The organism is Streptomyces sp. NPDC107522 (assembly GCF_055657525.1).
Window position 1 is genome coordinate 328,924 of sequence record NZ_JBVKAU010000001.1, and the last position, 786,324, is coordinate 1,115,247.

At 70.9% G+C, this 786,324-nt stretch carries 714 protein-coding genes, 4 tRNA genes, 27 pseudogenes and 1 riboswitch (1 of these 746 only partly in view); of the genes and pseudogenes, 455 read left to right on the top strand and 290 right to left on the bottom strand.

The genetic code is table 11. The features are described from left to right. A protein-coding gene (locus ACZ7L6_RS01465) for a DUF4185 domain-containing protein (protein ID WP_471919900.1) crosses the window boundary here: on the bottom strand, positions 1–588 show its beginning. The gene continues 648 nt to the left of window position 1, outside the view; 588 of the gene's 1,236 nt are visible here — the first part of the coding sequence; its start codon is at positions 586–588; its stop codon lies off the left edge, out of view. Positions 589–607: 19 nt separating this feature from the next. Further along, a complete protein-coding gene (locus ACZ7L6_RS01470) occupies positions 608–2,497 on the bottom strand; it encodes an exo-alpha-sialidase (protein WP_471919901.1) in 1,890 nt (629 codons plus the stop codon). A 232-nt stretch (positions 2,498–2,729) separates the two neighbouring features. On the opposite strand from ACZ7L6_RS01470, the gene ACZ7L6_RS01475 reads away from it, so the two are divergent. Beyond that, positions 2,730–3,257 carry an isochorismatase family protein gene (locus tag ACZ7L6_RS01475; protein ID WP_471919902.1) on the top strand — a complete coding sequence of 176 codons (528 nt, stop codon included), beginning with the start codon at positions 2,730–2,732 and terminating at the stop codon, positions 3,255–3,257. Between the two features lie 113 nt (positions 3,258–3,370). On the opposite strand, the gene fdhD is transcribed toward ACZ7L6_RS01475, so the two are convergent. Genes fdhD through ACZ7L6_RS01500 form a run of 5 tightly spaced genes read right to left on the bottom strand, consistent with a single transcriptional unit; the run spans position 3,371 to position 9,845 of the window. Next, positions 3,371–4,234, bottom strand: coding sequence for a formate dehydrogenase accessory sulfurtransferase FdhD (gene fdhD, locus ACZ7L6_RS01480; protein WP_471919903.1), 864 nt, complete (start codon positions 4,232–4,234; stop codon positions 3,371–3,373). An 8-nt stretch (positions 4,235–4,242) separates the two neighbouring features. Beyond that, a complete protein-coding gene (locus ACZ7L6_RS01485; RefSeq protein WP_471919904.1) occupies positions 4,243–5,103 on the bottom strand; it encodes a 2Fe-2S iron-sulfur cluster-binding protein in 861 nt (286 codons plus the stop codon). Next, positions 5,100–6,923 (bottom strand): NAD(P)H-dependent oxidoreductase subunit E, encoded by a 1,824-nt coding sequence (locus ACZ7L6_RS01490; RefSeq protein WP_471919905.1) that lies wholly within the window; start codon positions 6,921–6,923, stop codon positions 5,100–5,102. Before ACZ7L6_RS01490 ends, ACZ7L6_RS01485 begins: the two co-directional genes overlap by 4 nt. Before the next feature lie 5 nt (positions 6,924–6,928). Then, complete coding sequence (locus ACZ7L6_RS01495) at positions 6,929–8,863, bottom strand: molybdopterin oxidoreductase family protein (RefSeq protein WP_471919906.1); 1,935 nt, start codon at positions 8,861–8,863, stop codon at positions 6,929–6,931. Positions 8,864–8,873: 10 nt separating this feature from the next. Beyond that, complete coding sequence (locus ACZ7L6_RS01500) at positions 8,874–9,845, bottom strand: 2-dehydropantoate 2-reductase (RefSeq protein WP_471919907.1); 972 nt, start codon at positions 9,843–9,845, stop codon at positions 8,874–8,876. Between the two features lie 224 nt (positions 9,846–10,069). On the opposite strand from ACZ7L6_RS01500, the gene ACZ7L6_RS01505 reads away from it, so the two are divergent. The 4 genes from ACZ7L6_RS01505 to ACZ7L6_RS01520 all read left to right on the top strand — a co-directional run bounded on the left by ACZ7L6_RS01505 (position 10,070) and on the right by ACZ7L6_RS01520 (position 13,457). Next, the gene (locus ACZ7L6_RS01505) at positions 10,070–11,401 is read left to right on the top strand and encodes an OFA family MFS transporter (protein WP_471919908.1); all 1,332 of its coding nucleotides are present in this window, start codon (positions 10,070–10,072) and stop codon (positions 11,399–11,401) included. Further along, entirely contained in the window at positions 11,382–11,534 is a 153-nt protein-coding gene (locus ACZ7L6_RS01510) for an MFS transporter small subunit (RefSeq protein ID WP_471919909.1), read from the top strand. The genes ACZ7L6_RS01505 and ACZ7L6_RS01510 overlap by 20 nt, the downstream gene beginning before the upstream one ends. Positions 11,535–11,685: 151 nt before the next feature. Continuing rightward, positions 11,686–12,624: a beta-ketoacyl-ACP synthase III gene (locus ACZ7L6_RS01515; RefSeq protein WP_471919910.1), complete on the top strand. Its 939-nt coding sequence runs from the start codon at positions 11,686–11,688 to the stop codon at positions 12,622–12,624. 158 nt (positions 12,625–12,782) lie between these two features. Beyond that, positions 12,783–13,457, top strand: coding sequence for a GntR family transcriptional regulator (locus tag ACZ7L6_RS01520; RefSeq protein ID WP_471919911.1), 675 nt, complete (start codon positions 12,783–12,785; stop codon positions 13,455–13,457). Between the two features lie 342 nt (positions 13,458–13,799). Here ACZ7L6_RS01520 and ACZ7L6_RS01525 read toward each other — a convergent pair whose 3' ends face one another. After that, positions 13,800–14,621, bottom strand: coding sequence for an NAD(P)H-binding protein (locus ACZ7L6_RS01525; protein ID WP_471919912.1), 822 nt, complete (start codon positions 14,619–14,621; stop codon positions 13,800–13,802). Between the two features lie 292 nt (positions 14,622–14,913). On the opposite strand from ACZ7L6_RS01525, the gene ACZ7L6_RS01530 reads away from it, so the two are divergent. The 17 genes and pseudogenes from ACZ7L6_RS01530 to ACZ7L6_RS01610 all read left to right on the top strand — a co-directional run bounded on the left by ACZ7L6_RS01530 (position 14,914) and on the right by ACZ7L6_RS01610 (position 35,729). Next, positions 14,914–16,095 carry an ROK family transcriptional regulator gene (locus ACZ7L6_RS01530; protein ID WP_471920582.1) on the top strand — a complete coding sequence of 394 codons (1,182 nt, stop codon included), beginning with the start codon at positions 14,914–14,916 and terminating at the stop codon, positions 16,093–16,095. 134 nt (positions 16,096–16,229) lie between these two features. After that, complete coding sequence (locus ACZ7L6_RS01535) at positions 16,230–17,750, top strand: sugar ABC transporter ATP-binding protein (RefSeq protein WP_471919913.1); 1,521 nt, start codon at positions 16,230–16,232, stop codon at positions 17,748–17,750. After that, positions 17,747–18,766 (top strand): ABC transporter permease, encoded by a 1,020-nt coding sequence (locus tag ACZ7L6_RS01540; RefSeq protein ID WP_471919914.1) that lies wholly within the window; start codon positions 17,747–17,749, stop codon positions 18,764–18,766. Before ACZ7L6_RS01535 ends, ACZ7L6_RS01540 begins: the two co-directional genes overlap by 4 nt. Positions 18,767–18,783: 17 nt before the next feature. Continuing rightward, a complete protein-coding gene (locus tag ACZ7L6_RS01545) occupies positions 18,784–19,821 on the top strand; it encodes a substrate-binding domain-containing protein (protein WP_471919915.1) in 1,038 nt (345 codons plus the stop codon). Between the two features lie 55 nt (positions 19,822–19,876). Then, on the top strand, positions 19,877–21,088 hold the full coding sequence (locus ACZ7L6_RS01550) for a Gfo/Idh/MocA family protein (RefSeq protein WP_471919916.1): 1,212 nt from the start codon (positions 19,877–19,879) through the stop codon (positions 21,086–21,088). A 34-nt stretch (positions 21,089–21,122) separates the two neighbouring features. Continuing rightward, positions 21,123–22,121 (top strand): sugar phosphate isomerase/epimerase family protein, encoded by a 999-nt coding sequence (locus tag ACZ7L6_RS01555; protein ID WP_471919917.1) that lies wholly within the window; start codon positions 21,123–21,125, stop codon positions 22,119–22,121. A gap of 123 nt (positions 22,122–22,244) precedes the next feature. Then, positions 22,245–24,767, top strand: coding sequence for a PQQ-dependent sugar dehydrogenase (locus ACZ7L6_RS01560; protein ID WP_471919918.1), 2,523 nt, complete (start codon positions 22,245–22,247; stop codon positions 24,765–24,767). A 21-nt stretch (positions 24,768–24,788) separates the two neighbouring features. Further along, positions 24,789–26,186, top strand: a complete 1,398-nt coding sequence (locus tag ACZ7L6_RS01565; protein ID WP_471920583.1) for a ThuA domain-containing protein — start codon at positions 24,789–24,791, stop codon at positions 26,184–26,186. A gap of 112 nt (positions 26,187–26,298) precedes the next feature. Beyond that, positions 26,299–27,465, top strand: coding sequence for an inositol-3-phosphate synthase (locus ACZ7L6_RS01570; protein ID WP_471919919.1), 1,167 nt, complete (start codon positions 26,299–26,301; stop codon positions 27,463–27,465). Between the two features lie 206 nt (positions 27,466–27,671). Continuing rightward, a pseudogene (locus ACZ7L6_RS01575) lies at positions 27,672–28,289 on the top strand (SCO3242 family prenyltransferase); the annotation flags it as partial. A 708-nt stretch (positions 28,290–28,997) separates the two neighbouring features. Beyond that, positions 28,998–29,222 (top strand): annotated as a pseudogene (locus tag ACZ7L6_RS01580) (SCO3242 family prenyltransferase); the annotation flags it as partial. Beyond that, positions 29,219–30,277 (top strand): sugar phosphate isomerase/epimerase family protein, encoded by a 1,059-nt coding sequence (locus tag ACZ7L6_RS01585; protein ID WP_471919920.1) that lies wholly within the window; start codon positions 29,219–29,221, stop codon positions 30,275–30,277. The pseudogene ACZ7L6_RS01580 and the gene ACZ7L6_RS01585, both read left to right, overlap by 4 nt. Further along, the gene (locus tag ACZ7L6_RS01590; RefSeq protein WP_471919921.1) at positions 30,274–31,014 is read left to right on the top strand and encodes an EboA domain-containing protein; all 741 of its coding nucleotides are present in this window, start codon (positions 30,274–30,276) and stop codon (positions 31,012–31,014) included. Before ACZ7L6_RS01585 ends, ACZ7L6_RS01590 begins: the two co-directional genes overlap by 4 nt. Beyond that, complete coding sequence (locus tag ACZ7L6_RS01595) at positions 31,014–31,934, top strand: TatD family hydrolase (RefSeq protein WP_471919922.1); 921 nt, start codon at positions 31,014–31,016, stop codon at positions 31,932–31,934. Before ACZ7L6_RS01590 ends, ACZ7L6_RS01595 begins: the two co-directional genes overlap by 1 nt. A gap of 3 nt (positions 31,935–31,937) precedes the next feature. After that, on the top strand, positions 31,938–33,107 hold the full coding sequence (gene eboE, locus ACZ7L6_RS01600) for a metabolite traffic protein EboE (RefSeq protein WP_471919923.1): 1,170 nt from the start codon (positions 31,938–31,940) through the stop codon (positions 33,105–33,107). 74 nt (positions 33,108–33,181) lie between these two features. Further along, entirely contained in the window at positions 33,182–34,561 is a 1,380-nt protein-coding gene (locus ACZ7L6_RS01605; RefSeq protein WP_471920584.1) for a nucleotide pyrophosphatase/phosphodiesterase family protein, read from the top strand. Positions 34,562–34,676: 115 nt separating this feature from the next. Beyond that, on the top strand, positions 34,677–35,729 hold the full coding sequence (locus tag ACZ7L6_RS01610) for a sugar phosphate isomerase/epimerase family protein (RefSeq protein WP_471919924.1): 1,053 nt from the start codon (positions 34,677–34,679) through the stop codon (positions 35,727–35,729). 64 nt (positions 35,730–35,793) lie between these two features. On the opposite strand, the gene ACZ7L6_RS01615 is transcribed toward ACZ7L6_RS01610, so the two are convergent. From ACZ7L6_RS01615 to ACZ7L6_RS01635, 5 genes are all read right to left on the bottom strand, one after another. Beyond that, a complete protein-coding gene (locus ACZ7L6_RS01615) occupies positions 35,794–37,182 on the bottom strand; it encodes an OFA family MFS transporter (protein ID WP_471919925.1) in 1,389 nt (462 codons plus the stop codon). 1 nt (position 37,183) lies between these two features. Then, positions 37,184–38,572: an OFA family MFS transporter gene (locus ACZ7L6_RS01620; RefSeq protein WP_471919926.1), complete on the bottom strand. Its 1,389-nt coding sequence runs from the start codon at positions 38,570–38,572 to the stop codon at positions 37,184–37,186. Between the two features lie 120 nt (positions 38,573–38,692). After that, positions 38,693–40,837, bottom strand: coding sequence for an acetate--CoA ligase family protein (locus ACZ7L6_RS01625; protein ID WP_471920585.1), 2,145 nt, complete (start codon positions 40,835–40,837; stop codon positions 38,693–38,695). Positions 40,838–40,841: 4 nt separating this feature from the next. Further along, complete coding sequence (frc, locus tag ACZ7L6_RS01630; RefSeq protein WP_471919927.1) at positions 40,842–42,116, bottom strand: formyl-CoA transferase; 1,275 nt, start codon at positions 42,114–42,116, stop codon at positions 40,842–40,844. Positions 42,117–42,125: 9 nt separating this feature from the next. After that, positions 42,126–43,808, bottom strand: a complete 1,683-nt coding sequence (locus ACZ7L6_RS01635; protein ID WP_471919928.1) for a thiamine pyrophosphate-binding protein — start codon at positions 43,806–43,808, stop codon at positions 42,126–42,128. A 167-nt stretch (positions 43,809–43,975) separates the two neighbouring features. Here ACZ7L6_RS01635 and sucC point away from each other — a divergent pair, with 167 nt between their 5' ends. The 5 genes from sucC to ACZ7L6_RS01660 all read left to right on the top strand — a co-directional run bounded on the left by sucC (position 43,976) and on the right by ACZ7L6_RS01660 (position 48,877). After that, on the top strand, positions 43,976–45,106 hold the full coding sequence (gene sucC, locus ACZ7L6_RS01640; protein WP_471919929.1) for an ADP-forming succinate--CoA ligase subunit beta: 1,131 nt from the start codon (positions 43,976–43,978) through the stop codon (positions 45,104–45,106). Positions 45,107–45,120: 14 nt separating this feature from the next. Beyond that, on the top strand, positions 45,121–46,005 hold the full coding sequence (gene sucD, locus ACZ7L6_RS01645; protein ID WP_471919930.1) for a succinate--CoA ligase subunit alpha: 885 nt from the start codon (positions 45,121–45,123) through the stop codon (positions 46,003–46,005). Between the two features lie 165 nt (positions 46,006–46,170). Beyond that, positions 46,171–47,712, top strand: a complete 1,542-nt coding sequence (locus ACZ7L6_RS01650) for an aldehyde dehydrogenase family protein (RefSeq protein ID WP_471919931.1) — start codon at positions 46,171–46,173, stop codon at positions 47,710–47,712. A gap of 219 nt (positions 47,713–47,931) precedes the next feature. Further along, positions 47,932–48,016 (top strand) — tRNA-Leu (locus ACZ7L6_RS01655). A gap of 255 nt (positions 48,017–48,271) precedes the next feature. Next, entirely contained in the window at positions 48,272–48,877 is a 606-nt protein-coding gene (locus tag ACZ7L6_RS01660; RefSeq protein WP_471920586.1) for a response regulator transcription factor, read from the top strand. 96 nt (positions 48,878–48,973) lie between these two features. Here ACZ7L6_RS01660 and ACZ7L6_RS01665 read toward each other — a convergent pair whose 3' ends face one another. The 5 genes from ACZ7L6_RS01665 to ACZ7L6_RS01685 all read right to left on the bottom strand — a co-directional run bounded on the left by ACZ7L6_RS01665 (position 48,974) and on the right by ACZ7L6_RS01685 (position 56,209). Beyond that, positions 48,974–50,908 carry an ATP-binding cassette domain-containing protein gene (locus ACZ7L6_RS01665; protein WP_471919932.1) on the bottom strand — a complete coding sequence of 645 codons (1,935 nt, stop codon included), beginning with the start codon at positions 50,906–50,908 and terminating at the stop codon, positions 48,974–48,976. Next, the gene (locus ACZ7L6_RS01670; RefSeq protein WP_471919933.1) at positions 50,905–52,725 is read right to left on the bottom strand and encodes an ABC transporter ATP-binding protein; all 1,821 of its coding nucleotides are present in this window, start codon (positions 52,723–52,725) and stop codon (positions 50,905–50,907) included. The genes ACZ7L6_RS01665 and ACZ7L6_RS01670 overlap by 4 nt, the downstream gene beginning before the upstream one ends. 115 nt (positions 52,726–52,840) lie before the next feature. Beyond that, positions 52,841–52,957: a SapB/AmfS family lanthipeptide gene (locus ACZ7L6_RS01675; protein ID WP_471919934.1), complete on the bottom strand. Its 117-nt coding sequence runs from the start codon at positions 52,955–52,957 to the stop codon at positions 52,841–52,843. A gap of 6 nt (positions 52,958–52,963) precedes the next feature. After that, positions 52,964–55,576 carry a class III lanthionine synthetase LanKC gene (gene lanKC / locus ACZ7L6_RS01680; protein ID WP_471919935.1) on the bottom strand — a complete coding sequence of 871 codons (2,613 nt, stop codon included), beginning with the start codon at positions 55,574–55,576 and terminating at the stop codon, positions 52,964–52,966. A gap of 159 nt (positions 55,577–55,735) precedes the next feature. Beyond that, on the bottom strand, positions 55,736–56,209 hold the full coding sequence (locus ACZ7L6_RS01685; protein WP_471919936.1) for a hypothetical protein: 474 nt from the start codon (positions 56,207–56,209) through the stop codon (positions 55,736–55,738). A 7-nt stretch (positions 56,210–56,216) separates the two neighbouring features. On the opposite strand from ACZ7L6_RS01685, the gene ACZ7L6_RS01690 reads away from it, so the two are divergent. Both ACZ7L6_RS01690 and fusA read left to right on the top strand, forming a co-directional pair. After that, complete coding sequence (locus ACZ7L6_RS01690; protein WP_471919937.1) at positions 56,217–56,369, top strand: ferredoxin; 153 nt, start codon at positions 56,217–56,219, stop codon at positions 56,367–56,369. 396 nt (positions 56,370–56,765) lie between these two features. Beyond that, positions 56,766–58,823, top strand: a complete 2,058-nt coding sequence (gene fusA / locus ACZ7L6_RS01695) for an elongation factor G (RefSeq protein ID WP_471919938.1) — start codon at positions 56,766–56,768, stop codon at positions 58,821–58,823. A gap of 68 nt (positions 58,824–58,891) precedes the next feature. Here fusA and ACZ7L6_RS01700 read toward each other — a convergent pair whose 3' ends face one another. Continuing rightward, positions 58,892–60,760 carry a coagulation factor 5/8 type domain-containing protein gene (locus ACZ7L6_RS01700; protein WP_471919939.1) on the bottom strand — a complete coding sequence of 623 codons (1,869 nt, stop codon included), beginning with the start codon at positions 60,758–60,760 and terminating at the stop codon, positions 58,892–58,894. A gap of 211 nt (positions 60,761–60,971) precedes the next feature. On the opposite strand from ACZ7L6_RS01700, the gene ACZ7L6_RS01705 reads away from it, so the two are divergent. The 4 genes from ACZ7L6_RS01705 to ACZ7L6_RS01720 all read left to right on the top strand — a co-directional run bounded on the left by ACZ7L6_RS01705 (position 60,972) and on the right by ACZ7L6_RS01720 (position 65,590). Then, positions 60,972–62,288: an ABC transporter substrate-binding protein gene (locus tag ACZ7L6_RS01705; protein ID WP_471919940.1), complete on the top strand. Its 1,317-nt coding sequence runs from the start codon at positions 60,972–60,974 to the stop codon at positions 62,286–62,288. Positions 62,289–62,293: 5 nt separating this feature from the next. Next, on the top strand, positions 62,294–63,283 hold the full coding sequence (locus ACZ7L6_RS01710) for a carbohydrate ABC transporter permease (RefSeq protein ID WP_471919941.1): 990 nt from the start codon (positions 62,294–62,296) through the stop codon (positions 63,281–63,283). A 37-nt stretch (positions 63,284–63,320) separates the two neighbouring features. Beyond that, positions 63,321–64,160 carry a carbohydrate ABC transporter permease gene (locus tag ACZ7L6_RS01715; protein WP_471920587.1) on the top strand — a complete coding sequence of 280 codons (840 nt, stop codon included), beginning with the start codon at positions 63,321–63,323 and terminating at the stop codon, positions 64,158–64,160. A 65-nt stretch (positions 64,161–64,225) separates the two neighbouring features. Continuing rightward, on the top strand, positions 64,226–65,590 hold the full coding sequence (locus tag ACZ7L6_RS01720; protein WP_471919942.1) for a GH1 family beta-glucosidase: 1,365 nt from the start codon (positions 64,226–64,228) through the stop codon (positions 65,588–65,590). 76 nt (positions 65,591–65,666) lie between these two features. Here ACZ7L6_RS01720 and ACZ7L6_RS01725 read toward each other — a convergent pair whose 3' ends face one another. The 4 genes from ACZ7L6_RS01725 to ACZ7L6_RS01740 form a co-directional block, all read right to left on the bottom strand. Continuing rightward, positions 65,667–66,218 (bottom strand): SMI1/KNR4 family protein, encoded by a 552-nt coding sequence (locus ACZ7L6_RS01725; RefSeq protein ID WP_471919943.1) that lies wholly within the window; start codon positions 66,216–66,218, stop codon positions 65,667–65,669. Positions 66,219–66,235: 17 nt separating this feature from the next. Next, positions 66,236–66,721 (bottom strand): DUF3592 domain-containing protein, encoded by a 486-nt coding sequence (locus tag ACZ7L6_RS01730; RefSeq protein ID WP_471919944.1) that lies wholly within the window; start codon positions 66,719–66,721, stop codon positions 66,236–66,238. 63 nt (positions 66,722–66,784) lie between these two features. Further along, positions 66,785–67,177 carry an SCO5389 family protein gene (locus ACZ7L6_RS01735; RefSeq protein WP_471919945.1) on the bottom strand — a complete coding sequence of 131 codons (393 nt, stop codon included), beginning with the start codon at positions 67,175–67,177 and terminating at the stop codon, positions 66,785–66,787. Positions 67,178–67,240: 63 nt separating this feature from the next. Then, positions 67,241–68,197, bottom strand: coding sequence for an ATP-binding protein (locus ACZ7L6_RS01740; protein WP_471919946.1), 957 nt, complete (start codon positions 68,195–68,197; stop codon positions 67,241–67,243). Positions 68,198–68,367: 170 nt separating this feature from the next. Here ACZ7L6_RS01740 and ACZ7L6_RS01745 point away from each other — a divergent pair, with 170 nt between their 5' ends. The 4 genes from ACZ7L6_RS01745 to ACZ7L6_RS01760 are packed head-to-tail and all read left to right on the top strand — an operon-like array spanning position 68,368 to position 73,425. Further along, complete coding sequence (locus ACZ7L6_RS01745; protein WP_471919947.1) at positions 68,368–68,904, top strand: GNAT family N-acetyltransferase; 537 nt, start codon at positions 68,368–68,370, stop codon at positions 68,902–68,904. Between the two features lie 4 nt (positions 68,905–68,908). Next, positions 68,909–70,402, top strand: a complete 1,494-nt coding sequence (locus ACZ7L6_RS01750) for an ABC transporter substrate-binding protein (RefSeq protein ID WP_471919948.1) — start codon at positions 68,909–68,911, stop codon at positions 70,400–70,402. Between the two features lie 3 nt (positions 70,403–70,405). Next, the gene (locus ACZ7L6_RS01755) at positions 70,406–72,202 is read left to right on the top strand and encodes an ABC transporter permease subunit (protein WP_471919949.1); all 1,797 of its coding nucleotides are present in this window, start codon (positions 70,406–70,408) and stop codon (positions 72,200–72,202) included. After that, positions 72,199–73,425 carry an MDR family MFS transporter gene (locus ACZ7L6_RS01760; RefSeq protein WP_471919950.1) on the top strand — a complete coding sequence of 409 codons (1,227 nt, stop codon included), beginning with the start codon at positions 72,199–72,201 and terminating at the stop codon, positions 73,423–73,425. Before ACZ7L6_RS01755 ends, ACZ7L6_RS01760 begins: the two co-directional genes overlap by 4 nt. A 522-nt stretch (positions 73,426–73,947) precedes the next feature. Here ACZ7L6_RS01760 and ACZ7L6_RS01765 read toward each other — a convergent pair. Further along, positions 73,948–74,706 (bottom strand): CDP-alcohol phosphatidyltransferase family protein, encoded by a 759-nt coding sequence (locus ACZ7L6_RS01765; RefSeq protein WP_471919951.1) that lies wholly within the window; start codon positions 74,704–74,706, stop codon positions 73,948–73,950. A gap of 108 nt (positions 74,707–74,814) precedes the next feature. On the opposite strand from ACZ7L6_RS01765, the gene ACZ7L6_RS01770 reads away from it, so the two are divergent. The 5 genes and pseudogenes from ACZ7L6_RS01770 to ACZ7L6_RS01790 all read left to right on the top strand — a co-directional run. Then, positions 74,815–75,798, top strand: a complete 984-nt coding sequence (locus ACZ7L6_RS01770; RefSeq protein ID WP_471919952.1) for a zinc-dependent alcohol dehydrogenase — start codon at positions 74,815–74,817, stop codon at positions 75,796–75,798. Positions 75,799–75,948: 150 nt separating this feature from the next. After that, positions 75,949–76,347: a 6-pyruvoyl trahydropterin synthase family protein gene (locus ACZ7L6_RS01775; RefSeq protein WP_031475993.1), complete on the top strand. Its 399-nt coding sequence runs from the start codon at positions 75,949–75,951 to the stop codon at positions 76,345–76,347. Continuing rightward, entirely contained in the window at positions 76,344–77,603 is a 1,260-nt protein-coding gene (locus ACZ7L6_RS01780; RefSeq protein ID WP_471919953.1) for a glycosyltransferase family 4 protein, read from the top strand. The genes ACZ7L6_RS01775 and ACZ7L6_RS01780 overlap by 4 nt, the downstream gene beginning before the upstream one ends. After that, entirely contained in the window at positions 77,600–78,697 is a 1,098-nt protein-coding gene (locus tag ACZ7L6_RS01785; RefSeq protein ID WP_471919954.1) for a class I SAM-dependent methyltransferase, read from the top strand. The genes ACZ7L6_RS01780 and ACZ7L6_RS01785 overlap by 4 nt, the downstream gene beginning before the upstream one ends. Next, positions 78,694–79,941, top strand: a pseudogene (locus tag ACZ7L6_RS01790) (lysylphosphatidylglycerol synthase transmembrane domain-containing protein); the annotation flags it as partial. The gene ACZ7L6_RS01785 and the pseudogene ACZ7L6_RS01790, both read left to right, overlap by 4 nt. A gap of 152 nt (positions 79,942–80,093) precedes the next feature. Here ACZ7L6_RS01790 and ACZ7L6_RS01795 read toward each other — a convergent pair. Next, positions 80,094–80,882, bottom strand: coding sequence for a creatininase family protein (locus ACZ7L6_RS01795; protein WP_471919955.1), 789 nt, complete (start codon positions 80,880–80,882; stop codon positions 80,094–80,096). Positions 80,883–80,923: 41 nt separating this feature from the next. On the opposite strand from ACZ7L6_RS01795, the gene ribA reads away from it, so the two are divergent. From ribA to ACZ7L6_RS01815, 4 genes are all read left to right on the top strand, one after another. Further along, on the top strand, positions 80,924–81,592 hold the full coding sequence (gene ribA, locus ACZ7L6_RS01800) for a GTP cyclohydrolase II (protein WP_471919956.1): 669 nt from the start codon (positions 80,924–80,926) through the stop codon (positions 81,590–81,592). A 142-nt stretch (positions 81,593–81,734) separates the two neighbouring features. Beyond that, a complete protein-coding gene (locus tag ACZ7L6_RS01805; RefSeq protein ID WP_471919957.1) occupies positions 81,735–82,880 on the top strand; it encodes an NAD(P)/FAD-dependent oxidoreductase in 1,146 nt (381 codons plus the stop codon). Further along, the gene (locus tag ACZ7L6_RS01810; protein ID WP_471919958.1) at positions 82,877–83,938 is read left to right on the top strand and encodes a saccharopine dehydrogenase; all 1,062 of its coding nucleotides are present in this window, start codon (positions 82,877–82,879) and stop codon (positions 83,936–83,938) included. The genes ACZ7L6_RS01805 and ACZ7L6_RS01810 overlap by 4 nt, the downstream gene beginning before the upstream one ends. Beyond that, positions 83,931–85,094 (top strand): saccharopine dehydrogenase family protein, encoded by a 1,164-nt coding sequence (locus tag ACZ7L6_RS01815; protein WP_471919959.1) that lies wholly within the window; start codon positions 83,931–83,933, stop codon positions 85,092–85,094. The genes ACZ7L6_RS01810 and ACZ7L6_RS01815 overlap by 8 nt, the downstream gene beginning before the upstream one ends. Positions 85,095–85,098: 4 nt before the next feature. Here ACZ7L6_RS01815 and ACZ7L6_RS01820 read toward each other — a convergent pair whose 3' ends face one another. The 3 genes from ACZ7L6_RS01820 to ACZ7L6_RS01830 form a co-directional block, all read right to left on the bottom strand. Further along, on the bottom strand, positions 85,099–86,331 hold the full coding sequence (locus tag ACZ7L6_RS01820; protein WP_471919960.1) for a serine hydrolase domain-containing protein: 1,233 nt from the start codon (positions 86,329–86,331) through the stop codon (positions 85,099–85,101). 66 nt (positions 86,332–86,397) lie between these two features. Beyond that, positions 86,398–87,747 (bottom strand): MFS transporter, encoded by a 1,350-nt coding sequence (locus ACZ7L6_RS01825; RefSeq protein ID WP_471919961.1) that lies wholly within the window; start codon positions 87,745–87,747, stop codon positions 86,398–86,400. Beyond that, positions 87,744–88,328: a TetR/AcrR family transcriptional regulator gene (locus ACZ7L6_RS01830; RefSeq protein WP_471919962.1), complete on the bottom strand. Its 585-nt coding sequence runs from the start codon at positions 88,326–88,328 to the stop codon at positions 87,744–87,746. The genes ACZ7L6_RS01825 and ACZ7L6_RS01830 overlap by 4 nt, the downstream gene beginning before the upstream one ends. 91 nt (positions 88,329–88,419) lie before the next feature. On the opposite strand from ACZ7L6_RS01830, the gene ACZ7L6_RS01835 reads away from it, so the two are divergent. The 3 genes from ACZ7L6_RS01835 to ACZ7L6_RS01845 all read left to right on the top strand — a co-directional run bounded on the left by ACZ7L6_RS01835 (position 88,420) and on the right by ACZ7L6_RS01845 (position 90,181). Next, positions 88,420–88,869 carry a PPOX class F420-dependent oxidoreductase gene (locus ACZ7L6_RS01835; RefSeq protein WP_471919963.1) on the top strand — a complete coding sequence of 150 codons (450 nt, stop codon included), beginning with the start codon at positions 88,420–88,422 and terminating at the stop codon, positions 88,867–88,869. 445 nt (positions 88,870–89,314) lie between these two features. Further along, positions 89,315–89,542 carry a hypothetical protein gene (locus ACZ7L6_RS01840; protein WP_471919964.1) on the top strand — a complete coding sequence of 76 codons (228 nt, stop codon included), beginning with the start codon at positions 89,315–89,317 and terminating at the stop codon, positions 89,540–89,542. 204 nt (positions 89,543–89,746) lie between these two features. Then, positions 89,747–90,181, top strand: a complete 435-nt coding sequence (locus ACZ7L6_RS01845) for a VOC family protein (RefSeq protein ID WP_471919965.1) — start codon at positions 89,747–89,749, stop codon at positions 90,179–90,181. Between the two features lie 28 nt (positions 90,182–90,209). On the opposite strand, the gene ACZ7L6_RS01850 is transcribed toward ACZ7L6_RS01845, so the two are convergent. The 3 genes from ACZ7L6_RS01850 to ACZ7L6_RS01860 all read right to left on the bottom strand — a co-directional run bounded on the left by ACZ7L6_RS01850 (position 90,210) and on the right by ACZ7L6_RS01860 (position 94,358). After that, positions 90,210–91,376 (bottom strand): glycosyltransferase, encoded by a 1,167-nt coding sequence (locus ACZ7L6_RS01850; protein ID WP_471919966.1) that lies wholly within the window; start codon positions 91,374–91,376, stop codon positions 90,210–90,212. A 190-nt stretch (positions 91,377–91,566) separates the two neighbouring features. Beyond that, the gene (locus tag ACZ7L6_RS01855; protein ID WP_471919967.1) at positions 91,567–92,820 is read right to left on the bottom strand and encodes a nucleotide sugar dehydrogenase; all 1,254 of its coding nucleotides are present in this window, start codon (positions 92,818–92,820) and stop codon (positions 91,567–91,569) included. After that, a complete protein-coding gene (locus ACZ7L6_RS01860) occupies positions 92,805–94,358 on the bottom strand; it encodes a glycosyltransferase family 4 protein (RefSeq protein WP_471919968.1) in 1,554 nt (517 codons plus the stop codon). Before ACZ7L6_RS01860 ends, ACZ7L6_RS01855 begins: the two co-directional genes overlap by 16 nt. 110 nt (positions 94,359–94,468) lie before the next feature. On the opposite strand from ACZ7L6_RS01860, the gene wecB reads away from it, so the two are divergent. The 4 genes from wecB to ACZ7L6_RS01880 are packed head-to-tail and all read left to right on the top strand — an operon-like array spanning position 94,469 to position 100,259. Next, a complete protein-coding gene (wecB, locus tag ACZ7L6_RS01865; protein ID WP_471919969.1) occupies positions 94,469–95,557 on the top strand; it encodes a non-hydrolyzing UDP-N-acetylglucosamine 2-epimerase in 1,089 nt (362 codons plus the stop codon). Next, positions 95,550–96,248: a class I SAM-dependent methyltransferase gene (locus tag ACZ7L6_RS01870; RefSeq protein WP_471919970.1), complete on the top strand. Its 699-nt coding sequence runs from the start codon at positions 95,550–95,552 to the stop codon at positions 96,246–96,248. The genes wecB and ACZ7L6_RS01870 overlap by 8 nt, the downstream gene beginning before the upstream one ends. After that, complete coding sequence (locus ACZ7L6_RS01875) at positions 96,248–98,056, top strand: hypothetical protein (protein ID WP_471919971.1); 1,809 nt, start codon at positions 96,248–96,250, stop codon at positions 98,054–98,056. The genes ACZ7L6_RS01870 and ACZ7L6_RS01875 overlap by 1 nt, the downstream gene beginning before the upstream one ends. Before the next feature lie 19 nt (positions 98,057–98,075). After that, a complete protein-coding gene (locus ACZ7L6_RS01880; protein WP_471919972.1) occupies positions 98,076–100,259 on the top strand; it encodes a glycosyltransferase in 2,184 nt (727 codons plus the stop codon). A 121-nt stretch (positions 100,260–100,380) separates the two neighbouring features. Here the strand turns inward: ACZ7L6_RS01880 and ACZ7L6_RS01885 are convergent, their stop codons facing one another. Together ACZ7L6_RS01885 and ACZ7L6_RS01890 are read right to left on the bottom strand one after the other, a co-directional pair. Next, a complete protein-coding gene (locus ACZ7L6_RS01885; RefSeq protein ID WP_471919973.1) occupies positions 100,381–101,721 on the bottom strand; it encodes an MFS transporter in 1,341 nt (446 codons plus the stop codon). A 199-nt stretch (positions 101,722–101,920) separates the two neighbouring features. Next, the gene (locus tag ACZ7L6_RS01890; protein WP_471919974.1) at positions 101,921–102,586 is read right to left on the bottom strand and encodes a TetR/AcrR family transcriptional regulator; all 666 of its coding nucleotides are present in this window, start codon (positions 102,584–102,586) and stop codon (positions 101,921–101,923) included. A gap of 168 nt (positions 102,587–102,754) precedes the next feature. On the opposite strand from ACZ7L6_RS01890, the gene ACZ7L6_RS01895 reads away from it, so the two are divergent. Together ACZ7L6_RS01895 and ACZ7L6_RS01900 are read left to right on the top strand one after the other, a co-directional pair. Next, complete coding sequence (locus ACZ7L6_RS01895; RefSeq protein WP_471919975.1) at positions 102,755–103,651, top strand: shikimate dehydrogenase; 897 nt, start codon at positions 102,755–102,757, stop codon at positions 103,649–103,651. A gap of 85 nt (positions 103,652–103,736) precedes the next feature. Beyond that, positions 103,737–105,515, top strand: a complete 1,779-nt coding sequence (locus ACZ7L6_RS01900; protein WP_471919976.1) for a bifunctional sugar phosphate isomerase/epimerase/4-hydroxyphenylpyruvate dioxygenase family protein — start codon at positions 103,737–103,739, stop codon at positions 105,513–105,515. Position 105,516: 1 nt separating this feature from the next. Here ACZ7L6_RS01900 and ACZ7L6_RS01905 read toward each other — a convergent pair whose 3' ends face one another. The 8 genes from ACZ7L6_RS01905 to tkt are packed head-to-tail and all read right to left on the bottom strand — an operon-like array spanning position 105,517 to position 115,870. Further along, positions 105,517–106,986 (bottom strand): pentapeptide repeat-containing protein, encoded by a 1,470-nt coding sequence (locus tag ACZ7L6_RS01905; RefSeq protein ID WP_471919977.1) that lies wholly within the window; start codon positions 106,984–106,986, stop codon positions 105,517–105,519. 33 nt (positions 106,987–107,019) lie between these two features. Then, positions 107,020–107,619, bottom strand: coding sequence for a histidine phosphatase family protein (locus ACZ7L6_RS01910; protein WP_471919978.1), 600 nt, complete (start codon positions 107,617–107,619; stop codon positions 107,020–107,022). A 6-nt stretch (positions 107,620–107,625) separates the two neighbouring features. Beyond that, complete coding sequence (gene gnd, locus ACZ7L6_RS01915) at positions 107,626–108,504, bottom strand: phosphogluconate dehydrogenase (NAD(+)-dependent, decarboxylating) (protein ID WP_471920588.1); 879 nt, start codon at positions 108,502–108,504, stop codon at positions 107,626–107,628. A 10-nt stretch (positions 108,505–108,514) separates the two neighbouring features. Next, positions 108,515–110,167 carry a glucose-6-phosphate isomerase gene (gene pgi / locus ACZ7L6_RS01920; protein ID WP_471919979.1) on the bottom strand — a complete coding sequence of 551 codons (1,653 nt, stop codon included), beginning with the start codon at positions 110,165–110,167 and terminating at the stop codon, positions 108,515–108,517. Then, positions 110,160–111,095 (bottom strand): glucose-6-phosphate dehydrogenase assembly protein OpcA, encoded by a 936-nt coding sequence (gene opcA, locus ACZ7L6_RS01925; RefSeq protein ID WP_471919980.1) that lies wholly within the window; start codon positions 111,093–111,095, stop codon positions 110,160–110,162. The genes pgi and opcA overlap by 8 nt, the downstream gene beginning before the upstream one ends. Beyond that, on the bottom strand, positions 111,092–112,630 hold the full coding sequence (gene zwf / locus ACZ7L6_RS01930) for a glucose-6-phosphate dehydrogenase (RefSeq protein ID WP_471919981.1): 1,539 nt from the start codon (positions 112,628–112,630) through the stop codon (positions 111,092–111,094). The genes opcA and zwf overlap by 4 nt, the downstream gene beginning before the upstream one ends. Then, the gene (gene tal / locus ACZ7L6_RS01935) at positions 112,627–113,775 is read right to left on the bottom strand and encodes a transaldolase (protein WP_471919982.1); all 1,149 of its coding nucleotides are present in this window, start codon (positions 113,773–113,775) and stop codon (positions 112,627–112,629) included. The genes zwf and tal overlap by 4 nt, the downstream gene beginning before the upstream one ends. Before the next feature lie 19 nt (positions 113,776–113,794). Then, positions 113,795–115,870, bottom strand: coding sequence for a transketolase (gene tkt / locus ACZ7L6_RS01940; RefSeq protein WP_471919983.1), 2,076 nt, complete (start codon positions 115,868–115,870; stop codon positions 113,795–113,797). A 177-nt stretch (positions 115,871–116,047) separates the two neighbouring features. Here tkt and ACZ7L6_RS01945 point away from each other — a divergent pair, with 177 nt between their 5' ends. Next, the gene (locus ACZ7L6_RS01945) at positions 116,048–116,938 is read left to right on the top strand and encodes a helix-turn-helix domain-containing protein (RefSeq protein WP_471919984.1); all 891 of its coding nucleotides are present in this window, start codon (positions 116,048–116,050) and stop codon (positions 116,936–116,938) included. A gap of 91 nt (positions 116,939–117,029) precedes the next feature. On the opposite strand, the gene ACZ7L6_RS01950 is transcribed toward ACZ7L6_RS01945, so the two are convergent. Both ACZ7L6_RS01950 and ACZ7L6_RS01955 read right to left on the bottom strand, forming a co-directional pair. Continuing rightward, positions 117,030–118,280 carry an MFS transporter gene (locus ACZ7L6_RS01950; RefSeq protein ID WP_471919985.1) on the bottom strand — a complete coding sequence of 417 codons (1,251 nt, stop codon included), beginning with the start codon at positions 118,278–118,280 and terminating at the stop codon, positions 117,030–117,032. Next, a complete protein-coding gene (locus ACZ7L6_RS01955; RefSeq protein WP_471919986.1) occupies positions 118,277–119,635 on the bottom strand; it encodes an MBL fold metallo-hydrolase in 1,359 nt (452 codons plus the stop codon). Before ACZ7L6_RS01955 ends, ACZ7L6_RS01950 begins: the two co-directional genes overlap by 4 nt. Before the next feature lie 96 nt (positions 119,636–119,731). Here ACZ7L6_RS01955 and ACZ7L6_RS01960 point away from each other — a divergent pair, with 96 nt between their 5' ends. After that, the gene (locus ACZ7L6_RS01960) at positions 119,732–120,394 is read left to right on the top strand and encodes an ArsR/SmtB family transcription factor (RefSeq protein WP_471919987.1); all 663 of its coding nucleotides are present in this window, start codon (positions 119,732–119,734) and stop codon (positions 120,392–120,394) included. A gap of 59 nt (positions 120,395–120,453) precedes the next feature. Here ACZ7L6_RS01960 and ACZ7L6_RS01965 read toward each other — a convergent pair whose 3' ends face one another. Then, positions 120,454–121,851, bottom strand: a complete 1,398-nt coding sequence (locus tag ACZ7L6_RS01965) for a glycoside hydrolase family 16 protein (RefSeq protein WP_471919988.1) — start codon at positions 121,849–121,851, stop codon at positions 120,454–120,456. 209 nt (positions 121,852–122,060) lie between these two features. On the opposite strand from ACZ7L6_RS01965, the gene ACZ7L6_RS01970 reads away from it, so the two are divergent. Further along, positions 122,061–122,348 carry a DUF1905 domain-containing protein gene (locus ACZ7L6_RS01970; RefSeq protein WP_471919989.1) on the top strand — a complete coding sequence of 96 codons (288 nt, stop codon included), beginning with the start codon at positions 122,061–122,063 and terminating at the stop codon, positions 122,346–122,348. 97 nt (positions 122,349–122,445) lie between these two features. Here the strand turns inward: ACZ7L6_RS01970 and ACZ7L6_RS01975 are convergent, their stop codons facing one another. The 3 genes from ACZ7L6_RS01975 to ACZ7L6_RS01985 form a co-directional block, all read right to left on the bottom strand. After that, positions 122,446–123,495, bottom strand: coding sequence for a hypothetical protein (locus ACZ7L6_RS01975; protein WP_471919990.1), 1,050 nt, complete (start codon positions 123,493–123,495; stop codon positions 122,446–122,448). Next, positions 123,492–124,766: an MFS transporter gene (locus ACZ7L6_RS01980; protein ID WP_471919991.1), complete on the bottom strand. Its 1,275-nt coding sequence runs from the start codon at positions 124,764–124,766 to the stop codon at positions 123,492–123,494. The genes ACZ7L6_RS01975 and ACZ7L6_RS01980 overlap by 4 nt, the downstream gene beginning before the upstream one ends. Positions 124,767–124,863: 97 nt before the next feature. Beyond that, positions 124,864–126,273 (bottom strand): CBM96 family carbohydrate-binding protein, encoded by a 1,410-nt coding sequence (locus ACZ7L6_RS01985; protein ID WP_471919992.1) that lies wholly within the window; start codon positions 126,271–126,273, stop codon positions 124,864–124,866. Positions 126,274–126,616: 343 nt separating this feature from the next. On the opposite strand from ACZ7L6_RS01985, the gene ACZ7L6_RS01990 reads away from it, so the two are divergent. After that, positions 126,617–127,777 carry a HupE/UreJ family protein gene (locus tag ACZ7L6_RS01990; protein WP_471919993.1) on the top strand — a complete coding sequence of 387 codons (1,161 nt, stop codon included), beginning with the start codon at positions 126,617–126,619 and terminating at the stop codon, positions 127,775–127,777. 77 nt (positions 127,778–127,854) lie between these two features. Here ACZ7L6_RS01990 and ACZ7L6_RS01995 read toward each other — a convergent pair whose 3' ends face one another. Further along, the gene (locus tag ACZ7L6_RS01995; protein WP_471919994.1) at positions 127,855–128,643 is read right to left on the bottom strand and encodes an IclR family transcriptional regulator; all 789 of its coding nucleotides are present in this window, start codon (positions 128,641–128,643) and stop codon (positions 127,855–127,857) included. A gap of 10 nt (positions 128,644–128,653) precedes the next feature. Then, positions 128,654–129,079 (bottom strand): MarR family winged helix-turn-helix transcriptional regulator, encoded by a 426-nt coding sequence (locus ACZ7L6_RS02000; protein ID WP_471919995.1) that lies wholly within the window; start codon positions 129,077–129,079, stop codon positions 128,654–128,656. Positions 129,080–129,340: 261 nt separating this feature from the next. Between ACZ7L6_RS02000 and ACZ7L6_RS02005 the strand changes: the two genes are divergently transcribed. The 4 genes from ACZ7L6_RS02005 to ACZ7L6_RS02020 are packed head-to-tail and all read left to right on the top strand — an operon-like array spanning position 129,341 to position 133,122. Next, positions 129,341–130,258, top strand: coding sequence for an SDR family NAD(P)-dependent oxidoreductase (locus tag ACZ7L6_RS02005; protein WP_471919996.1), 918 nt, complete (start codon positions 129,341–129,343; stop codon positions 130,256–130,258). Positions 130,259–130,269: 11 nt separating this feature from the next. Continuing rightward, on the top strand, positions 130,270–131,145 hold the full coding sequence (locus tag ACZ7L6_RS02010; protein ID WP_471919997.1) for an amidohydrolase family protein: 876 nt from the start codon (positions 130,270–130,272) through the stop codon (positions 131,143–131,145). Positions 131,146–131,155: 10 nt separating this feature from the next. After that, positions 131,156–132,658, top strand: a complete 1,503-nt coding sequence (gene menE, locus ACZ7L6_RS02015) for an o-succinylbenzoate--CoA ligase (RefSeq protein WP_471919998.1) — start codon at positions 131,156–131,158, stop codon at positions 132,656–132,658. Between the two features lie 8 nt (positions 132,659–132,666). Further along, positions 132,667–133,122 carry a MaoC family dehydratase gene (locus ACZ7L6_RS02020; protein ID WP_471919999.1) on the top strand — a complete coding sequence of 152 codons (456 nt, stop codon included), beginning with the start codon at positions 132,667–132,669 and terminating at the stop codon, positions 133,120–133,122. Here the strand turns inward: ACZ7L6_RS02020 and ACZ7L6_RS02025 are convergent. The 10 genes from ACZ7L6_RS02025 to ACZ7L6_RS02070 all read right to left on the bottom strand — a co-directional run bounded on the left by ACZ7L6_RS02025 (position 133,113) and on the right by ACZ7L6_RS02070 (position 146,608). Next, complete coding sequence (locus tag ACZ7L6_RS02025; protein ID WP_471920000.1) at positions 133,113–133,943, bottom strand: PaaX family transcriptional regulator; 831 nt, start codon at positions 133,941–133,943, stop codon at positions 133,113–133,115. The two genes, ACZ7L6_RS02020 and ACZ7L6_RS02025, sit on opposite strands and share 10 nt — an antisense overlap. Before the next feature lie 24 nt (positions 133,944–133,967). Next, positions 133,968–134,816 (bottom strand): hypothetical protein, encoded by an 849-nt coding sequence (locus tag ACZ7L6_RS02030; protein WP_471920001.1) that lies wholly within the window; start codon positions 134,814–134,816, stop codon positions 133,968–133,970. Continuing rightward, positions 134,816–136,492: a PHP domain-containing protein gene (locus ACZ7L6_RS02035; RefSeq protein WP_471920002.1), complete on the bottom strand. Its 1,677-nt coding sequence runs from the start codon at positions 136,490–136,492 to the stop codon at positions 134,816–134,818. Before ACZ7L6_RS02035 ends, ACZ7L6_RS02030 begins: the two co-directional genes overlap by 1 nt. Positions 136,493–136,509: 17 nt before the next feature. Then, positions 136,510–138,348 carry a LamG-like jellyroll fold domain-containing protein gene (locus ACZ7L6_RS02040; protein WP_471920003.1) on the bottom strand — a complete coding sequence of 613 codons (1,839 nt, stop codon included), beginning with the start codon at positions 138,346–138,348 and terminating at the stop codon, positions 136,510–136,512. A gap of 36 nt (positions 138,349–138,384) precedes the next feature. Beyond that, on the bottom strand, positions 138,385–141,360 hold the full coding sequence (locus ACZ7L6_RS02045; RefSeq protein WP_471920004.1) for a glycoside hydrolase family 2 TIM barrel-domain containing protein: 2,976 nt from the start codon (positions 141,358–141,360) through the stop codon (positions 138,385–138,387). Then, positions 141,357–142,304 (bottom strand): alkaline phosphatase family protein, encoded by a 948-nt coding sequence (locus tag ACZ7L6_RS02050; protein ID WP_471920589.1) that lies wholly within the window; start codon positions 142,302–142,304, stop codon positions 141,357–141,359. The genes ACZ7L6_RS02045 and ACZ7L6_RS02050 overlap by 4 nt, the downstream gene beginning before the upstream one ends. Positions 142,305–142,332: 28 nt before the next feature. Continuing rightward, entirely contained in the window at positions 142,333–143,205 is an 873-nt protein-coding gene (locus tag ACZ7L6_RS02055) for a carbohydrate ABC transporter permease (protein ID WP_471920005.1), read from the bottom strand. Next, positions 143,202–144,086, bottom strand: a complete 885-nt coding sequence (locus tag ACZ7L6_RS02060; RefSeq protein ID WP_471920590.1) for a carbohydrate ABC transporter permease — start codon at positions 144,084–144,086, stop codon at positions 143,202–143,204. The genes ACZ7L6_RS02055 and ACZ7L6_RS02060 overlap by 4 nt, the downstream gene beginning before the upstream one ends. A 124-nt stretch (positions 144,087–144,210) precedes the next feature. Next, positions 144,211–145,491, bottom strand: coding sequence for an ABC transporter substrate-binding protein (locus ACZ7L6_RS02065; protein WP_471920006.1), 1,281 nt, complete (start codon positions 145,489–145,491; stop codon positions 144,211–144,213). 67 nt (positions 145,492–145,558) lie between these two features. After that, a complete protein-coding gene (locus tag ACZ7L6_RS02070) occupies positions 145,559–146,608 on the bottom strand; it encodes a carbohydrate kinase family protein (RefSeq protein ID WP_471920007.1) in 1,050 nt (349 codons plus the stop codon). Positions 146,609–146,768: 160 nt separating this feature from the next. Here ACZ7L6_RS02070 and ACZ7L6_RS02075 point away from each other — a divergent pair, with 160 nt between their 5' ends. From ACZ7L6_RS02075 to ACZ7L6_RS02090, 4 genes are all read left to right on the top strand, one after another. Next, a complete protein-coding gene (locus ACZ7L6_RS02075; protein WP_471920008.1) occupies positions 146,769–147,533 on the top strand; it encodes a DeoR/GlpR family DNA-binding transcription regulator in 765 nt (254 codons plus the stop codon). After that, complete coding sequence (locus ACZ7L6_RS02080) at positions 147,530–148,870, top strand: 6-phospho-beta-glucosidase (RefSeq protein WP_471920009.1); 1,341 nt, start codon at positions 147,530–147,532, stop codon at positions 148,868–148,870. The genes ACZ7L6_RS02075 and ACZ7L6_RS02080 overlap by 4 nt, the downstream gene beginning before the upstream one ends. A gap of 91 nt (positions 148,871–148,961) precedes the next feature. After that, entirely contained in the window at positions 148,962–152,015 is a 3,054-nt protein-coding gene (locus ACZ7L6_RS02085) for an alpha-mannosidase (RefSeq protein ID WP_471920010.1), read from the top strand. A 4-nt stretch (positions 152,016–152,019) separates the two neighbouring features. Further along, positions 152,020–153,270, top strand: coding sequence for an alpha-L-fucosidase (locus tag ACZ7L6_RS02090; RefSeq protein ID WP_471920011.1), 1,251 nt, complete (start codon positions 152,020–152,022; stop codon positions 153,268–153,270). Between the two features lie 240 nt (positions 153,271–153,510). On the opposite strand, the gene ACZ7L6_RS02095 is transcribed toward ACZ7L6_RS02090, so the two are convergent. Further along, positions 153,511–155,196, bottom strand: coding sequence for a carbohydrate binding domain-containing protein (locus ACZ7L6_RS02095; protein WP_471920012.1), 1,686 nt, complete (start codon positions 155,194–155,196; stop codon positions 153,511–153,513). 219 nt (positions 155,197–155,415) lie between these two features. Next, a complete protein-coding gene (locus tag ACZ7L6_RS02100) occupies positions 155,416–156,549 on the bottom strand; it encodes an ATP-grasp domain-containing protein (RefSeq protein WP_471920013.1) in 1,134 nt (377 codons plus the stop codon). Positions 156,550–156,859: 310 nt separating this feature from the next. On the opposite strand from ACZ7L6_RS02100, the gene ACZ7L6_RS02105 reads away from it, so the two are divergent. Next, positions 156,860–157,729 (top strand): metallophosphoesterase family protein, encoded by an 870-nt coding sequence (locus ACZ7L6_RS02105; RefSeq protein WP_471920014.1) that lies wholly within the window; start codon positions 156,860–156,862, stop codon positions 157,727–157,729. Beyond that, the gene (locus tag ACZ7L6_RS02110; protein WP_471920015.1) at positions 157,726–158,406 is read left to right on the top strand and encodes a 4'-phosphopantetheinyl transferase family protein; all 681 of its coding nucleotides are present in this window, start codon (positions 157,726–157,728) and stop codon (positions 158,404–158,406) included. The genes ACZ7L6_RS02105 and ACZ7L6_RS02110 overlap by 4 nt, the downstream gene beginning before the upstream one ends. A 17-nt stretch (positions 158,407–158,423) precedes the next feature. On the opposite strand, the gene ACZ7L6_RS02115 is transcribed toward ACZ7L6_RS02110, so the two are convergent. After that, positions 158,424–158,657 (bottom strand): hypothetical protein, encoded by a 234-nt coding sequence (locus tag ACZ7L6_RS02115; protein WP_471920016.1) that lies wholly within the window; start codon positions 158,655–158,657, stop codon positions 158,424–158,426. Between the two features lie 223 nt (positions 158,658–158,880). Between ACZ7L6_RS02115 and ACZ7L6_RS02120 the strand changes: the two genes are divergently transcribed. Further along, complete coding sequence (locus tag ACZ7L6_RS02120) at positions 158,881–159,924, top strand: alpha/beta fold hydrolase (protein WP_471920017.1); 1,044 nt, start codon at positions 158,881–158,883, stop codon at positions 159,922–159,924. A 222-nt stretch (positions 159,925–160,146) separates the two neighbouring features. Here the strand turns inward: ACZ7L6_RS02120 and ACZ7L6_RS02125 are convergent, their stop codons facing one another. Both ACZ7L6_RS02125 and ACZ7L6_RS02130 read right to left on the bottom strand, forming a co-directional pair. Beyond that, entirely contained in the window at positions 160,147–160,671 is a 525-nt protein-coding gene (locus ACZ7L6_RS02125; protein ID WP_471920591.1) for a toxin-antitoxin system, toxin component, read from the bottom strand. Between the two features lie 38 nt (positions 160,672–160,709). Continuing rightward, complete coding sequence (locus ACZ7L6_RS02130; RefSeq protein ID WP_471920018.1) at positions 160,710–161,360, bottom strand: helix-turn-helix domain-containing protein; 651 nt, start codon at positions 161,358–161,360, stop codon at positions 160,710–160,712. Between the two features lie 222 nt (positions 161,361–161,582). Here ACZ7L6_RS02130 and ACZ7L6_RS02135 point away from each other — a divergent pair, with 222 nt between their 5' ends. The 7 genes from ACZ7L6_RS02135 (at position 161,583) to ACZ7L6_RS02165 (ending at position 170,603) form a co-directional block, all read left to right on the top strand. Further along, positions 161,583–162,245: an MmyB family transcriptional regulator gene (locus ACZ7L6_RS02135; protein ID WP_471920019.1), complete on the top strand. Its 663-nt coding sequence runs from the start codon at positions 161,583–161,585 to the stop codon at positions 162,243–162,245. Between the two features lie 217 nt (positions 162,246–162,462). Continuing rightward, on the top strand, positions 162,463–163,461 hold the full coding sequence (locus ACZ7L6_RS02140) for a LacI family DNA-binding transcriptional regulator (protein ID WP_471920020.1): 999 nt from the start codon (positions 162,463–162,465) through the stop codon (positions 163,459–163,461). A gap of 133 nt (positions 163,462–163,594) precedes the next feature. Then, positions 163,595–164,935: an ABC transporter substrate-binding protein gene (locus ACZ7L6_RS02145; protein ID WP_471920021.1), complete on the top strand. Its 1,341-nt coding sequence runs from the start codon at positions 163,595–163,597 to the stop codon at positions 164,933–164,935. A 6-nt stretch (positions 164,936–164,941) separates the two neighbouring features. Further along, positions 164,942–165,898, top strand: coding sequence for a carbohydrate ABC transporter permease (locus tag ACZ7L6_RS02150; RefSeq protein ID WP_471920022.1), 957 nt, complete (start codon positions 164,942–164,944; stop codon positions 165,896–165,898). Then, positions 165,895–166,755: a carbohydrate ABC transporter permease gene (locus ACZ7L6_RS02155; protein WP_471920023.1), complete on the top strand. Its 861-nt coding sequence runs from the start codon at positions 165,895–165,897 to the stop codon at positions 166,753–166,755. Before ACZ7L6_RS02150 ends, ACZ7L6_RS02155 begins: the two co-directional genes overlap by 4 nt. A 30-nt stretch (positions 166,756–166,785) precedes the next feature. Next, positions 166,786–168,369: a glycoside hydrolase family 13 protein gene (locus tag ACZ7L6_RS02160; RefSeq protein ID WP_471920024.1), complete on the top strand. Its 1,584-nt coding sequence runs from the start codon at positions 166,786–166,788 to the stop codon at positions 168,367–168,369. A gap of 95 nt (positions 168,370–168,464) precedes the next feature. Continuing rightward, positions 168,465–170,603, top strand: coding sequence for a discoidin domain-containing protein (locus ACZ7L6_RS02165; protein ID WP_471920025.1), 2,139 nt, complete (start codon positions 168,465–168,467; stop codon positions 170,601–170,603). Here the strand turns inward: ACZ7L6_RS02165 and ACZ7L6_RS02170 are convergent. The 4 genes from ACZ7L6_RS02170 to ACZ7L6_RS02185 are packed head-to-tail and all read right to left on the bottom strand — an operon-like array spanning position 170,575 to position 173,986. Further along, positions 170,575–171,396 carry an ABC transporter ATP-binding protein gene (locus tag ACZ7L6_RS02170; protein WP_471920026.1) on the bottom strand — a complete coding sequence of 274 codons (822 nt, stop codon included), beginning with the start codon at positions 171,394–171,396 and terminating at the stop codon, positions 170,575–170,577. The genes ACZ7L6_RS02165 and ACZ7L6_RS02170 overlap by 29 nt on opposite strands. A 24-nt stretch (positions 171,397–171,420) precedes the next feature. Further along, on the bottom strand, positions 171,421–172,197 hold the full coding sequence (locus tag ACZ7L6_RS02175) for an ABC transporter permease (RefSeq protein ID WP_471920592.1): 777 nt from the start codon (positions 172,195–172,197) through the stop codon (positions 171,421–171,423). After that, a complete protein-coding gene (locus ACZ7L6_RS02180) occupies positions 172,197–172,970 on the bottom strand; it encodes an ABC transporter permease (RefSeq protein ID WP_471920027.1) in 774 nt (257 codons plus the stop codon). Before ACZ7L6_RS02180 ends, ACZ7L6_RS02175 begins: the two co-directional genes overlap by 1 nt. Positions 172,971–173,017: 47 nt before the next feature. After that, entirely contained in the window at positions 173,018–173,986 is a 969-nt protein-coding gene (locus ACZ7L6_RS02185) for an ABC transporter substrate-binding protein (RefSeq protein WP_471920028.1), read from the bottom strand. Between the two features lie 166 nt (positions 173,987–174,152). On the opposite strand from ACZ7L6_RS02185, the gene ACZ7L6_RS02190 reads away from it, so the two are divergent. Then, positions 174,153–175,076 carry an IclR family transcriptional regulator domain-containing protein gene (locus ACZ7L6_RS02190; protein WP_471920029.1) on the top strand — a complete coding sequence of 308 codons (924 nt, stop codon included), beginning with the start codon at positions 174,153–174,155 and terminating at the stop codon, positions 175,074–175,076. Here ACZ7L6_RS02190 and ACZ7L6_RS02195 read toward each other — a convergent pair. The 4 genes from ACZ7L6_RS02195 to ACZ7L6_RS02210 form a co-directional block, all read right to left on the bottom strand. After that, positions 174,991–175,926 (bottom strand): PDR/VanB family oxidoreductase, encoded by a 936-nt coding sequence (locus ACZ7L6_RS02195; RefSeq protein WP_471920030.1) that lies wholly within the window; start codon positions 175,924–175,926, stop codon positions 174,991–174,993. The genes ACZ7L6_RS02190 and ACZ7L6_RS02195 overlap by 86 nt on opposite strands. Beyond that, the gene (locus ACZ7L6_RS02200; protein WP_471920031.1) at positions 175,923–176,102 is read right to left on the bottom strand and encodes a hypothetical protein; all 180 of its coding nucleotides are present in this window, start codon (positions 176,100–176,102) and stop codon (positions 175,923–175,925) included. The genes ACZ7L6_RS02195 and ACZ7L6_RS02200 overlap by 4 nt, the downstream gene beginning before the upstream one ends. Continuing rightward, positions 176,099–177,169 carry a Rieske 2Fe-2S domain-containing protein gene (locus ACZ7L6_RS02205; RefSeq protein WP_471920032.1) on the bottom strand — a complete coding sequence of 357 codons (1,071 nt, stop codon included), beginning with the start codon at positions 177,167–177,169 and terminating at the stop codon, positions 176,099–176,101. The genes ACZ7L6_RS02200 and ACZ7L6_RS02205 overlap by 4 nt, the downstream gene beginning before the upstream one ends. A 177-nt stretch (positions 177,170–177,346) precedes the next feature. Beyond that, positions 177,347–178,264: a hypothetical protein gene (locus tag ACZ7L6_RS02210; protein ID WP_471920033.1), complete on the bottom strand. Its 918-nt coding sequence runs from the start codon at positions 178,262–178,264 to the stop codon at positions 177,347–177,349. A 683-nt stretch (positions 178,265–178,947) separates the two neighbouring features. Between ACZ7L6_RS02210 and ACZ7L6_RS02215 the strand changes: the two genes are divergently transcribed. Together ACZ7L6_RS02215 and ACZ7L6_RS02220 are read left to right on the top strand one after the other, a co-directional pair. Then, entirely contained in the window at positions 178,948–180,780 is a 1,833-nt protein-coding gene (locus ACZ7L6_RS02215) for a CHAT domain-containing protein (protein WP_471920034.1), read from the top strand. Then, entirely contained in the window at positions 180,777–183,743 is a 2,967-nt protein-coding gene (locus ACZ7L6_RS02220; RefSeq protein WP_471920035.1) for a CHAT domain-containing protein, read from the top strand. Before ACZ7L6_RS02215 ends, ACZ7L6_RS02220 begins: the two co-directional genes overlap by 4 nt. Positions 183,744–184,297: 554 nt before the next feature. Here ACZ7L6_RS02220 and ACZ7L6_RS02225 read toward each other — a convergent pair. Continuing rightward, positions 184,298–185,596 (bottom strand): MFS transporter, encoded by a 1,299-nt coding sequence (locus tag ACZ7L6_RS02225; RefSeq protein ID WP_471920036.1) that lies wholly within the window; start codon positions 185,594–185,596, stop codon positions 184,298–184,300. A 161-nt stretch (positions 185,597–185,757) separates the two neighbouring features. Here ACZ7L6_RS02225 and ACZ7L6_RS02230 point away from each other — a divergent pair, with 161 nt between their 5' ends. Further along, a complete protein-coding gene (locus ACZ7L6_RS02230; protein ID WP_471920037.1) occupies positions 185,758–187,809 on the top strand; it encodes a phosphocholine-specific phospholipase C in 2,052 nt (683 codons plus the stop codon). A gap of 6 nt (positions 187,810–187,815) precedes the next feature. On the opposite strand, the gene ACZ7L6_RS02235 is transcribed toward ACZ7L6_RS02230, so the two are convergent. Both ACZ7L6_RS02235 and ACZ7L6_RS02240 read right to left on the bottom strand, forming a co-directional pair. Further along, positions 187,816–188,772, bottom strand: coding sequence for a DMT family transporter (locus ACZ7L6_RS02235; protein ID WP_471920038.1), 957 nt, complete (start codon positions 188,770–188,772; stop codon positions 187,816–187,818). Next, the gene (locus ACZ7L6_RS02240) at positions 188,769–189,575 is read right to left on the bottom strand and encodes a phosphatase PAP2 family protein (protein ID WP_471920039.1); all 807 of its coding nucleotides are present in this window, start codon (positions 189,573–189,575) and stop codon (positions 188,769–188,771) included. The genes ACZ7L6_RS02235 and ACZ7L6_RS02240 overlap by 4 nt, the downstream gene beginning before the upstream one ends. 273 nt (positions 189,576–189,848) lie before the next feature. Between ACZ7L6_RS02240 and ACZ7L6_RS02245 the strand changes: the two genes are divergently transcribed. Then, complete coding sequence (locus tag ACZ7L6_RS02245) at positions 189,849–190,463, top strand: TetR/AcrR family transcriptional regulator (RefSeq protein WP_471920040.1); 615 nt, start codon at positions 189,849–189,851, stop codon at positions 190,461–190,463. A gap of 174 nt (positions 190,464–190,637) precedes the next feature. On the opposite strand, the gene ACZ7L6_RS02250 is transcribed toward ACZ7L6_RS02245, so the two are convergent. The 3 genes from ACZ7L6_RS02250 to ACZ7L6_RS02260 form a co-directional block, all read right to left on the bottom strand. Then, complete coding sequence (locus tag ACZ7L6_RS02250; RefSeq protein WP_471920041.1) at positions 190,638–191,783, bottom strand: DUF2510 domain-containing protein; 1,146 nt, start codon at positions 191,781–191,783, stop codon at positions 190,638–190,640. A gap of 119 nt (positions 191,784–191,902) precedes the next feature. Continuing rightward, positions 191,903–193,057: an anhydro-N-acetylmuramic acid kinase gene (locus ACZ7L6_RS02255; RefSeq protein ID WP_471920042.1), complete on the bottom strand. Its 1,155-nt coding sequence runs from the start codon at positions 193,055–193,057 to the stop codon at positions 191,903–191,905. A 4-nt stretch (positions 193,058–193,061) separates the two neighbouring features. Further along, on the bottom strand, positions 193,062–194,375 hold the full coding sequence (locus ACZ7L6_RS02260; RefSeq protein WP_471920043.1) for an MFS transporter: 1,314 nt from the start codon (positions 194,373–194,375) through the stop codon (positions 193,062–193,064). 207 nt (positions 194,376–194,582) lie between these two features. Here ACZ7L6_RS02260 and ACZ7L6_RS02265 point away from each other — a divergent pair, with 207 nt between their 5' ends. Beyond that, positions 194,583–197,258: an ATP-binding protein gene (locus ACZ7L6_RS02265; RefSeq protein ID WP_471920044.1), complete on the top strand. Its 2,676-nt coding sequence runs from the start codon at positions 194,583–194,585 to the stop codon at positions 197,256–197,258. Positions 197,259–197,264: 6 nt separating this feature from the next. On the opposite strand, the gene ACZ7L6_RS02270 is transcribed toward ACZ7L6_RS02265, so the two are convergent. The 8 genes from ACZ7L6_RS02270 to ACZ7L6_RS02305 form a co-directional block, all read right to left on the bottom strand. Next, entirely contained in the window at positions 197,265–198,056 is a 792-nt protein-coding gene (locus ACZ7L6_RS02270; protein ID WP_471920045.1) for an SDR family NAD(P)-dependent oxidoreductase, read from the bottom strand. A 70-nt stretch (positions 198,057–198,126) separates the two neighbouring features. Beyond that, on the bottom strand, positions 198,127–199,254 hold the full coding sequence (gene pcaDC / locus ACZ7L6_RS02275) for a bifunctional 3-oxoadipate enol-lactonase/4-carboxymuconolactone decarboxylase PcaDC (protein ID WP_471920046.1): 1,128 nt from the start codon (positions 199,252–199,254) through the stop codon (positions 198,127–198,129). After that, entirely contained in the window at positions 199,251–200,576 is a 1,326-nt protein-coding gene (pcaB, locus tag ACZ7L6_RS02280; RefSeq protein ID WP_471920047.1) for a 3-carboxy-cis,cis-muconate cycloisomerase, read from the bottom strand. The genes pcaDC and pcaB overlap by 4 nt, the downstream gene beginning before the upstream one ends. Next, the gene (pcaG, locus tag ACZ7L6_RS02285) at positions 200,573–201,178 is read right to left on the bottom strand and encodes a protocatechuate 3,4-dioxygenase subunit alpha (RefSeq protein WP_471920048.1); all 606 of its coding nucleotides are present in this window, start codon (positions 201,176–201,178) and stop codon (positions 200,573–200,575) included. The genes pcaB and pcaG overlap by 4 nt, the downstream gene beginning before the upstream one ends. Positions 201,179–201,184: 6 nt before the next feature. Continuing rightward, complete coding sequence (pcaH, locus tag ACZ7L6_RS02290; protein ID WP_471920049.1) at positions 201,185–201,958, bottom strand: protocatechuate 3,4-dioxygenase subunit beta; 774 nt, start codon at positions 201,956–201,958, stop codon at positions 201,185–201,187. Positions 201,959–202,003: 45 nt separating this feature from the next. Further along, positions 202,004–203,245 carry a thiolase family protein gene (locus ACZ7L6_RS02295; RefSeq protein ID WP_471920050.1) on the bottom strand — a complete coding sequence of 414 codons (1,242 nt, stop codon included), beginning with the start codon at positions 203,243–203,245 and terminating at the stop codon, positions 202,004–202,006. Further along, on the bottom strand, positions 203,242–203,886 hold the full coding sequence (locus ACZ7L6_RS02300) for a CoA transferase subunit B (protein ID WP_471920051.1): 645 nt from the start codon (positions 203,884–203,886) through the stop codon (positions 203,242–203,244). The genes ACZ7L6_RS02295 and ACZ7L6_RS02300 overlap by 4 nt, the downstream gene beginning before the upstream one ends. Then, complete coding sequence (locus ACZ7L6_RS02305) at positions 203,886–204,641, bottom strand: CoA transferase subunit A (protein WP_471920052.1); 756 nt, start codon at positions 204,639–204,641, stop codon at positions 203,886–203,888. Before ACZ7L6_RS02305 ends, ACZ7L6_RS02300 begins: the two co-directional genes overlap by 1 nt. A 212-nt stretch (positions 204,642–204,853) precedes the next feature. On the opposite strand from ACZ7L6_RS02305, the gene ACZ7L6_RS02310 reads away from it, so the two are divergent. Then, positions 204,854–205,318: a MarR family winged helix-turn-helix transcriptional regulator gene (locus ACZ7L6_RS02310; protein WP_471920053.1), complete on the top strand. Its 465-nt coding sequence runs from the start codon at positions 204,854–204,856 to the stop codon at positions 205,316–205,318. A gap of 30 nt (positions 205,319–205,348) precedes the next feature. Here ACZ7L6_RS02310 and ACZ7L6_RS02315 read toward each other — a convergent pair whose 3' ends face one another. Then, positions 205,349–206,299, bottom strand: coding sequence for a DUF3048 domain-containing protein (locus tag ACZ7L6_RS02315; protein ID WP_471920054.1), 951 nt, complete (start codon positions 206,297–206,299; stop codon positions 205,349–205,351). 280 nt (positions 206,300–206,579) lie between these two features. Here ACZ7L6_RS02315 and ACZ7L6_RS02320 point away from each other — a divergent pair, with 280 nt between their 5' ends. Then, a complete protein-coding gene (locus ACZ7L6_RS02320; protein ID WP_471920055.1) occupies positions 206,580–207,770 on the top strand; it encodes a zinc-dependent alcohol dehydrogenase in 1,191 nt (396 codons plus the stop codon). A gap of 111 nt (positions 207,771–207,881) precedes the next feature. On the opposite strand, the gene ACZ7L6_RS02325 is transcribed toward ACZ7L6_RS02320, so the two are convergent. Then, positions 207,882–208,952, bottom strand: coding sequence for an ATP-dependent DNA ligase (locus ACZ7L6_RS02325; protein WP_471920056.1), 1,071 nt, complete (start codon positions 208,950–208,952; stop codon positions 207,882–207,884). A gap of 173 nt (positions 208,953–209,125) precedes the next feature. Between ACZ7L6_RS02325 and ACZ7L6_RS02330 the strand changes: the two genes are divergently transcribed. After that, the gene (locus ACZ7L6_RS02330; RefSeq protein ID WP_471920057.1) at positions 209,126–209,380 is read left to right on the top strand and encodes a hypothetical protein; all 255 of its coding nucleotides are present in this window, start codon (positions 209,126–209,128) and stop codon (positions 209,378–209,380) included. Positions 209,381–209,505: 125 nt separating this feature from the next. Beyond that, the gene (gene ligD / locus ACZ7L6_RS02335; RefSeq protein WP_471920058.1) at positions 209,506–210,618 is read left to right on the top strand and encodes a non-homologous end-joining DNA ligase; all 1,113 of its coding nucleotides are present in this window, start codon (positions 209,506–209,508) and stop codon (positions 210,616–210,618) included. On the opposite strand, the gene ACZ7L6_RS02340 is transcribed toward ligD, so the two are convergent. Next, positions 210,605–212,758, bottom strand: a complete 2,154-nt coding sequence (locus ACZ7L6_RS02340; RefSeq protein ID WP_471920593.1) for an OmpL47-type beta-barrel domain-containing protein — start codon at positions 212,756–212,758, stop codon at positions 210,605–210,607. The genes ligD and ACZ7L6_RS02340 overlap by 14 nt on opposite strands. A 56-nt stretch (positions 212,759–212,814) precedes the next feature. Continuing rightward, positions 212,815–215,298 (bottom strand): ThuA domain-containing protein, encoded by a 2,484-nt coding sequence (locus tag ACZ7L6_RS02345; RefSeq protein WP_471920059.1) that lies wholly within the window; start codon positions 215,296–215,298, stop codon positions 212,815–212,817. 178 nt (positions 215,299–215,476) lie between these two features. Here ACZ7L6_RS02345 and ACZ7L6_RS02350 point away from each other — a divergent pair, with 178 nt between their 5' ends. Then, positions 215,477–216,484 carry a multicopper oxidase domain-containing protein gene (locus ACZ7L6_RS02350; protein WP_471920060.1) on the top strand — a complete coding sequence of 336 codons (1,008 nt, stop codon included), beginning with the start codon at positions 215,477–215,479 and terminating at the stop codon, positions 216,482–216,484. A 447-nt stretch (positions 216,485–216,931) separates the two neighbouring features. Beyond that, positions 216,932–217,969 (top strand): LacI family DNA-binding transcriptional regulator, encoded by a 1,038-nt coding sequence (locus ACZ7L6_RS02355; RefSeq protein WP_471920061.1) that lies wholly within the window; start codon positions 216,932–216,934, stop codon positions 217,967–217,969. Positions 217,970–218,015: 46 nt separating this feature from the next. Here ACZ7L6_RS02355 and ACZ7L6_RS02360 read toward each other — a convergent pair whose 3' ends face one another. Next, positions 218,016–218,807, bottom strand: a complete 792-nt coding sequence (locus ACZ7L6_RS02360) for a VOC family protein (protein WP_471920594.1) — start codon at positions 218,805–218,807, stop codon at positions 218,016–218,018. A gap of 226 nt (positions 218,808–219,033) precedes the next feature. On the opposite strand from ACZ7L6_RS02360, the gene ACZ7L6_RS02365 reads away from it, so the two are divergent. Continuing rightward, the gene (locus tag ACZ7L6_RS02365; protein ID WP_471920062.1) at positions 219,034–219,279 is read left to right on the top strand and encodes a WhiB family transcriptional regulator; all 246 of its coding nucleotides are present in this window, start codon (positions 219,034–219,036) and stop codon (positions 219,277–219,279) included. Here ACZ7L6_RS02365 and ACZ7L6_RS02370 read toward each other — a convergent pair. The 6 genes from ACZ7L6_RS02370 to ssgD form a co-directional block, all read right to left on the bottom strand. Continuing rightward, entirely contained in the window at positions 219,260–221,731 is a 2,472-nt protein-coding gene (locus ACZ7L6_RS02370; protein ID WP_471920063.1) for a glucosidase family protein, read from the bottom strand. The two genes, ACZ7L6_RS02365 and ACZ7L6_RS02370, sit on opposite strands and share 20 nt — an antisense overlap. 71 nt (positions 221,732–221,802) lie before the next feature. Beyond that, positions 221,803–222,780 carry an acyl-ACP desaturase gene (locus ACZ7L6_RS02375; RefSeq protein ID WP_471920064.1) on the bottom strand — a complete coding sequence of 326 codons (978 nt, stop codon included), beginning with the start codon at positions 222,778–222,780 and terminating at the stop codon, positions 221,803–221,805. A gap of 217 nt (positions 222,781–222,997) precedes the next feature. Next, positions 222,998–223,774: a dimethylargininase gene (gene ddaH / locus ACZ7L6_RS02380; RefSeq protein ID WP_433051404.1), complete on the bottom strand. Its 777-nt coding sequence runs from the start codon at positions 223,772–223,774 to the stop codon at positions 222,998–223,000. A 101-nt stretch (positions 223,775–223,875) separates the two neighbouring features. After that, entirely contained in the window at positions 223,876–226,143 is a 2,268-nt protein-coding gene (locus ACZ7L6_RS02385; protein ID WP_471920065.1) for an ATP-binding cassette domain-containing protein, read from the bottom strand. 10 nt (positions 226,144–226,153) lie between these two features. Continuing rightward, positions 226,154–227,779, bottom strand: a complete 1,626-nt coding sequence (locus ACZ7L6_RS02390; RefSeq protein WP_471920066.1) for an ABC-F family ATP-binding cassette domain-containing protein — start codon at positions 227,777–227,779, stop codon at positions 226,154–226,156. Between the two features lie 426 nt (positions 227,780–228,205). Beyond that, positions 228,206–228,622: a spore wall synthesis regulator SsgD gene (gene ssgD / locus ACZ7L6_RS02395; protein ID WP_471920067.1), complete on the bottom strand. Its 417-nt coding sequence runs from the start codon at positions 228,620–228,622 to the stop codon at positions 228,206–228,208. 309 nt (positions 228,623–228,931) lie between these two features. On the opposite strand from ssgD, the gene ACZ7L6_RS02400 reads away from it, so the two are divergent. Both ACZ7L6_RS02400 and ACZ7L6_RS02405 read left to right on the top strand, forming a co-directional pair. Continuing rightward, positions 228,932–229,999 (top strand): WD40/YVTN/BNR-like repeat-containing protein, encoded by a 1,068-nt coding sequence (locus tag ACZ7L6_RS02400; protein WP_471920068.1) that lies wholly within the window; start codon positions 228,932–228,934, stop codon positions 229,997–229,999. A 50-nt stretch (positions 230,000–230,049) separates the two neighbouring features. Beyond that, positions 230,050–230,373 carry a plasmid stabilization protein gene (locus tag ACZ7L6_RS02405; protein ID WP_398811277.1) on the top strand — a complete coding sequence of 108 codons (324 nt, stop codon included), beginning with the start codon at positions 230,050–230,052 and terminating at the stop codon, positions 230,371–230,373. A gap of 3 nt (positions 230,374–230,376) precedes the next feature. Here ACZ7L6_RS02405 and ACZ7L6_RS02410 read toward each other — a convergent pair whose 3' ends face one another. After that, a complete protein-coding gene (locus ACZ7L6_RS02410) occupies positions 230,377–230,673 on the bottom strand; it encodes a YciI family protein (protein ID WP_471920069.1) in 297 nt (98 codons plus the stop codon). Positions 230,674–230,735: 62 nt separating this feature from the next. On the opposite strand from ACZ7L6_RS02410, the pseudogene ACZ7L6_RS02415 reads away from it, so the two are divergent. Both ACZ7L6_RS02415 and mmpA read left to right on the top strand, forming a co-directional pair. Next, positions 230,736–231,419 (top strand): annotated as a pseudogene (locus ACZ7L6_RS02415) (endonuclease V); the annotation flags it as partial. A 591-nt stretch (positions 231,420–232,010) separates the two neighbouring features. Next, positions 232,011–232,157, top strand: a complete 147-nt coding sequence (gene mmpA, locus ACZ7L6_RS02420) for a morphogenic membrane protein MmpA (RefSeq protein WP_164905106.1) — start codon at positions 232,011–232,013, stop codon at positions 232,155–232,157. A gap of 48 nt (positions 232,158–232,205) precedes the next feature. Here mmpA and ACZ7L6_RS02425 read toward each other — a convergent pair whose 3' ends face one another. Further along, positions 232,206–233,384, bottom strand: a complete 1,179-nt coding sequence (locus tag ACZ7L6_RS02425) for a saccharopine dehydrogenase family protein (protein ID WP_471920070.1) — start codon at positions 233,382–233,384, stop codon at positions 232,206–232,208. 91 nt (positions 233,385–233,475) lie between these two features. Between ACZ7L6_RS02425 and ACZ7L6_RS02430 the strand changes: the two genes are divergently transcribed. The 5 genes from ACZ7L6_RS02430 (at position 233,476) to ACZ7L6_RS02450 (ending at position 239,872) form a co-directional block, all read left to right on the top strand. Beyond that, positions 233,476–233,856 carry an MmcQ/YjbR family DNA-binding protein gene (locus tag ACZ7L6_RS02430; RefSeq protein WP_471920071.1) on the top strand — a complete coding sequence of 127 codons (381 nt, stop codon included), beginning with the start codon at positions 233,476–233,478 and terminating at the stop codon, positions 233,854–233,856. Positions 233,857–233,985: 129 nt separating this feature from the next. Then, a complete protein-coding gene (locus ACZ7L6_RS02435) occupies positions 233,986–235,236 on the top strand; it encodes a CaiB/BaiF CoA transferase family protein (protein WP_471920072.1) in 1,251 nt (416 codons plus the stop codon). After that, positions 235,233–236,375 (top strand): acyl-CoA dehydrogenase family protein, encoded by a 1,143-nt coding sequence (locus tag ACZ7L6_RS02440; RefSeq protein WP_471920073.1) that lies wholly within the window; start codon positions 235,233–235,235, stop codon positions 236,373–236,375. The genes ACZ7L6_RS02435 and ACZ7L6_RS02440 overlap by 4 nt, the downstream gene beginning before the upstream one ends. 61 nt (positions 236,376–236,436) lie before the next feature. Further along, positions 236,437–237,651 (top strand): acetyl-CoA C-acetyltransferase, encoded by a 1,215-nt coding sequence (locus ACZ7L6_RS02445; protein ID WP_471920074.1) that lies wholly within the window; start codon positions 236,437–236,439, stop codon positions 237,649–237,651. 43 nt (positions 237,652–237,694) lie between these two features. Beyond that, a complete protein-coding gene (locus tag ACZ7L6_RS02450) occupies positions 237,695–239,872 on the top strand; it encodes a 3-hydroxyacyl-CoA dehydrogenase NAD-binding domain-containing protein (protein WP_471920075.1) in 2,178 nt (725 codons plus the stop codon). Positions 239,873–240,138: 266 nt separating this feature from the next. Here the strand turns inward: ACZ7L6_RS02450 and ACZ7L6_RS02455 are convergent, their stop codons facing one another. After that, complete coding sequence (locus tag ACZ7L6_RS02455) at positions 240,139–240,855, bottom strand: MerR family transcriptional regulator (protein ID WP_471920076.1); 717 nt, start codon at positions 240,853–240,855, stop codon at positions 240,139–240,141. A gap of 220 nt (positions 240,856–241,075) precedes the next feature. Between ACZ7L6_RS02455 and ACZ7L6_RS02460 the strand changes: the two genes are divergently transcribed. From ACZ7L6_RS02460 to ACZ7L6_RS02470, 3 genes are read left to right on the top strand one after another with little or no spacing between them, the layout of a single operon-like run. Then, positions 241,076–242,542 (top strand): amino acid permease, encoded by a 1,467-nt coding sequence (locus ACZ7L6_RS02460; RefSeq protein ID WP_471920077.1) that lies wholly within the window; start codon positions 241,076–241,078, stop codon positions 242,540–242,542. 51 nt (positions 242,543–242,593) lie between these two features. After that, positions 242,594–243,082, top strand: a complete 489-nt coding sequence (locus ACZ7L6_RS02465; RefSeq protein WP_471920078.1) for a macro domain-containing protein — start codon at positions 242,594–242,596, stop codon at positions 243,080–243,082. After that, a complete protein-coding gene (locus ACZ7L6_RS02470; RefSeq protein ID WP_471920079.1) occupies positions 243,079–243,984 on the top strand; it encodes a PfkB family carbohydrate kinase in 906 nt (301 codons plus the stop codon). The genes ACZ7L6_RS02465 and ACZ7L6_RS02470 overlap by 4 nt, the downstream gene beginning before the upstream one ends. A 112-nt stretch (positions 243,985–244,096) precedes the next feature. Here the strand turns inward: ACZ7L6_RS02470 and ACZ7L6_RS02475 are convergent, their stop codons facing one another. Continuing rightward, positions 244,097–245,593 (bottom strand): M1 family metallopeptidase, encoded by a 1,497-nt coding sequence (locus ACZ7L6_RS02475; RefSeq protein ID WP_471920080.1) that lies wholly within the window; start codon positions 245,591–245,593, stop codon positions 244,097–244,099. 208 nt (positions 245,594–245,801) lie between these two features. Between ACZ7L6_RS02475 and ACZ7L6_RS02480 the strand changes: the two genes are divergently transcribed. The 4 genes from ACZ7L6_RS02480 to ACZ7L6_RS02495 all read left to right on the top strand — a co-directional run bounded on the left by ACZ7L6_RS02480 (position 245,802) and on the right by ACZ7L6_RS02495 (position 252,059). After that, the gene (locus tag ACZ7L6_RS02480; protein ID WP_471920081.1) at positions 245,802–247,757 is read left to right on the top strand and encodes a Xaa-Pro dipeptidyl-peptidase; all 1,956 of its coding nucleotides are present in this window, start codon (positions 245,802–245,804) and stop codon (positions 247,755–247,757) included. Next, a complete protein-coding gene (locus tag ACZ7L6_RS02485; protein WP_471920082.1) occupies positions 247,754–249,010 on the top strand; it encodes a M14 family metallopeptidase in 1,257 nt (418 codons plus the stop codon). Before ACZ7L6_RS02480 ends, ACZ7L6_RS02485 begins: the two co-directional genes overlap by 4 nt. A gap of 198 nt (positions 249,011–249,208) precedes the next feature. Continuing rightward, entirely contained in the window at positions 249,209–250,240 is a 1,032-nt protein-coding gene (locus ACZ7L6_RS02490) for an oxidoreductase (RefSeq protein ID WP_471920083.1), read from the top strand. 178 nt (positions 250,241–250,418) lie between these two features. After that, positions 250,419–252,059, top strand: a complete 1,641-nt coding sequence (locus ACZ7L6_RS02495; RefSeq protein WP_471920084.1) for an ABC-F family ATP-binding cassette domain-containing protein — start codon at positions 250,419–250,421, stop codon at positions 252,057–252,059. A gap of 38 nt (positions 252,060–252,097) precedes the next feature. Here ACZ7L6_RS02495 and ACZ7L6_RS02500 read toward each other — a convergent pair whose 3' ends face one another. The 4 genes from ACZ7L6_RS02500 to ACZ7L6_RS02515 all read right to left on the bottom strand — a co-directional run bounded on the left by ACZ7L6_RS02500 (position 252,098) and on the right by ACZ7L6_RS02515 (position 256,671). Beyond that, complete coding sequence (locus ACZ7L6_RS02500) at positions 252,098–253,300, bottom strand: serine hydrolase domain-containing protein (protein WP_471920085.1); 1,203 nt, start codon at positions 253,298–253,300, stop codon at positions 252,098–252,100. A gap of 106 nt (positions 253,301–253,406) precedes the next feature. Then, a complete protein-coding gene (locus tag ACZ7L6_RS02505; RefSeq protein ID WP_471920086.1) occupies positions 253,407–253,964 on the bottom strand; it encodes a putative glycolipid-binding domain-containing protein in 558 nt (185 codons plus the stop codon). A 99-nt stretch (positions 253,965–254,063) separates the two neighbouring features. Further along, a complete protein-coding gene (locus ACZ7L6_RS02510; protein WP_471920087.1) occupies positions 254,064–256,436 on the bottom strand; it encodes a Tex family protein in 2,373 nt (790 codons plus the stop codon). A 103-nt stretch (positions 256,437–256,539) separates the two neighbouring features. Continuing rightward, complete coding sequence (locus tag ACZ7L6_RS02515) at positions 256,540–256,671, bottom strand: LPFR motif small protein (protein ID WP_252100555.1); 132 nt, start codon at positions 256,669–256,671, stop codon at positions 256,540–256,542. Between the two features lie 472 nt (positions 256,672–257,143). Between ACZ7L6_RS02515 and ACZ7L6_RS02520 the strand changes: the two genes are divergently transcribed. Both ACZ7L6_RS02520 and ACZ7L6_RS02525 read left to right on the top strand, forming a co-directional pair. Next, positions 257,144–258,106, top strand: a complete 963-nt coding sequence (locus ACZ7L6_RS02520) for a GlxA family transcriptional regulator (RefSeq protein ID WP_471920088.1) — start codon at positions 257,144–257,146, stop codon at positions 258,104–258,106. Between the two features lie 133 nt (positions 258,107–258,239). Next, positions 258,240–258,890, top strand: a complete 651-nt coding sequence (locus ACZ7L6_RS02525; RefSeq protein ID WP_471920089.1) for a DJ-1/PfpI family protein — start codon at positions 258,240–258,242, stop codon at positions 258,888–258,890. On the opposite strand, the gene ACZ7L6_RS02530 is transcribed toward ACZ7L6_RS02525, so the two are convergent. Next, positions 258,862–259,617 (bottom strand): enoyl-CoA hydratase/isomerase family protein, encoded by a 756-nt coding sequence (locus tag ACZ7L6_RS02530; protein ID WP_471920090.1) that lies wholly within the window; start codon positions 259,615–259,617, stop codon positions 258,862–258,864. The two genes, ACZ7L6_RS02525 and ACZ7L6_RS02530, sit on opposite strands and share 29 nt — an antisense overlap. A gap of 276 nt (positions 259,618–259,893) precedes the next feature. On the opposite strand from ACZ7L6_RS02530, the gene ACZ7L6_RS02535 reads away from it, so the two are divergent. Continuing rightward, positions 259,894–260,403, top strand: a complete 510-nt coding sequence (locus ACZ7L6_RS02535) for an ATP-binding protein (protein WP_471920595.1) — start codon at positions 259,894–259,896, stop codon at positions 260,401–260,403. Positions 260,404–260,421: 18 nt separating this feature from the next. On the opposite strand, the gene idi is transcribed toward ACZ7L6_RS02535, so the two are convergent. The 3 genes from idi to galE (ACZ7L6_RS02550) all read right to left on the bottom strand — a co-directional run bounded on the left by idi (position 260,422) and on the right by galE (ACZ7L6_RS02550) (position 263,273). Further along, positions 260,422–261,015 (bottom strand): isopentenyl-diphosphate Delta-isomerase, encoded by a 594-nt coding sequence (idi, locus tag ACZ7L6_RS02540; protein ID WP_471920091.1) that lies wholly within the window; start codon positions 261,013–261,015, stop codon positions 260,422–260,424. Positions 261,016–261,203: 188 nt separating this feature from the next. After that, positions 261,204–262,145 (bottom strand): cation diffusion facilitator family transporter, encoded by a 942-nt coding sequence (locus ACZ7L6_RS02545; protein WP_471920092.1) that lies wholly within the window; start codon positions 262,143–262,145, stop codon positions 261,204–261,206. Between the two features lie 156 nt (positions 262,146–262,301). After that, complete coding sequence (galE, locus tag ACZ7L6_RS02550) at positions 262,302–263,273, bottom strand: UDP-glucose 4-epimerase GalE (RefSeq protein WP_471920093.1); 972 nt, start codon at positions 263,271–263,273, stop codon at positions 262,302–262,304. Between the two features lie 282 nt (positions 263,274–263,555). Here galE (ACZ7L6_RS02550) and ACZ7L6_RS02555 point away from each other — a divergent pair, with 282 nt between their 5' ends. The 20 genes from ACZ7L6_RS02555 to ACZ7L6_RS02650 all read left to right on the top strand — a co-directional run bounded on the left by ACZ7L6_RS02555 (position 263,556) and on the right by ACZ7L6_RS02650 (position 284,816). Beyond that, entirely contained in the window at positions 263,556–265,355 is a 1,800-nt protein-coding gene (locus ACZ7L6_RS02555; protein WP_471920094.1) for a DUF5941 domain-containing protein, read from the top strand. Then, a complete protein-coding gene (locus ACZ7L6_RS02560; RefSeq protein WP_471920095.1) occupies positions 265,352–266,104 on the top strand; it encodes a phosphocholine cytidylyltransferase family protein in 753 nt (250 codons plus the stop codon). The genes ACZ7L6_RS02555 and ACZ7L6_RS02560 overlap by 4 nt, the downstream gene beginning before the upstream one ends. After that, a complete protein-coding gene (locus tag ACZ7L6_RS02565) occupies positions 266,092–267,153 on the top strand; it encodes an iron-containing alcohol dehydrogenase family protein (protein WP_471920096.1) in 1,062 nt (353 codons plus the stop codon). The genes ACZ7L6_RS02560 and ACZ7L6_RS02565 overlap by 13 nt, the downstream gene beginning before the upstream one ends. After that, on the top strand, positions 267,131–267,910 hold the full coding sequence (locus ACZ7L6_RS02570) for a CDP-alcohol phosphatidyltransferase family protein (protein ID WP_471920097.1): 780 nt from the start codon (positions 267,131–267,133) through the stop codon (positions 267,908–267,910). The genes ACZ7L6_RS02565 and ACZ7L6_RS02570 overlap by 23 nt, the downstream gene beginning before the upstream one ends. Before the next feature lie 5 nt (positions 267,911–267,915). After that, positions 267,916–268,812, top strand: coding sequence for a glycosyltransferase family 2 protein (locus ACZ7L6_RS02575; protein ID WP_471920098.1), 897 nt, complete (start codon positions 267,916–267,918; stop codon positions 268,810–268,812). Positions 268,813–268,908: 96 nt separating this feature from the next. Next, positions 268,909–269,838 carry an ABC transporter permease gene (locus tag ACZ7L6_RS02580; protein ID WP_471920099.1) on the top strand — a complete coding sequence of 310 codons (930 nt, stop codon included), beginning with the start codon at positions 268,909–268,911 and terminating at the stop codon, positions 269,836–269,838. After that, complete coding sequence (locus ACZ7L6_RS02585; RefSeq protein ID WP_471920100.1) at positions 269,831–270,610, top strand: ABC transporter ATP-binding protein; 780 nt, start codon at positions 269,831–269,833, stop codon at positions 270,608–270,610. The genes ACZ7L6_RS02580 and ACZ7L6_RS02585 overlap by 8 nt, the downstream gene beginning before the upstream one ends. A gap of 389 nt (positions 270,611–270,999) precedes the next feature. Next, on the top strand, positions 271,000–271,899 hold the full coding sequence (gene hpnC / locus ACZ7L6_RS02590; protein ID WP_471920101.1) for a squalene synthase HpnC: 900 nt from the start codon (positions 271,000–271,002) through the stop codon (positions 271,897–271,899). After that, on the top strand, positions 271,896–272,846 hold the full coding sequence (gene hpnD, locus ACZ7L6_RS02595; RefSeq protein ID WP_471920102.1) for a presqualene diphosphate synthase HpnD: 951 nt from the start codon (positions 271,896–271,898) through the stop codon (positions 272,844–272,846). Before hpnC ends, hpnD begins: the two co-directional genes overlap by 4 nt. Further along, positions 272,846–272,989 carry a DUF6380 family protein gene (locus tag ACZ7L6_RS02600; protein WP_471920103.1) on the top strand — a complete coding sequence of 48 codons (144 nt, stop codon included), beginning with the start codon at positions 272,846–272,848 and terminating at the stop codon, positions 272,987–272,989. The genes hpnD and ACZ7L6_RS02600 overlap by 1 nt, the downstream gene beginning before the upstream one ends. After that, on the top strand, positions 272,986–274,413 hold the full coding sequence (hpnE, locus tag ACZ7L6_RS02605) for a hydroxysqualene dehydroxylase HpnE (RefSeq protein WP_471920104.1): 1,428 nt from the start codon (positions 272,986–272,988) through the stop codon (positions 274,411–274,413). The genes ACZ7L6_RS02600 and hpnE overlap by 4 nt, the downstream gene beginning before the upstream one ends. After that, positions 274,413–275,549, top strand: coding sequence for a polyprenyl synthetase family protein (locus ACZ7L6_RS02610; protein WP_471920105.1), 1,137 nt, complete (start codon positions 274,413–274,415; stop codon positions 275,547–275,549). Before hpnE ends, ACZ7L6_RS02610 begins: the two co-directional genes overlap by 1 nt. Before the next feature lie 143 nt (positions 275,550–275,692). Continuing rightward, positions 275,693–277,687, top strand: coding sequence for a squalene--hopene cyclase (gene shc, locus ACZ7L6_RS02615; RefSeq protein WP_471920106.1), 1,995 nt, complete (start codon positions 275,693–275,695; stop codon positions 277,685–277,687). Then, positions 277,687–278,328, top strand: coding sequence for a 5'-methylthioadenosine/S-adenosylhomocysteine nucleosidase family protein (locus ACZ7L6_RS02620; protein ID WP_471920107.1), 642 nt, complete (start codon positions 277,687–277,689; stop codon positions 278,326–278,328). Before shc ends, ACZ7L6_RS02620 begins: the two co-directional genes overlap by 1 nt. A 5-nt stretch (positions 278,329–278,333) precedes the next feature. Continuing rightward, entirely contained in the window at positions 278,334–279,356 is a 1,023-nt protein-coding gene (gene hpnH, locus ACZ7L6_RS02625; protein ID WP_471920108.1) for an adenosyl-hopene transferase HpnH, read from the top strand. Positions 279,357–279,360: 4 nt separating this feature from the next. Beyond that, positions 279,361–280,536 carry a flavodoxin-dependent (E)-4-hydroxy-3-methylbut-2-enyl-diphosphate synthase gene (gene ispG, locus ACZ7L6_RS02630; RefSeq protein WP_471920109.1) on the top strand — a complete coding sequence of 392 codons (1,176 nt, stop codon included), beginning with the start codon at positions 279,361–279,363 and terminating at the stop codon, positions 280,534–280,536. Between the two features lie 31 nt (positions 280,537–280,567). Continuing rightward, positions 280,568–282,571 carry a 1-deoxy-D-xylulose-5-phosphate synthase gene (gene dxs / locus ACZ7L6_RS02635; RefSeq protein WP_471920110.1) on the top strand — a complete coding sequence of 668 codons (2,004 nt, stop codon included), beginning with the start codon at positions 280,568–280,570 and terminating at the stop codon, positions 282,569–282,571. Then, positions 282,568–283,953 carry an aspartate aminotransferase family protein gene (locus ACZ7L6_RS02640; protein ID WP_471920111.1) on the top strand — a complete coding sequence of 462 codons (1,386 nt, stop codon included), beginning with the start codon at positions 282,568–282,570 and terminating at the stop codon, positions 283,951–283,953. The genes dxs and ACZ7L6_RS02640 overlap by 4 nt, the downstream gene beginning before the upstream one ends. A 75-nt stretch (positions 283,954–284,028) precedes the next feature. Then, the gene (locus tag ACZ7L6_RS02645) at positions 284,029–284,700 is read left to right on the top strand and encodes a helix-turn-helix domain-containing protein (RefSeq protein ID WP_471920112.1); all 672 of its coding nucleotides are present in this window, start codon (positions 284,029–284,031) and stop codon (positions 284,698–284,700) included. After that, positions 284,697–284,816, top strand: a complete 120-nt coding sequence (locus ACZ7L6_RS02650) for a DUF6126 family protein (RefSeq protein WP_433051547.1) — start codon at positions 284,697–284,699, stop codon at positions 284,814–284,816. Before ACZ7L6_RS02645 ends, ACZ7L6_RS02650 begins: the two co-directional genes overlap by 4 nt. 51 nt (positions 284,817–284,867) lie before the next feature. Here ACZ7L6_RS02650 and ACZ7L6_RS02655 read toward each other — a convergent pair whose 3' ends face one another. Next, positions 284,868–285,665, bottom strand: coding sequence for a tyrosine-protein phosphatase (locus tag ACZ7L6_RS02655; protein ID WP_471920113.1), 798 nt, complete (start codon positions 285,663–285,665; stop codon positions 284,868–284,870). A gap of 180 nt (positions 285,666–285,845) precedes the next feature. Here ACZ7L6_RS02655 and ACZ7L6_RS02660 point away from each other — a divergent pair, with 180 nt between their 5' ends. The 4 genes from ACZ7L6_RS02660 (at position 285,846) to ACZ7L6_RS02675 (ending at position 291,167) form a co-directional block, all read left to right on the top strand. Further along, entirely contained in the window at positions 285,846–287,927 is a 2,082-nt protein-coding gene (locus ACZ7L6_RS02660) for an alpha-galactosidase (protein ID WP_471920114.1), read from the top strand. Between the two features lie 307 nt (positions 287,928–288,234). After that, positions 288,235–288,392, top strand: a riboswitch (cyclic di-AMP (ydaO/yuaA leader). Between the two features lie 4 nt (positions 288,393–288,396). Further along, a complete protein-coding gene (locus ACZ7L6_RS02665) occupies positions 288,397–289,350 on the top strand; it encodes a M23 family metallopeptidase (RefSeq protein WP_471920115.1) in 954 nt (317 codons plus the stop codon). Positions 289,351–289,524: 174 nt separating this feature from the next. Then, positions 289,525–290,238, top strand: coding sequence for a DUF6250 domain-containing protein (locus ACZ7L6_RS02670; protein ID WP_471920116.1), 714 nt, complete (start codon positions 289,525–289,527; stop codon positions 290,236–290,238). Between the two features lie 110 nt (positions 290,239–290,348). Next, on the top strand, positions 290,349–291,167 hold the full coding sequence (locus tag ACZ7L6_RS02675) for an SGNH/GDSL hydrolase family protein (protein ID WP_471920117.1): 819 nt from the start codon (positions 290,349–290,351) through the stop codon (positions 291,165–291,167). Between the two features lie 158 nt (positions 291,168–291,325). Here ACZ7L6_RS02675 and ACZ7L6_RS02680 read toward each other — a convergent pair whose 3' ends face one another. Beyond that, complete coding sequence (locus ACZ7L6_RS02680; RefSeq protein WP_471920118.1) at positions 291,326–291,946, bottom strand: TetR/AcrR family transcriptional regulator; 621 nt, start codon at positions 291,944–291,946, stop codon at positions 291,326–291,328. Positions 291,947–292,266: 320 nt separating this feature from the next. Further along, positions 292,267–293,451: a Glu/Leu/Phe/Val dehydrogenase dimerization domain-containing protein gene (locus ACZ7L6_RS02685; RefSeq protein WP_471920119.1), complete on the bottom strand. Its 1,185-nt coding sequence runs from the start codon at positions 293,449–293,451 to the stop codon at positions 292,267–292,269. A gap of 188 nt (positions 293,452–293,639) precedes the next feature. Between ACZ7L6_RS02685 and ACZ7L6_RS02690 the strand changes: the two genes are divergently transcribed. The 6 genes and pseudogenes from ACZ7L6_RS02690 (at position 293,640) to ACZ7L6_RS02715 (ending at position 300,145) form a co-directional block, all read left to right on the top strand. Next, complete coding sequence (locus ACZ7L6_RS02690; RefSeq protein ID WP_471920120.1) at positions 293,640–294,899, top strand: MBL fold metallo-hydrolase; 1,260 nt, start codon at positions 293,640–293,642, stop codon at positions 294,897–294,899. Positions 294,900–295,408: 509 nt separating this feature from the next. Continuing rightward, positions 295,409–297,085 (top strand): annotated as a pseudogene (locus ACZ7L6_RS02695) (sensor histidine kinase); the annotation flags it as partial. Between the two features lie 1,034 nt (positions 297,086–298,119). Then, on the top strand, positions 298,120–298,554 hold the full coding sequence (locus tag ACZ7L6_RS02700) for a roadblock/LC7 domain-containing protein (protein WP_433051577.1): 435 nt from the start codon (positions 298,120–298,122) through the stop codon (positions 298,552–298,554). Between the two features lie 2 nt (positions 298,555–298,556). Then, the gene (locus tag ACZ7L6_RS02705; protein WP_451042048.1) at positions 298,557–298,928 is read left to right on the top strand and encodes a DUF742 domain-containing protein; all 372 of its coding nucleotides are present in this window, start codon (positions 298,557–298,559) and stop codon (positions 298,926–298,928) included. Continuing rightward, a complete protein-coding gene (locus ACZ7L6_RS02710) occupies positions 298,906–299,505 on the top strand; it encodes a GTP-binding protein (RefSeq protein ID WP_471920121.1) in 600 nt (199 codons plus the stop codon). Before ACZ7L6_RS02705 ends, ACZ7L6_RS02710 begins: the two co-directional genes overlap by 23 nt. A 61-nt stretch (positions 299,506–299,566) precedes the next feature. Then, on the top strand, positions 299,567–300,145 hold the full coding sequence (locus tag ACZ7L6_RS02715) for a GAF domain-containing protein (protein ID WP_471920122.1): 579 nt from the start codon (positions 299,567–299,569) through the stop codon (positions 300,143–300,145). Positions 300,146–300,287: 142 nt separating this feature from the next. Here the strand turns inward: ACZ7L6_RS02715 and ACZ7L6_RS02720 are convergent, their stop codons facing one another. Beyond that, the gene (locus tag ACZ7L6_RS02720; protein ID WP_471920123.1) at positions 300,288–300,893 is read right to left on the bottom strand and encodes a GOLPH3/VPS74 family protein; all 606 of its coding nucleotides are present in this window, start codon (positions 300,891–300,893) and stop codon (positions 300,288–300,290) included. A gap of 13 nt (positions 300,894–300,906) precedes the next feature. After that, entirely contained in the window at positions 300,907–301,152 is a 246-nt protein-coding gene (locus ACZ7L6_RS02725) for a hypothetical protein (protein ID WP_471920124.1), read from the bottom strand. Positions 301,153–301,353: 201 nt separating this feature from the next. Between ACZ7L6_RS02725 and tdh the strand changes: the two genes are divergently transcribed. The 7 genes from tdh (at position 301,354) to ACZ7L6_RS02760 (ending at position 306,270) form a co-directional block, all read left to right on the top strand. Next, complete coding sequence (tdh, locus tag ACZ7L6_RS02730; protein WP_471920125.1) at positions 301,354–302,382, top strand: L-threonine 3-dehydrogenase; 1,029 nt, start codon at positions 301,354–301,356, stop codon at positions 302,380–302,382. 35 nt (positions 302,383–302,417) lie between these two features. Next, entirely contained in the window at positions 302,418–303,611 is a 1,194-nt protein-coding gene (locus tag ACZ7L6_RS02735) for a glycine C-acetyltransferase (protein ID WP_471920126.1), read from the top strand. 36 nt (positions 303,612–303,647) lie between these two features. After that, the gene (locus ACZ7L6_RS02740; protein WP_471920127.1) at positions 303,648–304,550 is read left to right on the top strand and encodes a LysR family transcriptional regulator; all 903 of its coding nucleotides are present in this window, start codon (positions 303,648–303,650) and stop codon (positions 304,548–304,550) included. A gap of 46 nt (positions 304,551–304,596) precedes the next feature. Further along, entirely contained in the window at positions 304,597–305,187 is a 591-nt protein-coding gene (locus tag ACZ7L6_RS02745) for a helix-turn-helix domain-containing protein (RefSeq protein ID WP_471920128.1), read from the top strand. Then, positions 305,184–305,717: a GNAT family N-acetyltransferase gene (locus ACZ7L6_RS02750; protein ID WP_471920129.1), complete on the top strand. Its 534-nt coding sequence runs from the start codon at positions 305,184–305,186 to the stop codon at positions 305,715–305,717. The genes ACZ7L6_RS02745 and ACZ7L6_RS02750 overlap by 4 nt, the downstream gene beginning before the upstream one ends. Before the next feature lie 42 nt (positions 305,718–305,759). Continuing rightward, positions 305,760–306,116 carry an MmcQ/YjbR family DNA-binding protein gene (locus ACZ7L6_RS02755; protein ID WP_471920130.1) on the top strand — a complete coding sequence of 119 codons (357 nt, stop codon included), beginning with the start codon at positions 305,760–305,762 and terminating at the stop codon, positions 306,114–306,116. Between the two features lie 80 nt (positions 306,117–306,196). Next, a tRNA-Pro gene (locus tag ACZ7L6_RS02760) sits at positions 306,197–306,270 on the top strand. A gap of 107 nt (positions 306,271–306,377) precedes the next feature. Here the strand turns inward: ACZ7L6_RS02760 and ACZ7L6_RS02765 are convergent. The 3 genes from ACZ7L6_RS02765 to ACZ7L6_RS02775 form a co-directional block, all read right to left on the bottom strand. Continuing rightward, positions 306,378–306,731: a hypothetical protein gene (locus ACZ7L6_RS02765; RefSeq protein WP_471920131.1), complete on the bottom strand. Its 354-nt coding sequence runs from the start codon at positions 306,729–306,731 to the stop codon at positions 306,378–306,380. A gap of 168 nt (positions 306,732–306,899) precedes the next feature. Further along, the gene (locus ACZ7L6_RS02770) at positions 306,900–308,600 is read right to left on the bottom strand and encodes a hypothetical protein (protein WP_471920132.1); all 1,701 of its coding nucleotides are present in this window, start codon (positions 308,598–308,600) and stop codon (positions 306,900–306,902) included. Between the two features lie 33 nt (positions 308,601–308,633). After that, positions 308,634–310,070, bottom strand: coding sequence for a hypothetical protein (locus ACZ7L6_RS02775; protein ID WP_471920133.1), 1,437 nt, complete (start codon positions 310,068–310,070; stop codon positions 308,634–308,636). 515 nt (positions 310,071–310,585) lie between these two features. Here ACZ7L6_RS02775 and ACZ7L6_RS02780 point away from each other — a divergent pair. Then, positions 310,586–311,374 (top strand): FHA domain-containing protein, encoded by a 789-nt coding sequence (locus tag ACZ7L6_RS02780; RefSeq protein WP_471920134.1) that lies wholly within the window; start codon positions 310,586–310,588, stop codon positions 311,372–311,374. Between the two features lie 22 nt (positions 311,375–311,396). Here the strand turns inward: ACZ7L6_RS02780 and ACZ7L6_RS02785 are convergent, their stop codons facing one another. Continuing rightward, a complete protein-coding gene (locus ACZ7L6_RS02785; RefSeq protein ID WP_471920135.1) occupies positions 311,397–313,376 on the bottom strand; it encodes a serine/threonine-protein kinase in 1,980 nt (659 codons plus the stop codon). Positions 313,377–313,604: 228 nt separating this feature from the next. Between ACZ7L6_RS02785 and ACZ7L6_RS02790 the strand changes: the two genes are divergently transcribed. Continuing rightward, positions 313,605–314,399, top strand: coding sequence for a polysaccharide lyase family 7 protein (locus ACZ7L6_RS02790; RefSeq protein ID WP_471920136.1), 795 nt, complete (start codon positions 313,605–313,607; stop codon positions 314,397–314,399). A gap of 30 nt (positions 314,400–314,429) precedes the next feature. Here the strand turns inward: ACZ7L6_RS02790 and ACZ7L6_RS02795 are convergent, their stop codons facing one another. Further along, on the bottom strand, positions 314,430–317,060 hold the full coding sequence (locus ACZ7L6_RS02795; protein ID WP_471920137.1) for an AMP-binding protein: 2,631 nt from the start codon (positions 317,058–317,060) through the stop codon (positions 314,430–314,432). Between the two features lie 148 nt (positions 317,061–317,208). Here ACZ7L6_RS02795 and ACZ7L6_RS02800 point away from each other — a divergent pair, with 148 nt between their 5' ends. The 3 genes from ACZ7L6_RS02800 (at position 317,209) to ACZ7L6_RS02810 (ending at position 320,932) form a co-directional block, all read left to right on the top strand. Beyond that, positions 317,209–318,255, top strand: coding sequence for an iron ABC transporter substrate-binding protein (locus tag ACZ7L6_RS02800; protein ID WP_471920138.1), 1,047 nt, complete (start codon positions 317,209–317,211; stop codon positions 318,253–318,255). Between the two features lie 101 nt (positions 318,256–318,356). Next, positions 318,357–319,892, top strand: a complete 1,536-nt coding sequence (locus ACZ7L6_RS02805; protein WP_471920596.1) for an ABC transporter permease — start codon at positions 318,357–318,359, stop codon at positions 319,890–319,892. Further along, positions 319,889–320,932, top strand: a complete 1,044-nt coding sequence (locus ACZ7L6_RS02810) for an ABC transporter ATP-binding protein (protein WP_471920139.1) — start codon at positions 319,889–319,891, stop codon at positions 320,930–320,932. Before ACZ7L6_RS02805 ends, ACZ7L6_RS02810 begins: the two co-directional genes overlap by 4 nt. Positions 320,933–321,076: 144 nt before the next feature. Here the strand turns inward: ACZ7L6_RS02810 and ACZ7L6_RS02815 are convergent, their stop codons facing one another. From ACZ7L6_RS02815 to ACZ7L6_RS02860, 10 genes and pseudogenes are all read right to left on the bottom strand, one after another. Further along, entirely contained in the window at positions 321,077–322,924 is a 1,848-nt protein-coding gene (locus ACZ7L6_RS02815) for a SpoIIE family protein phosphatase (protein ID WP_471920140.1), read from the bottom strand. Next, positions 322,875–323,519 carry a class I SAM-dependent DNA methyltransferase gene (locus ACZ7L6_RS02820; RefSeq protein WP_471920597.1) on the bottom strand — a complete coding sequence of 215 codons (645 nt, stop codon included), beginning with the start codon at positions 323,517–323,519 and terminating at the stop codon, positions 322,875–322,877. The genes ACZ7L6_RS02815 and ACZ7L6_RS02820 overlap by 50 nt, the downstream gene beginning before the upstream one ends. 266 nt (positions 323,520–323,785) lie before the next feature. Beyond that, a complete protein-coding gene (locus ACZ7L6_RS02825; RefSeq protein WP_471920598.1) occupies positions 323,786–324,313 on the bottom strand; it encodes an NUDIX hydrolase family protein in 528 nt (175 codons plus the stop codon). 42 nt (positions 324,314–324,355) lie between these two features. After that, positions 324,356–325,558, bottom strand: a complete 1,203-nt coding sequence (locus tag ACZ7L6_RS02830) for an amidohydrolase family protein (RefSeq protein ID WP_471920141.1) — start codon at positions 325,556–325,558, stop codon at positions 324,356–324,358. 1 nt (position 325,559) lies between these two features. Next, positions 325,560–326,963 carry a glutamine synthetase family protein gene (locus tag ACZ7L6_RS02835; protein ID WP_471920142.1) on the bottom strand — a complete coding sequence of 468 codons (1,404 nt, stop codon included), beginning with the start codon at positions 326,961–326,963 and terminating at the stop codon, positions 325,560–325,562. A 69-nt stretch (positions 326,964–327,032) separates the two neighbouring features. Then, positions 327,033–327,842: an SAM-dependent methyltransferase gene (locus ACZ7L6_RS02840; RefSeq protein ID WP_471920143.1), complete on the bottom strand. Its 810-nt coding sequence runs from the start codon at positions 327,840–327,842 to the stop codon at positions 327,033–327,035. A 134-nt stretch (positions 327,843–327,976) separates the two neighbouring features. Beyond that, positions 327,977–328,801, bottom strand: a complete 825-nt coding sequence (locus ACZ7L6_RS02845) for a hypothetical protein (protein WP_471920144.1) — start codon at positions 328,799–328,801, stop codon at positions 327,977–327,979. A gap of 110 nt (positions 328,802–328,911) precedes the next feature. Then, the gene (locus tag ACZ7L6_RS02850) at positions 328,912–329,616 is read right to left on the bottom strand and encodes a response regulator (RefSeq protein ID WP_471920145.1); all 705 of its coding nucleotides are present in this window, start codon (positions 329,614–329,616) and stop codon (positions 328,912–328,914) included. Between the two features lie 153 nt (positions 329,617–329,769). Beyond that, positions 329,770–330,308 (bottom strand): annotated as a pseudogene (locus ACZ7L6_RS02855) (ABC transporter ATP-binding protein); the annotation flags it as partial. Positions 330,309–330,327: 19 nt separating this feature from the next. Continuing rightward, on the bottom strand, positions 330,328–330,699 hold the full coding sequence (locus ACZ7L6_RS02860; RefSeq protein WP_471920146.1) for a DUF4333 domain-containing protein: 372 nt from the start codon (positions 330,697–330,699) through the stop codon (positions 330,328–330,330). Positions 330,700–330,859: 160 nt separating this feature from the next. Here ACZ7L6_RS02860 and ACZ7L6_RS02865 point away from each other — a divergent pair, with 160 nt between their 5' ends. The 8 genes from ACZ7L6_RS02865 (at position 330,860) to ACZ7L6_RS02900 (ending at position 339,136) form a co-directional block, all read left to right on the top strand. After that, entirely contained in the window at positions 330,860–332,050 is a 1,191-nt protein-coding gene (locus ACZ7L6_RS02865; protein ID WP_471920147.1) for a sensor histidine kinase, read from the top strand. A gap of 147 nt (positions 332,051–332,197) precedes the next feature. Then, the gene (locus ACZ7L6_RS02870; RefSeq protein ID WP_471920148.1) at positions 332,198–332,839 is read left to right on the top strand and encodes a helix-turn-helix domain-containing protein; all 642 of its coding nucleotides are present in this window, start codon (positions 332,198–332,200) and stop codon (positions 332,837–332,839) included. A 52-nt stretch (positions 332,840–332,891) separates the two neighbouring features. Continuing rightward, positions 332,892–334,259 carry a M24 family metallopeptidase gene (locus ACZ7L6_RS02875; RefSeq protein WP_471920149.1) on the top strand — a complete coding sequence of 456 codons (1,368 nt, stop codon included), beginning with the start codon at positions 332,892–332,894 and terminating at the stop codon, positions 334,257–334,259. Then, the gene (locus tag ACZ7L6_RS02880; RefSeq protein WP_471920150.1) at positions 334,259–335,236 is read left to right on the top strand and encodes a thiamine pyrophosphate-dependent dehydrogenase E1 component subunit alpha; all 978 of its coding nucleotides are present in this window, start codon (positions 334,259–334,261) and stop codon (positions 335,234–335,236) included. The genes ACZ7L6_RS02875 and ACZ7L6_RS02880 overlap by 1 nt, the downstream gene beginning before the upstream one ends. After that, the gene (locus ACZ7L6_RS02885; protein ID WP_471920151.1) at positions 335,224–336,204 is read left to right on the top strand and encodes an alpha-ketoacid dehydrogenase subunit beta; all 981 of its coding nucleotides are present in this window, start codon (positions 335,224–335,226) and stop codon (positions 336,202–336,204) included. Before ACZ7L6_RS02880 ends, ACZ7L6_RS02885 begins: the two co-directional genes overlap by 13 nt. Before the next feature lie 21 nt (positions 336,205–336,225). Further along, positions 336,226–337,578: an amidohydrolase family protein gene (locus ACZ7L6_RS02890; protein ID WP_471920152.1), complete on the top strand. Its 1,353-nt coding sequence runs from the start codon at positions 336,226–336,228 to the stop codon at positions 337,576–337,578. Continuing rightward, positions 337,575–338,450 carry a cupin domain-containing protein gene (locus ACZ7L6_RS02895; RefSeq protein WP_471920153.1) on the top strand — a complete coding sequence of 292 codons (876 nt, stop codon included), beginning with the start codon at positions 337,575–337,577 and terminating at the stop codon, positions 338,448–338,450. The genes ACZ7L6_RS02890 and ACZ7L6_RS02895 overlap by 4 nt, the downstream gene beginning before the upstream one ends. Beyond that, the gene (locus ACZ7L6_RS02900; protein ID WP_471920154.1) at positions 338,447–339,136 is read left to right on the top strand and encodes an SDR family oxidoreductase; all 690 of its coding nucleotides are present in this window, start codon (positions 338,447–338,449) and stop codon (positions 339,134–339,136) included. Before ACZ7L6_RS02895 ends, ACZ7L6_RS02900 begins: the two co-directional genes overlap by 4 nt. A gap of 36 nt (positions 339,137–339,172) precedes the next feature. Here the strand turns inward: ACZ7L6_RS02900 and ACZ7L6_RS02905 are convergent, their stop codons facing one another. From ACZ7L6_RS02905 to ACZ7L6_RS02925, 5 genes are all read right to left on the bottom strand, one after another. Next, positions 339,173–339,976, bottom strand: coding sequence for an SAM-dependent methyltransferase (locus ACZ7L6_RS02905; RefSeq protein WP_471920155.1), 804 nt, complete (start codon positions 339,974–339,976; stop codon positions 339,173–339,175). 48 nt (positions 339,977–340,024) lie between these two features. Beyond that, entirely contained in the window at positions 340,025–340,672 is a 648-nt protein-coding gene (locus tag ACZ7L6_RS02910; RefSeq protein ID WP_471920156.1) for an HhH-GDP family DNA glycosylase, read from the bottom strand. Further along, positions 340,669–341,007: a DUF3140 domain-containing protein gene (locus tag ACZ7L6_RS02915; RefSeq protein ID WP_471920157.1), complete on the bottom strand. Its 339-nt coding sequence runs from the start codon at positions 341,005–341,007 to the stop codon at positions 340,669–340,671. Before ACZ7L6_RS02915 ends, ACZ7L6_RS02910 begins: the two co-directional genes overlap by 4 nt. Before the next feature lie 65 nt (positions 341,008–341,072). Next, positions 341,073–341,555, bottom strand: coding sequence for a Dps family protein (locus tag ACZ7L6_RS02920; RefSeq protein ID WP_471920158.1), 483 nt, complete (start codon positions 341,553–341,555; stop codon positions 341,073–341,075). Positions 341,556–341,664: 109 nt separating this feature from the next. Beyond that, positions 341,665–342,474, bottom strand: coding sequence for an alpha/beta hydrolase (locus ACZ7L6_RS02925; protein WP_471920159.1), 810 nt, complete (start codon positions 342,472–342,474; stop codon positions 341,665–341,667). A 167-nt stretch (positions 342,475–342,641) separates the two neighbouring features. On the opposite strand from ACZ7L6_RS02925, the gene ACZ7L6_RS02930 reads away from it, so the two are divergent. Both ACZ7L6_RS02930 and ACZ7L6_RS02935 read left to right on the top strand, forming a co-directional pair. Then, entirely contained in the window at positions 342,642–343,829 is a 1,188-nt protein-coding gene (locus ACZ7L6_RS02930; protein WP_471920160.1) for a thiolase family protein, read from the top strand. Between the two features lie 84 nt (positions 343,830–343,913). Then, positions 343,914–344,687: a sulfite exporter TauE/SafE family protein gene (locus ACZ7L6_RS02935; RefSeq protein WP_471920161.1), complete on the top strand. Its 774-nt coding sequence runs from the start codon at positions 343,914–343,916 to the stop codon at positions 344,685–344,687. On the opposite strand, the gene ACZ7L6_RS02940 is transcribed toward ACZ7L6_RS02935, so the two are convergent. Together ACZ7L6_RS02940 and ACZ7L6_RS02945 are read right to left on the bottom strand one after the other, a co-directional pair. Continuing rightward, positions 344,673–345,482, bottom strand: a complete 810-nt coding sequence (locus tag ACZ7L6_RS02940) for an HAD-IIA family hydrolase (RefSeq protein ID WP_471920162.1) — start codon at positions 345,480–345,482, stop codon at positions 344,673–344,675. The genes ACZ7L6_RS02935 and ACZ7L6_RS02940 overlap by 15 nt on opposite strands. A gap of 34 nt (positions 345,483–345,516) precedes the next feature. Continuing rightward, positions 345,517–346,983: a hypothetical protein gene (locus ACZ7L6_RS02945; RefSeq protein WP_471920163.1), complete on the bottom strand. Its 1,467-nt coding sequence runs from the start codon at positions 346,981–346,983 to the stop codon at positions 345,517–345,519. A 622-nt stretch (positions 346,984–347,605) separates the two neighbouring features. Between ACZ7L6_RS02945 and ACZ7L6_RS02950 the strand changes: the two genes are divergently transcribed. Then, on the top strand, positions 347,606–348,355 hold the full coding sequence (locus ACZ7L6_RS02950) for a cobalt-precorrin-6A reductase (RefSeq protein WP_471920164.1): 750 nt from the start codon (positions 347,606–347,608) through the stop codon (positions 348,353–348,355). Here ACZ7L6_RS02950 and ACZ7L6_RS02955 read toward each other — a convergent pair. From ACZ7L6_RS02955 to ACZ7L6_RS02965, 3 genes are all read right to left on the bottom strand, one after another. Then, the gene (locus tag ACZ7L6_RS02955; RefSeq protein ID WP_471920165.1) at positions 348,342–348,809 is read right to left on the bottom strand and encodes a hypothetical protein; all 468 of its coding nucleotides are present in this window, start codon (positions 348,807–348,809) and stop codon (positions 348,342–348,344) included. The two genes, ACZ7L6_RS02950 and ACZ7L6_RS02955, sit on opposite strands and share 14 nt — an antisense overlap. 127 nt (positions 348,810–348,936) lie before the next feature. Then, the gene (gene cobF, locus ACZ7L6_RS02960; RefSeq protein ID WP_471920166.1) at positions 348,937–349,710 is read right to left on the bottom strand and encodes a precorrin-6A synthase (deacetylating); all 774 of its coding nucleotides are present in this window, start codon (positions 349,708–349,710) and stop codon (positions 348,937–348,939) included. A 374-nt stretch (positions 349,711–350,084) separates the two neighbouring features. Continuing rightward, on the bottom strand, positions 350,085–350,618 hold the full coding sequence (locus tag ACZ7L6_RS02965; RefSeq protein WP_471920167.1) for a DUF309 domain-containing protein: 534 nt from the start codon (positions 350,616–350,618) through the stop codon (positions 350,085–350,087). Positions 350,619–350,719: 101 nt separating this feature from the next. Here ACZ7L6_RS02965 and ACZ7L6_RS02970 point away from each other — a divergent pair. From ACZ7L6_RS02970 to ACZ7L6_RS02990, 5 genes are all read left to right on the top strand, one after another. Continuing rightward, positions 350,720–350,793, top strand: a tRNA-Pro gene (locus tag ACZ7L6_RS02970). 155 nt (positions 350,794–350,948) lie between these two features. After that, positions 350,949–351,866 (top strand): alpha/beta hydrolase, encoded by a 918-nt coding sequence (locus ACZ7L6_RS02975; protein ID WP_471920168.1) that lies wholly within the window; start codon positions 350,949–350,951, stop codon positions 351,864–351,866. Positions 351,867–352,349: 483 nt separating this feature from the next. Beyond that, positions 352,350–353,012 (top strand): NUDIX domain-containing protein, encoded by a 663-nt coding sequence (locus ACZ7L6_RS02980; protein ID WP_471920169.1) that lies wholly within the window; start codon positions 352,350–352,352, stop codon positions 353,010–353,012. 112 nt (positions 353,013–353,124) lie between these two features. Beyond that, entirely contained in the window at positions 353,125–354,111 is a 987-nt protein-coding gene (locus tag ACZ7L6_RS02985) for an aldo/keto reductase (protein ID WP_471920170.1), read from the top strand. Between the two features lie 59 nt (positions 354,112–354,170). Further along, positions 354,171–354,998 carry a DUF427 domain-containing protein gene (locus tag ACZ7L6_RS02990; protein WP_471920171.1) on the top strand — a complete coding sequence of 276 codons (828 nt, stop codon included), beginning with the start codon at positions 354,171–354,173 and terminating at the stop codon, positions 354,996–354,998. 58 nt (positions 354,999–355,056) lie between these two features. On the opposite strand, the gene ACZ7L6_RS02995 is transcribed toward ACZ7L6_RS02990, so the two are convergent. Further along, complete coding sequence (locus ACZ7L6_RS02995) at positions 355,057–355,893, bottom strand: alkaline phosphatase family protein (RefSeq protein WP_471920172.1); 837 nt, start codon at positions 355,891–355,893, stop codon at positions 355,057–355,059. A gap of 301 nt (positions 355,894–356,194) precedes the next feature. Between ACZ7L6_RS02995 and ACZ7L6_RS03000 the strand changes: the two genes are divergently transcribed. The 7 genes from ACZ7L6_RS03000 (at position 356,195) to ACZ7L6_RS03030 (ending at position 363,778) form a co-directional block, all read left to right on the top strand. Next, positions 356,195–358,030 (top strand): glycosyltransferase, encoded by a 1,836-nt coding sequence (locus ACZ7L6_RS03000; RefSeq protein WP_471920173.1) that lies wholly within the window; start codon positions 356,195–356,197, stop codon positions 358,028–358,030. Beyond that, positions 358,027–358,461 carry a hypothetical protein gene (locus ACZ7L6_RS03005; RefSeq protein ID WP_471920174.1) on the top strand — a complete coding sequence of 145 codons (435 nt, stop codon included), beginning with the start codon at positions 358,027–358,029 and terminating at the stop codon, positions 358,459–358,461. Before ACZ7L6_RS03000 ends, ACZ7L6_RS03005 begins: the two co-directional genes overlap by 4 nt. A gap of 69 nt (positions 358,462–358,530) precedes the next feature. Then, positions 358,531–359,295, top strand: a complete 765-nt coding sequence (locus ACZ7L6_RS03010; RefSeq protein WP_471920175.1) for a glycosyltransferase family 2 protein — start codon at positions 358,531–358,533, stop codon at positions 359,293–359,295. Beyond that, the gene (locus tag ACZ7L6_RS03015; protein ID WP_471920176.1) at positions 359,277–360,611 is read left to right on the top strand and encodes a glycosyltransferase family 2 protein; all 1,335 of its coding nucleotides are present in this window, start codon (positions 359,277–359,279) and stop codon (positions 360,609–360,611) included. The genes ACZ7L6_RS03010 and ACZ7L6_RS03015 overlap by 19 nt, the downstream gene beginning before the upstream one ends. 4 nt (positions 360,612–360,615) lie before the next feature. Beyond that, on the top strand, positions 360,616–361,959 hold the full coding sequence (locus tag ACZ7L6_RS03020) for a lipopolysaccharide biosynthesis protein (protein WP_471920177.1): 1,344 nt from the start codon (positions 360,616–360,618) through the stop codon (positions 361,957–361,959). Continuing rightward, positions 361,956–362,963, top strand: a complete 1,008-nt coding sequence (locus ACZ7L6_RS03025) for a glycosyltransferase family 2 protein (RefSeq protein WP_471920178.1) — start codon at positions 361,956–361,958, stop codon at positions 362,961–362,963. Before ACZ7L6_RS03020 ends, ACZ7L6_RS03025 begins: the two co-directional genes overlap by 4 nt. Next, the gene (locus ACZ7L6_RS03030) at positions 362,960–363,778 is read left to right on the top strand and encodes a polysaccharide deacetylase family protein (RefSeq protein ID WP_471920179.1); all 819 of its coding nucleotides are present in this window, start codon (positions 362,960–362,962) and stop codon (positions 363,776–363,778) included. Before ACZ7L6_RS03025 ends, ACZ7L6_RS03030 begins: the two co-directional genes overlap by 4 nt. 7 nt (positions 363,779–363,785) lie before the next feature. On the opposite strand, the gene ACZ7L6_RS03035 is transcribed toward ACZ7L6_RS03030, so the two are convergent. The 3 genes from ACZ7L6_RS03035 to ACZ7L6_RS03045 all read right to left on the bottom strand — a co-directional run bounded on the left by ACZ7L6_RS03035 (position 363,786) and on the right by ACZ7L6_RS03045 (position 366,961). Further along, entirely contained in the window at positions 363,786–364,604 is an 819-nt protein-coding gene (locus tag ACZ7L6_RS03035) for a glycoside hydrolase family 16 protein (RefSeq protein WP_471920180.1), read from the bottom strand. Continuing rightward, positions 364,601–365,803, bottom strand: a complete 1,203-nt coding sequence (locus tag ACZ7L6_RS03040) for an NAD(P)-binding domain-containing protein (RefSeq protein ID WP_471920599.1) — start codon at positions 365,801–365,803, stop codon at positions 364,601–364,603. Before ACZ7L6_RS03040 ends, ACZ7L6_RS03035 begins: the two co-directional genes overlap by 4 nt. Positions 365,804–365,908: 105 nt before the next feature. Further along, positions 365,909–366,961 carry an aminoglycoside phosphotransferase family protein gene (locus ACZ7L6_RS03045; RefSeq protein WP_471920181.1) on the bottom strand — a complete coding sequence of 351 codons (1,053 nt, stop codon included), beginning with the start codon at positions 366,959–366,961 and terminating at the stop codon, positions 365,909–365,911. A gap of 27 nt (positions 366,962–366,988) precedes the next feature. On the opposite strand from ACZ7L6_RS03045, the gene ACZ7L6_RS03050 reads away from it, so the two are divergent. Further along, a complete protein-coding gene (locus ACZ7L6_RS03050) occupies positions 366,989–368,320 on the top strand; it encodes a carboxylate--amine ligase (RefSeq protein WP_471920182.1) in 1,332 nt (443 codons plus the stop codon). A gap of 68 nt (positions 368,321–368,388) precedes the next feature. Here ACZ7L6_RS03050 and ACZ7L6_RS03055 read toward each other — a convergent pair whose 3' ends face one another. Continuing rightward, the gene (locus tag ACZ7L6_RS03055) at positions 368,389–369,222 is read right to left on the bottom strand and encodes a class I SAM-dependent methyltransferase (RefSeq protein WP_471920183.1); all 834 of its coding nucleotides are present in this window, start codon (positions 369,220–369,222) and stop codon (positions 368,389–368,391) included. Between the two features lie 97 nt (positions 369,223–369,319). Here ACZ7L6_RS03055 and ACZ7L6_RS03060 point away from each other — a divergent pair, with 97 nt between their 5' ends. Then, entirely contained in the window at positions 369,320–370,645 is a 1,326-nt protein-coding gene (locus ACZ7L6_RS03060) for a UDP-glucose dehydrogenase family protein (protein WP_471920184.1), read from the top strand. 16 nt (positions 370,646–370,661) lie between these two features. Next, entirely contained in the window at positions 370,662–371,657 is a 996-nt protein-coding gene (locus ACZ7L6_RS03065) for an NAD-dependent epimerase/dehydratase family protein (protein WP_471920185.1), read from the top strand. On the opposite strand, the gene galE (ACZ7L6_RS03070) is transcribed toward ACZ7L6_RS03065, so the two are convergent. The 7 genes from galE (ACZ7L6_RS03070) to iolC form a co-directional block, all read right to left on the bottom strand. After that, complete coding sequence (gene galE, locus ACZ7L6_RS03070; RefSeq protein ID WP_471920186.1) at positions 371,644–372,723, bottom strand: UDP-glucose 4-epimerase GalE; 1,080 nt, start codon at positions 372,721–372,723, stop codon at positions 371,644–371,646. The genes ACZ7L6_RS03065 and galE (ACZ7L6_RS03070) overlap by 14 nt on opposite strands. Positions 372,724–372,814: 91 nt before the next feature. Then, positions 372,815–373,600 carry a GntR family transcriptional regulator gene (locus ACZ7L6_RS03075; RefSeq protein WP_471920187.1) on the bottom strand — a complete coding sequence of 262 codons (786 nt, stop codon included), beginning with the start codon at positions 373,598–373,600 and terminating at the stop codon, positions 372,815–372,817. A 48-nt stretch (positions 373,601–373,648) separates the two neighbouring features. Beyond that, on the bottom strand, positions 373,649–375,142 hold the full coding sequence (locus tag ACZ7L6_RS03080; RefSeq protein WP_471920188.1) for a CoA-acylating methylmalonate-semialdehyde dehydrogenase: 1,494 nt from the start codon (positions 375,140–375,142) through the stop codon (positions 373,649–373,651). Positions 375,143–375,184: 42 nt separating this feature from the next. Continuing rightward, positions 375,185–377,062 carry a 3D-(3,5/4)-trihydroxycyclohexane-1,2-dione acylhydrolase (decyclizing) gene (iolD, locus tag ACZ7L6_RS03085; protein ID WP_471920189.1) on the bottom strand — a complete coding sequence of 626 codons (1,878 nt, stop codon included), beginning with the start codon at positions 377,060–377,062 and terminating at the stop codon, positions 375,185–375,187. An 8-nt stretch (positions 377,063–377,070) separates the two neighbouring features. Continuing rightward, on the bottom strand, positions 377,071–377,958 hold the full coding sequence (gene iolB, locus ACZ7L6_RS03090) for a 5-deoxy-glucuronate isomerase (protein WP_471920190.1): 888 nt from the start codon (positions 377,956–377,958) through the stop codon (positions 377,071–377,073). A 26-nt stretch (positions 377,959–377,984) separates the two neighbouring features. Next, positions 377,985–378,911 (bottom strand): Cgl0159 family (beta/alpha)8-fold protein, encoded by a 927-nt coding sequence (locus tag ACZ7L6_RS03095; RefSeq protein WP_471920191.1) that lies wholly within the window; start codon positions 378,909–378,911, stop codon positions 377,985–377,987. A gap of 50 nt (positions 378,912–378,961) precedes the next feature. Continuing rightward, complete coding sequence (iolC, locus tag ACZ7L6_RS03100; protein ID WP_471920192.1) at positions 378,962–379,921, bottom strand: 5-dehydro-2-deoxygluconokinase; 960 nt, start codon at positions 379,919–379,921, stop codon at positions 378,962–378,964. 301 nt (positions 379,922–380,222) lie between these two features. On the opposite strand from iolC, the gene ACZ7L6_RS03105 reads away from it, so the two are divergent. From ACZ7L6_RS03105 to ACZ7L6_RS03125, 5 genes are read left to right on the top strand one after another with little or no spacing between them, the layout of a single operon-like run. Then, positions 380,223–381,239 (top strand): sugar ABC transporter substrate-binding protein, encoded by a 1,017-nt coding sequence (locus tag ACZ7L6_RS03105; protein WP_471920193.1) that lies wholly within the window; start codon positions 380,223–380,225, stop codon positions 381,237–381,239. A 5-nt stretch (positions 381,240–381,244) separates the two neighbouring features. After that, complete coding sequence (locus ACZ7L6_RS03110; RefSeq protein ID WP_471920194.1) at positions 381,245–382,318, top strand: ABC transporter permease; 1,074 nt, start codon at positions 381,245–381,247, stop codon at positions 382,316–382,318. A gap of 5 nt (positions 382,319–382,323) precedes the next feature. Then, the gene (locus ACZ7L6_RS03115; protein WP_471920195.1) at positions 382,324–383,238 is read left to right on the top strand and encodes an ATP-binding cassette domain-containing protein; all 915 of its coding nucleotides are present in this window, start codon (positions 382,324–382,326) and stop codon (positions 383,236–383,238) included. Between the two features lies 1 nt (position 383,239). Then, the gene (locus ACZ7L6_RS03120) at positions 383,240–384,142 is read left to right on the top strand and encodes a sugar phosphate isomerase/epimerase family protein (RefSeq protein ID WP_471920196.1); all 903 of its coding nucleotides are present in this window, start codon (positions 383,240–383,242) and stop codon (positions 384,140–384,142) included. A gap of 18 nt (positions 384,143–384,160) precedes the next feature. Next, positions 384,161–385,183, top strand: coding sequence for a Gfo/Idh/MocA family protein (locus ACZ7L6_RS03125; protein ID WP_471920197.1), 1,023 nt, complete (start codon positions 384,161–384,163; stop codon positions 385,181–385,183). 50 nt (positions 385,184–385,233) lie between these two features. Here ACZ7L6_RS03125 and ACZ7L6_RS03130 read toward each other — a convergent pair whose 3' ends face one another. The 4 genes from ACZ7L6_RS03130 to ACZ7L6_RS03145 all read right to left on the bottom strand — a co-directional run bounded on the left by ACZ7L6_RS03130 (position 385,234) and on the right by ACZ7L6_RS03145 (position 389,323). Further along, positions 385,234–386,250, bottom strand: coding sequence for a Gfo/Idh/MocA family protein (locus tag ACZ7L6_RS03130; protein ID WP_471920198.1), 1,017 nt, complete (start codon positions 386,248–386,250; stop codon positions 385,234–385,236). After that, entirely contained in the window at positions 386,247–387,251 is a 1,005-nt protein-coding gene (locus tag ACZ7L6_RS03135) for a Gfo/Idh/MocA family protein (protein ID WP_471920199.1), read from the bottom strand. Before ACZ7L6_RS03135 ends, ACZ7L6_RS03130 begins: the two co-directional genes overlap by 4 nt. A 112-nt stretch (positions 387,252–387,363) precedes the next feature. Next, the gene (locus ACZ7L6_RS03140) at positions 387,364–388,140 is read right to left on the bottom strand and encodes an SDR family oxidoreductase (protein ID WP_471920200.1); all 777 of its coding nucleotides are present in this window, start codon (positions 388,138–388,140) and stop codon (positions 387,364–387,366) included. 16 nt (positions 388,141–388,156) lie between these two features. After that, on the bottom strand, positions 388,157–389,323 hold the full coding sequence (locus tag ACZ7L6_RS03145) for a phytanoyl-CoA dioxygenase family protein (RefSeq protein ID WP_471920201.1): 1,167 nt from the start codon (positions 389,321–389,323) through the stop codon (positions 388,157–388,159). A gap of 118 nt (positions 389,324–389,441) precedes the next feature. Between ACZ7L6_RS03145 and ACZ7L6_RS03150 the strand changes: the two genes are divergently transcribed. Both ACZ7L6_RS03150 and ACZ7L6_RS03155 read left to right on the top strand, forming a co-directional pair. Beyond that, on the top strand, positions 389,442–390,470 hold the full coding sequence (locus tag ACZ7L6_RS03150; RefSeq protein ID WP_471920202.1) for a LacI family DNA-binding transcriptional regulator: 1,029 nt from the start codon (positions 389,442–389,444) through the stop codon (positions 390,468–390,470). A gap of 66 nt (positions 390,471–390,536) precedes the next feature. After that, positions 390,537–391,148: a TMEM175 family protein gene (locus ACZ7L6_RS03155; RefSeq protein WP_471920203.1), complete on the top strand. Its 612-nt coding sequence runs from the start codon at positions 390,537–390,539 to the stop codon at positions 391,146–391,148. A 7-nt stretch (positions 391,149–391,155) separates the two neighbouring features. Here the strand turns inward: ACZ7L6_RS03155 and ACZ7L6_RS03160 are convergent, their stop codons facing one another. After that, positions 391,156–392,319, bottom strand: a complete 1,164-nt coding sequence (locus tag ACZ7L6_RS03160; RefSeq protein ID WP_471920204.1) for a Gfo/Idh/MocA family protein — start codon at positions 392,317–392,319, stop codon at positions 391,156–391,158. 111 nt (positions 392,320–392,430) lie between these two features. Between ACZ7L6_RS03160 and ACZ7L6_RS03165 the strand changes: the two genes are divergently transcribed. The 3 genes from ACZ7L6_RS03165 to ACZ7L6_RS03175 all read left to right on the top strand — a co-directional run bounded on the left by ACZ7L6_RS03165 (position 392,431) and on the right by ACZ7L6_RS03175 (position 397,392). Further along, complete coding sequence (locus tag ACZ7L6_RS03165; protein WP_471920205.1) at positions 392,431–393,429, top strand: LacI family DNA-binding transcriptional regulator; 999 nt, start codon at positions 392,431–392,433, stop codon at positions 393,427–393,429. Between the two features lie 213 nt (positions 393,430–393,642). Further along, the gene (locus ACZ7L6_RS03170; protein WP_471920206.1) at positions 393,643–396,417 is read left to right on the top strand and encodes a hypothetical protein; all 2,775 of its coding nucleotides are present in this window, start codon (positions 393,643–393,645) and stop codon (positions 396,415–396,417) included. A gap of 12 nt (positions 396,418–396,429) precedes the next feature. Then, a complete protein-coding gene (locus ACZ7L6_RS03175; protein ID WP_471920207.1) occupies positions 396,430–397,392 on the top strand; it encodes a M28 family metallopeptidase in 963 nt (320 codons plus the stop codon). Here ACZ7L6_RS03175 and ACZ7L6_RS03180 read toward each other — a convergent pair. Next, on the bottom strand, positions 397,382–397,744 hold the full coding sequence (locus ACZ7L6_RS03180) for a cupin domain-containing protein (protein ID WP_471920208.1): 363 nt from the start codon (positions 397,742–397,744) through the stop codon (positions 397,382–397,384). The two genes, ACZ7L6_RS03175 and ACZ7L6_RS03180, sit on opposite strands and share 11 nt — an antisense overlap. Positions 397,745–397,943: 199 nt before the next feature. On the opposite strand from ACZ7L6_RS03180, the gene ACZ7L6_RS03185 reads away from it, so the two are divergent. From ACZ7L6_RS03185 to ACZ7L6_RS03220, 8 genes and pseudogenes are all read left to right on the top strand, one after another. Continuing rightward, complete coding sequence (locus ACZ7L6_RS03185; protein WP_471920209.1) at positions 397,944–398,594, top strand: GntR family transcriptional regulator; 651 nt, start codon at positions 397,944–397,946, stop codon at positions 398,592–398,594. A gap of 60 nt (positions 398,595–398,654) precedes the next feature. Next, positions 398,655–399,434 carry a PIG-L deacetylase family protein gene (locus ACZ7L6_RS03190; protein WP_471920210.1) on the top strand — a complete coding sequence of 260 codons (780 nt, stop codon included), beginning with the start codon at positions 398,655–398,657 and terminating at the stop codon, positions 399,432–399,434. Then, a complete protein-coding gene (locus ACZ7L6_RS03195; RefSeq protein WP_471920211.1) occupies positions 399,431–400,135 on the top strand; it encodes a 4-carboxy-4-hydroxy-2-oxoadipate aldolase/oxaloacetate decarboxylase in 705 nt (234 codons plus the stop codon). The genes ACZ7L6_RS03190 and ACZ7L6_RS03195 overlap by 4 nt, the downstream gene beginning before the upstream one ends. Next, positions 400,132–401,244 carry a 4-oxalomesaconate tautomerase gene (locus tag ACZ7L6_RS03200; RefSeq protein WP_471920212.1) on the top strand — a complete coding sequence of 371 codons (1,113 nt, stop codon included), beginning with the start codon at positions 400,132–400,134 and terminating at the stop codon, positions 401,242–401,244. The genes ACZ7L6_RS03195 and ACZ7L6_RS03200 overlap by 4 nt, the downstream gene beginning before the upstream one ends. Further along, positions 401,241–402,191 carry a VOC family protein gene (locus ACZ7L6_RS03205; RefSeq protein ID WP_471920213.1) on the top strand — a complete coding sequence of 317 codons (951 nt, stop codon included), beginning with the start codon at positions 401,241–401,243 and terminating at the stop codon, positions 402,189–402,191. Before ACZ7L6_RS03200 ends, ACZ7L6_RS03205 begins: the two co-directional genes overlap by 4 nt. A gap of 43 nt (positions 402,192–402,234) precedes the next feature. After that, positions 402,235–403,301: pseudogene (locus tag ACZ7L6_RS03210) on the top strand (MFS transporter); the annotation flags it as partial. A 206-nt stretch (positions 403,302–403,507) separates the two neighbouring features. Then, a complete protein-coding gene (locus tag ACZ7L6_RS03215) occupies positions 403,508–403,780 on the top strand; it encodes a hypothetical protein (RefSeq protein ID WP_471920214.1) in 273 nt (90 codons plus the stop codon). A gap of 213 nt (positions 403,781–403,993) precedes the next feature. Then, positions 403,994–404,067: transfer RNA gene (locus ACZ7L6_RS03220), tRNA-Pro, on the top strand. A 78-nt stretch (positions 404,068–404,145) separates the two neighbouring features. Here the strand turns inward: ACZ7L6_RS03220 and ACZ7L6_RS03225 are convergent. After that, entirely contained in the window at positions 404,146–404,580 is a 435-nt protein-coding gene (locus ACZ7L6_RS03225) for an ATP-binding protein (RefSeq protein ID WP_471920215.1), read from the bottom strand. Positions 404,581–404,725: 145 nt separating this feature from the next. On the opposite strand from ACZ7L6_RS03225, the gene ACZ7L6_RS03230 reads away from it, so the two are divergent. From ACZ7L6_RS03230 to ACZ7L6_RS03240, 3 genes are all read left to right on the top strand, one after another. After that, positions 404,726–405,493, top strand: a complete 768-nt coding sequence (locus ACZ7L6_RS03230) for an IclR family transcriptional regulator (RefSeq protein WP_471920216.1) — start codon at positions 404,726–404,728, stop codon at positions 405,491–405,493. Between the two features lie 42 nt (positions 405,494–405,535). Further along, complete coding sequence (gene glpK / locus ACZ7L6_RS03235; protein WP_471920217.1) at positions 405,536–407,050, top strand: glycerol kinase GlpK; 1,515 nt, start codon at positions 405,536–405,538, stop codon at positions 407,048–407,050. A gap of 298 nt (positions 407,051–407,348) precedes the next feature. Beyond that, the gene (locus tag ACZ7L6_RS03240; RefSeq protein WP_471920218.1) at positions 407,349–408,590 is read left to right on the top strand and encodes a vanadium-dependent haloperoxidase; all 1,242 of its coding nucleotides are present in this window, start codon (positions 407,349–407,351) and stop codon (positions 408,588–408,590) included. Positions 408,591–408,614: 24 nt separating this feature from the next. Here the strand turns inward: ACZ7L6_RS03240 and ACZ7L6_RS03245 are convergent, their stop codons facing one another. Further along, positions 408,615–409,592 carry an isopenicillin N synthase family dioxygenase gene (locus tag ACZ7L6_RS03245; protein ID WP_471920219.1) on the bottom strand — a complete coding sequence of 326 codons (978 nt, stop codon included), beginning with the start codon at positions 409,590–409,592 and terminating at the stop codon, positions 408,615–408,617. A gap of 489 nt (positions 409,593–410,081) precedes the next feature. On the opposite strand from ACZ7L6_RS03245, the gene ACZ7L6_RS03250 reads away from it, so the two are divergent. Continuing rightward, positions 410,082–410,903, top strand: a complete 822-nt coding sequence (locus ACZ7L6_RS03250; protein WP_471920220.1) for a DUF1684 domain-containing protein — start codon at positions 410,082–410,084, stop codon at positions 410,901–410,903. Positions 410,904–411,014: 111 nt separating this feature from the next. Here ACZ7L6_RS03250 and ACZ7L6_RS03255 read toward each other — a convergent pair whose 3' ends face one another. From ACZ7L6_RS03255 to ACZ7L6_RS03275, 5 genes are all read right to left on the bottom strand, one after another. After that, positions 411,015–411,929 carry an ABC transporter permease gene (locus tag ACZ7L6_RS03255; RefSeq protein ID WP_471920221.1) on the bottom strand — a complete coding sequence of 305 codons (915 nt, stop codon included), beginning with the start codon at positions 411,927–411,929 and terminating at the stop codon, positions 411,015–411,017. Then, positions 411,916–412,731 carry an ABC transporter ATP-binding protein gene (locus tag ACZ7L6_RS03260; protein ID WP_471920222.1) on the bottom strand — a complete coding sequence of 272 codons (816 nt, stop codon included), beginning with the start codon at positions 412,729–412,731 and terminating at the stop codon, positions 411,916–411,918. Before ACZ7L6_RS03260 ends, ACZ7L6_RS03255 begins: the two co-directional genes overlap by 14 nt. Before the next feature lie 30 nt (positions 412,732–412,761). Next, positions 412,762–413,868, bottom strand: coding sequence for an ABC transporter substrate-binding protein (locus ACZ7L6_RS03265; RefSeq protein WP_471920223.1), 1,107 nt, complete (start codon positions 413,866–413,868; stop codon positions 412,762–412,764). 342 nt (positions 413,869–414,210) lie between these two features. Further along, positions 414,211–416,202: an FAD/NAD(P)-binding protein gene (locus tag ACZ7L6_RS03270; RefSeq protein WP_471920224.1), complete on the bottom strand. Its 1,992-nt coding sequence runs from the start codon at positions 416,200–416,202 to the stop codon at positions 414,211–414,213. Beyond that, complete coding sequence (locus ACZ7L6_RS03275) at positions 416,199–417,206, bottom strand: amino acid ABC transporter permease (RefSeq protein WP_471920225.1); 1,008 nt, start codon at positions 417,204–417,206, stop codon at positions 416,199–416,201. Before ACZ7L6_RS03275 ends, ACZ7L6_RS03270 begins: the two co-directional genes overlap by 4 nt. 586 nt (positions 417,207–417,792) lie before the next feature. Between ACZ7L6_RS03275 and ACZ7L6_RS03280 the strand changes: the two genes are divergently transcribed. From ACZ7L6_RS03280 to ACZ7L6_RS03315, 8 genes are all read left to right on the top strand, one after another. Then, positions 417,793–418,944, top strand: coding sequence for an LLM class flavin-dependent oxidoreductase (locus ACZ7L6_RS03280; RefSeq protein ID WP_471920226.1), 1,152 nt, complete (start codon positions 417,793–417,795; stop codon positions 418,942–418,944). Then, positions 418,941–419,456, top strand: coding sequence for a GNAT family N-acetyltransferase (locus ACZ7L6_RS03285; protein ID WP_471920227.1), 516 nt, complete (start codon positions 418,941–418,943; stop codon positions 419,454–419,456). The genes ACZ7L6_RS03280 and ACZ7L6_RS03285 overlap by 4 nt, the downstream gene beginning before the upstream one ends. 44 nt (positions 419,457–419,500) lie before the next feature. Next, entirely contained in the window at positions 419,501–420,412 is a 912-nt protein-coding gene (locus tag ACZ7L6_RS03290) for an ABC transporter substrate-binding protein (RefSeq protein ID WP_471920600.1), read from the top strand. Continuing rightward, positions 420,409–421,173: an amino acid ABC transporter ATP-binding protein gene (locus ACZ7L6_RS03295; protein WP_471920228.1), complete on the top strand. Its 765-nt coding sequence runs from the start codon at positions 420,409–420,411 to the stop codon at positions 421,171–421,173. Before ACZ7L6_RS03290 ends, ACZ7L6_RS03295 begins: the two co-directional genes overlap by 4 nt. A gap of 24 nt (positions 421,174–421,197) precedes the next feature. Next, the gene (gene ssuE / locus ACZ7L6_RS03300) at positions 421,198–421,755 is read left to right on the top strand and encodes an NADPH-dependent FMN reductase (protein ID WP_471920229.1); all 558 of its coding nucleotides are present in this window, start codon (positions 421,198–421,200) and stop codon (positions 421,753–421,755) included. Positions 421,756–421,806: 51 nt separating this feature from the next. Then, complete coding sequence (locus ACZ7L6_RS03305; RefSeq protein WP_471920230.1) at positions 421,807–422,970, top strand: LLM class flavin-dependent oxidoreductase; 1,164 nt, start codon at positions 421,807–421,809, stop codon at positions 422,968–422,970. 137 nt (positions 422,971–423,107) lie between these two features. Continuing rightward, the gene (locus ACZ7L6_RS03310) at positions 423,108–424,388 is read left to right on the top strand and encodes an acyl-CoA dehydrogenase family protein (RefSeq protein ID WP_471920231.1); all 1,281 of its coding nucleotides are present in this window, start codon (positions 423,108–423,110) and stop codon (positions 424,386–424,388) included. Between the two features lie 82 nt (positions 424,389–424,470). Next, positions 424,471–424,929, top strand: coding sequence for an RrF2 family transcriptional regulator (locus tag ACZ7L6_RS03315; RefSeq protein ID WP_093910565.1), 459 nt, complete (start codon positions 424,471–424,473; stop codon positions 424,927–424,929). Between the two features lie 27 nt (positions 424,930–424,956). On the opposite strand, the gene ACZ7L6_RS03320 is transcribed toward ACZ7L6_RS03315, so the two are convergent. Then, positions 424,957–425,697 carry a class I SAM-dependent DNA methyltransferase gene (locus ACZ7L6_RS03320; RefSeq protein WP_471920232.1) on the bottom strand — a complete coding sequence of 247 codons (741 nt, stop codon included), beginning with the start codon at positions 425,695–425,697 and terminating at the stop codon, positions 424,957–424,959. A 318-nt stretch (positions 425,698–426,015) separates the two neighbouring features. Between ACZ7L6_RS03320 and ACZ7L6_RS03325 the strand changes: the two genes are divergently transcribed. The 11 genes from ACZ7L6_RS03325 (at position 426,016) to ACZ7L6_RS03375 (ending at position 437,971) form a co-directional block, all read left to right on the top strand. After that, positions 426,016–426,114, top strand: a complete 99-nt coding sequence (locus ACZ7L6_RS03325) for a putative leader peptide (protein ID WP_471920233.1) — start codon at positions 426,016–426,018, stop codon at positions 426,112–426,114. Between the two features lie 68 nt (positions 426,115–426,182). Continuing rightward, positions 426,183–427,073 (top strand): glutathione S-transferase C-terminal domain-containing protein, encoded by an 891-nt coding sequence (locus tag ACZ7L6_RS03330; RefSeq protein WP_471920234.1) that lies wholly within the window; start codon positions 426,183–426,185, stop codon positions 427,071–427,073. Positions 427,074–427,509: 436 nt separating this feature from the next. Beyond that, positions 427,510–428,493, top strand: a complete 984-nt coding sequence (locus ACZ7L6_RS03335; RefSeq protein WP_471920235.1) for an amino acid ABC transporter permease — start codon at positions 427,510–427,512, stop codon at positions 428,491–428,493. Beyond that, the gene (locus ACZ7L6_RS03340; protein ID WP_471920236.1) at positions 428,490–429,275 is read left to right on the top strand and encodes an amino acid ABC transporter ATP-binding protein; all 786 of its coding nucleotides are present in this window, start codon (positions 428,490–428,492) and stop codon (positions 429,273–429,275) included. The genes ACZ7L6_RS03335 and ACZ7L6_RS03340 overlap by 4 nt, the downstream gene beginning before the upstream one ends. An 85-nt stretch (positions 429,276–429,360) precedes the next feature. Next, on the top strand, positions 429,361–430,383 hold the full coding sequence (locus ACZ7L6_RS03345; RefSeq protein WP_471920237.1) for a transporter substrate-binding domain-containing protein: 1,023 nt from the start codon (positions 429,361–429,363) through the stop codon (positions 430,381–430,383). 73 nt (positions 430,384–430,456) lie between these two features. Continuing rightward, the gene (locus ACZ7L6_RS03350; RefSeq protein WP_471920238.1) at positions 430,457–431,665 is read left to right on the top strand and encodes an LLM class flavin-dependent oxidoreductase; all 1,209 of its coding nucleotides are present in this window, start codon (positions 430,457–430,459) and stop codon (positions 431,663–431,665) included. Between the two features lie 20 nt (positions 431,666–431,685). Continuing rightward, complete coding sequence (locus ACZ7L6_RS03355; protein WP_471920239.1) at positions 431,686–433,059, top strand: NtaA/DmoA family FMN-dependent monooxygenase; 1,374 nt, start codon at positions 431,686–431,688, stop codon at positions 433,057–433,059. Further along, the gene (locus ACZ7L6_RS03360) at positions 433,056–434,147 is read left to right on the top strand and encodes an LLM class flavin-dependent oxidoreductase (protein WP_471920240.1); all 1,092 of its coding nucleotides are present in this window, start codon (positions 433,056–433,058) and stop codon (positions 434,145–434,147) included. Before ACZ7L6_RS03355 ends, ACZ7L6_RS03360 begins: the two co-directional genes overlap by 4 nt. After that, on the top strand, positions 434,140–435,264 hold the full coding sequence (locus ACZ7L6_RS03365) for an LLM class flavin-dependent oxidoreductase (RefSeq protein WP_471920241.1): 1,125 nt from the start codon (positions 434,140–434,142) through the stop codon (positions 435,262–435,264). The genes ACZ7L6_RS03360 and ACZ7L6_RS03365 overlap by 8 nt, the downstream gene beginning before the upstream one ends. 483 nt (positions 435,265–435,747) lie before the next feature. Then, positions 435,748–436,200 carry a GNAT family N-acetyltransferase gene (locus tag ACZ7L6_RS03370; protein ID WP_471920242.1) on the top strand — a complete coding sequence of 151 codons (453 nt, stop codon included), beginning with the start codon at positions 435,748–435,750 and terminating at the stop codon, positions 436,198–436,200. A 100-nt stretch (positions 436,201–436,300) separates the two neighbouring features. After that, entirely contained in the window at positions 436,301–437,971 is a 1,671-nt protein-coding gene (locus tag ACZ7L6_RS03375; protein WP_471920243.1) for a recombinase family protein, read from the top strand. On the opposite strand, the gene ACZ7L6_RS03380 is transcribed toward ACZ7L6_RS03375, so the two are convergent. Together ACZ7L6_RS03380 and ACZ7L6_RS03385 are read right to left on the bottom strand one after the other, a co-directional pair. Further along, positions 437,880–438,446: a hypothetical protein gene (locus ACZ7L6_RS03380; protein ID WP_471920244.1), complete on the bottom strand. Its 567-nt coding sequence runs from the start codon at positions 438,444–438,446 to the stop codon at positions 437,880–437,882. The genes ACZ7L6_RS03375 and ACZ7L6_RS03380 overlap by 92 nt on opposite strands. Positions 438,447–438,459: 13 nt before the next feature. Beyond that, positions 438,460–438,918, bottom strand: a complete 459-nt coding sequence (locus tag ACZ7L6_RS03385) for a helix-turn-helix domain-containing protein (RefSeq protein ID WP_471920245.1) — start codon at positions 438,916–438,918, stop codon at positions 438,460–438,462. Positions 438,919–439,155: 237 nt separating this feature from the next. Between ACZ7L6_RS03385 and ACZ7L6_RS03390 the strand changes: the two genes are divergently transcribed. From ACZ7L6_RS03390 to ACZ7L6_RS03485, 20 genes are all read left to right on the top strand, one after another. Then, positions 439,156–439,395, top strand: a complete 240-nt coding sequence (locus ACZ7L6_RS03390) for a helix-turn-helix domain-containing protein (RefSeq protein ID WP_471920246.1) — start codon at positions 439,156–439,158, stop codon at positions 439,393–439,395. Next, positions 439,392–439,565 carry a hypothetical protein gene (locus tag ACZ7L6_RS03395; protein ID WP_471920247.1) on the top strand — a complete coding sequence of 58 codons (174 nt, stop codon included), beginning with the start codon at positions 439,392–439,394 and terminating at the stop codon, positions 439,563–439,565. Before ACZ7L6_RS03390 ends, ACZ7L6_RS03395 begins: the two co-directional genes overlap by 4 nt. 84 nt (positions 439,566–439,649) lie before the next feature. Next, a complete protein-coding gene (locus tag ACZ7L6_RS03400; protein ID WP_471920248.1) occupies positions 439,650–440,051 on the top strand; it encodes a hypothetical protein in 402 nt (133 codons plus the stop codon). Further along, the gene (locus ACZ7L6_RS03405) at positions 440,048–441,049 is read left to right on the top strand and encodes a hypothetical protein (protein ID WP_471920249.1); all 1,002 of its coding nucleotides are present in this window, start codon (positions 440,048–440,050) and stop codon (positions 441,047–441,049) included. The genes ACZ7L6_RS03400 and ACZ7L6_RS03405 overlap by 4 nt, the downstream gene beginning before the upstream one ends. Next, positions 441,043–441,330 (top strand): hypothetical protein, encoded by a 288-nt coding sequence (locus ACZ7L6_RS03410; protein ID WP_471920250.1) that lies wholly within the window; start codon positions 441,043–441,045, stop codon positions 441,328–441,330. The genes ACZ7L6_RS03405 and ACZ7L6_RS03410 overlap by 7 nt, the downstream gene beginning before the upstream one ends. Then, positions 441,327–441,704, top strand: coding sequence for a hypothetical protein (locus ACZ7L6_RS03415; protein WP_471920251.1), 378 nt, complete (start codon positions 441,327–441,329; stop codon positions 441,702–441,704). The genes ACZ7L6_RS03410 and ACZ7L6_RS03415 overlap by 4 nt, the downstream gene beginning before the upstream one ends. Then, entirely contained in the window at positions 441,701–442,084 is a 384-nt protein-coding gene (locus ACZ7L6_RS03420; protein ID WP_471920252.1) for a hypothetical protein, read from the top strand. The genes ACZ7L6_RS03415 and ACZ7L6_RS03420 overlap by 4 nt, the downstream gene beginning before the upstream one ends. Continuing rightward, positions 442,077–442,316 (top strand): hypothetical protein, encoded by a 240-nt coding sequence (locus ACZ7L6_RS03425; RefSeq protein WP_471920253.1) that lies wholly within the window; start codon positions 442,077–442,079, stop codon positions 442,314–442,316. The genes ACZ7L6_RS03420 and ACZ7L6_RS03425 overlap by 8 nt, the downstream gene beginning before the upstream one ends. Beyond that, entirely contained in the window at positions 442,313–442,672 is a 360-nt protein-coding gene (locus ACZ7L6_RS03430) for a response regulator transcription factor (RefSeq protein WP_471920254.1), read from the top strand. The genes ACZ7L6_RS03425 and ACZ7L6_RS03430 overlap by 4 nt, the downstream gene beginning before the upstream one ends. Beyond that, positions 442,672–443,589: a hypothetical protein gene (locus tag ACZ7L6_RS03435; RefSeq protein WP_471920255.1), complete on the top strand. Its 918-nt coding sequence runs from the start codon at positions 442,672–442,674 to the stop codon at positions 443,587–443,589. The genes ACZ7L6_RS03430 and ACZ7L6_RS03435 overlap by 1 nt, the downstream gene beginning before the upstream one ends. Next, positions 443,589–444,701 carry a recombination directionality factor gene (locus ACZ7L6_RS03440; RefSeq protein WP_471920256.1) on the top strand — a complete coding sequence of 371 codons (1,113 nt, stop codon included), beginning with the start codon at positions 443,589–443,591 and terminating at the stop codon, positions 444,699–444,701. The genes ACZ7L6_RS03435 and ACZ7L6_RS03440 overlap by 1 nt, the downstream gene beginning before the upstream one ends. Then, the gene (locus ACZ7L6_RS03445) at positions 444,698–445,315 is read left to right on the top strand and encodes a hypothetical protein (protein ID WP_471920257.1); all 618 of its coding nucleotides are present in this window, start codon (positions 444,698–444,700) and stop codon (positions 445,313–445,315) included. The genes ACZ7L6_RS03440 and ACZ7L6_RS03445 overlap by 4 nt, the downstream gene beginning before the upstream one ends. 5 nt (positions 445,316–445,320) lie before the next feature. Further along, a complete protein-coding gene (locus ACZ7L6_RS03450; protein WP_471920601.1) occupies positions 445,321–446,055 on the top strand; it encodes an exonuclease domain-containing protein in 735 nt (244 codons plus the stop codon). Further along, positions 446,052–446,381 (top strand): hypothetical protein, encoded by a 330-nt coding sequence (locus tag ACZ7L6_RS03455; RefSeq protein WP_471920258.1) that lies wholly within the window; start codon positions 446,052–446,054, stop codon positions 446,379–446,381. The genes ACZ7L6_RS03450 and ACZ7L6_RS03455 overlap by 4 nt, the downstream gene beginning before the upstream one ends. After that, positions 446,378–446,656, top strand: coding sequence for a hypothetical protein (locus ACZ7L6_RS03460; RefSeq protein ID WP_471920259.1), 279 nt, complete (start codon positions 446,378–446,380; stop codon positions 446,654–446,656). Before ACZ7L6_RS03455 ends, ACZ7L6_RS03460 begins: the two co-directional genes overlap by 4 nt. A 3-nt stretch (positions 446,657–446,659) precedes the next feature. Continuing rightward, positions 446,660–447,061, top strand: a complete 402-nt coding sequence (locus tag ACZ7L6_RS03465) for a DUF6205 family protein (protein WP_471920260.1) — start codon at positions 446,660–446,662, stop codon at positions 447,059–447,061. Further along, positions 447,058–447,660 carry a hypothetical protein gene (locus ACZ7L6_RS03470; protein ID WP_471920261.1) on the top strand — a complete coding sequence of 201 codons (603 nt, stop codon included), beginning with the start codon at positions 447,058–447,060 and terminating at the stop codon, positions 447,658–447,660. The genes ACZ7L6_RS03465 and ACZ7L6_RS03470 overlap by 4 nt, the downstream gene beginning before the upstream one ends. After that, positions 447,657–448,352, top strand: coding sequence for a WhiB family transcriptional regulator (locus ACZ7L6_RS03475; protein WP_471920262.1), 696 nt, complete (start codon positions 447,657–447,659; stop codon positions 448,350–448,352). The genes ACZ7L6_RS03470 and ACZ7L6_RS03475 overlap by 4 nt, the downstream gene beginning before the upstream one ends. Continuing rightward, entirely contained in the window at positions 448,349–448,636 is a 288-nt protein-coding gene (locus ACZ7L6_RS03480; RefSeq protein ID WP_471920263.1) for a hypothetical protein, read from the top strand. Before ACZ7L6_RS03475 ends, ACZ7L6_RS03480 begins: the two co-directional genes overlap by 4 nt. A 99-nt stretch (positions 448,637–448,735) precedes the next feature. Continuing rightward, entirely contained in the window at positions 448,736–449,044 is a 309-nt protein-coding gene (locus ACZ7L6_RS03485) for a hypothetical protein (RefSeq protein ID WP_471920264.1), read from the top strand. Between the two features lie 2 nt (positions 449,045–449,046). Here the strand turns inward: ACZ7L6_RS03485 and ACZ7L6_RS03490 are convergent, their stop codons facing one another. Further along, positions 449,047–449,241, bottom strand: a complete 195-nt coding sequence (locus ACZ7L6_RS03490; RefSeq protein ID WP_471920265.1) for a hypothetical protein — start codon at positions 449,239–449,241, stop codon at positions 449,047–449,049. A 184-nt stretch (positions 449,242–449,425) separates the two neighbouring features. On the opposite strand from ACZ7L6_RS03490, the gene ACZ7L6_RS03495 reads away from it, so the two are divergent. The 16 genes from ACZ7L6_RS03495 to ACZ7L6_RS03570 all read left to right on the top strand — a co-directional run bounded on the left by ACZ7L6_RS03495 (position 449,426) and on the right by ACZ7L6_RS03570 (position 459,227). After that, a complete protein-coding gene (locus ACZ7L6_RS03495; protein WP_471920266.1) occupies positions 449,426–449,716 on the top strand; it encodes a hypothetical protein in 291 nt (96 codons plus the stop codon). Further along, the gene (locus tag ACZ7L6_RS03500; RefSeq protein ID WP_471920267.1) at positions 449,713–450,033 is read left to right on the top strand and encodes a hypothetical protein; all 321 of its coding nucleotides are present in this window, start codon (positions 449,713–449,715) and stop codon (positions 450,031–450,033) included. Before ACZ7L6_RS03495 ends, ACZ7L6_RS03500 begins: the two co-directional genes overlap by 4 nt. Further along, positions 450,030–452,663, top strand: coding sequence for a hypothetical protein (locus tag ACZ7L6_RS03505; protein ID WP_471920268.1), 2,634 nt, complete (start codon positions 450,030–450,032; stop codon positions 452,661–452,663). The genes ACZ7L6_RS03500 and ACZ7L6_RS03505 overlap by 4 nt, the downstream gene beginning before the upstream one ends. 312 nt (positions 452,664–452,975) lie before the next feature. Continuing rightward, a complete protein-coding gene (locus tag ACZ7L6_RS03510) occupies positions 452,976–453,197 on the top strand; it encodes a hypothetical protein (RefSeq protein WP_471920269.1) in 222 nt (73 codons plus the stop codon). Positions 453,198–453,218: 21 nt separating this feature from the next. Continuing rightward, a complete protein-coding gene (locus ACZ7L6_RS03515; RefSeq protein ID WP_471920270.1) occupies positions 453,219–454,157 on the top strand; it encodes a hypothetical protein in 939 nt (312 codons plus the stop codon). Further along, positions 454,154–454,546 carry a DUF4326 domain-containing protein gene (locus tag ACZ7L6_RS03520; RefSeq protein WP_471920271.1) on the top strand — a complete coding sequence of 131 codons (393 nt, stop codon included), beginning with the start codon at positions 454,154–454,156 and terminating at the stop codon, positions 454,544–454,546. The genes ACZ7L6_RS03515 and ACZ7L6_RS03520 overlap by 4 nt, the downstream gene beginning before the upstream one ends. A gap of 77 nt (positions 454,547–454,623) precedes the next feature. Continuing rightward, the gene (locus ACZ7L6_RS03525) at positions 454,624–455,586 is read left to right on the top strand and encodes a hypothetical protein (RefSeq protein ID WP_471920272.1); all 963 of its coding nucleotides are present in this window, start codon (positions 454,624–454,626) and stop codon (positions 455,584–455,586) included. Continuing rightward, positions 455,583–455,861 carry a hypothetical protein gene (locus tag ACZ7L6_RS03530; RefSeq protein WP_471920273.1) on the top strand — a complete coding sequence of 93 codons (279 nt, stop codon included), beginning with the start codon at positions 455,583–455,585 and terminating at the stop codon, positions 455,859–455,861. Before ACZ7L6_RS03525 ends, ACZ7L6_RS03530 begins: the two co-directional genes overlap by 4 nt. 112 nt (positions 455,862–455,973) lie before the next feature. After that, positions 455,974–456,297, top strand: a complete 324-nt coding sequence (locus ACZ7L6_RS03535) for a hypothetical protein (protein WP_471920274.1) — start codon at positions 455,974–455,976, stop codon at positions 456,295–456,297. Next, entirely contained in the window at positions 456,294–456,662 is a 369-nt protein-coding gene (locus ACZ7L6_RS03540; protein ID WP_471920275.1) for a helix-turn-helix domain-containing protein, read from the top strand. The genes ACZ7L6_RS03535 and ACZ7L6_RS03540 overlap by 4 nt, the downstream gene beginning before the upstream one ends. Before the next feature lie 94 nt (positions 456,663–456,756). Further along, positions 456,757–456,927, top strand: coding sequence for a hypothetical protein (locus tag ACZ7L6_RS03545; protein ID WP_471920276.1), 171 nt, complete (start codon positions 456,757–456,759; stop codon positions 456,925–456,927). Further along, positions 456,924–457,235, top strand: coding sequence for a hypothetical protein (locus ACZ7L6_RS03550; RefSeq protein ID WP_471920277.1), 312 nt, complete (start codon positions 456,924–456,926; stop codon positions 457,233–457,235). The genes ACZ7L6_RS03545 and ACZ7L6_RS03550 overlap by 4 nt, the downstream gene beginning before the upstream one ends. A 2-nt stretch (positions 457,236–457,237) precedes the next feature. Further along, the gene (locus tag ACZ7L6_RS03555; RefSeq protein ID WP_471920278.1) at positions 457,238–457,933 is read left to right on the top strand and encodes a 3'-5' exoribonuclease domain-containing protein; all 696 of its coding nucleotides are present in this window, start codon (positions 457,238–457,240) and stop codon (positions 457,931–457,933) included. Between the two features lie 96 nt (positions 457,934–458,029). Next, positions 458,030–458,746 (top strand): hypothetical protein, encoded by a 717-nt coding sequence (locus ACZ7L6_RS03560; RefSeq protein WP_471920279.1) that lies wholly within the window; start codon positions 458,030–458,032, stop codon positions 458,744–458,746. After that, positions 458,743–458,868: a hypothetical protein gene (locus ACZ7L6_RS03565; protein ID WP_471920280.1), complete on the top strand. Its 126-nt coding sequence runs from the start codon at positions 458,743–458,745 to the stop codon at positions 458,866–458,868. Before ACZ7L6_RS03560 ends, ACZ7L6_RS03565 begins: the two co-directional genes overlap by 4 nt. 182 nt (positions 458,869–459,050) lie before the next feature. Then, on the top strand, positions 459,051–459,227 hold the full coding sequence (locus ACZ7L6_RS03570) for a hypothetical protein (protein ID WP_471920281.1): 177 nt from the start codon (positions 459,051–459,053) through the stop codon (positions 459,225–459,227). A gap of 1 nt (position 459,228) precedes the next feature. On the opposite strand, the gene ACZ7L6_RS03575 is transcribed toward ACZ7L6_RS03570, so the two are convergent. The 4 genes from ACZ7L6_RS03575 to ACZ7L6_RS03590 form a co-directional block, all read right to left on the bottom strand. Beyond that, on the bottom strand, positions 459,229–459,444 hold the full coding sequence (locus ACZ7L6_RS03575; protein ID WP_471920282.1) for a hypothetical protein: 216 nt from the start codon (positions 459,442–459,444) through the stop codon (positions 459,229–459,231). A gap of 162 nt (positions 459,445–459,606) precedes the next feature. After that, the gene (locus ACZ7L6_RS03580; protein ID WP_471920283.1) at positions 459,607–459,810 is read right to left on the bottom strand and encodes a hypothetical protein; all 204 of its coding nucleotides are present in this window, start codon (positions 459,808–459,810) and stop codon (positions 459,607–459,609) included. After that, on the bottom strand, positions 459,807–460,208 hold the full coding sequence (locus tag ACZ7L6_RS03585) for a DUF6221 family protein (RefSeq protein ID WP_471920284.1): 402 nt from the start codon (positions 460,206–460,208) through the stop codon (positions 459,807–459,809). The genes ACZ7L6_RS03580 and ACZ7L6_RS03585 overlap by 4 nt, the downstream gene beginning before the upstream one ends. Beyond that, entirely contained in the window at positions 460,201–460,500 is a 300-nt protein-coding gene (locus tag ACZ7L6_RS03590) for a helix-turn-helix domain-containing protein (RefSeq protein ID WP_471920285.1), read from the bottom strand. The genes ACZ7L6_RS03585 and ACZ7L6_RS03590 overlap by 8 nt, the downstream gene beginning before the upstream one ends. 191 nt (positions 460,501–460,691) lie before the next feature. Between ACZ7L6_RS03590 and ACZ7L6_RS03595 the strand changes: the two genes are divergently transcribed. The 8 genes from ACZ7L6_RS03595 to ACZ7L6_RS03630 all read left to right on the top strand — a co-directional run bounded on the left by ACZ7L6_RS03595 (position 460,692) and on the right by ACZ7L6_RS03630 (position 464,132). Beyond that, positions 460,692–460,853, top strand: coding sequence for a hypothetical protein (locus tag ACZ7L6_RS03595; RefSeq protein WP_471920286.1), 162 nt, complete (start codon positions 460,692–460,694; stop codon positions 460,851–460,853). Then, positions 460,853–461,053: a hypothetical protein gene (locus ACZ7L6_RS03600; RefSeq protein ID WP_471920287.1), complete on the top strand. Its 201-nt coding sequence runs from the start codon at positions 460,853–460,855 to the stop codon at positions 461,051–461,053. The genes ACZ7L6_RS03595 and ACZ7L6_RS03600 overlap by 1 nt, the downstream gene beginning before the upstream one ends. A gap of 73 nt (positions 461,054–461,126) precedes the next feature. After that, the gene (locus ACZ7L6_RS03605) at positions 461,127–461,933 is read left to right on the top strand and encodes a MerR family transcriptional regulator (protein ID WP_471920288.1); all 807 of its coding nucleotides are present in this window, start codon (positions 461,127–461,129) and stop codon (positions 461,931–461,933) included. Positions 461,934–461,938: 5 nt separating this feature from the next. Continuing rightward, the gene (locus ACZ7L6_RS03610) at positions 461,939–462,373 is read left to right on the top strand and encodes a hypothetical protein (RefSeq protein WP_471920289.1); all 435 of its coding nucleotides are present in this window, start codon (positions 461,939–461,941) and stop codon (positions 462,371–462,373) included. 12 nt (positions 462,374–462,385) lie between these two features. Further along, positions 462,386–462,901 (top strand): hypothetical protein, encoded by a 516-nt coding sequence (locus ACZ7L6_RS03615; protein ID WP_471920290.1) that lies wholly within the window; start codon positions 462,386–462,388, stop codon positions 462,899–462,901. Beyond that, complete coding sequence (locus ACZ7L6_RS03620) at positions 462,901–463,554, top strand: hypothetical protein (protein WP_471920291.1); 654 nt, start codon at positions 462,901–462,903, stop codon at positions 463,552–463,554. Before ACZ7L6_RS03615 ends, ACZ7L6_RS03620 begins: the two co-directional genes overlap by 1 nt. A gap of 66 nt (positions 463,555–463,620) precedes the next feature. Further along, the gene (locus ACZ7L6_RS03625) at positions 463,621–463,872 is read left to right on the top strand and encodes a hypothetical protein (protein ID WP_471920292.1); all 252 of its coding nucleotides are present in this window, start codon (positions 463,621–463,623) and stop codon (positions 463,870–463,872) included. Between the two features lie 98 nt (positions 463,873–463,970). Beyond that, entirely contained in the window at positions 463,971–464,132 is a 162-nt protein-coding gene (locus ACZ7L6_RS03630; RefSeq protein ID WP_471920293.1) for a hypothetical protein, read from the top strand. Positions 464,133–464,232: 100 nt separating this feature from the next. On the opposite strand, the gene ACZ7L6_RS03635 is transcribed toward ACZ7L6_RS03630, so the two are convergent. After that, on the bottom strand, positions 464,233–464,415 hold the full coding sequence (locus tag ACZ7L6_RS03635; RefSeq protein ID WP_471920294.1) for a hypothetical protein: 183 nt from the start codon (positions 464,413–464,415) through the stop codon (positions 464,233–464,235). Between the two features lie 152 nt (positions 464,416–464,567). Between ACZ7L6_RS03635 and ACZ7L6_RS03640 the strand changes: the two genes are divergently transcribed. The 29 genes from ACZ7L6_RS03640 to ACZ7L6_RS03780 all read left to right on the top strand — a co-directional run bounded on the left by ACZ7L6_RS03640 (position 464,568) and on the right by ACZ7L6_RS03780 (position 488,436). Next, positions 464,568–464,951, top strand: a complete 384-nt coding sequence (locus tag ACZ7L6_RS03640) for a hypothetical protein (protein WP_471920295.1) — start codon at positions 464,568–464,570, stop codon at positions 464,949–464,951. Positions 464,952–465,023: 72 nt separating this feature from the next. After that, a complete protein-coding gene (locus tag ACZ7L6_RS03645) occupies positions 465,024–465,512 on the top strand; it encodes a helix-turn-helix domain-containing protein (RefSeq protein ID WP_471920296.1) in 489 nt (162 codons plus the stop codon). Positions 465,513–465,522: 10 nt separating this feature from the next. Further along, complete coding sequence (locus ACZ7L6_RS03650) at positions 465,523–466,818, top strand: PBSX family phage terminase large subunit (protein ID WP_471920297.1); 1,296 nt, start codon at positions 465,523–465,525, stop codon at positions 466,816–466,818. Further along, positions 466,815–466,973 (top strand): hypothetical protein, encoded by a 159-nt coding sequence (locus tag ACZ7L6_RS03655; protein WP_471920298.1) that lies wholly within the window; start codon positions 466,815–466,817, stop codon positions 466,971–466,973. Before ACZ7L6_RS03650 ends, ACZ7L6_RS03655 begins: the two co-directional genes overlap by 4 nt. Next, a complete protein-coding gene (locus tag ACZ7L6_RS03660) occupies positions 466,973–467,182 on the top strand; it encodes a hypothetical protein (protein ID WP_471920299.1) in 210 nt (69 codons plus the stop codon). Before ACZ7L6_RS03655 ends, ACZ7L6_RS03660 begins: the two co-directional genes overlap by 1 nt. Continuing rightward, positions 467,169–468,779, top strand: coding sequence for a phage portal protein (locus tag ACZ7L6_RS03665; RefSeq protein WP_471920300.1), 1,611 nt, complete (start codon positions 467,169–467,171; stop codon positions 468,777–468,779). Before ACZ7L6_RS03660 ends, ACZ7L6_RS03665 begins: the two co-directional genes overlap by 14 nt. Positions 468,780–468,791: 12 nt before the next feature. Continuing rightward, complete coding sequence (locus tag ACZ7L6_RS03670) at positions 468,792–469,901, top strand: phage minor capsid protein (RefSeq protein ID WP_471920301.1); 1,110 nt, start codon at positions 468,792–468,794, stop codon at positions 469,899–469,901. A gap of 174 nt (positions 469,902–470,075) precedes the next feature. Next, complete coding sequence (locus tag ACZ7L6_RS03675; RefSeq protein WP_471920302.1) at positions 470,076–470,885, top strand: hypothetical protein; 810 nt, start codon at positions 470,076–470,078, stop codon at positions 470,883–470,885. A 16-nt stretch (positions 470,886–470,901) separates the two neighbouring features. Further along, positions 470,902–471,966 carry a major capsid protein gene (locus ACZ7L6_RS03680; RefSeq protein ID WP_471920303.1) on the top strand — a complete coding sequence of 355 codons (1,065 nt, stop codon included), beginning with the start codon at positions 470,902–470,904 and terminating at the stop codon, positions 471,964–471,966. Between the two features lie 2 nt (positions 471,967–471,968). Then, entirely contained in the window at positions 471,969–472,397 is a 429-nt protein-coding gene (locus tag ACZ7L6_RS03685) for a hypothetical protein (protein WP_471920304.1), read from the top strand. Next, complete coding sequence (locus tag ACZ7L6_RS03690) at positions 472,394–472,951, top strand: hypothetical protein (protein ID WP_471920305.1); 558 nt, start codon at positions 472,394–472,396, stop codon at positions 472,949–472,951. The genes ACZ7L6_RS03685 and ACZ7L6_RS03690 overlap by 4 nt, the downstream gene beginning before the upstream one ends. 15 nt (positions 472,952–472,966) lie before the next feature. Further along, positions 472,967–473,479: a hypothetical protein gene (locus ACZ7L6_RS03695; protein ID WP_471920306.1), complete on the top strand. Its 513-nt coding sequence runs from the start codon at positions 472,967–472,969 to the stop codon at positions 473,477–473,479. Between the two features lie 68 nt (positions 473,480–473,547). Continuing rightward, on the top strand, positions 473,548–473,994 hold the full coding sequence (locus ACZ7L6_RS03700; RefSeq protein ID WP_471920307.1) for a hypothetical protein: 447 nt from the start codon (positions 473,548–473,550) through the stop codon (positions 473,992–473,994). Between the two features lie 20 nt (positions 473,995–474,014). Then, positions 474,015–474,881 carry a hypothetical protein gene (locus tag ACZ7L6_RS03705; protein WP_471920308.1) on the top strand — a complete coding sequence of 289 codons (867 nt, stop codon included), beginning with the start codon at positions 474,015–474,017 and terminating at the stop codon, positions 474,879–474,881. A 2-nt stretch (positions 474,882–474,883) separates the two neighbouring features. Then, a complete protein-coding gene (locus ACZ7L6_RS03710) occupies positions 474,884–475,564 on the top strand; it encodes a hypothetical protein (RefSeq protein WP_471920309.1) in 681 nt (226 codons plus the stop codon). Next, positions 475,558–475,878 (top strand): hypothetical protein, encoded by a 321-nt coding sequence (locus ACZ7L6_RS03715; protein WP_471920310.1) that lies wholly within the window; start codon positions 475,558–475,560, stop codon positions 475,876–475,878. The genes ACZ7L6_RS03710 and ACZ7L6_RS03715 overlap by 7 nt, the downstream gene beginning before the upstream one ends. A gap of 13 nt (positions 475,879–475,891) precedes the next feature. After that, the gene (locus ACZ7L6_RS03720; RefSeq protein ID WP_471920311.1) at positions 475,892–476,242 is read left to right on the top strand and encodes a hypothetical protein; all 351 of its coding nucleotides are present in this window, start codon (positions 475,892–475,894) and stop codon (positions 476,240–476,242) included. Next, a complete protein-coding gene (locus ACZ7L6_RS03725) occupies positions 476,239–476,673 on the top strand; it encodes a minor capsid protein (protein WP_471920312.1) in 435 nt (144 codons plus the stop codon). Before ACZ7L6_RS03720 ends, ACZ7L6_RS03725 begins: the two co-directional genes overlap by 4 nt. Before the next feature lie 10 nt (positions 476,674–476,683). Beyond that, on the top strand, positions 476,684–477,157 hold the full coding sequence (locus ACZ7L6_RS03730) for a phage tail tube protein (RefSeq protein WP_471920313.1): 474 nt from the start codon (positions 476,684–476,686) through the stop codon (positions 477,155–477,157). Then, positions 477,157–477,696, top strand: coding sequence for a DUF7426 family protein (locus ACZ7L6_RS03735; RefSeq protein WP_471920314.1), 540 nt, complete (start codon positions 477,157–477,159; stop codon positions 477,694–477,696). The genes ACZ7L6_RS03730 and ACZ7L6_RS03735 overlap by 1 nt, the downstream gene beginning before the upstream one ends. Before the next feature lie 211 nt (positions 477,697–477,907). Further along, positions 477,908–481,132: a phage tail tape measure protein gene (locus ACZ7L6_RS03740; protein WP_471920315.1), complete on the top strand. Its 3,225-nt coding sequence runs from the start codon at positions 477,908–477,910 to the stop codon at positions 481,130–481,132. Further along, entirely contained in the window at positions 481,132–484,926 is a 3,795-nt protein-coding gene (locus ACZ7L6_RS03745; RefSeq protein WP_471920316.1) for a carbohydrate binding domain-containing protein, read from the top strand. Before ACZ7L6_RS03740 ends, ACZ7L6_RS03745 begins: the two co-directional genes overlap by 1 nt. A gap of 13 nt (positions 484,927–484,939) precedes the next feature. Beyond that, positions 484,940–485,464 carry a hypothetical protein gene (locus ACZ7L6_RS03750; protein ID WP_471920317.1) on the top strand — a complete coding sequence of 175 codons (525 nt, stop codon included), beginning with the start codon at positions 484,940–484,942 and terminating at the stop codon, positions 485,462–485,464. A gap of 16 nt (positions 485,465–485,480) precedes the next feature. After that, on the top strand, positions 485,481–485,690 hold the full coding sequence (locus tag ACZ7L6_RS03755; RefSeq protein ID WP_471920318.1) for a hypothetical protein: 210 nt from the start codon (positions 485,481–485,483) through the stop codon (positions 485,688–485,690). Between the two features lie 67 nt (positions 485,691–485,757). Next, on the top strand, positions 485,758–486,108 hold the full coding sequence (locus ACZ7L6_RS03760) for a hypothetical protein (protein ID WP_471920319.1): 351 nt from the start codon (positions 485,758–485,760) through the stop codon (positions 486,106–486,108). Beyond that, positions 486,108–487,031, top strand: coding sequence for an N-acetylmuramoyl-L-alanine amidase (locus tag ACZ7L6_RS03765; protein ID WP_471920602.1), 924 nt, complete (start codon positions 486,108–486,110; stop codon positions 487,029–487,031). The genes ACZ7L6_RS03760 and ACZ7L6_RS03765 overlap by 1 nt, the downstream gene beginning before the upstream one ends. A gap of 17 nt (positions 487,032–487,048) precedes the next feature. Continuing rightward, positions 487,049–487,435: a hypothetical protein gene (locus tag ACZ7L6_RS03770; protein WP_471920320.1), complete on the top strand. Its 387-nt coding sequence runs from the start codon at positions 487,049–487,051 to the stop codon at positions 487,433–487,435. 36 nt (positions 487,436–487,471) lie between these two features. Continuing rightward, positions 487,472–487,738 (top strand): hypothetical protein, encoded by a 267-nt coding sequence (locus ACZ7L6_RS03775; protein WP_471920321.1) that lies wholly within the window; start codon positions 487,472–487,474, stop codon positions 487,736–487,738. Further along, positions 487,735–488,436 carry a collagen-like domain-containing protein gene (locus ACZ7L6_RS03780; RefSeq protein WP_471920322.1) on the top strand — a complete coding sequence of 234 codons (702 nt, stop codon included), beginning with the start codon at positions 487,735–487,737 and terminating at the stop codon, positions 488,434–488,436. Before ACZ7L6_RS03775 ends, ACZ7L6_RS03780 begins: the two co-directional genes overlap by 4 nt. Before the next feature lie 60 nt (positions 488,437–488,496). Here the strand turns inward: ACZ7L6_RS03780 and ACZ7L6_RS03785 are convergent, their stop codons facing one another. Beyond that, positions 488,497–488,679 (bottom strand): hypothetical protein, encoded by a 183-nt coding sequence (locus tag ACZ7L6_RS03785; protein WP_471920323.1) that lies wholly within the window; start codon positions 488,677–488,679, stop codon positions 488,497–488,499. 33 nt (positions 488,680–488,712) lie between these two features. Continuing rightward, complete coding sequence (locus ACZ7L6_RS03790; RefSeq protein ID WP_471920324.1) at positions 488,713–489,270, bottom strand: flavoprotein; 558 nt, start codon at positions 489,268–489,270, stop codon at positions 488,713–488,715. A gap of 119 nt (positions 489,271–489,389) precedes the next feature. Here ACZ7L6_RS03790 and ACZ7L6_RS03795 point away from each other — a divergent pair, with 119 nt between their 5' ends. The 4 genes from ACZ7L6_RS03795 (at position 489,390) to ACZ7L6_RS03810 (ending at position 491,344) form a co-directional block, all read left to right on the top strand. After that, complete coding sequence (locus ACZ7L6_RS03795; RefSeq protein WP_471920325.1) at positions 489,390–490,574, top strand: helix-turn-helix domain-containing protein; 1,185 nt, start codon at positions 489,390–489,392, stop codon at positions 490,572–490,574. A 100-nt stretch (positions 490,575–490,674) separates the two neighbouring features. Further along, the gene (locus tag ACZ7L6_RS03800) at positions 490,675–491,013 is read left to right on the top strand and encodes a hypothetical protein (RefSeq protein ID WP_471920326.1); all 339 of its coding nucleotides are present in this window, start codon (positions 490,675–490,677) and stop codon (positions 491,011–491,013) included. Continuing rightward, the gene (locus ACZ7L6_RS03805) at positions 491,010–491,189 is read left to right on the top strand and encodes a hypothetical protein (protein ID WP_471920327.1); all 180 of its coding nucleotides are present in this window, start codon (positions 491,010–491,012) and stop codon (positions 491,187–491,189) included. The genes ACZ7L6_RS03800 and ACZ7L6_RS03805 overlap by 4 nt, the downstream gene beginning before the upstream one ends. Then, a complete protein-coding gene (locus tag ACZ7L6_RS03810; protein ID WP_471920328.1) occupies positions 491,186–491,344 on the top strand; it encodes a hypothetical protein in 159 nt (52 codons plus the stop codon). Before ACZ7L6_RS03805 ends, ACZ7L6_RS03810 begins: the two co-directional genes overlap by 4 nt. A 121-nt stretch (positions 491,345–491,465) precedes the next feature. Here ACZ7L6_RS03810 and ACZ7L6_RS03815 read toward each other — a convergent pair whose 3' ends face one another. Continuing rightward, complete coding sequence (locus tag ACZ7L6_RS03815) at positions 491,466–491,699, bottom strand: helix-turn-helix domain-containing protein (RefSeq protein ID WP_471920329.1); 234 nt, start codon at positions 491,697–491,699, stop codon at positions 491,466–491,468. A 210-nt stretch (positions 491,700–491,909) separates the two neighbouring features. Here ACZ7L6_RS03815 and ACZ7L6_RS03820 point away from each other — a divergent pair, with 210 nt between their 5' ends. Further along, positions 491,910–492,116 carry a hypothetical protein gene (locus tag ACZ7L6_RS03820; RefSeq protein ID WP_471920330.1) on the top strand — a complete coding sequence of 69 codons (207 nt, stop codon included), beginning with the start codon at positions 491,910–491,912 and terminating at the stop codon, positions 492,114–492,116. 196 nt (positions 492,117–492,312) lie between these two features. Here ACZ7L6_RS03820 and absR1 read toward each other — a convergent pair whose 3' ends face one another. After that, positions 492,313–493,398 (bottom strand): beta-glucuronidase AbsR1, encoded by a 1,086-nt coding sequence (gene absR1, locus ACZ7L6_RS03825; RefSeq protein WP_471920331.1) that lies wholly within the window; start codon positions 493,396–493,398, stop codon positions 492,313–492,315. A 97-nt stretch (positions 493,399–493,495) separates the two neighbouring features. Here absR1 and ACZ7L6_RS03830 point away from each other — a divergent pair, with 97 nt between their 5' ends. Then, positions 493,496–495,364 carry a LuxR family transcriptional regulator AbsR2 gene (locus ACZ7L6_RS03830; RefSeq protein ID WP_471920332.1) on the top strand — a complete coding sequence of 623 codons (1,869 nt, stop codon included), beginning with the start codon at positions 493,496–493,498 and terminating at the stop codon, positions 495,362–495,364. A gap of 52 nt (positions 495,365–495,416) precedes the next feature. On the opposite strand, the gene ACZ7L6_RS03835 is transcribed toward ACZ7L6_RS03830, so the two are convergent. Beyond that, the gene (locus tag ACZ7L6_RS03835) at positions 495,417–497,984 is read right to left on the bottom strand and encodes a CHAT domain-containing protein (protein WP_471920603.1); all 2,568 of its coding nucleotides are present in this window, start codon (positions 497,982–497,984) and stop codon (positions 495,417–495,419) included. Positions 497,985–498,132: 148 nt separating this feature from the next. On the opposite strand from ACZ7L6_RS03835, the gene ACZ7L6_RS03840 reads away from it, so the two are divergent. Genes ACZ7L6_RS03840 through ACZ7L6_RS03850 form a run of 3 tightly spaced genes read left to right on the top strand, consistent with a single transcriptional unit; the run spans position 498,133 to position 500,725 of the window. Next, positions 498,133–499,569 carry a S8/S53 family peptidase gene (locus tag ACZ7L6_RS03840; protein ID WP_471920333.1) on the top strand — a complete coding sequence of 479 codons (1,437 nt, stop codon included), beginning with the start codon at positions 498,133–498,135 and terminating at the stop codon, positions 499,567–499,569. Between the two features lie 59 nt (positions 499,570–499,628). Further along, positions 499,629–500,204 carry an RNA polymerase sigma factor gene (locus tag ACZ7L6_RS03845; RefSeq protein WP_471920334.1) on the top strand — a complete coding sequence of 192 codons (576 nt, stop codon included), beginning with the start codon at positions 499,629–499,631 and terminating at the stop codon, positions 500,202–500,204. Positions 500,205–500,212: 8 nt separating this feature from the next. Then, entirely contained in the window at positions 500,213–500,725 is a 513-nt protein-coding gene (locus ACZ7L6_RS03850; RefSeq protein WP_471920604.1) for a hypothetical protein, read from the top strand. Positions 500,726–500,734: 9 nt separating this feature from the next. Here the strand turns inward: ACZ7L6_RS03850 and ACZ7L6_RS03855 are convergent, their stop codons facing one another. Continuing rightward, complete coding sequence (locus ACZ7L6_RS03855) at positions 500,735–501,532, bottom strand: N-formylglutamate amidohydrolase (RefSeq protein ID WP_471920335.1); 798 nt, start codon at positions 501,530–501,532, stop codon at positions 500,735–500,737. Between the two features lie 48 nt (positions 501,533–501,580). Here ACZ7L6_RS03855 and ACZ7L6_RS03860 point away from each other — a divergent pair, with 48 nt between their 5' ends. Continuing rightward, positions 501,581–501,910 (top strand): DUF5713 family protein, encoded by a 330-nt coding sequence (locus ACZ7L6_RS03860; RefSeq protein ID WP_471920336.1) that lies wholly within the window; start codon positions 501,581–501,583, stop codon positions 501,908–501,910. Continuing rightward, entirely contained in the window at positions 501,907–503,022 is a 1,116-nt protein-coding gene (locus ACZ7L6_RS03865) for a DNA glycosylase AlkZ-like family protein (protein WP_471920337.1), read from the top strand. The genes ACZ7L6_RS03860 and ACZ7L6_RS03865 overlap by 4 nt, the downstream gene beginning before the upstream one ends. A 68-nt stretch (positions 503,023–503,090) precedes the next feature. On the opposite strand, the gene ACZ7L6_RS03870 is transcribed toward ACZ7L6_RS03865, so the two are convergent. Next, complete coding sequence (locus ACZ7L6_RS03870; protein WP_471920338.1) at positions 503,091–505,310, bottom strand: NADP-dependent isocitrate dehydrogenase; 2,220 nt, start codon at positions 505,308–505,310, stop codon at positions 503,091–503,093. Between the two features lie 259 nt (positions 505,311–505,569). On the opposite strand from ACZ7L6_RS03870, the gene ACZ7L6_RS03875 reads away from it, so the two are divergent. Then, positions 505,570–507,135, top strand: coding sequence for a M1 family metallopeptidase (locus ACZ7L6_RS03875; RefSeq protein WP_471920339.1), 1,566 nt, complete (start codon positions 505,570–505,572; stop codon positions 507,133–507,135). Positions 507,136–507,150: 15 nt separating this feature from the next. On the opposite strand, the gene ACZ7L6_RS03880 is transcribed toward ACZ7L6_RS03875, so the two are convergent. The 3 genes from ACZ7L6_RS03880 to ACZ7L6_RS03890 all read right to left on the bottom strand — a co-directional run bounded on the left by ACZ7L6_RS03880 (position 507,151) and on the right by ACZ7L6_RS03890 (position 510,454). Beyond that, entirely contained in the window at positions 507,151–508,248 is a 1,098-nt protein-coding gene (locus ACZ7L6_RS03880; protein ID WP_471920340.1) for a mechanosensitive ion channel family protein, read from the bottom strand. Positions 508,249–508,663: 415 nt separating this feature from the next. Then, positions 508,664–509,428 carry a crotonase/enoyl-CoA hydratase family protein gene (locus ACZ7L6_RS03885; RefSeq protein ID WP_471920341.1) on the bottom strand — a complete coding sequence of 255 codons (765 nt, stop codon included), beginning with the start codon at positions 509,426–509,428 and terminating at the stop codon, positions 508,664–508,666. A gap of 60 nt (positions 509,429–509,488) precedes the next feature. Next, complete coding sequence (locus ACZ7L6_RS03890) at positions 509,489–510,454, bottom strand: lysylphosphatidylglycerol synthase transmembrane domain-containing protein (RefSeq protein ID WP_471920342.1); 966 nt, start codon at positions 510,452–510,454, stop codon at positions 509,489–509,491. A 150-nt stretch (positions 510,455–510,604) separates the two neighbouring features. On the opposite strand from ACZ7L6_RS03890, the gene ACZ7L6_RS03895 reads away from it, so the two are divergent. The 5 genes and pseudogenes from ACZ7L6_RS03895 to ACZ7L6_RS03915 all read left to right on the top strand — a co-directional run bounded on the left by ACZ7L6_RS03895 (position 510,605) and on the right by ACZ7L6_RS03915 (position 518,120). Beyond that, the gene (locus tag ACZ7L6_RS03895) at positions 510,605–512,521 is read left to right on the top strand and encodes an ABC transporter ATP-binding protein (protein ID WP_471920605.1); all 1,917 of its coding nucleotides are present in this window, start codon (positions 510,605–510,607) and stop codon (positions 512,519–512,521) included. A gap of 90 nt (positions 512,522–512,611) precedes the next feature. After that, positions 512,612–516,526 (top strand): glycoside hydrolase family 2 TIM barrel-domain containing protein, encoded by a 3,915-nt coding sequence (locus tag ACZ7L6_RS03900; protein ID WP_471920343.1) that lies wholly within the window; start codon positions 512,612–512,614, stop codon positions 516,524–516,526. 110 nt (positions 516,527–516,636) lie between these two features. Further along, on the top strand, positions 516,637–517,059 hold the full coding sequence (gene panD / locus ACZ7L6_RS03905) for an aspartate 1-decarboxylase (protein ID WP_471920344.1): 423 nt from the start codon (positions 516,637–516,639) through the stop codon (positions 517,057–517,059). A 79-nt stretch (positions 517,060–517,138) separates the two neighbouring features. Next, the gene (locus ACZ7L6_RS03910) at positions 517,139–517,483 is read left to right on the top strand and encodes a GNAT family N-acetyltransferase (RefSeq protein ID WP_471920345.1); all 345 of its coding nucleotides are present in this window, start codon (positions 517,139–517,141) and stop codon (positions 517,481–517,483) included. Beyond that, positions 517,483–518,120 (top strand): annotated as a pseudogene (locus tag ACZ7L6_RS03915) (aspartate/glutamate racemase family protein). Before ACZ7L6_RS03910 ends, ACZ7L6_RS03915 begins: the two are co-directional and overlap by 1 nt. 512 nt (positions 518,121–518,632) lie before the next feature. Here the strand turns inward: ACZ7L6_RS03915 and gndA are convergent. Continuing rightward, on the bottom strand, positions 518,633–520,072 hold the full coding sequence (gene gndA, locus ACZ7L6_RS03920) for an NADP-dependent phosphogluconate dehydrogenase (protein ID WP_471920346.1): 1,440 nt from the start codon (positions 520,070–520,072) through the stop codon (positions 518,633–518,635). Between the two features lie 364 nt (positions 520,073–520,436). On the opposite strand from gndA, the gene ACZ7L6_RS03925 reads away from it, so the two are divergent. Next, positions 520,437–521,624, top strand: a complete 1,188-nt coding sequence (locus tag ACZ7L6_RS03925; protein ID WP_471920347.1) for a transglycosylase family protein — start codon at positions 520,437–520,439, stop codon at positions 521,622–521,624. On the opposite strand, the gene ACZ7L6_RS03930 is transcribed toward ACZ7L6_RS03925, so the two are convergent. Further along, a complete protein-coding gene (locus ACZ7L6_RS03930; RefSeq protein ID WP_471920348.1) occupies positions 521,614–522,759 on the bottom strand; it encodes a DMT family transporter in 1,146 nt (381 codons plus the stop codon). The genes ACZ7L6_RS03925 and ACZ7L6_RS03930 overlap by 11 nt on opposite strands. Positions 522,760–522,969: 210 nt before the next feature. Between ACZ7L6_RS03930 and ACZ7L6_RS03935 the strand changes: the two genes are divergently transcribed. Genes ACZ7L6_RS03935 through glgC form a run of 3 tightly spaced genes read left to right on the top strand, consistent with a single transcriptional unit; the run spans position 522,970 to position 526,181 of the window. Then, the gene (locus ACZ7L6_RS03935; RefSeq protein ID WP_471920349.1) at positions 522,970–523,707 is read left to right on the top strand and encodes a (2Fe-2S)-binding protein; all 738 of its coding nucleotides are present in this window, start codon (positions 522,970–522,972) and stop codon (positions 523,705–523,707) included. A gap of 41 nt (positions 523,708–523,748) precedes the next feature. Then, on the top strand, positions 523,749–524,909 hold the full coding sequence (glgA, locus tag ACZ7L6_RS03940) for a glycogen synthase (protein WP_471920350.1): 1,161 nt from the start codon (positions 523,749–523,751) through the stop codon (positions 524,907–524,909). A 51-nt stretch (positions 524,910–524,960) separates the two neighbouring features. Further along, a complete protein-coding gene (gene glgC / locus ACZ7L6_RS03945; RefSeq protein ID WP_471920351.1) occupies positions 524,961–526,181 on the top strand; it encodes a glucose-1-phosphate adenylyltransferase in 1,221 nt (406 codons plus the stop codon). A gap of 63 nt (positions 526,182–526,244) precedes the next feature. Here glgC and ACZ7L6_RS03950 read toward each other — a convergent pair whose 3' ends face one another. Next, a complete protein-coding gene (locus ACZ7L6_RS03950) occupies positions 526,245–526,916 on the bottom strand; it encodes a hypothetical protein (RefSeq protein WP_471920352.1) in 672 nt (223 codons plus the stop codon). Positions 526,917–527,210: 294 nt separating this feature from the next. On the opposite strand from ACZ7L6_RS03950, the gene ACZ7L6_RS03955 reads away from it, so the two are divergent. The 3 genes from ACZ7L6_RS03955 (at position 527,211) to ACZ7L6_RS03965 (ending at position 532,935) form a co-directional block, all read left to right on the top strand. Beyond that, positions 527,211–529,835: a PA14 domain-containing protein gene (locus tag ACZ7L6_RS03955; RefSeq protein WP_471920353.1), complete on the top strand. Its 2,625-nt coding sequence runs from the start codon at positions 527,211–527,213 to the stop codon at positions 529,833–529,835. Positions 529,836–529,980: 145 nt separating this feature from the next. Then, a complete protein-coding gene (locus ACZ7L6_RS03960; protein ID WP_471920354.1) occupies positions 529,981–531,309 on the top strand; it encodes a wax ester/triacylglycerol synthase family O-acyltransferase in 1,329 nt (442 codons plus the stop codon). Between the two features lie 105 nt (positions 531,310–531,414). Further along, positions 531,415–532,935, top strand: a complete 1,521-nt coding sequence (locus ACZ7L6_RS03965) for an SDR family NAD(P)-dependent oxidoreductase (RefSeq protein WP_471920355.1) — start codon at positions 531,415–531,417, stop codon at positions 532,933–532,935. Positions 532,936–532,994: 59 nt separating this feature from the next. Here the strand turns inward: ACZ7L6_RS03965 and ACZ7L6_RS03970 are convergent, their stop codons facing one another. Together ACZ7L6_RS03970 and ACZ7L6_RS03975 are read right to left on the bottom strand one after the other, a co-directional pair. Beyond that, the gene (locus ACZ7L6_RS03970) at positions 532,995–533,825 is read right to left on the bottom strand and encodes an SDR family oxidoreductase (protein WP_471920356.1); all 831 of its coding nucleotides are present in this window, start codon (positions 533,823–533,825) and stop codon (positions 532,995–532,997) included. 25 nt (positions 533,826–533,850) lie between these two features. After that, positions 533,851–534,300: a hypothetical protein gene (locus ACZ7L6_RS03975; protein ID WP_471920357.1), complete on the bottom strand. Its 450-nt coding sequence runs from the start codon at positions 534,298–534,300 to the stop codon at positions 533,851–533,853. Positions 534,301–534,774: 474 nt separating this feature from the next. Between ACZ7L6_RS03975 and ACZ7L6_RS03980 the strand changes: the two genes are divergently transcribed. The 4 genes from ACZ7L6_RS03980 to ACZ7L6_RS03995 all read left to right on the top strand — a co-directional run bounded on the left by ACZ7L6_RS03980 (position 534,775) and on the right by ACZ7L6_RS03995 (position 538,042). Continuing rightward, complete coding sequence (locus ACZ7L6_RS03980) at positions 534,775–534,948, top strand: hypothetical protein (protein WP_107086874.1); 174 nt, start codon at positions 534,775–534,777, stop codon at positions 534,946–534,948. Between the two features lie 247 nt (positions 534,949–535,195). After that, positions 535,196–535,774 carry a TetR/AcrR family transcriptional regulator gene (locus ACZ7L6_RS03985; protein WP_471920358.1) on the top strand — a complete coding sequence of 193 codons (579 nt, stop codon included), beginning with the start codon at positions 535,196–535,198 and terminating at the stop codon, positions 535,772–535,774. Positions 535,775–535,790: 16 nt separating this feature from the next. After that, entirely contained in the window at positions 535,791–536,966 is a 1,176-nt protein-coding gene (locus ACZ7L6_RS03990) for a GDSL-type esterase/lipase family protein (RefSeq protein WP_471920359.1), read from the top strand. Between the two features lie 143 nt (positions 536,967–537,109). After that, positions 537,110–538,042, top strand: a complete 933-nt coding sequence (locus ACZ7L6_RS03995) for a S1 family peptidase (RefSeq protein WP_471920360.1) — start codon at positions 537,110–537,112, stop codon at positions 538,040–538,042. Positions 538,043–538,074: 32 nt separating this feature from the next. On the opposite strand, the gene ACZ7L6_RS04000 is transcribed toward ACZ7L6_RS03995, so the two are convergent. Then, on the bottom strand, positions 538,075–539,418 hold the full coding sequence (locus ACZ7L6_RS04000) for an amidase (protein WP_471920361.1): 1,344 nt from the start codon (positions 539,416–539,418) through the stop codon (positions 538,075–538,077). Between the two features lie 267 nt (positions 539,419–539,685). Here ACZ7L6_RS04000 and ACZ7L6_RS04005 point away from each other — a divergent pair, with 267 nt between their 5' ends. From ACZ7L6_RS04005 to ACZ7L6_RS04020, 4 genes are all read left to right on the top strand, one after another. Continuing rightward, positions 539,686–541,536 carry a family 20 glycosylhydrolase gene (locus tag ACZ7L6_RS04005; protein WP_471920362.1) on the top strand — a complete coding sequence of 617 codons (1,851 nt, stop codon included), beginning with the start codon at positions 539,686–539,688 and terminating at the stop codon, positions 541,534–541,536. Positions 541,537–541,547: 11 nt separating this feature from the next. Further along, the gene (locus ACZ7L6_RS04010; RefSeq protein WP_471920363.1) at positions 541,548–543,092 is read left to right on the top strand and encodes an alpha-L-fucosidase; all 1,545 of its coding nucleotides are present in this window, start codon (positions 541,548–541,550) and stop codon (positions 543,090–543,092) included. 42 nt (positions 543,093–543,134) lie between these two features. Continuing rightward, on the top strand, positions 543,135–544,256 hold the full coding sequence (locus tag ACZ7L6_RS04015; RefSeq protein WP_471920364.1) for a serine hydrolase domain-containing protein: 1,122 nt from the start codon (positions 543,135–543,137) through the stop codon (positions 544,254–544,256). A 161-nt stretch (positions 544,257–544,417) separates the two neighbouring features. Continuing rightward, positions 544,418–544,540 (top strand): hypothetical protein, encoded by a 123-nt coding sequence (locus ACZ7L6_RS04020; RefSeq protein WP_471920365.1) that lies wholly within the window; start codon positions 544,418–544,420, stop codon positions 544,538–544,540. 79 nt (positions 544,541–544,619) lie between these two features. Here ACZ7L6_RS04020 and ACZ7L6_RS04025 read toward each other — a convergent pair whose 3' ends face one another. After that, a complete protein-coding gene (locus ACZ7L6_RS04025; RefSeq protein WP_471920366.1) occupies positions 544,620–545,666 on the bottom strand; it encodes a LacI family DNA-binding transcriptional regulator in 1,047 nt (348 codons plus the stop codon). A 208-nt stretch (positions 545,667–545,874) separates the two neighbouring features. On the opposite strand from ACZ7L6_RS04025, the gene ACZ7L6_RS04030 reads away from it, so the two are divergent. From ACZ7L6_RS04030 to ACZ7L6_RS04060, 7 genes are all read left to right on the top strand, one after another. Next, positions 545,875–547,167, top strand: coding sequence for an ABC transporter substrate-binding protein (locus tag ACZ7L6_RS04030; protein ID WP_471920367.1), 1,293 nt, complete (start codon positions 545,875–545,877; stop codon positions 547,165–547,167). 6 nt (positions 547,168–547,173) lie between these two features. Further along, on the top strand, positions 547,174–548,100 hold the full coding sequence (locus ACZ7L6_RS04035) for a carbohydrate ABC transporter permease (RefSeq protein WP_471920368.1): 927 nt from the start codon (positions 547,174–547,176) through the stop codon (positions 548,098–548,100). Then, a complete protein-coding gene (locus ACZ7L6_RS04040) occupies positions 548,097–548,927 on the top strand; it encodes a carbohydrate ABC transporter permease (protein WP_471920369.1) in 831 nt (276 codons plus the stop codon). Before ACZ7L6_RS04035 ends, ACZ7L6_RS04040 begins: the two co-directional genes overlap by 4 nt. Before the next feature lie 47 nt (positions 548,928–548,974). Further along, positions 548,975–550,231, top strand: a complete 1,257-nt coding sequence (locus tag ACZ7L6_RS04045; protein ID WP_471920370.1) for a glycoside hydrolase 5 family protein — start codon at positions 548,975–548,977, stop codon at positions 550,229–550,231. Continuing rightward, positions 550,228–552,222: an endo-beta-N-acetylglucosaminidase gene (locus ACZ7L6_RS04050; protein ID WP_471920371.1), complete on the top strand. Its 1,995-nt coding sequence runs from the start codon at positions 550,228–550,230 to the stop codon at positions 552,220–552,222. Before ACZ7L6_RS04045 ends, ACZ7L6_RS04050 begins: the two co-directional genes overlap by 4 nt. 25 nt (positions 552,223–552,247) lie before the next feature. Next, a complete protein-coding gene (locus ACZ7L6_RS04055) occupies positions 552,248–555,271 on the top strand; it encodes an alpha-mannosidase (protein ID WP_471920372.1) in 3,024 nt (1,007 codons plus the stop codon). Positions 555,272–555,362: 91 nt separating this feature from the next. After that, positions 555,363–556,178, top strand: a complete 816-nt coding sequence (locus ACZ7L6_RS04060) for an N-acetylmuramoyl-L-alanine amidase (RefSeq protein WP_471920373.1) — start codon at positions 555,363–555,365, stop codon at positions 556,176–556,178. Positions 556,179–556,252: 74 nt separating this feature from the next. Here ACZ7L6_RS04060 and ACZ7L6_RS04065 read toward each other — a convergent pair whose 3' ends face one another. Further along, positions 556,253–556,981, bottom strand: a complete 729-nt coding sequence (locus ACZ7L6_RS04065) for a FadR/GntR family transcriptional regulator (protein WP_471920374.1) — start codon at positions 556,979–556,981, stop codon at positions 556,253–556,255. 196 nt (positions 556,982–557,177) lie between these two features. Here ACZ7L6_RS04065 and ACZ7L6_RS04070 point away from each other — a divergent pair, with 196 nt between their 5' ends. From ACZ7L6_RS04070 to ACZ7L6_RS04105, 8 genes are read left to right on the top strand one after another with little or no spacing between them, the layout of a single operon-like run. After that, complete coding sequence (locus ACZ7L6_RS04070; protein ID WP_471920375.1) at positions 557,178–558,251, top strand: sugar ABC transporter substrate-binding protein; 1,074 nt, start codon at positions 557,178–557,180, stop codon at positions 558,249–558,251. Then, the gene (locus ACZ7L6_RS04075) at positions 558,248–559,750 is read left to right on the top strand and encodes a sugar ABC transporter ATP-binding protein (RefSeq protein WP_471920376.1); all 1,503 of its coding nucleotides are present in this window, start codon (positions 558,248–558,250) and stop codon (positions 559,748–559,750) included. The genes ACZ7L6_RS04070 and ACZ7L6_RS04075 overlap by 4 nt, the downstream gene beginning before the upstream one ends. Further along, complete coding sequence (locus ACZ7L6_RS04080) at positions 559,743–560,768, top strand: ABC transporter permease (RefSeq protein WP_471920377.1); 1,026 nt, start codon at positions 559,743–559,745, stop codon at positions 560,766–560,768. The genes ACZ7L6_RS04075 and ACZ7L6_RS04080 overlap by 8 nt, the downstream gene beginning before the upstream one ends. A gap of 45 nt (positions 560,769–560,813) precedes the next feature. Next, complete coding sequence (locus ACZ7L6_RS04085; RefSeq protein ID WP_471920378.1) at positions 560,814–562,178, top strand: L-fuconate dehydratase; 1,365 nt, start codon at positions 560,814–560,816, stop codon at positions 562,176–562,178. Further along, positions 562,175–562,930 carry an SDR family NAD(P)-dependent oxidoreductase gene (locus ACZ7L6_RS04090; protein ID WP_471920379.1) on the top strand — a complete coding sequence of 252 codons (756 nt, stop codon included), beginning with the start codon at positions 562,175–562,177 and terminating at the stop codon, positions 562,928–562,930. Before ACZ7L6_RS04085 ends, ACZ7L6_RS04090 begins: the two co-directional genes overlap by 4 nt. Next, on the top strand, positions 562,927–563,874 hold the full coding sequence (locus tag ACZ7L6_RS04095) for an aldo/keto reductase (RefSeq protein ID WP_471920380.1): 948 nt from the start codon (positions 562,927–562,929) through the stop codon (positions 563,872–563,874). The genes ACZ7L6_RS04090 and ACZ7L6_RS04095 overlap by 4 nt, the downstream gene beginning before the upstream one ends. Further along, on the top strand, positions 563,871–564,185 hold the full coding sequence (locus ACZ7L6_RS04100) for an L-rhamnose mutarotase (protein WP_471920381.1): 315 nt from the start codon (positions 563,871–563,873) through the stop codon (positions 564,183–564,185). The genes ACZ7L6_RS04095 and ACZ7L6_RS04100 overlap by 4 nt, the downstream gene beginning before the upstream one ends. Beyond that, positions 564,170–565,015 carry an amidohydrolase family protein gene (locus ACZ7L6_RS04105; protein ID WP_471920382.1) on the top strand — a complete coding sequence of 282 codons (846 nt, stop codon included), beginning with the start codon at positions 564,170–564,172 and terminating at the stop codon, positions 565,013–565,015. Before ACZ7L6_RS04100 ends, ACZ7L6_RS04105 begins: the two co-directional genes overlap by 16 nt. Here the strand turns inward: ACZ7L6_RS04105 and ACZ7L6_RS04110 are convergent. Next, a complete protein-coding gene (locus tag ACZ7L6_RS04110; RefSeq protein WP_471920383.1) occupies positions 565,003–566,424 on the bottom strand; it encodes a lipase maturation factor family protein in 1,422 nt (473 codons plus the stop codon). The two genes, ACZ7L6_RS04105 and ACZ7L6_RS04110, sit on opposite strands and share 13 nt — an antisense overlap. Before the next feature lie 96 nt (positions 566,425–566,520). Between ACZ7L6_RS04110 and ACZ7L6_RS04115 the strand changes: the two genes are divergently transcribed. The 3 genes from ACZ7L6_RS04115 to ACZ7L6_RS04125 all read left to right on the top strand — a co-directional run bounded on the left by ACZ7L6_RS04115 (position 566,521) and on the right by ACZ7L6_RS04125 (position 570,865). Then, positions 566,521–567,804: a DUF6777 domain-containing protein gene (locus tag ACZ7L6_RS04115; protein ID WP_471920384.1), complete on the top strand. Its 1,284-nt coding sequence runs from the start codon at positions 566,521–566,523 to the stop codon at positions 567,802–567,804. 90 nt (positions 567,805–567,894) lie between these two features. Continuing rightward, entirely contained in the window at positions 567,895–569,970 is a 2,076-nt protein-coding gene (locus tag ACZ7L6_RS04120; protein ID WP_471920385.1) for a SpoIIE family protein phosphatase, read from the top strand. 31 nt (positions 569,971–570,001) lie between these two features. Then, on the top strand, positions 570,002–570,865 hold the full coding sequence (locus tag ACZ7L6_RS04125; RefSeq protein ID WP_471920386.1) for an Fpg/Nei family DNA glycosylase: 864 nt from the start codon (positions 570,002–570,004) through the stop codon (positions 570,863–570,865). 5 nt (positions 570,866–570,870) lie between these two features. Here ACZ7L6_RS04125 and ACZ7L6_RS04130 read toward each other — a convergent pair whose 3' ends face one another. The 3 genes from ACZ7L6_RS04130 to ACZ7L6_RS04140 all read right to left on the bottom strand — a co-directional run bounded on the left by ACZ7L6_RS04130 (position 570,871) and on the right by ACZ7L6_RS04140 (position 572,877). Continuing rightward, entirely contained in the window at positions 570,871–571,524 is a 654-nt protein-coding gene (locus ACZ7L6_RS04130) for a zf-HC2 domain-containing protein (protein ID WP_471920387.1), read from the bottom strand. A gap of 151 nt (positions 571,525–571,675) precedes the next feature. After that, on the bottom strand, positions 571,676–572,191 hold the full coding sequence (locus ACZ7L6_RS04135) for a hypothetical protein (RefSeq protein WP_398810609.1): 516 nt from the start codon (positions 572,189–572,191) through the stop codon (positions 571,676–571,678). Between the two features lie 137 nt (positions 572,192–572,328). Next, entirely contained in the window at positions 572,329–572,877 is a 549-nt protein-coding gene (locus ACZ7L6_RS04140; protein WP_398810606.1) for a sigma-70 family RNA polymerase sigma factor, read from the bottom strand. Positions 572,878–573,088: 211 nt separating this feature from the next. Between ACZ7L6_RS04140 and ACZ7L6_RS04145 the strand changes: the two genes are divergently transcribed. Beyond that, positions 573,089–574,234, top strand: a complete 1,146-nt coding sequence (locus tag ACZ7L6_RS04145; protein WP_471920388.1) for a CapA family protein — start codon at positions 573,089–573,091, stop codon at positions 574,232–574,234. A gap of 12 nt (positions 574,235–574,246) precedes the next feature. Here ACZ7L6_RS04145 and ACZ7L6_RS04150 read toward each other — a convergent pair whose 3' ends face one another. Beyond that, complete coding sequence (locus ACZ7L6_RS04150) at positions 574,247–574,720, bottom strand: MarR family winged helix-turn-helix transcriptional regulator (RefSeq protein ID WP_471920389.1); 474 nt, start codon at positions 574,718–574,720, stop codon at positions 574,247–574,249. 72 nt (positions 574,721–574,792) lie between these two features. Here ACZ7L6_RS04150 and ACZ7L6_RS04155 point away from each other — a divergent pair, with 72 nt between their 5' ends. Beyond that, entirely contained in the window at positions 574,793–575,611 is an 819-nt protein-coding gene (locus ACZ7L6_RS04155; protein ID WP_471920390.1) for an alpha/beta fold hydrolase, read from the top strand. Here ACZ7L6_RS04155 and ACZ7L6_RS04160 read toward each other — a convergent pair. Continuing rightward, positions 575,608–577,020, bottom strand: a complete 1,413-nt coding sequence (locus ACZ7L6_RS04160; RefSeq protein WP_471920391.1) for an amino acid permease — start codon at positions 577,018–577,020, stop codon at positions 575,608–575,610. The two genes, ACZ7L6_RS04155 and ACZ7L6_RS04160, sit on opposite strands and share 4 nt — an antisense overlap. A gap of 179 nt (positions 577,021–577,199) precedes the next feature. Between ACZ7L6_RS04160 and ACZ7L6_RS04165 the strand changes: the two genes are divergently transcribed. Next, entirely contained in the window at positions 577,200–578,303 is a 1,104-nt protein-coding gene (locus ACZ7L6_RS04165; RefSeq protein ID WP_471920392.1) for an isopenicillin N synthase family dioxygenase, read from the top strand. Here the strand turns inward: ACZ7L6_RS04165 and ACZ7L6_RS04170 are convergent. After that, positions 578,266–578,727: a universal stress protein gene (locus ACZ7L6_RS04170; RefSeq protein ID WP_471920393.1), complete on the bottom strand. Its 462-nt coding sequence runs from the start codon at positions 578,725–578,727 to the stop codon at positions 578,266–578,268. The genes ACZ7L6_RS04165 and ACZ7L6_RS04170 overlap by 38 nt on opposite strands. An 88-nt stretch (positions 578,728–578,815) precedes the next feature. On the opposite strand from ACZ7L6_RS04170, the gene lysX reads away from it, so the two are divergent. Together lysX and ACZ7L6_RS04180 are read left to right on the top strand one after the other, a co-directional pair. Then, on the top strand, positions 578,816–582,094 hold the full coding sequence (lysX, locus tag ACZ7L6_RS04175) for a bifunctional lysylphosphatidylglycerol synthetase/lysine--tRNA ligase LysX (protein ID WP_471920394.1): 3,279 nt from the start codon (positions 578,816–578,818) through the stop codon (positions 582,092–582,094). Between the two features lie 117 nt (positions 582,095–582,211). After that, positions 582,212–583,069, top strand: a complete 858-nt coding sequence (locus ACZ7L6_RS04180) for a polysaccharide deacetylase family protein (RefSeq protein ID WP_471920395.1) — start codon at positions 582,212–582,214, stop codon at positions 583,067–583,069. Here ACZ7L6_RS04180 and ACZ7L6_RS04185 read toward each other — a convergent pair. After that, positions 583,066–583,731 (bottom strand): class F sortase, encoded by a 666-nt coding sequence (locus ACZ7L6_RS04185; RefSeq protein WP_471920396.1) that lies wholly within the window; start codon positions 583,729–583,731, stop codon positions 583,066–583,068. The two genes, ACZ7L6_RS04180 and ACZ7L6_RS04185, sit on opposite strands and share 4 nt — an antisense overlap. Before the next feature lie 330 nt (positions 583,732–584,061). Here ACZ7L6_RS04185 and ACZ7L6_RS04190 point away from each other — a divergent pair, with 330 nt between their 5' ends. Further along, a complete protein-coding gene (locus ACZ7L6_RS04190) occupies positions 584,062–584,565 on the top strand; it encodes a hypothetical protein (protein WP_471920397.1) in 504 nt (167 codons plus the stop codon). A gap of 99 nt (positions 584,566–584,664) precedes the next feature. On the opposite strand, the gene ACZ7L6_RS04195 is transcribed toward ACZ7L6_RS04190, so the two are convergent. From ACZ7L6_RS04195 to ACZ7L6_RS04205, 3 genes are all read right to left on the bottom strand, one after another. After that, positions 584,665–585,174, bottom strand: coding sequence for a hypothetical protein (locus tag ACZ7L6_RS04195; protein WP_471920398.1), 510 nt, complete (start codon positions 585,172–585,174; stop codon positions 584,665–584,667). A 254-nt stretch (positions 585,175–585,428) separates the two neighbouring features. Next, positions 585,429–586,193 (bottom strand): bestrophin-like domain, encoded by a 765-nt coding sequence (locus ACZ7L6_RS04200; protein WP_471920399.1) that lies wholly within the window; start codon positions 586,191–586,193, stop codon positions 585,429–585,431. Positions 586,194–586,208: 15 nt separating this feature from the next. Further along, positions 586,209–586,760 carry a hypothetical protein gene (locus ACZ7L6_RS04205; protein ID WP_471920400.1) on the bottom strand — a complete coding sequence of 184 codons (552 nt, stop codon included), beginning with the start codon at positions 586,758–586,760 and terminating at the stop codon, positions 586,209–586,211. 345 nt (positions 586,761–587,105) lie between these two features. Here ACZ7L6_RS04205 and ACZ7L6_RS04210 point away from each other — a divergent pair, with 345 nt between their 5' ends. The 3 genes from ACZ7L6_RS04210 to ACZ7L6_RS04220 all read left to right on the top strand — a co-directional run bounded on the left by ACZ7L6_RS04210 (position 587,106) and on the right by ACZ7L6_RS04220 (position 591,425). Further along, positions 587,106–588,095, top strand: a complete 990-nt coding sequence (locus ACZ7L6_RS04210; protein ID WP_471920401.1) for an SCO0930 family lipoprotein — start codon at positions 587,106–587,108, stop codon at positions 588,093–588,095. A 385-nt stretch (positions 588,096–588,480) separates the two neighbouring features. Continuing rightward, complete coding sequence (locus tag ACZ7L6_RS04215; RefSeq protein WP_471920402.1) at positions 588,481–589,293, top strand: SAM-dependent methyltransferase; 813 nt, start codon at positions 588,481–588,483, stop codon at positions 589,291–589,293. Beyond that, on the top strand, positions 589,290–591,425 hold the full coding sequence (locus tag ACZ7L6_RS04220) for a putative bifunctional diguanylate cyclase/phosphodiesterase (RefSeq protein WP_471920403.1): 2,136 nt from the start codon (positions 589,290–589,292) through the stop codon (positions 591,423–591,425). Before ACZ7L6_RS04215 ends, ACZ7L6_RS04220 begins: the two co-directional genes overlap by 4 nt. An 84-nt stretch (positions 591,426–591,509) precedes the next feature. Here the strand turns inward: ACZ7L6_RS04220 and ACZ7L6_RS04225 are convergent, their stop codons facing one another. Beyond that, entirely contained in the window at positions 591,510–591,719 is a 210-nt protein-coding gene (locus ACZ7L6_RS04225; RefSeq protein ID WP_471920404.1) for a hypothetical protein, read from the bottom strand. A gap of 303 nt (positions 591,720–592,022) precedes the next feature. Between ACZ7L6_RS04225 and ACZ7L6_RS04230 the strand changes: the two genes are divergently transcribed. Together ACZ7L6_RS04230 and ACZ7L6_RS04235 are read left to right on the top strand one after the other, a co-directional pair. Then, positions 592,023–592,751, top strand: coding sequence for a DUF3566 domain-containing protein (locus ACZ7L6_RS04230; RefSeq protein WP_471920405.1), 729 nt, complete (start codon positions 592,023–592,025; stop codon positions 592,749–592,751). Further along, positions 592,742–592,993, top strand: coding sequence for a hypothetical protein (locus tag ACZ7L6_RS04235; protein WP_471920406.1), 252 nt, complete (start codon positions 592,742–592,744; stop codon positions 592,991–592,993). Before ACZ7L6_RS04230 ends, ACZ7L6_RS04235 begins: the two co-directional genes overlap by 10 nt. Positions 592,994–593,114: 121 nt before the next feature. Here ACZ7L6_RS04235 and ACZ7L6_RS04240 read toward each other — a convergent pair whose 3' ends face one another. After that, positions 593,115–593,999 (bottom strand): LysR family transcriptional regulator, encoded by an 885-nt coding sequence (locus ACZ7L6_RS04240; protein ID WP_471920407.1) that lies wholly within the window; start codon positions 593,997–593,999, stop codon positions 593,115–593,117. A 131-nt stretch (positions 594,000–594,130) separates the two neighbouring features. On the opposite strand from ACZ7L6_RS04240, the gene ACZ7L6_RS04245 reads away from it, so the two are divergent. The 5 genes from ACZ7L6_RS04245 to ACZ7L6_RS04265 all read left to right on the top strand — a co-directional run bounded on the left by ACZ7L6_RS04245 (position 594,131) and on the right by ACZ7L6_RS04265 (position 599,587). Further along, a complete protein-coding gene (locus ACZ7L6_RS04245) occupies positions 594,131–594,802 on the top strand; it encodes a succinate dehydrogenase (protein WP_471920408.1) in 672 nt (223 codons plus the stop codon). 2 nt (positions 594,803–594,804) lie between these two features. Further along, positions 594,805–596,754, top strand: a complete 1,950-nt coding sequence (locus tag ACZ7L6_RS04250) for a fumarate reductase/succinate dehydrogenase flavoprotein subunit (RefSeq protein WP_471920409.1) — start codon at positions 594,805–594,807, stop codon at positions 596,752–596,754. After that, on the top strand, positions 596,751–597,497 hold the full coding sequence (locus ACZ7L6_RS04255) for a succinate dehydrogenase/fumarate reductase iron-sulfur subunit (protein ID WP_471920410.1): 747 nt from the start codon (positions 596,751–596,753) through the stop codon (positions 597,495–597,497). The genes ACZ7L6_RS04250 and ACZ7L6_RS04255 overlap by 4 nt, the downstream gene beginning before the upstream one ends. Before the next feature lie 372 nt (positions 597,498–597,869). Continuing rightward, positions 597,870–598,640 carry a GNAT family N-acetyltransferase gene (locus tag ACZ7L6_RS04260; protein ID WP_471920411.1) on the top strand — a complete coding sequence of 257 codons (771 nt, stop codon included), beginning with the start codon at positions 597,870–597,872 and terminating at the stop codon, positions 598,638–598,640. Between the two features lie 14 nt (positions 598,641–598,654). Further along, the gene (locus tag ACZ7L6_RS04265; protein ID WP_471920412.1) at positions 598,655–599,587 is read left to right on the top strand and encodes a lysophospholipid acyltransferase family protein; all 933 of its coding nucleotides are present in this window, start codon (positions 598,655–598,657) and stop codon (positions 599,585–599,587) included. Here ACZ7L6_RS04265 and ACZ7L6_RS04270 read toward each other — a convergent pair. After that, the gene (locus ACZ7L6_RS04270; protein WP_471920413.1) at positions 599,576–601,963 is read right to left on the bottom strand and encodes an ATP-binding cassette domain-containing protein; all 2,388 of its coding nucleotides are present in this window, start codon (positions 601,961–601,963) and stop codon (positions 599,576–599,578) included. The two genes, ACZ7L6_RS04265 and ACZ7L6_RS04270, sit on opposite strands and share 12 nt — an antisense overlap. 190 nt (positions 601,964–602,153) lie before the next feature. Here ACZ7L6_RS04270 and ACZ7L6_RS04275 point away from each other — a divergent pair, with 190 nt between their 5' ends. After that, positions 602,154–603,470, top strand: coding sequence for a phytase (locus ACZ7L6_RS04275; RefSeq protein WP_471920414.1), 1,317 nt, complete (start codon positions 602,154–602,156; stop codon positions 603,468–603,470). Positions 603,471–603,495: 25 nt separating this feature from the next. On the opposite strand, the gene ACZ7L6_RS04280 is transcribed toward ACZ7L6_RS04275, so the two are convergent. The 16 genes and pseudogenes from ACZ7L6_RS04280 to ACZ7L6_RS04355 all read right to left on the bottom strand — a co-directional run bounded on the left by ACZ7L6_RS04280 (position 603,496) and on the right by ACZ7L6_RS04355 (position 618,923). Beyond that, on the bottom strand, positions 603,496–604,494 hold the full coding sequence (locus tag ACZ7L6_RS04280; RefSeq protein WP_471920415.1) for an LLM class flavin-dependent oxidoreductase: 999 nt from the start codon (positions 604,492–604,494) through the stop codon (positions 603,496–603,498). Between the two features lie 34 nt (positions 604,495–604,528). Next, the gene (locus ACZ7L6_RS04285) at positions 604,529–605,914 is read right to left on the bottom strand and encodes an FAD-binding oxidoreductase (protein WP_471920416.1); all 1,386 of its coding nucleotides are present in this window, start codon (positions 605,912–605,914) and stop codon (positions 604,529–604,531) included. 133 nt (positions 605,915–606,047) lie between these two features. Beyond that, positions 606,048–607,721 carry a helix-turn-helix transcriptional regulator gene (locus tag ACZ7L6_RS04290; protein ID WP_471920417.1) on the bottom strand — a complete coding sequence of 558 codons (1,674 nt, stop codon included), beginning with the start codon at positions 607,719–607,721 and terminating at the stop codon, positions 606,048–606,050. A gap of 80 nt (positions 607,722–607,801) precedes the next feature. Next, positions 607,802–608,983, bottom strand: coding sequence for a GTP-binding protein (locus tag ACZ7L6_RS04295; protein ID WP_471920418.1), 1,182 nt, complete (start codon positions 608,981–608,983; stop codon positions 607,802–607,804). 5 nt (positions 608,984–608,988) lie between these two features. After that, positions 608,989–609,159, bottom strand: a complete 171-nt coding sequence (gene rpmF, locus ACZ7L6_RS04300; protein ID WP_003996023.1) for a 50S ribosomal protein L32 — start codon at positions 609,157–609,159, stop codon at positions 608,989–608,991. A gap of 85 nt (positions 609,160–609,244) precedes the next feature. Next, positions 609,245–609,652: a (2Fe-2S) ferredoxin domain-containing protein gene (locus ACZ7L6_RS04305; RefSeq protein WP_471920419.1), complete on the bottom strand. Its 408-nt coding sequence runs from the start codon at positions 609,650–609,652 to the stop codon at positions 609,245–609,247. 14 nt (positions 609,653–609,666) lie between these two features. Continuing rightward, the gene (locus tag ACZ7L6_RS04310; protein WP_471920420.1) at positions 609,667–611,271 is read right to left on the bottom strand and encodes a solute symporter family protein; all 1,605 of its coding nucleotides are present in this window, start codon (positions 611,269–611,271) and stop codon (positions 609,667–609,669) included. Further along, positions 611,265–611,675 carry a DUF485 domain-containing protein gene (locus ACZ7L6_RS04315; protein ID WP_471920421.1) on the bottom strand — a complete coding sequence of 137 codons (411 nt, stop codon included), beginning with the start codon at positions 611,673–611,675 and terminating at the stop codon, positions 611,265–611,267. The genes ACZ7L6_RS04310 and ACZ7L6_RS04315 overlap by 7 nt, the downstream gene beginning before the upstream one ends. Beyond that, on the bottom strand, positions 611,620–612,504 hold the full coding sequence (locus ACZ7L6_RS04320) for a right-handed parallel beta-helix repeat-containing protein (RefSeq protein ID WP_471920422.1): 885 nt from the start codon (positions 612,502–612,504) through the stop codon (positions 611,620–611,622). Before ACZ7L6_RS04320 ends, ACZ7L6_RS04315 begins: the two co-directional genes overlap by 56 nt. A gap of 46 nt (positions 612,505–612,550) precedes the next feature. After that, positions 612,551–613,111: a right-handed parallel beta-helix repeat-containing protein gene (locus ACZ7L6_RS04325; protein WP_471920423.1), complete on the bottom strand. Its 561-nt coding sequence runs from the start codon at positions 613,109–613,111 to the stop codon at positions 612,551–612,553. Between the two features lie 147 nt (positions 613,112–613,258). Next, positions 613,259–614,002: an MBL fold metallo-hydrolase gene (locus ACZ7L6_RS04330; RefSeq protein WP_471920424.1), complete on the bottom strand. Its 744-nt coding sequence runs from the start codon at positions 614,000–614,002 to the stop codon at positions 613,259–613,261. A gap of 260 nt (positions 614,003–614,262) precedes the next feature. Then, the gene (gene infA, locus ACZ7L6_RS04335) at positions 614,263–614,487 is read right to left on the bottom strand and encodes a translation initiation factor IF-1 (protein ID WP_471038853.1); all 225 of its coding nucleotides are present in this window, start codon (positions 614,485–614,487) and stop codon (positions 614,263–614,265) included. After that, a complete protein-coding gene (locus ACZ7L6_RS04340) occupies positions 614,484–615,275 on the bottom strand; it encodes a GNAT family N-acetyltransferase (protein ID WP_471920425.1) in 792 nt (263 codons plus the stop codon). Before ACZ7L6_RS04340 ends, infA begins: the two co-directional genes overlap by 4 nt. A gap of 1,135 nt (positions 615,276–616,410) precedes the next feature. Next, a pseudogene (locus tag ACZ7L6_RS04345) lies at positions 616,411–617,202 on the bottom strand (IS5 family transposase); the annotation flags it as partial. Between the two features lie 270 nt (positions 617,203–617,472). Next, positions 617,473–617,979, bottom strand: a complete 507-nt coding sequence (locus ACZ7L6_RS04350; RefSeq protein WP_471920426.1) for a hypothetical protein — start codon at positions 617,977–617,979, stop codon at positions 617,473–617,475. A 545-nt stretch (positions 617,980–618,524) separates the two neighbouring features. Beyond that, positions 618,525–618,923, bottom strand: coding sequence for a hypothetical protein (locus ACZ7L6_RS04355; RefSeq protein WP_471920427.1), 399 nt, complete (start codon positions 618,921–618,923; stop codon positions 618,525–618,527). A 931-nt stretch (positions 618,924–619,854) separates the two neighbouring features. On the opposite strand from ACZ7L6_RS04355, the gene ACZ7L6_RS04360 reads away from it, so the two are divergent. Next, complete coding sequence (locus ACZ7L6_RS04360) at positions 619,855–620,346, top strand: phosphatase domain-containing protein (RefSeq protein ID WP_471920428.1); 492 nt, start codon at positions 619,855–619,857, stop codon at positions 620,344–620,346. 11 nt (positions 620,347–620,357) lie between these two features. Here ACZ7L6_RS04360 and ACZ7L6_RS04365 read toward each other — a convergent pair whose 3' ends face one another. The 5 genes from ACZ7L6_RS04365 to egtA all read right to left on the bottom strand — a co-directional run bounded on the left by ACZ7L6_RS04365 (position 620,358) and on the right by egtA (position 625,038). Then, complete coding sequence (locus ACZ7L6_RS04365; RefSeq protein WP_019758416.1) at positions 620,358–620,573, bottom strand: dodecin; 216 nt, start codon at positions 620,571–620,573, stop codon at positions 620,358–620,360. A gap of 94 nt (positions 620,574–620,667) precedes the next feature. Next, positions 620,668–621,630 carry an L-histidine N(alpha)-methyltransferase gene (gene egtD, locus ACZ7L6_RS04370; protein ID WP_471920429.1) on the bottom strand — a complete coding sequence of 321 codons (963 nt, stop codon included), beginning with the start codon at positions 621,628–621,630 and terminating at the stop codon, positions 620,668–620,670. Then, on the bottom strand, positions 621,627–622,418 hold the full coding sequence (gene egtC, locus ACZ7L6_RS04375) for an ergothioneine biosynthesis protein EgtC (protein WP_471920430.1): 792 nt from the start codon (positions 622,416–622,418) through the stop codon (positions 621,627–621,629). The genes egtD and egtC overlap by 4 nt, the downstream gene beginning before the upstream one ends. Next, the gene (gene egtB, locus ACZ7L6_RS04380) at positions 622,418–623,737 is read right to left on the bottom strand and encodes an ergothioneine biosynthesis protein EgtB (protein ID WP_471920431.1); all 1,320 of its coding nucleotides are present in this window, start codon (positions 623,735–623,737) and stop codon (positions 622,418–622,420) included. The genes egtC and egtB overlap by 1 nt, the downstream gene beginning before the upstream one ends. Continuing rightward, positions 623,734–625,038, bottom strand: coding sequence for an ergothioneine biosynthesis glutamate--cysteine ligase EgtA (egtA, locus tag ACZ7L6_RS04385; RefSeq protein WP_471920432.1), 1,305 nt, complete (start codon positions 625,036–625,038; stop codon positions 623,734–623,736). The genes egtB and egtA overlap by 4 nt, the downstream gene beginning before the upstream one ends. Before the next feature lie 309 nt (positions 625,039–625,347). Here egtA and ACZ7L6_RS04390 point away from each other — a divergent pair, with 309 nt between their 5' ends. Then, a complete protein-coding gene (locus ACZ7L6_RS04390; RefSeq protein ID WP_471920433.1) occupies positions 625,348–626,172 on the top strand; it encodes a TIGR02452 family protein in 825 nt (274 codons plus the stop codon). Between the two features lie 60 nt (positions 626,173–626,232). On the opposite strand, the gene ACZ7L6_RS04395 is transcribed toward ACZ7L6_RS04390, so the two are convergent. From ACZ7L6_RS04395 to ACZ7L6_RS04410, 4 genes are all read right to left on the bottom strand, one after another. After that, on the bottom strand, positions 626,233–626,679 hold the full coding sequence (locus ACZ7L6_RS04395; protein ID WP_471920434.1) for a type II toxin-antitoxin system PemK/MazF family toxin: 447 nt from the start codon (positions 626,677–626,679) through the stop codon (positions 626,233–626,235). Positions 626,680–626,722: 43 nt separating this feature from the next. Further along, on the bottom strand, positions 626,723–628,207 hold the full coding sequence (locus ACZ7L6_RS04400; protein ID WP_471920435.1) for an SPFH domain-containing protein: 1,485 nt from the start codon (positions 628,205–628,207) through the stop codon (positions 626,723–626,725). A 133-nt stretch (positions 628,208–628,340) separates the two neighbouring features. Then, complete coding sequence (locus ACZ7L6_RS04405) at positions 628,341–628,559, bottom strand: hypothetical protein (RefSeq protein ID WP_471920436.1); 219 nt, start codon at positions 628,557–628,559, stop codon at positions 628,341–628,343. Positions 628,560–628,599: 40 nt separating this feature from the next. Further along, positions 628,600–630,024 (bottom strand): amidase, encoded by a 1,425-nt coding sequence (locus ACZ7L6_RS04410; protein WP_471920437.1) that lies wholly within the window; start codon positions 630,022–630,024, stop codon positions 628,600–628,602. A gap of 246 nt (positions 630,025–630,270) precedes the next feature. On the opposite strand from ACZ7L6_RS04410, the gene ACZ7L6_RS04415 reads away from it, so the two are divergent. The 5 genes from ACZ7L6_RS04415 to ACZ7L6_RS04435 all read left to right on the top strand — a co-directional run bounded on the left by ACZ7L6_RS04415 (position 630,271) and on the right by ACZ7L6_RS04435 (position 636,605). Next, complete coding sequence (locus ACZ7L6_RS04415; protein ID WP_471920438.1) at positions 630,271–631,662, top strand: glycoside hydrolase family 43 protein; 1,392 nt, start codon at positions 630,271–630,273, stop codon at positions 631,660–631,662. Between the two features lie 198 nt (positions 631,663–631,860). Then, complete coding sequence (locus tag ACZ7L6_RS04420) at positions 631,861–632,823, top strand: hypothetical protein (RefSeq protein ID WP_471920439.1); 963 nt, start codon at positions 631,861–631,863, stop codon at positions 632,821–632,823. A 318-nt stretch (positions 632,824–633,141) separates the two neighbouring features. After that, entirely contained in the window at positions 633,142–635,031 is a 1,890-nt protein-coding gene (locus tag ACZ7L6_RS04425; protein ID WP_471920440.1) for a propionyl-CoA synthetase, read from the top strand. Positions 635,032–635,199: 168 nt separating this feature from the next. Continuing rightward, entirely contained in the window at positions 635,200–635,700 is a 501-nt protein-coding gene (locus ACZ7L6_RS04430; protein ID WP_471920441.1) for a GNAT family N-acetyltransferase, read from the top strand. A gap of 329 nt (positions 635,701–636,029) precedes the next feature. Further along, positions 636,030–636,605 (top strand): dihydrofolate reductase family protein, encoded by a 576-nt coding sequence (locus tag ACZ7L6_RS04435; protein ID WP_471920442.1) that lies wholly within the window; start codon positions 636,030–636,032, stop codon positions 636,603–636,605. Between the two features lie 635 nt (positions 636,606–637,240). On the opposite strand, the pseudogene ACZ7L6_RS04440 reads toward ACZ7L6_RS04435, so the two are convergent. Then, positions 637,241–637,394 (bottom strand): annotated as a pseudogene (locus ACZ7L6_RS04440) (IS5/IS1182 family transposase); the annotation flags it as partial. A gap of 352 nt (positions 637,395–637,746) precedes the next feature. Between ACZ7L6_RS04440 and ACZ7L6_RS04445 the strand changes: the two are divergent. From ACZ7L6_RS04445 to ACZ7L6_RS04500, 12 genes and pseudogenes are all read left to right on the top strand, one after another. Next, on the top strand, positions 637,747–638,859 hold the full coding sequence (locus ACZ7L6_RS04445; RefSeq protein ID WP_471920443.1) for a catalase family protein: 1,113 nt from the start codon (positions 637,747–637,749) through the stop codon (positions 638,857–638,859). 144 nt (positions 638,860–639,003) lie between these two features. Continuing rightward, positions 639,004–639,909: a LysR family transcriptional regulator gene (locus ACZ7L6_RS04450; protein WP_471920606.1), complete on the top strand. Its 906-nt coding sequence runs from the start codon at positions 639,004–639,006 to the stop codon at positions 639,907–639,909. Positions 639,910–640,027: 118 nt separating this feature from the next. Further along, positions 640,028–641,197 (top strand): CaiB/BaiF CoA transferase family protein, encoded by a 1,170-nt coding sequence (locus ACZ7L6_RS04455; RefSeq protein WP_471920444.1) that lies wholly within the window; start codon positions 640,028–640,030, stop codon positions 641,195–641,197. Positions 641,198–641,225: 28 nt separating this feature from the next. Next, positions 641,226–641,996: a crotonase/enoyl-CoA hydratase family protein gene (locus tag ACZ7L6_RS04460; protein WP_471920445.1), complete on the top strand. Its 771-nt coding sequence runs from the start codon at positions 641,226–641,228 to the stop codon at positions 641,994–641,996. Positions 641,997–642,022: 26 nt separating this feature from the next. After that, a complete protein-coding gene (locus ACZ7L6_RS04465) occupies positions 642,023–642,787 on the top strand; it encodes an acetoacetate decarboxylase (protein ID WP_471920446.1) in 765 nt (254 codons plus the stop codon). Then, positions 642,781–643,782 (top strand): annotated as a pseudogene (locus tag ACZ7L6_RS04470) (3-hydroxyacyl-CoA dehydrogenase NAD-binding domain-containing protein); the annotation flags it as partial. The gene ACZ7L6_RS04465 and the pseudogene ACZ7L6_RS04470, both read left to right, overlap by 7 nt. Next, positions 643,779–645,002: an acyl-CoA dehydrogenase family protein gene (locus ACZ7L6_RS04475; RefSeq protein ID WP_471920447.1), complete on the top strand. Its 1,224-nt coding sequence runs from the start codon at positions 643,779–643,781 to the stop codon at positions 645,000–645,002. The pseudogene ACZ7L6_RS04470 and the gene ACZ7L6_RS04475, both read left to right, overlap by 4 nt. A 640-nt stretch (positions 645,003–645,642) precedes the next feature. Beyond that, complete coding sequence (locus tag ACZ7L6_RS04480) at positions 645,643–647,112, top strand: class I adenylate-forming enzyme family protein (RefSeq protein WP_471920448.1); 1,470 nt, start codon at positions 645,643–645,645, stop codon at positions 647,110–647,112. A 19-nt stretch (positions 647,113–647,131) separates the two neighbouring features. After that, on the top strand, positions 647,132–648,874 hold the full coding sequence (locus ACZ7L6_RS04485) for a DUF3556 domain-containing protein (RefSeq protein WP_471920449.1): 1,743 nt from the start codon (positions 647,132–647,134) through the stop codon (positions 648,872–648,874). Next, complete coding sequence (locus ACZ7L6_RS04490) at positions 648,867–650,282, top strand: phytoene desaturase family protein (protein WP_471920450.1); 1,416 nt, start codon at positions 648,867–648,869, stop codon at positions 650,280–650,282. Before ACZ7L6_RS04485 ends, ACZ7L6_RS04490 begins: the two co-directional genes overlap by 8 nt. Further along, the gene (locus tag ACZ7L6_RS04495; RefSeq protein WP_471920451.1) at positions 650,279–651,550 is read left to right on the top strand and encodes a PucR family transcriptional regulator; all 1,272 of its coding nucleotides are present in this window, start codon (positions 650,279–650,281) and stop codon (positions 651,548–651,550) included. The genes ACZ7L6_RS04490 and ACZ7L6_RS04495 overlap by 4 nt, the downstream gene beginning before the upstream one ends. A gap of 340 nt (positions 651,551–651,890) precedes the next feature. Then, positions 651,891–652,700 (top strand): SCO4651 family lipoprotein, encoded by an 810-nt coding sequence (locus tag ACZ7L6_RS04500; protein WP_471920452.1) that lies wholly within the window; start codon positions 651,891–651,893, stop codon positions 652,698–652,700. A 249-nt stretch (positions 652,701–652,949) separates the two neighbouring features. Here ACZ7L6_RS04500 and ACZ7L6_RS04505 read toward each other — a convergent pair whose 3' ends face one another. The 3 genes from ACZ7L6_RS04505 to ACZ7L6_RS04515 all read right to left on the bottom strand — a co-directional run bounded on the left by ACZ7L6_RS04505 (position 652,950) and on the right by ACZ7L6_RS04515 (position 657,723). After that, the gene (locus tag ACZ7L6_RS04505) at positions 652,950–653,915 is read right to left on the bottom strand and encodes a glycoside hydrolase family 6 protein (RefSeq protein WP_471920453.1); all 966 of its coding nucleotides are present in this window, start codon (positions 653,913–653,915) and stop codon (positions 652,950–652,952) included. A gap of 96 nt (positions 653,916–654,011) precedes the next feature. Next, positions 654,012–656,060, bottom strand: a complete 2,049-nt coding sequence (locus tag ACZ7L6_RS04510; protein ID WP_471920454.1) for a glycoside hydrolase — start codon at positions 656,058–656,060, stop codon at positions 654,012–654,014. A gap of 52 nt (positions 656,061–656,112) precedes the next feature. Further along, the gene (locus tag ACZ7L6_RS04515; protein WP_471920607.1) at positions 656,113–657,723 is read right to left on the bottom strand and encodes a glycoside hydrolase family 43 protein; all 1,611 of its coding nucleotides are present in this window, start codon (positions 657,721–657,723) and stop codon (positions 656,113–656,115) included. Positions 657,724–658,101: 378 nt separating this feature from the next. Between ACZ7L6_RS04515 and ACZ7L6_RS04520 the strand changes: the two are divergent. After that, positions 658,102–659,749: pseudogene (locus ACZ7L6_RS04520) on the top strand (glycoside hydrolase family 27 protein). Between the two features lie 63 nt (positions 659,750–659,812). Continuing rightward, positions 659,813–660,784, top strand: a pseudogene (locus tag ACZ7L6_RS04525) (CE1 family esterase); the annotation flags it as partial. Between the two features lie 93 nt (positions 660,785–660,877). Here the strand turns inward: ACZ7L6_RS04525 and ACZ7L6_RS04530 are convergent. From ACZ7L6_RS04530 to ACZ7L6_RS04540, 3 genes and pseudogenes are all read right to left on the bottom strand, one after another. Beyond that, positions 660,878–661,369, bottom strand: a complete 492-nt coding sequence (locus tag ACZ7L6_RS04530; protein ID WP_471920608.1) for a GNAT family N-acetyltransferase — start codon at positions 661,367–661,369, stop codon at positions 660,878–660,880. A 45-nt stretch (positions 661,370–661,414) separates the two neighbouring features. Then, a pseudogene (locus tag ACZ7L6_RS04535) lies at positions 661,415–661,794 on the bottom strand (AAC(3) family N-acetyltransferase); the annotation flags it as partial. A gap of 127 nt (positions 661,795–661,921) precedes the next feature. Further along, a complete protein-coding gene (locus ACZ7L6_RS04540; RefSeq protein ID WP_471920455.1) occupies positions 661,922–664,153 on the bottom strand; it encodes an alpha-L-fucosidase in 2,232 nt (743 codons plus the stop codon). A gap of 468 nt (positions 664,154–664,621) precedes the next feature. On the opposite strand from ACZ7L6_RS04540, the gene ACZ7L6_RS04545 reads away from it, so the two are divergent. After that, positions 664,622–665,347 carry a FadR/GntR family transcriptional regulator gene (locus ACZ7L6_RS04545; protein ID WP_471920456.1) on the top strand — a complete coding sequence of 242 codons (726 nt, stop codon included), beginning with the start codon at positions 664,622–664,624 and terminating at the stop codon, positions 665,345–665,347. Positions 665,348–665,575: 228 nt separating this feature from the next. Further along, on the top strand, positions 665,576–666,877 hold the full coding sequence (locus tag ACZ7L6_RS04550) for a ferredoxin reductase family protein (RefSeq protein WP_471920609.1): 1,302 nt from the start codon (positions 665,576–665,578) through the stop codon (positions 666,875–666,877). Between the two features lie 738 nt (positions 666,878–667,615). Here ACZ7L6_RS04550 and ACZ7L6_RS04555 read toward each other — a convergent pair. Next, entirely contained in the window at positions 667,616–667,912 is a 297-nt protein-coding gene (locus ACZ7L6_RS04555; protein WP_471920457.1) for a DUF1330 domain-containing protein, read from the bottom strand. A gap of 137 nt (positions 667,913–668,049) precedes the next feature. On the opposite strand from ACZ7L6_RS04555, the gene ACZ7L6_RS04560 reads away from it, so the two are divergent. After that, the gene (locus ACZ7L6_RS04560) at positions 668,050–668,997 is read left to right on the top strand and encodes an AraC family transcriptional regulator (protein ID WP_471920458.1); all 948 of its coding nucleotides are present in this window, start codon (positions 668,050–668,052) and stop codon (positions 668,995–668,997) included. 173 nt (positions 668,998–669,170) lie between these two features. Here ACZ7L6_RS04560 and ACZ7L6_RS04565 read toward each other — a convergent pair whose 3' ends face one another. Both ACZ7L6_RS04565 and ACZ7L6_RS04570 read right to left on the bottom strand, forming a co-directional pair. Beyond that, positions 669,171–669,947 carry a calcium-binding protein gene (locus tag ACZ7L6_RS04565; protein WP_471920459.1) on the bottom strand — a complete coding sequence of 259 codons (777 nt, stop codon included), beginning with the start codon at positions 669,945–669,947 and terminating at the stop codon, positions 669,171–669,173. A gap of 64 nt (positions 669,948–670,011) precedes the next feature. Continuing rightward, on the bottom strand, positions 670,012–670,785 hold the full coding sequence (locus tag ACZ7L6_RS04570) for a calcium-binding protein (RefSeq protein WP_471920460.1): 774 nt from the start codon (positions 670,783–670,785) through the stop codon (positions 670,012–670,014). Between the two features lie 638 nt (positions 670,786–671,423). On the opposite strand from ACZ7L6_RS04570, the gene ACZ7L6_RS04575 reads away from it, so the two are divergent. The 4 genes and pseudogenes from ACZ7L6_RS04575 to ACZ7L6_RS04590 all read left to right on the top strand — a co-directional run. Then, the gene (locus tag ACZ7L6_RS04575; RefSeq protein WP_471920461.1) at positions 671,424–673,178 is read left to right on the top strand and encodes an AMP-binding protein; all 1,755 of its coding nucleotides are present in this window, start codon (positions 671,424–671,426) and stop codon (positions 673,176–673,178) included. A gap of 2 nt (positions 673,179–673,180) precedes the next feature. Continuing rightward, positions 673,181–676,465 (top strand): carboxyl transferase domain-containing protein, encoded by a 3,285-nt coding sequence (locus tag ACZ7L6_RS04580; RefSeq protein ID WP_471920462.1) that lies wholly within the window; start codon positions 673,181–673,183, stop codon positions 676,463–676,465. 139 nt (positions 676,466–676,604) lie between these two features. Beyond that, positions 676,605–677,498: an alpha/beta hydrolase gene (locus tag ACZ7L6_RS04585; protein ID WP_471920610.1), complete on the top strand. Its 894-nt coding sequence runs from the start codon at positions 676,605–676,607 to the stop codon at positions 677,496–677,498. A gap of 7 nt (positions 677,499–677,505) precedes the next feature. After that, positions 677,506–677,623, top strand: a pseudogene (locus tag ACZ7L6_RS04590) (dihydrofolate reductase family protein); the annotation flags it as partial. 94 nt (positions 677,624–677,717) lie between these two features. Here the strand turns inward: ACZ7L6_RS04590 and ACZ7L6_RS04595 are convergent. From ACZ7L6_RS04595 to ACZ7L6_RS04605, 3 genes are all read right to left on the bottom strand, one after another. Next, positions 677,718–678,242: a hypothetical protein gene (locus tag ACZ7L6_RS04595; protein ID WP_471920463.1), complete on the bottom strand. Its 525-nt coding sequence runs from the start codon at positions 678,240–678,242 to the stop codon at positions 677,718–677,720. A gap of 90 nt (positions 678,243–678,332) precedes the next feature. Then, complete coding sequence (locus ACZ7L6_RS04600; RefSeq protein ID WP_471920611.1) at positions 678,333–679,265, bottom strand: alpha/beta hydrolase; 933 nt, start codon at positions 679,263–679,265, stop codon at positions 678,333–678,335. A 262-nt stretch (positions 679,266–679,527) separates the two neighbouring features. Further along, positions 679,528–680,763 (bottom strand): SpoIIE family protein phosphatase, encoded by a 1,236-nt coding sequence (locus tag ACZ7L6_RS04605; protein WP_471920464.1) that lies wholly within the window; start codon positions 680,761–680,763, stop codon positions 679,528–679,530. 281 nt (positions 680,764–681,044) lie between these two features. Here ACZ7L6_RS04605 and ACZ7L6_RS04610 point away from each other — a divergent pair, with 281 nt between their 5' ends. Further along, positions 681,045–681,428: a VOC family protein gene (locus ACZ7L6_RS04610; RefSeq protein WP_471920465.1), complete on the top strand. Its 384-nt coding sequence runs from the start codon at positions 681,045–681,047 to the stop codon at positions 681,426–681,428. A gap of 10 nt (positions 681,429–681,438) precedes the next feature. Here the strand turns inward: ACZ7L6_RS04610 and ACZ7L6_RS04615 are convergent. After that, positions 681,439–681,915: pseudogene (locus ACZ7L6_RS04615) on the bottom strand (MmyB family transcriptional regulator); the annotation flags it as partial. Positions 681,916–682,013: 98 nt separating this feature from the next. Here ACZ7L6_RS04615 and ACZ7L6_RS04620 point away from each other — a divergent pair. Both ACZ7L6_RS04620 and ACZ7L6_RS04625 read left to right on the top strand, forming a co-directional pair. Next, complete coding sequence (locus ACZ7L6_RS04620) at positions 682,014–682,340, top strand: carboxymuconolactone decarboxylase family protein (RefSeq protein WP_471920466.1); 327 nt, start codon at positions 682,014–682,016, stop codon at positions 682,338–682,340. Between the two features lie 198 nt (positions 682,341–682,538). Then, a complete protein-coding gene (locus ACZ7L6_RS04625; RefSeq protein ID WP_471920467.1) occupies positions 682,539–683,264 on the top strand; it encodes an SDR family NAD(P)-dependent oxidoreductase in 726 nt (241 codons plus the stop codon). 36 nt (positions 683,265–683,300) lie between these two features. Here ACZ7L6_RS04625 and ACZ7L6_RS04630 read toward each other — a convergent pair whose 3' ends face one another. The 6 genes from ACZ7L6_RS04630 to ACZ7L6_RS04655 form a co-directional block, all read right to left on the bottom strand. Next, complete coding sequence (locus tag ACZ7L6_RS04630) at positions 683,301–686,069, bottom strand: fumarate reductase/succinate dehydrogenase flavoprotein subunit (RefSeq protein WP_471920468.1); 2,769 nt, start codon at positions 686,067–686,069, stop codon at positions 683,301–683,303. Further along, the gene (locus tag ACZ7L6_RS04635) at positions 686,066–686,833 is read right to left on the bottom strand and encodes an ABC transporter ATP-binding protein (protein ID WP_471920469.1); all 768 of its coding nucleotides are present in this window, start codon (positions 686,831–686,833) and stop codon (positions 686,066–686,068) included. Before ACZ7L6_RS04635 ends, ACZ7L6_RS04630 begins: the two co-directional genes overlap by 4 nt. Then, positions 686,817–687,701 carry an ABC transporter permease gene (locus ACZ7L6_RS04640; RefSeq protein ID WP_471920470.1) on the bottom strand — a complete coding sequence of 295 codons (885 nt, stop codon included), beginning with the start codon at positions 687,699–687,701 and terminating at the stop codon, positions 686,817–686,819. The genes ACZ7L6_RS04635 and ACZ7L6_RS04640 overlap by 17 nt, the downstream gene beginning before the upstream one ends. Next, complete coding sequence (locus ACZ7L6_RS04645) at positions 687,698–689,044, bottom strand: ABC transporter substrate-binding protein (RefSeq protein ID WP_471920471.1); 1,347 nt, start codon at positions 689,042–689,044, stop codon at positions 687,698–687,700. The genes ACZ7L6_RS04640 and ACZ7L6_RS04645 overlap by 4 nt, the downstream gene beginning before the upstream one ends. Positions 689,045–689,072: 28 nt before the next feature. Continuing rightward, a complete protein-coding gene (locus ACZ7L6_RS04650) occupies positions 689,073–689,300 on the bottom strand; it encodes a 4Fe-4S dicluster domain-containing protein (RefSeq protein ID WP_016437651.1) in 228 nt (75 codons plus the stop codon). 66 nt (positions 689,301–689,366) lie between these two features. Continuing rightward, positions 689,367–690,155, bottom strand: a complete 789-nt coding sequence (locus ACZ7L6_RS04655) for a GntR family transcriptional regulator (protein WP_471920472.1) — start codon at positions 690,153–690,155, stop codon at positions 689,367–689,369. Positions 690,156–690,485: 330 nt separating this feature from the next. On the opposite strand from ACZ7L6_RS04655, the gene ACZ7L6_RS04660 reads away from it, so the two are divergent. Further along, positions 690,486–691,511: a 6-phosphofructokinase gene (locus tag ACZ7L6_RS04660; protein ID WP_471920473.1), complete on the top strand. Its 1,026-nt coding sequence runs from the start codon at positions 690,486–690,488 to the stop codon at positions 691,509–691,511. A gap of 71 nt (positions 691,512–691,582) precedes the next feature. On the opposite strand, the gene ACZ7L6_RS04665 is transcribed toward ACZ7L6_RS04660, so the two are convergent. Continuing rightward, the gene (locus tag ACZ7L6_RS04665; protein WP_471920474.1) at positions 691,583–692,923 is read right to left on the bottom strand and encodes a DUF2254 domain-containing protein; all 1,341 of its coding nucleotides are present in this window, start codon (positions 692,921–692,923) and stop codon (positions 691,583–691,585) included. Positions 692,924–693,461: 538 nt separating this feature from the next. Here ACZ7L6_RS04665 and ACZ7L6_RS04670 point away from each other — a divergent pair. After that, entirely contained in the window at positions 693,462–695,018 is a 1,557-nt protein-coding gene (locus ACZ7L6_RS04670) for a serine/threonine-protein kinase (protein WP_471920475.1), read from the top strand. 72 nt (positions 695,019–695,090) lie between these two features. Here the strand turns inward: ACZ7L6_RS04670 and ACZ7L6_RS04675 are convergent, their stop codons facing one another. Further along, complete coding sequence (locus ACZ7L6_RS04675; RefSeq protein ID WP_471920476.1) at positions 695,091–695,696, bottom strand: dihydrofolate reductase family protein; 606 nt, start codon at positions 695,694–695,696, stop codon at positions 695,091–695,093. 337 nt (positions 695,697–696,033) lie between these two features. After that, positions 696,034–697,029, bottom strand: a complete 996-nt coding sequence (locus tag ACZ7L6_RS04680) for a glycosyltransferase family 2 protein (protein WP_471920477.1) — start codon at positions 697,027–697,029, stop codon at positions 696,034–696,036. 141 nt (positions 697,030–697,170) lie between these two features. Here ACZ7L6_RS04680 and ACZ7L6_RS04685 point away from each other — a divergent pair, with 141 nt between their 5' ends. Both ACZ7L6_RS04685 and ACZ7L6_RS04690 read left to right on the top strand, forming a co-directional pair. Next, positions 697,171–697,641 (top strand): GtrA family protein, encoded by a 471-nt coding sequence (locus ACZ7L6_RS04685; protein WP_471920478.1) that lies wholly within the window; start codon positions 697,171–697,173, stop codon positions 697,639–697,641. A gap of 47 nt (positions 697,642–697,688) precedes the next feature. Beyond that, entirely contained in the window at positions 697,689–699,068 is a 1,380-nt protein-coding gene (locus tag ACZ7L6_RS04690) for a hypothetical protein (protein WP_471920479.1), read from the top strand. 102 nt (positions 699,069–699,170) lie between these two features. On the opposite strand, the gene ACZ7L6_RS04695 is transcribed toward ACZ7L6_RS04690, so the two are convergent. Beyond that, a complete protein-coding gene (locus ACZ7L6_RS04695; RefSeq protein WP_471920612.1) occupies positions 699,171–699,626 on the bottom strand; it encodes an Lrp/AsnC family transcriptional regulator in 456 nt (151 codons plus the stop codon). A 105-nt stretch (positions 699,627–699,731) separates the two neighbouring features. Between ACZ7L6_RS04695 and ACZ7L6_RS04700 the strand changes: the two genes are divergently transcribed. From ACZ7L6_RS04700 to ACZ7L6_RS04710, 3 genes and pseudogenes are all read left to right on the top strand, one after another. Then, positions 699,732–700,298: an RBBP9/YdeN family alpha/beta hydrolase gene (locus ACZ7L6_RS04700; protein WP_471920480.1), complete on the top strand. Its 567-nt coding sequence runs from the start codon at positions 699,732–699,734 to the stop codon at positions 700,296–700,298. A gap of 75 nt (positions 700,299–700,373) precedes the next feature. Beyond that, a pseudogene (locus tag ACZ7L6_RS04705) lies at positions 700,374–700,813 on the top strand (helix-turn-helix domain-containing protein); the annotation flags it as partial. A 31-nt stretch (positions 700,814–700,844) separates the two neighbouring features. Next, positions 700,845–701,228 (top strand): glycosyltransferase, encoded by a 384-nt coding sequence (locus ACZ7L6_RS04710; RefSeq protein ID WP_471920481.1) that lies wholly within the window; start codon positions 700,845–700,847, stop codon positions 701,226–701,228. 1,174 nt (positions 701,229–702,402) lie between these two features. Here ACZ7L6_RS04710 and ACZ7L6_RS04715 read toward each other — a convergent pair. The 5 genes and pseudogenes from ACZ7L6_RS04715 to ACZ7L6_RS04735 all read right to left on the bottom strand — a co-directional run bounded on the left by ACZ7L6_RS04715 (position 702,403) and on the right by ACZ7L6_RS04735 (position 705,299). Further along, on the bottom strand, positions 702,403–702,669 hold the full coding sequence (locus ACZ7L6_RS04715) for a DUF4235 domain-containing protein (RefSeq protein WP_471920482.1): 267 nt from the start codon (positions 702,667–702,669) through the stop codon (positions 702,403–702,405). Then, positions 702,666–703,139, bottom strand: coding sequence for a DUF3618 domain-containing protein (locus ACZ7L6_RS04720; RefSeq protein WP_471920483.1), 474 nt, complete (start codon positions 703,137–703,139; stop codon positions 702,666–702,668). The genes ACZ7L6_RS04715 and ACZ7L6_RS04720 overlap by 4 nt, the downstream gene beginning before the upstream one ends. Next, the gene (locus ACZ7L6_RS04725; protein WP_471920484.1) at positions 703,136–703,555 is read right to left on the bottom strand and encodes a phage holin family protein; all 420 of its coding nucleotides are present in this window, start codon (positions 703,553–703,555) and stop codon (positions 703,136–703,138) included. The genes ACZ7L6_RS04720 and ACZ7L6_RS04725 overlap by 4 nt, the downstream gene beginning before the upstream one ends. 131 nt (positions 703,556–703,686) lie before the next feature. Further along, positions 703,687–704,235 (bottom strand): phosphatase PAP2 family protein, encoded by a 549-nt coding sequence (locus tag ACZ7L6_RS04730; RefSeq protein WP_471920485.1) that lies wholly within the window; start codon positions 704,233–704,235, stop codon positions 703,687–703,689. Between the two features lie 106 nt (positions 704,236–704,341). Beyond that, positions 704,342–705,299: pseudogene (locus ACZ7L6_RS04735) on the bottom strand (YihY/virulence factor BrkB family protein). A 217-nt stretch (positions 705,300–705,516) separates the two neighbouring features. On the opposite strand from ACZ7L6_RS04735, the gene ACZ7L6_RS04740 reads away from it, so the two are divergent. Then, entirely contained in the window at positions 705,517–705,960 is a 444-nt protein-coding gene (locus ACZ7L6_RS04740) for a hypothetical protein (protein ID WP_471920486.1), read from the top strand. 408 nt (positions 705,961–706,368) lie between these two features. On the opposite strand, the gene ACZ7L6_RS04745 is transcribed toward ACZ7L6_RS04740, so the two are convergent. After that, positions 706,369–707,313: an MIP/aquaporin family protein gene (locus tag ACZ7L6_RS04745; protein ID WP_471920487.1), complete on the bottom strand. Its 945-nt coding sequence runs from the start codon at positions 707,311–707,313 to the stop codon at positions 706,369–706,371. Between the two features lie 331 nt (positions 707,314–707,644). On the opposite strand from ACZ7L6_RS04745, the gene ACZ7L6_RS04750 reads away from it, so the two are divergent. Together ACZ7L6_RS04750 and ACZ7L6_RS04755 are read left to right on the top strand one after the other, a co-directional pair. Next, positions 707,645–708,001 carry a fluoride efflux transporter FluC gene (locus ACZ7L6_RS04750; RefSeq protein ID WP_471920488.1) on the top strand — a complete coding sequence of 119 codons (357 nt, stop codon included), beginning with the start codon at positions 707,645–707,647 and terminating at the stop codon, positions 707,999–708,001. Positions 708,002–708,115: 114 nt separating this feature from the next. Beyond that, a pseudogene (locus ACZ7L6_RS04755) lies at positions 708,116–708,250 on the top strand (hypothetical protein); the annotation flags it as partial. A 247-nt stretch (positions 708,251–708,497) separates the two neighbouring features. On the opposite strand, the pseudogene ACZ7L6_RS04760 reads toward ACZ7L6_RS04755, so the two are convergent. After that, positions 708,498–708,885: pseudogene (locus ACZ7L6_RS04760) on the bottom strand (ArsR/SmtB family transcription factor); the annotation flags it as partial. Positions 708,886–708,980: 95 nt separating this feature from the next. On the opposite strand from ACZ7L6_RS04760, the gene ACZ7L6_RS04765 reads away from it, so the two are divergent. Then, complete coding sequence (locus tag ACZ7L6_RS04765; RefSeq protein ID WP_471920489.1) at positions 708,981–709,142, top strand: hypothetical protein; 162 nt, start codon at positions 708,981–708,983, stop codon at positions 709,140–709,142. Between the two features lie 69 nt (positions 709,143–709,211). On the opposite strand, the gene ACZ7L6_RS04770 is transcribed toward ACZ7L6_RS04765, so the two are convergent. After that, positions 709,212–709,862: a TetR/AcrR family transcriptional regulator gene (locus ACZ7L6_RS04770; protein ID WP_471920490.1), complete on the bottom strand. Its 651-nt coding sequence runs from the start codon at positions 709,860–709,862 to the stop codon at positions 709,212–709,214. 109 nt (positions 709,863–709,971) lie between these two features. Here ACZ7L6_RS04770 and ACZ7L6_RS04775 point away from each other — a divergent pair, with 109 nt between their 5' ends. Next, positions 709,972–711,408: an MFS transporter gene (locus ACZ7L6_RS04775; protein WP_471920491.1), complete on the top strand. Its 1,437-nt coding sequence runs from the start codon at positions 709,972–709,974 to the stop codon at positions 711,406–711,408. An 80-nt stretch (positions 711,409–711,488) separates the two neighbouring features. On the opposite strand, the gene ACZ7L6_RS04780 is transcribed toward ACZ7L6_RS04775, so the two are convergent. Next, on the bottom strand, positions 711,489–712,076 hold the full coding sequence (locus ACZ7L6_RS04780; protein WP_471920492.1) for a TetR/AcrR family transcriptional regulator: 588 nt from the start codon (positions 712,074–712,076) through the stop codon (positions 711,489–711,491). A 153-nt stretch (positions 712,077–712,229) separates the two neighbouring features. Here ACZ7L6_RS04780 and ACZ7L6_RS04785 point away from each other — a divergent pair, with 153 nt between their 5' ends. Together ACZ7L6_RS04785 and ACZ7L6_RS04790 are read left to right on the top strand one after the other, a co-directional pair. After that, a complete protein-coding gene (locus ACZ7L6_RS04785; RefSeq protein ID WP_471920493.1) occupies positions 712,230–712,487 on the top strand; it encodes a hypothetical protein in 258 nt (85 codons plus the stop codon). Then, positions 712,484–713,032: a hypothetical protein gene (locus ACZ7L6_RS04790; protein ID WP_471920494.1), complete on the top strand. Its 549-nt coding sequence runs from the start codon at positions 712,484–712,486 to the stop codon at positions 713,030–713,032. Before ACZ7L6_RS04785 ends, ACZ7L6_RS04790 begins: the two co-directional genes overlap by 4 nt. Positions 713,033–713,046: 14 nt before the next feature. On the opposite strand, the gene ACZ7L6_RS04795 is transcribed toward ACZ7L6_RS04790, so the two are convergent. Then, complete coding sequence (locus ACZ7L6_RS04795; RefSeq protein WP_471920495.1) at positions 713,047–713,631, bottom strand: histidine phosphatase family protein; 585 nt, start codon at positions 713,629–713,631, stop codon at positions 713,047–713,049. 252 nt (positions 713,632–713,883) lie between these two features. On the opposite strand from ACZ7L6_RS04795, the gene ACZ7L6_RS04800 reads away from it, so the two are divergent. Further along, entirely contained in the window at positions 713,884–714,102 is a 219-nt protein-coding gene (locus ACZ7L6_RS04800; RefSeq protein WP_471920496.1) for a CbtB domain-containing protein, read from the top strand. A 16-nt stretch (positions 714,103–714,118) separates the two neighbouring features. Then, positions 714,119–714,868 (top strand): CbtA family protein, encoded by a 750-nt coding sequence (locus ACZ7L6_RS04805; RefSeq protein ID WP_471920497.1) that lies wholly within the window; start codon positions 714,119–714,121, stop codon positions 714,866–714,868. Between the two features lie 98 nt (positions 714,869–714,966). On the opposite strand, the gene ACZ7L6_RS04810 is transcribed toward ACZ7L6_RS04805, so the two are convergent. Further along, positions 714,967–716,976, bottom strand: a complete 2,010-nt coding sequence (locus ACZ7L6_RS04810; RefSeq protein ID WP_471920498.1) for a spermidine synthase — start codon at positions 716,974–716,976, stop codon at positions 714,967–714,969. A gap of 317 nt (positions 716,977–717,293) precedes the next feature. On the opposite strand from ACZ7L6_RS04810, the gene ACZ7L6_RS04815 reads away from it, so the two are divergent. The 5 genes from ACZ7L6_RS04815 to ACZ7L6_RS04835 are packed head-to-tail and all read left to right on the top strand — an operon-like array spanning position 717,294 to position 721,172. Beyond that, the gene (locus tag ACZ7L6_RS04815) at positions 717,294–717,479 is read left to right on the top strand and encodes a hypothetical protein (RefSeq protein WP_398810098.1); all 186 of its coding nucleotides are present in this window, start codon (positions 717,294–717,296) and stop codon (positions 717,477–717,479) included. A gap of 21 nt (positions 717,480–717,500) precedes the next feature. Beyond that, entirely contained in the window at positions 717,501–718,223 is a 723-nt protein-coding gene (locus ACZ7L6_RS04820) for a hypothetical protein (protein ID WP_471920499.1), read from the top strand. Then, positions 718,220–719,173 (top strand): DUF6895 family protein, encoded by a 954-nt coding sequence (locus ACZ7L6_RS04825; RefSeq protein ID WP_471920500.1) that lies wholly within the window; start codon positions 718,220–718,222, stop codon positions 719,171–719,173. The genes ACZ7L6_RS04820 and ACZ7L6_RS04825 overlap by 4 nt, the downstream gene beginning before the upstream one ends. After that, entirely contained in the window at positions 719,170–720,090 is a 921-nt protein-coding gene (locus tag ACZ7L6_RS04830; RefSeq protein WP_471920501.1) for a DUF6895 family protein, read from the top strand. The genes ACZ7L6_RS04825 and ACZ7L6_RS04830 overlap by 4 nt, the downstream gene beginning before the upstream one ends. Continuing rightward, positions 720,087–721,172: a serine hydrolase domain-containing protein gene (locus ACZ7L6_RS04835; RefSeq protein ID WP_471920502.1), complete on the top strand. Its 1,086-nt coding sequence runs from the start codon at positions 720,087–720,089 to the stop codon at positions 721,170–721,172. Before ACZ7L6_RS04830 ends, ACZ7L6_RS04835 begins: the two co-directional genes overlap by 4 nt. Positions 721,173–721,237: 65 nt before the next feature. Here ACZ7L6_RS04835 and ACZ7L6_RS04840 read toward each other — a convergent pair whose 3' ends face one another. Further along, on the bottom strand, positions 721,238–722,599 hold the full coding sequence (locus ACZ7L6_RS04840; RefSeq protein WP_471920503.1) for an alpha-lytic protease prodomain-containing protein: 1,362 nt from the start codon (positions 722,597–722,599) through the stop codon (positions 721,238–721,240). 217 nt (positions 722,600–722,816) lie between these two features. Here ACZ7L6_RS04840 and ACZ7L6_RS04845 point away from each other — a divergent pair, with 217 nt between their 5' ends. From ACZ7L6_RS04845 to ACZ7L6_RS04875, 7 genes are all read left to right on the top strand, one after another. Further along, positions 722,817–723,266, top strand: coding sequence for a Fur family transcriptional regulator (locus ACZ7L6_RS04845; protein WP_471920504.1), 450 nt, complete (start codon positions 722,817–722,819; stop codon positions 723,264–723,266). A gap of 24 nt (positions 723,267–723,290) precedes the next feature. Beyond that, positions 723,291–725,513, top strand: a complete 2,223-nt coding sequence (gene katG, locus ACZ7L6_RS04850) for a catalase/peroxidase HPI (protein ID WP_471920505.1) — start codon at positions 723,291–723,293, stop codon at positions 725,511–725,513. A 231-nt stretch (positions 725,514–725,744) separates the two neighbouring features. Next, a complete protein-coding gene (locus tag ACZ7L6_RS04855) occupies positions 725,745–726,851 on the top strand; it encodes an NAD(P)/FAD-dependent oxidoreductase (RefSeq protein ID WP_471920506.1) in 1,107 nt (368 codons plus the stop codon). Between the two features lie 452 nt (positions 726,852–727,303). After that, positions 727,304–727,999, top strand: coding sequence for a hypothetical protein (locus ACZ7L6_RS04860; protein ID WP_471920507.1), 696 nt, complete (start codon positions 727,304–727,306; stop codon positions 727,997–727,999). Then, the gene (locus tag ACZ7L6_RS04865; protein ID WP_471920508.1) at positions 727,996–728,283 is read left to right on the top strand and encodes a hypothetical protein; all 288 of its coding nucleotides are present in this window, start codon (positions 727,996–727,998) and stop codon (positions 728,281–728,283) included. The genes ACZ7L6_RS04860 and ACZ7L6_RS04865 overlap by 4 nt, the downstream gene beginning before the upstream one ends. Then, positions 728,280–729,044, top strand: a complete 765-nt coding sequence (locus ACZ7L6_RS04870; protein ID WP_471920509.1) for a metallophosphoesterase family protein — start codon at positions 728,280–728,282, stop codon at positions 729,042–729,044. The genes ACZ7L6_RS04865 and ACZ7L6_RS04870 overlap by 4 nt, the downstream gene beginning before the upstream one ends. A 144-nt stretch (positions 729,045–729,188) precedes the next feature. Continuing rightward, complete coding sequence (locus ACZ7L6_RS04875) at positions 729,189–729,716, top strand: hypothetical protein (protein ID WP_471920510.1); 528 nt, start codon at positions 729,189–729,191, stop codon at positions 729,714–729,716. 572 nt (positions 729,717–730,288) lie between these two features. On the opposite strand, the gene ACZ7L6_RS04880 is transcribed toward ACZ7L6_RS04875, so the two are convergent. Together ACZ7L6_RS04880 and ACZ7L6_RS04885 are read right to left on the bottom strand one after the other, a co-directional pair. Continuing rightward, positions 730,289–731,551: an MFS transporter gene (locus ACZ7L6_RS04880; RefSeq protein WP_471920511.1), complete on the bottom strand. Its 1,263-nt coding sequence runs from the start codon at positions 731,549–731,551 to the stop codon at positions 730,289–730,291. Between the two features lie 368 nt (positions 731,552–731,919). Then, positions 731,920–732,483: a hemerythrin domain-containing protein gene (locus ACZ7L6_RS04885; RefSeq protein WP_471920512.1), complete on the bottom strand. Its 564-nt coding sequence runs from the start codon at positions 732,481–732,483 to the stop codon at positions 731,920–731,922. Between the two features lie 359 nt (positions 732,484–732,842). Here ACZ7L6_RS04885 and ACZ7L6_RS04890 point away from each other — a divergent pair, with 359 nt between their 5' ends. From ACZ7L6_RS04890 to ACZ7L6_RS04945, 12 genes and pseudogenes are all read left to right on the top strand, one after another. After that, positions 732,843–733,829: an NAD-dependent epimerase/dehydratase family protein gene (locus ACZ7L6_RS04890; RefSeq protein WP_471920513.1), complete on the top strand. Its 987-nt coding sequence runs from the start codon at positions 732,843–732,845 to the stop codon at positions 733,827–733,829. A gap of 54 nt (positions 733,830–733,883) precedes the next feature. Further along, complete coding sequence (locus ACZ7L6_RS04895) at positions 733,884–735,518, top strand: carbamoyltransferase family protein (protein ID WP_471920514.1); 1,635 nt, start codon at positions 733,884–733,886, stop codon at positions 735,516–735,518. Beyond that, positions 735,515–736,519, top strand: a complete 1,005-nt coding sequence (locus ACZ7L6_RS04900; protein WP_471920515.1) for a glycosyltransferase family 2 protein — start codon at positions 735,515–735,517, stop codon at positions 736,517–736,519. Before ACZ7L6_RS04895 ends, ACZ7L6_RS04900 begins: the two co-directional genes overlap by 4 nt. Beyond that, positions 736,516–737,115 (top strand): D-glycero-alpha-D-manno-heptose-1,7-bisphosphate 7-phosphatase, encoded by a 600-nt coding sequence (locus tag ACZ7L6_RS04905; protein WP_471920516.1) that lies wholly within the window; start codon positions 736,516–736,518, stop codon positions 737,113–737,115. The genes ACZ7L6_RS04900 and ACZ7L6_RS04905 overlap by 4 nt, the downstream gene beginning before the upstream one ends. Beyond that, positions 737,112–738,119, top strand: a complete 1,008-nt coding sequence (locus tag ACZ7L6_RS04910) for a glycosyltransferase family 9 protein (protein ID WP_471920517.1) — start codon at positions 737,112–737,114, stop codon at positions 738,117–738,119. Before ACZ7L6_RS04905 ends, ACZ7L6_RS04910 begins: the two co-directional genes overlap by 4 nt. Beyond that, positions 738,116–739,078, top strand: coding sequence for a glycosyltransferase (locus ACZ7L6_RS04915; protein ID WP_471920518.1), 963 nt, complete (start codon positions 738,116–738,118; stop codon positions 739,076–739,078). The genes ACZ7L6_RS04910 and ACZ7L6_RS04915 overlap by 4 nt, the downstream gene beginning before the upstream one ends. Next, complete coding sequence (locus ACZ7L6_RS04920) at positions 739,075–740,307, top strand: glycosyltransferase (protein ID WP_471920519.1); 1,233 nt, start codon at positions 739,075–739,077, stop codon at positions 740,305–740,307. Before ACZ7L6_RS04915 ends, ACZ7L6_RS04920 begins: the two co-directional genes overlap by 4 nt. Next, a pseudogene (locus tag ACZ7L6_RS04925) lies at positions 740,304–740,873 on the top strand (D-sedoheptulose-7-phosphate isomerase); the annotation flags it as partial. The gene ACZ7L6_RS04920 and the pseudogene ACZ7L6_RS04925, both read left to right, overlap by 4 nt. A gap of 263 nt (positions 740,874–741,136) precedes the next feature. Continuing rightward, on the top strand, positions 741,137–742,588 hold the full coding sequence (gene rfaE2, locus ACZ7L6_RS04930; protein WP_471920520.1) for a D-glycero-beta-D-manno-heptose 1-phosphate adenylyltransferase: 1,452 nt from the start codon (positions 741,137–741,139) through the stop codon (positions 742,586–742,588). A gap of 281 nt (positions 742,589–742,869) precedes the next feature. Then, on the top strand, positions 742,870–744,012 hold the full coding sequence (locus ACZ7L6_RS04935; RefSeq protein WP_471920521.1) for a glycosyltransferase family 9 protein: 1,143 nt from the start codon (positions 742,870–742,872) through the stop codon (positions 744,010–744,012). A gap of 122 nt (positions 744,013–744,134) precedes the next feature. After that, on the top strand, positions 744,135–744,980 hold the full coding sequence (locus tag ACZ7L6_RS04940) for a glycosyltransferase (protein WP_471920522.1): 846 nt from the start codon (positions 744,135–744,137) through the stop codon (positions 744,978–744,980). Beyond that, positions 744,977–745,899: pseudogene (locus tag ACZ7L6_RS04945) on the top strand (glycosyltransferase family 2 protein). Before ACZ7L6_RS04940 ends, ACZ7L6_RS04945 begins: the two are co-directional and overlap by 4 nt. 51 nt (positions 745,900–745,950) lie before the next feature. Here the strand turns inward: ACZ7L6_RS04945 and ACZ7L6_RS04950 are convergent. Continuing rightward, on the bottom strand, positions 745,951–746,139 hold the full coding sequence (locus ACZ7L6_RS04950; protein ID WP_471920523.1) for a hypothetical protein: 189 nt from the start codon (positions 746,137–746,139) through the stop codon (positions 745,951–745,953). Between the two features lie 337 nt (positions 746,140–746,476). Here ACZ7L6_RS04950 and ACZ7L6_RS04955 point away from each other — a divergent pair, with 337 nt between their 5' ends. The 3 genes from ACZ7L6_RS04955 to ACZ7L6_RS04965 all read left to right on the top strand — a co-directional run bounded on the left by ACZ7L6_RS04955 (position 746,477) and on the right by ACZ7L6_RS04965 (position 749,629). Beyond that, a complete protein-coding gene (locus ACZ7L6_RS04955) occupies positions 746,477–747,712 on the top strand; it encodes a polysaccharide pyruvyl transferase family protein (protein WP_471920524.1) in 1,236 nt (411 codons plus the stop codon). Between the two features lie 75 nt (positions 747,713–747,787). After that, entirely contained in the window at positions 747,788–749,239 is a 1,452-nt protein-coding gene (locus ACZ7L6_RS04960; RefSeq protein WP_471920525.1) for an FAD-dependent oxidoreductase, read from the top strand. Between the two features lie 57 nt (positions 749,240–749,296). Beyond that, the gene (locus tag ACZ7L6_RS04965; RefSeq protein WP_471920526.1) at positions 749,297–749,629 is read left to right on the top strand and encodes a hypothetical protein; all 333 of its coding nucleotides are present in this window, start codon (positions 749,297–749,299) and stop codon (positions 749,627–749,629) included. Here ACZ7L6_RS04965 and ACZ7L6_RS04970 read toward each other — a convergent pair. Beyond that, positions 749,626–751,245, bottom strand: a complete 1,620-nt coding sequence (locus ACZ7L6_RS04970) for a right-handed parallel beta-helix repeat-containing protein (protein WP_471920527.1) — start codon at positions 751,243–751,245, stop codon at positions 749,626–749,628. The two genes, ACZ7L6_RS04965 and ACZ7L6_RS04970, sit on opposite strands and share 4 nt — an antisense overlap. 172 nt (positions 751,246–751,417) lie before the next feature. Between ACZ7L6_RS04970 and ACZ7L6_RS04975 the strand changes: the two genes are divergently transcribed. Beyond that, complete coding sequence (locus ACZ7L6_RS04975; protein ID WP_471920528.1) at positions 751,418–752,197, top strand: SDR family NAD(P)-dependent oxidoreductase; 780 nt, start codon at positions 751,418–751,420, stop codon at positions 752,195–752,197. 14 nt (positions 752,198–752,211) lie between these two features. Here the strand turns inward: ACZ7L6_RS04975 and ACZ7L6_RS04980 are convergent, their stop codons facing one another. Next, positions 752,212–752,784 carry a GNAT family N-acetyltransferase gene (locus tag ACZ7L6_RS04980; RefSeq protein ID WP_471920529.1) on the bottom strand — a complete coding sequence of 191 codons (573 nt, stop codon included), beginning with the start codon at positions 752,782–752,784 and terminating at the stop codon, positions 752,212–752,214. 69 nt (positions 752,785–752,853) lie between these two features. Between ACZ7L6_RS04980 and ACZ7L6_RS04985 the strand changes: the two genes are divergently transcribed. Both ACZ7L6_RS04985 and ACZ7L6_RS04990 read left to right on the top strand, forming a co-directional pair. Then, complete coding sequence (locus tag ACZ7L6_RS04985) at positions 752,854–753,288, top strand: PPC domain-containing DNA-binding protein (RefSeq protein WP_471920530.1); 435 nt, start codon at positions 752,854–752,856, stop codon at positions 753,286–753,288. A gap of 115 nt (positions 753,289–753,403) precedes the next feature. After that, on the top strand, positions 753,404–754,423 hold the full coding sequence (locus tag ACZ7L6_RS04990) for a sigma-70 family RNA polymerase sigma factor (protein ID WP_471920531.1): 1,020 nt from the start codon (positions 753,404–753,406) through the stop codon (positions 754,421–754,423). A 94-nt stretch (positions 754,424–754,517) separates the two neighbouring features. Here the strand turns inward: ACZ7L6_RS04990 and ACZ7L6_RS04995 are convergent, their stop codons facing one another. Beyond that, a complete protein-coding gene (locus ACZ7L6_RS04995; protein ID WP_471920532.1) occupies positions 754,518–755,171 on the bottom strand; it encodes a phosphoribosyltransferase in 654 nt (217 codons plus the stop codon). A gap of 201 nt (positions 755,172–755,372) precedes the next feature. Between ACZ7L6_RS04995 and ACZ7L6_RS05000 the strand changes: the two genes are divergently transcribed. The 3 genes from ACZ7L6_RS05000 (at position 755,373) to ACZ7L6_RS05010 (ending at position 757,320) form a co-directional block, all read left to right on the top strand. Beyond that, positions 755,373–755,768, top strand: coding sequence for an SseB family protein (locus ACZ7L6_RS05000; RefSeq protein WP_471920533.1), 396 nt, complete (start codon positions 755,373–755,375; stop codon positions 755,766–755,768). 120 nt (positions 755,769–755,888) lie between these two features. Next, positions 755,889–756,779 (top strand): SDR family oxidoreductase, encoded by an 891-nt coding sequence (locus ACZ7L6_RS05005; RefSeq protein WP_471920534.1) that lies wholly within the window; start codon positions 755,889–755,891, stop codon positions 756,777–756,779. Between the two features lie 88 nt (positions 756,780–756,867). Then, complete coding sequence (locus ACZ7L6_RS05010) at positions 756,868–757,320, top strand: YbhB/YbcL family Raf kinase inhibitor-like protein (protein WP_471920535.1); 453 nt, start codon at positions 756,868–756,870, stop codon at positions 757,318–757,320. Here the strand turns inward: ACZ7L6_RS05010 and ACZ7L6_RS05015 are convergent. Next, entirely contained in the window at positions 757,308–758,231 is a 924-nt protein-coding gene (locus ACZ7L6_RS05015) for a polysaccharide pyruvyl transferase family protein (RefSeq protein ID WP_471920536.1), read from the bottom strand. The genes ACZ7L6_RS05010 and ACZ7L6_RS05015 overlap by 13 nt on opposite strands. A 134-nt stretch (positions 758,232–758,365) precedes the next feature. Here ACZ7L6_RS05015 and ACZ7L6_RS05020 point away from each other — a divergent pair, with 134 nt between their 5' ends. Next, positions 758,366–758,605: a hypothetical protein gene (locus ACZ7L6_RS05020; protein ID WP_471920537.1), complete on the top strand. Its 240-nt coding sequence runs from the start codon at positions 758,366–758,368 to the stop codon at positions 758,603–758,605. Between the two features lie 118 nt (positions 758,606–758,723). Continuing rightward, the gene (locus ACZ7L6_RS05025; RefSeq protein WP_471920538.1) at positions 758,724–759,077 is read left to right on the top strand and encodes a hypothetical protein; all 354 of its coding nucleotides are present in this window, start codon (positions 758,724–758,726) and stop codon (positions 759,075–759,077) included. Here the strand turns inward: ACZ7L6_RS05025 and ACZ7L6_RS05030 are convergent. Next, a pseudogene (locus tag ACZ7L6_RS05030) lies at positions 759,035–760,203 on the bottom strand (hypothetical protein). The gene ACZ7L6_RS05025 and the pseudogene ACZ7L6_RS05030 overlap by 43 nt on opposite strands. Next, the gene (locus ACZ7L6_RS05035) at positions 760,203–760,619 is read right to left on the bottom strand and encodes a hypothetical protein (protein ID WP_471920539.1); all 417 of its coding nucleotides are present in this window, start codon (positions 760,617–760,619) and stop codon (positions 760,203–760,205) included. The pseudogene ACZ7L6_RS05030 and the gene ACZ7L6_RS05035 overlap by 1 nt, the downstream one beginning before the upstream one ends. A gap of 178 nt (positions 760,620–760,797) precedes the next feature. Between ACZ7L6_RS05035 and ACZ7L6_RS05040 the strand changes: the two genes are divergently transcribed. Next, a complete protein-coding gene (locus ACZ7L6_RS05040; protein WP_471920540.1) occupies positions 760,798–761,439 on the top strand; it encodes a phosphoribosyltransferase in 642 nt (213 codons plus the stop codon). An 87-nt stretch (positions 761,440–761,526) separates the two neighbouring features. On the opposite strand, the gene ACZ7L6_RS05045 is transcribed toward ACZ7L6_RS05040, so the two are convergent. Further along, a complete protein-coding gene (locus tag ACZ7L6_RS05045) occupies positions 761,527–762,159 on the bottom strand; it encodes an MBL fold metallo-hydrolase (RefSeq protein ID WP_471920541.1) in 633 nt (210 codons plus the stop codon). After that, positions 762,156–763,280, bottom strand: a complete 1,125-nt coding sequence (locus ACZ7L6_RS05050; protein WP_471920542.1) for a CapA family protein — start codon at positions 763,278–763,280, stop codon at positions 762,156–762,158. Before ACZ7L6_RS05050 ends, ACZ7L6_RS05045 begins: the two co-directional genes overlap by 4 nt. A 155-nt stretch (positions 763,281–763,435) precedes the next feature. Here ACZ7L6_RS05050 and ACZ7L6_RS05055 point away from each other — a divergent pair, with 155 nt between their 5' ends. Beyond that, a complete protein-coding gene (locus ACZ7L6_RS05055) occupies positions 763,436–764,848 on the top strand; it encodes an RtcB family protein (protein ID WP_471920543.1) in 1,413 nt (470 codons plus the stop codon). Positions 764,849–764,871: 23 nt separating this feature from the next. Here the strand turns inward: ACZ7L6_RS05055 and ACZ7L6_RS05060 are convergent, their stop codons facing one another. Next, entirely contained in the window at positions 764,872–765,327 is a 456-nt protein-coding gene (locus ACZ7L6_RS05060) for an archease (protein ID WP_471920544.1), read from the bottom strand. Positions 765,328–765,355: 28 nt separating this feature from the next. After that, positions 765,356–765,661, bottom strand: a complete 306-nt coding sequence (locus ACZ7L6_RS05065) for a hypothetical protein (protein ID WP_471920545.1) — start codon at positions 765,659–765,661, stop codon at positions 765,356–765,358. 77 nt (positions 765,662–765,738) lie between these two features. Between ACZ7L6_RS05065 and ACZ7L6_RS05070 the strand changes: the two genes are divergently transcribed. The 3 genes and pseudogenes from ACZ7L6_RS05070 to gudD all read left to right on the top strand — a co-directional run. Further along, the gene (locus ACZ7L6_RS05070) at positions 765,739–766,185 is read left to right on the top strand and encodes a TIGR03668 family PPOX class F420-dependent oxidoreductase (RefSeq protein ID WP_471920546.1); all 447 of its coding nucleotides are present in this window, start codon (positions 765,739–765,741) and stop codon (positions 766,183–766,185) included. 83 nt (positions 766,186–766,268) lie between these two features. Beyond that, positions 766,269–766,475, top strand: a pseudogene (locus tag ACZ7L6_RS05075) (GntT/GntP/DsdX family permease); the annotation flags it as partial. A gap of 34 nt (positions 766,476–766,509) precedes the next feature. Further along, a pseudogene (gudD, locus tag ACZ7L6_RS05080) lies at positions 766,510–766,707 on the top strand (glucarate dehydratase); the annotation flags it as partial. 49 nt (positions 766,708–766,756) lie between these two features. Here the strand turns inward: gudD and ACZ7L6_RS05085 are convergent. Beyond that, a complete protein-coding gene (locus ACZ7L6_RS05085) occupies positions 766,757–767,203 on the bottom strand; it encodes a PaaI family thioesterase (RefSeq protein WP_471920547.1) in 447 nt (148 codons plus the stop codon). A 68-nt stretch (positions 767,204–767,271) separates the two neighbouring features. Between ACZ7L6_RS05085 and ACZ7L6_RS05090 the strand changes: the two genes are divergently transcribed. The 3 genes and pseudogenes from ACZ7L6_RS05090 to ACZ7L6_RS05100 form a co-directional block, all read left to right on the top strand. Then, on the top strand, positions 767,272–767,700 hold the full coding sequence (locus ACZ7L6_RS05090; protein WP_471920548.1) for a MarR family winged helix-turn-helix transcriptional regulator: 429 nt from the start codon (positions 767,272–767,274) through the stop codon (positions 767,698–767,700). Positions 767,701–767,768: 68 nt separating this feature from the next. Then, positions 767,769–768,233 (top strand): SRPBCC domain-containing protein, encoded by a 465-nt coding sequence (locus tag ACZ7L6_RS05095; protein ID WP_471920549.1) that lies wholly within the window; start codon positions 767,769–767,771, stop codon positions 768,231–768,233. 164 nt (positions 768,234–768,397) lie between these two features. Further along, positions 768,398–769,030: pseudogene (locus tag ACZ7L6_RS05100) on the top strand (polyphosphate kinase 2 family protein); the annotation flags it as partial. A 9-nt stretch (positions 769,031–769,039) separates the two neighbouring features. Here the strand turns inward: ACZ7L6_RS05100 and ACZ7L6_RS05105 are convergent. The 5 genes from ACZ7L6_RS05105 to ACZ7L6_RS05125 form a co-directional block, all read right to left on the bottom strand. Further along, positions 769,040–769,420, bottom strand: a complete 381-nt coding sequence (locus tag ACZ7L6_RS05105; RefSeq protein ID WP_471920550.1) for a luciferase domain-containing protein — start codon at positions 769,418–769,420, stop codon at positions 769,040–769,042. An 87-nt stretch (positions 769,421–769,507) separates the two neighbouring features. Next, positions 769,508–770,410 (bottom strand): YceI family protein, encoded by a 903-nt coding sequence (locus ACZ7L6_RS05110; protein ID WP_471920551.1) that lies wholly within the window; start codon positions 770,408–770,410, stop codon positions 769,508–769,510. Positions 770,411–770,459: 49 nt separating this feature from the next. Continuing rightward, positions 770,460–771,542: a maleylacetate reductase gene (locus ACZ7L6_RS05115; RefSeq protein WP_471920552.1), complete on the bottom strand. Its 1,083-nt coding sequence runs from the start codon at positions 771,540–771,542 to the stop codon at positions 770,460–770,462. After that, a complete protein-coding gene (locus ACZ7L6_RS05120) occupies positions 771,539–772,396 on the bottom strand; it encodes an intradiol ring-cleavage dioxygenase (RefSeq protein ID WP_471920553.1) in 858 nt (285 codons plus the stop codon). The genes ACZ7L6_RS05115 and ACZ7L6_RS05120 overlap by 4 nt, the downstream gene beginning before the upstream one ends. A 51-nt stretch (positions 772,397–772,447) precedes the next feature. Next, positions 772,448–774,196, bottom strand: coding sequence for an FAD-dependent oxidoreductase (locus tag ACZ7L6_RS05125; protein WP_471920554.1), 1,749 nt, complete (start codon positions 774,194–774,196; stop codon positions 772,448–772,450). A gap of 180 nt (positions 774,197–774,376) precedes the next feature. Between ACZ7L6_RS05125 and ACZ7L6_RS05130 the strand changes: the two genes are divergently transcribed. Beyond that, on the top strand, positions 774,377–776,098 hold the full coding sequence (locus ACZ7L6_RS05130) for a sigma-54-dependent Fis family transcriptional regulator (RefSeq protein ID WP_471920555.1): 1,722 nt from the start codon (positions 774,377–774,379) through the stop codon (positions 776,096–776,098). A 38-nt stretch (positions 776,099–776,136) separates the two neighbouring features. Here the strand turns inward: ACZ7L6_RS05130 and ACZ7L6_RS05135 are convergent, their stop codons facing one another. Continuing rightward, positions 776,137–776,724 (bottom strand): AMIN-like domain-containing (lipo)protein, encoded by a 588-nt coding sequence (locus ACZ7L6_RS05135; RefSeq protein ID WP_471920556.1) that lies wholly within the window; start codon positions 776,722–776,724, stop codon positions 776,137–776,139. A gap of 225 nt (positions 776,725–776,949) precedes the next feature. On the opposite strand from ACZ7L6_RS05135, the gene ACZ7L6_RS05140 reads away from it, so the two are divergent. The 5 genes from ACZ7L6_RS05140 to ACZ7L6_RS05160 all read left to right on the top strand — a co-directional run bounded on the left by ACZ7L6_RS05140 (position 776,950) and on the right by ACZ7L6_RS05160 (position 781,987). After that, complete coding sequence (locus ACZ7L6_RS05140) at positions 776,950–778,122, top strand: FAD-dependent oxidoreductase (RefSeq protein ID WP_471920557.1); 1,173 nt, start codon at positions 776,950–776,952, stop codon at positions 778,120–778,122. A 120-nt stretch (positions 778,123–778,242) separates the two neighbouring features. Further along, a complete protein-coding gene (locus tag ACZ7L6_RS05145; protein WP_471920613.1) occupies positions 778,243–780,342 on the top strand; it encodes a xanthine dehydrogenase family protein molybdopterin-binding subunit in 2,100 nt (699 codons plus the stop codon). 63 nt (positions 780,343–780,405) lie between these two features. Beyond that, on the top strand, positions 780,406–780,861 hold the full coding sequence (locus ACZ7L6_RS05150) for a (2Fe-2S)-binding protein (RefSeq protein ID WP_471920558.1): 456 nt from the start codon (positions 780,406–780,408) through the stop codon (positions 780,859–780,861). Positions 780,862–780,898: 37 nt separating this feature from the next. Then, positions 780,899–781,765 (top strand): fructosamine kinase family protein, encoded by an 867-nt coding sequence (locus tag ACZ7L6_RS05155; protein WP_471920559.1) that lies wholly within the window; start codon positions 780,899–780,901, stop codon positions 781,763–781,765. Positions 781,766–781,831: 66 nt separating this feature from the next. Then, entirely contained in the window at positions 781,832–781,987 is a 156-nt protein-coding gene (locus tag ACZ7L6_RS05160) for a low temperature requirement protein A (protein ID WP_471920560.1), read from the top strand. Positions 781,988–782,272: 285 nt separating this feature from the next. On the opposite strand, the gene ACZ7L6_RS05165 is transcribed toward ACZ7L6_RS05160, so the two are convergent. Further along, positions 782,273–783,139, bottom strand: coding sequence for a hypothetical protein (locus tag ACZ7L6_RS05165; protein WP_471920561.1), 867 nt, complete (start codon positions 783,137–783,139; stop codon positions 782,273–782,275). Between the two features lie 87 nt (positions 783,140–783,226). Further along, positions 783,227–784,063 carry a helix-turn-helix transcriptional regulator gene (locus ACZ7L6_RS05170; protein ID WP_471920562.1) on the bottom strand — a complete coding sequence of 279 codons (837 nt, stop codon included), beginning with the start codon at positions 784,061–784,063 and terminating at the stop codon, positions 783,227–783,229. A 103-nt stretch (positions 784,064–784,166) separates the two neighbouring features. Between ACZ7L6_RS05170 and ACZ7L6_RS05175 the strand changes: the two genes are divergently transcribed. Next, positions 784,167–784,874 (top strand): SDR family NAD(P)-dependent oxidoreductase, encoded by a 708-nt coding sequence (locus ACZ7L6_RS05175; RefSeq protein WP_471920563.1) that lies wholly within the window; start codon positions 784,167–784,169, stop codon positions 784,872–784,874. A gap of 21 nt (positions 784,875–784,895) precedes the next feature. On the opposite strand, the gene ACZ7L6_RS05180 is transcribed toward ACZ7L6_RS05175, so the two are convergent. Further along, complete coding sequence (locus ACZ7L6_RS05180; RefSeq protein WP_471920564.1) at positions 784,896–786,089, bottom strand: CaiB/BaiF CoA transferase family protein; 1,194 nt, start codon at positions 786,087–786,089, stop codon at positions 784,896–784,898. A 94-nt stretch (positions 786,090–786,183) separates the two neighbouring features. Then, positions 786,184–786,324 (bottom strand): annotated as a pseudogene (locus ACZ7L6_RS05185) (MarR family transcriptional regulator); the annotation flags it as partial.

Sequence of the window (786,324 nt, forward strand, 5' to 3'; positions counted from 1 at the left end):
GACCTCGGTGGCGGTGGGCACGCCGTAGATCCAGGGGGACTGCCCGGCCGTGCGCACCCACAGCAGCACCCGGACGACCTGCTCGGACGAGCCGGGGGAGCGGGGCTCGACGCGGGCCGCGACCGGCCAGCGCCACTGGCCCGGGGCGGGGTCGGGAAAGAGCGGGGCGGGCAGGGTGCTCTCCAGGCGTCCGTCGCGCATGACGACCGCCGAGTTGCGCACGAGGGGAGCGGTCGCCTCCCGCCAGGTGTAGGACTCGCCGTAAGGGTTGGGCGGGGCGTGCACCCGGCCCAGGTAGGTGTCCGAGAACAGCCACAGGAGCCGGCCGTCGGGCAGCCGCACCGAGTGGGTGCCGTCGCCGCCGGTCCAGTCGTCGCTGCGGGCGGGGTCGTCGCCGTAGCGGGCGAACTCGGCCGTGAGACCGGCGTCGGCCGACCAGGACGCGACCCTCTGCGGTGCACACGCGTCACCGCCCTCCCGTTCGCCGTCGTCCGGGAGGGCGGTGAGCAGCACGGCCGCGAGCACCAGGGCCAGCAGGAGTCCCAGGCCGGTTCCGGTGCGCTGCCGTGCTCGTGCGTCGTCGGGCACGCCAGGGACGTTAGTGGCCTCAGCGCACCCGGTCCATGGGCAGCCACAGGACGGTGTCGCCGGTGGCCGAACTCTTACGGTCGGTGACCTGTGCCGCGGCCTTGACCTCGGCGTCACCGAGCGCCCGGTTCCACACATGGACGTCGTCGATCGCGCCGGTGAGGAAGGCCCGGCTGTCCATGCGCTGGCCGACGTGCACACCGAACGGCGAGTTGCGGCTGACCGAGCCGGCCACGTCCGCGGTGCTGACCGCCTCACCGTCCAGGAAGAGCGTCAGCTGCCCGCCGCCCCGCCGCAGCGCGAGATGGTGCCACTGCCCGTCGTTGCGGGCGCCGTTGAACCACACGGACGCGGTGCGCACGGTCCGGAATCCCTCCCGGGTGGTGATCAGGGCGCGCACCCGGTCGTTGTCCGGCTCGCCGCGCAGCCAGATCTGGGGCTGGGTGCTGCCGATCCCGCCCATCCACAGGAACGGCTGCTCGCCGGAGGCGGCGGAGTAGCGGAAGAACAGCGATGCCGTGAAATCGCCTGTGCCGAGCGGGAGTCGGGAGCGGTACGGCAGGCGTACGGCGTCGTCCGTGCCGTCGAACTCCAGGGCGTTGCCGAACACGCCGTCCGTCGTGCGCGCGCCGCCGAGGACGGTCGCCCGGGGGGCGCTGGGGGCGAGGTCGGGGGTGGTGGGGTCGGGGGCGCGGCGCGGTCCGAGCCAGGCCTCGTTGAAGCGGACGAAGCGGATCTCGTCGCGTGCGTCGACGGCGCCGCCCTCGTACATCAGGCCCACCGTGGACGCGTCGATGCCCACCATGTCGGAGTAGCCCGACCAGTCCGTGGTGACGACCCTGCCGCGGTCCACGCTCTCCCAGCTGTCACCGCTGTCGTAGGAGGAGCGGACCATCATGGTCCGGCGGCGGTCGGGGTCGGCGGGGGCGGACAGCAGTATCCGGTTGCCCATGCGCAGCGTGGCGCCCTGCACCTGGGGCGTGTAGAGGCCCGGCAGGCCACGGAACGGGCCGGTGAAGCTGTCGCCGCCGTCGCGGCTGTACGTCTGGGAGCGGTGGCCGAGGTCCGTGCCGTCCTGTTCCCGGCCGCTGATGAGGATCGTGCCGTCCGCGCGCTCGGTGAGCGTCACCTCGGACGGCTTCTGCCGGAAGGTGCCGTCGGCGGCGGCGATGGGCCAGGAGTCGGTGGCGCCGGCCCGCCAGCTGTCGCCGCCGTCGTCGCTGACGATGAGCGCGGCGTGGTTGGCGGTCACCCGACTGCCGTCCCACGTCTCGGTGTTGACGCCGAAGACCAGACGTCCGGCGTGCTTGCCCTTGGTGAGCTGGATGCCGTGCACGGGACCGGTGGCGTACCAGGAGTTCCAGTCCGCCGGCAGTATCTCGTCGCTCAGATCGCGCGGCTCGGACCAGGTCCGGCCGTCGTCGTCGCTGTACTGCAGATGAGGAGTGCGGTCACACGGCACCGAGCAACTGCCCGCGTCCGTACGGCCCGTGTTGTACGTCTCCGCCAGCAGAATGCGGCCGGTCTCCCGGTCCACGATCGGCGCCGGGTTGCCGTGCGTGTCGCCGTCGCCCTCGTTGACGACCTGGAGCGGGCCCCAGGTGCGGCCGCCGTCGGTGGACCGCTTCAGCACGATGTCGATGTCGGCGGCGTCACCGCAGTTCAGCACCCGCCCCTCGGCGAACGCCAGCAGCGTGCCGTCCTTGGTCTTCACGATCGCCGGGATGCGGAAGCAGGCGTAGCCGGTCTCCTGGTCGGCCCGGAACAGGACCTGCTGCTCGAACAGCGGTGTCCGGGCGCTCGGTTGGGGCTGCGCCGGACTCGCCGGAGTCAATGCCGCGGCCGTCGCCGAAGTGGCGACGGCCGCAACGAGAACAGCTCTGAGACGTGCGCGAACTCTTGAAGGCATGGTGCGGCCCGCCCTTCATCGTCTGGTCACAGGTCCAGGCATCTGAACATTCGGACATCCCACGTCCAAAGTGCGCAGCACAGACGTTAGTTGGGGTGTCGTACGCATCACAAGAACCGTGCACGTGTCACATCACGGATGGAGTACCACTTTCTTTTCGGGAACCAATGACGGACTTACCCGTTGATCCGGAATTCCGGTACACAGCGCCGACGGCGGATAACGTTCCGTCATGACCGCACCACTCGCGCTCGAATCCGCCCGCACCGCCCTCGTACTGGTCGATCTGATGGACCGCATCGTCGCGCTGCCCCTGGAGCCCCGGAAGGGCACCGAAGTCCTCGTGACCTGCGAGGAGTTGGCCGCCACCTTCCGCTCCGCGGGAGCGCCCGTCGTCCTCGTCCGTGTCGAACGCCGAGGTGTCACCGAGCAGCCGCCCGGCAGCGGGCTGGCGGCAGGGCTGTACAAGGACGGCGACATCGAGATCGTGAAGCGGACGATCGGCGGCTTCCAGGACACAGGACTCGACGACCGCCTCCGCGAACGGGGCGTCACCACCCTGGTGTTCGGCGGTATCGCCACCAACCTCGGCGTCGAGTCGACGGCCCGCGCGGCCGCCGACCTCGGCTACGACCTGGTCTTCGTCGAGGACGCGATGACCGCGTTCACGGCGGCAGAGCACGAGGCGTCGGTCCGGCTCGACTTCCCGAGACTGGGCTCGGTGGTGCAGGCCGCGGCGGTGACCTTCTCGGCCGGCTGACTCGGCCGGCCCGACCCCACCACCGCACAGCGGGAAAACAGCGGGGCCCCTTTACGGCGCAGGGGGCGCTCCCCGCCGGTTCGGGGCCCCGCCGCCGTGTCGCGGGGAGCCGGTCAGGCCTGGGCGGCCGCGGTCCGCAGGGCGAGCCGGTGTTCGCCCGCGTACACGTTCATGGAACTGCCCCGCAGGAAGCCCACCAGCGTCAGCCCCGTCTCCGCGGCCAGGTCCACCGCCAGCGACGACGGGGCGGAGACGGCCGCCAGTACCGGAATCCCGGCCATGACCGCTTTCTGCGCGAGCTCGAAGCTGGCCCGTCCCGAGACCAGCAGGACGGTCCGGGACAGCGGCAGGTCGCCGTTCTGCAGCGCACGCCCGACCAGCTTGTCCACCGCGTTGTGCCGGCCCACGTCCTCGCGTATGTCGAGCAGTTCGCCGTCCTCGGTGAACAGGGCCGCCGCGTGCAGGCCCCCGGTCCTGTCGAAGACCCGCTGGGCCGCGCGGAGCCGGTCGGGGAGGCCCGCGAGCAGGCCGGGGTCGAGCCGGACCGGGGGAGTGTCGCCGCCGTGTGTGTCGTCGATGGGCCACCGGGCCGTCGTACGCACGGCGTCGAGGCTCGCCTTGCCGCACAGGCCGCAGGACGAGGTCGTGTAGACGTTCCGCTCGAGGGTGATGTCGGGGATGGCCACGCCCGGCGCGGTCTTCACATCGACCACGTTGTACGTGTTGGATCCGTCCACGGTGGCGCCCGCGCAGTACACGATGTTCTGCAGGTCGTCCTGCCCGCCCAGCACGCCCTCGCTGACCAGGAACCCCGCGGCCAGCGCGAAGTCGTCGCCCGGGGTGCGCATGGTGATCGCGAGCGGCTTGCCGTTCAGCCGGATCTCCAGCGGTTCCTCGGCGACCAGGGTGTCCGGGCGGCTGGAGACGGCGCCGTCCCTGATGCGGATCACCTTGCGTCGTTCCGTGACTCGTCCCATGTCGTGTCTCAGTCCCGGTTCTGTACGTGCTGGTAGCCGAAGCGGCCCTTGATGCAGAGGTTGCCGTGGGTCACCGGGTTGTCGTGCGGTGACGTGACCTTCACGATCTCATTGTCCTGCACGTGGAGCGTGAGGTTGCAGCCCACACCGCAGTACGCGCACACGGTGGTCGTCTCGGTCTGCTGGGACTCGTCCCACGTGCCGGCCGCCCGCATGTCGAACTCGGACTTGAAGGACAGCGCCCCCGTCGGGCACACCTCGATGCAGTTCCCGCAGTACACGCACGCCGAATCGGTCAGCGGAGCGTCGTGCTCCACCGCGATCCGCGCGTCGAAGCCGCGTCCGGCGACCGAGATCGCGAACGTGTTCTGCCACTGGTCGCCGCAGGCGTCGACGCACTGGTAACAGAGGATGCACTTGTCGTAGTCGCGCACATACAGGTCGTTGTCGACCTTCGGTTCCTCGTTGAGGCGGGCCGCGTCGGGGCCGAAGCGGTCCGGTTTCGCCTCGTACTCCTTGATCCAGTCGGCGACCCGCGGGGTGGTCGACAAGTCGACCGAGGACGCCAGCAGCTCCAGGACGATCTTCCGGCTGTGCCGGGCGCGCTCCGTACTGGTCTTGACGACCATGCCCGGCTCGGCCTTGCGGGAGCACGCCGGCACCAGGGTGCGGGACCCCTCGACCTCGACGACGCAGACCCGGCAGGCGTTCTTGGGCCGCAGCGTGTCCCCCTGGCACAGGGTCGGGATGTCCTTTCCGGCTGCCCGGCAGGCGTCGAGGATGGTCGAGCCCTCCGGGACCCTCGCCTCCTCGCCGTCGACGGTGAACTCCAGCAGCCGGCGCGGGATCCCCAGCGGTGTCACGGTCATTCGTACGCCCCCAGACGGTCGATGGCGGATTCCACGGCGTTCCACGCGGTCTGCCCCAGACCGCAGATCGAGGCGTCCCGCATCGCGCGGCCGACCTCCCTGAGCAGGGCGATGTCGTCGGCGGCCGCCGCACCCGTGCGCTCCACGATCCGGTGCAGCGCCTCCTCCTGTCGCACGGTCCCGACCCGGCAGGGCACGCACTGTCCGCACGACTCGTCGCGGAAGAACTCGGCGATGCGCAGCAGCAGCCGGGGCAGCGGGACCGTGTCGTCGAAGGCCATGACCACGCCGGAGCCGAGCGTGGTGCCCGCATCCCGCGTGCCCTCGAAGGTGAGCGGGATGTCCAGCTCGTCGGCCCGTACGAAGCCGCCGGCCGCACCGCCCAGCAGCACCGCCCGCAGCCCCTCGCGCACCCCGGCCAGCTCCAGCAGCTCGCCGAGCGTGGCGCCGAAGGGCAGCTCGTAGATGCCGGGCCGCTCCACACTCCCGGAGACACAGAACAACTTCGGCCCGGTGGACTTCGCGGTGCCGATCGCCGCGTACGCGGGTGCGCCCATGGTCAGGATCGGCAGCACGTTGACCAGCGTCTCGACGTTGTTCTCCACCGTCGGTTTGCCGAACAGCCCCTTCTCCACGGGGAACGGCGGCTTCGAGCGCGGCTCGCCCCGGTAGCCCTCGATGGAGTTGAAGAGGGCCGTCTCCTCACCGCAGATGTACGCCCCCGCACCCCGCCGGATCTCGATGTCGAAGGCGTAGCCCTGCCCGAGGATGTCGTCCCCCAGCAGTCCACGCGCGCGTGCCTGCGCGATCGCGTGCTCCAAGCGGCGCAGGGCACGGGGGTACTCGCCGCGCAGGTACAGGTATCCCTTGTGGGCGCCCGTCGCGTACGCCGCGATCGTCATCGCCTCCACCAGCGCGTACGGGTCGCCCTCCATGATCACGCGGTCCTTGAAGGTGCCCGGCTCGGATTCGTCGGCGTTGCAGACGAGGTAGTGCGGATGGTCGGGCTGGGACGCCGTCGCCTGCCATTTGCGGCCGGTGGGGAAGGCGGCGCCGCCACGCCCGACCAGGCCGGAGTCGGTGACCTCGCGGATGACTCCGGCAGGACCCAGCGCGAAGGCCCGGCGCAGGGCGGTGTAGCCGCCGTGGGCGCGGTAGTCGTCCAGCGACGACGGGTCGACGACTCCTACGCGCCGCAGCAGGGTCAGCGCGGGGTCCCCTGCCTGCGGTACGGTCGTCGCGGCCGGTGGCTCCTCGGGCGCCGAGTCCGGAGCGCTCGCGGCGAGCACGGCGTCGTGCACGGTGGCCGGCGCCGAGACCGCCGTACGCACCGGGTCCCCGGCCTTGATCGCGAGCGCCGCCGGAGCCCGCTCGCACAGACCCAGACAGGGACTGCGCTCGACCGACACACCGCTCCCGAGCCCGAGCCGCGCCTCGATACCGGCACACAGCTCGCTCGCGCCGGCCGCCGCGCACGCGAGGTCCGTGCAGACGTGGAGCACGGTGGCGGGCCGTGGCTTGACCGAGAACATGGCGTAGAAGGTGGCGACGCCGTACGCCTCCGCCGGCGGCACGGTCAGCCGCCGACACAGGTAGTCGAGGGCGCCCTCGCTGATCCAGCCGATCCGGTCGTGGATCGCGTGCAGCCCCGGCAGCAGCAGGTCGCGGCGGTCGCGGGCCTCGCGTCCGCCTCGGGCCCACCTGAGGTCGGCGTCGGAGCGGTCGGCGCCCTCCCAGGAGGACTCGGGCGGGCCGAGCAGGGCGTCGACGGCCGCCCGTTCGTCGTCCGTCGGTTTGCTGTCGCCGAAGTGCAGGTCCACTTACGTCACCTCACGTTCGTCACTACGGTCGCGACGGGGAGCTTCTCGATCCGGATCGCCGACGCCTTGAACTCCGCCGTCCCCGCGATCGGGCAGTTCGCCTCGATCGTCAGCTGGTTGGTGTCCACCTCGTCGGGAAAGTGCATGGTCATGAAGGCGAGCCCGGGCCGCAGCGCCGTGTCGATCCACACCGGCGCGACGACCGAACCGCGCCGCGAGGTCACCTGGACCTCCTCGCCGACCACGACCCCGTACCGCTCGGCGTCCTCCGGGCACAGCTCGACGTACTCGCCGCGCCGCAGCGGGGAGGCGAAACTCCCGCTCTGCACCCCGGTGTTGTAGGAGTCGAGCCGCCGTCCCGTGGTGAGCCGGATCGGGTACTCCTCGTCGGTGAGGTCGACCGGCGGATCGTGCTGGACGATCCCGAACGGCGCCGACATCCCGCGCCTCGCCGGATCCGTCTCCCACAACCGGCCGTGCAGATAGGTCGGTTCGAGCTCGTCGGTGCTCGGGCACGGCCACTGGATGCCCTGGTGCTCCTCCAGGCGTTCGTACGTCATCCCGTAGTGGTCCGGGGAGACCGACCTGAGCTCGTTCCAGACGGCCTCGGCATCGGCGTACTTCCACTCGTGGCCGAGGCGTGCGGCCAGTTCGCAGATTATGTCGATGTCCTCGCGTGCCTCACCGGGCGGGGTGACCGCCCGCCGTACCCGCTGTACCCGCCGCTCGCTGTTGGTGGTGGTGCCGTCGGTCTCGGCCCACCCGGCGGTCGCGGGCAGGACGACGTCCGCCAGCTCGGCCGTCTTGGTCAGGAAGATGTCCTGGACGACGAGGAAGTCCAGCTGCCGCATGCGCCGTACGGCCTGCTCGCTGTCCGCCTCCGACTGCGCCGGGTTCTCGCCGATGCAGTAGACGGCCTTGAGCGTGCCCTCCTCCATCGCCTCGAACATCTCGGTGAGGTTGAGCCCGTAGTGCGGCTGGATGACCGTGTCCCAGGCCGACTCGAACTTCAGGCGAACGCTCGTGTCGAGGATGTCCTGGAAGCCGGGGAGGCGGTTGGGGATCGCGCCCATGTCGCCTCCGCCCTGCACGTTGTTCTGGCCGCGCAGGGGTTGCAGTCCGCTGCCGTACCGGCCGACGTGCCCGGTCAGCAGGGACAGGTTGATCAGCGCGCGGACGTTGTCGGTGCCGTTGTGGTGCTCGGTGATGCCGAGGGTCCAGCACAGCTGGGCGCGCTCGGCGCGGGCGTAGGCGTGCGCCAACTCCCGTATCGCCGCTGCCGGTACGCCCGTGACCTTCTCGGCGAGGGACAGCGTCCATGGCTCGACCAGCGCCTTGTACTCCTCGAAGCCGGTGGTCGCCCGCTCGATGAACGCCTCGTTCGCCAGGCCCGCGTGGATGATCTCCCGGCCGATCGCGTGCGCCATCGGGATGTCGGTGCCGACGTTCAGCCCGAGCCAGCTCTCCGCCCACTCGGCGGTGGAGGTGCGGCGCGGATCGACGGCGTACATGCGGGCGCCGTTCCTGATCCCCTTCAGCACGTGCTGGAAGAAGATCGGGTGCGCGAAGCGCGCGTTGGAGCCCCACATGACGATGACGTCGGTGTGCTCGATCTCCTCGTACGAGGACGTGCCTCCGCCCGATCCGAAGGCGGCCGACAGCCCGGCGACGCTCGGGGCGTGGCACGTCCTGTTGCAGGAGTCGACGTTGTTGGTGCCCATCACCACCCGGGCGAACTTCTGCGCCACGTAGTTCATCTCGTTGGTGGCGCGGGCGCAGGAGAACATGCCGAACGCGCCGCGGCCCAGCGCCAGGCCGCGGGCCGCCCGGTCCAGGGCCTCCTCCCAGCTCGCCTGCCGGAAGGGCTCGTCGCGGGAGTCGCGGATGAGCGGATGGGTCAGCCGGGTGTAGGTCTTCGGGCTCCGGTCGCGTTTCCTCATACGACACTCCTCATGCGGCGCTCCTCAGCGCGAGCAGGTCCGAGATGGCGTGCACGGTGCGCAGGGTGGGCACCTGGACGCCGGTGATCTCCGCCAACTCGACGACCGCAGCGAGGAGTACATCGAGTTCGAGCGGCTTGCCGCGCTCCAGGTCCTGGAGCGTGGAGGTGCGGTGGTCGCCGACCCGTTCGGCGCCCGCGAGCCGGCGCTCGATGGAGACGCCGACCTCGCAGCCGAGGGCCTCGGCGACCGCGAGCGTCTCGGTCATCATGGTTTCGATGACCTTGCGGGTGCCGCCGTGCAGGCACATCTGCCGCATGGTGGCGCGGGCCAGCGCGCTGATCGGGTTGAAGGAGATGTTGCCGAGCAGCTTGAGCCAGATGTCGTTGCGCAGGTCGGGCTCGACCGGGCACTTCAGACCGCCGGCGATCATGGCCTCGCTGAAGCCCAGACAGCGCTGGGAGACGCTGCGGTCGGGTTCGCCGATGGAGAACCGGGTGCCTTCCAAGTGCCGTACGACACCCGGCCCTTCGAGCTCTGTCGCGGCGTAGACGACACAGCCGACGGCCCGTTCGGGCGCGAGCACCGCACTGACCGCGCCGTCCGGGTCCACACTCTCGATGCGGTGGCCGTCGTACGGGCCGCCGTGGCGGTGGAAGTACCACCAGGGGATGCCGTTCTGGGCGGCCACGACCGCCGTGCCGTCGTGCAGAAGGGGCTCGATGAGCGGCCCGCACGCCGCGTACGAGTTGGCCTTCAGACCCAGGAAGACATAGTCGACCGGGCCGACCTCGGCCGGGTCGTCGGTGGCATGGGCGCGGGCGGTGAAGTCGCCGCGCGGACTGAGCACGCGCACTCCGTGCTGCCTCATGGCCGCCAGATGCGGTCCACGGGCGATGAGATGCACGTCGGCGCCCGCGCGGTGGAGCGCGGCTCCGACGTAGGCGCCGATGGCACCGGCGCCGAGGACTGCAACTTTCACTTCGGAACGCTCCGTTCGGTCGAGGGAGTACCGCGGAGGTGGCTGAGAAGTGCCGAATTCTGTCGACGAAATATTGTCTACAGTATGGGCGGGGGCTCAGCAAGGGTTCGAGCACGGCTTCACGTACGGCGTTCGACCGTTCGTCGCGCCCGGCATACCGTTCATCGCATACGGTCGACGCGCCGCCTTCTCAACTGCCGTGCCGCTCCCTACCGTTCGGGATCATGAGTCCCCCAGTCGCACCCCCGGGGTGGAGCCGCTGGCTGGTTCCGCCCGCCGCTCTCTCGGTCCACCTCTCCATCGGCCAGGCCTACGCCTGGAGTGTGTTCAAGCCCCCGCTCGAATCCGCGCTCGGACTCAGCGGCACCCAGAGCGCGCTGCCGTTCCAGCTCGGCATCGTCATGCTCGGACTGTCGGCCGCGTTCGGCGGCACGCTGGTGGAGCGCAACGGGCCGCGCTGGGCCATGACGGTCGCCCTGTGCTGCTTCTCGTCCGGCTTCCTGCTCTCCGCCCTCGGCGCCGCGACCGAGCAGTACTGGCTGATCGTCCTCGGCTACGGCTTCGTCGGCGGAATCGGCCTCGGCATCGGGTACATCTCGCCGGTGTCGACACTGATCAAGTGGTTCCCCGACCGGCCCGGCATGGCCACCGGCATCGCCATCATGGGCTTCGGCGGCGGCGCGCTCATCGCCTCGCCCTGGTCGGCGCAGATGCTGGAGTCGTTCGGCTCGGACAGCTCCGGGATCGCGATGGCGTTCCTGGTGCACGGGCTGTCGTACGCCGTCTTCATGCTGCTCGGTGTGCTGCTGGTCCGGGTGCCGCGCACCGAGAAGCCGGTCGGCGACGGGCCCAGTGCCTTCGACGGACCGCAGGTGTCCGCCCGCAACGCCGTGCGCACACCGCAGTTCTGGTGCCTGTGGATCGTGCTCTGCATGAACGTGACCGCCGGCATCGGCATCCTGGAGAAGGCCGCGCCGATGATCACGGACTTCTTCGCGAACACCTCGACAACGGTGTCGGCGTCGGCCGCCGCCGGCTTCGTCGCCCTGCTGTCCGCCGCCAACATGGCGGGCCGCATCGGCTGGTCGTCCACCTCGGACCTGATCGGACGCAAGAACATCTACCGCGTGTACCTGGGCGTGGGCGCGCTCATGTACGGGCTGATCGCGCTGGCCGGCGACTCGTCGAAGCCGCTGTTCATCCTCTGCGCCCTGGTGATCCTGTCCTTCTACGGCGGCGGCTTCGCCACGATCCCCGCCTATCTGAAGGACCTCTTCGGGACCTACCAGGTCGGCGCGATCCACGGGCGGCTGCTCACCGCCTGGTCGACGGCCGGTGTCCTCGGGCCGCTGATCGTCAACTGGATCGCCGACCGGCAGGAGGAAGCGGGCAAGGACGGCTCCTCCCTGTACATACTCTCCCTCTTCATCATGATCGGGCTGCTCGCCGTCGGCTTCGTGGCCAACGAACTCGTCCGGCCCGTCGATCCCCGTCATCACGTTCCCGCCCCGGCGTCGGACGAGAAGGAGGCCGCGGATGTCCAGCGACAGCAGTAGCAGTAGCAGTGGCAATAGCGGTCCGCCCGGCCGACGCGGGCTGATCGCCTTCGCCTGGGTGTGGGTGGGGGTACCCCTCGCCTACGGGCTCTACGAACTCGTACAGAAGGCGACGCAGCTGTTCACCGGCTAGCTGTTCGGAAGATGATCGGGCGTCCGAGGGTCTGAGGGAAGCCGACAACACGGGCGCCCGATTCCTGTGGCATCACGTGCCGCCGTACCCGCGAGTCACTGATCAGACTGGTGAATCCCGCTACCCGAGGCTCCGAGGGGGATCACCCACGATGAACGGCTCGCGCATCGCCGCCGTCGGCCACTACCAGCCCGCCAAGGTGCTCACCAACGAGGACCTGGCGGGCATGGTCGACACCAGTGACGAGTGGATCCGGAGCCGGGTGGGCATCCGTACGCGGCACATCGCCGGGCCCGACGAGCCGGTCGACGAACTGGCCGCGCACGCCGCCGCCAAGGCGCTCGCGGCGGCCGGTCTGGCACCCGGTGACGTCGACCTGGTCCTGGTCGCGACCTCCACCGCCATCGACCGCTCCCCGAACATGGCCGCCCGGGTCGCGGCCCGGCTCGGCATCCCCTCGCCCGCCGCGATGGACGTCAACGTCGTGTGCGCGGGCTTCACCCACGCCCTGGCGACCGCCGACCACGCCGTCCGTGCGGGCGCCGCGGCCCGGGCGCTGGTGATCGGCGCCGACAAGATGTCCGACGTGACCGACTGGGGCGACCGCACGACCTGTGTGCTGGTCGGCGACGGGGCGGGCGCGGCCGTCGTGGAGGCCTCCGAGGACGCCGGCATCGGGCCGGTGCTGTGGGGTTCGGTGCCCGAGATGGGGCACGCGGTGCGCATCGAGGGGCAGCCCGCGCGGTTCGCGCAGGAGGGGCAGAGCGTCTACCGCTGGGCGACGACGCAGTTGCCGGCCATCGCGCGCAGGGCATGCGAGCGGGCGGGGCTCGCACCCGAGGACCTCGCCGGAGTCGTCCTGCACCAGGCCAACCTGCGCATCATCGAGCCGCTCGCCGAGAAGCTCGGCGCGGTCAACGCGGTGGTCGCGCGCGATGTCTCCGAGTCCGGGAACACCTCGGCGGCGAGCATTCCGCTCGCGTTCTCCAAGCTGGTGGAGCAGGGGAGGATCTCCAGCGGCGATCCGGTACTGCTCTTCGGGTTCGGCGGAAACCTGTCGTACGCCGGGCAGGTCGTCCGCTGCCCCTGAACGCTGAGGCCGCCGACGGATGCCGACCCCTGTGGCCAACTCCCCGGTCCCCTGGCCTTTGTGCGCCGTAGACTGTAGACGAAAGACAATCGATACTGGCTTTCCGTGACGGTCGGCTACGCCACGCAGTCGCCCGGTGATCGCCCAGGAGGGGACCGATGTTGTCGACAGGACTGCCGCAGGGTGCGGTGCCCAAGCTCGAACGGCCCGGCCCGCTGCGCGACCGTGTCTACGAGGCGCTGCTCGAACTCATCACCACCCGCGCCCTCCAGCCGGGCCAGCACCTGGTCGAGAGCGAACTGGCAGGTCACCTCGGTGTGTCACGGCAGCCGGTGCGTGAGGCGCTGCAGCGGCTGAACACCGAGGGCTGGGTGGATCTGCGGCCCGCGCAGGGCGCGTTCGTGCACGAGCCGACGGAAGAGGAAGCCGACCAGCTCCTCACCGTCCGAACGCTGCTGGAGGCGGAGGCGGCCCGGCTCGCCGCGGCCCATGCGAACACCGCGGGCATCAAGGCCCTCGAGGAGTTGTGCGAGGCGGGCGAGAAGGCCGTCGCCGCCGACGACGTGGACGGGGCCGTCACCATGAACGCCCGCTTCCACGCCACGATCATGGAACTGGCCGGCAACGCGGTCCTCGCCGAGCTGGCGGCACAGGTCGACCGGCGCGTGCGCTGGTACTACACGCCGGTCGCCCGCCAGCGCGGCCGGCAGTCCTGGATCGAGCACCGGGAGCTGATCGCCGCGATCACGGACCGCGACGAACAGCGCGCCACCCAGCTGATGCGGGAGCACACGGAGCACACGCGGCGGTCGTATCACGCACGGGCCAAGTGACGCCGCGGGCCTGTCCGGCGGATCAGGCCGCACGAAAGCAACGGCACCTCGTCAACGCAGCCGTGCAGGCCCCGCGACCGCTTCCTTCTCGGACTCAGGGAGGTCCGCGTAGGGCACGGGCAAGGGGTGCGTCCGCTCGTCGTCGGGCGACGATCCATGTCACCGACGATCTGCGCCCCCCGCTCGGCCTCCGTCATGTCGGCGATGTCCGTGCCCTGAGCACTGCTGTCGGCAGCAAAAGGGTAGCCAACCGGCCCCTTTTGCACCGCGTTCGCGCAGGGACGATCGAACCGCCCCTTACGCCACCGCCGGCTCGCCCGGCAGAGGTCGTGGCCTCAGCTGTCACTGGAACGCGTCAGCGTGTGCGCGAGCCCACTGTTCGAACGTGCGCGGCTCGCGGCCCGTCACCTCCCGCACCGTCGGCAGGATCTCCGACTCGTCCAGGGTGCCGTCGACGAAGAAGCTGAAGAAGGCGTCGACGTACGGCTTGGGCATGCGGGCCTCCAACTCGGTGCGGGCCTCCTCGGGGGCGAGGCCGACGGTGCGCAGGTCGCGGTGCAGGGCCTCGCCGAGGATGCGGACGCGGTCGGCGGGCAACAGCGCCTCGGGGCCGGTCACTTCGAGGGCCCGGCCCGTGTACTCGTCCGAGAGCAGGGCGTGAAGGGCGACCTGTGCGATGTCGTGCGGGTCGATGTCGGCCGTGCGGACGTCGGGGAACGGCACCCGCACCTCGTCGCCCTTGCTGATCTGGTCGGCGAGTTGGAGTGCGTTCGACATGAAGCTCGTCGGCCGCACCGACGTCCACGGCAGCCCCGACTCGCGTACGGCGTTCTCGGCGTCGATCAGATAACCCGCGACCGCGTTGCCCGTGTCGCCGGTCCCCGCCGACTTCCCGGACAGCAGCACGATCCGTTCCACTCCCGCCGCTCGCGCGTCCGCCAGGATCTGCCGTTGCCCGCCGTAACCGGGCATCAGGAACATGGCGCGTACGCCGTCGAGCGCCTCCCGGACCGTCTCCGGTCGGTTGAGGTCGCCCGCCACGGCCGTCACTCCCGGGGGCAGTCCGTCCGTCCGGCCGGAGCGGCTCATCGCCCGCGTGGGCTGTTCTGCTTCCGCCAGAGCCCGTACGAGTTCGGCACCCACGTTCCCCGTGGCACCCGTCACCAGAAACACCCGGTCCCCCTCTCCCCGTGCCGGGCCGCGGCAGGCCCCGGCGTCGTGCCCATCCTGCGGGGCCGGGGGGCGACGGCACCAGGGGCCCCACCGGGCCGGGGGGCCAAGCATCAGGAAACAGCCGGTCTTTGTCCTGTGAGTGGAGAAAGTTGACGGCAATCTGTGCGCAACTTCTTCCCACTCCCGGCGCCCGCTGCTACGTTCCCCTCGAAAGCAGGCCACAGAAGTGGCCGAAACCCGGCGCGCACAGGCCGATCGAGGCGGGGAGGGGCTCGTGAGACGTATGACGGCGCGACCCGCGAACGCCCATCAGGCCCGGCTGCTGAAGCTGTTGCGCGACGGTGGGCCCAACTCCCGGGCGCAGCTCGGCGATCAGATCGACCTCTCACGGTCCAAGCTGGCCGTGGAGGTGGACCGCCTGCTGGAGACGGGCCTGGTCGTGGCCGACGGACTCGCCGCCTCGCGCGGTGGCCGGCGCTCCCACAACATCCGGCTCAACCCGGGGCTGCGCTTCCTCGGCGTCGACATCGGCGCGACCTCGGTCGACGTCGCCGTCACCAACGCCGAACTGGAGATCCTGGGTCACCTCAACCAGCCCATGGACGTCCGCGAGGGCCCGGTCGCGGTCTTCGAGCAAGTCCTGTCCATGGCCGCGAAGTTGAGGGCCTCCGGGCTCGCGGAGGGGTACGACGGCGCCGGCATCGGCGTCCCGGGCCCCGTCCGCTTCCCCGAGGGCGTACCGGTGGCTCCGCCGATCATGCCGGGCTGGGACGGCTTCCCCGTACGGGAGGCGCTCAGTCAGGAACTCGGCTGCCCGGTCATGGTCGACAACGACGTGAACCTCATGGCGATGGGGGAGCAGCACGCGGGCGTCGCACGCTCCGTGGGCGACTTCCTCTGCGTCAAGATCGGCACCGGCATCGGCTGCGGCATCGTCGCCGGCGGTGACGTGCACCGCGGTGTCACCGGCAGCGCGGGCGACATCGGGCACATCCAGGCCGTGCCCGACGGCCGCCCCTGCGCCTGCGGCAACCGGGGCTGTCTGGAGGCCCACTTCAGCGGGGCGGCCCTCGCCCGGGACGCCGTGGAGGCGGCCCAGCAGGGGCTGTCGGAGGAACTCGCCTCGCGGCTGGCGGCGAACGGCACCCTGACCGCCGTCGACGTCGCCGCCGCGGCCGCCGCGGGTGACGCCACCGCCCTCGACCTGATCCGCGAGGGCGGCAACCGCGTCGGGCAGGTCATCGCCGGACTCGTCAGCTTCTTCAACCCCGGCCTGGTGGTGATCGGCGGCGGGGTGACCGGCCTCGGCCACAACCTCCTCGCCGCCATCCGCACCCAGGTCTACCGCCAGTCGCTGCCCCTGGCGACCGGCAACCTGCCCATCGTTCTCGGAGAGTTGGGCCCCACCGCCGGAGTCATCGGCGCGGCCCGACTGATCAGCGACCACCTGTTCTCACCCGCGTAAGGCACCAGCCACTCCGCACGGCTCTCCAGCACAGCACTCCGCACGACGCTCCGCCTCGCGCAGCACCCAGTTCCGCACAGCACTCTGCTCCGCCCTGCCCTGAAACCGGCCGCACGCCCGCCAAGGGGACCCTCATGGCACCAGAACCACCGCTGCTCAGCATGTCCGGCATCACCAAGTCGTTCCCCGGAGTCCGCGCACTCGACGGCGTCGACCTCGACGTCCAGGCCGGTGAAGTGCACTGCCTGCTCGGCCAGAACGGCGCCGGCAAGTCCACCCTCATCAAGGTCCTGGCCGGCGCCCACCAGCCCGACACCGGCACCATCCGCTGGCGCGGCGAGGAGGTCACCCTCCGCTCGCCGATCGCCGCGATGCGCCTGGGCATCGCCACCATCTACCAGGAACTCGACCTCGTCGAGCACCTGTCGGTGGCCGAGAACGTCCACCTCGGCCATGAGCCCACGGCCGCCGGTTTCGTCGTACGCGGAAAGACGGCCAAAGCCTCAACGGCGCAGCTGCTCAAGCGACTCGGGCATCCGGAGATCGATCCGGCGCGCCTGGTCGGTGAGTTGTCGGCGGCGCAGCAGCAGATCGTGTCCATGGCACGGGCGCTCTCCCACGACGTACGGCTCATCGTGATGGACGAGCCGTCCGCCGCCCTCGACCCGGACGAGGTCGACAACCTCTTCCGCATCGTCGGCGACCTCACCGCCGACGGCGTCGCCGTCGTCTACATCTCGCACCGGCTGGAGGAGATCCGCCGCATCGGCGACCGGGTGACGGTGCTCAAGGACGGGCGGGCCGTGGCCGGCGGGCTGCCGGCGAAGACGACGCCGACGCGCGAGGTCGTGGCGCTCATGACGGGGCGCAATGTGGAGTACGTCTTCCCCGAGCGGCCGACCGGGGATGCGCCGGCGGGGAAGCCGTTGCTGGAGGTCCGGGGTCTCGCCCGGGACGGCGAGTTCGAGCCCTTCGACCTGACCGTGCGGCCCGGCGAGATCGTCGGGCTGGCCGGACTCGTGGGCTCGGGGCGGTCCGAGATTCTGGAGACTGTCTACGGTGCACGGAAGCCGACAGCCGGTCAGGTGCTGGTCGACGGACGGCAGTTGAAGCCCGGCAGCGTACGCGCCGCCGTCCGCGCCGGCCTCGGGCTCGCCCCCGAGGAGCGCAAGGCGCAGGCGCTGCTGATGCTGGAGTCCGTCACCCGCAATGTGTCGGTGTCGTCCATGTCCCGCTTCTCCCGCGGCGGTTGGATCGACCGCGCCGCCGAGCTCAGAGCGGCCCGGGCGGCGACCCGCGAGCTGTCCCTGCGGCCCGACAACCCCTCCGTACCGGTGCGCACCCTCTCCGGCGGCAACCAGCAGAAGGCCGTCCTGGCCCGCTGGCTGCTGCGCGGCTGCCGCGTCCTGCTGCTCGACGAACCCACCCGCGGCGTCGACGTGGGCGCTCGCGCCGAACTGTATGCGGTCGTCCGCCGACTGGCCGACGAAGGCCTCGCCGTACTGCTCGTCTCCAGCGAAGTGCCCGAAGTGCTGGGCCTCGCCGACCGCGTGCTGGTGCTCCGCGAAGGCCGCGTCGTCCACACCGCACCCGCCCGCGAACTCGACGAACACCGTGTACTCGACCTCGTCATGGAAGGAAGCCCGGCGTCATGACGCAGCACGCCTCCCCGCCCCGGGACAGCACCGGCAAGGTGCCGTCGGCCGGAGCGGCGCCCGCCTGGCGTGGCCTGATGGCCCGCGCCGACGTGCGCACCCTCTCCCTGCTCGGCGTCCTCGCCGCGCTGATCCTCATCGGCGGCATCACCAAGCCGGACCAGTTCCTGGACACCCGCAACCTCCAACTGGTCCTCACCCAGGCCTCCGTGATCGGCGTCGTCACCGTCGGCATGACCTTCGTCATCATCTCCGGCGGCATCGACCTCTCCGTCGGCGCGATCGTCGCGCTGGCCTCGGTGTGGGCGACGACGGTCGCGACCCAGGAGTACGGCTTCGGCGGAATCCTCTTCACGGCGGTGATCGTCGGCGTGGGATGCGGACTGGTCAACGGCATGCTGATCGCGTACGGCGCGATGGTGCCGTTCATCGCCACGCTCGCCATGCTGGCCTCCGCCCGCGGACTGGCGCTGCAGATCACCGACGGCAAGACGCAGATCGTCACCGTGCCCTCGGTGCTGGACCTCGGCGAGCGCGACGCGTACGTGCTCGGTGTCCCGCCGCTGGTCATGGTGTTCGCGGTCGTGACGATCATCGGCTGGCTGATCCTGAACCGCACCACCTTCGGGCGCCGCACGGTCGCCGTCGGCGGCAACGCGGAGGCGGCCCGGCTCGCCGGCATCGACGTCCGCCGCCAGCGGCTGTACCTCTACCTGCTGTCCGGGCTGTGCTGCGGCATCGCCGCCTTCCTGCTGATCATCCTGTCCGGCTCCGGCCAGAACACCAACGGCAACCTCTACGAGCTCGACGCCATCGCCGCCGCGATCATCGGCGGCACGTTGCTCAGCGGGGGCCGCGGCACCATCACCGGCTCCGTGCTCGGCGTCCTGATCTTCACCACGATCACCAACATATTCGCCCTGAACAACCTGCAGAGCGACGTCCAGCAGATCGCCAAGGGCGCGATCATCGTCGCCGCCGTGCTGGTCCAGCGCCGTACCGCGAGCACGACCTGAGGAAAGGGTTCACCGCCATGTCAGAGCTCACCAGTCGCAGAGGGCTGCTCTTCGGTACCGCCGCCATAGGAGCGGGCGCCCTCCTCACGGGTTGCACGAGCAACGAGTCCAAGGACGAACCGGCCGCCAACGACCAGCCCGCCGCCGACGACAAGTCCGGCAAGCCGGTCACCATCGGCTTCGCCGGACCGCAGGCCGACCACGGCTGGCTCAACGCGATCAACGACAATGCCAAGAGCCGGGCGAAGAAGTACTCCGACGTGACGCTGGAGATCACGGAGGGCTCCAACGACACCGCCGCGCAGATCGGCCAGATCGAGACGCTGATCAACAAGAAGGTCGACGTGCTGGTGGTGCTGCCCGCCGACGGCAAGGCACTCACGCAGGTCGGCCTGAAGGCGATGAGGGCCCGGATCCCGGTGATCAACCTGGACCGGATCTTCAACACCCCGCAGGCGTACCGCTGCTGGATCGGCGGCGACAACTACGGGATGGGCCTGAACGCCGGCCACTACATAGGCGAGAAGCTCAAGGGCAAGTCGAACGCCCGCGTCATCGAGCTCGCCGGCCTGGACAACCTGGAGCTGACCAAGCAGCGCACCCAGGGCTTCGACGACGCGCTGAAGAACTACCCCAACATCAAGAAGGTGGCCCGCCAGGCGGCCGAGTTCACGGTCGAGTCCGGGCAGGCCAAGATGGCCCAGCTCCTGCAGGCGCAGTCGAAGTTCGACGCGCTGTGGAACCACGACGACGACCAGGGCGTGGGCGCGCTGCGCGCCATCGAGCAGGCGGGGCGCGACGACTTCCTGATGGTCGGCGGCGCGGGCGCCCTGTCCGCCTTCCAGGCCATCAAGCAGGACGACGGCGTCCTCAAGGCCACCGTCCTGTACCCGCCGACCATGGCCGCCTCCGCCATCGACCTGGCCCGTGCGCTGGGCCAGGGCAAGGGCGTCGGCGGCATGGCCGAGTTCGAGATCCCGGCCTCGATCACGCTCTACTCAGCCGTCGTCGACAAGACCAACGTCGACCAGTACATGTCCACCGGCTTCAAGTGATTCCACCCGCACCCCCCACGTGCGCCACCCCGACCAGGACGAGGAGGAATCCCACATGGGACAGCCGCAGCAGCAGTCGGAAGGGACCGAGGCAGGCAAGCCACCCCTGCGCGTGGGGATGGTGGGCTACGCCTTCATGGGCGCCGCCCACTCCCAGGGCTGGCGCACCGCGGGCCGCGTCTTCGACCTGCCGCTGAACCCCGTGCAGGCCGTGATCTGCGGCCGGGACCGGTCGGCCGTACAGGGGGCGGCCGACCGGCACGGCTGGGCGTCCGTCGAGACCGACTGGCGTGCCCTCGTCGAACGGGACGACGTCGACCTCGTCGACATCTGCACCCCCGGCGACAGCCACGCCGAGATCGCCCTCGCCGCCCTGGCCGCCGGCAAGCACGTCCTGTGCGAGAAGCCGCTCGCCAACACGGTCGAGGAGGCCACGTCGATGGCGCGGGCCGCCGAGGAGGCGTACGCGCGGGGCCAGGTGGCCATGGTCGGCTTCAACTACCGCCGGGTGCCGGCCACCGCTCTGGCCCGCCGGATGGTCGCGGAGGGCCGCCTGGGCGCGCTGCGGCACGTTCGGGTGACGTACCTCCAGGACTGGCTCGTCGACCCGGAATTCCCGCTGACCTGGCGGCTGCGCAAGGAGCAGGCCGGTTCGGGATCGCTCGGTGACCTGGGCGCGCACATCGTCGACCTCGCGCAGTACCTGGTGGGGGAGCGGCTGGCGGGCGTCTCGGCGCTCACGGAGACCTTCGTACGTCAGCGGCCCCTGCCCACCGGCGCCACGAGCGGGCTGTCCGCCGTGTCGGCCGCCGGCATTGGGCAGGTCACCGTCGACGACGCCGCCCTGTTCACGGCCCGCTTCCCCTCCGGCGCCCTCGCCTCCTTCGAGGCCACCCGCTACGCCACCGGCCGCAAGAACGCCCTGTGCATCGAACTCAACGGTGAACGTGGCTCGCTGGCCTTCGACCTGGAGCGCCTCAACGAGCTCGACTACCACGACGGCACGGAGCCCGGAGCGCACGCCGGCTTCCGCCGCATCCTCGTCACCGAACCCGACCACCCCTACCTGGATGCCTGGTGGCCCCCGGGCCACGGCCTCGGCTACGAGCACACCTTCGTCCACCAGGCCCGCGACCTGGTCCACGCCGTCGCGGAGGGCAAGCAGCCCGAACCCTCCTTCGCCGACGGGCTGCAGGTGCAGCGCGTCCTGGCGGCGGTGGAGGAGAGCGCCGAGAAGAACTCCGTCTACACCCCGATAGCGGTCTGACACACCCGATAGCGGCCTGAGGAGGCTGACGCGCATGCCGCGTACGTTCACGCTGTTCACCGGCCAGTGGGCCGACCTGCCGCTGGAGGAGGTCTGCCGGCTCGCCCGCGACTTCGGCTACGACGGACTCGAACTCGCCTGCTGGGGCGACCATTTCGAGGTCGACAAGGCGCTGAGCGATCCCTCGTACGTGGAGTCCCGGCATCAGCTCCTCGACAAGTACGGCCTCAAGTGCTGGGCCATCTCCAACCACCTGGTCGGCCAGGCCGTCTGCGACGCCATCATCGACGAACGCCACCAGGCGATCCTGCCGGGCGAGGTGTGGGGCGACGGAGAGCCGGAGGGGGTCCGGCGACGCGCGGCGGACCGTATGAAGGACACGGCACGTGCCGCGGCCGCCTTCGGCGTCGACACGGTGATCGGCTTCACCGGCTCCGCCATCTGGCATCTGGTCGCGATGTTCCCGCCCGCGCCCGAGTCGATGATCGAACGCGGCTACGAGGACTTCGCCGAGCGCTGGAACCCGATCCTCGACGTCTTCGACGCGCAGGGTGTGCGGTTCGCGCACGAGGTCCATCCGAGCGAGATCGCGTACGACTACTGGACGACCCAGCGGGCGCTGCAGGCCGTGGGGAACCGTCCCGCCTTCGGTCTGAACTTCGACCCTTCGCACTTCGTGTGGCAGGACCTCGACCCGGTCGGCTTCCTCTGGGACTTCCGCGACCGCATCTACCACGTCGACTGCAAGGAGGCCCGCAAACGCCTCGACGGCCGCAACGGCCGCCTCGGCTCCCACCTGCCCTGGGGCGACCCACGCCGCGGCTGGGACTTCGTGTCGGCCGGGCACGGCGACGTCCCCTGGGAGGACGTCTTCCGGATGCTGCGCTCCATCGGCTACCAGGGCCCGATCTCCGTGGAGTGGGAGGACGCCGGCATGGACCGGCTCCAGGGCGCCCCGGAGGCCTTGACCCGCCTCAAGGCGTACGACTTCGAGCCGCCGACGGCCTCCTTCGACGCGGCGTTCGGCAACTGACCTGTTCCGAGGGCAACTGAGCCGTACCCAGGGCTCGTCGAGCTCTGCCTTCGCTCTCCGGGATGACGGCGCATCCCGGCGTTCGCACCCGCCCGTACAACCGGCCCCTTTCTGGAGGCACTCGTGCACGGGAACGACCGCACCACCAGCACCGACAGAAACGAGACCCACAGACGACGCCCGTCCTTCCGCAAAGCGGTGGCGCTGCTGAGCGGCGCCCTGCTGGCGGGCGCCACCCTCACCTTCACCGCACCCCAGGCCGGCGCAGCCGTCGCCGACGAGGGGAGCGCCGCGGCTGCCGCCGAGGCCGCCGCGGCGGAGGACTTCCAGCAGGTCACCCTCGCCAAGGGCGAACCGGAGGTCGGCGAGCCCATGTCGCTCGCCGTCCTCCCGGACCGCTCGGTCCTGCACACCTCCCGCGACGGCGAACTCCGTCTCACCGACGCGGCGGGGAACACGAAGCTCGCCGGCAAACTGGCCGTCTACTCGCACGACGAGGAGGGACTCCAGGGCGTCGGGGTCGACCCGAACTTCTCGGCGAACCGTTTCATCTACCTCTACTACGCGCCTCCGCTCAACACCCCGGCCGGCGACGCCCCCGAGACCGGAACGGCCGCCGACTTCGCGCCCTTCGACGGCGTCAACCGCCTCTCCCGCTTCGTCCTGAAGGCCGACGGCACGCTCGATGCGGCCAGCGAGACGAAGATCATCGACATCCCCGCCTCCCGCGGCCTGTGCTGCCATGTCGGCGGTGACATCGACTTCGACGCGGCGGGCAACCTGTATCTCTCGACGGGCGACGACACCAACCCGTTCCAGTCGGACGGCTTCACCCCGATCGACGAGCGCTCCAACCGCAACCCGGCCTTCGACGCCCAGCGTTCCTCCGGCAACACCAACGACCTGCGCGGCAAGATCCTGCGCATCAAGGTGAACGCCGACGGCTCCTACTCGATCCCGGACGGCAACCTCTTCGCGCCCGGCACCGACAAGACCCGCCCCGAGATCTACGCCATGGGCTTCCGCAACCCGTTCCGCTTCAGCGTCGACAAGAAGACCGGGATCCTCTACGTCGGCGACTACGGCCCCGACGCAGGCGCCGCCGACCCGGCGCGCGGCCCGGCCGGCCAGGTCGAGTTCGCCCGCGTCACCGGCCCCGGCAACTTCGGATGGCCGTACTGCACCGGCGACAACGACGCCTACGTCGACTACGACTTCGGGACCGGCCAGTCCGGCTCGGCCTTCGACTGCGCCGCGCCGAAGAACACCTCGCCGCACAACACCGGCCTGACCGACCTGCCTCCGGCCCAGCCCGCCTGGATCCCGTACGACGGCGGATCCGTGCCCGAGTTCGGCACCGGTTCGGAGTCGCCGATGGGCGGCCCGGTCTACCACTACGACGCCTCGCTCGACTCGCCGGTGAAGTTCCCCGAGGCCTACGACGGGGACTTCTTCGCCGGGGAGTTCGGCCGCCGCTGGATCAAGCGGATCGTGAGCGACGACGCCGGGACCGTCCAGTCGATCAACAATGTCCCGTGGACCGGAACCCAGGTCATGGACATGGCCTTCGGCCCGGACGGCGCGCTGTACGTCCTCGACTACGGAGTCTCCTGGTTCGGCGGCGACGAGCACTCGGCCCTGTACCGCATCGAGAACGCCACCGACGGCCACTCGCCGGTCGCGCAGGCCACGGCGAGCAGGACCTCGGGACAGGCGCCGCTGAGGGTCCAGTTCTCCTCGGAGGGCACGACCGACCAGGACGGCGACGCCCTCACCTACAGTTGGGACTTCGGCGACGGCGGCAAGTCGACGGCGGCCGACCCGGCGTACCGCTACAAGAAGAACGGCACCTACACAGCGACCCTGACCGTCAGGGACCCGTCGGGCCGCACCGGCAGCGCGAGCGTGCAGATCGTGGTCGGCAACACCGCGCCCAAGGTGACGCTCGAACTCCCGCAGGACGGGCAGCTGTTCAGCTTCGGTGACGCGATCCCGTTCAAGGTGAAGGTCACCGACCCGGAGGACGGCTCGGCGATCGACTGCTCCAAGGTCAAGGTCACCTTCATCCTCGGCCACGACAGCCACGGCCACCCGGTGACCTCCGCCAACGGCTGCACCGGCACCATCCAGACCAGCGCCGACGGCGGCCACGACGAGGACGCCAACATCTTCGGCGTCATGGACGCCGAGTACACCGACGGTGGAGGCGGCGGCCAGGCCCCGCTCACCACGCACGACCAGAACGTCACCCAGCCCAAGCACCGCCAGGCCGAGCACTTCGGCAACGGCTCCGGCGTCTCCGTCATCACCAAGGACACGGCGCACGGCGGCCGGACGGTCGGCGACATCAACAACGGCGACTGGATCTCCTTCACGCCGTACGCCCTGAGCAACGCGAAGAAGATCACCGCACGCATCTCCTCCGGCGGCGCGGGCGGCACGCTCGAGGTCCGTGCGGGGTCCTCGACGGGCACCCTGCTCGGCAAGGCGACCGTGCCGGTGACCGGCGGCTGGGAGACCTTCCAGGACGTCACCGCCGACCTGTCCCGCGCGCCCAGGGGCACGACCACGCTCTACCTCGTCTTCAAGGGCAGCGGCTCGGGCGCCCTGTACGACGTGGACGACTTCACCTTCACGACGGGCTGAGAGGAGGGACGGACCATGCGGATGCATCCAACCGGACGACTGACCACGGCAGTTGTGGGAGCCGCCGTACTCCTGGGCTGCGTCTCGGGACCGGCCGCGTCACAGGCGTCGGAGGATTCCCGGGCCCGGGACGACGTCAAGCGGGTGCTGGTCTTCTCCAAGACGGCCGGCTTCCGCCACGACTCGATCCCGGACGGCGTCGCCGCGGTGAAACAACTCGGCGAGACGGGCGGCTTCACGGTCGACGCGACGGAGGACGCCACGGCCTTCACCGCCGCCAACCTGCGCCGCTACGCCGCGGTCGTCTTCCTGTCCACGACCGGAGACGTCCTGAACGCGGCTCAGCAGACGGCCTTCGAGGGCTACATCCGGCGCGGCGGAGGCTACGTCGGCATCCACGCCGCCGCCGACACCGAGTACGACTGGGCGTTCTACGGCGGCCTCGCCGGCGCCTACTTCCAGTCGCACCCGGCGATCCAGCCGGCGACCGTGGACGTCGAGGACCACGCCCACCCGGCGACCTCGGGTCTCGCCGAGACGTGGAACCGCACGGACGAGTGGTACAACTACCGCTCCAATCCACGGGAGAGGGCTCACGTCCTCGCCTCCCTCGACGAGTCCTCGTACACCGGCGGCACCATGAACGGCGACCATCCCATCGCCTGGTGCCAGAACTACCAGGGCGGCCGCGCCTTTTACACCGGGGGCGGCCACACCAAGGAGTCCTACGCCGAGCCCCTGTTCCGTCAGCACCTGCTCGGCGGAATCCGCTGGGCCATCGGCGACGCCCAGGCCGACTGCCGACCGGAGAACGGCTACCGTCCGCTCTTCGACGGCACACAGGCCTCGCTGGAGGACTGGCGGCAGGCGGGCCCGGGCTCCTTCACCCTGTCCGACGACGGCACGCTCAGGTCGACCGGCGGCATGGGGATGCTCTGGTACGCCGGGTCGGGCTTCGCGTCGTACTCCCTGAAGCTCGACTGGAAGATGGCCGGCGACGACAACTCGGGGGTGTTCGTGGGCTTCCCGCCCTCGGACGACCCGTGGTCGGCCGTCAACAACGGCTACGAGATCCAGATCGACGCGACCGACGCCCCCGACCGCACCACCGGGGCCGTGTACGGCTTCAAGTCCGCCGACCTCAAGAAGCGCGACCTGGCGCTGAACCCGCCGGGGGAGTGGAACACGTACGAGATCCGCGTGGAGGGCGAACGCCTCCGCGTCTATCTCAACGGCGTGAAGATCAACGATTTCACCAACACCGACCCGGCCCGGAGCCTCACCGACGGACACATCGGCATCCAGAACCACGGAGCCGACGACGAGGTGTCCTTCCGTGACATCCGGATCAAGGAACTGCCCTCGAAGTCCGCAGAGTCCGCCGACTCCGCCGGACTCATGGCTTCGCAGGGCGACTGAGCGGCGGCGGGCGGGGGACGCCGGACTCCCGCCCGCCGTCTTTTTCCCGCCCGGGGTCCGCCTTTCCCCCGGTCGGTGTCTGCCCACGACGCGTTCGACAAGGAGGTCGCCCATGTCCGCGTCCGTTTCTCCACCGCGTGTCGGCGTCTGGCTGATCGGGGCGCGCGGCTCCGTCGCCACGACGGTCGTCGCCGGATGCGCCGCCGTGACCGCCGGCCTGCACCCGCCGACGGGAATGGTCGCCGAGACGCCGGTGTTCGCCGAATCCGGCCTGCCCGCCTTGTCGTCCCTCGTCTTCGGCGGCCACGACACACTGGACTGTCCGCTGCCCAAACGCGCGGAGGCGCTGGCCGCGGGTGGCGTGCTGCCGGCTGGACTTCCCGCGGCCGTACACGCCGAACTGACCGCTGCCGACGAGGAGATCAGGCCCGGCGGCCCGCTCGCCGGGGACACGAGGAGCGAAACGGAACTGATCGCTGCTTTCGCGGAGGACATACGGGACTTCGTACGCCGGCACGGGCTCGCGCGAGCGGTGGTGGTGAACGTGGCTTCCACGGAACCGGCCCCCACCGGCGATGCGCTGCCCCCGAGCTCCCTGTACGCGGCGGCCGCCCTGCGCGCGGGCTGCCCGTACGTGAACTTCACCCCGTCGACCGGACTGCACCACCCCGCACTGACGGCCATGGCGACAGCAAGCGGCCTGCCGTACGCGGGCCGCGACGGCAAGACGGGGCAGACACTGCTCCGCTCGGTCCTGGGCCCGATGTTCACCCAACGAGCGCTGACGGTCCGCGCCTGGTCCGGCACGAATCTGCTCGGCGGCGGCGACGGCGCCTCCCTGGCCGACCCGGCCGCCGCGGCGGCCAAGAACGCCGGCAAGGAGAGGGCGCTGGCGGACGTGCTGGGCGAGGTGCCCGAAGGCGAGGTCCACATCGACGACGTCCCCGCCCTCGGCGACTGGAAGACCGCCTGGGACCACATCGCCTTCGACGGCTTCCTCGGCACCCGCATGATCCTCCAGACCATCTGGCAGGGCTGCGACTCGTCCCTCGCGGCACCGCTCGTCCTCGACCTCGCGCGCCTGACGGCACGCGCCCATGAGGCCGGCCTGTCCGGACCGCTCAGTGAACTGGGCTTCTACTTCAAGGATCCGGTGGGGGACGGGCCGGCGGCGCTGGGAGAGCAGTACGCGGCACTGACAGGATTCGCCGGACACCTGACGGCTGCCCGCCTCGAAGAAGCCGCACCGGGCTCGCGTGCTGACGAGGAGCGGCAGTGAAAGGGCGCCGGGAGCTCCGCAGCACGTCACCGACCGTCGGCGCGACCGAAGCGCCCCCCAACAGGGCACGGGCCTGGTCAGCGCCTCGTGATCCCGCACGCGCCTGGACAGGGCGCCGTGATCCGGCACGCGCTTGGGCAGCGCGCCGTGATCCTGCACATGCCTGGTCAGCGCCCCGTGACCATGCCCTCGCCTGGGCCGAACTCCTGCGCCTACCCGCCCTGTTCACCGTCCCCGGTGACGCCTTGGCCGGCGCCGCCGCGACCGCCGCGCACCCCAACTCCCGCACCCTGTTCGCCATCGGTTCCTCCCTCTGCCTGTACGAGGCCGGCATGGCCCTCAACGACTGGGCGGACCACGAGGAGGACGCCGCGGAGCGCCCCCACCGCCCCCTCCCGTCCGGCCGCATCCGCCCCGCCGCCGCCCTCACCGCGGCCTGCGCCCTGACCGGCGCGGGCCTGGCCCTCGCAGCCCGCGCCGGCCGCCCCGCTCTCAAGGTCGCCGTGCCGCTCGCCGCCACCGTCTGGGCCTACGACCTCACCCTGAAGCACACCCCAGCCGGCCCCGCAGCCATGGCCACGGCCCGCGCCCTGGATCTCCTCCTCGGCGCCGCGGCCACCACCGGCCACACCCGCGAGGCGCTCCCGTCCGCCGCCCTGCTCGGCACCCACACCCTCGCGGTCACCACGGTGTCCCGCCAAGAGACGCAGGGCGGTTCACCCCTGGTCCCCCTCGCGGCCCTGGCCACCACGGTCCTGCTGGGCCGCCTGCTGGCACGTCGCCCCACCACCCGGCCCCTGGCGCCAGGCGATCGCCGAGCGGCTCCAGACCGGCAAGCAGCCATCGAAGTCCGCCGGGGCGCCCAACCTGACGGGACCACCTACGCAAGCGCTCGCCGCCGGGGTGCGAGCGGGAGGGCGGCCCGGCTGAGGGGGGCCCGGCCGAGCGCGGCCGGCGTCGAGGTGCCGGAAAGCGCAGCCGTACGCCCGACCTCCGTTCCCGCGACCGCGCCCGCTCAGCGACGGTTGCGCAGGCCCGCCTGGGTGGGCCCGATGGCGGATGGCGTGCGCTCAGCCCTCGCGGTCGTCTGCACCGCGACCGCCGGCAGCCGGGACGTGCCGGGAATTCCGGCAGCGTGCCCGACCGCCGTTCCCGCGACCGCGCCCGCTCAGTGCCGGTTGCCCAGGCCCGCCTGGGTGGGCTCGACGGCGGATGGCGTGCGCTCAGCCCTCGCGGTCGTCTGCACCGCGACCGCCGGCAGCGGGGACGTGCCGGGAATGCCAGCAGCGTGCCCGACCTCCGTTCCCGCGACCGCGCCCGCTCAGCGACGGTTGCCCAGGCCCGCCTGGGTGGGCCCGACGGCGGACGGCGTGCGCTCAGCCCTCGCGGTCGCCTACACCGCGACCGCCGGCAGCCGTGACGTGCCGAAATTCCCAGCAGCGCGCCCGACCTCCGTTCCCGCGACCGCGCCCGCTCAGTGCCGGTTGCCCAGGCCCGCCTGGGTGGACCCGACAGCGGGCGCCGTGCGCTCAGCCCTCGCGGTCGCCTACGCCGCGACCGCTGCCCGCCCCTACTTTCACGCCGCCCTCAATCCGTCACCTCCCCTCACCCAACGCGCGGTCGCCGGCGGCATTCGCGCCACGGTCCCCCTCCAGGCCGCGCTGACCGCCCGGTCCGGAGCCGGCCTCACCGCCCTGTTCGTGGCGGGTCTCGCCCCGCTCGGTCGGCGGTTCGGACGGAAGGTGAGCGTCACATGAGCCACGCGACGACTGTCCCGGGCAGGCCCACCGAGGCTCCGGGGCCGGTGTCCGGCGGCGGCTCGCACGGCACCAGCGCCGACCACGCCACCGCCCAAGCGCCGGCCGTCGCCCCCCCAGCGTCGGCCGTCGTCCCCCTCCGCCTCGGCTATGGCACCAACGGCCTCGGCGACCTCCGACTCGACGACGCCCTGGCCCTGCTCGCCGACCTCGGTTACGACGGCGTCGGTCTGACGCTCGACCACATGCACCTCGACCCGCTCGCCCCGGACCTCGCCGCACGCACCCGCCGCCTCGCACAGCGGCTGGACGCGCTCGGTCTGGACGTCACCGTGGAGACGGGCGCCCGCTATGTGCTCGACCCGCGCCGCAAGCACGGCCCCTCCCTCCTGGACCCCGACCCGGACGACCGCGCCCGCCGCGTCGACCTGCTCATCCGCGCCGTCCGAGTCGCCGCCGACCTCGGCGCCCACGCCGTCCACTGCTTCAGCGGAGTCACAGCGCCGGGCACGGACCCGGACACGGCCTGGCACCGCTTGGGCGACGCCCTCACTCCGGTCCTGGACGCCGCCACCACGGCCGGTGTCCCACTCGCCGTCGAACCCGAACCCGGCCACCTCCTCGCCACCCTCGCCGACTTCCACCGACTCCGCCGCACACTCGGCGACCCGCACCACCTCGGCCTGACCCTCGACATCGGCCACTGCCAGTGCCTCGAACCCCTCTCTCCCGCCGACTGCGTACGCGCCGCCGCTCCCTGGCTGCGCCACGTCCAGATCGAGGACATGCGCCGCGGCATCCATGAACACCTTCCCTTCGGCGACGGCGAGATCGACTTCCCACCCGTGCTCGCCGCCCTCTCCGCCACCGGCTACCAGGGCCTGACCGTCGTCGAACTGCCCCGTCACTCCCACGCGGGCCCTCACTTCGCCGAACTCTCCCTCCCGTTCCTCCGCCGCGCCGAAGCCGAAGCCGCAGCCATGGCCGACCGGTCACCCATCCTCGTCCCACCTCATGGCGATCCCTCCGCCACCCCTGAAGGGAGCACCTCATGACACACCCCCGCACCCACCCGGCCACCCCGGACGCGGACACCGAGTGGACGGACGTCGGGGGCACGACCCTCGCCCACACCCCGCCCACCGAGCTGCACGGCCACCTCACCGCCCACCTCGGCGGCGCCGCCCGCGCCTGGCTTCACCGAGCTCTCGACGAGGCCGCCGACCACCCCGGCACCCACGGGCCCATCTCGGTCTGGGAGTTGCGCATCGCCGAGGCAGGGCGCCGCTGCGGCCCCGAGCACGCCGACGCCGCCCGCGTCCTCATCCTGCACGCGGCCCGCGCCGACGCGGACGCCCTCACCCGGGTCTACTTCCAGGGCACCGCCGCGGAACGCCGCGCCGTCCTGCACGCACTGCCCCACCTCGTGCCCGGCCGTGAGGCCCTCCCTCTCGTCGAGGACGCCCTGCGCACCAACGACACCCGGCTCCTCGCCGCCGCCGTCGGCCCCTACGCCGCCCGGCACCTCGACCCCCACCAGTGGCGGCACGCCGTCCTGAAGTGCCTGTTCACCGGTGTTCCCGTCGACACGGTGGCCGACCTGGACCGCCGCGCCCACCAAGACGCCGAACTCGCCCGCATGCTCGGCGACTACGCCGCCGAACGCACCGCCGCGGGCCGACCCGTGCCCGAAGACCTGCACCGCGTCCTGACCCTGACCGACCCCACGGCCACCCCACCCGCGCCCGCCGCCGAGTGCGGCACCCGCGGCACCGACGGCAAGGAGTCCTGATGCGCATCTTCGACCCCCACATCCACATGACATCCAGGACCACGGACGACTACGAGGCCATGCACGCCGCCGGCGTCCGCGCCGTCGTCGAGCCGTCCTTCTGGCTCGGCCAGCCCCGCACCTCTCCCGCCTCCTTCCTCGACTACTTCGACTCGCTCCTGGGCTGGGAGCCCTTCCGCGCCGCCCAGTACGGCATCGCCCACCACTGCACGCTCGCCCTGAACCCCAAGGAGGCCAACGACCCGCGCTGCGTCCCCGTCCTGGACGAGCTGCCCCGGTATCTGGTGAAGGACCAGGTCGTCGCCGTCGGCGAGATCGGCTACGACTCGATGACCCCGGCCGAGGACACCGCGCTGGCCGCCCAGCTGCAGCTGGCCGCCGACCACGAACTGCCCGCGCTCGTGCACACCCCGCACCGCGACAAGCTCGTCGGTCTGCGTCGCACCCTCGACGTCGTCCGGGAGTCCTCCCTGCCCCTGGATCGGGTCCTGGTCGACCACCTCAACGAGACGACGGTCAAGGAGGCCAAGGACAGCGGCTGCTGGCTCGGCTTCTCCGTGTACCCCGACACCAAGATGGACGAGGAGCGGATGGTCGCGATCCTCCGCGCCTACGGGCCCGAGCAGGTGCTGGTGAACTCCGCGGCCGACTGGGGCAGGAGCGATCCCCTCAAGACCCGCAAGGTCGCCGACCTGATGCTCGCCGAGGGCTTCACCAAGGACGACGTCGACCGCGTGCTGTGGCGCAACCCCGTGGCCTTCTACGGCCTCAGCGGCCGCCTCACCCTCGACGTCACGCCCCCGGAGGCGACCCACGAGGGCAACTCCGTCCTCCGCGGCGCCCCGAAGGACGACGAGGGACCGGCCGGCACCCCGAGCGAGGGGGACGACCCGACCGCCGCCCCGGCTACGGGGGCGTGAGCCATGCGCTTCCGCCACCCCGACGGCTCCACCGTCCACCTCGCCTACTGCACCAACGTCCACCCGGCCGAGACCCTGGACGGCGTCCTCGCCCAACTCCGCGACCACTGCGAACCCGTCCGCCGACGACTCGGCCGCGACCGCCTCGGCATCGGCCTGTGGCTCGCCAAGGACGCCGCCCGTGCCCTGACGACCAACCCCGCCGCACTTCGCTCCCTGCGTGCCGAACTCGACCGGCGCGGCCTCGAAGTGGTCACCCTGAACGGCTTCCCGTACGAAGGCTTCGGCTCACAACACGTCAAGTACCGCGTCTACAAGCCGGACTGGGCCGACCCCGAACGCCTCGACCACACCACCGCCCTGGCCCGCGTCCTCGCCGGCCTCCTCCCCGACGACGTCACCCAGGGCAGCATCTCCACCCTGCCCCTCGCCTGGCGCACCGCCTATGACGACGCCCGCGCCGAGACCGCCCGCACTGCCCTGCTCACCCTCGCCGAACGCCTCGACGCCCTGCAGGAGTTGACCGGCCGCGACATCCGCATCGGCCTCGAACCCGAACCCGGCTGCACTGTCGAGACCACCGCCGACGCCATCGTCCCGCTCGCCGCGATCGGCCACGACCGCATCGGCATCTGTGTCGACACCTGTCACCTCGCCACCTCCTTCGAAGATCCGCACACCGCCCTGGACGCGCTCACCGCAGCCCGCGTCCCCGTCGTCAAGTCCCAGCTCTCAGCCGCCCTGCACGCGGATCACCCCCACCTTCCCGAGGTCCGCGAGGCCCTCGCCGCCTTCGACGAACCCCGCTTCCTGCACCAGACCCGCACGGCCACTTCCGCAGGCCTGCGCGGCACCGACGACCTCGGTGAGGCCCTCAAGGCCGACGCCCTGCCCGACGCCTCTCCGTGGCGCGCCCACTTCCATGTCCCGCTCCATGCGGCGCCCGCCGCGCCCCTCACCTCCACACTCCCTGTCCTCAAGGCCGCACTGACCCGCCTCGTCGGCGGCCCTCACCCCCTCACCCACCACCTCGAGGTCGAGACGTACACCTGGCAGGCCCTGCCGGCCGAGCTGCGACCCCGCGCCCGCAGCCAGCTCGCCGACGGCATCGCCGCCGAACTCACCCTCGTCCGCGACCTGTTGACGGACCTGGGTCTGAAGGAGCTGCCATGACCGACCTACCGGACCCCGCAGCCTCGGTCGCCCGCCCGGCACCCCGACCGGACGAAGCCCCAGACGCCGCCGGCATCCGCCGTCCCACCCCTGTCCTCGTCCTGGACGTCGTCGGCCTCACCCCTCGTCTCCTCGACCACATGCCCCACCTCAAGACACTCGCCGAGTCCGGCTCCCACGCACCGCTGGGCACCGTCCTGCCCGCAGTCACCTGCGCAGCCCAGTCGACCTTCCTCACCGGCACGATGCCGTCCGAGCACGGCATCGTGGGCAACGGCTGGTACTTCCGCGACCTCGGCGACGTACTCCTGTGGCGCCAGCACAACGGCCTGGTCGAAGGCGACAAACTCTGGGACGCCGCCCGCCGCGCCCACCCCGGCTACACCGTCGCCAACATCTGCTGGTGGTACGCCATGGGCGCCGACACCGACATCACCGTCACCCCCCGCCCCATCTACTACGCCGACGGCCGCAAGGAACCCGACTGCTACACCCGGCCACCCGCCCTGCACGACGAACTCACCGAAAAGCTCGGCACCTTCCCCCTCTTCCACTTCTGGGGCCCCGGCGCGGACCTCGTCTCCAGCCGCTGGATCATCGACGCCACCCGCCACATCATGGCCACCCACCACCCCGACCTGACCCTCTGCTACCTCCCCCACCTCGACTACGACCTACAACGCTTCGGCCCCGACGACCCACGCTCCCTGAAAGCGGCCGCCGACCTGGACACGGCCATGGCCCCGCTGCTCGACGACGCCCGGGCCGAGGGCCGTACCGTCGTCGCGCTCTCCGAGTACGGCATCACCCGCGTGAACCGGCCCGTCGACATCAACCGCGCCCTGCGGCGGGCAGGCCTGCTCGAGGTCCACACGCAGGACGGCATGGAGTACCTCGACCCGATGGCCTCACGCGCCTTCGCCGTCGCCGACCATCAGATCGCCCATGTCTATGTGCGTCGGCCGGAAGACCTCGACGCGACCCGGGCCGCCCTCGACGGGCTGCCCGGCATCGAGCAACTCCTCGACGACGAGGGCAAGAAGGCCCATCACCTCGACCATCCGCGCTCGGGCGAGCTCGTCGCCGTCGCGGAGCCGGACGCCTGGTTCACGTACTACTACTGGCTCGACGACGCCCGCGCGCCCGACTTCGCGCGACTGGTCGAGATCCACCGCAAACCCGGCTACGACCCGGTCGAACTCTTCATGGACCCCCTCGACCCCTACGTCAAGGTCAAGGCAGCCACCGCCCTGGCCCGCAAGAAGCTCGGCCTGCGTTACCGCATGGCGGTCGTGCCCCTGGATCCGTCACCTATTCGCGGCAGCCACGGCCGCATTCCCGCGAGCGACGACGAAGGTCCGCTCCTCATCTGCTCCACCCCCCGCGCTGTCGGCGACCGCGTCGCGGCCACCGACGTGAAGTCACTACTGCTCCAACTCGCCGGTCTCAGCTGACCGGCCACGACCGGCGAGCGTCGGCTCGCCGGCCCCACCGACCCGTCTTTTCCGACTGGTCACAAGTGAAGCACTCACCACTGACAACGGCCTCCGACCTCGAGGAGTTCCAGGCATGAGCCGCTTTTCCCAGCCCGACCCCGAACTGACCCACCGCCTCAGCAGACGAGGCATGCTCGGCGTTGCCGCGGGCGCCACGGCCGCCGCGCTGCTGGGCGCCGCCACAGCCCCCGCGACCGCCGCCCCCGCGTCCGCCACCGGCACAGCCTCCGGCGCCGCCGGCCGTGGCCGTCCCGTCCTGCCGCCCGGCCGACTCGGCATCCAGCTCTACAGCCTGCGCGACAAGGTCTCCACCCTCGGCTTCGCCCCCGTCTTCGCCGAGCTGGAGAAGTACGGCTACGACGAGGTCGAGTTCGCCGGATACACGCAGGGCTCGGCCGGCCCGATCACCCTCGCCCAGCTCAAGCGGCTGGCCCGGAACCACGGTCTGAACCCGATCGGCAGCCACGTCGGCTACTACTCCAACGACCCCAACGCCTACACCTTCGCCCAGAACCTCACCAAGGTCCTGGACGACGCCGAGGCCCTCGGCCTGAAGCACATAGGAACCGCCTCCGGGCCGTTCCGCTACGGCTCCACGGTCGACGCCTGGAAGCGGGCCGCCGAGGAGTTCAACACCTATGGCGCGGCGGCGAAGGCGCGCGGCATGAAGTTCTACCAGCACAACCACTCCGAGGAGTTCTCCTTCGCCACCGACAATCCCAAGGTCCGTCTCTACGACGTGCTGCTCGCCGAGACCGACCCCGACCTCGTCTACCTGGAGATGGACATCTTCTGGGCGTACTCGGGCCAGTTCCGCTTCTCGAAGCGGCCCGACGGCACCCCCGCCCCCTTCGAACCGCTGGACTACGTACTGAAGCAGCCGCACCGCTATCCGCTCTTCCACGTCAAGGACGGCGTGAGCGACCCGGCCAACACCTACGGCTACCGCATGGTCGACGTCGGGGACGGCGACATCGACTACCAGCGGTTCATCTCCGCCGTGACCAGGCTGCGCGGACAGCGATTCGCCCACCACTGGCAGGCGGAGCACGACAACCCGACCGAGTCCTTCACCTTTGCGCGCCGCTCCAGCGAGCACCTGCACTCGCTGCGGGAGAAGTGCTGACGGCCGTAACGACATGAGGAGGCCCTCCCCGAAGCGGGGAGGGCCTCCTCATGTCGGCGGCGCGTCAGCCCGCGGCATGCGGCACTGTCGTCCGCCCCGGCTGTCGCAGCAGCAACGCGATCGCGGCCGCCACCATCGACACGCCGCCGGCCAGCGCGTACGCGCCGTCGTAGCCCCAGGCCGCGACCACCATGGAGCCCAGGCCGCCGCCGAACAGGCCGCTGATCAGCTTGCCGCTGTAGACCAGCCCGTAGTTGGTGGCGTTGTAGTTCTCCCCGAAGAAGTCCGGGGTGAGCGCCGCGAACAGCGGGTAGAACGCTCCGCCGCCGAAGCCGGAGAGGAAGGCGAAGAACAGGAACAGCCATTCGCTCCTGACGTCACCCGCCCAGATCACGCCGAACTGGGCGAGGCCCAGGACGACGATCACGAACACCAGCGTCGACCTGCGCCCCCACCGGTCGGACAGCCAGCCCACGACACCGCGGCCGATGCCGTTGATGACCGCCATGACACCCATCGACGACGCCGCGACCAGAGGGCCGAAGCCCACCTCCTTGGCGTAGTCGACCTGGAAGGAGATGCCGAAGATCGACACCCCGGCCGTCAGCACCACGGACAGCCACATCAGCGGCAGCATGCCCGTCCTGATGGCCTCGCGGGGCGTGAACTGCCTCACCGCGGGCGGGTTCTTGGCGAGACTCGCCCCGGTCTTCTGGCTGCCCGCGTACGTCAGCGGATCGATGTCCGCAGGCCACCAGTTCTTCGGAGGGTCCTTGAAGAAGAAGGCGCATCCGAAGACGACGATCATGATGTAGCAGCCGATCAGGTCCAGCACCCGGTGGTAGTTCGCGGTGTCGAACCCGTAGTTGAAGATGAAGATGAACGGCAGCGATCCGTACGCGAACCCGCCGTTGACGAACCCCGTCCGGGCACCGCGCCGCTCGGGGAACCATTTGCCGACCATGTTGATGCAGGTCGCGTAGACCAGGCCGGCGCCCACGCCCCCGATGACGCCGAACCCGAGGATCGCGAGCCAGACGTTGCTCAGGTGCGAAAGGGCGAGGAACCCCAGCAGGCACATGCCGGAGCCGACGTACATCGCCGTGCGGGCCGTCAGGATGCCCTTCTCGCGCAGCCAGCCCGCCGGGAAGGCGATGCCGGCCTGGAAGAACACCCAGACGCTGAGGATCCAGAAGGTGTTGCTCTGCGTCCAGCCGTGCGCGTGGGACAGGGTGTCCTCCGCGGAGCCGTACGCGTATTCGAAGACGCTGATGGCCATCATGGCGATCCACGGCAGATACACCATGAGCTTGCGGGAGTGGCCGAGGATGTCGCGGTCGGTCTCGCCGATGCGGTAGACGCGGCCTCGCGCGTCGGTCACTTCGCGGTAGGGACGGTGTGCGACGTCGGAGTGTGCGGACGAGCTGTTTGCTGCGTACGGATCTGCCGTCATGTCAGGCCATGTCCTCGCCGAGCGGTCGGGGGTTGGGAACGATGCGGCGCCCTTCCTTGTCGCGTCCCGGCGGGCTGAGGAACAGTGCCACGCAGCCGGCGAAGAGTGAGATGGAGCCGGCCAGGATGAAGGCACCGGAGTGTCCCCAGGCGCTGACGACCACGGCACCCATGCCGGCGCCCAGACCGGAGACGAGCTTGGCGCTGTAGACCATGCCGTAGTTGGACGCGTTGTTGTTCTCGCCGAAGTAGTCGGCGGTGAGCGCCGCGAACATCGGGAAGATGGCGCCGCCGCCGAAGCCGGAGATCGCGGAGAAGACCAGGAACAGCGTGAGGTTCTTGCTCTCGGCCGACCAGAGGATGCCGTACTGGGCGAGGCCCAGGATGAGGCAGACGACCAGCAGGCACCGCTTGCGCCCGTAGAGGTCGGAGAGCCAGCCGATGACGCCGCGGCCGGTGCCGTTGACGACCGCCTTCAGGGACATGGCCGTTGCCACGATCCCGCCGGCGAATCCGGCCTCCTCACCGATGTCCACCTGGAAGGCGATACCGAAGATGTTCACTCCGGACGTGCACGCCAGACAGAACCACATCAGTGCCACTCGGCCCGTCTTCCACGCCTCCTTGGGGGAGTACTGGTGGACCGCGGGCGGGTTCATCCGCAGCGAGCGGGCCGCGCGCGGGTCGTTCGGCGGGTTGAGCGGGTCGACCGCGGCGGGCCACCAGTTCTTCGGCGGGTCCTTGAAGAAGTAGCCGGAGAACGCCACGATTCCGGCCAGGAACACACCCACCGAGACCAGCACCCAGCGGAAGTTGGTCAGGTCCATGTAGCCGTTGAAGAGGAAGACGAAGGGCACCGAGCCGTAGGCGAAACCGCCGTTGACGAAGCCGGTCTTGCCGCCCTTGCGCTCCGGATACCACTTGCCCACCATGTTGACGCAGGTGGCGTACACCATGCCCGCGCCCATGCCGCTGAACATGCTGAAGCCGATGTAGGCGAAGACGACGTGCGGCGCGAAGGCCAGCGACAGATAGCCGAGCAGCGTGCCCGTCGCGCCGAGCATCATCGCCCAGCGGGCCGGCAGCTTTCCGCTCTCACGCAGTTTGCCCGCGGGGAAGGCCACCGCGGCCTGGAAGAAGACCCACACGGTCATCATCCAGAATATGTGCATGCTGTTCCAATGGTGCGCCGTGTGCAACGTGTCCTCGGCGGACGCGAAGGCGTACTCGGCGGAGGAGATGCCCATCATGCCGATCCAGGGCAGGATCACCATCCACTTGCGCTTGCGCCCCATGATGTCGATGTCGGATTCGCCGATGCGGTAGACGCGTCCGTTCTTGTCGGTCACCTCGCGATAGCCGGCGGCCCTTGGAACGTCGGTGGTTGTCACGTTGGTTGCACCCCTTGCGTCGAAAGTTCTGGCCAGCGCCCCCTGTCCAATGCCTTTCGTGCGCGCGCGGGTCCCGGGGCCGACGACGCGCACCGTCGGCCGGCCCCGCACTCACTCACCTCATGAACCGCCCCCCAACAACCCCGCCGCCCGCGCCCACCGGTACTTGGCGCCCAGCACGGCCACCGGCTTCTCGGTCGTGTACGGATACGCCACGACGCCCCGCTCGTAGAGGTACTGGCAGGCCTCCTCGACCTCCACGTCACCGGCGAGCGACGCCACAACGGGCTTCTCCACGCCGCGCTCCCGGAATTCGGCCACCACGCGCGCGGTGAGCTCCGCGAAGACCATCGGGGGAGTGACGATGGTGTGCCAGTAGCCCAGGACCAGTGCGTGGATGCGCGGATCCTCAAGACCGAGCCGGATCGTCGCCTCGTACGTCGACGGCGGCTCGCCCCCTGTGATGTCCACCGGGTTGCCGGCCGCCCCGAAGGGCGGGATGAACTTCCGGAAGGCCTCGTCCAGGTCCGGCGGGATCTCCATCAGGGACAGACCGTTGTCCGTCACCGCGTCCGAGAGCAGTACGCCACTGCCGCCGGCCCCGGTGATGATCACGACGTTGTCGCCCCGGGGAGTGGGGAGCACCGGCAACGCGCGCGCGTACTCCAGCATTTCGTTCAGTCCGGGCGCCCGGATGACACCGGCCTGCCTGAGGATGTCGTCGTACACGGCGTCGTCGCCGGCGAGCGCTCCGGTGTGCGAGCCGGCGGCCTTGGCGCCCGCCGCGGTGCGCCCCGCCTTCAGCACCACGACCGGCTTCTTCGGTACGGTCGCCCGCGCGGCCTCGACGAAGGCGCGCCCGTCCTTGAGGTCCTCCAAGTGCATGGCGATGCACTCGGTGTGCGGGTCCTCGCCGAACCAGGTCAGCAGATCGTCCTCGTCCAGGTCCGACTTGTTGCCGAGGCCCACGATCGCCGACACGCCCGTCTTCGTGGTCCGCGCGAAGCCCAGGATGGCCATCCCGATGCCGCCGGACTGCGAGGTCAGTGCCACCCCGCCCTTGACGTCGTACGGCGTGCAGAACGTGGCGCACAGGTCCTGCCAGGTCGAGTAGTAGCCGTAGATGTTGGGGCCGAGCAGCCGGATGCCGTGCCGCTCGGCGATGGCCACGATCTCCTCCTGGAGTTCGTGCTCACCGGTCTCCGCGAACCCGGAGGGGATCAGCACGGCGTTGGGGATCTTCTTGCGTCCCACCTCCTCCAGGGCCGAGGCCACGAACTTGGCGGGTATAGCGAAGACCGCCACATCCACCTCACCGGGAACGTCCGTGACACTCTTGTACGCCTTGCGGCCCAGAATGTCATCGGCCTTGGGGTTCACCGGATGGATGTCCCCGGCGAAACCGCCGTCGATGAGGTTGCGCATCACCGAATTGCCGATCTTGCCCTGCTCGTTGGAGGCACCGATCACGGCGACCGACGACGGCTGCATCAGGCGGCGCATGGAGGTGAGGATCTCGTCGCGCGTGTACTTCCGACGATCCCTGGGGGCCTCTGTCGAGAGGATCACCCGGATGTCGGCCGCGACAGCCCCCTCCGCCGTCGCGATCACCGGATTGAGGTCCACTTCGGCGATCTCCGGGAAGTCCGCGACCAGCTGGGACACCCGGCGGATCTGCTCGGCGACCGCCCACCGGTCCACGCCCGCCTGGCCCCGCACGCCGCGCAGGATCTCCGCCGACCGGATCGAGTCCAGCATGGACAGCGCCTCGTCGGCGTCCACGGGCGCGAGCCGGAAGGTGACGTCCTTGAGGACCTCGACGAGCACTCCGCCGAGCCCGAAGGCGACGACCTTCCCGAACGTGGGGTCGGTGACCGCGCCGACGATGACCTCCTGCCCCTGGGGGAGCAGTTCCTGGACCTGCACGCCCTCGATGCGGGCGTCCGCGTCGTACGCGCGCACGTTGTCGATGATCTTGTGGAACGCGGCCCGCACGTCCGTCGCCCCCTCGACACCCACGATCACGCCGCCGGCATCGGTCTTGTGCAGGATGTCGGGCGAGACGATCTTCATCACGACCGGCCCGCCGAAGCGCGCCGCGTACGCCACTGCCTCGTCGACGTCGGTCGCGAGCTCCTCGCCCGGTACGGCGATCCCGTACGCGTCGGCGATCACCTTGCCCTCGGGTGCCGTGAGCGCGGTGCGTCCCTCGGCCCGCACGGAGTCGAGGAGCGTGCGCACCCTCAGCACCCGGTCTTCGGCCATCACGTCAGATCACTCCGTTCGACTTGAGCAGGCGCAGCTCCTCGTCGCCGAGGCCGAGCTCGCCGACGTAGACCTCTTCGTTGTGCTCGCCGAGCAGCGGTGAACTGGTCACCTCGACGGGGGAGTCGGACAGCTTCAGCGGGCTGCCCACGGTCACGAACTCGCCCCGCTCGGGGTGCGGCACGGTGACGACCATCTCGTTGGCGACCAGCGAGGAGTCCTCGATGATCTCCTTGGTGGACAGGATCGGTCCGCACGGGATGTTGTGGGCGTTGAGCTTCTCCAGCACCTCCCACTTGGGCAGGGTCGAGGACCATTCCTCGATCAGCTGGAACATCTTGTTGAGCTTGGGCAGCCGGGCCTCCGGTGTCGCCCACTCGGGATCGTCCGCCAGCTCAGGCCGGCCGATGAGCTGGCTGATCGGCTGCCAGCCGACGGGCTGCACGATGACGTACACGTAGTCGTTCGGCCCGCCCGGTGCGCACTTGACCGCCCAGCCGGGCTGACCGCCGCCGGACGCGTTTCCCGAGCGGGGAACTTCGGTGCCGAAGTCGTCGTTGGGATATTCAGCGAGCGGCCCGTGTGCCAGGCGTTGCTGGTCCCGCAGCTTCACCCGGCACAGGTTGAGTACAGCGTGCTGCATGGCCACGTTGACCCGCTGCCCACGCCCGGTGTGCTCCCGCTGGAAGAGAGCGGCGAGTATCCCCGCCACGGCGTGCACACCCGTCCCCGAGTCCCCGATCTGGGCTCCCGTCGCCAGCGGCGGCCCGTCCTCGAAACCGGTGGTCGACATCGACCCGCCCATGGCCTGCGCGACGACCTCGTACGCCTTGAAGTCGGTGTACGGGCCCTCGCCGAACCCCTTGATGGAGGCATAGACGATACGCGGATTGATCTCCTGGATGCGGTCCCAGGTGAAGCCCATGCGGTCGACCGCGCCCGGTCCGAAGTTCTCGACCATGACGTCGGAGCGCCGGATCAGCTCGGTGAGGATCTCCTTGCCGCGCTCGGTCTTGGTGTTCAGAGTGATGCTCCGCTTGTTGCAGTTGAGCATCGTGAAGTAGAGGGAGTCGACGTCCGGGAGGTCGCGCAGCTGCTTGCGCGTGATGTCACCGGTCGGCGCCTCCAGCTTGACGACGTCCGCACCGAGCCAGGCGAGCAGCTGGGTCGCGGAGGGCCCGGACTGGACGTGGGTCATGTCCAGGACGCGGATGCCTTCGAGAGCCTTGGGGGGCTGCGAGTCGGCGGGCGGCGAGGTCGAGATGGTCTCGGTGGTCACCAGGTCACCTCACTTGTACATGGTCTGGTTCATGGTTCCGGGGGCGTATGCGTCGGGGTCGACCCAGACGTTGATGAGCGACGGCTTCCCGGACTCGCGGGCGCGCCTGAGCGCGGGGCCGATGTCGGCGGGGTCGCGGACCTCCTCGCCGTAACCGCCCAGCATCTGCGCGAACTTGTCGTAGTGGACGTCGCCGAGCGTGTTGCCGACCCGCTCGCGCTCCAGGCCGTACTTCTGGGCCTGGCCGTAGCGGATCTGGTTCATGGAGGAGTTGTTGCCGACGATGCCGACGAAGGGGAGGTCGTAGCGGACGAGAGTCTCGAAGTCCCAGCCGGTCAGGGAGAACGCGCCGTCGCCGAAGAGCGCGACGACCTCCTTGTCGGGCCGCGCCTGCTTGGCCGCGAGCACGAAGGGGACACCGACGCCGAGCGTGCCGAGGGGACCCGGGTCCATCCAGTGCCCGGGCGACTTCGGCTGCACGACCTGCCCGGAGAAGGTGACGATGTCGCCGCCGTCGCCGATGTAGATCGAGTCCTCGGTGAGGAAGTCGTTGATCTCGCTGACCAGCCGGTACGGGTGGATCGGTGAGGCGTCGGACTTCAGGCTCGGCAGCCGCTTCTCCAGGGCGGTCTGCTCGGCCGCGCGCAGCTCGTCGAGCCACTCCTTGCGCTTGGACGCACCCCCGTTCACGCGTCCGGAGGCCGCCTCGGTCACCGACTTGAGCACCAGCCCGGCGTCGCCCACGATGCCGAGGTCGATGTCGCGGTTCTTGCCGACGGTGCGGTAGTCGAGGTCGATCTGCACGACGGTCGCGTCCGGCGACAGCCGCTTGCCGTAGCCCATGCGGAAGTCGAAGGGCGTGCCGACGATGACGATGACGTCGGCATTGGAGAAGGCGTAGCGCCGCGACAGTTGGAAGTGGTGCGGGTCGCCGGGCGGGAGCGTGCCGCGGCCGGCCCCGTTCATGTAGGCGGGGATGTTGAGGGTGCGCACGAGCTCGATGGCCGCCTCGGTGCCGCGTGTCGTCCACACCTGGCTGCCGAGCAGGATGGCCGGCTTCTCGGCGTGCACCAGCAGGTCGGCGAGCTTCTCGATGGCCTCGGGGTCGCCGGCCGAGCGGGTGGAGGCACGGTAGGCGCCGGCCTTCGGTACGCGCGCCTTGGCCACCGGCACCTTGGCGTCGAGGACGTCGCGCGGGATTTCCAGGAAGGAAGGCCCGGGTGCGCCGTGGTAGCACTCGCGGAACGCCATCGACACCATGTCCGCCGCGCGCGCCGTGTCCGGCACGGCCGCCGCGAACTTGGTGATCGGCGTCATCATGTCGACGTGCGGGAGGTCCTGAAGGGACCCCATCTTGTGCTGGGTGAGGGCGCCTTGGCCGCCGATCAGCAGCATCGGGGACTCCGCGCGGAAGGCGTTGGCGACCCCGGTGACGGCGTCGGTGGTGCCGGGTCCCGCGGTGACGACCGCGCAGCCGGGCTTGCCGGTGATGCGGGCGTAACCGTCGGCGGCGTGGGCGGCGACCTGTTCGTGGCGGACGTCGACGACCTCGATGCCCTCGTCGACGCAGCCGTCGTAGATGTCGATGATGTGGCCGCCGCACAACGTGTAGATGCGGTCGACCCCCTCGGCCTTCAGCGCCTTGGCAACGAGATGACCACCGGAAATCACGTCCTGGGTGTCGTCGGGCATGGCGAGGTCCTGTCCCTTCGTAGGGGGTGGGGAACGCACTCAGCGGTATGCCGTCGGCTGTGGTTCGTACATTGCATACAGTCGACGAATACTGTATGAACCTTGTTATCCCGCATCCGGTGGGTGGTGTCCAGGGGGCGTGCGGCACTTTTAAGACAGGAGCCGGAATGGACCTGTACGAACACCAGGCAAGGGAACTCTTCGAGGAGCACGGCATCTTGGTGCCACGGGCCGAGGTGACGGACTCACCCAAGGAAGCCCGCGAGATCGCACGCCGGCTCGGCGGCCGTGTCGTCGTCAAGGCTCAGGTGAAGACCGGCGGCCGCGGCAAGGCGGGCGGGGTGAAACTCGCCGCGGACCCGGCCGCCGCGGAGCTCACCGCACGCCAGATCCTCGGCATGGACATCAAGGGCCACACGGTCGGCAAGGTGATGTTGGCCCAACCCGTGGACATCGAGACCGAGTTCTACGTGTCCTACGTCCTCGACCGCGCGGCCGGCCGCTTCCTCGCGATCGCATCCGCGGAAGGCGGCATGGAGATCGAGGAGGTCGCCGCCAGTCGCCCCGAGGCCGTGGCGCGCGTCCCCATCGACCCCGCCGAGGGCGTCACCTCCGCGAAGGCGGGCGAGATCGCCGAGGCGGCCGGACTGCCACAGCAGACCGTCGACGTCCTCGTACGGCTGTGGGAGGTACTGGTCCGCGAGGACGCCCTCCTCGTCGAGGTGAACCCGCTCGTCCGCACCCGCCAGGGGCAGATCCTCGCCCTCGATGGCAAGGTCACCCTGGACGACAACGCCCGCTTCCGTCAGGCACGGTGGGGCGCCGACGACGTCGAGCACGACGACGCGCTGGAAGCGGCGGCCGCTGCCAAGGGCCTCAACTACGTCAAGCTCGACGGCGAGGTCGGCATCATCGGTAACGGAGCCGGCCTCGTCATGTCGACGCTCGACGTCGTCGCGGGCTGCGGCGCCCGCCCCGCCAACTTCCTCGACATCGGCGGCGGCGCATCGGCCCAGATCATGGCCGACGGTCTGTCCGTCATCCTCTCCGACCCCGCCGTGAAGTCGGTCTTCGTCAACGTCTTCGGCGGGATCACCGCGTGCGACGCGGTCGCCGACGGCATCGTGCAGGCCCTGGACTCCGTCCAGTTGACCAAGCCGCTCGTCGTGCGCCTCGACGGCAACAACGCCGCGCGCGGCCGCGCCATCCTCGACGGCTGCGCCCACCCCCTGGTCCAGCAGGCCACCACCATGGACGGCGCCGCCCGCCGCGCCGCCGAACTCGCCACCACCGCCTGAGGAGACGCGACGACATGGCCATCTACCTCACCAAGGAGAGCAAGGTCCTCGTCCAGGGCATGACCGGCGGCGAGGGCATGAAGCACACCCGGCGCATGATCGCGGCCGGCACGAACGTCGTCGGCGGCGTCAACCCGCGCAAGGCAGGCCGCACCGTCGACTTCGACGACCGTGCGGTTCCGGTGTTCGGCTCGGTGCACGAGGGCATGGACGCGACCGGCGCCGACGTGACCGTCGTGTTCGTCCCGCCCGCCTTCACCAAGGCGGCCGTCGTCGAGGCCGCCGACGCCGGTATCGGACTCGCCGTCGTGATCACCGAGGGCGTTCCCGTCCACGACTCCGTCGCCTTCACCACGTACGCCAAGGCGCGCGGCACCCGCATCATCGGCCCCAACTGCCCCGGCCTGATCACCCCCGGCCAGGCCAACGCCGGCATCATCCCGGCCGACATCACCAAGCCCGGCCGCATCGGCCTGGTCTCCAAGTCCGGCACGCTCACCTACCAACTCATGTACGAGCTGCGCGACATCGGCTTCTCGACCTGCGTCGGCATCGGCGGCGACCCGGTCGTCGGCACGACCCACATCGACTGCCTCGCCGCCTTCCAGGACGACCCCGACACCGAACTGATCGTCCTGATCGGGGAGATCGGCGGCGACGCCGAGGAGCGCGCGGCCGCGTACATCCGCGACCACGTCAGCAAACCGGTCGTCGGCTACATCGCCGGATTCACCGCCCCCGAGGGCAAGACGATGGGGCACGCGGGCGCGATCGTGTCCGGCTCGTCCGGCACGGCGGCGGCGAAGAAGGAGGCGCTGGAGGCGGTGGGGGTACGGGTCGGCGGCACGCCCACCGAGACCGCGCGTCTGGTGCTGGACCGCCTGGGAGCCGAGTCGTGACGTCACTCATAGCCAAAGCGAGGTCACTTTCGGGAGTTGCCGCACCTCGCTAGCGTCCGCCGTAGCCATGCAAGGAGCCGCCCACGCGTCTCCATCACCACCCTTCCAAGGAGGGGCCCTGCGGGCCCCTTTTCCTCTCGACTGTGCACCGAGAGCGGAGATCCGATGGCAACCACCCTCACCCTCAAATCCGGCACCTCCTGGGCCGACGCCTGGCAGCGCTGCCTCGAGGTCGCCCCGGAGGCGTTCCGGGACGACCGTGTCCTGAACCTCTGGGACTCCACCTGGCAGGCGGACGGCCGGGCCCTGCCCGCCACCAGCCCCGTGGACGGCAGCCCGATCGCCGGCCCGCCACGCCTGGACCGGGCCACCGCCCACCAGGCCGTACGCGCCTCGCTCGACCAGCACCGGGCATGGCGGCACATCTCGCTGGAGGAGCGCCGGGCCCGTGTCGCGGCCACCCTCGACGCGCTGACCCAGCACCGGGAGCTGCTCGCCCTGCTCCTCGTCTGGGAGATCGGCAAGCCCTGGCGGCTCGCCCAGGCGGACGTCGACCGGGCCATCGACGGCGTGCGCTGGTACGTCGACGGCATCGAACCGATGCTCGCCGACCGGGCCCCGCTGGACGGTCCGGTATCCAACATCGCGAGCTGGAACTACCCGATGAGCGTGCTCGTTCACGCAGTGTTGATACAGGCACTGGCAGGCAACGCGGTCATCGCCAAGACCCCGACCGACGGCGGTGTCGCCTGTCTGACCCTGGCCTGCGCGCTCGCCGCCCGCGAGGGGATTCCCGTCACCCTCGTCAGCGGCAGCGGAGGCGAGCTGTCCCAGGCGCTGGTGCGGGCGCCCGAGATCGGCTGTGTCTCCTTCGTCGGCGGCCGCGACACCGGCGCCGCGGTGGCCACGGCCGTCGCCGACCTCGGCAAACGACACGTACTCGAACAGGAAGGACTCAACACCTGGGGCATCTGGAACCACACGGACTGGGACGCGCTCACGGCGGTCATCCCCAAGCTCTTCGACTACGGCAAGCAGCGCTGCACGGCATACCCGCGCTTCGTGGTCCAGCGTGAGCTGTTCGACGAGTTCCTGGCGGCATACCTCCCGGCGGTGCGCACGCTCAAGGTGGGTCACCCCCTGGCGGTCGAGAAGCGGGACGACCCCTACCCGCAGCTGGACTTCGGGCCGGTGATCAACGCCGCCAAGGCCAAGGAGCTGCAGGACCAGGTCGCGGAGGCGATCGACCGCGGTGCCGTCCCGCTGCACCGGGGCAAGCCGTCCGACGCCCGCTTCCTGCCCGGCCAGGACACCTCGGCATACGTCCAGCCGGTCACGCTGCTGAACCCGCCCCCGTCCTCACCGCTGCACCACGCGGAGCCGTTCGGCCCGGTCGACACGATCGTCCTGGTCGACACGGAGGCGGAGCTGCTCGCGGCGATGAACGCGTCCAACGGCGCGCTGGTCGCCACCCTGTCCACGGACGACCGGGCCACGTACGACCGTCTGGCCCCGCAGATCCGCGCGTTCAAGGTGGGCCATGGCAAGCCGCGCTCCCGCGGCGACCGCGACGAGCTGTTCGGCGGCTTCGGCGCGTCCTGGCGCGGGGCGTTCGTCGGCGGCGAGCTGCTCGTGCGCGCCGTGACCCAGGGGCCGGCGGGGGAGCGGCTGCCCGGGAACTTCCCGGACTACCACCTCATGCCCTGACGGGCTCCCGTCGGCGCCCACCCGCGGGGGCGACGCCGGGGAACCTCACCCGTGCGTGCACACCGAATCACTGCAGGTGAACGACTGCCGGACCGCCTCGCCTCCCGGCTCGCGCGGGCGGTCCGACGGACGGATATGCAGGTGAAGGGCACTCCGAAACCTTGGTATTGTTGTCCATGTCGCCGCGGGGAACACCTCCGGCAAGGCGGCAGACACCTAGTCCGGGTGGCGGAATGGCAGACGCGCTAGCTTGAGGTGCTAGTGCCCTTTATCGGGCGTGGGGGTTCAAGTCCCCCCTCGGACACAGATCGCTTCAGCTCATGCGGGACGAGGTTCGCCTCGGCCCGCATGAGCTGTTTCTGGCGCCCAGCAGCCGTCGTCCTCCGTCAGTGACCGGCCAGTGCGGGGACCAGCTCGCCCTTGAGGCCCTGCTTCCTTGGTGCCTGCGGGGCGGCGTCCGGCAGTGGGCCGCAAACGGGGACATACTGCATATGGCGTCGTCGGAGCGTCCGGGGCGCATCGGGTGATGGAGGCCGCGTCCGGCCGGGCGGGAGAGATGTTGATCCGTGTTCTTCTCGTCGAGGAGGCAGACCTGGTGCGCGGGGCACTCGCCGCCCTGCTGACACGGGAGAAGGACATCGAAGTGGTCCCGGCGTCACCGGAGCACGGCCAGACGGTCCCGCAGGCCCTGTCGTACCGGCCCGACGTGGTCGTCATCGACGTCGACGGCGATGAGGACCGCGCCCTCGGTACCTCCCTGGAGCTGGCCGCGCGGCTGCCGGAGTGCCGGACCCTGCTGGTGGTCGGCTCGACGACCCCCGAGTATCTGCGGCGGGCGCTGGACCGGAGGGTCGCTGGGCTCATCGGCAGGAACAGCCCTTGCCACATGCTCCCCCAGGGGGTCCGCAAGGTGGCGGCGGGCGAGCGGTTCATCGACCCGTCACTGGCGCTGCTGGCGCTCTCCTCGGCGGAGAACCCGCTGACCGCGAGGGAGCAAGAGGTGCTGCGGCTGGCGGCGGACGGCACGCCCACGCGGGAGATCGCCGACCGGCTGTCGCTGTCCGTGGGAACGGTCCGCAATCACCTGAACGCCGTCTCCAGAAAGACCGGAGCACGCAACCGCATCGACGCGATCCGGATCGCGCGGGAATCGGGCTGGTTGTAGCCGGGAGCCAGGGCCGGTCGGCGTGGGCCGTCGTGGCCGTGTCGGCCATCGAGACCGTGTCGGCCGTCGAGCCGGGCGACCGGCTTCCTCGTCACATCAGTGCCGGACGTCGGCCGCCACCTGGTCCCAGTGGCCGATCAGGTCACGGTAGAGGGCGCAGTCGGCCTGCAACTGGTCGTGGGTGCCGAGGGTGCAGCGCGGGCCGTCCATGACGAGGACGAGGTCGGCACGCAGGGCGGAGCTGATCCGGTGGGCGCAGACGATGAGGGTGGACGGGCGGCAGGCGAAGGCGCGTTCGGCGACGGCCTCCGCGGCGGGGTCGAGGTGGCAGGTGGCCTCGTCGAGCAGGACCAGCGGGGCGGGCGGCAGCAAGGCGCGGACGAGGGCGATCAGCTGGCGTTCACCGGCGGAGAGCAGGGCCGGGTCGACCGGCGCGTCGTAGCCGCCGAGGCGTGCGACGAGCGGGGCGGCGCCTATGGCGCGGACCGCCGCGTCGAGGGCGGGCCGGGTGGCCGTCGGATGCAGGTAGGCGAGGTTCTCGCGCACGGTGCCGGTGAAGACGTACGCCTCCTGCGGGATCAGCACGCGCGACCGGGAGAGCCTGCCCGTGTCCAGGGATCGGACCGGGACACCGCCCAGGCGGATCCGGCCGGCCTGCGGTTCGAGCATCCCGGCGATGAGCGCGGCGAGCGTGGACTTGCCCGCGCCACTGGGTCCGACGACCGCCAGGTGGGTGCCGGACGGAAGGGTGAGGTCGAGGTTCTGGAGGACGGGTTCGGCGGACGGGGCGTAGGCGAAGGTGACGTTCCGCAGTTCGACGCGGCCGTCGGAGGGCTGCGGGTCCGTCGGCGCCGCCTCCGCCGTTGCCGCGGGAGCCGGAGCGGTGGTGCGGGGTCTGCCCGGCCCGGCGGCGAGCGGGGTGCTGGGCGGTTCGCGGCTCGCGACTGACCGGGAAGGCTTTGCGCTCGATGGCTCCGTCCTCGCCGGGGCGTCGATCAGCCGTGAGGTACCCGCCACTCGCGACGCCTCCAGGCCCCCCGATGCACCCGGGCCGACCGCTCCCACCACCCCCGACGCCCCCGGCCCCGCCGCCTCCAGGATCCGGCCGAGCGTGACCAGCAGCCACAGCCCGCTGCCGCCGAGCCCCTGGACGAAGCCGTGCAGGGCCGGCTGCAGGCTCTGGGCGACATAGGTCAGCGCGCCCAGGACCGCGCCGGCCGTCACCCCGCCCCGCACCAGCCAGGGTGCCCCGGCCAGGATGAGCACGATCGGCAGCCAGCCGCCGACGCCCAGCGCCGCGGTGCGCAACGCGGTGAGCCGGGCCAGGGCGCGGGCGGCGCTCGCCGCCTCGTCGATACGGTCGCCGACCCGACGGCGTACGAGTTCCTCCGCGCCGCAGGCCGTCACGTCCCGCAGGCCGCCGACCACCTTGCCCACCTGCTCGGCGATGGCCTCGTCGGCGAGGACGACCGCCCGCTGCCGGGCCGCCATCGCCCGCAGGGCCAGGAGGAACAGCACCAGCCCGGCCACCAGGGGCGGCACCACGAACAGCAGGAGGGCGGGATCCAGCGCGGCCAGCCCGAGCAGCACGCTCACCGCGGTGACCGCGAAGCTCTGCACGAACATCACGACCGCCCCGTACGACTCGCGGGCGATCTCCACCTGCTCGGTCAGCCGTGCCACGCCCGCCGTGTCGACCGGTTGCCCGACGCCGGCCGAGCGGTGCAGCGTGCCGGTCGTGGCGAGGGTGACCAGGTCGTCGCGGAACGGCTCGACGACCCCGGCCAGTCGGCGCGTGGCCTGCCGGGTGCCCCAGGCGCCGACGAGGACGGCGCAGGCCAGCAGGCCCAGCCAGCCGAAGCCCTCGGCGCTGCGGCCGGCCAGGAAGCCGTCGTCGACGGCACGGGCGACCAGCCAGCCGGAGAGCAGGGCCGGCACGGCCTCGACCAGCGACCAGCCGGTGAGCCGTACGAACTCCCGGCGCCGCGTGCGCAGCGTGGAGCGCAGCAGGGGCCCCGGCCCCGGGCTCACCAGATGCCTCCCTCGCGTTCGGGTGCCGGTGCCTGTCCCGGTCCCGGGTCCGCCCCCGGACGTACGTCCCCGTGCGACTCCAGCTCCTCGCCCCCCTCCCCGTAACCCCCCGCCTCCGGCCGGAACACCGCCCGATACCCCTCTTCCGCCCACAGCTCGCGATGCGTCCCGACCCCCCGCACCCGCCCCTCGTCGAGCCACACGACGACGTCAGCGCGGGCGGCCGTGGAGGCGCGGTGGGTCACGACGGTGCGGGTGCGGTGGGCGAGCGGGCCGGTGCCGGTGAGGGCCTGGCGGATGTGGTGCTCGGTGACGGTGTCGAGGCTGGCCGTCACGTCGTCCAGCACCAGGAGGCGGCCGTTCGGGGCGGACTGGGCGAACGCGCGTGCGAGGCCGACGCGTTGCGTCTCGCCGCCGGACAGCGGGGCGGTGGCGAGCCGGGTGCCGTACCCGTCGGGCATGGTCCGGATGAAGGCGTCGGCGCGTGCCGCGCCGGCCGCCGCGCGCACCTCCCCGCCTTCGGGTGCGCACGGCCCGAAGCCGATCGCGTCGGCGAAGGTGTCGCCCAGCAGCACCGGGTGTTCGAAGCCGTAGGCGACGGCCCGCCGCAGCTCCGCGCGGTGCAGGTCGCGCAGCGGCACGCCGTCGAGTCGTACCTCACCCTCCTCCGGGTCGGCCAGCCGTCCGGCCAGTGCGGCCAGCAGGGACTTGCCGGATCCGGAGCGTCCTACGACGGCGGTCAGCGCGCCCGCCGGCAGGTCGAGGTCGATGCCGTCCAGCGCGGCGTCGCCCTCGGCGGTGCGTACGGTGACCCCGCGGAACGCCAGCCGCCCGCCGCCCCCAGGGGGCAGATGCGCGGTGCCGTACGCGACCGTGGGCTCGCCCAGCACCTCGGCGACCCGGCCCGCGGTGGCGCGTGCGAAGGCCAGCCGGTTGACCGAGGCCACCAGCGAACTCACGCCCGTGGCCAGGAGGACGTATCCGGTCGCCGCGAGCATCTGACCGGGTGTGATACGGCCCCGGGCGAGCCCCACTCCGGCCACGGCCAGCACGGCGACCATCAGCAGGGGCACGATCGCCGCGTCGCGTGCGGAGACCCGGGCGAACGCGCGCCACATGCCGAGGCCGTGGCGGTGCAGCTCGGGCAGCGGCTTCAGGACGCGCTCGGCCTCGCGGGCCGTGGTCCCCGCGGCCGTGATGGTGCGGATCCCGGCGAGGGCGTCGACCAGCCGGGTGGCGATGTGGCCCTGGGTGGCGAAGTAGCGGTCGTTGAGGTCGGAGACGTCGCGGACGAAGGCGCGGACGACGAGGACGATCAACGGCAGTCCGGCCACGAAGGTGAGGCACAGCCAGGGGTCGATGAGGGCCAGGGCCACCACGGCCCCGAGCGGGGGGACGAGTTCGGTCACCGCCCACACCAGGCCCGACGGGGCGCTGCCGGCCCGGGCGGTGTTTCCCACCAGGCGGGCCACCAGGTCACCGCGGGAGTGACGGCGGGTGGCGGGGGCGCCCAGGTCGAGGACATGGCCCAGCAGGGTGTGCCGCAGCCAGGCCGTGCAGCGGGCGTTGGCCACCGCGCCCGCCCAGTCGTCCGCGGCGTCGCACACCACCAGCAGCGCGACGGTGACGGCGGAGAGGGCCAGCCACAGCGCCGTGTCACCGTGCCCGAGCACGGCGTCGACCGTGCGGCCCATGACGGCGGGCAGAAGCACGTAGACCGCCGCCAACACGAGGGACACGGTGGCCTGGATCCCGCCCCAGGCACCGCCTCGCCGGACCGTCTCCAGCAGCAGACGGTCCGCCGCGCGTCGGTCCACCGGACGCTCCCGTCGTCGTGAGGATCCAGAGGAGGGCGGGGGCGTGATGTGCCCCCACCCTTGGTGGTCGGGGGCGCGCGGTGTGCCCCCGCCGTTGCGGTCAGAGGCCGGGCCTCTAGCAGATCAGCAGGCTCAGCCCGCTGAAGCAACCCCTGCTCGCACGGCTGCCCGGCGGCGGACGCAGGCCGGCCTCCGACTCGATGGTCAGGCCCTGCAGTTCGAGGAGCGACATCAGTCCTCACCTCCTCTCTTCGACTCGTGTGGGGACGGGGAGGTCATGAGCGGGCAGGTCCGCTGTCAGGAACGGCAGCCCGGTGGCCCGGGAGTGGAAGGCGGCGCCCAGCGTGAGCAGGACGCCCGCGCCTCCGGTGGCCAGGTCCATGGACAGCCGCAACAACTGCTCGCCGGGGAAGGCCAGTCGGCCGTCGAGCAGGCAGGCGTGACGGGACAGGCGGCGCACGTGGTCCGCGATCACGGGGTCCCGCGCGACCGCCGTGCCGGGCGGGTGCGCGCGGCTGAGGTGCAGGATCATGCCGGCGATGCCGTCGAACAGCCCGGGCTCGATGTAGAACGACGCCCTGGCGGCCCGGCGGATCGCGGCGGCGGATGTCGCGAACTCGTCGTCCGCGCGATGCGCCAGGTAGTCGTCCAGGACCATGCCGATGCCCACGCTGCCGTCGGCGAGATAGGGCATGGTGCGCCAGCCCTCGTTCACTTCCATCGACACCTCCTCGCGCACCACGCAGCGGCGCAGGTCCTGGCGCAGCGCGGTGGCGGCCAGGTCGAGGAGTGCCGGGTCGCCGCTGCGCTCGTACAGGCGCAGGAACAGCAGCGCGGGCCCGGACGACCCGTACATCAGCCCCGCTCGGGGGCGGGCGCCGCCACTGATCTCCGGTACGGCGTCGGCCGGGCCCAGACGGTCGGCGACGGCCTCCGCCACGTGGAGGGCGGCGTCACGGCAGACGGGGTCGCCGGTGGTGGTCGCGAAGTGGAGCAGGTTGAGCCCGATGCCGGACAGGCCGCCACTGAGGTCGAGGGCCAGGACCTCCCAGCGTTCGGCCAGGCACATGTCGAGGACCTTGACGGCCTCCTCGTGATGCCCGAGGTGGTCGAGGACGTACGCGATGCCGTGCAGGCCGTCGTAGAAGCCGAGGCGGGTACCGGGATCGGGGTGGAGGGCGTGCCGGATCAGCCAGTCCTCGTGCGCGGGGTGCCGGCCGGCGCCCGTCACGTCCAGCGCGTACAGCACGCCCGCCGCGCCGTGCGCCATGTTGAGGCCGCCGCCCGGGGTGTCGAACTGCTCGATGTCGCCGGGAAAGAGCCGGTCATGGCGCTCGGGTGTGGCGGCGGCCAGGATGGCGGCCCCGATCGACTCCCGGGCGCGCAGCCAGCCGGAGTGGTCGGGTTCCAGCCGGGGCTCGTCGTCCGCCCCGGCAGTCATTCCGCCGTCGCCGGTCACCGTGCGGACGGCCTCGTCGAGGAACCGGCCGGGGACGGGGAACAGCCGCGAGGCCTCCCTGGCGAGCTGGCCCGCCTTGCCGCGGTCCAGCTCGATCAGGCTGGTCAGCGGCATGAACAGGGACAGCCGCAGACAGGCCAGCGCGTGCCGGTCGATGTCGAAGCCGGTGGTCCCCCTCGGGGCGAGGAAGCCAGGGGCCGCGAGGACCTGGTGCCGTGCGTCGGCCACGTCCGAGGCGCCCTCGAAGTCGATCAGGACGACTCCGCCGCCGGGGCGGACCAGGATGTTGAACGTGTGCACGTCGCCCATCACGACGCCCCGCTCGTGGACCGCCGCGACCGCCTCCTCCACCTGCTGGAACATGTCGAGGGCCCAGGAGGTGTAGTCGGCGAAGGCAGCCGGGGACGGATCCAGTGCGGCGAGGGGATAGTGCTCGACGAACAGCGTGTGCAGGGGCGTCCCCTCGATGAACTCCTCGACGAGGAAGTGGTGGCCGCCCAGTTCGAAGTGGTCGTGGAGCACGGGGACACAGGGCAGGCCGCGCAGCCGCTCCAGGGCCTCCCGCTCGCGCTCCAGCCGGGTGACGGCGTCCGCGCCGTCCGGGGTGAGCCCCGCGTGGGGCCGGGCCTCCTTGAGAACGACACGTTCCTGGGTGCGCGTGTCCACCGCGGCGTACAGCCCGCCGCCGTTGGAGAAGTGCAGCGCCTTCTCGATCCGGTACGGCAGGTCGGCGACCGTGGTCCGCAGGCGCTCGGCGAGGTGCGGTTCCAGGAACGCCGGCAGCCGCACCCACTCCGGTACCTGGAAGGTGGGGCCGCGCACGTCCGGCACCAGGCGGCCGGAGGGATCCTCCATCGCCTGCTGCACCACACCGTCGGCCGACACGCAGTGCCGGTCCGCGAAGCCCCCGTACCTCACATAGAGCGGGCCGGCCCCCCAGCGCAGGTCGCTGAGGATGTACGGCCCCGGCAGTCCGTCGAGGACGGAGCCCAGCTCGGTGAGCACGCGCTCGCAGTGGGCTTCGTCGACCGGATAGACGGTCACGAACTTGCCGCTCGACCCGCGATGCGCGTACTTCGCGTTGGCGAGGAACAGGGTCTCCTGGGCCGGGAGGAACTTGAAGGCGATACGGCGCGGTATGCAGTAGTCCCACACCGCGTCCAGGATTGTCTGCGCGTCGTCCAGGCATGCCGAGACATGGATCTTCCAGCCCTGCGGCGGGAGGGCCGCGTCGACGGGACGGAGGACCACCCACTCGTCGAGTTCCTCGCGCGTCCACGCCGCGGGGGGCGGGCGCAGGGACTGACGGAACCGGCCACGCGTCCCCCCATGGGACAGCGTGTCGTAGAAATGCGGATCAGTGAGGCAGTACACCTCGTACCGCTTGTCCACGGAAAGCCTCCTGTCGGGGCTGCTCTCCTCCTCAGCGGTGCCTCGCGGCTCGACGGGGCGGAGCGGGGGACAGGCGACCCGTGCTGCTTCGGGTTGCCCGGCCTGTCGCAATCACCTCTTACGATGACAGAACAGAGGATCTAGGACATCGATCGTCTGTCACCGCACGAGCGTGAGATTCGCACGGCCTGCCCCTACGAATCTCACGGCCCCCACGGGGTTTGATGACCTGTCGGTCAGGTGGACGGGGTGCGGCCGGCCGGTGTGCAGGGCCGCGACGACACCGCCGTCGGCCGGCAGGCCGGTGCCGCTGTCGGCGGCCGGTTCCCGCTGTCCCGGGCCCTGACCTCGTCGGTCCTGGTCGGCCGTCGCCGCGCTCAGCGCGGACGGGTCGCTCCCGTTGGCGTCGTGTGTGTTCCTCGGCCAAGGCCGGCCGGCGATGCGTTCGATGTCGGTGTTGAACGGCCGCAGGTCGTCGATGGACCGGGCCAGTCGCTCCGGCGTCCAGTCGGCCACGACCGCGGACAAGCCGGTGACGATTCCCTCGCGCTGCTCCGTGAGCAGCCTGAGGCCTTCCTCGGTGATCCGGAACTCGCGGGCCACCCCGCCGGCCGGGTCGAGTGTCCGCTCCACCAGGCCGTTGCGCAGGAGCGCCGAGGTCTTCGGCCAACGCGAGGACGACGGCATCGTCACCCTCCTCGAACCGAGCCCGGCCGCGGACCTGCACGCCGCCGCCCGCGAGGCGGCCGTGGTCTGCCCGGCGTCGGCCATCACGATCGACGACGACCAGTGACGACCGGACAAGCCTCGCGCTCCGGCCGTACCGCTGGAAAACCGCGTGCTCCGACCGCGCCCGGTTCCCTAAACTCAGCACGCAATCACGCGCCGCCCACCACTCGGCGGCGCGTCGTCGTGACCAGTCGAAGGGAGCCGGGCCGTGTGTGACCGCACCGCTGCCGTCGTCTCCCTCTGCCGGTACGAGGTGATCCTCGTGTCCTCGTCCGCCCGGTGCCCGCTGCGCGGCCGGCACCGGATGCCCGTGACGAGCGTCTGAGCACCGCCAACTCCTGTTCCCGAATCTGCCGTTCTTTCAGGCAGGGCGACAGGCCATGTCCTGGCACGTGTGTGCCTCGTCCGTAAATCGCGCTGACCCGTTTCCACTTCCGGATCATCCGAAAGGCCAAGGGCCGTGCGCACCAACATCACCAGCCTCACCACCCTCGCCGTCGTCCGCAACCTCGGCATCCTCGCCCACGTCGACGCCGGCAAGACCACCGTCACCGAGCGGATCCTGTACACCACCGGCACCACGCACAAGCGCGGCGAGGTCCACGACGGCACCACCGTCACCGACTTCGACCCGCAGGAGCGCGATCGCGGCATCACCATCTTCGCCGCGGCGGTCAGCTGCGCCTGGGACGGTCACCGGATCAACCTGATCGACACCCCGGGGCACGTCGACTTCGCCGACGAGGTGGAGCGTTCGCTGCGTGTCCTCGACGGTGCGGTCGCGGTCTTCGACGCCGTCGCGGGCGTCGAGCCGCAGAGCGAGTCGGTGTGGCGGCAGGCCGACCGGCACGGTGTGCCGAGGATCGCGTTCGTCAACAAGCTGGACCGGGCCGGGGCCGACCTCGACACGGCGGTCGCCTCGATCCGGGAACGGCTGCATCCGGCGCCGCTGGTCGTGCAGTTGCCCATCGGTGCGGAGGACGGGTTCCGCGGGGTCGTGGACCTCGTCCGCATGCGCGCGCTGGTGTGGGCGGACGGTGCCGACACGGCCGTGGAGGAACCGGTTCCGGAGGGTCTGCGGGAGGAGGCGCGGCGGCGTCGGCGGCTGCTGGAGGAGGCGGTGGCCGAACTGCATGCCGGTGCGCTTGAGGAGTTCTGCGCGCGGTCGACGCTCTCGCCGCAGACTCTTGCCGCCGCCCTGCGCGACCTGACCCGCAGCGGTGACGGCGTGGTCGTGCTGTGCGGCTCGGCCTACCGCAACCGCGGGATCGAGCCGCTGCTCGACGCGGTGGTGGCGTATCTGCCGTCGCCGCTCGACGTGCCGCCTGTATGCGGTACGCGAGACGGTGTCGACGAAGAGCGGTCGGCCGATGTGCGGGCACCGTTCGCGGCGCTGGCGTTCAAGGTGAGCGCCACTCCGACGGGGCGGCTGACCTACCTGAGGGTGTACTCGGGAACGATCGAGAAGGGAGACACGGTGCTCGACGCGGGTGCGCGGCGCACCGAGCGGATCGGGCGGATCCTGCGGGTCCAGGCCGACCGGCACGCCCAGGTGGACCGGGCGGTCGCCGGGGACATCGTGGCCGTGGTCGGTCTGAAGTCGGCCCGTCCGGGCGCCACCCTGTGCGCACCGGACGCCCCGCTCGTCCTCGAACCGCCCAGTGCGGCCGACCCGGTGGTGTCTGTGGCGGTCGAGGCCCGCAGGTCGACCGAGACCGACCGGCTGGCCACCGCGCTGGCGCGGCTCGCCGAGGAGGACCCGTCGCTGGTCGTACGGACCGACGTCGAGACCGGGCAGACGGTGCTGTCCGGCATGGGCGAACTGCATCTGGAGGTCGCGGTGGAGAAGATCCGGCGCGACGTCGGGCTGGACGTCAACGTCGGCCGCCCCCTGGTGTCGTACCGGGAGACGGTCGGCCGCGGAGTGACCGGCTTCGTCTTCCGGCACGTCAAACAGGACGGCGGGGCAGGGCAGTTCGCCCATGTCGTCCTCGACGTGGAACCCGCGGAGTCGGAATCCGGCTTCGAGTTCCGCTCGGCGGTCGTCGGCGGCCGGGTACCGCAGGAGTACGTCCGTGCCGTCGAGGCCGGCTGCCGGGACGCCCTCGCCGAAGGCCCGCTCGGCGGCCACTCGGTGACCGGGCTGCGCGTCACCCTCACCGACGGGGCGACCCATGTGAAGGACTCCTCCGACACGGCCTTCCGCACCGCCGGCCGACTGGGTCTGCGCGAGGCCCTGCGCACCTGCGCGATGGTCCTCCTGGAGCCGGTCGCCGAGGTCACGGTCACCGTGCCCGAGGACGCCGTCGGCACCGTCCTCGGCGACCTCGCGGCGCGGCGGGGCCGGGTCTCCGGCTCGGCCACGCGCGGCGGCTCGGCGGTCCTGACGGCCACCGTGCCGCTGGCCGAACTCTTCGGCTACGCGACCCGGTTGCGCAGCCGGACCCAGGGCCGTGGCACGTTCACCGCCCGGCCCACCGGCTACGCACCGGCGCCGGCCGTGACGCCGGCCCGGTGACCGACCGGCGGCCCCTCCCTCCCGCAGGAGGGGCCGCCCCCTCACGGATGTGACACCACCGTCCCGTCTCAGGGATACGACACCACTGTCGACGGCACGGTCGACGTCCCCGACGTCGGTGCCCCCGTCTCGTTGATGACGTGCTCGTACTGTCCCTTCCCGCCCAGCGACACGACCAGCAGGTCGTGGAAGCGCACGCCGGGCGTGTTCGGGGCGGCGAACCCGTGGTGCTGCACGATCGTGGGGTCGACGTTGTAGTAGCAGTAGCTGCCCAGCCCCCAGCCTTCGTGCGAGGTCACGCCGTCGCCGACCTTGTAGGCGGCGTAGCCCTTCACCGAGCCGTTCTGGACGGCGGCCTGGTTCGGGGCGTCGTACGCCTTCTCGTTCTGGAAGAAGACCGTGCGGCCCCGTTGGCCGTACCACTGCACGTCGTACTTGTTGAAGTGCTCCACGAACAGGCCGGTCGCCAGGACGTCGTGGCCGTTGACGACGACGCCGTAGTCGGCGCGATTGGTCTCCCACCCGACTCCCTCGCCGTGGTCGGCCCGCCAGACCCACGTGTGGTCGACGATCGTGTGCCGGCTGTTGATCACCATGCTGGTGGTGGCCTTGCCGGGGCCGGCGCCGCCGATCCGGATGAACACGTCCTGCACGGTGGTGGGGTTGGCGGAGTGGTCCCGGAACGCCCCGCGCGGGCCGACCTCCAGCAGCGTCGGGGAGTTGACCGGACCGGCGTCGATCAGGAACCCGGCCAGCCGTACGCCGTCGACGTCGGCGACCTTCACGGCCGTGACGCCGTTGTCCGGGATGAGCGTGGCGTAACCCAGGCCCAGCACGACCGTGTTCGGCCGGTTCACCTCGACGGGCCGGTCCAGGTGGTAGATCCCCGGCGTCAGCAGCAGGTGCAGACCCTGGGCGAGCGCCTGGTTGAGCGTGGCCGCGGAGACGCCGGGGCGGGCGACGTAGAACTGCGTGAGCGGCAGCGAGGTGCCGCGCGGCGTGCCGTTGCCCCAGGTGACACCTCGGGCGTTGGTCCGCTTCTCCGGGATGAAGACCCGGTAGTTGTCACCCTGGAGGTACAGGAAGGGCTTTTCCCGGGACACGGGGGTGGTGTCGAGCGTGGTGTACGGGGGGTTCGGAAAGCTCTGTGCGGGCGCGCCCTCGACGCCGGAGAACACCATGTTCCACACGCCGTTGAGCCAGCCGCCGATCGCGCTGTCCCGGGTGTACCACTGCTGCTGGGAGTACGGCTGGACCTGGCCGTCGACGCGGCTGTCGGCGATGTAGCCGCCGCTGGACCAGCCGTAGCCGGTGGGCGCGAGGTTGAGGTTGCCGCGCACGTGCATCCGGCGGAACGGCGCGGCCTGAGAGACCGCCCAGCGGTTGGTCCCGTTGACCGGCACGACGGCGAGGTTCTCCGCCGAACGCCAGAAGTTCTGTGTGGCGTTGCCGCCGAACCAGCCGGCGTCGACCGTGACGTCGCCGTTGATGGTCGTGTCGTCGGGGGAGAGGCCGAGGCCGGCGATGGAGGTGTAGAAGCCTATCTGCGCATTGAGACCGTGGTACGTGCCCGGCTTGAACAGCAGCGCGAAGCGGCCGGTGCCGAACTGCGCCGACTCCTGCTGCCGGAACACCTCGTCGAGCCGGGCCTGGATGCCCGGGGCCGACGGGTCGAAGACGAGGACGTTCGGGCCGAGGTCGCCGCCGCCGGGCAGGGCGTGCGGTTTCTTCCGGGCCGACGGAGCGGCGGAACCCTGGGCGGCGGCAAGGGTGGAGCCCTGCGTGGAGGCCTGTGCGGACACCTGCGCGGAGGCCTCCGTCGACAGGCCGAGCACAGCCGGCGCCGACGCGACCGCGGCGCCCATCAGCGTCCGGCGGCCGATCGAAGGCGGCCCGGAAGGCGGCGAGGACGGCGAGGAAGGGGAGGAAGGGGGCATGGGGCGGCTCTCCTGGTTCAGGAAGTGAACGGCGTGGGGTGCGGGGAGCGCTCTCTCGCCGCTGAATGGTTCAACCGTGGAACGGGCGAGTCAAGAGGTACGGCCGAAGTTCGGAGAGTGCGTCAAAACCCTTGACGCATCGACCCGGCAGGGCTTAACTCACGCTCTAAATTAAGCCGTGATGCACTTCCCGGAAGGGCCATCAGGAGCCATGCGCAGCATCCGAGCCGCGGCCGTAGGCGCCGTCACCCTCTCCCTCGCCCTGGCCGCCTCGGCCTGTGGCGGAGGTTCGCCGACGGGCGGCGGGTCCGACGACTCGCCGAAGACCCTCACCTACTGGGCGTCCAACCAGGGCGCCAGTATCGAGGTCGACAAGAAGGTCCTCCAGCCCGAACTCGACAAGTTCGAGAAGCGGACGGGCATCGAGGTGAAGCTGGAGGTCGTGCCCTGGTCGGATCTGCTGAACCGGATCCTGACCGCGACCACGTCCGGCCAGGGCCCCGACGTCCTCAACATAGGCAACACCTGGAGCGCCTCCCTCCAGGCCACCGGGGCGCTGCTGCCGTGGGACGCCGGCAACTTCGACAAGATCGGCGGCAAGGACAGGTTCGTCGACTCCGCGCTGGGCTCGACGGGCGCCGAGGGTCAGGACCCGGCCGCGGTGCCGCTGTACTCGATGGCGTACGCGCTCTACTACAACAAGAAGCTGTTCGCCGACGCGGGCATCGACAAGCCACCGGCCACCTGGGACGAGCTCATAGCCGACGGCAGGAAGCTGTCCGAGGGCGGCAAGTGGGGCCTGGGCACAGAGGGTTCGAACCCTTCGGAGAACATCCACCACGCCGTCGTCTTCGCCAAGCAGCACGGCGCCGACTTCTTCACCGCCGACGGCAAGCCGGACTTCACCTCGGACGGAGCGGTCGCGGGAGTCAAGCAGTTCGTCGACCTCATGGCCAAGGACAGGATCATCGCACCGGGCAACGCAGAGTACGCGCAGAACCAGTCCGTCAGCGACTTCGCCAAGGGCAAGACCGCGATGCTGCTGTGGCAGTCCGCCTCCGCCAACCTCAAGTCCCAGGGCATGAGCGAGGACGCCTACGGCGTCGCCCCCGTGCCGGTGCAGTCCGGCACCCCCGGCTCCGGCACGAGCGTCAACTCGATGGTCATGGGCATCAACCTGGCCGTCTTCAAGAACACCGACAACCTCGACGGCGCCACGAAGTTCGTGAAGTTCATGACGAGCGACGCGGAGCAGAAGATCCTCAACGAGGCGTACAGCTCGATCCCGCCGGTCAAGGGCGCCCAGTCCGACCATGCCTTCACCACCCCGGCGAACGCGGTCCTCAAGGACACCCTCGCCAAGAGCGCGGTCGCCGCTCCCCAGGTCGCCGACGAGTCCCAGTTCGAGACGGCGGTCGGTACGGCCGTCAAGGGGCTGTTCGCCGACGCCGCCGCCGGACGCCCGGTGACCGAGGAGTCGGTGAAGGCGGCCCTGGAGAAGGCCCAGCAGCAGATGCCGGCGAAGTGAGCACGATGACGACCACGGTCCCCACCGAGGCCGCCGTGCGTCACAGCTCCCCCGGGACGGCGGACGGCCCCCACCGCCGCCCCGGGCGGATCCGCCGCATCGGACTGCCGTATCTGCTCCTCCTGCCCGCCCTGCTCCTCGAACTCCTGGTCCACCTGGTGCCGATGGTCATCGGCATCTTGATGAGCTTCAAGGAACTCACGCAGTTCTACATCCGCGACTGGACCACCGCCCCCTGGAACGGCCTCGACAACTACGAGATGTCGGTGGACCTCAACGCCCCCGTAGGGGAGGCGCTGCTCCACTCCTTCCTGGTCACGGTCGGCTTCACGCTGCTCTCGGTCGGCCTGTGCTGGCTGATCGGCACGGCCGCCGCGGTCTACCTGCAGGACACCTTCCGCGGCCGGGGCCTGCTGCGCGCCCTGTTCCTGGTGCCGTACGCGCTGCCCGTCTACACGGCCGTCATCACCTGGGTCTTCATGTTCCAGCACGACAACGGCCTGGTGAACCACGTCCTGCACGACCAGCTCGGCCTCACCGACAAGCCGTCCTTCTGGCTCATCGGCGACAACAGCTTCGTCGCGCTGCTGACGGTGTCGGTGTGGAAGGGCTGGCCGTTCGCCTTCCTCATCGTCATGGCCGGTCTGCAGAACATCCCCAAGGAGCTGTACGAGGCCGCGGCACTCGACGGGGCCGGCATGGTGCAGCAACTCCGCCGCATCACGCTGCCGTCACTGCGCCCCGTCAACCAGGTCCTCGTCCTGGTCCTCTTCCTGTGGACGTTCAACGACTTCAACACGCCGTACGTCCTGTTCGGCAAGACCGCGCCGGAAGCCGCCGACCTCATCTCGGTGCACATCTACCAAGCCAGCTTCGTCACCTGGAACTTCGGCACGGGATCGGCGATGTCCGTACTCCTGCTGCTGTTCCTGCTGCTCGTGACCGGCGTGTACCTCTGGCTCACCTCGCGCGGACGGAGGACCGCCGATGTCTAGGTCCCCGATGCCCGGCTCCCGGATGTCCAGGTCCCCGCTGGCGCCGCCGCGTTCCTTCCTCTGGTCCCGGCGGATCTTCCTCACGCTGCTCACCGGTTTCGTCCTGGTCCCGGTGTACGTCATGGTCTCCAGCTCGCTGAAGCCGCTGGCGGACGTGTCCGGCCAGTTCCGCTGGCTGCCCAGCGGCCTGACGATCCGCCCGTACATCGACATCTGGTCGACGGTGCCGCTCGCCACGTACTTCGTGAACTCGCTGATCGTGGCGGGGGCGGCGACGGTCTGCTCGGTGGTGATCGCGGTGTTCGCGGCGTACGCGGTCAGCCGCTACTCCTTCCGCGGCAAGCGCGTCTTCACGGTGACCGTCCTGTCCACGCAGATGTTCCCGGGCATCCTGTTCCTCCTCCCGCTGTTCCTCATCTACGTCAACATCGGCAACGCCACCGGCGTCGCCCTGTTCGGCTCGCGCGGCGGCCTGATCCTGACGTACCTCACCTTCTCCCTCCCCTTCTCGATCTGGATGCTGATCGGGTACTTCGACTCGGTGCCGCGGGACCTCGACGAGGCGGCGCTGGTGGACGGCTGCGGGCCGCTCGGCGCGCTGTTCCGGGTGGTGGTCCCGGCCGCGATCCCGGGGATCGTCGCGGTCGCCGTCTACGCCTTCATGACCGCGTGGGGCGAGGTGCTGTTCGCGTCGGTGATGACGAACGACACCACGCGCACGCTCGCCGTCGGCCTCCAGGGCTACTCCACGCTCAACGACGTGTACTGGAACCAGATCATGGCCGCGTCGCTGGTCGTGAGCGTGCCCGTCGTCGCCGGCTTCCTCCTCCTCCAGCGCTACCTGGTGGCCGGCCTGACCGCGGGCGCCGTCAAGTGACCGGACCGGCGCCCAGTGCCCGAACGCCGTCGAGTGTCCAGCACCCCCACTCCGAAGGGATCCCTGTGTCCGACCGCATCGACCTCGCCGCACTCCCGCACGACTTCCTGTGGGGCACGGCCACATCGGCGTACCAGATCGAGGGCGCCGTGGCGGAGGACGGCCGTTCCCCGTCGATCTGGGACACCTTCTCGCACACCCCCGGAAAGACCGACAACGACGACCACGGCGATGTCGCCTGCGACCACTATCACCGCTGGCGTGAGGACATCGGCCTGATGCGCCAACTGGGTGCGAACGCCTACCGGTTGTCGATCGCCTGGCCGCGCGTCGTGCCGGGCGGCGACGGCCCGGTGAACCCCAAGGGCCTGGCCTTCTACGACGAGTTGATCGACGGCCTGCTGGCGGCGGGCATCACCCCCTCCGTCACCCTCTACCACTGGGACCTGCCGCAGACGCTCCAGGACCGCGGCGGCTGGCCGGAGCGGGCGACCGCCGAGCACTTCGCGGCGTACGCATCGGCCGTCGCCGAACGCCTCGGGGACCGCGTCAAGCACTGGGCGACCCTCAACGAACCGCTGTGCTCGGCGTGGATCGGCCACCTCGAAGGCAAGATGGCCCCCGGTCTCACCGACCTCCCGGCGGCGGTGCGGGCCTCGTACCACCTGCTCCTGGGCCACGGTCTGGCCGCGCAGGCCATCCGTTCCGTCGCGGCGGACGCCCAGATCGGCATCGTCAACAACCTCTCCACCGTCCACCCCGCGAGCGACCGCCCCGAGGATCTCGCCGCCGCGCGCCGCATGGACGGCCACACCAACCGCTGGTGGCTGGACCCGGTGCACGGCCGCGGCTTCCCGACGGACATGCGCGAGCTGTACGGCGTGGAACTCCCCGAGCGACCAGGCGACTTGGCGACGATCGCGACGCCCCTCGACTGGCTCGGCCTGAACTACTACTTCCCGGCGACCGTCGCCGACGACCCCACGGGCCCTGCCCCGTACGCCCGCGCCATCCGCCGCCCCGACGTCCCCCGCACCGCCATGGACTGGGAGGTCGACGCCAGCGGTATCGAGGCGCTGCTGCTCCGGCTGACCGACGAGTACGGCGCCCGCAAGCTGTACGTCACCGAGAACGGCTCCGCCTACGAGGACGTCGTACACCCGGACGGCACGGTCGACGACCCGGAACGCCAGGCCTACCTGATCCAGCACGTCGCCGCCTGCGCGTCGGCGGCCCGCAAGGGGGCTCCGCTGGCCGGGTACTTCGCGTGGTCACTGCTGGACAACTTCGAGTGGGCGTACGGCTATGCCAAGCGGTTCGGCCTGGTCCACGTCGACTACGGGACGCAGGTGCGCACGATCAAGGGCACGGGCCGTCGCTACGCGGAGATCATCCGCAGCCATCGGGACGGGGCGCGACGGGCCGCCTGACCCAGTTCGCCGACGCGGTCTCCAGGTGCGGCACGGGCCGGACCGTCCTCGTCCACCCGGAGACCGCCGAAGGGTGTCACAGGCGCCGCAGCCACTCGGTGTACCAGGCACGAAAGCCGGGTCTCACCGGCACGAAGCCGCCCCAGTCCGGGTCGATCCGCCAGACCTCACCCGCTCGCGGCCCCGTGAGGATCAGTCGGAGGCAGATGCCGCAGCCTTCGTCGGCCAGCATGAGCGTGCCCCGGGTCAGTCCATCGTTCGACGGACCGATTCGACCGGGCAGGGCTTCGGCGAGAGGGAACGGTGCGGCGAGTCGGCCGGGCAGCCGGTCCTGTGCCCACTCCTCGTCCATGGCCCAGTCCGCGTCGGCTTCTGGTCGAGGTGCGGTCAACGGCATCAGCCCGTAGCCGGGGCCGGCGGGGCCGTTGCTCACCTCCGCGACGAAGGACCGGTACTCCGCCGGCAGATCGATGCCGTGCTCTTCCTCGAACGCCTTGATCTCGGCCTCCGGCAGCGCAGGCGTCAGCTCATACCGGTGCGTGTCCGCCCCGAAGCGCGCCCGCTCCGGGTCCTGTGCCGCCATCTCCCGTACTCGAGCGCGGACCTCGCCCTCGTCCCAGCGCTCCATGCCTCGTAGTCGGCTGCTCAACGCACGGCCTGGGAACGCCGCCGTCCCACCACGGCAACGGCGGTCCCGATCCCCGCGATCACCAGCCCGATCCCACCGAAGATCAGCGGCAACAGCCACAGCGAGGCGAACCCGTTGATCCGTGCGTCCTGGGGGGAATCGGCGCTGTAGAGCACCTCTACCTTGTCGCCCTCGTCGTACGAGGGCGGATTGGAACCCGTCGAGTTACGGAACGTCCTCGCGGTGCCGTCCGCCGACGTGAACTGGACCACCGGGTACGCCGCAGGCTGGTCGTTCCCCCTCTTTCTGTGGGATGCGCCGCTGCTGTCGTTCCGCCACTCCAGCGCCACCACAGTGCCCGGGGCACGCTTCGCGTCCGTCAGGAACGAGACCGACTGTCCCGCCAGGATCAAGCCGATGACCAAGAACACCGCCCCGAAGGCGATCGCCCCGAACGCGATCCACCGGCGAGCACCCCGCCCACCACGCACCTGAACCTGCACGACTTCCCTCTCACTCGTCCTGAGTGAGAGGGAGGCTATCTCAGGTACCGCGGTCGCCCTCGGTCAGCAGTCCCGGAACTCCGGCGACTGGTTCAGCACCTGCGACCGCACCGAGGTGAAGCGCGCATAGGTCTGTCCGTCCCGAGCCTCGGGCTGGAACGCCGCCACCCGGTGGCAGTTCTGGAAGGCGAGGGTGATGCCGAAGTGCCGCTCCAGGCTGGTGCGGATCGCGTCGCTGGCGAGGGCGCGCAGGAGTTGGCCGCGTTCCTTCTCGGAGGGGGGAGGGGTCTGGTTGTCGGTGAACTCCGCCGTGCCGTCGCGCAGTTCGGCCGCGAGGGAGGCGATCAGGTCGTAGGCGTACGGCAGGGAGGTGCGGACCGTGTCCACGAAGTCCTCCTCGCGGATGTCACCGTGTTCGGCCTCGGCGAGGAGCTTCGGGGAGACGTCGAGAGACATGTGCGTATGTTCCTGTTCAGGAGTTGGTGACGTGGGGAGCTGCGGGGATGCGTCGCGTTGTCGTCAGGTCAGTGCCGTCGGTCCCGGGACGAACTCCGGGTCCACCTGCGCGGCCAGGTCCTGGCCGGTCCGCTCGTCGCCCCACGCGCGGGCGTTGCGCAGATGGAAGTCGACGGCGTGGCCGTGCATCGTGGGCCAGTCCTTGGGGCGGGCGTCCACCGCCTCGCGCAGGACGTTCAGGGCGTGGCGGTTGTGGGCCTCCAGGGTGTCCAGGCCGCCCTGCTCCCGGCCCTGTTCGGCCGCGCGGACCCAGGAGGAGTGGACCAGGTGGGTGAGGAGGTCGTCGCCCACCTCCTCCTTGAGGAAGAGCAGATCGTCCTCGCACGTCACCTTGTTGCCGACGACCGCGATGCGGATCCCGAACTCGCGGGCGTGGTCCCGGTACTGGCGGTACACCGAGACGCCCTTCCGCGTGGGCTCCGCCACCAGGAAGGTCATGTCGAAGCGGGTGAACAGGCCCGACGCGAACGCGTCCGCGCCCGCCGTCATGTCGACCACCACGTACTCGCCGGGCCCGTCGACCAGGTGACCGAGGTAGAGCTCGACCCCGCCGAGCTTGGAGTGGTAGCAGGACACCCCGAGGTCGCTCTCGTCGAACTCACCCGTCACCATCAGCGGCACGTCACCGACGCGCCGGACGTGCCGTGCGTGCAGTTCGTCGTCGCCGAGGAATCCCAGGAGGCGGGAGCCTCTGCCGGGCGGGGTGGTCTTGATCATGGCGTCGGCGGAGGGGATGCGCGGGTTGGTGCCGCGCAGGTACTCCTTGATGTCCCGCAGATGGGCGCCGAGCGGTGGCGCGTCCAGGGCGTCCCCGTCGTGACCCAGTGCCTCGGCGAGGTGCTGGTTGATGTCGCCGTCGATGGCCAGCACGGGCGCGCCGGAGCGGGCCAGGTGGCGGGAGAAGAGCGCCGACAGGGTCGTCTTGCCGCTGCCGCCCTTGCCGACGAACGCGATACGCATCAGCAGCCGCCCGCCTTCGCGAGCACGATACCCTTGTTGAAAATGGATGTCATGTGGCTAGGTTGTCCGTGACTCGCGATCACTGTCAAATCGCTTGCGCTGTACGGAGGTTGTGGGGAGTGGGCCGGGCGCCGTGATCGCCTCCAGCACTTAATGCATATGATGTGCAAGTGCACGACTACAGCATCAGGGCGGCGAGCCCGGACGACCTGGACGGTGCGCGAGCCCTGATGCTCGACACCGTCTACCGCGACTTCGGCACCGGCTATGTGCCCCGCTGGCACGCGGACATCATCGACCCGGCCGCCGCCTACCTCGCTTCACCCCGCCACACCCTCCTCGTCGCGCTCGACCCGCGCGACAACGGTGTCGTGGCCACAGCCGCCCTCGACTCCCGCGGCCCGGCACACCCGCCGAACCCGCGCCACCTCGCCGAGCGCTACCCCTCCGGCGAGACCGCGCAGCTGCGCCGGGTCTACGTCCGCCCCGAGCACCGCAGGCGCGGCCTCGCCCGGCGGCTCGTCGAGGAGCTGCTCGCCTTCGCGGCCGCGGACGGCGGCTACCGCGCCGTCTATCTGCACACCGACCCCGAGGTGCCCGGCGCCGAGGGCTTCTGGCGCTCGCTCGGCAAGGTCGTGCACGACGAACGCGAGGACACCGACGGCGCAGGCGGCGTCGTCCACTTCGAGATACCGATGGAGCGATAGAACCGTGCACCGCCGACTCCGCCCGCTCCTCGCCCTCGTACTGACCCCCGTCCTCGCCGGCTGCTTCGCCTCCGGCGGCGGCACCGACGCCACGGACGGCGCCCGGGACGGCTCCCGCCTGCGCGTCGCCCTCGCCTTCCCGCCCGCCGAGAACCTCTCGCCGTACGGCGCCGACTCCACCATCCTCAGCCGCCTCGGCGTCACCGAGGGCCTGACCGCGCTCGACGCCAACGGCGCCGCCGCCCCCGCCCTCGCCGCCTCCTGGCGCCAGGAGAACGACCGCACCTGGCTGTTCACCCTGCGCGAGGCCACCTTCCAGGACGGCTCGAAGGTCACCCCGGCCGCGGTCGCCGCCGCCCTCACCCACGCCACACAGGCCAGGCCCGTCCCCGCCGCCCTCGCCGGCGTCACCCTCACCGCGAAACCCGAGGGCGGCACGGACGTACGGATCAGCACCGGTGACCCCGACCCCGTCCTGCCGCTGCGCCTGTCCAGCCCCTCCCTCGCCGTCCTCTCCACCGAGGCGTACGACACGAAGGACAAGGCCGACCCGGTCGGCACCGCCACCGGGCCCTTCGAACTCACCAAGGTCATGGGGAGCACCGCCGCCACCCTCGACCGCTACGACGACTACTGGGGCGGCCGCGCCCAAGCGAGCGGCATCGACGTCAAGTTCGTCGCCGACGGCACCGCCCGCGCCGGCGCCCTGCGCACGCACCAGGTCGACCTCGCCGAGGCGATCCCCGTCGCCCAGGCCGCCACCCTCGACCGGGCCACCCGCGAGGCGACCGCCACCACCCGCACCACGAGCCTGCTCCTCAACGCCGAGAAGGGCCCCTTCAAGGACGCCGCGCTCCGGGCCGCCGCCCGGCAGGCCGTCGACACCTCCGCCTTCGCCAAGGGCGTCTACGAGGGGTACGCCGACGCCGGCGCCGGCATCTACGGACCCGCCGTCACCTGGGCCGCGGGCAAGCGGACCGAGCCGGTCGGACGCGCCAATCCGGGCAAGCCCGAGGGGACCCGGATCACGCTCGCCACGTACGACAACCGGCCCGAACTCCCGGAAGTCGCCCAGGTGCTGAAGCAGCAGCTGGAGAAGGCCGGATTCGAGGTCACTTTGGAGGTGCGCGAGTACTCGCGGCTGGAGAGCGACGCGCTGGACGGCAGGTTCGACGCGTTCGTCCTCGCCCGCAACACCCTGGTCGACACCGGCGACCCCGTGTCCGTCCTGGCAAGCGACTACACCTGCGACGGCGGATACAACATCGCCCAGCTCTGCGACAAGGACGTCGACCGGGCCGTGGCCAGGGCCGAGGACGCCGCCGACACCGCCGAGCGGCAGGAGGCGGCCCTGGCGGCCGAGGCCCGCATCCTCGGCACCGACGCCGTCGTACCCCTGGTCCACCAGCGCATCATCACCGGCGTCGCGCCCTCCGTCCGGGGCGCGCTGCTCGACCCGTACGAGCGCACACTCGTCGGCACCGGCACCCGGCGCTGACCCATGCGGCAGCGCACGGCCACCTTCCTGTGGCGCGCCGGAGTCGCGGTCGCGCTCGTCACCGCCATAGGCCTGCTTCCCTGGCTCTCGCACACCGACCCGGCCCGCACCGTCCTCAAGGCCCGCTCGGCGGACCGCGACCCCACCCCCGAGGTGCTGGCGGACATCCGCGGGCAACTCGGCCTGGGTGACGGCCCGTTCCACCTGCTCGGTGACTGGCTGGGCGGACTGTGGCGCGGAGACGCCGGCCGGTCGTGGATCTCCGGCGGCGAGGTCACCCCCGCCGTGCTCCAAGCGCTGGGGGTGTCCCTGCTGCTGATGGCGGTGGCCCTCACGGTCGCCGCCGTCACCGCCGCGCTGATCTGCGCCCGCACGCTGTGGCTCGGCGCGCACCGGCGGCTCGACCGGCGACGACCGGGAGGAAGCGCTTCGGCGGCCCTCGCCGCACTGCCCGAGTTCCTCACCGCGTCCGTACTCGCCACCGTCGTCGGCGTTCAGCTCGGCTGGCTCCCGGCCCTCGGCTGGTACGGCCCCCAGTGGACGATCCTGCCCGCACTCTCCCTCGGCCTGCCCGCCGGGGCCGTCCTCGGCCGGCTCCTCGACGACCTGCTGCCCGGCGCCTTCGCCGAGCCCTGGGCCCTGGCCGCCACGGCACGAGGACTGCCCGGCCGCACGGTCGCCCGCCACGCCCTGCGCCGCTGCCTGCCCGGACTGCTGCCCAACACCGGCCTGTTCGTCGTAGGACTGACCGGCGGATCGGTCACGGTCGAGCAGATCTTCGACATCCCCGGCCTGGGCCGCACCACCCTCCAGGCCGCCCTCGCCCAGGACCTGCCCGTCCTCCAGGCCGGCACCCTCGCCCTCGTCCTGCTCGCCGCGGCCGCCGCCGCAGTGGCCCACCTCCTCACCCGCCTGCTGATCGGCCCGGCCCTGCGCGACGGCGCACTGCCGTCCTTGCACCGCCCGTCGCCGCCCGCCCACAGGACCCTCCCTCTCGCATACGGCGGACTGCTGACCGTCGTCGTCGCCCTCGGCCTGCCCCGCGACCCCCTGGCCCTCGACACCACCGAGCGGCTCGCGGCACCGTCCCTCGCGCACCCGTTCGGCACCGACGCCCTCGGCAGGGACGTCCTCGCCCGCGTCGCGCACGGCGCCCTCGACACCCTGCTGCTCGCCCTCGCGATCACCGCGGTCACCCTGTTCACCGGAGTGGCACTGGGCCTGCTGCCCCGGCTGTCCGGCCCGCTCGTCGACACGGTCACCGCGCTGCCACCGGTTCTCGTCGCCCTGCTCGTCACCGCGATCGTCGGCAGCGGATCCACCACGCCCGCGCTCGCGGTGGCCGCCGTCGCCTGGTCCCCGCTCGCCGCGCACACCTCCGCACTGCTACGACAGGAACGCGCAGCCCTCCACCTCACCGCCACCCGAGCCCTGGGCGCCGGCCCGGCGTACCTGCTCCGCCACGACCTGCTGCCCGCAGTGCTGCCACCCGTCACCCGCCACGCCCTGCTCCGCCTGCCCGGCATCGCCCTGGCGCTCGCCTCCCTGGCCTTCCTCGGCCTGGGCGCCCAGCCGCCCTCCCCGGAATGGGGCCTGCTCCTCGCCGAGAACCAGCCGTACGCCGAGCGGGCCCCCTGGGCGGTCCTCGCCCCCGCCGCCGCACTCGCCCTGCTGGGGGCGCTGGCGGTGACAACGGCCGGTGGAGTGCGCTGGGGCCGCCGTCGAGGCCGTAGGGCAGAGCCCGTCCCGCACCAGTCCGAACCACAGGCGCCCACCCCTGAGTTGGTGAAGACGGGATGACCTCGCTGCTGTCACGCGGTCTGCGCAAGGCACCGGACCGCCCCCGCCTCTCCCCTCTCCTGCGCCTGCTCATCCTCACCCAACTCGCCTTCAACATCGGCTTCTTCGCCGTGCTGCCCTTCCTCTCCGAGCACCTGGGACAGGCCATCGGCATGGCGGGCTGGCTGGTCGGGTTCGTGCTGGGGCTGCGGACCTTCAGCCAGCAGGGGCTGTTCGTGGTGGGCGGGGCGCTGGCCGACCGGTACGGCATCCGGCCGGTCGTGCTCACGGGCTGCGTACTGCGGATCGCCGGGTTCGCGTGGCTCGGGTACGCGAAGGAGACCTGGGCGGTCATCGGCGCGGTGCTGCTGATCGGATTCGCCGCAGCGCTGTTCTCGCCCGCCGTGGAGTCGGAGGTCGCCCGGCAGGCCGTGCTGTGGGAGGAGTCGGGCGGAGGCTCCCGCACCCGCGTCCTCGCGCTGCTCACCGTGGCCGGGCAGGCGGGCGCGTTCGTGGGCCCGCTCATCGGCGCCCTGCTGCTGTCGGTGGACTTCCGCACGGTCTGCCTGGCCGGCGCCGGAATCTTCGTCCTCGTCCTCGCCGGACACGCATGGCTGCTGCCGCAGCACATCCCCGGACGCGGAGGCGTCCGGTTCCGCGGCGGCACGGGAACGTTGCTGCGCAACCGCCGCTTCCTCGCCCTGTGCTGCGCCTACGGTGCCTACCTGCTCGCCTACAACCAGCTCTACCTGGCCCTTCCCGACGAGGTGGAGCGCGCCACGGGATCACAGTCGGTGCTGGCCTGGCTGTTCGCCCTGTCCTCGCTGCTGGTGGTCACCACGCAGCTCCCGGTCACCCGCTGGGTGGGGGAGTGGCTCACCCTGCGCCGGTCCATGGTGGCCGGACTGCTGCTGATCGCGGCGGGTTTCGCGGTCGTGGCAGCGGCCCGCCCCGCCGACTGGACCGGTACGGCAGGCCTGTTGCCCGCGGCCGGTTTCGTCGTCCTGCTCACCCTCGGCCAGATGCTCGTGGCACCGGCCGCCCGAGCCTGGGTCCCCGACCTCGCGGAGGAGGGCCGACTCGGCCTCTACACCGGCGCGTTGTCCTCGGTCTCCGGCCTGATCGTCCTCATCGGCAGCTCAGCGACGGGCACCCTGCTGGACACCGGCCTACCGGCCGCCGTGCCCTGGCTGGTCCTGGCCGCCGTACCGATTGCGGCGACAGGACTGCTGCCGCGCAGATAGAGGCGGTGCACTCCCGTGACGGCGTTTCCGCGAGCGGGTTTGGGGCTGGGCGGGGGTGGGTGCGCAGCCCGGCGCGACGGGGTGCCGCCTCTGTGGGTCGGGAGCCGCCCAGCGGCACGACTGCCCGCAGCCAAGTGGGCATGCTGGCCCGTGGCCCCACGCGCCCGCTGTCGCGTACGGCGGGAAGGGGACGTGCCGGGGGGTGTCCGCCCGCAGTGGCCGGCGTCAACACGCAGATCCTCTTGGCCTAAGTCCAGCCGCCGGTCCGAGGACGGACACCCCCCGACGCGGCCCCGACCCATACACCGACCCGTAGGCGCTACGCGTACCCCCGGAACCCGCACAGGCGCCGCAGGCATCAACGCGCACCCCCACCGAAGCCGCACAGGCCGCCGCAGGCCCCCCGGCCCAACCGCCGGAGGCAACCCGCACAGGCCGCCGCAGGCCCCCCGGCCCAACCGCCGGAGGCAACCCGCACAGGCCGCCGCAGGCACCCCGGCCCAACCGCCGGAGGCAACCCGCTCAGGACGCCACCAGCTCCCGCACCTCCGCCACGGACACCTGCTCCGTCCGCGACGTCCGGTACAGCCACAGGACGTCCCGCCCGAACGACCACACGAGCGCGGCCAGAGCCACTGCAGCGACCGCGAACGTCGCCGCGTAGGGGAGGTACCCGGACGCGGCCAGCAGCAGGAACACGCCCTGCATCGCGGCGACCGTCTTGCGGGCCGTGCTCGGCGGGAGCGCGGCGTTCAGCCACGGCCAGACGCGGGCGGCGGCGACGAAGCCGTAGCGCATGGCGCCGATGAGAAGCACCCAGGGACCCAGCGACATCGAGACGTACACGCTCAGCACCAGGATCAGAAACGCGTCGACCTCCATGTCGAAGCGTGCGCCCAACGCCGTCGACGTGCCCGTACGCCGTGCCACCTTGCCGTCGACACCGTCGAGGATCAGCGCGACCGCCGTCAGACCGACGAACAGCGTCACCGGCGGCGAGCTCTGGAACGAGTCCGCCACCAGAGCCGTCACACCGCCCACCAGCGTCGCCCGGCCGAGGGTGACCCGGTTGGCCGGGCCGAAGGAACGCAGCCTGGAGCGGTGCAGGGCCCGCGAGAGCACGGCCCACGTGGCGATGGCGAAGGCGAGGCCGGTCAGCCAGCCCGCCGGCCCCATGCCGATCGCCGAACCGAGCAGGGCCAGCAACAGGATCTGCACGCCCGCTCCCACAGCGGTCTCCTGCTGGACCAGCCTCGCGTCGTAAGTGTTGTTCAGGGCCACCGCACATTCCTCCGGCCAGGTGACAGAGTCGATCAAGGCCGCGTACTGTGCGCGACCTGTGCACACCTCGGTACGTGGGCAGCTCGCAGATCGTTCAGGAGGATCCCGATGAACCGCAGCGCACATGCGTTCTGGATCGGCTCTCCGGGGGAGGGAGAGATCCGGGAGGTCACCCTGCCGGAACCGGGCGAGGGCGACGTGGTGGTGCGCTCGCTGTACTCCGGGGTCAGCCGGGGCACGGAGACACTCGTGTTCCGGGGCGGGGTCCCCGAGAGCCAGTACGCGGCCATGCGGGCGCCGTTCCAGGAGGGCGAGTTCCCCGCCCCGGTGAAGTATGGCTACCTGAGCGTCGGGGTGGTGGAGGAGGGTCCCGAGGAACTCGTCGGCCGTACGGTCTTCTGCCTGCACCCGCACCAGACCCGGTACGTGGTCCCCGCGAGCGCGGTGACCGTCGTACCGGACTCCGTGCCCGCCAGGCGTGCGATCCTCGCCGGCACCGTCGAGACCGCCGTCAACGCGCTCTGGGACGCGGCTCCCCTGGTCGGCGACCGCATCGCCGTGGTCGGCGGCGGCATGGTCGGCTGCTCGGTGGCCGCCCTGCTGGCCCGCTTCCCGGGCGTACGGCTGCAGTTGGTCGACGCCGACCCCGGCCGGGCGAAGACCGCCGAGGCCCTCGGCGTCGACTTCGCCACGCCCGACGAGGCGCTCGGCGACTGTGACCTGGTCGTCCACGCCAGCGCCACCGAGCAGGGCCTCGCCCGTTCCCTGGAGCTGCTCACCGCCGAGGGCACGGTCCTCGAACTGAGCTGGTACGGCGACCGGCAGGTGGGCCTCCCGCTCGGCGAGGCGTTCCACTCCCGGCGCCTGGTCATCCGCAGCAGCCAGGTCGGCACCGTCTCCCCGGCCCGCCGCGCCAGCCGCACGTACGCCGACCGGCTCGCCCTCGCCCTCGACCTGCTCGCCGACCCGGCTCTGGACGCACTCGTCACCGGCGAGAGCGCCTTCGCGGAGCTGCCCGACGTCATGCCGAAGCTCGCTTCCGGGGAGATCCCGGCGCTCTGTCACCGCGTCAGCTACGAGGACACGCCCTGACGGACTCGTTCAATACGGGACGACAAGAGCGCCTGACCTGAGAAAAGAGTGAGAGACCGCTGAACAACGGGAAGCGAAGAGCCGTACTACACGGCATCCCCGGCAGCGATCAGCGGGGGATGAGGAGCGCACCGCCTGGAGGGTCGTCCGTTGTTCAGCATCACCGTCCGCGATCACATCATGATCGCCCACAGCTTCCGCGGGGAGGTCTTCGGACCCGCGCAGCGCCTGCACGGAGCGACGTTTCTGGTGGACGCCACGTTCCGGCGCGAGCAGCTGGACGACGACAACATCGTCGTCGACATCGGACTGGCCACGCGGGAGCTGGGTGCCGTCGTCGGCGAACTGAACTACCGGAACCTGGACAACGAACCCGACTTCGCCGGGATCAACACCTCCACCGAGTTCCTCGCCAAGGTCATCGCGGACCGGCTCGCCGAGCGGATCGAGAAGGGTGCGCTGGGCGAGGGCGCCAAGGGTCTCGCGGGTCTCACCGTCACGCTGCACGAGTCGCACGTCGCGTGGGCGAGTTATGAGCGTGCGCTGTGACCGACGTGACCCTGGAGAAGCCGGCAAGGCCGGAACAGCCGCAGCCGGAACAGCGAACGACAGAACAGCGAACGACGGACCAGTTGAACGCGGAGAAGGTCACGCTCGGCTATGTGCCCGTGCAGCACTCCGTCCTGAAGAACGCCGAGATCATCCCCATGTCCCTGCGCTCCGTGCACTTCGTGATGCCGGGCGGCGTCGACGACCCGTCCGTGCCGAGCGGCGGCAACGCCTATGACCGGCGGGTGAGTCTGGATCTGCCCGGCTTCGGCTGGCAGGTGCACAAGCACGCGGTGGACGGCAGCTGGCCCCGCCCCGGGGCGGCGGCCCGTGCGGAACTCGCCCGCACGCTGCGGGAGTTCCCGGACGGTACGGTCGTCCTCCTCGACGGGCTGGTGGCCTGCGGCGTTCCCGAGGTCATCCTTCCCGAGACGGAACGACTGCACCTCGCGGTCCTCGTCCACCTCCCGCTCGGCGACGAGACGGGACTGGAGCCCGCCGTCGCGGCGGAGCTGGACACGCGGGAACGCACGGTGCTCCGGGCCGTCCCCGCGGTCATCGCCACCAGCGACTGGGCGGTCCGCCGCCTCGTCTCCCACCACGGCCTCGCCCCCGACCGGGTCCATGTCGCCGCCCCCGGCGCCGACATCGCGCCCCTCGCGTCCGGCACGGACGGCGTGTCGAGGCTGCTGTGCGTGGCCGCCGTGACGCCGCGCAAGGGGCAGCACCGGCTGGTGGAGGCGCTGGCGGCGATCACCGATCTGCCGTGGAGCTGTGTGTGCGTGGGCGGGCTCACCCAGGATCCCGAGTACGTGGCCGATCTGCGGTCGCTGATAGCGAGGCACGGCCTCGAGGACCGGCTGGTCCTGGCGGGACCGCAGGCCGGCGCCGAACTCGACGCCAGCTACAACGCCGCCGACCTCATGGTGCTCACCTCCTACGCCGAGACGTACGGCATGGCGGTGACGGAAGCGCTCGCGCGCGGCATTCCCGTGCTGGCGACGGACGTCGGCGGCCTGCCGGAGGCGGTCGGCCGGGCTCCCGACGGCGGCGTCCCCGGCATCCTCGTCCCGCCGGAGAACCCGGCCGCGATCGCCGCCGAGCTGCGCGGCTGGTTCGGCGAGGCGGACGTACGACGCCGACTGAAGGCGGCGGCCCGCGGACGCCGGGCCGCCCTGAACGGCTGGGCCGGCACGGCCCGCAGCCTGGCCGCGGTACTGGGCCGACTGCCTAACGAACCCCGGAGGGCGGCATGAGGAAGACGGCAACGACACAGGGCGGGGGGACGATTCCGGCCCAGCCCGGCCCGAGGGGCGTGGGCGCCCCGGGTGACGGGCTGTCGGCCACGGCCCCTGCCGGGGAGCCGGTGGCGGGGAGCGGGATCGTTTCGGCAGGGGGCGGCATGAGTGGTCTTTCCGTACCGGCGGCGGCTGACGCGGACGCCGTGATTCTCGGGGCCGGGCCCAGTATCCGTCCCGGTGAGCGGGCCACCGTACGACTCAGGGACGCCGGGCCGGACGATCCGCCCCGCTACGCCCCCGAGTGGCTGGAGCTGCGTGAAGGCGCCGATGCCGCCGGGCGGGCGCACGACTTGCTGGACCCGCTGCGGATCCGGCTCGCCAACCTGCCGGGACGGGCCGGCCTGGTCATCCATGACCTGGGCTGCGGCACCGGCTCCATGGGCCGTTGGCTCGCGCCCCACCTGGACGGCGCCCAGCACTGGGTCCTGCACGACCGCGACCCCTACCTCCTGCACTTCGCCGCCGTGGCCTCCCCGCGCTCCGCCGCCGACGGCAGCCGCGTCACGGTCGAGACACGCCGCGGAGACGTCGGCCGCCTCACCCCGGACGCCCTCGCCGGCGCCTCGCTGGTGACGGCCTCGGCGCTGCTCGACGTCCTCACCCGCGAGGAGGTCGACACCCTCGCCGCCGCCTGCGCGGGCGCGGGTTGCCCGGCGCTGCTGACGCTCTCCGTCGCCGGCCGCGTCGAACTCACCCCGTCCGACCCGCTGGACGCGGAGATCGCCGAGGCGTTCAACGCCCACCAGCGCCGCTCGGGGCTGCTCGGCCCGGACGCGATCACCGCGGCGGCCGAGGCCTTCTCCGAGCACGGCGCGACCGTCCAGGTGCACCCGAGCCCCTGGCGCCTGGGCCCCGGCGAGTCGGCGCTCATGGCCATGTGGCTGCGCGGCTGGGTCGGCGCGGCGGTCGAGCAACGGCCCGAACTGCGCGAACGCGCCGACCGCTACCTGAGCGACCGCCTCGCCGCCTGCGAGGCGGGCGACCTGCGCGTCGTGGTCCACCACAGCGACCTGCTGGCGCTGTGCCGGCCGACGGGCGGAGCGTCATGACCGTGGAGACGGTGGCCAGGGCGCGCGCCGAGCGACGGAACGGCAAGCCGCGCAACCGGCGCGCGGGCCGTTCGGGCGAGCCGGGCGTCCCGGGCGAGTTGAGCGTCCGGACCGGGCGCGCGGGCCACTCCGGCGACGACGTCGCCCCGGTGGCTCCGGCGATCGGCACGGGTGCGGTGGCCATCGAGGGCCCGGCAGTGCTCGCGGATGCCCCCGTCTCCGACAACTCGGCCGTGGGCACAGCCCTCGCGCCCTTCGAGGGCGCACCCGCAGCATCCCCCGCCCCCAACCCCGCAGCCGCCTCCCCCTCCCGCATCGGCGTCATCGTCACCGAGCCCCGTCCGGAAGCGGCCACCTCCGGCGTGCCGCGCCCCCGCACGCCCCTCCGCACATCCGTCCGCACCCTTCTGTCCCGCCTCAACACCCCCACCGTCCGCACCCACCTGGGCACGGCCATCGGCGTCGCCATCCTCGTGGTGCTGTTCTGGCGGCTCGGTACCGGTGTCTTCCTCGACGGGCTGCGGCGGATCGACGGGCCCGCGCTGTTCGCGGCGCTCGGGATCGGCGCCGTCACCACCGTGTTCAGCGCGTGGCGTTGGCAGCTGGTGGCGCGTGGGCTGCGGATCCGGCTGCCGCTCGGGCCGGCCGTCGCCGACTACTACCGCGCCCTGTTCCTCAACGCGGCCCTTCCGGGCGGCGTCCTCGGCGATGTGCACCGGGCCGTTCGGCACGGGCAGAGCGCCGGTGACCTGGGGCGCGGTGTGCGCGCGGTCGTTCTCGAAAGGACGGCCGGCCAGGTCGTCCTCGCCGCCGTCGGTGCCGTCGTCCTGCTGACCATGCCGTCACCGGTGCTGAACGAGGCCCGGGACCTCACGCCCGTCGTGCTGTTCGCCGCGGCGGGCGCGCTCGCCGTCGTGACCGCCGTGCGCATGAACCGTGCGCCCTCCCGGCGTGACCGGACGAACCCGACGGCCCTGCGCACCACGCTCGGCGAGGCACGGGAAGCCCTGCTGTCCCGCCGCAACGGGCCCGGCGTCGCCGTCTCCTCCTCCGCCGTCCTCGCCGGCCACCTCGCGATGTTCGTGCTCGCCGCACGGATCGCCGGCACCACCGCCTCCGTGGCCGTCCTGCTGCCGCTCGCCGTCCTCGCCCTGCTCGCCATGGGCCTGCCCCTGAACGTCGGCGGCTTCGGCCCCCGCGAGGGCGTCACCGCCTGGGCGTTCGGCGCCGCGGGGCTGGGCGCCGACTCCGGACTGGCCGTCGCCGTCGTGTACGGCGTGCTCAGCTTCGTGGCCGCACTGCCCGGCGTCCTCGTCCTGGTCGCCCGTTGGTACTCCGGTCTGCGCTCAGGCTCCGGGTCCGCCGCCACCGCCGGGGCGGACCCGGAAACCGGCCGCTATGCCCTTGCGTCTGTCGTGTCCCGTACGGAATCGTCCGCGGAGGTCAGCAGTGACACATACGCGCCGAAGGAATCGGCGAGGCTCGCCAGCAGCCGCTTCCCCTTTTCCGCGGAGCCCAGCGAAGGACGGCCTATGACACCCGAATCGGTATAGGCGGACATACCGAGGGTCAGCAGATGACGGCGGTCGTCCGCCACGAAATCGGAAGTCTCATAACCGGGTCGGATCAATTCGGGATGAGCGTGCAGAAGGATGGAGGTCTCAATTTCCCCCGCGTGCATGTCGGTGAGCAGCGAGGTCTCCACCCCCGCCCGCTCCCGCGCCGCCTCCCAGTCCTCCGGGGCCGGGAACAGCGCCATCCGTTCGCCGCGCGCGGAGGACTCCTGAACGACATTGCCCAGTACGTAGTTGCCGCCGTGCCCGTTGACCAGCACCAGGACGTCGACGCCGGACCGGCGGAGCGAAGCCGCTATGTCCCGTATCACCGCATGAAGGGTCACGGAGGAGATGCTGACGGTCCCCGGCCAGGCCGCGTGCTCGTGCGAGCAGGAGATCGTCACGGGCGGAAGGAGGTGCACCGGGTGCACTGCGGCGATCTCGCGCGCGATGGCGCAGGCCACGAGCGTGTCGGTGGCCAGCGGAAGGAACGGGCCGTGCTGCTCGAAGCTCCCGACGGGAAGGACCGCGACCTGTCGTGAGACGCCCGCTCCTCGCGCCCGTACGTCCTCGGTGGTGTCCGCCGGCACCAGCGAGTGGGCCGCCGGCTGCGTCTGCGAATCACTCATCTTTTTCCGGCCTTTCGTCTCTGCTTAGGAACTGAAGAATCATGACAGAAAAAATTGGTGTCCTCGGCAAGAAGTCCGCACAGCGGACGCAGCGTTCCGGTGTGGAACGCGTGGTGAATGCCCCCTTGCCCACCGTGTACGGGGAATTCCGCGCGATCGGTTACCTCGACCACGACCGCGGTGACGAGCAAGTGGCCCTCGTCTACGGTGAGATAGGCACGGAGGACGTGCTCACCCGGCTGCACTCCGAGTGCCTGACCGGCGACGCCTTCGGCTCCCAGCACTGCGAGTGCGGAGACCAGCTCGCGTCCGCGCTGCGCGCGGTCGTCGCCGAAGGACGCGGCATCGTCGTCTACTTGCGGGGCCACGAGGGCCGCGGCATCGGCCTGCTCGGCAAGCTGCGGGCGATGGCCCTGCAGGCGGAGGGCCTGGACACCGTCGAGGCCAACCTCGCGCTCGGTCTGCCGGTGGACGCCCGCGACTACGGTGTCGCCGCGGAGATCCTGCACGACCTGGGGGTGGCGAGCGTCCGCCTGATGTCCAACAACCCCCGCAAGCGGGAGGCGCTGCTGGAGCACGGCATCAAGGTGGCCGAGCAGGTTCCGCTGCTGATACCGCCGTGCGAGAACAACATCACGTATCTGCGCACCAAGAGGGAGCGGCTCGATCATCATCTGCCGCATCTGGACGCCGTGGCGCACCTGTCCTGATACCTGGACGGGTCGGCTGGGAAGGGTCGCGAAGAGAGTGCCGCAATCGGTCGTCGGGCGGCTGCTACGCCGTTGTGGCTGGTCGCGCAGTTCCCCGCGCCCCTGAGGGCGTTGTCCGGCTCGTAGGCAGGAAGGTGAGGCCGTGAACACGCACGCGAGCGTCGTCGTCATCGGGGGCGGGGTGATTGGGACCAGCGTCGCCTATCACCTCGCCCGCGCCGGCGTGCGGGACGTCGTGCTCGTAGAGCGGGACGAGTTGGGCTCCGGGTCCACCTCGAAGGCGGCCGGCGGGGTGCGGGCGCAGTTCTCCGACGAGCTCAACATCCAGCTGGGGGCGCGCAGTCTGGAGGCGTTCGGCCGGTTCGAGGAGGAGACCGGGTACGACATCGGGCTGCACCGGGTCGGCTATCTGTTCCTGCTGTCGACCCCGGAGGAGGTCACCGGGTTCGAGGCGAGCGTCCGGCTGCAGAACTCCCTCGGCGTGCCGAGCCGGATGATCGACCCCGTCGAGGCGCGCCGGCTGTCCCCGCTGATCACGACCCACGGACTGCTGGCCGCCGCCTTTTCCCCGGACGACGGCCACTGCACCCCCGAATCCGTCGTCCAGGGCTACGCGTCCGCCGCCCGCCAGTACGGCGCGCGGATCTTACGGCACACCGATGTCACCGGCATCGAACGGCACGGCGACCGGATCACCGCCGTGACGACGACCATCGGGCGTATCACCACCGACACGGTCGTCTGCGCGGCCGGCGCCTGGTCCCGGGCCGTCGGCGCGATGGCCGGCGTGGACCTGCCGGTGGTGCCGCTGCGCCGCCAGATCGCGGTCACCGAGCCGGTCGAGGGGCTGCCGCCGCACCTGCCCATGACGATCGACTTCACCACGAGCCTCTACTTCCACCGCGAGGGCCCGGGCCTCCTGCTTGGCATGTCCGACCCCGACGAGCGCCCCGGTTTCGCCACCGACACCCACGACCGCTGGATCCCCCGCCTGGCCGAAGCCATGGAGCGCCGCGCCCCCGCCCTCCTCGACCTGCGCCGCACGGGAGGATGGGCGGGCCTGTACGAGGTCACCCCGGACCACAACGCGCTGATCGGCGAGGCGACTTCCGTGTCCCGTTTTCTGTACGCGACCGGCTTCTCCGGCCATGGCTTTCTTCAGGGACCGGCCGTCGGCGAGGTCGTCCGCGACCTGTACCTCGGCCGCGTACCCTTCGTGGACGTCAGCCCCTTGAGCGCCGGCCGGTTCGCGGCCGACGCCCCGCGCCCGGAGGCCAACCGCGTATGACCGAGCTCCATCTGTGGCTGCGCCACGAGGTCCGTTCCACCGAGCGACGCACACCGATCGTGCCGGCGGACGCACGGCGGCTCGTGGAGAGCGGGGTGACGCTGACCGTCGAGGAGTCCCCGCAGCGGATCTTCCCCGTCGAGGAGTACGAGGCGGCCGGCTGCCGGATCGCGCCGGGCGGCTCGTGGGTGTCGGCCCCGGCGGACGCCGTCGTCATCGGGCTGAAGGAACTCCCGGACCACCCGGCTGAGCTGACGCACCGGCACATCTACTTCGGGCACGCCTACAAGCAGCAGCCCGGCGCCGCGGACCTGCTCCGGAGGTTCGCGGCCGGGGGAGGGGTGCTGCTCGACCTGGAGTACCTGGTGGACGACAGCGGCCGCCGCCTCGCCGCCTTCGGCTTCTGGGCCGGTTACCTGGGTGCCGCCCTGGCCGCCCTGCAGCACCGGGGCAGGCTCGTGGCGCCGCTCACGCCCACGACGAAGGAGGAACTGGACGAGCTCCTCCGGCCGGCCGCGGGCGACGAGGACTTCACCGCGCTCGTGATCGGCGCCCTGGGCCGCAGCGGCCGGGGCGCGCGCCTCGCGTTCCGGACCGCCGGGGTCGAGGCGACCGCCTGGGACCTCGCCGAGACCCGCGACCTCGACCGCCCCGCCCTGCTGGCGCACGACGTGATGGTGAACGCCGTCCTCGCCACCAGCCCCATCCCGCCCTTCCTCCGCGAGCAGGACCTGGACGACCCCGCGCGCCGGCTGCGCACCCTCTGCGACGTCACCGTCGACGTCGGCTCCCCGCTGAACGTTCTCCCGATCTACGACCGCACCACCGACTGGACCGACCCCGTCCGCCGGCTGCGCAAGGAACCCCCGCTCGACCTGATCGCCATCGACAACCTCCCCTCCCTCCTGCCCCGCGAGTCCAGCACCGACTTCTCCTCGGCGCTGCTGCCCCACCTGCCGGCGTTCGAGACGGGCGGACCGTGGGGGCGCTGCGGTGAGCGGTTCCGCCAGGCCTGCCGTGAACTCGGCATCGACGAAGGGGAGTCGCGTCATGTCTGATCTCTCCGCCCGGGTCCCCGCGTCCGGCACCGTCCACTGGGTCGGCGCCGGACTCTCCACGGGCAGCGGTCTGGCCCGGCTCTGCGATGCGGCCGACCGGGTACGGCTGTGGCACCGCACCGAGAGCCGTGCCGCCGACGCACTGGCCCGGCTGGACCTCACCGGACGCGCCGAGCCGCGGGCGTACACGCTCCCCGCGCTCACGGCCGAACTGGCCCCCGGCGACATCGTCGTATCGATGCTGCCCGCTCCCGAACACGCCGGGATCCTGGCGGCCTGCATCCGGCAGACGGCACACTTCGCCTGCTCCAGCTACGTGTCGGACGAGGTCGCCGTCCAGGTGCCCGCGGCCGCCGCGGCCGGGCTCGTCGTCCTCACCGAGGCCGGCCTCGACCCGGGCCTCGACCACCTCTTCGCCCACTGCCTCATCGGCCGTGCCCGGGAGGCCGTCGGGGACGAAACGGCCGCCTCGTACACCCTGACCTCGTACTGCGGCGGTGTCCCCGCCGTCCCCAACGACTTCAGGTACCGCTTCAGCTGGGCGCCCGCCGGCGTGCTGAACGCCCTGCGCTCACCGGCGCGTTACCTTCAGGACGGTGCGGAGACGGTCGCCGAGCGTCCGTGGGAGGCGACCCGTCGGCATGTCGTGGACGGGGAGACGTTCGAGGTCTACCCCAACCGCGACAGCGTTCCGTTCATCGGGCAGTACGGGCTGCCGCCCGCCTGGAAGCCGCGGACCTTCGTGCGCGGCACGCTGCGTCTGGAGGGGTGGCTGCGTGCCTGGGACGCCGTCTTCGAGGAGCTGAAGACCGGTGACGACGCCCGGATCGCCGCGCTGGCAGGGGAGTTGGCGGCCGCGTACCCCACCACGGACGACGACCGGGACCGTGTCGTGCTCGCCGTGGCGCTGGACGTGAGCGGCGGGAACGGGCGGACGTGGTCCGGCAGTTACCTCCTGGACCTGGTGGGGGACGCGGAGGAGAGCGCGATGGCCCGCTGTGTCTCCCGCCCCCTCGCGCTCGGTGTCCGGCACATCCTCGACGGCTCCCTTCCGGCGGGCCTGAACCGGGCCGCCGAGACGGCGGCCCGCTCGGAGGAGTGGTTGCGTGAACTCGCCCTGGAGGGGGTGGAGTTCACCCTGCGCGTGGACCGGTGACGGTTCAGTCCCGGATGACGGCCTCGTGCACGAGCCGCTTGAGGTCCTGGAACACCGTGTGCGAGGACTTCGGCCGCACCTGCGTCATGAACTGCACCGTCAGATCGCGGACCGGGTCCACCCAGAACGTCGTGGTCGCCACGCCGCTCCAGCCGTACGTGCCGAGCGTGGACGGGGCCCTGGTACGGCTCGGGTCGATCACGACAGAGACGCCGAGGCCGAAGCCGATGCCGTCGTTGCCGGGCTCGTCATGGGCGGGGCGGCTGCCGAAGGCGCGCAGATCGGTGCCGCCCGGGAGCTGGTTGGACGTCATCAGGTCCACGGTTTCGGGGGCCAGCAGCCGGGTGCCGTCGAGTTCGCCGCGGCGGCGCAGCAGCTCCATGAAGCGGTGGACGTCGTGCGCGGACGCCGCGAGACCGCCGCTGCCGGACAGGAAACGGGGGCGGCCGTGCAGCGGGAGGCCCGGGATCGGTTCGATACCGCCGTTCTCTGTCTCGCCGTACAACTCGGCGAGCCTGCCCGCCTGTTCGTCGCTCACGCAGAACCCGGCGTCGGTCATCCCGAGCGGCCCGAAGATCCGCTCGGCGAAGAACTCGTCGAGCGACCGCCCGGACACGACCTCGATGACCCGGCCCAGGACGTTGCTGGCGACCGAGTAGTTCCACTGCGTCCCCGGCTCGAACTGCAGCGGCAGGCTCGCGTACACGTCGACGGTCCCGGCCAGGTCGGAGCCCGGCAGCACCGCCGACTCCAGGTTGGCGTCGCGGTAGAGGGCGTCGACGGGATGCGTGTGGTAGAAGGCGAACGTCAGTCCGGCGGTGTGGGTCATCAGGTGCCGGACGGTTATCGGCCCGTCGGCGGGGCGGGTCACCATGTCGGCGCCGGATCCGCTGACGTACACCCGAGGCTCGGCGAAGGCGGGCAGGTGGCGTTCGAGCGGGTCGTCGAGCGACAGCCTGCCCTCCTCCACCAGCAGCAGCGCGGCGACCGAGGTGACCGGCTTGGTCATGGAGTAGATCCGCCACAGCGTGTCCGCCTCGACGGGCAGCCCGGCCGCGAGGTCGCGGTGGCCGTGCGTGGCGAGGTGGGCGACGCGTCCACCGCGGGCGACGGACACCAGGTAGCCGGGCAGCCGCCCCTCGTCGACGTAGTGGGCGAAGTGCTGGTCGAGGCGGTCCAGCGCCTTCGCGTCCAGTCCGGCCTCGCCCGGGTCGACCTCTTGTGTCAGCAGTGCCATCGCTCTCCTCCGAATGCGTGCGACGAGGATGCGCTCCGGCATACCCCGCCGGAACGGCCTCTGACCTCATCGTCGCGCAGGAACACGTGTACGGTCCTTCGATTGCCCATGATCGTCGATCGTCGTTCCGGGCCGCCCCGGAAGCGCACGGCCCGGCACCGCACCGGCCAGGGCGAGGGCGGCGAGGACGGTCAACGGCAGCGCAGGCCCGCCACCCGGCCCCATGAGCGCGGTCGCGGCGGCCACGCCCAGCACCGGTCCGACGTTCATCGCGGTCTGCTGCAGCCCGCCCGCCACGCCTGCCGACTTCACGGCGGCCTCCCGTACGACGACATGGGTGGCCGCCACCATCACCGTGCCGAACCCGGCCCCCATCAGGGCGAACCCCGCGCACAGGGCAGGAGTGGCCGACGCACGGGAGAGGACGAGGATCCCCAGCGCGAGGACCACCGTCGCGGCCACGGTCGTACGGCGGGCACCGGCCCGGCGCAGCAGCACCGCGCACGAGGGCGCCGCCACGACCATCAGCAGGGCCAGCGGCAGACTGCGCAGGGCGCTCTGGAAGGGGTCCAGGCCGAGCGTGTCCTGCAAGAGGAACGTGCCGGCGAACAGCGCGCCGGACAGCGCCGCCGACGCGGCCACCAGCATGCCGAGCGCCGAGCCGACCGCCGCCGATCCGACGAGGTCCGGCGGCAGGAGGGGGTCGGCCGTACGCCGCTCGTGCCGGACGAAGGCGGCGCCGGAGGCCGCGGCGGCCGTCGCTGTCCAGACCCACCCCGGCAGCGCGACGAGGGCGTGGACCAGGCAGGCCAGGGTCACCGCGAGCAGCAGGGCGCCGGGCATGTCCAGCCGGGCGGGGGAGGGGGCGTCCGGGGGCCGCACGGCGAGGGCGAGCCCGCCGAGGACGAGGGCGGGGACGACGTTCAGGAGGAACACCACCCGCCAGCCCGGCCCCGCCACCAGCGCACCGCCCACCACCGGCCCGACTGCGGCCGCCACGCCGATCGCGGCGGTCCGTACGGCGATCGGCGTCCGCAGCCGGTCGGCCGGGAACGCGGCCCGCAGCATCCCGAGCGTGGCCGGCTGCAGCAGCGCCCCGAACACGCCCTGCACGACCCGCAGCCCGATCACCCAGCCGGCACCGGGCGCCAGGGCGATGCCCGCCGAGGCGGCCCCGAAGCCGAGCATGCCGAGGCCGAAGACCCGGTGGTGCCCGTACCGGTCGCCGAGCCGCCCGGCGAACACCAACAGGCTCGCCACCACGATCAGATACCCGGTGCTGGTCCACTGGACCTCGGCGAAGGAGGCGCCCAGGTCGCGCTGCAGGGCCGGCTGGGCCACGGTCAGGACGGTGCCGTCGAACGCGACGATCACGGCACCGACGACACTGCTCGCGAGAGTGAGCCGCGGGTTCACTCGCCCTCCGGCCCGAGGTGTGCGTCCAGGACCGACCGCAGCAGGGGTACGAAGTCGTCGGCGCCCGTGGCGAGTTGAAGACTGCCCCAGCTCCACAGCTGGGCGGTCCCGTGCAGGCTGGCCCACAGCGCGCCCGCGACGAGCCGGGCGTCGGCGTCCGGGCGGGCTCGACCGACCAGGTCCACGAGGCGGCCGAACAAGGGGAGGCTGGTGTCCCGCAGCCCCAAGTGCCCGCTCTCCAGCAGGTCATGACGGAACATCAACTCATACATGCCGCGATTGCCCAGCGCGAACTCCAGATAGACGCGCCCCAGCGCGGTCAGCCGGGCCCGTGGGGCGGCCGTACCGTCGCCGTCGGCGGCCGTCGCGCGCCGGGCGAGTTCCTCGAAGCCGCGGCGGGCGATCGCCGAGAGCAGCTCCAGGTGGGTGGGGAAGTAGCGGCGCGGGGCGCCGTGCGAGACGCCTGCGCGGCGGGCGATCTCGCGCAGGGTGAGGGCCTGGGCGCCCTCCTGGGCGACGAGATCCACGCCGACGTCGATCAGCCGGGTCCGCAGGCCCGTATCGGGTTCGTGCACTGACATAGACACTGTCTACCAGGGAGTGGTAGACAGTGTCTACTCGATGGTGTCCGGCGTGGGAATGCCCGGGCTGCTCGGCAGGGTTGATCCAGGCATGACTGAGGACGCCACCCAGAACGCACTGCTCGCGCTGCTGTCCGAGATCCGCGGCGGGGTGCTCGTCACCCTCAAGCGCGACGGCCGGCCGCAGCTGTCGAACGTCAGCCACGCCTACTACCCCGACGAGCGGATCATCCGCGTCTCGATCACCGACGACCGCGCCAAGACCCGCAACCTGCGCCGGGACCCCAGGGCGTCGTACCACGTCACGACCCCCGACCGACGGGCGTACGTCGTCGCCGAGGGTACGGCCGACCTCACGCCGGTCGCGGAGGATCCGTACGACGCCACGGTCGAGGAACTCGTCCGGCTCTACCGGGACGTCCTGGGTGAACATCCGGACTGGGAGGACTTCCGGGCGGCCATGGTGCGGGACGGGCGGCTGGTGCTGCGGCTGCGGGTGGAGCGGGCGTACGGCATTCCGAAGGGGAGCAACCGGGGCTGAGTCTCCGTCACCTGCCGTGTGTGCCGCCAGGGTTGATCCACTGTGAGCGGCACGTAGACAGGGATGGGCGGTGCGGCATGGTGGATCCGGTCTCGCTGGGCGCGATCGCGGCGGTCCTCGGAGCGGTCGGATCGGGCATGGCGAACGAGGCGGGCAAGTGGGCGTGGGAGTCGGCGGGCGGGCTGGTGCGCCGGATCACCGGACGGGAAGTGGCCGCCCCCATGACCCCTCGCGAACTGGACGACGTGGCCCGCCTGGTGCACGAGAGCGTGCGAACGGACCCGCAACTCGCCCGCTCTTGGGCGCAGTTCGCCCGCGGTGTACGGCTTCCCGGAGCGTCCGGCGGCCTCGACCGCCCCTGTCTGCCCGCCGCACCCCGTTCCTTCACGGATCGTCAGCAGGCCCTGAAACTCCTCGACAAGGAGGCGGCCCCGCCCTTCGAGGGGTGCCCGAGACTCGCCCTCCTCCACGGCCCGAGGGCATCGGCACCAGCGCGCTCGCCCTTCACTGGGGCTGGCGGCAGACCGCCCGCTTCCCCGACGGGCAGGTGTACGCCGACCTGGGCGCCCTCGCCCCCGACGCGGTCCTCGCCACGCTGCTGCGCCGACTCGGGCTGCCGGACGAGGAGATACCCCCGGCCGCAACGGACCGCGCCGATCTTTTCCGCCGCTGACGACGAGGAGCACCTTGCGGGTCTCCCCCCGCGTCGCCTACCGCGTCGCGTCGTCCCCGACCGGCACCCGTATCCACCCGGCCCCCGCCACGTTCCCGTCCGCCTCTCGTCCCCGATCGAGTGATCCGGCAACGATGGTCAACGCCGACTCCGCGCGACACGTCACCTTGGGCGACTGTCAGTGGCGGGCAGTACGGTCCTGGTATGGCAGCCGTATTCGATCTCACGCTTGACTGCGCGGACGCACAGCGCCTCGCCACGTTCTGGAAGACGGCGCTCGGGTATGTCGACGAGCCGCCGCCGACCCCCTTCGCCACCCGCGAGGAGTGGCTCGCCCAGTTCGACCTGCCGGAGGACGACTCCGAGGACGACGGCGCCTGGCTCTGCGATCCGGAGGGCGTCGGTCCCCGTCTGTCCATCCTGAAGGTGCCCGAGCCGAAGACGGCGAAGAACCGGCTTCACATCGACATCCGGGTACCGGGACACGGCAGCCCCGAGGAGCGGGCGGCGCGCATATCCGAGGAGTCCGAGCGCCTCGTGCGGGCGGGCGCGACCGTGCTGACGCCGTTCGACGGGCATCACGTCGTGATGGCGGACCCGGAGGGCAACGAGTTCTGCGTCGCAGCGGCCTCCGCATGAAACGGCCCCCGTCATCGCCGCCGGAAGATCAGCGTGTGCGGGCCGCTCCACCCGCGACCGCGGCAGCGGAATCGGTGTCCGCCTCCGCGGACGCCTCCTTCACCCAGGCTTCCAGACACATGACGAACTCGGTGGCCCGGTCCGCCCAGTTGAGGTCGCAGCGCGCCGCCTCCCAGCCCCGTACGGCCGCGCGCAGGCGCATCTCCGGGTCGGTGCGAAGACGCCGTACGGCCTGCGCCGCCGTGGCCGGGTCCTCGTACGGCACGACGAGACCGCAGCCGTAGCGCTCTACGAGGCCGACTGCGAGCGGGGTGGGTGTGGTGACGAGGGGGACGCCGTGGGCCATGTACTCCACGGCCTTGGTGGGCCGTGAGTGGCGGTAGTTGGGCTGGTCGTGGAGGAGGGAGAGTCCGGCCAGGGCACCGGAGAGCAGCTGCAGGGCGCGGTCGTTGGGCAGGTACCCGTGCCAGCGCAGCACGCCGTCCCGGTCGGCCTCGGCGAGCGCGTCCCGCACCTCGGGGTCTGCCGCGCCGATCACCTCGACGTGGATGTCCGGCACCAGCAGCCGTGCCGTCTCGATGAGCTCCAGCGCGCCCCGCGCCCTGGAGAGGTGCCCGAGATAGACGACCCGGTCGTCGCCCGGCGGCTCGGGCGGCTCGGGCGGGACCGTCGTCAGGTTCGCCACCACGGGATGCGGGCGGCGAAAGCGCCGCTGATAGGCGTCCTCGGCGAGCAGCAGCCGCAGATGCCGTTCAGCCAGTCGTTCCGCGGACCGCACGGCCAGGCGCAGCGGCGGTCGCAGCGGCGGTGGCACCCAGCGCTTCATCACCAGCGCCGCCGCGGTGTCCTCGTGCACGTCCCACACCGTGACCGGGGCGCGTCCCTCGCGCCGCCATCGGCGCAGCGTGCCTGGCAGGGCGAGCAGCAGCTCCGGGTCGTGCAGCAGGACGACGTCCGCCTGGGGGCCGCGCTCCGCGAGCAGGGTGCGGGCCGCACGCAGTGCCGTCCGGCGGTCCCGGCCGGCGGCCCGGGGCAGGTCCACGCCCTCGACGTACGGGCGTGGCGCCACCTGGCGGGCGGCGAACGGCGCGGCGTACACGATCCGGTGACCGCGCTCCCGCAGGGCGGCGATCTCCCGGTGCAGGATCCGGGCGTCCTCGGGGTGGTGGACGACGGTGACGACGAGTATCCGCATCAGAGCAAGCACCTTTCGACTGCCCCGAGTCCTGTTGCGCCGAGATCCGCTGCCCCGAGATCCGCTGCCCCGGGATCCGCTGCCCCGGGATCCACTGCCCCGGGACCCACTGCCCCGGGATCCGCTGCCCCGGGATCCACCGCCCCGAGACCCACTGCCTTGCGGCCCACTGCCCCGAGAAACGCGCCGGTCACAGCACCTCGACGTCGGGCCGGAAGATCCGCCCCCGGGTGTCGAACAGCAGGCGGGCCGCGTCGCCGAGGGCCGGCAGGTCGTAGGCCGAGTGGTCCTGGAGCAGGATCGTCAGGTCGTGCTCGCGCACCGCCGCCATGACGTCGCCGACGCGCGGGACGCCCACCCCGTCCACGGACCACAGCTTGATGTGCGGGTCGTGGAAGGACACCTCGGCCTCCCGCTCCCGCAGCAGCCGTGCCACCGGCACCGCGGGCGACTCCCGCTGGTCCGCCACGTCCGGCTTGTAGGTGACCCCGAGCAGCAGCACCCTGGAGCCGCGCAGCGGCCGGCCGGCGGTGTTGAGGAGGTCCTGGGCGCGGCGCACCACGTACTCCGGCATCCGCCGGTTGATCTCCTGGGCGAGCTCCACGAACCGGAACTCGTAGCCGAGCGACGAACGCACCTTGTACGACAGGTAGTTGGGGTCGATGGGTATGCAGTGCCCGCCGACGCCGGGACTGGGCCGGAACGCCTGGAAGCCGAAGGGTTTCGTGCCGGCGCAGCGGATCGCGTCCCACAGGTCGACGTGCAACTCGTGGCTGATCACGGCCAGTTCGTTGACCAGGGCGATGTTCACATGCCGGTAGGTGTTCTCCAGCAGCTTGGCCATCTCGGCCTCGCGGGTGCCCTTCGCCTGGACGACGGTGTCGACGAGCTTGCCGTAGAAGGCGACCGCACGCGCCGCGCACGACGGGGTGCAGCCGCCGACCACCTTGGGTGTGGTGCGCAGCCCGTGCGTGGTGTTGCCCGGGTCGATGCGCTCGGGCGAGAAGGCCAGCGCGAAGTCGGCGCCGGCGCGCAGCCCCGACTCCTCCAGGAGCGGCCGTACGACCTCCTCGGTGGTGCCCGGATAGGTGGTCGACTCGAGCACGACGAGCTGCCCGCGCCGCAGCCGGCCCGTCACCGTGCGCACGGCGGCCTTGACCGCGCTCAGATCGGGCCCGCCGTCCTCGCTGAGCGGGGTCGGCACACAGATCACCACGGTCTGCGCACGGGCCAGACAGGCGTCGTCCGTGTACGCCATGAAGCCGGCCGCCCGCATCCGGCGGACGTCCTCGTCGGAGACGTCGTCGACATGGGAGTGGCCGGTGTTGAGCGCCTCCACGATCCGGGGATCGCGGTCGAGCCCCACCACCCTCAGTCCGATCGACGCCGCCTCACGCGCGAGCGGCAGTCCGACGTATCCCAGCCCGATCACCGCGAGTTCCACGGTGTCGGGCCGTTCTGCTTCCCCGAGCGGTTCGCTCGCTTCCCCGAATGGTCCGGTCCGGTCGACCTGCATAGGGACTCACCCGCCTCAAGGCATCCAAGGGCGCGGTACGCGTCACGGGTTGTGGCGGCGGCCCGCTGCCAGGTGCGGTCACGCGCGACCATCGCGCGGGCGGCTGCTCCCCACTCAGTCCGCCGCTTTTGACTGTAAATGAGCATTTCGAGTTCATCAGCCCAGGATTTTTGTGAGTTATCCGGAATTAGTCGTCCGTTAACCTCCGGTTCGACCAGCTCTCTGAGCGCGGTGACGTCACTCGCCACCACCGGGACACCGCTCGCCATCGCCTCGACCGGCTTCAGAGGCGTCACCAGACGGCAGACGCGCTCGTCGGTGCGCGGCACCGCGAACAGGTCCAACACGGCGTAGAAGTCGCGCACTTGGGCGTGCGGCACCCGCCCGGTGAACAGGGCGGCCCCGTCGTCCAGGCCCAGCCGGGCGGCCAGCCGCTCCAGCGCGGGCCGCTCGGGTCCGTCGCCGACGATCAGCAACCGCACCGGGACGCCACGCCGACGCAGCTCTTCACCCGCATGGAGCAATGTGCCGAGCCCCTCGTGCGGGGTGAGACTGCCGACCGTGCCGACGACGAACTCCTCCGGCGCGATCCCGAGCCGGGCACGCACCGGCGCCCCGTCCGGCAGCGGGGCCAGGAACGCGTCGTCCACGGCGTTCGGCACGATGAGAACCCGTTCCTCGGGCACCCCGCGCCCCACGATCTCGGCCTTCATCGCCTCGCCCAGCGTCAGCACCAGATCGGCCTCGCGCATGCAGTACGTCTCCAGAGCGCGTCGCGCACGGTACGTCTCGTCGTCCCGGCTGCGCCCCGCCGCCTGCGTCAGCCAGGTCTCCTCCAGGAAACCCCGCACCTCGTAGACCACCGGCAGCCCGTAGGTCTCCCGCAGGGCGAGCGCCACGCGCCCGTTGCCGTGGTCGGTCGCGGCATGCAGTACGGCGGGTCGCAGCCGTTCCACCAGCCGGGCGGCCAGGTCGGCGTTGCGTGCCAGCGCCGCGGCCTGCCCGTACGGCAGCCGCAGCGGCAGCAGCCGGTGCTGCGGCACCCCGCCCACGCGCTGTGACGGGCGGGCGTCCAGCACCCCCTGGGTCACGGGGAAGCCGATCCGCGTCACGACATGCGGGTCCAGACCCGCCGCCAGCTGTGCCTCGGTCAGCTTCTGCGTGCGCACGGTGTAGCCGGCGTGCCGGAACGGCAGCCCGTTGGTGACCAGATGGAGCACCCGGCCCGGCACGGGGCGAAAGCGCCGACCGGCGGGCGCGGGCACCCGCGCGGCGGACGGCACCGCCACCGGCCCCGCGCTACGGGCACGCCCGGCGAGCCGCACTTCGACCGGCCGCAACCGACGCCGGGCCCGCCCCGGCAGCAGGCGTACAGCAAGCAGAGCCGCCCTCAACGGGTCCTGGCGCAGTTCGCCAACGGCCACCGAGGCCGCCAGACTGAGGGCACGAAGAACATAACGGGACATAACGCAACGGTAGGCCGCAACGCCGAGCAACGGCCCACCGACGGCCGCTGTCCCGACGACACCGGCATGTGGCGCCCCGCAGGCGACCGAGCCATCAAACGGAGGGCACGATGAACGGCTGCGTACTCCACGTCGTCGGCACCCGCCCCAACTTCGTCAAGGCCGCACCAGTCGTCGCCGCCCTGCGCACGGCAGGCTGCGCCCAGATCCTCGTCCACACAGGCCAGCACTACGACGCGCGAATGTCGGACATCTTCTTCCGGCAACTCGGCCTGCCCGAACCCGACACCGACCTCGGCGTCGGCTCCGGCAGCCACGCCCGCCAGACCGCCGACCTCCTCGTGGCCCTGGAGAGCGAACTGACGGCCCGCGCACCCGCCCTGGTCACGGTGTACGGCGACGTCAACTCGACGCTGGCCGCCGGCCTCGTCGCCGCCAAGCTGGGCATCCCGGTGGCCCATGTGGAGGCCGGGCTGCGCAGCTTCGACATGACGATGCCGGAGGAGGTCAACCGGCGTCTGGTCGACCAGCTGGCGGAGCTGTTGTTCGTCACGAGCCCCGAGGCCGTCGGCCATCTCGCCCGCGAGGGGGTCGCCACCGAGCGGGTGCACTTCGTCGGCAACCCGATGATCGACACTCTGCTCACCCATCTGGACCATTTCGACCCGGTGACCGCCCGCGCCGCACACCGGCTGCCCGAGCGCTACGGCGTCGTCACCCTGCACCGGCCCGCCAACGTCGACGACCCGGAGGCCGCCGCGGCCGCCGCCCGCGTCCTGACCGAGGCCGCCGGCCATCTCGACCTGGCCGTACCGCTGCACCCACGCGGCGGTGCGGCGCTGCGGGCGGCGGGCCTCGGGGAGGCGCCGGGCGTCCATCTGCTCGAGCCGCTCGGCTACGTCGAGTTCATGAGCCTCGTGCGCGGAGCCGCCGCGGTCATCACCGACTCGGGCGGCGTCCAGGAGGAGACGACCGTCCTGGGTATCCCGTGCCTGACCCTGCGCACGACGACCGAACGCCCGGTCACGGTCACCCACGGCACCAACCGGCTGGTCACCCACGGGGAGTTGGTGCCCGCCCTGCGCAAGGTGCTGGACGGCGGGGGAGCCGCGCCGGGGGAGGGGCCACCGCTGTGGGACGGCCGGGCGGGCGGCCGGATCGCGCACGTCATCACCGGGTGGCTGGAGCGCCATGGCTGACGACACGCGGCCCTACGACGTGCGGCCGTACGACGGCATGCGGCCGTACGACGAGACCCCGCCGTACGACGACACCCGCACCTACTGGGACACCCGTCACGCCGACCACGACGACCTCGCCTCCGGCGCGCACCTCGGGCTCGACCGTGAGAGCAACGAGATCTTCTACGCCCAGCGGCTCGGCACGCTGCTCTCCCTCATCGGTGACCTCTCCAGCCCTGCCGCCCCGCTGTTCGTGCTCGACGCCGGCTGCGGCAAGGGGTACTTCGCCCGTGCCCTGGCCCGTTGCGGGCATCGGGTCGACGCCTTCGACACGAGCCCGACCGCGGTCGACCACGCCCGCGTCGAGGGCGGCGGCCCGCGCTACGCCGTCGCCGCGCTCGACGAGTGGCGCAGTCCCTGGCCGTACGACATCGTGGTCTGCGTGGACGTCCTGTTCCATGTGCTGGACGACCACGAGTGGGCGGCCGGACTGCGCAACCTGGCCTCCCTCGTCCGCGTCGCCGGCCGCCTGATCGTCACCGACGAGGACACCGCCGACCGCACCCCGCGCGGTGACTACGTCGTGCACCGCCCGACCGCCGCCTACCGCGCCGAACTCGAGCCGCTCGGGCTGCGGCACGTCCTCTTCAGCCCGTACGGCTTCCGGGAGGACCGGGTCGGCTTCCACGTCTTCACGAGGACCCGCTGATGCGTCTGACCGACCTGCTCCATCCGCACCTCGACGGCGTCACGACGGTGGTGGACACGACCCGCGGCGGCCTGCGCCTGGAGCCCTACCTGCACCTGCCCCCGGGTGTCGCCCTGCACGGCGACGACGAACAACCGATCGGCGAGGGCGAGTTGGCACTCCTCTCCTACGGACCCGACCCCGAGCTGCACGGAAGCGAGGACGCCTGTCGCGCCGTACTGGCACGGATGCGGCCCGGTGCACGCGCGCTGATCGTGTTCGGCCACCGTGCGGCCGACCTCCCCTACCACCGGCTCCTCGACACTCTGGTGGCCCACCGCTGCCAGGTCCTGCGCGCGGCACCCCTCGACTACGTCCACCTGCACGCGGGCGCGGTCCTCGCGCGCACTGACGAGCTCCTGCCGCCGCACGACTTCTTCGGTCGGCCCGTCCCGTCCGACGGTCACGCCACGGCGCTGCGGATCGCCGACGAGTACGTCTTCGCCGACCTCGCCTCCCGGTCCCTGCGCGCCCGGGTACTGGACTTGGAGGAGACCGTCGAGGAGGCGGAGCGCGCCCGGGGCGCCGCCGGCCAGGACGGGATCGCCGAGCGGCTCTCCGCCGCCGTACGGGAGAAGGAGCAGCTCGCCGCCGCGTTGCGGGCCGCCCGGGACCGGGTCGAGGTGCTGCAGGCGCGCGTGGCCATGCTGGAGGGGTCCACTTCGCTGCGGGTGGGAAAGGCGCTGGTGTCGGCCGCACGGTCGCCGAAGCGGGGGGCGGCCCGGCTGCCGGGGGAGCTGTACGGACTGTGGCGCGGGCGGCGTCGATCGGCCGCTCCCGCATCGGAGAGCGCGCCGAAGGGCCGGGCCGAGCCGGACGTGTCCCTCGACGGCCGTTTCCATCTCGCCCATCGCGCCCTGACGGCAGGGCCCCGCGACCGTCTCGTCCTCGCCGGTGTGCTCACCCCCGCCACCGCGGAGGACTTCGCGGCGGACGTCGTCGTCAACCGGCTGCTGCCGCACGACGGGCGGCTGCTGGTGCAGCGCACCGACCCGGATGTGCTCGTGGTGCAGCTGAGTGCCTGCACCGGTGACGGGCCCTGGTGGCTGACCGGCACCGGCCTCGCCCCGGACCTGGACCGCACGCTCGCCGAACTGCTCGCCGAGACAAGGGTCCTGGGCCGGTCGGCCGTGCTGTGGCGGGACGCTCCCGCCTCCGCCGCGCCCGGGCTCGCCCGGTTCGTCTGGGACGCCGTGCTCGACGCCGACACCGGCGTACGGCTCGCCCGGCTCGACCCGGCGGTGGAGGGCCGGGAGCGGCTGCGCGAGGCGTTCCGGTCGGACAGCACCCGGGTACGGCTGGCGCAGCTGGCGCGGCGGGCCGGTGCCCCGGATCCGGTGGACGAGCGGCGCGTCGCCGTACTGGCCGCGCCCCGGGACCGCACCGACGTCGCCCGGCTCGTCGGCCAGGTGCTCGGCCAACTGCACCGCCCGGCCGAGGTCGTCGTGCCCGATCCGGCGGGGCTCGACGAACTCACCGCCGCCGGAGTGCCGGTACGCCGAGGGCAGCCCCGGGCGCCCTGGGTCGCCGACTGGACGGACCTCACCGAGGACCGGCCCGACACCCTGCTGCTCGACCTGATGTGCGCCCAGGAGTACTCCGGCGCGGACGCGGTGGGCCACACGCCGGCTGCCGACGACTACGTCTTCGTACCGTCGCTGCACCCCCTGCTGGTACGCCGGTCGCTGCACCTGTCCGGCACGGCACCGGACACGTGGGCCGCTCAGGGACACCGTCTGTTCGCCGTGCGCGGGAAGGAGCCGTCATGAGCCGCATGGGGGAGTTGTCATGAGCCGCATGCTGCGGGCGCTCGTCTACGGCGACGTGGACCTCAACCTCATCGACGGCTCCGCCGTGTGGGCCCAGTCGACGGTGCAGGCCCTGTCCCGGGCGGGCTGTGCGACCCGGCTGGTCCTCAAGTCGCCCGTCCGCACCGGCCGGTTGACCGATCCGCTGGCCGAGCTGCCCGGGGTCACCCTGGTGAGCCCGCACGAGGAGCGGCTGCTGCCGGGCCTGGGCGACCGGCCCATGTCGCCGGTGCAGGCCGCACAGGTACTCACCCGGCTGGACGAGGACGACCCGTGCGACCTGCTGGTGCTGCGCGGCCGGCGGCTGGTCACGCGGATCGTGGCCGACGGCCGGTTCGACGGGCGGATCTGGGCCTATCTCACCGACATCCCGCAGTCGGCCGCCGAGATGACCGAGGCGGCCCGCACGGACCTCACCCGTATCGCCGAGGCCGCGCACCGACTCCTGTGCCAGACGGAGGAGTTGCGCTGCCTCCTGGAGACCTGGGTGCCGGAGGCGTGCGGCAAGTGTGTGCTGAGCCCGCCCGCCGTGCCCGAGCCGGGCTTCGAGCTGCCGGACCGGGACGGACCGCACGATCCGCTGCGGCTCGTCTACACCGGCAAGTTCGCGCCCCGGTGGAACACCCTGCCCATGACCCGGCTGCCGGAGCTGCTCGCCGAACGCGGTGTTCCCGCCGAACTGCACACCGTCGGCGACAAGATCCACGACGACCCGGCCCACCCGGGCTTCCGGACCGACATGGCGCGGGCGCTGGCCGGCACTCCCGGCGTCCACCACCACGGCGGCCGGCCGCGCGAGGAGGCCATGCGCATCGCCGCCGACTGCGACCTGGGCCTCGGATGGCGGGACCCGGTGCTCGACTCCAGCCTCGAACTGTCCACCAAGGTCCTGGAGTTCGGCGCTCTGGGCCTGCCCGTGGTCCTCAACCGCACCCCGGCGCACGAGGCGTTGCTCGGCACCGACTATCCGCTGTTCGTGCCGGGACGCGCCGGACTCGACGACGCCGCAGAAGCCGTCGCACGCGCCGTCCGTGAGCCGGAGGCGCGGCGCCTCGCGGCCGCCCGCTGCCGCGAGGCCGCCCGGCAGTACACCCTGGACGGCGCGGCCGCCCGCTGGCGCGCCCAGCTCGCGAGGGCCTTCCCCGCCGCACCCACCGAGGTGACGACCCGCCGGCGGCCTCTGCGGGTGGGTGTCGCGGGGCACGACCTGAAGTTCCTCATCCGGCTGCTCGACCACTTCCGTGCGCTGCCCGGTCTCGACGTACGGGTCGACGCCTGGCCGGCGCTGGCCCGCCACGACCCGGACGCGAGCCGGGAACTCGCCGACTGGGCGGACGTCGTGGTCGTCGAGTGGTGCGGCCCGGCCGCCGTCTGGTACAGCCGCCACAAGCGGCGCGGAAGCCGGCTCGTCGTCCGGCTGCACCGCTTCGAACTGGACGCCCCCTGGCCCCGCCAGATCGACATCGACGCCGTCGACCGGGTGGTGTGCGTCAGCCCGTACTACGCCCGCCGCACCCGCGAGCACACCGGCTGGCCCGCCTCGAAGGTCGTGGTGGTCCCCAACTGGGTGGACACCGAGCAACTGGACCGGCCCAAGGCACCCGGCGCCCACCACCGCCTCGGCATGATCGGCATCGCGCCCAGCCGCAAACGCCTCGACCTCGGCCTCGACGTGCTGGAGGTGCTGCGCGCGAGGGACCCGCGCTGGCATCTGTCGGTCAAGTCCAAGCCGCCCTGGGAGTACTGGTGGATCTGGAACAAGCCCGAGGAGCGGGCGCACTACGACGCCGTGCTGCGCCGGATGCAGACCTCGCCGCTGCTCGACGGGGCCGTCGTCTTCGATGCGTTCGGGCCGGATGTGGGTGGCTGGCTGCGGCGGGTCGGGCATGTGCTGTCCACCAGCGACGACGAGAGCTTCCACCTCGCGCCCGCCGAGGGCATGGCGTCGGGCGCCGTACCCTCGCTGCTGCCGTGGCCCGGGGCGGACGAGATCTACGACCGGCGGTGGATCCACGACAACCCCGAGGCGATGGCGGAGGCGATCGCCTCGCTCGGCGAGGACGGCTGGCGGTCCGCCGGGGAGCTGGCCCGCACCCAGGTACGGGAGGGTTTCTCCCTGGAGCGGGTCGCGGAGGCCTGGACGGAGCTGCTCGTGTCGGGGTGAAGGACACAGCTGCGCGTGCCGGGGTGAAAGACGCAGCTGCTCGTGTCGGGGTGATGCCCGAGTCCCCGGAGCCGTCATGGCATCCGGGGACTCGGCGGGGGCGCGCAGGATCGGCGCGGGGTCAGGCCGTCACCGTCTCCGGCTGCGCGGCCTCCGGGGGCGTGCGCTCGCCGAGCTGCTCCGTCGGGATCCTCGCGGTCTCGCGGGCCGAGAGGGCGGCCACGACCGGCGGCACGCACAGGGCCGCCGTGAACAGGGCCACCGCGGACCAGTCGTCGCCGTTCGGGCCGGCGATCTGTGCGGCGAAGGTGACCGCGAAACCGGCGACCGCGAAGCCGATCTGGGTGCCGATGGCCATGCCGGACAGCCGGACGCGGGTGGAGAACATCTCGCCGTAGAAGGAGGGCCACACGCCGTTCGCGGCGCTGTAGACCACACCGAAGGTGACGATGCCCAGCAGCAGGGTCAGCGGGTAGGAGCCGGTGGAGATCGACCACAGGTAGAGGAACATCGTCACACCGCTGCCGGCCGCACCGATCAGGTACACCGGGCGGCGGCCGATGCGGTCCGACAGCGTGGCCCACAGCGGGATCGCGGCGAGGGCGACCAGGTTGGCGAGGGCGCCGACCCACAGCATGGAGGACCTGCTCATCCCGACCGCGTCGCTCGTGGCGTACGACAGCGCCCACACCGTGAAGATCGTGCTGACCGAGGCGACCAGCGCACCGGCGATCACCCGCAGTACGTCCGCCCAGTGCTCCCGCAGCAGCACCGCGAGCGGCAGCTTGGCCACGCCCTCGGAGGCGGCCTGCTGCTCGAAGGCCGGAGTCTCCTCCAGCTTGCGGCGGATGACATAGCCGACGACGGCGACCGCGATGCTCATCCAGAACGGAACCCGCCAGCCCCACGACAGCAGCTGCTCCTCCGGCAGCGCGGCGACCGGGATGAAGACAAGGGTGGCCAGCAGCTGTCCGCCCTGGGTGCCGCTCAGCGTGAAGCTGGTGAAGAAGCCGCGCCGGTGCGGTGGCGCGTGTTCCAGGGTCATCGAGTTGGCGCTCGCCTGCTCGCCCGCCGCCGAGATGCCCTGCAGTACCCGGCACAGCACCAGCAGGACGGGCGCCAGGGTGCCGACCTGGTCACGGGTCGGCAGACAGCCGATGAGGAACGTCGACACGCCCATCAGGATCAGCGTGAAGACCATGATCTTCTTACGGCCCACCCGGTCCCCGAAGTGACCGAGGAACAGCGCGCCGATCGGACGGGCCGCGTAGGCCACACCGAACGTGGCCAGCGACAGCAGAGTGGCGGTCGCCGGGTCGGACTCGTCGAAGAAGACCTCGGGGAAGATCAGCGCGGCCGCGCTGCCGTAGATGAAGAAGTCGTAGTACTCCAGAGCGCTGCCGATCCAGGCAGCCGTGGCCGCCTTCTTCGGCTGGCCGACGGGGGTGTCGGGGACGGACACAGGGGTGCTCCTTCGAGGGGACTCCAACATACGTGGAGTGAGCGGAGAGGAGAGGTGCCGGATCCCTGGGGTGACGGGTCGGCCGCGCCGGGTGCTACCCGGCTAATTAACCCACTGGATAGTTAGTAGCGGTTGGCTACGGATGTTGCGCCGACGTTTCCCGGGTGTCAAGAGGTCGTGCCGAAGGGACTTGCCGCGCTCAGTCCGCCGCCCGCTCCGCGGTCAGGTACGCGATCACCATGTCGCCGAGCATCGCGCGGTAGTGCTCGCGCTGCGCCGGATCCACCAGGTCGCGGCCGAACAGGGCGCCGAAGGTGTGCCGGTTGGAGACTCGGAAGAAGCAGAAGGAGCTGATCATCGCGTGCAGGTCGACGGCATCGACGTCGGCCGTGAACAGGCCGGACTTCTGCCCCGACTCCAGGATCCGGCGGATCACGTCCAGCGCCGGTGAGCCGATCTTGCCCAGCTTGGCGGAGGCGGCGATGTGCTCGGCCCCGTGGATGTTCTCGATGCTGACCAGGCGGATGAAGTCGGGGTGCTGCTCATGGTGGTCGAAGGTCAGCTCCGCCAGGCGCCGGATGGCCGCGACCGGGTCCAGGTGCTCGACGTCGAGCTGCTGCTCGGCCTCCCGGATCACGCCGTACGCCCGCTCCAGGACGGCCGTGAACAGCTGCTCCTTGCCGCCGAAGTAGTAGTAGATCATCCGCTTCGTGGTCCGGGTGCGGGCGGCGATCTCGTCGACGCGGGCGCCGTCGTAGCCGGCGCGGGCGAACTCGTGCGTCGCGACGTCGAGGATCTCGGCCTTGGTACGGGCGGCGTCACGGATCCGTCCGCCTGTTCGTGCCGGCTCTTCGACGCTGGTCATCGGCTTCCTTCGGCGAGGGGTGAGCGCTCCCCGGTGGCCCACCCGCGTGCCGGTGATTGTAGAAGCCCGCTCGCCTCGTGTGGCGGGACGGCCCTTCCCAATCCCGGGTGCCGCCTGCTATGACTAACTCACCAGTTCGTACATTAGTGACCCGCTCAGGAGGTCCCGGTGGCCAAGGACGCCAAGGACTCGTATCTCGTCGGGTTGATCGGTTCCGGCATCGGCCCGTCGCTCAGCCCCGCGCTGCACGAGCGGGAGGCCGGCCGGCAGGGCCTGCGCTACCTGTACCGGCTCATCGACATCGACGCGCTCGGCGTCCCGCCCGAGGCGGTGGGCGACCTGGTGCGGGCCGCCCGTGACCTGGGCTTCGACGGGCTCAACATCACGCACCCGTGCAAGCAGCTCGTCATCGGGCACCTGGACGCGCTCGCCCCGCAGGCCGAGGCGCTGGGCGCGGTCAACACCGTCGTCTTCGAGGACGGCCGGGCCGTCGGCCACAACACCGACGTCACCGGCTTCGCCGCGTCCTTCGCGCGCGGGCTGCCCGACGTGCCGCTGGAACGGGTCGTGCAGCTGGGCGCCGGGGGAGCGGGGGTGGCTGTCGCCCACGCCATGTTGACGCTCGGTGCGGAGCGGGTCACCGTCGTCGATGCGGTGAGCGACCGAGCGGTTGATCTCGCCGGGGCGCTGAACCGGCACTTCGGTGCGGGACGGGCGGCTGCCGCCGGGTCCGACCGGCTCGCCGAGCTGCTGGCCGGCGCCGACGGCATCGTGCACGCCACGCCTACAGGTATGGCCGCGCACCCAGGCTTGCCGTTTCCCGCGGAGCTGCTTCATCCCGGGCTTTGGGTGGCCGAGGTGGTCTATCGACCGCTGGAGACGGAACTGGTGCGTGCCGCCCGGGCGGTTGGCTGCGCGACCTTGGACGGGGGTGGGATGGCTGCGTTCCAGGCGGTGGATGCCTTCCGCTTGTTCACGGGTCGTGAGCCCGACAGCGTGCGGATGCTGGCGGACATTGCGGAGATGGCCGGTGCTGCGGAGAGCTCGGTGGGCGAGGCGGTATGAACGCTGCGGGCCGTCTGTGGCTGGTCGCGCAGTTCCCCGCGCCCCTATCGGGGCGCTGCAGTACCGCAACTTGAAGGAGCAATCCATGCGTACGTCCATTGCCACCGTCTCCCTCAGCGGATCCCTCACCGAGAAGCTGACCGCCGCATCCCGGGCCGGGTTCGACGGCGTCGAGATCTTCGAGAACGACCTGCTGGCCGGCCCGCTGTCCCCCGAGGAGATCCGCAGCCGCTGCGCCGATCTCGGGCTCAGTATCGACCTCTACCAGCCCATGCGGGACATCGAGGCCGTGCCCGCCGACGAGTTCGGGCGCAATCTGCGGCGGGCCCGGCACAAGTTCGAGGTGATGCGGCGGCTCGGGGCCGACACCGTGCTCGTGTGCTCCAGCGTGCACCCGCTCGCCGTGGACGACGATGCGCTCGCCGCGTATCACCTGCGCCAACTTGCCGACCTGGCCCAGGACTTCGGGATCCGGGTGGCGTACGAGGCGCTGGCCTGGGGGCGGCATGTCAACACGTACACCCACGCCTGGCGGATCGTCGAGGCCGCCGACCATCCCGCGCTCGGCACCTGTCTGGACAGCTTCCACATCCTCTCGCGCGGGTCCGACCCCAAGGGCATCGCGGACATCCCCGGCGAGAAGATCTTCTTCCTTCAGCTCGCCGACGCCCCGCTGCTCGCGATGGACGTCCTCCAGTGGAGCCGCCATTACCGCTGCTTCCCGGGACAGGGCGGCTTCGATGTCGCCGGGCTGGTCCGCCACGTCCTGCACACGGGATACGAAGGGCCGCTCTCCCTGGAGGTCTTCAACGACGTCTTCCGGCAGGCCGAGGCCGGCCCGACCGCCGTGGACGCTCACCGCTCCCTGATCGTGCTGCAGGAAGCGGTCGGCCTGGCGACCCCGCCCGCACCCGTCGTCCCGACCGGCGTCGCCTTCGCCGAACTGGTCACGCCCGATGCCGAACCGGTCTCGGCGCTGCTCGGTGCCCTGGGCTTCACCCGTACCGCGCGGCACCGCAGCAAGCCGGTCGATCTCTGGCAGCAGGGCGAGGCCCGCGTCCTGGTCAACACCGCGGGCGCCGCACGCCGTGACGGCACCGGACTCGCCGCCATCGGCCTGGAGTCACCGGACCCGGCCGCCGCCGCCCGCCGCGCCGAGGCCCTCCTGGCCCCCGTCCTGCCCCGCCGCCGCGCCCTGGAGGACGCCCCGCTCGACGCGGTCGCGGCACCCGACGGCACGGAGCTCTTCTTCTGCGCGACGGACCGGCCCGATCTGCCCAGCTGGCGCGCCGACTTCGCGGACGTCGGGCCCGAGGCCGGGACCCCGGGCGTGCACCGCATCGACCACCTCGCCCTCACCCAGCCCTGGCACCACTACGACGAGGCGACCCTCTTCCACCGCAGCGTCCTCGGGCTGCACGCCCAGGAGAGCGTCGACGTCGCCGACCCGTACGGCCTGATGCGCAGCCGCGCCGTCACCAACCCCGACGGCAGCGTGCGGATCGCCCTGAGCGTCGGCGCCGCGCCCACGGACGACACGGTGCACGCCCAGCACATCGCGCTGACCACGGACGACGTGGTCGCCGCGGCCCGCCGCTTCCGGGCGGCGGGCGGCCGGATGCTGCCGATCCCGGCCAACTACTACGACGACCTGGCGGCCCGGTACGAGTTCGCGGACGGTGAGCTGGAGACGTACCGCGAGCTGGGCATCCTCTACGACCGTGACGCGTACGGCGAGTTCCGGCACTGCTACACCGTGACCGTCGGCCGTGTCTTCTTCGAACTCGTGCAGCGGGACGGCTACCGGGGTTACGGCGCGCCGAACGCGCCGGTGCGGCTGGCGGCGCAGCACCTGGCGCAGTGACCTACTGGCGGTTGACGGTCCGGGTCACGCCGGCGATGACCGTCGTGGCCAGGATCCAGCCGGTGAGGATGAGGACGTACGACAGCCACTGCTGCCCGTCCTGCGGGGCGAACGCCGTTTCCTGGCCGAAGGAGATCACCGGCAGCAGCAGGTCGAGCGTGTAGAACACCGGATTGAAGTCGGGTGCTTCGTCCGACTTCAGCGCCGGCGGCGCCTGCACCGCGAAGGTGACCGAGCCGACGGCGAGCAGCGACAGCAGCCAGCCCAGGGCACGCATGGGCCGGAAGCCGTAGCCGACCGTGGCGTCCTGGACGTGGCCCCACAGACGGCCGTACCAGGGCAGGGTGGTGCGGTGGCGGCGCTGCTTGGCGAGCTGGACGAGGCGGGCGGCGTGGTCGTCGCCGGTCCGCCGGTAGGCGGCGGTCAACTGCTCGTATCCGTGCGGGTCGAACGGGTCGTCGTCCCGGTTCAGCATGGGCAGCCGACGCTCGGGCGGCACATGCGGGGTGAGGGAGGTGTATGTGAGGTCGAGGATGCGGACCTGGTCCGGCAGCATCTCCGGCTCCAGGTTGAGGTGGTCGATCTGCGAGCGGCGCAGGTTGAGCATGCCCTCGACCTGCGGGCCCTTGCGCAGCCACACCTCGCCGATGACACAGCTGCTCGCCCGCATCGCGGTGCCGCCGGGGTTGGACAGCCTGCTGTACAGCAGGTCGAGCCGGCCGGGGATGCGGGCACCGCGCAGGTCGATGCGGCCGTGCGCGCGCAGCCGTCGGCCGAGCACGTTGGCGCCCACTTCGAGGGCCTCGGCGTTGAGGACGAAGCCGCCGGGATGACGGAGTTCGGCGTCCTCCAGCCGCAGCGAGCCGCTGATCGTGGCGCCGTTGAGACGGATCTCGCCGCGCGTGCGCAGCCGGGACGCGCACAGGTCCTCCCCGACGGTCACCTGGTGGAGCTGGAGAACCGGCGCCTCGGTTCCGTCCGCCGCGGAGATCTCGGTGCTCTCCAGATACAGCGCCCCGGCGATCTGCGCGCCGCCGAGCCGCACCGGCCCGTCGAACCGGCACTTCGTCAGCCGCAGTCCGCCGTCGACCCGGACCCGCGCGGACGCCAGACCCGGCAGCCGGGACCCGGTCAGGTTGAGGTACTTGAGCTGGGCGCCGGAGAAGTCCGGCACGTCGTCGAAGCGGCAGTGACTCAGGCGTACGACGCTGTCGACGGTCGCGTACCGCAGGTCCAGTACGCCGGTGATCCGCGCACCGGCCACCTTGAGGGCGGCCACCTCCCCGCTCTCCACCGGGCCGTCGAGCAGAAGAGCCCGCAACACCGCGGCCCTGACGCTCCGTTGTGGCCCCCAGTCGGCGCCGCCCTCAGCCCCGCTCTCGTCCCCCGCCTCGCGGAAGTCCACGGCCTCGCCTCTGGGAAAGGCCTCCCACACCCGCTGCTCGGCCGGCGTCAGATCGTTGATCTCCATCAGCGGGGACTCTGACGCCGGCCGCTGAACCTGTCAACTCGCGGAGTGGGGCCTGGCGTTCCAGTCCGCGATCACCGGGCGGCCGTGCTCCGTCGACAGACGGCTCACCGTGCCCGTCGCCAGCTGGAACAGACGTCCGTCCGCCGGGGCCAGCCCCAGCCGGCGGGCCGTCACGACCCGTAGGAAGTGGCCGTGCGCCACGAGGATCACGTCGCCGTCGGGGAGCGCCGCCTCCACCCGGGCCAGCACCCGGTCGGCCCGCGCCCCCACCTCGGCCGGTGACTCGCCGGGGTGCCCGTCCGGCCCGGGTGGCACTCCGTCGGTCCACAGGTACCAGTCGGGGCGGGTGCGGTGGATCTCGGCGGTGGTGACGCCCTCGTAGCCGCCGTAGTCCCACTCGTGCAGATCGGGGTCCGGTACCGCCCCCGTCACGCCCGCCAGCTCCGCGGTGCGCACGGCGCGGCTCAGTGGGCTGGTGAGCGCCAGGGAGAAGGTCCGGGCGGACAGGAGCGGGGCGAGGGACTTGGCCTGTTCCTCGCCGTCCTGGGTGAGGGGCAGATCGGTGAAGCTGGTGTGCTGTCCCGATCTGCTCCACTCCGTCTCACCGTGGCGGACCAGCAGAAGATCCCCCACGGCCCGCTACTCCTTCGACTCGACGGCGTGCCCGCCGAACTGGTTGCGCAGCGCCGCGATCATCTTCATCTGCGGGGAGTCGTCCTGGCGGGACGCGAACCGGGCGAACAACGACGCCGTGATCGCGGGCAGCGGCACGGCGTTGTCGATGGCCGCCTCGACGGTCCAGCGGCCCTCGCCGGAGTCCTCCGCGTAGCCGCGCAGCTTCTGCAGGTGCTCGTCCTCGTCGAGGGCGTTCACCGCGAGGTCCAGCAGCCAGGAGCGGATGACGGTGCCCTCCTGCCAGGAGCGGAACACCTCGCGGACGTTGTCCACCGAGTTGACCTTCTCGAGGAGCTCCCAGCCCTCTGCGTAGGCCTGCATCATGGCGTACTCGATGCCGTTGTGGACCATCTTCGAGAAGTGCCCGGCGCCGACCCGCCCGGCGTGGACATAGCCGTACGGCCCTTCCGGCTTGAGTGCCTCGAAGATCGGCTCCAGCCGCTCGACGTGCTGCTTGTCGCCGCCGACCATCAGCGCGTAGCCGTTCTGCAGACCCCACACACCGCCGGAGACGCCCGCGTCGACGAAGCCGATGCCCTTGACGCCGAGTTCGGCGGCGTGCTTCTCGTCGTCCGTCCAGCGGGAGTTGCCGCCGTCGACCACCGTGTCGCCGGGGGAGAGCAGGTCCTTGAGCTCGTCGATGACGGTCTGGGTGGCGGTGCCGGCCGGGACCATCACCCAGACCGTGCGCGGCGCGTCGAGCTGGTGGATCAGTTCTTCGAGGCTCTTGACGTCGGAGACCTCGGGATTGCGGTCGTAGCCGATGACGGTGTGGCCGGCGCGGCGGATCCGCTCGCGCATGTTGCCGCCCATCTTGCCGAGGCCGATCAGGCCCAACTGCATGGCTGTCATGTCAGTTCACTTCCTTGAGTTCACGGTAGGCGGCCACGAGGGCGGCGGTGGAGGCGTCGAGACCGGGCACGTCAGCACCCTCGGTCAGCGCGGGCTCGACCCGCTTGGCGAGGACCTTGCCGAGCTCGACGCCCCACTGGTCGAAGGAGTCGATGTTCCAGATCGCGCCCTGCACGAACACCTTGTGCTCGTACAGCGCGATCAGCTGGCCGAGCACCGAGGGCGTCAGCTCGCGCGCGAGGATGGTGGTCGTCGGGTGGTTGCCGCGGAAGGTGCGGTGCGGCACCTGCTCCTCGGCCACGCCCTCCGCGCGGACCTCGTCGGCCGTCTTGCCGAAGGCGAGCGCCTGCCCCTGTGCGAACTGGTTCGCCATCAACAGGTCGTGCTGCGCCTTGAGTTCGTCGCTCAGCTCGTCGACGGGACGCGCGAACCCGATCAGGTCGGCGGGGATGACCTTGGTGCCCTGGTGGATCAACTGGTAGTAGGCGTGCTGCCCGTTGGTGCCGGGCGTGCCCCACACCACCGGCCCGGTCTGCCAGTCCACGGGGTGGCCGTCGCGCTGGACCGACTTGCCGTTGGACTCCATGTCCAGCTGCTGCAGATACGCCGTGAACTTCGACAGGTAGTGGCTGTAGGGCAGGACCGCGTGCGACTGCGCGCCGAAGAAATTGCCGTACCAGATGCCCAACAGGCCCAGGATCAACGGGGCGTTGGCCTCGGCGGGCGCGGTCTTGAAGTGCTCGTCGACGGTGCGGAAGCCGTCGAGCATCTCCCGGAACCGCACCGGGCCGATGGCGATCATCAGGGACAGGCCGATCGCCGAGTCGTACGAGTAGCGCCCGCCGACCCAGTCCCAGAACTCGAACATGTTGTCCGGGTCGATGCCGAAGTCCGTCACCTTCTCGGCGTTCGTCGACAGCGCGACGAAGTGCCGGGCGACCGCCTTGTCGTCGCCACCGAGCCCGGCCAGCAGCCAGGAACGGGCCGAGGTGGCGTTGGTGATCGTCTCGATGGTGGTGAACGTCTTGGACGCGACGATGAACAGCGTCTCCGCCGGGTCCAGGTCCCGGACCGCCTCGTGGAGGTCGGCGCCGTCGACGTTGGAGACGAACCGGAACGTCAACTCCCGCGCCGTGAACGGGCGGAGAGCCTCGTACGCCATCGCCGGACCCAGGTCGGAGCCGCCGATGCCGATGTTCACGACATTGCGGATACGACGGCCCGTGTACCCGGTCCACTCGCCGGAGCGGACGCGGTCGGCGAACGCGCTCATCTTGTCCAGCACCGCGTGGACCTTGGGAACGACGTTCTCGCCGTCGACCTCGATCACCGCGTCGGCCGGCGCGCGCAGCGCGGTGTGCAGCACCGCCCGGTCCTCGGTGAGGTTGATCTTCTCGCCGCGGAACATGGCGTCGCGCAGCCCGAACACGTCGGCGGCGGCGGCGAGTTCCTGGAGCAGGGCCAGCGTCTCGTCGGTGACCAGGTTCTTGGAGTAGTCGATGAGCAGGTCGCCCACGCGCACGACGTAGCGCTGCGCGCGCCCCGGATCGGCGGCGAACAGCTCACGCAGCTCGGCGTGGAGCAGCGGGCCCGAACGGTGGTCCTCCAGCTCGGTCCACTCGGGGCGCCGGGTCAGCTTGGGCGTCTCAGACATGAGAGGGCGTCTCCTTGGGAGCCTCGCCGCGCAGGGCGACGGCGTACATCTCGTCCGCGTCGAGGCGCCTGAGCTCCTCGGCGATGAGTTCGGAGGTGGTGCGGACCTTCAGGGCGAGGGTGCGCGACGGCTGGCCCGGCAGGGACAGCGTGGCCAGCGGGCCCTCGGGACGGTCGATGACGATCTCGCCGTTCTCGGTGCCGAGGCGCACGCCCGTGACGACCGGTCCGGCGGTGACGACCCGTTCGGCGGTGACGCCGAGGCGTGCCTCCAGCCAGCGGGCCAGCAGCTCGGCGGCCGGGTTGTCGGCCTCGGCCTCCACGGCCGCCGAGACGATCGGCACCCGGGCCTGGTCCAGGGCCGCGGCGAGCATCGAGCGCCACGGGGTGAGCCGGGTCCAGGCGAGGTCGGTGTCGCCGGGTGCGTAGGAGCGGGCGCGGACCTCCAGGTCGGCCAGCGGGGTCTCGGTGGTGTAGAGGTCGGTGATCCGGCGCTGCGCCAGCGCGCCCAGCGGGTCCTTCGACGGGTTCTCCGGCGCGTCCACCGGCCACCACACGACGACCGGGGCGTCCGGCAGCAGCAGCGGCAGCACCACCGAGTCGGCGTGGTCGGACACCTCGCCGTACATCCGCAGGATCACCGTCTCGCCGGTGCCGGCGTCGGCGCCCACCCGGACCTCGGCGTCGAGGTGGGAGCGGGTGCGGTCGCGCGGGGTGCGGGCGTGCCGCTTGATGACGACCAGGGTGCGCGAGGGGTGCTCGTGCGAGGCCTCCTCGGCCGCCTTGATCGAGTCGTAGGCGTTCTCCTCGTCCGTGACGATGACCATCGTCAGGACCATGCCCACGGCCGGTGTGCCGATCGCGCGGCGGCCCTGCACCAGCGCCTTGTTGATCTTGCTTGCCGTGGTGTCGGTCAGGTCGATCTTCATGGCCTGCGCCAGCTCCGTCCGTCTCGTGCGAGCATCTCGTCGGCTTCCTCGGGTCCCCAGCTCCCGGACGCGTACTGCGCCGGCTTGCCGTGCGTGTCCCAGTACTCCTCGATCGGGTCGAGGATCTTCCAGGACTCTTCCACTTCCTGGTGACGTGGGAACAGGTTGGCGTCCCCGAGGAGGACATCCAGGATGAGCCGCTCGTACGCCTCCGGGCTGGACTCCGTGAACGACTCGCCGTACGCGAAGTCCATCGTCACGTCCCGGATCTCCATCGAGGTGCCCGGCACCTTGGAGCCGAACCGGACCGTCACGCCCTCGTCCGGCTGGACGCGGATCACGATCGCGTTCTGGCCGAGCTCCTCGGTGGCGGTGGAGTCGAACGGGGAGTGCGGCGCCCGCTGGAAGACGACGGCGATCTCCGTCACCCGCCGCCCGAGCCGCTTGCCGGTGCGCAGGTAGAACGGCACGCCCGCCCAGCGCCGGTTGTCGACGTTCAGCTTGATGGCGGCGTAGGTGTCGGTCTTCGACCCCGGGTCGATGCCGTCCTCCTGCAGATACCCGAGGACCTGCTCACCGCCCTGCCACCCGGCCGCGTACTGCCCGCGCACGGTGTGCCTGCCGAGGTCCTCCGGCAGCTTCACCGCCTTGAGCACCTTCAGCTTCTCCATCAGCAGCGACGCGGCGTCGAAGGCGGCCGGCTCCTCCATGGCGGTCAGCGCCATCAGCTGGAGCAGGTGGTTCTGGATGACGTCACGGGCGGAGCCGATGCCGTCGTAGTAGCCCGCCCGGCCGCCGATGCCGATGTCCTCGGCCATCGTGATCTGCACATGGTCGACATACGACCGGTTCCAGATCGGCTCGAACATCTGGTTCGCGAACCGCAGCGCCAGGATGTTCTGGACGGTCTCCTTGCCAAGGTAGTGGTCGATACGGAAGACCTGCTCCGGGTCGAACACCTCGTGCACGATCGCGTTGAGCTCACGGGCGCTCGCCAGATCGTGGCCGAACGGCTTCTCGATGACCGCCCGCCGCCAGGACCCCTCGGGGGCGTCCGCCAGGCCGTGCTCCTTGAGCTGCTGGACGACCTTCGGGAAGAACTTCGGCGGTACGGAGAGATAGAAGGCGTAGTTGCCGCTCGTACCGCGCGCCGCGTCGAGCTCGTCGACGGTCTGACGCAGCTGCTTGAACGCCATGTCGTCGTCGAAGTCACCCGGGATGAACCGCATGCCCTCGGCGAGCTGCTGCCAGACCTCCTCGCGGAACTCCGTACGGGCGTGCTCGCGCACCGAGTCGTGCACGACCTGCGCGAAGTCCTGGTCCGCCCAGTCCCGGCGGGCGAACCCGACGAGCGAGAAGCCCGGCGGCAGCATGCCGCGGTTGGCGAGGTCGTACACGGCCGGCATCAGCTTCTTGCGGGACAGATCTCCGGTGACACCGAAGATGACGAGGCCGGACGGGCCCGCGATACGGGGCAGACGGCGGTCTCGGGGGTCGCGGAGGGGGTTGTCCCAGTCCCAGTCGGAGGAGGTCATGCTGCGTCAGCTCCCTTGGTGCCGAGCGACTTCTTCACGGCGTTCAACAGGTCCTGCCACGCCACCTCGAACTTGGCGACGCCCTCGTCCTCCAGTCGGGTGACGACCTCGTCGTACGAGATCCCCAGTGCCTCTACGGCGGCCAGGTCGGCGCGGGCCCGGTCGTAGCCGCCGGTCACCGTGTCGCCGGTGATCTCGCCGTGGTCGGCGGTGGCGTCGAGCGTGGCCTCCGGCATGGTGTTCACCGTGCCGGGAGCGACCAGCTCGTCGACGTACAGGGTGTCCTTGTAGGCGGGGTCCTTGACACCGGTGGAGGCCCACAGGGGGCGCTGCTTGTTGGCCTTGGCACCGGCGAGGGCGGTCCAGCGCTCGCCCGCGAAGACATCCTCATATGCCTCGTAGGCGAGCCGCGCGTTGGCGAGCGCTGCCTTGCCCTTGAGCGCGAGGGCCTCGTCCGTGCCGATCGCCGTCAGCCGCTTGTCGATCTCGGTGTCGACGCGGGAGACGAAGAAGGACGCCACGGAGTGGATGCCGGAGAGGTCCAGGCCCTTCGCGGCCGCCTTCTCCAGGCCGGCCAGGTAGGCGTCCATGACCTCGCGGTAGCGCTCCAGGGAGAAGATCAACGTGACGTTGACGCTGATGCCCTGCGCGATGACCTCGGTGATGGCGGGCAGGCCCGCCCTGGTCGCCGGGATCTTGATCATCACGTTGGGGCGGTCGACCAGCCAGGCGAGCTGCTTGGCCTCGGCGATCGTGGCCGCGGTGTTGTGGGCGAGGCGGGGGTCGACCTCGATGGAGACACGGCCGTCGCGGCCGTCCGTCGCGTCGTGGACGGGCCGCAGGATGTCGGCGGCGGCACGGACGTCGGCGGTGGTCATCATCCGCACGGCCTCGTCGACCGTGACGCCCCGCACCGCGAGGTCGGCGAGCTGCTCCTCGTAGCCCTCACCGGAGCCGATGGCGGCCTGGAAGATGGACGGGTTGGTGGTGACGCCCACGACGTTCTTGTCCGCGACGAGTTCGGCGAGGTTGCCGGACTCGATCCGATTGCGCGACAGGTCGTCCAGCCAGATGGAGACGCCTTCGTCGGAGAGGCGCTTGAGGGTGCCCGCGGTGGCGGTTGTCTCGGTGCTCACTGTGATCATCTTCTTTCAGGCGTTCGGATCAACCGCGGGCGGCAGCAACGGATTCCCGGGCTGCGGCGGCTACGTTCTCGGGGGTGAAGCCGTACTCGGCGAACAGGGTCCCGGCGTCGGCGGAGGCGCCGAAGTGCTCCAGGGAGACGATGCGTCCCGCGTCGCCCACGAACCGGTACCAGGTGAGCCCGATCCCGGCCTCGACGGCGACCCGCGCCTTCACGGCCGGCGGCAGGACGCTCTCGCGGTACTCGTGCGGCTGCTGCTCGAACCACTCCACGGACGGCATCGACACGACCCGCGTACCGATCCCCTCGGCCTCCAGCTGCTCCCGTGCGGCGACGGCGAGCTGGACCTCGGAGCCGGTGGCGATGAGGACGACGTCGGGGATCTCGGTGGAGGAGTCCTTGAGGACGTAACCGCCCTTCGCCGCATCGGGGTTGGGCACGTACGTCGGCACGCCCTGGCGGGTGAGCGCGAGGCCGTGCGGGGCCGGGTCGGTGGAGTGCCGGCGCAGGATCTCGGCCCAGGCGATCGCGGTCTCGTTGGCGTCGGCGGGGCGGACGATGTTCAGGCCCGGGATGGCACGCAGTGAGGCGAGGTGCTCGACCGGCTGGTGGGTGGGGCCGTCCTCGCCGAGGCCGATGGAGTCGTGCGTCCAGACGTACGTCACCGGCAGCTGCATCAGGGCCGACATGCGGACGGCGTTGCGCATGTAGTCGGAGAACACCAGGAAGGTGCCGCCGTAGATACGGGTGTTGCCGTGCAGCGCGATGCCGTTCATCTCGGCGGCCATCGAGAACTCGCGGATGCCGAAGTGGACCGTGCGGCCGTACGGGTCGGCCTCGGGCAGCGGGTTGCCCTTCGGCAGGAACGAACTCGTCTTGTCGATGGTGGTGTTGTTCGACCCGGCGAGGTCGGCGGAGCCGCCCCACAGCTCGGGGATGACCGCGCCGAGCGCCTGGAGCACCTTGCCGGAGGCGGCACGCGTGGCGACCGCCTTGCCCTCCTCGAAGACCGGGACCGAGGACTCCCAGCCCTCGGGCAGCTGGCCGGCGACGATCCGGTCGAACAGCTGGGCGCGCTCGGCGTTGGCGCCGCGCCACTTGTCGAGCTGCTTGTCCCAGGCCGCGTGCGCCTCGGCGCCCCGGTCGAGGGCCCGGCGGGTGTGGGCGAGTACCTCGTCGGCGACCTCGAAGGACTGCTCGGGGTCGAAGCCGAGGATGCGCTTGGTGGCGGCGATCTCGTCGGCGCCGAGCGCGGAGCCGTGGGACGCCTCGGTGTTCTGGGCGTTCGGGGCGGGCCAGGCGATGATCGTGCGCATCGCGATGATCGAGGGGCGCTCGGTCTCGGCCTGCGCCGCCTTGAGCGCCGCGTACAGCGCGTGCACGTCGATGTCCCCGCCCAGGGCCGGTTCGACCCGCTGCACGTGCCAGCCGTACGCCTCGTACCGCTTCAGCACGTCCTCGGAGAACGCGGTGGCCGTGTCGCCCTCGATGGAGATGTGGTTGTCGTCGTACAGGAAGACCAGGTTGCCGAGCTTCTGGTGGCCGGCGAGCGAGGACGCCTCGGCCGAGACGCCCTCCTCCAGGTCGCCGTCGGAGACGATCGCCCAGATGGTGTGGTCGAACGGGGACTCGCCCTGCGGGGCCTGAGGGTCGAACAGGCCGCGCTCGTAGCGGGCGGCCATCGCCATGCCGACCGCGTTGGCGACACCCTGGCCGAGCGGGCCGGTCGTGGTCTCGACGCCCGCGGTGTGGCCGTACTCGGGGTGGCCCGGCGTCTTCGAACCGTGCGTCCGGAACGCCTTGAGGTCGTCGAGCTCCAGCTCGTACCCGGCAAGGAAGAGCTGGGTGTAGAGCGTGAGCGAGGTGTGGCCGGGGGAGAGAACGAAACGATCTCGCCCGCTCCACTCAGGATCGGCGGGATCGTGGCGCATCACCTTCTGAAAGATCGTGTACGCGGCCGGCGCCAGGCTCATCGCGGTGCCGGGGTGACCGTTCCCGACCTTCTGCACGGCATCCGCGGCCAAGAGGCGCGCGGTGTCGACGGCACGCCGGTCGAGTTCGGTCCATTCGAAGCTGTCCGGTGTCTGCGTGCTCATCTTCAAGAAGTCCTCGATCGGAGCGAAGTGGCTGGTTCAACGCGTTCAAAAGTAAAAGTCTGACTTTTACGAGGGAAGGTCGGCGTGTGTCAGGCTGTGGTGAAAGTGGGACACCGCGAGGAGTGCTGCGCACGGCTGAGCGGGAGCGGTACTCGAGTGAGACGGCACGAGACGGACATGGTGGACACAAGGGCTGAAGGTGGCGACGGGATACGGACGTTTCCCTTCCCGGTCGATCTGAGCGTCCTCGGCGTCGGTATGCAGGTCGGCCAGATGGGCACCGGACGCACATGGCACGCCGCCGACGCCCCGCTGGAGCGGGTTCACCGCATCGACTTCCACGTCGTGATGCTCTTCGGCGAAGGGCCCGTACGTCACATGATCGACTTCGCCGAGTACGAGGCGAACGCCGGCGACGTGCTGTGGATCCGCCCCGGCCAGGTCCACCGCTTCTCGGGGACGGGCGGGTACCGAGGCACCGTCCTGACCATGCAGCCAGGCTTCCTGCCCCGTGCGACGGTCGAGGCGACGGGCCTCTACCGCTATGACCTCCCGCCTCTGCTCCACCCCGACGAGCCGCAGCTCAGCGCCCTGCGGTCGGCCCTCGCCCAACTGCAGCGCGAGTACGAGGACACGACCACGCTGCCGCTGAGCCTGCACACGGCCGTGCTGCGGCACTCGCTGACGGCGTTCCTGCTGCGGCTGGCGCATCTCGCCGCGAGCTCGGCGGAGGCGGCGCGGGGGCAGGCCGACACGACGTTCACGCTCTTCCGCGATGCGGTGGAGAAGGGCTTCGCCACGAACCACAGTGTCAGCGCGTACGCCGACCAGCTCGGCTACTCACGCCGGACCCTTGTGCGGGCGGTCCGTGCGGCGACCGGGCAGACGCCGAAGGGGTTCATCGACCGGCGGGTGATTCTGGAGGCCAAGCGGCTGCTTGCTCATACGGACATGCCGATCGGGCGGGTGGGGGCGGCGGTCGGGTTTCCGGACGCGGCGAACTTCTCCAAGTTCTTCCATCAGCACACGGAGGTGACGCCGGCGGCGTTCCGTGCGGAGCTGCGTTGATCGGGCGCGATCGGGGGTGCCGCTTTGGGCTGTCTGGCGTCTGCGGGTTCGTTGTGGCTGGTCGCGCAGTTCCCCGCGCCCCTGAAGGGCGTTACGCCGACCGCGTCTCGTACATGCGCAGCGCGACCACGAGCCCCGATGCGGCCGTAAGCGCCGCGACCGTCCAGATGGCCGTCGTGATGCCATACGCGTCGGCCAGGGCACCGGCGAGCAGCGCCCCCACGGCGAACCCCCCGTCCCGCCACAGGCGGTAGACGCCAACCGCGCGTGCCCGCCAGGCCGGGTGGGCGACGTCGCCGATGACGGCGAGCAAGGTCGGGTAGACCAGTGCGGTGCCGATGCCGAGCAGGACCTGTGCGACCGCCCACATGGAGAACGTCGTTCCCTCGGCGACAAGGCCGATCGCGGCCGCCTGCAGCAGCATGCCAGCCGTGATGAGGGCTTTGCGGCCGACGTGGTCCGACCACCAGCCGGTGACCAGTTGCCCCGCACCCCAGACCGCCGGATACAGCGCGGCCAGCACGCCGATCTCCGCGACCGACAGGCCGTGCGCGGCGAAGAGCAGCGGGAAGATGCCCCAGGCGAGGGCGTCGTTGAGGTTGTTGACCAAGCCCGCCTGGCTCGCTGCCGACAGCGCCCGGTCGGTGAGGCTGGTCCGCCGCGCGATCTGAGCAGTCGTCAACTCCCGTTCCGCCGCTGCCTGCACGGGGTGCACAGCCGCCTCGGCGCGGGCGTGTTCGCGGGTTTCCTGGACGGCGAAGACCGACAGGCCCAGGGCCAGGACGAGATACGCGGCGCCGAGTAGGAAGGGTTCGGGGCGCAGTCCGGCGTGTTCGGCGATGGCGCCCGTGGCCATCGCGGTGGCGGCCACGGCGCCGTACCCGGCGGCCTCGTTGAGGCCCATGGCGAGGCCCCGCCGTTCCGGACCCGCCAGGTCGATCTTCATGATGACCGTCGTGGACCAGGTCAGGCCCTGGTTGACGCCCAGCAGGACGTTCGCGGCGACGATCCAGCCCCAGGACGGACCCCAGGCCAGCATCGCGGGCACGGGCAGCGCGATCAGCCAGCCGGCGATCAGCACGGGCTTGCGGCCGTACCGGTCGGACAGGGTGCCCGCGAAGAAGTTGGTCACCGCCTTCGTCGCGCCGAACGCCAGAATGTAGGTGAAAGCGGCGGTGTAGGCGGACAGGTGGAAGACGTCGTCGGCGAGCAGCGGCAGCACGGTGCGCTCCTGGCCGAGCATGCCGCCGACCAGGGCGTTGACGAGGACGAGCAGGCTGAACTGGGCGAGGTTGGCGCGCAGTCCGAGCCGTACGGCGCCGGCGTCGGTGTGCGCGGTCACGCACCCTCCTGCAGCGGGCGGCCGGTGGCCTCGGCCCAGTCGGCCGGGCCGCCCGCGAGGACGGCGAGGCCCTCGTGCCCGGCGCGTTGCAGCAGGCTCGCGGCCGTCATGGCGCGCTCACCGTGCCCGCAGTGCACGAGCGCACCCGACGGCGCCTCGTCCGCACGGGCGGCCAGATCGCCGAGCTCGATGGCGACCGCGCCCGGGATGTGCCCGGACTCCCACTCGGACCGCTGACGAACGTCGAGGACGGGACGATCGCCCACGCCGTCGGCGGCGACAACCTCGACGGTCACCCGCTCGCCGCCGTCGGCCGTCCAGGCGTCCATCGTCAGATGCCCGCACAGTCGCTCGTAGCCGATCTTCAGCGCCTGCCAGGTGAGTTCGGCGAGGTCCTGGCCGGGCTGGGTGACGAAGACCAGGGGGCTGTCGTCGGGCAGCAGCCAGCCCAGCCAGGAGGCGAACGCGTCGCGCAGCCGGATGGAGACGGCGCCGGGAACGTGCCCCGCGGCGAAGTCCCGCACCCCGCGTACGTCGACGATCTGCGCGCCCTGGCCGAGCAGTTCCCGTACGGCGGCCGGGGACAGCGCCGGGAGCGAGGGCTCGGCGGCGAGCAGCCCGGGGCCACGCCGGTTGATTTCTGCGAGCCGCTCGAAGTACGCGGGGTAGGAGCCGAGGCTGCCGAGCAGTTCCCGTACGAAACTGGCCTCGTCCGGCGCGGCCAGCAGGGCGTTGGCCCGCTTCTGGGCGCCGATGGTCGTCGTGCGCTCGGCGCCGGGCGGGGCGGAGCAGAAGGAACCGGCGCCGTGCGTGGGCCATACGGCCGTCATGTCCGGGAGCCGGGACAGGCGCCGCAGGGACTGGTACTGGGCGCGGGCCAGCTCCTCCGCGCGGGCGGGGCCGAGGAGATCGGTGCGGGCGGCCGAGCCGACGATCAGCGAGCCGCCGGTGAACACGCCCACTTCCCGGGCGCCGTCGAGGAGGAGGAAGGACAGGTGCTCGTCGGTGTGACCGGGGGTGGCCAGCGCGCGCAGGGTCAGCCCGCCCAGGTCCACCTCGTCTCCGTCGGCCAGCCCGTGGTGGTCGAAGGTGCGCCGCCCGGCGGCGGAGGCCAGTACCGTCGCCCCGTCGTCGGCGGCGAGCTGCAGCGCGCCGGTGAGGAAGTCGGCGTGCAGGTGTGTGTCCGCGGCGAAGGCGACGGTCAGCCCACGCCGTTCGGCCGCCGCACGGAGGGCACGCAGATCGCGGCTCGCGTCCATGGCCAGGGCGCGGCCGTCACCGAGGTCGACGAGATACGCACTGTTGCCGAGACCGGCGTCGACCAGCGGAACCAGATGATCGTCGGCGAAGCCCACGGGGTCCTCCAGATGCCACGGTACGGGCCGGACGCCCCACGCGCCCACCCCTCACTCCCGTCACTTACAATATTCCATGGAATGATGGAGGATGCCATGGGAGACGCGGTCGGCAAAGCCGCCCTGTACGACGCCTTCGCCCGCACCGGCAAGGCGCTGAGCAGCGGAAAACGCCTCGAACTGCTCGATCTGCTGGCCCAGGGCGAGCGCACTGTCGACGCCCTCGCCAAGGCCGCCGGCCTGAACCTGACCACCGCCTCGGCGCACCTCCAGACCCTCCGGCAGGCCGGCCTGGTCGCCACCCGCCGCGACGGCGTACGCATCCACTACCGCCTGGCCGGCGACGACGTGGCCGCCCTCTACGCCCTGCTCCGGCGCGTCGCCCAGACGCACCAGCCCGCCGTCGAACCCGCCCGCGCCGCCTACCTGGGGGCCGACGACACCACGGCCGTCGACCGCGAGGAACTGCTCTCCCGCGCGGCGGCCGGCGAGATCGTCGTCCTGGACGTACGTCCGGCCGAGGAGTACGCGGCCGGGCACATCCCGGGCGCCCTGTCCATCCCGGTCGACCAACTCGCCGACCGCATCACCGAGTTGCCCGAGGACGCCGAGGTGGTGGCCTACTGCCGAGGTGCCTACTGCGTCCTGGCCCATGACGCCGTACGCCTTCTGCGAGACCGCGGCCGCCGGGCCGTCCGGCTCACCGACGGGATGCTGGAGTGGCGGCTGGCTCAGCTGCCGGTGGAGGCGGCGGCGTGAACGGCTGAAGCCCCCGCGAGGACCACCGAGGTCTCGCGAGGGCATCGACAACGTATGGGTCAGCGACCGAAGTTGAACCAGTTCACGTTCACGAAGTCCGACGGCTGACCGCTGGTGAAAGTGAGATAGACGTCGTGCGTGCCGGTCACCCCGCTGATGTTGGCCGGGATGGTCCGCCATGACTGCCAGCCGCCTGTGTTGCCCACCGCGAAGCTGCCGATCGGCGCGTTGCTGCGGCTGTCCAGGCGCACCTCGACCAGGCCGCTGATGCCGCTCGCCGCACCGCTCGCCACCCGGCCGACGAACTGAGTGGCCGCCGTGGAACCGAAGTTGACGCCCCGGTACAGCGCCCAGTCGCCGTTCGCGAGGGAGCCGATGTTCTGGCCGCCGCCCGAGTCGGAGGTGGACTCGGTGCTCGCGCCGCTCTGGCCGTCGTACGACTCGGCCTGGATGGCGCTGTAGGCGTCACGGTTGCCCGTCGGCGGGGGTGTGGTACCGCTCCCACCGGTCGACAGCACCTGGATGTAGTCGACGACCATCGGGTGGCCGGGCTGGGTGTCGGCGTCCAGTCCGCCGCCGAAGGCGTCCGGGAAGGCGCCGCCCATCGCCACGTTCAGGATGATGAAGAAGCCGTGGTTGGTGGCTTTGGACCAGGTCGTCGCGTCCATCTGGCCGGCGTTGACCGAGTGGAACTGGGTGCCGTCGACGTAGAAGCGGATCGTCTCCGGACTCACCGAGCGGTCCCACTCCATGGTGTAGGTGTGGAACGCCGACTGGCACGTCGAGCCGGGGCAGGCCGTGTAGTTGCCGAGGCCGGTCGTCTCGTTGCACGGGCCGCCGGGGTTGGTGCCGCAGTGCAGCGTGGCCCAGACCCGGTTCAGGCCCTGGACGTTCTCCATGATGTCCAGCTCGCCCACGCTCGGCCAGTTCTGGTAGTTGCCGCGATAGGGGGCGCCCAGCATCCAGAACGCCGGCCAGTAGCCCTCGGCGGCGGTGCCGGTGACGTTCGGCATCTGGATGCGGCCCTCGACGCGCAGCTTGCCGCCCGCCGGGGGCTGGAAGTCGGTCCGCACGGTCTCGATACGGCCCGAGGTCCATCGGCCGGCCGCGTCGCGCCGGGGCGTGATGCGGAGGTTGCCGTTGCCGTCGAGCGAGACGTTGTCGGTGCTGTTCGTCATCGTCTCGACCTCGCCGGTACCCCAGTTGGCGGGGCCGCCCGGATACGACGTGCCGATGTCGTACTGCCAGTTGGAGGTGTTCACGCCGGTGTTCGCGGCGCCGTTGAAGTCGTCGAGGAAGACCTGCGTCCAGCCCGTCGGGGGCGTGGGCGCGGAGGCGTTCGCGGATGGGACGGCGACGGTGGCGGCGGCCGCCGCCAGACCGAGAGTGCCGAGCGCCGCGACGAGCACGCGGGTGAGGGGGCGGCGTCTGCGGTGTATGCCGGAGGGTTCGCTCATGGGGGTGCTGCCTCTCGGTGTACGGAGTGGGGAGTTGAGAATGCGGGTGCTTTTGAGAGCGCTCTCAGAGTCTCGCCAATGTGCTCCCCGTCCCACCGGTCGTCAAGAGGTGAAGCAGAGAAAAGCCTTGCGCCGCAGGAAAGTTCACCCTATGAATGCGTGAATGTGCCGGAGCGCGCTGCCTGGGAGAGGGAAGAGGCCCTGATCGCATGGAACTCGTCTTCACCGGCCGGGTGATCGAATGGCGCGGGCCGGCGCCGTACTACTTCGTCCGCGTTCCGGACGAGGAATCCGGTGACATCCGGGAGGTGGCCGCGATGGCCACGTACGGCTGGGGTGTCATCCCGGTCGAGGCACGGATCGGCGAGGTCGCCTTCGAGACGTCGCTCTTTCCCAAGGACGGCGGCTATCTGCTGCCGCTCAAGAAGGCCGTGCGTGCGCCGCAGGGGCTCGGGTCCGGTGACGAGGTGGCCGTGAAGATGGCCGTCCGCCTCTAGGAGTTCTCGACGTACGTGGACAGGTCCTGGACGGCACTGTCTCGCCGACCCGACACGGTCGGCGAGACAGTGCCGTCACAACGTTTGCGGGGTGTGATCAGCCGAGCGCGGCGGGAGAGTGGGCGTTGCGCAGGAGCAGTGCTGCGGTGCCGGAGCCGTCGGCGGGGACGGTCCATACGTCCTTGGTGCCGTCGTCGTGTTGCTCGGCGTAGGCGAGGGTGGAATTGTCCAGCCAGGCCGCTTGGTCGTCCACGCTTCGGGTTTCGGCGGTGCGGGTGACCCGGTTGGTGGCCAGGTCGAGCACGGAGAGGTGCCAGCCACGGGTGGGGTCGCCGTCGATGGGTGATTTGAACGCGATCCTGCTTCCGTCGGGCGAGAGTGAGGGGCATTCGACGCGGTCGCGCAGGGTGCGGACGGTCCGCGCGGCGAAGTCGCCCCGGACCAGGTAGCGGTGGCCCTTGGTGTACATGGTGGCGTAGAAGGTGTTGTCGTCGTCGGTGAACGTCACCCCCCAGTAGTTGACGTCGACCGACTGATACGGCTTGCCGTCCTTGATGACGGAGAAGGTCTCCAGCGTCTTGAACAGGGTCCCCGTCCTGGTGTCGTAGATGCCTGTGCGAGTGGCGAAGTTGAGGGTGGCGTAGCTGTCGCCGCCGACGAAGGCGGTCCAGGAGACCATGCGGCCGCTGGCCGAGACGCGGACCCGGTTGGGGACGCCGCTGACCGGGATGGCTTTGCGTTCCTTGAGGTCCGTGCCGAGGACGCGCATCGCGACGGTGCCGAGGATCCCGTCGGCGTAGAGGCAGGCGACGGTTCCCGCGGCGGCGTAGACGCGGTCGCACTTGGTCTTCGACACCGCCCGGGGGCCGCCCGGTCTGTTCTTGTCGACTGTGGTCACCTGGCCGGTGCTCGTCAGGGTCAGCAGCCGCGGCCCCGGCGACAGCGACACCGTTTCGGCCGTGGTGGGCGCTTCGGGGGCCTTGGCCGACGAGCTGACACGGCCGTAGCCGATCGCGACGCCGGCGAGCGCCAGGGTGGCGGCCACCGTGGTGACGATGCGAGCCGTGCGCCCGAACCGGGGCCGTACGGGCGCGGGCAGGGGGCTGGGCTGCGGCGTCTCGGTGTCGATCGTGGACTGCCGGCTCATGCGGTCACCTCGGTGTCGGTGGTGGTGGATCGGTTGATCAGCAGGAGTGCGGTGGCTGCGACGGCGAGTACGGCGACGGCGGCGGCGCATCGGACGGCGGTGACCGGGCCCCACAACTGCCAGGCGAGTCCGAACAGGACGGAGGAGGCGAGGTAGGCGAGGGCCTGCCCGGTCTGGATCAGCGCGATGCCGGTCGTGCGCACGCGTTCGGGCAGTGCCGGGCCTGCCAGGGCCATCAGTACGCCGTCGGTCGCCGCGTAGAAGAAGCCGTACAGGAGCAGCACCAGTGCCAGGAGCGGCCGGCCGTGCAGGGGGCCGGACAGGAGGAGGTAGACGACGACCAGGGCCGCGTAGCCGCCGAGCACGACAGGTACCCGGCCGATCCGGTCGGCCAGCGCGCCGAGGGGAATGGCCAGCAGGAGATAGGCCAGGCTGGTACCGACCGCGAGCAGGGGGAAGCTGCCCAGGGACACCTCCTCCCGGCGCTGCAGGAGGAGATAGACGAAGCCGTCGCCGATGACGGCGAACCCGAGCAGACACGCCGCGACGAGCAGTCGGCGCACCGGCGCGGCCCGCAGCAACTGCAGGGCCTCCCGGGGGGAGACAACGGCGGCGGGCGGACGGTCGTCGTGCCGGTCCCGGACGAAGAGCACGAGGACGAGCACACCGAGCGCGGCGATGCAGAAGCTGGTGACCAGGACGGCGTCGAGGGCCTGGCCCGTGGCTGCCAGCACGCCGAGGGCGACGATCGGGCCGAGGAACGCGCCGATGCCGTCCATGGTCCGGTGCACGCCGAACGCGCGCCCAAGTGCATGCGGCGGCGCGGACAAGGTGATCAGAGCGTCGCGCGGCGCGGTGCGCAGCCCCTTGCCGGCCCGGTCGGCGGCGATGACCAGCCCGATCGCGCCGGCCGAGCGGCCGACCGCGAGCAGCCCGAGCTTGGCCAGCGCCGACATCGCGTATCCGATGCCCGCCACCGCTTTGGGTGTGCGGACCCGGTCCGCGACGTATCCGCCGACGAGCCGCAGCAGTGCGGTGGCTCCGGTGTAGATCCCGTCGATCATGCCGTAGGCGAGCGGGCTCATGGACAGCCCGAACACCAGATACACGGGCAGGATCGCGGTGACCATCTCGGCGGAGATGTCGGTCAGCAGGCTGACCGTGCCGAGCGCGAAGACGTTGCCGCCGACGACTGTGAGCCCGCGTATCCGGGAGCGGTTTTCGGCGGGCGCGCCATCGGACCCGGGTCTGTCGATCGAGGACAGATACATGGGGTGGACCTTTCGGGGCGGGGACGGAACAGGGCACTCAGCCGGCAGCCGGGGGTGCCCTCCCCGGCCGGGAGGGCACCCGTCGCTCAAGTGCCGGTCAGTGACAGGAGTTGGTGCCGCTGTCGGTGAAGGTCTTGCCCGCCTCGGGGACGAACTGCCAGTCATAGCTGCCCGAGTGCAGGGTCAGCTTCAGCACGCCCCAGGTGCTGCTGTTGCGGACCTGGCTGTTGGGCTGAATCGTGCCGAAGCCGCCCAGCCCGGTGCCGCCCATGCCGGCGACGAACTGGCGGATGCCGCGGGTGTTGTCCAGGGCGCCGTTGGCGTCCATCGGAGCGAACCGCTCGTAGTTGTGGTTGTGCCCGGTCACGACCACCTCGGCGTTGTTGTCGTACAGCGCCTGGTACAGGGGCTTCACCGAGGTGTTCGGGCCGTGGCTGGAGCCGGAGGTGTAGCGAGGGTGGTGCCAGTAGGCGACGGTGCACGGCTTGGTGCTGGCCGCGAGGTCGCTCCGCAGCCACTGCTCCTGTGCCGAGCCCGCCGAGCAGGACACGATCGAGCAGTTGGAGTTCAGCGCCACGACGTGCCAGTTGCCCAGGTCGAAGGAGTAGTAGCCCTTGTTCGGGTCTCCCGCCGAAGCACCGAAGTAGTTGAAGTAACCCGACGCACCTGTGGTGTGGTACTCGTGATTGCCCGTGGCGGGCCGGGTGCGGGCTTTGTGCCTGCCCCAGGACGGCTGGTAGCAGTTGGTGTAGTCGGAGGACGTGCCGTCCGGGTACGCGGTGTCACCGATGGCCATGACGGTGCCCGTGATGCCGTCCAGCAGCTTGCCGGTGGCCTCGTCGCCCGCCGTGCCGCAGTTGGCGATGTCACCGGCGCCGACCAGCACCGGATCACCCGACGGCGGCTGCGTCGTCGTGGGCGTGGGGGACGGGGCAGTGCCGGTGGTGATCACCAGCTGCGGGGCGTCGGCGCCGGACTCGCGGGAGTCGTAGTACGCGCCGTTGGTGCTGCTGGACGTGCCGCCGAAGCTGAACGTGCCGTTGCCGGTCACCACCGAGGTCACGTCGATCTCGACCCACTGGTCGTTGGCCACCGAGCCGAGCGATGCGACGGTGGTGCCGTCGATGACCGGCTTGTTGTTCCAGGTGACGCCTGTCTCCGACCAGGTGGTGTCGGTCATCGACTTCCAGGTGCCACCGTTGCTGCTGTTGCCGCCGCTGGTGACGCGGATCCGCAGCTTGGCGCTGGTGACTGCCTGGGTGAGGCCGCTGACGGTGAACTTCAGGAACGACTGGCGCACCGGCGAGTTGTCGACGGTGAACTGCGACGAGGTGCCGTAGTTCGTCGTCGGGGTGCTGTCCTGCACGTAGGTGTCGGCGGTCGGATTGACGGTGGTCGTGGCTGCGGTGGCCGTGGGGGCGTTCGTGAGCAGAGCCGCGACGGCGGCTGTGGTGGTGACGACTGCTGCGCTCGCCGTCGATGCTCTTCGGATGTGGCGGGTGCCCATCACGTGATCCCTTCTGAGATGAAGGTTGTGGCTCCGTGTGGGGGGCGGTGTGGAACCTATGAGTCCGCTGTGGACCGCTGCCACGGTGAGGAAATGAACGTTGGGCGTGCGGGAGATGGCGTTTCGCCGCCGTCGAACAAACGTGCTGACGGTCAGTCAAATAGCCGAAGTCGCTGGGTGGTTGAGCCCCTTGAGGTCGGTCACGGCGCGGGCCGCCAAGAGTTCAGCTCGGCGTCACGGCGGGGCAATGGGCAAGCCACGCAGTCCTCGCCCGGGGGCGGCTTTGTTCCTCAGCATGACGCTCTGGGCTCCGCCGCAAGACTTTCGAGGTATCCCCCGCCGAATGATTCGCGCGTTTCTGGTCATGCTGGGGGGCGCGGTTCTCGCGGGGGTCCTGGTGTCGTTGACGGCCCCGGTCGCCTGGGCACATGTCCCGACGACGGACGGCACGTCCACGATCCGCCAGGACGGTTCGCTGGTGCGCTACAACCTGGAGGTGGACTACGACAAGCTCACGAAGGCCGCCGGCCTCGGTGGGCTACCGCCTGGAGCGAAGGACGCGGAGCGCGAGGCATTTCTCGAGTCCCACCAGGCGCAGCTCACGTCATACCTGGCCGGCCGCCTGACCGTCGCCCTCGACGGCGTGCGCTGCGCCGCCGCACTCGAAGACACGGGAATCACCAAGCGGCAGCAGTTTCTCTACGCCCGCCTGCTCCTGATCCATCGCTGTCCCGGTCCGGGGAACGGCGAGTTCACCGTGCGCTACGAGGTGTTCTCCGACACGGCCGCCATCGGTGCCGAGCACACCAACATGGTCGACTACGAACTCGGCGGTTCCGGGGGGAGCGATGTCTTCGATGCCGGTCATCGTGAACTGCGCGTCGGCCGGAGTCACGCCGACGAGCCGGGCCAAGGCGAGTCGCGGGCCGGCGAGACGGTCTTCTCCTCGTCGACGGGACGTTTCGTGGCCATGGGGATGGAGCACATCCTGCTCGGCATCGACCACGTGCTCTTCCTGGTGCTCCTGCTGCTCGGCGCTCGGGGATGGCGCAGCGTAGCCCTGCTCGCGACCAGCTTCACGCTGGCGCACAGCGTGACACTCGCCCTGGCCGTGCTGGGGTGGGTCGAGGTTCCGGCCGAGATCGTCGAACCGCTGATCGCCTTGTCCATCGTGTACGTCGCGGTGGAGAACATCGCGCGTGGCGAGTCGCGGCATCGCGCCCTCGTCGTGTTCGGCTTCGGCCTGCTGCACGGGCTGGGCTTCGCCGGGGCACTGAGCTTCACCGACGACTTCAGCGGCCGACTGCTCGTCTCCCTGTTGAGCTTCAACCTCGGCATCGAGCTGGGCCAGCTCGCGATTGTTCTGCTGGCGTTCCCGCTGCTCCTGCTGGCGCGCCGGTACTCCTGGTCGACCATGGCCCATGTCGGCGCGGCCGCCGTTGTCGGTGTCCTCGGCCTGGTCTGGTTCGTCGAGCGCCTGCTGGCGCCGAGCGGCGCCGCGTAGGGCGAGATCCTCCCCTTGGCTCCGACAATATGAGCCTTTGCGTTCGGATCCGATTCCGGGGCCGACCCGCCGGACGCCTACGCCCCCTTCTCCGGCTGCCACCCCAGCCCCCGCGAGATCCCCCGCGCCGCGAGCCGCACCGCCGGCACCAGCACCGGCACCTGGGCGTCGGCCTGGGGTACGACGACCGACACGGCGGCGACGACCGAGCCGCCCGGACCGTGCACCGGGGCGGCGACGGACAGCGCGTCGTCGGTGACCTGCCGGCTGCTCACCGCCACCCCCGTGCGGCGTACGTCGGCCAGCATGCGGCGCAGCCGGGCCGGTTCGGTGACGGTGTACGGCGTGAAGGAGGCGAGGGGTCCGGCGCAGTACTCCTCCTGGAACTCCGGGGCGCTGTGCGCGAGCAGCGCGAGCCCCACCCCGGTGGCGTGCAGCGGCCAGCGGGCCCCGACCCGGATGTGCACGCCGACCGCCGAACGTCCCGACAGCCACTCGATGTAGACGACCTCGGGCCCGTCCTGGACCGCCAACTGCACGTTTTCGTGCGTCGCTTCGTACAGGTCCTCCAGATACGGCAGCGCGATCTGGCGCAGCGCGAGCCCGCGCGGGGCCAGCGCCGCGACCTCCCACAGCCGCAGCCCGACGTGGTAGAGGCCGCAGTCGTCCCGCTCCAGGGCGCCCCACTCGGTGAGGGCGGCCACGAGCCGGTGCGCGGTGGTGAGGGTCAGCCCGGCCCGCCTGCTGATGTCCGTCAGGCTGAGCGCCGGGTGCTCCAGGTCGAAGGCGCCCAGCACCGACAGCAGCCGGTCGGGAGCGGAACGCGGCCCCTTGGCCGACAGGGACGGCACGGCGTCGGCGGTCATCGGTGCTCCGTCACCCCAGCCCGGACTCGGCGACTCTCTGCAGCAAGGCGTGGAGCTGCTCGCGCTCGGCGGCGTCGAGGGGCTGGACCAGCTCGTTGGTGACGCGCTGCCCGGCCTCGTCGGTGTCGCGCAGGAACGCCCGGCCGCCCTCGGTCAGGACGATGATCCGGCTGCGGCGGTCGTCGGGGGAGGGGCGCCGCTCGGCGAACCCCAGCTTCTCCAGGTCGTCGACCAGGCCGACGATCGCGCTCGGGTCGTAGCCGAGCGACGCGCTCAGCTCGCGCTGGAGGGCGCCGGGCGAGGTGGCGAGGAACCGCAGCAGCGCGTAGTGGCGCAGGCGCAGGCCCGACTCCTGGAGGAAGGAGTTGAACAACTGACCCGAGCGCAGGCCGAGGCGGTACAGCAGATAGCCCGTGTCCGCGTGCAGCCCGCGCATCCACGGCTCGTCGGCGTCGATGGGTGCAGGACCTGCGGGGTGTTGCGTGGTCTGCCGGCTGGCGATGGCGGGCTCCCTGGTCTAGGCCCCGGGCGGGGCGGTGCGTACGTACTGCACCCAGCATGACGCAAGGGCGGGTCGGCAACAACTATTGACGTCGACAACTATTGTTCTTACCTTCGATCTCGACGCCGCACCGAGCAATGTCGCGGCGAGGAGCTCGCAGCGAGAAAGTCGCACCCCACCCGAAGGGACCCGCCCGTGCCCAGCACCGATCTCACCGGCAAGGCCGCCGTCGTCACCGGCAGCGGCCGGGGCCTCGGCCTCGCCTACGCCCACGCCCTGGCCGCCCACGGCGCCTCCGTGGTCGTCAACGACGTCGACGAGGCCGTGGCCGAGGCGGCCGTGAAGTCCATCACCGAGGCCGGCGGCACCGCCGTCGCCGAGGTCGTTCCGGTCGGCACCACCGAGGCCGCCGAGCGGCTCGTGAACCGGGCGGTGGAGGAGTTCGGGCGGCTCGACATCCTGGTCACCAACGCCGGCATCCTGCGCGACAAGGTGCTGTGGAAGATGACCGACGACGACTTCGACGCGGTGATCACCACCCACCTCAAGGGCACCTTCACCTGCGCCCGCGCCGCCGCCGTCCGCATGCGCGAGCAGGGCGAGGGCGGCACCCTGATCCTGGTCGGCTCCCCGGCCGGCCAGCGCGGCAACTTCGGCCAGACCAACTACGCCGCCGCCAAGGCCGGCATCGCCGCCATGGCCCGCACCTGGTCCATGGAGCTGGGCCGCGCGAACATCACCGTCAACGCGATCGTGCCGGTCGCCGCGACCGCGATGACCGAGACCATCCCCGCCTTCGCCCCGTACATCGAGGCGATGAAGAACGGCGAGCCGCTCCCGGACTTCCTGCGCAAGGGCGAGGGCTTCGGCACTCCCGAGGACTGCGCAGCCCTCGTCCCCTTCCTCGCCTCCGAGGCGGCCCGCTCCATCACCGGCCAGGCCATCGGCATCGGCGGCGACAAGGTGGCACTCTGGTCGCATCCGCAGGAGATCGCGGCGGCCTACGCCGACGGCGGCTGGACCCCCGACACCCTGGCCGACGTCTTCCCGACGTCGGTGGGCGCCGAACTCCAGTCGGTCGGCATCCCGGCGCCCAAGTTCCCGGAGGCGTGATGGCCCCCTCCATGAACCTCGAAGACCTGGTCGCGATCGACGTCCACACCCACGCGGAGGTCTCCACCAAGGGCCACTCCTCCCTGGACGACGACCTGCACGACGCCTCCTCCGCCTACTTCAAGGTGGAGGGCAAGCGCAAGCCGACCCTGGAGGAGACCGCCGCCTACTACCGCGAGCGGAAGATGGCCGCCGTGATCTTCACGGTGGACGCCGAGTCCGCGACCGGCACCGCGCCCGTCCCGAACGAGGAGGTCGCGGAGGCCGCGGCCGCCAACTCGGACGTGCTCATCCCCTTCGCCTCCCTCGACCCCTTCCGGGGGAAGGCGGGCGTGAAGCAGGCGCGGCGCCTGGTCGAGGAGTACGGGGTGAAGGGCTTCAAGTTCCACCCCAGCATCCAGGGCTTCTTCCCCAACGACCGCTCGGTGGCGTACGACCTCTACGAGGTGATCGAGGAGACGGGCACGATCGCCCTCTTCCACACGGGCCAGACGGGCATCGGCGCCGGCGTCCCCGGCGGAGGCGGCATCCGCCTCAAGTACTCCAACCCCCTCCACGTGGACGACGTGTCGGCCGACTTCCCGCACCTGAAGATCATCCTGGCGCACCCGTCCTTTCCCTGGCAGGACGAGGCCCTCGCCGTCGCCACGCACAAGCCGGGCGTGCACATCGACCTGTCCGGCTGGTCGCCGAAGTACTTCCCGCCGCAGCTCGTGCAGTACGCCAACACACTGCTCAAGGACAAGGTCCTCTTCGGCTCCGACTTCCCCGTCCTCACCCCAGACCGCTGGCTCGCCGACTTCGAGAAGCTGTCGATCAAGGACGAGGTGAAGCCGAAGATCCTCAAGGAGAACGCCGCCCGCCTGCTCGGGCTGACGAAACCGTAAGGGGCGTGACATGCGCAACGAGGGACTGGGGTCATGGCCCGCACGCCGGGCCCGCAAGACCCCGCACCGCACCGCCCTGATCCACGGCGACACCACACTCACCTACGCGCAGCTGTACGACCGCACCACCCGCCTCGCCCACGCCCTGCGCGAGCGGGGCGTCCGCCGCGGCGACCGCATCGCCTACCTGGGCCCGAACCACCCCTCCTACCTGGAGACCCTGTTCGCGGCCGGCACGCTCGGCGCGGTCTTCGTCCCGCTCAACACCCGTCTGGCGGGCCCCGAGATCGCCTACCAGCTGGCCGACTCCGGCGCCAAGGCCCTTGTCTACGGCCCCTCGCACGCCGGGCTCGTCGCCGGACTGCCGGGCAGCACCGACGTGCGTACGTACGTCGAAGTGGGCGCCGAGTACGAGGAGGCGCTCGCGTCCGCATCCGAGGAGACCATCGACGCCCCGGTCACCCCGGACGACACCTGCATCATCATGTACACCTCGGGGACGACGGGCCGCCCCAAGGGCGCGATGCTCACCCACGGCAACATCACCTGGAACGCGCTCAACGTCCTCGTCGACACCGACCTGATCGCCGACGAACGCGCCCTCGTCTCGGCCCCGTTGTTCCACACGGCGGGCCTGAACATGCTGACGCTCCCGGTGCTGCTCAAGGGCGGCACGTGCGTCCTGGCCGAGGCCTTCGACCCGAACGCGACCTTCGACCTCATCGAAGAACACCGGATCACCTTCATGTTCGGCGTACCGACGATGTTCGAGCAGGTGGCCCGGCACCCGCGCTGGCCGGACGCGGACCTGTCCTCCCTCCGGATCCTCACCTGCGGCGGCTCCCCGGTCTCCACACCGCTCATCGCCGCGTACCAGGAGCGCGGGCTCACCTTCCTCCAGGGCTACGGCATGACGGAGGCGGCCCCGGGGACGCTGTTCCTGGACGCCGAACACGCGGTCAGCAAGGCCGGTTCGGCGGGCGTGCCGCACTTCTTCAGTGACGTACGCGTCGTACGACCCGACCTGAGCCCCGTCGACGTCGGCGAGACCGGCGAGGTCGTGGTGCGCGGCCCGCACGTCATGCCCGGCTACTGGGGGCTGCCCGAGGAGACGGCCGCCTCCTTTGCCGACGGCTGGTTCCGCAGCGGCGACGCCGCCCGGGTCGACGAGGACGGCTACGTCTTCATCGTCGACCGCATCAAGGACATGATCATCTCGGGCGGCGAGAACATCTACCCCGCCGAGATCGAGGACCTGCTCCTCGCCCACCCGGACATCGTCGAGTGCGCGGTCATCGGGGTGCCCGACGACAAGTGGGGCGAGGTCCCGCGCGCGGTCGTGGTCCCCCGCGAGGGCACCGCACCCGATCCGGACGAGCTCCTCGCGTCCCTCGCCGGCCGCCTCGCCAAGTACAAGATCCCCAAATCGGTGGTGCTCGCGGACGAACTCCCGCGAACCGCCTCAGGAAAGCTCCTCAAGTCCCGTGTCCGTACCCGGTACGGCAACAGTTAAGGAACCGCATGAGCATCACCGTGAACGGCCTCGACGAACTGAAGAAGCTGGCGGGCAGCGACCTCGGCACCAGCGAGTGGATCGAGATCACCCAGGAGCGCATCAACACGTTCGCCGACGCCACGGGTGACCACCAGTGGATACACGTCGACCCCGAGAAGGCCGCCGACGGCCCCTTCGGCGCCCCCATCGCCCACGGCTACCTCACCCTCTCCCTCTTCATCCCCCTCTTCACCGAACTGCTGGACGTCCAGGGCGTCACCACGAAGGTCAACTACGGTCTGAACAAGGTGCGTTTCCCCTCGCCGGTCAAGGTCGGCTCGCGCATCCGGCTGGTCGGCAGGCTGGCGGAGGTCGAGGAGGTGCCGGGCGGGGTCCAGATCACGGTCGACGGCACCATCGACATCGAGGGCGGGACGAAGCCGGCGGCGGTGCTGCAGAGTCTGTCGCGCTTCTACGCCTGACCGTCCCGTACCGGCACCACGTCGAGGAGGCGGGCCGAGGTGTCCTGCGCGAGGGGAGTGAGCCGCTCGTGCACCGCCCGGAACGTCTTCTCGGCCTCCTCGGCCGGCCAGTCGTCCGGCAGGTGCTCGACCGGCAGGCGCGGGTCCCGGCGGATGACGCGCAGCCACTCCGCCTGCAGGCGGAGCCGCAGTGCGAGGGCGTCGTCGGCTTCCGGGAGCTGAGTCGCCCACGGCTGCCAGCGGCGTACGAACGACTCGTACAGCGCCGCCAGTTCGGACAGCTCCCAGGTCTCCCCGATCATCGCCCCGATGTCCATCCCGGCGTCGGCGTGCGCGCGGAACACCTTCACGTGGGCGGAGAGGCCGAGTTCGGCGACCAGGGACGACACGTCGACCTCGCCGGGGGCGATCCACAGGCCGCTGAACAGCGGGCCGAAGCCGCTCCAGGTGAGCTTGGAACGCAGGTCGTGACGCTGGCGCTGCCAGGACTCGGGGAGGGAGAAGCCGAGCAGGGTCCAGGTGCCGTCCCAGTGGCGGTTGACGGCGCCGGTCTGCCAGATGCGGTGCTCGCCGTCGCGCAGGACCGTCTCCGAGTGCTCGGTCAGGCCGAAGTACATGCGGCGGCCCTCGCGCTGGCGGCGCAGCAGACCGCGGTTCACCATGCGGGTCAGCGTCGAGCGGGTCGCCTGCTCGCCGACGCCCGCCCGCGCGAAGACGTCGATGACACTGCCCGAGTACACACAGACGTCCCGCCCGAGCACCTGGTCGCCCAGGAACGTCAGCATGAGGGACTGGGGCCGCAGCGCCTCTTCACCGGTCACGCGGCCCACCGTACCCCTTGTCGATCAGCCCGTGACCTGCTGGTACGAGTACACGGCCGTCGCGACCGCGCACACCCCCGGCGGGATCATCTGCGCCCGCAGCGTGCCGCTGTTCACGTCGTAGTCGACGCCCTCCGCCTCGAAGGTGCCGGTGCACACGCTGCGCTGCGGCAGCGCGAACAGGCTCTTCACCGCGCCGGTGATCGGCCGGCCGTCCACCTTGCGCGGCAGGTCCACCTGGAGCAGCGGGCGGATCTGCGGGAAGAGCGTGCCCGTGGCGTCGTTCGAGGCGCACACCAGCCGCGTGTCCGTCACGAAGTCGCAGCCCTGGATGTCGCGCACCGGCTTGTCCAGGGTGATCTGCCAGGCCTCCTTCAGGTCCCCGCCCATCTGCGGGGTGGACGGGTTGAGCAGGGGAGCGGGGAAGACCTGGAGTCTCCTCTGCTCCCCCCACTCGCCCGACACCAGCCACTGCCCGTCGGGCGAGACGGTGGCGAAGGAGTTGTTCAGCTTCTCGCCCGGGTTCAGCCGATGGACGTACTCGTAGCGCTTCCCGGCCGGGGTCGTCACCGCGAACATCTTGGACGTGGCCGTGTCCGGGCCCTGGTAGGCGTCGAAGACGTGGCCGCGTGCGATGTCCGGGTCGCCGACGTGGTTCCAGCCCTTGATCCGCAGGTCCAGGGGGATGGAGGCGAGCCCGCGGTACAGCAGGGAGCCGTCCGCGCGGCTCGCCAGGCCCTGCCCGCCGCCCAGCGTGTCCGTGTACGCCCTGCCGGTCTCGGCCCACTGCGGGTCACCGGCGGCGGACGCGGTCCCCGCGCCGAGCGTGAGCGCGACCGATAAGCAACCGAGGGTGAGGAAGTGACGTCTCATCAGGCTCCTGCCACGTCGACGAATACGGGGTTCGAATAGAACCACGTATCCGTCCACGGGTCACCGTTTCCGGGCTCGTGCGGGATCGGCCCGTGCGGGTCGACCGACGCGCCGAGGTAGCCCGTGCCGTGGCGGTTGCCGTCGCTGCCGCGCAGCCGGACGTAGAAGGACTCGTCCCCGGCGGTGAGGGGGATGCGCAGGGTGTACGTCCCCGTGCGGCCGCTCACGTCCCTCGTCTCGACGACCTTGGTGTCGGGCGCCTTCCAGGAGTCGCGGTCGGCCACCGGGCCGCGCACGGCGCCCCGGATGACGTCCACGTGCGCCAACTCCGGCAGGATGCCTTGTGGGTTGGGCCGGGAAGCGGTCGTGACCGTCACGGACAGCGTGAGCTTCTCGCCCTTGCGCACCCGCAGCCGGCCGCCCAGCGTGACGCCGCGGCCGAAGTCGCAGTCCCGCTTGAGGCGCACATCGAGGCCGTCGAGCAGATGCCCGTGGTCCAGCCAGACCCGGCCCGCGCGCAGGCCCGCCATCACCGCGCGGTAGCCGTAGCGGGTGACGCCGACATGGGTGCGGCTGAACTGGCCCGGCCAGAAGTCGCTGCCCGGCTGCGGGGTGTCGGTGTTCACCGGGTCGGGGAGCTTGCCGGTGTTGTCGAAGTTCTGGCCCGCCGGCCAGTCGCCGTTCTTCCAGGTGTCGAAGACGATGCGGTGGGCGTCGGAGTTCGTGGTGATCGAGAACAGGCTGCCTTCTGCCAGCATCGAGTCCCACAGACCGCCGACCGTCGCGGTCGCCCAGTCGAAGCCGCCGTACGTCAGGTAGGCGTTCGCCGGGTAGCCCGCCCAGGACTGTGCCGACGGCTTGTTCTCGTACTCGCCGCGGATCGAGGTCGCCCCGCGCCAGCCGGGGATGGCCGCGCCCTGGGCGCCGGGCGCGCCCTCCATGCCGATCATGATCTCGGGGGCGGCGTCCCGCCAGCCCCGCATCTCGTGCGGGGAGTCGATGCCGAGGCGCATCGGGTGGTTGGCGAGGACGAGCACGTCGTCGACGTATCCGGTACGGCGCTGCTCGGCGAGCCATTGGATGGCCTTCACGGCGTGGGCCTCGTTGCGGGCGGTGTCCGGGCCGGCCGCGGAGCCGTCGGTGTAGCCGAGCAGCTTGCCGTCGTAGGTGCTCTCGAACTTCGTGAGAAGGTCGACCTCGTGGGGGCCGGGTGCCGCGAACACCGTGCAGTGTTCGGCGGCCGGGATGTACCACTCCAGGCCCTGGAAGATCAGCTGACGCGGGTTCTCGTCGCGGGCCTTGAGGATCTCCTCGTGCTCCAGCGGGGCGCCGTACTTGGCGTGCCCGAAGTTGGAGTGCTCGGTGAACACCATCCAGTCCAGGCCGAACTCGGCGCCTGCGGCGGCCAGTTGGGAGAACGTGTACTTGGCGTCGTGGCTGTAGACGCTGTGGATGTGGTGGTCGCCGACCAGGTAGGCGAGGCGGGGGTCGTCGCCGCCCAGGCGCCGGTCGGCGGCCGCGGCGGGCACGGTGGGCAGGGCCGCCGAGCCCAGTGCGAAGGCGGCGCCGAACAGGCCCGCGCGGCGCAGGAGTTGGCGTCTCGACACGCCTTGGGCGTCGAGGGTGGCGGGGGAGACGGACGGGTCGGCCCAGGCGGGCAGTTGCTGCTCGGTCATGGCGATCCTCGAAGGGCTCAGTGGTTCATGAAGGACGTGACGGGCAGCGCCCGCGCGACGATCCGGACGTCGCCGAGGCGGCCGTACAGGATCTGGTCGATCCGGCCGCCGTACTCGTAGCCGCCGAGCAGCCACGGCAGCCCGACGGAGGTGATCCCGACCGCCGGGGCCTTCGGGTTGCGGACCACCGGGCAGCCCTCGACGTACAGCGTGGTGTGCTCGCCGTCGTTGACGACCGCGAGGTGCCACCAGGTCTCCAGCGGGGTCTCCTGGCCCCAGTTGGTGGCGATGCCCTCCTGGTTCAGCGGGCGCATCGCCCACTGCGGCTCGCGGTCGTTCGACAGGGAGAGGGTGGCGAGCGGCTCGTCCGGGTCGTCGGCGGTCCTGCCGGCGGCGCCGCCCGTGCCGGTGCGGCCGACCAGGCCCGACCAGGCGTTGTGGGACGGATCCCAGTCGGCCGGGAGGCGGTAGAAGGCCTCGATGGTGTAACCGTTCCCGAAGGTCGCCGAGTTCAGCGGTGCACCGTCGACCGTGCGCAGGTAGGCGCCCTTCAGCGGGGACTTGAAGCCCTGGAACTCCAGGCTGCCGTGACCGGGCTGGTCGGGGTGGTGGTCGGCCGACCAGCCCAGCTTGCCGCCGCCCACGGTGACGAGGGCGAGGTCGTTGCCGCGACCGGACAGATCCCGGACGCTGTCACCCACCGGCTCGTCGAATCGCCAGTACGCCACCGTGCCCGGGATCAGCATCCGCGACGCGGGCCGCGCCGGGCGGGCGGGCACCGGATCGAAACCGGAGAAACGGCCGGCGAAGTCGATCTCGACGCTGAACCGGTCGGCGTCGCCGCTGAGTTCGATCTCCTGCCGCTCCAGCTCGTTGAGGCCCTTGGCGGCCCGGCCCAGGATCCACGGGGAGACCGTCTCCACGTCGATCACGTTCCGGTCGAGGTCGAACCGGTACAGGCGGATCATCGCCGCGCCGCCGAAGTAACGGTTCTGGTAGTTCGTCAGATGCAGGTGTACGTCGTTGCCCGCCGCGTTCTTGCGCATCGCCCGGCCGGCGGGCCAGTAATGCCCGTTGAGGGTGAGGAAGATCTGGTCGTGGTCCTCGACCAGCTGGTCCCACAGCTGCTGCCCGTACACCGACAGGGTGTCGTCCTCGACGACCAGCTCGTGGGTGGTGAGGACGACCGGCGTCTTCGGGTGCGCGGCCAGGACGTCCTTGGCCCACGCGTAGCCCTTCGCCGACAGCCGCCAGTCCAGCGCCAGTACCATCCACTCGCGCCCGGCGGCCTTGAACAGGTGGAAGCTGTTGTAGCCGTCGGGGGAGGCGCCCCCGAACGTCTTCTTCCCCTGGAACCGCTTGGGCCCGAAGGCGTCCAGATACGGCGTAGCACCTCGCTGGTCGTCCGTCGACGACTTCACGTCGTGGTTGCCGGCGAGGACGCTGTAGCCCACGCCCCGCCGGTCCAGGAGCCGGAACGCCTCGCTGATCGCGGCGACTTCGGGCTGGGTGCCGTTCTGGGTGAGGTCGCCGAGGTGGGACAGGAAGACGATGTTCTCCTCCCGGCCCTGCTCCAGCAGATAGCGCAGGGACGCCTCCACGGGTGCCTTGTCGATGCTCGGCCCGTCGAAGAGGTACTGCGTGTCCGGCATCACGGCGAGCGTGAAGCGACGGCTGTCCGGGTCGGGCCGCCAGTCGGTGGCCGTGACCTCGGCGGGCGCTGCCTCGGCGACCGCCGGGACGGCGACCGAGGCCGTCGCGGCGGCACCGAGCAGCGCGGTGGCCCGGAGGAAACTGCGTCTTGCGGCGCCGGCCCGCGCGGCCTCGCCCTGGGGGTGGTCATGCGAAGTACACACGTGTGCTCCGTGAAGAGAGGCAGAGGAAGGGGGAGTTCAGAGAACGCGCAGGGTCCAGCTCCAACGGTGGACGCCCGGCGGAACGCGATAGGAGGGGAAGGTGTCCGGGCCGCACGACGCCGTGCCGAGACCCCGGTGCGCCGCGTCGATGTGCACCACGCAGCCGGGGCGCGGCACCAGTTCGTCGTGGTGCGCGGCGGCGGTCAGGTCCTCGGCGCGGTAGCGGGTGACGGAGACCTGGCGGGGCTCGTCCAGGACGACCGAGAGACCCGTGGCGTCCGGCGCGGACAGCGTGAACCGCCGTACGCCGTGCCGGCCGCCGCTCTCCTGCGGGCGGAGGTAGGGAGTGAAGAGGTCGTCCACTGGGACGGAGTGATGGCCCACCGGGGCTCCTGCGCTCCGGTCGGGGTACGACTCCCAGGGCCCCTGCCCGAACCACTCGAGCAGATCGAGCCCCGCCACCGTCTCGAACACCGAGCCGACCCGGGCCACGTCCTCGAACTCCTCCGGCAGTTCGGCCTCTTCGTCGACCCGCACACCTCCCTCGACCGGCGTGAAGACCTGCCGGTGCCGGACGACGCCGCACGCGGCGGCGTACTCCGCGGTCACCGTGACCTGCTCGGCGTCCCGCCGCACGGACACGACCTTGCGGACCAGTGAGTCGAGCCCCCAGGTCCGCCAGCGCCCCGCCATGCCGCCCAGCTCGTCGTTGTCGGTGGGCGCCCGCCACAGTGACAGGGCCGGGGCGGCCGTCAGCAGAGGGTGGACGAGAAGCCCCTCGTCGTCGACCTGTACGGAAGCCGCGGCCTGCACCGAACCCGCGGCTTCCACGGAACCCGCGACGACCGCCTCCTGCCGCACCTCGGCCGCCCGCAGCAGCACCTGCGGCACGCACACCTCCGTGCCACGCGGTGCCCACGGCAGGTCCGTCGCCGTCGTCACCCGCAGCGTCAGCCACGCCTCGCCGCCGTCCTCGGGCAGCGCGAACGGCAGCGGCACCGCGGCCGTCTCGCCCGGGCACAGTTCGGGCAGTACGGCGGGCGCGGTCAGCGTGCGGCCGTCCGCCAGCGACAGCACCCATACGGCGGCCAGCCAGTCGAAGCCGCGGAAGTGCTGGTGGTTGGCCAGGACGATGCCCTCGTGCCGGAAGCACTCGATGCGCACCGGCGCCGCGATCTCCCGGTGCTCGTACATCGCGGGCTTGGGCGTGCGGTCGGGAAACACCATGCCGTCCGCGATGAACGCGCCGTCGTGGATCGTCTCGCCGAAGTCGCCGCCGTACGCCCACCGGTGTCCGGGCGCGGCGACACCGTTGTCATAGAGCCCGGCGCCCCCACGCCCGGCCGGTCTTCCGTCGCTCACGCGTTGCAGAATCCCGTGGTCCCAGAACTCCCAGATGAACCCGCCCTGAAGACCCGGGGTGGCCTCGATGGCGGCCCAGTGGTCGGCCAGCGTGCCGTTGCTGTTGCCCATGGCGTGCGAGTACTCGCACTGGATGAGCGGCTTGGTCTGCTCGCCGGAGAGCGCGTGCGCCACGCAGTCCTCCAGCGGTGCGTACATCGGGCAGGCGATGTCGGAGGCGAGGGACGGGTCCGCCCAGCCGAGCTTGGCCGCTCCCTCGTACTGGATCGGCCGGGTCGCATCGTGCCGGCGCACCCAGCCGGCCGCCGCGTCGTGGTTCGCGCCGTAGTCGGACTCGTTGCCGAGCGACCAGATGATGACCGACGGATGGTTCTTGTCGCGCAGCACCATCCGTGAGACCCGGTCGACGAAGGCGTTCAGATAGCGCGGGTCGTCCGCGATCTCGTGGGCGTGGTCGTGGGACTCGATGTCGGCCTCGTCGACCACGTAGAAGCCGAGCTCGTCGGCGAGGTCGTACAGCGCCGGGTCGTTCGGGTAGTGGGCGGTGCGGATCGCGTTGAAGCCGAAGCGCTTGAGCAGGACCAGATCGGCGCGCATGTCGTCGTACGACACCGTCCGTCCCGTCAGTGGATGGAAGTCGTGCCGGTTCACGCCCCGGATGAACACCCGCTCACCGTTGACGAGCAGGTCACGGCCGACGATCTCGACGTCGCGGAAGCCGACGCGGTGCTGTGAGGTGTCGGCGACCGTGCCGTCGGCGCGGTGCAGGCGGACGGTCAGGCCGTACAGCTCGGGCGTCTCCGCGTTCCATGTGCGCACCTCGGGGACGGTGGTCAGCAGCCGGGCCTCGCCGAGGAAGTGGGAGACGCGTTCGTCCTCGGCGTTCGCGCGGTCGAACTCGGCGTCCTGCGCGAGGAGTCGACCGTCCAGCTCGCCGGTGAGATACCACCCCGCGGGCAGCGCACCGCCCGCGTCCCGTACCAGGCAGTCCACTTGCAGCTCACCGCTGTACCGCGCCCGGACGGTCACGTCCGCGAGGTACAGCGGATCCGTCGCGTACAGCAGCACCGAGCGGGTGATCCCGCCGTGCCACCACTGGTCCTGGTCCTCGATGTGCGAGGCGTCCGACCACTTCACGACCGTCAGCCGTACGGTGGCCCGCTCGCCGGCGCGAACCACATCCGTCAGGTCGAACTCGGCGGCCAGGTGGGAGTCCTTGGAGATGCCGACGGGCCGCCCGTCCACGTGCACGAGAAGCACGCTCTCGGCGGCCCCGACCTGGAGCACGATCCGGCAGCCGGCCCACTCGGCCGGTACGTCGACCTCACGCTCGTATACGCCCGTCGGATTGGCCGCGGGGGAGTGGGGCGGGAACTCGGCGAACGGCATGCGGACGTTGGTGTACTGCGGCAGGTCGTCCGTGTCCTGCAGGGTCCAGACGCCGGGGACGTGTGCCGAGTACGCCGAAGACACAGCACCGCCGACCGGCGCGTCCGGAGCGGACAGCAACTGGAAGCGCCAGTCGCCGTCCAGGGGGAGTGCTCCGCAGCGCCGGTCGACGGCGTTCATGGGCAGCCGCCTCCAGGAGGTCACCTCGGGTGTCTCCCAGGGGCGCAGGGCGATCAGGGGATCGCGGGGTGCGTCGGTCATGGCCATTCCGGGGTCGGTTCGGACGTGGGTGACGTCGAGCCGGGCAGGATGCGGCCCTGCAGGCCCCAGGCGGGGTCGACGGGGATACCTAGCCGGTCCAGGGCGGTGGGGGCGATGTCGATGAGGCGGGGTTCCCGGAGCCGGGTACCGCCGGGCAGGCCGGGCTCGGCGAGGATGACGAAGACCTCCCGCTCGGCGTGGGTGTCGCCGCCGTGGCCGCCGGTGTCGAGGTGGCCGTGGTCGGTGGTGACCAGCACGGTCCAGTGCTCGTCGGCGCGCCCGGGGTCCGAGCGCCGGGCTTCGATCGCCTCCAGCAGCCGCCCGAGGTGGGCGTCCTGGGCGAGGAGGGCGCGGTCGTAGGCGGGGGAGAGCGGGCCGGTGGCGTGGCCGGCCTCGTCGGTGGCGCCGAAGTACACGAACATGACGTCCGGGTCGGACTTGGTGAGCCACCGCAGGGCGGCGCGGGCGACGCGGCGGTCCGCGGTTTCGTAGCCCTTCGACTCGCCGTTGTGGCGCACGCGCCGGCCGATGGCACGGCCGAGGGTGCCGCGGCGGACCAGCGCCGGCCAGGACACCGCGGCCGCGGTGCGCAGTCCGGGCCGGGCCTTGGCGGCGCGGGTCAGGAAGTCGGGGTAGCGGGCGTAGTCGGCGCCTTTGAAGTCGTTGCCGGTCACCCCGTGCCGGTCGGGCCACACCCCGGTCAGCACGCTCGACCAGCCGGGGCCGGAGTCGGTGTAGGCCATGCTGGTGGACGGCCCGCCGCCGGCCTGGCCGTCCACCTCGCCGTAGGGCAGCAGGCTGGTGCCGTGGGCGCCCGCGGCCATCAGGCCGTGCAGCACGGGGGCTGTGGACGGCGACCGGGTCAGCCGGTCGTAGCGCAGCCCGTCCATGCCCACGACGAGCACCTTGCCGTGCCGCGACCGTTCCCCGCCGGCGACCTCCACCACTGTGCACCTCCCTCTCGACACCGGTTCAGCTGCCCTGGACCGCACCTTCGGTGGCGCCCGCGATGAATCCGCGGGCGAAGATGCTGAAGACCACGACCAGGGGGAGGGCCGCCATGAGCACACCGGCCATGACCATGCTGTAGTCGGTGTTGTGGCCGACGTTGAGCTGGGCGAGCTCCACCTGGAGGGTGACGTGGTCGGGGTTGGTGAGCACGATGAGCGGCCAGACGTAGTCGTTCCAGGCGTTGACGAAGGCGTAGATGGCGAGGAAGGACAGCGCGGGCCTGATCATCGGCAGCGCGATGTTCCAGTACTGGCGGAAGAACCCGGCGCCGTCGATGCGCGCGGCGTCGAGCAGTTCGTCGGGCACGCCGTTCTGGATGTACTGGTGCAGCCAGAAGATGCCGAAGGCGTTGGCGAGGGCGGGCAGGGCCAGCGCCTTGAGCATGCCGACCCAGCCGATCTCGGACATGAGGATGAACTGCGGCAGGACGGCCAGCTGGAGCGGCAGCATCATGAACACCAGCAGCGTGCCGAAGAGCACCTTGCGCCCGGGGAAGTCGAACTTGGCGAAGGCGAAGGCCGCAAGGGAGTCGACGAACAGCACCAGGACCGTGGTGACGCACGCGACGACGACCGTGTTGAGCATCGACCCGAAGAAGTCGATGGTGTTCAGCACGTGCCGGATGTTCTCCAGCAGGTGGGAGCCGAAGGTCAGCTTCGGTGGGCTTTTGTAGATGTCCTTGGTGGTGTTGGTCGCCATCACGATCGTCCACAGGAACGGGAAGACCGAGACCAGGACGGCCAGGACGAGGAGGATGTGCGCGGTCAGGCCCCGGGGGCGCCGCAGCCGCCGCCTCTGGCCCGTGGCCGGCGACGGTGTGGCGGCTGTCGTCATGACTTCCTCCCTCGTTGCACGATGCGCCAGTTGACGACGACGAGCACGATGATCAGTACGAAGAAGGCCCACACGATGGCCGCGCCGTAGCCGTAGTCGTTGTCGAGGAAGGCCGACTGGTAGAAGTACAGCAGCGTGGTCAGGCCCGCCTGGCCGGGGCCGCCGAGGTTCTGGTTGGCGGCGTTGCTGGCGAAGAGCACCTGGGGTTCGCTGAAGCTCTGCAGGCCGTTGATGGTCGAGATGACGACGGTGAACAGGATGATGGGCCGCATGATCGGCATGGTGATCTGGAAGAAGGTACGGACCGGGCCGGCGCCGTCCAGCTTGGCCGCCTCGTAGATCTGCGTCGGGATGGCCTGCAGACCGGCCAGGTAGATGATCATGTTGTACCCGGTCCACATCCAGGTCATCAGCAGCGCGATCACCACTTTGATCAGCCACGGATTGCTCAGCCACGCCACGGGCTCTATACCGACCGTGCCCAGGATCGCGTTGACCAGACCGAAGTTGTTGCTGAACACCGCGCCGAAGAAGATCGCCACAGCGACGATCGAGGTGACGTTCGGTACGTACAGGGCGATGCGGTAGAAGCCCTTGAAGCGGCGCACCGAGTGCAGCAGCGTCGCCAGCACCAGGGCGCCGAACAACGTGGGAACGGTGGACAGGACCCAGATCACCAGGGTGTTGCGGATCGACAGCCAGAAGACGGGGTCGTTCCAGAGGAACTCGAACTGCTGCAGGCCCACGAACTGCTTGGTGCCCAGGCCGTCGTAGCGCTGGAAGGCCAGATACAGCGAATAGAAGACAGGGCCGAAGGAGAAGGCGGCGAAGATCAGGAAGAAGGGCGAGATCGCCAGGTACTGCCGCCAGTACGACAGCAACCCGCGACGCCTGGGCCGAACGGCGCCCGGGGGCGGCGTGCGCCGCGGGCGGAAGCGTGCCGGGCCCGCCCCGCCCCGGTGTCCCTGCACCGGGGCGGGGCCGGTGACCGGAGGTGACGACACCTCAGTTCACCCCCTGTCGCCGGGCGATCTGCTTGGCTTGGGCGACAGCGTCCTTCCAGGCGTCGCCGGGCTTCTTGCCCTTGGCCTCGATGCTGGTCAGCTCGGCCATGAAGGGTGCCATGACCGCGGAGTCGGCGGGCGCCTCGTAGCTGACCGGGATGGCCTCGGCGGCCGGCCCGAAGACCTCGATGATCTTCTGTCCGCCGAAGAAGGCGTCGGGGCCCGTCATGGCCGCCATCGAGTACGTCGCCGGAGAGGCGGGGAAGATGGTGGCGTCGGTGTAGCTCTTGGCGTTGTTGTCCGGGCTGAGGATCCAGCTGATGATCTTGAACGCCTCTTCGGGGTTCCGGCACTGCGAGGGCAGGGCCAGGTAGGAGCCGCCCTGGTTCGCCGGCCCGTCCGGGTTCGCGCAGACCCGCCACTTGCCCTTGGTGCCGGGGGCCGCCGACTCGATGTCCAGCGCGTGCCAGGCGGCGCCGAGTTCGGTGGCCAGGTTCTTGCCGATGGCGGCGTTCCAGGTCTGGTCGTTGATCTTGGCGTCGATGCCCAGTGCGTAGGGGCGGATCGCCGTTTCCCATGCGGTGCGGATGTGCTCCTGGTCGCCGATGAAGTGGTTGTCCTCGTCGATGAACCGCTTGGTGCCCTGACCGACCGCGATGTTGAACACCGAGCTGATGTTGTTGACCAGGAAGATGCCGGGCACCGCCTTCTTCAGCTCGGTGCCGAGCGCGAAGTAGTCCTCCCAGGTCCTGGCCTCGGCGGCGACCTTCGCCGGGTCGGTCGGCAGCCCGGCCTTGTCGAACAGGTCCGCGCGGTAGAAGAGTGCGGTGGGGCCGATGTCGATCGGGAACCCGATCTGCTTGCCGTCCTTGGTCCGGGCGAGCTTGGTCTTCCACTCCAGGTACTGGGACGAGAGCTTCTTGAAGCCCAGGTCGTTCAGGTCGAGGAAGCGGTCGGCGTTGGGCAGGAAGGAGGCTATGTCCTCGCCCTTGATGCCGGTGATGTCGGGCACGGAGGAGCCGCCCGCGGCGAGCGTGGTGGTGAGCTTCTGCTTGAAGTCGCCGCCGATGGAGGCGGTGGTCAGCTTGACCTGGCTGCTGAAGTGCGTCTTGGCCTGCGCGACCACCTTGTCGCTGAGCGCGCCACCCCAGTACCACATGGTGAGGTCTTTGCCGTTCTTGGTGCCGCCCGATTCCGAGCCGCCGCCGCAGGCGACGGTCAGGCCGGACGCGGCCGCGGTGAACACGGCGGCTTGGAGGAAGCCTCTACGAGAAAGGTCCACGGGTCACTCCTGTTGTTCCTGTTCGACGTGCTGAGGGGCTGTTCGACGTGCTGAGGGGGTCAGAGGGTCAGTGCCGTTCGGAGGCGCGTGGACCCACGGGTGCGGGACTGGCCGGCGGGGTGACGGGGGCGTGGCGCACGGGCGGGCCGACGTCGGCCGGGACGCGGTGTGCGAGGAAGGCGTACGCGTGTCGCAGTTCGGGGTCTTTCACCGACCGCCACCAGCGGTCGACGCCGTACCAGCCCGGGGCCGCCAGAGCTCCGCCGTGGTGCCGTACGGACAGTCCGGCGGCGAGCACGGCGAACCGCAGCCGTTCCTCCAGCGGCCAGCCGCCGAGCGAGGCCGCGACGAAGCTCGCGCCGAAGACGTCACCGGCGCCCGTCGCGTCGAGGACGTCGACGTCCAGGGCCGGGACCTCCGCGTACTCGCCGGTGATCTGATCGACGGCCACGGCCCCGTCGCCGCCGCGCGTCACCACGGCCACCGGCACCAGCTCGCTGAGCGTGCCGAGGGCCGCGACCGCGCTGCCGGTGCGGGTGTACGCCATCGCCTCGGTCTCGTTGGGGAGGAAGGCATGGCACAGGGCGAGCTGGTCGAGCAGGTCCGTCGACCACTTTTGGGTGGGGTCCCAGCCGACATCGGCGTAGATCTGCGTGCCGTTCGCGGCGGCCTTGGCGAGCCACTCGCGCGGTTCGGCCTCGATGTGCACGAGGGCCGTACGCGCCTCGGGCGGGTCGCCCATCAGCACGTCCTGCGAGTACGGGGGCTCCTGGCCGTGGGTGACGAGGGCCCGGTCGTGGCCGTAGGCGAGGGAGACGGTGACCGGGGTCGGCCAGCCGTCGGCCGTGCGGGAGAGCGAGAGGTCGATGTCCTCCTGGTCGCACAGGATGTCCCGGCAGTACTCGCCGTACAGGTCGTCGCCGAACACCGTGGCCAGCGAGGTGCGCAGGCCGAAGCGGGCGGCGGCCACCGCCAGGTTGGCGATGCCGCCGGGACCGCAGCCCATGCCCCGCGTCCAGATCTCCTCGCCAGGTGTCGGCGGCTTCCCGAGCCCCGTGAGGACGAGGTCGTAGAAGAGCAGCCCGGTGAGCAGCACATCGGGCCGGTCGTCGTCCACGGCAACGTCCTCTCGTCGTGAGCGTGGGAGTTCGAGAGCGTGGGCTCGTCAAAACTCTTCAATTCGGTGACCGGAATCGTGCGCCGCTCAGCGAGATTGGTCAATACCCGAGCAGAAATGAGCATGGCGATGATTGAAGATGACGAGTAGTGTTCACGCCATGCTGGCGGAACGACGACACCAACTCATCCTGCGGGCTCTGCGCTCCGGCGGCCCCGCGTCCGTGACCGACCTCTCGGAGCAGCTGGGTGTGAGCCCCGCCACGATCAGGCGTGACCTGGTCAAACTCGAGGAGGACGGGCTGCTGACCCGGGTGCACGGCGGCGCCGTCGCGGAGGAGGGCGACCAGCCCTTCGCCGAGGTCGCCGAGGTGCGCGTGCCCGAGAAGGACGCCATAGCCGCGCACGCCGCCGCGATGATCGAAGACGGTCAGTCGGTGCTGCTCGACATCGGCACCACCGCCTTCCGCCTCGCCCGCCAGCTGCACGGCCGCCGCCTCACCGTGATCACCAGCAACCTGGTGGTCTACGAGGAGCTCGCCGACGACGAGGGCATCGAACTGGTGCTGCTCGGCGGCATGGTCCGCCGCGAGTACCGCTCCCTGGTCGGGTTCCTCACCGAGGACAACCTGCGCCAGCTGCATGCCGACTGGCTCTTCCTGGGCACCAGTGGAGTGCGGCCGGGCGGGCAGGTGATGGACACGACGGTCGTCGAGGTGCCGGTCAAGCGGGCCATGATCAAGGCCGGCGACAAGGTCGTGCTGCTCGCCGACGCGGCGAAGTTCCCCGGTACGGGGATGGCCAAGGTGTGCGGTCCGGAAGACCTGGACGTGGTGGTGACGAACGCGCCGGTCGACGCGGCGACCCGGTCCTCCCTGGAGGAGGCGGGCGTCGAGGTGGTCGTGGCAGGAAAGGTGCAAGCGTGAAACTGACGATTCTGGGCGGCGGAGGATTCCGCGTGCCGCTCGTGTACGGGGCGCTCCTCGGCGATCGCGCCGAGGGCCGGGTCACCCACGTCGTGCTGCACGATCTGGATGCGCAAAGGCTCTCCGCGGTGACCCGCGTGCTCGCCGAGCAGGCGGCCGGGGTGCCCGACGCGCCCGAGGTGACCGCCACCACCGACCTGGACGAGGCCCTGCGCGGCGCCGACTTCGTCTTCTCGGCGATCCGCGTCGGCGGCCTGGAGGGCAGGGCGAACGACGAGCGGGTCGCGCTCGCCGAAGGCGTCCTCGGCCAGGAGACGGTCGGCGCGGGCGGCATCGCCTACGGCCTGCGGACCGTCCCGGTCGCCGTCGACATCGCCCAGCGGGTGGCCCGTCTGGCGCCGGACGCCTGGGTCATCAACTTCACCAACCCGGCGGGTCTCGTCACCGAGGCCATGTCCCGCCACCTCGGCGACCGCGTCATCGGCATCTGCGACTCGCCGGTCGGCCTCGGCCGCCGTATCGCCCGCGTGCTCGGCGTGAAGAACCCCGGCGAGGCGTGGATCGACTACGTCGGCCTCAACCACCTCGGCTGGGTGCGCGGCCTGCGCGTCGCCGGCCGCGACGAACTCCCGCGCCTGCTCGCCGACCCCGAACTCCTCGGCTCCTTCGAGGAGGGCAAGCTCTTCGGCCCAGAGTGGCTCCAGTCGCTCGGCGCCATCCCCAACGAGTACCTGCACTACTACTACTTCAACCGGGAAGCCGTCCGCGCCTACCGGCAGGCCGAGAAGACCCGCGGCGCCTTCCTCGCCGACCAGCAGGCCCGCTTCTACGAGGAGGCCCGGCGCACCGACGTCTCCGCCCTCGACGTCTGGGACCGCACCCGCGCCGAGCGCGAGGCCACCTACATGTCCGAGAACCGGGAGACGGCCGGCGCCGGCGAGCGCGACGCCGACGACCTCTCCGGCGGCTACGAGAAGGTGGCGCTCGCCCTGATGCGGGCCATCGCCCGCGACGAGCGCACGACCCTGATCCTCAACGTCCGCAACCAGGCCACCCTGTCCGTGCTCGACACCGACGCCGTCATCGAGGTCCCGTGCCTGGTCGACGCCAACGGCGCCCACCCGGTCGCCGTCGCCCCGCTGCCCGACCACGCCACCGGGCTCGTCTGCGCGGTCAAGGCGGTCGAGCGCGAGGTGCTCGCCGCGGCGGAGTCCGGCTCCCGCACGACGGCGGTGAAGGCCTTCGCGCTGCACCCCCTGGTCGACTCGGTGAACGTCGCCCGAAGGCTGGTCGACGGCTACACCGGGGTCCATCCCGGCCTCGCGTACCTTAGGTAGCGCTCGCCCCGGAAAGCGCTTCCGGTCGTGGCTGCCACCCTGGCCTCCACCCCTCGCTTCCCCTCCGCTTGCTCCCTCCCTGGAGACCCTGATGCACGACGAACGACGCCGGATCGAAGAGCGCGTCGAGCGCCTCCACACCCAGCGCATCAAGCCCGCGATCTACTCCGCCACCGTCCCCTTCGAGGTCGAGGCCTGGCAGGCACCGGGCGAGCCGGTCTCCTTCGAGGAGGCGGCGGCCGCCCGGTACACGCCCTTCGCGATGGACACCCCGTGGGGCCCGCCCTGGGGCACGACCTGGTTCCGCATGCGCGGCCGGGTGCCCGCCGAGTGGGCGGGACGGCGGGTCGAGGCGGTCATCGACCTCGGCTTCGTCGGCGACTGGCCCGGCAACCAGGCCGAGGCCCTGGTCCACCTGCCCGACGGCCGCCCCCTGAAGGCGGTCAACCCGCTCAACCAGTACGTGCCGGTCGGCAACCCGGTCTCGGGCGGCGAGGAGATCGACTACCTGGTCGAGGCCGCCTCCAACCCGGACATCCTGGCGGACAACTTCTCGAAGACGACGCCGCTCGGCGACATCCTCACGGCGGGCGACAAGCCTCTCTACACCTTCCAGCGCGCCGACCTCGCCGTCCTCGACGAGGAGGTCTGGCACCTCGACCTGGACGTCCAGGTGCTGCGCGAGCTCATGGTCCACCTCGGCGAGCACGAACCGCGCCGCCACGAGATCATGCACGCCCTCGACCGGGCCATGGACACCCTGGACCTGGACGACATCCCCGGCAGCGCCACGGCCGTCCGCGAGGTCCTCGCCCCCGTCCTGGCCCGACCCGCACACGCCAGCGCCCACACGATCTCCGGCGTCGGCCACGCCCACATCGACTCGGCCTGGCTGTGGCCCATCCGCGAGACCAAGCGCAAGACGTCCCGCACCTTCTCCAACGTCACGTCGCTCGCCGACGAGTACGAGGACTTCATCTTCGCCTGCTCCCAGGCCCAGCAGTACGAGTGGGTCCGCGACAACTACCCGCACGTGTGGGCCCGCATCCAGGAGTCGGTGAAGAAGGGGCAGTGGGCGCCGGTCGGCGGCATGTGGGTCGAGGCCGACGGCAACCTGCCCGGCGGCGAGGCGATCGCCCGCCAGCTCATCCACGGCAAGCGGTTCTTCATCGAGCACTTCGGCGTCGAGACCAAGGGCGTCTGGCTGCCGGACTCCTTCGGCTACACCGCCGCCTACCCGCAGCTCGCCAAGCTCGCCGGCAACGACTGGTTCCTCACCCAGAAGATCTCCTGGAACCAGACCAACAAGTTCCCCCACCACACCTTCTGGTGGGAGGGCATCGACGGCACCCGCATCTTCACCCACTTCCCGCCGGTCGACACCTACAACGCCCGCTTCAGCGGCGAGGAGATGGACCGCGCCGTCCGCAACTACTCCGAGAAGGGCGGCGGCACGCGCTCCCTCGCCCCCTTCGGCTGGGGCGACGGCGGTGGCGGCCCCACCCGCGAGATCATGGAGCGGGCGCGCCGCCTCGCCGACCTGGAGGGCTCGCCCAAGGTCGTCGTCGAACACCCCGACGAGTTCTTCGCCAAGGCCCGCGAGGAGTACCCGGACGCCCCCGTGTGGGTCGGCGAGCTGTACCTGGAGCTGCACAGGGCGACGTACACCTCCCAGGCCCGCACCAAGCAGGGCAACCGCCGCAGTGAACACCGGCTCCGCGAGGCCGAGTTGTGGGCCACGACGGCGGCGCTGCACGCGCCGGGCTACGCCTACCCGTACGAGAAGCTGGACCGGCTCTGGAAGACCGTCCTGCTGCACCAGTTCCACGACATCCTGCCGGGCTCCTCGATCGCCTGGGTGCACCGGGAGGCGGAGGCCGAATACGCCCGCGTCGCCGAGGAGTTGGAGGCGCTGACGGCCGAGGCGGTCGCCGCGCTGGGCGGCGGCGACGCCCGGGTCTTCAACACGAGCCCGTACGAGCGCGCCGAAGTGGTCCGCACGGCTGACGGCGCACCGGTGTACGTGACGGTGCCCGCGAGCGGCAGTGCGCCCCTCGCCGCCACCGAGCCCCCGCAGCCAGTGTCGGTCTCCGGCCGTGTCCTCGAGAACGGCCTGGTCCGGGTGGAGGTCGCCGAGGACGGCACGCTGGCATCCGTCCGCGACCTCCGCGCGAACCGCGAAGTCCTCGCGGAGAAGGGCAACCTGCTCCGTCTCCACACCGACCTGCCCAACTACTGGGACGCCTGGGACATCGACAAGCACTACAAGAACCGCTACACGGACCTGCTGGACGCGGACACGGTGACCGTCGTGGAACAGGACCCGCTGCTCGGGGCGATCAAGGTCGAGCGGACCTTCGGCAAGGGCTCGCGCATCACCCAGACGATCACGCTGCGCGCCGGAAGCCCCCGAATCGACTTCGAGACCGAGATCGACTGGCACGAGGCCGAGAAGATCCTCAAGGCGGGCTTCCCGGTGGACATCCGCGCCCCGCATTCCTCCGCGGAGATCCAGTTCGGCCACATCCAGCGGCCGACCCACACCAACACCAGCTGGGAGGCGGCACGCTTCGAGGTCTCCGGCCACCGCTGGGTGCACATCGCCGAGCCCGGCTACGGCGTCGCGGTGATCAACGACTCGACGTACGGCCACGACGTCTCCCGCACGGTCCGCGAGGACGGCGGTACGACGACCAGGGTCAGCCTCAGCCTGGTCCGCGCCCCGCGCATCCCGGATCCCGAGGCCGACCAGGGCAAGCACCGCTTCACGTACGCCCTCCTCCCCGGCGCGGGCATCGAGGACGCCGTAGCCGAGGGTTACGCGCTGAACCTCCCCTTGCGGGTGGCGGATGCGGCAGGCGCGCCCGAGCCGGTCGTCTCCGTCGACGGCGACGGCGTGACCGTCGAGGCGGTCAAGCTGGCCGACGACCAGTCCGGCGACGTCGTCGTACGCCTCTACGAGTCCCGCGGCGGCCGCGCGACCGGCGTCCTGCGCACCGGTTTCCCGCTCGCGGGCGCCCAGGTGACCGACCTGCTGGAGCGCCCCCTGGAGGACGCGGACGTCACGGGGGACGGCGGGGTCGCCGTCGCCCTGCGCCCCTTCCAGGTCCTCACGCTCCGGCTGCAGCGCACCGAGGGGAGCTGACCGGGTGGCCATGCAACCCTGGTTCACCGACGCCAAGTTGGGGATCTTCGTCCACTGGGGCATCTACGCCGTCGACGGCGTGCAGGAGTCCTGGTCGTTCTACGACGACATCGTGCCGTACGACCAGTACATGTCCCAGTTCGACCGCTTCACGGCCTCCCGCTACGACCCGCGCGACTGGGCGAAGCTCTTCGCGCGGGCCGGCGCCAAGTACGCCGTGCTGACCAGCCGGCACCACGACGGCGTGGCCCTCTGGGACACCGCGTACGGCGACCTGAACGTGGGCCGCGACCTGATCGCCGGCTACGCCGACGCCCTGCGCGAGCAGGGCCTCAAGGTCGGCCTCTACTACTCCCACTCCGACTGGAGCCACCCCGACTACGCCTCGACCCGCAAGCCCGGCCGCCCGCCGGAGCTGGAGGACAACCGGTACTCCGAGGTCGCGGCCGAGGACGGGGACCTGGACGCCTGGGAACGCTTCCTGACCTACCGGGACGGCCAGATCCGGGAGTTGACGTCACGCTACAAGCCGGACCTGATGTGGTTCGACGGCGAGTGGGACCGCAGCGAGGAGCAATGGCGCATCCCGGAGCTGGCCGCGCTGATCCGCTCCGAGGTCCCGGACGTCGTCTTCAACGCTCGCATGCTCAGCGAGGGCGATTACGCGACGCCCGAACAGGGCGCCCCGGTGGTCCCGCCCGAGGGCCCCTGGGAGCTGTGCCTGACGATCAACGACTCCTGGGGGCACCAGCACCACGACCACAACCACAAATCGGTCGACCAGCTGATCCGCTACTTCACGGAGACGATCGGCGGCGGAGGCAACCTGCTGCTCAGCGTCGGACCGCGCGAGGACGGCACGATCCCGCAGGAGCAGGCCGAGCGGCTGGAGGGCCTCGGCGACTGGATCGCCAAGCACGCGGAGGCGGTGTACGGCACGGTGCGCGGCCTCCCGGCCGGCCACCACTACGGCCCCAGCACCCTCTCCAAGGACCGCCGCACCCTCTACCTGATGCTCTTCGACGCCCCGCGCGCCGAGATCAACGTCCGCGGACTGCTCGGCTCGGTACGCCGGGTCACGGTGCTCGGCAGCGGCAGGGAACTGGCCCACCGGGTCACCGGCGGCCTGCACGAGACACCTGGGGTGCTCTGGATCGAGCCGCCCACCGAGGCGGACCTCGACCCGCACGCGACGGTGCTCGCGGTCGAACTGGACGGTGAGCTGGAGCTGTACCGAGGCTCGGGCCGCTTCTGACCCCACGGCTCCCCTTCGGCTCCCTTCGGATCGGCCGGCCGCCGCCCCCGTGACAGCGCCGGCCGATCCGAGGCCCCCGTACTCCCCCGTGTGGTGCGTTCCCCCGTGGTGGTGCGTCCCCCGTGTTTCCCCCGTTGTGGTGCTTCCCCCGGTTGTTCCCCCGTTGCCTTTCACTCCTATGAGCGCGCGGTCCGCACCCTGATACACCCTCCCGGGAAAAAATCCCGGGAGGGTGTCGCCTCAGCCGGTGAACCCGGCCGTGATGGAGGTGAACTGCCAGTTGCTCTGGCTGATCCCGGAGCAGTTGCTCGTCACGCCGCCGCCCGGGCACGGCCGGTCGCGGTTGACCGACCAGAAGGCGAGGCGGGCGATGTGGTGCGAGTTCGCCCAGTCCCGGATCTGGGTCCAGATCGTGGGCGAGGTGAGCTCCTGCTGGTCGGACAGGCCGTTCATGCCGGAGATGCCGATGTGGGCGTAGGCGGTGGCGTCGTCCCACCCGAAGGTGGACTTCAGCTTGTTCTTCAGCCCCTCCGTCGCGTTCACCGTGTTGCCGTACATGTCGGCGCCGCCGCCGAAGTCGAACGGCATGATCGTGAACACGTCGATGTCGGCGTTCAGTGCCTTCGCCTGCTCGATGAGCCGGTTGCCCCAGTACGTCGGCCCGGTCGTCGAGGTGCCGAAGGTGAGGACGGTCCGCAGCCCCGGGTTGTTCGCCTTGACGATCTTCAGGGCGTTCAGGATCCGGTCCTGCACGGTCGCGTTCTCGAACTCGTCGGTGTTCTCGATGTCGACGTCGATCGCCTTGAGGCCGTACGCGTCGATCACCTTCTGATACGCCCCGGCCAGCGCCTCGGCGGTCGAGCAGTTCGGCCCGAGCTTGTTGCCGCTCCACCCGCCGATCGACGGCACGATGTCACCGCCCGCGGAGCGGATGGAGTTGATGACGGACTGGTCGTTCCCGCCGGTCAGCGGGCGCTGTCCGTCCCAGGCCGGGTTGCAGCCGCCGGACGACAGGATGAACGCCATCGTGTACCACTTGATGCCGGTCGCGCTCATCACCGAGGTCGCGCTCGGCGGGTCGCCCCAGCCCAGGTACAGATAGGGCGCGGCCTGCTTGAAGCCGGTACCGCCACCGCCGCCCGCGTCCGTGGTGACGGTCACGGCGTTGGAGGCGGCGGAGACGTTCCCGGCCGCGTCCCTCGCCTTGACCGTGAAGGTGTAACCCGTGCTCGGCGACAGCCCGCTGACCGTCGCGCTGGTACCGGAGACGCTGAGCACCTGGCTCGAACCCTGGTAGATGTCGTACGCCGTCACCCCGACGTTGTCCGTCGAGGCGTTCCACGCGAGCGACACGCTCGACGACGTCTTGCCGGTGGACCGCAGGCTCCCCGGCACACTCGGCGCCTGACTGTCCGAGCCGCCGCCACCGGGCCCGTCGAGGCTGATGTCGTCGGCGTAGTAGGTGCCCTGCGCGTACCAGCCGTGGACGTAGACGGTGGCGCTGGTCTGCGAGGCGCCGGTCGTGAACGAAAGGGACAGCTGACTGTACGCCGACGGCGACGACGTCCACGTCGAGGAGCCGCCGTCCACGCCGAGGTAGACGTAGGACCCCCGCACCCAGCCGCTGAGCTTGTACGTCGTGTTCGGCTGGACGGAAACGGTCTGGCTGCACTTGGCGGCGTCACTCGAACTCACCGCGCCCGCAAGGGCCTTGGAGCCACCGTGCACGGGGGAGGAGACGACCGAGCCGAGGTTTCCGGTGCAGGACCAGGGGGAGAGGGCGCCGGATTCGAAGCCGGCGTTGGAGAGAACGTTGGCCGCATGGGCCGTACTGGGAAGGGCGACGGCTCCGGTGACCGCGAGGGCGGCGGAGCCGAGCAGAGCGAGAAGACGCCGTCTGAGACGTCTGAGGGGTTGGTTGCGCACGCGATCTCCCTGAGGAATGTGGGGTGTTCGGGAGTGCACGAGGTGCAGAGAGGTGCGCAGACCAAGTTGGTATGGACCAATCTGGCTGTCAAGCCTTGATGCCGGATTGGTCCATACCGGGGATGAGGTGATGCCGCTCAGGGGCGCGGGGCTGTGTCGATATGCGGCTCCGCCGCGTGTGCGCGACCAGCCACACACAACCCGCACCCGGCAGACAACCTAAAGCGGCAGTACCTGAGCCGCTCCACTCCCGACCGAGTCAACCGACGCGGGCGCGGGCATCGCCGGCAACAACGGCTCCTCAACCTCCGCCCGCTGCTGAGGAATGGACACCGGCCTGAGCGGCCGCGGCCCCGACACGACTGTGTAGTCCTGTCCGAGGAACGGCGGCACGAGGTCCCCCGGGTCATCGCCGAGGGCAAGTCGCACAGCCAGCCAAGGCACGTTGACCCCGCACAGCGACAGCTGATGCAGGCCCCCGGCGGGCCGCGTGTTCACATCCATCAGCACCGGCGTCTCCCCGAACATCCGGAACTGAATGTTGGACAGATAGTGCAGCCCGAACCCCTCCGCGATCAGCCGTGCCGGCTCCAGCCACTGCTCGTGCAGCGTGAACCCACGCCGACGGCCGTTCTTGATCCGGCCGATCGCCAGCCGCACCCGGTTGTCCGGACCGGTGAGGCAGTCCACCGACACCTCCGGCTGCTCCAGTCGCGGCATGACCAGCCAGTCCACCGGCTCGTCGGCCCGCCGCAACGCGTCCACCACCAGATCCAGCTGCACATACGGAGTCGGGAACCCGGTCAGGTGCACCAGCGAGAAGGGGGAGCGCGTGATCACCCGGAAGCCCACCCCGCCCGCACCGGACGCCGGCTTGAAGCAGGCCTTGTGCCCGCCCGCCTCCAACTCCTCGACGGCGGCCACGAGTTCATCGGCGGTGCGAACCCGCCACCACGGCGGCACCGGCACCCCGATCGCCTGCACGGCCTCGTACGCGATCACCTTGTCCTGGAAGACCGCCACGGCCTCGGGCGTCGGCGCCAGCAGCGCCGTGCCGACGGCCTCGAACTCCGCGCGATGCGCGACGATCGCCGACTGGTGCAGCCGGGGCACGAACACGTCGATGCCGCGGCGCTGGCACTGGTCGAGCGCGTACTCGACATAGGCGGCCGGGGACAGGCCCTCCGGCTCCAGATCGGCGGTGTCGGCGGCGGCCAGCACGGGCGAGTCGGCGTCCCCGTGCGTCGCATGGATCTCGACCGCCCGGTCGCTGGGATTTCTCCGCAGCTGATCCATGAAGAACACGTTCTCCGCGTACGTGCGGTTGAGCCAGACGCGTACGCGAGAGACCATGCAGGGCCGTCCTTTCGGGGTTCGCGGGCAGGGCGAAGCAGGCCCGTGCCCGGGCAGGGTGGATGGAGGGACACCAAAGCGCCCCGTGCGAAGGGGCATTCATAGCGGTGGTGTTGGGGCGATCATACGGCTTTCAAGGGGTGCCGCGTGCAACGTACGTGTTACGGATTTGCGGATCATTCCTGACCGTCCGGCCGCCCCGCGCCCCGGCACCACACCGCCCGCCGGGACGACGACGTGATCCCGCCTTGTACCGTGAACGCACCGTGTGTTCTCGTGGTTCCATCCGGATGATCGAAAGGGGCGAGGGGTGACGTCGACGGCCGGTGGTGCCGGACAGCTGCTGGCCATCAGCGACCTGCACATCGGCTACGAGGAGAACCGCGCCCTCGTCGAGAAGATGCGCCCCGACTCGGACGACGACTGGCTGCTCGTCGCCGGTGACGTGGCCGAGACCGTGGCCGACATCCGCTGGGCCCTCGAGACCCTGGCCGGCCGCTTCCGCAAGGTCGTCTGGACGCCGGGCAACCACGAACTGTGGACCCACCCGAAGGACACCGTCACCCTGCGCGGCGCCGACCGCTACCACCACCTGGTCGACCTGTGCCGGGAACTCGGCGTGACCACCCCCGAAGACCCCTACCCCGTCTGGGACGGCCCCGGCGGCCCGGTGGCCGTGGCCCCGCTGTTCCTGCTGTACGACTACTCCTTCCTGCCCTCCGGCTGCACGACCAAGGAAGAGGGGCTGAAGTACGCGCACGGGACCGGCATCGTGTGCAACGACGAGTACCTGCTGCACCCCGACCCGTACCCCTCCCGCGAGGCCTGGTGCGCCGCCCGGGTCGCCGAGACCGAGCGCCGGCTCGCCGCACTGCCCGAGGACCTGCCCACCGTCCTCGTCAACCACTACCCGCTGGACCGGCACCCCACCGACGTCCTGTGGTACCCCGAGTTCGCCATGTGGTGCGGCACCCGCCTGACCGCGGACTGGCACCGCAGGTTCCGCGTCGACACCATGGTCTACGGCCACCTCCACATCCCGCGGACCACCTGGCACGAGGGCGTCCGCTTCGAGGAGGTGTCGGTGGGCTACCCCCGCGAGTGGCGCAAGCGACCGGAACCGCCGGGACGGCTGCGCCGGATCCTGCCCGGTCCGCCCAGGGAGGACGGGGCCCGTTGATCGAGGACCTGCTGCCGGACACGGTGGTCACCGTCGAGGCGTACGGCGACGAAGAGCCTCCGAACACCGTCCTGTACCCCGAGGAGGAGGCGGTCGTGCTCCAGGCGGTCGCCAAGCGCCGCCGGGAGTTCGCCGTAGTGCGCGCCTGCGCCCGCCGCGCCATGGAGAAGCTCGGCGTGCCACCCCGGCCGATCCTGCCCGGCGAACGCGGCGCCCCCGCCTGGCCGGCCGGCCTCACCGGCAGCATGACCCACTGCGACGGCTACGGCGCCGCCGCACTGGTCCGCGCCACCGACCTGGCCTCCCTCGGCATCGACGCCGAACCCCACCAGACGCTTCCGGAGGGCGTCTTCCCGGCCGTCGCCCTGCCCGCCGAGGCGGAACGGCTGCGCCGGCTCGCCGACGACCACCCCTGCATCCACTGGGACCGGCTCCTGTTCAGCGCCAAGGAATCCGTCTACAAGGCGTGGTTCCCCCTCACCGGACAGTGGCTGGACTTCACCGAGGCCGACATCGACGTCTTCGCCGACCCCGGTGAGCAGTACAGCGGCGGCCTCCGCGCCCGGCTCCTCGTCCCCGGCCCGTGGGTGGGCGGCCGCCGGGTCGACCTCTTCGAGGGCCGGTGGACGGTCCGGCGGGGCCTGGTGGCGACAGCGGTGAGCGTGCCGCACACCTGAGCCCCTGTCGCAGCGCCCTACACCACCTCTTGGGGACACCAGCTCTGGAGCAGCCGGAAGAACTCCTCCTCATTGCCCGCCAGTCCCGCGTCCGCCAGGGCCTGTTCCGCCTCGGCGAGGACGGCGGGCGGGACGACGGGCGGTCGGCAGGTCCCGGGGGGACCGTCGAACGCGGCTCGTACCGTTTGCAACAGCCGCAGATAAGCCTGGACGGCGGTGCGCTCTTGGTCGGTCAGTACGGCAGTGGGCATCGGTCGGCTCTCCCCGAAGTCGGCGTCATCGCGTCACGCCCCCGCATATGAGGGCGCATCACCAGCTTGCCGCCCACCACTGACAATCGGGTTTGGCTACACGTCGGTTCGCCCGCTTAGCGGAGGCGAAACCTCCCCGAAATCCCTTGTGGGAATCTCGCCCTACGCTGGAAGGAAGGGCTTTCGGCCGCACCTGGCGGCCATCGGAGCGGGAGGCTTGTGCGTGGTCGACTTCCCGGGGCCGCCCCCGGCGCGCGCCGTACGGCTGCGCCCGGTGGGCGACGGTGAACTCGCATTGCAGTACCGCGTCGTGCACGGCTACCGGCGCGCCTTCCGGATGGCCGGCGAGGGGCCGGCGCTGGTGCTCATCCACGGCATCGGGGACTCCTCCGACACCTGGGCCCAGCTCATCCCCGACCTCGCCCGCACGCACACCGTGATCGCCCCCGACCTGCTCGGCCACGGCGCCTCGGACAAGCCACGCGCCGACTACTCGGTGGCCGCGTACGCGAACGGCGTGCGCGATCTGCTCACCACGCTCGGCATCGAGTCGGCGACACTCGTCGGCCACTCGCTGGGCGGGGGAGTGGCGATGCAGTTCGCCTACCAGTTCCCCGAGCGCACCGAGCGGCTCCTCCTGGTCAGCGCGGGGGGCGTAGGGCGCGAGGTCAATCCCGTGCTGCGGCTGGTCTCGCTGCCCGGTGCCCACCTGATGCTGTCGGCCCTGCGGCTGCCGGGGATGCGGCTCCAAGTCGGGCTGGCGGTGCGGTTGATGAAGCTGCTGGATGCCGATATCGGGCAGGACGCGCCGGAACTGCTCACTCTCGTGGATGCGCTGCCCGACGAGACCTCGCGCAACGCCTTCATCCGAACCCTGCGGGCGGTCGTCGACTGGCGGGGGCAGGTGGTGACCATGCTGGACCGCTGCTATCTGACCGCGGGCATGCCGACCATGCTGCTGTGGGGAGACCGGGACAGTGTGGTTCCGGTGCGGCACGCGTACGGAGCGCACGAGGCCATGCCGGGGAGCCGGCTGGAGATCTTCGAGGGAGCGGGGCACTTTCCGTTCCACTCCGACCCGGACCGGTTCGTCGCGCTGGTCGAGGAGTTCACGAGCAGCACGGCACCGGCGGACTGGAGCCGGGAGAGGTGGCGCGAGCTGCTGCGGGCGGGACGGCCAGGGACATCGGCGGGGCAGCCGGACACGGCTCGCAGCCGTGCGGTGGAACGGGATCTGCGGGAGGCCAGTGAGCGCAGTGCTACGTGACCCGCACTTCACGGGCCACGATCAGCAGGCCAACCTGCTCACCGCAACGTCGGGCAAGTGCCCACCAACCTGCACCGGGCCGACGACAACGGCCGGGAGGGAGCCGAAGGGCGCGCCGGTGTCGAGACGGCGAACGCGCGGAGGCGCGAAGCGCTGAGCACGATCGCCGTCTCGACACCGGCTGAAAGCGCCCGTAGGCGACCGAGCCATCAAACACAGCGGTCAGGCTTGAGGGCCCAGGTAGCCCAGTGACGCCTCGATTCGCCCCGCCAAGTGGTCCCGCTGTCCCCGTACCGACGACACCGCCAGCCATGCCCTGCACTTGCTGGCCAGTAAGAGCCCGAAGGTCTCGGCCTCCTTTTCCTCGGCCTGGTCGAAGTGGCTGCGGGCGGCCACCTTCAGGACCGTCGAGCGCAGGTCGGCGTCGTCGTGCAGGAGGCGGGCCGCCACCGTTGCGCCCTCGACGCTGTGGCTGCAGTGGCCGGCCTTCATGTGCCACAGTTCGTGGCCGAGGATCACCAACTGGTGGCCGGGGGCGGTGCGTTCCTCGATCACGACCAGGTCCTGGTCGGCCATGTCGAGCCACAGGCCGCTGGCCGTGCCGGCCGGGAAGGCGGCCGTACGGAAGTGGACGGGGCGGCCGCGGCGTCTGCTCATCGCGTCGCACAGGGCGCCGTACAGCTTCTCCGGCGCCGCGGGTGCGGGGAGCGTCAGCTCCGTGACCAACTCGCCGCACAGGCGGCGCATTTCCCTACCGATGCCCACAGGTCTCCCGTTCTCCCGCATCACGACTCGGGCCGCTTGACGCTCTCCAGGAGCATGTCCAGCCACTCCGCGACCTTGTCGCGGTGCTGGTCCGTGGGTAGTTGCGCGGCCCGCCAGGCGATTCCGCGCACGCCGTGGTCCTGCAGGAGTCTCTCCAGGGGGTCGTCGGCGGTCTGCGCCGCCTCGCGTTCCGCGAGCTTCTGGAGCAGGTCCTGTTCGGTGCGCTGGAGGGCGCCCGCGAGCGCCTCGGGGTCTTCGGCCGTGAGGAATCCGGCGTGCACGCGGAAGAAGCGCTGGATGGCGTCGCAGTGCTCCATGGTGGGGCGCCGGTCGCCGTTGATGAGGGCGCCTGCCTGCTGGCGGGACATGCCGGCGCCGTCGGCGATCTCCTGCTGGGTGTACTTGCGGCCGTTGGGCTTGAGGCGGGTGCGGCGCAGCAGGTCCAGGCGCTGGAGGAAGCGGGACTGGACGTCGGGCTCGCCCGCGGGGCGGCCGCTCAGTAGGGCCTTGATTATGGGCTCCGGTACGCCGGAGGCCACGGACAGGCGGCCGGTGTCGAAGACCTCCGCGTGCGGCACGCCGAGCCGGTCGGCGAGCGCGGTGACACGAGCGACGACGGCCGGCAGCGCAGCCGTCGGGGTGGCGCCCGGACCCTCGAAGCCATCCGTCACCGACAGATCTCCTACGTCTCTCACAGGCTTCTCACAAGCGGTTGCCGTGAACTTGGTGGAGATTACCCGCTGGTTCGAACTCACATCCAGGTCTCGCCACAACTGTGGCCAATTTCAGCCGTCAACAGCCGTGGAATGCCACGATAGTTGACATGGTCCGGACCGGGCAGCAGGATCAAGACGCCGCGTGAAGGCCGCATAGGCAAGAGGGGTGACCTCCCGATGGCATATCAGGCAGGTGGGCAGCGGTTCGTACCGCGGCCCGTCCCCGAGAGCTGCGAGGCCCAGGCGTATCTCCGGGACTACGCCACTCTCATGGAGGCCGTGCCCTTCCCTTCCGTGATCCTCGATCACCGCTGGGACGTCGTTCTGACCAACACCGCTTTCGCGTCACTTTTCGGTGCTGTGGGCTCGCATCCGACGGCCATGCCCGACGACAACTTCCTCAGGTTCGTCCTCTTCCATCCGGACGCCGGCTCTGTCCTCGGTGAGCATGAGTCCAGCTGGTGCCTGCCGATGCTGGCGCAGTTCGCGGCGGCGGTGGAACGGCACGGTCACGACCACGGCCTGCAGGCCATCCGCCGGGAGATCGCCCAGGATCCGATCATGGAGGCCGCCTACCGGCACGGGCTGCCGCACTGGATCCGTGCGGTCGGCGAGCGGGCCGTCGCGCAGGACGGTGCCGTACGCCCGTTGCTGCATCCCGATCCGCGTTGGGGCGCGACCGAGTGCCGGGTCGTCGACGAGACGCCCAGGACCCTTCAGGAGATGGGGTACACGCGGCTGACGCTGGTGCTGCGTGAGGTGCGGCGCGACCGGCCCAGGGCGCGGGGGGTGCGGCGGAGCGCTGCCCACCTGCGCGTGGTGCCCGCCACCGAGGACTGAACGGGGCACCGTCGGCGTTCAGGTCGCCGACGGCGCCACCGAGGACTGAACGGGGCACCGTCGGCGTTCAGGTCGCCGACGGCGCCCCGTCAGCGCGGTGTGGTGAGAACTTACTGCTCAGATTCGCATGTCATTGGCGGCAGTCAGGTAGGCGGGACGGGCTTCGGCGTCGCACGTTACGCAAACGGCTTGCATTTCTTGCGCTATTCTTGCGCGCATGACGCGACGACTTGCTGAGGTGGCGAAGAAGGTCGGGGTCAGCGAGGCCACGGTCAGCCGGGTGCTCAACGACAAGCCCGGTGTCTCCGAGGCCACGCGGCAGGCGGTGCTGTCCGCCCTGGACGTCCTCGGCTACGAGCGGCCCACCCAGTTGCGCGGCGAACGCGCCCGCCTCGTCGGCCTCGTGCTCCCCGAGCTGCAGAACCCGATCTTCCCCGCCTTCGCCGAGGTGATCGGCGGAGCGCTCGCCCAGCTCGGGCTGACGCCGGTGCTCTGCACGCAGACCAAGGGCGGGGTCTCCGAGGCCGACTACGTCACGCTGCTGCTGCAACAGCAGGTCTCCGGCGTCGTCTTCGCCGGCGGGCTGTACGCCCAGGCCGACGCACCCCACGACCACTACAAGGAACTGGCCGACCGCAACATCCCGGTGGTCCTCGTCAACGCGGCCATCGAGCACCTGGGATTCCCGGGTGTCTCCTGCGACGACGCCGTGGCCGTGGAGCAGGCCTGGCGGCACCTGGTCTCGCTGGGCCACGAGCGCATCGGGCTCGTGCTCGGCCCGGGCGACCACGTGCCGTCGGCGCGCAAGCTGGCCGCGGCCCGGGGCATCGCCGGGGAACTGCCCGAGGAACACGTCGCGCGGGCCATCTTCTCGATCGAGGGCGGTCACGCGGCCGCCTCCCGGCTGATCGACCGAGGGGTGACCGGCATCATCTGCGCGAGCGACCCGCTCGCGCTCGGTGCGATCAGAGCCGCTCGGCGCAGGGGACTTGACGTCCCGTCGCGGATCTCCGTGGTCGGGTACGACGACTCGGCGCTCATGAACTGCACGGAGCCCCCGCTCACCACGGTCCGTCAGCCCATCGAAGCCATGGGCAGGGCGGCGGTGGAACTGCTGAACGCGCAGATCGCGGGCACTGCCGTACCCGCGGAGGAACTGCTCTTCGAGCCGGAGCTGGTGGTCCGCGGGTCGACGGCACAGGTGCCTCGCCACTGAGTGCCGTCGGTATCTGCCCGTTAGATCCACCGATCTGTTTAAAAATTTCAAATCTCGCGCGACATCTTGCGTACCGATGTCGCCGGTGCTTGAGTGTGCGGCGCCCACCGCTCCTGCCCAGAGGGGTCCAGCCATGAGAAGCACCGGGTTCCGCCACGCCTTCGCCGCGCTCAGCGTCTGCTCCCTCGCCCTCACCGCCTGCGGATCCGGCGGGGACTCGGCGAGCGGCAAGACCCGCATCACGGTCAACTGCATGCCGCCCAAGAGCGCCGAGGTCGACCGCCGGTTCTTCGAGCAGGACGTCGCCGCCTTCGAGAAGCAGAACCCGGACATCGACGTCGCGGCCCACGACGCGTTCCCCTGCCAGGACCCGAAGACGTTCGACGCCAAGCTCGCCGGCGGGCAGATGGAGGACGTCTTCTACACGTACTTCACCGACGCCGGGCACGTCGTCGACATCGACCAGGCCGCCGATCTCACGCCGTACATCAAGGAGTTGAAGAGCTACGGCACCATCCAGCGGCAGCTGCGGGACATCTACACCGTCGACGGCAAGATCTACGGCATCCCGCGCACCGGCTACTCGATGGGCCTGATCTACAACAGGAAGCTCTTCACCGAGGCCGGCCTCGACCCCGACAGGCCCCCGGCGACCTGGGAGGAGCTGCGCGCCGCCGCCAAGAAGATCGCCGGGCTCGGCAACGGCACGGTCGGATACGCCGACTACAGCGCCCAGAACCAAGGGGGTTGGCACTTCACCGCCGAGCTGTACTCCCAGGGCGGCGACGTCGTCCCGGCCGACGGCAAGAAGGCCACCGTCGACACCCCCGAGGGCCGCGCCGTGCTCCGGAACCTGCACGACATGCGCTGGACGGACGACTCGATGGGCAGCAAGCAGCTCCTCGTCATCAACGACGTCCAGCAGATGATGGGCTCCGGCAAGCTCGGCATGTACCTCGCCGCGCCCGACAACATTCCGATCCTGGTGAAGGAGAAGGGCGGCGACTACAAGGACCTGGCGCTGGCCCCCATGCCCGGCGGCAAGGGCACGCTCATCGGCGGCGACGGCTACATGGTCAACAAGAAGGCGAGCCCCGAGCAGATCCGCGCCGGACTGAAATGGCTCGACCACATGTTCCTCACCCCCGGCGACGGCTTCCTCGGCGACTACGCCCGCGCCAGGAAGGCGGACGCGCCGGTCGGCCTGCCCGAGCCGCGGCTGTTCACCGGGGCCGCCGACGCCAAGGACCAGCAGGTCAAGAAGGCCAACGCCAATGTGCCCGTGGAGAACTACCAGGCCTTCCTCGACGGCAACCAGAACCTCGACATGAAGATCGAGCCGCCGCACGCCCAGCAGATCTACTCCGTCCTCGACGGCGTCGTCTCCGCCGTGCTCACCAAGGAGGACGCCGACATCGACCGGCTCCTGAAGGACGCGTCCACCAAGATCGACGGCATCCTGGCGCGGGGCTGACGGACGATGACCAGGACGGCTCAGCGGCGGCCCGTCGAGAAGGTCGCGGTCCGCCCCGTGCAGGCAACGCCCCCGGCAGGGGACGCCAGGCGGCGCCGCCTCGCCGACCAGGCCCGCGCCTACGGCTTCCTGCTCGGCGGCCTGATCTGCTTCGCGCTCTTCTCCTGGTACCCGGCGATCCGCGCCGTCGTGATCGCCTTCCAGAAGTACACGCCCGGCAGCGAGCCCGAGTGGGTCGGCACCGCCAACTTCACCCGCGTCTTCGCCGACCCGGAGTTCGCGGCGGCCTGGCGCAACACGCTCACCTTCACGCTGCTCGCCCTGCTGATCGGCTTCGCGATCCCCTTCGTACTGGCCCTCGTCCTCAACGAGTTGAGACACGCGAAGGCGTTCTTCCGTGTCGTGGTCTATCTGCCGGTGATGATCCCGCCGGTGGTCAGCGCCCTGCTGTGGAAGTGGTTCTACGACCCCGGCACGGGCCTCGCCAACGAGGCGCTGCGCTTCCTGCACCTGCCCACCTCGAACTGGTCCAACGGCGCCGACACCGCGCTCGTCTCCCTCGTCATCGTCGCCACCTGGGCCAACATGGGCGGCACCGTGCTCATCTACCTGGCGGCGCTCCAGTCCATCCCGGGTGAGCTGTACGAGGCGGCCGAACTCGACGGCGCGAACCTCCTCCAGCGCATCCGCCACGTCACGATCCCGCAGACACGGTTCGTGATCCTGATGCTGATGCTCCTTCAGATCATCGCCACCATGCAGGTGTTCACCGAGCCGTTCGTGATCACGGGAGGCGGCCCGGAGAACGCCACGGTGACCGTCCTGTACCTGATCTACAAGTACGCCTTCCTCTACAACGACTTCGGCGGCGCCTGCGCCCTCAGCGTCCTGCTCCTCGCGCTCCTCGGCGCCTTCTCCGCCGTATACCTGCGACTGACGCGCACCGAAGGGGAGAGCGCATGAGCACGCGGACCCTGGTCTCCCCGGCGACCCTGGCCCGCCCGCGCGGCAGGGCCGTCTACTGGTCGGTCTTCACCGGTACCGTCCTGCTGTTCGCGCTCGCCTTCCTCTTCCCCGTCTACTGGATGGCGACGGGCGCGATGAAGTCACCGGACGAGGTGGCGCGGACCCCGCCCACCCTCGTACCCGAGCGGTGGCGCCTCAGCGGCTACACCGACGCCTGGGATCTGATGCAGCTGCCGACGCACCTGTGGAACACGGTCGTCCAGGCCGCCGGCGCCTGGCTGTGCCAGCTGGTGTTCTGCACGGCCGCCGCCTACGCGCTGTCCAGGCTGCGGCCCGCCTTCGGAAAGGTGATCCTCGGCGGCATCCTCGCCACCCTGATGGTCCCGGCCCAGGCGCTGGTCGTACCGAAATACCTGACGGTGGCCGACCTGGGCGTGCTCAACGACCCCGTCGCCGTCTGGCTGCCCGCCGTCGCCAACGCCTTCAACCTCTACCTCCTGAAGCGGTTCTTCGACCAGCTCCCGCGCGATGTCCTGGAGGCCGCCGAGATCGACGGCGCCGGGAAGCTGCGCACGCTGTGGTCGATCGTGCTGCCGATGTCCCGACCGGTCCTGGGCGTGGTGTCGATCTTCGCCCTGGTGGCGGTCTGGCAGGACTTCCTCTGGCCGCTGATGGTCTTCTCCGACACCGACCGACAGCCCATCAGCGTGGCGCTCGTCCAGCTGTCGCAGAACGTCCCGCTGACCGTGCTCATCGCCGCGATGGTGATCGCCGGCAGCCCCATGGTCGCGTTGTTCCTGGTCTTCCAGCGGCACATCATCGCCGGGATCGGCGCGGGCAGCACCAAGGGCTGACGCCGACCGTTCCAAGAGAAGGGAAGCTCAGTGGGACAGCCCACCCATGCCCGGCCGGACTGGTGGCGCTCCGCCGTCATCTACCAGGTCTACGTCCGCAGCTTCGCGGACGGCGACGGCGACGGTACCGGCGACCTCGCGGGCGTCCGCTCCAGGCTGCCGTATCTCGCCGAACTCGGCGTGGACGCCCTGTGGTTCACGCCCTGGTACGTCTCGCCGATGAAGGACGGCGGCTACGACGTCGCCGACTACCGCGCGATCGACCCGGCGTTCGGGACCCTCGCCGAGGCGGAGAAGCTCATCGCCGAAGCGGGTGGGCTCGGCATCCGCACCATCGTCGACATCGTCCCCAACCACGTCTCCGACCGGCACCCGTGGTTCCGCGCCGCCCTCGACGGCGGCCCGGAGCGCGCCCTGTTCCACTTCCGCCCGGGACGCGGCCCGCACGGAGAACTACCGCCCAACGACTGGCAATCCCAGTTCGGCGGCCCCGCCTGGACGCGAGTGCCCGACGGCGACTGGTACCTCCACCTCTTCGCCCCCGAACAGCCCGACCTCGACTGGTCCCGCCCGGCCGTCCGCCAGGAGCACGAGGACATCCTGCGTTTCTGGTTCGAGCGGGGCGTCGCCGGAGTCCGCATCGACTCCGCCGCGCTCCTCGTCAAGGATCCGCGTCTGCCGGACCTCACCGAGGGCCGGGATCCGCACCCGTACGTCGACCGCGACGAACTCCACGACATCTACCGCTCCTGGCGCGCGATCGCCGACGCGTACGACGGCATCTTCGTCGGCGAGGTCTGGCTCCCCGACACCGAACGCTTCGCCCGCTACCTCCGCCCCGACGAACTCCACACGGCGTTCAACTTCTCCTTCATGACCTGCCCCTGGGACGCCGGACGGCTGCGCACGGCCATCGACGAGACCCTCGCCGAACACGCCCCGATCGGCGCTCCCGCCACCTGGGTGCTGTGCAACCACGACGTGACGCGTACGGTCACCCGTTACGGCCGTGCCGACACCGGCTTCGACTTCGCCACCAAGGCCTTCGGCACCCCGACCGACCTCGCCCTCGGCACCCGCCGGGCCAGGGCGGCCGCACTGCTGTCGCTGGCGCTGCCCGGAGCGGTCTACGTCTACCAGGGCGAGGAGCTGGGTCTGCCCGAGGCCGACATTCCGGTCGACCGCATCCAGGATCCGATGCACGCCCGCTCCGGGGGGACCGACCCGGGGCGGGACGGCTGCCGGGTGCCGCTGCCGTGGGTGGCCGGGGCGCCGTACGCGGGATTCGGTTCGCGCGTGGAGCCGTGGCTTCCGCAACCGGCCGACTGGGCCTCGTATGCGGTCGACCGGCAGGCCGAGGACCCGCACTCGATGCTCAGTCTCTACCGCGAGGCGATCGGGCTCCGGCCGGTCTTCGGCGACGCCCCCCTCAGCTGGCTGCCCGCCCCGGAGGGCGTCCTCGCCTTCACCCGCGCGCCGGGAGCGACCTGCGTGGTCAACCTGGCGGACGTCCCCGCCGACCTGCCCGCCCACACGGAACTCCTCCTCGCCAGCGGCCCCTTGGACGACGAGGGCCGGCTGCCGAGGGACACCGCGGTCTGGCTCCGCGCCTGAGACCGCGGCCCGCTATCCCCGTACCCCCACCACGAAGGGATCAGCACATGCAGTACGTGCAGTACATGCAGCACACGCGTCGATATGTCAGGCTCATGCCAGCGTCCATCGCCGTAACCCTCGCCGCCGGCCTGCTCACCGCGACGGTCCCGGCCGCCCACGCGGCCGCCGGTGCGACCCTCCCCTTCACCTCGGTCGAGGCCGAGTCCGCCACCACGACCGGCACGAAGATCGGCCCCGACTACACACAGGGCACCCTCACCTCAGAGGCCTCCGGACGTCAGGCCGTACGCCTCGCGCCCGGTCAGCGCGTCGAGTTCACGGTCCCGCGCACGGCCAACGCCGTGAACGTCGCCCACAGCGTCCCCGACGGTCAGTCCGGCACGCTCGACGTGTACGTCAACGGACAGCGGATCGCCAAGACCCTCACGGTCACCTCCAAGTACTCCTATGTCGACACCGGCTGGATCCCGGGCGCCAAGACGCACCACTTCTACGACAACGCCCGCCTGTTGCTCGGACAGAACCTGCAGGCGGGCGACAAGGTGGCCTTCCAGGCGAGCGGCGTCCAGGTCACCGTCGACGTGGCCGACTTCGAGCAGGCCGCCGGGCCCGCGGGCCAACCCGCCGGATCGGTCTCCGTCACCTCCAAGGGCGCCGACCCGAGCGGCCAGGGCGACTCCACGCAGGCCTTCCGGGACGCCATCGCGGCCGCGCAGGGCGGGGTGGTGTGGATCCCGCCGGGGGAGTACCGGCTCACCTCGTCCCTGAACGGCGTGCAGAACGTCACCCTTCAGGGGGCCGGGCACTGGCACTCGATCGTGCGCACCTCCCGCTTCATCGACCAGTCGAGCGCCTCAGGGAACGTCCACATCAAGGACTTCGCGGTGATCGGTGAGGTGACCGAGCGGGTCGACTCCAACCCCGACAACTTCGTCAACGGATCGCTGGGACCCAACAGTTCCGTCTCCGGCATGTGGCTGCAGCACCTGAAGGTCGGCCTCTGGCTGATGGGCAACAACGACAACCTCGTCGTCGAGAACAACCGCTTCCTCGACATGACCGCCGACGGACTCAACCTCAACGGCAACGTGCGCGGCGTCCGCGTCCGCCACAACTTCCTGCGCAACCAGGGCGACGACGCGCTCGCCATGTGGTCGCTGTACGCACCGGACACGAACAGCAGCTTCGAGAACAACACGATCACGCAGCCGAACCTCGCCAACGGCATCGCGATCTACGGCGGTACCGACATCACCGTCAAGGACAACCTGATCTCCGACACCAACGCCCTGGGCAGCGGCATCGCGATCTCCAACCAGAAGTTCCTGGACCCCTTCCACCCGCTGTCCGGCACCATCACGGTCGACGGCAACACCCTCGTGCGCACCGGCGCGATGAACCCCAACTGGAACCACCCGATGGGCGCCCTGCGGGTCGACTCCTACGACAGCGCCATCGAGGCGAACGTCCGGATCACCGACACCACGATCACCGACAGCCCGTACAGCGCTTTCGAGTTCGTCTCCGGCAGCGGACGCGGATTCGCGGCGAAGAACATCACCGTCGAGGGCGCCACCGTGCGGGGCACCGGCACGGTCGTCGTCCAGGCCGAGACCCAGGGCGCCGCCACCTTCCGCAACGTCACGGCGACCGGCGTCGGCGCCGCCGGGATCTACAACTGCCCCTATCCCGTCGGCTCCGGCACCTTCACCCTCACCGACGGCGGCGGCAACTCCGGCTGGAGCAGTACCTGGTCGGACTGCTCGACCTGGCCCCAGCCGGGCCAGGGCAACCCGGACCCGGATCCCGGCCGCAACCTCGCCAAGGGCCGTCCGGCCACGGCCACCGGATCGCAGGACGTCTACACGCCCGGCAAGGCGGTCGACGGCGACGGGGGCAGCTACTGGGAGTCCGCCAACAACGCCTTCCCGCAGTCCTGGACCGTCGACCTCGGCTCCACGGAGGCGGTCCGCCGGCTGGTGCTGAAGCTGCCGCCGTTGTCGGTCTGGCAGGCCCGCACCCAGACGCTGTCGGTCCAGGGCAGCACGGACGGCTCGACGTACTCGACGGTGGTCCCGGCGCGCGACTACCGCTTCGACCCGGCGACCGGCAACACGGTCACCGTCTCCCTTCCCAGCGGCACGAGCCTGCGCCACCTGAGGCTGCAGGTCACCGGCAACACGGGATGGCCTGCGGCCCAGTTCAGCGAGGTGGAGGCGTATCTGTCTTGACCGCGCCCCCGCCCGCGTCCTGAGGGATTCCGCGCTTCGCCGCCTGGATCTGCTCGTACACATGGGTACGCAGCTCGGCGAAGCGCGGATCCACCCGCGTGTGCAACTGGTCGCGCTCGGCGGGCAGTTCGACCTTCAGCTGCTCCTGTACGACGGTGGGGGAGGCGGACAGTACGATCACCCGCTCGCCCAGGTAGACGGCCTCGTCGATGTCGTGGGTGACGAACAGGATCGTGATGCCACGTTCCCGCCACAGCCCCCGGACCAGGTCCTCCAGATCGGCTCGTGTCTGCGCGTCCACCGCCGCGAACGGCTCGTCCATCAGCAGCACACGCGGCTCGTACGCCAGCGCCCGGGCGATGGCGACCCGCTGCTGCATACCGCCGGACAGCTGCCACGGATACGCCCCCGCGGCATCCGCCAGCCCCACCGACTCCAGCGCGTCCCGCACCAGATCCCGGCGTCGCGCCTTGCTCAAGTCCTTCTGCTTCAGCGGCAGTTCGACGTTCTCGCCGACCCGCATCCAGGGGAACAGACTGCGCCCGTACTCCTGGAAGACGAACGCCATCCCGGGCGGCGGACCGCTCACCCACCGCCCCTCCAGGAGCACTTCGCCGCTCGTTGGCGTGAGCAGCCCGCCCATGCACTTCAGCAGGGTCGTCTTGCCGCAGCCCGACGGGCCGACGAGACAGACCAGTTCGCCCGCGTCGACGGTGAAGGTGAGGTCGCGCACCGCCTCCACGCGCCGCCCCGAACCCTCGTAGACCTTCTTCAGGCCGCGTACGTCGAGCATGGACCGCCCCTTCACGATGCTCACTCAGGACCGCCGGGTGGTCGCGCGCAGACCGTGGTACCAGCCGAGCACCCGGCGCTCGACCAGTTGGAAGACGACGGAGAGCAGAAAGCCGAGCAGACCGAGGACGAGGATCCCGGTCCACATGTCGGGGATCGCGAAGCTGCGCTGGAACTGGACGACGGTGAAGCCGATGCCGTTGTTGGCGGCGAACATCTCGCTGATGACCATGAGGATGATGCCGATGGACAGTGCCTGGCGCAGCCCGGCGAAGATCTGCGGGCTCGCCGAGCGCAGCACCAGCTGGCGCAGGCGGGCGACCCCCGTGACGCCGTATGAGCGGGCCGTCTCCAGCATCACCGAGTCGACCGCGCGCACGCCCTCCACGGTGTTGAGCAGGATCGGCCAGACGCAGCCGCTCGCGATCACGACGATCTTCATGGTGTCGCCGATACCCGCGAACAGCATGATGACCGGGACCAGCACGGGCGGCGGCACGGCCCGCAGGAACTCCAGGACGGGCTCGCACACCGCGCGCACCCTGCGGTAGGAGCCGATGAGCGTGCCGAGCGCGACACCGACCACGGCGGCCGTCGCACAGCCTCCCAGGAGGCGCAGGAGACTCGGCACGACGTCCGTGCGCAGCCGGTCTGCCGTCCACACGTCCGGGAAGGTGTCGAGGATCGTCCGCAGCGGCGGCCAGAAGGGATCCGTGCTGCCGTCCGACGCCGCCCACCACACGGCGACCAGCACCACGGGGAGCGCGACCACGAAGAACAGCCTCAGCAGCAAGCGCCCGATCACACCGCCACCTCCCCGCGCACCGACTGGTGCCAGGCCAGCGCCCGCCGCTCCACCGTACGCGCGCCGACGTTGATCAGCAGCCCCAGCAGACCCGCGACCACGACCAGCGCGTACATCTCCGGCACCGCCTGCGAGGTCTGCGCCACCGCAATCTGCTGGCCCAACCCCGGGGCGCCGATGACGAGTTCGGCGGTGATCGCGAGAATCAGCGCCACCGCGGCGGCCAGCCGCACCCCGGTCATGACGTACGGCAGGGCCGTCGGCCACAGCACATGGCGGACCCGCGCCCAGGTGCCGAGGCCGTACGACCGCGCCGTCTCCTCGGCGACCGGGTCGACGTCCTGGACGCCGTACAGGGTCTGGATCAGTACCTGCCAGAAGGAGGCGTACACCACCAGCAGGAGGACCGACTTCAGTTCGGTGCCGTAGAGCAGCACGGCGAGCGGGATCAGCGCCACCGACGGGATCGGGCGCAGGAACTCGATCGTCGAAGCCGTCGCCTCGCGCAGGTACGGCACGATGGAGACGACCACGCCCGCGACGACTCCGGCGCAGACCGCGATGGCGAGGCCCAGCGCCCAGCCGGTGAGGGTGTCGCCGAGTGCGTTCCAGAAGACGGAATGGGTGACCTCGTCCGCGAGGGCTTCGGCGATACGGCTCGTCGGCGGGAAGTAGGCCTCCTCGACCAGGCCGAGCCGCGGCACCGCCTCGCCCAGGGCGAGGAAGGCCGCGAGCCCGGCCGCACCGAGGGCGACGTTCACGCCCCTCATAGGTCTCCGCCCCTCATACGACTGTGTCCCTCATCAGGCCCCGCCCCTCACGGCAGCAGCGCGTCCAGGTCGGGCGTCTTCTTGAACAGGCCGTCCTCCTCGCCGAGTTTCATGAGGGCCTCGATGGAGGAGCGGTTCGGCTCGCTCGGCCACTTCGGGAGGATCACCTGGTCCAAGACCGACGCCGGGATCTTGGTGTACGTCGTGACGATCTGCCGGGCCTCGTCGGGGTGGGCCTCGGCGTAGGCGAGGGACTCGGCGGTGGCGGCCTGGAACTTCTTGACCACGTCCGGGTGTTGCTGCGCGTACTGGTTCGACGTGAAGTACATCGCGACGGTGAGCTGCGGTGCGATGTCGATCAGGGGCGAGGCGATCTCCCGGCCGCCCTGGCTCCTGATGGTGGCGGTCGCCGGCTCGACCACGCACGCGGCGTCGATCTGGCCGCTGTCGAGGGCGGCGGGCATCTGGTCGAAGGCCATCTCGACGAGCTTCACCTTGTCCGGGTCGCCGCCGTCCTTGCGCACCGCCTGGCGGACCGCGGTCTCGTTGATGTTCTTCAGGGTGTTGATGGCGACCTTCTTGCCCTCGAGCTCCTTCGGCGACTTGACGGGGCTGTCCTTCCTGACCATGAGGCCGTTGAAGTCCTTGCCCCGCACACCCGTCGACGCGATGCCGTTGGCGACGGCCTTCACGGGAACGCCGCCTGTCTGGGCGACCATCAGGGACGTCACGTTGCTGAACCCGAACTGGAACTGCCCGCTGACCACGCCGGGCACGATCGCCGCCCCGCCCTGGGCGGTCGTGAACTCCAGCTTCAGGCCCTGCTTTTCGAAGAAGCCCTTCTTCTGGCCGAGGTACAGCGGCGCGACATCGACGATGGGGATGAGGCCCAGCTTGACGGTGGTGACACCACCGGACGAGGCGCCCGCCCCCGGCGAACCGCCGTCGGACGAGCCACAGGCCGTCGCGACGAGCAACAGGACGCCGGCGGTGAGACCGGCCGACAGACGACGCATGGCTCCTCCTGTACAGACAACGGTGCAACGGTGTTCCGACAGGTTGTGCGCAAGGCGCACAGTAGTGCGCGGAGTTGCTCAGCGGGAAGGTAGAAGTCTCAAACGCATCCGGTCAATGGGTTCAACGAGTTCGACGACAACATTGTTGACACTTCTGGAGGTGGCGATGTCCGCCGAAGACCGCGCACCGCATTTCGTGAGGTCCTTCGAGCGCGGCCTCGCCGTCATCCGCTCCTTCGACGCGGACCATCCCGCCCGTACGCTCAGCGAGGTCGCCCACACCTGCGACCTGACCCGCGCCGCCGCCCGCCGCCTGCTGCTGACCCTCGCCGACCTCGGCTACGTCCACCAGGACGGCCGGCTCTTCCGCCTCACCCCGCGCGTGCTGGAGCTCGGCTACTCCTACCTCTCCAGCTACACACTGCCGCAGATCGCCGAGCCGCATCTGGAGCAACTCGTCGCGCAGGTACGGGAGTCGTCGTCGCTGTGCGTCCTCGACGGCGACGACATCGTGTACGTCGCCCGGGTGCCGACCCGCCGCATCATGACCGCGTCCATCACGGTGGGCACCCGCTTCCCCGCGTATGTGACGTCGGTGGGCCGGGTGATCCTCGCTCATCTGCCGGACAAGGAGGTCGAAGTCCGGTTCGCCCGGGCCGAGTTGAAGCCCCTGACCGCGCGCACCCTCGCCACGCCGGACGCCCTGCGGGCGGAGCTGCGCCGCGTCCGCCGGCAGGGCTACGCCGTCGTCGACCAGGAACTGGAGGAGGGGCTGAGGTCGGTCGCCGCCCCGGTGCGGGACCGGGACGGCGAGGTGGTCGCGGCCGTCAACATCGCCGTGCACGCCGGCCGCAACTCCGTCGACTCCGTGCGCCGGGACCTGCTGCCACCCCTGTTGGCGACCGTCGCCCGGATCGAGGCCGACCTCAGAATCACAAGTCCAGGACGGATCGCAGATCCGGGGCGGGGTACGGATCAGGGGCGGGGCACGGAGCCGGGACGGGTCACAGGTCCAGGACCAGGCGCTTCCCCCGGCAGCGCGACACACAGATCATCATCGTCTCGCCGCTCTCCTGTTCCTCCCGCGTGAGCACGGAGTCCCGGTGGTCCGGGGTGCCGTCGAGGACGTCGGTCTCGCAGGTCCCGCAGGTGCCCTCCGTGCAGGAGTAGAGCACCTCGACACCGGCCGCCCGCACCGTGTCCAGCACGGAGACACCCGGCGCGACGGTGAGCGTCAGGCCGCTCCGGCCCAGCTCGACCTCGAACTCCCCGTCCTCACCGGCCGCTTGCACCTTCGGCTGGAACCGCTCGACGTGCAGCACCCCGGCCGGGCACCGCTCCTCGACGGCGTCGAGCAGCGGCCCGGGACCACAGCAGTAGACGAGCGTGCCGTCCGGCACATCGCCCAGCACCGACGCCAGATCCAGCAGCCCGGTCTCCTCCTGCGGGGCGATCGTGACCCGGTCGCCGTACCGCCCCAACTCCTCCGTGAACGCCATGGATCGACGAGTGCGCCCGCCGTACAGCAGCGTCCACTCGGCGCCCGCCACCTCGGCCGCGGCCAGCATCGGCAGGATCGGGGTGATGCCGATGCCGCCGGCGATGAAGCGGTAGCGGGGAGCGGGCTCCAGCCGGAAGTGATTGCGCGGACCGCGCACCCGGACCTTGTCACCCTGCCCCACCTGCTCGTGCACATGGGCGGACCCGCCCCTGCCGTCCGGCTCCCGCAGGACGGCGATCCGCCACCGCGTCCGGTCCGCCGGATCACCGCACAGCGAGTACTGCCGCTCCAGCTCCGGCCCGAGGACGACGTCGATGTGGGCTCCGGGCTCCCAGGCCGGGAGCTGCTCGCCCAGCGGGTGGCGCAGGGTGAGGGCGAGCACGCCGTCGGCCGCGAACTCCTTGCGGTCGACGACCAGTTCGGCTTCGTACACGGTCATGAGCTGTTTCCTTGCGACTCGTCCAAGGAGTGCCCCTGGGGATGGGCGAGCATCCACTCCCACATCTCCACCGGGTCCTGCGCGGTGTGCTCGCGGCCGCAGTGACAGGTGCCGTGCAGGATGTCGGTGCCCGGGAGCCAGTCGATGCGATAGACCTCTCCGGTCGGGCTGGTCACTGGACCTTCTCCATCGGCTTCGCGCCCTCCTCGACCAGCCGGGCGAGGATGCGGCGGGCGGCCAGACCGCCGGTGTCGATGTTGATGCTCAGCTCCTGGTAACCGTGGCGCTCGGTGCCGAGGGTCTTCTGCAGCAGGTTGAGGGCGGTGACGTCCTGCATGACGACGGTGTGGTTGTTGCCCCGCAGGAACTCGGTGACTTCCTCGTCGTCCGTCGCCCAGTCGCGCGAGACCGCCCAGAAGTCGTACACCTTGCCGTCGCCGGACGGCGTGATGCAGTACGTGACCTCGGTGTGGAACCCGTTCGGGTCGCTGCCGTCCGGCTCGGGCACCACGCCGACCGGAGCGACGCGGCTGTGCAGCAGGTACAGGCACGGGGCGTGGTACTCGATGTCCTGCCAGCGGGTGATACGGCCCTTGATGCCGGTCGACTTGGCGTAGAACGGCGGGCACTCGGCGTCGTCCATGTGCCGACTCACCCGGACGATTCCGGCGCCCTCGTCGACCTCGGTGGTGATCGGCGTCTCGGCGACCTCGGGGGTGCCGATGTAGCCGCCGTGCAGGTACGTCTCGTGGGACAGGTCGAGGAGGTTGTCGACGAGCAGGCCGTAGTCGCAGTCGATCGGCTCCATGCCGCGCACGGTGACCCAGCCGGGGGAGTCCAGGTGCCTGGCCCGCGGGATGCTCTGCGGGTCGGCGAGCGCCGGGTCGCCGATCCACACCCAGATCAGGGAGTCCTGCTCGACGACGGGGTACGAGGCCACGCGCGCCGTCCGCGGGACCCGCTTCTGCCCCGGCACGTACACACACGTACCGCTCGTGTCGTACGTGAACCCGTGGTACCCGCACACGATCCGGTCGCCGTCGAGCCGGGTCGGCGCCTCGGACAGCGGGTAGCGGCGGTGCACGCACCGGTCGTGCAGGACGACCGGCGTCCCCTCCTCCTCCGTGCGGTAGAGCACGAGGGTCTCACCGAGGATCGTCCGGCCGAGCAGCTCCCGCCCGACCTCATGGCTGTAGGCGGCGACGTACCACTGGTTCCTGGCGAAGGCGGTCGTGTGAGGCATGGCGTTCCCGTCCCTGAGAGCGGGGCGTCCTCGCCCCGCGTGCCGTGGTTGGGATCAGGGTCCTGACGGGTGTGGTGGGCCCGCAATACGGCTTCCGCCTCACGGAAGGGCTTGGGCAAACCCGCTGACCGAGTCGAGGATGCCTTCCTTCAGCGGGCAGGCCTGGTGGCGCACGCTTCAGGGACCCAACTGCACGTCGTCACGATCGCTGCCCCGCCACAGGTATTCCGTGAGTTCTTTGCCTGACCGCTGTTCCGCCGCCGGCGTCGCGGGCGGAGGCCAGGACAGCGCGGTGTACAGCGTTCGGCGGTGCAGGTCCACGGACGCACGGAACAGGTCGCCATAGGCGAGAGCGTTGGAGATCACCCAGAATTGGTGCACGATCCAGATCAAGGGAAGCAGCGCCAGAGGAAGCCAAGGCATCCACCACGCCCAGACCAGGGCGAGTGCGGTCCATACGACGCACTCGACCGAGCGAAGCAGCGCCGTGTGGGCGACCGCCAGGTCGTTCCGCAGCTGCTCCGGGAGTACCGCCCACAGGTGCGGCCAGCACTTCACCACATCGAGGCCGTACTTGTCTTTCGCCTCGCTCTCGGCCGCGCGCAGAAACATCCCCAGTCGTGTGGGCATGTGCAGCGCCGTGCGCGGTGGGTTTCGCCGTAGCTCCGCGTCCAGTCGCTGGTACTCCCGTTCCTGCTCCGTGTCCGCCGCCCCATTCTCGATCAATGGGGCCAGGTCGTCATAGCGCTGCTCGAGGGAGCTCAGACGTCCGGTCCGCCGATCGGTCATTCGACGGCGAAGCGGATCGAGCCAGGGCCACCAGTAGCCCTGCAGTCCACGCAGTACCGGAAAGGAGATCCGCTCGACGATCCGGCCGGACACACCGACGACGAGCAACCCCGCCACCAGTGTGAGGACCTGGACGACGACTGGTTGCCCACCCAGCCACTTCGACCGCTCCTCGATCCATCGGGTGCCGTGAGCGTGGGAGTACACGACGGCGCCGAGCGCCCAGAAGAGCAGTGCGGGGAGGGCGGTCGCAAGCCACTTCTCGCCCAGCTTACTGCCGATGCTCTCCCAGAACTTTCCCAGCATGTGCCGCCCCTGTCACGCCTTGACCAGCGTGCAGCCGTGAGTGGTGCACCGAGGCACTTCCTGCCCGATGTGACGGCGCCACCAGACGACGTCCCCGCCAACTGGGCAGACGTACTTGGGCCCCGGGCCCACGGCCTCACCGGCCCCCGCCGGCGCCGGTGCCGCAGGGCCTCGAGTGCCGGATCCGACGAACTCGGGCGGGAGCCCGAACTCGAGGAACTGCGCCGCCCACACCCTGGTGATCGGAGTGCTCTCCAGCACCCGCAGCACCCGCTGCGCCGCCCCGGACCCGGCACTCGGGGACAACAGCTGGGAAAGCTCAGTGTCCAGGCGCGTCGCCCGATCCGGTGCGTGGGGGAAGAGGTCGGGGAGATACGGCCGGATCGCCCGCGCTGCCTCCAGAACGTCGGTCGGAACAGGGGCGTTCGGAGCGTCAGGAGGCCCGTCCTTGTCTTGCACTGGCTCAGCTTGCCACAACTGCGGCTGACGCGACGGTCATTGGCGAATCCCCGGTTCGGCAGGTCCGTCACGTCCCGATAATGCCTGACGAGTTGACAGCTTCCCATGCACCACAGGCTTGCCGTCTTGCTACGGTCGACGGACCACGTGCCGGCTACGGCGGTCGGCGCATGCGTGGGCGGGGCCGCTGCCCCGGGGGGAACGAGTTCACGCGGTGGGGTGTGATGGAGCCGGAGAACGTGTTGGCCGCGGCGGACGCGCTACTGACCGAGCTGAGTGATACGGCCGGGCTGCGCACGGATCTGGCCCTGATCCTTTCCGATCGGGAAGGAGCCGTCCCGGAGGCGCTGGCCGACGATGTCGTGAGCGCGGTACTGGCCCACCCTGAGGCTCTGGCGCGTTTCGAGGAACTGTTGCAGCCGCAGGAGGTGCTGCGAGCGGCACAGCTCGTAGAGCCGGCGGTGTCCGCGGTCGCTGCCCGGGCCCAATTGGGTTCGGGCGCCCCGACGGACTGCTGCGGTTTCCCGCGTATCGACGCCCCCGGTGAGGTCCTCGAGGAATGGCCCTTCCGCGTCGTCGTGGGTCTGTCCCCCGAGATCATTGGCTCCGTCTCCGGTGCGGCCGTGCGGGGTTCGAATTCCCCCTTTCCGCTCACGGTGACCGTACAGACGATCGCGGACGGGTTCACGCTGGTCGACGGAGATTCCTGGGATGCCGATCTGCAGGTCACGGAGTCGGAGCGCTATCCCAGTCACGTCCTGAACGTCCGCGCGGACCCGGACGAGCGCCGGGTCAGGGCTGGGACGCTGCAGGTGGTCTACAGCGTCGGCGGGGAAGTGGTGGGCATGGGCTTCAGGTCCATCGCCGTGGTCAAGGACGCGAGCATGCTCGGCGAGAGGGCCGACACCGCCGATGGCACGTCCCGGGCGCTGCTGCTGCCGCGCGGGGACGAGCCGGCTGACCTGACCGTCACTATTCTCCAGGCCGACCGTCCTGGGCGTTTCCTGTTCTCCTACCAGTCGCCGCATGTCCGGGTGCCTGGCCTGCCGGAGGAGTGCCAAGTCGGCTCGAACGCTCCCGACTACGCCTCCTCCGTGATCAACCGTATGGCCGACCGACAGAAGCGACCCGATCTGATGGCCTTCATGACGGGACTGGGACGGGAGATCACCGATGTCATGCCGCCCAGCTTGTGGACCGTGCTGAGCGCGGTCGCTGAGGCCGTGTCCCCGCGCGTCCCCGCCGTGCTGATCCAGTCGGCCGAGGCATACATGCCGTGGGAGCTGGCCGTCCTTCCGAAACCTCTGACCAGCCACACGCCGGAGACACCTTTCGAGGGCACACCCGCGTTCCTGGGCTGTCAGGTCGCGTTGGGCCGCTGGGTGCTGGCCGACCGCCGGATCACGGTGCCACCTCCGATGATCGTGCGGGCCGCTTCCATGGGGGTGATCTCAGGCGTGTACGAGATCGAAGGCTGGCAGCGGCTCGTCGACGCGGAGCTGGAAGCTGCCACGTTGGTCGACAATTACGGCGCCACCCAGATCGAGGCACGTCTCGCCGAGGTCGTCAGCTACCTCAAGCATGGTCCCATCGCGGGGATCGTCCATTTCGCGGGACACGGACAACACGGGGCGGGCGGCTGGGACAACGGGCTGGTGATGATCGACGGTCACACGCTGGATCCGACTACGGTCAAGGCCTACGACTTCCCGGGCGAGACGTTCGTCTTCCTCAACGCGTGCAAGGCGGCCGCCGTCCAAGGCGTGTTCGGTGGATACGCCGGGCTCGTGCAGGCCTTCCTCTACATCGGAGCCAGCGCCGTGGTGTCGCCGTTGTGGGCTCTGGACGATCGGGACGCACGGTGTGTGGCCTTGTCCTTCTATCAACGGGTGCTGAAGGGCGAGAAACCGGCCGAGGTGATGCGGTCGCTCCGGGCTGCGGCGAGCAATGACGCCAACCTCGCGTTCAGTGCCATGGCGTACCAGTTCTTCGGGCATCCTCATATGCAGGTGGAGCGCGTCGGCCAGTTCTGCGGCACTGAGGGGGGTGCGGCGTGAGCCCGAACAGTCACGAATCTCCACGCGACACGCACGAGAGCGTGGAGCGGGACGCGCCCACGGACGACAGGGATCCGGAGGAGCTCGTTGAGGAGCTCTACTCTCGGACCCACGTCCCGGGCGAAGCGCTGCGTCTGGTCCTGGACATCACCAGGATCTGCGTGGACAGGTTGCACGCGGCACAGTCCTCGTGGGACATCGACGACGCCCTGCGCATCCTGGAACGGACTCTGGAAAGGTCTCCCCACGGACGGCTGTACCGATATGTGTCACTCGGGTATGGGATCGCATTCCTGGAGGCCTTCCGGATCCGTAGGCACGCCACCGACCTGGCGCGAGCACTGGGCGGCCTGGGTGACGCGAGGAGCGGTGTGGCGCCCGGGGTCGAGACCGGTCTGACGCACTACACGCTGGCCCACGCTCTGTTGACGGCGTACGAGGCGGGCGAGGCGGAGGAGTCGTCCGTCGAAGAGGCCATCCAGCTGCTCGCCGTCGCACTGGGAGAGAAGGGCAATCCCTTCACGCGCAGGACCGAGCTGGTACGGCTGCTCGCCGTGGCCCAGTCCTTCCGGTACCGGTCCCGGCACGGTGAGAGTGACGCGGCACAGGAGTTCCGGGAGGCCCTGTCGCAGCTCGACCGACATCGGGCGCAGGAGGCCAAGCCATCAGCCCAGTGGGCGCAACTGGCTAATACCCACGGGTGGATGCTTCTCATCGGATTCGATGTGGAAGGCCGCCAAGACTACCTGGACGAAGCGGTCCGGGTACTGCGCGAGGCAGCTGCCTCCGACCCCGCCGAGCGAACCCGTGTCATGCTGCTGGGCGACGTCGTGCCGGACATGCAGCTCAACCTCGCGGAGGCAATGTACAACCAGGCCGTGCGCAGTCGGCGCTGCTCCGACCTGGATTCGGTGGTACACGTCCTGCAGAGTGGATTGAGTCGCTGTCGGCCCACCCAACGCCCCGACATGCTCCAGCTGTTGGCCAAGGTCAGCGTTGTGCAGTACGACGCTCGCGGCGAACGCGGCGACCTGGATCGGGCACTGTCCGCAGGTGAACTCGCCCTGGGCGTCGTCCCCTTGACGAGTGCGGTATATCCGCAAACGCTCGTGTGGGCTGCGCGGCTACGCTCGGCGCTGTTGATGCGGACGGCCGAGCGTGCCCACATCGACCGGTCGATCGCGCTGTGGCGGGACGCCGCCATGCTTGCGACTGCGAGCCAGGCGGACGCGTCGGACACGTTCCGGGCGCTTGCCGACGCCCTCATGATGAGACTCCGCCTCAACGCGGTAATGGAGGGACCGAAGAGGGAGAACACAACCGCCGACCTGAACACCGCCATGGCAGCATTCGACGAAGCGGCACGCCGGGCCGAAGGGGAGCCGGATGCGAGCCAGGAGGCGCTGCGTCACCTGCTTTTCTGCCTCGTGGATTACGGCGCGTTCAGCGGGGAGACCCGCGTCCTGAGAGAGGCATGCCGTCTCGTTGACACCCGCCTGCCGGAGGTGTCACAAGGCGCATCTCGCCGCCGGTGGAGCGCGCTCGCCGCCTCGGACACCGGGGAGTGCGTCGAAGGCGAGACGGTGAGTTGGATGGCGGCCGCGTTGGCGATCGAGGCAGTCGAGGACCAGGTCGATCTGGATGCAACGGACAGTTCCCTGGTGGACGATCAGGCCCTCGGCGAACACCATGCGTCGGTGTATCCCTATCTCGCCACGCTCAGGTCCCAGGCGAGACGCCGCGGCTGCATCATGTCGGCCTACACACTGCTGCGACAGGATCGTCTGTCGGAGGCATTCGAGGCTCTCGAAGAACTCTGTTCCAGCGCGGAATCTCTCGGTGCGACCCTGCCGTGGGGCACCAAGGCGCGGTTGGTGGCGGCAGCGCCGATGGAAGAGGTCCAGCAGCTGTTGGGTGACCGGCAGATCATCCATTTGCTGGCGACCGGCGAGGGCGGAGCGGCGCTGATCACGGACGCGACCGGCGCACGCAGCGTGCTGCTGTCCGACCTCACCACCGAGCGGGTCATCGAGCTGACCCGACGCATCCATTCCGTCACCGGTACGGATCGGATCTCGCTGCACGGAGCGACTCTCCTGGAGGAGACCTGCGCCGATCTGTGGAAGCTGTGTATGCGGCACGTGATCCTGGCGGTGAATCCGGAACGCCCCGTCGTCCTGGTGCCCACAGGACAACTGCGCATGCTTCCCTGGCACTCCGCCTTCCGACGAGATCCACAAGCTCCCGGCGCGCGCCGCTATCTGATCGACGAGTGGCTCCTGAGCTACGCCCCGAGCGCCTCTTGTGTCGCGGCACCGGCGTCTCCGTACCGGTCCGAGGCCGGTGTGCGCATCTACGGCGGTGTGCCGGACGCCGAACGAGTCACACCGCCAAGTGTTGGCCACAGCGAACCGTGGGATGACAGATTCGACCGGGCGTCGCTGTCCGAAGTGCTCGGCAGTGAAACTGCCGTTGTCCATTTCACCGGCCATGGGCGGGCCAATCCCCTGTCCCCCCTGGATAGCTGGATCACCTTGGGAAACGGGCGTGTCACCCTCCGGGGCATGCTCGCCAACGGAATCCGTTCCCCCCTCGTGATCCTCAACAGCTGCCACAGCGGGTCATCCGGCGGTATGGCACCGACCAACCCGCTTCCCCTGCCCTATTCACTGGTCATTTCGGGTGCGAAGGGGTGTGTGGCGACGTTGTGGCAGCCGGCCGATGTGGTCGCCCGGCTCCTGACGGCGTTCTTCTACGAGGAGTGGGAATCGCGTCCCCCTGCCGAGGCCCTGCGGTCGGCGCAACTCCGGATCCGTGATGCCACCAACGAGCAACTCGTCAGTTCCCTGCCGGAGTTGGCAGACGCGGCACCGAAGTCACCTGGCTCTCGCGCGCGGTGGGCACGGATCACGCCATTCGCTGGCATCGGCCATTGGGCGGCATTCGTCTACACCGGCACATGACTTCCACGTCAGCGTGCAAGGGTGTGCGGCGGCGGCTCTGAAGCCTCTGGGAGTATGTGGCGTCCTCGTGCTCGATGTTCACGGCCATGTCGGGGTCGATCTCGGCAAGGGCGCGCAGGCACTGGGTCCAGAAGGAGGCGTCGTTACCGAGGCCGACGGCGACGAACTTCCACGCCGGGTTCTCGGGCCAGGTGTTGCACCAGAAGCGGTAACCGGTGGGCATTTGCCGGGGGCGTCGGCCGGCACGCGGGTGAACGACGTGTCCAGTACCTCACGGATGTCGGCGCCGGGACAGAGCGTCGCGTCCTTCGCGGCGGCGTGGAACACCAGCGGGCCCAGCCACTTGATGGAGGCGTCGCGTACGTGGACGGCGGCAAGGGCGTGATCGCCGACGACCGTCAGCCAGAGCGCGAAGGAGCAGGCTCGGTAGGCGGTCGCCGCCCGCCGTCGAACGCCTCGACCAGGACCGCACGGAGCCCCGCGAGGTCGTCCTCACCCCACGGCTCGTCGTATGCGGCACCATCGCCGGGCCCCGCTGATCCGCAGCCTCGCGCTCACCGTTCCAGAGCCCGGTGCGCGGTCTCGGGAAGGCGCAGATACACGAGCGAGGAACCCAGGCAGAGGACGGCGACGTACCAGGGGAACAGGTCCGCGTGACCCAGCTCCTTGAACAGCGTGCCGACGTACGGAGCCGTACCTCCGAACAGCGCGACCGTCAGCGAGTACGGGAACCCGATGCCCGCCGCCCGCACCCGTGGCGGGAACACCTCGGCGTTCACGGCCGCGCTGATCGAGGTGAACCCGGTCAGCAGCACCATGCCCGCGCACTGCACGAGCAGTAGCACGGCGAACGAGTCGCGCAGGGCGTGCAGGAGCGGGACGGTGAGGAGGGTGAAGCCCAGGCCGAAGAAGAGGAGCAGGGGGCGCCGGCCGAAGCGGTCGGAGAGGAGGCCGCCGAGGGGCTGGAGCAGGCCGAAGAAGGCGAGCGAGATGGTGCCCGCGAGCAGCGCGTCCGACTTCTCGACGCCCGCGTTGAGTTCCGCGTACGTCGGCAGGTACGACGTCCACGTGTAGTACGCGATCGTGCCGCCGGCCGTGATGCCGCAGATCAGCAGGGACTGGCGGGGGTGGCGGCGCAGTGCCTCCAACAGCCCCGGGCGCGGCGCCTGTTGCTGCTCGGTGCTCCTCGTCTCCGCCGCGCCCTGCCGGATCCAGAAGCCGACCAGGCTGAGGACGGCCCCGAGGACGAACGGCACCCGCCAGCCCCAGCCGTTCATCTGCCCGTCGCTCAAGGTGTCCACCAGGAGCGTCGCGATTCCGGAGGCGACCAGCTGCCCCGCGGTCGTCGAGACGTACTGGAAGCTGGAGAACAGCCCGCGACGGCCCGGCCCCGCCGACTCGACCAGGAAGGTCGTGGACGCCGCGAACTCGCCGCCGACCGACAGCCCTTGGAGCAGCCGCGCGAGGACCAGGACCACCGGAGCGAGGACGCCGGCCGTCTCGTACGTCGGGGTCAGCCCGACCAGCAGACTGCTGCCGCCCATCAGCAGGATCGTGACCGTCAGCGCGGCACGCCGGCCGCGCCGGTCCGCGATCGCGCCCATGAGTAGCCCGCCGACCGGCCGCATGAAGAAGCCCACCGCGAAGACCGCGAACGTCGACAGCAGCGGCACCAGGGAGTTGTCCGCGCCCTTGGGGAAGATCTCGGCCGCGATGTAGGTGGCCAGGAAGGTGTAGGCGTACCAGTCGTACCACTCCACGGCATTGCCGACCGAGGCGGCGAGGAGCTGGCGTACGGGCCGGTTCGCCGGCGGGGAGTCCGTGCGCGTCGTCTCTGTCATGATCGCGACCATCCCCGCGTCCCGGCTCCGGCACACCTGGCGTACCGACGACTTTCACACGAGCGCCACCAGACCCTTCCCTGACGTTTGGTGCTCCTGGAACACTCCTTCCGCGCGCATTCCATCACCAACAGCTGGTCAAATCGCCCCCTATGGGAAGAGGTCCCTCACTCATGCCCGAAGTCAACCGGCGCAGATTCCTTCAACTCGCGGGCGCGACCACGGCGTTCACGGCTCTGTCGAGCAGCATCCAGCGCGCCGCCGCCATCCCCGCGAACCACCGCACGGGGTCGATCGAGGACGTCGAGCACATCGTCGTCCTGATGCAGGAGAACCGTTCCTTCGACCACTACTTCGGCAAGCTGCGCGGCGTCCGCGGCTTCGGCGACCCGCGCCCGGTGAAGCTGGACAACGGCAAGTCGAACTGGCACCAGTCCGACGGCACCAAGGAGATCCTGCCGTTCCACCCGGACGCCGACGACCTCGGCATGCAGTTCCTGGAGGGCCTCCCGCACGGCTGGACCGACGGCCAGCAGGCCTACAACGGCGGCAAGTACGACAAGTGGATCCCCGCCAAGGGCACCACGACCATGGCGTACCTGACCCGGGAGGACATCCCCTTCCACTACGCCCTCGCCGACGCCTTCACCGTCTGCGACGCCTACCACTGCTCGTTCATCGGCTCCACCGACCCGAACCGCTACTACATGTGGACGGGTTACACCGGCAACGACGGCACGGGCGGCGGACCGGTCCTCGGCAACGACGAACTCGGCTACGGCTGGACGACCTACCCCGAGCGCCTGGAGCAGGCCGGCATCTCCTGGAAGATCTACCAGGACATCGGCGACGGCCTGGACGCGGCCGGCTCCTGGGGCTGGATCGAGGACGCCTACCGGGGCAACTACGGCGACAACTCGCTCCTGTACTTCAACAAGTACCGCAACGCCCAGCCCGGCGACCCCTGGTACGACAAGGCCCGCACCGGTACCGACGCCAAGAACGGCGACGGCTACTTCGACCGGCTGAAGGCCGACGTCAAGGCGGGCAAGCTGCCGCAGATCTCCTGGATCGCCGCCCCCGAGGCCTTCTCCGAGCACTCCAACTGGCCCTCCAACTACGGAGCCTGGTACATCGCGCAGGTCCTGGACGCCCTCACCTCCAACCCGGAGGTCTGGTCGAAGACGGCCCTGTTCATCACGTACGACGAGAACGACGGCTTCTTCGACCACGTGGTGCCGCCGCTCCCGCCGAAGGACGCCTCCCGCGGCAAGTCCACGGTCGACGTCTCGCTCGACCTCTACCCGGGCGACAGCAAGCGTCCGGCGGGCCCCTACGGTCTCGGCCCCCGGGTGCCGATGCTCGTCGTCTCGCCGTGGAGCAAGGGCGGTTACGTCTGCTCCGAGACCCTCGACCACACCTCGATCCTGCGGTTCATGGAGCGCCGCTTCGGTGTCGAGGAGACCAACATCTCGCCCTGGCGCCGGGCCATCTGCGGCGACCTGACCTCCGCCTTCGACTTCTCCCGCAAGGACAGCCGCCCGGCCGCGCTGCCGGAGACCGACGACTACGAGCCGCAGGACCGCGAGCGTCACCCGGACTACAAGCCGACACCGCCGGCCGACCCGGACATGCCCAGGCAGGAGCGCGGCCTGCGCCCCTCCCGCCCGCTCAAGTACGCCCCGTGGGTGGACGGTTCCGTCGACGCGGCGGCCGGCAGGTTCACGCTGACCTTCGCCTCCGGCGCCAAGGCCGGTGCCGCCTTCCACGTCACGTCCGGCAACCGCACCGACGGCCCCTGGACGTACACCACCGAGGCCGGCAGGAGCATCGCGGACACCTGGAACTCGGCGTACTCCGGCGGCGCGTACGACCTGACGGCGCACGGCCCGAACGGGTTCGTGCGCTGGTTCAAGGGCTCGAACAAGGCGGCCGGTGCCGAGGTCACCGCCCGGCACACCGGGGACGACATCGAGCTGACCTTCACCAACAAGGGAAGGGCGAGCGTCCGCCTGAAGGTCACCAGCGGGTACGGCGGTCAGATCGGGACCTTCACGGTCCGGCCCGGCGCCACCGTGAAGCACTGCGTCGACCTGGCGGCGAGCCGGCGCTGGTACGACCTGACCGTCACCTCCGACGCCGACCCGGCCTTCCTGCGGCGCCTCGCCGGACACGTCGAGAACGGGCGGCCGGGGGTGAGCGACCCGGCGATCATCACCGAGTAGGTCCTGTCACAGCGGTGTGAGGTGCCCCGGTTCCGGCTGCCGGGGCACCAACACCGGTTCCGGCGCCGCCGGTGCGCCCTCCAGCGCCAGTACGGCGGCCACGGGGTGCTCGTCGTCGGTTTCGTGGGAGAGGGCGATGGCGGGCTCGGGTGTCGCCCGGCTGAGCAGCACCACACCCCAGGACGCCAGTCCCGCTCCGGCCAGCGCGAGGAGGATGCCCGCCGCGCCGCCTTGGAGCCGCTCGCCGAGCAGGACGAGCCCGATCAGCGAGGCCGCCATCGGGTTGGCCAGCGTCACCACCGCCAGCGGGGCGCCCAGGCCGCCCCGGTAGGCGGTCTGCGACAGCATCAGTCCGCTCGCCGCGAAGGCCGCGACCAGCAGCGCCACGCCGACCACCTGGAGGCTGAGCAGCGGGGCGGAGTGGTCCGTCGCCGCCACCGTCACGGTCTGCGTCAGCGCCGAGGCGACCCCGGAGGTGATGCCGGACGCGCTCGCGTGCCGCAGTCCCGGCCGGGCACCCGGCCGCGCCAGCACGCCGATCAGGGCGGCGGTCACGGCCGCGACCGCCAGCGCCTCGGACGTGCTCAGCACGTCGTCGGGCGCGGTCCCGGACGCCGAGACGAGGATCGCGGCCAGGCCGACCAGCGTCAGCGCCGTACCGCGCCACTCGACCGCACTGACCCGCCGCCCGGCGACGCGCGCGCCCAGCGGCACCGCGGCCACCAGGGTGAGCGCGCCGAGCGGCTGCACCAGGGTCAGCGGACCGTACTTCAGGGCCACCACGTGCAGCAGCGCACCGGAGCCGTTGAGCAGGACCGCGCCCCACCAGGCGCCGGAACCCAGCAGCCGCAGCAGGCCCGAGCCCGGGCTGCGGGAGGCGAGGCGCTCCTGGGTGACGGCCGCGGCGGCGTAGGCGACGGCGGAGAACAGGGACAGGACGACGGCGAGAAGGGTGGCGTTCATCGGCCCGCTCCCACGAGGACGGCTTCCTCGTCCCGGGGCGCCGGCACGAGCTTGCGGGTGCCGCGTCCGGCCGTCGTGGCCGTGCGCTGCGGCAGGTGGATGAGCGCGAGCGCGAGGCCGAGCATGGCCATCGCGACGATGGCGTCCAGCCAGTAGTGATTGGCCGTGCCCACGATGACCAGCAGGGTCAGCAGCGGGTGCAGCAGCCACAACCAGCGCCATCGGGACCGGGTCGCCACGATCAGGCCGATCGCCACCATCAGTGCCCAGCCGAAGTGCAGCGACGGCATCGCCGCGAACTGGTTCGACAGGTGGTCGGTCTGCGGTGAGCCGTACACGGAGGGGCCGTACAGCTGCCCGGTGTCGATCAGGCCGGTCGCGGCCGGCATGCGCGGCGGGGCCAGCGGGAAGGCCAGATGCACCACCAGGGCGGCGGCGGTGAGCGCGGCGAGGACGCGGCGCGCCCAGACGTAGTGCGCGGGGCGGCGCAGATAGAGCCAGATCAGGAAGGCCGCGGTGGCCGGGAAGTGCACGGTCGCGTAATAGGTGTTCGCGATGTGTATGAGCGCCTCGCCGTGCAGCAGCAGGTTCTGCACCGAGCCCTCGCCGGGCAGACGGACGGCTCGTTCGAGGTCCCAGACGCGGTCGGCGTTGCGGAAGGCCTCGCCGGTGTGGCCCGTGGCCAGTTGCCGGCCCAGCTTGTAGACGAGGAAGAGCCCTGCGACGAGCAGGAGCTCACGGACCAGCGGAGGCCGCGCTATCGCGTCGGTCTCCGCTTCTGCACGCTCGGTGCGGCCATTCATTCCCCCGGCCCTTTCGCTGAACGGTGGGTGGTGCTCGGTGGTGCTCGGTGGTGCGGGGTGAGCTTGTCGAGTGCTGACTGCGCGAGCTCGCCGAACTCATCGATACGTCGGTGTACCGATACGCCTCTGTACCGAAACGCATCTGTACCGATACGACACTGTACCGATACGGCAGCGTTCCGGTACAGTGGCGTATCGATAGACGTACGACACACTGGAAGCGCGACCCGATTCACCCGGCGGGCGCCGTACCCGAAGCGAGGGGAAGAGCAGATGACGTCGCAGGCCGCGGACGGACCGGAGACGGTCGCCGCCTCGCGCCGCTCCAAGATCACGCCCGAGCGTGAGCAGGAGTTCTTCGACGCCGTGCTCGAACAGATCCGTAAGTGCGGCTATGACGCCGTCTCCATGGAGGGCATCGCCGCCAGCACGCGCTGCAGCAAGTCCACGCTCTACCGGCAGTGGAAGACGAAGCCGCAGTTCGTGGCGGCCGCCCTGCGCGCCAGCCGGCAGACCCGCTTCGAGGGCATCGACACCGGAACCCTCGCCGGAGACCTGCGCGAGGCCGCCCGGGCCGCGGGGGCGTGGTCGGGCAAGGACACCCGCCTCCTCCAGGCGCTCGGCCACGCCGTGACGCAGGACCCCGAGCTCCAGTGCGCCCTGCGCGAGGCGCTCATCCAGCCCGAGATCGAAGCGCTGAAGGCGATCCTGCGGCGCGGCGTCGCACGCGGCGAGGTCGCCGCCGACCATCCGGCACTGGATTACGTTCCCGCCCAGATCTTCGGCGTGCTGCGTGCCCGCCCGATCCTGGACGGGCAGGACGCCGACCCCGACTACCTCGTCCGTTTCGTGGAGGCCGCCGTACTGCCCTGTCTGGGCCTGACCTGAGACTCAGGCCGCCGTCCGCGGGATGACCGGACGGTGACCTGTTCCGCGCCGCACCGTGGGGACGGGGGCGGCGCGCACCCCCGGCCGGGTGGGGTTCCTCTTGAGCGGAGGGGCGCCCCACCCGGCCGCATCATGTCCGACGGGGCCGGGTCACGGGGGCGACGGAAACGCGGCTCAGACGTCCTGGCCGTTGCCTCCGCCCGTGGACACCTTGATGCCCTTGGTGATCTCGTCGAGGACCGACTGCTCCCCGGCGTCGACGCCGAGGCGGACCACGACCATCTGCTGCTCGTTGCCGGGCGAGGGGAAGGCGAGCGACTCGACATAGCCGTCGGCGCCCTTGCTCGTGACCGCCTTCCAGCGGACCATGTAGCCCTTCTGCCCGGCCACGGTCACCGCCTTGGAAGCCAGCACCTCGTGCGAGGTGATCTTGCCGTACCCCTTGCCGTAGGACTCCTCGGCGTTCGCCGCGATGTCCGCCTTGGCGATCTCCTCGGCAGTGTCCCCCTTGGTGCGCAGCGCCAGCGCGGGCGCCGAGTAGGCACCGCCCTTCATGCAGGTCTGGGAGGTGTCGGAGGGGCACTTGTACGTCTCGTCCGACGCGACCTGTGCGCCCCAGCCGATCCGCTGGCCGTACCAGCCGTCCGGGATGGGGATGCTGATCCCGTTCACGGGGTCGGACACGGAGCCACTGTCCACCTTCGGCGCCTCCGACCCGTCGGGGGAGGGCGACTGCCCGCCGGAACCGCCGTTGCCACCGGAACCGCCGCCGTTGCCGCCGCCGGAGTCACCGAAAGGCCCGCCCTGACCGCCGCCGGGCCCGCCCTGGCCGCCCTGTCCACCCGGGCCGCCCGGCCCTTGCCGGGAGTTGGCGCTGCCGCCGCCCGAGCCGTCGTCGGCGGTCAGCGCGTACACGCCGACGCCTATGCTCGCGAGGACGACCGCGGCCACTCCCACGGCTATGCCCGTGCGCAGACCGCGCCGCCCACGGGACTGCGGTTCGCCGGGATACCCCGGATGCACCAGATACGCGTAATGAGCCGCGTCGGCCGGTGACTGCAGCACCTCCGCCGGTTGCGCTCCGTCGGCCGCCGGTTGCGCGGAGTCCGTCGCCTGCGGTCCGTCGGCCGGTGACTGCACCGCATCCGCGGACTGCGCTCCGCCGGCCGGCGGCTGCCCAGGAGGAGCCCACGCGGCGGCCGACCCCGCGGGCCGGACCTGGTCCGTCCATGCCTTGCCGTCCCACCAGCGCTCGGTGGGCGGACCGTCACTTTTCCGGCCGGGGTCGGGGTACCAGCCGGGAGGAGTCACCTGCGTCATACGCCCACCGTATGAGGTCTCGGTGAAAGCAGGATGAGAGGATCCGGTCCGCGCACGCACGGATTCGGCCGACGTCACTGCGGTGCCGGCTCCGACGCCACTCCGGTTTCTGGCCGACGTCACTCCAGAACGAGCCGCACCGGCCGCTCCCGTGCGGGCGGCGGCAGCCGCAGCCCGTCCCGGCCCGGGGTGATGGAGCCGAGCACGCGCGCGTGCCGGGCGCCCGTCGCCGCCGGCTCGGTCCCGGCCAGCCCGTGCACGGTCAGAAACCCCAGGACGGCGAAGGCGTACGCTTCCTTGGCCGCCGCCGGCAGCCCCAACGCGTCGGAGGTGCGCAGCGCCACCCCCGGCAGCCGTTGCCCGAGCATCCTCATCAGCACCGGATTGCGCGTCCCGCCACCCGAGGCGATCACCTCCGTCGCGCCCACCGAGCGCACGGCGTCGGCGACCGTCCGTGCCGTGAGCATGGTGAGGGCGGCGACGACGTCCTCGGCGGGCAGCGTCCCGAACCCGGCCAGCGCGTCGGTCAGACGGCCGAGGTGGAACAGTTCCTTGCCGGTCGTCTTGGGAGCGGGCAGTGCGTAGTACGGCTCCTCCAGCAGCCGTCGCAGCAGCGGTTCATGGACCGCGCCGCTCCCGGCCAGCGCCCCGTCCACGTCGTACGCCAGCCGCCCGCCGCTGAACCCCCGCGCCGCCGCGTCGATCAGCGCACAGCCCGGCCCGGTGTCGAAGGCGGTGCCGTCCGGCGCGGTGAGGTTGGCGATGCCGCCGAGGTTGAGGGCGACCGGCGTACCCGGCCGTCCGCGCAGCCACAGCAGGTCGACCAGGCTGACCAGCGGTGCGCCCTGGCCGCCGGCCGCGATGTCGCGTGGCCGGAAGTCGGCGACCACAGGCAGCCCGGTCGCCTCGGCGATCCACGCCGGCTGCCCGAGTTGCAGCGTGCCGTGCATGCGCCCGTCCTCGGCCCAGTGGTACACCGTCTGCCCGTGCGAGGCGATCAACTCGGCCCGCCCGTCGCACAGTTCCCGGGCCGCCCGGACGGCCGCCGCCGCGAAGGCCTGCCCGATCCGCGTGTCGAGCCGGCACACCTCGGCCATCGAGGTCGTCCCCGGCGGCAGTGCCGCCTCGAGCTCCTCCCGCAGCTCCTTGTCGTACGCCTCGCTCACCAGCCCCAGCGGCTTGAGGACGAGGCTGTCGCCGACGAGGCTCAGGTCGGCGGCGGCCGCGTCGATCGCGTCGTACGACGTGCCCGACATCAGGCCGATCACCCGCATGTGCTCACCTCGCTTTCCCGCCCGGAGCCTTGTCCCGGGCCTTGGAGGCCTTGCCACGGGCCGTGGGAGTCCTGGCCAGCGCGAGGACGCTCACCGCGCAGGCCGCCGCCGCGTAGTACGCGGGGATGTCCACGCTCCCGGTCCGTTCGATCGTCTCCGTGATGATGAGCCCGGCGCAGCCCGAGAACACCGCATTCGACAGGGCGTAGGCGAGTCCCAGCCCCGTGTACCGCACGTTCGTCGGGAACAGCTCGGCGAGCATCGCCGGGCCGGGCCCCGCCATCAGTCCCACGACGGCACCCGCGCCACACACTGCCGCACCTTTCACGGTGAGGGAAACGCCCGGGTCCTGAAGAAGGTTGAGCAGCGGCACCGCGAGGACCACCACCAGCACGGCCCCCGTCAGCATCACCGGCCGCCGGCCGAACCGGTCGCTGAGCAGCCCCGCCGGGAGGATGGTCAGCGCGAACCCCAGGTTGGCCAGCACCGTGGCGATCAGCGCCTGCTGGAACGTCGCGTCCAGCGTCGACTGCAGATACGACGGCAGCACGACCAGGAAGGTGTACCCGGCCGCCGCCCACCCCATGATCCGCCCCGCGCCCAGCGCGATCGCCCCCGCGACCTCCCGCCCGGGTGGCCGCCCGGCCTCCCGCTCCTCCCGGAACGCCGGCGTCTCGTCCAGTCTCAGCCGCAGCCACAGGGCGCCCAGCCCCAGCGGCAGCGTCAGCAGGAACGGCAACCGCCATCCCCAGTCACCGAGCTGATCCTCCGTCAGCACGGTGGCCAGGAGTGCCGCAGCCCCCGCACCGCCCAGCAGCCCCAGCGCCACCGTGAACGACTGCCACGCCCCGTAGAGCCCGCGCCGCCCCGGTGGCGCGAACTCGGTCATCACCGACACCGCACCCCCGAACTCGCCACCCGCCGAAAGCCCTTGAAGCACCCTCAGGAAGGTCAGCAGCCAGGGGGCGAGGGCGCCGACGGTGGCGTACGTGGGCAGCGCGCCGATGAGCGTGGTCGCGCCGGTCATCAGCAGGACCACCACGATCAGCACCGGTCTGCGGCCGATCCGGTCGCCGAGCCGGCCGAACAGGGCCGCACCGACGGGCCGGAAGAAGAAGGCCAGCGCGAACGAGGCGTACGTCCTCACCAGCGCCTCGGCCTCGCTACCGCCCTCCGGCGTGAAGAACCGCGCCGCGATGATCGTCGCGAAGTAGCCGTAGACACCGAACTCGTACCACTCGATGAAGTTGCCCACCGACCCCGCGACCAGGGCCCTGCGGGACCGGACCGTGCCTTTCCCATCGATCGCCGGCGTCATGCCCGCGCCTCTCGACTGTCGGTGCCGCCGTCGGTTTTTGACTGTCGGTAAGTTTCACCGGCGCAGGTCGCGGGCCCTGCGCGTCGCCCGCCCGCACCCGCTTTCACCCATCACGGCAACAGCTGCCCGGACGGGCCTCCACTCAGTCAATCGGACGGCTACGCTCGAGCTCTGTACGTCGTTCGGGCGACTTGGGGAGGGAGCGGGATGACGCAGGTACGGCCCACACCGGCCGCCTCGGCCTCCCTGTGGGAGCGCGACGAGGAAGTCGCCGCCGTCGAGCGGGCCCTCGACGCCCTGTGCGCCGACGAGTCCTCCTCAGGCAGCCTCCTGGTGCTGCGGGGCGAGGCGGGACTCGGCAAGACCGCGCTGCTGGCCGAGACACGCCGCATCGCCGAGGCACGCAACTGCACGGTGTGGTCCGCCCGCGGCAGCGAGACCCTGAGTTCCGTGCCGTTCAACGTGGTACGGCAGTTGCTGCAGCCCGCGCTGCTGTCGCTGATGCCGGAAGAGGCGCGTGAATACCTCGGCGACTGGTACGACATCGCCGGCCCCGCCCTCGGCATCACGGACCCCGGCGAGCGCCAGGCCGACCCGCAGGGCGTGTGCGACGGCCTGGTGGCCGCCGTACGCCGACTCGCGCGGCGCGACTGGCCGCTGGTGCTGCTGATCGACGACGCCCACTGGGCCGACCAGGAGACCCTGCGCTGGCTCGCCGCGTTCGCCGAACGCCTCGACGACCTGAACGTCCTGGTCGTGGTGGCCCGCCGCCCCGGCGAGGTCGGCGGCGACAGCGCCCGCCACCTCGACGCGGTCGCCGCCGCCGGCTCCTCCGTCGCCAACCTGAGCGCCCTCACCCCGGAGGCGACGGCCGGCCTCACCCGCGCCACCCTCGGCGCGCACGCCGACGCCCCGTTCTGCCGCGAGGTCTGGGCCGTGACCGGCGGCAACCCGTACGAGACCGTCGAACTCCTCGCCAAGGTGCAGGACAGCGAGTTCGAGCCGACCGAGTCCGCGGCCGGCGAACTGCGCGCCCTGAACCGCTCGGCCCGCGGCGGCGGCCTCGTCGCCCGCCTGGAGACGCTCGGCATCGAGGCCACCCGGTTCGCCTGGGCGGCCGCGATCCTCGGCACCGGCATCTCGGTCGACCTGGTGGCCGAGCTCGCCACCATGAGCCTCGACGACGCCGTCCGCTGCGCCGACCTGCTGCGCACCGCCCGCATCCTCACCGAGCCCGACCCGGCGGGCGTCCAGCCGGACGACGGCGAGCTGCAGTTCGTGCACCCGCTGATCGCCACCGCCGTCTACAACTCCATCCCCGACGCCCTGCGCACCGCGATGCACGGCATCGCCGCCCGCGTCGTCACCGACAACGGCCACAGTGCCGCGGTCGCCGCCCGCCACCTCCTCGAGGTCCACCCGGACAGCGACGAGGAACTCGTCGAGCAGCTGCGCGAGGCCGCCCGCGAACACCTCGCCGTCGGCGCCCCCGACGCGGCCCGACGCTGCCTGGAGCGCGCCCTGGTGGAGCCGCCCCTGCCCGAGGTGCATGCGCGGGTGCTCTACGAACTGGGCTGCGTCACCCTGCTCTCCGCGCCCGCCACCACCGTCGACCACCTCCAGACTGCGCTCGCCATGCCCGGCCTGGAGGGCGACGAACGCGTCGCCGCCGTCCACCGCCTCTCCCAGGCACTGCTCCACAACGACCAGCTGGAGGAGGCCGTCCGTACCGTCGAGGCGGAGGCCGCCCGGCAACCGGCCGGACCCGCAAGGCTGCGGCTCCAGGCGGTGCAGTTCATGTGGGAGGGCCTCCACGCGGGCGAGGCCACCTCCGCGGGGCGCTCCGCACGCCTCGCCGACCTCGCCAGGACCTGCACCGGGCGCGACAACTCCGAGCGCGCCCTGCTCATCCTGCGCGGCTTCGACGCCATGGCCCGCGGCGAGAACTCCGAGGAGGTCGTCGAAGTGTGCGACCGCGCCCTCGTCAACGGCCGCCTCGCGCCCGGACTCGGCTGGACCGACCCGGAGTGGGGCCTGGAGCTGCCGATGATGCTGGCCAGCTCCTACGCCTACACCGACCGGCTCGACCGGGCCGAAACCCTCTACAACGAGGGCCTGCGCGCCTACGAGTCCGCAGGCTGGAGCGGTGGCCACCTGGCCCTGGCCCACGCCTACGTCGGCCTCGGACACCGCAGGCGCGGCCGGCTCCGTGAGGCCGAGGCGTCCCTGCGCAAGTCACTGGCGCTCGCCGAACGCGTCGGCCGCCGGCTGCCCCTGCACTGGTCGGCGACCTGCAACCTCGTCGACACCCTGCTCGCCCGCGGCCATGTCGACCAGGCGTGGCAGGTCGCCGAGGAGTACGGCTTCGCCCCGCCCTACCCCTCCACCATCGTCCTGCCGGACCCGCGCTCGGTCCGCGGCCGTCTGCTCCTCGCGGTCGGCCGCACGAAGGACGGCATCAACGAACTGGAGGCGGCGGAGAAGGCGGCGGCCGTGCGCGGCCACCACAACCCGGTGCTGGTCCCCTGGACCGTCGACCTGGCCCGCGCCCTCGCCAGCGAGGACCCGGCGCGCGCCGCCCGGCTCGCCACCGAAGTCCGCCGCCACGCCGAGCGCTTCGGCACCGACACGGCCATCGGCGAGGCCTTGCGCTGCGCCGCCGCCCTGGAGACGGGCCAGCGCGCGGTACGCCTCGCCGAACAGGCGGTCACCTGTCTGGCGGTCTCACCCTGCCAGTACGAACACGCGGCCGCCCGCGTCGAGTACGGTATCGCGGCGCGCTCGTCGGCCGAGCTCCGGCGCGGACTGACCCTGGCCCGGTCGTGTGGGGCGGACGGGCTGGTGGCGCAGGCGGAGGCGGCGTTGCTGTCGGGCGTGGTGTGAGACGGGTCAGAGGGCCAGCAGCTGATCGGTGACCGCGGCCAGCCGCTTGCGTACCTCCGGGTCGTACGTGCCCTCGTGTGCCCGGGACGGGCTCGTGCCGTCGAAGTAGGTTCCCGTGCCCAGGTCCTGGGTCGCCAGGGCCAGGACGCCGGGGGCGCCGTCGGCGACCGTGTTCCAGGGGGTGACCCCGCCTTCGCGCACCATCGCCGTGTCCATGAAGGTCGCCGGGTGGAGCACGTTCACGGTGACACCGGTGTCCGCCAACTCCTCTGCCAGGGCGAAGGTATGGGCCGCCAGGGCGAACTTGGCCCGTCGGTATGCCGCGAAGCCGTCGTATCCGCGGCGGAACTCGACGTCGTCGAAGTCGAGGGGTTCCTGGCCGACCGAACCCACGTTGACGATCCGGGCGGGCGTGTTCGCACGCAGTACCGGGAGCAGCACGCGGGTCAGCGCCACCGGTGCCAAGTAGTTGACGGCAAGCCGTAGTTCGTGCCCGTCCACGCTCAGCTCGCGTCCCGCGCCGGGCGCACCCGCTCCCACGCCCGCGTTGTTGATCAGCACGTCCAGGTCGGGATGCGCGTCGCCGACATGCGCGCCCAGCTCGCGCACCTGCGTCAGCGAGGCCAGATCGGCGACGAAGCCCTCGGCGTCCCCCTCGGTGCGCAGCTCCTCGACCAGCTGCTCGGTGCGGCCCGGATCGCGTCCGTGCGCGAGGACGACGTGCCCCGAGCGGACCAGCTCGAAGGCCACGTACCGGCCGAGACCGGAGGTGGCGCCGGTGATCAGAATCGTCGACATGCCTCCACCGTAGGCATGCTGTGGAGGCATGTGCGAGGTGCTGCTGAAGCTACGACCAGCAGGGTCACCCTCACTCGCCGGCGTCCGGCCCGGACTCCTGCGCGAGCACCCGCTGGGCCGCCGCGAATGCCGAGTTCGCCGCCGGAACCCCGCAGTACACGGCCGTCTGCAGGAGTACGGCTCCGATCTCCTCCGGCGTCAGTCCGTTGCGGCGGGCCGCCCGGACGTGCATGGCCAGCTCGTCGTAGTGGCCGTGCGCGACCAGGGCCGTCAGAGTGATCATGCTGCGTTCGCGGCGGGTGAGCGTCGGGTCGGTCCAGATCTCGCCCCAGGCGTAGCGCGAGATGAAGTCCTGGAAGCGCGCGGTGAACGCGGTCTGCCGGGCCTGCGCCCGGTCGACATGGGCGTCGCCGAGCACCTCGCGCCGCACCTCCATGCCCCGCCCGGCGCCCCCGTTCAGGTGCGCCCGCAGGGCTGTCAGCACGGCCTCCGGACACTGCGCCGGCGCCAGGTGCGAGGCTCCCGGGATCTCGACGAGCGCGGCGCCGGGCACGGCGTCCGCGATCTCCCGCAGATGAGGGGGCGGGGTCGCCGGATCCTCGCGCCCGGCGACCAGGAGGGTCGGTACGGCGATCTCCGTCAACCGGTCCCGCAGGTCGAACGCGGCCAGGGCGTCACAGCAGGCGGCGTACGCGTCAGGATCGGCGCCGCGGTGATCGGCGACCAGCTCCGGCACGGTGAAGCCGGGCGTGAACCAGCGGGCGTTCGCGCTCTCGGCCAGCTCCGCCAGCCCCTCGCGCCGCACCAGCGCGGCCCGCTCCTCCCACGGCTTGGAACCGTTGAAGTGCGCCGACGAACAGATCACGGCCAGCGAGGAGACCCGCTCCGGATGGTGCACGGCGAGGTGCAGCCCCACCGCACCGCCGAGTGACACACCCGCGTACGCGAACCGCTGGATGCCGAGCGAGTCGGCGAGCGCGAGCACCAGACGGGCGAGGTCGCCGACGGTCGCGCCTTCCCCGATGAGATCAGCGGCCGAACCGCCGTGGCCCGGCAGGTCCCAGCGGACCACCCGATGGGTGATCGACAGCTCGGGCGCGACCTTGTCCCACAGGGCTGACGACGTGCCGAGCGACGGTCCGAGCAGCAGCGGGGGAGCGGACGTGGGCCCTTCCACACGGTGGTTGAGGAGATTCAACGTCGCTCCAGAGCACGGTCGGTGAGGGCTCCGGCGGAGCCGGTGTAGTGGGTGGGATCGAGGTCGACGTCCGCCAGCTCCGGCGCCGAGCCGAGCGGGCGCCCCTCGGTCGCCAGCCGGGTGAGCAGTTCCTTGGCGCGGGCACGGCCCAGCACCGGGGCGAGCTCGGCGGACAGCCGCTCGGAGACGATCAATCCCTGGGTGAGATCGAGGTGTTCCCGCATGGCGGCGGGCCTGACCCGCAGTCCCTCGGCCAGTTCGACGGCGTCCCGGGCGGCCCCGCCGACCAGCCGCAGCAGGTCCCGGAGCGGCTCCCACTCGGCGTGCCAGGCCCCGGCCGGCCGCTCGTCCTCCGCCGCCAGCGACCCGTACAGCGCCGCCGCGAGCTGGGGTGCCCGCCGCGCGGCGGCGGCGATCAGCGTGGACCGTACGGGATTGGACTTGTGCGGCATGGCGGACGAACCACCACCACTGCCCTCCGCGACCTCGGCGATCTCGGTGCGGGAGAGGGTGAGGACGTCCACGGCGAGCTTGCCGAGCGCGCCCGCCGTGAAGGCCAGGCACCCGGCGAGATCGGCGATGGGCGTGCGCAGGGTGTGCCACGGCAGGTCGGGTACCCGCAGGCCCAGTTCACCGGCGTACGCCGCCGGAAGCTCGGTCGGATCGCCCGCGCCGTACGCCCCGAAGGCCGCCAACGTCCCCGCGGCACCCCCGAGTTGGGCGGGCAGTGAGCCCCGTACGGCCGTGACCCGGTCCCGTGCGTCGAGCACCAGTGCCCGCCAGCCGGCCGCCTTCAGCCCGAACGTCGTCGGTACGGCATGCTGCGTGAGCGTCCGTCCCGGCAGCGCGGTGTCGCGGTGCTCGGCGGCCAGCCCCGCCAGCGCCCGCTCCGTGCGGCCGAGGTCGTCGAGGACCAGGTCGAGCGTGCGCACGGCGACCAGCATCAGCGCCGTGTCCATGATGTCCTGGCTGGTCGCGCCCCGGTGGACGTACGGGCCGTACTCGTCGCCGACGACCTTCGTCAGCTCCGCGACCAGGGGGATCACCGGGTTGCCGCCCGCCCGGGCCCGTTCGGCGAGGGACCGCACGTCGAAGGAGTGGGTGTCGGTCGCCTCGGTCACCGCCGTCGCCGCCTCGGCCGGGGCGAGCCCCAGCGCCCACTGGGCCCGGGTCAGCGCGGCCTCCGCGTCGAGCAGCGCCCGCAGACAGGCGGCGTCGCTCGTCGCGGCCGCGGCGGGGGAGCCGGTCCAGCCCGGGGCGAGCAGGCCGGCGTCGGCTTCGGATCCGGCTTCGGCTTCGGCGGGATCGACAGGTGATGTCACTGGAACTCCAGGAAGACCGTCTCGCCTTCGCCCTGAAGGCGGATGTCGAAACGGTATGTCCCGTTGCCCTGGTCCACCGCGATCAGCGTGTCGCGGCGCTCCGCGGCCAGCCGGGACAGCAGCGGGTCCGCGGCGAGCGCCGCCTCGTCACCCGGCAGGTAGATCCGGGTGAACAGATGCACCAGCAGCCCGCGCGCGAAGACGCACACGCTGATGTACGGCGCGCTCTGCCCGCGTGCCCCGGGCCGCAGCGTCCGTGCCGTCCAGTGGCCGTTGGCGTCGGTCTGGATCCGGCCCCAGCCGGTGAACTCCACGCCGTTGCGGCCCAGGAAGCCGCCGCTGGCCGGGTCCCGTCGCATCGAGCCGTCGACCTGCGGGACGTTGCCGTCCGGGTCGGCGCCCCACAGCTCCACGAAGGCGTCCGGCAGCGGGTTGCCCTCGCCGTCGAGGACGTACCCCTGCAGTGCGATCGTGTCCGGGTGGCCCACGGGCGCGATGTCACCGCCGCCGGGGAACGGCAGGGCGTGGCCGTAGAAGGGGCCGACCGTGTGCGATGGCGTGGGGAGCACGGTCTCGGCGCGGCTCGTGTCGATCTTCGTCATGGCAGGTCAGCGCCCTTCTTCGATCCAGGTGGCGTGCGGCCCGTCGAGCACGATGTCCCAGTGGTAGCCCATGGAGAACTCAGGCACCGACAGGTTGTGGTCGTAGGTCGCGACCAGCCGCTGCCGGGCCGCGTCGTCCGTCACCGACTGGATGATCGGGTCGTACGGGAACAGCGGGTCGCTCGGGAAGTACATCTGCGTCACGAGCCGCTGGGTGAACGCCGTACCGAAGAGCGAGAAGTGGATGTGGGCCGGCCGCCAGGCGTTGACGTGCTGGCGCCAGGGGTACGGGCCCGGCTGGACGGTGGTGAACCGGTAGAAGCCACTGTCGTCGGTCAGCGTGCGGCCGACGCCCGAGAAGTTCGGGTCCAGCGGGGCGTCGTGCTGCTCGCGCTGGTGCGCGTAGCGGCCGGCCGAGTTCGCCTGCCAGATCTCGATCAGCTGGCCGCGGATCGGGCGGCCGTCGCGGTCCAGCAGGCGGCCGGAGACGGTGATGCGCTCACCGATCGGCTCGCCGTTGTGCTGCCGGGTGAGGTCGTTGTCGATCTCGGTGATGTCCCGCTCACCGAAGGCCGGGGAGGACAGCTCCACCAGCTCCGGGTCCTTGGAGACGTCGATGGCGATCGGTGGCTGTTTGGGGTGGCGCAGGACCGAGGAGCGGTACGGGGCGTAGTCGCGGCGCGGGTGGTGCTCGACGGGGGCACCGTCGGCGATCCGCTTCTCGTACGCGGCGTGTTCGGCCGCGATCTCCTGGTCGATGTCGTGCTGGGTGAGAGTCATGGGGGTCCCTGGGGCTTCCTGGGTGTTCGTGACGCCTGCGTGTTCTTAACGTTCGAGGACGAGGGCCAGGCCCTGACCGACGCCGATGCAGAGGGTGGCGACGCCCACTCCGCCGCCCTTGCGGGCGAGTTGGTGGGCGACGGTGCCGGCGAGGCGGGCACCGGAGGCGCCGAGCGGGTGGCCGAGGGCGATGGCGCCGCCCTGTGGGTTGAGGATGGCCGGGTCGAACTCGGGCCATTCGGCGACACAGCCCAGGACCTGGGCGGCGAAGGCCTCGTTCAGTTCGAGGACCGAGAGGTCGTCGAATCCCTTGCCCGCCTTGGCGAGGGCCCGGTTGACGGCCTCCACGGGGGCCAGGCCGAACCAGTGCGGGTCAAGGGCGTTGACACCGGTGGCGGAAATCCGGGCGAGGGGGGCGCGGCCGGTGGCCTTCAGGCCCTCCTCGTCGGTCAGCAGCAGGGCGGCGGCGCCGTCGTTGAGCGGTGAGGCGTTGCCCGCGGTGACGGTGCCTCCCCCAGCCTTCGGCCGGGGGGACCCCCATCTCGCTTCGCTCGCCGTGCGGAACGACGGCTTGAGCCTGGCCATCGCCTCCAGCGAGGCATCGGGCCGTACGCATTCGTCGGCGTCGAAGACGACCGGGTCGCCCTTGCGCTGCGGAATCGACACGGGCGTGAGCTCGGCGTCGAAGAGGCCCTCCGCCTGGGCCTTGGCGGCTTTCTGGTGGCTGTGCAGGGCGAACTCGTCCTGCTGTTCTCGGCCGATCTTGTGCTTCTCGGCGATGAGCTCGGCCGATTCGCCGAGGGGGACGGTCCACTGCGGCTCCATCCGCGGGTTGACCATGCGCCAGCCGAGGGTGGTGGAGTACAGCTCGGTGTGCCCGGCTGGGAACGGCTTGTCGGACTTGGGCAGCACGTACGGCGCCCGCGTCATCGACTCGACGCCGCCCGCCACGGCGATGGAGGCGTCGCCGACGGCGATGGCGCGGGCCGCCTGGATCACCGCCTCAAGGCCGGAGGCGCACAGCCGGTTGACGGTCACGCCCGGCACGCTCGTGGGCAGCCCGGCCAGCAGCGCGGCCATGCGGCCGACGTTGCGGTTCTCCTCGCCGGCGCCGTTGGCGTTGCCGAAGTAGACGTCCTCGATCCGGGACGGGTCCAAGTCGGGCGTACGGCCGAGGAGTTCACGGATGGCGTGGGCGGCCAGGTCGTCCGGACGCACGCTCGCCAGGCCGCCGTTGTAGCGGCCGACCGGGGTGCGGACGGCGTCGACGAGATAAACGGTGTTCACAGCAGGCCCTCCGCGACGGTGAACTTGGCGTCGGTCTTGGCGGCGATCTCGTCGACGGTCACACCGGGCGCCGTCTCCACGAGCACCAGGCCGTCGGCGGTGACGTCCAGGACGCCGAGGTCGGTGATGATCCGGTTCACACACGCCTTGCCGGTGAGCGGCAGCGCGCACTCGGAGAGGATCTTCGCCGAGCCGTCCTTGGCGGTGTGGGTCATCACGACGATGACCGTGCGGGCGCCGTGGACGAGGTCCATCGCCCCGCCGATGCCGGTGATCATCTTGCCGGGGATCGCCCAGTTGGCCAGGTCGCCCTTCTCGGACACCTGCATGGCCCCGAGCACGGCCACGTCGATGTGCCCGCCCCGGATCATCGAGAACGACAGCGCCGAGTCGAAGAAGGAGGCGCCCGGCAGCACCGTGACGGTCTCCTTGCCGGCGTTGATCAGGTCCGGGTCGACCTGGTCCTCGGTGGGGTAGGGGCCGGTGCCGAGGATGCCGTTCTCGGACTCGAGGATCACCTCGACGCCCGTCGGCAGATAGTTGGGGATGAGGGTCGGCAGGCCGATGCCGAGATTGACGTACTGGCCGTCCTCGAGCTCGCGCGCGGCCCGCGCGGCCATCTCCTCGCGTGTCCAGGCCATCAGCTGCTCACCGTCCGCTGCTCGATCTTCTTGTCCGCCGCCTGCCCGGGGGTGAGCGCGACGACCCGCTGCACGAAGATGCCCGGCAGGTGCACCGCGTCCGGGTCGATGTCGCCCGGCTCGACGAGTTCCTCCACCTCGGCGATCGTCACCCGGCCGGCCATCGCGGCCAGCGGGTTGAAGTTGCGGGAGGACTTGTTGAACACCAGGTTCCCGTGCCGGTCGCCCTTCGCCGCCCGTACGAGCGCGAAGTCGGTGCGGATCCCGTGCTCCAGCACGTACTCGGTGCCGTCGAACTCCCGCACCTCCTTCGGCGGGGAGGCGAGCGCGACCCCGCCGGAGCCGTCGTAGCGCCACGGGAGCCCGCCCTCGGCGACCTGGGTGCCGACCCCGGCCGGCGTGTAGAAGGCCGGGATGCCCGCCCCGCCCGCGCGCAGCCGCTCGGCCAGCGTGCCCTGCGGGATCATCTCGACCTCCAGCTCACCGGCGAGGTACTGCCGGGCGAACTCCTTGTTCGCGCCGATGTACGAGCCGGTCACCCGGGCGATCCGCCCCGCGGCGAGCAGCACCGCGAGACCGGACTCCATCGCCCCGCAGTTGTTGGAGACGACGCTCAAACCGCTGACCCCCCGCTCGTACAGGGCCTGGATCAGCACGTTCGGCACGCCGCTGAGCCCGAAACCGCCCACCGCGAGCGATGCGCCGTCCGGCACATCGGCCACCGCCTCACCGGCCGTGGCGACCACCTTGTCCATCCGTGAAGCCCCATCCCGTCCGAGCGCCCGGTCCACCAGTTAATCAGCGCACTGAGCATTTAGGTGAAGTTTCCTTCACGCTGCCACTTGCGGGGTGAAGCGTCAAGGCTCTGGAGAAAGGCGAGATCAGCCAGGGTGCGGGCGTGCAGACACATGCGGTCCCGGCAGGTATTGTTCAGTACACGGATGAATTGACCCCCTCAGGAGTGCACATGGCCGCCGTGGACCTCACCAGCCACCCCGGGCATCTGGCCCGGCGGCTCCAGCAGGCGCACTACCTGCTGTGGAACACGATGGTCTCCGAGGAGATCACCTCGCCCCAGTTCGCCGTCCTCAACACGCTCGTCGCCGAGCCGGGCCTGGACCAGCGCACGGTGGGGGAGCGGGTCGGACTCGACCGGTCCACCATCGCCGAGGTGATCAGCAGGCTCGGCCGCCGCGGGCTCCTCGACAAGGTCCGCGACCCCCAGGACGGCCGCCGCTTCCTGCTCCGTCTCACGGACGAGGGACTGCGTACGCACAAGAAGCTGACCGTGCGCACGGCCCGGATGAACCAGGTCTTCCTGGCTCCCCTCTCCGCCGAGGAGCAGACGCTGTTCTTCGACCTGATCCGGCGGGTCGCGGATGCGGCCGAGGGGCTCCGCAACCCGGCGGAACCCCTCGTCGCACAGCCCTGAGCGCCGGTCCGGCCGCTTTCGCTCCGCCGCTCAGCGCGTCGGCGCCAGCACGACCCACACCTGGCCGTGCTGGAACTTCATCGGCTTGCCGTCCCGGGTCGTGAACGTCGTGCCGCCCGAGGCCTTCGGGCGCTTCCAGTTCACGCCGTCGTAGGCGAGGCCGTCGCGCAGCACGGTCGCCTTCCCGGAGCCCACCGTCCGGCTGTACGGCGTGTGTTTGCCGGTGGCGTCGTGGAACGGGGACTTGCTCACCTTCACGTACTGCACGATGACCGTCCCGGCCGTCACCGGCTTGCTGTCCGTCGTCACGGCGGGCCTGCCGTCCATGGCGACCAGCCAGCGGTCCTGGCTCCTGGACCACGTGAACCTGTACCGGGCCGCGTCGAATCGCACCGTCCACGAGGTCGTGGCCTTGCCGCCCGGCGGGGCGGCGCCGAAGAGGAAGCCGGTCGTCAGGACGTCCGTACCCGGGGCGACAGGCACCAGTTGGCGGGGTCGCAGGTAGAGGTTGTGAGGCGACTGCCTGGCCTTGCTGCGGAAGTAGGCGCTGGACCCCTTGTGGGGCGGCTCCGCCTGGAGCGGCGCCCTGTTGATGAGCGGCATGAGCTTGCTCTGGGCGCCGGAGAACGCGAGGATCGGCCGGTCGAACTGACGCAGCAGCTCCAGGTCCGTCTCGCGGGCGCTGCGCACCGGCCCGACGACCTTGGGCACCTTCTGGGCGTACATGGCCATCAGGCGGCTCAGCCCGCCTTCGACCTGCTCGACGTACACGATGTCCGCCTCGTTCAGGCCCGTGTGGGGCCGCGCGGCACGGACGTTGTCGATCTTCACCGCCAGGATCGCCTTGCGGTTCTCCCGGCTTGCGCTCCCGCTCGGCGCCGATGGCTGCTCCTGACCGCGGCCGTCGTCGCGCGTGCCGTCCGACGTCGTGCAGCCGGCCGCCAGGGAGGCGGCCAGTGCGGCGGCCACCAGCGCCGCCATGGGTGTGGCGCGTCTCGCTCGCGCCCCTCGTTTCCTGCCCACCGTGGTCACCCGCCACCACCCGCCCAGTCTGTGTCACTAATTGTGCGCTTATCAGTTCATAGGTGCACATACCCGATCGACTCCGGCTGTCTTCAGGAATCCGTCGATCGGCGCATGGTCAGGACGGTCGGCGGTCTGGGGGCCGGCGGTTCGGCCCGGCGGTTCGGCGGGGGAGCGCCGGGGTACCCGGCGGCCACCGTACGAGCGGACGCACACGTGACGGAGGGAGCGCGCGGCGATGAGGGCAGTGACCTGGCAGGGCAAGCGGGACCTCCGCGTGGAGAACGTGCCGGACCCGCAGATCCAGGAGCCGACGGACGCGGTCATCCGCATCACGTCCAGCGGGCTGTGCGGCTCCGACCTGCATCTGTACGAGGTGCTCACCCCGTTCATGACCCCGGGCGACATCCTCGGTCACGAACCGATCGGCATCGTCGAGGAGGTCGGCGCGGGAGTGATGGACCTGCAGGCGGGCGACCGGGTGGTGGTGCCCTTCCAGATCGCCTGCGGCGACTGCTGGATGTGCCTGACCGGCCTGCCGACCCAGTGCGAGACCACCCAGGTCACCGGCGAGGGCATGGGCGCCGCCCTGTTCGGCTACACCCGCCTGTACGGCTCGGTGCCGGGTGCGCAGGCCGAGTATCTGCGGGTACCGCAGGCGCAGTTCGGCCCGATCAAGATCCCGGAAGGGCCGCCCGACGACCGGTTCGTCTACCTCTCCGACGTCCTGCCGACCGCCTGGCAGGCGGTCCGCTACGCCGAGATCCCGGAGGGCGGCAGCATCGCCGTGCTCGGCCTCGGCCCCATCGGCGACATGGCCTGCCGGGTGGCCCAGGTGCGCGGCGCCGGGCGGGTGTTCGGTGTGGACCTGGTCCCCGAGCGGCTGCGGAGGGCGCGCGAGCGGGGCGTCGAGACGTTCGACCTGCGGTCCTTCGACGACGAGAAGGAACTCGTCGCCGCGATCCGCGACCGGACCGACGGCCGCGGTCCCGACGCCGTGATCGACGCGGTCGGCACGGAGGCCCACGGCAGCGCGGTGGCCCGCCTGGTGCAGAACACGTCCGCCCTGCTGCCGCGCAAGCTGAGCGGCCCGATGGCCGAGCGCTTCAGCGTCGACCGGCTCGCCGCCCTCTACACCGCCATCGACCTGGTACGGCGCGGCGGCACCATCTCGCTGTCCGGCGTGTACGGCGGCACGGCCGACCCGCTGCCGCTGCTGACCCTGTTCGACAAGCAGATCCAGATCCGCATGGGCCAGGCCAACGTGCGCCGCTGGACCGACGACATCCTGCCGTACCTGACGGACGAGGACCCCCTCGGCGTCGACGACTTCGCCACCCACCGCGTGCCGCTGAGCGACGCCCCGCACGCGTACGAGATGTTCCAGCGCAAGCAGGAGGGCGCGATCAAGGTGCTGATGAAGCCCTGACGCGGGGCTTCAGGCCTACGACGCGCATGGCGGCGAGGCGCATGGCGGCGAGGCTCAGGACTCCGTGGCTCAGCGTCCGGGGCTCAGCCTTCGTGGCTCGGACTGGGCGGCTCAGGCCTGCGGCGCGAAGATCTCCGCCAAGTCGTAGCGGACCGGTTCCTCCAGCTGCGCGTACGTGCAGGTCTCGGGCGTGCGGTCCGGGCGCCAGCGGCGGAAACGGGCCGTGTGGCGGAAGCGCACGCCGTTCTCCATGTGGTCGTAGGCCACCTCCGCCACCCGCTCGGGCCGCAGCGGCACCCAGGACAGGTCCTTCTTGCCCGACCAGCGGCTCGGCGCCCCCGGCAGCCGGGCCGACTCATGAGCCGCCTCGTCGGACCAGGCCGCCCACGGATGCCCCGCGACATCCTCCATGCGCAGCGGCTCCAGCTCCTCGACCAGCTCGGCGCGCCGCTTCATGGGGAACGCCGCCGAAACACCCACGTGCTGGAGTGCGCCGCTGTCGTCGTACAGGCCGAGCAGCAGGGAGCCCACGATCGGGCCGCTCTTGTGCAGGCGGTAACCCGCGACGACGACGTCCGCCGTCCGCTCGTGCTTGATCTTGAACATGGCGCGCTCGTCCTGGAGATAGCGCAGGCCGAGCGGCTTGGCGATCACCCCGTCCAGGCCCGCCCCCTCGTACTGCTCGAACCACCCCTCGGCCGTCTCGATGTCGGTCGTCGCCGGTGCCACATGAACCGGCGCCCTCACCCCGGACAGCGCCATGGTGAGCAGCGCCCGCCGGTCCGCCAGCGGAGTCTCCATCAGCGATTCGTCCGCCAGCGCCAGCAGGTCGAAGGCCACGAACGACGCCGGCGTCTTCTCGGCCAGCATCCGCACCCGCGAGTCGGCCGGATGGATGCGCTCGGTGAGCGCGTCGAAGTCCAGCCGCCCCTCGCGCGCGATCACGATCTCCCCGTCCAGCACGCACCGCTCCGGCAGCCGCTCCTTCAGCCCCGTGACCAGCTCGGGAAAGTACCTGGTCAGCGGCTTGCCCGTACGGCTGCCCAGCTCGACCTCGTCCCGGTCGCGGAACACGATCGCCCGGAACCCGTCCCACTTCGCCTCGTACTGCATGCCCGGCGGGATCTTCGCCACCGACTTGGCGAGCATCGGCTTCACGGGCGGCATCACCGGCAGGTCCATGCTCCGACTGTACGAGTCGTCGATGGTGTCCGCGCGCTGCGCGATTCGTCCGGCGGGGGCCGCTCTGCCTGTGCTTTTGTCGCTGCCTGACGGCTGGGTTGTGACGAAGTGTGCCTCAGTCGATCAGTCGCGCTCAGGGAGCACTGTGCGGCACGGTCATGCAAGGTGTCCCCATGAACATCCAGGTGGACACAGAGGTGAATACGCGGTCGGACCGGCCGAAGCGGCTCCGGCTGCCGCTGCGCACGGTCAGCGCCGCCTTGGTCATCGCCGTGGCCTGCGGGGTGGGGACGGCCGTATCCGCCGTGGCCGCGCCGTTCGCCCGTCAGGACGCCGCGAAGACCACGGCCGGCCAGTCGAGCCCGCGTGGAGACCGGGGCACCGACCACTGCCTCCTCACCATCACACTCCCCGTGTGTTTGGGATGAGACTCGGTAACCCCGACTGACCTGCGCCTGAGCCGTTCTCCGCAGGTCCGTGCCCCGATTCCGCGCGCAGCCGGCCCCGACCGCCCGGTGTGCGAGGTGTGTCCGCTGCGCCTACCGTGGCTCGCATGGGCGAAGCGGTGGAACTCCAGGCCGGTGGCAGAACCGTGCGCCTGTCCAACCCGGGCAAGATCTTCTTCCCCGAGCGCGGCTTCACCAAGCTGGACCTGGCCCGGTACTACATCGCCGTAGGGCCCGGCATCCTGCGCGCCCTGCGCGACCGCCCCACCACCCTGGAGCGCTACCCGGACGGCGTGACCGGCGAGTGGTTCTTCCAGAAGCGGGCGCCCAAGAACATGCCCGACTGGATCCCCACCGCCCACATCACCTTCCCCAGCGGCCGCAGCGCCGACGAGATGTGCCCCACCGAGGAGGCCGCCGTCCTGTGGGCCGCCCAGTACGGCACCCTCACCTTCCACCCCTGGCCCGTGCGCCGCGACGACGTCGACCGCCCCGACGAACTGCGCATCGACCTCGACCCGCAGCCCGGCACGGACTACGCCGACGCCGTGCGCGCCGCCCATGAACTACGGGGCGTGCTCGAGGAGTTCGGCGGCCTGCGCGGCTGGCCGAAGACGTCCGGGGGGCGGGGCCTGCACGTCTTCGTGCCCATCGAGCCACGCTGGACCTTCACCCAGGTGCGGCGGGCCGCGATCGCGATCGGCCGGGAGATGGAACGCCGGATGCCGGAGCACGTGACGATCAAGTGGTGGAAGGAGGAGCGGGGCGAACGCATCTTCGTCGACTACAACCAGACGGCCCGCGACCGCACGATCGCCTCCGCCTATTCCGTACGACCACGCCCGCACGCCCCTGTCTCGGCACCCCTGCGGTGGGAGGAGGTCGGCGAGGCGCACCCCCGGGACTTCGACATCGCGACCATGCCCGCGCGCTTCGCCGAACTCGGCGACGTACACGCCGACATGGACGACCACCGCTTCTCCCTGGAGGCCCTGCTGGAGCTGGCCAACAAGGACGAACGCGACCACGGCCTCGGCGACCTGCCGTACCCGCCCGAGTACCCGAAGATGCCGGGGGAGCCCAAGCGGGTGCAGCCGAGCCGGGCCAAGAAGACGGCGACGAAGAAGGTGGCGACGAAGAAGCCGGCGACGAAGAAGTCGGCGACGAAGAAGGAGGCGCCCCCGTCGGAGGCGCCTCCCTCGGAACCTACAGCTCCTTGATCCGGATGTCCCGGTACGAGATCACATCCGTCGTGCCGTGCACCTGGAGCCCGATGTAGCCGGAGGCGAACCGGCGTCCGTCCGTGCCCGGGTCGTCCGAGCGGGGCGGGGAGAACTCCTGGCCTCCGGTGTTGTCGAACTCGTTGATCAGCACGCCGTTGCGGTAGACCGAGTAGTGCTGGTCGACCACGCGGATCTCGTAGTCGTTCCAGGTTCCCTTCTGCGTGACGCCGGCACCGGCGAGTCCCACACGGTCGAAGCCGTAGATCGAGCCCGTCTTGTACATGTCGCCGTCGGGCCGGTCGAGCACCTGCACCTCGTGCCCGTACTTGATGGCGACCCACTCGGGACGCGACTCCTCGGGGTGGTCGTGGACCCACGGGAACCGGACGAACACACCGGAGTTGGCGTTCCCGGTGCCCGGGGCGTCGTCACGCCACTGGAGCTTGAGCGAGAAGTCGCCGTACTTGCGCTCCGGGAACCACAGCATGCCCAGGCCCTGCTTCGTGGTGCCGCTCGTGATCGATCCGTCGCCGTTCGGCGCGAACGAACCGCCGCCCACCTGCTGCCACTTGGCGAAGGACTCCGTGCTGCCGTCGAGGATCGTGCGGTAGCCCTCGGTCTGGCCGGGCCTGCCGATCCCCGACTCGCGCGCGGCCTTGCGGATGGCGTTGTACTCGCGCTGGTCGACGACCCCTTCCTTCAGGAGCTTGTCCAGGACCGCCGTCACGTGCTTGAGGAACAGCGCGTGCGACGTCCACTCCTTCTCGTCCTCGATCAACTCGTTGATCCGGCACCGGCTGTTGGTGAGCCGGTTCGGGACCCCCGAGTCCACCGTGCCGACGATCACCGTCAACCGCTCGTCGTACTCGGGGCAGTTGGGGGCCGGGACCTGACTGGACACCACCGTGAAGGTCACCGTGCGGGCCGCGGAGGTGTTGCCGGCCTTGTCCGTCGCCCGGTAGGCGAGGGTGTGCGTGCCCGCGCGGTCGACGACCACCGGCGCGCCGTACGCGAGGTAGGGACCGCCGTCGATCGAGTACTCGATCCTGTCGACCCCCGAGCCGCCCGCGTCGGTCGCCGTGACGGTGACCTTGGCGTTGCCGACGTACGCCCCGTCGGAGTTCTTCGTGCCCTCGACGGTCACACCCGTCACCGGCGGCGTCGTGTCCTGCGGGGGCGCGGCCACGACCGTGAACTGCACACTCTTCTCGGCGGAGACGTTCCCCGCCTTGTCGGCCGCCCGGTAACGCACCGTATGGGTCCCGGCCCCGTGCACCATCACGGGAGCGGTGTACGGCTGCCAGGCGCCGGAGCCGATCGCGTACTCGATGGTGTTGACCCCGGAACCGGTGTCGGAGGCGGAGACGGTGACCGTCGCCATGTCGATGTACGTCCCGTCGGGGTTCTGCTCGCCGCTGACCGTCGCCGATGTCTGCGGCGGGGTCGTGTCGTCGGTCTGCGGCGCGACGACCGTGAACTGGACGCTCTTCTCGGCGGAGACGTTGCCCGCCTTGTCGAAGGCGCGGTAGCGGACCTTGTGGTCGCCCACCTGATTCACGACGACCGGCGTGGTGTACGGCTGCCAGGCGCCCGCGTCGCCGATCGCGTACTCGACGCGGTCGACTCCGGAACCGCCCTCGTTGTCGGTGGCGTGGATCGCCACGCTCGCCGAACCGACGTACTGCCCCTGCGTGTTCTGCGTTCCGCTGACGTGCGCCGACGCTTCGGGTGCCGTCGTGTCCTCGCCGCCGCCCTCGGTCACCACGAGGATGCCCTGCATCTGCCCGTGGCCGGGGATCGTGCAGTAGTAGCGGTAGCGGCCGGGCGTGAGTGTGACCTCGGCGGTGTGGCGGCCGCCCTGGTCGTCGTTCGGGTTGGCGAGGATGTTGAGCTGGACGTCGTTGTTGAACTCCGGATCGGAGGTGTCGAACGTCAGCGTGTGCGGCATTCCGGTGGTGTTGCCCGTCGCCGTACTGTTCTCGAAGACGATCGTCGCCTGACCGGCCACCGCGGTCGCCGGCGCCGACGCGTACTTGGTGATGTCGTCGCCCGCCGTCCAGGTGAGCACCTGTGCGGCGGCCGCGGCGGGGGTGTCGGGCTGTCCGACGGCGACGGGCGCGGACTGCAGGCCCAGCATCACGAGCAGCGCGGCCAACAAGGCCGTCCAGACTCTTCGTTGATGTCGTCGGCGTATCACTGAGCTCCTCCCCGCGCCAGCTGGTCGGCGGCCGGGGTCGGACCGCCAGCCGTGTAAGTGACCCGCCACAGCGCCGACTTGGCGTCCGAGGTGAAGAAGCCGCGGCCGTAGTCGAGCACGTACAGCGCGCCGTCCGGGCCGAACTTCCAGTCCATGAGGTTCTTGATGCCGTCGTTGCCGACCGGCACGATCTTCTTCAGCGACTCCGAGTGGACCGGCAGACCGCCCTCCCCCTGGGTCTTCGGGTCGGTGATCACCGCGTTGCGCGGCTGGTCGGCGTCGTAGAAGTCGCCGACGAACCACTTGCCGTCCCAGTACGCCGGCCACTTGACGTCACTGGTGGCCGAGACGGCGTCGTAGCGGTAGACCGGCCCGTTCATCGCGGCCTGCCCGCCGCCCTTGAGCCACGGCAGCAGGTACTTCGACTGCTCCTGCTTGTACGACGGGACACCGTTCGCGTCGCGCGGGAAGTCGGGGGCGCCGCCCTGCGGGGAGTACCAGATGTTGTTGCCGGTGACCGGCGGCAGGTTGACCAGGCCGTCGTTGTTCGGCGACTCGTTCTTCGGGTGGTCGCAGTCGTACCAGCCGAGCGGCTTCGTCGGATCCGGCAGATTGCGGTCCCGGTAGGGCTGCTTGTTGCCCATGCAGTACGGCCAGCCCCGGTTGCTCGCCTTGGTGATCACGGCGAAGGTGTCGTACTTGGCCGGGCCCCACGTCGGGGAGGGCGCCGAGGCGTCCGGGCCGACCCAGCCCGCGTACAGGATGTCCGTCTTCTTGTCGACGAAGATGCGAGCGGGGTTCCTGACCCCCATCACATAGATCTCGCCGCGTGTCTTGCCGCCGCCCTCGTCGGTCTCCTTGCCGGTGAAGAGATTCCCCTCCGGGAGCGTGTACGTGCCGTCCGGCTCGGGGCGGATGCGCAGGATCTTGCCGTTGAGGTTGTTGGTGTTGCCGGCGGTGCGGCGGGCGTCGGCGAAGGACACGCCCTTGTAGTCGGGCTCGGGGTTGTTGCCCGAGTAACCGTCGCTGAAGCGGCTGGAGTTGTTGTCGCCGGTCGCGATGTACAGGTTGCCCTTCGAGTCCCAGGTCATCCCGCCACCCGCGTGGCAGCAACTGTGGATCTGCACCGGCCACTTGAGCAGCACCTTCTCACTGCTCAGGTCCAGCTTGTCGGTGGTGAGGTCCAGCGTGAAGCGGGAGACGCGCCGCTCGGCCATCCGTGTGTCGCGGTTGATCTGCGAGTGCGGTGTGTAGTGCAGATACACCCAGCCGTTGTCCTCGAAGCGCGGGTCGATCTCGATGCCGAGGAGCCCCTCCTCGACCTTGATCAGCTCGTCGCCCCCGCCCTTGTTGCCGAAGACCGTCAACGCCCCGGCCAGGGTGACCTTCTTGGTCTTCGGGTCGTAGACGTGGATCTCGCCCTTGCCCTTGCCGATGTCCGGGTTGTTCCAGTCGGTGACCACCGGCTGGGAGGAGTCGGCGCCGCCCCGGCCGATGTAGAGGGCGCGGCCGTCGGGCGCGGTGACCAGGCCGTGCGGCTCGCCGATCTGGTCGTTCTGGCCGGGCTGGTTGGGCTGGGTGAGGCGCTCGGCCTTGTAGTTGCCGGTGATGGTGGCCTTGCAGTCGGCCTGGACGAGCCGGGTCGTCCACAGCAGGGCGCCGCGCAGATGCGTACGGAAGTCGGTCTCGTCGTACGACGACACCGTTCCGCCCATGCCGGTGTAGAAGGAGCGGCCGCCGTCGTAGTCGCGGCACCAGCTCACGGGGTGGTCCCAGCCGTTGGCAGTCGACCCTGGCTGGTATGTCGACTCCCTGACTCGGGCGACCGTGTGCACGGTGCCGGACGGGTTCTTCACCCAGTTCAGCCACTTGTCCGGCCGCTTCCACTGCAACGGCAGTTCCTTGGTGGCCGGATGCCGCCGGTCGCCGACCTCGACGACGGCCCGCTGCACGGTCGTCGGGCCGCCGGCCGCGGGGCGGGCGCCGACGAGGCCGGTGAACCAGTCCGAGTAGGGCTCGGCGCGGGCCGCGTCATGGATGCCGACGAAACCGCCGCCCGCCTCCATGTAGGCCTCCAGGCCCGCTTCCTGCTCGGGGTCGAGGACATCGCCGCCGCCGGTCAGGAACACGATCGCGTTGAAGCGGCCGAGCTTCGTCTCATCGGTGAAGAGCGAGGCGTCGTTCGTGGCCTCGACCTTGAAGCGCTGGTCGGCCGGGCCGGACAGGCCGATCTTCTCGATCGCCTCGATACCGGCGTTCACCAGCGGCGACTCATCGCCTGCGGCCGCGGATCCGTAGAAGATCAGCACCCGGACATTCGCGCCGCCCGGCGGCGACTTGACGGACATCGTTGTCAGGGGTGGCTCCGGGGCCGGGCGTGCGTCGGCGGCCGGGGCCGCCATCAGTCCGGCGGCGACGATCCCGGCGGTCACTCCGGCCACCCAGGTGTGTCTCCTCGTGCTCAACCCTCGTAAGTGCATGGGCACCTCCACGGTCACAGCAACAGCGACAAGGAAGCTAGACCCCTTTGAACAACTCGCCAATACCTATGACCGCATTGGGGAGAACTTTGTCCTGAGTGTGGATAAACGAGGGAGTGGCCGGTACCGTCTCAGCGGTTCATCCCCGTAATTTCCGTACCGCCGTGGGGAGTTCGGTATGAACGGACGCAGCATCAACAGGCGTATCTTCGACAGGCGTACCTTCAACAGACGCGTACTGCTGGGTGGCGCGACCGTCGCGACATCGTTGTCCCTGGCGTCGGTGCCGGAGGCCGTCGGTGCCGACACCCCGCCGAAGACCGCCCCGGCCGGCGGCGAGGTCAGGCACCTCAAGCTGTACGCCGAGAAGCTCGCCGACGGGCAGATGGGCTACGGCCTCGAGAAGGGCAAGGCGACCGTCCCGGGCCCGCTCATCGAGCTCAACGAGGGCGACACCCTGCACATCGAGTTCCAGAACACGATGGACGTACCGGTGAGCCTGCACGTCCACGGCCTGGACTACGAAATCACCAGCGACGGCACCAAGTTGAACAAGAGCGACGTCGAGCCCGGCGGCACCCGCACCTACACCTGGCGCACCCACGCCCCCGGCCGTCGCAAGGACGGCACCTGGCGGGCGGGCAGCGCGGGTTACTGGCACTACCACGACCACGTCGTCGGCACCGAGCACGGCACGGGTGGCATACGCAAGGGCCTGTACGGGCCGGTGATCGTCCGGCGCAAGGGCGACATCCTCCCGGACGCGACCCACACGGTCGTCTTCAACGACATGCTGATCAACAACAAGCCCGCGCACAGCGGTCCGAACTTCGAGGCCACGGTGGGCGATCGCGTCGAGTTCGTGGTGATCACGCACGGCGAGTACTACCACACCTTCCACATGCACGGTCACCGCTGGGCGGACAACCGCACGGGCATGCTCACCGGGCCGGACGACCCCAGCCAGGTCATCGACAACAAGATCGTCGGACCGGCGGACTCCTTCGGGTTCCAGGTGATCGCGGGGGAGGGCGTCGGAGCGGGGGCGTGGATGTACCACTGCCATGTGCAGAGCCACTCGGACATGGGGATGGTCGGGCTGTTCCTGGTGAAGAAGACGGACGGGACGATTCCCGGGTACGAGCCGCATGAGCACGGACATCAGCAGGCCGAGCACGAGCACTGACCGATCCCGGGCCGTGCGGGCGTCCGCGCCCCGTTCCGCCTACGCCCCCGTCGGCGTGTTCAGCAGTCCCGACCTGCTTCGGCGGCCCCCGCGCTGCTGGAGCCGATGAGGCCCAGGGCCACGCCGACGGAGAACAGCAGCCACCATCTGCGGGACACGCCGGCTCGGCGCAGTCCTCGGGCAACTGTCTCTCTCGTGCGGGTGGTCCACATGGCATCTCCTGTCCGGGTCGCGCCGCCCCCGACCCGGGCGGCCATCAGCAGCAGCCTCCGCCGCCGTCGAGGGGTGTGCCAAACAAGATCGGCCGAATGGAGCATCCGGTCGTACGGCGTCCGTACCGTTCTCCGCGCGCCTCGGGCCTCCGGATCCCGGTGATCGGAGAGCGCTCTCACCTCCGTCTCCCGCCAGGGCTATCCTGATCCGCAACCTCGGACAAGGAGCCCCGACGTGACCGACACCGCCCCGCGCCCCACCCTGGAGGCAGTGGCCGCCCGGGCCGGGGTCTCACGGGCCACCGTGTCCCGGGTGGTCAATGGCGGGGACGGGGTGAGGGAGCCGCTCGTCGAGCGGGTCCGCAAGGCCGTCGAGGAACTCGGGTACGTGCCCAACCAGGCCGCCCGCAGCCTGGTCACCCGGCGGCACGACGCCGTCGCCGTCGTCGTCGCCGAACCGGAGACCCGCGTCTTCGCCGACCCCTTCTTCGCCCTGCAACTGCGCGGCATCAGCAAGGAGCTGACGGCCCACGACAACCAGCTCGTGCTGCTCCTCACCGAGGGCCGCGACGACCACGCCCGCGTCGCCCGCTATCTCGCCGGCGGGCATGTCGACGGGGCCCTCGTCTTCTCGCTGCACCTCGACGACCCGCTGCCCGGGCTGATCCAGCGCGCCGGAGTCCCCACCGTGTTCGGCGGACGGCCCGGCTGGAGCGGCGACCAGCGCGGCGTGGTGTATGTCGACAGCGACAACCGCGGCGGCGCCCGTGACGCCGTACGGCACCTCGCCGGCCTCGGCCGCACCCGCATCGCGCACATCACCGGCGCCCTCGACCAGACATCGGCGGTGGACCGGCTCGACGGATACCGGGACGTCATGGTCGACGCCGACCCGCGGCTCATCGTCGAGGGCGACTTCACACCGGCCGGAGGTGAACGGGCGATGCGCGAGCTGCTCGCACGCCGCCCCGACCTGGACGCCGTGTTCGCCGCCAACGACCTCACCGCCGCGGGGGCGCTGCGGGTGTTGCGCGAGTCCGGGCGCCGGGTGCCCGACGACGTCGCCGTGGTCGGGTTCGACGACATGCTGCCGGTCGCGGAGCAGACCGACCCGCCGCTGACGACGGTCCGTCAGGACATCGAGGAGATGGGGAGGTTGATGGCCCGGCTGCTGCTGCGGGGTCCCGACCGCCGCACCGTCGAGCAGGGCGTCCGCGCCGCGCCGTCCAGCGTGGTGCTGCCGACGACGCTGGTGCGGCGCGCGTCCGCCTAGCCGGCCGGCGCCGGAAGGGCGTGCAGGCACGTGCCGGGCCCTCCCCTCAGCTCGGTGCCGGCGCGCTCTTGATCACCGCGAAGCGTGCCCCGTACGGGTCGGTGAGCTTGGCGATGCGGCCGACGTCCGGCAGGTCCGTGGCGGGCATACGGACCGTGCCGCCCAGCTCCTGCGCCCGGGTGACCGTGGCATCCGTGTCCGTGACCTCGAAGTACGGCAGCCAGTAGGCCGGGCCCTGCGCCTCCGCCGGATCGTCGGCCTTGTCGACGACGCCGCCGAACATGGCGTCCTCCCCCTCCCCGCCGGGGCTGAACGTCGTGTAGGTGCCGCCGTAGAAGTCGAGCGCGAAGGTCTCCAGGCCGAGCGTCGCGTTGTAGAAACCAGCCGCGGCCGGTACGTCCGGGGTGTACAGCTCCAGCCAGCACAGCGAGCCCGGCTCCTGTACGACGTCGAGGCCCTTGTTGGTGCCGGGCTGCCAGAGGCCGAAGGGCACGCCCGCCTTGTCGGCGAGGATGGCCATACGGCCCAGGTCCATCACGTCCATGGGCTGCATCAGCACCGAGCCGTGCGCCTGCTCGGCCGCCTTCGCCGTGGCGTCCACGTCCGGCGTCTGGAAGTACACGGTCCAGGAGGGCGGGCCCTGCTCCTCGGTGGTCTGCATACCGCCGGCCGCCGTCCTGCCGCCGAGCTGGAAGAGGCCGTAACCGCCGGTCTCGGGTCCGCCCGGCTGGAACCGCCAGCCGAACAGGGCGCCGTAGAAGGCACTGGCGCCGTCGATGTCGGGTGTGCCGAGGTCGATCCAGTTCGGCGCGCCCGTGACATAACGGGTGGTGAGCATCATCGCCCTCCTCGGAAGGGTCCCGTCGTCTGCTCTGCCGAGTCTTGCACCGCCCACTGACAACCGCTGCCGGAACGCTGCCGAGGGCTGAACCGCCCTCCGCTCCCGCGCGCCGCCGTGCGCCGAGGAGGGCGACGGGAGACCATCGGGGCGGCCGGAGGCCCTCGGGCGCGGCGTTGATCCCGCGTTGATCGAACGTTTTTCGCCCCCCGGCACGATATCGGCCATGCACATCGAAACGATCAAGCTCGCCGTCCCGGACTGGCAGGCCCAGGCACTGTGCGCACAGACCGGAGCGGACTTCTTCTTCCCCGAGCCAGGGAGCTCGGTGCGGGAGGCGAAGCGCATCTGCGGCATGTGCGAGATGCGCTCCGCCTGTCTCGAGTACGCCCTGAACAACGACGAGCGCTTCGGCGTCTGGGGCGGTCTCTCGGAGAAGGAGAGACTGGAACTCAGGCGTACGTCACCCTGAAGCGCCATGTCCCGGCGGCTACCCGCACGTCCTGCCCCGTGACCGTGAGCTCCTGGTCGTTCGCCGAGACCGAGCGCACCGTGCCGAACCGGCACGGGTAGACGAACCGCACGCCCTGCGGCGCCCGGGTGATGTCGACCGTCACCGTCCGCTCCGCCGGATCGTGGGCGAGCCGGTAGCCGAAGGGCTCCCCGAAGAGCGTGGGCGCCGCGTCCACGACGACCGGTTCAGGTCCGGGCACCCAGTGCGGCCGCACCCCCGGCGCGATGTACAGATGCGGGTCACGGTCCTCGTCGGCCTCGAAGAAGAGAATGTCGCGGAGCAGCAGCAGATACTCGGCGGCCGCCCAGCCGTGCGGAATGTCGCCCATGTACCAACGGCTGTAGGGCACTTCACGGAAGTCCGAGGCCACCGGGAACGCATGCTGCTCGTTCCAGGCGCCCAGCGCCACCGGCCGCCCCGCCACCGCCGGGAAGCCCGCCGCGACCGTCCAGCCGAGCAGCGCGTCCATGCGCTCCGGGTCACCCGCGAGCAGATACGCGTGCGCCAACTGCATGGTCAGATACGGCCCGTACGCGTTCCAGGCCGCCTCGTGCCGGAAACCGCCGGTGACGAAGTGGGCGTACATCGTGTCGAGCGTGTAGCGCGCCGCTCGGTCGATGTCGTCGCCCAGCTTGCTGCCCATGTGCAGGCGCAGCGGATGGAAGTAGGCGGCCGTGCCGATCATCGTCGAGTCCAGGCGCCCCACGTCACCCGGACCGGCGGGGATGTACGTCTCCCACGCCCCGCGCCGCCGCTGCTCGTCCAGCACCCAGCGGATCGAGTCGCCGGTCGCCCGCTTCACGTCGTCGAAGGTGCCCCACAGTTCACCGACCTCCGGCGCCCCGATCCGCTCGGCCAGGCGCGCGGCCTCGTACAGCCCGGCCAGTGCCCACAGGTCGTCCCAGTAGTGCGGCTTGTCGCGCTCGCCGAGGTGCTCGGCGCTCCAGCCGCTGTGCAGCAGGCCGAACCCGTCGCGGTTGTCGCGGATCCAGCGTGCCGCGTCGCGCACGTACGGGACGTACAGCCGGGCGCCGAAGGCCGAACGCGGGCCGCTCGTACGGTCGTGGCGGCCGATCGCCCACAGCGCCTGACCGTTGCTGTCCCACTCGCGGTCGTCCTTCTCGTGCGGTCCGCCGTAGAAGCCGTACTCGGCGCACGGCCCGATCCGTCCCGTGCCGCGGTTGAACCTCAGCGGGTAGTGGGTGCCCAACTGCCGTTCCGCCAGGGCCCAGTCGCCGACGAGCGAGCATGCCGTCGCCTCCACGGACGAGTCGCGGATCCAGAAGGAGTCGTAGACCGTGGGGCCCGGGTGGATCTCGCCGTGGTCGGAGAGGATCAGCAGCTGCGCGCGCGCCTGCCGGAACAGGTCGGTCAGATGCGTCACCGGGCGCGGCAGTCCCGGCTGCAGGCCCTGCCCGAGGAGCTTCGCCGTCCAGAAGTCCCGGTTGGCCGCCTCCAGTTCGGCGCTCGGTGTACCCCTGAGCTCCGCCAGATCGGCCGGCCCGCTGAACAGGTCGACGGGCAGCCGTACGTCGATCTCGAAGACCTCGTCGTCCACCACCCGGAACGGCCAGGCGAACACCGCGCTGCACAATCCGGCCACCTGGTCCTGCGCCTGCAGCGCGCCGTTCGGCTTGCCGCCGGTCACCAGGTCGTGGAACGGGCTGTGGGTGAGGTAGGAGTCCGGGTCGGACGAGAACTCGGTGTTGCCGTAGACGCCGTACTGATCGGGCGGCGTGTCGAAGACCGGACCCCAGCCCGCGTTCGTCTCCACCCGTTGCTCGTCCGGCAGATACCGCAGGAACGTCAGCCGCCGGTCGGTGCTGTGCCGCCCGCCCCGGTCGTGCCGCTCGAACCCGCTCGGCCCGGCCGGCAGGACGGCCGCGCACAGCAGCCCCTCGCGCACCTCACCGGTCGGGCTGCCCACGGTGACGCGGCTGACGACCAGGTCGCGCTGATCGGGCCCGACGGTCGTGGCGAACGTGCGCTGCACGAACTCCACGTCCTCCGGAGTGCGGAAGGTGGTGAGGACGACCGGCAGATGCGGCGCCTCCATCCGCTGCTCCAGCCGTCCACCGTCCGGGAGCTGCGGCAGGCGTAAGGTGCCCGTCGCCGGGTCGTGCAGGAAGAAGGACAGGCAGTACTTGTCGTAGACCGGCTCGATCTCGCCCGCCTGCCCGATCAGGGACTCCTGACGGTGGTCCTTCACCCCGACCATGTGCCAGTAGCGGTACAGGGCGTTCGAGGCGAGGGCCGCCTCCTTGGAGTCGTAGGTGCCGGAGTCGAAGTCGTCGCTCCAGCGCCGGAAGGCCTGCTGCGCCCACCAGGGCACGGGATACGGGATCCGGTCCCGCCCTGCCCAGGCGCGCCACATGACCTCGTAGAACATCCACTCATGGGTCTGGGCCATGGTGTTTCACCCCCTGTGGGCACCGTTGCACCGCAGGGGGTGGTCGTAAATCGCTACGACAGTACGGAGGGTCAGCCTCCGGCCCGAGCCGCCATCCGGGCCTTGCGGGCCGCCAGCTTCTCGTCGAACTTCGAGGCCTCCGCGTTCAGCCCGCCCAGGAAGAGGCCCAGCTCCTCCTGCGCCTGGAGGCCCTCGGGGCCGAGGCCGTCGATCTCCAGGACCCTCAGGTGGCGCAGGACGGGCTGGAGGACGTCGTCGTGGTGGATACGGAGGTTGTAGACCTCGCCGATCGCCATCTGGGCCGCCGCACGCTCGAAGCCGGGGATGCCGTGGCCGGGCATGCGGAAGTTGACGACGACGTCACGCACCGCCTGCATGGTGAGGTCGGGGGCGAGCTCGAACGCGGCCTTCAGCAGGTTGCGGTAGAAGACCATGTGCAGGTTCTCGTCGGTCGCGATGCGCGCCAGCATGCGGTCGCAGACCGGGTCGCCGGACTGGTGGCCGGTGTTGCGGTGCGAGATGCGGGTCGCGAGCTCCTGGAACGCGACATAGGCGACCGAGTGCAGCATCGAGTGCCGGTTGTCCGACTCGAAGCCCTCGCTCATGTGGGACATGCGGAACTGCTCCAGCTTGTCCGGGTCCACCGCGCGCGAGGTGAGCAGGTAGTCGCGCATCACGATGCCGTGCCGGCCCTCCTCCGCGGTCCAGCGGTGCACCCAGGTGCCCCAGGCGCCGTCACGGCCGAACAGCGAGGCGATCTCGTGGTGGTAGCTGGGGAGGTTGTCCTCCGTGAGCAGGTTCACCACGAGTGCGATGCGGCCGATCTCGGTGACCTTGGACTGCTCCTTGTCCCAGGCCTCGCCGTCCTCGAAGAGGCCGGGGAAGTTGCGGCCGTCGGTCCACGGCACGTACTCGTGCGGCATCCAGTCCTTGGCGACCTTCAGATGCCGGTTGAGTTCCTGCTCGACCACTTCCTCCAGCGCGTACAGCAGTCGGGCGTCGGTCCAGGCGGAGGACGGGCTGCCGAGGTGAGGGGAAGTGATCGTCACGGGAACTCCAGGGGGACGCACAACACAGACAAGTGACCGGCGAGCGGCTGCCGGAACTTACGGGATCGTAGGCTACGAATCCGTAGGTTACGAAGCCGTAGGTTAAGAGCGATGTAAAGACTGCTGATCAGCAGCCCTCCCACCGGGAGTTTGCAGACATGTGAAAAGCCCCGCGACCCGCAGGTCCCGGGGCTGGAAGAGTGTTCCGCTCAGGCCGTCAGGCGTACAGCTCCCGCATCCGCACCGAGAGACATGTCACACATCCTTCGAGCTTCTCGAACTCGCTGATGTCGACCAGAACGGGCTCGTGGCCGAGGTCGGCGAGCAACTCCGCCGTCTTCGGCGCGCTCGCGGCCATGAGCAGCTTGTCGCCGCCGAGCAGCACCACATGCGCCCCGGACTCCTCCGGCACCGGCAGGAAGCGGGGGAACAGCGACGGGGCGTCCAGCTGGGGGATACGGCCCAGAATCGTGCCGTCGGGCAGCGCCGTGATCGCCGACTTCAGGTGCAGCACCTTGCTGACCGGTACGGCGACGACACGCGCCCCGAGCGGTTCGAAGGCGGCCCGCAGCTGCTGGACGCCGGCCGCGTTGGTACGGCCGCCGCGGCCGACGTAGATCGTGTCGCCGACCTTCAGGACGTCACCGCCGTCCAGCGTGCCCGGCTCCCAGATCCAGTTCACGGAGCAGCCGAGCGAGGCCACCGCCTCCTCGACGCCGATGGTCTCCTCGCGCCGGGACTCGGCGCCGGGCCGGGTGATCAGCGCGACGTTCCGGTACATGACGACCGTGTCCTCGACGAACACGGAGTCGGGGCAGTCGTCGGCAGGGTCCACCTCGATCGTCTCCCAGCCGTGCGTACGCAGCGCCTCGACGTACGCCTCCCACTGCTCGACCGCGCGATCGACGTCGACCTTCTCCCGCTCGATGTGCGTCACCAGGCCTTCGGCGAGGCGCGGGCTGGGGCGGCGGACGAGGGCCTTCTTGCTGGGCACGACGGGATCTCCGGATCGGTGGCAGGGTTCGGTGCCCATGATGCACGGGGCACCGAACCGCCATCATGCAGGGCCTACCCGCCCGTACAAAACCCTCGGGCTCAGGCTGTGGCCCTCCTGAGATGCTCGGCGGTGAAGGAGTCGCGGGCTTGGAGGAGCTGTCGTGGAGGCCCTTCGAAGATCACCCGGCCGCCGTCCCGGCCCCCGTCCGGCCCCAGGTCGATGATCCAGTCGGCGTGCGCGACCACGTCCAGGTTGTGCTCGACGACCACGACCGTGTTGCCCGCGTCGACCAGCCGGTCCAGCAGCCCGAGCAGCCCGTCGACGTCCGACATGTGCAGGCCGGTCGTCGGCTCGTCGAGCACGTACACCGCACCCGTACGGTGCAGCCGCGTAGCGAGCTTGATGCGCTGCCGCTCACCGCCGGAGAGCGTGGACAGGGGCTGGCCGAGGGTCAGGTAGGTCAGGCCGACGTCCCGGAGGGCGCGCAGCCGCCGCCGTACGGGCGCGTCCTCGAAGAACTCCAGCGCCTGGTCCGCAGTCATCTCCAGGACGTCCGCGATGGAGCTCCCGTCGACGGTCAGGTCCAGCACCTCGTCCTTGAAGCGCCGCCCCTCGCAGTCCTGGCAGGTCGTGGTCACCGGATCCATGAAGGCGAGGTCGGTGTAGATGATCCCGCGCCCCTCGCACGTCCCGCACGCCCCGGAGGAGTTGAAGCTGAACAGCCCCGGCTCGCTGCCCGTCTCGCGGGCGAAGATCTTCCGCACCGTGTCCATGATCCCGACGTATGTCGCCGGGGTGGACCGCGCCGAGACGCCGATGGACGACTGATCCACGACCACGGTGTCGGCATGGGTGTCCGTGAACTCCGCGACCAGCGTGCTCTTTCCCGATCCCGCGACGCCGGTCACGACCGTCAGCACGCCGGTCGGGAACGCCACCGTCACGTCCCTGAGGTTGTGGCGGTCGGCGCCCTTCACCCACAGCGCGCCGGTCGGCTGCCGGACGTCCTCCTTGAGCGCCGTACGGCGGCCCAGGCACCGCCCGGTCACCGTGCCCGACCCGGCCAGCTCACCCGGCGTTCCCTCGAACACGACCCGCCCGCCGTCCGCGCCGGCTCCCGGCCCCATGTCGACGACATGATCGGCGAGCGCGATGACATCCGGGTCGTGCTCGACGACCAGCACGGTGTTCCCCTTGTCGCGCAGCCGCAGCAGCAGCTCGCCGAGGCGGCCGACGTCGCGCGGATGCAGGCCGACGCTGGGTTCGTCGAAGATGTACGTCATGCCGGTCAGGCTGGAGCCCAGGTGGCGCACCGTCTTCAGGCGCTGCCCCTCGCCGCCGGAGAGCGTGGACGTCTCACGGCCGAGGCTGAGGTAGCCGAGGCCGATGGTGTCGATGCGTTCGAGGGCGGCGACGGCGGCGCGGGCGATCGGTCCGGCGACCGGGTCGTCGATGTCCTTCAGTACGGCGATGAGGTCGGTGACCTGCATACGGGCGCAGTCGGCGATGTTCAGGCCGTTGATGCGCGTCGCGAGCGCCGCCGCGTTGAGGCGCGCCCCGTCGCAGACCGGGCAGGTGCCCTCCGCCAGGAACTCCCGCACCAGGTCACGGGTCTTCTGGCTCATCGCCGACAGGTCCCGCTTCAGGTACAGCCGCTCGAAGCGGGTGGCGAGGCCCTCGTAGTCGGTGGTCCAGGTGCCGCCGCTGCCGTTCACGGTGACCTTGCTGCCGGGGCGGCCGTACATCAGGAACTCCCGCTCGGCGGCCGTGAAGCGCCCGACGGGCTTGTGCGGGTCGAGTTCGGAACTGTTGGTGTACGCCTGCCCCTGCCAGGTGCCCGCGGCGAACGGCGGGAAGCGGACCGCCCCGTCGGCCAGCGACCGGTCCGGGTCGAGGATGCGGTCCCAGTCGGGCCGGACCGTCCGGCCGAGGCCGTCGCACTCGGGGCACATGCCCGAGGGGTCGTTGAACGAGTACGCGGTCGCGGGGCCGGCGCTCGGGGTGCCGTGCCGGGAGAACAGCACCCGGATCACCGAGTGGATGTCGGTCATCGTGCCGACCGTGGACCGTGAATGGCCCCCGATCGGCCGCTGGTCGACGACGATCGCGGGGGAGAGGTCCTGAAGCTCCTCCGCGTGCGGGCGCTCGTACTTGGGCAGCCGGTTGCGCACGAACCACGTGAAGGTCTCGTTCAGCTGGCGCTGCGACTCCACCGCGATCGTGTCGAAGACGACCGACGACTTCCCCGATCCCGAAACGCCGGTGAACACGGTCAGCCGGCCTTTCGGGATGCGGAGGGTGACGTCCTTGAGGTTGTTCTCCCTGGCTCCGGTGATGGTGATGAACTCGGGCGTGAAATCGGCCATGCCCTCGAAGCTAGGCCGGATACCCGACAGCTTCTGGCGTGATTTCCTTCAGTTCTCCGTCCTCCACCATCAACCAGCGCGTGATGCCGATCGACTCCAGGAACGGCAGGTCGTGACTGGCCACGATCAGCGCCCCCTCGTACGACTCCAGGGCCGTGGTGAGCTGCCGAACGCTCGCCATGTCCAGGTTGTTCGTCGGCTCGTCCAGCATCAGCAGCTGCGGCGCGGGCTCGGCCAGCATCAGCGCGGCCAGCGCCGCACGGAAGCGTTCGCCGCCGGAGAGCGTCGCCGCCTTCTGGTCGGCACGGGCGCCCCGGAACAGGAAGCGCGCGAGCCGCGCCCGGATCCGGTTGTTGGTGGCACCCGGCGCGAACCGGGCCACGTTCTCGGCGACCGACAGCTCGCCGTCGAGGACGTCCAGCCGCTGCGGCAGGAACCGCAGCGGCACGTGCGCCGTCGCCTCGCCCGCCACCGGCGCCAGCTCGCCGGCGATGGTCCGCAGCAGCGTCGTCTTGCCCGCGCCGTTGCGCCCGATCAGCGCGATCCGCTCCGGACCGTGCAGATCGAAGCCACCGGCCACCCGAGCGCCGTACACCAGCTCCAGGTCCCGCAGCGTGAGCACGCTGCGGCCCGGCGGGACGGCCGTGTACGGCAGGTCGACGCGGATCTCGTCGTCGTCCCGTACGGCCTCCACCGCCTCGTCGAGCCGCTCCCTGGCCTCGGCGAGCTTCTCCTCGTGCATGATGCGGTGCTTGCCCGCGGACTCCTGCGCCGCCCGCTTGCGCGCACCCATGACGATCTTCGGCTCACGCTTCTGGTCCCACATCTTCTGGCCGTACCGCTTGCGCCGCGCCAACTTCACCTGCGCGTCGACCAGTTCGCGCTTCTGCTTCTTCAGGTCGGCCTCGGCGACCCGCACCATGCGCTCGGCCGCCTCCTGCTCGGTGGCGAGGGCCTCCTCGTACGCCGAGTAGGTGCCGCCGTACCAGGTGATCTCCCCGGAGCGCAGATCGGCGATCTGGTCGACGAGTTCGAGGAGTTCGCGGTCGTGGCTGACCACCACCATGACCCCCGGCCAGGACTCGACGGCCGCGTACAGCCGCCGGCGCGCGTACAGGTCGAGGTTGTTGGTGGGCTCGTCGAGCAGCAGGACGTCCGGGCGGCGCAGCAGCAGCGCGGCCAGGCGCAGCAGCACCGACTCGCCGCCCGACACCTCGCCGATCGTCCGGTCCAACTCGACGTGGCCGAGCCCCAGTTCGCCGAGGGTGGCGAGGGCGCGCTCCTCCACGTCCCAGTCGTCACCGACGGTCTCGAAGTGCTCCTCGGCCACGTCGCCCGCCTCGATGGCGTGCAGCGCGGCTCGCTGCGCGGCGATGCCGAGGGCCTCGTCGACCTTCAGGGCGGTGTCGAGGGTGACGCTCTGCGGGAGGTAGCCGACCTCACCGGCGACGCGTACGGCGCCGTCGGCCGGGGTGAGCTCACCTGCGATGAGCTTCAACAGGGTTGATTTTCCTGACCCGTTGACGCCGACGAGTCCGGTCCGGCCGGGGGCGAACGCGACGTCGAGGCCCTCGAAGACGGGGGTGCCGTCGGGCCAGGTGAAGGACAGGGACGTACAGCTGATGGAAGTAGACATGCGGGCCTCCGCGGTTGCTCGAAGCGAGTCAGGGGCAATCGCGTTTCGAGACACCGGCGACCAACGGGGAGGAGGCCTCGCGGGGCATGAGAAAAGCCCTGTTCCATGAGGACGGCTCGAACGCCGAGGTCGCACGCAGCGCACACACCTCAGGTGTGCGACGCGGTGTCTCAGGACCTCAGACGAGCAACGTCCTTCTCCAATCGACGGCAACAGGACCGCTGTACAACGTAGGAGGGCGACGAAAGGGTGTCAACGCAATTAACGGCGACCTCGCGTCCCTGAGCGCCGGTCGGCACATCCAGCCCGTCTGGGGCCTTTTGAGGGCCGACCGGGGGCCAGGGGGTGCGGGCCCCCGGCGGGGTGGAAGGGGCGAGCCCCTTCAAGGATGGGACGGGTAGGGGCGGCGGGGGCGAGAAAGCCGCGTCAGCAGGCGTCCCGCATCAGCTCCGCCAGGTCACGGTCCAGGTCGAGCTGGAGGTGCTCCAGGCCGAGGGGCACCAGCTCGCTCGTGGCCTGCAGGAAGCGCCGGACCTCGCCCGAACGGATGTGCACGACCGCCGTCCCCTCCGGGGCGTGGAACTCCAGGACCGTACGGTCGTACCCGTACGGCCGCACCCGGACGTCGCCGTGGCCCTCGGGACCCTCCAGGCCGGCGAGGAGCAGCTCGCGGCTGAAGGTCCAGCAGACCTCCACACCCTCCAGGGTGGCGGGCGCCGGGAAGGTCATGCGGACGGCGAAGGGGTCGCGCCGGTCGTAGTGAAGGGTCGCGGGAATGCTCGGCATCCGCGGCGCGGCGGCGACGAGACGGGCCTCAACGGGCTGCTCGATGACGGTGGACAACGCCTTGCTCCCTTGTGACGGCTGGACGGACATCCGGGCGGACGAGACCGGGCACTGGTAGAGACGACGGAATCAGCCAATCCGTGCACACGAAGGCCGAGTGACCTCTGTCACCGCCTTCATGCACGGGAGTGGGGCGTTCGCCCTTCTGTGCCTGGAAAGTCACCTGTGATCGTCTGTCATCGTCTGTCATCGCCTGTGGTCACCTGTGCCCTCCCGGGATCGTCGTGGCCATCTGGACGGCACCGCGGCAGTGGGCTAGCTTCGCCCGCCATGAGGCGTTCGGGGAGCACGCGACGGTCGGGGCGTATGTTTCGGACACTGGCCGCGGGGGCGGCGTGCGGGGCGGCACTGGCCGCGCTGACGGCCGTACCCGCGCAGGCGCACGAGCCGGAACGGCGGGCCCCGCACTGGGAACCGAAGGACAGCGGCACGCCCGAGGTGCGCTTCCGGGGCCTGGCGGCGGTCAGCCGGAACACGGCCTGGCTGGCCGGCACCCAGGGCACCGTCCTGCGCACCACCGACGGCGGCGCGACCTGGCGGAACGTCTCACCGCCCGGGGTCGGCGAGCTCCAGTTCCGGGACGTCGAGGCGTTCGACGCACGACGTGCCGTGGTGCTGGCCATCGGAGAGGGCGAGGCGTCCCGCGTGTACCGCACGGACGACGGCGGCGCCACCTGGACCGAGTCGTTCCGCAACACCGACGCGCGGGCCTTCTACGACTGCATGACCTTCTTCGACCGCCGCCACGGCCTGGCGATGAGCGACCCGGTCGACGGCAGGTTCCGCATCCTGTCGACCAGCGACGGCGGCCGCTCCTGGAAGGTGCTGCCGAGCGACGGGATGCCGGCCGCGCTGGAAGGCGAGGCAGGCTTCGCGGCGAGCGGGCAGTGCCTGGTCAGCTCCGGGCCGAAGGACGTCTGGCTGGCCACCGGCGGGGCGGCACGCGCGCGCGTGCTGCACTCCCGTGACCGGGGGCTGACCTGGACGGCCGCCGACACGCCGATCCCGGCGGGCGACCCGGCCCGCGGCGTCTTCGCCCTCGCCTTCCGCGACCGTACGCACGGTTTGGCGGTGGGCGGCGACTACCGCCCCGACCAGGCCTCCCCGCAGGCCGCCGCCCGCACCGGCGACGGGGGCGCAGGCTGGCAGCCCGCCGCCACTCCGGTGAACGCCTACCGCTCCGGCGTCGCCTGGCTCCCGCACAGCCGCACCGCCGCGCTCGCGGTCGGCCCCACCGGCACCGACCTGACGACCGACGGCGGCCGCACCTGGCGGACCGTCGACACGGGTTCGTACGACACCGTGGACTGCGCGCGCGACCTGGGCTGCTGGGCGGCGGGGGAGAAGGGCAGGGTCGCGCGGCTGGAGAACTGACCGCCGGAATGTGGGTACTCGGACGCCGACTGCGAGAGGAGTGACCCGACATGCCAGCCGGTTCGAGCTCGAAGCGGGAACGCCAGTACGAGCACATCAAGAAGAGCGCCCAGGACCGGGGCGAGAGCACCTCGCGCGCCAAGGAGATCGCGGCGCGAACGGTGAACAAGGAACGTGCCCGGTCCGGCGAGTCGAAGTCCGCCAGTCGCACGTCGACCCAGGACAAGTCCTCCGGCCAGCGCGGCGGCCAGCGGTCGGGCAAGGGCTCCCAGGGCCCCACCCGCGACCAGCTGTACGAGGAGGCCAAGAAGCGCAACATTCACGGCCGTTCGGACATGAACAAGAGCCAGCTCAAGCAGGCGCTGGGCAAGTGAGGCTCAGCCGGGCGTCTCGCGGTACCGCTGAAGCTCCGGAGCCGTCTTCGTGGCGGCGAACTCGGTGATGCGGTACGCGCAGACCCCGGCGCCGACGAACGGATCCGTCGCAGCGACCTCTTCGATCCGGGCCCGGTCCTCCGCGACGGCGAGGATCACACCGCCGTCGCGGGGGTTCTTGCGCCCCGACGCGAGAAAGAAGCCCTTCTCGTACTGCTCGTCGAGCCACGCCACATGCGCCTCCAGGACGGCGTCGACGGCATCGAGCGGGGCGGTGTAGGTCAGCTCCATCACGAACATGATCGCGAGCCTACCCCTGGCCCCGCGGCGGCGTGCCCCGGCCCCGTAGGCTCGGTCCCACCATGACGACCGTACGCATCCCCGCGGGCCGGCCCGCGACCGAGGACGAAGCCCGCGCCGTCCAGGACGAGTTGCGCGAGCGGGTGGTGCTCGACGAGCCCGGGCCGCCGCCGGGAACCGGACACGTGACCGGCGTCGACGTGGCGTACGACGACGAGCGCGACGTGGTCGCGGCCGCTGCGGTCGTCCTCGACGCGGCCACCTTGGACGTCGTCGCCGAGGCCACGGCAGTCGGGCAGGTCTCCTTCCCCTACGTCCCCGGCCTGCTCGCGTTCCGCGAGATCCCCACGGTCCTGGCCGCCCTCGAGCGCCTGCCCTGCCCACCCGGCCTCGTCGTCTGCGACGGCTACGGCCTCGCCCACCCCCGCCGCTTCGGCCTCGCCAGCCACCTGGGCGTCCTCACCGGGTTGCCCACGATCGGCGTCGCGAAGAACCCGTTCACCTTCACCTACGACGATCCGGCCGCCACGCGCGGGTCGTCCGCGCCGCTCCTGGCGGGCGACGAGGAGGTCGGCCGCGCCCTGCGCACCCGCGACGCCGTCAAGCCGGTCTTCGTCTCGGTGGGCCACCGGGTGACCCTCGACAACGCCTGCGCACACGCACTCGCGCTGACCCGCGAGTACCGCCTCCCGGAGACCACGCGCCGCGCGGACGCCTTGTGCCGCCGGGCGCTGAAGGAGGCGACCCGTCCGAGGCCGGAACTCGCCGCCCGGGCGGCGGCGGACCCCACCCGGACGTGGGGGCGGTCCCTGTTCGAGCGCCAGCCCCTGCCGGTGACCTGGGCGGGACGGGTGCTCGCGGCAGCGGCGGAGGGTGTGGGCCGGACTCCGGAGATCGACGCCGCGGTGGAACTGGCGGGCGACCGCGATCGGTGGAGCCGGGGCAGCGAGGTCTTCGGGCTGGTCCGCGGGCGCGGACTCGACGCCTGGGAGCACTCGACGGACCAGCAGCGGCTGCTGGTCCGACTTGCGGAGCTGGTCGGCAAAGTCGCCCACAACGAGGCAGGGCCCCCTCCCTTCTACGACCACCACGCCGGCTGGCAGATCGGCCCCCTCGCCGTCCGCATCGCCGCCTGCGCGCCCGATCCGGCCGTGCGGGAACGGATCGCGGAAGCGCTGGGAGACTGGCCGACGACCGACGAAGCCGACTGAGCGCGGCGCTGAGTACGCCGACTGGATACGGGCGTCTGAGCGCGGCGGCTGAGTATGCCGACTGAGTACGGAGTCTGAGTACCCGTACGGATGTCACGCCCCGCGCTGATCGGCAGGCTGGGCCGCATGACGACGCACCGCTCCCCGAAGCCCCTCGCCGACCCCGACCGTCCCGTCGAGCGTGCCGTGACGGCCGCGCTGGTTCTCGCCACGCTCGCCGGGCTGGGCTGGATCGTCGGGATGATCTACACCATTGCGGGGTGGCCGCTCTAGGGGCGGGGCCGTCCCGAGGTCAGGTGGAACGGCCGCCGCAGAATCGGTTCACCGCGTGGCGGCAACCCGGAAGGTGATGCCCGCTCCGCGCAGCCGCTCGATCAGCGCGTTCCCCATCGCGACCGCCGTCGTGACCTGTCCGGCCGTCTTCGGCAGGTCGTCGAAGGCCAGGGACAGGGCGGACTCGGCGAACATCTTCGCCGTCTCGCCGTAGCCGGGATCGCCGCCCGCGACCTCGGTGAACACCCGTCGGCCGCCGCCCTCGCCGACGAAGCGGACCGAGAACCAGCTCTTCGCGCGCTTCTCGGCGCTCGGCCCCTCGCCGGGCTTGAGCCGGTCGGACAACCAGCGCCGGGCGGGCGGCAGTTGGGCGGCCGTGAAGAGCGCGCCCATCGCCGTGACCCCGCCGACCGCGACGGGCAGATGCCGTACGGCGGCGTAGTGGCGGTAGCGGAAGTCGGGGCCGTAGCGCTGCAGGGCCCTGGCCGAGCGCCTGACGATCTGCGGGTCGATCGTCGGCAGCGGCACCGCCCAGGCGCCGACCTCCTTGGCGAACCGGGGCGTGCCCGTCGGCGCCAGCGCCCGGCGCCCCATCAGCCGCGGCTCGTGGCGGGCGCGGTCGCGTGCGGCGGCCAGCATCTGGCGTCCGCGCGCGAACTGGTTGAGCGCCGAGGCGAACGTACCGCCCGAGAAGGCGGCGTCGGCGGTCACGAACCCGTCCACCGTGAGCGGCACATCTTCCGGCAGCTGCTGGACGGTGAAGTAGGCGCCCAGGTCGTGCGGGACGGAGTCGAAGCCACAGGCGTGCACGAGCCGCGCACCCGTCTCACGCGCGCGTGCGTCGTGCAGGACGTACGTCCGGTCCACGAACTCCGGCTCACCGGACAGGTCCAGATAGTCGGCACCGGTGTCCGCGCAGGCGGCGACGAGGTCCTCGCCGTACGTCACATAGGGACCGACCGTCGTGGCCACCACGCGCGCGTGCTCGGCGAGACGGCGCATCGAGGCCGGATCGGCGACGTCCGCCGCCAGCAGCCCGATCCCCGAGCCGCCCGGCAACCGCTCGCGCAGCCGTGCCAGCTTCTGCTCGCTGCGGCCGGCGATCGCCCAGCGCAGCCCCTCGGGCGCGTGCGCCGCGAGGTACTCCGCGGTGAGTGTCCCGACGAAGCCCGTCGCTCCGAAGAGCACGATGTCGTACGGGCGATCCGCCCTGTTCAGCCTGGTCATGACACCCCTCGGTCTCGCAGCACGCGCCGTTGTCGGTGGCCGAGGCTAGCGTGAGGTGTGCGGAGCCCGACGACGAGCCCGGAGGTATGCGGTGGCCGTGCCCAGGAATGCCCTGAAGAAGTGGGAGAAAGTGCGCGAGTTCGCGCTCGGGCTGCCGGGCGCCACCGAGGAGTTCCCCTGGGGCGAGACGGTCGCGAAGGTCAACAAGAAGGTGTTCGTCTTCCTCGGCGTCGACGACGGCAGCTATCCGCTGGGCGTCACGGTGAAGCTCAAGGACGAGTCGGCGCACGCCCACGCCCTGACCTGCCCGGGCGCCGAGCCCGCCGGGTACGGCCTGGGCAAGTCCGGCTGGGTGAGCATCCCGCTGGAGCAGAAGGGCGCCCCGGCGGCGGAGCTGCTGTGCGACTGGGTGGAGGAGAGCTATCGCACGATCGCGCCGAAGCGGCTGATAGTGGAGCTGGACGGGCGCTGATTCCGCCGGGGCGGGTTCGCGACCGGGCTCCCGGCGGGTAACTTCCTAAGCGCTTGCTCTTGTGCCCGCTGGAACATGTTCTTAGCATCGCTGGTGTTACAGCAGTTGTGTCATACCCCTGGGGGCAGGATGGCGACGACGCCAGGACAGGGCCCGCTCACCGGCGTGCGCGTGGTCGAGCTGGCAGGGATCGGGCCCGGCCCGTTCGCCGCCATGCTCCTCGCCGACCTGGGCGCCGACGTGGTCCGCGTGGACCGGCCCGGCGGCACGGGACTCGCGATCGACACCGAGTACGACATCACCAACCGCAACAAGCGCTCGGTGATCATCGACCTGAAGTCCCCCGACGGCGCGGCCCGCGTCCTCGACCTCGCCGCCCGCGCCGACATCCTCGTCGAGGGCTACCGCCCCGGCGTCGCCGAGCGCCTGGGCGTAGGCCCCGAGGCCTGTCACGCCCGCAACCCCCGGCTGGTCTACGGCCGTATGACCGGCTGGGGCCAGGAGGGGCCGCTCGCCCACCGGGCCGGCCACGACATCGCGTACATCGCGCTCACCGGCACCCTCGGCATGATCGGCAGCCCCGACGAACCACCGGCCGTCCCCGCCAACCTGGTCGGCGACTACGCGGGCGGCTCCCTGTACCTCGTCGTCGGCGTCCTCGCCGCCCTCCACCACGCGCGCGCGACCGGCACCGGCCAGGTCGTCGACGCCGCCATCGTCGACGGAACCTCCCACCTCGCCTCGATGATCCACGGCATGCTCGCCGCGGGCGGCTGGCAGGACCGGCGCGGCGCCAACCTCCTGGACGGCGGCTGCCCCTACTACGGCACCTACGAGACGGCCGACGGGAAGCACATGGCGGTCGGCGCCCTTGAACCCCAGTTCTACGCCGAGTTCCTGGAACTGCTCGGCATCCAGGAGTACGCGTCCGCGCGCAAGGACTGGTCCCGCTGGGGCGAGCTGCGCGAGGCCGTCGCCGCCCGCTTCAAGTCCCGTACGCGCGACGAGTGGACGGCCGTCTTCGAGGGCTCCGACGCCTGCGTGGCCCCCGTGCTGTCCCTGCGCGAGGCCCCACACCACCCCCACCTCGCCGCCCGCGGCACCTTCACCGACCACGGCGGCATCACCCAGCCCGCCCCCGCACCCCGCTTCTCCGCCACCCCCACCGCCGTACGCACCGGCCCCGCCCAGCCGGGCGCCGACACGGCGGAGGTGGCCCGCGACTGGGACGTACCCGACCTGCTGAAGGGCCTCGACGCGTCGGACGCCGACATGACGGGGGCGGATCCGAAGCGCGGCGAGGGAACGGGCCTCGACCCGAAGGGCGCCGACCGGGCGGCCCCGGACACGAACAGCGCCGACCTGAAGGGCCTCGCATGAAGCGGCAGATCTTCGCCCCCGAGCACGACGCGTTCCGCGAGACGGTGCGAGCCTTCCTGGCCAGGGAAGTCCTGCCGTACTACGAGCAGTGGGAGAAGGACGGCATCGTCTCCCGGGACGCCTGGCGCGCGGCCGGAAAGCAGGGCCTGCTCGGATTCGCCGTGCCCGAGGAGTACGGAGGCGGCGGCACCCCCGACTTCCGCTACAGCGCGGTCCTCGCAGAGGAATTCACGCGCGCGGGCGCCCCGGGCCTCGCCCTCGGACTGCACAACGACATCATCGGCCCCTACCTCACCTCGCTCGCCACCGACGAGCAGAAGCGCCGCTGGCTGCCCGGATTCTGCGACGGCACGCTGATCACGGCCATCGCCATGACCGAACCCGGCGCCGGCTCCGACCTCCAGGGCATCCGCACCCAGGCCGAGGACCGCGGCGACCACTGGGTGCTGAACGGCTCCAAGACCTTCATTTCCAACGGCATCCTCGCCGACCTGGTGATCGTCGTCGCGAAGACGACCCCCGAGGGCGGCGCACGCGGCCTGTCCCTCCTCGTCGTCGAGCGCGGCATGGACGGTTTCGAGCGCGGCCGCAACCTCGACAAGATCGGCCAGAAGGCGCAGGACACGGCCGAGCTGTTCTTCCACGACGTGCGCGTGCCCAAGGAGAACCTCCTCGGCCAGCTCAACGGCGCCTTCGTCCACCTGATGACGAACCTCGCCCAGGAGCGCCTGAGCATTGCCGTCTCCGCGATCGCCGCCGCGGAGCACCTGCTGGAGATCACCACGGAGTACGTCAAGGAGCGCGAGGCCTTCGGCCGGCCCCTCGCGACCAAGCAGCACATCCGGTTCGAGGTGGCCGAGATGGCCACCGAGTGCGCCGTCACCCGCACGTTCCTCGACCGCTGCATCGAGGACCACTCGAACGGCTCGCTCGACGCCGTCCACGCCTCCATGGCCAAGTGGTGGGCGACCGAGCTGCAGAAGCGGGTCGCCGACCGCTGTCTGCAACTGCATGGCGGCTACGGCTACATGAGCGAATTCCCGGTCGCCCGTGCGTTCACCGACGGCCGTATCCAGACCATCTACGGCGGTACGACCGAGATCATGAAGGAGATCATCGGCCGTTCCCTGCTCGGCTGAAGCTCTCCTGCCCGGCTGAGGCTCTGTTGCCCGGCTGACCCTCACCCCGAAAGGCCTTCCTGTGAGCACCGAAGCGTACGTGTACGACGCGATCCGCACCCCGCGCGGCCGCGGCAAGGCGAACGGCGCCCTGCACGGCACCAAGCCCATCGACCTGGTCGTCGGCCTCATCCACGAGATCCGCGACCGCTTCCCGAGCCTGGACCCGGCGGCCGTCGACGACATCGTGCTGGGCGTCGTCGGCCCGGTCGGCGACCAGGGTTCCGACATCGCGCGCATCGCGGCGATCGCCGCCGGGCTGCCGGACACCGTCGCCGGTGTACAGGAGAACCGCTTCTGTGCCTCGGGCCTGGAGGCCGTCAACCTGGCCGCCGCCAAGGTGCGCTCCGGCTGGGAGGACCTCGTCCTCGCGGGCGGCGTCGAGTCCATGTCCCGGGTGCCGATGGCCTCGGACGGCGGGGCCTGGTTCAACGACCCGATGACCAACCTCGCCGTCAACTTCGTGCCGCAGGGCATCGGCGCCGACCTCATCGCCACCGTCGAGGGCTTCTCCCGCCGGGACGTCGACGAGTACGCGGCCCTGTCGCAGGAGCGCGCGGCGACGGCCTGGAAGGAGGGCCGCTTCGACCGGTCCGTCGTCCCGGTCAAGGACCGCAGCGGCCTGGTCGTCCTCGACCACGACGAGCACATGCGCCCGGGCACCACCGCCGACTCCCTCGCCAAGCTGAAGCCGTCCTTCGCGGACATCGGCGACCTGGGCGGTTTCGACGCCGTGGCGCTGCAGAAGTACCACTGGGTCGAGAAGATCGACCACGTCCACCACGCCGGCAACTCCTCCGGGATCGTGGACGGCGCCTCGCTGGTCGCCATCGGCTCGAAGGAGGTCGGCGAGCGCTACGGCCTCACTCCGCGCGCGCGGATCGTCTCCGCCGCCGTCTCCGGCTCCGAGCCCACCATCATGCTCACCGGCCCCGCCCCCGCCACCCGCAAGGCGCTCGCCAAGGCCGGGCTGACCATCGACGACATCGACCTCGTGGAGATCAACGAGGCCTTCGCGGCCGTGGTCCTGCGCTTCGTACGGGACATGGGCCTGTCCCTGGACAAGGTCAACGTCAACGGCGGCGCGATCGCCCTCGGTCACCCGCTCGGCGCGACCGGCGCGATGATCCTCGGCTCGCTCGTCGACGAACTGGAGCGCCAGGACAAGCGCTACGGCCTCGCCACGCTGTGCGTGGGCGGCGGCATGGGCATCGCCACGATCGTCGAGCGCATCTGACCCCCTCCCGACGGATACGACGGATCACACGGAGCACTTCCTCATGAGCACTCAGTCCACGACCATCCGCTGGGAACAGGACCGCGAAGGCGTCGTCACCCTCGTTCTCGACGACCCCAACCAGTCCGCGAACACGATGAACCAGGCGTTCCGCGACTCCCTCGCCGTGATCACCGACCGCCTGGAGGCCGAGAAGGACACCATCCGCGGTGTCATCATCACGTCCGCGAAGAAGACCTTCTTCGCCGGCGGCGACCTGCGCGACCTGATCCGGGTCACCCCCGAGACGGCGCAGGAGCTGTTCGACGGTGGCATGGCGATCAAGCGCAACCTGCGGCGCATCGAGACCCTGGGCAAGCCGGTCGTCGCCGCGATGAACGGCGCCGCCCTCGGCGGCGGTTACGAGATCGCGCTCGCCTGCCACCACCGCATCGCCCTCGACGCGCCCGGCTCCAAGATCGGCTGCCCCGAGGTCACCCTCGGCCTGCTGCCGGGCGGAGGCGGCGTCGTCCGCACCGTCCGCCTCCTCGGTATCGCCGACGCCCTGCTGAAGGTCCTGCTCCAGGGCACCCAGTACGACCCGCGGCGCGCCCTGCAGAACGGCCTGGTCGACGACGTGGCCACGACGCAGGAGGAGCTGCTGGCCAAGGCCCGCGCCTTCATCGAGGCCCACCCCGAGTCGCAGCAGCCCTGGGACAAGCCCGGCTACAAGATCCCGGGCGGCACGCCCGCCAACCCCAAGTTCGCGGCGAACCTGCCCGCCTTCCCGGCCACCCTGCGCAAGCAGACGAACGGCGCCCCCTACCCGGCCCCGCGCAACATCCTCGCGGCCGCCGTCGAGGGCGCCCAGGTCGACTTCGAGACCGCGCAGGTCATCGAGGCGCGCTACTTCGTGGAGCTGGCGGCCGGCCAGACCTCCAAGAACATGATCCAGGCCTTCTTCTTCGACCTCCAGGCGGTCAACTCCGGCGCCAACCGCCCGAAGGGCATCGAGCCGCGCCAGGTCCGCAAGGTCGCCGTCCTGGGGGCCGGGATGATGGGGGCGGGCATCGCGTACTCGTGCGCCCGCGCGGGCATCGACGTCGTCCTGAAGGACGTGTCACTGGAGGCGGCTCTCAAGGGCAAGGGCTACTCCGAGAAGCTGTGCGCCAAGGCGGTCTCCCGCGGCCGTACGACGCAGGAGAAGGCGGACGCGCTGCTGGCCCGCATCACGCCGGCCGCCGACCCCGCCGACCTCGCGGGCTGCGACGCGGTGATCGAGGCGGTCTTCGAGAACCCCGAGCTCAAGCACAAGGTGTTCCAGGAGATCCAGGACATCGTCGAGCCGGACGCGCTGCTGTGCTCCAACACGTCGACCCTGCCGATCACGGCGCTGGCCGAGGGGGTGGACCGCCAGTCCGACTTCATCGGCCTCCACTTCTTCTCTCCGGTCGACAAGATGCCGCTCGTCGAGATCATCAAGGGCGAGCGTACGGGTGAGGAGGCGCTGGCCCGCGCCTTCGATCTGGTCCGGCAGATCAAGAAGACGCCCATCGTCGTGAACGACTCCCGTGGCTTCTTCACCTCCCGTGTCATCGGCCACTTCATCAACGAGGGCGTGGCCATGGTCGGCGAGGGCATCGAGCCCGCGTCGGTCGAACAGGCGGCGGCGCAGGCGGGCTACCCCGCCAAGGTCCTCTCCCTGATGGACGAACTGACGCTCACGCTGCCCCGCAAGATCCGCAACGAGTCCAAGCGGGCCGTGGAGGAGGCGGGCGGCACCTGGCCGGGGCACCCCGCCGAGGCCGTCATCGACCGCATGGTCGACGAGTTCGGCCGCACCGGTCGCAGTGGGGGAGCGGGCTTCTACGACTACGACGAGGACGGCAGGCGGGCGGGCCTGTGGCCGGGCCTGCGCGAGCACTTCACGCGCGCGGGTGCCGAGATCCCCTTCCGGGACATGCAGGAACGCATGCTGTTCTCCGAGGCGCTCGACACGGTCAAGCTCCTGGAGGAGGGCGTCCTGACCTCGGTCGCCGACGCCAACATCGGCTCCATCTTCGGCATCGGCTTCCCCGGCTGGACGGGCGGCGTCCTGCAGTACATCAACGGCTACGAGGGCGGCCTCCCCGGCTTCGTGGCCCGCGCGCGAGAACTCGCCGAGCGCTACGGCGACCGGTTCACACCGCCGGCGCTGCTGGTGGAGAAGGCGGAGAAGGGGGAGCGCTTCGGGGATGCGTGACGCCGGGCGCGGGGGAGGTTTTCGCCCCCGCCGCCCCTACCCGTCCCTGGGGGCTGCCGCCCCCAGACCCCCGCTTCGGCCCTGAAGGGGCCTCGTCCTCAAACGCCGGACGGGCTGGGTAAGTCAGCCCCTCCGGCGTTTGAGGAGCGGGGGTCCAGGGGGCGGAGCCCCCTGGCGGGGTCGAAGGGGCGGAGCCCCTGGAGGATGGGAATGGGTAGGGGCGGCGGGGGCGAGAAACCGCCCGGCACCCTCCCAGGCTCAACGCGTCAGGCGGACTCGCCGTCCTCCGGCACGCCGCCCAGCCACTCCCGCAGATCCTCGCGCAGCGACCGCTGGAACGTCGTCAACAGGGCCTGCACCACCACGGGCTGCATGTACGCGGAGAGCGACTTCACGTCCTGCGCCGCGCGCTGGGACACCTCACCGCGGAAGAGCTGCGACAGTTCGTGCGCGGCGGCACGCGCATGCTCGATCAGGACGTTGCGCGCGGCGAGGATCGCCTCCTGCGACAGCGGTACGTCCAGCAGCCCCACCCCCAGCCGCAGCAACCCCATGTCGACGCGGTACATGCCGTCGCGGGCCTCGATCACGCCCATCGCGGCCAGCCGCTCCACGTCGTCGTCACCGAGCCCCCGCCCCGCCCGCCGCTCCAGCTCGCCCCGCGTCACCGTCTCGACGGCGTCCGGCGCCCAGGAGGCCACCACGGCCCGGTGGATGGCGAGGTCATGGGCGTCCAGATCCGGCGGCAACTGCTGCAGATACCGCTCGATCGCCGCCAGCGTCATGCCCTGCTGCTGAAGCTCCTCGATGAGCGCCAGCCGGGCCAGATGCTCACGTCCGTAGTGCCCCACCCGGCGCGGACCGATCACCGGAGGCGGCAGCAGCCCCTTGGTGCCGTAGAACCGCACCGTGCGGACCGTCACACCCGCCCGCGCGGCCAGCTCGTCGATCGTGAGGGTCGAGTCCTCGGTGCCGGTCGTCATGTGCAGCAGTATCGCTGTCTCACCAGTGCTGTGACACCTGGGTCGACCAACGGGACCGCCGTGTGAGAAGTAACGCTGTGTGACATGCGCCACCGCGTGACCCGTGCCCCCTGGGGGAAGGTGACCCCTTGGTCTGCGCCTCTACCGAGGGCGCAGGCCATACGTACGTCCGGACACCCGAGCGAGACCCGCTCGGGCGCACCAGAGAGTGGTACCACCCGTGAGCAAGGACGCCGTGAACACGGCAGTGGCCGCACCCCGCACCGACGCGGCCCAGATGCCCGCGGACGCGGGCGACGCCGGTTACAGCAAGGACCTCAAGGCCCGCCACGTCAACATGATCGCCATCGGCGGGGCCATCGGCACCGGCCTCTTCCTGGGCGCAGGCGGCCGCCTGCACAACGCGGGCCCGGCGCTGGCGATCGCCTACCTGGTCTGCGGCATCTTCGCCTTCTTCGTCGTCCGCGCCCTCGGCGAGCTGGTGCTCTACCGCCCCTCGTCCGGCTCCTTCGTGTCGTACGCGCGCGAGTTCCTCGGCGAGAAGGGCGCGTACGTCGCCGGCTGGATGTACTTCCTGAACTGGTCGACGACCGGTATCGCCGACATCACCGCGATCGCGCTCTACACGCACTACTGGAGCCTGTTCACCGAGATCCCGCAGTGGGTGCTCGCCCTGGCCGCCCTCGCGGTGGTCCTGGCGGTGAACCTGATCTCGGTGAAGATCTTCGGCGAGATGGAGTTCTGGTTCGCGATCATCAAGGTCGCCACGCTGGTCGCCTTCATGTTCGTCGGCATCTTCCTGCTGGCCACCCAGCACAAGGTCGGCGGCCAGACCCCTGGCCTGGACGTGATCACCGACAACGGCGGCATCTTCCCGCACGGCCTGATGCCCGTCGTCCTGGTCATGCAGGGCGTGATCTTCGCGTACGCCGCCCTGGAGCTGGTCGGCGTCGCCGCGGGCGAGACCGCCGAGCCGGAGAAGGTCGTCCCGCGCGCGGTGAACTCGATCATGTGGCGCGTGGGCCTGTTCTACGTCGGCTCGGTCGTCCTGCTCGCCCTCCTGCTCCCCGGCTCGGTCTACTCGGCCGACGAGAGCCCCTTCGTCACGGTCCTGTCGAAGATCGGCGTCGAGGGCGCGGGCGACGTGATGAACCTGGTCGTGCTGACGGCCGCGATGTCGTCCCTGAACTCCGGCCTGTACTCGACGGGCCGGATCCTGCGCTCGATGGCGATGGCGGGCTCGGCCCCGAAGTTCACGGCACGGATGAACCGGAGCCAGGTCCCGTACGGCGGCATCCTGCTGACCTGCGCGGTCTGTGTGCTCGGCGTCGGCCTGAACTACCTCATGCCCGCCCAGGCCTTCGAGATCGTCCTCAACGTGGCCTCCCTCGGCATCATCTCCACCTGGGTGATCATCATGATCTGCCACCTGATCTTCGTCCGCCGCGCCAAGGCGGGCCTGGTGGCCCGGCCCTCCTTCCGCCTTCCCGGCAGCCCGGTCACGGAGATCGCCACGATCGCCTTCCTCCTCTCCGCGCTCGGCCTCATGTGGAACGACCCCGAGGTCGGCCGCAAGACGCTGCTGCTGATCCCGGTCATCGCCTTGATGCTCGTCGGCGGCTGGTTCGCGATCCGCCGCCGGGTCGCGAAGGCGGAGGACCAGGAGCTGGCGGAGCTCACGAAGTAACTCCCCGAAAAGGCAGAGGCCGCTGTCAGTGGCGGCGTCTACGGTGGCGTCATGTCGGAGATCACTTACATCCGGGGTGACGCCACCGTTCCGTCGGTGAAGGGCGTCAAGGTGATCGCCCATGTCTGCAATGACATAGGGGGATGGGGGAAGGGCTTCGTCCTGGCCATATCGCGCCGCTGGCCGCAACCGGAGAAGTCCTATCGCGCATGGCACCGAGAGCGCGCCTCGAACGACTTCGGGCTGGGCGCCGTCCAGTTCGTGCAGGTCGAGCCGTACGTCTGGGTGGCCAACATGGTCGGGCAGCGCGGCATCCGCACGGGCAGCAAGGGTGTGCCCGTGCGCTACGAGGCGATCGACGCGGCACTGGAGCGGTTGGGCGACAAGGCAGCCGAGCTCGGTGCGTCGGTGCACATGCCGCGAATAGGGTGCGGGTTGGCCGGCGGTAAGTGGTCCCGGATCGAGCCGCTGATCAATGAGCGGCTCGTCCGGCGCGGACTTCAGGTGGCCGTCTACGACCATGGGGAGGGCGGGAGTTGAGCCGTGACATCGACGTGCTCGTGCTGGGCGGTGCCGGGGTGGACACCATCGTGTACGTGCCGGAGCTGCCGCTCCCGTACGCCGACAGCTACATGATCGACAGCGGAATCCGCACCCGCGCCGGGCAGACCGGGGATTTCGTGGCCGTCGGTCTGAGCGCGCTGGGCCTGCGCACCCACCACCTCGACATGCTCGGCGACGACCCGGAGGGCGACCTCGTCCGCGCCCTTCACCGGGACCGGGGCATCGGCCTCACCGCCGTGCCACAGCCGCTCGGAACCAAGCGTGCGGTCAATCTCGTCGGCCCTGACGGACGGCGTCTGTCCCTGTACGACACGAGCCGCTCGCACTCCGAGGACCGGCTGCCGGAGCCGACGGTCCGCGCCCTCGCCGAGGCGAGCCGTCATGTCCACGTCTCCATCACCCAGCCGTGCGTCCATGCCCTGCCCGCACTGCGGGAGGCCGGGATGACACTCTCGACCGACCTGCACAACTGGGACGGCGAGAACCCCTACCACGAGCCGTTCGCATACGCGGCGGACGTCGTCTTCCTCTCCACAGCAGCCCTGACCGACCCCGAGCGGACCATGCGCCGCATCGCCGAGCGGGGCCGGGCCCAGGTGGTCGTGGCCACAGCCGGCGCCGAGGGCGCGTACTTGTTGGCCGACGACGACCTCATTCGGATACCGGCTGCGACGCCGCCCGCCCCGGTGGTGGACACCAACGGAGCGGGCGACGCCTTCGCGGCCGCCTTCCTCTACGGCAGACTGACCGGCGAACCACCGCGCCGATGCGCCCTGTACGGCACGGTGGCCGGCGCCCACGCCTGCACGATCCCGTCGACGGAGGCGGACGCAATAGGCCGGGATGAACTCATCACGCGCACTGCAACGCCCCAATAGGGGCGCGGGGCTGTATCAATATGCGGCTCCGCCGCGGGGCGCGACAAACCACGACGATCCCGCACGCGCGAGACGGCATGACGCGGCACATCCGTAGGCGCTCCAAGTCCCCTCAGCGGTCGTGGACGTCGTTCGTCGCAGCGATCTTCTTCCACGACTTCGGCTGCACAGGAACCCCGGACACCTTCGCGATCGACGCCGCCCGCGCCGCAGACCCCGCCGGCTTCGACGGCTGGAACAGCCACGTGTCGAAGAGCGCCGCCAGCGGCTTCCCCGACACCTCCTCGGCGTACCGCTGGAAGTCCGCCACGGACGCGTTGCCGTACGCGTACTTCTGCGGCCAGCCCTTCAGGATCGTGAAGAACGCCTCGTCCCCGATCTCGTTGCGCAGCGCCTGCAGGGCCAGCGCGCCCCGGTCGTAGACCGCGATGTGGAACTGGTTCTCCGGCCCCGGATCCCCGGGCCGGACCGTCCAGAACGCATCGCCGGCCGGGCGCGAGGCGTACACGTAGTCGGCGATCTCCTGCGCCGTCCCCTCACCCTCGTGCTCCGACCAGAGCCACTGCGCGTACCGCGCGAAGCCCTCGTTGATCCAGATGTCCTTCCAGCCCTTGACCGACACGTCGTCGCCGTACCACTGGTGGGCCAGCTCATGGACGACGACGGAGACGTTCGACCCGCTCGCGAACTGGCGGGGGCTGTAGAAGGGCCGGGTCTGGGTCTCCAGCGCGTACCCGACGGCCGGGGTGTTGGGCACGTACCCGCCGACCGCGTTGTAGGGGTACGGCCCGAAGTACTCGGTCAGCCAGTCGGTGACCTCGCCCGTCCGCTCGACGCTCGCCCGCGCCGAACCGGCGTTGTCGCCGAGATCCTTGCTGTAGGCGTTGATGACCGGAATTCCACTCTCGGACGTCCCGGTGGTGACGTCGAACCTGCCCGCCGCGAACGTGGCGAGGTACGTGGCCTGCGGCTTGTTGGAGCGCCAGTTGTAGCGGGTCCAGCCGGCCCGCGAAACCGTCGACTGCAGCGTGCCGTTGGAGACGAACTGCGTGCCGCTCGGCACCTGCACCGACACGTCGAAGGTCGCCTTGTCGAGCGGATGGTCATTGCTCGGGAACCACCACCAGGCCCCCTCGGGCTCACCCGCGGCGACCCCGCCGTCCGGAGTGCGCAGCCACGCGTTGAAGCCGTACGCCTCCTTCGACGACGGCACACCCTTGTAGCGCACGACCACGGTGACGGCCGTGCCCTTGGCCAGCGGGCTCTTCGGCGTGATCTCCAGCTCGTGCTCGCCCGACGTCGCGAACGACGCCTTCACGCCATTGACCCGGACCTCGCTGACGTCCAGCAGAAAGTCCAGATTGAAGCGGGACAGGTCCTGCGTGGTCTTCGCCAGCAGGGTCGCCGTTCCCTCCAACTCGTCCGTGGCCGGCTGGTACTTCAGTCGGAGGTCGTAGTGGGAGACGTCGTATCCGCCGTTGCCGTAGGCCGGGTAGTAGGGGTCGCCGATGCCCGGAGCGCCGACGGAGTTGCTCGCGGCCGATGCCGGGATCGCCAGCATCAGGGTGGCGGCTGCGAGTGCGCCCGGCGCCATGATTCTGCGGTGCACGAAAGCTCCAAGTCGTAGGGGCCCGAAGTCTGTCCGGAGCCTATTCACCACCTGTGTCTCCGATGTGTCCATGACCACCCCTGTCACACGATCGCCATTCGGCCGACATGAACCGACCCGTCCGGGCGACGTCTTTCGGCCACATGGGATCTCACGTGCCATCAGCCGCCCCCTTCTGCACAGGAGTTGATCGATGTACCGTCCGCGCATGCCGAAACGCATGCGCTTCACGATCTGGAGACCGCTCGCGACAGCGGCCGTCGCCGCCCTGATGGCCACCTTCCTCTCACCGGCCACGGCGCACGCCGCCCCGCGGGAGAGCGAACCCATCTACTCGTACGAGAACGCCATCCGCGAGGCCGTATGGGTGGACACCGGGCTCGATCACGACCGCGACGGAAAGAACGACCGCGTCGCCGTGGACATCGTCCGGCCCCGGGAACTCGACCGACAGGGCCGCAAGGTACCCGTCATCATGGACGCCAGCCCGTACTACTCCTGCTGCGGGCGCGGCAACGAGAGCCAGAAGAAGACGTACGACGCGGACGGCGACGTCGTCCAGATGCCGCTGTTCTACGACAACTACTTCGTGCCCCGCGGCTACGCCTTCGTCGGCGTCGACCTCGCCGGCACCAACCGCTCCGACGGCTGCGTGGACGTCGGTGGCCGCTCCGACATCCTCTCCGCGAAGGCCGTCGTCGACTGGCTCAACGGCCGCGCCAAGGCGTACACGACCCGCACCGGCACCACCAAGGCCTCAGCGACGTGGACGAACGGCCGTACCGGCATGATCGGCAAGAGCTGGGACGGCACCATCGCCAACGGCGTCGCGGCCACCGGGGTCGAGGGCCTGAAGACCATCGTGCCGATCAGCGCCATCTCCTCCTGGTACGACTACTACTTCCAGCAGGGCGCCCCGCTCTACGACTCCGGCCCCGACTGGCTCTCGAACTACGTCGACAGCCCCGACGCACGCGCCAAGTGCGGCGCCGTCCAGCAGATGCTCGTCGACGGCGCCCCGCGCACCGGCGACTGGACGCCGCTGTGGACCGAGCGCGACTACGTCAAGGACGCCCGCAAGGTCAAGGCCAGCGTCTTCCTGATCCACGGCATGCAGGACCTCAACGTCCGCATGAAGCACGTCGGTCAGTGGTGGGACGCGCTGGCGAAGAACGGCGTCGAGCGCAAGATCTGGCTCTCCCAGACCGGCCACGTCGACCCGTTCGACTTCCGCCGCGCCGCATGGGTCGACACCCTGCACCGCTGGTTCGACCACGAACTCCTCGGCTACGACAACGGCATCGACCGCGAGCCGATGGCCGACATCGAGCGCCACCCCGACCAGTGGGTCACCTCCAAGGTCTGGCCCGCGCGCGGCACCGACACCACCACCCTGCGCCCGGCCAAGGGCACCCAGGCGGGCGTCGGCACCCTCGGCCTGGGCAAGGGCAGCGGCACCGAGACCTTCACCGACGACTCGCAGCACAGCGAGACCGACTGGGCCGCCCACATCGACCGGCCCACCCCCGACAAGGCGGGCTTCGTGACCAAGCCGCTCACCCGCGACCTGCGCCTGTCCGGCTCCTCGAAGGTCACCGTCACCGCGACCCCGACCACCTCGACGGCCCACCTCTCCGCCGTCCTCGTGGACCTCGGCCCCGACACCATCCGTGACTACGCGACGAGCGGCGAGGGCATCACCACGCTCACCGACCGCACCTGCTGGGGCGTCAGCACCACCGGCGACAGCGCCTGCTTCAAGGAGACGAAGGCCAAGACCACCGCCGTCGACTACACGGTCGTCAGCCGCGGATGGGCCGACCTGGGTAATTACGCCTCCGACCTGAAGGGTGTACCGCTCACCCCGGGTAAGCCCTACACGATCACGCTCGACCTGGCCGCCACCGACCATGTGGTCCCGTCCGGCCACCGTCTCGCGCTGATCATCGCGGGTACGGACAAGGACCTCATCGACCCGCCGGCCGGCACACCCACGCTGACGCTCGACCTGTCCCGTACGAAGGCCCGGGTCCCGCTGGTCGGTGGAGCCACCGCGTTCGCCCGCGCCACCGCAGGCTCCGCGTACGCCACGCCCGAGGCCACCCCCCTTGACGGCGTGACCCACCCGCGCACCCTGACCCGCGTCCCGAAGGGAGGCCAGTGACCCGCGCCCGAGCCCTCACCCTGACCGCGGCGGCCCTCGCCGCATCCCTCGTGGCCGTCCCCGCCCACGCCGCCGACTCCCCGCCCCGCACCGGCTTCGAGGAGTCGAACGGCGCCAGATGGACGGGGCAGGCCGAGGAGCAGGACTTCCTCGCGGCCGTCGACAAGGCGAGCGACCGGGTCTCCGTCGCCCGCATCGGGACGACGAAACAGGGCCGCCCGCTCCAACTCGTCCGGATCGGCACCGGCCCCGCCCCGAACAAGGTGCTCCTCGTCTGCAGCCAGCACGGCGACGAACCCTCCGGCCGGGAGGCATGCCTGTCCACCATCCGCGACCTCGCCTACGCGAACGACCGGCAGACCCGGCGCTTCCTGGAGCGCACCACCCTGCTGGTCGTACCCACCGCCAACCCCGACGGCCGCGCCGCCGACACCCGCGGCAACAGCGACGGCGTGGACATCAACCGCGACCACATCGCCCTCAAGACCGCCGAGGGCCGCGCCATGGCCGCGGTCATCCGCGACCAACGCCCGGACATCGTCTACGACTTGCACGAGTACGGCGCCACACCGCCGTACTACGACAAGGACCTGTTCGACCTGTGGCCGCGCAACCTCAACACGGACGCGCACGTCCACGACGAGGCCCAGGCCCTGTCCAAGTCGTACGTACGCCCCGCCGCGACGAGCGCCGGTCACTCGACCGGCACGTACGGCATCTGGACCGACCCGGTCACCGGCGAACCGATCCGGCAGGTCGCCGGTGACGGCCAGGAACGCATCCTGCGGAACATGTCCGGCATCAAGCACTCCGTCGGCCTGCTGATCGAGAGCCGGGTCGATCCGCTCACGGACGCGGAGAAGGCGGACGAGGCCCTGAACAACCGCCGCCGGGTGAACTCTCAACTCGCGGCGCTGGGAGGCCTGTTCGACTTCACCGACGCCCGTCGCGGACAGGTGGAGAGGGCGACCGGCGCCGCCCGGCTCGCGGGCTACGCCGACACCGGCCCGGTCCATGTCGGCGGCGCCGACAACGACCCGGCCGAACCCACCGAGGTGATCCAGGACCCGCCCTGCGGCTACCGGCTCACCACCGACCAGTACGCGGACGTGAAGGACGAACTCGCCCTGCACGGTGTGAAGACACGCGGCACCTACGTCCCGCTCCGCCAGTCCCTGCGCGCCCTCGTCCCGCTGCTCCTGGACGAGCGGGCGCAGTACCACATCACGGTGGGTGAGCCGGTGAATTGCTAGCGGATCGATGAAGCAAGCGGCGCTGCAGCGCCGACAAGGGGCGCGGGGAACTGCGCGACGAGCCACGACGATGCCGCAGGCGACTGACGGCGTATCGCGGCAGTTCCCTCGTCCACCCGTTTCGTTTCCCAACTCGGGACGTAAGCGGAATATGTCATGCCGCGCTCATATACGTCCCGAGCCGGGAATACTCACCGCATGTCTGCCGAGTACGCGACCTTCGGCCTGGCACCGGCGATGCGTGCCGGTGGCGTCCTCGCCAACGGTGACTACCAGGTGCACCGGGACTTCGTGGACTTCATCGTCGACGGACGCCCGCTGCTGTTCCAGCTCTCCGACCTCGACGCCGTCTCCCCGCTCGCCTCCGACGTCCCGCCCGCCATCTTCACCGCACAGGTCCGCAGCCTGCTCCTGGAGGCGGAAGCCCCGCTTCCAGGCGGCCGGTACGTCATCTACGGCTGCCCCGAGTGCGCCGATCTCGCCTGCGGCGCCGTCACCGCCGTCATCGACAAGGTGGGCGACGACTACATCTGGCGGGACTTCGCCTGGCAGACCGACGAACACGCCGATCTGGAGCTCAACGGCTACCACGGCATCGGTCCCTTCCGCTTCCGCGGCGCCGACTACCGTGCGGCGCTCGGCTCCCTGCTCGACGGCGACGCCGAGACACCGACCGTCCGCCGCCGGGTGCTCCTCATCGGCGCCCGTGTCGCCCTCCTCGCCAAGCTCGCCGCCGCCCTGCGCACCATCGGCATCGGCGCCGACATCACCCATGACGTCGGCGACGTACCCGCCGACGAACTGCGCACCTACGGCGCCGTCGCCTTCGGCCGCGCGATCAGTGAGGAGCAGCGCGCCGCCGTACGCCGCGCCTTCGCGGACGCCGGAGCCGACGTGGCGTACGTCGACGGCCTCGCGCCGATCGTGCCGCTGCTCGTCGCGCAGATCGAACATGCCCTGGACCGCAGCCCGGTCGAACAGCGCCGGCTGACCCGGCTGGTGGCCGCTGACGGCGAGGCGGGGGTCGAGGTCACCTCGCCCTGCCGGGTCCGCCTCACGGCGTACCGCCTGGACCGCCTGTACCGCACCCACACCCACGAGGTCTTCGACGGAATCCTGGAACCGGGCCGGCACCGCATCGCGCTGGATGCGAAGGCGGTGAAGGGGGAGTCGTTCGTGGTGGCGCGGACGTCGGGGAGCGTGCTGGTCGCTCCGCTGGGAGTGCCGTGACGGAAGGTGGGTGCCGCGATATGCCGTATCGCGTCCGCGGGTGAGTTGTGGCTGGTCGCGCCCACGCGGCGGAGCCGCATATCGATACCGCCCCTGAGGGGCGTTGCCCGCCCCCGGCGATCTTGGGTGCCGTAATCCCGGCGCGTCCGATCTGTTCCGACCATTAGGATCGCTCCCTGTGACTGCCACCCTCGTCGCCAAGAACCTCGCCGCCGGTCATGGCGACCGTTCCCTGTTCAGTGGGCTCGATCTCGTCGTCGCGCCCGGAGATGTGATCGGCCTGGTCGGGGCCAATGGGGCGGGTAAGTCCACGTTGCTCCGGCTGCTTGCCGGGCTGGTCGCGCCGGAGGAGGGTGAGCTGCGGCTGTCGCCGCCCACGGCGACCGTCGGGCATCTTCCGCAGGAGCCGGAGCGACGGCCCGGCGAGACGGTGCGGGAGTTTCTGGCCCGGCGTACCGGCGTCGCCGAGGCGCAGCGGGTGATGGACGAGGCCACGCAGGCCCTCGTCGACGGGGCGCCGGGCGCGGACGACGCGTATGCGACGAGCCTGGAGCGCTGGCTGGGGCTGGGCGGCGCCGACCTCGACGAGCGGGCGGAGGAGGTCGCCGACTCGCTGGGCCTGGCTGTGGACCTGGACCAGCCGATGACGTCCCTTTCGGGCGGTCAGGCGGCCCGCGCGGGCCTCGCCTCCCTCCTCCTGTCCCGCTACGACGTCTTCCTCCTCGACGAGCCGACGAACGACCTCGACCTCGACGGCCTGGAGCGCCTGGAACGCTTCGTCGGCGGTCTGCGCGCCGGAACCGTCGTCGTCAGCCACGACCGCGAGTTCCTCACCCGCACGGTCACCAAGGTCCTCGAACTCGATCTCGCCCAGCGGCAGATCAACCTCTACGGCGGCGGCTACGAGGCCTACCTGGAGGAGCGCGAGGTGGCCCGCCGGCACGCCCGCGACGACTACGAGGAGTACGCCGACAAGAAGGCCGCTCTCCAGGACCGGGCCCAGATGCAGCGCTCCTGGATGGACAAGGGCGTCAAGAACGCCCGGCGCAAGGCGAGCAACGACAACGACAAGATCGGCCGCAAGTTCCGCAGCGAGGCCAGCGAGAAGCAGGCCGCGAAGGCCCGCCAGACCCAGCGCATGATCGAACGCCTGGAGGTCGTCGAGGAGCCCCGCAAGGAGTGGGAACTGCGCATGGAGATCGCGTCGGCACCCCGCTCGGGCGCCGTGGTCGCGACCCTGCGGGACGCCGAGGTACGACGCGGCGACTTCACCCTCGGCCCGGTGTCCCTGCAGATCGACTGGGCGGACCGCGTGGCGGTCACCGGCGCCAACGGCGCGGGCAAGTCGACGCTGCTCGGTGCTCTCCTGGGCCGCGTCCCGCTGACCGCGGGGCAGGCGGCGCTCGGCTCCGGCGTGCTGATCGGCGAGGTCGACCAGGCCCGCAAGCTGTTCCACGGCGAGGAGTCCCTGCTGGACGCCTTCTGCGCCGCCATCCCGGAGACGGAACCGGTGGAAGTCCGCACGCTCCTGGCCAAGTTCGGCCTGAAGAGGGACCACGTCCTGCGTTCGGCCGCCACCCTCTCCCCGGGCGAACGCACCCGCGCCGCCCTGGCCCTGCTCCAGGGCAGGGGCGTCAACCTCCTGGTCCTGGACGAGCCCACCAACCACCTCGACCTGCCGGCCATCGAGCAACTGGAATCGGCCCTGGACTCGTACGAGGGCACACTGCTCCTGGTCACCCACGACCGGCGCATGCTCGACGCGGTCCACGTCACCCGCCGCCTGGAAGTCGCCGACGGCAAGGTGACGGAACACTAGGGCGCATGCGTCAGGGCGCCTGTGTCAGGGTGTGTGCGTCAGCGCCGGTTGCGCAGCAGCGCGCAGACGAAGTTCTCCTGCACGACACGCATTTTCCGCAGCAGCTCGGGCTTCTCGGCCTGGTTGATCTGGGTGGTGGCCGAGAAGGTCAGTGACCGGCGGCCGTCCGGCGTGGCCGCGATCAGCTGGGTGTAGCCGAGGGTGTTGCCGGTGTGCCCCAGCACCACACCGCACCGGGTCGTGTACCGGAAGATGGCGAGCCCCGCGGCGTTGCGCCCCGGCCCGGCGGGCTCGGACGCCGCCCCGGGGATCCAGCGCCGCTGCTCCCGTACGACGTGGCGGCTGTACAACCGTCCCGCGGCGTAGCCGCGGATGAAGCGGGTCATGTCGGCGGGCGTGGAGACGATGCCGCCCGAGGCCCACACGGCGGACATGCTGAGGACTTCGCTGACGTCCTCCGGCGGCTCGGGCGGGCTCACGTCGTAGCCGTGCAGGTAGGGCCTGGGCATCCGGTAGCCCTGCGGCAGGCTGGTGTGGCGCAGGCCCAGCGGCCGGTACACCAGTTCCTCCAGCAGACGCTCGTACCGGATGCCGGTCGCGGCTTCGGCCATCAGGGCCACGGCGATGTTGTCGGAATTGGAGTACTGGTACCGGGAGCCGGGCCGGAACAGCAGAGGCCGGTCGGCGACGAAGTCGAGCAGCCGACGGGAGTCGAAACGCCGCCGGGGGTTGGCGCTGAGGGTCTCCACGAACTCCGGGGACCGCGAGAAGTCGGGGAGACCGCTGGTGTGGTTGAGCAGCTGGCGCAGTGTCACGGCGCCCCATGCCCTCGGCAGGCGCGGGAGCCGCTTGCGCAGAGTGTCGTCGAGGCGCAGACGGTGGCGGTCGACGAGGGACAGCGCCACCGCGCCGCTGAACGCCTTGGCCGTGCTGGCGATGCGCATGTGGTCGCCGGCCTCGGGTCTGCGGCCCGTGGCCAGGTCCGCGACGCCGGCCCGCACGACCCGGCTGCCCCTGCCGTCGCTGAGGACGGCGATGACACCCGGCGGGCCGCCCGGCGTGCGGACCAGGTCGGCGAGCTGCTGCTGAAGCACGCCGTACGTGTCCGGCCCGGGCCCCGGTGGTGCGGCGGCGCCCGCGGTGGCCGGGGCCATCAGGGTCAGGCAGGTCGCGATCAGGGTGGCGGTTCCCAGTCGGGGTCTCAGCGGCGAACGACGGCGGGGCGGGGTCGAGATCGGCATCGGCTCTCCCTGTGCGGCGGCGGACACGCTGGCGGTGCGTCCACCCTGTCCCGACCGGACCCGGACAGCCGCTCGTGCTACTGCACATGGCCCAACGGGCCGCGCCCTACGCTCGGCCGAACCGGGTCGCCAGCCCCGGGTAGTCGACGACGAAGCCGTCGTCGTCGAACTCGATGCCGCTGCGGAAGTCGCCGGAGACGAAGCGGATCCGGCCACGCCCCAGATGCGTGTACGTCTGCCGCGACGGCAGCACGGTCAGATCCGGGACCGACACCCACGCCATCAGGAACTCCCGTTCCCCGGGCGTCAGATGGAGCCCGTGCCGCAGCACCGGCATCGTGTTGGTGAGCGGGCACAGGCCGAGATCGCAGTCGAGGGCGCCGTCGACGTCGGGCAGACGCTCACCGTTCGCCGTCCACCGGCCCGCCCCGTCGTGCCGTAGATCCAGTGTGCGCACGCCGTCCGCGGACTCGGCGGTGACCTGCAGCCGGCGCGTCACGAAACCGTCGGCCGTGTCGAGGTCGTACGAGATCCAGTACGGCTCCGGCGTCCTCCCGACCGCTCGCCCATGCGCCCGCAGGGCGTCGCCGCCGAGTTCGGTCCAGGCGGTCTCGATGCCCCGGCTCTCCGACACTTCCCAGGTGATGACACGCGACATCGGCATGACCTCACCCTACGAGCGCCGAGGCCCGGACCCTCCGTGTCGTACCGGAGAGCCCGGGCCCGCGTGTCCTGGCAGCGCCTGCCTGCCCTGCGCGTCGGCTCAGCGCCTGCCCTGCTTCGGGTCGACCAGTCCCGCGCGGCGCAGTGCGTCGGCCATCGCGCTGTTGGCCGGAGGCGGCGCCTGGCGCGAGCCGCCGCCTCCACCGCCGCCGCGCCCCTGCCGCTGCTGCGGGGGCCGCCCGCCTCGCTGCCTGCGCTCGCCGCCGCCACCGCCCTGCTGTCCCTGCGGGGCAGCTTCGTCGTCCAGCCGCAGCGTGAGAGAGATCCGCTTGCGCGGGATGTCGACGTCGAGGACCTTCACCTTGACGATGTCACCGGGCTTCACCACGTCCCGCGGGTCCTTGACGAACGTCTTGGACATCGCGGAGACGTGCACCAGACCGTCCTGGTGAACACCGATGTCCACGAACGCCCCGAACGCCGCCACGTTCGTCACGACGCCCTCCAGGACCATCCCGGACGCCAGGTCGGAGAGCTTCTCGACACCCTCCTTGAAGGTGGCCGTCTTGAAGGCCGGACGCGGGTCGCGGCCGGGCTTCTCCAGCTCCTTGAGGATGTCGGTCACGGTCGGCAGACCGAACGTCTCGTCCACGAACTCCTGCGGCTTCAGCGAGCGCAGCACGCCCGTGTTGCCGATGAGCGAGGCCACCTCCTGGCCCGTGGTCTTCACCATCCGCCGGACGACCGGATACGCCTCGGGGTGCACGCTGGAGGCGTCCAGGGGGTCGTCGCCGCCGCGGATGCGCAGGAAGCCCGCGCACTGCTCGTACGCCTTCGGGCCGAGCCGCGCCACCTTCTTGAGCTGCGAGCGGGACGTGAACGGGCCGTTGGCGTCCCGGTGGGACACGATGTTCTCGGCGAGCCCGGAGGTGATGCCGGAGACGCGCGCGAGCAGGGGCGCGGAGGCGGTGTTGACGTCGACGCCGACGCCGTTCACACAGTCCTCCACCACCGCGTCCAGCGAGCGCGACAGCTTCACCTCGGACAGGTCGTGCTGGTACTGGCCGACACCGATCGACTTCGGGTCGATCTTCACCAGCTCGGCCAGCGGGTCCTGCAGCCGGCGGGCGATCGACACCGCGCCGCGCAGCGACACGTCCATGTCGGGCAGCTCCTGCGAGGCGAAGGCGGAGGCCGAGTACACGGAGGCACCGGCTTCGGACACCATCACCTTGGTGAGCTTCAACTCCGGGTGCTTGGTGATCAGTTCACCGGCGAGCTTGTCGGTCTCGCGGGACGCCGTGCCGTTGCCGATCGCGACCAGCTCGACCGCGTGCTCCTTCGCCAGCCGCGCCAGCTTGGCGATGGCCTCGTCCCACTTGTTGGCCGGGACGTGCGGGTAGATCACGTCGGTGGCCACCACCTTGCCGGTGGCGTCGACGACGGCGACCTTCACACCCGTACGGAAGCCCGGGTCCAGGCCCAGCGTCGCGCGCGTGCCGGCCGGGGCGGCGAGCAGCAGGTCACGCAGGTTCGCCGCGAAGACACCCACGGCCTCGTCCTCGGCGGCGGTCCGCAGACGCAGCCGTAGGTCGATGCCGAGATGGACCAGGATCCGCGTCCGCCAGGCCCAGCGGACCGTGTCCGTCAGCCACTTGTCGGCGGGGCGCCCACGGTCGGCGATCCCGAACTTGGCGGCGACGATCCCCTCGTACGACGAGGGCCCGTCGGTCGGCTCCTCCGGCTCCAGAACGAGATCGAGAACCTCTTCCTTCTCACCGCGGAGCATGGCGAGGATCCGGTGCGAGGGAAGCTCCGTGAACGGCTCCGCGAAGTCGAAGTAGTCGGCGAACTTCGCGCCCGCCTCCTCCTTGCCCTCCCGCACCTTGGCGGCCAGCCGCCCGCGCACCCACATACGCTCGCGCAGCTCGCCGATCAGGTCGGCGTCCTCCGAGAAGCGCTCGGTGAGGATCGCCCGGGCGCCGTCGAGGGCCGCCTGCGGGTCGGCGACGCCCTTGTCCGCGTCGACGAAGGCGGCGGCAGCGGCCAGCGGCTCGACGGCCGGGTCGCCGAGCAGCCCATCGGCGAGGGGCTCGAGACCCGCCTCCCGCGCGATCTGCGCCTTGGTCCTGCGCTTCGGCTTGTACGGCAGGTAGATGTCCTCGAGCCGCGCCTTGGTCTCGGCGCCGCGGATCTGAGCCTCCAACTCCTCGGTCAGCTTGCCCTGCTCGCGCACCGAGTCGAGGATCGCCGTCCGCCGCTCCTCGAGCTCCCGCAGATAGCGCAGCCGCTCCTCGATCGTGCGCAGCTGCGCGTCGTCGAGCATCTCGGTGGCTTCCTTGCGGTAGCGGGCGATGAAAGGCACCGTCGAACCGCCGTCCAGCAGCTCCACGGCAGCCTTCACCTGCCGCTCCCGTACGCCGAGCTCCGCGGCGATCCTGCCTTCGATGGACCCTACGAGGGGTGTCGTCACGATCCCGTCCCGCTTTCTCACTGAGGTTGCGCGGCAATTGTGGCAGGTGGCACCGACAACCGGGGCTCAGGGCGGCAACCCGGCCGGGTCGCGCGGGACGGAATCAGGCCCTGCGGCTGCGGGTACTCCCCGAGGCACCGCCGAAGAGCCGCGCGAGAGCCCGGAACGGCAAGGTCACAACGGTGGCGATAGCGCCGCCGATCTGCCGCAATACATCTGCGATTGCACGGAACACGTGGTTCCCCTTTCCTCTGTCGGTTACTGCTGACGTCGAGGCCCGGGTACCGCGGCTCGGGGAGAGCATGCGGGTTGAAGGTGGGCGTGGGTGCGGCGGGGGATGCATGCGGGTTGAGGGTGGGCGGGGGCGCGCCGTGGGATAGCTGTGGGAGGGGCGGGGTGGGGGTGCGCGTAGCGCCTACGGATCGGTGGCTGGGTCGCGACCCGCTGGCGGTCACTTCTCAGCGCCGGGCGGCATCTTTCAGCCCGTCCGGCGTTTGAGGGCGGGGCCCTTTCAGGGCCGGAGCGGGGGTCTGGGGGCGGCAGCCCCCAGGGACCGGGGTCGAAGGGGCAGAGCCCCTGGAGGATGGGACGGGTAGGGGCGGCGGGGGCGAGAACCGCCGACCGAGACGCCACACGCCGACGGCATGGCAGAAAAGGTGGGGAGCTCGTCATTGCCGCCATCCGAATCGCCCCGAAGAATCGGTGGCATGGCGCAGCGAACCGTTCTCTTCCTACTCTTCGACGACGTGCAGAGCCTCGATGTCACCGGGCCGTGGGAGGTCTTCGCGGGCGCAGAGAAGCACACGCCGGGCACCTACCGCATCCGTACGGCCTCTCTCGACGGCGGTCCCGTACGCACATCCGGCGGCCTGACCGTCGTACCGGACGAGCCCCTCGCCGACGCCCCCGACCCGCACACCCTCGTCGTCCCCGGCGGCCAGGGCACGCGCCACCCCGACCCCGGCCTCACCGACTGGCTGCGCGAGCACGGCCCCCGCGCCGACCGCCTGGTCTCCGTCTGTACCGGCGCCATCCTGCTCGCCGCGGCGGGCCTGCTCGACGGCCGCCGTGCCACGACCCACTGGGCCTACTGCGACAAGCTCGCCCGCGACAACCCGGCCGTCGAGGTCGACCCGGATCCCATCTACGTACGCGACGGACATGTCGCCACCTCCGCCGGGGTCACCTCGGGCATCGACCTCGCCCTCGCCCTGGTCGAGGAGGACCTGGGCCGGGACGTGGCCCTCGCGATAGCCCGCCACCTGGTCGTCTTCCTGCGCCGGCCCGGCAACCAGGCCCAGTTCAGCGCCCAGCTCGCCGCCCAGACCGCCCAGCGCGAGCCCCTCCGGGAGGTCCAGCGCTGGATCACCGAACACCCCGCCGCCGACCTGACGGTCGAGGCGCTCGCCGCCCGCGCCAGCCTCTCCCCGCGTCACTTCGCCCGCGCCTTCCAGACCGAGACCGGTATGACACCCGGTCGATACGTCGACCGGGTCCGCCTCGAACACGCGCGCCGCCTCCTGGAGGACACGAGCGACGGCGTCGAGGAGATCTCCCGCGCCAGCGGCTACGGCACCCCGGAGGCGATGCGCCGCGCCTTCGTCAGAACCCTCGGCGCGGCCCCCGCCGAGTACCGGCGCCGGTTCCGCCCGGCGCCCACCGCCCACTGACCACCCGCAACCGGACCGCCCACAACCGATCCACCCGTAACCGGACCACCTGCCACTGATCCACCCGCCACCGATCCGCCCGCAACCGGACCACCTGCCACTGATCCACCCGCACCCGATCCAAGGGGGAACCATGCAGTTCGCGATCGTCCTCTACGACCGCTTCACCGCCCTCGACGCCGTCGGACCGTACGAGACCCTCGGCCGGCTGCCGGACTCCGAGGTCGTCTTCGTCGCCGAGGAGACCGGCCCCGTCCGCGCCGACAGCGGGAACCTCTCGCTGATCGCCGACAGGACCCTCGCCGAGGTGCCGAGGCCCGACGTCCTGGTCGTCCCGGGTGGCCCCGGACAGACCCCGCAGATGGAGAACAATGTCCTCCTCGACTGGATCCGCGCCGCCGACGCCACCAGTACCTGGACGACGTCCGTGTGCACGGGCTCCCTGCTGCTCGCCGCCGCGGGGCTCCTCGAAGGGCGCCGCGCGACCTCGCACTGGCTCGCCCTGGACGAGCTGAGGAAGTTCGGCGTCGAGCCGACGGGGGAGCGGGTGGTGACCGACGGCAAGTACGTCACCGCGGCCGGCGTCTCCTCCGGCATCGACATGGGGCTCGCGCTGCTCGGCCGGATCGCGGGCGACTTCGTCGCTCAGGCCGTACAGCTGGGGATCGAGTACGACCCGCAGCCGCCCTACGACGCCGGAGCCCCGCAGAAGGCGCCCGCGGACGTCGTCGAGCTGATCCGGTCCATGAGCCGGTTCATCCTCGGCCAGGAACCGACCACGTGAACCGCGGCTGACGGCGCTCGAGGAACGCGGCGACTCCCTCCGCGGTGTCGCCGCTGCCGCGCGCCTGCTCGCTCCAGTACGCGTCCCGGTCCGTGCGGCCGTTCGCGAACTCCTTCGCCGCGGCCTGCGTCAGCTGTGAACGGGACACCAGGATCCGGGTGAACTCCACCACCCGCTTGCCGAGTTCGCCCTCCGGCAGCACCTCGTCCACCAGTCCCGTGCGCAGTGCCCGCTCCGCGTCGATCAACTCGCCCGAGTACAGCAGGTACTTGGTGGTGGCCGGCCCCACCAGTGACGCCAACCGCCGGGTGGAGGAGGCCGGATACACGATCCCGAGCTTCGCCGGCGTCACCCCGAACAGCGACCCCTCCTCGGCGAACCGCAGGTCACACGCCGCCGCCAGCTGCGACCCGCCGCCCACACAGTGCCCACGGACCGCCGCCACCGTCGGCTTGGGGAAGGAGGCCAGCGCCTCCTCGGCCGCCACGGCCAGTTCCTGTGCCTCCTGGGGCGACCCCTGGAGCGTGGAGATGTCGGCGCCCGCGCAGAACGTCCCGCCCTCACCGGTCAGCACCAGCGCGCGTACGGCCGGATCGGCGGCCAGCGTCTCGAGCAGCGGCGGCAGCGCCCGCCACATCGCGGCCGTCATCGCGTTGCGCTTGGCCGGATGGTGGATGACGACGGTGGCGACCGAGTCGGCGACGCTGTGAAGTACCTGGGGCTCCATGCGCGGGATGCTATCCGCCCACGTCGAACGGCCGATCAGGGAGTGCCGCCGGGCGCCGGGCACAGGGCGGGGATGCCCGCCAAACCCGTACAACCCGAATAGTTCGCCAAGTCGGCACGAGTGGGACAGGAGTGGTCCCACATCTGACGGTGTCATACGCCAACGATCAGAAACGCTCGATACCTGCTGACTTGTGTTCAGTTCTACGGCCCGGACCTGCGCGTTACCAACACTCGACATGTGGTGACAATCGAGCGCGAGGGTGGCGACCGGACGATGGAGAACCACGGGCGCGGGTCCGGCCCACGCCCAGCAGGCGGCGCGGACGAGCCCCTCGGTCAGCAGCCGCCGAATCCCCTGCCGTACGAGGGCGTGTGGCGGTTCACCGCTCCTGCCGTCGAAGCCTCGGTCCCGCAGGCCCGGCACGCCGTACGGGACCTGCTGTACCGCCAGGGCGTGCCGGCCTCGGACGACCTGGTTCAGGGAGTGTTGCTGATCGTTTCGGAGCTGGTCACGAACGCCGTCAGGCACGCGGCGCTGCTGTCGCCGATGCTCGCCGTGGAGGTCGCCGTCGGCGCCGAGTGGCTACGGGTGTCCGTGGAGGACAACCACCCGTACCGTCCGACAGCCCTGGAGGCTGACCACGGTCAGACAGGCGGCCGCGGTCTGCTCCTGGTGCGTGAGGTGACGCGGGAGGCGGGCGGCGTGTGCGACGTCGAACACACGGCGAGCGGCGGCAAGGTGATCTGGGCCGCCGTCCCGCTCAAACCCGTGCACGTGCCCTAGGGGTTGCCCGAGGGCGCGTCACCAGCCGGCCGACGGGCCTGTCAGTTCCCTGATCGCGGGGCGGGCGGCGTCGAGCACGGTCATGAACCAGGACGAGAAGGTGTCCTTCGCGTGCCGCTCCGCCAGCTCGGCGGAGGTCACGAAGGCCGTCGCGCCGACCTCCTCCGGGTCCGGCCGCAGCGGGGACTGCACCAGGCCGACGAAGAGGTGGTTGTACTCCTGCTCCACCAGGCCCGACTCCGGGTCCGGGTGGTTGTAGCGGACGGTGCCCGCCTCGGCGAGCAGCGACGGGGAGACGCCGAGCTCCTCGTGCGTGCGCCGGGCGGCGGCGGCGAAGGGCGCCTCGCCGGGGTAGGGGTGACCGCAGCAGGTGTTGGACCACACGCCGGGGGAGTGGTACTTGCCGAGCGCTCGCTGCTGGAGCAGCAGGCGGCCGTGCTCGTCGAAGAGGAACACGGAGAAGGCGCGGTGCAGCTGCCCGGGCGGCTGGTGGGCGGCGAGCTTCTCCGCGGTGCCGATCGTCACACCGTTCTCGTCGACCAGTTCCAGCAAAATCGCGTCTGCGGCGCCGTTCGACGGACTGTGCGTCGCGGTGGCAGGTGTGATCGGCATACCCATCCTTCACATCGGTCTTCGCGCCCCAAGTGTGCCGTACGAATCCGGCACTCCCGGCAGTTGATCGTGCCCGGCGCGGCGGGCACGGAACCGTCCGCGGGGGCGATGTGAGGGTGAGGACGCAACCGACCACCGGATCGCTGCATTCCGTCCGTACTGGCGTTTTGTCGGACCGTACGGTTGTTTCAGTGGCAGAGCCGGGCCTCGTGCTCGGCGTGCCCGCCCGGCTCCAGCTGGAAGGTGCAGTGCTCCACGTCGAAGTGGTGGCCCAGGCACCCCTGGAGCTCGTGCAGCATCTTCTCGTGGCCGATCGCGCTCAGGACGTCCGAGCGCACCACCACGTGCGCCGACAGCACCGGCATGCCGGACGTGATCGTCCAGGCGTGCAGGTCGTGGACGTCCTCGACACCGTCCAGGGCGAGTATGTGGGCCCGCACCTCCGCGATGTCGACATCCTTGGGGGCGGACTCCAGCAGCACGTCCAGCGTCTCGCGCAGCAGCTTGAAGGTGCGCGGCACGATCATCAGGCCGATGACCAGCGAGGCGATCGGGTCGGCGGTCTGCCAGCCGGTGGCCAGGATCACCGCCGCCGAGATCAGCACCGCGAGCGAGCCCAGCGCGTCCGCGGCCACCTCCAGGAAGGCGCCGCGCACGTTCAGGCTCTCCTTCTGGCCCCGCATCAGCAGGCTCAGCGAGATCATGTTGGCGACCAGGCCGATCGCACCGAACACGATCATGAGGCCGCCCTCGGTGTCCGCGGGCGTGAGGAACCGCCCGATCGCCTCGTACAGCACGTAGCCGCCGACGACGAGCAGGAGCAGGCAGTTGGCGAGGGCGGCGAGGATCTCCGCGCGGGCATAGCCGAAGGTGCGCCTGTCGCTAGGCGGACGGCCGGCGAAGTGGATGGCGAGCAGCGCCATGCCCAGGCCCAGCGCGTCCGTGGCCATGTGCGCCGCGTCCGCGATCAGGGCGAGCGAGTCGGCGACCAGACCACCGACGATCTCGACCACCATGACGCCGAGCGTGATCGACAGCGCCACGCGCAGTCTCCCGCGGTAGGCGGCCGCCGCCGTACCGGTCGTGGGCGCATGCGAGTGCGTGTGCCCGTGATCGTGCCCAGCCCCCATGAAAAGCCGCCCTTCTGCGGTCCGTAGACGATCGGAATGTCGGTCCGGGAGCACAGTGAACTACGGGTGGGGGGTATCGGGCAACGCGGCAGTGAACACCGTTGTCATGTGCCCTGACCTGCGGAAACGATCCGCAGGTCAGGGCTGTGCGCATGATCAGCCGCCGTGGTGCAGCCGCCACCCCTGCCATGCCGACTCGACCATCTCGGGTACCCCGCGCCGAGCCGTCCAGCCGAGCTCCTCGGCGGCCAGCGCGGCCGAGGCGACCGCGCGCGGGGCGTCCCCGGGGCGCCGCGCCTCGACGACGGCGGGACGCCGGTCGCCGGTGACCTCGCCGATGACCGTGATCAGCTCGCGGACGGAGACGCCCTCGCCGCGACCGATGTTGACCGTCAGATCACCGCTCGAGTCCGCCGCGGTCAGGCGCCGCGCCGCCGCCAGGTGCGCCTCGGCGAGGTCCGCGACATGGATGTAGTCGCGGATACAGGTGCCGTCCGGCGTCGGATAGTCGTCGCCGAAGATCCGCGGGGCCTCGTCGCGGGTGAGCCGGTCGAAGACCATCGGGACGATGTTGAAGACGCCCGTGTCGGCCAGCTCGGGCGCCGCCGCCCCGGCGACGTTGAAATACCGCAGACAGACGGTGGAGATTCCGTGCGCCTGCCCCGCCGCCCGCACCAGCCACTCCCCGGCGAGCTTGGTCTCGCCATAAGGGTTCACCGGCGCGCACGCGGTGTCCTCCGTGATGAGGTCCACATCCGGGTTGCCGTAGACGGCGGCGGACGACGAGAACAGGAAGCGCTTGATCCCGGCCTCCGCGACCGCCTCCAGGAGCGTGGCCAGACCACCCACGTTCTCCCGGTAGTAGCGCGTCGGCTGTGCCACGGACTCGCCGACCTGCTTGCGCGCGGCGAGGTGCACCACACCCGTCACCGCGTGCTCGGCCAGCACCCGCTTCAGCAGGCCACCGTCCAGCGACGAGCCCTCGACGAGCGGGACGTCCGCCGGGAGCCGCGCGGGCACGCCGGCCGAGAGGTCGTCCAGTACGAGGACCCGCTCCCCGGCGTCGGTCATGGCCCGCGCCACATGTGCCCCGATGTAGCCGGCTCCGCCTGTGATCAGCCATGTCATGGTCGCCCACCCTATGCCGAGGGGCCTCGGGTGGACGCAATGTCCCCGATGCCCGGCTCTGGGAGTGCGGGTTTGTGGGCAGCGCCCGGGATCCCCGATGATGATCGCGGCAAAGCTCTGGGCAAACCACGTTGATCGCTCCGTCAAACGGGTGGTGAACGCTGGCCTTCAACCATCCGATAGCCTCTGCCGACATGCCGCCCGCGCCCCAGGCAACGGGCGCCCCCACACGTGCACATGACCGGCGCTTCACACGCCGGCACCCAGGGAGTGAGTTCGGTTTTGTCGACCGCCATCCTCACCGGTCAGCCGGTCCCCGGATCGTCGATCGAGGGCGATCTGCGGTCCCTCGGTTACGACGTGCGGGTCGCCGCCGACCCGGCCGACGCCGAGACGCTCCTCGCCCAGGTGCCCGGCGACCAGCGGGTCGCCCTGGTCGACGCCCGCTTCGTCGGCCACCTGCACGCGCTGCGCCTCGGCCTCACCGACCCCCGCTTCCCGCTCGCCGCGATCCCGGGTGCCGTGACCGCCCAGCGGGCCGGCCGTCAGGCCCTGACCCGCGCGATGGCCAGGGAGCACTCGGCCGGTGCCGGCACGACGCTGGTGGACAGCCTCGCCGACCGCATCGTCACCGCGCTCGACGCCGACGGCACCGACGTCCACCGCCCCGAGCTCGGCAGCCTGGTCGCCGCCGTCCCGGCCGACCCGCAGGCCCGCAACGAGGCACGGCAGGCCGTCGCCGCCGTCGACGACGAGGCCGTACGCCTGAAGTCGGCCGTGAAGTCCCGCGACGGCTTCTTCACGACCTTCTTCATCAGTCCGTACTCCCGTTACATCGCCCGCTGGTGTGCCCGCCGGGGTCTGACCCCCAACCAGGTCACCACCGCCTCCCTGCTCACCGCGCTCATCGCGGCGGGCTGCGCGGCCACCGGCACCCGGGGCGGCTTCATCGCGGCCGGCGTCCTGCTGATCGCGTCCTTCGTCCTGGACTGCACCGACGGCCAGCTCGCCCGCTACTCCCTGCAGTACTCCACGCTCGGCGCCTGGCTGGACGCCACCTTCGACCGGGCCAAGGAGTACGCCTACTACGCAGGCCTCGCGCTGGGAGCCGCACGGGGCGGCGACGACGTCTGGGCCCTGGCGTTGGGCGCGATGGTCCTGCAGACCTGCCGGCACGTCGTCGACTTCTCCTTCAACGAGGCCAACCACGACGCCACCGCCAACACCAGCCCCACCGCCGCCCTCTCCGACAAGCTCGACAGCGTCGGCTGGACGGTGTGGGTGAGGCGCATGATCGTGCTGCCGATCGGTGAGCGCTGGGCGATGATCGCGGTGCTGACGGCGGTCACGACTCCTCGGATCACCTTCTATGCGCTGCTCATCGGGTGCGCGTTCGCGGCGACGTACACGACGGCGGGGCGGGTGCTGCGGTCGCTGACCCGGAAGGCGCAGCGCACGGACCGGGCGGCGAAGGCGCTCGCGGACCTCGCGGACAGCGGGCCCCTGGCCGAACTGATCGTGCGCTTCCTGCCGGGCCCGGTCCGCATGACGGCGCCGCTCAGCGCCGCCGCCGGTGCGGTCGCCGTGGTGCTGGCGGCCTGGCTCTGGGGTCCCGCCTGGCAGGTGGTCCTGCTCGCCGGGCTCTACGTCCTGCTGTCGGCCGAAGCCACCGCGCACCCCCTCAAGGGGGCCCTCGACTGGTTGATCCCCCCGTTCTTCCGGGCAGCCGAGTACTGCACCGTTCTGGTCCTGGCGGCCAAAGCGGACGTGAACGGAGCCCTTCCTGCAGCTTTCGGCCTGGTGGCGGCCGTCGCCTACCATCACTACGACACGGTGTACCGCATCCGCGGCAACGCCGGAGCGCCCCCGGCCTGGCTGGTGCGCGCCATCGGGGGGCACGAAGGACGGACGCTGCTCGTCACCGTCCTCGCCGCGGTGCTCTCCGCCTCGCAGTTCACGGTCGCGCTCACGGCCCTCGCCGTGGCCGTGGCCCTGGTGGTGCTCGTCGAGAGCATCCGCTTCTGGGTGACCGCTCACTTGGGCGGCGCACCCGCCGTACACGATGAAGGAGAACCCGCATGATCGGCCTCGTGCTGGCGGCCGGCGCCGGACGGCGTCTGCGTCCCTACACCGACAGCCTTCCCAAGGCTCTGGTGCCGGTGGGACCCGCGGGCATAGAAGGCGAACCCACGGTTCTCGACCTCACCCTCGGCAACTTCGCCGAGATCGGCCTGACCGAGGTCGCGATCATCGTCGGCTACCGCAAGGAAGCCGTGTACGCGCGCAAGGAGGCCCTGGAGCAGAAGTACGGCCTCAAGCTCACCCTCATCGACAACGACAAGGCCGAGGAGTGGAACAACGCCTACTCCCTGTGGTGCGGCCGTGACGCCCTCAAGGGCGGTGTGATCCTCGCCAACGGCGACACCGTCCACCCGGTCTCCGTCGAGAAGACGCTGCTCGCCGCCCGCGGCGACGGCAAGAAGATCATCCTCGCCCTGGACACGGTCAAGCACCTGGCCGACGAGGAGATGAAGGTCGTCGTCGACCCCGAGAAGGGCATGACGAAGATCACCAAGCTGATGGACCCCGCCGAGGCCACCGGCGAGTACATCGGCGTCACCCTCATCGAGGGCGACGCCGCCCCCGAGCTGGCCGACGCCCTGAAGACCGTCTGGGAGACGGACCCGCAGCAGTTCTACGAGCACGGCTACCAGGAGCTCGTGAACCGCGGCTTCCGTATCGACGTGGCGCCGATCGGCGACGTCAAGTGGGTGGAGATCGACAACCACGACGATCTCGCCCGCGGACGGGAGATCGCGTGCCAGTACTGACCCGGCTGATTCCCTCGCCGGTCGTCGTGGACATCCGCCCGGGTGCCCTCGACGACCTGGCCTGTGTGCTCGCCGACGAGCGCATCTCGCACTCCGGCAAGCTCGCCATCGCGGTGAGCGGCGGCTCGGGTGCGCGGCTGCGCGCGCGGCTCGAACCGACGTTGCCGGGGGCGACCTGGTACGAGGTCGGCGGCGGCACTATCGACGACGCGGTCCGGCTGGCGAGCGACATAAAGGCCGGCCACTACGACGCGGTCGTCGGGCTCGGCGGCGGCAAGATCATCGACTGTGCCAAGTTCGCGGCGGCACGCGTCGGCCTTCCGCTGGTCGCCGTCGCCACCAACCTCGCGCACGACGGTCTGTGCTCGCCGGTCGCCACCCTCGACAACGACGCGGGCCGCGGCTCGTACGGAGTGCCGAACCCGATCGCGGTCGTCATCGACCTCAACGTGATCCGCGAGGCCCCCGTCCGCTTCGTGCGCTCCGGCATCGGCGACGCCATCTCCAACATCTCGGCGGTCGCGGACTGGGAGCTCTCCAACCGCGTCAACGGCGAGAAGATCGACGGCCTCGCCGCCGCCATGGCCCGCCAGGCGGGCGAGGCGGTGCTGAGGCACCCGGGTGGCATCGGCGACGACGGCTTCCTGCAGGTCCTGGCCGAGGCGCTGGTGCTCACCGGTATCGCCATGTCGGTGTCGGGCGACTCCCGCCCCTCCTCCGGCGCGTGCCACGAGATCAACCACGCCTTCGACCTGCTGTTCCCCAAGCGCGCCGCCGCCCACGGCGAGCAGTGCGGACTGGGCGCGGCCTTCGCGATGTACCTGCGCGGAGCCCACGAGGAGTCGGCCTACATGGCCGAGGTGCTGCGTCGGCACGGGCTGCCGGTGCTGCCGGAGGAGATCGGCTTCACGGACGACGAGTTCGTCCGCGCCGTGGAGTTCGCTCCCCAGACCCGGCCCGGCCGCTACACGATCCTCGAACACCTCGACCTGACAACCGACCAGATCAAGGACATCTACGCCGACTATGTCAAGGCCATCGGTAGCTGAACTCCGCCCCGTCGTTCACCCCGCGGGGGTGAAGGACAGGCGCAGCGGTGAGCACTGGATGGGACGCCTCTACATGCGCGAGGTGTCCCTGCGGGTCGACCGCTACCTGGTGAACACCAGGGTCACGCCCAACCAGCTCACGTACCTGATGACCGTCTTCGGCGTGCTCGCGGCCCCGGCACTCGTCGTGCCGGGGATCCCGGGCGCCGTGCTCGGCGTGGTGTGCGTCCAGATGTACCTGCTCCTGGACTGCGTCGACGGCGAGATCGCCCGCTGGAAGAAGCAGTACTCACTGAACGGCGTCTACCTGGACCGCGTCGGCGCCTACCTCACCGATGCCGCGGTGCTCGTCGGCTTCGGCCTGCGCGCCGCCGACCTGTGGGGCAGCGGCCGTATCGACTGGCTGTGGGCGTTCCTCGGCACCCTCGCCGCGCTCGGTGCGATCCTGATCAAGGCGGAGACCGACCTCGTCGGTGTCGCCCGCCACCAGGCCGGGAAGCCCCCGGTCAAGGAGGCCGCGTCCGAGATGCGCTCCTCCGGCATGGCGCTGGCCCGCAAGGCCGCCGCCGCGCTCAAGTTCCACCGTCTGGTCCTCGGCATCGAGGCGTCCCTGCTGATCCTGGCCCTGGCGATCGTCGACCAGGTCCGCGGCGACCTCTTCTTCTCCCGGCTCGGCGTCGCGGTGCTGGCCGGCATCGCGCTGCTGCAGACCCTGCTGCACCTGGTGTCCATCCTCGCCTCGAGCAGGCTGAAGTGAGCGGCATGGACTCTGCACCGGCATCCGCGCCGAAGGTCGGCGCGGTCATCATCACCATGGGCAACCGCCCCGACGAGCTGCGGGCCCTGCTCGACTCGGTCGCCAAGCAGGACGGCGACCCGGTCGAGGTCGTCGTGGTCGGCAACGGCTCACCGGTCCCGGACGTCCCCGAAGGCGTCCGCACCATCGAGCTGCCCGAGAACCTCGGTATCCCCGGCGGCCGCAACGTCGGCATCGAGGCCTTCGGCCCCAGCGGTCGCGATGTCGACATATTGCTCTTCCTCGACGACGACGGCCTCCTCGCCCACCACGACACCGCCGAGCTGTGCCGGCAGGCCTTCGCGGCCGACCCGAAGCTCGGCATCATCAGCTTCCGCATCGCCGACCCGGACACCGGCGTCACCCAGCGCCGCCACGTCCCCCGGCTGCGCGCCTCCGACCCGATGCGCTCCTCCCGGGTCACCACCTTCCTCGGCGGCGCGAACGCCGTCCGCACCCAGGTCTTCGCCGAAGTCGGCGGGCTGCCGGACGAATTTTTCTACGCCCATGAGGAAACCGACCTGGCATGGCGGGCCCTCGACGCGGGCTGGATGATCGACTACCGGTCCGACATGGTGCTGTACCACCCGACGACCGCTCCCTCGCGGCACGCGGTCTACCACCGCATGGTCGCCCGCAACCGCGTCTGGCTCGCCCGCCGCAACCTCCCCGCCCTCCTCGTCCCGGTCTATCTGGGCGTGTGGATGCTGCTCACCCTCCTCCGGCGCCCGTCCCGCCCCGCCCTGAAGGCATGGTTCGGCGGATTCAGGGAAGGCTGGACCACCCCGTGCGGTCCCCGCAGGCCCATGAAGTGGCGTACGGTGTGGCGGCTGACTCGACTGGGCCGACCTCCTGTCATCTGACAAGCTCGACCCTGAGAGTGACCGGGCCGCACCCTGGCCCCAGGTACATGCCAGGCCCGCACACGCTGCGCATCTCGAAGACGAAAGTTTCAACTGGTGAGTGAGACAACGCACGACGGCGGTGTCGCGGTGAGCGCGCCTCCGTCGCCCGACGAGGGACTCACGGCGGCCCAGCTGGCCGCCAAGTACGGGCTGTCCGTGAGCGGCGCCCGGCCCTCGCTGTTCGAGTACGTCCGTCAGCTCTGGGACCGGCGGCACTTCATCCTCGCGTTCTCGCGGGCGAAGCTGACCGCCCAGTACAGCCAGGCGAAGCTCGGCCAACTGTGGCAGGTGGCGACGCCGCTGCTGAACGCGGCCGTGTACTTCTTCATCTTCGGCCTGATCCTCAAGGCCAACCGTGGCATGGAGCGCGAGGTCTACATCCCGTTCCTCGTCACCGGCGTGTTCGTGTTCACCTTCACCCAGAGCTCGGTGATGGCGGGCGTACGCGCGATCTCCGGCAACCTCGGCCTGGTCCGGGCGCTGCACTTCCCGCGCGCCTCGCTGCCGATCTCCTTCGCGCTGCAGCAGCTCCAGCAGCTGCTGTTCTCGATGATCGTGCTGTTCGTCGTGGCGGTCGGCTTCGGCAGCTACCCGAGGATGTCCTGGCTGCTGATCGTGCCGGTGCTGGTGCTGCAGTTCCTCTTCAACACCGGCCTCGCGCTGATCATGGCCCGTGCGGGCGCCAAGACCCCGGACCTGGCCCAGCTGATGCCCTTCGTGATGCGTACGTGGATGTACGCGTCCGGCGTGATGTTCTCCATCCCGATCATGCTGGCGGACAAGCCGGACTGGATCTCCACCGTCCTGCAGTGGAACCCGGCCGCCATCTACATGGACCTGATGCGCTTCGCCCTCATCGACGGCTACGGCCGTGAGAACCTCCCCCACCACGTCTGGGCGGCCGCGCTCGGCTGGGCCGTGCTGTTCGCCGTGGGCGGCTTCGTGTACTTCTGGAAGGCGGAGGAGAGGTACGGCCGTGGCTGAGCAGAAGACGGATGCCCGCATCCCCACCGTCATCGCCGACGAGCTGCACATCGTCTACCGCGTCAACGGCGCCAAGACCGGCAAGGGCAGCGCCACCGCGGCCCTCAGCCGCATCCTCAAGCGCGGCGAGGAACGCGGCGTACGCAAGGTGCACGCCGTGCGCGGCGTCTCCTTCGTCGCCTACCGCGGCGAGGCCATCGGCCTGATCGGCTCCAACGGCTCCGGCAAGTCGACCCTGCTGCGCGCCATCGCCGGCCTGCTCCCGGCGGAGAAGGGCAAGGTCTACACCGACGGCCAGCCCTCGCTGCTCGGTGTGAACGCGGCCCTGATGAACGACCTGACCGGCGAGCGCAACGTCATATTGGGCGGCCTCGCCATGGGGATGTCCCGCGAGGAGATCAAGGAGCGCTACCAGCAGATCGTCGACTTCTCCGGCATCAACGAGAAGGGCGACTTCATCACCCTGCCGATGCGTACGTACTCCTCGGGCATGGCGGCCCGGCTGCGCTTCTCCATCGCCGCCGCCAAGGACCACGACGTCCTCATGATCGACGAGGCGCTGGCGACCGGCGACCGCAAGTTCCAGAAGCGCTCCGAGGACCGGATCCGCGAGCTGCGCAAGGAAGCCGGCACCGTGTTTCTCGTCAGCCACAACAACAAGTCGATCCGCGACACCTGCAACCGCGTCCTGTGGCTGGAACGCGGCGAGCTGCGCATGGACGGACCGACGGACGAGGTCCTCAAGGAGTACGAGAAGTTCACGGGCAAGTAGTCCACCCGGCCATGGGCCGTACGGCCCATCGCGCTTCCCGAGGCCCCGCCGGAACTGCCGCGGCGGGGCCCGCGTCTGCAAAGGAAACGTCAACTCCGGCTGGCTTCAGGAATCTTGACACCAATCGGTGTGTTGTTGTGATGTGCAGGACACCCCCACGGGCCCTACCCCGTTGTACAACGTAAGCTGTACCGGTGCCGAAACGCGGCAAGTGGGGCGATAAGGCGCGACACCCTCTCTCCGGGCTGCGGCGCGGACTGCCGGGCGGCGTGTCCGAAATAGTATGCATTGGGTCGGCGGTGTAGAACGGGAGATGTGACGGCAATGGCTACGGAAACTCCCCAGCTCAACGCAGCAGCCTGTGCCGTCCGTGCCCCGGGCAGTCCGCGGTGACGGGAACCGGCGCACGCGCGGGTGACCCAGAGCGCGGGACGCTCGACAAGGCCGCCGCGGAGAACTTCCCCGTGGCGCCGTTCTTCCTGCCCAGGGCCTGGCGCGCCGACCTCATGGCTGTGTACGGCTTCGCCCGCCTCGTCGACGACATCGGCGACGGCGATCTCGCTCCCGGCGGTGCCGACGCCCGTCTGCTCGGCGTGTCGGCCGAGGAGGCCGAGGACCGCCTGGTCCTTCTCGACGCCTTCGAGGCCGACCTGCGCCGGGTATTCGACAGCACCCCGCGTCACCCCCTGCTGCGCCGCCTCCAGTCGACCGTCCGCCGCCGCTCGCTGACCCCCGAGCCGTTCCTCGGCCTGATCGCCGCCAACCGCCAGGACCAGCTCGTGGGGCGGTACGAGACCTACGACGATCTCCTTGCCTACTGCGAACTGTCCGCCAACCCCGTCGGCCGTCTCGTCCTCGCCGTCACGGGTACCGAGACGCCCGAGCGGATCCGCCGCTCCGACGCGGTGTGCACGGCGCTGCAGATCGTCGAGCACCTCCAGGACGTCGCCGAGGACCTCGGCCGTGACCGGATTTATCTGCCAGCCGCGGACATGAAGCGCTTTCACGTGGACGAAACCGATCTCGCGGCGAAAACGGCAGGCGCATCGGTGCGCGCCCTGGTTGCATACGAAGCCGAACGTGCCCAGCACCTCCTGAATGAAGGCACCCCCCTGGTGGGTAGCGTCCACGGCAGGCTCAAGCTGCTGCTCGCGGGTTTCGTGGCGGGGGGAAGAGCGGCGATCCGTGCGATCGCCGCCGCCGAATACGACGTACTTCCCGGCCCGCCCAAGGCCAGCAAGCTCCGGTTGCTGCGCGAGGTGGGCGTGACTCTGCGAGGAGAGGGGTGATCCGGACCGTGGAGTCTGCACCACACGCGTCCGCACCGGTACTCGCCGCCTACAGCTACTGCGAGGCCGTCACCGGACAGCAGGCCCGTAACTTCGCCTACGGCATCCGACTGCTGCCCACGCCCAAGCGCCGCGCGATGTCGGCGCTGTACGCGTTCTCGCGCCGCGTCGACGACATCGGCGACGGCGCACTGACCGACGAGGTCAAGGTCGCCAGACTCGAGGACACCCGGGAGCTGCTGACCCGGATCCGCGACCGGGCGGTCGACGAGGACGACATCGACCCCGTGGCCGTCGCCCTGGCCCACGCCGCCGACACGTTCCCGATCCCGCTCGGCGGCCTGGACGAGCTCATCGACGGCGTCCTGATGGACGTGCGCGGCGAGACCTACGAGACCTGGGACGACCTGAAGGTCTACTGCCGCTGTGTCGCCGGTGCCATCGGGCGGCTCTCGCTCGGTGTGTTCGGCACCGAACCGGGGGCGCGCGGCGCCGAGCGCGCGCCCGAGTACGCCGACACGCTAGGGCTCGCACTGCAACTCACCAACATCCTGCGGGACGTTCGCGAGGACGCCGAAGGAGGGCGCACCTATCTGCCCTCCGACGACCTCGCCAAGTTCGGCTGCTCTACCGGCTTCAGCGGGCCGACACCACCGGAGGGCTCCGACTTCGCGGGCCTCGTGCACTTCGAAGTGCGTCGGGCCCGCGCTCTTTTCGCCGAGGGCTACCGGCTGCTCCCCATGCTCGACCGGCGCAGCGGCGCCTGCGTGGCCGCCATGGCCGGCATCTACCGCCGGCTCCTCGACCGCATCGAACGCGACCCGGAGGCCGTGCTGCGCGGCCGCGTCTCGCTGCCCGGGCGCGAGAAGGCGTACGTCGCCGTGCGCGGCCTGAGCGGTCTGGACACCCGGCACATGACCCGCCGTACCGTCAGGAGGCGTGCCTGATGGACATTCCGGTCCAAGGTGATGCCATCGGGGAAAAGCGGCGGGCAACCCTCCGCTGTCAGGCCGCGTCCCTGACTGAGACGACCGGCCGTGCAGCGTTCAAGCACCGGCACGACGGTCGCGCAGGGGAGGGTGCACGATGACCGACGGCATGCGGCCCGAAGAGGCGCTCGCGGACGTCCCCGGAGGCTCCGGGCGGGACGCCGTCGTGGTCGGTGGTGGGCTCGCCGGCATCACCGCCGCGCTCGCGCTCGCCGACGCCGGAGTGCGCGTCACCCTGATCGAGGGCAGGCCGAGACTCGGTGGCCTGGCCTTCTCCTTCCAGCGCGGCGAACTCACCGTCGACAACGGCCAGCATGTGTACCTGCGCTGCTGCACCGCCTACCGCTGGTTCCTCGACCGGATCGAGGGGTCGGCGCTGGCGCCGCTGCAGGATCGTCTCGACGTGCCCGTACTCGACGTGGCGCGGCCCGAGGGGCGGCGGCTCGGCAGGCTGCGGCGCGACGCGCTGCCCGTACCCCTGCACCTGGGCCGGAGCCTGGCGACGTATCCGCATCTGTCACTCGCCGATCGCGCCAAGGTCGGTCGTGCCGCGCTCGCGCTCAAGGGGCTCGACCTCGCCGATCCGGCCCTGGACACCCAGGACTTCGGCAGCTGGCTGGCCGCGCACGGTCAGTCGGCGCGTGCCGTCGAGGCCCTGTGGGACCTGGTCGGGGTCGCCACCCTCAACGCGGTCGCGGGCGACGCCTCGCTCGGGCTCGCCGCGATGGTGTTCAAGACCGGTCTGCTGTCCGACCCGGGCGCGGCCGACATCGGCTGGGCGCGCGTCCCGCTGGGCGAACTGCATGACCGGCTGGCCCGCAAGGCGCTCGACTCGGCGGGCGTCCGTATCGAGGTCCGTACACGCGTCACCTCCATCTCTACTGACGAGAACGGGCGTTGGAGCGTTCAGGTTCCCGGCGAGACGCTCCACGCGGACGCCGTCGTGCTCGCCGTGGCGCACCGCGAGGCGTACGACCTGCTGCCCGAGGGCGCCCTGGACGCGCCGGAGCAGCTGCTGGAGATCGGCACGGCGCCGATCCTCAACGTCCATGTGCTGTACGACCGCAAGGTGCTCGGCCGGCCGTTCTTCGCGGCCCTCGGCACCCCCGTGCAGTGGGTCTTCGACCGGACCGACGCCTCCGGGCTGCGGGAGGGCCAGTACCTCGCCCTGTCCCAGTCTGCGGCGCAGGACGAGATCGACGAGCCCGTCGCCGCACTGCGCGAGCGGTATCTGCCCGAGCTGGAGCGGCTGTTGCCCAGGGCGCGCGGCGCCGAAGTGAAGGACTTCTTCGTGACCAGGGAGCGCACCGCGACGTTCGCTCCCACTCCCGGTGTCGGGCGGCTGCGGCCCGGCGCCCGTACCAAGGCCCCCGGCCTCTACCTGGCCGGAGCGTGGACCGCCACAGGGTGGCCCGCGACCATGGAGAGTGCGGTCCGCAGTGGCGTGAGTGCGGCCGGCGCCGCGCTGAGCGCCCTGGGCCGGCCCCGCCCCAGCCACCTCTTCGACGTCGAGGAGGCGGCGTGATGCTGAACCAGCACACGGCGGCAGGCCCCCGCACCCCCGGTACCGCAACAAGAGGAGAGACTGTGCCCACTGTGCCCCCGGCCGAGAAGGCCGCTCGAGAGACCGCGGTAGACGTTACCGCGCTCCTGGAGCGCGGGAGGACCCTGGCCACACCGGTACTGCGGGCGGCGATCGACCGCCTGGCCCCTCCCATGGACACCGTTTCCGCCTACCACTTCGGCTGGATCGACGCCGACGGAAACCCCACGGCCGGCGACGGCGGCAAGGCCGTACGCCCCGCCCTCGCGGTGCTCTCCGCCGAGGTCACCGGCGCCGCGCCCGAGGTAGGCATTCCCGGCGCCGTCGCGGTCGAACTCGTCCACAACTTCTCGCTGCTGCACGACGACCTGATGGACGGCGACGAACAGCGCCGCCACCGTGACACGGTCTGGAAGGTGCACGGCCCCGCCCAGGCCATCCTCGTCGGCGACGCCCTGTTCGCGCTGGCCAACGAGGTGCTGCTGGAGCTCGGCACGGTAGAGGCCGGCCGCGCCACCCGCCGCCTGACCACCGCCACCCGCGCCCTGATCGACGGTCAGGCGCAGGACATCTCCTACGAACACCGCGACCGCGTCAGCGTCGAGGAGTGCCTGGAGATGGAGGGCAACAAGACCGGCGCCCTGCTCGCCTGCGCCAGCTCCATCGGCGCCGTGCTCGGCGGCGCGGACGACCGTACCGCCGACACCCTGGAGAAGTACGGCTACCACCTGGGCCTCGCCTTCCAGGCCGTCGACGACCTCCTCGGCATCTGGGGCGACCCGGTCTCCACCGGCAAGCAGACCTGGAGCGACCTGCGCCAGCGCAAGAAGTCCCTGCCGGTCGTGGCCGCGCTCGCGGCGGGCGGGTCCGCCTCCGAGCGGCTCGGCGAGATCCTCGCCGCCGACGCCAAGAGCAGCGACTTCGAGAACTTCTCCGAGGAGGAGTTCGCCGCCCGCGCCGCCCTCATCGAGGAGGCCGGCGGCCGCGAGTGGACCGCCGAAGAGGCACGCCGTCAGCACACCGTCGCCGTCGAGGCCCTCGACGCCGTCGACATGCCCGAGCAGGTCCGGGCGCAGTTCACGGCGCTCGCCGACTTCGTCGTCGTACGGAAGAGATGATCACCACCGGGCGAAAAGAGATGATCAGTATCGGTCGAATAGCCCTCGCGTAGTCGCCGGCCGGTGCGGCGGGAACCAGCGCACCGGCCGACGGCGGACCCACAGCAGACGCACTACCTGTAGCACTGCACGAAGGGGAAGCCATGACAGCGACGACCGACGGAAGCACCGGGGCACTGCCGCCCCGGGCAGCCGCGGCCAGCGACACCGACACGCAGACCCCCGGGGCGGCCGGGGTACACGAAGCCGCCGTGCGCGCGGTCCGGAGTGCCACCGACTTCCTGCTGGCGAAGCAGGACGCCCAGGGCTGGTGGAAGGGCGACCTCGAGACGAACGTCACCATGGACGCCGAGGACCTGCTGCTCCGCCAGTTCCTGGGCATCCGCGACGAGAAGACGACGCAGGCCGCCGCGCTCTTCATCCGCGGCGAACAGCGCGAGGACGGCACCTGGGGCACCTTCTACGGCGGCCCCGGCGAACTCTCCACCACCGTCGAGGCGTACGTCGCGCTCCGCCTGGCCGGTGACGCGCCGGACGCCCCCCACATGGCGAAGGCCTCCGCCTGGATCCGCGAGCAGGGCGGCATCGCCGCAGCGCGGGTCTTCACCCGGATCTGGCTGGCCCTGTTCGGCTGGTGGAAGTGGGAGGACCTGCCGGAACTCCCGCCGGAGCTCATCTACTTCCCGAAGTGGTTCCCGCTCAACATCTATGACTTCGGCTGCTGGGCCCGGCAGACCATCGTCCCGCTGACCATCGTCTCCGCGAAGCGCCCGGTACGGCCCGCCCCCTTCCCGCTCGACGAACTGCACACCGACCCGGACAACCCCAGTCCGCCCAAGCCCCTTGCGCCGGTGGCCAGTTGGGACGGCGCCTTCCAGCGGCTCGACAAGGCCCTGCACCAGCTGCGCAAGGTCGCCCCGCGCAGACTGCGCAAGGCCGCCATGAACAGCGCCGCCCGCTGGATCATCGAGCGGCAGGAGAACGACGGCTGCTGGGGCGGCATCCAGCCGCCGGCCGTCTACTCGGTCATCGCGCTGCACCTGCTCGGCTACGACCTCCAGCACCCCGTGATGCGCGAGGGGCTGGCGTCCCTGGACCGCTTCGCCGTCTGGCGCGAGGACGGCGCCCGGATGATCGAGGCCTGCCAGTCGCCCGTGTGGGACACGTGCCTGGCGACCATCGCGCTCGTCGACGCGGGGCTGCCCGCCGACCACCCGCAGCTCGTCAAGGCCGCGGACTGGATGCTGGGCGAGGAGATCGTCCGCCCCGGCGACTGGGCCGTACGACGGCCGGGGCTGCCGCCAGGGGGCTGGGCCTTCGAGTTCCACAACGACAACTACCCCGACATCGACGACACCGCCGAGGTGGTCCTCGCGCTGCGCCGGGTCAAGCACCACGACCCTGAGCGGGTGGAGAAGGCGATCGGCCGGGGCGTGCGCTGGAACCTCGGTATGCAGTCGAAGAACGGGGCGTGGGGCGCCTTCGACGTCGACAACACCAGCCCGTTCCCCAACCGGCTGCCGTTCTGCGACTTCGGCGAGGTCATCGACCCGCCGTCGGCGGACGTCACCGCGCACGTCGTCGAGATGCTCGCGGTCGAGGGGCTCGCCCACGACCCACGCACCCGGCGTGGCATCCGGTGGCTGCTCGCGGAGCAGGAGCCGGACGGCTCGTGGTTCGGACGGTGGGGCGTCAACTACGTCTACGGCACCGGATCCGTCGTCCCGGCCCTGGTGGCCGCGGGGATCCCGGGCTCCCACCCGGCGATCCGCCGCGCCGTGACCTGGCTGGAGTCCGTCCAGAACGACGACGGCGGCTGGGGCGAGGACCTGCGCTCCTACAAGTACGTCAAGGAGTGGAGCGGCAAGGGCGCCTCGACCGCCTCGCAGACCGCGTGGGCGCTGATGGCGCTGCTGGCCGCGGGGGAGAAGGACTCCCAGGCCGTCGAACGCGGCATCGAGTGGCTCGCCGCCACCCAGTTGGAGGACGGCTCCTGGGACGAGCCGTACTTCACCGGGACGGGCTTCCCCTGGGACTTCTCGATCAACTACCACCTCTACCGGCAGGTGTTCCCGCTGACCGCACTGGGCCGGTACGTCCACGGGGAGCCCTTCTCCGACCGGCACAAGGGGAGCTGATGAGCACCCCGCCCGCCCCGGCCCCGCTGCTGATCGCCTGCGCGCTCGGCATCGAGCAGTTCGCCCTGCGCACGAGCGACCGGGGCGGGGCCGACGGGCCAGTCACCGTACTCCGTACGGGCATGGGGCCCCGGGCGGCCGAGCGCTCCGTCACCCGGGTCCTGGCCGACCCCGCCCTCAGCGGGGCCGCCGTGCTGGCCACGGGTTTCTGCGCCGGGCTCGCTGCGGACATGCACCCCGGTGACCTGGTCGTCGCCGAGGAGACCCGGGATCCGGCGGGAACCGTTCCGTGCGTCGGAACCGACCTCCTCGTCAAGGAGCTGGTGCGCGCCGTCCCCGGCCGCACGGTCCACACCGGTCCACTCACCGGCTCCGACCACGTCATCCGTGGTCAGGAACGGTCCGGTCTGCTCTCGACCGGCGCAATCGCGGTCGACATGGAGTCGGCGGCCACGCTCCTGAGCGCCGTGCGTGCGGGCGAGCGCCCGGTTGCGGCCGTCCGGGTGGTCGTGGACGCTCCAGAACATGAACTCGTCCGGATCGGCACGTTGCGCGGTGGAATATCAGCTTTCCGCGTTCTTCGTTCCGTTCTGCCTGCTTTCTATGAATGGCACCGTTCTTTGCTGCTCCCCAGGAGGTGAGCCAGATGGCCATGCCGCTGCGTCAGTCCATCAAGGTCGCTACTTACTTGGCCGAACAGAAGCTGCGCAGGCGGGACAAGTTTCCGCTCATCGTCGAGTTGGAACCGCTCTACGCCTGCAATCTGAAGTGCGAGGGCTGCGGCAAGATCCAGCACCCGGCCGGAGTGCTGAAGCAGCGCATGCCGGTCGCGCAGGCCGTGGGAGCGGTGCTCGAGTCCGGCGCGCCGATGGTGTCCATCGCCGGCGGTGAGCCGCTGATGCACCCGCAGATCGACGAGATCGTGCGGCAGCTGGTGGCCAAGCGGAAATACGTCTTCCTGTGCACCAACGCGCTGCTGCTGCGCAAGAAGATGGACAAGTTCAAGCCCTCGCCCTACTTCGCCTTCGCCGTGCACATCGACGGCCTGCGCGAACGCCACGACGAGTCGGTGGCGAAGGAGGGTGTGTTCGACGAGGCGGTGGAGGCCATCAAGGAGGCCAAGAAGCGTGGCTTCCGGGTCACCACCAACTCCACCTTCTTCAACACCGACACCCCGCAGACCATCATCGAGGTCCTCAACTACCTCAACGACGACCTGAAGGTCGACGAGATGATGATCTCGCCCGCCTACGCCTACGAGAAGGCCCCCGACCAGGAGCATTTCCTCGGCGTGGAACAGACCCGCGAGCTGTTCAAGAAGGCCTTCGCGGGCGGCAACCGGCGCCGCTGGCGGCTGAACCACTCCCCGCTGTTCCTCGACTTCCTCGAGGGCAAGGTCGACTTCCCGTGCACCGCGTGGGCGATCCCGAACTACTCCCTCTTCGGCTGGCAGCGCCCCTGCTACCTGATGGCCGACGGGTACGTGCCGACGTACCGTGAGCTGATCGAGGACACCGACTGGGACAAGTACGGCCGCGGCAAGGACCCGCGCTGCGCCAACTGCATGGCGCACTGCGGCTACGAGCCCACCGCCGTCCTCGCCACCATGGGCTCGCTGAAGGAGTCGCTGCGCGCCATGCGCGAGACGGTCTCCGGGAACCGGGAGTGACGTCATGACCGCCATCCCCTTGGGCGTTCCCGAGGTACCGGTCCGGCCGATCGCCGAGCGGCGTGTGTCGCGGCAGATCCAGGTCGGTCCGGTGGCGGTCGGGGGCGGGGCCCCGGTGTCGGTGCAGTCGATGACGACGACGCGTACGTCCGACATCGGCGCCACCCTCCAGCAGATCGCCGAGCTCACGGCCTCCGGCTGCCAGATCGTCCGGGTCGCCTGCCCGACGCAGGACGACGCGGACGCGCTCGCGACTATCGCCCGCAAGTCGCAGATCCCGGTGATCGCGGACATCCACTTCCAGCCGAAGTACGTGTTCGCCGCGATCGAGGCGGGCTGTGCGGCCGTACGGGTCAATCCCGGCAACATCAAGCAGTTCGACGACAAGGTCAAGGAGATCGCACGGGCCGCCAAGGACCACGGCACACCGATCCGCATCGGCGTCAACGCCGGCTCGCTCGACAGGCGGCTGCTGCAGAAGTACGGCAAGGCGACCCCGGAAGCGCTCGTGGAGAGCGCCCTGTGGGAGGCGTCGCTCTTCGAGGAGCACGACTTCCGGGACATCAAGATCTCGGTGAAGCACAACGACCCCGTGGTGATGGTCAACGCCTACCAGCTGCTCGCAGAGCAGTGCGACTACCCGCTGCACCTCGGGGTGACCGAAGCCGGTCCCGCCTTCCAGGGCACGATCAAGTCGGCGGTGGCCTTCGGTGCCCTGCTGTCGCGGGGGATCGGCGACACGATCCGGGTGTCCCTGAGCGCGCCGCCCGCCGAGGAGGTCAAGGTCGGGATCCAGATCCTGGAGTCGCTGGGTCTCAGGCAGCGGCGCCTGGAGATCGTCTCCTGTCCCTCGTGCGGTCGTGCGCAGGTCGACGTGTACAAGCTGGCCGACGAGGTCACAGCCGGCCTGGAAGGCATGGAAGTGCCGTTGCGGGTAGCCGTCATGGGCTGTGTGGTCAACGGTCCCGGCGAGGCGCGAGAGGCCGATCTGGGGGTGGCCTCCGGCAACGGAAAGGGCCAGATCTTCGTGAAGGGCGAGGTCATCAAGACCGTCCCCGAGTCGAAGATCGTCGAGACCCTGATCGAAGAGGCGATGAAGATCGCCGAACAGATGGAGCAGGACGGGGCCGCATCGGGCGCCCCCACCGTCACGGGGAAACCGGCAGTGACTGTGAGCTGAAGCAAGGCACGGACCGAGAGGGGGCCCGAACGTGACGATTCTGGAGAACATCCGGGGACCACGTGACCTGAAGGCGCTGTCCGAGGCGGAACTCGGTGAACTGTCCGAGGAGATCCGGGAGTTCCTGGTGCACGCGGTCGCCAGAACCGGCGGACACCTCGGGCCCAACCTGGGGGTGGTGGAACTCTCCATCGCGCTCCACCGGGTCTTCGAGTCGCCGGTCGACCGCATCGTCTGGGACACCGGTCACCAGAGCTACGTACACAAGCTTTTGACGGGACGTCAGGACTTTTCCAAGCTGCGCGGCAAGGGCGGCCTGTCCGGCTACCCCTCGCGCGAGGAGTCCGAGCACGACATCGTCGAGAACAGCCATGCCTCCACCGCGCTCGGCTGGGCCGACGGGCTCGCCAAGGCCCGTCAGGTGCAGGGGGAGAAGGGGCACGTCGTCGCGGTGATCGGCGACGGGGCGCTGACCGGCGGGATGGCCTGGGAGGCGCTCAACAACATCGCGGCGGCCAAGGACCGGCCGCTGATCATCGTCGTCAACGACAACGAGCGGTCGTACGCCCCGACCATCGGGGGTCTGGCGAACCACCTCGCGACCCTGCGCACGACCGACAGCTACGAGAAGGTCCTGGCCTGGGGGAAGGACGTACTGCAGCGCACGCCTGTCATCGGCAACACGGTGTACGAGGCCCTGCACGGTGCGAAGAAGGGCTTCAAGGACGCGTTCGCGCCGCAGGGGCTCTTCGAGGACCTGGGGCTGAAGTACGTCGGCCCGATCGACGGGCACGACATCGGGGCCGTCGAGTCCGCGCTGCGCCGGGCCAAGCGCTTCCACGGACCCGTGCTCATCCACTGCCTCACGGAGAAGGGCCGCGGCTACGAACCCGCCCTCGCGCACGAGGAGGACCACTTCCACACCGTCGGCGTGATGGACCCGCTGACCTGCGAGCCGCTCGCGCCGTCCAACGGGCCGTCCTGGACCTCGGTCTTCGGCGACGAGATCGTGCGGATCGGTCAGGAGCGGGAGGACGTCGTGGCGATCACGGCGGCCATGCTGCACCCCGTCGGGCTCGGCAAGTTCGCGGAGCGGTTCCCGGACCGGGTGTGGGACGTGGGGATCGCCGAGCAGCACGCGGCCGTGTCGGCGGCGGGGCTGGCGACCGGTGGGCTCCATCCCGTCGTCGCCATCTACGCCACCTTCCTCAACCGCGCCTTCGACCAGCTGCTGATGGACGTATCGCTGCACCGGTGCGGGGTGACCTTCGTGCTGGACCGGGCCGGTGTCACGGGTGCCGACGGGCCCTCCCACAACGGCATGTGGGACATGTCGATCCTCCAGGTCGTGCCCGGCCTCAGGATCGCCGCGCCGCGCGACGCCGACCAGCTGCGGGCCCAGCTGCGGGAGGCGGTGGCCGTCGACGACGCGCCGACCCTCGTGCGGTTCCCGAAGGAGTCGGTCGGTCCGTCGATCCCGGCGGTCGACCGGGTGGGCGGCCTGGACGTGCTGCACAGGGACGCGGGCGAGTCGGACGTCCTCCTCGTCGCCGTCGGCGTGATGGCGCCGGTGTGCCTCCAGGCCGCCGAACTGCTGCAGGCACGCGGCATCAACTGCACCGTCGTCGATCCCCGGTGGGTAAAGCCGGTCGACCCCGCCCTCGCGCCGCTCGCCGCCGATCACCGGTTGGTGGCCGTCGTCGAGGACAACAGCCGGTCGTCCGGAGTCGGCGCCGCCGTGGCGCTGGCGCTGGCCGATGCCGAAGTCGACGTACCCGTACGGCGGTTCGGCATCCCGGAGCAGTTCCTCGCGCACGCCAAGCGGGGCGAGGTGCTCGCCGACATCGGCCTCACGCCCGTCGAGGTCGCCGGACGGATCAGCGCGAGCCTCGCCCTCAAGGAGGCCGAGGACACCCTGGCCGGCACCGAGCGGGCCGACGGCGGCCAAAGCGGGCGTGGTCGTGACGGTCGTAGTCATGAGGGTCGTAGTCATGACGGTCCTACCGTCGTGCCAGTCGAGGAGAAAGCCGAATGACCACGGAGTTCGACCTCGGCAGACTCCTCGCCGAGCGCGGAGCCGAGCGCTACGAGCTGCACAGTAGGTATTTGAATCATCAGCTCCCGCGCATGCTGCACACCATCGGTTTCGACAAGGTCTACGAGCGGGCCGAGGGCGCGTACTTCTGGGACGCGGACGGCGACGACTACCTCGACATGCTCGCCGGGTTCGGGGTGATGGGCCTGGGGCGCCACCACCCCGTCGTCCGTAAGGCGCTGCACGACGTCCTCGACGCCTCCCTCGCCGACCTGACCCGCTTCGACTGCCAGCCGCTGCCCGGGCTGCTGGCGGAGAAGCTGCTCGCGCACAGTCCGCACCTGGACCGGGTGTTCTTCGGCAACAGTGGGACGGAGGCGGTGGAGACCGCGCTGAAGTTCGCGCGGTTCGTCACGGGGAAGCCGCGGGTGCTGTACTGCGATCACGCGTTCCACGGGCTGACCACCGGTTCCCTGTCCGTCAACGGGGAGTCCGGCTTCCGGGACGGCTTCGCCCCGCTGCTGCCGGACACGGCCGTACCGCTCGGTGACCGCGACGCCCTGGCACGGGAGCTGAAGAAGGGCGACGTGGCCGCCCTCATCGTCGAGCCGATCCAGGGCAAGGGCGTGCACGAGGCCCCGCCCGGATATCTGCGGGCCGCCCAGGAAATGCTGCACCGGCACAAGGCGCTGCTCATCGCCGACGAGGTGCAGACGGGGCTGGGCCGGACCGGCGACTTCTACGCCTACCAGCACGAGGACGGGGTCGAGCCGGACCTGGTGTGCGTGGCCAAGGCGCTCTCCGGAGGCTATGTGCCGGTGGGTGCCACCCTCGGCAAGGACTGGATCTTCAAGAAGGTCTACTCGTCCATGGACCGCGTCCTCGTCCACTCGGCGAGCTTCGGCTCCAACGCGCAGGCCATGGCGGCCGGGCTCGCCGTGCTGTCCGTCATGGAGAACGAGCAGATCGTCGCGAACGCGCGGGCGACGGGGGAGCAGTTGAAGTCCCGGCTCGCGGCGCTGATCGACAAGTACGAGCTGCTCGCCGACGTCCGTGGCCGGGGCCTGATGATCGGCATCGAGTTCGGGCGTCCCGACTCGCTGAAGCTGCGGAGCCGCTGGACCATGCTGCAGGCCGCGCGCAAGGGCCTGTTCGCGCAGATGGTCGTCGTACCGCTGCTGCGGCGGCACCGCATCCTCACCCAGGTCTCCGGGGACCACCTGGAGGTGATCAAGCTGATCCCGCCGCTGATCATCGGTGAGCGGGAGGTGGACCGGTTCGTCGACGCCTTCACGGACGTGATGGACGACGCGCACAGCGGTGGCGGACTGATGTGGGACTTCGGCAAGACGTTGATCAAGCAGGCGGTGGCCAACCGGTGAGTCGGCGGCAGTTGGGCTTTTGCCTCAGAGGCAAGAAATTTGCCGATGGGGCAAACCTTCGGCTGAATGGAGAGTATGAGCTCTCCCGAGACCGAGACCGAGGCCGAGGCCGAGGCCGAGCCGGAGCCCGGTGTCGCCGCCGAGCCGGCGAACGCGCCGGCCGAGGCCCTTCCCGCGGTCGCGCCCCAGCTCCGCGCGCTGCGCCGCCGCGCCTCCCTCACCCTGGAGGCCGCGGCCCGCGCCGCCGGGCTGTCGCCCGCCCACCTCTCCCGCCTGGAGACCGGGCGGCGCCAGCCCTCGCTGCCGATGCTGCTCGCGCTCGCGCGTATCTACGGTACGACCGTCTCCGAGCTGCTCGGCGAGACGGTCGCCGACCGGGACGCCGTCGTGCGCGCCGCCGACATGGAGCCGACCGCGGCCGGTGGTTGGACGTACTGGCAGGCGGGCGCGTCCGGGCGCGGGATGCAGGCCCTGCGGGTCCATGTGCCGTACGGCTCGCAGGGCGACATCGTGCGCGTGCACCCCGGCGAGGAGTGGCTGTACGTGCTCAAGGGGCGGCTGCGGCTGCGCCTCGGGGACACCATGCACCGGCTCGCTCCCGGTGACAGCGCGCACTTCGACTCGCTGACCCCGCACCGGATCGCCGCCCAGGACGAGGGCGGGGTCGAGCTCCTCTTCGTCCACACCCTGCTGCAGAGCCCCACGGCCACGCTGTGCCTGGGCCCCACCCCTGGAGAGACGCCATGAGCGACATGGAGGAGAAGTTCCCGCGCGCCCTGTGGGTGCGGCTCATCATCTACATCGCGGTGGGGCATCTCTTCGCGGCGTTCATCTACCTGCTGTTCGAGGCAGGAGCGAAGTAGCGGCAGGGATGAGGCAGAGGGGCGCGGCGGTCGCCCGGCAGCGGCCGGGGCTCAGTCGAGCAGCCGCGCGCGCAGTCGCTCGCGGGCCTCCGGGGTGATGCGCAGGCCCTGCTCCAGGTAGGTGTCGACGCCGCCCCACGTCTCCTCGATCGTCTCGAAGGCCGCCGTCAGGTACTCGGCGCGCGCGTCGAACAGCGGGCTGAGCAGTTCCATGACCTCGGGGGAGTAGGCCGAGGCGGCGCTGCTGCTGCGGTGCACCTTGTAGCGGCGGTGCTTGGCGTTGGACTCCAGGTAGTCGGCGAGGATCGCCTCGCGTTCGACGCCGAGGGCGAGCAGCGTCACGGCGATGGAGAGGCCGGCGCGGTCCTTGCCCGCCGCGCAGTGCATGAGGGCGGGGACGCTGTCCTGCGTGAGCGCCTGCAGTACCTGGGAGTGCTCGGTCGTGCGCTCCTTGATGATCCTGCGGTACGAGTCGATCATCCGGTTCGCGGCCTTGCCGTCCGCGAGGATCTCCCGCAACTGGTCGATGTCGCCGTCGCGCACCATCTTCCAGAACTCGGCGCCGTCCGCCGGATCGCTCAGCGGCAGGTTCACATTGCGCACACCCGGCAGCTCGACGTCCGGACCCTCGAGCTTCTGGTCGGCCGCGTTGCGGAAGTCGAAGATCGTGTGCAGGCCCAGGGAACCCAGGAAGGCGGCGTCCTCCTCGGTCGCGTGTGCGAGGTGGCCGCTGCGGAACAGCACCCCGTACCGCACCCGCCGTCCGTCCACGGTCGGAAGGCCGCCCACATCCCGGAAGTTGCGGACTCCGGCCAGCTCGGGCTCGGTCGACGGGATCTGCTGCGTCACGGGGGCTCCTCCCAGTCGGCCCCGCCGACGCGGCTCGGCGGTGCGGCCGACGGGGTGCGCTCTCGACCATACGACATGGATTCCTGGGGCAATGAGTTGTCCACAGGCGTTGCATCTGAGGCTCGCGGCCCGTGATGATGTTCCGGCTTGATCGGACCTGTTCGAATATGTGAGGGCTTGATGCTGGAGATCTCCGACCACGGGCGTACCTGGGTTCTTTCCGGGCCGACCAGCAGTTACGCCCTCCGTCTCACGGACGGCGACGAGCTGCTGCACATCCACTGGGGCCCGCGCATCGCGCTCGCCGACGCCGAGGAGCTGGCCGCCCGCCCGCTTCCGGCGTACCGGGGCTTCGAGTCCCAGCTCGACGGGCACGAGGAGTACCCGGTCGAGGGCGGCCCCCGCTTCGTACGGCCGGCCCTGTCCGTGCGCACCGACGAGCGGCGCGGCACCGAGTGGACCTTCGAGACGTACGAAACCGCGGGCGCCGCGGACGCAGAGGAGCTGCGGCTGCGGTTCCGGGACGGCGGGCTGGGCATCACGCTCCACTACCGGATGCGCGACGACGTCGTGGAGCGCTGGGTGACCCTGGACAACCAGGGGCCCGACCTGGAGCTGCTGCGCGCCGACTCGGCCACCTGGACCCTGCCCGACCGCGAGGACTGGCGGCTGTCGCAGTTGCACGGACGCTGGGCCGCGGAGTCCCGGCTGACGCAGTCGTCCCTCACCTACGGTGAGAAGGTCCTCGGCAGCCGTCGCGGCCACACCGGGCATCCGCTTCTGCCCTGGGTCGCGCTCGACACCGACGCCACCGAGGAGAGCGGCGAGGTGTACGGCTGCGCCCTCGGCTGGTCGGGCTCCTGGCGGATCGCGGTGGCCCAGCTGCCGGACGCACGCGTGCAGATCACCGGCGGGGTCGGCTACGACGACTCGGGGCTGCTGCGGCTGGCGGCGGGGGAGTCGTTCGTGACGCCGGTCTTCGCCGGGCTGTGGAGCGACGGTGGCTTCGGGGGCGCGAGCCGGGCCTGGCACGCCTATCAGCGCGCCCACGTGATCCCTGACGCCGATCAGGACCGGCCCGTGCTGTTCAACTCGTGGGAGGCGACCGAGTTCGACATCTCGGAGGAACAGCAGGGCACCCTTGCGCGGCGGGCCGCGGCCATCGGTGTGGAGCTGTTCGTCGTCGACGACGGCTGGTTCGGGGTGCGCACCAGCGACCGCGCCGGACTCGGCGACTGGACGCCCAACCCCGACCGCTTCCCGAACGGCCTCAAGCCGCTCGCCGACTACGTGCACGCCCTCGGCATGCAGTTCGGCATCTGGGTCGAGCCGGAAATGGTCAATCCGGACAGCGAGCTGTACCGCGGCCACCCGGAATGGGTGCAGTACCAGACCGGACGAAAGCGGACGGAGTTCCGCAATCAACTCGTACTGAACCTCGCACGCGAAGATGTCCAGGAGTACCTCTGGAACCAGCTCGACGGGCTCCTCTCCAGCGCCCCCATCGACTACGTGAAGTGGGACTTCAACCGCTGCTTCACCGACGCGGGCTGGCCCGGCGAGGTGTACCCGCAGCGGCTCTGGGTCGACCACGTGCACGCCTTCTACGCCCTGCTGGACCGGCTGCGCGCCGCTCACCCGGGTGTCGCCTTCGAGTCCTGCTCGGGTGGCGGCGGCCGGATCGACCTGGGTGTGCTCAGTCGTACGGACCAGGTGTGGACGTCCGACAACACCGACCCGCTCGACCGGCTCGCCATCCAGCACGGGTTCAGCCAGATCCATCCGGCGCGGGTCATGGCCGCGTGGGTCACCGACAGCCCGAACAACCAGCTCAACGGCAGGGTCAGCTCGCTGCGGTTCCGGTTCGTGAGTGCCATGGCGGGCGTGCTCGGCGTCGGCGGCGACCTCGCGCAGTGGACCGAGGCGGAGCTCGCCGAGGCGCGGGAATGGGTGGAGCTCTACAAGGAGATCCGGCCCCTCGTGCAGCGCGGAGACCTCTACCGGCTGCGGCCTCCGCGGGGCGGGCTGAGCGCGGTGCAGTACGTGCTCGGCGACGAGACCGTCGTCCTCGCCTGGCTCCAGGCGCAGAGCTACGGCGAGGCCGTACCGGCGCTGCGGCTGCGGGGGCTCGACCCGACAGCGTCGTATGAATGCCGCGAAACGGGCGAAGTTCACCGAGGTGCCGTATTGCTGCATCACGGACTGCGCACCGGATTGCGTGGCGACCTCGATGCGGCAGTTATCCGACTGCGTCGCATCTAGTGGTTCTGTCCGAATTGGCGCCTTCATTCCAACTCGCCCTGACCTGGGGAAAGCTGGAGCCGGGTCACGTGAGGAGCGTCATATTCGTGACCGAGCGTCGCCCGTCATGTTCACGTAATTCACGTGATTTTCAAGGGGTTTTGTGTCGGGCGACGCACCCATAATTCACTCAGGGTGACCGGGAATTCCCACAAGGGATCAACAGGAACGCATTCGGACGGAACCTCTCACTTGTTCCCGTGCGTCTTCCTCGCTTACGTTCGCCACCAATCCGGACGGACGCCGAATCCTGCCGCCGACCGGAGCCCGCACCGACTCACCCGACCATGGCAGGAGCGGGGGACCCACAGGTAGAACCGCCTGTTCCGGTCTCCGGAACAGGCTAGGGGTAAAGCCGCGTTCGCCGCGGCCGGGCATCTCCAGTCCGCACCCGACAGCTCACCTCGCAGGCGCCGGAGAGGAATTCGCCATGCCCGCGAAGGGTAAGCACCGCCGCCCGAAGTCCCCCCGCTTCACCCGCTCCATCGCCGTCGCCGGAACCGGCGGCGCCGCTCTCGCCCTCCCGCTCTTCGGGGCCACCGGCGCCCACGCCGCTCCTTCGCAGGCCGCTTCGGAAAAGGCCGTTCAGTCCCTTCCGGTCGCAGAGAAGAAGGTGGCCGAAAAGAAGGATGCCGCGCAGAAGACGGCTGTGCGGACCTATGCGGTGAAGGTCGGCGACTATCTCTCGAAGATCGCCGACGAGCAGAACGTCAGCGGTGGCTGGAAGAAGCTCTACGCCGACAACCGCGAGGCCGTCGGCGAGAACCCGTCGCTGATCCACCCCGGTCTGAAGCTCACGATCGGCGGCAAGAAGGCCGCGACGAGCGCCCCCAAGTCGTCGCCGTCGTCCCCCTCTTCGTCCTCCTCGTCCTCGAAGTCGTCCTCGAAGCCGTCGTCGGACTCGTCCGCCGCGAAGTCCTCCGCCCCGAAGACGGCCAAGGCCGCCGAGAGCGCCGACACCGCCGGCGCCGCCAGTGGCTTCAGCGCCCCCGTCTCCGCGGCCTCCGTCGCCACCGCGTACAAGGTGGCGGGCAGCATGTGGTCGAGCGGCTACCACACCGGCGTCGACTTCGCCGCCGCGACCGGCACCCCGCTGAAGGCGGTCGGCGCGGGCACCGTCGTCTCCGCCGGCTGGGGTGGCGCGTACGGCAACCAGGTCGTCATCCGGCTCGCCGACGGCTACTACGCCCAGTACGGCCACCTCTCCTCGCTCTCCGTCTCGCCCGGCCAGACCGTGACCGCGGGGCAGCAGATAGGCCTCTCCGGCGCGACCGGCAATGTGACCGGCCCGCACCTGCACTTCGAGATCCGCACCACGCCGGACTACGGCTCGGACGTGGACCCGGTCGCCTACCTCCGCTCCAAGGGTGTCGCCATCGGCTGACCCCCGCCGAAGCCTCACCTGACACGCCACCGAAGGCCGGACCCCGATCCCCGGGTCCGGCCTTCGGTGTGTCCGGGTGTCGACAAAGAGGGGGTGATCGGGGGGGAGTGATCTCCGCTCGGCCGCTGCAAGCGCTTTCTGGCGCCTCAACGTCCCTATGAAGGAGTCCCGTTCGTGACGACCACGCGCAGAGCGTTCGGAATCCTGGCCGCCGGTGCCGCTCTGGGGGCACTGGCTCCCGCGGGCGCGGCGAGTGCCGCGCCCCACCGCAGGCTCGTCGCCCACGACGACTTCCGCCACGGCCTCGCCCAGTGGCTGACCGAGTTGCAGGACGGTGGCACGGTCACCGCGTCACGCGGTGTGCTGGAGATCGACGTGCCGAGCGGTGCGACGGTGTGGTTCAGGAAACGCCTCGAAGGGCCGTACGTCCTCGAGTACACGGCCACCGCCGTGTCGGAAGGCGGGGCCAACGACCGCGTGTCCGACCTCAACAACTTCTGGAACGCCACCGACGTCCGTTCCCCGGACGACCTGTTCGCCACGCGCCGGGACGGTGCGCTCGCCGAGTACGACTACCTCAAGACCTATTACGCCGGTTACGGCGCCAACTACAACACCACGACGCGACTGCGCCGGTACGTCGGCGAGGCCGGAGTCCGCCCGCTGATCCACGACTACACCGAGCCGCTGCTGGTGCCCAACCAGCCCAACCGGGTCCGTGTCGTCTCCGACGGGGCGACCGTGCAGTGGTGGAACAACGGACGGCTCGTCTTCGACTACGTCGACCAAGAGCCTTACCGCAGTGGGCACTTCGCGTTCCGGACCGTTTGGAGTCACTTCCGGATCAGCTGCTTCCGGGTGTGGCGGTTGAGCCCACAACGCCCCTGATCAGAGGAGTATTCCAGGTTTGGCCAACACTTTAGGAGTGGCTTATCTCACCGCGCGTCAACCCTTCCTTACGGTCGCGTAGGTCACATTCGAAGGTGAATCATGCCTGTGTGGCAGGCGATTCGAAGAGTGACAGCAGATCAGAGATCGGGTCGTACGTCGCGGTGGGGGACAGCTTCACCGAGGGCGTCGGCGACCCCGGCCCCGACGGGGCGTTCGTCGGCTGGGCCGACCGGTTCGCGGTACTGCTCGCGGACCGGCGACCCGAGGGCGACTTCAAGTACACCAACCTCGCCGTGCGCGGCAAACTGCTCGACCAGATCGTGGAGGACCAGGTCCCGCAGGCCCTGGAACTGGCCCCGGACCTGGTCTCGTTCTGCGCGGGCGGCAACGACATCATCCGGCCCGGCACCGACCCCGACGAGGTGGCCGAGCGCTTCGAGCGGGCTGTCGTCCGGCTCACCTCCGCCGTCGGCACCGTCATGGTGACTACCGGCTTCGACACCCGTGGCGTGCCCGTGCTGAAGCATCTGCGCGGCAAGATCGCCACGTACAACGGCCATGTGCGGGCCATCGCCGACCGGTACGGCTGCCCCGTCCTGGACCTGTGGTCCCTGAAGACCGTCCAGGACCGCCGGGCCTGGGACGACGACCGGCTCCACCTGTCTCCCGAGGGGCACACGCGCGTGGCGCTCCGCGCGGGTCAGGTCCTCGGCCTGGAGGTTCCGGCCGACCCGGACCAGCCGTGGCCGCCGCTCCCGCCCCGCGGCACCCTCGAGATACGCCGGGACGACGTCCACTGGGCGCGCGAGTACCTGGTGCCGTGGATCGGACGGCGTCTGCGGGGCGAGTCGTCGGGCGACCATGTGACGGCCAAGGGGACGCTGTCGCCGGACGACATCAAGATGCGGATCGAATCGGTGGCTTGAGACGGTGCCTCGGCGGTGTGGGCCGTGCCCTGTTGGAGGGGGTGCGGCCCACGCGGCTGTCGTGGCCGTGGTGAACCGGACGGGGTTGTTGTGGCCGTGGTGAACCGGACGCGGCTGTCGTGGCTGTGGTGAAACCGGGTGCCCTGCGATCGGCGACCTCACCGCGCCGACGCGGTCAACGCCTCCCGCTCCAGCCCCAGTTCCCGGGCGAGCGCCTCGTCCACCCACTCCTGGGCACGCGCGCGTGACACCGCGCCCGGGTACGACGTCAGCTGTACGGCGAGCCCGTCGAGCAGAGCCGTGAGCCGTAGGGCCGTGCCGGCGGGGTCGGGGCAGCGGAACTCGTCCGCGGCCACGCCCTCCACGATGACCTCGGCGATGGCGGCCTTCCACTGCCGGTCCAGTTCCCTTGTGACCTCCTGCAGCGCGGGCTCGCGCAGCGCCGCCGCCCAGCCCTCGATCCACAGCCGCCAGCCCTTGGCCTGCCCGGTCGGCGCGTACCAGCGCACCGCCGCCCGCAGCCTGCGCAGCGCCGTCGTACGGCGACCGAGGAGCCTGCGCAGCCGGGCCAGGTCGCCCTCGGCCGCATGGGTGAACGCGGCCGCGACCAGCTTCTCCTTCGTGGCGAAGTGATAGAGCACCAGCGCGTTGCTCACCCCGAGTGCCGAGGCCACGTCGGCGATCCTGACCGCCGCCACGCCCCGCGCCTCTATCTGCTCCACGGCGGCCCGCAGCAACTCCTCACGCCGCTCCGCCACGCTCAACCGCACTCTACCCACTCCGTCACCCTAGGCCCTGTCGGCCAATTCCCGCCTGCCCGGCGGCGCCTGGCACGCACGCTCGCCGCGGTCGAAACGCCCACGTGACCTCTCCCCGCCCCCGCGCGAACCGGCTTCGCCGAGCTCTCGCGGGGACCCCCATCGCCGCCGGCCGGGCCCGCCCTCCGGGCGGACGACGGGAGTTTGCCGACGGGCCCCAGCCTCGCCAAGGGCCATTCCCGAGCCCTCCCCGGGCCGTTCCCGTGCTGTGGTCGGGCGCAGGCCCTGTCCGCCCGTAACCGAGGTCGAGTAGTGGCTGTGCGCCGCGCGTGGTGACGGCGTCACCGGTGCCAGCCGAACCGTTCGGCGATCACTGGCAGCCGGTCCGCCGCGATGGCGTGCGCGGCGGACCGGGGTGATGTTCCGTCGGCCTCGGCGCGGGCGAGGGTGAGGTCGGTCAGGGCGCGCATCGAGCGTCTCGTGTGGGCGAAGGCCTCGTCCGCGTCCGCGCCGATGTCGCCGAACAGCGTCCACCACCACCAGGCGTTCGTGGCCGAGTTGACCACGACGTCCGGCAGTACCGTGACGCCCCGCTCGGCGAGCAGCTCCTCCGCCTCGGGCCGTACGGGCATGTTGGCCGCCTCGGCGATCCAACGGGCCGTGATCACCCCCTGGTTGGCCGCGTCGATCGCGTACGACACGGCTGCCGGGACCAGCACCTCCGCCTCGGCCGACAGCCAGGCGTCGCCCGGCAGTTCGCGGTCGCCGGGGCGCAGCGCGGCGCGGTCGACGGTGCCGTACGCGTCCCGCGCCGCGAGCAGTGCCTCGATGTCGAGGCCCGCCGGATTGGCGATCGTGCCCTTGATGTCGGCGACGGCCACGACGGTGAGCCCCGCGCGCGTGAGGAAGCGCGCCGTGGCGCCGCCCATGGTCCCGAGGCCCTGCACGGCGACGCGGGTCCTCCAGTACGGCACCTCCGCCCGGTCCAGGGCCGTGAGCACCGACTCGGCGACCCCGCAGCCGCCGACCAGCTCGTCCAGCCCGATGCCGTCCACCTCGACCGCGAACGCGTCCGCGAGCCGCCGCCGGGCGCCGGCCTCGTCGTCGAGCAGCGGATACACCGCCTGGACGGACGAGACGAGCCCTGCCTCGGCCGCCGCCCGGTCGACCACGTCCTGGGAGAGGCCGAGGTCCTCGCCCGTGGTCCAGAAACTCTCGATGTACGGCCGCATGCTCCGCAGGTAGCGGACCAGGATCCCGTACGCCTCCGGATCCCGGGGATCGCAGTCGATGCCGCCCTTTGCACCGCCCAAGGGGACGTAGCGCGCCTCGGGGTCGTAGTGCAGGGCTTCCTTCATGGTCATGCCGCGGGCGAGCCCGGCGACCTCGTCCAGCGTGCAGCCCGGCCGCATCCGCAGCCCACCGCTGGACACGCCGCGCACCAGCCGGTCCACGACCAGGAAGCCCTGGCGGCCGGTGACGTGGTCGGTCCAGGTGAGCGACAGGAACGGGGTGGGGGTGGTCATGGGGTCTCCGGTGGGGAGGAGTGCTGCGCGCCGTGCGCGGGTTACTGAACGACGGGTCAGTATCGAAGTCGAGGCGGGGACATGTCAACGGTCCGGATGGCAGCCCAGGGGAACTAACCAGGGGCACGCGGGGTTGTCGGAGGGGCCGACCATAATGGAAGGCCTCACCGACTCCACCTGGAGGTACCGTGGCCGGTTTCCGTTTCCCGAGCTCCGGGCTGCGTGCCCTGCGGCCCGAGGCCTTCGGCGTGGACCCGAGCGGTGAGCGCATGGCGCGCATCCGCAGATCGCCGCACTTCAGGGACGGGGTCTTCCAGAATCCCGGAGGCACCGCCCGGACCCGCCCATCCGGGTCGATGCTGGAGTTCGCCAAGGTCTTCTTCGACAAGGACACCCGGCCCCGGCGTGCCCCGAAGGGCACCGTGCCGGTGCACCCCACCACATACGCTGACCTGGCCAAGCCTCCCGCCGGCGGGCTGCGCCTGACCTGGATGGGGCACTCGAGCATCCTCGCGGAGATCGACGGCCACCGCGTGCTGTTCGACCCGGTGTGGGGCGAGCGCTGCTCCCCCTTCCCCTTCGTCGGGCCCAAGCGGCTGCATCCCGTGCCCCTGCCGCTCGCCGCACTCGGCCCGGTGGACGTCGTCGTCATCTCGCACGACCACTACGACCACCTCGACCTGCCCACGATCAAGGCACTGGCCGGCACGGACACGCTCTTCGCCGTACCGCTCGGCGTCGGCGCCCACCTCGAGCACTGGGGCGTGTCCGCCGACCGGCTGCGCGAGCTGGACTGGCACGAGACGACGAAGGTCGGCGGACTCACGCTGACCGCCACCCCTGCCCGCCACTTCTGCGGCCGCGGACTGCGCAACACGCAGCACACCCTCTGGGCGTCCTGGGCCGTCGCGTCGGACGAGCACCGGATCTACCACAGCGGTGACACCGGCTACTTCGAGGGCTTCAAGGACATCGGCGCCGAGCACGGGCCGTTCGACGCCACGATGATCCAGGTCGGCGCCTACTCGGATTTCTGGCCCGACATCCACATGACGCCGGAGGAGGGCGTCAGGGCCCACCTCGATCTGCAGGGCGGCGATCCGGCCGTGGGCGTCATGCTGCCGATCCACTGGGGGACCTTCAACCTGGCGACGCATCCGTGGGCGGAGCCCGGGGAGTGGATGATGCGGGCCACGCACAAGGCCGGCGTCACGATGGCGGCCCCGCGCTGCGGCGAGCCGTTCGAGCCGGCCTCCGTGCCGCCCGTGACGCCGTGGTGGCGCGAGGTGGCCCAGGCGCCCGCCGAGGGGTGGCCGGTATGGCCGCCCGTCGCGCCGGCAGCGGACGGTACGGCGGCTGCGTCGACGCCGGACGGCACGCCGGTCGCGTCGACGCCGGACAGCGCGGCGGTCGTCCAGGGCAGCCCGGACGTCGCGGACGTCGGCTGAGCGCGCCCTCGCGGGACGGTTCGCGCCGGGCGCGTAGGAGTGCGTCGGGGCGCATGCGGGGGCGGCGTGCGCTGCTACGGCCGGTGACGTGCCGGGGGACGGAGAGCCGGACGCGCCGGTGCTGAACCGTCCCTGCCGGGACGATCGCGAGCAGGGAAAACGGGAAGTCCACTAGGGGTGGGGCGCAGGACGTGCCCCACCCCTGATTTTTCTTCGTGACCACTTCTGACCAGGTCCGATCGTTCGAGTGCTCCATGTGGGCGAAAGGTGGAGCCGGTTATCGGTCTGTCGTACGAGACCTCATACCAGAGCGGGACGCTGCCTGCGCGACTTTGTCAACTGCCCACCGCACATGATGCGGAGACGACTACTGTGAGTGTCCGTCGGGCGACGCGGAGCCGAAATCGCGTCGGCTCTGTCGACCGACATCGCGATGGCGCATGCCCCGGGCCGCGCAGACCGCGCGCACCCCCAAGGCTCCCGACCGACGGACCAGTACGAGGACCCCGATGTCTCAACTCCGCGCCCCGGCCGCACGCGCAGACCGCCGTGAGGGCGGGCGTCACGGGCGCCCGGCCGGCCGCACCGCACCCGCGCTGCCCGAGACCCACATACGGCCCCAACTGCTGCGTCTGGCCGTGCTTCCGCCCGTCGCGGTGGCCCTCAGTGCCTGTGCGGCCGTGCTGTTCGTGGTGCGCACCACCGGAGCGCGGCCGAGCCTCACCCTGTGGGCCGTACTCTCCGGCGCGCTCTCGGTGACCCTCGCAGGCATCCTGATCGCCGCAGTGGCCGCCAACCGCACCGCCAGGTCCGTGAGCGACCGCATCGGCGCACTGCGCCGCAGCAGCGCGCGCGGCGAAGCCGATCTGCGGGCTCTCGTCGAGACACTGCGGCGCGGCGACGGCCCGCCGAAGCGCAAGTCGCGCAGCGGTCCGCCCGAGGGCGCCGACGACTTCGAACTGCTGGCCGCCGACCTGGCCCGTGCGCACGACGGAGCCGTCGCCGCCGTCGTCCAGGCGTCGCAACTCTCCAGCCAGGCAGGCAGCGAACAGAAGCTCGAGGTGTTCGTCAACCTCGCCCGGCGCCTGCAGTCGCTCGTGCACCGCGAGATCTCGATCCTCGACGAACTGGAGAACGAGATCGAGGACCCCGACCTGCTCAAGGGCCTCTTCCACGTGGACCACCTCGCCACCCGCATCCGCCGCCACGCCGAGAACCTCGCCGTGCTCGGCGGCGCCGTCTCCCGCCGGCAGTGGAGCAATCCCGTCTCCATGACCGAGGTGCTGCGCTCGGCCATCGCGGAGGTGGAGCAGTACTCGCGGGTCAAGCTCGTGCCCCCGATCGACGGCACCCTGCGCGGGCACGCCGTCGCCGACGTGATCCATCTGCTGGCCGAACTCGTCGAGAACGCCACGGTGTTCTCCGCCCCGCACACTCAAGTGCTCCTGCGCGCCAACCTCGTGACCTCGGGGCTCGCCGTCGAGGTCGAGGACCGCGGGCTCGGCATGCCCGTCGCCGAGCAGAACCGGATGAACGCCCTGCTCACCGACCCCGACCAGGTCAACGTCGCCAGCCTGCTGGCGGACGGGCGCATCGGGCTGTTCGTCGTGTCGCAACTCGCCAAGCGGCACGGCATCCATGTGCGCCTCCAGACCAACATCTACGGCGGTGTCCAGGCCGTACTCGTCGTGCCGCAGGGGCTGTTGGGAACGGAGCCCGGGGCTCGGGGAAGCGCGGGGCGGGCACCGGAGTCGCAGGAGGGTCACGGTGCGGCGGGCACGGCCGCACCGCCGAACTCCCCGTCGCAGGCACGTCCGCAGCAGACGCCGGTGCCGCCCCAGCAGCATCGGCAGCCCGCGTCGGCCGCGTCGGCGGGCGGGCAGCGCGGTGCGGCCGAGGCGCCGTCGGGGACGCCGGGGGCGCCGCGTCGGCCGCAGCCACCAACCGGCGTGAGCGGCGCGGCTGCTCGGGCCAACGGCAGCGGGCCGGCGCCGCTGCCCGTGCGCGGTGCCGGTGGAGAGCGGTCCAACCCGGCTGAGGCGCGGCCCGGCATCAGGCCCGACGAGCGCCGGATCGTCGAGGAGAACACGGCCACACCGCCGACTCCGCGCAGCAGTGCGGTCCGCGGCACCATGGACAAGCCCCAACTGCCCCGGCGCCGCGCTCAGGAACACATCGCGCCCCAACTCCGTGACGGCCCCGCACCACGCCAGGAATCCGACTACCTCGCCGGGCACGACCCGGGGCTGATGGCGGCGTTCCAGCGGGGCATCGGGCTCGCCGAGACGCAGCAGCACATGGAGGCGGCGCACATGGATGCGGCGCACATGGATGTGGCGCACATGGATGTGGGACATGTGGAGGCCGGGGACCGGGACACCGGACGCCTGGACACGCGGCATGTGGAGGCCGGCCGACTGGATGCCGGGCATGCGGACGCCGGACCCATGGATGGCGAGCACATGGGTGGCGGCTACATGGCCGGGGACGCCACCGAGTTGGGGCGTAGGGATCCCGGACCTGGGGAGTCTCGGCATGGGCATCTGGGTGGCGGACACATGGATGTGGGGCATATTGGCGCGGGCCACATGGACGCCTCCTACACGACGTCCGGCGGCACGACCCAAATGGCGTCGGGCCACATGGCATCGAGCCACATGGCGTCAGGCCACACAGCCTCCGGGCACACAGCGTCTGCGCAGGTGGGCTGGACCCATATGGACACGGGCCACATGGACTCGGCACACACCGGCGCCACCCCAGCCCCCACCACCCCCCACCCGACCACTCCCACCTACACGCCCCCACGACACCCGACCCCTGACCCCATGTCCGACCCGGAACCGACCCGCCTGGCCCCCGCCCCCTCCGAGCCCACCCGCCTGGAGTCCGTGCGCCCGGCGTCGATCCGGCTGGAGCCGACGAGCCTCGACCCGGGTCGCACCCAATCCACACGTCTGCGCCCGACTTCCGTGGATGAACTCCACACAGACGTGAACTCCATGGCCCCCCGACCACCCATGGACGTATCACCCATGGACCCGGCCCATATGACCGAGACGCACCCCCGCCCCGCGACCGGAACCGACCACACCACCCGGCACGACGGGAGCGCACCGGCCGGATGACCACGCCCCTGACCAGCTCGAAGTCCGCCTGGAAGGCCACCCCCGTCTCCAGCGCTCCCGCAGACCTTCGTACCTCAAGGAGTCGATCCATCATGGCGAGCGAAGCGCCGACCGCTCATGTGTCCGATCTCGACTGGCTGATGAGTGGCCTAGTGCAGCGCGTACCGCACACCAGCAGCGCGGTACTCCTCTCCTGCGACGGGCTCGTGAAGTCGGTTCACGGCCTCGACCCGGACAGCGCCGACCACATGGCAGCCCTGGCCTCCGGCCTGTACTCCCTCGGCCGCAGCGCCGGGGTCCGCTTCGGCGACGGCGGTGACGTGCGCCAGGTCGTCGTCGAGCTCGACTCGACGCTGCTGTTCGTGACCACGGCCGGTTCCGGCACCTGTCTCGCCGTGCTGGCCGGCCGCGAGGCCGACGCGGCGGTGCTCGGCTACGAGATGGCGATGCTGGTCAAGAGCGTCCGCCCGTACCTGGTCACCGCCCCCCGTCAGCACTCCGTCGAACCCTCGGCGATGAGGCCTTGAACGTGACGGCGGCCGGCGACGGGCCCTGGCTCGACGACGCGGCCGGACGGCTGGTGCGCCCTTTCACGGTCAGCAACGGCCGTACCCGGCCCACCGTCGCGCTCGATCTCATGTCGCAGGTGATGGCCACCGGGGCGACCCCCCTCGGCTACCTCGGCCCCGAGCACGAACAGGCGCTCGACCTGTGCCGGGCCCCCGTCTCGGTCGCCGAGGTCGCCGCCCACCTGAAGCTGCCGGCGGCGGTCACCAAGGTGCTGCTGTCGGACCTCGTCGACGGCGGGGCGCTCACCACCAAGCCCCCCGAGTTCCACCACAACCCGACTGACCGGGCCCTTCTGGAGGCAGTGCTCGATGGACTACGACGACAGCTCTGACCCCTTCCCCACCGCGCTGAAGATCTTGGTCGCGGGAGGGTTCGGGGTCGGCAAGACGACTTTCGTGGGCGCGGTGAGCGAGATCGCGCCGCTCAGTACGGAGGAACTGCTCACCACGGTCAGCGCCGCGACCGACAGCCTGGAGGGCGTCGAGAACAAGGTCGAGACGACGGTGGCCATGGACTTCGGCCGCATCACGCTCGATCCGGAACACGTCCTGTACCTGTTCGGCACGCCCGGACAGGAACGGTTCTGGTTCATGTGGGACGAGCTGTGCGAGGGCGCGCTCGGCGCGGTCATCCTCGCCGACACCCGGCGCCTGGAGGACTGCTTCGCCGCCGTCGACTTCTTCGAGCAGCGCGGCCTCGGCTTCATCGTCGCGATCAACGAGTTCGACGGTTCCTACCGTTACGACCCCGAGGAGGTCCGCGCCGCCATCGACCTCGATCCGGAGATCCCGATCGTCCGCTGCGACGCCCGGATCTCCAGCTCCGGTGTGCAGACCCTGCTGACCCTCGTCCGGCACCTCATCGCCCACACCCCGGCACACGCGCCGAGCCACGGCGCACACATGTGACACCCGCACACACCAGGACGGAACCGCATATGAACCACGCCCACAGTGACGGAATCCGCCCATGAGCTACGGCCCACCCCGCCCGGTCGCTCGCCTGCTGCTCACCCCCGAGGACAAGGAGGCCCCCGCCCGCGCACGGCGGCTGCTCCGACTGGGCCTGGCGGAACAGCCGGACCCCGCCCTCGACATCTTCGCGGACCATCTCGCCGGACTCACCGGGGCGCCGTACGCCATGGTCAACTTCCTGGGTGAGAACCGGCAGTTCTTCGCCGGCCTGCATGTGCGGCACACAGTGCGCCTCACGCGGGCCGACGACACCAAGCCGGAACTGGGCCGCCAATTGGAGCGCGACCATGGGTTCTGCCCCCATGTGGTCGTCCGACGCAAGGCGCTGGTGCTGGAGGACGTCCGCGACTATCCACGGTTCGCGGGAAACCCGATCGTCGACGAGTTCGGCATCCGCTCCTATCTGGGCGCCCCGCTCATCGACAGCACGGGGATGGTGCTCGGCACGGTGTGTGTCGTCGACGTGGAGCCGCGGCCCTGGGGGAGGGCCGGTCTGGAGACCATCAAGGCGTCGGCGGCCGAGCTGGTCACCCGGCTGGAGAGGCGGGCGGTCGACGGTCTCCCGCTGCTCTGACGGCCTGCGCGAGGCAGCGCGGGCCGTGTGGCCCAGCTGGAGGGCCAGGGGATGGTCGCCGAGCTCCACCACAGCCCGCAGCGTCTGACCCCGTTGGGGGACAACTGCCTGGCCCTGCTGGGCGCCCGTTGACCGTCGGCGCCTAGTAGCCGCGCCAGACGTTGTCGAACGCGGCGTCCTCGATCGCCCGCCGCTGCCGCACGGCCTCCAGTTCCATCACGGCGTCGCCGACGGCGGCCAGTACGGTCGCCACCGCCTCGTCGTCGAGCTCCGCAGTGCCGTCGGCCGCTTCGTCGTGGATCCCGGCGGCCGCGGCCAGTGCGGCGAGCACCGGCTCGCCCGACGCCCAGCGCTCCTCGGCCCGCCGCCGGGCCGGCGAGTCGACCGGCTCGGTCCGCCCGGTCCGCAGCGGAAACCGGCGGCCCCGTGGCCGGGTCGTCAGTCCCACCCGCTCCAGGTCCTCCACATAGGCCGAGGACAGCCCGCGGCCCCGGCGCCACAGCCAGTCCTCGACCGACTCGTACGGCTCCTGTCGTACGAGTGCCGCGGTCGCCTCGTCCAGGAGCCGGTCGCCCGTGGGCGCCTGAGCGCTCGGCAGGATGCGGTCGCCGTCCAGGACCAGGGCCCGGCTCTCGATCAGGTCGAACACCTCGGCCCCGGCGAGCGCGAGCGACAGATCACCCTGCTCCACCGGGCGGTCGGGCGCCGCGTCGAGGGCGATGATCGCGAGGTCCCGTGCGGTGGTCATGAGCGGCTCCAGGTCAGTCGGCCGAGTCGGGGCGAGGACGTCGGGCCTGGTCTCGGGGCCGGGCGTCCTGCGTCGATTCTCGCCGCCGTTCGGGATTCGTGTGGTGTACTACGACCATGTGGTGCGGGAAGCCGATCCGCAGCACGGCGGCGGCCCCGACCGCGGCGAGGACCGCGAGGGCGGCCAGGAGCAGGGCCGACCGGTGACCGTCGTGCAGCAGCGGGGCGACGTGAAGAGGGCAGGCCTCGATCCGGCTCACTGGACATCCGGCGGTCAGCAGCGCCGCCGAGCGGGGGAAGCGCGGGGCAGGCGTGAAGGAAAGCTGTGGCGCCGCTTAAGAAATCCTCGATGGACCGGGGCGCCGCCGTACGGCAGATTGCTACGCGATTCCACCCCTCTCCCCGGCCACGGGCTCCTTCGGCATGCCCGGAGCCGGGACTCACCCTCAGGAGCCGTAGCGTTGAAGGCGCTGGTCAAGGAGAAGGCGGAGCCCGGGCTCTGGCTCGCGGACGTCCCCGAACCCGCCGTCGGACCCGGCGACGTACTGATCAAGGTGCTGCGCACCGGCATCTGCGGCACCGATCTGCACATCCGGTCCTGGGACGGCTGGGCGCAGCAGGCGATCCGCACGCCGCTCGTGGTCGGGCACGAGTTCGTCGGCGAGGTCGTCGAGACGGGGCGCGACGTCACCGACGTCAAGATCGGCGACCGTGTCAGCGGCGAGGGCCACTTGGTGTGCGGCAAGTGCCGCAACTGCCTGGCCGGCCGCCGCCATCTGTGCCGTGCCACGGTCGGCCTCGGCGTCGGACGGGACGGGGCCTTCGCCGAGTACGTCGCCCTGCCCGCCGCCAATGTGTGGGTGCACCGTGTGGCCGTCGACCTCGACGTCGCCGCGATCTTCGACCCGTTCGGCAACGCCGTGCACACCGCGCTGTCGTTCCCGCTGGTCGGTGAGGACGTGCTCATCACCGGGGCCGGTCCGATCGGCCTGATGGCGGCGGCCGTCGCCCGGCACGCGGGGGCCCGCAACGTCGTGATCACCGACGTGAGCGAGGAACGGCTGGCGCTGGCCCGCAAGATCGGCGTGAGCCTCGCGCTGAACGTGTCCGAGGCGAGCATCGCCGACGGGCAGCGCGTACTCGGTCTGCGCGAGGGCTTCGACATCGGCCTGGAGATGTCCGGTCGCCCCGAGGCCATGCGCGACATGATCGCCAACATGACGCACGGCGGCCGTATCGCCATGCTCGGCCTGCCCGCGCAGGAGTTCGCGGTCGACTGGGCCCGGATCGTCACCTCGATGATCACCATCAAGGGCATCTACGGCCGTGAGATGTTCGAGACCTGGTACGCCATGTCGGTGCTGCTGGAGGGCGGCCTCGACCTCGCGCCCGTGATCACCGGCCGGTACGGCTACCGCGACTTCGAGGCGGCGTTCGCCGACGCGGCGAGCGGCCGCGGCGGCAAGGTCATCCTCGACTGGACCGCGTAACTCCCCTACCGCGTAAGCACCTTAGGAGCCCCCTCATGTTCGACTCCGTGCGCGACGACCTGCGCGCCACCCTCGACGAGATCCGCGCCGCCGGCCTGCACAAGCCGGAGCGCGTCATCGGCACCCCGCAGTCCGCGACCGTGAACGTCACCGCGGGCGGCCGCCCCGGCGAGGTCCTCAACTTCTGCGCCAACAACTACCTCGGCCTCGCCGACCACCCCGAGGTCGTCGCCGCCGCCCACCAGGCCCTGGACCGCTGGGGCTACGGCATGGCGTCGGTCCGTTTCATCTGCGGCACCCAGGAGGTGCACAAGGAACTGGAGGCCCGGCTGTCGGCGTTCCTCGGCCAGGAGGACACGATCCTGTACTCCTCCTGCTTCGACGCCAACGGCGGTGTCTTCGAGACGCTCCTCGGCGAGGAGGACGCGGTGATCTCCGACACGCTCAACCACGCGTCGATCATCGACGGCATCCGCCTGTCCAAGGCCCGCCGCTTCCGGTACGCCAACCGTGATCTGGCGGACCTGGAGGCGAAGTTGAAGGAGGCGTCCGACGCGCGACGCCGGCTGATCGTCACCGACGGCGTCTTCTCCATGGACGGGTACGTGGCGCCGTTGAGGGAGATCTGCGACCTCGCCGACCGCTACGACGCCATGGTCATGGTCGACGACTCCCACGCCGTCGGCTTCGTCGGCCCCGGCGGCCGCGGCACCCCCGAGCTGCACGGCGTGATGGACCGCGTCGACATCATCACCGGCACCCTCGGCAAGGCCCTCGGCGGCGCCTCCGGGGGCTACGTGGCCGCCCGTGCCGAGATCGTGGCCCTGCTGCGCCAGCGCTCCCGCCCGTACCTGTTCTCCAACACCCTGGCCCCGGTGATCGCCGCCGCCTCCCTGAAGGTGCTCGACCTGCTGGAGTCCGCCGACGACCTGCGCGTCCGGCTGGCCGAGAACACGGCGCTGTTCCGCCGTCGTATGACCGAGGAGGGCTTCGAGATCCTCCCCGGCGACCACGCCATCGCGCCGGTGATGATCGGCGACGCGGCGAAGGCCGCCCGGCTGGCGGAGCTGCTGCTGGAGCGCGGCGTCTACGTGATCGGTTTCTCGTACCCGGTCGTGCCGCAGGGCCAGGCCCGGATTCGCGTGCAGCTGTCCGCCGCCCACTCCACGGACGACGTCAACCGTGCCGTGGACGCCTTCGTGGCGGCGCGGGCGGAGCTGGAGGGCTGAGCCGGAGCGCACGGGGCATTTGAGACAATCGATCGCATGATCGAAGCGCGGCGGCTCCACATCCTCCGGGCGGTGGCCGACCATCGCACGGTGACGGCGGCTGCCGCCGCGCTGTATCTGACCCCGTCGGCGGTCTCCCAGCAGCTGGCCGCCCTGGAGCAGGAGACGGGCCACCGTCTGGTCGAGCGCAGCGCCAAGGGCGTACGGCTGACGCCGGCCGGCGAGATCCTGCTCAGCCACACCAACGCGGTCCTGGCCCAGCTGGAGCGGGCGGAGGCCGAGCTGGCGGCGTACAGCTCCGGCGCGGCCGGCACGGTCACCGTCGCCTCCTTCGCGACCGGCATCGCCCAGGTCGTCGCCCCCGCCGTGGCCCGCCTCGCCGGGTCCGCGCCCGGCATCCGCATCCGGGTGCAGGACGCGGAGGGCGACGCGAGCCTGCCGATGGTGCTCGACCGGCAGGTGGACGTCGCGGTCGCCGTCGAGTACCGGGGGGCTCCGCCCGCCGACGACCCCCGCCTGACGCACGTCCCGCTGTACGCCGAACCGTTCGACGCCGTCGTCCCGGTCACCCACCGCCTGGCCGACACCGCCGAAGTCCCCCTCGCCGACCTGGCCAAGGACCCGTGGATCGGCCCGTACCCCGGCAACCCCTGCCACGAGGTGGTGGTCCTGGCCTGCGAGAACGCCGGCTTCCAGCCCCGCCTCGAACACTCCTCGGACGACTTCCGCGCGGTCGTCGCCCTCGCCTCGGCCGACGCGGGCGTGGCCCTCGTACCGCGCTCGGCACTGCGCGGCATGGACCTCACCGGGGTCGTCGTACGGCCCGTGGACGGGGTGGCACCCACGCGCCGGGTCTTCGCGGCCGTACGACGAGGCGCCGAGGAGCATCCGCTGATCAAGCCGGTGCTCGAGGCGCTCGGGGCAGCGGCGGGGGAGTGAGCCATCCGTAACGCGGATGCTTCATATCTGGGATAGATTCCCGAATATGAAACAGAAGAGTTCCGACGCCGGCGCGCTCCCGGACCCGGTCGACGCCCGCCTCGGCACCCGTCTGGCCGAGCTGCGAGCCGAACGCGGCTGGTCGCTGGGGGAGTTGGCGGAACGCAGCGGCGTGAGCCGCTCGACCCTGTCGCGGGCCGAACGGGCGGAGATCAGTCCCACCGCCTCGCTGCTGAACCGCCTGTGCCATGTGTACGGCCGGACCATGTCCCAACTGCTCAGTGAGGTCGAGTCCGAGCCCGCGCTGCTGGTGCGGGCGGCCGAGCAGCCGGTGTGGGAGGACCGTTCCTCCGGGTTCGTACGGCGATCCGTGTCGCCGCCGCACGCCGGGCTGCGCGGCGAGATCGTCGAGGGGCGGCTCGTGGCGGGCGCCGACATCGCGTACGACCGGCCGCCCGTGCCGGGGCTGGAACAGCACATCTGGGTCCTGGAAGGGGAGCTCGACGTGACGGTCAAGGAGGTCGAGCACCATCTCGGTGCCGGGGACTGCCTGCGGATGCGGGTGTGGGGGCCGACGCGGTTCCGGTGCGCGGGGTCCGAGCCTGTGCGGTATGTGCTGGCGGTGGTGCTGCCGTGAACGTGACGCGCCTCGACGAGCGTCAACTCAAAGACCGCGTGGGGGAGTTGGCGGACCTGCTTGTGGACACCGTCGCGGACGGCGCCTCCGTCGGATTCCTCGCACCGCTCGACCGTGCGGCGGCCATCGACTGGTGGGAGGAGCGCGCTGTCGCTGTCGCCGCCGGGCAGTTGGCGGTATGGGCGGCCCGCGAGAGCGGGCGGACGGTCGGCACGGTCAGTCTGGCCTTCCCCGACAAACCCAACAGCCGCCACCGGGCCGAGCTGGTCAAGCTGATGGTGCATCGCCGGGCGCGGGGGCGGGGCCTCGGCCGCAGACTCCTCACGACCGCGGAACAGGCAGCGATCGATGCCGGGGTCACCCTTCTCCACCTGGACACCGAGACCGACAGCCTCGCCGAGCGCCTGTACGGGTCGGCCGGGTGGACCCGGGCCGGGGTGATCCCCGACTACGCGGCGAGCCCGGCCGGGGTGCTGCGGCCGACGACGATCTACTACAAGTACGTGGGTGCAACCGCTCTCACCAGGTGATTGTCCAGGTGATTGTCAGTGGCAGCCGCTACGGTGCGTTCCATGCCGGATGCCGAAGACGTACGCCGTATCGCCCTGTCTCTGCCGGACACGACGGAGAAGATCGCCTGGAGCATGCCCACGTTCCGGGTCGCGGGCAAGATGTTCGCCACGCTCCCCGAGGACGAGACCTCCATCGCGGTGCGCTGCCCCAAGGAGGAGCGCGACGAACTGGTCCTGGCCGAGCCGGAGAAGTTCTGGATCGCCGACCACGAGGCGCAGTTCGCCTGGGTGCGGGTCCGGCTGGCCGCGCTGGAGGACGAGGCCGAACTCCACGACATCCTCGCCGACTCCTGGCGCCAGGCGGCACCGTCCCGGCTGCTCGACGCGTACCCCGAGCTGGGCCGGCCGGCCGAATAAACGGGTGCGCGACCACCGACCCGAGTGCGGTATTGTTTCCATGCGCGTTCGGCCGGGGGAAACCCCAGGTCAGACGGCATCGGGACGTGGCGCAGCTTGGTAGCGCACTTGACTGGGGGTCAAGGGGTCGCAGGTTCAAATCCTGTCGTCCCGACAGTTCGATGCAGCTGTCATCGCAGGTCAGGGCCTTGGATCACATCATGTGAGACGGGGCCCTCGATCGTTTCCGGCGCTCTTGTCCACTTCGTGATCTGCGCGCCCTCAACCCGCCTCGTCGTCTATCACCACTTTGATCTCCCTGGGGCGTTGGACCCGGGCCTCGGACCGCTTCAGCACAGTCCTGAGGGCGGCGCCCCGTTCGATCACTGTGGTCAGGTCCTCCATGAACTCGTCGAGTTTGTCCTCCATGGCCTCGAAGTCCTTCGCGGCGGCGGAGGCGGAACGTCTGCGTGTGAACTGCTCACGATTTGCGACGAGTCCCGCCAGAACACGACGGGACTTGTCCGCTGACTTGACGGACTCCAGGAATCGGCGAAGGGGGCCTTGTACGGCGGGTTTGGCCCCGTTGGACAGTCCTCGGGCCTCTCTCTGGCAGTCGACGAACGCCTTCTTCATGGCGTCGAGAGAATCCGGCTCTATCTCCTGAGCGGACCTTCCGAGCAACGCGGACCAGCCTTGCTCGCATGCCGTGATGGTTTGGTCGACAAGCTTCAGTAGCGCGGAAGACACTGTGCTCCGCCCGTCTGCCACGTCTCGTCGACATCGCCCACCATGCGCTCCGGTCTACCTGAGCTGGTTCACTGCGACGCGCAGAACGTTCGTGACCTGTCGCAGCTTCTCCACCGTGAGACGTATGCGCAGGAGGTCTGCGTTTTCGCGTCCCGGCACCCCGAGGGGATGGATCTGTCGCTGTGTCGCTTCAACCTGTCTTTTCAGATCTCCCAGCGCTTCGGTGTATCCGATCAGCCCGCGGTAGTCCGTGCCGCTGTGGTGGAGTTGCAACGCGACAAGCTCATGCGTCGCTTCGATCACGGTGTCCATCAGATAGCGGGCCGTTGTTGCCTGGATGTGCAGATCCCGGCCGTGCGAAGAGGAGCTGAAGCCCGTCACCTCCGCATACAGGTCTTCTACGTCGGCGTTCAGTCGCTCCACCAGCTCGGTCGCCTGTGCGGCGGCCCCTGTCAGGGGCGCCGGCGGTCGGGCTTCGCGCCGTCTCTCGAAATCGACACGCACTACCGTGCCCTCGCCCCTGAGGTCTGCGTCTTGCCCTTCCGTGACGACGGCAGGGGCCGACTCCGCCGGCGGATCCTCCATGGAGTCCTTCACGTCCTCCCTCTCCAGTTCCTCGACGTAGTGCGTGGCGGCGTGCGCAGCAAGTCGAAGGAACCATATGCGGTCCTTCTCGGACACCCCTTCGCGTCCGCAGAACATCAGGGCACAGGCCACGAGGGCCAGGTTGCGGTTGGCGGCCCACTCGTCCAGCTGTTCCGTGGCCCAGTCCGGGACGAACCGCCGATGTTTGGAGATCACCTGCCACAGTTCGGGGAGAACCAGGTCTCCTGGCGAGCTCTTGGAGTCCGAGAGGACTCGCAGCAGGGCCGCCCTCTCGACAGAGCCACACCCTGACTCCGCCAGTCGGCTCGCAACGATGCAGAGCAGGAACTGGACCGGGTCGCGCGCCAACGGTGCCGCCTCGCTGTAGCGGGTGAGATCGATCAGAATGAAGCTCCGCCTGCCGAAACCCGTCGGTACAAGTACGTTGCCCAGGTTCAGGTCTCCGTGTGCCTTCCCGAAGAAGGTGCGGCGCAGGGTTCTTTGGCCCCACCGGGTCCCCTTGGTGAGCAGGAACGGATTGACAAGGGGCTTGCTCTCGTCGCGAAACAGCAGATGATCCGTCGGCTCTTCGAACAGCCTGGAGTCTCGCGCCACCCAGTCGCGCAGCGGTTTCCCGTCGTCCAGCCGGTCCTGCAACAACTCCTTCATGAAAGCTTGGACCGTCAACTCATGCTTCGTGTCTTCTCTTCCCCATTTCTGAAGCAAGGCGCGTGTCACCCATTCATATGCTGACGCCCGCTTGTCCCAGTGTAGTTGTGAAAAGTCGGTGATTTCCTTGGTGCTGCCACCCGCGAGACGCTGAAACATGAACCAAGGGTTTCCTGCACGCATACCGTCGACCGGTACCGCGATGGGCTCCCAAAGCGGTTGGAGCAGATGACGGCGGAACCCGGGCGGGGCGTCCTGCCAGGCCGACTTCGTTTTCCGGTACTCGTCCTGAGTCTTGTCGCCCGCCGGGCACAGCTTCAGCACCGCCTTACGGTTGGAGCCCTTTTCTTCGATATAGACCAGCGCGACCTTCGCTCCACTTCCACCGGACAGCCACCTTTCGAGGCGTACGGTCCGACAGGTCTGGTTCAGCCAGGGGTCGAGAGCCCCGATCGCTTCGCGCCCCAGATCCTGGAAGGCTTCAAGGGGTTCCAACCCCATTGGTCCTCTCCTCCAGCCGTGCCGGACAACGGATCAGTTGCGGCTGAGCGCTCTGTGCGCACCCGCGATCACCGCGGTGGCGAGCAGCCAGCCGGCCGACATCAGCAGTACCGCGACCGCTTTGTCGCTGCCGGTCGGCTCCCATGCCGTGCGCTGCCCCAAATTGGCGATGGGGACGATCAGGTCGAGGGAATACAGCACGGGATCCCAGGCGCGGCGCGCGCCGCCCGACACGGGCCCCGGCGGGTGCACGGTGAACCAAGCCGATCCGATTCCGACCAACAGCACCAGCCACAACAGTGCACGACCCGGCACGTATCCATAGCCGAAGAGGACATCCTGGAGCCAGCTCCATATGCGCCCCGGCAGTCGTTCCTCTCGTCGTAATCGACGTTCGCGAGCATGGCGAACCATTCGAGCGGACCGCTCATGGCCGGCTCGCTGATAGTAGGTGGCCAACTGCTCGAAGGAGCTGGATCCCACTGCCGAATCTCTGGCGAGCCAGGCCAGCCGCTGCTTCACCCCGATGGGTTCCGTCGAGCCGAGCCGTTCATACACAAGGCCCTCCAGATCGAGCCGGCCCGGCGCCGGCCAGCTGCTCGGACAATCGACGTACGAACCGACCCTGCTGTCACGCAACACCAGTGCTCCCGTCGGTGGAACCCGGAAATCCACGCGGAGCCGAGGCGTTCGCAAGCGTGTGAGCACGGCAGCGCCGGCGGGTTCGGAAAGCGTGGCATCGTGAAACGTGACGACGCTTCCTACGACCGCGCCACGCAACCGTACCGGCCCACGGCACGTGAAACCCCAGTCGGCGTAGAAGCCGAGCGCACAACTCAGCCCCGTCGCATCGACGGCTCCCACCACAGCGTGGTCGAGCAGAACCGACTGTTCCACGCGCGCGTCCCGGAGATAGAGGCCTCCGGTGGTCTCCAGGCGGCTGGCTTTCAGGGAGTCGCCGATGACGATCCGGGGAGCGAACAACGCCCAGGGCCCCGGGCCGCCGAGCGTCGTCCCCTCCAGCGACAGGCCGCCGTCGATGCGGGCGGCGGTCAGCCGCAGGGCCGCGACGACCGACTCGTCGCGCACACGACGGGAGACGACGGAGCGGTCGCCGTCGAGTCGAGGATCGGCTGTGGGCGTCGCCGGGCTTCCGGCATCGCCGATCCGCATCGCGTTCAGCAGCAGATCCCCGTGGACCCGGACCCGGTCGGCGCGCAGACCCGCTGCGGTGCTCCCGGTGAGGTCCGCGGACTCCAAGACGGCTCCGTCGAGTAGAACCTCGCCTTCGAAGACGCAGTTCACGAGCTCGAGGTGGATGTCCAAGCGGGCCTGGCGCAAGTCCAGGGTCCCGGTGCAGCGTGCGCCTTCGATGCGGATGCGCCGACGGTCCCTGGCCGCCTCACTGAGGATGAATGCCGCGAGTCTGGAGGCCTCGATGAGCCGACCTCGGTCCACATCTCTGCGCACTCCGCGAGCGCCCCTGCCTCTGGCTGCCATCCGACCCCAAAGCGTTTGTCACGACAGTGAAGGAAGTGCCACCCGCAGTTGATGATGGCAGGCAGGTGCGTCGTCGGGAAGAGCGATAAGGCCGGACGGACGGTTCGCGTGCCGACCATCCAACCCGGGCAGCCGTGGTTCCACGTGGTAGCCGGCGTGTAGGGGCGCCGAGGGGACGGCACGCCGCCGGGGCGCGGTGCGGGGGCGGCGCCTGGTCGCGCGCGGCGTGACGTTGCCGGGGCCGCAGGCCGTGGGCTGCTACGCGAGATGCGGGCCCGGCGGTCCTCGGACGAGGAGTGGGAGGCAGGGGTTCCGGTGGGTGCTGTGCAGCGTGGGCGGGGAGGACGGCGGGAAACTTCCTGGGGGAGCGCTGAAGTCCGCGTACTGACTCCGTGACTGCCCCCGCCCTCACCTCCTGCGGGAGGGGTCCCGCGACGGGAGGTCGACAGTAGAACCGAAAAGCTCACGAACCGAGGAGACCAGCGATGCCCCTCTCCGCCAGCCTCGCGCGTGGTGTGGCGCCCGCCAAGCCGGGGACACTGCATGCCCGTACGGTCACCGGTGAGCTCAGCGCCCCGCCCCGCCAGGGGCTGACGGTCCGCTTCGGACGCGGTGAGAAGCCGGACGTGGACCTGGGGGTCGGCGTGGACGACCTGCGGGTGAGCCGACGGCACGGCGAGCTGACGTACCGTCAAGGGCTGTGGTGGCTGCGCAACACCGGGCAGCAGCTCGTCCGGCTGCCGCGCGGCCGGATGATGCACCTCACCACCGAGCCGATCCCGCTCGCCACCGGCTACACCCCGCTGTTCGTGAAGGGCTCCGGCTACCGTGAGCACCTGGTCGAGCTGTACGTGGCGGGCCACGACGACCAGGGGCCGGTCTCGCGGCGGCGGGCCGAGACCGTACGGCCGGAGACGTGGTCGCTGGACGACGACGAGCGGCTGTTGCTGGTGGTCCTCGGCCAGCATTATCTGCTGTACGAGGAGGACCCGAGGCCCCTGACATACCGTCAGGCGGCCGAGCGGCTCGCCTACCTCCGCCCCGAGGGCAAGTGGAACGAGCGCAGGATCGAGTTCCGTATCGAGGCCGTACGCCGTCGGCTGCACGGGACCGGCTTCAAGTACCCGCTGCTGCACGACAAGTCCGAGGGCCGCCCCGCCGACAACAGCCTGCTGCACAACCTGATCAGGGGACTGGTGGAGTCGACGACCCTCGTGCCGCCGGACCTGGAGCTGATGGAGGACGACGACGACTGGCCGGACTCCGTGCTCTGAGGAGACGGCAGCACAACTTGCTTCACAGCGCGCGGAGTTCCGCGGCGGCGGAGGCCGCGAGGTCCTCGGTCATCGCGCAGAGCCGGTCCTCGCTCCGTTGCCCGCTGACGTCCAGCCGCACCATCTCGACGGCCGTCTCGGCGTTCTGGCCGCTGTACCTGCGGTACTCGACGAAGGCCGAACAGGTGTCGCCGTCGTCGCCCGGTTCGACGATCGTGCGGTGTCCGCTGAGCGTGACGGTGGTGGCTCCGTCCTCCGCGGACTTGGGCTGATCGCGGAAGAAGCTCACCTCCGCATCCAGCTCGTCGACGTCGCTCGACCACTCGCAGCTCCAGTTCGCGACGCCGACGTCCGGCACGTCGGCCTTGAGGCCGGGGACGACGGACAGCGCCTTGGCGTCGAGGAGCATGCAGGCGTCCTTCCAGGCCAGCGATGTGCGAGGGTAGGCCGGGGAACGGCGGGGGACCGGCCCCCGGTCGAGGACCTCGGCCGCGCTCGAGGCGGCCTTGTCGGCGACCGTGCACAAGGTCGCGTTGCCGCCGACCACGGAGCCCTTGCCCATGTTGACGCGGACCCCGACCAGGGTGCCCTCGGTGTCGCCGTCGGAGGTCAGCAGCAGCTTGCACTCGTCGCTCTCCGACTCGTCCTCCCGGATGCCGATCCTCCCGACGGTGCGGGAGGGCTTCGACCCCTCGGGCGGTGTGCCTCGACGGAGGCTGACCGACACGTCGATCCGGGTCTTGTCGTCGACGCCCACGAGTACGTCGCAGCGGTCGAAGTTCCCGTAGTCCACGTCCACGTGGACGTCCGCCTTGCCGAACTGGTCGAAGGCGGAAGCGTCGGTCAGGGCGCACACATCGGCCGTGCGCGGATCGCCGATCAGGGCGTGCGGTTCGCCGTCCGAGGCGTCCGCCTCCAGCAGGCTCCGCCCGGGCTCGGGAGTGCCCTTCCCGTCGTCGCCGTCGCCGGGGATCACGGCGAGGCCCAGGGCCAGTACGGCGCTGATGCCGAGAGCGGCCGCGATCAGTGGCCGGCGCAGACGCCGGGGCCCGGTGACGGTGGTGGCCGTGTCCCGAGGCGTCGTGGGATCGGCTCCGGCGATGTCCTCCAGGAGCCGCTTGACCTCGACGGCGTCGGGGCGTTGCCGGGGGTCGCGTTGCAGCATGGCGGTGAGCACCGGGTACAGCGGTCCCACGGCGGCGTCCAGCTCCACGACGCCCTGCTCGGCCTTCCAGTAGCGCAGCCGCTCGGCTTCCTCGCCGGCGTCCTCCGGGCCGGCGGTGCCGGTGTCCTCCTGGGATGCGCCACCGCGCGGCGGCGCACCGGTGACCAGCGCGTACAGGGTTGCGGCCAGGCAGAACACGTCCGAGGCCGGCCGGGGGACGTTGCCCCGGGCCAGCTCGGGGGCGGCGTAGTCAGGGGTGAAGCTGAACGGGCCGTTGACGGTGATGGTCTCGGTGCCGCCGACCCGGTAGGCGGCACCGAAGTCCAGTAACTTCGCGGCGCCGTGCCGGGTGAGGCCGATGTTGGCGGGCTTGACGTCGCAGTGCACGATGCCCGCCTCGTGCAGGGCGGCGAGAGCGTCGGCGAGTTGGGCACCGATGCGGGCCGCCCGCGCGGGAGAGACCGTCGGCTGCCGGTCCAGGCCGCCGCCGGGGACGTACTCCATGACGAACCAGTACGTCTGCGACCTGTTCCCGTACTGCGACCCGTTCCCGCTCCGCGCGTCGTTCCCGCGATGCGTCCCCTTCCCCTCCTGCTCCACCGTCACGACGTCGAACAGGGTCACGACATGGGGGTGGTCGCGGAACTTGGCCATGGCGCGCGGTTCGCCCAGCAGTCGCCGTACCGCGGTCTCGCTCTCGCCGTCGGTCCGCTCCGGTTTCAGCGCGACGTCCTGGCCCACCACCGTGTCGTGGGCCAGCCACACGTCGCCGCCCCGCCCCGCGCCCAGGACCTCCTTGAGGACGTAGCGGTCGGCGAACTGGTCCCCGGAACGCACGGATCTTCCCCCTCGGTCGAGTCCGGAACGCACACGGCCCCAGGTCCCGCGCGCATGGATCGAACCGTACTGCGTAGGGCGGACCGTACGCAGTGTCTACCCAGAGCCTTCATCAGTCGCACGCATGCGTAGAAGCGGTGAGATCGCGGGCTGCGGGACCCCTCCCGGCCGCGGCGCCTACGGTTCGCGTCGGCACCGACCGCACACACCCGACAGGAGGAGCCCTCCATGCCCCGCACCCGGACCCTTGTGCTGGCCGGCATCACTGCGGCCGTCTCGACCGCCGCGTTCACGCTGTCCGCCCACGCCCACGCCCACGTCGGCGCCGCGACACCGCACGACCGGTCGGCCACCGGGTGCACGTACCCCGCCGACGCCCTCGACCTGACGAACTGGAAGCTCACCCTGCCCACCGGCGAGGACGAGGACCCCACCGAGATCACCCAGCCCGAGCTGGCGACCTTCTCGGCCGATCCCTGGTTCCGGGCCGAGGCGGGCTGTGAAGCGGTGAGATTCCGGGCGGCCGTCAACGGCGTGACAACAGGGGGCTCCAGCTACCCGCGCGCCGAGCTGCGGGAGATGACCGACGGCGGCGAGGACGAAGCCGCATGGTCCACCACGGACGGCACCCACACCCTCGTGGTCAGGGAGGCGTTCACGGCACTGCCGGAGGAGCGGCCGTACGTGGTCGGCGCGCAGGTCCACGGCGGGGACGACGACGTCACCGTCTTCCGCCTCGAACGCAGCAACCTCTACATCACCGACGGCGACGACCGCCACCACCACCTCGTCACCGACGACTACGAGCTGGGCACCGAGTTCGAGGCCAGGTTCGTGGCCAGGGACGGCGAGATCGACGCGTACTACAACGGCCGCCTCGAGACCACGATCTCCCACGACGGCGACACCAACTACTTCAAGGCAGGGGCCTACACGCAGGCCAACTGCGACAACTCCGAGCCGTGCGCCGACGACAACTACGCCGAGGTCCGCATCTCCCGCATCAAGGTCACCCACTCCTGACCGGTGGGCGGTGCGGTGTGAGGGGCGTGGTCACAGCCACCGGACCGTCCGCGCCACGCGGGTCACGACAGCCGCGTAGCCGACGCCGATCACCAGGGAGGCGAACAGGGCGGTGAGCGGGAAGTCGTCCTGGAGGTAGGGGTAGACCTGATAGTGCGTCAGGTAGATGTACAGGGAACTGCTTGCCAGGAGGCCCATGAGCGCGCTGATCGGGCCGAGGCTGGGCAGGGTCGGTACCCAGATCAGCAGCCCGAGCCCGGCGATCACGAGGGCTGTGCGCAGGGGCTGGTCCTGGAAGAGGCCCGGCACGGTGAGGAGCAGCACCCCTGTCAGCAGGGCCCGTTGCCGCACGGTGTGAGCCCGGGCGGCCGCCCAGCCCAGCGCGAACAGCCAGAAGACCACTGTGGGACTCAGCTGGGGGCGGAGGGACGCCAGGCCGAGCAGGTCGTAGCGGCCGACCAGCCCGACAGCCATGAGCGCCAGGGGCACGCCGAACGTGTACCGCCGTTCCAGACGGTCCAGCAGCGGTACGGCCATGAGGAGGGCCAGCGCGATCAGGAAGTAGACGAGGGCCTCCACGAACCAATAGGCCCAGTCGAAGCGGTCGTTGCCCTGGTCGAGGAGGGTGTTGAGCAGCAGGGCGTTGGCGGGGTCGTAGAAGTCGGTCAGGAGTACCGCGCCGGTGATCCACGCCATGCTCGGCACGGCGATGCGGGCGATGCTGCGCCACAGTCGCCGTACGCGCTCGCGGCGTGCAGCGCTGGTCAAGAGAAAACGGGCGAAGTTGTAACCGGCCACGCCGAGGAGGATGTGGGCGAAGCCTTTGACGTCGAAGACCCGGATGTGTGAGCCGACGATGAGGACGATCCCGACGGCGCGCAGCACGACCCCGGTCTCCAGCGTGCGGCGGGTCCGCCAGGAGTCCGCACTCGTCCAGGTGCGCAGTGCGCCACGGACCCCCTTGCCCCGCCGCGGCACCGATACGTCCCGTGCGTCCGGCCGCTGCGCCACGGACGCGGCACGGGGCCGCAGTTCGCGGATGGTTCTCGTGTGCCAGTCGGCGGGCAGGTGGCCCAGCGCCTCCTCCAGGCGCAGGGACATCTCGACGTAGGACAGGGAGTCGCCACCCAGGCTGACGAAGCTGCTCTCCTCGGTGACGTCGGCGCGGTCGAGGATCTCGGCGTAGAGGCGGACCAGATCCTCCCCGGCGTCGGGTGCCGCCTGCGCGGAGGGGCGCGTCAGTCGTCGTACGGCCTCGTAGTCGGGCTTGCCCGAGGCCAGCCGGGGCAGTTCGGCGACCGCCCGGACCCGTAGGGCGCGGGCAGGGAGTCCGCACTCCTGCGCGATCAGCCGTCGGATCCCGGCTTCCCCGCTCGCATCCCCGAGCGCGGTCACGGCGAGAGTCTCCCCGTCCCCCGCGCAGTACGCGGCGACGCCGTGTTCCTCGAGCAGCGCCTCCACGCGCTGCGGGTCGATCCGCAGGCCGAAGATCTTCACGAAGCGGCTGCGGCGGCCGATGACCTCGTACAGCCCGTCGGGCGCGCGGCGGGCGAGGTCCCCGGTGTGCAGCTCCTCGACGGTCCGGCCGAGGGCGAGGTCGGCCGGACCGTCGGCGTAACCGAGCATCACGTTCGGTCCCGAGTAGACCAGTTCACCGGCATCCGGACCGTGGCCGTCGACCGGCTGCAGCCGGAAGGAGCCGCCGGGTATGGGGACGCCGATGGCCTCGGGGCGCTCGACGGCGAGCCGCGGCGGGAGGTAGGCCATGCGGGCCGTGGCCTCGGTCTGGCCGTACATCACGAACAGCTCCCAGCCGGAGCGGCGGCCCAGCCGGGCGTACCGGGCGACGCGTTCCGGCGCGAGCCGGCCCCCGGCCTGGGTGACGCGGCGCAGGTGGGGCAGTTCCATCTGCTCGAACCCGACCCGGTCGAGCAGGTCGAAGGTGTACGGCACTCCGGACAGCGAGGTGCCGCGAGCGGTGCGGAACTCCTCCCAGAACGCGGCGTCGGACACCGACCGTTCGGTGAGGACGAGTCCGGCGCCGCGCAGCAGGTGGCTGTGGATGACGGACAGGCCGTAGCAGTAGTGCATGGGCAGGGTGGTGGCGGCCCGGTCGGTGTCGTCGATGCCGAGGTAGGTGGCGATGGACTCGGCGTTGGCCTGGAGGTTGTCGTGGGAGAGCCGTACCAGTTTGGGAGAGCCGGTCGAGCCGGAGGTGCTCAGCAGAAGGGCCAGGTCCGGGTGGAGGGTGTGGGCGCTCGTGGGGTGCCGCTCGTCGAGGGTCCAGGTCCCGTCGGCGTGCGGGCGGGCCACGACGTCGGGGGCGTACGCCTCGGTCAGCGAGCGGATCGTGCTGTCGCTGTCGCCCGGGACCAGCAGGACGGGGTGGCCGGCGGACAGGGCGGCCAGGTGCGTGACGAGCGCGTCGGCCCGGTTGGCGCCGGCCAGCAACACCAGCCGCCGTACAGGCCCGAGGCGCTCGGCGGTGGCGGCCACCCGGTCGGCCAGCTCGCGGTACGACAGCCCTCCGTCCGGCGTGATGAGCGCGAGGCGGTCGCCGTAGGCCGCGAGTCCGCGCGCAAGCGGAAGGGTTTTCGGCCACGGTACGGGTGGTGTGTCGGGGGCGGCAGGTGCCGGGAGGGATCCGGAGAGGTGGACCACGAGGCGCCCTTTCTGTGGCAACGTCCGTTATCAGCACAGGGCCCTTGACGTTTAGGTAAGCTTTACCTTATTCATAGCATGGTCAAAAACAAGCCACAGCAAGTCCACAGGATCGCTTCGCCGCGAGCCCCGTAGGAAGGCACACACCATGCGACGCCCCTCGGTTCGCCGGATCACTGCGCTGGTCGCGGCCGGCCTGTTGCTCCCCGCCCTCGCGGCGTGCGGCTCCGACGACAAGGACGGCGAGAGCCGGAGCGGCGACTCCTCCCTCGTCATCTACTCCGGCCGCAACGAGAAGCTCGTCAAGCCGCTTCTGGACAAGCTGGAGGAGGCCGTCGGCGCCAAGGTCGAGGTGCGCTACGGCGACAGCGCGGAACTCGCCGCGCAGATCCTCGAGGAGGGCGACCGCACCAAGGCCGGGCTGTTCTTCTCCCAGGACGCCGGCGCGCTGGGCGCCCTGTCCAGGGAAGGCATGCTGCAGAAGCTCCCGCAGGCGGCCCTCGACGAGGTCGACGAGGCCTACCGGGGGTCCGACGGCGACTGGGTCGGCCTCTCCGGGCGCGTCCGCGTCATCGCGTACAACCCGGACAAGGTCACCGAGGACAAGGCCCCGGACAGCGTCTTCGACGTGGTGAAGCCGGAGTGGAAGGGCAAGGTCGGCTTCGCGCCCACCAACGCCTCCTTCCAGGCGTTCGTGACCGGCATGCGGGTCCTGAAGGGCGACGACGTCACCCGCGAGTGGCTCGAGGACCTGAAGGCGAACGGTGCCAAGACCTACGCCCACAACCTCGCCACCCTGGACGCCGTCGAGGCCGGCGAGGTCTCCCTCGGACTGGTCAACCACTACTACTGGTACGAGCGCGTCGCGGAGAAGGGCGAGGACAAGGTCAACGCCAAGCTCAAGTTCCTGCCCGGCAAGGACCCCGGCGCGCTGATCAACGTCGCGGGCGCCGGCATCCTCAAGGACAGCGGGCAGAGCGCGACGGCGCAGAAGGCGGTGGACTACCTGCTGTCGAAGGAGGCGCAGACCTACTTCGCGGAGGAGACGAAGGAGTACCCGCTGGCCGCGGGCGTCACCAGCAAGGTCGAGGGCCTGCCGCCGTTCGAGTCCCTGGAGTCCCCCGACATCGACCTCGGCAAGCTGGAATCCCTCCAGGAGACGCTGGCCATGCTCCAGGACGTCGGACTGGTCTGACCGCCGTGCCCACATCGCCCACCTCGCGCCCGGCCGGAGCCCTCGCCGCCCCGGTCGGGCGGGAGCCCGACAGCGGTCGGGACACGGGCCGTACCCGAGCGATCCGAAGGGCAGGCGGATTCGGCGGGGCCGGTCGCAGACCGCCCCTGATCCTGGTCGTCCCGGCCTGTGTGGCCGCCCTTTTCGCTCTACTGCCCCTCGGCTATCTCGCCGTGCGTGCCCTGGAACGCGGTCCTTCCTTCGCCTGGGACGTCGTCGCCGACGAACGCACCCTGGACCTGCTCGGCCGCAGCCTCGGTCTGACCGTCGTGGTCGTGGCGGCCTGCCTGGTGCTGGGCCTCTCGCTGGCCTGGCTCACCGTCCGCACCCGGCTGCCCGGGGCCCGCTTCTGGTCGGTGCTGGCCACGCTGCCGCTGGCCGTGCCCAGCTATGTAGCCGCCTTCGCCTGGCTGTCGGCCGAGCCGGACCTCGCCGGGTTCGGCGGCGCCGCCCTCGCGCTCACGCTGGTCAGCTTCCCGTACGTCCATCTGCCGGTCGCCGCCGCACTGCGGGGCATCGACCCGGCCCAGGAGGAGGCCGCCCGCTCCCTCGGGCACGGGCCGCTGGGCACGTTCCTCCGTGTCACCCTGCCGCAGCTGCGCCCGGCCGCGGCGGGCGGCGCCCTCCTGGTCGCGCTGTACGTGCTCTCCGACTTCGGCGCGGTTTCGCTGATGCGGTACGACACCTTCACCCGGGCCATCCACACGTCCTACCGGGCCTCCTTCGACCGCACTCCGGCCGCCGCGCTCAGCGTCGTCCTCGTGGTGATCACGATCGCGCTGGTCGCCGCGGAGGCCCGCACGCGCGGCCGGGCCGGGCACGCCAGAACCGGAACGGGCACCGCCCGGCCGCCGGTTCGGGTCGCCCTCGGCCGGTGGCAGCCGCTCGCCCTGCTGTGGTGCGGGGCGGTGACGGCCGTCGCCGTGGCCTTCCCGCTGGGCACGCTCGGGTACTGGCTGGCCGTCGGCAGCTCCGCCACCTGGAACCTGGGCGGACTCGCGCAGACGGCCTGGGCCACCTTCGGGGTCGCGGCGGCGGGCGCGGGCCTCACCACACTGCTCGCTCTGCCGGTCGGGGTGATCGCCGCCCGGTACCGCGGGCGCGGTGCCCGCCTGCTGGAGCAGGCCGCATACGCGGGACACGCGCTGCCCGGCATCACGGTCGCGCTCGCCCTGGTCTTCTTCGCCGTGCGCTACGCCTACCCGCTCTACCAGCAACTCCCGCTGCTGGTCGGCGCCTACGCGGTCCTCTTCCTGCCGGTCGCGGTGGCCGCCACCCGCGCGGCCGTGCTTCAGGCGCCGCCCGTCCTGGAGGACGTGGCCCGGTCGCTCGGGCGACGGCCGTGGCAGGTGCTGCGCGAGGTCACCGTCCCGCTCGCCGCGCCCGGCGTGGCCGCCGGGGCCGCGCTCACCTTCGTGGTCTGCATGAAGGAACTCCCCGCGACCCTCCTGCTGCGCCCCACCGGCATGGACACCCTCGCCACCCGGCTGTGGACGGAGACCGGCGCCGGATCCTTCGCGGCCGCCGCCCCCTACGCCGCCGCGCTGATCCTGCTGGCCGCCGTCCCCTCGTACCTCCTAGGCAGGCACCGGACATGAACGCACTGCACGTCGAAGGACTCACCAAGTCCTACGGAGCCGGAGAGCCGGTCCTGCGCGGACTCGAACTCACCGTCCCCGCAGGCGCGCTGGCCGCGGTCCTGGGCCCCTCCGGCTGCGGCAAGACCACCCTCCTGCGAATCGTCGCCGGCTTCCTGCAGGCCGACGCGGGCACCGTCCGCCTCGGCGACCGCCTCCTCGTCGGCCCCGGCGTCCACCTGCCGCCGGAGCGCCGCCGCATCGGCATCGTGCCCCAGGAGGGCGCCCTCTTCCCGCACCTGAGCGTCGCCCGCAACGTCGCCTTCGGACTGACCGGCACCGACCGGGCCGAACGACGGCGCCGCACCGAGGAGATGCTGGAGCTGGTCGGCCTCGCCGGATACGGCGACCGCATGCCGCACGAGCTGTCCGGCGGCCAGCAACAACGCGTCGCTCTGGCCCGCGCGCTCGCCCCGCGCCCCCAACTCGTGCTCCTGGACGAGCCGTTCAACGCCCTCGACAGCGCACTGCGGACGGGAGTGCGGTCAGACGTACGGGCCGCGCTGCGGGCGACCGGCGCCACCGCCGTCCTCGTCACCCACGACCAGCAGGAGGCCCTGTCCACCGCCGACCTCGTCGCCGTCGTACGGGACGGCCGGGTCGCCCAGTGCGCCACCCCGCAGGACCTCTACCGCCGGCCCGCCGACCCCTGGATCGCCGACTTCGTCGGTGACGCCGTCCTGCTCCCCGGCACCGTCGACGCCGACGGCACGGCCCTGACCGCCCTGGGCCCCGTACCCCTCGCCGCGCCGCCCGACGGGCCGGACACCGGCACGGTCCTGCTCCGCCCGGAACAACTCCGCCTGGCCGACGCGGACTCCGGCGACGCGGTCAAGGGCACGGTGACCGACATCTGCTACTACGGCCACGACGCCATGGTCACCGTGGCCGTCGAGGGCCACGACACCCCGATCGCCGTCCGAGTCGCGGGGCCTGTGCCGGTCGGACCGGGGGAGGAGACGGGCATCCGTGTCGTGGGCGAAGCCGGCCTCCACTCGTGACGACGGTTTCCCCTGCGGCTCGGGGCCGAGCCGTGGCCAGGGCACGAAGACCATGACCAGGGCGGCGAGGGCGGCGGGCCGTACTGACGTCTCGCTACTCGCTCCGCGGGGCAGACGTCCGGCCCACCCCCGGCTGCGGCTCCGTCAGCCGGGGTCCTGACCGGAAGGCAGGGGCTGCTCGAACCAGACCACCTTGCCGGTGCTCACCCTCGTGGCGCCCCAGCGCCGGGCCAGCTGGTCGACCAGGAACAGGCCCCGGCCGCCCTCGTCGCTCAGTCGGGCGTGCCGCATCCGCGGGACCAGCGGTGAGTCGTCCTCCACCTCGCAGCGCAGTACGTCCGTGCGCAGCAGCCGCAGGACGATCGGTCGGGAGGCGAAGCGCACGGCGTTCGCCACCACCTCGCTGACCAGGAGCTCGGTGGACTCCACCAGGGAGTCGAGGTCCCAGTCGTGCAGGGTCCGGCGGGTCAGCCGGCGGGCCTGCCGCGCGGTCTGCGGACGCGGAGCCATGTACCAGTACGCGACGGTCTCCGGCAGGATGCCCTCGAAGCGGGCGGCGAGCAGGGCGACGTCGTCGTCCCGTTCACCCGCGCCCAGCATGGCGAGCGCCTGGTCGCAGAGCCCTTCCAGTTCCGGGGGCGTGGTTCCCGAGGGGGCCGTGCGCAGTCGTGCGCACAGTCGCTCCACCCCGGCCAGCACGTCCGAGTCGCGGGACTCGACCAGGCCGTCGGTGTACAGCAGCAGGGTGGCTCCGGCCGGTGCGGGCATCTCGGTGGACTCGAATCCACCGCCGCCCACGCCGATCGGCGCTCCGGGCGGGAGGTGCACGACCTCGGTGCGCCCGTCCGGGTGCAGGAGCACCGGCGGCAGATGGCCGGCGTTGGACATCAGCATCCGGTGCAGTACCGGGTCGTACATGACGTACAGGCAGGTCGCCGTGTGCTCGCTGCCCAGGCGCTCCGCCTGCTCGTCGAGGTGGTGCAGGATCTCGTCCGGGGGCAGGTCGAGACCGGCCAGGGTCTGCACGATGGTGCGCAGCTGGCCCATGATCGCGGCCGAGGTCATGGAGTGGCCCATCACGTCGCCGATGACCAGCGCGACGCGGTTGCCGGGCAGCGGGATCGCGTCGTACCAGTCGCCCCCGACCTGCGCGGTCCGCGACGACGGAAGATAGCGGCTGGCCAGCAGGACCCCGGCCGGTTCGGGCAGCGACGCCGGGAGCATGGTGCGCTGCAGGGCGTCGGCGACCGAGGCCTCGCGCGCGTACAGCACCGCCTTGTCGATGCCGAGCGCGGTGTGCGTGGCGAGCTGGGAGGCGACGAGCAGATCGTCCGCGGTGAAGTCCGGCCGGCCCGGTTCGCGGATGAGGACGACGCTGCCCATGACGTGGTTGCGGCCGTGCAGCGGAGCGATGATCAGCCGTCGTCCGGACGGTACGGCCCGGGACGGGGTGCCGGCGTCCAGCAACTCGGTCACCGCGGAAGCGATGTCCGCCGTGTCCGCGAACACCGGCCGCCCGGCCCGCAGCAGTGCGGGGAGCGGGCCTGAGGCCGCCGGGTGTACGACGTCCGCCGGCTGGACGGGGGCGGCGGTCGCTGACGGCGGCCCGGATCTGCACGTGCGTGCCTTGTGCAGGGGCGCGCGGTCCGTGGCGTGCAGTTCGAGGACACCGGGGGAGGCGGAGGTCTCGTCGCCGACCGGAAGCGGAGCGTACAGATGGACGAACGCCGTGTCGGCGAAGGCCGGAACGGCCGCCCGGCACAGTTCGTGCAGCGTCTCGTCCAGGTTCATGCCGCGGGCGATCTGCCGGGTGGCCGCGTCGAGGTACCGGAGCCTGTCGGTCTGCCGCCCGGCGGCGTCCGGTCCGTGCGCACCGGCTGCCTGCCCGCCGGTGCCTGCGTCGGCTCCGAGCTCCTTCGTCACGCCCGTCCTTTCGGGGTCCTCAGGTTTGTCGCTTGCAGCGCAGGAAGATCTGCACCTCGGGCGGCACATCCACGCTCGCCGGGGCGTACGTGTACGACGATTCCTCGACGATCTCGAAGTCCGCCGCCTCGACCACCTCGCGCAGCTCGTCCCTCAGATAGCCGGACACGCGGATGGTGTGTCCGATGAACGGGATCGAGAAGTCGTCCACATCGGCCTCCACCATCGCCAGCGCGAACAGGCCGCCGGGAACCAGCAGGTGGTGGACGGTACGCAGCGCGAGGGGTATCTCGGCGCGCGGCAGCATGAGCAGGGAGAAAAAGGCGGCGACCGCGTCGAAGCGGCCGAGGTCCAAGGGGCCTCCGGGCCGCGGATCCGCGAGGTCCGCCTGGTGGAAGACCCCGGTGGGCACGTTCTTGCGGGCGAGCGCGACCATCCTGTCCGACAGGTCGACACCGACGACCCGCAGACCCGCCTCCGTCAACTGGAGCGCGGTCGGGATCCCGGTGCCGCACCCCAGGTCCAGCACCCGGGCCCCGGCCGGCAGCGAACGGATGAGCCACTCGGCCGACGCGACCTGTCCTTCCTTGTGCGGGAAGGCCTCGTCGTAGCGGTCGCCGATGGCGTCGAAGGCTTCGGCCTGGCCGGTGCGGTCGAGCGGCATGCTCCCGTAGCCGGGGTTGTCGCCAGGAGCGCTCACAACGGATCTCCTTTGAAACCCTAATGAAACCTTATGTGCGATTTTAGGCGCCGGCAGTACGCCAGGACCGGACCCCGCAGGTCCCCGGGGCCGCCGGGCCGGTCCACGCTCTGATCCCGGTCGATCAGGGTCATGGGCGCTCCGCGGCACGCCAGGTTGTACGCCACGGACGCACCGACGACCGCGGCGCCGACCGTGACGACGGACATGCCCCGCAGCCCCCTCGCCGGTCAGATCACGCAGCCCACATGTGCCAGCGCCTGCTTCAGCAGCACCCCGTGCCCGCCCGGCATCTCGCTCTGCACCGCGGGGGACAGGGCCTCCTGCGGGCTGAACCAGACCAGGTCGAGTGCGTCCTGGCGGGGGCGGCAGTCGCCGGTGACCGGGACGACGTAGGCGAGGGAGACCGCGTGCTGGCGCGGGTCGTGGTACGGCGTGATGCCCTGCGTCGGGAAGTACTCCGCGACGGTGAACGGCTGCAGGGAGGTCGGGACGCGGGGGAGTGCCACCGGGCCGAGGTCCTTCTCCAGGTGGCGCAGCAGGGCGTCGCGGACCCGCTCGTGGTGCAGCACGCGGCCGGAGACCAGGGTCCGGCTGACCGTTCCGTCCGGTCCGATGCGCAGCAGAAGGCCGATGCTGGTGACCTCGCCGCTGTCGTCGACGCGCACGGGCACGGCCTCGACGTACAGGATCGGCATGCGGGCGCGTGCCGACTCCAGCTCGTCGGGGGACAGCCAGCCGGGCGTGGTTTCGGTCATGTCAGACATTGCTTGATCATACTTTCCGGGAATTGCGAACGCTCAGTCGCGGTGCGGACGGGATTCGGGAGCGGGCGCGAGGGTGGGAGCGGAGCCGGTTTCGGCGGCGGTTTCGGTGGTGGGCAGTCCGTAGAGGCGGCGGGCGTTGTCGCCGGCCGTCCACGCCGCGATCCGCAGCGCGTCCGGCAGGCTCATTTCGTCGGCGTCCACCCGGTCCTGGAGCAGGTCGCCCAGGCCGCGGCGGAACGCCAGGGCGCCGAGCAGGTAGAACTCGGCCAGACCATAGGCGTCGGAGCTGTACAGCAGCTTGCGGAACGGAGTGATCTCCAGGGCCTCCGCGAGGATCGCCCGGGCGCGGGCGGGGCCGACGTGGTGCAGGGTGAGGCCCACGTCCAGGTACACCTGCTCGAACACCGCCGCCAGATAGGCGGCCTGGCGCTGATACGGCCAGCAGTGCAGAAGCAGGACCGGGATCGTGCCCTTGGTGAGGTGCAGCCAGTCCGTCAGGAGGGTGGGGTCCACCCGGTGCAGGCGGATGTCGTTGTCGCCGAAACCGGTGTGCAACTGGAGCGGCAGCCCCAGGTCCACCGCCGTCCACAGCAGGTGCCGGACCAGCACCGGGTCGGCCAGCCGTCCGCCGTCCGCCAGCCACTGCCGCGCCGCCGCGGTGACGAGCGCGCCGGTGGGGCGCGCCGGGTCCAGGGCGAAGCCGGTGCGGTAGGCGGCCACCGACTTCACGGCCACCACGCCCGGACGCCGTACGGCCTCCTCGGCCGCCGTGCGGAACGCGGTTGCGTACGCGTCCGGCTCGACCCCCGCGGCCGCCACCGCCTCCGCGACCGCCTCCAGCCGTACGACTTCGTACGCGGCCCCGTCGGCGGTCTCCGCCAGTTCCCGGGGCGCGGTGATCCGGTGCGGGGTGTACCCGGTGTCGACGCAGAACGCGTCGGTTCCGGCGGCGGCCAGGAACCGGCGGTTCACCTCCTGCCACCCCAGCTCCGCGCGCCGGGCCAGGTACACGTCGGCGGGGGCGTGGCGCGGCAGATCGAGCAGCGGGGCGCAGTGGCGGCGTACCGCCACGCCCGCCGGGGTGTCGAAGGGCGAGATGCCGGGCCATGGCTCGCCCTCGGTGAGCAGGGACTCGAAGCCGTCCCGGTCCAGGTCGGTGGTGACCACCCCGTGGCAGTGGTGGTCCACCAGCGGCAGCGCCGCGAGCGCCTCGTGGACCGGACCTGTGGCGCGCACGTCAGTACGTCCAGCGGTAGGCCGCCGCCACTCCGTCGTCGTCCAGCCCGGCGACGGCGGCAACCTCGCCCTGCCGTACGGCGACGAGGGCGTCGGCGAGGACCGGGCCGAGGGCGGCACGCAGCGGCTCGTCGGTACGGAACTCCGCGACGGCCTCGGCCAGCGAGGTCGGCAGTCTGCGGACACCGCGGGCAGCTGCCTCCCGCGCACCCAGATGCGCCGGGTCCCCGATGATCTCTTCCGGCAACCGCGTGTCCGACGCCAGTCCGTCCAGCCCGGCGGCGATCAGGCAGCCGAGGGCGAGGTACGGGTTGGCGGCCAGGTCCACCGGCTTGATCTCCAGGTTGGCCGCCTGGTCACGGTGGCCCGCCGTGCCGGTGACGACGCGCAGCCCCGCCTCCCGTGTCTCCCGGCCCCACGCTGTGAACACCCCTGCCCACTGGGAGGGTTTGAGCCGCAGATAGCTGGCCGGGCTGGGCGCGGTCACCGCGGTGAGAGCGGGGAGGTGGGCGAGGACGCCGGCCGCGAAGGACTCGGCCTCGGGGCGCATGCCGTGCCGGCGGTCACCGCCCGCGTGCAGGTTCACGCCGTCGCGCCAGGCGGAGAGGTGGACATGACCGCCGTTGCCGACGCCCTGCCCGAGGACCACCGGGGCGAAGGACACCGCGAGACCGTGGCGCTGCGCCACCGCCCGGATCGTCTGCCGTACCAGCACACTGCGGTCGGCCGCCCCCACCGGGTCGAGCGCACCGACCGAGAGCTCGAACTGCCCCGCCGCGTACTCGGGATGGAGTTGCTCGACCTCCACGCCCTGCCGCGCGAGCGCCGCCAGCAGCTCGGCCGTGCAGTCGCTCAACGCGACCTGCCGGGTGGCGCCGTACGCCGGACCCGTCACCGCGGGCACGAACTCACCGTCGGCGCCGGGCGGTTGAGCGACGGCCCACTCGATCTCGATGCTCGCCCGGAAGGTGATGCCGTACCGCTCGGCGGCCTCCCGGACCGTGCGCCGCAGGAAGGTACGGCTGCACGCGGCATGCCGCTCGCCCTCCTGCGTGATCCGGTCGACCGGCGCCCACGCCCAGCCCGGCTGCCCGGCCAGCTCCACCAGGTGGTCCAGGTCGGGGTAGAGGCGCAGATCGCCGTCCGGGGAGCCGAGGACGTCGGTGGTGACGATCGAGTCGTTCGCCAGGAAGGTGTCGAACACCGGTGACATCCCCACGCCCCAGGCCGCCGCCGAGGCCAGCTTCGCCGTCGGGACCGTCTTCACCCGGCCGATGCCCGCCGTGTCGACGTACGCCAGCACGATCCCGTGCACGCCCCGCCCGGACAACTCGCCGCTCAGCGTGGTGGCCCGCTCGACGTCACCTGGACGCCCTCCCGGGACGGGATCGGCAAGGGTGGTCATACGGTCTCCTCGACGAGCTCGGCCGGTCGGGTGCCGGTCCGTGCCGATTTCGTGCGGTCCCTGTCGGCGTCAGGGTTTCACGGCGACCGCGCCGTACTGGGGCACCGGGGCGGCCGAGTCGGGGGCGCGCCACTGCGAGCAGGACACCATGCCCGGCTCCAGCAGCTGAAGACCCTCGAAGAACGCGGCGATGTCGGCGCCGCTGCGGGCCGTGATCGGCGGAGTGGCGTTCTCGTTCCAGAACTTCATCGCCGGGATCTGGCCCTCCCCGCCGAGTTCGGAGTCGAAGGTCGGGTGCGTCAGCACCAGGTGGCTGCCCGAGGGGACCGCGGCCAGGACGCGGCGCACGATGTCGCGGGCCTTGTCGTAGTCCAGGACGAAGTTGAGGATGCCCAGCATCATCACCGCGACCGGCTTGCCGAAGTCCAGGGTCTGGCCGGCACGTTCGACGATGGCGTCCGGGTCGTGGACATCGGCGTCGATATAGGCGGTGACCCCCTCGCGGGTGCCGGTCAGCAGCGTGCGGGCGTGCACGAGGACGATCGGGTCGTTGTCGACGTACACGATCCGCGAGTCGGGCGCGACCCGCTGGGCGATCTCATGCGTGTTCTCCGCCGTCGGCAGCCCGGTGCCGATGTCCAGGAACTGGCGCACGCCCCGCTCCTCGGCCACGAAGCGCACCGCACGGCCGAGGAAGTCGCGGTCCGCGCGGGCGATGTCCCTGATGATCGGGAACATCCCGGCGACATGCTCACCGACCTGCTGGTCGACCTCGTAGTTGTCCTTGCCGCCGATCCAGTAGTTCCACACGCGCGCGTTGTGCGCCACACCGGTGTTCAGCTTCGCCGACCCGCCCGACGGGGTGTGGCCATCACTCACGACTCGTCCTCTCCTCGCACGCACGACCGAAACCGGCCATCGCCGCCATTGTGCCGCTCCGTTGATCACGTTGTCCCGGGAATCGGCAGAGCGGACAAGGAGGTTGGCGCAGGAGAGGGGCAGAGCCGTGGGCGTCACTCGATCTCGGACGGAGCGGGCTTGGGTGTCCGTCCGGCCTGGACGTCCTTCAGGCGCTGGGTGCCCTGCTCCACCGCCTGCTGGACGGAGTCGGCCTCGCCCCCGGCGAGGCCGCCCCCCGTGACGGTGATCGCGTCCGCGCCGACGCGTACGGCCGCGACGTCCAGGGTGAGCGTGGCGGGCTCGCCTGCGGCCGTGCCCTTCACCGTCACGCGCAGGCCCTGACGGGCGTCGCCGACGTCGGGCAGCGGCGCGTCGACGACCTGGACGGTGCGCCGGTCGCCGCCCTCGTCGGTCGCGGTGAACTGGTCGCACTTGTCCGGCAGGCTCTTCATCCAGGCCAAGGAGTCGTCCGGGTCGGTCCGTTCATAGGAGGCGACCTGGTACAGCAGGCGGGAGTCGCCCTGCTGGAAGCCGCGCAGCGCGGACGCTCCCGCGGGCTCGCCCAGCAGGTCGTCGTCGAAGAGGGAGTCGAGGAGCCGCTGACAGTCGGCGGCGTCCGCCCTGGCGGTGACGAAGTCGGCGACGTCGACCCGGCCGATGAGCAGGCCCTCGTCCCAGTTGGCGGCCTCCGTCTGCCTGACCTGCGTCCAGTCGTCCTCGATGTCCGCCTCGGTGATCAGCGCGGCGAGCGCCTGCGCCTCGGTGAGGGCGGGAAGCTGCTTCGCGGCGGGGGACCTCTCGGCGGCCGGGGACGCGGCGGCCGCCGTCGAGCCCGACTCCTCGTCACCGTCGTCCGAACAGGCCGCGGTGGTCAGCAGGGCGCCGGTCGCGAGAGCCAAGGTGAGAAGACGGACGGGCCGGGACGGACGACGGGCCATGGCGAGTGCCTCCTGAGAACGTGACGCGTGTCCTCAGCGCACCATCGTGCACACCGCCTCACCAGCGGCGCAGGACCGTTCGAGTGAGCTCCACCGGGAGTGCGGACGCTTCACGCGCCGTGTTGCGCGTGCCCGTGCTGCCAGGCCCACGCAGCGATCTCGACGCGGTTCCGGGCGGCCAGTTTGAGCTGGACGCTGGACAGGTGCGTCTTGACCGTGGACAGGGAGACGTAGAGCTCGGCGGCGATCTCGGCGTTCGTACGGCCGAGCGCGACCAGGCGGACGACGTCGAGTTCCCGGTCGGTGAGGGGCTCCGTGAGCGTGGCGGGCCTTGCGGGGGCAGGGGCGGCGGGCTCGGCCTGCGGGGCGGTGAGGTGCTTGAGCAGGCGGACCGTGACCGACGGCGACACCAGCGAGTCGCCGGCCGCGGCGGCGCGGACCGCCTCCGCGAGGAGGGTGGGCCCCGAGTCCTTCAGCAGGAACCCGCAGGCGCCGCCGCGCAGCGCCCCGTACACGTACTCGTCGAGGTCGAACGTGGTCACCACGACCACCCGCATCGGGTCGGCCACGTCCGGGCCGGCCAGCAGCCGGGTCGCCTCCAGCCCGTCCAGCTTCGGCATCCGGATGTCCAGCAGACACACGTCCGGCCGCTCCCGCCGCGCCAGCGCCACCGCCTCCTCGCCGTCGGCGGCCTCGGCGACCACGGTGATGTCGGGCTGCGCGTCGAGGAAGAAGCGGAAGCCGGTGCGGACCATCTCCTGGTCGTCGGCGATGAGGACGCGGATGGGGGCGCCCTGCCGGGTGGGGACGGTCATGGCTCGATCATGCCTCAGCGGAAGGAGCCCCCGGACTCGGGGCCGGGGTCGTACGGCGTCAGTCAGCCGTCTGTGCCGGTCCCTCCGTCACCTTCCGCAGCAGTGGCCGGCTCCTGGCGATCGCGGCGAACGCGGCCAGCGCGCCGATCACTGAGCGGCGACGTCGGCGTCGTGGGTGACCATGACCAGGGCGGCGCCCGTGTCCCGGGTCGCGAAGGTCAGGAGCTGGACGACCTCCGTGCTGGTGCGCTGGTCCAGGGCGCGGGTCGGTTCGTCGGCGAGGACGACGTCGGGTTCGATCACCAGGGCGCGGGCGATGGCGACCCGCTGGGCCTGTCCGCCGGACAGCTGACCGGGGCGGCGCCCCTCCAGGCCCTCCAGGCCCAGCGGCGCGAACCAGCGGCGGGCGCGCTCGACGGCCTGCCGGCGCGGCACGCCCTCCAGCATCAGCGGCAGCGCGACGTTCTCCTCGGCGGCAGCTCCGGCAGCAACTGGCCGAACTGGAACACGAACCCGAACCGCTTGCGGCGCAGGTCGCTCAGCTTGTTCTCACCGAGCCTGTCGATGCGCTCGCCGCGCAGCAGCACCTGCCCGCCGTCGGGCCGGATGATCCCGGCGAGGGTGTGCAGCAGGGTCGACTTGCCGGAGCCGTACGTTTTGACGAGGCTGTGTCCGGCCAGGACGGTGCTCATGGTGTGGCGCGACCCCTTCTCAGCGCTCGAACGTCCAGGTGACGCTCTTGGCGTCGGCCTTGGTCACCCGGACGGGGATCTTGACGGTCAGGCCGTCGCTCTTCTTGCCGGTGCAGGTGATGGTGGCTCCGGCCACGGCCTTGAGGCCGCTCGGGCAGGTGACGCCGGAGAGGTTGTCGCCGATCCAGGGCAGCGGGTGGAACCTGCTCTCGGTGCGGCCCGCGACGATGCTCGCGGCGAGCGCCCTGTGGCCGTCCACCGAGGCGGTGCTGTACTCGTCCAGGCGGCTGGTCGACTCGGTGCCGGAGAGCAGACAGGTGCCGAGGCCGCCCAGCGCGACCACGGCGGTCGCGCCGCCGACGACGCCGACGAGGAACTTGCTGCGCTGCATCGCGTACTCCTGAGGTCCGTGGTGAGGATGCGGCACCAGCCTCGCCTGCGGGCCCGGGCGCGCGCCTCGTCCATAAGGTCGGCGTCAGCGGCGGCTCACGGCGGTCCCCTCGGCCGATCGGCCGATCCCGCCGTGCACGGCCTCGCCTACCGTGACCGGCATGAAGTCCGTGTCCCCCCGCGGCTGCGCCCGGGGCTTCGCCGTCGGTGCCCTGCTCGCCGCCTGTGTCGTGGACGTCCTCTACGCGGGCTCCGACGGCACGAGCGTCCTGCCGACGGCGAGCCCCGTGTGGCCGACGCTGGCCGTGCTGCTCGTGGGCCTGTCCGCGGTGCTGTGGCCGGCCGACCGGCGCCCGCAATGGCTCACGCCGCAGGTGCGCACCGCCGTGCCCGCCCTCGTCTCGGCCCTCTACTCGGTGGGCTCCCTGGTGACCCTCAAGGGGAACATCTTCGGGCCCGGCGAGGTCCTGATCCTGCTGTGCCTGCTGTTCGTCGCGGTACGGCACTGCCCGCCGCGCGCGGCTTGGTGGTGCGGCGCCCTCGACGTGGGCGCGCTCCTGCTCCTGCCGGTCCGGTACGTCGGGCTGTTGGACGACGCCGTGCTGGGCTTCATGGTGGCCGGGCTGGTCCTCGTCGGCCTCTTCGCCGGGCTCGCCGTCTACCTGCGCACCATGGACTACCGACGGACCCTCGCCATCAGCGAGACCCGGCGCGGCGAACGCGTCGCCATCGCCGCCGACCTGCACGACTTCGTCGCCCACCATGTCACCGGGATCCTCGTGCAGACGCAGATGGCCCGCATGATGGCGCAGACCCAGCCGCAGGAGCTCGATCCCGTCCTGGCCGGCATCGAACGCGCCGCCACCGAAGCCCTCGCCTCGATGCGGCGCACGGTCGGTGTGCTGCGCGACAGCGGCGACGAGGCGACCGACCGCCGCCCGGTCGGTGACCTGGCGGGCATCGCCGAGCTGACGGACGGATTCGCGAGCCCGGTCCAGCAGGTCATCCTGCGCCGCGACGCCGCCGTCTCCGACGACCTCCCGCACGAGGTGCAGGCCGCGGCGTTCCGGGTCGTGCAGGAGGCGCTGACCAACATCCGCCGCCATGCCGCCGACGCCACGCACGTCGAGGTCCGGCTGCGGGACTACGCCGGGCGCCTGGAGGTGTCGGTCGCGGATGATGGGCGGGGCGGCACGCAGTTGCCTGCGGCGGCGCACGGTGGGGGGTTCGGGCTGGTCGGTCTCAAGGAGCGGGTGACCGCGCTGGGGGGCGAGCTGCATGCCGGGCCGCGGGGTGGGGTGGGGTGGGAGGTGCGGGCGGTTTTTCCAGCGGGCAGGGCTGCAACCCCCTAGGGGCGCGGGGAACTGCGCGACTAGCCACGAACCACCGGCTGCCGCCCACGAATCGTGCGTCCCGAGTTATCAGGCGACCCATACCGTGCAACCTCCCGTAGCTGTTCAATGAGAGCAAACAGCTCTGTCCAGCCGAGAGGAGCCCCCATGCCCCCGGCTACCGTCCCGCCGGTAGGCACCCGCATCCGGCAAGCGCGCCTCGCGCGCGGCATGAGTCTGCGCGGCCTGGCCCGGGAGGTCGGCGTCTCGGCGAGCCTGATCTCGCAGATCGAGAACGGCAAGAGCCAGCCCTCGGTCAGCACCCTGTACGCCATCACGACCGCCCTCGGAATCTCCGTCGAGGCCCTCTTCGACGCGGGCGAGTCCGCTGCCGTGTCCCCCGTGGCGGCAGACTCCGGCACCGTCCTGCACGCCCTGGCCGCCTTCGCCGCCGACCCCGGCCGCCGTATCGGCCCGCTGGTCAGGCCGGACGAGCGAGAGGTGCTGGAGCTGGACTCCGGTGTCGTGTGGGAGCGTCTCGGCCATGTTCCGGGCACCGACGTGGACTTTCTCCTGGTGACCTACCGGCCCGGCGGCGCCTCCTCCAGCTCCGGTGGCCTCATGCGTCACGCAGGCACTGAGTACGGATATCTGACCTCCGGTGAACTCGTCCTCACCCTCGGTTTCGACGAGTACACCCTGCGCCCCGGCGACGCCGTCTGCTTCGAGTCGACGACCCCGCACCGTTACCGCAACGATGGAGAGGAACCGGCTGTGGGCGTCTGGTTCGTTCACAGCGATGTTCAGTGACACTTGACACTCGCCGCCCGCGGTCGTTCACTCCGAAGCGGGGGTGGTCGCCATGGCGATCCGCACATATGGACCCAACGCCGTCGACTGGGAAGAGCGCATCGACCTGGACCGGCTGCGCAGACAGCGCCTGGCCCGGCTGAACGAGACCCTGAACCGCTCCTCGCTGGGCGCCGTGCTCAGCTTCGACTTCGCCAACATCCGCTACATGACCGCCACGCACATCGGTACCTGGGCGATGGACAAGCTGATCCGCTTCGCCCTGCTGGTACGCGGCGCCGAACCGGTGGTCTGGGACTTCGGCTCCGCCGCCCGCCACCACCAGCTCTACAACCCGTGGCTCGACTACAGCGACGGCAAGGGCGGCCCGCCCACCGGCGCCCGGGCAGGGATATCCACTCTGCGCGGCGCCTTCCACCCGGACGCCGGGATCGCCGAGGACGTCGCCGCCAAGATCGCCACTGAGCTGCGCGAGCACGGACTCGCGGGCGAACCCGTCGGTATCGACGTCGCCGAGATGCCGATCCTCACCGCCCTGCGCGCCGAGGGCATCGAGGTCGTCGACGGACAGCAGGTCTTCCTGGAGGCCCGCCGCCTCAAGACCGGCGACGAGATCGCCCTGCTCACGCAGGCCTGCGCGATGGTCGACGCGGCGTACGAGGAGCTGTACGGCTACCTGCGGCCCGGCGTGCGTGAGAACGAGTGCGTCGGAGTCGTCAGCAAGGTGCTGTACGACCTCGGCAGCGAGTACGTCGAGGGCGTCAACGCGATCTCCGGCGAGCGCTGTTCACCGCACCCGCACGTCTACAGCGACCGCCTGATCCGCCCCGGCGACCCCGCCTTCTTCGACATCCTGCACAGCCACCTCGGCTACCGCACCTGCTACTACCGCACCTTCGCCGTGGGCAGCGCCTCCCGCGCCCAGCGCGACGCCTACGTCCGCTGCCGCGAGTACATGGACGAGGCGATCGCGCTTGTCCGACCCGGAGCCACCACCGCCGACATCGTCCAGGTCTGGCCCCGCGCCGAGGAGTTCGGCTTCGCCGACGAGACCGCCGCGTTCGCGTTGCAGTACGGCCACGGCGTCGGCCTGTCGATCTGGGAGAAGCCGATCTTCAGCCGGCTGGTCTCCCTCGACCACCCCGAAGTCCTCGAAGAGGGCATGGTGTTCGCCCTGGAGACCTACTGGCCCGCCGCCGACGGCTGGTCGGCGGCCCGTATCGAGGAGGAGGTCGTCGTCACCGCCGACGGCTGCGAGGTCATCACCAAGTTCCCCGCGGAGGAACTGCTGGTGGCGGGCCGCAAGTACTGGACGGTGGGCGGCGAGCTGAACACCCGGCGCGAGTCGCAGTCCCACCTCAACACGGGCCGCGCGTCACAAGCCGCTCTCCGCACCTCCCGTGGCAACGGGGCACGCTGATGGACCCGGCCGAACTCCTTGCCGCCTACGAGCAGATGGCCGTCATCCGCCGTACGGAGAAGGCCGCCCACGACCTGTTCCTGCAGGGCCTCGTCAAGGGCACCACCCACCTCGCCGCCGGACACGAGGCGATCGCCGTCGGAGCGAGCGCCGCCCTGCGCCCCGACGACTACGTCTTCGCCACCTACCGCGGCCACCACCACGCCATGGCGCGCGGCGCCACCCCGGAGGAGTGCCTGGCCGAGCTGATGAGCCGGGCCACCGGACTGTGCGGGGCCAAGGGCGGCTCCATGCACCTGACCAAGGCGTCCACCGGCATGCTCGGCTCGTACGCCATCGTCGGCGCCCACCTCCCGATGGCGGCCGGCGCGGCCTGGTCGGCCAAGCTGCGCGGCACCGGTCAGATCGCCGTCGCCTTCTTCGGTGACGGCGCCACCAACATCGGCGCCTTCCACGAGTCGCTCAACCTGGCCGCCGTATGGAAGCTGCCGGTGCTGTACGTCTGCGAGAACAACCTCTACATGGAGTACACGCCGATCGCCGACGTCACGGCGGTGCCCCGGCCCGCCGCCGACCGGGCGCCCGCGTACGGCATCCCCGGTGACGTCGTCGACGGCAACGACGTGGTCGCCGTACGGGAGGCAGTGGCGCGGCTCGCTCAGCGGGCCCGGGCGGGAGACGGGCCCGCGCTGCTGGAGGCGGAGACCTACCGCCACTTCGGGCACAGCCGCGCCGACCCGGCCACCTACCGTCCGGCCGAGGAGGTCGAACGCTGGCTGAAGCACGACCCGTTGGACGTGGCGCGCGGACGGCTCGCCGAGCTGGGAGTGCCGCCGGAGACGATCACCGAGGCCGACGAGCGTGCGAGTGCCGTCGTACGGGAGGCGGTCGAAGCCGCGAAGGGTGCCCCGCCGCCCGATCCGGGCCAGGCGCTGACCGACGTATGGGCGGACGGAGGTGCGGTGTGGCGGACGTGATCAGCTACCGGGAGGCGGTCGCCGAGGGCATCGCGCGGGAGATGCGGCGCGATCCGGCCGTGGTGTGCCTGGGTGAGGACATCGGTGAGGCGGGCGGGGTGTTCAAGACCACCGTGGGGCTGTTCAAGGAGTTCGGGCGCGAGCGGGTGTGGGACACGCCCATCTCCGAGCAGGCCATCGTGGGGGCCGCGATGGGCGCTGCGATGACCGGGATGCGGCCGGTCGCCGAGATCATGTTCTCCGACTTCCTGGCCTGTTGCTGGGACTACCTCGCCAACGAGATCCCGAAGGTGCGGTACATGACGGGCGGTCAGGTCACCGTCCCGCTCGTCGTGCGCACCGCCAACGGCGGCGGGCTCGGCTTCGGCGCCCAGCACTCCCAGGCCACCGAGAACTGGGCGTTCACCGTGCCCGGCCTGAAGATCGCGGCACCCTCGACGCCCGCCGACGTGATCGGCATGATGGCGGCGTCGATCCGCAGCGACGACCCGGTCGTCTTCTTCGAGCACAAGGCGCTGCTCGCCACCAAGGGCACGCCCCCGCCGCCGGACCACGTCGTCGAACTCGGCCGAGCCGCCGTCGTCCGCGAGGGCACCGACGTCACCCTCGTTGCCCTCGCCTCGATGGTGCCGCTCGCGCTGAAGGCCGCCGAGGTCCTGGCCGGCGAGGGCATCGAGGCGGAGGTCGTCGACCTGCGCTGCCTCGTGCCGCTGGACATGAGCACCGTGCTGGCCTCGCTCGGCAGGACCTCGCGGCTCGTCACCGTGGAGGAGAACCCGTACCAGGGCGGCTGGGGCGGCACGCTCGTCTCGATCGTCGCCGACGAGGGGTTCGGCCTGCTGGACGCGCCGGTGAGGCGGGTGGCGGGGGAGTGTGTGCCGCTGCCGTTCGCCGACGCCCTGGAAGAGGAGGTCATCCCCACCGTCGACAAGGTCGTGGCGACCGTCCGGAGTCTCGCCGCGTACTGAACACCCCTGGGAGGTAGAACGATGACCCGTCGGATACTCCTGCGCGGCGGTCATGTGCTGTCGCTCGACCCCGCCATCGGGGACCTGCCCCAAGGGGACGTCCTCATCGAGGACGGCGCGATCGCGGCCGTGGACCGGGAGATCAGCGCCGACGCCGAAGTGCTCGACATGACCGGCCGGATCGTGATCCCCGGCTTCGTCGACACCCACCGTCACACGTGGGAGGCGCCGATCCGCAACGTCGCCCCGGACGCCACCCTCGACGACTACTTCGTCGACATCCTCGACACCTTCGCGCCGCTCTACACCCCCGAGGACGTGTACGCGGGCAACCTCGCGGGCTCGCTGGAGTGCCTGAACGCCGGCATCACGACCCTCGTCGACTGGTCCCACATCAACAACACACCGGAGCACCCGGACGCCGCGATCCAGGCCCTGAAGGAGACCGGCATCCGCGCCCAGTACGCGTACGGCAGCGCCAACACCTCGCTCGCCGACTACTGGTTCGACAGCAAGATCGCCATCCCCGGCGACGACGTACGGCGGATCCGCACCAAGTACTTCTCCTCCGACGACGGCCTGCTCACCATGGCCCTCGCCACCCGCGGCCCCGGCTTCTGCACCAACGACGTCGTCACCTCCGAATGGGCCCTCGCCCGCGAGCTCGGCATCCCGGTCACCGTGCATGTGGCCATGGGACGTCTCGCCGGCCGCTTCGGCATGGTCAAGCAGCTGAACGACCTCGGTCTGCTCGGCCCGGACACCACCTACATCCACTGCTGCTACTTCCACGAGGACGAGTGGCAGATGGTCGCCGACAGCGGCGGTACGGTGTCGATCGCGCCGCAGGTCGAGGTGCAGATGGGGCACGGATGGCCGCCCGTGATGAAGGCCATCGAGTACGGACTGCGGCCCTCGCTCAGCATCGACGTCGTCACCACCGTGCCCGGCGACATGTTCACCCAGATCCGCGCGGCCTTCGGCGCCGAGCGCGCCCGCGTCAACGCAGACTGCTGGAAAGCCAACCTCCCCGTGCCCGACACCATGTTGACGGCACGTCAGATGCTGGAGATCGCCACGGTGAACGGCGCGCATGTCGCGGGCGTCGAGGACCGCACCGGCTCCCTGACCCCCGGCAAGCGTGCGGACGTCGTTGCGATCGACGCCACCGCGCTCAACGTCGCCCCGGTCCACGACGCGGCTGCCGCGGTGACACTGTCGGCCGACGTCTCCAACGTCGACACGGTCATCGTCGACGGCGTGATCCGCAAGCGCGACGGGAAGCTCGTGGCCGACGTCGACCGGGCCCGGCGCCTGGTTCAGGAGTCCCGCGACCGGCTCCTGGCGGCGAAGGAGGCAAGGAGCGCGCCATGACCCGACACCTGGTGCGCCGGGCCGCCGACGTCCCGGAGCCGCCGTACGACGAACTCGGGTACCGGCGGCGGACGTTGGTCGGGGAGGACGACGGCAGCGTGCACACCGGCTTCGAGCTGTGCGGGATACGGCCCGACGGCCGGGTCCCCGCCCATGTGCACTCGTACGAGGAGAGCTTCCATGTGCTCTACGGAGCGGTGATCCTCGATGTGCCCGAGGGGTCGTACCTGCTCGAAGAGGGCGACTACGGCCTCCTCCCGACGGGCGTCCCGCACGCCTGGCGCGGTGCCGGGGACATCGCCGGCCGCTGGGCCGACATGCTCGCCCCCGTGCCGCGGGCCCGCTACGGGTACGACACCCAGGCGGTGCCGGAGCTGCCTGTCTCGGATCCCGTTCGCATCGACGTCCGCGACCCGCGCACCCGGTCCTTCGGCCACTTCGAAGCCGCACAGATGGACCCCGGCAAGCAGTCCCAGGACCTGCTCGCGGTGTCGGCGAGCATGCGGACCGCGCTGCTCGTGTACAGCGGGATCACCGTGAAGATGATGGTCGACGGCGACCTCGGCGCGGTCGCCTCGACGATGTTCATGGTGCAGTACGCCCCCGACGGCGTCGCCGGCTCGCACGACCACCCCTTCGAGGAGACGTACCTGATCCTCGAAGGGTTCGTGGACGCCGCCTTCGACGGGGAGCGGTACCGGCTGGGGCCGGGCGACCTGGCCTGGGCGGGCGCGGGTTGCGTGCACCGGTTCGCCAACGCCGGTCAGGGGCCGGTGCGGTGGCTGGAGACACAGGCACCGCAGCCGCCGGCACGCCACTCCTACCGGTTCACGCGGGACTGGGAGTACCTGAGGGAGGTCCTGGAGCCATGAGCAGTGTTCTCGTCGTGGGCGGCACGTCCGGGATCGGCCTCGAGTTCGCCCGGATGCGGGCCGGGCGCGGGGATGACGTCGTCCTGACCGGCCGCGACGCCAACCGCGCCGACACGGTCGCCAAGGAGATCGGTGCCCGCGGACTCGCCCTCGACCTCGGCCGGCCGAAGGAGATCGGCGCCGCGCTGGCCGGCGTCGGGTCGCTCGACCACCTGGTGATCGCGGGTGTCTCCCGCGACGACAACAAGGTCACCGAGTACGACATCGACGCCGCGCTGAGGCTCGTCACCCTCAAACTCGTCGGCTACACCGAGGTCGTCCACGCGCTCCACGACCGGCTCCACGCCGACAGCGCCATCGTGCTGTTCGGCGGACAGGCCAAGGAACGGCCCTACCCGGGCGCCACGACGGTGGCGACGGTCAACGCCGGCGTCGGAGGCCTGGTGAACACCCTCGCCGTCGAACTCGCGCCGATCCGGGTGAACGCCGTCCACCCGGGCGTCGTCGGGGACAGCCCCTACTGGCAGACCAAGCCGGAGAAGGTCCTCGCCACTCTGCGCACCGAGACCCCCACAGGGCGGCTGGCCACCATGGCCGACGTGGTCGACGCCGTGGACTTCCTGCTGCGCAACGGGTCGGTCAACGCCGTCGAACTCAACGTGGACGGTGGATGGTTGCTCGGCTGAGCGAGGGTGCCGGTAGGGGGCGATGGTGGGCGCGGATCAGGGCTTGACGCCGACCGCGCCGTACAGCGACACGGGTTCCTTCGCGTCTTGCTCGTCCGCGGAAGGCCGCCAGTCCGACAGGGAGACGATCCCCGGTTCCAGCAGGTCGAGTCCCTCGAAGAACCGGCCCATTTCGGCGCGCGAACGTGCCACGAGCGTCACCCCGCCCGCCCGGTAGGCAGCGATGCCCCGGCTCACGTTCTCCGGGTCGAAGTCCGCCGTCATCGCCGACAGCACCAGACAGCTGCCCGGCGCCAGCGCGCCGACCAGCGTGTCCACGAGCTCGGGGGCGCCGTCGTCGTCCGCGATGAAATGCAGGAGCGCGATCAGCGAGAGCGCGACTGGCCGGTCGAAGTCGAGGACGGACGCTGTCCGTTCGAGAATCCGCTCCGGCTCGCGTGCGTCGGCCTGCACATACTCGGTCACGCCCTCCTCAGTGCCGCGCAGCAGGGCCGCCGCATGGGCGAGGACGATCGGGTCGTTGTCGACGTACACCACGCGTGCGTCCGGGACGACGGACTGGGCGATCTGGTGCAGGTTGGGCTCGGTCGGGATGCCGGAACCGATGTCGAGGAACTGGCGGATCCCCGTCTCCCGGACGACCGTCCGCGTGGCCCGCTCCATGAACCGGCGGTTGGCCCGCGCGTGCCGTGGAGCGTCCCCCTGCATCGCCGTGATCTGCCGGCCGAGCGCCTCGTCCACGGGGTAGTTGTCCTTGCCGCCCAGGAACCAGTCGTACACCCGGGCCGGGTGCGGCCTGCTCGTGTCGATACGCGGAACGGCCGGCTCGGTCCCGGTCACGCAGGCCTCCTCTGCTCGGCAACGGCGTGCGCGAGCAGTCTTTCACGATCATGCGGCCCGGCGGAGGCTGTCTTCGGTCACCTCCTTGTCGAGCGAGGCCCGCACCAACGCGGCGGCGAGCACGGCCGGTTCGCTCTCCTTCGCGAGCTTCACCAGCTTCTGCGGGTCCTTCGGCAGACCGAGCCGCTGCGCGCCCGAGAGCGCCTTGTCGTCGAGGTAGGGCGCCACTTCCGGCCAGACCCGCTGGACCTCGCGCAGGAAGATGTCGGCACCGGACGGGCCCACGCCGGGGAACTCCTGGAGCAGGCGGCGAAGTTCGGCGACGTCACCGTCCGCTTCGTGTCGCAGGCGGCGCAGATCGCCGCCCCAGCGGTCGGTCAACAGCTCGGCGGCGTCGCCGAGTTGCGTGGCGGTGCGCTCGTCGTAACGCCGGTAGCCGCCGCGTCCCAGCGCGTCCACCCGCTCCTGCCAGTCGGCGGCGGCCATGCGGCGCGGATCGCGCATCCCCGCCTCGTACAGTTCACGGGCGGTGTCGAGCGCGATCGAGCCGCGGATCCGGGCGCTGAGGAGATGCGCGAGGACCAGCAGCCGGTACAGCGGCTGCGGGGTGTCCTTCAGCCTGATGCCCGCCTCCTCGGCGAACGTCTGCCCGTGCGCGGCGACGAGCTCCCGCACCAGGCGCTTGTCGTCGGTCATGGCGATGCCTTGAGCGGATCGTGCCCGAGGGGCATCAGCCGATGCCGGAGCTTCGTGTCCTCGGCCTCCGGCTCGTTCTCCACGTCGACCTGCGAGGTGACCGTGTCCACGACCTTCCGCATCACGCGGACGTCGTCGTCGGTCAGGTCCATCTTGCGTTTCTGCAGGATCGACAGGACGTGCTGCCCGGTGGGCGAGCCCGGCTGCTCCGGCAGCGGCTCCGTCTCCTCGTCGGAGTACCGGACCCGCAGCCAGGCGGCCAGCTCCACCGAGGTCATGTTCACCACGCGGTGGAAGTCGTCCCACAGCGCGTCGAGTTCGAGGGCGTCGGTCATGAAGGTGCCCCTTCTCTCAGTAGGGGAAGCGCGGGCGCTCGCGGTACGGGAAAGTACGCGCGGCGTCACTCGTCACGCGGCCAGTTCTCCGCGTCGAACATCCACCGCTGCTTCTCCAGCTCGCTCGTGATGCCGATCAGCAGGTCCTGCGTCACCGGGTCCGGCTCGGCGGTCGCGTCGATCCGTTCGCGCAGCCGCTCGATGGCGGATGCCAGGGCGTCCACGACCAGCTGGACGACCTCCGTGTCGCGCAGCCAGCCCTCCTTCGGGCCGGGCAGCGTGTACGCCGCGGCGACGGTCTCGGGCCGGCCGTCGGGCGGCAGACCGAGCGCCGCGGAGCGTTCCGCGACCGTGTCGGCGTACGAGCGGGCCACCGACACCACCTCGTCGAGCTGGAGATGGATCGAGCGGAACCGCGGGCCCACGATGTTCCAGTGCGCCTGCTTCCCGATCAGCGAGAGCCCGAGAAGATCGACGAGCGTGCTCTGCAGGGCCTCCCCGGCGACGCGGCGAGCCGGTTCGGGGAGCGTGCTCCTGACCACGGTCATACGGTGCTCCTCCTTCTGGCGTTGGTTGCCGGTAGGGAGCGGTGCGGCGCGGCAACCGCTCCACGCGGGCGCGGGTGCCCAGGGCGAATGGGCGCAAACGTGACGTGTCTCAGCGTGCGAACACGTCGTCCAGAAAGCGGATCAGGTCGGCGAAGACGTCCGCCTTGTTCGTCTCGTGGAACACCTCGTGCCGGGCCCCGGCGTACACGCGCCGGGTCACCTCGTCTCCGCGCAGCTCCTCGATGCCGGTCCGGCTGCCGGACAGCGGGACCAGCCGGTCGTCGTCGCCGTGCAGCCACAGCAGCGGCACGGGCCCGATGCCACCACCCTTGGACACGGTGTCCAGCATCCGGGCGAACGCCTCGACGGTCGGCCGTTTCATCGGGCCGTGCCAGACCAGCGGATCCGCCGTGTACGCGGCGCCCACCTCGGGATCCCCGGAAAGCGCGGTCGGGCTGATGGGCGTGTCGGGGATCTCGTCCAGGGCGAGCAGCCGCCGGGGCAGTGCCCAGTCGCCGATCACGGGCCCGGACAGCACCAGGGCGGCGAGTTCGTCGCCGTGGAGCTGCGCGTAGCGGGCCGCGATCAGGCCGCCCATCGAGTGCCCGATCATGACGACCGGTACGTCCGGATGCGCCGCCCGGGCGAGGTCGGCCGCCGCGTGCACATCGGCGACCACGTCCTCGAAGTCCTCGATCACCACGCGTTCCCCCGCCGACCTCCCGTGCCCGACGTGATCGGGCCCGAACACGGCCGCACCGTGCCGGCCCAGGACCTCCGCGACCCCGGCGTACCGGCCTGCGTGCTCCCCGTACCCGTGCACCACGAGCGCGAGGTAGCGGGGTCGCGGGTTCGGCCATTCGCGTACGACGATGGATGCCCGGCTTCCGTCGAGGACGTGCTCGCGGGTGTCGGCCATGGGTCCTCCGGCTGTGTCGGTGAGCTGCGTCGGTGACTGTGCGTTGAGCTGCGTCGGTGAAGGGTCCCGGGGATCTTCCCAGGGCGCGGCGGGTCGGTCTATAGTCCAAAACTAGCGGTGCTAATTAATACGGTGTCGATCCATACTGCCCGGTCAGGAGACCTGTCGTGCGTCCCGTCCACTTCGCGGCCGCCCGCCGCACCCCCATCGGCAAACTCCGCGGAGCGCTGTCGTCGGTACGGCCCGACGACCTCGCCGCCGCCGTGATCCGGGGTCTCGTCGCGGATGTCCCCGCGCTGGACCCGGCGCGTATCGACGACGTCTACTGGGGCGCCGCCAACCAGGCCGGCGAGGACAACCGCAACGTCGCCCGCATGGCCGCGCTGCTCGCCGGCCTGCCCGAGTCGGTCCCCGGCGCCACGGTCAACCGCCTGTGCGCGTCCGGCCTCGAAGCCGTCACGACCGCCGCCCGCACCATCGCCGCGGGCGAGGCCGACATCGTGCTCGCCGGCGGCTCCGAGTCCATGAGCCGCGCCCCCTTCGTCCTGCCCCGCCCCGACGAGGCGCTGCCCCACCGCATCGAGACCGCCGACACCCGGCTCGGCTGGCGCCTGGTCAACCCGGCGATGAAGGAGCTGCACGGCCTGCTGTCCATGGGCGAGACGGCCGAGGAGGTCGCCGAGCGGTACGGCGTCCCGCGCGAGCGGCAGGACGAGTTCGCGCTGCGCAGCCACCAACGCGCCGCCGACGCCCGCAAGAACGGCCACTTCGACGACGAACTCCTGCCGGTCGAGCGCCCGGACGGGGTGCTGGTCGACCGCGACGAGTGCGTCCGCGAGGACACGTCGTACGAGAAGCTGTCCCGGCTGAAGCCGGTCTTCCGTAAGGACGGGACCGTCACCGCGGGGAACGCCTCGCCGATGAACGACGGCGCGGCCGGACTGCTCCTGGTCAGCGAGGAAGCCCTGAACGCGCTGGGCCTGGAGTCCCTCGGCCGCTACGTCGCCGGCGCCTCGGCCGGCGTCCACCCCGACGTGATGGGCATCGGCCCGGTCCCCGCCACCCGCAAGGCCCTCGCCCGCGCCGACTGGACGATCGCCGACATCCAGGAGGCCGAGTTCAACGAGGCGTTCGCGGCCCAGGCCCTCGCGTGCGTGGACGAGCTCGGCATCGATCCCGAGCTGGTCAACCCGAGCGGAGGCGCGATCGCGCTGGGCCATCCGCTGGGCTGCTCGGGCGCGCGGATCCTGACGACGCTGCTGCATCGGATGCGCCGGACCGGGGCTGAGCGGGGGCTGGCCACGATGTGTGTGGGTGTGGGGCAGGGGAGTGCGGTCCTGGTGGAGCGGCACTAGCAATCTCCATCTGGCGAGCAATCTCCCACCTGGCGAGACGGTCCTTACCCCTACAGGTTGTCCGGACATACCATCGGTCTCCGCATGGACACGATGACGCTCTGGCACATAACCGGTTGGGAGTTCGCCGCGCTCGCCTTCGCGGCGCTGCTCGTCGGCTTCTCGAAGACCGCCGTGAGCGGGGCCAACACGGTCAGCCTCGCGATCTTCGCCGCCGTACTGCCCGCCCGCGCCTCCACCGGCGTGCTGCTGCCGGTCCTGATCGCCGGGGACGTACTCGCCGTCCTCACCTACCGACGGCACGCCCACTGGCCCACGCTGTGGCGGCTGTTCCCCGCGGTCGCGGCCGGCGTCGTCTTCGGCACCCTGTTCCTGGTGTGGGCGGACGACGGGATCGTCCGCACGTCGATCGGCGCGATCCTGCTGCTGATGGCGGGCGTGACGGTGTGGCGCCGCCGCACGGCCGGGAAAGAGGACGAACCGGAGTCGGTCACCAGCCGCGCCGGCCGGGTCAAGGCCCGCTCGTACGGCGTCCTCGGCGGCTTCACGACGATGGTCGCCAACGCGGGCGGCCCCGTGATGTCGATGTACCTCCTGTCGGCCGGCTTCCGAAAGCTCGGCTTCCTCGGGACCTCCGCCTTCTTCTTCCTGATCGTCAACGTCTCCAAGGTGCCCTTCAGCGCCGGCCTCGGCCTGATCGACGCCTCCTCACTGCTGCTCGACGCCGCACTCGTGGTGTTCGTCGTGCCCGGCGCGTTCCTCGGCACCTGGGCCGTGAACCGCATCAACCAGCGGCTGTTCGAGCAGCTCGTGATCGCGGCGACGGTCGTCGGCGGCCTGCAGCTACTGCTGCGCTGACTCCGGCAGGTCCGCCAGCAGGGCGGGCAGATCGGCGAAGGAGTCGATCACATGGTCCGGGGCGCCGCTCGTGGCCCGATGGGTCTCCGGCAGGTACTTGCCCGTCCTGACCAGCACCCCCCTGACACCGGCCCGCTGTGCCGCCAGCACATCGGACTCGATGTCGTCACCGACCATCACCGCCTCCCCCGCACCCACCCCCACATGAGCCAGCGCGGCCTCGAAGAACGCGGCCGACGGCTTCCCCGTGATCTCCGCCTCCACCCGCGCGGCCTTCTCCAGACCGACCAGGAAGGCCCCGGTGTCGAGCTGCAGCCCCTGATCCGTACGCCAGTACAGGTTCCGGTGCATGGCGACCAGCCGAGCCCCGCGCTGCACCTGCCCGAAGGCCCGGTTGAGCGCCGCGTAGTCGAACTCGGGACCGGCACCCCCGACGATCACGACGTCCGGAGCGGCGTCCCCCGCGTCCTCCTGCACGAGAGTGACGCCGCCCAGATCCTCGGCGATGTCCCCGCTGTTCAGCAGCGCACACCGCGCCCCCGGACAGTGCTCGGCGAGATACGCGGCGGTGACGGCGGGCGCGGTCAGGATGTCCTCGGCGGACACCGGGAACCCCGCCTCCGACAGCACCCCGGCGATCGACGCCCGCGTCCGCGACGTCGTGTTCGTGACCAGCGCGACCCCGAGCCCCGCCGCGCGGATCTCCCGCGACGCCTCGACCGCACCGGGCAGCGGCTGCCACGAGACGGTGAGGACCCCGTCGATGTCGATCAGGGCGGCACGTACGGATCCCATGCGAGGGACGATAGTCACCGATCGGCGGCGCCGCTCAGGGAGCGATCCCGACATCCTCGATCCTGCTCCACGCCTGCTCCTGAGCCGCCGTCATGGCGGGCCACCGCAGCCCGCCCGGCCGCGCCTCGACCCGCGAGGCGTACGACGGCAGGTGGTACTCCGGGTCGTAGAAGCAACCGGTGCCATACGTACGGTCGAACGCCGCGCACGAGGCCGCGATCGACCGGACCGTGGGCCGCTCACCCGTGCGCACCCACGACTCCAGCGCCGCCATGGAAGCGGCGTACTCGGCGTCGCTCATCGCACTGTGCTCACGCTCCCGAGTGAACGTCTGCACCAGGTACTCGTCCCGGCCGGCCCCGCGCAGGGTGTCCCGGTACGCCGCCTCGTGCTCCACGAACGCCGTCGGGTCGTCGATCGCGCGCAGCGTGAGCACCGGGACCGAGACCTTGCCCGTGAGGTCGCTGTCGTAGGACAGATCGCGTACGGCCGTCGGGTCCGGGGCGAACCGCTCGACGCCCGCGTTGAGCGCCTCGTCGTCATGCGACCCGGAGTACCGGACGCCCTGGTTGCCGAACGGGTTCCGGCCCCCGAGACGGCGGTGCACGATGTCCCGGAAGGTGAACGTCGCCCACCGCAGATGCGACTCCAGCGTGCGCGCCGGGATCTTCGTCACCGCCAGGATGTCGTCGAGATTGCGCTGCTGCCGCGCGGTCCGCTTCTCGGGCTCCGACGCGTACCCGGTGCACTCCTGCAGCCGGGCGCGCAGCCCGTCGGTCGTCATGGTCGAGTCGGCGCGCAGCCCCTGCCACAGCGGGTACTGCGGCTCTGACCGGCGGGGGTGGTTGCGGCAGTAGTACTGGTAGACGACGCGCAGGTCGACGCGGTAGTCGTAGCCGCGCGAGCCACCGGCGAGGACGCCGTTGGTGAGCAGCGCCCCGTCGTACGTCCCCTGCTGCCTGCCATAGGTCTCCACGACCTTCGCGGCGACGTTCCCGCCCCACGACTGGCCGTGCACATACGTCCGCCGTGGCGTGCCGAACTCGTCGACGAACAGCCGGCGCACGCTCTCGGTGTCGGCGGCGGCCATCCGCGTCCCGTAGCCGCCCCGGCGGTACGACGAACCCGCCCAGGCGTAGCCCTCCTTCACCATGACCGTCCAGCGGCCGAGATCGTCGAGGCTGCGGGCGGGGTCGGAGTCCGGGCCGAGGTCGGGCCCGCCGTGAGCGTGCACGACGAGGGAACCGTTCCAGTCCTCGGGCACGGCCATCGCATAGTAGGCACCGTTGGAGTCGCGGCCGGTGTAGCAGTCGGCCTCACCCGCCAGATCGGCCGGGCACTCGGCGCGCGTCGGTCCCGCCGTCTCCCCCCGGGCGTTCGAGGCACCGACGAGGATGCCGACGGTGAGGACTCCGGCCAGCACCGCGGCCAGCGCCGTACGCCGCTGCGCGGACGGCGGAACGGACCTGCGGATCAGTACGTGCGTTCTCGTCCAGTCCAAGACGCTGCTCCTCGTTCTCGTCGGCGCGTCGTCGAGCCGTGCGCCGCGATGCTAGGGAGGGACGGGGCGGGGAGCCACAGTCTGATCGTTGTGTTCATAGTGGTCGCAGGGCCGGTCCGGGGCGGCAACAGGACGCGCGTTCCGGGCATCGCCAGGCTCGCTTCGGGCACCGGCACCCGCAAGTCGGACGCCGCCGTTCGGGCCTGCGGACCGATTGCTCTGCTGCCTGCCATGTGGCCCGCGGACCGTCGTCCTGCTCGCTGCCATGAGGGCCTGCGGGCCCATTGCTCTGCTGCCTGCCATCCGGGCCCGCGGACAACCGCCTTGCTCCCTGCCGTGCAACTGCCATGCGGGCCTGCGGTCCATCGCCCTGTTCTCTGCCATGCGGGCCTGCGGACCATCGCCCTGTTCCCTGCCATGCGGCCTGCGGACCCATCGCTCTGCAACTGCCATGCGGGCCTGCGGACCATCGCCCTGTTCCCTGCCATGCGGCCTGCGGACCCATCGCCGTGCTCCCTGCTATCCGGGACCGCAGACCACCGCCCCGGCAGCCCACCGCCCCGTCCCCCGCCATGCCGACCCACCACCCTGCTGCCCGCGACGCACCTCGTACGCTCGCCCCATGTCCCCCCGCCACATCCTGATCCTCGGTGGCACCACCGAGGCCCGCGAACTCGCCGCCGCACTCGCGGCGCACCCCGGCGTCCGCGTGACGACCTCCCTCGCGGGGCGCGTGTCACGGCCGGGCGCGGTCGAGGGGGACCTGCGCATCGGCGGCTTCGGCGGAGCGGAGGGCCTGGCGGACTGGCTGCGCGCCGAGCACGTCGACACCGTCGTCGACGCCACGCACCCCTTCGCGCAGTCGATCACGGCGAACGCGGTCCGCGCCGCGCGGGCGACCGGGGCGCCGGCGGTGGTCCTGCGCCGCCCGGGCTGGCGACCGGGCCCCGAGGACCGCTGGCACGAGGTCGCTTCGCTCGACGAGGCCGCGGCCCTGCTGCCGAGCCTCGGCCACCGCGTCCTCCTGACCACCGGCCGCCTGGGCCTCGCGGCCTTCGCTCATCTGGCGGACCTGCACTTCGTCGCCCGCTCCGTCGAACCGCCCGAGCCGCCGATGCCACCGCACACCGAAGTGGTCCTGGCCCGAGGCCCGTTCACCGTGGCCGACGAGACGGCACTCCTGCGTCAGCACCGCATCGACGTCCTGGTGACCAAGGACAGCGGCGGAGCGGCGACCTCCGCCAAACTCACGGCCGCCCGCCGACTCACTCTCCCGGTCGTGGTCGTACGACGTCCCCCGCTTCCGGAGGGGGTGGACGCGGTGCCGGACGTGGCGGGAGTGGTGGCGCGGCTCGGCCTCATCGATCCGTGACGACGGAGGCGCGGATGCGGTCGATGGCGTGCAGCACCTCGTCGCGGTTCTTGGCGCACTTGATCCAGGCGGGCAGACGGGCGACGTAGGTCATCTTCGGGCCATGCTCGTACCAGGGCGGCCGCTCCCGCAGCGATGCGGCCACGAACCGCCTGAGCAGGTCAAGGTGTTCGAGGTTGTAGGCCCACACCACTCCGTGCCTGGTTTCGCTCCGCAAGTACAGAACCGGGTGGACGCCCCGTCCCCCGGCCCCCCGTGAGTCCCGCGCCAGCCCACAGGCCCCGCAGACCAGACGCCGCCGCGGGTACGACGCGCCGTGCGCGTCCGGGGCGACGGCGGGCCGCCTCTCGTAGCAGGCCATTTCCTCGCAGCGTGGGCAGCGTACGAGGATCGAGTCGGTGAACTCGTGCAGGTGGCTGAGAGGATCGCGGAAACGCACCGGCGCGGTGGACATGCGGCGAGTATCACGGCGTACCGCCGCACGCCGCACCCGGTTTTCGGCGCGGCCGGCTCAGCACTGAGCCGGCCGACCTGGGCACCCGGGGGCTCCCGCTCCCGGGACTGCCCGCCTGCCGGTCCCTCTACCGCTCCTTCGGGTTCCGGCGCAGCAGATACGTGTCCATGATCCAGCCCTTGCGCTCCCGGGCCTCCGCGCGCAGCCGCTCGATGCGGGGCGCGGCCTCGGAGATCGGGCCCGAGGCGAGGAGCTCGTCCGGGGTGCCCAGGTACGCGCCCCAGTAGATGTCGATGTCCTGGTCGGCGTACTGCCGGAAGGCCTGGTGGGCGTCGAGCATCACGACCACGTCGTCCACGCCCTCCGGGAAGCCCTCGGCCAGCCGCCGGCCGGTGGTGATCTGCACGGGCCGGGCCACCCGGTTGAGCCCCGTCCGATGCCGGGCGACCAGCGCCGAGACACTGCTGATGCCGGGCACGACGTCGTACTCGAAGGCCACCGCGCCCTTGTCCAGGACCTCCTCCAGGATCCCCAACGTGCTGTCGTACAGCGCGGGATCACCCCACACCAGGAACGCGCCCGTCTCGTCCTCGCCCAGCTCCTCGGCGATCAGTCGCTCGTAGATCCCCGCGCGGGCACTGCGCCAGTCCCCGACGGCGGGGGAGTAGGCGGCACCTCCCGCGGACCGGTCCCGCTCCGGATCGCGCGCCTCCACGACCCGATACGTCCCCTCCGGTACGTGCGCGTCCAGCATGTCCCGGCGCAGCTGCGTGAGGTCCGACTTCACCTCGCCCTTGTCGAGGATGAAGAACACGTCCGTACTCCGCAGCGCCCTGACGGCCTGCAGCGTCAGCTGCTCGGGGTCGCCCGCGCCGATACCGATGACATGAATCTTTCGCACGCCCCGAGTCTGCCGTACGGCACTGACAGCGGGGCCACCGCGTCCCAGGTCGAGCAGGCCCGAGCGCGCACGGCCGCCTTGCCGAGAGCGGCCGCACCGGCGACGTCCCGCGGCCTTGGCGGACTCCGTGGGTGGGCTCGCGGGTGGCTGCGTGGGTGATGACCTGGCAGGGCCGGGCGGCGGCGAGCGCCGTGGTGCGGCGGAGGCCGAGACGCCGGGACGTCCGCGCCGACCGGCTTCGCCTCCGCAGTTGGGGCGCTGGGACTTCCCCCCGTATTCGGCTTCGCGTCCGCAGCCGCCTCGCCGGGACGTCCGCGCCGTATCCGGCTTGGCGTCCGCAGTTGTGGTGTCGGTACTTCCCGCCGCACCCGGCCTCACCTCCGCAGCCGTGGCGCCCGCGCCCCCGCGTCCACGGCCCCGGCGCCCCCCTCCACCCCCTCCGCCAGTGCTCGCGCCCACCCGGCGAGCCCGGCCAGGTCCATCCCGTACGGCCGCGGGCGTCCCGACACCGACGCCCACTCCTCGACCGCCCCGGCCCCGCGCCGCAGCAGCCGCGCCCCGCCCGTCACGTTGCCCCGGGCCGCGTGAGTGAGTCCCACCGCGAGCTGGGCGAGGCCCCGCCACAGGGCCCGCTCCTCCTCCGGCCCCGACTTCCAGGCGTCCTCGAAAACCTCGTGCGCGTGGAAGGGCTTCCCCGCGTCGAGCAGCCCCTGTGCTTCCGTGACGCTCTGCTCGGGCGTGCGTACGACCCCCTCGGGCTGCCGTTCCACACCCTCCGAGCCGTACGGCAGGGGTCGCCCGAGCCCGTCCCGCGGCCGGGCGTTGCGCGCCCGCCCCTCGTCGTCCCGGTCCCGCGCACCGGCTGACCGCCCTGAAGATGAGGATGAGGATGAGGATGAGGTGCCCATACGTCGATTGTCCCGCCCTGCCCCGGCCCTCTTCGAAGCGCCCCACGACGTGCGGTAAAGTGCTCCTCGCGCGATCACGCGGTTCACCGCGCGAGACGCATCGGGACGTGGCGCAGCTTGGTAGCGCACTTGACTGGGGGTCAAGGGGTCGCAGGTTCAAATCCTGTCGTCCCGACGGTGCGAAGGGTCTTCGCAGGCGAAAGCCTGCGAGGGCCCTTTTTCGTTCAGCCCTCCTGCTGTGTTGCGCGCCCTTGCTGTGTTGCGCGCCGCCCCGCGGCCCCGGAGGCTGGGGGGGATCCCGGCACGTCGGGTGAGGAGAAGGGACACACCGTGCACGAGGCGCCGTCGGTCGACGTCCGCAGCAGGACCGGAGCGATGTCTCCCGGCGTCCGGACCATCGCCCTGGACGGCGCCGGCGTCACCCTGTCCGGTCTGCTCGCCGAGCCCGCGCACGGGGCGCCGCGTGCCGTCGTGGTCGCGCTGCACGGAGGCGGCATGCGTGCCGGCTACTTCGACAGCCGGGTCCACCCGGACCTGTCCCTGCTCACCCTGGGCGCACGACTCGGCTTCACGGTGCTCGCCCTGGACCGTCCGGGCTACGGCCTCTCGGCCACCCGGCTCCCGGACGGGCAGACTCTCACCGACCAGGCGGAGACGGTGAGTTCCGCACTGGTGGCTTTCGCCGAGCGACACCCGACGGGGGCCGGTGTCCTGCTGCTCGGCCACTCCTTCGGCGGCAAACTCGCCCTGCGGATCGCCGCCGAGGACGCCGTCGCCGACCTGCTCGCCGTGGACGTCTCCGGCTGCGGCCACCGCTTCGCCGTCGACCCCGGCAGCGTCCACCAGCGACCAGGGATGAGCCAGGTGCGTCTCAACTGGGGCCCGCTGTCCCTGTACCCGCCCGGCACCTTCGAGGCCGCCGGTGCCCTGGCGGGCGCGCTGCCGCGCCTGGAAGCGAAGGACGCGCGGGACTGGCCGCGGGTGTGCCACGCGCTGCTGCCGCGGATCCGCGTGCCGGTGCGGCTGACGTTCGCCGAGCACGAGGCCTGGTGGCGGCAGACCGATGCCGATCTCGCGGAGCTCGCCGCACTGCTGAGCGCCGCGCCCCGCGCCCGTGTGGAACGTCTGCCGGACGCCGGCCACAACATCAGCCTCGGCCGGACGGCCCGCGCCTACCACCTGCGCGTGCTCGCCTTCCTCGAAGAGACGCTGCACGCCGACGGGCGTGGTGCGGCACGCCCGGCATGAGCTGCGTCCGGACCTCTCCGGGGCACGCCTCGACGACCACCACCACCTGCCGCCCCGCTGCAGCCGCGCCTCGCCGCGCGCCGTCCGATGCCGCAGGTGGCACCGGTGACCCACACCGTCTTGGCCGGGCCCCCCCGGGGCCCGTGCTCGATCGAGCGGGCTCGGACCCGCTACGGAGAGGGCGGGATAGGGGGCGAGCCCGCCCCCTGCCTGCTTCAACTGCTCGGCGTGGACGGCCGGATACCGTCGCGCGATCGCCGTTGTGATGGTCGACGGCACGGGCCTGCAGTGGTCCGGCCGGCCGGTTGGCCGGCGACGGCGAACGGCCCCCGCCCCCGCCGGGACCGCCCGCCGGGCCAGGCCCCGCTCCTGCGGGATGTCGGCCGGACGCCCGCACCGTCACCCGTCCCGCGCGACGCACCCCGCCCCGAAATGGTAGAAGCGGCCCATGACCAACTCGCTCATCAACCCGGCCGGCACCCGATGACCGCCGGCATCGACACCCCCGACCGCCGCGGCCGCACCGGACTCGACCAGGCCGGCCGGAACCTGACCGGCAACCCCCGCGTCAAGGTGCGGGACGTGGAACTGCTCTCCAGCCACTGGTACGTCGAGCGCGCCACCACCTTCGACTTCCAGCACGCCGACGGCACCTGGAGCACCCAGCAGCGCGAGACGCACGACCGCGGCAACGGGGCCACCATGCTGCTGTACGACGCCGACCGCGAAACTGTCCTGCTCACACGCCAGTTCCGCTTCCCGGTGTACGTCAACGGCCACCCCGACGGCATGCTCGTCGAGACGCCGGGCGGGCTGCTCGACGACGATGACGAGCACCCGGAGATCGCCGTTCGGCGCGAGGTGGTGGAGGAGACCGGCCACACCATCGGCGAGGTCCAGCACGTCTTCGACGTCTACATGAGCCCGGGCTCGGTCACCGAACGCGTCAGTTTCTACGCCGCGGCCTACGGGCCCTCGACCCGGACGCACGAGGGCGGCGGCCTGGGCGAGGAGGGCGAGGACATCGAGATCCTCGAACTGCCCTTCCGCAGGGCCCTGGAGATGATCCGCACCGGGGAGATCGCCGACGCGAAGACCATCATGCTGCTGCAATGGGCCGCGCTGGAGGGGCCGTTCGCCAAGTGACCCACAACTGACCCAAGTTGGCGCTCGAACCCCCTTGCCTTGAAGTGCGCTTCAAGATGAAGACTCCCGTTCGTGCCCCGAGGGCGGGCGCGCGAACGGGAGGGACTCATCCATGAAGTACCGCACCATCGGCACCGACCCGGAGAACCGCCGCGAGGTCAGCGTCCTCGCGCTCGGCGCGATGCTGTTCGGCTCGCGCACCGACGAGGCGACCTCCTTCGCCGTCCTCGACCGCTATGTCGAGGCCGGCGGGAACTTCATCGACACGTCCGACAACTACGCCTTCTGGATCGACGGCGGCCAGGGCGGCCAGAGCGAGGAACTGCTCGGCCGCTGGCGGCGCAGCCGCGGCATCGGCGACGAGATCGTCCTCGCGACCAAGCTCGGCGCCCGCCCCCTCGCGCCCGGCACCAGCTACGTCGACAACGCCGAGGGCTTGTCGGCGAAGGTGATCCGCGAGTCCGCCGAGCGCAGCCGCGACCGGCTCGGCGTGGGGAAGCTGGATCTGCTCTACGCCCACATCGAGGACCAGAAGGTTCCGCTGCGGGAAACCGTCGAAGGGTTCGCCGAGCTGGTCGCCGAGGGCACCGTCGGTCTCCTCGGCGTCAGCAACCACGCGACCTGGCGCGTCGAGCGGGCCCGCGCCCTCGCCGCCGCGGCCGGGCTGCCCGGCTACGAGGTGCTCCAGTACGCCCACAGCCACCTGCGGCCCCGCTACGACGTACCCGACGCACCTCTGTTCCCCGACGGCAGCCTCGGCCACGCCGGCCCCGACCTGCTGAGCTATCTGCGGGCCGAGCCCGGCCTGACCCTGGTCGCCTACTCGCCGCTGCTCAAGGGCGCCTACACCCACCCGGACCGGCTGCCCGGCGACTTCGACCACCCGGGCACCCCGGCCCGCCTGAAGGTGCTGCGCGAGGTCGCCCAGGAGACCGGTGCCACCGTCAACCAGGTCGTCCTGGCCTGGCAGATGGGCGGAGCGCTGCCGATCATCCCGCTCGTCGGGGCGTCGTCCGTCGCGCAGCTGGAGGAGAGCCTGGCCGCCGTCGACCTGGAGCTCATCCCGGAGCAGCGGGCCCGGCTCGACTCCGTCCACTGACCGCGCCGGTCGCCGGGCTCCGCAGTAGGCTCCCCGAAGGAGCCGAAGGAGAGTGGGCCATGCCTCTGTTCCCCACCGAGTGGTCCGTCCGTACGACCCCCGAAGGCCTCCTGTGGGAGCCCAGCGAGCGCTGGGTACGGGGCCGTAAGGGCGGTGTCACCGTCGTCGACAGCCGGCATCCCGTGCTCGTCTGGGAGCCCGGCGTGCCCGTGCCGCTGTACGCGTTCCCACGGGAGGAGGTCCGCACGGATCTCCTCCACCCGGCCAAGAACCCGCCGACCGGTGCGCACAACGGATCACAGACCTTCTACGACCTCGAGGTCGACGGAGAGACCGTGGCGAACGCGGCCTGGACGTTCCCCGCCGACGACCTGGCCGGACACATCGCCTTCGAGTGGTTCCGGCACTGGGACAGCGGACTCGACCGCTGGTACGAGGAGGAGGAAGAGATCTTCATCCACCCCCGCGACCCGCACAAACGGGTGGACGCCATGCCCAGCAGCCGCCACGTCCAGGTGGAGATCGCCGGCACGGTCGTCGCGGACACCCACCGGCCGGTGCTGCTGTTCGAGACCGGGCTGCCGACGCGGTACTACATCCCCCGCGAGGACGTCCGGCTCGACCTGTTCGAACCCACCGACCACCGCACCGGGTGCCCGTACAAGGGCACGGCCCGGTACTGGACCTGGCGCGGCGATGACGAGGTCCCGCGCAACATCGTCTGGAGCTACGCCGAGCCGCTGCCCGCGGTGGGTGCCGTCAAGGGGCTGCTGGCCTTCTACAACGAGGTCGTTGACCTCACCCTCGACGGTGAGCCGCTGGAGCGGCCGGTCACCCCCTTCAGCGAGGCACTCTCGGTCCGGCGAACCGGTCGTGATCCGGCGTGAGACCGTCGAGCAGTGCATCCAGTCCTGTGGCCGCCCCTTGCCTGGTGTCAGCCGGCCGTCATGAATCGCTCCAGACGCGAAGCGCCTCCGCTTCGTTGCTGTGTCCGAGTGGCTGCAGATCATAGGCCTCGAGGAGCGTGCGCAGCAGTCCGTACAGATTGTTCGGCTGGTCGTGGTTGCCCGGCCGGACACGTTCCCCGACGAGCAGGGTGGGGATGCGATTGGGCTGGGCGGATCCGCTCTCGTCCCAGGTGACCACCAGCAGACTGTTGTGGGTCATCGCCCAGCGTGCGTAGTCGCCGAGGTTCTCTCGCAGCCAGGTGTCGGCCTCGCGGACGCTGCCGTCGTGCATGTCGTGCTGGACGTCCGGAACGACGAACGACACCGTCGGAAGATCCGCGAAGTCATGCGGAAAGCTGGTCCACGGGCGGTTGACCGAAGGGGGAAGGTTGCGGAAGTTCACCCAAGGGTTGTGCCGTCGTACATAGGCACCGCTGGTACAGCCGGTGAAGCCGACGTGGGGCAGGCCCTGCGCGTATCCGGCGAAGGTGAGACCCGCCTGCCGGAGTTGGGAGCCGAGATTGTGGCCCGAGAAGGCGCGGGGACAGGCATCGCTCCGGATGCCCTGGGTGGAGCCGGAGAAGAGCGCCAGGTAGTTCGGTTGGCTCGGATGGGTGATTGCGTAGAACTGGGTGAGTGAGGCGCCGCGTCGGGCGAGCTTATTGAGGTAGGGCGCCTGCGCGTTCCCGATGATCGCGTCGTACGCGTGGTTCTCCTCGATCACCACCACGACGTGGTCAGGACGAGGGATTTCGCGGTCGGCGGGCGCATCGTCGCAGCCCGCCGTCACCAGGAGTAACGCCATCGCCGCTGTCCAGATCGCGCGCCGCCGCACACGGCGCTCCAGGCCCTGTCGTGCGCTTCTCACCCGTGGCCTCACGCTCTCCCTTTTCCGCAGCCCTTCCGGCCGGCTCTCTCCTGCGGTAGATCGTCGTGCACTGCCGAGCACCAAAAGCGGCATTAACGTAGCAATTAGAATCATTGCCCGCATAGTGGACGATATCGATCGGTCACGTGCGCCGACCGACGAAAGGAAACATGAGACGTATCCATGCCCCCGTCGGTCATGGTGAGCCGTGCGCGGTTCCCCCCGGGGAGCCGGCTGTCGGCGGACCGGTTCTTCGAGAGACCTCTCCATGGGCAAACGAGAGACGCTGACGGGCAGCCGCGCAGCTTTCCGTGCGAGCGCCGCGGCACGGTGGCCCGGCAGGGCCGCGGCCGACCGGCGCCGAACAACACGCACCACCGCACTCCAGTGGACGATGCGTGCCGTCCTTCCTGTGGTGCTCGTGCTGTGGCTGGTGTCGCTGCGCCAAGTGGATCTCGGCGGGATGCGCGACTACGGGCTGCTGCAGGTGCTGCCGCCGCTCTTCTGGGTCGCCCTCGGCCTGCTCGCCCTCGGCTTCTGTCTCGCCCTGGCCGACCGGCGCACGGGTGCCGGCTGGCTCGCGGGCTACGTCCTCACGCTGATCGCGGTCCTCCACGCGACCCCCACGCTGCTCTACCCGGCGATGCGCTACAGCTGGGCCTGGAAGCACGTCGCAGTCGTCGATGCGGTGATGCGCCACGGCGGTGACGTCCCCAACGCGGGCAAACTATCCCTCTACAACCATTGGCCGGGCTTCTTCGACCTCAATGCGTTCTTCGTGGAGGCGACCGGCCTTGAATCGGCGCTCAGCTACGCGGCGTGGGCCCCGCCCGTCTTCAATGCTGTGCTGCTCGCCCCGCTGCTGTTGCTCTACCGGGCGGTGACGCGTGATCGCCGACTCATCTGGGGAGGAGCGTGGATCTACTACTCCTGCTCTTGGGTGGGGCAGGACTATTTCGCACCCCAGGCTCTCGCGTTCCTGCTTTTCGTGACGGTGATCGCGCTGGTCGTCGGTCAGCTGCCGTCCTCGGCGCTGCCCCGACCCGGCGCCGCGCTGCCCGCCCGTTGGCCTGTCGGCAGGCTCCAGGCGGTGCTGCTGATGGAATTCGTCATCGTCTCTTCGCACCCGCTGACGCCGCTGATGCTGATCAGCGCTCTGGTCGCACTGTCGGTTCCGCGTGCCAACCGGCGCGTGGTGCTGCCGGTGCTGGCCGGTGCGGTGCTGTTGACCGCCGTCTGGGACTCCACTGTCGCCCGGTCCTACATCGCGGCCAACCTGAGCGACTTCCTGGGCTCGCTCCTGCAGGCCGACACCAACGTCGTCTCCGGGCTGGCCGCGCTCGGTACCGCAGCACCCGGGCAGGTGGTGGTGTCCTGGGTCGACCGGGCCCTGTCGGCCGCCGTCGTCCTGCTGGCGGCCATCGCCTTCCTGGCCCGCCCTTGGGTCCGCCGTACCGGACTTCCGCTGCTCGTCCTCGCCCCGCTGCCCCTTCTGACCGCGAACGCCTACGGCGGAGAGATGATCTTCCGCGCCTATCTGTTCGCCCTGCCCGCCGCTGCAATGCTGATGGCCGCGTTGCTTTTCAGGTGGGGGGGACGGCGGCCGCGCCCCCTTGTCCTCGCCGTCTATCCGGTGCTTCTGGCGCTGCTCGGGGGGCTGGTCTTCGGTTACTACGGCAAGGAAGCGGCCAACCACTTCACGAAGGACGAGGTCGCTGCCGCTCGGTTCGTCACGGCCACCGCGCCTCCTGGAGCCTTGATCGTCACCCTCACTTCGGCCGTGCCCGGACTGTACCTGCATTACGACCAGCACGAGCTGGTGCAGATGGACGAACAGGACATCGAGGCACGGCGGCGGGTGGTGCGGGATCCGGTGGGGGGTCTGCAGCCGTTCCTCCGGAGGGCTAGCGTGCAGCGACCCGCTTATGTCCTCCTGAGCCGGGCCCAGGCCGCTGACTGCTACTTCAGAGGGGTCCTGCCCGCGGACACCGTGCGGCGCCTGGAGACCGCCATGTCGAGGGCACCGGGCTTCGTTCCCGTCTACCGCAACAAGGACGCGGTGGTCTTCCGGTATCAGAATCCGGGCACGGGGGAGAGCCGATGATCCTCCTGCGCTGGGGGCTCGCTGTCTCCGGGTGGACCGCTCTGGCGGCTGCCACCCTGCTGCCGGAGGCCGACGCCCTGCGTGTGCTGGTGACAACGGTGTTCCTGCTCGGCTGTCCGGGACTGGCGGCCGCACGGTGGGCCGGGCCGACCCATGGGTGGGTGGGGCGCCGGACGGCTCTTCTGGACACGGCCGTCCTGGCCGTGGTGCTCAGTGTGTCGCTGGCACTGCTCACCGCCGAGGTGCTGTTCCTGAGCGGAACGTTCACGGCCACACGGGCGCTGCTCGTGCTAGCGGTCGCCACCTCGGCCCTGGCCCTGTTTCCGCACCCCGGCGGACGAGCCCACCGGGCGCCGCGGTCCGGCCCGGAAGCGGGACCATCGCCGGTCGCCGCGCGCCCGGCAGAGCCGCCTTCTGACAGAACCCCTTGACGCGCCATGCTAATCGGGCAAACCTGTACATATACGTCGTAAATATATGTCGTACGGAGAGACGCGATCATGTACAGCGACCCGATCACCAGCCGTGGAACGGCGACCAATCATGGAGCCGACAAGCCGCCCGCCACCGTGAGCCTGGTCGTCCCGGCCCGCAACGAGGCGCGGAACATCCCGTGGGTCTTCGAGCAGATCCCGTCCTGCGTCGACGAGGTGATCCTCGTTGACGGCTACTCCAGCGACGCGACCGTTTCCATGGCCCGGCACTGCCTGCCGACAGTGCGCCACGTGGAACAGAGCGGCCCGGGCAAGGGAAATGCCCTGCGAACCGGCTTCCAGGCGGCAACGGGGGAGTACGTGGTGATGATGGACGCCGACGGCAGCATGTCACCGGCGGAGATCCCGCACTACCTGCACTTCCTCGACAACGGCTACGACTTCGTCAAGGGCTCGAGATTCGTCGCGGGCGGCGGCTCCCTGGACATCACCCATTTCCGGCGGATGGGGAACCATGTCCTCCTGGCCGCCGCCAACCGGCTCTACCACGCGTCCCTGACCGATCTGTGCTACGGCTTCTGCGCCTTCCGGCGAAGCTTCCTGGACCAGTTGGACCTGCACGCCGTCGGCTTCGAAATAGAGGCCGAAATGATCGCGCACGCCCTGCGCTGCGGCCTGCGCATCGCCGAGGTGCCCAGCCTGGAACTGCCCCGGCGCAGTGGGCGCTCCAACCTGCACGCCATATCCGACGGGCGCCGGGTGCTTCGCATCCTGCTCTCGGAACGTCCGGGTGCGCGGTCCTCCACCCAGAAATGGCCGAGCGTGTCGTGAACTCCAGCATGGTGCGAACTGCCGCCGCTCGGCCCCCCGTGCCGGTGGCGGACGTCGACCTGGCCCGTCCGGGTGAGTTCCGACTCCCCGGCGGTCGCGGAACGGTCCTGCTGCAGCGGCACGTCCGGGCCCTGGTACGCCTGCATGGGCTTCCGGTAGGCATGGTCTGTGCCGCCGCGGACACCCCCGGCCCAGAGGCCCTGTGGCGTGCCGTCGCCGACACAGCCCGGGTGGAACTGGCGGGTCAGCTCGCCCGGTACCGTGCACAGGACCGTCCCGGAGCGTCAGACGCCGGCCCTGCCGACCGGCCCTTCCGTACCGGGCCTCGCCCGGCCCAGGAGCCGTCGCCCTTCATCAGCGTGGTCGTTGCCACCCGGGACCGGGCGCACCTGTTGGGCCGCTGCCTGGGTTCGCTCGTGCGGTCGAAGTACCCCGAGTTCGAGATCATCGTGGTGGACAACGCCCCGTCCGACGGCACGACGGAAATCCTGGTCCGCGGAGCGTTCGGCGGACGGGTCCGCTATGTCCGCGAACCCGTCCCCGGCCTGGCCCGCGCCCACAACCTCGGCCTGGCCCGAGCACGCGGGTCCGTCGTCGCCTTCACCGACGATGACACGCTGGTCGACCCGGGGTGGCTGTCCGCTCTTGCCGAGGTGTTCGCCCACGACCCGCGGATCGGCTGCGTGACCGGGCTGATCGTCCCCGCCGAACTGGAGACCCCGGCCCAGGCCGCACTGGATCGGCAGGGCGGCTTCGCCAAGGGCTTCGGGCCGCGTACCTGGTCGATGTCCGACGCATCGGCCGACCCGCTGTTCCCCTTCGCGGCCGGTTGCTTCGGCTCTGGGGCCAACATGGCCTTCCGTACCGCCGTCCTGCGATCTCTGGGCGGCTTCGACACGGCGACCGGTGCGGGCACCCCGGCTCGGGGCGGCGACGACCTGCTCGCCTTCTATGAGGTTCTGACCGCCGGTCACACGCTCGCCTACGAGCCGAGTGCCATCGTCTGGCACCATCACCGCCGTACACAGGACGCCGTGGCCGCGCAGGTCTTCGGCTACGGTGCCGGGCTCGGTGCCTATGTCACCGCCCTCCTGATGAACCATCCGCGCAGCCTGCCCGCCCTGCTGCGCCGTCTCCCGGGTGGCGTCCGCCGCATCGTGACCAGGTCGCGCGACCGGAGTGCCGACCCCGACGCCGACTGGTCCCTGCGCCTTGCTCTACTGGAGGCGCGCGGGATGGTCTACGGCCCCTACGGCTATGTGCGCGGACGCATGGCCGGCGACACGCAACGGAAGACGACCGGCCCGGCGAGGTGAGGGTGTGGACACCCCTTCGGTCACAGGCCCGCCCGTCAGCAGTGCTCGCAGGGAACGGCGCTCCCTTCCCATGATGCTCCGGGCCGGTGTCGCCGCCGCCCTCCCACGTGAACGCGTGCTGCGCACGGGACACCTGCTCGCGATCAGTTCCCTCGTCAACGCGGGCGTCGGCTCCGTCTTCTGGGTCTTCGCCACGCACTGGTACGACGAGAGGGTCGTGGGCCTGAGCTACTCCGCCCTCTCGGCGTCCTTGCTGCTCACCGGCATCGGACAGCTCAACCTGAACGACTTCCTGGTGCGGTTCGTGCCGTCCGCAGGGCGCCGCACCCGCCGCTTGGTCCTCACGTGCTACGCGGTGAGCATCTCCTTCAGCCTGCTGGTCGCCGTGGTGTTCCTGGCGTTGGTGCCGGTGGTCGCACCCGGGCTCGACTTCCTGCTGACGCCGGTGACCGGCGGCTGCTTCGTGGTGGCCACCGCCGGATACGCCGTGTTCGTACTGCAGGACGGCGCGCTCACGGCGGTCGGCCGCCCCGGCTGGGTCGTCGGCGAGAACCTGATCTTCGCCTGCGGGAAAATACTGCTGCTGGCCCTCGGGGCCGCGCTGGCTCTGTTCTCCGGGATCCTGCTCTCGTGGGCGGGAGCTCTCGTGATCTCGCTGACCGTGGCCAACGCGGTCCTGCTGGGCCGGGCGGTGCCCCAGCACGAGCAGGACAACCCGGCGACGGCAGCTCCGCCCCGCATGCTCGGGTACGCCGCCGCCGACTGGTTCGGCTCCCTGTTCCGGCTGGCCGCGTACACCCTCGTCCCGCTGATCGTGCTGAACAACCTCGGCGCGGCGCAGAGCGCCTTTTTCTCTCTGGCGTGGAGCGTCGCCTACGTGCCCTACCTGCTCGCCCGCAACATGGGAACGTCCCTGCTCGCGGAGTCGGTGCGCCGGCCCGAGCGACTCGTCGAACAGGGCCTGCGCGTCCTGCGCCACTCGGGCCTGCTGCTGCTCGGCGTCACCGCCGTCCTGGTCGCCGCGGCCCCCCAGATCCTGTCTGTCTTCGGTGCCGCGTACGCGGCCGAAGGCACCACCCTGTTGCGACTGCTGGCGCTGTCCGCACTGCCGAACCTGCTGCTCAGCGTGGCCATCGACGTCGCGCGGGCGCGGCGGCGGTTGCGCTGGGCGGTCGGACTGCAGATGACGATGTGCGTCCTGGTGCTCGGGCTCACCCATGTGCTGCTGCCGGAACTCGGCGTCGCCGGCGCCGGCGTCGCCTGGCTCGTCACCCAGTGTCTGATCGCCGTTCCCCTCCTGGTGTTCCAGTCGCGCTGGCTCGTTCCGGCGCCCGAGAGGTCGTCATGAACAACGCACTGTCCACCGCACATTCCGTCCCCACGCTGTCTGTCGTCATCTGCGCCTACACCCTCGACCGATGGGAGGACCTGCGGGCCGCGATCGAGTCGGTGCTGGCCCAGGACCCACCGGCCGACGAGGTCGTACTGGTGGTCGACCACAACAAGGCCCTCCATGAGCGGGCATCGAACGAACTGGCCGGAGTCCGGATCGTGCCCAACCAGCAGCGTCGCGGCCTGTCCGGAGGACGCAACACGGGGGTGGCGGTCTCGCACGGCGACGTGGTCGCCTTCCTCGACGACGACGCGACCGCGGAACCGGGGTGGACGCGCCGTCTGCTGGCACCGTACGGCGATCCACGCGTGGTGGGGGTCGGCGGGCTGGTCCGGCCGCGATGGTCCACCGGACGGCCGGTGTGGTTCCCGCCGGAGTTCGACTGGGTGGTGGGCTGCTCTTACCGGGGGCTGCCCGAACTGGCCGCCCCCGTACGCAACTTCATCGGTGCCAACATGTCCTTCCGCAGAACGGAGCTGCTCGCCGTGGGAGGATTCCTCGACGCCCTGGGACGGGTGGGCACCCGCCCGGTGGCGAGCTGCGACGAGACCGACCTGTGCCTGCGCATCGCGGCCCGCGACCCAGGTGCCGTCCTCCTGTACGAGCCCGCCGCCGAGATACGCCACCGTGTCCCCGAGTCCCGGGCGAACTGGGCCTACTTCCGTTCGCGCTGCTACGTGGAGGGGCTGTCGAAGGCGCTGGTGGCCCGGCGCAGCGGCAGCGGGCCGGCCCTGGCCAGCGAGCGTGCCTACCTGCGGTCGACCATTACCCGAGCCCTTGCCCGCACCCTGCTCCGCATCGGCCGACCCGGCGCGTTGCGCACGGCCGGCGCGCTCTCGGCCGGGGTGTGCGCCACCGCCGCCGGTTACCTCGTCGGTTGGGTACGACCGCTGGACTCCGACAGCTTCTTCCGGCGTCCGCAGGCCCCTGCGGACGCTCCCGCGCCGGTCAGCTCATGAGTGCCGTACCCGTCTTCCTCTACCACTCGGTGTCGGACGACCCACCGGGGTGGCTCGCGCCGTTCACGGTGAGTCCGCGTGTGTTCGTGGAACACCTGGACCTCATCGCGGACAGTGGGCTGCGTGTGGTCCCGCTGCGGCAGCTGGTCGCGGCACTGCTCGGCGGTCCCGCACTGCCACCCCGGTCCGCCGTGCTGACCTTCGACGACGGATACGCGGACTTCGCGTCGACGGTGGCTCCGCTTCTCACGGCGCGGGGACTTCCGGTCACCTTGTACGTCACCACCGGTGCGCTGCGCCCCCCGCGTGGACGGCCGGGCCGCGGACCGTTTCCCTACATCGCGACGCTGAGCTGGGCCCAGCTCCGGGAACTGGATGCGGCCGGAGTCGAGATCGGCGGCCACAGCCGGACCCATCCGCAACTGGACACCCTGCGCCGTACTTCGGTGAGGGAGGAAGTCGGTGGCTGCAAGCGTGAGATCGAGGACGTCCTGGGGCATCCCGTCGTCTCCTTCGCCTACCCGCACGGCTACAGCAGTCGCGGTGTCCGGGCGATGGTGGCGCAGGCCGGCTGGACCTCGGCGGCCGCCGTGCGCGGGACGGCGTTCAGTTCGAGCCGGGACGAGCCGCTGATGTTCGCCCGGCTCATGGTGCTGGCCGGCACCGGCCGGGAACGCTTCAGGCTCTGGTCCCGGGGGCAGGGAGCTCCCGTCGCACCGTTCGCCGAGGGACTGAGGACCAGGGGCTGGCGGGCGTACCGTCGGGCGAGGGCGGCGACGGGACGGCCGTATCGGGCGCTTCCGGCATACGACTGACTTGACGTCAGTGCTGCCAGACCCGTACCCAGTCCACGAGCATCCGTGCCGAGTCGACCTCGGGGGGCGGGGCGTGGGGGAGGCCGACGGCCAGGTTGATGAGAACCTCCATGGGAACGCGGGGAATCCGGTCCGGGTCGGTCACCCGGAACCGCTCGACTCCATCCACGTACCAGACCAGTTTCTCCCGTTCCCAGAGCAGCGCGAAAACGTGGTGCTCCTCGGGGAAGCCGGTCGCCGAGTAGGCTCCCTTCTGCTTTCTCTCGGCGCCCTCCCGGTCCCGCCAGTGGACGTACATCGCCAACTCGCGAGTGCTGCCGATGAACTCCATGATGTCGATCTCCGGCGGGGTGAAGCGGGTCTCCGGCATCATCCAGAACTGCGGCGCCATACCGCTCTCGGCCGGGATACGGATCGACGCTGCGAAGTAGCCGTAGGTGAACGTTCTCCGTGGCTCGGCGTACCAGTGGTCCCGACCGGTGGAGATCATCCCGGAGGACCAGGGATAGTCCCGTCCGTCGCTGCCGCGGGTCGGATCGCGCGTGGCCGTGAGGGTCACCTGTCCACCGCCCACGGAGACCTGACCGGGCTGATACCACTCCAACTCGTCGTTGCTGGAGATGGTGCAGCCGTCCTGGTTCCAGTCGTAGCACGTGGTCCAACGCGCCCGGTCGAGTTCCTTGCCGTCGAACTCGTCGTGAAAGACCAGGCGCCAGTTCCCCGGCACGGGAGGCTGGGACGTCGGGTTGTCATGAGTGGGGTTGACGACGCCGCAGGCCGCCAGCATGAGCATCAGCGCGCCGAGGACGGTGCCTCTTGCCGTCACGGAATGTTCCGGGTCCTGGCCGCGACGGAGCGGGAAAGTCTGCGCGCGGCGAATCCGGTGCCGGCGACGAACCGCAGCACGGGGCCGAAGGTGGGCGCCGCGGCCAGGCCGGTGAAGTACAGGCCTGGCACCGAGGACCCGAAGCCGGACGTCAGGCGCGGTGCGCCGTTGAACGTCCGCACCTGCCGACGGAGTTCGGGTGCCAGCAACTCGAGCCGGTTGACGTCCACCCGGTAACCGGTGGCGAGCAGCACGTGGTCGACCCGCAGCACCTCCGCACGGCCGTCGGCGTCCACTATCTCGAGGCGCACCGTGCCGCCCTCGGCCACGGCCGAGCGCATCCTGCGGCAGCACAGGACCGGGAACCGGTCGGCCACGCGCTCGCGTAGCCACCAGGCGCCGGACGGTCCGAGCACGGTGTGCAGCAGCCTGAATCGCAGCCGCTCGGGCAAATGACGGTAGGCCACGCCACCACGGCTGCACGCGAACAGGGACCATCCAGGGCCAAGGGGCGAGCCCGGTTTCACGAGCCTTACGGGGCGGGGCCGCTCGGCGGGCCGGTCGGTGGTCGGCGGCTCGCCGAAGGCGACGGACGCCGCGCGGGCGAGCACGACGGGACGGGCGCCTGCCTCGTGCAGCAGCGCCGCGCTCTCGAGAGCCGATTGCCCGGCCCCGATGACGGCGACCCGCTGTCCCGAGAACCGGGTGAGATCCCGGTGCCGGCAACTGTGGGACACCAGGTCGGCCGGGAACCGGCCGACCAGTTCCGGCGGTTCGTGGGCGAACGGCACCTGCCCGGTGGCCATCACCACGCTCTCCGCGAGGAACTGCTCTCCGGAGTCGAGAGTGACTCCGAACAGGCCGTCCAATGCCTCGACGGTACGTACCTTCACCCGTTCCACCTCGGGCACCCGGCGGTTCTGGAACCACTGACCGTAGGCGATGAACTCCTCGATGGGGATCGGATACAGGTCGCCCACCGGTGGGAGGCCGCGTGCGGCGCGGTAGTCCTCGAATCGGTAACCGGGTTCTGGCGCGGAGAGCGCTGATGCTGAGGGCACCGACTTCAGACACATGCCTTCGGGCATGTGAGCTTGCCAGCACTCCATGGGCTCTCCGAAGACCCGCCGCGGTATTCCCGCCGCGCTCAGCCAGGCTGCTGTGGCAAGCCCGTAAGGGCCGGCACCGACCACGACCACGGGTTTCGGCTCACGCGCGCCGACCGCCCTCTCTCCGGCCGCTCGCCGGTGTCCGGTGATGAATCCGGTGTTCGCGGGCATGGTCCACTCCCTCCTCAGCGGTGGTCACGGTCCGACACCTGGCCTGTCGGCGCACTCCCGGAGGACCGGTGCGACCGTGTCGGTGAGCCACCAGTGGTTATGGCCGAATTTCGGTGATTTACGGAGGTTGCCGGTCACGTGCCAGAGCCAGGTCAACAGCACGAGTGCGGTCGGGTCGCGGCTGTCACTGCCCGGGTGCACCCCGGCGAGCGCCAGCAGGGCGCGGTCAGTGTCCGACAGGCCGCAGCGCAACGTCTCGGCGACGAGAGCGCCCAGCGACCGGCCGGTGCGCAGACAACGCAGCGCCAGTACGAATGTGCAGGCGTCGATCTCGCACGGGCCGTCCGCACGGGCGTTGCCCCAGTCGAAGACGCCGGTGACCCGCAGAGGATCTCCGCCGAGCAGAACGTTGCCGGGGTGGTAGTCGCCGTGCGTCCAGCCCTCGGTCAGCACCACGTCGGCCAGGGTCGCGTCCAGACGGTGGCGCAGCGTCCGTAGCTCCGCCGCTCGCCGGCCGGCCGCGTACCGGGGGATCGCTTCGGAGAGAACGGCGAGCTGTGACTCGTACCAGGGCAGGGCCATTTCGGCTGCCGGGCGGCGACGGTCGACGGCGCCTCTCAGGTCGGCCAGAAGGCGAAGGGCCGGCGCGGCGGCGCGGTACGGGTCGCGCGGGGTGTCGTGGATGAGCTGCTCCGCCGACACGCCTGAAAGCCTGCTCTGGGCGAGTGCCCCGGCGGGGCCCGGTGCGCCGACCACTCGGGGCAGCAAGGGGTGCCAGGGAGCGAGCCGCTGGTCGGCCTGGAGTTGCCGGAGGATGTCCCGCTCGCGCGCGACGGTGGCGGCACCGTGCGCCTTTCGCGGCTGTTTGACCACCACACTCCACGAGCCGCGCCGGAGCTCGAACACCAGAAGGCCGGTCTGGAGGAGCGCGGGACGCCGAACCACGGTGATGTCGTAGGACCCGAGGCCGCGTACGAGCCGGCGGGCCCGCAGACGGTCCTCCAGGCCGCCCAGCGCACGGGGGAAGTACAGGGGAAGTAGGCCGAGGAGCGAGGAAATCTTGGCGGGAGGCTTCATGGCAGACCTTGCCGGGCCGTCCGGGGGGTGCGACCCGCGCTGCCCGCGATAATGGATATAGGTGAAATGTCGGTTTACAAGTCTAGGGGTCCTGAACCTCAGCCGCATTCGTTCCGTCCGGCGGAAGGGCGGGTGATCTCCTTGCTCGACGACAAGGTGCCGGTGCTCGTAACGAGAATCGGCAACTACCCGCAACATCACGGCAGTCTGGGCGTGGCGCGCACCGTCGGGCGGCTGGGCGTCCCGGTCCACGCCATCGTCGAGGACCGCTTCACGCCGCTCGCCCTTTCCCGCCACGTCACGCAACGCATCGTCTGGCCGACGACCGGCCGCGAGGAGCCGGAGCGGCTCGTCGACGGCCTGTTGTCGATCGGGCGCGCGATCGGTGAAGGGTGCCTGCCGGTGCCGACCGACGACGAGGCGGCCATCCTTCTGGCCGAACACGCCGACCTCCTGACGGACTGTTTCCTGCTCCCGCCGGTACCGCCCGAACTGCCGCGGCTGCTGGCGGGCAAGGCGAGCCTGTGCCGGGTCTGCGCGGAGGCGGGCGTGCCCGCGCCGCGATCGTGGGCACCGGCGGACCGTGACGAGCTGATCGACGCGGGGCGTGAACTCGGTTATCCGCTGGTGCTCAAGAACCTGGAGCCGTTCAGCCGGTTGCGCACACCGGCGGTGAGGGGCTCCACCACGACGGTGTGTGATGAACGGGAGCTGCTCGGCCGTTTCCCGAACGGAACGCCGCCCCCGGTCCTCGTCCAGGAGTGCATCCCGAGACAGCAGGCGGAGGACTGGATCACCCATTTCTACTGTGGTCCGGGCGGTGCGCCGCGGGTGCTGTTCACCGGTTTGAAACTGCGCTCCTGGCCGCCCTACGCGGGGGTGACCACCCGGGCGGTGGCGTTGCGCAATCCGGAACTGGCCCGGCTTGCGGAACGACTGTGCCGCAGGATCGGCTACTGCGGAGTCGCGGATCTCGACTGGCGCTTCGACCGCCGGGACGGACAGTACAAGCTGGTGGACTTCAACCCGCGTACGGGAGCCCAGTTCCGTCTCTTCGAGAACATTCACGGAGTCGACGTCGTCCGCGCCATGCATCTCGACCTGACCGGCCGTGAGGTGCCCGAGGGCCCCCAGGTGGAAGGGCGGGTCTTCGTGGTCGGTCAGCTGGACTTTCCGTCGGTGGCTGCCTGGCTGCGTACGGAGCGCCGGCTCCCCTCGGATCTGCTGCACGAGCGGCCCGGGGAGCGGGCCTGGCTGTGCCGGGACGATCCCCTGCCGGCTGCGGTCGAGGCGATCCGGTTCAGCGGGCTCGTGGCGCGCCGCCTGGCACGGTCGGCGCAGGCGCGGCTCGGCCTCTGACCACCGGGCGACCCTGTCGCCGAGCGCCGTGGCAAGGGAGGCTCTGCCGGCCACCCGGTACCTGCGGGTCATGGCGACGCGACCGGATGCCCGACGGGCTGGGTGCGCACGATGCCGAACAGGCCCTCTCCGTCGGCGGAGGGACAGACCAGCGGGCGGGCCTGCGGGGTGCCGCGCGTCCAGTCGGCGAAGCCCTGGTGGGTGCTGATGTCGTCGACGAGCATCACCCCGCCGGGGGACAGCACCCGGCCGACGCGTTCCATCTCGAAGCGGGTGTTCCTGGCCGTGTGCAGGCTGTCGTGCACGAACACGTCCACCCGGCCGAGGTGCCGCAGTAGCCCCGGCAGTCGCCGTCTGCTGGATCCCTCGACATACGACCATCGCGATCGGTGGTCGTGGGGCACCGCGACTCCCGTCTGGTCCCGCAGACCGCGTTCGAACGGGTGGGGGAGGTCCACGCTCCACAGGTGTCCCTCGCCGTTGCGTTCCAGCGCCTCGAGCACCAGGCGGCTGGTGATCCCGCGTGCGACGCCCGTCTCCACCACCACGGCGGGACGGGTGTGGATCACCGTGCACCACAGGGCCCGTCCCAGGGCGGCGTCCACGTCGCTGTAGTGCCCGTACGTGTGGCGGCCGAAGCTGTAGCCGCGTTCCTGGAGTTCGCTGGCCACGGTCTCCCAGAGCTCCTGGCCGACGGGGATCTCGGGGCAGGGCCAGGGGGCATCGAGCCACTGGTGGAGCCGAACCTCCCAGTCGTGGTCGACGTGGAGGTCGACGGGATGCTCGAAATAGCCGGCAAGTCCCTCCGGTACGAGACGGGCCGCCTCCATGGGGTCAGTGGCGAACGCTCCCGCGAGGCGGCGAAGGCGATCGAACGCCTTGTCTCCGGCACGTTCTTTCATGGCTGTCCGCTCCTCGCATTGACCTCAGCCGCAAGTGGGTTAATGATGTACGTATACGACGTAAATATACCATTTTGCGACTCGGTGGTGGTGGCACATGCGTCTGACAGTCATCGGCACCGGTTACGTCGGAGCGGTCCACGCCGCCTGTATGGCCGACATCGGGCACGACGTCCTCGGTGTCGACATCGACGCGGACAGGATCGACGGGCTCGCCGCCGGAAGGCCCCCGTTCTACGAGCCGGGACTGTCCAGGATGCTCAGGCGGACGGTGGAGACAGGGAAGCTGCGCTTCACCACCTCGTCCGCCGAGGCGGCCCGGTTCGCCGACACGCACTTCATCTGCGTCGGCACCCCGCAGCACCCCGGCACGGGCGCCGCCGAACTGCGCCATGTGGAGGCCGCAGTGGACGGCCTCGCCCCGCATCTGTGCGACAGCGGGCACGAACGCGTCCTGGTCGTCGGCAAATCCACGGTCCCGGTCGGCACCGCGGCCCGCCTGACCGGCCGCCTGCGTGAGACAGCCCCGGCCGCCGACCTCGCGTGGAACCCGGAGTTCCTTCGCGAGGGCTGCGCCATCCAGGACACGCTGCGGCCCGAACGGATCGTGGTAGGCGCCCGTACGGAGCATGCGGAGGCCCGGCTGAGGGAGCTCTACGCGTCTCTGCTGGCCGCCGGCACGCCCTTCATCGGCACCGATCCGGCCACCGCCGAACTGGTCAAGCTGGCGTCGAACGCGTTCCTGGCCACCAAGATCTCCTTCATCAACGCCATGGCCGAGATCTGCGACGTCACGGGAGCCGACGTGCTCACCCTGGCCGAGGCCATGGGCCGCGACTCCCGCATCGGCCTTCGCTTCCTGAGCCCCGGCCTCGGCTTCGGCGGCAGCTGTCTGCCCAAGGACATCCGTGCGCTGACGGCGCGGGCGGAGGAACTCGGCCGGGGCGCGTCGGTGGCCTTCCTCCGGCAGGTCGACGAGATCAACACGCGGCAGCGTCGCCGCACGGTCGACCTGGCGGAGCGGCTCGCCGGAGGGTCCTTCCCGGACCGGAACGTCGCGGTGCTCGGAGCCGCCTTCAAGCCTGGCAGCGACGATGTACGGGATTCGCCGGCGCTTGCGGTCGCCGAAGAGATCCGGCACCGCGGGGCCCAGGTCCGCGTGCACGACCCCGCCGCGGTCGACACCGCCCGGACTGCACACCCCGCGCTCCAGTACGCCTTGGACGTGACCAAGGCGTGCGAGCAGGCCGATGTCGTTCTGCACCTCACCGAGTGGCCCGAGTACCGCGAGCTCGACCCGGCCGACCTCGCCATGGTGGTGCGCAGGCCCGCCCTGCTCGACGCCCGCAACAGCCTCGACCCGGTGGCCTGGCGCTCGGCCGGATGGACGCTGCGCGCCCTGGGCCGTCCCGGGCTCGACTGAACCGTGGGAGGAGTCCATGCGTGTCGTGGTGTCCGGCGGAAGCGGTTTCCTCGGCTCACACCTGTGCGATGCGCTGCTGCGCAGAGGTGACACAGTCGTCTGCCTGGACGACTTCTCCTCGGGCGTCGTGGGCAACATCGCGCATCTTCGGCGGGTACGGGGGTTTCACTGCACACCGTGCGACGTCACCGAGCGATTCAGGATCTCCGGGCCGGTCGACGCCGTCGCACATCTCGCGAGCCTGGCTTCGCCGTTCGACTACCACCGTCTCCCGTTGGAGACCCTGGCCGCCGGGAGCCGGGGGACGGAGAACCTGCTGAGGCTCGCGGAGCAGCACTCGGCCCGCTTCGTCCTGGCGTCCACCAGCGAGGTGTACGGCGACCCCGCGGTGCATCCGCAGGACGAGGGCTACTGGGGTAACGTCAACCCGGTCGGTCCGCGCAGCGTCTACGACGAGGCCAAGCGCTTCGCCGAGGCCCTGTCCATGGCGTACCGCCGGGCCCGGGATGTGAACTCCGGGATCGTCCGGATCTTCAACACCTACGGCCCTCGGATGCGCTCCCGCGACGGCCGGGTGGTCTCCACCTTCGTCAGGCAGGCTCTCGCGGGCGAACCGCTGACCATCTTCGGCGACGGCAGCCAGACACGGAGCTTCTGCTACGTCGACGACCTGGTCCGCGGTCTTGTCGCCATGATCGATGCTTCTGTGCCGGGCCCGCTCAACCTCGGTAATCCGAGCGAGCGGACGGTGTTGGAGCTGGCCGAGCAGGTGCTGCTGATCACCGGATCGAACAGTGGGCTTCGCTTCCGGCCCCTGCCCGTGGACGAGCCGGTCCGTCGACGGCCCGTCATCACCCGCGCCGAGGAGGCGCTCGGCTGGCGTCCGCGCGTGCCCTTGGAAGAAGGGCTGCGGCGCACCGTCGCCTGGTTCGCTTCCCAGCCGGGAGAACCGGATGGGGCGACGGCGAAGAAGGCTCACCACCGGGGGCGTGGGGCGGTCACCGCTCGGTGAGCACTCCTCGTTCCTCGATGTTCCTCGGGCGGCGCGCGGGACACGCGTAGCCGTTCGGATGGAGCTGATGGAAGCGCCAGGCGTCCCGGCACATGGTTTCCAGGTCTCGCGTAGGGCGCCAGCCCCAGTCACGTGCCACGGCACCCGCGTCGGCGACCAGTTCGGCGACGTCCCCGGGGCGGCGTGGAGCGATCTCGTACGGAATGGTCCTGCCGGACGCACGGGAGAAAGCGGTGATCACATCGAGGACCGAACTGCCCTTGCCCACGCCCAGGTTGTACACGTGCAGGCCTCGCCCGTCGCCGAGATGCTCGAGGGCGACACGGTGCGCCTCGACAGTGTCCATGACGTGGATGTAGTCGCGGATCGCGGTCCCGTCGGGCGTTGAATAGTCGTCGCCGAAGACGCAGAGTCGGTCGCCCGGGCCGAGGGCGACGCGGGTTATGGACGGCATGAGATTGCCGGGCGGGCCGTACGGTTCCTCGCCGAGCAGACCGCTGGGATGGGCACCGACCGGGTTGAAGTACCGCAGACACAGCACGGTGTACTCGGGGCAGCGACGGCAAACGTCGGCGAGGACCTGCTCGCAGATCGATTTGGACGCGGCGTACGGGTTGGTGGGCCGGACGGGCGTGCCCTCGTTCAGCGGCCCGTGGCCCGCGTCGCCGTAGACCGAGCAGGAGGACGAGAAGACCAGCTGGTGCACCCCGTGTCGGTGCATGGTGTGCAGCAGGGCGGTGGTGCCGCCGACGTTGGTGTCGTAGTACTCCACCGGCATCCGAGTCGACTTGCTGACCGACTTCAGGCCGGCGAAGTGCACGACCGCGTCGATGGGATGCCGGTCGAAGACCGTGGAAAGCGCCTGCTGATCGCGGATGTCCATCTCATAGATGGCGCCCATGCGGCGGCCGGAGACCCGCTCCACCCGCGCGAAGACCTGCGGCGGACTGTTGGAAAAATTGTCGACGGCGATCAACTCGTAGCCATGGGCCAGCAGTTCGGCGCAGGCGTGACTACCGATGAATCCCGCACCGCCGGTGACCAGGACTGTGGACGATGAGGTCATGGCTCTATCCAACGCCGTACGTTTACTCTGTATACGACATTGCGCCCGTGGGGCGAAGGAGTCAAGAGCCGAGGCCGCCGGCTGCCCGTACTCAGGGCCTCACGAGCAACTGGAAGTCGAACGCGTACCGCGACGCCCGGTAGATGTGCGTCCCGTACTCCACCGGCCGCCCCGTGTCGTCGTACGCCGTGCGCTGCATCGTCAGCAGTGCGGCGCCCTCCTTCTCGTCCAGGCGTTCGGCCTCCTCGGCGGTGGCGCAGCGGGCGCCGATGGTCTGGCGGGCGCTGTGCAGGGTGATGCCGGCGGCGCGCATCATCCGGTACAGGCCGGTCGACTCCAGGCGGGCGGTGCCGAGGTCGAGCAGGCTCGCGGGCAGGTAGTTGCACAGGATCGCCACGGGCTGGCCGTGGGTGCAGCGCAGCCGCTCCAGGACCGTGACCTCCGTGCCCTCCGCGATGCCGAGGGCGGCGGCGACGTCGGCGGTCGCCGGGACCTGCTCGTTGCGGACGACGTGCGTGGTCGGGCCCTGACCCGCCGCCTCCAGGTCGTCGTAGAGGCTGCTGAGCTCCAGCCCGCGCTTCACCTGGCTGTGCACCACCTGGGTGCCCACGCCGCGCCGCCGGACCAGCAGCCCCTTCTCGACGAGGGACTGGATGGCCTGCCGGACGGTGGGCCGGGACAGGCCCAGGCGCACCGACAGGTCGACCTCGTTGCCCAGGAGGTTGCCCGGGGCGAGGACCCCGTGCTCGATCGCCGACTCCAGCTGCTGGGCGAGCTGATAGTAGAGCGGCACGGGACTGCCCCGGTCCAGGGCGAAGTCCAGCGAGTCCAGCGCGGGGGCTGATACGGCACGTGCGGAGCCGCGGGTCTTCGCCATGGGTTCCCTCCCTGTGGTTCTGCCTCTGGTTCCTTCGCTGAGCGTGTGTCAGGTGTTGCTCGGGAAACCGAGGTTGATGCCCGCGTCGGCCGGGTCCGGCCAGCGCGTCGTGATCACCTTGCCCTGGGTGTAGAAGGCGATGCCGTCGTTGCCGTAGATGTGCAGATCGCCGAAGAGGGAGTCCTTCCAGCCACCGAAGGAGTGGTAGCCGACCGGCACCGGGATCGGCACGTTCACGCCGACCATCCCCGCCTTGACCTCCAGCTGGAAGCGGCGGGCGGCGCCGCCGTCCCGGGTGAAGATCGCGGTGCCGTTGCCCCAGCGGGAGTCGTTGATCAGCTTGATGGCTTCGTCGTACGACTCCGCACGGACCACGGCCAGGACCGGGCCGAAGATCTCGTCCTGGTACGCGTCCGCCGTCAGCGGCACCTTGTCCAGCAGCGAGACGCCGATGAAGAAGCCGTCCTCATGGCCCTCGACCGAGTAGCCGGTGCCGTCGACGACGACCTCCGCGCCCTGCTCGGCGGCCGAAGAGACGTATGACGCCACCTTGTCGCGGTGCTCTCGCGTGATCAGCGGGCCCATCTCGGACGTCGGGTCGTTGCCCGGGCCGATCTTCAGGTTCTTCGCGCGCTCGGCGATCTTGGCCACCAGCTCGTCACCGGTGTCGCCGACCGCGACCACGACCGACACGGCCATGCAGCGCTCGCCCGCCGAGCCGTACGCCGCGTTGATCGCCTGGTCGGCGGCGAAGTCCAGGTCGGCGTCGGGCAGGACCAGCATGTGGTTCTTGGCGCCGCCGAGCGCCTGGACGCGCTTGCCGTGCTCGACGGCCTTCAGCTGGATGTACTTCGCGATCGGGGTGGAGCCGACGAAGGAGACCGCCTCGATGTCCGGGTGCTCAAGGAGCCGGTCCACGGCCACCTTGTCGCCCTGGACGATGTTCAGCACACCCTCCGGCAGCCCGGCCTCGGTGGCCAGTTCGGCGAGGCGGAAGGACGCCGACGGGTCCTTCTCGCTCGGCTTCAGCACGAAGGTGTTGCCGCACGCGATCGCCAGCGGGAACATCCACATCGGCACCATCGCCGGGAAGTTGAACGGCGTGATGCCCGCGACCACGCCGAGCGGCTGGCGGATCGAGGCGACGTCCACCCGGCTCGACACCTGCGTCGACAGCTCGCCCTTGAGCTGCACGCTGATCCCGCAGGCCAGCTCCACGATCTCCATGCCGCGCGCCACCTCACCGAGCGCGTCGGAGTGCACCTTGCCGTGCTCGGCGGTGATCAGCTCGGCGATCTCGTCGCGGTGGGCGTCGAGCAGCTCGCGGTACTTGAACAGGATCGCCGTGCGCTTGGCCAGGGAGGTCTGGCCCCAGCTCTCGAAGGCGGCCTTGGCCGAGGCGACGGCGGCGTCCACCTCGTCGACGCTCGCGAAGGCGACCTGCTTCTCCTGGGCGCCGGTCGCCGGGTTGTAGACGGCGCCGAAGCGGCCGGACGTGCCCTCGACGGGCTTGCCGTCGATCCAGTGGGTGATGGTCTTCATGGTGCGCAAGGGCCTTTCAAATGGGGTTCGTGAGCGGGGAGTTCAGAGGTGGTGGCGGCGTCCGGCGACGTTCCGGTCGTAGCGCTCGCGGGCCGCGACGGCGGCCTCGCGGGAGGCGACCTCGGCGACGGGTACGTCCCACCAGGCCTCGGCGCCGGGGGAGGTGGGGTTCGTGATGTCCGTCTCGACGTACACGCAGGTCGGCCGGCCGGAGGCGCGAGCCGTGGCCAGCGCCTCGCGCAGCTCGCCGACCGTCTTGGCGCGCAGGACGTCCATGCCGAGGCTGGCCGCGTTGGCGGCGAGGTCGACGGGGAGCGGGGCGCCGGTGAAGGTGCCGTCGGCGGCCCGGTAGCGGTAGTCGGTGCCGAAGCGCTCACCGCCGACCTCTTTCGAGAGCCCGCCGATGGAGGCGTAACCGTGGTTCTGGATCAGCACGATGTTGACCGGCAGGCCCTCCTGGACCGCGGTGACGATCTCCGTCGGCATCATCAGGTAGGTGCCGTCGCCGACCAGCGACCACACGGCGGTGTCCGGGGCGGCCTGCTGGATGCCGATGCCGGCCGGGATCTCGTAGCCCATGCAGGAGTAGCCGTACTCCAGGTGGTACTGGCGCGGGCTGCGGGAGCGCCACAGCTTGTGCAGGTCGCCGGGCAGCGAACCGGCCGCGTTGATCACCACGTCCTCGTCGCCGACGACCGCGTCCAGCGCGCCCAGGACCTGCGTCTGCGTCGGTACGGCGCTCTCGTCGTCGGCCCGGTAGGCCGCCTCGACGACCGCGTCCCAGCGCTCCTTGCCGGCGCGGTACTCGGCCTCGTACGCCTCGCTCACACGGTGCCCGGCCAGCTCCTCCGCCAGCTTCTCCAGACCGGCCCGCGCGTCGCAGACCAGCGTCCGCGCCGCCAGCTTGTGCGCGTCGAAGCCGGTGATGTTGAGGTTCAGGAAGCGCACGTCCGGGTTCTGGAAGAGGGTGCCGGAGGCGGTGGTGAAGTCCGTGTACCGGGTGCCGACGCCGATCACCAGGTCGGCGGCGCGGGCGATGTCGTCGCTGACCGACGTGCCGGTGTGGCCGATGCCGCCCAGGTCGGCGGGGTGGTCGTGGCGCAGGGAGCCCTTGCCCGCCTGGGTGGAGGAGACCGGGATGCCGGTGGCCTCGACGAAGGCCTTGAGCGCCGCCTCGGCCTCGCTGTGGTGGACGCCGCCGCCCGCGACGATCAGGGGGCGCTCGGCGGCGCGGATCGCCTCGACGGCCGCCGCCAGCTCGACCGGGTCGGGCGCGGGGCGCCGTACGTACCAGACGCGCTCGGCGAAGAACTCCTCCGGCCAGTCGTACGCTTCCGCCTGCACGTCCTGGGGGAGGGCCAGCGTCACCGCGCCGGTCTCCGCGGGGTCGGCGAGCACGCGCATGGCGTTCAGCGCGGACGGGATCAGGGCCTCGGGGCGGGTGATCCGGTCGAAGTACCTCGACACCGGGCGCAGGGTGTCGTTGACCGACACGTCCGCCTCGGTCGGGTGCTCCAGCTGCTGGAGCAGCGGGTCGGGGGCGTGCGAGGCGAAGTAGTCGCCGGGGAGGAGCAGGACCGGCAGGCGGTTGATGGTGGCCAGGGCGGCACCCGTGACGAGGTTCGTCGCGCCGGGGCCGATGGACGTCGTCACGGCCTGCGCGGAGAGGCGGTTGAGCTGACGGGCGTAGCCGACGGCCGCGTGCACCATGGACTGCTCGTTGCGGCCCTGGTGGTACGGCATCGTGTCCTCGCCCGCTTCGAGCAGGGCCTGGCCGATGCCGGCCACATTGCCGTGGCCGAAGATGCCCCAGGTGCCGGCGACCAGCCGGTGCCGTACGCCGTCGCGCTCGGTGTACTGGGCGGACAGGAACCGCACCAGCGCCTGGGCGACGGTCAGGCGGACGGTGGATTGGCTCATCGGGGACCTCACTGGGACGGGGCTGTGTAGAGGGGCAGACGGGGGTCGACGGGCTGGTCCGGCCAGGTGCCGCGGATCCAGGCGTGATCGGGGTGGTCGCAGATCAGCCAGGCGCGCTCGGCCTCGGGTCCCGCCATGACGTTGAGGTAGTACATGTGGTGGCCGGGCACGGCCATCGAGGGCCCGTGCCAGCCGTCGGGGATCAGCACGACGTCGCCGCCGCGCACCTCGGCCAGGACATCGGTGTTGCGGCCCTGCCCGGAGGGCGAGACGCGCTGGTAGCCGAGGCCGGGGGTGCCGTCGTGGTCGGCGAACTCGAAGTAGTAGATCTCCTCCAGCACCGACTCCTCGCCGGGGCGGTGCTCGTCGTGCTTGTGCGGCGGGAAGGACGACCAGTTGCCGCCCGGGGTGATGACCTCGACCGCGATGAGCTTGTCGCACTCGAAGACCCCGGCCGCGCCGAAGTTGTTCACCTGGCGGCTGCTGTTGCCGGTGCCGCGCAGTTCCACCGGCACCGACGACGCCGGGCCGTACCGGGCGGGCAGCCGCCGCGAGCAGCGCGCGCCGGTCAGCGCGAACCGTCCGCCGCCGGTCGACGAGACCGTCGTACGGGCATCGCGCGGCACGTAGGCGAAGTCGCTCACGCCGCTGAACACGCTGTCACGGCCGGTGAGCCGGAAGGTGTCGTGGCCGAAGTCGTCCGTGTTCTCGACCGTGCAGCCGCCGCTCAGCGACAGCACGATCCACTCGCTGTCGCCGGTGTCGAAGGTGTGCGAGCCGCCGGGCGGCAGCTCCAGGATCCGCAGGCTGGAGTAGCCCCAGCCGGCCTTCTCGGGCGTGACGTCCACGACGTACGGGCCGCCGAGCGCCTTTCCCGCGGGAAGGTGATACGTCATCGTGTTCCTCCGCGTCCCAATCCGTGTCACAACAGGCCGACGGCCGTGTCCACCGCCGTCTCCACGCTGCCCTCGGCCGGGTAGAGCAGCGAGCGGCCGACGACCATGCCCTGGACGGTGGGGAGTGCGAGCGCCTTGCGCCAGCGCTCGTACGCTCCCGCTTGTTCTTCGGCGGAGCCCCCGACCTCACCGCCGAGCAGGACGACGGGCAGCGTGGACGTCTCAAGAACCTCGGCCATGTCGTCGGGGTCATGGGTGACGGGCAGTTTCAGCCAGGTGTAGGCAGAGGTGCCGCCCAGTCCCGACGCGATCGCTATCGACTTGGTGACGGCCTCGGCGGACAGGTCGTTGCGCACCTGGCCGTCGATCCGCCGGGAGATGAAGGGCTCGACGAACAGTGGGAGCCGCAGCGCGGCCAGGGCGTCGATGGCGCGGGCCGTGGACTCCAGGGTGGTCAGTGAGCCCGGGTCGGCGTAGTCGATACGGACCAGCAGCTTGCCCGCGTCGAAACGCAGGCGGGCGATGTCCTCGGCGCGGTGGCCGGTGAAGCGGTCGTCCATCTCGAAGGACGCGCCGGCCAGGCCCCCACGGTTCATGGAGCCCATGACAACCTTGTCGTCGAGGACACCGAGCAGCAGCAGGTCCTCCAGGATGTCGGCGGTGGCCAGCACTCCGTCGACGCCGGGCCGCGACAGCGCGATGCACAGACGCTCCAGCAGATCGGCCCGGTCGGCCATGGCCAGGCGCCGGTCGCCGACGCCGAGCGCGCCGCGGGCCGGATGGTCGGCGGCCACGATCATCAGGCGGCCGCTGTCGCCGATCAGCGGGCGGCGCGTCCGGCGGGCGGCGGCCTCGGCGATCGCCTCGGGGTGCCGGGCTCTGACCGCGGTGAGGTCGCGGATGGTGATGCTCAAGGAAAGGCTCCGTTCAGGGTGGCTCGGTAAGCCGCTCATGGGTGGCTCCGTCGGCCGGGGTGCTCGGCCACGACGCCCGGGGTGCTCGGCTACGACGCCCGTGCGAGGAGGTCTTCGACCTCGGACTCGGTGGGCATCGCCGAGGAGCAGGCGAGGCGGGAGGCGACGAGGGCGCCGGCGGCGTTGGCATACCGCATGGTTTCGGCCAGATCCCAGCCGGACAGCAGCCCGTGGACCAGCGAGCCGCCGAAGGCGTCGCCCGCGCCGAGGCCGTTGGCCACCTCGACCGGCACCGGCGGCACCTCGGCCTCCGAACCGTCGCGGTGCACCGCCAGCACGCCCTTGGGGCCCTGCTTGACGACCGCCAGCTCCACACCGGCCGCCAGCAGCGCCTCCGCGCAGGCACGGGGCTCACGGACCCCGGTGGCGACCTCGCACTCGTCGAGGTTGCCGACGGCGACGGTGACGTGCCGCAGGGCCTCCGCGTAGTACGGGCGGGCCTCCTCCGGGTCCTTCCAGAACATGGGGCGCCAGTCGAGGTCGAAGACCGTGGTGCCCGCCTTGTCGCGTGCCTTGAGGGCGGCGAGGGTGGCGGAGCGGCTGGGCTCCTCGCTCAGGCCGGTGCCGGTGATCCAGAAGACGCGGGCCGAGCGGATGGCCCAGTAGTCCAGCTCGTCGGAATGTATCTCCAGGTCAGGCGCCTTAGGCTGCCGGTAGAAGTACAGCGGGAAGTCGTCCGGCGGGAAGATCTCGCAGAACGTCACCGGCGTCGGGTACGCCGCGACGGGCGTCACCCAGCGGTCGTCGACGCCGAAGTCCTTCAGGGCTTCGTGCAGGTAGGCGCCGAAGGGATCGTCGCCGGTGCGGGTGATCACGGCGGTGGTCCGGCCGAGCCGGGCGGCGGCCACGGCGACGTTCGCGGCCGAGCCGCCGAGGAATTTGCCGAACGTCTCCACCTGCGTCAGAGGTAGGCCAGACTGCAGGGGGTAGAGATCGACTCCTATCCTTCCCATCGTGATCAAGTCGAAGGGCTTGGCTGACTCGGCCATGCGCAACGCTCCTAGAGCTGGGCTGGGGGTGGGGCCCCCAGGGGGCCTGCCGCCTCCCAGGTGTAGGACGTGGAGGCCGGCGCTGTCAATACTTTGTACTTACATTCGGACCTGCTTGTGAAATGATGTCTTAACAAAGTATTGACAGCGGCCGGATCCAGCGATTGGATCCCGTCCCAGCGAAACCGCCGTGTTCCACGGCACACGACCCGGGCTTCTCCCACTGGTCCGGGCCTCGATCCCAGTGATCATCCCCTTTCCCCCGTCGCAACACCCCGTCGCACAGTGAGGTGCTGGAAAGATGGACCGCTCTTACTCTCGCTCCCGCAGACTGGCCCCCGTCGTGGCCGTGGCCGCAGCGGCAGCGCTCACCCTCGCAGGCTGCTCCAGCAGCTCCGGGGGCAAGAAGGCTGAGGAGAGCGCGGAGGGCGCCTCCGCCGGCAAGGCAAGCACGCCCCGCATGACGGTCGCCCTGGTCACCCACCAGTCGGCCGGCGACACCTTCTGGGACATCGTCCGCAAGGGTGCCGAGGCGGCCGCCGCCAAGGACAACGTCAAGCTGATCTACTCCAACGACCCCAACGCGGGCAACCAGGCCAACCTGGTCCAGAACGCGATCGACCAGAAGGTCGACGGCATCGCGATCACCCTCGCCAAGCCGGACGCCATGAAGGACGTCGTGAGCAAGGCGAAGAAGGCCGGCATACCGGTGGTCGGCCTCAACTCCGGTGTGAGCGAGTGGCAGAAGCTCGGCCTGATGGAGTTCTTCGGCCAGGACGAGACCGTGGCGGGCGAGGCGCTCGGCAAGCGGCTGAACGAGGCCGGCGCCAAGAAGGCCGTCTGTGTCATCCAGGAGCAGGGCAACATCGGCCTGGAGCAGCGCTGCGCGGGTGTGAAGAAGACCTTCGAGGGTGACGTCGAGAACCTGAACGTCAACGGCACCGACATGCCGTCGGTGAAGTCGACGATCACCGCCAAGCTCAAGCAGGACAGCGACATCGACTACGTCGTCGCCCTCGGCGCCCCGTTCGCGCTGACCGCGGTGCAGTCGATCGGTGACGCGGGCGCCAAGGCGAAGGTCGCCACCTTCGACCTCAACAAGGAACTGACCGGAGCGATCAGCAAGGGCGACATCGAGTTCGCCGTCGACCAGCAGCCCTACCTCCAGGGCTACCTGGCGATCGACTCGCTGTGGCTCTACAAGAACAACGGCAACTACATGGGCGGCGGCGAGCAGCCGGTGCTGACCGGACCTGCCTTCGTCGACAAGTCCAACGTCGAGACGATCGACAAGTTCGCCGCGAAGGGAACCCGGTGACGAGCATGACCCAACAGGCTGAGCCGGCGGTGACCACACCGCCGGCCCCCGGCCCCGGCAAGGAGAAGGACGGGCGCACCGCCGAACGCCCCCTGGCGCTGCGGTTGTTGGCCCGCCCCGAGGTCGGCGTCTTCCTCGGCGCCGTGGCGGTACTGATCTTCTTCCTGATCACGGCCCCGCCGGTCCGCGACGGCAGCTCGATGGCCAACATCCTGTACCAGTCGTCGACGATCGGGATCATGGCCCTGCCGGTGGCGCTGCTGATGATCGGCGGCGAGTTCGATCTCTCCGCCGGTGTCGCGGTGATTACCTCGGCGCTGACCGCCAGCATGACCGCCTACCAGCTGAGCATGAACGTCTGGGTCGGCGTGATCGTCGCGCTGATCGTGTCGCTGGCGGTGGGCCTGTTCAACGGCTGGATGCTGGTCAAGACCGGCCTGCCGAGCTTCCTGGTCACGCTGGGCACCTTCCTGATCCTCCAGGGCGTGAACCTGGCGGTGACCAAGCTGATCACCGGCAACGTCGCCACCGACGACATCAGCGACATGGACGGCTTCGACCAGGCCAAGGCGATCTTCGCGTCGTCGTTCGAGGTCGGCGGGGTCAACGTGAAGATCACCATCGTGTGGTGGCTGGTCTTCGCGGCCATCGCGACGTGGGTGCTGCTGCGTACCAAGTACGGCAACTGGGTCTTCTCGGTCGGCGGCAACCAGCAGTCCGCACGAGCCGTGGGCGTCCCGGTGACGTTCACGAAGATCTCGCTGTTCATGCTGGTCGGCTTCGGTGCCTGGTTCGTCGGGATGCACCAGCTGTTCTCGTTCAACACCGTGCAGTCCGGTGAGGGCGTCGGGCAGGAGCTGATCTACATCGCCGCGGCGGTCATCGGCGGCTGTCTGCTGACCGGTGGTGCCGGTTCGGCGATCGGCCCGGTCTTCGGTGCCTTCATGTTCGGCATGGTGCAGCAGGGCATCGTCTACGCCGGCTGGAACCCCGACTGGTTCAAGGCCTTCCTCGGCGTGATGCTCCTCGGCGCCGTCCTGATCAATCTGTACGTGCAGCGCACGGCGACCCGGAGGTGACCGACATGACATCCACCAACGGAACCGGGACCCACGGCGCCGTCCTCGTCGACAAGGCCCCCGAGAAGGACGGCCCGATCGTCGAACTGCGCAGCGCCGGCAAGTCGTACGGCAACATCCGCGCCCTGCACGGCGTCGACCTGCAGGTCTTCCCCAGCCAGGTGACCTGCGTGCTCGGCGACAACGGCGCCGGCAAGTCCACCCTCATCAAGATCATCTCGGGGTTGCACCAGCACACCGAGGGCGAGTTTCTCGTCGACGGCGAGGCTGTGCGCTTCTCCACCCCGCGCGAGGCGCTCGACAAGGGCATCGCCACGGTGTACCAGGACCTCGCCGTGGTCCCGCTGATGCCGGTGTGGCGGAACTTCTTCCTCGGCTCGGAGATGACCAAGGGCCCCTGGCCGATCCGCCGTCTCGACATCGAGAAGATGAAGAAGACGGCCGACCACGAGCTGCGCGAGATGGGCATCGTCCTCGACGACCTGGAGCAGCCCATCGGGACGCTCTCCGGTGGCCAGCGCCAGTGCGTGGCGATCGCCCGCGCCGTCTACTTCGGCGCCCGGGTCCTCATCCTGGACGAGCCCACCGCCGCCCTCGGCGTCAAGCAGTCCGGCGTCGTGCTGAAGTACATCGCCGCCGCCCGCGACCGCGGCCTCGGCGTCATCTTCATCACCCACAACCCCCACCACGCCTACATGGTCGGCGACCACTTCAGCGTCCTGCGCCTCGGCACCATGGAGCTCAACGCCTCCCGTGACGAGGTCAGCCTCGAAGAGCTCACCAACCACATGGCCGGCGGCACCGAACTCGCGGCGCTCAAGCACGAGTTGAGTCAGGTGCGCGGTGTGGACGTCGAGGAGCTCCCCGAAGAGGGCGACCTCACCGCACCCGTGGCGAGCACGCCCGAAGGGAAGTCCTGACATGCCCCCTGTGCTGGACCGCATCCGGGTCGGCTCCGCCCCGGACTCCTGGGGCGTCTGGTTTCCCGACGACCCCGTGCAGGTGCCCTGGGAACGCTTCCTGGACGAGGTCGCCGAGGCCGGCTACTCGTGGATCGAGCTGGGCCCGTACGGCTATCTGCCGACCGACCCGGCCCGCCTCACGGACGAGGTGAACAAGCGGAACCTGCAGGTCTCGGCAGGCACCATCTTCTGCGGCCTGCACCGCGGCCCGTCCGAGTGGGACTCCACCTGGGAGCAGGTCAGCCGGGTCGCGTCGCTCACCCAGGCGATGGGGGCGAAGCACCTGGTCGTCATCCCGTCCTTCTGGCGGGACGACAAGACCGCCGAGATCCTGGAGCCGCCGGAGCTCACCGGCGAGCAGTGGGCGTACCTGACCAAGGGCATGGAGCGGCTCGGCCACGAGGTGAAGGAGGCGTACGGCCTCGACATCGTCGTGCACCCGCACGCCGACACGCACATCGACACCGAGGCCCACGTCGAGCGCTTCCTCGACTCGACCGACTCGGAGCTGGTCAACCTCTGCCTCGACACCGGTCACTACGCCTACTGCGGCGGCGACAGCGTCAAGCTGATCGAGACCTACGGTGAGCGCATCGGCTATCTGCACCTCAAGCAGGTGGACCCGGAGATCCTCGCGGACGTCGTCAAGAACGAGGTCCCGTTCGGCCCCGCCGTCCAGCGCGGCGTGATGTGCGAACCCCCGTCCGGTGTCCCGGAGCTGGGGCCGGTCCTGGAGGCCGCGCAGAAGCTGAACGTGGACCTGTTCGCGATCGTCGAGCAGGACATGTACCCCTGCGAACCGGACAAGCCGCTGCCCATCGCGGTGCGTACCCGGAAGTTCCTGAAGTCCTGCGGCGCCTGACGACCCGAAAGGACAGCCATGACTGAGCGCGCCACACTCGGAGTCGCAGTCATCGGTACCGGAAGGATGGGTGCGGACCATGTGCGCCGCATCCAGGAGGTCACCAGCGGGGCACGGGTGACCGCCGTCGTGGACGTCGACGCGGAGCGCGCCAAATCGGTCGCCGCCCGCGTCGACGGCTGCACCGCCCACACCGACCCGGCCGCCGCGATGGCCTCGGCCGACGTCGACGCGGTGATCATCGCTTCCCCCGGCCCCGCCCACGAGGCGGCGCTGTTCACGGCCTTCGAGCACGATCTGCCGGTGCTGTGCGAGAAACCCCTCACCCCCGACGCCGCGTCCGCGCTGCGCGTCCTCCAGGCCGAGCAGAAGCTGGGCCGGCGCCGGGTGCAGGTCGGCTTCATGCGGCGTTACGACGCCGAGTACATGAAGCTCAAGGCCCTGCTGGAGACGGGCCAGCTGGGCCGCCCCCTCATGCTGCACAACCGGCACCGCAACGTCGCCAGCCCGCCCGGCTGGACGTCCGAGATGCTCATCAACGACTCGGTGACGCACGAGATGGACGTGACCCGCTGGCTGCTCGGCCACGAGATCACGGCCGTCACCGTGCTGGCCCCGACGCCCTCCGGCAACGCACCGGACGGCATCCGGGACCCGCAGTTCGTGCTCTTCGAGACCGACGGCGGCGCGATCGTCGACGTCGAGATCTTCGTCAACTGCGGCTTCGGCTACCAGGTCCAGGCCGAGGTCGTCTGCGAACGCGGCACCGCCCGCGTCGGCGAGGGCCACGCCATGGTCACCCACGCGGCCGGCCGCTGGGGCGGCATCATCGCGCAGGACTACCTCGAACGCTTCACGGACGCCTACGACCGCGAGGTGCAGGCCTGGGTCGACGCCACCCGGCGCGGCGAGGTCACCGGACCGAGCGCCTGGGACGGCTACGCGGTCGCCGCGGTCTGCGAGGCGGGCGTACGGTCGCTGGAGGACGGCGGCCGGGTCGCGGTGGACCTCGTCGACCGGCCTGCGCTGTACCAGGACTGACCGAAACAGTGGGGCGCCGGGGAGAACCCCGGCGCCCGACCAGTTTTCCCTCAGAGCGCCGTACGCGGCCGCGGCTCGAACCCTGCCGCGCGATACGCCTCGTCGATCAGCGACATCGTGGCCGGCGCGTCGTCCGCGTCCAGCGCGAGCGGAGCGTCCCGGCGTATGTGCGCGGCCAGCGCCTCCAGCTGGTAGGTGTAAGACGAGCGCGTGCCCAGCCGCTCCGTCCGCTCGCCCTGCGCAGTCCGCACCACGACCCGGTCGTCGCGGTGCGGCAGCACGAAGTTGGGCGCGAGCGCCTCACCCCGGGAGCCGACGATCCGGCAGCTCATCTCCAGCTCGCCGTACGCCATGTGGCAGCGCGCCGAAGCGGTCGCCCCGCCCGGGAACTCCAGGTCGGCGTCCAGCCACTCGTCGACGCCCGGCGCGCCCGCCCGCTCCCCGCCCCGCGCGGACACCAGACGCGGCGCACCGCCCGCCCAGGGCGCGAGCATCCGCACTGCGTGCAGGCTGTAGCAGCCCAGGTCCATCACGGCGCCGCCGGCGAGCGGCAGCGACCAGCGCGGGTCGGAGTCGTCCGGCGCCGGAATGGCGACCAGCGTCTCCACCCGCTGCAGCTCGCCGAGTTCACCGCTTTCCAGGAGCTCGTGCAGGCGCCGGGTGACCGGGTGGAAGAGGTAGTGGAAGGCCTCCATGAAGACCGTCCCGGACTTGGCGGCCGCCTCCCGCACCTCGGCCGCCTCCTCGGCGTTGCTCGCCGACGGCTTCTCCGTCAGGACGTGCTTGCCGGCCGCCAGCGCGGCGAGGTTCCACGGCCCGTGCAGGCCGTTGGCGAGCGGGTTGTAGACGACCTCCACCTCGGGGTCGGCGAGCAGGTCGGCGTAGGAGTCCACCACCCGCTCCACGTCGTGCTCGTCGGCGAACGCCTCGGCGCGGGACCGGTCGCGCGCGGCCACCGCGACGAGGCGGTGGCCGGTCGTGCGGGCCGGGCCGACGAGGGAGAGCTCGGTGATGCGTGCCGCGCCCAGTACTCCGATGCGCAGCGGTTCCGGGCTCGAGTCGCTCATCCCTGCCGTACCTCCTCGATCGTCACCGGACGGTGCTCGTGCAGCGACAGTGTGCACGCGTCCGCGATCCAGCCGGCCTCCAGGGCGTCCTCGATCGTGCAAGGGGAGGGCCGGGTGCCGGCCACGACCTCGGTGAACGCGGTGAGTTCGGCGCGATAGGCCGCCGTGAAGCGGTCCATGAAGAAGTCGTGCGGGGTGCCCGCCGGGAACGTCACGCCGGGCTCGACCGAGCGCAGCGGCAGCTTGTCCTCCAGGCCGACCGCGATGGAGTCCTTGAAGCCGTGGATCTCCATGCGGACGTCGTAACCCCGGGCGTTGTGGCGGGAGTTGGAGACCACCGCGATCGTGCCGTCGTCCAGGGTGAGGATCGCGCCGGTGGTGTCTGCGTCGCCCGCCTCCTTGATGTAGTCGGCGCCCTTGTTGCCGCCGACGGCGTACACCTCGGTCACCTCGCGGCCGGTCACCCAGCGGATGATGTCGAAGTCGTGCACCGAACAGTCCCGGAAGATGCCACCGGAGGCGGCGATGTACGCGGCGGGCGGCGGCGCCGGGTCCAGCGTGGTCGAGCGGACCGTGTGCAACTGGCCGAGCTCGCCGCTCTGCACGGCGGCGCGGGCGCCCACGAACCCGGTGTCGAAGCGCCGGTTGTAGCCGATCTGGATCGGCACGTCCTTGCCCTGGACGGCCTTCAGCACCTCGACGCCCTCGCTCATGGTCTTCGCGACGGGCTTCTCGCAGAAGACGGGGATACCGGCCTCGACCCCGGCCAGGATCAGCGCGGGGTGGGCGTCGGTCGCGGCCGCGACGACGATGCCGTCCACGCCGGCCGCCAGCAGGGCCTCCGGCGAGTCCACGACCTCGGCACCGAACCGCTCCGCGGCAGCCTTGGCGGCGTCCGCGAACGGGTCGGTGACGACGAGCGACTCGACGGCGTCGAGTCCGGAGAGGGTCTCGGCGTGGAAGGCGCCGATACGGCCGAGGCCGAGGATTCCGATACGCATGGGATGTTGCTCCTTGAAGTGGGGGTGTTGCAGCGCCCTTTAGGGGCGCGGGGAACTGCGCGACAAGCCACCAAGGCGCCGCACACGACTGACGACAATGCGCGGCAAATCCTTAGTCGAGTCCTCCCAGTACGTTCTGATCCCAGTCGATCACGGAACCCGTGACCACCCCGGATCGATCGGACAGCAGGAAGACAACGAAGTCGGCGATCTCGTCAGGCTGACCCAGCTTGCCCATCGGCAGGCGGGCGGCGGCCTGCTCCCGCCAGTCTTCGGCCGCCCCGTGAAACGCCTTCTGCGTGGCGTCCTCCCCCTCCGTCGCCGTCCAGCCGATATTCAGACCGTTGATCCGCACCCGGTCCCACCGATGCGCGTGCGCGGCATTACGGGTCAGCCCGATGAGCCCGGCCTTCGCGGAGACGTACGGCGCGAGAAACGGCTGCCCGCCGTGCGCCGAGGACGTGATGATGTTGACGATCGTGCCGGGCGCCTTACGCGCGACCATGTCGGAGACGGCCGCCTGCATCGCGAAGAACGGCGCCTTGAGGTTGATCGCGATGTGCTGGTCGAACAGCTCGGGCGTGGTGTCGAGCAGCGTGCCCCGGGACGTCAGCCCCGCTGAGTTGACCAGGCAGTCGATCCGGCCGTACGCGTCGACGACCTCGGCGACGGACGCCTTCGCCTGCTCCGCGTCCGACAGGTCGGCCCGCACGAACATGGCCTTGCCGCCCTCGGCGGCGAGCTCGGCCACCAGTGCCTCACCGGGCTCGGCGCGCCGCCCGGTGACGGCCACGACCGCACCCTCACGGACGGCCGCCCGCGCGATGGCGGCGCCCACGCCCTGGCTGCCGCCGTTGACGAGGACGACCTTGTCGTCGAGAAGTCCCATGTCTTTCGGGGTCCTTTCAGCTCTGGCGCCGCTCGGCGCCGTCCCGCAGCTCTGCCCGCAGAGCCTCGGGAGTCCATGTCTCGCGCAGCGCGCGCCGTACGACGTCCGCCTGCGAGGGCGGGGCCAGCCCGGCCACCGGCGGATCGCTGTCGAGGTTGGTGGGGAAGGGGTAGCCCTCGGCGCTCGCGGCGATCACGTTCGCCAGCCAGGCCTCGTCCGCGCCCTCCGCCCGGCGTGCCAGCAGCACAGGGAAGACGGCGCCCGCGACCGCCTCGCGGTCCACCGTCTCCATGGCCCGGCCGAACGCGGAGGACACCTGGAGGAGGTTCGCCATGCGCCGGATGTCCGCGGACCGGTTGGTGCCCGCCGCGTGGAACAGCGCCGGGTTGAAGAAGGCCGCGTCGCCCTTGGCGAGGGGGAGCTGGACGTGGTGTTCCTCGAAGTAGGCCTGGAACTCGGGGAGCCGCCAGGCCAGGTATCCGGGCTCGTACGTCTGCGAGTACGGCAGGTACATGGTCGGCCCGGACTCCACCGGCATGTCGCAGTGTGCGACGGCGCCCTGCAGGGTGAGCACGGGGGAGAGGACGTGGACATGGGCCGGATAGGCGGCCGCGGCCTCGTTGGAGAGGAAGCCCAGGTGGTAGTCGCGGTGCACGGTCTGCGCCGCGCCCCCGGGATTGACCACGTTCACCTGCGAGGTCACCTGGTAGCCGGGCCCGAGCCAGGCGGTCGAGACGAGCGCCAGGATGTCGTTGGCGTAATAGTCGGCGAAGACTTCGGGGTTGTGGAGCGCCGCTTTCTCCAGCGCGTTCCACACCCGGTCGTTGGCACCCGGCTTGGCGAAGTGGTCCCCGGCATCAGCGCCCGAGGCGCGCTGCTCGGCGATCAGGGCGTCGAACACGGCGCTGAGCCCGTCGACGATCCCCGGGTCCGGGAAGGCGTCCTGGAAGACCACGATGCCCGGGCCGTCGGTGAGCGCGCGGACCAGTTCGGCGCGCACCGCACGTGGGTCGTCGGCCTTGCGCAGCCGGTTGCTGTCGTAGACCAGGACGCCCTGCTCCACGGAGGAGGCGTACGGGTAGTCGGCAAGGTCGGTGGTCCGCTCGACGAGCGCACGGAAGGAGGCGAGGTCGCAGTCCTGCTCGGACAGCCACGCACGGCGTTGTACGGAGGTGTAGGACATCGGCGTCCTCTCGGTGACAGGGGCGACTCGGTGCTGTCATTCTTGTCAGTACAAACCCGTCGAACAACCAGCAGGCGGCCATCAAAAACCCCTCAGGACCAGTCAAGGGAGCATCCGCATGGGCCACCCCTTCCCGATCCGGGAGATCGCACGTCAGGCAGGCCTCAGCGAGGCCACCGTCGACCGGGTCCTGAACGGCAGGGGAGGGGTGCGCGAGAGCACCGCACGGGAGGTCCAGCAGGCCATCGCCGACCTCGACCGGCAGCGCACCCAGGTCCGGCTGGTGGGCCGCACCTTCATGATCGACATCGTGATGCAGGCGCCGGAGCGGTTCTCCACCGCCGTACGGGCCGCCCTGGAGGCCGAGCTGCCGGGCCTGCACCCGGCCGTCGTGCGCTCGCGCTTCCACTTCCGGGAGACGGGCCCGGTGGCGGAGCTGACGCGGACGCTGGACCGGATCGCCCGGCGCGGTTCGCAGGGCGTGATCCTCAAGGCCCCGGACGTGCCCGAGGTCACCGCAGCCGTCGCGCGGCTGGCGGAGGCGGGCATACCCGTGGTCACCCTCGTGACCGACCTGCCGTCCACGCCACGCCTCGCCTACGTCGGCATCGACAACCGGGCCGCCGGGGCGACTGCCGCGTACCTGATGGGCCAGTGGCTCGGCGACCGCCCCGGTCATGTCCTCACCAGCCTCAGCAGCGGCTTCTTCCGCAACGAGGAGGAGCGCGAGATGGGCTTCCGCAGCGCCATGCGCGCCCGGCATCCCCAGCGCACGCTGGTCGAACTGGCCGAGGGACAGGGCCTGGACGCCACCCAGTACGACCTCGTACGGGCCGCCCTGGAGCGCGATCCCGAGATCCGCGCCGTCTACTCGATCGGCGGCGGCAACATCGCGACGCTGCGGGCCTTCGAGGACCTGGGCCGCGAGTGTTCGGTGTTCGTGGCGCACGACCTCGACCACGACAACACCCGCCTGCTGCGCGAGCAGCGCCTGTCCGCCGTACTCCACCACGACCTGCGCCAGGACATGCGCGACGCCTGTCACATCGTCATGCGGGCGCACGGCGCGCTGCCGCCCGCGGGGCCCACTCTGCCGTCGGCGATCCAGGTGGTGACGCCGTACAACATGCCCACGCCCATCGGGTGACCGTCCCGGGGGCGTCCCTGGCGTGTATGCCCGCTCGGCGGGCCACCGCTCCCTACCGTCGTGCGCATGTGGAAATCGAACCCGGACGGCGGGCCCGAGCGACTGGTGGCGCTCGCCGACGGAGTGTTCGCCATCGCCATCACGCTGCTGGTCCTGGACTTCTACGTGCCGCGTGGACTCGACTCGGCGCAGTACCACGACGCCCTGCACGAACTGATCCCGAACCTCGGCGCCTATGCGCTCACCGTGCTGGTGCTCGGGGCCTTCTGGCGTGAGCACCGCCGGATCTTCGGCTTCGTCCGGCAGATCGACGGACAGGTGATCTCGCTGTCCATCCTGGGGCTGGGCGTCGCGGCCCTGCTGCCTTTCCCCACCAAGCTCATCGCCGAGTACGGCAGGGAGCCGGCGTCGGTCGCCGCCTACGCGGGGGCGGTCGCCGCGCTCGGCGCCGCCCACCTCGCGCTGGTCCTCGTCCTGGCCGGGCGCCCCTGGCTGCGCGACGAGGCGGCGCCGCCGGAGGGCTTCCGCCTCTTCGCGCTGGACCTCGGGGTGACGGTGCTGGTGTTCTCCCTCAGCATTCCGCTCGCCCTGGCCGTGGGCTCCGCGGCCATGTGGTTCTGGCTCGTCCTGGCCCCGGTCAAGGTGGCGATCGGCATGCGGGCCGCCAGGGCGCGCTGACGGGCCGTCACGCCCCCGCGGTCACGTCCACCCACGCGCCGCTCCGCGCCGACCGCACCATCGCGTCCAGTACGGCGGCGCTGTGCACGGCGTCCTCGAGGGTGGCCCCGTGCGGTGTGCCCTCGGCGATCGAGCGCAGGAAGCGGTACGCCTCGATGACCTTGAGGTCGTCGTAGCCCATGGCGTTCGCGGCGCCCGGCTGGAAGGCGCCGAACTCGCCGGCGCCCGGGCCGACGTAGACCGTGCTGACGGGCTGGTCCTGGTAGGTGGTGCCGCGGCTGACGCCGAGCTCGTTCATGCGGCGGAAGTCCCAGAAGACCGCGCCCTTGGTGCCGTGCACCTCGAAGCCGTAGTTGTTCTGCTCGCCGACCGAGACCCGGCAGGCCTCCAGGACCCCGCGGGCGCCGGAGGCGAAGCGGAGCAGGCAGCTCACGTAGTCCTCGTTCTCGACGGGGCCGAGTTCGCCGCCGGTGGCCAGGGTGTGGCCGGCGGTCGCGCCGGTGGGGCGGGCGCGCTCGGGGATGAAGACGGCGGTGTCGGCGGTGAGGGAGCCGATGTCGCCGAGGAGGTGGCGCGCGAGGTCGGCGCCGTGGGAGGCGAGGTCGCCGAGGACGCCGCTGCCGCCGCGCTCCTTCTCGTACCGCCAGGTCAGGGCGCCGTCCGGGTGGGCGGCGTAGTCGCTGAAGAGGCGGATGCGGACGTGGGTGACGGCGCCGATCTCGCCGGAGGCGATGATCTCGCGAGCGGCCTCGACGGCGGGCGCGTTGCGGTAGTTGAAGCCGACCGTGCTTTGGACGCCGCCCTTGGCGACGGCGTCGGCGACGGCCCGGGCGTCGGCCACCGTCAGGCCCACCGGCTTCTCGATCCAGATGTGTTTGCCGGCCTCGGCCATCGCCACGCCGATCTCGCGGTGCAGGAAGTTCGGGGCGGTGATGCTGACGGCCCGCACCCGCGGGTCGGCGGCGACCTCGCGCCAGTCCCGGGTGGCGGAGGCGAACCCGAACTGCGCGGCGGCCTCCTCGGCCCGGCCCGGTACGTCCTCGGCGACGGCCACGAGCTCCGGCCGCACCGCCAGCTGCGGATAGTGGTGCAGGACACGGGCGTACGCCTGGGTGTGCACCCGGCCCATCCAGCCGAACCCGACGACGGCGACACCGAGCGATTCCACCATGACAGCCCTTCTTTGGACCGGTCCATTTTCTGTCCAGGCCACCTTGGGCGCCGTTTCCACGCGCTGTCAACCCTTTGACAAGCCGAGCCAGGTCATGGAACGGTCCATGCCATGAGACCGCCGACGATCCGCGACGTGGCCGACCGGGCCGGCGTCTCCAAGTCACTGGTCTCGCTGGTGCTGCGCGGTTCCGACCAGGTCCGCCCGGAGAAACGGGACGCCGTCCTGCGGGCCGTGCGCGAGCTCGGCTACCGCCCCAACGCCGCCGCCCGCAGCCTCAGCGAGCAGCGCACCCGCACGGTCGGCGTCCTCCTGAACGACCTGCGCAACCCATGGTTCGTCGACATGCTCGACGGCCTCAACTCCCTGCTCCACGACAACGGCCTGCACATGCTGCTGGCCGACGCCCGCCTCAACCGACGTACCGGACAGGACCCGGCCGGCCCACTGCTGGACCTGCGCGTCGACGGCCTGGTCGTGGTCGGCACGCTGCCCGACCCGGCCGGGCTCGAAGCGGTGGCCGCGCGGATCCCGGTCGTGGTGGCCGGTGCCCGCGAGCCGGTGCCGTCCGGCGTCGACGTCGTGGCGGGCGACGACGAGCGGGGCGCCCGTCTGGTCGCCGAGCACCTCATCGGCCTGGGGCACCGCCGCATCGCGCACATCGCGGGGTACGGGGCGGTGGGCGAGCTGCGCCGGCGGAGCTTCGAGGTGACGATGCGGGAGCACGGCCTCGCGGCCGAGGCGGTCGTCGAGCCCAGCGACATGACCGAGGAGGGCGGTTACCGCACCACCGTCCGCCTGCTCAGCCGCCCCGAGCGGCCCACCGCCGTCTTCGCCGTCAACGACATGGCCGCGATCGGCGCGCTCTCCGCGGCCGAGGAGCTGGGGCTGCGCGTCCCGCGCGACCTGTCCGTCGTCGGGTACGACAACACGAGCATCGCCCGCCTGCGTCACGTGTGGCTCACCACGGTCGACAACGCCAGCCATGAGGTGGGCCGCCGGGCGGCCCGCTGTCTGCTCGACCGTTTCGAGGAAGCGGGGGCAGAGGGCCGGATCCATCTGGCGGCTCCCACCCTGGAAATCCGGGGGACGACTGCTCCGCCTCTGTGACGGTGTGTCAGGCCGACTCGGCGGGCTTCCGTCCTGCAGATTGATGAATACCGTCGAATCATCAATTGGTTAACGGTCAAAGAGTTTTCGTGTGGCAGGTGTCTGTTCATCGCGTTAGACTTCTGACGGGAATTCCTGTATGGGGCTGGGGGATGTATCCCGCTCTGATCGAGCATTCTTCTTGACCTCCACTTGCGTTGGAGGAGGGGCACCATGGTTCGGGGATATGGCGACCAGCAGAGAAATATGCCGGGCCCGGAGACCGACAAACCGCTGAGGATGGTCCCGCAGGTCGGTGAACGCAAGGATTCCGAAGGTGTGTTGCGGGGGTACGTGGACCCGGGGGCGACTCTTTCGCGTGCGCCGACGGCCCGAAAGGCGATCGACGGCTTCATGGAAGGACGCTCCAGGGAGCTCAAGGCGGGCCAGATCGACCTGCGCGAGGTGGACGCAGCCGAAGGCGCGGCCACATTGAGGGTGCGCTACCAGCAGTTCCACAACGACCTCCCGATCGTGGGCGCCACTGTGCAGGCGGTCGCCGATGTCAAACAGGCCGCTGTCATCCAGGTCGACAACACGGGGGAGACCGACGTCTCGGACGCTCCCGATCCCAGTGCCGCCCGCACCCTGGACGATCTCGACAGGGCCGCCCTCGCTCCGTTCCGGGACGATTTCGAAAGCGCCGGCATCATCAAGGACGAACTCGTCTACAGGCGGGACACGGACAGGCCCGCCTTGCCGGAGACCGACTATCCCACCGCCACGGTCGAGTTGCTGAAGAAGGGGACGAAGCCGGACGGTGCGCTGCATCTGGTACGAGATCTGCTCGTCGAGACCAGCGGCCCGTTCGAGCATTTCCGCGTCGTGATGGATGCCGTCTCCGGAAAACTGCTCTGGGTCGCGCTCGCCGGAAAATACGTGACGGCCACTCTCAAGGTCTTCATGCCCGACCCGGTGACCGAGTCGAACGACGCCACCATCCACGGGGGTTCCAGCGCGGCCAAGCTGAACGCCTTCCGCCACGACGTCTCGGCCGAGGTCGCTCCTTCCGACGGCGGGGGCACGTTCCGGCTCGACGGGGACTGGTTCAGATGCCTCGACTGGGACCCGCCCTCGTTCCCACAGCCCCAGGAGGTATCACCGACCTTCTCCTACGCCAGCTACCCGGCGAACCGTGCCTTCCTGAGCGCGAACGCCTACTACTGGCTCGACTCCGTCGCGCGCTACCTTCGCACTCTGGGAAACGCGACGCTCAACGCCAACATGGTCAAGGTCGAGGTCGACGCGCAGGCGTACGACGGCCAGGACCAGAGCGAATGGCACGGGACGCTGACGCCCCCGCGTATCCGGTTCGGCGAGGGCGGCGCCCCCGACGCCGGCGACCTGGGAGTCATCGTCCACGAGTACGTCCACGGCGTCTTCGACTGGCTCGGTGCCAGTCACGGCGGGTCGGGGTCGTACGAGCACAGCGTCTGCGACGCCCTCCCAGCCATCTACCGTGACCGGTTCAACCCCAACGGGCACCGTCGTACCGAGACGTTCCCCTTCGACAACAACGCCACCGACCAGTGGAGTACGGTGCGCCGCCTCGACCTCCCCCAACGGTTCGACGACGCAGGCTTCAACAGCTACGAAGTCAACCGGCGCAACTCGATGCTCGGCACGGCACTGTGGCGGTGCTACCTGGGCATGGGCGGAGATTCGCCCGATCCCGGAGTGCGGATCGAGGCGGCCGACGCGATGATCAGGACGATGCTCGAAATGCTGCTCATCGTGGACCAGCCCGACAGCTCCACGGGTGTCGCGCACGCCGCGAGAATGGCCCAGGGCTGCATCACGGCGGACTCCTCGCTCACCGGCGGCCTCTACAGCAAGGTGATGGACGAGGCCTTCGTGGACCAGGGGCTGTGGGCACCGCGGCCGGTGGACGTGTACATCGCGGACAACCCGACCGACCTCGGCGCGCAGCCGAGCGGGCAGCTGTTCTGGACGTCCCCGGACATCTGGGTCCGCAACAAGGACATCAGCACCGGCGACAACCCCGAACTCGGTCACGAGGCGCCCATCAACAACCAGCCCAACTCCGTCTATGTGCGCGTGCACAACCGGGGGACTCAGGCGGCCTCCAGTGGCGCGTTCCAGGTCGAGGCGTTCCGCTGCGACCCGGGCACGGGGATGATCTGGCCGACGCACTACCAGTCCCTGGGCACGCTCGTGATCAACGAGGAGATCCCCCCGGGTGGAGCGGTGCGGGTCGGACCGTTCGTCTGGACCCCGCAGATCGTGGACCAGGAAGGCCTGGCGGCCGTCGTGCACGGTGCCGCCGACCCCGCCGTCACCGCCACGCTCAACGGGCCGGTGCGGAACGACCGGATCATCCGGTTCGACAACAATGTGGCGCAGCGGAACGTGGCTCCGCAGATGGCCGCACCGGGCGGCAAGACGCACATGACCATCACCCTGCGGGGCGCGCTCACCGCCACGACCGGCTCATGGCACCTGGACGCGACCGCGTTGCCCGAGGACACCCGGATCTCGGTCCGTACGCTGAGCCGCCTCACCAAGGACGCCACGCTGACCGATCTCACGTTGGCCGAAGCCGGCCCTGTGCGGAGCACCCTGGAGATGCGCGGCGGCAGGACGGCGGTCGTTGAGGGGTTCACGCTGGCACCGGACGATCGGGTGGCAGCCGACATCACCATCGACTTCTCCCGTCACGCCGAGCACTTGCGGGTGTATCCGCTCGTGGCGACGCAGCATCAGGACGGTGTGATCGCCGGGCGTCTGACGATCCAGATCACCGCGGTGAAGGAGCTGGAGGGCTTCTTCTTCGGTAACCCGCACAGTGGTGAGCTGCACGTTTCCACATGCCCGCACTGGCAGAGGCTCGGCGCGGACAGCAAGGTGCCGTTCCGGCGGGCGGAGGACGCCCTCGCTCGCGGATACAACGGCTGCGCGTACTGCCTGCCCGCCCTCGACACCGCGTGAAGGCGGCCCGCGATGCCCAATGACACGCCATCAGAGGAGCGCCCCCTCGCTCCCCCCGAGAAACGGCAACCGCCCAGTCCCGCCACCCTCGTCACGACGGCGAAGCGCGAGGGGGCGGGCACCCCGCAGGACGAGTCAACGAACGCACTCGTCGAGTCGGTGTCGGCGGACGCTCTGCGGACCACGGTCGAGGCACTGGCCGCCTTTCACACGCGGCACACCTTCTCCCCTCTCATCGGGCCGGCCGCCCAGGAGCTCGTAGCCCGTCTGACGGCGGCGGGGTACGCGGACGTGGTCAGACGCCCGTGGTCCAACGCCGGTCACAGCGGCGACAACGTGATCTGCACCAAACCCGGAACGGCGGCCGACAAGCCCGTCATCATCCTGTGCGCGCACTACGACAGCCGCATGGAGGACGTGAACAACGCGACGGCACGTGCGCCCGGCGCCGACGACAATGCCAGCGGGGTCGCCGCGATACTCGAGATCGCCCGCCTCCTCGCGCCCGTCTCGCTGTCCTCCACCGTCCAGTTCGTGGCGTTCTCGGGCGAGGAGCAGGGACTGTGGGGGTCCGCGGCGTACGCCGCGGCGCTGCACGCCACGGGATCCGAGGTCTACCGGGTCGTGAACCTGGACATGGTGGGGCGGCCGCCCGAAGACGGTTCCGTGACGGTGGAGCGCGACCTGGGAAACGCCGTACCGGGCAACGATGCCGCCTCGCAGGCCTTCGGCGCGGTCATGGCACAGGCTGCCGCGGACCACACCGCACTGCCGGTGAAGCTCGGGCCCATCTTTGCCAGTGACTACATGCCGTTCGAAGCACACAGCGACGTGACCATCGGCGCGTACGAGGGGGAGGGCAACCCGCACTACCACCGGACGTCCGACGCTCCGGCCACGCTCGACTACGGCTACCTCGCCGACGTCACCAGGATCACACTCGCGACCGTGGTCGCCGACGCGCTCACAGGGTGATCGCGTAAGCCTTCCGCAGAGTCTCGTGCACCGTCCACGTCGTACGGTCGCCCTCGCGCAGCACGGCCATGTCGCCCAGCCCGACCTGCAACGTCGGGCCGTCCTCGACGGCGATGGTCGCCGACCCGCTGATCACGACGAACAGCTCGTCCGCCTCCGTGTCGGTCACCACCCCGGGCGTGATCTGCCAGATCCCGCGGATGTGCCGCCCGTCCTGTGACTCCCAGACCACCTTCCCGGTCACCTCGGGCGTCCCGGAGACGATCTGTTCGGGGCTGAGGGGCTCGGGTTCGAGTTCGGCGTCGGGGATGTGCAGGGCGAAGCTCTCGTGGGGCGCGGGGCTGTGGGTCATGGGGGCGACCCTAGTCAGGCGGGGCAGGGGGCGGGGTGGACAGAGTGTGGGGTGTCGGCGGGGGTGGGCGGACACTGTGCCGCGCACTTCATCGGCGGGACGCATGCGGCACATTCTGCGATCAATACGGCAGACAAAATTGTTGACAATTATGTTTGACTAGATTTACTTTCGACAGGCACTCATTCAGGGAGGGCACATGCCGAACGAAGCCCGTCCGGGCACCGGAGAGCAGGCCAAACAGCATGCGCTCGCGCAGCTGCGGCAGGCGATCCTGCACGGCGAGATGGCACCGGCGCAGCGGCTGGTGGAGAACGAACTCGCCGAGCAGTTCGGTGTGACACGGGCGAGCATCCGGGCGGCACTCATCGATCTGGAGGCCCAGGGCCTCGTCGAGCGGATCCGCAACCGCGGCTCGCGGGTGCGGGTGGTGACCGTGGAGGAAGCGGTCGCCATCACCGAGTGCCGCATGGTCCTCGAAGGACTGTGCGCGGCCAAGGCGGCCGTCGCGGCCGGCGACGAGCAGTTGACCGAACTGGCGGACCTCGGCGCGGCGATGACCAAGGCCGTGACCGACGGCGAGCCGATGACGTACTCCGAGCTGAACCAGGAACTGCACGCGAAGATCCGGGACTTCTCGGGTCAGCGCACCGCCGTGGAGCTGCTGGAGCGGCTCAACGCACAACTGGTGCGCCACCGCTTCCAGTTGGCGCTGCGGCCGGGTCGCCCCCAGCACTCCCTGAACGAGCATCTGGCGATGATCGAGGCGATCAGGGCCAGGGACCCGCAGGCGGCCGAGGCGGCCGTCCGCGCCCACCTCACCAGCGTGATCGAGGCGCTGCGCGACTGACGCACGCGGCCTTGGTGCAGGGGAGTGGGCGCACACCTGTCCATCAAGGAGATATCAGCGATGACCCAGGCCGACGCGCCCTCCCCCACTCCCCGTGCTGGGGGACCCTCGTCCCCACCCCGCTCGACACTCGTCATCACCGCGCACGCCGGCGACTTCGTGTGGCGGGCGGGAGGTGCCGTCGCCCTGGCCGCCTCCCGCGGCGAGAAGGTCACCATCGCCTGCCTGACCTTCGGCGAGCGCGGCGAGTCCGCCAAGGCCTGGCGCGAGGGCAAGAAGCTGGAGGAGATCAAGGCGATACGGCGGGACGAGGCCGAACGCGCCGCCGCCACCCTCGGCGCCGAGGTCCGCTTCTTCGACGCCGGCGACTACCCGCTGGTGGCCACCGCCGAGCTGACCGACAGGCTGGTCGAGGTCTACCGCGAGACCCAGCCCGACGTCGTCCTCACCCACCCCACCGAGGACCCGTACAACGGCGACCACCCGGCCGCCAACCGCATGGCACTGGAGGCCCGCGTCCTCGCCCAGGCCGTCGGCTACCCGGGCCCCGGCGAGATCATCGGCGCCCCGCCCGTCTTCTACTTCGAGCCGCACCAGCCCGAGATGAGCGGCTTCAAGCCCGAGGTGCTCCTCGACATCACGGACGTCTGGGAGACCAAGCGCAGGGCCATGGAGTGCCTCGGCGCCCAGCAGCACCTGTGGGACTACTACACCGACCTCGCCGTACGCCGCGGCGTCCAGCTCAAGCGCAACGCCGGCCCCAACCTGGGCCTGGCCCACAAGACCATGGCCGAGGCCTACATGCGCCCCTACCCGCAGATCGCGAAGGAGCTGGCATGAGCGGCGTGATCGTCACCGGCCCGCCGAAGGCGGATGCCAAGGACGTCGAGGCGCTGGCCGGGTTCGGCGTGGCCACCGTCAGCGAGGCCCGGGGGCGCACCGGTCTTCTGGGCTCCGGGATCCGCCCCATCCAGCAGGGCGTACGGGTCGCGGGTACGGCCGTCACCGTGCTCAGCCGGCCCGGCGACAACCTCATGATCCACGCCGCCGTGGAGCAGTGCGGTCAGGGCGACATCCTGGTCGTCACCACCACCTCCCCGTCCACCGACGGCATGTTCGGCGAGTTGTTCGCCACCGCGCTGCAGCGGCGTGGCGTGCGCGGCCTGGTCATCAACGCGGGTATCCGGGACACCCAGGAGCTGCGGGGGATGGGCTTCGCCGCCTGGTCCCGGGCCGTCTGTGCGCAGGGCACTGTCAAGGCGACCGGCGGCTCGGTCAACGTGCCCGTGGCCATCGACGGCCAGGTGATCCGCCCGGGCGACGTGATCCTGGCCGACGACGACGGCGTGGTGGTCGTCCCGCGCGAACGCGCCCGCGAGACCGCCGAGAGGTCCGAGGCCCGCGAGGCCAAGGAAGCCGCCTCCCGCGCCGCCTTCCTCGACGGCCAACTGAGCCTGGACCGCTACGGGTTGCGGGAGACGCTCGAGCGCCTGGGCGTCGAGTACAAGACCTACGAGGAGTACGCGGGGGAGGGCTCGTGACGGGCGGGTCCGAGGAGGTGCGCTGCCTGCTGATGCGTGGCGGCACCTCCAAGGGCGCCTATTTCCTCGCCGACGACCTGCCCGCCGACCCCGCCGCCCGCGACGACCTGCTGCTGCGGATCATGGGAAGCCCCGACGAACGGCAGATCGACGGGCTGGGCGGCGCGCACCCGCTCACCAGCAAGGTGGCGGTGGTGTCACCGTCGGCCGACCCGAGGGCCGACGTCGACTACCTCTTCCTCCAAGTGGTGGTCGACCGACCCGAGGTGGCCGACCGTCAGAACTGCGGCAACATCCTCGCCGGCATCGGTCCGTTCGCCGTCGAGCGCGGACTGGTCCCGGCGGGCGGGGAGCGGACCTCCGTCCGCATCCGCATGGTCAACACCGGCGACCTCGCCACGGCCACCTTCCCCACCCCGGGCGGCCGGGTCGACTACACGGGCGACGCCGAGATCTCGGGCGTGCCCGGCACGGCGGCCCCCGTGGTCATCGAATTCCCGCCCGGAGCGGGGAAGTTGCTGCCCACGGGCAACGTCCGCGACGTCATCGACGGTGTGACGGTGACCTGCGTGGACAACGGCATGCCGACCGTGCTCATCCCCGCGACCTCCCTGAAGGTCACCGGCTATGAGACACCCAAGGATCTCGAGGAGGACCTCGCACTTGCCGCCAGGCTCCGCGAACTCCGGCTCGAAGCGGGGGAGTTGACGGGCCTCGGCGACGTGTCGGCCACCACCGTTCCCAAGCTGACCCTCCTCGCCCCTCCCCGCCACGGCGGCGCGATCACCACCCGCACCTTCATACCGGTGCGCTGTCATACGTCCATCGGCGTGCTCGGCGCGGCCAGTGTGGCCGCCGGCCTGCGCGTCGAGGGCGGCGTCGGTGCGGAGCTCGCGCAGCTGCCCGCCGACGGCGACCGTGTCCGCATCGAACACCCCACAGGATTCCTGGACATCGAGAGCAGCCTCGGCACCGACGCCGACGGCCTGCCCTGTGCCCGCCGTACCGCCGTGGTCCGCACGGCCCGCAAGATCTTCGACGGCACCGTCTTCCCCAGGTCCGCCGGGACGGCCCCCCTCCCCGCACGACCCCTTGGAGGTCACCGATGACCCCGCCGCTCGGCGACATCGCCCACATCGGCCACGCCCAGCTGTTCACGCCCGACCTGGACGCCGGCGTCGCCTTCTTCACCGACTATCTGGGTCTCACCGTCAACGGCGAGGACGGCGACACGGTCTACTTGCGCACCTTCGACGACTACGAGCACCACAGCCTGCTCCTCACCGCCCGCGAGCAGCCGGGCCTCGGCCGGCTCGCCCTGCGCACCTCCAGCGAGGAGGCACTCCATCGCCGTATCAAGGCGATCGAGGAGGCGGGCGGCACCGGCAAGTGGGTCGAGGACGAACCCGGCATCGGAAGGCTGTACCTCACCACCGACCCGGACGGGCACGAACACGCCCTGTACTGGGAGAGCGAGTACTACCGGGCGCCGGAGGAGCTGAGGCCCGCGCTGAAGAACCAGCCGCAGGCCAAACCCAACCGGGGCGTCGGCGTACGACGGCTCGACCACATCAACTTCCTCGCCGCCGACGTGCTCGCCAACGCCGAGTTCCAGGAGCGGGTGCTGGGGGCGCGGCCCACCGAGCAGATCCAACTGAACTCCGGGGAGATCGCCGCCCGTTGGCTGACCTTCACCGACAAGTCGTACGACGTCGTCTACACCTCGGACTGGACCGGCTCGACCGGTCGGCTGCACCACATCGCCTTCGCGACCGACACCCGCGAGGAGATCCTGCGCGCCGCCGACCTCGCCATCGACACGGGTGTGTTCATCGAGACGGGCCCGCACAAGCACGCCATCCAGCAGACGTTCTTCCTGTACGTCTACGAGCCCGGCGGCAACCGCATCGAACTGTGCAACCCGCTCACGCGACTGGTGCTGGCCCCTGACTGGCCGCTCGTCACCTGGACCGAGGCCGAGCGGGCCAAGGGGCAGGCCTGGGGACTGAAGACGATCGAGTCGTTCCACACGCACGGGACACCGCCGGTCGCCTGAGGCTGAACCGGGCGCAGGACCAGCTGATGGTCGCCTGCGTCACGTCACGCTCTTCTCGCTGGCCTCCGGGCTGTGCGCGCTCGCGGGCGGCGTCGGCGTCTTCGGTCTCGGCCGCACCCTCGCCGGTGTCGGACTCGGCGGTCTGCTGCCGACCGCGATCAGCATGGTCTCCGACTACGCCCCGCGTGGCCGCGGCGCCCTCACCATCGGCATGCTGATGACCGCCCACCACGCCGGCGGCGTCCTCTCCGCCTATGTCGCCCTGTGGGTTGTCGAACCGCTCGGCCGGCGGGCCGCCTTCTGGGTCTGCGTACTGCCGTTGCTCTTCGTGCCGGTGCCGGCCAGGTTCCTGCCCGAGCCGCTGAGCTTCCTCGTCGCCAAGGGTCGCCAAGGGTCGCCGAGGAGGCCGGCAGACTGGCGAGCCGCTACGACGTCGAGCTGCCCGCCGCCAAGTCCGACCGCCCGGCCGCCGCCGACCGCTGGGGCAACCTGCTCAGCCTGTTCCGCGGCGGCGAGTGGACGCAGACCCTGCTGTACTGGCTGGCCTCCTTCGGCGGTCTGCTCCTCGTCTACGGCGTCGCCACCTGGCTGCCCACCCTGATGCGCGGCGAGGGCTACAACCTCGGCTCGGCGCTCACCTTCGTCGTCCTGTTCAACCTCGGCGGCATCGTGGGCATGCTGGTCGCCGGCCGGGCCTCCGACCGCTTCGGCGCGCCGCGCATCTCGGCGATCTGGTTCGCGCTGACCGTCGCCGGGGTCTTCCTGCTCAGCGTCCACATGCCGCCGGCGCTGACCTTCACGGTGGTGTTCCTGACCGGTGTGTTCCTGAACAGCGCCCAGACCATGATCTACGCGACGGTCTCCATCCGCTCCCGCCCGGACAGCCGTGCGACCGCCGTCGGCTGGACCTCCGGCATGGGCCGCTTCGGCGCCGTCTTCGGCCCGTGGCTCGGCGGCCAACTCCTCGCCGCGGACAAGGGTGACTGGGGCTTCACCGCCTTCGCCCTCGCGGGACTGTCCTCCATGGCGTTCATCGGCGTCGCCGCGCTGCGGGGCTCGCGGCAGGTGACGCGCAGTGACGCTGGCCAGGAGCTGATCGGCGCCCATTGATCAGGCGGGCGAGGGGAGCGGATGCCGCTCATCACAGGAAGTTCGATGGGCGGCATCAGGCATATGGACTGATGACGGCACACACATATCGGCTGATGAGCTGAGGTGCTACGTACGACGGTCTCACGTATTGTGACGGCATATGCCCAGTGCGTAGCGGGGGTCCCGTGATGCTGCCGGGGCAGGGGAGACAAAGGGGGTCCAGAGTGCCGGCGCTTCTCGCGGTGATGGCTGTTGTCGGGTACATGGCCACGGCGGGTCTGCCGTGGTGGGCGGTGGTGGCGGTGGTTGTGCTGACGGCGGGGCTCGCCGGCCGGACCGGGATGCGGAAGGCTGCGACGAGTCAGCCGGTCAGGTCCTCGGCCGACAAGTGCTCGACCGTCGTGCCGGTGTCCGTGAACGTACGGGCGGTCACCTGTCCCGACGAGTACACCGAGAGGGTGGGCGGTGGACGGGAGCCGGTGTTGCGGAACAGGTGAGGCGCAAGACGTCTCCCGCGCGGCGTGCGACGCGTTCGCCGGTGCCGACCGGGGCCGGCGCGCGTTCCGCACGCCGTCGAGTCGCGGCTTCGCCGCACTGGCGCCGCTGTGCCTGGCCGCGGCCGGCGCCCCAGGCGGCGACATTCCGGACCGGCTGCGTGGATGAGGTAGGGTTTACCTGCGTGATCACGCGCTTCACCGCGCGGGACACACCGGGACGTGGCGCAGCTTGGTAGCGCACTTGACTGGGGGTCAAGGGGTCGCAGGTTCAAATCCTGTCGTCCCGACGGTGTGAAGGGTCTTCGCAGGCGAGAGCCTGTGAGGGCCCTTTTTCGCTGGGCCGTTCGACGGGGAGACGGTTCCCCTCAGCCCTGCCCGAACCGCAGCTCCGCCCACCGGCTGGTCCCGCCGGGGTGGACATGAATGCCGCACCGGGACGCCAGCGTCGTGACGATGCCGAGGCCCCGGCCGTGCTCGTCCGGGTCGGGAGCGGAAGTCGGGGGGCCTGCCGGGCTCGCGGGCCCCATGTCGGTCACTTCGACGCGTACGGCCCCGAAGGTCTCCGCATGGCTCCGCGAGAGGCTCAGGGTCGCCGGGGGCAGGGCGTGGACGACGGCGTTGGTGAGCAGCTCCGAGGCGACCAGCAGGATGTCTTCGGCGATGTCCGCGGCCAGGTGCCAGTCGGCGAGGACCGTGCGTATGCGGCGACGCAGGGCCGAGACGGCTCCGGGGGTGTGCGGCAGCGTAAAGACGTGTTCGACTTCCCCGCGAGGCGCGGCGTCGAGCTGCGCTGTGATCATGTGTCCTCCTCCTCAGGGAAGCCGTGCCGGTCGCAGGCCGGACGTGAGGAAACGCTAAGGACCGAAATGTGAGCGGTCAACGAACATGGGTCGGCATTACCGAACGAGAGTCCCATGTCAGGAAAAGCCGGACTACCATCGCTTCATGGCCGGCCCAGTCCAGTCCATCGAGCGGGCGGCGGCGATCCTCCGCCTGCTCGCCAGTGGATCCCGTCGGCTGGGGCTCGGAGAGGTGGCCTCGTCGCTCGGGCTCGCCAAGGGCACCGCCCACGGAATCCTGCGCACCCTGCAACACGTCGACTTCGTGGAACAGGACCCGGCGACCGGGAAATACCAGCTCGGGGCGGCCCTGCTGCACCTCGGCACCAGTTATCTCGACGTCAACGAACTGCGGTCGCGCTCCATCAACTGGGCCGACGCCCTGGCCGCCCGCAGCGGGGAGGCCGTACGCCTGGGCACGCCTCTGGAGGGCAGGGTGCTCGTCATCCACCACGTCTTCCGGCCGGACGACACCCTCCAGACCCTGGACGTCGGCGCGCTGCTGCCGCTGCACGCCTCCTCGCTCGGCAAGGTCCTGCTGGCCTTCGGGGCCACGCCCGTCGACCCCTTGCTGGAGGACGCACCGGAGGCATACACGCGGCACACCCTGGTCCACCCGGACGAGCTCAACCGGGCGCTCGGCGAGATCCGGGACCTGGGCTGGGGCGCCGAAGTGCAGGAGATGAGCATGGGCGAAGCCGGCATCGCCGCGCCGATCCGGGGACAGGGCGGCCTCGTGGTGGGCGCGATCGGCGTGTCAGGCGCCGTCGAGCGGATCTGCGACACCAAAGGCCGGCCCCAACCGGCCCTGATCACCGTGCTGCGGGAGGCGGCACGCGCTATCTCCAGAGACCTGGGCGCGGCCCGCTGGTAGGCCACCGGCACCTCCGCGACACATCGGAAGGCAGGGCCGATCATGGTTGACCGGTATGTGATGTCCATCGACCAGGGCACCACCTCCACCCGATGCATCCTGTTCGACCACGGCGGGCGGCTGGCGGCGGTCGCCCAGCGGGAACACCAGCAGTACTTCCCCCGGCCCGGCTGGGTCGAGCACGACGCCGTCGAGATCTGGCGCAACCTCCAGCGCGTCGTCCCCGAGGCGCTCTCCAACGCGGGCATCGACGCCGGGCAGATCTCCGCCATCGGGATCGCCAACCAGCGCGAGACGTCGGTGCTCTGGGATCCGCGCACGGGCGTCCCCTTGGGCCGGGCCATCGTCTGGCAGGACACGCGCACCGCACCGCTCGTCGAGGAACTGAGGAAGGACCCGGGAGACGAGTTCTTCCTCGAACACTGCTGCCTGCCTCCGTCGACCTACTTCTCCGCGCCCCGCCTGCGCTGGCTGTTCGACAACGTCGAAGGGCTGGAGCGACGCGCCCGGGACGGCGAGGTGCTCTTCGGCACGATGGAGAGCTGGCTGATCTGGAACCTCACCGGCGGCACGGACGGCGGCCTGCACATCACCGACGCCACCAACGCCAGCCGCACCATGCTCATGGACATCCGGACACTGACCTGGGACCAGTCGCTCATGGACTTCTTCGGGGTGCCGCGCGCGATGCTGCCGGAGATCCGGTCCTCGGCCGAGAGCTACGGCGAGGCCCGCGCGCTGCTCCCCGGCGTGCGCATCACAGCGGCCCTCGGCGACCAGCAGGCGGCCCTGTTCGGCCAGACCTGCTTCTCGCCGGGCGAGGCGAAGTGCACCTACGGCACCGGCAGCTTCCTGGTGATGAACACCGGCACCGACCTCGTACGGTCCCAGCACGGGCTCCTCACCACGGTCGCGTACAAGATCGCGGGCCGGCCCACGGTCTACGCGCTGGAAGGCCCGATCGCCGTCACCGGCTCGCTGGTCCAGTGGTTCCGCGACCGGCTGGGCCTGATCCACAGCGCACCCGAGATCGAGACGCTGGCGCGCACCGTCGAGGACAACGGCGGCTGCTACATCGTCCCCGCCTTCTCCGGCCTGTTCGCCCCGCACTGGCGCAGCGACGCCCGCGGCGTCATCGTCGGCCTCACGTCGTACATCACCAAGGGCCACCTGGCCCGCGCCGTCCTGGAGGCCACCGGCTGGCAGACCCGGGAGGTCGTCGACGCCATGAACGCCGACTCCGCGCTCGCCCTGAAACAGCTCAAGGTGGACGGCGGCATGACGTCCGACCACCTCCTCATGCAGATCCTGGCCGACGTGCTGGACGTTCCCGTCGTACGGCCCCTCGTCCACGAGACGGTGTCGCTCGGCGCCGCCTACGCCGCCGGTCTCGCGGCCGGCTACTGGCCGGACCTGAAGGTCCTGCGCCGCAACTGGCACATGGCCGCCCAGTGGCTGCCGGACATGGACCCAGAGCGGCGGGAGTGGGAATACGCCAGCTGGAAGCGGGCCGTCGAACGGTCCCTGGGGTGGATCCAGTCGCCGAAGCGCTCGTGATGTGTAACGGGCACATGGCATGCCCGCGAATGTGTCGTTGCAGGGTCGATTGAGCGAACTGGTCCGGGTTGACCGCGTTTTGACCTGCCGTTAGGTTCGGCTCCATGCGGATCTTCGAACCCCTTCGCATACGGCGGGCCATTGCTCTGATGCGCGTCGCCACCGCGGTGTGTAGCTGACCCGACCAGGACACCGCCGAAGGCCAGGAGTCCCCGGAAGATCACGCGGAGCACGCCGCCGCGCGCCCCCGAATGCGCGGCCGCCGCGTCACCCACCTCACCGAAACCGTAGGAGAACTGTGCGTTCTTCCAGAACCCGTCCCGCTCTCGTCGTCCTGGGCGCGGCGGCCCTGCTGTCCGCGTCCGTCGCGGTTCCGCAGGCCTCCGCGGCCGGCCGTACCTCCACGGCACTCGCCTGGTACGACGCAACCGCCGACACCGTCGCGACGGCGGGAGCGTCCACCCAGATCACCAACAGCCGTACCTGGGCGATCAGTTGGCTCGCCGCGGCCCGGGCCACCCGGACCGTGCCGACGGGCGTCGAGCGCGGCCCGTATCAGGAGGCGGCCCTCGCCGGCGCCGTGCACCGTGCGCTGGTGACGCTGGCCCCCAGCCGCGCGGAGCAGCTCGACGCGACGTTCGAGGAGACTCTCGACGTGATCCCCGACGGTCCGGCCGAGGACCGCGGCGTAGCGGCGGGGGAGCGGCAGGCCGACCTCGTCCTCAAGTCGAGGCAGGGCGACGGGCTGGACCCCACCTCGGTCAACGCGCCGTACGCAGTCAAGCCCGCGGCCCCCGGCGTGTGGCAGCCGACGCCGCCCGCCTACGCCCCGGCGGCCCAGTACGGCAACGGGCTCGCCGAGCCCTTCCTGCTGAGGACGCCGAGCCAGTTCCGGCTGGGCCCGCCGCCCGCCCTGGACTCCCGGCGCTACGCCGCCGACCTCGCGGAGGTGCGCGCGTACGGAGCCGCCGACAGCACGGCGCGCAGCGCCCGGCAGACCGAGACGGCCACCTTCTGGCTCGGCTCCTCCCTCACCCTCTACACCGAGCCCCTGCGCGTGGCGCTCTCCCGCACGGACCAGGGCATCGCCGGGCAGGCGCGGCTGGTCGCGCTCTTCCACGTCGCTCTGGTGGACACGCAGATCGCGACCGCCGACAGCAAGTACGCCCACGAGCGGTGGCGTCCCGTGACCGCGATCCGCACCGGCACCATCGACCCCGACCCGAACTGGACGCCGCTGCACACCACCCCGGCGCATCCGGACTACCCGAGCGGCCACAACACCTACTCGGGCGCGGCGGAGACCGTACTGGCCGCACTGGCCGGGCCGCGCACCGCCCCGTTCGACCTGACCAGCCCCACCGCGCCCGGCGTGACCCGGACGTACACCACCTGGAAGCAGCTCTCGGACGAGAACGTCGACGCCCGGGTCTTCTCGGGCATCCACACCCGCTCGGCCGACGAGGCGGGCATCGCGCTCGGCAAGCACGTGGCCCGGTACGTCCTGCAGAACGCGGGACCGCTCCTGACCGCCCGCTGACACTCCGCGGCACCCGCGTGAAGGTCAGTCGATCGCCAGCTCGGGGTGGTGCTTCTTCACCACCTCGGGGTGGGCGCGCACCCAGCCCTTGAGTTCGTTCCAGCCGAACTCCGCGTACAGCGGGTTGACCGGGTCGTCGGTGACACCCGTCGCGTCGGACGCGCCGGGGAAGGGGAGCGGGGAGATGTGGGCGTCCAGGCGCGGGTTGTAGAAGAACGGCGCGGAGTAGCGCTCGCGGGCGCCCGGCGGGGAGATCACGCGGTGGTTCGTGGCCTTCAGGTAGCCGTTCGTGGCCACTTCCAGCAGCTCGCCCAGGTTCACCACGAATGCTCCCGGCAGATGGGGCACGTCGATGAAGCCGCCCGCCGACTCCACCTGGAGGCCGGGCACCTCGTCCGTCAGGAGCAGGGTCAGGAACCCGTAGTCCTTGTGTACGCCCACCCCCTGGTCGTCGCCCTCCGGGGCGCGTCCCGGGTAGCGGATCAGCTTCAGGTGGTTGCGCGGGTTGCCGGAGAAGGCGTCGTCGTAGAAGTCCTCGGGGCCGCCGATCGCGCCGAGCAGCTCGTGCAGCAGGCGGTGTGCGACCGAGCTGAGCCGGGCCATCCAGTCCAGCGCGACCTCGCGGAGCGAGGGGAGTGCCGGCGGCCACTGGTTCGGTCCCTCCAGCCACCAGTAGGCGGGCTCGTCCGTCGCGGGCACGTGCGGCGGCAGCTCGTTGCTGATGTCGAGCTGGTCGCGCCAGTCACGGTGGCCCTGGGTGTGCTCGTTGCCGATCCGCGTGTAGCCGCGGAAGTGGGGGGAGTTGAGGTTGTCGATCACGTGCCGGTCGGGCTCGGGGAGGGCGAAGAACGCGCGTGCGGTGCCGAGCAGCCGGGCCTGCTCGGCGGGGGTGATGCCATGGCCGACCAGCTGGAAGAAGCCGACGTCGCGGGCGGCTCTGTGGAGCGCGTCGCGGTCGAGGGCGGACAGGTCGATCACCGGAAGAGAGGTGAGCTGAGACATGGATGGCGTCCCTTTTTGTGAAAGGTGCGGGAGGAGAGAGCCGGATCAGCGGTTCTCGCTGTGACGGCACATGTGGTGATGTGCCACACAGGTCCACATGACGACCGAGGCGAACTCGGCCCGCGGCAGGGTAGTGACATACCGCTTCGTGAGAAAGACACGCTGAGACAGCCGGCCGTGCGAAACGGCAGGATTCAGACGCGTGCCGAACGAGGACAGACCGCGGACGAGGTGCGGCAGTAGTCGACGTGCCGCCGGGTGATCAGCCGCGTACCCGTGCCCGCACTGTGCGGCGCAGCACCAGGTACCTGCATCGTGGGCCTCCACCCGTCCGGATCTTGCGGTTCAACGTACGTCGTTCGCCCCTGTGAGTGTCAAGCGCAGCCGAGGCAGGTCCCCGGAGAGGCCGGGACCGGGATGAACTGCGAGGCCGCAGCTGTTGTGGAAGGAACAAGGGTCGGCCCCCAAGCCCCGTGACAGGGAGTGCAGATGACCGTCCAGGACGTCGAACGGCAGAGCTTCACCGAGGCGTGGGAGCAGTGGCACCGGCGGAAGGAGGAGGTTCTCTCCGGCCCGCACGGCTTCCTCGCGATCACCGGCCTGCACTGGCTGAGCGCGGAGCCGGCCCGCTTCGAGGACGCGCCCGGGGCGTGGTCGACCACCGCCGAGGGCGTGGTGGTCGAACTGGCCGACGGCGAGGAACTGACCGTCGACGGCACTGTGGTGCACGGGCGGCACGGCTTCGGGGTCATCGCCGAGCGGGACAGCCGGTACGTCGCCGCCGGTGACGCCGTGATCGAGATCGCCAAGCGCGGCGGCCACGACATCCTGCGGCCCCGCCACCCGGACAACGAGCTGCGTACGTCCTTCACCCGCACCCCCGCCTACGCCCCGGACCCGCGCTGGGTGCGCCCGGGCCGTTTCCTGGCGTTCGAGGAGCCGCGGGCGGTGACGGTCGGGGCCGCGGTGGAGGGGCTGGAGCACGTCTACGACTCCCCGGGGCAGGTCGAGTTCGAGCTGGGCGGTGCGGTGCACCGGCTCACCGCGTTCAACGGCAGCACCCCGGGCAGCCTGATGGTGCTGTTCACCGACAGGACGTCCGGCGTGACGACGTACGCGGCGAACCGTTCGCTGCAGATCGCCGCCCCGGACGCCGAGGGGCGGGTGACCCTCGACTTCAACCGAGCCGGCAACCTGCCCTGCGCCTACACGGACCTGGCGACCTGCCCGCTGCCGCCGGCCGAGAACCGGCTGCCCGTCGCGATCGAGGCAGGCGAGAAGATCCCCCTGGAGCGGGGCGGACAGCCCTGAAGCACGCACCTTGAAGCACCGCACCCTGAAGCAAGAGGCCGCCCGTCTCGGTGAGGAGAAGGGCGGCCTCCGTCGCGCTCCCACCGGAGCGCGGCCCATCACGTCCGGCCGTCAGCGAGTGACCAGCAGCCCCCGCCCCCGCAGCACCCGCCGCTCCACCGGGCTGAAGATCAGCAGGTCGATGGCGATGCCGACGAGCAGGATCAGGAAGATCGCCAGGAACACCTGCGGCATGCTGCTGTTGTTGCGGCCGTTCTCCAGCAACTGGCCCAGACCGACGCCGAGATCGGGCGAGGAGGCGATGATCTCGGCGGCCATCAGCGAGCGCCAGGAGAAGGCCCAGCCCTGCTTCAGGCCCGCCAGATAGCCGGGCAGCGCCCCCGGCATCACGATGTGCCAGGCCTCGCGCAGCCCGGTCGCGCCCAGGGTGCGCCCGGCGCGCAGGAACAGCGGCGGGATCTGGTCGATGCCCGCGACGAGGCCGTTGGCGATGGAGGGGACCGCTCCGAGCAGGATCACGGCGTACATCATCGAGTCGTTCAGACCCAGCCAGATCACGGCGGGCGGCACCCAGGCCACCGACGGCAGCGACTGCAGACCGGACAGGATCGGGCCGATGGCCGCCCGGACGAACGCCACCCGGGCGACCAGCAGGCCGAGCGGCGTACCGATGGCGAGTGCCATCAGGAAGCCGAGCAGACCGCGTGAGACGGACGTCCAGATGTAGTCGAGGAGCGTTCCCTGGAGCCAGGCCTCGCGCACCTCGCCCCACACGTCGGCCGGCGAGGCCAGCTTGTAGGCGGGCGCGACCTCGGCCCACACCAGCAGTTGCCAGACCACCAGCACCAGCGCGACGGCGGTGACGGGCGGCAGCACCTTGCGGACCAGGGTCTCGCGCAGCGGCGTACGGCCGACCTGCACCGAGTCCAGTGCGTCGAGCCCCGCCTCCAGCCCCGCCAGATCCTCGGCGCTGTTTTTCTTGATGTCGACGGCCTCGGTGTCGACGGGGTTGTCAGTGCTGGCCATGGCGGCGGATCTCCCCACGCAGTTCTTCGGTGATCTCGACGGACAACTCGGCGACCGCGGTGTCCTCGAGGCGACGCGGATGCGGCAGGCCGACCGTCCACTGTCGGGCGATACGGCCCGGGCGCGAGGACAGCAGGACGACCCGCTGGGCGAGCCGCACCGCCTCGCGCACGTTGTGCGTCACGAACAGCACCGACAGTCCCGTTTCCCGCCAGATACGGGTCAGTTCGTCGTGCAGCACGTCCCGGGTGATCGCGTCCAGCGCGGCGAACGGCTCGTCCATCAGCAGCAGCCGGCTGTCCTGGGCCAGCGCCCGGGCCAGGGCGACGCGCTGGCGCATACCGCCCGACAGTTCGTGCACCCGCTTGCCGTACGCGCCCTGCAGCCGGACGAGGTCCAGCAGCCGTTCCGCCTCCGGACGGCGATCGGACTTGGGAACTCCCCTGAGTTTCAGGGCGAGTTCGACGTTCTTGCCCGCGGTCAGCCACGGGAACAGCGCGTGTTCCTGGAACATCAGGGCGGGTCGGCCGTCCGTGCCGATCGAGCCGGCGGACGGCAGGTCGAGGCCTGCGACCAGGTTGAGCAGCGTGGACTTGCCGCAGCCGGAGGCCCCCAGGAGGGTGACGAACTCGCCGGGTGCGACATCGAGCGTGATGTCGTCCAGCACGAGTTGCTGCCCGCCGGGCGTGCCCGGTGCCGGGAAGGACTTCGAGACGTGCTCGATCCGGGCGGCGTACGTCACCGCCGGGGCGTCCTCCGCGACCTTGGCGGTCGTGGCCGTCGTCGTGGCCATGGTCGTCATCTCCTGGGGACTCGTCGGGTGCGGTGCTCGTTACTTCACGCCGAGACCGGCGTCGTCGACCTCGTCCTTGCCCTCGGCCTTGAGGACCTTGTTGAGCGGGGCGAGGTCGTAGATGCCCTTCAGGTCGGGCTTCTCCAGCAGGCCGGCCTTGACCGCGTGCTGCGCCTCGGTGTCGAGGGTGGCGGCCAGCGGGTCGTCCAGGAAGGTGATCGACTTCCAGGCCGGGTCGATGACCTCGGCGGGCAGGGCCTTGCCGGACTCCGCCTTCAGCGCCTCGTTGGCGGAGGCCTTGGCCTTGTCCGGGTTGGCGTTGATCCACTCGTTGGTCTTCACCGAGCCGCGCAGCACGGCCTCGACGACGTCCGGGTGGTCCTTGAGGAAGTCCTGCCGGACGATGATGTTCGTGATCACGAACTTCTTGTCGGGCCACAGGTCGGCCTCGTCGAGGAGCACCTTGGCGCCCTCGGCGACCAGCTTGGACGCAGTGGGCTCGGGCACCCAGGCACCGTCGATCGAACCGGACTCGTAGGCGTCCGGGGTGATCTTGTTGTCGGTGCGGACCACGGAGACATCGCCCTTGCCGCTCTCCGCGTCGACCTTCCAGCCCTGCTCGGAGATCCAGTTGAGCAGCGCGACGTCCTGGGTGTTGCCGAGCTGCGGCGTGGCGATCTTCTTGCCCTTGACGTCCTTCAGGGACTTGATCTTGTCCGGGTTGACGACGAGTTTCACGCCGCCCGACGCCGAACCGGAGATGATGCGCAGGTTCTTCCCGGCCGCCTTGGTGTAGCCGTTGATGGAGGGGGAGGGGCCGATCCAGCCGATGTCGATGGAACCGGAGTTCAGCGCCTCGATCTCCGAAGGACCGGCGTTGAACGTCGACGGCGTGATCTCGGTGCCGCCGAGCTCCTTCTGGAACAGGCCCTCCTGGATGCCCACCAGAGCGGTGGCGTGTGTGAGGTTGGGGAAGTAGCCGATCTTCACCTCGTCGGCGGAGAGCTTCTTGGCGCCCGCCGCGACCTCCGTCTGCTTGCCGTCGTCGGTGGACTCGGCGCCGTAGCCGCAGGCGGTCAGCAGCAGGGGGAGCGCCGCGAGGACGGCGAAGGTGCGCAGGGTGGTGAGCGGTCTTGCGGCAGACACAGAGGTGTCCTCTCAGGGGAAGGGCGTTCAGGGAGGTACAGCGGGACAGGCGCGGAGCTTGTCGGCGCACACCGGCACACCACTCGCCCGCCGTCCCGGCGGGACGGCAGGGGGCGCAGCGGTGTGGGGGGTTCGTGCGGGGTGCGCGGGGAGTCTCAGACGAGCCGACAGATGGCGCTGGACGTATGGCCGAAGTCGATGTGGCGGCGCGAGGTCAGGAGGGGGAGCAGAAGGTGCGTGCTGTTGCGCGTGCGCATGACGACCCCACCCCACAGATTCCTAGTTTTCCTACCTGGTTGATGGGGATCGTGGCAGAAGCTTGCGTCCACCCCAAGGGGTTGTTCATATTTTGGACGCTGCGATCTCTCTATGTGAGAACTGGCAGCTAGCGCGGTATTCGGAAGAAGGTGCGGAACCAAGGGTGCGCAGCAGCGCCCGGGCCACCGCGTCGTTCTGGCGGAAGGCGGGGGCGTCGGTGCGAGGGCGGGCGAAGGCGGCCACGGCCCGGCTGTTGGTGGGGGCGCCGAGGGCGATGCGGCGGGGGTGAGGGCCGCCGAGGGAGGGATCGACGACGTGCCCGTCCGCTGGGGAGACGGCGAGCAGGCCCGAGCGGTGGGTGTGGGTCGGGTCGGCGATGACCTCCTCGGTGAGGGCGCCGGTTCCGTGCAGGTCGCGCAGGAGGGGGTCCTCGGTGCGGTCGAGGGAGGGGCGAGGCAGATACGCCTCGATGAGTGCCGTGGCGTGGACGGTGTGACCGGGGACGGTGGGGCTGGTCGCGGTGAAGGTACCGGTCGTCTCGTCGGTGCCGATGCGCAGGCCGGCGCCCACGAAGCGGACGACCCCGGCCCGGGAGAGGGCGAGGAGCCGGCGCAGGCGGAAGCCGGGCGGCCCGGAGGCGAGGAAGCTGAAGAAGCCGTGCCACCAGCCGTCGAGCTGCTCGGCGACGGACCGTGCGGTGAGCCGCCCCACGGCGACCAGACGCGGCAGCTGACCGTAGACGGAGAGCAGGGCGAGAAACGCCCCGAGGTCGGCGCTGAACTCCGGATCCTCGCGGCGGGCGACGTCCTGGGCGACGTGCTCGCGCAGACGGTCCTGGAAGACCTCCGGCGTCGGGAACGCGAGGCCGTCCAAGGGGTGGTCCGGGGTCTCGAAGTCCAGGCGGTCCGCCGGGTCGGGTACGGCCCTGGCGACGAGGGCGGTCATCTCGTCGTCGTACCAGTCCAGGCGGTCGTAGGCGGCGACGAACTCCGGCCAGGGGAGCGCCGTGCGCTCCGGGTGGGCGTGGAAGAGCTCGTGGTAGTGGCCGAAGCCGATCTCCTTGGCCATCAGCGGCCACACATCGTGCCGCAGGTCCAGCGGGCGGCCCTCGGCGAGCAGCGTGTCGACCGCCTCGGGGCCGAAGTGGCGCGGCAGCGGAGGCCGGGGGCCCTGGAGGCGGTAGCGGGTCTTGGAGTGGTACGGCACTCCCCGCCGCGATCCGACGTGGAGGACGGGCTCGCGGCCGGACGGCAGGTAGGTGAGGGTGCCGTCGGCCTCGGTGCGGAAGGCGCCGCCCCGGCCCTCGGTGAGCAGGGTCATCAGGTCGACGAAGGCCAGCCCGAAGCCGCGCAGGAGGACGTGTTCGCCGGGCCGGAGCCCGGTCAGGTCGGCGTCGGCGGAGAACTCCGGCGGCAGATGGAAGCGGCCGTGCCGGCGCGCGAAGTCGGCGTGGTCCCGGTGCTCGGTGCCGGGGGTGGCGCCGATGTGTCCCTGGGCGAGGACGACCAGGTCGGCGGTGAGCGGCGTGGCGCGGTCGGCCAGGTGCACCTGCTGCGGGCCGTCCGCGGGGCCGGTGACGGCGGTCGCGGTGGTGCGGTGCCACTCGACGGTCACCGAGGGCGGCAGCTCGGCCAGCGCCCGGCGGAACACCCAGTCCAGATAGGCGCTCTGGGCACGGCGGCTGGGAAAGTCGGCCCCGTCGAGCGAGCGCAGTTCGGCGAGCACCTCCGGGTCGGCGGGCTCGGCGTACGGAGTGTGACGCGGCCCCCGGCCCGAGAACTGGGCCGCCCACTCGGCCAGTGAGGGGCCGGGGCGTACCGGGCCGTCGATGGTGGACGACTCGTCGGTGAACATCGTGACGTCCTCGGCCATGGAGTTCATCCGCAGCAGCGCGGACTGCTCGTGCCGCCAGACGCGTCCAGGGCCGGGCGGGTGCGGATCGACCAGGTTGATGCGCAACTGCCGTGACCCGTCCCACAGTTCGGACGCGTTGGCGGCGATCCGCTCCAGCAGGCCCGTGGCGCGCGGTCCCGCGCCGACGACGACCAGGACGGCAGGGGAAGGGGCGGTGCTCACCGGTCACCGCCGATCACCGGGCGGGCGTCGGCGGCCGTCGCCGCGCTCAGCCGGTGGCGTACGGCGCTCAGGCGACCGCGCACCCGTTGCAGCGGAGTGGGCGGCAGAGCACGGGAGTTGCCGCGCGCGTAGTACCGCTCGACGTAGAACTGACCGGCGCTGAGCACCGTCGTGACCGCGATGTACCAGAGGGTGGCGACCATCAGCAGCGGGATGACCTGGTAGGTCTGGTTGTAGATCAGCTGCACCGAGTACAGCAGGTCGTGCACCGCCAGCACGCTGACGATGCTGGTGCCCTTGAGGGTGCCGATCAGCATGTTCCCGGCGGTCGGCACGATGGAGCGCATCGCCTGGGGGACGACGATCCGGCGCAGGGTGCGGCGTCTGCTCAGCCCGAGAGCCTGCGCGGCCTCGGTCTGCCCGGAGTCCACGGAGAGGATGCCGCCGCGCACCACCTCGGCGGCGTAGGCGGTCTCGTGCAGGGTCAGACCGATGACGGCGGTGAGGGTGGGGCCGAGCAGATTGACGGTCTTGACGGTGACGAACTGCGGGCCGAACGGGATGCCGAGGCCCAGCGTCGGGTAGAGGGCGCCGATGTTGAACCAGAACAGCAGCTGCACCAGCAGCGGCGTGGACCGGAAGATCCATACATAGCCCCAGCTCAGCGTGCGCAGCACCGGGTTGGCGGACAGTCGCATCACCGCGAGCACCGTGCCCAGCAGGAAGCCGAGCACCATCACCACGGCCGTCAGCCACAGGGAGAGCAGCAGCCCGTCGAGCACGGCTGGGGTCGTGAAGTAGCTGCCCACGACGCTCCATTGGAAGGCGTCGTTGCGGACGACGGAGTTGACCACCATCGCGAAGAGCAGCAGCGCCACGGCGGCGGTCAGCCACCGGCCCGTGTGCCGGCGCGGCACGATCCGGGGCAGGTCCGCGTCTGTGGCGTCGGGTGGCTCCACAGTCTTTGTGGCAGGGATGGACGTGACATCGGACGGCGTGACCATGGGGAGGCTCTCCGGGGAGGGAATCGCAGGCGTGGGTGAACCCCGGTGGCACTCGCGGCGGAACGCAGTTCGGACACTGCGCGGCCACGGTGCGGCCGGGGCCTGGCGTCGTCACGCTCGCCGCGTCCCTCAACGCGGCCGGAGAGGCTCATCGCGGAGCCGATCCGCCGTCGATCGTATGTGCCCACGGCATCGACGTGTCAACAGCGCGTCGGCGGGCGCCCGTCCAGGCGGTCCGGTATCCGGGCGCTGCTTGACGGGAAGGACGATGTACTGCTCAATTAGTCGCATGAATGCCCAGCAGCGCTTGGTCTCGCGCGATCACATCGACTTCGGTCGGGTGTGGTCGGCCGCGTGTTGCGCCTGACTCGGCAGCGGGCCGTCTGACCGGCCCTTCCCTCCCTCGGTGACCCCGTCGCGGGCCGAGCTCCCTCTTCACGCGCGCTGCCGCCGCACTGCCTCCTCCGACGCCCGGCGTCGTCACGCTCGTACTCACTCGTCCGTCTGACGAGTCATCACCCCTGCTCCGGCGCCAGGCCGTTCAGCCGTGCCTGCGTGCCGCGCAATCTGCTGAAAGGCCACGCCCATGCCCGTGGAGTTCCTCGGCATCGCCGCCACCAACGACGGCTCCGAAACCACGCCGCGCTCCGGCGCCGCGTTCGACAAGGAGTACACGCTCCGGCTGGCCCGGGCGCACGAGGACCACGGCTGGGACCGGGTGCTGTTCGCCTACGGCTCCGGGTCGCCGGACCCCGCACCGGCCGCCGCGTACATCGCGAGCAGGCTGGAGCGCCTCCGGATCCTGCTCGCCCACCGGCCGAACGTCTCCTACCCCACCTTCGCCGCCAAGACCTTCGCCACCCTCGACCGGATCAGCGACGGCCGCCTGACCGTGCACTTCATCACCGGCGGCAACGACCACGAACAGCGCCGCGAGGGCGACACCCTCACCAAGGACGAGCGCTACGCCCGCACCCGCGAGTACATCCGGATCGTCAAGAAGATCTGGACCACCCACGAGCCCTTCGACCACCAGGGCGAGCACTACCGCTTCCACGACTTCGTCAGCGACGTCTTCCCCGTCCAACAGCCGCGCCCCAACGTCTCGTTCGGCGGCTCGTCCCCTGCCGCGTACGCCGCCGGAGGCGCCGAGGCCGACATCTACTGCCTGTGGGGCGAGCCCCTCGCGAAGACGGCCGAGCAGATCGAGCACGTCAAGGCCGCCGCGAGGGCCGCGGGCCGCACGGACGTGCCCCGCATCCAGGTCGCGTTCCGCCCGATCATCGCCCCGACCGAGGAGCTGGCCTGGGAAAAGGCGCACCGCACGGTCGGCGCGATCAAGGCCCGCAAGGAGCGCGGCGAGGCGATCACCAAGCGCCACAACGGGCACGCCCAGCCCCAGGCTGCAACACCTCAAAACGTCGGCTCGCAGCGGCTGCTCGCCATCGCCGAGGCGGGCGAGCGCTACGACCGCGCCCTGTGGACCCCGACCGCCGCCGCGACCGGCGGCGCGGGCAACTCCAACGCCCTGGTCGGCACCCCGGAGACGGTCGCCCGGGCGCTCCTCGACTACTACGACCTCGGCGTCGACATCCTCTCCGCACGCGGCTACGACCTGCTGGACGACGCCATCGACTTCGGCCGGTACGTGATCCCCATCGTCCGCGAGGAGGTCGCCAAGCGTGACGCCGCACGCGCGGCCCGCGGCACGCAGACCCTGGCGGCGGTGAACGGATGACCACCACCCCCGAACTGACGGTGATTCAGCTGCCCGTGTCCGATCCGCGGGTCAGACCCCTCCTGCGCGAACTGGGCCACGAGTACTCGACGCGCTACGGCAAGGACGCGCACGCCGAGATCTCCCGCTACCCCGACGAGGAGTTCACCGAACCGCACGGCGGCCTGCTTCTGCTCCTGCTGGAACGCGGCGAGTCCGTGGCCGGCGGCGCCTTTCGCCGGTACGACGCGACCACCGCCGAGCTGAAGCGGATCTGGACGCACTCCGCCCACCGCCGGCGCGGCCTCGCCCGGCGCGTCCTCGGCGAGCTGGAGCGCGAGGCGGGGACACGCGGCTACCGGCGTATCTACCTGACGACCGGGCCGCGCCAGCCCGAGGCCCGCGGCCTGTACCTGGCCACCGGATACACGCCGCTCTTCGACACGGCGGCCGACCCGGAAACCATCGGCCCGCTGCCCTTCGAGAAGCACCTGACCACCGAAGCACCCACGGGAAAGGCCGCCGAGCTGTGAACGTCCCCGGCATCAGACCACGCCTGCGCATCGCCGCCCTCCTCATGGCGCTGCCCCTGCTCACGCTGACGGCCTGCGGCAGCGGCGACACCACCGGCACCGCGCCCGCGGGCGCCCAGGCATCCCCCGCGCCGACCGACGACCCGGTCGCCGCCGTACACAAGGTGGACTCCGTCGCCGCCCTGCTGCCCGCCGACGTACGCAAGGCGGGCACGCTGCGGGTCGGCAGCTCCATCGGCTTCCCGCCCGGGGCGTACTACCCGAAGGGCACCGACAAGGCACCCGCAGGGCAGGACATCGACCTCGCCGACGCGGTGGCCAAGGTACTCGGCGTCGAACTGGAGCGGCAGGACGCCTCCTTCGAGACGATCCTGCCCGCCCTCGGCAGCGGCAAGTACGACGTCGGCACCGGCAACTTCGGCGTCACCACCGAGCGGCTCAGGACCGTCGACTTCGTCACCTACATCAACGACGGCCAGGGCTTCGCGGTGAAGAAGGGCAACACCGCGCTCAAGTCGAAGATCACCGACCTCACCCAGCTGTGCGGGCTCACCATCGGCACCGGCGCCGGCACCACCTTCGAGGCGACCCTCACCGCGCAGAAGGGCATGTGTGCCAAGGCGGGCAAGAAGCCGTACGACGTGAAGGTCTACTCGGAGAACGCGGCGACGCTGACCGCGCTCCAGCAGGGCCGGATCGACGTGATCATGTCGACGATCAACGGCCTGCGCTACCAGGCGGCCCAGCCCGCGTCGCAGACCACCTTCCTCGGGGAGTTCCACCGCCTCGACGTCGGCTTCGCCTTCAAGAAGGGCTCCCCGCTCACCAAGGCCTTCCAGGCCGCCGTCAACGAGCTCATCAAGGACGGCACCTACGCCCGGATCCTGAAGAAGTGGGGCACCTCCGCCTCCGCGATCGAGACGTCGCGGATCAACCCGCCCGAGGCGCGAGCATGAGTGACGTCATGGTCGACGTCCGGGGCGTCCACAAGAGCTTCGGCCCGCTGGACGTACTGCGCGGCGTCGACCTGCAGGTCCGCGCCGGTGAGGTCACCGTGATCCTCGGCCCGTCCGGCTCGGGGAAGTCCACGCTGCTGCGGACCATCAACCACCTGGAGAAGGTCGATCGCGGCTGGGTCGGCATCGACGGCGAGCTCATCGGCTACCGCCGCTCGGACGGGAAACTCCACGAGCTGAGGGAGCGGGAGGTCCTCAGGCAGCGAACCGCCATCGGGTTCGTCTTCCAGAACTTCAACCTCTTCCCCCATCTGACCGTGCTGGAGAACGTCGTCGAGGCCCCCGTCTCCGCGCTGCGCCGCCCGCGCAAGGAGGCGGAGGAGACAGCCCGCCGCCTCCTCGACCGGGTCGGCCTCGCCGGCAAGGCCGACGCCTACCCCCGGCAGCTCTCCGGCGGCCAGCAGCAGCGCGTGGCCATCGCCCGCGCCCTCGCCCTGGAACCGAAGGTGCTGCTCTTCGACGAGCCCACTTCGGCACTGGACCCGGAACTGGTCGGTGAAGTCCTCGACGTCATCAAGGACTTGGCCGGCACCGGCACCACCATGATCGTCGTGACTCATGAGATCGGCTTCGCCCGTGAGGTGGCCGACACCGTGGTGTTCATGGACGGCGGAGTCGTCGTGGAACAGGGGCCGCCCGCGGCCGTCCTGGACAACCCGCGGCAGGAACGAACCCGCGCCTTCCTCTCCAAGGTCCTCTGACCGACCCTCCCGAAAGGTCCCCGCATGGCCACCATCCTGTCCGTCTCCGGCAGCCCCTCCGCCACCTCCCGCACCGCACGGCTGCTGCGTCATCTGGACGCCCGGCTCACCGCGCAGGGGCACGAGGTGACCCCGCTGGACGTCCGTACCCTGCCCGCCGAGGCGCTGCTGGGAGCCGACTTCCGGCACCCGGCGATCGTCGAGGCCGCCGCCCTGTTCGAACGCGCCGACGGGGTCGTGATCGGCACGCCCGTCTACAAGGCCGCCTACTCCGGGCTGCTGAAGTCGCTGCTGGACCTGCTCCCGCAGTACGCGCTCGCGGGCAAGACCGTCCTGCCGCTGGCCACCGGCGGCACCACCGCCCACGTCCTGGCCATCGACTACGCCCTGCGTCCCGTGCTGAGCTCCATGGGCCCCGCCCACATCACGCCCGGCTGGTTCACGCTGGACAAGGAGATCACCGTGGGCGACGACGGCACCCTGGCCGTCGCGCCCGGCGCCGCCGAGGCCCTGGCCCAGGTCACCGACCAGTTCTCGCTGGCGCTCGGCGGCCGCCCAGCCCTGCTGGCGGCCACCGGCTGAGCGCCGCGCCCGCGCCCGACCGCCACCGGAAGACCCCGATCGGAGCCCCCCATGTCCCTGACCTTCCACTGGTTCCTGCCCACCAACGGCGACAGCCGCCACGTCGTCGGCGGCGGCCATGGCTCCCCCGCCACGGCGTCCGGCCGCGACCGGCCACCGACGGTCGCCTACCTCAGCCAGATCGCCCGTGCCGCGGAGGACTTGGGCTTCGTCGGCGCGCTCACGCCTACGGGTGCTTGGTGCGAGGACGCCTGGCTGACCACGGCGATGGTCTCCCAGGCGAGCGACCGTCTGAAGTTCCTGGTCGCCTTCCGCCCGGGCTTCGTCTCGCCGACGCTCGCCGCCCAGATGGCGTCCACCTTCCAGCGGCAGACCGGCGGACGGCTGCTGCTCAACGTCGTCACCGGCGGGGAGAGTCACGAGCAGCGTGCCTACGGCGACTTCCTCGACAAGGACGACCGTTACCGCCGTACCGGTGAATTCCTCCAGATCGTGCGGGGGTTGTGGGAGGGCAGGGCCGTGGACCTGGTCGGCGAGCACCTCCAGGTCGAGGACGCGAGGCTGGCGAGGGTGCCCGACCCGGTGCCCGAGGTGTACTTCGGCGGGTCCTCGCCCATCGCCGGGGAGATCGCCGCCCGGCACGTCGACGTCTATCTCACCTGGGGCGAGCCGCCGGCCGCCGTCGCCGAGAAGGTCGCCCGGATCCGGGCGCTGGCCGGGAAGGCGGGGCGGAGCATCCGCTTCGGGATCCGCCTGCACGTCATCACGCGGGACACCGCCGAGCAGGCGTGGGCCGAGGCGCGGCGGCTGCTGGACGGCTTCGACGCGGAGACGGTACGGGCCGTACAGGCCGGCCTCGCCCGCAGCGAGTCCGAGGGCCAGCAGCGCATGCTCGCGCTGCACGGCGGCCGCACCGACGACCTGGAGATCCACCCGAACCTGTGGGCGGGCATCGGGCTGGTGCGGGGCGGTGCGGGCACGGCGCTGGTCGGCAGTCACGACGAGGTCGCCGAGCGGATCGCCGAGTACCACCGGCTGGGCATCGACGAGTTCGTGCTCTCCGGCTACCCCCATCTGGAGGAGGCGTACTGGTTCGGCGAGGGCGTGCTGCCGCGGCTGGAGGCACGAGGGCTGTGGAACCACCCGTTCCGCAGTGCGGCGACCGCACCGTCCGTGGATCGGATCCCCTTCGTGGACGCCGGGAGCCGATGGTGACGTCCAGGCTGCGGCGCCCTCGCGAACTCGTCACTCGGGGGCGGTAATCGGCCACCTGCTCGCGCATTCCCTAGAATTCCTATCGAATTACTAGGGAAGTGTTGACCCTCGTCCGTGGAGCGAGTGAGGATGACGCCATGACGATCGCCCCTCCGGCCCCGCCCGCCCCCTTCGGCGACCCCGAGCGGGGAGCAGGTGCGACGTCGCCGGACGCGCCGACCCCGCGGGCAGCCGGGCGGGACGACTGGCTGCACATCGCCCGTGAACTGGCCGACGACCTCGCCACGGACGCGGTCGAGCGCGAGCAGGCCGGCAAACCCCCGCTCGACGAGGTCGCGCGGCTGCGCGAGTCGGGGCTCCTGACGCTGCTCGTCCCGGCCGAACGTGGCGGCGGGGGCGCGGACTGGCCCACCGCCTACGCGGTCGTACGGACCATCGCCGCGGCCGACGGGCCCGTCGGGCACCTGCTGGGCAGCCACTACTTCCTGTCCTCCTGCCCCCGGTTCTTCGCCGCCCCCGACCGTGCCGCACGCATCGAGCGGGCCTTCGTGGCGGGGCAGTGGTACTGGGGCGGCGGTATCGCCTCGCAGGAACCGCCGCTCATGCTGACCCCGACGGGCGACGGCTATCTGCTGGACGGCCATCAGCGGTACGGCTCGGGAGTCGGGATCGCCGACCGGCTGGTGGTCCGTGCCGCCGTGCCCGGCACCGGTGAGCCCCTCGCCGTCCTGGTCGACACCGCGCACCTCGGGCTCGTGAACGGCAGCGGTGGGGAAACGTTCGGGCAACGGCTGGCGGCCGGCGGCGGCGTGGGGTTCGACTCCGTGCCGGTCGCGGCCGGTGACGTGCTCGGCTCCCTCTCCGCGGACGAGGGTGTCCTGTCACCCTTCGCCGGCCTCGCCGCGCCGACCGCCCGCCTGGTCTCCGCCCAGTTCTGTCTCGGCGTCGCCGAGGGACTGCTCGGTGAGGTCCGCGAGCACGGCAGGGCGGCACAGTCCGCCTGGCAGCCGTTCTCCCCCCAGCCCTGGCCGGGCAGCCCGCCGCAGGACCCGTACGTGCTGACCGCGTACGGCGAACTCGCCGTCGCCGCCCGTGCCGCGTCCGCCCTCGCCGACCAGGCCGTGGAGGCCCTGACGCGCGGCCTCGCACAGGGCGAGGGCCTCGACGACGAGGAGTGCGCGGAGATCGCCGTCCTCGCGAGCGCGGCCGAGGCGGCCGCATCCCGCGCCGCGCAGGAGATCACCACCGGCGCCCTGGACGCCGTCGGTGTCCCCGCCGCCTTCGCGCGGCACGGCCTGGACCGCTTCTGGCGCGACACGCGCACGCACACCCTGCGCGAGCCGGTCGCCCAGAGGCTGCGCGAGGTCGGGGACTACTTCCTCAACGGCGCGCATCCTCCGTTCAGCCTTCCCGCCTGACCGAGGGAGGTGCCCCCCTCCGTCGGACGGGTCCCAGGGGGCACAGGGGAGCGAGGGCGCGGCAGTGATGGATAATCTCGGCATGCGGATCTCGGCGAGGGCGGACTATGCGGTGCGGGCGGCGTTGGAGCTGGCCGCGGCAGGGGACGACACGTCGCTGAAGGCCGAGGCGATCGCCGAGGCGCAGGGCATCCCGCACAAGTTCCTGGAGGGCATCCTGGGCGATCTGCGCCGGGGTGGCCTCGTGGTCAGCCAGCGGGGCGGCAAGGGCGGCTACCGGCTCGCCCGCCCGGCCGACTCCATCCCCATCGCCGACGTGATCCGCGTGGCGGACGGCCCGCTCGTCTCGGTACGCGGCGTCCGACCGCCCGACCTCTCCTACGTCGGCCCCGCCGAGTCCCTGCTGCCGCTGTGGATCGCCGTACGCGCCAACGTCCGCAAGATCCTCGGCGAGGTCACCCTGGCCCACGTGGCCGCGGCCAAGCTTCCCGACGACGTCCTGAGCCTGGCGGACGACCCCGAGGCGTGGACGAATCCCTGACGGGAGCAACCACGCTCTGAACCGGGGTCAGCCGGCCGGCTTCTCCCACACCGACACATGCTTGCCGCTCTCGCTGGTGAACGGCTCGCGTGTCCAGTTCTCCCAGCGGTCGCGCAGCCGCAGTCCCGCCAGCCGGGCCATCAGGTCCAGTTCGGCCGGCCAGACGTACCGGAACGGCACGGACCAGTGCTCGGCGCGACCGTCGGTGAGGGTGACGTAGTTGGAGCTCATCGCCTGTGCGGCGACGTCGTAGGTGTCGAACGCCCAGCGTGACTCGCTGATGTGGAACGGTACGGCGGTCTGCCCGGCCGGGAGCTTCCGCAACTCGGGGACCATGACCTCGACGACGAAGCAGCCACCGGGCGCCAGGTGTGCGGCGACGTTGCGGAAGCAGTCCACCTGGGCGTCCTGGGTCGTCAGATTCATGATCGTGTTGAACACCAGGTACGCGACGGAGAAGGTCTTCTCCACCCGTGTCGTCGCGAAGTCCCCGATCGTCACGTCGATGGCATCGCCACCGGGCTTGGCGCGCAGCCGGTCCACCATGGCCCGGGACATGTCGATGCCGTGCACCGCGACCCCCCGGGCGGCCAGTGGCAGCGCGATACGGCCGGTGCCGATGCCGAGTTCGAGCGCCGAGCCGTCGCCGGCGAGTCCGGCCAGCACGTCGACCGCCGGGTCCACCACGTCGGGGCGGGACATGTCCGCCGTCGACTCGTCGTAGCCGGCCGCGATGTTCTCTCCGAAGTAGCCGTCGTCGTCGATCACCCCGGGACCGTACACCCGTCCGACCCCGCGGACGCCGACGTTCACCGAACGGCTCGCCCGCTTCGACGGCGGGCTGCTCCCCGGCGGCGGCGACCTCGCCCCGCACCGCTACGGCGCCGCAGGCGTCCACGACAGTGTCTACGACGTCGACGACCTCCAGGACGCCTTCGAACTCGATGACGCGGAAACAGGTCTCGTTCGTTCGGGTCCAAATTGTACGGAGCCCCAATGGCCGCTCGCTCCTCGGACGCCCTCTTGACGTGGGCCGCGTACGGACCGACACTCCATGCAGGTTTCCTAGTGAATTGGTAGGGAAGCATGGGGCAGCCAGATCCGGTCACCGGCCGAGTGAGCCGTTCGCCCCTTCTCACGTCCCGCCGTCACATCGACCTGCTCCGCGTCTGCAGCGCGATCTGACCTCCCTGAGCCGAGCCCGCGTCCGCTTCCGCCATGCGTACGTCCACACGCCTGCCCCGGGGAGACTCATGTCCGTCACACCGCTGGCCGCCCACTCGTCCGCGCAGACCGCCCCGGCCTTCCGGGGCCGGATCGGCCGGGACGCGCGCAGCGGCCACTATGCCGTGCCGCGCCGCTACCGCCTCCACCTGTCCATCGCCTGCCCGGACGGCCTGCGCATCGCCGTCGCCCACAGCCTGCTGGGCCTCCACGACGTCTGTCCGGCGACCTTCCTTCCCGCCGTCCCCGACTGCCCCGACGGCGGCCACGCCGCCCTGCGCCCGCTGTACGACGCCAGCGCCCACCGCTACGCCGGACCCGCCCTCGCGCCGGTCCTCAGCGACGACTGGTCCGGGCGCATCGTGAGCACCCACGCACCCGACATCGTCCGTGACCTCGCCCGGCGCTTCGGCGGCGGCCGGGTGGAGCTGTACCCGTGCGGCGCGGAGTCGGAGATCGAGGCCGTCGAGCGGATGTGCGCACAGGGCATCGAGGAGGCCGCGCAGATCGCGGGGACCGCCGGGGCCGAACGGGCGGAGCAGAACGAGGCCCTTGAGACGCTGGTCCGGTCACTGGGCGCGCTGGACCGGTGGCTGGACGGGCGCACGTACATGATCCGCGACCAGATCACCGCCGCGGACGTCGAGTTGTGGGTCACCCTGGTCCAACTCGACACCGTGCACCGGCACCACCTGGACGCCGCCGCGGTGCAGCGCATCGCCGCCCACCCCGCCCTGTGGGCCTACGCCCGCCGGCTCGCCGCGCACCCGGCCTTCGGGACGCACCTCGACCTGGACGCCATCGCCCGCCGCCACCACGCCCGTTGCCGCGGGCTGGAGGCCGCCGGATCCGCCGTCCAGATCCTGGACTGGGCCGCCCACGCGGCGGGCGGAAACGGGACGCGACCGCAGGCCGGCTGACCGAGGACCGTTCCATTCAGCGGACCGGCGTTGACATTCCTTCGGTCAACTGCCTTAACTTACGGCTCAATCAGCGCGAGGCCCCTTGAGGCCGTAGCAAGTGAGGGTGACGACATGTTCGCAGCCACCAGGCCGGCCGCACGCCGGTCACCGGGCTGCGCACCGTCGTACGCGAACCTCCTCGTCGCCAACCGGGCAGTCGATCTGCTCCGTGTGAACAGCGCACTGTGTACCGCACCGGGCCGTGCCCGCCGCCGGGGCTGACGCCTCTTCCCAGCCCCGGCGTTCCTGACGAACACCGCCCGAGCGGTGTGCCGTTGCCCGCCCCTTCCCCGGTACCCGTGCGTTCCCGCGTGCCGCGTTGCGCCGTAGAGAGTCCTGCGTAGCCGCACGTCCGCCGTGGTTCCGGGGTGTCCGACTCCCGCCGGAGCCCTCCATGAGTGAACCCCCAGGCGCCGCCGTCTCCCTCGCCGAGGCACCGCCGCCCACCGACGCCCCGCCGAAGCAGCTCGCCGCCCAGCGAGTGCTGCCGCTGCGGCGGCCCGGCCGATGGATCGCCACCGCCGTGGTCCTGGTCCTGGCCGCCCAGTTCGTCCACGGCCTGGTGACCAACCCCTTCTACCAGTGGGACCGCTTCGGCTACTGGTTCCTGCGGCCCACCATCCTCGACGGGCTCCTCATCACCCTCGAAGTCACCGCCTACAGCGCGGTGATGGGCCTCCTCGGCGGCATCCTGCTGGCGCTGGCCCGGCTCTCGCGGAGCCCGGTGCTGCGGGCCGTCAGCTGGACCTACGTCTGGGCGCTGCGCTCCGTACCGCTCATCGTGGTCCTGCTGTTCCTGTACAACTTCAGCGCCCTGTACAAGACGCTGAGCATCGGTGTCCCCTTCGGCCCGGCCTTCTTCACCTTCGACGAGTCCAGGCTCGCCACCGACTTGGTCATCGCGGTCATCGGCCTCAGCCTCCACGAGGCCGCCTACGCCGCCGAGGTCGTCCGCGGCGGCATCCTCTCGGTCGACCAGGGCCAGCACGAGGCGGCCTCCGCGCTGGGGCTGCCGAAGGGCTACCAGTTCAGGAAGATCGTCTTCCCGCAGGCGCTGCGCTCCATCACCCCGAACTACGTCAACCAGCTCATCGGCCTGATCAAGAGCACCTCGCTGGTCTTCTACGTCTCCCTGCTCGACCTGTTCGGCACCGCGCAGTCCATGGGCTCCACCTACCCCGGCGACATCGTGCCGCTGCTGCTCGTCGTCACCGTCTGGTACCTGATCCTGACCAGCGTCGTGTCCGTCATCCAGTTCTACGTCGAGCGGTACTACGCCCGCGGCGCCACGCGCACCCTGCCGCCGACCCCGCTGCGGAAACTGCGCACCTCTCTCACCGACCTCAGGGCCCGCATCCGCAGGGAGGCCGCCGTATGACCGCCGGAACGCTCCACAACGCCGCCGCCACCGTGGAGGTGCACGACGTGCACAAGTGGTACGGCGCCCACCGGGTCCTCGACGGGGTGGACCTGACCGTGCGGCCCGGCGAGGTCACCGTGATCCTCGGCCCGTCCGGCTCCGGCAAGTCCACTCTGCTCAGGGTCATCAACCACCTGGAGAAGCCGGAGATCGGCCACGTCAGCCTCAACGGCGAGCTGATCGGCGTACGCCGGCAGGGCGACCGGCTCAAGGAGCTGAGCGAGCGGGCCATCCTGGCGCAGCGCAGCCGGATCGGGTTCGTCTTCCAGAACTTCAACCTCTTCCCGCATCTGACGGTCCTGGACAACGTGGCCGCCGCCCCGGTGGCGACCGGAAAGCTCGGCAAACCCGAGGCCCTGGAACTCGCCCGCGACCTCCTCGGCCGCGTCGGCCTGGCGGACAAGGCCGGTGCCTATCCACGGCAGTTGTCGGGCGGTCAGCAGCAGCGCGTCGCCATCGCCCGTGCCCTGGCCCTGCGCCCCGGCGTCATCCTCTTCGACGAGCCCACCTCCGCCCTCGACCCCGAGCTCGTGGGTGAAGTCCTCTCCGTCATCAAGGACCTGGCGACCAGCGGCACCACCCTCGTCATCGTCACCCACGAGATCGGCTTCGCCCGCGAGGTCGCCGACCGGGTCGTCTTCATCGACGGCGGCCGGATCGTCGAGCAGGGCCCGCCCTCCGAAGTCCTCGACAAGCCCCGCCACGAACGGACCAGGGACTTCCTGAGCAAGGTCCTCTGACCTGTCGCGCCCACCGACTCCGCCCCCCACGCGCCCCCACGCACAGCACCCCCTTCATCACTGTTACCGAACAGCAAGGACGGCCATGTCTGCCCACTTCACCCGACGCAGCCTGATACGCGGCATCACCGCGGCGACCACCGTCGCCACCCTCGCCACCGGGCTCGCCGCCTGCGGTGGTGACAGCGACGCCGCCACACAGACGACCGACAGCGCCGGCACCGTGACCGTGGGCCGACTGTCCAACGGCGCCGCCAAGGAGACCACCCTCAAGGTCTCCGAGGTGAAGTCCATCAGCGACCAACTGCCCGCCGCCGTCAAGAAGAGCGGCAGGCTGGTGATCGGCTCCGGCACCCTTCCCTCCGGGGCGCCGCCCCTCGGGTTCACGGGCAGCGACCAGAAGACACTCACCGGTTCCGAAGTCGATCTGGCCCGGCTGATCGCGGCCGTCTTCGGCCTCGAACCCGAGGTCAAGCGGTTCACCTGGGAGAACCTCTTCGTCGGCATCGACAGCGGCAAGGTGAACGTCGGCTTCTCGAACATCACCGACACCGAGGAACGCAAGCGGAAGTACGAGTTCGCCTCCTACCGCAAGGACGACCTCGCCTTCGAGACGCTCAAGTCCTCCAAGTTCGCCTTCGACGGCGACTACAAGGCCCTCGCCGGCAAGACCGTCTCGGTCGGCGCGGGCACCAACCAGGAGCGGATCCTGCTGGAGTGGCAGAAGAAGCTCCGGAGCGAGGGCAAGAAGCTCACCGTCAAGTACTTCCAGGACAGCAACAGCACCTATCTGGCGCTGGGCAGCGGCAAGATCGACGCCTACTTCGGCCCCGGCCCCAACCTCTCCTACCACGTCACCCAGACCGCGAGCACGCCCGACCCGACGAAGATCGCGGGCCGGTTCTCCGGCGCCGGAGCGACCCTCCAGGGCCTGATCGCCGCGACCGCCAAGAAGGACAGCGGCCTCGCCGAGCCCTTCGCCGCCGCGATCAACTACCTGATCGACAACGGCCAGTACGCGAAGTGGCTCGCCGCCTGGAACCTCTCCGGCGAGGCCGTCGCCAAGTCGGAGGTCAACCCGCCCGGCCTGCCGCTCGACAACTCCTGAACCGTCGTGGGGCCGGTCACCGATCCCGAGGACCGGCCCCCTTCCCTCGCGGACTTCCAGGAAGGCACCTCTCGTGTCCTCAACTCCCTCTTCCTCCCTGCACCTTGCCGTCGCCCTGGACGGCACCGGCTGGCATCCCGCCTCCTGGCGCGAGCCGGTGGCCCGGCCCCGGGACCTGTTCACCGCCGCCTACTGGGCCGACCTGGTCGCGGAGGCCGAGCGCGGGCTGCTCGACTTCGTGACCATCGAGGACGGCCTCGGCCCGCAGTCCTCCCACTTCCTGGACCCGGACGAGCGCACCGACCAGGTCCGCGGCCGACTCGACGCCGTCCTCATCGCCTCCCGTGTGGCACCGCTGACCCGGCACATAGGCCTGGTGCCGACGGTGGTCGCCACCCACACGGAGCCGTTCCACATCTCCAAGGCGATCGCCACCCTCGACTACGTCAGCTCCGGCCGCGCGGGCCTGCGCGTGCAGATCACCGCCCGCCCGAACGAGGCCGCGCACTTCGGCCGCCGCACCATCGCCCGCATCGAGGCCTACGACACCCCGGCCGCCCAGGAGGTGGTGACCGACCTCTTCGACGAGGCCGCCGACCATGTGGAGGTGGTGCGCCGGCTCTGGGACAGCTGGGAGGACGACGCCGAGATCCGGGACGCCGCCACCGGCCGCTTCATCGACCGCGACAAGCTGCACTACATCGACTTCGAGGGCAGGCACTTCAGCGTCAAGGGTCCCTCCATCACACCCCGCCCGCCGCAGGGCCAGCCGATCGTCAGCGCCCTCGCCCACGACACCGTCCCGTACCGGCTCGTGGCCCGCGCCGCCGACATCGGCTACGTCACCCCGTACGACGCCGACGAGGCCCGCGCCGTCGTCGCCCAGATCCGCGCCGAGCAGAACGCCGCCGGGCGGGCGGCCGAACCCCTGCACGTCTTCGGCGACCTGGTGGTCTTCCTCGACGACGACCCCGCCGCCGCGAGCGCACGCCGGGAACGGCTCGACGCGCTCGCGCAGCCGTACACCAGCGACGCCCTGGTCTTCACCGGCACGTCCGCCCAACTCGCCGACCTGCTGCAGGAGTTGCACAGCGCCGGCCTGTCCGGCTTCCGGCTGCGGCCCGCCGTCGCCGGCCACGACCTCCCGGCGATCACCCGGGGACTGGTCCCCGAACTGCAGCGCCGGGGCGCCTTCCGCCGCGCCTACGAGGCCGACACCCTGCGCGGTCTGCTGGGCCTGGCCCGCCCCGCCAACCGCTATGCAGCCGCAGCCACCGCCTGAGCCGGAAGGACCCCGCAGCCATGACCAAGCCGCTCAAGCAGATCCACCTGGCCGCCCACTTCCCCGGCGTCAACAACACCACCGTCTGGAGCGACCCACGGGCCGGCAGCCACATCGAGTTCAGCTCCTTCGCGCACTTCGCGCGGACCGCCGAACGCGCCAGGTTCGACTTCCTGTTCCTCGCCGAGGGGCTCAGGCTCCGGGAACAGGGCGGGAAGATCTACGACCTGGACGTCGTCGGCCGCCCCGACACCTTCACCGTCCTCGCCGCGCTCGCCGCCGTCACCGAGCACCTGGGCCTGACCGGCACCATCAACTCCACCTTCAACGAGCCCTACGAGGTCGCCCGCCAGTTCGCCGGCCTCGACCACCTCTCCGGCGGCCGCTCCGCCTGGAACGTCGTCACCTCCTGGGACGCCTTCACCGGCGAGAACTTCCGCCGCGGCGGCTTCCTTCCCCAAGAGGAGCGCTACTCCCGCGCCAAGGAGTTCCTGGCCACGGCGAACGAACTCTTCGACTCCTGGCACGGCGACGAGATCCTCGCCGACCAGGAGACCGGCACCTTCCTGCGGGACGCCAAGGCCGGTGCCTTCGTCCACACCGGACAGCACTTCGACATCCACGGACAGTTCAACGTCCCACGCTCCCCGCAGGGCCGCCCCGTCGTCTTCCAGGCCGGCGACTCCGAGGAGGGCCGCGAGTTCGCCGCCGCGGAAGCCGACGCCATCTTCAGCCGCCACGGCACGCTCGAGGCGGGCCAGGCCTTCTACACCGACGTGAAGTCCCGCCTGGCCAAGTACGGCCGCCGCCCCGACCAGTTGCTGATCCTGCCCGCCGCCACCTTCGCCCTCGCCGACACCGACACCGAGGCCGAGGAACTGGCCCGCGAGGTGCGCCGCCAACAGGTCAGCGGGGCCACCGCCCTCAAGCACCTGGAGTTCGTCTGGAACCGGGACCTGTCGGCGTACGACCCGGAAGGGCCTCTCCCCGACATCGACCCGGACATCGGCGACGAGCACATCTCCAAGGGCCGGGCCCAGGTCCGCATGTACCGCGACCCGCTGGCCACCGCCCGCGAGTGGCGCGAGCTGGCCGCGGCCAACAACTGGTCCATCCGCGACCTCGTCATCCACACCGGCAACCGGCAGAACTTCGTCGGCTCCCCGGCCACCGTCGCCAAGACCATCAACGACTACGTCCAGGCCGACGCCGCCGACGGCTTCATCCTCGTCCCGCACATCACCCCCGGTGGCCTGGACGAGTTCGCGGACAAGGTCGTCCCGCTGCTCCAGGAGCAGGGCGTCTTCCGCACGGAGTACGAGGGCACGACCCTGCGCGCCCACCTGGGCCTGGCGCACCCGGACGAGGCGCGCGACGAACGGGCGGCGTCGTGAAGTTCATCGCCATCACCCTCATCGTGCACCGTCCGGACCCGGTCACCGGCGTGCGGAAGCCGACCCACGACCGCTTCCGCGAGGTCCTCGACAACGCCCTGCTGGCCGAGGAACTGGGCTTCGACGGTTTCGGCGTGGGGGAGCGGCACGAGCAGCCGTTCATCTCCTCGTCCCCGACGGTCGTCCTCAGTCACGTGGCAGCGCTGACGAAGCGCATACGGCTCTTCACCGCCGTGACGACACTCAGCCTGCTCGACCCGGTGCGCGCCTACGAGGACTACGCCACCCTCGACCACCTCTCCGGGGGCCGGCTGGACCTGATCATCGGCAAGGGCAACGGTGCCGCCCAGCGCGAGCTGTTCCACGTCACGCCCGAGGACCAGTGGGACCGCAACGCCGAGAGCTACGAGGTCTTCCGGCGGATCTGGCGCCAGGACAAGGTGACCGCGGCGACCCGCTTCCGCCCGCCGCTGACGGACGCCGAGGTGTGGCCGAGGCCGTACCAGCAGCCCATCCGGGTCTGGCACGGCAGCGCCACCAGCAAGGAGTCGGTCGACCTCGCCGCCCGCTACGGCGATCCGCTGTTCTCCGCGAACGTCACCAACCCCATGGAGCCGTACGCCGAGTTGATCCGCCACTACCGCGAGCGCTGGGAACACTACGGCCACGACCCGGCCGACATCGCGATCGGCGCCGGCACGGCAGGCATTCACGTGGCACCGACCTCCCAGGAGGCCCTGGCCGCGTACCGGCCGGTCTTCGAGGCCAACCTCGCCTTCCACAAGCAGGCGGGACTCCCCGTCGTGTTCGAGACGCTGGAGGACTTCGCCGAGCGCAGCTCCGCCCTGATCGGCAGCCCGCAGCAGGTCATCGACAAGGTGCACCGCTACCACGAGCAGTTCGGCCATACGGCGGTCCACGTCCACGCCGACTCGAGCGGCCTCACCGAGACCCAGCACCGTGACTCGCTGGAGCTGTTCCAGTCGGCCGTGGCGCCGGTACTGCGCAAGGACATCCCGGACCCGCCGTTCGCATGGGGCCCGGTGCTTCCGGCATCACCGACCGATGAGGAGCCGGTCCATGTCTGACATCCCCCTCGGCGTCCTCGACCTGGTCCCGATCCCCTCCGGATCGACGGCCGCCGACGCCCTGCGCAACTCCATCGACCTCGCCCAGCAGGCCGAACGACTCGGTTACGCCCGCTACTGGTTCGCCGAGCACCACCTCAACCCGGGTGTCGCGGGCACGTCCCCGGCGATCGTCCTCGCCCTGACCGCCGCGGCGACCTCCACGATCCGCCTCGGCTCCGGGGCCGTACAGCTCGGTCATCGCACCGCGCTGTCCACGGTCGAGGAGTTCGGCCTGATCGACGCCCTGCACCCCGGCCGCCTCGACCTTGGCCTGGGCCGCTCGGGCGGCCGCCCGCCGGGGCAGAAGGCGACCGCGGCGACCGCCACCCCGGTCGTCGACGGCCGCGCCCCGAACGGCCTGCTCATCCCGCCCCGCTTCTCCTTCGAGCACCTGCTCGGCTCACCCCGCGTCGCGCTGCAGCGCAGGCTGCTCCTCCTCCCCGGCGCCGAGTCGCAGGACTACGCCGAGCAGATCGACGACATCCTCGCCCTGCTGGCCGGCACCTACCGCTCCCCGGAGGGCGTCGAGGCGCACGTCGTGCCGGGCGAGGGCGCCGACGTGGAGGTGTGGATCCTGGGCAGCAGCGGCGGCGAGAGCGCCGAGGCCGCGGGCGCCAGGGGCCTGCGCTTCGCCGCGAACTACCATGTCAGCCCTGCCACGGTCCTGGAAGCGGTGGAGGGCTACCGCTCCTTCTTCCAGCCCTCCGAGTTCCTCGACAAGCCGTACGTCAGTGTCTCCGCCGACGTCGTCGTCGCCGGGGACGACGCGACCGCCCGGGAACTCGCCACCGGCTACGGCCTGTGGGTCCGCAGCATCCGCACCGCCGAGGGCGCCATCGAGTTCCCGACCCCCGAGGAGGCCCGCGCCCACCCGTGGAGCGACGAGGACCGAGGGCTGGTGCGGGACCGCGTCGACACACAGTTCGTGGGATCGCCGGGCCGGGTCGCGGACCAGCTGGAACAGCTCCAGGAGGCCACGGGTGCCGACGAGTTGCTGATCACCACCATCACCCACGACCACGCGGACCGGGTGCGGTCGTACGAGCTCCTGGCGGAGGAGTGGCGACGCAGGTGACGGGGACCGGCCCGGCGGCTCATTCCGCCCAGTCGAGCTGGCGCTCGCCGAGACCTCGAGCCCGCTGACCTTGCGCAGCCGCAGCCCCGGCGGCTCGAACGCCGCGCCGGACCGCAGGCTCTCCCTGATGACGTAACCGCTGATCAGGAACAGTCTCCTCACGGACGGCAGTTGTGGTGTACGGGGACGAGGCTACGACCGTAGGGCGGCCCGCTGGAGCGGATCGGCCTGGGCGGTGACCTGGCGCAGGCCCGCCTGAAGCTCCTGGCGTGCCTGCCTGCGTCGAGCCGGGACAGCACGTACGCCGCGGCCGCCCGCTTCCACATCGACACACAGGCCTGCTTCAAGTTTCGACTCCCCGAAGGCCGCGACCCGCCGTCTGCCGGCCTTCGGCCCCGAGGCGGAGGTTCTCGAACGACCCGCCGTGGGCGAGAGCCTGGCCGAAACCGCCCTCCGCAGGGCGACCCGCTACCGGCCCGTGTCATGATCGGGTTCATGCCGATCGAGATCGTCCCCGCCGACGTCACGGTCCTGCGCCAGGTCGTGGAGGACCACGCGCGCTATTGGGGCGAGCGCGACCTGCGGGCACTCCATCAGCCGGTGCTGGTACAGGAGTTCGGCGCCACGTGTCTCGTCGCCCGCGCCGAGGACGGCATCCGCGGATACGTCATCGGCTTCGTCACCCCGGACCACACCGGATACGTCCACCTCATCGCCACCCGCGACGACACCCGCGGCAGCGGTCTGGGGCGCCGCCTCTACACGGAGTTCACCGAGGCGGCCCGAGGGCAGGGAGCGGTCCGCCTCAAGGCGATCACCTCGCCCGGCAACAAGGGCTCCATCGCCTTCCACCGTGCCCTCGGCTTCGACGCGCGCGTCGAGGAGGACTACGACGGTCCGGGCCGGCCGATGGTGGTCTTCACCCGGGAGCTGTAGCAGGCGCGACCGCCGGTCGGGAACGCCGGCGCGGCCGGGCGCACGTCGCCCTCCCCCGAAGGTGTAGCTAAGACACCCCGGTTGGGACTACCGTCGAGACATGCCCTTCGACCCGTCCTACCTGCACTTGGTCTTCCCGGAGACGACGTTCGAGGCGTGGCTATACGGCCGCGCCTCCCGTGACCCGAACAAGCGCGGGGACAGCGTCGAAGACCAACTCGCCGCAGGCCGCGCACTCTGCCGCAAGCACAACTGGCACATCGCCGAGGAATTCAAGGACACCGGCCTGTCCGCCTCCCGCCACGCGAAGCAAGTACGCGACGACTTCGAAGACCTGCTGGCCGCCATCGAGGACACCCCATCCCGTCGGGGCGTCATCCGCATCGTCGTCGCCTACGAAGCGAGCAGGTACTACCGCGACTTGGACGCGTACGTACAGCTGCGACGGGCCTGCCTCAACGCCGGCGTGCTGCTCTGCTACAAGAACACCGTCTACGACCTCAGCCGCGCCGACGACCGCAAAGCCACCGCGATGGACGCCATCGCCGCTGAAGGCGAGGCCGATGACATCCGAGACCGCAACCTGCGCACCGCGGCCCGGACCGCAGCAGCCGGTGACCCGCACGGTCGGCTGATCTTCGGGTACGCCCGCAAGTACGAGACCGTCAACGGCCAGCTCCGGTGCGTCGGCCAGTACGAGAACGAGGTGACGGGACCGTACGTCTACAAATCGCTGGTCCACATCGATCAGGGGCGCTCGGTAGGGTCCCTGATCCGGTGGCTCAACTCCGAGGAGAAGGCCGCGCGCGCCGACGGTCTGCCGTGGACCACCCGCAATGTGCGGCTCATGCTCCTCAACCGGGCTTACCTGGGGGAGCGGAAGAACGGCGGCGACTGGAAGAAGGCGACCTGGCCCCCGATCAAGGGCCTCGAAACCCCTGAAGGCCGCGCCATGTTCAACCGCGTCACCGCCAAGCTGACCGACCCCGGCCGGCGCACACAACGCGGCTCGGCCCCCGCGCACCTCCTGACGCTGATCGCCTTGTGCGGGCCCTGCGGCGACCACGCACGGCTGAGGTGCAACCCCAAGGTCGGAAACGCCAGGTACAGGAACAACCCAGCTCTTCAGTGCGAGGTGAGGAACGACGTCTCAATCCGCGAGTGGATGATCGACGCCTTCGTCGAAGAGGCCGTGATCGAGTGGTTCAGCGACAAGAAGAAGGCGATGGCTGCCCTGGTCCCCAGTGACAGCGACGTCGAACAGAAGATGACGGCCGGACAGCGCCGCATCAACGCCTACGAGGAACAGCTCGCCAAGGCCCGCAGTCTGGCCGAGGAGTTCGACGACAACACGGGTCAGTTCAAACTGTCCGCCGAGTCGCTCGCTGGGATGGAGCAGCGGCTGCTGCCGAAGCTTGAGGCCGAGCGGAAGAAGCTCCGGGAGATCACAGGTGTCTCTCCACTGCTGCTGTCCCTCATCAGCGCGCCAGATCCGGATGTGGTGTGGAACGGGGCGCCGGAGGAGGACGGTCGGCCGGCAGTGCCGGGGTTGACGCTGGAGCAGAAGCGCGAGGTGATCAAGACGGTGGTGACGGTGCGGTTGTGGAAGGCTCGCAGGCCGGGTACTCAGCGGCTGGAGCCCGGCCGTATCACACTCGCGTTCGTGGGGGAGGCGGGGTTCAGGGACCGACCACTCCGTGCTCCCGAGAACGGGCACGCTCCGGCTGGCGCTCGGCCTGACGCTCCGGGTGCTGGCGCGGAAACTCGATGAGGTTGCCGGGGACGGTTGGCTTGCCGGGCTTGAGCATGCCAGCGCGTTCCATTTCCACTGCTGCCTGGAACGTTTCGGCTGCGAGGGTGGCACGGTTCTCTTCGAACTCACGCTGCATCTTCTTGCGTTCGGCGACGAGGGTGGCGGCGATGCGGTGCCGCTCTTTGGCCATGTCGCGGTTGAGGCGTCCCATCTCGTTCTCAAGGGCTGCTTGCGCGGCGAAGTAACGGGACCGTTCCGCCTGTGCTTCGCGCTGTGCGGCACCGAGGATGCGGCGTTCCTCGTCGGTGTTCATGATCCAGTGCTTGACGAAGACGAGGACAGTCATGGTCAGGCCGACCATCACGAGACAGGCCCCTCCGATGGAGCCTGCCACATCGTCGTCTTTTGCACTTCGGATGATCACGGCGAACCCTACGGTCAGGAATCCAGCTGCCGTCACAGCGGCGGCCTTGCTGCTGGCCGTGAGACTCATGCGCACCCCCGGGTTACATCTGTGCGGCTGTGCCTCCGGGGGTGTCGGCGTCCTTGTCGTCGGGTTGAGCGTTCGTGAGCTTCTCGATCACGGCGTAGAGGGTGAACTTTCCGACGTCGTCATGGATGCCCAGTCGCTCCGCCAAGTCCTCCGGAGTGATAGATCCCGAGCCTACCTGTGACTGATTGTTTTCGGACAGTGTCTGTTGAGACTCCAGGTACTCAGGCGGCAGGACCCCTGCGGCGACGAGGAGTTCGACAGGGTCTTTCCCAATGACCTTGGCCAGGGCGGGGAAGAACTTGACGTCTGGGATCTGCTCCCGCCTGATGAGCCGGGAGACGGTGCTCTTGTTCATGCCGGTGTCGGCGACCAGGCGCTGCTGGGCGCCGTACGCGGTGTAGCCGGCCTCTTCGAGGGCCGGGTAGACGAGCGCAAAGAACCGCTCTTCGCGCGTTGTGGGGGCATCCGTCATGTCCAGAAACTCTACTTCCCTGCAGAGGGAATAGTCACGGATTCCCTTGCTCGGGAAAGTGGCGATCAGGCCATTGACCTGCGTCAACACAGGTCACACGCCTGATCGAACAAGCATTCGGAAGCGAGCCCAACCTTCCCTCATTCGCACATTCCCTTGCCAGGGAGGGAATGTGTGTGGTTGAGTTTCCCTAACCAGGGAAACCGTCCCGCTACCTGCGGAAGGAGGGACATCCGCATGTACCGACTCAACGTCGCCCGACTCCGCGCCATCGCCGCAGAGCACGGCGACAAAACCCCCTACGCCATCGCCAAGCGAAGCGGCGTGAGCGTCTCATCCGCCTATCGATACATCGACGGACAGGCGCAACCTGACCTGAACTCGGCGCTCCGACTCGCCCGGGCATATGACCTGGACATTCGCACCGTCATGGACCCCGTCGAGGACGAGGACGAGCCCGCCGAGGCCGTCGCGTGACCCGCGAAGAGCGCCACGCGCTCCTCGGCCCGGATGTCGTGGCGAGCATCCACGCCCGGGTGAAGGAAGCCCCGGAGCCCAGCGACGAGGTCGTCGAAGAACTCCGCCGGATCATGACGCGCCCTGCTGGCCCCGTGCCGGTGCGGATGCCGGCGGCGAAGGCCGCCTGACCCACAACACGCCGAAGGGCCGCCCACCTTGCCCGGCTGACGGCCCCCGATCGGCGACCCCACCACAGAGAAAGTGAGGCCTCGATGGCCACCCAGATTACCGAACCGACTGTGCAGGCCAGCCCCCAGCAGCCGCGTCCGATCTGCGAGCAGCAGGCTGCGGCCGAAGCCCTCGTCGAGTTGATCAAGATGCTGGGCACGCTGCCCGGCGGGTACATCAAGATCCATCAGCCGGTCTGCTCCCTCTCGGCCCGGCTGGACCTCCAGTTCGACACGCCGCAGGCGTTCGAGCAGTGGCGCGTGGCGCTGTGCATTCCCGGCTCGGAGGTGTCGCTGCACGCGGCTTCGGACGAGTTCGTGTGGCTGGCGGCCAAGACCGTGTTCCGGGGAGTCCGGGTCGAGATGACGGGCCATGGAGTGCCGCTGTCTGCCGAGTCGGCGCACACGCTGCAGGCCGTCAACGAGGCGCCGGCGGTGGCGGCATGAGCGCCCCCCCCGTGGTGAACACCACGGACGGTGCGACGTGGATGCGTCGTGCGGTGACGCGTGACGGGAGCGGCCTGTACGCGCTGGCGGGTTCGGCGGCTGGCTGCCCGGACGATGTGCTGGCGACGTTGGCGGAGTTGGCGGAGCGCGGGATTGCGGGTTCGGCGGATGTGCTTCCGGTGCCGGTGGGCCCGGAGCCGCAGGCCCCGCAAGACGACGCCGACCGAGCCAAGGCTCCTTGGGGGCGCGGGGAGGACGGCCGTCCGCTCCTGCCGATGGGCGCGCACTGGACCGACGTGCCCGAACTGGTGGACGGCACCGTTGCTCGCATCCAGGCCCGTGTGGATGAGGCGCAGTCGGGCCACTGGTACGTGTCTCCGATCCTCCACGACCTTCCGGGCACGGTGCGCACGCGTGTCGACGGCTACCCCCGCACGGTGGGCCAGTTCACGAACGTGCTGCCCGCTGACCTTGAGCTGGTCCTCCATGCGCACGACGACCTCAGTTGGTGCCTGGAGATGATCGTCAAGTTCCGCGCTCGGGTCGCTGAGCTGGAGGCTGAGCGGCACGTCACGAACGAGGCCCTCGACGACGCAGTGAGGGCGCTGAGGGCGGACCGGGAGCGGATCGCCGAACTGGAGCGCCCGGCCGAAGACAGGCGCCGAGCCGAAATCCGCAGCTCCTACACCGAGCTGATCGCACAGGCCGAGCAGGACCGCGACTACGAGGGAGTCGCCGTCGTCCAACAACAACTCGCGGAACGCGAGGCGGTGTGGGCGCGTGAGGACGAGCTGACCAAGGAGTTCGCTCGGGATCCGCTGGCGACGAAGCCGTACGTACCGGGCCCGTCCGTGGAGGCATCGGCGGACAAGCTGACGCGATTGCTGGCGCCGACGCAGGCGCTGCGGGACGTGCCGGACGGGGAGCACTACATCCACGTCCACCACGAGCACCGACTGGGCCACGACCTGCCCGAGACGGGCGGTGCGACGTGCTGACCCTCCTCGCCGACCTGACCCCGGCCAGCGCCGTGTGCCTGTCCATCAGCGTCTACGCGGCCGCGTCGATCCCGGTCCTCCTGGTGCCCGCCGACGTGGACCCGAGCCCGGTCGTACGCCGTACGGCCGCCGTCCTGCACCAGGGCGTCGTGCATGCGGGCCACGACCTCAACCGCGCCATCGCCACCGTCCAGCGCGCTGCCCACGCCTCCCTGCGTGATGCCGCGTTGACCGTGGCCGCGCTCCTCATCCTCACCATCCCGACGGGGGACCGTTCATGAAGCGCATCCGACTCGTCTTCCACCGCCTCTTCCGCCGCCCGGTCGTCACCGGCCCGTACCGCCTGTACGTCCGCCGCACCCCGGCCGGCGCCATGCTCGACGTCGAGGACTACCTGATCGCCGTCCTGGAGACGATCGCCGACAACCCCGACCTCATGGACCTGCTGGTCCAGATCGAGGAGGACCGGCGGGACGCCCGCGCCCACAAGCACGACGGGTGGGAGCCGGAGCAGCTCCTCGTCGAGAAGCTGACGACCGCGCTCGGCTACGAACTGCCGCTGAACGGGGCGGCCGTGGGGCGGCTAGCGGATCGGCTGCGCGCGGTGGCCCCGGTCGTGTCGATCCCGGCACAGCGTGAGGCGGGTGCCGCATGAGCGCCGTCGACACGATCCTCCTCGCACTGACCCGGTACTACCGGACCAACCCCGACCCGCGCGGCACGGCCGTGGAGCTGCTCGCCGAGTACGACGCCGCCCGCCGGGCCGAGCTGCTGGCCGAGCGCGCGGACGTCCGGGACCGCATGTGCCGCGACGCGCACGCCGCTGGCCGAACCGAGGGGCTCACCGCCGACGGGCAGGCGTACGACGGCGAACTCCCCATGCTGCGCCAGCTGGTTCGCACCCTCCGCGTCGTCGTCCGCGAGGACGGTTCGGCGGAGAAGCAGCGGGCCGAGCTTCGGCAGCTGCTCCACGAGCACGCCGCCGACGACGCGGCCGCCCGCGCGAACGCCGAGGGCGGTGATCGCCGTGGCTGACCTGATCACCTCCGCTGCGTTCCTGCTGGCTGCCATAAGGGAATCCGGCGGCCCGATCTCCACGGCGGACGCCGAGCGGATCCTCGCCGCCACCGGTGGCCGGTCCTGCCACCGCAACACCGCTCGCAAGAAGCTGCGCACCCTCGCCCGGGCCGGGCACCTCACCCCAGCTGTCGACGTCCAGGGCCGCCGCATCTACCAGCTCAACCAGACCCACACGGGGGACCGATGATCACCGTCGAGAACCTGCGGGAGCACGTCCTCACCGCAGCCGAGAAGTACGACTTCCCGCTCAGCATCCGGCAGGCCGAGACCCTCACCAACCACCTGGCCATCCACGCCAACCGGGGCCCGTCCAGCACCGTCCGCCTCACCGACGTCCAGTTCGCCGCCCTCGTCGGGCTCGCCTCTGGCGAGGACGCCAAGGAGACGGGCCGCCGTCTCGGCCGCACCGAGAACACGATCAAGACCCACCGCCGGACCTTGTACAAGGCGCTCGGCGCCCGGTCCGGAGCGCATGCGGTAGCCATCGCGATCAACCTGGGACTGCTGCGTACGGCCGCTGACCGGTCGGGCGGTGACGCCTGATGACGACCACCGCGCAGGCCGGGGCCAGCACCGCCCCGGCCGCCGGCCGCCGCTCCCGCACGAAGCAGGAGCCGACCGGCGCCGACCGCATCCCGAAGCCCTCGCAGGGCTGGTACCGCGTCCCCGGCACCGACATCAAACTCCGCCGCGTCACCACCATCCTCAACGGCGGATACCCCAAGCCCGAGCTCATGTTCTGGGCCGCCAACCTCACCGCTGCCGACGCCTTCGCCACGCTGCCTCGCCTCGTCGCCGCGTCCCTCAACCCGGCAGAGAAGGAAGAGGCGTACGACTGGCTCCGCAAGGGCCACATCCGCAAGAAGGAAGAGCGCGGCGACATCGGCGGCGCGGTCCACGACGTGATCGAAGCCAAGGTCCTCGGCGCCCCGATCCCCGAGAGCTTCATGACCGACGAGGAGATCGCCCCCTTCGTCGACCACTTCCTCCGCTTCGTCGCCGAATGGGAGATCGAGTTCGAAGCCTCGGAGATGACCGTCGGGAACTTCACCGACGGCTGGGCCGGGAAGCTCGACTATCTCTTCCGCTCGCCTCGCATCGCCGCTGCCCTAAAGGTGCCCTCGAACACGCTATTCATCGGCGACACCAAGACCGGCGGCGAGCTCGACGAGAAGGGCGTCTACCCCGAGGCCGGGCTGCAGATGTCCGCGTACCGGCGGGCCGAGGTCTGCTGGCTTCGCGACGGCACGCAACTGCCCATGCCCAAGATCCACCACACGGGAATCGTCCTGCACCTGCGGCCCGAGGGATATCGGCCCATGCCGCTGAAGTGCGGCGACGACGTGTACGCCGCGTTCCTTCACGTCTGGGAAGTCGCCGAGTTCAAGCGCGTCCTCGCCAAGTCCGTAGTGGGTGAGGCCCTCACCCTTCCCGTCACCACCGAAGAGAGGGCCGCCTGATGCCCATCCTCACCCTCCAGCAGCGGCTCCGCGAACTCGGCCGCATCCGCATCGGCCAGAAGGTCGCCACCGCCAAGGGCGGCACCCGTCCCGCCAAGCTCGACCGGTTCCGCCTCACCTCCCCGTCGAAGGAACTCCTCGACCGCGTCGCCGCACGCTACGGCGGCACCGTCAACCCGTGGACGCCGGACGGCGGCGCCGCCCAGTACGAGGTCATCACCGAAGCGACGCGGATGCCGATCCACGTGCCGCCGCAGCCCGTCTCCCAGTACTTCGAGCTGTGGTCGGGGGGCGGATGCCAGCGCCGCTGCGACGGCGTCACCGAGCTGCTGAAGGACCGGCCGTGCATCTGCGGACCCGACCCCGAAGACCGCGACTGCAAGCCCACCACCCGACTGAACGTCGTCCTGTCGGAGATCGAGGGCGTCGGCGTGTGGCGGCTGGAGTCCCACGGCTACTACGCCGCCCTCGAACTCCCTGGCGTCGCCGAACTGCTCGCGCAGACCGGCGGCTACGTCGAGGCGTTCCTCGGCCTGGAGCAACGCACCGCGAAGCGCGACGGGAAGACTCGGCATTGGATGGTCCCGACCATCGACCTCGCGGTCACCCCGGCCGCGTTGATGGCCGGTGCCGCCTCGGTGGGGACGGCGGTTGCGGCCGGTCCGCAGCGGGCGGCGATCGAGGCCCCGCGCCCCGACTACCTGAAGCTCGCGTCGGTCGCTGAGACCGCGGACGCAGTGCGCGAGCTGTACGAGCAGGCCGTTGCCGCCGGGCACATGAACAAGGCGATCGCGGACGCCCTGACCGCGCGGGCTGGCGAGCTCGGCGCGCCCCGCAAGGAGAAGACCGAGCAGCCCTCTGCCCGCCAGGAGCAGACACCCCCACCGGAGCCCGACGCCGAGGGCGTGTACGACGCCGAGGTCGTCGACGACCCGGCCGACGTGCAGGCCGTCTGGTTCCAGGTCATCGCCGCCGCAGGCCAGTACGGGCTGACCACCGAGCAAGTCGAGGCCGGATTCGCGCAGCGCAACGGCGGCATCCACCCGTCGTCCGGGACGGTCGCGCAGATGAACGCGTACCTCGCCGCGGTGAAGGCGGGTGAGGTCGCGTGAAGATCCGCGTCGTCCCCGTCGGCGAGCGGCACGGCCGCCTCGTCGCCACCGAGGAACGCAACACCCTCGACCCAACGATCGCCGTCCGATGCGACTGCGGCACCGAGAAGACCGTCCAGCTCAAGCACTGGGGTGAGACCCAGTCCTGCGGCTGCCTCATGCGGGAGAAGCTACTCGCCGCCCGCACCAAGCACGGCATGACGGGCTCCCCGGAGCACCGCACGTGGATGGGCATGCTGAGCCGCACGTCCAACCCGAACGATCCAGCGTGGCCGGACTACGGAGGCCGCGGGATCACCGTGTGCGCGCGCTGGCGCGACAGCTTTGAGGACTTCTACGCCGACATGGGCCCGCGTCCCGACGGCCACAGCATCGACCGCATCGACAACGACGGCCCCTACTCGCCCGAGAACTGCCGGTGGGCCACCCCTCGCGAGCAGGCACTGAACCGCCGCAAGCGGAAGTCGCCCCCGCCTCTGGCCGTATGCCAGGCCGGCCACGAGATGACCGAGGCCAACACGTACGTCCATCCGCGTACCGGGCGAGGCAAGTGCCGGAAGTGCCGGAGTGCGCGCACGGCTGAGTACCGCGCGAGGAAGGGGGCTGCTGCGTGAGCGCCATGTGGTACGAGAAGAGGCTCTGCGGATTTGATCTTGAGACGTCGGGGGTTGACGTCGAGAGCGATCGCATCGTCACGGCGTGCGTTGTGCAGTGCGGCGGCTCGCACCCAACCCAGTCCGCGACGTGGCTGTCCGACGTCGGCGGGATGGAGATTCCCGCTGAGGCGAGCGCCGTACACGGTGTCTCGACGGAGCGGGCCCGCGCCGAAGGACGGCCGGCCGCCGAGGTTGTCGAGCAGCTGGTGGCCGCGCTCGCCGAGTGCGTGCTCGCCGGGCAGCCGATCGTTGCGATGAACGCCAGCTTCGACCTGACGATCCTCGACCGTGAAGCCCGCCGGCACGGCGTGCAGCCGCTCGTGAACATCGTCGGCGGTGACCTGCGGGTGATCGATCCACGGGTGCTGGACAAGGCCGTCGACAAGTTCCGGCGCGGCGGCCGCAAGCTCGAAGACCTCTGCCGCACCTACGACGTCCGGCTCGACGGCGCGCACTCGGCGGACGCCGATGCGATCGCTGCATGCCGGGTGGCGTGGCGGATCGCGACGAAGGAGCCGCGCATCGGCGGTGCTTCGCTCGACGACCTGCACAACTGGCAGATCCAGTGGGCGCGTCAGCAGGCCGAGTCGCTCGCGGACTACTTCCGGCGCACGCCCGGCAAGGAGTCGTGGGCCGACGGCGTGCGCACCGAGTGGCCGCTGATCCCGGCGCAGCGTGCGGGCGGTGAGGCGTCATGAGGCTCGTCTCCGGCGCCCGGCACGCCGACCTGCAGTACCGCTACGAGCGGATGGCCGAAGCCCGAGAGGACGCCGAGAAGCTCGCGGCAGAGCGCCTGGCCACCATCACCCGCCAGGCCGAGGAAATCACCCGGCTCCGCGACGCCCGACCCGACACCCCGGTCCGCGAACCCCACCCGGCCCAAGGCGACGCGGAACTCCGTCGCCAACTGCACCTGGCCCGCCGCACGATCGCCGAACTGTCGCAGCGACTGGACGACATGCAGGCCTCGCACATCGCGGACACCCGGGAGTTGCACGACCTGCGGCAGGGAGGTGCGTCGTGATCGACCGCATCACCGTCGGCGCAGCCTCCCTCATGAGCGCGCTCGTCGCCGCGGTTGGCCTTGCTCGCTGGTACGTGCGGCCCGCACCCGAGCCGGCCGGACTGCACCGGGCGCCGGACGCGCTGCTCCGGCCGATCGAGGCCCTCGACCAGTTCGAGGCCCGCTGCCCGTACGAGCGGCGGACGACGCTGCACGTCCGCTTCGCGCTGGGCGGCGTGCAGTGCCTGGAATGCCGCGCCCACCTCACCGCCACCCAGCCCAGCAAGGGGGACTGACCCATGGGATACACGACCCACGTGACTGGTGAGTTCGCCATCGAACCGCCCCTCACCTACAGCGAGTTCAAAGACAGCAAGTTCGCCCCAGACAACGTCGAGAACAGCTACACCCCCTCCCTGATCCTCCGCGTGCACGAGCAGCTGGTGGAGAAGGAGGACGGCGTCTTCCTGCGCCGTACGGCCACCGCGCTGGTCATGCGGGAGATCGACGAGTACCGAGAGCGTGGCCTTGTCGACGAGGTCCAGTCCGCGATCGACTCCTTCCCCGGTCACACGTTCACCGGGCGCCTGGAGTGCGAGGGCGAGGAGAACACCGACCTGTGGCGGGTCATCATCCGCGACGGCCGAGCCGTCCGCGTCGAGCCGCGCATCGTCTGGCCGGACGAGGGCGGTGCCCAGTGACCACTCTGTTCGACTTGACCCCCGAGGCCCCGGCCGCCACCCCGGCGGCTGGGCCCCGGCCCCGCGCATACAGGGTGGCCGGGATCGACGTCAGCCTCACCGGCACCGGTGTCGCCACCCTCGGCGGCACCACCCTCATCACCTCCACCGGCCGCCGCAAGGACTCCATCGCGCAGCGCCGCACCCGCATCAAGGGCATCGTCGACGAGGTCCTCATCGCCGTGGGCGTCGTCGACCTGGCCGTCGTCGAAGGGCCCTCCCACCACTCCGTCGGCGGCTCTGTCTGGGACCGGGCAGGGCTGTGGTGGCGGATCGTCGACCGGTTGTGTGCCGAGGACATCCCCGTAGCCGTGATGCCCCCAATGTCCCGAGCGAAGTACGCCACGGGCAACGGCGGTTCACGGAAGGAAGCAGTCCTCGACGCCGCCCGCCGCCGGTACGGAGCGGTCCTCGACAACGACAACGAGGCCGACGCGCTGGTGCTGCGGGCGGCCGGGCTGGACTGGCTCGGGCAGCCGCTCGCGGAGGTTCCGGCTGGGCATCGTGCGGCGCTGGCTGGCTGCCAGTGGCCCGACCGCGAGGCGGTGACCGCGGCATGAGCAACTACACCGGCTCCGTCCCCGACACCACCCACCGCACCGACGACTGGCGACTGCGCGCCGCGTGCCTCGGCAAGTGGGCGCTCATGCACCCCGACAGCGACGAGCGGGAGATCGCCAACGCCAAGGGCGTTTGTGCACCCTGTCCGGTCTGGCGTGAATGCTTCCTCGACGCAGTCCACACCGACGACATGCAGCACGGCATCCGCGCCGGCCTCCGGCCCAACGAACGCCGAGCCGTCGCCAAAGAGTTGCAGCGCCGCGCCGACATCCGCGTGACCGAGGTGGAGCTGCCGCGGCCGAAGAAGCCTCGCCAGCCTCGCCCGGCCAGCCTTGCCGAAGCCGTCGCCCGCCGCACCGTCGACACCGAAGACGGACACCAGGAGCTCAACGGCGCCGGGCACGTCCAGTTCCGCGGACAGCGCTACACCCCCCTGCAGGCGTCGTTCATCGTCGGCAATGGCCGCGAGCCCGAGGGGATCGTGCGCCGCACGTGCGGCAACCCGACGTGCATCCGCGCGGAGCATCTGGCAGATGCGGTGATCCGTGACTCGGAGGCGACGTGCGGCACGCGGGCCGGGTACCTGCGGCACCGCAAGCACGGCGAGGACGCGTGCCCGCCGTGCAAGCAGGCGAACACGGACGCGGACAACCGGCTCCGCAGGACCGGCACGCCCAAGGTCGCGGTATGAGGTGCGGCCACTGGATCGGAGCCGAGCACCGCCACTGCCACGCGGCCGACAGCGTGCGCCCCTATCTCACGGGCCCCCGCTGCCCGGCCCACACCCCGAACGCGCTCGCCGGGAAACCCGAGGTGCCGCCCGGGCCCGGCATGCCCGCCGGCGCGTGGACCACACCGTCACCGCTGTCCGACTCCCGCGTCCACGACGACCGGGCCGTCGCCTCGGGGAAGCGCCGTTCGAACCCGCAGGCGTACCGGGCCGCTCAGGCCGCGGTGCGACATACGACCACCTGACCGCGGCCGGATCCCCCACCGGCCGCACCCGGGCCCCGCGCACTTCCCCCCAACGCGCGGGGCCCGGGACCCCAACCACCACGAGAGGAGGAGCAGGCCATGGCCTGGAAGACCACCAGCCCGCACGCTGTACGGGCCGACTGCCCGCGCTGCGATGCACCTGTGCTCGTGCAGCGGGAAGGCCTGCCCTTCGCCGTGACCGCGGATGCCGAGCGGCTGACGCCGGGCGCCGCGGCCAAGCTCACCGAACCGAACCGGCTCGCGTGGTGCCTGCGTGAAGCGAAGTGGACACCGGCCCGGCTGGTTGAGGTGTCACGGATCTTCCACAACCGCGAGTGCCCGTGGCCGCACGTCATCGACCACCGGTGCCCCGCAGGGACGCCGGCCGTGAAGGGGGCGCTGTGGTGAGTTCAGCCCTCGGCGATGTTCTTGGCCGCGTTGATGTCGCGCTGCTGCTTGCGGCGCCAGGCCGCCACGCGCGAGTGGACGTGACGACGGATGTCATCGGCGCGGGTTGTCCCCTCTGCCTCGCACAGTTGCCCGTACGCCGCCCACACCTCGTCATCGATGCGGACCATGCGGCCGGGCGTGCCCTTCGTCGTCATGCCGTAAGCGTAGCTGACTTGTCACACGCTACACACCCCCTCCAGCCTGCCTGTATTGCTCTTGTATTGCGGGTGCCTACACACCCCTTGGTAGAATCTGAGGCAGGTGAGGCACTCAAGCGCAACGCGTTGACCTGCTAATTCGTGCTGCCCGCACCCACACTCCCGCAAGGAGCACCACCGAGTGACCGAGAACCAGCAACCGCCACGCCAACCCGGCGCGTGGCCCACCAGCGACCCCGTCAACCTCGACGCGATCGCCCGGGCCACCGCCGACCGGCAGGCCGAGCAGGAACACGGCGAGCAATACGCCCGCCTCCAGTCCGCCATCGCCTGGAACGAGCTGGTCCTCGACAACATCCGCATCGACTTGGAAAAGCAGCCCAGCGCGGCCTGCAAGCGAGCGCGCGCCCGCTGGTGGATCCGCGGCGTCCTCACCCAGCTCGACGCAGCCCTCAAGGAGGGCGACCGATGACAACCACCGCAGCCCTCACCCTCTTCGACGACGAGGCCGACACGCCAGCGCCCCCGTCACCGGCGGCACGCGACCGACCCGAGCCCATCTACGGCCTCCGGGCCGCCCCCGCCCGACTCATCGCCGCACGCGACGACGACACCCACCACCCCGAAAGCAGGCCGAAGCTGTACCTCGTCGTCACCTGCTGCCCGTACTGCGAGCACCAGCACATCCACCCCGCCGGCCATGACGGCGAACCCCGCCTGTGCCCGCGCAACGCCCGCTGCATCGGCCAGCCCGGCGGCGCCTACTACTTCCCGGCGGTGGACCAGTGACGACCGCACACCAGGCCCCCACCGAGGTGGCCGCAGACGTCGACCTCGTCAGAGCATCCCTGGCCTACCAGTACCTAGACACGCCCGGCCTGCTCAGCATCTGCTCCGACGCAGACCGGTGGGTCGGCCGCCGCTTCACCACCGACGAAGTCGGCATCGCCGCCGCCGTCCGCTACGTCGCCGACCTCGACGCCCGCCACCCCAAGGGAATCTACGCACAGGTCACCACCCTGCGGGAACAACCCGCCAAAGGGCGCGGCGGCAAGGACCTTGCGCACGCCCTCACTTGGTTGTGGGCCGACGGCGACTACGGGCAGATCGGCCACAAGCCCGGCCCCGACGAGATGCCCCACCCCATCGACGCCGACCACGTCCGCGAGATCGTCGCATCCTCCGGCCTCCCGGCGCCGTCCGGCTGGGTCGACACCGGCGGTGGCTGCAACCCCGTCTGGACGCTCACCGAGACGTACGTGATCAGCAGCGAAGAAGACCGTGCCGCCGTCGAGCAGATGACCTCGGCGCTCCAAGCCGTCCTCGGCGCCGCCGCCTACCACCACGGCTGCTCATGGGACACCCAAGTCGGCAACCTCGACCGGCTCATGCGCGTACCCGGCACCGTCAACCGCAAGAACGACCTGGCCCGCCCTACCAGCAGCCACGTCGGCACCGGCGCACCCATCGACCTCGCCGTGATGCGAGAGGCCATCACCCGCCTGGAACCCGCCGCGCGCCGCACCCTTGAGAAGGCCGCCTCCGAGAAGCGGGCCCGGCAGGACGAACGCACCGGCCGCACCACACCCGCGCCACGGCCGGCCCGCGCCACGGCCGGCTTCCCCCGCTCGTCGTCGGGCACCGGCGTCTTCGACATCCTCGCCGCCACGCTGACGTTCCGTGACGTTCTTGAGACCGAAGGCTGGACGTACCGCGGTACGAATGCAGACGGCCGCGAGAAGTGGCTCCGCCCGGCGGGCCTCGAAGGTGCAGCCGACAGCGACTACAGCCTCGTCTGCGACGACCACGTCGCCGTCAACTGGTCCGAACGCTCCGGCCTCCCCGTCGGCCAGCAGGCCGCAGGAAAGAAGCTCACCGTCCCCACCCTGTGGGCGCACATCCACTACGGCGGCAACGAACGCGAGGCCACCCTCGACATCCTGCGCGCCGCGTTCGGCCAGGACGCCGCCCCAGCCGCCCGCCGACTCCCAGCTCCCGTGCTCGACGAGATCCGCCGCCGCTGCCGCCCGCCCGCCACGCCCCGCGATAACGCGCCGCACGACGACGAGTACTGGCCCACCGAACCCCCCGAAGACGAGCCGGAGCCGGACGACGCCACGTCCACCCAGCGGCCTGGCCTGCTACCGGAGACGTTCTGGAACGCCCGCCCCGTCTTCCAGCACATCCGCCAAGCCGCCCACTCCCAAGGCTGCTCCGGCGACACCGTCCTCTACAGCACACTCGCCCGCCTGTCCGGCATGATCTCCCACCACATCCGTGCCGTCACCGGCATCGGCGGACGCGCCTCCCTGAACGTCTTCGCCGCCATGGTCGGCACCTCCGGCGCAGGCAAATCCATCAGCGCCGGATGCGTCCGCGACCTCATGCACGCGGCCGACGACGACTTCCGCGACGGTCTCCCGATCGGCTCCGGCGAAGGCATCGCCGAGACGTTCATGGGCGCGGTCGAAGAACCCACCGGGGAGATCCACCAGAAGGGCCCTTACAAGGGCGACCCCGTCATGCACAAGGTCCGCAAGCAGGTCCGCCACAACGCGTTCTTCTACGTCGACGAAGGCCAGACCATGGCCAAGCTCGGCGAACGCTCCGGCAGCATCCTCGGCGAAACCCTCCGACGCGCCGCCATCGGCGAAGCCCTCGGCCAGACCAACGCCTCGGAGGAACGCACCCGTTACATCGCACCGGGCTCGTACAGCCTCGGCCTCCTCGCCGGCTTCCAGCCCTCGATCGCGACCGTGCTCCTGGCCGACGCGCACACAGGCACGCCGCAGCGCTTCTTCTGGGGGTGGGCCGACGATCCCACCATCCCGGACGAGCCGCCGCCATGGCCCGGCCCGATCGAGCCGCACCCCGGCCGCATGCGGCCCGATGCTCCGGTGGACATCGACTTCCCCCAGTCCATCAAGCAGAGGCTGTGGCGCGAGCGCGTCGCCCGCGGCCGTGGCGAACTCGAAGTGTCCGAACTCGACGGTCACGCCAACCTGATGAAGGTCAAACTCGCCGCACTTTTCGCCCTCCTCGACGGCGGCCGGCTCAACGCCACCGAAGAGGACTGGCAGTTGGCCGAGGTCGTGTGGACGTCCTCCTGCGCCGTCCGTGACTCCCTCGTGCGCCGAGCCGAGCGTGAGGCCGCACTGGCCAAGCAGCAGCAGACGGACGCGAAGGTCGAACTCGAACTGCGGTCCCACGTCGCGAAGAAGGGCGCGGACCTCGCGCTGGAGCGTGTCGCCCGTCTCGTGCACCGCCATGCCGCTCAGGTCGGTGGGATCACGTACGGCGGGTTGAAGAAGGCTCTCGCGTCCCGGGACCGGGCCATCGCGGAGAAGGCCGTGGCTCTCGCGGTGGCGCGGGACTGGGTGTTCGAGGAGGGGGACCGGATCTGTGTCAAAGCGGACTAACCGGAGGTGGACAAGTCCGTGTCCACCTTCGCGAAAAAGGTGGACGTGGACAGGTGGACATCTGTCCACCACCCCCTGTCGCGAGAAAAACGGCCCTCAATTTGCCTCTACATACATACACAAAAAGGACATTTACTCTCACTCGCGCGCTACGCGAGACAGGGGGTGGTGGACATCCGTCCACCTTGTCCACCTGTCCACCTCGTACGGCATTCAACTACCGGGCGGGAGGTGGCCCCGACCACCACCGCGGATCCGGTTCCAGCCAGCCCCGCGCGATCACTACCGCGCGACCCACCCACGGAGGACCACATGCCCGAGACCCGACTCACCTGCCTCAGCCCCGAGGACGCAGCCGCCGTCGTCGCCGAAGGAACCCGGCCCGACGACACCGTCCACACCGTCCGCCAGGACGGCGCCGACGTCGTCATCGGCTACCTCGACAAGCGCTGGCCGCTCGACGTCGCCGACTGGGCTGGAGCGAACGGCCACGCCTCGGACTCGGCGGCCGCCGCCGTCATCGCCGGACTCTGACCGCCCACCACGGAGGAACTCATGACCGAGCAGACACCCACCCCGCTCACCGCCGAACGCGAGCAAGAGATCCGCGACAGCATCCCCACCGTCTACGGGCCGCCCTGGACCGTGCACCCCAACATGGATGACGACGTCTGGCGGGTGAAGTACGCGACCGATCACCCGCTCGCCGGCCTCGTCTGCGAGGTCCCGGACTACGGGGCGCACCTCGCCGAGTTCATCGCAACGGCGCGGGCCGCGGTGCCGGAGCTGCTCGCCGAGATCGACAGGCTGCGCACCGACGCGGCTGCCGTCCTGCTGCCCGTGTGGGAAGCCGTGTACGAGCCGGGCAACGTGTCCGACTACCTGATCGGCTACGCCAACGACGAGGACGCGGCGAAGGGCGCCGCGGAGGCGTGGATGCGGTCGCAGTCCGAGGTGACCGGCCGCCTGGAGTGGACCACGATGCATCTGGCCGACGACCCGCAGTACGACCGCTGGTTCGACCTCGTGCAGCGGCACGACGACGGCATCGACACCGGACCCGGGATCACCGTCCGCCGCCGCGTCGTCCGGCCTGCCGAGCAGCCCGAGTTCACCGACGACCGCACCGCGTGGATGCAGATCGGCATGACGCCCTCCCTGCAGGGCCTGCGCGCCGAACTCCGCATCGAGGGCTACCCGCCGCTCGTCGGTCGGTACGCCGGCGCCGGGATGCGCGGGTCGAAGAACCTGCCCAACTTCATGGTCATCGAGCCGGTGCTGTTGTTCCCGCATGGCGACGCCCCGGCCGACGAGGAGCAGCCGGCCGAGGGCTGCGCGAAGTGCAAGACGCTCTTCGACCCGAACGACACCCGCTTCGACGGCCACGCACGCCACCGCGAGACCCCGTACTGCCGTAGCTGCGTGGACCGCTGCCACGAGTCGACGGACGCCTTCCACCGCTGCGTCATCTGCGACGGCGAGGCGACCCGATGAGCGCCCGACAGATCGCCCTCGACACCCAGCCGCGCCGGATCCAGCGCCGCCGCACCAAGGGCTGGCGCGCCCCCGACGGCGCCGTGTACGTCGGCCGCGGCACCCGCTGGGGCAACCCGTACACGCTCGTGCAGTGCGGGCCCACGCACGCCGTCATCGACTCCCGCACCGACAGCGTGATCTTCGGCGGCCGGAGTGAAACCGAGGCCCGACGCGTCGCCGTCGACTGGTACCGCGCCTGGTTCGCCAGCCAGCCCGACCTCGCCGCCGCGGCCCGCAGGCAGCTGGCCGGCCGGGACCTCATGTGCTGGTGTCCGCTGCCGGACCCCGGCGACCCGGACCACTGCCATGGCGTGGTGCTGCTGCAGCTGGCGAACGAGACCGCGTGAGCACGAGCACGGCCGCCGCTGTCCGAACCAGCGGCGGCCGCGTCCCCGACCTTCCCACACACACCAGGAGCCAGACCATGACCAAGCGTCCGACCGGCCCCGCCTGCGGCAACAACCCGAACTACCCGATGAGCGACGGCGACCGCCAGGCCGTCGCCGACTTCAAGGCGTACCTCGCCGACCGGGCTGCCCAGAAGCAAGCCGCCCGCTACCGCCTCCGCTCCGATGAGGAGATCGAAGCCGTCCAGTGGACCGGCAGTAACGCCGACGCCCTGCGCGCCTTCTGCGGCCCGGACTTCGACACCATCGACCCCGAGGACCGCGCCGAAGACCCCGACCAGGACGCGCAGCTCCTCAGCGACGCCAGTCACTGGGTAGGCATGAAGCCCGGGGACTGGGTGCTGAAGCACGTGGATCACCTCGCGGCCACGTCGGACGAGGCGTTCCGCGCCGTTTGGGAGCCTGCCGAGCCGCCCGTGGACCGTGCCGCCCTCATCGAGCGTGGCGCCGCCGCCATCTGGGCGCAGTACTCGGATGCCGAGCCCTCTCGGACCGGACTCGTCATGGCCAACCCGCACGCCGTCGCCGCTGCGATGCTGGCCGTGCTGCCCGAGCAGACGGACCGGGCCGCCGCCCTGCGTGAGGCCGCCGTCTTCGCCGAGGGCCCGCAGCTCGGCATTCACCCCGAGTTGGACGCGGTCCGCGCCGAGATCGCCGACGGGCTGCGCCGGTTGGCGGGCGAGACACCGACCCCCAAGCCCGTGCCGTCGGCGGCCATCCGCAGGAAGTTGCGCCAGTGGGCCTACGCCGCAGGGCACATCGAGTCGGAGCTGGACGGCGCAGTGGACCGGATGTACGAGGCCATCGCTCAGGACGCCGCCGGGGCGCGGCAGGACGGGGCGCAGCCGAACGTCCCCGTGCACGCCTGCCCCGCCGACGGCAGCGGCCTCACACCCTGCTGCGAGCGCACACCGTTCGAACTCCGGGCCGACCGGATGACCGAGGACTCGGCCGAGGTCACGTGCAGGGGGATGCAGTGATCGCCGAAGCCATCGACACCGCCATCACCCTCGCCTGGGCCCTCGCCGGCTGGGTCATCGTCCTAGCCGTCGTCGCCTCCATCCTCACGTTGGCCGCGATCGCCACCGGAGCGTGGGGCGTACGAGCCCTCTGGCGGCGCACCGCCGGGCCGTCCTGGGCGCGCGGCGATCTCCGAGCCCGGATCTGCGCCCGCACCCGCGCCAGGCGTCCCAGCGGGCGCACACGGCCCCACTGGGCCCACAGTCAGCCACTCGACTACGAGGAAGCCGCATGATCGCCCGCGCCATCGGCGTCGGCATCGTCCTCGCCCCGTTCATCTCCGCCGCCCTGCTCGGCCTCGGCCGGGCCGGGCGCGTCCTCCAGAACCGACTCACCAGGAGCAGTCGATGACCAGAGGCAGCCTCTCGCTCTGCGCCCTTTACCTCGCCACCGCGCTGTGGCTCGCCTGGTGCACCGTCAACACCTGGGGCCACGTGCCCACCTGGATCACCCTCCTCAATGCCGCCGCGAGCATCGTTGCCGTCATCGCCGTCGTTCGCGAGGCCGAGCTCGGTGACGAACGCCGTAGGGTCGCCGCCCTCGTCGAACGGGCGACTCGGCGTACGGCGTGGGATGAGCCGCCGCCCTCCGACGGGGACCCCCTCGATGACGGGGAGCGGGCCGCGTGGCAGGAGATCGCAGCGCACTGGGACGACCGGGAAGCAGCATGACCGACCTCGCCGCCGCAACATCCACCATCTACAACCTGTACGCCACCATCGGCCTGCGCATCCTCACCGCCCGCCGCGGCCGGGGCTACACACAGGCCGAACTCGGGCGCGCCGTGGGCCTGTCCCGCGCGTCCGTCGCCAACGTCGAGTCCGGGATACAGCGCACCCCGTTCCACATCCTGGTCGCCATTGCCCAGGCCCTCGACGTAGACCCCAAGGAGCTGCTGCTCGGCAGCGACCTCCCGCAGGTTGCGCCTGCTCTCACTGGGGACGGCAAGCTGCGCCGGAAGCTGCTTGCGGCGCGCGAGGAGATCGACGCTCTCCTCGCGAGCATGTCCGGCAACGACGACGGCGGCCAGTCATGAATGCCGTTACCGCCATCGCCGGCCTGGCGTCCATCGTCGTCCTGTTCGTGGACCTCGCCCGCAGGATCGCCCGCCTCACATCGCAGGACCACCGGTGACAGGGCCGAGCAGCGCACCCCGGGGCGAGCACACGCCCGCCCCGGGCGTCACCTGGCAGACCGAACTCGTCCGCGTCGAGCAGCTGGTCGACGACGCACCCGACCCGCGACCGAACCGCGCCACCCGGCGCGCACTCGCGCGCGCAGCACGGAGGAAGAACCGATGACCGAACGCATCACCGCCGAGGAAGCCGCCGCCCTCCGCGCCCACCCGCCCGCGCCCGGCACACGAGTCACCCGGGCCGTCGTCGACGAAGCGCTGCGGCAGGCCGAAGACCAGAAGACCACGCGGGTCATTGCGGCCCTTCACCGATCCGCCGAGGAGACCGTCACTCGCGTCATCGACCTGTACGAGCAGTGGGTGAAAGCCGGGCCCCCGCCGCTCGGCACGTCCATGTCCCGCTGGTGGGACGCCCGCCTCGCCGAACTCCACGACGCGATCCTTCCGACCGCCGGCCAGCCCAAGGAGCAGTGACCATGCGCATCTTCTACGACACCGAGTTCCTGGAGGACGGTCGGCACATCGAGCTCATCTCGATCGGCATGGTCGCCGAGGACGGCCGCGAGTACTACGCCGTCAGCCGCCGACTGACCGCCCGGACCTGGCGCGGCTGGGGACTCCGGCGCCGCCTCCGCGAGCACACGTGGCTGATGGACAACGTGATCCCGCACCTGCCTCAGCCGCACGGCGACTTCCGCAACCACATGCCGAAGGCGTGGCTGTTCAACTACCTCGACCCGGCGGTGAAGCGGCAGAAGCGCATCGCGCAGGAGGTCCGCGACTTCATCCGGGAGACTCCGGACGCCGAACTGTGGGCCTGGTACGGGGCGTACGACCACGTCGCCTTGGCTCAGCTCTTCGGCCGCATGATCGACCTGCCTGAGGGGGTGCCGATGTGGACCAACGACTTGAAGCAGGAGGCCATGCGGCTCGGCAACCCGACGCTCCCGGAGCAGCCGGATGGAGTGCACAACGCGCTCGCCGACGCGCGGCACAACCTGGTGCGGGCGCAGTACCTCGACGAACTCGCTCGGCCCGCCGACAGCCGGGTCACCGCTGCCCTCGGCGTCATCCGAGAGTGGCAGCGCGATGGCGAGCCGAACGACTACCTGACCCGTGTCCACAGAGCCCTTAGGCCGCCGGTCTCCGGGAACAGCGCAGCGTCAGCTTGAGCATGACGAAGGGGCGTGCCCACGAACTCCCCAGCTCCACGGCACGCCCCAACCGGTGGACCCACCGTACCGCCCAACAGCCCCACGGAGCGCACGATGACCACCACCGCCACCCACCTCCAAACCATCGCACTCCACTGGCGAGACCTCACCGACGCCCTCGGCCAACCCGCCATCCACCACGGCTTCGGCATCGGCCTCCGCGGACACCTCGCCACCCTCGACCAAGCCGACACCGACCGCGCCCTCATGGAAGCCACCCTCACCCGCCTCGACGAACGCGCCGACAGCGCAGCCGACGCCCCCGGACAGCGCCCCATCCCAATCCGCCTGGCAGTCCACGAGACGATGCGCATCGTCCGGGCCCAGCTCCTTGAGTGCGCCGACCAGATCGCGGGCAGCGTGCAACGCCCTGTCATGGGGCTGCTCCCCGACGGCTACCCGGCCGTGGACCGGCGCCGGCGCGAGCTCCTCGTGATGCAGGACCGCAACGACCCGCGCCGTTGGTCGTGGACGAAGGTCCGGCCGGACGCTCCGTACGCCGCTCTCTGGCTGTTGGCCCGGGTGGAGGGGGCGCCTGGCCCGTTCCGGCCGCTCACCCCAGTGCAGCTCGACCACATCACTGGCGTTGCCCGGGGCGCTGCGCTTCGCGTCGAGGGGGCCCTCGACATCGCCGCGCAGCGGAAGACGCTGGAGCGACGGCACGACTGCGGCGGCCGGATCGACGTGCACGGCGGGGAAGGCCGGCCGCCAGTCGCGCACTGCACGGGCTGCGGAAGGGTCTGGACCGAGGGCGGGGTGATCGCGGCGTGAGGGGCTACTGGGAGCGGCGTGAGCGGGCTCGGCTCCGGCGGCGTCGCGCGCTGCGGCTGGTGGGTTGGTGTCTGCTGCTGGCCGGGTTGGCGGTCGTCGCGTGGGTGGCCGCCACGTACTGAGCAGCAGGCGGCCCGCCGTCCCGTACCCCCGGGACCGCGGGCCGTTGCGCCTCCGAGGGCGCCCCCTTCGGGGGGATCACGACGGTACGCCCGCTGCGGGCAAAGCGAAAGATGTCGGCCCCATTGACCTGAAACCGACCCGAAGGCAGCCTGTACCCCCACCCGTCACACAAGGGGGACCCATGGCCGAGGACAACGAATACCGAGCCATCAGCCGCGACTACCCGGACGGCCGCCGCATCATTGCCGCCGTCAAGGTCACCGACGAACCCGGGCAGAAGTCCGACGAGGAGATTCTCGACGCGATCGAGGCGAACCTAGAGAGGCGCCACCTCCGCGTGGTCGACGACCCCGAGTAGGTCAGTGCGTCCAGATTTCCGGCCCGCCGCCCCGCCACTCGATCAGCTCCGAGCGGGCCACGTCGATCTGGTCCCAGTCCTGCAGGCCGGCGCGGCGGAGGAACTCCACAACGTCCCGGACAGCGAAGGCCCGGCCGAGGATCACACCGTCCACGCGCACCCTGCGGCCGCCGTCCTCATCGGGCGGATAGACGATCACCGGACGCAATCCGGACATGAATCCAGCATGATCCGGACCGTCCGGACCCGCATCCGGGCAGGTTAGCCGTGGCGCACTCGGACGATGTCCGGACCGCGGTCCGTGGGTGGATCCGCTCGGTCCGGGGGAGTCCGCCGGGCATGAAACGGCCCCCGCCTCGGGTGAGAGACGGGGGCTGCATTACTCGCCGTACAGGTCGACGCGGAGGCGACGTTCCTCGTCGGTCAGGCCCTCGCCGTAAAGGAACGCCGTGTAGATCGTGACCGTCTGGCAGTCCCGCTCCCGCTGGTGTGGGCGGACGGCGCGCTGCGTGTCGTGACCGTGCGGAAGGTCGCATCCGGACGAGCCCCAGTAGACACAGCAGGTCTCAGCGGCGGCACTCACGGCCGCCACTCCTCGCGGTAGCCGGGCCGGTCCGCGTATGGCAGGGCGAGTAGGCGCACCGCCTCCCCGAGCGCGTTGGCCCACCCGTGCGCGTACTCGACCTCGTTCACGTCGTTTGCCGCGACCTCCGCGTACTTGTCGACCAGCTGCCGCTTAGCGTCGATCTCGCGCAGCACCCGCGCCGGATCCCACCCCAAGACGTGATCGGCGACCGGCTCTTCAGGCCATCGCGACACACGCCCGTTGAGCGCGCCGCCGACCGAGGGGATCACCCTGCCGCCGTCGGCATCGACGATGCTGCCCGCGCCGTCCATCGCCCATGGGCCGCGCGGCGCCACCTCGGCGTAGGCCGCGTCCACGTCGAGCTGGGTGCGCAGCCACTGCACCAGATCATCCATCCGAAGCCTCCTCGGCGCGCGGCCGGTTCTGCCCCGAGCCCTTGTAGCCGCGCAACAGATCCTGCACCGTTGCCGGTTTTACGCCCAGACGCTTCGCGATCCCGCGCACCGACTCGCCCTCAGCCTGCATCTGATGCGCCAGCTCGGCACGCTCCGCAGCCCACTTCGCCGCCCGCTCCCTGGTCGCCGCTGTGATCTGCGCCTGAGCACGAGATCGCGCCTCCGGGTCGGCGATGCGCTCCACGTCGTCAAGGGCGTCGAACACTCGCTGCACCTCCTCGTCGTCTGCCATGGCCGCGCCTTCCTTGATCCAGGCGGGCTATTCCCCCGAGAGCGTATGGTGACCACACAACATGGGGTATGGTCACCATACAGCCCGGGTGAACGCCCGTGCTGCACAACAACAAAGCCCCGGCCCGGAGTTGCCGCTCCATATGGGCCGGGGCGGACCAACCCCGAAGCGATCAAAGGAGCAGGTCCGCCATGGAGCGTACCGACCAAGAGCAAGGTCAGCCCACCCCCAGCGCGCTGACGCCCCAGCCGAACCCGATCCTCGCCGAGCCCGCCACCGTCGAGCTGGCACAGCAGGACTACGCCCGGGCCGCCGACGTCCGCTCCCGCCTCGGCTGGAAGGACGCCAGCTAATGGGCCTCCTCTCCTGGCTCGTCGGCGGCAACGACCGCCAGCTCGCCGAGACCCGGTACAAGGGCCGCGAGTCCGCCACCGACCGCGCTGCCCGCAAGCGGCGTGAGGGCCACCGCGCCCGCGTCATCCGCGACGGCGACAACGCCGGCACGAAGGTTCCACGCCGCCACCGCCGACACAGCAACGGCGCCTTCAACTAGCCACACCATCAGACCGGCCGGCCCCGCAGCCCCCAGCGCGGGGCCGGCCTTCTCTCGCTCCCGGAGGAGCACCGTGAAGACCCGCCTGCAACGCCTCCGCAACAGGCTCCCGTCCCGCCCGGGACGCCCGTCCCACACCGCGTCTCACCGCGTCCCATGGTGGGTCCGCTGGTTCACCAACGCGGGACGCCCCGTCGTCGCCGTCGTCGTCCTCGTCATGTGCGCCCCCGGCGAGCACCACCTTGCTGTCCTCGCCGGGTGGGACGCGCGTCTCGCCTGGGGCATGGCCGCCGTGCTGGCCGCCTACGCGGGTATCGCCGCGTCCGTCGCATCGAACCGGCCGGCCGGGTCCCCGGGCAAGGTGTCCGCCGTCGTCGGGGCGTTCGTCTCGCTCGGCGCGGCGATGGCGGCTCAGCCCGTCTCACACCTGTTCGTCACCGGCTGGTTCAGCGCGGACCCGCGGCCCCCGGCGGCGCTCGTCGTGGTCGTCTCATGCGTCCCGCCGCTCGTCTTCGGGCACCTGCTGCACCTCGCCGCAACACCCGTCGCGCGCACCGCTGAGACGGCTACCGCAGCACCCGTCCCGGACACTGCGACGCCCACCGCGCGCACCGTCCCGCCAGTCTTCCGCTGGGAGGACGCGGTACCGGCCGGCGCACGGCTGCTGCCGATCGTCCCCGCCGACGGTGAGACGGACGCCAAGAACCCTGAGACGCACCGGTTCCTCACCACCAGCGAGGTCGCCAAGCGGTACGGCATCAGCGGCTCAACCGTCCGCACCTGGAAGGACCGAGGCAAGATCACTCCCGCGTTCGTCGACCCCACCCGCGGCGCCATGTACGACCCCGAGACGCTGCCCCGTCTCACATGGGCGGGGTGAGACACATGCCCGAGACAGACGACTGGTGGGCGCCGAAGCCCACACCGCCAGCCGACCACGATCAGCCTCCCGCGCCCGGCCCGTTCGCGCCGCAGCCCGGCTACTGGCCGCGCCCCCACATGCCCGCCGCCCTCACCCACGTTCCGGAGCGCGCGGCCGCCGCGATCAGCCCCGGCACCCGCCGCCTCCTGTACAACGCCAGCGCCGCCGGCGCCGGATGGGCGCTCGGCCTGTACGACCAGTTCGCTGGGGCGATCGCCGACTGCGCGGAGCAGACCAGCATCGGCGGCGCCCTCGTCCTCGGCTTCGGCGGCACCGCCCTCATCGCCCACGTGTGGGACCGGCGCACCCGTCACTGGTGGCCCGGCATCGCCTGGGTCGCCCGGATCCCCCTTGCCACCGCCATCCTCGCCCTCGCCCTGTGGGCACCCGCAGCCTGACCAGGAGACATCGTGTTCACGCACATCATGGCCGCCGCCCCCGCCATCACCGTGGAGGGCGGGAAGATCCTCGGCTCGATCGGCGCCGGCGGGATCGCCCTCGTCCTCACCCTGATCCTGTGGATCGGTATCCGTGACCCCAAGGGCAGCGGTGGGGGCGGGCCCAAGGGCGACGGCGGCGGGGGCGGGAAGAAGTCCCGGATTCGCAAGCGGCTGACCAGCGACCAAGCCCAGTGGACGGGTGTCGCGGCGGGCACGTTTTACATGGTGGCCGGTTCGATTTGGGTGGTCGGGGAGAACCTGTCCGACGCGTTCGCCTCGGTGTTCACCGGCGGAGGGTTCGGCACTGCGGGCATGGGTGCCGTCAGCCTTCTGCTGGCTGCGCTCATGTACTTCCGGGAGCTGTCCCCGGGGAAGGCGGCCGTTACGGGGATCATCGCGGCGGGTGTGTGGGCGCAGGCCGGGGGGATCTGGGGCCTGCCGCAGGCGTTGATCCTCACCGGGGCGCAGGCGATCGGGGCCACCTGATGAAGATCATCAAGAGTGTGGGGGAGCGCCTCCTCCCCGCCTGGCTCCGCACCGAACTGCGGCCCGTCCTCGCCTTCACGGGGGCGGGCGCCGCCCTGCGGGACGGATCCCTCGTACTCGCCCAACGGGCCTGGGGCCAGCTGCGTGAGCACCTCGGCTTCTGGGAAAGCATCGCCGCCATCGCGGCCGGCACGTACGTCGCCGCATACGGGTGCTGGCACGCCCCGCACGTCGCCCCCTTCGCCTTCCCGGGCGCCGTCGTCGCCTGGTGCGTGGCCGCCTGGTGGATCGCCCCACCCGCCAAGCAGCAAGCACCCCCAGAGGCCGGCAAGGAACAGCCCCCCGCGGCCAGCCCGCAGGAGGTGTACGAGGCCGCCCTCGAATGGATCTGGCAGCGGATCGGCGACACCCAGGGCGTGCACCTCCGTGACCTCCTCGCGCACGCCCACGCGCACCGCATGTTCGAGGCCCTCGACGTGACCGAGTTCCGCGGCCACCTGGAGCGGCACGGGATTCCCGTCCGTGACCGCGTCCGGGTGCGCGGCCTGGGGGTCACCGTCGGGGTCCACCGGGACGACCTGCCGCCCCCTCCCGCACCCCTCCCCGACCCTGATGGTCAGGACCCCCCGAATCCTGAACTACACCCCGCGTGACCTGCGAAACCACACCCCAACTACAGCCCGGCTACACGGGCCGACTACAGCCCGGGAGAGCCCCTCATGCCGTACGTGTACCGCTGCAGAACCTGCCGCGCGTCGTCCCCGCCCGGGCCGCGCCGTACGGCCGAGGAGTACCGGCAGACGCACCGCGACGCCGAGCACGGTGGTCTCGCCCCGGACGGCGAGCGCATCGAGCGCGTTCCCGGCAGTACGCGGCATCCGGACGGCCGGTACGTGAGCACGGGTGCTGCACTCGCTCTGCTGGTCCTGCTGGCGCTGGCCTCGGTGCTGGCGCGCCTGCTCGGCCACTGACCCATCCAAGCCCCGGGGCGGGCCGCTCCCAACCGCCAAGAAGAGCGCGGCCCGACCCCGGTCCCCATCCCGAACACACGAGACAGGAGACCACCATCATGGCCTTCCGCCGATCCGTTCCCCAAGACGAGCTACGCGACTCCGTGCCCGCTGACCAGCTCGCACCGCACACCACCACCTACCAAGCGTCCAGGGGCGGGCACTTCCCCGAGCCGGAGAAGCCGGTGCCGGGTACGCCGCAGGGCCAGCAGAAGGGCTGACGGCCTGCCACACTGGAAGCTGCGCGCCGGGTAACGCCCGGCATAACGAGGCCCCGCCAGGTCCCCCGTCCTGGCGGGGCTTTCGCGTGACCGCCCGCAGTCAGCCCGCGTTAGGCACCGCGTGGAGATGCGACTCGGAGTAGAAGGCGGCCCTGCTGACGGCAGCGAAGTCACGGTCGAGCCGGGCCAGTTCGGTCGGCCGCCCGGCGTCATGGAGATCGACGGCGCCCGGTACGTGCTGCGCATGTTCGGCGCGGACCCGCACCCGGAAGCGGACTGGCACTACTGCTGGGTGCGCCCAGGTCGGGGACTACATCAGTAGTTGCGTTCCGCTGGATCATGCCCCACACTGGCCGCAGATCTGGCATGCCCGGAAACGATCACACTCGGCAAGGCATGATGCCCTCCGCAGCAACGATCGTTCCAGGGGGGAACATGCGCATCCGCCACGCCGCAGCCGCCATCACCGCACTCGCCCTCGCCGCCTGCTCTAGTAACGACAGCAGCAGCGATCAGCCCGCACCCGACTACAAGGTCGTCCAGCAGGACGACTCGGGAAACCAGCGGCAGGTCACTGTCGAGGTCGACTCCACGAAGAACCTCCGAGCCGTCTTCGATGACGTCACCAAGGACCTGAAGGACAACGCCGGATACTTCGTCTGGATCAACTGCTCCACGGGCGGCACGAAGTCGGTAGACAACCGCCTCGCCAACGGGAAGTACGCGCACGGCAACATCGGCGCCGCGACGACCGGCCTGGACGAAGGCGGCACGGAGTTCTCGGTGAACAAGGGCCGGAGTTGTCCAGCGAAGAACTGACTCGCCCCTTACTGGCCCGGCCGAACTCCACCCGAGCGGCCGGGCCTTCGCACGCCCGCAGGGAGGTGACCCATGGTCCGCAAGGACATGCGTGCCCTCAACGAAGACGACTACCGACGTGTCGCCGAACTCCACGCTCAAGGTCTCGGCCGCAACGAGATCGCCCGCCGGATCGGCCGCGCTCAACGCAGCGTCAGCATCATCGCCACCAAGCTCGGGTTGACCTTCGATGTGTCGATGACCGAGGAGGCCACACGGCACCGGGTCGCGCAACTCGCCGACCGCCGCGCCATGCTCGCTGAAGCCCTGCAAGACGACGCCGAGCGGCTCACCGAGCAGTTGTGGGAGCGCGCGAAGGTCTTCAACATCGGCGGCAAGGACAACACCTACACCGACCACGAGGTCGACGAGCCGCCCGCCGACGCGAAGAAGAACCTCATGGCCGCGGCCGGCATCGCCATCGAGAAGAGCCTGAAGTTGGTCCCGCCGGAGCGTGAGGACCTGGAAGGCCTGGCCGCCGTCGACCAGTGGCTGAGGGGGATGATGCCGGGCGGCGAGTGAGGGGGTGGCGATGTTCACTCCCCTCGTTGGTAAGGCGCTCCGGGCAACGCAGCTGGCGGCAGCCCGCGGGAACCTCTGGGAAGGCGCCGTCCGGTCGGGCAAGACGATCGGCTCGATCATGGTGTGGCTGCGGTACATCCGCACCGGCCCGCCGGGCGCGTTGCTGATGGTCGGGAAGACCGAGCGGACGCTGAAGCGGAACATCATCGACGTCATCGAGCAGATGGTGGGCAAGAAGCGCTGCGTGTACCGCGCGGGCGCGGGGGAAGTCGTCATCTTCGGCCGCACGATCTACGTGGCTGGCGCGAACGACGAGAAGGCCGTCGACAAGATCAAGGGCCTTACCCTCGCCGGGGCGTACTGCGACGAGGTGACGACGTACCCCGAGTCGTTCTTCAAGATGCTCGAGACCCGGCTCTCCGTCGAGGGCGCCCAGTGGTTCGGCACCACCAACCCCGAGGGCCCGAACCACTGGCTGAAGAAGCAGTACTTGGACCGGGCCCGGCTGCATGTGCGCCGTGACGGCACGCTCGTCGAGACTCAGGACGAGACTGCTCTGGACCTGCACCGGTTCTCGTTCGTCCTGGACGACAACCCGTCCCTGCCGGCCGCGTACGTCGCGAGCCTGAAGCGGTCACATCAGGGCCTGTTCTTCAAGCGGTACATCCTCGGCGAGTGGTGCCTCGCGGAGGGTGTCATCTACGACGCGTTCGACGAGTCCCGGCACGTCGTCGACTTGCTGCCGGAGATCGGCCGGTGGATGTGCGTCGGCCTGGACTACGGCACCGTGAACCCGTTCGCCGCGCTGCTGATCGGGATCGGGGCCGATGACCGGATGTACGTCGCGAGCGAGTACCGGCACGACTCCCGTGTTGCGAAGCGGCAGTTGACGGACGCGCAGTACAGCGTGGGTGTACGGCGTTGGCTGGCGTCGTACGAGCACCGCGGGACGAAGGGCGTGACCCCGTCGTGGATCTTCGTGGATCCGTCGGCCGCCTCGTTCATGACGCAGCTGTGGAGCGACGGACTTGCGGGCGTAGCGAAGGCCGACAACGACGTGAAGGACGGCATTCGGTCGGTGAGTACGGCGTTCGGCGAGAACATCCTGTCGATCCACCGTTCCTGCACGGGCCTGCTGGAGGAGCTGCCAGCGTACGTCTGGGACGCGAAGGCGTCAGAGAAGGGCATCGACCAGCCGCTGAAGGTCGACGACCACAGCGTGGACGGTCTGCGGTACGGGCTGCACAGCTCGGTGAACGAGTGGCGGCACCTGCTGCCGGTGACATCGCTGGAGGTGGCCGCATGATGCCGAACTCGGACCAGGCTCTGGAGCACGCGGCGCGGCTGCTGGAGAAGGCAGAGATGGAGATCACGAACGTGCCGCTGATGGAGCGGTACGACGAACTCGCCTGCTCGTGGCTGACGCTGGCCAACCTGCTCATGGAGAAGGAGCGCGTCTGATGGCGTCGACGGAGCTGACCCTTCCGGTGTTCATGCGCGTCGGCGACACCGAAGAGTTCCACCTCGGCGACTTCACCGTCGGCCTTGTGGACGGTGTTGGCGCTCTCCAGTACGGGCGTCCGGAGCTGGCTGCGATGCTGCGTGCGGCGGCTGACGAGATCGAAAACCCGAGCGAGGACGATGAGGGGGTGGACGGTGCCGCTCCCTGAGAAGAACACGTCGTGGCCGCCGATTCACCCCGCGATCCGCTCCGACATGGAGGACTGGGCAGCCTGGTTCGCCGCGAACCCCGACCGGCTCGCCTACCGCTACCAGCGCCGCCCCCTCGACAACCGGCGGTACGGGCAGCACCCGCAGAACCGGCCGAGCCAGTACCGCGGCGGCATCGTCGGCACCATCGCCCGCTGGTTCTGGGGCGAACCGACCCCGCTCGGCGAGAAGCGCGCCAACCTCCACATGCCGCTCGCCCGCGACATCGCCCGCACTTCGTCGGACCTGCTGTACTCCGAGCCGCCCGCTCTGAAGGCCGAGAACAAGGACACGCAGCAGCGGCTCGAAGACCTCATGGACCTCGGCATGAAGCGCACGCTGATCGGCGCTGGCGAGTCCGGCTCGGCGCTCGGCGGCTCCTACCTGCGCATCGTGTGGGACGACGAGATCAGCGACCGACCCTGGATCTCGAAGGTCCGCGCCGACGGCGCAGCACCCGAGTTCGCGCACGGCGACAAGCTCCGGGCCGTCACCTTCTGGACCGTCCTTCTCTGTGACGGTCAGCGCGTCGTACGGCACCTGGAGCGGCACGAGCCCGGCGTCATCCTGCACGGCGTATACGACGGCACCGAGGACAACCTCGGCAAGCCGATGGACCTTGGCGCGTTCGAGGAGACGAAGAACCTTCTGCCCGCCCGCCCGTTGCCGATCGGGAAGCGGCTCGCCGTCTCGTACATCCCCAACACCATGGAGGCCCCCGACTGGGACGACATCCCCGGCGCGGCCGGACTCGGCACCTCCGACTACCAGGGCGCGGAGACGTTCCTGTCGGCGGTCGACGAGACGTACACCAGCTGGATGCGGGACGTCAGGCTCGCGAAGGCACGGATCCTCGTCCCGGCCGGCTACCTACAGTCGAACGGTCCCGGCATGGGCGCGGTGTGGGAGGACCGCGAGGTCTACACGCCTCTGAATGTGCCGCCCACAGCCGATCAGGCCATCACGCTGAACCAATTCCTCATCCGACACGAGGAACACCGGGCCACCATCGAGGAGTTGGTCGGCAAGGTCATCCGCAACGCCGGCTACTCTGGCGGCACCTTCGGTGACGACAGCGAAGGCCCTGCGGCGACCGCCACGGAGATCAAGGCACGCACCGCGCGCAGCATGAGCACCCGCGCGCGCAAGGCCGAGCTGGCGGCGACCGGCATCGCGGACGTCGTCGAGGTGCTGTTGATGCTGGAGGCGTCCGGCATGTTCCGCGGTGTGAGCGGTGTCGAGGTCGAGCGCCCGGACGTCGTCTTCCAGGACAGCGTGCAGGACGACATCAAGACCCTCGCCGAGACCGCGGCCCTGCTGCAGCAAGCGGAGGCCGCGTCGACCGAGGTGAAGGTCGCGATGCTGCACCCCGACTGGGACGAGACAGCGCAGAAGGAGGAGGTGCGGCGGATCCAGAAGGAGACCGGGCGCCTCGTCGAAGACCCGCTCATGCTCGGCGCGGACCGGCCGGCCTTCGGCGCCGAGCCGGAGGACGAGGACGGCGAGGAGCCGTCGGCCGAGGATCCCGAGGCTGAGGACGACAGCGCCGAGGAGTAATGGGGGTGCCTCATGCCGGTCAGCCCCGACATGGCCGAAGATCTCGCGGCCGCCGTCTCCACGCTGTACGAGCATGCCGAACTGGCGCTGATCGAGAAGGTCACCCAGGCTCTCGCGGAGGGCCTCGACAGCCCGATGTGGGCGGACATGAAGCTGGCGACGATCGGGCACCTTCGCACGGCGATCGAGGACATCATCGCCGCGCTTCAGGCCGACGCTGCAGGCGCGATCCACCAGGCCGTCGCCGAGGCGTACGAGCGCGGGACGCAGGCGGCCGTGGCCGAGCTCGGCGCGCTGGCGGCGACGGCACCGGCAATCCCCGCGGGCGCGCATGCCGTTGACCGGCTCGCCGCGGCGCTGGTGCAGGAGACCGGCCCGGCCCATCTTCGGATGCTGCGGCAGGGCCTGGACGTGTACCGGCAGGTCATTGCCAAGGCCACATCGGCTCCCCTTCTGGGGGCAACGACCCGCAGGGAGGCGGCGGGTAGGGCGCTGGCCCGGTTCGCGGACCGTGGGGTGACGGGGTTCGTGGACCGGGCCGGGCGCGCCTGGAACCTCACCAGCTACGTCGAGATGGCGACCCGCAGCGCGCTGGGGCGCGCGGCCGTGGACGCGCACACGAAGCGGCTCGGCGCGGCCGGGATCGACCTGGTCATCGTCAGCGACGCGCCGGAGGAGTGCCCGCGCTGCAAGCCGTGGGAGGGCAAGGTACTCCGTCGCGAGGGCTCCTCCGGCTCCGGCACCGTGGAGATCGAGCACGCGACCGAGGACGACCGCATGGTCCGCGTCCGCGTGGCCGGCAGTCTCCCGGAGGCTCGCGCGGGCGGGCTGATGCACCCGAACTGCCGCCACTCGATCTCGATCTACCTGCCCGGTGTGACGCGGCCGCGTCCGAAGCCGCCGTCGCGGGCGAGCTACGAGCAGACGCAGCAGCAGCGGTACTTCGAGCGGCAGATCCGGGCGTGGAAGCGGAAGGCCGCTGCCGCAGTGGATGAGGACATGCGGTCGCGGGCGAACGCTCGGGTGCGCGAGTACCAGGGCCGCATCCGCGAGCTGGTCGCCGACACCGGGCTGCCGCGCAAGTCCCGCCGCGAGCAGATCGGCGCCGGAGCCGCGCGCTGACACACAGACTTCGGCCCGCCAGGCGCGGGCCGAGCATCACCGATCCGCCTGGTGCGGGTCACTCCTGAAGGGCCCGCCGGGCGCGGGCCACGTGCACACCCTCGGGACCCGCCAGGCGCGGCCCGAACCCCAGATGCCCGCCGGGCGCGGGCGACACCAGCCCTTGGAGGGCGCATGCGGAAGAACACCCTGGCTCGCTTTGGCCGTGGTTATGGCCGGGCGTACGACACCCCTTTCATGCCGGTCCTCTTCTTCGAGGGTGGCGACGGAGGGGACGGCGGCGGATCCGGATCCGGCAGCAGCGACACCGGCGGGACCGGTGACAGCGGCGGATCAGGAGACGGCGGCGGATCCGGTGGCGGAGACAACTCCGGCAGCGGCGACAGTGGCCAAGGTTCGGGCGGCGACTCCAGCAAGGGCAGCAGCCAGAGCAAGGACGGCGACGACTCGACCGCCACGATCAAGCGGCTGGAGAAGGAACTTGCCGAAGCCCGACGCGACGCCGGCAAGGCCCGGACCGATGCGAAGAAGCAGGCCGCCGACGAGGCCGTGAAGGCGCTGACCGAGAAGCTGGGCAAGGCGCTCGGCCTGGTGAAGGACGACACTCCGCCGGACCCGGCGAAGCTCGCCGAGGCCATCGCGCAGAAGGACACCACGATCGCCGAACGGGAAGCGGCGCTCCGTGCGAAGGATGTCGAACTCGCCGTGTGGGCCCGCGCGGACAAGCTGTCCGCCAAGGCTGGCGCGCTCCTCGACTCCCGCTCCTTCCTCAAGGCGATCTCCGACCTCGACCCCTCCGCGAAGGGCTTCACGACCGCCCTCGACGCGGCGATCAAGGACGCGGTGAAGGACAACCCCGCGTTCGCGGCCGCCGCCCCCGCCGGGAAGAGCGGCGGCGACCTCTCCGGCGGCACCGGCGAAAGCGCCGCCAAGAAGCGCTCAACCTCCCTCTCCGGGGCGGTCGGCGCCCATTACCAGACCTGACCCGTAGGAGGACACCGTGCCCGTGACGCTTGCGCAGGCGCAGATCAACACCCAGGCGGACGTGGATTTCGCCGTCATCGACAACCTTCGCCGCTACAGCTGGCTCGCCGACCAGATCGTCTACGACGACACGGTCACCCCCGGCACCGGCGGCGGCTCGCTGAGCTACAGCTTCACTCGGCTCACCGCCGCGCGGGCCGCGCAGTTCCGTGAGCTGAACAGCGAGTACACCACCGCGCAGGCGACGCGGGCACGTTCGACCGTCGAGCTGAAGCCGCTCGGCGGTAGCTTCGCAGTGGACCGCGTACTGGCGAACCTCGGCCAGGCACAGACCAACGAGGTCACTTTCCAGATGCAGCAGCTCCTGACCGCGGTCCGTACGCGGTTCCAGGACGAGCTCATCAACGGAGACGTGAGCGTGGACGCTGCGGGCTTCGACGGCCTGGACAAGGCCCTGGTGGGGCAGAGCACGGAGTACCTGCCGCTCACCGAGGGCGTCTCCACCGGTTACCTGGACTGGACCCGGGGCACGATCGACACCCAGGCCGAGGCCATGAGCCAGCTCGACGTGATCGACGACTTCCTCTCCCGGATCGTCCCCTCGCACACCGGCGGCGGCGACCAGGGCGTGCCCGGCGCGCTCCCGCCCGGCGTGAAGGCGATCCTCGGCAACACCAAGAGCATCACCCGCATGCGCGCGCTCGCCCGCTGGGCCGGGATCTACACCCAGAGCCGCGACGACCTGGGCCGCCAGATCGAGATGTACGGGCCGTGGGTCCTCGTCGACCTCGGCGACAACGCCCTCGGCACGAGCCCGATCATCCCGATCGAGACCCGCGACCCCGACGCGGGCGGTGGCGGCGGCAACATCACCAACCTGACCGACCTGTACGCCGCGTCGTTCGGGCTGGACGCCCTGCACGGCGCATCGGTGGCCGGGAAGCCGCTGGTGCAGACGTGGATGCCCGACTTCACGACGCCCGGCGCGGTCAAGTCCGGCGAGATCGAGATGGGCCCGGTCGCCATGGTGCTCCGCAACACCAAGGCGTGCGGCGTCCTCCGGAACATCAAGGTGGCCTGATCATGAACCAGTACACCGTGACCGCCCCCGTGGCGGGCTTCAGTGGCGAGAGCGCCGGTGTCGTCTTCAAGGACGGCGTCGGCCGGGTCGACGACTCGACGAAGGAGGGCCGGGCGGCGATCGAGTACTTCCGCCGCCGCGGCTACAGCCTCACCCGCGAGGGCGCCGACGAGGAGCCTGAGGCGGAGCAGGACGCGTCGCAGGAGACGGGCGAGTTCGACCCGTCGAAGAAGAGCGTGGACGAAGTCCTCGCCCACCTCGACGACGCTGACCTCGACGAGGCCACCCGTGTCCTTGACGCCGAGGCCAGTGCGAAGAAGCCCCGCGTCAGCATCACCAGCAAGCGCGACGAGATCCTCGCTGCGAAGCAGCCCGCAACGGTCGAGCCCACCGCGCCTCCGGCCGACGAGACGAAGGGAGCCGGGGCATGACCGTCCACGGCGCATACCGCGGGATCCCCCGCGACGACCTCGGATACCTCAACTCGGCCGGAAGGCCGGACGTCTTCCACCGGGCGAACCTGCCCCGCGTGGGCCTGGACGACGTCGCCGCCCTCGCGACCGGCGTGATGACGTCGGTCGACCTGTGGCTGAACGAGGGCGACCTCGTCACCAGCCTGTCCTTCCTGTCCGGAGCCACGGCGGCCGGTACCCCGACGAACTATTGGGCCGCGCTGTACGACCCGACCGGCGCGCTCATGGCGCAGTCGGCCGACCAGCTCACCGCAGCGTGGGCGGCCGACACATGGAAGACGCTGGCGCTGTCCTCGGCGCAGCGCATCACCAGGTCCGGCCGGTACAAGGCCGGGATCAACGTCACCGCGACGACGGTCCCGACCCTCGTCGGCACGATCGCCGCGAAGTCGCTCCTCACCGGGGAGACTGACCTCGCGCGTACGTCCGGCTCGTCTCTGGCGGGCACCGCTCCGGCGACGATTGCGAGCCCGGCGTTCAAGCGCCAGGTCCCGCTCGTCATCGCGTCCTGAGCGGAGGAATGAGAGATGCCACTCAACGGAGCTCTCGTCGCCGTCTCCGGATTCGGCGAACTGACACAGGCCCTCGACCTGGGCACGGGCAAGGCCGCGCAGTCCCTGTCCCGCCAGATGGCCCTCACGAGCGGCACGGGCGCGGGCAAGGCAGACCGGCTCTTCAGTGACCGCCGTACCCTCGCCGCGTCGGCGACCGAGGATCTCGACCTGGCTGGCGTCCTGCTGGATGCGTTCGGTGCAGCAATCACCTTCGCCCGCATCAAGGGCTTGATCATTGCTGCGGCGGCGGCGAATACGAACAACGTCGTGGTGGGGGCGGCTGCCACCAACCCATGGGCGACGCTGCTCAGCGCCACCGGCACCGTGACCCTCCGCCCGGGCGCCTTCGTTGCGGTCGGCACGGGAGTAGCGGACGCCACCGGCTACGCGGTCACCGCTGGCACAGGGGACCTGCTGAAGGTCGCCAACTCCGGGGCCGGCACGTCGGTGACGTACGACATCCACATCATCGGCGCCTCCGCGTAGCCGACACCACTTCGCGATCGGGGAGGCCTACGGGCCTCCCTGTCGCATCCTCAGGAAAGGGACCGTCCATGGCGAACATCGTCTTCAACGTCGCCGCCGGGCGGCTCGCCCAGTACGCCAGCCTCCCGGCCGCCAACGACGGCCTCGTCCTCGTGCCGCTTGAAGCGTCCGGGCTGGTCTCGGACGCGGTCATGCGGGACTACGACACACTCGCCGAACTGCTCGCCGGACCCTCCAACGAGCAGACAACGATGGGCAGGAAGGCCCTGACCGCGGTCACGGTGACCGTGGACGACACCAACGACCGCGTGACCATCGACTGCGCAGACGTCACCTGGACCGCCGCCGCAGGCAACCCGGTCGGCGCAGTGGTGATTTGCTACGACCCCGACGTCAGCACCGGCACGGACGCCGACCTGATCCCCCTGACCAAGCACGACGTAGCGATGACCCCGGACGGCATCGACTTCAACCTGACCATCAGCGACTTCGCGCGGGCAGCGTCCGCCGCCTGACGATCAGGGGGTGAGCGGGCGTGGCACTGATCTCCACCCTCGTCGACGACTTCACCGACAGCGTCGTCGATCCGGTCAGGTGGCCCAACAGCTTCGGCACGATCTCGGAGACCGGCGGACGCGCACGAATCGCCGTCAACACCGGATTCAACGCCTACAGTTCAGCGCTCGCCTACACCCTGCAGAACTCATCGGTGTACCTGCGCGCGTACCCGCACGCAGGCGGGGGCGCCGCGACGGAGGCATGGGCGCAGATCCTCATCAAGAGCTCGACGGGCGGCACCGACCTGGGCTTCGAGCTGCGCATGGCCACGGTCGAGGACCCAGTGGACCAGCTCGTCATGATGTCCCGAACCGGCTTCGTCGACCCCGGCGAGGTCTCCCTCACCTACGACCCCGTGGCGCACCGCTGGCTCCGCGTCCGCGAGGCCGGCGGTACCACGTTCTGGGAGACCTCCCCGAACGGCCTCGACTGGACGCCCCGCCGCACGGCCGCGAGCCCTGCGTGGGTGGCCGACGCGAACCTCGAGTTCCAGCTGATCGCCCACCGCAGCGACGGGACTGTCGACTTCGTCGAGTTCGACAACGTCAACAACTTCAGCCAGACCTTGGCGCTCGCCCCGGCCGCCGAGACCGACACGGCCCGCCCGCTGGCCGCCGCCAAGACCACCACACTCACTCCGGCGGCCGAGACAGACACGGCGCGGCCGCTCACCGGCAGCAAACGCCTCACGCTCGGCGTCGCTGCCGAGACGTCAACCGCGCTGCCGCTCACGGCGGCACGTGCACGGCCAGCCGACAGCCTCACGTCGACAGCGGTCGGGCCCGCGCACATCGCTACAGCGGCCGGGCCAGTCCTGACGGCTTCTTCCAGCGGAGGGGGATAGGGATGCCCGAGGTGGGAGACGTCGCCACAGCGACGCTGACCGCGAACCCGTACGACGGAACGACAGCGGCAACCCTCGCAGTGACCCGCCCGGACGGCACCACGACGAGCCCTGCCGCTACCACTGCAGACGGCGGGAAGACGTGGACGGCACTCGTCTCGTACACGCTGGCCGGCGTGTGGCGGCTGAAATGGACGGTGACCGGTACCGGGCTGGGCGTCGAGAACCAGCTCGTATCCGTCGCTCCGACGCCAGCCGTGACGAACACGGGCCGCGTGTACGCGACGACGACGCAGCTCGCCGACTATCTCGGTGAGGCGCCCCCACTCGACTCGGCCCGCCTGCTGCGGGAGGCATCCAAAGCCCTGGACGACGCTCTCATCACCGCCGTCTACGACACCGACTCCAGCGGCATGCCCACCCACACAGACGTGAAGGCCGCGTTCGCTGAGGCCGTGAGCGCGATCGTCGAGTGGTGGGGCGAAACCGGAGACCCGGTCGGCGCCGACGGCGGCTGGGACAGCGTCTCGGCAGGCCCGGTGAGCCTGTCCCGCGGCTCGGGTAGCGCGGCGGCGGAGCCGATCGCGGGCGGCACGCTGCCGCCGAGGGCTGCGGCGGCTCTGCGCCGGTTGGACGCTGGTGTGTTCCGGATCGGGGTGGTAGGGGCGGGCTGCTCATGGTGAGGCAGGTCCCTGGGTTCCTGCTGCGTCATACGGTCACCGTCGAGCCGTATCTCGGCTCGTCCAGCACGGGCGACGTCTACGGGACGCCCGACTCGGTGCGCTGCCTGATCGACGAGAAGACGCAGCAGGTCACCACGCCAGGCGGCGAGACGGTCACCTCCGGCTCGAACTACATCACCCGCCCTGATCACCGGCCACCGCCGAACTCCCGCGTGACGCTGCCTGACGGACGTGTCACGAAGGTCATCACGATCGGCCGGGTCGACGGCGCCGGCCTTCCCGTGCCGAGCAACACGCAGGTGTTTCTCCAGTAGAGAGGGGCCGGGCATGGCGCAGAATTTCCGGCTCTCCTTCCGCGGGGATCTCGCGGCCCGGCAGATGCGCGAGGGCGCCGCGCGTGGGGTGTACCTCGCCGCCGAGCATGTCCTCGGCCTGAGCAACGACGTGGTGCCGCTCGACGAATCCGAGCTGCAGCGCTCCGGGGTCGCGAGCGTGGATGAGCCGTCGCTGACCGGCATGGTGTCATACGACACCCCGTACGCGGTGATCCAGCATGAGCGGCTCGACTTCCGGCACGCCCCAGGCCGCACGGCGAAATACCTGGAGAACAGCCTCAATGCGGCCCGCCAGGACGTCGCGGCGATCATCGCCGCGCAGGTGAGGCGGGCGATGCGATGAGCGGCTACACCGGCAGCCTCCTGGACGGGATCGCTGGTCTCCTCGAAGCGGCCAGCATCGGCGTGTTCCGGTCCGACGCAGTGGTCGAGAACCCGGATACCGGGATCTTCCGCGGCGTGGTGCCGGACCAGCCGGACCGGGCCATCGGCCTGACCGATTACCCCGTCCAGGACGATGACACGACCAACGCGATCACCGGTGTGCAGTTCCGGATGCGCGCCGGCCGAGACCCGGACGCGATCGCAGACATGGCTGACGCCGTGTTCAACGCCTTCCATAACCGTCGGCACTACGACTGCGGCAGCGTCCGAGTGACGCTGTCGTGGCGGCAGTCGCAGGCGTGGATCGGTCAGGACGCGCACGGGCGCATGGAGCTGACCGCGAACTTCTACTTCCGGACCGTGCGGTCCGGGACCTACCTGATCGATTAGGAGGACCGCAATGTCCACTCCCACGCCCACGACTGCACTCGCGCGCCGCTGGAAGCTGGAGCTCGACATGTCGGCAGCCAAGGACGGCTCCGACTGGCAGGCGGTGCCCGGCATCACCGAGTTCAACCCGAGCGCGGAACCGAACATCGAAGACAGCTCGGACTACGACTCCGGCGGCTGGGCGGGCAACACCAAGACCGGTCAGGCCTGGGAACTGGGGGTGACGATCAACCGGCGTATCAACGACCAGGTGAAGGTCTACCACCCCACGCACGAGGCGTTCAGGGCTGCGTCGTACGCCTTCGGCTCGGCGTCGACGGTCCACGTTCGCTACTACGACCGTGACGGCCTGCCCGAGGCGTACGAGGGAACCGCCCTGGTGACATGGGCGCCCTCGGGTGGCGAGTACACGGCACTGGACCAGGTCGAGATGACGCTGACCGGTGACGGCCCGCTGCTCCTGATCACGAACCCGGTGGCCTGATGACGGGCAGCACCAACGCGTTCGAGGCGCTCGACGACTTCCTCAGCGACGGCCTCGATCTCCCCGTCAAGGGCCGCGACGGTGTGGTGCGCGAGTACCACATCGCCGACCCGTCCGCCGACGCTGGAATCCGCATCGAGCGCATCACCAGCCTCGCCGCACGCCTCGCCGCCGGAGGCTCCGCCCCAGAAGGCAAGATCCTCGACGACGACGAGGAACTCGACCTGTACAAGCTGTGCCTCGGCGACACCTACGACAAGCTCCGGGCCGAGACCTCCTGGTCCATGTTCAAGCACGTCGCCCTCACCGTGATGTTCTGGGTCACCACCGACGAGGACACCGCCCGCCAGTACTGGGCGACCGGCCAGGCCCCGGGAAAAGCGGCGAGGAACAGGGCGGAGCGCAGGCAGATGTCGCGCGTCTCCTCGGCAAAGGGTGCGGCGAACGGGACCCCGTCACCGGCCTCCACGAGTGGTACGAGGGCGGCATCCCCGCGCCGAAACAGGGGCGGACACGGCAGGGCCCGCCAGCAGACCTGACCTGGCACAAGCTGCTCCAGCAGTGGTCGCTCATCGAGGCGGACCTGCACCAGGTGTACGGGATCGACGTGGAGTCCGGCGTCCTCCAGACACGGACCTGGCGCTGGCTTCAGTGCCGCATCCTCGGCCTGCTGTCCACCGAGTCCCGCTTGCACCGCCACTTTGTACCACCTCCTGAGGAACCTGCTCGATCTGCCCGAAGGAGGTAGTCGTGGCGCTGACCGTCGGCGAACTCAACGGCATCATCACCATCGATGACCGGGCCATGCAGCCCGCCCTGCGCCGCGCCGAGAACGCCCTGCGGCAGACCGGCGACCGCATGGGCGACGACGCCGAACGCGCCGGACGCCAGGCTGGCGAAGGCCTCGGCGAGGGCATCGTCCGCGGCGCAGACGGGCGGCTGCGTAACGCGCGAGGCCAGTTCGTCGCCGCGGGCCGCCGGGCCGGTGACGCTGTAGGCGAAGGCCTCGCCGACGCTGCTGCGGCCGGCGCGGACGAGGCCGTCGAGCAGGCGGAAGGAGGACTGTCCCGACTGCAGACGGTGGCTCTGGGCGCAGGTCTCGCAGCAGGCGCTGTCCTTATGGATGCCTTGGGGCAGGCACTGGAGCAGAGCCAGATCACGGCCCGGCTCGGCGCGACACTGGGGAAGACACCGGCTGAGGCGCAGCGATACGGGCAGATCGCTGGCCAGCTGTACGCGGACGGAATCACTGCCGACTTCCAGCAGGCCGCCGACACCATTGGAAACATCATGGGCTCCGGCCTGGTGCCTGCGGACGCCACGAATTCGCAGATCGAGTCGATCAGCCGCAAGGTGGCGGACCTGGCGAACACCTTCGACCAGGATTTGGTGAGCGTCACCAACGCCGCCACGCAGCTCATCCGTACCGGTCTGGCGAAGAACAGCACCGAAGCCCTCGACCTGATCGCCAAGGGGTTCGGCACGTCCGCAAACAAAGCCGACGACTTCCTGGACACGCTGAACGAGTACAGCGTCCAGTTCAAGAAGGCCGGTATTGACGGGGCGACCGCGCTGGGTCTGATCAACCAGGCGATTCAGGCCGGCGCCCGGGATTCGGACATCGCCGCTGACGCGATCAAGGAATTCAGCATCAGGGCCGTGGACGGTTCCAAGGGGACTGCGGACGGCTTCAAGGCGCTCGGTCTCAACGCCGACGACATGGCGAAGAAGTTCGCCAAGGGTGGCACGGCAGCGAACGGTGTCCTCGACCTCACCCTGGACAAGCTTCGGGGTGTCGAGGACCCGGTGAAGCAGTCCCAGATCGCCGTAGCGCTGTTCGGTACCCAGGCTGAAGATCTCGGGCAGGCATTGCTGGCCATGGACCCGTCCAAGGCAGCGGACGGCATCGGCAAGGTCGGCGGCTCGGCCGACAAGCTCGGCAGCAGCCTGCGCGACAACGCGGGCGCGCAGGTCGAGGCCTTCCGACGGCAGGCGATGCAAAAGCTCATCGACTTTCTCGGCACCAAGGCGATCCCCACCCTCATCAAGTTGTTCAACTTCGTGCAGGAGCACTCGACCGCCTTCAAGGTCGCTGCTGGTGTGATCGCTGGCGTGCTGGTTCCGGCACTCGCGTTGATGGGCGTCACGGCGACCGTGGCGGCCGGGCGCGTGATGTGGGGCTGGATCGCCTCGGGTGCGGCCGCGCTCAAGAGTGCCGCGATTCAGGTGGGGTCGGCCCTTCGCACGGCCGGTGCGTGGGCGCTGATGCAGGTCCGCGCGGTGGGGGCGTTCGCCGCTGTCGCTGGCGCGGCTGTGCTGAACGCGGCCCGTACGGCGGGTGCGTGGCTGCTGACCGCAGCGCGGATGACGGGCACGTTTCTCATTGCCGTGCTGCGGGTGGCTGCAGTGACGGTCGCCCAGTTCGTACTGATGGCCGCGCGAGCGGTGGCGTGGGCGGCGACCATGGCCGCTCAGTGGCTGATCGCGATGGGACCGATCGGCTGGGTCATCGCTGCCGTGGTGGGCCTGGTCGCGTTGATCATTGCGAACTGGGACAAGGTCAAGCAGTGGACGGGGAAGATCTGGGACTGGGTCACGGGCAAGGTCCGAGGCGCTGTCGCTTCCGTCGCCACGGCGGTTTCCCAACTGGCCAAGATCCCAGGCATGGTGGCCGACTACTTCGGCCGGATGAAGGACCGGGCCGTCCAAAAGGCCCTTGACCTTGTGAAGTGGATGCAGGGCTTGGGTGGACGGATCAAGTCCGGCGTGGGTGACCTCGGCAGCATCTTGGTGACGAAGGGCGTCCAGGTAGTCCAGGGCCTGTGGAACGGCATCAAGTCCATGGGCGGCTGGATCTACGACAAGATCAAGGGCTGGGCCAAGTCGATGATCCCCGGCCCCATCGCCAAGGCCCTGGGCATCGCCAGCCCCTCCAAGGTCACCAAGGCGCAGGGCCGTTGGATCGCCCGCGGCCTCATCGACGGCCTCACCGGCTCCTCCAAGCAGGTCAAGGCCGCCTCGACGAAGCTCGCAGACATCGTCCGTGACTCCCTCGCGCCCGGCAGGAAGCGATCCAAGGCCCTCAAGCGGATCAGCGGTGACACCAAGAAGCTGCTGAAGCTGGCCGGGCAGGAGGAGCGGGTCGCAACCCGGCTGAAGACCGCGCAGAAGCGGCTCGCCGACCAGATCAAGGCGCGGGACAAGCTCGCCGCCGACGTGAAGAAGGGCGTTCTGGACTCGGCGAACATCACCGGCCAGGACACCGGCGGCTGGCCGCAGACCGCCGAGACGATCCTCGCCGGGCTGAAGCAGGACCGGGCCGCGGCGGAGGCGTTCGCGAAGAACCTCGCCGCGCTGCGGAAGAAGGGCGTGCGCTCGGATCTGATCGCGCAGATCGCCCAGGCCGGTGTGGAGCAGGGCTCGTCGGCGGCGGCCGCACTGGCGAACGCGACCCCGGAACAGGTCAGGGCCATCAACAAGGAGCAGGGCGCCCTGGTGGCGTCCGCGACGAAGGCCGGGAACACCGCGGGCAACGCCATGTACGGGGCGGGCATCGCGGCCGGGAAGGGCCTGGTCGCCGGGCTGAAGATGCAGCAGAAGCAGATCGAACGGCAGATGCTGCAGATCGCGAAAGGCATGTCGAAGGCGATCCGTAAGGCGCTGGGGATCCGGAGTCCGTCGCGGGTCATGGCGCGGGTGGGGGCGTACACGGCGCAGGGCCTCGTGAAGGGCATGGAGGGCGAGCGCCGTGCGGTCAACCGGTCGATGGCCTCCCTCGTCGACACGCCAGCGCCGGGTTCCTGGGACATGGCCAGCGGGCGCGCCCGCGCGGCTGCGTCCAACCGAGCCGTGTTCGAGCTGCGGTCGTCCGGACGGGCCGAGGACGACTACCTGATCGAGCGAGTACGGCGCGGCATCCGCAAGAAGGCCGGCGGTGACGTCGACTTCGCGCTCGTAGGAAGGAGGAGTGGCTGATGGCGTTCCCCGAGGATCCTCTCGGTGTCACGACCGAACTCGGTATCGGGGGCGTGCTGACCGACGTCACCCAGCACGCGATGACGCGGGACATCATCACCCACAGCCGCGGCCAGACGGCGGAGGGGCAGGCAGCCGACCCGGCCTCCTGCTCCCTCACCCTGAAGAGCCCGAACGGCCTGTACGCGCCCCGCAACCCGCGCTCACCGTACTTCCAGAAGATCGGCCGCAACACGCCGATGCAGGTCTCCGTGCACGCCGGGCCCCCAGGGCTCGACGTGCCCGGCGCCGTCGGCGACTACGCCATCACGCCCGATGCCGCCGCGCTCGACATCGCGGGCGACATCGACATCAGGGTCGACGCGTCGATCCGGAACTGGATCGCTGCAACCGACGCACTCGACACCGTCGAGCTGATCGGCAAACTGACCGCGGCCGGAGGCACGAAGAGCTGGGTGTTCGGCACCAAGGCCAACAAGCTGTACTTCGAATGGTCAGCGGACGGCTCGAACGCCTTGCCCGCGAGCAGCACAGTGGACCTGCCGTTGACGCCGTCCGACCGGATGGCCGTGCGGGTCACGCTGGACGTGGACAACGGCGCCGGCGGCCGCACGATTACCTTCTACACAGCGCCGACCATGGACGGGCCGTGGACGCAGCTGGGTGCGGCCGTCGTGCAGGCCGGGACGACGAGCATCTTCAACTCGGCCACCGACGTGAGGATCGGCGACGCCACCACCGTTTCCTTCAGCCGCCCTGTAGGCCGCTTCCATAAAGTGGAGGTCCGCAACGGCATCAACGGCACGCTCGTCGCCAGCCCTGACTTCACCGCTCAGACAGTTGGCACGACCAGCTTCACGGACGGCGCCGGCCGCACGTGGACGCTGAACGGCGGCACGTCGATCAGCAACAAGCACACCAGGTTCGTCGGCGAGTTCAGCGACTGGCCGGCCGAGTGGTCCGGGCGCGGCGACCTGATCACCGTCGAGGGCGAGGGTGCGGGCATCCTGGAGCGTATGAGCCAGGGCAGCAAGGTCCTGGCATCCACGCTGCGGCGCCGCATCCCCTCCTTCAACCCGATCGCATACTGGCCGATGGAGGAAGGTTCGGACGCCACCAGCGTCTACAGCCCGGTGCCTGGGGTGAAGGCATTCAAGCCGACCGCACTCGACTTCGCCGCCGACGACACCCTGCCCGGCTCGTCCCCGCTGCCAGTTGTGCAGGTCGGCGCGTCATTCGTGGCGCCCGTCCCAGCAACAACGGCGGGCACGTGGCAGGTCGAGCTGGTCTACAACCTGGACGCCATGCCGTCCGCCATGACCACACTGTTTGAGGTGCGCACCACGGGCACCTGCCGCCGGGTGCGGGCCCGCGTGCAGACGAACAACGTCACCCTCGACGGCCTTGACGCCGAAGACAACACCGTTTTCTCCACCTTCTCCACCGCACCGCAGTTCAACGGCGTCTGGAACCGCTTGCAGTTCAAGACGATCCAGACCGGCGGCAGCGTCGAGTACCGCTTGATCTGGATCACCATCGGCGGCACCGGCTTCACCATCGGTCAGACGATCACGGGGGTGCCCGGCTACGTCGTCGACGTGCGCTCCAGCTTCGGAACCGGCCTGGACGGCATGCGCTTTGGCCATCTGAGCGTGTTCCGGGAGGTGACTGACCAGCCCTTCAACTCGGCCGACCAAGCGTTCAACGGCGAAACCGCCGCCGCCCGCATGAGCCGCCTGTGTGAAGAGGAAGGCGTCACCTTCCGCGCGGTCGGCGTGGTGTCGGAGTCGATGCCGATGGGCCCGCAACGGCCGGGCACGCTGCTCGCCCTGCTGCAGCAGTGCGCGGACACGGACGGGGGGATGTTCGGGGAGGAGCGGGATCGGCTCGGACTGCGCTACCGGACTCGTACTTCGCTGTACAACCAGACGCCTGCGCTCACCCTGTCGTACGGGACGAAGGGGCTCGGCCTCGGCAGGCCAGTGGACGACACGTCGACCGTCCGCAACGACATCACCGTCAACCGGGTCGCGGGCGGGTCGGCGCGCGCCGTCCTCGAGGAAGGGCGGCTGTCCGTGCAGGACCCACCGGACGGCGTGGGCCTGTACGACGAAGGCGTCGACCTCAACCTGTTCAGTGACGACCTGACCGAGCCGGCGGCGTTCTGGCGCCTGCACCTGGGCACCTGGGACGAGGCACGCTATCCGTCGCTGACGTTGCGCCTGCACCGGGTGCCAAGCCTGATCCCGACCGTCCTCAACATCACCGAGGGCGATCTGATCCGCATCACCGACCTGCCGGAGTGGTTGCCCCCGGGCCCGATCGACCTGCTCGTGCAGGGCTACGCCGAGCAGATCGGGGTGCGCACGTGGGAGATCGATTTCGTGTGCGCGCCCGCGGGCCCGTACACGGTTGCCGCACTGTCGGATCCGGCGCTGGCGTGGGTGGACACCGACGGCAGCGAACTCGCCTCCGCTGCCACGGCCACGGCCAGCACGATCGACGTCATGGCGACCGACGGCCCGGTGTGGCGGCCGGACCCCCCGGAGACGCCGTTCGACCTGACGATCGGCGGAGAGGAAGTACGGGTCACCGCAGGCGGGCGCCTCATCAACACCAACCCGTTCTTCGACTCCGACATTGCGGGCTGGTCAGCACAGAGCTCAGGCGTCAGCTGGTCGCAGACGGCGGGCCGCGTGCACCCCCAGGCCGTGGGCTCCCTGCAGATCGTCCCGGACGGCGTCGCCGCGAGCGGAGGCGCCACATGCACGCTGACAGCGGCCGGGACGATTCAGCCCGGGGCCACATACATCGCATCCCTATGGGCGTACTCGGCAGGCGGCTGGAGCGACTTGCGGCCCGCCGTGGACTGGTACACGGCAGCGGGCACCTTCATCTCCAGTTCACTCGGGAGCGCCTTCGTCGTGCCAGCAGGCACGTGGACGTTCCTCACCCAGTCGTTCACGGCTCCGGCGACGGCGTCGCGTGCGGTCATGCGGGCCCGGCACGGGGGCACGCCCGCCCCGGCGAACACCTGGTACGCGTGGGCGGTCAGGCTGACCCAGCCCAAGGCGTCCTGGCTTCACGACAGCTTCGGCCGCACCGTGGCCAGTGACTGGGGCACGTCGGAATCCGGGCTCGTCTGGAACCGGGTCGGCGGCGGGCCGGCCAGCGACTACAACGTCGGCTCGGGATACGGGGCGCAGATCCTGTCGACGTTGGACGTGTCTCGGCGTACCGCAGTGACCGCGATCCACCCGGACGCGGACATCTACTGCGACATCACCACCTCGGCACTCGCCACCGGGGACAGCCTGTTCGGTGCGGTGACCGCCCGGATGCTGGACGCGTCGAACATGTACATGGCCCGGCTGGCGTTCACAACCACCAACGGGGTCACGCTGAGCGTCCGCAAGATTATCGCGGACGTGCAAACGCAGCTCGGCGCCGTGGCGCTGCCGATCACGCACGTGGCTGGCCAGTGGGTCAGGGTCCGCTTCCAACTGGCCGGTAGCACGCTGCGCGCCAAGGGCTGGCTGACGTCGGAGCGGGAGCCGTCGCTGTGGCAGATCGAGGTGACGGACAGCGACATCACGGCCGCCAACCAGATCGGTACCCGCTCGATCCGGGCGACGGGTAACACGAACGCGGCCACGGTCGAGATCCGATACGACAACTTCGACGTGGTCAATCCGCAGGTCATGTCCGTTGAGCGGTCCCGCAACGGCGTCGTCAAGGCGCAGGTGTTGGGCGAGGACGTACGGCTCGCCTATCCGGCCCGAGTCGCTCTCTGAGGAAGGGGACGCTGTGCCATATGAGCCGTGGCAGCCGGGGATGCGGATCACCGCGAACCGGCTGCTGTCGATTTCGCCGACCTGGACGGATTGGGTACCGGTGTGGACCACGAGCACGGGCGCGAACACCCCGTCGTTCGGGAACGCCACCATCACCGCCAAGTACGCGCAGTCCGCCCTCACCGTGTGGTTCCGGCTGGAGATCACCTTCGGGACGACCACGAACTTCGGTGGTGGTGGAGCGAGCGACAACTGGCGGTTCAGCCTGCCCATCGCGGCGGCGGCGACGCAGCTGATCGCCGGGTATGGAGAGGCCCAGGACTCGGCCACCGGCGGCACCCCGTCGTCGCTCCGTGTGCCCTTGCGGCCCCGCCTGACGACCACGACGACGCTCGAGCTCGAAACCAGTGGTGGATCCACCGGCTTCGCGGGGGGATACGCGGCGACGCCGACTGGCCTGATCGATGCTGTCAGTCCGTTCACGTGGGCCAACACTGATGCGATCCGCGTGGTCGGCGAGTACGAGGCCGCGGCCTGACCTTGAGGAGGAGCAGGTGGACTACCCGCACGTGGACGTCCGGGCGTACGACGTGACGAACCCGGAGGTGAGCTGCACGGTGCACCTCTCTGTGGCCAACCCGAGTCTGCCGATCCCTGACGTGTCCGAGCAGGACGTCGTGGATGCGGTGAAGGCGGTGTTCACGCAGCAGCCGAACATCGCGGTGACCGCGCACCGGTACGAGGTCACCGCTTCGCCAGTCTGATCTCGCCTGTCCCGTAGCTGCCCCGTGCCGTCCGGCCGGGGCTTTCTCTATGCCCCAGGGAGGGCACGTGCCACAGCAACAGCCGTCCGTGGGACGGATCGTCCACTACGTCAGTCACGGCACGCCAGTCCGAGGGGACGGCACGCAGGCGTTCAAGTCCGAGTGCCGTGCCGCGATCGTCACCGAAGTCGACTCGGCCGACCCGGGCCGCGTGGGTCTGTGCGTGCTGAACCCAACAGGCCAGTTCTTCCACCCGCTCGCGGCCGGTGGCTGCTCGTACGACGAGGGCGGCGAGACACCCGGGGCGGCGGACTGCCCCAACCCCGAGCGGCACGGTCAGCCGTTCCGCTACTGCGCCTGCGGCTGGATGGAGGCCGCGCTCAAGGGCGGCACATGGCACTGGCCGGAGCGTGTGTGATGGCCACCCCGATGACTCCCGCCGAGTTCGCCGCCGCTCTCCGCAACGAGGGCGCCACCGTCGTCGAAGTCGGCGACTGGCCCAACCACAACCGCAACAGCAAGGGCCCCTGGGGGCCCGTGCACGGCGTGATGATCCACCACACCGTCACCTCCGGCTCAGCCCGCACCGTCGACATCTGCCGCAACGGCTACAGCGGCCTGCCTGGTCCGCTGTGCCACGGCGTCATCACCAAGGACGGCCGCGTCCACCTCGTCGGCTATGGCCGCGCCAACCACGCCGGCCTCGGCGACCCGGACGTCCTGGCCGCGGTCATCGCCGAGCGGACGCCGCCCCTCGACAACGAAGCCTCCGTCGACGGGAATCGGCACTTCTACGGCTTCGAGTGCGAGAATTTCGGCGACGGTCACGACCCGTGGCCCGATATCCAGCTCCTCGCGATCGAGCGGGTGGCCGCAGCGATCTGCCGGCACCACGGCTGGAGCCCCCTGTCGGTGATCCGGCACATGGACTGGCAGCCGGGCAAGTCCGACCCGCGCGGGATCGACTGGGAGGCGATGCAGGCACGCATCGGGAAGAGGCTCACCACGACGGCGACCGCTCCGGCCAAGCCGAAGCCGCTGCCGAAGCCCACGAAGCCCACGGTCGACCTGTCGAGGCTCGTTGCTGCGGCAAGGTCGGACCCGAAGGCGAAGGGCACCCCGGTCACCTACCCGGGCGTCAAGGTCGTCGAGGCCGCCCTCGTGGACGCCGGCCTGCTCGAAAAGCCCCGCCTGGACGGGCACTTCGGTTCCGCGACGGTCGACGCGTACGCGCGGTGGCAGCGGCGCCTCGGCTACTCGGGGACAGCCGCCGACGGCATCCCCGGCAAGACCTCCCTCACCCGCCTCGGCAAGAAGTACGGCTTCAACGTCGTCGCCTGATCGAAAGGAACCCCACCATGCGTGTCTTCGGTAGAGAGCCCGTCGCGATCCTCGCGTTCATCGCCGTCGCCCTGAAGCTCAGCTCGGCCTACGGCTGGAACGTGTCCGCGGAGGACCAGGCCGCCATCATGGCCGTCCTGTCCTGCGCCGTCGCGGTCGCCGAGGCGTTCATCCTCAAGACCGGTGCCGCCTTCGCCGCGATCGTGAACCTCGGCCACGCGGGCATCGCGCTCTTCATGGCCTTCGGGCTCAACATGACCGCCGAGCAGCAGGCCTTGTGGATGCTCTTCATCGAGGGTGCCGTCGCGTTCTTCGTCCGCCGCGAGGTGACCGCGCCCGTGGCCCAGCTGCGGATCGAGCAGACGAGCCCGATGGACCGCGGTTCGCACGCCAAGGCAGCCTGACCTGCCCCATGAGCGCGTCGGGGAAGGGGTGGTGGCGTGGACGCGGCCATGGTGACGGCGATCGCAGCTCTGATCGGCGGTCCCGTGGCCGCGTTGGGCGTCATGTACGGCAGCCGCGGCGCGAACAGGGCAGCCCAGGAGGGCAACGCGGTGACCGGATTCAGCAGCCTGACGAACGAGCTCCAGGAGGAACGCAAGGAGCTGAAGCAGGAGATCGCCACGGCGCGCGCCGAACTGGCCGCGGAGAAGCTGGAGACGGCGCGCCTACGCCTTCTCGTGCAGCAGCTCGGGGGCACGCCATGACCCGAACCCAGATGGTGCTGTACGACAACCGTCGTCTACTGCTGCTCGTGGCAATCCTGCTGACGCTCGGCGGCGGCGTCGCCCTGTCGCTGCTTCTCATCCACCGCGAGGCGGACGCCCGCCAGGACGTCGCGGTGAAGGCCCAGCAGATCGCCGAGGAGGCGGACCTACGGGGCAAGGCAGTGTCCACCCTGGCGGGCGACGTGCGGGCCTTGCGGGAGCAGCTGAAGGCGGCTGGAGAGACTCCGGTGGCGCCGGATCCGACGACGGCCGTGGACGATCTCCCGGAACGGGCGGAGGTGCCGGTGCCGATCCCCGGTCCGCGGGGCGTGCAGGGCGAGAAAGGCGAGCGGGGGGAGCCTGGCGCTTCAGGCGCGCCAGGGAAGGACGGCGAGGACGGGACCGACGGCGCCCCCGGGGAGACCGGGGCAACGGGCCCTCAGGGTGAGACCGGTCCGATGGGGCCTGCTGGCCCTCAAGGCGAACGCGGCCCCCAGGGCGAGCAGGGCGAGCAGGGCCCGCCGGGGCCGCCCGGACAGTCGTGTCCAGAGGGCTACTCGTGGCAGACGCCGAGCTATGACCCCTACGCGCGGGTGTGTAGGCAGGACGGTGCGCCGCAGCCGGAGGAGCCTGGGAACCGGCAGGGGCAGGGGGTGTTGTCGGCTGGGCTGGATCCGCAGCGTAGGCAGTACGCGTAGTTGGTGGTGAGTGGTGTGCCCCCGTCGCTGCCCTTCGGGGCGGCGGCGGGGGCCATTTCGTCATGCCGCCTTCACGACCTCGGCCCGCATCGCCGCCACCCACTCATCCCGCAACTGGTCGTACAACGCCCGCTCCGCCTGCGTCCACTGCCTGCCCTGCGCGCCCCGGACGACGGCGCGGATCGCCTCGTTCACGACCGCAGCAGACCGCACGAGGCCAGGGCCGGAAGGGTTGGGGGACATGCCCTCAGCCTAGCGAGCCAGCCCCCGAATCACTCATGCCGACCGCGGACGCTGCGCGATCCGCCCGGCCGCGTCCAGCGCCAGATGCCACGGGTACTCGCGCGGTTTCCCCTGGCCCGGCTGGTTCGGCACGAACCCACCCTCGCCGTACAGCACGTCCACACCCATCTCACGCAGCTCGACGACGCTCCGCTCGAACTGCCGGTGCTGCACATAGGCTGCGTTCACGCACGGCATCGTCACCATCGGGATGCCCTTGCCGATCCCCTCGGCGACGACCCCGACGACGAAGTCCCGGGTGATACCGAGCGCCCACGCGTTCACCGTGTTGAAGGTGGCCGGCGCCACCAGGATCACGTCCGCCTTCGGCCAAACATCGGGCTCGCCCGGCAGCTTGTACTCCGACCGCACCGGGTGCCCGGTCAGCCGCTCAAGCTCGACCAGCTGGCCGCCGAGCCAGCGCGCCGCGGTCGGCGTCAACCCGAGGCACACATCGAAGCCGCGCTGTTGCGCGTCCTCGATCACCTTCGCCACGTCGAAGACTGGGGGCGCGGCCGAGCCGAACAGATACAGGACACGAGAAGTCGTCATGCCCGTATCCGATCACATGCAACCGCCCCCGCTCCGGGCGGAGTCGAGGGCGGACGCCTGCACTCGCGACCGTCCCGCGAGTACCGTTCCAAGTGGCTGCAAGGAACGAGGAGACCAGTATGCCCAACCTCGACGACGACCACACCGGTACCCGCATCAGGGAACAGCGGAAGCTGGCCAGGCTCACACAGCGCGAGCTCGCCGACCGCATCCCCTACTCATACAGCCTGCTCAACTCCGTGGAATGCGGCCTACGCCCGGCAACCAGTGACTTCGTCGCCGCGGTCGCGCACGCCCTGAAGGTCGACGTCACCATCCTCACGGGACAGCCCTACGTGACCGAATTGCAGCGCGACCGGCTCGCCGAACTGGTCCGCCCCATCCGTGAAGCTCTCGACCTGTACGACCTTGGAGTGAATCCGGACCTGCCCGCCCGGCCGGCGGCCGAACTCATCCAGGAGGCGGACAGACTGTGCGCCGAAGTGCGGGCCACGCACCTACGCAACGCCGCCCGCGCGCTGCCCGGGACGATCGCCGAGCTCACCCACACCGCATGGGCGACCCCGTCGACGAAGCTGTGGCAGGCGCTCGCCTCCACGTACCGCACCGCCCACGACATCACCGTCAAACTCGGCTACTACGACCTCTCGGCCGTGGCCCTGGACCGCATGGCGTGGGCTGCAGAGCGCGCCTCGGACCCGTGCCTCGGCGCGGTACGCCAGTACATGCGGGCCTTGGTGTACTTCCGCGAGGGCGAATACACCATCGGCCAGCGCCTCATCGCCTCCGGCCACGGCATCGTCGGCGCCGCCGACCCCACCCGCGAGGCCCTTGCCGTCACCGGCCAACTCCACCTCGGTGCGTCCGTCATCGCCGCCCGGGCCAGGCAGACGGGCACCGTGGTCAGCCACATCTCCGAGGCCCGGCAGATCGCCAAGAGGATCGGGGACGCCTCCGACATCCACTGGCTCAGCTTCGGCCCGACCAACGTCGCCTTGCACCGGATGTCGGCGGCCGTGGAGATGCGGCACTACGACGCCGCGCTGAAGCAGTCCCGCCGGATCGCGCTCCCGTCGGCGCTCGCCACGTCGCGGCGCGCCCACTTCTTCATCGACCGGGCACGCACAGAGATGGAGACCGGGCACACCGAGGCCGCCCTGCGGTCGCTTGTCGATGCCCGCCATGCGGCGCCGGAGCAGACCCGCTATCACCCCGGGGCCCGCGAGACGATCAGTGGCCTGGTGCACCTCGCCCGCCGGACCCCGGACACGCTCAACCACATGGCTGCTTGGATCGGCCTGTAGGCGCGCCTACAACGCCTACAGATCTGTAGGCGTTGCGCCCTTCCTCAACTCCTACGGTCACACATGTGAGACGGACCACATGCGACCGGGGAGGCACGCGATGATCAGCGACCACAGCAATCAAGCCCCAGGGCTCGTTGAGGCGCTGGAACTCCTGCCCCTCCCTAAGACATCGGGCCTGTCGGACGCGCAGCGCCGTGGCGTCAACTGCGTGTGGTGCGGCATCGTCCTTAACGCCGAGACCGCCCGAAACCTCGGCGAGCGCCCCGCACCCACCGGTGGCTCCATGTTCCCCCGCGGATGCGCCAACTGTGCCCGCTCCAATGCAGTCCGGGTCTACAACGGGCACTCCCGGACCTGCGAGCAGTGCGTGGACGACCCCACCCTGTGCGACACCCGGCGCGCCCTGCGCCGCCTCGCCCTGGATGGACGCCGATGACCTCCGAGCTCACGCCGGTACAGGAAGCGCTGATCGCGCTCGGCAACCACTGCGTCACCTGCCCAACGTGCAAGCCACGCTGGGAGGGCGACACGCCTGTGCACCAGCCGTGCCCGGACGCCAACCAGCTCTACGAGCAGTGGCGGCAGTCGCTCAAGACGGAGGCCCGCCCATGATCTGCGGACGCTGCGACCAGCCGATCCGGCCCGGCGAGCAGTACACCAAGCACAGCAACCCGGGTGCCTCCGGCGGGGGTGACACCGTCTATCGGCACGTCGAGCTGTGCAAGCGGGTGCCGATCCAGACGACGCAGGCGTCGATACGCCACTGAAGCCCCCGGCACCGATCGTCCGCCGTACCGGTGCCGGGATGACGCGGCTGCCACGTCCCCCGCGGGGTGGCCGCACCGGGCCCGCCGCTGTGCGTCTCCCCTGGCGCCGGCGGCGGGTCACCTATCGGACGAGATCAGAGAGCGGAATGTCGAGCGCGTGAGCGATGAGCACCAGATGGTCGATGAGCGTCGCATACGCACCCTGCTCGATCCGGTTGATGGTCTTCCGGTCGAGGTCGGTCAGCTCGCCGAGCTGCTCCTGACTCAGCTTCTTCGCCGTCCTCGCGGCGCGGACGTTGTCCCCGATCTCACGGCGGCGGGCAAGGACCCAGTCGGGCAGCGGATCGGATGGCACCCGTACACGCTCGCGGCCGGGATGATCATTGTCTGTACCATGGTTGGTACATTGCGAGAGCGATTTCTGCCGCGAACGCAAGGCCTGTTCTAATAAAACACCCGTTCGAGTGATGTGATCGTTGCCCCATTGCCTAACGGCGAGGCCGGACCAACGATTTACATGCACCCCCCACGGGTCCGCACCCAGCACACCCACAGGTAGAACCACATGACCGATGAGCAGGCCCGCCCCGACCCGGGACCCCTCACCGACCTGCAACGCACCCGCATTGACTTCGCCCGCCGGGACTACGAATATGCCCGTTCTGAAGACCTCGGCCAACTGGACGCCGCGGGTCTCATCCTCCTCGTCGAGAAGCTGCGCGGGCGGCTGGGCGACGTGCTGGATCTCCTCGACGAAGTCAACCCCAACTGATCGCCCCTAGCCGCTGACGCGGCGTTCGTCGGGCCCGCCGCTACCCCCGTGCGGCGGGCCCGACCTGCGACCGGGCGACGCCACCAATGCCGTGTCTAAGCGACACTGTCCCCCGAAGGCGGCGTACGCCCGGCCGCTTCCCCCGGCGCCGGACTGTGGACTTGTCGCGTCTGCGCGCGTCAGCGGAAGCGCGCTGTCACCAGCACATGACCGCTGTCTCCCCCGACCCCCAGCTGGAGTACAGACGCACCCGGACGACATAGCGGCGGCCCTTGACGAGGCGGGCCTTGACGGTGGCGTTGTGCGGGGTGCCGCCGTCGTCCTGGGCGGTGAGGAAGCGGGGTTCGCCGTCCCGCTCCTCGAAGACCACGACGACCGCGTCGCCGTCCCCGAACGTGCCCACCGTGTACTCGCGGGTCTCCGGCGGCTCGACGACGAAGTCGGCCTGCTCGGCCGGCCCGAGCCGCAGCGGCACCGAACGGAACGGCACCAGCTCCCGCGGCCCCGCCGTCTCGGCCGGCGGGTACCAGCGGCGGACGAACTCCTTGTCGGCCCGGGACAGGACACCCGGCGGGTTCAGGCCCGCCCGGAACTGCTCCGGCTCCAGGATCAGCCCGGCCGCGAACGGGTACTCCATGATCGAGTGCGGGTCCCAGACCGAGCCGTTGACCTCGTCCGGACCGAGCTTGCGCAGGATGTTGAAGAACGTCTTGTCCCGGCTCCAGAAGTTCGGCGGGCCCGCCAGATCGGCGTACACGGCCTCGTCGTCCCAGTGGATGCCGGCGAACGGGCTCTGGTGCTCGTGCAGCATGCCGAGCGCGTGCCCGATCTCGTGCAGGGCCGTTCCGCGCTCCCCGGGCACGGTCAGGTCCCAGCCGAAGTTCATCGTGCGGTCGTTCAGGCCGACCTGGAGCGCGTCCTTGCCGACGGTCGACCAGGAGCCGTCGCCGCGCTGGAACCCGATGCGCAGCTCGGCCTCCGACCGGTCGCCCACCTCCACGAACGACAGCCCGATACCGAGGCCGCGCCACTCCTCGAAGCACTCCCGCACGACGTCCCGCTGTTCCTTGCCGCCGACCCACGACACCGGCCGGACGTGCCCGGTCTCCGGGTCCGGGATCGCGGAGCCGTCGGAGTCCCGGTCGAAGAAGTAGTAGTGCAGCACGGTGCCGTTGACCCACATCCGGTGACCGCTGATGAGCGCACTGAGCCGCTCGGCGGCCAGCCCCGGTGCGAAAACGGGGGCCGACGCCTGCGCGAGGGAGCAGTAGCGTGCGGTCATGCGAACAGGGTGCCGTCGGCCCGGCGCGGGCGCCTGAGTCGGGGGCTACTCAAGTACCTGTGTATCAAGTGTGAGTCACCGCGCTCTTGTTGCCGTGATGAGGTTCGAACGGGACGCGAAGACACTGGAACTGCCCTGGCCGTTCACCGGTCGGAAGAACGAACTCGAACTGGTCCGCGGGTCCTTGACCGCAGGCCGCCATGGAATCGTGATCACCGGTCCGGCGGGCTGCGGCAAGACCCGGCTCGTCACCGAGGCCGTCCGCGGCACCGACTGCGCCAGGGTGGCCGGCACCCCCGAGACCCGTGGGATCCGCTTCGCCGCGTTCGCCCATCACGTCCCCGAGACCGCCTCCCTGCACGCCGCGCTCCAGCACATGTCCGGCGTACGGCTGCTGCTGGTGGACGACGCGCACCTGCTGGACGACGCCTCCGCCGCCCTGGTCCATCAACTGGCCGTGCACGGACGCACCCGTCTCCTGGTCGTCACCACCGACGGCGCCCCCGTCCCGGGCGCGATCTCCCGCCTGTGGACCGGCGAACTCCTGCCCCGCCTCACCCTGGAGCCGCTGCCCCGCGAGGAGACCGGCCGGCTCCTGGCGGGCGCAGCCGCGGGCGAGGCCCTCGAGCCGCTCACCGTGAACCGGCTGCACCGCCTGTGCCAGGGCGACCTGCGGCTGCTGCGCGACCTGGTGGACGCGGTACGCGAGCGCGGGCTGCTGACCCGCGTCCCGGACTCGGACGAGTGGGCATGGCGCGGCCCCGTACCGGTCACCCCGGCCGTACGGGAGCGCACCGCGCGGGTCCTCGACCGCACCGGCCCCGAAGAGCGCGAGACCCTCGACCGCCTCGCCTTCGCCGAGCCGTTGCCGCTGGACCCGGAGCTGGACCGACTCGATCTGCGCGCCCTCGAACAACTGGAGGCCGACGCCCTGGTCCGCGTGGACGACCGGGGCGCCGTCCGCCTCGCCCACCCCCTGCACGGCCCGGTGCTGCGGGCCGCGGCCGGCAGGCTGCGGGCGAGGCGGCTGTCCCTGCGCCGGCCTTCGGCCGGAGGGACTCCCGTACCGCTTCGCTCGCCGGACCGGTGCGGCCCCGCCCTCGACGCCGAACGCGCCGAGCTGAGCCGCCGCATCCGGCAGGCGGACGTACGCGCCACGCCGACGCCCGTGGGGGAGTGGCTGGTCGCGGAGGGCGCCCCGATGCCGCCGCGATACGCGGCCGTACGCGCCCGGTTCGCGCGGCTGCGCGGAGAGCTGCGCGAGGCCGCGGCGTGGGCGAGGGAGGGGCTGCGGGACGGCACCGACGATCACTCCTGCCGTCTCGAACTGGCCCTCGCCGCAGTGCAGTCGGGCGACACGCCGACTGCGCACAAGATCCTGGGTGGCCGCTCCCACGGGGGTGGGGCGGTCACCCGGCCGGCAACGGCCCGCAACGCCGCCGACGGGGCTGTCGAGGCGCTCACCGGCGATCCGTACGACGCGTACGACGCCGTCCGCCGTGGCACCCCCGAGCTTGCCGAGGGCCGCCTCACGGGCGTCTTCGCCGCGCACGCCGTCGCGCTCGCCCAGGGCGACGGTCCCGCGCTCGACCGGGTGGCCGAACAGCTTCAGGAGCGCGGCTTCCTGCTCTTCGCCGCCGAGGCGCACGCCCAGGCCGTACGGGCCCACCGCGACCCGCGCGCCGCCCGCACCGCACGCACGCGTGCCGTCGCCCTGGCCCGCCGCTGCCAGGGCGCCCGCACCCCGGCACTGTCCGGGCTGGCCCTGGGCGAGTTGACCGCCCGGCAACGGCAGATCGTCACGCTGGCGGCAGCGGGACTGAGCAACCGGCAGATCGCCGAGAAACTCACCCTCTCCGTCCGCACGGTCGGCAACCACCTGTACAGCGCCTACACCCGCCTCGGCGCCGGCGACCGCGGCGCCCTGCCGTGGCTGGTAGAGCTGCCGGACACGCAGTCGGCGTAAGGGAGTTGACCAGACCGGGGCCCACCACACCGCACCCCGACCTGTCGATCGATCAGGCCGCTCCGAACGCCGAGAACGCCCACCCCGTCGCCTGATGCAGCGCGTCGCCCGGCAGCGCCGCCCGCGCGTCGCGCAGCGCCTGTGCCAGGGAGAGCCCCTCGCTCAGCCCCTTGTGCAGGGCCAGCATCAGGGGGACCACCGCGGCGTCGTTGACGGGTGCCGTGCACGCCACCACCCCCGCCGTGCCCAGCGGCAGCAGCGCGGTGACCAGGCCGAGCAGCTCGTCGGCGCCGACAGAGGCGAAGCGGGCGGTGTCGCAGCAGGAGAGGATGATCCGGTACGGGCTGCGGTCCAGGCGTTCGAAGTCGTGGACGATCAGCGGCCCGTCGGCCATCCGCAGCGACGAGAACAGGGGGCTGTCCGCGCGGAACGTGCCGTGGGCCGCGATATGGGCCAGCGCGGCGCCGTCCAGCTCCTCCAGCACGCGCGGCACGCGCGCGTCGGCGTGCTCCAGGACGACCGCACCGCCGTACCGGCAGGCCAGATGGGGCACCTCCGCGCCGCCCGTCGCCAACCCCGGCCCCCGCACCAGCACATGGCGCCCGCCGGGCGGCGGCTCGGTCTCCCGGGCGCGCAGCCAGCCGCTCGCCGACGGCGACACGCTGAGCACCCGCTCCCGCAGCGACGGCAGCAGTGCCCACGGCACCCGGTGCAGCCGGGCCGGCGGTACGACCACGACGGGGCCGTCGCCCAGATGCGCCGCGGCCGGACCGAGCAGCAACTCCTCCAGGCGCCGGCCCGCGGCCTCCACCACCGGCAGCCGCCCCTCCGCACCCGGATGCGCCAGCCGCCGCAGCCCCGCCTGGACGTGCTCGGCCTCGGTCTCCGCCTCCGCCAGCAGCCCGGCCTCGAACCGGCGCACCCGCCCCTGCCCGCACAGCAGCACCTGAACCCGCCCGTCCAGCACGGCGAGTTCGGCCAGCCGTACGTCGTCGCCCAGCCGCTGCAGCAGCCGGCCCGGGTCGAAGCGGTAGCCGTCACCGGGCGTCTCGCCGCGCAGGTGCAGCGTCCGGGACCGGATCTCCCGCTCCAGGCGCCGCTGTTCGCGCTCCAGCGCCGGAACGGGCCGGGCCTCCATACGGGCGGCCTCCGCGCGGGCCGCGATCTCCCGGAACGCGGTCAGGTCGCTCTGCAGCTCCGGGTCGGCCGGCGGCCTGGTCGGCGGCGTCGACAGCGCGGTGGCCCGCCAGCGCTCGCTCCACACCAGCAGCCGCCGGGGGCTGCCTGAGTCGAGGCTGGCCTGCTGGGCCAGCGCCGCGAGTTCCGCGCCCTGCGCGGTGGCACGGGCCCTGAGCTCCGAGGCGCCGAGTGTCATACGGTGGTCGTCGAGTACGTCGAGGCCGCGCCGGCAGGCCTCCAGGACGCCCCGCCCCGACCCTGCCGCCCGGGCCCGCAGCGCCTGCGCCGCCCAGCCTGTCATCCGCGCCAGCGGCGGCCCGCTGCGCCTGCTGCGGGCGGCGACCGCCAGATGCCGCTCGGCATCGGTCCGCCAGCCCAGGCCGAGCGCGATCCGGCCCGCCAGCAGCGAGGCCTCCGGCGCGGCCGGCGCGCCGAAGAAGGCCAGCCGCTCCGCGACCGCGGCCGCGTCGGCCACCAGCCGCCCCGAACTGCGCCCGGCGGCGACCCGCGCCTCGATCAGCACCAGCCGGGCGTGCGACTCCCACCAGCTGCGCCGCTGCCCCGCGAACAGCCGTACGGCCATGTCCGCACGCGCGATAGCGGTGTGCGCGTCGCCCGCCGACAACGCGGCACGCGCGGCGGCCAGCAGCAGCTCGGCCTTGCGGGTGGACTGGCCGCCGATGCCGTCGAGCACGGCGATGGCCGCGTCGGCCTCGGCCAGCGCCTCCGGGGCCAGCCCGGCGGCCATCAGCACCTCGCAGCGGCGGATGTTGAGCATGAAGGTCGGCGTGCCGAGCTTGGCGTACCGCTCCTCGGCCTCGTCGAGCAGCCGAAGCGCCGCCGGTATGTCGCCCGACCGGAACGCCGCGAGACCCCGGCTCTCCACCGCGTCGGCCTTGTCGTGCTCCTGGCCCGTGGTGTCCCAGAGCGCCTCGGCCGCGGTGAAGTCGGCGTCCGCGCGGTCCACGGCGCCCACCGCCAGATGCACGGTCGCCCGCAGCGTCAGTGCCCGCGCCGTCCAGATGACGTCGTCCACCTGCCGCAGCACGGGTATCGACCTGCGCACGTCCTCCAGCGCCTCGCGGTGGTGGCCCAGGACCCAGCGGGCGTAGGCCCGGCGGTACAGCACCCGTGCGCGCGTGTGTCCGCTCCCGCGCGCGACCCCGCGCTCCAGCGCGGCCAGCCCCTGCTGAGTGCGCCCCGCGTGCACCAATGCGACCCCGAGCGCCGCCAGGGCGTCCGCCTCCCGGTCGGCCGAATCCGCGCGTGCCGCGAGATCCCGGGCACGCCGCAGGTGATGGAGGGCGATGCGCATGTCGCCCCAGTCCCGCTGCCAGATGCCGATCACCTGGTGGGCGACGGAGGCGTGCAACGGCGACGGATCGGCGTCGAGCACCCCTTCCGCCCTCGCCAGCGCGTCGTTCGGGGCGGCGAACACCATCGGCAGCAGTTCGAGAACCGAGTCGCTTCCCGCTGTCACTCAACGGATGGTAGTTGCCGCGGAACCGTGCCACACGGGTTTGGCGCTGTATCAATGAGCGACCGCACGGCTCTGACTGACGATAGTCGCCTCAGGGGGAGGACACGCCATGGCACCACAGCGCTTCCGTGAGCAGTTCGAGCAGATCCAGCGCACCATGCCCGACGTACCGCTCGCGATGGGACCGGACGACTCCGCCGAGTTCATCTACGAGAAGGGCTACGTGCTGGTCCGCGACGGCGAGGACGCCGCCCTCGTCGAGGACACCGTCCGGGCCCACTTCACCGCCGAACCGGACCTGGTGCAGGACCACGTGCGCCGCGCGAGCCCGCAGACCAACCGCTCGGGCATCACCCGCATCCAGGTCGGCGACCCCGGCGAGGGCGACCGGGGCGGCGACCGTCCCGTCGCACACGCGCTGCGCGCCCTGCGGGAGACGGAGGGCCGGGCCGGCCGCCGGCTGGTCAGCCGCAACCACCTGGTGTCGATCGCGGTCAACTCCTGTCCCGGCGACGAGCCCGTGCCGGTCGCGCAGGCCGAGGGGCTCAACCCCGCGGTGGCCGAGGGTGCCTACGACGCGGAGACCGCCGTCGGCGTCCTCGTCATCGACACCGGCCTCATGCACGACTTCCGGTCCGCGCCGCTGCTCGCCCACACCGACGGCGACGCGCAGCTCAAGGAGTGCGACGACCAGGGCGTCCTCCAGCAGTACGTCGGCCACGGCACGTTCATCGCCGGGCTCGTCGCCGCCGTCGCCCCCAACACGAACGTCACGGTCCGCAACTCCCTGAACGACGCGGGCGCCATCCTGGAGTCCGAGTTCGGCGAGAAGCTCTTCGAGGCCGTCGACGCGGGCGGCTGGCCCGACATCCTCAGCCTCTCCGCCGGCACCTCCAACGGCCGCACCGACGGACTGCTCGGCATCGAGGCCTTCATGCAGGAGCTGCGCGAGCAGCGCACCCTGCTCGTCGCGGCGGCCGGCAACAACGGCAGCGCCACGCCCTTCTGGCCCGCCGCCTACGCCGACCTGCCCGAATACCAGGACGCCGTGCTCTCGGTCGGCGCGCTGCGCAGCGACGGCGAGTTCGGCGCCTGCTTCAGCAACCACGGCGCCTGGGTGAAGGCGTACGCGCCCGGCGAGCGGCTCACCAGCGTCCTCACCGGCTTCGACGCGCCCGTGCCGTACATCTACCAGCACTCCACCTACGACGCCTGCCGCTACGGCTTCGGCTACTCCTGCACCTGCCAGTCCCCGCGCCACACCGGCGTGTTGAGCGAGGAGGGCGGCAGTGGTGGCACCAAGCCCGACCAGGTGATGTTCGAAGGGTTCGCGCACTGGAGCGGCACCTCGTTCGCCACGCCCGTCGTCGCCGGGATGATCGCCGCGCACATGACCGCGCAGCAGGAGTCCGACCCGCGTGTCGCCCGGTACAAGATGCTCGCGGCGAACTCCGGGTACGCGGAGGTGCGCGGGGCGCACGTGCCGGCACTCCGCCCCCCGACCTGGCGCCCTGTCCCCGTCATGCAGCCGGCTCCTCGGTCATGAGGGTCGGAACCGTCCCCTCCGCGGCGTACGATGACTTGCCGTACACGAGGGGTGGGGCTGTGGACCGAGCAGATGTCGGCGCGCTGGTCCAGTCCGCCGTTGACGGCGACGCGGCGGCCTGGAAGGCGCTCGTGGAGGGGCTGAGCCCACTGGTGTGGTCCGTCGTGCGCGCGCACCGGCTCAACGACGCCGACGCCCACGAGGTGTACCAGACCGTCTGGTTCCGCTTCGCCCAGCACCTCGGGCGCATCCGTGAACCCGAGAAGGCCGGGTCCTGGCTCGCGAGCACCGCACGGCACGAGTGTCTGAAGGTGCTCAAGAGCTTAAGGCGACTGACCGTGACGAGCGATCCCCAGCTGCTCGACCGGGTCAGCGAGGACCGTACGCCCGAGCAGTCGCTCCTGGACTCGGAGGAGGCGGCCATCGAGTCCGAACGCATCCGCTGGATGTGGCAGGAGTTCGAGGAACTCGGCGAGCGCTGCCGCCAGTTGCTGCGCGTCCTGATGGCCTCGCCACCGCCCAGCTACCAGGAGGTGTCCGCCGCACTGGGCATCGCCGTGGGCAGCATCGGACCGCTGCGCCAGCGCTGTCTGCGCCGCCTGAGGGCCCGACTCGACGCACGGGGAGCGCTGTGAACGACGACATGCACGACGAAGTGACGGGCGAGCAGCCCCTCGGTGATGACGGGCCTCTCGGTGACGACGGGCCTCTCGGTAACGACGGGTTCGACGTCGAGTTGCTGGAGGAGGAACTCCGGCAGGCCGCCGCCATTCTGGACCCCGTGCCGGTCCAGCTGCGGCAGATCGCCGTCGAGGCGTTCGCGCTGCACGATCTCGACGCCCGTATCGCGGAGTTGACGTTCGACTCGGTCGTGGACGCCATTCCGGTCAGGGGAGCGACGGACGTACCGCGGATGCTGACCTTCCGCGCAGGCGAGGTGACCGTCGACGTGGAGGTGACCGCGCAGGGGCTGATGGGGCAGGTGCTGCCCCCGCAGCAGGCGCGGATCGAGGTGCTCGGCGGCCCGCAGACGACCACCCCGGTCGTGGCCGACGACATGGGCCGCTTCACCAGCGACGCACCGCCCAGCGGCCCCTTCGCCCTGCGGCTGCGAACCGGCGGGGAGGTCGTGGTGACGGAGTGGCTGCGGGCCTGAGCCGTCGGGTCAGCGTGCGGCGGCGTCCACCAGCGCCGCCAACGCCTGCGCGAGCCGGGTGAGTCCGGGACCGGCCGGACCGCCCGGCTCCGTCATGTACGTGTCCCTGCGGATCTCGATCATCAGGGCGCTGACGCGGGGCTCGCTGCCGTAGAACTCCAGCGGCACATACGTACCGCTGAACGGACTGTCGAGCCCCGTCTCCCCGCACACGGCGAACGCCTCCCGGGCCGCGGCGAGCAGATCCGGCGGCGTGTGGAAGGAGTCGGTGCCCAGGCAGATCGGCGGCCTCGGGCCTTCGCCGTGCAGTTCGTAGGGGAGTGGGGCGGTCGGATAGGAGTGGACGTCGATGATCACGGCCCGACCCGCGACGGCGAGCCGCTCGGCCACGGCGTCCGTCATGGCCTGCGCGTACGGCCGGAAGTACCGCTCGACGAGCGGCTCGGGGTCGCTTTCCGCGGGCCGCAGCGGCTCCTTGTGCGTGGTCCGCGTGTACACGGCCCCCATGCCCACGGCGAGCATCTCCTCCCGCTCGTCCGGGAACCGCTCCGGATCGACGACCAGGCGGGACAGCCGGTTGACGAACCGCCACGGCGTGATCTCCGCAGCCTCGGCCGCCGCCTCCGCGAGCTCCGCCGTGTGCGCGTCCACGATGTGGTCCAGCTCTCGCTCCAACGCGCGGTCGTCCAGCACGATCCCCGCGCGCACCTCGGGCGGTACCTCCCGCGCCGAGTGCGGCACATGCAGGATCACCGGCGATCCCTCCGCGCCGGGGAGCAACTCGAACGACGGTACGGCGGAGGTCATGTGGGCTGCTCCCGGGGCGTTGTCAGTGGTGTGGTGCACCATCACAGCATGAACATCAGCAACCGGCAGGTGACCGCACATCCGTTCCTCAAGGCGCTTTACGAGGACGGCTATTACCCCGACCCTGCGGTGGACCGGGGCAAGGGGATACTGCTGCGGCTGTGCGAGCGCATCGAGGCGGAGCGGCCCGCGGACCTTGCCGCGCTGTACGTCCTGACCCAGGCCGCCACCGACGAGTTCAACGACCTGCAGGACGACGACTTCGACATCGAGACCGTGGCCCGCGAGGAGATAGCCGAGGACTTCTGGTTCGTGGCCAACGCCTACGGCTTCGCGGACGCGGATGTGGAGGAACTGATCGCTACAAGGGACTGGTGACACAGGTGACCGTGCACGAGCTCTCCCGGACCGACGCCCGCCGCATCGCCGTGCGCGCCCAACTGCTGGACGCCTCGAAGCCGACCGGGCTGCTGGAGGTCGTACGGCACCTGACGTTGCTGCAGATCGACCCGACCGCCGCCATCGCGCCCAACGCCGACCTTGTGGCATGGAGCCGGCTCGGGTCTTCCGGGTACGCACCGGCCGACCTGACCGCCGCCCTGGCCGGCCGGACGCTGCTGGAGCTGCAGGCGATGATCCGGCCCGCCGAGGATCTCGCGCTGTACCGCGCCGAGATGGCCGAGTGGCCGGAGCGGGGGACGCCGTCGTCCTGGCGCGAGTATCACCGCAAGTGGGTCGGCGCCAACGATGCCTGCCGCCGGGACATCCTCGACCGGCTCGGCGCCGCAGGGCCGTTGCCCTCCCGCGAGCTTCCCGACACCTGCGAGCTGCCGTGGAAGTCCAGCGGCTGGACCAACAACCGCAATGTCACCAAGCTGCTGGAGCTCATGGTGCAGCGCGGTGAGGTCGCTGTCGCGGGACGCAGTGGCGGGGACCGGCTGTGGGACCTGGCCGAGCGCGTCTACCCCGACGTCCCCGCGGTCCCCGTCGCGGAGGCACTGCGCCTCCGGGACGAGCGACGGCTGCGGGCGTTGGGCATCGCCCGCGCGCGGGGGCCGGAGTGCCAGGTCGAGCCGGCGGACGTGGGGGAGGCCGGTGAGCCGGCCGTCGTCGAGGGGGTGCGGGGTGAGTGGCGTGTCGATCCGGCCCAGGTGGGGCAGCCGTTCGCGGGGCGGGCCGCTCTGCTGTCGCCCTTCGACCGGCTGATCCACGACCGGAAGCGGACCACCGAACTCTTCGGCTTCGACTATCAGTTGGAGATGTACAAGCCGGCCGCCAAGCGCCGCTGGGGATACTTCGCACTGCCGATCCTGTACGGCGACCAACTGGTGGGCAAGCTCGACGCCACCGCCGACCGCAAGTCGGGGGTGCTGCGGGTGAACGCCGTCCACGAGGATGTGCCGTTCACGAAGACCATGAATGAGGAGATCTGCGGGGAGACCGAGGATCTGGCCCGGTGGCTGGGGGTGGAGCTCGTGCTGTCCGGCTGAGCGGGCGGACACGACTGCGCCCCGGCCGACGTGGTGTCGGCCGGGGCGCAGCCTGGGAGCGGGGTGCGTCAGCTCAGGGACGCGAGCGCCTCGTTCCAGGTGGCCGACGGGCGCATGACCGCGGCGGCCTTGGCCGGGTCGGGCTGGTAGTAGCCACCGATGTCGGCCGGCTGGCCCTGCACGGCGTTCAGCTCGTCGACGATCTTCTGCTCGTTGGCGGTGAGCGTCTCGGCGAGCGGCGCGAAGGCCTTCGCCAGGTCCGCGTCGTCGGTCTGCTTGGCCAGCTCCTGCGCCCAGTACAGGGACAGGTAGAAGTGGCTGCCGCGGTTGTCGATGCCGCCGACGCGACGGGTGGGGGACTTGTCCTCGTTGAGGAAGGTCGCCGTGGCGCGGTCGAGGGTGTCCGCGAGGACCTTCGCGCGGGTGTTGCCGGTGGCGGTCGCGTACTGCTCCAGCGACGGCACCAGCGCGAAGAACTCACCGAGGGAGTCCCATCGCAGGTAGTTCTCCTTGACCAGCTGCTGGACGTGCTTCGGCGCGGAGCCGCCGGCGCCCGTCTCGAACAGGCCGCCGCCCGCCATCAGCGGGACGACCGACAGCATCTTGGCGCTGGTGCCCAGCTCCAGGATCGGGAAGAGGTCCGTCAGGTAGTCGCGCAGCACGTTGCCGGTCGCCGAGATGGTGTTCTCGCCGCGGCGGATGCGCTCCACCGACAGCTTGGTGGCCTCGACCGGCGCGAGGATCCGGATGTCCAGGCCCTCGGTGTCGTGCTCCTGCAGGTACGCGTTGACCTTGGAGATCAGCTGAGCGTCGTGGGCGCGGTTCTCGTCCAGCCAGAACACCGCCGGGTCCCCGGTGGCGCGGGCGCGGGTGACGGCCAGCTTGACCCAGTCGCGGATCGGCGCGTCCTTGGTCTGGCAGGCGCGGAAGATGTCGCCCTCGGAGACCGGCTGCTCGATCACGACGTTGCCGGCCTGGTCGACCAGGCGGACCGTGCCGGCCTTGGCGATCTCGAAGGTCTTGTCGTGGGAGCCGTACTCCTCGGCCTTCTGCGCCATGAGGCCGACGTTCGGGACCGAGCCCATCGTCGACGGGTCGTAGGCGCCGTTGGCGCGGCAGTCCTCGATCACGGCCTGGTAGACACCGGCGTAGGAGGAGTCCGGCAGCACCGCGAGGGTGTCGGCCTCCTGGCCGTCCGGGCCCCACATGTGGCCGGAGGTGCGGATCATGGCCGGCATCGAGGCGTCGACGATCACGTCGGACGGCACGTGCAGGTTGGTGATGCCCTTGTCGGAGTCGACCATCGCCAGGGCGGGACCCTCGGCGAGCTCCGCGTCGAAGGACGCCTTGATCTCGGCGCCGTTCGGCAGCGCGTCCAGGCCCTTGAGGATGCCGCCCAGACCGTCGTTCGGGGACAGACCGGCGGCGGCGAGGGCCGCGCCGTACTGCTCGAAGGTCTTCGGGAAGAAGGCGCGCACCACGTGGCCGAAGACGATCGGGTCGGAGACCTTCATCATCGTGGCCTTGAGGTGCACGGAGAACAGGACGCCCTCCTCCTTGGCGCGGGCGACCTGCGCCTTGAGGAAGTCGTTCAGCGCGGCGACGCGCATCACGGAGGCGTCGACGACCTCGCCCTCGAGGACCGGTACGGACTCGCGCAGGACGGTCGTGGAGCCGTCCTCGGCGACCAGCTCGATCTTCAGCGAGCCGGCCTCGGAGATCACGACGGACTTCTCGGTGGAGCGGAAGTCGTTCTGGCCCATGGTCGCCACGTTCGTCTTGGACTCGGCGGTCCAGGCGCCCATGCGGTGCGGGTGGGTCTTGGCGTAGTTCTTGACCGAGGCGGGGGCGCGGCGGTCGGAGTTGCCCTCACGCAGGACCGGGTTCACGGCGGAGCCCTTGACCTTGTCGTAGCGGGCCTGGATCTCCCGCTCCTCGTCGGTCTTCGGGTCGTCCGGGTAGTTCGGCAGCGCGTAGCCCTGCGCCTGCAGCTCGGCGATCGCGGCCTTCAGCTGCGGGATCGACGCCGAGATGTTCGGCAGCTTGATGATGTTGGCCTCGGGCGTCTTGGCCAGTTCGCCCAGCTCGTGCAGGGCGTCCGGGATGCGCTGGTCCTCGGTCAGGTACTCCGGGAACACCGCGATGATGCGGCCGGCCAGCGAGATGTCCCGCGTCTGAACGGCGACACCCGCCTGCGAGGCGTATGCCTGGACCACCGGCAGGAAGGAATACGTCGCCAGGGCCGGGGCCTCGTCAGTGTGCGTATAGATGATGGTCGAGTCAGTCACCGGGTGCTCCGCTCCACGTCTGCAACATTGCTCGACATCAAGATATCTCGTGATCGACCTCGGCTCGACAGGGGTCCGCCCACCGGCGCGGGATACGGGCCGGGATCTCGGATCCGCGCAAAAGGACGAGACCCCGGATCCGCGCAAACGGATGCATCGCCTCCGTGCAACCTGATCGCCCGATCACACAGTCATGTAGGGAGATCACCGATTCGGCGGCCGGTCCTGACCACCCGGCCCGCCCCAGCGAAAGCGGACCATGAGATATCGCACCCGAGTGACGGCCCCCGCGGCCGCCCTCATCGGAACCGCGGCGGCCCTGACCACCGCGCCCTCAGCCCACGCCACGCCGACGCACACGGGGACGTCGGCCCCCAAGACCTCCGGCAGCCCGGGCCCCGAGACCCTCGGCGACACCGTCTACCCGGCCCTCGGCAACGACGGCTACCGCGTCGCGGCCTACCACCTCGACTTCTCCTACGACGCCACGACCCGCCTCGTCGACGCCACCGCCACCCTGAAGATCCGCACCACCCAGGCCCTGACCCGCTTCTCCCTCGACTCCCTCGGCCTCGACATCCGCTCCGTCCGCGTCGGCGGCCGTGCGGCGACGTTCGAGCAGGTGGAGGAGAAGCTGCGCATAACGCCCGCACGGCCCCTGCCCGCCAAGTGCGCGGTCACCGTCCGCGTCGAGTACTCGGCGGACCCGCGCCGTATTCCGCAGCCGCACACCGGCTGGGTCGACACGCTGGACGGGTTCGCAGCCTGCTGCCAGCCGAACCTGGCCCACACCGTCTTCCCCTGCAACGACCACCCCTCCGACAAGGCCGACTTCACGTTCCGCATAACCGTCCCCGGCGGCCTGCGCGGCGTGGCCACCGGCCTGCTCGAACGCACCGAGAGCCTCTCCGGCGGCCGTACGGCGTACACGTACCGCTCCCGCGAGCCCATGGCCACCGAACTGGTGCAGATCACGGTCGGCGACTACGTGATCAAGGACAGGCAGGGCCCGCACGGCCTCCCGCTGCGCGACGTCGTCCCGGTCGCGCGCGCCGAGGCACTGGAACCGGCGCTCGCGCTGACGCCGAAGCTGGTGGAGTGGATCGAGGCACGGCTCGGGGCCTACCCCTTCGAGACGTACGGCCTGCTGCCCTGCAACTCCGACGCCCCGAACGCCTTCGACTTCACCGGCCTGGAGACCCAGACCCTCACCATCTACAAGCCGAACTATCTGCTCCAGGCGGAGCCGAAGATCGGCTCGCACATGATGCACGAGCTGGTCCACTCCTACTTCGGCAACAGCGTCAGCCCCGCCTCCTGGGCCGACCTGTGGATCAACGAGGGCCACGCCGACTTCTACGGGCTGCTGTACCGCTACGAACGCGGCTGGCCGGACTCCCTGGGGCTGACCACCCTGGAAGCCCGGATGAAGAACACCTACGCCCAGGGCGACCAGTGGCGGCGCGACTCGGGGCCGGTCGCCGCGCCCAACGCGGCCAACCTCTTCGACGGCCAGCGCTACCTCGGCGGCGTGCTGGTCCTGTACGCACTGCGCAACCTCGTCGGCGAGAGCGCCTTCAACGCCCTCGAGCGCGCCTTCCTCGACCGGTACCGCAACTCCTCGGCGTCGACGGCCGACTACATCGCCGTCGCCTCGGAGGTCACCGGCCAGGACCTGTCCGGGTTCCTTCGGGACTGGCTGTACGGCACGAAGACGCCGCGGATGCCCGGGCACCCGGACTGGACGGTCAACCCGGTGAAGCCGTCACTCGTCACGCCGCGCCGCCGCAAGGGTGGCCACCACGACAACTCGGCCACCCTCTAGGCGTGTTCGGGTAGGTCAGTCGAGGCGGACGGGGGCCACCACCTCGTCCGCCTCTTCGGAGACGCGCTGCTGCGGTATCGCCACCGTCCCCTGCTGGATGGCCACCGTCCGCGTGGGCGCCGGGATGCGGATGCCCTCCTGGCGGTAGCGCTTGTGCAGGCGCTTGATGAACTCGTGCTTGATCCGGTACTGGTCGCTGAACTCGCCGACACCGAGGATGACGGTGAAGCCGATCCGGGAGTCGCCGAAGGTGTGGAAGCGGATGATCGGCTCGTGGTCCGGGAGGGCGCCCTCGACCTCGGTCATCACCTCGCCGATGACCTCGTTCGTCACCCGCTCCACGTGGTCCAGGTCGCTGTCGTAGGCGACGCCGACCTGGACCAGGATCGTCAGCTCCTGCTCGGGACGCATGAAGTTGGTCATGTTCGTCTTCGCGAGCTCCCCGTTGGGGATGACGATCAGGTTGTTGGAGAGCGCGCGCACGGTCGTCTGGCGCCAGTTGATGTCCTCGACGTAGCCCTCCTCGCCGCTGGCCAGACGGATGTAGTCACCGGGCTGGACGGTCTTGGAGGCGAGGATGTGGATGCCCGCGAAGAGGTTGGCGAGCGTGTCCTGAAGCGCGAGCGCGACCGCCAGACCGCCGACACCCAGGGCGGTGAGCAGCGGCGCTATGGAGATGCCCAGCGTCTGCAGGACCACCAGGAAGCCGATGGCCAGGACCAGGATCCGGGTGATGTTGACGAAGATCGTGGCGGAGCCGGCGACGCCGGGTCGGGACTGGGTGACCGTGCGCATCAGCGCGGCGACCCCGCGGGCGGCCGCCAGCGTCACCACGAAGATGAGCAGCACGGTCAGGATCTGGTTGACGTTGTGCTGGACCGTCTTCGTCAGCGGCAGGGCCGCGCCCGCGGAGGCCGCGCCGCCGAGGAAGGCCGCCCACGGAACCACGGTCCGCAGTACGTCCACGATGAGGTCGTCGCCGCTCCAGCGGGTGCGGTCGGCGTGCTTGCCCAGCCAGCGCAGCAGCATCCGCAGCAGGAAGGCCGCCAGCAGCCCCGCCGCCAGCGCTATCCCGGCGATCACCAGGTCGTCCACAGTGAGCGCCCGCTTCACCGATCACCTCCGGGGGCGAGAGCTGCGGCGAATTTCCTCGCCGACGGCCGGATGTGAAGTCTCGTCACGTTGTCACCTGCTCGAATTCCGCGATGTGCCGTCGCGCCGGTCACCCCGTCCCCCGTGACCGGCGCGAGGGCTCATCCTGCCGTATCGGGTACACGTGTTCGCACCAGGATCGTCGGGCGGACGGCCTCATCGCTCGCTTTCGGGCATTCTCTCCCGAACCCGGGGAGGACATGGAGGGCCGAACGGACGCTCTCCGAGGCGCACTCGATGCTCGCGCGCCACCCGAGAGCCGCTGTCCGCCGCGCACGCCCCCGGTGTTGCTCGGCAGAAGTCGATCCCGATGCCGGAGGTGCCGCCGTCGTGGGAGATTGACCGAAGTAGACCGCGCGCAGCGGAGCCCGCGGGCTCACACGTCCCCGAACGAACCGTGCCGCCCCGCCCCGGCGGCGAACCGCGCCGCACCCTCCAGGCTCTCCGCCAGCACCCCCGTCCCATGCCGCAGCTCGCCCCGCAGCGCAGCCTCCTCGTCCAGCCCCTCCTGGCCGAGCACGGACGCACGGTCGGCGCGCAGGCACCCCTGCGGGAACCGCGCGATCTCGGCGGCCAGTTCCTCGGCCTCGGCGCGGGCGCGTCCGGTCGGCACGACGCGGTTGGCGAGCCCCATCGCGTGGGCCTCGCTCGCCGGCACCGGCCGTCCGGTCAGGATCATGTCCAGCGCCCGGCTCGTGCCGATCAGGCGGGGCAGCCGTACCGTGCCCCCGTCGATGAGCGGCACGCCCCAGCGGCGGCAGAACACCCCGAAGACGGCGTCCTCCTCGGCCACCCGCAGATCGCACCACAGCGCCAGCTCCAGGCCACCTGCCACCGCGTGCCCGGCGACCGCGGCGATCACCGGCTTCGACAGCCGCATCCGGGTCGGCCCCATCGGACCGTCCCCCTCCCGCGTGACCTGGTTGCCCCGCTCGCTGCCGAGCGCCTTGAGGTCGGCGCCCGCGCAGAAGGTCCCGCCCTCGCCCCACAGCACCGCCACCCGCGCCTCGTCGTCCGCCTCGAACTCCCTGAAGGCGGCGGCGAGTTCGGCGGCTGTCGGACCGTCGACCGCGTTACGGACCTCGGGGCGGGAGAGGACGACGGTGGTGACGTGTCCCTGGCGCTCGACGCGGACCGGCATGGCGGGGCCTCTTCCTGGGTCGGAAATTCCCTGGGTGGGACCCCGCACGGTACTGAGCCCTCAGATGACCTTCCACCGCACCAGCGCCCCCAACGTCAACGCCCCCGGCAGCAGCGGCAGCCACACCGTGATGATCCGGTACGCCAGCACCACCGCCGTCGCCACCGCCACCGGGCCGCCCGCCGCCACCAGGGCCACGACCAGCGCCGCCTCGACCGAGCCGAGTCCGCCCGGTGTGGGCACCAGGGCCACGGCGACGGTCGCCGCGAGATAGGCGAGCGCCATGTGGGCCGGCGGCACGTCCAGCCCCAGGGCGAGCCCCACCAGGACCAGCCCGGCCGCCTGGAGCACGGGAAAGGCCAGCGAACCGCCCCACAACGCCAGCGCCCGGGACGGGCGGGTGTGCACCGAGCGTGCCTCGCCCAGCGCGGTGCGCAGGAACGACAGCAGGGCGGTGCGCAGCCGGCGTACGAGTGCGAAGACGGCCACGACCGCGACCGCCGCCGCGCCGATGACCATCAGCAGCGGCCCCCCTGCCCCCTCCGGCAGCAGCGGCCCGAGACGCAGTGCGTCGGGGAAGGCGATGAGCAGCGCGGCCAGCAGGCCGACCCGGGCCACGCTCTCGGCGAGCAGATACAGCGCCAGCGCGGCCGAGGAGCGGGCGAGCGGCAGCCCGCACACCGTCATGAAGCGCAGGTTGACCGCGCTGGCGCCCAGCCCGGTGGGCAGCAGGTGGTTGGCCGAGCCCGCCGCGAACTGCGTGACCAGCAGCCGCAGTCTCGGCAGCCGGTCGACCACGGCACCCTGCCGGGTCACCGCCGCCGCGACCCAGGTCAGGCAGGTGGCGCAGGCCGCGGCGAGCAGCCACGGCCACTTGGCCGTCGCCAGATGGCCGATGCCCTCGGCGAGCACCGCCCGGTGCCGCACCGCGACCACGACGACGAGGGCGAGCGGCAGCAGGACCAGTACCTGGCGGATCGGGACGCGCCGGAGCAGGCGTCCCGTGGCGAGTCGTACGGCTGTCACATCCGGAGAGGTTCTCCGCGCCGCGACAACGGCGGGTTGCGACAGCACAGACGGCGCCTTACGGACCGGCTGCGGACGGACATCTGTTCCGGTCCACCCGCCGCCCTTGACCTCGATATTGCTTGAGGTTCTACGTTCTCTCCCATGAGCATGGAGACCACAGCCTGGACCCAGCTGCACAGCGTCATGAACGCCGAGCGGGAGCGTCGCCCGTTCGCGCGCGCCACGCTGCGCCGCATCGCCGCCTTCGCCCGCCCGCACCGCCGCAGGATCGCGCTCTTCGTCGTGCTCGGGGTGGTGACCGCGCTGCTCGCCGTCGCGACCCCCGTCCTGGCCGGACACGTCGTCGACGCGATCGTGACGGGCGGCGACGAGAGCACCGTCGTCCGCCTTGCCCTGCTGATCGCCCTGATCGCGGTGGCGGAAGCGGTGCTCGGGATCCTCGCGCGACGTCTGTCGGCGACGCTCGGGGAGGGACTCATCCTCGATCTCCGTACGGCTGTGTTCGATCATGTGCAGCGCATGCCGGTCGCGTTCTTCACACGCACTCGTACGGGAGCGCTCGTCTCCCGTCTCAACAACGACGTCATCGGCGCACAGCGAGCCTTCAGCAACACGCTCTCCGGAGTGGTCAGCAACCTCGTCACGCTGCTGCTCACCCTCGCCGTCATGCTCACCCTGTCCTGGCAGATCACCCTGCTCGCCCTCGTCCTGCTCCCGGTGTTCGTGATCCCGGCCCGGCGCATGGGCCACCGGATGGCCCGGATGCAACGGGAGGCGGCCACGCTCAACGCGGCGATGGGCACCCGGATGACCGAGCGCTTCTCGGCACCCGGCGCCACGCTGGTCAAGCTCTTCGGGCGGCCGGAGGAGGAGTCGGAGGAGTTCGCGGCCCGGGCCGGGCGGGTGGCGGAGATCGGCGTGCGGACGGCCACCGCCCAGTCGGTGTTCATCACCGCGCTCACCCTGGTGTCCGCCCTGGCCCTCGCCCTGGTCTACGGCCTCGGCGGCTGGTTCGCCCTGCGCGGCACGCTGGAGCCGGGCGCCGTCGTCTCGCTGGCGCTGCTCCTGACCCGTATGTACGCGCCGCTCACCGCGCTCGCCGGTGCCCGCGTCGAGGTCATGAGCGCCCTCGTCAGCTTCGAGCGGGTCTTCGAGGTGCTCGACCTCAAGCCGCTGATCGAGGACCGGCCGGACGCGAAGGAGGTCCCCGAGGGCCCGGTGTCGGTGGAGTTCGAGAACGTCCGCTTCGGCTACCCGTCCGCCGACAAGGTCTCCCTCGCCTCCCTGGAGGAGGTCGCGACCCTCGACACGCGCGGCGGCGCCGAGGTGCTGCACGGCATCTCCTTCCGCGCCGAACCCGGGCAGACGATCGCCCTCGTCGGCTCGTCCGGCGCCGGCAAGTCGACCGTGGCCCAGCTGCTGCCGCGGCTGTACGACGTCGACGAGGGCGCCGTACGCGTGGGCGGCGTCGACGTCCGCGACCTGGGCGCCGCGTCCCTGCGCTCCACCCTCGGCATGGTCACCCAGGACGGCCACCTCTTCCACGACACCGTCCGCGCCAACCTGCTCCTTGCCCGCCCCACCGCCACCGAGGCCGAACTCTGGGACGCCCTGCGCCGCTCCCGCCTCGACGAACTCGTACGGTCCCTGCCCGACGGCCTCGACACGGTGGTCGGCGAGCGCGGCTACCGGCTCTCCGGCGGGGAACGCCAGCGCATGACCATCGCCCGGCTGCTGCTGGCCCGCCAGCGTGTCGTCATCCTCGACGAGGCCACCGCCCACCTCGACAACACCTCGGAGGCCGCCGTCCAGGAGGCGCTCGCGGAAGCGCTGGAGGGCAGGACCGCGGTCGTGATCGCCCACCGGCTCTCCACCGTGCGGACGGCGGACCTGATCCTGGTGGTCGAGGCCGGCCGGATCGTCGAACGCGGCACGCACGAGGAGCTGCTGGCGGCCGGAGGACGCTACGCCGAGCTGTACCGGACGCAGTTCGAGCGCCAACTCGCCCCTCAGGAACAAACAAAGACCGACAGCATCATTGCTTCACTTGGGTTCGCATCCTAGGGTTCCGTTCGGTTTACCAACAGCACCGCACAAGATCTGACGCTCCCTCAAGCCGTGCAGCGCAGTGTCGTTGCGAGGAAGGCCATGGTCATGCCGGACACCCCCCTGTCTCCCGCCGGCCCGTCCCGCCCGTTGGGCATGCCGGTCAGCCGCCGCCGTCTCCTGGAGGGGGGAGCCGCCCTGCTGGGCGCGCTCGCCGTCTCCGGATCGTCCGCCACGGTGCACGCGGCCGACGGGCCCGGAGCGGCGGCCGGCACCCCGGAGTGGAACGGCAACATCAGCCTCTTCCAGGTCGGCGCCGAGCCCCCGCACACCACGCTGATGCCGTACGCGGACGTCAGACAGGCGCTGGCCGCCGACCGCACCCGCTCGCCGTACCGGCTGAGCCTGGACGGCACATGGAAGTTCGCCTACGCCGAACGCCCCGACGCCCGGAACGACGACTTCTACCGCACCGACGTCGACGACCGCGACTGGGACACCATCCCCGTCCCCTCGGCGTGGCAACTGCACGGCCATGACCGCCCGATCTACATCAACATCACCTACCCCTGGTGGGGTCCCAACGGCCTCGGCGAAGAGGCACAGCCGCCGGCCGCCCCCACCCGCTACAACCCCGTGGGCCAGTACCGCCGCACCTTCACCGTCCCGCGCGACTGGGCGGGACGGCGGACGTTCCTCCACTTCGAGGGGGTGAAGTCCGCCCATTACGTGTGGATCAACGGGGAGATGGTCGGCTACCACGAGGACTCCTACGACCCCGCCGAGTACGACATCACCGCGCACCTCAAGCCGGGCACCAACCAGATCGCGGTCGAGGTCTACCGCTACTCCGACGGCGACTGGCTGGAGGACCAGGACATGATCCGGCTGAGCGGCATCTTCCGCTCGGTCTACCTGTACTCCACGCCGGCCGTGCACCTGCGCGACTTCCGGCTCGACACCCCGCTCAGCGACGACTACCGATCAGCCGAGCTGTCCGTCACCGCAAACCTGCGGGACTACGGCGGGCACGGGGGCGGCCGGTACTCCGTCGAGACCCAGCTGTACGACGTGACCGGGCACCCGGTGTGGACCAGACCGCTGCAGCAGACCGTCGCGCTCGAGGCCGGCGCCGAACAGACCGTGCAGGCCGCGAAGGCCGTGCCCCAGCCGCGTCTGTGGTCGGCCGAACACCCGTACCTCTACACCGCCGTGCTCCGCCTGCGTGACCCGGCGGGCAAGGTGATCGAGACCCTTTCCCACCGGGTCGGCCTGCGCGAGTTCGCGCTCAAGGACGGGCTGATGCGGATCAACGGCAAGCCCGTCTCCTTCCGGGGCACCAACCGGCACGAGATGCACCCGGTCCACGGCTCGGCCCTCACCCGCGCGGACATGGTCCAGGACATCGAGATCATCAAGCGGCTCAACATCAACAGCGTCCGCACCTCCCACTACCCCAACAACCCGCTCTGGCTGGAACTCGCCGACGAGTACGGCCTGTACCTCGTGGACGAGACCAACCTCGAGACCCACGGCATCCGCGGCGAGTACCCCGGCAACCACGCCGAGTGGACCGAGGCGTGCGTGGCCCGCGCCCGGAACATGGTCCACCGCGACAAGAACCACGCGTCCGTCGTCATCTGGTCGCTCGGCAACGAGGCGGGCGGCGGCAGCACCTTCAACGCCATGCACGACTGGATCCGCTCCTACGACACCACCCGCGTCATCCAGTACGAGGGCGACGACCGCCCGGGCATCAGCGACATCCGCTCCGAGATGTACGACAGCCCCTCCCGCGTCGAAGCGCGCGCGAAGGACGGCAACGACACCCGGCCGTACGTGATGATCGAGTACTCCCACGGGATGGGGAACTCCAACGGCAACTTCAGGAAGTACTGGGACCTCGTCCGCCGCTACGACGTGCTGCAGGGCGGCTGGATCTGGGACTTCGTCGACCAGGCGCTGAGCTGGCCCACCCCGACGCGCAAGCAGTTCACCGAGTCCGGGCCCGCCGCACTGCGCGGTGAGATCCTCGCGCCCAGCGGCACGTTCAGCCGCGACAAGGGTGTCTCGGGCGGCACCGTCTTCGCCCGCGACGCACGTCTCGACCTCACCGGATCCCTCACCCTGGAGGCCTGGGTCACCCCGCACGTGACCGGCTACCACCAGCCGATCCTCGCCAAGGGCGACACCCAGTACGCCCTGAAGCAGACGAACCGGAACCTGGAGTTCTTCATCTACGGCGGCGGCCAGTGGATCACCGCCAGTTGGGCGCTGCCGGACGACTGGACCGGCCACGAACACCATGTCGCGGGCGTCTTCGACGCGGAGGCGGGCACGCTGACCCTCCACGTCGACGGCGAGGTGCGGGCCACCCGCACCACCCCCCGGCGCCCCGCCGACAACACCGCGTCCCTGGCCCTGGCGACCGACGTCGACAATCCCACCCGGGAGTTCAGCGGCACCATCCGGCGAGCCCGGGTGTACGCCCGCGCCCTGAGCGCCGCCGAACTGGCCTCCGAGGGACGCGGACCCCGCGACGACGGCGTACGGTTCTGGTTCGACGCCGAAACCGTCGACTTCACCGAGAAGCGATCGCGCGACAGGACGTTCCTGGCCTACGGCGGCGACTGGGCCGACAACCCCAACGACGGGGCCTTCTCCGGGGACGGCATCATCACCGCCGACCGTGGCCTCACCGGCAAGTCCGCCGAGGTGAAGCAGATCTACCAGGCGATCAATGCGGCCCCGGCCTCGGGCGCCTCGCTGGCCCCCGGTGCGGCGGTCACCCTCACCAACGAGTACCTCTTCACCAACCTCCGTGAGTTCGACGGACGCTGGGAACTCGTCCGGGACGGAAAAGCGGTCCAGCGCGGCAGGCTGAGCCGGGCGCAGCTGGACCTGGCGCCACTGTCGAGCAAGGACGTCACCGTGCCCTTCGAGGTTCCGGACGCCCCGGCGCCGGGCGCGGAGTACTTCCTGCAGCTGTCCTTCACCACCCGGGAGTCCACGAAGTGGGCGAAGGCCGGATTCGAAGTGGCCAAGCAGCAGCTCGCCGTCGACGCCGGCAGCCCCGCCGTGACACCGGTGCCACTGGCAACCGTCCCGGCGCTGAGCCACACCGACACCGACGGGGCGGTCACCGTCACCGGCAAGGGCTTCTCCGTCACCGTCGACAAGAAGACCGGCGTCATCACCTCGTACAAGGCCGGCGACGCCCAGCTGATCTCCTCCGGACCCGCCCCGAACTTCTGGCGCGCCCCCACCGACAACGACCGCGGCAACGGCCAGCACATCCGCAACCAGACCTGGCGCGACGCCGGCACCCACCGCAAGGTGACGGACGTCGCCACCCGCGCCCTGCGGGACAAGGCCGTCGAGATCAAGGTCAGCGGCACACTGCCGACGACCACCGAATCGACGTACACCACCACCTACACGGTGTTCGGCAACGGCGAGATCAAGGTCGTCAACACCCTGCACCCGGGCGCGGCCTCGCTGCCGTACATCCCGGAGGTGGGCACGCTGCTGTTGCTGCCCGCACGCCTGGAGAACCTGCGCTACTACGGCCGCGGCCCCGAGGAGAACCACTGGGACCGCAACAACGCCACCGACGTGGGCCTGTACTCCGGGACCGTCACCGGCCAGCGGACTTCGTACCTGCGGCCCCAGGAGAGCGGCAACAAGACCGACGTCCGCTGGATCGCCCTCACCGGCCGCGACGGCACCGGCCTGCTCGTCTCCGGCGAACCCCTGCTGGAGGTGAACGCCTCGCACTTCACGCCGGAGGACCTGTCGGTCGGCGCCCGCCACGACTACCAGCTGACCCCGAGGGAGGAGGTCGTGCTCCGTGTGAGCCACCGGCAGATGGGCGTGGGCGGCGACGACAGCTGGGGCGCCCACACGCACGACGAGTACAAGCTGTTCGCGAACCGCGACTACTCCTACACCTACCGGCTGCGTCCCCTGCGGGATGTCGACGAGGCGATGGCGGTCTCGCGCCGCCCCACCGCCGTGGAGTGACGTGGATCTCGGTGCGGGTCCAGGACGCCGTTTCGTACCCTGGACCCGCCCGTGCACCAAGAGCCCTTGACCTGCCTCGGCAGGCAGGGAGCCGAACACCGGAGCGCTTCATGCTGCGTACGCTCTTCAAGTCCAAGATCCACCGCGCCACCGTCACCCAGGCCGACCTGCACTACGTGGGATCGGTGACCATCGACGCGGACCTGCTCGACGCCGCCGACCTGCTGCCCGGCGAGCTCGTCCACATCGTGGACATCACCAACGGCGCCCGCCTGGAGACCTACGTCATCGAGGGCGAGCGCGGCTCGGGGGTCATCGGGATCAACGGTGCCGCCGCCCATCTCGTCCACCCCGGCGACCTGGTGATCATCATCAGCTACGCTCAGATGACCGACGCCGAGGCGCGGGAGTTCCAGCCGCGGGTCGTGCACGTGGACGGCGCCAACCGCATCGTGGCCCTGGGCGCCGACCCGTCCGAGCCGGTGCCGGGTTCCGACCAGGAGCGCAGCCCCCAGGCCGTGCCGACGGCCTGACCGCGCCCGGGCCCGGCCCCGCGACACGAACCGCGCCCGGCCCCGGACCTGCAACACAAGACGGACCAGGGAGCGTGCCATGAGCGAGACAGAGATCCGCGACGACCGGGCGGCGGGCCGCCTGGAGGCCCTCCAGGGCGGCGAAGTCGTCGGCCACATCGAGTACTTCGTCCTCGAATCCCCGGCACGCGCCCTCGTCCCCGTCCACACCATCGTGGAACCGGCTCACGAGGGGAAGGGCATCGCGGGCTCCCTGGCACGCGAGCTGTACAACATGGCGGCGCGCGAGGGAGTCGTCGTCGCGCCGCTGTGCCCGTACGTCGTGAAGTGGGCCGAGCGCCACCCCGCCGAGGCCCCGGCGGCCGCTCCCGGGCTGCTGGAGGCGGCCACGGACTGGCTGCGGGCGCACCCCGGCCGGTTCTGATGCTCGCCCTCCTGCACACCTCGCCCCTGCACATCCCGGTCTTCGACGCGCTGCGCGACGAGGACACCCGGGTCGCGGCCTACGGCACTTCGTCGACGAGGACCTGCTGAGCCGGGCCCGCCGCGAAGGAGCAGAAGCCGTCACGGACGACATCCGCAAGACCCTGCACCGGGCCGTCGCCGAGGGGGCGCGGGCGGTGCTGTGCACCTGCTCGACCATCGGCGGTGTCGCGGAGGCGGCCGCCGCCGAGGCCGGGGTGCCGGTGCTGCGCGTCGACCGCCCCATGGCGGCGGCAGCGGTGGCCGCGGGTGCCCGGGTCGTCGTCCTCGCCACGGTCGAGAGCACCCTCGGGCCGACGGCGACCCTGATCGAGGAGGAGGCGGACCGCGCCGGGCGCCCCGTCGACGTACGGACCCGCCTGGTCGAGGGTGCCTTCGCCCGTTTCGAGGCGGGCGACGCGCAGGGCTGCGCACGGCTGGTGGCCTCCGCCGCCGACGAGGTCACCGACGCCGACGTCATCGTCCTCGCCCAGGCCTCCATGGCCCCGGCCCAGCAGCTCACGACGACCTCGGTCCCGGTGCTGTCCAGCCCGCGGCCGGGGCTTGGGGCCGCGGCGGAGGCGACGCGGCCCGCTTAGGTCCGGCCACGGGATGGGCCCACCTGGACGCCCGCAGTGACGCGGGTGAGTGACTGGTGGCGCCGCCGTCGGGTACGCGGGGGAGTAGTCCAGAGCCGACCTGCACCGATTGGCTGGAGGACGCCATGACGAACCCGTATCCGGACCGCGTCCCTGCGGACCCGGCCCCGGGCCCGGACCCTCAGCACCCGGAGCCCCACCCGGTCCCGCCCCCGGAGCCACCCCCGACGCCCGAGCCGCCCCCCACCCCGGTCCCCCCGCCACCCGCCCCGACACCGCCCCCACCCTCACCCCCGACTCCCCCCGCACCCCCACAGCCCCCGTCCCCGATCCCCCCGGGCCCGGAACCGGTACCGAACCCGGAGCCAGGGCCCCCACTGACCTGAGCGGGGAAACGAAAGCGGTGGGCGGCTGAAAGCACCGCCCACCGCAACGCCCCTGAGGGGCGCGGGGGACTGCGTGACCAGCCCCCACACACACGCACTCGCGAGACGACCGACCCGTCCGAGCTCCTAGGCGGACACCTCCGACCGATCCCCACCCCACAACGTGTGGAACGACCCCTCCCGGTCCACCCTCCGGTACGTGTGCGCCCCGAAGAAGTCCCGCTGCCCCTGCGTAAGCGCCGCAGGCAACCGCTCGGCACGCAACGCGTCGTAGTACGCGAGCGCCGCCGCGAAGCCCGGCGTGGGCACCCCCTGCCGCGTCGCCGCGATGATCACCTCACGCCAGTCGTCCTGCGCATCGGCGATCTCCTGCGCGAACGTCTCGTCCGACAGCAGACTCGGCAGATCGGCCCGCGCGTCGTACGCGGCCCGGATCCGGTCCAGGAAGGCGGCCCGGATGATGCACCCGCCGCGCCAGATCGCGGAGACCGCGCCCAGGTCGATGTCCCAGTCGTACTCCTCGCGGGCGGCCGCGATCTCGTGGAAACCCTGCGTGTACGACACGATCTTCGACGCGTACAGCGCCTGCTCGACACGGTCGGCGAACGCCCCCGCCTCCGCCTCGCTCAGCGGCGACGCCTTGGGGCCGGCCAGCCCGCGGGACGCGTCCCGCAGCGCCGCGTGCCCGGACAGCGACCGCGCGAAGACGGCCTCGGCGATGCCCGACACCGGCACGCCCAGGTCGAGCGCGATCTGCACGGTCCACCGCCCCGTGCCCTTCTGCTCCGCCTGGTCGACCACCACGTCCACGAACGGCTTGCCCGTCGCCGCGTCCACGTGGGACAGCACCTCGGCCGTGATCTCGATCAGGTAGGAGTCCAGCCGGCCCGTGTTCCAGGTCCGGAAGATCTCCGCGATCTGCGCGGGCTCATAGCCGGCGACATCCCGCAGCAGCTGGTACGCCTCGCCGATGAGCTGCATGTCGGCGTACTCGATGCCGTTGTGCACCATCTTCACGAAGTGCCCGGCACCGTCCGGACCGACGTGCGTCACACAGGGCGCCCCGTCCGCCGCCTTCGCCGAGATCTTCTCCAGCATCGGGCCCAGTGAGTCGTACGACTCCTTCGGGCCGCCGGGCATGATGCTCGGCCCGTGCAGCGCGCCCTCCTCGCCGCCGGAGACGCCCATGCCGACGAAGTGGATGCCCTGTTCGCGCAGGTCCCGCTCGCGGCGCCGGGTGTCGGCGAAGTGCGCGTTGCCGCCGTCGATGATCATGTCACCGGGCTCGAGGAGCGGCGCGAACTCCTGGATCACCGCGTCGGTCGGCTCACCGGCCTTCACCATGATGACGAGCCGCCGCGGGCGCTCCAGCGCCGCCACGAACTCCTTGGCGGTCTCGGCCGCGATGAACTCGCCCTCGCCGCCGAACTCCTCCACCAGCGCGCGGGTGCGCGCGGGGGTCCGGTTGTGCACGGCGACCGTATAGCCGTTGCGGGCGAAGTTGCGGGCGAGGTTGCGGCCCATGACCGCGAGACCCGTGACGCCGATCTGCGCCGAACTGCTCATGCGTTGGCTCCTAGTGACCTCGATATATCAGCGGTGCCGGTCATGCCCGCCAGTATTGCCCCATCGTCCATCCTGACGTGCCGGTTCTCCGGCCGCACATCCGGGGTGGCGCGATGTCGCAGGCAGATACGCACGGAAGGCCCCGCCGCACTCAGCCCTCCCGAACGCCGTTCCGAGCGCCGTCCCGAACGCCGTGCCGAACGCCCCTCCGACCTCCGCCCCGAGCACCGTTGCTGACTCCGGGCAACGTGCGCCGATTCCTCGCCACTTGGCGTGAACAGACGACTGAATTGCCGTCTTGTCATGGCCTGTTCGCAGCGCTTACTTTTGCCCCTCCTGACGCATGTCCATGGGGGGCTCCGACATGGCCGCACGCGGCCGGCACCGCCGGTACCAGCCGAACAGGATCAACCGCGCCTCGCTCACCGTCACCGCGGGCGGCGCCGGAATGGCGCTCCCGCTCATCGGCACCGGCGCCGCGCAGGCGGCCGACGTGGACACCTGGAACAAGGTCGCCGCATGCGAGTCGACCAGCAGGTGGCACGTCAACACCGGCAACGGCTACTACGGCGGGCTGCAGTTCGCCCAGTCGACCTGGGAGGCGTACGGCGGCACGCGGTACGCGGCGCGCGCGGATCTGGCCACCAAGGACCAGCAGATCGCCATAGCGGAGAAGGTGCTGGACGGACAGGGCCCCGGCGCCTGGCCGGTGTGCTCGGTGCGGGCCGGGCTGAGCCGCGGCGGGGACGCGCCCGACGTACAGCCCGCCGGCGCCACCGGCAGGACCCCGGTCGGCAAGCCCCCGGTCAGGAAGACCTCGGTCCAGGACGTCCAGCCGCAGACCACACCCCAGTCACGGGCGGGCACGGCCGAGATGTACACCGTCGTCCACGGCGACACGCTCTCCGGAATCGCCGAGCGGCAGCAGGTCAAGGGCGGTTGGCAGGGCCTGTACGCCGCGAACCGGAAGACCGTCGGAGCGGACCCCGACCTGATCCTGCCGGGGCAGCGGCTCGCACTGCGCGGCAAGTCCACCGCGACGACGACCCGCACGAAGCCGGCCCCCAAGCCCGCGCCGGAGAGAACCTCGCCGAAGACCTCTCCGAAGACCTCTTCGGACCGGCAGGAGCAGGCCACGACGAGCAGCCGCTCGCTGGTCGCCCCGGTGAGCTCCGGCACCGGCACCCCGTACCGCAAGGCCGGTTCCTCCTGGTCGAAGGGCTACCACACGGGCGTCGACTTCCCGGTCCCGACGGGTACCTCCGTGAAGGCCGTCGGGGCGGGTCAGGTGGTCAGCGCCGGGTGGGAGGGCTCCTTCGGCTACCAGGTGGTGATCCGGCACGCCGACGGCCGCTACTCCCAGTACGCCCATCTCTCGGCGATCTCCGTGAAGGCCGGGCAGTCGGTGGGTGCCGGGCAGCGCATCGGCCGCTCCGGGTCCACGGGCAACAGCACGGGCCCGCATCTGCACTTCGAGGTGCGGACGGGGCCCGGCTTCGGCTCGGACATCGACCCGGTCGCCTATCTCCGGGCCGGTGGCGTCAGGATTTGATCCGCGTACGGTGCCGGTCGAGGACCGGCATCGGGACGTACGGGCCGCCGTAGAAGGGGCCGTAGAGGTTCGCGGGCTCGCTGTCGGGATGCGACGGCTCCGTGTCCTCGTACCCGCTCTCCGCGATCTGTGCCGGTATGAGGATGTCCTCGATCCTGTCCGGTACGAGGAGCTCCTCGCGCGGCATTCCCGCGGTCTGCTCCGGAAGGCCGTCGAGCAGTGCCTCGGCGCCCACCGCGGCCACGTCCGCCTCGGGCACGGCCGCGACCGCTTCCTCGGGCCGGGCCGTCCCGGTCTCCGCCTCCGTGCGCGCGATCCGCTCCGTCGTCAGCAGGATCAGGCCGCCCGCCGCCACCACACCACAGCCCAGGGCGAGCACGGTGCCGGTGGTGCCGTACCGGAAGGTTTCTCCGAACATCGTGATGCCGACCGCGGCCGCCACCACCGGGTTCACGACCGTCAGCGTGGCCAGCGGTGCCGCGAGGCCCGCACCCCGGTAGGCGGCCTGGGACAGCAGCAGACCGGCGGTGGCGAAGACGCCGATCGTCGCCAGGGACGGCAGATCGGCGACCGACACCCCGCCGTTCCAGTCGACCGCGACGATCTTCGTGAACACCGACGACATGCCGAAGGCTATGCCGGACCCCGTCGCGAGCAGCATGCTGCGCACCGCGGGGTGCCGGTGGGCGGCCCGGCCCGCGATCATGAGGGCCACGACCATGCCGCCGGTCACCAGGGCCACGCCCACCCGCTCCGCCGTGCCCAGCGACTGCGACTCGGAGGTGCCGACCAGGGACAGCAGCCCGGCGAGACCCACGGTCGCCATGATCGCGCCCCGCCACGCCGTCGACCCGGCCTTGCGGCCCACGAAGAGCGCCGCCATCGGCAGCGCGAACACGATCGTCAGGGCGCCGAGCGGCTGCACCAGGCTCAGCGGACCGAAGGCCAGCGCCACGACGTGCAGCAGCCCACCGAGGCCGTTCAGCGCGACCGCCGCCCACCAGCCCGGCCGGCGCATCGGCGCGAACTGCTGTCCCGGGGAGGACACCGCGACACGCTCCTGCACGATCGCCCCGCCCGCGTACGCGACCGCGGAGACGAGCGACAGGAGCACGGACAACGCGAGGGCGCTCATGAGCTGCTCCTCTGCGTGAGGCGGGGGTGGTGGCCCCTGCGCGGCGAACGGTCGGCTGTCATAACCAACACGATGCCGCGAAATGTTCTTCCCGTCGTCGTACCAGAGCACCGACCGTGTCGTACTGCCGATGGAGTACGAGGAGGTCCGCCTCATCCTCAGGGCGGGTGACCCCGGGTGGAGACCCCCAGGTGAGAACCCCGAGGGGCCTTGGTACTACTGCTCTTCGTGGACCTCGACCCTGATCTCGCCGCGCTGCGGTCACTCGGCGGCTTCTTCGTACTGCACACACCAGGGGAAGCACGTCGGCCACTTCCGACCCTGGCGGAGGCGTACGCGACCGGAGACTCCCTGGCCTTCCGCGTGCAGAAGGTCGCGCACGCCCTGCGCGCCCCCGAGCCGCGGATCGCCGCCTCCGTGGCCCAGCAGGGACTCGCGGCCCGTCTGTGGTCGGTGACGCTCGGCTGCGCCGCCTTCTACGGCCGGATCCCCGACCTCGACCCGCGTCTGCTGCACTGGGACCCCGACGCCGCCGCCCCCGACGACCTGTACCTCACAGAAGTGCGCCCGCTGGCCGCGGACCCGGCGACCTTCGCGGACGCCGTCCTGCACGGCCACCTGGAACCCCTGACCGCCGCCCTGCGCGCCCGGTACCGCGTCGCGGAAGGCCTGTTGTGGGGCAACGCGGCATCGGCCCTGGCGGGCGCCGCCCGGCAACTGGACCAGTGGGCGCGCGCGAACGGCCGTACGGCCGCCGCCGCGAAGGCCCGCGTCCTGACCGCGGAACTCCTCGCCCACCCCCTCCTCGCCGGCACCGGCACCCTCACCGGAAGCGCCTTCCGGCGCCGCAGCTGCTGCCTCTACTACCGCGTGCCCGGCGGGGGCGTGTGCGGTGACTGTTGCTTCACACGAGCCCCGCGCTCTTCCCCACGCGCCCCATCTGGGTGACCATGAAAGGGCAACCAGCCGCTGAGAACAGGGGGTTCCGGGTGCGTGTGGGACTGCTGACCCGGGAGTACCCGCCGGATGTGTACGGCGGCGCGGGCGTCCATGTCGAGTTCCTGGCCCGGGAGTTGAGGGACCTCGTCGACCTCGAGGTGCACTGCTGGGGCGAGGGCCGCGCGGTGGGCGTGGTGCGCCACCGCCCCTGGTCCGCGCTGGACACCTCCAACGACGCACTGCGCACCTTCTCCGTGGACCTCGCCATGGCCGCGGGTCTGGAAGGGCGCGAACTCGTCCACTCCCACACCTGGTACGCCAACCTCGCCGGCCACCTCGGCAAGCTGCTGTACGGCATCCCTCACGTGATGACCGCGCACTCCCTGGAGCCCCTGCGCCCCTGGAAGGCCGAGCAACTCGGCGGCGGATACGCCCTGTCCAGCTGGGCCGAGCGCACCGCGATCGAGGCCGCCGACGCGGTGATCGCCGTCTCCGGAGCCATGCGCGAGGACATCCTCGGCTGCTACCCGGCGCTGGACCCGGACCGTGTCCACGTCGTGCACAACGGCATCGACACCACCCTGTACCGGCCCGACCACGGAACCGACGTCCTGCGCCGGTTCGGCCTCGACGCCGACCGCCCGTACGTGCTGTTCGTCGGCCGCATCACCCGCCAGAAGGGCGTCCCCCATCTGCTGCGCGCGGTACGGAACATCGACCCGGCCGCGCAGGTCGTGCTGTGTGCGGGCGCCCCCGACACTCCCGAGATCGACCAGGAGTTCCGTGACCTCTACCAGGAGCTGAGCCGCGTCCGCGAGGGCGTGCACTGGATCCCGCAGATGCTGCCGCGTCCGGAAGTGATCCAACTCCTCACGCACGCGGCCGCGTTCGTCTGCCCCTCGGTGTACGAACCCCTCGGCATCGTCAACCTGGAGGCCATGGCCTGCGGAACTCCCGTGGTCGCCTCGCAGGTCGGCGGCATTCCCGAGGTCGTCGACGACGGCAAGACGGGCCTGCTCGTCCCGCTGGACGACGACGTCGAGGCCTTCGAGGCAGGACTCGCGCGGGCGCTGGACTCAGTGATCGGCGACCCGGAGACCGCCCGCCGGATGGGCGAGGCCGGACGGGAGCGCGCGGTGGGGGAGTTCGGCTGGGACACCGTGGCGCGGCGGACTGTCCGGCTCTACGGGGAGATCCTCAAACAGGCTTAGCGCGCACTGCACAGGGGCAGGCTGGGATCAACCACGGTGAGGGGAGCGGCCATGCGTCGTGGCGGACCTTCGGTGCTCGGAATCGTACTCGCGGGCGGAGAAGGCAAACGCCTGATGCCCCTGACCGCGGACCGCGCGAAACCCGCGGTCACGTTCGGAGGAACGTATCGCCTGGTCGACTTCGTCCTCTCCAACCTCGTCAACGCCGACATTCTGCGCATCTGCGTCCTCACGCAGTACAAGTCGCACTCGCTGGACCGGCACATCACCACGACCTGGCGCATGTCCAGCCTGCTCGGCAACTACGTCACCCCGGTCCCGGCCCAGCAGCGGCTCGGCCCCCGCTGGTACCTGGGCAGCGCGGACGCGATCCTGCAGTCCCTGAACCTGATCTACGACGAACGCCCCGAGTACGTCGCGGTGTTCGGCGCCGACCACGTGTACCGCATGGATCCGCGCCAGATGCTCGCCCAGCACATCGAGAGCGGCGCGGGCGTGACGGTGGCGGGCATACGCGTGCCACGCAGCGAGTCGTCGTCCTTCGGTGTCATCAGCCCCGGCTCGGACGGCCTGACCGTGGAACGCTTCCTGGAGAAGCCCGCCGACCCGCCCGGGCTGCCCGACGACCCGGAGACCGTCTTCGCCTCGATGGGCAACTACCTCTTCACCACCAAGGCCCTCATCGAGGCGCTCCAGCGGGACGCCGAGGACGAGAACTCCGTGCACGACATGGGCGGTTCGATCCTTCCCCAGCTGACCGACCGCGGCGAGGCCCAGCTGTACGACTTCAGCGCCAACCACGTCCCCGGCGAGACCAACCGGGACCGGGGCTACTGGCGGGACGTCGGCACCCTGGACGCCTACTACGACGCCCACATGGACCTCATCGCCGAGCGCCCCGCCTTCAACCTCTACAACCGCAGCTGGCCCATCTACACCCACTCCAACCAGCTCTCCCCGGCCCGCTTCAACGCGGGCGGGATGGCCGGCGAGTCCATCATCAGCGCCGGCTGCCTGATCCGCGGGCAGGTCACGCGGTCCGTGCTCTCGCCGGGCGTGGTGGTCGACCCGGGGGCGGTGGTGCAGGGGGCGGTGCTGCACGACAACGTGCGGATCGGGCGGGGCGCGGTGGTACGGGGCGCGGTGCTCGACAAGAACGTCGAGGTGCCTCCGGGCGCGACGATCGGCGTCAATCCGGAGCGGGACGCGGAGCTGTACACCGTGTCCAAGGGCGGTGTGATCGCACTGGGGAAGGGGCAGCAGGTGCCCTAGCCGAGCAACCGGCCGGATGTGCGGGCGGGCCCGCCGCTACCGGGAGAGCGGCGGGCCTTGTCGTCAGCCGTTGCGCGTGAAGACCTCACCCCGGGTCGAGCCGGTGGAGCAGAGCTTCTTCTCGTCGGCCGTCATCTTGCGGGACTTGACCACGACTGCGCTGTGCTTGCCGTCGGTGCCGTTCGGGGCGGGGCCGGTGATCACGTCGGGTACGAACCAGTAGTAGTGGCCCCACTTGGGGTCGTCGTAGTGGGTCTGCCAGGTGCCGGATATCCGCTGCATCACCTGGGCGCGGGAGATCCAGCCCACTTCTCCCGGCTTTACCGTCACGGTGAAGGAGCTCGTCTCCGTGTGCGAGCTCTGCCAGGTGTAGTTGTACGTCGCGGTCACACTGGCGGTGATGATCCCTTCGATGCCCCCACCGACCGTGACCGAGCCTCCCACCGAGTGGGAGGAACCCACGGTGTCGGCCCACGACATGGACTGGGAGGCGGGCGAGGCGGTGCAGTTGTAGAGCAGGTCCGAGACCTGACGGGGCTCACCGAGGTAAGCCTGGCCGATCTCCGGCGAGTTGAAGCTGCACTTGCCTTCCCCGGAAGCGCAGTCGGCCATGATCTGCTCCACGGTGGGCTGCTCCTCGGCCACCGCGGGCACGGCCCCCGCGATCATCCCGAACGCCGTCGCCGCCAGTGTCAGGGTGCGGCCGCCGTACCGCAGTGCGCGGTTCCTCGTCATCTTTTTGTTGCCTCTCGCCGTACGTGGGGGGACGGTGACGCGGCCCACTGTTCTCCCTGGGCCTGCAGTCACCGCGTGGTGCCCACGAGGCTCACGTAATCGCCCGCCGAGCTACACCAAGAAATCGCAAAGTTGTCCTTGATTTGGCAACTGATGAGCAGTCAATCATGCGGCATATGACGCCAATTGGACGACGAGGGCCCCTGATCCAGGCCTGTCATGTACCTGGACCGGCGGCGGATTCCGTGCTGTCATGCCAACCACTGTCCATGACAACGTTGTTATGGAGGCTCTGTGCGCATACGACGTCTCAGAAACCGACTCGTGTTACTGCTCGCCGGGGCCCTCGGCCTCGCGGGCCTGACCGCGACACCCGCCCCGGCCGCGGCCGACACCCCCGTGGAGATCCACGGCCTGAAGGGCGAGTACTACACCCAGTCCGCCCCCGGCGCCTTCGACTTCCACGAGCTCAAGGCGACCGCCTTCGACCCCGACCTCGACTTCGACAACCTGGAGCCGCGCCTGGCCTTCGCCGCCGGCCGCTCGGACGACGTCAGCGTCCGCTGGACCGGCAGGATCGTGCCGGAGAAGACCGGCCCGCACACCTTCTCGATCATCGGCGACAACGGCTTCAGCCTCTGGATCGACGGCAAGCTCGCCATCGACCACTGGGTCGACGACTGGGACCGCGAACAGACCGCCGCGCCCCTTGAGTTGACCGCCGGTACCGCGTACGACATCAAGGTCGAGTACTTCGAGCACTACGGCGGCTCCAACCTCCACCTGCGCTGGACCGAGCCCGGCGGCGGCAAGGAACCCGTCCCGCAGTCCGCGTTCCGCCTCCCCGAGGGCTTCGACTACGACGGAGCGATCGCGGCCACGGTCCTCGCGGACGGCCGTACGCTCAAGCTCGACTTCGCCCGGGACCTCGCCGCACCCCCGGCCGACGTCACCGACCACCTGGACGCGGTGATCGGCGGCGCCGCATGGCCGCTCGGGACGGCCACGCTCGATCCCGCCGACCCCAAGGCGCTCCTCGTCGGGCTGAAGGAGCCCGTGGTCGGCAACAAGACCGGGACCGCGCGCGGCTCGGCCGACATCCGCTACGACGGCGCCGGCGGCCTTGCCGATGCCGACGGCAACGTTGTCAAACCCTTCTGGAGCAGCGGCCCCAACCGGTCGACGTACCAGCTGCGCACCAGGTGGGCCGAGGACGTGGGCCCGGACAACGCCCACCCCGAGTACCCGCGCCCCCAGCTGACCCGGGCCGCCTGGCGCAACCTCAACGGCCGCTGGCAGTTCGCGGCGGCCGGGGCGGGCGAGCGGCCCCCGGTCGGCCAGAACCTCCCCGAGCGCATCCTCGTCCCGTTCCCGGTCGAGTCCCAGCTCTCGGGCCTCGAACGCCACGAGGACCGCATGTGGTACCGCCGCACCTTCACGGTCCCGGCCGACTGGCGCATCGGCTCCGCCCAGCGTCTGAAGCTCAACTTCGGCGCCGTCGACTGGCGGGCCGAGGTATACGTCAACGGTGCCAAGGTCACCGAACACACCGGCGGCTACGACAAGTTCAGCGCCGACATCACCGACGCGCTGAAGCCCGGCCGCACCCAGGAGCTGATCGTCGGCGTGTACGACCCGACGGACGCGGCGAACGGCGAGAACCCGCCGCTCGGCAAGCAGCGCCTCGATCCGAGCGGCATCTGGTACACCCCCTCCTCCGGCATCTGGCAGACCGTGTGGATGGAGCCGGTCGCCCGCGATCACGTGGACACCCTGAAGCTCATCCCCGACGTCGACGCGGGCACCCTGACCGTCGAAGCACAGGGCGTGCGCGACGGCGTACCCGTCACGGCGACGGCGTACGACGGCCGGCGCAAGATCGCCACCGCGAGCGGCCGCACCGGCCGGCCGCTGACCCTCACCATCCCCGATCCGCACCTGTGGTCACCCGACGATCCCTTCCTGTACGACCTGAAAGTGACCGTCGGCGCCGACCGCGTCGGCAGCTACTTCGGCATGCGCTCCATCGCCGTCGAGAAGGTGAACGGCGTCCCGCGCACCGTCCTCAACGGCGAGCCGGTCTTCATGATGGCCACCCTGGACCAGGGCTACTGGCCCGACGGCCTGCACACCGCCCCGACCGACGAGGCCCTCGCGTACGACCTCGAGGCGCACAAGAAGCTGGGCTTCAACGCCGTGCGCAAGCACATCAAGGTCGAACCCGACCGCTGGTTCCACTGGGCCGACCGGCTGGGCCTGCTGGTGTGGCAGGACATGCCCGCGATGACCGCGGGGGTGAACCCCAGCGCGGCGGCCCGCGCCCAGCACGAGCGCGAGATGAAACAGATGATCGACGAGCACATCAGCAGCCCGTCGGTGATCATGTGGGTCACCTTCAACGAGGGCTGGGGCCAGTACGACATCGGCCGCGTCGCCGCGCAGGCCAAGGCCTGGGACCCCACCCGGCTGGTCAACGGACAGTCGGGGCTGAACCTCGGGGCCGACGGCGGCACCGGCGACATCATGGACGAGCACGGCTATCCGAGCCCGGCCCTGCCGCCGCGCCCCGACGGCGAACGGGCACTGGTCAGTGGCGAGTACGGCGGCCTCGGACTCGCGGTGCCCGGGCACGCCTGGTCGGTGCAGCAGTCGTACGTCGATGTCGATCCGGCCACCTACACGGACGACTACCTCACGAAGCTCGACGAGGTACGCGCCCTGGTCTGCCGGGGCGGCAACGGCGCCGTCTACACCCAGATCTCGGACGTCGAGGGGGAGCTGAACGGGCTGCTGACCTACGACCGCGCCGTACTGAAACCGGACGCGGCGCGGCTCAGGGCCGCGCACGAGGCGCTGATCCGTGACGCCTCCCGGGTGACACCCACGGGATGCCCGGTGCCGCTACCCGTGCTGCACTGAGCTCATATGCACCATGAGTCCCGCCCCTTTCGCGAGGGGCGGGACTTAATCTGCCGTTAACTGTGCGTAGCTTGATCGTACTTGACTGTAATCGCCCGCGGGCGATTGACTGCTGGTCCACCCTTCGTCGACGCGAGGCAAGCCATTGACTTCTGACGTTCTCGCACCTCTCGACCTGGCGTTCTGGAGCATCGAGTCCGCCGAACACCCCATGCACCTGGGGGCGCTCGGCGTCTTCGCGGCGCACACGCCGACCGCCGGCGCCCACGCGGCGGACCTGCTCGCCGCGCGCGCCGCGGCCGTTCCGGGGCTGCGGATGCGCATCCGTGACGCCTGGCAGCCGCTGCAGCCGTTCTCCTTCGGTGGCGCCGCCCGTGAGCCCGCACCCGACTTCGACCCCCTCGACCACGTCCGGCTGCACGCCCCGACCGCCGACTTCCAGGCGATGGCGGGCCGGCTCATGGAGCGGCCGCTGGAGCGCGGCCGGCCGCCGTGGGAGGCGCATGTGCTGCCGGGCGAGGACGGTGTGTCGTTCGCCGTGCTGTTCAAGTTCCACCACGCCCTCGCCGACGGACTGCGGGCGCTGACGCTCGCCGCCGCCGTGATGGACCCCATGGACCTGCCCGCCCGGGGGCCCCGCCCCGAGGAGCCCGCGCGCGGCCGCCTGCCCGACGTGCGCAGACTGCCGGGGCTGGTGCGCGGCGCTCTGTCCGACGTGGGCCGGGCCCTCGACATCGGCGCCTCCGTCGCCGTGTCGACCCTGGGCGTGCGCTCGTCGGCGGCGCTGACCGCCGAGCCGAGCGGAACCCGCCGTACCGCCGGGGTGATCGTCGACATCGACGACGTGCACGTGATCCGCAAGGCCGTCGGCGGCACCGTCAACGACGTCCTCATCGCGGTCGTCGCGGGCGCCCTGCGCCGCTGGCTCGACGAACGCGGCGACGGCAGCGAGGGCGTCGCGCCCCGCGCCCTGATCCCCGTCTCCAAGCGCCGGCCGCGCACCGCCCACCCTCAGGGCAACCGGCTCTCCGGGTACTTGATACGGCTCCCCGTGGACGACCCCGACCCGCTGCGCCGCCTCGCCGCGGTCCGTACCGCCATGGACCGCAACAAGGACGCCGGCCCGAACCGGGGCGCGGGCGCCGTCGCCCTGCTCGCCGACCACGTCCCCGCGCTCGGCCACCGGCTCGGCGGACCGCTGGTCGGCCAGGCCGCCCGGCTCTGGTTCGACATCCTGGTCACCAGCGTGCCGCTGCCCGGCATCGCCCTGAAGCTCGGCGGCCACCCCGTCACGGAGGTCTACCCCTTCGCCCCGCTGGCCCGCGGCCAGTCCCTGGCGATCGCGGTCTCGACGTACCGCGGCCGCGTCCACTACGGCCTCGTCGCCGACGCCGAGGCCGTACCGGACCTCGACGTGCTCGCCCGGGCCGTGTCCGAGGAGGTGGAGACCCTCATCACGGCCTGCGGACCTTGACCCCGGCCGGTTTTGGAGGACCGGCCCGGCGCTCCGTAGAATTCCCCGTTCGAAAGCGGGCGCGGTCGGAGCGCCGCGTGGGTGAGCAGGGAAACGGCAGCGGCGATGACGGTGACAGAGGACGGCGCGACGGCGATCACGCACGAGGTCGCGCACGAGCCCGGTGACGAGGTCGAGTACGGCCCCGGCATCGACCCCGAGCGGCTCGCCGTCTGCCTCAGCGTGCTCGAGGAGCTCGACAAGCTCGAGGTCGACCACCCCGACGCGATCAAGGTGCGCCGGGCCACCTCGCACATCTACCGCACCGTCAAGCAGCGCCGCCGCCAGGAGCGCCGGGCCGCCAAGACCGCCCACGACAAGGCGGTCACGGAGGCCACGGCGACCGGCTCCGCCCAGCGCATCGACGACGAGACCGAGGGCCTGCTGCCGTCGTCGCGGACCGAGGAGGGCAGGGTCGCGGGGATACTCCAGCGCCCCCGCTCCTGCTACACCTGCAAGACCCGGTACGTGGAAGTCGACTACTTCTACCACCAGCTCTGTCCCGACTGCGCCCGCGTGAACCGCGCCAAGCGGGACGCCCGCGCCGACCTCACCGGCAAGCGCGCCCTGCTCACCGGCGGCCGTGCCAAGATCGGGATGTACATCGCGCTCAGGCTGCTGCGCGACGGAGCGCACACCACGATCACCACGCGCTTCCCGAAGGACGCCATCCGCCGCTTCAAGGCCATGGACGACTCGGCGGACTGGATGCACCGCCTGGAGGTCGTCGGCATCGACCTGCGCGACCCGGCCCAGGCCGTGGCCCTCGCCGACCAGGTCGCCGACGCCGGCCCGCTCGACATCCTCGTCAACAACGCGACGCAGACGGTACGCCGTCTGCCCTCCGCCTACGCCGCCCTGGTCGAGGGCGAGAGCGCCCCGCTGCCCGCCGGTGAGCTCCCCGCCCACCACGTCATCGGCGCCTTCAACTCCGGCGCGGTCGACGGCCTCGCCGCCCTGCCGCTCGGCACCAGCGGCCTCGACGCCCAGAAGGTCGCCGACCTCGCCCTGGTCGCGGGCAACGCCAGCGTCGCCCGGCACCTCGACGGCACCGCCATCGACGCGGGCGGCCTCGTCCCCGACGTCGTCGAGACCAACACCTGGGTGCAGACCATCGAGCAGATCTCCCCGGTGGAGCTGTTGGAAACCCAGCTGTGCAACTACACGGCGCCGTTCATCCTGATCAGCAAGCTCCGGCCGGCCATGGCCGAGGCCGCGAAGAAGGCGGAGAGCGGACGCGCGTACGTCGTGAACGTCTCGGCGATGGAGGGCGTCTTCGGGCGGGGCTACAAGGGTGCGGGGCATCCGAACACGAACGCCGCGAAGGCCGCGATGAACATGGTCACGCGGACCAGTGCGCAGGAGATGTTCGAGAGCGACGGCATCCTCATGACGTCCGTCGACACCGGCTGGATCACGGACGAGCGTCCGCACTACGACAAGCTGCGCCTGGCCGAGGAGGGGTTCCACGCGCCGCTGGACCTGGTCGATGGTGCGGCGCGGGTGTACGACCCGGTCGTGCGGGGTGAGGCGGGGGAGGATCTGTACGGGGTCTTTCTGAAGGATTACGCGCCCGGTAAGTGGTAAGCGGAGGCCGGTGGTGCGCCTGCGGGTCGTGGGGGCTGATCACGCAGTTCCCCGCGCCCCTAGGGGGTTGCATCGCCGCGCGATCGTAGGTGCTCGTGCCATGCGTATCCGGTTGCCGTTCGTGCCGCCCGCACCCGTGTCCCGCCGTCCACCAACAGGTCCGCTCCCGTCACCCACTCCGCCGCGTCGGACACCAGCCACAGCACGGCCCGCGCCACATCCTCGGGCTCCCCGATGCGTCCCAGCGGCAGCCCTGCGGCCACCTCCTCCTCGCCCGGCTCCCACACGAACCGGGCCATCTCGGTCCGTACCAGGCCGGGGGAGACAGAGTTGACCCGCACCCTCGGGGCCAGCTCGCCCGCGAGCTGCTGGGTCAGGTGAAGCAGGGCCGCCTTGCTGGTGCCGTACGCCCCGATGTGGGGGCCGACATGGCCGGCGCCCTCGGTGCAGACGTTGACCACCGTGCCGCCGTGTTGGCGCATCCAGGCCCGCCAGGCGTGCTGCACCAGCCGTAGCGGTGCCTCGACGTTGACGGTGAACGCCTCGCGCCACGCCGGCGGATCGGCGTCCATGAGGGGGCCGTACGGCAGGTTGGTGGCCGCGTTGTTCACGACGATGTCGATGCGGCCGAACTCGCGCAGGGTGCGGTCCACGACCGTCCGCAGATGATCCGGGTCGGCCACGCTGCCCGCCACTCCGACGCCGCCCAGCCCGGCGGCCGTCCGCCGCACCTCGTCGGCGTCCCGCGCGGTCACGCACACCAGTGCGCCGGCGGCGGCCAGCTGCAGGGCGACGGCGTGTCCGATGCCGCGTGTGCCGCCGGTGACCAGGGCGGCCCTGCCCTGGAGTCCGGCGGCCACGCCCTGGAGACCGTGCGACGACGATGTCATCGTCGTACGGTCTCATGACGGGCCGTCAGTTGACAGCTCCCAGCGGCGAGTTCCTGGCCGCCACCAGCTCCAGCACCGCACGCCAGTCCTCCAGGACCCCCGCGTCGAACTCGGCGCTGCGGCCCTCCTCGTCCGCCTGGCGCAGGCGCAGCAGGTCGTCGTCGGCGAATTCCGGGGCCCGGCACTGGTCCCGGACGAGACGGGAGACGCGCTCGCCGAGAAGGGGGCGTACCGCGTCCGCCGCGCAGTCGGAGTGGTGGTGTGCGTCGGCCGGGCTGAGCAGCGGGCCGATGGCATGAACGAGCCCCGCGACCTGGAGTTCCTTGTCGGCGGGGCGGACGCGGCGCAGCAGGGCGGCTGTCTGCAGCGCGTGTTGGTGCAGATCGACTCGGGTGTTCGCGAGGCCCGGGGTGTCCCGGGTGCCCCGGCAGGCGTACAGCAGATCCATCAGCTCTTCGACACTGCGCAGCTCCATGCGTCAGTCCTCCCGCCGGACAAGCCGTTGCCGTCCGTCAGCAGACCATGGCCGCCTTGCGAATCGGCCAACGGGACCTGAACTGCGCGGCGTGCCGATCGGCGCGGGTCGGACAGGCAGGCGATGTTGAGCCGAACAGGTGAGGGCAAACCTCATGTTCCGTAACAAACACGTGAACAACGCATGGGTCGAATACCGGCCGACTCCGGATAGTTACACCTTGTTTGCAGCCCCATCGAGCGGGTACCCGCTCATTTGGTTAGTCTGTAGCGGACGGACAGAACCACAGGGTCCCAACCCACACCCATGGTCCGTCCCGGGACAAGCCGGTGCACAACGGCCTGCTTGCACACCAGTTACCGGCGCCACCGCGTCCGAACCGACTTTGACTAAGACCCGAGCGGGCGTCAGGTGCCGGACCGCAGACTGGGCCGGCCCCGCCCCGAGGGTGATCCGACACAGAAGGAGTGCGCGGTGACACCTGAGAAGACGAATCGCGAACAGCGCCCCAAGGAACGCACGGAGCGCGCGGGCCGCCGGTCGAAGGAGATCGGCAGTCTCGATGTGTGGGCCAGGTCCGCCCCCATTCGCCTGGCCGGCTACGAGGACGACCTCGCCGAGCCCCACATCCTGCCCAGCGTCGACTGACGGATCGACGGACGGGGCAGAACCCTTCGCGATCGCCGACGGCATGGGCGCGTGCGACTCGCGCCCATGCTGATCAGAGGAGCCGCGGCCGGTCACCGGCCGCGGATTTGTTCTTTCCGGCCCCGGATCGTCGCCGTCGACGAGAGCTTATGAGTCGAGAACTGTAGACAACGAACTTAACGACCCTCTCGTTTGCCTAAACGCTTTAGGTAAATGCATAATCGTTCTGGCGAACGGGAGGGTCGTTGTGGCACGCGTGAGACTGAGCACGGAGCGCCTGGTCAGGGCGGGGGCCGAGTTGGCCGACGAGGTCGGCTTCGAGCAGGTGACCGTGTCGGAGCTCGCCCGGCGGTTCGACGTCAAGGTCGCGAGCCTGTACTCGCATGTGAAGAACTCCCAGGACCTCAAGACACGGATCGCCCTGTTCGCGCTGGAGGAACTGGCCGACCGGGCCGCCGACGCCATCGCCGGGCGGGCCGGGAAGGACGCCCTCGTCGCCTTCGCGAACGTCTACCGCGACTACGGCCGCGAGCACCCCGGCCGTGCCGCCGCCGCACGGATGCGGCTCGACCCCGAGACGGCGGCCGCCGGCGCCGGCGTCCGGCACTCGCAGATGACGCGGGCGATCCTGCGCGGCTACGACCTCACGGAGCCGGACGCGACGCACGCCGTACGGCTGCTGGGCAGCGTCTTCCACGGCTACGCCAGCCTGGAGACAGCGGGCGGCTTCAGCCACAGCGCCCCCGACTCCGAGGAGACCTGGACGCGGGTCCTGGACGCCCTCGACGCCCTGCTGCGCAACTGGCCGACCGAGCCCACCACCTGATCGACAGGCTGAGGACATGGACACCGAGCACGACTGGATCACCACGCCCGTCACCGCCGACCTCCTGCGGGGCGCCCTCGACGTCGAACGCACCGAACACGGCGTCCTGCCGCACCGGTTGCCCGCCCGGGCGCGCGCCCAGAACACCGACGGGCAGCTGGCCATGGCCGAGTCCCAGCCGTCCGGTGTACGGCTGGCCTTCCGTACCCGGGCCACCGCCGTCGAACTGGACACACTGCCCACCAAACGCACCTATGTGGGCGCCCCGCCCCGGCCGCACGGTGTATACGACCTGATCGTGGACGGCCGTCCGGCCGGGCAGGGCAGCGTGATCGACGGAAACGTCGTGACCGTCGACATGATGGCCGGGACCGCCGAGCAGCGGCCCGGCCGACCCGGCACCCTGCGCTTCACCGGGCTGCCCGACGGCAACAAGGACGTCGAGATCTGGCTGCCGCACAACGAGACCACCGAACTGATCGCCCTGCGCACCGACGCCCCCGTCGAGCCCGCGCCGGATCCGGGCCGCAGGGTCTGGCTGCACCACGGCAGTTCGATCAGCCACGGCTCCGACGCCGCGAGCCCCACCGGCATCTGGCCCGCGCTCGCCGCCTCCCTCGGCGGCGTGGAACTGATCAACCTGGGCCTGGCCGGAAGCGCCCTGCTCGACCCGTTCACCGCCCGCACCCTGCGCGACACATCCGCCGACCTCATCAGCGTCAAGATCGGCATCAACCTCGTCAACCTGGACCTGATGCGGCTGCGCGCCTTCGGCCCCGCGGTCCACGGCTTCCTCGACACCGTCCGCGAAGGACACCCGACGACACCGCTGCTGGTCGTGTCGCCCATCCTGTGCCCGATCCACGAGGACACACCCGGTCCCTGCGCCCCGGACTTCACCGGCCTCACGAAGGGACAGCTGCGGTTCGTCGCCATGGGCGACCCGGCGGAGCGCGCGAGCGGCAAGCTGACCCTGGGCGTCATCCGGGACGAGCTCTCCCGCATCGTGAAGCAGCGCGCGGCCGACGACCCGAACCTGCACTACCTCGACGGCCGCGAGCTCTACGGCGAGAGCGACGCCGCCCAACTGCCCCTGCCCGACCAGCTCCACCCCGACGCCGCCACCCACCGCCGCATCGGCGAACGCTTCGCGCGGCTGGCGTTCGGCGCGGACGGGCCCTTCGCTCCCTGAGGGCGACGCCGGCCTGTCGGGCCGTCACCCGTGCGATGTGTCCGGGTCGCCGGAGGCTCGGGGCGCGGTTAGCGTCCGGAAGAGATCACCGAGTGGCCGTTCCCGTCCCGTGGTGTGTGGCTCGACCCTTCCTGGAGACCCATATGAGGATCAGACGCCCGGCGCCCCGAGGCGCGAGACGCCGTATCCGCCTGGTCGCCCTGGCGTCCGGGCTGACCGCCCTGGTGGCGACGGCCCTGGCCGGGGTTGCGACCCCCGCAGGCGCCGCCGACCCCGACCCGACCAGCACGTACAGCACCGCGCAGCTCGCCGCGGTCGAGAAGGCGGTCGCGGGCGCCGATGTGGCCGGCACCGCCTGGAGCGTGGATGCCACGTCGGGCAGGGTGCTCCTCGCCGCCGACAGCACCGTGTCCGCCTCCGCGATCGACGCCATCAAGCGGGGCGCGGGCGCCAACGCCGGCGCGCTGCACGTCGAGCGCCTGCACGGCAAACTCACCGCGTACCTCTCCGGAGGCGACGCCGTCTACGGCAGCGGCTCCGCCGGCCAGTACCGCTGCTCCCTCGGCTTCAACACCCAGGACGGGGCCGGGAACTACTTCTTCCTGACCGCCGGCCACTGCACCAACGGCATCACCGACTGGTACTCCGACCGGTTCGTCACACACATCGGCACCACCGCCGGGTCAAGCTTCCCCGGCAACGACTACGGCATCGTGCGGTACGACAGCGGACAGCCCGTCCCGCCCGGCACGGTCGGCGGCCAGGACATCACCGGCGCCGGCGAGGCCCAGCTCAATCAGCAGGTCTGCCGCCGCGGCTCCACGACCGGTACCCGCTGCGGCCGTGTCACCGGCCTCAACTGGACCGTCCGCTACCCGCAAGGCACGGTGACCGGCATGATCCGCACCAACATCTGCGCCAACCCCGGCGACAGCGGCGGCCCCCTCTACGCAGGCAGCCAGGGGCTGGGCCTCACCTCCGGCGGCTCGGGCAGCTGCAGCATCCCGTTCTTCGCCACGACGTTCTACCAGCCGGTCACCGAGGCCCTCAACGCCTACGGGGTGCACGTGTACTGAGCACGAGCACACCCGCTCGTTGAAGGAACGGCCTAGTCCAGCGGCGCCGTCCGCCGCCACGGACGCAGCTCCTCCACCCGCCGCGCCAGCGCCAGCAGATCCGCTTCAGCTCCGGGGCGTCCCACCAGTTGTACGGCGCAGGGGGCGCCGGAGGGCAGGGTGCCGAACGGGACGGTCAGGGCGGGCCAGCCGGTGAGGTTCCACGGTGGGGTCAGCGGCGAGTAGTTGGTGTTGGCCATGACGTTGCGCAGCCAGCCCCGCTCGTGCCAGGGCTCGGACCTGGGGGAGCGGCGGGCGAGGGCCGGGGTGAGCAGGATGTCGTACTCGGCGAAGAACGGCTCCAGGCGGCGGCGCAGCTGTTCACGGGTCTCACCGCCCCGCACCCGGTCGACGAAGCGCTTGCCGACGGCGGCGTGGACCCGGGTCCGGCGGGTGAGCCGGCGAGGGTCGAAGCCCTGGGCGTCCACCGCCGTACCCGCCGTCCAGTGGGTCAGCGCGGTGACGCCCAGCGACATCGGGTACGGCGGGTCGGCGCGCCGCACCTGGTGACCGGCCTTGATCAGCAGCCCGGCGGCCTCGCGTACGGCGGTCGCGTACGGCTTGCTGATGGTGACCCCGGCGAGCGGGCTGCGCAGGGACACGGCGATCCTGTGCGTTCCGGGCGCGTCCGGGAGGGCGACCTCGGTGTCGGCGAGCACGGACAGCATCAGGCGGGCGTCCTCGACTGTCGTGGCCAGCGGGCCGTTCTCCGACATGCCGAACCAGTCGCCGTCGCCGATGCCGGCCGGGACCACGCCGGTGCCGGGCTTGATGGTGAGCAGGCCGCAGTTGGCCGCCGGGATGCGCAGGGAGCCCATGCCGTCGTTGCCGAGGGCGATCGGCACCATGCCCGCCGCGACCGCGGCCGCGCTGCCGCCGGACGAGCCGCCCGCCGTGCGCGAGGTGTCCCACGGGTTGCGGGCGGTGCCGTGCACGCCCTCCGTGGTGCCGAAGACACACAGCTCCGGCACGTTGGTCAGCCCCACGACCACCGCGCCGGCGGCCCGCAGCCGGGCCACGGTGACGTGGTCGTGGTCGGCCGGGGTGTCCGCCGTCGCCGCGGAGCCGAGGCGGTTGGACTCGCCGCGCACCGCGAGGTTGTCCTTGACCGCCACCGGCACGCCGGCCAGGGGCAGTTCGGCCAGATCGGCGCGTGAGCCCACCTCGTCGGCCTCGGCGAGCGCCGCCTCGGCCCGGACCACGCGGAAAGCACCGACGCGGCCGTCGAGCCGCTCGATGCGGGCCAGGTGCTCGGCCACCACCTCACGGGGTGTGGCCTGCTTCTCGCGTACGGCGGCGGCGATCTCGGCGGCGGTCCGGCCGACCCAGCTGGTCACGGGCGCTCCTCAGGGCTTACTCGCGAGTATGTAGGAGAACTCTGCCGGGCGGCGGGCCCGGAGTCGAGAGGACGCTCGGCTTGGATATTCAGGTGGGTCCTCTTGGACTTTTCGTCACGCCTCTCGCTGACGCGGCCCTACTGACCTGCGCATCATCCGATCAATGAGTCAACTGCGCTCACTTCAGGGTCCATTGACAGCCCCTGAGGCCCGCTCAATCATCAGACATCCGATGAATGGGGGTGCCTCATGTACCTCATGTACTGCATGAGACGACGCTTGAGAGCAGCCGGTGTCCTGACGACACTGATGCTGCTCTTCACGGCCCCGGTGCCGGCGGTCGCGCAGGAGCCTCAGGAGCTTCCGGAGCCGCAGGCGGCGCCCGTCACCGTGCCTGCCCTGACCGACTGGACACCGGCCTCCGGCAGTTACACCTACGAGCGCTCCGCCCGCCTCGTGGCCGACAGCGCGACCGAACGGCGCGTCGCCGACACGCTCGCCGACGACCTCCGCGAGGCAGGGCACGGCACGGTACCCGTGGTGCGAGGCGGCGCCCGTCCCGGCGACATCGTCATCGACGTTCAGCCCTCCCGGACCTCCCTCGGTACGGAGGGCTACGAACTCCGCGCCGCCAACAGGCTGTCGGTGACCGCGGCGACCGAGACCGGCGCCTTCTACGGCACCCGCACCCTCCTCCAGCTTCTCGCCCAGGGCGACCGCGTCCCCGCGGGCCGCACGGTCGACGTACCGCGTTACAAGGAGCGGGGTGTCGGAGTCTGCGCCTGCTACATCCACATCTCGCTGCCCTGGCTGGAGAACCTGGTCCGCGAGATGGCGTACCACAAGCTCAACCAGCTGCTCCTCGAACTGAAGGTGAAGAGCGACGCCCATCCCGAGGCCAACACCTGGGGCTACTACACCAAGGGCGAGATCCGCCGCCTGGTCGCCCTCGGCGAGAAGTACCACGTAGAGATCATCCCCGAGATCAACTCCCCGGGCCACATGGACCCGTGGATCGAGAACCGACCGGACCTGCAACTCACCGACTCCGACGGCAACAGGCAGCCCTCGCGCCTCGACATCACCAGGCCACAGGCTTTCGCCTACTACGCCGGCCTGATCGACGAGTACGCCCAGGTCTTCCCCTCCCGGTCCTGGCACATGGGAGCCGACGAGTACATGCTCGGCTCCGACTTCGCCAAGTATCCGCAGATCCTGAAGTACGCCCAGGACAAGTACGGCCCCGAGGCGACACCCCAGGACGCGTTCATCGACTTCGTCAACCGCGTGCACGCCTACGCGGCGGGCAAGGGCAAGCGCCTGCGCATCTGGAACGACGGGCTCACCGGCGCCAACACCGTCCCGGTGGCCGCAGGAACGACCGTCGAGCACTGGCTGAACGTAGCGACGAAGCCGAGCCAACTCCTCGCCCAGGGCTATCCGTTGATGAACGCCACATACGCCCTGTACCTGGTCCGCGGCGGCTTCCACAGCGACACCAAGGGGCTGTACGATCAGAGCTGGGACCCGCGCAGCTTCGAGGGCGAGAAGCTCGCCTCCCGCGAGGGCATCACCGGCGCGAAGATCAGCCTGTGGCCCGACAACGGCCGGGGCGAGACCGAGAACGAGGTCGCCGTCGCCCTGTGGCCCGCGCTCCGGCACATCGCTCAGGCCACGTGGGGCGATCCGCACCCCGACGCCACGTATGCCGAGTTCACCGCGCGCGGCACTGTGGTCGGGCACGCGCCCGGGTGGCGGGAGCTGACCCGGATGCCGGTGGCGGACGGGACGTACACCTTCGAGGCGGACGGGCAGTCGTTCGAGGCCTCGGTACAGCGCACGGCGGACGGCTATGTGACGCTGCGGTCGGCGGCCGGGTGCCTGGCGATCAGCGGCGGCAAGCTCACCCTCAACGTGCCCTTGCAGCCCGGAATCCAGGCGACCTGGGACACCTGCGACGCGGCGAACACCTTGCAGCGCTGGGTGCTCGAGCCCGCCAAAGGCGGCTACCGGCTCGTCGACGCGATCACGCAGATGGCGCTCACCGTCACCGACGACGGCCGGATCGTGCAGTACCCGGCCGACCAACGTACGCCCGCAGTCTGGCACTTGAGCTGAGGAGACCCTCCATGACCATCTCCAGACGCGTCTTCGTCACCGCCGCCACCGTCCTTGCCGCGTCCGGCATCCCCTCGGTCGCGACGGCCGCCGGGACCAAGGAGGAGGACTCCTTCTACCGCGTCCCCGTCAGCCCCGACGACACCGAGGCCGACCTCGTCCGCAAGGCCTCGCAGGTCCGCCCCACCGCGCGGCAGATCGCGTGGCAGCGCCTGGAACGCACCGCCTTCCTGCACTTCGGCGTGAACACCTTCACCGGCCTGGAGTGGGGCACCGGCGACGAGGACCCGGACGTGTTCCAGCCGGCCGGCCTCGACACCGACCAGTGGGCCCGCGCCCTGCGCGACGGCGGCTTCCGGCTGGCCATCCTCACCGTCAAGCACCACGACGGCTTCGTTCTCTACCCGTCCCGCTACACCGCCCACTCGGTGGCGTCGAGCAGTTGGCGCGACGGACAGGGCGACGTCCTGCGTTCCTTCGCCGACTCCATGCGGCGTCACGGCATCAAGGTCGGCGTCTACATCTCACCCGCCGACGAGAACCAGTACCTGCACGGCGTCTACGCCAACGGCAGCGCCCGCACCGACCGCACCATCCCCACCCTCGTCGACGGCGACGACCGCACCCCGTCACGGTCGTACACCCTCCCGGCCACCGACTACGGCGCCCACATGCTCAACCAGCTCTACGAGGTCCTCACCGAATACGGACCGGTCGACGAGGTGTGGTTCGACGGCGCGCAGGGACGCATCCCTCCGGACAAGGTGGAGAGGTACGACTGGGACAGCTGGTACACCCTTGTCCGGTCGCTCGCGCCCGACGCCGTGATCGCCGTGTCCGGCCCGGACGTGCGCTGGGTCGGCAACGAGGGCGGGCTGGCCCGCCAGGACGAGTGGAGCGTCGTACCGGTCCAGGAGAAGGACTACGGCCGGACGGACTACGCGCTGTCCTACGACGCACCGGACATGGGCAGCAGGGACGCACTCGTGAAGGCCCGGCCTGTGGCCGACTACCTCCAGTGGTGGCCGGCCGAGTGCGACGTGTCGATCCGGGACGGCTGGTTCTACCACGCCGACCAACCGCCCAAGAGTGTCGAGCAGTTGACGGACATCTACTTCCGGTCCGTGGGCCGCAACTCGGTGCTCCTGCTCAACATCCCACCGGACACGGACGGTCTGCTGCCCGCCGCCGACGTGGCACGGTTGCGGGAGTTTCGCGAACGCGTGGACCGAGAGCTCCCGGAAGACCTGGCGCGCGGCGCCCGGACCACCGTTTCGCCGGGCCGTGTCACCGTCGACCTGGGCCGCGAGCGGGAGGTGGACCGGATCCGGCTGGCGGAGGACATCGGGCACGGGCAGCAGGTGGAGAGCTTCGTCGTCGAGGCGCATCGCGACGGTGCCTGGACGGAGGTGACCCGGGCGGGGACGGTCGGCGCGAGCCGGATTCTGCTGCTGGCGGCCCCCGTGCGGGCCCGGCGGTGGCGGGTACGGGTGACCGGCTCACGCGCCGCGGCACGGCTCGTGGAGTTCGGGCTGTACCGGTCACGGGCGTCGTAATTCGGTTGACCGGGACGGGTCGGCACGGGCTGGATAGGGCGCATGGCCGACATCGAGGGCTCTTACGACGACCTGTTCATCGCCGTGCCGAACGCACTGGCCGCCACACTGGACGCCGGGGACGTGGGCGGCTCCGTCGCGGTCTTCGTGGACGGCGAGCCGGTCGTCGACGTCTGGGGCGGGTTCGCGGACGCGGACCGCACGATGCCGTGGGAGCGCGACACGATCGTCAACGTCTGGTCCGTGACCAAGACGATGACGGCGCTGTGCGCCCTCGTCCTGGCCGACCGGGGCGCACTCGACCCGGACGCGCCGGTCGCCCGGTACTGGCCGGAGTTCGGCGTGGCAGGCAAGGAGAAGGTGCTGGTACGGCATCTGCTCGCGCACACCGCCGGCCTGCCCGACTGGGACGGCTCGGTCGAGGAGCTCTACGACTGGCCCTCCGCGACGGCACGGCTCGCAGCGCGGGAACCCGGATGGGAGCCGGGCACCGCGGCCGGATACCACTCGCTCACCCAGGGGTTCCTGGTCGGCGAGGTCGTGCGCCGGATCACCGGCCGCAGCGTGGGCGAGTTCCTCGCCGAGGAGGTCACCGGGCCGCTGGGCGCGGACTTCCACATCGGGCTGTCGCCCGACCACGACCATCGGGTCGCGCCCACGATCCCGCCCGCCGGACGGGACGAGGACTACGCCGCGAGCGCGCCCGGCAATCCGACGGGCTCCGAGGCGGGCAACGGCGTGTGTGTCCGGGACGGCAACAGCCTGGCCTGGCGCCGCGCGCAGATCCCCGCGGCGAGCGGGTACGGCAACGCCCGTTCGGTGGCCCTCGTGCAGTCCCTGCTCGCCTGCGGGGGAGAGGTGCACGGGGTCCGGCTGCTGTCCCGGCCCGGCTGCGACCGTGCGTGCGAGGAGCAGTTCGACGGCGACGACCGCGTGCTGGGCATGCCGATGCGGTGGGGCCTGGGCTACGGCCTGTTCGGCAGCACCTACGGCTGGGGCGGCTGGGGCGGTTCCCTGGTGATGATCGATCCCGACAGCCGGATGGTCGTGGCATACGTGACCAACCAGATGCGCGAGCCCGCGAACGACACCCGCGGACTGGACCTCGTGATGTCCGCCTACGAAGGGCTTCAGGGGCTGCGCGTCGAGAGACCGCCCTCATGACTTCCCCGACCTCAGTGACCTGGACTATCTCCGCGAGATAGAGCGCCTCGCCGACCGTGTCAGGGTGGACACGCAGGAAGAGGACCGGCCTCGGGTCCGACTCGTCGGAGCCTCCGTGCAGCGCTGGGCCCTGTGGACCACCTGGAGCGAGGGACTTCAAGGTGACCATGGTGGTGGCCGCCGTGGAGACGACCGAGGGGCTGTTCCAGAAGTGGTCACGTGGCAGAGCCGTCGATCCGCTGACACCGCTGCCCTCCCAGATCGCCCTTGTCCGGCACGGCTGAATCGGGCCGATGACCCTTTCGCCTCGCGGCGTCGGCCGGACGGGACTTGGCGGTCAGCCGCTGTCCCAGGTCGTGGCTGTCACATGTCCCGCGCCACCCCGGTACTGCCCCGCTCGATCAACCGCGGAACCGGCACCCGCACCGCCCGTGCCGACCCCCCGTCGAGGAGCGCGGTCAGTTCGCGTGCTGCCGTGCGGCCGAACTCCACGCTGTCCCGGGACAGTGCGGACAGCCAGGGCTTGACCATGCGGCACAGTGCCGAGTCCTCCCAGGACACCACCGAGACGTCCGCGGGTACCGAGAAGCCGAGTTCGGCCGCGGTGGCGGCGCCCGCCACGGCCATCACGTCGTTGTCGTAGATCAGCGCGGTCGGGGGAGTGGGGCCCTCCAGGACCCGGCGGGTGACGGCCGCGCCTTCGGCATCGGAGTAGTCGGTGGTCACCGACTCCACCTCCGACAGGCCACGGCGCCCCGCCTCGGCCCGCAGCGTGCGAATGCGGCGCTCGGTGTGGGCGAGCCCGGGCAGCCCGGCGATGTGCACGATCCGCCGGTGGCCGAGGGCGTACAGGCCGTCCACGACCGAGGCCATCGCGCCCGCGTCGTCCGCCCAGACGGTCGACAGGCCGGGATGGCGTTCGTCGGGCGCGCCGCCGATCACCACGGCGGGCAGGCCGAGTTCGTCGAGGAGGTCGGGGCGCGGATCGTCGGTGCGCGGGTCGACGACCAGGACGCCGTCCACGCGGTGCTCGGCCCACCAGCGGCGGTACACCGCGCACTCGTCCGCCACGTCCTCCACCACCTGGAACAGCAGGCCGAGATGGCGTTCGGCCAGTACCTCCTGGATGCCCGAGACGAGCTGCAGGAAGAAGGAGTCGACCCCCAGTGTGTCGGCCGGACGGGCCAGCACGAAGCCGACCGTCGCCGCGCCCTCCCCGGACAGTGCGCGCGCCGCCGTACTGGGCCGCCAGCCCAGCTCCTCGGCGACCCGCCGCACCCGGTCGCGGGTGTCCTCCGACACGCCGGGCCGGCCGTTGAGCGCGAAGGAGACCGCGCTCTGGGAGATCCCGGCGTGCCGCGCTATGTCCTTCATGGTCGGCCGACGGGCCGGTGACCGCTTGCCTGACATGGTGCTTCCCCATTCCGCCGACACATTCCCGAAGCAGTATGCACTAATGCGGTTCAGGGAAGTGGGACTAATGCGGTTCAGCTGGATGTCCCTAATGCGCATTAGCCACTAATGAAATTAGCTGTGCGAGAGCCATTGACGGGCCCGTGGAGCGGCGTGCAGGGTCTGCCTCGTCGACCAACCCGCCCGCAAAGGAGGCCGGTTCACGGTGACCGTTTCCCGTAGAGCCCTCGCTGCCGCATTCGCCGTCTGTGTCGCGCTGCCGCTCAGCGCCTGCGGTTCGGGAGGGGGTGACGGCGGTACGGCCGACGCCTCGGGCAAGGTCGAGGGCGACATCACCTTCCAGACCTGGAACCTGCGCGCCAACTTCAAGGACTACTTCGAGGGTCTGATCGCCGACTTCGAGAAGAAGTACCCCGGCACGAACGTGAAGTGGGTCGACCAGCCCGCCGAGGGCTACGCCGACAAGATCAGCGCGGACGCGGCCGGCGGCACGCTCCCGGACGTCGTCAACGTCTCGCCCGACCTGGTCGCCCCGCTCGCCAAGGCCGGCCTCGCGCTCGACCTCGACAAGGCCGCCGGGCAGTACAAGAAGGAGTACCTGGAAGGGGCCTGGGCCAGCCATCGGATACCGGGCATGACGGGCACGTACGCCTTTCCCTGGTATCTGAACACCGGCCCGCTCTTCTACAACAAGTCCCTCTTCAAGGAGGCGGGCCTCGACCCCGACCAGCCGCCGAAGACGTACGGCGAAGTCTTCACCGCGGCCCTGCGGATGGCGAAGAAGACCGACGGCAAGGTCGCCACCCTCGCCAACGTCCCCACCATCGAGGACTTCGGCCGCTACGGCGTCCAGCTCATGAACAAGGAAGGCACCGCCTTCACCTTCAATGACACCAAGGGGGTCGAACTCCTCGCCAGGTACAAGGAGTTGTACGACGCCAAGGCCCTCGACCCGCAGGCGCTGACCGCCACGCCCGAGTCGTCCGGCAAGAAGTTCCTCACCGGGGCGGTCGCCATGAACCCCGGCAGCGCCCTCGACCTCGGCAACTTCAAGAAGCAGGCGCCGAACCTGTACAAGAACATCGGCATCACCGACCAGATCACCAGCACCGGCCACGTCAACATGTACGTGATGGGCGTGATGGTCAACGCGCAGACCAAGCGCACGCCCGCCGCCGTCGCCTTCGCCCACTACGTCACCGACGCCGAGCACCAGATGTCGTTCGCCAAGCAGGTCGCCATCTTCCCCAGCACCGCCGGATCGCTCGACGACCCGTACTTCACCAAGGAGGACGGCACCGACGAGACGCGCGTACGGGTCGCCGCCGCCAAGTCGCTGAAGAACGCCGTCAATTACACGCCCGTGCTGTTCAGCGAGCAGATGAAGACCGAGCTGCGCAACGAGGTCGCCAAGGCGCTGCAGGGCAAGGAGAGCCCGAAGCAAGCTCTTGACAACGCTGTCGAGGCCTGCAACCGCCTCCTTCAGCAGCAGGGATAGCGCGCCATGGCCGGCTCGACCGTCTCCCGGGTGCGGCGTCCGGCAGCAGCCAAGGTGGTGAAGGTGCGGCGCCAACTGCCGTCCAGCCCCTGGCTGTTCGCCGCACCGGGCCTGCTGATCATCGGGGCCTTCATCCTGTACCCGTTCGTCTCCACCCTGGTCAACGCCTTCACCGACCGCCGCACCCTGGTCCCGGGCGAGTTCGTGGGCCTCGCCAACTTCCGCGAGCTGCTGAACGACGACATGTTCTGGATCGGCCTGCGCAACAGCACGCTCTACGTCGTCGGCGTCGTCCCCGCCCTCGTCGTCCTGCCCCTGCTGCTCGCACTGCTGGTGCAGAAGAACATCCCCGGCATCACCTTCTTCCGGTCGGCCTTCTACACCCCGGTCGTCGCCTCGATCGTCGTGGTCGGGCTGATCTGGGTCTGGATGCTCGACGAGCGGGGTCTGGTCAACTCCCTGCTGGAGACCATCGGAGTCGGCCGCGTCGGCTTCCTCAGCGACCAGTGGCTGCTCCTGCTGAGCGCGATGGCCGTGACGGTGTGGAAGGGCCTCGGCTACTACATGATCATTTATCTGGCCGCGCTGGCCAATGTGCCACGTGAACTGCACGAGGCGGCGGCGGTGGACGGGGCGGGTGCGGTGCGGCGGTTCCTGACCGTCACGGTGCCCGCCGTGCGTTCGACCATGGCGCTGGTGGGCGCGCTGTCCTCGGTGGCCGCCTTCAAGGTGTTCTCCGAGGTGTACCTGATGGCGGGCCCGAGCGGGGGACCGGCCGGCGAGGACACCACCTTGGTGATGCTCGTCCAGCGCACCGGCACCGGTCTGACCGGCCGCGTCGGCTACGCCTCCGCGCTCTCCGTCGTCGTCTTCGTCGTCACCGTCGCCCTGATGCTGCTCGTGCTGCGGGCCGACCGGAGGAGCGAGTCATGAAGGTGATGCGTGCGCGAGAACTGGTGCTCCGGTACGTGCTCCTGCTCGCCGTCCTCGCCCTGACCGTCGGTCCGTTCCTCTGGCAGCTGTCGACGTCGCTCAAGGGCCCCACCGAGGACATCTTCAGCTCCCCGCCGAAGTTCCTGCCGAGCAACCCGACGCTGCACAACTATGAACGCGTCGCCGACACCATCCCCGTCTGGGACTACGCCCTCAACTCGCTGAAGGTCGCCACCGCCAACGTCGTCACCAACTGCGTCGGCTCGGCACTCGCGGGCTACGCCCTCGCCCGGCTGCGCTACCGGGGCCGACGGGCGGCCACCCTCGCCTTCGTCCTCGCGATGCTCGTGCCCGTCGAGGGCATCATCATCGCCCAGTTCACGACCATGCGGGAGCTCGGCCTCAACAACACCCTCGTCGGCGTCGTCCTGCCGGGCTGCATCAGCGCGCTGAACGTGCTGCTGATGCGCAACGCCTTCCTCAACCTGCCGTACGAGATCGAGGAAGCCGCCTACGTCGACGGCGCCAACGTCTGGCAGCGGTTCCTGCGGATCGCGCTGCCGTCCGTGAAGGGGACCGTCGCCGTCGTCGCGATCTTCGCCTTCATGGGCGCCTGGGACGACTTCCTGTGGCCGCTCATCGTGCTCAGCGACCCGTCCAAGTTCACACTGACCATCGGCCTCAACTACCTGCACGGCACCTTCGCCAACGACGAACGCCTCGTCGCCGCCGGCACGATCATCGCCGTGGCGCCGCTGATCGTCCTCTTCGCCTGTCTGCAGCGGTACTTCTTCCGCGGCGTGGGCGAGGGCGCCGTCAAGGGTTGACCTCCCTGACCCGCCGTACCTCCCCCACCTCCGTCACAAGGACACGCATGCCTTCTGCCGTGCGCTTCGGCGTCAACTACACCCCGAGCGAAGGGTGGTTCCACCACTGGCTCGACTTCGACCTCGACTCCGTGCGCGCCGACCTCGACTCCGTCGCGGCGCTGGGCCTCGACCACATCCGCGTCTTCCCGCTGTGGCCCTACTTCCAGCCGAACCGCTCGCTGATCCGGGGGCGGGCCGTCGAACAGCTGCTCCAGCTCGTCGACGCCGCCGCCGAACGCGGCCTCGACGTCAACGTGGACGGTCTGCAAGGCCACTTGAGCAGCTTCGACTTCCTCCCGGCCTGGACCCGGACCTGGCACCGCCGCAACCTCTTCACCGACCCGGACGTCCTCGACGGCCAGGCCGCCTACCTGCGCACCCTCGCCGCCGCGCTCGCCGACCGGCCGAACTTCCTCGGCATGACCCTCGGCAACGAGGTCAACCAGTTCTCGGCGGGCCCGCACCCCGACCCCGACCGCGCGACCGAGGCCGAGATCGACCGCTGGCTGACGCGCATGCTCGCCGCCTGCGAGGAGGGGGCCCCCGGCAGGCTGCATCTGCACGCCGAGTACGACGCGACCTGGTACCAGGACGACCAGCCCTTCACGCCGGCCCAGGCCGCCCGGCACGGCGCCGTCACCGCCGTGCACTCCTGGGTCTTCAACGGCACCGCCCAGCGCCACGGCCGTACCTCCGTCGCGACCGAACACCACGCCGCGTACCTCGTCGAGCTGAGCAAGGCCTGGGCCGACGACCCGCACCGCCCCGTCTGGCTCCAGGAGGTCGGCGCGCCCGCGCCCCTGATCCCGCCCGAGCACGCCGCCGCGTTCACCGAGGCGACGGTGGCCAACGCCCTGGACTGCCCGGACCTGTGGGGCATCACCTGGTGGTGCTCCCACGACGTCTCCCGGGGCCTCGCCGACTTCCCGGACCTGGAGTACGGGCTCGGCCTGCTGACCAACGACCGCAAACCGAAGGAGGCGGCCCGGGTGCTGGAGCGCGCGGCGAGCGAGCGCACGCAGGCGCCCACGCCCCGCACCACCGCGCTCGTCGTCCCGGCCGACCCGTCCACCCGCTCGCTCTGCGCCCCCGGCGGCCCGGTGTTCGACGCCTGGTTCCGGCTGGTCGCCGACGGCGCCCGCCCCACCACCGTCCTCGACACACGCGCCGCGGACCAGGACCACCTCTCGGCACGCGGCATCACCGAGGTCGTCACTCCCGATCAGGTACTCCCCACCCCACAAGGAGGCACCCGCTCGTGAACCCCACCAGACGCACCGTCCTGCTGGCCGCCGCAGGGACAGCCCTGTTCCCCTCGCCGGCCGCAGCAGCGGCACCCGCCGCACTCCAGCCGTACGCCTCCTACTGGTATCCGGACTCCCTGCCCTCCGGCACCCCCGGCACCGGCATCACCTGGCGCAGCCTCAAGGCCTGGCGGGCGGCCGACGACCCGGACCGCGCCTTCAACACGTCGAGCGTCCCGCTCGCCCCGCGCTTCACCCCGACCCCGGTGAACTCGACCGCCCGCGCGGGCCAGGCCCGTATCCAGTCCTTGGTGTCCTTCGGGCCCACCTCCAGCAACCCGTCCCAGGGCTCGGCCACCGCCGATTACTACGCCCTCACCCACTGGGCGTACATCGACGAGCTGGTGTTCTGGGGCGGCTCGTCGGGCGAGGGCCTGATCCTTGCGCCGAACGCCCCGATCGTGGACGCCGCCCACCGGCACGGCGTGCCCGTCCTCGGGAACGTCTTCCTGCCGCCGGTCGCCTACGGCGGGCAGTTGCGGTGGACGCGTGACCTGGTGCAGAGGGACGCGGCCGGGCGCTACCCGCTCGCCGCCCAACTCGTGGCGGTGGCTTCGGCGTACGGCTTCGACGGGTGGTTCGTCAACGCCGAGACCGGGGGAGGGGACGCGGCCCTCGGGGCCGACATGCTGGGATTCATGCGGGAGCTGAAGTCGCTCGCCAGAGCCGCCGGACAGCGGGTGACCTGGTACGACTCGATGACCGTGAACGGCACCGTGAGCTGGCAGGGGGCCCTCAACTCCCAGAACGAGGCGTTCTTCCGGGCCGCCGACGACATGTTCGTCGACTTCCGGTGGACGGCGGCGAAGCTGACGTCGTCGGGGCAGCGAGCCGAGCGACTGGGGCGCAGCCGCTACGAGTTGTGGGCGGGCGTCGACGTCGAGGCGAACGGCTGGAACAAGGCCGTGGACTGGGACGCGATCGTGCCGCGAGACAAGGCGCACGTCGTGTCGGTCGGCTTCTACCGGCCCGAGTGGACGCGCAACCACCTCCCGGCGGACGGGCGGACTCCGGAGGACTTCCACGCCGCCGACGACCGGTTCTGGACCGGGCGGTCACTGGATCCGTCGCAGCCGGACGGTACGGACGGCTGGCGGGCGCCCGCGGTGTCCGTCGCCGACCGGTCGACGGTGACCTCGGTGCCGTTCGCGAGCGTGTTCAACACCGGGCACGGGCTGCGGTGGTACGAGGAGGGGTCCGTCGCCTCGGACACGCCCTGGAATCACCTTGGTCTCCAGGACCGGCTGCCGTCCCGGCGGTGGGTGGTGCGAACGGAAGGGCAACGGCCCGCTGTCTCCTTCGACTTCGCGGACGCGTGGCGGGGCGGCAGCAGCGTGCTCGTGGACGGCGTACTGGACGAACCGGCCACGGTGGACCTGTACGCCGTCCGGCTGCCGGTCTCCCGGGACACGGTCGTCGAGCTGACCCACCGCGTCGATGCCGGTGCCGTACGCGTCGAGCTCGCCGTCGCCACCGCCGAACCGAGCACCCCCGGGGCGACACCGCCGTACACCTTTCTGCCCGTGGAGCCGGTCGGCGACGGCTGGCAGACGGCGAGCGTACGGCTCACCGGCCTGTCCGGGACCGTCCACGCGATCGGCGTGCGGCTCACCGCGGCCGAGGGCCCGGTGCGGTGGCGGCTGGGCGGGCTCGCGGTGCACGACACGGCCGGCACTCCCGCCGCCCCCTCCGGTCCCCGGATCACCGCGGCCTCCGGAGGTGACCTGCGCCTCGCCTGGAACCCCGCCCCCGGCGCCGTACGCCACTACACCCTGCACCGGTTGCTGCCGGACGGCACCCGGCGCTTCCTCGGCGCCACCTGCCAGCGCGCCTACTTCCTCACCGGGCTCCAGCCCGAACAGGGCGAGCGGGAGGCGAAGTTGGAACTGCGTGCCGTAGGGGAGCTGTACACCTCGTCGGACCCCGTGACCGTGACCCACCCCTGGTAACCCCGAGTCCTGGAGGGCACCCCGCATGCATGACGACCGCAGCCTGGTCGAAGCCCGTCTCAAGCGCGTCCTCGACGAACGCGTCCGCCCCGCCGTGTACCCGGAGTCCGTGCCGCTGGAAGTGGCGGTGTGGCATGCGCCGGGCGAGCCGGTGCCGGTCGCCGAGGGGCTCGCGGCCGAACCCGAGCCGATCGCGGTGGGCGCCCGCTGGGGTGCTCCCTGGGGCACCAGCTGGTTCCGGGTCACCGGGACCGTACCCGAGGCGTGGGCCGGGAGGACGGTCGAGGCGCTCCTCGACCTCGGGTTCGACGAGAACATGCCCGGCTTCCAGTGCGAGGGCCTGGTGTACCGGCCCGACGGCACCCCTGTGAAGGGCCTCAACCCGCGCAACCAGTGGGTCCGCATCGGCGCGCCCGTCGAGGGCGGCGAGGAGGTGCGGTTGCACATCGAGGCCGCCTCCAACCCCGTCATCCTCGACTACCACCCCTTCCTGCCCACACAACTCGGCGACAAGGAGACCGCGGGCAGCGCACCGCAGTACACGCTCACCCGCATGGACCTCGCCGTCTTCGACGAGACGGTGTGGCAGCTCGTGCTCGACCTGGAGGTGCTCGGCGAGCTGATGGCCGAGCTGCCGGTGGAGTCGGCGCGCCGCTGGGACATCCTGCGGGCGGTGGACAAGGCGCTCGACGCGATCGACCTCCAGGACGTCAACGGTACGGCGGCGCAGGCGCGGGCACGGCTTGAGACGGTCCTGTCCGAGCCCGCCGCCCCCTCCGCGCACCGCATCAGCGCCGTCGGCCACGCGCACATCGACTCGGCGTGGCTGTGGCCGCTGCGCGAGACGGTCCGCAAGGTGGCGCGTACGACCTCCAACATGACCGCGCTGCTCGACGACGAGCCCGAGTTCGTGTTCGCCATGTCGCAGGCCCAGCAGTGGGCGTGGGTGAAGGAGCACCGGCCCGAGGTGTGGGCGCGGGTGAAGAAGGCGGTGGCGGACGGGCGGTTCGTGCCGGCGGGCGGGATGTGGGTGGAGTCGGACACCAACATGCCGGGCTCGGAGGCGATGGCCCGGCAGTTCGTGCACGGCAAGCGGTTCTTCCTCGACGAGTTCGGCATCGAGAACGACGAGGCCTGGCTGCCCGACACCTTCGGCTTCGCCGCCGGACTGCCCCAGATCATCAAGGCCGCCGGCTCCAAGTGGCTGCTGACACAGAAGATCTCCTGGTCGCAGACGAACAAGTTCCCGCACCACACCTTCCGGTGGGAGGGCATCGACGGCACCCGGATCTTCACCCACTTCCCGCCCGTCGACACCTACAACTGCTCCATGAGGGGCAGCGAGATCGCCCACGCTGCCCGCAACTTCAAGGACAAGGGCGTCGCCCGGCACTCCCTCGCCCCCACCGGCTGGGGCGACGGAGGCGGCGGCACGACCCGCGAGATGATCGGCAAGGCGGCGCGCCTGCGCGACCTGGAAGGCTCCGCCACCGTCGTATGGGAGACCCCGGAGGAGTTCTTCCGCAAGGCCGAGGCCGAACACCCCGACCCGCCCGTCTGGGTCGGCGAGCTCTACCTCGAACTCCACCGCGCCACCCTCACCAGCCAGGCGAAGACCAAGCAGGGCAACCGCCGCAGCGAACACCTCCTGCGCGAGGCCGAACTGTGGGCCGCGACGGCCGCCGTACGTACCGGATTCCCTTACCCGTACGAGGAGTTGGACCGCATCTGGAAGACGGTGCTGCTGCACCAGTTCCACGACATCCTGCCCGGCTCGTCGATCGCCTGGGTGCATCGCGAGGCACGCGCCACGTACGAGCGCCTCGCCGGGGAGCTGACCGGGATCATCGAGGCGGCTCAGCGCTCCCTGGCGGGCGACGGCGAGACCGCGCTCGTGTTCAACGCGGCTCCGCACGCGCGGGACGGGATTCCGGCGGGCGGCGCACGGACCCCGGTGAGCGAGGGCCGGACGGCGCTCACGGAACGTCCGGGTGGCGGCTTCGTCCTCGACAACGGCCTGCTGCGGATCGAGATCGACGCGCAGGGTCTGGTCGTGTCGGCGTACGACATCGAGGCGGACCGCGAGACGGTCGCCCCGGACCGGTCCGCCAATCTCCTCCAGCTCCACCCGGACTTCCCGAACATGTGGGACGCCTGGGACGTCGACGCCTTCTACCGCCACACGGTCACCGACCTGACCGAGGCGGACGAGATCGCCGCCGACGAGGACGGAACCTCGGTGCGGATCGTCCGCTCCTTCGGAGCCTCGCGCGTCACCCAGCAGCTCTCGCTCGCGCCGGGGCAGCGGCGGCTGCTCATCGACACGGAGGTCGACTGGCACGAGACGGAGAAGTTCCTGAAGCTGGCCTTCCCGCTCGACGTGCACGCGGAAAGGTACGCGTCGGAGACCCAGTTCGGGCACTTCTTCCGCCCCACGCACACCAACACCAGCTGGGAGGCGGCCAAGTTCGAGGCCTGCAACCACCGCTTCGTCCACCTGGAGGAGCCGGGCTGGGGCGTCGCCGTCGTCAACGACTCGACGTACGGCCACGACGTCACCCGCACGGTCCGCACCGACGGCGACCGCGGTACGACCACCACCGTGCGCCTCTCGCTGCTGCGTGCCCCGCGCTTCCCGGACCCGGAGACCGACCAGGGCGTCCACCGCTTCCGGCACGCCCTCGTGCCGGGCGCGGGCATCGGGGACGCGGTGCGTGAGGGCTGGCGGATCAATCTGCCGGAGCGGCGGATCAGCGGTGCGCGGGAGGTGGCCCCGCTGGTGACGGTGGACCGGGACGCGGTCGTGATCACGGCCGTCAAGCTGGCCGACGACGGCAGCGGAGACGTGGTGGTACGCCTCCACGAGGCCCACGGCGGCCGGGCCCGGGCCACGCTGACGGCGGACTTCGAGGTCACGGACGTCACGGCGACGGACCTCCTGGAACGCCCGCTGCCCGGGAAGCCGTCGCGCGACGGCCGCCAAGTCGCCCTGCGCCTACGGCCGTTCGAGCTGATGACGTTGCGGCTGCGGCGGGCCCGGGTCCACTGACGGCGAACTACGGCGCGCCGCCGTGCGGCGGATGCCAACTGGCCCCACACTCAAGGAGGTTGGCGTTTCAATCAGCGCCTTGGAGGCCCACTTGAAGCTTGTCACGCGCGCCCAGCTCGGCTGGCCCGCATCCGCCGCACCCACGCAGGCTTCGGCCAAGGGCGTGAAGGTCCATTACGAGGGCTCGCCGGTCAGCGTCGAACTCCTCGACGACCACGATCTGTGCATCGCCGAATGGAAGAAGATCCGAGCCGCCCACCTGGCGAACGAGAAGGAGAACTACTCGGACATCGCCTACAACTACGGGGCCTGTCCGCACGGTTACCTCCTCGAAGGCCGCGGCCTCGGCAGACGCACTGGAGCGAACGGCAACCAGGAACTCAACCGCGGCCACTACGCGATTGTCGGCCTCGTCGGCAACAAGGGGCTCACCAAGCCGACGGACGCGATGCTCGGCGCGATCCGCGACGGCATCGAGCTGCTGCGCAAGCACGGTGCCGGAAAGGAGATCAAGGGGCACCGGGACGGTCACGCCACGGCGTGCCCGGGAGAGCACCTGTACGCCTGGGTGAAGAAGGGAGCGCCGCGGCCCGGTGGCTCGACGACTGTTCCGGGTCCGCGCACGGTGGTCGACGTGTCGCGCATGGTCGCTGCCGCCAAGCACGACCCGGCCAAGTCGGGCACGCCGGTGTCGTACTCGGGTGTGAAGACCGTGGAGAAGGCGCTTGTCGCGGAGGGCCTCCTCGAATCGAGGCTCGCGGACGGCCACTTCGGCACGACGACCCTCAAGGCGTACGCCGCCTGGCAGCGTCGCTGCGGCTTCAGCGGTGACGACGCCAACGGCATCCCCGGCCAGGTGTCGCTGGAGAAGCTCGGGAAAGAGCACGGTTTCGATGTGAAGCCGTAGAGCCGTGGCTCAGCCATGAGAAGGGCCGTTCCCCTCGTACGGGAGATGAGGGGAACGGCCCTCGGCGTTCGCGCTCATTCGCCGAGCTGCGTCCGCAGCCACTGCTCCACCTCGCCGACGTGCGCGGCCGCCGCGGCCCGCGCCGCCTCCGGATCGTGGGCGACCAGGGCGCGATGGATGGCGGCGTGTTCGCGGCGGGTGCGGGTGAAGGCGCCCTCCTCCTGGTAGCCGCGCCAGACGCGGGCGCGGAACGTGCGCGAGGACAGGCCTTCCAGGATCGCCGCCATGGTCTCGTTGCCGGCGGCGGCCGCGATCTCGCGGTGGAAGGCCAGGTCGTGGGCGAGGATCTCCTCGGGATCGTCCGTGGCGTTCATCGCGGTGAGGTGCTTCTCGACTTCCGCGAGCTGGTCCGGCGTGATCCGCGCCGCCGCCAGGGCTGTCGCCGTCGACTCCAGGATGCGGCGCACCTCCAGCAGCTCCACCAGGCGCGGGCCCCGGGAGAGGTCGGCGACCACCCCGAACGTCTCCAGCAGATCGCCGGCCTCCAGTTGCGTGACGTAGATGCCCGAACCGTGCCGGGCCTCCAGCACCCCCAGCACCGTCAGCGCACGGATCGCCTCGCGCATCGAGCTGCGGGAGATGCCGAGCCGGGCCGCCAGATCGCGCTCGGTCGGCAGCCGCTGGCCGGGCTCCAGCCGCCCCTCCGCGATCATCGCCTTGACTGCCTCGATGGCGCGCTGCGTCACGGTGCCCTTCTGTGGGCCCGCCTCGACGGTGCCCTTCTGGGGGGCTGTCTCGTCCACGCCGTTCCTCCCGTCGCCCGAGGCACCTGCGGGCGCCTCGTGAGCGGCAGTGTAATCACCAGGTTGGTCGGACCACTACGGCTGGAAACCGGGAAAATCTGCCTCCCGAGGGTGTTGTATCGCCGAAGTGGTCTGATAAATATGCGGGCATCTGCTCGACCCATGTGCTCGAACACGCTCAACGAGGAGCCGCCAGATGCCCGGCACGACAGCGCGGAAGCAGAACAGGTCACGGATGGTCAGGGCGGTGTGCGCGGTCGTCGGCGCCTCGCTCGCGCTCGCCGCGTGCGGCAGCACCAAGGACACCGGCGCGTCCAGCGCCGAGGGCGGCGGCGGTTCCGGCAAGGTCGGGGTGATCCTGCCCCTGCTGACCTCGCCGTTCTGGCAGTCGTACAACGACTACGTGCCGAAGATGGCCGACTCCGAGGGCGTCGACGCGCTCAAGACGGTCAACTCCAACAGCGACCCCTCCCAGCAGATCACCGACATCAACAACCAGCTCAACCAGGGCGTGAAGGGCCTCGTCGTCGCCCCGCTGGACAGCGCCGCCATCGAGGCCGGCCTCGACCAGGCGGAGCGCAAGGGCGTGCCGGTCGTCGCCGTCGACGTGGCGCCGGACAAGGGCAAGGTCGCGATGGTGGTGCGCGCCAACAACGTGGCGTACGGCGAGAAGGCCTGCCAGTACCTCGGCGAGCAGATCCCCTCCGGCAAGGTCGTGCAGATCATGGGCGACCTGGCCTCCGTCAACGGCCGTGACCGCTCCGAGGCCTTCCGGGCCTGCGTGAAGAAGAACTTCCCCAAGCTGAAGGTCCTGGAGATCCCGGCCAAGTGGGAGTCCGACACCGCGGCCTCCAAGCTCGACACGCTCCTCAACGCCAACCCCGACATCAAGGGCATCTACATGCAGGCGGGCGGCGTCTACCTCGCGCCGACCCTGCAGACCCTCAAGTCCAAGGGGATGCTGAAGAAGGCCGGGCAGTCCGGCCACATCACGATCGTCTCCAACGACGGCATCCCGCAGGAGTACGACGCCATCCGCAAGGGCGAGATCGACGCGACCGTCTCCCAGCCCGCCGACCTGTACGCCAAGTACGGCATGTACTACATCAAGGCGGCGATGGAGGGGAAGACCTTCAAGCCCGGCCCCACCGACCACGACTCGACCATCGTCAAACTCCCCAGCGGCATCCTGGAGGACCAGCTGCCCGCCCCGCTGGTCACCAAGGACAACGTCGACGACCCCAAGCTCTGGGGCAACACGGTCAAATGACGACGCCACTCGCCCAGGCCCGGGACATCGTCAAGCGCTACGGCCCCACCACCGCCCTCGCCGACGGCCGGCTCACCGTCCTGCCCGGCGAGTCCCACGCCCTCGTCGGCCGCAACGGCGCCGGCAAGTCGACCCTGGTCAGGATCCTCACCGGCCTCCAGGCGCCCGACGAGGGCACCGTCCGCTTCGACGGCGAGCCCGCGCCGCCGCTGACCGACCGCGACGCCTGGCGCCGCAAAGTCGCCTGCGTCTACCAACACGCCACTGTGGTCCCGGAGTTGACGGTCGCCGAGAACCTGTTCATCAACCGGCAGCCCCTTCGGCGCGGCTTCATCAGCTGGCGCAGGCTGCGCTCCGAGGCCGCCGAACTCCTCGCCACCTGGGACGTGCACGTCGACCCCGAGGCCCGCACCGCCGACCTCAAGGTCGAGGACCGGCAGATGGTGGAGATCGCCCGGGCGCTCAGCTTCGGCGCCCGCTTCATCATCCTCGACGAGCCCACCGCCCAGCTCGACAAGCGCGAGATCGAGCGGCTGTTCACGCGCATGCGGGCGCTGCAGGACTCCGGCGTCACCTTCCTGTTCATCTCGCACCACCTCCAGGAGGTGTACGAGGTCTGCCAGACCGTCACGGTGCTGCGCGACGCCCGCTGGATCACCACCGCCCCGGTCGCGGAACTCCCGCGCCGGGCCCTGGTGGAGGCCATGGCGGGCGAGTCCATCGAGGCCATCGCCGACCAGGCCGTCGACTCCGGGGACGTCGACCACGACGCCCCCGTCCTCCTGGATGCCCGCGGGCTCACCTCACCGGCGTACGAGAACGTCGACCTCACCGTCCGCCGCGGCGAGGTCGTCGGACTCGCCGGGATCAGCGGCAGCGGCAAGGTGGAGCTGGCCGAGTCCTTCGCGGGGCTGCACACCCCGACGAGCGGAACGGCACAACTGGCAGGTGAGCGGCTGCTGTTCGGCAATGTGCAGGCCGCTCTCAAGGCAGGCGTCGCCTGTGTGCCGCGAGACCGGCACGACCAGGGTCTCGTGGCCGGCATGACCATCGGCGACAACGCCACCATGAGCGTCCTCGACCGGCTCGGCCGCTTCGGTTTCGTCGGCACCGAACGCAAGCGCGGCTTCGCCACCGCCCTCATCGACCGCCTCGACATCCGCACCGAGGGCCCCGACCAGCCCGTCTCCGACCTGTCCGGCGGCAACGCGCAGAAGGTCGTCATGGCCCGCGCCCTCGCCTCCGACCCCCGGCTGCTGGTGCTGATCAACCCCACCGCCGGGGTCGACGTGAAGTCCAAGGAGTCCCTGCTCGCCCGCGTGGACAGCGCCCGCGAGGACGGCATGGCCGTACTCGTCGTCTCCGACGAACTCGACGACCTGCGCCGCTGCGACCGCGTCCTCGTCCTGTTCCACGGCCGTGTCGTCGCCGAGCACCTGGCGGGCTGGCGCGACCACGAGCTGATCGCCTCCATAGAAGGAGTGGACAACCATGGCTGACACCAAGGCCCCGCCGGTCCTGCCCGTGAAGGTGCCGGACGCCCGTGCCGCCAGGACGGTCCTGCTCCGGCGAGCCCGCGAACTCGCCCTGGTCCCGGCCCTGTTGCTCCTCATGGTGCTCGGCGCGGTGGTCAACGACTCGTTCCTCACCGAGCGCAACCTGATCTCGATCCTCGGCGCCTCCGCCGCACTGGCGATGGTCGTGCTGGCCGAGTCGCTGGTCCTGATCACCGGCAAGTTCGACCTGTCCCTCGAGTCGGTCGTCGGCATCGCGCCCGCTGTGGGAGCGCTCCTCGTGCTGCCCGCCGCCCAGTCCGGCTGGGGCACCGAACTCCCCGCCTCGCTCGCCCTGTTGGCGATCCTTGTGGTGGGCGCGGCGGTCGGTGCCTTCAACGGCATCCTGGTCGTGAAGTTCAAGCTCAACGCGTTCATCGTGACGCTCGCGATGCTGATCGTGCTGCGCGGGCTGCTGGTCGGCGCGACCAAGGGCAAGACGCTGTTCGGGATGCCCGACAGCTTCTACTCCCTGGCCACGACGACGTTCCTGAGCATCCCGATGTCGGTGTGGCTCGCGGCGGCCGCCTTCGCGATCGCCGGGTTCGTGCTGAAGTACCACCGCATCGGGCGCGCGCTGTACGCCATCGGCGGCAACGCGGACGCCGCCCGCGCGGCCGGCATCCGGGTCGAGCGGGTGATGCTCGGCGTGTTCGTCGTCGCGGGCACCCTGGCCGCCGTCGGCGGGATCATCCAGACCGGGTACGTGGGTGCGATCAGTGCCAACCAGGGCAACAACATGATCTTCACCGTGTTCGCGGCCGCGGTCATCGGCGGCATCAGCCTGGACGGCGGCAAGGGCACCATGTTCGGCGCCCTGACCGGCGTACTCCTGCTGGGTGTCGTGCAGAACCTGCTCACCCTCGCCCAGGTGCCGTCGTTCTGGATCCAGGCCATCTACGGCGGAATCATCCTGGTCGCCCTCATGATCGCCCGCGTGACGACGGGTCGCGCCCAGGACTGACCCGCGCCGACCCCCTCATCGACGTCACCGACCGAAAGGCCCTCCGTGTCCCCGACCCCCGGCCCCTCTTGTCGCATCTCCGCGCTCGACACCTACGACATCCGCTTCCCCACCTCGCGCGAGCTCGACGGCTCCGACGCCATGAACCCGGACCCCGACTACTCGGCGGCGTACGTCGTCCTGCGCACGGACAGTCAGGAAGGCGTCGACGGGCTGGAGGGGCACGGGTTCACCTTCACCATCGGGCGGGGCAACGAGGTTCAGGTCGCCGCGATCGAGGCACTGCGCGGGCATGTCGTCGGCCGGTCCGTCGAGGAGCTGTGTGCCGACCCGGGGACCCTGAACCGCGACCTGATCGGCGACAGCCAGCTGCGCTGGCTCGGTCCCGAGAAGGGCGTGATGCACATGGCGATCGGCGCGGTCATGAACGCCGTGTGGGACCTGGCCGCCAAGCGCGCCGCCAAGCCGCTGTGGCAACTCCTCGCCGACGCCGACCCGGAATGGATCGTCCGTCAGATCGACTTCCGGTACATCACCGACGCCCTCACGCCCGAGGAGGCGCTGCAGCTCCTGCGCCGGGGCCGGAAGGGGGCGCAAGAGCGCACGGCGCGGCTCCTGGAGCGCGGATACCCGGCCTACACGACCTCCGCCGGCTGGCTCGGCTACGACGACGAGAAGCTGACCCGGCTTGCCGCGCAGGCCGTCGCCGACGGCTTTGAGCAGATCAAGCTGAAGGTCGGCGCCGACCTGGAGGACGACGTACGGCGCTGCCGCGTCGCCCGCTCGGTCGTCGGACCGGACATCCGCATGGCGATCGACGCCAACCAGCGCTGGGACGTGGCCGAGGCGATCCGCTGGACCAAGGCGCTCGCCGAGTTCGACCCGTACTGGATCGAGGAGCCCACCAGCCCCGACGACGTCCTCGGCCACGCGGCGGTCCGCGAGGCGGTCGCCCCGGTGAAGGTGGCCACCGGCGAGCACGTGCAGAACCGGGTCGTCTTCAAGCAGCTCCTCCAGGCCGGCGCCCTCGACGTCCTCCAGATCGACGCGGCCCGCGTCGGCGGCGTCAACGAGAATCTCGCCATCCTGCTGCTCGCCGCCAAGTTCGGCGTACCGGTGTGCCCGCACGCGGGCGGCGTCGGGCTGTGCGAACTCGTCCAGCACCTGTCGATGTACGACTACGTGGCGGTCACCGGCACCACCGCGGACCGCGTCATCGAGTACGTCGACCATCTGCACGACCACTTCCTGAACCCGGTGGTGATCAGGGAAGGTCACTACACGGCACCCACCGCGCCCGGCTTCTCGGCCACCATGCGGCCCGAGTCGATCGCGCGGTACACGTTCCCGGACGGGGCCTTCTGGGCCGCCGACCTCCAGACTGGCGAAAAGAAGGGGCACGCGGCATGAGCGACTTCGACGGTCTCAAGGCGCTGGTGACGGGAGGCGCCTCCGGCATCGGCCGGGCCACGGCCGAACTCCTCGCCGCGCGCGGCGCCCAGGTCGCCGTCCTCGACCTGGACCCGTCGTCCGTCGAGAAGCCGCTGCTCGCCTTCCGCGCCGACGTCACCGACGACGCCTCCGTACGCGAGGCAGTGGCGGCCGCGGTCGCCGACCTCGGCGGACTGGACGTACTGGTCAACAACGCCGGCATCGGCGCCCAGGGCACCGTCGAGGACAACGACGACGCCGAGTGGCACCGGGTCATGGACGTCAATGTCATCGGCATGGTGCGGGCCGCGCGCGCCGCCCTGCCGCACCTGCGTCAGTCGTCGCACGCGGCGATCGTCAACACCTGCTCCATCGCGGCCACCGCGGGGCTCCCGCAGCGGGCGCTGTACAGCGCGACCAAGGGCGCCGTGTACTCGCTCACCCTGGCCATGGCCGCCGACCACGTCCGCGAGGGCATCCGCGTCAACTGCGTCAACCCCGGCACGGTCGACACCCCCTGGGTCGGCCGCCTGCTCGACGCCGCCGCCGACCCGGCCGCCGAACGCGCCGCCCTCGAGGCCCGCCAGCCCACCGGCCGCCTCGTCTCGGCCGCCGAGGTCGCGGGCGCCATCGCCTACCTGGCGAGCCCGCTCTCCGGCGCCACGACCGGCACCGCCCTCGCCGTCGACGGCGGCATGCAGGGCCTGCGGCTGCGGCCGGTGAACCGGTGAGCATCCCCCGGGGACTGGGCTTCGGAGCCGCAGCCATCGCCAACCTCTACACCGAGGTCACCGACGAGCAGGCGCACGTTGCGGTGTCCGCCGCCTGGCAGCGCGGCATCCGCTACTACGACACCGCACCCCACTACGGCCTCGGGCTGTCCGAACGCCGCCTCGGCGCGGCCCTGCGCGCGCACCCGCGCGAGGAGTACACGGTCTCGACCAAGGTGGGCCGCCGTCTGGAACCACGGACCGACGGCGGCGACGACCTGGCGCACGGCTTCGCCGTCCCCGCCACGCACCGCCGCGTCTGGGACTTCACCGCGGACGGCGTACGACGCACCCTCGACGCCAGCCTGGAACGGCTCGGCCTCGACCGCGTCGACCTCGTCTACCTCCACGACCCCGACGACCACGCCGAGCAGGCCTTCCGGGAGGGCTACCCGGCCCTGGAAAAACTCCGCTCGGAAGGCGTGGTCGGCGCGATCGGCGCCGGCATGAACCAGGCGGAGATGCTCACCCGCTTCGTCCGCGACACGGACGTCGACGTGGTGCTGTGCGCGGGCCGCTACACGCTGCTCGACCAGAGCGCGCTCACGGACCTGCTGCCCGCAGCGGTGGAACGAGGCGTCTCCGTGGTGATCGGCGGTGCCTTCAACTCGGGTCTGCTCGCGGATCCCAAGCCGGGGTCGACGTACAACTACGTCGAGGCGCCGGGAGAGTTGCTGGACAGGGCCGTGCGCATGAAGGAGATCGCGCTGCGGCACGGCATCACATTGCGAGCCGCCGCGCTGGCCTTCTGCGCGGCACATCCCGCGGTGGCGAGCGTGCTGGTGGGTGCCCGCTCGGCCGATGAAGTCCATGACTGTGCAGATCAGTTCGCCACACCGGTGCCCGCCGCCTTCTGGCAGGAGCTGCGGGACACCGGACTCCTGCGCACCGAGGAGCCGTCATGAGGATCGCCCTGCACACCACGGTCCGCGCGGACCGCGTCGCCGAGTACGAAGCCGCCCACCGCGAGGTCCCGAGAGAGCTCACGGACGCCATCCGGGCGGCCGGGGCGACCTCCTGGACGATCTGGCGCAGCGGCACCGACCTCTTCCACGTCCTGGAGTGCGAGGACTACGGCCGCCTCCTCGCCGAGCTGGAGAAACTGCCGGTCAACGTGGCCTGGCAGGCCCGCATGGCCGAACTGCTCGACGTGGTGCACGACTACTCGGCGCAGGGCGCGGAGGCCGGCCTGCCCGTCGTATGGGAGCTGCCGTGACGGTCGTCGACGCGCACCACCATGTGTGGGACCTGTCGGTGCGGGACCAGGACTGGATCGCGGGCCCCGAACTCCAGCCGCTCAGAAGGAACTTCACCGTCGCCGACCTCGCCCCCGAGGCACGGGCGGCCGGAGTCGACCGCACGGTCCTCGTCCAGACGGTCACGGTCGCCGAGGAGACCCCGGAGTTCCTGGCCCTCGCCGCCGAGCACGAGTTGATCGCGGGCGTCGTCGGCTGGACCGACCTCCCCCGCCCGGACGTCGCCGACGAGCTGGCCAGGCTGCGGGAGCTGCCCGGCGGGCAGTACCTGAAGGGCATCCGCCACCAGGTCCAGGGCGAGCCCGATCCGGAGTGGCTGCTGCGCGCGGACGTACGGCGCGGACTGGCCGCCGTGTCGGATGCGGGCCTGGTCTACGACCTGGTCGTGCTCCCGCATCAACTACCGGCCTGCGTGAAGGCCGCCGCGGATCACCCCGGCCTCACCTTCGTCCTGGACCATCTGGGCAAACCCCCCATCGCCTCCGGCGCCCTCGAACCCTGGGAAACCGCGGTCCGCTCCCTGGCCGCCCTCGCCAACACCGTCTGCAAGCTCTCCGGCATGGTCACCGAGGCCGACCTCGCGTCGTGGTCAGTGGACGACCTGCGTCCGTACGCCGACGTGGTGCTGGACGCCTTCGGCCCGGACCGGCTGATGTTCGGCTCGGACTGGCCGGTGTGCACGCTGGCGGCGTCGTACGGTCAAGTGATTACGGTGGCACGGGAGTTGACCGGCGAGTCCGACCACAAGCAGATCTTCGAGGCGACCGCCACCCGTGTCTACGACCTTTGAGCCACCCCGGCCAGCCTGGTGGGTGGCAGATACTCCCGCACGTACGTCCGCTCCCAGCACGCGCCGGTCTCCCGCAGCTCACGCCAGGTCGTGTACTGGTAGCGGTAGAGCCGGGCGCGGATGTAGCGGGGCGGCTCGTCCGGCGGGAACGGTGAGCGGCGCAGCAGCTTCAGCGTGTCGCGGTCGTTCTCCAGGAGCCGCTCCATCAGGGCGCCGAACCACGACCCGGCGTACGCGGGCGACAACGCGGCGAACCACATCAGCCAGTCCAGCCGGAGGTGGTACGGCGCGAACTGGCGCGGCCAGCGCCGGGGGTCGCCCGGCTTGCCCTTGAACTCGTACTCCCGCCAGTCCGAGTCCTCCCGCGGTACGTCGTCGGCGGTGCCCTCGATGACCACCTCGTAGCGGATCCGGCTGACGCTGCCGAACGCGCCATAGGTGTTGACCAGATGCAGCGGGTCGAAGGAGCGGTTCATGATCTGGCGGCGGGAGATCATGTTGGCGACCGGGTGGTAGCTGAGGAACAGCAGCAGCGCGGCGACCGCCAGCACCACGATCTCGTACCACAGCGGCGCGTCCGGCACGGAGGGTGGATCGCTCGGGAACTCCACCGCGGACAGGGCCAGCACGATGGTGATCCAGTTCAGCCAGGAGAAGTTGCCGGACAGGACCAGCCACAGCTGGGTCACGATCATCAGGGAAGCGGCGGCCGTCGCGATCGGCTGCGGGGTGAAGAGCAGGACCGGGACGACGAGTTGGGTGACGTGGTTGGCGGCCACCTCGACGCGGTGCAGGGGCCTGGGCAGATGATGGAAGAACCAGCTCAGCGGGCCCGGCATCGGCTGGGTCTCGTGGTGGTAGTCCAGGCAGGTGAGCTTGCGCCAGCAGGCGTCGCCGCGCATCTTGATCAGGCCCGCGCCGAACTCGACGCGGAACAGGATCCAGCGCAGCAGGAACAGCACCACGATCGGCGGCGCCACCTCGTCGTTGCCGAGGAAGACGGTGAGGAAGCCGACCTCCAGCAACAGGGACTCCCAGCCGAACGAGTACCAGGTCTGGCCGACGTTGACGATCGACAGATACAGCGCCCACGGGATCAGCCACAGCAGCATGGCGCCCCACAGGGGCACCGCCGAGTCCAGGCCGGCCAGCAGCGCCGCCGACACCGCGCAGCCCGACCAGGCGCAGACGGCGAAGAACCGGTCCGAGTAGCGCAGGTGGAACAGGCTCGGGGCGGCCTTGAACGGCACCCGCTCGACGAAGCGCGGCACCGGCAGCATTCCGCGCTCGCCGATCAGGGCCCGGAACTGCAGGGCCGCCGTCAGGAACGCGACGAAATACACGCCGGCCAGAGCCCGCTGGAAGACCAGCCGGCTCGTCCAGTACTCCGGTGCGATGAACCAGTCCACAGCCGTGTCCTCCCTTCTTCATTGTCGCGCCGGAGGCCCCTGTGACTCGGACCCGCGTGACTCTCCGTATACCACCTCTCCGCTTGCGTAACCCAAGTGAGTGAAGCAGACAATGGTGGCGAACTGCCCGAAAACAGGCTGGAGGGCGTGATGCGGACCGTGGTGCGGACATCCACCGGAGCCATCGTCACGGCCGGCGCCCTCTCGGCGGCGCTCCTCGTCGCCGGGTGCGGCGGCGACGGGAGCCAGGGCACGGAATCCGGCGGAGAAGTCTTCCTCGAACCCGCTGCCGACAAGGGGCCGGATCCCTTCACCGACTCCACTGCGACCTCGACGGCCCGCCCGTCCCCGGTCGGGAAGTCGGGGCGGACCGGGCCGCAGCAGCTGTCCGGCGGCACGCCCGGCCTCTACGGCGGCACCCGGGGAACCGGCAGCTGCGACGTGCGGCGGCAGATCGACCACCTCACCGCCGACCGGGACCGGGCCCGCGTCTTCGCCCGGGCCGCGGGCATTCCCCGGGCCTCGATCCCCGGCTATCTGCGCTCTCTGACCTCGGTCGTCCTGCGCGCCGACACCCGGGCCACCAACCACGGGTTCCGCGACGGGCGCGGCACCGGCTACCAGTCCGTCCTACAGGCGGGCACCGCCGTCCTGGTCGACGACCACGGTGTGCCCCGCGTGCGCTGCGCCTGCGGCAACCCGCTCACCCCGGCCGCCCACCTGCCGGGCAGCGCGCGCACCAGCGGCCGGTCCTGGGCCGGATACCGTCCGGACCGGGTGGTCGTGGTGGCCCCGACCGTCCAGGTGATCACCGACATCACGATCATCAACATCGCCGACAACACCTGGATCGAGCGGCCGGTCGGCCATCGGGGGCACGACCGCGACCATGTCCTGCCGCGACCGAAGCCGGCGACGCCGACGCCGGTCCCGCACCCGCACGACAGCGCCTCGCCCGGCGAGGAGAGCGGGTCCCCCACGGACGAGGGCACGGCCCCGTCCGGCGGGCGTACCTCCCCGGAGACCTCGCCAACCAACTGCGTGACACCGACGGCCACCGTCACCCCGGGCGCCACCGACGGCGCTCCGGCCGAGACCGCGTCGGACACGGCGGACACCCCGAGCAGCGTCCCCACGAACTGCCCCACAGCCACGGTCACTGCGTCGCCCCGGCAGCCCAGCGCCCCCGAGTCCGGAACCGAGCCGGAGACCTCCCCGGCATCCCCGCAGCCTTCGGGTTCCTCGGACTCCCCGGAGGAGACCGGCCCCGAGACCGTCCCGGACAGCCCCGACCTGCCCGACGGCGGTGGGCTGATCCCCGACGGGCCGCGCACCACCGACAGCATCTTCGCCAGCCCCGTCGACGTCTTCGCCGGCTGACCGGCGCGCATGGACACACCCCGGGCGGCGGGCGGAGCCAATCCCGTCGCCCCAGTCGAAGAATCCGGCAAATCCTGGCAAGGTGGCCCCATGGTTGATCGGGGAGCGAGCGCCCTGTCACTCCCGGACGACTGGCCCGCCCACCCGGATCCGATCCTGGCGCTCAACCACATGGGCACCTTCGACTGGGACCTGGACAGCGGTCTGTTCCACATGGACGCCCAGGCCCACGAAGTCTTCGACCTGCGCCCCGACGAATACGACGGAAACCCCGCGACCCTGGCGATACGGGTGCCGCCGCCGGAGGCCTACCGGCTCGACGGCCTGGTCTCCCAGGCACTGAAGGACGGCAGCGAGAACTACGGCGCCTACTTCCGCATCCGCTGCCGCAACGGCACCCTGCGCTGGACCCACACCCAGGGCCACATCCGCCGCGACGAGACGGGCCGCCCCCGTCGCATCATCGGCATCGTCCGCGACGCCACCGACGAACTCGCCGAGAGCGAAGAGCGCCGTGAGCAGGCGGCCGACGACGAGGCCCGCCGTCAGCAGACCAACGTCGTCCAGCTCACCACGGCCGCCCTCGCGCACGCCCGCACCGTCCAGGACGTCATCGACGTCCTCAAGGACACCCACGGCCTGACCCATCTCGGCGCCACCAGCCTGGTCATGGGCCTGGTCGAGGCCGGCCGCATCCGGCTGGTCGCCGAGGGCCCCGCGGGCAGCTTCGTGCCCGGGACCCTGGTCACCCGGATAGACGAGCAGTACCCGATGAGCGAGGTCGTGCGGACCCTCACCCCGCGTTTCATCGAGTCGCCGGAGGAGTTCGCGGACTGCTACCCGGTCCTCTGGCCGCACATCACCGACCTGAACATCACCTCCGCCGCCTACATGCCGCTGATCGCCCAGGCCCGGCCGATCGGCGCCATCGGCCTGCTCTACAGCGACCGGCGCGGCTTCACCACCGAGGAGCGCAACGTGCTCGTCGCCCTCGGCAGCAGCATCGCGCAGAGCCTGCAGCGGGCCATGTTCTACGAGCAGGAGAAGGACCTCGCCACCGGCCTACAGCAGGCCATGCTGCCGCGCACCATCCCCAGCGTGCCCGGCGCCGACGTCGCCGTCCGCTACCGTTCCGGCTCCCTCGGCCGGGACATCGGCGGCGACTGGTACGACCTGATCCCGCTGCCGGGCGGCCGGGTGGGCGCCGTCATCGGTGACGTCCAGGGCCACGACACCCACGCCGCCGCCGTCATGGGCCAGCTGCGGATCGTCCTGCGCGCCTACGCCGCCGAGGGGCACACCCCGGCCACCGTGATGGCCCGCGCCTCCGTGTTCCTGCACGAACTGGACACCGACCGCTTCGCCACCTGCCTGTACGCGGAGGCCGACCTGTCCACCGGAGTCGTGCAGGTGGTCCGCGCCGGCCACATCGACCCGCTGATCCGGGAGCCCGGCGGCGCCTGCCGGCGCGTCGCGGTCGAGGGCGGGCTGCCGCTCGGCCTGTCCGCGGAGTTCGGACGGCTCGAATACCCGGTCGGCACGATCGAACTGGACTCCGACCACACCCTGCTGCTGTGCACGGACGGCCTGGTCGAGCAGCCCGGCGCCGACCTGGACGACGGCATGCAGACCCTCACCGCGCTCATCGCCACCGGCCCGGACGACGTACGGGACCTCGCCGACCGCCTCATCGACGTGGCCGAGGAACGCGGCGGCGACGACGACGTGGCCCTGCTCCTGCTCCGCCGCCGCGTCCTGGACGCCCCGCAGGCCGGCGGCCGACTCCAGCAGCATGTCGCCCCCGGCGACCCGGAGGCCCTCACCGGAGCCCGGCACATGATCCGTGCCGCCGTGCGCGCCTGGGGCGCCGGCGACCGGGCCGACGAGATCGAGCTGGTCGCCGACGAACTGATCACCAACGCCCTGATGCACACCGAGGGCTCCGCCATCGTCACCCTGCGGGTCCTCACCGGCTCCGAACGCCGGCTGCGCGTGGAGGTCGAGGACTCCTCCAGCGCCCTGCCGCGCCGCCGCGAGGCGGGGGAGTCCGGTGTCTCCGGCCGCGGTCTGCTCCTCGTCGACCTGCTCACGGACGTGTGGGGCGTGGAGGCCCGGGGCGGCGGCAAGGCGGTGTGGTGCGAGTTCCTGATGCCGGAGAGCACCTGAACACAGCCGTCCCTGGTGGCACTCTTGACGTATGCCGGAACTCCCCGAGGTCGAAGCGCTGAAGGACTTCCTCACCGAGCACCTGGTGGGCCACGAGATCGTCCGGGTGCTGCCCGTCGCGATCAGTGTCCTGAAGACGTACGACCCCCCGGTCACGGCTGTCGAGGGCCACGAGGTCACCGCCGTACACCGGTACGGCAAGTTCCTCGACCTCGAGACGGCGGACGGCCCGCACTTGGTGACCCACCTGGCCCGCGCGGGCTGGCTCCACTGGAAGGACCAGCTTCCGAGCGGCATGCCCCGCCCCGGCAAGGGCCCCCTCGCGCTGCGCGTGGCCCTGGAGACCGGCGCCGGCTTCGACCTGACGGAGGCCGGCACGCAAAAGCGCCTCGCGGTCTACGTCGTCCAGGACCCGCAGCAGGTCCCGGGCGTGGCCCGGCTGGGCCCGGACCCGCTCGCCGAGGACTTCGACGAGACCCGCTTCGCGGCCCTGCTGAAGGACGAGCGCCGCCGGCTCAAGGGCGCCCTGCGCGACCAGAGCCTCATCGCCGGGGTCGGCAACGCCTACAGCGACGAGATCCTGCACGCGGCGAAGATGTCCCCGTTCAAGCTGGCGGCGTCACTGACAGCCGAGGAAACACAGACGCTGTACGAGGCCCTGCGGACGACCCTCACCGAGGCGGTCGAGCGCTCGCGCGGAGTGGCGGCCGGACGCCTGAAGGCCGAGAAGAAGAGCGGCCTGCGCGTCCACGGCCGCACCGGCGAGCCGTGCCCCGTGTGCGGCGACACCATCCGCGAGGTCTCCTTCAGCGATTCCTCGCTCCAGTACTGCCCGACCTGCCAGACGGGCGGCAAGCCCTTGGCGGACCGCAGGTTGTCCAGACTTCTGAAGTAGGGGTCCTAACGCGCCTGCAGCGTCACCAGGTGCTCCCCGCCCGCCGTCCGTACCTCGTAGCGGACGATCTCGTCGGCGTGCATCGCCGAGGCGCCCGTCATGGTGTTCTCCCGGGCGTCGTGGTGGGCGGCGGACCAGCTGGTCACCGTCTCCTCCGAGCCGTCCCGGCCGATGGCGATCAGATGGCAGGCGCGCGGACCCGCGCCGTCCTTCACCTTCAGCTCCACCTGGCTGCCGTAGGCCTCGTTCTCGGTCGTGACCTGCGCCCACACACCCGAGCGGGCGTCGGTCGCCTCGACGACCTGTGCGGCCACGTCGTCGCCGCCCGCCATCATGGCGACCGCGGGCCCGGCGAGGGCGATCACGACCGAGGCCGCCACGGCGTACAGCGTGCGCCGGCGCAGGGCGCGATGGCGGGCCGCCACCGCTTCGAGCAGCCGGTTCAGCATCTGCGGGCCGGGCTTGGCCATGGGGTGCACGAACTGGGGTGTCGACCGCCGGTACAGCATCAACTGGCGGGTGACCGGCCCGAACTCGGTCACGTGTGCCGCGCAGCGCGGGCACTCCATGAGGTGGTCCTCGAAGCGGAACGCCTCCGCCTCGTTCAGCACGCCGAGCGCGTACGCGGCGACGTCGCGATGCCTCTCCAGGGACCTCATGCCGAATCCTCGTGCCGTTGGGTGCGGGGTGGGTTACTCCGTGCACCCACTGGTACGCACCAGACAGTCGATTCACTCAAGCCCCGCGCAGAATCCCAACCAGAGGATTCGGAGCGGTCGGCACCGAGGATTGGTCCGGAGAGAAAAGAACTCAGAAAAGGTGGATGGCGAGGTGCCCGAGCGGCAGCCCGAGCTGCCACGCCGGCGTCCACACCTTCGGCCCCTCGTCCTCACCCACCAGCGCACCGCCGCCCGGCACCGCGTTCAGGTCGGGCGCGAGCAGCTCGGTCTCCTGCAGCCATCGCCAGGCCGCCTCGGCCAGCTCCAGGTCGGGGGCGGGCCCGCCCGACTCGACCGCCTCGGCGGCGAGGCCCGCCATGCGCTCGCGCACCCAGTCCTGCCAGGGCTGGTCGTACGCGGTCAGCGACAGCCAGGTCTCCAGCTGGGAGACGACCCGGATGCCGGAGAGCTCGCCGTCGGTGTCGGAGAGGAAGATGGTCAGCGCCAGGGCGTCACGCCCGGCGCGGAACTCGAAGGACGTCGGCGGCATCAGATCGCCGGTCCGCAGCAGCTCGTCGGCGATGTACTCGGCGTACAACCACGCCATGGGGACGGTGAGTTCACCGCCGCCGGTGCCGTCCGTGCTCTCTTGACCTCTGTGCAGCATCCCTTCCTGCCTTCCTCCGGTGCGTGCGCGTCGCCCGAGCGCCCGGGCCCCAGTCCGGAACACGGATGAGGACAGCCGATTACTCAACCGGGGTCCGCAGCAAGGCGCTTTACGGAGGTTTGACTAAGTCGTTGGTTTCACCGCAGGTCGGCCGCGTATCCCGGAAGCACCCTGCGCAGGGCGCGCAACGCGTAGTAAGCGCGAGACTTCACCGTACCGGGCGGAATACCCAGGGTTTCCGCGGCTTCCGCAACACTCGCCCCTTGGAAGTACACGAGCACCAGGACTTCACGGTGCTCCGGAGTGAGTGTCTTCACAGCCTCGCGCACATCGAGCATCTCCGCGGCCCGCTCGGCGTGGTCGGAGATCACCCGCGCGTTCTCCAGGATCGCGTCCCCGACCTCCGGCGGCCGCGCCTGCCGGGCCCGCCGCGCGTCGATCGCGAGCCGCCGCCCGACGGTCAGCAGCCACGGCCGTACGGAGTCGAAGTCGTCCGCGCGCAGCGCCTCGGGATGCTGCCAGGCGCGCACCAGCGTCTCCTGCACGAGGTCCTCGGCGCGCTGCCGGTCGCCGTCGCAGAGCCGGAGCAGCAGCGCGAAGAGGGGCCGGCCGTGCTCGCGCTGCAGCGCGGCGAGCTCGTGCTCGGCGGTCGTCGTCCCGTTCGTGAGGGTGGTTCCGGCCGTCATGGCCGTATGCCATCGCAGGCGGCCGTTGTGGGACAGAGCACACACACGGATCTGCGGCGGACGGTCGATCGCGTCGGCGAACGGTACGACGAACGGTCCCTTCCGCCTATTCGGGGCGCGCCAGACGGGCTAACGGAGGCGGCCCGATTGTTTGCGATCGCGCCCTGTTTCATACGTATTGGTGGGTAATACGACCACACGGGGTGAGCAGATGATTGCACGCAGTCGACTTGTGGCCCTCGCTCTGACGGCTGTCCTCGCTGCAGGCGCCGCCTGCCAGGCCAACAACCGCAAGGCTCCGGGGCAGGAGGGCCCCTCCGCCGGCCCCCGCGACTTCACGCTCGTCGCCTCCGGCGACATCCTCCCGCACACCTCGGTCATCGACCGTGCGCGTTTCGACGCGGGTGGCTCCGGCTACGACTTCCGCCCGATGCTCGCAGGTGTCGAACCCGTCGTCTCGCGCGCCGATCTGGCGCTGTGTCACATGGAGACCGTCTACGGCGCCGACGGCCAGTACACCGGCTACCCCACCTTCAAGTCCCCGCCGGAGGTGGCCCGGGCCGTCGCCGCCACCGGCTACGACGGCTGCTCGACCGCCTCCAACCACAGCCTCGACGACGGCGCCGCCGGCATCCTGCGCACCCTGAACGCCCTCGACGAGGCGCGCGTACGGCACGCGGGAACGGCGCGCACCGAAGGCGAGGCGCGCTCGGTGACGGTGCTGCGCGCGGGCCGGGCCAAGGTCGCGCATCTCGCGTACACCTACGGAGTCAACGGCTTCCCGCTGCCGCCGGGGCAGCCCTGGGCGGTCAACATGATCGACCAGGCCAGGATCCTGGCGGACGCCCGCGCCGCCCGGAAGGCGGGTGCCGACGTCGTCGTCGTCTCGATGCACTGGGGCACCGAGTGGCAGGACGCCCCGGACGACATGCAGGTGACCCTCGCCCGCGAGCTCACGGCCGCGAAGACCGGGGACCGCCCCGACATCGACCTGATCCTCGGCACCCACGCCCATGTGCCCCAGGCGTACGAGAAGGTCAACGGCACCTGGGTGGTCTACGGCATGGGTGACCAGGTCGCGGGCGCGATGTACAACGAGCAGGGCGTGCAGGACCCGCGCGGCAACCAGTCCACCCTCGCCCGCTTCACCTTCACCCCGCCGGCCGAGAAGGGCGGCCGCTGGGAGGTGAAGAAGGCCGAGTTCATTCCCCAGCTGTTCGACATCGACGCCGGCCGGGTGGTCAACCTCAACCGGGCCATCGCCCAGGGCGCCGAGCTGCGCGGGGTACGGGACCGGATCCGGGACGTCGTGCTGAGCCGGGGGGCGGGGGACGACGGGCTGGTGATGGGCAAGTAGCGCCGCAGGCGGTCAGTCCACGTCCACGTGGTCGAAGGTCTTCAGCATCTGCTTCAGCACGCGCACGCACGCCTGCAGCTCGGCGGCGGTCAGATCGCCGCCGACCTGCCGGTTCAGGGCGTGCTCGCGCGTGAGGATCGCGGTGATGACGGCCTCGCCCTCCTCCGTGATCCGGATCAGCGAGGATCGCTGGTGCGCGGGATTGGGGGTGGCCTCGACCCACCCTCTGCCCATCGCGTCGTTGACCATGCGCTGCACGAACTGCCGGGTCAGCGCCATGACCCGGCCCATCTGAGGCACCGTCATGGGCCCGTACCTGTGCAGCAGGGTCAGGACGGAGCGCACTCCGACGGACACCCCCTCGATCTCCTCGCCCTGTTCGAGCTTGCGCAGGCCGCGCCGGTACAGCGCGCCGATCAGGTCGAACACCTCGCTGATCCGGTGGCCGAGTACGTCGGGGTCGAGGGGGGCGTCGGAGTCGTTCACACCGTCATCATGCATACCGTCATCATGACACCTTGGTTGCCAAAGTCCCCGGAACATGACACCTTGGTTGTCATGACAGTTGCTTCGGAACTGAGCTACTTCACGTCCACCGACGGCGACCTCGCCTACCGCGACAGCGGCGCGGGCGACCTCGTCGTGCTGCTCCACTCCGGTTACGTCGACCACCGCCTCTTCGAAGGCCAGATACCGGCCCTCGTCGACGCCGGGTACCGGGTGGTCGCTGCCGACGTCCGCGGCCACGGCTGGTCCGCCAACGCGAGCGAGCCCTTCCGCTGGGCCGACGACCTCGCCGGCCTGCTGCGGCACCTCGACGCCGGTCCCGCGGTGCTGGTCGGCGTGTCGATGGGCGGGCTGATCGTCACCAACACCGTGCTGGAGCATCCCGACCTCGTCCGCGCGGTGGTCACCTGCGGGGCCGCGACCGGGGAATTCCAGTACACGGACACCTGGACCCGCGGGATCCAGGCCGAACTGGCGCGCACGCTGGCCGCCGGGGACCTCGAGGGCTGGCTCGACACCTTCGTGCGGTACATACCCGGCGAACACCGGACCCTTGACGACATCGACCCGGACATCCTGGGCCGGGTGCGGGAGATGAGCCGCCACACGCTCGCCAAGCACACGCCCGGCGAGAAGGACTGGTTGGTGCCCGTCACCGACACCTTCGCCCGGGCGGCGGAGATCACCGTCCCGCTGCTCACCCTCAACGGCGGCCTGGAACCCGCCGACATGCTCGCCGCGGCCGAACGGCTTGCCGCCACCGCCGGCAAGGGCCGCGTCGAGGTCGTCGACGGCGTCGGGCACTACCTCAACCTGGAGAAGCCCGAGGTCTTCAACGAGCTCCTGCTGGACTTCCTCCGGACGCTCTAACGCCCGGCCAATGCGGACCGCCGGTACGAGTAGCCGAAGTAGACCACGAGCCCGAGCGCGAACCACACGGCGAACCGCACCCAGGTCTGCCACTGCAGATACGTGATCAGCCAGATCGAGAAGCCGATCCCGAGGGCCGGCACCACCGGCATCCACGGCGTACGGAAGGTGCGCGGCAGCTCCGGCTGCCGGTAGCGCAGCACGATCACCGCCGTGCACACCACCACGAACGCCAACAGGATGCCGATGTTGGTCAGTTCGGCCGCCTCGCCGATCGGCAGGAACCCGGCGATGGCGGCCGACGCCACCCCGACGATCCAGGTCACCCGGGTGGGCACGTGCCGCGTCGGATGCGTCTTCGCGAACCAGCGGGGCAGCAGCCCGTCGCGGCTCATGCTGAACCACACCCGGGTGACGCCCAGCATGAAGGTGAACATGACGGTGAGGATTCCGATGATCGCGCCCACCGCGATCACATCCGCCAGCCCGCCGAGCCCCACCGACTTGAACGCCGTCGAGAAGCCGCTCTCCTTGTCGATGTCCTTGTAGTCCTGCATGCCCGTCAGCACCAGGCAGGCGGCCACGTACAGCACCATCGAGATCACCAGCGAGTAGATGATCGCCTTCGGCATGTGCCGCTGGGCGTCCTTGGACTCCTCGGCCGCCGTCGACATCGCGTCGTAGCCGAACACCGCGAAGAACACGGTGGCCGCACCGGTGAACGCCCCGCCGACCCCGTACGGGAAGAACGGGTTGTAGTTCGCCGTGTCGATGTGGAACACGCCCACGGCGATCACCAGCAGCACGACCAGGACCTTCAGGACCACCACCACCGTCTCGAAGCGGGCCGCGTTGCGGATGCCGAGGTTCAGCAGATAGGCGATGAGCAGGCACAGGAGGGCGGCGAAGAGGTCGACCCTGTGCCCGTCGCCGGTGCCGGGTGCGCCCAGCATCCAGTTCGGCAGCTCGGCGCCCATGTCCTCGACCAGGAAGCTGAAGTAGCCCGAGATCCCGATGGCGACCACCGCCACGATCGCCGTGTACTCCAGCAGCAGGTCCCAGCCGATGAACCAGCCCGCCAGCTCGCCGAGCACCGCATAGCCGTACGTGTACGCCGATCCCGCCTTCGGGATCAGCCCTGCGAACTCGGCGTACGACAGCGCGGCCGCCGCGCTCGCGACACCGGCGATCAGGAAGGAGACGAGGACTGCCGGACCCGCCGTACCGTTGGCGACCGTTCCGGCCAATGTGAAGATGCCCGCCCCGATGATGCCGCCTACGCCGATCGCGGTCAGCTGCCACAGTCCCAACGACCGGTCGAGCCGCGTACCCTCGCCGACTTCCGTCTCCTCGATGTGCTCGATGGGTTTGCGGCGGAGAATGCCCTCGCCCGTCCGGAGCCCGGCCATGCGCCTCACCTCTTCGCGTTGGGCAAACGGCTCACAGCGGATGATGATGCTCCGGTTGCGGCCGGGACGAAAGAGGTCGGACATACGTGGCGCGGCCAGTCAACTGAATGGCTGTTCAGCAGGGCGGGCCCGCAGTAGTTTGACGCGCAATCACTCGCATCGCTCTCGGAGTACCTCGAATGAGCAGCGACAAACAGACCCTGACGCCCCTTCAGACATTCCAGGTCCCGTCGGTCGTCAACGGCTCGGACGCCGACCGGACCCTCGGCGGAGAACTCATCGCCGCCTGGCAGTCCGACGGAATCTTCCAGATCCGGGCCACCGCCGCCCAACAGGCCACCACCGAAAGGGCGTTGGCGGCCTCCCGCGCCTTCTGCGCCAGACCTCTGGAGGAGAAGGCCGGATACGTCTCCGACCTCACCTACAGCGGCTACGTCGCCTCGGGCGAGGAGGAGACAGCCGGGAAGAAGGACGGCTCGGAGATCTTCACCGTCTGCCCCGACATCCCCGCCGACGACCCCCGCGTCCTCGCGCACTGGCCCTGCCACGGCCCCACGCCCTGGCCGTCATCCGCCTACGCCCGCGCCATGAAGGACTACATGGCCGCCGTCGGCGAGATCGGCCATCGCCTGCTCCGGCTCACCGCGCTGGGTCTGGGCCTGCCCGACCCCGACCACTTCGTCCGCCTCACCGCCGACGGCTGGCACCACATGCGGGTGCTGCGCTTCCCGCCCGCCGACGCCACCTCTGAACGCGGCATCGGCGCCCACACCGACTACGGCCTGCTCGTCATCGCCGCCCAGGACGACGTGGGCGGCCTCTTCATCCGCCCGCCCGTGCCCGGCGAGGAACGCGGCCGCAACTGGCTGCCCGACGAGTCGATGGCCGGCCGCTACGAACACGACGAACCCTGGACCTACGTGACTCCTGTCCCGGCCGTCTTCACGGTGTTCCCCGGCGACATCATGCAGTTCATGACCGACGGCGCGCTGTTGTCCACCCCGCACAAGGTCCGCCTCGCCGACCGCGAGCGCTACACCCTCGCCTACTTCCACGAGCCCGGTTTCAACACCGTAGCCAGGCCCCTGACCGGAACGGACACCGGCGCGTACATCCACTACGGCACCCACTTCACCTCGATGTTCCGCAGGTGCTACCCCCGTCGCAGCACGACGCTGCGCATCGACGCGGAGGACCGCATGGCCGTCCTCGCGAAGCTCCGCGACCAGGCCGTGGGCGCCGGACTCAGGGCACCACGGTCACCGGCCACCGCCCGGCCTTGACCAGGCGCACCGCGACCGACCCGACGATCCGGTGCCCGGCCTGCTGGGACGCCCCCACCACCACGGCGTCCGCCTTCAGGTCGTCCGCCGCTTTCACCAGGCCGTTGTAGGGGTCGCCCTGGAAGGTGTGGAACTCCCAGCGGACGTCGAATATCCCCTTGAGCCGCTCGGTCGCGTCCCGGATCTGGGCGATCAGGTCCTCGGCGATCTCGTTGGTGGCCTCCGCGACCGGCGCTCCGAGGACCGCGCCCGCCGCCGTCACCGGCTGCACGTACACGACGGCGAGCAGCGCGTGCTGCCGCCGGGCGAGTCCCGCCGCGTACGCCGCCGCGCGGAGCGAGGAGTCGGAGCCGTCCACCCCGACGACGATGACCTTGGGCCCGTCCGTACCCCGCTCGAACTGGTGCGAGTGCTGTTCCGTCACGGCACGGAGGCTATCGGAACCCGCAGGTCCCGCCGCCGGGCAGGGCGCTCGACGGGCGAGCGGGCCGGGGGCTTCCTACCCTCGGAACATGAGTGCCACCGTGGAGGCCGCCCCGGCGAAGGACACCGCGGGCCGGACACGGCCGCCCGGGAACGGCTTTCTCAGCAGGGTGCCGGAGGGTTTCGCGACCTTCTTCGGCGCCCTGGGACTGCTCTGCGCCCTGCTGGCCCTCATACCCCCGCTGCGCCGCGCGCTCCGCCCCGTCGTGCGCATCCTCGACGAGCTCATCGTGCCGGTCAGCGCCAACCTCGCGTACGCCGTCTTCCTCTTCCTGCTCGCCGCCGCGACCGCGGCCCGCAAGAAGGTCGCCTGGTGGCTGGTCGTCGTCTATCTGGGGCTGCTCGTCCTGACCGACGCCCTCGGCACGGCCCTCGGCCACTACGCCGACTCCGTCCCGTCCCTCGTCGTGTGCGGCTTCGCCCTGGCCCTGCTGATCGTCGCCCGCAAGGAGTTCTACGCCGCCTCCCGCCACGGCGCCGTACGCCGGGCCGTCGGCGTCCTGGCCGTCGGGCTCGGCATCGGCATCCTGGCCGGCTGGGGGCTGGTCGAGCTGTTCCCCGGCACGCTGCCGCGCGGCCAGCGCCTGGCGTGGGCCGCCGACCGGGTCTGCGGCGGCCTCGTCTCCGGCGCCAGCTACGACGGGCGGCCGCCCCGCCCCCTGTACTTCCTGCTCGGCCTGTTCGGCGCGCTCGCCCTCCTCAACGCCGCCGCGACGCTGTTCCGCTCGCAGCGCATGGAAGCCGCCCTGCACGACGACGAGGAGGCCCGCATCCGCGCCCTCCTCAGGGCGTACGGCGACCAGGACTCCCTCGGGTACTTCGCCACCCGGCGCGACAAGGCCGTCGTCTTCTCACCCAGCGGCAAGGCCGCCGTCACCTACCGCGTCGAGGCCGGGGTGTGCCTGGCCAGCGGAGATCCGGTCGGCGACCGGGAGGCCTGGCCGCACGCCATCGCCGCCTGGCTGGACCTGGCCCGCCGCTACGCCTGGGTGCCCGCCGCCATGGGCGCCTCCGAGGACGGCGCCCGGGCCTACGCGCGCGCCGGACTCGGCGCCCTCCAGCTCGGCGACGAGGCGATCCTGCACGTGCCGGACTTCGACCTCGACGGCCGCGACATGCGGGTCACCCGGCAGGCCGTGCACCGCGTCCGCCGCACCGGCGCCCATTGCCGAATCCGCCGCCACTCGGCCCTCACCGAGACGGAGATGGAGGAGGTGATCGGCAAGGCCGACGCCTGGCGCGACACCGTGACCGAACGCGGCTTCTCCATGGCCCTCGACCGCCTCGGCGACCCGGCCGACGGCGACTGTCTCCTCGTCGAGGCCCTCGGCGAGAACGGCGAGCTGCTCGCCCTGCTCTCCTTCGTGCCCTGGGGCACGGACGGCGTCTCCCTGGACCTGATGCGCCGTGACCGCGGCGCCCCCAACGGCGTCATGGAGTTCATGGTCGCCGAGCTGTGCGCCGCGGCGCCGAAGACGGGCATCCGCAGGATCTCGCTGAACTTCGCCGTGTTCCGCTCGGTGTTCGAGGAGGGTGCCCGCATCGGTGCCGGACCCGTGCTGCGGCTGTGGCGGCGTCTGCTGCTGTTCTTCTCCAAGTGGTGGCAGCTGGAGGCCCTCTACCGCTCCAACGCCAAGTACCGGCCGCAGTGGTTCCCGCGCTTCCTCTGCTACGGCGAGGCCGCCTCCCTCGCCCGGATCGGCCTCGCCTCCGGCATCGCCGAGGGATTCGTCTCCGTACCGTCCCTGCGCAAACTTCTCAGAAAGGGGCACCCGCGAAACGGACCGCGTCCCGCGACCACCGAAGGACTACCCACGCTGGCGGCGCTCGGCCTCGCCGGAGGGGACGAGGCCGGGGCGGCCGGGCCGGATGCGGGCCTGCCCGAGCAGGTCCGCATCCGGCACCACACCCTCGACCGGCTGCGCGCGCAGGGCACCGACCCCTACCCGGTGGGCATCCCGGCCCGCACCCACGCCCTCGCCGACGTCCGCGACGGCGAGCAGGTCACCGTCGCCGGCCGGATCATGCTGGTGCGCGACTTCGGCGGCATCGTCTTCGCCGTCCTGCGCGACTGGTCCGGCGACCACCAACTCGCCCTCACCCGCAAGGACACCGGCGCCGGACTCGACCGCTTCACCGCCGACAGCGACATCGGCGACCTCATCACCGCCACCGGCCTGGCCGGGGTCAGCGACAAGGGCGAACCGACCGTCTTCGTCACCTCCTGGCAGCTGACCGGCAAATGCCTGCGCCCGCTGCCCGACAAACGCCGCGGCCTCGCCGACCCGGAGGCCAGGGTCCGCATGCGCTACCTCGACCTGGTCTCCAGCCCCGCCGCCCGCGACGTGGTCCGCGCCCGCTCCACCACCGTCCAGGCACTGCGCCAGGGCCTGCTGGAGCGCGGCTTCCTCGAGGTCGAGACGCCGATGCTGCAACAGATCCACGGCGGCGCCAACGCCCGCCCCTTCCACACCCACATCAACGCCTACGACCTCGACCTGTACCTGCGCATCGCACCCGAGCTGTATCTGAAGCGGCTGTGCGTCGGCGGCCTGGAGAAGGTCTTCGAAATGGGCCGCACCTTCCGCAACGAGGGCGTCTCCTACAAGCACAATCCCGAGTTCACGATGCTGGAGGCCTACCAGGCCTACGCCGACTACGACGTGATGCTCGACCTCACCCGCGAACTCGTCCAGGGCGCCGCGACCGCCGCCTTCGGCTCGCCGACCGCCCGCAAGGACGGCACGGAGTACGACATCTCCGGGCCGTGGCCGGTCAAGACGGTGTACGGGGCGATCTCCGAGGCGCTGGGGGAGGAGATCGGCCCCGACACGGAGCTGCTCAGGCTGCACCGGCACTGCGACCGCGCGGGTGTGCCGTACACGGCCGACGACGGCCACGGCGACATCGTGCTGGAGATGTACGAGCGCTTGGTGGAGGAGAAGACCCAGCTGCCTACCTTCTACAGGGACTTCCCGACCGACGTCTCCCCGCTCACTCGCCAGCACCGGCACGACCCCCGCCTCGCCGAGCGCTGGGACCTCGTCGCCTTCGGCACCGAACTCGGCACCGCCTACTCCGAGCTCACCGACCCCGTCGAACAGCGCCGCCGCCTCACCGCCCAGTCCCTGCTCGCCGCGGGCGGAGACCCCGAGGCGATGGAGCTCGACGAGGACTTCCTCGACGCCCTCGAATACGCCATGCCGCCCACCGGCGGCCTCGGCATCGGCGTCGACCGGCTGGTCATGTTCCTCACCGGCCTGACGATCCGCGAGACCCTGCCGTTCCCGCTGGTCCGCCGCCGCTGACGCCACGTCAGAGGACTTTCGGCCGGCGCAACCGGGGCTGGACCGGCCGGGCGTTTTCCTGCCGCCGTACCGGTGTCGCCCTGGTGCGACGGTCCCGTGCCGGGCGACTCATCATTCATGACGAAGGATCAGTCGCTCACAGGTCCGCTCACACGGCGCCGCGCGCTGCTCGCCGGTGCCGTCGCCGCCGGGGCCGCCGGCACCGCGGGCATCGCCGGAGTGATCGCGACTCTCGCGGGCGAGGAGCCGGTCCGGCCCGCCCTCCCGGCCACGGGTCCCCAGCCGCACCGTGCGCTCAAGCCCTCCGCCTACCGCCTCCAGCCCCTGACGGGATACGGCCCGCCCCGGGTGGCACCCCGCCGGCCCCTGGTACGGCGCCAGCCGTTCCTGCGCGTGGCCGGGCGGGGCCGCACCATGGTGCTGACCTTCGACGACGGACCAGACGCCCGCTACACCCCGCACATCCTGGACACCCTGCGCGAGTACGACGTGCGCGCCATGTTCTTCGTGTGCGGCGAGATGGTCGCCGAGAACAAGGACCTCGTGGCGCGGATGGCCGACGAAGGCCATGTCGTCGGCAACCACACCTGGTCCCACCCCCTGCTCACCCGCCTCAGCCGCGCCCGGATCCGCGCCGAGATGGAACGCACCTGCGACATCGTCGAGGAGACGTACGGCGAACGCCCCGCCTGGTTCCGCGCGCCCTACGGCGCCTGGAACCGCGCCACCTTCCAACTGGGCGCCGAGCTGGGCATGGAACCGCTGGCCTGGACCGTCGACACCCTCGACTGGATGAGCCCCGGCACCCGCACGATCATCCACCGGGTCGAGCACGGCGCCGCCCCCGGCGTCGTGGTGCTCTCGCACGACGCCGGAGGCGACCGCTCCCAGAGCGTCCTGGCCCTGCGCGCCTATCTGCCGGAGCTGCTGGACTCCGGGTACTTCGTCACCGTTCCCGAGCGGAAGTACACCTAGCGGACCTCGACCAGACTGGCGAAAGCGACGACGTTCCCGTCGTAGCCGTTCTGCTTGGAGAAACCGCCGCCGCAGGTGATGACCCGCAATTCGGCGCTCCCTTTCGAGGCGTAGACCCGGTCGCCGGGGAAGTTGTTCTTCTCGAAGACCTCGACGCCGTAGACCTGGAACACGGCCGTCTTTCCGTCCTGCCGCAGGACCTCGACGCGACTGCCCGGCTTGAGTGCCCCGAGGCCGTAGAACACGGCGGGGCCCTGATTGTTGTCGACATGGCCGACGACCACCGCCGTGCCTTTCTCACCGGGGGACACGGACCCGGTGAACCAGCCCGCCAGGTTCGGGTCCTCCGGCGGCGGCGCGCCGACCCAGCCGTCCGAGTCCAGGCCGACCGGGATCATCGGCGCGTCGACCTGGATCGAGGAGATCCGGACCCGCTCCGGCATGGCGTACGGCAGCGGCTGCACGGCACCGGTGAAGACGCTGCCGCGCACCTGGCTGTTGTCGGGGGCGGCCGCCGACGCGGGCTGCGGCGGCCCCTCGTCGAACTCGCCCGAGCCATTGCGAACGAGTGCGAGACCGGTCAGCAGAACAAGCGCTATCACGCCCCAGGGAGCGCGCCTCTTCCGCCGCTCCTCCTCTTCGGCGAGCTCGGACCCGTACATTCGCCTTCCCCTCTCGACGCGGCCGTCGCCACGCCGTTCGCGCATACGAAAACGCTAAGTCCGGTGCGCGCAACCGGCGACGGGGCGGGTGCGAACGGGTGGCCCGAACTCTTTGCGTGCGCCATCCGAGTTGCCACCGGCCGGAAAATTCTGACGGTGTGTGACCTGCGGCAATTCCGATTGTGGGCTCATCGGTCGGCGTGTCCTCTCACCAGGACGGACCATCGCCGAAATGCGGCCCCGGGCACCGCATCTGAGGGTCTTTCTGGGAGGCGCTTTCTCGCCGATCGACCGGGGACGGTTCCCGGGGCGTCTTCCGCGGAGGATCACATGCGTAGAACTCGTGCCCTGGCGGCCGCTGCCACCGCGGTCGCCGCTCTCGGACTCGCCGCCCCGGCGGCCACCGCCCGGGACGGCATGCCGCCCGTCGGACCGAGCAACATCGTCGCCCTGCCCAGCGTCATCGCGCGCGGCGCGCAGCTGACCATCACCGTCGACGGCTGCCCGCGAGGCGGCACCGCTACCTCGGACGCTTTCCCCGCCACGACCCTGACGCCGGTCCCCGGTGGCAGCACGGCCAGGGGCACTGCGATCATCGACCGCCACGCGCGGACGGGTGCGCACAGCATCACGGTCCACTGCACCGGCGCCGGCCGTCCCTTGACCCACCCGAACGCCTTCACCGTCATCGGCGGCGTCCGCGGCGGTCTCGGCGGCAGCAGTTCCACGGGCGCGACGCCGACCGACATGGCCATCGGAGGTGGGCTCATTGCCGTGGCCGTCGTCGGTGGTGGGGTGTTCTGGATGCGGCGGCGGGCGGAGAAGCGGACCTGATCCGCTGTCCCTCTTCAGACAGGTCGCACGTTCACAGACCTTCGCCCCGGCCCCCTCGAGGGGATCCGGGGCGAAGGTCTGTCTTTGCGTGCGGTGCTCTCAGGCGCCGTCGCCCTCCTCGCCGCTGCGGCGCCGGGAGAGGTGGTACGCCGTTCCGAGCGAGGCCGCGATGAACGCGGCGCCGAGGCCGATCTCCTTCAGGTTCAGGTCGGCCAGGCTGCCGCCGTCACCTGCCTGCACACCCTTCTCCCAGTGCGGGGGTGTGACGTGCCGGCCGCCGGCGATGGTCAGGTCGACGTCCTGCCAGAAGGTGCCGCAGTGGAACGACACCTCGTACACGGCACCCGGTTTGGCGTCCCAGTCGACCACGGCCCTGGCCGACGTACGCCCACGGGGGATGATGACCGTGTCGAAGACCCCCGACGAGACGCTGACGCTCTGCTCACAGCCCGTCGCGTGCAGCGTGACCTGTCCACCGGGGGCGACGGTGGAGGGCAGCACATCGACCCGGAAACCCTCGGTGTCCCCGCGGGCCTGGGCGGTGGGGGCGGTCAGGGCGAGGGCGCTGACGGCCAGCAGTGCGGCCGAAGCGACGCGTATCGCGCGCATGGTGTTTCCTCCGGGTCCCCGAGGAGCAGCTGCGGACCTTTTCCGCTTGCGCCTGACATGCACCTCGATGATCGGAACGCTAAAAAGGTGCGCACACCTGCGCGATCGCTGTCGTACGAATGGGGCAGGCGTGTGGGCCGCTCGGGGGACGGTGTTACCGCGACCGGGGGACGACAGCGGCGTGGCGGCCGAGCGTCGAGCGCAACGGCCGGCGTGCGCTGCCGCCCCCCGGAGTCCCGTCGGATGAGGGCCCGTCAGCCCTTGGCGTGCGGGAAGAGGTCCAGGAACGGCTCCGCCGATGCCGTGACACCGCGGCTGTACGGTGCGTCGAAGTCCCAGATGAGGAAGAGCAGGAAGGCGATCAGCGCCGAGAACAGCCCGGCGAGGACCAGCTCGCGGGGAGTGCGCCGGATCTGCAGGGCGAACACCATCCCGATGGTGACGACCCCGCCGGCGAGCAGTCCGAACCACACCACGCCCGGCATGGTCTCCCCGGTCGAGTTCGCCCGCGCCGTGCGCGCCTGGTCGGCGGCGGTCACCTGGTCGACGAGCGGCTGGTACGCCTGCGCCTCGAAGTCGTTCGCCGGCTCGTAGTCGGTGACGTCCTCGCGGATGCGCTGGAAGAGCTCGGCGCCGCGGTCGGTGACCCGGCCGTCGTCCGCCATGGTCTTCCACTCGGTGGTGACGACGTGTCCGACATAGGCGTTGACATCGTCGCGAATACGGTCACGGACGTCGTCCGGATAGACCCGGACCCGTTCCGAGATCTCGTGCAGCGCCACGGCTTCCGCCTGGACGTGGTCCTGGGCGGCGCTGCGGCCCTCCCACACGCCGGCGATGGCCAGGCCCAGGACGATGGCGTACACCACACCGATCCACATCGTCATGTACTCGATGACGTCCGGGGTCTCGGAGGGATCCTCGTCCTCGGGGGCCGTGCGGTGCCGTACGAGGGTGATGATGACCACCACGGCGCAGGCGGCCAGCATCGCGAAGGTGAGAACAAGCCATTCCGGCAACAGAAGCCTCCAGGGTCAGCGCGGCCGCAGCGCGGCGACGGCGGCGATCGCGGGCGCCGCGATGAGCAGGACGAAGGTGAGGGGCGAGGGGGCGTCGTGCGGCGCCCGGCGGTGCGGGGTGGCGCGGTAGGGCGGGTAGTGCACGGGGGTCATGGACGGACTCGGGGTGGGTTTGACCGACGGCTTCGGTGTGGGGGACGGGGTGGGTGCCGGCGCGGGGGGCGGGGTCGGCCGCGCGCGGGGCGGCGCGGGCTGGGGAGCCGGTGGTGCGGGGGGTGGCGGAGGCGGGGGAGGCGGGGGAGGTGGGGGCTCGGGTTTCGGGGTGGGTGTGGGTGTCGGCGTGGGGGCGGGGTCCGGCGTGGGCGTGGGCGTGGGCGTGGGCGTGGGCGTCGGAGTCGGGGTGGGGCTGGGTGTGGGCGGCGGGCACTGGGTGGGCGTCGGCCAGGTGAGGCTTCCGACGACCGCCACGGCCTGGGCGCCGTCCGGGCCCGTGTCGGCGTACGCGCAGACGGTGGCCGACGCCGCACCCGCCGGTGCCGCCACCAGAAGCCAGGTCAGCGCGGACACCGTCAACAACCTTGCTGCCAGGTTGGATTGGGTCGGTTCGAGTCCATGCACGACGAAGATCCTGAGCCCCGTGCAGGTCCCACACGCCGGAGCGCGGGCGGATTGCCTCGAACGGGCGACGTATGGCCCTCGAAAGGTTTGCCGAGCGGGCGCACACGTGACGGCCGAGGCGCACGCGCGTGCGACAGGGCGGGTGGCCTCACCGGTGTGATGCGGGTGTTGTCACAGCTTTCGGAAAGAAATTTGTGCATCCGTTGAACACGACCGTGCCTCTTGTGCGTACCCCATGTCGTGCGGCGGCGCAGCAGGGCGCTGCAACACCCTTGTGATTATGGGGAGTTGACGATGAAGACCTCGTGGCGGAGCGCCTCGCTCGTGGTGAGCGCCGTGGCTGTGCTGGCGCTGACGACGGCATGTGGCTCGGAAACCGCGCCGCCGGCGAGCAGCCAGAACGTGGGTGCCACGGCCGCGGCCGGTGATTACGGAAGCGCCGGCACCGGCCTCGGGAACGGATCCGGTTACGACCCCGGCGCGGCCGGCCAGGAGAGCGCGGCCACGGGGGCCGCCTCCGCCGGTGAACTCTCCGTTTCCACCAACCAGGAACTCGGCAAGGTGCTGACCGACAGCAATGGCCTGACGCTCTACCGCTTCGACAAGGACGCCGCGGAGCCGCCCAAGTCGAACTGCGGCGGCGACTGCGCGAAGAAGTGGCCGCCGGTCCCCGCGGACGACGCCACGGCCGGCGCCGGCATCGACGAGTCGCTGCTCGGCTCGGTCACCCGGCCCGACGGCACCAAGCAGCTGACGGTCGGCGGCTGGCCGGCCTACCGCTTCGCGAAGGACACCCAGGCCGGTGACATCAACGGCCAGGCCGTGGGCGGCACTTGGTACGCGCTCGCCCCCGACGGCAAGAAGGCCAAGGGCGGCGCGGGTGCGGAGGCGGCCGACCTGCCCGGTCTGTCCACGCGCAAGGACCCAAAGCTGGGTGAGATCGTCATCGACAAGAACGGCCACACGGTCTACCGCTTCATGAAGGACTCGCCCTGGCCGATGAAGACGGCGTGCACCGGCGAGTGCCTGGAGAAGTGGCCGGTCATCGCCCCGGTCGACGCCGATGACACCGAGGGCATCGACCTGAAGGGGTCCGGCCCCAGGGGGCAGGGTTACGTGGTCTTCGACCGCCCCGACGGCATCAAGCAGCAGACCATCGACTGCGTGCCGATCTACACCTTCGCCGGTGACAAGAAGCCCGGCGACACCAACGGTCAGGGCGTCGGCGGCACGTGGTTCGCCATCCGCCCCGACGGCAAGCCGGTCGGCGCGCCGGAGCAGTAGAGATCACACCTCCCCAGGGTTGATCGCCTCACCCAGCCGAGTACCGACCACGGAAGGGAGGGACGACACAGCGAGAGTGCCGGACGAACGGACGGCGCGCCCGACCCACCGGTCCGCCCCCTGAGCTCCACGCACAGGGGGCGGACCGGCTTGCCGTCGTCAACCGGTAGATCAACCGGTACTCTTCACCCTCTTTCACCATGCTTCGGAACTCTGTGGAACGCTTGGGACGCTTTTCACAGAGGCCGCGCGGGGGCATCAATTCGGCACGTGCCGCTGGCAGTGACCGGGAACGGATGGTCAATTTCCGTTTCCGCTCGCTCCTTTGGCGGGCGATCAGTAGCCTCAGCTCGAACACCGGATCGCCTGAGCCTTGGAGAGATAGATGGAGCGTCCCGCCTGGGCCCCACGGAGCATCGACATCTCGGTGCCCAGCGTCTCGCGGATCTACGACTACTACCTGGGCGGATCGCACAACTTCGAGGTCGACCGGGAAGCGGCCCGCAAGGCCATGGAGTTCATGCCGGGACTCCCCAAGATCATGCAGGCCAACCGGGCGTTCATGCGCCGCGCGGTGCGCTTCGCCATCGACGAGGGCATCACCCAGTTCCTGGACATCGGCTCCGGCATCCCGACCTTCGGCAACGTCCACGAGGTGGCCCAGAAGGCCAGCGCCGACGCGCACGTGGTGTACGTCGACCACGACCCGGTCGCCGTCGCCCACAGCCAGGCCGTCCTGGACGGCAACGACCGCGCGGACGTCGTCGCCGCGGACCTGCGCAAGCCCCGGGACGTCCTGGCCAGTTCGCAGGTCGAGCGCCTCATCGACCTGAACCGGCCAGTCGCCCTGCTTCTCGTTGCCATACTGCACTTCGTGGAGGACGAGGACGACCCGTACGGGGCGGTGGCCGAGCTGCGCGACGCGCTGGCGCCCGGCAGCATGCTGGTGCTCACGCATGCCTCGTACGAGGGAATCCCGCTGCCCGAGGAGCGGGCCAAGGGCACGGTCGACGTATACAGGGACATTCGCAACCCGCTGATCATGCGCTCGCGCGACGAGATCGCGCGGTTCTTCAAGGGGTACGACATGGTGGAACCCGGACTGGTGCCGATGCCGCACTGGCGGCCCGACACCGCACCGGAGGACGAGGATCCGTATGCCTTCTCCGGTTTCGCCGGCGTGGGGCGTACGGCGTGAGCGCGGGGCCGGACGGGCCGGAGGACAGACTGCGCCGGTTCGCGACGATCTGGAGCCGGGCGGTCTTCCCGGTGACCTCGACGTCGTCGACCCGGCCGGAGTTCGAGGAGCAACTGCTGCCGCTGGCCCGGCGGTTGAGCGAGGCGCTCAGGGCCAGGACGTTCGACGCGAACGAGGGCAAGGCGGTCGGCGCCGCACTCGTCGCCGCGCACTGCACCGACCCCGAGGCGCTCAGCCGCTCGCTGGACTGCGTCGAGGCCTACCTCGTCCTCTACTGCGGCACGGGCGGCGACCAGGAGGACCTGCGGGCACGCTCCTCGCGGCTGCAGCACGCCATGGCCGCCGGGTTCGCCCAGGCGCTGCGCGAGCGGACGCTGGCCGAGCAGGAGGCGATCTCCGCGGCCGCCCTCAAGGCGCAGGGCGTCGTCGCGCAGGCGCTGCACGCCACCGAGGCCCGCTTCCGCGCGGTCTTCGAGGGCGCCGCGATAGGGATCGGCATCGCCGACCTGGACGGCAACATCCTCCAGGTCAACGGCGCGCTGATGCGCATGTTCGGCATCTCCGAGCAGGCGATCCGCAGCCGCAACGTCAAGGAGTGGACCCACCCCGAGGACGCGCCGCAGACCTGGAAGCTCTACGACGAACTCGTGCGCGGCGAGCGCGAGCACTACCACCTCGAGAAGGCCTTCTACCGTCCTGACGGAACGGTCCTGTGGACCAACCTGACGGTCTCCCTGCTGCGTGACGCCGACGGCGACCCGCAGTACCAGCTGGCCCTGATGGAGGACACCACCGAGCGGCGCCTGCTCAACCTGCGGCTGCGCTACGAGGCCACGCACGACGCCCTCACGGGCCTGCCCAACCGCACGTTCTTCTTCGAACGCCTGGAGAAGGCACTGGGTGCCGGCGAAGGACAGCGGTTCGGGCTGTGCTACCTCGACCTGGACGGCTTCAAGACCGTCAACGACAGCCTCGGCCACGCGGCCGGCGACCGGCTGCTCGTCGAGGTCGCCGACCGGCTGCAGTCCTGTGCCACCGCGCCCGGCGAGATGGTCGCGCGGCTCGGCGGCGACGAGTTCGTGGCGCTGACCACCGGCTCCGACACCGAGCGCGAGGTCGACGAACTCGCCGCCCGCATCATGAACGCGCTCATCGCTCCGATCAGCATCGACGGCCGGGAGTTGACCGTCCGCGGCAGCATCGGCATCGTCGAGGGGCCGGCCGGGGAGCGCAGCCCGGCGGAGGTGCTGCGCAGCGCCGACATCACCATGTACCGGGCCAAGTCGGCGGGCGGCAACCGCTTCGAGCTGGCCGACCCGGAGGCCGATGCCCGGGCCATCACGCGGCACGGCCTGACCACGGCTCTCCCCACGGCGTTGGACCGGGGCGAGTTCTTCATCGAGTACCAGCCGCTGGTCCACCTCGGCGACGGCAGCGTGCGCGGCGCGGAGGCCCTGGTGCGCTGGCTGCACCCGCAGCACGGCGTCCTCGGCCCCGACCGGTTCATCCCGCTCGCCGAGCACACGGGCCTCATCGTCCCGCTCGGCCGCTGGGTCCTGGAACAGTCGGTGCGTCAGGCGCGCGAGTGGCGAGAACGCCACGACGACGCGGGCCCCCTGCGCATCAACGTCAACCTCTCGCCCTGCCAGCTCACCCATCCCGGGCTGGTCCAGGACACGGTGGACATCCTGGAACGCGCGGGCGTGGAACCGCACTCCCTCTGCCTGGAGGTCACCGAGTCGGCCCTCATCGGCGCCGACGACGACCTTCTCAAACCCCTGCGCAGGCTGGCCGAGATGGGCGTCGACATCGCCCTGGACGACTTCGGCACCGGCTACTCCAACCTCGCCAACCTGCGCCGCCTGCCGGTGAGCATCCTCAAGCTGGACCGCTCCTTCACCCAGAGCATGCAGCAGTTCCCGGCCGACCCCGTCGACCTCAAGATCGTCGAGGGGATCGTCTCCCTGGCCCACAGCCTGAGCCTCGCGGTGACCGTGGAGGGCGTGGAAACCGGCGCCCAGGCCGAGCAGTTGCGCATCCTGGGCTGCGACACGGCCCAGGGCTGGTACTACGCCCGCCCGGGCCCACCGGAGCGGCTGCACGAGCTGGCGCTGGTGGACGCGACGGGCTGAACGGCGGGGCCGTACGGGGCCGGACGGGGCGCGTCCAGGGCGGGACGGCTCCCGGCCCCGTACGGCCGGCTCACGAGCGGTGATCTAACCGTGCTGGTCGACCAGTTGGGCGAATGAGGTCATGCACGGTCGGCAGTGGGGTGTGGTTTCTGCCTCTGCGGTGTCGGTGTGCTCGATGTGTTCCATGTGTTCGGTGAGCAGTTGACCGCACAGGGCCTGCGTACCCTGCTTCGCCTTCAGGTGCCACACCACGGTTATGCCGTGCTCGTCGAGAGCGGGACACATCTCGTACATCAGGGGCCTCCCTGGATGGATGTTCTCACCGCCAAGGACACCGCATCACCGTCACCCGTACAGCGCAGCATGCGCCGATCGGGTGACGGGGCAGCCGGCGTCCGGGATGCCCGACCCGGTGGGTGCGTCTACGGTCGAATCTGCGTACCACCGGGCCATCGGTATGGGGCCGTCGTCCTGCGCGAAGGTGGGAGGCCGGTCGGTCACGCCCTGTGTTGTCACGGCGCTGCGCGCCTGTCACCGCATACGCATCCCACGGCCCATCAGGCCAAGGCCGCTGTATGGACAGGTGAGGAGATCAGCATGGGCCGAGCCAAGAGCGCTCGCGGTGCGACCACCCGTATGAAGCGCAGAGCCACAGGAACGCAGCGTCCTCAGCAGAACTCGAACAACACGCGCCGCAGCACCGCCCCGGCGGCGGATGCCGTCGGCCATGACACTTCCGAAGTTCGCAATCGCCGTTCGCCGCAGGTATCGGCCCCTGACTTCTCCGAACCGGTTGATCCGCGGCAGCGCGAGGAAAGCTCCCCGGCTCCCGATCGCGTGACCTCGCACCGCCCAGCCGCCCAGGCCCCGGCCGAACGCCATGACGCCCATCGGACGGCACCGCCGTCCGGTGGCCGGCCCCCGGCACGAAGAACCCGGCTGTTCCTCGCGCAGATCGACCCATGGTCCGTCGCGCTGACCAGCGCCCTGCTCTGTCTCGGCCTGGGCATATGCGCGGTCGTTGCCACATCCCTCATGTGGCTTGCGGTCGAGGTGACGAGTCCGGGGCCGGAACCGGCGCCGTCGCTCGGCTGGGCACTCACTTTCATGACCGTCACCGTGCTGGTCGAAGCAGCGCTGGGAACCGCGCTGGCAACCGTTGCCGCCTTCGTCTACAACCTGGCGGCTCAGCACACCGGAGGCGTCCAAATGACGCTGGAGCACGCCGCGTCAGCTCCGGAGAAGTTCAGCCTCAGAGCCCTGCTGAAGCATGAGCGCCTGCGCGCATGTCTCCCAGGGCGGCTCAGAGCACGTCTTTGCGACTGAGACCCCCACGTTCCGGCAACGACGACAAGGCCGACTCGAAACCCGAGAGCGGCGGCAGCGCCACCGCACCGTCGGCGCCGGCGGTCGCCTCCTTCGACCCGCCCAAGGCATTCGTCGCGATGTCGGCGTTCGGGGTCGAGCGCACGGCCAAGGACAATGACTACACGCTCGAGGCCGGCATGGTGGGACAGACCTCTCTGATCGCGGGACTCACCGGTGTCACCGGCCGCCGCTGGACGTGACCGTACAACGGCAAGCCGAAGTCGCCGACGGCGGTCACGCGGTACGGCGGCGCCTACCTGCAGGCCCCGCCCGACCATCGGACATGGGGCCCATGACGTACGGCCCGCCGTAGGGCGCGGCTCACCGCTCGAGCAGCATCCGCTGCAACTCCCGCGCCGCCCGCGGCGGAGCCACATCGCTGCGGTGGGCCAGCGCGATCGTCCGGTGCAGCCCCGGCCGGGCCAGCGGGGTGACCCGTAGCCCCCGTCCTGACCGGGCCGCCACCATGCGCGGTACGACGGCCATGCCCAGCCCCGCCCGCACGAAGCCCAGCACCGCGTCCATCTCCCCGCCCTCGACGGCGAAGTCCGGCTCGAAGCCCTCGGCGCGGCACGCGGCCACGGTCAGCTCGCGCAGGTCGTAGCCGTGCCGGAACATCACCAGGCGTTCGCCCTCCAGGTCGGCGATGCGTACGGTGCGCCGGCCGCCGCCCGGGCGCGGGGCCTCCGGCGACGAGACGACCACCAGGTCCTCGCGCAGCAGCTCCACCGTGGTCAGCGCGGGCGACGGGGTCGGCAGCGGCAGGACGACCAGGGCGAGGTCGAGGGCGCCGCGCGCGAGCTCCCGTACGAGGTCGTGCGAGCCGCCCTCCTCGATCAGCAGCTGGATGCCGGGGTAGCGGTCGTGGAAGGCGCGCAGCACGTCCGGGAGCAGGCCCGTGCACAGGCTCGGCGTCGCACCCAGCCGCACCCGGCCCCGGCGCAGCTGCACCAGCTCCTGCACCTCGTGCCGGGCGGTGTCCGCGTCGGCGAGGATGCGCCGGGCCAGCGGCAGCAGGGCCTCTCCGGCGTCCGTCAGCGTGATGTTGCCGCGCGCCCGCAGGAACAGGTCCGCGCCCAACTCCCGCTCCAGCGCCTTGATCTGCTGCGACAGCGAGGGCTGCGCGACATGCACCAGGTCGGCGGCCCGGGTGAAGTGCCGGGTCTCGGCGACCGCCACGAAGTACTGGAGCTGCTGGAACTGCATGGGCTCAGCATAGGGCTCCCATAGGGGATGCCTATCGAAACGAGCCGGACCATGTCTTGGACCGATGGGTTGGCTCGGCCGTAGCGTCCTGTTCCATGGCTCTGGCAACGCGGACGGACCGACGACCGTCCATGGCACGCACCGTGTGGGACTCCACCGTCGGCAAGAAGACCGTGATGGCGGTCAGCGGGCTGATCATGCTGGCGTACCTGGTCGTCCACATGATCGGAAACCTGAAGATCTTCTTCGGGGCGGGCGAGTTCAACCACTACGCGCACTGGCTGCGCACCGTCGGCGAGCCGTTCATGCACTACGAGTGGACGCTCTGGCTGATCCGCGTCGTGCTGGTCGTCGCCGTCGTCGCCCACGCCACCTCGGCGTACCAGCTGAGCCGCCGCGACATCAAGGCACGCCCCAGCAAGTACGTGCACAAGAGGCCTCGGGCCTCCTACGCCACGCGCACCATGCGCTGGGGCGGCATCATCCTCGGTCTGTTCATCGTCTGGCACATCCTCGACCTGACGACCGGAACCGTGCACTCGGGCGGCTTCCAGGAGGGCCACCCGTACCAGAACGTCGTGGACACCTTCTCCACCTGGTACGGCAACGTCATCTACATCGTCGCGATGCTCGCCCTCGGCCTGCACATCCGGCACGGCTTCTGGAGCGCCGCCCAGACCCTCGGCGCGGGCAGCCGCACTCGCGACCGCGCCCTGAAGACCGTCGCCAACCTTCTCGCGCTGCTGCTCACGGCCGGCTTCATCGCCGTACCCGTGGGCGTCATGACCGGAGTGGTGAGCTGAAGATGACTTCCTACGTGGACTACCGGACCGGTGAGCCGGTCATGGACGGCAAGGCGCCCTCCGGTCCTGTCGACGAACGCTGGGACAAGCGCCGTTTCGAGGCGAAGCTTGTCAACCCCGCCAACCGGCGCAAGCACACGGTGATCGTGGTGGGGACGGGGCTGGCCGGCGGTTCCGCCGGAGCCACCCTCGCCGAACAGGGCTACCACGTCGTCCAGTTCTGCTATCAGGACTCCCCGCGCCGCGCCCACTCGATCGCCGCGCAGGGCGGTATCAACGCGGCGAAGAACTACCGCAACGACGGCGACTCGATCCACCGGCTGTTCTACGACACCGTCAAGGGCGGCGACTTCCGGGCGCGTGAGTCGAACGTGCACCGGCTCGCACAGATCTCGGTGGAGATCATCGACCAGTGCGTGGCGCAGGGCGTGCCGTTCGCCCGCGAGTACGGTGGTCTGCTCGACACCCGCTCCTTCGGCGGCGTCCAGGTGTCGCGGACCTTCTACGCCCGCGGCCAGACGGGACAGCAACTGCTGCTCGGCGCCTACCAGGCCCTCAGCAGGCAGATCGCCGCGGGGAACATCGAGATGCACCCCCGCACCGAGATGCTCGACCTGATCGTCGTCGACGGGCGGGCGCGCGGGATCGTGGCCCGGGATCTCATCACCGGCAAGATCGACACGTACTTCGCCGACGCGGTGGTGCTGGCCTCCGGCGGCTACGGCAACGTCTTCTACCTGTCGACGAACGCCATGAACTCCAACGCCACGGCCATCTGGCGGGCCCACCGGCGCGGCGCCTACTTCGCCAACCCCTGCTTCACGCAGATCCACCCCACCTGCATCCCGCGCACCGGCGACCACCAGTCCAAGCTGACGCTGATGAGCGAGTCGCTGCGCAACGACGGCCGGATCTGGGTGCCGAAGGCCAAGGGCGACACCCGGCCGGCGAACCAGATCCCTGAGGACGAGCGCGACTACTACCTGGAGCGCATCTACCCGTCCTTCGGCAACCTGGTCCCGCGCGACATCGCCTCCCGCGCCGCGAAGAACGTCTGCGACGAGGGGCGGGGCGTCGGGCCCGGCGGGCAGGGCGTCTACCTCGACTTCGCCGACGCCATCAAGCGCATGGGCCGGGGGGCCGTCGAGGCCAAGTACGGCAACCTCTTCGACATGTACCAGCGGATCACCGACGAGGATCCGTACGAGGTGCCGATGCGGATCTACCCCGCCGTGCACTACACGATGGGCGGCCTGTGGGTCGACTACGACCTGCAGACCACCGTTCCCGGCCTGTTCGCGATCGGCGAGGCCAACTTCTCCGACCACGGCGCCAACCGGCTCGGCGCGTCGGCCCTGATGCAGGGGCTGGCCGACGGCTACTTCGTCCTCCCGGCGACCATCAACGACTACCTCGCCCGCAACCCGCACCACGAGAAGGTCACCGCGGACCACCCGGCCGTGCAGGAGGTGCTGGCCGAGACCGAGGACCGGCTCAACCTCCTGCTGGCCGTGGACGGCGACCGTACGCCGGACTCCTTCCACCGAGAACTCGGCGAGCTCATGTGGGAGTTCTGCGGAATGGCCCGCACCGACTCGGGGCTGCGCAAGGCCCTGGAGCGCATCCCGCAGATCCGTGAGGAGTTCTGGCGGCGCATCAAGGTCCCCGGGACCGGTGAGGAGTTCAACCAGTCCCTGGAGAAGGCCAACCGCATCGTCGACTACCTGGAGCTCGCCGAGCTCATGTGCCTCGACGCGCTGCACCGCACCGAGTCCTGCGGCGGTCACTTCCGCGAGGAGTCGCAGACGCCGGACGGTGAAGCGGCCCGCAACGACGACGAGTTCGCGTACGCGGCCGCCTGGGAGTTCACCGGCACCGGCGAGGCTCCGACCCTGCACAAGGAAGACCTGGTCTTCGAGTACGTCCACCCCACCCAGCGGAGCTACGCATGAAGCTCACCCTGCGCGTCTGGCGGCAGAAGAACGCCGACACCGAAGGCGCCATGTCCACGTACGAGGTGGACGGGATCTCCTCCGACATGTCCTTCCTGGAGATGCTCGACACCCTCAACGAAGAGCTCATCCTGCGCGGTGAGGACCCGGTGGCCTTCGACCACGACTGCCGTGAGGGCATCTGCGGTGCGTGTTCGCTCGTGATCAACGGCGATGCGCACGGGCCCGAGCGGACGACCACCTGTCAGCTGCACATGCGGTCGTTCAAGGACGGCGACATGATCGATATCGAACCGTGGAGGGCGTCGGCGTTTCCGGTGATCAAGGATCTGGTCGTCGATCGTTCGGCGTTCGACCGGATCATCCAGGCGGGCGGATACATCACCGCGCCGACGGGTGCGGCTCCCGAAGCGCACGCGACGCCGGTGCCGAAGCCGGATGCGGACCTCGCCTTCGAGCACGCGGAGTGCATCGGGTGCGGGGCGTGTGTGGCTGCCTGTCCCAACGGGGCGGCGATGCTGTTCACTTCCGCCAAGGTCAACCATTTGAACGTGCTGCCGCAGGGTGCGCCCGAGCGGGAGACGCGGGTGTTGGACATGGTGGCGCAGATGGACGAGGAGGGGTTCGGCGGGTGCACGCTCACCGGGGAGTGCGCCACGGCTTGCCCCAAGGGCATCCCTCTGATGTCCATCACGAGCATGAACAAGGAGTGGCTGCGGGCTGCGCGGAAGGTGAAGCGGTAGCGCCGTAGCAGGGGCGGTTGTTCGGCGGCTGCGGGTTCGTCGTGGCTTGTCGCGCAGTTCCCCGCGCCCCTTTGGGGCGTTGCAATGAACGTTCGCCGACATGTGCGGACGGGCGGGGTCGGGTGGTGCTCCCCGGCCCCGTCTCGCCTTTTCGCGGTCCGCAAGTGAACGGCACCGGAGCGCCCGGCTGACCGGACGGGCACCGGAATGTGGACGGCCGGTACCGGTCCGTGCCGTTCAACATCCGCACATCCGCTCTCCTGGCACAGGTCACGCACAGGCCAACCGGCATCGGAAGAACAGGGGCGGCACCTCGTACCGCTCGCAACTGCCCTCCGCTCGCCGTCCCCGGCCCGTGACCAGGAGTAAGCCATGACCGGCGTACTGACCGTCGACCGTCCCCCGCAGCCCACGGCCCCCACCCGGTACACCGTCGGTCTCGCCCGCAACGAGGAGGACGTGCGTGCCGCCCAGCGGCTGCGGCACGACGTCTTCGCCGGCGAGATGGGGGCCCTGCTGACCACCCCGCAGCCGGGTCACGACATCGACGCCTTCGACGCGTACTGCGATCACCTGCTCGTCCGTGAGGAGGTGTCCGGGCAGGTCGTCGGCACCTACCGGCTGCTGCCGCCGGAGCGCGCCGCGGTCGCGGGCCGCCTCTACTCCGAGGGCGAGTTCGACCTCACCCGCATCGACGCGCTGCGCCCGAACCTGGTCGAGGTCGGCCGCTCCTGCGTCCACCCCGACCACCGCGACGGCGCGGTCATCAGCCTCATCTGGGCCGGCATCGCCCGCTACATGGTCGACCACGGCCACGAATGGCTGGCCGGCTGCTGCTCCATCCCGCTGGCCGACGGCGGCACGCTCGCCGCCGCGACCTGGGACCGGGTGCAGGCCAAGCACCTGGCGCCCGAGGAGTACCGCGTACGACCGCTGCGCCCCTGGCAGCCGACCGCCCCCGCCCCGGCTGCGCGCGTCGAACTGCCCGCGCTCCTGCGCGGCTACGTCCGCCTCGGCGCCTGGGTGTGCGGCGAGCCCGCGCACGACCCGGAGTTCGGGGTCGCCGACCTGTACGTGCTGCTGTCGATGCGCCGGATCAACGCGCGCTACCTGCGGCACTTCCTCTCCCTCGTCCCGGCGTGACGGACGGGGCGGCCATGACCACCTCCTCCCTCGGCGCCGTGGGTGTGCCCACGGCGCCCGCTCCGACGGCCGGGGCGGCCGACAGCGCGGTCCCGGTGCCGCCCGCCGCGGCACCGGTCGGCAGGACCGCCCACGAGTCGCCCGGCGGGGCAGGGACCCTCTGGCGGCCGACCGCGCCCTGCACCCCGCGGGCGTGCCTGGACGCGACGCGCCGCGCCGAGACGATTCCCCTGGCCGTACTGCGGGTCGCGGCGGTTCTCTTCCTGCTGGTGGTGGGCTTCCTGATGAGCCCGCTCGGCGCGCTGCTCCCTGCGGATATGGTCCGACGCTGGTGCCGCTGGGTCGTGCGGGCCGCTGGAGTCCGGGTCCGGATCGACGGCGGCGCCGCGCCGGCCGGCGGTGTGCTGCTCGTCGCCAACCACATATCGTGGCTGGACATCCCGCTGCTCGCCGCCGTACGCCCGGCCCGGATGCTCGCCAAGTCGGAGATCAGGCACTGGCCCGTGGCGGGGTGGCTGACCGCCCGCAGCGGCGCCCTGTTCATCGACCGGGACCGGATCCGCGCCCTGCCCGAGACGGTGGCCCGGATCGCCGAGGCACTGCGGGCGGGGGAGGCGGTCACCGTCTTCCCCGAGGGCAGCACCTGGTGCGGCCGCGCCCAGGGCCCCTTCCGCCGGGCCGCCTTCCAGGCCGCCCTGGACGCGGACGTGCCCGTACAGCCGGTGCGCCTGACCTACCGGGTCGCCGGGGGCACGCCCAGCACGGCGGCCGCCTTCGTCGGCGAGGACTCGCTGCTCACCTCGGTGTGGCGGGTGGCGACGACACGCGGGCTGACGGCCGAGGCCGAGGTCCTGGAGCCGATCGCGCCGGACAGCTGCCCCGATCGCCGGTCGCTGGCACAGGCGGCGCAGGCGAAGGTGGGCGTCGGAGGAGCCCTACGCTCGTGACCCGTCGGTGCCAACGGGCTCGAAGGGGCCCTTGATTCGCGCGAGATACGGCGCCGTCGCGCTAGCCTCCGCCCGCGCCACCTCCGTGGGCGGCCCCGCTGCCACGATCCGCCCGCCCGCGTCACCGCCGCCCGGCCCCAGGTCGATCACCCAGTCCGCGCCCGCGACGACGGACATGTCGTGCTCGACGACGATGACGGTGTGCCCGGCGTCGACGAGCCCGTGCAACTGGCGCATCAGCACCTCCACGTCGGCCGGGTGGAGTCCGGTCGTGGGCTCGTCCAGGAGGTACAGGGTGTGGCCGCGACGGCCGCGCTGCAACTCGCTCGCCAGCTTGATGCGCTGGGCCTCACCGCCGGACAGCTCGGTGGCGGGCTGCCCGAGACGGAGATAGCCGAGGCCCACGTCGAGCAGGGTGCCGAGGCTCCGGGCCACGGCCGGGGTGTCCGCGAAGAACTCCGCGGCCGCCTCGACCGTGAGGTCCAGCACCTGCGCGATGTTCCGTCCCCGGTACGCCACTTCGAGCGTGTCGGGGTTGTAGCGGGCCCCACCGCAGTCCGGGCACGGCGCGTACGTGCTCGGCAGGAACAGCAGCTCGACACTGACGAACCCCTCGCCCTGACAGGTCTCGCAGCGCCCTCCCCCAGAGGGGGTACCCCCAGCGACGTTGAAGGAGAAGCGCCCGACGCCGTAACCACGCGCCTGCGCCTCGTCCGTGGCCGCGAACACCTTGCGGACGACGTCGAAGAGGCCGGTGTAGGTGGCGAGATTGGAGCGCGGGGTGCGGCCGATCGGCTTCTGGTCGACGGAGACGAGGCGGCCCACACCCGTCAGGTACTCCGTGATCTCGCCGATGAGCGTGGACTTGCCCGATCCCGAGACCCCGGTGACGGCCGTGAACACGCCGAGCGGGAAGTCGGCGGTCACGCCGCGCAGGTTGTGGCGGGTGACCGGGCCGACCTTCAGCTGCCCGCGCGGCGTGCGCACTTGGCGTACGACGGCGGGGGAGTCGTCGAAGAGGAAGCGCGCCGTCGCCGACTCCGCGACGGCCGCCAGCTCCGCCACCGGCCCGCTGTGCAGCACCCGACCGCCGTGCTCGCCCGCCCGCGGCCCCACGTCCACCAGCCAGTCGGCGCCGCGCACGACGTCCAGGTGGTGCTCGACCACGAACACCGTGTTGCCGCCCGCCTTCAGCCGCTCCAGGACCCTCAGCAGCGCCTCCGTGTCCGCCGGGTGCAGTCCCGCGGACGGCTCGTCGAGGACGTACACCACGCCGAACAGCCCGGACCTGAGCTGCGTCGCGAGCCGCAGGCGCTGCTGTTCGCCCGCCGAGAGGGTGGGGGTGGCGCGGTCGAGGCTGAGGTAGCCGAGGCCGAGCTCGACCACGGGCGCGATACGGGACTTGAGGTCCTCGACGAGGACACGGGCCGTCTCCGAAGCGCCGCCGTCCAGCGTGGCCGCCAGCTCCGTGAGCGGCAGTGCGGCCAGTTCGGCGATCGTACGGCCCGCTACGGTCACGGCCAGAGCCTCGGGCCGCAGTCGGCTGCCGTCGCACGCCGGGCAGGGCGCGGACGCGAGGAACCGCTCCGCCTTGGCCCTCAGGGTCGGGCTCTTGGAGTCGGAGAAGGTCTTCAGGACGTACCGCCGGGCGCTCATGTACGTGCCTTGGTACGGCCGTTGGATGCGGTCGGCGTCGCGCACCGGGTGGACGGTGACGACCGGCTGCTCGTCGGTGAACAGGATCCACTGCCGCTGCTCGGCGGGCAGCTCGCGCCAGGGCCGGTCGACGTCGTACCCGAGGGCGTCGAGGATGTCGCGCAGGTTCTTGCCCTGCCAGGCACCGGGCCACGCGGCGATCGCGCCCTCCCGGATCGACAGCCCCGGGTCGGGGACCAGCAACTCCTCGGTCGTACGGTGCACTTGGCCGAGACCGTGGCACTCCGGGCAGGCCCCGGCCGCCGTGTTGGGTGAGAAAGCGTCCGAGTCGAGGCGCTCGGCGCCGGGCGGATAGTCGCCGGCGCGGGAGAACAGCATGCGCAGGGAGTTGGACAGGTTGGTGACCGTGCCGACGGAGGAGCGGGACGTCGGCGCCGAGCGGCGCTGCTGCAGGGACACGGCGGGCGGGAGTCCGGTGATCTCGCCGACCTTCGGCGCGCCGACCTGGTGGATCAGTCGGCGGGCGTACGGCGCGACCGATTCGAAGTAGCGGCGCTGGGCCTCCGCGTAGATCGTGCCGAAGGCGAGCGACGACTTCCCGGACCCGGACACGCCCGTGAACACGGCCAGCACATCCCGCGGAATGTCGACGTCCACACCCTTGAGGTTGTGCTCACGGGCACCGCGGACGCGGACGTAGGGGTCGTGCGGGGCGTGCATGGGGTAAGTGCTCCGGGAGGGGCGAGTCGGGGTCGTGGGCAAACCCCGCGATTGTATGCGAACCGCACCCGGCAGCCCCACAAGCGGGACGTACGCCCGTACGAGCCACCTGATGTTCACGGTGCCGTCGGCTCACCCACACCGGTCGCCCATAGCGTCTCGCCAGTCTCTCTTCCTACCGAGGAGTATCGTGAGCGCTTCTGCTCTGAGCACTCTCACCGCCGCGCTGCTGATGGTCTCGGGCGCAGCCGCCCCGCAGCCGGCCGCCGTCTCCGCACGCGTCGAGACACCCGCCGTGTACGACGACGAGGCGGGCGGCAACGCCGACGCCGACGACCCGGCCGTCTGGGTCGACCCCCATGACGCCGGGCGCAGCCTCGTGATCGGCACCCTCAAGGAGGCCGGCCTCGACGTCCACGGCCTCGACGGCAGACGTCTGCAGCACATCGCCGCGCCCGCGGCGCCGGGCGACGACGCGGCGCCGGGCCGCTTCAACAACGTCGACGTCGTCTACGGCTTCGAACTGGGCGGCAAGAAGACCGACTTGGCCCTGGTCAGCGACCGCGGCCGGGACCGTGTCCGGGCCTACGCGATCGACCCGGCCGCCGTGGCGGCGGGCCGGCCCCCGCTGAGGGACGTGACGGCGGCCGACGCCGCGCCGGTCTTCTCCACGAGCGAGGCCGAGGTCGACGACCAGCGCACCGCCTACGGGCTGGCCGCCTTCAGCGACGACGACAACGCGTACGCGGTCGTGTCGCGCCGTTCCGAGACCCGCGTACGGCTGCTGCAGCTGGAGGACCGCAACGGACGCGTCGGCTACCGGACCGACGACACCCTCGATCTGCCCGCCTCCTTCCGGCTGCCGAACGGGACGGCCTGGACGCCGTGCGCCGACCCCGGCGACCGCCCGCAGGTCGAGGGCATGGTCGTCGACCAGGACGAGCACGTCCTGTACGCGGCCCAGGAGGACGTCGGGCTGTGGCGGGTCGGCCTCGACGACGAGGAGTTCGAGCGGCCGGAGCTGATCGACCGGGTGCGGGAGTACGGCACTCCGTGGACGTACGACGCCGAGGAAGAGGAGTGCGTCCTCGACACGGCCCACGACCCGGGCTTCGGCGGTGAGCACCTGAGCGCGGACGCCGAGGGCGCCACGATCTACCACGCCGCCGACGGCAAGGGATACCTGCTCGCCTCCAGCCAGGGCGACAACACCTTCGCCGTCTACGAGCGCCAAGGCGGCAACGCCTACCTCGGCTCCTTCGCCGTCACCGACAGCGCCGCCACCGACGGGGTGCAGCACTCCGACGGCTCCACCGTGGTCAACGTCCCGCTGGGCCGGTCCTTCCCCAAGGGGCTGCTGGTCACCCACGACGGTGAGGCCATGCCCGCCGACGGGGACCGGGAGGGCACGAACTTCAAGCTGACAGGCTGGGAGTCGGTGGCCACCGCGTTTCCGAAGCCGCTGACGATCGACACCAACTCCTTCGACCCGCGCGACCCGGACTGATTCCGCGGTCGCACACTCGCCCGGATCACTCCCCGATGATCCGGGCGAGCCGCCGGTAGGAGTCCACCAGCGCCGCACGGTCGTACGTACTGGTCGTGACCAGCACCTCCTGCGCCCCCGTCTCCTTCAGCACCGTCTCCAGCTCGTGCGCGACCTGCTCCTCGGTACCGGCGATGTGGCCGGCGAGGCCGCCCTCGTAGAAGCCGCGCTCCTTGCCGGTCATCGGCAGCGCCTCGACGCGCTCGGCGGGCGCCAGCGGCGGGAAGGTGCCGTGCGTGCGCGAGTAGGCCATCGACCAGGCCTCCGGGACCAGCAGCCGCCGGGCCTCCTCGGGCGTGGCGGCCACGGCGACCGTGCCGGAGATCACGACGTACGGCTCGCTCGCCCAGGGTGAGGGCCGGAAGTGGGCGCGATAGTGGTCGATGCCGCGCTGCATCCTGTCCCGGTTCCGCAGGTCACCGATGACCATCGGCAGACCGGCGCGGGCGGCGATGTCCGCGCCCTCGCCCATGGCCAGCACGAACGGCGGCACCGTCAGACCCTCGGCGGGCCGCGCGTGCACCCCCGTCGGCGACGTGCCGTGGAACCAGCCCAGCAGCTCCTGGATCTGCGCCGCGAAGTCCTCCGCGTCCCCCTTGTCCCGCCCGAGCGCCCTGCGCACCCCGTCGGTGAAGCCGACCGAGCGTCCCAGCCCCATGTCGATGCGGCCCGGGAAGAGGGACTCCAGCACCCCGAACTGCTCGGCCACGACCAGCGGTTGGTGGTTGGGCAGCATCACCCCGCCCGTCCCGACCCGGATCGTGCGGGTCGCCGACGCCACGGCGGCGGCCAGCACGGTCGGCGCGGAACCGGCGACGCCGGGGACCCCGTGGTGCTCCGAGACCCAGACGCGGTGGTAGCCGAGCGCCTCGACCTCCTGCGCCAGCCGTACGGTGTCGCGCAGCGCCTCTCCGTTCGGGTGGCCCTCCCGGGTGCGGGACCGATCGAGAACGGAGAAGCGGGTCGAGGCGATCACGGAACTCATACAGGGTTCAACACCTGGGAGCCCGCAGGATTCCTCACGGTGCGATGTTGTGGTTGAGACGGAACAGGTTCCCCGGGTCGTAGCGCCGTTTCAGATCCCTGAGACGGGCGTAGTTCGCGCGGTAGTTGGCCCCTACCAGGTTCTGGTCGTCACCGTCGATGAAGTTGACGTAGCCACCCTCCATGGAGTGCGGTTCGAGCGCCCGGTGGAAGCCGCGCACCCAGCCCTTCTGGGCCTCGCAGTCCGCGCGGGTGGTGAGGGTGCCGCTCAGGGCGATCGAGTAGTCGGCGTCCCGGTAGGAGAACGCGGTCTCCTCCGGTCCGACCCGGTCGAAGGCGCCGTCGAGTGGGTAGGCGACGGCCACGCTCTCGATGGAGGGGGTCGTGGCGCCGTACTCGACGAAGGCGTCGACCGCGCCGTCCGAAAGGCCCTGGGTGAACGTGCCTTTCCAGTAGTGGTAGAGCCCCGCGGGCACCAGGTCGTCGAAGAGGGTGTTGATCACCGGGTAGGGCATGCGCTCCAGGTATCGGCCCAGTACCGGTCCGAGCGCGGCGACCCGGTCCCGGATCCGCTCGTCGGCGTCCTCCGGCCCCGTCCAGCAGGCGATCACGCCGCACAGGGGCCGGCCGTGCCAGCGCTCGGGCAGGAAGGGCACCGGCGGACCGAGCCCGACGACGAGCAGCGCCCCGAGGTCGAAGTCCGCCTCGGCGACGAGCTCCCGGTAGCGGCGGATCACATCGCCGTCGAGGGGGAAGAAGGTCGGCCCGCCCAGGATGTCGGCGATGGGGTGCAGCCGGTAGGCGAACGACGTGACGACCCCGAAGTTCCCGCCACCGCCGCGCACCGCCCACAGCAGGTCGCTGTTGTGCTCTTCGGTGCAGGTCACGAAGTGTCCGTCGGCCGTCACCAGGTCCACCGAGACCAGGTTGTCGCAGGCCAGCCCGCAGCGGCGGACCAGATAGCCCATACCGCCGCCCGTGGTCAGCCCGCCCACCCCGGTGGTGGAGACGACCCCGCCCGTGGTGGCCAGCCCGAAGGCGTGCGTGGCGTGGTTGACGTCGGCCCAGGTGCAGCCGCCTTCGACCCAGGCCGTACGGCTCTCGGGATCGACGCGGATACCGCGCATCAGGCCGAGGTCGAGGACGACACCGCCGTCGCAGGTGCCGTAGCCCGGGACGCTGTGACTGCCGCCGCGCACGGCGAGTGGCAGGTTCTGGTCGCGGGCGAAGTCCACCGTGGCGATGACATCGCCCACGTCCACCGCCCGCACGATGATCGCCGGCCGCCGGTCGTGCATCGCGTTGTAGACCTTGCGGGCCTCGTCATAGCCGGGGTCGCCGGGCTCGACGATGTCGCCGCGCGCGGCCCCGCGCAGTCGCTCCAGCAGCTTGTGGTCGAAGGTCGGTGTGTAGGTGGTCATGGCCTCCCACCTGCTTTCCAGTCCTCGGTCGGGAAGGGATACACCACTGGTGTACGCCCGGAGCGGGGGCGCGTTCATCGCCGGAATCGCCCATCTTCGCCGCATCGGGCATGGGCGAAACGGCCCATACGCGTCAGGTGAGCCGGTGCTCGTACGCGTACGCCGTCGCCGCCGCCCGCGACGACACGTCGAGCTTGGCGAAGATGTTGTTGAGGTGCCGGGCGACGGTGTGCTCGCTGATCACCAGTTCCGCGGCGATGGCCCGGTTGGTGCGGCCCGCCGCTACCAGGCGCAGCACCTGGATCTCGCGCTCGGTGAGCCCGCCGGGCTGCCGGTGGCGCACATCGGCGAGCAGGGCCGCCGCCCGCCGCGCGTCGGGTACGGCACCGAGCTGCCGGAAGACCTGCTCCGCCGCTCGCAGCTCCATCCGGGCACCCTCGCCGTCCCCGGCGGCCCGGTCGGCGGCGGCCAGGGTCATCCGCACCTGGGCCGCCTCGTACGGCACCCGGAGCTCCAGCCAGAGGGCCAGCGCCCGGCGCAGCAGGGGCAGCGCGCGGTCGGGGTCACGGGCGGCGAAGGCCACGGCACCGCAGGCCGCGGCGGCGCTCGCGTGCAGCAGGGTCGCCGCCGAGCCGCACCGCCGTTGCCAGGCCTGGGCCAGGGACTGCAGCTCCTCGGCAGCCGCGCGTGCCTCGGCCGTCCGCCCCAGCGCCAGGCACACCTCCACCTGCCCCGCGAGCAGCCGGCACCGCTCGAGACCACGGGCCTCGGCTCCGGAGGTGAGGGCGAGTTTCAGGGCGGTGGCGGAGGCGTCGGCCTTCCCCTGGGCCAGCCGCAGCAGGGCGAGACCGGGCTGCGGGTCGCGGCCGAGTTCGTGGGTGCGGTCGTACGACTCCTCGGCGGCGGTGAGCTCTCCGCGCCGCCGCTGGATCTGGCCGACCAGGTAGACCGCCTCGGCGGCCGTCCGCCGCTCGTAGGGCAGCAGTTCCTCGCAGGTCCGTCCGGCCTCGGCCACCGCCTCGGACCAGCTGCCGCGCAGCTCCAGCACCTCGACCCGGTGCACCCGGCACAGCCCGCGGTAGTTGTTCTCCTCCGGCATGGACGCGCACCAGCGCATGGCCGCGTCGGTCCACTCGGCGGCGCGTTCCAGATCGAGGCACGCCATGGCCTGCTGGAGGCCCAGACAGTAGGTCCAGCCGGTGAAGAAGGAGCTGAGTTCACCTGCCATGGCCGAGCACATGGCGTCGTCCAGCAGATCCAGTCCGTCCCCGAGGCGCCCCTGCGCGACCAGGACGCCCGCCTGCGCCTGCGCGCTCATGGCCAGCAGATCCGGGCTGCCGCAGCGCCGCGCGATCCCCGCCATCCGCCGGGCCGCGGCCATCGCCTCGTCGAACGCCCCGCGCTCCTGAGCGTCCTTGGCGTCGACCCAGGCGAGGTAGCACTGCTCGACGCACTCCGGCTCTCCCCGCAGATGCCGCCGTGCCCGGCGCAGCCAGCCGGCGGCCAGGGCCGTGCGGCCCGCGAGCTGGTGCTCGTAGAAGAGCAGCCAGGCCATCAGCCCCGCCTGCCGGGCCGCGCCCTGCGCGACATATCCGGAGTAGGCCCGCATCCGCTGGACGATCGACTCGTCGATCCGGCTCGTCCACCAGGCGGCGTCGGCGAACGCCGCGCAGTCGTCGGGCGTGAGGCAGCCGGCGTCCAGGCCGCCCAGCAGCCGGTACGCCTCGGCCCACGCCTCACGGGCGGCGGCGTCCCTGGCCTGCCGCAAGGTGTCCGCGGCCGCCCTGTCGATCGTCCGCTCGGTCACCCGCGGCTCCCTTCTCGCGCGCTGCGAGCAGGACCGGCCCCTCACCAGCATAGGCAGGCAGGTGGCCGGGGGCGGGGGAGTCAGTGAGCGGACACCTGGAGCTCGGCGGCGTGCTCGTGGTCGCAGACGTCGTCGATGCCGTAGGTGTCCCAGGCCGGGAACGGGTCGTCGGCCGGGAGGCCCTCGCCGTCCGCCATCAGGCAGTCGGCCAGCGCGACCCGCAGCGCCTCCGAGTGCAGGTGGGTGCCGATGAAGACCAGCTCCTGCGCGTACGGGGCGTCGGTGTCCCGCGCGGCGCTGGGCTCGAACCGGACCACGGAACCGGCCTGCGACCACAGCCCCGTCACCTGCGGCCGGCTGGCGAGGGTGAAGAACCCCTTGGACCGCAGTACCTTCCCGTACGCGCCGCTGTCGAGTTCCTCCGTGACGAAGCTCCACAGCCGCCCGGGGTGAAAGGGCACGGAGGAGCGGAACACCGTGGACGAGATCCCGTACTCCTCGGTCTCCGGCACGTGGTCGCCGTTGAGCTCCCGTACCCAGCCGGGTGCCTGCTGGGCGCGCTCCAGGTCGAACAGCCGCGTGCCGAGCACGTCTTGGAGTGCCACGCGTCCCTGTACGGCGTCGACGACCCGTGCGGCGGGGTTGAGCCGGCGCAGGGCCGCCCGGAGCCGGTCCGCCGTGACGTCGTCCACCAGGTCGAGCTTGTTGAGCACGAGGACGTCGGCGAACTCGACCTGGTCGACGAGGAGATCGCTGACGGTGCGCTCGTCGTCCTCGTACTGGTCGAGGCCGCGCTCGGCGAGTTCGTCGCCGCTGTCCAGCTCGGACAGGAAATTGGCGGCGTCCACGACCGTGACCATGGTGTCCAGGAGGGCGAGGTCGCCGAGGGTGGCGCCGTCGTCGCGGGCGAAGGCGAAGGTGGCCGCGACCGGCATGGGCTCGGAGATGCCGGACGACTCGATGAGGAGATGGTCGAAGCGGCCCTCGCGGGCGAGCCGGTCGACCTCCTCCAGGAGGTCGTCGCGCAGGGTGCAGCAGATGCAGCCGTTGGTCATCTCGACCAGGCGTTCCTCGGTCCGCGACAGCGCGGCCTCGCCGCCCCGCACCAGCGCGGCGTCGATGTTGATCTCGCTCATGTCGTTGACGATGACCGCCACGCGCAGTCCCTCGCGGTTGGCGAGGACGTGGTTGAGCAGGGTCGTCTTGCCCGCCCCGAGGAAGCCGGACAGGACGGTGACGGGCAGACGGCTCTCGTACGGCATCCCGGTCAGCCCTCGGGGCGCAGCAGTCCGCGCTCGTACGCCTTGACCAGGTGCTGCGGCACGAGGTGGCTGACGCCGTCGATGGTGACGGGCACGAGCTGCGGGGTGCTCGCCTTCCACTGGGCGCGGCGGTGGCGGGTGTTGCTGCGGGACATCTTCCGCTTGGGGACAGCCATGACGGGACCTCCTCGGTGGGTGAACACCGAGGACGCTATATGAAAATGGATCCCATTAGCAACTTGCTGGGGGCGGGGTGGACGGTCAGCGGCGGGACCGTACCCGGGCGTCCCGTGGCGGCCGGATGAACTGCAACTCCAGCGTCAGGGGCGGCTCGGCGAGGCCCGGCCCGCCCGCGGCCGCCCACTGCACGATCTCCTCCGTGCAGTCGTCGTCCATCGCGAAGCCCACCCAGGTGGCCCGCCCGCCGGCCCGGCGCCCTGCGGCCGACGGCTGGACGACGATCACGTTGGCCTGGTCGCAGGGGCCCAGGCAGTCGGTCGTACGGACCTGGAAGCCGTGCTCGGCCGCGGCGGCGCGCAGCCGCTCCAGCTGCCCCGCGTGATCGGTGCCGGGGTGCTTGCGGGGGTCGCCGCAACAGCAGCCCCGGCAGACGACGAGCGTGCAGGGGCGCTGGCGGGCGGCGCCGATCAGGAACGTATGAGTGGGCATGGCAGAAGCATCTCCTACTCCTTGGCGCCCACCAGCATCCGCACCTCGAACTCCTCGTAGGCGGCCTCCTCCTGCGGCTCCTGACGGTCGCTCAGCACGGTGCCGAGCCAGCCGAGGAAGAAGCCCGCCGGGATGGACACGATGCCCGGGTTCTGCAGCGGGAACCAGGCGAAGTCGGCGTCCGGGTAGAACGAGCCGGGCGTGGAGGAGACGACGGGGGAGAACAGGACCAGCAGGACCGAGCAGACCAGGCCGCCCCAGAGGCTGAGCAGCGCGCCCTGGCCGGTGAAACGGCGCCAGAAGAGGGTGTACACGATCGTCGGCAGGATCGCGGACGCCGCGATGGCGAAGGCCAGGAAGGCGAGCGTCGCGGTGTTGGCGCCCCAGGAGACGAGAGCCAGCAACATGGCGAGGACACCGATGACGGCGGCGGACAGCCGGGCGACGGTCAGTTCCTCGGTCTCGCTCGCGCGGCCCTTGCGGATCACCTCGCCGTACAGGTCGTGGGCGAGGGACGAGGCGGCGGCGAGGGTGAGGCCGGCCGCGACGGCGAGCAGCGTGACGAAGGCGAGGCAGGACAGCAGTGCCGTGAGGATGCCGCCGCCGAGGGCGTTGGCCAGGAGCAGGACGGCGGCGTCGCCCTTGTGGTCCGTCTGTGCGATGGTCTCGCGGCCGACGATGGCGGTGGCGCCGAGGCCGAGGATGCCGGCCGCCAGGCAGACCAGGCCCACCAGGCCCACTGCCCAGACGAGGGAGGAGCGCAGTACGTCGACCTTGCGCGGGGCGAGCAGGCGCATCAGCACGTGGGGGAGTGCGGCGAGGCCGAGGACGATCGCCAGTTCCAGGCTGAAGAAGTCGAGCTTGCTGGTGGTGCTGACGCCGTAGCGCAGTCCGGGTTCGAGGAACTGCGTGCCGGTGCCGCTGTTGTTCGCGGCCGCGGACAGCAGGGCATTGGGGTTCCAGTCGTAGTGGTTGAGCACCATGACCGCGGTGACGGTCACGCCCGCCACCAGCATCACGGCCTTGATGATCTGGATGACCGTGGCGCCGGGCGCGCCGCCGATGGCGGCGTACACGATGACGACGGTGCCGATCACGATCACACACAGGGTGCGTGTAGCGGCACTGGGTTCACCGGTGAACTGCGTCAACAAGGCGATGCTGCCGACGAGTTGGGCCACCAGGTACAGGGTTGTGATGGCCAGGGTGCACACGGCCAGGGCGAGCCGCGCCGGCCGTTGCAGCCGGGTCAGGCGCAGGGCCAGCGTGTCCCCCAGGGTGTACTTGCCCGTCCGGCGCAGGGGTTCGGCGATCAGCAGCAGCACCATCATCCAGGCGACGACCGTGCCTCCGAGGTACAGCAGTCCGTCGTACCCGGTGAGGGCGACCAGCCCCGTGCTGCCCAGCAAGGTGGCGGCCGACAGATAGTCGCCGCACATGGCGAGGCCGTTGCGCAGCGGGGACATCGTGCGGTTGCCGAGATAGAACTCGCTGATCTCGTCGCGCTGAGGGGCCGTCAGCAGCGCCATGAACAGCGTGACCACGACCACCGACAGGAACAGCACGAACGTCAGGTTCAGGCTGAACCGGTCGACGACGCCTTCGGACACGGTCACCACGTGCGGTACCCCCTGGAGCCGGGCTGGACGGTCTGCCGTGCTTCGTGCTGCTCCAGTCGCGAGCCCAGGCCACGGGCGAGCGGGTCGACCCGGGTGCGCATGTGCCGGAGGTAGCACCAGGCGGTCACGCCCATCACGACGAACTGCCCGAGGCCCAGGGTGAGACCGAGGGTGAGGTGGCCGAGCAGGCGCTGGTTCATCAGGCCGGGGACGGTGTGCGACACAAGCACGTACAGCAGGAACCCGCCGACCGACAGGAGCGTCGCACGGACGCCGAACCTGCGCTGAGCGCTGCGCAGCGAGCGAAATTCGGGATCCTCGGCTATGCGACGGGACGGCGTCGGTTCGCTATTCGGGGGACCGTATGTGAAAGAATTGTCGTGCCAAGGTGAAAACTCGGGCACAGGCGCACCTTCTTTGCTGCGGCATGCCGGACATACTCGGGCGCGGGATTTGTTTGCGGAGAAGGGGGGCGGCGGCGAAGCCGGAAGCCGGAGTATGGCAGCGGGCTCCTTGAAGAATCAACCGCGGTGATGAATTGCCGTACTCCGGTGGCGCGTTTATGCCCCTCGTGATCCATTCACTGCTTTGCGTGGCCTGCGGAAAGGGACCTCCGGCACATAGTCCGGACCTTTGTTCTCGGCTGGACCGTCTCAAACATGACCCGCTCAGAACCGTGCGCCGACAGCCGCGCCGCCCCGCGGCACGAGGAAGTTCGGGGCCGGCGGCAGCGAGCCGTCGCCGGAGCCCGGGCCGGTGAGGGCGACGGGGTCGGTGCTGCAGCACCGCGGAGGCGTCCCAAGTGCCGCCCAGATTCCAGGAGTTTCCGCTGGCGGCCGTCCCCGAGCCGACGGCCGCCGCGCGTGCGTCGGAGACGGACAGGTTGGCGGTGAGGGTGGCGGTGCCGCCCGAGACGTCGGCGTCGAAGCCGGTGCCGGCGTTGGCCCAGGTCGTGTTGCGGGTCAGGGCCAGGGCGCCGGGGTTTGCGTTGTCGGTGACACCGTGCGCCGCGTTCCGAAACGCGATCGTGTTGCGCAGTGTATGGGCCACCGCCGGGGCCGGGCTGCCGCCGCCCAGCTTGAAGCCGTTGCCGTCGCCCGCGAAGTCCGGGAAGTTCCAGCGGTTGAAGCCGTTTCCGTACGCGATGGTGTGCTCGATGACAATCGGCGAGGCGAACTTCCAGGCGTCGAACCCGTCGTCGACGTTGTTCCACAACCGGGCGCCGCGCACCACGTTGCCGGTTCCGCTGCCCTCCTTGACGGCCAGGCCGTCGGCGCTCTCACCGTTCTTGCGGGGGGTCGCGATTGCCGTAACTGTCCAGATTCAGGATCTGGTTGTTGCTCGACGATCCCTGGAGCTGGAAGCCGGACTCGTAATTGTCGTGGGTGGACAGCCGGGAGAAGACGTTGTTGTTGCAGCCGTCGCAATAGACGCCGTACGGGCCGTTGACCAGTTCCAGGCCGGAGATCCGCCAGTACGAGGCCTCCATGTGGACCGCCCCGCGCTCGGCCCGCGGAATACTGCCGCCGACCGGCATGTGACCGGCGGGCAGCTGCTCGCCGTCGACGACCACCCGCTCGCCCTGGTAGGCGCCGAGACTGATGGGCTGTGAGGCGGTGCCCGAGGTGGTGATGGTGATGTTGTCCGTGAGGGCGTACGTGCCGCCGCGTACGGCGATGACGTCGCCGGGCCCGGCCAGGTCCACCGCCCGCTGGATGGTCCGCAGGGGCCGGGTCAGGGTGCCGGGCGCCGAGTCGCTCCCGTTGGTCGCCACGACCAGCGTCGTCGCACCGTACGCCTCGCCCGCCGGGCCCCACACCGTCAGCAGGGCCGCGCCCACCGCTGCCGCCGTCCAGATCGCCGTACCCCCATGCCGCTCGCCGTGTTGCGCATGGGGCCTCCCGCCTCCGCGTCCGCCTCGCTTGCGTGCCGTGTCGCACAGCAGTGGCCGCCCGGGGCGCGGAGGTTGCCGGGATGCGGGATCCTCTCAGCCGAGCTGGGCGACGAGGCCAGGGGTGGCGACGCCGATGGGGTGCTCGAAGGCTTCCGCGGCTGCTTCCCTGGCGATGGCCGGATCCGTGCCCGGCCAGAGGTGGGTGAGCACGAGCCGGGCGGCGCCCGCCTGCTGGGCGTACCGGCCGGCCAGCTGTGCGGTCAGCAGATACGGTGCGTCGGCGGTCGGTACCCGGTGGGTGTACGTGGCCTCCGACAGGAACAGGTCAGCGCCCTGCGCGAGGCGCGGGATGTCGGGGCTGGGGCCGGTGTCGCCGGTGTAGGCGAGCACGGACCCGGGAGTGGTGAGCCGGATGCCGGCGTTGGGCACGAAGTGCGGCAGCAGCCAGGTGTCCGTGGTGAAGGGGCCGATATCGAACCGGTCGCCGGGGGCGAACTCGTGGAGGCGGTAGGCATCGGCGAGCATGCTCGGTTTGTCGAGGGCGAGCACGGCGTCGACCGCGCCGTGCGGGGCATGGACGGGCAAGGCGGGTGGCGGGTCGTCGCTGAGGCCTCGGGCCCGGAGCAAGGGGTTGAGGTCGGCGCAGTGGTCGGGGTGCCCGTGGCTGATCAGCACGGCGTCGACCGCGTCGACGGTGACATGGTCGAGCAGGCGCGGCAGCGTGGCGTATCCGGGGTCGACGAGCAGGCGGAATCCGGCGTACTCGACGAGGTAGCCATTGCACGCCTGAGCCGCTGTCGGCCATGCACCGCAGCCGCCGAGAACCGTCAGTCGCATGGCATGGAACCCTAGTGCGGCGCCGGACGGCGAGCAGGCGATTTTCCGGCCGGTGTGACGAATCGACCGTTCGGGATGGTGTGACGACCGGCCGCAGAGGGCGGACGATGACCTGCGGGCGCTGATCGCGCCGCTGCTGCCGCCCTGGCCCGAGCAGGCTTATCCCCCGCGGCCGTGCCAGCCGTCATCCGGGAGCCCCGGTCACGGAAACGCCGTCACCGGGGCCCAGGCTCAGCTGCCGCGGAAGGGGCCGACCTGCGCTAGTTCCGGTACCGGAACACGATCCGACCGCGTGTCAGGTCGTACGGCGGGAGCTCCACCAGCACCCGGTCCTCCAGCACGATCTTGATGTAGTTCTTGCGGATCTTCCCGCTGATGTGTGCGAGCACCTGGTGGCCGTTGTCGAGCTCCACGGTGAACATGGCGCTGCGCAGGCACTCGACGACCCTGCCCTCCACTTCGATTACGTTCTTGTTCTTCGTCATCGCACCAGCTCCAGGTTGCTGCTCATCGGCCGGGCGCCGATGCCCTCGAACAGCACCGACGCTGCTCGGTTGGACTCGTGGACTTCGGCCCAGGCCGCGGCGAACCCGCAGCGGTGCAGCGTTCCCAGCGCGTGGGCCAGCAGCGCCCGCGCGATGCCGCGGCGCTGCTCGCCGGCCCGGACCGCGACCAGCCCGATGCGCGGCCGGTTCACCGTCACCACCCGGAGCAGACCCAGGTAGCGGTCCGGCGCCGCGGCCACCGCGTACTTCGACGAGTCGACGATGGTGTCGCCTTCAGGGCGGGCAATCACCTCCGCGGGCATCGACTGCCACCCGACGCTCGCCTCGACTTCGTCACGGATCGCGCGGTCCACCGCCCGCAGCAGACTCTCGTCCGCCCGACCGGCGGGCACGATCGTCACGCCCGGGGGCGGCAGGACTGCTTCGAGCCCTGTGACCCGCGGGTCGGTCGGCACGACGTACTCCCACTCGCGGCGCCGGGTCGTGAAACCGGCCCGCCGCCAGCCGGCCGTCAGCGCGGCGTCGGCTTCGTCGACCACCGTGTACAGCGGCTCCGGCAGTTGGGCCAGCATCGCTTCGGCGAGCCGGTCGAATGCGGCGTCGTGCCAGGCGTCGATGCTGACGAACAAGCGTCCGTCGGGTCGGTGCTCCGCATGACCGCGGCCGACCACCAGGTCGTCATCCAGCGCATGCCATTGCTGGTCCGCGACGCGCGTGATCATTACTGCGTTCTTGCTCAGGCCAGAGGTGAAAGGCTTCGTGTTCATCGGAGTCTCCTCCAGGAGTGCCTCGATCTCAGGCGCTCCTGGCGACACCGAACGTCAGCCGCCGGACCGTGACGGGTTGAGGGAGCACCCATGGATAACTGTGTTCACGGGTCTCACCTCCCTACGACGACTTCACGGCCCGCCGCGAAAGTAGCAGCGGGGCGTTGCCTCGCTCCAATCCTTTTCCATGAGCTCGTGACACGATCACGATCCGGTGCGATCACCGGCTCGATCAGCGTCCACAGCACAGCCGAGCCCGCCGATCGGCCGGGATGCCGAACTCGTAACACGATCTTGGTGGCCAGATTAGTGAGAACGCCGGTCGGATGCGGCTGGGATGATTGCGGGCATGACAGTGGACTGGTCCTGGCTGAAGCATGCCTACGGATCCGCATCCGACCTACCACGGCTCTTCGACGAGATTGGTGATCCCGAGCTGGCTGACGAGGCGTGGGAGGAGCTGTGGGCCTGTCTCTATCACCAGGGGTCGGTGTACACGGCCAGCTTTGCGGCCCTGCCCGTTCTGGCAGACATCGCTACCGGTCGCTACGCCGGGCGGTCGCTGGCAGGCCCTTGGGCTGGCCGGCCGCATCGTTGTGGAGGAGCAGCAGCTTCACGAGCCCGGTTACGTCCAGGCGCGCTTCCCGGCTGCGGTCAACGAGCTGCACCAGCTGACGCAGAGCCATGTGATGGCAAGGCCCTTCGAGGGCGATGAAGATGACTTTCTGTACTGGCTGGAGCACCTTCTGGCTTTCGAGGGGGTGCCCGTCTGGAGGCGCGCCCTGCGCCGCGATGAGTACCCCGTGGTGTGCCCTTCCTGCGCAGTGAGCTTGGAGATCGACCTCTCCTACAAGCTCCGAGGCACTCGCCGTCAGGACCCGAACGCGCACTTTCGGGTCGTCGGCCGCGAGGGACCCATACTCACCGAGGTCCGCCCGGCGGCCCGCGGACCTGCCTCCGCTGGCGTCCCGGCTGCACGGTCTGGCCGTCAGGGCCGGGCAGTCAGCGGCGGCAGAGCATCTGACCCATCTGTTCGGCCGCACGACGTGTCCGGACTGTGCGTCAGAGTTTTCGGTGGCGGAACAGATCGCGGCCTTCCAGGCATAGCGGTTTGTGGGCGATCTGGACCGGACCTCTTGAGGCGTCTCCACCAGATGAGGCCGCAAGCAAGGGATACGAGGGCGTCGTGCAGGTCGAGGCGTCGCTGCCAGCGGACGGCCAGGCGCTTGCAGTGGTGCAGGAGCGAGAAGTCTGCTCCACGACGTAGCGGAACTTGCCCAGATCCTTGATGTCGGGGGAGCCTTTGCGGGAGATCACCGGCAGGGTACGACGCTTGCGCAGCTCGCGGCGGTTGGGGTTGCTGCCGTATCCCGTGTCGCTGAGCGCGGCGTCGGGCCGACGGCCCGGTCTGCCGGGCCTGTCGGCCACGGCCGGGATCCCATCGACCAGGGCCAGGGGCTGGGTGACGTCGTTGACGTTGGCGGCTGTAGTGATGACCTTGAACGGGTGCCCTTGCCGTCACAGATCAGATGGTGCTTACTGCCCGTCTTTCCGCGGTCGTCCGGTGACGGACCGGTGCCTTCGCCCTCTTTTTCGCGCGGATGTGGGAGGCATCCCCGCAAGCCCGCGACCAATCCAGCTCCCTGGCTGTATGCAGCTCGGCGAGCAGATCATGGTGCAGCTTCTCGAAGACACCGACCTCATGCCACCGGCCCAGCCGAAGCCAACAGGTCCGGCCGGAGCCGAATCCCAGCTCGGGCGGCAGCAGTTGCCAGCTGGTGCCGTTGTAGAGGACCTACAAGATGCCCTGCAGGCACAGCTGGTCGTCCACCGGCATCGGACCAGGCGCCCTCCGTGGCCACGGCGGCAGCAGCGGCCCGATCAGCGCCCACAAGTCGTCGTCCACGATCCACGGCCGGTTCCCCACATCTCACGAACGGCGGAATCGTCGTACTGGTCACACCCGATCATCGCGCCGCAACAAGATCGTGTTACGTGCTCTAAGGGCCTGCCGACTCTTGGTCGGGGCCGGCAGCCGAAGGGACCGCCGTGGGCGGGGCCGACCGCACCGATCAGCATGGCGCCGCGTGAGCGCCTCGGGGTCGGCGGTCGCCGCGAAGAACCGGGTCTTCCGCTTCGGTGGGACGCCTCGGCGGGCGACTTCATCGGTGCGCAATGAAGGGCATCCAGTGCCCGGTCAGCGGCCCTGCCACCGCCGTATCCAATAGGCGACGTCACTTCGATGCGCCATCTGCACCAGCGCGTCTATTCTGCCGCCGGATTCTGTCTCGATAGAGAGGATCTTTCCCTGGCGAAAGGTGACTTGCCCGCCGCGGAGAAGCTCGCCTCTCGGGCGTCCGGTGAACGTGGAGCGTGGCTGAATGAGTAGGCGCTGGTCCGTCAGCGCCACAACGAACTCATCGCCAAGCAGGGAGAACGGCAGCCGCCCGACTCTCCTGCGCACTGCGACCACCAGCCGTACATGTTCGCCTTGCGGTACTTGCCTCCGGATGTCCCATCGGGAAACGGCCCGTAACATCAGGAGATTTACCGCGTACACAATGACGACGAAGGACGCGTTCCAGACCAGGAACGTGGAGATGGTCCATCCGGCGATCCATGGGGTGGAGATGATGGCGAGGCCTACGACGAGTATCGACAGCCGGGTGGAGCCGATTGTGACGCCTTTGGCAGTGGGGTCCATTGCGTTCCATTGGGTCGGCCGGGTGAACCGGTGGTTGGCCTTCGGAAAGTATTTGTCTCATGGCCTTGGTCATCCCAACGCCAGTAGCTCCCATCGCCCGGCGGCAGGGAGGTGACGAACACGAGCGACAGAAGCGCGACTGACGCTCCGTCCCGCGAGGCTTGCTCGCGCACGCGGTCCCCCGTGCCTGCTGCCGATTGCCGAACCTAGCTGCCACAACCCGGTTCTTCAGGAGCATCGTGGATATGCGTATTCCTGGCGGATGGCTTTCCAGACGGCTTCTCGTTCGTCCCCATTGGTGGTGGAGGAAGCGGGGGGTGCGGAGGAGGAGGGGGGAAGGGTGCGCCGGAGGCGTGTGCGGAGCAGGATCGACGGGAAAAGGAAACCGAGGGCCCCGCCAACAACGATGCCTAGCAGCGCGGACAACAAAAAATCGATACTGATGCCGGACTTCAACAATCTCGGCATCCCTGCGCTGAGGAGTCCGATCACGCTCATCCCTAATGATCCCCGCCCCCGGTCGCGTAAATCCGTCAGATTCCTCTTCACTCTGTTACTTTCGTTTGCCCGCTCCTAGGCGGTCGGGGCGGCTGCGGGCCGGCTGCCCCGGCGGTGGTGGTGAAGGTTCCGTCGGCCTTCTTGGCGAAGGAGACCGAGCCGCCAGTGGCGTCGTAGATCACCACCTTGTCACTCTGGATCTGCAGGTAGCGTTCGGTCGCGGCATGCGCGTGTTCCTTCTGCGCGGCCAGCCATCGGGCAACCTCTGCCGTGGGCGCCTTCGCCCCGATGGACGCCGGGGCCTTCGTGTTGCCGATTTTCACCGGCGGCATCTCGGCCTTCGCGCCGTCCTTGCCCCGCACCGAGGACGGCTTGTCCGGCTCCGGTTCGGCCGCCATCGCGGGGATGACCCCTGCCGCCAGGGCCAGGGTGAGCGAGGCCGCCACGGCGCCGCGCCTTGCCTGGGTGCGGGCACGTCTGCGGGACGTGCCGTTGATTCCTAAGTACACAGTTCCCCTCCGCTTTTCCCATCTGGAGGCACGGAGAGCAGCGGAGCTCAAAAGGGGAAGGTGCCGACGCCCTCGGATGACAGGGAAGGTGCGGGCCTAGGGCCGCGATGCTGCTCTCCGTGCCGTACTGGACCACACCGGGCTCGAGTTGGGTTGAACCCCGGTGCGGTGCGCTCGTCGTTCAGCCGAGCCGCAGCTCGTCGTCTGGCAGAACGTCACGGGGTGCCGGGACGTGTATGCCTTGGTCTGGACCGTTCGGCACGGCTGCCACCGTAGGCACAGCGGTCGCTGCCCGTACACCGCCAGTCGAACACGTGGCCGAAATTGAAGGGCCAAGTGGAGGAACCGGTCCGCGAACCCGTAAGAGCAGAGAACTGCGTCCTCCTTCGAGGCCCTGTGAAGAGAGGAGGCGGAGCGGACCGTTCCGGGCGGAACCGGATCGGCTCAATGCAATCCCGCCCGCTGGGCCGCGGGCCCAAACAGAATGCGAGTACAACGCAACACAGCCCGGAGCCGATCAGCGCCGCGCCCGAGGCGGCGTTCCATCTGCGCTTTCTCGCCCAGCGCGCCGTGCCGGACACGCGGATGACGGCGGTGGCCGAGGTGGTGCCACCGGCAGATGGCCGCCTGCCCCTGCCGAGGCCCCGACGGGGCCCGTACCTCCAGGTGCCCGGGCAGCGAGAGTGACGGCCCCCCGCCCGGGCGCCTGGCACGTTCACCTCACCCAACTCGTTTCCAGGTCAGCGCGCTGGGGTCCGGCCTTGCGGCGGGCACGCGAAGGCCCCGCTCGCCGTGCGGGCAGGGCCAGTTGGTGCTGTTGGCAGGAGGCCTCGACAAGATCGTGTCACGAGCTCTTAGGGTGGGTGGCGTGACCGACAGCAGCAGACCCCCCCTCGCCGTGTTCGACCTGGACAACACCCTCGCCGACACGGCACACCGGCAGCACTTCCTGGAGCGCAAGCCGCGTGACTGGGACGCCTTCTTCGCGGCCGCCCCGCAGGACCCGCCGATCGCGGAGGGCATCGCGCTCGTGCGGGAGAGCGCGAAGGAGTGCGAGGTCCGCTATCTGACCGGGCGGCCCGAGCGCTGCCGGCGGGACACGCTCGAGTGGCTCGCGGCGCACGGGCTGCCCGAGGGGCGGGTGTACATGCGGCGCAACGACGATCGCAGGCCCGCCCGGCGCACCAAGCTGGAGATTCTGCGCCGCCTCGCCCAGAGCCGCGAGATCCGGGTTCTGGTGGACGACGACGAGCTGGTCTGCGAGGACGCCGAACGGGCCGGTTTCACCGTCGTACGGGCGCGCTGGACCGCCCCGTCCGCCGCGCTGAAGGAGGCGCAGGAGCGGGAGGGGCGGACCTGACGACGCGGCGTCTAGCCGGCGTCCTCCAGGCGGAAGCCGACCTTCATGGTCACCTGCCAGTGCGCGATCTGCCCGTTGTCGAGCTGGCCGCGCACCTCGGTCACCTCGAACCAGTCCAGGTTGCGCAGGGTCTGCGAGGCACGCTCGATGCCGTTGCGGATGGCCTGGTCCACGCCCTCGGGCGAGGTGCCGACGATATCCGTGACCCGGTAGGTGTGGTTCGTCATGCGGGTGTGCTCCTCTCCCGTGACTCCGCCGTGGGCGGATCGGTCACGCGTCACTCCACCGTGCCCCAAGCCGGGGCGTCGCGCGAGCCGTCCGTCACCGCGCCACGCTCAGTGACAGCGCGAAGCGCCCCTGACCGTCCGTCCACCAGTGCGCCAGCTCCAGCCCGGCCGCCGACAGTTCCGTACGCACGCCCTCCTTGCGGAACTTCGCCGACACCTCGGTGCGCATCTCCTCGCCCGCCGCGAAGTCGACGGCGAGATCCAGCGCGGGCACCTTCACCGACTGCGCCGTACGCGAGCGCAGCCGCATCTCGATCCACTCGCTGCGCGCGTCCCACAGCGCCACGTGCTCGAAGGCGCCGGGATCGAAGTCGGCGCCCAACTCGCGGTTGATCACGGCCAGGACGTTCTTGTTGAACGCGGCCGTCACCCCGGCCGCGTCGTCGTACGCCTCGACCAGAACCCGCTCGTCCTTGACCAGGTCCGTGCCGAGCAGCAGCGCGTCACCGGGGGCCAGCAGGGCGCGCACCGAGGCGAGGAACGCCGTGCGCTCGACCGGCAGCAGATTGCCGATCGTGCCGCCGAGGAACGCCAGCAGCCGGGGGCCCGGTGTGTCCGGCAGGGAGAGCCCCGCCGTGAAGTCGGCGATCAGGGCGTGCACGTCGAGCCCCGGCCGCTCCTCGATGAGCGCCTGTCCGGCCTGGGTGAGCGCGCTCTCGCTGACGTCGACGGGGACGTAGGTGTGCAGTTCGGTGAGCGCGTCGAGGAGGTACCGCGTCTTCTCCGAGGAGCCCGAGCCCAGCTCGACCAGCGTGCGGGAGCCGGTCGCCGCGGCGATCTCGCCGGCCCGGTCGACGAGGATCTCGCGCTCGGCACGCGTGGGGTAGTACTCGGGCAACTCGGTGATCTGCTCGAAGAGTTCGCTGCCCTGCGCGTCGTAGAACCACTTCGGCGGCAGTGTCTTCGGAGTGCTCGTCAGGCCCTTGAGGACGTCGGCGCGCAGGGCGGCGTCGGTGGCGTCCTCGGGCAGGGTGCGGGTGAGAACGAACGGACTCACGTGCTGGGCTCCTTGTGAGGTACGGGGGCCAGGGTGTCGCTCGGTTCCTTGAGCGGAGTGAGCAGCACATCGGTGCGGCTCGCCGCCAGCAGGGTCCGGTCGGGGACCTCCTGCCAGTGCGGATCGTCGTCGTAGGGCTCGGAGGCCACGACCGTGCCGCCGCCGGGCCGGGTCAGATACCAGAGCGTGTCGCCCCAGGCGGTCGCGGTGATGGTCTCGCCGTCGGTGAGCAGCAGGTTGAGCCGGGATCCCGGGGCCGCTTCGGCGACCTCCAGGACCGTGTCGGCCAGCGCCTGGCCCATCTCGTCCCCGCCGCGCAGCCGCGCGAGGAGCAGCGCCCAGACGAACGCGGAGTCGTTGCGGGCCTCCATGGACAGCAGGTCCACCGCGGGCAGGGACGGGACGAGCGGTGCCAGGGATCCCGGCCAGCCCCGCACGGCCCCGTTGTGGCTGAACAGCCAGGGACCCGATGCGAACGGCGCCGCCGCGGCCTCCTGGTCGGCGCCCGCCACCGTCGCGTCCCGGACGGCGGCGAGCAGGGCGGTGGTCCGTACGACCCGGGCGAGATCGGCGAAGGACAGATCCGCCCAGACGGGCCCGGCCCGGCGGTACCGCGCCGGAACCGAGTCGCCCTCGGCGTACCAACCGACCCCGAAACCATCGGCGTTGACGGTGCCGTAGCGCTGCCGCCGGGGCGCCCACGACTGGCGGTACAGCCCGTGCGCGGGCTCCACGAGGAGCGTGCCGAGCGGCTCCCCGGGGCCCAGATAGGCCAGATGACGGCACATCAGACGTCTCCCGCGGAGCGGGCCGTGCGGAAGCCGGAGAAGATCTGCCGCCGGATCGGATAGTCCCAGTTGCGGAAGGTGCCCCGGCAGGCCACCGCGTCCACGGCGAACGAACCGCCGCGCAGCACCTTGTACTCGGGCCCGAAGAACACCTCCGAGTACTCCTTGTACGGGAACGCCTGGAACCCCGGGTACGGCAGGAAATCGCTGGCCGTCCACTCCCATACGTCACCGATCAACTGGCGTACGCCGAGCGGGGATTCGCCCTTCTCGTAGCTCCCCGCCGGTGCCGGGCGCAGATGCCGCTGCCCGAGGTTGGCGTGTTCCGGCGCCGGGTCGGCGTCGCCCCACGGGTAGCGCATCGAGCGGTCCCCGGCCGGGTCGTGCCGGGCCGCCTTCTCCCACTCGGACTCGGTGGGCAGCCGCCGCCCGGCCCAGCGGGCGTAGGCGTCGGCCTCGTACCAGCACACGTGCAGCACCGGCTCGTCCGGTGGGACGACCTCGGTGATGCCGAAGCGGCGCCGCAGCCACTGCTTGCCGTCCCGGCGCCAGAACAGCGGGGCGTGGATCGAGTGCTGCCGGATGTGCGCCCAGCCCTCCGGCGTCCACCAGCGCTCGGTGTCGTAGCCGCCGTCCTCGATGAACGCCTGGTACGCGGCGTTCGTCACCGGCGTGGTGTCGATGTAGAACGGCGGCACCTCACGCCGGTGCGCCGGGCGCTCGTTGTCCAGCGCCCACGGCTCGGTGGAGGTGCCCATGGTGAACGGGCCGCCCGGGACCAGGACTTCGGACGGCCCCGTGAACAGGGGAGCCGGTTCCGGGTCGGGGGCGGTCAGGGACTGCGGGCCCTTGCGGAGCTGATGGGTGATCAGCATCGTCTCGTCGTGCTGCTGTTCGTGCTGGGCGATCATCCCGAAGGCGAAGCCCGCCTCGGTCAGCCGCGTCCCGTGGAACGCGGTGCTCTCCAGCAGGTCCAGGACGCGGCCGCGCACCTCGGCCGCGTAGTGACGGGCCTCGGTCGGCGGCAGCAGCGGAAGCGACGGGCGTTCGGCACGCGGGTGCTCGAAGGCGTCGTACAGGCCGTCGATCTCGGGCCGCATCGCCTCCCGCCCGGCGACCGCCCGCAGCAGCCACTGCTCCTCCTGGTTGCCGATGTGGGCGAGGTCCCACACCAGCGGGGACATCAGCGGTGAGTGCTGGGCGGTGAGGTCGGGGTCGTCGACGCAGCTGGTCAGCAGGGTCGTCCGGGCACGGGCGGTGGTCAGGGTGGTCAGCGCCCGCTCGCGGAGCGTGTCGGCATCGAGGGCGGGGTCGGTCATGTCCGGTCGTCCTTCCCGTGCAGGGTGCGGTCCGTGCCGTAGAGCTCGTCCAGCAGGTCGTCGGCGGGGCAGCGGCCCTTGACGATGTAGCGGTCCCGGTACGCCGCCACGGCGTCGGTGACCTCGGCCGTTGCCCCCAGCCGGGGCAGGGCCTCCAGTGCCGCCGCAAAACAGGTGACCGCCACCTCCTGCAGCTCGGGGTCGGCAAGCCCCGACCGGGCCGCGTCGATCCACAGCGGATTGTGCGGCGCGGGCAACGACAGGGAGCGCTCCGCCAGCGGCTTCACGGCGCGGTAGGCGGTCTCTGCGGCCTCGGGGTCGTCGAAGAGCGCGGTGGTCACGGCGAACGGCACGATCCAGCCGTCGTCGCCGGGCTGCGCGTCGATCATGCGCAGTTCCAGATGGCCACGGGGTCTGACCGGCGGGAACAGCGTCGTGAGGTGGTAGTCGAGGTCCTCGTGCGTCGGCGGCCTGGGGACCCCCGAGGTGGTCCAGTCCCGGAAGGTCAGCCCCTCCGGGACGTCCCACGGGCCGCCGCCCTGCCGTACGCACATCACCGGCGCGTCCAGCACGTGCCGCGCCCAGGCGACCCGCGGATCGCCGTCCAGTGGGGGCGCGCCCGCCCGCCCTGCGCCGATCTCCATCCACAGCAGCTGCCGGGTGGAGAGCCAGCCGGTGGGCTCACGTCCGGCGAGCGGGGAGTTGGCGAAGGCGGCGACCAGGACCGCGCCCAGCTGGTGCGCCAGCCACCAGCGCCGCCCGTGCCCCAGCGGGCCGGGCTCCTCGTATCCGGCGTCCAGGCAGACCTGCACCGAGGCCGAGGTGCACATCATGGCGCGGCCGGCCGGGCCGGTGCGGTCGAGGCAGGCCTCCATGGCGTCGTAGCGCGGCTCGCGCAGGAACCGGCGGGGCGAGTGCCAGGGGTCGTTGCCAAGGCCGACGAGACCGAGACCGTGCTCGCGCAGGACCGCGCGGGCGGCGTCGAGGTCGGCGGAAACGGTGCCGATGCACTCCATCAGGGAGGCGGCGGGCGGCGAGCTCAGCTCCAGCTGGCCGCCGGGCTCAACAGTGAGCGCCGACCTCAGGGGCACGGTCCGCAGTGCGGCGTAGGCCGCTTCGAGTCGTTCGGGTGTGACGGGGAGCTGCGGGTCGCGCAGCTCGTGGACGAGCCATTCCACTTCGACCCCGACGGTGCGGGGCGGGCCGGTCTTGAAGCAGATGCCCCTGACCAGGGCCTCCACCTCGGCTTCGGTGACTGCGGTGCGTGGTTGCTCCGTACAGTCACTTAGCGAATCGGACATGTCGGGATCCTCCTGAGAGTCCACAATGTCACCGGTCCGGAGTGACCGTCCGGGCCGGCACACTCGTCCCACCCAAGACCCTCGCGTCGTTTCGCACAAGGGTGCGTTCCGGTGCGTTCCGGGTCGGTAATCTCCGCACGCCGTGCGTTTCCAAGGGCTTTTCCGGCCGTTCGCGCACGCCGGCGGGGACGGCGAAACTCCGTTGCACCGCATGACCAGCATCGCCCAGGATCGGTGCATGAGCACGACGGGGGACACGGCGGGGAAGATCGCGCGGAGCGCGGTCACGGCGCGCACGGGGGTGGCGCCGTGAGCGCGCGTCTGCGCGGTATCGCGCAGCAGACGGAACAGATCGTGGCGGCCGGCACCTACCGCGCGCCGGACGGCCGCGAGGTGTCCGTCGCGGCGGCGATCGCGGCGGCACGGGACGGCACCCGGATGCACGGGCCGGACCCTGTGCACGTACCGCGGATCGCCGCGGTGGAGACGTTTTGCGAGGTCACGGGGGAGAGCAGCCTGGAGGCGGCCCGCCGCCTCGGCGACGGGACGGCCGTACTGAACTTCGCCTCGGCCCGCAACCCCGGCGGCGGCTACCTGAACGGCGCCCAGGCCCAGGAAGAGGCCCTGTGCCGGGCGTCGGCGCTGTACACGTGCCTGCTCCAGGCCCGCGAGTTCTACGACCACCACCGCGCCCACCGCGACCCGTTCTACACGGACCGGGTCATCCACACCCCCGGCGTTCCCGTCTTCCGCGACGACCGCGGCCGCCTCCTGGACGAGCCGTACACCACCGGCTTCCTGACCGCCGCCGCCCCGAACGCGGGTGTGATCCGCCGTACGGCACCACAGCGCGTGCCCGAGCTGCCCCGGGCGCTCGCGACACGGGCCGAGCGCGTGCTGGAGACGGCTGCGGCGCACGGGTACCGGCGACTGGTGCTGGGCGCCTGGGGCTGCGGGGTGTTCCAGAACGATCCGACGCAGGTGGCCGGGGCGTTTCGGGGGCTGCTCGGCCCCGGCGGACGGTTCGCCACCACCTTCGAGCACGTGGCGTTCGGGATCCTGGACCGCACGCAGGGGAGTGTGGTGCGGGAGGCGTTCGTACGGGCCTTTCCGGAGCGTCGGCTCCAGCGGTAGTGCTCAGCTCCAGCGCTAGCGCTCAGCTGCAGCGCTGGCGCTCAGGTCGAGCGGCGGCGCTCAGGTCCAGCCGTACCGCTCGTGCAACCGGTGCCTGACCAGGTTGAACCGCCCGCGATCCAAGGCGCACGCCTCCCGGCGCATGCCCTCCTCGTGGAGGCGGAGGATGCGGTCCACGTCCACCCACGAGTCGCGCCCCGACCGGTCCCACGGCCCGCCGCCGATGGCGACCCACTCGCGGTCGCCGTCGTGCCGCTTGCTGGAGAGCTGCACGGCGAGGAACGTCCCGGCGGCCTCCCGCGCCACCACCAGCACCGGGCGGTCCTTGCCGCGCCCGTCGTTCTCCTCAAAGGGCACCCAGGTCCAGACGATCTCCCCGGGGTCCGGGTCGCCGTCGTGCGCGGGGGAGTACTCGGTGCGTACCTTGCCGACCGCGCGCGGGTCGGCTTCGGTCGTGGCCGACGGACCGAAACGGCCCGGGACGTTCTCATCGGTGTACGTGCTCACGGGGGCACCTTAGAGGCTGCCCCCGTGAGCACACCCGACGGGCCTACTTCTCGTCCATCGCAACCTTCTGCGCCGGGGGAGGCGACGCGAGGCCGTTGAGCGACGAAGTCCCGTTCGGGGCCTGTCCGTTCTGGTTCATCGAGGCCAGCAACTGCCGGGCCAGCCCCAGCCCCGTGCCGCCCATGGTCAGCGCCTTGGCGAACATGTCGGCCATGCCGTCGGCGCCATTGAGCAGCACCATGTTGTCGACGTTGCCGAAGGCGGACGCGCCGGCGCGGACGATCTCAGGCCAGTTCTCGGCGAGTTGCTGGGCGACGACGGCCTCCTGGTTCTCGGCGAGGGCGGCGGCGCGGGCCTTGATGGCCTCCGCCTCCGCGAGGCCCTTGGCCTTGGTCGCCTCGGCCTGCGCGAGACCCTTGGCCTGCGCGGCGGCGGCTTCCGCCTCGCCGGTGGCCCGCGTCGCCGCAGCCGTCGCGGCACCCCGGGTCTTCGTCGCCTCGGCCTCGGCACCCGCGGCCGCCTTGACGCGGGTCGCCTCGGCCGCGGCCGCGAGCTCGGTCTCCTTCGCCTTGGCCTGCGCCGCGGAGATACGGGCGTCACGCTCGGCCTCCGCCAGCGTGCGCTTCTCGTACGCCTGAGCGTCGGCGGGCTTGCGGACGTCCGCCTGGAGCTGCTGCTCGCGCCGTTGCGCCTCCAGCTCGGCGACCCTGGTCATCTGGACGACGACCTCCTGCCGGGCGGCGGCGTCGGCGAGCGGTCCGGCCTGCTGGGCCTTGGCGGCGGCCTTGTCACGCTCGGCCTGGTACCCGGCCTGGAGGATCTCGCTGTCCCGGGTCGCCTCGGCCATCCGCGCGAAGGACTGCTGCTCCGCCTCCGTGGCCAGCCGGTTCGCCTCCGCCTGCGCGATCCGCGCGTCCCGCTGGACGGCGGCGGCGTGCGGCATGGCGAGGTTCTGGATGTACCCGGTGGGGTCCTCGATCTCGTGGATCTGCAACGAGTCGACGATGAGCCCCAGCTTCTCCATCTCCGTACCGCACGCCGCCCGGGTCTGCCCGGTGAGCTTCTCCCGGTCGCGGATCATGTCCTCGACCGTCAACCCGCCGACGATGGACCGCAGATGACCGGCGAAGACGTTGTGCACCCGCTCCGACATCAGCTTCTGCTGGTCCAGGAAACGCCGGGCCGCATTCGCGATCGACACGAAGTCGTCGCCCACCTTGAAGATGACCACGCCCCGCACCTTCAGCGGAATGCCCTGGTGGGTCACGCAGTCCACGTGCAGCTCGGTCTCGTTCAGATCGAGGGACAGCTTGCGCACCGCCTGCACACCGGGCAGCACGAGCGTGCCGCGGCCGGTGACGATACGGAAGCCCATGCCCTCTTCCAGGCCCTCCGTACGGTGCTTGGAACCGGAGATGATGAGCGCCTCGTTCGGCTCCGCGACCCGCCACATCATCTTGAACACACCGATCAGCACGAGGACGGCGGCAACCGCCGCCCCCGCCACGACGCCGATGACCATCGGCATACGCCCCCTTTGCATGGTGCCCTTTCGGCACCGAACGAAGGGAGTGTGCGCCTGTGCGAGGCCCGGGTACAGACGCCGACGCATCCTTGTCGAAACCTTGACGCAGACGGCTCTCACCTGCGCCCGAGCGGGCTCAACTGTCGTATGCCGCCTGGACGTAGACGGTCCTCGGCGGCTGGTACTCGACCACCATCACCACCGTGCCCCGCTCGATGCGTTCCGTGCCGGGAGCGGGATAGGCGAGGAAGTGCTCGGCACCGCCGCGCACCCGGACGATCACCTCGCCGACGAGCCCCGGCCCGATCGTCCCCGTGACCCGCCCCATGAGCCCGACCATCGACGCATCGCCCATGGCCACAGGGTAGGGCCTGGTCCGGGGAGTTGGCGTGGCCTCAGACGACGGCGGTGGGGGCCGTCTCGCCCTGCTGCGGCGGCCACAGCTCGTGCCAGCGCAGCTCCGCCTCCAACTGCGCGGCCAGCGAGATCAGCAGGGGCTCACTGTTCGCCGGACCGAGCAGCTGGGCGCCGACGGGCAGACCGCCCACGAAACCGGCGGGGACGTTGACGCCGGGCCAGCCCAGCACGTTCCAGGGCCAGGCATAGGGGCAGGCGGCGATCATGGCACGGTCGGTGGCGAAACCCCCGAGTTCGAGCATCGCGCCGATCCGGGGTGGGGGAGTGGCCGTGGTGGGGGCGAGGACGACGTCGTACGACTCGTAGAACCTGCCGATACGACGGTGCAGGACCGCCTCCGCCCGCCGGGCCGCCCGCAGCGGCACCCCGCCGAGGAAGCGGCCCAGCCGGGCGGCGCTGCGGGTGCGGGGGTCGAGCAGTGCGGGGAAGGGCACTTCGCCGGCCCACTCGGCGATCCCGGCCGTGGCGCGCGGGACGAAGGTCAGCCCGATCTGGCCGTACGGCGGATCGGCCTCCTCGACGACGTGCCCCAACGCGCTCAGCCTCTCGGCGAGTTGTACGACCCTGGCCCGCACCTCGGGCTGCAGCCGGGCGGGCACGGCGGTGAACGGCGGCTTGAGGGAGAGCGCGATGCGCAGCCGGCCGGGGTCGCGGCCGACCGCCCCGGAGGCGTCGACGGCCGGCGGCCGGTGCGGGTCGAGATCGTGGTTGCCGGCGGCCGCGTCCAGCAGGAGTGCCGCGTCGGCCACCGTGCGGGCGAGGGTGCCGTTGACGGTGATGCCCTGGAACGACTCACCCTTCGGCCAGGTGGAGATGCGGCCGCGCTGCGGCTTGATGCCGATCAGATGGGTCCAGGAGGCGGGGATCCGCACCGATCCGGCGCCGTCCGAGCCGAGCGCGGCCGGGACGAGCCCGGCGGCGACCGCGGCGGCCGAACCGCCGGACGAGCCACCGGGAGTGTGCTCAGCGTTCCACGGATTGCGCGTCGCGCCGAAGGCCGGCCCCTCAGTGAACGGCCACTGCCCCAGCTCGCAGGTGTTGGTCTTGCCGACGATCACGGCCCCGGCCGCGCGCAGCCGCCGTACCGCCTCGCCGTCCTCGGCGACGGGCGGGAACTCCCCGCCGCACCCGAACGCCGTCGGCTCGCCCGCCACGTCCATGTCGTCCTTGACCGCGACCGGCACACCCAGCAGCGGCCGGCGCCCACCGGCGGCCAGTTCCCTGTCCGCGGCCTCGGCCTCGGCCAGAGCGGCCTCGGCCCGGACCACGCGGAAGGCGTTGAGCGACCCCTGGGTCGCCTGGATCCGCGCCAGCGCCGCCGCGACCAGCGCCTGCGACGTCACCTCCCGGTCGGCCAGCGCTCGGGCGGACTCGGCGAGGCCTGCGGCACGGTCGGGTGTCATACGGGGCACCTCCGGGACGACGTTGTCTACCGAACGGTAACCTCCAGTGGCCCGGTGGCGGAACGTTTTCGCCCGGTGTGCTCCGAGGTTCACCACAGGTTTCTCCCAGGTGCCGCTTCCTCCTGTCCGACCCATTGACGTGCTCAGACCTCACCTCTACCTTCTGATCGAGTTTCCGAACCGCGTTCGACATTTCGAACGTGGGTGTCTTCGGAATCGTCCCTTGAGCTTTAGGGAGAGCCGCACGTGACCAGACGCCCCCACGCCACCCCGTCCCGCCGCGCCCTGCTGCGCGCGATGACCGTCCTGCCCGCCTCGGCGCTGGTCCTGGGCGAGGCCCCCGGCCTGCTCGGCACGGCACTGGCGGCCGCACCCCCGAGCGGCTCGGCCACCCGCTACACGATCGTGCCCTTCCTGAACAGCAACGACGGGACCGTGAACGTCTATCAGTCGGACGACGCGACGGACTTCCGGCTGCTCAAGTCCTCGGCCTACACGCCGCCGAGCAACCGCATCCGCGACGCGAGCATCTTCAAGCACACCAACGGCTACTACTACATCGCCTACACGACCCACACCTGGCAGGACGCCAGCACCACCATCGGCTTCGCCCGCAGCGCCGACCGCGTCAACTGGACGTTCCTGTACGACTACACGGTCCCGATCGCGAACCTCTCCCGCGCCTGGGCGCCGGAGTGGTTCGTCGACAGCGACGGCAGCGTGAATGTGATCGTCTCCTGCTCGACGACGAACGACGAGTGGATCTTCACGCCGTATCTGCTGAAGGCCACGAACTCGTCGCTGACGGCGTGGAGTTCACCGGTGGCGCTCTCCGGCATCGGCGCGAACCACATCGACACCTTCATCGTGAAGATCGGCTCGACGTACCACGCCTTCACGAAGAACGAGACGACGAAGTACATCGAGTACGCGACGGCGTCCAACCTCACCGGCCCCTACACGATCTCCCGCACTGGCAACTGGGCGGGCTGGGGCAGCTACCGCGAGGGCCCGGCGCTGGTGCAGCTCGACAACGGCGCCTGGCGCCTGTTCTTCGACGGCTACGGCGACGGTACGTACTACTACAGCGACAGCTACGACACCTTCACCACCTGGTCGGCCCCGGCCGCCCTGCCCGCCGTCTCCGGAACGGCCCGCCACTTCACGGTGATCAAGGAAACGGTCTCGGGTGGTCCGGCCCTGGCGAAGAACGTCACCCGCTCCTTCCAGTCGGCCAACTACCCCACCCGCTACTGGCAGGTGCAGTCCTCCCTGCTCAACCTCCCGGTGGTCAGCAGCACGAGCACCACCGCCGAGAAGCAGGCCTCGACGTTCACGGTCGTGGCGGGGCTGGCCGACGCCAACGGCTACTCCTTCCGCGACTCCTCCGGCAGGTACCTCCGCCACTACGACTTCCGCGGCCGTTTCGACACCAACGACGGCACGTCGACGTTCGCCAAGGACGCGACGTTCATCGCCCGCACGGGCTCGTCGGGCGGCTCGATCCGCTTCGAGTCGTACAACTATCCCGGGTACTACCTGCGGCACTACAGCTATCAGCTGCGGGTGGAGCGGTCGGACGGGACGGATCTGTTCCGGCAGGACAGTTCGTTTGTGCCGGTGGGGGCTTGGGCCTGAGCTGCGCCCTTGCTGACCAGGGAAGTTGTGTTGAGGGACGCGGGGGAAAACACCTACTGGTTCTTCGTCTGCCAGTGGTGCACCGCGCTGGAGCCGCTCCCGAAGGGCTGACCGGCGCCGGACCCGTGATGCGGCTGTGACCCGGAAGTGTGGCCTCCACCACGGTCCGCATTTCCCGGGCCCTGATGAGGTGGCCCCATGCGCACAGCCGCCCCCCTCTTACCGGTTCTCGCCCTGGCCCTCGCCCTCGTGGGATGCGGGCAGCAGTCCGGCCCGCCCGCATCCCACGCGAGCCCCACCTCCTCGAACGACCCGAGCTTCCTGCCGCTCGCCGCCTACGACATGCCCGACGAAGACGGCCGTACGGTCGGCAGGGCGCGGTGGACGCTCGCCAAGGAGTGCATGGTCCGCCTCGGTTTCGAGGGCCTGAAGAACCTCGACATCGACCCCCTCCCCGCCTGGCCCCGACGCCCCGCGGGCACAGGATCGGTGCAGCTTGTCCTTTACGCTTCCGACGACCTCCGCTACGGCGTCCGGGACCCCGAGCAAGCCGCACGGTACGGCTATCAGGCAGCGCGTGCCGATCACGAGCGCCGCTACCGGGAGAAGAGCTGGACCCTGCCCGAGTACCTCGCACTCACCGGCCAGTTCGTCGGGGAGGACCCGAAGAGCGTGCGCGGTCACCGCATCCCGAAGCGCGGCTGTCTCGGCGAGGCGGACCGCGCGATCTACGGGACCAATCCGCAGGACCGGAAGGATCCGGTCCTGGACCTGGAGACCAAGAGCCTTCAGCAGGGCAGGCGGGTCCCCGCCTGGAAGCAGGCGGACAGGAAATGGTCGGCCTGCATGAGCAAAGCGGGCTACCACTACGCAACCCCCAGGGACGCCGAGATCGGCGAGGATCGACGACGCCAGGAGCTGGAAGAGCGGCTGAACGGGTCCTCCCACGACCCCGACGAGCCCTCCGCCCTCGAGAAGCGGACGGCGACCGCCGACGCCCGCTGCAAGCAACAGACTGGCTACGTCCGCACCGTGCACGCCATCGACGTACGCATCCAGAATCAACTCGTCGCCCGGCACCGGGCGAAGCTGGAGGCACAGCGCCGCTGGAATGACGAGGCGACCCGGAAGGCCGACGAGATCCTGGAAGACCGCTCGTGAGGGCTGACCCTGACGAGGCCGGGCTCAGCGGTGGGCGCGCGGTGGCGCCGCTCGGGCATGCGCCCGCATGGAGCGCCCCAGGTGGGAGGGGACGCGTGCGGGAGAGATGATGGTCGTGGTCTCCCGGTTTGCAGAGAGGCAGACAGTGACGAGGGCCCCCTTCACCACCGACGGCACGTCGTACGGCGTGGATGACACCACGGGCTTCGTGAATCCGGTCACCGGTGCGACTACGGTGAGCTGATCGGCCACCGCCTGATCAACACGTGATCCGGGAGCAGGTCCCAGGCCACCACGACTCTGGTCAAGGAGAGCGCGATGGGAATGTACGAGGACGTCTTCCGGGCCAGCCTCGAAGACCCGGAGAGCTTCTGGCTGCGCGCGGCGGAAGGCGTCGACTGGGAGGTGGCGCCGTCCCGTGCCCTGGACTCCTCCCAGGCGCCCCTGTACCGCTGGTTCCCGGACGGCCGGCTCAACGTCTGCTTCAACGCCCTGGACCGGCATGTCGAAGCCGGCCGGGGCGAACAGCCCGCGCTCGTGTACGACTCCCCGGTGACCGGCACCCGGCGCACCTACACGTACGCCCGGCTGAGGGACGAGGTGGCAGCCTTCGCCGGAGCACTCGCCGGGCTCGGGGTGGGGCACGGCGACCGGGTGGTCATCTACATGCCCATGGTCCCCGAGGCCGCCATCGCGATGCTGGCCTGCGCACGCATCGGCGCCGTCCACTCGGTCGTCTTCGGCGGGTTCGCCCCACCCGAACTCGCGGTCCGTATCGACGACGCCACCCCCAAGGTGATCGTCTCCGCCTCCTGCGGCATCGAGGGCAAGCGCGTCATCCCGTACAAGCCGCTGCTGGACCGCGCGATCGAACTCGCCGGGCACAAGCCGCAGAAGCGGATCATCCTGCAACGACCGCAGGAGCGGGCCGAGTTGGGGCCGGACGACCTCGACTGGGCCGACCTGGTCGCCGACGCGCCGCCGGCCGCCTGTGTCCCCGTGGCCGCGACCGACCCCCTCTACATCCTCTACACGTCCGGAACGACCGGGAAGCCCAAGGGAGTTGTCCGCGACTGCGGCGGCCACGCGGTGGCTCTGCACTGGTCGATGGGGGCCGTGTACGACATCGGCCCGGGCGAGGCGATGTTCACCGGGTCCGATGTCGGCTGGGTCGTCGGGCACTCGTACATCGTCTACGGGCCGCTGCTGGCCGGCGCCACCACCGTGCTGTACGAGGGCAAGCCCGTCGGTACCCCGGACGCGGGCCAGTTCTGGCGGGTCGCCGCCGAGCACGGCGTCAAGACCATGTTCACGGCGCCCACCGCCTTCCGCGCCATCAGGAAGGAGGACCCGAAGGGCGCCCTCACCGCGGACTACGACCTCTCCCGCCTGCGCTACCTCTTCCTCGCCGGTGAGCGCCTGGACCCCGAGACCTACCACTGGGCGAGCGCCCTCCTGGACATCCCGGTGATCGACCACTGGTGGCAGACCGAGACCGGCTGGCCGATCGTCGCCAACCCGGTCGGCATTGAGGCCGCCCCCGTCAAACCCGGCTCGCCGACCCGTCCACTGCCGGGCTGGGACGTCCGCGTCCTCGATCCCTCGGGGCAGCCCGTGCCGGCCGGCGTCGACGGCGCGATCGTCGTGAAACTCCCCCTGCCGCCCGGTTCGCTGCCCACCCTCTGGAACGACGACGCCCGTTTCGTCGCCTCCTACCTCTCCGCCTACGACGGTTACTACCTCACCGGCGACAGCGGGCACATCGACGAGGACGGCTACGTGTATGTCATGGGCCGCACCGACGACGTCATCAATGTCGCCGGACACCGGCTGTCCACCGGCAGCATGGAGGAGGCCCTGGCCGCTCACCCCGATGTCGCCGAGTGCGCCGTGATCGGTGTCGCGGACGCCCTCAAGGGGCAGGTCCCGCGCGGCTTCGTCGTCCTGAAGGCGGGCGCCGCCCGCGACCCGGAGGAGGTCGAGGCCGAACTGGTCCGGCTGGTACGCGAGCGCATCGGTGCCGTCGCGTCCCTCAAGGAGGTCGCCGTCGTGGCCGCCCTGCCCAAGACGCGCTCGGGGAAGATCCTGCGCAAGACGATGCGCGGTATCGCCGACGGCCTGGACGAACCCATCCCGTCCACGGTGGACGACCCGAGCGTCATCGAGACCCTGCGCCCGCTCCTCCGCCGCTCCGATCACCCCGCATGAGCACGCTGCCGAACCGGCGGTCGGCCGCACAGAGTTGCCTGCTGGTTGGTCGCGCCGCCCGCGCAAGTACGTCCCCAAAGGAGCTGATGTGTCTCCACCCTGCGAGCAGTCGCGGCCGATGAGCCCCACCTGAGCGGCGCCTGCCCTGTGTCATGTGATGCTGGCGTCATGACAGACCAACGCGAGGTCGCCATCGTCCGCTGGCCAGGCCAGACCTCTTCCGCTGAGGACGGACTGACAGGATTGTTGGCGGCTTATCATCTGCGGACGGAGGCAGAGAAGGGCAAGGCCGTTGCCGACGTGGACGGATTGCCGGAGCGCTACCGGACAGAAATCCTGGACCCGGGGACAGCGTTCGTCGACGATGTCGTGCTCTTGGCCCTGAGCGGGAAAACCGCCGTCGGCTGCTTGGTGGTGACCGTCCCAATCGATGGGCGATCGGAGATCAAGAGACTCTGGACGGACCCGGCATTCCGGGGCCGGCGCATCGCGTCCGACCTGGTCGGCGCGGCGCTTGCGTACGCTGCCGAAAGCGGCGTGAGCACCGTGCGTCTGTCGGTGTGGAAATGGCGGACCGGGGCCATTGCCCTGTACGAACGGCTTGGCTTCACCGTCACCGAGTCATGGGACGAGCGGGACCAACTGGTTTGCATGCAGCTCGCAGTGTGAGTTGTCACAGCCGTCGTTCGTAGCAGACCGCGAATTTGCCGCCCCCATGGAAGTCAAGCAGCGGCTGGCGGGACTGCCACTTTGCTCCTGGGCGGCGACCGGGACTTGATCGCTGAGGTCTTGGCCGTCGTGAACAGGGGGATGTCCTCTACCGGGCCGTCGGAAGTCTTTGCGGCGGCGGACGCGGCCGCTACTTGGCGACTGCCTCGGGACATCGGTCATTGATCATGCGCCATTCGAGTGGTCAGGGCCACGTGTGGTTGGCATAGCGATGAGTTTCGGAACCCACTCGGTACCTACACCGATCAACCGCACTCGAGGAGAACGACATGACCGCTACGTACACCTTCGACGTCTTCTCCAGCCTCGACGGCTACGGCGCCGCCGGCGGTGACTGGACCGGTTACTGGGGCAAGCAAGGCCCCGAGTTGCTCGAGCGTCGCCTGGCCTTGTACGACGCGGAGCAGCGGATGGTTTTCGGGGCCAACACGTACCGGGCATTCGCGCGGATGCTGGCCGAGAGCACCGAGGAGTCCGACGTGCGGGACCCCTGGGTCACGCGGATGAGGAGCATGCCGACAACGGTGGTGTCGACGACGCTGGAAGGCCCCCTCGACTGGCCGGACGCGACCGTCGTGAGCGGCGACGCCGTCGACGTCGTCGCCCGGCTCAAGGAGGAGTCCGACGTGCCGTTGCGCTCGCATGGCAGCCTGTCGATGAACCGGGCGCTGATGGCCGCCGGCCTGGTCGACCGCTTGCAGGTGACGCTCTTCCCCGTCATCACCGGTCGGACGGGCGTGGATCCGGTCTTCCAGGGTGCGGCCGACTTCGACCTGGAGCTGATCGAGAACCGGACGCTCGACGGTCACATCCAAGAGCTCATCTACCGACCCAGCCTCCATTGACGTGTACGCATTTCGCGGGCGGCTGTCGCCCCTCGAAATCGAGGGCTGAAGGCGGTAGGCCTGTCCACAACCTGGCCGACAGCGAGGCACAACGGCCTGCTTCTGCCTGAGTGGGCCGCCTCCCACGACGAGAGTTTGGCGTTTCGCCGTCAGGGCAGGTCCAGCCGGATCTCCACCCGACCGGTGCCCCTGCCCTGGACGCAGGCATCGCCAGGGTGCGAGGGGACGGCGCCGCCCCCATCGGCGCCCGCTCCCTCCTGGCTGAAGTGGGCACAGTGCCGCGACGGGGTGTCCGGAGGAGTGGGCGAGGAGGAGACGAGGGAGCTGACAAGGAGGGAGGAGATGAACGCGGTTGAGGTAGCACGGAGGAATGCACGCACGCGGTTGTCGACCTTTCCGTTGGTCTCCGTGATGCTTCGGCGTGGGTGATGGTCGTGGAGACCCGCTCACCGGCCACGACGACTGACAGGTGCAGCATCGGTGAGGAGCCGCGGTCTGGGATCAGGGGAGTCCCCAGTCGATGGGTCATCAAGCGGCAGGCGAGGTTGAGGAACGCTTCTGGATGCCGGCCTGTCGTTCCCGGCGGATCCGTAGGCGCCGGAGGCTGTGGAGCCCCTTGCGTGCAGCCGCTGTCAGACGCCGGCCTCGTTCCAGTCCCGCAGGCGTCGACAGCCATGCCGAGCCGAAGCCCAGCTCCCTTTGGGGGGTACTCCCACCGCGGGGCCCGGTGTGCAGCATGTGCTGGATCCGGCACAGCACTTGCCCCTCCGGCGACGGCTTGCGCCCCGGACACCATCAAGGGGCGTTCCCGGCAGGACAGTTCGTTCGTACCGGTGGGCGCCTGGCCTGAGTCCCGCTGAGCTGGGCAGGCGGCGCGGCGGGCGCCCTGACAGCCGCGATGATTCTTCGGGCCAGCGGTCCGACTCGGTGGGCGGGCCGCCGGCCTGCCATGCCGCGACTCGGAGCCGGCCGACATCGACGTCTCCTTCGGCGCAGATCGCATGCATCGGCCCTGTGGTGCGGTGCCCCCTTGGCGGTTGCCTCCGGCAACGTGTGATTCATCACAGTCAGTTATGTTGTGCACAATTTAATTGCTGACTAGCGTCTGGAGTCGACAGCATCGTCAAAGGGAGGCAGCACCATGGATCCCGTCCGCTACACGGATTACCACCCCGCCGAACGGCCGACGTATCAAAAAGAGTTGGACGCGGTGGTCGCCCAGGTGGCGCAGCGCACCGGCGCCTCGGTCGAGCGCGAGGCCGTCGGCCGGGCCGTCCGGACCGCCCACGGAAAGACTTACGGCCTCCTCAAGGCCACCGTCACGGTCGGTGACAACCGGGGCTTTTACGGGCAGGGCATCTTCGCCCGGCCCACCGTGTACGACGCCGTCGTCCGCTACTCCAACGGCCTGGGCCACCAGCGTCCCGACCACCAGCTGGGCGCGGCGTGCGGGATGGGCATCAAGCTGTTCGGGGTCCCCGGCCCCTCCCTGCTGGCCGACGAACCGGAGACAGGTACCTTCGACCTCAACCTGATCAACAACGAGGTCTTCTTCGCCAACACCGCCTACGACTACATGGTCATCGAGGAGCTCTTCGCGGAGCTGCCCGAGGCCCTGGTGAACCCCGCCCGCCGCAAGACCTGGATGGCGGAGTTCCTCACCCGCCGGGGCGCGCTCACCGATCCCGACAGCTGGTTGTGGGACGAACTGTTCGCCATGCTCTCGTTCACCACCGTCCCGCGCCGGAACCTGCTGTCGTACGCCTACAACAGCATGGGCGCCTTCCGGTACGGCGATCTCATCGCCAAGATCCGCACCGTGCCGACGGCCGAGTCCCTGGCCGCCCTCACGCACCAGATCGTGGACGTGCGCGCGGACAACGAGGCCTTCCGCCGCACCCTGGTTGCCGAGGTGGCGGAGCGGGACCACTCCTTCGAGCTCCAGGTGCAGCTCAACACCGATCTGGCCCGGATGCCGGTGGACAACACCTCCGTGAAGTGGCCCGAGGAGCTGTCCCCCTGGGTGACGGTCGCCCGGGTGGACCTGCCACGCCAGGACATCGGCGGGGACGACAACCTCGTGGCCGCCGACGCCACGTCGATCACACCGTGGCGCTCACGCGAGGAACACCGGCCCGTCGGCGAGATCCAGCGGGTGCGGCAGGAGGTCTACCGGCGCTCTTCCATCGAGCGGCACCGCATCAACGGACAGGAGCGGCGCGAACCGGCCGGCAGCGCGGAACTGCTCGGCTGAGCCGCCTCGGCCGGAGACCACAAGCCGCGGTTGCGCGGCGCAGACGGTGCTCCTGCGGCACACGTTTCCGCAGTGGCGCGGGCCACCCTCCCGCCGCTCCGGCCGCGAGGCCCAGGCGGCATCGGTAGGGTGACCGCCGTGGACATGCTGCACCTGCGTTACTTCGTCGCCGTGGCCGAAGAACTCAACTTCTCGCAGGCGGCACGCAGATTGCACATGGCGGCCTCTCCGCTGAGCCAGCGGATCAAGGATCTGGAGCGCGAGCTCGGTCACGAGCTGTTCGAACGCACCACCCACCGGGTCGATCTGACGCCGGCGGGCGCTGCCCTGCTGCCGATGGCGCGCGATGTCCTCGAGCGGGTCAACTCGATCCCGTGGCGGCTGAGTGAGGCGGTGCGGCCGCGGCTGGACCGGCTGTTCATCGGGATGCCCGCCGGGGTGCATCCGCTGCTGCGGGAACGGGTCCGCATGCTGGAGGAGGCCTGCCGGGAGGTGTGCGAGCTCAAGCGTTGGCCCGGTACCTCGGCGGACCTGGCGGACGCCGTGCACGACGGAAAGCTGGCGATGGCGCTGGTCCGGCTGCCGGTCTCCGATCCTGCGCTGGAGATCATCGAGGTGATGCGCGAGCGGCTGGGAGCCGCGGTGCCGGCCGACCGGTTCGCGGGCCGGGAGTCGGTCACCCTCGAAGAGCTGGCCGATCTGTCCTATGTGGCGGTGCCGTACGACGCCACCCCGGCCTATTTCGAGGAAATCGACGCCCGGCTGAATTCGGGCGGCGTGAAGAAAAGAATTCGCATCAACATGGCGGATTACTCGGGTACCTCGGAATTGATTTCCTCGGGTATCGCCTTCTCGATGACCATGCTCTCGCCGGAGAGTCCGATGCACCTGTACCGGCTGGACAACGTGGCCGTGCTGCCTGTCGACGGCTTCCAACCGGCCCTGACTACGGGGCTGTTGTTCCGCAGGGACCGGGCGGGCGAGGGCGGCGACCTGAGCGGTGTCGCCGCCCTCGCGCGGCAGATATTCACTGAGGTCATGTCCGTCTGACCGCTGTGGTCACACCCGTGTTCGTCCATTGATCATTCCCTCTGAACTCGTTCACGCATAACGTCGGCGGTGAAAACATTCACCGCGAAATTACTGCGTGATCACGTGAACAGGAGTGATGATGGACATCACGGCCGTCGGCACCACCGGTCCACTGGACGGCATACGGGTGATCGATCTGTCAACGGTGGTGATGGGGCCCTACGCGGCGCAGATCCTCGGCGACCTCGGCGCCGACGTCATCAAGATCGAGTCGCCGTCCGACACGGTACGGCTGGGCCCCTTCCGCACCACACCCGGCATGACCCCGCTCAACCTCAACGTCAACCGCAACAAGCGCAGCGTGGCGTTGAACCTGAAGGACGACGCCGACCGGGCACGGGCCCTGGAACTGATCGACAGCGCCGACGTACTGGTCACCAACATGCGCCCGGGCGCCCTCGCCCGGCTCGGCCTCGACCATGCCGCCATCGCCGCCCGCAACCCCGGCCTGGTCTACGCGCACGCCCAGGGCTTCCGCAGCGACTCCGACCGGGCCGGCAACGCCGCCTACGACGAGACGGTCCAGGCCGCTTCCGGCCTGGTGGACGTGGCCAACCGAGCCCTGGGGACGCCGGCGTACCTGCCGACGATCATCGGTGACAAGGTCTGCGCGCTGACCATCGTCTACACGGTGCTCGCCGCGCTCGTGCACCGCGCCCGCACCGGCACCGGCCAGTTCATCGAGATCCCGATGACCGACACGCTCATCGCCTTCAACCTCGTCGAGCACTTGGCCGGCCATGTCTTCGAACCCGCGCAGGGCCCCACCGGGTTCCCCCTGTCGATGAAGCGGGGCCACCGAGCGGTACCCACCAAGGACGGCCTCGCCTGCGTCATCCCGTACAACCCGCAGAACTTCCGGGACTTCTTCCACGCAGCCGACCGCGCCGACCTCGCCGCCGACCCACGTGTCAACGGCGAGTCGATCGCCGATGACGACGTCGACGCGCTGATGGAGCTGGTGGGGGAGTGCTCGCCGAGCCTGACCACCGAGCAGTGGGCATCGGTGTGCGCCAAGCACAGCATCCCGATGGCTCCCGTGCTCGAACTCGACCGGGCCGCCGAGGACCCCTACGTGCGGGGCGGCGGGCTGCTCGACGTCGTCGACCATCCCAGCGAGGGCGCGATCCGCTCGATCGGCATCCCGGTGCGGTTCTCCGCCACCCCCGGATCGGTCCGCCGGCCCGCCCCGCTGCCCGGCCAGCACACCGACGAGGTCCTCCACGAACTCGCCGCAGGCCGCTGACCCACCGTCACCCAAGGACACACACACCATGCACAGCACCACCGAGGTGCGGACCGAGGCCGTCGGTTCCACTCTGCTCATCACCATCGACCGGCCCAAGGCCCGCAACGCCGTCGACGCGGCCGTCGCCGCCGGACTGTCCGCGGCCCTGGACCACCTGGAAGCAGTCCCGGCCCTGCGGGTCGGCGTACTTACCGGCGCCCACGGCACGTTCAGCGCCGGAATGGACCTCAAGGCCGCGCTGGCCGGCGAATCGCCCGAGATCCCGGGGCGCGGCTTCGGCGGTCTCACCCAGGCCCGCATGACCAAGCCGCTGATCGCCGCGGTCGAGGGCTGGGCCATGGGAGGCGGCTTCGAACTGGCCCTCGGCTGCGACCTGATCGTGGCCGCCGCCGACGCCCGCTTCGGCCTGCCCGAAGTCAGCCGAGGTCTGATCGCCGCGGGCGGCGGAGTGATCCGGCTGCCCAAACGCATCCCGTACCACCTGGCGATGGAGCTGCTGCTGACCGGCGTGCCGATCTCCGGCGAACGCGCCGGACAACTCGGCATCGCCAACCACGTGGTCCCGGCCGGAGAAACAGTCGCCACCGCACTGCGCCTGGCCGAGCGCATCGCACAGAACGCCCCACTGGCCCTGGCCGTAGTCAAGGAACTGGTGCGCACCGCCGACGGCGCCCCGGAGGAGGCGGCGTTCGCCGCGCAGACGCAGGTGATGGCCTCACTGGCGGCCTCCGCCGACGTACGCGAGGGCATGACCGCCTTCACCGAACGCCGCTCCCCGGTCTGGCAGGGCCGGTAGGACCAGGACCCGAGGGAGACCCCACCATGAACCAGCAGGACGTACCCCGGCACATCGCGACGCCGCTGGCCAACCCGGCCTATCCACCGGTCGTGCCGCGCTTCACCGACCGCGAGTACCTCAACATCGTCTACCGCACCGACTACGAGGCACTGCGCGCGGTGGTACCCGAACCCCTGGAGATCGACGAGCCGCTGGTGCGCTTCGAGGTCATGCGCATGGGCGACGTCAGCGGGTACGGCCCGTACACCGAGTCCGGCCAGGCGATACCGGTCCGCCACGAGGGGGAGCGCGGCGAGTATCTGCACGCCATGTACCTGGACAACCTCCCGGCCATCACGTCGGGCCGCGAGGCCGGCGCCTATCCCAAGACGGCCGGCTCGCCCGCCCTCTACGTCGACCACGGTGCGCTGGTCGGCGTCCTGGACGTCGGCACTCTCCGGGTGGCGACCGCGACGATGGGCTACAAGCACTACGAGTTGTCGGTCGAGGAGGCCGTGGCCCAGGTCGGTGTGCCGACCTACATGCTCAAGCTGGTCCCCGGATTCGACGGGGCGCCGCAGGTCGCCCAGCTGGTGCGCACCGAGATCACCGACGTCACGGTGAAGGGCGCCTGGACCGGCCCCGCCCGGCTGCAGCTGTTCGCTCACGCACTGGCACCGCTGGCCGATCTGCCGGTCCGCGAGATCGTCTCCGCCAGCCACATCCTGACCGATCTGACCCTGGCGCCGGTCAAGCCCGTCCACGACTACCTGGCTCACCCCGCCGGCCCCGCCCCCTTCGCTCCGTGAGCACGAACACGGCCACGGACGCAGAGAGAAGACATGTGATGACCAAACCCTTCACCACCGCCACGGTCGTCGGCGCCGGGACGATCGGCCTGTCCTGGGCCGCGCTCTTCGCCGGCCACGGCATGCGGGTACGGATCACCGACCCGCGGCCGGACCTGGCCGAGGCCGTCGACCAGGCACTCGACCAGGCCACCGGCCATCTGGCCGCGCAGGGCCTGGACGTGAGCGGCCTCGCCGAGCGGGTGCACATCGCCGACAACCTCGCCGATGCGGTGCGCGACGCCGACGTCGTGCAGGAGAACGGCCCGGAGAACGTCCCCTTCAAGCGGAAGCTCTTCAGCGACCTGGTCGCCGCCGCCCCCGCGCACGCACTGCTGCTCAGCTCCTCCTCGGCGATCCCGTCGACGGCGTTCACCGACACCATCGAGGACGCCGGCCGCATCCTGATCGGCCACCCCTTCAACCCACCGCACCTGATCCCGTTGGTGGAGGTGGTGCCCGGAGAGCGCACCTCGCAGGAGAGCGTGGCCCGGGCCGTGGAGTTCTACCGCTTCGTCGGCCGGGTCCCGGTCGTCGAACGCAAGGAGATCTCCGGCTTCGTCGGCAACCGCCTGCAGAACGCCCTCAGCCGGGAGGCCATCTACCTCGTCGAGCAGGGCGTCGTCAGCCCGGCGGAACTGGACACCGTGATGGTGAACTCGCTCGGCCTGCGCTGGGCGACGGTGGGGCCGTTCCTCGGCGCGCACCTCGGCGGCGGCCCCGGCGGCTACCGGCACATGGCCGAGCACATCGGCGTGTCGATGCAGCAGATGTGGGACTCGCTCGGCCGCCCCGAGCAGAGCCCCGAACAGACCGAACGACTCGTCGCGGCCGTCGAGGACGCCTACGGCTCCCGCTCCTACGCCGACCTCAGCCAGGAACGCGACGTCCGCCAGATCGCCGTGCTGTCCGCCCGGGACAGCGCCACCAGCATGCCGAAGGAGACCCGTTCATGACCGCCGTACTGCCCGAGAAGGCTTCCGAGACCGCTTCCGTCGACGAACGGCTCGCCGCGGACTTCTACGACGTCGAGTCGCTGCTGCTGCCGCACGAGCGGGAACTGCTGCTGCGCGCCCGGGCGTTCATGCGCAGCGAGGTCAAGCCGCTGGTCAACGAGTACTGGGCGAAGGGGGAGTTCCCCCGCGAACTCATCGGCAGGTTCCGCGAGCTCGGACTCGCCGGGGTTCCCTACGAGGGCTACGGCGATCCCGCGCCGGCCGGGAGCAATCTGCTGGTCGGCATGCTGTCGATGGAGTACACCCGCACCGACGCCTCCAGCGCCACCTTCTTCGGCGTGCACAGCGGACTGGCCATGTACAGCATCTACCGGGGCGGCGACCAGGAGCAGCGGGAACGCTGGTTGCCGGCGATGGCCGCGCTGGAGACCATCGGCGCCTTCGCGATGACCGAACCGCTCGGCGGCTCCGACGTGGCCGGCGGCATGCGGACCACCGCCCGCTGGGACGGCGAGAACTGGGTGCTCAACGGCGCCAAGCGATGGATCGGCAACGCGACCTTCGCCGACCTGGTGGTGGTCTGGGCCCGCGACGAGGCGGACGACAGGGTCAAGGGCTTCGTGGTGGAGAAGGGCACCCCGGGCTTCTCCCCGGTCAAGATCGAGAACAAGATCGCGTTCAGGATCGTGGAGAACGCCGAGATCACCCTGACCGACGTCAAGGTGCCCGAGGCCAACCGGCTGCAACGCATCGACTCCTTCCGCGATGTGGCGGAGATTCTCCGCGCCACCCGCAGCGGGGTCGCCTGGCAGGCCCTCGGCGTGATGATCGGCGCCTACGAGCTGGCGCTGGACTACGCCAAGCAGCGCCGCCAGTTCGGCCGCCCGATCGCGCGGTTCCAGCTGGTGCAGGACCTGCTGGTCAAGAGCCTCGGCAACATCACCGCCTGCTGGGGCATGCTGGTCCAGCTCGCCCGGCTGCAGGACGCCGGCGTCTTCCGGGACGAGCACTCCTCGCTGGCGAAGGCGTTCGTCACCTCACGGATGCGCGAAGTGGTGGGCTGGTGCCGGGAGATTTTCGGCGGCAACGGCATCGTCCTCGACTACGACATCGCCCGGTTCTTCGCCGACGCCGAGGCGATCTACTCCTTCGAGGGCACCCGCGAGATGAACACCCTCATCGTCGGCAAGGCGGTCACCGGCGAGAGCGCCTTCGTCTGACCGCGGCTCCCCACAACCCCGCGCCGGCTCCGAGTGCAGTGTTCCTCGGGGTCGGCGCGGTTCAGTGCGGACGCGCTGCCGAGGTCGGGGGTCGCGGTAGTGCCGGCCCGGCCGGGGATGTGCATGGGCGCCCGGGGGTGTCCATGTGCGCCCGGCCGGGGGTGTGCTGTGGCGCTTCGGCCAGGAGCCACGCATGTGCGTACCCGGTCAACGTTCCCCTGTGCTCGCCCGGCAGGAAGTCGCGTACTGACCTGCCCGGCCGAAGCCGCGTACTGGCCTGCCCGGCCGAAGCCGCGCAGTGGCCCGTCCGGTTGGGAGGCGCGTTCTTGCTGCTCCGACCATGAAGTCACGCTCGCTGCCTCACGGGCGAGTGCCGCTCGTGCTGCCTCGCGGGCGACTGTCGCTCGTGCTGCCTCGCCCGGAGCAGTGCGGCTCGGGTCCGGCCCGCGTCCCGGCCCGCCCGACACCCGCCCTGTGCGCTGCGCACAAGTGCCGCCCCGAGCATCGTCGTCCGCGCCCATGGGCCGGGAGCACCGCCGATTCGTACCGTCTCTCCTCACGCACCGGACACCCGTCCCTCCTCCCCGGGACGCGAACCCGTGTCCGGCCGACGTCCGTCGACGTACTTCGAGGAGCCGACATGCACATCGCGGAACTGCCAGATCTGCGGGCCCGGCGGGACGCGGACGGTCCCTGCATCGCTGACGACATGTCAACTCTCGACAACGGGGCGTTCCTTCGCCGAGTCCGCCGAGCCGCGGCGGCCCTGCGGGCGCGGGGCGTCGTACGCGGCGACGTGGTGGCGCTGCTGCTGCCCAACACCGCGGACTTCGTCGTCGCACTGTTCGCCGCCTGGCGGATCGGCGCGACGGTGACCCCCGTCAACCCGGCTCTGACCGAGACCGAGACGCGCTACCAACTGGGCGACGCGGATGCCGCAGTGGTCGTCACCGCCGAGCCGTCGCCGCTCACGGGGGCGGTCACGGTGGCCGAGCTGGTCACCGGGCCCGAGGACACGGCCGTACCGGAGACGGACGCGGACGCGCTCGCCCTGCTGATCTACACCAGTGGCAGCACCGGCCGTCCCAAGGGCGTGATGCTCGATCACGCCAACCTCGCCGCCATGGCGGGGATGATGATCGACGCCGCCCGGTTGTCCGAGACCGACCACAGCCTGCTGATCCTGCCGCTGTTCCACGTCAACGGAATCGTGGTCGGCGTACTGTCCCCGCTCCTGGCCGGCGGACAGGTCACAGTGGCTGGACGGTTCCGGGCCGAGACCTTCTTCGACCTGGTCGCCTCGGTCCGCCCGACGTGCTTCTCCGCGGTCCCGGCGATCTACTCGATGCTCGCCGAACTGCCCGACCAGCCCGCGCCGGACACGTCCTCGGTGCGGTTCGCCGCCTGTGGCGCGGCCCCGATGCCTGCCGCGCTCATCGAGCGGTTCGAGCGCCGCTACCGCATCCCGATCCTGGAGGGTTACGGCCTGTCCGAGGGCACGTGCGCCTCGACCGCCAACCCGCTGGACGGCCCGCGCAAGCCCGGCACCGTCGGACTGCCGCTGCCCGGCCAGCAGGTCGCCGTGATGGACCCGCAGGGCCGGATCCTGCCGGCCGGAGCTACCGGTGAGGTGGTGGTGCGCGGGCCCAACGTGATGCGTGGCTACCTGGGCCGCCCGCAGGAGACCGCCCGCACCGTGGTCGACGGCTGGCTGCACACGGGCGATGTCGGCCGCTTCGACGAGGACGGCTATCTGGTGCTGGTCGACCGCATGAAGGACATGATCATCCGAGGCGGGGAGAACATCTACCCCAAGGAGATCGAGACCGTCCTCGACGACCACCCCGATGTGCTCGAAGCCGCCGTGGTGGGCGCCGCCGACCAGCGGCTGGGCGAAGTACCGGTGGCCTTCGTGGCCCTGCGCACGGGCGCGACGGCAGACAGCGTCGCCCTGCTCGCACACTGCCGGGACCGGCTGGCCAGGTTCAAGGTGCCCACCGAGATCACCCTCGTGGACCGACTGCCGAGGAATCCCGTCGGCAAGACGGACAAGCCCGCTCTGCGGGCCAGGGCCGCCGCCGTCACCACCGCCCTCACCACGGCCGGCTGAACGGGAACGGGAGACAGCCATGGGATTCCTCGCACCGAACACGGCGGACATCGACGTCCAGCAGTGGCGCACCCGCCCCTACCACCAGCGCATCAGGCCGCTGGCCCAGCACTGGGCCTTGTATGGCTTCGGCACTCCGGGCGCCGTGCACCTGCTGTACCTGGTGAAGATCACCGCGTACGCGCTCGGCGGTATCGCGGTCCTCTCCTTGACTCCCGGTGTCGGCGGCATCGCGGATTTCGGTTCCTGGTGGGCGCAGCCGATCGTCTATCAGAAACTCGTCGTCTGGACACTGCTGTGGGAGGTCCTGGGCCTCGGCTGCGGCTCGGGCCCGCTCAGCTCGCACTTCCTGCCGCCGGTCGGCGCCTTCCTGCACTGGCTGCGCCCGGGCACCGTACGGCTGCCTCCGTGGCCGGGCAGGATCCCGTTCACCTCCGGGACACGCCGGACGGCCGCCGATGTGACGCTGTACGCCGCGGTGCTGGGCGCGGCGGTGTGGCTGCTGTTCATGCCGGGTGACGCCGGCGCGGGCGGCGTGCTGGCGCCGTGGCGCGTGGCCGTGCTCGCGGTGCTGCTCGCGCTGCTCGGGCTGCGCGACAAGACCGCTTTCCTCGCCGCCCGCGCGGAGCACTACGGGCTGACGCTGCTGGTCTTCCTCTTCCCGGTGACCGATCAGACAGCCGCGCTGAAACTGGTCATGCTCGCCCTGTGGTGGGGCGCCGCCTCCTCCAAGCTCAACCGCCACTTCCCGTTCGTGGTGGCGGTGATGATCAGCAACAGCCCGCTGCGCCCGGCCTGGTTCAAGCGCCGGCTGTACCGGCGCTACCCCGACGATCTCAGGCCGTCCGCTCTCGCCGCCACGGCCGCGCACGGCGGCACGCTCATCGAATACCTGGTGCCGCTGGTCCTGGTGCTGTCCCATGGCGGGCCCGTCACCACGATCGCCCTGACCGTGATGGTCGTCTTCCATCTGCACATCATGTCGACCTTCCCGATGGGTGTGCCGCTGGAGTGGAACGTCTTCTTCATCTACTCGGCGCTCGTCCTCTTCGGCCATGACGCCGCCGTAGGCGCCTTCACCCTGCACTCCCCGCTCCTGGCGGCCGTACTGGCGCTGAGCCTGGTCGTGGTCCCGGTGCTCGGGCACATCCGCCCCGACCTGGTGTCCTTCCTGCCCTCGATGCGCTACTACGCCGGCAACTGGGCCACCAGCCTGTGGTGTTTCCGCAAGGGCACCGAGCAGCGGATCAACGAGCACATCGTCAAGGCGTCCGCGCTGCCCGTCGACCAGCTCACCCGCCTGTACGGCGCCGAGGCCGCCGAGCTCGTGCTGCACCAGGGGCTGGCCTGGCGTGCGATGCACAGCCATGGCCGGGCGCTGGTCGGGCTGCTGCCGCGGGCCGTGGACGACGTGGAGTCCTACGATGTGCGGGAGGGAGAGATGGTGGCGGGAGCGGTCCTCGGCTGGAACTTCGGCGACGGCCATCTGCACGACGAGCAGCTGATGGCCGCCGTACAGCAGCGGTGCGGCTTCGCGCCGGGCGACCTGCGCGTCGTCCTGCTCGAATCCCAGCCGACGCACCGACAGCGCCAGCACTACCGCATCGTGGACGCGGCGACCGGCCTGATCGAGGAGGGTTGTGTGAACGTACGGGAGATGGTGACCCGGCAGCCCTGGCTCGACGACGAGACGCCCACAATTCCTGTCGAGCCCGTCGGGACAGCACAACCGGCGACCGAGGTGGCGGCCGCACATGAGTGACGCGATCGTGGTGGGGGCCGGCCCGAACGGGCTGGCCGCCGCGGTCGCCCTGGCCCAGCGTGGCCTGAAGGTGACCGTCCTGGAAGCCACTGACGAGATCGGCGGCGGTACCCGAAGCAGCGAGCTGACTTTGCCCGGACTGCTGCACGACCACTGCTCCGCGGTTCACCCGCTCGGCGTCGGCTCGCCGTTCCTGCGGACTCTCGGCCTGGAGCGGTACGGCGTCGAATGGGCGTGGCCCGAGGTCGATCTGGCCCATCCGCTGGACGGCGGGCGGGCCGGGGTGCTGCTCCGCTCCCTGGAGGCGACCGTGAGCGGGCTCGGTGTGGACGGCCCGGCCTGGCAGGGACTGTTCGCCCCGCTGGCCGCCGAATTCGACGCCCTCATCGAGGATGTGCTGCGCCCGGTGCCCCATCTGCCCTCCCGCCCAGTGGCCTTGGCCCACTTCGGGCTGCGGGCGCTCCAGCCGGCCACGGCGGTGGCCCGGCGCTGGCACACCGAGGAGGCCCGGGCGCTGTTCGCGGGAGCGGCGGCGCATCTGATGTATCCACTGACCGGGCCGGCCAGTTCGGCGGTCGGGCTGATGCTCATCGGCGCCGCCCACCGCTTCGGCTGGCCGGTCGCCCGCGGCGGGTCACGGACCATCACCGATGCGCTGGCCGCACTGCTCGCGAAGCTCGGCGGGACCATCGAGACGGGCGTACGGGTCGACTCCCTGGCCCAACTCGCGCCCGCCCGGATCGTCATGCTCGACACCGCGCCCGCCGCCGCAGCACGCATCTGCGGTGACCGGCTGCCCGGCCGGGTGCGCCGGGCCTACCGCGGCTGGCGGCACGGCCCGGCGGCGTTCAAGGTGGACCTCGCCGTCCAGGACGGCATCCCCTGGGCCCATGAAGCGTGTCGTCGCGCGGGCACCGTGCACCTGGGCGGGCCCCTGGAGGAGGTCGTCCGCACGGAGGCGCAGACCGCCGGCGGGCGGATGCCCGAGCGCCCGTTCGTCCTGGTCGGCCAGCAGTACCTGGCCGACCCGGGCCGCTCCCGCGACGACGTCCACCCCGTCTGGGCGTATGCGCACGTCCCGCACGGTTACTCCGGTGACGCCACCGAGGCGGTGCTGCGCCAGATCGAGAGGTTCGCGCCGGGCTTCCGGGAACGGATCATGGGGCTGGCGGTGCGTTCGACCGCCGAACTGGCCCGCTACAACGCCAACTTCATCGGGGGCGACATCGTGGCTGGTGCCAACAGCGCACGGCAGGTGGTGCTGCGCCCCCGCCTGGCCGCCGACCCCTACAGCACCGGCATCCCCGGCGTCTACCTGTGCTCGGCGGCCACCCCGCCCGGCGCGGGCGTGCACGGCATGTGCGGTGCGAACGCCGCCCGCTCCGCGCTGCGGTACCTGGCCCGGTGAACGGCCCCGTGCAGCGGCCGGCGGACGGGACACCCGATCCGGTCGTCCTCGCGGCCCAGGTGGTGCAGACGCACCGGGACGAGTTCATCGCCAAGCTGGTCGCCACCACCGAGGCGGAGATATCCCAGCTGGAACACGACGAGCCGCTGCACGGGCTGCTGGAAGCCAGCATCACCGAGAACATCGTGACCGCCCTGCACGTGATCATCAACCGGATCGATCCGCTGACGGTGGACGCCCCCGCCTCGGCCGTCTCCTACGCCCGCCGGCTCGCCCAGCGCGACGTTCCGCTGTCGGCCCTGCTGCGCGCCTACCGACTGGGCCATGCGCAGAGCCTGGACCTGGTCCTCGGAGAGGCGGTCCGGCTCGGGCTGCCGGACCCGGCCGGCACCGTCATCGCCCTCGTCCACGTCACCTCCGCCTATCTGGACCGGGTCTGCGACCAGATCGGCCGCGCCTACGAGGAGGAGCGCGAACGCTGGGTGGACACCCGCGGTGCGCTGCGCCAGTACTGGGTGGGCCAGCTCCTGGACAACCCTCGGGTCGATCCGCGGCAGGCCGAGACCGCCCTCGACTACCCGTTGTCCGGCAGCCACCTGGCCATCGAGGTCTGGCGCCACGACACGGAGGCACCCACCGACACCGCCACCGTCTTCGACCGGCTGACCTCACTGCTGCACACCGTCCTGCGTGCCCAGGGCCGCCCCCTGCTCGTGCACACCGACGAGGCCCACGCCCGGATCTGGCTGGCCGTAAGGCCCGACTGCCGCGTCGACCCCGACACGGTCGCCGCCGAACTGGCCGACGCCGCGCTCCCGGTGCGGGCCGCCCTCGGCATCGTCCGCCCGGGACTCGACGGCTTCCGCCGCAGCACGCGCGCCGCCGCCCGCGCCAAGGCCCTCGCCCTCTCAGCGGGGCCCAGCGCCCCGCGCGTGGTCGCCTTCGCCCGCGTCGCCCCCGTCGCCCTGCTCGTCGACGAGCCTCGCGAGCTGGCCGACTTCGTCTCCGACACCCTCGGCGACCTCGCCGTGGACGACGCCCGCTGCGAACTCGTCCGCGAGACGCTGCGCGTCTTCCTGGCCACCAATCGCAGCTACGCCGCCACCGCGGACCAGCTGATGGTCCACCGCAACACCGTCCACTACCGTGTCCAGCGGGCCGTCGACGACCACCACCTCAACCTGGACGCCGACGCTTTCGACCTCCACTTCGCTCTCACCGTGTGCCACTGGCACGGGGCGAAGGTCCTGCGCCGCAAGGGGCGATGACGGGATGCGGGCGGCCACACTCGCGGGCTGCCCGGCCCGCACCTTCGATCGCGGGGGCCGCTGGACGAATGCGCGGACGGCCTGGCCCGCACCGCTCGATGCGGATGCGGGCCGTCGATGCGCGCGATGGTCCCGTCGACCGCACCTGCGGCATCGGAGTGCTGCGGCGGACGCGACCTGGGCATCCGGTCAACGGCCAGAGCACGGAGGTTTCCCTCATGGTCGTCACCGCACGCTCCCACCACATTTAGTTCGCACCGCTGTGCGAAACTTCGTAAGATCTCCGCGCGAGGCGGTTCCGCAATGGCCGAGTGCTCGCCCAAGAACTTCGGAGAATCCCATGCGCCGTCCTCTCGTGCTCACCGCTGCCGCCGCGCTGCTGTGCGCCGGCTGCTCCACGGCCGACGCCGGAAGCCGCGACAAGCCTGCGGCCGCGTCACCGTCTTCCACATCGCCGTCCGGCCCCCGCTCCGCCGTACGAGCGGCCGTCGCGGCTCTCCGCGAGGAAAGCGCCGGATTCCGCCAGGAGATCGAACTGGAGGGTGAGGGCCAGGTGTACGGCCTCACCATCACCGGCGGCTTCGACTTCGCCGCGGACAAGGGCCACCTGGCGGTCGACCTCCCCGGCGGCGCCATCGACCACAGCGACCAGGTCTTCGCGGACGGGAAGATTTACATCAGCGGCGTCCAGGGGATCGACGAGGATGCCTGGGGGGTCATGCCCCGGGACAAGGCGCAGGCCCATTACCTGCTGCGGGCCCCGCTCAACGACCCCGAGCACGTCCTGCAGCAGATCGCCGCAATGCGCAAGATCTCCCGGGAGGGCGAGGAGAACGTCCACGGCGTGCGCGCAGTGCGCTACCGCGGCATCCTCGACCACCGGACCGTCACTCTGCGCATGGCCCCGGATGTCCGCGCGAAGATGGACCAAGCCCGCGACGCCCTGGGCAGCGACCTCCCGGTCTTCGCGGACGCGTGGGTCGACGGCCGGGGGCGCCTGGTGCAGACCCGCATGAGCGTCAACCTGTCCGGTGCGCGGGTGACGCTGACCATCGCCCTGTCGGACATCGGTGAGCCGGTCCACGTGACGCCTCCGCGGGCCGCGGACACGGTCCCCGTCACCGAGGTCGGCGGCATCCTGAACGGCTGACGGGTGCGTCCAGCACCAAGGACGACGCCCAGTCGGACTTCTTCAACTTCGGGCCGATCGTGGACCTTTGCGCGCCGGGCTCGGACATCACCTCCGACGGGCACGACAGCGATAGCGGAACGCCCAACAAGCTGCTGAAGGTGACCGAGTAGAGCCACACACAGGGCACTACAGCCCGGCGGTGCCGTCAGCGCGTGCGCAGCGGCAGCGCCGGGCCTCGTCGCGGCCGGGCCCAGGGCATGGTGAGGCTCAGTAGCCGTAGATCATCTTGTACGCGACCTCCGGGAGGAACTGTCCGGCGGAAGAGCCGGTTCCCACGCCGCAGTTGCCGTCGGACTCGCCCGGGACCTTGATCCACAAGAGCATCTCGGCGCCTCCGCCCAGCTGGGTCGGGGTGCCGATACGGCGACCCGAGGGGTTGCACCACTGGCCGTTGGAGCCGTTGCCGTTACGGCTGGTGTCGACGACGAACGGCTTGGTGTAGCCGTACCGGGAGCCGAGTTCCCTGTTGACGGCGTTGCCGTACGCGGTGTTCTCGGCCGTGGTGAGGTAGTTGGAGACGTTGAGCGAGAAGCCGTGGGCCTGCGGGAGGCCGGCTTCATGAAGGCGCCGGGCCATGGTCGCCGCGCTCGCCCACGCCGGGTTGCCGGCGTCGAGGTAGACCCAGGTGTTGGGGGCCTGACGGTTGAACTCGGCGAGCGCTCCGGTCAGCATGCTCTCGCGTTCGTCGATCTGCGCCTGGGTCATGCAGCCGTAGTCCCCGAGCGAGTCCGGTTCGAGGACGACGACGGCCGGGCGGCCCGCGATCCCGCCCGCGAACTGGGCGATCCAGTTCGCGTAGGCGGACGGCGAGGAGGCTCCGCCCGCGGAGTGCCCGCCGCAGTAGTCGCGGTTGTAGATGTTGTAGGCCACGAGGACGGGCAGCTTGTCGCGGGCGTCCGCGGCGCCCACGTACGCGCCGGTGGCGGTGCCGATGGTGCCGCTCCAGGAGCCGAACCAGCGGGCCGTCGGCGTGTTGGCGATGGAGGCGTTGATCGCGGGCGCCCGGCCGTCACCTGGGTTGGCGGCGACCCATCGCTTCGCGCTGGAGTCGGGGTCCACGTAGAACCCGTTGGTCATGGTCGTCGGGTCGGCCGCGTGGGCGGACGGGGCGGCGGCGAGCGCCAGCGGCAGTGAGGAGAGTGCTGCCACCACGGCGCGGAGTCTGCGGCGCATGACGGGTACCTCGGCTTTCTGACAGGGGTGCGTCCGAAGGTCGGCTGCGGGGATGGGGAGCGCTCCCACCGGAAGCGCTCCCCACGGCACGGTCGGTCAGCAGGTCGAGTTGGTCTGGGTCAGGAGGCCGAGCCGCCACGGGAGGAGGTTGTAGTCGCCGCCCGCGTTGGGGTTCATGCCCTGGTAGAGGTACTGGAGCCGGCAGGCCGGGATGCTGAGGGTCTGGTCGTAGCCGGCTCGGATCATCTCGCCGTGACTGATGTCCCGGGTCCAGGCGCCCGAGGGGAAGGTGACGTTGTTGGCCCGTGCGAACGGGTTGCTCTCGGACGCGGCCAGCGGTGTCCAGGAACCGGCGAGGCTGCCCGAGGTCCAGGAGCGGAAGTAGCGCCGGCCGTCCGATCCGATGGCCTCGACGAGCAGCAGATACTGGTTACTGCCCTGCACCTTGTACACGTTGCTCGCTTCGAACAGGGCGTACTTGGAGTCCTGGGCCGCGATGACTGTGTTGGTGAACCCGTTCGGGAACTGGCCGACGGTCGTCTGCGAGCGGTACAGGTGGCCGTTGTCGTCGGAGGAGAACAGGTAGCAGTTGGCGCTGTCGCAGATCACCCACATGTCGACCCAGTAGCCGTTGCCGATGTTCTGCTTGATGATGTCCGGCATCGACGAGTAGAAGTGGCGTGGTGCGCTCCACCCGTTGGGATTGCTGATGTCGGGGTTGGTGGAGTACGAGGCGTTGCCGGTCTGGTAGACGAGGTACCACAGGCGTTGCGGCGCGTAGTAGAAGACCTGCGGTGCGGCCCGGTAGCCGGAGCCGATGGCGGTGCGGTCCAGATAGTGGTGCGTGGCCGAGCCGGCTTGGGACCAGTCACTGAAGTTCAGGTAGACCAGGTTGTAGCCGGAGGAGCTGGCGACGCTCGCGAACACGTGGTACTTGCCGTTGTACCGGACGACCGTCGGGTCCTTGATCCCGGCGATGTTGTGGGTCGAGTCCGGCTTCGGCGCGATCAGCGGGCCGCTGGAGCTCCACGAGTAACGGCTGGGCAGAGCAGCCGCGTTGGCAGCGCTTCGCGGGGCGGCGGGCGCACCGCTGGTGGCGACGGGGGTGCTGCGGGTGGCGGCGGGCGTGCCGCCCAGCGTCGTCAGTACCGCGTTGTACGCAGGCTTCTTGTTGCCACCCCGGTCGAACAGCAGCGGGTTCTCCGAGGCCCGCCAGGAGTCGCTGTCGCGGATGCCCCACACCGTGATGCCTGTGCAGCGCGCTACGTTCATGCAGGCCCTGACCGTGTTCGCGTACGCCGTGGGCGAAGCCTGCGCGATGTCCAGTTCGGTGATCTGGACGTCCACGCCGAGGGCGGCGAAGTTCGACAGCGTGGTCTGGAAACTGGCGGGCGGGCCGCCGGTGCCGAAGTGGGCCTGGAGGCCGACGCAGTCGATGGGCACGCCGCGCGCCTTGAAGTCGCGGACCAGGCGGTAGACGCCCTGGGTCTTCGCCGCGTTCCAGTCCTCGATGTTGTAGTCGTTGTAGCAGAGCTTGGCCGCCGGGTCGGCGGAGCGCGCGGTGCGGAAGGCCTGCTCGATGAAGCCGTTGCCCAGCACGTCCCGGAAGACGGAGCTGCGGAGCTGGCCGCTGGAGCCGTCGGCGAAGGCCTCGTTGACCACGTCCCAGGAGTGGATACGGCCCTTGTAGCGGTTCGTCACGGTGGTGATGTGGTTGTTCATCACGCCGCGCAGGGTGTTCGCGTCCCTGATGGAGCTGACCCAGCCGGGCAGCTGGGAGTGCCAGACCAGGGTGTGGCCGCGCAGGCGCTGACCGCGGGCCTGCGCGCGGTTCGCGATCTGGTCGGCGGGGCCGAAGTTGAACGAGCCGCGGGACGGCTCGGTCGTGTCCCACTTCATCTCGTTCTCGGGTGTGACCGAGTTGAACTCGCGGTTCAGGATCGTGCTGTACGTGCCGTCGCCGAGCCTGCCGGCGGCCACGGCGGTTCCGAAGTACCGCCCCGACTGGGCGGCTTGGGCACCCAGCGTGGAGGCCTTGACGGCGTCGGGTGCGCCGGTCGCGGTCCCGGGCGTCACCAGGGTGGCCGCGGCCAGGAGGGACAACACCGTGGCTCGGCGACGGCCGAGTCGTTTCAGCGGGTTCATGGTTCTCCTCGTACGGTCGGGTGGGGGGTTGCGTGTGCGAACCTCCGATCGTTCAGGGGGTGGACAGCTCGAACCGCGTGACGCGGACCGCGCCGCCGAGCGCCTGTGTGGCGTGGTTGAAGAGGGCGAACCGGTAGCCCATGAAGAACCGCCAGTCGTTGCCCAGGGAGAAGGCGGGTCCGAGGCGGGTGAAGGTGGTGCCGTCGCTGCTGTAGGAGAAGGTGCCGGGGCGTGCCGCGCCGGGGCGGATGTCCGCGGCCGCGCGCAGCCAGATACGGCCGTTCGGGACGGGCACGCCCGCGACCTCGGTGCCGGTGCCGGTGGTGTTCCAGTTGCCGTCCATGGTCAGGCCGTTGACCATCACCACCCGCGTCGCGCCGCCGTCGCGCTTGACGCCGATCCAGGCGGAGGAGTCACGCAGCAGCGCGAGTCCTGCGCGGTCGCCGTCCCGCATCGCGGAGTGGTCGAGCTGGACCGTGGCGGTGGAGGTGGGGCCCTGGATGCGGTGTGTGAGTGTGTTGCGGGCCCAGTAGAGGTCGTTGGTGACGGTCGCGGTCCGCAGGGTCAGGCCGTTGCCGACCGACCACTTGCTGTTGTCCGGGTTGTGGTTCCACTCCCACCTCGGTTTGAGGGTCGTGCCGTCGAAGGTGTCCACGCCGGTCATGGGGGTGACCTCGCGGGGTGGCGTGGGCACGGCCGGGCTGGGATACGAGGTGCCCCATGCGCCGTTCACGAGTTGCACGACGGGCCAGCCGTCCGAGGTCCAGGTGACGGGCGCCAGGGCGGGCATCCGGCCGCCGGGGTACGCGTCGACGAAGGCCATGTAGTACCAGGCGCCGCTCTGCGTCTGCACCAGCCCGCCCTGGTGCGGGACGCCACCGCCGGGGATCGGCCCGCGCAGGTCGAGGAGGACCTGCCGCATCGTGTACGGACCGAAGGGGCCGCTCGAGGACTTCAGGATGTACTGGCCGTTCGCGGGGCGGGTCAGGAAGATGTAGTACTGCCCGTTGATCTTGTAGAAGCGGGAGCCCTCGAGGGTGCCGACACTGGACGGTGTGGTGAACACCTGCTGCGTGCGGACCTGGGTGCGGCCGTCGGGTGAGAGCTGGGCCACGCTGATGGTGGTGTTCCCGTAGGCCACGTACAGGGTGTCGTCACTGTCGACGAGCAGCCCTGCGTCGTAGTAGGGGATGCCGATCGTCGTCAGCCGGCTCCATGGTCCCTCGGCGGCGGTGGCGGTGTAGACGTACGTCCGGGCGAAGTCGATCTGGCCGAGCCAGTAGAAGGTCCTGTTGCTGGGCCGGTAGGCCAGTGACGACGCCCAGATCCCTCTGACGTAGCCGCGGGCACCGTTCAGGTCGTACTTGGCGCCGAAGTCGAGCACGGGCACCGAGTGACCGGCGATCTCCCAGTTCACGAGGTCGTACGACCGCAGGACGGGCGCGCCCGGCGAGTAGTGCATCGTCGAGGCCGAGGCGTAGAAGGCGTCGCCGACGCGGATGACGTCGATGTCCGCGAAGTCCTGCCAGATCACCGGGTTCGGGTAGGCCGCGGCGGGGGCGGTGCTGGGGGCCGCTGTCGGAGCCGGCAGGGCACCGGCGGCCAGGCCGGCGGCGGCCGTCAGCACGCGGCGACGGGACAGGGATTGATGAGTCCATGACATCAGCACGTGTGGCGTTCTCCTTGTGTGGCCCAGCCGTGGTGGTTGGAGTTGCCCGGAGGTGCCCTGCTCGGTTCGTGCGGAGCGGCTGCTCTGTATACGCGATGTCGAACATGGATCGACTGGTCGAGCACTCTGGATGATAGGAGGCCGATGGACCCCGTCAATACCTCTCGCACGAATCGTTGGATGTCTCGAAACATTCGAAGCGCCTAATTGACTGAATGGCGTAGATGCAGCGTTTTTCGGCGTCTTCTTGCTCGCATCGCGAAAGCGGTTCGATGGCAGGTATTGACACGCCCGATGGTCTCTCTAATATCCGTGGAGCTTTGAGTTTCCGAATGGGTCACGAAATTTCGAACTCCACAAAGGAGCCCCTTGGTGCCCAGACGCTCAGGTGGACGGCTGCTCCGCCTCCTCGCGGCCGGCGTGCTGACAGTTACCGCGTCCCTGGCTGCCTCCGCGCACTCCACCGCCTCGGCCGCGCCGGGCAGTCCGGCGCTCACCCCGCCGCTCGGCTGGAACAGCTGGAACAGCTTCGGGTGCGGGATCACCGAGGCCCAGGTGCGCCAGGCCGCCGACGCGATGGTCTCCTCGGGCATGCGCGACGCCGGCTACCGGTACGTGGTGGGTCGACGACTGCTGGTTCGACCCGCAGCGCGACGCAGCAGGCAACCTGCGGGCCAACCCGACCAAGTTCCCGAGCGGCATGAAGGCGCTCGGGGACTACGTCCACAGCAAGGGCCTGAAGTTCGGGATCTACCAGGTGCCAGGTGAACGCACCTGCGCGCAGACCACCGGCGCCTACCCGGGGTCAACGGGCAGCAAAGGACACGAGGCCCAGGACGCCGCGACGTTCGCCTCGTGGGGCGTCGACTACCTCAAGTACGACTGGTGCTCCTCCAGCGGCACCCGCGACGAGCAGGTCGCGCGGTTCACGCTGATGCGCGACGCCCTGCGCGCCACCGGGCGGCCGATCGTCTACAGCATCAACCCCAACAGCTTCCACGCCATCACCGGCGCCACCTACAACTGGGGCGAGGTCGCCGATCTGTGGCGGACGACCGAGGACCTGCTCGACATCTGGCAGAACGGCAACACCAACAGCTATCCGATGGGCGTCGGCAACGTCCTGGACGTCACCGCGCCGCTGGCGGCGCAGTCGGGTCCCGGACACTGGAACGACCCGGACATGCTGGTCGTCGGCCGCCCCGGCCTGTCACTGACCGAGTCCCGCTCCCACTTCGCCCTCTGGGCACTGATGGGTGCCCCGCTCATGGCCGGCAACGACATCCGCACCATGTCCGCCGACGTGAGCGCCATCCTGCGCAACCCGCGCCTGCTGGCGGTGAACCAGGATCCGTCGGGCGCGGGCGGGCGCAGGGTGCGCGACGACGGCGGGACCGAGGTGTTCGCGAAGCCCCTGTCGGACGGCTCGGTCGCGGTGGGCCTGTTCAACCGCGGGGACGGCACCGCGACGGTCACCACGACGGCCGCGCAAGTCGGCCTGTCCGGCGGCTCGTTCACCCTCACCGACCTGTGGACCGGCGGCACCTCGAGCACGGCCGGGCAGATCTCGGCGAGCGTCCCCGCGCACGGCGTGGCCGTGTTCCGGGTGACCGGCGGAAGCCCGCTGGCCGCCACCACCTCGCGGCTGCGGGGCAGCGCCTCAAGCCGCTGTGTGGACGTGGACGACGCCTCCACCGCCGCAGGGGCCACGGTTCTGCTCTGGGACTGCCACACGGCCGCCAACCAGCTGTGGACCACGTGGGCCGGCGGCGAGATCCGCGTCTTCGGCGACAAGTGCCTGGACGCCTACAACCAGGGCACCACCAACGGCACCCGGGTCATCACCTGGCCCTGCAACGGCCAGAACAACCAGAAGTGGACCGTGGGCTCCGACGGGTCGATCCGCAACGTCCATGCCGGACTGTGCCTCGACGTCAACGGGGCCGGCACCGCGGGCGGGACCCCGCTGGTCCTGTGGACGTGCAACGGCCAAGCCGGCCAGAGGTGGACCCGTGTGTGAGGGAGCCCTGCTGACACAGGGCGACTGACGCACGGCGATGTTCCAACAGAAGGGAGTCGCACGATGCCAAGGACAAAATCCCTCTTATGGCCCGCCGTGGTCGCGGTGCTGCTCGTCCTGAGCGTGGGCGGCACCGCACTGGCCCGCGGTCAGGGCGAGAACACCCCGCTCAGGGCCTCCGGCACGGCCGCCGCACCCGTCGGCACCGCTGCCGCGAGCCCCGGATGCGGCAAGGCCCCCACCCTGACGAGCGGTACGCACACGATCCAGAGCGGCGGCAAGAACCGCAGCTTCATCCTGCGGATCCCGGACGGCTACGACCGCAACCGCGCCTACCGGCTGGTCTTCGGGTTCCACTGGCTGGGCGGCACCTCCACCGACGTCGCGACGGGCCGCACCGTGGAATCGGGCACCTGGGCCTACTACGGGCTCCAGCGACTGGCGAACAACAGCGCCGTCTTCGTCGCACCTCAAGGCCTCAACAACGGCTGGGCCAATAACGGCGGGGAGGACGTCACGTTCGTCGACGACATGCTCAGGCGCATCGAGTCGGACCTGTGCGTCGACACGACACAGCGCTTCGCTCTGGGTTTCAGCTACGGCGCCGCCATGTCGTACGCCCTCGCATGTTCCCGTGCGACGGTCTTCCGCGCGGTCGCCGTCCAGAGCGGCGGGCAGCTCAGCGGATGCAGCGGCGGCACCCAGCCGATCGCCTACCTCGGAGTGCACGGCCTCAGGGACAACGTCCTCGGCATCTCCGGCGGACGGGCCCTGCGGGACAGGTTCGTCAGGAACAACGGCTGCACCCCTCAGAACCCGCCGGAACCGGCGCAGGGCAGCCTGACGCACCGGATCACCACCTACTCGGGATGTTCGGCCGGGCATCCGGTCGCCTGGGCAGCGTTCGACGAAGGACACATCGCCGCTCCGCAGGACGGGGCCTCCGGCGACAGCGGCTCCAGGACCTGGTTGCCGCAAGAGGTCTGGAAGTTCTTCACGCAGTTCCAGACGTCCAACCCGTCGCCGGGGACGGCGGTCTCGGCCCTCGCCGCGGACAATCACGCTTCGAGTCGGCTTCTTGCCCGGCTTGCCGAGTCCGTCGCTCAGCCGAGCACGGGGCTCGGGGGCTCAGCCGGTCAGCACGCGCCATGACATGAAGAGTGCCAGCTCACCGGCCGATGCAGTGCCGTCGTAGAGCGTGGTGTCCAGCCCGCAGAACGTGAACCCCATTCGGAGACAGGCGCGGATCGCGGGGGCGTTGACATGGGTGACCTCGAGCCACACATGCCTCGCCCCGAGCTCCTTCGCGATGTCGAAGGCGTGATGCATCAGGGTGCGCCCAACTCCTTTGCCGCGCCAGGCCGGTGCGACCTCGATGTCGCAGATGGTCAGCCGTGCGTTCCACGGATCGAAGGAGGTCTCGATGAATCCACACAACTCATCCCCGTCGAAGGCGACAACGGTTCGGCTGAGCTCGGGATCGCCGGCACTGCCGTCCTCGTCGGGGAAGACCTTGTGGATCGGAGGGGCCACCGGCGTCTCACGGATCCCGAACTGGCCGTCCGCAACGGTCACTTCGAATACGGAGTCCGTTGTGAACGACCCGTCCAGCCCCGCCACGGCCTCGTCGTCCTCGGGTCGCGCCGGCCTGTAGACGACGGTTCCCACCACGCCCCGGCGGGCGACCAGTCTCGCAAGGGGGCTGTCGGGTCCATGGGGTCGTCCCAGGGGTGGTCGACCATCAGATCGACCGCTGCCGTCCCCAGCGCCGCGAACCGGCATCCGGATGACGGCCAGGTGACGAAGTCATAGGGTGGTGCGTCGTTCCAGCCGCAGGTCACCATGAGGGTTCCCCGCGTTCCGACCACGTCCTGCAGGGCGCCGATGATGGTCTGCGGCCCGCCGGCGACGTACCCGATGGCGGACATGCGGGTGTGGAACATGACCATGTCGCCGTCCTGAAGGCCGAGTGCGGCCAGGTCACGGCTGATGCGGCTCCGGGTCACGGGACCGCCGGAGCGCTTGAGCAAGGCCATTTCGTCCATGATCACGGATTCCGTACACGACCGAGGAGGGTGGGGTCGGTGTGCGTGCTGAGTCGCCGTCGTGACCCGCCGCCGGCCGGTTGGCGCGGAAGGAATCCGGGCGGCGGCGGGGGTACGGGCACTGGGATCAGAGGGCCGTGAAAGTCCACAGCAGGTTGGTGCTGTTGCCGTACGTCCACTGCTTGGTGACGGAGCCGGAGGCGACGTTGCCGCCGCCGTCGAGGACCAGGCCGGTGGTGCGGTTGGCGATCGAAAAGTGGTCGCCGCCCCGGTGGGTGATCGTCCACTGCTGGTTGGTGCCGCCGTTCCAGGGTGCCTGTCGGGCCGGAGAGCCGTCCGCGGTGGCGCCCCAGCCGTCGGCGACCATGCCGTTCGTCCGGTTGACCAGCCTGTAGTAGCCGCCTTCGACCGGCTCCGCCTGCCACTGGAGGTTGGAACTGCCGTCCCAGGTCCACTGCTTGAGGTTGGCCCCGGAGGCCACGTTGCCGCCGCTGTCCAGGGCGAGTCCGTCGGTGACGTTGGTGATCCGGAAGTACGTCGCCGGGTTGAACCGGACTCTGAGCGAGGTGATCCGGTCGTTGTTGCCGGTGGCCCGCAGGTCGGGGTTGTCGGCGGTGAAGGTCCACGAGGTGCCGGTGAAGTTGTCCCCGGAGTAACCGACCACCTGGTAGCCGGGGGCCGGTCGGAGGGAGGAGAGGGTGCGGGAGCCCAGTCCGGCTGCGGTCAGGTCGGCCGCGGTGTAGTCGCCGACGGTGAACACGCCGGCGTTGCCGGTGTAGTTGACGTCCGAGAAGGCGACGGCGCCGGAGAGCGGCCGCAGGCCCGGGATCGTGCCGGAGAAGGCGAGCATGAGGACGTATGCGTGGGCGGTGTACGGCGCCGAGGACGGCAGGGTGACCGTGAGGCCGGAGGAACTCTGGGCCGGTGTCGGCAGGTCGATGTAGGTGCCGTCGGTGGAGCCGAGGAGCTTGACCGAGGTCAGCGACGCGAGGTCGATCCGGTCCGAGCTGAGCGTCTTGATCGTCAGCGAGCTGCCCGGCCAGCCCAGGACGGTGGCGTACAGGACGTCGTTGGCCTTGTTGCGGGTGAAGCGGATGTCCTGCGCCGTACCGGCGTGTGGGGTGGTGAACGAGCCGCCGCCCATCTTCGTCGGGCCCTCGCCGTACGCCGTCCAGGCGCGGGTCGCGTACAACGACTCACCGAAGCGCTTCAGGTGGTCTCCGATGCCCAGCAGGATGTCCTTCTGCGCCTGCGGGACGGTGCCGTCGGCCATCGGCGCGATGTTCAGCAGCATGTTGCCGTTCTTGCTGACCCGGTCGATGAACGAGTGCAGCATCTGCGGAATGGTGTAGTAGCCGATGCCCTGGGTGTAGCACCAGCTGCTGCTGGAGATGCTGTCGTCGGTCAACCAGTACGGGGTGGTGATGTCGGCCGGGCCGCCGCGCTCGTAGTCGAAGACCTCGCCCTTGCCGTGCATGCCGTCCTTGTACGTGGCGACGACCTCACGGCCCCAGTTGCCCGCCTGGTTGTAGTAGTACGCCAGGAAGTTCAGTCGCTGTTGCTCGTCGACGGCGTCCAGATTGAAGTCCTGCCACAGGATGTCGGGCTGGGCGCGGTCGACGACCTCCTTGAGCTTGTCGAACCAGAGCTGGTTCTCCGCCGCCGACCCCAACTGCCCGTAGAGCTTCTTGAGGCTGCTGTCCGTCTGGGCGGGGGCGAACTCGTAGAAGCCGGTGAAGTTGTACGCGTGGTGCATGGCCACCAGCAGCTTGAGGCCCTGGGCGCGGATGGCCGTGGAGAACAGCCGCAGCAGGTCGAGACCGGGGCCCTTCTTCACCGAGTTCCACTCGTTGACCTGGCTGTCCCACATGGAGAAGCCGTCATGGTGCTCGGCGACCGGGCCCGCGAACCTGGCGCCTGCGTCGACGAACAGCTGCGCCCACTCGTCGGGGTCGAACGTCCCGCCGGCCGACTTCAGCTTCGGCGCGAACTTCACGAAGGTGCCCGCCAGGTCCTGGGCGCCGTTGATGAAATTGTCGTACGGCCATGCGGATGGCCGGCCGTAGGTCGCGATGTGGTGCTGGTTGACGGTGTCTCCGGCCCGGTACATGGTGCGCGGGTACCACTCGTTGCCGAAGGCGGGGACGCTGAAGACGCCCCAGTGGAAGTAGATCCCGAACTTCGCGTCCTGGAACCACTCCGGGGCCGGCGGGTGCTGGTCGACCGAGTTCCAGTCCGGTGTGTACGTGCGGGGTGCCGCCTGGGCGACATCGGCGCCTAACGGGCCGCCGGCGACGGCCGCCGCGGCCACGCAGGTGGCGCCGGCCAGGAAGTGGCGTCTGTTGATCGAACTCGGCATGGGCACATCCCTGGTGCAGAGGGGGGACAGGGGAATGCAGGGGACACGAGTCGGCGGAACTGCTGTGTGTGGGGCGCCGCTTGTTACGCATGAAGGTCGGTCATGCCTTCCGGAGATGTCAACCAGCGTGAAGGGATGAAAAGCTCCGTACGGCAGGACAGTTGATTCGGTTTGCGCGATTTTGCGAGCATTGAGGCATGGTAAACATGGCATGTCTTGGCCGGCTTCTTGGCCGGTTCGAGCCATCGAGTGGTGGGTTGACGGGGTGGATCTCCGCGCTCAGGTCATCGCCGGTGTCTGCGCGGCGTAGGGGGACCGACCCCCCCTGCCCGCCGCCGCGATCGCCTTGGCGTGCACGCATCCCCGGTATCATCAACGTCACCCTCGGCATGCGGACTCCGGAACGCCCGCGCAGGGGCTGATCAGGTCGGATGTGCTCGCGGGGCACGGCCGGGGGAGGGGTGTGCGGTGTCTCTGACGGACAAGGCCATCGAGCGTATCCGTGAGCTGATCCGGACCGGTGCGCTGCCTCCGGGCTCGAAGCTCCCACCGGAGCCGGACCTGGCCGCGCAGCTGGGACTGTCCCGCAACCTCGCCCGCGAAGCGGTCAAGGCCCTTGCCGTCGCGCGGGTCCTGGAGGTCCGGCGGGGCGACGGCACGTATGTGACCAGCTTGCAGCCGAGCCTGCTGCTGGAGGGGCTCGGCGGTGCGGTGGAGCTGCTGCAGGGCGACTCGGTCGCCCTGCAGGACCTCATGGAGGTACGGCGGCTCCTCGAACCGATGGCCACGGCCCTTGCCGCCACGCGGATCTCCGATGAGCAACTGGCCGAGGTGGAGCGGCACCTGGACGCCATGCGCGCGGCCCGCGAAGACGTCGAACAGCTCAACGCCCACGACACCGCCTTCCACCGCGCCGTCATCTCTGCCACCGGCAACGAAACCCTCCTCACCCTCCTGGAAGGGATCTCCGGACGCACCCTGCGCGCCCGCCTCTGGCGCGGTCTGGTCGACGACAAGGCCGCGGGCCGCACGCTCGCCGAGCACGAGGCGATCTTCAACGCTCTGTCCGCCCGTGACGCCGCCCTCAGCCAGGCCGCCGCACTGCTGCACGTGAGCAACACCGAGCAGTGGCTGAAAGAACACCTGCGCTCAGGCGAACCACTCCTCTCCCTCGGGACGACAGCGCGGACGTGACGGGCGCGCGCCGCCTGCCCAGGGGAGGTGCGGACGGCAGTGCTTGGACCGCTCCTCGGTCCATGGGGAGGTGACCTTGTGTTGGTTGGCTTGTGGTTAAGGCCTTAATCGCTCAGCGTACGCAGGACGCTGGGTAGTCGTGATCTCGCGGGTGCCGGGCGTGAGTGCTTCACACGGACAAGAGGGGAAGCGGTGGAGACGACGATTTCACAGGTGCGGCGGCGCACCATGGCTCCGGTCGTTGCGGCGCGGTGGGCGCTGTGGACGTTTGTCATCGTCAACTTGCTGATCGTGGAGGTCTTGTTCCTCACCGCCGGGACCGGCCAGAACGGGGTGCTCACGGTCGCCAGGTTCTTCGGTCTGCACGCCGCCGTACTGATGCTGTTCCAGCTGCTGCTGGTCGCCCGGCTGCCGTGGCTCGACCGCCGGATCGGCATGGACCGGTTGACGGTGTGGCACCGGTGGGTCGGCTTCACCCTGCTGTGGACCGTCCTCACGCATGCCGTGCTGGTGGTGCTGGGCTTCGCGAGGCTCGATGACGAGTCGATGACGAAGACGTTCTTCGCGCTGGCCGGAGTGCCGGCCTCCCTGCTCGGCATGGGGGCCGCGGCGATCGTCGTCGTGGTCGCCGCGGTCTCCGCCCGGTATGTGAGGCAGCGGCTGCGGTACGAGACCTGGCACGGCCTGCACCTGCTGCTGTACGTGGCGTTGGGGCTGGCGTTCGTCCACCAGTTGCAGGAGACCACGACCTTCAGCTCTTCCGCGCCCGCGAAGATCTACTGGTGGGCCCTGTGGCTGTTCGCGTTCGGTGCCCTGGTCACGGGGCGGATCGTCATGCCCCTGTGGCGCAACGCCTATCACCGGTTCCGGGTCGCGGAGGTGGTGGCGGAGTCGGACAACGTGGTGTCGGTGCGCGTCACCGGCCGCCACCTCGACAAGCTGCCGGCCCGGGCCGGCCAGTTCTGCATCTGGCGGTTCCCCGGGCACAACCACTGGTGGCTGGCGAATCCGTTCTCGCTGTCGGCGGCACCCGACGGCCGTACGTTGCGTCTGACCGCCAAGGCGGTCGGCAGCACCAGCGCCGGTCTCAGGCACGTTCCGGTGGGAAGCCGCGCGTTCGTCGAGGGGCCGTACGGGGCGTTCACCGCGGTGCACCGAACGCGGCCCGGCGCACTGCTGGTCGCCGGAGGGGTGGGGATCACGCCGGTTCGAGCCCTGCTGGAGGAGGAACCGGCCGGCGACGTCGTCGTGCTCTACCGGGTGCGCAGCGAGAAGGACGCCGTGCTGATCGACGAGGTACGAGACCTGGTCGCGGACCGCGGTGGGCAGCTGCACCTGCTCACCGGTCGCACGGGGGAGGGGGGCACGCCGTTCGAGCCGGACAGACTCCGTGCCCTGGTTCCCGACATAACCGAACGCGACGTGTACGTCTGCGGCCCGCCCGCGATGGCCTCGGCCGTGCTCAGCGCCCTGCGCGGCCTGAAGGTTCCCCAACGGCAAGTGCACGCCGAGCGGTTCGGCCTGGCCTGAGCCACGACTGCGGCGGTGCCCGGCGGCACGCAGCGACCACGGCCGCCGGCCGTGGTAGCCAGGTCCGGGATCGCGCCCCCTCACGGATGATCCGCCGCAAGTTCAACTTCCACGCCCACTGTGGCGTAGGTGATGTACGGCGTCACTCAAGCCCGGGGGACGCCCGCAGCGGCAGATGATTCGACAGGGAGACGACAATGAGCGTTCTTGACGGGATCCTCGCGGGAGTTCGCGAGGACTTGGAGGAGCGTAAGCGTGTGACGCCGTTGGCGGAGCTGCGCTCCCGGGCGGCGGACGCGGCTCCCGCGATCGGGCCAGTGCGCCCCTTGCTGGGGGCTCTTTCGCTTCACCTCGATGATGATGGACACCCCTTGCGCGCGGAACGCGGGCAGCGGGAAGTACACGCGTATGCGGAGGAGTCGCGCAAGCAGCGGTCCAACTCCCATGTGCGCGGCCACCTGGTCCTGCTGGTCACCGACCGGACACGGACCGCCTCGCAGAGGCGATCCTGCCGCCAGCATGGCCAACTACCGCGAGGACGGCTCCGCCACCTGCGCCTACGTCATGCCCTCCACCGTCGAGGCCGGGCCGCGCACCGCGCCGACCCCCTCGCCAACGACCAGGACCGGCACCTGGTCCTGTGGCTGCGGGAGCCAGCATCGCGGTGACGGCGTGGACGTGTGGGAACCCGAGAGCATGTGGTCCACGGCAGCCGACTGGCTGTGGGCCGCTGTCCTGTCAGGGCACTTCGGGGCTCTGTCCCGCGACGACCTTCACCGAGGAGTATTTGCGGCGAAGTTCCTTCAGAGGCTGGTACTCCGGCGAGTCCCAGAACTCCTGCAGCGCGGCCTTGGACGTGAACTCGTGGATGACCAGGGTGGCGGGCTCCCAGTCTCCTTCCAGGACGACGGCATTGTCGTCGATCAGCAGGTTGCGAGCGCCGGACCGCTCGATGAGCGGAGTCACACCGTCGATGTACTGCTGGAATCCGGCGGGATCGGAAACATCAAGGTCTATGACGACGTATGCGGGCATGATCGATGCTCCTGCGTGTCGAGGTCGGGATGTGTCGATCTCGACGATACGGAGACCCAATTGGCCTTTCCTATACGTGTGATGGACCAGGACATACGTCATCGTCCCGGTCCGGGGCGGACCGGTAGTGTCGTCCCGTGGACGTTGTCAGCGACGTGATCGCCACGATGAGGGTCGGCCGTGCCAAGTTCACCCACTCCCGCCGTGTCGGTGAGTGGGGCAACCGGTTCGGTCCCTACCCGGGCGCGGGATTCCACATCGTGCTGCACGGCAGTTGCTGGCTCCTGCCGCCCGACGACACGGCGTTGCTGCTGACCGCAGGCGATGTGGTCTTCCTGCCGCACGGGGCCATGCACGGCGTCAGCAGTGATCCCCGCCAGGTTCCGGCCCTCCTGCCGCCCGCGACCGAACCGGAAAACAGGGACGACGTCGTCGCAGATGACCTGAGTGCAGGACACGGCACGGCCGAAGCCGTTCTGCTGTGCGGTGCGTACCGGCTCGACCGGGGACAGGTGCACCCCTTCCTGCGCGCACTGCCCGAGGTGATCCACATCCCCGCGGGACCAGGCCGCCACCCGGCACTGCGGGCCGCTGTCGATCTGCTCGGCGCGGACGTGCGGGACTCAAGGCCGGGAGCGGACGCCGCCCTGCCTGCCCTGCTGGACCTGCTGCTGGTCTATGTCCTGCGTGCGTGGCTGGACGAGGAGACATCCCGCAGCCCCTCCGCCGGCTGGTGCGCCGCGTTGACCGATCCGGCGATCGCCGCTGCGCTCAACCACATTCACCGCCACACGGCGCACCCGTGGACGGTGCAGGAACTCGCCCATCGCGTCGGCATGTCGAGGACGGCCTTCGCGAGGCGGTTCACCCACTTGGTGGGACAGGCACCGATGGCGTACGTGACCTGGTGGCGGCTCAGCACCGCGGCTCGGATCCTGCGCGATGGAGACGATCCACTCGCAGCGGTGGCCCAACAGGTCGGCTACACCTCTGAATTCGCCTTCGCCAACGCCTTCAAGCGCGCCTTTGGCGTTGCTCCTGGACGTTTCAGGCGGGCACAACACGCGCCGCAACCGGTGCAGTAGGCGTGTGCGGGGCTGTCCGCGGCTGGCGCCGAGTGCGGACTCGCCTTTCCAAAGGGCCCTACCGCCGTCGGCCTCGCCGACCAGCAGTCGGTCATCACCGGCTGCCATCCTGCCGCCGGACAGCCCGTACGGCTGTCCGACGACGTCTCCGACCTGATCAGCAGGGCGGCTGATCAGGGGCAGTTGACGGCCGTGTCGCCGGTGTCGCGGTTGCAGGTGTCGAAACCGAGACCGCCGTCGAGGCTGTCGTTGGCGATCACGCTGTCCACCGCGTTGAGCGTGTCGTTGCCCTCGCCGCCGATGTGCGTGTCGTTGCCGCGGCCCCCGTTGAGGGTGTCGTTGCCCTGGTCACCCCCGAGGGTGTCGTTGCCGTCGTCGCCGTTGAGGGTGTCGTTGCCCGCATTGCCGTTGATGGTGTCGTTGCCGGCCAGCCCGGAGATCGTGTCGTTGCCGGGGCCGCCGTTGATGGTGTCGTTGCCCGGCGTCGCCCTCAGGCCGCTGGCAGCCGGGTCGTCGCCGACGAGCCGGTCCGCCCGGGGGCCGCCGACGAGGCGGTCGTCACCCGCACCGCCGATCACCGTTCCGACGGCCTCCAGGTTCGGGGAGATGGTGACGCTGTCGTCGGCGTCGTCGGCGTTGACCCGTATCGACGTGACGGGCAGCGGACACTCCGCCGTATGCGTCCCCGTCGACTGACATGGGGCGACGGCGGACACGGTGTCCCCCGCGTCTGTCACCACGACAACGTTGCCCTGTCGCCGGACGGTGATGTCGTTCGCCACGCCTTGGGCGGCCGTGACGACCAGGGCGTCGCCGACCTCCTGCACGACCGTGGTGCCGGCCAGGCTTCCGCCGGGGGCCGCGCCGGGCGCGGCGGAGGCGGCGGCCAGTGGGGCGCAGGTGAGTGCGCCGATGGCCACCAGCGTGGTGCAGATGTTTCGTGTTCTCATCGGTGCCCGCCTTTCGTGTTGTCTCGCCGTGTACGAGTACTGGCGTGCTGCGCGCTCGCGCTGGTCACGGGCATCCGCTGACGTTGTCGCCCAAGTCGGCGCGGCAGTCGTCCACGTCGGCGCCGCCTTCGACGTAGTCGTTGCCGCTGACGTTGTCCACGGCGTCGATGGTGTCGCGGCCGTTGCCGCCCTCGGCGTAGTCGTTGCCGGTGCCGGCGACGATCTGCTCATTGCCGCCGCCGCCGTAGATCACGTCGTTGCCGGCGCCGCCGTCGACGATGTCCGAGCCGCCGCGTCCCTCGATGGAGTCGTTGCCGGAGCCGCCGAAGATCCTGTCCGCCTCGGCTCCCCCGGTCAGCGTGTCGTTTCCTGCGCCGCCGGAGAGGAAGTCGGATCCCTCGTCGCCTTCGAGGGTGTCGTTGGCGGATCCGCCGTAGAGGTTGTCGTTGCCGGCCCCGCCGATGAGGGTGACGCCGAGGGCCGTCAGCGAGGAGCTGACGTTGTCGTCCTGGTCACCGGCGTTGACCACGAGTTCGGTGGTGTCGGCGGCCCTGCAGGCGACTTCGGTCGTGCTGATGGCGGTGCAGTCGCCGGACGGGGCGACCGTGTCTCCGGTGTCTCTGATTCTGATGCTGCTGCCTGACTGCCACACGCTGATCGTGTTGCCCCGTCCGACTCCGGCGGTGACCGTGATGGTGGTGCCGGTCTTGTTCACCAGCGTCGTGGCGAGAAGACGAGGCGTCGGTGCGTCGGCCGCGCGGGCCACGCCCGTGAGGCAGAGAGTAAAACCGCACGCAGTGGCCAGAAGTGCCACCGTGCGATGATGCGTTCGCTTCATGACCTGCTCCTGAAATAGGGCACTGAATTTCGATCTCGCAGCTGTGCGCATTGCTTCCCGGCCTAAATTGCCGGTGCTGGCTCAAAGGAGCGCTTCCTATTGCGGTCCGCCGACCGCAGCCGGGACCCGATAACCGGCCCTGGCGAGTGCATCGAGGAAGTCCTTGCTGCATTCAACAGTCCTCAGTCCGCGCAGACTCCTCCCATCCCGCCATGGCCGACGCCCGCTCGACCGGTGATCGGCACTGGCGCCTGGGCACCCAGAGCATGTCGGGATGCGAAGCCGTGCTGAAGCCGAATTAGCGCCATTGCCAAATACAACGGTCTCCGCGCGTGGATCGCCGACTTGGCCCGGAATGAGATCACCTGCGGGCATGCCTGCCGCTTGATTTTGCATCAGCTGTGTCAATTCACGATTCATCCGTAGCGCATTCAATTAGTTGCCGGGTAACGCTGATTCGGCCCCCACGGCCGATCTGCAAGGGTTCGTGAACAGGGGCTTTCTGGGTATCCCGGGCCTACGGAAGCCCCGGCCTGCCCCCGCCGCGTCAGGACCCTTGTCCCCGCCCGCGGGCTCCCCTACGGTGATGCGGAACATGCCGACCAGTTGGTATGCCGTAGCCTTGGGTGGAGGGCGTCGTGGCGGACAACGCGCGCGTGCAGGAGTACTTGGCCGATGTACGGGCCCGCCAGCAGCGAGTGTGGCCGGACTCGATGCCGAGGGAGGTGGTGTACCCGCTCGGGCAGCGGCCGCTCACCGACCACCTGCGGCACTGGGCCCGGCGCCATCCCGACCGCGTCGCGATCACCTTCTACGGCGAGCGGATCACGTACGCGGCGCTGGAGGACCTGACGGCGCGGCTGTGCGGCTGGCTGCAGCGCAGCGGCGTGCGCCCCGGAGACCGCGTCGGGGTGTTCCTGCCCAACTGCCCCCAGTTCATCGTCGCCATGCTCGGCATCCTGCGCGCCGGAGCCGTCCACGTCCCGGTGAACCCGATGTTCCGGGAGCACGAGCTGCGGCACGAGCTGGCCGACGCCGGGGTGGAGGTCCTGATCACCCTTGACACCCTGCGACCACTGGTCGAGGCGGTGCGGCCCGACACCGCCGTACGGAACGTACTCGTCACCAGCCTCGCCGACATGCTCCCTTCCGATCCGGTGCTGCCGCTGCCGTCCGGCCTGGCCTGGGCAGATTCGACCGCCGGCGGGTGGGGGCAGGCCGTCGGCGGTGAGCGCGGCCAGGACCAGCCGGCCGACCTGGACGCGCTCGCCGCCCTCAACTACACCGGAGGGACCACCGGCCTGCCCAAAGGGTGCGAACACACCCAGCGGCACATGCTCTACACCGCGGCGACGGCGGCGGCCGCCAGCGGCATGGACCTCTCCGGCGATCACCCCGACGTGCTGCTGATCTACGTGCCGGTCTTCTGGATCGCCGGCGAGGACTTCGGCATCCTGCTGCCGCTGCTCACCGGCAGCGGCATCGTGCTGCTCACCCGCTGGGACCCCGAGGCCGTGCTGCAGGCGATCGAGCGGTACCGCGTGACGCTGATGCTGGGCACGGTCGACAACTACGTCGAGCTGATGGACCACCCCGGTCTGCCCGGCACCGACCTGTCCGGCCTGGCGCAGCCGCGGGCCATGTCGTTCGTGCGCAAGCTGACGCCGGCGATCCGGGCCCGGTGGAGCTCCCTGGTCGGCGAGCACAGCGTGCTGCAGGAGGCGGCGTACGGCATGACCGAGACGCACACCGCGGACTCCTTCACCACCGGGTTCCAGGACGGGGACCACGACCTGCTGACCGAGCCGGTCTTCTGCGGACTGCCCGTGCCGGGAACGGAGTTCATGGTGGCCGACGGGGAGAGCGCCGAGCCGCTGCCGCTGGGCGAGCGCGGCGAGATCCTCGTACGCTCCCCCTCCCTGCTCACCGGGTACTGGCGGCAGCCGGAGGCCACTGGCCGGGTCCTGCGCGACGGCTGGCTGCACACCGGCGACATCGGAATGATCGACGAGGACGGGTGCCTGCACTACCTCGGCCGCGACAAGGAGATGATCAAGGTCTCGGGTATGAGCGTCTTCCCGTCCGAGTTGGAGGCACTGCTGGCCCGGCACCCGGATGTGCTGACCGCGGCGGTCGTACCGATGGACGATCCCCGACGGGGCCAGGTGCCGCTGGCGTTCGTCCAGCCCCGCCCCGGTGCCGCGCTCGACGCCGAGGGCGTGCGCGCGTGGGCGAGGGCGAACATGGCCCCGTACAAGGTGCCCGTGGTGAGGTGCGTCGACGTCCTGCCCATGACCACCACCGGCAAGGTGAAGAAGGGCGACCTGCTGGAGCAGGCCGCGTGCATCGCCCCGTCCCCGGCCGCTGCCGATGCCTACGGAAAGGACCGGTGACGATGGGTCTGGCCAAGCTTCTGGTCGCCAACCGCGGCGAGATCGCGGTACGGGTGATCCGCGCCGCCCGCGAGCTGGACCTGCTGACGGTGGCGCTGCGCTCCCGCGACGAGGCGGACGCGCTGCACACCCGCATGGCGGACGAGGTCGTGGTGCTCGACGGCGAGGGGCCGGGGGCCTTCCTGGACGCCCCGGCCCTGGTCGGCGCGGCGGTGCGCACCGGCTGCGACGCGGTTCACCCCGGCTACGGGTTGCTGGCCGAGAACGCCGACTTCGCGCAGCGGTGCACCGACGCCGGACTCACCTGGGTCGGGCCGCGCCCCGAGGTGCTGCGGACGCTCGGCGACAAGACCGCGGCCCGTGAACTCGCGGCGCGCCTCGGCGTGCCGGTGCTGCCGGCGACGTACGGCGACACCGGTATCGAGGAGGCGCGTGCGTTCATGGCCGGCCTCGGCGAGGGTGCCGCGGTGATGGTCAAGGCGGTCGCCGGCGGCGGTGGCCGCGGCATGCGGGCGGTGTACGAGGCAGGGCAGTTGGAGGAGGCTCTCCGGCGCTGCCGTTCGGAGGCCTCGCGCGCCTTCGGCGACGGCGCGGTCTACGTCGAGCAGTTGCTGCGGCGTGCCCGCCATGTCGAGGTGCAGGTGCTCGGCGACGGCACGGGCGCCGTCGTCGGTTACGGCGACCGCGACTGCAGCCTGCAGCGGCACCGGCAGAAGCTCGTGGAGATCGCGCCGGCGCCCGGCCTCGACGAGGCGGTGCGGGCCGGGCTGCACGATGCGGCGCTGCGTATGGCCCGGGAAGTCGCCTACGCCGGTCTCGGGACGTTCGAGTTCCTTGTGGACAACGGCGATTTCGGTGCGGACACCGGCGAGGGCTCCCCGGGCTTCTACTTCCTGGAGGCCAACCCGCGCATCCAGGTCGAACACACCGTCACCGAGGAGGTCACCGGCATCGACCTGGTCAAGGCCCAGTTGCGGGTGGCTTCCGGCGAAGGCCTCGACCGCATCGGGGCGGGGCAGGTTGCCGTTCCCCGCGGTTGCGCGGTGCAGGTGCGGGTCAACGCCGAGACGGTTCGCCCCGGCGGGACTGTGCTGCCTGCCGCCGGCACGCTGGACGTCTTCTGGCCGCCGGCCGGGCCGGGTGTGCGCGTCGACACCGCCGCGTTCCCCGGCGGTCGGGTCAGCCCGCGCTTCGACTCGCTGCTGGCCAAGCTCGTCGCCCACGACGGCTCCGGCAGCCTGCCCGACACGCTCGCCCGCGCCCGCCGCGCCCTGGCGGAGCTGAGGGTCGAGGGAGTCGCCACCAACGCCGAGGTGCTGCGGCGGCTGTTGGAGGCACCCGAGGTCGTCGCCGGTCGGCTGCACACGGCGCTCTTCGACGAACTCCTGCCCACACTGGTCCCGCAGGGGACACATCCGGAAACGCATCCGGAGAAGGACGCGGAGGACGCTTGCGAGCCGCAGGGCACGCTCACCGTCACCGCGCCCATGACGGCCACCGTCGTCGACGTCGCCGTCGCCGAAGGCGAGCGCGTACGGGCCGGAAGCACACTGGTGGTCCTGGAGTCGATGAAGATGGAGCACCTGCTCCAGGCGCCGGGCGACGGCGTGGTCGTCGCCGTACGGGTTGAGTTGGGTGAGCTGGCCGAGCACGGTCAGCCGCTGGTGGTGCTGGAGGCCACCGGCGCGACGGACGGTGAGCCGCACCCCGAGGAGCGGCCGGACCCGGACGCCCCACGCGCCGATCTGGAGGAGGTGCGGGCGCGCAAACGGTTCGGCGACGACGCCGAACGGCCAGAGATGGTCGCCCGGCGGCACGCCGAGGGGCGGCGCACCGCCCGCGAGAACATCGCCGACCTGTGTGACCCGGGCAGCTTCGTCGAGTACGGCGGCCTGGCCATCGCCGCCCAGCGCAGCCGCCGGTCCATGGACGACCTCATCCGACGTACCCCCGCCGACGGCCTGGTCGGTGGCGTGGGCACGGTGGGAGCCGACCGGTTCGGCCCCCGGTCCGCCCGCGTGGTGGCGATGTCGTACGACTACAGCGTGATGGCCGGCACCCAGGGCATGATGGGCCACCGCAAGAAGGACCGGCTCTTCGCGTTGGCCGAACAGGCGCATCTGCCCGTCGTGTTGTTCGCCGAAGGAGGCGGCGGCCGGCCGGGCGATGTGGACGGCACGGTGGTCTCCGGCCTGGACTGCATGGCCTTCGCGCTGTTCGCGTCCCTGAACGGGAAGGTGCCGCTCGTCGGCATCGGCTCGGGGCGCTGCTTCGCCGGCAACGCCGCGCTGCTCGGCTGCTGCGACGTCATCATCGCCACGCCCGAGGCCACCATCGGCATGGGCGGTCCGGCGATGATCGAGGGCGGGGGCCTGGGCAGCTTCGCCCCGGAGGGCATCGGGCCGGTCGACGTCCAGCGGGCGAACGGCGTCATCGATCTCGAGGCCGAGGACGACGCGGATGCCGTCCGCCTTGCGCGCACGTATCTGTCGTACTTCCAGGGCCCGGTGACGGAATGGGAGTGCCCCGACCAGCGCCGACTGCGCCACCTCGTTCCCGAGAACCGGCGGCGGGCGTACGACGTGCGTGCGGTCATCGCCACCCTCGCCGACGCGGACTCCGTCCTGGAGCTGCGACGGAACTTCGGACGCGGCGTCATCACCGCTCTGGCCCGGGTGGAGGGCCGCCCGTGCGGCATCCTCGCCAACGACCCGCGGCATCTGGGCGGCGCCATCGACTCCGACGCGGCCGACAAAGCGAGCCGCTTCCTGCAGCTGTGCGACGCGTTCGGGCTGCCGGTGGTCTCCCTGTGCGACACACCCGGGTTCATGGTCGGCCCCGAGGCGGAGAAGACCGCCACCGTCCGGCACGTCAGCCGCATGTTCGTCCACGCCTCGGCGCTCACGGTGCCCTTCGGAGTGATCGTGCTGCGCAAGGCCTACGGGTTGGGCGCCCAGGCCATGGCCGGCGGTGGCTTCCGCATCCCCCGGTTCACGGTGGCATGGCCCACGGGCGAGTTCGGGCCGATGGGCATCGAGGGTGCGGTGCGGCTGGGGTACCGCCGGGAGCTGGCGGCCATCGAGGACGCCGACGAGCGCGAGCGGGAGTTCGCCCGCCGGGTCGCGGCCGCCTACGAGCACGGCAAGGCTCTCAACGTCGCATCGGTCTTCGAGATCGACGACGTCATCGACCCGGCCGAGTCCCGACGCTGGATCAGCACGCTTCTGCATGACCCTGACCCTGAGCCCGGGCAGCGCGGCTCGCGCCGCCGCGTCGACACCTGGTGAAGGACCGCCGACGCCCGGAACACGGCCCTGGAAGGGAAGGCGGCGGTCGGTTCCTGTCCGCCCCGTTGCACGATGAGGCAGGAGCCTCCATTATCAGGAATCCTGATGCTTTAATGTTGTAGCGATGGGTGACCCAGCCATGCCGTTCAGCCCCAGAATCCAGGCCATAGGGGTCCAGCTCCTGCTCGGCCGCATGATGTCTCGCGTGCACAAGGACCTGCGCTTCACCGATATCCCGAAGCGCACCGAGACCCTCCGGGTGGCGACCGGTGCCGGAAAGGTGACCTGCACCGTCTACCGCCCGCCTGCCGGCACCCAAACTCCTGCCCCTGTGTACGTCAACTTCCACGGGGGCGGCTTCGTGGTCGGCCACCCGGAGCAGGACGACCACATCTGCCGCTACATAGCCGCCACGGCCGGCTGCGTCGTGATCAATGTGGACTATGCCGTCGCCCCGCAGCGGCCGTTTCCCGTGCCCGTCACACAGGCATACGACGTCACCGCGTGGGTCGCCACGAACGGCCCCGCAAACGGCTGGGACGGTTCGCGACTCGCCGTGGGCGGCCACAGCGCCGGCGCCAACCTGACCGCCGCGGTCTGCCGCCTGGCCCGAGACCGCGGCACGTTCACGCCACGCCTCCAGATCATCGACTCCGCACCGCTGGACCAGCTGGCCGACCCGGCCACCAAGCAGTCCCTCATCGCCAAGCCGCTGCTGACCCCACAGCTCATGCGGATCTTCACCGCCGCCTACGTCCCGGACCCGGCCGACCGTGCGCATCCCCTCGCCTCGCCTGCACTGGCCGACGACCTCACCGGACTACCGCCTGCCCTTGTCATCACCGCGGAGAACGACCGGCTGCGTGACGAGGGCGACGCCTACGCCAAGGCCCTGGAAGCGGCCGGGGTCCCGGTCACCCACCGGGTCTTCGAGGGCGTCGACCACTACTTCACCCACACCGGACCGGTGGCGGCAGGAAAGGAAGCCGTCGCTCTGATGGCCACCACCCTGCGCACAGCACTCAGCGCCTGACGCCGGCGTGATGGCCGCCGGCCTGGTCGACCGCTTGCAGGTGACGCTCTGACCTGGAGCTGATCGAGAACCGGACGCTCGACGGGCACATCCAAGAGTTCAGCTACCGACCGACCCTCCATTGACGTGGGTTGATCGCCGCGGTCGGCACCGTCCCTGCGTGACCGGCGCCCCTGTACCGAACCGCGAGGCAGACCTGCCCGAGGGCTGAGCCGTACGTCACCGTGCGGGTTCGATACGGAGTACGGCGGCGGTGCCGAGGATCTTGACGATCTCCAGACTCATGGCGTCGTTGAGGGTCGCGACGGTTCCCTCGTCGCAGCTCAGCCCGACGCCGCCGCCGTTCCGCGAGGACACGCCGCCGCCACCGGAGCAGCCCGAAACGCTGTAGCCCGACCCCGTCAGCGGCGCGACCATCTCGACCGCGCCGTCGCGGATCGCCGTCACCTCGATCGGCCCGAGGCCGTACGTCTCCGGCACCGTCACGACGTCCCCGACGGCGACCTCGATCTCGCACGTCCCGTCGGCACACGGCCCGGTCGGGGAGGGCGACGGTGTGACCGTCTCCGTGGGATTGGGCGCGGGGTCGGACGCCGGTGACCCGGACGCGGACCCACTGGACGGGCCCTCGGAGGGGGACCCGTCCGAGGAATCCGAGGAACACGACGTGAGAGCGGCGAGCACGACGGCGACAACAACGGCGACGGCGGCGGTGGATGACGTTCTACGCATCATGGCCGCCATGGAACCCCACCTCGACCGGGACCCGTCCCGGTCCCTGCCTGAGCAGGCGTGCCAGCCGTCCTGGAGTACCCGCCGCCAATGTGGGCTCGGTCAGCGGCCCGGCTGCAGGGCGTGCAGCAGCAGGGGCAGGGAGCGGTGCAGTTCGCGCTCCCAGTAGGGCCAGTCGTGGGTGCCGGGTCCGTAGAAGTCGGTGGTGAGCCGTGCTCCGGCGGTCTTCAGCCGGTCGGCGAGGGCGTGGTTCATCTCATTGAGCAGTGCCTCGAGGTCGTCGTGGGCGCCGGGCGGGTCGAAGGGGCCGGCGGTGCCGTTGCCGCTCGAGAGGAAGACGGGGATGGAGCGCAGCCGGTTCGGGAGGTAGTACGGGTCGTGGGCCTCCCAGACGGCGCGCTGGGCGACCGGGTCACCCCACAGGGCGAGCGGGTCCTCGCCGAACTCCCTCAACAGGTCCATCAGGCCGTACGGGAAGTCGCCGTACAGGGGATGCGCCACGCCGCTGTAGCTCGCCACTGCCCGGAACATGCCGGGGTGGTGCGCGGCGTAGAGCAGGGATCCGAGGCCACCCATGGACAGCCCGGCGATGACCCTGCGGTGTCCGGCACCGTAGCCGTGTTCCAGCAATGGGCGCAGCTCGCGCAGGTGGAAGGTCTCCCACGCCGGCGGGCCGCCGTTGCCGTGGTTCCACCAGTCGCTGTACCACCCGGCCGGTCCGCCCTCGGGCATGACGACCAGGGTGTTGCGCAGCTGCGGCAGCGTCGCGACGTCGGTCTCGCGGGTCCAGCTGTCGTACGTGTCGCAGCAGCCGTGAAGCAGGAACAGCACCGGCCACCGCCGGCTCTTCCCCCGCTCGTCCCAGCCGTCCGGGGTCAGCAGCCGCACCTTGGCGGTACGCCCCAGAGCGGGCGACGAAACGGTCAGGTCGAGCAGGCGGGGCCCGACCTTCTCCTCCGCCACGACCCGGGCGCCGCCGCCCTGGCCCTCGCCGCCCCCGACGGCCGCGGTCGCGGTCCCCGGCAGGACCGCCATGACCAAGGCGACCAGGGCTGTCCAGATCAACACACGGGCACGGCCAGGGTGCACGGCGAGCCTCCACTCCCAGCGAACCGATCGGCGACGGATCAGTACCACCGGGGAGCGTACGGACCGCTGAGGCGGGGGTCACTACGCCAGACAGCTGAGGTTGGCGGAGGGCAGAGTTCCGCACCCGGGACGCCGTTCCTCAGGTCGCCGGAACCAACGTGCACAACATGGGGAGGCTGTCGTGGGAACCGTCGAGAGGCCGGGCAGGCTACAGGCGGATGATGACGAGGGCGATGTCGTCGGGGGCGCCGGCAGTGACCCCGAGGCGGGCCAGCAGGGCGTCCGCCAGCTGGTCGGGGGCGAGGGTGTGGTCCTTGGCCAGGGCTGTGGTCAGGCGAGCCAGGCTGGCGTCGATGTCTTCCTCGCGGCGTTCGATGAGGCCGTCGGTGTACAGCACGAGGGTGTCTCCCGGGGTGTAGGGCAGGCCGGCCTGGGGGCGGGGGACATGGTGCGGGCGGGCGCCGAGCGGTGGATCGGTGGCCTGGTCCAGCAGTTCGCAGGTCCCGTCGGAGTGGAGGAGGACCGGTGGCGGGTGTCCGGCGTTGCTGTAGATGATCAGCCTGCTGCGGGTGTCGATGAGCACCTTGACCGCGGTCGCGGCCGTGGCACCCTCCAGGGAGCGGGCGTACAGGCCGAGGACTTCCAGGGCCTGGGCAGGGCTGGGTGTGGCGCGGATGACTGCGCTCAGGGCGCTGCGGAGCATGCCCATGACAGCGGCGGCGTGCAGGCCGTGGCCTACGACGTCTCCTACCGCTGCGGAGTAGCGGTCGGGTGGCAGGTCGACGACGTCGTACCAGTCGCCGCACACGTTGAGTGAGGTGGTCGCGGGCAGATAGCGCACGGCGATGTTGTCGTGCCGGTCCAGGTCGGGGACGTACAGCATGGCTTCCTGGAGGGCGACGGCGACCTGCCGTTCACGGGCGTGGGCCCGGCGCAGTTCCTGGTTCAGCCGGTGCAGCTCGCGGGCCCGCGCGTACAGCTCGGCGGCCATGCCCCTCTCCCGCTCGGTGAACTCCTCGGTGAGCTCGCGGGCCCGGCGTGAGTGGACGAAGGCGGTGACGTCCTCGGCCCGTTGGACGATCCACTTCACCCTGCCGTCGGGTCCGGGAATCGGCGTGTGGATTTCCGACCACCATCGCTCCTCGAAGCCGCCCGGCCGGTCCGGGGCAGGGATGTCGTACCGCTGCAGCACCAGGGTGTCCGGTTTCCCGGTGTCCAGGACCCGGCGCAGTGACGCCTTCAGGTTCGCCTGGGTGTCGTCCGGGGTGCCCGGGTTTTGCGGCAGGGCTTCGAACAAGTACTTGCCGACCAGGTCGTCGCTGGTCCGGCCGGTGGACTGCAGGCAGGCCGGGTTGACGTAGCGGATCACCAGGTCCGTGTCCAGCACCAGGTACGGGCTTGGTGTGGCGTCGAAGAACGCCGCGAACTCGATGTCTGCTGTCACTACGCGCTCTCCGTAACCCTCGAGCGCGACTGTCGCTCTTCCAATCTACGAGCGATCCAGTGGCCGGGCTCGCCTGATGCGGAGCTGGATGCCGTGCGGAGTGGAGGTCCTAGAATGGTCACAGAGAGTCATCAGCCTGGGGGACACCGATGCGTGCCTGACCGCGCTGGAGGGGCCCAGGCGGCGTCCGCTGTCGGCCGGGTTGTGGGTGCCGGGATCGCCGAGCCGGGAGGAGCGCAACTCGGTGGCGTTCGGCGTGGAGATCAGGAAGGCTCGCGCGCATGGTCTCGGTATTGCAGAACGTGGCGATCGACTGTGCGGATGCCTACGAGCTGGCTCGGTTCTGGAGCAGTGTGACTGGTTCTCCGCTGCATCCGGAGGACGGGCCCGGTGCCCGGGAAACGCAAGTGCTGCTGGCGGAGGGCCCGGTGCTGTACTTCAACCAGGTGCCGGAGGCCAAGACGATCAAGAACCGGATCCATCTGTGTCTGCGCCCCGAGACCTCGCGCGATCAGGAGGTGGACCGGCTACTGGGGCTTGGTGCCACCTTTGTCGCCGACCACCGGAATCCCGATGGTTCAGGCTGGGCCATCCTTGCCGATCCCGAAGGCAACGAATTCTGCGTGCTGCGCAGTGAGTCCGACCGAGCCGCCATGAACTCCTGACGCTCACGCGCTACTCGTCGTCGGCTGGAGCGGCCCGGGCCCGGACGTTCGTCCCCTCGGTGGCGGCCCAGGAGGCGAGGAGCCGCAGGGCGTCGTTCTCGGGGGTGCCTGGGGCGGCGCTGTAGGCGGTCAGCGTCAGGCCGGGCTGGGCGGGCAGTTCCAAGGCGTCGAAGTCCAGGGTGAGGACACCGACGGCAGGGTGGCGGAAGGACTTGCGCCCGGTGTGGTGCAGGCGCACGTTGTGCTTGGCCCAGGCGGTGCGGAACTCCTCGCTGCGGGTGACCAGTTCGCCGATGAGTCCGGTCAGTTCGCTGTCGTGCGGGGCGCGTCCGGCCTCGGTGCGCAGCAGCGAGACGGTGGTGTTCACGGACTCCTCCCAGTCGGGGAAGAAGTCGGGTCCGGCCGGGTCGAGGAACTGGAAGCGGGCGATGTTGGCCGTCTGCGTGGTGGGGTCGGGAAAGAGCGGGGAGTAGAGGGCGCGGCCGAGGGGGCGAGGAAACCACCTGGAACGAGCCGGTCGGCGACGAGCAGTACAACCGCCCCCGCACCACCCGCTGACCCGGCACCGAGGAGATAGGACCTCCGATGGCCGACCAACCGCAGCAACTCGGCGGCGGGCGCGGCACGATCGGTAACTTCGCTCCCAAGCTCGCCGAGCTCACCGACGACGTCCTGTTCGAGGATGTGTGGAACCGCAGGGAGCCGGCCGCCCGCGACCGCAGCCTGATCACCGTCGCCGCCCTCGTCGCCGGCGGCGACGCCGACCAGCTCCGCTTCCATCTCGGACGCGCCAAGGAGAACGGCGTCACCGAGACCGAGCTCATCGAGGCGATCACCCACCTCGCCTTCTACGCCGGCTGGCCCAAGGCCATGACGGCGATCACGACGGCGAAGCAGGTTTTCGTAGCCTGAACACCGGGGGAGGAGCGGCCAGGCTTCTCCCCCCGGCAACATGGGCTTTGCACTCCGGAGGAGCCGGGGCGGTCAACGCCCGACGAAGGGAGGCGCTCCCATGCGAGGAGCACGCGTGCACGGTGCCGGCGCGGCCCTCACGCTCCCGGCCGCGACACCCGTCGGCCGGACGTCGCGCGTACGCAAGGCGGTGCGTTCGTGAGCCGGATCCTGGTGACCGGTTCCGCGGACGGCCTTGGGCGTGCCGCGGCCGATTCGCTGCTGTGGGCCGGACACGAGGTGGTGGTGCACGCCCGGAACCAGGAACGCGCTGCCGGCCTCGACACGCTCGTCGACCGCGGGGCACACCTCGTGGTGGGCGACTTCACGGACCGTGACGCCGTACGGCGCATCGCAGCCGAACTGAACGACGCCGAGCCTCTCGACGCGGTCATCCACAACGCCGGCGTGTGGAGCGGACGGGCGGTCATGCCGGTCAACATCGTCGCACCGTATCTGCTCACAGCCCTGCTACGCGGCCCGCGCCGACTGGTGTACCTGAGCAGCGGATCGCACTTCAGCGGGCGCCCCTCGCTCGACGGGATCGACTGGCGGGGGCGGAGCGCGGGCTCGTACGCCGACAGCAAGCTGTTCGTCACGACGCTCGCCGCCGCGGTGGCCCGCCTGCGCCCAGGGGTGTCGAGCAACGCCGTGGACCCGGGCTGGGTGCCGACCAAGATGGGCGGACCACACGCGCCGGACGATCTGGAACTCGGCCACCGGACGCAGGAGTGGCTTGCCTCCAGCGACGAACCCGAGGCCCTGACAACGGGCGGGTACTGGTACCACCGCCAACGGCAGCAGCCGCATCGCGCGGTCCATGACGAGGCGTTCCAGGACCGCCTCCTGCAGACACTGGCCGAGGAGACGGGCACCGTCTTCTGAACGACCTGGCAGCAGGAGCGAGAGAGCGGGCCGGGGTCACAGCGCCCGTGTCGCGTACGCCCTGACGTCCGCGTCCGAGTCCGTCGTCGCCGTCGAGAGAGCCGCGCGGGCCTCCTCGGTCGTGGCGTGACGCGTCAGCGCGAGGACCGCTGCCTTGCGGACGTCGGCGTTCGCGTCGGCCAGGGCCTTGGCGAGGGCCGGGACCGCGGTGACCGGGTCGGCGGCGGACAGGGCGGTGGCCGCGCCCGCGCGGACCTGCCAGGCCGGCTCGGACAGGGCGGCCACGGCACGTGCGGCGAGCGGTGCCGGGCAGCCGACGGAAGCCAGCGCACCGAACGCGGCACCGCGCACCAGGGGGTCCGTGTCCTCGGTGAGCCCGTCCAGGGCCCGCGGCGCGACGGACGAGGAGCCGACGCCGGCCAGGGCCTTGGCCACCGTGACGCGGACCTCGCGGGACGGGTCGTGCGCCGCACGCGCCACCGCCTCGGCCGCGTCGACCGAGACGAGCGCACGGACGGCCTCGATCCGCACCGGGATGTCGGGGTCGGCGAGGGCGGTTGCAAACAGGTCGGCATCGCCCAGGCGCAGCGCGCGCAGCACGTCGAGGGCTGCGGCACGGACCACGGGGTCGGCTTCCGCGAGAGCCGCGGCCAGGGCGTCGCGCAGGGCCGGCTCGGGCGGCAGCGTCTCGACCAGCTCGCGCAGGGAGGCCGCCGCGGCCGACCGCACCTCGGCGTCGGGGTCGGCGAGCGCGCCGGCCAGCGCCTGTCCGGTGCCGGGCGGCGCGGTCTCGGTGAGGACCGAGACGGCTGTCCGCCGCACAGCGGGGTCGAGATCGGTCAAGTACGGCTCGACGAGGGCGAGTTCGGGCTCCTCCTCGGCGAGCGCCAGCAGGGCGAGCAGCCGGGGTGAGGCGGCCTCACGAGGCCCGGAAGCCGCGCCGGGCGCGGACGGGGCGTCGGCCCTCGGCCCGCCGGCCACCGGCGCCACCTCCCGCGCGCCCGCCGTGGCCACCTGCTCCGGGTGGACCTCGCCGAGGTGCCGGGGAGGCCCGCCGACCGGGATGAACTCCTCCACCGGAACCAGGTACGGAGCCACGGGACGGGCCGTGAACTCCATCGCCCCGGAGGGGGACTTGCGCAGATCGAGGTGGTGGAACCAGGACGCGTCGTCGCGCCGCGGATGGTCGAGGCGGTCGTGGTAGAGACCCCAGCGGGACTCCGTGCGGGCCAGGGAGGCGCGCGCGGCCATCTCCGCGCAGTCGCGGATGAAGCTGACCTCGGCGCAGCGCATCAGCTCGTGCGGGGTACGGGCCCCCATGGCCGCGATGTCGCCGCGCATCCGCTCGAAGGCCTCCAGGGCCAACGACAGTCGCGCGCCGGACTTCGGCGGGGCCACGTAGTCGTTCACGAAGCGGCGCAGCTTGTACTCGACCTGGGGCTGCGGCGGGCCCTCCGGGTTGCGCAGCGGGCGGTAGATCAGCTCGTGCGCCTCGCGCAGCTGGTCCTGCGGCAACTCGCCTTCGTAGGCCTGGTACTGGGACGCGTCCGCCCCGGCCAGGTCGCCGAAGACGAACGCGCCGATCATGTAGTTGTGCGGCACGCAGGCCAGGTCGCCGGCGGCGTACAGGCGGGGGACGGTCGTACGGGCGTGGTCGTCGACCCGTACGCCCGAGGCCGAGTGACCGCCGCACAGGCCGATTTCCGAGATGTGCATCTCGACGTCGTGGGTGCGGTAGTCATGGCCGCGGCCGGAATGGAAGGTGCCTCGTGTCGGGCGCTCGGTCGAGTGGAGGATCGACTCCAGCGCCGAGATCGACTCCTCCGGGAGGTGGCTCAGCTTCAGGTACACCGGGCCCCGGTCGCTGGCGACTTCCTCCGCGAACTCCGCCATCATCTGGCCCGACCAGTAGTCGGAGTCGACGAAGCGTTCACCGTGCCGGTTGACCTGGTAGCCGCCGAAGGGGTTGGCGACGTAGGCGCAGGCGGGACCGTTGTAGTCCTTGATCAGCGGGTTGATCTGGAAGCACTCGATGCCGGTGAGCTCGGCGCCCGCGTGATACGCCATCGCATAGCCGTCGCCCGCGTTGGTGGGGTTCTCGTAGGTGCCGTAGAGGTAGCCGGAGGCGGGCAGGCCGAGGCGGCCGCAGGCGCCGGTCGCCAGGATCACCGCGCCCGCGCGCACCACCACGAACGCGCCCGTGCGTGTGTTGAAACCGACCGTCCCCACGGCCCGCCCCTCGGCGGTGAGCACGCGCACCGGCATCACCCGGTTCTCGATCCGGATCCTCTCCCGCATCTCGCGCCGCCGCAGCTGCCGGTACAGGACCTTCTTGACGTCCTTGCCCTCCGGCATCGGCAGCACGTAGGAACCCGAGCGGTGCACCTGGCGGACCGCGTACTCGCCGTGCTCGTCCTTCTCGAACTTCACGCCGTACGACTCCAGCCGCTGCACCATCGCGAAGCCGCGGGTGGCGGTCTGGCGGACGGTGGTCTGGTCGACGATGCCGTCGTTGGCGCGGGTGATCTCGGCGACGTAGTCGTCGGGTTCGGCGCGGCCGGGGACGACCGCGTTGTTGACGCCGTCCATGCCCATCGCGAGGGCGCCGGAGTGACGGACATGTGCCTTCTCCAGGAGGAGGACGTTCGCGCCGTGCTCGGCGGCGGTCAGGGCCGCCATGGTGCCGGCGGTGCCGCCGCCGATGACGAGGACGTCGCAGGTCAGCTCCTCGGCGTCGGCGAGGTCGGGGATCCGGAGGGGCTCCGGGGAGGGGGTGGCGCGGGTGTTCACCGGGGTGCCTTTCACGTGCCGAGCGAGGTGAGGACGTCGCGGCGCAGGTCCATGCGGGCCGGGTCGCCGAGGGCCGTACGGTCGCGCGGGCGCGGTACGTCCCGTACGGCGAGGAGGCGGCCCGCGCCGAGCAGGGCCACGCGGTCGCCGAGGAACAGGGCCTCGTCCACGTCGTGGGTGACGAAGACAACGGTCGCGCCCGTGCCGTGCAGCACCTCCACCAGCAGGTCCTGCATGCCGGCCCGGGTCTGGGCGTCGAGGGCGCCGAACGGCTCGTCCATGAGGACGGCGCGCGGCGCTCCCGCGAGGGCCCGGGCCAGCTGGGCGCGCTGGCGCTGTCCGCCGGAGGCGCGGTACGGCAGGTGCCGGGAGTGTTCGGCGAGGCCGACGCGAGTCAGCCAGGACTCGGCCTGGGTACGGCGTTCGGCGCGGGGCACTCCCTTGATGGCGAGCGGCAGTTCGACGTTCGCGCGCAGGGTGCGCCAGGGCAGGAGGGCGTCCTCCTGGAAGATCAGGGCACGGTCGGCGGCGGGGCCCCTCAACGGACTCCCGTCCTGGCTGACCTCCCCGGCGAGAGGAGACAACAGCCCGGCCAGCGTGCGCAGCAGGGTCGACTTGCCGCACCCGGAAGGGCCGACGACGGTGAGGATCTCGCCGGGGGCCACCTCGAGGTCCACGCCGTCGAGCACGGCCGCGCCCGGCCGTCCGAGGGCGGCTCCGCGCACTGCCAGTGCCGCGCCGGTGCGGGCGGGCGAACGAAGGTCAGACGAGCTGGTCATGAGGTACCTCCTCCTTGCTCGTTCGGCTCACCGGTACGGCCGCCGCGGCACTTCCCACCTGACGCGGAGCCCGCCCGGCGGGGACGTACGACGTACGGGGCAGCCAGCGCGTCAGACGCCGGCCCAGGAGTTCCACCGCCGTGGAGGTGAGCCAGCCGAGGACGCCGATCGTGACCATGCCGACGAAGACACCGGGGTAGTCGACGATCGTGTAGTCCTGCCAGGTGCGGTAGCCGACGCCGTACTGGCCGGAGATCATCTCGGCGGAGATCACGCAGATCCACGAGACGCCGATGCCGACCGACAGGCCGCCGAAGATGCCGGGCAGCGCCCCCGGCAGGACGACCGAGCCGAGGATCCGCCACCGGCCGCCGCCCATCGTGAGCACGGCCTCCTCCCACACCGGGGTCAGTGCACGGACGGCGTGCCGGGTGGAGACCAGGACCGGGAAGAAGGCGGCGGTGAAGGTGATGAAGACGATGCCCTGTTCGTTGGAGGGGAACAGCAGGATCGCGACGGGCACCAGGGCGATCGCCGGGATCGGGCGGACCACCTCCAGCAGCGGGCCCAGCAGGTCCTCGGCCAGCCGCGAGCGCGCCACGAGCACACCCCCTGCCACGCCGAGCACCGCGGCCAGCAGGAAGCCGGTGATGATGCGGGTCAGGCTGTCGGTGAGGTCCGTCCAGTAGTCGGCCCCGGCGAGGCGGTCGGCGAAGGCGTGGGCCACGTCGGTGACCGTGGGGAACTGCGAGAACCGCAGCCACAGGTCGACGTCCAGGCTGGTCAGGAGCTGCCACAGGCCGAGGGCGGCGGCGAGGGCGGCCACCCGCAGTGCGTACCGGGCGGCTCGTGGTGCGGGCCGGCTCACGAGGCCCGCTCCAGGGCGTCGGCGTACGTGATGACCCGCGCCCCGTCGTGTCCGTCGGCGTACGCCTGCGCGGTCGCGGGGGCGACGAACGGCAGCAGCTTCTCGCCGTCCGCGACCCACACCGCCTTGTCGGCGAACCAGAGGGTGCCGGTGGTGGCGTCGGGGACGTAGGCGGCGCGGATGCCGTCGGAGTGGGCGGCCACGTAACCGAGCAGCTCCGCCGGGGACTTGAAGGCCCTGGTCTCCTGGGCGCCCTTCGGCCACACCTCGCTCGCGGCGGCGGGCGGCGTGGCCGCGAGCTGCTTCCCGTACGACGCCCCGAGCGCCTTCTTCACGTACTGGTCGTCGACGAACGAGTCCACGTCCACGTCACCGGTCAGCTTCGCCGCCTTCAGGACCGACACGTCCTGCTTCAGCGCGGAGACGAGCTGCGGCTTGACGGCCGGGTCGAAGGTGGAGATGCCGTGGGCGCCGTTGTAGAGGTAGACGACCTCGGCGGGCAGGCCGGTGGCCTCGGCGACCTTCTCGGCGGCGGCCACGGGGTGGGTGTTGAGGTAGTCGGTGGCCTGTGCCTGGGCCTTGAGGAAGGCCTCCAGGACGGCCGGCCGGTCCTCGGCGAAGTCCTCGCGGGCGGTGACCCCGTGGAAGGTGGGCAGGTTCAGCTGGGCGCCGTCGTACAGGGCCTTCGCCTTGCCCTGGTAGGTGAGCAGGCCGGGCCAGGCGACGAACTGCGAGAGGGCGTCCGCGCTGCCCGCCGTCAGGGCCGAGGCACCCACGGCGGGCTGCTGGTTGAGCTTCTCGATGCCGTCGTTCGGATCGATGCCGGCGCGTTGCAGGGCCCGTACGAGGGTGCCGTCGGCGGCGGATCCCACGCTCGTGGAGACCTTCTTGCCCTTCAGGTCCTTCAGCGAGGCGAGCTTGGAGCCCGGGGCGGTGACGATGGTGTTGAGGCCGCCGCGGAGGTTGTAGCCGGTGACGGAGACCAAGTGGGTGGGGCGGCCGAGCTGCTTGCCGCGGGCGGCGTTGATGAGCAGCGGGAAGTCGCCCATCGACCCGATGTCGATCTTCCCGGCGGTCATCTGGGCGGTGATGGGGGCGCCGGTGGCGTAGTCCTGCCAGTCGACCTTGTAGGTGCGGCCGTCGCCGAGGGAGTTCAACTGCTTCTCGAAGTAGCCGAGGGAGCGGAGCAGGGTGCCGGCCGTGACCGTGTTGATGGTCTTGGACTGATAGCCGACGGTGACCGTGACGGTGGACCCGTCACCGCCGGCCGCGGCGTTGCCGCCGCAGGCGGTGAGCGGTGCGAGGAGCAGGGCGGCGGCTGCGGCAAGTGCGGTGCGTGTCATGGGAGTTCTGGGCATGGGAGTCGGCCTTTCACCGGAGCAGGTAGGGCATGTTGACCGTGACGGCTCCGGTGGGACAGCGGGCCGCGCACGGGCCGCAGTACCAGCACTCGTCGACGTGCATGTACGCCTTGCCGCTGCTGTCGTCGATCGCGAGGGAGTCCAGCGGGCACATGTCCACGCAGAGCGTGCAGCCGTCGATGCACTTCGACTCGTCGATGGTCACGGGCACGTCGGCCCGCTGGGGCGCCAAGGGCATGGCTGTCTCCGGGAAGGTCGAGCTCTTGGGAGAGGGGAGGTCAGAGGAGGTGTGGGGGAGGGGGTGTCAGAGGGAGCGGTGCAGCAGGCCGCTCATCGTGATGCGGTCGCCGCGGAAGCGGATGAACTCCAGGTCGACGGGGCGGCCGTCGGCGAGGTGGGTGAGGCGTTCCAGCATCAGTACGGCGGCGCCTTGCGGGGCACCCAGTACGGCGGCGGAGTGGGCGTCGGCGTTCACCGCCTCGAGGCTGATCTCGGCGTGGCCGAGCGGGCTGCCGGTGAGCGTCTCCAGCAGCCGGAAGATGTCGGTGTTCTCCAGGTCCTCACCGAGCAGGGCGGTGCCGATGTCGAGGGGGATGTAGGTGAGGTCGAGAGAGAGGGGCAGGCCGCCCAGCCGGCGCAGGCGTTCGATGTAGAGGACGTCGGCACCGGGCGGGAGGCGGAGGCGGTCGGCCACCGGGGCCGGGGCGGGGACGGGGACCGTCGTGCGGACCTCGTTGGTGACGTGGCCGTGTTCGCGCAGGGTTTCCGCGAGGCCCATCAGTCGGTCGAGTCCATGGGGGTACTTCCGGGCCACGACGACCGTGCCGACGCCGGGGAGCCGTTCCACGAGGCCTTCGGCGCGCAGCAGGTCGAGGGCCTGGCGGACGGTGTTGCGGGAGGCGCGGTAGTCGGTGGCCAGGGCGGACTCGTGGGGGAGGGCGCCGGCCGGAAAGCCGCCGGTGAGGATCTGGTGGCGGAGCAGGTCGGCAAGCTGACGTGCCCGGTCCGCGCGCAGCCGACGCCGCGCACGGTGGGCGGCGACGGTGGTCGCGCCCTGGCCGGCGTGGTCGCGGATGCGGTCGGTCGGGGACATGGCCGGAACCATACTCATCCGGTAGGGATAGTGGTGTTGCGGAAGTGTTGCGCCACCTGACGCCTCGACGGATGCGTCGCTGACCTGGGCTTTCGCCGGACGGGAAGGAAGATCTGCCAGCGTGGGCCGGTGAGCGACGGGGCCACCGGTCGTGACGGCGTCATGCCTGCCGGTGTCACGCCCGTGGGTGTGTGACGGCCGTCGCGCATCACCGACTCGTTCAAAACGGGGGAGCGGCGCTGGACGGCGTGGAGTGGGCGCTGCGGATCGGATGGAGGGAGGCTGGAGGGAGAGACGATCCGTGGGGGTCCCGGCGGAAGGGAGGAACCCATGAAGGTCGGAGTGCTGACCGGCGGCGGCGACTGCCCCGGCCTCAACGCCGTGATCCGCAGCGTCGTCCGCAAGGGCGTGCAGGAGTACGACTTCGAGTTCGTCGGCCTGCGGGACGGCTGGCGCGGCGCCCTGGAGGGCAAGGTCGTACCGCTGGAGATCAGCAATGTGCGGGGGATCCTCCCCCGCGGCGGAACCATCCTCGGCTCCTCCCGGACCAACCCGCTCAAGCACGAGGACGGGGTGCGGCGCATTCAGGACAACCTCGCCGCGTACGGCGTGGACGCGCTGGTCGTGATCGGCGGCGAGGACACGCTCGGTGTGGCCACCGAGCTGAGCCGTCAGGGGGTGAACCTCGTCGGCGTGCCGAAGACCATCGACAACGACGTGTCCGCCACCGACTGCACCTTCGGCTTCAACACGGCCGTCGGCATCGCGACCGAGGCCATCGACCGGCTCCACACCACCGCCGAGTCGCACATGCGCACCCTGGTGGTGGAGGTGATGGGGCGGCACTCGGGGTGGATCGCACTGCACGCCGGGGTCGCGGGTGGCGCCAACGTGATCCTCATCCCGGAGCGGCCGTTCGACATCGATCAGGTCTGCGCGCTGGTGATGAGCCGATTTCAGATCAACTACGCGCCGATCGTCGTGGCGGCCGAAGGGGCGGTTCCGAAGGAAGGGCGGATGTTCCTCAGGGACCGGACGCTGGACGAGTTCGGCCACGTACGGCTGTCCGGCATCGGCGAGTGGCTGTCCCAGGAGATCTCGCGGCGCACGGGCAAGGACGCCCGTACGACGGTCCTCGGCCACGTCCAGCGGGGCGGTACGCCCAGCGCCTTCGACCGGTGGCTGGCCACGCGCTTCGGGCTGCACGCCGTCGACGCGGTCAAGGACGGCGACTACGGCAAGATGGTGGCCCTGCACGCCACCGACATCGTGCGCGTTCCCCTCGCCGAGGCCACGGCGCAGACCAAGAAGGTCGATCCGTCGCTGTACGACGAGTTCGAGGTGTTCTTCGGCTGAACTCCGAGCGAAGTGGTTGCTGTTCGTCTCCTCCCGGCCGACTGCTGTTCGTCCCCTTCCCGGCCGACCGGTCACGGGATGTTCGGCTCATCGGGTCGATCGTCGGCCTGGTGAGCGGTCCGCCGGTTCTTGACCAGCTGCTGTCGCACGGCTTCCGCTTCCGCGTATGCGAGGGCAAGGTCGGCCGGCTGGTCGACCTGCCGCTCGGCGTCGGCGATGACGGTGCGGGCCTGCTCTTCGATCGCCGCGCACCGCTCGGCATCGTCGGCGACCACAGCGGCGCAATGGTGCAACAGCCGGAGCAGGGCATGGGCGACGGTCGGTTCACGGGCCCCGTAGCGTCGGACGAGCCCGCACATCACGGCGAGGTACTCCGGGAACCGCCGCCCGGGAATGATCACGACGGCCCCGCCGTCGTCGCGGACGACGTGGTTGCCCAGGGGCCGTTGCGCGAGCGTGCAAAAGATCACGGACAGGTGGTCGATGGCCTGGACCGCCGTGTAGGGATCGTTGATCGCCGGAGACAGCGCCTTGCAGGCCACGTCCACCAGTTGCCGGATGCCGAGCGCGGCGTCCTGTTCGAGGGTGCGCTCGAATCCGATACGCACTCCGGCGTCCAGCACCCGCACGAACTGCCCGGGATCAGGAGCCGACTCGCGCGGTGAGTCGTACCAGATCCACGCCAGCGTCGTTCCGGCGACGACGTGTTCGCCGACCCGGGGCCGCAGCCGCAGACAGACCTTCTGCCCGGCCGCCGCCGACAGCAGCAGCCGGGGACGCACCACCTGTACATATCCGGAGTGCCGGGCGGTGATGGGCAGGGCCCACTCCGGCACTCCACCGACTTCCTCGCCGCCGGTGAACACCCTGTCGCGGATCACCCGCACCGTGTTGCGCTCCACCACGGTCATGATCGCGTCGACCTGGATGGAGTGCACGAGATGGTCGGCGAAGAACACCAGCAGACCGAGGCTGACGAAGAGCAGGACGATCGCACCGCTCACCGCGAACCGCGGAAAGCTCTCCGAGCGGCTCCCTTCCGAGACGCCGACCGTGTAGAGGCCGGCCGCGCTGTAGGCGAAGGTCGCCACGAAGACGCTGAGCACGATCTGGTTGGGCCGATCCCGCAGGAAGTTGCGCAGCAGCCGCGGCGAGAACTGGGTGGACGACAACTGCAGCGCGACCACGGTCAGGCCCAGCAGCACCGCGATGACCGTCACCATCGTCCCGGCGATCCCGATCAGCAACGTCCGGGCATCGTCGGCGGTCCCCTGGAACGCCAGCGGCGACCCGGAGCCCGTCTCGACGAGGGACAGCAGTGTTCCGGCGACCAGTGCGCCCAGCACGGACAGCGTGGGAAGCACCCACAGCGACCCGCGAACGTACTCCGCCAGCGCATCACGTCGGATCATGTCCAACCCCAGCACGTCGCTGCCTTCCGGCATCCGCCGCCACGTGGCACGTCTCCACGAACCACGCGGCCGACTCCGGCCACGGCCCGGCACGGCCCAGTATCCGATGAGTTTTCTCGGCCGTCCAAGCGATGCACTGCCTGCCTCGAACGGGCGAAGGCCAGGCCGTCGGCGGTTTCGGGCATGCCGTCGCGCTCGGTCGTGGGCCCTGCCGAGCCCGGGATACGGGCTGCTGCCGATCGACAACGGCCAGTGTCCGAGCGGCAAGGCATGAGCAGGCCTGAGCAGGCGTGGTCGCCCCACCGGCCGGGTCGGGTGCAGCGCGGCATGCCGAGAACGTGCGCCCTCCTGCGGCCGACGATCACGGCTGACCGGCCTCGCCTGTCGGGCACCGGCCGCCCCACCTTCCGTGGCCACCCGGAGGATGCGCGGAGGTGAAGTTCCGCATACCGGACCGCCCACCGGTCCGCCGACGAGGTCGGCTACTGTGCAGGGCCAAGTGGCATGAAGGGGGGCAGAGCAGGCGGAGGGCAAGGCTGTGTCGGACGAGGGACGGCTCGTCGCCGGGCGCTACCGGCTGGTCGAGCGCATCGGCCGCGGCGGCATGGGCACGGTATGGCGGGCCGAGGACGAGCTGCTCGCCCGCCAGGTCGCCCTGAAGCAGCTCCACACCCAGCCACACCTGTCCGACGCCGAGGTCGCCACGCTCTACGAGCGGACCCGCCGCGAGGCGCGCAGCGCCGCCCGGGTCGCCCACCCCAATGTGGTCGTGGTGCACGACGTCGTCGAGGACGACGGCCGCCCCTGCATCGTCATGGAGTACGTCCCCGCGCTCACCCTCGGCGACGTCCTCCAGGGCGGCCGGACCCTGCCACCCGAGGAGGCCGCCCGCATCGGCCTCGGCATGATCGCCGCCGTCCGCGCCGCGCACGCGGCCGGGGTCCTGCACCGCGACATCAAACCCAGCAACGTCCTGCTGGCCGACGGGGGCCGGGTCGTGCTGACCGACTTCGGCATCGCCCGGACCGCCGGCACCTCGACGCTCACCCAGACCGGGGAGATGGTCGGCTCCATCGACTACATGGCCCCGGAGCGCGTCCGCGGCCGGCAGCCCGGCCCCTCCTCCGACCTGTGGTCGCTGGGCGCGACGCTGTACCAGGCGGTCGAGGGACACCCGCCGTACCGCCGCGACACCGCCATGGAGACGGCGTACGCCATCGCGGTCGAGCCGCTGAAGGAGATGCGGCAGGCCGGTCCGCTGGAACCGCTCATCGAGACCCTGCTGTCGAAGAACCCCGAGGACCGGCCCACGGCCGAACAGACGGAACGGGCTCTGCGGGCGACCTGGTCCGGCGGCTCGACGACGGTGTCATCAGCCGCCCCCGCCCCCACCGTGCCCGACGGCACACCGGACGCGGCACCGACGTCCCCGACGCCGCAGGCCCCGCCGGTGCCCTCGGACAAGGGCGGAGGGGACCGCCCCGGGAACCGGAAGCGGAACCGGCAGCAGAGGCGGCGCGTCCTGCTGTCGACGGTGACCGTCCTGGCCGCGTCCGCTGCCGCGGTGATCCTCTACGCCTCCTCGTACGACGGCGGGACATCGGGCAGCGCTCGCAGGACCGGCGCCACCGGCACCGCGCCGGCCGCACCCTCGCCCGTCCCCGACGGCTACCACGTGGTCCGAGACCGGCAACTCGGCGTCTCCTTCCCCGTACCCGACGGCTGGAAGCCGAAGAAGGGGCCGAGCGACGAGGTCACCTACACCGACCCGACCGGGCTGGCCGGCATCACGATCGGCATGGTGGATCCTGCGGGCTCGCACCCCATCGAGCACTTCAAGGACATCGAGGCGAACACCAAAGCCAACTACCCCACGTACCGCAGGCTCCGCCTGCAGAAGACCACGTTCAAGGGAAAGCCGGCCGCGGTCTGGGAGTTCACCTTCCACGGCCGCGCCCGCACCTTCCGCGCCATCGACCTCGGATACGGCACGGCGGGCGGCCGCGAGTACGACATCTACCTGTCGGCTCCCGAATCCCGGTGGGACACCTACCGTCCCGTCTTCGACGTCGTGCGGGACGGGTTCACGGACTGACCGAGCGGCGGACTTGCTCCGCGCCCGCCGGCGCCGGCCTGACGGTCGTCCAGGCCGGCGGACGGGGCGACGTCACGCAGGGGCGCCGAGCGGCGGGTGCTCGAGCACGCGGGGCTTGTACTCGACCAGCTGGATGCGGCCGTCGAAGGTGCGGTACTCGATCATCTCGAGGGCAACGTCCGGATAGCCGTCGTAGATGCGTTCTTCGCCCGTGGCCCCGGTGATCACCGGGAACATCACGACCCGGAAGCGGTCGACGAGTCCGGCTCGTAGCAGGGACCGGCACAGGCTGAGGCTGCCGATCGTGCTGAGGAGCCCCGAGCCACTCGACTTCATGGCGCGGACCGCCTCGACGGCGTCGTCGCGGACGAGCGTGGAGTTGGCCCACGTCAGTGGCTCTTCGAGTGAGGAGGAGAACACCACCTTGGACGCTTGCGTGAGCTCGTCGACGGACGCCTCTTCCTCGGGCCTGAACTCGTCTTGGCCCTTCGGGACCTCGCCTGCGGCGAAGCCCGACATCAGGCGGTAGGTGTTCGCTCCCATCAGGTAGGTGGCCTCGGGCTGCTCGCCGAGCCATGCGAGGTACTCCGGGCCCTCGAGGCCCCAGAACCCGGGCCATCCCTCTCCCGATGCGTAGCCGTCGAGGGAGGTGATGAAGTCGACGAGAAGCTCCGACATGGCGGTGTCCTTTCCTAGGGTGTCACGAGCTTGGACCGGCCCCGAGCCACAAACTCATCGGCCGCGCTGTGGAGTAACGAGAAAACCCATGACGCTGCAGCCGATCAGGCCGGCGGACGGAACTGCTTCGGAGGGCCCGGAGGCCTACGTGATTGCAGCCTCACCCGCGAATGGCCCCACAACCAGACCCTGAACGCACCCTGGCCGGTGAGCGCCGAAAGTCACGGCCATGCGTCTGGCCGACATCCGGCGACAGCGGCAGATCCTGGCTGCTGCATGGCCCCCTGACCGGCCACGGCAATCCCCACCTGTCAGTTACGGCATCACGCCAACCAGATCAGTGGAAGGTGCTGGGGGTGTTTCGGACGGGCACGGGCCCGGTGCTGGTCCCATGCCCGTTCAGGCGCGGGGAGCGTGCTGGGGCCGCGTAGGCGAGGTGCACCAGGCGGGACTGTTCCTGACGCATGTGCATGAGCGACTCGAGGATGTACCCCACGAGCAGGACGAGCGCCGCGATCGTCATGATCGCGGCGGCGAGGATCGCTGTGGGGATGCGCGGCACGGTGCCCGTGCGGACGAACTCGGCGATGACAGGGACGCCGAGGATGACCGAAACGAGGGCCAGCAGACCTGCGACCACCGTGTGGACGAGCGAGGGTCGCTCGCGCCGCGCAAGATCGAGGATGACTCGAAGGATGTGCCAGCCGTCCCTGTACGTGCGCAGTTTGCTCTCGCTTCCGGCAGGCCGGACCCGGTAGTCCACCACCATTTCCGCCGTGGGGAGCCGGAGGTGGAGGGCGTGGATGGTCATCTCCGTCTCGGTCTCGAACTGGCGGGCCAGCGCGGGGAAGGACTTGATGAAACGTCGCGAGAACACGCGGTAGCCGCTCAGCATGTCGGTCACGTCATTGCCGAACAGGGACCGCACCGTACCCGTGAGCAGCTTGTTGCCGATCGCGTGCCCCGCGCGGTACGCGGCACTGACCGTCTCGCGGCGGGCGCCGACCACCTGGTCGTACGGCCCCTCGAAGAGCAGGTCCACCATGTCGCGTGCCCGGGACGCGTCGTAGGTGTCGTCACCGTCGATGATGAGCAGGGCGTCGGAGTCGACATCGGCGAAGGCACGCCGAATGACGTTGCCCTTGCCCTTGCGCGGCTCCTGCCGGACGATCGCGCCCGCCTCGCGGGCGACTTCCACCGTGCGGTCGGTCGAGGCGTTGTCGTACACATAGATGTCGGCCTCGGGAAGTGCCGCTCTCAGGTCGCGCACCACCTTGCCGACGGCCGCCTCCTCGTTGTGACACGGCACGACACACGCGATCGTCGGTTCCACGGCCGCTCCTTGTCCGAACCGGTGCCGAACACCGCTGGATACAGCTGGATACGCGCTCAGTACAGGCTGAAGACAATAGGAAATGATGCGATATGGGCGCGTCCGGGCGGTGAGGACGCGCCGCGTCGTTACTCTCACCGTGTGTCGGTCCTCGCATCTGTGACGCTGCGTGTGCGTGACGTCGTCAGGGGCGTCTGGCGCGAGGCCGCCAAGTTCGGGGTCGTCGGGGCGCTGGCCTTCGTCGTCGACAACGGCGGCTACAACCTGCTGGTCTTCGGCCTGCCCGGCGGTGCGGAGGGCGGGGTGATGCGGGCGACCCCCGTCCAGGCGTCCGTCATCGCGACCGGCACCGCGGCACTCTTCAGCTGGGTCGGGAACCGCTACTGGGCCTACCGCCATCAGCGCCGAGAGAAGGTGACCGAGGAACTGACCCTGTTCCTCTTGGCCAACCTTGTCGGCGTCGCCATCACAGCGGGTACGGTCTTCGCCTCACGGCATCTGCTCGGGCTGGACTCGGCGCTCAGCGACAACGCCGCCCGCGTCGTCGGCTGGGTCCTCGCCACCGTGTTCCGCTTCTTCGCCTACCGGCGCTACGTCTTCACAGCACCCTGACCACGCCATGATCCGTATGTCCGGTCGACATTGTTAGCATCCGCCATATGCGACAAAAAGTGGGGATTCAGGGCGAAAAGCTCTGGGTCTGGGGAATGGCCGCCATCGCCGTGGTCTGTTGCCTGGCCACGACCGTCGTCTTCGCCCCCGGGTACATGAGTCCCGACAGCATCGACCAGCTCCGGCAGGCCATGGGCAGGACGCCCCTGACCGACTGGCACCCGCCCGTGCTGAGTCTGGTGTGGCGTGCGCTCATCGCCGTCACCGGCACGCCCGCGTCCATGGCCGCCCTGCAATCCGTCCTCTTCTGGGGTGCGCTGTGGGTGGTGGCCTGGTGCGTCTGGGAACTGACCGCGAGCCGTGTTGGTTCGCTCGCCGTCCTCGGCCTCGGGCTGACTCCCCCCGTCCTGACGTTCGTCGGCGTGGTGTGGAAGGACGTCCACGCGGCGGTCGCGCTGCTCGCCGCCTGCGCGGTGGCGTTCGTCGGGCTACGGCTGCGGGACGACCGGCCTCCCGCCGCGGTGCGCTGGGGTCTGCTCTGGCTGGGCGTGCTCTTCCTCGCCTACGCCATGCTCGTGCGCAAGAACGCCTTCTTCGCCGCGATCCCGGTGTTCGTCCTGCTCGTCCTCGCGCTGTGGCGCGCCCCCGGACGCCGTACCTGGGTCATGTGCACGGCGGCACTCGTGGCAGGTCTCGTCGTGCCCGCCGCCGCGATCTCCTTGATCGCACGACCCGTACAGACGAATCAAGGCGCGCAGATCATGCTCGACGACCTGGTCCACGTCCTGACCGTGGAGGAACTGCGGTCGGCGGACGTATCGCCGGACCTTCGGGACCGCCTCGTGGCCGCCGCGGAGAAGTGCGACCGCGTGGGCGCCCTGTCGGACGCCTACTGGGCCTGCTATGAGCGCCCGGCGGAAGGACTGACCAGGGACGCGGGCCCGATCACGTCCCTGTGGCTGCGCGAGATGAGCGGGCACGTTCCCGGCTATCTCCAGTACCGGCTGCGGCTGTTCACGGCCCTGCTCTTCGAGACCGGCTACCCGTACCAGTCAGGGGTCGACAACAATGACCTGGGAGTGGAGGTGGCCCACCCCAGGCTGGAAGACACGTTCGAGGCATACGTCAGCAGCGCGGTCACAGACATGCGGCCGCTCTTCCGGGGATGGTTCTGGCTCGCTGTCGCGCTCGTGCTCGCCCTCCGTCCGGGCAAGGGGACGTTCTCCCTGCCGATCCGGGCCCTGGGCGTCAGCTCGGCGACGTATGTGCTCGGCTACCTGCCCATCATGCCGGCGACGAGCTTCCGCTACATCTACTGGTCGGCCCTCGCCTGCACGCTCGGTCTTCTTCTGCTCTGGCTGGACCGGGACAGAACAGTCTTGCCTATTACGGTGTCTGATGTGGTGCAGCGGTCGAGCCGTTGGTGAGAGCAGTTACCGCAGTTCTGCAGAAGCCGCAATCGGACATTCGGATACGGCGTCCGAATGTCCGGGACAAGCGCAACCCGACTGCGCCTTAAGTGTTGCGGGTCATGACGTTGTTGACGTGGGGTCGGTCAGCGGCTTCTGGGGGTAGGCCCGGAGCACGAGGGATGTGGTGACAGGGCCATAGCGGGCAAGTGCGTCGACGACTTCTTCGAGTCGTCCTGCCTGGGGGCAGTAGACGTCGAAGATGAGGCAGTCTTCCCCAGTGACTCTGAGGGTGGAGGCGATCTCGGAGGTCCGGGAGGCGAAATCCAGGGCGCGTGCGAGCTGGGCGTGCGTGGTGCGCAGCCGGATGACCGCGTGAATGTTCAGCCCGAGGGCTGCCGGGTCGACCACGGCTCGGTAGCCGGTGATGACGCCGTTCTTCTCCAGCCGTTGGATGCGCGCGCTGGCCGCGGGCTGCGAGAGTCCGACGCGGCGCCCTACCTCCGCGCCGGTCAGCCGGCCGTCGGTCTGGAGCAGGGTGAGGATGTCTTGGTCTATCCGGTCGAGTGATTCCATTGTCATCCGCACCATCTTCTTTGAGATCACTTGTGTCACTGCCGCTGCCCTGATGCATCCAACAGAATTTGCGCCAGGCGCTCCCGTGATAGGAGGGAGCGACGAGTGAAACGGTGGTGGGCAGTGGTCGCGTACGTCATCATCCCGGGTATCGACGGCTCGGACGGGCAGCACTGGCAGACCTTGTGGGAGCGGCAGTGGGGCACCTCAGCGGTGAGGATCTCCCCTGGCTCGTGGTCCGTCCCCGATCTGGATGACTGGGTCGCCGCTGTCCAGGAGGCGTACGACGACGCTTCCCAGCAGGACAGCCACGTTGCGTTGGTGGCCCACAGCCTGGGCTGCTGGGCTGCGTCCGCCTGGCTGGACAAGAACCCCTCGAGCCCGACAGGCGGCGCATTCCTGGTCGCACCGCCCGACCCGCAAGGGCCGGCGTTCCCACGCCAGGCGGCCGCGACATTCATCGAGGTGTCGGCACAACCGTTGCCATGCCCGGCCCTGGTGGTGGGCAGCACCAATGACCCGTATTGCACCCCCGAAGCAGCCGCCGGGCTCGCGGCGCGGTGGGAGGCGCGATGGCACCTGGCGGGCGCGTGCGGACACATCAACTCCGCCAGCGGCCTGGGCTCGTGGCAGCAGGGCCGTGAACTCCTGGACTCGCTGACCCAGCAGTGATCAACCACCGCATGGGGCGTATAGCCACCAGGTACCGCCCTGAGGTTTCCCTTCGACAAGGAAGTCTGCCCGTCGATGCACAAGAACGCGCCGCTGGCCGTCGAAGGTCGCCGTCGGCTCGTCGAACGGTGCCGGACGCGGCCCATCGCACATGTGGCAGCCGAGATGGGCATCTCTCGAGCGTGCGCGTCCAAGTGGGTCAACCGCTACCGACGCCACGGTGACCTCGGCCTACTCGATCGTTCTTCGACACCGCATCATCAGCCGACGACCACGGCTGCCGAAACATCTCGATCAGTCGCAGGACCGTGAGCAGGCACCTCGCTGCGGTCGGCCTGAAGTGACGGCGATTCCTCGACCCCACCGGCGAGGTCAACCGCACTCCTGAGTGGATCCGAGCCCGCCGCCTGGGGCAGACGGTTCACGTCGACGTGAAGAAGGTCGGCCGCATCCCCGACGGCGGCGGCTGGCGGGTACACGGGCGCGGCAGCGAGCAGGCCAAGGCCGTCAACCGTCGCAAGGAGCGCACTGGCGGCCGCTCGAACAGTGCTGCGGCCGACCATCGCTCACCGCAAAGAAGGCGGCACAGTCGCCGACGTCACTTCCGCCTATCAGGAACTGTCGATCCTCGCCCTCACAAGCGAGCGCGAGGGGCGCCCCATGGCGCTGGCAGAGGCGGCGAGTTTCGGCGTGCCGTGTGTCAGCTTCGACCTGTCCCCGGGAGTGCGCGAGCTGGTCGACGACGGGCGTACGGGTATGTTGGTGCGGCGCGGTGACACGGCCGGCTTTGCACGCGCGCTGCGCCGGTTGGCGCAAGACCCGGCGCTGAACAAGCGATACGGCGAGGCCGCTCAACGTCACGTCACCGGGCTCGAGTTGCCGACCGTACTGGACCGCTGGGAGACATTGTTCGACGAGATCGAACGCTGAGCAGGAGTCACCGAGCATCCGACTTCACCTGTGACGCTGCCGCGTTCGAGCCCCAGGTCCCTGGAAACAGCGCGAACCCGGGCAACGTTTCCGATCCCGGCGCGCTTGCGACGTACGAAACGCTACTGGCGTACGCCCATCCCTCTTGGCCAATCAGCTCGTCCGGGAGGACGGCGCCCAGTAAGACGTCACCGCTTCCGCCAGTGATACGCGTGACGAGCCCCTCCACGCAGTGGTCACGTTTCCTTCACGGTGTGACCCCTCTGCGGCTGCGTGGTCGGGGTTACCCGAAGACGAGACGCCGTCTTCGAGAGGAACTGCCGTGATCTTCGCCGCTCTCCTTCTACCTCCGGGGCTGATGTGTCTGATGATGGCGTTGGGGCGCTATGAGGAGTGGCTTCTCAGGCCACCGCCACAGCCCGCGCGCCATGCCCACCGAAAGCGCCACCTGACCCTCGTTCCGCCGGCGAACTCCCGGGCGGAGCAAGGCGACCGCGAGGCCGTACGGCGGGTCACCGACGCGGCGTGACTGGGGCCGTTGGGGCTTCGGGGCACGGTCGGACGTCCGACCTTCACTGCGGCGACGCTCCTTGAGCATGAACCTGCGCATGGGAACTGCGGCCGAGAGCCGGCGTGGGCAGTGGCCCCGACCCATCCGCCGTCTTCACACCCTCTGCGGGCCGGCTTCAGACGGCTTCAAGAGGCTGTCGCCGCACGGCGGTTACGGACAGAAGCGTGCTGTTGGTTTCTGGCGACAGCGGCGTCGAGGGCCTCGGCCACGATCCGCAGCTTCGTGTTCGTGTTCATCGACACCTCGCGAAGCAGGCCCCACGCATGGTCGGGGTGATGCCCGGAGCTGGAGCGTCGCGGGTGTGCTCTGCGGCGGCTCCTTCAGATGATCAGGGCGGATGAGGTACTGCGCGTCTACGACACTGCCACCGATACCGATGATGCAGCAGGGTCGTCGGTATCGGTGGCAGTGTCGTTGGGGGAGGGCCGGGACCGTCTCGCCGACCAAGTCGGCGAGTTTGCGGGCCGCCAGGGCGACAGCCCGGGTAGTCAGGCCTCGGGAACGGCATCCCCCTGTCCGCGGTCGCAGAGGACCCGCATCCACGAACCGCAACCTCCGTCGGCATCCGCGCGGATCGGTCCGGGGCGGACGCCGACGGGAGGGTCAGCCGGGCCAGGTGCCGGTCAGGCGGCGGGTGGCGGTGGCGCCTCCGCGGTCGACGGCGGCTTTGACGCCGGCGAAGATCGCACCCTGCAGGACGGCGGCCGACAGCGCCTCGCGCCAGGTGCGGTGCTCGTCGGTGGCGTCGGGGGCGTCCTCCTCGTGCCCGAGTTTTTTCCAGACCTGCTTGAACACCGCGCCGGACAGGACACCGCTGCGGGCGCCCATGGCCAGGCCGACCGGCTTGTAAGCGATCTTCGAGGCTTTCATCGGTGCCTCCTGGCACGTCGGATGAGCAGCAGCGCGATGAGCGCGCCGGCGGCGGCGAACAGTGGGGTGCGGTTGGCCCGCGCCGCTTCAATGCCCTGGCCGGCCTTCTCCCGTACCGGTTCCGGCGCCCTGTCCCGGGCCAGCTCTGCGACGTGCACGGCCTGGTGGCGGACCTGCTCGGTGGCCGCAGCGGCCTTGGTACGCACCGGCTCGGGGGTCCTGTCCTGTACCGCGTGGGCGGCGTGCGTGGCCTTGTCCTTCAGCTGGGTCCTGACCTGGGTGGTCTTCGCGGCGACCTGCTGCCTGACGGCCGCTGTCTTCTCCTGGGCGCGGGTCTTGACGTCGGTCTTCGCCGCGAGCGCCTCGACGGTCTCGCCGAGTTCCTCGCGGGTCGTCTCTACCTGTTCGCGCAGTTCTTCGGGGGAAGGCGCTGCTGCCTCATTGCCCTTGTGCGGCTTGTCCGGGGTCATCGCTGTGCTTTCTCCTTGATCTCGGCCACATCGGCCTTGACGCTGTCCATGGTCTTTTCGGGTGTCGGTGGGGTTGCCTTGCTGATCTGCTGCTTGCCGAGTGCCGCCATGAGTGCGGTGACAGCGGCCAGGACGCCGGTGACGATCAGCGCCGCCACCCATACATCCATGGCGAGCGACAGCGCGGCGATCACGGTGGCCACCAGTGCCTGCAGGGTGAGCACACCCACCAGGCCGGCGCCGCCGAACAGGCCACCACCCTTGCCGAACCGCTTGCCCTTCTCGGTCATCTCCGCCTGCGCCAAGCGCATCTCGTCGCGGACCAGCTGCGAGAGCTGCTGCGAGGCACGCTGGACCAGGTCGCCCACCGGTTCCTGCGCTCCGGCACCGGTGCGGTGGGAGCTGTCTGCTGTCATGGGTGCTCACCTGCCCTTCGTCAACATTTCCGGCAGGCCCCGCGGGCGGGCGTTCGTCCTCGCACGACCATGGCCTGCGCGTAGCTCTGATCGGCTGTCCGGGTACCCCCACTTCAGCGCATCACCGCCCGTCAGAGCACCCGTCGCCTCAGCAGATGCGGTGCGCCCCGGACCAGGGCGGCCGCAGCCAGCCCGATCACGCCGCCGGCGGCCACGTCGGAGGGGTAGTGGGCACCGCTGTGCACCCGCTCGGCGGCCACCATCACCGCCGACAGCCCACAAGCGGCACCGGCGGCGGGCCACGCCGACGCGACGGCCCCCGCGAAGGCGACGGCAGCGGCGGTGTGCCCGGAAGGGAAGGAGGAACTGTCCGGGCGCTCCTGGAGGTCCTCCGGCGGGACCCATTCCTGGGGTGGGCGGCGCCTCCGGTACAGCGGCTTGACGACCGCGTTGGACAGCACCTGGGCCGTGGCCATGGCCGCCACCCCAGCAGCGGCGGCCGCGCGGCCGCGCCACCCGCCGACGGCGGCCATCGCTGCGGCAGTCGCCCACCACAGCTTGGTGTGCTCGGCCGCCTCCTGCACCGCGGGCGCGACCCGCCGCACCCAGGGCGGCCCCCACCCGATCACCCGTCTGGCCAGCCGGTGATCCCCGTCGTGCAGATCCGCCATCGTTCCCATGACCAGCCGACTTCCCGTCCAGGGCGCTGTCACACCGGTGCCGTGATCACATCGGCATCGCCGCCGGCGGGACCTGAGGAGGGGCCTGTGCCCACCCGGCGGTACCTCACGATTCAAGACGGCGGCGATCCTCCTCGTCCCACTTCCGGGTGTCGCGCGGCTCGACGTACGGCTCCTCCTCGGCCGGCTGACCGCCCGCCACTGCGCGTTGCCGGGCCATCTCCGCATCGAACTCCAGGCCCAGCAGGATCGCCAGATTCGTGATCCACAGCCACACAAGGAAGATGATCACGCCGGCGAAGGTGCCGTAGGTCTTGTTGTAGGGGGCGAAGTTCGCCACGTACAGCGTGAAACCTGCCGAAGCGATCACCAGATCACCAGCGCCAGGAAACCGCCCGGAGTGATCCAGCGGAATCCGCGGACCCTGGCGTTGGGTGTCGCCCAGTACAGGATCGCGATCATTAGGTGACCAGGACCAGCAGCACGGGCCACTTCGCGATCGACCACACCGTGAGCGCGGTGTCGCCGACGCCCAGAGCGGAGCCGATCTGTTTGGCCAGGCCGCCCGTGAACACGACGATCACCGCGTTGACCACAGCCAGGACCATCAGGACCACCGTCACGCCGACGCGGACGGGCAGTACCTTCCACACCGGGCGGCCCTCGGGTACGTCGTAGACCGCGTTGGCGCTGCGGATGAACGCGGCGACATAGCCGGAGGCCGACCACACCGCCCGCGCCAGACCCACGATCGCCATGACCGAGCCGACTCCGCCGTTGCCCTGCATCTGCTTGACTGCGTTGCTGAGGACGTCACGCGCCGCGCCCGGGGCCAGCTTCTGGATGTTGTCCAGCACCTGCTGCGACGCCGACTGTCCGACGACCCCGAGCAGGGAGATCAGCGCCAGCAGTGCCGGGAACAGCGCCAGGACGCTGTAGTAGGTCAGCGCCGCGGCCCGGTCGGTCAGCTCGTCCTTCTTGAACTCCTTCAGGGTGCCTTTGAGTACTGCTCCCCACGAGTGTTTGGGCAGATCCGTCGTCAACTTCCTGTGTGCCAGGGGCAGGAGGAGGAAGAGCCGACGAGGGCGCGCGATTCCGGCAACCTGCCGACACGGCAGACGATGCTACCGATCATCACCACGACCAGCGATCGGCACCCAACGACACCGATGAGGTGCAGCGCAGTGACGGAAGGCTTGAAGTGGATTGGGCAGCACACATTCGATAAACCGACGGCTGACGGGATGCTCGGCGGAATCTCCATGACCGCGATGCGCGGGCATGTACGGCACGTCCGGCGAGTGGGCATACGTTCTGGAGGACCGAGGGGCGTGCACCTGGTGCGAATGGTTCTTCGAGGACGAGGGCAAGATGACCCCCGCGGCCGGGCAGCAGCTGATCTGTCTGAACGCGAACGTAGCGGTCAACCCGAGCTATCTCGTCTACGCGCCCGGCGACGGGAACGTATACGTGAACAACTTCGGTGATGATCTGACGGACCGCCCGCATGTGGTAGAAGGCAGCAAGCTGGCTGCCCTGGGCGAGGGACTGAAGGCCGCCCGGGCGACCTGCCCGGACGGGTACACCGTCCCCCAATGGCATGACCTTCTCGATGCGCGGGAGGGTGGTCTGCACGGCGTGGTGTGGCAGGCCGTCGGCGACATCCTGGTATCCGCATTCCCCGGGCAGACGTGGAACAGGGCCGCTTGCCCGCAGCCAGGCTGACCGGCCCCTACACGTAGACCGAGGCACGGCGCGGATGGGTTTCGTGCCGCCCCTCGGTCGTGGGTGTGCGGGTTACTTGCCGAGTGCGTTTGTCGACCAGCTGCCGGGCAGCCTGCTCCGTGGCAGATTCAGGTGAGGCGGCCGGTCACCACTCGTGTGTGATCAGCGGGCCGCCGTGGGGTTCACCGAACAAGGCGTGAAGACCGCGAGAGCGAGCTCCACGCAGCCTGTGATGCCGCCCGTCCGCCCGCACCATTCTCCCTGTGGAGCCTGACGACAGCGGCGGTGACACCATCCCCCCTCGTGCCCACCCCGGCGGCGAACGGACCGTATCCCGAACGTCATCGAGGAACACACCACCGCCGTCCGGTGACCGGTGCCAATCCGGCATCGGACGCCGTGGCCTACTTACTCCTCCTCGGAGGTCGTGGGGCGGGTGCGGCCCGGCTCCGGCGGGACATCCTGCTGGGTGCGGATGTGGAGGATGTCCCCGATGAACAGGTCGTACACCAGCACGCCGATCACGCCACCGACAAGAGGCCCCACGATCGGGATCCACCAGTAGGCGCTGAACGCCCCGGACAAACTGCCGGGAAACGCCAGATCCTTCCAGCCTGCCATCCAGGTGAGCAGGCGGGGACCGAAGTCGCGGGCCGGGTTGATGGCGTAGCCCGCGTTGGCCCCGAACGACATGCCGATGGCGGCCACCACGAAGCCGATCACCAGTGGACCGAGGTTGGCCTGGACGGCCGTGTTGCGCAGGTCGATGACGGCCACGACCAGCATGACCAGGAAAGCTGTGCCTACGACCTGGTCGATCAGCGGGCCCCAGATGCCGCCGTCGAAGTACGGGGCGGGGAATGTGGCGAAGATCGAGAACGAGGCGAGGGTGTGCCCACCCGTCTTGGGGCCCTGCATGGCGTCGTCGAACGTGTTGATGGCGTCGTGGTACACGCCGTAGACCAGCGCCGCTCCGGCGAGGGCACCGGCCACCTGTGACACCCAGTACGGGAGGACCTTGACCCAAGGGAATTTGCGGCGTACCGCGAACGCGAGGGTTACCGCCGGGTTGATGTGCGCGCCGCTGACCCCGCCGGCCACGTAGATGCCGAAAACCACGGCCATGGCCCAGCCCCAGGTGATCAGGAGCCAGTCCCCGGCACCGAGGAAGAACGTAGTGGGCCCCGAGGTACGGCCCGAGCCGGGCAGCGCAGCGACCGCCATGGCCACCACGCCGCAACCGAAGGAGATGAGGACGAACGTCCCCAGAAATTCAGCCAGGCATTCGCCCCACAGGCCCCCGCGGCGCCTGAGTCGAGAGGGCTTCACCAGAGGCGGGATCTCCACGGCCATGTGATCCTCCCACGCATTCGTCCGGTCGTGTTCAAACGCGCCTGCCCACTCGTCAGGCGGTGCGCGGGAACGCTGGAAACGGTCAGGTCTTCACTTCCTGGACGCCATGGACAGCGTCTCTCTATGCGTACCGTGGCAGCTCGCCCACAGCGAGCCGAGAGCGTCCATTCGGATACGAATAGGCGATACCGGGATGTACTCGACGCTGGGGTCCCCGTGGGGGCGCCGTCGTTCCACCAGAATGTCGCAGGCCGAGCGGTGCTCATTTCGCACGTCCAAGATGTGCTGCAATCGTGTGAAGCGGGCTCATCTTCATGAAAGAGGCCGTGATATGGAGCTGTTGCTGTTGGTCCTCGGGGGCGCGGCAGGAACGGCGCTGCGCTTCTATGCCGAGAAAGGAATTCTCAAACTCTGGCCGGGCGATTTTTTCCCGTGGGCCTCTTTCTCCGTCAACTTCGCAGGGTGCTTCACCCTCGGGGCCGTGTTGGGGGCCCTCATCGTCCGAGACCTGTCTGCCACCTACTACGTGCTCCTTGGCGGGGGCATCACAACGTTCAGCATCTTCAGCCTCCATCTCGTGGAACTGACACGGAGTCGGCTGTATGGCGTAGCCGGGTTGCGGGCATTCACGGGATGGCTCGTCGGAACGGTCGCGGCAGCGGTCGGTGTGGTGGTGAGCTCGCGCTGATGGAGTGCTCGAGCAGCAGAGCATCTCTTCTTCCACGACGCTCCATGCCCAGTGGCGATTACCGGTGGATCATCGCTCCTCCAGCGTGTGGACGCACTGCCTTCATCCGCCCTTGTGGTCGTCGAACTGCGCAGCCAAGAAGTCGCGTTGCGGGCCTTCACTCGTGACGGGGGACCGAGCGGCCACTGTTCTGGGCAGGGCATCGACATTGTTCAAGGGGACTTCGCCGAGCCGGAGTCCTCACGGCGAGCTCTTGACGGCGCTGATCGGGTTTTCCTCTGCTGCGGCAACCATCCGACAGGTCGAGTTCAGGACCAATGCCATCGACGCAGCGGACGGCATGGAGGTCCGGCAGATCGTCATGCTGTCCACGGTTGGAGCCGAGACCGGCGCCGAGAAGGTGTTCTCCGACCAGCACGACCGCATCGAGCAGCATATGCGCTCGTCGGGACTTCCTGCCGTGAGTCTTCGGTCGAGGCAGCCTTTGATTCACTTGGCCGTCGCCGTGCAGGAAGCTTTCCAAGCTGGAGGTCAGGCCCGCCACCTGCCCGGGTGCGAGCCGGTACGGGACGTAATAGCCCTCGCGGCGGCGTTCGAGCAGGCCCGCGTCCGCCGGCACCCGCAGGTGCTTGGACAGGGCGGCCTCGCTGACGCCGACGAGCGGGGCCAACTCCGGTGTGCTGCTGCGCGGGCGTTCGGCGAGGAGCCGCAGGGTGCGCAGCCGGGTGTCGTCGGCGAGCGCGTGGAGTGTGCCGACGAGCCTGGCCGGGGGAACACGGGCGGGCTTCCCGGGCGATCGAGGAGACGGGGATGACGAGTCCGAGCGGCCACGGACCGTCGCAGTTGACGCATACGTGCGGCCACGCATGGGCGCTGAGGGCGAGAGGAGTGTGTCGTCACAGCAGCACCCGCCGGAGCTCGAGTGCCGGGGCACATCGAAATCTCCGATTCCTGACCCTGGCTCGGTGCGTGCCGCAAGGTGGCGAAGATCGAGAACGAGGCGAGGGCGTGCCCACTCGCGCTGCCGTGGATCACTCTGTTCGCGCTGGGCCTGGCGTGCGCGGCCGCCCTGTACGGCCTGCACCGCACCGGCCGGCTGACGGCACCGCCCGCCTCCGATCCGCCGCCCGTCACCGTCTGACCCACGACCCCTCCGGAAACGCGCATCGCGTGGAGCCCGCCCCTGCCGGGCTCCGGGCTCGGTCCGCCGCTATGCGCCGCCCGGCGGACCGTAGTGGCCCAGGAGCATGTCGACACCGCTGGTGATGAGACGGTCCGTCAGGTCCTCGTCGATGTGCGTGCCGTAGGAGCTGAAGACCATGTGGGGGAAGACCAGCAGCCCGTAGAACTGGATGATCGCCACCTGCAGGTCGGGGATCTGCAGGCGCCCTTGCTCGGTGAGCGCGCGAAGGGCGGCGGCGACCGCTGGGTGGTGGCTTTCCGTGCCGCGGTGTCGCCAGGCCTCGCCCAGTTCGGGGAAGCGGTGGATTTCGGCGGCGACGAGGTTGCGCAGGGCCGTGACCTCGTGGTTGGTCCGGACGGCGTGCACCCAGGTGCGGGCCGCGTCGACGAGGGCGGACCGAAGGTCCTCCGCCTCGGCCAGGCCTTCCAGCGCGGCCGAGGACTCCCCGGCGAGCGGCTCGTCGAGCGCGCTCGTGATGACCGCCGTGAAGAGGGCTTCCTTGCTGCCGAAGTGGTTGTAGACGGTCACCTTCGACACGCCCGCTTCGGCGGCGATGGCGTCCATTCCCACGCCGAAGCCCTCCCGCAGGAACAGCTCACGGGCGGCCCGCACGATGGCCTGCCGCTTGAGCTCCGCGCGGGGTCCGCTCGGCGGCCTTTTGACGCTGTCCACGCTCATGACACGACCCTAGCACCCACCTGAACTGTACGGTTGAGTTCATGTGAACTGAACAGTATGGTTCAGTTGTCTCGCCGTGCCAGGAATCAATGTTTCTGAAGGGCTCGCCATGACCCACTCCCCAGCCGGTGCACCGCACACGGCCGAACACGCCCCCCACCCGCCCGCCGACCCGCGCCGCTGGACAGCCCTCGCGCTGATCTGCCTCGCCCAGTTCATGCTGATCCTCGACGTCACCGTCGTGAACGTCGCCCTGCCCGACATGGCGGCCGACCTCGACCTCGGCCGGGAGACCCTGACCTGGGTCGTCACCGCCTACACCCTCTGCTTCGGCGGACTGATGCTGCTCGGCGGCCGACTCGCAGACGCCCTCGGCGCCCGCCGCACCCTGCTCGCCGGACTCGCGCTCTTCACCACCGCCTCACTGGTCACCGGGCTGGCCCAGAACGCCCCGACACTGCTGGGCGGCCGGATCGGCCAGGGCGTCGGCGCGGCCCTGCTGTCCCCGGCCGCCCTGTCCCTCGTCACCACCACCTTCCACGGCGCCGAACGCAACAAGGCGCTCGGCGTCTGGGCGGCCATCGGCGGCACCGGCTCAGCGGCAGGCGTGCTCCTCGGAGGCGCTCTGACCGACGGACCGGGCTGGCAGTGGGTCTTCTACGTCAACGTGCCGGTCGGGCTGCTTCTGCTGGCCGCCCTGCCCGCCTTCGTCCCGGCCCGCGCGCCGCAGCCCGCACGGCTCGACGTCCCCGGCGCCCTGCTCGTCACCGCGGGCACCGCAGCCCTGATCTACGGCCTGGTCAAGGCGGGGGACACCGGTTGGGCGGACACCTCGACCCTGCTGCCGCTCTTCGGCGCGGCGGCGTCGTACGCGGCCTTCGCGGCGGTCGAACGAGCAGCCCGGGCCCCGCTGATGGACCTGCGGATGTTCACCCGGCGGCCGGTGCTCGCCGGCGCCTTCCTGATGCTGGTCGCCACGGCCCTGCTGATCGCCTACTTCTTCCTCGGCTCCGTCTATCTGCAGCACCTCCGCGGCTTCAGCGCGCTGAGGACCGGGCTGGTGTTCCTGCCCGTCGCCGTGGCCGCCGGCGTCGGCGCCCACCTCGGGTCCCGGCTCGTCGGCCGGATCGGCAGCCGCCCGACCGCCGTTGCCGGCATGGCCGTCGCGGCCGTCGGCACTCTCCCGCTGACACGGCTCGACGAGACCGGCAGCGTGTACGCCGGGCTCCTGCCGGGCTTCGTGATCGCCTCCCTCGGCCTCGGCGCGGTCTTCGTCACCGCCACGACCACCGCCCTGGCCATGGTGGAGCACCGGGAGGCGGGGCTCGCCTCCGGAGTCGTCAACACCTTCCACGAGGTGGGTGGTTCGATCGGCGTCGCCGTCGTCTCCACCGTCGCCGCCTCCGGCTTCGAGCGCGGTTCGGCGGGTGGCTTCGCCGACGCGTTCACGGTCTGCGCCGTGGCGGCCGCTGCCGCGACCGTCGTGGCCCTGGCCCTCGTACCGCGGGGCAAACCGCAGTCGACCGGCGGCCCGCACGTGCACTGAAGGCGCGTGCACTGGAAGGCACATGGACCCAACGGGCTGACCGCCCACCCCTGGCCCCCGCCGGCTCCCCTCGCCGGGCGTCAGTGCCGCGGAGGGCGCACGCCGGCCAGGGTGACCGTGACCAGGCGCCGTACGGCGGCCTTGGACGGCAGGGTTCGGGCCGCGGCGAGGGCGCTCAGGCAGTAGCGCGTGAGTTCGGCCGGCGGGATGTCGTCCCTGACGTCGCCGGCCTTCGCCGCCTCGGTCAGCAGGTCCTGAACCATGTGGTGCAGGTGCTGATGCGCGTGGGCAAGGTGGTCGCCGTTGTCCCGGTGCAAGAACGCCCCCAGGTCCGTGTCGTGGTGGCCGTGGGATGCGTGGGTGATGAGGGCGTACGCCTCCAGCACCGCTTCGAGGCGCGCCCCCGACCCGTCGGTGCTGTCCCGGACTTCCGTCAGGCGGGCCAGGTGACCGGCGATCTCGCGCGCGTGCCAGGCGTGCAGGATCGCTTCGACGTCCGGGAAGTACTTGTACAGCGTGGCCCGTCCGATACCGACCTTCTCCGCGATCTGAGACATCGTCACCGACAGCGGGCCGTGCTCGGCCGCCAGGGCGGCGGTGCTGTCCAGGATGGCGTCGCGCACCTCGCGGCGGTGCGCCTCGATCGTGTCGTTCCACAGCTTCGGCACGCGGTAAGCGTACGTGATGGCGATGGTGAGACGTTGTGGCTTGACGGCGACAATGTGTATCGATAAATCTGGGGTCGCTCGAACGACGCGCTGCTGGACGGCACGCCGGGAACAGCACGCCGCCCATGTCCGGGCGAGACAGGAGAACCCCTCATGGCCGATGCGCCCCAGGAGCCGGACGCTCGAGACGCTCGAGACGACACCGGCGCGTCTTCCGGCGGGCTCCCGGCCGCGGGAATGCCGCCGTGGGTGAAGGCGACCGGGCTAGTCACGTTGGTCGTGGTCCTGCTCGGCGTGATCATGCTGCTGGCCACGGGGCATCACGGTCCGGGCCGTCACCTCGGGGGACAGGCTCCGCTCGTCACCGCACCCGCCGCACCCGCCGGACCGGTCGCCGGGGGCATGGGATGACCATGCCGCCCCGTCTGCGGAAGTCGGCCCTCATCGCGCATGTCACGTTCTCGGTGGGCTGGCTCGGCGCGGTCCTCGCCTTCCTCGCCCTGGCGCTGATCGGCCTGACCAGCCGGGATCCGGCGACGGTACGGGGGGTCTACCTCGTGATGGAGCCGGCCGCCCGGTACACCCTCGTCCCCTTGGCCTTCGCCGCGCTGCTCACCGGCGTCGTCCAGTCCCTGGCGACGCCCTGGGGCCTCTTCCGGCACTACTGGGTCCTGTTCAAGCTCCTGATCAACGTGGTCGCCACCGTCGTACTGCTCATCTACATGGGGACGTTCAGATCCATGGCGCGCCTGGCAGCCGACCCGGCGACCGAGCTGTCCTCGGTGCGCACCTTTTCGCCCGTGCTGCACTCCGTGCTCGCGCTGGTGGTGCTGCTGCTCGCGGTGGTCCTTGCGGTGTACAAGCCGCGGGGCGTCACTCCGTTCGGGCAGCGCAAGCAGCGGTCCAAGCGCGAGGGCCGCGGCGCACCGGGTGCGGTGTCCGTGCCTCAGATGTGAGCACGGGACGCAACTCAGCCGCCGTCGTCGGCCGTCGTGCCGGCGACCGTCCCCATCCGCAGGTTCCAGCGCCCGCTCCGGCCGGTGAGCTGGACGACGGCCAGCGGTGGCACGTCGACGCGCCAGAAGGACCGCTCCGGGGCGGACAGCGCGTGGACGATCGAGGCGCGGGCCACGGCCTGATCGACCACGGCCTGCACACGCCCCGCGTCGGGCGCGAGCGCGTCGGTCCAGGCGGCGACCCGGTGGCACAGCTCGGCCACGGACTCGCCTCCGTGCGGCGCGGCATGGGGGTCCGTCGACCAGGCAGCGAGCGCGTCCATCTCGTCGGCCGCGACCTCGTCGAGGGTGCGGCCCCGCCAGCGGCCCATGCCGAGCTCACGCAGCTCGGGTTCAACGGGAACGGCGTCCCACCCCAGGGCGGCGGCCGTCAGGCGGCACTGCTGCGACGGCGCTGTGCACCGGAGTTCGGCCGAGGGCAGACCGTCGGCGAGCGCGCGCGCCTGCCGCAGCGCCCGATCGTCGGGGACGGCGTCGGCGAACCGCACCTCGCGTCCCGTCGGCGCGGCGGCGCACACGAGCAACAACCGGACGGTCATGACATCCCCTCAGCGGCAGGTCCACGGCATCGGCCGACCATCGTAGGTGGCGTACGCCATGTTGGCCGGATCCGTTATTGCCCCTACCATCTGGGCGACAGGACGACGGCGCCACGGAAGCCCGGTGCAAATCCGGCACGGTCGCGCCACTGTGTGCCACCCCTCGACGCGAGGTGGTGGTGAGTCAGACCCGAACGCCGTCGTCGAGTGCTCCACACGATGCGGGACGCGTGTTCCCGAGGAGGTCTCGCCATGGCGCAGTCCACCGCTGCCCCCACCCCCACCACCCAGGCCGTCCAGCCGCTGCCGCTGCGGGACATCGCCCCGTGGGCGGTGTTCTTCGGCATCCTGATGCTCGTCCTGCTGTACTTCGTCGGCGCCGAGCAGGGCGCCACCGCCGTCCTCTCCGGTGAGGGCGTCCACGAGTGGGTGCACGACGCACGCCACCTGCTCGGCTTCCCCTGCCACTGAGGCGGGGCGAGCACCGATGAACTCCACTGTTGTGCGCACCTTGTTGGTGCGCGGCATGCTCGCGGGGCTCGTCGCCGGGATACCGGCGCTGGTCTTCGCGTACCTGGTGGGTGAGGGACCGGTGGACGCGGCCATCGCCTTCGAATCCGCCCACTCCCATCACGAGGCAGGAGGGGAGGAACTGGTCAGCCGGACCCTGCAGTCCACGGTCGGCCTGGCCACGGGCGTCCTGATCTACGGGGTCGCGGTGGGCGGCATCGCCGCCCTGGCGTTCTGCTTCGCGCTGGGCCGCATCGGCCGGTTCGGGGCGCGGGCCACCGCCGCGCTGACCGCGCTCGCCGCGTTCGGGGCCGGGTATCTGGTCCCGATGCTGAAGTACCCGGCCAATCCGCCCGCGGTCGGCAACCCCGACACCCTCGACAAGCGGACCGCCCTGTTCTTCCTGATGATCGCGCTCAGCGTCCTGCTGACGATCGCGGCGGTCCTGCTCGGCCGCCGCCTCGCACCCAGGCTGGGCAACTGGAACGCATCGGTCGCCGCCGGCGGGGCCTTCCTCGCGGTGCTGACCGTCGCCATGGTGTTCCTGCCTTCCGGCGAGAACGTGCCCGAGGGTTTCCCGGCGACCGACCTGTGGGAGTTCCGGCTGGCCGCCATCGGTGTCCAGGCCGTGCTGTGGGCGGCGTTCGGGGTGTTCTTCGGGTACTTGGCGGAGCGCGTCCTCGAACCGAAGCCGACCGGACAGAGAGTTTCCACGCTGGCTGCTTGAGCCGGCCGGAACACGGAAGGACCCGCCGGGGGCGCGCCCGGCGGGTCCTTGCCGTTGTGCCGATCGTGGCCAGGCCGCAATCCTTCGCGGGACAGCCCTCAGGTCTTGGCGGCCACCGTTTCGCCCGGCACCTGCGTCACCTGCCCGTCCGGCCCTCGCCCGCCGAAACGCATGGCGACGCACGCCCCCAGATACAGGACCGCGACGACCAGCAGCAGCGACTGATAGCCCGTCATCAGGGCGAGGTACTCCAGCGCGCCCCCGGTCAGCGCGCCCAGCAGATTCGCGCCGAACGCGGCTGTCGGGTCCGGGGCCTGCGCGAGGCGGTCCGAGAAGATCAGGTTGGCGCAGAAGATGGGGGCGAAGGCCAGGGCGATGGCGGCCGCGAGCCGTCCGGCGAAGGGCAGCGAGAGCACGGCCTGTGTCGGAACGAGCCAGGCCACCGCGAGGGAGCCGAACAGGAGCAGCTGCAGCAACATCTGGTTCGCCCTCCGCATTCTGCGCCGGACCTCCACCGCCGCGAGGACGGAGAGCAGGACACCGAAGAAGACGAGGGCGTTGACCAGCCACGTCGTACCGAAGTAGAGCGCGAAGCCGATCACGTTCTTCGTCTCCAGCAGCATGAAGGCCGCACCCAGCAGGAACATGTCGACGTAGCGGACCGTGCTGCGCAGGCGGACCCCGGTCAGGCGCACGGACAGCAGCGTCACCAGCAGGATCGCGCCCAGGGCACCCAGGTAGAGGGTGGGGATGGTCCGGTGGAGCAGATACGGGAACGGGTGGTCGTCGCTCGCGGCCGCCGGGACCGGGCCGCTGGGCTGCCAGACCTGCTTGCAGGACTGGTCGGCGGGGGTCATCCCGGCCACCAGCACGGCGGCGTTCCGTTTGAACGTCGTCATACAGGGGGCGTGGCCGTACAGGGCGTCGAGGTCGCCGGCGAAGCGGTCGACCAGCCAGCTCTTGCGGTAGTAGTTGTACATGGCGAACGCGCCGTCCGGCGCCAGGTGATCGCGCGCCGCCTCGAACGCCTGCCGGGTGAACAGGTAGCTCTCCAGCCGCAGATTGCTCGCCCCCGACACCAGGGTCAGGGAGTCCGGGAGCGCCAGGACGACGAGGTCGTACTTGGCGTCGGTCCGCTCCAGGAACGCCCGCCCGTCGTCGATGTAGGCGTGCACCCTGGGATCGTCGTACGGCCTGGCAGGGTGCAGCGTCGCGCCGATCTCCTGCAGGCGCGGATCGATTTCGACCGCGTCCACGAGTTCGGCGCCGTGCGCCAGCGCGACGGCGACGTCGTTGCCGTTGCCGGCCCCGATGATCAGCACGCGCTTGTGCGGGTTGTGGGGTGTCTGGTCGTACGCCTGCCGGTACGGCGAGTTCTCGCGCATCAGCACCGGGAGCGGCGCGGTGCTCTGGTGCGGGACGCCGTTGGCGGAGATGTAGTAGGTCCGGCTGGCGGTCGGCGAGGGCTTGAGCTGGATCTTGTAGTACGGCGACCAGGAGACGCCGGCCGTGGTCGACTCCAGGAACAGCGCGGCGACCATCGCGGTGAGGGGGATCCCGTACAGCAGGGTGTTGCGGCGCCCGCCGAGGATCAGCAGGGCCGCGGCGGCCAGGACGCCCCACATGACCGAGGGCGCGCGGAGCCAGGACAGTACGGCGAAGGAGACCGAGCCGGTGATGCTGCCGAGCAGGTCGTAGCGGTAGGCGTCGAGCGAGGGGAGTTGGCGGAAGAGATCGGCGGTGATCTTGCCGATGCCCGCCATGATCACCGCGGTCAGCAGGAAGATGGCCGGCAGGGTCACCCACTGGGGCAGGCCGGTGGTCTTCACGGCGGTGAAGTAGATGACCTCGCTGCTGCTCTGACGCACCTGCACCGGGTAGGCGCGGACCAGGACGACGAGAAGCGCGAGCGGGACCGGCGTCCAGCGTTTGAGCCACTGCCCGCGCGCGGCGGGGATCAGGAACCCGATGCCGATCCCGAGGAACGATCCCAGCAGGATGAAGTTCGAAAAGTAGCTGAGGTGGACGACGTTGGCGCCCGCCCATCTGATCAGCGCCAGCTCGACGAAGAGCATCGTGGTGCTGGCCAGTACGAGTCTCCAGCGCACCGAGCTTTCAGTTTGCCCGGATTTATTCGACTTCATGCGCGTTTACGGTGCCAGCTCCAGGGCGGTGAGTCGAGCAACGCCCCTCCGTCCTTCACTCTTCCGGGAACAACTGGGCGCCCACATGCGGGGGTTCGTGGTGCCCGGTACGTCGCATCCGCGCCGGTCCGCCGGTTCGGGGCCGCTGCCCCCGCGGTGAGGGGTAGGCCCGAAATGTTGAATCAGTGGCCTATGAGGTTTCTGGGAAAAGATGCGCGCTTTGTGACTGTGTGGTGCTCTGGGTTGTGGAGGCTATGGCTGACCCCAGAGGAGATGGTGATATGCCTTCCATGGACAAGGCGATCGAGGACCTCACCGGCGTTCGGAGCGACCTCGACGCGGCACTTGACCCCGCCGAACCCGACGGTGTCTACCGTGACAGCCGGGAGTGCGCCGCCCTGGCGCTGCTCTCCGCGGACACCAAGCTGCTGCTGTCCCCGCCGACCCCTCGCCCCAAGAAGGGCTGACGGACCGACAGGAGCGGCTGAATGGAGCAGTCAGGCACTTCCGCCCTCTTGCAGGGCGCGGTGCAGGACCTTGCGTCCGACGTGGTCTCCGCCCTTCGGGGCGGAGACCACGTGCGCATCTCCGGCACCGGGGCCGTGGACGAGAGAAGCCTCGATCTCGCGGCCGTACGTGTAGTGGGAGCAGACCTGTTGCTGCCCCACGTACTCTTCCCCACTCCGCCCGACCCGGAGGCACTCGCCGTGTTCCGGAAGACGGTGGAGGCCTTCCCGCCCCGCGCCGACGCGGCCCCGACCGTCAGGTGGAGCCACTGGGCGATGGGACGCACACTGCGGCGGCTCGACACGCCCCTCACCGGCGCACCCGACGCATCCGGCGCGCCCTTCGGGGACGAGGCCGCCGAACCCGACGCCGACTGGCTCGACGAGGCGACCTGGCAGGTGCTGACGCATCAACTCGCCGTCCTCGCCCCCCTCGCCGTGCCCGGAGAGGACTGCGCGGTGGCTCGCGCGGCCCGGCGCCGCCCGGTCGACGTGGCCCGGGGCTTCGTACGGGCGGTGCGCCGCAGGGACTGGCAGCAGGCGGCCTCGGCGGGGCGCTGGCTGACCCTGCTCGACGGGGTACCGGAGTCACTCGGCCTCGAGGCCGGGCTGGACTTCGTGGAACTGATGGGCGGCAGCGATCCCCGCGTGGCCCTCCAGGTGCAGGCGGCACGCGTGATGCGGACGGCCGGAGCGCTCGTATGACCGCCCTGGGCGTGACCGCCCTTGGCGCCGACGAGATCCGGGAGGTGGGAGCCGCCGCGTTCGCGTGGCTGTCCGCGCACCGCGACGACTTCGCCCTGGGCGAGGACGCCCTCGCCCGGGACGGCCATGTGGACGCCACCTGGAAACCGCTCGGAGAACTGGCCCAGACGTGCGCGAGCGTACGTGCGCAGACCGCGCCGTGGGATCCGCTGCACGCCTGCGCGTCCGACCTGCTGCGGTTCGCCTGGCAGCAGACCGGCCAGGGTGAGCTCTTCCTCCGGCTCCAGCGGCTGGAGCCCTTCGCGACCTACCCGTTGGAGATCTACTCCGTCTTCGCCGCGGCCGGGTTCAGGCATGCCGGGTACGAGGCCGCCGCAGCGACGACGGCCCGCACCCGGAGCTGGCGGCTCACCGAGCAGGAACCGACGCGCCGGCTCGGCGTCCTGAAGGCCGAGCGGCGCAGCGGCATCGACCGGCCCGAGCGGACCGAGCAGGCGTTGCGGAGCACCTGGTTGGGCGGACTACCGGAACCCTGGACGTTCGAGCGCTCCTCGGGGTACGCGCTCACCCACGTCGTCTTCCACCTCACCGACTGGGGCCGCACCCCCGCGGACGTCCCCGCGGACCTCGCCGCCTACCTCGACCACTGGCTGCCGCCCTGGCTCGACACCTGCCTGGACGCCGGGATGTGGGACCTCGGCTGCGAGCTGCTGGTGGTCGCCACGAGCCTCCCGGATCCGCCCGACCTCCCCACCCTCGAGGACGCCTGGACCCGGATCGCAGGAGCGCAGTGCACCTCCGGAGCGCTCCCGGAACGCGCTCACCAGGGCGACGAAGGAGCCGGTCCCGAGCCGGACTTCCGCCACTGCTACCACTCCACCCTGATGGCCGCCTTCGCGGCGGCGCAGACCGTCAAGTGCCTCACCGGCGGACAAGGAGTGCCCGGATGACCGACCCCCGTCTGATGCACACCGTCGGCGTCCGCGCCCTGGAGTGGCTGTGGGCCCATCGCGACGGATTCCGCCTGGAGCCCGACGTCGACCCGGAGGTGGGCTTCCTGGAGCGCTTCAAGCCGGTCGGCGAACTGGCCCTGATCTGCCGGGTCCTGTTCCGCGAAGGCGTGGCCGGGTCCCGCCAGGCCGACCTGGCGCGCAAGCTCCTCGACCACACGTGGCGGCACACCCTGGACGGCGGTCGCATGCTGGTGCGCGGCCAGCGCATCGAGCCGCTCTCACCGATCCCGTTCGAGGTGTACCTGCCGTACAAGGAACTGGGGTACAGCGAGCCCGAGGTGGAGCGTGCCACCGCCTTCTACCACCGGCTCGACAGCTGGGCGGCCCTCGAACTCGACCCCACCCGGCGCCTCGGACTCTCCGCCTTCCAGCGCCGCTTCGGCCTCACGCCCCGCACGCCCGAGGCGGACATCGTCGGCTCCACCTGGCTCGGCCACACGCCCGAGCCCTGGACGGTCAGCGGGCACATCGCCTACGACGTCACCCACACGGTGTTCCACCTCACCGACTGGGGAGAGCGCCCCGAGGGCCTGCCGGCGGACATCGCCCACTACCTCGCCACCTGGCTGCCGGTCTGGATCGACGACTGGCTGGACCTGCAGCGCTGGGACCTGCTCGGCGAACTCCTCGTCGTCGACGCCTGTCTGCCCCGCCCCACCCTGGACGAACGGGCCTGGCAGGGCTTCGCCGCCGCGCAACAGCCCGACGGCGCCATGCCCGCCGTACGGACTATGCCGGAGGGCGAGCCCGACGAGGTGTTCGACGTCGTCTACCACCCGACACTGGTCGCCGCCTTCGCCTCGGTGCTGGCCACCTCCCGTGCCCTCGCCGAGCTGACGCACACCCCCTCATGACCGGCCGGTCCACGCCCTGGCCGGGCGCCGCGGACGACACGGACCACACCCGTGAGTGTGGTCCCGTCGGCACCGATGACGAGGCGGTGCGGGACCGGCTGGAGAGGGCCGTCGAAGCCGTCGACGCGCCTGATGCCGTCTTCGCCATGTCCCGCTCCGGCCGCCGCATCCTGCACTGCGGCGGCACCGGCCCGCCCCCGCCGGTCCCCAGGCACGACCTGCGCTACGAGATAGGTTCGGCCTCGAAGGCGTTCACCGGACTGCTGCTGGCCCAGCTCATCCAGCGCGGCCTGCTGACCGGCGGCGAGCCGGCCGCCGCCTGCCTGGACCCGGGGGGCAGGCACACCGGCCCGGACCCGGTGACGCTCGCCCACCTCATCACGCACACGGCCGGGCTGCCCGCCCTGCCGGCCGACTTCTATATACGGGCGCTTCCCGCGTGGCGTACCAACCCCTACGGCCGCTACCCGGCCGAGCGCGTGGCCGACGCCTTCCTGCGCCGTCGCCCCCGGCACCGTCCCGGCACCCGGTGGCACTACTCCAACTTCGGCGTCGCCGTGCTCGGCCATGCCGTCGCCGCCGCGACCGGTACGGCGTGGGAGGAACTGCTCGGCGCCCATGTGCTGCGTCCGCTCGGCCTGAGCGGCACCGCCCTGGCCGCGGAGGACCCGAAGACGGACGCCGTCGGGTACGGCAAGGACGGCCGCACGCCCACCCTCCCCTTCGACGCCGGCGGCTTCCAGGCCGCGGGTGCCGTCCGCGCCACCCCGCACGACCTGCTCTCATTTCTCGAAGCCCACCTCGACCCGGCGGGTTCCCCGCTGGCCGGCGCGCTGCGGGCGGTGCGTACGCCCGTCCTGCGGCGCGGACTGGACCGACGGCACGTCCACACGATGGCGTGGTTCCGGCACCCCACGAACGGCGGGCCGATGTACTTCCACAGCGGGGCGACCCTCGGCCAGCAGGCCTTCCTGGGCTTCCGGCCCGACACGGGCACCGCCCTGGCCGCGGTGTGCACCCGCCGCTTCCGCGCCCGCGACGCGTTCGTCGCCACCGCGTACACGCTGCTCGCGGAGGAATGAGGGGAGGCCGGGAGCGGACGGTGCGGGAGCCGGCCCCCGCACCGGAAGAGCCGTACGACTGACTCCTACAACCGCTGCCACAGCGCCGGAGTGGCGACCGGCGACCACACTCCCTGTGCCTGGTGGGTCTGCAGGCACTGGTAGCGGACGCCCGCGTGGGTCACGGTCGTGCCGGCCTCGTAGACGCGGCCCGCGACCCAGTTGTCCGCGGCGTTGTCCTGCGGGGCGCCGGCGCCGGACTGGGCCGCCGCGGTCTTCAGGACGAGGCCGAAGTTGCTGAGGATCGGGTTGATCGGCTGGTAGTAGGTGGTGCCGCCGCTCGTACAGTTGCCCGAGCCACCGGAGGTCACGCCCTGCGCCTGGGAGCCGGAGACGTACGGGCCACCCGAGTCACCCGGTTCGGCGCACACCGTGGTCTGGGTGACGCCGTCGACGGTGCCCTCGGAGTAGCTGACACTCGTGTCGTGCTGCTGGATGGTGCCGCAGTGCCATCCCGTGGTGGAGCCGGAGCGGCAGATCGACGCCCCGACGAGCGCCTGGACCGACCCGGTGACCTGCGTGCGCTGGCCGCCCTCGCCCTTCACGTCGGCCGTGGCGGACCAGTTGCTGTTGACGGCCACCCAGGACATGTCCTTGCCGGGGAAGTCGGACGACTGGAACGTGCCCTGGTCGGCCATGTTGAAGCCGGTGGTGGAGTCGCCCTGGTCGCCGCAGTGGCCCGCGGAGGTGAAGCCCTGCTGCTTGTCCTTGGTGACGGCGAACCCGATGGAACAGCGGGCGGAGTTCTCGATGTAGTAGGCGTCGCCGCCGACCACGTCGTCCAGCAGCCGCGGCCGCAGCTCCGACAGGCGGACGCCCACGCCCTTGCCCTGGAGGCCGGCGGCCTTGATGAAGGCGGTGGCGGCCGCCCGCTCGGTCGCCTGGACGACGACCTTGTTGGCCGGCACGTCGACGTACCAGACCGGCGTGTCGCGGGTCTTGGTGCGGGTGGCGGCCGCGTCCAGCTTCTTCTTGGCGGCCTGGAGTTCGGTCAGCGGCCGCTTGACGACGGCGGCCTTCGCCCCCTGGGCCCGGATGGCGGAGACGTCGGCGGCATGGGTGGTCGCGACGGTGAGCTCGGCCGACGTCGACCCGCTGACCCAGGCCCCCGCGAAGTGCTTGCCCAGGGCGTTGCGGAGGCGGCCCGCACGGGCGCCCGCCTCCGCCTCGTTGACCAGCCGCTCGGCCGCCTGACCCGGCTTCAGCTTGAGATCGCGCTCCATGGCCCGCAGCACCGCTGCCGGCGGCCGGTCGGCGCCGACGGTGTGTGCGGCGCTGGACGCGGGCGGCGGCTCGGCCGCGGCGGCCGAGGGGACGCCGGTGAGGACGAGAGTGCCGAGAACGGTCAGGGCGGCGCGGCGGCCGGCCGCGGTATGTCTGCCGAGCATGCGATTACCTCCATCGAGTACGAGTGGGATGTCGGCCAGGTCAAGGCCTTGACGGAAAGGCATGCCGCAATGCCGGAAGAGACGTTTTTTCGCGCTTTGGGGGGCGCCGGGGGTGCCATGTGCGCTAGCGCACGGAATCGGGGGTCGGAGCGGCCCACCAAACTTTCATCATTCGTTTTCTTGAATCATTCGTGTTTAGCGAGGTAGGTTGTCTGCCATGACCGCATCCCCGACTCCGACCCCCGCCGAGCAGCTGCGCGGTGCCGGCCTGCGGGTGACCGCTGCGCGGGTCGCGTTGCTCGAGACCGTGCGGGCCGGTGACCACCTCGGCGTCGAGGCCATCGCCTCCGGGGTGCGTGATCGCGTAGGTCATGTCTCGCTTCAAGCCGTGTACGAGGGCCTCCACGCACTCACCGCGGCGGGACTCGTCCGCCGTATCGAACCGGCCGGCAGCCCGGCCCGGTTCGAGGGGCGCATCGGCGACAACCACCACCACATCGTGTGCCGGTCGTGCGGTGCCGTCGCCGACGTCGACTGCGCGGTCGGCGAGGCGCCCTGCCTGACCGCGTCCGACGACCACGGCTTCACCATCGACGAGGCCGAGGTCATCTACTGGGGCCTGTGCCCCGACTGTTCCACTGCCGGCAGTGCACCCCGAGCACTGTGATCCACCTAGTCCGGAAGGTTTCCCATGGCTGAGAACCCCGATGCGATCGTCACTGACGCGAAGACGGAGGGCACCGGTGGCTGCCCCGTCGCGCACGGTCGCGCCCCGCACCCCACGCAGGGCGGCGGCAACCGTCAGTGGTGGCCGGAACGGCTCAACCTGAAGATCCTGGCCAAGGACCCGGTCGTAGCGAACCCCCTCGGTGAGGAGTTCGACTACGCCGAGGCGTTCAAGAACCTGGACCTCGCGGCCGTGAAACGGGACATCGCCGAGGTGCTGACCACCTCTCAGGACTGGTGGCCCGCCGACTTCGGCAACTACGGCCCGCTGATGATCCGTATGGCCTGGCACAGCGCCGGCACCTACCGCATCAGCGACGGCCGCGGCGGTGGCGGCCGCGGGCAGCAGCGTTTCGCGCCGCTGAACAGCTGGCCGGACAACGGCAACCTCGACAAGGCCCGTCGTCTGCTGTGGCCGGTCAAGAAGAAGTACGGCCAGTCCATCTCCTGGGCCGACCTCATGATCCTCACGGGCAACGTCGCGCTGGAGCAGATGGGCTTCGAGACCTTCGGCTTCGGCGGCGGCCGCGCCGACGTCTGGGAGGCCGACGAGGACGTGTACTGGGGTCCCGAGACCACCTGGCTCGACGACCAGCGCTACTCCGGCGACCGTGAGCTGGAGAACCCGCTCGGCGCGGTCCAGATGGGCCTCATCTACGTCAACCCGGAGGGCCCGAACGGCAACCCGGACCCGATCGCCGCGGCCCGCGACATCCGCGAGACGTTCCGCCGTATGGCGATGAACGACGAGGAGACCGTCGCCCTGATCGCCGGTGGTCACACCTTCGGCAAGACCCACGGCGCCGGCCCGGCCGACCACGTCGGCAACGACCCCGAGGCCGCCTCCATGGAGGAGCAGGGCCTGGGCTGGAAGTCCACGTTCGGCACCGGCAAGGGCGCCGACGCGATCACCAGTGGTCTGGAGGTCACCTGGACCACCAAGCCCACCCAGTGGAGCAACGACTTCTTCGAGATCCTCTTCGGCTACGAGTGGGAGCTGACCGAGTCCCCGGCCGGCGCCAAGCAGTGGGTGGCCAAGGACGCCGAGGCGATCGTCCCCGACGCGCACGACCCGTCGAAGAAGCGTCTGCCCACGATGCTCACCACCGACCTCTCGCTGCGCTTCGACCCGATCTACGGTGAGATCTCGCGTCGCTTCCTCGAGAACCCCGACCAGTTCGCGGACGCCTTCGCCCGCGCCTGGTACAAGCTGACCCACCGTGACCTGGGCCCGAAGTCGCTGTACCTCGGCCCGGAGGTCCCGGAGGAGACGCTGCTGTGGCAGGACCCGCTGCCGCAGGCCGAGGGTGAGGCCATCGACGCCGCGGACGTCGCGGCCCTCAAGGCCAAGCTCCTCGACTCGGGCCTGACCGTCTCGCAGCTGGTCAGCACCGCGTGGGCGTCGGCCTCGACGTTCCGCGCGAGCGACAAGCGCGGCGGTGCCAACGGCGCCCGTATCCGCCTGGAGCCGCAGCGCGGCTGGGAGGTCAACGACCCCGACCAGCTGGCCCTGGTGCTGCGCACCCTGGAGAACATCCAGCAGGAGTTCAACGCGAACTCCGGCGCCAAGAAGGTCTCGCTGGCCGACCTGATCGTGCTCGGTGGCTCCGCGGCCGTGGAGAAGGCCGCCAAGGACGCCGGCTTCGACGTCGAGGTGCCGTTCGCGGCGGGCCGCGTCGACGCGACGGAGGAGCACACCGACGTCGAGTCGTTCGCCGCGCTGGAGCCGACCGCCGACGGGTTCCGCAACTACCTCGGCAAGGGCAACCGCCTGCCCGCCGAGTACCTGCTGCTCGACAAGGCGAACCTGCTCGACCTGAGCGCCCCCGAGATGACGGTCCTCGTCGGTGGCCTGCGCGTCCTGGGCGCGAACCACCAGCAGTCGCAGCTGGGTGTCTTCACCAACACCCCGGGCGCGCTGACCAACGACTTCTTCGTGAACCTGCTCGACCTGGGCACCACGTGGAAGTCGACGTCCTCGGACCAGACCACGTTCGAGGGCCGTGACGCCGCCACGGGCGAGCTGAAGTGGGCCGGCAGCCGTGCCGACCTCGTCTTCGGCTCGAACTCCGAGCTGCGCGCGCTCGCGGAGGTCTACGCGAGCGACGACGCGAAGGAGAAGTTCGTGAACGACTTCGTCGCGGCGTGGGTCAAGGTCATGAACGCGGACCGGTTCGACCTCGTCTGATCGCCCCGCACCTGACGTCCAGGCGGGCCCGCACGGGCCGGCCTGGACGTCGGCGTTCGTGCGGCCACGTCAGCGCCGGCTTCTCAGGTCTCAGCTTTCACACGATGCACACGTCACCTCAGCGACCTCTTTAAGTTTCAAGCGCTACGCTCCCCGGCAGGGGAGTGGCCGACGGCGGCCGACCCGCCGCGGCACTCACTCCTCGTCCCCCCACAGCTCAGGAGACGTGGCGTGCTCGACGGCGACGTAGTGGTGATCGGCGGCGGCTATGCGGGCGTCCGTCTCGCCAAGCGACTGGACGCGACGGCACGCGTGACGCTGGTGGACCGCAAGGAGGTCTTCTTCCACCGCATCGCCTCCCTGCGCGCCGGAGTGCGGCGGGACTGGTCGTACATCCCCTTCATCCCGTACGACCGGCTGCTGACCAACGGTCGCGTGGCCGTCGGCAAGGCGGTCCGCATCGACACCACCGAGCGCCAGGTGGTGCTGGCGACGGGGGAGCGGCTGCCGTACGACGTGCTGGTGATCGCCACCGGCGCCGACTACCCCGAACCGGCCCGCTTCGCCGGCACCACCGCCGAGGAGGCGGCGAAGTCCTTCGCCCAGCACCAGCAGCACATCGCCGCCGCCGAGCACGTCCTGGTCGTCGGCGGCGGGCCCTCCGGCGTCGAGCTCAGCGCCGAGATCCGCCTCGCCCGGCCGGACGCCCGGGTCACGCTCGCCCACTCCGGGCCGGAACTGCTGCACGCCACGGGCAGCACCCGGGCCGGCCGCAAGGCGCGAACCTGGCTGGAGTCCCACGACGTGGAGGTGCGCCTCGACGCCTTCATGTCCCCCGGCAACGACTTCGGCACCTATCGCGACGCCCGGGGCACCGTCATCGAGGCCGACCGCTCCTTCTGGGCGACCGGCACCACCCCCAACACGCTCTGGCTGCGCCTGGCCGGGCACGGGGACTGGCTGAACCCTTCGGGACACGTGAAGGTCGACCAGGCGTTGCGCGTCCAGGGATGGCTGGACGTGTTCGCGGTCGGCGACGTGAACGACGCCACCGAACTCAAGATCACCCCGGCCGCGCTCGCCCAGGCCGACCTGGCCGCCCACAACATCCGCGCCTACCTGAACAGCGCCGGCAAGCACCGCAAGGAACCCCGCTACTACCGGCCGATCCACCGCACCCCGCTCATCGTCCCGTTCGGCCCGGCCGACGGAGTGACCCTGCTGCCCGTGCCGGGCGGCGAGACGGCGGTCCTCGGCGGCCGCACCACGACGCTGGCCAAGGCGAAGAGGCTCATGACCCCGTTCATGCGACGCCAGCTCGGCTACACGGCGGCGTGAGCGGACGCCCGGGCGCCTGACCCGCCGTCACTTCGCTCTGCCGCCGCTGCCCAGGGCCGTGACGCGCAGGGCCCCGGCGACGCGGATGACGGGTTCGGACGGTGGGCGGGGGAGGAGGGCCGGAGCAGACGGCGTGGTGTCCGGGGCCGCGGTGGCCGCGGTGGCCGCGCGTGCTCGAACCGATCTTCTCCGAGCAGGTGGATCCCGGCCTACGGCAAGCTGCTCACCTCGGCAAGGCCCTGCCCCTGCGCGGCGGAACGCCCCCGACCGAGCGGGCCGGGAACCGGATCCTCACGCCGTGGACGAGCGGTGCGGCCGGCCCGGCCCGCTGTAAGCCAGGCCAAGACGTGCCGTATCGAATTCGGGAGCGCCGGGTACTCGGTGGCTTTCGAACCCGCACCGGGTCCCGGCAGGGGCCCGCGCCGGAGGGCCGGACGGCGAACGGAGGCGTCATGACGCAGAACCGGGAGAGCGCGACGCCCGCTCCGCGAACCGGGATTCCCCAGCTGCGCCCGGTCGGCGAGGGCCCGGCGCAGCCGTCGCCGGGGGAGACGCGCTCGTTGAGCAGCGAGGAACTTCCCCGTGACCGCAGTCAGGCGATCCTCGAGGCGGCGAAGCAGGTCGGCGCGCTGCTGAAGCGGAAGGGGCACAGGTTCGCCCTGGCCGGCAGCGTGGCCGTGTACGCCCACGGTGGCAGCGGGCACCTGCAGCACGACGCCGACTTCTGCGTGCGGCGCACGGACGCCGAGGCGGTGGCGCAGACGCTGACCGAAGCCGGTCTCGTGGTCCGTACGCCGCCGGAGGACTGGCTGATGAAGACGTCGTGCTTCGGCCAGGACGTCGACATCCTCTTCGAGCTGGCGCACCGCCCGGTCAGCACGGAGGTCCTCGAACGGGCACAGGAGCTCTCGGTCGACTCGGTGCACATGCCCGTCCTGGCGCCGACGGATCTGATGCGCGGCCTGATCGAGCCCTTCTCGGAGCACTACTGCGACTTCGGGCCGGTGCTCGCCGCGGCGCGCGCCCTGCGGGAGAAGGTCGACTGGGAAGAGGTACGGCGCTGCTGCGGTGACGCGCCGATGCCCGCCGCCTTCTTCTACCTCCTGGAACGCCTGAATGTGATCGCTCCACGGGAGGAGCACCAATGAGCCCTCACGGCGTACAGCCCGCCGCCGACGCGGGCGCGGCGCAGAACCTGGACTACCTCGTGGCCCATCTCACCGACCACCTGGCCGCCGGGCCCCTCGCAGAGCTGGGTGTGCGCATCGAGATCCGTGGCGAGGCGGTCCTGCTGACCGGCACCGTGCCGTCCGTCCAGTGCCGCGACGACGTCCTGCGCACCGCTCGCGCGGAGCTGCTGGGACACCCGGTGCACTGCGACATCGTGGTCGTGGACAACTCCGCGCCCGACCATGCCGAGGAGGTCGAATGATCCGGATCGCGGCCGTCGGGGACATCCACATGGGCCCCGAGAGCGAGGGCATGCTCCGCCCCTCGTTCGAGACCCTGCACGAGAGCGCCGACGTCCTGCTGCTCGCCGGGGATCTCACCCGCCACGGCACCCGCGAGGAGGCCCAGGTGGTGGCACGGGAGATCAAGGACCTGGCTGTCCCCGTGGTCGCGGTGCTGGGCAATCACGATCACCACGCCGACTGCGCGGAGGAGGTCACCGCGGTGCTGCAGGACGCGGGCGCGCGGGTGCTGGAAGGACAGGCGACGGTGGTGGACGACGGGGACGCGCGGATCGGCGTGGCCGGTACGAAGGGGTTCGGCGGCGGGTTCGTGGGCCGCTGCGCCGGAGAGTTCGGTGAGCCGATCATGAAGGAGTTCGTCAGGTACTCGCGCCGGCGCGCCGACACGTTGCGGGCCTCCCTGGAGGAACTTCAGAAGCAGGACTGCGACGTACGCATCGCCCTCACCCACTTCTCGCCGGTGCCGGACACGCTGGCCGGGGAACCTCCCGAGATCTACCCGTTCCTCGGCAGCTATCTGCTGGCCGAGGCGATCGACATGGCGGGCGCCGACCTCGCGGTGCACGGGCATGCCCACCTCGGCACGGAGCACGGCATGACCAGTGGGGGAGTGAAGGTGCGCAACGTCGCACAGCCGGTCATCGGGCGGGCGTTCCACGTCTACCACCTGGCGAGGCCCGGGCGGACGACGACCGGCGCAGCAGGCGGCCGGGTGGGCTGAGCCGGCCGTCCCGGTGTGGGCGAGACCACGCGGTTCACGAGGTCACAGGCATGTCCGCCGCCCCGGGTGGCGGGCTACCGTTTGATGGATTCCCGTACATCCGATGGATTCCCGTCCATCTCCCGTACCTCGGACGGACCGGCAGTGCTCGCAGATCTCTCCCCGCTCATAGCCGCGACCACCCAGTGGCTGACGCGCTCCTACCCGGCCTGTGGCGGCGCCCTCGCCGCTGCCCTGGGCGAGGTGCAGGCCCGGCAGGCCGTCACGGTCGCGGCGTGGCTGCGCTACCCGACGCCGACGGACGCCGCCCTGGTCGGCATGGCCGGCCCCGGTGGCTCGGCGGCCCTGGACTGGATCACCGGCGCGGACGCGACCGCGCACGACGACTCCGACGACGCCGCCTGGCGCACCTGGGTGGACGAGGTCGTGGCGAGCTGGGCGGCCTGTCTGCTCACCGACGCCGGGCTGGCGCGGCTGGCGGTCGCCGCGATCGCCGACGGCGGCCATGCGACGGGGGTGCCCATCGAGTTCCGGCGCCTGGTGTCCCCCGACGCCCGCGACCGCCAGGCAGCGGCCCTCCTGCGCCACCCCGACCTCCTCGCCCCGGTGGCCGCCCTGCACCGCCCCACACTCCACGAACGCCTGGACCCGGGGCGGGCGCTGATCGCCTGAGCCGCGGCCCTCTGGAAGGGTCGTACGGACTGCAAGGGGGCCGTACGGATTGCAAGGGGGCCGTACAACGCGGGCACACGACGCGTCGTACGGCCGCTCCGCGCCGTCAGCGCCTGATTTGTCCGGGGCTCGCCTGCCGACAGGTGATGCGGGCGCGCCCGCGCTGTCATGGTGCGCTGTATGCCGAGGCACGCTTCCCGTCACGCTGAGGCGAAGGGCCCTGCACCGTGCCGGCTACCTCGGGCAGTGTGCTGAGCGCCCGGGCGTTGCGGGAGACGGCCGTACGACCTTGGCGTCCGGGCGCGGTCGGCGCGCCTGCTTTGTCCCGGCTCGCCTGCCCGCAGGTAGTGCGGGCGCCCCGCGCAGCCGCAGCGGGTGCGCCATACGGCGAGGGATCGTGCCCCTCGGGCACAAGTGGGCGGTCCGAATGTCGTGCCGCCCGCTCAGGTGGCTGCGCTCAATGCCGTCCGCCCTGCGGCGTTCCCCGTAGAGCCGCTCCGCACGCGACGCGGCCCCAGGGAGAGATGGGCCGTACGACGCGGGCGCGCGACGGCGCCGTCCGCCCCACTCCGTCAGGCAGCCGTGTCCAGCGCCGCCCGCCCCGTGACGTCCCCGTCCTTCGTCGGGAGGACCACCGGCGTCGGGGTGCGGCGGGAGCGTAGGAGGAAGCCCGCTCCGATCGTGGCCGCGATGATCAGGCCGCCCGTCACCAGGGCCCCGCGGGCGCCGGCCAGTTCCATGAGGAGGCCGAGGGCCGGGGGGCCGCCGAGGCCCCAGAGGGTGCCGATGCTGCTCCACACGCCGAGGACGCGTCCACGGAGGTGGGCGGGCGGGTCGGTCTGGAGGACGGAGGTGCCGGCCGTGTCGGAGACGGACTCCACGATCGCCATCGGCAGGACCAGGACCAGCAGCACCGCCAGGGAGGGGGACAGGCCCGCCGCCACCTGCAGCAGGGCGCCGGAGGCCGCCAGCATGCCCACGAGCCGGACGGAGGGGCGCCGCAGCCGGGCGCCGAGGACCGCGCCCAGGATGCCGCCGACGGCGAGGACCGTGGAGACCGTACCGAAGGAGCCCGCGCCGCCCGCGAGCGGCCCGGTGACGAGCACGGCGAGGGTGAGGCCGTAGTTCCGCCCGAAGACCGCGCTGATCCCGGTGACCGCGGCGAGCGCGACCAGGCGGGGGCGGCGCGCGAAGAACTTCAGGCCCTGGCGCACGCTCATGTCGGGCGCCGACGCGCCGCCCTCACGGCGCGGAGCGGCCTTCACCCGGGCGGCGTGGCGCACCGCGCCCGGCGCCGGGCGCAGGAACGGGATGACCGAGGCGACGAACAGGAACGACAGGCCGTTCGCGGCGTACGCGGATGCCGTCCCGAGGAAGCCGACCGTCACGCCGGCCAGGGCGGTGCCCACGAGCCGGCCCGCGTTGTGCACCAACGAGCCGACGCCGATGGCTGAGGGGACGTCCTCCACCGGCACGAGGTCGTTGCCCAGCAGGGCGCACGCCGGTCCGTCGACGGTGGCGATCATGCCGGTCACGGCGGCCAGCACCATCAGGGACGTCATGTCCAGCCGGTCCATCGCCACCAGCACGGCCGTGGTGAAGGCGACCGCGCCGAGCAGCGCCTGGCTGACGGCCGCCGTCAGCTTCAGCGGCCAGCGGTCCACGGCGGTGCCGCCCAGCAGGCTCATGAACAGGGCGGGGGCGGCCTGGACGGACATCGACAGCCCCGTCGCCGCGGCCGAGCCGGTGATCTGGAGCACCAGCAGGTTCTGCACCGTGAGCTGCATCCACGTACCGGCGTTCGACACGAAGTTGGCGACGGACCACCAGCGCATGCTGCGGTGCCTCAGCGACCGCCAGGGCGAACGGGACGCGGCCTTGGACGGGGCGGAGGGGGTTTTCGGCGCAGGCGGGGGCAGGGCAGAGGTGGTGGAAGACACAGTGCGGTACTCGACAACCAGGAGGAGTCAGAGGAGGGACCGGGGGAACCGGAATCACCGGCTGCGTTGCGCGGCGGTTCCACCGAGTCGGTCACGGCGCGGACCATCGTGACAGACGGGACCCCCGAGTCGACGACGCCTGCTCCTCTCGCGCCGTCGCCACGGGGGTCAACTGCCCGGGAAACTCCCGTATTTGGTTGATCGAGTGTGGTTGCTCACAGCCCTCGGGCGGCCGCTCACAACGGCCGCCCGCCCTGGTGCGGTCAGGTCTTCTTTCCGCGTCCCGTCAGCGCGTCGCGCATCCGGTCGACGAGGCCGGCTCCCGGTGCCAGCAGCTTGTTGGCCGGCGGCTTGTCCGGGGCGGACGGGTGCGGGCGGGTCGGGGCCAGCTTCTTCGCCTGACGCACCTTGTCGCCCAGGTCGTCGAGCGTGTCCGCGGAGCACGCCGCGCGGAGCTTGGGGAAGAGGTTCTGCTCCTCGTCGGCGATGTGCGAGCGGACCTCGCTCATCAGCATCCCGACGAGCCGGTCGAACTCGGGGTCACCGGCGTCGCACCCCTCCAGGTCCTTCATGATCTGCTCGGCCTTGGAGTGATCGTCGATCTCCTTGTCGGCCAGGGCGTCCCCGCCCGCCACGTGCTCCCGCACGGCCGGGTACAGGTACTCCTCCTCGGCCACCGAGTGCCGGACCAGCTCCATCGTGGCCTGCTCGGCGTAGACCTTGCGGACCTTGTCGCCGGGCGCGAGCCCCTCGATCCGGCCGAAGATCTCCTCGACCTCGCGGTGATCGGTCATCAGCTCGTCGATGACGTTCCCACCATGACCCATGTCCTTCACCTCCAGCCTGGCGCGGCGATCCGGACGGACCCGCCGCGGCTCCGAGTGCCCGCGGTCGGCGGACTCACACGGGGGAGTCGCGAGTGTCTGCGAACCGACGCATAGTGGGAACCAACGTGTGAAAACAACTGGCACGGGAACCTCGGTCAGTGCGTCGCCGAAGATCGACGACCCGCCGAAGCGGCTCTGCTGCTCAGCGCAGTCCGCGACATGTTCTTTCACTCTCGCCCATAGCTCGGGAAAGCCCACCGAGGCTTTCCGTGGCTCTCCGAATCCCCCTTGTGCCGCGCCGAACGGCGTGTGCCGGGCCCCATCGCCCGGCGCCTTCGGGCGCGGACGAAGGATGATCCATGAGCGCTAATACGACATGTACATGGCAACGCGCGCTGGTGACGGGCGGCGCCGGCTTCCTCGGCAGTCACCTGTGCGAACGGCTGCTGAATTCAGATGTCGAAGTCGACTGCGCCGACAACCTGTCCTCGGGGTCGCGCGAGAACATCGCGCACCTCGAAGGCCGCCGCGGCTTCCGGTTCGTCGAGTGCGACGTCTCGGCCCCCGACGCCCCCGAGCGGCTGCCGGGGCCCTACGACCTCGTCCTGCACTTCGCGTGCCCGGCGTCACCGGCCGACTACCTGCGGTTGCCGCTGGAGACACTCGACGTCGGAAGTCTGGGCACGCGCAACATGCTGGCCGTCGCGGAGCGTGACGGAGCCCGCTTCCTGCTCGCGTCGACGTCCGAGGTATACGGCGATCCGCTGGAGCATCCGCAGCGCGAGGACTACTGGGGCAACGTCAATCCGGTCGGCCCGCGCAGTGTGTACGACGAGTCCAAACGGTTCGCCGAGGCACTGGTCACCGCTCATGTGGGCGTCAGGGACGCCGACGCGGGCATCGTCCGCCTGTTCAACACGTACGGACCGCGCATGCGCGCGCACGACGGGCGGGCCGTCCCGACCTTCGTCAGTCAGGCACTGGCCGGCGAACCGCTGACGGTGGCGGGGGACGGCCGGCAGACCCGGTCCCTGTGCTACGTGGACGACACCGTCGACGGTGTCCTGCTGGTCGCGGCGAGTCACTCGGTGCGCCCCGTGAACATCGGCGGCACCGACGAGGTCACGGTCGGCGAGATCGCCCACCGCGTGGTCGAACTGACCGGCTCCTCCTCCCGGATCGTGTACGTCGACCGCCCCACCGACGACCCGCAGCGCCGCCGCCCCGACACGGCCCTGGCGCGTGAACTGCTGGGCTGGACGCCCCACGTGCCCTGGGAGGAGGGCATCAAGCAGACCATCGCCTACTTCGCCACGGCACCGTCCGCGGGTGAACCGGCCCCGTAGGCGGACAGCCCCTTCCGGTACGCCCCCTTCCCGTACGCCGCACGGAGGCAACGCATGCGAGTCCTGGGAATCAACGCCCTCTTCCACGACCCCGCCGCCGCTCTCGTCATGGACGGCAGGATCGTGGCAGCGGCGGAAGAGGAGCGCTTCAGTCGGCGCAAGCACGGCAAGCGGCCCGTCCCCTTCTCCGCCTGGGAACTGCCCGAACAGTCCGCCCGATGGTGCCTGGAACGGGCCGGCCTGACCCCGTCCGACCTGGACGCGGTCGCCTACTCCTACGACCCCGAACTCGCCCGCCCCGCAGAGCAGTTGGGCGTGTACGACCCCTGGGACCACCTGCGTCAGGAATACGCCCGCCGCGCCCCCGAGTTCCTCGCCGAGGCCCTGCCCGGACTGGAGCCGGACAAGGTCCGCTTCGTCGCCCACCACGTCGCCCACGCCGCCTCCGCCGGGCAGGCCGCCCCGTATCCCGACAGCGCCGTCCTGGTGCTGGACGGCCGCGGTGAGTGCGGCTCCCACCTCGCCGGCCGGTACGCGAACCGCGAACTCACCGTGCTGGGCTCGCAGTCGCTGCCCGACTCGATGGGCCTGTTCTACGAGGACCTCACCCAGCACCTCGGATTCCTGCGCAGCAGCGACGAGTTCAAGGTGATGGCGCTGGCGTCCTACGGCACACCGCGCTTCCTCGACCAACTGCGGGAGTACGTCCACCTGGACGGCCAGGGCGGCTTCCGGGCCCGCCCCGTCCCCTGGGGGACGCTGGTCCCGGCCCGTGTGCCGGGCGGCGCGTGGACGCAGGACCACGCCGACATCGCCGCCGGCGCGCAGGCATGCCTGGAGGAGGTCCTGCTCGGCCTCGCCCGCTGGCTGCACGACCGTACCGGCGAGGACGTGCTGACGCTCGCGGGCGGCGTGGCGCTCAACTGCGTTGCCAACACCCGGCTTTACCGCGAGACGCCCTTCCGCCGTGTGTGGGTGCAGCCTGCCGCCGGCGACGCGGGCACCGCCCTCGGCGCCGCGCTCCATGTCGCGAACCAGAAGGAAGCCGTGGAAGCCATGCCGACCGCCGCTCTCGGCCGCGGCTGGAGCGACGACGACCTGCGCGCCTGGCTGGAACGCGCGGCCGTGCCCTACGAGGAACCCGACGACATCGCCGAGACCGTCGCCGCGGAACTCGCCGGGGACGGCATCGTGGCCTGGTTCCAGGGCCGTAGCGAATACGGTCCCCGGGCACTCGGCCACCGCTCCCTGCTCGCCCACCCCGGCCGCGCGGCCAACCTGGAACGCCTCAACGCCGTCAAGGGCCGGGAGGAGTTCCGCCCCGTCGCGCCCATGGTGCTGTCCGAGCGGGCCGGGGAGTTGTTCGACGGGCCGCTGCCCAGCCCCTACATGCTGTTCGTGCACGACGTCGCCGAGGAGTGGCGGGACCGCATCCCGGCCGTCGTCCACGTGGACGGCACGGCCCGCATCCAGACCGTGGACCGGCAGGACGAACCCCTCGTCGCGCGCATGATCGAGGGATTCGAGCGCCTCACCGGACTGCCCGTCGTGGTCAACACGAGCCTCAACACCGCCGGACGGCCCATGGTCGACGATCCGCGGGACGCCCTGGAGTGCTTCGGCTCCGCGCCCGTGGACCTGCTCGCCCTCGGGCCGTTCGCGATCCGGCGGAAGAAGGTGTTCGCATGACGGACGCGCCCGCCTACTCCGTCGTCGTCCCGACGATCGGGCGGCCCTGCCTCGCCGACTGCCTGCGCGCGCTCGCCGCGGCCGGCGGCCACCCGCCCGACGAGGTCGTCGTGGTCGACGACCGCCCCGACCCCACCGGCCCCCTGCCCCTGGAGGCGGCCGACGGGCTGCGGGTCAGGACCTTGCGCACCGCAGGACGCGGCCCGGCGGCCGCCCGCAACGCAGGCTGGCGCACGGTCCGTACGCCCTGGACGGTCTTCCTCGACGACGACGTACAGGTGCTGCCCGACTGGTCCCGCCGCCTCGCGGACGACCTCGGCGCGGCCGGCGCCTCCACCGGCGGCATCCAGGGACGCCTGCGCGTGCCGTTGCCCCAGGACCGCAGGCCCACCGACTGGGAGCGCGGCACGGCCGGACTGGAGCACGCCGCCTGGGCGACGGCGGACATGGCCTACCGGACCGCGGCACTGGAGGAGGTCGACGGCTTCGACGAGCGGTTCGGCCGCGCCTTCCGGGAGGACGCCGACCTGGCACTGCGCATGCACGAGGCCGGGTGGTCGCTGCACCGGGGAGCGCGGACGACACGCCACCCGGTGCGGGAGGCCGACCGCTGGGTGTCGGTGCGGGCCCAGCGGGGCAACGCGGACGACGCCCTGATGACCCGGCTGCACGGCCCCGACTGGTGGGCGCGCGCCCAGGCCCCGCGCGGACGGCTGCCCCGGCACGCGCTCGTGACGTCCATGGCGCTCACGGCACCCGCCCTCGCGCTGACGGGCCGGCGCCGCGCGGCCGGCGTCGCGGGAGCACTGTGGGCGCTGGGCACCGCCGAGTTCGCCCTGGCCCGCATCAAGCCCGGACCGCGCACCCCCCAGGAGATCACCACCATGGTCGCCACCAGCGTGGTCATCCCGCCGCTGGCGATCCGGCACTGGCTCGACGGCCTGATACGCCATCGCCGGGTCACGCCCCGCACGGGCACGCCCCTCAGGAGCACGCCGTGAACCCGCGCACCGCGGACCGCGTCCGGGTCGCCGCCGTCCTCTTCGACCGCGACGGCACCCTCGTCGAGGACGTCCCCTACAACGCCGACCCCACGCGCGTCCGCCCGCTGCCCGGCGCCCGTCAGGCACTGGACCTGCTGCGCGCCGCCGGCATCCCGACCGGCGTGGTCAGCAACCAGTCGGGCATCGGCCGCGGACTGCTCACCGACACCGACGTCCGCCGCGTCAACGACCGCGCGAACACCCTGCTCGGCGGTCTCGACACCTGGGTCTACTGCCCCCACCCGCCCGAGGCCGGCTGCGCCTGCCGCAAACCCCGCCCGGGGCTGGTCCTCGAAGCCGCACGACGCCTGGGCGTGCCCCCCGCGGACTGCGTGGTGATCGGCGACATCGCGGCCGACGTCCAGGCCGCACGCGCCGCGGGCGCCCGGGGCGTGCTCGTGCCCAACGTGGCGACCCTGCAGGGCGAGGTCGACACCGCACCCAGCACCGCCCCCGACCTGCTCACGGCGGTCCGGCGGCTCCTCGCCGAGACCGAGACCGAGTCCGAGAGCGAGACCGAGAACGAGACCGAGACGCGGGGTGATCACCCGTGAAATCACTGGTCGTCCGCCTCGACAGTTTCGGCGACGTACTCCTCGCCGGACCCGCGGTCCGCGCCGTCGCCGCGCACTCCTCCCACGTCACCCTGCTGTGCGGCCCGCGCGGCGAACCCGCCGCGCACCTCCTGCCGGGCGTGGACGAGGTGATGGTGTGGGAGTCCCCGTGGGAGGGCTTCGACCCGCCCACCGTTCAGGAGGCCGACGTCGACGGACTCGTACGGCGCCTGAAGGACGCGGCGTTCGACGCCGCGCTCGTGCTCACCTCCTTCCACCAGAGCCCCCTGCCCACCGCCCTGTTGCTGCGCCTGGCCGGCGTCCCCCGCATCGGCGCCGACAGCGTCGACCATCCCGGACGCCTCCTCGACGTACGGCACCGGCGGCTCCCCGGCCGCCACGAGGTCGAGGCCGCCCTCGACACCGCCGCCGCCATGGGCTTCCTGCCGCACCCCGGGGACGACGGCAGACCGCGCGTGCTGCCGCCGCCCGACACCATCGCGCTGACCGGCAACGGCCCGTACGTCGTGCTGCACCCCGGCGCCACCGCGCCCGCCCGCGCCTGGAGCCCCGAACGCTGCGCCGAGGCCGTCGAGTTGCTCGCCGACGTGGGCCACCGGGTCGTCGTCACCGGAGGGCCCGAGGAGGCCGGTCTCACCCGGAGGGTCAGCGGCGACACGGCCGTGGACCTCGGCGGCAAAACCGCCCCGCGCACGCTCGCCGGAGTCCTGCGCACCGCCGACGCAGTCGTGTGCGGCAACACCGGCCCCGCCCACCTGGCAGCGGCCGTCGGCACACCGGTCGTGTCCCTGTTCTCCCCGGTGGTCCCGGCGGAGCGCTGGGCGCCGTACGGAGTGCCGAGCGTGCTCCTCGGCGACCAGAACGCGCCGTGCGCGGACACCAGGGCCCTGCACTGTCCCGTACCAGGCCATCCGTGCCTCGACGAGGTCACGGCCCACGACGTGGTGGCCGCGGTGCAGAAACTCATGGGGGAGACCACATGAACATCCTCGTCTGGCATGTGCACGGATCCTGGCTGACGTCGTTCGTCCAGGGGGCGTACACCTTCCTCGTCCCCGTGACCCCCGACCGGGGCCCCGACGGTCTGGGGCGCGCCAGAACATGGCAATGGCCGCCCACCGTACGGGAGTTGAGCCCCGCCGAACTGCGCGAGGCAGACATCGACCTGATGGTGCTGCAAAGGCCGCACGAACTCGAACTGGCCCGGCAGTGGACCGGCCGCTGCCCCGGTGTCGACGTACCCGCCGTGTACGTCGAGCACAACAGCCCGCACGAGACGCCCGTCGACACCCGGCACCCGCTCGCCGACCGCACCGACATCCCCCTCGTGCACGTCACCCACTTCAACCGCCTGATGTGGGACAACGGCCGGGCCCCCACCACGGTGATCGAGCACGGCATCGTCGACCCCGGCCACCTGTGGACCGGCGAGGAGCCGCGCGCCGCGGTCGTCGTCAACGAGCCCGTACGGCGCGGCCGTACGACAGGAACCGACCTGCTGCCGGAGTTCTCCGGCGCGGTGCCGCTGGACGTCTTCGGCATGCGCACCGAGGGGCTGGGCGACCACCTCGGGCTGCCCCCCGACCGCTGCCGCAGCCGCGACCTGCCGCAGAACCGCCTGCACCCGGCGATGGCCCGCTGCCGCATGTACCTCCACCCCGTCCGGTGGACGTCGCTCGGACTGTCCCTGCTGGAGGCGATGTTCCTCGGGATGCCGGTCGTGGCCCTCGACACCACCGAGGTCCGCGAGGCCGTCCCGGACGGCGCCGGGGTCGTCTCGAACCGGCTCGACGTACTCAAGGACGCCATGCGCGGGTTCCTCGCGGATCCCGCCGACGCCCGGCTGACAGGGGAGGCCGCCAGGGCCGCGGCACAGGCCCGCTACGGAGAGCGGCGTTTCCGGGACGACTGGGAGCGCCTGATCAAGGAGGTCACCCGATGAGCACCAGCCACCCCTCGGCCGGCCGTGTCGCCATGGTCTCCGAGCACGCCAGTCCGCTGGCCGCGCTCGGCGGGCCGGACGCGGGCGGGCAGAACGTGTACGTGGCGCAACTCGCCGGGCGACTGGTCCGCCGGGGACACGAGGTCATCGTGTACACGCGGCGCGACGACCCCCGGCTGCCCGAGCGGGTCACCACGCCCGACGGGTTCCAGGTCGTCCATGTGCCCGCCGGACCGGCGGCTCCGATACCGAAGGACGAACTCCCGCCGTACATGCCGGAGTTCGGTGACTTCCTGGCACGCCAGTGGGCGACCGAGCCACCCGACGTGGTGCATGCCCACTTCTGGATGTCCGGATGGGCGGCCCTGGCCGGGGCGCGCGGCCTCGGCATACCCGTCGTGCAGACCTACCACGCGCTCGGCACCGTCAAGAGGCGCTACCAGGGCGCCGCCGACACCAGCCCGCCCGAACGCATCGCGATCGAGACCGCCGTCGGCCGCGAGTGCAGCCGCATCATCGCCACCTGCAAGGACGAGGTGGCCGAACTGGAGGCCATGGGACTGTCCCGGCAGCACATCTCCGTCGTCCCCTGCGGTGTGGATCCCGTGCAGTTCGCCCCGGTCGCCGCCCCGCCCCGGCCGGCGTCCGCGCCCCGGCGGCTGCTCTCGGTCGGCCGGCTCGTCCCGCGCAAGGGCTTCGACCGCGCGATCCGCGCCCTGGCCGACGTCCCCGACGCCGAACTCCTCATCGCCGGCGGCCCGGAAGCCGCCCTGCTCCTCGCCGAACCCGAGGCCGAGCGGCTGCGCGCGATCGCCGAGGAGTGCGGTGTCGCCGACCGGGTGACCCTGCTCGGCGGGGTGGGCCGGGAGGAGATGCCGGGGCTGCTGTCCAGCGCCGACCTCGTGCTCTCCCTGCCCCGCTACGAGCCGTTCGGCATCGTCCCGGTCGAGGCCATGGCCTGCTGCGCGCCCGTCCTCGCCACCGCCGTCGGCGGGCAGCTCGACACCGTCGTCGACGGCATCACCGGCGTCCTCGTCCCGCCCGACGACGACGACATCAGCGGAACCGTCCGCCGCCTCCTGGCCGACCCCGACCTGCTCGCCCGCTACGGCACAGCCGGACGCCGCCGTGTCCTCGCCCGCTACACCTGGGACCGCGTGGCCGACGGTGTGACCCGTGCCTACAGCGCGGTCTCCTCGGTGCCCTCACTCTCGGGAGCCGTCCGATGAAACTTGCCACCGACGTCACGCACTGCGACGACCTGATGAAGGCACTGGAAGGATTCCGCGGCTACGCCGCGCCCGTGGTCCGGCGCTGGGGCACCTCGCTCGCCTCCCGTCTCGGCGCGGGGGCCCGCCTCCTCGTCGCGGGCAACGGCGGCAGCGCCGCCCAGGCCCAGCACCTGACGGCCGAGCTGGTCGGCCGCTACCGGGACGACCGCCCGCCGTTCTCCGCCCTCGCCCTGCACGCCGACACCTCCTCCACGACCGCGATCGCCAACGACTACGGCGTCCAGGAGATCTTCGCCCGGCAGGTCGCGGCGCACGGCCGCGCCGGGGACGTCCTGATGCTGCTGTCCACCAGCGGCGCCAGCGGCAACCTGCTCGTCGCGGCGAGCGAGGCCCGCCGCCTCGGCATGACGGTGTGGGCGCTGACCGGCCCGGCGCCGAACCCGCTGGCGGGCGGCGCCGACGAGGCCCTGTGCGTCGAGGCGGCGACCTCCGCGACCGTGCAGGAGCTGCACCTGGTGGCCGTCCACATGCTCTGCGAGGCCTTCGACCAGGCGGTCGAACGGCGGGAGTCGGCCCACCGGCGGTGTCTGGCCGACGCCCGGGATGAGACGGCGGAGGACCGGTACTGGGCCGTCGGAACCGGGGCGGCACCCGAGGAGCGGCATTGGGCCGACGGGCGGCGCGCGGCGGCCGGGAGCCGACGGTACTGGGGCGCCGGAACCGAGGCGGCACCCGAGGAGCAGCACCAGTCCGACGGGCGGCGCGAGGCGGCCGGGAGCCGACGGCCCGGGGAGCGCTGGGCGCTGCTCCTGGAGGAGGACGGCACATGACCGCCCCGGCCGCACTGCTGGTCGTCGGGGACGCCCTCCTCGACCACGACGTCTCCGGCCGGGTCGAACGCCTCGCCCCGGACGCGCCCGTACCGGTGGTCAGCGGACCCCGCCGCACCACCCGCCCGGGCGGTGCCGCGCTCGCCGCCTGCCTCGCCGCGGCCGACGGCCGACCCGTCACCCTGGTCACCGCGCTCGGCGACGACCCGGACAGCGCGGCGCTGCGCGAGCTCCTGGCCGACCGGGTCGAGCTCGTCGAACTCCCGCTCACCGGGGCGCTGTCCAGCAAGACCCGCGTCCTCGCCGACGGCCGCCCCCTGCTGCGCCTGGACGACGGCGAGGGAAGGGCCGGAGAAGCAACCGAGCAGGCATGCAGGGCGATCGCCGAAGCCGGAGGCGTCCTCGTCGCCGACTACGGCCGGGGCACCGCCGACGTGCTGCGCGAGGCGCTGGCGGACGCGGCGGCGCGGGTACCGGTCGCCTGGGATCCCCATCCGCGGGGACGTCCGCCGGTGCCGGGGGTGCGGCTGGCGACGCCGTCGGCTGCCGAGGCGCACGCCTTCGCGGGCCGGGGCACCGACGCCGGGGAGGACCGGCACGGCAGCGAACTGCACACGGCGGCCCAGGACGCCGCCCGGCTCGTGCGCGCCTGGCACGCTGCCTCCGTCGCCGTGACGCTCGGCGGGCGCGGGGCGCTGCTGTCACATGGCGAGACACCGCTGCTCGTGCCGTCGCCGGTCACGGCCGAGGGCGATGCCTGCGGCGCCGGGGACCGGTTCGCGGCGACCGCCGCCGGGCTCCTGGCCGACGGGGAGCTCGTCGAGACGGCCGTACGGGGAGCCGTGCACGCCGCCACGCGTTACGTCGCCGAGGGCGGCGTCCGTTCCGCAGCCGTGGACACCCGACCGACCGAGCCCCCGGCGCCGTCCGACGCCGAGCCGACGGACGACGCGCTGCGCACGGCGGCCCGGGTGCGGGCAGCGGGCGGAACCGTCGTCGCCGCCGGCGGCTGCTTCGACCTGCTGCACGCCGGCCACGTCGCGCTGCTCCAGGCCGCCCGGCGCACCGGGGACTGCCTGGTCGTGTGCGTCAACTCCGACGCGTCCGTACGCCGCCGCAAGGGCGACGGCCGCCCGCTCGTCCCTCAGGCGGACCGCATCCGCGTCCTGCGCGCACTGGAGTGCGTCGACGCGGTAGCCGTGTTCGACGAGGACACACCCGAACGCCTCCTCGCCGAACTGCGCCCGCACATCTGGGCCAAGGGCGGCGACTACGCCCTGACCCGCCTGCCCGAAGCGGCCCTGGTCGAGAGCTGGGGCGGCCAGGTCGTCCTGTTCCCCTACCTCGACGGCCGCTCCACCACCGGCATCGCCGAACGGGCGGCACTGTCCCCGCGAACGGCGGGTGTACCGGCGAAGGTCGCGAGCGCCGGACGGAGGCCGCGGTGACCGGCGGCCACCGTGTCACGGCCGGACGGGCTCGGCGTGGCCGTCGGCGGCCGTGCCCAGTCGGTCTACGGCGTGGGGGCGGAGTGAGTGCCGAGCGGGCGGCTGTGGCCCCGCGAACGGCGGGGGTACGAGCGAAGGTCGCCGGCAGCGGACGTAGGTCGCGGTGACCGGCCGCGACGGCGTCATCGCCGGGCCGGATCGGCCTGCCGGCCGTCGGCGGCCGTGCCGAGTCGGCCCACGGGGTGTGGGCGGAGTGAGTGCCGAGCGGAAGGAGACGGACGGTGATCGATCCGCCGGAGCGGCGTCGCGCGGTGAGCGGGGCCGAACTGGGCGCGGAACGCGTGGAGGCGTCGATGTCCGGGCCACCGCGGCGGCACCGTCAGGATCCACTCGGCCCTGGGACCGGCGGGACGGCCGGATCCCGCGGCGAGCGGATCGAGGTGACAGCCAACGGGCCGTCGCAGGGGCGCCGCGTGCTCGTGCTGCGGGCGCTGGGGCTGGGAGACCTGCTCGCCGGTGTGCCCGCCCTGCGGGGCATCCGGCGGGCCTTCCCACAGGATCACGTCGTGCTGGCGTTGCCGCCGGCCCTCGCAGAAGCCGCCTCGGCCACCGGAGCGGTCGACAGCGTCCTGCCGGCCGAGGCTCCGGGACGGGGCGTGCCAACGCTCGAACATTGGGTCGGCTCGCCGCCGGACATCGCCATCGACCTGCACGGAAACGGGCCCGAGAGCCGCGACGCCCTGGCCGCGCTCCACCCCCGCCGGCTGCTGGCGCACGCCGCCGAACCCGCGGACGACCCCGTCCGTCCTCCCGTGTGGCGGCCGGACGAACACGAGCGTGAGCGGTGGTGCCGCTTCCTCGGGGCGTACGGCATCTCCGCGGACCCCGACGACGTACGGCTGCCCCCGCCCGCCACGCCGTCCCCGGCGCCCGGCGCCGTCGTCGTCCATCCCGGCGCCGAGTCCGCCGCCCGGCGCTGGCCGGCCGAACGGTACGCCGGCGTCGTACGGCGGCTGCGCACCCTCGGCCGGCGGGTCGTCCTCACCGGCGGCCCCGCCGAGGACGCGCTGGTCATGGAGGTCGCCGCACACGCCGGCCTGCCCGCGCGGGACCTGCTGCGCGGCGGGCTGCCGTTCGGCGAGCTGTCGGCGCTCCTCGCCCGTGCCGCGCTCGTGGTCAGCGGCGACACCGGCCTGGCGCACCTCGCGGTGGCCCACGGCACACCGTCCGTGACGCTCTTCGGACCGGTGTCGCCGCGGCTGTGGGGCCCACCGCGCGCGCAGCGCCACATCGCTCTGTGGAAACCCGGCCCGCCGGGGGACCCGCACGGAGACGTCCCCGACCCGCAGCTGCTGCGGATCGGCACCGACGAGGTGGTCACCGCCGCGCTGAGCCTGCTGCGGCCCGTTCCGACAACCGCGTAGCCACGCAAGGGAGATGACGTTCGTGGCCTACCAGTCCGCCCCCCCACGCGCCGCCCGGCCGGGCGGACGGCCCCGACGGGCGTGTCACGGTCGCGGTGATCACCCGCGACCGTCCCACGAGCGTGCTGCGCACGCTGGACGCCCTGGCCGCCATGCCCGAGCGGCCCGCGGTGATCGTGGTGGACAACGGCTCCGACGACGAGACCAGCACCGCGGTGCGCCGGCACCCCGCGGCGGCCCGACTGCTCAGGCCCAGCGAGAACACCGGAGCCCTCGGCCGCAACCTCGCCGTACGGCACGCGCGGACGCCTTACGTCGCCTTCAGCGACGACGACTCGTGGTGGACCCCCGGCGCGCTGCGCCAGGCGGCCGACCTGCTCGACACACACCCCCGTCTCGGCCTGGTGGCCGCCCGCACACTCGTCGGCACAGACGCGGCCGACGACCCGCTCAACGCCGTCCTCGCGGACTCCCCCCTGCCGGACGAACCCGACCTGCCGGGCCGTCCGGTGCTCGGCTTCCTGGGCTGCGCCTGCGTGGTGCGCCGGGACGTCTTCCTCTCGACGGGCGGCTGTCACCCGCTGCTCTTCTTCGGCGGGGAGGAGACCCTGCTCGCCTACGACATGGCGGCCGCAGGCTGGGGCGTGACGTACGTACCGTCGCTGACGGCACGTCACCTCCCGGAGCCGGGCGGCCGCGACGGCCGTAGCCACCTGGTGCGCCGCAACGAAGTGCTGACCCTGTGGCTGCGCCGTCCGCTCCCGGTGGCCATGAGGGCCAGCGCGCGTCTCGGGACCTCGGCCGTCACCGGCGAGCCCGGCGCCCGAAGGGCGCTGCGTGAGGTACTCGTACGCTGGCCCGCCGCCGTCACGCGGCGCCGGCGGCTGCCGCAGCACGTCGAGCAGGCCGCCCGGCTGCTGGCCGGGGACGGCGCGCTCGCACCCGCGGAGGGGAACCGGCCGGCATGAGCGCACGGAACGCGGCGCCCGGCGGTCCGGACGGCCGTACGACCGTGGTGGTGATCACCCACAACCGGTGCGTGGAGCTCCTGCACACCCTCGGCCGCCTGCGGGAGCTGCCCGAGCGACCGCACGTCGTCGTCACCGACAACGCCTCCACCGACGGAACCGCCGAGGCGGTCCGGCGCGACTTCCCGGAGGTCGTGCTGCTGCGGCCCGGCCGCAATCTGGGCGCGGTCGGACGCAACCTGGCCTTGCGCCGGGTCCGTACGCCCTACGTCGCCTTCTGCGACGACGACACCTGGTGGGAACCCGGCAGCCTCCGGCGGGCGGCGGACCTGCTCGACGAGCGGTCGCTCCTCGCGGCGGTCACCGCGCGCATCCTCGTGGAGCCGTCCGGCACGGAGGATCCGGTCGTCCAGGAGCTCAGGGAGTCACCGCTGACGGGCCCCGACTGGTTGCCGGGCCCGGCCCTCGGGTCCTTCCTCGCGGCCGCCACCGTCTGCGCACCGAGGCCTTCAGGGCCGCAGGCGGCTTCCATCCGGGCCTGTGGCTCGGCGGTGAGGAGGAACTGCTGGCCACCGACCTGCAGCGGCAGGGCTGGTGGTTGAGCCACGCCGAGGACCTGACGGTTCATCACAGAGCTTCGGAGCTGCGGGACAGCACGGCACGCCGGATCCTCGGCCTGCGCAACACGCTCTGGTTCACCTGGTTGCGCCGCCCGCTCCTGCCGGCGCTGCGGCGTACGGCCCACCTGATGGCCACCGTCCCCCACGACATGGCCTCGGCCCGCGCCTTCGCCCACGCGGCGGCCGGCCTGCCCTGGGTACTGCGCCAGCGCGACCCGGTGCCACCGGAGATCGAGGACCGGGTGATGGCACTGCAGCGCGCCCGGCGTTCGTCGTCGGCGCGCAGATACGTCGGGTGAGCCACGCCGGCTGAGCGGTCGTCGGGGAAGCCGTGCGTCGGCGTGGCGGCGTCAGGAACCGGTACCGGGGACCTCGGTGTCCGGCACCTCGGTGGCTTCGGTCGTCGCCTCGTCGTCGTCGCGCTCGCCCTCGGCCTGGGAGGGCGTCGTGTACTCCGGAGTCGGATGGTGGGCCCAGGGGGTTTCGGCGTCGTCGCGCTCACCCTCGGCCTGCGACGGGGTGTGGTGGCTCACGCTCATCGTGGTCCTCCTGCGCACAGGGGCGGCCGGTCCGCCCTCCTCCGGACGGGGGAGGGGCCCGGCACCGTCGAGCGCGGAACCGGGTACCCCCCTCGCCGAGGGGTGACACGGTGACGTCCGCCGGTGTCGCCCTCGCCTGGCGGGTTACCCGTCGAGCAGCGTGGTCCAGCGACGGAAAGGACGAGTGGTGCGGGAGCACCCATACTGTCTCTAAAGGCCCGGGCGCTCCGGGCCCGACGACCGGCGTGTGGCCGGCCTCGGCAGACCCGGCTCGCAGTCTCTCGGCGAGGAGCCGTCCTCGTGTGTCCCGCCCGCCTCCTTCGAACGGGAGTCCCGGATGACGATCAACCAGCACCCGTCGCCCGTCTCGCCGGATCTGCGGATCGGCCTGCTCGGCTCGTACGGCGGGTGCAACATGGGCGACGAAGCGATTTTGATGTGTGTTCTGAGCTGCCTGCGCGCCCATCGGCCGCATGCGCGGCTCGTCGTCTTCAGCCGGAACGCCGAGCACACCCGCACCCATCAGCCGCAAGCCGACGAGGTGATCGACTGGGAGGGCGTCCCGCAGAAACCCGTCCTCGACGCCCTCGGCGGACTGGACCTGCTGGTGCTGGGCGGCGGCGGAATCCTCTACGACGGTGAGGCGCGGCGCTATCTGCGGCTGGTGAAGGCGGCTCACGAACGCGGTGTGCCCACCTTCGCCTATGCGGTCGGCGCGGGCCCGCTGCGTGAGGCGGACGACCGGGAAGCCGTGCGCACCGTGCTGCCTGAGATGACCGAGGTCGTGGTGCGCGACGAGGAGTCCCGCCTCGTCCTGGAGGAGGTCGGCGTCGAGTGCGAACTCACCGTCACTGCCGACCCGGCGCTGCTGCTCGCACCGGAACCCTTCACCGAGCAGATGATGCGGCAGGAGGGCCTCCCCATCGGCGCCCGGCTGGTAGGGATGTCCGTGCGCGAGCCCGGCCGCGCGGCGGAGAAACTCGACGAGGACGACTACCACGCGCTGCTCGCCGACGTCGCGGACTTCCTCGCCCGGCGGCTGGACGCCCACGTGGTCTTCGTGCCGATGGAACGCCAGGACGTGCGGCACGCCCACGGCGTGCTGTCCCGGATGAGCGCCCCGGACCTGGGCCGCATCCTGCACAACTCCTACAGCCCCGGCCAGGTCCTCGGCTTCATGAGCCACCTGGACATGGTGGTCGGCATGCGCCTGCACGTCGTGATCTTCGCCGCGCTGTCCGGCCTGCCCGTGCTGCCACTGCCGTACTCCGGGAAGGTCTTCGACTTCGCCCGCCGTACGGGGGCGCCCGCCCTGGTCGGGGTGGCGCGGGAGCAGGCCGGGCTCCTGCTCGCCGAGGTGGACCGGCTCTGGGACGAGTTCCCGCACCGGCAGGCCGACCTCACCACCAGGGTGCACGGGCTGCGGGCCCTGGCCCGGGAGACCTGCGCCCGCTGCGGAGCCCTGCTGGACTCCATCGACGGCGGCGCACACGACACACGGCGGGCCGAGGACGCCGACCTGATTCTGACCCCGGGCTCCGCGACGGCCGACCTGAGGGACCACGGGGCGTGACGCCGGGACACCGCAGGCCGTGGGCCCGGGAGGGAGCGCGCCGTCCGCAACCGAACCCAGTCGACGGGAGAAGCGATGCCGATCCTGGAACCACCCCGCCCCGCCACGACCGTCACCCTGCCACCGCGAGCGGCCCGCCACGGGGGCCGCACGGACGTCCTGGTCGTCGGCGGCGGACCGGCCGGCACCGCCGCGGCCTATGCGGCGGCCGACGCCGGGGCCGACGTCGTACTGGTGGAGCGCTACGGCTTCCTCGGCGGCAATGCCACCGTCGCGCTGGTGATGCCGCTGATGTCGTTCCACAACGAGAAGAAGCAGGCGGTCTTCAACGAGGACGGCAACAACAGCCGACTGCTGCCGACCGACCACGGCGAGGGCGAACCGGTGGTGGCCGGGTTCCTGTGGCTCCTGCTGGACCGGCTCACCGCACGGGGCGGCTGTATCCCGCCGTCCCCGGACACCGGCTACACCGTGCCGTTCGACCCGGAGATCTACAAACTCGTCCTCCTCGACCTGATGGACCAGGTGGGCGTGCGGATGCTGTTCCACTCCTTCGCCTCCTCCGCGCTGCCCCTCGACGACGGCTGGCGGGTGGTTTTCGAGACCAAGTCCGGGCCGGTGGTGATCGACGCCGGAGTCGTCGTGGACGGCACGGGGGACGGGGACATCGCCGCGGCCGCCGGGGCGCCGTACGAGATCGGCCGGCCGGAGGACGGGCTGGTGCAGCCGATGACGCTGATGTTCCGCGTGGTCGACTTCCTCCAGCCGCTCTTCTCCGAGTACGTCAGCGAGCATCCCGACCAGTGGCGGGGCGTGCACGGGCTGTGGGACCTCGTCCAAGAGGCCACCGAGGCGGGCGGACTGCGCCTGCCCCGCGAGGACATCCTGTTCTTCGGCACCCCGCACCCCGGCGAGGTCAGCGTCAACAGCACCCGCGTCACCAGGGCGCTCGGCACAGACGTCTGGGACCTCAGCCGCGCCGAGTACGTCGCGCGCCGCCAGATGGAACAGATCGACCGCTTCCTGCGCCGCAAGGTGCCGGGCTTCAACAAGTCGTACGTGGCCCAGAGCGGCGTCCAGATCGGTGTACGGGAGACCCGCCGCATCCTCGGCGACTACCACCTCACCGGCCACGACATCCTCGCGGCGCGCTCCTTCCCGGACGCGGTCGCGCACGGCGCCTACCCGGTCGACATCCACAACCCCAGGGGCAGCGGCACCGTCCTCAAACGCGTCCCGCGCGGCCACTTCTACGACATCCCCCTGCGCTGTCTGCTGCCCCGGGACACCGACCGCCTGCTCGTCGCCGGCCGCTGCATCTCCGGCTCCCACGTGGCGCACTCGTCCTACCGCGTCATGCCCATCTCCATGGCCACCGGCCAGGCGGCCGGCGTCTGCGCCGCCCTGTCCGTGCGACTCGGCCGCAGCCCCCGCGAGGTCCCCTACCACCTCGTCCAGCGCGCGCTGCGACGCCAGGGCGCCCACCTGCGCCTGGAACCCCGGGAACCGGTGCCACAGCGGCGCTGACGCCGCACGCACACCCCGGCTGCGGAAGCGATGCTCGTGGCCTGGTTCACTGGCGGGGTGACCACTCCCTACCCTGACGGCGTCTTCGCCGGCGGGTGGATCTTCGACACCAACCTGCGCCCGTTCTGTGAATCAGTCGCTGCGTTCGCGGAATACGACTTCGACGACTCGGACTGGCAGGCCGTCGAAACCGCCCTGCCGGGAACAGACGTAGAGCGGGCCGAGTGGTACGACCACCCCCTGTCGGGCCAGGTGCCGCTGACCCTGTTCGTCGCGGCCGACCCGGGCTCCTGCGTGGTCTTCGTCAGCGTCGCCGGAGAACCCGACGCCCCTACGAAGGCCCGGATCGAGGCGGCGCTGCACATCTTCGCCTGGTGGCAGGTGGCCTAGGGGCCGGTGTCGTTGTCGCGCCAGCGGCCGCCGTGGGGTGCCGTGTCGAAGCGGGTGGCCGAGGACGCGTTGCCGCCGAAGTCGTTGCCGATGACGCGACCGCCCGTCCAACGGCCGGCATGGGTGATCCACACGCCGTGCGTCTGCGTCCTGGGCTGCTGGTCGTCCCAGATCCGGTTGCTGCTCACCTGCGCTCCGGCGACGGCCGCCGCAGCGGTGAGCCCGGCTCGCGGGCCCGGGGAGTCCGGCAGCCGGTAAGCGGAGCCCGCCTCGGGTGTGCCGTCGGTCCACGCCGTGCCCGCGCCCGGGCGCATGGGGGCCAGGGCCAGTCGGGTCGACGTGTTGAACGTGACCAGCGCGCTCTGGCCGTCGACCGTCAGCCGCTTGCCGCGGTGCCCGTCCGGGGGCCAGTCGGCGTTCTCGTCGGTCAGGGACAGGCTCGTGAAGTGCACGCCCTCGCCACCGCCGGAGGCCGCAGGCGCGGCACGCCGGCCGTTGTTGCGGATGCGGTTCCCCATGATCGCCGGGTCGCGCAGGTCCGCGTCGATGCGGATGCCGTCGAGCGCGTTGTCCCGGATGTCGTTGGACTCCAGCACGAGGTCCGCGACCGGCTCCTGGTCGCCGCCGGCGAGGTTGTGCTCCCAATAGCCGTAGCGGCCGTTGTTGCTGATGCGGTTGCCGCGGAAGGCGTACGGGCCCGGCGTGTTCCCGAACCCGATGCCGTCGCGGACGTTGCCGTCGATCACACAGCCGGTGACGATGCCGCCGCGTCCGCCGACACCCGCGGTGCCCTGGGAGGACACGTCGAACCCGGCCTGATGGTTGGAGACCATCGTCGAGGAGGTGACGACCAGACCGTCGGCGCCCCAGTCGGAGATGCCGAACCGGTTGTCCTCCGCGTGGCAGGCGGTGATGCGGATGCCTCGCGGCGGCGGCCACTCCTCCTGCTGCAACTCCACGAAGATGCCGTTGGTGCCGTTGCCGAGCGCGGTGCAGGCCGTCAGCGTCAGCCGTTCGACCATGCCCCAGCCGCCGATCCCGATCCCGAGACCCGCACCCCCCATCTTGTCGCCGGGGTCCTGCCGGCCGCAGCGGGCGGCCAGCACGCCCTCCACCACCGTGTCCTGCAGGAAGTCGCAGCCGAAGCCGGTCGCCGCGGTGTCGTGGATGTACAGGTCGCTGAAGCGGCCGCGCAGCACGTACTGCAACCCGAGCCCCTTGGCCAGGGGGTCGTACTCCTCCGTCACCACACCCGAGCCGTCGATCTCGAAGTGCGCGAAGGTCACGTCCTCGATGTGGTGGTCCGGGCCTGCTCCGTGCAGCTGGGAGGTGAACCAAGCCAGCGGCACCGGTGTCGTCGGGGCGTCGGGATTGCCCAGGACGAAGCAGGTGGCGCCCCGCCCGGCCCCGATCAGCGACACCCCGCTGCGCCATACGACGGCCTGGTTGCGGATCACGTAGCGGCCGGGCGGGGCCTGAATGACGCGAGGCCGGCCGTCCGCCTCGCACGCCGCCCCCAGCGCGTCCACCAGCTTCGCGAGCGCCGGCTGGTCATTGGTCGTACCGTCGCCGACCAGACCGTGCGCCTGGGCGTCGACGGTCAACGGCATGGACATCGTGCCGCTCCTCTCGAAGGAGCGCTTCGTCGAAAGGGGCGCTCCGTGATCGCCGAGTACCGGGCATGCGCACGACTATGCGTGCACCGGTTGTGCGCGCACCGGTCCGGCGGGAACGCGATGACGACGCCCCGAGCGCTGCCTCCGTGCGTCCGCGTCCTAGGGTGCGGGCATGACCTCGCAGGCATACCTCTCCGAACTGTTCTCCCTCGACGGGCGGGTCGCCCTGGTGACCGGTGGCAGTTCCGGCATCGGCCGGGCCATCGCCGAAGCCCTCGCCCGCGCGGGAGCGCGTGTGGTGATCGTGGCGCGCAAGGAGGCGGAGCTGGCCGAGACGGTCGGCGAGCTGGAGGCGCACGGCTGCCGGGCGGCCTGGGTGAGCGCCGACCTGGGCACGCGCGACGGCGTGCGGGGCGCCGCGGACGAGGCGGCCCGGGTGTTCGGGGAGCCCGACATCCTGGTCAACTCCGCCGGGATCAACCTGCGTCCCCCGATGGGCGAGCTGGGCGAGGACGTCTGGGACACCACGATGGCCGTGAACCTGGAGGCGCCCCATCTGCTGGGGCAGCGGTTCGGGCCAGGCATGGCCGAGCGGGGCTTCGGACGGATCATCCACATCACCTCCCAGCAGGCGCATCGGGCGTTCGTCCAGAGCGGCGCCTACGGCGTGTCCAAGGGGGCACTGGAGTCGCTGGCCCGTTCCCAGGCGGAGGCATGGTCGCCGTACGGCGTCACCTGCAACACGCTCGTGCCGGGGTTCGTCATGACGCCCCTGAACGCACGCCTGTCCTCCGACCCGGACAAGGTGGCGGCGCTCGCCGCACGCACGATGGTCGGGCGCAACGGCCTGGCCGAGGACTTCGCCGGTGCGGCGGTGTTCCTCGCGAGCCGCGCCTCCGCCTATGTCACCGGGCAGTCGATCTTCGTCGACGGCGGGTTCTCCGTTCACTGAGCCGGGCCGGCCCGTCAGCGCAGGTCGAGGCGCATCAGGATCCGGGGATGCCCGGCGAGGACGGAGGTCGTGTCGGCCGCGTGGACAAAGCCGGCCCGCTCGAAGTTCTTGCGCAGCCCGGCGTACGCCATCGTCAGGTCGACCCGGGCGTCCCCGTTGTCGAGGGGGTACGCCTCGATCACCGGCGCACCCCGGTCGCGGGCGAACTCGACCGCCCCGGCGATGAGGGCGTGGGTGATCCCCTGCTTCCGATGGCCGGGGCGGACGCGGATGCACCACAGCGACCAGACCGGCAGGTCGTCGACGTGCGGGATCTTGCGGTTGCGGGCGAACGACGTGGCCGAGCGGGGAGCCACCGCGGCCCAGCCGACCGGTTCGTCACCGTCGTAGGCGAGCACCCCCGGAGGCGGATCGGCACGGCACAGCTCGGCTACGTACGCGCCGCGGGCCGGCCCGCGGAGCTCGTTGTTGAGCTTGGACGGGATGCGGTAGCTCAGGCACCAACAGACGTTCGCCGTAGGCGACTTGGGGCCGATCACCGCACGGACGTCGTCGAAGACCGAAGCCGGGCGAACCTCGATGGTCATGGCACCACCATGTCACGCGGGGGCGCGCGACGCTCGGTTGGTCAGGAGGGGCCCGGGTACCCGGCGCGCATGAAGTGGCAACAGGTGCAGGCATCTCCGGCTTCGGTGTACGTCCTGGTCCTGGCTCCGGGCGAGGAGGCCCTCGCCGAGATCACCCGCTTCGCCCGGGAGCAGGCCCTCGGGGCGTCCCAGGGGACCGCCGTGGGCGCCTTCGCGCGGGCCGTGGTGGGGTGGTTCGACCGCGAGGCCAAGGACTACCGGCGCATCGGGGTCGACGAGCAGTGCGAAGTCCTGTCGCTGCTGGGGGACATCGCCGTCGGCGAGGACGGACCGACCGCGCATCTGCACGCCGTCCTCGGCCTGTCCGACGGTACGACGCGTGGCGGGCATCTGCTGGAGGGGCAGGTGTGGCCGACCCTCGAGGTGATCGTGCGGGACAGCCCGGCGGCGCTGGCGAAGATCCACCGTCCCGACCTCGGCCTCGCGCTGATCGACCCGGGGTGACGAGCGGGCCGATCCTGCGGCGGGGCATGGCGCGTTCGGGGTTCGTCGCGCGCTCTTCGGGTACTCGGGTGGCTCTGTACGACGGGGGACACGCACGGGACGGAGGGCCGTGAGGATGCCTCCCCTGACACAGACTCCCGCGGTGGACCCCCGGGTGAGCCGTCGCGCCTCCACCCGCACCGCCCGCGCGCGCGGCCGGGTCCCCGAGCCCGACGAGGAACCGGATCTGCTCGGCCAGTACTTGGCCCAGATCGCGGCGACCCCCCTGCTCACCGCCGAGGACGAAGTTCGGCTGGCCCAGCGCATCGAGGCCGGAGTGCGGGCCGTCGAGGAACTGCAGCAGGCCGACGTGGGCGAGCCCGCCCTGGATCCGGCCAGGCGCCGCGAACTGGAGGCGGTCGCCCGGGACGGCCGGGCCGCCAAGGACCACATGATCCGGGCCAACCTCCGGCTGGTGGTGGCGATGGCCAAGCGGCACGCCCATCGGGGTGTGCCCCTGCTCGACGTCATCCAGGAGGGAAACCTCGGACTGATCCGCGCGGTGGAGAAGTTCGACCACACCAAGGGCTTCAAGTTCTCCACCTACGCCACCTGGTGGATCCGCCAGGCGATCGAGCGCGGCCTGGCCCAGCACGCCCGCGCCGTCCGGCTGCCCATGCACGTCGTCGAGGAACTGCGCAAGCTCGGCAAGATCGAGCGGCGTCTCCAGCACGCCCTGGGACGCGAGCCCACCGTCGAGGAGGTCGCCCGCGACAGCGGCTTCGCCGAGGACCGGGTCGGCTGGCTGCGCCGGGTCGGGCGGCAGGCGGTCAGCCTCGACACGCCCGTCGACGAGACCGGGGAGACCGTGGTCGGCGACCTCATCCCCGACACCGAGGTGCTCCAGGCCGCGGACATCGCCGAGTACCAGGCGCTCGCGGCGGACCTGAGGAAGGCCATCGGCACCCTCGCGCCCCGCGAGGCCATGATCCTCAGCCTCCGCTACGGCCTGCACGACGGCGAGCAGCGCACGCTCGAACAGGTCGCCCGGCACGTGGGCCTGACGCGCGAGCGCGTCCGCCAGCTGGAGAAGCAGTCGCTGGCCAGGCTGCGGGCGCCGGAGACGGGCGAGCGGCTGATGGCGTGGGCGAGTTGAGGGCGTCGTACGGACAAGTCGTACGGAAAGGACACCTGGAAGGACACCTGTGGGGCCCGCGTCACGTGGAGGCCATCTGTCTGTGGGGCCCGCGTCACGCCGGGGCGTGGAACGCATGCAGCGTGTCCGCGACCCGAGTGTCGGTGACGGGGCCGAAGTCCTCGTACCACTCACCGACCACATGGAGGTTCGGCGGCTGCTCGAGGCATACGACGTCGTCGCACTCGGCGCGGATCGACGCAAGGGTCCGCGGGCTGCCGACGGGCACCGCCAGGATCAGCCGCGCCGGGCCGTGGCGGCGCAGGAAGCGCAGGGCGGCCGTGGCGGTCAGGCCGGTGGCCAGGCCGTCGTCGACGAGGACGACCGTGCGGCCGTTGACGGACGGCAGCGGGCGGCGGCCGCGGTAGACGTACTCCATGCGGTGCAGCTCGTTGCGTTCGCGGACGATGACATCGCCGAGCCGGTCCTCGGACAGATGCATCATGGCCAGGCTCTGGCGGTCGTACAGCGGCGGATCGTCGGCGACGATCGCGCCGATCGGCGTCTCGGGCCGGACGGGGGTGCTGACCTCGCGGGTGACCAGCACGTCCAGCGGGGCGTGCAGGGCACCGGCCACCTGCGCGGCGACGGGTACACCGCCGGGCGGCAGGGCCAGCACGAGCACCTGGAGCAGGTCGCCGGAGTCGGCCCACTCGACCAGCCGCAGGGCCAGTTCCCGGCCTGCGTGGGTGCGGTCGCGGAATGACACGGCGCTTCTCCCTCCACGTCGGCGCAGCCGCCGAGTGCCCGGCGTGACCCCGGCGAAACGAGGCACGCCAGGGTGTGGGGGTCAGGCCTCGGCGGCCGGACGGACGCCCGCCGAGCACATGACGGGCTGAGGATCGGGTACCCGAACCGTCCGGCGCACACCGGACCGGTGGGGGGACACGACACGGCGACGGGACGAACCATGACCGACCCCCACTTCGAGAGCGGTGCACTGGCGGCCCAGCAGGCCTTGCGGACGGTCGTCGAGAAGGGCGCGGACCAGGCGGCGCTGAGCACACTGGCCCACAGCGAGGTGCTGCTCCCCGCGGCGACGGACGCGGAGGGACCTGCCCCCAAGGCGCTGACGCTTCCCGTGTTCGAGCAGGAGGACGGCACCGAACTGGTGCCGGTCTTCACCACCCAGGAACGCATGGAACAGGCACTGCCACGGATCCGGCGGCACCGCAGTGTGCTGCTCGGCGTCCTCGCCCACGGCTGGCCCGGCGACCTGTCCCTGGTCATCGACGCCGGCACCCCCGAGCAGCTGGCGCTGACCGCCCAGGGCGTCAGGGCACTGCTGGACCGGGACGACACCTGACCTCGCGCACGGGAGCGGGACCGGTGATGCGTCGGTGACCGCTGCGGTTGGCTTTTCGGCCCGGGCTGGGCGGGAACCCGGTCACGGTCCTTGCCGGCTCAAGCGGTCCAGGAGGCCCTCGTGACCGATCCGCAGCACACCCAGCAGAATCCGGCCACCCAGCACCCGCGTCCCGAGTTTCCCGCGCAGGACCAGCCCCACCCCGGATGGACCGGTCCGATGGACCCGCCACCCGACCACGGTGAGGAGAGCTACCGCGGCTCCGGCCGGCTGGAGGGCCGCAAGACCGTCATCACCGGAGGCGACTCCGGCATCGGGCGGGCGGTGGCCCTGGCCTTCGCCCGGGAGGGCGCCGACGTGCTGTTCACCTACCTCGAACAGGAGGCGGACGAGGCACGCGAGACGTCCAGGCTCGTCGAGGGCGCCGGCCGCAAAGCGGTCGCGGTGTCCTGCGACATCCGCGAGGAGGACAACTGCCGGGCGCTGATCGAGCGCGCGGTCGCGGAGTTCGGGCGCATCGACGTCCTGGTGAACAACGCGGCCTACCAGATGTCCCAGCCGGACGGCATCGAGGCGATCAGCACCGAACAGTTCGACCGGGTCATGCGCACCAACCTCTACGGCATGTTCTGGCTGACGAAGTTCGCCGTGCCGCACATTCCGGAGGGCGGCAGCATCATCAACTCCACGTCGGTGCAGGCGTACAAGCCGAGTCCGCATCTGCTGGACTACGCGACGACGAAGGGCGCGATCGTCACCTTCACCCAGGGGCTGGCCCAGATGCTCGTCGACCGCGGCATCCGCGTCAACGCGGTCGCGCCGGGGCCGGTCTGGACGCCGCTCATCCCGGCGACGCTGCCCGACACGGTCGAGTTCGGCAAGCAGAGCCCACTGGGCCGCCCGGCCCAGCCCGCCGAGCTGGCCCCCGCGTACGTCTATCTCGCCTCCCAGGAGGCCAGCTTCGTCACCGCGGAAATCCTGAACGCGACCGGCGGCACGCCGCTGCCGTGACGGCTGCCACCGAGCACCGCCGGACGTGCCGCCGCAACGCCTCCCGCCACCGCGTGTCGTCTGCGGCGGTGTGGGTACTGCGGCGCGCATGACCGGTATCGAACTCAAGAGCTCCGCGTTCAACGACCACGCGCTGATCCCGCGCCGCTACGCCAAGGAAGGGGACAACGTCTCCCCGCCCCTGACCTGGTCCGGAGTCCCCGACGAGGCCTCGGAGCTGGCCCTGCTGTGCGAGGACCCGGACGCCCCGTCGGGGACCTTCGTGCACTGGCTGGTCACCGGTATCGACCCGCACACGGACGGGCTGCCGACGGGCGGGACGACGCCGGGCAGTCACCCGCACCGCAACGGCTACGGCCAGTCGGGGTGGGGCGGTCCGCAGCCCCCGGCAGGCGACAACGCCCACCGGTACTTCTTCCGCCTCTACGCCCTCCCGGGTCCCGTCTCCATCCCGGAGAAGGCCACGGCCGACGAAGCACACCGGGTACTGGACCAGCAGCAGCTGGCGAGCGGGACGCTCGTCGGGCTCTACCAGCGCTGACGGCGCTCCTGATCACCGGGCGGCGTGACGAGCGCGTCGAGCAGCCCCTCCGCGCCGTCCCCGGGCGTGCCCGCGAGGAACTCCCGCCGACGGCTGCGGGCCGCCGCACGGCAGTCGGTGAGGCACCAGTTCCACCAGCGGTCCAGCTCACCCGTGTCCAGCCGCTCCGCGGGCACGAGGGCCGGCCAGTCGCACGCCCGGGCCTGAGCGGTCACCTTGGCCCCGCCGGCGACCGGATCGACGGCGAGTGCCGGAGTCCCCGCGCGCAGCGCGAGCACAAGGCCGTGCAGGCGGTCGGTGACGACACAGTCCAGCCGGGGCAGCACCGAGTGCAGCTGGTCGGCCGTCGTGCTCAGCCGCCAGTCACGGGAGTCGAGCCGCGTCTCCAGCTCGATCGCCGCGCAGTCGAGGCCGCCGAGCCACCGTGTCATGGTGTCGGCGACCTCCTCGTGCCGCCGCTGCCGGCCGTACTCCTGCTGGCCGTGCGTCAGGATCACCCCGACGACGGGGGAGGGGACGACGGGAGGCGCGCTCACGGACAGATCCGGTACCGGGTCCCGGCCGGGCGCGTCCCGGGCCAGTACACGGTGGAATCCGGTGACGGCCGGATCCGCCGGGTCCACCACGGACGTACCGACCACGATGCGCCGGCACCGCTCGAATCGCCGGTGCAGCCGAGCCACCTGCGGACCGTGCAGGGGGCCGCACACGAACACCACATGCGTGTACGCCTCCGGCCGGACGTCGTCCAGGTGCAGCGCCTCACCGGCGTACCCCGGACTCCACACCGTGTCGTACGCGAGCCCCGCCCGGGCCAGCACGTCCTGAACCCGTCTCAACGCGAGCACATCACCCGCCGTGACCTCCCCGTCGCGGAAGCTGAACCAGCCGGTGAGAAGGATCTTCGCCATCCGGTCACGCCCCAGTACCCGAGCATCCGTCGGCGTGCCGCGTACCCGGCCGGTCCTGGGGGCATGCGCCGAACGAGCCACTGTGGCCGGTACGCCGGGCTGCGTACGCGCCGCGCAGAGCGCATGGTGGTGGCATGAGCACGCGTCCCCCCGTGGTGGTGCTGCCGCCCGCGTCGGACGGCGGACGTCAGGTGACGATCCACGGCAAACCGGCGGGCACCGCGTACAGCCTGTTCGACGTGCTGGACCTGGTGCACCGCGCCGACCTGCCCGCCGAGGACCGGGCCGTCGACGACCCCGAGCTGATCGAATGGCAGGGCGGCGGGCCGTACGACTGGAACAGCCCGGACACGCCCGGCCCGGCGAACGGGTGAACCTGCCCCCGGCGCCACCCTCGGAGGTCCGAGGTTCCGGTCCGAGCGCCGCTGACCTTGACTGAAGGCGGCAAGACCCGAACGGACCACCACTTCACGGGGATACGGGGACACACACATGAACCGCAGCAAGAAGATCTTCGCGACCGGCCTGATCACCACCGTCTCGGCCGTGTCGCTCACCGTCGGCGGTCTGGCCGGCCCGGCCCAGGCCGCGTCCGTGCGGCCCGCGGCCGTGGGCACCGTCGACTGCGACGGCTGGGTGCACAACAACAACCCGGACCACGGCATCGCGGGCTGCCAGAACAACACCGACCGCACCGTCACCTTCCGCGCCGAGGTCGTCTGCGGCTGGGCCCCGGACGTCTCGGGCCAGTGGGTGACGCTGGCGCCGGGGCAGTACGGCGAGTCGTCCGGCGTGTGCGCGATCTACAGCTCCGGGGTCGGCAGCGTCGGCTGGACCATCCAGTAGGAGCCCGGGTCGGCGTTGAACACCGGGTGGTAGCTCTCCGCCGGTGCCAGATACGCCGGCGGCAGTCCGCCCGTGTCGATCACGATCTGGTCGACGGCGATGCCGGGGTCGACCATGAAGACCCGCAGGACGTGCTCACCGGGCGCGTCCACCGTCACCCTGGCCGTCATCTTCTCGACGCCGTCCTCCACGTTGCGGGCCCAGGCGTCGCCCCGGTTGCCGGTGGCGACGGCCTGGCCCGTCAGCACGGTGGCCGGCTGGTCGTCGAGCGCGACGGCGATCCGGCGCTGCCGCGCTCGTCGAGCGACGGCAGCCGGAAGACGGTGACCGGGAAGGTGCCGGCGCCGCCGAAGCGCACCCGGTACCTCAACTCCGGCGCCCTCGTGGCGAAGTCGGCGGTCACCGGGACCGCCGTCGACGGCACCGCCTCCATGGCACCGCTACGGCGGCCCAGCCCGCGCACGACACGCCAGCGGGCCCCGCCGCGCGTCACCCGCTGGTCGGCGTGCACGGCGTCGATCGAGGCGTACCCGTGGGCCTCCACGAACCCGCGGGCCCGCAGGCGCGCCCGCGGACCGTCATTGACCACCCGCAACGGCACCTCGACCCGTCGCCCGGCCCCGCTGACGGCGACCGTGGCGTCGTACGAGCCCTCGGGCACCCGAGCCCAGTCGATCTCCACCCACACCCGGGCCTGCTCGGTGAGAGAGCCTCCCGCCGCGCTCAGCAGCACCCAGGGATGGCTCGCCTCGGCCGACCAGTCGAACCGCAGGAAGCCGGTGTTGAAGACGTCGAGGAAACGCCGGTCCTGCGTGTAGGAGGAGAAGGACAGCGGGCGGTCCGTGCCGGTCTCGTTGCCCTCGGCCGCCACACCCAGCCCCGAGGTCTCCTGCCGGGCGACCCGGGTGACCGGCGGACGGCCCGAAGCCTTCGGGATCTGGGAGGGGTACGGGTTGACGATCCCGTCCCATTTCCCGCCCGCCACCTCGGTGTTGTACCGCTTGGTGAGCGCCGCCTCCTCGGCGTGGGCCGCCTCGGCCAGGTCCGCGAAGCGGTTGGTCCCGGCCCCCCGCCCCTGCCGGACCGCGAGCGCGTTGCGGTCCGCCCAGTAGTACTTCCGGTTCATCAAGTACGCGCCGTGCACCGGGTATTCGACCAGCTCGTAGAAGGCGTCCCGGTACGCCTCGGCCAGCTTCGCCCCCACCGCCCGGACGGGAGCGTGCCCACCAGGATCAGGCCCGCGGCGGCCGTCTCCGGGACGGTGTGGCGCAGCTCCGGACGGACGCCGCTGACCCGTTCGAGGTCCGCCTGGAGATCGTCGGCGGCGCGGATCACGGCGGGGTCGTCCGCCGTGTCGACATACAGGGCTGCGGCGGTGCCGCCCCGGACCAGCGCAAAATCGGGCCGGTCGGATGCTGCCCTTGCGGCGGCTGTGGGGAGGATCGCGGGCAACAGGGGAGTCACGCCCACAGTGGCCATTCCCCGCAGGAACGCCTTACGGCTCCACGACAGGGGCGGACGGGGCGATTCGTGGTGCGGCACGGGACGGTTCCTTTCCGCGCGTGCCGGGGGCGTGGAACAGAACTTGGCATGGGCAGGCTAGAAAGCGCTTGCCGTCGAACCCTGGGCCAGGTCCGTCCGAGCGGTCCAGACCCGTGTGGAGGGGCGTGTGTCCGGTGCCGTGGGCGGGGTACGCGGCGACCGACGGAAGGGGAGACCCATGCAGTTCCGTGACCGCAAGGAGGCCGGGCGGGAGCTGGCGGAGCAGCTGCGCATCCGGCAGGACAAGGGCAACCTTCCGCAGCCCGTGGTCCTCGCGCTGCCCCGGGGCGGCGTCGCGGTCGGCCGGGAGATCGCCCGGGAGCTGGACGCCCCGCTGGACGTGCTCGTCGTACGCAAGATCGGCGCCCCGTTCCACGAGGAGTTCGGGGTCGGCGCACTCGCCGGCGACGACCCTCCGCTCTTCGACGAGGCGACGCTGTACCGGCTGGGGCTGAGTGAGGCCGATCTGGCGCCGGTGGTGGAGCGGGAGCGCAAGGAGCTGCGGCGGCGCGAGGAGCGCTATCGCGAGGGCCGGCCGGCTCCGGGGCTGCAGGGCCGTACCGCGATCATCGTCGACGACGGGGTCGCCACCGGCTCCACGGCACGCGTCGCGGTGCGCGCCGTACGCAACCGGAACCCCGAGCGCCTGCTGCTCGCCGTACCCGTGTGCGCACCGGAGGCGGCCGAGGAACTGCGCCGGGAGGTCGACGAGTTCGTCTGCCTGCACGAGCCGAGGCTGTTCAGCGCGGTCGGCGAGTGGTACGAGGACTTCGGTCAGCTGTCCGACGCGGATGTGCTGGAGGCGCTGCGGGGGGAGTGAGGCTCGCTTCGACCCACGCAGGCCGGCTCGGCCCACGCGGGCTCGTATCGACCCGCCCAGGCTCGCCTCGGCCCAGCCGGCCCCAGCTCAGTCCGGCCCGTACCCGGGCAGCCGCAACGAGTACGTCCGCCCCTCGACGCCCCACTCACCGGCCGGCGGCCTGAGCCCGGCGTCGATCGCCCGGATGCTCGGCCGCCCGATATGAGCCCAGATCAGGCGCCGCACCCTGTGCCGTACGGCCTCCTCGGCGACCGTGTGCACATCGGCGTGGCCGCCGACGCCGCCCCGGAACCGTATCGGCCGGTTCCAGGCGGCGGCCTCCGCGAACATCAGGTCCGCCCCAGCCGCCCAGGCCGGGAACTCCCAGAACTCCGGCGCCCACACCACGAGCAGCTCACCGGCCTCGACGCGATAGCCGTAGGCCGGGTGCGAGGTGTGCGCCACGGGACGGCAGCGCACCCGCACCTCGCCCACGTCCAGATCACCGGCGCGTGGGGCGACGCCCCGCTCGGCCGCGCTCCTGCGCAGCCGGGACCGCAGCTCCGCCTGCTCGTCGGTGACCAGCCAGGCGGCCAGCCGCCCGGGTGGCGGTTCGGCGCCGGGGCCGCCGTCGAAGGCCACGCGCTGTCCGGCGTGGCGCAGCAGCAGACCGGCGGGGGCGAAACGGGGCGAGTTCATCGCGCCGACGCCCAGCAGGGTGAGCCGGAGCCGACGGGTCATGGGGTGGCTCGGGCGGCGGGCGCGGACAGGACGAGCGTGCCGTCCGCGGCCAGGGTGAGGTGGACGCCCTGGCTGATGCGGTCGAGGGTGCTGTGCAGCCAGCCGAGGTCCACCGCCGGCGGGTGCTCCAGCCGCATGCGGCGGGCGAGCAGCGGCACCATGCGCAGCTCGGTCAGGGCGCCGGTGTCCGCCGTCACCGTGACGAAGTAGGCGATGCGGAGGTCGTCGCGGTACTCCTCGTACCCGGGGATGCCCTCGTAGTCGTCGATGAAGTCGCCGCAGCCGTGCAGGATCAGCCGGTCCCGGTAGACCTCGACGGGGCGGGGGTGATGCGAGGAGTGGCCGTGGACGACGTCGACGCCGCCGTCCACCAGGGCGTGCGCGAAGCGACGCTGATCGCGGGAGACGACATAGCCCCAGTTGGAGCCCCAGTGCACGGACACGACCACGATGTCGGCCGCCCGCTTCACCTGCCGTATGTGCCGCACCGCGGCGGCGGCCGTGGCCGGCGACAGCTCCGGCACATAGGCGACGCCCGGCAGCTCCGCCGTCGCCGCCCAGCCCGCGGGGACGCCGCTGTTGCCGGCACCGAGGGCGAAGACCAGCACACGGCCGCCGTCTGCGAGCGACAGCGCGACGGGCGCGTACGCCTCCTCGGCGCTCCGCCCAGCGCCCGCGGTCCGCAGACCCGCTGCGTGCAGCACGTCGAGCGTCTCCTCAAGGCCCGCCCGGCCGAAGTCCTGCACATGGTTGTTCGCCAGGACGCAGACATCGGGCCGGGCCACGGTGAGGGCCGGCAGATTGGCCGGATGCATGCGGTAGTGGACCGCCTTGCCGGGCTCGAACGCGTCACTGCTCGTCACGGACGTCTCCAGGTTGACGATCCGGACGTCCGGCGCGCTCGCCTCCAGCAGCCCCAGCGCCTCGCCCCACGGCCAGGACGGGTCGACCGGGGCCGGGATCGGGCCGTTCACCGCCTCCGCCATGCTCACGTACGACCGGGCGTCGCCGACATATCCCTCCCGCAGCTCGGGGTCGCCCGGCCGGGCCAGGATCTGGTCGACGCCGCGTCCGAGCATCACGTCGCCACAGACGAACAGCGTCACGGTGCCGCCGCGCATATCTCAAAGGTACGAGTCTCAACGGCATGAGTCCGCGCGGCCCTCGATGCCGACGGCGGCGCCCAGAGCGATACGGAGCCGCACGCGCGGGTACCCCGCACCTGCGTGTCCGGCTCGGGGGACCGGGGTGTCGGCCGAGGCGCGGGAGGCTTGTCATGGAACTGGTCGAGGAAGCTCCCCACCGCTTCCGTATCGACCCGCACGGCGCGATGCGCGTGCCGGGCGTCGTGTTCGCGTCCCGGGGACTGCTGAGGGACGCCGAGAAATCGCTGGAGCAGGTGGTCAACGTGGCCACCTTGCCCGGCATCGTCGGGGCGTCGTACGCCATGCCCGACATCCACTGGGGCTACGGCTTCCCCATCGGCGGCGTCGCGGCGACCGACGTGGCCGACGGCGGGGTCGTCTCGCCCGGCGGGGTCGGCTTCGACATCTCCTGCGGCGTACGGCTGCTGGTCGCCGACAGCGACCGGAAGGTGCTGGGGTCCGCGCTGCCGGCGGTGATGGACGGTCTGGACCGGGCGATCCCGCGGGGCGCCGGGCCGGGCGGCGTGTGGCACCTGACCGGCCCCGGCCAGCTGGAGCGGATCCTGCGCGGCGGCTCCCGGTACGCGGTCGAGGAGGGCCACGGCGAGGATCGCGACCTGACGCGCTGCGAGGACGGTGGGGCGGTCGCCGACGCCGACGTCGACCAGGTCAGCGCCCGGGCGCGCGAGCGCGGCCTCGGTCAGGTCGGCAGCCTCGGATCCGCCAACCACTTCCTGGAGGTGCAGCGCGTCGACGAGGTGTACGACGAGACGGCCGCCGCCGCGTTCGGGCTCGTCCTCGGCCAGGTGTGCGTGATGATCCACTGCGGTTCCCGCGGCCTCGGCCACCAGATCTGCACGGACCACGTCCGGCTGATGGACCGCGCGATGTCCCGCCACGGCATCGACGTCCCCGACCGCCAACTGGCCTGCACCCCCGTCGAGTCGCCCGAGGGACAGCGCTACCTCGGCGCGATGGCTGCCGCGGCCAACTACGGCCGCGCCAACCGCCAGTTGCTGTCCGACGCCGCCCGCAAGGTCTTCCGCCGGGCCGCGGGCACCCGTCTGTCGCTGGTGTACGACGTCTCCCACAACCTCGCCAAGATCGAGACCCACGCGGTGCACGGAGCCCGCCGCACCCTGTGCGTCCACCGCAAGGGCGCGACCCGCGCCTTCCCGCCCGGCCATCCGGACCTGCCCGACGACCTGCGCGAGGTCGGCCAGCCGGTGCTGATCCCCGGGACGATGGGCACCGCCTCCTACGTCCTGGTCGGTGTGCCCGGCGGAGACGCCTTCTCCTCCACCTGCCACGGCGCGGGCCGGGTCCTCAGCCGCCACAAGGCCGCCCGCGCGGTGGGCGGCCGCGAACTGCGGGCCAGGCTGGAGTCGGCGGGCATCGCGGTGCGCCCACGGTCCCTGCGCGGCCTGGCGGAGGAGACCCCCGAGGCGTACAAGGACGTGAGCGAGGTGGTGGCCGCGAGCGAGGGCGCGGGACTGTGCCGGACGGTGGCCCGGCTGGTGCCGCTGGGCGTGGTGAAGGGCTGAGGGCGCGGGGACGGCCGTATGCCTCACACGTCCACGGTCACCGCACACGACCACCCGTACGGATCCGGCCCGATGTGCAGACCGTGCCAGGAGACGCCCTTCGGTGTGGCGCCGGTGACCTCCACGTCCGCCAGGTCGGCGAGTGCGAGGCGTACGTCCAGGTCCCCGTCCGTGGTGTCGGCCTCCAGGTCGACGGGGACCCGGCCGTCCACGTCGAGGCGGAAGACGACCTCGTCGAGCAGTGCGGTCAGGAGATCCTCGTCGCTCTCCTCCGCGAACCGCACCCGCTCCACCGAGGTGGGCCGTACAGCCGTGAGGTCCGCGAAGCACTCCACCATTCCCAGGGCGGCCTCCACCAGACAGCGCTCCCGGCTCACGCCCCACGCCTCGATCCGCACGTCGGCCGTGTGCGGCACCGCGCGATGGCCGCTCCCGCCGCGTCGTCGCGTCTCGATGTCGTCGTCGGTGTCGCCGACCATGTGCACCACCTCTCGGCTGCCGGGCCGCTCAGGCACGGGCGTCGGGATCCGCCGTCCGGCGGAACGGGAAGGCGCCGCGGGTCATATGGCGTCGCGGCCTGCGATGGCGGGAGTGGCCTCTGCGGCTCGTCACCAGGATCAGACCCAGGCAGAAGAGGAGCGCCAGGGCGAGGCCCGAGCAGAAGACGGCCAGCGTGTTCATGGTGGCGATGTCCTGACCGAGCACCGACACCGTGTACTCCGGGCCGCCGGACAGATTGTCGGCGATGACCAGCCCGGTGAAGACACCGGTGGTCACGAGGAGGAGCAGGCCGAGGAACAGCATCCGAGTCATCTCCCCACGAGGCGTCCTACGCGACACGGGTACCCGCGACAGGGCATCGCCTATCGCCGGGGGGCGAAGGAGCCGACATGCCGGACATGGAGCAGGACGAGGCGCGCAGGCGGTTCGCCGGGGCGCCGGTCGCACGGCTGGCGACAGTGGATCCCGCGGGCCGGCCCCATCTGGTGCCGGTCGTGTTCGCGCTGCGCGGCGACGAGATCGTCACCGCCGTCGACCGGAAACCGAAACGGTCCGGGCAGCTCAGGCGGCTCCACAACATCGCCGTCCACCCGGCCGTCTGCCTGCTGGTGGACGTGTACGACGACGACTGGGACCGCCTGTGGTGGGTCAGGGCGGACGGCGGCGCCCACGTCCTTCCGCCCGACGCCCCCGACGCGCGCGACAAGTACGCCGCTGCAATCGAGCTTCTGCGGCAGAAATACCCCCAGTACGTGCGGCAGCCGCCGGACGGACCGGTGATCGTGATCACCGTGCAGCGCTGGAGCGGCTGGCAGGCGGCGCCGCCCGCCGAGTGAACCCGCGGGCGAACCCACCGCTGAATCCGCCGCTGAATCCACGGGCGCAGACCCATTGACCTCGACCGTCCACGATCATGAAGGAGGCCGCCCAGGCGATGGCGATGATCCTGCTCGTGATCGGAGCGGGCGGCGCCTTCAAGAACGTCCTCGTCGAGGGCGGGATATCCGACTACATCAAGGACGCGACCGACGGCTGGTCCGTCTCCCCGATCGTCCTAGCCTGGCTGATCGCCGTCATCCTCCGCGTGGCCCTCGGCTCAGCGACCTTCGCCGTCGTCACAGCCTCCTGGGGCTGCCACGCCCACTGCGGAGCGGCCGCCCCCGCCCGGGATCACCGGCGGCGAGGTCGCCGTACCGGACACGCCCGGACTGGGAGTCCGCCTGGCCAGGGACCGGCTCCTCGCCGCACACGAGCTGTACGGGGAGAAGGCCTTGTCGGGCCGGGACGACGCCGTCGGGATGCAGTACCTGGTCGACGGCTGGACCTTCGACGCGAAACGGCCCTGCCTCGTGCGCTGAGAGCCGACGAGCGCCGAGAGCCGACGAGGACCTGGTGTCGGACAGGTGGTCAGGGCGCGTCGCGCTCGGAGTCCCGCGGGGGTTCGATGACCGCGATCGTGCCCTGGGCGACGGCGCACAGGGTCTCGGCGCCGTCGCCGTCGACCGTCGTCAGGTCGCAGCGGCACACCGCACGCGTACGGCCGGCCCGGATCACCCGGGCGTGGGCGCGCAGGATCTCGCCTTTGGCGGGGCGCAGGAAGTCGATGGTGAAACCGGAGCTCAGCACACCCATGCCGACCTCGGCGCCGGCGGCGAAGGACAGCGCGTTGTCCGCCGCGTAGCTGAGCAGACCGCCGTGTGCGAAGCCGTGCTGTTGCAGCAACTCCTCGCGCAGGTCCAGTTCGAGGACCGCCTCGCCGTCGCCGAAGGCCGTCAGCCTGGCGCCCAGCAGCACGCTGAAGGGCTGGGCCGCCAGCACCTTGCGGGCGAGGGCCAGGTCGGGGGTGTCGTTCACGTCGCGCACCTCACTTCACTAGTGAAGTGAGGATGGCGCCGCCCGGCCGCGTCTGTCAACATCGGTCCATGCCCGAGCCCGATCAGCGTCTGTTCTTCCTGCTCCAGCGGGCGGCGCACCAGCTGCGCACCGCCTCCGACCGGCGGCTGCTGGCCGCCGCCGGGATCACCACGGCCCAGCTCGGCGCGCTGTTCGCGGTCCGTGACGAGCCGGGCATCACCCAGCAGCAGCTGGCCCGCATCCTCGGGCTGCGCGAGTCCGCCGTCACCGGGCTGGTCGGCCGGCTCACCGGGGCCGGTCTGCTCGTGAAGCGGGCGCATCCGCGGGAACACCGGGCAGTGGTACTGGAGTTGACCGACGCCGGGGCCGCCGCGCTCGACGCCGCACAGCCGGAGGTGGACCGGTTCAACGCCGAGGCGCGGGCGCTGCTGGGCGAGGACGGGTTCACGCAGACTGCGGCGGCGATGCGCGCACTGGCCCACTGGGAGTCCCCCTGACACGTACGTGCCCCCAGGCCTCGTCCCGTCCGGCTGCCGCTGCGCACCCCCGCCACTATCGTGAGGTCATGCAGTCGACGCGCGTCTCCCGGCATGTGAACGCCTCCCGTGCGGCCGTCTACCGGGCCCTGCTGGACGCGGACGCCGTCGCCAAGTGGCGGGTGCCGGACGGCATGACCGCGCAGGTGCACGAGTTCGAGGGCAGGGAAGGCGGGGCGTTCCGGGTCTCGCTCATGTATGACATGCCCACCGGCACCGGCAAGTCGGCCCCGCAGACGGACACTTACCACGGTCACTTCGTGCGCCTTGTGCCGGAGGAGCAGGTCGTCGAGGAGATCGAGTTCGAGACCGACGACGCCGCGCTGCACGGCACGATGACGATCACCACCACCCTCACCGACGTCGACGGCGGCACGGACGTTCTCGTCGCGCACGAGGGGCTTCCCGACGCCGTTCCCGCCCAGGACAACGAGACCGGCACCCGGATGGCGCTGGCCAACCTCGCCCGGCTCGTCGAGGCCGCGGCACGGTGATCTCGCCGGAAAAGTGATCGGCAACCTCTGAGCGCTGGGCGGCGACAACCTGATCTGCACGCTGACGATCAGCGTCGTGGCCGCCGCCCTGCTGATGACCAGGCCCGGCTCGGGGGCGGACGCTGCCGTCGGCGACGTACCGCGTCCCACCTATAACTGACCTGTACCAGCAGCGCATGGAGCGCCCGGAGTACGACTGGCACAAGCGGCTGCAGCAGATCGAACTGCTGAAGCTGCAGAGCTGGATCAAGGAGACCGACCGCCGTCTCGTCATCGTCTTCGAAGGGCGGGACGCGGCCGGCAAGGGCGGCACCATCAAGCGCTTCACCGAGCGCCTCAACCCGCGCGGCGCCCGGGTGGTGGTGTTGGAGAAGCCGACCGAGCGTGAGCTCGGACAGTGGTACTTCCAGCGGTACGTGCAGCATCTGCCGACCGCGCAAGTTCTGGTTCTCGGTCTCCCAGGGCGAGCAGCGCACCCGGTTCACCATCCGCCAGGTCGATCCCGTGCGGCAGTGGAAGCTGAGCCCCATGGACCTGGCGTCGCTGGACCGCTGGGACGACTACAGCGCCGCCGAGGTCGCCATGTTCCGCGAGACGGACACCGAGCACGCGCCCTGGACCGTGGTGAAGAGCAACGACAAGAAGCGGGCCCGTGTCGAGGCCATGCGCAGTGTGCTGGCCCGCTTCGACTACATCGACAAGGACGAGGAGGTCGTCGGCACCCCCGTCCCCGGATCGTCGGCGCGGCGGCGGGCCTGCTGGAGACGGGGGAGGACGACTCGGAGCCCGAGCACTGATGCCCGGTGCTAGCGGGGCATCACCGTGACGCGGCGGAAGTTGCACTCGGACCGGGCCTGGAGGCCGACGGGGGGCGACCCGGTCTGATGGGCCTTGAGTGCGACGCTGACCAGGCTCATCAGCAGATCGACGTCGGTGTCGCAGTCGAGGTGGACGGTCACCCAGCGGGAGCCGGGGACCAGCCGGATCGCGGTCGACTCCTGCAGGTCGCCGCGGAAACGCTCTATGGCCCCTTCGGTGAGATGCAGGTCCACATCGTGGTCGGAGTGGAAGTGCACGATCTCGCTGTGGACGGAGCGCAGGGCCCGACCTGTGCCGCAACTGGCCGGGCCCGAGCTGAGATCGGGCCAGGCTTCCAGTCGTTCCATGGCGCGCTGGGCCAGTTTCATGACCCCATGGTCACCCGATCACCGTGCCGCAACCAGAGGTTGAGCAAAACGTAACCAGGGCGTGAGGTACCTCTCGGCCACCCTGGCCTATTCGGGAGGCGTCGGGGTGTCGTGCGTGCGGTACATCGCCTGCACGTCCAGCTCCAGCTGGACCGTTGGACCGACCACCGCGATGCCACGGGCGAGCATGCTGCGCCAGTTCAGCGTGTAGTCCTCCCGGTGCAGCTCCGCCTTGGCCAGCGCCGCGCACCGCAGTTCCTCGCCGTAGCCGCCGTTGACCGAGCCCAGGTAGGTGGTGTCCAGCTCGACGGAGCGGCTGATCCCGTGCATGGTCAGGGAACCGTGGAGGGTCCACTTGGCGCCGCCCCGGTACGCGAACCGCGTGCTGGTGAAGTCGATGTACGGATAGCGCTCGACGTGCAGGAAGTCGGCCGAACGCAAGTGGTTGTCCCGGGTGTTGTTGCCCGTCGTGATGCTCGCGGCCTCGATGCGCACGGACACCCGGGAGTCGGCCATGTCGGGAGCCACCTGTATCCCGCCCGTGAACCGCTCGAAGCGGCCGTGGACGTGGGCCATGCCGACGTGCTTGGCGATGAACCGGATCGCCGTGTGCGGCGGGTCGAAGAGCCAGGTGCCGGGAACCGGGAGGTCCAGCCGGCGTCCCGACACCAGCTGGACCCGCGTGATGGGTGGCGTCGTACCGCCGATGACGTCCAGGGTCTCCTGGTGCGGCGTGAGGCCCTCGGCCGTGATCCGCAGACCGTAGCGGCCCGGCGGAAGCGCGGCGAAGAACAGGCCGTACGGATCCGTGGTGCCCCGCGCCACTACCTCGTGCGAGTCCATCGCCGTCACCGTCACGTCGGCGCCCCGCATCGGCAGCCCCACCGGATCCACGACCTCACGCCCCACGCCACCCGCGCCCGACGGTACGGGAAAGCCGGCACTGGGCACCCCTCGGGAGCGTCGACTCCTGAGCAGTCCGAGGGGCATCGCAATCACCTTTCTTCAGGGGGGGGGAGGGGAGTGAGGAACGAGAGGCTTACCGGGCGGCAGCCGCCGGCGGTGCGCCTTCGTAGGCCGCCCGCAGCAGAGCGAGCACGCCGTCGGCCGTGACCGGGCGCGGATTGGCGTACGCCTCGGCCGCTGTCTGGGCGGCGGCCGTTGCCAAGTCCGCCTCCGCAAGGCCCAGTTCGGCGAGGGAGCGGGGAGCGCCGAGGCGTCCGGACAGGTCCCACAGGGCCGTCGGCGCGTCGTCCGCGTCCAGGGCGCGGGCCACGGCGGCGGCCGCGTCCGGTGCGGCGGGCGCGTTGTGGGCCAGGGCGTACGGCAGGACCACCGTGTGCGTCTCGGCGTGCGGCAGGCCGAAGGTGCCGCCCAGGACATGGCACAGCTTGTGGTGCAGGCCCATGGTGGTGGCGCCCAGGCAGGACCCGCACAGCCAGGCACCGTACAGCGCACGGCCGCGCGCCTGGAGGGACGTCGGCCCCGCGGCCACGTCCGGCAGCGCCCGCGCCATCGCCCGTACGCCCTCCTCGGCCATCAGCGCCACCAGAGGCGAGGTGTCGGGGGCGTACAGCGCCTCCACGGCGTGCGCGATCGCGTTGACGCCACTGGTCACGGAGAGCGGCACGGGCAGGGAGAGGGTGAGCTCGGGGTCGTAGACCACGCTGCGCGGCAGCACCTTCGGATCGCGGCCGGTGCGCTTGGCGCCGTGCTCGGTCAGGCCCCAGACCGGCGTCATCTCCGAGCCGGAGTACGTGGACGGCACCGCGATCAACGGCAGCCCGGTGCGCAGGGCGATCGCCTTGCCCAGCCCGACCGACGAGCCCCCGCCGACCGCCACACACCCGTCGGCGCCCGCGGCCCGGGCCACCTCGACGGCCCGGTCGGCGACCTCGACGGGCACATGCATCCGGGCCCCGTCGTGCAGCCCCGCACAGGCCGGACCCAGGGCGTCCGCGACCCCGCGGGCGGTGTCCGCCCCGCGTGCACCGCACACGACCAACAGCCGTCGCAGCCCGAGGCGTTCGGCCTCATCGGGCGTCGCCGACACCGCGGCACCGGGCCGGAACACGACCCGCACCGGCCGGGTCTCGTACGAGAAGTCGAGGACGTCCTTCATGCCCGCTCCAGTACGAGGTCGAAGCGCGCGTGCCGGAAGGGGTTGCCGACGCCGAACTCCCGCGCCAAGGACGGATCGTCGGTCTCCGCGAAGTCCTGCACCAGGCTCGGCTTGACGGCGAACACCGCGTCGGAGTCCAGGTACTCACTCCCGGCCACGAAGATGTGCGTCGTCACCGGGGTGTGGCCGGCGGCCGAGGCGATGAAGTGGATGTGGGCCGGGCGGTAGGGGTGCCGGCCGGTGGCGCGGAGCAGGCCGCCGACCGGGCCGTCCGTCGGGATCGGGTACGGGCTCGGCACACACGTACGGAACCAGAAGCGGCCCTCGGCGTCCGCCGTGAACAGGCCCCGGCCGTTGCCCGGCGGCTGCACGTCCGGGCGCTGCACGTCGTAGAAGCCGTGCGCGTCGGCCTGCCACACGTCGATCACCGCGCCGGGCAGCGGGCCGCCGTCCCGGGACAGCACCCGGCCGCTGACCACGCACGGCTCGCCGTCACCGACCAGGTCGATGCTCGCGCCGAGCTCGCGGACCGGGGACTCCGTCATGTGGAAGGGGCCCAGCACCGTCGACTCGGTGGCACCCGGGCCCTGCTGTTCGTTGAGGGTCTCGACGAGCATCGACAGACCGAGCACGTCCGACAGCAGGATGAACTCCTGCCGGGTGTCGGTGCACGCCTGCCCGGTCGCCGTCAGGAACCCGATCGCCCGCTCCCACTCCGCCTGCGTCAGCCGTGTCTCATGCGCGAAGGCGTGCAGATGCCGGATCAGGCCGGTCAGCAGCTCCCGCAGGCGCGGATCGGCGGTCCCGTCCAGACTGGCGACGGCCTCGTCGGTGACTGTGGGCTCGCCGGTCATGTCGGCTCCTTCCCCGGCTTCACGTCCGTCCCGGCTTCCTGGGCGCACATCTCAACCGTGCCCGAGAATCCGCCGCAGCGCGTCCGTGAGCAGTCGTTCGGCGTCCTCGGCCGCGCCGGCGTGCCGGAACGCCACATACCCGTCGGGGCGTACGAGGAGGGCGCCCGCGTCGGAGATCTCCCTGAGGTTCGCCCAGTCGCCGTACGGGTCCTCGTACTGCTGCCCCGGCCCGATCACGACCGTGGCGATGTCGAGGGGCTGGGCCGCCGCGGCCCGCACCCAGGCGTCGCCGCCGATGCCGGTGAGCAGCGTGAAGCGGCCCTTGCCGACGGTGTCCAGGGTGGACAGGGTCCGGGTCCCGGAGGTGATCCAGGCGTGCGGGAGCTTGGCGCCGGGGCGGGACGTGGGCTGGTGGTACAGCTCGGGGTCGCGGGTGAAGCCGGGGTCCGGCGTGCCGTCCGGGACGACCGCGGCGGAGTTTTCGGCGGAGTAACGCTGGTTGAGGTCGACGCCGTGCGCGTTGAACTCGTACACCTTGAACGCGATCGCCTCCCACAGCGCGGCCCGCTGCTTCTCGGCCGCCTCGGTGGCGTCCTTGCGGGCGGCGATGTTGGCCCACAGCTGCTCGGGGGTCTGCGGCGAGAGCCCGTCGAGCGCCTCGAAGATCGGCGCCGTCTCGGCGATGGACTTGTTGGCCCGGGTCACGATCTGCTTGCCGACCGGCGCGCGCTCGGCGTCGTAGGTGTCGAGGAGCTTCGGCGAGGCGACGCCGTCGAGGACCAGCTTCAGCTTCCAGGCGAGGTTGTAGGAGTCCTGGATGGAGGTGTTGGAGCCGAGCCCGTTGGATGGCGGATGGCGGTGCACGGCGTCACCGGCGCAGAAGACGCGGCCGTTCGCGTAGGTCTCGGCGTACATCTCGTTGACCGTCCACGCCGACGACGACTTGATCGTCACCGGTATCTCGTCGTCGCCGACCAGCTGGTGTACGACGGACAGGGCGTATTCCTCGGTGAGGTCGGGGGCGCCCGCGGTCACGTCGTAGCCCCACACGATCAGCCACTCGTTCCAGGGGCGGACACAGCGCACCAGGCCCGCGCCGATGCCGCCGACGGTGGCGCCGGGCGCGAGCACCCAGTAGAGCGTGGAGGGCCGGTGCGCGGTGTACTTCGACAGGTCCGCGTCGAAGACGATGTTGATGCTGCCCGCGACGCCCATCTGCCCGCCCATCGGCAGCCCGGCGTCCTCGGCGACCTTGGAGCGGCCGCCGTCGGCACCGATCAGGTACTTGGCGCGGATGGTGTACTCGTCGCCGCGCAGCCGGTCCTCGACGGTGACCGTGACGCCGCCCTCGTCCTGGACGAAGGACTTGTAGACCGTGCTGAACCGGAAGCCGGTGCCGCGCGCGATGGCCGCGTTCACCAGCACCGGCTCCATCAGGTGCTGCGGCATGTCGCACATGCGGGTCGGGCCGGCCAGCTCGTGCGCCGCTTGCACGAGCGGATCGTTGCCCCAGGAGCGGACCCGGCCCAGCTCCTCGCCGGCCAGGCTGGTGCAGAAGGTCGTGTTGCCCATCAGATGCTGGGGCGTCGCCCGGTCGATCACCTCCTCCTCGACGCCCAGATCGCGCAGCACCTCCATGGTCCGCTGGTTGGTGATGTGCGCACGGGGCGTGTCCGCGAGACGCGCGTACCGGGTCACGACGAGGTTGCGCACGCCGTAGGTGCTCAGCGCGAGGGCGGCCGAGGCGCCCGCCGGGCCGCTGCCCACGATCAGTACGTCGGTCTCGACAACGGTGTGCACGACTGAACGCTCCAGGAGATGAGACAGAGAGAGGAGGCAGGAGAGGAGAACGGACTCCGGCCTTTCAAGATCATGGAGCGGCGCGGTCCGGCGCGGGTGTCTCAATACGAGACAGTCCACCGACCACGAGACGGTCCACCGTCGCCGCACGGGCGACGCCCCGATACGGTGAGGGACGCCATGACCACCGCGGAACATCCCCCTTCCCTCGCCCCTCTCCGTCAGGCCCGCCAGCGGTTCCTGACGGGGCGTCCGCTCCCGGACGGGGTGCCGGACGACGTCGTCGCCGCCTGGCGGCGCGCCCGCTTCTTCGGCGTACGGCCCGATCTCGAAGGCCCGGTGGGGGAACCGTCGGCCGGTCCCGTCGACTCGCCCCTGCTGGACGCGGCACGTCCGGTACTCGCCCGCCTCGCCGCGGCACTGGACACCGGGCGGTCGGCGCTGGTCCTCACCGACGAGCGGCTGAGGGTGCTGTGGTCGGCCGGCAGCGCGCCCGGCGACGACGCGCGCCGCGACCTGTCCGAGCGGGAGGTCGGCCACAACAGCGCCGCGCTCGCCCTGCGCACCCGGCGCCGGGCGGAGGTGCACGGCCCCGAACACTTCCTGGACGTGTGGCAGGACGTGTCCGCGGTCAGCGTGCCGCTGCTCTCCCCGGACACGGGGCAGCCGCTCGGCACGGTGACGGTCGCCTCCGCTCCGTGCGCCGGCTGCCGACCGCACCCCGGGGCGGCCCTCGCCGAGGCGGCCGTGATGGCGGTGGAGGCGGAACTTCGGGCACGCGCGCGTACCGCGGAACGCGTCCTTCTCGACGCCTACGAGCGGGCGGCGCGGGGGCGTGAGCGGGCGGTCGTCGCGCTGGACGGCCGTAACCGACTGGTCAGCGAGGCGGCGGCGCACCTTGCCTCGCCGCAGGTGCTGGAGGCGTTCGAGCGGGGTGCGCGGGCGTGGGGGAGCGGGGCCGGCGAGTCGTACGACATTTCCGTCCCCGCGGACGCCGGGTGCACGGCCGAGGTCACTCCGGTACGGCACGAAGGCCGCGCCCTCGGCCTGGTCGCCGTACTCGCGCCACGTCCCGTGGAGCCGGCGCCGTCACTGCCGCGGCCGGCGAGCTCGCTGGTGGGGAGTTCGGTGCCGTGGCGGCACGTGGTCTCCCGCGCAGCGGCACTGGCCCGTACGGCCGGGCCCCTCCTGGTGGTGGGCGAGCGGGGCACGGGCAAGACCACACTGGCTCTCGAACTCCTCGACGGCACCGCTCCCTTGGTCGTGGACGCCGCCGAGTCACCCTCCGTCGGCCTCAAGGACGACACGTGGGCCGGCGAGCGCCCGGTGCTGCTGCGCCACGCCGAACGGCTGGCCCAATCGGACATCGCCGCCCTCAACTCCCTCCTGGAGGAGCGCCCGGACGCCCACCTGGTCGCCACCTACACCCCCGGAACCCCGCCGGGTCCCTGCCTCCAGCGCCTCCTCGACACCCTCGCGGCCCGCTCGGTGACTGTGCCCGCTCTGCGGGAACGCCCCGAGGACATCCGGGAGTTGCTTCCCGCTCTCGCGCCCAGGCCCGCCCCCGGCAGCCCGCCGCTGACCTGGACGCTGGACGCGCTGCGGGCGCTGGAACGGCATCCCTGGCCCGGAAACGTCACCGAACTGGCCCACCTCGTACGGGCACTCGCGAGCCGGCGGCGGGCCTGCGGACCGGTGCGGCGCAGTGAACTGCCGGATCCCGTCCGCGAGGGACCCGCGGGGCGCAGCCTCAGCCCGATGGAGCTCGCCGAACGGTCGGCGATCCTGGAGGCGTTGCGCCGCCACGGCGGCAACAAGGCGCGCACCGCGGCGGCGTTGGGGATCGCCAGGGCCACCCTCTACCGGAAGCTGCGGGAGTATCAGGGCTCCGGGACGCCTTGAACGCCCCGGAGCCCTGAGTGCCTTGAGCCCTGACGGCCTCAGCGTGCCCCGGTCCAGTTGTGCGCGACGTCGACCACGACCCGGTCCGTCGCCACCCACACCCGGAACGGCAGCCTGGCCCGGACGCCGAGCCCGATCTGCGTGTCCCCTTCGAAGCTGCCGGCGAACCGCGCGTCCCGGAAGGTGCGGTACCCCGTGAGGTCCACGCCGGTCAGGCGCTGCCCCGCCCGTGCGGGGTAGGTGGGCTTACCGGTGTCGACGTCGTAGGCGGGCGCGGCCACCCGCACCTCGAGGACGGCTCCGCCGCCGACGGGGATGTAGTGGCCCGAACCGTCCTGGTAGAGGCGGCTGACATACCTGACGGAATAGCCGAGGCCGCGCGTGCCCGCGCCGGGGACGTCGACGACCATGCGGTCGAAGCAGGCGTGCCGGCCGGTCCTGATGTTCGTCACCGACTCCGACGTGGCGGCGGAGCGGGTCTTGGCGAGACTGCCCCAGCCGGTGGGGCAGGCGGTGGTCTGGGTGGTGGTGGCCGTCGTGGTGGCGTCGGCCGGGACCGCCGCCACACCCAGCGTGGCGGCCATGAGCGCGACTGTCGTCGCCCATGCGGTTTTGTTTCGTCCCATTTCGTCCCCCGGAAGGGTGGTGTGTCTGATATTAGGGGAGACATTCGGGTTGACGGAATGGTTGCACTCATTCCGGATCGGGGTTCGCTCCGCTTTGATTCGGCCATCCCGGCCGGTACGGCGGCAGTGCGACCCGCTCGGGAACCCGGACCCGACCTGGGACGTTCCACGAAGGACAGCGGCGACTCGTCTCGCGAGGGCCGTGCGCGTACCCAGGGGGGCGATGTGGCGCGGTTGCGAGTGCTTGTCGTAGGGGGCGGGATCGCCGGTGCGGCAGCGGCTCTTGCCCTGCACAAGGCCGGGTTCGACGTCGCCGTGCACGAGGCGCACCCCGACTCCGCCGAGGACATCGGCGCGTTCCTCACCCTCGCGAGCAACGGCATGCGCGCCCTCGCGGAGATCGACGCCTCGCCCGCGGTCACCGCGATCGGCTTCCCCCTCACCTCGATGCGCGTCCTCGACGGCAGGGGCGCCGAGGTGGCCCACGTGCCGCTCGGCGAGGCCGGCACCCCGCATCTTCGGTACCGGTGCCTGCGGCGCGGCGACCTCAACGCCGCCTTGCAGGCCGAAGTCACGCGCCGCGGCATCGGCATCCGGCACGGCGCACGCCTCGTGGGGATCGAGGACCGCCCGGACGACGTCACCGCCCACTTCGCCGACGGCAGCACGGCCACCGGCGACCTGCTCATCGGCGCCGACGGCCTGAACTCCACGGTCCGCCGGCTCATCGCCCCCGACACGCGCCCGGGTTACGCCGGACAGTACGTCTTCTACGGCTACACCGGCGCCGTCCCCGAGTCCGCCGACGGCGAGACCATCACCATGGTGCGCGGCAGCACCGTCGCCTTCGGGTACGCGGTGTCACCCACGGGCGAGACGTACTGGTTCGCCCGCGTCTCCGACACGCCCCTGGCCGCCGACGACATCGCCCACGGCACCCCGAGCCGATGGCGCGACCTGCTGCTGCCGCTGCTGCGCAAGGACGCAACCCCCGCCGCGGACCTCGTCGCGGCCACCCCTGACCAGCTCATGGTCACCAACGCCACCGAACTGCCCACCGGGACGCCCTGGCGGGGCGGCCGCACCCTGGTCATCGGCGACGCGGCCCACGCGGCGTCCCCTGCCACCGGGCAGGGCGCGTCGATGGCGCTGGAGGACGCCGTGGTCCTCGCCAAGTCCCTGCGGGACGCGCCGGACACCGACGCCGCGCTCTCCCTCTACGAGACGCTCCGCCGCCCCCGCGTAGAACACAACATCACCGTCAGCGGCGGCATCTCCCGCGGCACCCACACCCCGTCAGGTCCCGGCCCGCGGGCCGCGGGCGGCAACCGGCCGGGCGACGACGAGCTCATACGCCACCTGGAGTGGGGCGCCGACCTCCGGCGGCTCGTGTCGTAGATCGATGGAGTGACCAACCGGCGCAACCCCGGCGTGCACCCGCCCCTCATACAGGTCGAACCATCCCGGGTTCTCGGAGAGGAGCGTCTGGTGGCCCGTCAGTTGTCCCGCCGACAGTTCGTGGTCTACTCGCTCGCGGCGACCACCCTGACCGTCGCGGCACCGCTCGGCTGCGACGGCTCGACCGCGGAAGGCGCCGAGGAAACCGCGGACGGTGCCCGCCGGTCGTCCGACGTCGTGGCCACCGGCACCGACGAGGAGATGCTGGTCCTGGAGGTAACCCCGGCCAACAGGGTCGTCGTGCGGCTGCCGCGCGTCGAGGTCGGCCAGGGCGTCACCACCGCCGTCGCCATGATGATCGCCGAGGAGCTGGACGCCCGGCTCGCCGACGTCGACATCCCGCTCGCGGACGCCCGCAGCAAGGGCAGCCAGTTCACCGGCGGCTCGAACTCGGTCAGTTCGCTGTACGGCCCGGCCCGGCACCTGGCCGCCACGGCCCGCGCCAAGCTCGTCACCGCTGCCGCCCGGCGCTGGCACGTCCCCGCGCGGACCCTGCACACCCGGGGCACCCGCGTCTTCGCACCGGACGGGCGCACGGCCACCTTCGGCTCGCTGAGCAGGAGCGCCGCCCGGATCACGCGGCCGACCGTGTCGACCGCCCCCAAGCCCGCGTCCCAGCACCGGGTGATCGGACGGCCGACGACCCGCATCGACGCCCGCGACATCATTACCGGCAAGGCCCAGTACACCGGCGACCTCGCCGTGGCCGGAGCGAAGCCGACGGTGGTGGCCCGGCCGCCGACCATCGGCGGGAAGGTCGTCTCGGTCGACTCCCAGGCCGCACGCGCCATGCCCGGCGTGCACGCGGTCGTCCGGATCGACGGCGGTGTCGCCGTGGTCGCGGAGACCTTCCACCACGCCTTCCAGGCCCGGGACGCGCTCCGGATCAAGTGGGCGCCGGGCCCCCTGGCGAACCTCTCCGACAAAGAGATCCGCTCCCGGCTGCGCGCCGCGGTCCCGAAGCTGGCCGACCCGCCCCGCGGATCGGCGCAGACCGAGGCCGAGTTCGAGTTCGCCTTCGTCAGCCACGCGCCGATGGAGGTGCTGACCGCGGTGGCGGACGTACGCGACGGGCGCGCCGAGATCTGGTTCTCCTCCCAGACGCCGCAGTCGGCACGCGAGGACATCGCCGCCACGATCGGCCTGCCGGTGTCGAAGGTCAGGGTCCATGTCCTGCGCGGCGGCGGCTCGTTCGGGCGGCGCCTGAACTACGACGCCGCCATCGAGGCCGCGCAGATCTCCAAGAAGGCGGGCCGGCCGGTGAAGCTGATGTGGAGCCGGACCGACGACATCCGGCACGGCAGAATGCGCCCCGCCTCCCACCACCGGATCCGGGCCAGCCATGCCCAGGGCAGGGTGGTGGCCTTCGCCCACGCGACGGCCTCGGTCAACGAGTCCTTCGACAAGCAGGGGCTGTCCCCTCAGGGCGGTGTGCGTTCCGCCGTACGCGCCCCCGCGGCGGCCCCGCTCCCCAGCGACAGCGGCCTCTACAACTTCGGGCGCCTCTCCGGGGACTCGGGCTCAGTGGGCCTCGCGATGCCGCTCGGCGCCTGGCGTTCGGTGGACTCCGGCACGGTGCGCACCGCCGAGGAGATCGTCGTCGACGAGGTCGCCCGCAGCCTCGGCAAGGACCCGGTCGCCTTCCGCCGTACGACACTCAGGAGCAAGGCCGTCAAGGCCGTACTGGACAAGGTCGCGACCGCCGGGAAATGGGGCCGGACCATGCCGCAGGGCCACGCCCAAGGGGTCGCTGTCCACGAGGAGTACGGCTCCTGCGTGGCCTGCCTGGTCGAGATCGACGCGACCGATCAGAAGAACCCCCGGGTGACCAAGGTCGTGATGGCGGCCGACGTCGGAACGGCCGTCAACCCGCGCGGACTCGAGGCCCAGCTCATGGGCACCGTCGTCGACGGGATCTCCACCGTGCTGCGGGCCGGCCTGCACATCGACCGGGGCGCCGTCCGCGAGAGCAGCTTCGCCGACTTCCACTACGCCCGCCAGCGGCACGCCCCCCAGCACTTCGAGGCGCACATCATGCCCTCCCGGCGCGACCCCGGCGGAGCCGGCGAACTCGGCGTGCCGGCCGCATCCGGCGCCGTCGCCAACGCCTACGCCCGCGCGACCGGCACCAAGCCGCGCCGCTTCCCGATCGACTTCTGACCCCCGATCAAGGCTTTCCGACCTCCGATCAAGGCTCCTTGATCGACGCCCGAGAAGGTACCGATGCCCTCCTACTCCTTCACCCTCAACGGCAAACGCGTCACCGTCGAGGCGCCCGCCGACATGCCCCTGCTGTGGGTGCTGCGCGACCTGCTGAACGTCACCGGCCCCAAGTACGGCTGCGGTATCGGCGCCTGCCGCGCCTGCACCAGCCATCTCGACGGCGACGAGATCCAGCCCTGCGTCGTCCCGGTCGCCGACTGCGCCGACCGTGAGGTCACCACCATCGAAGGCCTGGCCGACGGCGACAAGCTGCACCCCGTGCAACAGGCCTGGCTCGACTGCGACGTCGCGCAGTGCGGCTTCTGCCAGCCGGGCCAGATCATGGCCACGGCCGCCCTCCTGAAGAAGACGCCCCGGCCCACGGACGCCGACATCGACCGGATCGAGAACGTCTGCCGCTGCGGCACCTACACCCGGATCCGCGAGGCGATCAAGAAGGCCGCCGCCGGCAGCTGACTTCAGCACCGCCGAACGCAGCCGTACCCTGAGGGCCGTGCACAACTCCTTCGAGGGCCCGGGCGCCACGGCGGCGCGGTTCACCGGGCTGGCGGTGACCGGCGAACGTCGGCTCTCCGGCACGCTCGCGGAAATCACCCTCGACGGCGGCCGGGTGGTGATGGTCAAGCGCGCCGACGGGGACGGCGCCGCCCAGGCCGAGGCGGCCGGGCTGCGCTGGCTGGCCGACGCAGGCACGGTCCGCATCCCCGCCGTGCACGGCCACGACGAGCAGTGGCTGGTCACCGACCGGGTGGCGACCGGCCGGCCGGATGCCGGGGCGGCGCAGCGGCTGGGCCGCGAACTGGCCGCCCTGCACGCCGCCGGCGCACCCGCGTTCGGCGCCCCGCCGCCCGGCGGCCCCGAGGACGCCTACATCGGCCTTGCGCCCATGCGCAACATCACCGGCCCCGACTGGCCTCGCTGGTACGCCGAGCACCGGGTGCTGCCGTATCTGCGTCGCGCCGTCGACGACGGCACGCTCCGCCGCACGGAGGCGCCCGTCATCGAGCATGCGTGCGAGCGTCTGCCTGAACTGGCGGGCCCCGCCGAGCCACCCGCCCGGCTGCACGGCGACCTCTGGAACGGCAACGTCCTGTGGGGCGCCGACGGACACGCCTGGCTGATCGACCCGGCCGCGCACGGCGGCCACCGCGAGACCGACCTGGCCATGCTCCACCTCTTCGGCTGCCCCCACCTGGACCGGATCCTGGACGGTTACCAGGAGGCCGCGCCCCTCGCCGACGGCTGGAGCGACCGGATCGGCCTCCACCAGCTGTTCCCCCTCTTGGTGCACGCCGTCCTGTTCGGCCGCGGCTACGCTGAACAGGCCCTTACAGCGGCCAGGGCGGCCTTGACGGGGTGACCCGCCCGCAGGCCGGCCGTCCCTACGCGCCGGCGACTGTGGCTCTCGGAGAGCAGCCGCGGCCGGGTGACACCGGCAGAGCTCTTCTTCGACCTGGTGTTCGTCTTCGTCGTCACCCAAGTCACGCACGCGGTCGAGACGCACCCGGCTGGGAGGGCCTCCTCAAGGCGCTGTTCCCGCTGGTCGTCGTGTGGTGGATGCTCAGCGGGTTCGGCTGGCTGACCAACGCCGTACGTCCGGACGCCGTGCCGGTGGTGGCTGGGCTGCGGCACCGCCGTCTTCCTGCTCGGGCACGCGCTGTGCCGGGGGCTGCTCAGCAGCGGGCGGACCGCCTGGTCGGCGCGGTGTGCGCGGTGTGCGCGGTGCCGCTGGGGTCGCGGCGTTGTTCGTCGGCTGATTCGCCATGATCGGGGTCGTGGCGGTCCTGGCGACCGTGGCGGTCATCGACCACCGCCGGGCACTGCGTAGTTGACGGCGCGTCGATCGGCTTCAGCCGGCGAGGGCCCGTCAGGACCCCTCGTTCGGCACGGGGCGGCCCGTGAACGCGTCCAGCAGGATCCGCTCGCCGAGCGGGCGGTCCAGCTCGACCGTCACATCCTCGGCCCGCAGGTCGGATGTGCAGAAGCCGTCGTTCGAGCCGCGGATGTAGCCGGACAGAACCACGCTGCCGTCCGTCTCCAGCACGTCCACGCCGGGACCGTCGTCGCAGGAGCCGTGATGGGCCTGCACCGTGACTGACCGGCCGTCCTCGGCCACGTCGACCAGCCGGCCGAGGTCCCACAGATCGTCGGTGGGGGTGTCCCGAGCCGGCCCGATGGGGGGCTTGGGGGATTTCGAAGGGCTGAGGGCGACGCGCTTGAGCGGGGTGTCGTATCCCTCGAGGGTGAACAGCCAGGCCGGGACCGTGGCCGGCCCGCGACTGGTGGCCAGCGTCGTCTCGCCCAGCTCCACCCCGGTCACGGTGAGATGCGGCCCGGAGCTGCCGTTGCGCTCCAGCCCCTCGTACGCCTCCTGCGCCCCCATGAGCGGCAGCGTCAGTGATCCGCCGTCCCGCCATGTCACCTTGCCGTCCTTCTGAGGCGTGTCGGGGAGGTCGGCACGCAGCACGAAGCTGTCGGTCATGTACGCCTCCTTGTCGGCCTCGTTGTGGAAGGCGTCCTCGGGAAGCTGGACCGTGTCCGCCATCGGGTAGTAGCCCTTGCGCCAGGTCTCGGCGGCCGGTGAACCGTCCCAGGCCTGGGCCACCTTGAGGGCGCGGGGCCTTGTGTTCGGCGCCGGTTCCGATGTGCCCGAGGCTTCCTCGCCACCGCATCCGGCGGCGAGGAGGCCGAGCGCGGTGAGCAACTGGACGGTACGTGAAGTGGTCGTACGCATGGATCCCCCCGAACGGCGACGGACGCGGCAGGGACGGTGCCGTGGCCGTCCCGACACTGTGACGCACGGAGGGCTCGCGGGGTTCGGTCACACCAGGGACTGGGTGCCCAGGACCGCGATCAGCTCCAGCTTCTCGGCCGCCTCGGTGCCCGGCTCGGCCGAGTACACGAGGATGTGCAGGTCGTTTCCCTCCACATGGAGCAGGTCGCAGTCCAGGGTCAGCAGGCCCACCTGCGGATGCTCGATCGTCTTGCGGGAGGCCTCGAGCCGGCCGACGACGCCTGCGTCCCACAGCTCCGCGAACCGCTCGCTGCCCGCGCGCAACTCGCCGATCAGCCGCCGCAGTTGCCGGTCGGCGGGATACCTGGCGGAGGTGGCGCGCAGCTCGGCGACCATGCCGATCTCGAAGGCGCGCCGTTCCTCGGGTGTGTGCCGGACGCGGCTCGGCGCACCGAGGAAGTTGCGCCAAGCCCCGTTGCGCTCGAAGCCGCGCCGGCCATGGGGGTCGCCCATCAGCGCCGCGTACATCGGATTGGCCAGCAGCAGCGTGTGGGCCGCGTCGGCGACGGCCACGGGAGTGTCCACCAGCCGGTCCAGCAGCCGCTGGACACTGGGGGTGATGTACGCCGGGACGGTCTCGGGACCCGGCGGCGCCAGCCCGGCGAGCTGGAACAGATAGGCCCGCTCGTCCCCTGACAGCCGCAGCGCCCGGGCCAGGGCCTCGACGACCTGCCCGGAAGGACTGGCCGCCCGGCCCTGTTCGAGGCGGGTCACGTAGTCGACCGATATCCCCGCCAGCAGGGCCAGCTCCTCGCGCCGGAGCCCAGCCGCACGCCGCTGTCCGCCGACGGGCAGCCCGACGGTCTCGGGGGCGACCCGGTCGCGCCAGCGGCGCAGCGCCCGTCCCAGTTCCGTCGCGGTCATGCCCTCCAGTGAACACCGCCTGCGGCGGCTGTGCCTGGTACTGCGAGTCCCAGGAAGAGGGGACTCCTGGCTGCCCGGCCGGTCGCACAGCACCGTGGAGGGCATGACGACAACACTGATCACCGGAGCCAACAAGGGGCTGGGCTTCGAGTCCGCCCGCCGGCTCGTCGCAGCAGGCCATACCGTCTACATCGGCGCCCGGGACGCCGAGCGTGGACGCCGCGCCGCCGAACGGCTCGGCGCACGGCATGTGCAACTCGACGTCACGGACGACAGCTCGGTCCAGGCCGCGGTGAAGACCATCGAGGCCGACGGCGGGCTCGACGTCCTCGTGAACAACGCGGGCATCGAGTACCGGGACGAGAACAACGGCGTGCCCGGCGCCGCGGACCTGACCGCCGACGGCATACGGACGCTGTTCGAGACCAACGTCTTCGGAGTCGTCCGCGTCACCCACGCCTTCCTGCCACTGCTGCGGAAGTCGGCCGCGCCGGTCGTGGTCAACGTCAGCAGCGGCCTCGGCTCGGTCACCCACGTCTCCGACCCGGCCCACCCCGCGTACCACTACCCGGGCGTGGCGTACCCCGCCTCGAAGGCCACCGTGAACATGATCACCGTGCAGTACGCGAAGGCCTTCCCGGAGATGCGGATCAACGCCGTCGAACCGGGCTTCACCGCGACCGACCTGAACGGGCGCACCGGCACGCAGACCGTCGAGGAGGGCGCCGAGATCATCGTGCGCATGGCACAGCTCGGTCCCGACGGCCCGACCGGAGGCTACGTCGACGTCAACGGGCCGCTGCCCTGGTGACGCCGATGTACACCGACCCCCTCAGATGACGGCGTCCGCGCGCAAGGCCTCGATCTCCTCGCCGGTACGGCCGAGTTCGGCGAGGATCGCCTCGGTGTGCTCGCCCGCCTCCGGCACCGGGTCCATGCGCGCGGGCAGTCCCGCGAGGTCGGCCGGCGGGAGCAGGGCCTGCACCGTCGCGCCGCCGGGGATCGCGACGTCCTGCCACCGGCCGCGGGCGGCCAGCACCGGGTGGTCGAGGAACGCGGCGACGTCGTTGACCCCGGCGCAGGCGATCTTGATGGACTCCAGGTCCTTGAGGATCTCCTCGGCGTCGGAGCGGGCGCAGCGCTCGGCGACGACGGCGTTCACCTCCTCGCGGTGGGCCACGCGGGCGGAGCTCGTGGCGAAGCGCGGATCGTCGGTCAGCTCCGGCCGGCCCAGGAACTCCGCGCACAGCACGGCCCACTCGCGCTCGTTCTGGATGGAGAACAGCACCTGGCGGCCGTCGGCGGCGGTGAAGGCGCCGTACGGAGCGAGCGTGGGGTGCTGGGTGCCCAGGCGCGGAGGCTGGGCGCCGCCGTACTGCGTGTAGTAGGCGGGCTGGCCCATCCACTCCGCCAGCGCCTCGAACAGGGAGACCTCCACCGGGTGGGCCGATCCGGTGGTGGCGCGGGTGAACAGGGCGGTGAGGATGCCGCTGTACGCGTACATCCCGGCCGCGATGTCGGCGACGGAGATGCCGACCCGCGCGGTCTCCTCGGGGGTCCCGGTCAGCGACACCAGGCCGGTCTGGCACTGCACCAGCAGGTCGTACGACTTCCGGTCGGCCCACGGCCCCGACGTGCCGTACCCGGAGATGGTGCACGGGATCAGGCGTGGCCACCGCTCGTGGAGCGCCTCGACACCCAGGCCGAGGCGGTCGGCGGCGCCGGGCGCCAGGTTCTGGACGAACACGTCGGCACCGTCGAGGAGTTGGTGCAGGACCTCCCGGCCTTCCGGTGCCTTCAGATCCAGGGTGAGGGATTCCTTGGAGCGGTTGAGCCAGACGAAATAGCTGGACTGCCCGTGCACGCTCGTGTCGTACCGGCGCGCGAAGTCCCCGCCCCCGGGCCGCTCGACCTTGATCACACGCGCGCCGAGGTCGGCGAGCTGCCGGGTGGCATAGGGGGCGGCCACGGCCTGTTCCAGGCTGACCACGGTGATGCCGGACAAGGGGAGATGCGGCGCGCTCATGCGGGCCATTAGTACGTGCCTGTTCGAGGGTCCGTCAACGGGCCGCCGGACGGACCGGGCCGCATACGCCGGGGCCGTGAGGTGTCCGACTGACTCAGGTGGGGACGCGGAGTGTCTCCACCGCCCGGACCAGCGGGGCCAGTTCGGGGTTCTTCGCGGCTTCGTCGAGGGCTTCGCGCAGTGCGGTCTGGTTGGTGGGGCGGGCTTCTTCGAGGAGTTCGAGGCCTTTGTCGGT

Excerpts from the sequence above, each read along its gene's own strand:
- ACZ7L6_RS04515 (WP_471920607.1), bottom strand. The coding sequence starts at position 657,723 with ATGTCATGGACTCATCAATCCCTGTCCCGTCGCCGCGTGCTGACGGCC.
- ACZ7L6_RS05135 (WP_471920556.1), bottom strand. The coding sequence starts at position 776,724 with ATGGGACGAAACAAAACCGCATGGGCGACGACAGTCGCGCTCATGGCC.
- ACZ7L6_RS02915 (WP_471920157.1), bottom strand. The coding sequence starts at position 341,007 with ATGACCGACGCCCTCGAACTCGACGCGCTGTGGGACGACTTCCACCGC.
- ACZ7L6_RS02480 (WP_471920081.1), top strand. The coding sequence starts at position 245,802 with ATGCCGAAACGCATGCGCTTCACGATCTGGAGACCGCTCGCGACAGCG.
- ACZ7L6_RS04690 (WP_471920479.1), top strand. The coding sequence starts at position 697,689 with ATGCGACAAAAAGTGGGGATTCAGGGCGAAAAGCTCTGGGTCTGGGGA.
- ACZ7L6_RS02155 (WP_471920023.1), top strand. The coding sequence starts at position 165,895 with ATGAGCACGCGGACCCTGGTCTCCCCGGCGACCCTGGCCCGCCCGCGC.
- ACZ7L6_RS02575 (WP_471920098.1), top strand. The coding sequence starts at position 267,916 with ATGGACTCTGCACCGGCATCCGCGCCGAAGGTCGGCGCGGTCATCATC.
- ACZ7L6_RS02455 (WP_471920076.1), bottom strand. The coding sequence starts at position 240,855 with ATGACGACCGGCACCGAGGACTCGACCCTCACGATCGACGAGCTGGCC.
- ACZ7L6_RS03730 (WP_471920313.1), top strand. The coding sequence starts at position 476,684 with ATGTCCACTCCCACGCCCACGACTGCACTCGCGCGCCGCTGGAAGCTG.
- ACZ7L6_RS04540 (WP_471920455.1), bottom strand. The coding sequence starts at position 664,153 with ATGCCGAGTTCGATCAACAGACGCCACTTCCTGGCCGGCGCCACCTGC.
- ACZ7L6_RS03190 (WP_471920210.1), top strand. The coding sequence starts at position 398,655 with ATGACCCAGGCCGACGCGCCCTCCCCCACTCCCCGTGCTGGGGGACCC.
- ACZ7L6_RS04265 (WP_471920412.1), top strand. The coding sequence starts at position 598,655 with ATGACCACCTCCTCCCTCGGCGCCGTGGGTGTGCCCACGGCGCCCGCT.
- ACZ7L6_RS03600 (WP_471920287.1), top strand. The coding sequence starts at position 460,853 with ATGGGCCTCCTCTCCTGGCTCGTCGGCGGCAACGACCGCCAGCTCGCC.
- ACZ7L6_RS02210 (WP_471920033.1), bottom strand. The coding sequence starts at position 178,264 with ATGCTGGGAAAGTTCTGGGAGAGCATCGGCAGTAAGCTGGGCGAGAAG.
- ACZ7L6_RS03620 (WP_471920291.1), top strand. The coding sequence starts at position 462,901 with ATGAAGATCATCAAGAGTGTGGGGGAGCGCCTCCTCCCCGCCTGGCTC.
- pcaG (WP_471920048.1), bottom strand. The coding sequence starts at position 201,178 with ATGACGAAGATCGACACGAGCCGCGCCGAGACCGTGCTCCCCACGCCA.
- ACZ7L6_RS02845 (WP_471920144.1), bottom strand. The coding sequence starts at position 328,801 with ATGGCCCGTCGTCCGTCCCGGCCCGTCCGTCTTCTCACCTTGGCTCTC.
- ACZ7L6_RS04445 (WP_471920443.1), top strand. The coding sequence starts at position 637,747 with ATGGATCCCGTCCGCTACACGGATTACCACCCCGCCGAACGGCCGACG.
- ACZ7L6_RS04425 (WP_471920440.1), top strand. The coding sequence starts at position 633,142 with ATGGGAATGTACGAGGACGTCTTCCGGGCCAGCCTCGAAGACCCGGAG.
- ACZ7L6_RS02245 (WP_471920040.1), top strand. The coding sequence starts at position 189,849 with ATGACGTCGCAGGCCGCGGACGGACCGGAGACGGTCGCCGCCTCGCGC.
- ACZ7L6_RS04585 (WP_471920610.1), top strand. The coding sequence starts at position 676,605 with ATGCCGTTCAGCCCCAGAATCCAGGCCATAGGGGTCCAGCTCCTGCTC.
- ACZ7L6_RS04250 (WP_471920409.1), top strand. The coding sequence starts at position 594,805 with ATGACTTCCTACGTGGACTACCGGACCGGTGAGCCGGTCATGGACGGC.
- ACZ7L6_RS01755 (WP_471919949.1), top strand. The coding sequence starts at position 70,406 with ATGCGGCAGCGCACGGCCACCTTCCTGTGGCGCGCCGGAGTCGCGGTC.
- ACZ7L6_RS05010 (WP_471920535.1), top strand. The coding sequence starts at position 756,868 with ATGACCGGTATCGAACTCAAGAGCTCCGCGTTCAACGACCACGCGCTG.
- ACZ7L6_RS03065 (WP_471920185.1), top strand. The coding sequence starts at position 370,662 with ATGCGTGTCGTGGTGTCCGGCGGAAGCGGTTTCCTCGGCTCACACCTG.
- ACZ7L6_RS04400 (WP_471920435.1), bottom strand. The coding sequence starts at position 628,207 with ATGCCGATGGTCATCGGCGTCGTGGCGGGGGCGGCGGTTGCCGCCGTC.
- ACZ7L6_RS02560 (WP_471920095.1), top strand. The coding sequence starts at position 265,352 with ATGATCGGCCTCGTGCTGGCGGCCGGCGCCGGACGGCGTCTGCGTCCC.
- ACZ7L6_RS04140 (WP_398810606.1), bottom strand. The coding sequence starts at position 572,877 with ATGACGGCCGGAACCACCCTCACGAACGGGACGACGACCGCCGAGCAC.
- ACZ7L6_RS03625 (WP_471920292.1), top strand. The coding sequence starts at position 463,621 with ATGCCGTACGTGTACCGCTGCAGAACCTGCCGCGCGTCGTCCCCGCCC.
- ACZ7L6_RS04190 (WP_471920397.1), top strand. The coding sequence starts at position 584,062 with ATGCGTAGAACTCGTGCCCTGGCGGCCGCTGCCACCGCGGTCGCCGCT.
- ACZ7L6_RS03690 (WP_471920305.1), top strand. The coding sequence starts at position 472,394 with ATGACCGTCCACGGCGCATACCGCGGGATCCCCCGCGACGACCTCGGA.
- ACZ7L6_RS01785 (WP_471919954.1), top strand. The coding sequence starts at position 77,600 with ATGAGGAAGACGGCAACGACACAGGGCGGGGGGACGATTCCGGCCCAG.
- ACZ7L6_RS05020 (WP_471920537.1), top strand. The coding sequence starts at position 758,366 with ATGAGCACGCGTCCCCCCGTGGTGGTGCTGCCGCCCGCGTCGGACGGC.
- ACZ7L6_RS03130 (WP_471920198.1), bottom strand. The coding sequence starts at position 386,250 with ATGAGCGACTCGAGCCCGGAACCGCTGCGCATCGGAGTACTGGGCGCG.
- rpmF (WP_003996023.1), bottom strand. The coding sequence starts at position 609,159 with ATGGCTGTCCCCAAGCGGAAGATGTCCCGCAGCAACACCCGCCACCGC.
- ACZ7L6_RS03045 (WP_471920181.1), bottom strand. The coding sequence starts at position 366,961 with ATGAAGCCTCCCGCCAAGATTTCCTCGCTCCTCGGCCTACTTCCCCTG.
- ACZ7L6_RS02350 (WP_471920060.1), top strand. The coding sequence starts at position 215,477 with ATGAACGGACGCAGCATCAACAGGCGTATCTTCGACAGGCGTACCTTC.
- ACZ7L6_RS04055 (WP_471920372.1), top strand. The coding sequence starts at position 552,248 with ATGCATGACGACCGCAGCCTGGTCGAAGCCCGTCTCAAGCGCGTCCTC.
- ACZ7L6_RS03335 (WP_471920235.1), top strand. The coding sequence starts at position 427,510 with ATGAGTGAACCCCCAGGCGCCGCCGTCTCCCTCGCCGAGGCACCGCCG.
- ACZ7L6_RS03345 (WP_471920237.1), top strand. The coding sequence starts at position 429,361 with ATGTCTGCCCACTTCACCCGACGCAGCCTGATACGCGGCATCACCGCG.
- ACZ7L6_RS02525 (WP_471920089.1), top strand. The coding sequence starts at position 258,240 with ATGCAGTTCGCGATCGTCCTCTACGACCGCTTCACCGCCCTCGACGCC.
- ACZ7L6_RS02980 (WP_471920169.1), top strand. The coding sequence starts at position 352,350 with ATGACCGCCGGCATCGACACCCCCGACCGCCGCGGCCGCACCGGACTC.
- ACZ7L6_RS02260 (WP_471920043.1), bottom strand. The coding sequence starts at position 194,375 with ATGACGCCGGCGATCGATGGGAAAGGCACGGTCCGGTCCCGCAGGGCC.
- glpK (WP_471920217.1), top strand. The coding sequence starts at position 405,536 with ATGGTTGACCGGTATGTGATGTCCATCGACCAGGGCACCACCTCCACC.
- ACZ7L6_RS02940 (WP_471920162.1), bottom strand. The coding sequence starts at position 345,482 with ATGGGATCCGTACGTGCCGCCCTGATCGACATCGACGGGGTCCTCACC.
- ACZ7L6_RS02685 (WP_471920119.1), bottom strand. The coding sequence starts at position 293,451 with ATGACCACCCCCACCCCGTTCCTGTCGCTCACCTGGACCGACCACGTC.
- ACZ7L6_RS01585 (WP_471919920.1), top strand. The coding sequence starts at position 29,219 with ATGAGCCACGCGACGACTGTCCCGGGCAGGCCCACCGAGGCTCCGGGG.
- ACZ7L6_RS03510 (WP_471920269.1), top strand. The coding sequence starts at position 452,976 with ATGCCCGAGACCCGACTCACCTGCCTCAGCCCCGAGGACGCAGCCGCC.
- ACZ7L6_RS02170 (WP_471920026.1), bottom strand. The coding sequence starts at position 171,396 with ATGCTCGACGTACGCGGCCTGAAGAAGGTCTACGAGGGTTCGGGGCGG.
- ACZ7L6_RS03145 (WP_471920201.1), bottom strand. The coding sequence starts at position 389,323 with ATGTCCTACACCTCCGTACAACGCCGTGCGTGGCTGTCCGAGCAGGAC.
- menE (WP_471919998.1), top strand. The coding sequence starts at position 131,156 with ATGCGCAACGAGGGACTGGGGTCATGGCCCGCACGCCGGGCCCGCAAG.
- ACZ7L6_RS02810 (WP_471920139.1), top strand. The coding sequence starts at position 319,889 with ATGAACGCACTGCACGTCGAAGGACTCACCAAGTCCTACGGAGCCGGA.
- ACZ7L6_RS04900 (WP_471920515.1), top strand. The coding sequence starts at position 735,515 with ATGACGGACGCGCCCGCCTACTCCGTCGTCGTCCCGACGATCGGGCGG.
- ACZ7L6_RS03535 (WP_471920274.1), top strand. The coding sequence starts at position 455,974 with ATGACCAGAGGCAGCCTCTCGCTCTGCGCCCTTTACCTCGCCACCGCG.
- ACZ7L6_RS02545 (WP_471920092.1), bottom strand. The coding sequence starts at position 262,145 with ATGGGGGCTGGGCACGATCACGGGCACACGCACTCGCATGCGCCCACG.
- ACZ7L6_RS03160 (WP_471920204.1), bottom strand. The coding sequence starts at position 392,319 with ATGGTGGAATCGCTCGGTGTCGCCGTCGTCGGGTTCGGCTGGATGGGC.
- ACZ7L6_RS05150 (WP_471920558.1), top strand. The coding sequence starts at position 780,406 with ATGCCCTCCTACTCCTTCACCCTCAACGGCAAACGCGTCACCGTCGAG.
- ACZ7L6_RS01760 (WP_471919950.1), top strand. The coding sequence starts at position 72,199 with ATGACCTCGCTGCTGTCACGCGGTCTGCGCAAGGCACCGGACCGCCCC.
- ACZ7L6_RS04570 (WP_471920460.1), bottom strand. The coding sequence starts at position 670,785 with ATGAAGCGAACGCATCATCGCACGGTGGCACTTCTGGCCACTGCGTGC.
- ACZ7L6_RS01550 (WP_471919916.1), top strand. The coding sequence starts at position 19,877 with ATGGGACAGCCGCAGCAGCAGTCGGAAGGGACCGAGGCAGGCAAGCCA.
- ACZ7L6_RS01875 (WP_471919971.1), top strand. The coding sequence starts at position 96,248 with ATGCGTCTGACCGACCTGCTCCATCCGCACCTCGACGGCGTCACGACG.
- ACZ7L6_RS02145 (WP_471920021.1), top strand. The coding sequence starts at position 163,595 with ATGAGAAGCACCGGGTTCCGCCACGCCTTCGCCGCGCTCAGCGTCTGC.
- ACZ7L6_RS05165 (WP_471920561.1), bottom strand. The coding sequence starts at position 783,139 with ATGCGTACGACCACTTCACGTACCGTCCAGTTGCTCACCGCGCTCGGC.
- gndA (WP_471920346.1), bottom strand. The coding sequence starts at position 520,072 with ATGAGCAGTTCGGCGCAGATCGGCGTCACGGGTCTCGCGGTCATGGGC.
- ACZ7L6_RS02820 (WP_471920597.1), bottom strand. The coding sequence starts at position 323,519 with ATGCCGCTCGACCGCACCGGCCAGGCCGAAGCCTTCGACGCCATCGGC.
- ACZ7L6_RS03995 (WP_471920360.1), top strand. The coding sequence starts at position 537,110 with ATGAGGATCAGACGCCCGGCGCCCCGAGGCGCGAGACGCCGTATCCGC.
- ACZ7L6_RS04510 (WP_471920454.1), bottom strand. The coding sequence starts at position 656,060 with ATGAACCCGCTGAAACGACTCGGCCGTCGCCGAGCCACGGTGTTGTCC.
- ACZ7L6_RS01870 (WP_471919970.1), top strand. The coding sequence starts at position 95,550 with ATGGCTGACGACACGCGGCCCTACGACGTGCGGCCGTACGACGGCATG.
- ACZ7L6_RS04080 (WP_471920377.1), top strand. The coding sequence starts at position 559,743 with ATGGCTGACACCAAGGCCCCGCCGGTCCTGCCCGTGAAGGTGCCGGAC.
- ACZ7L6_RS04915 (WP_471920518.1), top strand. The coding sequence starts at position 738,116 with ATGAACATCCTCGTCTGGCATGTGCACGGATCCTGGCTGACGTCGTTC.
- ACZ7L6_RS03275 (WP_471920225.1), bottom strand. The coding sequence starts at position 417,206 with ATGGTCACGCCGTCCGATGTCACGTCCATCCCTGCCACAAAGACTGTG.
- ACZ7L6_RS03340 (WP_471920236.1), top strand. The coding sequence starts at position 428,490 with ATGACCGCCGGAACGCTCCACAACGCCGCCGCCACCGTGGAGGTGCAC.
- ACZ7L6_RS04005 (WP_471920362.1), top strand. The coding sequence starts at position 539,686 with ATGAGACGACGCTTGAGAGCAGCCGGTGTCCTGACGACACTGATGCTG.
- ACZ7L6_RS04815 (WP_398810098.1), top strand. The coding sequence starts at position 717,294 with ATGCCTTCCATGGACAAGGCGATCGAGGACCTCACCGGCGTTCGGAGC.
- ACZ7L6_RS03195 (WP_471920211.1), top strand. The coding sequence starts at position 399,431 with ATGAGCGGCGTGATCGTCACCGGCCCGCCGAAGGCGGATGCCAAGGAC.
- ACZ7L6_RS01850 (WP_471919966.1), bottom strand. The coding sequence starts at position 91,376 with ATGCGGATACTCGTCGTCACCGTCGTCCACCACCCCGAGGACGCCCGG.
- ACZ7L6_RS01795 (WP_471919955.1), bottom strand. The coding sequence starts at position 80,882 with ATGAGTGATTCGCAGACGCAGCCGGCGGCCCACTCGCTGGTGCCGGCG.
- ACZ7L6_RS02225 (WP_471920036.1), bottom strand. The coding sequence starts at position 185,596 with ATGGTCGCGATCATGACAGAGACGACGCGCACGGACTCCCCGCCGGCG.
- ACZ7L6_RS03830 (WP_471920332.1), top strand. The coding sequence starts at position 493,496 with ATGAGGTTCGAACGGGACGCGAAGACACTGGAACTGCCCTGGCCGTTC.
- ACZ7L6_RS04210 (WP_471920401.1), top strand. The coding sequence starts at position 587,106 with ATGAAGACCTCGTGGCGGAGCGCCTCGCTCGTGGTGAGCGCCGTGGCT.
- ACZ7L6_RS03075 (WP_471920187.1), bottom strand. The coding sequence starts at position 373,600 with ATGGCGAAGACCCGCGGCTCCGCACGTGCCGTATCAGCCCCCGCGCTG.
- ACZ7L6_RS03645 (WP_471920296.1), top strand. The coding sequence starts at position 465,024 with ATGGTCCGCAAGGACATGCGTGCCCTCAACGAAGACGACTACCGACGT.
- ACZ7L6_RS02150 (WP_471920022.1), top strand. The coding sequence starts at position 164,942 with ATGACCAGGACGGCTCAGCGGCGGCCCGTCGAGAAGGTCGCGGTCCGC.
- ACZ7L6_RS04500 (WP_471920452.1), top strand. The coding sequence starts at position 651,891 with ATGCGCCGTCCTCTCGTGCTCACCGCTGCCGCCGCGCTGCTGTGCGCC.
- ACZ7L6_RS03380 (WP_471920244.1), bottom strand. The coding sequence starts at position 438,446 with ATGAGTCTCACGGCCAGCAGCAAGGCCGCCGCTGTGACGGCAGCTGGA.
- ACZ7L6_RS02520 (WP_471920088.1), top strand. The coding sequence starts at position 257,144 with ATGGCGCAGCGAACCGTTCTCTTCCTACTCTTCGACGACGTGCAGAGC.
- ACZ7L6_RS03245 (WP_471920219.1), bottom strand. The coding sequence starts at position 409,592 with ATGTCTCAGCTCACCTCTCTTCCGGTGATCGACCTGTCCGCCCTCGAC.
- ACZ7L6_RS05060 (WP_471920544.1), bottom strand. The coding sequence starts at position 765,327 with ATGGTCGGCGACACCGACGACGACATCGAGACGCGACGACGCGGCGGG.
- ACZ7L6_RS02950 (WP_471920164.1), top strand. The coding sequence starts at position 347,606 with ATGTCCCCCCGCCACATCCTGATCCTCGGTGGCACCACCGAGGCCCGC.
- ACZ7L6_RS03500 (WP_471920267.1), top strand. The coding sequence starts at position 449,713 with ATGACAACCACCGCAGCCCTCACCCTCTTCGACGACGAGGCCGACACG.
- ACZ7L6_RS02770 (WP_471920132.1), bottom strand. The coding sequence starts at position 308,600 with ATGGGGTTGGAACCCCTTGAAGCCTTCCAGGATCTGGGGCGCGAAGCG.
- ACZ7L6_RS02340 (WP_471920593.1), bottom strand. The coding sequence starts at position 212,758 with ATGCTGGGCCTGCAGTCCGCGCCCGTCGCCGTCGGACAGCCCGACACC.
- ACZ7L6_RS01510 (WP_471919909.1), top strand. The coding sequence starts at position 11,382 with ATGTCCAGCGACAGCAGTAGCAGTAGCAGTGGCAATAGCGGTCCGCCC.
- ACZ7L6_RS02240 (WP_471920039.1), bottom strand. The coding sequence starts at position 189,575 with ATGAATGGCCGCACCGAGCGTGCAGAAGCGGAGACCGACGCGATAGCG.
- ACZ7L6_RS03790 (WP_471920324.1), bottom strand. The coding sequence starts at position 489,270 with ATGACGACTTCTCGTGTCCTGTATCTGTTCGGCTCGGCCGCGCCCCCA.
- ACZ7L6_RS02195 (WP_471920030.1), bottom strand. The coding sequence starts at position 175,926 with ATGACCGTGTACGAAGCCGAACTGGTCGTCGACCGCAAGGAGTTCGCG.
- ACZ7L6_RS03670 (WP_471920301.1), top strand. The coding sequence starts at position 468,792 with ATGCCGGTCAGCCCCGACATGGCCGAAGATCTCGCGGCCGCCGTCTCC.
- ACZ7L6_RS02825 (WP_471920598.1), bottom strand. The coding sequence starts at position 324,313 with ATGACCGAAACCACGCCCGGCTGGCTGTCCCCCGACGAGCTGGAGTCG.
- ACZ7L6_RS04595 (WP_471920463.1), bottom strand. The coding sequence starts at position 678,242 with ATGGCGGCCATGATGCGTAGAACGTCATCCACCGCCGCCGTCGCCGTT.
- ACZ7L6_RS03095 (WP_471920191.1), bottom strand. The coding sequence starts at position 378,911 with ATGAGCGGCTTACCGAGCCACCCTGAACGGAGCCTTTCCTTGAGCATC.
- ACZ7L6_RS02330 (WP_471920057.1), top strand. The coding sequence starts at position 209,126 with ATGAACATCCAGGTGGACACAGAGGTGAATACGCGGTCGGACCGGCCG.
- ACZ7L6_RS03305 (WP_471920230.1), top strand. The coding sequence starts at position 421,807 with ATGTCCCTGACCTTCCACTGGTTCCTGCCCACCAACGGCGACAGCCGC.
- ACZ7L6_RS02400 (WP_471920068.1), top strand. The coding sequence starts at position 228,932 with ATGTTTCGGACACTGGCCGCGGGGGCGGCGTGCGGGGCGGCACTGGCC.
- ribA (WP_471919956.1), top strand. The coding sequence starts at position 80,924 with ATGACAGAAAAAATTGGTGTCCTCGGCAAGAAGTCCGCACAGCGGACG.
- ACZ7L6_RS02010 (WP_471919997.1), top strand. The coding sequence starts at position 130,270 with ATGAACCTCGAAGACCTGGTCGCGATCGACGTCCACACCCACGCGGAG.
- ACZ7L6_RS03015 (WP_471920176.1), top strand. The coding sequence starts at position 359,277 with ATGGCCGAGCGTGTCGTGAACTCCAGCATGGTGCGAACTGCCGCCGCT.
- ACZ7L6_RS02790 (WP_471920136.1), top strand. The coding sequence starts at position 313,605 with ATGCCCCGCACCCGGACCCTTGTGCTGGCCGGCATCACTGCGGCCGTC.
- ACZ7L6_RS02835 (WP_471920142.1), bottom strand. The coding sequence starts at position 326,963 with ATGACCACCCTTGCCGATCCCGTCCCGGGAGGGCGTCCAGGTGACGTC.
- ACZ7L6_RS05175 (WP_471920563.1), top strand. The coding sequence starts at position 784,167 with ATGACGACAACACTGATCACCGGAGCCAACAAGGGGCTGGGCTTCGAG.
- ACZ7L6_RS04835 (WP_471920502.1), top strand. The coding sequence starts at position 720,087 with ATGACCGGCCGGTCCACGCCCTGGCCGGGCGCCGCGGACGACACGGAC.
- ACZ7L6_RS03975 (WP_471920357.1), bottom strand. The coding sequence starts at position 534,300 with ATGGAGCTGCGCAGTGTCGAAGAGCTGATGGATCTGCTGTACGCCTGC.
- ACZ7L6_RS02745 (WP_471920128.1), top strand. The coding sequence starts at position 304,597 with ATGAAACAGAAGAGTTCCGACGCCGGCGCGCTCCCGGACCCGGTCGAC.
- ACZ7L6_RS02165 (WP_471920025.1), top strand. The coding sequence starts at position 168,465 with ATGCCAGCGTCCATCGCCGTAACCCTCGCCGCCGGCCTGCTCACCGCG.
- glgC (WP_471920351.1), top strand. The coding sequence starts at position 524,961 with ATGCGTCGTGGCGGACCTTCGGTGCTCGGAATCGTACTCGCGGGCGGA.
- ACZ7L6_RS02345 (WP_471920059.1), bottom strand. The coding sequence starts at position 215,298 with ATGCACTTACGAGGGTTGAGCACGAGGAGACACACCTGGGTGGCCGGA.
- ACZ7L6_RS04655 (WP_471920472.1), bottom strand. The coding sequence starts at position 690,155 with ATGTCCCCGACCGACCGCATCCGCGACCACGCCGGCCAGGGCGCGACC.
- ACZ7L6_RS03375 (WP_471920243.1), top strand. The coding sequence starts at position 436,301 with ATGCCCTTCGACCCGTCCTACCTGCACTTGGTCTTCCCGGAGACGACG.
- ACZ7L6_RS03290 (WP_471920600.1), top strand. The coding sequence starts at position 419,501 with ATGGCGCTGCCCCTGCTCACGCTGACGGCCTGCGGCAGCGGCGACACC.
- ACZ7L6_RS03385 (WP_471920245.1), bottom strand. The coding sequence starts at position 438,918 with ATGACGGATGCCCCCACAACGCGCGAAGAGCGGTTCTTTGCGCTCGTC.
- ACZ7L6_RS04025 (WP_471920366.1), bottom strand. The coding sequence starts at position 545,666 with ATGTCAGGCAAGCGGTCACCGGCCCGTCGGCCGACCATGAAGGACATA.
- ACZ7L6_RS03120 (WP_471920196.1), top strand. The coding sequence starts at position 383,240 with ATGCCCCCTGTGCTGGACCGCATCCGGGTCGGCTCCGCCCCGGACTCC.
- ACZ7L6_RS03405 (WP_471920249.1), top strand. The coding sequence starts at position 440,048 with ATGAGCGCCCCCCCCGTGGTGAACACCACGGACGGTGCGACGTGGATG.
- ACZ7L6_RS03185 (WP_471920209.1), top strand. The coding sequence starts at position 397,944 with ATGCCGAACGAAGCCCGTCCGGGCACCGGAGAGCAGGCCAAACAGCAT.
- ACZ7L6_RS05095 (WP_471920549.1), top strand. The coding sequence starts at position 767,769 with ATGCAGTCGACGCGCGTCTCCCGGCATGTGAACGCCTCCCGTGCGGCC.
- galE (WP_471920093.1), bottom strand. The coding sequence starts at position 263,273 with ATGACATGGCTGATCACAGGCGGAGCCGGCTACATCGGGGCACATGTG.
- ACZ7L6_RS04215 (WP_471920402.1), top strand. The coding sequence starts at position 588,481 with ATGGAGCGTCCCGCCTGGGCCCCACGGAGCATCGACATCTCGGTGCCC.
- ACZ7L6_RS03855 (WP_471920335.1), bottom strand. The coding sequence starts at position 501,532 with ATGACCTCCGCCGTACCGTCGTTCGAGTTGCTCCCCGGCGCGGAGGGA.
- ACZ7L6_RS04010 (WP_471920363.1), top strand. The coding sequence starts at position 541,548 with ATGACCATCTCCAGACGCGTCTTCGTCACCGCCGCCACCGTCCTTGCC.
- ACZ7L6_RS03475 (WP_471920262.1), top strand. The coding sequence starts at position 447,657 with ATGAGCAACTACACCGGCTCCGTCCCCGACACCACCCACCGCACCGAC.
- ACZ7L6_RS03570 (WP_471920281.1), top strand. The coding sequence starts at position 459,051 with ATGGCCGAGGACAACGAATACCGAGCCATCAGCCGCGACTACCCGGAC.
- ACZ7L6_RS02735 (WP_471920126.1), top strand. The coding sequence starts at position 302,418 with ATGTTCGACTCCGTGCGCGACGACCTGCGCGCCACCCTCGACGAGATC.
- ACZ7L6_RS03180 (WP_471920208.1), bottom strand. The coding sequence starts at position 397,744 with ATGACCCACAGCCCCGCGCCCCACGAGAGCTTCGCCCTGCACATCCCC.
- ACZ7L6_RS04820 (WP_471920499.1), top strand. The coding sequence starts at position 717,501 with ATGGAGCAGTCAGGCACTTCCGCCCTCTTGCAGGGCGCGGTGCAGGAC.
- ACZ7L6_RS04455 (WP_471920444.1), top strand. The coding sequence starts at position 640,028 with ATGATGGACATCACGGCCGTCGGCACCACCGGTCCACTGGACGGCATA.
- rfaE2 (WP_471920520.1), top strand. The coding sequence starts at position 741,137 with ATGACCGCCCCGGCCGCACTGCTGGTCGTCGGGGACGCCCTCCTCGAC.
- ACZ7L6_RS03540 (WP_471920275.1), top strand. The coding sequence starts at position 456,294 with ATGACCGACCTCGCCGCCGCAACATCCACCATCTACAACCTGTACGCC.
- ACZ7L6_RS04795 (WP_471920495.1), bottom strand. The coding sequence starts at position 713,631 with ATGACCGTCCGGTTGTTGCTCGTGTGCGCCGCCGCGCCGACGGGACGC.
- ACZ7L6_RS02315 (WP_471920054.1), bottom strand. The coding sequence starts at position 206,299 with ATGGCGGCGCTGGTGGCCGCCGCACTGGCCGCCTCCCTGGCGGCCGGC.
- ACZ7L6_RS04430 (WP_471920441.1), top strand. The coding sequence starts at position 635,200 with ATGACAGACCAACGCGAGGTCGCCATCGTCCGCTGGCCAGGCCAGACC.
- ACZ7L6_RS04955 (WP_471920524.1), top strand. The coding sequence starts at position 746,477 with ATGACGATCAACCAGCACCCGTCGCCCGTCTCGCCGGATCTGCGGATC.
- ACZ7L6_RS05110 (WP_471920551.1), bottom strand. The coding sequence starts at position 770,410 with ATGCCCCTCGGACTGCTCAGGAGTCGACGCTCCCGAGGGGTGCCCAGT.
- ACZ7L6_RS02255 (WP_471920042.1), bottom strand. The coding sequence starts at position 193,057 with ATGCGGGTGATCGGCCTGATGTCGGGCACGTCGTACGACGCGATCGAC.
- ACZ7L6_RS02425 (WP_471920070.1), bottom strand. The coding sequence starts at position 233,384 with ATGACCAGGCTGAACAGGGCGGATCGCCCGTACGACATCGTGCTCTTC.
- ACZ7L6_RS02990 (WP_471920171.1), top strand. The coding sequence starts at position 354,171 with ATGCCTCTGTTCCCCACCGAGTGGTCCGTCCGTACGACCCCCGAAGGC.
- ACZ7L6_RS01970 (WP_471919989.1), top strand. The coding sequence starts at position 122,061 with ATGGAACTCGTCTTCACCGGCCGGGTGATCGAATGGCGCGGGCCGGCG.
- ACZ7L6_RS03280 (WP_471920226.1), top strand. The coding sequence starts at position 417,793 with ATGCCCGTGGAGTTCCTCGGCATCGCCGCCACCAACGACGGCTCCGAA.
- ACZ7L6_RS02610 (WP_471920105.1), top strand. The coding sequence starts at position 274,413 with ATGCTGAACCAGCACACGGCGGCAGGCCCCCGCACCCCCGGTACCGCA.
- ACZ7L6_RS04555 (WP_471920457.1), bottom strand. The coding sequence starts at position 667,912 with ATGCCCGCATACGTCGTCATAGACCTTGATGTTTCCGATCCCGCCGGA.
- ACZ7L6_RS01900 (WP_471919976.1), top strand. The coding sequence starts at position 103,737 with ATGCGTACGTCCATTGCCACCGTCTCCCTCAGCGGATCCCTCACCGAG.
- ACZ7L6_RS02300 (WP_471920051.1), bottom strand. The coding sequence starts at position 203,886 with ATGGCCTGGACACGCGAGGAGATGGCCGCGCGGGCCGCGCGCGAGCTC.
- ACZ7L6_RS02865 (WP_471920147.1), top strand. The coding sequence starts at position 330,860 with ATGAAGTCCGTGTCCCCCCGCGGCTGCGCCCGGGGCTTCGCCGTCGGT.
- ACZ7L6_RS03820 (WP_471920330.1), top strand. The coding sequence starts at position 491,910 with ATGACCGATGAGCAGGCCCGCCCCGACCCGGGACCCCTCACCGACCTG.
- ACZ7L6_RS03125 (WP_471920197.1), top strand. The coding sequence starts at position 384,161 with ATGACTGAGCGCGCCACACTCGGAGTCGCAGTCATCGGTACCGGAAGG.
- ACZ7L6_RS03415 (WP_471920251.1), top strand. The coding sequence starts at position 441,327 with ATGAAGCGCATCCGACTCGTCTTCCACCGCCTCTTCCGCCGCCCGGTC.
- ACZ7L6_RS04255 (WP_471920410.1), top strand. The coding sequence starts at position 596,751 with ATGAAGCTCACCCTGCGCGTCTGGCGGCAGAAGAACGCCGACACCGAA.
- ACZ7L6_RS02405 (WP_398811277.1), top strand. The coding sequence starts at position 230,050 with ATGCCAGCCGGTTCGAGCTCGAAGCGGGAACGCCAGTACGAGCACATC.
- ACZ7L6_RS03795 (WP_471920325.1), top strand. The coding sequence starts at position 489,390 with ATGCCCAACCTCGACGACGACCACACCGGTACCCGCATCAGGGAACAG.
- mmpA (WP_164905106.1), top strand. The coding sequence starts at position 232,011 with ATGACGACGCACCGCTCCCCGAAGCCCCTCGCCGACCCCGACCGTCCC.
- ACZ7L6_RS03135 (WP_471920199.1), bottom strand. The coding sequence starts at position 387,251 with ATGCGTATCGGAATCCTCGGCCTCGGCCGTATCGGCGCCTTCCACGCC.
- ACZ7L6_RS03430 (WP_471920254.1), top strand. The coding sequence starts at position 442,313 with ATGATCACCGTCGAGAACCTGCGGGAGCACGTCCTCACCGCAGCCGAG.
- ACZ7L6_RS02620 (WP_471920107.1), top strand. The coding sequence starts at position 277,687 with ATGAGCACCCCGCCCGCCCCGGCCCCGCTGCTGATCGCCTGCGCGCTC.
- ACZ7L6_RS03105 (WP_471920193.1), top strand. The coding sequence starts at position 380,223 with ATGGACCGCTCTTACTCTCGCTCCCGCAGACTGGCCCCCGTCGTGGCC.
- ACZ7L6_RS02235 (WP_471920038.1), bottom strand. The coding sequence starts at position 188,772 with ATGAACGCCACCCTTCTCGCCGTCGTCCTGTCCCTGTTCTCCGCCGTC.
- ACZ7L6_RS04410 (WP_471920437.1), bottom strand. The coding sequence starts at position 630,024 with ATGACACCCGACCGTGCCGCAGGCCTCGCCGAGTCCGCCCGAGCGCTG.
- ACZ7L6_RS04880 (WP_471920511.1), bottom strand. The coding sequence starts at position 731,551 with ATGCGCTGGTGGTCCGTCGCCAACTTCGTGTCGAACGCCGGTACGTGG.
- ACZ7L6_RS04280 (WP_471920415.1), bottom strand. The coding sequence starts at position 604,494 with ATGAGTTCCGTGATCGCCTCGACCCGCTTCTCCGTTCTCGATCGGTCC.
- ACZ7L6_RS03895 (WP_471920605.1), top strand. The coding sequence starts at position 510,605 with ATGGAGACCACAGCCTGGACCCAGCTGCACAGCGTCATGAACGCCGAG.
- ACZ7L6_RS01985 (WP_471919992.1), bottom strand. The coding sequence starts at position 126,273 with ATGGGCACCCGCCACATCCGAAGAGCATCGACGGCGAGCGCAGCAGTC.
- fdhD (WP_471919903.1), bottom strand. The coding sequence starts at position 4,234 with ATGGGACGAGTCACGGAACGACGCAAGGTGATCCGCATCAGGGACGGC.
- ACZ7L6_RS05115 (WP_471920552.1), bottom strand. The coding sequence starts at position 771,542 with ATGAAGGACGTCCTCGACTTCTCGTACGAGACCCGGCCGGTGCGGGTC.
- ACZ7L6_RS03780 (WP_471920322.1), top strand. The coding sequence starts at position 487,735 with ATGACCCGAACCCAGATGGTGCTGTACGACAACCGTCGTCTACTGCTG.
- ACZ7L6_RS04155 (WP_471920390.1), top strand. The coding sequence starts at position 574,793 with ATGACAGTTGCTTCGGAACTGAGCTACTTCACGTCCACCGACGGCGAC.
- ACZ7L6_RS01770 (WP_471919952.1), top strand. The coding sequence starts at position 74,815 with ATGAACCGCAGCGCACATGCGTTCTGGATCGGCTCTCCGGGGGAGGGA.
- ACZ7L6_RS03835 (WP_471920603.1), bottom strand. The coding sequence starts at position 497,984 with ATGGTGTTCGCCGCCCCGAACGACGCGCTGGCGAGGGCGGAAGGGGTG.
- ACZ7L6_RS02490 (WP_471920083.1), top strand. The coding sequence starts at position 249,209 with ATGTCTGCCGAGTACGCGACCTTCGGCCTGGCACCGGCGATGCGTGCC.
- ACZ7L6_RS04185 (WP_471920396.1), bottom strand. The coding sequence starts at position 583,731 with ATGTACGGGTCCGAGCTCGCCGAAGAGGAGGAGCGGCGGAAGAGGCGC.
- ACZ7L6_RS04225 (WP_471920404.1), bottom strand. The coding sequence starts at position 591,719 with ATGTACGAGATGTGTCCCGCTCTCGACGAGCACGGCATAACCGTGGTG.
- ACZ7L6_RS01590 (WP_471919921.1), top strand. The coding sequence starts at position 30,274 with ATGACACACCCCCGCACCCACCCGGCCACCCCGGACGCGGACACCGAG.
- ACZ7L6_RS03400 (WP_471920248.1), top strand. The coding sequence starts at position 439,650 with ATGGCCACCCAGATTACCGAACCGACTGTGCAGGCCAGCCCCCAGCAG.
- ACZ7L6_RS01965 (WP_471919988.1), bottom strand. The coding sequence starts at position 121,851 with ATGAGCGAACCCTCCGGCATACACCGCAGACGCCGCCCCCTCACCCGC.
- ACZ7L6_RS02180 (WP_471920027.1), bottom strand. The coding sequence starts at position 172,970 with ATGAGGGGCGTGAACGTCGCCCTCGGTGCGGCCGGGCTCGCGGCCTTC.
- ACZ7L6_RS02440 (WP_471920073.1), top strand. The coding sequence starts at position 235,233 with ATGAAGCGGCAGATCTTCGCCCCCGAGCACGACGCGTTCCGCGAGACG.
- ACZ7L6_RS03140 (WP_471920200.1), bottom strand. The coding sequence starts at position 388,140 with ATGGGACTTCTCGACGACAAGGTCGTCCTCGTCAACGGCGGCAGCCAG.
- ACZ7L6_RS02985 (WP_471920170.1), top strand. The coding sequence starts at position 353,125 with ATGAAGTACCGCACCATCGGCACCGACCCGGAGAACCGCCGCGAGGTC.
- ACZ7L6_RS01995 (WP_471919994.1), bottom strand. The coding sequence starts at position 128,643 with ATGACCGCCGACGCCGTGCCGTCCCTGTCGGCCAAGGGGCCGCGTTCC.
- ACZ7L6_RS03525 (WP_471920272.1), top strand. The coding sequence starts at position 454,624 with ATGACCAAGCGTCCGACCGGCCCCGCCTGCGGCAACAACCCGAACTAC.
- ACZ7L6_RS04435 (WP_471920442.1), top strand. The coding sequence starts at position 636,030 with ATGACCGCTACGTACACCTTCGACGTCTTCTCCAGCCTCGACGGCTAC.
- ACZ7L6_RS03770 (WP_471920320.1), top strand. The coding sequence starts at position 487,049 with ATGCGTGTCTTCGGTAGAGAGCCCGTCGCGATCCTCGCGTTCATCGCC.
- ACZ7L6_RS05130 (WP_471920555.1), top strand. The coding sequence starts at position 774,377 with ATGACCACCGCGGAACATCCCCCTTCCCTCGCCCCTCTCCGTCAGGCC.
- ACZ7L6_RS04040 (WP_471920369.1), top strand. The coding sequence starts at position 548,097 with ATGAAGGTGATGCGTGCGCGAGAACTGGTGCTCCGGTACGTGCTCCTG.
- ACZ7L6_RS05180 (WP_471920564.1), bottom strand. The coding sequence starts at position 786,089 with ATGAGCGCGCCGCATCTCCCCTTGTCCGGCATCACCGTGGTCAGCCTG.
- ACZ7L6_RS04480 (WP_471920448.1), top strand. The coding sequence starts at position 645,643 with ATGCACATCGCGGAACTGCCAGATCTGCGGGCCCGGCGGGACGCGGAC.
- ACZ7L6_RS04490 (WP_471920450.1), top strand. The coding sequence starts at position 648,867 with ATGAGTGACGCGATCGTGGTGGGGGCCGGCCCGAACGGGCTGGCCGCC.
- ACZ7L6_RS03950 (WP_471920352.1), bottom strand. The coding sequence starts at position 526,916 with ATGACGAGGAACCGCGCACTGCGGTACGGCGGCCGCACCCTGACACTG.
- ACZ7L6_RS02215 (WP_471920034.1), top strand. The coding sequence starts at position 178,948 with ATGGAGCCGGAGAACGTGTTGGCCGCGGCGGACGCGCTACTGACCGAG.
- pcaH (WP_471920049.1), bottom strand. The coding sequence starts at position 201,958 with ATGACTCTCACCCAGCACGACATCGACCAGGAGATCGCGGCCGAACAC.
- ACZ7L6_RS03590 (WP_471920285.1), bottom strand. The coding sequence starts at position 460,500 with ATGGCAGACGACGAGGAGGTGCAGCGAGTGTTCGACGCCCTTGACGAC.
- ACZ7L6_RS02465 (WP_471920078.1), top strand. The coding sequence starts at position 242,594 with ATGTCGGAGATCACTTACATCCGGGGTGACGCCACCGTTCCGTCGGTG.
- ACZ7L6_RS03435 (WP_471920255.1), top strand. The coding sequence starts at position 442,672 with ATGACGACCACCGCGCAGGCCGGGGCCAGCACCGCCCCGGCCGCCGGC.
- ACZ7L6_RS02505 (WP_471920086.1), bottom strand. The coding sequence starts at position 253,964 with ATGCCGATGTCGCGTGTCATCACCTGGGAAGTGTCGGAGAGCCGGGGC.
- ACZ7L6_RS04035 (WP_471920368.1), top strand. The coding sequence starts at position 547,174 with ATGGCCGGCTCGACCGTCTCCCGGGTGCGGCGTCCGGCAGCAGCCAAG.
- ACZ7L6_RS04860 (WP_471920507.1), top strand. The coding sequence starts at position 727,304 with ATGACGCAGAACCGGGAGAGCGCGACGCCCGCTCCGCGAACCGGGATT.
- ACZ7L6_RS05050 (WP_471920542.1), bottom strand. The coding sequence starts at position 763,280 with ATGCGCGGCGGCACCGTGACGCTGTTCGTCTGTGGCGACGTGATGCTC.
- ACZ7L6_RS02600 (WP_471920103.1), top strand. The coding sequence starts at position 272,846 with ATGGACATTCCGGTCCAAGGTGATGCCATCGGGGAAAAGCGGCGGGCA.
- ACZ7L6_RS01505 (WP_471919908.1), top strand. The coding sequence starts at position 10,070 with ATGAGTCCCCCAGTCGCACCCCCGGGGTGGAGCCGCTGGCTGGTTCCG.
- ACZ7L6_RS03785 (WP_471920323.1), bottom strand. The coding sequence starts at position 488,679 with ATGTCCCCCAACCCTTCCGGCCCTGGCCTCGTGCGGTCTGCTGCGGTC.
- ACZ7L6_RS02720 (WP_471920123.1), bottom strand. The coding sequence starts at position 300,893 with ATGACCACCGCACGGGACCTCGCGATCATCGCCCTCGACGCGGCGCCC.
- ACZ7L6_RS02265 (WP_471920044.1), top strand. The coding sequence starts at position 194,583 with ATGACGCAGGTACGGCCCACACCGGCCGCCTCGGCCTCCCTGTGGGAG.
- ACZ7L6_RS04465 (WP_471920446.1), top strand. The coding sequence starts at position 642,023 with ATGAACCAGCAGGACGTACCCCGGCACATCGCGACGCCGCTGGCCAAC.
- ACZ7L6_RS03165 (WP_471920205.1), top strand. The coding sequence starts at position 392,431 with ATGAGACCGCCGACGATCCGCGACGTGGCCGACCGGGCCGGCGTCTCC.
- ACZ7L6_RS03205 (WP_471920213.1), top strand. The coding sequence starts at position 401,241 with ATGACCCCGCCGCTCGGCGACATCGCCCACATCGGCCACGCCCAGCTG.
- tkt (WP_471919983.1), bottom strand. The coding sequence starts at position 115,870 with ATGAGCACGCAGACACCGGACAGCTTCGAATGGACCGAACTCGACCGG.
- ACZ7L6_RS03850 (WP_471920604.1), top strand. The coding sequence starts at position 500,213 with ATGCACGACGAAGTGACGGGCGAGCAGCCCCTCGGTGATGACGGGCCT.
- ACZ7L6_RS05170 (WP_471920562.1), bottom strand. The coding sequence starts at position 784,063 with ATGACCGCGACGGAACTGGGACGGGCGCTGCGCCGCTGGCGCGACCGG.
- ACZ7L6_RS04620 (WP_471920466.1), top strand. The coding sequence starts at position 682,014 with ATGGCCGACCAACCGCAGCAACTCGGCGGCGGGCGCGGCACGATCGGT.
- ispG (WP_471920109.1), top strand. The coding sequence starts at position 279,361 with ATGACCGCCATCCCCTTGGGCGTTCCCGAGGTACCGGTCCGGCCGATC.
- ACZ7L6_RS04720 (WP_471920483.1), bottom strand. The coding sequence starts at position 703,139 with ATGACCCCGGACAAGCCGCACAAGGGCAATGAGGCAGCAGCGCCTTCC.
- ACZ7L6_RS02645 (WP_471920112.1), top strand. The coding sequence starts at position 284,029 with ATGAGCTCTCCCGAGACCGAGACCGAGGCCGAGGCCGAGGCCGAGCCG.
- ACZ7L6_RS03720 (WP_471920311.1), top strand. The coding sequence starts at position 475,892 with ATGGCGCAGAATTTCCGGCTCTCCTTCCGCGGGGATCTCGCGGCCCGG.
- iolD (WP_471920189.1), bottom strand. The coding sequence starts at position 377,062 with ATGAGCCAATCCACCGTCCGCCTGACCGTCGCCCAGGCGCTGGTGCGG.
- ACZ7L6_RS04825 (WP_471920500.1), top strand. The coding sequence starts at position 718,220 with ATGACCGCCCTGGGCGTGACCGCCCTTGGCGCCGACGAGATCCGGGAG.
- ACZ7L6_RS03930 (WP_471920348.1), bottom strand. The coding sequence starts at position 522,759 with ATGAGCGCCCTCGCGTTGTCCGTGCTCCTGTCGCTCGTCTCCGCGGTC.
- ACZ7L6_RS04840 (WP_471920503.1), bottom strand. The coding sequence starts at position 722,599 with ATGCTCGGCAGACATACCGCGGCCGGCCGCCGCGCCGCCCTGACCGTT.
- ACZ7L6_RS02135 (WP_471920019.1), top strand. The coding sequence starts at position 161,583 with ATGGCATATCAGGCAGGTGGGCAGCGGTTCGTACCGCGGCCCGTCCCC.
- ACZ7L6_RS01725 (WP_471919943.1), bottom strand. The coding sequence starts at position 66,218 with ATGGAGCGCTGGGACGAGGGCGAGGTCCGCGCTCGAGTACGGGAGATG.
- ACZ7L6_RS04865 (WP_471920508.1), top strand. The coding sequence starts at position 727,996 with ATGAGCCCTCACGGCGTACAGCCCGCCGCCGACGCGGGCGCGGCGCAG.
- ACZ7L6_RS04145 (WP_471920388.1), top strand. The coding sequence starts at position 573,089 with ATGATTGCACGCAGTCGACTTGTGGCCCTCGCTCTGACGGCTGTCCTC.
- ACZ7L6_RS04365 (WP_019758416.1), bottom strand. The coding sequence starts at position 620,573 with ATGACGAACCACACCTACCGGGTCACGGATATCGTCGGCACCTCGCCC.
- ACZ7L6_RS01990 (WP_471919993.1), top strand. The coding sequence starts at position 126,617 with ATGATTCGCGCGTTTCTGGTCATGCTGGGGGGCGCGGTTCTCGCGGGG.
- ACZ7L6_RS03025 (WP_471920178.1), top strand. The coding sequence starts at position 361,956 with ATGAACAACGCACTGTCCACCGCACATTCCGTCCCCACGCTGTCTGTC.
- eboE (WP_471919923.1), top strand. The coding sequence starts at position 31,938 with ATGCGCTTCCGCCACCCCGACGGCTCCACCGTCCACCTCGCCTACTGC.
- ACZ7L6_RS04800 (WP_471920496.1), top strand. The coding sequence starts at position 713,884 with ATGGCGCAGTCCACCGCTGCCCCCACCCCCACCACCCAGGCCGTCCAG.
- iolC (WP_471920192.1), bottom strand. The coding sequence starts at position 379,921 with ATGGCCGAGTCAGCCAAGCCCTTCGACTTGATCACGATGGGAAGGATA.
- ssuE (WP_471920229.1), top strand. The coding sequence starts at position 421,198 with ATGGCCACCATCCTGTCCGTCTCCGGCAGCCCCTCCGCCACCTCCCGC.
- ACZ7L6_RS03490 (WP_471920265.1), bottom strand. The coding sequence starts at position 449,241 with ATGACGACGAAGGGCACGCCCGGCCGCATGGTCCGCATCGATGACGAG.
- ACZ7L6_RS03310 (WP_471920231.1), top strand. The coding sequence starts at position 423,108 with ATGACGATCGCCCCTCCGGCCCCGCCCGCCCCCTTCGGCGACCCCGAG.
- ACZ7L6_RS03115 (WP_471920195.1), top strand. The coding sequence starts at position 382,324 with ATGACATCCACCAACGGAACCGGGACCCACGGCGCCGTCCTCGTCGAC.
- ACZ7L6_RS05040 (WP_471920540.1), top strand. The coding sequence starts at position 760,798 with ATGCAGTTCCGTGACCGCAAGGAGGCCGGGCGGGAGCTGGCGGAGCAG.
- ACZ7L6_RS02100 (WP_471920013.1), bottom strand. The coding sequence starts at position 156,549 with ATGGTCTCTCGCGTACGCGTCTGGCTCAACCGCACGTACGCGGAGAAC.
- ACZ7L6_RS04895 (WP_471920514.1), top strand. The coding sequence starts at position 733,884 with ATGCGAGTCCTGGGAATCAACGCCCTCTTCCACGACCCCGCCGCCGCT.
- ACZ7L6_RS04135 (WP_398810609.1), bottom strand. The coding sequence starts at position 572,191 with ATGCTGCACAGAGGTCAAGAGAGCACGGACGGCACCGGCGGCGGTGAA.
- ACZ7L6_RS02535 (WP_471920595.1), top strand. The coding sequence starts at position 259,894 with ATGGAGAACCACGGGCGCGGGTCCGGCCCACGCCCAGCAGGCGGCGCG.
- ACZ7L6_RS04890 (WP_471920513.1), top strand. The coding sequence starts at position 732,843 with ATGAGCGCTAATACGACATGTACATGGCAACGCGCGCTGGTGACGGGC.
- ACZ7L6_RS04950 (WP_471920523.1), bottom strand. The coding sequence starts at position 746,139 with ATGAGCGTGAGCCACCACACCCCGTCGCAGGCCGAGGGTGAGCGCGAC.
- ACZ7L6_RS01860 (WP_471919968.1), bottom strand. The coding sequence starts at position 94,358 with ATGTCCCGTTATGTTCTTCGTGCCCTCAGTCTGGCGGCCTCGGTGGCC.
- ACZ7L6_RS03325 (WP_471920233.1), top strand. The coding sequence starts at position 426,016 with ATGGGGCAGCCAGATCCGGTCACCGGCCGAGTGAGCCGTTCGCCCCTT.
- ACZ7L6_RS04305 (WP_471920419.1), bottom strand. The coding sequence starts at position 609,652 with ATGCCCACTCATACGTTCCTGATCGGCGCCGCCCGCCAGCGCCCCTGC.
- ACZ7L6_RS01650 (WP_471919931.1), top strand. The coding sequence starts at position 46,171 with ATGGCAACCACCCTCACCCTCAAATCCGGCACCTCCTGGGCCGACGCC.
- ACZ7L6_RS02800 (WP_471920138.1), top strand. The coding sequence starts at position 317,209 with ATGCGACGCCCCTCGGTTCGCCGGATCACTGCGCTGGTCGCGGCCGGC.
- ACZ7L6_RS03225 (WP_471920215.1), bottom strand. The coding sequence starts at position 404,580 with ATGATCACAGCGCAGCTCGACGCCGCGCCTCGCGGGGAAGTCGAACAC.
- ACZ7L6_RS04565 (WP_471920459.1), bottom strand. The coding sequence starts at position 669,947 with ATGAGAACACGAAACATCTGCACCACGCTGGTGGCCATCGGCGCACTC.
- ACZ7L6_RS01710 (WP_471919941.1), top strand. The coding sequence starts at position 62,294 with ATGACGACCACGGTCCCCACCGAGGCCGCCGTGCGTCACAGCTCCCCC.
- ACZ7L6_RS04015 (WP_471920364.1), top strand. The coding sequence starts at position 543,135 with ATGGCCGACATCGAGGGCTCTTACGACGACCTGTTCATCGCCGTGCCG.
- opcA (WP_471919980.1), bottom strand. The coding sequence starts at position 111,095 with ATGAAGATCGACCTGACCGACACCACGGCAAGCAAGATCAACAAGGCG.
- ACZ7L6_RS04165 (WP_471920392.1), top strand. The coding sequence starts at position 577,200 with ATGAGCAGCGACAAACAGACCCTGACGCCCCTTCAGACATTCCAGGTC.
- sucD (WP_471919930.1), top strand. The coding sequence starts at position 45,121 with ATGGCCATCTACCTCACCAAGGAGAGCAAGGTCCTCGTCCAGGGCATG.
- ACZ7L6_RS04180 (WP_471920395.1), top strand. The coding sequence starts at position 582,212 with ATGACGAAGGATCAGTCGCTCACAGGTCCGCTCACACGGCGCCGCGCG.
- ACZ7L6_RS03805 (WP_471920327.1), top strand. The coding sequence starts at position 491,010 with ATGACCTCCGAGCTCACGCCGGTACAGGAAGCGCTGATCGCGCTCGGC.
- ACZ7L6_RS05090 (WP_471920548.1), top strand. The coding sequence starts at position 767,272 with ATGCCCGAGCCCGATCAGCGTCTGTTCTTCCTGCTCCAGCGGGCGGCG.
- ACZ7L6_RS04990 (WP_471920531.1), top strand. The coding sequence starts at position 753,404 with ATGCCTCCCCTGACACAGACTCCCGCGGTGGACCCCCGGGTGAGCCGT.
- ACZ7L6_RS01980 (WP_471919991.1), bottom strand. The coding sequence starts at position 124,766 with ATGTATCTGTCCTCGATCGACAGACCCGGGTCCGATGGCGCGCCCGCC.
- ACZ7L6_RS02140 (WP_471920020.1), top strand. The coding sequence starts at position 162,463 with ATGACGCGACGACTTGCTGAGGTGGCGAAGAAGGTCGGGGTCAGCGAG.
- ACZ7L6_RS04100 (WP_471920381.1), top strand. The coding sequence starts at position 563,871 with ATGAGGATCGCCCTGCACACCACGGTCCGCGCGGACCGCGTCGCCGAG.
- ACZ7L6_RS01530 (WP_471920582.1), top strand. The coding sequence starts at position 14,914 with ATGACGGCGCGACCCGCGAACGCCCATCAGGCCCGGCTGCTGAAGCTG.
- ACZ7L6_RS03555 (WP_471920278.1), top strand. The coding sequence starts at position 457,238 with ATGCGCATCTTCTACGACACCGAGTTCCTGGAGGACGGTCGGCACATC.
- ACZ7L6_RS03295 (WP_471920228.1), top strand. The coding sequence starts at position 420,409 with ATGAGTGACGTCATGGTCGACGTCCGGGGCGTCCACAAGAGCTTCGGC.
- ACZ7L6_RS02390 (WP_471920066.1), bottom strand. The coding sequence starts at position 227,779 with ATGTCTACTTCCATCAGCTGTACGTCCCTGTCCTTCACCTGGCCCGAC.
- ACZ7L6_RS04475 (WP_471920447.1), top strand. The coding sequence starts at position 643,779 with ATGACCGCCGTACTGCCCGAGAAGGCTTCCGAGACCGCTTCCGTCGAC.
- ACZ7L6_RS04920 (WP_471920519.1), top strand. The coding sequence starts at position 739,075 with ATGAGCACCAGCCACCCCTCGGCCGGCCGTGTCGCCATGGTCTCCGAG.
- ACZ7L6_RS02715 (WP_471920122.1), top strand. The coding sequence starts at position 299,567 with ATGAGCTACGGCCCACCCCGCCCGGTCGCTCGCCTGCTGCTCACCCCC.
- ACZ7L6_RS02305 (WP_471920052.1), bottom strand. The coding sequence starts at position 204,641 with ATGGACAAGGTGGTCGCCACGGCCGGTGAGGCGGTGGCCGATGTGCCG.
- ACZ7L6_RS03420 (WP_471920252.1), top strand. The coding sequence starts at position 441,701 with ATGAGCGCCGTCGACACGATCCTCCTCGCACTGACCCGGTACTACCGG.
- ACZ7L6_RS03715 (WP_471920310.1), top strand. The coding sequence starts at position 475,558 with ATGGTGAGGCAGGTCCCTGGGTTCCTGCTGCGTCATACGGTCACCGTC.
- ACZ7L6_RS04730 (WP_471920485.1), bottom strand. The coding sequence starts at position 704,235 with ATGGGAACGATGGCGGATCTGCACGACGGGGATCACCGGCTGGCCAGA.
- ACZ7L6_RS02660 (WP_471920114.1), top strand. The coding sequence starts at position 285,846 with ATGCTGGAGATCTCCGACCACGGGCGTACCTGGGTTCTTTCCGGGCCG.
- ACZ7L6_RS02190 (WP_471920029.1), top strand. The coding sequence starts at position 174,153 with ATGTCCGCCGAAGACCGCGCACCGCATTTCGTGAGGTCCTTCGAGCGC.
- ACZ7L6_RS02700 (WP_433051577.1), top strand. The coding sequence starts at position 298,120 with ATGGCGAGCGAAGCGCCGACCGCTCATGTGTCCGATCTCGACTGGCTG.
- ACZ7L6_RS03990 (WP_471920359.1), top strand. The coding sequence starts at position 535,791 with ATGGACACCGAGCACGACTGGATCACCACGCCCGTCACCGCCGACCTC.
- ACZ7L6_RS03660 (WP_471920299.1), top strand. The coding sequence starts at position 466,973 with ATGGCGTCGACGGAGCTGACCCTTCCGGTGTTCATGCGCGTCGGCGAC.
- ACZ7L6_RS03000 (WP_471920173.1), top strand. The coding sequence starts at position 356,195 with ATGGGCAAACGAGAGACGCTGACGGGCAGCCGCGCAGCTTTCCGTGCG.
- ACZ7L6_RS03285 (WP_471920227.1), top strand. The coding sequence starts at position 418,941 with ATGACCACCACCCCCGAACTGACGGTGATTCAGCTGCCCGTGTCCGAT.
- ACZ7L6_RS02185 (WP_471920028.1), bottom strand. The coding sequence starts at position 173,986 with ATGCGTCGTCTGTCGGCCGGTCTCACCGCCGGCGTCCTGTTGCTCGTC.
- ACZ7L6_RS02890 (WP_471920152.1), top strand. The coding sequence starts at position 336,226 with ATGACCCGTCGGATACTCCTGCGCGGCGGTCATGTGCTGTCGCTCGAC.
- ACZ7L6_RS02410 (WP_471920069.1), bottom strand. The coding sequence starts at position 230,673 with ATGTTCGTGATGGAGCTGACCTACACCGCCCCGCTCGATGCCGTCGAC.
- ACZ7L6_RS04975 (WP_471920528.1), top strand. The coding sequence starts at position 751,418 with ATGACCTCGCAGGCATACCTCTCCGAACTGTTCTCCCTCGACGGGCGG.
- ACZ7L6_RS04420 (WP_471920439.1), top strand. The coding sequence starts at position 631,861 with ATGCGCACAGCCGCCCCCCTCTTACCGGTTCTCGCCCTGGCCCTCGCC.
- ACZ7L6_RS04675 (WP_471920476.1), bottom strand. The coding sequence starts at position 695,696 with ATGTCGGAGCTTCTCGTCGACTTCATCACCTCCCTCGACGGCTACGCA.
- ACZ7L6_RS01890 (WP_471919974.1), bottom strand. The coding sequence starts at position 102,586 with ATGACCAGCGTCGAAGAGCCGGCACGAACAGGCGGACGGATCCGTGAC.
- ACZ7L6_RS05025 (WP_471920538.1), top strand. The coding sequence starts at position 758,724 with ATGAACCGCAGCAAGAAGATCTTCGCGACCGGCCTGATCACCACCGTC.
- ACZ7L6_RS03080 (WP_471920188.1), bottom strand. The coding sequence starts at position 375,142 with ATGAAGACCATCACCCACTGGATCGACGGCAAGCCCGTCGAGGGCACG.
- ACZ7L6_RS01820 (WP_471919960.1), bottom strand. The coding sequence starts at position 86,331 with ATGGCACTGCTGACACAAGAGGTCGACCCGGGCGAGGCCGGACTGGAC.
- ACZ7L6_RS03675 (WP_471920302.1), top strand. The coding sequence starts at position 470,076 with ATGCGGAAGAACACCCTGGCTCGCTTTGGCCGTGGTTATGGCCGGGCG.
- ACZ7L6_RS01675 (WP_471919934.1), bottom strand. The coding sequence starts at position 52,957 with ATGTCGCTCCTCGAACTGCAGGGCCTGACCATCGAGTCGGAGGCCGGC.
- ACZ7L6_RS03925 (WP_471920347.1), top strand. The coding sequence starts at position 520,437 with ATGGCCGCACGCGGCCGGCACCGCCGGTACCAGCCGAACAGGATCAAC.
- ACZ7L6_RS04970 (WP_471920527.1), bottom strand. The coding sequence starts at position 751,245 with ATGTCCATGCCGTTGACCGTCGACGCCCAGGCGCACGGTCTGGTCGGC.
- ACZ7L6_RS03765 (WP_471920602.1), top strand. The coding sequence starts at position 486,108 with ATGGCCACCCCGATGACTCCCGCCGAGTTCGCCGCCGCTCTCCGCAAC.
- sucC (WP_471919929.1), top strand. The coding sequence starts at position 43,976 with ATGGACCTGTACGAACACCAGGCAAGGGAACTCTTCGAGGAGCACGGC.
- ACZ7L6_RS04745 (WP_471920487.1), bottom strand. The coding sequence starts at position 707,313 with ATGGCCGTGGAGATCCCGCCTCTGGTGAAGCCCTCTCGACTCAGGCGC.
- ACZ7L6_RS03175 (WP_471920207.1), top strand. The coding sequence starts at position 396,430 with ATGCCCAATGACACGCCATCAGAGGAGCGCCCCCTCGCTCCCCCCGAG.
- ACZ7L6_RS04105 (WP_471920382.1), top strand. The coding sequence starts at position 564,170 with ATGGGAGCTGCCGTGACGGTCGTCGACGCGCACCACCATGTGTGGGAC.
- ACZ7L6_RS03260 (WP_471920222.1), bottom strand. The coding sequence starts at position 412,731 with ATGACGACCATGGCCACGACGACGGCCACGACCGCCAAGGTCGCGGAG.
- ACZ7L6_RS03465 (WP_471920260.1), top strand. The coding sequence starts at position 446,660 with ATGGGATACACGACCCACGTGACTGGTGAGTTCGCCATCGAACCGCCC.
- ACZ7L6_RS02035 (WP_471920002.1), bottom strand. The coding sequence starts at position 136,492 with ATGACCGAGCAGCAACTGCCCGCCTGGGCCGACCCGTCCGTCTCCCCC.
- ACZ7L6_RS02815 (WP_471920140.1), bottom strand. The coding sequence starts at position 322,924 with ATGTGCCGCCCGAGGTGCAGATCTTCCTGCGCTGCAAGCGACAAACCT.
- ACZ7L6_RS02755 (WP_471920130.1), top strand. The coding sequence starts at position 305,760 with ATGCCGGATGCCGAAGACGTACGCCGTATCGCCCTGTCTCTGCCGGAC.
- zwf (WP_471919981.1), bottom strand. The coding sequence starts at position 112,630 with ATGACCTCCTCCGACTGGGACTGGGACAACCCCCTCCGCGACCCCCGA.
- ACZ7L6_RS03440 (WP_471920256.1), top strand. The coding sequence starts at position 443,589 with ATGCCCATCCTCACCCTCCAGCAGCGGCTCCGCGAACTCGGCCGCATC.
- ACZ7L6_RS04070 (WP_471920375.1), top strand. The coding sequence starts at position 557,178 with ATGCCCGGCACGACAGCGCGGAAGCAGAACAGGTCACGGATGGTCAGG.
- ACZ7L6_RS04340 (WP_471920425.1), bottom strand. The coding sequence starts at position 615,275 with ATGAACACGAAGCCTTTCACCTCTGGCCTGAGCAAGAACGCAGTAATG.
- ACZ7L6_RS04665 (WP_471920474.1), bottom strand. The coding sequence starts at position 692,923 with ATGATCCGACGTGATGCGCTGGCGGAGTACGTTCGCGGGTCGCTGTGG.
- ACZ7L6_RS04090 (WP_471920379.1), top strand. The coding sequence starts at position 562,175 with ATGAGCGACTTCGACGGTCTCAAGGCGCTGGTGACGGGAGGCGCCTCC.
- ACZ7L6_RS04195 (WP_471920398.1), bottom strand. The coding sequence starts at position 585,174 with ATGCGCGCGATACGCGTCGCTTCGGCCGCACTGCTGGCCGTCAGCGCC.
- ACZ7L6_RS02870 (WP_471920148.1), top strand. The coding sequence starts at position 332,198 with ATGCCCCCGGCTACCGTCCCGCCGGTAGGCACCCGCATCCGGCAAGCG.
- ACZ7L6_RS04845 (WP_471920504.1), top strand. The coding sequence starts at position 722,817 with ATGACCGCATCCCCGACTCCGACCCCCGCCGAGCAGCTGCGCGGTGCC.
- hpnH (WP_471920108.1), top strand. The coding sequence starts at position 278,334 with ATGGCCATGCCGCTGCGTCAGTCCATCAAGGTCGCTACTTACTTGGCC.
- ACZ7L6_RS03005 (WP_471920174.1), top strand. The coding sequence starts at position 358,027 with ATGATCCTCCTGCGCTGGGGGCTCGCTGTCTCCGGGTGGACCGCTCTG.
- ACZ7L6_RS04580 (WP_471920462.1), top strand. The coding sequence starts at position 673,181 with ATGGGTCTGGCCAAGCTTCTGGTCGCCAACCGCGGCGAGATCGCGGTA.
- ACZ7L6_RS03575 (WP_471920282.1), bottom strand. The coding sequence starts at position 459,444 with ATGTCCGGATTGCGTCCGGTGATCGTCTATCCGCCCGATGAGGACGGC.
- ACZ7L6_RS03060 (WP_471920184.1), top strand. The coding sequence starts at position 369,320 with ATGCGTCTGACAGTCATCGGCACCGGTTACGTCGGAGCGGTCCACGCC.
- ACZ7L6_RS03965 (WP_471920355.1), top strand. The coding sequence starts at position 531,415 with ATGACGGTGACAGAGGACGGCGCGACGGCGATCACGCACGAGGTCGCG.
- ACZ7L6_RS03230 (WP_471920216.1), top strand. The coding sequence starts at position 404,726 with ATGGCCGGCCCAGTCCAGTCCATCGAGCGGGCGGCGGCGATCCTCCGC.
- gnd (WP_471920588.1), bottom strand. The coding sequence starts at position 108,504 with ATGCAGTTGGGCCTGATCGGCCTCGGCAAGATGGGCGGCAACATGCGC.
- ACZ7L6_RS04750 (WP_471920488.1), top strand. The coding sequence starts at position 707,645 with ATGGAGCTGTTGCTGTTGGTCCTCGGGGGCGCGGCAGGAACGGCGCTG.
- ACZ7L6_RS04650 (WP_016437651.1), bottom strand. The coding sequence starts at position 689,300 with ATGCCCTTGGCGCCCCAGCGGGCCGACGTGCCCGTGACCATCGACGAG.
- ACZ7L6_RS04120 (WP_471920385.1), top strand. The coding sequence starts at position 567,895 with ATGGTTGATCGGGGAGCGAGCGCCCTGTCACTCCCGGACGACTGGCCC.
- ACZ7L6_RS01555 (WP_471919917.1), top strand. The coding sequence starts at position 21,123 with ATGCCGCGTACGTTCACGCTGTTCACCGGCCAGTGGGCCGACCTGCCG.
- ACZ7L6_RS02365 (WP_471920062.1), top strand. The coding sequence starts at position 219,034 with ATGCACATCGAAACGATCAAGCTCGCCGTCCCGGACTGGCAGGCCCAG.
- ACZ7L6_RS02385 (WP_471920065.1), bottom strand. The coding sequence starts at position 226,143 with ATGGCCGATTTCACGCCCGAGTTCATCACCATCACCGGAGCCAGGGAG.
- ACZ7L6_RS04270 (WP_471920413.1), bottom strand. The coding sequence starts at position 601,963 with ATGCACGCCCCGCACGACCCCTACGTCCGCGTCCGCGGTGCCCGTGAG.
- galE (WP_471920186.1), bottom strand. The coding sequence starts at position 372,723 with ATGACCTCATCGTCCACAGTCCTGGTCACCGGCGGTGCGGGATTCATC.
- ACZ7L6_RS01595 (WP_471919922.1), top strand. The coding sequence starts at position 31,014 with ATGCGCATCTTCGACCCCCACATCCACATGACATCCAGGACCACGGAC.
- ACZ7L6_RS03860 (WP_471920336.1), top strand. The coding sequence starts at position 501,581 with ATGAACATCAGCAACCGGCAGGTGACCGCACATCCGTTCCTCAAGGCG.
- ACZ7L6_RS02965 (WP_471920167.1), bottom strand. The coding sequence starts at position 350,618 with ATGGGCACCTCATCCTCATCCTCATCCTCATCTTCAGGGCGGTCAGCC.
- ACZ7L6_RS04785 (WP_471920493.1), top strand. The coding sequence starts at position 712,230 with ATGGCCGATGCGCCCCAGGAGCCGGACGCTCGAGACGCTCGAGACGAC.
- egtC (WP_471920430.1), bottom strand. The coding sequence starts at position 622,418 with ATGTGCCGTCATCTGGCCTATCTGGGCCCCGGGGAGCCGCTCGGCACG.
- ACZ7L6_RS01815 (WP_471919959.1), top strand. The coding sequence starts at position 83,931 with ATGTCTGATCTCTCCGCCCGGGTCCCCGCGTCCGGCACCGTCCACTGG.
- ACZ7L6_RS03655 (WP_471920298.1), top strand. The coding sequence starts at position 466,815 with ATGATGCCGAACTCGGACCAGGCTCTGGAGCACGCGGCGCGGCTGCTG.
- ACZ7L6_RS03700 (WP_471920307.1), top strand. The coding sequence starts at position 473,548 with ATGGCGAACATCGTCTTCAACGTCGCCGCCGGGCGGCTCGCCCAGTAC.
- ACZ7L6_RS03370 (WP_471920242.1), top strand. The coding sequence starts at position 435,748 with ATGATCGGGTTCATGCCGATCGAGATCGTCCCCGCCGACGTCACGGTC.
- ACZ7L6_RS02640 (WP_471920111.1), top strand. The coding sequence starts at position 282,568 with ATGACCACGGAGTTCGACCTCGGCAGACTCCTCGCCGAGCGCGGAGCC.
- ACZ7L6_RS03365 (WP_471920241.1), top strand. The coding sequence starts at position 434,140 with ATGTCTGACATCCCCCTCGGCGTCCTCGACCTGGTCCCGATCCCCTCC.
- ACZ7L6_RS05015 (WP_471920536.1), bottom strand. The coding sequence starts at position 758,231 with ATGGCGAAGATCCTTCTCACCGGCTGGTTCAGCTTCCGCGACGGGGAG.
- ACZ7L6_RS04460 (WP_471920445.1), top strand. The coding sequence starts at position 641,226 with ATGCACAGCACCACCGAGGTGCGGACCGAGGCCGTCGGTTCCACTCTG.
- ACZ7L6_RS02270 (WP_471920045.1), bottom strand. The coding sequence starts at position 198,056 with ATGTCGACGATTCTGATCACCGGCGCCACCTCCGGTCTCGGCCGGTAC.
- ACZ7L6_RS04660 (WP_471920473.1), top strand. The coding sequence starts at position 690,486 with ATGAAGGTCGGAGTGCTGACCGGCGGCGGCGACTGCCCCGGCCTCAAC.
- ACZ7L6_RS02500 (WP_471920085.1), bottom strand. The coding sequence starts at position 253,300 with ATGCCGATCTCGACCCCGCCCCGCCGTCGTTCGCCGCTGAGACCCCGA.
- ACZ7L6_RS05000 (WP_471920533.1), top strand. The coding sequence starts at position 755,373 with ATGACCGACCCCCACTTCGAGAGCGGTGCACTGGCGGCCCAGCAGGCC.
- ACZ7L6_RS04695 (WP_471920612.1), bottom strand. The coding sequence starts at position 699,626 with ATGGAATCACTCGACCGGATAGACCAAGACATCCTCACCCTGCTCCAG.
- ACZ7L6_RS03010 (WP_471920175.1), top strand. The coding sequence starts at position 358,531 with ATGTACAGCGACCCGATCACCAGCCGTGGAACGGCGACCAATCATGGA.
- ACZ7L6_RS04240 (WP_471920407.1), bottom strand. The coding sequence starts at position 593,999 with ATGCAGTTCCAGCAGCTCCAGTACTTCGTGGCGGTCGCCGAGACCCGG.
- ACZ7L6_RS05105 (WP_471920550.1), bottom strand. The coding sequence starts at position 769,420 with ATGAAACTGGCCCAGCGCGCCATGGAACGACTGGAAGCCTGGCCCGAT.
- ACZ7L6_RS01960 (WP_471919987.1), top strand. The coding sequence starts at position 119,732 with ATGGGAGACGCGGTCGGCAAAGCCGCCCTGTACGACGCCTTCGCCCGC.
- ACZ7L6_RS02125 (WP_471920591.1), bottom strand. The coding sequence starts at position 160,671 with ATGCGCCGCCTGTGCGGCGAGTTGGTCACGGAGCTGACGCTCCCCGCA.
- ACZ7L6_RS03900 (WP_471920343.1), top strand. The coding sequence starts at position 512,612 with ATGCCGGACACCCCCCTGTCTCCCGCCGGCCCGTCCCGCCCGTTGGGC.
- ACZ7L6_RS03155 (WP_471920203.1), top strand. The coding sequence starts at position 390,537 with ATGTGGAAATCGAACCCGGACGGCGGGCCCGAGCGACTGGTGGCGCTC.
- ACZ7L6_RS03885 (WP_471920341.1), bottom strand. The coding sequence starts at position 509,428 with ATGCCGGTCCGCGTCGAGCGCCAGGGACACGTCACCACCGTCGTCCTC.
- ACZ7L6_RS01700 (WP_471919939.1), bottom strand. The coding sequence starts at position 60,760 with ATGCCCCCTTCCTCCCCTTCCTCGCCGTCCTCGCCGCCTTCCGGGCCG.
- ACZ7L6_RS02085 (WP_471920010.1), top strand. The coding sequence starts at position 148,962 with ATGCACGACGAACGACGCCGGATCGAAGAGCGCGTCGAGCGCCTCCAC.
- ACZ7L6_RS02935 (WP_471920161.1), top strand. The coding sequence starts at position 343,914 with ATGGACACGATGACGCTCTGGCACATAACCGGTTGGGAGTTCGCCGCG.
- ACZ7L6_RS01545 (WP_471919915.1), top strand. The coding sequence starts at position 18,784 with ATGTCAGAGCTCACCAGTCGCAGAGGGCTGCTCTTCGGTACCGCCGCC.
- ACZ7L6_RS03330 (WP_471920234.1), top strand. The coding sequence starts at position 426,183 with ATGTCCGTCACACCGCTGGCCGCCCACTCGTCCGCGCAGACCGCCCCG.
- idi (WP_471920091.1), bottom strand. The coding sequence starts at position 261,015 with ATGCCGATCACACCTGCCACCGCGACGCACAGTCCGTCGAACGGCGCC.
- ACZ7L6_RS01615 (WP_471919925.1), bottom strand. The coding sequence starts at position 37,182 with ATGACGGCAGATCCGTACGCAGCAAACAGCTCGTCCGCACACTCCGAC.
- ACZ7L6_RS04740 (WP_471920486.1), top strand. The coding sequence starts at position 705,517 with ATGTACGGCACGTCCGGCGAGTGGGCATACGTTCTGGAGGACCGAGGG.
- ACZ7L6_RS03355 (WP_471920239.1), top strand. The coding sequence starts at position 431,686 with ATGACCAAGCCGCTCAAGCAGATCCACCTGGCCGCCCACTTCCCCGGC.
- ACZ7L6_RS02910 (WP_471920156.1), bottom strand. The coding sequence starts at position 340,672 with ATGACCGACGACAAGCGCCTGGTGCGGGAGCTCGTCGCCGCGCACGGG.
- ACZ7L6_RS03450 (WP_471920601.1), top strand. The coding sequence starts at position 445,321 with ATGTGGTACGAGAAGAGGCTCTGCGGATTTGATCTTGAGACGTCGGGG.
- panD (WP_471920344.1), top strand. The coding sequence starts at position 516,637 with ATGCTGCGTACGCTCTTCAAGTCCAAGATCCACCGCGCCACCGTCACC.
- ACZ7L6_RS04980 (WP_471920529.1), bottom strand. The coding sequence starts at position 752,784 with ATGACCATCGAGGTTCGCCCGGCTTCGGTCTTCGACGACGTCCGTGCG.
- ACZ7L6_RS05055 (WP_471920543.1), top strand. The coding sequence starts at position 763,436 with ATGGAACTGGTCGAGGAAGCTCCCCACCGCTTCCGTATCGACCCGCAC.
- ACZ7L6_RS04045 (WP_471920370.1), top strand. The coding sequence starts at position 548,975 with ATGCCTTCTGCCGTGCGCTTCGGCGTCAACTACACCCCGAGCGAAGGG.
- ACZ7L6_RS01975 (WP_471919990.1), bottom strand. The coding sequence starts at position 123,495 with ATGAGCCGGCAGTCCACGATCGACACCGAGACGCCGCAGCCCAGCCCC.
- ACZ7L6_RS02320 (WP_471920055.1), top strand. The coding sequence starts at position 206,580 with ATGAGGGCAGTGACCTGGCAGGGCAAGCGGGACCTCCGCGTGGAGAAC.
- ACZ7L6_RS04805 (WP_471920497.1), top strand. The coding sequence starts at position 714,119 with ATGAACTCCACTGTTGTGCGCACCTTGTTGGTGCGCGGCATGCTCGCG.
- ACZ7L6_RS02020 (WP_471919999.1), top strand. The coding sequence starts at position 132,667 with ATGAGCATCACCGTGAACGGCCTCGACGAACTGAAGAAGCTGGCGGGC.
- ACZ7L6_RS02325 (WP_471920056.1), bottom strand. The coding sequence starts at position 208,952 with ATGGACCTGCCGGTGATGCCGCCCGTGAAGCCGATGCTCGCCAAGTCG.
- ACZ7L6_RS03630 (WP_471920293.1), top strand. The coding sequence starts at position 463,971 with ATGGCCTTCCGCCGATCCGTTCCCCAAGACGAGCTACGCGACTCCGTG.
- ACZ7L6_RS02740 (WP_471920127.1), top strand. The coding sequence starts at position 303,648 with ATGATCGAAGCGCGGCGGCTCCACATCCTCCGGGCGGTGGCCGACCAT.
- ACZ7L6_RS02230 (WP_471920037.1), top strand. The coding sequence starts at position 185,758 with ATGCCCGAAGTCAACCGGCGCAGATTCCTTCAACTCGCGGGCGCGACC.
- ACZ7L6_RS02895 (WP_471920153.1), top strand. The coding sequence starts at position 337,575 with ATGACCCGACACCTGGTGCGCCGGGCCGCCGACGTCCCGGAGCCGCCG.
- ACZ7L6_RS01540 (WP_471919914.1), top strand. The coding sequence starts at position 17,747 with ATGACGCAGCACGCCTCCCCGCCCCGGGACAGCACCGGCAAGGTGCCG.
- ACZ7L6_RS03710 (WP_471920309.1), top strand. The coding sequence starts at position 474,884 with ATGCCCGAGGTGGGAGACGTCGCCACAGCGACGCTGACCGCGAACCCG.
- ACZ7L6_RS03485 (WP_471920264.1), top strand. The coding sequence starts at position 448,736 with ATGGCCTGGAAGACCACCAGCCCGCACGCTGTACGGGCCGACTGCCCG.
- ACZ7L6_RS01880 (WP_471919972.1), top strand. The coding sequence starts at position 98,076 with ATGAGCCGCATGCTGCGGGCGCTCGTCTACGGCGACGTGGACCTCAAC.
- ACZ7L6_RS03840 (WP_471920333.1), top strand. The coding sequence starts at position 498,133 with ATGGCACCACAGCGCTTCCGTGAGCAGTTCGAGCAGATCCAGCGCACC.
- ACZ7L6_RS03725 (WP_471920312.1), top strand. The coding sequence starts at position 476,239 with ATGAGCGGCTACACCGGCAGCCTCCTGGACGGGATCGCTGGTCTCCTC.
- ACZ7L6_RS02765 (WP_471920131.1), bottom strand. The coding sequence starts at position 306,731 with ATGAAGAAGGCGTTCGTCGACTGCCAGAGAGAGGCCCGAGGACTGTCC.
- ACZ7L6_RS04075 (WP_471920376.1), top strand. The coding sequence starts at position 558,248 with ATGACGACGCCACTCGCCCAGGCCCGGGACATCGTCAAGCGCTACGGC.
- pgi (WP_471919979.1), bottom strand. The coding sequence starts at position 110,167 with ATGTCTGAGACGCCCAAGCTGACCCGGCGCCCCGAGTGGACCGAGCTG.
- ACZ7L6_RS04635 (WP_471920469.1), bottom strand. The coding sequence starts at position 686,833 with ATGACCAGCTCGTCTGACCTTCGTTCGCCCGCCCGCACCGGCGCGGCA.
- ACZ7L6_RS01625 (WP_471920585.1), bottom strand. The coding sequence starts at position 40,837 with ATGGCCGAAGACCGGGTGCTGAGGGTGCGCACGCTCCTCGACTCCGTG.
- ACZ7L6_RS04260 (WP_471920411.1), top strand. The coding sequence starts at position 597,870 with ATGACCGGCGTACTGACCGTCGACCGTCCCCCGCAGCCCACGGCCCCC.
- ACZ7L6_RS01705 (WP_471919940.1), top strand. The coding sequence starts at position 60,972 with ATGCGCAGCATCCGAGCCGCGGCCGTAGGCGCCGTCACCCTCTCCCTC.
- ACZ7L6_RS01610 (WP_471919924.1), top strand. The coding sequence starts at position 34,677 with ATGAGCCGCTTTTCCCAGCCCGACCCCGAACTGACCCACCGCCTCAGC.
- ACZ7L6_RS02055 (WP_471920005.1), bottom strand. The coding sequence starts at position 143,205 with ATGACGACAGCCGCCACACCGTCGCCGGCCACGGGCCAGAGGCGGCGG.
- wecB (WP_471919969.1), top strand. The coding sequence starts at position 94,469 with ATGAACGGCTGCGTACTCCACGTCGTCGGCACCCGCCCCAACTTCGTC.
- ACZ7L6_RS03810 (WP_471920328.1), top strand. The coding sequence starts at position 491,186 with ATGATCTGCGGACGCTGCGACCAGCCGATCCGGCCCGGCGAGCAGTAC.
- infA (WP_471038853.1), bottom strand. The coding sequence starts at position 614,487 with ATGACGAAGAACAAGAACGTAATCGAAGTGGAGGGCAGGGTCGTCGAG.
- ACZ7L6_RS02000 (WP_471919995.1), bottom strand. The coding sequence starts at position 129,079 with ATGCGCGGGCTGCACGCGGACACGGGCTATCTGCTGTACCGCCTCGGC.
- egtB (WP_471920431.1), bottom strand. The coding sequence starts at position 623,737 with ATGACCGACCCCGCCCTCGATGCCGACACGCTCCGCGAGCGGGCGCTG.
- ACZ7L6_RS04505 (WP_471920453.1), bottom strand. The coding sequence starts at position 653,915 with ATGCGCCGCAGACTCCGCGCCGTGGTGGCAGCACTCTCCTCACTGCCG.
- ACZ7L6_RS02370 (WP_471920063.1), bottom strand. The coding sequence starts at position 221,731 with ATGGCCCAGACCCATGAGTGGATGTTCTACGAGGTCATGTGGCGCGCC.
- ACZ7L6_RS03735 (WP_471920314.1), top strand. The coding sequence starts at position 477,157 with ATGACGGGCAGCACCAACGCGTTCGAGGCGCTCGACGACTTCCTCAGC.
- ACZ7L6_RS04125 (WP_471920386.1), top strand. The coding sequence starts at position 570,002 with ATGCCGGAACTCCCCGAGGTCGAAGCGCTGAAGGACTTCCTCACCGAG.
- ACZ7L6_RS04160 (WP_471920391.1), bottom strand. The coding sequence starts at position 577,020 with ATGGCCGGGCTCCGGACGGGCGAGGGCATTCTCCGCCGCAAACCCATC.
- ACZ7L6_RS02435 (WP_471920072.1), top strand. The coding sequence starts at position 233,986 with ATGGCGACGACGCCAGGACAGGGCCCGCTCACCGGCGTGCGCGTGGTC.
- ACZ7L6_RS03910 (WP_471920345.1), top strand. The coding sequence starts at position 517,139 with ATGAGCGAGACAGAGATCCGCGACGACCGGGCGGCGGGCCGCCTGGAG.
- ACZ7L6_RS02875 (WP_471920149.1), top strand. The coding sequence starts at position 332,892 with ATGGCGATCCGCACATATGGACCCAACGCCGTCGACTGGGAAGAGCGC.
- ACZ7L6_RS03650 (WP_471920297.1), top strand. The coding sequence starts at position 465,523 with ATGTTCACTCCCCTCGTTGGTAAGGCGCTCCGGGCAACGCAGCTGGCG.
- ACZ7L6_RS04885 (WP_471920512.1), bottom strand. The coding sequence starts at position 732,483 with ATGGGTCATGGTGGGAACGTCATCGACGAGCTGATGACCGATCACCGC.
- ACZ7L6_RS02955 (WP_471920165.1), bottom strand. The coding sequence starts at position 348,809 with ATGTCCACCGCGCCGGTGCGTTTCCGCGATCCTCTCAGCCACCTGCAC.
- ACZ7L6_RS03030 (WP_471920179.1), top strand. The coding sequence starts at position 362,960 with ATGAGTGCCGTACCCGTCTTCCTCTACCACTCGGTGTCGGACGACCCA.
- ACZ7L6_RS01520 (WP_471919911.1), top strand. The coding sequence starts at position 12,783 with ATGTTGTCGACAGGACTGCCGCAGGGTGCGGTGCCCAAGCTCGAACGG.
- ACZ7L6_RS04610 (WP_471920465.1), top strand. The coding sequence starts at position 681,045 with ATGGTCTCGGTATTGCAGAACGTGGCGATCGACTGTGCGGATGCCTAC.
- ACZ7L6_RS02030 (WP_471920001.1), bottom strand. The coding sequence starts at position 134,816 with ATGAGACGTCACTTCCTCACCCTCGGTTGCTTATCGGTCGCGCTCACG.
- ACZ7L6_RS04485 (WP_471920449.1), top strand. The coding sequence starts at position 647,132 with ATGGGATTCCTCGCACCGAACACGGCGGACATCGACGTCCAGCAGTGG.
- ACZ7L6_RS04600 (WP_471920611.1), bottom strand. The coding sequence starts at position 679,265 with ATGGCGGTCCTGCCGGGGACCGCGACCGCGGCCGTCGGGGGCGGCGAG.
- ACZ7L6_RS03595 (WP_471920286.1), top strand. The coding sequence starts at position 460,692 with ATGGAGCGTACCGACCAAGAGCAAGGTCAGCCCACCCCCAGCGCGCTG.
- ACZ7L6_RS05120 (WP_471920553.1), bottom strand. The coding sequence starts at position 772,396 with ATGACCGGCGAGCCCACAGTCACCGACGAGGCCGTCGCCAGTCTGGAC.
- ACZ7L6_RS03515 (WP_471920270.1), top strand. The coding sequence starts at position 453,219 with ATGACCGAGCAGACACCCACCCCGCTCACCGCCGAACGCGAGCAAGAG.
- ACZ7L6_RS01565 (WP_471920583.1), top strand. The coding sequence starts at position 24,789 with ATGCATCCAACCGGACGACTGACCACGGCAGTTGTGGGAGCCGCCGTA.
- ACZ7L6_RS04870 (WP_471920509.1), top strand. The coding sequence starts at position 728,280 with ATGATCCGGATCGCGGCCGTCGGGGACATCCACATGGGCCCCGAGAGC.
- ACZ7L6_RS03455 (WP_471920258.1), top strand. The coding sequence starts at position 446,052 with ATGAGGCTCGTCTCCGGCGCCCGGCACGCCGACCTGCAGTACCGCTAC.
- ACZ7L6_RS02450 (WP_471920075.1), top strand. The coding sequence starts at position 237,695 with ATGAGCACTCAGTCCACGACCATCCGCTGGGAACAGGACCGCGAAGGC.
- ACZ7L6_RS03745 (WP_471920316.1), top strand. The coding sequence starts at position 481,132 with ATGGCGTTCCCCGAGGATCCTCTCGGTGTCACGACCGAACTCGGTATC.
- ACZ7L6_RS01485 (WP_471919904.1), bottom strand. The coding sequence starts at position 5,103 with ATGACCGTGACACCGCTGGGGATCCCGCGCCGGCTGCTGGAGTTCACC.
- ACZ7L6_RS04245 (WP_471920408.1), top strand. The coding sequence starts at position 594,131 with ATGGCACGCACCGTGTGGGACTCCACCGTCGGCAAGAAGACCGTGATG.
- absR1 (WP_471920331.1), bottom strand. The coding sequence starts at position 493,398 with ATGACCGCACGCTACTGCTCCCTCGCGCAGGCGTCGGCCCCCGTTTTC.
- ACZ7L6_RS02900 (WP_471920154.1), top strand. The coding sequence starts at position 338,447 with ATGAGCAGTGTTCTCGTCGTGGGCGGCACGTCCGGGATCGGCCTCGAG.
- ACZ7L6_RS02360 (WP_471920594.1), bottom strand. The coding sequence starts at position 218,807 with ATGCTCACCACCCGTTATGTCACGGGCGCGCCGAACTGGATCGACCTC.
- ACZ7L6_RS02075 (WP_471920008.1), top strand. The coding sequence starts at position 146,769 with ATGCTGGCGGAACGACGACACCAACTCATCCTGCGGGCTCTGCGCTCC.
- ACZ7L6_RS05070 (WP_471920546.1), top strand. The coding sequence starts at position 765,739 with ATGCCGGACATGGAGCAGGACGAGGCGCGCAGGCGGTTCGCCGGGGCG.
- ACZ7L6_RS03970 (WP_471920356.1), bottom strand. The coding sequence starts at position 533,825 with ATGACATCGTCGTCGCACGGTCTCCAGGGCGTGGCCGCCGGACTCCAG.
- ACZ7L6_RS04405 (WP_471920436.1), bottom strand. The coding sequence starts at position 628,559 with ATGGGCGATGCGTCGATGGTCGGGCTCATGGGGCGGGTCACGGGGACG.
- ACZ7L6_RS01570 (WP_471919919.1), top strand. The coding sequence starts at position 26,299 with ATGTCCGCGTCCGTTTCTCCACCGCGTGTCGGCGTCTGGCTGATCGGG.
- ACZ7L6_RS04645 (WP_471920471.1), bottom strand. The coding sequence starts at position 689,044 with ATGACACGCACCGCACTTGCCGCAGCCGCCGCCCTGCTCCTCGCACCG.
- ACZ7L6_RS03875 (WP_471920339.1), top strand. The coding sequence starts at position 505,570 with ATGAGATATCGCACCCGAGTGACGGCCCCCGCGGCCGCCCTCATCGGA.
- iolB (WP_471920190.1), bottom strand. The coding sequence starts at position 377,958 with ATGACGTATCACCTTCCCGCGGGAAAGGCGCTCGGCGGCCCGTACGTC.
- ACZ7L6_RS03170 (WP_471920206.1), top strand. The coding sequence starts at position 393,643 with ATGGTTCGGGGATATGGCGACCAGCAGAGAAATATGCCGGGCCCGGAG.
- ACZ7L6_RS04350 (WP_471920426.1), bottom strand. The coding sequence starts at position 617,979 with ATGGACCCCACTGCCAAAGGCGTCACAATCGGCTCCACCCGGCTGTCG.
- shc (WP_471920106.1), top strand. The coding sequence starts at position 275,693 with ATGACAGCGACGACCGACGGAAGCACCGGGGCACTGCCGCCCCGGGCA.
- ACZ7L6_RS01535 (WP_471919913.1), top strand. The coding sequence starts at position 16,230 with ATGGCACCAGAACCACCGCTGCTCAGCATGTCCGGCATCACCAAGTCG.
- ACZ7L6_RS02250 (WP_471920041.1), bottom strand. The coding sequence starts at position 191,783 with ATGACGCAGGTGACTCCTCCCGGCTGGTACCCCGACCCCGGCCGGAAA.
- ACZ7L6_RS05065 (WP_471920545.1), bottom strand. The coding sequence starts at position 765,661 with ATGACTCGGATGCTGTTCCTCGGCCTGCTCCTCCTCGTGACCACCGGT.
- ACZ7L6_RS01635 (WP_471919928.1), bottom strand. The coding sequence starts at position 43,808 with ATGCCCGACGACACCCAGGACGTGATTTCCGGTGGTCATCTCGTTGCC.
- ACZ7L6_RS03695 (WP_471920306.1), top strand. The coding sequence starts at position 472,967 with ATGCCACTCAACGGAGCTCTCGTCGCCGTCTCCGGATTCGGCGAACTG.
- ACZ7L6_RS03150 (WP_471920202.1), top strand. The coding sequence starts at position 389,442 with ATGGGCCACCCCTTCCCGATCCGGGAGATCGCACGTCAGGCAGGCCTC.
- ACZ7L6_RS03800 (WP_471920326.1), top strand. The coding sequence starts at position 490,675 with ATGATCAGCGACCACAGCAATCAAGCCCCAGGGCTCGTTGAGGCGCTG.
- ACZ7L6_RS04130 (WP_471920387.1), bottom strand. The coding sequence starts at position 571,524 with ATGAGGTCCCTGGAGAGGCATCGCGACGTCGCCGCGTACGCGCTCGGC.
- ACZ7L6_RS01470 (WP_471919901.1), bottom strand. The coding sequence starts at position 2,497 with ATGCCTTCAAGAGTTCGCGCACGTCTCAGAGCTGTTCTCGTTGCGGCC.
- ACZ7L6_RS04790 (WP_471920494.1), top strand. The coding sequence starts at position 712,484 with ATGACCATGCCGCCCCGTCTGCGGAAGTCGGCCCTCATCGCGCATGTC.
- ACZ7L6_RS03250 (WP_471920220.1), top strand. The coding sequence starts at position 410,082 with ATGACCGTCCAGGACGTCGAACGGCAGAGCTTCACCGAGGCGTGGGAG.
- ACZ7L6_RS04285 (WP_471920416.1), bottom strand. The coding sequence starts at position 605,914 with ATGACCACCTACACACCGACCTTCGACCACAAGCTGCTGGAGCGACTG.
- ACZ7L6_RS03560 (WP_471920279.1), top strand. The coding sequence starts at position 458,030 with ATGACCACCACCGCCACCCACCTCCAAACCATCGCACTCCACTGGCGA.
- ACZ7L6_RS02045 (WP_471920004.1), bottom strand. The coding sequence starts at position 141,360 with ATGACCGACGCACCCCGCGATCCCCTGATCGCCCTGCGCCCCTGGGAG.
- ACZ7L6_RS03550 (WP_471920277.1), top strand. The coding sequence starts at position 456,924 with ATGACCGAACGCATCACCGCCGAGGAAGCCGCCGCCCTCCGCGCCCAC.
- ACZ7L6_RS01475 (WP_471919902.1), top strand. The coding sequence starts at position 2,730 with ATGACCGCACCACTCGCGCTCGAATCCGCCCGCACCGCCCTCGTACTG.
- ACZ7L6_RS04450 (WP_471920606.1), top strand. The coding sequence starts at position 639,004 with ATGCTGCACCTGCGTTACTTCGTCGCCGTGGCCGAAGAACTCAACTTC.
- ACZ7L6_RS03520 (WP_471920271.1), top strand. The coding sequence starts at position 454,154 with ATGAGCGCCCGACAGATCGCCCTCGACACCCAGCCGCGCCGGATCCAG.
- ACZ7L6_RS03640 (WP_471920295.1), top strand. The coding sequence starts at position 464,568 with ATGCGCATCCGCCACGCCGCAGCCGCCATCACCGCACTCGCCCTCGCC.
- hpnE (WP_471920104.1), top strand. The coding sequence starts at position 272,986 with ATGACCGACGGCATGCGGCCCGAAGAGGCGCTCGCGGACGTCCCCGGA.
- ACZ7L6_RS01905 (WP_471919977.1), bottom strand. The coding sequence starts at position 106,986 with ATGGAGATCAACGATCTGACGCCGGCCGAGCAGCGGGTGTGGGAGGCC.
- ACZ7L6_RS02115 (WP_471920016.1), bottom strand. The coding sequence starts at position 158,657 with ATGCCCACTGCCGTACTGACCGACCAAGAGCGCACCGCCGTCCAGGCT.
- ACZ7L6_RS02310 (WP_471920053.1), top strand. The coding sequence starts at position 204,854 with ATGGCCGCCGTGGACCTCACCAGCCACCCCGGGCATCTGGCCCGGCGG.
- ACZ7L6_RS04295 (WP_471920418.1), bottom strand. The coding sequence starts at position 608,983 with ATGCCGTACGAGAGCCGTCTGCCCGTCACCGTCCTGTCCGGCTTCCTC.
- tal (WP_471919982.1), bottom strand. The coding sequence starts at position 113,775 with ATGATCACAGTGAGCACCGAGACAACCGCCACCGCGGGCACCCTCAAG.
- ACZ7L6_RS04330 (WP_471920424.1), bottom strand. The coding sequence starts at position 614,002 with ATGCGACTGACGGTTCTCGGCGGCTGCGGTGCATGGCCGACAGCGGCT.
- ACZ7L6_RS03610 (WP_471920289.1), top strand. The coding sequence starts at position 461,939 with ATGCCCGAGACAGACGACTGGTGGGCGCCGAAGCCCACACCGCCAGCC.
- ACZ7L6_RS04230 (WP_471920405.1), top strand. The coding sequence starts at position 592,023 with ATGGGCCGAGCCAAGAGCGCTCGCGGTGCGACCACCCGTATGAAGCGC.
- ACZ7L6_RS02650 (WP_433051547.1), top strand. The coding sequence starts at position 284,697 with ATGAGCGACATGGAGGAGAAGTTCCCGCGCGCCCTGTGGGTGCGGCTC.
- ACZ7L6_RS01515 (WP_471919910.1), top strand. The coding sequence starts at position 11,686 with ATGAACGGCTCGCGCATCGCCGCCGTCGGCCACTACCAGCCCGCCAAG.
- ACZ7L6_RS02205 (WP_471920032.1), bottom strand. The coding sequence starts at position 177,169 with ATGCCTCACACGACCGCCTTCGCCAGGAACCAGTGGTACGTCGCCGCC.
- ACZ7L6_RS04725 (WP_471920484.1), bottom strand. The coding sequence starts at position 703,555 with ATGACAGCAGACAGCTCCCACCGCACCGGTGCCGGAGCGCAGGAACCG.
- ACZ7L6_RS03110 (WP_471920194.1), top strand. The coding sequence starts at position 381,245 with ATGACCCAACAGGCTGAGCCGGCGGTGACCACACCGCCGGCCCCCGGC.
- ACZ7L6_RS02925 (WP_471920159.1), bottom strand. The coding sequence starts at position 342,474 with ATGGCCGACACCCGCGAGCACGTCCTCGACGGAAGCCGGGCATCCATC.
- ACZ7L6_RS03055 (WP_471920183.1), bottom strand. The coding sequence starts at position 369,222 with ATGAAAGAACGTGCCGGAGACAAGGCGTTCGATCGCCTTCGCCGCCTC.
- ACZ7L6_RS02920 (WP_471920158.1), bottom strand. The coding sequence starts at position 341,555 with ATGACCGTGGTCAGGAGCACGCTCCCCGAACCGGCTCGCCGCGTCGCC.
- ACZ7L6_RS01810 (WP_471919958.1), top strand. The coding sequence starts at position 82,877 with ATGACCGAGCTCCATCTGTGGCTGCGCCACGAGGTCCGTTCCACCGAG.
- ACZ7L6_RS01945 (WP_471919984.1), top strand. The coding sequence starts at position 116,048 with ATGGTGGACACAAGGGCTGAAGGTGGCGACGGGATACGGACGTTTCCC.
- ACZ7L6_RS03685 (WP_471920304.1), top strand. The coding sequence starts at position 471,969 with ATGAACCAGTACACCGTGACCGCCCCCGTGGCGGGCTTCAGTGGCGAG.
- ACZ7L6_RS02850 (WP_471920145.1), bottom strand. The coding sequence starts at position 329,616 with ATGACCGTCCCCACCCGGCAGGGCGCCCCCATCCGCGTCCTCATCGCC.
- ACZ7L6_RS03390 (WP_471920246.1), top strand. The coding sequence starts at position 439,156 with ATGTACCGACTCAACGTCGCCCGACTCCGCGCCATCGCCGCAGAGCAC.
- ACZ7L6_RS01835 (WP_471919963.1), top strand. The coding sequence starts at position 88,420 with ATGACTGAGGACGCCACCCAGAACGCACTGCTCGCGCTGCTGTCCGAG.
- ACZ7L6_RS04775 (WP_471920491.1), top strand. The coding sequence starts at position 709,972 with ATGACCCACTCCCCAGCCGGTGCACCGCACACGGCCGAACACGCCCCC.
- ACZ7L6_RS01735 (WP_471919945.1), bottom strand. The coding sequence starts at position 67,177 with ATGTCTCTCGACGTCTCCCCGAAGCTCCTCGCCGAGGCCGAACACGGT.
- ACZ7L6_RS04985 (WP_471920530.1), top strand. The coding sequence starts at position 752,854 with ATGAAGTGGCAACAGGTGCAGGCATCTCCGGCTTCGGTGTACGTCCTG.
- ACZ7L6_RS02880 (WP_471920150.1), top strand. The coding sequence starts at position 334,259 with ATGGACCCGGCCGAACTCCTTGCCGCCTACGAGCAGATGGCCGTCATC.
- ACZ7L6_RS01740 (WP_471919946.1), bottom strand. The coding sequence starts at position 68,197 with ATGCGTATCGCGTTCGTCGGCAAGGGCGGCAGCGGCAAGACGACCCTG.
- ACZ7L6_RS01845 (WP_471919965.1), top strand. The coding sequence starts at position 89,747 with ATGGCAGCCGTATTCGATCTCACGCTTGACTGCGCGGACGCACAGCGC.
- ACZ7L6_RS02530 (WP_471920090.1), bottom strand. The coding sequence starts at position 259,617 with ATGGAGCCCCAGGTACTTCACAGCGTCGCCGACTCGGTCGCCACCGTC.
- ACZ7L6_RS03585 (WP_471920284.1), bottom strand. The coding sequence starts at position 460,208 with ATGGATGATCTGGTGCAGTGGCTGCGCACCCAGCTCGACGTGGACGCG.
- ACZ7L6_RS04550 (WP_471920609.1), top strand. The coding sequence starts at position 665,576 with ATGGCTCCGGTCGTTGCGGCGCGGTGGGCGCTGTGGACGTTTGTCATC.
- ACZ7L6_RS02570 (WP_471920097.1), top strand. The coding sequence starts at position 267,131 with ATGTCAAGGCCATCGGTAGCTGAACTCCGCCCCGTCGTTCACCCCGCG.
- ACZ7L6_RS01495 (WP_471919906.1), bottom strand. The coding sequence starts at position 8,863 with ATGAGGAAACGCGACCGGAGCCCGAAGACCTACACCCGGCTGACCCAT.
- lysX (WP_471920394.1), top strand. The coding sequence starts at position 578,816 with ATGAGTGCCACCGTGGAGGCCGCCCCGGCGAAGGACACCGCGGGCCGG.
- ACZ7L6_RS04830 (WP_471920501.1), top strand. The coding sequence starts at position 719,170 with ATGACCGACCCCCGTCTGATGCACACCGTCGGCGTCCGCGCCCTGGAG.
- ACZ7L6_RS02710 (WP_471920121.1), top strand. The coding sequence starts at position 298,906 with ATGGACTACGACGACAGCTCTGACCCCTTCCCCACCGCGCTGAAGATC.
- egtA (WP_471920432.1), bottom strand. The coding sequence starts at position 625,038 with ATGTCCGATTCGCTAAGTGACTGTACGGAGCAACCACGCACCGCAGTC.
- ACZ7L6_RS04770 (WP_471920490.1), bottom strand. The coding sequence starts at position 709,862 with ATGAGCGTGGACAGCGTCAAAAGGCCGCCGAGCGGACCCCGCGCGGAG.
- ACZ7L6_RS03315 (WP_093910565.1), top strand. The coding sequence starts at position 424,471 with ATGCGGATCTCGGCGAGGGCGGACTATGCGGTGCGGGCGGCGTTGGAG.
- ACZ7L6_RS01830 (WP_471919962.1), bottom strand. The coding sequence starts at position 88,328 with ATGTCAGTGCACGAACCCGATACGGGCCTGCGGACCCGGCTGATCGAC.
- ACZ7L6_RS03480 (WP_471920263.1), top strand. The coding sequence starts at position 448,349 with ATGAGGTGCGGCCACTGGATCGGAGCCGAGCACCGCCACTGCCACGCG.
- ACZ7L6_RS05045 (WP_471920541.1), bottom strand. The coding sequence starts at position 762,159 with ATGACCCGTCGGCTCCGGCTCACCCTGCTGGGCGTCGGCGCGATGAAC.
- ACZ7L6_RS02780 (WP_471920134.1), top strand. The coding sequence starts at position 310,586 with ATGCCCCTCTCCGCCAGCCTCGCGCGTGGTGTGGCGCCCGCCAAGCCG.
- ACZ7L6_RS04715 (WP_471920482.1), bottom strand. The coding sequence starts at position 702,669 with ATGAAAGCCTCGAAGATCGCTTACAAGCCGGTCGGCCTGGCCATGGGC.
- ligD (WP_471920058.1), top strand. The coding sequence starts at position 209,506 with ATGGGCGAAGCGGTGGAACTCCAGGCCGGTGGCAGAACCGTGCGCCTG.
- katG (WP_471920505.1), top strand. The coding sequence starts at position 723,291 with ATGGCTGAGAACCCCGATGCGATCGTCACTGACGCGAAGACGGAGGGC.
- ACZ7L6_RS04960 (WP_471920525.1), top strand. The coding sequence starts at position 747,788 with ATGCCGATCCTGGAACCACCCCGCCCCGCCACGACCGTCACCCTGCCA.
- ACZ7L6_RS03255 (WP_471920221.1), bottom strand. The coding sequence starts at position 411,929 with ATGGCCAGCACTGACAACCCCGTCGACACCGAGGCCGTCGACATCAAG.
- ACZ7L6_RS02860 (WP_471920146.1), bottom strand. The coding sequence starts at position 330,699 with ATGCAGCGCAGCAAGTTCCTCGTCGGCGTCGTCGGCGGCGCGACCGCC.
- ACZ7L6_RS02665 (WP_471920115.1), top strand. The coding sequence starts at position 288,397 with ATGCCCGCGAAGGGTAAGCACCGCCGCCCGAAGTCCCCCCGCTTCACC.